We start from the raw sequence: 899,996 nt of genomic DNA on the forward strand, positions 1-899,996 counted from the left end.
ACCTGCGAAAAAGCGAGCTTCCGCAAATTTTGGGGCAGGAAGCAGAGCCGATTGGCGGCTTTGCAGCGGATCTGGTTGCGCTTCCGGTGACCCAGGGCGGAACGTTGCTTACCATCCTGCTGTTCATGTTCATTCAGGATCCGATCCTTGGTGCTGCAGCGCTGACTATTCTGCCGCTGCAACTGTTTCTGCTGCCCTTTCTGCAGCGGATCTTGAACCGGCTGAGCCGGGAACGTATTCAAGAGATGCGGAGACTCACCCGCGGTCTAACGGAACAGCTGAACCCGGCGCAGGACCGCCCCAGAGATGTGCTGCTTACAATGGCCTCGTTGCGGCAGTTGGAGGCGATCCGCAGGCGGATCCACCGAGTGAAGTTCTTTGCCAAGGCGTTGAACAATTTCCTGACCGCGCTGACGCCGTTCCTCTTCTATTCGCTAGGCGGGTACTTTGTGCTTGAGGAACGCATCACTCTGGGCGCTTTGATCGCGGTATTGGCGGCGCATAAGGATTTCTCAGCTCCGCTCAAAGAGCTGTTCCGCTTTTACCAGCAGCTCGAAGATACCCGGATACGCTACAAGGAGATCCTGGGGTTTCTGTTGGAACAGCAGCAAGCGGATTTAAAGCCGGCAGTGAAAAGCTGACATCCAGCAGCGCTGCTGCCCAGCCTTCTGGCGGAAGAAGCCATGCAAACAAGTCCGTCCGATCTCAGTGGATCCCGTTTGCGCGTTGCAGCTCTCGCACGTAGCGTGTCACCAGGTTGACTTCGCCATCAGTCACCCCGGGCACTGGCGGCATGTTTCCGAACCGCCAGTGATGTGCTCGAACGCCGTTTTTGGCAGCCAGCAGGAATGTGGTATCGGAGTGGTGGCTTGGCTCATAGATCTTGTGAACTAGCGGTGGGGCAACCCCTTCCTGACCAGCGGCGTTTTCGCCATGGCAGGATGCGCATTTGGCTTCAAAGATGTGTTTTCCGATCTGCGCGTTTTCAGAAAGGGTCTCGGGCAGCTTCACCTCAACAATAGCTACGCCCTCCAATATGGCTTCCGCTGCTCCCGGCTTCTGCTCTGTTGGTCGGGAAACGCCCCACATGGCAAATCCGCCGACGGCAATCACTGCTATTGCAAGTAAAAGGCCCGTTCTGTTCATGTCTTCCCCATCCAATTGTCAAAGTCGCCACCGTTGCGGGAGCTGTCCTGGCGGCCATTAGGTTTGCGGCCTTCCAGAGCAGGAAGATCAACGCCTGTACGGCCCGTGATTTGTATCGGAATGTATCCGAATTTGTCCGGTCTCACTGCCCAAGCGGCAGCTTCAGCACGGCGCAGAGACCGCCCTCTGGCTGGTTGCGCAATGTGAGGCTGCCGCCATGCGCGCGCAGGATGGTGCGGGCAATCGACAACCCCAGCCCGTGTCCGCCGGTTTCAAGCGAGCGAGAGTCTTCCAATCGCGTGAAGGGGTCGAATACACGCTCCAAGTCAATTTCCGGAATACCCGGTCCTGGGTCCGACACAGTGATTACGGCGGCGCCGTCCTGTAATCGATATTCAACCTGCGCCGCGCCGCCATACCTCAGCGCGTTTTCAATCACATTGCGCAGAGCCCTGCGCATGGCGTTCAGCCGCAGGCAGATCTGGACGGGATCCCCAGGCAGCAGTTCAAAACCGTTCAGCATGTCGTTTCGTAAAGCCTGGAGAAAACTGCCCAGCTCGCAGTCTTCAGGCTTCTCTGCGTCCGCCAGACCACGGGCAAAGGAGAGTGTTGTTTCGACCATGCTCTGCATCTCCCCGATAAGGGATATCATGCTACTGCGGGTTTCATCGTCTTCCACAAACTCTGCCCGCACCCGCATGGCTGTCAGCGGCGAGCGCAGGTCGTGGCCTAAGGCGGCAAGCATCCGGGTGCGCTCGGCAACCAGGCTGGTTATTCGATGCTGCATCCTGTTGAACGCATGAATGAGCTCTTGTATCTCCTGAGGCCCATCTACGGGAAGCGGTTCAGTAGCTTCCTCCCCCCCCAGGTTTTCAGCCGCTGAGGAAAGCATGCGCAGGGGAGCCGTGACACGGGTCAGCACAAACAGAAAAATTGCAGCCAGGATGAAGCCTGTGCTGAGGGCAAAGGTGATCGTCGGCTGCAAAGACCATTGCAGCGGCGGCCGCTCGAACAATGTGGCTGCGTTCAGCCATTGGCCATCGCTCAGCGCAATTGACAGGTTCAATTCAATTGCCAGCATCTGGCCGCGCATCATTTCCCGATGGATCTCAGCCATCTCTGGTTCCAGATAGGGAAGTGGCAGTCCAGCACTATCAGTCTCGTGCAGTTCAGCCCGGACCTCCCGGTTGGTGTCTCCGCCCAGAAGCGCGCGAACCCGCGCCTCCGCAGCACCATCAGTGTCATGTGAAGTGTGCGTTACGGCCGGGCTGCCGCTAAGTTCGAAACGCACCAGGGGAGAATTGGCAGCCCGGAGTATCGAGGGATGGAGGGACGGGGGAGCTTCTTCAATCAGCCTTGCGACATTGGCTGCCCTGCCGGCGGCTTCGGTGCTCATCGCAGCCCGGATCGCTAAGCTGCGTTCCCCAGACAAGAAAAACAGGCTTACGCCTTGTGCGGCAGCCAGCGCCAGCACGACCAAAAGCACTAACTGCGACCGCAATCTGCGCGGAATAAAACTCATTGATCCAGAACCTCAATATCTACGGACAGGCAGTATCCGCCGTTGCGAACCGTAGTAATCAGGCGCGGGCGCAAGGGATCACTCTCTATCTTGCGGCGGAGGCGGCTGATCTGATTGTCAATTGTCCGATCCATTGGCGCCGCTGCACGGCCAGCGGTCAGATCCATCAACTGATCGCGGCTCAGTACCAGGCGGTTTCGCTCTAGCAGCGCGACTAGCAGCTTGAATTCGGAGCCGGTCAACGCCGTCTCTTGTCCTGCGCTGTCGAGGATCACCCGCCTGTCGCTATCCAAAACCCATTGCCCGAACTTCACACGTTTTCCTGCCAAGCGGCCTGCGGGTGGTTCTTCCTTTGCTGTACGGCGCATGATGGCCCGGATGCGGGCCAACAGCTCGCGCGGGTTAAAGGGTTTGGCCAAGTAGTCGTCTGCACCGGTTTCCAGCCCGGTTATCCGGTCGTGCTCCTCGCCCAAGGCGGTCAACAGCAGCACAGGCAATTGCCCTTCTTGAGATAAGCGTTTGCAAACGGACAGCCCGTCCTCACCTGGCATCATCACATCCAGAACAACCAGATCGAAGCTTCCGGAGGTGAGCATCGCATCCATTTCTTTGGCGTCTTTGGCGGCGGAGGACCGCAGGCCGTTTTTCTCCAGGTAACGTGTGACCGCTGACCGGATTTCACGGTGATCGTCGACCACCAGAATATGGGGGGTGTTGCTCATACTTGTTTGAAATATACGAACACTGCAGCAAGGTTCGAGAGAGATTTGTCGCGAAGTGTATCAGAGGCAGCTTCGCTTGCTTCTCTGTTTGCGCAGTAATGAAAACACATAGCAGCGAGCGAGCAGTGTGAGGTTACCTGACTTGCAGAAGAGCTTTCTTGCTTATCTGCGAGTGCATTAACTTAAGGACCCACATGAACGAGCCGTATTGTCCGGCAGAGTGAATTGCGACGGTCGGCCGCTTGACCCGGATGGGTAGGAAAGGCATCGTTGTATGTGTCCGTGAACTTAGCCACGAAAACGGGATAAACTGAGCAGTGCGCCTCTTTACCAGACTGGAAATTGGGTATTTGCTGCTGGCTGCGGGTCTACTCGTCGCAGTTATCTTCCTGTCTGCAAGCCAGGCCAATGCACACGGGGCTGGCGGCGGAGCGCATATCGCTGTCACTGTTCAGGACATTGATCAAGAACAGGCGGGCAGTGGCCATACTGAACACTGTCATGGCAGTTCGCTCTGTGGTGGTTTTGCTGTTCTCATAGGCAATTGCCTTTCAATGCGGCCAAGCATGCAGATCTCTCGTCATGATATGCCGCTGGCCCTATTGAGGCCGTTTACGATCACTGGCTTTGATCCGCCGCCTCCCCGTTACCTTTCCTGAACACTGATCCTGCGCCTTCAAAGCGCAATCTCAAACTATTTCAGGAAAACAAGATGACACTTTCCAAACTGGTTTCCGGCGCCGCATTGGCGTCGCTCATTGCTGTAGCTGCTCATGCCCACAGCGGTGCAACAGGCATCGTAAAGGAACGGATGGATGGCATGGGAGTTATGAAAGACAGCATGAAAGTGCTGGCTCCGATGATGCAGGGGAAAACAGCCTATGATGCAGCGGCAGTTCGAAGAGAAGCTGAAAAAAATAGGAGCCCATGCAGGTGAGGTCCTGACGACGCTCTTTCCGGAGGGTTCAAATGGGCATCCATCTGAAGCCAAGGCTGAGATATGGACCGATTGGAAAGGTTTTAGCGATCTCGCGGAAAGATTGCAGACCTATTCTGATGGCCTGGCCTCGGTGGCGGAGAGCGGGTTGATGATGTCAGAAACCCAAGGGACAGGCATGATGTCCAACGGCACAATGATGGGATCATCTCATATGGGTTCAGGAAGCATGATGGGCGGCAGCATGATGGGCGGCGGCGCAATGATGGGCGGCAGTCCAAGTGCCGAGGCCCTGTCCCAGATGCCTGCCGACGGCGTGTTCATGATGCTGAGCCAAACCTGCTCTGCCTGCCATACCCGTTTCCGTGAGGAGTGAGGCTGGGTCATGAAGCGCATATTACGTTTTGCCCTTGGCACCGCAGTTACGGCGTCGGCAGCCCTGGCCGCAGCGGCCGAATGGACGTGTCGCGGTTTGATGCCGCTCCTTTGATAGCATTTATTGCAGCAAAGGAGACGAACTATGGGACTGAAACGGACAGAAGAATTCCGGGCCGATGCGGTGCGGATTGCGCTGACGAGCGGGCTGAGCAGGAAGCAAGTGGCCTCTGATTTGGGTGTTGGCCTTTCGACCCTGAACAAGTGGATCACAGCGCATCGCGACACCGAGGTGGTATCCGACAAAGACCTCGACCTTGCCCGAGAGAATGAACGGCTTCGACGGGAGAACCGCATTCTCAAGGAGGAGAGGGAGATCTTAAAAAAGGCAACGCAGTTCTTCGCGGGCCAAAAGCCATGAGGTTCAGGTTCATCGAAGAACACACTGATACCTTCAGCGCCAAGCGGATGTGCAATGTGCTGGATGTCAGTGAGCGCGGTCTACGGGCCTATCGCAGCCGCCCGGCCAGTCAAAGGCAGCGCACTGACATGGTCGTTCTGGCGCATATCAAGGAACAATCTCGCCTCAGCCTGGGCAGTTATGGCCGCCCACGGATGACCGAGGAACTGAAGGAGTTGGGCCTGAACATTGGCCATCGTCGCGTCGGGCGTTTGATGCGTGAGAATGGCATCCGTGTCGAACGATCTAAGAAATACAAGGTGACGACCATTGCCCGGCAGACGATTGCGAAGCAATCAGCCGAGAGGGGGACAGCAACCACGCCTTCAACATCGCACCCAATCTGCTGAACCGGGATTTCTGCGCAGATGCGCCCAATCAGAAATGGGCAGGTGACATAAGTTACGTGTGGACGCGCGAGGGCTGGCTCTACCTGGCGGTGATCCTTGATCTGCATTCCCGGCGGGTGATCGGTTGGGCCATCAGCAATCGGATGAAGCGGGACTTGGCGATCCGGGCGCTGAACATGGCTATAGCCTTCAGATCACCGCCTATGGGCTGCATTCATCATACGGATCGTGGATCGCAATACTGTTCTCATGACTATCAGATAATCCTGCGACAACACGGGTTCAGCGTGTCCCCCTCTCATGCATGTAAACATGCACTGCCGGGGCAGTGGATGAGCGGCAAGGGAAATTGCTACGACAACTCGGCGGTCGAAACGTTCTTCAAAACGATCAAGGCAGAGCTGATCTGGCGAAGGTCGTGGCCAACGCGTAGGGCCGTTGAACTGGCCATCTTCAACTACATCAATGGCTTCTACAATCCGCGACGGCGGCACTCAGCATTGGGCTGGAAAAGCCCCGTCGCATTCGAACGGAAAGTGGCCTAAACGAGCACTTGGAGCGGCACGAAAACGGGACACGTCCAGTTCTTGGAAGCCGACTTTAGTGCCGCCTGCGGCGAACTTGCGGCATGAGCCCCATTTTTCCGGATTCTGCGCTTTGCACGAACGTCCGGTATATGACGAGCATTCTATGCAAAGGCGTTGAGCTGACTTAAAAGGCTGGTTCAGCCTGGACCATCTAAAGGTATTATTGGGGCTTTAGTTTGAGGGCAGCTGTCGATTGCCCCACAGTGTATCCAATCCTCAAGGGCATTTCATGCCCGGCCAGTTTTGGAATGTCCCAAATGACCAGCAGTGCAAACAATACTGTAAGTTGCCACAGGTTTGCACAGGCGAAACCGCGTCAATCAGAGTTTTTCTTCAAGGCTTTGCCGAGAAAGCCCCTTGAGGCGTCTATTTTGATTTCAGCCGCTGGTTAGCTGCAACCGAAGCAGGGGTAAGTCACAGAGTTCTTTTTCCGAACTTGTTGTTGTGACCATTCTGATGGGGAAGACCGGTAGGGCAGCAGCCCGCGCCGGAGTGTCAGAAGAGGGTTTGGAAATGGCTGTAGAAAAGGTGGACACGCTGGTTGTCGGAGCAGGCCAGGCAGGAGTGGCCATGAGCGAGCACCTGACCAATCAAGGCGTGCCGCATCTGGTGCTGGAAAAGAACCGGATTGCCGAGGCCTGGCGGACCGGGCGCTGGGACTCGCTGGTTGCCAACGGCCCCGCCTGGCATGACCGTTTCCCGAACCTGGAGTACGAAGGAACTGACCCCGAGGCCTTTCCGGCCAAAGAGAGGGTTGCGGACTACATGGTTGAATATGCGGAACGGTTCAAAGCGCCCATCCGCACCGGAGTTGAAGTGACCAGAGCCGAGCGTATTGATGGCACCGGCGGTTTCCGGGTCGAAACCTCGGATGGTGTGATCGAGACAAAGCGGATTGTGGCGGCAACCGGCGCATTCCAGCATCCTGTGATCCCGCCTGTGGTGCCCGAGGGCGCGGCGGTGAACCAGCTGCATTCTTTCCATTACCGCAACCCGGGGCAGCTGCCGGAGGGCGCTGTGCTTGTGGTCGGCGCTGGCTCCTCGGGGGCGCAGATCGCCGATGAGCTGAACCGGGCAGGCCGCAAGGTCTATCTTTCGGTCGGACCGCATGACCGGCCGCCGCGCATGTACCGCGACCGCGATTTTGTCTGGTGGCTGGGCGTTCTGGGCCTGTGGGATCAGGCGGCGCTGGAACCGGGCAAGGAACATGTGACGATCTCGGTCAGCGGTGCCTATGGCGGCCAGACCATGGATTTCCGCCGCCTGGCCGGTGAGGGAGTGACGCTTCTGGGCCTGACCGAGTCCTATGAAAACGGGACCATGAATTTTGCCGGAGACCTGCAGGACAATATTGCGGCAGGCGACGCGGACTACCTGAAAATGCTGGATCTGGCGGATGCCTATGTCGAACGCACCGGCATCAATCTGCCGGAGGAGCCGGAGGCCCGAAAGGCCTTCCCTAATCCGGACAGCCTAACCAGCCCGCTCCGCGCGCTGGATCTGGACAAAGAAGGCATCACGACCATCCTTTGGGCCACCGGCTTCCGCCAGGATTTCTCCTGGATGCAGGTCGATGCCTTTGACGGTGCCGGCCGCCCGCAGCATCAGCGCGGTGTGTCGGCTGAGCCAGGGATCTACTTCCTGGGCCTGCCCTGGCAGTCGCGCCGCGGCTCGACCTTCATCTGGGGGGTCTGGCATGATGCCAAACATGTGGCCGACCAGATCGCCATCCAGCGTCATTACGAAGGTTACCGGGGGTCTGGTGAGGCCTGAACCTTCGGTTCGCTGCAGAAAATGACAAAAGTGCCGGCAAGCATTGCCAATGCCCGGACACGCTATCCCGCCATGCCAGGAGGACATCATGGCCCATACCCGCATCCGCAAGTTCAACACCAAAATCACCTACCCGGAACAGAACCTCGACAACGACCTGTGCCAGGCGGTGGTAACGCAGGGCGGCAAGACCGTCTATCTGCGCGGCCAGTGCCCGCAGAATCTGGATGATGCCAAGAACATCGAAAGCCACGACCCCGTCGAGCAGACCCACAAGGTGATGCAAAACATCCAGCAGCTGATCGAGGAATGCGGCGGCACAATGGAGCATCTGGTCAAGGTGGTGGTCTATATCACCGACGTGCGCCACCGCGAGGCCGTTTACCGCACCATGGGCGAATACATCAAAGGCGTGCATCCTGTTTCTACCGGCCTAGTGGTGCAGGCGCTGGCACGGCCGGAATGGCTGGTGGAGATCGACGGCACCGCAGTCATTCCGGACTGAGACCGGAATTAGAGGACGGAAGCGAGAAGGCTGCCTGCCCCCTCGCACTCCCCCGGGGATATTTACAGCCAGATGAAGGGCGGATCCGATTTGGCGGCACTTAAGGAGACAAGGCAATGACATTTTCGCTTGTGGCGCGCTGCGTAGAGACCGGCATGTTCGGGATTGCCATATCGTCCTCGTCGCCCGCGGTTGCGGCGCGCTGTTCCTTTGCCCGTGCGGGTGTCGGCGCGGTGGCCAGCCAGAATGTGACCGATCCCAGCCTCGGCCCGCTGGCATTGGACCTGATGGAGCAGGGGCTGACGGCTGCAGAGGCTGTCGAGCAAATTCGCAAGCAGGGCAAGTTCATCGAATACCGCCAAGTGCTGGCGGTGGACAAGGCCGGCGGCACCGCGATCCATTCCGGGCCGAACAGTCTTGGCATCTGGACCCAGGCCGAAGGGCTTGATGTGGTCTCGGGCGGCAACCTCTTGGCCAATGACGGGGTGTGCCAAGCCATCGTGGACGGGTTTTCGGCATCATCAGGACATCTTGGCGATCGGCTGATTGCCGCAATGCGGGCCGGGCTGGCGGCTGGCGGCGAGGCCGGACCGGTGCATTCGGCAGGCATGAAGATCGTCGACAAGGTGAGCTGGCCGGTTGCGGACCTGCGCTGCGATTGGACCGGGGACTGCCCGATCGAAAACATCGCCGCCGCCTGGGAGATCTACAAGCCGCAGCTGGACGCCTACGTTCAGCGCGCACTCGACCCGCGCGAGGCGCCGTCTTACGGCGTGCCGGGCGACGAATAATCAGGAGAGAGACTATGCTGGACTATACATCGGACGAGTGGAAATCCCGTGCGGCGGCCCTCTCTTTCCGCAGTCAGGCCTTCATTGACGGCAAGTTCACGGATGCGGTTTCGGGCAAAACCTTTGCCTGCGTGAACCCGGCAACCGGTGAGGTGCTGGCGCAGGTATCCGAATGTGATGAAGAGGACGTGAACCGAGCCGTGGCGGCGGGCCGCAGGGCGTTCGCGGACGGGCGCTGGTCGCGGATGGCGCCGGGGGATCGCAAGGCGGTGATGCTGAAGCTGGCGGACCTGATCCGGGAAAACCTGGAAGAGATGGCGCTGCTGGACAGTCTGGATATGGGTAAGCTGGTGACGGATGCCGCCACCATCGACGCCCCCGGATCTGCGCATTTCTTCCAGTGGTACGCTGAGGCCATCGACAAGGTCTATGATGAGGTGGCGCCGACCGGACCGGGTGATCTGGCGCTGGTCAGCCGCGTGCCGTTAGGTGTGGTAGGCGCAGTGACACCCTGGAACTTCCCGCTGGACATGGCGACCTGGAAGGCGGCAGCGGCGCTGGCAGTGGGTAATTCCATGGTGCTGAAACCGGCGGAACAGTCGCCGCTGTCTGCCGTGCGGCTGGCCGAGCTGGCGGCAGAGGCCGGAGTGCCGGACGGGGTCTTCAACGTGGTGCCGGGCTATGGTGCCACTGCGGGTAAGGCGCTGGGGCTGCATATGGATGTGGATTGCCTCGCCTTCACTGGCTCCACCGCAATCGGCAAGATGTTCATGCAGTACTCGGGGCAGTCGAACCTGAAACAGGTCTGGCCGGAGACCGGCGGCAAGTCTCCTAACCTGGTGTTTGCGGATTGCGAGGATCTGGAGGCGGCTGCCGACATGGCTGCCTTTGGCATCTTCTTCAATCAGGGTGAGGTCTGTTCGGCCAACTCGCGGCTCTATGTGGAGCGTTCGATCAAGGATGCCTTTGTCGAGAAGCTGATTGCCCGCGCCGAGGCGACCCAGCCGGGGGATCCGCTGGATCCGGCCTCGAAGATGGGCGCCATCGTGGATGAGAAGCAAACCGAGGGCATCATGCGCTTTGTCGAAGCAGGCAAGTCTTCGGCCAATCTGGTGGCTGGTGGTGAGCGCGTGACGGTCGGTGGCAAGGGCTGTTTTGTGCAGCCGACGATCTTTGATGATGTCAGCCACGACAACCCGCTGGCGCGGGATGAAATTTTTGGCCCGGTGCTGTCGGTCATTCCGTTTGATAGCGAGGAGGAGGCCGTCGCCATGGCCAATGACTCGATCTACGGGCTGGCGGCTTCGGTCTGGACGGACAACCTCAGCCGCGCCTGCCGGGTGTCGGACAAGCTGCAAGTGGGGACGGTCTCGGTCAACACGGTGGACGCACTTTCGGCGCAGACACCCTTTGGCGGTATGAAACAGTCAGGCTTCGGGCGCGATCTGTCGCTGCACAGCCTGGAAAAATATACCGCGCTGAAAACCACTTGGATCAAATACCGGACTTGATAAGCTTGGGCTGGCACAGGCATAGTCGCAGACATGCCTTTGCGTTTCACCCTGCGTCAGCTTGAGTATTTCGTCGCCGTCGGCGAGGCCGGGTCAATTGCCCTGGCTTCGGAGAAGGTGAACGTGTCCTCGCCTTCGATATCATCGGCGGTGTCGCAGCTGGAAAATGAGTTCGGCCTGCAGCTGTTCGTGCGCAAGCACGCGCAGGGCCTGTCGCTGACTCAGGCCGGCCATCAATTCATGGATCAGGCGCGTGCGGTTCTCTATGAGGCGGGCGCGCTCAGCCGTCTGGCGGACAATATCTCGGGCTTTGTGCAGGGGCCCTTGTCAGTCGGCTGCCTGCTGACTTTCGCCCAACTGATCGTGCCGGGGCTGCGCCGCCAGTTTGAGGCGCTATATCCGGCGGTTACTATCAGCCAATTGGAGCGCGATCAGGCCGGGCTGATTGGGCTGATCCGGCAGGCACGGATCGACGTGGCGCTGACCTATGACCTGAACATCCCGGCGGACCTGACATTCAACGCGCTGGCGGAGCTGCCGCCCTACGCGTTGTTGAGCGAAGATCACCCGCTGGCAGACCGCGAGAGCGTCACTGTCGAAGACCTGGCCGCGCATCCGATGGTGCTGCTGGATCTGCCGCTGAGCGCCGAATACTTTCTTTCCATCTTCGAAGATGCAGGTGCCGCTCCGCAGATTTCCGAGCGCACCCGCGACATGGCGGTAATGCGCGGATTGGTGGCGAACGGCTTTGGCTATTCCATTGCCAATATCCGCCCGGTGACAGACATGGCACCAGACGGGCGCAAGCTGCAGTTCGTGCCAATCGAAGGCAAGCTGCGGCCGATGCGGATGGGCCTGCTGACGGCTGAAGGGGCCGAGAACGTGCTGACCGTCAAAACCTTCATCAGCTACTGCCAGGAACGGATCACAGACGGCACTGTGCCAGGCATCCGTATCGGGGATGGCGGCGGCGCTTAGGCGGCGGCTAAGCAATGCTTCCGTAAGCGCAACTTTCGCCTTTGGCACAGTCCTGTACCCTTTTGGCAGCTCTGCACGAAGGAGATGGAAATTGCGCGATCCCCGCTATGATATTCTGTTCGAGCCGATGAAGATCGGCCCGCTCACCGCCAAGAACCGCTTTTACCAGGTGCCGCACTGCAACGGCGGCGGCTACCGCGACCCCTCTGCCGCGGCAGCCATGCGGGGCATCAAGGCCGAAGGCGGCTGGGGCGTGATCTTCACCGAACAATGCGAGATGCATCACACCTCTGAAATCACCCCCTTCATCGAATTGCGCCTGTGGGAGGACAAGGACATCCCGCAGCTCAGGAAGATGTCGGAGCGGATGAAGACCCATGGCGCTCTGGCCGGCATCCAGCTGGCCTATTCCGGGATCAACGGCCCGAACCTCTATTCCAAGGAGGTGCCGCTGGCGCCCTCTGCACTGCCGATCCGCACCTTCACCAACGACCCGGTGCAGGCCCGCGCGCTGGACAAGCAGGACATCAAGGATCTGCGCCGCTGGTTCGTGAATGCGGCGAAACGGTCGAAAGAGGCAGGCTTTGACCTGATCTGCCTTTACGGCGCGCATGGCTTCGGCATCTTCCAGCATTTCCTGAGCCGGGCGACCAATCAGCGTTCGGATGAATACGGCGGCTCACTGGAGAACCGCGCGCGTTTCAGCCAGGAAGTCATTGCCGATATGCGTGATGCGGTGGGCGATACCATGGCGATCACCCTGCGGGTCAGCTTGGATGAAACCATTGGCAAGCTGGGCTTCTCCAACGCCGAGGTGCGCGACTACATCGAGATGAACAAGGACCTGCCGGACCTCTGGGATTTGGCGCAAGGTACATGGGAAGATTGCTCCGGACCCAGCCGCTTCAAGGAAGAAGCCGCGCAGGAACAACTGGTGCGCGGCATTCATGAACTGACGGACAAGCCCATTGTCGGTGTCGGCCGCTTCACCAGCCCCGATGTGATGGCCAAGATGGTGAAATCCGGCACCCTCGATTTCATCGGCTGCGCGCGCCCCTCGATTGCCGACCCCTTCCTGCCGAAGAAGATCGAGGAAGGCCGGATCGAGGACATCCGCGAATGCATCGGCTGCAACATTTGCATCACCGGCGACATGACCATGTCGATCAGCCGCTGCACCCAGAACCCGACCTTCATGGAGGAATGGCGCAAGGGCTGGCATCCGGAGAAGATGAACACCAAGGGCGACAGTTCCAACGTGCTGATTGTGGGCTCGGGCCCGGCCGGGCTTGAAGCCGCCTGGGCGCTGTGCCGCCGCGGCTATGACGTGGCGGTGGCCGAAGCAAAGGACGTAATCGGCGGTCGCGTGACCCGCGAGCGCACACTGCCGGGCCTCAATGCCTGGGGCCGTGTCGTGGATTACCGCGACTACCAGCTGAGCCAGCGTCCGAATGTGGAGATCTACCGCGAAAGCCCGCTGGATGCGGACAGCATCCTGGAGTTCGGCTTTGAGAACATCTGTATCGCCACCGGCTCCACCTGGCGCCGTGACGGCGTTTCCCGCCAGCATGTGGTGCCGATGCCGATCGCCGAAGGTGCCAAGGTCTATACCCCCGACGACCTGATGGACGGCACCATCCCCGAAGGCCGCGTGGTGGTCTATGACGACGACCACTACTACATGGGCGGCGTTCTGGCCGAACTGCTGGCCTCCAAGGGGGCGCAGGTGACGCTGGTCACGCCCTCAGCCTTTGTCAGCGACTGGACCAACAACACGTTGGAGCAGGTGGCGATCCATCCGCGTCTGGTCGAGGCCGGGGTGGAGATTGTGCTGAACCGCGGGGTGACGGAAATCCACGCGGGCCATGTGGTCAGCAACTGCACCTACACGGACCGCACCTGGAACATCGAGGCGGATGCCGTGGTGATGGTCGCCTCGCGCACCGGCAACGACAGCCTCTATGAGGATCTGCGTGCCCGCGAGCCGGAGTGGGCGGATGCAGGCATCAAGTCGGTCAAGATCATCGGCGACGCCAGCGCGCCGGGGCCGATTGCCTGGGCGACCTACGCGGGCCACCGCTATGCCCGCGAACTGGATGGTGCGGATATCGGCGACGCGCTGCCCTTCCGCCGCGAGATCACCGAGCTGGCCGTGGACTGACGATGACAGCAACGCTGGACATACTGGAGCGGCTGACCGGGTTCGACACGGTCAGCCGCAACTCCAATCTGGAGCTTGCCGCCTATGCGGAGGGCTTCCTGGTTGAGCGCGGTTTCGCAGTGGTGCAGCTGCCGTCGCCGGATGGCTCCAAGACCGGGCTGTATGCCGAGATAGGCCCGGCTGGGCAGGGGGTTCTGCTGTCTGCCCATACCGATGTGGTGCCGGTGGACGGGCAAGATTGGACCCGCGACCCGTTCCGGCTGACCCGGGAGGGAGGCCGCGTCTATGGCCGCGGCACCACCGACATGAAGGGCTATGTCGCCAGTGCGTTGGCGCTGGCGGACCGGGCGGCGAAGGCGGATCTGAAAGAACCGCTGAAGATCGCGCTGTCCTATGACGAGGAAATCGGCTGCGTCGGCATTCAGGAGATGCTGGAGCGTCTGGCACCGCTGATCGGCCAGCCCCGCGCCTGCTTCGTGGGGGAGCCGACGGAGATGGACGTCGCCATCGGCCACAAGGGCAAGGCCGCCCTGCGCGCTGTATGCCATGGCCAAAGCGGCCACTCAGCGCTGGCCCCCAATTTCACCAACGCTTTGCACCTCGCCGTGGATTTCCTGGCGGAGCTGCGGGCGCTGCAGGATGATTTCGCCGCCAAAGGCGCCCGGGATGCGGCCTATGCAGTGCCGTATTCCACCGTGCATGTCGGCAAAATGAGCGGCGGCACCGCGCTCAACATCGTGCCGGACTGCGCTGAGCTGACCTTTGAATACCGCCATCTGGCAGCCGACCGCAGTGCGGACATTCTAGCCCGCATTCAGGCAGCTGCCGAACGGGTCAGTAACAACTATCCGGCTGAGGCGCGTATCGAGGTGGAGCAGTACAACGCCTATCCCGGTCTGGACGTGCCTGCGGACAGCCCTGTCGTCCCCTATGCTCAGAAGCTCGCCCAAAGCAATACCACTACCAAAGTCGCCTTTGGCACCGAGGCCGGGTTCTTTGACCAGCTGGGCGTGCCAACCGTGGTCTGCGGCCCAGGCTCGATGGAGGGGCAGGGGCACAAGCCCGACGAATACCTGGAGCTGAGCCAGCTTGCCGCCTGCGACGCGATGATGGACCGCATCCTGGACGATCTGACTGGTTGAGGAAAACGTCATGGCATTATCCGCCTATCTGCAATCCTTGGCGCGCCGGTCCTATCTGGCAGCTACACGCGGCCTGACAGAATGATCGAGGAACTGGCCTGGTTTGACGCCGTCGGGCTGATCGGATCGGCGATCATTGTTGCGGCCTATTACATGGCTACGCGGGGTTTGCTGCCGGCCGACAAGATCCCGTTCAACGCGGCGAATATCGCCGGCGGATCTCTGGAGATGATCTCACTGATCTACCGCCCTAACCCAGGTGCCATTGTGATTGAGGTGATGTTCCTGCTGATCGCCATACTTGCGATCCTGCGGAACCTGCGGGCCAGAGCTTAGGGTCAGGACCCTAATGCTCCGGCCCGTTCAGCATGGCAGCGGGTAAAAGGATTTCATCAATGCTGTCCCCAGGCAGGCTGCCCTGCTCTTCCAGTACCGCACGAATGCTGCGGCCGGAGGCTAGTGCGTCCTTGGCCATTCTGGCAGCGGCGTCGTAGCCCAGATGCGGAGCCAGAGCGGTGGCCAGCACCTGGCTATTGTCCAGCAGGGCGGCGCAGCGGTCCTCGTTGGCGGTGATCCCCGAAACGCATTTCACGGTCAGCACGTCAACTGCGTTTCTCAGTATACGTATGGATTCTAGCAGGTTATAGGCCACCACCGGTTCCATCGCATTCAACTGCAGCTGGCCTGCTTCGGCTGCCATTGTGATGGTCAGGTCATTACCGATCACCTGGAAGCAGACTTGATTGACAACCTCGGGGATCACCGGATTGACCTTGCCTGGCATGATCGACGATCCCGCCTGCACCGCGGGAAGAGTGATCTCGCCAAAACCCGCACGCGGACCGGAGGACAACAGCCGCAGGTCGTTGCAGATTTTCGAAAGCTTTACCGCCACCCGCTTCAGGATACCCGAGTAGGCAACAAAGGCGCCGAGGTCAGAGGATGCCTCGATCAGATTGCCTGCCTGTTTCAGGTCAAAACCGGACAGAACTGACAGATATTGCAGCGCCAGCGGCGCATAGCCAGGTTCAGCATTCACACCGGTGCCGCCAAGGTTCACTTCGGTCAAGAGCCCGCTGATGTCGCGCAGCCGGTCGATGTCTTCGCCTACCGTGACGGCGAAGGAGGCAAACTCCATTCCCAGAGACATCGGCACCGCGTCCTGCAATTGGGTGCGCCCCACCTTGGCGATGCCGTCAAAAGCCGAAGCACGGTCCTCAAAGGCTTGCTGCAGCCTGTGCAATTCCTCGCACAGCGGCGCGGTGCTGGCGAGAACTGCAAGCCGGATTGCTGTCGGATAGACGTCATTGGTGGACTGGCCATGGTTCACGTCGTCATTGGGGTGCAGATGCGTGTAATCACCGGGCTGACGCCCCATCCAAAGCAGCGCGAGATTAGCTATAACTTCATTTGCGTTCATGTTGGTGGAGGTGCCGGCCCCGCCCTGGATCATGTCGACGCTGAAGTGTTCTTGATGCTGTCCCTGCAGGATCTCCGAACATACCGCAGTAATCGCATCTGCCTTGGCGGCACACAGGCCGCCAGTCTCAGCATTGGCGCGGGCCGCTGCAGATTTCACCATGGCCAGCGCTTGTACCAGAGCCGGAAAGTGCGAAAGCGGCACGCCGGTAATCGGAAAGTTTTGCCGGGCGCGTTCCGTCTGGATGCCGTGCAGGCAGTCTGCCGGCAGATCAATCTGCCCGATGGAGTCCTGTTCAGCTCGTGTCTTGTGCATTGTCTTCTGTCCTGTCCTGTCCTGTCCTGTCCTGTCCTGTCCTGTCGCAGGGAGCGTTTCCCAAGGCCATAGACAGACCCGCAACCACACCAAAGATGCACTTTCCGTTGCAAGGCTTAGGGGCAGGCAAAGCAGAAGAAGCATCTCCTTTTGAGCAAGGTAAGTTCATGCTTTTGCGAGGATTTTGAAGGTTAGGCAAAGACTAACATTTGCTGAGGGAGTCAATTCTTAAAGCAGGCCCCCGACCTTCCTATGCTGGATCAAACGACACGCGGCAGAGGGGAGGCGCAAGTGCCCGGAAACAAGACAGATGCGATTGATGTGCGTAACGCAGTCAAACGCTATGGGGATTTCACCGCTCTCAAGCGGATTTCTCTCACCATCAAGGACAACGAGTTTTTTACCCTGCTGGGCCCCTCCGGCTGCGGCAAGACCACCCTGCTGAGGATGATCGCCGGCTTCGAGGATGTGACCGAGGGTGAGATCCTGCTTTATGGCGACGAAATCGAAAAGCTGCCGCCGCATCAGCGGCCGGTGAACACCGTGTTCCAGAACTATGCGCTGTTCCCGCATATGACGATCCTGGACAACGTGGCCTTTGGCCTGGAGATGCGCGGCAAATCCAAAGCCGACGCCCGCAAACGTGCGGGTGAGATGCTGGAGCTGGTCCAGCTGTCGCAATTCGCTGCACGCAAACCGTCTCAGCTCTCAGGCGGCCAGCAGCAGCGTGTGGCGCTGGCGCGTGCGCTGGCGCCACAACCGAAAGTCCTGCTGCTGGATGAGCCGCTGTCGGCACTCGACCTGAAGCTCAGGAAGGCCATGCAGCTGGAGCTGAAACACCTGCAGCGGGAGACCGGGATCACCTTCATCTTCGTGACCCACGATCAGGAGGAAGCGCTCACCATGTCCGACCGCATCGCGGTGATGTCGGCGGGTGAGCTGCAGCAGCTGGGCACGCCGACCGAGATATATGAACAGCCGCGCAATATGTTCGTGGCAGACTTCATCGGCGAAACCAACCTGTTGGAGGTCTCCGTCGATCAGGTGATGAACGGCCGCGCGACTTGCCACCTGGGCGGCGGTCACGCGCTGACCTGCAATTCGGTGGACGGTATCGGCGCGGGCGCCAAGGTGCATATGTCGGTGCGGCCCGAGCGGCTGTTCATGTCCGACGCGCCGGTGGAGGCCGAGAGCCTCAAGGGCCGGGTGGCCGAGAACATCTTTGTCGGCACCGACATCAGCACGCTGGTCGATCTGGCCGAGGGGCCGCAATTCATCGTGCGCACCTCCAATTCCGACCGCGGCAACAAGCGGATCTTCGAGCCGGGCAGCGAGATTTTCGTCAACATGGAGCTGGGGGCCGGGCGCCTCCTGATGGACTGATGGCAGCAGGCGCAGCAAGCGGCGGCTCAGCCCGCGCAGACACGTATAAGGACGCCCGCGGCTGGCTGCTGCTGCCGTCCTGGGCGGTGCTCGGAATCTTTGTGCTGGGTCCCGTCTGCATGATGCTGATCTATTCCTTCCTGACCAAGGAATTCCGCGGCGGGGTGATCTGGGAGTTCTCCCTGGCGGCCTATGACCAGTTCTTCTTTGACCGCGGGCTGTTCGGGGATGAACCGCCCAGCATCGAATGGACCTATATCACCATCTTCTGGCGCTCGATCTGGCAGGCCGGGGCGGCGACGCTGCTGAGCCTTCTGATCGGATTCCCCACCGCCTATTTCATCGCCACACGGCCCGAAAACGTGCGCCCCGTCTGGGTGTTCCTGATCACCATTCCCTATTGGGTGAACCTGCTGATCCGTACCGTCAGCATGAAGTTCCTGCTGCGCGACCAGGGTCCGCTCAATGACTTCCTGATCGGCACCGGGCTGATCGACAGCCCCATCCACATCGTCAACACAAACTTTGCGGTGCAGCTGGGCCTGTTCTATTCCTATCTGCCGTTCATGGTGCTGCCGGTCTATGCGGCGGTGGAGCGCTACAACTTCTCGCTCAGCGAGGCGGCGGCGGATCTCTATGCCAGCAAATGGACCACCCTGCGCCGGATCGTGCTGCCTGCGGTGAAACCGGGCGTGGTGGCGGGCTGCATCCTGGTGTTTGTGCCCTCGATGGGCTCCTTCCTGGCACCTGATCTGCTGGGCGGTGCCAAGAACTTCATGATCGGGTCGCTGATCGAAGAGCAGTTCAAGGGCAATGCTGGCAACTGGCCGTTCGGCGCTGCCGCGTCGATGATCCTGCTGACCATAGTGCTGATCATCCTGATATTCTCCGCCCGCCAGCAGGCCAAAACAGACAAGACCGGGGGCTGAGCCATGGCGCATGTGAATGAAAATATCAAATCCTACAAGGGTTTCCGCTCCATCACACTCCTGTGCCTGGCGGTCCTTTATGCGCCGCTGGTGATCGTCACCATCTACAGCTTCAACGCCTCCCAATCGATCACCAACTGGGAAGGGATCTCCTTGCGCTGGTACGCCGATGTCTTCACCGGGCCGGAAAGCGAGAAGTTCAAGGTTGCGGCCTTCAACAGTTTCACCATCGCAATCATCGCTGCCACTGCCAGCACAACAATTGCGACCCTGGCGGCGACTGCGATGGTCCGCGGCGGCAACTTCAAGCTGCGCACGGTGTCTTTCGGGCTGATTTCACTGCCTTTGATGGTGCCGGAGATCGTGACAGCGGTTGCCACGCTGATCTTCTTCAACGCGATCGGCTTCACCCGCGGCTACATGACCATTCTGGTCGCCCATATCGCTTTCTGCATTCCCTTTGCCTATCTGCCGATCTCGGCCCGGATGCAGGGGATCGAGGACAGCTTTGAACAGGCGGCGATGGACCTTTATGCGACCAAGCGGCAGGCCTTCACCAAGATCCTGATGCCGCTGATGGCACCGGGCATCGTCTCCGGCTTCCTCTTGGCCTTCATCGTCTCGCTCGACGACTTCATTATCACCAACTTCGTCAAGGGCGCGGGTGTCGAGACCCTGCCAACCGCGATCTTCGGCTCGGTCAAGCAGGGCATCAAACCCAACATCATGGCGATCTCGACCATGCTGCTGAGCGTCTCAATCGTAATGGTCACCATCAGCTACTTCGTCAGCAAATCCGACAATACAAAATGATCCAACTTGGAGGGAAACACATGAAAAACCTGCTGAAAACCAGCGCCGCAGCTCTTGCTCTGAGTGTTGCAGCCAACGCCGCCGCCGCCGAGGGCAAACTGGTCCTCTATCATTGGTTCGAATACATGCCGCAGGAGGTGCTCGACAAGTTCACCGCCGAGACCGGCATCGAGGTGACAATGGACACCTACGATTCCAATGAATCCATGCTGGCGACGCTGAAGGCCGGCGGCATGGGCACCTATGACTTGGCAGTGCCGGGCGACTACATGGTCAGCATCATGGCGGGCGAGGGCCTTTTGGACACCATTGCCGATGGCGAACTGGCAAACAAAGGCAACATCGTGCCGGAATGGGCCGACCCCAGCTTTGACCCGGGCCGCGCTTCCTCGATCCCCTACCAGTGGGGCTCCACCTCCTTTGCGGTGAACCGCGACGCCTACAGCGGCGACATCCAGACCACTGCCATTCTATTTGAGCCCCCGGCAGAGCTGTCGGGCAAGATCAACATGCTGGACAGCCAGGGGGAGGTGATGGCGATGGCCTCGCTGCATCTGGGCATTCCGCAATGCTCCACCGACCGCGAGCAGCTGAAAGCGCTGAATACCATGCTGCAGGACGCCAAGCAGCATTGGGCATCCTTCAACTCGGATACTGCCAAGGAAGTGCTGGTGTCAGGGGATGCGGCTGTCGGGCAGATCTACGATGGTTTTGCCGCCAAGGCGCGTGAGGAAGGCGCCAATGTGGAATACGCCTATCCGACCCAGGGCTATGTTGCCTGGATGGACAATGTGGTGCTGCTGAAGGATGCGCCCAACAGGGATAATGCGCTGAAGTTCATGGACTTCTTGCTGGAACCTGAAAACATCGCAGCAGTCACCAACTACGCGCAATACAATGCCGGGGTGACCGGCGTCGCGGAGCACCTTGATCCGGCACTGGCTGCCCAGCCGGAAAAGAACCCTCATGCTGATGCGGGCGATGGGGTTTTCATCGAGGTCTGCAATCAGGAGACACAGGCTGTCTATGACCAGATTTGGACCAACCTTAAGAAGTAAGAACCTTACCTGATTTCCCCACAGGGCAAGCTGTCCCGGGCATCAATTGCCCGGGCATTTATTTTGGTTGCGAAACTCTGACCGGGGCCGCCAATGACAAAAATTTTTGGCAAGCGTTGCGAGCTTAAATAAACTTACTCAGCGCTGAAAAGGCGAGTGAAACAAGGAATACAGATCAGAGACCCATAGCAGCCATTGGCGCAGACGCAGCGAATAGGGGCGGTTTTTTTGTGCCCAGATACCAAAACCTCATTGAATTTTCTTGGTTAAGACGGACTGGACTTGCCGGAGAACGGCCTGCAGGTGTCGGAAGGCGGATTTACGTTTGTCGCATGCGAGGCTAAGTTGTTGAAATTAAACAACCCAGAACGCGGCCAAGACGTAGTTCTGCTGTCGGACGTCAGTGACTGTGGCGTTCCACGTGACATGACCTAAACGTTTCAATAGGTCATTTTAGGCTGGTGATATGAGAAAACGGCCTCGGATTTCTTCCGGGGCCGTTGGCAAGTCTGACAAGGACAGACGAATGAGATGGCGCTGGGCTGAAGACATTATCAGGCTTTGATGCGAGGGGCGGAAGGACGAAGCCGCTATTGCGGCAATGGCGTTTGTGGCTGGCGTTACGAGCCGACCCTTATGGCGCATATTTTGTGATCTTGCTGACCTGTTCGACGATTGGGGTTTCTCAATCTGATGACAGGAGGTTCCAATGACAGAGGAGAAGAGGAGCCCGCTGCGTGCGCGGATGATAGAAGACATGCGCATTCGTGGAAACCCAATGATGAGCAGCTTTCTGATATATCGTTTAAGCTTCTTGGTGATCCGTTCGAGACGATCTTTGCCTCCACTGGACGTGTTGAGCGGCGTTAGGCCCAGCCAAGCCGCCAAATCGCGTCCGGTCTCGAACTGTTTGTATCGCCGATGGTGACGGCGATATTCTCCAAGGCCGTGCTTTCGAGGCGCTGGGAGAAGCTCTACACACCGTTTTACCTGCTAAGTGGTGGAAAGCCGTCAGCATTGTTTATGAAACTGCTCGCCACCGGCTATCAACTTTGGATGCTATCGAACAAAGTGAACCCAAGCTGTTTGGGGGGCGCTCAACCCAGTAGTAAGATCAATCCAAGCGAACGAATCCTCTCTAAGCTATATTGTGTACTTTGACGGTTTGTCTTAAACAATGGTCATGGACAACCGAAAGTTGCCTTTGATCAACGGCATAGAGCACGCGGGGCAGGCTCTCAAGCAGCACAGGAAGGCAGTGGGCATGACGCAATTGGAACTAGCGCGCCTGTCCAATGTTGCTCAGTCTTCGATATCTGACATCGAGACGGGGACAGTGACACCTAGGTCATGTTGACAAAAGGCGGAACCATAGGCGGATTGACGTGATGTCGATGAAACCCAGAAAACTCTCAGCAGTTTTGTCATAACGGGTTGCGACACGGCGCGCGTTCTTGAGCTTGTTGAAGCACCGTTCGACCATATTGCGCAGCCGGTAAAGCGTATGATCCACTCCAACACGCATCTTGCGGGTCTTTCGCATCGGGATTTGCGGCTGGATAATGCGCTCGTTCATGTTTTCCCGAATGCGATCAGCGTCATATCCACGATCTGCCAGCAGCACTTTCGGCTCGGGCAGGTTGTCAGCCATGACAAGATCAAAGCCAAGGTAATCTGACGTTTGCCCCGGCGTGATCTCGGTTCTCATTGGCAACCCGTGCGCGTTGACGCAGAGGTGGATCTTGGTCGAAAACCCACCTCTTGAGCGGCCAAAACCCTGTTCCGGAGTCCCCCTTTTGCGCCAGCGGCTTGGTGGTGCGCGCGGATCACGGTGCTATCAACCATTTGCAGGGCGTCGGGGACGGCTCTGCTCTGGTTCAGGGCATCCAGGATATCCTCCCAAAGCCCTGCCAGGGTCCAGCGCCTGAACTGGCGGTAAACGCTGGACCATTTGCCGAACTCCTCAGGTAGGTCCCGCCACGGGGACCCGGTTCTGGATATCCAGAAAATCCCATCCAGAACAAGGCGGTGGTTGGCCGGTTTGCGCCCGTTTGCAGCGCGGATAGCGAGGATGAAGTGTTCAAAAAACGCCCATTCCTCATCCGTCATCAGATCTCGTGCCAAGCTGGTCTCCATCGAAGATACCAGCTTGAATCACGCCTGCGGTGCGTTGTGAATCCCTTTTGTCAACACCGCCTAGCCTGATTGAGCAGGACATTCGAACGATAGACATTTCGGAAGTTAAACGGACGTTGGGGGGAGCGCCGCTGCATCTTCTTGCGGGATGCCCGCCCTGCCAAGGTTTTTCCAGTGTACGCAAGCTAAACAAAAAGGCTAGCGTTCGGGATCCGAGAAATCAGTTGGTCGTAGAGTACTTCCGTTTTGTAGAAGAGCTGAAGCCACTTACACTGATGATGGAGAATGTTCCTGGTTTGGCCGACTACTATCTGTTCAAACAGATAGTTAAGAAGCTCAAGGCTATGGGATATTGGATCGACGTCCAGGTAGTAAACGTAAAGAACTACGGTGTGCCACAAAGTCGACGACGACTTGTAATGGTTGGATCTCGGCTGGGGGCGATCTCGGTTGCTGAAGGCTTTGAAGTGGAAACCACAGTACGTGATGCTATCTCTCACCTACCTACTCCGGAAGATTCGACTGATCCCATCCACAAAATTGTTGCCAAGCACAGCGATGCCATTAAGAAGCGTATTTCGCTGACACCGAAAGACGGTGGTAGTCGAAAAGACTTGCCAGCAGAATATACTTTGGACTGCCACAAAGACGAAAAGATCGGTTTCAATGATGTTTACGGCCGGTTGCGATGGGACACGATTTCCACGACTATAACTGGTGGTTGTTTGAACCCTTCAAAAGGAAGATTCCTTCACCCAGAGCAAAACCGGGCTATCACGCCCCGTGAAGCAGCTCTTCTGCAATCCTTCCCAGAGGATTATGTCTTCCCTGCAGATGTACGGAAACAATCTTTGGCACTGATGATAGGCAACGCACTTCCACCAGCGTTTAGCTTTGCGCAGTCTGCAAATATTGCTTCTCACCTAAGTGGGACGGAACAAATTCCGGGCTAAGTCGTGTTGACAAAAGGGATTCACGCCGCTCTCTGATCGTGATTCAAGCTGGTATCTGCGATGGAGACCAGCTTGGCACGAGACCTGATGTCGGACGAGGAGTGGGCGTTCTTTGAGCGGTTCATCTTGTCTGTTCGCGCCCCGAATGGGTGCAAACCCACAAACCACCGGCTTGTTCTTGATGGTGTTTTCTGGATTGCTCGGACAGGGGCACCATGGCGGGACTTGCCCGAAGAATTCGGAAAGTGGTCAAGTGTCTATCGGCAGTTCCGCCGCTGGACGCTCGCAGGTCTCTGGGAACAGATCCTCGAGGCGCTGACCGAAAGCCGGATCGTCCCTGACGCCCTGCAAATGGTCGATAGCACCGTGGTCCGCGCCCATCATCAGGCAGCGGGCGCTAAAGGGGGCCCCCGCGACAGGGTTTTGGCCGTTCAAAGGGTGGCTTCACGACCAAGATCCACCTCCGGGTGAATGCCGCCGGCCTGCCGATGCGAACGGACATCACCCCTGGCCAGACATCAGACTATCTCGGGTTCGATCTTGTCATGGACGACAATCTCCCCGAACCATTCGTGTTACTGGCCGACAAAGGCTATGATGCTGACCGCATTCGCGACGAGATGCGGGAACGGGCCATTCAACCAGTGATCCCCATGCGGAAGTCGCGAAAGAAGCGTGTTGGCGTTGATCGCCCACTGTATCGACTGCGGAACCTGGTGGAGAGATGCTTCAACAAGCTCAAGAATGCCCGCCGCGTCGCGACCCGCTACGACAAAACGGCTGAAAGCTTCCTCGGCTTCGTCGACATCACATCAATCCGCCTCTGGATCCGCCATTTGTCAACATGACCTAATAGTGCTCGAAAATCATTGAGTGCATCTTTTTGCTTATTTGTGAGCGTTTTGGATGATCCATCTCTCCCAACATCAAGGGCTGCTGCCAAGTGATGTTTTATTGTTCCCGATGTGGTCGGCCCGACAGCGATGACCATTGCATCGATCCCCGAAATAAGCTTGCGGTCCCAGCCATGCGAACCCAAATTTGGAGCTGTGTGAGCTGCCCCCTGAATTTCGGACACTGACGTAAGCTATGATTTGTTGTCTGCTGGTCTTCGACGAAGAGGAGATCAGAGATGTCGAAACGGAAGAACCACTCGCCCGAGTTCAAGGCGAAAGCCGCGCTTGAGGCTTTGAAGGGTGAGCGAACTGCGGCTGAGCTTGCCAGCCAATTCGGCGTCCATCCCACGATGATCCACAGCTGGAAACGCGCTCTGCTGGAAGGCGCGTCCGGCGTGTTTGAACACGGCGGAAAGAAGTCCCCAGAGATCGACGAGGAGCAGGTCAAAGAACTGCACGCGAAGATCGGGGAGCTGGCTGTCGCCAACGATTTTTTGTCACGAAAGCTCAAGCCGTGGACCGGCAAGTGAGGCGCAAGATGGTTGAGCCTGCCAATACCAACCTGTCGATTGGCAAACAGTGCAAGCTGCTGTCGATCTCGCGGTCGTCGTTTTACTGCACGCCCAAGGGCGAGACGGCGATGAACCTGATGTTGATGCGCCGGCTCGAGGAACAGTTCCTGGAAACGCCGTTCTTTGGTGTCCGCCAGAAGACTTGGCACCTCCGAAACGACGGGCACCTTGTGAACGAGAAGCGCATCCGACGCTTGATGCGGCTGATGGGCTTGATGCCGATCTATCAGAAACCAAACACCAGCAAAGCAGCGAAAGGGCACAAGACCTATCCCTATCTGTTGCGTGGTCTACGCCTGGAGCGTCCCAATCAGGTGTGGTGTGCCGACATCACGTATCTGCCAATGCGCAGGGGCTTTCTGTATCTGGCGGCGATCATGGATTGGCACACCCGAAAGGTGCTGGCCTGGCGCCTTTCGAACACGCTGGAAGCAGACTTCTGCGTCGAGGCACTGAACGAGGCCATCGCCAGGTTTGGCCCGCCGGAAATCATGAATACGGATCAGGGCAGCCAGTTCACATCTTTTGCCTGGACGAGCAGATTGCGCCGATCCGGCGTGCGGATCTCCCCTCTCGCGCATGCACACATGCGCTGCCGGGCAGCGGATGGATGGCAAGGGGCGCTTCCTCGATAACATCTTCGTCGAGCGGCTCTGGCGGTCGTTGAAATACGAATGCGTCTGCCTGCACGCCTGGGAGACCGGATCAGAGGCGAAGGCGGGCGTTGGGAAATGGATCGATTTCTACAACCGGAAACGCCCACACTCCGCCCTTGGCGGCAAACCCCCAGCCGTGGTCTTTTGGCTGAGAAAAGAAGAAACCCAAACCGATCAGCAGGAGCAGAGAGTAGCTTAACCTACGTCAAAACCTGTCCAAACATTGGGGAGTAGCTCAGTCCGATGGAGCGGTTATCGCCTATTCCGTGCGGCCTACGTATGGCGTGAGCGACGCGTTCTTCTAGGAGATGTGCCGAATCTCGGATCCAGCGCGGAAAGCAGGCTTCGTTGCTGACGTCCGCCTGCTGACGGAAGAGGGCCTGGACCCCGTCGAGCTGTTCGGGACATGCAGGGCATCTAAACTCTGGAGGCACTCAGGGATCGTGCCGGCTGCGGCGCCATGGGCTTCCGGGCGCTGATCCGGCTGATCCGGTCCCGCCATCTTCAGCTCGTCAGCCACGAGCGCATTTCCCCGAAATCCCAGGTCTTCAAAAGGGAGCAGGTCTGATGAAGCTGTCCTACGACTATAACAATGCAGCCGCGCAGGCGGCGTTCAAGCCGGTTGTGAACGTGCTGGACCCATCGGCAAACTCTACCACCTCAATCTCGACGATCGGCGAGCCCTGGAAGTTTTGCGCAACGGTGTGGAGCTGATCCGGATTCGGACAGAGCATCAGGCGGATAAAATCGCCTCCGGAATACGATCAAGCGTGATAACCAATGGGTTTTAACCCTAATGGCGTCCGAACCGGTCATTTCATTGATTGCCAACGCCAGATGTCACTTTTGGATAGTATTTTGTCCCATATGGACGTGGAACCGTTGTCAAACAACACGTAGTTGGCGTGAAGGAACCCAAATTCGGAGCAGCAAAATGACCTATCAGGCGCCGGTTCGCGATATCATGTTCAATATCGAGCATTTGTCTGACTGGCCCGGGGTTGCATCTCTGGCGGCTTATTCCGGGATCGAAACCGGGGATATCCAGGCAGCGCTGGAAGGGTTCGGGCGTTTTTGCTCGGACGTAATTGCTCCGCTTTCGGGCACCGGGGACGACACCGGAGCGCGGTTCGACGGTGAAAATGTCGTGATGCCCGAGCCATACCCGCAGGCATATGCGCAATACGCCGGGATGGGCTGGCAAAGCCTGCCGCACCCGGAGGAGTTTGGCGGGATGGGGCTGCCGCGGGCCGCAGGGGCCGCCGCGACGGAGATATTGAACGCAGCGGATATGAGTTTCGGGCTTTGCCCGCTTTTGACCGACGGGGCGGTAGAGGCGCTGTTGCTTACCGGCTCCGGCGCGCAGAAAAAGCGATACCTCGAGCCGATGATTTCCGGCCGGTGGTCCGGCACCATGAACCTGACAGAACCCCAGGCGGGCAGTGATCTGGGGCGCGTGCGGTGCAAGGCGGAACCCGGTGCGGATGGTGCGTATTCGATCAGCGGAACAAAGATCTTCATCACCTATGGCGCGCACAGCCTGACCGAAAACATCGTTCATCTTGTTTTGGCGAGAACCCCTGATGCCCCGGCCGGCCCAAAGGGGCTGAGCCTGTTCATTGTGCCGAGATTCCTGGTCCAAGAAGACGGATCGCTTGGCCGGCGCAATACCGTCCAATGTGTCAGTATTGAGCATAAATTGGGCGTCAGGGCGAGCCCGACCGCGGTTCTGCAATTTGAAGGCGCCACCGGTTTCCTGGTGGGAGAGGAGAACCGGGGCCTTGAATATATGTTCGTGATGATGCGGGCCGCCCGGTTTTCTGTGGGCGTGCAGGGGGTTGCCGTATCCGAACGCGCGTATCAGCACGCCTTGCGCTATGCGCAGGAGCGGGTGCAGAGCCGCCCGGTTGACGGCAGCTCCAAGGAGGCTGTGCCGATCCTTCAGCACCCGGATGTGCGGCGGTTGCTGCTGCGGATGCGGGCCTTGACCGAAGGCGGGCGGGCTTTGGCGATGGCCACTGCAGGATGGCTGGACCTGGCGCAGCACGCCGAGGCCGAACAGGCCGGCGAGGCGTCGGAGATGGCCGAATTTCTGGTGCCGCTGGTCAAGGGGTGCTGCACGGAACGGTCCGTGGAAGTCACCTCAATGGGTCTGCAGGTTCATGGCGGCATGGGGTTCATCGAAGAAACCGGGGTTGCGCAATTTTACCGGGATGCCAGGATTCTGCCGATCTACGAGGGCACGACGGCGATCCAGGCCAATGATCTGCTGGGCCGCAAAGTGCTGCGGGACGGCGGCAAGACCGCTCGCCGCTTTGCCGGCATGATCCAGTCGGTCGAGGCAGACTTGTGCAAGGGCAGCGCCAAGGCGCAGCTGGTTGCAGACCGGCTGGGGCAGGCGCGAGGCGCGTTTGAGGCCAGCCTTGCCTGGCTTCTGGAGACCGCGCCCAACGACCCCAATGCGGCTTACGCCGGCGGTGTTCCTTTTCTGATGCTGGCAGGCAATCTTGCCTCGGGCTGGCAGCTGGGCAGGTCGGTCCTGGCTGCTGAATCCAAGCTGGAACAGGGCGAAGACACAGCCTACATGACGCAGAAAATTGCCACCGCAGTGTTTTATGCACAGCATATTCTTGTGGAATGCGGAACCGAAAGCGCCCGGATCATCGACGGCAGCAATAGCCTGTTCGATGCCGGTTTCGAAATCTGAACAATGGAAATTCCCGGCCTGGACAGGGGCCGGACAGTAACGAAAAGGTCAGAACAATGTCGCAAGCAGCCAGTTCGCAAACCTATGAAAAGCTCGCCATTGAGCAGCGGGACAATGGTGTCTTTATTGTCTCGCTCAACCGGCCGTCCAAGCGAAATGCGCTGGATGCTGCCACGATTGAGGAACTCATTTGCTTTTTCAGCGGTGCGCATCGCAACGGGGTAAAGGCAGTGGTGCTGGCTGGCGCGGGCGACCATTTCTGTGCTGGCCTTGATCTGGTGGAGCACTGGAAGGAAGACCGCAGCCCGGATGACTTCATGCATGTCTGCCTGCGCTGGCACGAGGCCTTCAACAAGATGGAATACGGCGGGGTGCCGATCATTGCCGCCCTTCAGGGGGCGGTTGTCGGCGGCGGGCTTGAACTGGCCAGCGCGGCCCATGTCCGGGTGATGGATCAGACCACTTATTTTGCGCTTCCTGAAGGCCAGCGCGGTATTTTTACCGGCGGCGGCGCCACCATCCGGGTGTCCGACATGATCGGCAAATACCGGATGATCGACATGATCCTGACGGGCCGGGTGTATCAGGGGCAGGAAGCGGTCGATCTGGGACTGGCGCAATACATCACCGAAGGGTCCAGCTTCGACAAGGCGGTCGAGCTTGCCGATAAGGTCGCGCAAAACCTGCCGCTGACCAACTATGCCATCTGTTCGGCGATCAGCCATTTGAACAACATGTCGGGCATGGATGCGGCCTATGCCGAGGCTGTCGTGGCCGGCGTTGTGAACACCCAGCCCGCAGCGCGCGAACGGCTGGAGGCCTTTGCCAACAAAACCGCCGCGCGGGTGCGGCCCAACAGCTAGGCCGCGTAAACCAGCCGTCAGGCCGTGGCTTTGCACATGGCCTGATGCTGTTGGATAGCGGCCGGTAGCGGCGGGCAGGGGGCTGTTCACACTTGGTGCGGGCGGCACGTGCAAGATTCACTTGGTGCTTCGATCGGCCCGTATCTTGACATAACCGGTTTTGTGGTTATTTTGGCGTCATGACAATATCAAGCCACAACGCCCGCGCCCTTGCTGCCCTTGGCCACGATGCCCGTCTGGCCATCTTCCGCCTGCTGGTCAAAGCAGGCGAGGGTGGGCTGCGGGTTGGCGAAATTGCCGAACATCTGGGTTTGGCGCCCTCCACGCTGGCGCATCATCTGTCGGCATTGGTGGATGCCAGGCTGGTCGTGCAGGATAAGCGCGGGCGTGAGGTTTTCAACCGGGTAGATTACCCCGTCATGCTTGGCGTGGTGAATTTCCTGACATCCGAATGCTGCACAGGTGTGGCCCTGGCCTCCAAGAAGGAGAGCGCATGAAGTGATATGCTTTCTTTTTCGGCCTTAAATAACTATAAATCCGGTGATTTAGAAATGACAAATGCAACAAACGTTCCTCCAAGACCAGGTGTATCCCTCTGGCGGTTCTTCCTAGAGCAGCGGGTCTGGTTCGCCTCTGCCGCAATTCTGCTGCTGCTGGCCATTTTTGATCCGGCGCAATCCGCCGGCAGTGCTGTTTTTGCCGGGGCGGCGCTGGCGCATACGGCACCCTATCTGTTGTTTTCCATTGCCATCGCGGCCTGGGCAGGCGCCACCGGTGCAGACAATCTGGTGGCCAAGGCTTTTACCGGCAAACCGCTTCTGATGATTGCGCTCGGCGCACTGGCGGGCGGGTTGTCACCGTTCTGCTCTTGCGGGGTGATCCCGCTCATCGCCGCGCTTTTGTCGATGGGGGTGCCGCTGTCCGCCGTCATGGCGTTCTGGCTGGCGTCGCCGATCATGGATCCCTCGATGTTCTTTCTGACCGCCGGAGTTTTGGGTGTTGAATTCGCGATGGCCAAAACCGCAGCCGCAGTGGGGCTTGGCCTTTTTGGCGGCCTGGTTGTCCATTTGCTGAACCAGAGCGGCGCCTTGAAGGATGCGTTGCGTGACGGTGTCGGAAACGGCGGCTGCGGCGGAGCAAAACTGCGCGCGCCCAAGCCGGTGGTCTGGACATTCTGGACCGAGCCAGAGCGCCGGGCAAAATTTACCGCAACTGCATGGACCACGACGTTGTTCCTGGCCAAATGGCTGCTGCTGGCCTTTATTCTGGAAAGTCTGATGCTGGCCTGGATCCCGGCGGAAACAGTGACCTCCGCCCTGGGCGGCGAAGGGCTGCTGCCGATCATTACAGCAACGCTGGTTGGTGTCCCGGCTTATCTGAACGGCTATGCGGCGCTGCCGCTGGTCGGCGGGCTGATTGAGCAGGGCATGGCGCCGGGGGCAGGCCTTGCCTTTCTGGTGGCTGGCGGCGTGACCTCGATCCCCGCAGCGATGGCGGTATGGGCGCTGGCCCGTCCGCAGGTTTTTGCGCTGTACCTTGGCCTATCGCTCAGCGGAGCCTTTTCCGCGGGGCTGTTGTTCCAGCTCTGGCACGCGGTCTGATCTTGCCAGCCGGGGATGTGCCAGTGCCCTGGGGCGTCCCGCCAAAACCAGCGCGGGCGGGCGGGGCAGTAACCCAGTGGTTTCGCTCCGCCCAGGCGTGCTGCCTCAGGCCTTCACCCGGCTCATCGACGGGTCGTAGAGCGGGCTGAGCTGCACCTTGCAGGGGACCCTCTCAGCGGCGACTTCCAGCTCGTAGTCGCCGCTCAGAACATATTCTGCATCAACGCCATCTGAGTTGCGGATGTAGCCGTAACCAATGGATTGCCCCACCGTGTAGCCATAGCCGCCCGAGCTGAGCCAGCCGGCGCGCTGGCCATTGCGATAGATGGTTTCGCGGCCAAGGAGCACCACACCGGGATCGGTGGTGAAGCAGGCGAGCATCTTTTTCACACCCTTGGCTTTCTGCGCTTGGGCGGCGGCGCGGCCTTTGAAGGGCATGTCCTGCTTCAGCTTTACCGCCCAGCCAAGCCCGGCTTCGAACGGGGTGTGGTCCGGCCCGATGTCGGCCCCCCATGCGCGGTAGCCTTTTTCCAGGCGCAAGGATTCAATGGCGCGGTAGCCTGCGTTGATAAGCCCGTGCGGATGCCCGGCCCGCATCAGCGCGGTATAGACGGTCTGGGCGTATTCCACCGGCAGGTGCAGCTCCCAGCCCAGTTCGCCCACGTAAGTGACGCGCAGTGCCTGAACCGGGCAGCCCGCAATGCCGATGGTTCGGATAGTGCCGAACTTGAAGCCCTCGTTCGAAACATCGTCGCGGGTGACGGCGGACAGGATATCGCGCGCCTTCGGCCCCATTAGCGACAGCACCGCATTGGAGGAGGTGATGTCGAACAGCTGGCAGTTCAGGCCATCGGGGATGTTACGGCGGATCCAATCGAAATCATGGGTGGCATAGCCGGTGCCGGTGACGATGTAGAACTCGTCCGGCGCCACGCGGCCCACGGTCAGATCGCATTCGATGCCGCCTTTGTCATTCAGCATCTGGGTGTAGATCAGCGATCCCACCGGCTTGTTCACGTTATTGGCGCAGATCCAGTTCATCGCGGCCAGCGCATCCGGGCCTTTCAACGCGAATTTGGCGAATGATGTCTGGTCGAACAGCACCGCGGCTTCGCGGGCGGCCTTGTGCTCGCGCCCCGCCGCCTCGAACCAGTTCTGACGGCCAAAGCTGTAGACATCCTGGGGCGTTTCACCCCTGGCGGTATCGGCAAACCAGTTCGGGCGTTCCCAGCCGAGTTTCTCGCCAAAGCAGGCACCCTGGCGTTTGAGCGTGTCATAAAGCGGCGACTTGCGGCAGGGGCGGCCGGAGTCGTGTTCCTCATGCGGCCAGGCCATGGTGTAATGCTTGCCATAAGCCTCAACCGTGCGGGTGCGGACCCAGTCGGTGTCGAAATGCGGGCGGCCAAAGCGGCGGATATCGGCGGACCACAGGTCAAACGGCGGCGCGCCGTTTTTCACCCATTCAGCCAGCGCCATGCCGGCGCCGCCGCCTGCGGCGATGCCGAAAGCGTTGAAACCCGCGCCGACAAAGAAGTTCTGCAGCTCCGGCGCCTCGCCGATGATGAAGTTGCCGTCCGGGGTAAAGCTTTCGGGTCCGTTGGTCAGGGTCTTGATACCGGCATGCTCCAGCGCCGGGACCCGGCCAAGCGCCTGTTCCATCAGCTGTTCAAAATGGTCGAAATTGCTGTCCAGCAGCGTGTAGTGGAAGCCCCGGGGGATGCCGTCCTGGGCCCAGGGGATCGGGTTCGGCTCATAGCCGCCCATCACCAGCCCGCCGACTTCTTCCTTGTAATAGGTCAGCCGGTCGGGATCGCGCAGGGTGGGCAGGTTGGACGGCACGCCCTCGAACGGCTCTGTCACCATATACTGGTGCTCCATCGGCACCAGCGGCACGTTGACACCAAACCGCTTGGCAAAATTGCGGGTCCATTGGCCGGCACAGCAGATCACCTTTTCACACTCAATCCGGCCATGTTCGGTGATAACGGCGCGGATCTTTCCGTTCTTGATCTCGATATCGATGACCTTGGTGTCCTCAAATATCTTCGCCCCGGCCATCCGCGCGCCCTTGGCCAGCGCCTGGGTGATGTCGGACGGGTTGGCCTGGCCGTCGGTAGGCATAAAGGCGGCACCGATCACGTCGGAGATATCCATCAGAGGCCACAGATCCAGCGCCTCCTTGGGGGTCAGCAGCTCCATCTCCAGACCAAAGGAATGCGCGGTGGTGGCCTGGCGTTTGACTTCGGTCCAGCGTTCTTCGTTGCAGGCCAGCCGCAACCCGCCGTTCATCTTCCAGCCGGTGCCCAGGCCGGTTTCCTGCTCGATCTTGTTATACAAATCGACCGAATAGCCCAGCAGCTGGGTGATATTGGCGTTTGATCGAAGCTGCCCGACCAGCCCGGCGGCGTGGAAGGTGGTGCCCGAGGTCAGCTTTTTCCGCTCCAGCAGAACGGTATCCGTCCAGCCCAGTTTGGCCAGGTGATAGGCTGTCGAGCAGCCGATGATGCCGCCGCCGATGATGACTGCCTTGGCAGTTGAGGGGAGTTCGGTCATGTCAGTCCTCAGGTGTTTTGAAAGTCGTCAAGTGCGGCGCGCAGGCGCGTGAGGTTCCCGGCGGTGTAAGCCGCATAGTCAAAGTCGATTTCGGAAGTGATTTCCGAGACCATGCTCCACATGGTTTCGCGCAGCAGCGAGGCGCATTTCATCGCCCCATAGCGGTGCAGCAGCTCATCCTTCACCGGTGCTTCGAAATAGGTTTCGAGCAGCCATTGCTCCTGCTGCTGCGTCAATCCGTTGTTGGAGGCCAGTCCGCCCAGATCGAACAACGGCGAGTTGAAGCCGGCATAGTCGTAGTCGATCAGCCAGAGCCGCTCTCCGTCATCCAGGAAATTGCCGCACAGCAGGTCGTTATGGCCAAAGACAATGTCAAAGGGGCCGGCGGCCTGTTCCAGACTGTTGCCGATGCCGGCCAGCTCATTGGTCAGCGGTGCATGCGGGCTGTTCTGCTCCTGCAAGGTCGCCGCATAGTCGCGGATCACATGGAAAACCCAGAACACCAATGCCGGGCCTCGCAGGTACCGGGGCACATCGCGGTGGCAGGATTTCACCAGCTCCAGCACCCGCGGCAGCATCGCGGGGTCGCGCACGTCCGCTTCGGTCAGGGTGCGGCTTTCGATGAACTCCAGCACTGTCAGGCCGTCTTGGGTGTGAACAACCGCAGGCGACAGGCCGGCGGCATGGGCTGCACGGCTGGCCGCCAGCTCATTAAAGCGCATCACCTGGTGCAGGGGAATGTCATCACCCGCGCGCACCACGTATTTGCCAGCACTGTCCTGGACCAGGCAATTCACATTGGTGATACCGCCGTCGAGCGGCTTGATGTCTATCCCGCCCTGCCAGATCGGCAGGGCACGGATGCGGTTCAGCAGATCGGATTGGCTCATGCTCAGCTCTCCAGTCCAAAGCGGATGCGGGCGCCGCGGGCACCGGCATTGACCAGCCGGTCGGCGATGATGGCGATAAAGGCGATGGCAAGACCTGCCACCAGGCCGCGGCCGGTGTCGGCCTTGGTCAGCGCAATATACACCTCCTGGCCCAGGTCGCGGGTGCCCACCAGCGCGGTGATCACCAGCATCGACAGCGCCAGCATAATGGTCTGATTGATGCCCAGCAGGATCTCCGGCAGCGCCAAAGGCAGGCGCACCAGGCGCAGCAGCTGCCATTTGGTGCAGCCCGAGACCTGCCCTGCCTCGATCAGCTCGCCGCTGACGCTGCGCACGCCATGAGCCGCATAGCGGACTGCCGGTGCCAGCGCATACAGCACAATGGCAATCAGCGCGGTAAAGTCGCCGACCCGGAACAGCATCACCACCGGGATCAGGTAAACAAAGCTGGGCAGAGTCTGCAGCGTGTCGATCAGCAGGTTGATGGCGATTCCTGCGCGCCGGTTGAGCGCTGCCAGCACTCCCAGCGGCACACCGATCAGTGTTGCCAGGATAACCGAGGCACCGCAGAGATAGACTGTGACCATCGCCTTGGCCCACAGGCCGCTGACCACGATCAGCAGCGACAGCCCGCCGCACAGCAGTGCCAGCCCGACGCCGCCCGCACGCCAGCCGAGCAGCGTCAGCATGGCGATGGCCCAGGGCCAGGGAAGGCCCAGCAGGGTTTTCTTGATCGGCAGCATAAACCAGTGGAGGAAGAATACCTTCACGGCCTCAAACGCGTCGAAGTAATTCACATTCAGGTATTTGACGGCATCGTTCCAGAAGTCGCCGGTGGTGATGGTCTGGCCGGCCGGATAGTCCAGCAGCAACGGCGAGAAGCGGCCAAGAACCCAGGTGACGGCCAGCAGGGACAGCACCAGCACCGTGCGCTTGTGCCGGGTGGCAAAGGTTCCGGGCGGCGTGTGGTGAACCTGGCCCATGCGCTCTGCCAGTGCCTGGCTCAGCCGGTCCACGGCGATAGCCAGCACCACAATGGCAATGCCTGCCTCGAACCCGGCGCCGATGTCGAGCCGGCGCAGCGCGGCCAGCACGTCAAAACCAAGCCCGCCCGCGCCGATCATCGAGGCGATGATCACCATGTTCAGCGACAGCATGATGACCTGATTGACGCCCACCATCAGGCTTTGGCTGGCCGAGGGCACCAGCACCCGCCACATCAGCTGGCGCGAGGTAGTGCCGGCCATGCGGCCGAAGTCGAGGATCTCCGGGTCCACCGCCTTCAGCGCCATGATGGTGATGCGGATCATCGGCGGGGTGGCATAGATGATGGTGGCAACCAGCGCCGAAACCGGGCCAAAGCCGAACATGAACAGGATCGGCACCAGATAGGCGAAGATCGGAATGGTTTGCATCAAGTCCAGCACAGGGGAGAGGATGCGTTCGCCCAGCGGATGGCGGTAAGCCCAAATGCCCGCCAGCAGCCCGCCGGCCGCACCGATCGGAACCGCGATGACCACCGAGGCCAGCGTCACCATGGCACTGTCCCACTGCCCGAATACGGCAAGGTAGGCAAAACAGGCCCCGACCAGCGCCGCCAGCCCCCAGTTGCGGCAGTAATGCCCCAGCGCGACCGCTGCGGCGGTGACGGCAATCCAGCTGATGGCAGGCAGCAGGATCTGCTGATCCGGGCCGGAACCCAATAGAAAGCCATGCGCAAGCAGGCTAAGCATCAGCTCATAGGGTTGTTCGATCAGCCAGGCGAGGGCGCGGGTGGCATCGGTGAAGGACACCGGGCCGATGGCCGCGTCTTCGACCAGCCAGGTCATGCCTGCGGAGATATGGGTTTTGAACGGGATCACCCATCCTGAGGGCCATTTGACCAGCCAGCGCGCATCCAGCGCCTTGGCCAGGTCGCGGCCGAACCAGCCCAGCAGGATCGTGGCCAGTACCAGCCCCCAGGCGGCGGCGGCTTGTGCTGGCAGGCGCGGCTTCATGCTGCGTCCCCTGTTCCAAACAGCACCCGGGCAACGGCCTGGCGGCCGATACTGCCGACGATCCGGCCGCTGCCGTCACTTACGGGGCGCGGCGCGTCCGCTACGATAATCTGCTCGGCCACCTCCGACACCCGCGCAGATTGCAGTACCGGGGTGCCTTCGCCGCCGGTGCCGGGGGTCATGATGCCGCCCACTGTCAGCACCTTGGAGCGCGGGATATGGCGGGTGAATTCAGCGACATAATCTGTGGCCGGGTTCAGCACCAGTTCCTCGGGCGTGGCAATCTGGATGATTTCGCCGTCCTTCATGATGGCGATCCGGTCGGCCAGACGCACCGCTTCCTCAAAGTCGTGGGTGATAAAGACGATGGTCTTGTGCAAGCGGGCTTGAAGGCGCAGGAATTCGTCCTGCATCTCGCGGCGGATCAGCGGATCCAGCGCTGAGAACGGTTCGTCGAGAAACCACAGATCAGGCTCTGTCACCAGCGAGCGGGCAATGCCGACGCGCTGCTGCTGGCCGCCGGACAGCTCGCGCGGGTAGTAATCCTCGCGGCCCTTGAGACCGACCAGCTCCACCACCTCGCGGGCCTTGGCCTCCGCCTCGGCTTTGGGGACGGCCTGAACCGTCAGCGGGAACATCGCATTCTGCAATACGGTCAGATGCGGCAGCAGGGCAAAGTGCTGGAACACCATGCCCATCTTATGGCGGCGGATTTCGATCAATTCGCGCGCGCTGGCGGTCAGCAGATCCACGCCGTCAAACAGCACCTGGCCGCCGGTCGGCTCGATCAGCCGCGACAGGCAGCGCACCAGAGTGGACTTGCCGGACCCGGACAGCCCCATGATGATAAATATCTCGCCTTCGGCAATGTCGATGCGGGCATCGCGAACAGCGCCGATAATACCCGCCTTGCGGATCTCTGCGCCGCTGGGGGACGGGTTGCCGTTCAAAAACGCCTCGGCATTGGCGCCGTAAAGCTTCCAGACATTTCGGCAGGAGAGTTTGGTCTTGGGGGGCATCAATGCGGTTCCTGAACCGGTCCGCGGAATGCGGCCGGGCTGATTGACGGGACAGGGGAAAAGGCCGGGGCCGCCTGAAAGCGTGCAGCAGCCCCGGGGAGTGAGATCAGTTGCCGACCCAGCCGGACCAGCGGTCCTTGTTTGCGGCCATCCAATCCGACACCACTGTATCGATATCAACACCGTCCAGATCAGCCTTGCCGACCATGGCGCTCATCTCTTCGTTGGTAATCTGGTAGGACTGCACGATCTCATAGGCGCCCGGCCATTTCTCCGGCAGCCCGGCCCAGGCGGCTTTCCAGATCGGGCCGCGCGGCTTGCCGCAGTCATAGGCCAGATCCGGGTTCACCCCCGCCGCAGGATCGGCGTAGCATTCCGCGGAATAGGGCGGGAATTCCACGAATTCGCCGTCGTATTTGGCCGGAGCCCAATGCGGCACATATACCCACAGGACAATCGGGTCCTGGCGCTGATAGGCGGATTCCAGTTCGGCAAACAGCGCCGCATCGGTGCCCGCGTGGACCACTTCAAATTCCAGCTCCAGCGCCTCGACGCGTTCTTCGTCAAAACCGCCCCAGGTGACCGGGCCGCCGACATAGCGCCCGTAGGGAGAGGTTTCCGCCGTTGCGAATTCCTCGGCGCAGTCCTTCAGCGCCTGCCAGTCGGGCAGGCCGGGACAGCGGTCTTTCATATAGGCGGGGTACCACCATTCCTCGATCGCCATCAGCCCGGTTTCGCCGGCATTGACCACTTTGCCCGAGGCGGTTGCGTCGTCCAGCGCCTCGCGCCCGGTGGTTTCCCAGATTTCCATCGCCAGATGCAGATCGCCGGTCTTCAGCCCGGCAAACTGCGCGATATAGTCTGCCTGGACATATTCGACGTTATACCCTGCTTCCTGCAGGATGCTGCCCATGATCTTGGTGTTGATCAACTGGCCGGACCAGTCGTGCAGGGTCAGTTTGATGGGGTCGGAGGACTCGGCGGCCCAGGCGGATGAAGCGGAAACGGCGGCTGTCAGCGCCACGGCTCCCAAAGCGTTGAAGTTTCTCAGCATAAGGACTTCCCTGATATGTGGCATTTTGTGCGATTCTTGGCGTCGCCTGCTGTGATGGTGCGGCGGTTGTGTCTGTCAGTCAATAAAAAACCACAATAAGCCACATTAACCTCAAAAATTGAGCGATTTGAGGCTGTCAACGCCGCATCAACGGCTCATGTGTTGTTTTTTGTGGCTTTCTGACGTAGCAACGCAACAGGAGGCCCAATGACCAAAAGCCGCAAGACCACCAATCAGCGTGAAGAGGAAATCCTGCGGGCGCTGCAGCAGGCGGGGGGGTCCTGCCGGGTCAGCTATCTGGCCGGCAGGCTGGGCGTGTCGAATGAAACCATCCGGCGAAACATCCGCACGCTGGAGGATGCCCAAGCGGTCCGCAAGGTGCACGGCGGGGTGCATCTGATTGAGGATGTGAACGAGCTGCCGCTGCAAAACCGGATGGATACCCACGCCTCAGAAAAGCAGCGTCTGGCCATCGAGGTGGCCAAGACCATCAGCGACGGGGATTCGGTCTTTTTGGACGTCGGTTCCACCACCGCTTATGTGGCGCAGGAGCTGCGGCAGCGGTCAAACCTCTTTGTGGTGACCAATTCCGTGCTGGTGGCCCATGCGCTTGCCTCGCGCAATAACAACCGGGTGTTTCTGGCGGGCGGCGAGCTGCGCCCGCATGACGGCGGTGCCTTCGGGGCCGAGGCGCTGGATCTGGTGCGGCGGCTGAACGTGCAGTTTGCCATCTTTTCGGCCGGGGCGATCAATGCCGAACAGGGCTTCATGCTGCATGATCTCGAAGAGGCAAATCTGGCCCGTGTCGCGGCGGCCAATGCGCAGGTCCGGATTGTTGTGGCCGATCATGACAAGTTCAACAAGCGCGCGCCGGTGTCGGTCGGCAAGGATACCAAATTCGAAGTCTTCTATACGGACGCGCAGCCGCCGCAGGCCGTCAAGGACATGCTCAAGGCGATGGATACCGATCTGATCGTGGTCGAGTAACGGGGCTGCGGTATGGTTCAGGACAGTTTGCAGCCACGATGTTGCAGCTGCGGCCGATGGGTGCCCCATCCCTGGAGCAGCTTGTGCTGGAAATTTCCATCTGGCCGTGGCTTGGGAAACCGTCCTCCATAGGCTGCCTGCTGTGCCCGGTTCGCAGAATTTCTGCTGCAAAGTAACTTTTTCTTGCCGCAGCGAAAGGGATGGGCTACCCGCGCTTTACCGGTCCCGAAAGGGCTAAGAGGGAATCCGCGGTGCCTGCCGGCGCCAAACGGAACTGCCCCCGCAACTGTAGGCGGCGAGAGCTGTGCCATGACGTCACTGGGCCAAAACGGTCCGGGAAGACGGCGCAGTCATTGACCCGCCAGTCAGGAGACCTGCCGGTGAAAACCGAAAGACACCGGGCGGGGTTGTCCGGGGAGGTTGCCGGTAAGATGCGCCGCCGTTTTCCGGTGCCGCAAGCGGGGGGCAGACCCTCAGCCTTACCGGTCAATGCCCTTTCACCCGTTCTCCGGTCATTGACACATGGAGATCGAATATCATGTTTTTGCGTTCCGGCCTGATCGGCCTTTCCTTCATCGCTGCCGCACAGGCTGCGGCGGCCAGCGAAACCTTTCCGCTGACCATTGAAAACTGCGGCCAGTCGGTCACATTCAAGGCGCCGGCAGCGTCTTCGGTGACGGTTGGCCAGGCGGCGACCGAAGTGCTTTACGCGCTGGGGCTGGGCGATAAGGTGCTGGGCACCTCAGTCTGGTTCAACGACGTGCTGCCCGAATACGCGGACCTGAATGCCAAGATCGACCGTCTGGCCGACAACGATCCGAGCTTTGAAAGCGTCGTGGCCAAACGCCCCGGCCTGGTGGCGGCGCAGTACGAATGGCACGTCGGCCCCGAAGGTGTTGTTGCCAAGCGCGAGCAGTTTCATGATCTGGGCATCCCGACCTATGTGATGCCCGCCGATTGCGTCGGCAAGGACAACACCACCGGCGGCGACGGCACCCGCACGCAGATGTTCACCACCGGCAGCTTGTATCAGGGGATCGAGGAACTGGCGGCGATCTTTGGCGAAGCCGATAAGGGCGCCGAGCTGGTCGCCGAATATAAGGCCCGCGAGGCGGCAGCTGTTGCCAAGGCGCAGAAGGTCGCACTGGAAGATGCTTCCGCTGTGTTCTGGTTCTCTTCGCCGGAAATGGAAAGCGATCCGTTTGTGGCAGGCGAGAAGGGCGCGCCGGGCTACATGATGCAGCAGCTGGGGCTGCGCAACGTCATTGAGACCGACGAGGAATGGCCGACGGTCGGCTGGGAGACCATCGCCAAGGCCAATCCGACGGTGATTGTGATTGCCCGCATGGACCGCCGCCGCTTTGCCGCGGATGACTTCGAGAAAAAGCTGGACTTCCTGCGCAATGATCCGGTGGCGAGCCAGATGGATGCAGTCAAGAACAACCGCATCGTTGTGATGGACGCCCAGGCGATGGATGCCACCATCCGTGCCATTCCGGCGCTGGAGGATCTGGCTGCTGAACTCAGCGTGATCGGCACCAGCCAGTGAGTGCAGCCGCTGCAATCACATGGCAGGGCGTCAAGGGCGCGTGCCTGGCCTTGCCGGTGCTGGTTGCAGCGGTTCTGGCAGGCGCAATGATCGGGGAAACCGCGCTTGCGCCCGACCTTGTCCTGTCTGTTCTGGCCAATAAGCTGGCCGGGGCAGGGCTGCCGGTTGATCCGATAGATCAAGGCATTGTCTGGAGTTACCGGCTGCCGCGCGCGCTGGTGGCGGGGGCCTGCGGGGCGGCGCTGGCGGTGGCGGGCGTGGTGCTGCAGGCCCTGCTGCGCAACGCGCTGGCGGATCCCTATATCCTGGGCATTTCCGCCGGCGCCTCGACCGGGGCGGTTGCGGTGACCATTGCAGGGCTTGGCGGCGGTGCGCTGTCGTTGTCCTTTGGCGCTTTTAACGGCGCGCTGCTGGCCTTTGGCTTTGTTGCTGTTCTGGCCCGGGCCGCCGGAGCAGGCGGCAGCCGCGCTGCGGCAGCGCAGATCGTGCTGGCGGGCATTGCAGGCTCGCAGCTGTTCAACGCGCTGACTGCTTTTATCATCGCAAAATCCGCCAACGCCGATCAGGCTCGCGGCATCATGTTCTGGCTGATGGGCAATATGGGCGGGGTGCGCTGGCCGGATGTGTGGCTGGCAGTGCCGCTGGCGCTGGCGGGCTGGGTCGTCTGCCGGTTCCATGCGCGGGCGCTGGATGCCTTTACCTTTGGCACCGATTCAGCGGCCTCGCTGGGTGTTCCGGTGCGGCGGGTGCAAGTTATCCTGATCTTTGCTACCGCGCTGACCACAGCGGTGATGGTGTCCATCGTTGGCTCCATCGGCTTTGTCGGCCTGGTGATCCCTCATGCGGCACGGTTCCTGGTCGGTCCAGGGCATCGCAGGCTGATGCCGGCCGCGGCGCTGACCGGCGCGGTGTTCCTGATTGGCGCCGACATCGTGTCCCGGATCATAATCCCTGGCCAGGTGCTGCCAATTGGCGTTGTCACCGCCCTGATCGGGGCGCCGTCCTTTGCGGTGATCCTGGTACGCGGGAACAGGGCTGCGCGATGAAGATCGAAGCCCGCAGCCTGTCTTACTCCATCCGCGGCAAGCTGCTGCTGTCTGATGTCTCATTGATGGTTCAGCCGGGAGAGACCCTGGCGCTGGTCGGTCCGAACGGGTCCGGGAAGTCCACGCTGATGCGCCTGCTGGCGGGGTTGGCACGCCCGTCGCATGGCGAGGTTCTGCTGGCGGACAGACCCTTGGCGCAGCTGACGCGCAGAGAGGTCGCCCAGCGGACCGCGATTGTTGAGCAGCAGTCTGATACCGCCGAGCGCATCACCGCACGGTCGGTGGTGGAACTGGGGCGGACGCCCTGGCTGTCAGCGTTGAGACCCTGGAGCAGCGAAGACAGCCTGCATGTGGAAAACGCGCTGAAGACGGTGGAAATGGAGGGGTTTTCCAGCCGCGAATGGGCCACATTGTCCGGCGGTGAACGGCAGCGGCTGCACATCGCCCGCGCACTTGCGCAGCGGCCCGGACTGCTGCTGCTGGACGAGCCGACAAACCACTTGGATATTCATCACCAGCTGTCGATCCTGAATTGCATCCGGAACCTGAAAGTGACCACCGTCGTGGCACTGCACGATCTGAATCAGGCGCTGATGTGCGACCGGGTGGCGGTGCTGTCGGGCGGACGCCTGGTGGCGCTGGGCACACCGCAGATAGCATTGAACCCGGATACAGTATCGGAAATTTTCGGGATCAAGGCCCGCTGGATCCGTGACGCGGACGGGGCAGGACCGTTCCTGTCCTTTCATCTGGCGTGAGCGGCTGCGATGCTGCACTCCCGCCCGTTGCCGGGTCTCCTGACGAAGACCCCGCGCCCGTTGGGTCCGGCGCCGCGCTGCCGCGCGGCGGACCGGTCAGCACTGCTGACCGGATGTTTCGCGCGCGAAACATTGAGGCAGAATAACTGACCTTCTCATAATTTTGCGGGCGAGGGTTCCTGGGGCGTTCAGCTATTGGTGATCTCCCCAAGGATTTTGTTGCGCTGGATCTTCCCTGACGGCCCTTTGGGCAGGTCCGGCAGGATGTGGATTTCGTCCGGCGATTTGAACCGGCCCAGTACGGACTGGCAGATTTCGATCAGCTCCAGCGGTGTCAGGGAGGAGCCGTCGCGGATTTTAACGGCGGCCTCGACCGTTTCACCGTAGCTTTTGCAGGGGCGGGCAAAAGCGGCGGCCTCGATCACGTCGGGGTGTGAATAAAGCGCCTCGTCAATCTCGCGCGGGGCGATGTTTTCGCCGCCTTTGATGATCAGCTCTTTCAGGCGGCCGGTGACAAAGACATAGCCGTCTTCGTCGATGCGGCCCAGATCTCCGGTCCGCAGCCAGCCGTCCGGGGTGAATGTGTCCGCCGTGGCCTCCGGGTTGTTCAGGTATTCCAGCATCACGTTGGGGCCGCGTACGGCCAGTTCACCCTCGGTGCCATCGGTTACCGGCTGCTGGTTTGCATCCAGGATGGCGATGCCGTTGCCATAGCCGACACCGGGGGAGCCGATCTTGCGGGTGCCCGGAGGCAGCGGATTGGACAGGATCTGCGCGGCGGTTTCCGTCAGGCCCATGGTTTCGATGATGGGAATGCCGAACCGGTCTTCAAACGCACGCTGCACGTCCGGAGCCAGCGCCGAGGACGCGGAACGGCCAAAGCGCAGGCGTGCCCTGGTGCTGTCAACGGGATCAAGCTCTGAGTGCAGCAGATGCGATATGATGGTCGGCACCACCGAAAACCACGTGGCCTTGGACCAGCCCGCATGCGCCCAGAAGCGGCTGGCGGAGAAACGCTCGCACATGGCCAGCGAGCCGCCGGAAATCAGCGTGCCCATCACCGTCACGCACAACCCGTTGATGTGGTAGACCGGCAGCACGCACAGACCGCGGTCCTGCGGTGTCAGCTCATGCGCGATGGCTGTGGTCCAGCCGCCGGCCAGCAGGCTGGCGTGGCTGTGCACCACCCCCTTGGGCTGCCCGGTGGTGCCGGAGGTATACATCAGCAAAGCGTGATCACCGGCAGAGAGCGGGTGCAGCTCTGCCGGTGAACCGCCAGCTACTGCCTGCCTGTCCAATGGGGAGAGGATGGACAGGTCGGCAGCCTGCGCGAACAGCCCGGTCTGGCTGTCATGCACAAACGCAAAGCGGGCGCCGCTGTGCTGCAGCGCGTAGGCGACGGCACTGTTGCCCGCGACCAGATTGATCATGGTGGCGCGGAAGCCGCCGTAGAGCACACCGAACAGGCATTCGAGCGCCTCGCGCCCGTTTGGCTGCAGGATCGTGATGCTCTCGCCCTTGGCGATGCCCATCGCGGTCAGCGAACGGGCGATGGCCTCAGCCGTGCTGTGCAGTTCTTGCCAGCTGAGATCCGGCGCGCCATCGGGGAAGACAAAACCGGTGCCGCCGTCCTGGGCGCGTTTGTTCAGCCAGTCGCGAATGGTTCCTTTGGGCGGTTCCATCATTGTCCCGCCTCCGCCCAATAGCTGGCAAAGATGTCGTCCAATGGCGGTTCGCGAGGTGCGGTTTCGCGCACGATCTTGGTGGTTTGCACGAAATGCCGCCAATGGAGGTTGGTGTCGATCGAATTGCCGCCCCAGCTGCCGCATCCCATCGACAGCGAAAACGGCATCCCATTGGTGAAGGCGCCGCCGGTGGCAAACGTATGGGCCTGATTGACGATCACCCGGCAGGCCGGCATTTCGCGGCCCAGCTCAACGGCACGTTCGTCCTTGGCAGTGTGGATGCCGATGGAATGGCCGCCGCCCTGATGATCCAGAATGCGGGCGGCGATGGCTTTGGCATCCGCGAAATCCTTGGCACGGTAGACCGCCAGAATGCGGCTCAGCTTTTCGCCGGACAGCGGGTGATCCGGGCCGATGCCCTTGGTTTCCACCGCCAGGAATTTTGTGCCTGCGGGGACTTTTCCGCCCATGTCCAGCGCAGCCAGCATTTTGTCCGCGTCCTGTGCAATGACGTCGCGGTTCAAGTGGCCGTCCGGCCAGAGCCTGGCGATGATGCCGTCTGCGTCAGCCTCGGGGATCAGCGCGCCGCCTTCCTGGGCCAATGCGGCGATAAATTGGTTATAAATGGCGTCCACTACCACAACCGAGTTCTCTGAGGAGCAGGAGGTGGCGTTGTCGAACGTCTTGGAGGCAGTGATCTTTGCTGCGGCGCCGGACAGATCGGCGGTCTCGTCCACGATCACGGGTACATTGCCTGCCCCCACGGCCACAGCAGGGGTGCCGCAGGATTGGGCGCGGTGGACGTTGTTCTGGCTGCCGGTGCAGATCACCCGGTCGGCGGTCTCCATCAGAGTCTGGGTCTTGGCCTTGGAGCCGGGCGCGGGGATCATCTGCACCAGATCCGGGTCAAGCCCGAGCTTGGCGAATTCGGCGTGGATATAGGAGAGCAGCAATTCGCAGGACGCGACACCCTTGGGCGAGGGGGCCACAACAATGGCATTGCCGCCTTTCAGCGCGTTGATGATGTTGTTGGCAGGCGTCGCCGCCGGGTTGGTTGAGGGGACAACGGCGCCGATCACGCCGATGGGGCGCATTATCTCGGTAATGCCGGTCGCGGGATCGTCGCTGATGATGCCCTGGGTCTGAACGTTTGCAATGTCGCGCAACAGTCCCAGCGTCTTGCGGTGGTTCTTGATGATCTTGTCCGGCACGTTGCCCAGGCCGGTGGAGTCAACGGCAAGCTTGGCCAGGGACCGGTTGCGGGCAGGTTCCATGATGGCCCAGCCTGCCGCCAAGACTGCCTTGTCATACAGCGCCTGGCTGCCGCGGGTCTCGAATGCCTGCTGGGCGGTGCGCGCGCGCGCCACGATCTGTTCCACCTCGGCGATGCCAGAGGCGAGTGCGTCCTGAGCGGTCATGTCTTTCCTCGATTGATTGTCCGGGGCAGGGGCGCTGCCCCGGAGGGTTTCGGCCAGTGGGCGCGGGGTCAGAGCCCGGCCAGAAGTTCCTTGAGCGTCTGTTCGCGGGCGGCCCACATTGCTTTGACCTCGTCACGGCTCATGATGTGCATGGGCGAACCGCCGGCCTGCATCTTCTTGGCCACGCGGGGGTTTGCGAACATCTCGGGCACGGTGGCGGCGAGTTGGTCGATCACCTCTTGCGGGGTGCCTTTGGGCACCATCACGCCGCGGAAATTGACCGAGGAATTGTCGACGTCCAGTCCCTGCTCCTGCATTGTGGGCACGTCGGGCAGGAACTCCGAACGCTGCAGGTCCGCCACGCCCAGAATTCTGACGTTGCCGGCCTCCTGCGCGCGGAAGGCGTCGGACAGGTTATTGATGCCGCCCATAACCTCGCCGGCGATCACCGCCTTCATCGCAGCGGCGCCGCCGCCCTTGGTCGGGATATAGGCCATCTTGACGCCAGCGGCCTTTTCGATCTGCAGCGCGGCAATATGGTGGCCAACAAACAGCCCGGCGCCGGAGAAGGTCAGCTTGCCCGGGTTCTCCGTGGCATGGGCAACCACATCCGCCATTGAGGTGAAAGGACTGTCCGCGGCGACAACAAACACCGCCGGGTCGGCGCCCCAGTTGGCGATGGGTTCAAAGCTGTCAGAGGAATACTGCACGCCGCCCTTGATCGACTGGGCGATGAAGTGAGGCACGTTGTAGGCCGCCAGTGTGTAGCCATCCGGATCGGCCTGGGTGGCGAACCAGTTCCAGCCGACACGGCCGCCGGCGCCGGGCTTGTTGATGATGGCGATGGGCATCCCCAATGCATCCTCGTTGCCCGCGGTCATGGTCACGATCCGGGCCTGGAAATCAGTGGCACCGCCCGCGCCGTAAGAGACCATCATCATGATCGGGCGTTCCGGGTAATCCTCGGCCAGGGCAGCGCCGCCCAGGCCCATCAGCGCCATGGCTGCGCCTGCAATCAGTTTCTTCATTTTCTTCTCCTCCCTAATGATTTCGCTATTGTTTCCGGGCCGCGTTAAAACGGTCAGAACAGAATTTCACGTGGTGTGTAGACGCTCAGCAGCAGCGCAAAGAGCCCGTACATCACTGCAACAAAGCAGGCGGTGACCACTGCGCGCTTGATCCAGGTTTTACCTTCGGAATGCGGCGCGGGGTCATAAAGCGACAGCAGAATGAAAAAGCCGATGGTGGTGGCGGTATAGAACCCCAGCGTCTTGGCAGCCCAGAAGACATAGATCAGCATCACCACCAGCCCCGGAACCATGTTCAGGAACATCGTGCGGGACACGCCCGAGCCGACCTTGCTGAGGCCGAGGACGGCTTTGCCAAAGGTCCAGCCGGCCAGCACCACAAACACCGAGGCGATCAGGCGCGGGAACAGGAAGGCTTCGGCGGGGGCCTGGGTGTAGCTGATCCAGGCAACCCAGATGCCCACAGCAAAGACCAGACCGGAGCCGAAAATGTGCTGAGAGCGGTTCATGCCTGCGCCTCCTCTTTGGTGGTGTAGCGGCGGCTGCGCAATTCCATCCAGGCCGAGTAGGCGACGGAGGCAACAACCACGGCGATCAGGAAAAGGTTCAGCCCGCCGGACAGGAAGTAGCTGGCCCGGCCGACTGTGGCATCGGCGATCATGCCGCCCTGGATGAAGTTGGATTCCGCGATCGGACCCAGGATCAGACCCAGCACCAGCGGTGCGGCGGAGAAGCCGAAGCGTTCCAGGAAATACATGCCGATGCCAAGGCAGGCCATCACATAGACGTCGCCCATCGAACTTTGCACGGAATAGGCACCGAACACCGACAGCGCCAGCACGATGGCGGCCATCACCGATTGCGGCACCTGGGCGACGCGGGCAGCAAGCCCCGCCACGTAAAGGCCGAAGAGGCACATCAGAACCTGGCCCACCAGCATCGAGTTGATGAAGGTCCAGGCCACATCGGGGTGATTGTCGAACAGATCGGACCCCGGAAAGATCCCGTGGATCAGCAGCCCGCCCAGCAGCACCGCGGCGGTGGGGCTGCCTGGGATCGACAGGGTCAGCAGCGGCACCAGCGACGGGCCGACCATGGCGTTATTGGCAGCTTCCGCGGCGATCACGCCCTCGCTGTGACCCTTGCCGAATTTCTCCTTCTCAGAGGAGAACTTCTTGGTCTGGTCATAGGCCACCAGCCCGGCGATCTGGCCGCCCACACCGGGGATCAGGCCAATGATCGAACCGGTGATGGTGCCGATGCCCAAGGCCAGGGGACGGCGGATCAGCTCCTTGGTGGCGTCCAGAACCGAGTGTTTTTGCACCTCGATCACCTCGGCACCTGATGTGCGGCGGCCCTTGGCGAACATGGTCAGCACCTGCGGGATGGCAAACAGGCCGATGAGGGCCGCGATGATATTGATGCCGCCGCCAAGCGACGGGTGGAAGATAAAGCGCTGGGCACCCATGATATCGTCAAAGCCGATGGTTGCCAGCCACAGCCCGATGCAGCCCGACAGCAACCCCTTGACCACCGAGGCGGAATCGAGCGAACCGATCACCGTGACGCCCAGGATCGCCAGCCAGAACAGATGCGAGGGGCCGAATGCCAGCGCCCATTCGGCCAGCAGCGGTGTCAGGAAGATCAGCAGCAGCACGCCGAAGATGCCGCCCACGGCAGAGGCGAGGAAGGACAGTTGCAGCGCCTTGGCGCCCTGGCCCTGCTTGGCCATCTGATGGCCGTCCAGAGTGGTGGCGATATTGGCCGGCGCGCCGGGGATCTTCAGCAGGATGGCGCTGACGGCGCCGCCTGCAACAGTGGAGGTATAGGCCGCCCCCAGAAGGATCAGACCCTGCACAGCCTCCAGATGGAAGGTGAACGGGATCAGCAGCGCCACTGCCATAGTGGGGGAAAGCCCCGGGGTTGCCCCCAGGATCAGCCCGCCAATCGTGCCGCCCAGAAGCAACAGAAAGGACAGCGGCGAGAAGACGTCTCCGAAGTAAAATATGAAGTCCATTCAGGGCCTCCCAACCCGGCTGATCCCGTTTTCACGTTTCTTGACAATTCAGGTTAGGCCATGAAAATAGTATTGCAAACGTTTTCATAAACTGTCTCGCGGGAGGGGAAGTTTTGGCTTTAAAACAAAAGGGTAACGTCGATATCGTCGCGGTGGCCAAGGCTGCCAAAGTGTCTCCCTCCACGGTGTCGCGTACCTTTAATCACCCGGATCTGGTCAGCCCGGCGACTCGCAAAAAGATCAGCCGCGCAGTGCAGAAGCTTGGTTACATCCGCAACCGCGCGGCGCAGACGATGCACGGTAAGCGTTCAGCTACTATCGGTCTGGTTGTGCCAACAATCAACCATGCGATTTTTGCCGAGGTGATCCAGGCGTTTTCGGATGCCATCGGCAAAGAGGGGTTCAGCCTGCTGCTGGCCTCGCATGGGTATGATCTGGAGCGCGAGTACGCGATGGTGCGCAAGTTTCTGGAACACCGGGTCGACGGGGTGGCGCTGATCGGGCTGGAGCATTCGCAGGCCACCGCCCGGCTGATCGCGCAGCAGGAAACCCCGGCGATGGCGATCTGGAACTATGCCGAGGATGCGGAACTGCCTTGTGTCGGGGCCGACAACCGGCAGGCAGGCAGGATGGCAGCGGCGCATCTGCTGGAGCTTGGGCACCGCGATATCGGCCTGATCTTTCCTGACACCCGCGGCAATGACCGGGCGCGGCACCGGCTGTCGGCGGTGCTGGAAACCCTTGAAGCTGCAGGCATCACCGTGCCGCAGGACAGAAAATCCGAGGCGCCTTACAGTGTTGCGCAGGCCAAGCAGGCGGCCTTGGAGCTGCTTGCCGGCCCGTCCCGTCCGACGGCGCTGTTGTGCGGCAATGACGTGATAGCCCAGGGCGCGCTGTACGGGGCGCAAAAATGCGGGCTGAAGGTGCCAGAGGAGCTGTCGGTGATGGGGATCGGCGACTTCAAAGGCTCGGCTGATATTGAACCCGGCCTGTCAACGGTCCGGATCCCGGCTGAAACCATAGGAACGCTCGCAGGTGCGCAGTTCACCCGTTTTATCACATCCGATGCGCCGGAACCTTTCAGGCTGTGCTGTGAACTGGAGCAGATCATCCGGGGGACAACCGGGCCGGCCTAAGCAATTGCGCTAGCCGGGAAGATCGCAGGACAGGTCGCAGGATTGGATGAATGCGCTGCATTCCGCGGTAAGCGAGGCAAAGCGGGAGCGGTCGCGCTGGTACAGATAAACCTCGCGCCTGTCCGGCAGATCGGCAATCGGGCGGAAAGCCGTGGTTTCCGGCATGAAGCGGGCCACGGTTTGCGGCAGAACCGTGACCCATTTTCCTGTGCGCACCATGGTGATCAGTGAATGGGTGTTGTGGATCGTCACATCCGCGCCGCTGCTGGCCTCGACAAAGCGCTCATTGCGGATCAGATCACACAGCGCATTGCGGACAAACCCAGCGCCGGTGACATCCGCAATGGAGGGCGGGCTGTCTTGCTGAAACAGCGGGTGCACGGCAGAGCAGACCAGTCCGAAACGGTCCTCGAACAGCGGCACTGCCTTGACCCCGTTCAGCGGGTGATAGCCAGAGGCGATGCCGATATCCGCCTTGCCCTCGGCCAGCGCATCCAGCACCTGCTGGGTGTCGGTATCGCGCAGTTCAACTTTAAGGCCGGGGTAGCGGGCGGTCATATGCTCCAGCACCGGCGGGAACACCAGCGCCGCGACCGAGGGAACCGAGACGATGCGGATCAGCCCGTGAATGGCCTCAGCCGCCATCTCGATGCTTCGCACCGTCTGGTCGAACTGACGCACTTGTTTCTGGGCCAATTCAAAAACCTGCTCTCCCAAAGAGGACAGCTGGTTCTTGCGTTCGCCTTCGAACAGCTTTTTGCCCAGATGGTCCTCCAACTGTTTGAGGGTCATGGAGACGGCGGACTGGGTCCGGCCCAGACGGTTGGCCGCCTCTGACAGGTTGCCGGTCTGTGACACCGTGCAAAAGGCACGCAGCATTTCGATTTTCAAAGCCATGACTTCAGAAATTCTGTAGTTACGTTCAGTTAATTGAGTTTGACTGATGCGGGTGCCGAAGTCCATCCTGCTGTAAATCTTAAAATCAGCATCTGGGGCTTCTCTGTGACCAAATTGAACCTGATTGCCGGCGAATGGCTGGCTGGCGAAAGCGAAATCGAAAACCGCAATCCTTCGGATCTGAGCGATCTGGTCGGCATGTTTGCCCAGGCCAGCGCCGATCAGCTGGAGGCGACGCTGGACCAGGCACAAATCGCGCAAGCCGAGTGGGAAGCCTATGGCATGGAGCGCAAGCAGGCCGTGCTGATGAACATCGGCAACGAGCTGATGAGCCGCGCCGAAGAACTGGGCACGCTGCTGGCCCGCGAAGAAGGCAAGCCGTTTGCTGAAGGCAAGGGCGAAGTCTACCGCGCCGGTCAGTTTTTCACCTATTACGCCGCTGAATGCCTGCGTCAGCTGGGCGAAAACGCCGATTCTGTACGTCCCGGCGTTGAAATCGACGTACGCCGCGAAGCGGTTGGCACCGTTGCCATCATCAGCCCCTGGAACTTCCCGACCGCGACCGCGTCGTGGAAGATTGCGCCGGCGCTGTGCTACGGCAACGCCGTGGTTTGGAAACCTGCCAACATCACCCCGGCATCGGCTGTTGCGCTGACTGAAATCATCCAGCGTCAGGATATCCCCAAGGGTCTGTTCTCGCTGGTCATGGGCTCGGGCCGCTCAATCGGTCAGCGCCTGGTGGAAAGCCCCAAGGTCAACGCCATTTCCTTCACTGGTTCGGTTCCGGTTGGCAAAGGCATCGCCTCGGCCGCGATCCAGAACCTGACCAAAGTGCAGATGGAGATGGGGTCCAAAAACGCGCTGGCGGTTATGGACGATGCAGATATTGATCTGGCTGTGACCCTCGCGCTTGGCGGTGCCTTTGGCAGCACCGGTCAGAAGTGCACCGCGTCGTCGCGTCTGGTTGTGCATGCTTCGGTTCACGATGAATTTGTCGAAAAACTGGTTGCCGGCGCCAGCGCCTACAAAGTCGGGCACGCCCTGGAAGAGGGGACGCAAATTGGCCCCGTTGTCAGCCAGCAGCAGCTGAACGAGAACCTGGCCTATGTCGATCTGGGCAAATCCGAAGGTGCCGAACTCGCCTGCGGCGGTCAGCGTCTGGAGATGCCGCACGAGGGCTATTACATGTCTCCCGGCGTTTTCCTGAACACCAACAACCAGATGCGCATCAACCGCGAGGAAATGTTCGCGCCGCTGACCAGCGTGATCAAGGTCGGCAGCTATGACGAAGCGCTGAGCGTGGTGAACGACACCAACTTCGGCCTGACCTCGGGCATCGTGACCCAGTCGCTGGCCCGCGCAACCCATTTCCGCCGCAACGCCCGCACCGGTGTTGTCACCGTCAACCTGCCGACCGCAGGCACCGACTATCACGTGCCATTCGGCGGCCGCGGCGACAGCTCCTATGGCCCGCGCGAGCAGGGCAAGGCGGCGGCGGAGTTCTATACCACCGTCAAGACCGCCTACATCAGCGCCGGCAATCCGGTCTGATTATTGGACCCCTGGCAGCGCCGTGCAGCCGGCCTGCCAGTTTATGGACGCGTCCGTTCTGCCCATTGCAGGGCGGGCGCTTACTGCCCGCTCCAATGGGCCGGGCGATGGTTTTTTGAATTTCGAGGTGCTTGAATGACCGGATACCGTATCGATTGCCTGCAATATGCCAACTGGTCGGAAAAGATCTTCCGCCAGCTGCGCGAGGGCGGCGTGGACGCGATCCAAGTCACCATTGCCTATCACGAGAACTTCCGCGAAACGGTTCTGAACTTTGAGAAGTGGAACCGCTGGTTCGAGCAGTATCCGGACCTGATCATGAAGGGGCAGTGGGCCTCTGACATCGACAAGGCGCGCGAAACCGGCCGCACCGCGGTATTCTTCGGTTTCCAGAACCCCTCGCCGATGGAAGACGACATTGGTCTGGTTGAGATTTTGCACACCCTGGGTGCGCGGTTCATGCAGCTCACCTATAACAACCAGTCGCTGCTGGCGACCGGCTGCTATGAGGCCGAGGATCCAGGCATTACCCGCATGGGCAAACAAGTGATCAAGGAGATGAACCGGGTTGGCCTGGTGGTCGACATGAGCCATTCGGCAGACCGTTCCACCATCGAGGCGGCTGAGCTGTCCACCCGCCCGATCGCCATCACCCATGCCAACCCGCATGAGTGGTCGCCCGCCCTGCGTAACAAGAAGGATGACGTCATCCGCGCGGTGACCGGCCACGGCGGCATGCTGGGCTTTTCGGTCTATCCGCATCACCTGAAAGACAAGGGCGCCTGCACCCTGCAAAGCTTCTGCGAGATGGTTGCAAGCACCGCTGACAAATACGGGGTGGAACACCTCGGTATCGGCACCGACCTGTGCCAGGATCAGCCCGACAGCGTGGTTGAGTGGATGCGTGTCGGCCGCTGGAGCAAGGAAATCGATTACGGCGAAGGATCAGCCGCCGCTCCGGGCTTCCCGGAAATGCCAAGCTGGTTCAAGGACAACCGCGACTTTGGAAACATCGAAGAGGGCCTTCGCGCGACGGGCATGAACGATGATGAGGTCAGCGGCATCATGGGCGGGAACTGGCACCGGTTCTTTGCCGAAAACTTTGGCCCCAAAGGATAACCTAAATGGAAACAACCGCGCAGACATCAATATCACTACGGGACCCGGCGCAGGTCATGCGCCTTAGCCGTCTCGGTTCTTTGCACCAGTGCCGCCTCAGCTTTATGCGGATTCTGACACGGCGCATGGCCCGCGAAAACTGGAGCTTTTCGCGCCCCAGGTTTGATATTGATGAAAACGGGGTCGGCGTTGCGGTCTTTTCCGCAACCGGCCCTGCGCGGACCTATTCCCTGATCGCCTTTGCACATGATCTGCCGCCTGAAATGCGGTCGGACCGGGTGATTGCGACGGCCTGGGACGCCACCTTTGCCCTGTTCGACGGTGTCCCGACAGACGACGACATCGAACGCCTTTCGAACAATGTCCCTTATCAGGAAGCCGGCCGGGTCAGCGAACGCGAGATTTCGGTATCGCGCGCCAACCGGTCCGTGCGCCTGTGGGAACATGTGGTTTCCGCCTTGTCCGAAGGCCGCCAGCCGGATGCCGCCCAGCTTGATGCCGTCGGCTATCTGATGCGGACCACGGCTGTTTACGGATCAGGAAAACTGGGTGCGGCGGACCGCGAGATGATCGCAAAGCGCCCGGAATTCCAGGTTCCGTTCCAGGCCGAGATGCTGTCGGTTTTCCTGACCCGCTGGTTCGTGCGCGATCTGGTCCAGCATATGGCAGACCTGCGTGCCAAGGCGGCAGGCCGGACAGCAGCACAGCTGGACCCGGAACTGGCCCGTTCGCTTGGGATCGGCAATTCAACCGGACTGGGCATGGCGCCATTCCTGCTGAACCATCCGGTTCTGTTCAACAACTGGATCGCCGCCCGCGAGGATGCAATCCGTATTGTCCGCAGTCTGGACAGCGCATCGGAGGACGAAATCGCCCTGTTCCTGCGGCTTTTGCAGCGCAGCAAAAAGAATGTTGACCTGTGGCAGTCCGAGCATGAGATCCAGGTGCGCAAACTGGCCGGGCTGCGGAACGACCTGGAACAGATCGACGCCTATCTGAGCACTCCGCAGGTGCTGAGCGGTCCCCAGCCATGGGATCAGATGCACCGCTGGGCCGAAGAAACACTGTCTCTGGAAGGCCAGGAATGGCTGGCCTCAATGATGCTGGAACCCTATGGCAGCCTGATTGACGAGTTGAGCGACGGCATGGCGGCAGATAACACGCCGACATTCCGGATTGCTGGAGCGATGACCATTGACGAACTGCGCGGGCTTCTGACGCGGATTTACGAATGGGCGATCGGTACAGACTGGCAGAAACGGGAAAACCGGGCCCGCGCCTGGTATGTTTCGGAAGAAAAGCTGGAACCGCGCCTGGGCGAACGGTTCGAGGAGCCGGTGGAGGAATACGAGCAGCCGCTGGCGCCTGGCCGGGATGCTGCGGCGCTGTTCAATGCGCTGGCGCATTGGCAGGGCGAGATCCGCGTTGCCGAGTTCCTGCTGCGCCATCCTGAATACCGCCATACAGTGCGCCGCGCCCAGATTGCAGGCCGCGCACCTTATGCCGAGATCCGGGACAACACGATTTCGCACGACGTTCTGCCGATTGACATGCTGCGTTGCAAACTCGCCTTCTTCGGTGCTACGCAGTTTGATCCCCGCTCTGACCGCTGGGTGCGGATCTGCATGTACGGCAATGCGCCCTATCCGCAGGAGCTTTCGCAGGAGAACGCCGAATTCTGGGTCTATCCCAGACTGGAAGAGGGGGCATTGGCATGAACCATTCCCTGAATGAAATCGAAGCAATGTGCAAACGCGCCGCCCGTGGCGCCGGTCTCCCCTGGGGATTGGCCGAGGAGGCTGCAAAAGGCACGCGCTGGCTCTCTTCCTTTGGCTTTCCGGGGGCGGAACTGCTGGCTGCGCTGCTGGAGATGAACGACCGTTTGCCGCCCGCAGATCTGGCGCCCTTGACACTGGCAGGGGTGTGGAGCGCCCCTTCGGGGCGGATGAGCCCGCTGATTGCCGGCGCCGCCTTAAGCGACTGCGCGGTGCAGCTGATGGATGCGGGCCGGATCGAAATGGAGCGTGTTTGCGTGCCGCTGCTGCTGGTTCCTTTTGCTGCAGGGGCTGCGTTGCGGCTGGAGACTCCGGTTGCTGTTGAATGGGCGGGTGTCTACCTTGCAACAGATGGCCGCCAGCTGTGCGCGCGGGGTGCTCCCGACGCCTACACAGCGATGCTTGCCGACAAGGTCGCTTTCACAACTCCGGCTGAAATGACCGACCGCCGGGAGCCGGTTTTGCGCGGCAGCGCACCGGCCGAGGCCTGGGACCGCCTTGGCGTTCTTGCCCACCGCACTTATGCGCCCGCCACCGAAGCCTCGCGATTGCGCGGCGCAGGTGCCGGGCTGTCCGACAACGACTGATAGAGGCGTCGCTATGACCGAAACCAAAACCCTGACCCTTGCCGAGATCGAGGATCTGTCCTTCCGCGCCCTGGTGGCGGCCGGCACGTCCGAGGCCAACGCCCGGCCGCTGGCTGTGGCCACCGCAGCAACCGAAGCGGATGGCGTCGCCAGCCACGGCCTGGCCTATATCCCGATCTATGCCGAGCATGTGCAATGCGGCAAGGTGGACGGGCAGGCGGTTCCGGTTCTGGCGCGCCCGCGTCCCGGCGTGGTGGCGGTGGATGCCGCCACCGGCTTTGCCCATTCTGCTATTGATATGGGTTTCGAGGCGCTGATCCCGGCTGCCCGCGAGCAGGGTGTCGCGGTTCTGGCGATCCGCAACAGCTATAATTGCGGCGTGCTGGGCTATCACACCGCGCGTCTGGCCCGTACCGGCCTGGTGGGGCTGGGCTTTACCAATGCGCCTGCCTCCATCGCGCCTTCGGGCGGCAAGAAGCCTGTTGTCGGGACCAATCCGTTCTCCGTGGCGGTGCCGGGTGAAGACGGCGAACCGGAACTGCTGATTGACCAAAGCGCCAGCACCATCGCCAAAAGCGAAGTGATGAAACACGCCCGCGAAGGCAAGGAGATCCCGCTGGGCTGGGCGCTGGACGCTGATGGCAATCCGACCACCGATCCGGATGCGGGCCTCAAGGGCTCCATGGCGCCGTCGGGCGGCTACAAGGGGGTTGGTGTCGCGCTGCTGACCGAGATTATGGCCGCTGCGCTGACCGGTGCGACCCTCGGTATCAACGCCTCGCCGTTTTCCGGCACTGCAGGCGGGCCGCCCAAAACCGGCCAAATGTTCATCGCAATCGACCCGGTTGCCACCTCAAATGACAGTTTTCGATCCGGAATGGTCGGAATCGTAGAAGCAGTACGTGCGCAGACTGGCGCACATCTGCCGGGCGACGGGCGCCGCGGCAAGCGGATCAAGGCCCGGACAGATGGCGTCGCGGTCAGCGTAGCAACGCTGAACAGGATCAAAGCCCTAATGGGCTGACGCCAGGCTCCGGCGGTTGCGCGAACCGCCGGAAAATCCGCACTTCGGTGCGGCACGTGCGAAACGGGAGGAAACGCATGTCAATTAAACAACCTTTCACCGATCTGGAGATTAAAACCTCCGACGGTGGCTTCTATAAGGGGCACAGTCTTGAGATCGCTTTGCTCAGCAAGGGGATCATGGTCGCTTTGGTTCTCTGGGCCTTGGTCTGGCCGGCCAACGCCACCGGCGTTCTGGGCAGCCTGAACTGGCGCATTCTGGAAGACTTCAACGCCTTCTACATCGTTATCGTCGGCTTCTTCGCCTTTTTCCTGTTTGTGGTCGCCGCATTGCCGCAAACCGGTAAGCGGATCATGGGGACGCCGGGACAAGGCAAGGAGTTCTCGGACTTCTCCTGGTTCTCGATGATGTTCGGCGCCGGCCTGGGCGTCGGCCTGATGGTTTTTGCTACTGCTGAGCCGCTTGGCCTTTGGGGTTCCAACCCGGAAGTGCTGGCGCAAAACGTGGTTCCGAACACCGAAGAAGCCATTCAGTCCGGCTTCCGCTACACATTCCTGCACTATGGCTTCCACGCCTGGGCGATCTATGTGGTGACCGGCCTGTCGCTGGCCTACTACGCCTATACCCGCGATATGCCGCTGACCATCCGCACCGCGCTGACACCGCTGTTCGGCAAGCTGATGAACGGCATTGCGGGCCATGTGGTTGACGTGCTGGGCGTGGTCGCCACCATCCTGGGTGTGTCGGTGACCATCGGTTTCGGCGTGTCGCAGTTCGTTGACGGCGTCTATGCCATCACCGGCATGGAATGGATGATGGACATGAGCGGCGACGCGCCTGCACCGGGCACTGTTGGCCTGCTGTCAGGTCTCTTTGCCATCATGGGCCTGTCGATCATCTCGGCTGTGTCCGGCGTGGGCCGCGGCGTGAAGTATCTGTCGAACCTGAACCTGGTTCTGTCGCTCATCCTGCTGCTGACTTTCGTGGTCTTCGGCTCGTTCATGTTCGCAATGACCACCTATGCTTCGGCCTTTGTGGACTATATCCTGCACTTCGTTTCGCTGAGCTTCGGTCCCTACACCCCGCAGGCTGCAGCCGACTTCTCGGCAGCGCTGCCTGCTGAAGCGGCGCCTTATGCAGATGCGCTGCGTGGCGGGGCGACTAACGCCTGGGGCTCCTTCGACGGCTTCAAATCGGGTCTGGAAGGCGAAGCCGCCGCCCTGTCCGACGATGTACTGTCGGCAGCTTATGCTGCGGGTGAACCGCAGCGTCAGTTCGGCTGGCAGGCAGGCTGGACCACCTTCTACTGGGCCTGGTGGATTGCGTTCTCGCCTTTCGTCGGCCTGTTCCTGGCACGCATTTCCCGCGGCCGTTCGGTGCGTGAATTCATCATCGGCTGCGTGTTTGCACCGGCGATGGTCTGCTTTGCCTGGATGGCAATCCTGGGCGGCACCGCAATCGACCTGGAACTGAACGGCGCGGCAGAAGGCGCCATCATCGGCGCGTCGAACACCGCCAAGCTGTTCGTGACCCTGCAAAGCATGATCGACGGCGGCCTGCTGTCCGGCATCACCATCATGTGCGTGGTGCTGATCATGACCTTCCTGGTCACCTCGGCGGACTCGGGCATCCTGGTGATGAACACCATCATGTCCGGCGGCGACCAGAACATCGGCAACAAGCATAAGATCGTTTGGGGCCTGATCCTGACAGCCGTGATCGGCACCCTGCTGTTCGCGGGCAAGCAGAACGGCGGAGCCGACCCGATGGAGGCGCTGAAAAGCGCGATGATCATCGGCGCGCTGCCCTTCACCATGGTCATGGGCCTGATGTGTGTGGCTTTGGCCAAGGCGCTGTTCCGTGACGGCCAGCGTGAAAAGGCTGGGGAAAGCGCACCTGCTGAATAAGCAACACCTCCGGGCTGCTATACCAGAGCGGCCCGGTAAACCGATCTGCCGCCCGTTCAGGCGGCAATAGGGCCGGCGGGAGAAATCCCTCCGGCCCTTTTCACGTCGGGCTGACTGGATCCTGGCTGGCGGCCTCCAGTTTGAACCACTTCAGCATCCGCTCCAGCGCGCTGCCACCGGATTCGCGGTACTGCAGAAAATAACTGTGCGGCCTGTCCGACACCGAAGGCCCCAGCCGCAGCACCTCGCCGGCTACCAGGGCCTGATCGGCAATCCCCGCCCAGCCCAGCCCAATGCCTTCGCCGCGCCGCACCGACTGCAGCAGGAACGGATAGGCGTCGAATTCCGCGGCGGTGCCGAATTGCGGCGCCTGCAGCCCTGCATGGGAAAACCAGCCATCCCAGGTCAGAAAGCCGGAGGTTCCGGTGTCAAAATGCAAAAACAGATCCGGCGCGAGTTGCGCAATGTTGTTCTTTGCCTCTGGGTAGGCCTCCAGAAAACCGGGGCTGCATATGGGGAAGGTTTCTGCCGGGATCAGCGGAAAATAAGGGCGGTCCGGCATCCGTGACGGATCCCAGACAACTGCTGCATCCAGGCGGCTGAGGTCGATGTCCCCCAGCTGATCTGTGGTCACGACCCGCACCCGCCTGCCGCCCAGAAAGGCCCTCAGATCCGAGTAACGCGGCATCAGCCATTGATCTGCAAAGCCGAAGGTGCAGGCGAGCGTCACCTCATCTGTCTCCGGTGCAGCCAGAACTTCGCTCCAGGCCTGATCAACATGGCCCAGTCCCAGCGCCACCGCATCGGCCAGCCGGGAGGCATTGGCAGTCGGGGTGATCCGGTTGTTGTTGCGCTCGAACAGCGGCTGCCGCAGGCGCTCCTCCAAAGTGGAGATATGGCGCGAGACCGCAGGCTGGCTGAGGCCCAGCTCCACCGCGGCGCGGGACAGGCTGGCATGGCGCACCGCCACTTCCAGCACCGATAGGGCATTCAGCGATCCGGCAGTGGGGCGTATTGAGCGTTCCATAGGAAATTGTTAGGGAGCGCATGCTTTTTTGGCCAGTGGATATTGCGGGGTCTGAAGATAATCTGTTGCGGATTGAACTTTGAACCGACAACAGGCGAGACCTCCCCATGCCGCAGCGCCCCCTTTCCCATATCCGCGTTCTCGACTTCGGCCATTACCTGGCCGGTCCCCTGACCGGCATGATGCTGGCCGATATGGGCGCCGAAGTGATCCGCATTACCCCGCCCGGCGGCACCGGCTTTGACGGCCCGGCTTTCGACATGCTGTCGCGGGGCAAGCAGGTGCTGGAACTGGACCTGAAATCCGATGAAGGCCGCGCCACCGCAATTGAGCTGGCCAAACGTGCCGATGCGGTGATCGAAAACTTCCGCCCCGGTGTTATGGACCGCCTGGGCCTGGGGCCGGAAGTGCTGCGTGCCGCCAATGATCAGCTGGTCTATCTGTCGATGCCGGGCTTTGCCTCCACTGACGCTGATCTCGCGGACCTGCCCGCCTGGGAGGCGGTGATTGCCGCCTATACCGGCCAATTCACCGACATGGGGCTGAACCGCCGCCTGATGGGCATCAACCCGTCTTTTTCGCCTCTGGCGCTGGCTTCGGCTTATGGGGCCAGCTTTGGCGCTATGTCTGTGCTGTTTGCGCTGAACGCGCGGGAACAGAACGGCGGCGACCATATCGAGGTGCCGCTGGCCGCCGCGCTGCTGGAGGGGCTGGTCTATAACTGCGAGCAGATCGAGGACTACCCCGAGCGCTATAAATCCCCGCGCGAGGTGGAGCTGGACCGGCGCGAGGCCGAAGGCCTGCCGATGAATCTGAAGTTCGCGGAGCTGTCCGAATTCCTCGACCCGTTCTACCGCACCTATACCTGCGCCGACGGGCGCGGCTTCTATGTGGTGGCCGGCTCGGTCGCAACCCACCCGCGGCGGGTGCTGGAGACCCTTGGGCTGAAGGACCTGGCCGATGAGCTGCCGGATTTCTCAGCCTATCTGGACACCAAGGATTGGCCTGCCGAATGGTCAATGCGCAATTATCCGGTGGGTCCGTCCGACCGTGCGCGGGTGTCATCTGCGATGAAGGCCGCATTCCTGACCAAGCCCTCGTATGAGTGGGAGGATTTGTTCGGCGCCGCCAAGGCCCCTGCCACTGCACAGCGTTTCACTAGTGAATGGCTTGATGACCCGCATGCGCTGGCCTCGGGCCTGGTGCTGCAGGTGGAGGATGCCAAGCACGGAACAATGCGTCAGATGGGCAATGTGGCCTGGCTGAGTGATGACGCAGGCGCGGCGCAGAAGATCAGCGCCGCCAACGCTGATCTGTCTGCGCTGCTGGCCGAGCCGGAGCGTGGCGGTGGCAGCAGTCACGAGGGCAAAGGGTGGCTCGACGGATTGAAGGTCGTTGACCTCACCAATGTGATTGCCGGGCCGACCATCGGTTCAACCCTGGCGCGGTTCGGCGCTGAGGTGACGCTGGTGCAGCCGGTTGAACCGTCTGTCGATCCTTGGAACACGGTGGTCTTTGGCATCCACGCGCAGCGCGGCAAGGAAAGCATCCTGCTGAACCTGCGCACGGACGCGGGGCAGGACGCATTGGCCCGCCTGATTGCCGGCGCTGACGTAATCACGATGAACGGCACCGATCAGCAACGGGACAAACTGGGACTGTCTCCGGCGCGGCTGGCCGCTATCAACCCGCGCCTGATCCTGGTGCAGCTGGATGCCTTTGGCGGCCCTATGCGCGGACCGAAGTCGGATCACCTGGGCTATGATGATCTGGCGCAAGCCGCCACCGGCGTGATGCTGCGCTTTGGCGGCGGCATAGGCACGCCCGAAGAGCACGCCCATTTCGGCACCATCGACGTGCTGACCGGTTTTTGCGCCTGTGTGGCTCTGGGCGGCGCTTTGCTGCGGCTTAAGGAAACCGGCAAAGGCGGAGTGGCGCGGGCCTCGCTGGCGGCGGCGGGCAATCTGATCCAGGCGCAGTTCATGTACGGCCACGCGGGCAGGGCGCCCTTTGACGAACCCTCAGGCCGCGAGGCGCTGGGGTGGGGGCCGTTCTACCATTGTTATCAGGCCGCGGACGGCTGGTTCTTCTTTGCGGCGCCCAGTGAGCGCGGCGCTGCGCTGGCGCGGGTGGCAGAGCTGGCAGAACTGGCCGCGCTGCCGGTGGATCAGCTGCATGCCCCCCTGTCCGTGCGGTTCAGCACGCAGCCGCTGGCGCATTGGCGTGCGGCATTTGCCGGAACCTCTGCCACGGCGGTGCCGCTGTCGTCGCTGCACGAAACCCGCGATGCGTCGCTGCAGCTGGAAAGCGCCGGCAGTATCGATCTGAAGGAAGCAACGTTCCGGGTGATCCGCCACGACCGGCACCCGATGGGCCGCTGGTGCGATCTGGTGGCGCCGAATGCGGTGCGCCCGCAAGCAGGCCGGATCACTATACCGGGGCCTGCGCCGAAATACGGTGCGCACACCAGAACAATCCTGGAGCGGTTGGGTTACCCGCCGGAACAGGCTGAGGCGATGATTGCCAGCGGTGCTGCGGGTGAGGCCTGGTCGGCAAAATACTTGCCGGAATAGACCTTGGATCTGCGGTCTTGCAGAATATGGGCGCCCGGGCCGGGCGCCTGTTTGTCCTTGCCGGGAAATGCGGGGAAATGGAAATTATCTGCCGCAAAAGGCGTAAAACTTCCGGAATCTGGATTAATTTGTGAAACCGTAATATAGTGGCATCTCATGCCAAATGAACCTGTGTGCCGGACGGACGGAAATGTCCGGGCAGCGGGGAAAGGGGGCGGGATGCTGATTGCGGTCGTGCTTGTGCTGATCGTGGCGGGATCTGTTGCGTTCCATCTGTTAAGCCCGTGGTGGTGGACGCCGATCGCGTCGAATTGGGACTATATCGACGATACGCTGGTTATAACCTTCTGGATCACCGGCGCGGTGTTTGCCGCGGTGGTCCTGTTCACGGCCTATTGCGTTTGGAAATTCCGCCACCGGCCTGGGCACAAGGCGGAATTCGACCCGGAAAACAAACGGCTGGAGGTGTGGCTGACAGGTGTGACCGCTGTGGGGGTCGCGGCGATGCTGGTGCCGGGTTTGTTTGTGTGGAAGCAATTCGTCACCGTGCCTGAAGACGCCACTGAACTTGAAGTCTTTGGCCAGCAGTGGAGCTGGGCCTACCGGCTGCCCGGCGCCGACGGGGTGCTGGGCACCGCCGATGCGGAATGGGTGAACGGGGAAAACCCCTTGGGGGTCAATCCGCATGACCGCTTTGGCAAGGATGACCTTATCATCGAGGGCGGTGAGATTTACCTGCCGGTGGATAAGCCGGTGAAGCTGCTGCTGCGCTCGATTGATGTGCTGCACAATTTCTACGTGCCTGAATTCCGCGCCAAGATGGACATGGTGCCGGGCATGGTCACCTATATCTGGCTCATCCCCACCCGCACCGGCACCTTTGAAGTGTTATGCGCCGAGTACTGCGGCACCGCCCATCCCTTCATGCGCGGCTATGTGAACGTTGTGGAGGCGGCGGAATACCAAGAGTGGCTGCAGGAGCAGCTGACTTTTGAAGACTATGCCAACGGGGGCTCTGAAACCGGAGCCGGAACCAGGCTCGCAAGGCGCTAAGGGGGCGGGCGCAAAGCGCCCCTTTGTGAGGAAGGCCGGGCGATACATCAGAATTGGATGGAGTTCTGCAATGACCGACTACTTGCCTGAACCGGACAGCAATCTGCCGCCGCGCGAAGTGGCCGATGTGATGCCGCCGCATGCGCACAGCTGGACCGGCAAATACGTTTTCTCGCAGGATGCCAAATACATCGCCATCCAATACTCCGGCACCGCCATTGCAATCGGCATGGTGGCGCTGGTGCTGTCCTGGCTGATGCGGCTGCAGCTGGGCTTTCCAGGCACCTTCGACTTCATCACGGCCGAGGCCTATTACCAGTTTGTCACCATGCATGGGATGATCATGGTGGTCTATCTGCTGACCGCGATTTTCCTGGGGGGCTTCGGCAATTACCTGATCCCGCTGATGGTCGGTGCGCGCGACATGGTGTTTCCCTTCGTCAATATGCTCAGCTTCTGGATCTACCTGCTGGCGGTGCTGGTGCTGGTGGCCAGCTTCTTTGTCCCCGGCGGCCCTACCGGCGCAGGCTGGACGCTGTACCCGCCGCAGGCTGTGCTGTCCGGTACGCCGGGCGGTGCGCAGGGCGGGATCATCCTGATGCTGCTCTCGCTGATCCTGTTCATCATCGGCTTCACCATGGGCGGGCTGAACTATGCCGTCACCGTGCTGCAGGCCCGCACCCGCGGCATGACAATGATGCGGCTGCCGCTGACGGTCTGGGGGATTTTCACCGCCACGGTGATGGCGCTGCTGGCGTTTCCAGCGCTGTTTGTGGCCTGTGTGATGATGCTGTTCGACCGGCTGCTGGGCACCTCGTTTTTCATGCCGACGCTGGTCGAGCTGGGTGAAAAGCTCAGCTATGGCGGCGGCAGCCCGATTGCGTTTCAGCATCTGTTCTGGTTTTTCGGCCACCCCGAGGTCTACATAGTCGCGCTGCCGGCGTTCGGCATCGTCTCCGATCTGATTGCCGTGCATGCGCGCAAGACCGTGTTCGGCTACCGGATGATGGTCTGGGCGATCGTGATCATCGGCGCGCTCAGCTTTATTGTTTGGGCACACCATATGTATGTCTCGGGCATGCATCCGTGGTTCGGTTTCTTCTTTGCCACCACCACGCTGATCATCGCCATTCCCACCGCGATCAAGGTCTACAATTGGGTGCTGACCTTGTGGAAGGGCGATATCCATCTGACCATCCCGATGCTGTTTGCGCTCGGCTTTATCGTCACCTTCGTGAACGGCGGGCTGACGGGGCTGTTCCTGGGCAATGTGGTGGTTGATGTGCCGCTGTCGGACACGATGTTTGTGGTCGCCCATTTCCACATGGTGATGGGGGTGGCGCCGATCATGGTGATCTTTGGCGCGATCTATCACTGGTATCCGCTGATGACCGGCCGTCTGCTGAACCAGGCAATGGGCCAGATCCATTTCTGGGTCACCTTCATCGGTGCCTATGCGATCTTCTTCCCGATGCACTATGTCGGCCTTGTCGGGGTGCCGCGGCGATATTTCGAGCTTGGCGAGCCGGAGTTCCTCACCGCGCCGGTGGAAGGACTGAATGCCTTCATTTCATCGGCGGCGCTGATTGTCGGCGCGGCGCAGCTGCTGTTCCTGTTCAATATCCTCTGGAGCCTGCGCCACGGGCGTGCGTCGGGCAGCAACCCTTGGCGGGCGACCTCGCTGGAGTGGCAAACACCCGAAATCCCGCCCCGGCACGGCAATTGGGATGAGCTGCCCAATGTCTACCGATGGGCCTATGACTACAGCGTGCCCGGCGCGGCTGAGGATTACGTCGCACAGACTGACCCTTGGGTGCCGGACGGGCAGGGGCAGCGGCTGTGACTGTCATCCTCGCCTTTCTGGCGCTGGTGGCGCTGGCTGCGGGTCTATGGCTGTCGCAGCAGCATCTGGCCGCCAAACCCTGGCTGGAAACCGGGATTGCGCCCTTGGCGGGTCATGGTCCGGGCCGCGCGCCGGGCATCATCTTCATAGCGGTCTTTGTAACGGTGATCGGCGGGCTGTTTGCCATGCTGGGCAGCGCCTTTGTCATGCAGATCGAAGAAACCCCATGGGAGCTGGTGCCGCTGCCGGGCCGGGTCTGGCTGAACACGGCGTTGCTGCTGCTGGCCAGCCTGTGTCTGCAATTTGTGGTGATGTCCGCACGGGCAGGCACGCAGCGCTGGCTGCGCGGCAGCCTGATTGCAGCAAGCATCGCCACACTCGCCTTTCTGGCCGGCCAGATGCAGGTGTGGATCTCTTTGACTGATGGCGGTTACCGGCTGGACGGCACCCCGGCGGCAAGTTTTTTCTATCTGATCACCGGCCTGCACGGGCTGCACATGCTGGGCGGTATCATTGCACTGGCGATGGTCTGCGCGCGCCATGCCGGAACCGGATCAGGGGACGTGAAGGCACTGCTGCCGGGTGTCCGGCTCTGTGCGCTCTACTGGCACGCGCTGCTGGCGTTCTGGCTGATGCTGTTTGCGCTGCTGCAGGGCTGGGGCAACGCGTTTCTGGCGCTCTGCCGCGCGGCTGTGAGTTGAGGAGGGAGACAGATGGAACATCCATTCCAAGGCCAGGATCAGACGCTGCAGCAGCAGGGCCATAGCGGCTTTGCCGCCGATTGGGGGTCGGATCAGCGGGCCTTTAAAAAGGTCTCCTGGGGCAAGGCGATGATGTGGATCCTGCTGCTGAGCGATACCTTCGTCTTTGCCTGTTTCCTGGTCGCTTACCTGAACGCCCGCAACTCCACCACCGTGGAGTGGCCCAACGCCAGTGAGGTTTTTGCCCTGCATATCGGCGGCGCGAACCTGCCGCTGATCCTGATTGCCATCATGACCTTTGTGCTGATCTCTTCCTCCGGCACCATGGCGATGGCAGTGAACTGCGCCTACCGCAAGGCGCGCAAGGCCACCGCCGTGCTGATGCTGGCCACCGCCGCGCTGGGGGCGGCCTTTGTCGGGATGCAGGCGTTTGAATGGTCCAAGCTAATATCTGAGGGCGTGCGTCCCTGGGGCAATCCCTGGGGGGCCGAGCAATTCGGCGCCAGTTTCTTTATGATCACCGGTTTTCACGGCACCCATGTCACCATCGGGGTGATCTTTCTGGTGATCGTCGCCCGCCGGGTCTGGCGCGGCGATTTCGACCGCAATCAGCGCAGCTGGATGTCAGCGGGCAACGGCGACTACGAGGCGGTGGAGATCATGGGGCTTTACTGGCACTTCGTCGACCTGGTCTGGGTCTTTATCTTTGCATTCTTCTATCTGTGGTAGGGGGCTGATATGACACATTCACCGCAAACCGCCGAGGCCGCAGAGCTGCAGCATGACGAGGGGCAGCAGCATCCGCTAAAGCTCTATTTTGCAGTCTGGATACTGTTGTTTGTGCTCAGCGCGGCGTCTTATTGGGTGGACTACGCGCAGCTGCAGGGGCTATTGCGCTGGAGCCTGATCCTGATCTTCATGACGCTGAAGGCGGGGCTGATTATCGCGGTCTTCATGCATATGGCCTGGGAACGGCTGGCGCTGATTTATGCGGTTCTGCTGCCGCCCCTGGCGATGATCGGGCTCTTGGCGATACTGATCATTGAGTCGGATTACACAGCAGAGACACGGGTGATTGAGTTCGGACAAGGGGCTGCTGCGTCCGAGTAAGTGATAATACGCCCGGCTGAGGTCAGGCGCTGCCCTTCTCTTTGTATCTCAAAGGCCGCAACGAAAAAGGCGCCCCGGATTTCCGGAGCACCTTCATTTCAAGTAAGGTGCAGCTTACGCTGCCAGATCAAACCGGTCTGCGTTCATCACCTTGACCCAGGCTGCCACAAAGTCCTGCACAAAGGCCGCCTCGCCGTCTGCCTGCGCATAAACCTCAGACAATGCCCGCAGCTGCGAGTTGGAGCCGAACACCAGATCCGACCGCGTGCCGGTCCACTTGACGGTGCCGCTGGCCCGGTCGCGGCCCTCATAGGTGCCGTCCTCAGCCGGTTTCCACTCCACCCCCATATCGGTGATAGCGGTGAAGAAGTCGGTGCTGAGCGTGCCGGCCCGGTCGGTGAACACCCCGTGCTTGGAGCCGCCATGATTGGCGCCCAGCACTCGCAGCCCCCCGATCAGCGCGGTCATTTCCGGCGCGCCAAGGGTCAAAAGCTGCGCCCGGTCCACCAGCATTTTCTCAGCCGGAACGCTATAGGCGGCCTTCTGATAGTTGCGGAAACCATCGGCCTCCGGTTCAAGAACGGCAAAGCCCTCAATATCGGTCTGCTCCTGGGATGCGTCCGTCCGGCCCGGTGTGAACGGCACCGAAACCGGGTGGCCTGCGGCCTTGGCGGCCTCTTCCACGCCGGCGCAGCCTGCCAGCACGATCAAATCCGCCATCGAGATCTTCTTGCCGCCTGCAGCGCTTGCGTTGAACTCGGACTGGACGCCTTCCAGGGTGTTCAGCACTTTGGCCAGCTGCTCCGGCTGGTTCACCTCCCAGTCCTTTTGCGGCGCCAGGCGGATACGGCCGCCATTCGCGCCGCCGCGCATGTCCGAACCGCGGAAGGTGGAGGCCGAAGCCCAGGCGGTCGAGACCAGCTCGGAAACCGACAGCCCGGTTGCCAGGATCTTGGCCTTCAGCTGCGAGGTGTCCTGTTCATCCACCAGCGCATGATCCACTGCCGGGAGCGGGTCCTGCCAGATCAGGTCTTCGGCAGGCACGTCGCTGCCCAGATAGCGCGATTTCGGCCCCATGTCGCGGTGGCACAGCTTGAACCAGGCGCGGGCAAAGGCATCGGCGAATTTCTCCGGGCTGGCATGGAAATCGCGCGAGATCTTCTCATAGGCCGGGTCCATCCGCAGTGACATATCGGCGGTGGTCATCATCGGCGCATGGCGCTTGCTCGGGTCATGGGCATCCACGACCATATGCTCCGGCGCCACGTCCTGCGCATGCCATTGCTGCGCACCTGCGGGGCTTTTCTCCAGCTTCCACTCATAGCCGAACAGCACGTCGAAATAGCCCATGTCCCAGGTTGTCGGGTTCGGCTTCCAGGCGCCCTCGATACCCGAGGTGGTAGTGTCGCCGCCCTTGCCGGAGCCATGCGTATTGATCCAGCCAAGGCCCATCTGTTCCATCGCACCGGCTTCAGGTTCAGCGCCGACCAGCTCAGGATCACCGGCACCATGCGCCTTGCCAAAGGTATGGCCGCCTGCAACCAGCGCCACGGTTTCCTCGTCATTCATACCCATGCGCGCAAAGGTGTCACGCACATCCAGGCCCGAGGCGACCGGGTCCGGATTGCCGTCGGGACCTTCCGGGTTGACGTAGATCAGCCCCATCTGCACTGCTGCCAGAGGGTTTTCCATGTCCCGGTCGCCGGAGTAACGGCTGTTTGCCTGATCGCTGGTGGCCAGCCATTCGGTCTCGGATCCCCAGTAAACGTCTTCCTCCGGTTCCCAAACGTCGGTGCGGCCGCCGCCAAAGCCGAACACCGGGCCGCCCATTGATTCAATGGCGCAATTGCCGGCCAGGATTATCAGATCACCCCAGGAAATCTTGTTGCCGTATTTCTGCTTGATCGGCCACAACAGGCGGCGCGCCTTGTCCAGGTTGCCGTTGTCCGGCCAGGAGTTCAGCGGTGCAAAGCGCTGGTTTCCGGTGCCGCCGCCGCCGCGGCCATCGGCGGTGCGGTAGGTGCCGGCACTGTGCCAGGCCATGCGGATGAACAGTCCGCCGTAATGGCCATAATCCGCAGGCCACCAGTCCTGGCTGTCGGTCATCAGCGCAAACAGATCCTTTTTCACCGCCTCCAGATCCAGCTTGCTGAAGGCCTCGCGGTAGCTGAAGTCAGCCCCCATCGGGTTCGACTTGGGCGCATGCTGATGCAGGATCTTCAGGTTCAGCTGGTTCGGCCACCAATCCTGGTTCGAGGTGCCGCCGCTGCCGGTATTCAGCGCCGCGCCGTGCATCACCGGGCATTTTCCTGCGGGGGTATTTCCGTCCATATTCTTCTCCGATCGTGGCTTCAAACAGTTGAACTGTGTCGTGGCAAAAACGTTCCCGGATCAGTCCGGCAGCACAGGTGCCGCCTGAAAATGCATTTGGGGCACAGACTGCTGTTGCCGGGTTTCCCTGTTGTCCTGCAGTGGAGGCTAGCAGGGAATTGCCATTGGATTAAGTTGCATTTATTCATCGCAGTGATAATAAAATCCTATGATAAACGTGACTCTCCGCCAGATGCGCTACTTCGAGGCGCTGGCCCAGCACCGCCATTTCGGCCGCGCGGCAGATGCCTGCGCAGTGTCCCAGCCCGCTTTGTCTGTTCAGATCAAGGAGTTGGAGGAGGCGCTGGGGGTGCAGCTGATCGAGCGCGGCGCCCGCCAGGTGCGGCTCACCAGCCTAGGGGAAGACCTGGCAGGCCGGGTGCGCGGTATTTTGCGATCCGTTGATGAGCTGGGCGAGCTGGCGCGGGCGTCCCGGGAGGGGCTGGCCGGGCGGCTGCGGATCGGGGTGATTCCAACCATTGCGCCCTATTTGCTGCCGTCCATCGTCGGGAACCTGACCCGGCAGTACCCGGAGGCCGACATCCGAGTGCGCGAAACCGTGACCCCAAGGCTGCTGGAAGAACTGGGAGAGGGCCGGCTGGACACGGCGATTGTGGCGCTGCCGGTTTCGGAACCGGCCTTTGAGGAGGTTGCGCTGTTCGAAGAGGATTTTGTGCTGGTGCGTCCCGGCGAAGACACTGGCAAGCCGGTTCCCGGTCCCGATGGTTTGCGCGAAATGCGTCTGCTGCTGCTGGAGGAGGGGCATTGCTTCCGCGATCAGGCGCTGTCGTTCTGCAACATGCAGTCGGCGGCCCCGCGCGAGCTCTTGGATGGCAGCTCGCTGTCGACCCTGGTGCAGATGGTCAGCGCCGGAATCGGTGTCACGCTGATTCCCGAAATGGCCGTCCCGGTCGAGACCCGCTCGGCTGTTGTCTCGGTCGCGCGCTTCCGGGACCCTCAGCCGGCCCGCACCATTGGCATGATCTGGCGCCGCAGCAACCCGCTTGCGCGGCAGCTTCTGCAGGTGGCAGAGGTGGTGCGGCAGGCCGCACAGGCCTTGCGATCCAGCTATAGTCCGCTGAATTGAAACGGCTTTGTTGCGTGTTTGCGGACAATTATCTGCGCTGCTATCCAGCGATTGAGTGCCGCCAAAGCCGCTGCAACCGCATGAGGAATGATGCGTAAAGGGCACGATCACAACCATTTTATGGCCCGGCGGTTTCAGGCCTGAAGATGCGTCGTTAAGATTTCATTAATAAAAAACGAACTTAGGCAGGCATACAGGCAGATGATAACGGGCTTTCGTGGCACGTTTGTTGTTTCCTGGTCGCAAACCGAGATTGACGGCCTTCCGGCCGCACCGGTTGACGCTCTTGATGTAGGGGCGGCTTGGTCCTGGCATGGCGATGCTGTGCGGGTGGACGGGCCGGCAGAGTTGTTGCGGCTGGACATGGCAAACGGCGAGGCAGATTTGCGCCGCCGGGCGGCACGGTCAGTGCGCCGGCTGGTCGGTGCGGCAGTTCAAAACCGGACCGATGTCGATTCGGTCAAGGTGGATGAGCCGCTGATGGACAGCAGCTTTGTTGTGACCAATGGCGTGCAAAGTTTCACCGTGACTCTCATAGAGGTGGGGCCGGGCCAGCGCCCGCTTTTGATGTTTGTGGACGCGCTGCCGCCGCGCGGGGCTGATCTGTGGGTGGTGCATCATTCGCTGGGAACGGTCAGTGCGGACCGTCCGCAGGGCGAAACCGGTGTGATCTGCTTTACCCCGGGCACATTGATCGCAACACCCGGCGGCCCAAAGCGGGTTGAGCGGCTGCGCGAGGGCGAAAAGGTGCAGACCCGCGACAACGGCGCCCAGGAAATCCTGTGGATCGGCTCCCGCCGGATCAGCGGCGCACGGTTGTTTGTGATGCCGCGGCTGCGCCCGATCCGCATCCACGCCGGGGCCTTGGGCATCGACCGGCCGGAGCAGGAGCTGCTGGTCTCGCCGGATCACCGGATGCTGCTGCGCGGCGACCGGGTGCGGGCGTTGTTCAACACGCCCGAAGTTCTGGTCGCGGCCGGCGATCTGGTCAACGGCCGCACAATCCTGCCCGACGCCTCGGTGCGGCAGGCGACCTATATCCATATCATGCTGGCCAATCATCAGGTGCTCTGGGCCAATGGGGTCGAGACAGAAAGCTTCCACCCCTCCAACGCATCCCTGACCGCGCTCAGCGACAGCGACCGGGCGCGGCTGTTCCATTTGCAGCCCGGGCTGGAGCGCAACCCGCTGGCTTATGGCGCCTATGCCCGCCGCAATCTCAGCGCGTCCGAGGCCGCGATTCTGGGTCACGAGGCGGCCTGATCCGTTACCCGAACGCAGCCAGGCGTCCGGGCCCTTGCTGATTTCGCGGATTTCCCTGCGAAACCTGGCTGGCCGATGTTGACTCTGTCCCATCCCCCTATATAAGCGCGGCTTCATTGGTGTTGGCGGCCCCCGCAAGGGGATGCCTGTCATGCCTGGATCCTGGATCCGGAGCAAGAGGACAACGCCCTTCGATTGTTGCAGGTGCTCCTGGAGCAGGTGAACATGGACGGTGCAGTGGCGTATGCGATTGCAACCCGAAAAGTGGGAACCGGTTTTCGGAAATAGCTGCAATGCCATTATAGAAGGAGATCAGCCGTGACCAAACGCACGTCTGCCAAGTACAAAATCGACCGCCGCATGGGCGAAAACATCTGGGGCCGTCCGAAGTCCCCGGTCAACCGCCGCGACTATGGCCCCGGCCAGCACGGTCAGCGCCGCAAGGGCAAACTGTCCGACTTCGGCATCCAGCTGCGCGCCAAGCAGAAGCTCAAGGGCTACTACGGCGACCTGACCGAAAAGCAGTTCCGCCGCATCTACGGCGAAGCCGTGCGTGTGAACGGCGACACCGGTGAAAACCTGATCGGCCTGCTCGAGCGCCGCCTGGACGCCGTGGTCTACCGCGCCAAGTTTGTTGCAACCGTCTTTGCGGCCCGCCAGTTCGTGAACCACGGCCACGTGACCGTGAACGGCAAGCGCGTCAACATCCCGTCCTACCGCGTGAAAGAGGGCGACGTGATCGAAGTCCGCGACAAGTCCAAGCAGATGGTTGCCGTTCTGGAAGCCACTCAGCTGGCCGAGCGCGACGTTCCCGATTACATCGAAGCCGACCACTCCAAGCTGAAAGCGACCTTCGTGCGCACCCCCGGCCTGGGCGACGTGCCGTACCCGGTTCTGATGGAACCGAACCTGGTTGTGGAATTCTACGCCAAGAACTAAGCCTGCTGCCGTTACGGCACATGGCGAAAGGGCTGTCCTGCGGGGCAGCCCTTTTTCGTTTGCAGCATCTCTGCGGCCGTATTGGCAAAACCCGGTAGCCCTGCGCGCCGCCTGCCACTATCCTGCCTGTAAAACGACAGGGAGTGAGTGATGAAAACCTATCTGAAGGCTGCTGCTGCGATTGCAGTCCTGACCGCCGCCTCCGCAGGCGCTGCGCCGCTGAAGCTGGTCCCGGCAGACCCGCAGCCCTCCGGCGTCAAGCCGGGTCTGTCGGTGGTCTACGCCTATCCGCATGATGTGAAGTCTCTGGTTGAGGCCTCCTCGGCGCTGAAAATCTCCAGCGAGCGGGGTCAGCCCATCGCGGGTCTCGACAACCGTGACACAGAGGAGGGGCAGAACACGCTCACTTCCAAACGGGCGCTGAACGTCGTGGCCCGGATCACCGGCTATGTGAAGATTGACCAGCCCGGCATCCACAATATCGACTTCCTTACCAATGACGGGCTGCGCGCCAGGGTCGGCGGCCAGGTGGTAGGCGAATACGACGGCCGCCAGTCCTGCGACAGCACCATCCTGACAGAAGTAGAGGTGCCGTCAGCGGGCTGGTATCCGGTTGATATCCTTTACTTCCAGCGCCTTGGAACTGCCTGTTTGCACATGCGCATGGGGCCGGACGGCAAGCGCCCGAAATGGATGAAGAACAGCGCCTTTGGTCACTGATCCGCTGCTTCTTTCTGGGCGGAAATACCCCGGGGGAAGCCCGCAGGGCTGGGGGCAGCGCCCCCTCTTTGCCAACCCGCCGGGCTACAGCGGCAGCGGGCGTCCCTCGGCGATGGCTTCCATCGCGAAGTAAGACGTCACGCTGTCCAGCTCGACACCTGAAATAAGCCGCTGATACACTTTGTCATAGCTGGCCATGTCCTCGGTCACCACTTTCAGCTGGTAATCATAGTCACCGCCGATGCGGTGGAAATCCACCACCTCTGGGATCGTCAGCACATGGCGGCGGAACTTTTGCAGCCAGTCTGCCGAATGATGCCGGGTACGCAGCAACACAAATACCACCAGATCCAGCCCCAGCTGCTTGCGGTCCAGCCGTGCGGTGGACCCTTGCAGCAGCCCGCTGTCGTTCAACGCTTTCAGCCGCCGCCAGCAGGCGTTCTGCGACAGGCCCACCTTGTCGGCCAGCTCCCGTTGCGACAGGCTGGCATCCTGTTGCAGCGCGCGCAGGATGCTTCGGTCAATTTGATCGGCTTGCTTACTCATATGCGGATCATATGACACAAGAATTGCATAAACTACCCAGTATTTGATAAAATTTACGCGCCAGAAACCGTTCATATTGATTGCGGAAGATCACGGAGGCGCGACATGACCCTGGCAGTATTCAAAGAAACGATCCGGCAAGCGGCTCAGGCCGGAACCCTTGGCCGCAGCGTGATCGGCGACGGAGTGATGATCCCCGGCCTCGATGGTGAGGTGCCGCTGGTCTATGCCGATTACGTCGCCTCCGGCCGGGCACTGCGCCAGGTTGAGGACTATGTGGCAGCCCAGGTGCTGCCCTTCTATGCCAATTCCCATACCGAGGCTTCTTATTGCGGCTCGCAGATGACCCGCCTGCGCCGCGAGGCCCGGACTGAGATCGCCCGCATGACCGGCGCCACTGGGGATGATGCGGTGATTTTCACCGGATCGGGCGCCACCGCGGGTCTCAACCGGCTGGTCAGCCTGTTCGGCGTGAACGAGGCCACCCGGCCGGTTGTCTTCATCGGCCCCTATGAGCACCACTCCAACATCCTGCCTTGGCGCGAAAGCAAGGCACTGGTGGTGGAAATTCCTGAGGCCGCCGAGGGCGGTGTGGATCTGGCGGTTCTAGAACTCGCCCTGAAGCAGCACGCCGGCAGCGATCTGAAGATCGGCAGCTTCTCAGCGGCTTCCAATGTCACCGGCATCGTGACCGATCCTGATCCCATCAGCCGCCTGCTGCATGCGCACGGCGCACTGGCGGTCTGGGACTATGCCGGCGGCGGCCCGTACCTGCCAATCGACATGGGACAGGGCGGGGCGGCACGTAAGGATGCGGTAGTGGTCTCGCCGCACAAGTTTCCGGGCGGTCCCGGTGCCTCGGGTGTGCTGGTGGTCAATTCAGGCGCTGTGCGCCGCCGCTGCCCGTCCTGGCCGGGCGGGGGGACCGTCAGTTTTGTGTCCCCATGGCAGCACGAATACAGCCTGGACCTGGCGACCCGCGAAGAAGCCGGCACCCCGAATGTGATCGGCGACATCCGCGCAGCGCTGGCATTTCTGGTGAAGGAGGCCGTTGGTCAGGAGCAGATCGAAGCCCGTGAAGCCAGGTTCGCAGACATGGCCTGGGCGGGCTGGGCCGACAATCCGCACCTGCAGATCCTGGGCCACCGCGATGCGCACCGGCTGCCGATCTTCTCCTTTCTGGTTTCGGACGCGGCGGGCAATCCGGTGCATCAGCAGCTGTTCACCCGGATGCTGAGCGACGTCTGCGGCATCCAGGCCCGTGGCGGCTGCGCCTGTGCGGGGCCTTATGCACACCGGTTGCTGGGCATTGGCCGGCCGGAGTCGGAAAGGCTGTTTGCCGACTTGAAGGCAGGCGAGGAAATGAAAAAACCCGGCTGGGTCCGGCTCAACTTCTCATACCTGATGGAGGAGGAGACTGCGCAATACGTCATTGATTGTGTCAACGATCTGACCCAAAGGGCAGGGGAGCTTACGGCCCGTTACAACGTCGATCCGGAAACCGCGCGGTTCAAGGCGCTGGTCGCCTAGACACACACAAACCGGGTGCTTTCCCGGGGCTGGGAAGCACCTCACATACACGTGATATGTAGGTATTGAACCCTAGTATTTAAAGGGGGAATATGCCGGTCAAATCCCCCGCGACAGCGCGAAGATGTGCGTGGCACGCTCTAACTGTATTTTATTGATTGGAGTACTGTTATGGCCCTTAAGCTTTCCGCCCCTGTTGGTGACAAGAAACGGATCACCAAACCGGACCCCAAGACTGGCGAGAGCAAATTCAAGCCGGTCAAAAATGCCCCCGCAGATGTCGAGCTGGTCCGCCTGATGCTTAAGGCAAACGGCTATTCCATTGAGGTCAGCACCAAATGCGATGCCGGGCTGATCAACACGATCAAGGATTTTCAGAAAAAGAAGCTGGGTTTCAAGAAGCCTGACGGAATTGTCGACCCGGGCATGCGGACCTGGAACGCAGGCCTGCCGAAACTGGCGGCACAGCATTCTGCCGACACCAAAGTGGAGCGGATTGAAGTTGTCGAGAACGGCAAGACCAAGCTGATCACCGTGGCCGAGTTTGAAGCCGGGCAGGAAGAGCTGCGGCGCAAGCTCCTGGCCAAGGCTAACATGATGTACGGCCAGGCGGAATCCTGGGTTGATTTCTGCAACGAGGTGGAAAGCACACGCCAGGGCAACGACACTTTCCTGAACGCATTGACGGAATTTGCTGTCAGCGTTGTCAACGACAAGACCGATCCGCCCTGGACCCCGATCCTGAATGCCCGCTCTGAATCCAGCCTGCTGAAAACGCTGACGAGCAAGAAGAAGCCCGACTGGAAAAAGGTGTACAAACAGGATGTTAAAGCATCCAAAGCCTATAACACCGGCGGCAAGGCGTTTAAGAAATTCATTGATCAGCGGATCGCCACTGCCGGCGGAATTGTCTGGAAGCTGGAAATCGTGCGCGAGGTCTCATTTGCCGTGGTCGAAACCTATATGACCGCCCGGCTGGTGGCGACCAAGGGTATGTCCCCGGCCAAGGCCCACGCCATTGCCGCCGCCAGCACCGAAGCGCTGAAATCCAGCGCCGGCCAGCTGGGCGAGCATCTGGCGGGCAACAAGGTGACCTGGGACGGGGCGGCCAAGAAAGTCTTCATCGACAGCTTTATCGCCGGTCTCGCCGGTGCCGCTGGCGGCAAGCTGACCTCAAAGCTGTCGGCAGGTCTCGCCGATGATCTGGCCAAGGCCGCAGCCTCGAAACTCTCACGCGAGTTTCCCAAAAAGGCGGTCAAGGTTTTCTTTGAGAAGTTCCTGAAATCCAAGGCCGGCGAGGCGATGGTCACCGAGGCGCTGAAGGAAACCATCGGCCTGGCCAAACCCTTGATCGAAAAGGGCCGGCCGCCGAATACCAAGGAAATCAAGGAAAGCATTGCCAAGATCCTGACCGCGGGCATCATGTCGGCAGGTGCCGGCAAGGCATTGGACAAATTCTCCTCCGGCTTCACCGGCGCTGCTGAAAAGTTCCTCAAGACCAAACTGGCGCCCGCCGCCATGGAAGGAGCGGTGAAGAAGGACCTGATTGCCAAATACGGCACCAAGGCGACCGAGGATTTCATCAAGCTGCACGGCGACGCCATTTATGGCGAGATTGCCAAGCAGATCAGCGGCAAGTCGTTCAGCAAATACGTAGGCGAGGTTCTGACCAGCTCGGACGGGTCGCAATCGGCCTCGACCATGCAGAAACAGGCCAATGAGGCGATGCGCAAGGACATGGAGCTGCGCAAGAAGATCCAGAAAATCATCATGGCCGAAGCCAAACGCAAGATGCCCAAGTCGGCAGCGGCGCATTAACGCCGGCCGCACCGTCATTGGGTTTGCTGCTCGGGGGGGCGGCAGCACAGGGGAAGCGTCATCTTGGTGCTTCCCCAGCAGCCATTGGGCCGCTAGAACGGGCAGGAATTAAGGAGCCCGTATTATGACTCAACTCACACCGCAGCCCGGTATCATGGACATCGCTCTTTATCAGGGCGGGGCTGCTCATGTGAATGGGGTGAGCAACGTTGTGAAGCTCTCCTCGAACGAAAACCCTCTTGGCCCCAGCCCGCGCGCAATTCAGGCGATGCAGGATGCGGCGGCCGATATGCACCGCTATCCCAGTTCGGACCATGCGGCGCTGCGGCAGGCGATCGGCGAGGTTCACGGGCTGGAGCCGGAGCAGATCATCTGCGGCGCCGGCAGCGACGAGATCATTGCCTTCCTGTGCCAGGCCTATGCCGGCCCGGGCGATGAGGTGCTGTACACCGAACACGGCTTTGCCATGTACCGCATCAGCGCATTGGCCGCCGGTGCGACGCCGGTGGAGGTAAAGGAACGCGAGCGGGTCACCGATGTGGACGCTCTGCTGGCGGGCTGCACCGACCGGACCAGGCTGGTCTTCATTGCGAACCCGAACAACCCCACCGGCACCATGATCAGCGAAGGGGAAGTGGCCCGGCTGGCCGATGGCATCCCGGCGGGGGCCATCTTGGTGCTGGACGGGGCCTATGCCGAATATGTCGAAGGCTTCGATGCCGGGGCTGCCATTGCCAACGCGCGCAGCAACGTCTTCATGACGCGCACGTTCTCCAAGATCTACGGTCTGGGCGGTGCGCGGATCGGCTGGGGCTATGGCCCGCGGGAGATTGTCGGCGTGCTGAACCGGGTGCGTGGCCCGTTCAACGTCTCCAGCACAGCGCTGGCCGGGGCCGAGGCCTCGGTGCGGGATGCGGACTACGTGGACAACTGCCGGACTACGAACTCCAAATGGCGCTCTTGGCTGGCAAATGCCCTCGCTGAACTCGGCGTGCCCTCGGACGTCTCCAGCACCAATTTCATCCTGGCCCGCTTTGCCAGCCAGGCCGAAGCCGAGGCCTGTGACAGTTATCTGCAATCGCAGGGGCTGATCGTGCGCCGGGTGGCGGGATACAACCTGCCGAACGCATTGCGCATCACCATCGGCGACGAAGACGCCTGCCGCCGGGTGGCGCAAGGGGTGAAAGCATTTAAAGAGGCGCAGGCATGAGCAGCCGGAATAACGGGCAGGTCTATGGCCGCGTCGCGCTGATCGGGCTGGGCCTGATTGCGTCTTCAATGTTCTGGGCGATGAAACGCGCAGGGCTGGCGGGCGAGGTCACCGGCTATGCCCGCAGCGCGGAAACCCGCGCAACCGCTCGCAGGATCGGTCTGTGCGACCGGGTTTGCGACAGCGCGCAGGAGGCCGTGAAAGAAGCTGACCTGGTGGTGCTCTGCGTGCCGGTTGGCGCCATGGGTCCGGTGATGGAAGACATCGCCCCGCTGCTGAAACCCGGCGCCACGGTGTCGGACGTGGGCTCGGTCAAACGCCACGTGATCGACGCCGTGCTGCCCCATATCCCCCAAGGTGTGCATTTCGTGCCCGCCCACCCGCTGGCCGGGACTGAACATTCCGGCCCGGAATCCGGTTTTGCCGAGCTGTTCGACAACCGCTGGTCGCTGCTGGTCCCGGTTGAGGGCACCGATCCCGCAGCCACCGCCCGCCTGCGGGCCCTGTGGGAAGGCATGGGCGCCAATGTTGATGAGATGGACGCCGACCACCACGACCTGGTGCTGGCTGTCACCTCGCATACACCGCATCTGATTGCCTATACGATGGTCGGCGTCGCCGACGACCTGCGCCGGGTGACCGACAGCGAGGTGATCAAGTATTCCGCCGCTGGTTTTCGCGACTTCACCCGGATTGCCGCCTCGGATCCGACCATGTGGCGCGATGTGTTCCTGACCAACAAGGACGCCACGCTGGAAATCCTGGGCCGCTTCACCGAGGAGCTGTTTGCCCTGCAGCGCGCCATCCGCACCGGCGACGGCGACCATCTGCACGATTACTTCACCCGCACCCGCGCGATCCGCCGCGGCATCATCGAGGCCGGTCAGGACACCGATGCGCCGGACTTTGGCCGGGGGCAAAAGAAGTGATCCGCGCGGGCGCCCTGCTGCTGGCAACGATGCTTGGCGGTGCCGCGCTGGCCGCAGCGCCGGATACCTCGCTTGCGCCGCCTGCGCGCCCGCAGGCTGATGCGGGCTTAGAGGCGGCTGGCATAGTCAATTCGCCGGAATTACGCCCGGTTTCGCGCCCGCAATCGGAACAGATCCTGGCAGCAGCAGCCCGCCCCGCAGATCTGCCGCTGCTGGGGCCGGCATCATCGCTGCTGCCCTTTGCACGGCCGGACAGCCTGGCAGAGCAGGTGCTGTTCAAGCGCCGCAAGCGGCGCAAGGGGTCGGTCTGCGGCGATATTGATATCCAGGGCGATAGTGTCGGCTACGTCTCGGGCACGCTGCCCGGCTGCGGCGCCAAGGATGCGGTGCGGGTGCGCGAAATTGCCGGGGTGCGCCTCAGCCAGGCCTCGCTGATGACCTGCAACACCGCCCGCGCGCTGAAGACATGGATCAACCGCGAGGTCGAAACCGCCTTCGGCCGCCGAAACAAGGTGGTCTCCCTGCGCGTTGCCGCGCATTATGCGTGCCGCACCCGCAACAACCGCCCCGGTGCCAAGATCTCCGAACACGGCAAGGGCCGGGCGATCGATATCTCCGGTTTCACCCTGGCCAGCGGCGAGACGGTGACGGTGCTGAAAGGCTGGCAGAACCGCAAGACCCGCAAGGCGCTGAAAAAAATCTGGCGCGCAGCCTGCGGACCCTTCGGCACCGTTCTGGGGCCAGAGGCCGACCGCTATCACCGCGACCATTTCCACCTGGATGTAGCGCGCCACCGCGGCGGGTCGTATTGCCGCTAGCGGTGTGCTCCCGCGCCTGAAAGTGCCCAGGGGCACATTACAGCCTTGGGCCGGGCGCGCTGCGCGCGCAAAAAAGTCATGCTGAGAAACGCCTCAGTGGCTGGTTTTCCCTTTGCCTGTAATTGGCCAGCGGGGTGGTTCGTGACAGGCGGATCCGCGGTCAGCGGATAATCAGCCGCGGGGCGCGGCCCAGGGGCAGGGGGCCAAGTGTCACATAGCCGCCGGAAAACCCCAGCGTGATGTCCAGGTTCCGCGGGTTGCCGCTTGTTTCTGCCAGGAGGCTCAGCACGCGCTCGACAGAGCTGCGCAGGCTGGGAGGCAGCGCGCCGCTGCGTTCCGCCATCAGCACCAGCCCGCGCCAGTTTTCCGCCTGCAGCGCAATCCCGCCCTCCGGCAGACCCTGCGCGTCCACTGCCAGCGTCCCGGCGGCCTTCAGCCGCAGATCGCCCCAGCGGGCCTCGGCCAGTTTCAGATCGATCCGGCGCGGCTGCGGCCGCCGCTGTTCCAGTGCGGCCCGGTCCCAGGGCGCGTCAAACTCAACCGTCAGGTCCAATGCCAGCGTGTCAAACCGTTCCGGCAGCGCCGAGCTGGCCGCCAGCAGCCGCCGCCAGGCGGCGCGGGGGGCGAACTCAGCGGCTTCTGCCGTAATCCGGTAGATCGCAGGCCTGTCCGACTGCACCATGCGCAGGTCCAGTGACGCGCCGCTCAGCACCGCCTCGCCGCTTCGGGCGATCTGCCACGGGGCCGAGATCAGCGCCAGTTCCTCCATTTCCAGCGCCGCACCCGGCGCCAGATGCAGGCTGGCTTGCAGGCCCTGGGCCGTGATCACCGCGGTCCGGTCGAAATAGGACAGCCGCTGGGCCGAGGCCGGGAAGTGCAGGTCCAGCTTGCCCGGCCAGACAGCAGGGCTTGCCAGGTCCAGCCAGTCAGCCCGCCAGGCGGTGCCGGTGCCAGGATCCGCCAGCGCCGGGCGGCTGATCCTGGTTAAATGGCGGATAGGGTAGCCGCTGGTTTCAAGTGCAGAAAACTCAGCCTGCCAGCCCCGCCGCTCTTGCTCGGCAAACCAGGCCGCGATGCCGCTGCGCAGCCCCCAGGCCGCCGCCGCCCAATACAGGCTCCACACCATCAGGGCGGCAATCAGCAGTTTTGCCAGGCGCATCGGTTAGCCTCTTTTGTCCGGATCAGGATTGCTGTTTATAGAGGGGGAGCAGAAAGGGCCAGACAACATGACTATGTGGGTTTTCGGATACGGATCGCTTCTTTGGAACCCCGGCTTCCCGGTGGCCCGCCGCGAGGTGGCGGTGCTGCATGGCTATGCGCGGTCGTTCTGCATGACCTCGATCCACCACCGCGGCACCGAGGATCATCCGGGCCTGGTGCTGGCGCTGGACGAAACCGAAGGGGCCAACTGCAAAGGGCTGGCGCTGTCGGTCGAAGCCGGTCACGAGGAGCAGACCCTGGCAGAGCTGCGCGAGCGCGAGCTGATCTCCTCGGCCTACTTGGAGCGTGATCTGGAAGTGGAACTGGCGGACGGCAGCCTTGTCACCGCCGTCACCTATGTGATCGACCCGCACCATGTCCAGTATTGCGGCGGTCTGAGCCTCGAAAAACAGGCGCAGATGATTGCCCATGCGGTGGGCGGGCGCGGTCCCAACACCGAATACCTCTATAACACTGCTGAGCATCTGGCGGAGATCGGCCTGCATGACAGCGACTTGGACTGGCTGGCAGGCCGGGTGCGGGACATCACCGCATAAAGCCTTGGCGCTTTTGACACTTTGCTTATAGGCTGCGAACCAAATAAGAGCAGTCAACGTGTCAGGAGCCAACCAATATGGCGCAGCCAGACCGCAAAACCCGGCCGCAGTTTTCCCAGCCGGTGCGGCAGATCATCATGATGCTGATCGCACTGGGATTGTCCGGTTTTGGCGCCTTTGTCGCCTTGCCGCGGGTGCTGCCGGTGTTCGAGGCCAACCCTTGGCTGAACGGCTTTATCGTCTTTGTCTTTGTGATCGGGGTGCTGGCCTGTTTCTGGCAGGTGGTGCAGCTTATCGGCTCGGTGCGCTGGATTGAACGCTTTGCATTCGGCGACACTTCGGATGAGCGCCGGACGCCGTCAATGCTGGCGCCCTTGGCCTCGCTGCTGCGCTCGCGCGGGGCGCGGATGCAGCTGGGATCGGCTTCGACACAGTCCATTCTGGACTCTGTCGCCAACCGTATCGATGAAGACCGGGAAATTACCCGGTATATCGTCAACCTGCTGATTTTCCTTGGCCTTTTGGGTACTTTCTATGGTCTGGCCACCACGGTTCCTGCCGTGGTCGATACCATCCGCAGCCTGGCACCGCAGGAAGGCGAAGAGGGGCTGTCTGTCTTCAATCGCCTGATGACCGGACTGGAGGCGCAGCTGGGCGGCATGGGTGTCGCCTTTGCCTCCTCGCTCCTGGGACTGGCTGGCTCGCTGATCGTCGGCCTGCTGGAACTGTTCGCGGGCCACGGCCAGAACCGGTTCTACCGTGAGCTGGAGGAATGGCTGTCTTCGATCACCCGGGTCAGCTTCTCCTCGGGTGAGGATGGTGCCGGCGACAGCGGTGTCGTCTCCCAAGTGCTCGACAACATGGCCGAGCAGATGGACGCGCTGCAGGCGATGTTTGCCGAAACCTCCGAAGGCCGCGCAGCGGTGGATCAAAAGCTGGGCGATCTGGTGGAAACCATTCAGGAGATGAACCGCCGCCAGGAGCAGACCGGCACAGTCACCGCAGCATTGGACCGGGTGGCCGTCGGGCAGGAAGCCCTGACCGAGATCCTGCGCGCCCATAGCGAACAGGGCGGTATCGACGCCGAAAGCCGGATGCGGCTGCGCTCGATCGACGTGCAGATGCTGCGCATCCTCGAGGAAATCTCGGCCGGCCGGCAGGAAAGCCTGAGCGAGCTGCGCAAGGACATCGACCTGTTGGTCAGGGCCTTCGCCCGTCCGCGCGGCTTGTCCCGCGGCGGTGGTGCGGGCCGGGACGCGGGGGATTAACCGATGGCCCTTTCCCGGCGCACAGGGCAGCGATTCCAAGCCTCGATCTGGCCGGGGTTTGTCGATGCGATGACCGGGCTTCTCTTGGTGCTGATGTTTGTTCTGACCATCTTTATGGTGGTGCAATTTGTCCTGCGTGAGACGATTACCGGCCAGGAAAGCCAGCTGGATGAGCTGTCTGCGGAGGTGAGCGCGCTGGCCTCGGCCCTGGGGCTGGAGGAGCGTGAGAACAGCCAGTTGAACGCCCGGCTTGGGGCGCTGACGTCAACCCTCAATACTGCTGAACAGGATCTGGATCAGGCGCGCAGCCTGATCACCTCCCTGACTGCGGACCGTGACCGGCAGGCAGGTGAACTGGCCGCGGCCGCCAGCCGGATCACCAGTTTTGAGGCACAGGTGGCGGCCCTGATCGCCAGCCGCGATGCCGCCCGGACACGGGTCGCGGATCTGAGCGCCGAACGCGCGGACCTGGAGGCCGCGCGCGCGGAATTGTTGGGTGAACAAGAGGCCCTGAACCTGGCCCTGTCGCAAGCCCGCGGCGAGATTGATCTGCAGGCGGAGGCCGCCCGGCTGGCGGCGGCACAGCGCGAGGCGATGGAAGCACTGATCGCCAGCCTTGAGGCCGAGGGCAGCGAGCAAACAACCCGGATTTCCGAATTGCAGGATCAGCTGGGCGATGAAGAAGCCGCCCGTCTGGTTGAGGCCGCCGCCGCCGAAGCCCTGCGGGACAGGCTGCAGAATGCCGACGCCGAACTCACAGCAATGACATTGGCCTTGGAGGCGCAACGCCAGGAGGCGGAGGATACGCTGACCCTGCTGGCCGCCGCTGAAACCGCCAGGACACAGCTGGACGCGCAACTGTCTGAACTGGAGGCCGCCCGCGCCGGATCTGATGCAGAGGCCGGGAAGCTGGCGGCAGAACTGGCCGAAGCCAAGGCCGCTTTGGCTGCTGCAGAGATCCAAGCCGGGGAGCTGGACGTTCTGCGTCAGCGGCTGCTTGCGGCTGTCACCGCACAGCAGAGCGCAGAGGGCAGCGCCACGGAGCAGTTGAGCCTGGCCGAAGAACGCGCAGCCCTATTGGCGCAGGCGCGTTCGGCCTTGTCTGAGGAACAGGTCATATCCGAAGAGGCCCGCCGTGAAACCGCGCTGCTGAACCAGCAGGTGGCGGCCCTGCGTGAACAGCTGGGCGGCCTGCAGGCCATTCTGGACGACTATCAGGGCCGGGATGCCGCCCAGCAGGTGCAGTTGCAGAACCTGGGCCAGGATCTGAACGCAGCACTGGCCCGTGCCGCCTCGGAAGAGCGCAAGCGGCGGCTGCTGGAAGAGCAGGAGCGCAAGCGGCTGGAAGCCGAAGCCGCGGCCCTCGCCAGCAAGGCGCAGGATCTGGAACGTTACCGTTCGGAGTTCTTTGGCCGGTTGCGGGATTTGCTGGGCACCCAAGAGGGTGTGCGCATCCAGGGCGACCGCTTCGTCTTTGCCTCCGAAGTGCTGTTTGCACCGGGCAGCGCCACTCTTTCACCTGCGGGGCGGGTCGAAATTGCCAAGGTGGTTTCAATTCTGCAAAGCGTCGTGGCAGCGATCCCGCAGGAGATTAACTGGGTTATCCGGGTGGATGGCCATACCGACACTTCGCCGTTGCTGGGACATCCGAAATTCACTGACAATTGGGAGCTTAGCCAGGGCCGGGCGCTTTCGGTGGTGCGTTATATGGTCGAGGCGCTTGGGGTGCCGCCGTCGCGGCTGGCGGCCAATGGGTTTGGCGAATATCAGCCGGTGAATCCGGCGGACACTGCCGAAGCGCGCGCCCAGAACCGGCGGATTGAGCTGAAGTTCACTGAAAAATAGGCGAAAACGCAGTTGAGGAGGAGGAGTATGTGCTGCGCCGGGTGCAACCGGTAAGCTGTGCGTTTTGCCAGCCCTTCGGTGGCCTGCAGGGTGCAACCCGCTTCACTAATGGAGACAAGCTACTAGTTACGCACGGGTTGCGGCCCCGCCGGGCAGCAGGGCCTCCTTAAATCTATTGCAAATTCGGGAGTTATCAAATCCTGGCACCGGAAAATGCAGCACAGATGCAGTCTCAGGATCCGCAGGCGAGGCCTCCCGCCCGGCACTGGCCGCCCAAGGGCAACCGTGCCCGTTGGGCCCGGCAGCGGCCAGGGCTTGCGCCCCGGCCGCTGCCGCCGCGTATCTGGTAAGGCCTGATACTTTGAACCCGGTCACTTTGAAGCGGAAAACTGTGGGGCCGGCTACTGGGAGGCGGGGTCTTCCGGCGGTGCGATCACCATGCTGCGGGTAAAACTGTCAACCTGCCGGCCGTCCCGCAATAGACGGGCCGTGCCGGTATAGGTGCCTGCCGGCCATTGCCCGCCGCGCAGGCGGCGGCCGGCAGCGCGGAAAAACTGGGCCTGATTTTTGTTCAGCCCTTCGCTGTGGGAGATAAGTTCGCCGCCGGGGCCTTCCACCGTCAGCTCAAGCTGGTCGCCTGCCAGACCGCCAAACGCGTAGGCCCAAAAAACAAACGCAGGTGCATCTGCAGCCAGCGGTGCGGCGTCCGCGGTGCCTGCCTTGATCGCACTGTATTCAGGGATCGCCGCGCTGAAACCGGCCCCCAGCACACCGCCCGCCTGATAGGCCGGCGGATCCGCCCAGAGTGTCTTACCGGCGGGGGTGCCGCAGCTTTCAAGGCTTTCCGGCGCAAAAGGATCCACCACCGCGCCATCCTTGCGCACAGACAAATGCAGATGCGGGAACTGGGTCTTGCCGGAAAGCCCGGCCTCGCCCAGGATATCGCCAGGCTTGACTTTCATGCCGCTTTTCACCCGGAGCGAGCCGCGCTTCATGTGGCAGTACTGGGTTTCCCACCCGTTGCCGTGGCGCAGGACCACCCCGTTGCCGCATTCCTTACCGTCAATCTCTGCCGCATTGTCATCGGTGGCATATTGGTCCGCCATGCCGTTGCGGGTTCCAAGGACAACACCGCCTGCCGCGGCACGCACCGCGACGCCGGCCTGCATGTCCGACAAGTAGGGCAGGGCGATATCCGTTCCCTTGTGGCCATCATAACTCAGCGTGCCGCAGGTGAAATCCGTGGCACCGGGGCCTGGATCGTGGTCGACGAACTGCTGAATGTGGCAGGTGCCGCCCAGGGTGCAGTCCAGCGGGAACTGCAAAAGAAAATCGCCCGCCGCGGCAGGCGCGGCGAGCGATATTGCGGTTATCAGCGCGGCAAGGCGCATCAATCTGCTGTCAGCAGCGGCGGCTTGTCACCGGATATCCGCGGCTTGCTTGGCCCTTCCAGGCGCAGTTCCAGTTTGCCGTCCTTGATGCCGACCTTGACGATACCGCCTTTGGTCAGCTTGCCGAACAACAGCTCCTCGGCCAGCGGTTTTTTGATGTGCTCCTGGATCACCCGGCCCAGAGGACGTGCGCCCATCCGGTCGTCATAGCCCTTGTCGGCCAGCCATTCCGCCGCCTTGCGGGTCAGCTCAATCGAAACATTGCGGTCCATCAGCTGGGCTTCCAGCTGCAGCACGAATTTCTCGACCACCTGCAGGATCACTTCTTTGCCGAGCGGTGCGAAGGAAATCACCGCATCCAGGCGGTTGCGGAATTCCGGTGTGAAGGTGCGCTCGATTGCGGCGGTGTCTTCACCCTCGCGGCGGTCGCGGCCAAAGCCGATAGCGGCCTTTGCCTGTTCCGACGCGCCGGCGTTGGAGGTCATGATCAGCACCACGTTGCGGAAATTCACCGTGCGGCCGTTGTGGTCGGTCAGCTGACCGTTGTCCATCACCTGCAGCAGGATGTTATAGACATCCGGATGCGCCTTTTCCATCTCGTCAAGCAGCAGCACGCAGTGCGGGTGCTGGTCGACGCCATCGGTCAACAGGCCGCCCTGGTCGAAGCCGACATAGCCCGGAGGCGCGCCGATCAGGCGGGAGACTGCGTGTTTCTCCATGTATTCGGACATGTCAAACCGCAGCAGTTCCACCCCAAGCGTATCCGCCAGCTGTTTGGCCACCTCGGTCTTGCCGACGCCGGTGGGGCCTGCAAACAGGTAGTTGCCAATGGGTTTTTCCGGCTCCCGCAGGCCTGCACGGGCCAGTTTGATCGCACTGGACAGGGCAGTAATGGCATCGTCCTGGCCAAAGACCACGCGTTTCAGCGATTTCTCCAGGTCTTTCAGCACTTCGGCATCGTCTTTCGACACGCTTTTCGGCGGGATGCGGGCGATCTTTGCCACCACGGCCTCGATCTCTTTGACGCCGATGGTTTTGCGGCGTTTGGATTCAATCACCAGATGCTGCGCGGCGCCGGCCTCGTCAATCACGTCGATGGCCTTGTCCGGCAGCTTGCGGTCGTTGATGTAACGGGCCGACAATTCCACCGCGGTCTTGATGGCGTCACCGGTGAACTTGATGCCGTGATGTTCCTCGAAATAGGGTTTCAGCCCCTTCAGGATCTCGATGGAATCTTCCACCGTCGGCTCGTTCACGTCGATTTTCTGGAACCGGCGGGCCAGCGCGCGGTCTTTCTCGAAATGCTGGCGGAACTCCTTGTACGTCGTGGAGCCCATGGTGCGCAGCTTGCCGCCTTGCAGCGCCGGTTTCAGCAGGTTGGAGGCATCCATGGCGCCGCCAGAGGTCGCGCCGGCCCCGATCACGGTGTGGATTTCGTCGATGAACAGCACCGCGTCCGGGTGGTCTTCCAGCTCGGTGACCACGGCTTTCAGACGTTCCTCAAAATCACCGCGGTAGCGGGTCCCGGCCAGCAGCGCGCCCATGTCGAGCGAATAAATGGTGGTCTGCGCCAGAATTTCCGGGGTTTCACCGGACACGATCCTGCGCGCAAGCCCCTCGGCAATTGCCGTTTTGCCAACGCCGGGGTCGCCCACGAGCAGCGGGTTGTTCTTGCGGCGGCGGCACAGCACCTGGATGCAGCGCTCCACCTCGTGGTCGCGGCCGATCAGCGGGTCGATGTCGCCGTCGCGGGATTTCGCATTCAGGTCGACGCAGTATTTCGCCAGCGCGCTTTCCTTCTTTTCGCCCTCAGGCGCGGCCGTGATGCTGTCTTCTTCCTGCTCGGTTGCGCCGGTGACCGGGCGGGGTTCCCCAAAGGCCGGGTCCTTTGCCACGCCATGGGCGATAAAGTTCACCGCGTCATAGCGGGTCATTTCCTGGTCCTGCAGGAAGTATGCCGCATCGCTTTCGCGTTCAGCAAAGATCGCCACCAGCACATTGGCGCCTGTCACTTCGGTGCGGCCTGAGCTTTGCACATGGATTGCGGCCCGCTGAATGACCCGCTGGAAGGCGGCGGTCGGCACCGCTTCGGATCCGTCGATGTCGGTGACCAGATTGGCAAGATCCTCATCCACGAATTCCACCAGCGAGGATCGCAATTCGGTCAGATCGACACTGCAGGCGCGCATCACACGGGCCGCGTCGGGCTCGTCGATCAGGGCCAGAAGCAGATGTTCCAGGGTTGCGAATTCATGACGGCGTTCATTCGCCAGCGCCAGCGCTGCGTGAATGGCCTGTTCCAGGGTGCTCGAGAATGAAGGCACGGGCGTGCTCCTCTGATCTTGGGTTGGCCGGATGGGGCGGTATTAACCAACCCCGCAGTTCAACCATGTGCTTATAAGGTTAGAGTTTGGTTGATAGCGCGCCAGCTTCAAGGGCTTTTCTTCAATTTGGGGTCACAATTATTTTCTCCCTGTTGCGCCCCGATACCCTTGATTTGGTCAAAAACTGTCTTTGCGCCGGCGGATTTCGGCAAAAACCTCAGCGTCTTCAGCATCTTCCATGCGAAGGTGCGCTCTCACGGCACTGTCACCGGCGCGTAGGAACGGATTGGTGTCAAGTTCCAGCTGCAAGGATGACGGAACCGTAGGCATGCCGTCGTTCCGGGCCTTTGCGATATCACGTATACGCGCCTGCAACGCCGGGTTGCCGGGGTCGGCGGTGACTGCAAAGGCACCGTTGGATTGGGTGTATTCATGTCCTGAATAAACGATAGTGTGCGGCGGCAGCGCGGCAAGCCGCGACAGGCTGGCCCACATCTGCTGCGGGCTGCCCTCGAACAGCCGCCCGCACCCCAGCGCCATCAGGCTGTCAGCGGTGAACACGGCATTTGAACCGGGCAGATAAAAGGCAATATGGCCAACGGTGTGACCCGAGACATCCATCACCTGCACCTCTTCGCCCAGCAGCGTGAAGCTGCCGCCGTCCTCAACGGCCATATCCAGATCCGGCAGCCGGTGGGCGTCGGCTGCAGCGCCGATCACCTTGGCGCCATAGGCTTCCTGCAGGTCGGCTACACCATCGGTATGGTCCCAGTGGTGATGGGTCAGCAGGATCCAGTCCAGCCCCCAGCCGCGCGCCGATAGCGCCGCCTTGATGGCGCCTGCTTCGGGCGCATCCACCAGCGCGGTCTCGCCTGATGCAGGATTGCGGATCAAAAAGGCATAGTTGTCCGACAGGCACGGCAGGGTGATGATCTCAAGAGGCATGGTCATTCGCCTTTACATTGCTAAACTGCGCCCAGATTGGCCGAAGCAGCAGGCACCCGCAATGCATCTTGATGTTCAGGATCTCAGGAACTTCTATTACCGCAGCACCCTGGGGCGTGCGGCGCAGGCGTCGATCCGCGGCCGTCTGCTGGATATCTGGCCAGGCACCGAAGGGCTGACGGTGGCGGGCTTCGGTTTTGCCGCGCCGCTGCTGCGTCCCTACCTGCCCGAGGCGCGCCGGGTGATGGCGCTGATGCCGGGGCCGCAGGGGGTGATGCAATGGCCCGCGGGGCTGCCCAATGTCTCGGTCCTGTGCGAGGAGACCAGCTGGCCCGTCGACACTGGCAGGATCGACCGGCTGGTAGTGATGCATGGTCTGGAGACCTCGGAGCGGCCAACAAAGCTGCTGGAAGAATGCTGGCGGGTGCTGGGTCCCGGCGGGCGGGCCATTTTCGTCGTGCCAAACCGGGCCGGGCTTTGGGCGCGGTCGGATCTGACCCCGTTCGGCTTTGGCCGCCCCTACACTCTGCGCCAGCTCGAAGGTCAGCTGCGCGAGCACCAATTCGCCATCGAACAGCACACCGCGGCGCTGTACCGGCTGCCCAGCCACAAACGGTTCTGGCTGAAATCCGGCGCGATGCTGGAAAAAATGGGCCGTAAACTGCCGGCGATGCTGGCCGGCGGCGTGTTCATGGTCGAGGTCAGCAAGCAGACCCACACACAGCGCGGCCACATGGTCGGCACCAAGGTCCGCAGCCGGATCCGGGTGCTCGAAGGTCTGTCCAACCCGATGCCGGAACCGGCCTGACGCGTCCGGGGCTGATCCGGCCCGTCTGTGGCTGATTTCGATTCCCTGAAACTGCGGGTTCGGCGCCCGGGGGCGCTGAAAAGACGGGTTCTGGTCCGATATGTGACGAAATCGGCCGCAAATGCCGCTTTCCGGAATCGCCAAATCCTGCAGTTCAGCCGCACTTTTTTATTTCTCGACTGTGGTCAAAGGGCCGCACTTGCCTTAAGTCGTTGAAAACGCTGTAAACATGCTTCTTCGAGTTGCCGTTTAGGCAGTTGATAGGTCGCATCCGCTCTGCTAGACCCACGCTGATTTCAACGCCCCGCTGCCAATGGGGGATGACTCACGCCCCCGGACGCCGCCTGTGGCCGGGTACGCCAACCGGGGCCAATAACATATCGGAAGGGTGGACGTGTCCGAACCAGCTTCGATTTCTGCAGGCATTGCCGCGCGCTATGCCACGGCGGTGTTCGACATCGCGCAAGAAAACAAGGCGCTCGACAGCCTTGAAACCAGCATCAATGACCTGGCAGCCGCGCTGGCTGACAGCGACGACCTCAACAGCCTGATCCAGTCGCCGCTGGTGTCGCGCGACGAGCAGGGCGCCGCAATCACTGCGGTGGCTGACAAGATGGGCCTGGATCCCGTCCTGCGCAATACCCTGGCTCTGATGGCCGACAAGCGCCGTCTGTTTGTGGTGCCCGCGCTGATCGACGCGCTGCGCGCCCGCCTGGCTGAAGCCCGCGGCGAAATCACCGCCGAGGTGGTGTCTGCCAAGGCGCTGACCAAGACCCAAAGCGAAAAGCTGGCCAAGACCCTGGCCGAGCGCGTGGGCAAGAAAGTTACCATCAATGCTTCCGTCGATGCCTCCATCATCGGCGGACTTGTCGTTAAAGTGGGCTCGAAGATGATCGACAGCTCGATCCGCTCCAAGCTCAACTCCCTACAGAATGCAATGAAAGAGGTCGGATAAATGGGTATCCAAGCAGCAGAGATTTCTGCGATCCTGAAAGACCAGATCAAGAATTTTGGTCAAGAAGCAGAAGTGGCTGAAATCGGCCGCGTGCTGTCCGTCGGTGACGGTATTGCCCGCGTTTACGGCCTCGACAATGTTCAGGCCGGTGAAATGGTCGAATTCCCCGGCGGCATCATGGGCATGGCGCTGAACCTGGAAAGCGACAACGTCGGTATCGTGATCTTCGGCTCCGACCGCGACATTAAAGAAGGCGACACCGTCAAGCGCACCAACTCCATCGTGGACGTGCCGATCGGCAACGGCCTGCTGGGCCGCGTTGTGGACGGCCTTGGCAACCCGCTGGACGGCAAGGGCCCGATCGAAGACGTGACCCGCGGTGTTGCGGATGTGAAGGCGCCGGGCATTATCCCGCGTAAATCGGTGCATGAGCCGATGGCGACCGGCCTCAAATCCGTTGACGCGATGATCCCGATCGGCCGCGGCCAGCGTGAGCTGATCATCGGCGACCGTCAGACCGGTAAAACCGCCGTGGCTCTGGATGCGATCCTGAACCAGAAATCCTACAACGACGCCGCCGGCGATGATGAGAGCAAGAAGCTGTACTGCGTTTACGTCGCGGTTGGCCAGAAGCGCTCCACCGTGGCCCAGCTGGTGAAGAAGCTGGAAGAAACCGGCGCGATGGAATACTCCATCGTTGTGGCTGCAACCGCATCCGACCCGGCGCCGCTGCAGTTCCTGGCACCCTATGCCGCAACCGCAATGGCGGAATTCTTCCGCGACAACGGCCGCCACGCGCTGATCATCTATGATGACCTGTCCAAACAGGCTGTTGCTTACCGCCAGATGTCGCTGCTGCTGCGCCGTCCGCCGGGCCGTGAAGCCTATCCGGGCGACGTTTTCTATCTGCACTCCCGCCTGCTGGAGCGTTCGGCCAAGCTGAACGAAGACTTCGGTGCCGGCTCGCTGACCGCGCTGCCGATCATTGAAACCCAGGGCGGCGACGTGTCGGCGTTTATTCCGACCAACGTGATCTCGATCACCGACGGCCAGATCTTCCTGGAAACCGAACTGTTCTACCAGGGCATCCGCCCCGCCGTGAACACCGGTCTGTCGGTTTCGCGTGTGGGTTCCTCGGCCCAGACCAAGGCGATGTCCTCGGTTGCCGGCCCGGTGAAACTGTCGCTGGCCCAGTACCGCGAAATGGCTGCGTTCGCGCAGTTCGGCTCCGACCTGGACGCCGCCACCCAGCAGCTGCTGGCCCGTGGCGCCCGTCTGACCGAGCTGATGAAGCAGGCCCAGTATTCGCCGCTGACCAACGCCGAAATCGTCTGCGTGATCTTTGCCGGCACCAACGGCTACCTCGACAAAGTCGACGTCAAGGACGTTGGCCGCTACGAGGAAGGCCTGCTCAGCCACCTGCGCGGCAAACATGCCGACCTGCTGGCGGACATCACCAACAACGATCGTAAGGTGAAGGACGAGCTGGCGGACAAGGTAAAGGCTGCGCTGGACGAGTTCGCCGCTAGCTTCGCTTAAGGGGAGGATAAGGCTATGCCGAACCTTAAGGACCTTAAAACCAGGATCGCGTCGGTCAAATCGACCCGCAAGATCACAAAAGCCATGCAGATGGTGGCCGCGGCGAAACTTCGCCGCGCCCAGGAAGCTGCCGAGGACTCCCGTCCCTATACCAAGCGGTTCAATGCCGTGATGGCAGGGCTGGCGGCCTCGGTCGGCGGCAGCGAGTCAGCTCCCAAGCTGCTTCGCGGCACCGGCAGCGACCAGACCCATCTGCTTGTCGTCATGACCGCCGAGCGCGGCCTGTGCGGCGGCTTCAACTCGAACATCGCCAAGCTTGCCCGCCAAAAAGCGGCCGAGCTGAAGGCTGCGGGCAAGACGGTCAAAGTACTGACCGTCGGCAAAAAGGGCCGTGACGCCCTGAAACGCGACCTGGGCGGTGACTTCGTCGGCCATGTGGACCTCAGCGAAGTCAAGCGCATCGGCTATGCCAATGCGCAGGGCGTCGCCAAGGACATCCTGACCCGGTTCGATGCTGGCGAATTCGACGTTGCCACGATCTACTTTGCGGAGTTCGTCAACGTTGTGACCCAGATCCCGACCGCCCAGCAGATCATCCCGGCCTCTTACGAGGGCGGCGAAGGCGACGCCGATGGCGCATCTGCGGTTTATGACTACGAGCCCGGCGAAGAGCAGATCCTTGCGGACCTGCTGCCGCGCGGCGTGGCTACGCAGATCTTCTCGGCACTGCTGGAAAACGGTGCATCCGAACAGGGTGCCCGGATGAGCGCGATGGACAACGCCACCCGCAACGCGGGCGACATGATCGACAAGCTGACGATCCAGTACAACCGCTCGCGCCAGGCCGTGATCACCAACGAGCTGATTGAAATCATTTCGGGCGCTGAGGCGCTCTAAGAGACAACCGGAGACCAACAAATGGCACAAGCAAAAGGTAAGGTGACCCAGATCATCGGCGCCGTTGTGGACGTCCAGTTTGACGACCACCTGCCCGCAATTCTGAACGCCCTGAACACTGAAAACGACGGTAAGACCCTGGTTCTGGAAGTATCCCAGCACCTCGGCGAAAACACCGTCCGCTGCATCGCAATGGACGCGACCGAAGGTCTGGTCCGCGGTCGCGAAGTAACCGACACCGGCGCACCGATCTCGATCCCGGTCGGCAACGCCACCCTGGGCCGCATCCTGAACGTTGTGGGCGAGCCCGTGGACGAAAAGGGCCCGGTGAACGCAACCGAGACCCGCGCGATCCACCAGCCCGCACCCGAGTTCAACGAACAGTCGACCGAGTCGGAAGTTCTGGTAACCGGCATCAAGGTCATCGACCTGCTGGCGCCTTACTCCAAAGGCGGCAAGATCGGCCTGTTCGGCGGCGCCGGCGTGGGCAAGACCGTTCTGATCATGGAACTGATCAACAACATCGCCAAAGTGCACTCGGGCTATTCCGTGTTCGCCGGTGTTGGCGAGCGGACCCGTGAAGGCAACGACCTGTACTGGGAAATGATCGAATCCAATGTGATCAAGCCGGACAACCTGGAAGAATCGCAGGTTGCTCTGGTCTACGGTCAGATGAACGAACCTCCGGGAGCCCGTGCCCGTGTTGCGCTGACCGGCCTGACCCTGGCCGAACAGTTCCGCGACCAGTCCGGCACCGACGTTCTGTTCTTCGTGGACAACATCTTCCGCTTCACTCAGGCGGGTTCGGAAGTGTCCGCACTGTTGGGCCGTATCCCGTCCGCTGTGGGCTACCAGCCGACACTGGCAACCGACATGGGTGCGATGCAGGAACGCATTACCTCCACCAAGAACGGCTCGATCACCTCGATCCAGGCGGTCTACGTGCCTGCGGATGACCTTACCGACCCGGCACCGGCAACCACCTTTGCCCACCTGGACGCGACCACCGTTCTCAACCGTGCGATCTCCGAGCTCGGCATCTACCCCGCTGTGGACCCGCTCGACTCCTCGTCGCGCCTGATGGACCCGCAGATCGTTGGCGAAGAGCACTACAAAGTGGCGTCCGACGTTCAGCAGATCCTCCAGCGCTACAAGTCGCTGCAGGACATCATCGCGATCCTCGGCATGGACGAACTGTCGGAAGAGGACAAGCTGACCGTTGCGCGTGCGCGTAAGATCCAGCGTTTCCTCTCGCAGCCGTTCGACGTGGCAAAAGTCTTCACCGGCTCTGACGGCGTTCAGGTTCAGCTGGAAGACACCATCTCGTCGTTCAAGGCTGTTGTGGCCGGCGAATACGACCACCTGCCCGAAGGCGCCTTCTACATGGTTGGCGGCATCGACGAAGTGATCGCCAAAGCCGAGAAGATGGCTGCGGAAGCCGCCTAAGACTGGAACTCCCCTGCGCGCAGCCCGTGCAGGGGAACCCTGAAAGGAGGCCCCAATGGCACAAACGATGCAATTCGACCTCGTGAGCCCCGAGCGGAGCCTTGCTTCGCTGCAGGCCAGCGCGGTCCAGATCCCCGGTGCGGAAGGCGACATGACGGCAATGCCGGCCCATGCGCCCACCATCACCACCCTGCGCCCCGGCGTGCTGAAGGTCGAAAGCCCGGAAGGCAATTCGGAGTATGTGGTGACCGGCGGCTTTGCGGAAATCGGCGGCGACAGCCTGTCGGTTCTGGCCGAGCGCGCGATTCCGATGGCGGAAATGACCCGCGATCAGATGGCCGCGCTGATTGAAGACGCCCGCGAGATGTACAAGACCGCAAAAGAGGAAGACCAGCCGCACGGGCTGGTCGAGGACGCAGCCAAGCTGCTCGCCGACATGGAAGCCCTGGGCACCCATATGTCCCTCTGATCCAACCCGCGGATTGGACGATTTAGAAACCGGCTCCTATTGGGGGCCGGTTTTTTTGGGGAAATGCTGTTTGGATAATCGCTTGGCGGTGCTGAGCGTTGAGGAGGCCGCGCGCACTCTCGAAGCGGCATCTGGTCCAGGGCTGAGATACCGGGCGGGGTTCAGTGTTGCCTATGGCGGCGGGCTCAGGGCAAGCGAGTTCACGCATCTGAAGGCCGGTGAAATCGTGCCGGATGCGCGTCTCGGGCACGACGCCGGAAGCGCGTCTCCGGCAAGGCGATGACCGCATGCTGATCCTGGCGCGCCGTGGCAAAGGCCGAAAGGACAGCCACGTGATGTTGGCGCCGGGCTTGCTGGATCTGCTGCGCGGCAATTACTGCAAAGCGCGCCCGGCCGGATGGTTGCTTCCGGGTCGATGCGATCCCGACGCAGAAATTCAACCGGGCCTTCGGGGCGGCTTGCGACTTTGCCGGGATCAAGAAAAAGGTCTCGCCCCGCACGTCGTGTCGAAGGCTCGCCTGCGACTTGCCGGCGGATGGCACCCGCTGGATCGCTTTTCGTCCCGGTTTTTTGCTGCCGGTGAAGGTTCAGCCGCGTCTGTTCCGGCGTTTGTTCCTCGAAGGGCTGGCCAGGCTGCACAAGGCGGGAAATCGACGTTCTTCGGCAATCTGTCAGAGCAGGCAGGCCTGGATACCTTCGGTGGCCATCCCGGGCCACTGCGCAAAGCCGGCTGGGCCGTGTCCGTCAAACCACCCTTCGGCGGCCCCGAAGCCGTGCCGGCCTGCCTCAGCCGCTGCACCCGCCGGGCCGCCAACTCCCAACGCCCAAATCCCGCGCTGCAACAGGCCCAAGGCGCCGGAGAAAAGGGCTGACCGGCGGTATCGGACCGGAAGTACCAGCCTGCTTGCACTGATCGGCTTCGCAGGCTTCGCAGCCCAGCCCATCGGCTTTCCAAGCCCTGAACCGCAATCCCCATAGCACCGGAATCCGCCCGCGCCTTCCTCGTTGTCAGATTTATCGCCGCTGCCGCTCACGCTGACAGCAGCCACAAACCTTAGACACCGACGAAACCGTTCACGCGGGATTGGCGCTTGTGGCGGTTGGATCGCGCTGATTTGTACTGTGGACTTGGCGAATAGGCGTGCCGGTCTGACGATTGGGACCTTCTCAATTGTCAGACAGGAGGTTTCGTTGTCAGACCAATATATTCCAAAACTCCGCCAGCGGTTTGCCGAAGACATGCAGATCAAGGGGCTTCAGCCCAAAACACAGACGATGTATCTGCGTGCGATGCGTGTCTTCACGCGGTTTCCGGGGCGCGCGCCTGATAGCGCAACGCCAGCTGAATATGAAGGAGCGCGGCGCCGGCGCGCCGACCTTCAACAGCCGGTTGGCGGTTATGAGCTTTTTCTTCGCGACTGCCTGCCCGCGCCCGGAGACGAAGCGGCACATGCGCTATCAGCGGGCGGCGAAGAAGATCCCGGTCGTGCTGAGCGCCGAAGTCGTCACACGCATCCTTTAAGCGGCACCTGGTCCCGGGTTGAGATACCGGGCCGCGTTCAGCGTGGCCTATCGAGGCGGGTTGCGCGCCAGCGAGGTCACGCATTTGAAGGTCGGTGACATTGACAGCGGCCGCATGCTGATCCGGATCGAGCAAGGGAAGGGTCGTAAGGACCGCCATGTGATGCTGTCGCCGGGCATGCTCGACCTAGGCCGCAACTACTACCGTGAGGCACAGCCAAGAGGGTGGATGTTCCCAGGCCGCAACCGGATCGTTCCGATCTCGACGCGTCAGTTCAACCAGGCTCTTGGGGTGGCATGCGATTTTGCCGGGAGCGGCAAAAAGATCTCGCCCCATACACTGCGGCATAGCTTTGCCACCCATCTGCTGGAAAGCGGGGCCGGCATGGGCGTGATCCAATGACCGGCTGGACCTGTCGCGGTTTTGTGCCGCCCCAGGTGCTCGGTTAAGCCACCTTTCGTTCGAATGCGACCGGGCTTTTCCAGCCCAGTGCTGTGTGTCGGCGTCGCGGATTGTAGAAGCCGTTGATGTATTCAAAGATCGCCATCTCGGCTTGCCTGCGGGTTTCCCATGACCTTCGCCAGATCAATTCTGCCTTGATGGTTTTGAAGAACGTCTCGACGGCCGCATTATCGTAGCAGTTTCCTTTGCCGCTCATCGATACCTTGAACCCGTTTTGGCGTAGGATCTTCTGATAGTCCTGAGAACAGTATTGCGATCCACGATCCGTGTGGTGAATGCAGCCTTTTGGCGGTGACCGGAATGCGATGGCTATCGTCAGCGCCCGGATCGCCAGATCCCGTTTCATTCGATTGCTCACCGCCCAGCCGATGACCCGCCTGGAATGCAGGTCCAGGATCACTGCGAGATACAGCCAGCCTTCACGGGTCCGGATATAGCTGATGTCGCCGGCCCATTTCTGGTTCGGCTGATCAGCCGTGAAGTCCCGATCCAGCAGGTTGGGCGCGATATTGAATTTATGGTCACTGTCCCCCACTCGGCTGATTGCTTCGCAATCGCCTGCCGGGCAATGGTCGTCACCTTGTGTTTGCGCGTTCTGACAACAGATATGCCGTTCTGGCGCATTAGGCGGCCCGCACGACGGTGCCCGATATCCAGACCGATCTCTTTCAGCTCCTCCGTCATCCGTGGCCTGCCATAGCTGCCCAAGCTGAGGCGCGACTGTTCCTTGATATGCGCCAGCGTCACCAGATCACTGCGCTTTCTGCAGCTGGCCGGACGGCTGCGGAAGGCCCGTAAACCGCGCGGACTAACATCCATGACATCACACAGCCGGTGGGTGGGAAAGCTGTCGCGGCGTTCCTCGATGAACCTGAACCTCATGGCCTTTGGCCCGCGAAGAACTGCGTTGCCTTTTTTAGGATCTCCCTCTCCTCCTTGAGAACGCGGTTCTCACGTCGAAGCCGTTCATTCTCTTGGGCCAGGCTCAAATCCTCGTTCGACACTACGTCAGTGTCTCGGTGTGCCATGATCCATTTGTTAAGCGTTGACAGGCCAACACCAAGATCATCAGCAACCTGCTTGCGTGTAAGTCCGCTGGTCAGCGCTATGCGCACCGCATCAGCTCGGAATTCGTCCGTCCGTTTCGTTCCCGCAGTTCGTCTCATTTGGCGCAGTAAAGGCTATCAAAGGGGCGGCATCAAACCGCGACAGGTCCACTGTCGTGGTGTCCCCCTATTGCGCCCGTAGCCCGCTGGAGTTCGTCCCGATTTCTGTTAGTGTCCGAGCCCGTGGTGTAATTCCCGCGCCTTCAACGGTGTGATCATGGGTGGCCATCAAGGTGTATGGTCGAGGTGGAGTTTCGACGCTTCAGCCACGACCCGCACGGAGACCCCGATGACCAAGACCATCATGGGCCTTTCCGAGCTTCTCGCAAAGCAAGATGGCGGCGGCTTTCTGCGTGCCGTCGCGAACTCATTGGTCCGGGGCTTGGTCCGTCAGAAGCCGGGACTTTCTGGACGGGCTTTTTTCGCGGCTTGAAAGCCCGGGGGCTGGAACGGCATCAAGCTGGTGTTCAGCGACGCGCACAGCGGCCTAAGGGCGGCCATCGTGCTGGCCAACATGGCGTTCCCGCGCCAGCACAGAACGAAGTTGCACAGTACCAATCCGATCGAGCGCTTGAACAAGGAGGTGAAGCGCCGGGCCGATGCCGCCGGTATTTTCCCGAATGAGGCCTCCATCACCTGCCTGATCAGCGCCGTGCTGTTCGAACAGAACGGCGAATGGCAGATCGCCAGCCGCTACATGATGGTTGAGGCCTTCGCCGAAACCGGCGCAGAGGAGACAGACCCCATTCTCAGCCTTTCAATACAAGCCGCCTGATCATGACCTCTGGCCATCCGGGAAATTACACCAGCTTGACGGACGTGACCCAATTTCCGGACAGTTTGATTATTGATCCTATGCGGCAATTCTCCAAGTCATGGTTTCGTATGCTTGCGCGGGTGTTTGGCAGCCGATGGCGGAATGACGCCGTTGGCGATTGTAGAAGACCTCTATGTATTCGAAGATCGCAGCCTTTGCCTGGGCACGCGTTTTGAAGCGCTCCCGGTGGACCAGTTCCTTTTTCAGGGACGCAAAGAAACTCTCCATCGGTGCGTTCTGCGCCTTCAAATGGTCCCCCAGACCATTTGATCCGCTGGCGCGGACCAGCTTGAACTCCAGGCATTCTCCGGTGCGGCTCATGGATTGCGTGATGCGTGCCGCCCTAAGCAACTTGCGGTATTCTCCGCCTGCATATTGCACGCCGCGGTCGCCATGGCGGATGAGCCCTGGTACCGGGCCACGGCGCCCAAGGGCCATGTTCAAGGCATCACAGCACAGTTCCGATCGCAGATGATCGTCCATGGCCCAGCCCACGATTTCACGCGTGGCATTCGACCATTGTTCTCGAACCAATGGCGAACAAGGTCTCATTCCTTGATGGCAGCCACGTAGAGCCAGCCTTCAGCGGTGTCGGCATAAGTGATGTCAGCGAGCCGAACACGGTTCGGAACGGTGCAATCGAACTGTTGCTCCAACAGATTTGGTGAGGGTTTGAGGCTGTGATTGCTGTCTGTGGTGCGCCGCTTTCGACGCTTGTACAGGCACGGTGAGACATTGTTTTCACGCATTATTCTGGCCACGCGCCGCTCCGAAACGTCCTCGCCATCGGCTTTCAGATCCTGGTGGCCCCGCTTTGCCCCATATCGTTTTTTGCTTTGAGTAAACGCCGCTTTGATCTTTGGCAGCAACGCGGCGTCCCGGGTGTCCCGCAGCTTTTGCCGCTGATCCCGGGCAGGTTGCGGCTGGACAAAGCCGTAAAACCAGCTGCGCGTAACGCCAGCAATGCGACAGAGCTGAGCGATCGGCTAAACAGTCTTGCGGGCAGCGACAAATGCATGTTTCGCGTTCATGTCTTCGCTGTCCTTGAGGCGAAAAAAGCGGAAGCCTTGTGGAGGATCCCATTTTCCAGCTTCAAACGTTTGTTTTCCTTCCGCAGACGATCCAGTTCCGCTGCATCCGCCTGCTGCCTGCGCAGCGCCGCCATTGATCCTGCCGCTTCGGCCTCCGAGTGCCAGGTCTTCAGCTGGGAACTCGTCACACCCAGTTCCCTGGCCACGCCACATTGTGTGGCACCAGGCTTATAAAGCCGGCCAACAGCTGCGGCTTTGAATTCATCTGTGAACGTTCGTCTCGATTGTCCCACTTAAGGCTCTTTTCATGGACAGGGTAATTTACCCTAATGTCTGGGAACAGGGACGAAGTTCACACCGTCTTGCTGCACCGCATGTGGACAGACTGCGCTGAATTCCGTCGGGAACCGGTGGAGGGCACGGCATGATCTAATCGTCCAATACTTGACACAAACACCCAATAAAAGAAGCGGCCTTTACCCAAACCGCGGTGAACACTGTGGGCCTCAACACGGGCCGCGCTGCCGGGGCACTCTTTGAGCAGAGCAGGCTTTCACCTTCCCGTGAGTTACCCCGGATCTGCGTCCCATTAACTCAATTCTCATCAAATTCCCCGAAATTGCCCTGTATGACATTTTCCTAACCAGCAGGATTCCCCGTGACCGATTGGACCTCCGGCTATGTGGCCGGCATCGACTATACCCATGATTTCCACAGCCAGCTGACGCCCGCCTTGCTGGGCTTTGGCGCGATGAGCCAGGGCCACCGGCACGCTCTGGACGGCGACGGCATCACCTATTGCGAACTCGGCTGCGGCCAGGGATTTTCCGCCAATCTGCTGGCGGCGGCCAACCCGCATATCGAATTCCACGCGATGGACTTCAGCCCGTCGCATATCGCTGGCGCCAGGGAGCTGGTTCAGGAAGCGGTTCTGGACAACATGCATTTCCACGAACGCTCCTTTGAGGATTTCGACACCGCGCCGGGCCTGCCGGAGGTTTTTGACATCATCGCCCTGCACGGTGTCTTCAGCTGGGTCTCCGCGGAGAACCGCCAGCATATCACCCGGTTCATTTCGCAGCGGCTGCGGCCGGGCGGCCTGGTCTATGTCAGCTATAATGCCCAGCCCGGCTGGGCTGCGGCCATGCCGCTGCGCCGCCTTCTTGCCGGCCGGGCAGAGCAGGGCAGCGGGCCGCTGGCAGGCCGGATCGGCGATGCAATGGCCTTTGCGCATCAGCTGGATGCAGCGGGTGCGGCGTATTTCGGCAAGAACCCGGCAGCGGCCAAACGTCTGGATCATATGAAATCGATGCCGGCCAACTATCTAGCGCATGAGTATTTCAACAAGGACTGGACCCCGTTCTATTTCGAGGATCTGGCGGGCGAACTGGCCGGAGCCAAGCTGGATTTTGCAGGCTCCGTGCATCCGCTGGACAATCTGGACTGCATCCGCTTCACGCCGCAGCAGCAGGCCCTGCTGAACAGCGAGGGGGACCCCGGCCGCCGCGAAGGCCTTCGCGATGTCCTGCTGAACGAGCATTTCCGCACCGATATTTTTGTGAAGGGCAAGCTGTCCCATACCCCGCGTGGCGAAATCGGCGCCTGGTTTGCGACCCCTTTTGCTCTGAACCGTCCCTATAGCGGCGGGACCTTGAAATTCCACCACCGGGGCAGGGAGGTGCCTCTGGAGCAGGAGCAGTACGCGCCTGTGCTGAAAGCTCTGGCCGAGGGGCCATCAACAGTGCGCAGCCTGCTGGATCACGGGGTGTTCGGCGCCATGGACTGGGGCAGCATCGCCCGGATGCTGACGACACTTGCCGGCACCGGCTGCATCACCCCCTGTCTGCCGCAGGAGGGGCTGGCACAACGGGCTGCTGCTTGCCGTGCCTTCAATCTGGCGGTCTGCAAACGGGCCGAGGACAGCGATACCCTGCGCTTCCTGGCCTCGCCTGTCACCGGCGGCGGGGTGGAGGCGGACCGGTTCGAACAGCTGTTCCTGCTGGCCCGCAGCGAAGGCCATGAGACACCCGCCGGCTGGGCAGCCCTTGCCTGGCGCATCCTGGCGCCGCAGGGGCAGCGGCTGCAGCACGAGGGCCGGGTGCTGGAAACCGAGGAGGAGAACCTCGCCCTTCTGGGAGCCAAGGCAGGCAATTTCGCGGCCCGCCGCCTGCCGCTGTTCGAAAGCCTGGGCGTGACGCTGGAGGACGCCGGGCAGGACACCGGGACGGGCTCCGGGAAGGACCAGACAGGGGCCTTGGCACAGGGTACTGCGGCGTGATCCCGCCGCATTCGGCGGGGCGGGCGGCCGGGCCGTGCCGGCAGCTTGGAAAACCGCTCTCATGTGCCGCCGCATTAGCAATTTGAAAAGCTGTGCCGCTTAAACAGAAAGCGGCCCCTTACCCTCACTGACAGGAACTCACACGTGTCCTTTGAAGACCGCACGCTGACCGCTCCATCCAGGGGCAGAGAAGCTCCCTTTGCCCTGGACGAAGTGTTCTTTTCCCGCACCGACTCCCGCGGTGTGATCCAGGCCGGCAATGCTGTGTTCAGCCGTGTCGCCAAATACGCGATGGAAGACCTGCTGGGGGCACCGCACAAGGTGATCCGCCACCCTGACATGCCGCGCGCGGTGTTCCAGCTGCTGTGGGACACGATCAAGGGCGGCGGCACTGTTGGCGCCTATGTCAAGAACCGGGCCAGCGATGGCAGCTACTACTGGGTTTTTGCAGTCGTCACGCCCTGCGACGGCGGTTATCTTTCGGCGCGGATCAAACCGACCAGCCCGCTGCGCAAGACGGTCGAGCAGGAATACGCCCTGCTGCGCCAGGCCGAACGCGACGAAGGGCTAGACCCAGAAGCCAGCGCTGCGCTGCTGCTGACGCGTCTGCAAGGGCTTGGCTTTGCCACCTACAACGATTTTGCCGGCCACGCCCTGGCAGAAGAGCTGATGGCACGTGATGCAGGCATGAAACGCCCCGCGGATGCCCGTCTGGCGGAACGCCGGGCGATGCATTCCGCAGCCGGGGATCTGGTGCAGGAGACCGAGGCGCTGGTGCAGGAATTCGAATCCATGCGCACCATCCCGCATAACCTGCGCGTCATCGCCTCGCGGATCGAACCGGCAGGCGGGCCGGTCACCGTTCTGTCCGAAAACTACAACGCCATGTCGCGCGATATGTCCAATTGGTTCGAGGCCCATGTCTGGGGCAAGAACAGCAATTTCCGCGCCATCAAGGGCACCGTGACAGCAGCCATTTTTGTCGAAGGGCTGGCCCGCATCCTCACTGAATGCGGCCATCAGCTTAATCAGGAAGACGGCGCCGCGGCCATTGATATTAATCGCGAACAGGCGATCCTGACGCAGTTGACCGAGGATCAGTTCACCAAGGCCAGGGCCAGCCTGCAGGACGTCCGGTTCGAGGCCGGCCGCATTCTCAAGGCCTGCCTGACCCTGCACCGCCACTTCATGGCGCTGACCACTACCCGGGTGCTGTGCAAGATCGAATGCGCCCGGCTGGGGAGTACCGGGGAATCGCTGAATTCGATCATTGATGAGCTGGGCCAGTTCCAGGACCGGATTTCCGTCCGTCTGGAAAAGATCACGGAACTCAGCAAAGCACTTGCATCCGAAGGGAAGTAACCCGTGTTCCGGCCTATTCCTTTGCCGCCGTCTCCGTCCAGCTTTTGCGGAAAGACGCAGGCGACTGGCCATAGCGTTTCTTGAAGCGGATCGACAGCTGCGTGGCACTGCTGAAACCGGTGGCGGCGGAAATCTCTGCCACCGTCATGTTGGTCTCGTTCAGCAGGGCCAGCGCCCGGCCCACCCGCAGTTCAATGTAGAACTGCACCGGCGAGGTGCCGACATAGCGCTGGAACAGCCGTTCCAGCTGGCGCCGCGAGATCTGCGCACGGTCTGCCAGCACGCCGATTTCCACCGGCTCCTCGATGGTGTCATGCATGAACTGCATGGCGTTGATCAGATGCTGATTGCGGCTGCTCAGCGCAACGGAATAGGCCGATTTCTGCAGCGCTTCGCGGTTGTTGGAGCGGAAGTGGATGCACATGTCGGACACGATGACCGCCAGGTCCTTGCCATGGTCGGTCTCGATCATCTCCAGCATCATGTCGGTGGCCGCATTGCCGCCGCCGCAGGTCATCAGCCCGTTGTCGATCTCATATAGGTTGGCACTGGGCTCCAGCCCCGGGAAATACTCGGAAAACGAGGGCTGGTTTTCCCAATGCAGGGTAAAGCGCTGACCCTGCAGAATGCCGGTCTGGGCCAGCGCAAAGGCACCTGTGCAGATGCCGCCGAACCGGCCGCCATGGGCATTCTGGCGCCGGATCCAGGCGAGGGTGCGGGGACTGGCGCTGTCCGAGGGTTCAATGCCGGAACAGACAAAGGCAAAGCTGCCGCGGGGCAGATCCTCCAGCGGCAGGTCGGTATTGATTTCGATCCCGTTCGAGCACGGCACCGGCGCGCCGTCCTCGCTCATCAGGAACCAGCGGTACAGCTCCTTGCCGGTGACCTGATTGGCAACCCGCAAGGGTTCCACCGCCGCGCTGAAGGCCAGCATGGTCAGCTTCGGCAGAAGCACAAAATAGATGTCTTTGGGCGGCCCGTCGTAATCAACCCGGAAACTGGCCGCACCCTTCGGGACAAAGCTGCGGAGATTCATGATCTTACCCTAACAGATGGGATGTTTACTGCAAAATGCGCGCCGCAAGCCTTCGCCCGCGGCGCGCTGTTTTCTCAGGCTGTCAGCTTGGCCACCGGCTCGCCGCTGTCTTCCCAGGCGGCGATTTCGTCTTCGCTGGCCTTGGGCGAGAACAGCCCGGTCATCGCATAGAAGATGCCAATGAGCGGCGACAGCCAGCAGGCAAAGGCCAGCGGGATGTACAGCAGGTTCTCGAAATTGCCATCCGATATTCCCAGCGCCAGCGCCGAGATCACAAAGGCACCGCCCGCATTCCAGGGGATCAACGGCGAGACCAGCGTGCCGCCTTCCTCAATCGCGCGCGACAGGTTCAGCGGCGAATACTTCATGCCGCGATACACAGGCGCATACATCCGGCCGGGCAGGGCGATGGACAGATAGGGGTCGCCGGCCACGGTATTGGTCGCAATCGAGGTCAGGATCGCCGAGGTCTGGATGCCGGCAAAGCTCTTCACCCGCGCAATGATCACCTCGATGATTGCCTGCAAACACCCGGTCCGTTCCAGTGCGCCGCCGAACCCCAGTGCCAGCAGCACCAGCGAAATCGTCCACATCATCGACTGAATGCCACCGCGGTTCAGCAGCGGGTCAATCTCCGGCACGCCGGTTTCAATCGCATAGCCGCTGTTGGCAAAGGTGAAGGTCTCATGCAGGCCCGCACCCTGGCACAGCATCGCCATGATGCCGCCGACGACAGCACCGGCAAACAGCGACGGGATCGGCGGCTGTTTCTTTACCGCCAGCGCAATGACCAGCAACGCGGGCAGCAGCATCAGCGGCGAAATCCAGAACGCGCCATCCAGCGCCTTGGTGATCGCGTCAATCCGCTCAAACGACACTTGCGAGGTATCGATCAGGGTGAAGCCGACAACCAGATAGATCACCAGCGCGATCAGCATCGACGGCACCGTGGTCGGCAGCATGTTGCGGATGTGGTCGAACAGGTTGGTGCCGGTTACCGCAGGGGCCAGGTTGGTGGTGTCTGACAGGGGCGAGATCTTGTCGCCGAAGAACGCGCCGGAAACCACGGCGCCTGCGGTCCAGTACATCGGAATGCCAAAGCCCGCGCCGATCCCCATCAGCGCCAGGCCGACGGTGCCCACAGTGCCCCAGGAGGTGCCCAGCGACACCGACACGATGGAACACAACACCATGCCCGCGGCCAGGAACAACTCGGGCGACAGGATTTTCAACCCGTAATAGATCAGCGTCGGCACGGTGCCGCTGGCAATCCAGATGCCGACAATCATGCCGACAGTTATCAGGATCGACACCGACGGCAGCGAGATGTTGATGACGTGAAACACGCCTTCCTCGATGTTGTCCCACTTGTGGCCCAGCTTCAGCCCCACCAGCGCAGTGATGGCGATGCCGATCGCCAGCGGAATATGCGGGGTGAAATCCCCGAAGTAAAACAGCTGAACGCCCAGAACAGCCAGCGTCAGAACGATGGGCAAAAGCGCCATCGCCAGGCCAGGCTTTACGATATTCGGATCATTTGGTGACACGGGTATTTCCTCCCTAGGGTCAAATCGCCTGTCAAAGGCGGATGCGGATACACACCAGAAATCGGCCCCTGGGACTCGTACCCGCCGCGCCGGAATGCACAGCGTTTGCGACAATCGGGGAAATATCCCTGATCGGGGAAAGATTGGGTGTTTGAGGGATTTCTCCCTGCTTGTGAAGGCCGCGCACGCCTGCCAGGCCATTGGAAATGGCAGCTTGCCAAGCCAGTGCTGCCTTGCCTAAAGGCAACAGCCGCCGGGTCTTTATGGCTGGTTTCTGGATAATCCTGCTGTATGGCTTAATCTCAAAGCTGACTAACCGCTTGGGAACCGGAATGAAAAGACTGCGCAACCCCCGCACAGGGGTCGATCAGGGGGATATCGAAGTCTTTTCGGATTTCGAGGACAACGGTGAGATGTGGACCGGCTCCGGCCCGCGCGAGCGGCGCCAGGCGGTCAGCTTCAGCGCGGCATTTGCCAGCCCGCCATCGGTGCAAGTGTCGGTGTCGCTTTGGGATATGGATACCTCTGCCGCGATCCGGGCCGAACTGGTGGCGGAAAACATCACCTGCGAAGGGTTCGAGATCGTCTTCCGCACCTGGGCCGACAGCCGCGCCGCCCGCCTGCGTGCGGGCTGGCTGGCCATCGGCGAGCTGCCACATGCCGACGACTGGGATGTTGATTAAGCCGCGGAGCTAGACCTTGGCAGTCAAGGTCCCGGCACGCAGCAGCTTTTGAAATTTGGGGCATTCCAGATGGCTGGGCGCCGGGCAGTCCGCCATATGCCGCAGCGCGTCCTTCAGCGTGGTCAGTTCCCGGATCTGCGCCTCCAGCGCATCGGCGCGGGCGTGCAATTGGCTGCGCGGCAGATCCGGCTGGCCGTCCTTGCCGAACATGCCGGCAATCTCCTGCAGCGAAAACCCGGCCGCCTTGCCCAGCGTGATCAGCGACAGCTGCAGCAAAACCCCACGCCCGAACTGCCGCCGCAGCCCCTTGCGCCCGGCTGAGGTGATCAGCCCGATTTCTTCGTAATACCGCAGGGCCGAGGCGGCGACGCCCGAGCGGTCGGCGACGTCGCCAATATCCAGAAGTTTCATTCTTGACCTCAAGTTGACTTGAATTGGCAGGCTGCCAGTCCGGAACAGTTGGAACAAGGAAAATCCCGGATGAACACGGAAAAAAACCCCCTCTGGCAAGAGCCAAAGGCCACCGCGCTGTTGATGGCTGCCAGTCTCACAGTGATGGCCAATGCAACCATCAGCCCGGCGCTAGCCGGGCTGGAACAGGAATTCTCAGGCGTGCCCGATGGAGGTTTTCTGGTACGGCTGCTGGTCACCGCGCCGTCGCTGGGAGTGATGCTGACCGCGCCGCTGGCAGGCTGGCTGACAGACCGCGCCGGGCGGCGCGGCGTGCTGCTGGCGGGGGTCTGGCTGTTCATGCTGTGCGGCACAGCCGGGTTTTACCTGCCGGATCTGCATCTGATGCTTGTCAGCCGCTTTGGTCTGGGCATCGCTGTGGCGCTGATCATGACCGCGCAAACCGCCCTGATCGGCGACTATTTCACCGGCGCGCGGCGACAGGCGCTGACCGGGCTGCAAATTTCGGCGCGCAATTTCGGCGGGCTGGTCTTTATCGGAATGGCCGGGCTGGCCGCCACCCTGTCACCACGGCTGCCGTTTCTGATCTACGGGCTGGCTGTCCTGTGCCTGTACGCTACCTGGCGCCATGCGCCCGAACCGGCCCGGCCCCAAACGGGGCAAGCCCAAGCTGAGGGGGCAGGGCACCCGGCCTGGCTGATGCTGGTAATCGCAGTCTCAGCCTTGCAGATGCTGACCAACGGGCTGTTCTTCATGATGCCGACCCAGCTGCCGTTCTTCTTTGCTTCCCAGGGCCTCAACAGTGCGCTGATGACCGGGGCGGGGCTGGGGCTGCTGTCGCTTTGCGGCGGGATCACTGCGCTGCTGTATGCACGCTTCAAAGGCGCGCTGCCGCATGCTGCCATTTTTGCCTTGGGCTACGGCGCGCTGGCGCTTGGCTTTGCGGTTCTGGCACAGGAAGGCAGCGCGGCGGTGTCGCTTGCGGGCGCCATGGCGGTTGGCATTGGCTATGCCGCAGTCTCGCCCGGCTTTGTCGCCATCACGCTCGCGCTGGCCCCGTCCGGGCGGCGCGGTACGGCGGGTGCAATCCTGACCGCATCGGTGTTCTGCGGCCAGTTTCTGTCGCCCTTTGCCAGCACGCCTGCCATCAGCATATGGGGCTATGGCGGGGCCTTCGGCGCCGCCGCGGCAGGTCTGGCGCTGATGGCTTGCATGGCGCTGCTGACGGCTCTGCACACAGCGCGCCGCCGCCGTGCCGCCCTGTAAAAAGGTAAAAGCCCCGCCGGGTGGCGGGGCTTTGCAACTTGCGGAAAACAGCGGGTTCAGCTGCCGTTTGAGGTCAGGCTCTCGTAGATCGGCACCAGGGTCTTGTCCTCGAACAGCGACGAAACCGATGTGCCGTGCCAGATGTTCAGGATCGCCTGGGTGAACAGCGGCGCGGTCGGCAGGATGCGGATATTGGGTGCGGCGGCGACGGCCTCGGTCGGCTGGATCGAGTCAGTCAGCACCAGCGACTTCATCACCGAATTGGTGACGCGCTCCACCGCCGGGCCGCTCATCACGCCGTGGGTGATATAGGCGTGGACTTCCTTGGCGCCGTTGTCCAGCAGCACCTGGGCTGCCTTGCACAGCGTGCCGGCGGTGTCGCACATGTCGTCGATGATCAGGCAGATCTTGTCTTTCACATCGCCGATCACGGTCATTTCGGCCACTTCACCGGCCTTCTCGCGGCGCTTGTCAACGATCGACAGCGGTGCATTGATGCGCTTGGCAAGCTCCCGTGCACGGGCCACACCGCCCACATCCGGAGACACCACCATCAGCTCGTCCATGTTGTCCTTGAACTGGTTCTTCACATCCAGCGCAAAGATCGGCGAGGCATAAAGGTTGTCCACCGGGATATCAAAGAAGCCCTGGATCTGCGCGGCGTGCAGGTCCATGGTCAGAACCCGCTCGATGCCGGCGCCGGTCAGCATATTCGCCACCAGCTTAGCCGAGATCGGCGTGCGTGCTTTGGTGCGGCGGTCCTGGCGGGCGTAGCCGAAATAGGGGATCACTGCAGTAATCCGCTGGGCCGATGACCGGCGCAGCGCATCAGAAATGATCAACAGCTCCATCAGGTTGTCATTGGCCGGGTTTGAGGTCGGCTGAATGATGAACATGTCCTCGCCGCGGACGTTCTCATAGACTTCGACGAAAATCTCGCCGTCATTGAACCGCTCGACGCGGGCGTCCACCAGCCCCTGGTCGACACCGCGGTGCATGCTCATCCGGCGGGTGATGGCTTGGGCAAGAGGGAGGTTGGCGTTCCCAGCGATAAGCTTGGGTTCGTTCAAAGTCGGCATTGGCTGATATCCCCAGGCAGCAATGGCAATGTGTCAGATTCGTGATATTGAACCCCGCTTATCATGCACTTACCCTCGCGCAAAGTTCTAAGCGGGAGATACAGCCTATGGCAGCGTTCGATTTCTACTTCTCAACCTTGTCGCCCTTTACCTATCTGGCCGGCACAAGGCCGTGGGAGATTGCCGTGCGCCACGGCGCCGAGGTGATTTGCAAGCCATTGGACATCCTGGCGTTGTTTGCCCGCACCGGCGGCACACCTCCGGGTGAACGGCATCCCGCACGCCAGGAATACCGCCTAGTTGAGCTGGAGCGGCAGGCGGCCAGGCTGGGCATGCCCGTCAATCTGAAACCGGCGTTTTGGCCGGCCAATGCCGCGCCGTCCTCATACGCCATTACCGCCGCGCAAACCGCAGGCGGCGGCGATATGGGGCAACTGGTGCATTCGATCCTGCGCGCCTGCTGGGCCGAGGAGAAAAACATCGCCGAGGATACGGTGATCCGCGACTGCCTCCAAGGCGCCGGCTTCGACCCGGCGCTGGCTGACAGCGGTCTTCTGGCCGGCGCGGAGACCTATGCGCAGAACCTCGAGGACGCAGTCAATGCCGGTGTGTTCGGGGCGCCGTTCTGGGTGACCGCAGACGGGGCAAAGTTCTGGGGACAGGACCGGCTGGAAGACCTGGACGCGCATCTGGCGGGGCAGGCCGCGTGACAATCCGCGTGACAGGCGGCCAGCCGCACCGCGCGACGGACCGGCCCGAGGGGATCTTTTCGCGCAGCTTCGGCCAGGGTCCGCGCAATGTGCTGGCGGTGCATTGCTCGCTGGCCCATTCCGGCGCCTGGCGCCGTTTGGCCGGAGAGATGGCCGGGGACATCACCCTTACCGCTTTCGATATGCTCAGCCATGGGCGCAGCCCGGATTGGGACGGCACCGGCAATTATCAGCTGCTGAACGTTGACGCAGGCCTTGCCTTGCTGAGCGAACCGGCGGATCTGATCGGGCACTCCTTCGGCGCCACCGTGGCCCTGCGCATGGCAATGGCCCGGCCGCATCTGGTGCGCAGCCTGACGCTGATCGAACCGGTGCTGTTTGCCGTGGCCAAATCCGACGCCCCGGCGGCATTCGCCACGCTCGAAGCCGCCAGCCGGCCAATCGATGCGGCCTGGGCAGCCGGGGATCTTGCATTGATGGCGCGGCTGTTCAATCGGATGTGGGGGCCGGGAGAGCCAAAGTGGGCCGACCTGCCCGAACAGACCCGTGCTGCGATGATACGCGCTATCCCTGTGGTGCCGGCCTGCCACCCGACGCTTTTTGACGATGAAAACGGCACCCTTTCCCCCGGCGCTCTGGATCCTGTTGCCATGCCTGTGCTGCTGCTTCACGGCAGTGAAAGCCCGGGCGTGATCGGGGAAATTGTCCGGGGGTTCAGCCGCCGGCTGGCCAATGCCGGTGCCGGATCCGTGCCGGGCGCGGGCCATATGCTGCCGGTCACGCACCCGCAGCAAACGGCGCAACTGCTGCGGCAGTTCTGGCAGGCCCGCAACTGACAGGCCCCGGACCCGCGACCGGCCCGCTCTTGACCTGCGGCAGGCCTTGTGCGGCCCAGTTGCGTTTCGCTTGCGCCGCCGGTCTGATGCGCCGCCGGGAGGTCAGATTTCCGTCACTGTTGTCACCACCTCGCGGAAGAAATCCATCTTCCCGTTTTCCTGATGGGTGGTGATAAAAGTGACGCTCTCTGCCATTGCTGCACTCCGGGCATAGAAGAACCGCTGCTCGAACCGGGTCAGAAACCAGCCATTGCCTAGGTCCTGCGTGTCCGCCGCAAGGATCTGCGTGCCCTGCGGAAACACTTCCTGGCCCAGCCGGGTCAGCACCTGGGCAAAACCTTCGATATCCGTGGCGCTCTGCCAGGCGATATCGGCGTCATCCTTGTAGTGATCAATGCGGAAATCGATATCCGCAGCAATCAGCCCCATGATCGCCGGATCCCCGGCTTCGAAATGTTTCAGTACCTGCGCGATTACGGGGTCCGTGGCCCCGGCCTCTTGCGTAATGCCCGCGTCCTTCATGGTGTTGTCCTTCTGTGCTGCTGTTTTCGCAGACAGCTAGCCACGCAGAAGTACTAAAGTTAATTGCTTTGATGCCTATTGTTGGCATAGTCTTTGACTATGATGGATCTTGCCCCGCTCCGCTATTTTCAATCCGCCTATGACACCGGCACCTTCAGCGCCTCGGCCCGGATGAACGGGGTGAGCCAGCCGTCGGTCTCGGCGGCGGTCTCAAAACTTGAAGAACACTATGGCGGCGCCCTGTTCCTGCGCCGCCGTGACGGGCTTGCGCCAACTGCGCTGGGGCACGAGCTGTACCGCCAGTCGGGCGCCGTGCTGGCGCAGCTCAGCCTGCTGGAGCAGCGGCTGACCGGACGGGCACCGCAGGCGGTCCGGGTGCATTGCCAGCCGGACATCCTGGTGGCTTCCTTCCAGGCGGCGCTGTCCGGCCTGCGGCGTGACAATGCGGCGCTGACGTTCCAGTTCACCAACAGCCGCGAGGATGCGGATATTCTGTTCTGCTCCGATGGCTGCGTGCCGCGGGGCTGCGCCTTTCAGGTGTTATGGCAGGAAACCTATGGCGCCGCATTGCCCCGCGATCACCCCCTGGCCGCGCAGGCGGCGCTGACCCTGGCCGATCTGGCAGGCGAGCCGCTGATCGCACGGCCCTATTGCCCCGGAGCGGATCAATTGCTGCTGCAGGAGCAGGCTCTATCCGCCATCGTCGCTGAAGCTGCACATGACGCCCAGCTGCTGGATCTGGTGGCCGCGGGGCTGGGCGTGGCGCTGGTGCCGCTCGGCCATGCCCGCGCGCAACAGGGGATCACGGTGCGGCCGCTCAGCACGGACACCCCCGTGCAGCGCCAGGTCGGGGTGGCCCACCGCAAAACCCAGTTTGCAGCCGCCATCGCCAAAAGCCTATGCGCCTCCTGGCAGCATCCGGCCCCATAACAAAGCCCGTTGCACCGCCGCCCTTTACAGCAGGTTGAGGAACGCGCTGATCTGCTCTTCGGTTAAGGACCAGTCGCAAACAAACCGGGCGGTGACCAGCTCATTCTCCGGCCCCTGCAGCAGCCCGTCCCACAGATGGTAAATCGCGCCCGCCGCAAACAGCCGCTGATGGGTGCTGCGGGGCAGGGCGGCAAAAATCATGTTGGCCTGGGCAGGATGGGTGAACCGGGCGCCCGCGGCCTGCAGCCCTTCGGCCAGCATCGCGCAATTCGAGTTGGCTGTGCGGGCGTTGTCCAGCCACAGGTCATTGGTCAGATAGGCCAGCATCTGCGCCGACAGATAGCGGTGCTTGGAAAACAGATGCGCGCCGCGTTTGCGGCGGTACTCGAACTCCTGCGCGTGGCCGGGATCAAAGAAGATCACCGCTTCCACTCCCAGGCAGCCGTTTTTGGTGCCGCCAAAGGACAGCGCAGTGACCCCTGTCTTCCAGGTCATCTCGGCAGGCGTGCAGCCCAGCGGGATCAGCGCATTGGTGAACCGGGCGCCGTCCATATGCACCGGCAGCGCGTATTCGCGGGCCACCGCACCCAGTGCTTCAATTTCCGCAACTGAATAGACCGTGCCGAATTCAGTGACCTGCGACAGCGACACTGGTCCCCGCTGCGGCCCGTGGACACCACGGACTTCCTCGCCCTCAATAGCGGCACGTAAAGTTTCCGGTGTCATCTTGTCCGCATCCGTCACCGGCGTCAGCTTGGCGCCGCCGGTATAGAATTCCGGTCCGTTGCACTCATCCTGCAGGATATGCGCCGGGCGGGTGCAGAACACGGTCTGCCAGGGCTGCGCCAGGGTCGACAGCGCCAGCACGTTGGCTGCCGTGCCGGTGGCGACCAGATACACCGATGCCTCCGGCGCCTCGAAAACCGCGCGGATCTTTGCTGTCACTTCGGCCATTTCCGCATCCGCGCCATAGCCCATGGCATAGCCCTGGTTGGCCTTGGCCAGGGCATCCAGGATCTGCTGCGGCGCCGGGCCGGAATTGTCAGAGGCAAAGTGCATAAGCGGGATCCTTCTTTCTGCGGTGCAGGCTGTGCAATTCCAGCCCGGCCTGCGGGGCACCCCAGGCTGCCGTCAGCCCAGCGGCTCTTCGATGATGTGGTCTTCCCATTCTTCTTCGGAAATTTCGAACTCGGAGACCGTCCAGCCGCGCACCGAAACGCCGGCCTCATGCACGCTGCCGGGGGTGCCGGTCAGCAGCGGGTGCCATTCCGGCAAAGGCTTGCCCTGCCACAACAGCCGGTAGGCGCAGGTTTCCGGCATCCAATAGGCGTGGGTATCCAGGTTTTCCGGCTTCAGCACGATGCACTCCGGCACAAACTGATGGCGGATCGGATACTGGGCGCAGCGGCAGCTGGCATCATCCAGCAAGCGGCAGGCGACACGGGTCAGGGCGACCTCGCCGCTCTCCTCGTCTTCCAGCTTGTTCAGGCAGCATTTGCCGCAGCCGTCGCACAGCGCTTCCCATTCCTTTTGGTTCAGCTTCGCAAGCGGTTTCTTCTCCCAGAAACGCTTACCCAGACCCGAACGGTCAATCACGTCTTTTTCAGGTTTCATAGCGCCACCAGGATTTCGCGGGACGTGGAGCAATCCGCATCCATCTGTTCAATCAGCGCCTCCAGCCCGTCAAACTTCAGCTCGGGCCGCAAAAAGGCCACCAGCGCAACCGACAGCGTCGCGCCATAAAGATCGCCCGAGAAGTCAAACAGGAAGGTTTCGATATTCGGCACCACGCCGTCAAACATCGGCCGCACCCCGATCGAGGCCGCGCCCAGATAGCTGCCCGCATGCGGCCCGTCCAGCACATCCACCAGCACCGCATAGACACCGAACCGCGGCTGGTGTAGCCCCTCAATCGACATGTTCGCGGTTGGAAAACCCAGCTCCCGCCCGCGCTGCTCGCCGCCGATCACCACGCCCTCGATGCGGTGCCAGTGGCCCAGCATTTCCTTGGCATCCGCCGGTCTGCCCTCGCTGAGCGCGTTGCGGATCGCGGTCGAAGACACCGCGTGTTCAGAATATTCCATCAAAGGCGCAATAGTTACGCCAAAGCCGTGCAGCGCGCCGAACCGCTGCAGGTCATCCGCATTGCCCGCACGGCCCTTGCCAAAGCAGAAATCGGCGCCCACCACCACATGTGCCAGCCCCAGCCCGCCGGCAATCACGTCACGGGCAAACTCTTCCGGCGTCAGGCTGGACAGCGCGGTGTTGAAGTTCAGCTCATACAGCCGCGTAACCCCCAGCTTCTCCAGCCGGTGGGCGCGGGTTTCGGCCCGCATCAGCCGGAAGGGCGGCGCATCGGGGGCAAAATACTCGCGCGGGTGCGGCTCAAATGTCATCACCCCCAAGGGCGCCCCGGGAGCTGCCTTGCGGGCCAGTTCGATCACCGACTGATGGCCCAGATGCACGCCGTCGAAATTGCCGATGGCGACAGTGGCGCCCCGGTCCTGGTCTTCGACGAATTCATAATCTCTGACGATACGCATGGCGCATCCGTAGCGCCATGCGCCGGGCGGTTCAAGCGGCCAGTGGCGGTGGAGGGTACCGGCTGGCCGAGCACCTGCCCGTGGGGCGTGCAACAACAGGCCGGTGCCTGCCGGTTTGTCCCGGCAAAGCATATTCCCAGTTGCAAGGGACTGTGCCAGACCCAAAGCGCCGGCCCGCCAGGACAGGCAGGCGCTTGCCCGGCGGCGCTGCGCGCCTTGTTTGCGGGCGGGATAGCGCCCAGCCACAGGGTGATGCACCGCCGCCGCACGCTCCCTTCACGTGATCCTCCCGCGGCGATGCCAGGCTGCCAAGTGATCGAGATCACCCGCCATGACCCCGAGCAAGGGCCATGATACAAGGCGCAGGCATCTGTGTGGCTGCCTGCGTATCCCCCGGAGACCAGCCCCGATAACCGGCTCTGATAAAAAGGGGGTCGTCCAAGCAAGCTTGTCCGAGCAAGCCCCGGCGGGGTCTGTCCACCTCTGCCCGGCGGCGCCGCCACCTTGCACAGGACCCGCGCTAAACGGAAGATTACGGAACAAGCCGGTAAGACAAAACCGCCAAGACCAAACGGTCCAGGCGGCTTTGCCTGCTGCGCCCAAGGTCCAATCGGCTGCCAATGCGCTTCTTTCTGGTCTGAAATACCCTGGGGGTGAGGGTCGTCCCGGAAATGATCCGGGGGATCATTTCAGACCCGAACGGGCGAAGCCCAGCCCGGCAGGGGCCGAAGGGGCAACACCCCATCTATTGCGGACCCGTCTGAGCCCGCGGCGCCAGCTTGCCTGCCGTAGCTTGCGGTCTCAGTCGAATTTGCGCGACGGCGCCATCACCATGGCCTCGCCGACCAGTACCTTCTTGCCGTCGACGATGCAACGGCACTCCAGCTTGACCCGGCGCTTGTCGATCACGATGTCGGTCACCTCGACCTCGGCCAGCACCATGTCGCCGGGGCGCACCGGAGCCAGGAATTTCAGCGACTGGCTCATATAGATGGTGCCATGGCCGGGCAGCTGCTCGCCGATCACCGCCGAAATCAGCCCCGCGGTCAGCATCCCATGGGCAATCCGGCCCTCGAAAATGGTATCCTGGGCGTAATCGTCATCCAGGTGCACCGGATTGCGGTCGGTCGAGACCTCGGCGAACTTCTGGATGTCCTCATCGGTGATGACTTTACGCAGGTAACGCACCATCCCCATTTCGATGTCTTCAATGCAGATGGTTCCGCGCGGCATGTTGTCCAACATCTCATCCTCCGTTCACCTGGCGTCTTGCAGGCGGCGTTGTAACATTTGCGCGCTCGATTGCCCGCTTGCGCAACTTTATTACTTTGCAGGTGCAGAAAATCAAGACATTTCTGACAAAGAAAAACCCCGCCGAAGGTGGCGGGGTCTGATCGCATCAGCAGGCGCCCGGCGCAAGGGCAAGGGCTATCGCGGGGTGTTTTACCGCAAAAAACCAATGGCATAGCTGGGCGCGGACTGTTCCTGCGCCAGATAGGCCTCAAGCGCGTCCGCGTCCGGCTGGACCGATGTCTTTGTCTCTCTGGCCGCAAGCCCGCCGGTGATGAACAGGGAATCGATGCTTTCGCCCATGGCGCCGGCAATATCCGTATGCGGCCCGTCGCCGATCGCCAGGATCTCGGAATCGGCAAAGTCATGGCCCAGTTCGGTCAGGCGCCGCCGCGCCAGATCATAAATCGGCGGATGCGGCTTGCCGAAATACAGGCTCTCACCGCCCATTTCCGTATAAAGCCGCGCCAGCGCCCCGGCGCACCACTCCCGTTTCTCGCCGCGATCGACCACGATATCCGGGTTGGCGCAGAGCAGCTTCATGCCCATCTGCTTGGCATACAGGAAGTCTGCCCGGTTCACCTCCGGATCCGCCATGGTGTCAAACGGGCCGCAGCAGACAATGCCCTCGGCCTCGCGCAGCGGCACCCTTGTGATCTCCACCGGTTCATGGATCACATGCAGCGGCTCGAAAAACCCCGCATCACGTTCCCATTCCCCCATGAAATAGACTTTGTTTCCCACAGCACCGGTGAACATCGCGGCCCGCGCGCTGTCACCGCTGGTCGAGATGGTGTCATAGGCATCATCCGGGACGTTGAACTGTCCCAGCTGCGCCGCCACACCTGCACGGGGTTTCGGCGAATTGGTCACCAGCACCACTATGCCGCCCTGCTTCCGATACGCCTGCAGCGCTGCCACTGCCTCGGGAAATGCGGTGATGCCGTTGTGCACGCAGCCCCAGAGATCAACAAACAGCGCCTTGTAACGGCTTGAGACTTCGGAAAGGGAGGGGATGATCTGGGTCATGGCCGGGCCTTCTCGCGCGTGGATATCTTGCCGGACCAGCTATGGCAGAGGCCGCAGGAAATGGCCAGCGGCGCAACGGGCGGCGCCTGCGCAACGGGTGGAAACAACCCGGCGTCAGCAGAACGCCGGTTCAAGCGGGTCGCGGCCCGGATCAGCCCGGCGGGACGGAAATACTGCGAAACCCTGACCGCCGAGCGCAGCAACTTCGATTGCAACGTCAATATCGGCATTGACCGCAAGATGAAGCAGCGCAACGCCTATTTCACCTATCGCGAAGACAAGCCGGTCATCCGCATCTCGATGCCGATGCTGCGGGATTCCGCCAGCGATGACGAGGCGGCCTTTATCCTCCGCCATGAAGACGGCCACTTGCTGGGCCGCCATATCGAGAAACAAAAGCAACAGGCGCTGGCCGGAGCGCTGATCCTTGGGGTGATAACAGCTGCCGCCACGGCGGACTCCGGCTATTATGATCCTTCGCTGGTCAGCACCAGCATGGATGTCGGCGCAGCGGCCGACTCCACTGCATATTCCCAGACCTATGAATTGGAAAGCGATACTCTGGGCACAAGAATTGCCCATGCATCCGGCTATGACCCGGTCGAGGGCGCTAGATTCTTTGCCCGGCCAGAAGCCGCGCGGACCAAAGCAGGCAGGCTGTCCTTCTGGGGCACACATCCGCCTGATGCCGAGCGTCTGGCAAGGGTTCTGGCCAAGATGGAGCAGATCGACGCCAAATTAGAACTTCAAAAAATATAGTAAATTCAGTGATCTAAAGTCACTTTGGGCGCTTGCCGCAGGGGGGCGGTCTGCGGGGCGGTTCCTTTCCGGTCCGCCCCGCACCGGCGCCGCCGCATCTGCTGCGCAAGGGGCCCGGATCCATTTTGGTGCCACCCGTTAGGGTCGCGCTGCTGAGTGTCCAAGGCTTTCTTAACGACTCCCCCATAGGGTGAATAGAAAGCAACTCAATGGTGTGTTAGCGATGTTTCGTAATCTTCCGATAAAAACACGGCTGGTCCTTTCCGGCGTGGTTTCCACTGTTTCTGTCCTGGTGCTTGCAGCGATGTCCGTCTACAGCCTGTGGCAAAGCGAGCTTGAACTGGAACGGCAAATCAATGCCACGGCGGTCATCCGCCATGAGCTGATGGCCGACAAGATGCACGATGCGATCGAGGCCGGTGCGGTCCACGCCCTGCTGGTGGGACCGGACGGGCCGGCCGCCAAGAAAGAACGTTTTCAGGCCAAGCTTGCCCGCGACATTCAAAGCCTCCGGGATGCGGTTGCGGCCTTGCAAAAGGTCGAAATGTCCGAAGCAATCCGCCAGCAAGTGGCAGAGCTTGCTCCGGCGGCAGAGACTTTCATTCAGGCGGCCAAAGCCGTTGAAGGGCTGGCCTATACGGATGCTGCCGCCGCTGCGGCGGCGCTGCCCAAGCTGCAAGAACAATATGAGGCTCTCAACCAGCTGCTGGCGCCTCTGGGCAAGGACATCAAATCGTTTGCCCAGAAAACTGCGCAAAGCGCGCGGGACCATGACATGCAGTTGCTTTACCTGCTAATCGGGTTTTCTGTAGCGGCGCTGCTGGTGATTGCCCGCAACGCGCGGCAGGTGACACTGACGATTGTGCGTCCGATCGCGCGGCTGCGCTCTGCCTTGCGGGAAGTGGCTGAGGGTGATCTGGGGCTTAAGGTTGCCGACCGGATGCGCGCCGATGACTTCGGTGAAATTGCCAAGGACATCGATGCGGTATCAGGCCGGGTTATTTCCGCGCTGGATGAGCAGAACGCCCTGCGTGAGGAAAGCGAACAGGTAATCGACCGGTTGCGCAGCGGTCTCAAACGGCTGTCCGACGGGGATCTCAGCGACCGGATCACTGAACAATTCAGCGCCGATTACGATCCGCTGCGGGTGAACTTTAATGAGACCGTCGATAAGCTGAATGAGCTGATGGCCGACGTGGTTCAGGCAGGCGCCCGCATTCAGCGGCAGTCCGATGAAATCCAAACTGCCTCTGAAGAGCTTTCGGGCCGCACCGAAAGCCAGGCTGCCACGCTGGAAGAAACCGCCGCAGCACTTGAAGAAATGACCGCGAGTGTCAATTCATCGGCACGCAACGCGCAGGAGGTGCAGTCTGCGGTGGAAACTGCGCGCGCGGATGTCGAAAACAGCGGCCGGGTCGTCGAAGGCGCAATTGCCGCAATGAATGAGATTGAAAACTCTTCGAACCAGATCTCGCAGATCATCGGCGTGATTGATGACATTGCCTTCCAGACCAATCTGCTGGCGCTGAATGCAGGGGTTGAGGCCGCGCGGGCAGGCGAGGTCGGGCGCGGCTTTGCTGTTGTTGCCTCCGAAGTGCGGGCGCTGGCGCAGCGGTCCTCGGATGCGGCCAATGAAATCAAGACGCTGATCAGTGCCAGCACGGCGCATGTGAAGGACGGGGTGCAAAAGGTGGACGGCGCGGGCAAGGCGCTGACGACCGTTGTTGGCCAGGTGACCAATATTGCCGATCTGGTGTCTGGTATCTCCAGCGAGTCCGCCGAACAGGCGCAGGGGTTGAACGAAATCAACATCGGCGTTTCCCAGCTGGACTCGGTGACCCAGCAGAATGCCTCCATGGTTGAGGAATCCGGATCCGCGATCCGCGCCATGAACAATGAGACCGTGGGACTGAATCAGGTGGTTGGCCAGTTTGTCCTGCGCGACGGCCCGCCGCCGGCGCAACCGGCTCGTCCGGCGGATCAGCCTGCTGCCGCAGGACGGGCGCCAGCGGATCCGCCGCAGCCAGTGCCGGTTGCCGACGACGCCTGGGGTGACGGCACCCGCTGGGAGGATTTCAATGATGGCAGCGAAGCCTGGCCCCCGGCCGGGGACGCGCCTCAGGCGCAATCTGCCTGAACCCGGTCCAGCCGCCGCCGCTGCCTTTGGGCCGCCGGCGCCATATATTGAGCACCCGCCCGGGCCGGAATTTCAGCGGGACCGAAGTTTCGCAAAGTTCGGGCCGCTGTTGAAGGACAGGCCGCTGTTTCCAGCAGGTGCGCAGGAAGGAGTGAGTGGTAGCAGCGCCGTTTCGACGGGGCACCGCAGCCGGAGAGGGTCCTGCCGCAAAAAAAGACGCCCTGCGGGGCGCCTTTTGCAGTCCGGGCCGGCAGCGGCGCTTAGACTTTCAGGTTCGGAATGATCTGCTTTTTGCGCGACATGATGCCCGGCAGCACCACGGTGTCGCCGGCCGCATCGGCGCCAAAGCTCTTGGCGGCCACGGTTTTCACCAGATCGTTCGGCACCAGGAGGGTGGCTTCCTCGTTCAGGATGTCCACGACGAACAGCAGCACCTGGTCAACACCATCCTCAGCCGCGACGGAGGTCATGGTCTCCATCAGCGAGGCCTTGCGGTCCAGCACCACGCCCGGCGCGGTGGTTTCCAGCACGGAGACGCGGAATTTGGTGCCCTCGACGGCGTATTCCTTGGAGTCCATACGCAGCAGTTCCGCGTCGGAGAAAGAAGAGACGTCGGATTTGGCGGCAAACATCTCAGCCGCGTAATCGGCGATATCGATGCCCAGGTCAGCGGCCAGCTTTTCGGCCACGGCCTTGTCATGCGCGGTGGTGGTCGGCGAGCGGAATTCCAGCGTGTCGGACAGGATGCAGGTCAGCGCTGCACCCTTGATTGCGTCCGGCATCTTGGCGGCGTCATCGCCCATCAGGTCGTGCATGATGGTGGCGGTGCAGGCCAGCGGACGGATGGTGATGTCGATCGGGCCTTTGGTTTCCAGGCCGCCGACCAGCTTGTGGTGGTCGATGATCGCTTGCACATCGGCGCCGTTGATATTGGCGGGCAGCTCGGCGGGGTTGTTGGTGTCAACAATGACCACAGCCGCGTCATCGGCCACGTCGGCGATGATCGCGGGCTTCTCGAAACCCCAGCGCTGCAGCATGAAGGCTGCTTCGGTGTTCGGTTCGCCCAGCAGTTTGGGCTCGGCAGCGGTGCCTTTCACCTCGTTCAGATACCAGGCCCAGATGATCGGGGAGCCGGTGGAATCGGTGTCGGGGGATTTATGGCCGAAAACTTGGATGGTCATTGGGCAGTCCTGTTCACTCAAGAGGTCCGAAGGGAGATTTGCGCGCCTTATAGGGTTGGCGCGCAGGCTTGTCACCCCACAGCCGCTGCAATGCGGCGTTGTGCCTAGAACGGGGCGCGTTCCAGCCTGTAACCCTCTTGCCGCAGAAGGTTCAACAGGCCGGCCTTGCCTGGCAGATGCAAGGCGCCGGCAGCCACCACGATGCGGTCGCCCCTGGCCGCTTCGATCACCGGGATCCAGTTGCGGTTGCGCTGGTCGAGCAGCCCGTCCATTGCCTCTGCCCACAGGGTTTCGCGCTCTGCCCTGGTCAGGGCGCCGCTTTGCAGGAAGTCCCGCTCGCTCAGGTAAAGCGCGCTCAGCGCTTGCTGGTCGAAATAGGCCTCAACCGTGGTGACGAAACTGTCTTGGCCGCCGCCCATCATGGCGGTAAAGGCACGCAGCTGGCGGACCTGCTCTTCCAGCGGGTCGGCGTCCATCATCCGGATAACGCTCATCGGATCTTCGAGCGACTGCAGGGCAACACCGGCTTCTTCAGCCAGCTTGCTCAACCGCACATCAAGGCCCCGTTTGATGTCCTTGTCCTGGCGCAGGCAGGGCGGGAATGACATTGTCATCGCCAGGAACCAGGGCCGCATCTTGGCAGCCATCCAGGGGGCCATGCCATGGCTGCGGACCTTGGCAGCCAGGGCCTCCCACTCAGCCGCGGGCAGGCGGTCGATCAGACTGGGGCCATCGGTGATCAGCATCAGCGAGGGCGTGCGGCCCAGTTCGGCCTCGAACGCCGCCTTGTCGGCGGGGCTGGCCTCTATCAGCAGAAGGTCTGCCTGGCGCACCAAGGGGGCCAGCCGGGCGGTGATGACCTCCATCCGCGGATCGTTGATGTGCAGGGTGCCGATCACATGCAGCGTGCGGTCGCCGCGCCGGGCGATCCAGTGGTTGCCTTCGGCAAAGGGCGCAGCGGCGGTGCGGGCTTCGATGCGGGCGCGGTCCGGTGCGGCGAGGGCGGTGCGCAGGTCGGTGCCGGTGCAGGCCGCCCACAGCGAGGCGGGCAGCAAGAGGAAAAACAGGGAAAGGATAAGCCGCATAACGGGAGGGTCCTGAGATCTGAGTGCGGGCGGGGGGTGCCTTACCACGCGGCCGGGGCGAGGCTGAAACCCTTGGCTTTCAGCAGGTTCAGAACACCGTTTTTGCCGGGCAGGTGGGCAGCCCCGACGGCGACGGCAATCCGGTCGTGCCGGGCGGCCAGGATGGGTGTTATCCAGCGCTGGTTGCGCTGATCCAGCAGGCGGCGGTTGTACTGCCGCCACAGCCGCGCGGTCTCGGCGCCGGAGAAGCTGCTGTACTGGGCGCTGATCCAGGGGGCGAGGACAAAGGAGGTCCAGACGCTTTGGTCGAAATAAGCCTCAACCGGGGTGGCATCCTCGGGTTTGCCGGATTGCACCAGTTCCAACTCCAGCGCCAGCATCCGGGCCTGATCGCTGAGCGGCAGGCTGGCAATGGCCGCCAGCGCCTGTTCCGGGGTTTCCAGCGCCCCCAGCGGGATCCGTTTGCGCCGGGCGAAATCGGATATCCGGTCATCCAGCCCGCGCCGCAGGCCAAAGCCGTAGGGGCGGCAGCCGCTTTGCACCACAAACATTGAAATCGCCCAGGGCTGCATCCGGTTCATGGTCTCCGGATTGACGCCGGTCACCTGGGCCGTCAGCTGGAACCGCTCCCAGGCGTCGCGGGGCAGCAGGTGCCGCAATTCCTGGCCCTTGGGCAGCAGGAAACTGCGGGCCAGTTCATCAGGCATCCGGTCCAGGCGTTCCAGATCGGAGTCGGAGGTTTCCAGATAAATGGCGTCTGCTTGTGCCAGCACCGGGCGCAGGGTGCGCATCACCTTGGCCATGCGGGCATCGCCGCCATGCATGGTGCCGATCACGTGAATGGTGCGGTTCCCCTTGGTGGCGACCCAGTGGTTGCCGCGCGAATACGGGGTGGCGGCCATCTCGCGCTCCAGCCGTGCTTCGGTGGCGGCGGGCAGATGGTCGCGGTAGTCGATGCCGCGGCAGGCGGCCATGGCGGCAGGGGCCTGCAGGGCCAGGCCAAGTGCCAGCCCAAGTACCAGGGCGCGTGCAAGTGCTATCGGTTTCATTCTAAGCCCTCTCACCGGTTCCGGAACAGCAGCCTGGATGTATGACCCTAGGGTGCGGCGCCGGGGGCGGCAATGCAAAACCCTGCGTCCGGGCCGCAAATCCGTGCCACGGATTGCCAACGGCGGTGCGACCTGCCAGTCATGGGCGATGGAACGCGAGGATCAGCTGTATGCGCCGGTGAAGGCGCTGCTGGAAGGGCAGGGCTATGAGGTGAAGGGCGAGGTGGGGGCCGCCGATGTGGTGGGTGTCCGCGGCGCCGAACCAATGGTGATTGTCGAGCTGAAGCTGAAGTTTTCGCTGTCGCTGTTTCACCAGGCAGTGGCCCGGCTGGCGGTCACCGACCTTGTCTATATCGCGGTGCCGCGGCCCGGAGGGCGGCAGGCGCGGCGGATGATGAAGGACAATCTGGCCCTGTGCCGGCGGCTGGGACTGGGGCTGATCACGGTGCTGGCGGACGGCCGGGCAGAGGTGCATTGCGACCCCGGGCCTTATGCTCCGCGAAAGTCAAAGAAGAAGCAGGCGCGGCTTTTGCGCGAGTTTCAGACCCTGCGCGGCGATCCCAATGCGGGCGGCGCCACCCGGCATGGCATTGTTACGGCCTACCGCCAGGATGCGCTGGCCTGTGCGGCGCATCTGGCCGTTGCGGGCGCCTGCAAAGGGGCCGTTGTTGCCAAAGCCACCGGTGTAGCGCGCGCGACGCAATTGATGGCCAGCAATCATTACGGCTGGTTCGAGCGGGTGGCGTCCGGCATCTATCAGCTGACGGATGCGGGCCGTGCGGGGCTGGTGCATTGGGCAGGCAGCTGGGAGGATGAAGCGCCGGATGAGGTGTCCGGGTGAATTTGATCCGTGCATCTGATTCTTCAATTGCCTTTATCTCATCGCGCATTACGAGGTTCAGATGATTTAAATTCAACTCAGTTGCGATTTTTCCCTGTTGAGCCTGCGCGCCTCTGGGCCGATGAGGTGGGCAGCTTTGCATGAGGGGAGACAGCAATGGCACATCAGGACATCGACCGGCTGCAGGACCGCCTGCGCGCGCAGCGGGTCTCATTCGACAAGATCCCGGTGATCGACATCAGCGCGCTGAACAACGGCGGCAGCCTGTTTCAGGTCGCCAAGGAAATCCGCTGGGCGCTGACCAACGCCGGGTTCTTTTACGTCAGGAACCACGGGGTGCCGGAAGCGGTGGTGAACGGCGCCTTTGATGAGACACGGGCGTTCTTCGATCTGCCGCTGCGGGACAAGATGGACCTGCACATCTCCAAATCCGGGATGGCCTTGCGCGGCTATATCGAGGTTTTCGGGGAAAACACCGACCCCAAGAAGACCAAGGATCTGAAGGAGTGTTTTGACATCGGGCCGGAATGCCCCGGCGGTGCCGCGCCGTTTTTCGGCGCCAATCTGTGGCCTGCGGCACGGCCGGAGTTTCAGCGCGCGGTCTATGGCTATCATCAGGAGATGAAAGACCTGGCGCAGCGGCTGATGCGGGCGATTGCGGTCAGCCTTGATCTGAAGGCGGATTTCTTTGCGCCCAGGATGCAGGACCCGATCACCATCCAGCGCTTGCTGCATTACCCGCCGCAAGAGGGGCAGATTGATGAGAGTGTGATGGGCATCGGCGCCCATACGGATTACGGCAGCCTGACAATTCTGGCGCAGGATGACGTGGGCGGGTTGCAGGTGATGAACCGCGATGGGGATTGGGTCGAAGGGCCGCCGATTGCCGGGACTTTTGTGATCAACATCGGCGATCTGATCCAGCGGCTGACCAATGATCTTTACTTGGCCAACCTGCACCGGGTGGTGAATGCCTCGGGGCGCGAGCGCTATTCGATCCCGTTTTTTATTGATGCGGACGCGGCGGCTGTGGTGCAGCCGCTGGACAGCTGCGTCAGCGCGGAAAACCCGGCGCGGTATCAGCCGGTGGCCTGCGGCGCGCATAAGTTCAGCCGCTTTAAGGACAGCTTTGCGCACCTGAAAGACAAGGCGGCATAAGCGGAAATTCCGAAGACAGCAGAGGGCGCGCCGGCGCCCTCATTTTTTTGCCGATTCCGTGTTGACAAGGAAGGGGGGCATTCCTAGCTTCCCCTCGTTAGCACTCAGCAGATGTGAGTGATAACTGCCCTGCCAGGGAGCGGGGCAAAGGATAACAACCTTTGAGCCTTTAAGGAGCTGCAAAGATGGCATTGAAACCGCTTCATGACCGCGTACTGGTGCGTCGCACCGAAAGCGAAGAAAAAACCGCGGGCGGTCTGATCATCCCCGAAAGCGCAAAAGAAAAGCCGAGCGAAGGCCAAGTCGTCTCGACCGGCGAAGGCGCACGCAAGGACAGCGGCGAGCTGATTGCGATGGCTGTTTCGGCTGGCGACAAGATCCTGTTCGGCAAGTGGTCCGGCACCGAGGTCACCGTCGACGGCGAAGAGCTGCTGATGATGAAAGAAAGCGACATCATGGGGATCATCGAGTAAGCCCGCGGGCTTCTCTGACCCCCCTATTATCGCTGCCAAACAGAAATTCTCGAGGAGAATGAAATATGTCTGCTAAGGACGTCAAATTCGCAACCGACGCACGCAACCGCATGCTGAACGGTGTCAACATTCTGGCTGACGCCGTGAAAGTGACCCTGGGTCCCAAAGGCCGCAACGTGGTTCTGGACAAATCCTTTGGCGCGCCGCGCATCACCAAAGACGGTGTGTCGGTTGCCAAGGAAATCGAACTGGAAGACAAGTTCGAGAACATGGGCGCCCAGATGGTGAAGGAAGTTGCTTCCCGCACCAACGACGAAGCCGGCGACGGCACCACCACCGCCACCGTGCTGGCCCAGGCCATCGTCAAAGAAGGCCTGAAGCAGGTTGCAGCGGGCCTGAACCCGATGGACCTGAAGCGCGGCATCGATCTGGCGACCTCGACCGTTGTTGCCGGCATCAAAGAGATGGCCCGCGAAGTCAAAGACTCCGCTGAAGTTGCCCAGGTCGGCACCATCTCTGCCAACGGCGAAGCTGAAATCGGCCAGCAGATTGCTGACGCGATGCAGAAAGTCGGCAACGAAGGCGTGATCACCGTCGAGGAAAACAAGGGTCTGGAAACCGAGACCACTGTTGTCGAAGGCATGCAGTTCGACCGCGGCTACCTGTCGCCCTATTTCGTGACCAACGCCGACAAGATGATTGCAGATCTCGAAGACTGCATGATCCTGCTGCACGAAAAGAAACTCTCCTCGCTGCAGGCCATGGTGCCGCTGCTGGAGCAGGTGATCCAGTCGCAAAAGCCGCTGCTGATCATTGCTGAGGACGTTGAAGGCGAAGCGCTGGCAACCCTGGTTGTCAACAAGCTGCGCGGCGGCCTGAAAATTGCTGCTGTCAAGGCACCGGGCTTCGGCGACCGCCGCAAGGCCATGCTGCAGGACATCGCAATCCTGACCGGCGGCCAGGTGATCTCCGAAGATCTGGGCATGAAGCTTGAGTCCGTGACCATGGACATGCTGGGTTCGGCCAAGAAGATCGAAATCACCAAAGACGAAACCACTATCGTCGACGGTGCAGGCGAGAAAGCCGAGATCGAAGCCCGTGTTGGCCAGATCCGCGCTCAGATCGAAGAAACCACCTCTGACTACGACCGTGAGAAACTGCAGGAACGCGTTGCCAAACTGGCAGGCGGTGTTGCCGTGATCCGCGTCGGCGGCATGACCGAAGTGGAAGTGAAAGAGCGCAAAGACCGTGTGGACGATGCGCTGAACGCGACCCGCGCAGCTGTGCAGGAAGGCGTGATCGTCGGCGGCGGTGTTGCTCTGGTTCAGGCCGGTAAAGCACTGGAAGGCCTGGAAGGCGCCAATGCTGACCAGAACGCCGGTATCGTGATCGTGCGCAAGGCGATTGAAGCGCCGCTGCGCCAGATCGCCGAAAACGCCGGTGTTGACGGTGCTGTTGTGGCCGGCAAGGTCCGCGAAAGCTCCGACAGCTCCTTTGGCTTCAACGCTCAGACCGAAGAATACGGCGACATGTTCGCCTTCGGTGTGATCGACCCGGCCAAAGTGGCGCGTACCGCTCTGGAAGACGCAGCATCGGTTGCCGGTCTGCTGATCACCACCGAAGCTATGGTTGCCGACAAGCCCGCCAAAGAAGGCGCAGCTGCCGGCGGCGGCATGCCCGACATGGGCGGCATGGGCGGCATGGGCGGCATGATGTAATCACAAATCCCACCGGGATTTGTGATGAGGCGACAGGTGATTGGCCGTTAAGGCCTATCCGCCGGAAGCCGCACCGCTATGACTGCAAAAAATTTGGGGGCTGCCTGTCAAGGCGGCCCCTTTTCGTTTCTGGCGAGGCAGAAGGCCCGCCTTGCGGGCCTGCCTGCGGCGCGAGTATTTGTGCAAAGGTGAATGCGGGAGGGGCGTGATGGTTGTTGGGCCGGATTTCATGACTGGGGTCGATGAAGAGCACTTTGACGAAGTGGATACACTGCTGAAGGCGGCCTTTCCGACTGATGCGGAAGCGCGGCTGGTGCGGCAGCTGCGGGCGGACGGCGACATGCTGTATGAGTTCCGGAAACCCTGGGAGGGCAGGATCGGCGGCTATTTCGCGCTGAGCCGGATGCAGGCGCCCGCGGACTGGGCCTGTCTGGCGCCGATGGCGGTGCTGCCCGAGTGGCAGGGGGGCAAGCTGGCCGAGCGCAATCCGAACATGGAGACAGGCGGACCGCAGGAAGAGGCCTATCGTCGGCCGTGGCGGTTCGGCTCGCGGATGTTACAGCATTTGCAGAGCTACTATGAGGTCTTTCCTGCTGGTGTGCAGGAACGATTGCCTGAAACCATCGTGGTGCTGGGCAAGCCCTCCTTTTATGGGCGCTATGGCTTCAGTCTGGAGCGGGCGCAAAAGCTCATCAGCCCCTATCCGCTGGAATACACGCTGATCCTGCGGCGGGGCGATGATGTGCCGGAGGCAGAGCTGATCTATCCGCAGGCGTTCCCCGGCGGCTCCGGTTGACACGATATTTTCATTGGCCGGACATATGTTTGAGGGCTAGCCTTCAGAATCGCTGAAGTGGAGCGCGCAACAGGGAGGGACCGGCGGATGGCGATACTGTCAGGGCGGATAGTGGCCCGGTTCTTGCTGGCGCTGCTGATTGCGGGCTGCGGGGTGTCGCCGGTGGACCGGCTGGCCAAACCGCCGAACCTGTATTCAACAGGGCGCAATTACCAGGCGGAGCGGGTTCCAGAGGCGCAGCGCACGGTCGCGCCCAGGCTGCTCTATGTCACCAACCGGTCGCAGCGGTTGAATGGCGACGGTTCGGTCACTTACCTGGCGGAGCGGTCGGATTCGATGGCGTTCGGCACCGCAGAGGTGCAGTTCACACGGGTCGAGGACTGGCCGGAATTGGTGGCGCTGACCCATGCAAATACAAGCGGGCGGCTGCCGCGGCTGAAAGTGGCGGGGTTCCGCGACGGGATCCGGTTTTCCAAGACGCCGCTGCCGGCCGAGCGGCGCGGCGGCCGGGTGGTGACCGAGACGCAGGCGGAAAGAGATTATGCCGCCTATGCCGCAGAATTCCGCAAGGCGGTAGCGGCTGAGGTCCAGCGCGCGGGTAGCGGGCGTATTCTGCTGTTTGTGCACGGGTTCAACAATGATTTTGATGAGGCGCTGACCACCCTGGCCAATATCTGGCATTAGTCCGGGCAGCGTTCGGTGCCGATGGCGTTTTCCTGGCCTGCGGGCAGTTCCGGCCTGTTCAAATATTTCCGCGACCGGGAGGCAGGGGATTTTTCTGTTTTTCATCTGAAGGAAACGCTGGACTTGCTGGCCTCGGTTCCGGAGGTGGAGGATATCGACATCGTTGCCCATTCCCGCGGTTCGGATGTGGCGGCCACGGCGCTGCGGGAGCTGGTGATCCGCGAGCGCGGGCGGGGCGTGCGCCCCAAGATCACGCTGAAGACCGGCACGCTGGTGCTGGCGGCACCGGATCTGGATGTGGGCATTGTGCGGCAGCGGCTGATGAGCGAACGGGTCTTTGCGGCCTTTGAGCAGGTCAATGTGTACATCAACCCGGGTGATCAGGCGCTGGCCATTGCCTCGATCCTGACCCGGGAGGCGCGGTTCGGGCGGCTGGATGCGTCGGATTTCGCCCCCGGCGAGCTGGCCGCGCTGAAGAAGGTTGGGCTGGTGCATTTCATCCGGGTGGAAGGGGCAGGGGGCGCGGGCCATTCTTATTTCCGCGACAATCCCGGCGCGATGTCGGACATTGCGCTGGCGCTGCGCACGCGGGCGTTTCCGGGCGGCACGCTGCGGCCGCTGGAGCTGGATCACGACAATATCTGGACCCTGCATCCGGATTACCCGCTGGAGCGGTTGCCGGATCTGGATCTGGACTATGTTCAGGACCGCCGCTGAAGACCCGCAAGGCGGGCCTGCCTCCGGCGGGAGTATTTTGGCCCAGAAAGAAGCGTGTCTGCCGCCGGACTGCTGCTGACACGGAAAAGTCACTGGCCTGGCAGGCGGCTCCATTGTAGCTGGCATCTTATGCGATTGTTTCTGCTTGTCTCTCTCACCATGCTGGCCTTTGCCGCAAATTCGATCCTGGGCCGGGCCGCGGTTGGCGGCGGCTATATGGATGCCACGGGTTTCGGCCTGTGGCGGCTGGTGTCCGGGGCGCTGACCCTGGCGGCTTTGTGCTGGATCCGGGGGCTGGAGACCTGGAGCCGGGAGCGCATCCTGCGTCCTTCCAGCCTGTGGGGCGGAGCGGCGCTGACGTTGTATATGGCGGGATTTACCCTGGCGTATCAGGATCTTGATGCAGGACTGGGGGCGCTGGTTCTGTTCGGGGTGGTGCAGATATCCATGTTCCTATGGGGGGCTGTGCGCGGCAGCCGGCCAGGGCCGGCCCAGGCCGCCGGGGCTGTGGCGGCCTTTCTCGGGCTGGCCTATGTGGTCTGGCCTGCTCAAGGCACCGGAGTGCCATTAACCGCTTCATTGCTGATGGCCGCGAGCGGGCTGGGCTGGGGCATCTACAGTCTGCTGGGGCGCGGTGCGCAGGCGCCGCTGGTGTCCACGGCGGTGAATTTCGCCTGGTCCAGCGTGATGCTGCTGCCGGTTCTGCTGCTGGCGGGCGGCGGCACGGTGGTGAGCCTGCACGGGGTGTTTCTGGCCGTTTTGTCCGGTGCGGTGACCTCTGGGCTTGGGTATGCGCTGTGGTACCGGGTGCTGCCGCAACTGCTGCCAGCGGTGGCGGCCACCGTACAGCTGAGCGTGCCGGTGATTGCAATCCTTGCGGGAGCGGTGCTGCTGGGCGAGAGCGTCGGGCTGCGGCTGGTGTTGGGGTCGGTTGCGGTGCTGGGGGGGATTGCGCTGGTGGTGCTGGGCGGACCGGGGCAGGCCGCGCGGCAGGAGCCGGGCAAGGCCGGCTGAGGGGCTTTCACCACCCGCCGTTTGCGCTTATCTGATCCCCATGCGTATTGCGATGAAATCCCTGATAGCCGCTGCTGCGGCGCTGCTGCCGCCGCCCGCTGCGGCTGATTGTGTGATCCTGCTGCACGGGCTGGCCCGCAGCGAGGCGTCTTTTGTGGTGCTCGAGGAGGTCTTGCAGTCGCGCGGCTACAGCGTTGTGCGGCCCGGCTATGCCTCCACCGAGGAGACCATCCAGGTGCTGGCGGAGGAGACCTTGCCGCAGGCCTTTGCTGCCTGCGGCGAAGAGACAGCCCATGTGGTGACCCACTCGATGGGCGGTATCCTGCTGCGCTACTGGCTGCAGGGCAACCATCCGCAGAACCTGGGCCGGGTGGTGATGATGGGCCCGCCGAACCAGGGCAGCGAACTGGTGGATGAGCTGGGCGATTGGGAGGTTTTCGGCCTGCTGAACGGCCCTGCGGGCCTGCAGCTGGGAACCGGGGCAGAGAGTTTGCCGAAACAACTGCCGCCGGTTGATTTTCAACTGGGGGTAATTGCGGGCAGCGAGACGCTGAACCCGCTGTTCTCCGCCCTTATACCGGGGGCGGATGACGGCAAGGTCTCGGTCGCCAGCACCAAGGCGGATGGCATGGCGGCGCATCTGACGCTGCCGGTCACCCATACCTATATGATGAACAGCCCGCAGGTGATGGCGCAGACGCTGCATTTCCTGGAGGAAGGGCAGTTTGAACCGTCGCTGACCTGGCTGGCGGCGGTGGAAGAGATCATCGCTGAGGCTTGCCAGCTGAATGGCGGTTGCGCAGAGGCAGAGAAATGACATTGGAACTGACGCTGCAAGGCGGCGATGTGCTGCGCCCCGGCGGGTTGGAGCGCGGCGGCGAAATTGCCATCGCAGGCGGCCTGGTATCGGAGACAGCGGCGGGGCGCGCCGTGGACTTGACCGGCTATCTGGTGCTGCCGGGGATCGTAGATCTGCACGGCGACGGGTTTGAGCGCCATTTGGCGCCGCGCCGGGGCGCGATGAAGCAGATGGCCGAAGGGGTTGTGGCCGCCGAGGCAGAGCTGGCGGCCAATGGCATCACCACCGCGGTGCTGGCGCAGTTCTACTCCTGGGAAGGCGGCCTGCGCGGCCCGGAGTTTGCCGGTCAGGTGTTTGAGGGTATCAAAACGGTGCGCAGTTCTGTGGTGACCGATTTGCTGCCTCAGCTGCGGTTTGAGATCCACATGCTGGAGGATTACGCCGGGCTCGCCGCCAAAGTAGCAGAGTGGCAGGTGCCGTATGTGGTGCTCAACGATCACCTGCCGCATGAGCGGCTGGCGCAGGGCAAAAAACCGCCGCGCCTCACCGGCCAGGCGCTGAAGGCGGGGCGTAACCCGGAGGTTCACTGGCAGATGCTGAAGGACATGCACGCGCGCCGGGCTGAGGTGCCGGGCAGGCTGGATGCGCTGTGCCGCGAACTGACGGTGCTGGACGTGCGCCTTGGCAGCCATGACGACCAAACCGCCGAAGACCGCGCTGTCTGGCGCGGCCGCGGCGCCCGGATTGCCGAGTTTCCGGAAACGCTTGAGGCAGCCGAAGCAGCACGGGATGCAGGGGATCCGGTGATCCTCGGCTCGCCCAATGTGGTGCGCGGCGGCTCCCACAAGGGCAATGCCTCCGCCGTTGAGCTGATCGCCATGGGGCTGTGCGATGCGCTGGCTTCCGACTACCACTATCCCAGCCCGCGCCGGGCGGCGCTGATGTTGGAACGCTCGGGCCTGATGGATTTGAGCGGTGCCTGGCGGCTGGTATCGGACGGGCCTGCACAGGTGCTGGGACTGACCGACCGCGGGCTGCTGGAGACGGGCAAGAGGGCTGACCTAGTGGTGCTGGACAAGGAAACGCAGCGGGTGGCGGCGACACTGTCGGGTGGACGGGTCAGCTATATGTCGGGGGATGTTGCCGCCCGCTTCCTGGCCTGAGGGGGAGCGCCGCGCATCAGGCCGGATGGCCCTCTTTGCGGCGCGTGAAACCGGCGGGGCCGATTTCACCGGCCTGCCTTGCTGCCGGCGGATGCCCCGGATAGGGTGCAGCGGAAGACATTTCCTTTTGTGGATTTCTGCTGGCATGACCCGGAAATACGGACGCACCTTTCATCTGCCGCAATCGCCCGGCGCCGCCAGTGATGACAAGATCATGCTGGATACTTCTGCCCTGCTGGCCGAACCGGAGGTGATCATCACCGAGAAGATGGATGGGGAAAACACCACGATCCACAGCGGCGGCTGCCATCCGCGCAGCCCGGATGCGCGGTATCACCCGTCACGGGACTGGATGAAGGCCTTTGCCGCGGGCGTCTCGCCGGGCTTGGCGCAAAGGGAACGGATTGTCGGGGAGTATCTTTATGCACGCCATGCCATCGCCTACGAGGCACTGCCCAGTTATTTTCTGGGGTTCGCCTGGATCTTGGACGGAGTGATCCAGCCCTGGCAACAAACCCTGGTCCGGTTCGCAGATCTGGGGATTATGAGCGTGCCGGTGCTGTACTGCGGACCGCCATCCGCGCAGGTGCTGCACGAGACCATATACGGGTTGGATCTGGAGAGGCAGGAAGGCTGTGTGATCCGAACAGCCAGAAGTTTTTCCGAGGCGGACATGCGAAGGCTGCTGGCCAAATACGTTCGCGCGGATCATGTCCAGACTGATGTGCATTGGATGAACGCGGAAATCATCAGAAACGGTCTCATCTGAGACCGCCGCCTGCTTCTTTCTGGTCTTAAGTACTCCCGGGGTTTGGGGCAGCGCCCCAATCCTTCAGTCCTGCGCTTTCACCACCCGGTTCACATGACCCATCTTGCGGCCTGGCTTGGCCTCAAGCTTGCCGTAGAGATGGAGGGCGCAATCGGGTTCTTTCGCGAGCTCGGGGATGCGGTCCACATCATCTCCGATCAGGTTTTCCATCACCACGTCGGAATGCCGCTGGCCGTCGCCCAGCGGCCAGCCCGCGACGGCGCGGATGTGCTGTTCGAACTGGTCGACGGTGCAGCCGTTCTGGGTCCAGTGACCGGAATTGTGGACGCGCGGGGCGATCTCATTGACGATCAGGCCTTTGGGCGTGACGAACAGTTCCACCCCCAGAACGCCGACATAATCGAGCGCATTCAGGATCTTGCCCGCCATTAGCACCGCGTCCATACGCTGGCTTTTGCTGAGGCGCGCAGGCACGGTGGTGCTGTGCAGGATGCCGTCGCGGTGGACGTTCTCGCCGGGATCGAAACAGGCGATCTCACCGCTGATGCCGCGGGCGGCGATGACCGAGACCTCGTGGGTAAAAGTAACAAACCCTTCGAGGACCGAAGGCGCACCTGCCATGGCAGCGAGGGCTTCGGCAGCGTCTTCCGGTGCCTTGATGCGGGCCTGGCCCTTGCCGTCATAGCCGAAACGGCGGGTCTTCAGGATCGCGGGGGCGCCGGTCTCTGCCAGGGCGGCGTCGAGGCTGGCCTGATTACTGATGTCGGCAAATGGCGCGGTCTGGAGGCCGAGGTCCTGCAGGAAGTTTTTCTCGGTCAGCCGGTCCTGGCTGATACGCAAGGCTTCACGGCCCGGGCGGATCGGTTTGTGCGATTCCAGAATGTCAAGCGCGGAGGTGGGGATGTTCTCGAACTCATAGGTGATCACATCGACGCAAGCGGCAAAGGCGGCCAGGGCGGCGGCGTCCTCATATCCGGCGGTGGTCACCTGATCGGCGACATGGCCTGCGGGCGGGTTAAGCCCTGGTTCAAAGATATGGGTCTTGAAGCCAAGGCGGGAGGCTGCAACCGAGAGCATCCGGCCGAGCTGGCCGCCGCCGAGGATGCCGATTGTTGATCCGGGGGCAAGCACGTCAGTCATCGGAGGGTTCCTCGGGGATGGAGGCAGAGAGTGCCGCGCGCCAATCATCCAGGCGCCGGGCCAGGTCCGCGTCCTGCAGTGCCAGGATGCCTGCGGCCATCAGGCCTGCATTGGCGGCGCCTGCGGAGCCTATGGCCATGGTGGCAACCGGGAAGCCCTTGGGCATCTGCACGATGGAATACAACGAGTCGACGCCTGAAAGGGCGCGGGTCTGCACCGGCACGCCCACAACGGGGACGCGGGTTTTGGAGGCGACCATGCCGGGCAGATGGGCCGCACCGCCGGCACCTGCGATGATCACCTGCAAGCCGCGGTCCGCGGCGGATTTTCCGTAGCTCCACAGCCGGTCCGGGGTGCGGTGGGCGGAGACGATTTTGGCCTCATACTCAACACCCAGTTCATCCAGGATAGTGGCGGCTTCCTTCATGGTGGGCCAGTCGGATTGGCTGCCCATGATGATGCCTACTTTGATGTCGGCCATGGCTTGGTGGCTCCTGTCGCGGCTTGTGGAGCGCGCACTATAGGGAAACTGGGAATTGGCGCAATCCGGCTTGTCGCGGAAAACGGGCGGAATTGCCCTGTTTCAGTGGCTCTGGCGCTATGCCGCAGGCGGCAAGCTCCCGCCCGCGCGGGAATGCAGGCAAGCTGCACCGCCTTGCGGTTGGGCGTGGCGCCGCGCGGCGGCGCGGCGCGGGAGGCTTGTGCAGGGCCGGAACCGGGGGCAGGGTGGCGGCTGGAGCAGGGAGGATGCGATGCTGGAGCTACGACCCAATTGCGAGCTATGTGACAAGGATCTGCCACCGGATGCACCGGACGCGCGGATTTGCAGTTATGAGTGCACCTATTGCGCGGTTTGCGTGGAGCAGGTGCTGGACAATGTTTGCCCCACTTGCGGCGGCGGCTTAGCGCCGCGGCCGATCCGGCCCGGGAAGGCCTGGCGGGCAGAGCTGAAGCTGGGGCTTGGGAGCCATCCGGCCTCGACGGAACGGGTGCATACGAAGTTCACCCGCGAGGATATTGCCACGCATGTGGCAAGGATCCGGCATTTGAAACCGGAAGAGCGGTGAGCGGAGCCGCCGGGCAGGCGGCTCCGGTTGTTTTCGGGATCAGTCCCGCTGTTTCGGCAGGATCAGGTTCAGCGCGAGGCCGGCAACGCCGGAGAGGCCGATGCCCGCGAGGGTGAAGCCTTCGCCGAATTGCAGCGTCAGCCCGCCGAGGCCGATGATCAGCACTGTGGAGATGATCACCATGTTGCGCGCCTCAGAGAGGGCGTCGCCCAGCTTGGCCAGCACGCTGAGGCCGACCACGGTGACCATGCCGAAAAGCAGGATCATGATGCCGCCCATCACCGGCATCGGGATGGTGGCAAGCGCACCTGACAGCTTGCCCGCAAATGACAGCGCGATAGCGAAGATCGCCGCCCAGGTCATGATTGCCGGGTTGAAGGCACGGGTCAGGGTGACGGCGCCGGTGACCTCGGAATAGGTGGTATTGGGCGGGCCGCCTAAGATGCCCGCGGCGGCAGTGGCCAGACCGTCGCCCAGCATGGTGTTCTGGATGCCGGGTTTCTCCATGTAGTCGCGCTTGGTCACATTGGAGATCGCCATGATGTCGCCGAAATGTTCAATCGCGGGCGCAATGGCGACGGGCAGAATGAACAGGATGGCGGCCAGATTGAACTCGGGCGCGACGAAATCCGGGACCGCGAACCAGGCGGCGCTGGCCAGCGGAGCGGTATCCACCAGGGATTGCCCGGTGACGGCGCCGAGGATCAGCGCGGCACCATAGCCGGCAGCGACGCCGGCCAGGATCGGCACCACGCGCATGATCCCACGGCCCAGAATAGCGGTCAGCATGGTGGTGCCGAGGGCAACAGCTGCAAGCAGAAGGGCGGTGTTTTTCGGCATCACCTGGGTGTCGCCGGCCAGGCCGGTGGCCATGTTGACCGCCACCGGCGCCAGTGACAGGCCGATCACCATGATCACCGGGCCGACCACCACGGGCGGCAGCAGCCGGTGCATGAAGCCCGCGCCAAAGGCGCGGATGGCAAAGCTGAGCGCCACATACAGAAGGCCCGCCGCTGCCAGCCCGCCGGTGGTCGCCGCCATGCCCCAGGTCTGCACGCCGTAGATGATCGGCGCGATGAAGGCAAAAGACGACGCCAGAAACACCGGCACCTGGCCGCGGGTGACGACCTGGAAGATCAGCGTTCCAAGTCCTGCGGTGAACAGGGCGACGCTGGGGTCGAGCCCGGTCAAGAGCGGCACCAGCACCAGCGCGCCGAAGGCGACAAACAGCATCTGGGCGCCGGTCAGCGCCTGTTTCGGGGAGAATTTGTAGTCGGCGTCCTGGGCTTCAGACACCGGAGTGCGGTCGCTGGTGGCGGTCATGGTGATGCTCGTTCATTGGTTCAGCCGCTTGCGCGGGAGGCTCCGGAGTGGAGGCCGGGCACAAAATCCGGCTGCTGGTAAACGGAAAACCCGGCTTTGACCATCCGGTCAGACGAAGATTCCGCCAATCGCGGGCAAGGTGTCGCAACGGGGCCGGGAAAATGCCGGTTTTCTGCAAGCCGGATAACGGTCAGACCGGGCCTGCTGCACTTGGCTGCACTTGGCTGCACTTGGCTGCACTTGGCTGCATTTAATGGACCGCGACCTATGACCTTGGACAATGACCCTCTCCTGCAGCCGCTGCAAATCCGGCATCTGAGCCTGCGCAACCGGATCATGAGCACAGCCCATGCTCCGTCGTTCCAGGAGGGCGGCCATCCGCGCGACCGCTACCGGCTGTATCATGAGGAAAAGGCGCGGGGCGGCATTGCGCTGACGATGATCGGCGGCTCGACCAATATCGCGCCGGACAGCCCATCGGTCTTCGGGCAGCTCTATGCGGGCGATGACAGCATCATTCCGTGGTTCAAGGAACTGACCGATGGGGTGCGCAAGCATGGCGCGGCGGTGATGTGCCAGATCACCCATATGGGACGGCGCACCGCCTGGGATGACGGGCACTGGCTGCCGGTGCTGGGGCCGTCGGGGCGGCGGGAGCGGGCGCACCGGGCCTTTCCAAAGGTGATGGAGCAGGAGGATATCTCCCGTATAATCAACGATTTTGCCACCGCGGCACTGCGCTGCCGGGAAGGCGGGTTCGATGGGATTGAGCTGCTGTCGCATTCGCATCTGCTGGGGCAGTTCCTGTCGCCGCTGGTGAACACGCGCGAGGATGATTACGGCGGCTCGCTGGACAACCGGCTGCGGCTGACGCTGCAGGTCTTGGAGGCGGTGCGCGCGGCGGTGGGGCCGGATCTGATCCTGGGGATGCGGGTCACCGGCGATGAGCTGTCGGAAGGGGGCCTCAGCGCGGGTGAATGTATTGCTGCGGCGCAGAAAATTGCTGCGGCGGGTGCTGTGGATTTCCTGAACGTGCTTGCGGGCGCGCCTTATGATGATCTGGGGCTGGCCGGCTGGGTGGCGCCGATGGGGATGCCCGCGGCGCCGGATCTGAATGTGGCGGGGGCGATCCGCGCGGCGGTGGATCTGCCGGTGTTCCATGCCGGCGGCGTGGCCGATAATGCCACTGCCCGCCATGCCCTCCGCGAAGGCCAGGCCGATATGATCGGCATGACGCGGGCGCATATGGCCGACCCCCATCTGGTGGCAAAGCTGCAGCGCGGCGCGGAGGAGCAGATCCGTCCCTGCGTGGCACTGGGTTATTGCGTCGACCGGGTGAACCAGGGCAAGCCCGCGGTCTGCGGCCATAACGCCGCAACCGGGCGCGAGGCTGTGATGCCGCATGTGATCCCGCCTGCGCGGGAGCGGCGCAAGGTGGTGGTGGTCGGCGGCGGCCCGGCGGGGCTGGAGGCGGCACGGGTTGCGGCGGAGCGCGGCCACAGGGTGGTGCTGCTTGAGGCGAGCGGGCGGCTTGGCGGGCAAATCGTCTTGGCGGCCAAAGGCACGACCCGGCGCCAGATTTGGGGTGTAGCAGACTGGCTGATCTCGGAAGCGGAGCGGCTGGGCGTGGAGATGCGGCTGAACACTTACGCCGAGGCAGACGACGTGCTGGCCGAAAACCCGGACGCAGTGATCGTGGCGACCGGCGGCTGGCCGGAGCCACTGGAGATCCCCGGCGGTGATTTGATCACTTCCAGCTGGGAGGTGCTGGGCGGCGAGGCAAGGGTATCGGGCGCGGTTCTGCTGCTGGATGAATGCGGCGATCACGCCGCGCTGGTTGCGGCGGATGTGATGGCACGGGCGGGCTGTTCGGTCACGCTGGTGACGCCGGACCGGGTGGCGGCGCATGACTTGGGGCCAACCAATTCGGCGGTGGTGCTGCGTGATCTGGCGCGGCAGGGGGTGGCGCTGGAGTGCTTTCTTGAGGTGGTTTCCGTGGCCGCAGACGGGCGCCGCAAACGTATCACCCTGCGCCATGTCCTGACCGGGGAAGTGACCGAGCGGGTGGCGGATCATGTGGTCAGCGAACATGGTATCACTCCGGCGGATGATCTTTACCATGCGCTGAAGCCGCAGTCGCGCAACCTGGGTCAGTTGGACCACCAGGCAATGATTGCCGGAACCAGCCCTTTTGCCGCCATCAATCCGCAGGGCAGCTTCTGGCTGGCGCGGGCCGGTGATGCGGTGTCAGGGCGCAATATGCACGCCGCCATCTATGATGCGCTGAGACTCTGCAAGGATCTGTAATCTGCAATCAAGCGGAACCGCAGCGCGCCGTCAGGCGCGCTGCCACGCCCAACACCTTCCGGTGCAGCCGGCTGCGCGGAAAAGGGGGCGGGAGGCCCTGTCGAAACTGTTAAGGCACTGCGTTCTGCAGTTATGGCCCGGCGGTTTGGGCGCGGGCCTGCCTGGTGCCTGTGGCACTGTCAGGCGATAATATCCGGGGTCAGCCGGTCTTCGATCAAGGCGATCTTGTCCTTGAGGATGAGCTTTTGTTTCTTCAGGCGGCGGATTGTCAGCTGGTCGCTGGTCGGGCGCTCTTCCAGCGCGCCGATTGCTTCGTCCAAATCACGGTGCTGCCTGCGGAAAACCTCCAGCTCAACCTTGAGGACCTCATCTGTCTTCATCGACACATCTGTGGGTGCGTTCATTGGCGACTCAGTAAAGCTTAGGAATGAAGTGAGGCTGAAGATACTTCCTTAACTGCTTTTCCGCTAGACCTATGGGCACATGCTCTTGTGAAACCAGCAAGAACTTCCCATATTCTTCTGGAAGCGGCCGCCTGTTACGGGGCCGCGCGCATCCGTCGCTTTGGCATAAAGGACGAACACCGTGTCGAAACTTACCTTGGGCTCTTACCCGCATATGCTGGGGTTCGAGCAGCTGGAACGCCTGCTGGAACGCTCGGCGAAATCGGGCAACGAAGGCTATCCTCCCTATAATATCGAACAGACTTCCGACCATTCCTACCGCATCACCCTGGCCGTGGCCGGGTTCGCCGAAGAGGACCTGGCGATCACCGTCGAGGACCGCCAGCTGGTGATCCGCGGCCGCCAGCGCGATGACAGCGAGGGGCGGGTGTTCCTGCACCGCGGCATCGCGGCGCGCCAGTTTCAGCGCATGTACGTACTGGCTGATGGCGTCGAAGTGGGCGAGGCGGTGATGGAAAACGGGTTGCTGCATGTGGATCTGACCCGTGCCCGGCCCGAAACCGTGGTTCAGACAATCAACATCAAAAAGGGGTAAGAGCAATGCATACACCGTTTGATTTCAGCCAGGGCGCAGACCGGACCGTCTATGTAAAGGCGGTTGCGGTGGCAGATCTTCCCAAAGACGTGCAGGACAGCGCGGGCGGCCATGCGCAGCTTTATGCGGTGCATGACGCGGAAGGCGGCCAGCTGGCGCTGGTGGCCGACCGCCATCTGGCCTATGTGCTGGCCCGGCAGAACGACATGACACCGGTTTCGGTGCATTGACGTCCGGGTAGCCGGGGCGCATCCGCCCGAAAGCGCTTGATTTTCCCAACAGCAGGCTCCCATTTTGGGGGCCTGAATTGTTTTGAAGACACCAGGTTCAAGGAAGGCGCATTTGATGTTCCGAACAATCCGCCCGATCGCAGCTGCATTGGGATTTGCCCTGCTGGCCGCTCCCGCTGCTGCCGATCCGTTTGTCAAATGCGTGCAGGGGCAGCTGGCGGATCTGGGATATGATCCCGGCCGCCGTGACGGGGTGCTGTCGCAGGCCACACTGCGCGCCTGGACGTCCCTGCGGCAGATACCCGCCGCGGCAAAGGCCGGGCTTCTGGCGGGCCTGCCTGCGCTGACGCAGAAAACCGCGATCCATTGGTGCAGGGAGCTGCCGGCGCTGAAATCCGGGTTGGAAAAGCACCTGCCGTCAGCGGCGCAGGTCCGGGTTCTGGCAGATTCGCCAAACGCGGAAAAAGGCGTCCGGCAGGCCTATGAACGGACCCTGCGGTTCATGGACAGGGAATACGGTATCGTACTAGCCGGCAATATCGGCATCGCCGCTGCAGGAAATACCAAGACGGTTCAAACCTATGTGCGCCGTCTGCTCAGCCAGATGTCCAGCGCCCGGTTCAACCCGGATGCATCTATTGCCGCCCATTGCAACAAACCCTTTGGCGTCGCGGGGGCGGCCTATCTGAAATTCATGTATATCTGCTGGGACAATCCGCATCAGGCGGACAAGGCCTGGCTTAAGCGCTCGCGCAAATGGCTGGGGGCAATGATGGCGCATGAATACATGCATCTGGTGCAGGCGGAACTGGGCGGTGGCCGTGCAGAAGGGTTCAACGGTGCGGCGGTGCGGCGCCGGATGGGGCCCTCCTGGCTGGTGGAGGGCAGCGCCGAGCTGGTGGCGGCGCGATTTGGCAAGAAGGCCTTGCGCCTGCGCGCGCCGGGTCTGTCCGAGCTGCAGGATGCGTCCCTGAAATCGACGCAAAACCTAAAGGCAATGCGGGCACCTAGGACGGTCCGTACCGAAGGCGACTATGACTTTTCGCATTTTGCAGTGCATATTCTGACCCGGATACATGGCGAGGATGCCCTGTTTGGGTTCTGGAGGCAGCTTAGCACCGGCAAGAGCTGGGATCAGGCATTTCAGGATACATTCGGCACCGGCTTGAGCGCATTCGAGGCGCAGGTCATGGAACTGCGCAAGACACCGGGGGCTGCAAAGGCCTATATTGCGCAAATGCGGCGGAGGAACGCGTGATGACAGACTTCAATTTTGACTGGGTGGATGCCTTCTCGGGCCGCGCTTTTGGCGGCAATGGCTGCGCGGTGGTGCATGGGGCGGCACATCTGCCCGAGTCTGTCTGCACCGCTTTCGTGCGGGAGACCTCGCTGGTGGAATGCACGTTCACTGGCCCGTCCGACGCGGCGGATGTGAAGGTGCGGTATTTCCTGGCCAGCCGCGAAATCCCCTTTGCCGGTCATCCGACAATTGCGACGGTGGCGGCGATGCGGGACCGGGGGCTGATCGCCGGGGACAGCATCACGCTGGAAACCGGGGCGGGGATTGTGCCGGTGACGCTGGAGGATGATCTGATTTCGATGACCCAGGTGGCGCCTGAATTCGGCCCCTTTGCCGATCCCGCGCTGGTGGCGGCGGCGGTGTCGCTGCCGGTAGAGGCGATCATGGGCCGCCCGCAGAAGGTTTCGACCGGGCTGCCGTTCTGCGTGACGGTCCTGCGCGACCGCGCGGCCCTGGAGGCGGCAGAGCTGAACCTGGAGGCGCTGGCAGCGCTGGGCAATTCCCTGGGTGCCGATGGCATCGACATGATGGAGCCGTTTCTGGTGGTGCTGGAGGGCGCGACAGAGGCCGGTGATACGTTTTCGCGCCTGCTTATGGCGCCGCCGAGCCCGCCGGAGGACCCTTTTACCGGCTCCGCGACCGGCGCCATGGCGTCGTATCTGTGGCGCCACGGGCTGATGGAAAGGTCTGAGTTTACCGCCGAGCAGGGCCATGGCCTTGGCCGTCCCGGCCAGGCACGGGTGGTGCGGATCGGGTCTGCGGATGCGATTGAGGGCGTGCAGGTGGCGGGCGAAGGCTTTGTGCTGATGCGCGGCACGGTGGATTTGCCGGACACCGTTTAGGTTTCAGGGGATCTGCAGGCGCTTCCTGGCGGATCCAGCTGCGGGTCCGGCGCCATGATGGCACGGCGGCGGCCATGGCCCTGCGGGGCGGGCAGCAAGCGCTTTTCCTTTACCGAATTTTAGAGGCGCATGGCGGATAGTCTCAAAAAACCGCATTTGCCTCAAAATAGGGAAAGTAAGAATTGCTTCAAAATCAGACGCCCCAACCGCCTCAATTGCGCCGGCATCCGGACACAAAAGAAGCAGAGAGGCTGGTCCGGCTGGCAAAATCCGAATCCCTGGGCGACGGCGGCATCCGGACATCGCATATCCTATCGGACGCGCTGGCGGCAGACCCCTGCCACCACGAAGCGCAGGTGCTGCAGGAGCGGCTGCATCAGGCGTTTGTGCCCCGCTGGCATTTCCCGATGCTTGCGGACAAGGCCCGCAACCGGGCCTATGCCCAGGCCATCGCGGCCAAGGTGCGGCCGGGGGATGTGGTGCTGGATATCGGCTGCGGTGCGGGTCTTACGGCAATGCTGGCAGCACGGGCCGGGGCAAAACATGTCTACACCTGCGAGCAGCAGCCGCTGATTGCCAGGGCAGCGGAGCAGGTTATCGCGGATAACGGGCTGAGCAGCCGGATCACGGTCATTCCGAAATGGTCCCACGATATTGTCATAGGCGAGGATATGCCGGAGCAAGCGGATGTGGTGATCTCAGAGATCGTCGATACTGTATTGCTGGGTGAGGGGGCGCTGGCGACACTGACCCATGCCATGGGCGCGCTGGCCAAACCGGATGCGCGGGCGGTGCCTGAACGGGGAACGTTGAAAGCGCAACCGGTAGAATGCAGCGGGCTGCTGGATCTGTGGCGGCCGCAGGAGGCGGAAGGGTTTGATCTGAGCGCCTTTCACCCCTTTGCCCGCGTTGCCCAGCTGACGCCGAATGATCTGGAAACCTGTGCGCTGCGGCCTTTGGGGACGGCAAAGGACCTGTTTCAATTTGATTTCACCCGGCCGGACATTAACCCGGCGCGGGCCGCCAAAGATCTCGTCTGTGCCGGCGCCGGCACCATCCATGCGGTCTTTGTCAGTTTTGAAATGGAACTGGCCCCCGGCATTTTGGTATCAAACGGTTTGCAGTCCGGCGGCCATTGGGGGCGGACGGCGTTTCTGCTGGATCAGCCGGTGTTTGCGGAGGCCGGCGCGCAGTTGCGGGTGACCGCGCAGCATGACGCGTCGCAGCTGAGCCTGTCGGTGCACGGGTTGGCACCCCGCGCCGGGGATGCGGAATCTGCTGCCCTGTGGGTGACCGGGGCACGCAAGGGCGGGTACACTCTGCGCGTCCGCGACCGGATAACCCCAGCGGAAAGTGCGGTCCAGGCTCCGCAGATTGCTAAAGGTTCCGGCAATCAGGCGCAGTCTTACCACTAAGCAGGCTGACGAGAAACGGAAGCGGCCCGCCAAAGGGCGGGCCGCTTTCTTGTTTCTTCAGGCTGTCCGGATCAGCCGGAGATCAGACCCATGCTTTCCAGCTTCAAGAGCACCTGGTGGGCGCAGTTGTCGACGTCGACATTTTCAGTCTCAACCGACAGCTCGGGGTTCTGCGGCACGTCGTAGGGGTCGGAAATGCCGGTGAACTCCTTGATCTTGCCTTCACGCGCCAGCTTGTACAGGCCCTTGCGGTCGCGGCGTTCGCACTCCTCGATCGTGGTGGCAACATGCACTTCGACAAAGGCGCCGAAGGCTTCGACGTCTTCGCGCACGGCGCGGCGGGTGGTGGCATAAGGCGCGATCGGGGCACAGATTGCGATGCCGCCGTTCTTGGTGATCTCAGACGCCACATAACCGATGCGGCGGATGTTGAGATCGCGGTGCTCTTTCGAGAAGCCCAGCTCGGAGCTGAGGTTTTTCCGCACAATGTCGCCATCCAGCAGGGTCACCGGGCGGCCGCCCATTTCCATCAGCTTGACCATCAGCGCGTTGGCAATAGTGGATTTGCCGGAACCGGAGAAGCCGGTGAAGAACACGGTGAAACCCTGCTTGGAGCGCGGCGGCTTGGTGCGGCGCAGTTCCTTCACAACCTCGGGGAAGGAGAACCACTCGGGGATTTCCAGGCCTTCGGCCAGACGGCGGCGCAGTTCGGTGCCGGAGATGTTCAGGATGGTGACGTTGTCGCGATCTGCAATCTCGTCGTTCGGCTCGTACTGGGCGCGCTCCTGCACATAGACCATGTGCTTGAAATCGACCATTTCGCAGCCGATTTCGGACTGGTTGGCGCGGTACAGCTCCTGGGCATCATAGGGACCGTAGAAGTCTTCGCCAGCCGAGTTCTTGCCCGGGCCTGCGTGGTCGCGGCCAACGATGAAGTGGGTGCAGCCGTGATTGGCGCGGATCAGGCCGTGCCAGACAGCTTCGCGCGGGCCGGCCATGCGCATGGCCAGGTTCAGCAGCGACATCGAGGTGGTGGCAGCCGGATATTTGTCCAGCACGGCCTCGTAGCAGCGTACGCGGGTGAAGTGATCCACATCGCCCGGTTTGGTCATGCCGACAACCGGGTGGATCAGCAGGTTGGCCTGGGCTTCCTTGGCGGCGCGGAAGGTCAGCTCCTGGTGGGCGCGGTGCAGCGGGTTGCGGGTCTGGAACGCAACCACTTTGCGCCAGCCGACTTTGCGGAAATAGGCGCGCAGCTCGTTCGGGGTGTCGCGGCGGCCGCGGAAGTCATAATGCACGGGCTGCTGGATGCCGGTGACCGGACCGCCGAGGTAGATCTTGCCGGCCTGGTTGTGCAGGTAGTTGACAGCCGGGTGCGCATCGTCGTCGGCGCCAAACACCTTCTCCGCTTCGCGCGATTTGTTCGGCTCCCAGCGGTCGGTGACGGTCATGGTGCCCAGGATCACGCCTTCCTGGTCGCGCAGGGCGATGTCCTGGCCGATTTCGATGCTGCCGGCAAAGTCTTCGGACACATCCAGGGTGACCGGCATCGGCCACAGAGAGCCGTCGGCCAGGCGCATGTTCTCGACAACACCGTTATAGTCGTCTTCCGACAGGAACCCTTTGAGCGGGTTAAAACCGCCGTTCATCAGAAGTTCCAGGTCGCAGATCTGGCGCGGGGACAGGTCCCAGCTGGTCAGGCCGGCTGCTTCGACCTTCAGTTTCTGCGCGCTTTCGTAGGAAACATAGAGCTCTGGGATGGGAGCCAGGTTGCTTTGCATAGGATGAGTCCTGTGTTTGAGAGGGGGAAGGCCGCTTGCCGCGCCTGTAAGTTCCGCGTGCAGCGCGTTGTATTCTGCGAGCTTGCGGGCGAGGAATTGATCGGTGAGACGCATTTTTTCCACCGCGCCCCGGGTGGTCAGTGAGTAGGCAAACCGCTGGCGCTTGTCGGGGCCGGAACGGCTGCTGATGGTGATCAGGCCGGATTCGGCGGCACTGCGCAATTGCGTGTTCAGCCCGCCTAGCGAAATCCCCAGCGCCGCAGCCGTGGCCCGCTGCGAAGCATCCGGCGCCGCATCAAGCTGGCGCAGGAGCCGGAAGAGCAGATCTTCCTCGTCAGGGGTGGATATGGTCTGGGTTTCTGGCACGGCTCAACGGATCAAAGTGTGTTCACGCGTGAACGCATTGCATGGATTGTCAGCAAAGCAAAGTGCAAATTCCGAAGGATTGGCGATTTTCTGCTGCGTTGTTTTGCTGCAACGGGGCAGGGCGGACGGCAGGTTATCCGCCTTGGGCGGGCTGATGCGGGCCGCCTGTCCGGCAGGGCAGACAGTGAGGGACAGGTGTTTTGCGCAGGCTGCGGCCGGCTTAACGCTGTTCTGCGGCCAGGGTCCGCGGCAGGGCAGCAGCAAAGGCCACGGGCAGGGCCTGAAGCGGTTCGGCAACGCCGCGCAGCTCAAAGGCTTCAACCGCCAGATGATCCGAGTCGTACCCGGCGGCTTCCAGCACGCGGGCTGATATCAGCAGCTCGACGCCCAGATCCTTGGTCTTGGCCTCCAGCCGGCTGGCGGTGTTGACGCTGCCGCCGATGATGGTGCGCGGCGCATGGCCGGCGCTGCCGATTTCGCCCAGAACCAGCTCGCCCAGATGGATGCCGATACCAATGCGGATCTCGGGTTCGCCATCTGCTGCCAGCTGGGCGTTGAAGTCCTGCAGCGCATGGCCGATGGCGGTGGCGGCGTCCAATGCGGCCTGGGCCGAGCGGGCGGGGGAGCGGGCTTCGAACAAAGCCAGCAGGCCGTCGCCAAGGTATTTGTCCACGGTGCCGCCGGCGCCGGTGACGGCGGGCACGATGGCGTCAAAGAAGCGATTGAGCAAGAACACCACGTCATAGGGCAGCTGGCCGGCGGTGCGGGCGGTAAAGCCGCGCATGTCCAAAAACAGAATGGCAAGCTGCTGTTCACTGCCCTGGCTGGCATGGGCGCGGCCCTTTTGCCCGTCGGGGCGGAACATGCGGGTGACGGTCAGCGGCGCCTCTGGCCGGATCTGGCAGGCCAGCCGCATGTTGGCGGGGGCTTTGACCCGTTCCAGGCTGCGGGCCTCGGGCGGGGCGGGCGGCGGCAGGTGATCGCCGCCTTCGTCCACCACCACCCGGCAGGTGGTGCAGCGCCCCTTGCCGCCGCAGAGCGAGGTATGCTGGACCCCGTTGGCCTGGGACATCTGCAGCAGGGTCATGCCGCGTTCGGCGCGGATTTCGGGACCGAAGGCATAGCGGATCTGCACCGCCCGGCGGCGCCGCAGCAGCCGGGCCAGCAGATGGGCCGCCGATGTCAGTCCCAAAAGGATGAGGAAACCGGTGAACCAGCGGCTGTCGGCCTGGACCAGTTCGGCAAAACCCTCGCGGCTGGGCCAGTTGAAATCCGCCATCAATCCGGCGCGCCGGCTGCCTTCGGTAAACAGCTCATAGATGCGGCGGCCTTCGGTCAGAAGACCCGCCAGGGCAAAGCCGGGAATAAAGACCGCCAGCCCGGCCATCCAGGGGATCAGCGGCCGCCACCAGCGGGTCAGGCGCAGCCAGTAGTGCAGGCCCATGCAGCCGTGGATCCATACCGCCAGCAGCAGTGCGCTTTGCTGCCAAACCTCAGGGGAGGCCCACATCAGCACGATTTGATAAGGGTATTCATCGTTGACGCCGTAGATTTCATGCGCATAGCGGGTGAACACCAGATGGCTGAGCAGCTGCAGCGGGATCAGCAGGCCCAGCAGGGTTTGCAACCCCTCGCCAAGGTGCATCCTAAGGCTGCGGCGGCGGGCCAGGTTCCACAAGGCAAGGCCCGCGTGCAGGATCAGCGAGGCATAAAGGATCAGGCTGCCAGCCAGGCTGCGGGTGATCAGCTGGCGGATGTCCTGGAAGTCATCCATCCATTCGGGCGACAACAGTCCAAGGCCGATGTTTATGAAATGGAAGAAGGCATAGGTAAGCAGCACCAGCCCGGTGACAATCCGGGTGCGGCTGATCCAATTGCCTTGCCAGAGTGCGCTTGCCACCCCGGTCCTCCTGTTTCGCGGTTTCCGGGGTGCAGACTGCGGCGGGCAGGCGCGCCGGTCAAGGCAGCACCGCGTTTACACCGGGGGCCGGTCTGCCAGCAGGCGGCTTTCCTTTTGTTTCAAAACCCTGCGGGCGGCAGGGTAGCCGCTGCCTCCGGCCAGTGCGAGATCGGGGAACAGCGTCAGGATCTCGTGTCTCGCGGCGGCACCGCCGCCGTCCAGAAGCTGGCTGCCGGGCTGGAAGCTTTCGGTCCAGAGACCGTTTGAGAACACCGCCTGATGGCGCTCGAACAGCAGGTGCACATAAGTGGTTCGGGCGACCAGCTGCCTGGCGACGCCCGGATGCGCCTGCAGGTGGGCGGCGGCAGAGAGCACCTCCGGCTCTTCGAACAGCATCTGGCAGGCGGCGCCTTTCAGCAGCAGCCGGTGCTGCGGCGAGATCCAAAGATCCTGGGCAGGCTGGCCGGGGCCAAAGGCATCGGCTGCAACCCGCACCGGCTGCAGATGCGGGCAGGCCTGCATCCAGTCAGGCCCGATCCGGCGGATGCCAACCCAAAGAACCGGTTGAAAACCATTGTCGCGGGTCAGCACCCGGTCGCCGGGGCGCAACCGTTCCACCGGGCGCAGGCCCTGGTCGGTGCAGATGGCGGTGCCGGTCACGAAACAAGGCACGAAACTGTCGTATTGGGAGGTGCCGGTATTGCTGCCGGAGGTTTTCTGGTACCGCGCGCCGTCCTTCAGCGGGGTATCGGTGGAAAACCCCCAAACATCCTGCGTGACGCCGTTCCGGGAAAACACGGTGATGGTGATGACCGGGCCGAACGGATTGCCGCCGGCATCAAGCTGTTGCACGTAGTGGTGCGATTCGGCCTCGACCGGGGTGCCGCTGGCCACCATGGATCCGCCATCGACGATGGTATGGCCGCCTGACTGGTCATCCTCCATCGTATCAGCATCGCCGGCAGTGTCGTCGAGAGTGACCTGTTCGATGGCGTAGCTGGAATCATAGATGAAAACCGTGCCAACGGGGGTGTCCGAATTGTTGATGATCGAGCTGCCCGGCGTCATATGGGGGGAGCCGTCATCGACGGTAAAAGCGTCTGCATTGAACGCGCTTAAAGTTCGTATCGCCATTTCGGCCCCCCGGCAGAACGATCTGAGGTGCAGTCGCTTTCGCGAGGGTTTTGCGGTGTTTTGTCTAATGCCGGGTTAAGGCGCCGCAGAAAGGCAGATGAATTTTTCGATGCCTGTTTGGCTAAGTGCGGTCACGTGTGAAATGCTGTTTTAGTCATGCATTTCAGAGGTTTGTTCGCTTGATTATGGCCTGCGGCGAACCGGCGCAGGCGACCGCGCCGCATGGCCGCGCCGGGCCTGCGGTCCTTACTGCCGGCCAAAGGTAAAGCTAAACGGGTTGGCTGAGTTTCAGCCTTCCGCGGGCAGGCTCAGCCCTCCAGCCCCCAGCCGTCCGGTGCGAACCCGTGGGACAGCGCAGCGCGGGTGGCCACTTCCTCGCCGATCCAGATGCCGGTGGCGGAAATGATCTGCTCCGGCAGGGTGGCGATCAGGCAGGGGGTGCCGTCTTCGGTGTTCTCTGCGCTGACCCAGCTGCAGCTGTAGCCCTCGCGGCTGAGTTCTTCGGCCAGGGGCTGCCAGTCAGCGCCGTCGCGGGCGGGGACAAAGAAGTAATCAACGTCCGCCGCCTCGGGCAGGCCGTGTTCGGCCCGCAGATCGTTGAACGCCGCAACAGTTCCGGCCCGCTGGGTTTCGAAATCATGCGGCATCCGGGCCTACTCCTGCTCAGCCAGGAAGCGTTCGGCGTCCAGTGCTGCCATGCAGCCCATGCCGGCTGAAGTGACCGCCTGGCGGTACTTGTGGTCGGTGAGGTCGCCAGCGGCAAAGATGCCGGCAATCGAGGTTTCAGTCGAGCCGGGTTTGACCTGGACATAGCCGCCGTTGTGCAGCTCCAGCACGTCCTTGACCAGCTCATTGGCGGGGGCGTGGCCGATGGCGACAAAGACGCCTTTGCAGGGGATTTCCTTTAACTCGCCGGTTTGCACGTTCTTGACCACGATGCCCTCAACCCCCAGCGGGTTTTCGGTGCCCACGACCTCTTCCAGGGTGTGGAACCACAGCGGTTCAATCTTGTCGTTCTTCATCAGGCGGTCGATCAGGATCTTCTCGGCGCGCAGCTCGTCGCGGCGGTGGATCAGGGTCACCTTGGAGGCGAAATTGGTCAGAAACAGCGCCTCTTCCACGGCGGTGTTGCCGCCGCCGATCACCACGATCTCCTGACCGCGGTAGAAAAAGCCGTCGCAGGTGGCGCAGGCGGAGACGCCGAAACCTTTGAATTTTTCTTCCGATTCCAGACCCAGCCATTTGGCACGGGCACCTGTCGCCAGGATCACCGCATCGGCAGTGAAGGTTGTGCCGCTGTCGGCCTTGGCCACAAACGGGCGCGCGGACGTATCGAGCGAGGTGATATAGTCGCCGATGACCTCGCAGCCCATCGCCTGGGCGTGCTCCTGCATCTTGATCATCAGGTCGGGGCCCTGCACCTCGGTGAAGCCGGGGTAATTCTCGACCTCAGTGGTGGTGGTCAGCTGGCCGCCGGGCTCAATGCCCTGAACCAGAACCGGTTCCAGCATGGCACGGGCGGCATAGACCCCTGCGGTATAGCCTGCAGGCCCGGAGCCGATGATCAGAACCTTGGTGTGGCGCGTCTCGCTCATGTGTGTTCCCCACGTAATGCAGCCTGGCGGGCGTGCCGCCGTCAGACACTGCATATAGCGGCAGGGACCGCGGGCTTAAACCCCCAAGGCTTAGCATGCGGCGGGGTGCAAATCTGCCGGGGAGGCGCGCATTGCGGCTTGCGCCTTTGGGGTGCAAAGAATATTGCGCGGCGATGAAACATTATTGCGCGGCCCGGCGGCGGTGCTATAAGAAACGCAAATTCCACAGGAGCATTGAACATGGTCACAACCCGCCTTGATCCGATTGATCGCAAGATTCTGTCGGAGCTTCAGGCCGATGGGCGGATGACCAATGTGGAGCTGGCCAAGCGGGTCGGCATTTCTGCGCCACCCTGTCTGCGCCGCGTGCGCGCATTGGAGGAGGCCGGTCTGATTCACGGCTACCACGCCGATGTGAATTCCCGCGAGCTGGGGTTCGAGGTGCAGGTCTTTGCCATGGTGGGGCTGGAAAGCCAGGCCGAGGTGGAGCTGAGCGCCTTTGAGGAGAAATGCCGCAGCTGGCCCTTGGTGCGCGAGTGCCACATGCTGAACGGCGAGGTGGATTTCATCCTGAAATGCGTCTCACCGGATCTCAGCACCTTCCAAAGCTTCCTGACCGGCGATCTGCTGACCACGCCGAATGTGGCCAGCGTCAAGACCTCGCTGGTGATCCGCGGCGCCAAGGATGAACCGGGTGTGCCGTTTGAGGTGCTGGAAGAGCGGCTGGCCCGCGAGGCATAAGGTGCGAACACGCAGCGGTCTGACATGAAAAGCCGGGCAGCAGCGTGCCCGGCTTTGTTGTGTATTGCGGGGCCGTCAGGTGCCCCTTCAGCTTACAGAACGGCCGGGCTGGATCTGTTGCTGCCGGCCCTGGAATAAGCCAGCGGGCCAAAGTCCCGGATGCTGTCGGCATGGGCAAACATGTTCAGAAACAGTGTCTTGATCGCGTAACTGGCCAGTTTCAGCGCATCCGGTCCCGGATGGTAGGTCTCAAATTCCAGCCCGCCGATGGTGATTGCCGCGTGACGCGGCAGGCAGAGGTGGTACATGTCCACCGGCGTCGGCGGAGCGGTTTCAAAGATGCTCATTCCGTCCTGGAACTCCGCAACAGGGGTCAGCAGCTGTCCGCTGTCCGCGCTCTGCAGGTGCGGCGGGGTGCGCAGCAGCCGTGCCGCAGGTCCGGCAACTAGGCTGGAAGCCGGTTTTTGCAGGCCCAGGCTGTCTGCCATGAAGCTGGTCAGGCGGTGGCTGCGGCCGCGGCTTCCGGGGCGTGCGGGCAGAATGCTGGTGTGGCCGATCCAGACAAGCGGCTGGCTGCCGCCGCCGCTGGTCAGGATGTCATCGCCGGGCAACAGGTCTTCGATGGCAACCGGGCCGTTGGCGGTTTCCACCAATGAGCCGCGGGAAAATGCGCAAAAGGCGTCTTCGAACAGCGGCAGGGCAGGCGCAATGTGGCGGGTTTCGGAAATCGCACCGCTGGGCAGGAGGCTGCTGACCTCATAGCGCCGCAATTGCGGCTTGGTTGCACTTCGCAGCGCCGCCGGATCCTGCAGGAACGCATTGGCTTCAATTGCATTGGCTGCAGCTTTCTGCAGCGAGTGGGCGATGGTCATGCTGCCACCTTTCCTTTCAAACTGCCCGTTTGCATCGGCCCCCACCGGCAACACAGACGTGCTTGAACGTTATGTATGTGCTCTAAATGGCGGGATTTAATTCTAATTGTCAAAAAATCTGAAGCAAACTGGTTAACATCAGGCCGGTCCTGACACCGTTGCGGGCGGGTTCCGGCGGCAAGCCGGAACGGAGTTAAGACGATTCGGCTAAGGAAGCGTCAAGCGGCCGCCGGCGTTTGCTTAGACCGGTTGGGTGCCCTGACGGCGGCTGACCGGGCTGGCGCGTTTGCGCCAGGGGACGCCGCCGGCAGGGCACCCGTCCCCGGCGTTAACCCAGTTTCTGCTTTGCGGCCCGGCTGCGGGGCTGGCTGCAAGTCTGGCCATCGCGGCGGCGCGCGGCGGCCCAAGGCAGAGTCACGGTCTCGCTCTTGGCGGAGCGGATGATGGAGGCAATAAAACGCTTGTTCATCTTCATGGTCTGGTCTGTCCTTCGCCCGGCAGCCGGCCTGGATGCGGGGCGGCTGCTGCTAGTGTTGTTCTGACCTTTTTATGAGTAACCTTTGCGCCGCGAATATGACCGGATACGGGCAATTTCACCCGTGCGCCGCAGCGGCGCACGGTATCAGTCCGCCTGGTGAGGTTGTGGTTAAGGTGCTGGAGAGGAATAAGAAATTACCATCTTGCTGCGGGGATGCCGCAGCGGAAGGTAAGGAATGCGGCGAAATTTAATAAAATTCGCCACAATTTCCCTGGTTAACGGAGCCTTAAAGCCTGATGCAGGAGATCAGGCGGCCGTAGTCGGCCTCTTTCGCGTGGGTCGCGCGGCGGTAGGAGTAGAATTTCTCAGGCTCGGAGTAGGTGCAGTGACGGGTCCATTCGGCCATGCCTGCACCGGCCTGGCGCAGTTTGTGCAAGCCCAGGCCCGGCAGGTCGAACAGGTAGCGGCCGCCTTCGCCATTGGCAAAGAACCGGGCGTAGCCGTCGTCCTGCATCACGAAATCTTCAAAGAACTCAGGGCCGACCTCATAGGCGCGCTGCGAGATCGCGGGGCCGATCACTGCCGCCGTGTCCTCGCGCCGGGCGCCGAGGCCCTCCATCGCTTCCAGCGTGGCCTCCAGCACCCCGTCCAGAGTGCCGCGCCAGCCCGCATGGGCGGCGCCGATGACGCCGGCCTCGGGGTCGCAAAACAGCACCGGCTGGCAGTCGGCGGTCAGTATCGACAGCGCCAAACCAGGTATATTGGTGACCATGGCATCGGCGCGGGGGCGGTCCTGCGAGGGTTCTGTGACCACCAGCACATCGGCGCTGTGGACCTGATGCACGGCGCTGAGGTTCTCGGGCGGCACCTCCATCGCGGCGGCCACGCGGGCGCGGTTGATCTGCACTGCTTCGCGCTGATCGGTGGAGCCCAGGCCGCAGTTCAGCCCGTGGTAGATGCCCGAGGAGGCGCCGCCCCTGCGGGTGAAAAAGCCGTGCCGCACCGGGCCAAGCAGATCGGACGTGAGAATTTCAAGCGTCATGGGTTCAATCCTGGCAAAGGAGCGGCCGTCGAGGGATAGAGGCCGAGCACTTTGAACAGGTTTCCCATTTCATCGGGGTGCGTCAACCGCCGATGTGCGGCGATCAGGGAGTCCAGCGGCTCACCCTGCAGCGGCGCGGCCAGGGCGCGGGCGCGGTCAGTGATGCCGAGACGCTCCAGAAACACTCCCTGCGGGGTGAGGCGAGTATAGGCGCAACCGGCGGTTTTGGCGGCTATTGCCAGCGCCTCGAAATCCACATGGGCGGTCAGGTCGGCCTCGCCGGGGGCCAGCAGCGGATCAGCGGGTTTATGCGCGCGCAAGGCTTGCAGGGTATCGCCAAGGGCGCGCCAGTCGCCATAATCCACGATCAGAGCCGCGCCGCCATGGGCAGCGATTCGGGATGCGATGGCCTGAGTGACGGGGGCGGCGGCGTCGCAAATCTCAACCAGATCGCCCTCCTGGGTGTCTTGCAGGCGGTGATCCAGGGCGGGCTGCGGCGCGGCGGGGCTGAGGCCGAAGGCCAGCCTGCCGTCTGTCAGGCCGATGCGCCGTTCGCTCCAGTTATCGCCGCTGCGGATGAATTGGCGGATGGGCAGGGCGTCAAAGAATTCGTTGGCTACCAGCAGTAGCGGCTGGTCCGGCAGGGCGTCCGCAGAGTTCAGCCATTCGGGGGCGTATGCCTCCAGCGTCCTGGCTTGGGTGCTGCGCAGTTTCGGTGAGGCCTCGATCAGTTTGATCTGCATCGCCGCATGGAACCCCGGCACGCCGCGGGTGGCGCGCAAGAGGTCCGCCATCAGGGTGCCGCGGCCCGGTCCCAGTTCGGCAAGCGTGAAGGGGGCCGGGGCGCCTTGGTCAAGCCAGCATTGGGCCAGGGCGAGGCCGATCAGTTCGCCGTACATCTGACTGATTTCCGACGCGGTGGTGAAGTCTCCCTTGGCGCCCAAGGGGTCACGGGTGGTGTAATAGCCATACTGCGGGTGCAGCAGGCACTCCCCCATATAGGCGGCAACAGACATCGGGCCATCCGCCTGGATGCGGGCGGCAAGGTGATCTGCCAGGCTCATGCCGGGCTCCGGGCGGCATGGCGGGCGCGCAGCAGGAACCAGAGGCCGATGGCGATCATCGGCAGCGACAGCGCCTGGCCCTGGGTGATCCCGAAGCCGTCGATATGCCAGGCCAGCCCCAGCGGATTGCCGGGAGAGACGAACTGCGCATCCGGCTGGCGGAAGAACTCAACTATGAAACGGGCGAGGCCGTAGCCCGCGAGGAACACGCCCAGCAGGCGGCCCGGGGTGTGAAACGCATTGCGGCGCCAGGCGAGGTGCAGAAGCAGGGCGCCGAGGATCAGCCCCTCCATCCCTGCCTCATACAGCTGCGAAGGGTGGCGGGCGCAAAGCTGACCCAGCGCCTGGCCGCAGTCCTGCGCGGCGGGGCCGGGAAAGGCGACGCCCCAGGGCAGATCGGTGGGGCGGCCCCAAAGCTCGGCATTGATGAAGTTGGCCAGCCGTCCCAGCAGCAGGCCCGGTGCCACGGTATGGGCAACCAGATCGGCGATCTGCAGTTTCGGGATGTTGTGGCGCGCGGCATAGATCAGCGTCGCCAGAACCACGCCGAGCAGGCCGCCGTGAAAGGCCATGCCGCCCTGCCAGATCTTCAGGATCTCAGCCGGATGCGCCAGGTAATAGGCGGGCTGGTAGAACAGCACAAAACCCAGGCGCCCGCCCAGGATCACGCCGAGGATGATCCAGGTCAGCAGATCCTCGACCTGCTGCGGCTTCATCGGCGGCTGCTGCGCGGGCCACAGCCCAGGACGGCGCAGGGCCGCGACAGCCAGCCGCCAGGCAATGACGATCCCGGTGATATAGGCCAGCGCATACCAGCGCAGGGCGAACTCAAATGAGCCGAGGGAGATCGAGAAAATCTCGGACGAAAGGTCGGGGAATTGGATCATGGCCTGCATATGCGTCTGAATGCCTCTGGTCTTCGGGGGAAGTCAACGGCTTGCAGCCGCGCGCCCGCTTCCCCATATAGGAGTCAGCCCTGAGACGGAGAAGAGCATGCAGACCCGCAACAAGATCCTGGACGATATTTCCCAGCTGATGACCAATGCGATGGGCGTGGCCCAGGGCGCCAAAGACGAGGCGGACACCGCGCTGAAAAGCATGATCGACCGCTGGCTGGCCGACCGTGATTTCGTCACCCGCGAGGAGTTTGACGCGGTGCGCGCCATGGCACAGAAAGCGCGCGAGGAGAATGAGGCGCTGAAGGCGCGGCTGGATGCGCTGGAGGCCGCGCAGAAATAACCGGGCAGTGCTGGCCTGAGAATGAGCCTGCTGCGGCGAGATGCTGCGGCGGGTTTTTTTGTGCCATGGTGAACACGCATAGCAGATCTGCGGTGACGCAGGGGGGGGCATGCGCCGCTTTACGCATGCTGGGCCGGAAACCGCACCGCCTTTGCGGAAGGTGCAGCGCGAGCTGGACAGCGAAGCACGGTTGATTGGCCGGGTCCGGGATCACGAACTGTGCGGGGGCCGTGTTCCGGTAAGTGTTCGGCCGGGCTGCGGGTGAAGCAGTCGTTGAAGCTTCATGCCTTGCAGCCCGGTTTGTTCGCGATGCAGAACTTCGGGGCTGTGCTCGCGATGGACCGTGCCGGCTGCGGTCAGACCGAAATGATCCAAACGGCAATCAAGCTTACGGTCAGATAGACAAGCGTGTTGACCATCCAGCGGATGAGGCCGGCTTCGCCCTCCGGGTCGACGCCCAGGCGTTCACAGACTTTGGTTCCAGGCCACAGAAATGCTTCGGACAGTGTCATGGGGCGGCTCCTTAATGGGTAAGCGCGGTGAATAAAGAAACACCTAAAAGAATAAATACGCATTGTAAATGCTTAATTTATGCAGCGGGAGGCCGGTCGAACGCACGCATGGTTTTGCAAGAGAGCAATCAGCCGGGGTGATGCTGGGCCGGGTGGAATTGTCCGGTGCGTGATCCGGCCGGAGACCGTACAGGAAGCGGTTTCAATTCTGGATTTTAAATGCTACGCAGAGGCCGGCATCTAGGGGGCTGTGGATAGTTCATCCACAAGTTATTGCAGATATCCCCAAAATAAGGGTTGCCAGATTATCAATTCAGCTCCACCATATCTTGTATGGGAGCGGGGATGCGTCCCCGGCCCGTAGCAGAATAAACTAGCTATAGGGAAACTCTGTGCCCGGTAAGCTAGGCAAAGAGAGAGGTGGCAAAATGGCACTATCCGAGCTTCACTTGGAAGAAGACATCCACCCCATAGACATCGTCGAGCATTTGGCGTCGCACCATGATTGGGACTTTGACCGGGTTGGTGATGACCAGATTGCCATGTCGGTCGAGGGGCAGTGGCGCACCTATTCGCTGACGCTGGCCTGGTCGGGCTATGAGGAATGCCTGCGGCTGGTCTGCAGCTTTGAAATGGAACCCCCGGAGGCCGAGCTGCCGCGGCTCTATGAGCTGATCAACAGCATGAACGACCAGTGCTGGGAAGGCTCCTTTACTTATTGGGCGGATCACAAGCTGATGCTGTTCCGCTATGGGCTGATGCTGTCCGGCGGCCAGATGGCCAGCCCGCAGCAGATTGATGCAATGCTGAAAGCCGCGGTGGCCAATGCCGAGCGCTATTACCCGGCAATCCAGCTGGCAGTCTGGGGAAAGCGCAGCACCCAGGACGCGATGCAGGTCGCCATTGCAGAGGCATACGGGCGGGCGTAAACCTTGCCCTGAACCTGGGATTTAGGGGAGGGGCTTAAGATGGATATGCAAGAGATTACCGCGCGCGGGCTGGTACTGCTGGGCTGCGGCAAGATGGGATCGGCGATGCTGGCCGGATGGCTGGAGGGCGGATTGCCCGCGGCGTCGGTCTGGGTGATTGACCCGCACCCCTCGGACTGGCTGCAGGGCACCGGCGTCCATATCAACGCAGAACTGCCCGCGGCGCCGGGCATCGTGCTGATTGCCGTCAAGCCGCAGATGATGGGCGCCGCGCTGCCGGTGCTGCAAAGCTACGGCAACGGCGCCACCCTGTTCATTTCCGTTGCCGCGGGCACCTCGATTGCCACCTTTGAGGACGTTCTGGGGGCGCAGTCGCCGATCGTGCGGGCGATGCCGAATACACCGGCAGCTGTCGGGCGCGGTATCACCGCGATTATCGGCAATGCACACACCAATAATGCGGATCTTGACCGTGCCGAGGGGCTGCTGCAAGCCGTCGGGCAGGTTGTGCGGCTGGATAATGAGGGCCAGATGGATGCCGTCACCGGCGTCAGCGGCTCGGGCCCCGCCTATGTGTTCCACCTGATTGAGACTTTGGCAGTCGCGGGCGAGGCGCAGGGGCTGCCGGCGGACCTGGCGATGCGGCTGGCCAAGGCGACTGTTGCGGGCGCCGGCGCGCTGGCGGAGGCGGCAGAGGAAAGCCCCGGCCAGCTGCGCATCAATGTGACCAGCCCGAACGGCACCACCCAGGCTGCCCTTGAGGTGCTGATGGATGATGACGACGGTTTCCCGGCGCTGCTGAACCGGGCTGTGGCTGCGGCCACGGAACGTTCAAAGGAGTTGTCGCGTGGCTGAGATCACTTTTGACGAGTTCCTGAAGGTCGACGTCCGCGCCGGTGAAATCATCCGTGCCGAGCCGTTTTCCGAGGCGCGCAAGCCGGCAATCAAGCTTTGGGTCGATTTCGGGCCGGATATTGGCGTAAAAAAGAGCTCAGCGCAGATTACGGCGCATTACATGCCGGAAACGCTGGTGGGCAAGCAGGTTCTGGCCGTCGTAAACTTCCCGCCGCGGCAGATCGGCACGTTCATGTCAGAGATCCTGGTTCTGGGCCTGCCGGATGAAAACGGAGAGATATTCCTGGCCGGGCCTGATGGAAAGGTCCCGCTGGGCGGGAGGATGCACTGAGATGAAAATCTGGATTGCGCGGCCGATGACGGCAGCGGTCACGGCACGGGCGCGGGAGGCGTTTGGTGATCTGGAAATCCGTGAAACCAACGCGGTGATGAATGAGGCAGAGATGCTGCGCGCCCTGGCGGAATTCGACATCGTCGTGCCGACGCTGGGCGACAAGTTCACGGCTGAGATCTTTGCCAAGGCGGGCACGCCCCGCTGCAAGCTCTTGGCCAATTTCGGCGTCGGTTACAATCATATCGACGTGGCGGCCGCGCGGGCGGCAGGCGTCGAGGTGACCAACACGCCGGGGGCAGTGACTGATGCCACCGCCGATATTGCGATGACGCTGATCCTGATGTCTGCGCGCCGTGCCTCGGAGGGCGAGCGGATGCTGCGCAAGGGTGATTGGGCGGGCTGGCATCCGACCCAGATGCTGGGGCTGCACGCGACTGGCAAGCGCGTCGGCATCGCCGGTATGGGCCGGATCGGCCAGGCAATTGCGCGGCGCTGCCATTTCGGCTTTGGCATGGATGTGTCCTACGTGGCACGTTCGGCGAAGGATCTGGACTTCCCGGCAGACCGCGCCGGCAGCCTGATTGATCTGGCGGGGCAGGTGGATTTTCTGGTTGTGGCGGTGCCGGGCGGCGCCGAGACCACGCATCTGATCAACGCCGAGGTTCTGGGCGCGATGCAGTCCCACGCCCATCTGATCAACATCGCCCGTGGTGAAGTTGTCGAGGAGGCGGCGCTGATCGACGCGCTGCAGAACCGCCAAATCGGCGGTGCCGGGCTGGATGTCTATGAGTTCGAACCCAAGGTGCCGCAGGCGCTGATCGATCTGGATAACGCCACTCTGCTGCCGCATCTGGGCACCGCCACCGAAGAGGTGCGCAGCGATATGGGCCATATGGCGTTGGACAATGTCGCAGCCTATCTGAATGGCGCGGCGCTGCCCAACCGGGTCTGAAACATGTCTGCCTGAGCCGCGTCCCGGCTCAGGCGTCTTTGGGCTTGTCCCGGCGGTGGTCCCAGGCGGGATCGTCACGCTTGATCCTGCGGGTGGCATAGGTGCCTGCCGGCCAGGCCAGGATGGCACCGATGGCGGCGCAGACCAGAATGGCCCTGACTGAGTAGTACCCCAGCACAAATGCGGTGATGACGGCTGCCCCGGCGATGCAGGCGCCAATCATGATGGACAGGTGAAAGCGCAGCTTGCCGGCCAGCGAGTCGCCCAGAGGGGCGTGGTTTGTCATGACGGCCTCCTTTGGAAGTGGTCCAAAGGAGTATAGCACAGATCGCGGCAGATTGTTTCGGGCGGCTTACTCTGCCGTTTTGCCGCAGCGCAGATCGCCCGCCGCCTCGCGCCAGTGGCGGCGGCACAGCGAAACATAGGTCTCATTGCCGCCGATCTGCACTTGGTCGCCCTCGGTCAGCACCCGGCCCTGATTGTCCTGGCGGACCACCATGGTGGCTTTTTTGCCACAGTGGCAGATGGTGCGCACCTCGCGCATTTCATCCGCCAGCGCCAGCAGGGTGGCGGAGCCGGGGAACAGCTTGCCCTGGAAATCCACCCTGAGGCCGTAGGCCAGCACCGGCACCCGCAGATCATCGACAACGCGGGCCAGCTGCCAGACCTGATCGGGCGTCAGGAACTGCGCTTCATCGACAAAGATCGCCGCCACCGGGCCGCGTGCCAGACGCTGTTCAATGCGGGTGTAAAGGTCGTCGCCCGCGGCAAACATATCCGCTGCTTCGCCGATGCCGATGCGCGAGGCGATTCTGCCCTCGCCGGCGCGGTCATCCAGCCGGGCGGTCAGCAGGTAGGTATCCATATGGTTTTCGCGGTAGTTATGCGACGCCTGCAACAGCACCGTCGATTTGCCCGCGTTCATGGTGGAGTAGTTGAAATAGAGCTTGGCCATGGAGCCGGGGTTTACCCGTCCCGGCCTGCGGGGAAAACCGGATTCGTGCCTGTTTTTCGGGGTGGAGGTAAAGCCGTGGCGGGAAGGCTCACCGGGGCGGGTATGGCCAGGGAGGAACAAATCCCTAAAACGGCCAAGCCGAATGCCCCGGAGAGCCCAAGTACCGGGCAGACCAATTACCCTAACAGCGGAACGTCACTCACCCCGTTCCGCTTTGCACTGAACAACTGATGCCAATTGCATCAACCCACTCGCTAAATCCCTGAAAACCTGAGGGATGGATAAGGTATCGCAATTCCTCTACAAGACAGAAATGGGAAATTAACCGGTTCGTTCCCCATGGGGGCGGCGGTCAAGCCAGGTAGGATTTAAATGGCTGAAATCGGGTCGTATCTGAAGAAACACACCGAAGCGCTGGTAAAGGATGTCGGCATCGAAGCCGCCTGCCAGATCACGGGGAAGTCCAAGGCAACACTGGGGCGCTATTACTCGGACAATGCCGAACACACAGACCGGTTCATGCCGGTGGATGCAGTGGCCAAGCTGGAAAGTGCTGCGTCTTATCCGCATGTGACCTCGGCGCTGGCGGAGCTGAAGAACATCACCCTGTCTTACAACGGCAACGGCTCTGCCGAGGAGACCGGGCGCAGCGGCGGTGTGAATGCGGATGTGATTGCGCTGAGCCAGCGGTTTGCCCAGCTGATGAGCGAATACCAGGAAGCGATGGAAGATGGCATTATCACCGTGAACGAGGCCAAGCGGCTGCTCAGGGAAACGGTGCTGTTGCAGCAGGTTCTGCTGGATATGAAGCTGCACCTGGAGGAAGACAGTGCCTGAGACCGGTGACGGGGGCAGCCTGCCTGCCATTGCGGAAGGTGAGCTGCATCCGATTGACGTGGACGCGCTGGCGGCACCTGGCGATCCGCGCCACGCGCCGCGCATTCTGCTGCTGTACGGCTCCCTGCGCGCGGTGAGCTATTCCCGCAAGGCGGCTGAGGAGGCTGCGCGGGTGCTGCAGGCCTTGGGCTGCGAGACGCGGATTTTCGACCCTTCCGGTCTGCCGCTGCCGGATGATGCGGGTGCGGCGGAGCACCCCAAGGTGGCAGAGCTGCGCGATCTGGCAGTCTGGTCCGAGGGGATGGTCTGGTCCAGCCCGGAGCGCCATGGCGCGATGACCGGTATCATGAAGCTGCAGATCGACTGGCTGCCGCTGTCGCTGCAGGGCGGCATCCGCACCACGCAGGGCAAGACGCTGGCGGTTATGCAGGTCTCGGGCGGCTCGCAAAGCTTTAACGCAGTCAACCAGATGCGCATCCTGGGCCGCTGGATGCGGATGCTGACCATCCCGAACCAAAGCTCGATCCCCAAGGCCTGGCTGGAATTCGGGGAGGGAGAGCGCCTGCCGGAAGGCCCGTTCTACCGCCGTCTGGTGGATGTGATGGAAGAGCTGGTGAAATTCACCTGGCTGGTGCGAGGCCGCAAGGATTACCTGACCGACCGCTATTCGGAGCGGCTGGAGAGCGCTCAAGAGGTGCATCAGCGGGTCTCGCAGAAGTAGCCTGCGGGCAGTATGCCCTTGTCTGCAGACAAACCTAAGCCCCGGCGCCGCTGCCGGGGCTTTATTGTTTCAGATGACCGGTATCACCGGCACGTCGCAGGATGGCAGACAGGCAGACAGGCAAACGGGCAAGCGAGCGGCACAGGCATTGCGGTTACCTAGAAACCTTATTCTCGCATTTGGTGTGGTGTGCGGTTAAGCAATTGGGCGGCCTCTCCCCTGGCGTTTAGGCAATTGTTAAGGCTCATTTCCGCCGCAATCGGGCCGTGAAGTTACCGCCTGCGCTGGAAACCGCATGGAAACGGGGGAAAACCTGAATTTTCTTCCTAACGAAACCCAGCGGATTTTCCCTTGTTTTTAGGGAGTTTTTATAAAAATCGCAGGCGCCCGTTAAGTAAATAAGGGGTTCGGGAGCTTCGGCCCCGGTACAGAGAGACCGCGTTAAGGTTTTGTTAATCCTGTCTCATTCTGCGCATATTTCTGCCCGCGCGGCACCGCAGCAAGCCGCATTCCAGCCTCAGGGCTCACCGACCATAGCGATGTGGGAAAATGGAGTGGGTCATGAGACAATTACTGGGAATTGCCGCCGCAGTCTTGATAGGTTTCAGTACTGCAGCGGCCGTGGCCGGGCAGGCGGCCCGGGTGCAATCTGTGCCGGGTTGGGAGGCCGTGGGGCGCCTGAACATCGGTGGCAAAGCCATGTGCACGGCCAGCCTGATTGCGCCGGATATGGTGCTGACGGCGGCCCATTGCATGTATGACATCCGTAGTGGCCGGGCCGTGAACCCGCGGAGTATCAAATTTGAGGCAGGGCTGAACGGCCGCCGCGCCAAGGCGTCGCGCCAAGTGGTCAAGGCTGTTGTCCATCCGGGCTACCGGCATGGCCGGACCGGCCAGTTTCAAACCGGAACAGACATTGCTGTGCTGCGTCTGGACAGCCCGATCAGTGCAAATGTGATCCGCCCGCTGGTGCTGGCCGCAGCGCCGGAGCGCGGCATGCGGGTGGATGTGATGTCTTATTCGCACCGCAATGCGACCTCGCCCCGGCTGCAAAGCGCCTGCCAGGTGATTGCGGCGCGGCAAAGCTCGCTGATCACCACATGCCGGGTCGATTTCGGGGCGTCCGGTTCACCCGTGCTGCAAAAGCGTCCGGGCAGGGCGCCGCAGCTGGTTTCGGTGATCTCTTCCAAGGCCCGGATGGGGGGCAGGGGGGTGTCGCTGGCCGCACCGCTGGGGGATGCGCTGCAGGCGCTGATGCGGCAGGCGGGGTGACCGCAGCCGCCGCTGCGGCCCAATAGCCTGCTGCAGAATAAGAGCGGCAGGACGCGAAGCAGCCCCGTTTGGTTCCCCGGGGCTGTTTCCTTTTGCAGCACGCCGTCCTGCGGTTACTGGCTGCTGAGGCGGACCTCTTCCAATGGATAGGCCAGGCTGTCCTGATCCTCCCAATTCATGTGGCAGCCTGCGCAGAAGCTTTGCTTGATCTTCATTTCCTTGCCGCTGGGCAGGAGGGCTGCATAAAGCCAGTCACCGGCCTCGGGCGCGCCGCCATCGGCCAGCTTGGTCATGATGAACAGCGGACCGGGAACGGCGTTGCCCTTCTTGACCTTGAAGCTTTCCTTGGCCAGAACCGACCCCGCGGGCATCACAAAGCCTTCTTCGGCGAACTTCAGATATTGTTCAGCGGCAATGCCGTTTGCAAAGGTCTGCAGGAACCGCTCGCCATGCGGGCCGGCAAGGGCCGGGCGGGTTGACGTCACCTGCCAGGAGCGGAAGCCAGCGCCGACCGGATCGCCGTTGCTGGCATATCCTTCGGCCATTTTGGCCTCGATGCATTCGTAGATCTCAACAACGGCCTCTGCTTCAAGTTCCGAGGGGTCGCCATCCACAGGGCAGTCCTGGGCAATTGCGCCGGCCGGTACAAGTGCCAAAAGTCCTGCGGCAATCTTTGTCGGTAAGTTCATGGCCTTTCTCCCTGAGTTGTAATGCTGCGGGTCGTGTTGTGTTGTTCACGGTCGCACAGTTCAGGGATTTACCGGGTCACAACTCTACACGGCTGTGTGAAAGCACAGCACGCAAAGGAAAAGCCCCGGGCGTTGCCGGGGCTTTATTAAACATAGCGTTGAAGCGTCCGGGCAGAGGGTGCCTAGCCCTGCAGCGACTTCACTTCGACGTCCCCTTCGGCCTGGGCCTTGATCGCCCGTGCAGCGGCATTGGCGCCGGCTGCGGTGGTGAAGTAGGGGATCTTGTCATAAAGCGCGACCGAGCGCATTTCCTTGCTGTCCTCAACGGCTTGCGCGCCCTCAGTCGTGTTCATCAGCAGCTGGACGCCGCCGTCCTTGAGCATGTCCACAACGTGGGGGCGGCCTTCATAGACCTTGTTCACCAGCTCGCACGCCACGCCCTGGCCTTCGAGCCAGGTCTGGGTGCCGCGGGTGGCGACCAGGGTAAAGCCCTGCTCCACCAGGATCTGCGCCGCTTCCAGCATCAGCCGGCCCTTGTCGGCATCCTTGATCGAGACGAAGGCGCGGCCCGAGGACGGCAGCACCATGCCGGCCCCCATCTGCGCCTTGAGGAAGGCGCGGGCAAAGGAACGGTCCCAGCCCATGACTTCACCGGTGGAGCGCATTTCGGGGCCAAGGATGGTATCGACGCCGGGGAAGCGGGCAAAGGGCAGCACCGCTTCCTTGACCGAGAACCAGGGCATATCCGGGTCGGCCAGGGTCATCGGGTCGGCCATCGGGGTGTTCACGTCATAGCCCGCGTCCGGCTTATAGGGCGCGCGCATCGGGAAGTTCGACAGCGGCTCACCTGCCATCACACGGGCCGAGATCGAGGCAATGGCGCTGTCGGTTGCCTTGGCGACAAACGGCACCGTGCGCGACGCGCGCGGGTTCACCTCAATCAGATAGATTTCCTCTTCGCCGGCGTCATTGGGTTTGATCGCGAACTGGATGTTCATCAGGCCAACCACATTCAGCGCTTTGGCCAATGCGAATGTCTGTTCCTTGATCTGTTCGATCACCGGCTTGCCAAGCGAGTAGGGCGGCAAGCTGCAGGCACTGTCGCCCGAGTGCACGCCGGCCTCTTCGATGTGCTGCATGATGCCTGCCACATGCACGTCTTTGCCGTCGCAGATCGCGTCCACATCCAGTTCAACCGCGCCGGCCAGGTAGCTGTCGAGCAGCACCGGGCTGTCGCCGGAAACCACCACCGCCTCGGCGATGTAGCGTTTCAGCTGGTCCATGTCGCGGACGATTTCCATCGCCCGGCCACCCAGCACATAAGACGGGCGGATCACCAGCGGGAAGCCGATTTTTTCTGCGATTTCCAGCGCTTGCTCGTCCGTGGAGGCGATGCCGTTGTTCGGCTGCTTGAGGCCCAAGTTGTTGACCAGCGCCTGGAACCGTTCGCGGTCTTCGGCCAGGTCGATGGCGTCGGGCGAGGTGCCGAGAATCGGGATGCCTTCCTCTTCCAGTGCGTTTGCCAGCTTCAGCGGGGTCTGGCCGCCGAACTGCACGATGACGCCGTGCAGGGTACCGTTGTCCTGCTCTACACGCAGGATTTCCATCACGTGCTCAAACGTCAGCGGTTCGAAATACAGCCGGTCCGAGGTGTCATAGTCGGTCGACACGGTCTCGGGGTTACAGTTGATCATGATGGTCTCATAGCCCGCGTCGGTCAGCGCAAAACAGGCGTGGCAGCAGCAGTAATCGAATTCGATGCCCTGGCCGATCCGGTTCGGGCCGCCGCCGAGGATGACCACTTTCCTGCGGTCAGAGGGGCGCGCCTCGCATTCGACGTCGCCAAAGGCGGGCGCTTCATAGGTCGAGTACATGTAGGGTGTCTGCGCTTCGAATTCGGCGGCGCAGGTGTCGATCCGCTTGAACACGGCGTTGACGCCGGCCGCGCGGCGGGCCTTGCGGACCTCAGCCTCGGTCTGGCCGGTCAGCTTGGCAAGGCGGGCGTCGGTGAAGCCCAGCATCTTGAGCGCACGCAGGCCTTTTTCGTCCGTCGGCAGGCCGCCGTCGCGGACTTCATCTTCGGCCTCGACGATTTCGCGGATACGGGCCAGGAACCAGGGATCGAATTTGGTGACGCCAAAGATTTCTTCATCCGTCAGCCCGTGGCGCATCGCCTGGGCGATGGTGCGCATCCGGTCCGGGGTCTGCAGGCTGATCGCCTTGAACACTGCGGCCTTGTCCGGCGCACCGGGGATATCCACTTCGTCAAAGCCGGTGAGGCCGGATTCCATCGACGCCAGCGCTTTTTGCAAAGATTCATGGATGGTGCGGCCGATCGCCATGGCCTCGCCCACCGATTTCATCGCGGTGGTCAGATACGGCTCGGAGCCGGGGAATTTCTCAAACGCGAATTTCGGGATCTTTGTCACGACATAGTCGATGCTCGGCTCGAACGATGCCGGGGTCACCTTGGTGATGTCGTTGTCCAGCTCGTCCAGGGTGTAGCCCACTGCCAGCTTGGCCGCGATCTTGGCAATCGGGAAGCCGGTTGCCTTGGAGGCCAGTGCCGAGGAGCGCGACACCCGCGGGTTCATCTCGATCACCACCATACGGCCATCGGCGGGGTTCACCGCCCATTGCACGTTGGAGCCGCCGGTTTCCACACCGATCTCGCGCAGCACGTTGATCGAGTGGGTGCGCATGATCTGGTATTCTTTGTCGGTCAGCGTCAGCGCCGGGGCCACGGTGATCGAATCGCCGGTGTGGACGCCCATCGGGTCGATGTTTTCAATCGAGCAGACGATGATCGCATTGTCCGCCTTGTCGCGGACCACTTCCATTTCGAACTCTTTCCAGCCCAGCAGGCTTTCATCCACCAGGATCTGGTTCACCGGGGACGCGTCCATGCCGGTGCGGCAGAAGTGGATGTAGTCTTCGCGGTTGTACGCGACGCCGCCGCCGGTGCCGCCCATGGTAAAGGCCGGGCGGATGATCGCGGGCAGGCCGATGTCGTCCAATGCTTCCAGCGCGATGCGGATGCCTTCGTCCAGGTCCGCCTTGCCGTCCTCCAGCTTGGGTGCGGTGACGATAGTGGCGCGCGGGTTCTCAATGCCGAGGCGGTCCATCGCTTCGCGGAACAGTTTGCGGTCTTCAGCCATTTCAATGGCATCGCGGGTGGCGCCGATCATCTCGACACCGAATTTCTCGAGCACGCCCATTTCTTCCAGCGCCAGCGAGGTGTTGAGCCCGGTCTGCCCGCCCATGGTCGGCAGCAGCGCGTCGGGGCGTTCTTTCTCGATGATCTTGGCGACCACCTCTGGCGTGATCGGCTCGATATAGGTGGCGTCCGCAAGCCCCGGATCGGTCATGATGGTGGCCGGGTTGGAGTTCACCAGGATCACCCGGTAACCCTCTTCGCGCAAAGCTTTGCACGCCTGGGCACCGGAGTAGTCGAACTCGCAGGCCTGCCCGATGACGATCGGACCGGCTCCGATGATCATGATCGACTGGATGTCGGTTCTTTTAGGCATGGCCATATTCCTTTGGTTGACGAGCGGGCAGCTTTGAATCAGGGGCACTGGCGAGTGCCCAAATTGTCCTGCGTTATAGGGACCGCGCTGAAAGGTTCAAGGGGGATCGGAAACGGAATTGGAAATGCCGCATCCACCCCTTTTGTTCGCATAGCGAACGTTTATATGTGGGGGCCAAGACCTTGGGGAGTCAATTCCGGTGCGGATTCGCTTTGATCAGGGCCCTAAGGGGGCCGGCACATGTTTCGACCAGCCGCTGCGCGTGATCCGTGCGGACGTGCCGGCGGACGTGCCCGCTGCACTTGCAGCGCTGGATGCGGCGCGCGATGCCGGGCATTGGCTGGTGGGATATGCATCTTATGAGCTGGGCTACGCGCTGGAGCCAAGGCTGGCAGGGCGGATGCCAAAGGAGCGGCGGCTGCCGCTGATGAATTTCGGAGTATATGAGCAGCCACTGCCGCAGAACGCTGAGGGCAGCGCCCGGACTTGGGAGGGGGCGGAAGCGCCCTCAGGTGGGGAGGGTCGGGTGCTGCCCGGCCTTCAGCCGGACGGAGCAGGTTTGGAAGGCATTGCGCCCCGCTGGACCTATGAGCGCTACGCTAAGGCGTTCACTGAGGTGAACCGCAAAATCGGCAACGGCGACATCTATCAGGCCAACCTGACCTTCCCGATTGATGCAGATGCCTATGGCTCTGCCGAAGAGCTCTATGCCGCACTGCAAGCGAAACAGGTGGTCGGCCACGGGGTTCTGGTTGAACAGGACGGCCTGCCGGACCTGCTGTCGCGCTCGCCGGAGCTGTTCTTCCGCACCGATGCTAAGGGCATGATTGAAACCCGCCCGATGAAAGGCACCCAGCCGCGCAGCGATGATCCGGTCGAGGATGCCCTCCGCCGCGATTTCCTGCGCAAGGATGAGAAAAACCGCGCTGAAAACCTGATGATCGTGGATCTGTTGCGTAACGACATCTCCCGCGTGGCGCAGACCGGTTCGGTGCATGTGCCGGAGCTGTTTGCGGTCGAAAGCTATGCCACGGTGCACCAGATGGTTTCCACGGTGCGGGCAAAGCTGCGGCCTGATGCCGGGCTGGCAGAGGTTTTTGCGGCGCTGTTTCCCTGCGGCTCCATAACCGGCGCGCCCAAAATCCGCTCAATGGAGATCCTCGCGGATCTGGAACACTGGGCGCGTGATATCTATTGCGGCACCATCGGCTGGGCGGCACCGGACGGGTCGTCGGAATTCAACGTGGCGATCCGCACGCTGATGCTGGAAAAGGGCAGCGCGACGCTCAACGTAGGCGGCGGCGTGGTCTGGGACAGCACCGCGGAGTCTGAGTATGAGGAAGCGCTATGGAAAGCCCGGTTTGCCCGCGTGACGCCATCCAGAACGATCCCGCTTTCCGCCTGATCGAGACGCTGGGCTGGCACCCGGGCGAAGGCTTCCGGCATCTGGCGCAGCATCTGGCCCGGATGGTGCGCAGTGCGGCTGAATTTGGCATTCCCTTTGAGCCGGAGCAGGCGCGGCGTGTGCTGGCGGAGGCTGCCGGCGGCATACCGGGCATACCGCTGCGCTGCCGTCTTACTTTGGACGCGGGCGGGCAGCTGGAGCTGACGGCGCCGCCGCTGGGAAGCAGCCCTGCGGAATGGCGGTTGGGCATCGCTGAAACAAGGCTGGATCCGGCGGATGTCTGGCTGCAGCACAAGACCACCCGCCGCGCGGTGTATGATGCCGCACGGGCAAAGCTGCCGGAGGGTGTGGATGAGCTGCTGTTTCTGAACCAGCGCGGGGAGCTGTGCGAGGGCACCATTACCAATCTATTTGTGACCCGCCCGGACGGGCAGGTGGTGACGCCGCCGCTGACCTGCGGCCTGCTGCCGGGCATCCTGCGGCAGGTGATGCTGGAGCGGGGTGATTGCTGCGAGGCGGTTCTTGGCTTGCAGGATCTGCAGGAGGCGCAGGCCGTCCGCATGGGCAATTCGCTGCGCGGTTTGATCCCGGCAAGGCTGGTCTGAGGGGGAGCGCTCCCGCAGACAAGAGCCTCCTGGCTGGCGCCAGCGGGCGATTGCCCTTTGGGCCAGGCAGCGCACCTTTGGTGCGCTGCGGCGGCGTCCGGACGCCGCCCGCGCCACGCCAACGGCGGGGCGCCAGGCCCAACGCTTACCGTCCTGTCGCGTCAGCGATGGGATGCGGAAGGGGCGGGAGCCTGTCTGCACAGGGCGCAGCCTGCGGAAAGGGAAGGTGGGAAGCGCTGAAATTGCCCTGTTTGCTTGACAACCACGCTGCAAACTTGTGTACCACCCCGGACGAATTCAGGCGCCGGTCCGGCGCATCTCCAGAATGACGGTCCACCCGGACAGACGACCCGAGACACGAAAGGTCCCGCCATGCACGCCTACCGCAGCCATACCTGCGCCGAACTGAACAAATCCAATGTCGGTGACACCGTCCGCCTGTCGGGCTGGGTTCACCGTGTGCGCGACCACGGCGGATTGCTGTTCATCGACCTGCGCGACCACTACGGCGTCACGCAAGTTATGGCCGACCCGGACAGCCCGGTCTTTGCCGAGATCGAGAAAGTCCGCTCGGAATGGTGCATCCGCATTGACGGCAACGTCAAGGCGCGCGATGAGGCCCTGGTGAACGCCAAAATCCCCACCGGCGAGATCGAAGTCTTCATCCGTGATATCGAAGTGCTTGGCAAATCCGAAGAGCTGCCGCTGATGGTCTTCGGCGAGCAGGAATACCCGGAAGAAACCCGCCTGCGCTACCGCTATCTGGACCTGCGCCGCGAGAAGATGCAGCGCAATATGCTGCTGCGCTCAAACATGGTCCAATCGATCCGCAAGCGCATGTGGGACAAGGGCTTTAACGAATACCAGACCCCGATCATCACCGCGTCCTCCCCCGAAGGCGCGCGTGACTTCCTGGTGCCTTCGCGTCTGCATCCGGGCAAGTTCTACGCCCTGCCGCAAGCGCCGCAGCAGTTTAAACAGCTGATGATGGTCTCGGGCTTTGACAAATATTTCCAGATCGCGCCCTGTTTCCGCGACGAAGACCCGCGCGCCGACCGCTCGCCCACCGATTTCTACCAGCTCGACCTGGAGATGTCCTTTGTCACCCAGCAGGATGTGTTCGACACAATCCAGCCGGTGATGCAGGGCGTGTTCGAGGAATTCGGCAAGGGGCGCAAGGTCGACAGCGAATGGCCGCAGATCTCCTATAAGGATGCCGCCAAATGGTACGGCACCGACAAGCCGGACCTGCGCAACCCGATCAAGATGCAGGATTGCTCCGAGCATTTCCGCGGCTCCGGCTTTGCCATCTTTGCCAGCCTCCTGGAGAACGAAGGCACCGAAATCCGCGCCATCCCGGCGCCGACCGGCGGCAGCCGCAAGTTCTGCGACCGGATGAACAAGTTTGCCCAGGGCGAAGGCCTGCCGGGCATGGGGTATATTTTCTGGCGCAAGCAATCGGCGGATTCCATCGCACAGGAGCGCGGGATCACCGTTAAAGACGTCAACGCCATGATCAAATCGGGTGAGATTGTCCTTGGCAATGAGGCGGCGGGCCCGCTGGCCAAAAACATTGGCCCCGAGCGCACTGAAGCGATCCGCCAGCAGCTGGGCCTGGATGTGGGCGACGCGGCCTTCTTCCTAGGCGGCAAGCCGAAGGCGTTCGAAAGCGTTGCAGGCCGCGCCCGCACGGTGATCGGCGAAGAGCTGGGCCTGACCGACAAGGACCGCTTTGCCTTCTGCTGGATCGTGGATTTCCCGATCTACGAGAAGGACGAGGAAACCGGCAAGATCGATTTCGAGCACAACCCCTTCTCCATGCCGCAGGGCGGCATGGACGCGCTGCTGAGCGATCCGCTGGCGGTCAAGGGCTACCAGTACGATCTGGCCTGCAACGGTTACGAGCTGGTCTCGGGCGCGATCCGGAACCACAAGCCGGAGATCATGTTCAAGGCGTTTGAAATTGCCGGCTATGGCAAGGATGAGGTCGAGAAGCGGTTCGGCGGCATGGTCAATGCGTTCCAGTACGGCGCCCCGCCGCACGGCGGCTGCGCGGCCGGCATCGACCGTATGGTGATGCTGCTGGCGGATGAAGCCAACATCCGCGAGGTCATCATGTTCCCGATGAACCAGCGCGCCGAGGACCTGATGATGTCGGCCCCCTCCGAGCCGATGAGCGATCAGCTGATGGAACTGGGCCTGCGCGTGATCCCGCAGGATCAGTAAACCGCATTTTGATGTTGAAAGAAGGCCCGGGCGACTGTCCGGGCTTTTTTCGTTGGGGCCAAGGCGGAATTTTTGCCGGGCAACGGTGGTCCGAAAATCTGCAGAACAGGCGACGGAACGCGCGGAGATCTGCGTATCACATGAAAATCAGCTGTGGACCCGGGCGTGGATGCTTTAATCTGCAGTAAAGCCAGGCCGTCCAGAGAGATCAGGCCGTCCAGGGAGAACAGGGCGATGCAGTTTGACGGAGATTTGGCGGAGATCCGATTTGGGGCAGGGCTGTCGCCGCTGGTGCGGCCTCCGGTTTCGGCAGAGGCAATGCTGAGCCGCCTGCAAGGCGCCGATGAAATGGCTCTCAGATTTCCTCTCAGCGGTTTTGACGAAGCCTTTGCGCGCGCCAAGGAATTCCGGCGGCTGAGGCGGGACCGCAAGCGGCAGGAAGGCGGCCAAGGGTACGAGGCCGCGGACAAGGCCTTTAAGGCCTACCGCCGCGCGCATAATGCGGCGCGGTTCAGGTGGCACGGCCAAAGGTTGCTGCGCCACGTCTTTACCCGCGATGCCTTTCGCGAACGGCTGGTGCTGTTCTGGGCCGATCATTTTACCGCGCAAGGCAAAAACGGAGCGCTGCGCATTCTGGCCGCACCCTATGCCGAGAGCGTCATCCGGCCGCTTGTGGCGGGCCGTTTCGAGGATATGCTGATCGCCGCAGCCACCAGCCCCTTGATGCTGCATTACCTGGATCAGAACCGCTCGGCCGGGCCGGGCAGCCGGGCGGCGAAGCGGCGCAAGCGGCTGAGCGGGCTGAATGAAAACCTCGCCCGTGAAGTGCTGGAACTGCATACGCTGGGCGTGGATGGGCCATATGGCCAGGCGGATGTGCGGCAATTGGCCGAGCTGTTCACCGGCTTGACCGCGGCGCAGGACAAGGGCTTTGTGTTCCGCCCTGGAATGGCTGAGCCGGGGGCGGAAACCGTGCTTGGGCAAACCTATGGCGGCGGCAAGCCGGAGCTGGGCCAGGTGCTGTCGGCGTTGCGTGATCTTGCACGCCATCCTGCCACTGCGCAGCATCTGGCGTGGAAGCTTGCGGTGCATTTCACCTCTGACCAGCCGGAGCCGGGGTTGGTGTCGCATCTGGCGGTACGTTATCAGGACAGCGGCGGCGATCTGATGCAGGTCTATTCAGCGCTGCTGGAACACCCCGCGGCCTGGCAGCCGGATTTGCAGAATGTCAAACCGCCGTTTGACTATGTGGCCTCTGCCTGCCGCGCACTTGCGGTGCCTGAGGCGCGGTTTTCCGCATTGAAGCCAGGGCAGCTGAACCGGCTGCTGCTGGCACAGCTGACGCCGATGGGTCAACGCTGGGAATTCTCCGGCGGGCCGGATGGCTGGCCGGAAGAGGATACGTCCTGGATCACGCCGCAAGCTCTGGCTGCGCGTCTGCGCTGGGCGATGGCCGCGCCGCGGCGGCTGGCGCAGCCGCTGCCGGATCCGCGTGTCTTTGCCACTGCGGCGCTGGGCCGATTTGCCAATGAACGGGTCCGGTTTGCGGCCCGCGCCGCCGAAACCCAGTCAGAGGCGGTCGGGCTGATCCTGACCTCTCCGGCCTTTCAGCGCCGCTAACAGGAGGTTTGCTTCATGCAGTTGACACGCCGATCCTTGCTGACCCGTTCTGCCATGCTGGGCTGTTCTCTGGCGGCCAGCCCGCTGGTCACGCCGGTCAGCTTTGCCGCGGCCCCCTGGGACACGCGGCTGGTGGTGATCATTCTGCGCGGCGGCATGGATGCGCTGGATGCGGTGCAGCCTTACGGCGACCCCGCATTGGCCGGCTTGCGGCAGACCCTGTCGGGCGGACCGCAGGCCGGGGCGGCCGATCTTGACGGGTTCTACGCCCTGCATCCAGGCTTGGCACCGTTGCTGCCGCTGTGGCGTGCAGGCGAATTGGGGTTTGTGCAGGCGGTATCCACCCCCTACCGCGACCGGCGCAGCCATTTTGACGGCCAGGACCTGCTGGAAGCGGGCACCGCGGCATTGGGCGACGCAAGAGGCGGCTGGCTGAACCGTTTGCTGCAGCAGATGCCCGGAGTGGAGGCACGCACCGCTTTTGCTATCGGTCAGGAGCGGATGCTGCTGCTGGACGGGGCAGCGCCGGTCTCGCAATGGGCGCCGGGGGCGGGGCTGGCGCTAAGCCCGCAGGCCGAGCGGCTGGCGGGCTTGCTGATGGAAGAGGATCCGCTGTTCCACAGGGCATTGAATGAGGCGCTGGAGCTGACCCGGCAGGATCTGTCTTTGGGATCCGAAGATACCGGCAGCGGGGACAGCGGCATGATGCAGGCGGCGCCGAAGGGGAGAGCACACACCGAGATTGCCGCTTATGCTGCGGAGCAGCTGCGCGGCGATACCAGGATTGCGGCGTTTTCGATCAATGGCTGGGATACGCATTACCGCCAGGCAAACGGCCTGAAGTCCGCGCTGGGGCGGCTGTCGGAGACCGTCCTGAAGCTGCGCAGCGGCCTGGGGGACGGGATCTGGGGCAAGACGGCGGTGGCGGCTGTGACCGAGTTCGGGCGCACCGTGCGCGAGAACGGCACTGGCGGCACTGATCATGGCACCGGCGGTGCGATGCTGCTGGCAGGCGGGGCGATCCGCGGCGGCAGGGTGCTGGGGCGCTGGCCGGGACTGGCGGAGGCTGATCTTTATGACCGCCGGGATCTGATGCCGACAGCGGATGTGCGCCAGCATCTTGCTTGGCTCATGCATGGATTGGCAGGTGCCCGGAAAAGTGATCTGGAAACTAGTGTGTTTCCGGGGCTGGCCATGGCAGAGGATCCCGGTTTGCTATTGTAAGAGCCGTGGTTCTCCCGCCCGCTCGACCCGTTCAGGGAACGGTCTGAGCCGTTGGGCCCGGCACCGCCTGAAAGGCGGTGCCGGGCCCAAGGCCGCCAAGCGCTGCGGCGCAAGCCGCTGAGCTGCGGGCGCGGGAGAACGCCCGAAGAAAGTGCGGATAGGGAAAGTTATGATGGTCCGGCTTGGAAAGACGCCGATTGCCGCCTGGCTGGTCCGCAGACGTTAGCAGGCTGGCCGTGCCCAATTTGCAAACGGAGCGTTGTTGCCCATCGGGAGGAACATATCTTCTGGCTGGGCCCAGCCGGACAATCAGGGTACCGCCAGCTTTCCGCAGAAGGAGTGCAGACGGTTATGACACCAGTGGCAGGCCACCCTGTCCCAGCAGATGCGGCCAAAACCGGCAGGCGGCTATGGCGGCGCGCAGGGGTCACTGATTGCGTGATGAAAGGATCAATGCGCGGCTGTCAGTGCCCCCGCGATTGCGGCGGATGGCGCGGGCTTCCAGGCGGGTTTGGCCGTAAAGCACAATGACCAGCGTGGCGAGGGCGATGAGAAAAGCTTCGGCCATGTCAGATCGCCGCGCGGCGTTCCAGCCGCTCCTGTACAAGGCCGGCCAGGGTTGCAGCATCCTGGGTCAGCGGTTTGCCCTTGCGCCGGGAACGGGCCAGGCGGTCGGCGGCCTCGGCAAGCGGGTTGTCGCCGGCACTGCGGGCAACGCCGCCCAGAAACTGCGCCAGATAAGCCAGGGTTTTTTCTTCCTGGTTCATGTTCAGCACATCGGCGGCATGGGCCATGTCATCGCGGTAGGCAAGGAAATCGGGTTCCACTGTTTCGTCTTCCAGCGCGCGCGGACCGGACAATTGGCGGTCGGGTGGCAGATTTGACAGAATTTTTTCCTGGAAGGCTGCAAGCGAGGTAATCGGTTTCTCCAGAAAACCGCCAGCCCCTGCGTCAAGCGCGGCCTCTTCAAGCGTTGGATCGCCCGAGGTGGCCAGGATCACGCCGGGGCGCGGGCTGGCCTCTGACAGTTCGCGGATCAGATCGAGGCCGGAACCGTCCGGCAGGCCGACATCGGCAATCAGCACCGACGGGCGGTAGACCTGCAGATGGCGGCGGGCGGATTTCAGGCAGTCCGCCCTGCGGATGCGGGCACCGCTGCGCAGACAGAGCAGGCGCAAAGCCTCGCAGGCAAAGCGGCTGTCCTCGACCACCAGGATAGTCAGCCCCAATAGCGGGCGCCGGGTGGTGGGCAGGCGTTGAGCGGCAGCAAACAGTTCCGAATCGTCCATAACGTATCCTCCTTGCGGGATATGCTCCGACGCTAGGGATTCGAGGCTAATTACTCGTTAACAGCGCGTGCTCTGCCGTTGTGGCAGGCTGCCGTGCGGATTGGCGCACTTGCCGCGGCGCAGCACCCATCCCATAAGCGGGGCGGAGGAATGTCTGTGAGAGGAGCACATCCGATATGATTGGCCGCTTGAACCATGTTGCCATTGCCGTCCCCGATCTGGAGGCCGCATCCGCCCAGTACCGCAATGCGCTGGGCGCCAAAGTGGGCGCGCCGCAGGACGAGCCGGATCACGGCGTCACTGTGGTGTTTATCGAATTGCCCAATACCAAGATCGAGCTGCTGTATCCCTTGGGGGAGAACTCGCCGATCAACGGCTTCCTGGAGAAGAACCCGGCCGGCGGCATCCACCATGTCTGCTATGAGGTGGAGGACATCCTGGCGGCGCGTGACCACCTGCTGGCCGAAGGCGCCCGGGTGCTGGGGTCAGGCGAGCCGAAGACCGGCGCCCACGGCAAGCCGGTGCTGTTCCTGCATCCCAAGGATTTCAACGGCTGCCTGGTGGAACTCGAAGAAGTTTGACGTTATGAGCACCCTGCCCCGGATCCGGGGCAGGGCAAAAACGGAAGGCCGGAGCTATGGGCGTTACATCTGCAATCGTGCTTTATGCAGTAATCTGGTTCCTGACCTTTCTGGTGATCATCCCGATCCGGCTGGAGACCCAGGGCGACAAGGGCGATGTGCTGCCCGGCACCCACGCGGGCGCGCCGGAAAAGCACTTTCTGAAGCAGAAGGCCTGGATCACCACCGGCGTGGCTGCGGTGATCTGGGGCATTACTGCCGGGATTATCCTGTCCGAACTGATCAGCGTGCGTGATTTCGACTGGATGGGGATGCTGCCTGAGCGGGACTGAACCGCGGGCAATTGTTGCAGCAGCACAGGCTCTCCCGCCCGGCTGGGACGCATTGAAATGCGCCGCAGCCCGTTGGGCATGGCGCCGCGCTGATGCGCGGCGCGGCGGCGGCCAGCCCTTGCCGGGCTGGAGCAGGCCGCAACGCATTGCGAAAATAGGAAATGATAACAGGAAGTGTTTTTGCTGAGAAGCGCTTGAAAGGCAGGTCTGCCTTTCAAAACGCCATTTCCATTTTCAACCCGCGGCAACCGCATCAAGGCTGAACCGCGCTGCCGCGCGGCGGCTGCGCCGGCCTTGACCCGGCTGCCGCGGGGGCGGCTGTCTATCTGCGGGACAGCGCGTGGTAGATATGGGTGAAAGTGGCGGCGCCCAGGATCGGGATCACCAGGTTCACCAGCGGCACCGACAGCGGCATCGCCATCAGCGTGCCGGCGGCCCAGATCGTGGTGGCATGTTTGCGATGCAGTTTCTTGGCCTCCGCCGTGCCGATGCGGCGGGCGGCGGCGAGGGTAAAGTATTCGCGGCCCAAGAGGAACCCGTTGAGGCCCCAGAAGATGAACAGCGCTGCGGGTGGGAACAGCACATAAAGAAACAGCGCCAGGATGTTGGCGGCAATCAGCAGGCCGAGGAAGTTCACCGTGTCCTTGACCGCATCCCAGAACGGCACCTTGGCCGCGGGGGGCAGGGCGGGGTAGTGTTTGTCCTCTACCGCCTGGGCGACCTCCTCCAGGAACATCGAGGTGATGGCCGAGGCCACCGGCACCATCAGGAACACCGACAGCACCAGCATGAAGAACAGCGAGCCGATAGATAAAAGGTCATCGACCCAGGTGACGTCACCCAGCAGCGGCAGGGTGGCTTCGGGACCAACCAGCCATTGGATCAGCATCAAAAAGCCTGCATAGGCAGCAATCAGCAGGGCAATGGTGAGGCCAAGCCCCAGAAACAGCACCTTGCGGAAGCGCGGGTCGCCGGTCTGGCCAAGCGTCTTGAAAAAGGCGGTGAAGATCATGCGGTCACCCAGGTTGTAATGGCATCCAGGTCCGGGCGCGGGCGCTCGGGCGGGGCGGAGCTTTCGGTGGCGATGTGGATGATGCCGGCGATGTGCTCGTTTTCCGCCAAATCAAAAGCCGCCTGGCAGAAACCGCGGTCATGGCTGGCCCAGCCGCTGAGCCAGTTGGCACCCCAACCCGAAGCCAGAGCGGCATTCAGCAGCGCCAGGCAGACAGCACCGGCGGAGTAGATCTGTTCCCGCGCCGGGATCTTGGGGCTGTGTTTTTGCACCTCAACCACCACCACCGCTAGCTGGCCCTGGTCGAATTGGCTGCGGCCCTTGGCGATGTCCTCCGCAGTTTTGCCCAAGTGGGCGCCTGCCGCTTCGGTCAGGGCGGCCAGCCGGGCCATGGCGGACTTCTCCACCACGATGAAGCGCCAGGGTTCCAGCTTGCCATGATCAGGCGTGCGGGCGGCGGCGGTCAGGATCGGCAGCAGCTCTTCGCGCGACGGCGCAGGCGCCACCAGCGTTTTGGCCGGGCGTGAGCGGCGTGACAGCAGGAATACAAGGGCGGCGTCATTGCGTGCAGGCATATGTGAAACCTTTTTACATCTGTTGCCGCCTATTTCGGCAAGCACTGGCGATTTTTCAAGAGCCAACGGGTCTTGCGTGCTGCACCTGTGCTGCAAAGGCAGCAGGCGGCGGGGCTGGGCGTCGTTGACCCGTTGGTAGCTGCGGGGCGGCGGTAAAGTCTATGGTTTTTGCTGCCCGCACAGGGCAAGTGTGGTGCTATGGGAAAGCCGAAGAAGAAGGACCTGCCGGACCTGAGCCAACTGTGTGTTCCGGGGATGGAAATCGCGGTGCGGGCCGCGCCCAAGGCGGCGCGCAATGCGATTGTGCAGGCAGAGGGCGTGCTTAAGATTTCGGTTACCGCGGCGCCGGAGAACGGCAAGGCCAACGATGCCGTCCGCAGCCTGCTGGCCGCGGCAATGGGCACCGCGGCGTCCAATCTGGTGCTGCGCCGCGGTGCAACCTCGCGTAACAAGGTTTTTGTCTACAACGGCCCGGCCTGACGCCTAGTCATCACCTGGCACAAGCCTGTAGACGCCCTCCGGCAGGTCCAGCGCTGCGGCCAGATCCCGCACCTGCAAATGGGACAGGGTGATTGTCTGCACTTTGTCGGTGCGCGGGTCGTATTGTTCGACCGTCACGCATTCGGTGAAGGAATTGATGGTCACATCCTCGGTGAGCGGGGTTCCGTCCTCATCCACCAGGGTAATAACCGTCGAGTCGAATTCATGCTCTATGGTAAACATAAGACCAGCCTGCACTGCCGCCCGGCTGCTGGCAAGGCCTTGCAATCACAGACTATCACATGGATCTGGCAGCAAGGTTCCGCTGCCGGGCGATTGCCTTCCGCCACCCTTGCGCGATAAAGTGGCCCTGAACTGCAAAAGGAAGTGCCATGCGCCGTTTTCTGTGTCTCATTGCTCTTGCCGTCAGCGCCTGTGATGTAGCGATTGAACCTGCGCCGCAATCTGCGCCGGTTGCTCGGACACCGCGGGTGCAGGGGATGGCACCGGGGGAAGCGCGCACCGCCTTTGCGTCGGTGTCCCGGCGGGTGGAGCCGGTGGCTGAACGCGCGTGCCGCAGCCGGACCCAGGGGCTGAACTGCGATTTTCTGATCCGCATCGATCCGAATCCCAACGCGGCTCCCAATGCTTATCAAAGCCTCGACCGTTCCGGCCGCCCTATCATCACCTTCACGCAGCGGATGCTGGGGCAGATCGCCAACCAGGACGAGCTGGCCTTTGTAATGTCGCATGAGGCCGCCCACCATATTCGCGGCCATCTGGCGCGGCAGGCGCAGAACTCGGCGCTGGTCAGCGTCGGTGCAGGGCTGATCACAGCCCTCGCGGGCGGCAGCGCCGCAACAGTTTCCACCGCACAGGATGTGGGCGGCTATGTCGGCGCGCGCACCTATTCCAAGGATTTTGAGCTGGAGGCGGATGAACTGGGCACCCTTATCACCCATCAGTCCGGTTACCGGCCCAGCATCGGCGTGCGCTTCTTCAACCGGCTGCCGGATCCCGGCGACCGTTTCCTGGGCACCCATCCTGCCAACCCGGACCGGGTGCGGGTGGTGCAGGCAACCATCGACCGCCACGGGCTAAACTGAGCATGACAGCCAAGGATCAGGCTGCGCCCGCGCTGGAGATGCTGGGTGTGGTGCTGACCGACCGCGGCTCGCGCTATGCAGTGGCGGGGGCGCGGGTCGCCTCACGCGCGGAGGTCGACGCTGTGCTGGCTGAGCTGAAGTCTGACCGCGCCTATGCCAAGGCGACCCACAACACCTGGGCTGCGATGTTGCCTGCGGGCGGGCTTAAGGCTGATGACGGCGAGAGCGGCGCGGGCATGGTGATCCTGCGGATGATGGAGCGCGAGGGCCTGAAGGATCACGTGATCATCGTCACCCGCTGGTATGGCGGCAAGAAACTGGGCGGCGACCGGTTCCGCCGGGTGCAGGATGCGGTGCGGGCGTACCTCGGCCACCTGGGCGGGAAATCCGCCTGAACCCGGTCCCGTTTGACCTGCATCAAATCGGCGCCTGCGCCCTGCCGCTAAGCTGTACCCGAGATGAATGATTCCGGGGGACCGCGCGATGACCACCCATGCCGATCTGAAAAAGCACGCCGAACTGTTTGACCGGATGGCCGGCACCGTCGGGTTGGATCTTGAGGAAGAGGCCGTTGCCGGAACTTTGCGCTTTGACGAGATCGCCGAGGCAGTGCTGCGCTGCAGTCGTTGCGGCGGTGTCGGGGCTTGCCGCAAGTGGCTGGCCGAAGGGCCGCGCCCCGGTGCCGAGGCGCCTGATTTCTGCCGCAACCGCGACCTGCTTGGCTATTTGAACGAGCAGCAGGCCTGATGGCCCCGGAATTCTTCCGGTCTCTTTAGGGAGTTCGAACATGCAGCCATTGGGGGACCCTCTGTATCATCTGCGGCTGATGACCCGGATGGGCCAGGCTGCGGGGGCGGATCTTACATCTGCCTTTGCCGCGGGGGATATCAGCCACGCGGACTGGGCTGCGATGATCACCCGCTGCCGCGGCTGCGAAGCACGAGGGCAATGCGAGGCCTTCCTGTCCGCCAATGACCACACCAGGGCGCCGATGCCGGGTTGCCGCAATGCAGATGCACTGATGCAATTGAAGGACCGCAGTGCATGAGGGACATGGCTGCGGAGGCCCAGAGCCTCGGCAATATCTTCCGTCACCTATGGTTGCTGCGCGCCGTGGCCGGGGCTGCGGGCGTCGATCTGGATCATGCGGTGAAAACCGGGCAGCTCAACGGTTTGGACTATGCCCGGATGGTGACCTCCTGCCGCGGTGCGGGCTGCAGCAAATCCTGCGCGCTGTGGATTTCCGCCCGCCGCGGCGGCACCCCCGCTGTTCCGGAATTCTGTCCAGCTGCAGCTGTCTTTAAACGGCTGATGCCTTAGGCCGGCGCATGGCCTGCCCAGCGTGACCTGCCCAGCGTGACCTGCCCGGCGGGCTTGGCAGGCCTGGCGTGATTGGCGTGCGGGATGGTCTGCTAGAGTTTGGAGTGGCTGCCGTCGCATAAGGGCTTTTTGCCAGAGTGCTTGCAGCCGCAAAAGAACAGCTTGCCGTCCTTCTCTGCTTTGTATTTCACCGGCTCGAACGCCGTGCCCTTGTGCGAGCCATCGCAGAACGGCTGCTTTTGCGACTTGCCGCAGGCGCACCAGAAATAGGTCTTTCCCTCAGTCACCTCGACGGGAAAGGGGGCTTTCTGGGCGATTTCCGGAGTGTCTGTCATGGCTGGGCGCTCTTCCTGGCTGGTTGCGGTTGGGGGAGAGCGTAGCAGGGAAATGAGGCGAGGGGAGGGAAAACCCAAAGCCCGCGCAAAGCGCGGCAAAACAGTATCACTAAGTTCTTTACTGGTTGTCTTGAACTCTACTTGGAAGCCGCTGGAGATTGGGGGGTACTTGCCTCCTTACCGCCCGTCGCGTTTTTCAAGCTTTCCAAACCGTCAACGAAGTCCACGCCAAAAAGCCAAGTGCCGATCGTTAGCAATACCAACAGTGCTGTTGTGAGAAGAGAAGAAATAAACCCAGTCCAAATGAGGATTCCAATCGAGTTTTGACGGCGTACAGTGTTGTGAATGTTTTCAGATTCCTGCTCTACTTTCTTGCTGGAGATCTCAATTCTGTCAGTAATCGCCTCAACGACAATGTTTTCTCGCTCTTCTTCAACAATTTTGTTCGCATACTCGATCAGAGCATCAGCGGCGTCTTTTTGGTAACGTTCAAGTTGACCTGTAGTGCCGGCTGCATTGGCAAACTCAAGCTTCTCCTCAGCTGTCGGCTCTCGATGCTTTTGTGCCACAAACTGTTCACACCATTCTCTTTTGTGGCTTTTATACAGTGCATAGGCAACAAGTCTCTCGACGTCGTAGTTGTCAGGTTTTCCCACCAGTAGGGTGTAAATCGGGCTCTTCTCGCTCAATTGGTTTTCTTTCTAAAAGTGATTTTCTGGCAGCTTCCTTTGCAGCGCTGTATGATCTTTTTTTAATTGAAATTATCCTGCTGCCCGATGGAGTGTTTTTTTTGATAAATGTCCCGGTTCTTCTTTTCGATGGATTTTTTCTTACTCTGTGTAAGACTGTCATTTTTTTACCATGTTAATGATAGGTTGAGGCGGAGACGTCTCTCCTTTGCTGATCATATCGGTATTGAAATTTACCTAATCTAGTGATCGTTAGCAATGTTTGTTCTTAGTCGGTGTATTTTTGCCGACGTTTACCCTCCCCCACAAGTCATACTCCCCGGCCTCGTCCACCTCGACCGTCACCAGATCACCCGCCTGCAACCCGTCCGTTCCCTCATCAATGAACAGGTTGCCGTCGATCTCCGGCGCATCCGATTTGGTGCGGCAGGTGGCGATGCCGTCTTCGTCGATGTCATCGACAATGACCTGCATCGTCTGGCCGACTTTCGCCTCAAGTTTCGCCTCGGAGATCGCCTGCGCCTTCTCCATGAAGCGTTCCCAGCGCTCCTGCTTCACCTCTTCCGGCACGTGATCGGCCAAATCGTTCGACCGCGCGCCATCGACGTTTTCGTATTTGAAGCACCCGACCCGGTCCAGCTGCGCCTCGTCCATCCAGTCGAGCAGGTGCTGGAACTCGGCTTCGGTCTCGCCGGGGAAGCCGACGATGAAAGTGGAGCGCAGGGTGATATCCGGGCAGGCCGCGCGCCAGGCGGTGATCTCGTCCAGCGTCTTGGCCGCCGCCGCCGGGCGGGCCATGCGGCGCAGCACGTCCGGGTGGGCGTGCTGGAAGGGGATGTCCAGATAGGGCAGCAGCGCGTTGTCCGGGTCCGCCATCAGCGGGATCAGGTCGCGCACAAAGGGGTAGGGGTAGACATAATGCAGCCGCACCCACAGCTCATCCGCCGGGGCCAGCCTGCCCAGCTCGCGGCTGAGGTCAAGGATATGGCTGCGCACCTCTTCGCCCTTCCACGGATGGGTGGAGTATTTGCGGTCCAGCCCGTAGGCGGAGGTGTCCTGGCTGATCACCAGCAATTCGCGCACCCCGGCCCCGACCAGCTTTTCCGCCTCGCGCAGCACCGCGTGGACGGGGCGCGAGGCCAGCTTGCCGCGCATGTCGGGGATGATGCAAAACTTGCACTTGTGGTTGCAGCCCTCGGAAATCTTCAGATAGCTGAAGTGTCGCGGGGTCAGTTTAACGCCGGCCGCGGGCAGCAGGTCCACGTAAGGGTTCGGGGAGGGCGGCACTGCGGAATGCACCGCGTCCAGCACCTGTTCGTACTGATGCGGGCCGGTGACCGCGTGAATGCGCGGGTGGTGCTCGCGGATATAGTCCGGCTCGGCGCCCAGGCAGCCGGTGACGATGACTTTGCCGTTTTCCTTAAGCGCTTCGCCGATGGCCTCAAGGCTTTCCGCCTTGGCGCTGTCCAGGAAGCCGCAAGTGTTGACGATGACCGCGTCGGCGCCGGCGTAGTCGGGCGAGATGCCATAGCCTTCGGCGCGCAGCCGGGTCAGGATGCGCTCGCTGTCCACCAGCGCCTTGGGGCAGCCGAGCGACACCATGCCGAGGGTCGGCTGGTCCGGGCGCGGCGCATCACCGAACTGCGGGCGGGGGGCAAGGTCGGGGCGGAGGCTGGGCGGGTTGCTGGACGGGGTACTGGTCATTCGCGCGCATATATCAGGAATGCGGCAAGAGGCAAGGAAAACGGGGGCAGGCGCCCCCCCCTGTGCCCCCTTGGATACCGGGCGGCTATTTTTCCTTTGCACGGCCGCAAGGTCAGGCGCTGCACTTCGTTAGGTGTTGAAGGTGGAGCGCCAAGGCCTTTAGCCTGCGGGCGCAAAACTCTGCAGCAACGGCAATGCAGCGTTTGAAGGTGCCGCCGGTCTTCGGGGTTTTGTGTGTCCTGATGCATATCCGGTATCTTCTGGAACTGTGGTTGCCAAAGCTGCTCTCGTCACCGCTGAGGCGAAGAACTGGCCACCTCAAGCCAAGCAGAGGCCTTTAACCGCGCGCGAAGCCTGCGCCACTGTCCGCCATATCCTCGTCAAACAAGGTCTCCCCGAAGACGAGCACTTCTTCATTCCGCCGGGAGATGCATTTTGCCGGAAAGACCGGCTCCATCTGGCAGCGGCTGCCCTATCCGCTGTTCGGCCTGCTCTCAGGTTACGGCTATTCTGCGGTCAAAACGCGCGAAGCTTTGATGCAGGAAGCGGCTTCCTGCATTGCACCCGCTCCACCAGACGGTAAGCTGGCAAAAAGACCCTTGGACTACAGGGGGACAAGACATGAGGAGTGGGCTGATGAAGCTGATAATCCGGGTTGTGACCGCGCTGGTGCTGACGGTGGTTGTACTGGCGGGGCTGGTGCTGTTGCTGCCGGGCGAGAAAATCGCGCGGCTGGCGGCCGATCAGCTGGAGACGCAGACGGGCCGCAAGCTGGCGTTCGGCGGCAAGGTGCGCTTCACCTTCTGGCCGACGCTGGGGGTCAAGGCGGACGCGGTGACGCTGTCCAATGCGGACTGGGCGGGTCCCGAGCCGATGCTGCGGGCCGAGCGTCTGACCATCGGCGTGGCGGCGGCAGAGCTGTTGCAGGGCGATGTGCGGGTCACGGAAATCTCGGCGATCCTGCCGCATCTGAACCTGGCCACCAACGAAGACGGCATCGGCAACTGGGTCTTTGGCAGCGGCGCGCCAGCCTCTGGCGGCACGGCCGCAAGCAGCAGCGGTGCGCTGCCGCTCAGGATCGAAGCGGTCGATCTGACCGGGGCCTCGCTGCGCTACGCCGCATATGGCGAAGCGCCGGTGGAGATGAACAATATCGACCTTAGCCTGCTGTGGCCTGAACCCGATGGCACCGTGAACGCCAAGGCGACCCTGCGCCCGGCGGGAGAGCCGGTGGAGGTGGATGCCGAGATCGGCACCTTTGCAGCGTTTCTGGCCGGTGAGGTGTCCTCGATCGGGGCAACGGTGACGGCACCGGGCGGCAAGGGTCGGTTTGACGGCCATGCCGATATCAACGGCGAGGCCAGCGGGCGGTTGACCTTTGGCGCTGATAATGCGTTGCAAACGGGTGTCGCGCTGGGGCTGGTCCTGCCGGATGCTTTGGCGCAAAAGACCGTGTTCGGCGCTGATGTGACCTATACCGCCGACAGGCGGCTGTCGATGCGCGATCTGGCGGTTGAGCTGGGCAGCAACAAGCTGACCGGCGCCGCGGATGCAGAATTCAACAAGCGGCCGGAGTTTACTGCGCAACTGCGCGGCGGCGCGCTGGATTTCTCTGCGTTGGCTGGCGGGACGGGCAGCTCTGGCAGCGGCGGGGCTGCCGCGGCAGGCTGGCCCAAGGACGCGATTGATGCCTCGGCGCTGGGGCTGGCTGATGCGGTCGTTGACCTGTCCTTTGACAGCTTGAACACCGGCGGTGTGATCCTGGGAGCCAGCACGCTGAACCTGACGGTCGAGCGCAGCCGCGCGGTGGTAAACTTCCTGCCGGCCTCCATGTTCGGCGGCCAGGTGCGGGGGCAGGTGGTTGCCAACAACCGCAATGGCCTGTCGGTGGGCGGCAAGCTCTCGTTCAACGGCATCAGGCTGGAGCGGGCCCTGGGCGAAACCGCGGGCTACAGCCGGCTGAACGGCGAGGCGCTGGGGGAGCTGGAATTCCTGGGGGCCGGAAACTCAGTAGGTGCAATCATGCGCTCGCTCAGCGGCAAGGGCTGGCTGGAAGCGGGCAAAGGCTTCTTTACCGGTTTCGATCTGGAGCAGCTGATGCGCTCGGGCGGTAATGGCGGCAGCACAGTGTTTGATCAGATGACAGCCAGTTACACAATTGACGGCGGCAACCTGCGCAACCAGGATCTTCTGGTTCTGCTCAAGGGGTTCCGCGCCGAAGGCAAGGGCCGGATCGGGCTGGGCGCGCGGGATCTGGATTACCTGTTTATTCCCCAACTGGTGCGGGCAGGCAGAGATCAGGTGCTGACCATTCCGGTGCGGATCACCGGCCCTTGGGAAAACCCGGACATCCGCCCGGACCTGAGCCAGGCGCTGCAGCCGAAAATCGACGAGATCGAACAGGAAGCCAAGGACCGGGTGCGTCAGAAGCTGAGCGAAGAGCTGAACACAGAGATTGCGCCGGAGCAGGACCTGAACGACGTGCTGAAACAGCGCATCGAACAGGAAGCGCGGGACCAGTTGCTGAAACTCCTGGGCGGCGACTGACCCCTCCAGCTGAAAGCCGGGTGAAGGATGGCCGAAGGCCACCGGGCGCAGCCCGGCGTGTCCTTGACGCGGTTGCCGGCGCCGTACCCACAGCAATGGCGTGTGCGGGCGGCGCCTGCATTGCAAGCGTTTTCTGCAGTGATTGCGGCGGTCCGTCAGTACCGTCGTGTGTCCGGCCTGGTCGCGCAGCCAGTGTTACGGGCTGCTGGCCTTGATGAATTCCGCAAGCAAGATTCCTATCGGCTAAACGACCTCGGAGGGCCATTGCCATTGCCGGAGTGTCCTGGCTTTTGGTTGCCTTAGGTCCGCATCATCACATCACGCGTCTTGCATCTCTGAGCAGGCCGGTCTGGTCAGACGGCCGGCTGCCGGTATTCCTGTTGTTTCGTCAGTATCGCCCAGATGATCCGGGCGCTTTTATTAACCATCGCGACCGTCGGCAGCCGGAACGGTTTCCCGGCAAGGATCCTGGCGCTCCAGATATCGATGCGCTCCGGGTGCTTCCTGCCCATCAGCGCGCGGGACGTCATGCCGGTGATCAGGAGCTTCCGGATGTATCTGTTGCCCTTCTTGGTGATCTTGCCGGGCTTCTCTTTTCCGCCGCTGGACTTGTTGAGCGGGGTCAGGCCCAGCCAGGCTGCGAGATCGCGGCCGGTCCGGAATTGCTTGGCATCGCCGATGGTCGCCACGATGGCGGAGGCAGTGACCGGGCCGATGCCCGGCATGCGCTTCAGACGTCGGGCACCGGCGTCCAGCAACGCATGCTTTTCGATCATCTTTGAATAGCTTTCAACGCGCTCGTGAACTCCAAGAAACTGGTAGCAGACCGTGCCGAGAATGCCGCTTGCCAGATCGGGCATGCTGGGCCGCTCCTCTTCAAGGCGGCGTTTGGCAAAGGCGGTCACAGCCTCGATCCCGCTCCGCAGCACATGGCCGAATTCGCGCAGAAGGCTGCGGATCATATTCGCCAGCTGCGTGCGCTGCCGGACCGCGAGGTCCCGGGTGCGGTGCAGCGTCAGGATTGCCTGCTGATCTTCGGATTTCAGTTCAACGAAGCGCCTTCTGCGCCTTTGAATGATCCCCTGGATCGTTCAATCCGCTGCGCGGACCAGCTAAAACTTGGCCGGCGGACCGCTTCGCAAATCTCCTCGGCATCAGCCACGTCGGTCTTGACGCACTTTACATTGTTTCTCAGCAGAAAGAAAAAGCGCCCGCCGAAGGCGGGCGCGGATCGCCTGCCTCAGCAGGCGAAATACCTCTTGGGCTGGGATCAGATTGTCTGGTCGTAATCGCCGACCAACGGCTCGGTGCGGATCACCGCGTCGATATCCGCGAAAATCGCCCGCATCTCGTCTTCGCTTTCGGAGCTTTCGCAGACCACCACCAGGTTCGGCGTGTTGGACGACGCGCGCACCAGCCCCCAGGAGCCATTGTCCAGGATCACCCGCGCACCGTTCACGGTGACAACTTCTTTGATCGCCCGGCCGGCAAGGGTTTCGCCCGCCTCATGCTTGGCCACCAGTTTTTGCACCAGCCGCTCCAGAACGCCGTATTTTTCAGTGTCGGCGCAATAGGGCGACATGGTCGGGGTGGACCAGGTCTTGGGCAGGGCCTTGCGCAGGTCCGACATCGACTGATCCGGATTGCGATCCAGCATCTTGCAGACTTCAACCGCCACCCGCATACCGCAGTCATAGCCGCGGCCGATGGGTTCAGCCAGGAAGTAGTGGCCGGATTTCTCAAAGCCCGCCAGCGCGCCGATTTCCTTGACCCGCCGCTTCATGTGGCTGTGGCCGGTTTTCCAGTAATCCGCCGTCACACCGTTCTTTTGCAGCTCGGGGTCAGAGGCAAACAATCCGGTGGATTTCACATCCGCCACAAAGGTGGAGTTCGGATAGATCTTGGAAAGGTCGCGAGCCATGATCACGCCCACCTTGTCGGCAAAGATCTCCTCGCCCTCGTCATCCACCACGCCGCAGCGGTCGCCGTCGCCGTCAAAGCCAAGCGCCAGATCGGCGCCGGAGGCCTTCACCGATGCTGACATGTCGTGCAGCATCTCCATGGCTTCGGGGTTCGGGTTGTAGTGCGGGAAGGTGTAGTCCAGCTCGTTGTGGCTCTCGACCACCTCGACGCCGATGCGCTTGAACAGCTCGGGCGCAAAGGCCGAGGCGGTACCATTGCCGGTGGCGCAGACAATCTTCAGCGGGCGGGACATTTTGAAATCCCCCGCCAGATCGTCAAGGTAGGCCTCTTTCACGCCGTCCACGAACTCATATGACCCGCCGGGTGCGGGCTGGCCTTCACCGTTCAGCACGATGTCACGCAGCTCGCCCATCTCATCGGGGCCGTGGGTCAGCGGGCGGTCAAAGCCCATCTTGACGCCGGTCCAGCCGTTCGGGTTGTGCGAAGCGGTGACCATGGCGACGGCAGGCACATCCAAATGGAACTGCGCGAAATAGGCCATTGGCGACACGGCGGGTCCAATGTCCTTCACTTGGATACCCGCCTGCATCAGGCCAAGCATCAGGGCGTTTTTGATCGCCAGCGAATAATCCCGGTAATCGTTGCCGACCGCAATCACCGGCTCGATCCCGCGCTTGCGCATCTGGGTGCCCAGCCCCAGGCCCAGGGCGGTCATGCCGGGCAGGTTGATCTCCTCGGGATACTTCCAGCGTGCGTCGTATTCGCGGAAACCCGTGGGCATGATCATCGCATCGCGCAGAAAGCTCCAGGTGTTCGGGGTCACCTCGGACTGGGGTTTTGTCATCTCTGAAATCTCTTTGCTGGTTCAAATACGGATGGGATCGGCCTTGGCCAGCGCATCAAAGCGCATCAGGCTGCCGATAAGCTGCGGCATCTGATCCAGGTAGATCATGTTCGGCCCGTCGGACGGCGCGGTGTCCGGGTCCTCATGGGTTTCGATGAACACCGCTGAAATACCGAGAGAGACAGCCGCACGTGCCATCAGCGGTGCAAATTCGCGCTGGCCGCCGGTGGAGCCGCCCTTGCCGCCGGGCTGCTGTACCGAATGGGTGGCGTCCATCACCACCGGGTAGCCGCCCTGCGCCATCTGCGGCAGCGACCGCATGTCGGCGACCAGGGTGTTGTAGCCAAAGGAGGTGCCGCGTTCGGTCAGCAGGATATTGGTGTTGCCGGTGCTTTCCACCTTGGCAACCACATTGGCCATGTCCCAGGGCGCCAGGAACTGGCCCTTTTTGATGTTCACCGCCTTGCCGGTATTGCCGGCCGCCAGCAGCATGTCGGTCTGGCGGCACAGAAAGGCGGGTATTTGCAGGATATCAACCGCCTCTGCCGCCACGGCGCATTGCGCCTCGGTGTGCACGTCGGTCAGCACCGGCACGCCGAATTCGCGGCGGATGGTGTCCAGGACCTTCAGCCCTTCGTCCAGCCCCAGGCCGCGCTTGCCGGACAGCGAAGTCCGGTTGGCCTTGTCATAGGAGGCTTTGAACACAAACTGGGCGCCGGCCTTGTCGCAGGCCTCTTTCAGCTGCCCGGCAATCATCCGGGCATGGTCTGCGGTTTCCAGCTGGCAGGGGCCGGCGATGAATGTCAGCGGACAATCATTGCCGATAGTGAGGCCGGCGATATCGATGTTTTTCATGAGCTTCCGATAGCTTTATGATGAGACCTGTTCCCGCAGGATAGACGCGGTTAGCGAGCACATCAGATAAATACCGGAAAAGATCAGGAAAGCCAAAACGGTATTCTCGAACTTGCGCGGATAAGACGGTTCCTGGCTGGGAACAGGCTCCACCGCGGTGGTCAGATAGCGGACCTGGCGGTTGGCCTCCAGACGGGTGGTTTCCACTTGCTGCAAGGCCGATTGCAGCATCAGATCGCGGGTCGCAAGATCGGCCTGGGCCATCTGGATCTGGATCCGAAGATTGGCCAGCGAGTTTTCGCCTGCCGAGGCGTCGACCATCCGGTTGTTGAGGCTTGCGATCACCGCTTCGAGCCGCCGGATGTCGGCCTCGGCGCCGGACACCTTTGCCCGGTTGGGCCGGGCATTGTCCTGAAGGGCGGCCAGTTCCAGCCGTTTTTCCTCCAGCTGGATTTCAAAGGTGCTGATCTGCTGGCGCAGAGAGGCCACCACCCCTTCGGGGTCCAGAACCGAACCTTTTTGCTGCAGCAGCACAAGCTGTTCCTGGGCGGCGCGGCGCTGCCCTTCGGCGTCTGACAGGGCGGATGCGGCTTCCGACATCTGATCGGCGCGCTTTTGCTGCGACAGGTTGTTCACCTTCTCCTGCGCATAGGAAATCAGCTTGCGGGAAAATTCCGCCGCTGCTTCGGGATCGGCGGCAGAGACTTCCATCCGCACCACGCCTTCGGTCGGGTCATAGCCGATCTTCACGTTGCGGCTGTAGGTGGCATAAGCTTCCTCGTTTGTCGGGCCGCTCTCCAGCCGCTGGATCGGGTCCAGCCAGGCTTGGGTGAAATGCGCCTTGAAGCCGGCCTCGCGGTCCAGCCGGAGCATCGCCTCCTTGGACATCAGGTAGCTTTGCACTGCAATCGAATCCTGGCTGGTGGCGAATTGAGTGCCCGACAGCAAGCCGCCGACACCGCCGCCCGCGCTGTCGGCCTTAAGCACCAGGAATTCGGATTTGGAGGAATACATCGGCGTCGCCACCGAATAGAAGTAAAACCCTGCGGCCAGCGTCGGCAGCAGCACGAAAAAGGCCAGCCGGGCTGCCAGCAAGGTCAGTTTGCGGCGGCGGCGGCGGGCGATGTCGCGCTGAATTTCCTGGATTTCACGGGTGCGCCGCTCTGCCGGGCTCAGCTCGGTCGAGGGCAGGGTGGTTTTGCCCGCGGGCACTGTCTGCGGCAGCTGGACCGATCCGGGCGCAGGCGGGGTGCCTGCGGGCTGCGCCTTGTTTTGCGGCACCACCAGTTCCAGCATATTGGCGCGCTTGAACGGGTCGATGCCGCGTTCGCGCAGCATCTGCACGGCTTCAAAATCCGAAGTAGGGGCAAGATTGTGTTTCTGCGCCATCCGGCGGGCCAGGCGCAATTGGCGGCCGGTCAGGCCTTCGTGGCGGATCGCATTGATATCGGTTTCCTGCTGGGTCTCGCGGGCCGAGCTGACCATGCCGGACATCGGCGCGGCGCGGGTCTGCGTTTCAGCCGGATGTGCTGCGCCCGGATTTGCCGGGGCTGCCTGGGCTGCTGCAGGCGCCGCGGGCCGGGCGGCGGCGGCAGCTGTTCGCGGCTGGGAATGCCCGGCCGCCTGGCTTGCAGCTGCGCCGGCCGCCTGAGGCTGATCCCCGGCGCCGCTGGCTCCGGCTGCAGCGGGGCTGCGGCGGATGCGGAACTTTTTAGCTCTCGGTTTCGTAGTCATAGAGCTGTTTCGCTTCTTCCAAAGTGTCAAAAATGTGCAACTGGCCCTGCAGCAGGACCGCAGCTGAACGGGCAAATTTCTCCAGCGTCTTGGCTTGGTGGGAGACGATGATGATTGTGGTTGTCTCCAGCCGCTCCTGCAGGATTTCGCCGGCCTTGCGGTTGAACTCCACATCCGTGGTGCTGGGCATGCCTTCATCAATCAAGTAGATGTCGAAGTCCAGCGCCAGCATCAGCGAGAAGCTGAACCGTGCCCGCATCCCCGAAGAATAGGTGCCGATCGGCTGGTCGAAATATTCGCCCAGACCGCACAGCCAGCGGCAATAGGCCTCCACATAGTCGGGATCCAGGCCATACAGTTTGGCGATATAGCGGCAGTTTTCCATTGCGGACAGGCGGCTGATCACCCCGCCCATGAACCCCAGCGGAAAGGAAATCTTGCAGTTGCGGCGGATCTCGCCCTCATCCGGTTTTTCCAGGCCGGCCATCATGTTGATCAGCGTGGTCTTGCCGGTGCCGTTCGGCGCCAGCACGCCCAGCGATTTGCCCGGCTCGACGCGGAACGACACGCGGTCAAGGATCACCTTGCGCTGGGTCCCTGTCCAGAAGGACTTGCTGACGTTTTCAAACTCAAGCATTGCTGGTTCCGGTGCTGCTCGTGCGGCCCTCTTGCGGGCTCTGTCTGCCTCATGTTCACAAAGGCGCACTGACGCGCCCGTGGCTCTTTGGTATCAAAAGAGTGTTAATGGCCTACGCCGCGAATTTGGCCTTATTATGTCGAATAGTACCATAAATGTTCAATGAAGTTTTAACCAATTCAGCCCCGATCCGGGGTGCGGGACGGGTTTTTGGGCGGCTGGATGGCAAGGCGGGGCGAGAGATGACTGTTTCCAAGTGCGGGACAATGAAGGCCTGGCAGCAATTGAAGGCAGAGATTCGGGGCTGCCGGATCTGTGCAGACCGCTTTGCCGCCACCGCCACTGCGCATGAGCCGCGCCCGGTTGTGTGGTTCCGCCCCTCAGCGCGGATCCTGATTGCCGGCCAGGCGCCGGGTGCGCGAGTGCATGAAAGCGGCCGCCCCTTTACCGATCCGTCCGGCGACCGGCTGCGGGCCTGGCTGGGCCTCACTGAGGCGGAGTTCTATGACAAGGACCGGGTGGCGGTGGTGCCGATGGGGTTCTGTTTTCCCGGCTACAACGGCAAAAAGGCGGATCTGCCGCCGCCTGCGGTGTGCTGCAAGACCTGGCATGCCCAAGTGATGGAGCAGCTGCCGGATGTCCGCCTCAAGGTGCTGGTCGGCGCGCATGCGCAGCGCTATCACCTGGGGGTGAAGGGGCCTTTGACACCGCTGGTTCAGGGCTGGAGGGATCATGCGCCGCAGGTCTTCCCCTTGCCGCACCCGTCTTGGCGTAATACCGGATGGCTGAAGAAAAACCCCTGGTTCGAAGCCGAGCTGCTGCCGGTGCTGCAGACCCGGGTGAAGGAGCTGATGCGATGACAGAAGAAACCCCGCTGGATCTGGCCCATGCGGCGATGGAGGCGGCCTCGGCGGATGATGCCGCCCGGCTGCGGTTCTACGAGCGGCTGGCTGACAGCGAACTGTTCCTTATGCTGACAGAAGAAGCCGCCGGCGGGCAGATCTCGCCTGAGTTGTTTGAGACGCCTGAAGGCGCCTTTGTGCTGGTGTTCGACCGCGAAGAGCGCTTGGCGCAGTTTGCGGGCCGGGCGGTGCCTTATGCGGGGCTTTCCGGCCGCGTCATCACCCAGATGCTCGCCGGGCAGGGGATCGGGCTGGGCCTGAACCTGGAGGTGGCGCCCTCTGCCATTCTGATCCCGGCCAGTGCGGTCGGCTGGCTGCATCAGACCCTTGGCCACACCCCGGACGAGGTGGAAGCCGGCATTGCGGAGTTTACACCGCCAACCGGGATGCCGGAGGTGCTGCTGACGTCGCTGGACGCCAAGCTGGCTACTGCCGGCGGGTTGGCGGCAGCGGCCTATCTGGCGGGGGTGCGGTATGCCGGCGGCGGCCAGGGGCATCTGCTGGGGTTTGTCGGCGCCAAGGAGGCTGCACAACCGTCGCTGGCCAAGGCAGCGGGCGAAGCGCTGACCTTTTCCGGAATTGAGGCGGGAGCGATGGATGTGGCCTTTTTTGAGGCCGAGGATCCAGTTGCGGCCAGCCTGGCCCGGGTCGGGTTGCGGTTCGACCTGCCGCAGCCGCCGGAACCGGACGCCCTCCAGCCGGAGATCCCGGGCAGCAATCCGGACAAGCCGCCGCGGCTGGTGTAGCCGGGCCGGATCGGGAGGGGGGCGCTCCCGCCTGCTCCGGCACATTTTGTAAATGTGCCTCACAGTTGGGGGGGGCGCTGTGCTGTGCACAGCGCGGCTCTTTCTGCTGAGACGCGCTTGCGGAGCAATTTTCTCCATTGAGCGTTTGTTCGGGGGTATGCCAGCCCTTGACCCGGCAAAGGGTAGAAGGCTGCTTGCAATCGGTGGTGCGCCGCGCGACAGCGCGGCGCCAGGCCCAAGGCCGAAAAAGGAAGCCCAGGCATCGCCTGGGCTTTCGCGGGCGCGGGAGGGTTTGGCTGGCGGTTATTCCGCTGCCGGTTCCAGCTTGTCCTGGGTGCGGGTGTCGAAATCGCTCGCGTCGTGGCGCTCGTGCAGCTGGGTGTCCAGCTCGCCGAAGGAGCGGTTCACCATGCGGCCGCGCTGCACTGCCGGGCGGGCGTCGATGGCTTTGGCCCAGCGGACCACATTGCTGTAGCTTTCCGCATCCAGGAATTCCGCCGCATCATAAAGACGGCCCAGAACCAGCTGGCCGTACCAGGGCCAGATCGCCATGTCGGCGATGGTATAATCTTCACCGGCGATATAGCTCCGCTCCGCCAGCTGCCGGTCCAGCACGTCAAGCTGGCGTTTGCTCTCCATCGAAAAACGGTCGATCGGGTACTGCCATTTCTCCGGCGCATAGGCGTAAAAATGGCCAAAGCCGCCGCCGAGATACGGGGCGCTGCCCATCTGCCAGAACAGCCAGTTCAGGGTTTCGGTGCGGGCAGTGCCCTCCTTGGGCAGGAATTCCCCGAATTTCTCGGCCAGATGCATCAGGATCGAACCGCTTTCGAATACCCGCACCGGTTCATCGCCGCTGCGGTCCAGCAGCGCCGGGATCTTAGAGTTCGGGTTGATCTCCACAAAGCCGGAACCGAACTGGTCGCCGTCGCCGATCTTGATAATCCAGGCGTCATATTCGGCGCCCGCATGGCCCTTGGCCAGAAGTTCCTCCAGCATCACCGTGACCTTTACCCCGTTCGGGGTCGCCAAAGAATAAAGCTGCAGCGGGTGCTTGCCCGCCGGCAGTTCCTTGTCATGCGTCGCGCCGGCGATAGGGCGGTTGGTGGAGGCAAACTCGCCGCCGTTTTCTTGCTCCCACTTCCAGACTTTCGGCGGGGTATAGGGGGTGTCGCTCATCTGTCGGGCCTTGCTTTGATTGTTTCCGGTTTGCGGTCAATCGCACGCGCTGCGGCAATTGGCTGTGGCAGAGATAAGAGGGGATTTGGAAATTCCAATGACTGGAAGGTACGGAGGCGGAAATTTTACAAAATGCTCACGGGGTCTCGTCTGCGCACACAGCCGCGTGAACCCCCCTTCGCATTTGCGCCGGGACCTATAGTGTCTGACACGAAGCCGGATAAGATGCCGGTGCCCGAATTGAAGCGATCACCGATGAAAGGGAAGATTTCATGAAGCGTTTTGCATTTGCTGCCGTGGCAGCGCTGTCCTTTGCCCTGCCGGCCTTTGCAGGCGAGCAATATGTCGATGGCACCGGATTTGCCGTCTCGGGCTATGACGTGGTGGCCTATCGCAGTCTTGACATGAACCCGGTCGGCAGTCCGCAGACCGCTCCGGTACGCGGCAGCACTGCGTTCACTGCAGAATACAATGGAGCCGACTGGGCGTTTTCCTCGGCGGAGAACCGCGACAAGTTCCTTGAAAATCCGGCCCATTATGCGCCGCAATATGACGGCCACTGCGCCTATGGTGTGTCGCGCGGCGGTAAGGTGCCCGCCAATCCGAACCTGTGGCGCATTGTGGATGACAAGCTGTATCTGAACATCACCGACGTTGTCGTCGGTTTCTGGGAAGAGGACATTCCGGAAAACATCAACCTGGCCGAAGGCAACTGGCCGGGGATTGAGCCGGACGCGGCCTCGGGCAGTGTGATCCCCAAGTTCACCTCCGAAGGTCCGGTGGCGAACTGATTCAGCGCTGGGTTGCCCGGTGCCCTGCTTCTGAGCCGTCCGCCGGGCAAACGGACCGCAGAAATGAAGAACCCGCGCTGCAAGGCGCGGGTTTGCTTGTTTCAAGGGTTGCTCGCAATCTGGCAGCGTCTGCCTGATCTTCAGCGGCGGCGGTCACGGCGCGAGGACATCGGCTGGAACGCCACGCCCACATGCGCTTCGCAATAGGGTTTGCCTTGCTGGGACGGCAGGCCGCAGAACCAGAAGTCCTCGGTCGCGGGATCGCCAACCGGCCATTTGCAGGTGCGTTCGGTCAGATCCATCAGGCTCAGCTTCTTGGCCTTCTTTTCGATCTCGTTGACCTTGGCCAGGGCTTCGGGGCTGATTTCATTGGCCGACGGCTGCGGCGGCAACGGCTGGCCGGCCGGGATGATCTGGCGGCGTGCAGGCGTCGCCGGTTTGGCTTCGGCTGAGGCCGGCTGGACCGCTGCGGGGCGGGCCGGCTCGGTCTTGGGCTGCGGCTTGGGTTTGGCTGCGGCCGCAGGTTTCGGCGCCGCAGCGGCGGGGGCTGCGGCGGGCTTTTCCTTGGGCTCGGCGGCCTTGGTTGTGCCGCTGTTGCGGTTGGACAGGCCGAGGCGGTGCACCTTGCCGATCACCGCGTTGCGGGTGACGCCGCCCAGTTCTTTGGCGATCTGGCTGGCCGACTGGCCCTCGCCCCACATTTTCTTAAGCAGTTCGACGCGCTCGTCTGTCCAGGACATCTGTTGCCTTTCCAAGCTAATAGCGGCCCCAGGGATTCTGCGGCCGCCATCATATTCCGTGTGATCGCCCTATTCTAATCACTGCGGGCGGAGTTACAAGGCATCTTGCGCCCCTTGCCGCAGCCGTTATGCAGGCAAAGCAGCGAAAAACGGGGGCAGCATGGCGGATCAGGGGTATCAGGTTGAATTGGGCGCACGCCGGTTCGGACGGGTGAACTGGCTGGGCCTCAAGGCGCTGGCCTGGCGCGAGGTGAAGCGGTTTCTGGCGGTCTGGACCCAGACGCTGCTGGCGCCGCTGATGACCGCGGCGCTGTTTCTGATGATCTTCAACATCGCCATCGGTCCCCAGCGCGGCGATGTGATGGGGGTGCCGTTCCTGACCTTCCTGGCGCCGGGCATCATGATGATGACGGTGATGCAGAACGCTTTTGCCAATACGTCGTCGTCTATTGTTATTGCCAAGGTGCAGGGCAATATCGTCGACACGCTGATGCCGCCTTTGTCGGGGCTGGAGATCCTGCTGGGTTATCTGGCGGGCGCTGTGGCGCGCGGCACGCTGGTGGCGCTGGCCATCGGGCTGGGGCTGATGGCAGTGCTGCAGATCGTGCCGGCGCATCCGCTGACAGCGCTGGTGTTCATCGTTCTGGGTGCGGCTTTCCTGGGCGGGCTGGGTATCGTGGCCGGGGTCTATGCTGACAAGTTCGATCAGATGGCAGCAATCACCAATTTCATCGTGACACCGCTCGCCTTCCTGTCGGGCACCTTCTATTCGGTTGAGGCTTTGCCCCCGGTTTTAAAAGCGATTTCACATCTGAACCCGGTCTTCTACCTGATCGACGGCGTGCGATTCGGAGTGATCGGCACTTCCGACAGCCCGCCGCTGCTGGGGCTGGCGGTCTGCAGCGGCGCCACCTTTGCGGTGTGCCTGCTGGCCTGGGCCATGCTGCGCTCCGGCTACCGGTTGAAGCCCTGACGCTGCTATTCTGCCGGTACCGGATCTTCGCCTGACGGTGGAACTTGTTTTTTGCGTCCAAGCCGCGGGTGCAGGTTTCCGGCTAGCAGCACCGCCCCCGCGGCGGCTGCCGCACCTGCGGCAAAAATACCCGCAACCGGCGCCGCCAGCAGAACCAGCCAGGCAACGCCAGGGGTCAGAATGCCGGAAATGTCGCGGTAGCTGGAATAGACCGCCGACATCTCAGTGCGCTCGGACGGCTTCACCGCCATCAGAAACGGCAGACCCGCACAGATATCCAGGAGAATCAGTGCGGCCGAACCGGCCACCAGCAAGGTGATCGACACTGCTGGCCATCCCTGGGCAACACAAGCGGCGCCAAAACAGGCGGTCACCCCCAAAAAGCCGGCCTGCACCGCAAGCCGGATCGAATGCCGTTGCACCCAGCGCTGCAGCAGCGGTGCGCCGAACAGGGCGGCATTGGTAACGGACAGCAAGATACCGCCCAGTTCCTCGCCCAGGCCTTTTTCGATAGCAAAGATCGGCAGGTAGACCACATAGATCCACCACCCTGCCGAGCGGATCACCGCAAACAGCCAGCCTGCGACCAGACGCGGCTGCGCCAGAAAGCGCGGCAGGTAGGTCAAGGGATTGGAGGCCGGGCCGCGGGCGCGGGCGATCTGCTTGCCGTTGCCCATCCGCATCCACCAGAAGGCCGCCAGCATCACCAGCGCAGCGCTGCCGGATATCAAAAACGGGGCGGGCGCCCAGACCTCAAGCAGCAGCACGCCGGCCACCGGGCCTGCGGTCCAGCCAAGGGCCGAATAGAACATCCGCGAGGTTTCGCATTGCCCAAGTTCCATCCGGGAAATGTAGTCCAGCACATAAGCGTTGAAGCAGATGAAAGTGGTCACCGCCGCCACTGTGTTCAGTGCAAGGGCGGCAAGCACCGAAACCGGGCTGCCCTCGATGGCAAAGCCGGCTGAGGCGACGAACATCAGCGCGCCAAGCGAATAGGCCCAGCGGCGCGGCAACAGCCGGATCAGGACAGGGATCATCAACCCGGCCAGCAGCGACAGGATGCCGACCGCAAAGTATGAGGCAGAAACCATCCCGGCATCGCCCAATGCCCGGTACATGATCAGGGGAAAGACCGAGATCAGGATGCCGCGCACCACGGCTTCCAGCCCGGCCAGGATGCCAAAGTCCCGCACCGAAGGCACTGGCGCATGGCGCAGCCATTCGGGAATCCGCCTCTCGTGCATCTGCGTCCTCCTGTTCTGTCAAAGGACAGCGTGGCGCGGAAGATGCAGGGAAAATGCCGTTTTTCGACGCAAGGGTCGCATGCGGGCCTGGCGCCGGAAATAACTTTTCGTGATGGCCGGGCGGCTAAGGCTTGTGCGCGGCAGCAGCCGCGCGGCCCGCCGGGGGACTGGGCCGCCCTTCCCGCCAGGCAAGGATGGCGGCGCCCGCCAGAATGATAAAGGCGCCAAGGAAAGAAATGGCATCCGGCACCACGCCAAAGCCAATAAAGTCATAAAGGGCTGCAAAGACCAGCGTCGCATAGCTGAACGGCGCCGCAAAGGAGGCATCAGCGCGGGCCATGCCATTGATGAAACAGGCCTGGGCACAGGCCATCAGCAGCCCCAGTGCGGCCAGCGCGCCCCACTGCGCAAGGCTGGGCATTTGCCAGACCGGCACCACGGCGCAGCTTGCGATTATCATGCCCAGCAGGTTGTTGAACCAAAGCACCTGCAGCGGCCCTTCGCGGCCCGCGAGCTTCTTGATGAAAATCAGCTCCAGCCCCATCACCGCCGCGGCCCCCAGCGCCAGCAAGGCTGCGGGCTGGAAGCTGGCCGGGGTAGGGCGCAAGAGGATCATCGCTCCGATCATGGCAACCAACGCCGCCCCCCAGCGCCAGGGGCCGACCCGCTCGCCCAGCAGCGGAATGGCCAGCAGCATGCCGAACACCGGGTTCAGGAAGGTGATCGCGGTAGCATCGGCCAGCGGGATGTAAGCGACCGAGGCAAACATCAGCGTCACCCCGGCCCAGCCGAAGGAGGTGCGCCCGATGTGATAGCCCCAATGCGGCCGGATGAACCTGGGCCGCAGGATCAGCACCGCAGTTGAAATGCCCATGAAGGCAAACAGGAACCGCCCATGGCTGATTTGCAGCGGATGCAGCGGTGCGCCCAGGCTACCGGTTCCCAATGCCTTGGCCAGCAGAGTGGTGCCTGCGATGAAGGTTGTCGCGGCAAGGATCAGGGCGGCGGCCAGAGCCGGGTTCTGCGGGGTGTAACGGGTCATGGCAAAGCGGTGCGGCAAGCCGCCGCGGGATACAAGAGAAAACGCTCTGCAATCGGCAGCAGTCTTGTGCAGCAAGGGGCGCTGCCCCTCTTGGCCTGGCGACCAATTCACCCCGGAATATTTCGGCAAAGGTGAAGGGGCGAGCGGGGCGCTGCGGCGGATTGGCGGGCTGGGCTGTACAAAAGGGGTTTTCTTTCGCTCAATCCTCCACTATGGAACCCACCCATGATCAAACGCGCAAATACCACCGTTTCGCGACGCCGACGCCGCCTGGCGTGACCGGCCCTTTGATCCATTGTGCCCTTTCATGGCGCATCCCCTTCCAAAATCATTGACCCACCGTTGACCCAAGGCCCCAGCTGTTGCACAGCTTTGGCTTCAACCTTTGAAAAGGATGATCCTGATGATCCCGTCCGTTCTGCCGACCTATAACCGTGCACCGCTTGAGTTCGTCAAAGGCGAAGGCGCCTGGCTGACCGCGGCGGACGGGCGACGCTTTCTGGATCTGGGCTCCGGCATTGCCGTGAATGCGCTGGGCCATGCCCATCCGGCGCTGGTGGAGGCGCTGACCACCCAAGCGCAGAACCTGTGGCATGTCTCTAACCTCTACCACATCCCGCAGCAGCAGGCGCTGGCGGACAAGCTGGTGGAGCATACCTTTGCCGACACCGTATTCTTCACCAACTCCGGCACCGAGGCCTGCGAACTGGCAGTGAAAATGGCGCGCAAGTATTTCTATGACAAGGGCCGGCCCGAACGGGTGGAAATCATCACTTTTGACGGTTCCTTTCATGGCCGGTCGTCGGCCGGCATCGCCGCTGCAGGGTCTGAGAAGATGGTCAAGGGCTTTGGTCCGCTGCTGCCCGGCTTCGTGCATCTGACCTTTGGCGATCTGGATGGCGTGACCAATGCCATTTCGGACAACACTGCAGCGATCCTGATCGAGCCGGTGCAGGGCGAGGGCGGCATCCGCCCGGTGCCGGATGCGGAGCTGAAGGCGTTGCGCGCAATCTGTGATGAGCACGGCCTGCTGCTGATCCTGGATGAGGTGCAATGCGGCGTCGGGCGGACCGGCAAGCTGTTTGCCCATGAATGGGCCGGCATCGCCCCGGACATCATGATGGTGGCCAAGGGTATCGGCGGCGGCTTCCCGTTGGGCGCGGTGCTGGCTTCGGAAGAGGCCGCCAGCGGCATGACTGCGGGCACCCATGGCTCCACCTATGGCGGCAACCCGTTGGGCTGCGCCGTGGGCTGCGCGGTGATGGATCATGTCGCGGAGCCTGAGTTTCTGGCTGAGGTGAAACGCAAGTCGGGTCTGTTCCGGCAAAAGCTCGAAGGACTGGTTGCCGACCACCCGGAGGTGTTTGAAGAGGTGCGCGGCTCCGGTCTGATGCTGGGCCTCAAGTGCAAGGCGGTCAACATTGACGTGGTTAACGCGGGCTACAGCAACGAATTGATCACCGTCCCGGCAGCGGACAACGTGATCCGCCTGCTGCCGCCGCTGACCCTGACCGACGAGGACATCACCGAAGCGGTCAACCGCCTGGAAAAAACCGCCGCCCAGGTCGAAGCCGCCTGATCTTCACCTTTGGATAAATACTCCCGGGGGTCCGGGGGCAGGCAGCCCCCGGCCTTCGCTAGCCAGAAGCGATACAGTGATGAACCATTTTCTCGACATCCACAAAACCGATCCATCCGACCTGCGGGCGATCATCGACCAGGCAAAGGCCACCAAACTGGCGCGCCTTGGCCAGCCCAAGGCCGCCATGGATGATGAGCTGCCGCTGAAGGACCGGATGGTGGCGCTGATCTTTGAAAAACCCTCGACCCGGACCCGGGTGTCCTTTGACGCCGGGGTGCGCCAGATGGGCGGCCAGACCATGGTGCTGTCGGGCAAGGACATGCAGCTGGGCCATGGTGAGACCATTGCTGACACCGCCCGCGTGCTCAGCCGCTACGTCGACATGATCATGATCCGCACCTTTGACGAAACTGTGCTGACCGAGATGGCGGAATACTCGGACGTGCCGGTGATCAACGGCCTGACGGACCGCACCCACCCCTGCCAGATCATGGCCGACGTGCTGACCTATGAGGAGCACCGCGGGTCGATCAAGGGCAGGAAAGTGGTCTGGGCCGGCGACGGCAATAACGTCTGTGCCTCCTTCCTGCATGCCGCCGGGCAGTTCGGGTTCGACCTCACTTTCACCGGCCCGGCGCAATTGGATCCGGAGGAGGAGTTCATCGGTCTGGCGCGCAAGGCGGGCTCCAAGGTGACCGTTGAGCGGGACGCGTTCAAAGCGGTTGAGGGCGCCGATCTGATTGTGGCCGACACCTGGGTGTCGATGCATGACAGCCAGTCCTCCAAAGAGCGCCGCCACAACATGCTGCGCCCCTATCAGGTGAATGACGATCTGATGGCCGCTGCCAAACCTGACGCGCTGTTCATGCACTGCCTGCCAGCCCACCGCGAGGAAGAGGTGACAAGCGCCGTGATGGACGGCCCGCAATCGGTGATCTTTGACGAGGCGGAAAACCGGCTGCATGCGCAAAAGGCTGTCATGCGCTGGTGCATCGGCGGCTGACCTCTGCTGTTTGCGCGGAGGGCGGGTGCTCCCGCCTGCTGCGGTGCATTCAATAGAATGAACCTTGCCAGTTGGGCGTGGCGCCGGGCCTTTGGCCCGGCGCAGTGCGTTTTGCGCGGGCCGTCCGTTTTTGGTCCGGTGGAAAGGGAATTGCGCTGGCTTATGCTGTTCAGCTCTGCAATCCTCGCGCCGGTATTCAAGCGCGAGGGATTTTTCATGGACCGGACCACAGCTTTGCTGATTGTCGACATGCAGCAGGAGATGGCAAATGTGACCGCCTCCGGCCGCCAGCGGGCCAATCCGCAGGCCGAGGAGAAGATCGCAGGTCTGGCTGCCGCTTTCCGCGCAGCCGGCCTGCCGGTTGTGCATGTGATGCACGACGACCCGCAGCAGATCAGCAAGTTCCGCCGCGATCTGCCCAGCGGTCAGCCGATGGAATGCGCCATGCCGGCGGAAGGCGAGGCGGTGTTCTGGAAAACAGGCTCCTCCGGGTTTGTTGGCACCGGGCTGGAACAGCATCTGCGCGACTGCGGCACCTCCCGGCTGGTGATTGCAGGCGGGGTTGCGGCCTTCTGCGTCAACTCGACCGCCCGTTCAGCAGCCAACCTGGGGTTTGAAATCCAGGTTGTTGAGGATGCGCTGATCGCGTTCTCGCTGCCTGCGCGCAAAGGTGGCGAGCTGGACGCCGGGCAGGTGCTGGAGGTGACGTTGTCGGCGCTGCATGCCGACTTTGGCACGGTGCTGCCTGCGTCGGAGATCCTTGCGCAATTGCCGGCAGCCGCGCCCGCCTGAACCACAAAGGTGACGCGATGATCCGCAGTTGCGGGTCCTTGAACCGGGGCGGAATGGCCACCAGCTTTCCAGTGTCACAACAGGGGAGGTTCCGGCATGGCACAGACATCATCGAAACCGGTTGCGCTGATCGTGGGGGCGGGAACGGGCTTGTCCGCCTCTTTTGCCCGGCAGCTGTCAGATGCCGGCTATGCGCTGCATCTTGCGGCGCGCAGCATTGGCAACCTGGAAGATCTGGCCGCAGAAACCGGCGCGCGGCTGCATCAGGTGGATGGCACTGATGGCGATGGGATCGGGCAGCTTGTGGAGAGCCTGCGAGGGGATTTGCGGGTGGCTTGCTACAACCCCTCCGCCCGTGTCCGCGGACCGCTTACGGAGTTGGACCCGGAAACCGTCCGCAAGGCGGTGGAGGTCACGGCTTACGGCGCCTTTCTGCTGGGACAGGCGGCGGCGCGGCGGATGCTGTCACAGCAGCCCGCAAACGGGCGGCGCGGAACCATCCTGTTCACCGGCGCCTCGGCGGGTGTGAAGGGGTTTGCTTTGTCGGCGCCTTTTGCGATGGGGAAATTTGCACAGCGGGGCCTGGCGCAAGCCATGGCGCGGGAACTGCACCCCCAAGGCATCCATGTCGCCTGGGTCAATATCGATGGCGGCATCCGCAATGCATCGCGGCCCGAACGGACCGAGGCCTCGGGCAATCCCGACAGCATGCTGGATCCGGATGCCATCGCTGCCGAATACATGCACTTGATCAATCAGAACCGCTCAGCCTGGAGCGACGAGCTGGTGCTGCGGCCCTGGGTGGAGAGGTTTTGAACCGCGAAAAGAAAAGCCCCCGCAGCCGGCTGGCGCGGGGGCTGTAAAATGCCGCGGCAGTGCGGATCAGCCGACGATGGCGTTCAGCAGCAGGAAGATTACCGCTGACAGCAGCGCGGCAGCAGGCACAGTAATCACCCAGGCAGCCACGATGGTCATAAAGTGGCTGCGGCGCACCAGCTTGCGGCGGCGGCGTTCTTCGGGGGCGATACGCTTGGCTGCCGGGCGCCCTTCAACGGTTTTCTTCAGGCGGCGCTCCATGTGCCATTCGCGGAAAAACCCGACGCCGAACACCGCCCCCACCGCGATATGGGTGGAGGAGACCGGCAGGCCCAGCCAGCTGGCCACAATCACGGTGATGGCGGCAGACAGCGACACGCAGAAGGCACGCATCGGGTTCAGCTTGGTGATCTGGCTGCCGACCATGCGGATCAGTTTGGGGCCGAACAGGAACAGGCCGAACGAAATGCCGAAGGCGCCGATGACCATCACCCATGTGGGAATGGTGACTTTGGAGGCGAAGTCGCCGAATTCGGTGGCGTGCACGATGGCCGCCAGCGGACCGACCGCATTGGCGACATCATTGGCGCCATGGGCAAAGGAAAGAAGGGCGGCGGAAATCACCAGCGGCAGGCCGAACAGCGCCTTCAGCGATTTGTTGCGGTTTTCCATGCCCTCGGACTGGCGCTTGATCAGCGGCGCGGTGATCACATAAGACAGCGCCCCGGCGCCTGCACCGATCAGCAGTGCGGTCTGCAGGTCGATCTTGACGATCCGCTTCAGGCCCTTCAGCGCCAGATAGGCGGCAAAGGCGCCTGCCATGATCCCCACCAGCACCGGCACCCAGCGCCGGGCGGCGGCGATCTTGTCGTCCTGATAGATGATCTTGGCCTTGATGAAGGCCAGGAACAGTGCCGCAACCACCCCGCCCAAAACGGGCGAAATCACCCAGCTGGCGGCGATCTTGCCCATGGTGGGCCAGTTCACCGCGGCAATGCCTGCGGCAGCCACACCGGCGCCCAGCACGCCGCCAACCACCGAATGGGTGGTAGACACAGGCGCGCCGACCCAGGTGGCCAGGTTCACCCACAGCGCCGAGGAAATGAGGGCTGCCATCATCGCCCAGATGAACACGCTGCTGCTGGAAACCGCAGCGGGGTCGATGATGCCCTTGGAGATGGTTGAAACCACGTCACCGCCCGCCAGCAGCGCACCGGCGCTTTCGGCAATGGCGGCAATCACAATGGCGCCGCCCATGGTCAGCGCATTGGCGCCCACCGCCGGCCCCATGTTGTTGGCAACGTCATTGGCGCCGATGTTGATCGCCATATAGGCGCCGAATGCGGCGGCGGCGATCACCACCATATTCATCGCCGAGCCGCCGAAGAAGACGCCGGCCGCCAGGCCGGCCACTACGATAAAGGCCAGTGCGATACCGGGCCCCACCAGAGGCCGGGAGGCATAGGCTGTCGCCAGTTCGAGCTGGGAGATCCTGTTCAGATCCTTGTCCAGCGTGTTCCACTGCGTGCGCTGATCTTGATCGCTCATCGTCGCATTCCTGATTCCGAGGTCTGCGCACGCGCCTAACGCTGCTCCGGTCACGGATCAAGCGTTAGACATGAAAATGTCACATAACTTTTACAATTGACGCAAAAGCTCCTGCAGCTGCGGCTCCTGCACCAGCGTTGCGGCCTGTTCCGGGCGCATCCATTGGCGGTTGCGTTCAGCGGATTCGGGGTAGTCGTCGGTCAGCTGCTCCACCTCGGCGGAGAAAATCAGCGTCGTCACCGGTTCTTCGGTGCCGTTGTCGTGGTATTTGGTGTAGTTGTACTCACCGATCGGCTTTTGCGAAATGCGGGCCTCGCGGACGCCCGCTTCTTCCCAGGCTTCCTGCAGGGCGGAATCCGGTCCGTCCTTGCCCTCGACCGGCCAGCCTTTGGGCAGGATCCAGCGGCCGGTGCCACGGCTGGTGATCATCAGCACTTCTTTGCCGTCCTCGCCGGTGCGGCAGCACAGCGCGGCGACTTGCAGGCGGTTTGGTCGTTTCAGCATCGGCTTGAGAATTTCTTCCCAGGCGCGGATCAGAGTGCTTGTCATATATGCTCAGCCTTTGTGGTTGGGTTGGTCCCGTGTTTTGTGTGGAATTGTGGGAAAGTAAGCCTGAATGCCCGGAGATTCAAGGCCGCGGCCTGAGATATGCCGCCGGGGGCGGCGCGCAGGCCGCCGCATTTATGCACCGTTTGCGTTCGCCGCGAAGCGTCGCGGTGCCGCCGCTTCGGGTGCCGGGCAGCCCCGGACGGGCAGGGCTCCCGCCGCCAGGACAGCGCATCACAGATGCGCCGCCGGCCGTTGGGCCGGGCAGCGCGCCTTGCGGCGCGCTGCGGGTGGCTATTTGCGCCGTTTTGCCCGCAATGTCGGATCTTCCTGTGTGGGGTCCTCGGGCCAGGGGTGCCTGGGGTATTGCGCGCGCATGTCCTTGCGGACGTCCGCGTATGACCCCGCCCAAAAACCTGGCAGGTCGCGGGTGATTTGAATCGGGCGCTGTGCCGGGGACAAAAGGGCTATCTTCAGCGGAACGCCGCCCACGCATGGGTGGCGGCTGACGCCGAACAGCTCCTGCAGGCGGACGGAGATTTCCGGCACTTCACCGTCATAGCTGATCGGGATCTTGCGCCCCAGCGGCGTGATGAAACTGCCCGGCGCCTCGCGGTCCAGAAGCTGCGTCTGCTCCCAGTTGAGGGCGGCACGCAGCGCGGGCAGCAGGTCGAAACGTTTCCAGTCCCCGGCAGATTTCACCCCGTCCAACATCGGCAGCAGCCAGTCTTCCAGCGTATCCGTCAGGCCGGGGAGGGAGAAATCCGGCAAATCATGTCCTTCGCCGCGCACCAGCTCCACCCGTGCGGCAAGCCGCGCCGCGGCGCCGGTCAGCCGCAGGCCGAGGTCGCGCACGCCGTCCAGCATCGCCCGCGCCACCGCGTCCGGCGGCACGTCATTCCAGATCCGGTCATCCAGCACGACGGCACCCAGCCGCTCCTGCTGGCGGGCCGTCACCCGGCGGTCACGCTTGGACCACTCGCACATATCATCCCAAGCGATCTGATCCGCAAACAGTTCGCGGATTTCGCTTTGGGAGATCTGCGCCGCCATCCGGATCCTGGCTTCACGCGGGTTGCCGTCGGTGTCCAGCGCCACGATGAAAGGCGCGCCCGCCAGCGTGTCGCTGCTTTCCAGCACCGCGCCCTTGCCGCCGGACAGCACAAACCGCGGCGCGTCGCCCTTGCGCCGCTGCCCGATGCGGTCGGGATAGGCCAACGCGGCCATCGCTGCCGGGGACAGCATGCCAGTACCCGTAACATTACCGGTGCCGCGCCCGGCCTGCTGTTCCAACCGCCGGGCCTCGCTTTTGATCCGTTCCACCACTGGGCGGTTCAGCTGATAGGGGCGGGCGCGTTCAAACCCCTTGGGATCCTTTAGCGCCTTCAGCCGCAATAACAGATCGGCAGGGGCCCCGCGCAGCGGGTCGCGCTCGCTCAAGAGGGCTGCCAGCGGCGCCGCAGCCGGGCCGGCGGTCAGCAGCATGTGGCCAAGGCGGGGATGCAGCGGCAGGGATGAGAGCGCCTTGCCGTGTTCGGTGATCCGCCCCTGCGCGGTCAACGCGCCCAGCATCTGCAGCAGCGCTTGCGCTTCGCTCAGCGCGCCGGCAGGCGGCGGGCTGAGGAACGACAGATCCTCCGGCGCTGCCCCCCACAATGCCAGCTCCAGCGCCAGATCCGTAAGGTCGGCGCTTTCAATCTCGGCCGGGGCGAAACCCATCAGCGCGCCTTCTTCGCCCTTGGTCCACAGCCGGTAGCAGACGCCCTTGGCCACCCGGCCTGCTCGGCCCTGGCGCTGGGTGGCCTCGGCGCGGGTCACTTTCTCGGTCACCAGCCGCGACATGCCGGAGCCGGGGTCAAACCGCGCCCGCCTGGACTGCCCCATATCCACCACCACCCGGATATCCTGAATGGTCAGCGAGGTTTCGGCAATCGAGGTTGCCAGCACCACCTTGCGCCCTTCCTTCTCGGGCTGAATGGCGGCGCGCTGCTCGGCAAAGGGCAGGGCGCCGAACAAGGGGCGGATATGGCAATGGCCGGGCAGGCGTTTGGCCAAGGCACCGGCGGCGCGGCGGATTTCGCCCTCGCCGGGCAGAAACACCAGAATGCCGCCGCCCTGATCCCGGCCTGCGCTGCGGGTGTCCCTTTCCGCCTGCACCACCAGATCCGCCAGTGCATCGCCGCGCCGGGCCTGGGCAGGCAGAGGGCGTTCCAGCCAGCGCGTCTCCACCGGATAGCTGCGCCCCTCGGAGGTGACCATCGGTGCGTCCATCAGCGCCGCCACCGGTTCCGCGTCCAGCGTTGCCGACATTGCCATCAGGATCAGGTCATCGCGCAGGGCGCCCGCCACCTCAAGACACAGGGCAAGCCCCAGATCGGCGTTCAGCGAGCGTTCGTGGAATTCATCAAAGATCACCGCGCCGATGCCGGGCAGGTCCGGGTCCGACTGCAGCATCCGGGTCAGGATGCCCTCGGTCACCACCTCGATCCGGGTGGACCTGGAAACCTTGGCATCGCCTCGCACCCTATAGCCGACGGTCTGGCCGGGTTTCTCGCCCAGCGTTTCCGCCATCCGTTCGGCGGCGGCGCGGGCGGCCAAGCGGCGGGGTTCCAGCATCACAATGCGGCCCTGGGTCAACGCCGCCTCCAGCATCGCCAGCGGCACCCGCGTGGTCTTGCCTGCACCCGGCGGCGCCTGCAGCACGGCACGGCGATGGCCGCGCAGGGCGTCCAGCAGTTCGGGGAGGGCGTCTTCGATCGGCAATCTGGTCATGCCGCCTTATCGCCAAAGCCGGCGGTCAGGTCCAGCGGCCAGTCCGCCGGGGCAGAGCCTGCGCAAACCGGATCAAGCGCGGCGGATTTGCCGCCTTTTCTGCGGCATCGGCTGATGTAGGTTGTGCGGCAAACGGCAGGGACTGGACTTTGCGGCCACGCATGCGCCAAGGTCCGCCCATCACGACAGGAAGACACGCATGGATACCGAACAGCTGAAGCAGAAGATCCTGGCCGGCGACCGCCGGGCCCTGGCCCGCGCCATCACCCTGGTGGAAAGCGGCCGCGATGATCACCGTACCAAGGCGCAGGAACTGCTGTCGGAGCTGGCAAAACACAAACGCCAGTCGCTGCGCATCGGCCTGTCGGGCACACCGGGGGTGGGTAAGTCCACCTTCATCGAAAGCTTCGGCATGATGCTGACAGCGCTGGGCCTGCGCGTTGCGGTGCTGGCGGTGGACCCCAGCTCGGCGCGCTCCGGCGGTTCGATCCTGGGCGACAAGACCCGGATGGAGCGCCTCAGCCGCGACAAGAACGCCTTTATCCGCCCGTCCCCCAGCCAGACCCACCTGGGCGGCGTCGCCCGCCGCTCGCGCGAGGCGGTGGCCCTGTGCGAGGCGGCAGGGTTTGACGTGGTGCTGGTTGAAACCGTCGGCGTCGGCCAGTCGGAAACCGTGGTGGCCGAGATGTCGGACCTGTTCCTGCTTCTGCTGGCACCTGCTGGCGGCGATGAGCTGCAGGGCGTGAAGCGCGGTATCATGGAAATGGCCGACCTCATCCTGGTCAACAAGGCCGACGGTCCATTGAAACCGGTCGCGACCCGCACCTGCGCTGACTACGCCGGTGCCCTGCGCCTGTTGCGCAAGCGCCCGCAGGACCCCGAGGGCTTCCCCAAGGCGCTGATGGTCTCGGCAGTCGAGGAACACGGGCTGGAGCAAGCCTGGGAGGAGATGCAGGCGCTGACCGCCTGGCGCCGCGACAACGGTCATTGGGAGCGGCGGCGCGCGGATCAATCCTGCTACTGGTTCGATCAGGAAGTGCGCCAGGCATTGCTGGCGCGGCTGCATACCGCCAGTGCCCAATCCGCCATGGCAGAGCTGTCCGGCCAGGTGGCCAAGGGTGCGCTGACCCCGGCGGCGGCGGCGCAGCAGATGCTGCAGGACCATCTGAAGGGCTGACCGCCATGCAGGAGATCCGGGTCTTTGACGGCGAAAAATTGCGCGCCTCGCTGTTCAACGCGGGGGCAAAGCGCCTGTTTGCGACCTTCCGCCAGCGGGTTGCCGTGGCGGGCGAATTCGAAGACCGCGGCCCGGTGAAAAACATGACCCGGCACGGCTATGCGCATCTGCATATCCAGTGCCGCGACAACGACTGGTATGTAAACAGCGAAACCCAGGCGCTGTCGCGCAGCCTGAAAGACCTGACCAAGGGCTATAGGGACGCGGCGGCCATGGGGTTTTCCATGGGCGGCTACGGGGCGCTGCGGTTTTCTTCGGCGCTGAACCTGAAGCGGCTGATCGCTGTCTCGCCGCAATACACCATTGCGCAAGGTGCGGTGCCGCATGACCGCCGCCGCAAGGAAGCGGCCGCTTTCGATGAAGCGCTGGGCGACCTGATCCGTTATGGCCGCCACGGTGTGAAAGGGGTGGTGCTGTTCGATCCGTTCCGCAAGATGGATCTGAACCATGCGCTGTACATACAGGCGGTGTTTCCGGACTTGCAACTGTGCCGGGTGTCCTGCGGCGGCCATCCCGCCAGCCAGGTGATCCGCGAGGGCGGCAGTTTCTGGGATCTGCAGTCGATGCTGCACACAGGCCCGCTGACTGCGGCGCGGGTTCTGGGCCTGCACAGAGAGCGGCGCAGGCGCTCGCAGACCTATTGGCGGCGCTTGGCGCGGGTTGCGCGCCACTGCGGCAGGCCGCAGCTTGGCGCCGCGGCGGACGCCCGGCTTGAAAGGCTTGCAGCCGAACAGGAAAACGGGCAGTAAACGCCTCAAGAAAGCTGAGTTGAATCACTTGACGCTGTTGCTGGTTGATCGTATGAGCAGCGGACCAGTTTTCGGGCGCAGCCAATGGCAGCGCCCCTTGTGATTTGGTCCGGATCTGCTCCGGACCTCCGAAAAACGAAGGATGATGATATGTCGCGCCGTTGCGAACTGACCGGAAAAGGCCCGATGACTGGCAACAATGTCAGCCACGCGAAAAACAGAACCCGCCGCCGGTTTCTGCCGAACCTGAATGATGTGACCCTGCAGTCCGAGACCCTGGGCCGCGGCGTCAAGCTGAAGATCTCCGCAGCAGCCCTGCGCTCGGTTGATCACCGTGGCGGTCTGGACGCCTTCCTGGCAAAAGCCAAGAACGAAGAGCTGTCCGACACCGCCCTGAAAGTGAAAAAAGAGATCGCCAAGGCACAAGCCGCCGAGGCCTGATAGGCCTTGATTGGCCGAACTGGCCTGATCCTTTCACTGGATTTCAGTTACACTTACAGACACCGCGCATGAGCAATCAAGCGCGGTGTTTGCGTTTGCGCAATCTGCCGCGGTGATGGCTCTTGCGGCGGCGGTACAGGGCGGGCATATCTGCCTGTGATGAAACACATTCTGCGCCTTTACCTTGGCCTGTTCCTGGCCCTTGCGGTTGCCCTGACAGGCCATAGCGCTGCTGCACGGCAGGGTATGCGCGATGCGGCCGGGCAGATGGTGATCTGCACAGGTTTGGGGCCGGAAGTTATCTATGTGGACAGCGAAGGCCAGCCGGTCCAGCCGCCGCACAGCTGCCCTGATTGCGTGATGCATTTGCTGGATGCCGTGGCGCCGCCTGCCACGCTGCCGGTTTCCGGGCAGTCGGCGGGCCGTGTGCACGCGGTTTCGCATAAGGCCGCCATTGGCAGCTATTTCAAACCAAGGGCCAGCGCACGTTCGCCGCCTGCGGCCTGATTGCAGACAAGCCCATTTCCCCAAAATTCAATCGTTTCTTATGAGGAGGCACAAAATGTCCCTGAAATCTGTATTCCTTGCCGCCGCTGCGGCAGCCGCATTGGCCGGGTCCGCTTTTGCAGACGGTGCCCACAAAATCATGGTCCATGACCAATACGCACGGGTGTCCTCGCCCACCGCCAAGGCCGGTGCTGCTTTCATGGCGATCATGAACCAGACCCATGCGGATGACCGGCTGATCGATGTCCGCTCGGATGTGGCCGCCAGGGTGCAGCTGCACACCCACAAGGAAGGTGATGACGGTGTCATGAAGATGATGCATGTCGAAGAAGGCTTTGCCATTGCCGAGGGCGACACCCATATGCTGAAGCGCGGCGGCGACCACATCATGTTCATGGGGTTGAACCAGGCGCTGAACCATGGCGATGTGGTCAAAGTCACGTTGGTGTTCGAAAACGCCGGCGAAGTCGAAATCGAAGTGCCGGTCGATTTGGAACGCAAAGCCGAAGGTCACGGCAGCCACTCAAACTGAACCCGGGCACGATAGAGTAGGGCGGGCGCGGCGTCAGGCTGCGCCGCAGCCCTCCTTCGCGCCCAAAGCCCGCCGGATGGCGGGCTTTTTGGTGTCCAGGATCAGCCCAGCAGTCCTGCCACCCAGGCCGGGACGGTTTCGGTGGCGGGACCAAAGCGGCGCTCGGCAAAGCGGGAGGCGGTGGCAGAGGGTTCCAGGTTCAGCTCCACCGTATGGGCGCCCGCCAGATGCGCCTCATCGACAAAGGCGGCAGCCGGGTAGACCTCGCCCGAGGTGCCGATGGCGGCATACAGATCCGCATCTGCGAGATGGGTGTAGATCTCTTCCATGAAATACGGCATCTCGCCGAACCAGACCACGCCGGGACGGCCCGCGGGCGCCGCACAGGCGGGGCAGGGGTGTCCGGTCTGCATTTCCATCGGTGCAGTCCAGCTATGGCCGCAGGTGGCGCAAACAGCGCCTTCCAGCCTGCCGTGCATATGCAGCACATCCGCCGCGCCGCCGGCCTCGTGCAGGGTGTCCACATTCTGGGTAACGATCACCACCTCGCCCGGATGTTCCCTTTGCAGCCGCGCCAGCGCCTGATGCGCCGCATTAGGCCTGGCCTCAGCCGCCTGGGCGCGGCGGGCATTGTAAAAGCGATGCACCAGATCCGGGTTGCGGGCAAACCCTTCGGGTGTTGCCACATCCTCGATCCGGTGCTGCGCCCAGAGGCCGCCCTCGTCGCGGAAGGTGCCCAGCCCGCTTTCGGCGGAAATCCCGGCGCCGGTCAGGATGACAATCTTCACACTCTTTCCCATCGCCGCGGAACCTCCTATCACTGACCCTATTCACAGGAGCCATAGACGCATGCCTACCTGTATTCTGTTTGTCTGCCTAGGAAACATCTGCCGCTCCCCGGCGGCCGAAGGCGTGTTCCGCGCGTTGTGCCCGGATGTAGAAACCGACAGTGCCGGCACGGCCTCCTATCACGCAGGCGAGCCGCCATACGGCCCGATGCAGGTAGCAGCGCAGGCGCGGGGGCTGGATATCTCGGACCTGCGGGCGCGGCAGTTCCGGCGCGGTGATTTCGAAGATTTCGATCTGATCATTGCAATGGACGCCAGCAATCTGGAGAATATCGAGGCCCTGCGTCCGGTAGGCAATGAAACCCCGGTGCGCCTGTTCACGGACTACGCGCCGGAAACCGGCGCCGGTCATGTGCCCGACCCTTACTATACCCGCGATTTCGACGGCTGCCTGGATCTGATCGAGGCTGCTGCCAAGGGCCTCAAAGCGGTCCTCTGACTTATTCGGCGATCACCCGGAAACCGCCTGCCAGGAAAGGCAGCTGTTGCACCGCCGGATCAATCATCTGGGTCTGCACCAGCCGGCGCAGGGTTTCCGCAACGTCGCGCGGCACCCGGTCGGCCCAATCAGCCGCTGTAAACAGTGAAATTGTCCGCGACATCTCGCCAAAGGGCAGCGGAAAAGCATCGATCTGGTCGTGGAACCGTGCTGCCCGCATATATCCCAGCGGCGTTGTCACCGCCCAGCCGATCCGCCGTGCCACCATCGCCATCAGCGCCAGATGCGAGCCGACCTCGAACCGGTCCTCGAACTCCAGCTTCTGGCGCACCAGCAGCCCCTCGATCTGCTGCGAGATCAGCTGCTCGCGCGCGTAGCGCAGAAACGGCAAATCCTGCAGCTGCTCCGCCGCCTGTGCCGCATCGGACAAGGCGCCGCGCGGCGCCACCAGAATGAAGGGATCGCGCACCAGCGGGTATTCCACCAGCCCCTCATGCAGCCCGCCGGCGGTGGCGGCAACGGCAATATGCAGCTCGCGGGCCTCCATTGCCTGCACGATGTCATGGCTGGAGGCGGTGATCATCTTGAAGCGGCACTGTGTCAGGCTGTCCGCTAGAATAGTGGCCAGCCGCGGGGTCAGGTCGTTGTCGAAATCATCAATCAGACCGATCGACAGCGCCTGCAAGTGGCTGAGATCCATCACCGTCAGCTCGCTTTGGGCCAGCCGCAGCTCCGACAGGACCGCCTCGGTCCGGGCCAGGAAACTGCGCCCGGCGGCGGTCAGCACCATCGGGCGGCGGCCATGGTCGATCAACTCGCTGTCCAGTGCCTTTTCCAGGTTGCGCATCTGCTGGCTGACGGCGGGCTGGCTGAGGCCGGTCATCTCTGCCGCTTGCGCCACTGATCCGGTCTTGGCCAAAGCCTCGAACACTTCCAGCCCGCGCAGGGTAACACCTTTGATCAACATGCAATCGCTCCAATACCTTACGCCGTTTGTTCCGCTTTGCTGCAGCCCGGTCAAGGGGGGCAAAGGCACAGCCTTTCCCCCTTGCGAAAATGCCGCAGCGCAGATGTATCAAAACGGTCAAAGGCACCCGTGGGGTGCCTTTGCTTTACCGTGCAGCTTGGGGAAATGACGAAGGCAGGCTCAGCCGCAGTTGCGCGCTGCATGATCTCCAAAGGCCTTGTAGCGCAGCCACAGCCGCTCGTCCGTGCGGCTGGAGGACTGGCGCACCACTTGGGCCTGGTGCGGATCGGAAAACCATTTCGACACGGTCTTGCGCTCGGCCCGTGTCAGGCTGCGGTTGGCCACCTTCTGGATGCAGCTGCACAACCCGGGCGAGGCCGCGGTGCGGTCCGACTGGCGGCAGGCGCGTTCAATCGCGCCGGCCTCGGCCCCCGAAGGTGCCAATGCTGCAAGAGATCCGGCGCAAAGCGCGGCGGTCAAGAAAAATCTCATCTGGCTCGTGCCCCGTTTTTTGGCAAGCGGATCTGATGCCCGCGGAATTGCCCGCAGTATGCCAAAAGCCAAGGTGCGTTTCAATCATGGTGAACGGGGTGTTGAGAAGGCCAGTGTTCAGCAGGGCTGGAGCGCCGGTTGCCGGCACTCCAGCGGCTGCCGGTCTCAGGTTTGGTTTGGCCCGCGCATTGCGCGGATCGCCTGGCGCACGGCTTTCCAGTCCGCCGCCTCATCGTCTTTGCCGGCTGCTTCGCAGCTGCGCATCTTCTGCGCGGCCTCCAGCTCGGCCTTGTCGCCATGCGCACTATACAGCGCGCGGGCATATTCGGTCGCTTTGATTGCATCCATGCGGGTCGTCCTCCTTTGCTGTGTTTCCCGCCAGAGGGGCGCGCGTTTCGCGGAATGAGGCGAGTATAGCGCATTTCGCCGCCGCGCGCAGGGAGGGCGGAGAAATTGAGGCGTTTGGGCGGGGAGGGGAGGTGTTTGCAGATCATGGTGAGGACAGTGCCGGTCCGCAGGCGGAAGCGAAGCGCCCGCCGTTTTGCCGAAGGCAAACCGGCGGTTTGACAGCGAAGGTCAGACACGGCCCGGCCTTGCGGCTGGGCGGGAGGGGTAATTCAGCCGGGTGGCAGCGTTTTGACAAAGGCCCAAATGGCCTTGGCAACTGATTGCACGCTTTCAGTTTGAGCAGTGACAGTCACTGCTGTTGCTCCAGCGGTCCATTTGGCCCCGGCCTTTGCCAGTTCCTTGGAGCCTTCGCGGATCATGCCGTCGGCAATCGACCCGCAGTATGCTGCCATGCGCCGTGAAATGTCCCAGAGAGCCTTGGCGATTTTTTCCAGCTGCGAAGGGGAGGGGGACGGTTTTGCAATTTCCTCTTCCAGCTTCTCTGCTTCCGTCCAAATCAGCATGAGGTCCGTTTGGAAGGCACGTGCCGGAGCATCCTCCAGCGGCGGCCCGCCATTGTCACCGATCAGCGCCGCAACGGGAATGTGTTCAACTGCTGCAAGGTGTTCCTTGAGGCGGGCGACCTCTTGTTCCAGCTCGAACAGGCGGCGGATGCGCTCGATTTCCGCGGCGACGGCTTCGGGGCCAGCGTTCCATATTGCGTCGTCGATCAGGGCAACGCGGCGTTGGAGTTCCCAGTCGAGCGGATTGCCAACAAGGAACCCTTGGTACCAGTATCGCCAGATCGCCTTGTGTAACACCGTTTTTATGACCGTCCGCCAAATCTCAAAAATACCTTCATGGGCATTGGTGCCTGGCCAAAGTGGTGCTGCCAGCAGGGTTTCAGGATCGAAGGCGACGTCGTTGTTAGCATCGTAAAGTGCGGCCGCAAAAGTAAAATCGCTAGCTACGTTGTCAGATGCGGAAAAAGAAACTGCGTCCCCGGCGTAACCTAGATACCCGTCAAACGCTGCATTGGCAGCTGCTTGAATTGAGCTACTCCCCAATGTTTGGACAGGTTTTGACGTAGGTTAAGCTACTCTCTGCTCCTGCTGATCGGTTTGGGTTTCTTCTTTTCTCAGCCAATAGACCACGGCTGGGGGTTTGCCGCCAAGGGCGGAGTGTGGGCGTTTTCGGTTGTAGAAATCGATCCATTTCCCAACGCCCGCCTTCGCCTCTGATCCGGTCTCCCATGCGTGCAGGTAGACGCATTCGTATTTCAACGACCGCCAGAGCCGCTCGACGAAGATGTTATCGAGGAAGCGCCCCTTGCCATCCATCCGCTGCCCGGCAGCGCATGTGTGCATGCGCGAGAGGGGAGATCCGCACGCCGGATCGGCGCAATCTGCTCGTCCAGGCAAAAGATGTGAACTGGCTGCCCTGATCCGTATTCATGATTTCCGGCGGGCCAAACCTGGCGATGGCCTCGTTCAGTGCCTCGACGCAGAAGTCTGCTTCCAGCGTGTTCGAAAGGCGCCAGGCCAGCACCTTTCGGGTGTGCCAATCCATGATCGCCGCCAGATACAGAAAGCCCCTGCGCATTGGCAGATACGTGATGTCGGCACACCACACCTGATTGGGACGCTCCAGGCGTAGACCACGCAACAGATAGGGATAGGTCTTGTGCCCTTTCGCTGCTTTGCTGGTGTTTGGTTTCTGATAGATCGGCATCAAGCCCATCAGCCGCATCAAGCGTCGGATGCGCTTCTCGTTCACAAGGTGCCCGTCGTTTCGGAGGTGCCAAGTCATCTGGCGGACACCAAAGAACGGCGTTTCCAGGAACTGTTCATCGATCCGGCGCATCAACATCAGGTTCATCGCCGTCTCGCCCTTGGGCGTGTAGTAAAACGACGACCGCGAGATCGACAGCAGCTTGCACTGCTTGCCAATCGACAGGTTGGCATTGGCAGGCTCAACCATCTTGCGCCTCACTTGCCGGTCCACGGCTTGAGCTTTCGTGACAAAAAATCGTTGGCGACAGCCAGCTCCCCGATCTTCGCGTGCAGTTCTTTGACCTGCTCCTCGTCGATCTCTGGGGACTTCTTTCCGCCGCGTTCAAACACGCCGGACGCGCCTTCCAGCAGAGCGCGTTTCCAGCTGTGGATCATCGTGGGATGGACGCCGAATTGGCTGGCAAGCTCAGCCGCAGTTCGCTCACCCTTCAAAGCCTCAAGCGCGGCTTTCGCCTTGAACTCGGGCGAGTGGTTCTTCCGTTTCGACATCTCTGATCTCCTCTTCGTCGAAGACCAGCAGACAACAAATCATAGCTTACGTCAGTGTCCGAAATTCAGGGGGTAGCTCAAATTGATGCAAACGCCGGAGCATCAACTGCACCATGTAGTGACCCTGAAAAGCCCAAATCGAAAGCTTGGTCATGTTGACAAATGTCTGAGCCAAAGCCGAATAGATGTAAGGTCGATGAAGCCCAGGAAGCTTTCCATGGCTTTGTCGTAGCGAGTTGCCACGCGGCGAGCGTTCTTTAGTTTGTTGAAACAGCACTCGACCAGGTTGCGCAGGCGGTAAAGCGAGCGGTCGACACCGATACGCTTCTTTCGGGATTTTCGCATTGGGATGACCGGCAGGACGTTGCGCGCATTCAGGTTCGCCCTGATGCTGTCGCCATCATAGCCGCGATCCGCCAGCAACACGCTGGGACTGGGCAGGTTGTCGGCCATGACCAGATCGAAACCGAGATAGTCGGATGTCTGGCCTGGCGTGATCTCTGTCCTCATGGGCAGACCATGCGCGTTGACGAGGAGGTGGATCTTGGTCGAGAAGCCACCTCTTGAGCGCCCGAAACCCTGTCGCGGAGTCCCCCTTTAGCACCCGCTGCCTGATGATGGGCCCGGATCACGGCGCTGTCGATCATTTGCAGGGCGTCTGGCACGGCCCCGCTTTGGTTCAGGGCGTCCATGATCTCATCCCAGAGCCCCGCCAGCGTCCAGCGCCGGAACTGGCGGTAGACGCTCGACCACTTGCCAAAACTCTTCCGGCAGATCGCGCCATGGCGCGCCGGTCCGGGCAATCCAGAATATCCCATCAAGAACAAGCCGGTGGTTGGCGGGTTTGCGTCCGTTCGGGGCGCGGGCAGAAAGGATGAAGCGCTCAAAGAACGCCCACTCTTCGTCCGAAATAAGATCTCGTGCCAAGCTGGTCTCCATCGCAGATACCAGCTTGAATCACGTTCAGCGCTGCCTGTGAATCCCTTTTGTCAACACGCCTTATTTTGGTGAAGCTGTCTTTATCGATACTACGAAATAGGCCGAGGAGAGTGCAAATCTGGAGTAATCTGAAACATCTGAGCGGATCTAAACTCGACTTCTCATTTATATTAAACCCGCTCAGCAGCTGTGGGAGCTCTGCGTAGAGCTGCCCGAGTTGCAACCACCCTAGTCATGCGCACGTCTTGAGTACTCAGCCAGCTTTCGAGCTGGTCCAGATCGGAAATCCCTCGCGATTCTACCAAGCTCTAATTGCCTTCGGAACAAATATCTGTGTTGCGACCATATACGCCCGCTTGACCAAACCCCGAATCCAAATCATATCCCCTTGCATGACAGAGCTCGCCAAAATCCGCAATTTCTCCATCGTCGCCCACATCGACCATGGCAAATCCACCCTCGCTGACCGGCTCATCCAGGAGACCGGCACGGTGAAGGACCGCGATATGAAGGAACAGCTGCTCGACTCGATGGATATCGAGCGCGAGCGCGGGATCACCATCAAGGCCAACACCGTCCGCATCGACTATACCGCCGATGACGGCGAGACATATGTGCTGAACCTGATCGACACCCCCGGCCACGTCGACTTTGCCTATGAGGTCTCCCGCTCGATGCGCGCGGTCGAAGGCTCGCTCTTGGTGGTCGACAGCTCGCAAGGGGTCGAGGCGCAGACGCTGGCCAATGTCTATCACGCGATGGAGGCCGACCACGAAATCGTGCCGGTGCTGAACAAGATCGACCTGCCGGCCTCCGACTGCGACCGGGTGGCGGAACAGATTGAGGATGTGATCGGCATCGACGCCTCGGGCGCCATCCGGGTCTCGGCCAAGACCGGCCAGGGCATCCGCGAAACGCTGGAAAGCATCGTGCAGCATCTGCCCGCGCCCAAAGGAACCCGCGACGCGCCGCTGAAGGCGATGCTGGTGGACTCGTGGTATGACGCCTATCTTGGCGTGATCGTGCTGGTGCGGGTGATGGACGGCACCCTGAAAAAGGGCATGCGAGTCAAGTTCATGTCCAACGACACCCTGCACCATGTGGACCGCATCGGCGTGTTCCGCCCCGAGATGCAGATGATCGACTCATTGGGCCCCGGCGAGATCGGCTTCCTCACCGCCTCGATCAAGCAGGTGCGCGACACCCGCGTCGGCGACACCATCACCAATGACCGCAACGGTACCGAAGACGCGCTGCCGGGCTTCAAACCCGCCCAGCCGGTGGTGTTCTGCGGCTTGTTCCCGGTCGATTCAGCCGAGTTCGAAGATCTGCGCGACGCCATCGACAAGCTGGCCCTGAACGACGCCTCCTTCAGCTTCGAGATGGAAACCTCCGCAGCACTTGGATTCGGTTTCCGCTGCGGCTTCCTGGGCCTTCTGCACCTCGAAGTCATCCGCGACCGGATTGAGCGCGAATACAACATCGAGCTGATCACCACCGCGCCCAGCGTGATCTACCACGTCTACATGAAAGACGGCGAGCAGATCGACCTGCACAACCCCGCCGACATGCCCGACATGTCCAAGGTCGACCACATCCAGGAGCCGCGCATCAAGGCGACGATCCTGGTGCCCGACGACTATCTGGGCGATGTCCTGAAGCTGTGCCAGGAGCGCCGCGGCATTCAGGAAGACCTGACCTATGCCGGCACCCGCGCCATGGTGGTCTATGACCTGCCGCTGAACGAGGTGGTGTTCGACTTCTACGACCGCCTGAAATCGGTGACCAAGGGCTATGCCTCATTCGACTACCAGATGACCGGTTACCGCGAGGATGCGCTGGTCAAGATGTCGGTGCTGGTCAACGACGAGCCGGTGGACGCGCTGTCGATGATGGTGCACCGCGACCGGGCCGAGATGCGCGGCCGTGCGATGTGCGAAAAGCTCAAAGAGCTGATCCCGCGCCACATGTTCAAGATCCCGATCCAGGCAGCCATCGGCGGCAAGGTGATCGCCCGCGAGACCCTTAGCGCCTTACGCAAGGACGTGACCGCCAAATGCTACGGCGGCGACGCGACGCGGAAACGCAAGCTGCTGGACAAGCAGAAAGCTGGCAAGAAGAAGATGCGCCAGTTCGGTAAGGTGGACATCCCGCAGGAAGCGTTTATTTCCGCCTTGAAAATGGACAGCTGAAGCTGGCCATTTTCAAGGCGCGCGGGCGAAAGCGGTTGGCGCAGCCAATCGCGTGCCCGCCCGGTGCTGTTCTGCGCTGGAAACACGCCCCATTCAAACGCTTGCAACACGGGGCTTCGGCCCCGTTATTCGTTGATGCAATTGCCAATGCCCCGCCCGGCCGAGAGGCCGGGCAGCGCCCGATCCGCCCCCGCGGGCGGGCGCTACGCACCCACCCTCGGACCGGGTTCTGCCCTCCATGCTAAAAAAGTCGGCGATAAAAGTGGTTGGCGCAGCCATTAAGCACACCAAATAGTAGAGTTTTCTCTGGACTCCAGTAAGAATCTTTGTACGGTTTGGCGCGCAACAAATTGTTTCTTATCGAAAATGCACCCATCGACGAAATTCGTGCTCTACGTAGACGAGAGCGGGGATCAGGACGGGCCTTGTTGCACAAATCGGAGGATGAGCGCAGTTTCCCTTTCCCTGGATAGATCTATTCCACGGGCCGCGTAACAGGTATGCCAAGTGCCGTGTAGCCGTTCAACACGGCGATACGCACCTGGAGCTCGGCAACCTGGCGCTCGAAGTCTCGAGCCATGAGGGATTGGCCGAGCAGCTTGATGCAGTTCATCTTTGCCTCGACCCGGCTCCGGCGGTGGTATCCGCTCCATCGTCGCCAAATGGCACGACCCAGGTGCTTCGAAGCGTGCAGGGCTTCGTTGCGTGCGACGGCACCGGGGCTCGTCGGCTTCCAGGGTTTGGCGTTCTTGCGGGGCGGGATGACAGCAGCGGCACCGCGGGCGGCAATCGCTTCGTGGCATTTGCGGGTGTCGTAGGCACCGTCGGCAGTCACCGAACCGATCCGCTCGTCAGCCGGGATCTGGTCCAGGAGATCGGGCAAAATGGGCGCATCCATTGCCCGGTAGGCGGTTTCTGAAAGAAACCTGCCGGGAGGGGCCGATGTTGCTGCCGGTGACCTCAATGGCCCGGACTTCCAGCGTTTCCTCATCAATTCCGATATGTATCTTGCGCCAGAGGCGCCGCTTGGGGCCTCCGTGCTTGCGGGCGTTCCACTCACCTTCGCCTTCGGCCTTGATACCGGTGCTGTCCGCTGCCCTGCAGTGCATCACGCAGTGATGTCACGAGAGGGGATCAGAAGGTTCAGCGGGCCCGCGCCACCACCGTACGGGATACTCACGTTCAGCTTCCGCTGTCGGCGGCACAGGGTGCTGAAGTCTGGTACGTTCCAGTCCAACCCGACCAGCCGAAGAAGGCTCTGCACGAACCCGGTCGTCTGGCGAAGGGGCATGCCGAAAAGTACCTTCATGGTCAGGCAGGACTGGATGGCGTTTGTCGGGAAAACAGTCCCCCGGACTGTTTTCTGATCCTCCCAACTCACTGAAACTCGGCTGCCTCCCCCGCTTTCCAGTCGGCGGGGGCTTCCACACCATGTCGGGATCAAACCAGATCGTCAGCGATCCGCGTTGCCGTAGCGCTTCATTGTAAGCCGACCAGTTTGTGGTCTTGTACTTCGTCGGGGTCCAACTGCTCATGACCTCACGCTATCATGCTGGCTTCACGCAGTGAATCCCTCCCCCGATTTGCGCAACAAGGCCACCCAAAGGGCAAAAAGATCGCAAACTTTGGAGTGAAGTACATTCAGGGGCCATTCAAGATGAACCTGGATGGTGATGCACTGAAATTTGCGCTTTCTATGTATCAAGATAAGTAATTGTTTAACAAACGTCTTTTTCCAAAATACGGGGCATTGTCATCCGCCGGGCCGCGCCCGACCCTCCCGTCAATCCGCAGGTTTGCCTCCGGTAAACGGGGAGGGCGCTGCCCTGAGCGTCTAGATCGAACCTTGCCAAATTCGAGTATTCGGTCGGCCGCTACAGACCGCACCGGCTTGACCGCCCCGGCTAAAACCCGCCACACCCGTGCGCCAACCTCCGCCGGTTCCGCACCCCGGCCACCCCCGCGGCTGAAAACCCGCCCCGCCCGTGCTATCCTCCACCCAGCCAAACGTTCGGAGGATGGCCCATGTTCGTTCAAACTATGACACCCAAAACAGTGAAACTCACCACTCTGGCCGCGGCGCTGTGCCTGCTGGCGGCGCCGGCCTTTGCCAACCATTGCCCCATCGACATGGCAGCCATCGACGCGGCGCTGGCTGCCGGAACCGACCTTTCCGAGGCCGAGCTGGACCAGGTTCATGACTGGCGCGACGAGGGCCAGGTGCTGCATGAAGGCGGCGACCATGACGGGTCGGTGGCAACCCTGGCCAAGGCCAAGGAGATGCTGGGGATCGAATGACCGCACAGCAAAATGCCCGGCGCGGGGCCGGGCGGTCCTGTCACAAACCCGACGGGCTTACAGCGCGTCCTGCACATCCTGCGCGGCGCCGCTGATCGCCTGGCCGGCTTTGGAGATGTCGCGCCCCGCGCCCTTGGTAGTCTCGCAGGCGGCCAGCCCCAGCAGCATCAGCACACACGCAAAAATCCTGTTCATCGTCTAAGGCTCCTTATCTCTGCCCGGTTCTGTGCGGGGATATCTAGCAAGCCGCCCCGGCGCAGGCCAGCGGTATTGCCGGGAGCAGGGCGGTGCCTGCAATGCGGTTTACCAAAAATTGCAACTTATAAGGTAGTGCAATCCCCGAAAATCGCGAGTAACTTGACCTGGATCAAGGCTGTAGCTTTGACCCCGCGGCAAGTTATGCGAAATTTGAGCTGGAGGGTATGTACTATGGACTTTTCCACCAGAAAACAAACGCTTGAGGTGCGCCGGATGCAGCTGGCAGGCACCCTGGCAAATGCCGGTCTTGCGCCGGACGCAGCGCAGATGGGCTCTGTCCGGCAGGCCTGTACTGCCCATGCCGGCGCCGTATCCATTGCGGTCCCCGCCAAGTCTGGCCTGGACGAGCTGCGCCGCATTGATGCCGCGTTGGCCCGCCTGCGCGAGGGGTCTTACGGCTATTGCCGGATTTGCGGCGACAACATCAGCGATGACTGGCTGGACCAGCGCCCGGCCTCGCCGTTTTGCAAAAGCTGCGCGCTCTGACAGTTTGCGCCAGGCTGGCCCCGGCGGCGCCCTATAAATCCACAGACAGATCCGGAAATCCACAGACAGATCCGGGATCTGCATCAGCCAGGGGGCAGCCGCCCCGCTGGCTGAAGCCGGTTCTGAACCGCAGCCGTTGTCCTGCTGCAGCTCTGCACTACTTCAGGGCTTCGCGCAAAAGCCCCCGTTGCCGTGCCGGCCGGGATATGTCACAACCTGCCTGACCGACTGAACAAATGAGTTTAGCAGATGCCAGATTTCACTGAGCGCCGCCGCATGATGGTGGACACCCAGATCCGTCCGTCGGATGTCACCAAATACCCGATCATCGAGGCGATGCTGGAAGTCCCGCGGGAACAGTTTGTCCCGGACTCGCAGCGCGAGGCGGCTTATGCGGATCAGAACGTGAAACTGGGCGGCTCCCGGGTGCTGATGGAGCCGCGCACCCTGGCCAAGATGCTGGATGCGGTGGATCTGCAGAACGACGAGCTGGTGCTCGATGTGGCCTGCGGGCTGGGCTATTCCACCGCTGTGGCAGCCCGTGTGGCGCAGATGGTGATCGGCGTCGAAGAAGACGCGGACATGGCCGCTGACGCGCAGGAGCTTTTGTCGGAAACCGGCGCAGATAATGCAATCGTGCATACCGGCCCGCTGGCCGGGGGCGCGGCGGAACACGGCCCCTATGACGTGATCCTGGTTGAGGGCGGTGCCGAGGAGCTGCCTGCGGGTCTGCTGGACCAGCTTAAGGACGGCGGCCGGATCGCGGTGCTGATGATGACCGGCGCGCTTGGCGAGGTGAAAATCGGCTATAAGAGCGGCGCCCGGATTTCCTGGCGGTTTGCCTTCAATGCCAGCGCCCCGGTGCTTCCGGGGTTTGCAGCCGCGCGTGAATTCGCGCTCTGACCCGCAGGGCGCGGCATTGCGTCCCAATGGCCGCTGCCGTTAGACTGAACAAGAGGCCGGGCGCCGCGCAAAGGAGCGCCCGGAGTGCGGATAAAAACCACCGCGGCTGGCGGCGCGGCAAAAGATAAGGCAACCGATGCGAATGAAATTTCCGGCGAGTGTGTTTAAGGCTTTTGTATTTGCTGGCGGCGTGACAGCCACGGCGCTGCTGCCACTGAAGGCCGCGTCGGACAACTTGTCCGACGCGATGATCGGCGCCTATAAGACCAGCGGCCTGCTGGAACAGAACCGGGCGCTGCTGCGGGCCGCGGATGAGGATGTGGCGATTGCCGTGTCCCGGCTGCGCCCGCTGATCCAATGGACGCTCACCGCCAGCCATACCTATTCCCGCAGCGTCAACCAGTTCGGCAACTTCAACGAGTTCACAAACAACGATCTCGGCACCCAGATCCAGCTGACCCAGCTGCTGTATGACGGCGGCGAAACACGATTGCGCAAACAGGCAGCCCAGGAACTGGTACTCGCGACGCGCCAGCAACTGCTGAGTGTTGAGCAATCGGTGCTGATATCTGCCGTTCAGGCCTATGTGGGGGTCCTGCAGGGGCAGGAAAATGTCGCCCTGCGCCGCAACAACCTGCGTCTGCTGCTGGAAGAACTGAAAGCGGCGCAAGACCGGTTCGAAGTGGGCGAAGTGACCCGTACTGACGTCGCCTTGGCTGAAAGCCAGGTGGCAGCGGCCCGCGCCAACCTGACGGGCGCCGAAGGGAACCTGCTGACGGCCCGCGCCACCTATCTGCAAATTGTCGGCCACGCGCCGGGCGCGATTGCCGGCCAGCCCCGGCTGCCGTCGCGGGCTGTGTCCATCGACCGGGCGCAATCCATTGCGGCGCGCAACCAGCCGGACCTGCTGGCGCAGCAGCATTCGGTCAAATCCGCCGATATTCTGATCCGGGCGGCGACCAAAGCCCTGGGGCCAAGCGTCAGCTTCCGGGCCACTGCGGGCTTTAGCGAAGACTTGAACGACAGCACCGGCACCGACTCGGATGCTTCGGCTTCGGTGACGCTGACACAAGATCTCTATGCCGGCGGCCGCAACGCGGCGACCCGGCGGCGGGCCATTGCCAGTGCCGACACGGAGCGCGGTGCCCTGATCAATACCCAGCGCGCGGTGCGCCAGAATGTCAGCTCGGCGTTTTTCAATGTGGAAACCGCGCGGGCGACACTGGTGTCCTCCAATGAACGGGTGCGCGCGTCCAAGGTTGCTTTTGACGGCATCCGCGAAGAGGCCACCCTGGGGGCACGGACGACGCTGGACGTGCTGCAGGCTGAGCAAGAATATCTCGATGCTCAGACAGGCGAAGTGAATGCACGCGCCGACCAGGCAATTGCGGCTTATCAGCTGTTGCAGGCGCAGGGGCTGCTCACCGCCGAGCATCTGGGGCTGGCGGTCGAGATTTACGACCCGACGCTTTATTACAATCTGGTCAAGGGCGCGCCTGCGCAATACAGCAAGCGCGGCAAGGATCTGGACCGGGTGCTCAAGGCCTTGGGACGTAACTGACAATTCATCCTATCGGTTGTGCGGTGACGGGAAGGCCGCTACACTCTGTTTCAAGAGGCAAGAGTGGTTTATAAAATGTCCGACCCAGTTACCCATGCTGAGATCGAAGATGTATTGTCCTCAATCCGCCGCTTGGTGAGTGATGACAGCCGCAGCGGGCCTGCGGTCCCGGAACCTGCAGCCCGGCTGGTCCTGACGCCTGCGCTGCGGGTGCAGGAGGACGGTCCTGACAGCCCCCCGGCAACTGATGATCCTGCAAAGGACGACCCTGCAGCGGCGGCACCCGGGGCTACGACCGGCAGCCTGGCTGAGGGCACAACCGGCCCTTCAGAGATGGTGGGGGCCGGGGACGGCGCGTCCCTTCTGGAAGCGGAAGCCCCGATAGCCTTCCGGCACCGCAGCAGCGCGGCTGAAACCGGACTGCCCTCGGATGATCAGCAAGCAGAGGCGGAGCATGACACTGGTTTGCAGGCCGTCCAGCCTGGTCCGGGCCAATTGGACACAGGATGCTTGGGCACAGACCGCTTGGATGTGGATCACCTGAATTCAGACCCGGATGCAGGATCGGAACACCAGCAACCGCAAGGCACGCCTGGTGCCGTGACAGACGCTCCCTGGGGTGATCCCAATGCCACGCTGTTTGCCGCCGCCGCAGATGCGGAGCAGCCGGCGGACGGCACCGGCAATCTTGATGCCGAAACTCCAGCGGACAGTCAGGCCCCGGAAGACAGTCAAGCCCCGCAAGACAGCCAAGCCATTGAAACTGCCGGGGCCCGTGCGGCGTCAGTTGTGCGCAAAATTGCCGAGCTTGAGGCCCGCAGTACGCGCGGGCAGGCGCAGGAACCGCAGCAATGGGAGCCGGACAGTCAGACGGAGGCTCCGTTTGCCAGCACTGTCACTGACACCATCGAATGGCGTGACGAACCGCTCTCCGCCCGCCGTGCCGTACCGCAAGACGAGGCCGGTGCATCTGCCGCTGCTGATACGCCCCGGGACGCGGGAGCGGAAGTTTTGGCAGGACCTGGCGTCAACGACGGCAGTGCGGTCGCGAAAGCAGAAACGCTGGCCGAAGCTGCTATGGCCGGGGCTGCGCTGGAAACTCTGGCCGAGACTGGTGATGGCTACCTGGACGAGGACAGCCTGCGCGATCTGGTGGCCAGTATCGTGCGCGAGGAGCTGCAGGGTCCGCTGGGCGAACGCATCACCCGCAATGTGCGCAAACTGGTCCGCCGCGAAATCCACCGCGCGCTTGCCGCGCATGATCTGCTCTAGACCCGGCGGCTGCCCGCGAAGGCTGCCCGTGGAAGGGATGACGTACCGAAAGGCGCACTCTGGTGCGCCTTTTTCATTGGGGCTGCTGAGCAACCCTGGGGCGGGCCGCCCCCGGTGCCGCCCCGCACCTGAATAAGGGGGCTGCTCCCGCCCGGCGTCTGGCTTTTGGCAAAGCCCTCCGCCCGTTGGGCCCGGCGCCGCGCCAAGCGCGGCGCCGGGCCCAAGACCACAGACGGGTCTGGCCGTGGCCAGGGCAGGCTGCGGACGCGGGAGGGCTTGCCTTGCCCGCAGGGGCCTTAGAACGTCACCGGCCGGGACAGCTCCAGCAGCTGGTCCAGATCCATATAGCGTTCCAGATGGTCCGCCAGCGCATCAAGCGTCTCCTCGACACCGTCTTCATACCCCGTCTGGCTTTCATGCCCGAGCCCCGCCAGCACGCTGGCGCGGAAGGCATCCGAGGAAAACAGCCCGTGCAGATAAGACCCTTTCACCCGGCCATCGGCTGAGGCCGCGCCTTCGGCCCGCCCATCGATGCTCAGCCAGGCCCGATCGCAATCGGCACCAGCCGTGCGGCCCATGTGGATCTCATAACCGTTCACCGGCAGATTGCCGTCGCGGGTCACCGCCTCGGTCAGGGTGACACGCTTTTCGCCCGCCATCACCGTATGCACGTCCAAAAGGCCCAGCCCCTCGACCTTGCCGGGGCGGCCATCGACGCCTTCGGGGTCGTCAATTGTCTTGCCCAGCATCTGATAGCCGCCGCACAAGCCCAGCACATGGCCGCCGCGGCGGTAATGCGCCTGGATGTCGATATCCCAACCCTGGCCGCGCAGATAGGCCAGATCGCCAATGGTCGATTTGCTGCCCGGCAGGATTACCAGATCCGCATCGCCGGGCAGGGCGCGGCCCGGCGGCACGATCTCCACCGTCACCTCCGGCTCCGCTGCCAGCGGGTCCAGATCGTCGAAATTCGCCATCCGTTCCAGCTGCGGCACCACCACCTTGCAGGCGCCGCCCTGGCGCGAGGCGATGTCCATCATGTCCTCGGCCGGCAGTTTCCAGGCGTCCCAGAACCACGGCACCACGCCTAAGCTGGGCCAGCCGGTGCGCGCGGCAATATCGTCCCGGCCTGCATCAAACAGGCTGAGGTCGCCGCGGAACCGGTTCACCATGAACCCCACGACCCGCTTCAGATCATGGCGTTCAAGCACCGCGTGGGTGCCGACGATCTGCGCAATCACCCCGCCGCGGTGGATATCGCCGGTAATCACCACCGGTACCTCTGCCGCACAGGCAAAGCCCATATTGGCAATGTCATTCTTGCGCAGGTTGGTTTCGGCAGGCGATCCCGCGCCCTCGATCAGCACCAGATCAGCGTCAGCGGCCAAGCGCCGGTAGCTTTCCAGCGCGGCCTCCAAGAGGCCGGTTTTGTCGCGCAAGAAGGAACCCGCACCCTGGGTGCCGCGCCGCTTGCCCTGCACGATCACCTGGGCGCCGGTGTCGGTCTCGGGCTTCAGCAGAACCGGGTTCATATCTGTATGGGGAGGCCGCATCGCGGCGCGCGCCTGCAGCGCCTGCGCCCGGCCGATCTCGCCGCCCTCGGGCGTCACCGCTGCGTTGTTCGACATGTTCTGCGGCTTGAACGGTGCCACTTTCAGCCCGCGCCGCACATAGGCGCGCGCCAGCCCCGCCACGATAAGCGACTTGCCGACATTGCTGCCGGTGCCCTGGATCATGATCGAACGCGCCCGTGTCATCCTGCTGCCATCTCCCTGCCTGCGCCCCTGTGTCAGGCGTCTGCATAGCAGCTTAGGCAGCGCCGTCTATGGGCGCTGTGCCGCAAGCGTCCCGCGGCAGCTGCCACGCGACAGCCTGACCCTGCGGAAACCTTGGTGCGCAAAAGAAAAACGCGCCCCCAAAGGGCGCGCTTTTCGGCAATGCGGGGCAGAGGCCTTTTAGGCGGCTTCTGCCTGCGCAGCGTTGCGGCGTTCGCTTTCTTCACGCGACAGTGCAACCGAGGTCCGCACACCGCGGCCCACGAAGTCCATCAGGCCTTCTACAACCCGTTCGTTCGGGTCGATACCGGCGCAGGACAGCACTTCGCGGCCATCGCGCGAACGTGCCCAGCGGGCAATCTGTTCCGGGCCATTGCCGTATTTCTTGTCGTCGGCGATGGCATCATCCAGTGCGGCCAGGACAACGGCTGCAAACAGTTTGCGGGCGCGGTTGCCTTGCTCGTTATTATAAGCGGTGCCGTCTACGAAATCTCGCATCTCGTATCCCTTGTTGTTCTTGCTATTGCAATTTTCGGCGTAGCGCTGCTTATGGCGGAATTGTGACGATTCGGATAGAGCGCAGATGCATAGCTTTCATGCAAATTGCGCATACCTTATTCACACAGTCTCCATACCATATCCTTGTCTTGCCAGCGATCAGCCTGCCAGATATAGGGTCTTGCAAGTTTTCAACAACCATCTGAAAGGCATTTTCCCATGCCCAAGATCAACGGTAACGAAATCCGTCCCGGAAACGTCCTGGAACATAATGGCGGTTTGTGGGCAGCGGTGAAGGTCGATCACGTCAAGCCCGGCAAGGGCGGCGCCTTTGCCCAGGTCGAAATGCGCAACCTGCGTAACGGCTCCAAGCTGAACGAGCGCTTCCGCTCGGCGGACAAGGTCGAGAAGGTCCGGCTGGAACAGAAAGACCAGCAGTTCCTTTACGAGAGCGACGGCATGCTGGTGTTCATGGACACCGAGACGTACGAGCAGATCGAACTGCCGGCAGAGCTGCTGGGCGACCGCCGCCCGTTCCTGCAGGACGGCATGACCATTGTTGTGGAATTCCACGAAGCGGAGGCGCTGAACGCCACCGTGCCGCAGAAAGTGACCTGCCAGATCGTCGAGACAGAGCCGGTAGTCAAAGGCCAGACCGCGGCGAACTCCTTCAAGCCCGCGATTCTGGACAACGGCGTCAAGGTCATGGTGCCGCCATTTGTCGGCCAGGACGAGATGATCGTGGTGAACACCGAGACCATGGAATACTCCGAACGCGCCTGATCCAGGCCGCGTCCCGGAAAAGCGAAGGCCGCCCTCCCTCGGGGGCGGCTTTTTCAGGTCTTCGGGCGGATCCCAAGACTTTTGCAAAAGTTCTCGAAAACTTTTGCGCCGCCAGCCGGCGGGACGGGAGTATCACTTAGCAGGCAGCGCCAGGTTGAAGCCGCATTCATCCATCATCCTGCCATAGGCCGCGGTAAATCCGCTCAACGACGCCTCATAGAACATGTCGTTCCCGGCCCAGATCTCTACCCAGCTTCCCTGTTTCATCGCTTGCAGCATCGGCAGGTGATCCTGGAACTGCAGCGCGCTTTCAGCTTCGGCCAGGCCTTCCTCGTTGATCCAGGAATTGATCCCGGCAGAAACTGAGAAGCTGCGGTCAAAGTCAAAGATGAAATCCACAGTGCCGCCCCGCTGCATCAGCGTCGGGTAATGGCGCGGCGCATATTCCTGCACCTTGGCCATCGGGTAAAAATCCGGCGGGCCGCCGTCGCCGGAAAACACCTCCAACGCCAGGATCGGGTCGCCATCGCCGCCGGTCCAGGCGCGGCAGGTCAGGTAGTTGTCCTGCTCGGTCTCATGCGGTTCAGTGGCGGCATGCCAGTCCTTGTAATTCCAGTAGTCTGCCAAAGCAGGGGAGGCCGCCAGCGCGGCCAGGCAAGCACCAAGGATCAGTCGCATCAAATACCCTTTCAGCAATCCTGACGGCGACCCTAACCCAATTAGGTGAACAGAGGCTTGTCAGACCCCCAGCGCGTCCAGCCGTGTCTCCACCATGCTGCGGTAACTGGCACCGAACAGCCGCAGATGCACCAGTGCAGGCCACAGCTGATAGATGGCCCGGCGCACCTCATGCCCCGGCTCCGGCGCGCCATAGCTTTCGTGAAACGCTTCAGGCCGTGCGCCGAACAGATGCAGCATCGCCAGATCCACGTCTCCATCCCCTTAGTAACACCCAGGGTCGATCAGATAGGCGTAGCTGCCGCGGAACAAAACATTGGCAGCCCGCAGATTGCCATGCAGCAGAGAGGTTGGCGGGGCAGCAGGCAACGGATCCGGCAACCTGTCGCAAAGGGTCTTAAACCGCGATCGCAGCTCCAGCAGCTGCACCTCGGACAAATTACCGCCATGCAGCGGGCGGGCGCGTGCGACTTCAGCGCCCAATAGGGAAAGAAACGTTTCCTCCAGCCCGCTCACACCTGCCAGGTGACACGGGCCTCTCCGGCCAGCATCCCCTCCTTGGCGCGGTCGAACCGCAGATAGGCAATGCCTTTGCCGCCGGACTGGGTGAACAGCGTGCCCACGGGTTTGCCGCCCGAGGTGATTTCAGTGCCAACCGGCGCCGTGCCCTCAACCTCCACAGTCCGGAACCCCTTGCGCAGCTCGGTCTTGTGTTTCATCCGCGCGGTGACCTCCTGGCCCACATAGCAGCCCTTGCGGAAATCCACCCCGTTCAGCGCTTCAAACCCCGCCTCCAGAATATAGCTTTCCGGTCCCAGCTCGACGCTGGTCTCAGGGATACAATGGGCGACCCGGACCGCGTCCCAATCACTGCCGTCATCGCCGCCTTCAGCGCCATAGAGCCGCCAGCCCATATCCGCATGGCGCGGATCGGACAGCGCGCCCTCAGGCGCATCGCCGGTGCCGCGTTTCACCTGCAGATCCGTCAGTTCCACCTGCACGTCAGCGCGCAGCCGGTACATGTTCAGCCGCTTCAGCAGGCCTTCGGCCAGCGACGCCTCCACGTCCAAGAGCACCGCATCGCCATCGGCGGCCAGAAAGAAATCCGCCAGATACTTGCCCTGCGGCGTCAAGAGTGCTGCGTAGACCAGCCCATCGTCCAGCCGGTCGACATTGTTGGTCACCAGCCCCTGCAAAAAACTGCGGGCGTCGGCACCACTCAGGCGCAGGATGCGGCGGTCGTTCATTTGATGTCTCCGGTGTTTCTCAGAGGACGTTTCATAGTTCCGCCCAGTGATATAGGAAGCAGGGCGGAAGAAAACAGGAAAACCACCCATGCCCGCGCCGGTCAGCATCGTGATCCCCGCCTTGAACGCAAGCGAAGAGCTGCCTGCCACGCTTGAACATCTGATGGAGGGGCTGGCAGCAGGTCTGATCCGCGAACTGGTGATAACGGATGGCGGCTCCGCCGACGCCACCCGCGCTATCGCTGAGGGTGCGGGCGCAGAATGGATCAGCGGCGCGCCCTCGCGCGGCGGCCAGCTGCGCCGGGGCTGTGCGGCGGCCAAGGGCGACTGGCTGTTGATACTGCACGCCGACACCCGTCTGGAACCGGGCTGGGCCAAAGCCGTGGCGCAGCATCTGCAGACGGGGCAGGGCAGCCCCGCCTGTTTCCGCCTGCGCTTCCGGGCGCGTGGGCTGATGCCGGCCTGGGTCGCGGGCTGGGCCAACCTGCGCACGCGGCTGTTCAGGCTGCCCTATGGCGATCAGGGCCTGCTGATCCGGCGCGCGGTGTATGAGGCTGCAGGCGGTTATCCCGACCAGCCGCTGATGGAGGACGTGGCGTTGGTGCGCCGCCTGCAGGGCATGACGATTCTGCCAAGCGCGGCGCTGACCAGCGCCGCGCGCTACCAGCGCGCGGGCTGGCTGCGGCGCGGAGCACGCAACCTGTGGACGCTGATGCGGTATTTTCTGGGGCGGGATACGGGAAAGCTGGCTGCTTCTTACCGGAAATAGAAGAGAGAGCAGGGTTCTTCCGCGGGCGGAAGCGAAGCGCCCGCCGTTTTGCCGGAGGCAAACCTTTGGTTTGACCGGGGCGGACGGGCGTTGCCCGACCTTTCGGCCGGGCGAAACATTCAAAGATACTCAGCCGAACACCTTGCGCGAGAACCGGCGGAACCAGCGTTCCTTGCCGCTTGCGGCGCCACCCGGCACTTGCTCGGCTTGGGCGGCGATGCCGGCAGTATCCACCACTGTCTTGCCGTCCTGAAACTGCAGCCGGTACAGATCGGCATAGGTGCCGCCGCGCGCCAGCAGTTCTTCGTGGGTGCCCTGGTCCAGCACCCGGCCGCGGTCCATCACCACAATCTTATCTGCATTGCGGATGGTCGACAGCCGGTGCGCAATCACCAGCGTGGTGCGCCCGCCGGCCAGCTTGTCCAGCGCCTGCTGCACGACCTTCTCGGATTGCGCATCCAAGGCCGAGGTGGCCTCGTCCAGCAGCAGCACCGGCGTATTGCGCAGCAAGGCGCGGGCTATCACCACCCGCTGGCGCTGGCCGCCCGACAGGGCTGATCCGCGCGGCCCCACGCGGGTTTCCAGCCCATGCTCCAGCTTGGGCAGGAAATCCGCCACATGCGAGGCCTCCAGCGCCGCTTGCAGTTCCTCGTCGCTCACATCGGTGCGGCCCAGCACGATATTCTCAAGCAGGGTTTCGTCAAACAGCATCGCATCCTGCGTCACCACCGAAAACAGGCTGCGCAGATCTGCGGTGTTCAGACCGGTGACCTCAACCCTGCCCACGGTCACGGATCCCGCCTGCGGATCCACCATCCGGGTCAGCAGGTTGAAAATGGTCGATTTGCCAGCCCCCGAGGCCCCCACCAGCGCGGTGGTCTTGCCGGCTTCGGCCTCCAGTGTCAGCCCGTGCAGGATCTGCGCGTCGCCGTAATTCAGCTCAACTCCGCTCAGGTTGATGGCGGGCAGACCTTGCGGCGCGGTCTGCGGATGTTCTGGCTCGCTCAGCAGGATCGGCGCATCCAGCAGCTCCTTGATCCGCTCCAGCGCTGCCGCCGCGCCCTGCCAGACACCGGAAATATTCGCCAGCCGCCGCATCGGTTCGAAACTCAGCCCGATCGAGGTGAAAAAGCTCATGAACTGGCCCACGGATTTTTCGCCGGCGATGATCTCGTTGCCGCCATACAGCAGCACCGCCATAAAACCGACACCGGCCATGATGTCGGTCATGCCCGAAATCGACGAAGTGCCAAAGGCGGCCTTCACTTCCGAGCGGACAAAGTCATCGGTGCGTTCGGAAAAACGGTGGACCTGATAATCTTCCAGACGGTTCAGCTTGACCGGCACGATGCCGTGAAAAATCTCGTCCAGCCGGGTTGCCAGATCGGCGCCCAGATCGCGCGCGCGCGACGCCTTTTTGCGCACATAACGCTGGATGGTCGAGATCGGCAGCAAGAGCACCGGCACCCCGACCAGCAGGATCAGCGTCCAGCGCCAATCGATGCTGAAGGCAACGCCCAGCACCGCCACCAGCGCCACCAGATCGCGCCCGGCGCCGGTGATCACCGCCTGCCAGACCGCGTTGATGGCATAGACATCCGACTGGATCCGCTGGATCAGCAGCCCCGGAGGGTGCTGCTGGTGAAACGCCGGATCCTGGCGGATCAGCCGCGCCAGCATATCCTTGCGCAGATGTGCGGCCGAGGTCTGCGAAACCTTGCTCAGCAGCACCTTCTGGGTGACGCTGGACACGCCGCGCAACGTGAAAATCGCCAGAAACGCCAGGCTGACCCAGACCAGCGCGTCTGAATTGCCCGCGACAAAGACCAGATCGAACATCGGCTGCATCATATAGCCAAGCGCGCCCATGGTGGCGCCTTCCAGCAGCATAAAGATCGCGGCAATGCCCAACAGGCCGATGTAATGGCGCAGATAACCGCGCCACAGCCAGCCGAACAGCTCGCGCGAGGATTTGTGAGGCTGGCTCATACGGGGAGGGTCCGGCAGGGAGTTCGGGTCATTTCGCGCCTTTTCTGACATGCCGCAACCATTTAAGCAGCTCGGCTGCAGGGCGCAAGCAATTCGCCGTGACGCTGCGGACTGTGGAATTGACCCTGCGGGATCGCCGGCTACTGCGCCGCAAAGGATCAACCGCGGTGCGCGAAGGCGTTTGCGCTGCAAGGAACATTGCCCATGAGCGGATCAGTGAACTATCAACAGGCCGGTCATACCTGGCCAGTCCGGGCCCACCGGTGGTGCCGGACCAGGTGCTGCAGACAATGCACCGGGCCTCTCCCAACATCTATGCCGGTGCTCTGGTCGAAATGACCGCCACCCTGATCCCGGATCTGCAGCGGATCGCCGGCACCCGGCATCAGGTTGCGATCTAAATCTCCAACGGCCACGGCGCCTGGCAGGCGGCACTGCAGAACACGCTGCAGCCGGGCGGCCGGGTGCTGGTGCCTTCCTCGGGCCGTTTTGCGATCGGCTGGCCGGAAATGGCCGAAGGGCTGGGCATCGAGGCTGAGGTTCACGATTTCGGCAATCACGCGCCCTGGGACCTGGACCGGATTGCCGAACGGATCGCCACTGGGCACCGAACTGCGCATGTGGCTGGAACAGCACTTGGGCCTGACGCTGGCCATCGGCCTTGGTATGGCGGCGCCAAACAGCCCGGACTGGCACGGGTTTTTCCGGCTGGGCCATATGGCGATGGGCCTGCTGGGAGGCATCGACACCGGTCTCAAGGCGCTGGGTATTCCGCACGGGCCGGGCGCGCTGGACGCGGCTGCAACAGCCCTGGCCGCGCGCTAGCAGCCTGGCAGACACAAACGGTAGGCGCGGCTCACGCCTTCCGTGCATTCAGGCGGATATCCAGCCTGGTGATAAGATGGTTGATCAGCACCGCCAGCACCAGAACAGGCACCATTCCGTACATCACCCAGACCACAAAGAAGATCCACATCAGGTTGATCCCGGCAAAGGTGATTGCGGCAGTGAAGAAATCCGGCATGTTGGCCGGCAGTTCAGGGTCACGCATGACAATTCTCCCGGTTCTACTTCTAAATGGTAGTCCAGGAGTGGTGAATGTCCGGTAAAACTGCCGCGATCCGGGGAGCGCTGGCAAGTTTCAGCCACCCCGCGCCGCCGCCAGCGCCCGCGGCAGGGCCGCCGCAAAGGCGTCCTGCTCCGCTTCCGGCCCGCAGCTCACCCGGATGCAGCGGTTTTGCGGCGCGGCAAAGGGCATCCGCACAAAGATCCCCTGATCCACCAGACCATCCAGAACCGCCTTGGCGAACACCCCGTCGTGACCGCAGTCAATGGCCACGAAATTGGTGGCCGAGGGCAGGGCGCTCAGCCCGTTTTCCGCCGCGACCCCAGCAATCCGGTGCCGCGCGCCGCCGATTTGCGCCAGCACGCTCGCCAGCCAGTCCTGATCCTGCAAGGCCGCCAACGCCCCCGCCTGCGCCGCCCGGTTCATGCCGAAATGATTGCGCACTTTATTGAAGGCAGCGATCAGATCCGGGTGACCCATCGCATAACCGACCCGTGCTCCGGCCATGCCATAGGCTTTGGAGAACGTCCGCATCCGGATCACCCGCACATCATCGGCACTGACGGGCGCCGCGGTGCCTTCCGGCGCGCATTCCACATAAGCCTCGTCCAGCAGCAGCAGGCAGCCCGCAGGCAAATGGTCCAGCGCGGCGGCAATATCGGCGCCCTTGTGCCAGCTGCCCATCGGATTGTCCGGATTGGCAAGGTAGACGATCTTGGCATCCACCTCCGCCGCCCGGGCAAACAACGCCTCAAAATCCTCGCGATCATTCTTATAGGGCACCGTGTGGATCACCCCGCCAAACCCCGCCACATGGTAATTGAACGTCGGATAGGCCCCCAGCGAGGTCACAACCGCATCGCCCGGCCCGATCAGCAGCCGCACCAGATAACCCAGCAAACCGTCGATACCTTCGCCGACGATGATATGCTCAGGGTCCACCCCGTGATGCGCCGACAGCGCCTGACGCAGATCATGGCTTTGCGCATCGCCGTATTTCCAGATCTCCGCCGCCGCTTTGGCCATTGCCTCAACCGCCTTGGGCGAGGGGCCGAATATGTTCTCATTCGCCCCCAGCCGTGCCGCAAAAGGCGCGCCGCGCTCACGCTCCTGCGTTTCGGGGCCGACAAACGGCACGGCGGCAGGCAGGGAAAGCGCAAGCGGGGTGTAGCGGGGACCAGTCATGGCCGCAGATAACCCCAAGCCCGCAAACGGGGCAAGGCTTGCGTCACCGTTCCCTGCCGCGCAGATTACCCCGGATTTCCAGAGGATTCTTTCATGCGCATTGTTCTGGCCTTGCTGGCCACCGCCCTAGGCTACCTGTTGTTCTGGCCGGTGCCGGTGGATCCGGTCGCCTATGACCCGCCCGCCGCGCCAGGGTTTACCGGCGCCTACGCCGAAAACCGCGCCCTGGATGCGGCAGAGCTGATCACACTGCCGGATGGCGAAGCAGGCCCCGAAGACCTGGCCGAACTCGCGGACGGTGCGGTCTACACCACCAGCCTTTCCGGAAATCTCTACCGCATCGACGGGGCGGAGCCGGTGCTGGCCGACCGTCTCGGCGGCCGCCCGCTGGGGTTGAAGGCCGGGCCGGACGGCGCGCTTTACATCGCTGACAGCTTCCGCGGCATCCTGCGCTGGTCCGGCCCCGGCACGCTCAAGGTGCTGGCAGACAGCATCAATGGCACGCCCATCATTTACGCCAATCAGCTCGACGTGGCACAGGACGGCACAGTCTACTTCTCCAACTCCTCCGACCGGTTCGATCCGGAAACCATGGGCGGTACCAAACCCACCTCGATCCTCACCATCTGGGAACAGTCGGACAGCGGCTATGTCGCCCGCTTGGCGCCAGACGGCAGCGTAGAAAAGCTCGCCACAGGCTTCGTCTACACCAATGGCATTGCCCTGTCCCCGGACGAAGATTTCCTCCTGATCAACGAAACCGGCCGCGCCCGTATCCATCGCTTCTGGCTCACGGGGGACAGGGCGGGCCAGCAAGAGGTTTTCCTTGATAACCTTCCCGGCTATCCCGACAACCTTGAAGGCCAGGGCGACGGCACCTATTGGCTGGCCTTTGCCAGCCCGCGCCTGCCGTCGGAAAAACTGATGCCCTATCCGTTCTTGCGCAAACTGATCTGGCGGCTGGGGCCGATTGTGCGCCCGGCGCCGGTGCATCGCGGCATGCTGATGCAGTTCGACGGGCAGGGCAAAACCTTACGCACGCTGCAGGATCCGGACGGGCGCCTTGGCGTCACCACCGGCGGCAAGCTGGCAGGCGGGCAGCTTTACGTGATGACACTCGACTCGCCCTGGTTTGCCCGTCTGCCGCTGCAACCCTGACCCTTCCCCCACGTTGGACTGGCATCCCATCCGCTGCCGGGGCAGGCTGGCGGCAAACCAGAAACGGGGAATACGCCATGGCCAGAGTCACCACCGGCTACAAGGACCACATCGCCTATGTCACGCTTGCCCGTCCGGACAAGCACAACGCCTTGGACGAGGAGATGATCGAGGCAATCATCGCGGCCGGGCAGGAGGTGGCGGAATCGGATGCCCGCGCTGTGGTGCTGGCAGGTAGCGGCAACAGCTTTTGCGCCGGTCTCGACATGGCCGCTCTGGCCGGATTTGCGCAGCGTGACCTCAGCACCTTGGTGATGGAGCGCACCCACCACGACGCCAACGCGTTCCAGGAGGTGGCGATGGTCTGGCGCCGTATGCCGGTGCCGGTGATCGCGGCCATTCACGGCGCCTGTTTCGGCGGCGGCTTGCAGATCGCGCTGGGTGCCGACATCCGCATTGCCCACCCCGAGGCGCAGCTGTCGGTGATGGAGATGAAATGGGGGCTGATCCCGGACATGGGCGGCATGGCGCTGCTGCCGCGGCTGCTGCGTTCGGACGTTTTGCGCCGGCTCACTTACACGGCTGAAAAAATCGCCGCGCCGCAGGCGCTGGACTGGGGGCTGGTGAGCGAACTGGCAGACAGCCCGCTTACCCGCGCCCAGGAACTGGCCACCGTCATTGCAGCAAAAAGCCCCTCCGCCATCCGCGCTGCCAAGCGCATGATCGCTTATGCCGAAAGCGGTGCCGCCCAGGCGGATGTGCTGCTGGCCGAAAGCGCCGGACAGCTGGACCTGATCGGCAAGCCGGATCAGATGGAGGCCGTCGCGGCGCAGCTGCAAAAGCGCCCGCCGGATTTCGGCTGAGCCCTGCCAGAGAGGCTTCTTCTCCGCCCCGTGCTGCCGTTCGCGTGGTGCTGAACCGGAATTCCAACAGCTTCTTCCGGCTGTAAAAATCCCCGCCGGAGGCAGCGTCCGGAACGGGCGCTTTGCCGCCGGCGGGTCTTTGAAAACTGCAACAGCGGTTTTTCGCCAATTTTTCCGAAAATCCGCCGATGCCAGCGGGAAACCGCCGCCTGCCGGCAGAAAAATGCCGCGCAAAACCAACAGAAACGCCCGTTAACCATTTGGCAATATTTGCGGGCGAATTCTGCCTTCATCAGGGCGCAAAACAGGCCAATCCATCAATTGGAAACCTGCCGCCGGAACGCTCGTACGGGCGCCGGATGGGTGTTTGCACCCTGATGAAATGCAGTAGAACCGGCTGGCGCAGGAAGTGCGCTGCAGCCGGGCTTCAGAAAGGAGTGAGGCTGATGCAACTGGTGCGTAAGAAGTGGTTTATTCTGTTCGAAAGCGGCGCCCTGCTGTCCCGGACCGGCGACCGGATCACCTATTTTTATGACGAGGCCCTGTGCTTTGGAAACCGCGAGGAGGCGCAGCGTTACCTGGCGGTCAATGAAAACAAGGTCAGCTGCACCGGCCTGCACCCGTCGCTGACCGAGGCAGCGTGAGCGGATGGCTCGCCGCCAGCCGCAGGCCCCCGGCGGCGGAGGGTGCAATGCCTAGCTCGGCCCGTTGGCTGCTCGCCTTCAGCGGAGTGATGATCTCGGCCTCGGCGCTGGTGTTCTGGGCCTGGCTCGGCGGCGCAGGCCAGCCGGCCGAGGATCAGCCCGGCTGGTTCACCCTGACTGCATTGCGGTTCTTCTGGCTGCCCTTCCTCAGCGGCGCCGGGCTGGTGCTGGCGGTCTGCTGCGCCGGGCGCACGGGTCTTTGACCTGCCGGCCCCGGTGATACCGGCCCAACGACGCGGGTCCAGTGATACCGGCCTTTGGGCCGCAGATCCTAAAAGCCGGCCATGAAAAAAGCCGCGCCCGGTGCAGGCGCGGCTTTCTATTCAACAGGTCTGCGGCGGGCTTAGAGCGACGCGTCGTAGATTTTGGCGATATTTGCGCCCAATGCAGCGTCATATTCCGCATCGGTCATCGACACGCTCAGCCCCTCGGTCAGCGCGCGGCTGAAGGAGGCGATCATCTTGGCGTTCTGCGACAGGCGCGCGCAGGCGTCATCGGTGGTATAGCCGCCCGACAGCGCCACAACCCGCACCACATTGGCGTGATCTGCCAGATCATCATAGAGGCCCGCCTTGGACGGGATGGTCAGCTTCAGCGCCACTTTGGTGCCTTCGGGCAGGGCGTCCAGTTGTGCCTTGATCTCTGCCTTCAGGACATCTTCGGCCTCGGCTTTGGTGGCCGAGTTGATGTCCACTTCCGGCTCGATGATCGGTACCAGGCCGGCGGCCACGATCTGCTGGCCCACTTCGAACTGCTGGGCAACAACCGCCTTGATGCCTGTCGCATTGGCTTCCTTGACGACCGAGCGCATCTTGGTGCCGAAGATGCCCTTCTCACCGGCGCGCGCCAGCAGGGCGTCCAGCTCCGGCATCGGCTTCATCATCTGCACGCCATTGGCCTCATCGGCCAGGCCCTTGTCCACTTTCAGGAACGGCACCACGCCGCAGTTGCCCCACAGGAAGTCCGCGGTCGGCTTGCCGTCAATCTCGCCGTCCATGGTTTTCTCGAACAGGATCGCACCCAGGATACGCTCCTTGCCAAAGCTCGGCGAGGTGATGATGCGGGTGCGCATCTTGTGGATTTCGGCGAACATCTCGTCATCGCCGGAATAGGCGTCCTCGGTCACGCCATAAAGCGCCAGCGCCTTCGGGGTCGAGCCGCCGGATTGGTCCAGCGCGGCAATGAAGCCTTTGCCGGCTGCGATACGGTCGAGTTGTTCCTGATGAACGGAAGCGTCTTTGGCCATGATGCGTCACTCTTCTTGGGAATGGTCTGTCTTGGCGCTGTCTATACCGCGAATCTGCCGGGAAACAACGGGGTGTTGCGCTAACGGAAGAAGGATTTCCGCGCATCCCGCGCCATATTATAGCGCATTTCCAGATCCGAGATCCGTGCCATCGCCGCCTTGCGTGCCGCCGCATCCGTCAGAGCCGCATAACCCTTGCGGGCCGCCGCCAGCTGTTCTTTCAACGTGAATTCCTCCGGCACCACGCCGGCCTGCGCCATGATCCGCATTCCTACCGCCAGCCCCGCATCCACATGCGCCTCGCCGCTGCGGTCGGGCAAGGGTTTGCCTTGGCCCGCCAGTCCTTGCAGCTGCCCTTCGGCCTGGGCCTTGGCCAGCTGCCGTTCAATCAGATTGCGGAATGCGCGGATCATGGGCGGCCTCGTGTTTTCTGCCGGGATCCTACCAGCCGCAGCTCAACCCAGCCAGTCCTTGCGGGTGACTGCGTCATTCAGCGCAATCAGATCCTCGTGCAATTCGCCCAATGCAATGGGGCCGCCCAGGCAGACCCTTACTGCTTCCTCGGGCAGGCCGGTTACGGTGAAAGCATCGCTTGGCATGATGCCGATCTGGCGGCCTGCCATGCGGCCCAGTACCTCGGCCCGGCTGGTGCCGCGGGGCAGGGTAAGCCACAGGTTGAAGGCCAGTGGATCCGCAATGGTAAAGCATTCCTGCAGCACCTCAGCCGCCAGCGCCTGCCGCACTGCTGCGGCCTTGCGCACGAAACCCTGGATTTCCGCCGCGGTGCCATCCTCGATCCAGCGGCCCAGAAGTGCCAGGTTCAGCGGCGACACCATCACATGCATCGACCGCATTGCTTGTGAGAACTGCCCCATCAGGCTGCGTTTGGGCACCGTGGTATAGGCCAGCCGCAACCCGGCGCCGAAACATTTGGACAGGCCCGCGATATGCCAGCCCAGATCCGGGATCAGGCTGCTGATGGCGGCAGGAGCATCCTCGGCAACGAAGCAATAGGCGTCGTCTTCGATCAGCGGCAGATCATGTTTTTGCAGCACGGCCGCCACCTCCTGGCGCCGGTGGCTGGGTATGGTGCGGGTGGTCGGGTTCTGCAGCGTCGGGTTCAGGTACAGCGCTGCCGGCCAGTGGTCGGTGACCGCTTTTTCCAGCGCCTCCGGCAGGATGCCGTCACGGTCGCCGGCCAGTCCGATCAGCCGGATCCCCAGCCGCGCCGCAATTGAGCGCAGCCCGGGATAGGTCACATCCTCGCACAACACGGTTGAACCCGGCTCGCACAGCACCGTCAGAATTGCATAAAGACTGGCATGAGAACCCGGCGTGACCGCCAGCCGCTCGGGTGCGCAGGGCTGGCTGTTTGCCTGCATCCAATCCGCCGCAATGGCCCGGTCCTGCGGGCTGCCGGTGACCGATTGATAGCGCAACAGCGGCAGCAGGTTGGCCGAGACATGCTCCAGCCCCTTTTGCATCCGCGCCAGCAAGGCCGGGTCATCCGGCTCCGGCGGCATGTTCATCATCGGGTCTTCTTCCAGAGCCCGGCGCGGATCGGGGCGTGCCGGCAGCGCGTCCGGCGCCTTCACAAAGGTGCCGCGGCCCACAAAGCTTTCGATATAGCCGCGCCGCACCGCCTCGGCATAGCCGCGCGACACGGTTGAGAAATCCACCCCCAGATCCTGCGCCACCCGCCGCTGCGGCGGCAGCCGGTCGCCGGGGGACAGCACGCCGGTGTCGATGTCGGATTTGATCGCCTCGGCCAGCTCCAGATAGCGGGGCTTTGCATTGGCCAGACGGGCCGGGGTCCACTGCTTCATCGGCGGAATCTCCTGGGGTGATTGTTCCATCATTGATTGGTTCAATGATTGACTGCGTCAATAAATGCAATATCGATGTTTGCAAATTGATTGCAATCAATCCCGGAATCGCAGTATCAGGCCGCAAACCCCAAGGAGACGTGCGATGACTGGGATGGATGTTTTGCAACAGGACCAGCGGGAGATGAAACCCGCCTTGCTGAAGGGGCTGCGGCTGCGCTGCCCGAACTGCGGCGAGGGCAAGCTCTTGCACAGTTATCTCAAGGTGAACGACAGCTGCAGCGAATGCGGCCAGGAGCTGCACCATCAGCGCGCTGATGACGGGCCGGCCTATCTGACCATTCTGGTGGTTGGCCACATTCTCGGCTTTGCGCTGCACATTGTTTATACCCAGCTGCGTCCGGATCCCTGGACCTTGGCGATCATCATGTCGGTGATCACGGTGGGGGCCTCTCTGGTGATGCTGCCGCGGATGAAGGGGCTGGTGGTGGCCTATCAATGGGCCAAGCGGATGCACGGGTTCTGAACCCGGCCAGAAACCAACCTGAAACCAACCAGTTAAAATGCAAAAGGCGGGCCATTGGCCCGCCTTTTTCCGGTTTCTCCCTGCGCCGCGCAGCGGCGCCTGGCCCAACGGGTGCGGCTCATGTGCCATGAGCCAGGCAGCGGGCGGGAGAACACCCGCCTGCCGAACAACAGCTCAGACCAGACGCGAGGTGTCTTTGGCTGCGCGGACGAAATCGTCAAACAGCGGGTGCGGCGCAAAGGGTTTGGATTTCAGCTCCGGGTGGAACTGCACGCCGATGAACCACGGATGGTCCTTCCATTCCACGATCTCCGGCAGGCGGCCGTCGGGCGACATGCCCGAGAAGTTCAGCCCGCATTCTTCCAGCTTTTCGCGGTATTTGATGTCCACCTCATAGCGGTGGCGGTGGCGCTCCTCGATGTGGGTGCTGCCATAGGCGGCGGCGACCTTGGAACCTTCGGTCAGCGCCGCGTCATAGGCGCCAAGGCGCATGGTGCCGCCCTTGTCGTCATCCGCCTTGCGGCTGATCTTGTGGTTGCCCTGCACCCATTCCTTCAGGTGATAGACCACCGGTTCGAACCGTTTCTTGCCGGCCTCATGGTCGAACTCTTCCGAACCCGCCTCGGTGATACCCGCCACATTGCGCGCAGCCTCGATCACCGCCATCTGCATGCCGAGGCAGATGCCCAGGTAGGGGACGTCGTTTTCGCGCGCATATTGCGCCGCCTTGATCTTGCCCTCGGTACCGCGCTCGCCAAAGCCGCCGGGGACCAGGATCGCGTGGTAGCCCTGCAGATAGGGGGCGGCGTCTTCCTTGTCGAACAGCTCGGCGTCGACCCATTCGATCTTCACCTTCACCCGGTTCGACATGCCGCCGTGGGTCAGCGCCTCGGCGATGGATTTATAGGCGTCTTCCAGCTGGGTGTATTTGCCGACAATGGCCACCTTCACTTCGCCTTCGGGGTTATAGATGCGGTCGGCCACATCTTCCCAGCGGGCCAGGTTCGGTTTCGGGGCAGGGGAGATGCCGAACGCATCCAGAACCGCCTGATCCATGCCTTCGCGGTGATAGGCCAGCGGCGCCTCGTAAATGGATTTCAGATCCTGCGCAGCAATCACCGAATCCGGGCGCACGTTGCAGAAAAGCGCCAGCTTCTCGCGCTCTTTCTTCGGGATCGGGCCTTCAGAGCGGCAAACCAGGATGTCCGGCGCCAGGCCGATCGAGCGCAGCTCCTTGACCGAATGCTGGGTCGGTTTGGTTTTCAGCTCGCCGCTGGCCTTGATATAGGGCAGCAGGGTCAAATGCATAAACAGGCACTGGCCGCGCGGCTTGTCCTGGGCGAACTGGCGGATCGCTTCAAAGAACGGCAGGCCTTCGATGTCGCCGACGGTGCCGCCGATTTCACAGAGCATGAAGTCGACTTCATCCTCGCCGATCGAGATGAAATCCTTGATCTCGTTGGTGACGTGGGGAATGACCTGAATGGTCTTGCCCAGGTAGTCGCCGCGGCGCTCTTTCTCCAGCACGTTGGTGTAGATCCGCCCCGAGGAGATCGAGTCGGTCTTGCGCGCGGGCACGCCGGTGAACCGCTCGTAATGGCCCAGGTCCAGGTCGGTCTCGGCGCCATCGTCGGTGACAAAGACTTCGCCGTGTTCAAACGGGCTCATGGTGCCCGGATCGACGTTCAGATAGGGGTCCAGCTTGCGCAGGCGGACCGAGTAGCCCCGCGCCTGCAGAAGGGCGCCAAGCGCAGCCGAAGCCAGGCCTTTGCCCAAGGATGAAACAACACCGCCGGTGATGAAGATAAAACGCGCCATATGTATTCGGCTGCCCCCGTGAGAAGTCAGATTTCAGCTGCCCGGCGGTGATTGGAATCACCCCAAAAACCGCAGCATCACGGGACTTCATATATAAAGGATTCGCGCAAACAACGCAAGGGAACCGCAAGATGCTGTTGCGGTTCCTAAAACCCTCTCAAGGTGTAGTGTGTCAGTCTGCGCTGGGAACCAGCGGAGCGTTGTCGCCCTCAGAAGGCGGCAGAAGATCGCTGCCCAGCGGGGCTGCCGGAGCATCGCCCTGCTCTTCGGCCTGCGGCACGGCCAGACGATCGGTGACCGAGGCGCCTGCGGATTTCTGCGCGGCCATGATGGTCAGGGTGATCGAGGTGCAGATAAAGGCGATGGCCAGGATCCAGGTCAGCCGGCTGAGCGCTGTAGCTGCCGCGCGGCCGGAGACAGCACCGCCGCCGCCGCCGCCCATGCCAAGGCCGCCGCCTTCGGAGCGCTGCAGCAGAACAACTGCAATCAGGCCGAGAGCCAAAAGAAGATGGATGATGAGAACAACGTTTTCCATGGGCCCCTGCGGCGGTTGGCTGAGTATCGGGCGGTAAATAGGCAAGATTGACCGGGGGGGCAAGGGCGGAGTTGCAGCCCCTGCCGCGAACCGTCCCGGACGTCACGCAACATGAATGTTTGCATCATGAAACATGACTGGACAGGCCTCCTGCAGCGGCGCAGCATGGGGTATGCCTCATGATCACCCCGACCACCCGCATGCCCTTTTGCCGCCTGACCCTGCTTTGCGGGTCAAGGCGCTGGAATCGATTCTCATTCAGAAGGGGCTGATTGATCCCGCCGCGCTGGAGGAGATCATTGATACCTATCAAAACAGGATCGGCCCGCAGAACGGCGCCCTTGTGGTGGCGCGCGCCTGGAGCGATCCGGAGTTCAAGGCAGCACTGCTGGCGGATGCTGATCCGGTGCTGGCGGACCTTGGGTTTTATGGCCGCCAGGGCGAGCATATGGTGGTGGTGGAGAATACGGCCCTGCAGCACAATATGGTCGTTTGTACGCTGTGCAGCTGCTACCCGTGGCCTTTGCTGGGTATACCGCCGGGCTGGTATAAGTCCGACGCCTATCGCGCCCGCGCGGTGCGCGAACCGCGGAAAGTTCTGGCGGATTTCGGCGTGGCCCTGCCTGAGGGGACCGCGGTGCGGGTCTGGGACTCGACGGCTGAGGTCCGCTATCTGGTGCTGCCGATGCGGCCTGAAGGCACTGAGGGTTTGAGCGCAGAGGAGCTGGCGGCGCTGGTGACCCGCGACAGCATGATCGGCACCGGCCTTGCACGGCAGCCGGGGGAGGCGCCGGCATGACCCGGGTGCATGACATGGGCGGGCGATTCGGTGACGGACCGGTAGTGCCGGAAGCCGAGGACGCGCCGGTTTTTGCCGAGGACTGGCATGCCCGGGCGCTGGCGGTGACGCTGGCCTGCGGCGCGCTGGGGCGGTGGAATATCGACACCTCCCGCCATGCGCGGGAGAAGCTGTCGCCGAAGGATTATACGCGGTTTTCCTATTACGAGAAATGGATCTCGGCGCTGGCGGATCTGCTGGTGGAGAAAGGCGTGCTGACGCGCGAAGACCTGCAGGGCCAGGGTGCTGCCGGACTGCATGCGCTGGCAGAGCGGGCGCTGAAGGCGGATGCGGTGGCAGGGGCCTTGGCCAAGGGCGGTCCAGCCACCCGTGAGGGCGGGCCGAAGCCGCGGTTTCATCCGGGGCAGGCGGTGCGGGTGCGAATCCCTGCTGACAACGCGCTGGTCGATGGCGGCCACACGCGGCTGCCGCAATATGCCGCCGGCGCGCATGGCTATGTCCTGCGGCTGCATGGCACCCATGTGCTGCCGGACAGCAACGCGCATGGATTGGGCGAAGCACCGGAGCCGCTGTATGCGGTGCGGTTTTCGGCGCGCATGTTGTGGGCGCATCCCGAACATCCCGAGGACGAGGTGGTGCTGGACCTGTGGCAAAGCTATCTGGAGCCACTATGAGCGGGTGTTCTGAGGTTGCCGCGCCGGAGCCGGTCTTTGCCGAGCCTTGGCATGCGCAGGTCTTTGCACTGACGGTGCATCTGAACGAAGCCGGGCGGTTTACCTGGGGCGTATGGGTCGAGCGGTTCTCGGCCACTTTGCGACGCCACGGCCTTAGCCGTGAGCTGGATGGCGGTGAGGATTATTTTCGCGCCTGGCTGGAGACACTGGAGATGTTCCTGGCCGAGGAGGGGGCGGCATCGCGCGCGGAGGCCGAGGTGATGCGCAGCCGCTGGGAAGCGGCCTATCTGGCGACTCCGCATGGGAAACCGGTGCGGCTAAGCGATTGACCGCGCAGCAGGTTCGGCCGCCGGGGCCGTCCGACCGTCCGGGCGGTTCAGGTTTCTTCTTTCGTTGGTCTGAGCGCTGATCCGGTTAATGATGGCGGCGCTGCCGGACAGCGCCCGTCCGTCCCATCGGGCGGGCTCTTTTGTCAGGTAAGCCCGCCAACTGAACTCTTGCAGATCCGGCACGGTAAACTGCCTTTCAGGTCTGTTCCGCCGCCAGCCCGCGGACGGGCTCTGCCCGGCTGAGAACGGGTTTTGCGGCGGAGAGGGGGCCGCGCGCTGTGAATTAGCGTCTGACTGCGGCGAATTTGCGGTTCCCCTGCCGGCGCAGCATCGCTATATGAGCGTGGGTTTGAACCAAGACTGTAAAGGACCGGATATGGCCAATGTCGTCGTAGTCGGCGCCCAGTGGGGCGACGAAGGGAAAGGCAAGATCGTGGATTGGCTGAGCGAGCGTGCAGACGTGATCGCGCGCTTCCAGGGCGGCCATAACGCCGGCCATACGCTGGTCATTGACGGCAAGGTCTACAAGCTGCACGCGCTGCCTTCGGGCGTGGTGCGCGGCGGCAAGCTGTCGGTCATTGGCAACGGTGTGGTGCTGGATCCCTGGCACCTGATGAAAGAGATCGCCACAGTCCAGGCGCAGGGTGTTGAGATCACCCCGGAAACGCTGATGGTCGCGGAAAACACGCCGCTGATCCTGCCGCTGCATGGCGAATTGGACCGGGCGCGCGAAGAGGCGGCCTCGAAAGGCACCAAGATCGGCACCACCGGCCGCGGCATTGGCCCGTGTTACGAAGATAAAGTGGGCCGCCGTGCGATCCGCGTCGCCGATCTGGCGGATGAGGCGACGCTGATTGCCCGCGTTGACCGGGCGCTGCAGCATCATGATCCGCTGCGCAAGGGGCTGGGTGTTGACGCAGTTGACCGCGACGCGCTGATTGAACAGCTGAAAGAGATCGCACCGAAGATTCTGCCCTATGCAGCGCCGGTCTGGAAGGTGCTGAACGAGAAGCGCAAGGCGGGCAAGCGGATCCTTTTTGAAGGCGCGCAGGGTGCGTTGCTGGACATTGATTTCGGCACCTATCCGTTTGTGACCTCGTCGAATGTGATTGCAGGCCAGGCGGCAACCGGTGTGGGCATCGGCCCCGGCTCGATCGATTATGTGCTGGGCATTGTGAAGGCCTATACCACACGGGTTGGCGAAGGCCCGTTCCCGACTGAGCTGTTGCAGGCCGATGGCACGCCGGATGCGGACGGCCAGCGTCTGGGTGAGCGCGGCCATGAGTTCGGCACTACCACCGGCCGCCAGCGCCGTTGCGGCTGGTTTGATGCCTGTCTGGTGCGCCAGACCTGCGCCACTTCCGGCATCAACGGTATTTCGCTGACCAAGCTGGATGTGCTGGACGGGTTCGAGACCCTGAAGATCTGTGTGGGCTATGATCTGGACGGCGAGCGCCTGGATTACCTGCCGACGGCTGCCGACAGCCAGGCCCGCTGCACGCCGGTTTACGAGGAAATGCCGGGCTGGAGCGAAAGCACCGAAGGCGCGCGCAGCTGGAATGACCTGCCGGCCAATGCGATCAAATATGTGAAACGGGTGGAAGAGCTGATTGACTGCCCGGTGGCATTGCTGTCCACCAGCCCGGAGCGGGACGACACCATTCTGGTGACCGATCCCTTTGCCGACTGATGGCTGAGGAAAAAGGCCTGAGCTATAAGGCCCGGCGGCGCTGGGCACTGGTGATCCTGCTGGTCGGGATGCCGGTTTACATCGTGGCTGCTGTCACGGTGATGAATATGCTGGACCGGCCGCCGTTGTGGCTGGAGCTGCTGATTTATGTGGCGCTGGGGGTTGTCTGGGTGCTGCCGTTTAAGTTTGTGTTCCGCGGTGTCGGCAAGGAAGATCCGGGCGCGGAACAGGAATAAGGTGAGGGCAGGCTTGAAAGAAGAGGGGCGCTGCCCCTCTGCGCCTGTGGCGCATTCACCCCGGAGTATTTCGGCAAAGATGAAGCAGGATCTGGTTCGGAAAATGAAAAGGCGGCCCGCAATGGCCGCCTTTTTTGGTCCGGTCGCCGGGGCGTTCAGCCTGCGGCGCGTTTGCCGGGCTTGAAGCCGATGTCGCCGGAGGCGGTGAACTGGCCGCTGCCGGAGCGTTCGATCTTGCCGTCGCGCAAGAGCTGGCCGAAAGAACGCAGCCCGTCTTCGCGGTTGAAGTCACTGCTGCCGGCGCTGCGCACCTTGTTCATCAGTTGCGGGCGCGAGAAGTGGTCGCGGCCTTCGACAAAGCTCATGTAGGCGGCGGCCGCTTCCAGCAGCTCATGCAGTTCGGCGGCGCCGCGTTCGGCGGCGTAGGAGGCAAAACCGCTGCTGCCTTCGGTTTCGTCGCCCAGAACCGCAGCCGAGACCCGGCGCGGGCGCACCGGCTGCTGCGGTGTGCTGCCTTCGTCAATGCGCTGTTCAGCCACCAGTTTCAGCGGGGCCGGGCGGGAGGCCGGGCCGGACGGACGTTCCGAGGCGTTCGGGCGGGACTCCGGGCGGCGCGGGCGGACCACGCTGGCCAGGTCTTCGCGGTAAGGCTTGGCGCCATCGCTGCCGGTGGTGCCAGCGGCAGGACCTTCGGCCTTGGTGGCGGCGACAGCGGCGCGCAGCTGGCTGTAAGCCTCGCGGGAAGAGGCGGTGTCAGGGTCCTCGAGTTTTTCGTCGGCGGCGGCCATCAGCCGGGAGACATCGCTGTCCGCCAGGCTGGCTGCTGCGGATTGGGCTGTGGACTGGGCGGGGGGCTGGGCCGTGGACAGGGCCGGAGAATCCCCGGCGTCCTGATCTTCGGAAGCGGCCAGGATCTCGGCCTCCACCTCAGCCAGTTCGCGCATCAGGTCGGCTTCGTCTTCCTGTGACAGCGGCGGCTGCCCGGGCGCGGGGTCTTCGCTGGCTTTGGATTCCTCCAGCCGGCCGGACGCGACGGCCTTGTCAAAGTCGGTGCGTTTCACCTTGGTGATGCGCACCCGCGCCGGACGGGCGGGGGCAGGTTTGGCAGCGGCAGCTTCGTCTTCGGCGCTGCCGGCCAGGAGGTTTTCGGCGCCACGGCTGTCTGTGGTTTCGCTGGCGTCCGCAGCAGCCGGCGCATTGTCTTTATCCTGCAGGCCGGCAAACAGGCTGTCGCTGTCTTGTGCCGGGGCATCGCTTGCAGAGGCGGCCCCGGTGTTCAGGTCCAGGCGGTCCAGTGCCTTGGCGATTGCATCGTTGTCTTCATCATCAAAGCCCTGTGCGCCGTCGGCGTCATCTTCCAGCAGCGCGTTGGAGATGTCCTCGGCGGCGCTTTCCAGAACGTCGTCGGCATGCTCGTCTTCGGTGAAGTCTTCGTCCGGGGTCTGTGCCACCACAGCACGGATGCGCTGCAGTTTGGCGGCGATGCTGTCTGCGGCCGGCACGGTGTCTTCGCCGGCGTCTTTTCCGGTGCGCGGGGCGGCTTCGGCCTTTGCTTCCTTGGGGGAGGTAACCTCATCGGCAGCGGCTTCATTGACTTCGAGCAGTTCGACTTCGGGGGTGCTGTCTTCGGCGGCCTGCGCATCTTCGCTTGCGGTTTCCAGCACAGCGGCAATGGTTTCTTCGGCTTCGGCTTCGGCTTCGGCTTCGGCTTCGGCTTCGGCTTCGGCTTCGGCTTCGGCTTCGGCTTCGGCTTCGGCTTCGGCTTCCTCAATCTCTGCTGTTGCGGTTTGGGCTTCCTCTGCGACAGCCTCGGCGGCGGAATCGGAGGCTTCGGCAGCAATTGTATCTGCTGCTGCGGTTGCTTCTGCGGTGGCCTCGGTCACTGCAGTTTCTGCAGGTGCCTCTGCCGGGGCGGGTTGTTCTGCAACCGGTTCCGCGGCAGGTGCCGGTTCGGGGACAGCCTGTGCTGGAGCTGATTGAGCCGGAGCAGCCTGTGCCGGAGCAGGGGGGTCAACTGCAGCGGTGGCAAGCGCCGGGGTGGCGGCGCGCAGGTGGATACCTCCGTCGCTGGTGCGGGCCTCGACCTGGCGGGCAATCTCGCGTTGGGCGATGCGGGCCAGCATGTCGGCGTCAGGTTGCGGCGGCTCGGCCCCGAAATACCTGTCGTCCGACGCAAGGTCGCGGAAATACTCGGCAATCGCCTTCATGGTGCCGAAGGAATCCTCAAACCCTTCCAAAGTGCAGGAAAAGGTTCCATAGGATACGGTCAAGACTTTGTTGTTATGTACCATCAGCTCGCTCGTCTTCGTCACATTTGTTGCCATTCACCATATTGGCAGAAGGGACCAATTTTGCTCGAATCCGTGCAATTGATCGTATCATTTTGTGTTCAGAATGTGACCTGTTTCCAAAACTGCCAGGAATGCGCCCCATGAACCGTCTGATTGTTGAGGAATTGGAACCAATCACCCTGGTTGGCGGCGGTGCGCTTGGGTCCGACGATCTGGCGGCGGCGCTGGCGCTGGCACCGGTGCTGGTGGCGGCGGATGGCGGGGCCGCTGCGGTGCTGGCGGCGGGGCATGTTCCAAGTGCGGTGATCGGCGATTTTGACTCGCTGCCGCAGGATGTGCGGGACCGTCTGCCGCCGGAGTGTCTGCATCCGGTGGCCGAGCAGGACAGTACCGATTTTGACAAGGCGCTGCGGGGGATTGCGGCGCCGGTGGTGCTGGCGGTGGGGTTTTTAGGCGGGCGGGTGGATCACCAGCTGGCGGCGTTCAATACGCTGGTGCAGGGGCATCAGACCCCTTGTGTGCTGATTGGTGAGACCGAAGTGATGTTTCACCTGACCCATGCGGTGGAACTGCCAGCGGCGGCGGGGGAGGTTATCTCGCTGTTTCCGATGCGGGCGGTGCAGGGGCGGTCTGAAGGGCTGGAGTGGCCCATTGATGGCTTGCGGATGTCGCCGATGGGGCGGATCGGCACCTCCAACCGGGCGACAGGCCCGGTGCGGCTGGTACCGGAGGGGCCGGGGCTCTTGGTGATCGTGCCGCGGCGGCTGCTGGCTGCGGTGGCGGCGGCGGTCAGGCGGGATTGATCCGTTCTGCGATCTCGGCGGCCTTGCGTTCGCGCAGCACCGCATAGAGTCCGGCACTGATGGTCAGCAGAATGCCAAAGGCCGAGAGGGTGTTCGGGAGTTCATAGAAGAACAGCCAGCCGAAGAACACGGCCACCGGGATCTCCAGGTATTGCATCGAGGCGAGGGTGGAGGTCGGGGCAAACCGCAGGCTCCAGGTCATCATCAGATGCGCGACGGTGCCCAGGGCGCCGGCGGCGGCCAGCAGCGCCCAGGTGTCCTGCGGCGGTGCGGTGATGGAGAGGGCGTGCAGGCCGGCGGCATCGCCGATCAGGAACACTGGCGCCAGCAGTACCGTGCCCATGGCGCCGGCTACGGCCTGTAGGGAAATGGGATCGGTCTCCTTGGCGATCTTGCGGGTGACCAGCATGAACAGGGCAAAGATCACCGCCACCAACAGCGGCCAAAGCGCGTTCCAGCCGACCGCGGCAAAGCTGGGCTGAATGACCAGCAGGGTGCCGGTAAAGCCCACCACGCAGGCGCCAAGGCGGCGCAGGCCGACCTGTTCCTTCAGCACGTATTTCCCCAGCAGCAGCATCAGGAAGGGCATCACAAAGGCAATTGCCACCGCATCAGCCAAGGGCAGGTAGCGAAAGGCGGTGAACATGGCGGCGATGCCGCCCATCTGCAGCAGGGTGCGCAGCAGCAGCAGCGGTGCCACCCGGCGCGACAGGCTGAGCGGCAGCCGCATCGCCAGTGCCAGCGGCAGCAGGAGCGCGGCCTGGGCGGCAAAGCGGATAAAGACGATCTGGGCCACCGGCACCCGGTTGGTCAGCAGTTTTGCAATGGCATCCCCCAGCGGGATCACCATGCAAAAGCCCAGCATCAGGGCAATGCCGAGGAGGGGCCGGTCCTGTGTCATGGCGCCACGCTAGGCGGGGCGCCATGGATTTTCAAGCTCGGGCGAGGGCTTCCAGCGCCGGGTCAGCAGTTCGGCACGTTCACCGCCAGACCGCCGAGCGAGGTTTCCTTGTACTTGTCATGCATGTCGGCGCCGGTCTGGCGCATGGTCTCGATGCAGGCGTCCAGCGGCACGAAATGCTGGCCGTCGCCGCGCAGGGCGAGGGACGCGGCGGAGACGGCCTTGATCGCCGCCAACCCGTTGCGCTCGATGCAGGGGACCTGCACCAGGCCCTTAACGGGGTCGCAGGTCATCCCGAGGTGATGCTCCAGCGCGATCTCGGCGGCGTTTTCCACCTGTTCGGGCGTGCCGCCCATCACCGCGCAGAGGCCCGCGGCGGACATCGCGGCTGCAGAGCCAACCTCGGCCTGGCAGCCTGCCTCGGCGCCGGAAATGGAGGCGTTGAATTTCACCAGGCCGGCGATGGCGGCGGCGGTCAGCAAAAAGTCCTCGACATGGCTTTCCGACGCACCGGGCACATGGTCGAGGTAATAGCGGATCACGGCCGGCAGGGTGCCGGCAGCACCATTGGTCGGCGCGGTCACCACCTGGCCGCCGGCCGCGTTCTCTTCGTTTACCGCCATCGCATAGACGCTCATCCAGTCGTTGATGGTGTGCGGTGCGGTCAGGTTCATGCCGCGTTCGGCCATCAGCGCGTCATAGATGCCCTTGGCGCGGCGGCGGACCTTGAGGCCGCCGGGCAGGATGCCGTCGCGCTCCAGCCCGCGGTTGATGCAGTCGTTCATCACCTGCCAGATGCGGGCAGTGCCTTTGGCGAGGCTGACCTCGCAGCCGCGGGCGATTTCATTGGCGCGTTTCATGCCGGCAATGGATTTGCCGCTGGATTTCGCCATCTCCAGCATCTCGGCCGCGGATTTGAACGGGAAGGGGACGGGATCGCCTTCGTCGGTCGCCTTGCCCTGGGCCAGTTCTTCCTCAGTTACGACAAAGCCGCCGCCGATCGAATAGTAGACCTGTTTCAGGATCACGTCGCCCTGGGCGTCGGTGGCCATCAGGATCATGCCGTTGGAATGGCCCGGCAGCGCGTGATCATAGTCAAAGATCATGTCGGCCTTGGGATCAAAGTGCAGCGCGCCCAGGCCTTCGGGCTGCATGGTGTGCGTCTTGTCCAGCTCCGCCAGGAAGGCCGTGGCCTTGGCATCATCATAGTCATGGGCAACAAAACCGCCAAGCCCGAGGATGGTGGCGCGGTCGGTGGCGTGGCCGACGCCGGTGAAGGCCAGCGAGCCGTGCAGCGAGGCGCGCAGACCGTGGAATTCAAACGGCGAGGCGCGCATCATATCGAGGAAGCGCGCAGCGGCGACCATCGGCCCCATGGTGTGCGAGGAGGACGGGCCGATGCCCACTTTGAACATGTCGAAAACGGAGAGGAACATCAGGTGGCTGATCCTTCTGGGGGATTGGCATAGGCAGGGGATGTGAACGGGGTGGCGCCGAGGCCCTCGGCCTCGCGCGCGGTGGTCACGGCGGTGCGGTGCTCCAGCCCGGCGCAGAGGCGCTGCAGGCTGGGGTATGCGGCGATGCGGAACCAGGACCTGTCCGCATCGGCAGGATACAGCGCCATCCAGCGCATCTGGCAGGCCAGGTAATAGTCCAGAACCGAGGGCTGGGGTGCTGCCAGCCAGGCGGGGCGGCCGGCGGCGGCATGGTCCAGGCTGGTCAGATGCCGGTGCAGCCGCTGACGGATGACGTTCTGCAGCTGCGCCTGCCGGGCCGGGTCATCGCCGATGTATTTTTGCGGATAGAACAGCATCCGCAGATCAGCATGCAGGGTGTTGGAGGCAAAGAACAGCCATTTCAGGAACGGAGCGTAGTCCGCAGTGCCTGCCGCCGGGGCCATCGCCCCGTGCCGGCCGGACAGCCACAGCAGGATGGCGGCGGTTTCAAACAGCGCACCATCTGGGGTTTCCAGCACCGGGATCAGCCCGCCCGGATTGAGCGCCAGGTATTCGGCGCTACGCTGCGCCTTTGCCTTGCGGTCGACGAGGACGGCGTCAAACGGCAGGCCAAGCTCCTCCAGCACCAGCCGGATGACCAGTGAAGCATTGTCGGGGGCGTAGTGCAGGCGGTATTCGGGTTTCATGACGCAATATTATGACGCGGACGCCTGGAATATGTGTCCGTTTCCGGCGTTTCCAATAGGAAACCCGCCTTTGTGATGCAGGTTTCGCTGCCGGGGTGCCGGATGGCGGTTTCCTGCCTGCGCTTCAGGTGGCTATTGCCGCCGGGCGGTGCAGACAAAATGGGTAAGCGACATGAAGAATCTGCCCTCGGCGGCCAGTTCCTGCTGTTCCTGTGCCCAGGCGGCGGCGTCGTCTTGGTCGGTGGCGCCGATATCCACTGCAAAGGCGCGGATCAGCTGGATCATCATTGCCGCCAGCCCGTCCGGGCGCAGGGTGGTGTCGCAGACTGCAAGCGGCTGCATCCGCTGCATTTCGAACCCGCAGCTGCGCAGTTCAGAGGGCAGTTTTGCAGGCAAATCGCGCACCGCCATGTGGCGGCTCCAGGCCTCCAGCATCCGGTTCATGCGGGTGGTATTGTCGCTGTGCCAGGCCAGGGTGTCCCAATGCATGTCGCCAACCACCAGCAGCCCGCCGAGCTTCAGCACCTTGTGCAAGGCGCGCAGGGCAAGGCGGCGGTCGGTCAGATATTCGAACACTTGCAGCGAAACGGCTTTGTCAAAGCTTTCCGTCTGAAACGGCAGCCGGGCCGCATCGCCCTCGGTCAGGGTGGTATTGGCGCGCGCCTCCAGCCGGTTGCGGGCGGCGGCCAGCATGTCGGGGCTGGTGTCCAAGCCAGTCACGTGGCCGGCGGGGCCGACAGCGCGGGCCAGTTCCAGCGTCAGCAGCCCGTTGCCGCAGCCCAGATCCAGAATGCGGTCGCCCGGTTCGGGCGTCAGCGCGTCGAAACTGGCCCGCCGCCGCTGCGACACATCGGCGCCCTGATAGGCGTCTTCCAGCACGCGGGCGGTTTCCTCGTCGAATTGCAGCATGGTTTTGATCCCCCAAGTTGAAAATCAATAGCCCGGCTGCGGCGCATTTCCAGCCGCAGTCCCGGAATCCGCTGCAAGCCCCCTCGCACAGAGGCGGCAAACCGCCTATAACCGCGGCAAATGCGTATTCATGGAGTCACCTGATGACCGGAGAGCTGTCGCCCATCGACAAGGCGAAATTCGTTGCTGCCAAACGAGCGGCTGAAATGGTTGAGGACGGCATGCGTGTCGGCCTTGGCACCGGTTCCACCGCGGCCTGGCTGGTGCGCTGTCTGGGCGAGATGGTGAGCCGCGACGGGCTGAAGATCACCGCGGTGCCGACCTCCAGCCGCACTGCCGCGCTGGCGCGGGATGTGGGCATCAATGTGGTGTCGCTGGACGAGGCCAAATGGCTGGATATGACCATTGACGGCGCCGATGAGTTCGACGCCGATCTGAACCTGATCAAGGGCGGCGGCGGCGCCCATCTGCAGGAGAAGATCGTGGCCACCGCCTCGGACCAGATGGTGGTGATTGCCGATGCCAGCAAGTCGGTTGAGACCCTGGGCGCCTTCCCTCTGCCGGTTGAAGTGCTGCCGTTCGGCTGGCAGAGCAGCCAGGCGCTGATCGAGGAAACCCTGGTGTCGATGGATGTGATGGGCCGCACCACGACGCTGCGGATGAACGGTGATGCGCCGTTTGTGACCGATGAGGGCAATTACATTCTGGACCTGCACCTGAAACGGATCGGCAATGCCCGCCAGCTGGCGCTGGTGATGAACCAGATCCCCGGCGTGATCGAGAACGGGCTGTTCATCGACATCTGCGACACCGTGGTGATCGGTTTCGGCGACGGAAGGGTTGAGGTGCGCGACATCAACGAAGGCACGGTTGAGAAGGACAAGCTGGACTTTGTCGAGAACGACAACCTGTTCACCGATCTTCAGGATTGAATTGCGCCCGGCCGGCAGGCCGGGCGCTGCCCTGCGCTTTCTGTGTGGGACCTTTCGCCTCACAACCCTGTGCAAATTCAATGCAAAAGGTTGAATGCGCCGCAGGAACGCCCACTTGGGCATATGGCGTTTGGTGGTCCGTTATGGGATACACCTGATCAAGAAATGCAAAGGGCGGGATTTCATGAGCTTTGATTACGATCTGTTTGTCATCGGCGGCGGCTCGGGCGGGGTGCGGGCAGCGCGTGTTGCGGCGCAGGAAGGTGCCAAGGTCGCGCTGGCCGAAGAGGACCGCTATGGCGGCACCTGCGTGATCCGCGGCTGCGTGCCGAAAAAGCTGATGGTGTTTGCCTCTGAGTATTCTGGCATGGCCAAGGATGCCCAGGCTTACGGTTGGGACATCCAGCCAGGTGCGTTCAACTGGGACAGTTTCAAGGGCAAATTGCACGCCGAACTGGACCGGCTGGAAGGCATCTACCGGGGTATCCTGAAAAACAACGGTGTTGAAAGCTTTGACCAGCGCGCCAAGCTGGCCGATGCCCACACGATTGAGCTGGCCGACGGCACCCGCAAGACTGCCAAGCACATTCTGGTTGCAACCGGCGGCTGGCCGACGGTGCCGGAATTTCCGGGCTCAGAGCTGGCGATCACCTCGAACGAGATTTTCCACATGGATAAGCTGCCCGAAAGCCTGCTGATTGTCGGCGGCGGTTATATCGCCAGCGAATTTGCGGGCATCATGAACGGGCTGGGGGTTAAGACCACGCAATTCTACCGCGGCCCGCAGATCCTGCGCGGCTTTGATGAGGAAGCGCGCGGCGTGATCGCCGAAGGCATGGTGGAGGCTGGGGTGGATCTGCAGCTGAACACCAATGTCACGGAAATGCGCCAAGAGGGCGGCAAGATCCGGGTGACCGATACCCACGGCAACACCCATCTGTTCGACAAGGTGATGTATGCCACGGGCCGCGCGCCCAATGCGGATAATCTGGGGCTTGAGGAAATCGGTGTTGAACGCGGCAAGGGCGGCGCCATCGCAGTGGATGCCTACAGCCAGACTACGGTGCCATCTGTCTTTGCTGTCGGGGATGTGACCGACCGGGTGAACCTGACCCCGGTGGCGATCCGCGAAGGCATGGCCTTTGTTGAGACCGTGTTCAAAGGCAACCCGACCAGCCCCGACCACGAGCTGATCCCGACGGCGATCTTCACCCAGCCGGAAATGGGCACCGTGGGCCTGAGCGAAGAAGACGCGGCCAAGCAGGAAGCGATCGAGGTTTATTCAACCTCCTTCAAGCCGATGCAGCAGGCCTTTGCGGGCCGCGCCCAGAAGGTGCTGATGAAGCTGGTGGTGTCCAAGGCCACGCGCAAGGTGCTGGGCTGCCATATCGTCGCACCGGGGGCGGGAGAGATGATCCAGCTGGCCGGTATTGCCGTAAAGATGGGTGCAACCAAGGAAGATTTCGACCGTACGGTTGCGGTCCACCCGACAATGTCGGAAGAGTTGGTAACGCTGAAGACTCCGGTGCGCTCGACCTGATCGGGCAGACCGGCAATAATTTAGACCTCATGCCGACCAGTGTAAAAATCATGGTCGGCAGCATACGGATAGGAGACAAATGGCGGGCAATAGCGGTGGCCCATGGGGGGGCGGTGGCTCCTCTGGCGGCGGAGGAGGCAACCGGGGCAATAACGGCGGCAACAATGGCGGCGGCGGCGGCCGCAAGCCGGAGGACCCCCAGATCCCCGAGATTGATGAACTGGTCAAGAAAGGCCAGGAGCAGCTACGCGTCCTGATGGGCGGGCGCGGCGGGTCCGGCGGACGGGGCGGCCGCGGCGGCGGCTCCGGCGGCGGCGGACCGCTGTTCACCAAGGGCACGCTGGGGCTGGCCGTTGTTGCTGCAGCCGTGCTGTGGGGCTTTGCCAGCTTCTACACCGTCAAGCCGGAAGAACAGTCGGTTGAGCTGTTCCTGGGCGAATACTCCTCGACCGGGCAGCCGGGCCTGAATTTTGCGCCCTGGCCGCTGGTGACCAAGGAAATCCTGCCGGTCACCCGTGAACAGACCGAAGACATCGGTGTCGGCGGCGGCCGCAGTTCGGAAGCCGGGCTGATGCTGACCGGCGACGAAAACATCGTCGATATCGATTTCCAGGTGGTCTGGAACATCAACGATCCGGCGAAGTTCCTGTTCAACCTGCGCGATGCCCGCACCACCATCCGGGCGGTGTCTGAATCGGCCATGCGCGAGATTATCGCCCAGTCCGAACTGGCGCCGATCCTGAACCGTGACCGTGGCTCGATCGCCTCGCGGCTGCAGGAGCTGATCCAGTTCACGCTGGACGACTATGACAGCGGCATCAACATCATCCGCGTCAACTTTGACAAGGCGGATCCGCCTGCGTCGGTGATTGCCGCATTCCGCGACGTTCAGGCTGCGGAGCAAGAGCGCGACCGGCGCCAGAACGAAGCGGACGCCTATGCCAACAATGCGCTGGCTGAAGCCCGCGGCCAGGCGGCTGAGCTGCTGGAACGGGCCGAAGGCTACCGTGCGCGCGTTGTCAACGAAGCCCAGGGTGAGGCGAGCCGCTTTAGCGCGGTTCTGACCGAATACCAGAAGGCTCCGGAAGTCACCCGCAAGCGCCTGTACCTGGAAACCATGGAAAAGGTGCTGGGCCGGGTTGACAAGATCATCCTCGATGAGCAATCCGGCGAAGGCCAGGGCGTCGTGCCTTATCTGCCGCTGAATGAACTGCGCCGCGGAGGAAGCAACTGATGCGTAAGACAACTCTTTTGCTGCCGGTGCTGGTGATCGCTGCGATTGCCGCGCTGTCGTCGGTGTTCATTGTGGACGAGCGTGAAAAGGCGCTGGTGCTGCAGTTCGGCCGGGTGGTCTCGGTCAAGGAAGATCCGGGCCTGGCGTTCAAGATCCCGGTAATCCAGGAAGTGGTGCGCTATGACGACCGCATCCTGAGCCGCGACATTGACCCGCTGGAAATCACCCCGTCGGACGACCGCCGCCTGGTGGTTGACGCCTTTGCGCGCTATCGTATCGTGGACGTGAACCGGTTCCGTCAGGCGGTTGGCGCCGGCGGTATCGCGACTGCGGAAAACCGGCTGGATTCGATCCTGCGGGCGCAGACCCGCGAGATCCTCGGTTCGGTCAGCTCCAACGACATCCTGTCTTCGGACCGGGCGGCGCTGATGCTGCGGATCCGCAACGGCGCCATTGCCGATGCGCGCGCTTTGGGCATTGCGATCATCGACGTGCGGCTGAAGCGCACTGACCTGCCGTCGGAAAACCTGGATGCGACGTTTGAGCGGATGCGGGCTGAGCGTGTGCGCGAAGCCACCGACGAACGCGCCCGCGGCAATGAGGCCGCACAGCGGATCCGGGCGCAGGCCGACCGGACCGTGGTTGAGCTGGTTTCCGAAGCACAGCGCGAAGCCGAGATCATCCGCGGTGAATCGGATGCCGAACGCAACGCGATCTTTGCCCAGGCCTATGGTGCGGACCCGGAGTTCTTTGAATTCTACCGCAGCCTGAATGCCTATGCGAATTCGCTGCTGGCGGGGAATTCCACCATGGTGCTGTCGCCGGATAACGAGTTCTTCAACTACCTGAAGTCCTCGGACGGCAAGCCGGCCGGGCAGTAATGGGGTTCATTCTCCTGGCCCTTGGGCTGGTACTGATTGCAGAGGGGCTGGTGTACGCACTGGCCCCTTCGCTTGTGGAGCGTTTGCTGGAGATGCTGCGCGCCTTGAGCGAGGAGCAGCGCCGCAATGCCGGGCTGGCGGCGCTGGCGCTGGGTCTGATCCTGGTCTGGCTGGCGTTCCGCTTGGGGGTCTGAAGGCACCGTTTTCCCCCTCGATTTTCAGCGAAAATGCAGACTTTCCCTGCTAGAATAGCCTGCAGCAGGACGCGCGCGTTCCGTTGCGGGCTGAAAACCCGGTCACAGCGGCTTTATTCCTTGCAACATTTGTTGCGGGGCGGGCGGAAGTTCCTACATTGGGTCCATAAGACTCTGCCCGGCTATCCTGGTGTTTACGCCGGTCCGGGGCGGACAAGAAAAGTTAGAAGTGACAAGGAGTAGATCCGTGCAGCCACAGGCAATTGCAATTCCCGGCCGGGCAGGCGGCAGCAGCGCGATGATGCGCATGATCTGGCTTGCGGTGCTGGCCATGGCGGTCCTGCTGATGCAGGCGGTATCCGCAATGGCGCGCCCCGAAAGCCTGGCGCCGCTGGCCGACCAGGTGAGCCCGGCAGTGGTCAACATCACCACCACAACCGTGGTCGAAGGCCGCACCGGCCCGCAGGGCATTGTGCCCGAAGGCTCGCCGTTTGAGGATTTCTTCCGTGAATTCCAGGACCGCAACGGCAATGGCAATGGCAACCGCCCGCGCCGGTCTTCGGCGCTGGGGTCGGGGTTTGTGATTTCCGAGGACGGTTACATCGTCACCAACAACCATGTGATCGAAGGTGCGGATGAGATCGAGATCGAGTTTTTCCCCGGCGACGGCCAGCCCAAGGAGCTGCTGCCGGCCAAGGTGATCGGCACCGATCCCAACACAGATATTGCGCTGCTCAAGGTGCAGGCGCCGGCGCCGCTGAAATTCGTCAAATTCGGCGACAGCGACACCGCCCGCGTAGGCGACTGGGTGGTCGCTATGGGCAACCCGCTGGGGCAGGGGTTCTCGGTTTCTGCAGGCATCGTGTCGGCGCGCAACCGCGAGCTGTCGGGGTCTTATGACGATTACATCCAGACCGATGCTGCGATCAACCGGGGCAACTCGGGCGGGCCGCTGTTCAACATGGATGGCGATGTTGTCGGCGTGAACACTGCGATCCTGTCGCCCAATGGCGGCTCCATCGGCATTGGTTTTTCGATGGCGTCGAATGTGGTTGTCAAAGTGGTCGACCAGCTGAAGAAATTCGGCGAGACCCGCCGCGGCTGGCTGGGTGTGAAGATCCAGGATGTGGATGCGGATCTGGCCGAGGCGATCGGCCTGGATAAGGCCCGCGGCGCGCTGGTGACAGACGTGCCCGAGGGCCCCGCCAAAGAGGCCGGTGTGCTGGCCGGCGACGTGATTGTCAGCTTTGACGGCGGCGATGTGAAGGATACCCGCGGGTTGGTGCGCCAGGTCGGCAATGCCGAGGTTGGCAAGACCGTGCGGCTGGTGGTGTACCGCGAGGGCAAGACAGAAACGCTGCGGGTGACTTTGGGCCGCCGCGAAGATGCCGAGCGCAGCCCCGCCGGTCAGCAGAACGGCGACGGTGAACCCGGCCAGACCGAAAAGGAACTGCTGGGCCTGTCGGTCGGAGTTCTGACGGACCAGATGCGCGGTGAGCTGAATGTGGGCGAAGATGTCGAAGGGCTGGCCATTCTGTCCGTGAACGAGACATCGGAGGCCTGGGAAAAAGGCCTGCGCGCCGGCGATGTGATCACCGAGGCAGGCCAGCAGAAGGTCACCTCGATCAGCGAGCTGGAGGCCCGCGTTGCCGAAGCCAAGGAGGCGGGCCGCAAGTCGCTGCTTCTGCTGGTACGCCGCGGCGGCGAGCCGCGTTTTGTGGCGCTGAACCTGGCGAAGTAACGGCCTGAAGACAGGTCGTGTCCAAACTGCCAAAGGCCGGGCTCTTTGCCCGGCCTTTGATCATTCCTGCAAAGGGTTTGCCCGTTTCATGAACAACAGGCCGCGGCTGTCCTGTTCGGTGTGCCAAACACTTGGGTCGGCAGCAAAGATCCGGCGGAAATCTTCAAGGTTGGGTTTTTCGTCGGATATCAGCACCCAGCCGCCGGGCCGCAGATGCGGCAGGCAGCGGGTCAGGACCGCCCGACGGTCCGGCGCAGCCAGCATGTGCAGGGTCCGGTCGAACAGCAGGATGTCGTAGTCCTTGCCCGGCTCCCAAGCTGTGAGGTCGGCGGCAGCGCCGGTAACGTCCAGGCCTTCCTTTGCCGCAGCATCCAGCATATCCCGGACGCCATGCGGCGACAGGTCGACGCCTGTGACCCTGTGGCCCAGGCGGGCAATGAACAGCGCGTCCCGCCCCTGGCCGCAGCCGGCATCCAGAACATGCAGGCCTTGCGCCTTAAGCCCGTTGAAAAAGGCAGTGATTTCCGGAGAGGGCGCGCCGAGAGCGTCCGGGGTTTCGCGGTAGAGTTTGTCATAATTGTAAGCCATGCGCGGCACCGTAGCGGTCCGGTTTCGGAATGGCTAAGTGAAATATTCCGTGAGCGGAAGGCGGGCCCGGCCCAAGACTTTTCAGAAAAGTCTTGCAAAAGTTTTGGAAAACTTTTTCGCCCTCTCGCTGACGGGCGGCGGCTGGCAACGAGAGGGCGGAATGGGGAAGAGCCATGCGCTGGCGGGCACATGGCTCTTTTGGGACAGGCAGCCATTGGGATGGAACGGATAATGGCTGTCTGATTCCGGTTATGTCCGGATGCGGACAAGCGTTCTGTAACCGGGATTACAGAACAGGGCTTTTATGGCGGATTTTCTGGAAAATTGCTGCTGCTGGTGCTGTCAGATTGAGTCCGGTTCGGCCAGCACCGCCAGTTCCGTGCGGTCAAGGATCTGCACGCCGCCGCGGCTGATGCTGACCAGGCCGGTGCGCTTCCAGGCGGCCAGGGTTTTTGAAACCGCTTCCCGGGTGGCGCCGACAAACTCCGCCAGTTCGGCTTGCGACAGAGCGACCCGGCCGTCGCTGTTTTCAGGTGCCAGATACAGCAGTTTGCGCGCCAGCCGCACCGGCATCGGCAAAAACACCTGCTCGTTCAGCTGGGTGTTCATCCAACGCATCCGTTGCCCGGCCAGCCGCAGCAAATCGGCGGCCAGATCCGGATACTGGCGGATCTGATCCAGCACGTCGCCGCTGCGCAGGCGCAGCACCCGGCTGGGCTCGGCGGCGATGGCGGTGGCGGTGCGCTCACCCGGGTCGAACAGGGTGATCTCTCCGAACACCGCGCCGGGGCGCATCATGTCCAGCGACAGCTTGCGGCCCGAAGCAGACAGCACCGAAAATTCCAGCGCGCCCTCGGCAATTGCATAAAGTGCATCGCCCTGATCGCCCTGTTCAAACAGCACTTCGCCCTGGCGCAGGCGCACTTCAGCCGCCTGGCTTTCGAGCATCCGCCTAAGCGGGCCGGAGGCGGCGGAGAGAAAGCCGGTATCGGGCAGGCGGGTTGTCAGCATGGCCAAATCTCTTTGCGTCAGGTGCCCAGTCCGGCGGACCTTAGCAGAGGCGTGGGCACCGGGGAACCGGGGAACTGAACCGGTTGGTTCAGCCCGCCACGGCCACCAGTCCCAGCTTGCGGGCGGAGGTGAGTGTCAGGGTGCCGCTGTCCAGACCCAGTGGTGCCTGATAGCGTTGCACAGCCTTGCGGGTGGCGGCGTCCATCTGTCCGTGAACGGGGCCGCGGTAAACCCCGCGGACGGCCAGGGCGCGCTGGATGGACCGGATAAAGCCGGGCGTCATCATGGCGGGGCAGGGGATTTCTATCCAGCGCTTCTGCCGCGGCTGCACGATCTGCTGGCGGGTCTCGGTGCGGAAGACGGCGGAGCGGATGACCTGGCCGCTGCTGTTGGTTTGCGCCGGCTGTGCCAGCACCTGGCTGATGATGGTTTCAACGACGGCGGGGGAAGTGTGCGTGCTCCAGCAGGTATCGGGCGGCGCGCCGGGCGGGGCATAGCGGCCGGCGCGGGAGACATCGCCGCCGGGCGGCGGCTGGACGCAGGCCGCCAGCAGCGCCAGCAGCAGCCCGGGCCAGAACCGGCGGCTGGTTTCGAATATGTTCGGCGTCATGCCCGGATGCCTTTGTCACTGTGCCTCTGCCGGCGCCCCTGTCAGTTCCGGGCGCCGGTGCTTTGGCGGCAGGTTAGCCCAGTTCCGGCCCTTGCGCAAAGGCGGGATCATCGCGGCGGCTTTGTTCCGCCAGCAACAGGTCAAGCATCGGCGAAATATCCTCAACCGTTTCGGCTATCACATGGGTGACGGAATGTGCCCGCTGCAGCCGTCCGGTGACACGCAAGAGCCGGCCTGAGATCACCGCGCGGCGGAAAGCCTCGTAGATCTTGCGCCAGACGATCACGTTGACGATGCCGGTCTCGTCCTCAAGCGTGACAAAGATCACGCCCTTGGCGGTGCCGGGACGCTGGCGCAGGATCACCAGCCCGGCGACGGTGATGCAGGCGTTCTGGGGCGGTTCCTGCAGCCGGGCCGCAGGCAGGCAGTGCGGCGGGTGCGGCCAGGGCTGGGATCCGTGCCCGCCTGCTGCGCAGGCTGCGGCGGGGGGGAGAACTGAGGCAGGGGTTGGGGCGGGGGCTGGCATGAGGAAAACGGCCTTGCGGTTGAAAAATATCCGGCGTGAACAAACATAGAACATTGATCCGAAAAGTCCAGCTGCGGCAGGGCAGGGTCGCAATTGGGGGTGGCACCGGCGCAGGGGCTTGGCTACACAGTCGCGCAAGTACCGGAAAAGGGAAGAGAGCTGACAATGGCAAAGATCACTTACATCGAGCACAACGGCACCAGCCATGTGGTGGACGTCGCCAACGGGCTGACGGTGATGGAAGGCGCGCGCGACAACAATATTCCGGGCATCGAGGCCGATTGCGGCGGCGCCTGCGCCTGCTCGACCTGCCACGTGTACATTGCGCCGGACTGGGTTGAGAAGCTGCCCGCCAAGGACGACATGGAAGAGGATATGCTGGATTTCGCCTATGAGCCGGATCCCGCCCGCTCGCGCCTGACTTGCCAGATCAAGGTGAGCGATGCGCTGGAAGGGCTGGTGGTGCATATGCCTGAAAAGCAGATCTGATGACCGCGGGGGCGGCGGCGCGGCGTCTGATGATGCGCGCCCGGCCCCGTTCCGCCCGCCGCGCATGGCGGGCGTTGTGTTTGGGGCTGGCCTTGGCCGGCCCGTCTGTGCTGGCGGCTGAGGACAGAGTGGTCTCGGCGCGTTACGGAGAACCCACCACACGCTATGGCCATGCAGTGCTGGGTGATGACGTGGAATACGGCGCGCTGGTACTGAAGGTGGAAAACACCGGCTCCGGCGTGGTGTCCGCCAAGGCTGTCAACCAGCAATCGGAAATCCTGATCCGTCTGCCGCTGGATCATGTGTTCGAGGACATCGCACCGCGGCTGGCGGATATCGATGGCGATGGCCGCCCCGAGGTGTTGGTGGTCGAGACCGATGTGGCAGAGGGCGCCCAGCTGGCCATTTATGATGCCCGCGGCGAAAAGATTGCCGCCACCCCGCATAGGCACCCGCAACCGCTGGCTGGCACCCATTGGCGCGGCGGATCTGGATGGCGACGGGCATGTGGAAATTGCCTATGTCGACCGGCCGCATCTGGCCAAAACTTTGCGTATCTGGCGGTTCAAGAACGGTGCGCTGACTGAAGCCGCCAGCACGCCCGGGCTGACCAATCACCAGATCGGCCAGGACTTCATCACCTCCGGCATTCGCGATTGCGGGCAGGGACCGGAACTGGTGACCGCCAGTGGCGATTGGCGCAGGATCGTCGTATCCCGTCTGCAGAACGGCAGGATCACCAGCCGGGACATCGGCGGGTTCCGGCAGGGCACGGGACTGCAGGCCGCAATGGCCTGCCGCTAAGCGCTGCCCGCGACGCGCATTGCGCGGCGCCGCGCCCAACTGGGAAGGGCATCCGCAAGGATGGGCTGGAACAGGCAGGAGTGCTTGCCGCCGTTGCCGACAGGAATGACAGGCCTGTTGCGCCGCGTCCAACCCGGTTTTTGCGCGGTGTTTCATATTTATTCATCACCTTTGGTTACCTTGCCCCTGACGAGCGGCGCCAGGCGGTTAACTGTCTGGGCCGGTTTTACAGGAGACAGGCGCGTGAGCTTTACACCATATGTGTTGGGCACCGGTATCAGCGGGTGGACCTTCCTGCAGCGGACCCGCGACCAGCAGCAGGAAATTTATGAGAAGTCGCCGGTCATCGATCGGACGGTGCAGGACTTCAATCAAAAAATCACCGGGATTCAGACTGCGGACGAGTTGCTGGATGACTACAACCTGCTGACCGTGACACTGGGCGCCTTTGGTCTGGACGAGGATATCGGCAACAGAGCATTCATCAAGAAAGTGCTCGAATCCGATGTCAGCGACTCGGGCTCTTTTGTGAACCGGCTCAACGACGTCCGGTATCAGGCGCTGGCGGAAACCTTTGGCTTCAACAGTCCGGATGGCCCGACGCTTCCCACCGCCAAGGCGGGCGCTGAATTTGCCAGTGTCGCCTCGCCGGATGATTTGCTGGCAAACGGCACCCTATTGCGCAAGGCGCTCGGCAATGTTGGCCTTGAAGGCCTCGAAAATAATCAGTTCTTTCTGCAGAAAGTTCTGGAATCCGACTTGGAAGACCCGGACTCCTTTGTCAACAAGCTGAGCAATCCCAAATATACCGAGTTTGCCCAGCAATTCAGTTTCAACAAGCCGCCGGTGTATGACAACAGCATTCAGGCGCTGGTCGGGGAGTTCAACGAACATACCGACGGCCTGGCAAGCGCGGATGAGCTGCTGGAGGATGAGAACCTTCTGCAAGCTGTCATCGAGACCTTTGATCTGGAACGCACCAGCCCCGATTTCCTGCGCCGGGTTCTGAATTCAGATACCACCGATCCAGATTCCTTTGTGAACCAGCTGGAGGACACTAGGTATCTTGCGGTCTCAGAGGCCTTTGGGTTCGGCTGGCCGGATATCAATGAAATGACCGATCCGGATGAGCTGTTGTCAAACCCTGAGGTTCTGGAGCATGCGCTGGATACATTCGGCCTTTTTGGCAGGGACGAGGCTGAGCTGCGCCAGATTCTGGAATCCGATTTGTCAGACCCGAACTCCTATGTGAACCAGCCGGAAAATGCTGCCTACTATGACTTTGCTGACGCGTTCCAGAACGGCTGGCCGGATCATGTCAGCAAGATGCAGGTGTTTTCCGATGACATCACGGACAAGCTGGGCACCTTCTCCGACCCAAGGGAGCTGGTCTTTGATATAAGCTTGTTTAATGCGACGCTGGATATCTTCGGCCAGAGCAAACGGAGCCTGGATTTTGACACCGTGATCCGTGCCTTTGAATCTGACCTGTCGTCCAGCACGTCATATGCAAACTTGCATTACGACACCGGCCTGAAGGCCATGGCTCATGCGTTTTCCTTCAATGGGGGGGAAACCGGCCGGGAGTATCCTGAAGGCTTTGCCGAGCAACTTTCCGAGCTTTACACCACCCGCCAGTTTGAAATTGAGATCGGTGAGAGCGATCAGAACATGCGCCTGGCGCTGGCCTTTGAGCGCGAGCTGCAAACCGTTGCTGATGCAGGCGGCAGCGAAAACGCCCATTGGTACGGCATTATCGGTTCGCCGCCGCTGAAAACGATTTTTGAAAGCGCGCTGGCGCTGCCATCAGGTTTCGGCCAGCTGGATGTTGACAGGCAGGTGGAGGAGATGAAGGAGCGCTCGTTTGCTGCTTTTGGAACCACCCATCCTGCAGATTTTCTCGAAGCCGGGAAACTGGATGAATTCCGCAACAGGTTCTTGATGCTGGCAGATCTCAACGCGCCTTTCAACAGCGGGATCAGCGATCCGATTCTGTCGCTCTTCTGACCCGTCGGCTGCGCTTTGGCTGTGGAGCAGCAATAGTTTCGCCCGGCTCAGAAGGCCGGCGCTATAGCGCTAGGCGCATGGTGATGCCGGTCACCCTGCTGCAGCCGGGATAAGCGCCTTCTGCGGTCTTGAAAAATCCCAGCCGGTCGAAGCTGCGGTGATTTTCCACAAGTTCGACCCTCGTTAGCAACTCAAGCGCCGGCAGGCCGGGATCCCTGACTCGCTTTGCCGCCAGGTCCTCTATCTGCCTTGCCCGGCCCGATCCGTGTCGGGCCGGATCGGCTGCCAATTTGCCCAGATACAGGCGGTCCGTCTTTGATATCAGGAATATGCAAGCCGCATGCAGGCTTCTGGCGGCCCGGATCTTGCTGCCGACCAGATAGAGATCCTTCCTTAGATCCACCGTCAGCCGGTGCATGGAAGATGGCTGATCAATGCGCCCGTCGATATAGGCAAAGCTGCGCCGGGTCAGGGCCGGCACGCCGCGGATCGCCAGCCTTGACCCGGCGGGGCTGTTTCACAGCTGGGCCACCCAGAGGGCGGGCCGGAAATACTCCCGGCTGGCCAATAGCAGAAGGCAAGCGGTGCAGACAGCATGAGAAGCCGCAGAGAGGGAATGGCTAGGCATGCCGCTTTCCTGCAAGTGCCGGCCTTTGCCGCCTTGGACAGTTCTTATTGCTTCGCTGCATCCCGCTTCTGACTGAAGTCCAGAGTACCGCAATGCTCCGGTCGGGATACTGCGGGCTGGTGGAACAATACCGCCGCGCCGGGCGCATTTGCGCCCGGCCACGCCCAACTGAGACTGTCAATCTGCGATTGACCGGGAACAGGCGGGAGAGCCGCCGCCGGGACAGATGCTCAGTCCAGCGCGCGCCAGCCGATGTCGCGGCGGAAGAACCCTTGCGGCCAATCAACCCCGTCAACCATCGCATAGGCGCGGTCGCGGGCCTCCTGCAGGGTTTCACCGCGGGCGGTCACGTTCAAAACCCGGCCGCCGGCTGCCAGCACCTTGCCGTTTTCTGCCTTGGTACCGGCGTGAAAGACCATGTTGCTGCTGTCCTCGGGCAGGGCCTTCAGCCCCTTGATTTCCGACCTTTTTTGGTAAGATCCGGGATAGCCCTCAGCGGCCATTACCACCGTGATCGCATGGTCGTCGCCCCAGTTCACCTGCGCCTCAGCCAGGCGGCCCTCAGCCGCGGCGTGCATCAGGTCCAGCGCCTGCGCGCCCAGGCGCATCATCAGCACCTGGCATTCCGGATCGCCAAAGCGGACGTTGTATTCCACCAGCCGGGGCTGCCCGTCCTGGATCATCAGACCGGCATAAAGCACGCCCTGATAAGGCATGCCGCGCTCGGCCATCACCCGCATGGTGGGCTTGACGATGTCTTCCATCGCGCGGGCTTCGACTTCAGCGGACAGAACCGGGGCGGGGGAGTAGGCGCCCATGCCGCCGGTGTTGGGGCCGGTGTCGCCTTCACCCACGCGCTTGTGATCCTGGGCCGAACCGATCGCCAGTACGTCCTCACCGTCCACCAGCACAAACAAGGACGCCTCTTCGCCTTCCATGAACTCCTCGATCACCACCTCGGCGCCGGCCCCGCCAAAGGCGCCGCCGAACATGTCGTCGATGGCGGCGATGGCTTCGTCCTCGGTCATTGCGATGATCACGCCTTTGCCGGCGGCCAGCCCGTCGGCCTTGACCACAGTGGGTGCGCCGTGTTCGCGCACATGCGCCTTGGCAGCCTCTGCCTCGGTGAAATGGCCATAGCCAGCGGTGGGCGCATTCGCTGCGTCGCAGACTTCCTTGGTAAAGCTTTTGGAGGCTTCCAGCTTCGCCGCCGCCTCAGACGGGCCGAACACCAAGAGACCTGCCTCGCGCAGGCGGTCAGCCACCCCTGCAGCCAGCGGCGCTTCGGGGCCGATAATCACGAAATCAATGGCGTTTTCCTCGGCAAAACCGGCTACGGCACCGCCATCCTCGGTATCAAACGACGCGCAATCGGCGATCTGCGCGATCCCTGCGTTGCCCGGCGCCACGATCAGCTTGTCGCATTTCGGGTTCTGCATCACCGCCCAGGCCAAGCTGTGTTCGCGCCCGCCGCTGCCAAGGATAAGGATGTTCATCTGCGTCTACTCCGATCTGACTGAGCCGAGAGGCGTCCCGGTGCTGTCCGGGGCTTGCCTTGCTTGCGGCGGGTTCTATGCTGCGCGCGAATTCAAAACAAGACCAGCCGCAAGCCGCAGGAGAGCAGCCCCGCAATGTCCGATCTGTTTGATGATCCAAAACCGGGGCAGAACGCGCCCGAATTCACCGTCTCGGAACTCTCCGGCGAGGTGAAGCGCACGCTGGAGGGCACCTTCGGCCGCATCCGGGTCAAGGGTGAGGTGGGGCGTGTGTTCAAGGCGCGCTCCGGGCATTTGTACTACGATATCAAGGACGACCGCTCGGTGCTGGCATGCACCACCTGGAAAGGGCAGGTTTCCAGCCTGTCGGTGGTGCCCGAGGAGGGGCTGGAGGTGGTCGTCACCGGCCGGCTGACCGCATTCGGCGCCCAGTCCAAATACAACATGAATGTGGACGAAGTTGCGGTTGCGGGCCAGGGCGCGCTGATGGCGCTGCTGGAAAAGCGCAAAAAACAGCTGGAGGCAGAGGGGCTGTTTGCCCCGGAACGCAAAGCGCCGCTGCCATACCTTCCGCAGATCATCGGCGTGGTGACATCGCCGTCGGGCGCGGTGATCCGCGATATCCTGCACCGGTTGCGCGACCGTTTCCCGCGCAAGGTGCTGGTCTGGCCGGTGGCTGTCCAAGGACAGAACTGTGCAGGCGAAGTGGCCCGCGCCATCGAAGGTTTCAACCGTCTGACCCCTGGCGGCGCGCTGCCGCGGCCCGATCTGATCATTGTCGCCCGCGGCGGCGGCTCGATCGAGGATCTTTGGGGCTTCAACGAGGAGATCGTAGCGCGGGCTGCGGCGGCCTCGAAGATCCCGCTGATCTCGGCGGTGGGGCATGAGACGGATACCACGCTGATTGATTTTGTCTCCGACCGCCGGGCGCCGACGCCGACGGCGGCGGCGGAACTGGCGGTTCCTGTACGGCTGGAACTGATGGCCTGGGCCGAGACCCAGGGCGCGCGGCTCACCCGCGCCGCAGGCCAGGCGGTGCAGCAGCGGCGCCAGCGGCTGAATGATCTGGCCCGCGCGCTGCCCAAGCCCGACACGTTGCTGGAAACCCCGCGCCAGCGGCTCGACCGGATTTCCGACCGGCTGCCGGGCGCGCTGATCTCCGGTGTGCAGCGCCGCCGGGTGTATCTGAGTGAAACAGCTGCCAGCTTACGCCCCGCCACCCTGCGCCAATTGGTGCAAGGCCGCCGCGACCGGCTGCAAAACCTGTCCTCCCGCCTGACCCTGCGCCCGATCCAGCGCGAGATCACAGCCCGCAAGGACGCGCTGGGCCGTCTGGCGCAGCGGCTGGATGCGGCACAGTCGCTGCGTCTCGACCGCCAGCGCCAAAACCTCTCTGCCGCAGGCCGCCAGCTGGAGATCCTAAGCTACAAATCCACGCTGGAGCGCGGCTATGCGGTGGTGCGTTCGGGCGCCGGGATCCTCACCACCAAGGCCGCTGCGGCCAAGGCCGGCCCGTTGCAGATCGAATTTGCCGACGGCATGCTGGACCTGGAGGAGGGCATCGCGGATCCTGGTTCCCTGACCGCTGCAGCGAAACCGTCCGGCGGCGGTCAGGGCTCGCTGTTCTAGCTTCTTTCTGGTCTGAAATACCCAGCCCGCCTCAGACACCGGCGTCCGGGCCGTAGCACAGCATTTCCTCGCCGATGTCTTCGGCCTCGTATAATTCGGTCGAGGCCGGGTCATCCTCAAACCGGGCAGTCAGCCCGCCGGGGGTGATTTCAAAGCTCCAGCACTGCGGATCGCCCCGGTTTTCATAGACAAAACAGATCCGGCCTGCGTCCTCGTACCAGCTGCCCTCCTGGCATCTGCCGTCCAGAAAGGACCAGACCACCCGCCGCCCGGGCAGATAGCGCTCTACCCCGTACATACTGCCGCCAAAGCCATAAAACAGGGTGCGGCCCTGAGTGTAGCGGTCGAATTGGTCGGCGTTCAGCGGCTCGGCAGCACGCAACGGCCCATTGAGGGCGGCAACCAGGGGAATCAGCATCAGGCAGCGCATGGGGTCACTGTGCCAGAGTGTCCGGGTCCCGGCCAAGGGAAACACGCCGGCTGCAAATACGGGCAGCAAACGGGCCGTAAAGCGGAGCGGCGCTGCCAGGCTCCCGTTTGGTCACCTTTGACCCGGCGGCTGTCTTGCGGCCAACTGATGCAAACGGGCAGGGAGACAGGGCCATGATGATGCAAGTGGCGGCGGCAGGGGCAGCGCTCTGCGCCGCCGGGTATTTGGGTCTGACCGCGCAGCCGCCCGGTATTCTGCGCAGCCTGGCAAAGACCGCAGCGGTTGCGCTTCTGGCGCTTGGCGCCGGGCTGGCAGGGGCACCGCTGCTGCTGGTGCTGGCGCTTGGTCTTTGCGCGCTGGGGGATCTTTTTCTGTCGCGCGACGGCGAAAGCGCCTTCATGGCGGGCGTGGGGGCCTTTGCCGCAGGGCATCTGGCTTATGCGGCGCTGTTCCTGACCCGTCCGGACAGTGATCCATCCGGTCTCCTGCACATGCCGGCTGCGCTGATCGCTGCCGGGTTGCTGGTGCTTGGCCTGATCATGACGCAGGTTCTGGCACCGCGGGCGGGCGCGCTGAAGGGGCCGGTACTGGCCTATATCCCGATCATCCTGGGCATGGGTGCCGCGGCGCTGACGCTTCCGTTTGGCACCTGGGTCTTTGCCGCGGCTTGTGCCTTCATGCTGTCGGACATGATCCTGGCGGCGGAAACCTTTGTCCTGAGCGCAGAGCACCCGCTGCGGCGGATCACGCCATATGCGGTCTGGGTGCTGTATTGGGGGGCGCAAGCCGGGTTTCTGGCTGCATTTTCCTGAACCCGGCGGCGCCTTGCGCTTTGCACTCCGGGTAAATCCGCATTAGGTGGGGGGCAGACCCTTTTGCGGAGACCAAGATGGCGTTTTTCTCAAAGCTCAAGGAGCGGCTGTTCAAATCCTCCTCCAAGCTCGAGCAGGGGCTCGATGCGATTGTCGAGGAGGGGGCGGAGGACAGTGCAGCCGAGGCGCTGGAAGCACTGACAGACACACCGGCTGTCACGCCTGAACAGCCCGCCCCGGCGCCTGTGCCGCATCCGGCGCCGCAACAACCGGAACCTGAGCCGCAACCGGCGCCTGAGCCCGCTCCGCAGCCTGCCGCCGCACCTGAACCGGCACCCGCAGCGGACCCTGAGCCACAGAAAAAGTCCCCGGGCCTTCTGGGCCGTCTTATGGGCCGCAGTGCTGTTGCCGAACCGCGCCGGGCGCTGGATGACGGCATGCTGGAGCAGCTGGAAGAGCTGCTGATTGCTGCTGACATGGGGGTGGATACGGCACTGCGCGTGACCGCTAACCTGGCCGAGGGGCGGATGGGCAAGAAGGTGTCCTCCCGCGAGATCAAGGAACTGCTGGCGCAGGAAGTTGCGCGCATCATGGAGCCGGTGGCCAAACCGCTGCCGATCTATGCAAAGCGCCCGCAGGTGGTGCTGGTGGTCGGGGTCAACGGCTCCGGCAAGACGACCACCATCGGCAAGCTGGCCAGCCAGTTCAAAGGTGCCGGCAAGAAGGTGGTGATTGCCGCAGGCGACACATTCCGCGCCGCGGCGGTGGAACAATTGCAGGTCTGGGGCGACCGTGCGGGCGTGCCGGTGCTGACAGCACCCGAAGGCTCCGACCCGGCCTCGCTGGCGTTTGATGCGATGACACGCGCGCAGGAAGACGGCGCAGACCTCCTGATGATCGACACCGCCGGCCGGCTGCAGAACCGGGCCGATCTGATGGAAGAGCTGTCGAAAATTGTCCGGGTGATCCGCAAGAAGGATGAAACAGCACCGCATAACACCCTGCTGGTGCTGGATGCGACCACTGGCCAGAACGCGCTGAGCCAGGTGGGTACCTTCCAGAAACTGGCGGATGTCTCAGGCCTGGTGATGACCAAGCTGGACGGCACCGCCAAGGGCGGCGTGCTGGTGGCGCTGGCGGACAAGTTCGGCCTGCCGATCCACGCCATCGGTGTGGGTGAGCAGATCGACGACCTCGCCCCCTTCGATCCCGGGGAGTTCGCCGCCGCTCTGACCGGTTTGGAAAAGTCCTGATCCATTTCTTCCTCTGGCCGGAAGTATCCTCCGGGGGACCGGGGGTGGAAAACCCCCGGCGCCTTCCTCCAGCGCAAAGGCGGCTGATTTGAGCGAGTGGCTGATCTCCCTGGAAGGCACCGAGGCCGGGCACCAGGCAGCGCTGTTTCTGGCCATCTGGGCCGCATTCCTGCATGCGGTCTTCGGCGCGCTGCAGAAGGGTCGGCATGATCCCTGGCTGTCGCGCGGGGCGATTGATTTTTCCTACTGCGTGATGGCGGCGCCCTTTGCGCTGTTTGTGGTGCCTTGGCCGGAGCCGCATATGTGGCTGATCTTCGCTGTCGCCTGGGTGATCCACGTCTTTTACAAACTGTTCCAGGCGCTGGCCTACACCAAGGGCAGCTACACCGTGGTCTACCCGGTGGTGCGCGGGACCGGGCCGCTGTTCACGGTGATCGGTTCCTTTTTCCTGTTCGGCGAGCTGTTCACCCCGGTGCAATGGCTGGGGGTGGCGGTGCTGCTGGCCGGGATCTTCGGTCTGGCGGGGTACAACTACCGCTACCTGACGGTGAACCGCGACACGCTGGTGCCGGCGCTGGTGCTGGCGGTGATCACTGGGTTGTTTGTGGCGGGCTACACCACATATGACGCCTATGGCATCCGGGCGACCGCGGATCCGTTCACCTTTCTGGCGTGGTTCTTCATGATCGACGGGCTGGTGTTTCCGGTGATTGCCTTTACCCGCTGGCGGCGAATGCCCGCGCCGCCGGCACCTGGGCCGCTGATGGTCCGTGGCTTCTTTGGCGGGCTGCTCGCCTTTGCGTCCTTTGGTGCGATCATGCTGGCCACAAGGCTGGACAAGGTCGGGGAGGCGGCGGTGCTGCGCGAGACCTCCACCGTGTTTGCCGCCCTCATCGGCTGGCTGGTGCTGAAGGAAACCGTGGGGCCGCGCCGGATTGCCTTGATGGCTTTGATCGCGCTGGGCGCCGTGATAGTGGAAATTGGCGGCTGAGACCGCGCGCAGAACTGACAGGAGGCCCCATGGCCGCAAAGAAGATCAACCCGACCCTGAAGATGCTGTTGGAATTGGGCCCGATTGTCATCTTTTTCATCGGATATCTGAAGCTGAAGGATGAGGTGTTTCTGATCAGCGGCCATGAGTACAAGGGCTTTATCGTGATCACCGCGGCGTTTATTCCGCTGATGGTGGCGTCCACGCTCGCCCTGTGGAAGCTGACCGGGCATCTGTCGCGGATGCAATTCGCGACCCTGGTGCTGGTGGTGCTGTTCGGCGGCATGTCGGTGTGGTTCAACGACGACCGGTTCATCAAGATGAAGCCGACGATGCTGTATCTGCTGTTCGGCGGGCTTCTGGGCATCGGTCTTATGCGCGGGCAAAGCTGGCTGAAGGTGGTGATGGAGGAAGTCATGCCGCTGCAGCAGGAGGGCTGGATGATCCTGACCCGGCGGCTGTGCGTTTTTTTCTTTGGCCTGGCGGTGGCAAACGAGCTGATCTGGCGGACCCAAAGCACCGACACCTGGGTCTATTTCAAAACCTTCGGCCTGCCGGTGGCGATGTTTGCCTTCTTCATGATGCAGGGGCAGCTGTTGCAGAAATTCGGGATCGAGGAAGAGGCCGGACCAGCGGAGTAATCTGCGGCTGACAGGGGCGGGCTCCCGCGCCTTTGCCCCTCATCCAGGATGAGGCGCAAAGCCTTGGGCCGGGCAGCGCACCTGCGCTGCGCTGCGGCATCGCTTCTTTCTGGTCTTAAATACCCGCGCCGCAGGCGCCCTTTTTGCATCAATTGCCAAACAACACCTGCTGCGCCTTGGTGTCCGAGCGGTCGCCGCGTAGCTCTGCATGCAGCGCCCGGCCCGCTACCACACCAGGGCGGGACCACATCAGCTCCAGCCAGCGGGCGAGATGCGGTTTGTCCTCCACTACCTGCTGCTGGCCTTCCCACAGCGAGGCCCAGGGCCAGACCGCCATATCGGCAATTGTGCAGTCCGGTCCCGCCACATACTCATTCTCCGCCAGCTGCCGGTCCAGAACTCCGTAAAGGCGGGCCACCTCGTTCCGGTAGCGGTCTTTGGCATAGGGCAGATCCTCGGGCGCGTATTTCAGGAAATGGTGCGCCTGGCCCGCCATCGGCCCGACCCCGCCCATCTGCCACATCAGCCATTGGTCCACTGCCAGCCGGGCGCGTTCATCCGCGCCATAGAACTGCCCGGTCTTGCGGGCGAGATACTGCAGAATGGCGCCGCTTTCGAACAGGGAAACCGGTGCGCCGCCGGGGCCGTCCGGGTCGATGATCGCAGGCATCCGGTTGTTGGGGGAGATGTTCAGAAACTCCGGCGCGAATTGGCCGCCGTTGCCAATGTCGATCAGCGTGGCCTGGTAAGGCAGGCCCATCTCCTCCAGGGCAATGGAGATTTTCCAGCCGTTCGGCGTTGGCCAGTAATACAGCTGGATCGGCTCCCGCATGGTCGTCCTCCGTCAGATGCCCGGCCACTGGAGCACGGGCAGCGGTGGTGAGGCAAGAGGCGCCGCCGCTCACTTCCGTGTGACTGGGCGAGACGCTGCCGCTTGACCGAATCCCGCAATATGCGTAAAGCCCGGACATCACATCGTGGCGATTTGTTACCGGATTGCGGGCCACGTTAAACACTCCCGCTAAAGAGGTCAGGACGTGAAGGACCCCCTTTCGCTTGGCCGATTGGGGTTTTTTTATGCGCGACAGGCGCGAGGAGACAGAAGATGAGCGACAACTGGAACAGCCGCACCAAGCTGGTTCACGCAGGTACCCGCCGCAGCCAGTACAACGAGGTGAGCGAAGCGATCTTCCTGACCCAGGGCTTTGTCTACGAGAGTGCCGAGCAGGCCGAGGCGCGGTTCATCGAGACCGGCCCGGATGAGTTCATCTATGCCCGCTACGGCAACCCGACCGTCGATATGTTCGAAAAGCGCATAGCAGCGCTGGAAGGGGCTGAGGACGCCTTTGCCACTGCTTCCGGCATGGCGGCGGTCAACGGCGCGCTGACCTCGCTGGTGAAAGCGGGCGATCACATCGTGTCGGCCAAGGCGCTGTTCGGATCCTGCAACTATATCCTGGCGGATGTTCTTGGCCGCTTCGGGGTCGAGGTAACCTTTATCGACGGCACTGATCTGGATGCCTGGCGGCAGGCCGTGCGCCCGGACACCAAGGCGGTGTTTTTCGAGTCCATGTCGAACCCGACGCTGGAGGTGATCGATATTGCCGCGGTTGCAAAGATCGCCCATGCAGCAGGCGCGACGGTGGTGGTGGACAACGTGTTCTCGACACCGGTGTTTTCCCGTGCGATCGAACAGGGCGCCGATGTGGTGATCTATTCCGCAACCAAGCATATCGACGGCCAGGGCCGGGCGCTTGGCGGGGTGGTGCTGGGCACCAAGGATTTCATCCGCGGCACGCTGGAACCCTATATGAAGCACACCGGCGGCAGTCTCAGCCCGTTCAATGCCTGGGTGATGCTGAAGGGGCTCGAAACCATTGACCTGCGGGTCAACGCCCAGGCGGACAGCGCCCTGAAAATCGCCGAAGCGCTGGACGGCCATGCAGCGCTGGAGCGTACCATCTATCCGGGTCTGAAGGGTCACGCGCAGAACGCATTGGTGCAGGCTCAGCTGGGCGGCAAGGGCGGCACCGTGCTGTCGCTGGACCTGAAGGGGGGCAAGGACGCGGCGTTCAAGTTCCTGAACGCAATGACCATCCCGGTGATCTCCAACAATCTGGGCGATGCCAAATCCATCGCCACCCACCCGGCTACCACCACCCACCAGCGCCTCAGCGATGAGCTGAAGGCGGAGCTGGGCATCACGCCCGGCCTGGTGCGCTTTTCGGTCGGGCTGGAGGACGCGGAAGACCTGATCGCCGACCTGAAAGCGGCGCTGGAGGCGGCGCAGGGCTGAGGCGCGCACCCGCCGTCTGCTTCTTTCTGGTGGAAGAAATCTACCGTGTTGCTTTGGTCGATACTTAGCCCCCACGCCAGCATGGGCAAAGAGCGTTTAGACATCGAGTGCCGGAACGCTCTTTGCCCATGAGATTTTCAGCAAAAGCAGCTGTTCGTCTTTCGCGCAGCGGAAACAACGTGAGAGCCGATGTCGTTGAAAAACCCGTTGTTTTTGGCGGCATACCCGGGGTTATGGACCTGATTTCCTGGAGTAATCTGTGGTTGCACCGCTCTTTTTACGCAGCGGCAGGCACTATTGGCTTCAGTTTGGCCGGTTTCCTGAGGTTCTGGGCGGTGGCTGCTAAGGTGAACTCGTCCTGGACGCCACATGGGCCTCGTAGCCGGAGCCGCCCCAGCCCGAGGATGCGTTTGAGGTGCGCGAAGAGCATTTCGACCTTCTGACGCCGCCTCTGGGCGGTCGGGTTGTAGCCGGAGGCCGTGCAGAGCCGGGCGAAGTCTCTCACGATCTCATATTTGTCTCGATTGATGCTGCGCGTTGCAGTGTCGGGGCAGCATTTTTGCTTCGATAGGCAGGTCTGGCTGTCGAGTTTTGAGCTGCGGTACTGGCGGCGGCCGGGCTTGGGGTTGTGTCTTCTGGGATCAGAATAATTTCGCCGGGTGTGGCGCAGTTCTTTACCTTCCGGGCAGATGTAGCGGTCATTTTCTTCGTCCCATGTGAAGTCGGATCGCGACCGGATGCCATCCTTGCGCTTTGAATGATCAAAGACCGGAATGAACGGGAGTATCTTCCGCTTGAGCGTCAGCCAAACCAGATTATCAGATGAGCCATAGGCGGTGTCCGCTGCGGCCCGATCAGGCTTCAGGCCAAAGCGCTCTTCCGTCCGGCCGGTCATCTTGCGCATGGCACCCGCCTCTGCCTGCCGGATCGAGCGGCTGGCATCCACGTCAAGAATGATCCCATGATCCGTGTCGATCAGGTAATTGTCTGAATAGGCAAAGAATGCAGGTCCTTTGCGAGCCGCGGTCCATTGGCTGGCGGGATCGGCATGTGCCGTGAACTTGGGTGTTGTCTCACCGGCCGCACCGAATGCTGCGTCATCGAGAGTGTCGAGATACTCGCGCACCGCCCGTGATATATCATTGGGATCGATCTCCCTGGCCACCCATTCTTCGGGATTGCTGGAGTTCTGCTTCTGAACATCCGCAACAATCAGGCTGGCATCCACGGCGACCCCCTGGCCACCGACAAGCCCTTCCGGCACGCATCTTTCAACAGTCGTCTCAAAAACATGACGCAGCAGATCACTGTCGCGGAAGCGACCGTGCCGGTTCTTGGAGAATGCCGAGTGATCCGGGATGCGGTCAGTCAGATCAAGGCGGCAAAACCAGCGACAGGCCAGGTTCAGATGCACCTCTTCGCAAAGCCGCCGTTCGGATCGGATGCCAAAGCAGTAGCCAACCACAAGCATGCGGATCATTGGTTCAGGATCGGCCGATGGCCGGCCCGTGCGGCTGTAGAAACCCGCCAGATGACCCCGGATGCCGCTCAGATCGAGATGCCGGTCAATCGATCGCAGCAGATGATCCTACGGGACATGCTCCTCCAGAGAGAAGTCGTAAAAGAGTTCGGCCTGCGCCGCCTGCCTCGGTCCCGTCATCGCCAACCCTCCCGCTTAATGCGGATATTGAATCAGCCACTTAATCGCCGATCAAGTAGGAGTTTTTCAACGACATCGGCCAATTATTGACCGATGCTGTTCGCAACTGAGATTTTTGCGTGGCTTGCGGAAGTCGCTCATATGTATCCGGCCTTTTTGTCGGCTCGCGGGCCGTTGCCACTGTGGGTTACGAACGCGCCTTGGTCTCATTACTGTCCGGATCTGTGACGACCCAATTGGCTCTCAGACTTTGGGGGCGTCGTTTCTCCGTTCCAAGCTATTCTCCTTCGCGAACTTCGGTGACCCTTTAGGCGCTTCAAATTGCGCCCAGAGGCTCATTCCTGTTTGGCTCACAGGTTGAGCCATAGCGCAAAACACTCCATGCGGTGCGGGCCAGTTTGTTAGCCAAGGCAACGGCGGCCTTGTTATGCGGCATGCGGCCGACAGCGCTTCTTAACCAAGGTTCAAAGTCCAAAGCATCCCAGCGATGAGGGCGCATCAGGATGACATTGGCGGCCTGAACGAGCAGCATTCGCAAATAGCCATTGCCGCGCTTGCTGATCCGACCAAGGATTGTTCTCCCACCAGTACTGAATTGGCGCGGCACGAGACCGACCTAATCGGCAAAGTCCCGGCCGCGGTCAAACACGTCGCCCTGGCCAATTGCCGCGACTATCGCAGTCGAGATCAGGCGGCCGATCCCCGGGATGGTCATAATGTTGGCGCTGTTCTCCTCCGACCGGCCGATCTCTTCTATTTCCGATGAGATCGCCTTGATCCTTTCGTCGATCCAGAGCCAGTCGCCATAGAGCCCCAGGAGGGTGGTGCGCATCCGCGGTGAGATTTCTGCCCGCCGGTTTTCAAGGATCGCCTCAAACGAACTCTGCAGTGCATGTCTTCCAGCGCGCACGGTGATGCCTTGCTCAATCAAGAACGCCCGGATCTGATTGCTTGTCGCGGCGCGCCACAAGCCTGGAGCGCACGCGGTGCAGCGCTTGCAGGTCCAACTGATATTGGCTCTTTTCGGCAACCGTGCGCAAGTTCGGCCTCATCGCCGCCTCTGCAATCGCTTCCGCGTCGTTGTAGTCGTTCTTCTGGCCCTTCTTGAAGGGCTTGACGTAAATCGCCGGGATGATCCGAGGCTCGAAACCAAGCTCTCGCAACATACGACTGACAAAATGAGCGCTCATACAAGCCTCCATGCCGACGACGCATCGCGGAAGCTTTCAAAGTTCGGCTTCAGCGCTGACCGTTTAATCTTCTTGCGTAAAACACGCTCGCCAGCATGATCAAAACCAACGAGATGGAAGGTTTCCTTCCCGACATCGACGCCGATGAGCCGTCGTCGCCTGAAAACCAAATGTGCGAAAGATATTTGACAGTTGAGCTGCCCCCTGAATTTCGGACACTGACGTAAGCTATGATTTGTTGTCTGCTGGTCTTCGACGAAGAGGAGATCAGAGATGTCGAAACGGAAGAACCACTCGCCCGAGTTCAAGGCGAAAGCCGCGCTTGAGGCTTTGAAGGGTGAGCGAACTGCGGCTGAGCTTGCCAGCCAATTCGGCGTCCATCCCACGATGATCCACAGCTGGAAACGCGCTCTGCTGGAAGGCGCGTCCGGCGTGTTTGAACACGGCGGAAAGAAGTCCCCAGAGATCGACGAGGAGCAGGTCAAAGAACTGCACGCGAAGATCGGGGAGCTGGCTGTCGCCAACGATTTTTTGTCACGAAAGCTCAAGCCGTGGACCGGCAAGTGAGGCGCAAGATGGTTGAGCCTGCCAATACCAACCTGTCGATTGGCAAGCAGTGCAAGCTGCTGTCGATCTCGCGGTCGTCGTTTTACTGCACGCCCAAGGGCGAGACGGCGATGAACCTGATGTTGATGCGCCGGATCGAGGAACAGTTCCTGGAAACGCCGTTCTTTGGTGTCCGCCAGAAGACTTGGCACCTCCGAAACGACGGGCACCTTGTGAACGAGAAGCGCATCCGACGCTTGATGCGGCTGATGGGCTTGATGCCGATCTATCAGAAACCAAACACCAGCAAAGCAGCGAAAGGGCACAAGACCTATCCCTATCTGTTGCGTGGTCTACGCCTGGAGCGTCCCAATCAGGTGTGGTGTGCCGACATCACGTATCTGCCAATGCGCAGGGGCTTTCTGTATCTGGCGGCGATCATGGATTGGCACACCCGAAAGGTGCTGGCCTGGCGCCTTTCGAACACGCTGGAAGCAGACTTCTGCGTCGAGGCACTGAACGAGGCCATCGCCAGGTTTGGCCCGCCGGAAATCATGAATACGGATCAGGGCAGCCAGTTCACATCTTTTGCCTGGACGAGCAGATTGCGCCGATCCGGCGTGCGGATCTCCCCTCTCGCGCATGCACACATGCGCTGCCGGGCAGCGGATGGATGGCAAGGGGCGCTTCCTCGATAACATCTTCGTCGAGCGGCTCTGGCGGTCGTTGAAATACGAATGCGTCTGCCTGCAGGCCTGGGAGGCCGGATCAGAGGCGAAGGCCGGCGTTGGGAAATGGATCGATTTCTACAACCGAAAACGCCCACACTCCGCCCTTGGCGGCAAACCCCCAGCCGTGGTCTTTTGGCTGAGAAAAGAAGAAACCCAAACCGATCAGCAGGAGCAGAGAGTAGCTTAACCTACGTCAAAACCTGTCCAAACATTGGGGAGTAGCTCAAGTACCCCTGATGCGCACATCCCGCAAGAAACGCATCGGCGTGGGCCGTTCGCTCAATCGCCTGCGCAACCTGGTCGAGCGGTGCTTCTACAAGCTCAAGAACGCCAGGCGCGTCGCAACACGCTACGTCAAGACGGCTGAGAACTTCCTAGGCTTCATCGACATCACGTCGATCCGCCTTTGGCTCCGACATTTGGCAACATGACCTAGGCGGTGTTGACAAAAGGGATTCACAACGCACCGCAGGCGTGATTCAAGCTGGTATCTTCGATGGAGACCAGCTTGGCACGAGATCTGATGACGGATGAGGAATGGGCGTTTTTTGAACACTTCATCCTCGCTATCCGCGCTGCAATCGGGCGCAAACCGGCCAACCACCGCCTTGTTCTGGATGGGATTTTCTGGATATCCAGAACCGGGTCCCCGTGGCGGGACCTACCTGAGGAGTTCGGCAAATGGTCCAGCGTTTACCGCCAGTTCAGGCGCTGGACCCTGGCAGGGCTTTGGGAGGATATCCTGGATGCCCTGAACCAGAGCAGAGCCGTCCCCGACGCCCTGCAAATGGTTGATAGCACCGTGATCCGCGCGCACCACCAAGCCGCTGGCGCAAAAGGGGGACTCCGGAACAGGGTTTTGGCCGCTCAAGAGGTGGGTTTTCGACCAAGATCCACCTCCGCGTCAACGCGCACGGGTTGCCAATGAGAACCGAGATCACGCCGGGGCAAACGTCAGATTACCTTGGCTTTGATCTTGTCATGGCTGACAACCTGCCCGAGCCGAAAGTGCTGCTGGCAGATCGTGGATATGACGCTGATCGCATTCGGGAAAACATGAACGAGCGCATTATCCAGCCGCAAATCCCGATGCGAAAGACCCGCAAGATGCGTGTTGGAGTGGATCATACGCTTTACCGGCTGCGCAATATGGTCGAACGGTGCTTCAACAAGCTCAAGAACGCGCGCCGTGTCGCAACCCGTTATGACAAAACTGCTGAGAGTTTTCTGGGTTTCATCGACATCACGTCAATCCGCCTATGGTTCCGCCATTTGTCAACATGACCTAGTCGAGAGATGCTTCAACAAATTGAAGAATGCCCGGCGTGTGGCAACCCGCTATGACAAGACAGCCGAAAGCTTCCTCGGCTTCATAGACATCACTTCGATCCGCCTCTGGATCCGCCATTTGTCAACATGACCTAAGCAAGGTGAAAATACATAAGCCAAGAGCTGTTGTCTGAACCGCCTAAATGGGACTCGTTTTCAAAACTGAACAGTTGGAATATTATTGCGCCAAGTCGAGCGCGTATTCCTGATAGATGACTGGGCTAAAAATTGAATTCACTTGAACGGGGCGCTGGGGTAGCAAATCTGTCGCGAAAACCTTGGCGGCTTCGAAGTCTTTGGTTTTCAAAGACCTTAGATCCTCTGGGAAAGGGATTTGCGGTTGATTTTCAGTACGGCTGGCCAAATTGAAACCCCAGATGCCAAACGATGGAATCGGGATTTGGTAATTCGCAACTTCGGGAAAAACCGCTTTGAGGGTCTCAGAAACAGTCCAATAGGTGTGCGGCGAAAAGAACGGAGAGCTGCTTTGAGTCACAAGCGTACCATCTTCGGTCAGGACCGCAGCGACCATAGCATAGAATTCCACAGAATAGAGCTTGGACAGAGCTTCGTTGTGGGGGTCTGGGAAGTCGATAATGATCCGGTCGTACCGCTGGTCCGTTTCTTTAACAAAAAGAAAGGCATCCTGATTGTAGACGTGCAGCTGCGAGGCCTGCATGCTGCCCTTGTTCAAGCGGACCACCGGCGCAAAGTCTCTCCCCAAGTCCGTCATTGCAGGGTCGAGATCCACCAGGTCAATGCGCTCAACACTTGGGTGCTTTAGAATTTCCCGAATCGCCAGCCCATCTCCGCCCCCCAGGACCAGAACGTTTTTTGCCGGTTTGCCCCAAGACATCACCGGATGCACCAAAGCTTCGTGGTAGCGGTATTCATCGGCCTCAGAAAACTGCAAATGCCCATCAATATAGAGGCGCACATCGTTTGTCTTCCAGGTGTTTGTCACAACCAGCGTCTGATATTGTGATTGTTTGCGCCAGACGATGCGGTCGAAATAGAGATGGTCCTGGGCAAAGGCTGTGATCCAGCCTGCAGACAGAGTCAGGCCGAACAGCAAGGCCACTGCGGCCAGCACATAGCCCATCATACGCCGGGGAGCATCCAAATGGTCGCGCAACCACAATACGTTCAGAAGGGCAACTGCTGCATTGGTCAGGCCGATTGCAAAAGATGACGAAATCAGTCCCAATGAGGGCAGTAGCAGCAGTGGAAACATCACTGACCCGAGCAGCGCGCCAAGATAGTCTAGTGACAGCACGCCTGAAATCGACTCCCGGACTGTGGAGCCTTCCGACAGAACCCGGGTCAGCAAAGGAATTTCAAGCCCGACCAGAAACCCGATAGCCGAGATGAAGGTGAACATTCCCACTGTATAAAACCAGGGTGCCATCGGAAAGAGCATGAAAAGGGAGATGCTGCACAGCCCGCCAACCAGGGCCAGAATAATCTCTACCCGGACAAAGGCCTGGATCAGGTTTCCATTGATGAAACGTGAAACATATGACCCAACCCCCATGGCGAACATAAAGAACCCGATTGTCAGCGAAAACTGATAAACTGAGTTGCCAAGCAGATAGCTGGAGACGGTCCCAATAATCAGCTCATAGACGATCCCGCACAATGCCACCACAAGGATCGAACCCAGAAGAATTGCGCCCTGTCTCCGGGGTAAATCCTGATAACGGTTCAGGCTGGATGCCTCCGTCATAGCGACCTCTTTCAGTAGAATGAAGAATGGCCCGGACGCCGAAACGCATCCAGGCCTGCCGTTCGCGTTCGCGATCCGGATTACTTGCCGGCACGCAGGCCGCCCGAGCGGGCGCTTGAAGGTGCCTTGTAGCTGGACCGCGGGGTGATTGTACGATTGTTGAAGCTTGCTTTTGTCACCCCGGCGGACCGCTGGCGGCTGATCAGCGAGCCGATCAGCGCACCGGCCAGAAATCCGGTCCCGGAGAACCGCAGGCCGGTCGAGTTTCCGCTCACATCCGAGGCGATCAGACGCTTGTTTTCCTCGTCGATTTCAACGGTGAAAACGTCACCTTCCTCACTGTCCTGAACCCCGTTTTCGTTTGCATCGGCAAAGCCCAGGAATTTCGCATCCTGCTGGGTTTCAAGACCAAGGGTTTGATCAAAGAACCGAGGTTCGGAGTTCATAACGTTTGTCAGATACTCTGTAAATTCCTTGATCTGCGAGTCGTCTGCCGTGGTAACATTGTTTTCACCTAAGAAGGCTTCGTAGTTCATCAGCGCATACTCGGTGCGGTCCAAGACCTGGCCCAGGTCCGCTGTCTGCTCTCTTTGGGGGGCAAGGAACATAGAGTAGGCAACAAAGCCAGCAATGCCAACAAATGCGATAGTTTTAATTTTTCCAAGCATATTCAGTTCTCTGTGTAAAATGCGGGGCAGTCTTTATCTTTCGGGGGCAATGAGCATGTCCACCAATCTTGCTGCAACCCCAAACTGTAAAAATCTTTCAGGCTGCCGCAAAATTTGAACCCTTGTGATTGAAGAGCTGCACTATTTGCCGTTGAAAGATCCGATGGCAGCACCAGCACAGCCATGCGTGCGCCATTGACTGCAGCATCTGCCAGAACGGCTTCTGCCCCCTCTAGGCCTTTACCCGTTTCCTGCCATTTTAGACCAGCTACCTTGTCTCCTTCCGGCGCTTTTTCGGCCCCGGTGAACCGGATCCCATTGGAAACCTTCAGCTCTGGTGCGGGCGGGGCGGCCTGTTCATGGTTGACCAGCGCATAGATCATCTTGGCTTCTCCCGGTTCATGGTAATCCGGCACCCTTACTTCCAGATCCGCACCAAACTCTTCATACATACGGTGCGCGGCTGCATAGATCTGTTCACCGTCTTCCGCGTAGTCACTGGTTTCAATGAAGAGCTTTCGCATCTGACTGTCTGTCAGTTTCTGCAGCAAGTCTGACATCATCTGCCGCCCCAGCCCCTGGCCGGCGCAGTCCTGGTCCAGATAAGTCCAGGACAACCATGCAACGCCATCGGCTTCGGTATCCGGAGTATATCCAGTCACACCAAGAATGCTGCTGCCCTGCTTAAGAATGAACATATTGCTGACACCCTGGCTGAGCATTGCGGCCTCTGCTTCTGCCGCGTCGTCTTCATCCGTTTGTGCAATGATTTCAACCACGCGGGAAAGGTGGTTGAGCACCATAGGCTTCAGCGCGGGTGCTTTGGTGCCAAAGAGATTTTCGAACATAAAGAATACCCCTCCCAGGGCGGCAGAAACAGCGTGGGAATAAATTGCGAGGCTTTCATCGGCGAAATGCAACTCGGCTGCAAGCAGCACCGCGCCCCAAAGCAGCAACCAGGGGCGCTGTTTCTTGGACGCCACTGACAGAGCAGCGTAGCTGCCAAGCCCATAGGCCACACCAGAGGCTCCCGCAAAGCCGGGTCCAACAATGACGAGTTCCGCCCCTGTCCCCAACACAGTGCATGCAAGCATTAATAATACAGTGCCCATATGGCCGAGGCGTGGCTCTACCTGCCATCCTGCCAAGGCGATGATCAAAGCGTTGACGGCCAAATGGAGCACCGATCCGTGACGCAACACGCCTGCCAAAAGCTCAGCAAAGCTCTGCAGCCCTACTGTGCCTGAGACTGGCCCAAGGTAGAGATACGCCCAAAGTATCAATATGTTGAACCCGAGGGATGCCGGTGAAACCAGAAGAAAGTAACCAACTTTGTGTATCATGATGAAAGGTTATCCGAAATTAACTCAGCCCAGTGCTGTCCCCTGTATTGCCCAATGCCATTTGTCGGCACTTCATGGCAGGCTTTAACCGTGAAACTGGCATAGAAGTATGCATCCATTTAGTATCCACTCACTGGAGCAAACCCTCCGGCTTCCAGCCGGATCCGCTTAAGCGTGAAAGAATCCTGTTATGCGCTTACCCTCCGGAAAATGAGCCGCAGCCGGGTCGAAGGCTCATTTTCCGGAGGGTAAGCGCATGCAATATGATACCGGCGAACACTGCGTTTTCTACCACCGCTACCATATCGTATGGTCGACCAAATACCGCTACAAAGTGCTGCGCGGGGCATTGCGCCTGCGGTGCGCGACATTTGCCGCCAGGTCTGCGCCGAGAACGGGGTCGCCATCTCGCGCGGGGTGCTGTCGAGCGACCATGGGCATATGTTCGTGCCGGTACCGCCGAAACTCGCCATCTCCGATCTGGTGCGCAAGATGAAGGGCCGTTTGTCTTACCGGGTGCAACGGGAATTCCCTGCGATCCGCAGGCGCTACTGGGGCTGCCGGTTCTGGGGCCGCGGGTATTTTTCAACCACCAACGGCGCCATCACCGAAGACATCGTACTTCAGTACCTGGAAAATCACATTGCCGATCCTACCGGCGCCAGCCGGTAGTCGTTCAGTTGAATTGTTCCTATCGATATCCTGATCCTTCGTCATCTGCGGCCGCGAAGGCCCTTCTGCCGTTTGGATAGCCGGACATATGGCGCGGCGGGTGGCGTGATATTTTGTGACCGTAAAACCGGCCGCCTTCAATCTGACAGAGGCTGGATTGAGGGCAATATCAAACACATAATTCCCGGGGGTGAATTGAGCCGCAGGCTCAAGTGGGGGACAGCGCCCCCGCATATTTCACATCTCCCAGGGAAACGTGTCGAGCCGCACCGGCCGGTCCGCGGTGACCAGTACCTGGGTTTCCAGCTTGACCGACTCGGATCCTTTCTCGCCGATCAGGCTTTCAATGCAGATCACCATGTTTTCCTCGAACTGACCGCCGTGGGCGCCGTCAAAGTCCACATGCAGCGGCACCACCGGCCATTCGTCAGCCATGCCGACGCCATGGGCTGCCAATGAGTAACGGTAGGGTTGATAGGCGTCCGGGATCTGCCAGCTTTTGGCGTTGAACCCTGCGAAACTCAGACCCGGCTGCAGCAGCGCCATGTTGTGTTCGATCTGCGCCCGTGCCGCGGTGTACAGCCGCTTCTGGGTGTCTGTCATCGGCACATAGCCGCAGGTCCAGCTGCGCGAGAGATCCGCGCAATAGCCATAGGGGCCGATCATGTCGGTATCGAATGAGATCATCTCTCCCTCGCGGCATTCGCGAGATGAGCATTCCTTGTACCAGGGGTTGGTGTTGGGCCCGCAGGTGAGAAGCTTGGTTTCCAGCCATTCGCCGCCCGAGCGCGCATTCTCGAAATGCAGATGCGCCCACAGCTCCTGTTCGGTGACACCGGGCACCGAATGCTCGTAGATCCGCGCCATGCCGGCCTCGCAGACGCGGATGGTCCAGCGCATCAGATCGATCTCGTCTGCCGATTTGATGGCGCGGGCGGTCTCGGTAATCTGACCGCCGTCGATGACCTGAAGGCCGTGCTCAGACAGCGCATGCACGCCGTCGGGTTCCATCCGGTCGACGCCCAGCCGCAGGTTGCCGCCGCCGTATTGCTTGATCAGATCCGCGATCTCCGCCGCCCAGGGGGACAGTCTGTCCGCGGCCTTGTCACCAGCGCACATGAACATCCAGCCGATGGCGTTCCTGACCTCGTCAATGCCGGGCAAGCCATCGTTCAGATGCTCGCAGCCCTTGAATTCGAACATGATGCCGGGGCCGCCGTTCAGGATCAGCGCATAGCGGATCGGGTTATGGGCGGTCCAGATCGACATGTTGGAACAGTCGAACGCATAGCGGATATTGACCGGGTCATAGAGCAGGAGGCCCGCCACGTCCTGGCGTGCCATCTCGTCCCGCAGCCGTTGCAGGCGGTAGGCGCGGGCGCGGTCCAGAACATCCTGGCCGATCGGTGACTTCAGCGGTTTGTCTGCACCTTCCGCATTGAGGAAAGTGCGTTTGCGCTCGTCCTTGAAAACAGCCAGCCCGGTCATGAGGCGCGCCCGTAAAAGCCAATGTTCTCCGCGTCGGTGAACCGCACGCCGGGGCGTTCGTAGAAGGTGAAGACGGCGATCACCCGCGTCTTGTGCCCTTTCACAGTGCCCACCCGGTGGGGGGAGTTTTTGCCGCGGAAGATGTTGAGGGTGCCGGGGGCCAGGGTGATGGCGCGCATGTTGGGATCTTTGCCTGCCAGCAGCCGCTCGACGCCCTCATAATTAGGGTCGTCATCGCTGCGCAGCTCGGGGCTGTAGATGAACTCACCGCCCGCATCCGGTGCTTGCAGCAGCATGGTGGTGGTGAACTCGGAGCGGTCGAAATGCCAGTTCAGCGCCTGCTCGGCCCCATAGGACATGATGTTCAGCCGCGCCAGAGGGTCGTCCATGGTGTAAAGCGCGGGCTTGTCCATGGTGGCGGCCAGGAACGCGGCAAAGGGCGGCCAGTCATAGAGCCGCAGCACCGGCGAGTCCGGGAACTGGTCGGCGCAGAGGGTGAAATTGGAGGTCTCAACTTTTTTGAGCGCCGGATGGTCCGGCGCCAGCCCCTCAACCGTGTCTTTGAAGTAGACGTTGTGTTCGCGCTTGTGGTGGAAGCTCTCGGTCTTAAACTTGCCCTGCAGCGCATCTGCGGCGCCTTGGGCCACTTCCGTCTTCATCAGACCGTCCAGGCTGAACATGCCGTCCGCAGCCAGCTCGGCGCGGCAGCGGTCCACCAGGGCCTGCCATTCGGGGCTGCCGGGGCGGTCGAGCGGGTAGCGGTCGAGATCGAGAATATCGCGCATGGGGTGTTCCTTGGGATCTTTCGGGCTTTGCCCAAGCCTGCGCGCCGGATGGGGATCTGACCACTATAAAATATCTTGGCGAGCATAAGGAAATCTTGCACTGTGCAGCCATGAAACTGCCGCCTCTGAATGCGCTTCGCGCCTTTGAATGCGCCGCCCGGACCGGGAGTTTTTCGGCTGCGGGCGCGGAGCAAGGGGTGAGTTCGGCGGCGGTGTCGATGCAGGTGAAAAACCTTGAGGACTGGCTGGGGCTGAAGCTGTTCATCCGCCGTGCGAACCAGGTGCGGCTGACCGATGCGGGGCGTGATTATTACCAGAAGGCGGCGCTGTCGCTGGCAGAGATTGCTAGTTTCACCCAAGCGCTGACCGAGGGCCGCGGGCACCGTCCGCTGGTGATTTCGGCCACACCTGCACTGGCGCAGCTGTGGCTGCCGGAACGGCTGAAGATCTTCTCGGGCGTGCGCCCGGATGTGCCTGTACGGCTTCGGATCGAGGATGACAGTATCGACCTTGAGGCTGAGGGCATTGATGCCCGGCTGTCTTATGGCGGGGAGCATCCGGATTACCGGACACAGGAAATGTTCAAGGACCGTTTGGTGCCGGTTGGCATTGATCCGGGGGCGGATATGCGGACAGCGCCGCTGGTGGAGGTAAGCTGGGGAGAGACGATTTCGTCGGTTCCCGGCTGGCGGCAGTATTTCGTGCAGCACGGGATTGCCCGCGAAAACCCTGTGGCAGCGGTGATTGCGCAGTCGGTGCCGTCAGTCGTGCCGCTGGTGCAGGCGGGACTGGGTATTGCACTGCTGCCCGAGCAGGTGGTGAGCGGGGAAATCCGCGCGGGCAGGCTGCACCGGCTGGACGGGCCGGCGCTGGCCATGCCGCGGCCCTATGTGCTGGTTACCGCGCATTACAAGTCGCGCTCACGGCGATTGCGGACGCTTGCAGAGGCGCTGGGCGTCCGATAAGGCGCCGGTTCTGCCGCATTTGGCGGATCCGTTTTGAAAAGTGACGCGTAACAGTATATGAGGGTGGCCTGCCGGATCCTATATGGGGCCGCATGACTTGGGGGAAACGCCGATGAACATTCACAACCGCGACGCTGCCGAGGCGCCGGACCGCGAGGCGGCTGCCGCCGCGCTGGATGTGCTGCGTGCCTGGGCCGGCACTGTGACCGAGACCGAGATCGCCCAGCTGGACCCGGCGGTGGCGCGGCTGCTGCCCGGCCGTGAAGTGGGCAACTACCCGGATCTGTCGCGTCACTACCCCGAAGATTTCACGTCGGACGAGGCCTACCGCGCCACGCTGCCCGACTTGCAGAACGGTCCGACCAGCCTGATCCGCGGCGCGCAAGAGCAGATCCAGCATGTGGGGATTTCAAATTTCCGCCTGCCGATCCGGTTCCACACCCGCGATGACGGCGATCTGACGCTGGAAACCAGCGTGACCGGCACCGTCAGCTTGGATGCCGGCAAGAAGGGCATCAACATGTCCCGGATCATGCGCACCTTTTATAAACACGCCGAGCGCACCTTCAGTTTCGAGGTGATGGCCGCAGCGCTGGATGATTACCTGAGCGACCTGGACAGTCCCGATGCGCGCATTCAGATGCGGTTCTCCTTTCCTGCGCGGGTTCAAAGCCTGCGGTCCGGCCTCAGCGGCTATCAGTATTACGATTTCGCGCTGGAATTGGTGGACCATGACGGCGTGCGCGAAAAGATCATGCATATGGACTATGTCTATTCCTCGACCTGCCCCTGTTCACTGGAGCTGTCAGAGCACGCCCGCCAGTCGCGCGGCCAGCTGGCGACGCCGCATTCGCAGCGCTCGGTGGCGCGTATTTCGCTGCAGTCGGTGCCGGGCAGCGACTGCCTGTGGTTCGAAGACCTGATCGAACTGTGCCGCCAGGCGGTGCCGACCGAGACGCAGGTTATGGTCAAGCGCGAGGATGAACAGGCCTTTGCCGAGCTGAACGCTGCCAACCCGATCTTTGTCGAGGATGCGGCGCGTTTGTTTTGCGAGGCGCTGCAGGGCGATGCGCGAATCGGCGATTTCCGGGTGGTGGCCAGCCATCAGGAAAGCCTGCACAGCCACGACGCGGTCAGCGTGCTGACCCAGGGTCCGCTGTTCAAGGCGATGAGCCTGGATCCGAAACTGTTCTCGACCCTGATCCACCAAGGATAGCCTGCCGGGCGGCGTGCCCGGTTTGAAGGCAGGCATACAACTGACCTCCCGTAATTTCTGCGCTGCCGCATTTTTTTGCTGCCGTGCAGCGAAATATGGTAAGCTCCGTGCTGTAGCCTGGAGGATTCTCCAGGGGTTCAGGGGAGCCGTTGTGCATGGGGCAGGGATCTTACACCCGGTTGCCGATGCTGCAGGCCCGGATCTGCTCCGGAGCCGCACCTCTCCTTTTTTTGCCCGGCCGCAATACCAACAGGCAGGATAAAACCAGTGCATGAAGTAAGGAGTATCTGATGAGCAGTTTTCACCAGCGCGGCGCATTCTCAGCCCTGGCGCATGAATGGGCAGGTTATACAGCAGGTACACAGCTGAAGCTGTGGCGGCAGATGACCGAAGCGGCGATTACGGCGCCGCTGGAGCAGATGCGGGCCGCTCATACCATGTTTGAGATGCAGCGGAAAATCCTCGGCTTCGCGGTGCCGCAGCAGGCAAGGCCGGAAACAGCAATGCCGCAGACCGCCCAGCCGTCAACGCCTGCGAAAGAAGACACTTCAGTTGCGCCCGCAGTGCAAGCCACGCAACCGCCTGCCAGGAAAGCGGCGGAAAGACCTGCCGCCAAAAGGAAGCCGGTTGCCAAAAAACCGGCTGAGCGCAAGACCGCGGAACAAAAACCGGCCCTGCAGGCTGCTGCAGCAAAGGCACCTGCTGGTAAAACCGTGCCGGCCGAGGCAGCAGTTGCCAAGCCGGAAGTTGAAAAACCAGCGGCGGCGACGGCAAATCAGGCACCGGCACGCGCAACAGGGAAAACGGCCGCTGAAGCGGTTTCCGAGCCATCTGCGGTGTTCCGCGGGTCCTCTGCCCGTCGCGGCAGCCCTGAAAAACAGCAAAACACTGCGCAGTCCGCCGCAGTGGCGGCAGTGACCAAGTCCTTTGCTGTGCAGACGCCCGCACCGGAAACGGCGCCCCCGGCTGCCAAGCCGGCGCGATCAGAGAAAGCGGCGCCAGGCAAACGCCCGCGCAAGCCGTCCAAACCGCGCAAGATGCCCGCACGCAACGCTGTAAAAGCCGGCGAGGGCAAGGAATAGCGGCGCAGGCTTGACACTTACCGTGCGCAGGTCCAACGCTGCCCGCATGTTGGATCTCCGCCCGGTTGGATATGTCATCGGCCTTTTGGTCGTCATCTTGGGAGCGATGATGCTGTTCCCGCTGCTGGTCGATCTGCTGGATGGCCGCGGTGAATGGCATGTGTTTCTGGAAAGTGCGCTCTTCACCATTCTGGTCGGCGGGCTGCTGGCCTTAAGCTGCGCCAACGGGGTGCGGGAAGGGCTGAGCATCCGCCAGACCTTTTTGCTGACCACCACCGTGTGGCTGGCGCTGCCGCTGTTCGGGGCAATCCCGCTGATGCTGGGGGCAACCGAGCTGCGCTTTGTCGATGCGTTCTTCGAGGCGATGTCAGGGCTGACCACCACCGGATCAACAGTGATTTCTGGGCTGGACGACCTGCCGCGCGGGCTGTTGCTGTGGCGCGGCATCCTGCAATGGCTGGGCGGTATCGGCATCATTGTTGTGGCGATGGTGTTCCTGCCCGAGCTGCGGGTCGGCGGGATGCAGATCTTTAAATCTGAAAGCTTTGACACCTTTGGCAAAATCCTGCCCCGCGCGCAGGCGATCGCCAAGCAGATCTCGTTGATCTACGTGTCGCTGACCATGGCCTGCATGCTGGTCTACATGGTAATGGGGATGGGGCCGTTTGATGCGCTGGTGCATTCCATGACCACCATCGCCACCGGCGGTTTTGCCAATTACGACACCTCTTTCGGGGCCTTTGCGGGACCGGTGGAATATGCGGCGGCGATTTTCATGATCCTCGCGGCGCTGCCGTTTGTGCGCTATGTGCAGCTGATCAACGGCCATGGCACGCCGATGCTGCGGGACAGCCAGATCCGCGGTTTTATGATGACGCTGGGCATTCTGGTCGCTGTGGCAGCCGGGGTTCTGTATTACGCCAATCCGCACAGCGGGGAACAGGCGCTGCGCTCGGCCCTGTTCAACATCACCTCGATCATGTCCGGCACCGGCTATGCCAGTGCGGATTACATGCAGTGGGGCAGCTTTCTGGTGATGATCTTCTTCTTCACCGGGCTGATCGGCGGCTGTGCGGGATCAACCGCCTGTTCCGTCAAGGTCTTTCGCTACCAGTTGCTGCTGGCCTCGATCAGAACGCAGATCCAGCGCATCCGGTCGCCGCATGGGGTGTTTTTCACCCGCTACGAGGGGCGCCCGGTGGACGCTGAGGTGCTCAGTTCGGTTATCTCATTCTTCATGTTCTTTGTAGTTACGCTGGGCGTTGTAGCCTGGGCGCTGGCGCTGACCGGCCTGGATTTTGTGACCGCGGTGTCCGGCGCCGCGACGGCGGTGGCCAATATCGGTCCCGGTTTGGGCGATACCATCGGGCCGGCGGGTAATTTTTCAACGCTTAATGATCCGGCAAAATGGATCCTGAGCGCGGCGATGCTGATCGGGCGGCTGGAGCTGATGGCGGTCTACGCAATGCTGACGGTTCGCTTTTGGCGCAGCTGAGCGCCCCGCAGATTGGCTGAAATTGCGCAAACCGGACCTTGTGGCGGTTTGCCGCGCTGAAACGGCAGCCTGAACCGCAGCTTCCTTGCCCGATGGGGCTGCCCGCTCTTGCCCTTAAGAGATCGCTCGCATATGAGGCACGGGACTGAAACCCGCAAGCGCAGGGAGACCCGCTCCATATGCCCGTACTTGTGATGAAATTCGGCGGCACGTCTGTCGCCAATCTGGATCGCATCCGCCGCGCTGCCAAACGCGTCGGCGTTGAGGTGGCCAAGGGCTATGACGTGATCGTCATCGTGTCGGCGATGTCCGGCAAGACCAACGAACTGGTCGGCTGGGTAGATGAGACCTCGCCGTTGTATGACGCGCGCGAATATGATGCGATTGTGTCTTCGGGCGAGAATGTGACCGCCGGCCTGATGGCGCTGACACTGCAGGAAATGGATGTTCCCGCCCGCAGCTGGCAGGGCTGGCAAGTGCCGCTTTTGACCACCTCGGCGCACAGCCAAGCGCGGATCGAAGAGATCCCGCCGGAAAACATCCGCGCCAAGTTTGATGAAGGCATGAAAGTGGCGGTTGTGGCCGGCTTCCAGGGCATCAGCCCCGAAGGCCGCATCACCACGCTGGGCCGCGGCGGTTCGGACACCACTGCGGTGGCCTTTGCGGCGGCGTTTGAGGCTGAGCGCTGCGATATTTATACCGATGTGGACGGCGTTTATACCACCGACCCGCGGATTTGCGACAAGGCGCGCAAGCTGGACAAGATTGCGTTTGAAGAGATGCTGGAGCTGGCGTCGCTGGGCGCCAAGGTGCTGCAGACCCGCTCGGTTGAACTGGCGATGCGCTATAAGGTGAAGCTGCGCGTGCTGTCGAGCTTTGAGGAACAAACTGACGAGGCCGGAACCCTGGTCTGCGCCGAGGAGGAAATCATGGAATCCAATGTTGTGGCCGGTGTGGCCTATTCCCGTGACGAGGCCAAGCTGACCGTGCAGTCGGTGGCCGACCGCCCCGGCATCGCGGCAACCATTTTCACCACGCTCAGCGATGCAGGCGTGAATGTCGACATGATTGTGCAGGATATCTCGGACGAGGGCCGCACCGACATGACCTTCTCCTGCCCGACCGATCAGGTTGCCCGCGCCGAACAGGCGCTGCTGGCGATCAAGGAAAAGGGCGAGCTGAACTATGCTGAACTCTTGGCCGACAAGGATGTGGCCAAGGTTTCTGTGGTTGGTATCGGCATGCGTTCGCAGTCCGGCGTGGCCGCCAAGATGTTCAAGGTGCTGTCGGATGAGGGCGTCAACATCAAGGTAATCACCACTTCCGAAATCAAGATATCGGTGCTGATCGACCGCAAATACATGGAGCTGGCCGTGCAGGCGCTGCATGATGCGTTTGAACTGGAGAAAGCCGGCTAAGCGCTGATCGGATAACAGTTTTCTGAATACCGCAAAGGCGCCGATCCGGCGCCTTTGTTGTGTCTGCCCTGCCGCTGGCGGTATTTTGCGCAATGCCGTGTCAGGCTGCTCTGATTGCGGGCAATGCTGCAAAAACACTTGGACTTTTTCCGCTGGGATGGGACAAGTGGGGGGAGGAGAGAACGCTGGGATACTGCTTTGAGTGGTATTTGTTCTGGTGAACCAATCAGAGCGGCAGTGTGCGGGGAAGTGACCTCGGGAGAGGGTGGCAATGGCTGATACAACGGAATCCGAAAGCAGGAAGCTTCTGGTTCGCCTGCGCGAGGCGATGGCGGGCGACGATGCCGGCCAGGCGCGGCTCGACAAGATCACCCATCTGATCGCCGACAGCATGGGGACAGAGGTGTGCTCGGTCTATCTGTTCCGCGATGACGAGACGCTGGAGCTGTGTGCAACCCAGGGTTTGAATCTGGAATCTGTGCACCAGACCCGGATGCGCATCGGCGAGGGCCTGGTGGGCCGGGTGGCAAGATACGGCAAGGTGGTGAACACGCCGGATGCGCCCAATGCCAAGGGGTTCCGCTATATGCCGGAAACCGGGGAGGAGCGGTTTTCCTCCTTCCTTGGGGTGCCGGTGCAGCGGCTGGGCGAGATGCTGGGCGTCTTGGTGGTTCAGTCCAAGGAGGGGCGCGAGTTTTCAGCCGATGCGGTCTATGCGCTGGAAGTGGTGGCGATGGTCATCGCTGAGATGACCGAGCTGGGCGCCTTTGTCGGCGAAGGCGCGGCCCTGTCGCCACTGCACAAGCAGCCGGTTCTGATCCACGGTACCTCGGCCCAGGAAGGCGCGGCGGAAGGCCACGTCTGGCTGCATGAGCCGCGGGTGATTGTGACCAATCCGATTGCCGATGATCCCCAGCGGGAGCTGGAGCGGATGAACAGCGCGGTCGAGGAACTGCGGGTCGGCGTTGACAAGATGCTGGAAGTCTCCCGCAACGGCGACAAAGATCAGCTGCAGGTTCTTGAAGCTTACCGGATGTTTGCCAATTCCAAAGGCTGGATGCGGCGGATGGAAGAAGACATCGCCCGTGGCCTGAGCGCCGAAGCCGCGGTGGAAAAAGAGCAATCCCAGGCCCGCGCCCGGATGAGCCAGGTGCAGGACGCCTATCTGCGCGAACGGCTGAGCGACCTGGATGACCTCTCAAACCGCCTGCTGCGGATTCTGACCGGGCAGGGGGCGGACACCGGTGCCGAGCTGCCGGACAACCCCATCCTGATCGCCCGCAACATAGGTCCGGGGGATCTGCTGGAGTATGGTCGCGGCCTGCGGGGCATCGTGCTGGAGGAAGGCTCGGTCGGATCCCACGCCGCTATTGTCGCGCGGGCCCTGGCGATTCCGCTGGTGGTGAATGCCAAGCGGATCACCACCGAGGCGCTGAACGGCGACCACATCATGGTGGATGGCGATCAGGGCGTGGTGCATCTGCGGCCGGATGACACGGTTGTCGGCGCCTTCCGCGACAAGATCGCGATGCATACCAAGGCGCAGGAACGCTATGCCTCGATCCGCAGCAAGGCGGCGGTCACCACCGACGGCCAGCGCATCAATATGGTGATGAATGCCGGCTTGATGGCAGACCTGCCGTCATTGGATAGTTCGGGTGCTGAAGGTGTGGGGCTGTTTCGCACGGAATTGCAATTTCTAGTGCGCAATCAGATGCCGAAGCGTTCGGAGCTGGTTGCTTTGTACAAGCGGGTGCTGGATGCAGCCCATGGTAAACCGGTGATTTTCCGGACTCTGGACATCGGATCCGACAAAGTTCTGCCTTACATGAAACCGACGGATGAGCCGAACCCTGCACTGGGCTGGCGGGCGATCCGGGTGGGGCTGGACAAGCCCGGCATCATGCGGATGCAGCTGCAGGCGCTGTTGCGCTCTGCCGAAGGGCGGCCGCTGTCGATAATGTTCCCCTTTGTTGCCCAATTCGAAGAATACCGCGCGGCCAAGGCCGAGGTGGACAAGACTATCGAACGCGAGCGCATCCTGGGCCACGTGCTGCCGGCCGAGCTGGAGATCGGCGCAATGCTGGAGACGCCGTCGCTGGCCTATGCGCCGCAGAAGTTCTTTGACGAGGTGGCCTTTATCTCGATCGGCGGCAATGACCTGAAACAGTTCTTTTTCGCCGCCGACCGCGAGAATGAGCGGGTGCGCAAACGCTATGACACGCTGAATGTGAGCTTCCTGAGCTTCATCGAGCGCATCGTGGAACGCTGCGCCATCTCAGGCACGCCGCTCAGCTTTTGCGGCGAGGACGCGGGCCGCCCTGTCGAGGCCGTATGCCTGGCCGCCATGGGCATCCGCACGCTGTCGATGCGCCCGGCCTCTATCGGACCGGTCAAGTCACTGCTGCTGCGGGTCGATCTGGGCGAGCTGCGCAAGATCATCGCGGATGCGCGCCACCGCGGCGATCAGGCGGTGCGCCCGGCAGTGATGAAATATCTGCGGGAACTTTGACGGGCACCGGTGCCTGGGGCTGGATTATAGTTTCATTGGAATATTGAGCAGACCCGGCAGGGGCTGCGCCGAAACGTTGCACTCATTTACTTCAAGCTTAAAACTTTATGCTTGAAGTTTTCCTGGGCCTGCCTATCCTGATCTGCAAGGATGTGCGCTGAGCGGGAAAGGATGATCATGAAAGTCGCCTGTTTGGGAGGAGGGCCTGCGGGTCTTTACTTTGCGATCTCGATGAAGCTGCGCCAGCCCGAGGCACAGGTCACGGTGATTGAGCGCAACAAGCCTGATGATACCTTTGGCTGGGGCGTGGTGCTGTCGGATGACGCGCTGGAGAACCTCAGCGCCAATGACCCGAAGAGCGCCGAAGCGATCCGCGAAAGCTTTGCTTATTGGGACGATATCGCGGTGGTGCATAACGGCACCCGCACGGTGTCAGGCGGGCATGGGTTTGCCGGAATAGGCCGCAGGCAGATGCTGCTGCTGCTGCAGGACCGGGCGCGCGAACTGGGCGTTGACCTGCAGTTTGAAACCATTGCCAAGACCGCCGCGGAATATCAAGCAGACTATGATCTTGTGGTCGGCTGCGACGGGCTGAATTCCAATGTCCGCAATGAGTTCGCGGAACATTTTAAACCGGAAATCGACGTGCGGCCCTGCAAGTTCATCTGGCTGGGTACCCATCAGAAATTCGACGATGCCTTCACCTTTATTTTTGAGAAGACCAAACACGGCTGGATGTGGATCCACGCCTACCAGTTCGATGCGGACACGGCGACGGTGATTGTCGAATGTTCAGCTGAGACCTGGGAGAACTGGGGCTTTGAGGGCATGAGCAAGGAGGAGACCGTCCGCACCTGCGAGGAGATATTTGCAGATCATCTGGGCGGGCACGCGCTGATGTCGAACGCGGCGCATTTGCGCGGGGCGGCGGTGTGGATCAACTTCCCGCGGGTGCTGTGCGAAAAGTGGCACCACGAGAATGTGGTGCTGCTGGGGGATGCATCCGCCACGGCGCATTTCTCTATCGGGTCGGGATCGCGGCTGGCCTTTGACAGCGCCATTGCACTGGCTGAGCTGGTCAGCACCGAACCGACGCTGGAACGCGCGTTCGAGCGTTACCAGGAGGAGCGGCGGCTGGATGTGCTGCGGCTGCAGTCGGCGGCGCGCAACTCCTTGGAGTGGTTCGAGGAGGTTGAGCGCTATCTGGATATGGATCCGGTGCAGTTCAACTATTCCCTGCTGACCCGTTCGCAGCGGATTTCCCATGAGAACCTGCGGCTGCGCGATGCGGACTGGCTGCAAAGCGCCGAGAAATGGTTCCAGGACAAGGCCGGAGCGCCCGCAGATGCACCGGTGCGGCCGCCGATGTTTGCGCCCTATCAATTGCGCGGGATGGAACTGCAGAACCGCATCGTGGTTTCGCCCATGGCGCAGTACAAGGCGGTGGAGGGCTGCCCGGTGGACTGGCACCTGATCCACTACGGCGAACGTGCCAAGGGCGGAGCCGGGCTGGTTTACACCGAGATGACCTGTGTATCGGCTGAGGGGCGGATCTCGCTGGGCTGCCCGGGGCTGTATGCACCGGAGCATGAGGCAGCCTGGAAGCGCCTGACGGATTTTGTGCATGCTGAGACCGGCGCGAAGATCTGCTGCCAGATCGGCCATTCCGGGCGCAAAGGCTCCACCCAGCTGGGGTGGGAGGAAATGGACGCACCGCTGCCGGAAGGAAACTGGGAGACGGTTTCGGCCTCAGCCATCCCGTGGTCGGAAAACAACCCGGCCCCGCGGGAGATTACACGGGGCGAAATGGATCAGATTCGCGACGAATTTGTTGCATCGGCACAAATGGCGGAGCGTGCAGGGTTTGACATGATCGAACTTCATGCGGCGCATGGATACCTGATTTCCTCGTTTATTTCGCCAAAATCGAACATTCGGGGCGATGAGTATGGCGGCTCCTTGGAAAACCGCTTGCGCTATCCGCTGGAGGTGTTCCAGGCCATGCGCGCAGTCTGGCCTGAGGCGAGGCCGATGTCTGTCAGGATCTCCGCCAATGACTGGGTGGGTGACGATGGCGTCACTCCGGAAGAAGCGGTGGAGATCGCCAAGGGGTTCACTGCGGCGGGTGCGGATATCATAGATGTCTCCGCCGGGCAGACCTCCACTGACGCGCAAGCGGTCTATGGCCGCATGTTCCAGACGCCGTTTTCCGATCGCATCCGCAACGAGGCCGGGATTGCCACCATGGCGGTGGGTAATATCTATGAGGCCGACCATGCCAATTCGATCCTGATGGCGGGGCGGGCCGATCTGGTCTGTGTAGGCCGGCCGCATCTGGCGGATCCCTATTGGACCCTGCACGAGGCGGCGCGGATCGGCGACCGGCACGGGGATTGGCCGCTGCCCTATCAGGCAGGCCGTGATCAGGCCTGGCGGCTGGCCGACCGTGACGCGGAGGTGATCCGGGCATGACACGCAGGGTACTGGTAACAGGCGGCGGCACCGGCATCGGCAAGGCAATCGCGCAGGCTTTTTCAGCCCAGAACTGTCAGGTGACAATTTCCGGCCGGCGGCGCGACGCGCTGGAGCAAGCCGCGAAGGGTACGGATCTGGAGATCAGACCTGCAGATGTCACGGACGAGGCCCAGGTCGCGGCGCTGTTTGACACGCCGTATGACGTGGTTGTGGCAAATGCCGGTACCGGGAACGCCGCGCGGATCGAGGATGTTGAGCTGGCAGACTGGCAGCACACCCTGACGGTGAACATGACCGGCACCTTCCTGACCTTCCGGGCGGCACTGCGGACTGGGATGAAACCAGGCGGGCGCCTGATTGCCATCGCCTCGACTGCCTCCTTGCAGGGCGGGGCGCATATCCCGGCCTATGCGGCCTCTAAGCACGGGGTGCTGGGACTGGTGCGGTCGGTCGCGCAAAGCGTGGCCAAGCGCGGCATCACTTGCAATGCGATCTGCCCGGGGTTTGTCGACACCGAGATGGCGGAGACTGCGATCAGCGGGCTGATGGCCCGGCATGACATTCCGCGGGAGAAGGCGCTGAAAATGGTGGTTGGCGGCAATCCGATGCAGCGGCTGATCGCGCCTGCGGAAGTGGCGGCAACGGCGGTGTTCCTGGCATCCGAAGGCGCGTCTTCGATCAACGGGCACGCGATGAGTGTTTCGGGAGGCGAGATTTGAGCACAACGTCAAAAGACCGGCTGCGGCTGTGGCTGAAGGTGCTGAAGGCCACCAAGGCGGTGGAGAGCGAGGTGCGTGAAAACCTGCGGCGGGACTTCGCAACCACGCTGCCGCGGTTTGATGTTATGGCGGCGCTGATGCAGCATGAAAAAGGGCTGAAAATGAGTGAGTTGTCAGGTGTTCTGAAAGTGTCGAACGGCAACGTGACCGGCATTGTCGAGCGGTTGGTGGAGGACGGCCATGTGCAGCGCGAGAAGGTCGAGGGCGACCGGCGCGCCAATCTTGTGCGGCTGACGGCGGCGGGCCAGACTGAGTTCTCGCGCCAGGCAGAGGCGCATGAAAGCTGGATAAATGCGGCCTTTGACGGGCTGGCAACGGATGAGGCGCAGGCAATTGCCGAAAGCCTGGACGCGGTGGCGCGGCGGCTGGACGAGGGAGGCAAGGCATGAAGGTGAACACGGAGCCGCAGCACTTTCTGTGCCGGATCGAGGATGGCGTTGCCACAGTCTCGCTGGACCGGCCGGAGCGGAAGAACCCGCTGACATTCGACAGCTACGCAGAGCTGCGCAACTGGTTCCGGGACTTGCACTATGACGACAGCGTCAAGGCGGTGGTGTTTGCCTCCAACGGCGGCAACTTCTGCTCGGGCGGCGATGTGCATGATATTATCGGGCCGCTGACGAAGATGAGCATGAAGGAGCTGTTGGCCTTCACCCGGATGACCGGCGATCTGGTCAAGGCAATTGTGACCTGCGGCAAACCGGTGATTGCAGCGATTGACGGGATTTGCGTTGGCGCAGGGGCAATTATCGCCATGGCCTCGGACATCCGGATTGCCACGCCGGAGGCTAAAACGGCGTTTCTGTTCACCCGTGTCGGCCTTGCAGGCTGCGATATGGGCGCCTGTGCGATCCTGCCGCGGATTATAGGCCAGGGGCGGGCGGCGGAGCTGCTGTACACCGGGCGGTCGATGAGCGCCGAGGAAGGGCATGCCTGGGGATTTCACAACAAGCTGGTGGCGCCGGACGCTCTGGAGGCGGAGGCGCAAGCCTGGGCGGCGCGGATCGCAGCAGGTCCGAACTTTGGCCACATGATGACCAAGACCATGCTGGCACAGGAATGGTCGATGTCGATCGAACAGGCGATTGAGGCTGAAGCGCAGGCGCAGGCGATCTGCATGCAGACGGCGGATTTTGAGCGTGCGTTTCATGCTTTTGTGAAAAAGGAAAAACCGGTGTTCGAGGGCGACTGAGCCGCTGGAGCCGCAGGCCTCGTGCCGCAGGAGGGTACGGGAGCCCCCGGCGGCAGTATTTGGATAAAGGTGAAACAGGGAGAGCCGCGCCATGGCGGACAAGTCGTTTTTGAACTGGCCGTTCTTTGAGGACCGGCACCGGGGCTTGGCGGAGGAGCTGGAGGCCTGGGCTCGGGAGAATCTGAATGGCATAGATCATTCGGACACCGATGCGGCCTGCCGGGCTTTGGTAGCTGCGCTGGGAAAGGCTGGCTGGACGCAGCATTCCGGCGCGATGGCCGGCGGGAAATTGGACGTGCGCAGCCTGTGCCTGATCCGCGAGACGCTGGCGCGCCATGACGGGCTGGCGGATTTTGCTTTTGCCATGCAGGGGCTGGGGACCGGCGCGATTTCGCTGTTCGGGACAGAAGCGCAGCAGCAGGAGTGGCTGCCATTGACGCGGGCGGGCAAGGCGGTATCGGCCTTTGCGCTGACTGAGCCGCAGTCGGGGTCGGATGTGGCCAATTCCGCCATGACGGCGGCGCTGGACGGCGATCATTACGTTTTGAACGGTGAAAAGACCTGGATCTCCAACGGCGGGATTGCCGATGTCTACACGCTGTTTGCCCGCACCGGCGAGGCACCGGGAGCGAAGGGGCTGAGTGCCTTTGTCGTGCCGGCGGACCTGCCTGGGTTCGAGGTGGCGGAGCGGCTGGAAACCATTGCGCCGCATCCGCTGGCAACCTTGCGTTTTACCGATTGCCGGATTCCGAAGTCGGCTTTGCTTGGCCAGCCGGGTGCGGGCTTCAAGATTGCGATGTCGGTGCTGGATGTGTTCCGATCCACCGTGGCGGCGGCGGCGCTGGGGTTTGCCCGCCGGGCGCTGGACGAAGCGCTGGCGCGGGTGGCTGCGCGGCAGGTGCAGGGCGCGCCGCTGTTTGATCTGCAAATGGTGCAGGGGCATATAGCGGATATGGCTCTGGATGTGGATGCCGCTGCGCTGCTGGTTTACCGTGCCGCCTGGGTCAAGGATTCAGGCGCCGCGCGGGTCACGCGGGAGGCGGCGATGGCCAAACTGTTTTCCACCGATCAGGCACAGCAGGTCATCGATAAGGCAGTGCAGCTGCACGGCGGCGACGGCGTGCGCCGGGGCCAGAAGGTGGAGGAGCTCTACCGCGATATCCGGGCCTTACGCATCTACGAGGGGGCCTCGGACGTGCAGCGGGTGGTGATCGCCCGCCAGGCGATGGGTGCCTTTCAGGGAGGGAAGTGATATGCTGGGACTAACCGCGCATGTAGACAGTTTTGCCCGGGACAACCTGCCGCCTGCGGATCAATGGCCTGAGTTTCTGCTGGAGGGGTTTGACTATCCGGAACACCTGAATGCCGCTGTCGAGCTGACCGATGCGATGGTTGAAAAGGGGTTCGGCGACCGCACTGCGCTGATAGGCAACGGGCGCTACCGGACCTACAAAGAACTGGCGGACTGGACCAACCGGCTGGCGCATGTGCTGAGCGAGGATCTGGGGGTGAAGCCTGGCAACCGGGTGCTGATCCGCTCGGCCAACAACCCGGCGATGGTGGCCTGCTGGCTGGCGGCAACCAAGGCGGGCGCGGTGGTGGTCAATACCATGCCGATGCTGCGCAAGGGAGAGCTGGCCAAGATCGTCGATAAGGCCCAAGTGTCCCATGCGCTGTGCGACACAAGGCTGAAGGATGAGCTGGTCGCCTGCGCCAAGGATTCGGAATTCCTGAAAACGGTTGTCGGCTTTGACGGCACGTCCAATCACGATGCGGAACTGGACCGGCTGGCACTGGAAAAACCAGTGGCTTATGAAGCGGTGCAGACGGGGCGTGATGACGTGGCCCTGCTGGGTTTCACCTCCGGCACCACCGGCGCACCCAAGGCAACCATGCATTTCCACCGTGATCTGCTGATCATCGCTGACGGATATGCGCGTGAAGTGCTGGATGTGCAGCCGGAGGATGTGTTCGTTGGCTCGCCGCCGCTGGCCTTTACCTTCGGGCTGGGCGGGCTGGCGATCTTTCCTTTGCGCTTTGGTGCTGCGGCGACGCTCTTGGAAAACGCTTCGCCGCCGAACCTCATTGAGATCATTGAGAAATACAAGGCGACGGTTTGCTTCACCGCGCCGACTGCTTACCGCGTGATGCTGCGGGCGATGGAGGAGGGGGCGGATCTGTCGTCGCTGCGGGCGGCAGTGTCGGCCGGGGAGACTCTGCCCGCGCCGGTTTATGACGAGTGGATGCAGAAGACCGGCAAACCGATGCTGGACGGGATCGGGGCGACGGAGATGCTGCATATCTTCATCACCAACCGGTTCAGCGACCACCGGCCCGCTTGCACCGGCAAGCCTGTGGGCGGCTATCAGGTGAAGGTGCTGGATAAAAACGGCAACGAGGCTCCGCGCGGCGACATCGGGCGGCTGGCAGTCAGGGGACCCACAGGGTGCCGTTACCTGGCCGATGACCGGCAGGCTGGGTATGTGCAAGACGGCTGGAACATCACCGGCGACAGTTTTATCCGGGATGACCGCGGGTATTTGCACTTTGCCGCCCGCAACGATGACATGATCGTTTCCTCCGGGTACAACATTGCAGGACCTGAGGTAGAGGCGGCCTTGCTGGCGCATGAAGCGGTGGTGGAATGCGCGGTGATCGGCGTCCCGGATGAAGCGCGGGGCGAGATTGTGCAGGCGCATGTGGTGCTGGCCGATGAGCTGGCGCCGTCGGATGAAATGGTCAAGCTGCTGCAGGATCACGTAAAGGCGGAAATTGCGCCTTACAAGTATCCGCGTTCATTGGTGTTTACCACGGCACTGCCAAAGACCGAGACCGGAAAAATCCAGCGGTTCAGGCTGAAAGCCTAGCTGCCAGGGATTTCTCAGTGCTTATCCTGTTGGCGGCTGCCAAGCAGCCGTCAGGGTGCATGAGTTTTATACTCGCAGCACGCATGCGGCATGCCGAAGATCCGTTCTGCGGGCATCTGTGCCGCGCTCTTCAACCGTTTCAACGCACTCGGCATAGCCGAGATAACACACAAAGCATGACATCAATGGGGAAAGGGGCCACCACGCTTATCGTTGCTGAGGAATTGCGCACCATCAAAATGAAGATGAAGCACGAGAAGGTGAGCTACTGCAAAACGCACGGGTTCGGGAAGAACGCGACGATCGAGCTGTATCTGGCCGGTTGTGATGACGAGATGGTCAAGGCTGTCACCGGTCACTCAGGCGTTGAGATGCTGAAAAAGTACGGTGGGCCGATCCGGCAAAGAGAGTTGGCGAAGGGCGCGCAAGAGGCAAGAAATCAATTGGAACGAAGCAAGATCGAAACGTGAAAGTTTCAACGGTTGTTTCAAAAATCGCAGTGGAGGAGAGGATGGATGACGCAAGTCATTGATTTAATTGGAGGCGAGTACCGGAATCGAACCGGTGTACACGGATTTGCAATCCGCTGCGTAACCACTCCGCCAACTCGCCAGCCGTGGTGTAGGGCGTGATTAATCACATGCTTGCAGCCTGTGCAAGAGGCGTATTGCCTCTGTCCGGGCCAAAAACTGCTTTTCTTTCCAGATAGGAAAAATCTCAGCTGTCCGCACTTTGGCCAGGTGCTGCCGCACGGATGGCTTTGGCGATCAAGGCGGGAATACCGGGCAGCGCGCCTGTGACGGGCAGCAGAATTCCTTGGAAAAAGGCAGCCTCAAGCGCTTGGGGGATGTCCTGTTTTACATGGTCGCCGGCCTGGGCAAAGAACGGCAGGCAAATTGAACAAGCAGGCAAGGCGGTTGCGGCGGTTTCAATCCGCGGGGATTGTTCCACATAGCCGGGCGACAGTGTGCAGCCGGGCAGCAAGGGACGCAGGCGGGCGGCAAAATGTTCTGCGGCCTCTGCTGCTTTGGGGCCGCGGGCAGAGCCGTGCGCGGCAAGCAGAAGATGCGTTTCTGCTAACGGCCAGCTTAGCCTTTGTGCGGCCAGGCGGACGGCCTGTGCCGCGAGGGCGGGCAGGGAGGCATCCAGACCGAAAGGCGGTGCCATACGGTAGCTGCGGCCCTGAAGGCGGCCGGGCAGAACCTTGGCCGTGAACCATCCCTGCGACATGAAAAACGGATAGACCACGGCGTCCTCGGCCATTTCGCGCTCCAGCCGTCCAGGCGTGGCGAGGGTGGAGGAGCGCACATCCCAGTCGGGCAGATGCGCCGCAACCTCTGCTGCGAGACCGGCCAGGGCGGCCTCTGCCGGAGCAGGGCCGGAAGGCTGGCCATGGGCGGTTATAACGGCGGTGCGCGTGATCTTTGTCAAGGTGGGGGTCCGGATCGTTGAAATTGCGGAAGCTGGCAGGATTGTTCCTATATTTGGGGAGCTTGCCGGGAACTCTGCAAGGCTTTGAGGGATTTTTTCTGCGGTGTGTTGAGAAACGAAACCAAGAAGGTTGACCTTCCCGGGCGCTTCACCTAAATCAGCAAACACTCTGAGCGGGTATGGTGAAATGGTATCATAAGAGCCTTCCAAGCTTAAGGTGCGGGTTCGATTCCCGCTACCCGCTCCAGATCTTCCCCGATTGCCATTCTGTTACACCGTGACGCGGGTTGTCCGCGCTTTCATGTGCTTTTTGAAACGGCTCAGTGCTTGACGCGCGGGGCCTGCAGGGCCATGAACCTTGGCGAATGCGCGGGATTTCATACCCGCCAGCCCAAAGTGCAGAAGGATCCGGAATGGCGCGGAGACAAGCGGCCCCGAATGCGGAACAGGAGCGGGAAGGCTCCCGTAAAATTGGCGTGCTGTCGGCGCTGTGGCCGTATATGCGGCCATACCGTTTGCTGATGCTTGCCGCGACCTGCGCGCTGGTAATGACCGCAGGGCTGTCGCTGACGCTGCCTTTGGCGGTGCGCCGGGTGGTCGACAATTTCCGGGTCTCGGATTCCGAACTTCTGAACCTCTATTTTGGCGCGGCGCTGGGAATTGCTGCGCTGCTCGCGGCTGGCACCGGCGTGCGCTATGCGCTGGTGACCCGGCTGGGGGAGCGGGTGGTGGCTGATATCCGCAAGGCGGTGTTCGACCGGGTGATCGGCATGAGCCCGGAGTTTTACGAACGTGTCATGACCGGCGAAGTGCTGAGCCGGATCACCACTGATACAACGCTGATCCAGTCGGTACTGGGGTCCTCGGTGTCGATCGCGTTGCGCAATTTGCTGATTTTCCTTGGCGGCATGGTGCTGATGCTGCTGACCTCGGCCAAGCTGACGATGATGGTGCTGCTGATCGTGCCGGCCGTTATTGTCCCGATCCTGGTGCTGGGCCGCCGCCTGCGTGCGATCAGCAAGGAAAATCAGGACTGGATCGCAGCCTCCTCGGGCAATGCGGGCGAGGCGCTGGGGGCGGTGCAGACCGTGCAGGCCTTTACCCATGAGGCCGCCAGCCGCCTGAAGTTCGGCGAGATGACCGAGACCGCCTATAATGTTTCCTGCCGCCGGATCCAGACGCGTGCTTATCTGACGGTAATCGTGATTTTCCTGGTGTTCTCCGGCGTGGTCGGCGTGCTGTGGATGGGCGCAAATGACGTGCGCGCGGGTGTTATGTCCGAAGGGTCCCTGATCCAGTTTGTGATCTATGCGGTGCTGGTGGCAGGCTCGGTGGCGGCGCTGTCGGAAATCTGGAGCGAGCTGCAGCGCGCTGCCGGTGCGACCGAGCGGCTGGTGGAATTGCTGAATGCGAATGATACCGTGCTGGATCCGGTTGCGGCGCAGGTGCTGCCTGCGCCTGTGAAGGGTGAGATCCAGTTCGACAATGTGTCCTTCCGCTATCCGTCACGTCCTGATGTCTCGGCGCTGGACGCGGTGTCGCTGGCGGTGAAACCGGGCGAGACGGTTGCCTTTGTCGGGCCGTCCGGCGCGGGCAAGACCACCATCATTCAGTTGCTGCAGCGGTTCTATGACCCGAACCAGGGCGCGGTGAAACTGGACGGTGTGGCGCTGTCGGCACTGCAGCGGGATGAGTTCCGCCATCACATTGCGCTGGTGCCGCAGGACCCGGTGATTTTTGCGGCCTCAGCCCGCGAGAATATCCGCTTTGGCCGGCCGGAAGCCTCGGATGCCGAGGTTGAGGCTGCAGCCCAAGCCGCCGCCGCGCATGACTTCATCTCGAAACTGCCCGAAGGCTATGACAGTTTCGTCGGCGAGCGCGGGGTGATGCTGTCGGGCGGCCAGAAACAGCGGATTGCCATTGCCCGTGCCATCCTGCGCGATGCGCCGGTGCTGCTGCTGGACGAGGCGACCTCGGCGCTGGATGCTGAAAGCGAACGTCTGGTGCAGGCCGCGGTGGACGAGCTGAGCCAGGGCCGGACGACACTGATCGTGGCGCACCGTCTGGCAACGGTCAAAAAGGCCGACCGGATTGTGGTGATGGATCAGGGCCGGATCGTGGCCACCGGCACCCATGATGAGCTGGTGGCGCAAGGCGGGCTTTATGCGCGGCTGGCCAAGCTGCAGTTCACCGAAGGACTGGCGGCGGAGTAACTGCTGAACAGAGCAAAGTGACAAGCGCCCCGGATCGTTTCCGGGGCGCTTTTTGCTGGTAAAACCGCCAAAGGCCGGAAAATGGCGCCACGTCATGCCGCAAATTGCCTTGGCGTGACCCTGCACCGGCGCTTGCGCAATTGCCTGTTTGCAATAGTCTGGGCGCAAACAGAACACCCCATGAATTGGGGGAACGGGGAGGAGATTTATGGGATTTTCCGGAGTCGCAGACCGCGACGCGCTGCAGAACGAAATGCCGTATGAGGCGCGGGATCTGCCGGCCACGCTGTATGGGCTGCTGTCACGGACGGCGGGCAAATACCCCAACGGCAAGGCGGTCAGCTATCAGATTTTTTCCGGCCCCCGGGACAAGGCGGAAACCCTGACCTGGAGCACGCTGAAGGATCAGGTGAGCCAGGCGGCCAATATGTTCCGCGCGCTGGGGATCGGAGAGCAGGACGTGGTCGCCTATGTGCTGCCCAATTGCCACGAGACGCTGGTCACCATGCTGGGCGGCGCGGTGGCGGGGATTGTGAACCCGATCAACCCGCTCTTGGAGCCAGAGCAGATCGCGTCGATCCTGCGGGAAACCAAGGCCAAGGTGGTGGTGACCCTGCGGCCCTTCCCCAAGACCGACGTGGCCCAGAAGGTGGCCGAGGCCGTGCGCCATGCGCCTGGGGTGAACACGGTGCTGGAAGTGGACCTGAACCGCTATCTGACGCCGCCGAAATCCTGGATCGTGCCGCTGATCCGGCCCAAGCTGGACAATCAGGCCAAGGCGGCCCATGCGGATTACCTGAATTTCTCCAAGGAAGTGGCAAAACATCCCGCCACGCTGAATTTCGCCGACAGCGACGGCGACCGGGTTGCCTGCTATTTCCACACCGGCGGCACCACGGGAATGCCCAAGGTTGCGCAGCACAAATACTCGGGCCTGATCTATAACGGCTGGCTGGGGGACAAGCTGCTGTTCACCGAAGAAGACAACATCATGTGCCCGCTGCCGTTGTTTCATGTCTTTGCGGTGCATGTGATCATGATGGCGGCGGTATCCTCGGGGGCGCATGTGGTGTTTCCGACGCCGCAGGGCTATCGCGGCGAGGGGGTGTTCGACAATTTCTGGAAGCTGATCGAACGCTGGAAGATCACCTTTATCATCACCGTGCCCACTGCTGTTTCGGCGCTGATGCAGCGGGAAGTGGACGCTGATATCTCCTCGGTGAAAACGGCGTTTTCGGGCTCGGCCCCGATGCCGATGGAATTGTTCAAGCGGTTCGAGGCAGCGTCAGGCGTGACCATTGTCGAAGGTTACGGCTTGACCGAGGCGACCTGCCTGGTGTCCTGCAACCCTCCGGGCGGGGAAAAAAAGGTCGGGTCGGTTGGGATCCCTCTCCCCTATACCGATGTGCGGATCGTCAAGCAGACCTCCGACGGCCCGCTGGAATGCGGTGTAGATGAAGTGGGGGAAATCTGCATTTCCAACCCCGGCGTCTACCCCGGCAACACCTATACCGAAGCCGAAAAAAACGCGGACCTCTACTATCAGGACAAATACCTGCGCACCGGCGACTTGGGGCGGATTGACGGGGATGGCTACCTGTGGATCACCGGCCGTGCCAAGGATCTGATCATCCGCGGCGGCCACAACATCGATCCGGCCGAGATCGAAGAGGCGCTGCTGGGGCATGAAGCGGTGGCATTTGCCGGCGCTATCGGCCAGCCGGATGCCCACTCGGGCGAGCTGCCTTGTGCCTTTGTCGAGCTGGTGGGCGGCGCCTCGGTCAGCGAGGCGGAGCTGCTGGAATACTGCAAAATCCACGTGCATGAGCGGGCGGCGATCCCCAAGCATATGACGGTGCTGGACGAGCTGCCGAAAACCGCCGTGGGCAAGGTATTCAAGCCGGATCTGCGCAAACATGCGATCACCCGTGTTTACAACGGCGCACTGGAAAAGGCCGGTCTGGCTGCACGTGTTGTCAGTGTCACCGACGACAAAAAACGCGGCCTGGTGGCCCAAGTGGCGGCCAATGGCAGTGCCGAGCCTGAAATTTCCGCTGTTCTGGCCAGCTTTACCCGGCCCTGGGAGCCGGCGGCGGACTGAACCTGATTGTAAACGTGAGATAAAAGGCGCCCTCAGGGGCGCTTTTTCATTCAGGCATTCCATTTGCGGGAATCTCTGCCTAGGCTCGGAAAAACAGACACGCAGGGAGGCTCGCGGATGGATTATGAACGGCTGATCGACGAAGAGACCTGGGACTTTATCCAGAAGACCGGGGAGCACTACCCTGATGACGCCGTTGAAATGACCATTGAAGAGCAGCGCCTGATTTATGACTCCATGGCACGCGAGTTCCGGGTGCCGCGTCCGGATGTGGTTTCGGTCATGGATACCTCGGCTAACGGGGTGCCGGTCCGGGTCTACACCGCAGGCGATCCGACCCGCACGGTGCTGTTCTGCCATGGCGGCGGTTTTGTGGTTGGCGGGCTCGACAGCCATGACGATGTCTGCGCCGAGATCTGCGCCCAGACCGGTTACCGGGTAGTGGCCGTGGATTACCGCCTGGCGCCGGAGCACAAGCACCCGGCCGGTTTCGAGGACGCCTGGACCGCCTTGGAATGGGTGGAGGCCGCTTATGGCACCGGCATTGTCCTGACGGGCGACAGCGCGGGTGCGAACCTGTGCGCTGCGGTGGCGCATCATGCGCGTGGCCGGACAGAGGCAATCCTGGGGCAGGTGCTGATTTATGGCGCCTTTGGCGGCGATGTGAACCAGGGATCCTATATCGAACATGCCAAAGCGCCGATGCTGACCCGCGAGGATGTGCTGTTTTACATGGATATCCGCACCGATGGCGCGGCGCCGAAAGATGATCCGCTGTTAACACCGCTTACCGACAGCGATTTTGCAGGCCTGCCGCCGACAGTGCTGGTGACGGCTGATTGCGACCCGGTGCGCGATGACTCCCGCGATTACAGCGATCGCATTCTGGAGGCCGGCGGCAAGGCGCATTGGATCAACGAGCCGGGCCTGATCCACGGATATCTGCGCGCCCGCCACAGCGTGGGCCGGGCGCGGGACAGTTTTGAGCGGATCTCGGTCGCGATCGAAGCACTGGGGCAGGGGATCTGGAGCTACGATGACGAGGCGCCCTAGCCGGCAACCTCACGGCATTGCTCCTGTACCAGCGATGTATCCAGCCAGCCGCCGCTGGTTGCTTGCCAATCCGGGCCGGAGGTTGTGACATAGGTCCAGCTGCCAACCGGGATGTGTGAATAGCTGACATAATCTCCGGCAACGATCTGCCCGACCAGCGGTGCATCCGGACGGTGTCCCGCGCGCAGGCCGGTCACCGGACCCAGCCAGCCCAGGCAGGCGCTTTCAAATTCGTCACGCACAGGCAGGTCCCACAGCTGGTGCCTGAGGAACAGATCGTCCAGGTCCAGATAGGTCTGTTTGTTGTTCACCCGGCAGCCGAACCGCGCCTCCATCTCCTTGACCAAAGCCACCATCCGCCCGGAGTGCGGCGGCAGGGATACGGATTTGCCGATGCAGTCGCCGTTGTCGAACACCGCCCGGCCCAGCGGCGAGCCGAAACAATACCCGGCCCGGTCGATAACAGCGTTTCTGGTGAACCAAAGGTCGTGACAGGCATCGCTGGCCAGTACCGGGGACGCCAGCAGGCACAGCGCGGCAGCAAAAGATTTCATGGCAATCCTTCCTGATCAACAAAACGGCGGCTGAGGGCCATCCTAGCACACAACCGCCGATTTCGCGTTACTTCAGGAACGGTTCTGCCTTCATGGTGCCGGCAATGGGGGCGCCCAGCCGTTTCAGGATGGTCGGCGCCAGCTGGCGCTGGTCGATCACAGCGTCATGATCGGGGCCTTCGGCATCACCAAAGTAGTACAGTGCCGTTTCCTGCTGCAGGGCGCCGCGGCCGCCATGGTGGCCGCGTTCGTCCTGGCCGTGGTCTGCCGTCACGATCACCTCGTACCCCAGGCCGCGCCAGCGGGTGATGAAAGGGGCCAGCATCTCGTCCATCACGAAACAGGCGTGGTCCATTTCCTGGCAGTCGTGGAAATACCGGTGGCCCATGCTGTCCAGGGTGCAGGTGTGCAGCATCCCGTAGTCCAGGCCAAATCGCAGGCAGAGGTTGGTCAGGGTGCCGAACAGGTCGACATCCGACGGGGTCATCTGATTATCTTTGCCGTAGCCGGTCATGGAATGAAACCGGCCATGGTTGATGGTCTTGCTCTCGGGTTCGTCGTATTCGATGTCGCGCACGTAATCGAACGGGTGCCGGTTGAAGAAGGACGACCAGTAGCTGTGCGCCACAGCCCCGGTCACGCCGCCCGCTTCGCGCACCTGGGAGAATACGTCCTTTTCCTTCAGCCGGAACACATTGGCATTGCCGGTGCAGCCATGGATGGCAGGCGCCACACCGGTGTGGATCGAGGCATAGCAGCTGGCCGAGATCGACGGCAGCACAGCGCGCAGTTTCCAGACGCGGGCATCGCCGCTGTCGACCCAGCCTTCGAGGTTGCCGAACAAGCGGCGGAAGTTTCGCCACGGCACGCCGTCCAGAATGATGAGCAGGAGTTTGTTGTCCATTCGCCGAATCCCTTTTTCGCGCAGACTTGGTGCCGTATCATCGTGACGGTTTCTTGAATTGCCATTCAAAAAACGAAAGGATGGTCAGAAACCGGCATTTCGGCGGGAAGTTTCCTGGCTTTGCCGGGGAGAGGCCGGGCCGGGCTTAGAATGCGGTGGCAAGGACATAGACGCCGGCAAGCAGCAGGAGCCCGCCAGTGGAGTTAGCAAACAGGCGCGGGTTGCGGACATGCTTTTCCGCCAGCACATAAAGCGCAAGCCCGGCAATCCAGTAGAGGTTCATGATGCCGCCGGCAAACAGCAGCAGCATCAACGCCCAGCAGCAGCCGAGGCAAAAAACGCCGTGATGGGCGCCCATCAGTACAGCACCATCCAAACCTGTGCGGTTATGCGCGGTCAGAAATTGTACCGGCATCCGGCAATGAAATAGGCAGGCGTGCTTGTAGGGGGTAAACTGATAGGCGCCCGCCGCCAGCAACAACGCACCGCCAAGCGCGCGGCTGCTGAGCGACATCATGGGACCATAAGAGAGGCCCCACGATTCCAGCCACCATTGCAAGCTGGTGGCGATAATTGAAAAAACGGCCCAAGCCAGCAGATAACCGCCAAGAAACGCCAGACTCAGCAGCGGTGCCTGCTGCGGGCTGGAGCCGGCTTTCTTGATGGCCGTGTAGAGCAGCAGCACAGGCGCGGCACTGGGGGTCATCATGGCGACCATCATGATCCACCACATCAGGAAGATCAGCCCGGTATAGGCAGGCGTCCAGGCATCGTTCGCGCCCATCTGCATCGGTGCGCCAATCGGTCCGGCCATCCGTGTCATTTCTACCGCGGTCATGGTCATGCCAACGCCAAAAACAGTGTAAAACACGCTAAGCAGCACGATCAGGGCCACGGCGCCCAGCACCACTGCCTGGTCGTGGCGCGCCAACCGTTCCGCTGTTCCCTTTATGCGCAGTACCGGTGCCATGACCATCTCAGGCCGCGCGCTCAACGCCTCTGCCGGTCAGGTGCAGCTCGGCGATATGGGCGTGGGTTGCGCTGTTCTTGTCCAGGCTGATCGCTGCGTTGCGTGTCACGGTCGAACCGCTGGCCATGGCGGCCTCGGTGAATTCGAAGCCTTTCGGCAGCGCGATGCTGACGAAATGCGGATCCCCGGAAACGATATTGGCGATCGGCTGCACTTTGGTTTCGGCGTAATCGCCAACCTTGGCCGACCCGGTGCCGGTTTCGCGATCATAGTCCAACGAGATCGCGGCATGCAGCGTTTCGTGCTTGGTCGGGCTTGTCAGGCTGAACACATAGAACATGGTAGCGAATTCATCGGTGTCTTCGCCTGTCATGATCGCCTCCAGCGCGGCCCGCTGATCCGCGGTGGCGCGTTCGTCGATGATCATCTGCATCTGGCCGTTGCCCTCGTGCACGGCGCCCGGCCATTTATAGATCACCGCCGCATAAAGCCCGTCCAGCTGGACGCTGCCATAATGCCCCTTGTCGATACGGTAGGTCAGCATGGCTTCGCATGTGCCGTCCGTGGGCAGCTGTGAGAACTGGCACGGACACCCCGGATTGCAATTGCAGTTGCCGATTTCCTGTCCGTGAATGGCCCAATCTGTCATAGCAGCGCCTCCAGCCTTTTGCAGTCAAACAAAACTGCCCGATGACTTCAGGTTGGCCTGCAAAGCAAAAACAGCTGCACTCAGAAACAGAACATTATTTGCGGCTGGACCCGCCGCATTTCCCCGGTCCCGTCAAACTATCACAAAATGTCGAAGGCAGAAAAGAAAAAGCCCCCGCCCGGAACCGGGCAGGGGCGTATGACATAGTAAAAGATTACGGGATCAGTTGCCGGCGCTTTCCATCTTGCGGTGGGCGATCACCTCTTCCAGCCAGCCCAGCTTCATCTCGGGGACGGAACTCAGCAGCAAGTCGGTGTAATCGTCAAATGGCGGGCTCAGCACTTTGGACTTGCCGCCGTAGCGCTGCACCTTGCCCTGGTACATCACCGCGATGTTGTCGGAGATGGCGCGCACGGTTGCCAGATCGTGGGTGATGAACAGATAGGCCACATCCTCGATCTTCTGCAGGTCCAGCAGAAGCTTCAGGATGCCGTCCGCCACCAGCGGGTCCAGCGCCGAGGTGACCTCGTCGCAGATGATCATCTTGGGCTTGGCCGCCAGCGAACGGGCAATGCAGACACGCTGCTTCTGGCCGCCCGACAGCTCCGCCGGATAACGGTCCATGAATTTTTCGCCCAGCTCGATCTCGTCGAGCAGTTCGATGATCCGCTTCTTCTTTTCCGCGCCGCGGATGCCAAAGTAGAACTCCAGCGGACGGCCGATGATGGTGCCAACGGTCTGGCGCGGGTTCATCGCCACATCCGCCATCTGGTAGATCATCTGCAGCTCGCGCAAGTCCTCGCGGCTGCGCCCTTTGAGGTCGCCCGACAGGGTGCGGCCTGCGAATTCGATCTCACCCTCGCGCGGGGGCAGAAGCCCGGTGATGACGCGGGCCAGGGTGGATTTTCCGGAACCGGATTCGCCCACCACCGCCAGCGTCTGGCCGGGATAGAGATCAACATTCACATTGTGCAGCACGTCGAACTGGGTGCCCTTATAGCGCGCGGTGATGTTCCTCACGCTCAGCACCGGATCGGGCGTCGGGGCCTTTTCCTCGTGTTCGATGGAGCGGACCGAGACCAGCGCCTGGGTGTACTCCTCCTGCGGGTTGTTGATGATCTGGTCAACGGGGCCGTATTCCACGGTGTTGCCCATCTTCAGCACCATGATGTCGTCGCTCACCTGCGCCACAACCGCCAGGTCGTGGGTAATGTAGAGCGCGGCAACGCCGGTGTCGCGGATCGCTTCCTTGATTGCCATCAGCACGTCGATCTGGGTGGTCACGTCGAGCGCGGTTGTCGGCTCGTCGAACACCACCAGATCCGGCTCCGGGCACAGCGCCAGCGCGGTCATGCAACGCTGCAGCTGGCCGCCCGACACCTGGTGCGGGTAGCGTTCGCCGATATTGTCCGGATCCGGCAGGCCCAGCTTGGCGAACAGGGCGCGGGCGCGGGCTTCGGCGTCCTTGCGGGAGAACTTCTTCTGCTCCACCGCGGCCTCGACCACCTGGTCCATGATCTTCTTGGCCGGGTTGAAGGAGGCTGCCGCCGATTGCGACACATAGGTCACCTCGGCACCGCGCAGGCGCCGGATGTCCTTGTGACCGCTCTTGAGGATGTCTCGGCCGTTGACCCAGACCTCGCCGCCGGTGATCTGCACGCCGCCGCGGCCATAGGCCATGGACGCGAGACCGATGGTCGATTTGCCGGCACCGGATTCACCGATCAGCCCCAGCACCTTTCCGGGCGCAAGATCAAAGCTGACCCCGTGCACGATCTCGATATCGCGGGGGCGTTCGCCCGGCGGGTAGATGGTCGCGCCGATTTTCAGGTCGCGGACTTTCAACAGGGCATCGCTCATCCGCGGCCTCCTTTCAGCGATGTGGTCCGGTTCAGCACCCAGTCAGCAACAAGGTTGACCGAGATCGCCAGAGTGGCGATGGCAAAGGCCGGGATCAGGGCTGCGGGAATTCCGTAGACGATGCCCTCCTTGTTTTCCTTCACGATGCCGCCCCAGTCAGCCTCAGGCGGCTGCACGCCCAGGCCCAGGAAGGACAGGGTTGAGACAAACAGCACCGCAAAAATGAACCGCAGGCCCATTTCGGCAATCAAAGGCGACAACGCGTTGGGCAGGATTTCGCGGAAGATGATCCAGGCGGTTTTCTCGCCGCGCAGACGGGCTGCCTCGACATAGTCCATGACCTCGATATCCACTGCGACGGCACGTGCTAAGCGGAAGACGCGCGTCGAATCCAGAAGCCCCATTACAACGATGAGGATCGGGATTGTCACCGGCATCACAGACAGCACGACAAGCGCGAAGATCAGCGTCGGGATAGACATGATCAGGTCGACGAAACGCGACAGTACCTGGTCCACCCAGCCGCCCATGACCGCAGCAAAGAAGCCAAGGACAGAGCCAAGCGTGAAGGATAAGATCGTTGCAGCGGTTGCCACAAAGATGGTTGTCCGCCCGCCATAGATCATGCGCGACAGCAGATCCCGGCCGATGTTGTCGGTACCAAGAAGGAATTCGCCGGACGAAGGTTCCCAAACATCGCCGACGATTTCGGCCATGCCGTGGGGGGCAATCAGCGGGGCAAACAGCGCCGCGAGAAAGTAGAGGGCCGTGAAGAACAGCCCGATCATTGCAGAAACTGGGATGTTCTTCATTTCGGGTGCCTCAGGCGCGGGTTGGACAGGATCGAAACCACATCAGCGATCAGGTTCAGGCCAATGTAGACGGCGGCAAAGATCAGGCCGCAGGCCTGCACAACAGGAACGTCCCGCTTGGATACGTGGTCCACAAGATACTGGCCCATACCCGGATAGGTGAACACAACTTCGATCACCACGACGCCGACCACCAGATAAGCCAGGTTCAGCATGACAACATTGACGATCGGCGCAACCGCGTTGGGGAAGGCATGACGGTAGATCACCTGAAAACCGGACAGGCCTTTCAGCTCGGCGGTTTCGATATAGGCCGACTGCATCACGTTCAGAATTGCGGCGCGGGTCATGCGCATCATATGTGCCAGCACAACAAGCGTCAGCACCGCCACAGGCAATGCAATGGAACTCAGTTTCTCGAGAAAGCTCATGGAGTCATTGATCATCGATACCGAGGGGAACCAGCGAAGCTTCACTGCAATCAGGTACATCAGCATGTAACCGATCAGGAACTCCGGGATCGAAATCGAGGCCAGTGTTACGGCAGAAATCAGTTTGTCCGGCCAACGGTCTTTGTAGCGGACAGCGAGAAGGCCAAGGAAGATTGCAAGCGGCACCGCAACAACAGCAGCCCAGAAGGCGAGGAACAGAGTGTTGCTCAGGCGCTGGCCGATGCTTTCAGTAATGCTGCGCCCATTTGTCAGGGCAGTTCCCAAGTCGCCTTGCAGTGCGTTGAACAGCCACTCGAAATAGCGTTGCACGGGAGGATCGTTCAACCCAAGCTCAGCCCGCAGGTTTGCGAGGGCTTCGGGCGTGGCAGACTGGCCTAGGATCGACTGGGCCACATCACCTGGCAGAATCATCGTGCCTGCGAAAATCAGCGCTGATACCGCAAGCAGGAGAAGAAGGCCCAGCGCAATGCGCTGGGCCACAAGTTTCAACGCCGGTCCCATATCAAGCAGCGAGCCACATTTTCATGGGAGCGTAGAAGTTGTTGAGTTCAAAGCCCTGTTTGGCATCGACCCAGCCGCCCACTTCGGTGCTGACACCATCAACAAAATCGTTGAACATCGGGCAGATCAGACCGCCCTCGTCGCGCAGGATGGTCGACATGTCGGCATACATCTGAGTCCGCTTGCCTTCGTCCAGCTCGCCCCGTGCTGCAACCAGCATCTGGTCGAATTGCTCGTTGTTGAAGCGGGTGTCGTTCCAGTCCGCGGTCGACAGATAAGCGGTGGTGAACATCTGGTCCTGGGTCGGCCGACCGCCCCAGTAGCTGGTGCAGAACGGTTTATTGTTCCAAACTTCCGACCAGTAGCCGTCGTTGGGCTCGCGCTTGATTTCCAGGTTGATGCCTGCAGCGCCGGCGGACTGCTGGAACAGAGCCGATGCATCCGGAGCACCCGGGAAAGAGTTGTCCGACGTGCGCAGCAGGACCGAGCCGTCAAACCCGGATTGCTTCAGGTGGAAGGCCGCTTTGTCCGGATCGTATTCGCGCTGCTCCAACTGGGTGAAGAGCGGGTAGGACGAGTTGATCGGAGTGTCGTTGCCGACCGAACCGTATCCTGACAGGATTTTGTCGACCAATTCCTGACGGTTGATTCCGTATTTCAGCGCCAGCCGCAGATCCTTGTTGTCGAAGGGGGCGGTGTTGGTGTGCATGATGAACACGTAGTGGCCAGGACCCGAAGTGGTCTGAACATTGATGTTCGGTGCACGGTCAACCAGTTTGGCAGTCCGCGGCGGCACCCGGTTGATCATATGGACCTGACCGGACTGCAGGGCCGCGACACGGGCGGTATCGTCATTGATGACGATTAGTTCGATCGCCTCAGCGTGGCCCAGCGAGTCGTCCCAGTAGTTCGGGTTCTTCTCGGCCACAAAACGCACACCCGGCTCGACCGACTTCAGAATGTAGGGGCCGGTGCCGATGCCGGCAGCCGGATCGTCCTTGCCGCCGTCGGGCTGGATCGCCAGGTGATAGTCAGTCAGCAGATACGGCAGGTCGGCGTTGGGGGTGTCCAGCTCGACAATGAAGTCGTTGCCTTCCGCACGCATCGCCTTGATACCGCGCATGATGCCCAGAGCGCCGGACTTGGTGTCTTCGCCCGAGTGGCGGTCCATGGTCGCCAGCACATCGTCTGCAGTCAGTGTTTTGCCGTTGGAGAAGGTCACACCTTCGCGGATCTTGAAAGTCCAGACGCGGGCGTCCGCGGAGGCTTCATAGCTTTCGGCCAGACGCGGCCAGATGCCGCCCTGCGGGTCGAGTTCCAGCAGCGGCTCGCCCCACAAACGGGTCACCTGGCTTGCGGTTGCGTTTGCACCCAGGGCCGGGTCAAGGCTGTCCGAGGCGCCGCCGCCCTGAATGCCGACCTTGATGGTGCCGCCTTTTTGCGGGCCGGCGGCCTTGGCTGCGCCGGACAGCAGCAGGTTTGCGGACACAGCGGTAAAGCCCAGTGCAGCGGCTTTGCCCAGGAAGTCACGGCGCGTCAGTTTGCCTGCCACGGCCTGACTGGCCAGATACTGCATATGCTTGTTCATTGATTTCTCCCGATTGATTGCGGTGCTGCAAGCACCCGTTTTTTGATTGGTGGTTCAAGATTTGCGCATTTACTGCCACCTCGCAAGCGTTATTCGCCAAACCCTTGGCAGGGGGGAACGAGCACTTGCGAGGCTGGATAAGGGGGTGTCGTCTTTTTCAGGTAAGGTGCCGTTTTCAGGGGTAATGTCGCGTGTAAATCAAAAAAACATCCGGAATGCGACAAGAAATTTTTGTGCTCCGGAATGACGGAATTTTTATGAATCTGCCACGATCGCGCACGCCACCGGGTTTGAATTCGAAGAGAATCGATGCTTTGAGGTCGAAAAACGTCTTCTGCACCGCAAAAGACCAATTCCTGACCTTTTCCCGCAGCGGCAGGCGGGATCGTCCGGGCCAATCCCTAAGAACGGTTTGCGGCATGCCAGAAGGCAGCCCGTTGGCGCCGGATCAAAGCTGTTCTGTGTCCATCCATACCGTCACCGGGCCGTCATTCAGCAGCCGGACCTTCATGTCGGCACCGAACTGTCCTTTTGCAATTTTCAAACCTAGCCGGGACAATTGCTCCGCAAAATACTCATACAGCCGTTCGCCTTCGGCAGGCGTAGCAGCAGTGGAAAACCCCGGACGGTTGCCGCGGCGGGTGTCGGCGGCCAGGGTGAATTGGCTGACCACCAGCGCACTGCCGCCGGTATCCAGCACCGAGCGGTTCATCTTGCCGGCCTCGTCCTTGAAGATCCGCAGCTTGGAGATTTTGGCTGCCAGCTGATCCGCCTGCGCCTCGCTGTCGCCGTCCATGGCGCAGATCAGGATCAGCAAGCCTGCGCCGATTTCGCCGATGGCCGTGCCCTCAACGGTGACCGAGGCCTCGCTGACCCGCTGTATCAATGCCCGCATGACTGCTCCTTGTGCTGAATAGTTCCGGCCGCTGCGCCGTCTGTCCGCCGGTCTGCAAGAACTCTAGCCCCTTTGCAATGCAGAGGCGGGGTGACAGGCAGTAATCATCCGGTGCGGGTCCGGGTTTTTGCGGCGGATCAAGGCGCCGCCGCGGCGCCAATGGTAAAATGGGATGTAAGCAGAAAGGAGGCTGAACAATGGTGGAAAAAACCGAACATGGCGGCTTTTGGCCGTCGCTGTATGATCCCTTCCGCGGTTTTGGCGCCCGGCTGGCCGATTGGCTGAATCCGGCCGCTGAAGCGTCCTCGGGCAAAGAGGCCTATGATATCGCGATGGAACTTCCGGGTGTCGCGCTGGAGGATCTGGAACTGACGGTGGACAATGGCGTGCTGACAATACGCGGCGAAAAGAAGACGCAGACCGAAAAGACCGGTGACACGTGGTACTTCAGCGAACGTCAGTATGGAGCCTTCCGCCGCTCGTTCCGGCTGCCGGAGGATGCGGACGGGCAGACGGCCTCGGCCCGGATGGAGGATGGCGTGCTGCACATAGCGGTGCCGAAGAAGGCACTGGAACAGACCGAAACGGCCCGCAGGATCGAGATCAGCAAAGGCTGACAGAGAGGCCGGGCTTGGTTCCTGTGCAGATCCGGGGAAAGGAACCGGCCGGTTCAGGAAGGGGGGCGATTGCGCCCCCTTCCGTTTTGGAGCAGGCACTATTGCTGACTGGCCAGCAGCGCGATCCCGGCGCCGGCCAGCAGGGCCAGCAGCACGGCAAAGGCTATTTTCCAAGCCGAGTATGGCCGCTCGCCCTGTACGCGCCCGGATTGCCCGTTGACCACAAAGCGGTAAGTTTTACCACGGTATTTATAGGCCGCCAGCCAGACCGGCAGCAGGATGTGTTTGAACGTCACCTCCGAAACCTGGGTGTCAATACTGCCGATCCGCTGGCGGTCGCCGCCGATGTCAAAACGCACATCACGCTCAATCACCCGGTCCATCTTCTGGCCTGCCTCGGCAAAGCCGGTTTCCAGATCCACGGTGTAAGCCTCGGCCCGGAAACCCGCCAGGTATTGCGGCTGGTATGGTTCCAGCTGAGACAGATCCCAGGGTTCCAGCGCCTCGGTATAGCGTTTGGGCAGGCTGTTGGAGGCCAGTACCAGCACATCGTCAAAGAACCGCTGCACCCGGCCTGACACCGGCGTCCAGCGTACCTTGGACACCTTCCGGGTCCTGGTCTCGCCATCCTGCTGGTAGGTCTCGGTCACGTAATAAACCGTGCCGCGCTGACCGGAATAGCGGCTGCGGGTCTGGGCGTCATAGGTCCAGTAGGGCACATAGATACCCTGCATCCGCCGCCCCTTGCGGGCGTATTCCCTCAGGCCGCTGGGCGCAAACCACAGGCCGCCCAGCCAGTTGGTCATTGCCATATGCGCGGCGCGTTCGGGCATTGCAAAGGGCAGCACGCCCTTGGGTTTGATATGCCTGCTTTCGCCGGTTCCAGTGACCACCGGTGTGGCGCAGAACGGGCATTCCTTGGCATGGGTATCGGGGTCGAACTCAACCTGTGCTGCGCAATTGGGGCAGGTGGAAACACGGGTCACTTCGATCTCCGCCTCTGGCAGCCGGTCTGCGGCGGCGGCGGCGAAGTCCAGTTCCTGAAGCGCAGTCCCTTTCCATGGCCCGCTGCGGATGCTTTCGGAATGCCCGCAGTGGCCGCAGGTCAGGGTGCCCGCGGCCGGGTCATAGGAGTAATCCGCACCGCATTGTTCACAAGGGAAGCGATGAGTTTCTTCCTCGGCGGCGGGCATGGTTTCAGCGGGCGGCGGCGGGGGCATCGTCACTTGCGGCAACCTGTCAGGTAAGGGGTCAGGGGATGGGGCGGGCAGCAAACCGCTTGGGGGTTGCTGCCCCGGCGCGACGTTATCCGGCAGGCGGCGGGGGAGGCGGCGGCAGGATGGTGAACAGCTGCGCCAGCTCCATCACATCGCCGGCCCGCTTCCAGCCATCCTGGCCCGGGGTCCAGACATGGCTTTCCCGCGTCAGCGTGCCGTCCTGCGCCATCCGTCCCATTCTTGCCTTTGAGTAGGGGCCGGAGGTCTGTCCGTCCGCCGCAATGTGCCAGACATGCTCGACCGGCGGCGGTGGCGGAGCGGCAGGCGCGGCCTGCGGGGCTGCGGCAGGCGCTGCCGGTGCGGCAGCAGCGGGGGCGGGGCGGGCGCCCCAGGGGCCTGCGGGCTGACCCGCTGCCCCGTTGCCGAACTGGTTGCCCATCTGCTGGGCCATCGCGAACCCCATGCCCATTCCCATGCCGCCGCCCATGCCGCTGTTCGGGGTTTGCGCTGCAGCGGTCATTGCCTCAGCTGCGGAAAATTGCGTGTACCGGCCCAGATCACCCAAAACGCCCATCTGGGTGCGCTTGTCCATCGCTTCTTCCACCGCCGGCGGCAGCGAGATGTTTTCAATGTACAGTTCAGGGATCATCAGGCCGTATTCGGCGATTGTGCCGGAGATCTCTGCCGCCACCAGCTTGCCCAGGTCCGCGGTATTGGCAGCCATATCCAGCACCGGAATGCCGGAGCCAGCGATGACGCGGGAGAACTCCTGAACGATGATGTTGCGGATCTGATAGGAAATCTCGTCCATGGTGAATTCACCATCGGTGCCGACGATCTCGGTCAGGAACCGCGCCGGGTCAGCGACCCGCACGGTATAGCTGCCAAAGGCCCGCAGCCGCACCGGGCCGAATTCCGGGTCGCGGCAGATGATCGGATTCTTGGTCCCCCATTTCAGGTCGCTGAACCGGGTGGTGTCGACAAAATAGACTTCCGATTTAAACGGCGACTGGAACGCGTGGTCCCAGTGCTGCAGCGTTGTCATCACCGGCATGTTGTTGGTCTCAAGCATGTAAAGACCGGGTGTGAACACATCCGCCAGCTGACCCTCATGCACAAACACCGCCGCCTGGCCCTCGCGCACCGTCAGCTTGGCGCCGTATTTTATCTCATGGCCCTCGCGCTCAAACCGCCAGACCATGGTGTCATGGGTGTCATCCACCCAATGGATGACGTCAATGAATTCGCCTTTGAGAAAATCGAAAATACCCATCTGTCAGGTCCTCTTTCTTTGCTGGCCTACAGTTCCTGGCCCATCGCCTCGCGGGCGAGAATGCGGATCACCGGGCGGGCCTCGTCGGCGCCCATCCCTGTTTTCAGTCTTGGATCATACAGCATCTGCAGCAGTTTTTCGTCAAAGCTGGTCAGCAGCGCAAATTCATCGTCGTCGTTAAAGATCGAGGGCCGCGCCCGCGGGCTGTCATTCCTGAGACCGAGCCCTTGCGCGACTTCCTCATGCACGCAGCTTTTGCGCACCAGATCGGGATGTTCAGCGCGGATCAGCGCCACGCCGCGGGTATAGGACAGGGGGTCGCTTTGCGGCCCGCCGGCAACCACAAGGCAGTAAAAACTGCGGGGCGGGGCAGCCAGCAGCGACAGGTCTTTGGCGCTGATCGAAGGCAGCAGCTCGCGCACCCGCTCAGCGACAAATGCGCTGTCATCAAGGCTGGCAAAGATCACGTAAAAGTTCGCCCGGGACGCCACCGTGCTGACCGGATGGCTGGTAATCCGGGCCAGCCGTGCGGCATAGGCGGTGACTGTTTCCTTGTCCGCCGCCCGCTGGACCGCCGGCACCGAGGGGCCGAATTCGGCTGCGATCCGCACCGGCCCGGCCCAGCGGCCCAAGCCGCCGGAAATGCCCGATCCGCCGTATTCGTCATAAAACGCCAGCGCCTCGAAACTTTCGGCCAGGTCCTCGGCATCATAGGGCGTGTCCGGGCCGCCGCCATCGGTGCGCAGCAGCCCGCGGGTCAGCAGGTCGCGTTGCAGGGCATTGTAGTAATAGGCCAGCTGGGCGCTGTCGGCAGAGGGTTTGTAGACCGCAGGTTCAGGCACTGCGGGTCGGGCCTGCGGCACCAGTGATTCCGGCTGGGCAAAGGGCAGGCAGGCAGACAGGGCAGCCAGCCCGGCCAGGGCGGCTCCGCTCTTCCAGACGGCTTTTGTTGCCTGCACGCCTGCCACTCCGCTCAGGTCGGCACAGCGGTGCCGGCGTTGTCGCCGACCCCGTCGCGGCGCGACTTGGCAGAGGCCAGCGTATCGCGCAGCTCAGCTTCCATCTTCTGCAAGTCCGCCTCGGCAGCGGCGCGTTTGGCTTTGCCTTCGTCAGCGATCCGCAGGCTGTCCTGAATGGTGCCGATCAGGTCGGCATTGGCCTGCTTTACTGCTTCGATGTCAAAGACGCCGCGCTCCATCTCCTGCCGGATCATCTCGTTCGACTGGCGCAGATTGGCTGCGTTGGATTTCAGCAGTTCATTGGTCAGGTCATTGGCGTCACGCACAGCGGCGGCGGCCTGGGCCGAACGCTGAATGGTCAGCGCCTGGGCCAGCTGGGTCTCCCACAGCGGCACGGTGTTCACCAGGGTTGAGTTGATTTTGGTGACCAGCGACTTGTCGTTCTCCTGCACCAGCCGGATCGAGGGCAGCGACTGCATGGTGACCTGGCGGGTCAGTTTCAGGTCATGCACCCGGCGTTCCAGGTCGTCGCGCGCGGCGCGCAGGTCGCGCAGCTCCTGCGCCTTCATCACCTGGTCATCTTCGGGTGCTGACTGCACTTCGGCTTCCTTTGCGGGGATGGCGGTCCCGTCCAGCTCAGCCAGCTTGGCCTCGCCCGCAGCGATGTACAGCGCCAGCTCGTCATAGAAGCTCAGCGTTTTCTCGTAGAGCATATCGAGAGACTTAATGTCTTTCAGCAGGGTGTGCTCGTGTCCCAGCAGATCGTCGGTGACCTTGTCGATCTGCCCCTGCACGGTTTCATACCGCGCGGTGAATTTGGCAAAAGGGGCTGCCTTGCCCAGCAGGCGCTCCCAGAACGACGGCTTGCGGCGGATGTCCAGTTCGGACACTGAAAAGCCGCGGATGGTGGTCACGATATTGCGTAAGGAATCGCCCGCAGGCCCCACGTCCTTGTTACGCACATCGGCTAGCATCGCCTGGCTGATCGTCTGCAGTTCGCTTTGCGCGGCCGAGCCGAAATGAATGATCGAATTGGTGTCGCCCATGTCGATCTGATCCATCCGCACCCGGATCGCTTCGCTGGTGGGGGCGTCGGCCTGCGCCAGCGGCTGGATGTCTGCGGCAGGTTCGGGCAGTTCGATCGCCGTGACCTCATTGACCAGGGCCTCGGCTTGGGCGGCTTTCTGTTGCACGGCTTCGGACATGAACGGCTTCCTCGCTAATCAGTTTTGGTCCAGATGGACCCCTTCACGCTGCAAACGGTCGCGCAGCACATCAATTTCAATGGTCAGATCCGCACGGTCCTCGACCAGCATCTTGCGGGTGCGCGCGGCAAAATTCTGTTCCAGATCATCCAGCAGCGCCAGATAATCGGTGCGGGCCTGGGCGTCCTGGCTGCGGGCGTAGATATCGGCGAATTTCACCGTCGCGTCGCGGGCGCCCTGCAAATACACGGTCAGATACTTGCGCGCCGCGGTCAGGTCGCGCGGGTCTTCCTCGACCGTGCGGAACAGGTCGCGGGCTACCGCCTGAAACTGCTCTACCCGGGCTTCGACCTGGCGGTCACGGGCGCGCAGAGCGGCGTCGGTCATCGCAGCAAGGCTCATTTCCGCCTCGTCCACCGCACGGGCGACACGGGATTGCTGGAATTCATCGATGCCCTCGGCGCCTTTGTCCTGCAGCGGGTCGATCCCGAATGCGGTCAGGTAGAGGCCAAGCGTTGCGGCGCCATAGATAACTGCGGTCAGAACACCGGGCTCGGCCTTCCACGCCGCCAGCGCCGCGCCTGTGCCTGCCAGCAATGCGGCCAGGATCTTGCGGGGCAGGGCGGGTTTGCGGGCCACCTTACGGGCGGCAAAGGCGGCCTCGGCCTTCAGTCCTTCGCGCAGCAGGAAGGCGCCGCCGGTCCACAGGCCTGCGCCTGCCAGCCCCAGCGCCAGCCCTATTGCTCCGTCGTTCAAGGACAAAAGCGTCAGGATCGCGGGCGGCACAAACATCAGGTTGGCGCGCATGCCAACAGGATCTACTTGCGCATTGCGAAAGGATTGCGCGGGCTTTGCGGGCTGCTGCGCGGGTTTTCCATCGGGGCTGTATTTGCCGCCGTAACGCTGTGCCATGGGATCAGCCCCCTACAATCCAGCCGGTGCTGAGGCCAAGCATCAGGATCAACAGGGCAGCATAGGCAAGTTTCTGCACGCAGGTCCCCCCAGAACGGCCAGCAAAGATTAACTGATTGGAAATCTAGGGGATAGCTGGCGGTGTTGCTAGGGGGAAGTCTGCGGGAAATGGCTCAGCGGCGGGGATTCTTGCCGATCGGACGCTTTCCGCCCCCGCGCTGAGCGTCCCCGCCGCCGCGGGGGGCTGACGGCTTGCCGGAGGGTTTGCCCGGTTTCCCTTGCGCTTTCTGCCCGGGTTTTCCACCCGGTTTGCCCATTGGTTTTCCTGCCGGTTTGCCGGCTGGTCTGCCCATCGGTTTGCCGCCAGGCTTGCCTGCAGGTTTGCCGCTGCGCGAACGAGTCGGGCGGGTTTCGGGCTGTTCTTCTTCCGGAGCAAGCCCCAATTGGTCGCGTACCACGCGCGAGCGCAGCTCCTCGACTGCACCGGGTTTCAGCTCGCCCAGCTGGAACGGGCCGTATGAAATCCGCAGCAGCCGGTTCACGTTGAAGCCGATATCCTCCATCGCGCGGCGGATCTCGCGGTTCTTGCCTTCCCGCAGGCCCACGGTCAGCCAGGCATTGGCGCCCTGCTGGCGGTCCAAGGCAACGGTCATCGGCTGAAATCGCTCGCCCTCGATCACCAGGCCCTGGCGCAGCGGGGCAAAATCTTCGTCCTTGGGGCGGCCGTTGATCCGCACCCGGTAACGGCGCAGCCAGCCGGTCGAGGGCAGTTCCAGCTTGCGCTTGATGCCGCCGTCGTTGGTCAGCAGCAGCAAGCCTTCGGAGTTGATATCAAGCCGCCCGACCGTCATCACCCGCGGCATGTCTTCGGGCAGCTCGTCAAAGATCGTCGCGCGGCCCTTTTCGTCGCTGTTCGAGGTGACCAGTCCGATCGGCTTATAGTACAGCCACATCCGCGGCGCTTCGGCCTCGGGCAGGGGCTTGCCATCGACGCTGATCCGGTCCGCCGCAGTCACGTTCAGCGCCGGGCTGTCGATCTTCTCGCCGTTCACTGACACACGGCCCTCGGCGATCATCCGTTCAGCCTCCCGGCGCGAGGCGACGCCTGCGCGCGACAAAACCTTGGCGATGCGGTCGCCCTCGGGGGCGGCGCCGCCGGCAGGGGCGGCGGCTGCAGCTTTGCGGGGCTGGGATTTCGGGCCGGGTTTGCCCTTGGGGGATGCGGGTGCTTTGCTCATGTGCGTGCCATAGAGCATTCCGCCGCCTTGCGAAAGCGCGCAATCGCGGGCAGGAAGGGGCATGGCATTCAAATCGCATATGGACAAGGCGCTGGAGCAGGCGCGTGCCGCGGCAGACCGCGGCGAGGTGCCGGTCGGCGCGGTGCTGATCGCACCGGACGGGCAGGTCGCGGCGCTGGCGGGCAACCGCACCCGCGAGCTGAGCGACCCAACCGCTCATGCCGAGATCCTGACGATCCGGGAGGCCTGTGCCGCGCTTGGGGGCGAACGGCTGACCGGCTTTGATCTCTATGTGACGCTGGAACCCTGCGCGATGTGTGCCGCCGCCATTGCCGCTGCCCGCATCCGCCGGGTTTATTACGGGGCTTCCGATCCCAAATCCGGCGGTGTTGCGCATGGCGCATGCGTGTTCTCCCATCCCCAGGCGCACCACGCGCCCGAAGTTTATGACGGCATAGCCGAAGGCGAGGCCAGCGCATTGCTCAAGGACTTCTTCGCGGGCAAACGCTAAGCAGATAACGATAATTTTCCGCCCGGCTTTTGGTGATTGCAGAATTAGGTCATTTGTCCTATTCAAGGTGTAGGTCATTTGTCCTAGGGGTTTGGATGGCGCAGGAAACAACCAGAGACCGGATTGCAGAAGCCGCCGATCAGCTGTTCTATGAACGCGGGTTCGAGGTGACGTCATTTGCGGACATCGCTGCTGCGGTTGGCATCTCGCGCGGAAATTTCTACTATCATTTCAAGACCAAGGACGAGATCCTTGAAGCGGTGATCGCGCGCCGCATGGCCAGTACCCGCACCATGCTGAAGGATTGGCAGGCGGAGGTCAGCAGCCCCGGGCAGCGGATCGCCTGCTTTATCCGCATCCTGATTGCCAATCAGGCCAAGATCGCCCTCTACGGCTGCCCGGTCGGCACGCTGGTGGCGGAACTGGGCAAACTGGACCACGCCGCCCGGGATCAGGCCAATGCCATTTTCACCCTGTTCCGCGATTGGCTGTGTTGCCAGTTTGAACGGGCGGGCTGCGGCGAAGCGGCGGACGCCCTGGCCATGCACCTGCTGGCCCGCAGCCAGGGGGCGGCAACGCTGGCGCAGGCGTTTGGCGACGTGGAATTCATCAATAGAGAAGTGGCGCTGATGCTGGATTGGCTCGGCGATCAGCTGCCAGGGGATCACCCTGCCTAACACTCATCATAGGAGACACGCATGTATTTTATTTTGCTTTCATTCGCGGCGCAGAAGGACCACCTGGCCGAATTCCTGGAGGGCCACAAGGCCTGGCTGAAACAGGGGTTCGAGGACGGGGTGTTCCTTGCTGCCGGGTCCATGACCGATGGCGAAGGCGGCGCGATCCTCGCCGTGGGTGAAGGCGAAGAGGAACTGGCCGCCCGCGTCGCGCAGGATCCATTTGTGAGCGGCGGCGTGGTGGAGCCGGAAATCATCGGCGTGGCGCCCACCATGATGGACCCCCGGCTTGACTTCCTGCGGGGCGGGGAATGAGCAGCACCATCATCGCCGCCGACGGCCATCCCCGCTGCACCTGGAGCGCCTCGGCGCCGGACTTCCTGCGTTACCACGACGAGGAATGGGGCTATCCGGTCGGCGACGACATCCGATTGTTCGAGAAGGTCTGCCTGGAAAGCTTCCAGTCCGGTCTCAGCTGGCGCACCATTCTGGACAAGCGCGAGAATTTCCGCGCCGCCTTTGCCGGTTTTGATTTCTATGAGATGGCCGAATTCGGCGAACGGGACGTGGAGCGCCTGCTGCAGGACAAGGGCATCATCCGCCACCGCGGCAAGATCGAAGCGGTGATCGACAACGCCGCCCGCGCCCAGGAGCTGGTGGCTGAGGCCGGCTCGCTTGCGGCGTTTTTCTGGAGTTTCGAGCCAAGACCAGAAGATCTTCCGGAACCGCAGACCGCCTCAACCAGTCCCGATTCGGTGGCCCTGTCCAAGGCGCTGAAGAAACGCGGCTGGAAATTTGTCGGCCCCACCACGGCCTTTGCCTTCATGCAGGCAATGGGTTTGATCAATGACCATGCCCGCGGCTGTATCTGCCGGGAGAAAGCGGCTGAAGCGAGAAAGACCTTTACCGCGCCACGGCTGGAAACGTCTGACTGACGGCGTCTGAGTGAAGCGCAACCGCGCCGGGCCGCAGGCCCGGCGCCCGGCCCGACAGGTGCAGAACTGCAACGCAGATCCTGCGCCGGGCGGGAGTGCCCCGGTGCGTCCCAAAATAGCTACAGTTCGATTGCTTTCATCACCTCCGGTTCAATGACCTCGACCCCCGGCAGCCCCTCAATCAGATCCGATGCGTCCTGCTCCAGGATCGGGAAGGTTTTGTAATGGCAGGGGATCACCGTCTTGAAACTGAAATAGCGCTTGGCGGCATAGGCTGCTTGTTTCATGTCCATGGTGAAATGCCCGCCTGCAGACAGGATACCGATATCGGGTTTGTAGTAATCCCCCATCCAGTCCATGTCGGCCATGATTGCAGTGTCGCCGGACAGGTAGACAGTCTTGCCCTCCGCCATCAGCATGTAGCCCACTTCCGAGCCGCCGGTGCGCAGGCCGTCCTGGGTGTTGAAGGTCGAACTGTGCGAGGCAGGCACCATCGCAACCTTCACCCCATCCAGATCCACTGCGCCGCCCTTGTTAAAACCAATGGTCTCCACCCCTTCGGTTTCGCCCCACAGCCCCATCAGGTCGTATTGCCCAGCCACCGGCACCTCCAGCCGTCTTGCCAGCGGCAGCACATCCACCACATGATCGAAATGCACATGGGTCAGCAGGATATGGGTGGCGCCCGCAATTGCGGCCTCATGCCGGTCCTCCGGCAAAACCGGATTGCCGCTAAGCCAGGGGTCGACCAGCAGCACCCGGCCTGCGGCCTCAATGCGGAACGATCCGTGTCCCAGCCAAATGATCTTCATCTCAAATCTCCTCCCGTGGCTTTTGGCCGAAGCCTAACAGGCTTGCTGCGAAATGGAATTGAAGCCTGCGGATAATTTGCCCGCCTGCCGGGCTGGCCAGGCGAGGACGCAGCGAACGTCCCTTGCAGGCTTGCAGGCGGGGCGGTGCGGCGGTAAATGCCTCAGTAACACCAGATGAGGGTTCCCATGTCGATTGACCAAAGCACCGCCGCCAAGGTGGCCAAACTGGCCCGGATCAAGGTTGAAGACGCAGCACTTCCGGCGCTGGCGGACGAGTTCAACACGATCCTGGGCTTCATCGAACAGCTGAACGAAGTGGATGTGACCGGCGTCGAGCCGATGACCTCGGTCACCCCGCAGCGCCTCAAGCGCCGGGTGGATGAAGTCACCGACGGCAGCCAACAGGACAAGGTGCTGGCCAATGCGCCCGATGCCCGCGAAGGCTTCTTCGCAGTGCCCAAAGTGGTGGAGTAAGAGACATGAGCGATCTGAACAAACTGGGCCTGGCAGAGGCCCGCGACGCGCTGCGCAAAGGCGATACCACCTCTGTTGAGCTGACCGAAGCCTGCCTCAAGGCGATTGACGCCGCAGATGCGTTGAACGCCTTTGTGCACAAGACCCCGGAGATAGCGCTGGACCGCGCCCAGGCGGCAGACGTGCGCATCAAGGCGGGCGGTGCCCCTTCCATGTGCGGCCTGCCGGTCGGCATCAAGGATCTGTTCTGCACCAAAGGTGTGCCGTCGCAGGCCGCTTCGGGGATTCTGGAAGGCTTCAAGCCGGAATATGAATCCACTGTCTCGCAAAAGCTGGCTGATGCCGGTTCCGTCATGCTGGGCAAGCTGAACATGGACGAATTCGCCATGGGTTCGTCCAACGAGACCTCGGTTTACGGCAATGCCGTCAGCCCCTGGCGCCGCGGCAATGATGACGCACAGCTGACACCGGGCGGCTCCTCCGGCGGCTCGGCCTCGGCTGTGGCAGCAGACCTTTGCCTGGCAGCAACCGGCACCGACACCGGCGGCTCGATCCGCCAGCCCGCAGCGTTCACCGGAACTGTCGGCATCAAACCGACCTATGGCCGCTGCTCGCGCTGGGGCATTGTTGCCTTTGCCTCCTCGCTGGATCAGGCCGGCCCGATGACCAAATCGGTCCGCGATGCGGCGATCATGCTGGAAGCCATGTGCGGCTATGACCCCAAAGATTCGACCAGCGCCGAACTGGCGGTGCCGGATTTCGAGGCGATGCTGACCGGCGACATCAAGGGCAAGAAAATCGGTATCCCCAAGGAATACCGTATGGACGGCATGCCGGGCGAGATTGAAAAGCTGTGGTCCGATGGCGCCGAAATGCTGAAGGCCGCGGGCGCCGAGATCGTTGACATCTCGCTGCCCCACACCAAATACGCTTTGCCTGCCTATTATGTGATTGCCCCGGCTGAGGCGTCTTCGAACCTGGCCCGCTACGACGGTGTCCGCTATGGCCAGCGCGCCGCGCTGAAGGCTGGCGACGGCATCACCGAGATGTACGAAAAGACCCGCGCCGAAGGTTTTGGTCCCGAGGTGCAGCGCCGGGTGATGGTTGGCACCTATGTGCTGTCGGCAGGATTCTATGACGCCTATTACAACCGCGCCCGCCGCGTCCGCACTCTGATCAAGAAAGATTTCGAGGACGTCTTTGCTGCTGGCGTCGATGCGATCCTGACCCCGGCAACCCCGTCGGCGGCCTTTGGTCTCGGTGAGATGACGGATGCGGACCCGGTGCAGATGTATCTGAACGACGTCTTTACCGTCACTGTGAACCTGGCAGGCCTGCCGGGGATTGCAGTGCCTGCGGGGCTGGATGCCCAAGGCCTGCCGCTGGGTCTGCAGCTGATCGGCAAGCCCTGGGATGAGGGCGATCTGCTGAACACTGCCTATGCGCTGGAGAATGCAGCAGGCTTTGTAGCCAAGCCGCAGCAATGGTGGTAATGCTCTGCTCAATGAGTTGAGCAGAACTGACAGGTAACCCCATGCGCGCATTCGCATCTTACGCCGCTGCAGGCAGCCTTCTGGTTATGGCTGCCTGTTCCCCTCAGGTCCCCGACAGTGCCGCAAACGTCGGCATTGACGGTGATCCGTTTGCACCGCCTCCCGCCGCAGGCGCCACAATTACAGGGGCGCCGCTGGTGCCGCCTGCGCGGGTCTCGACCGAACCCTATCAGGTAAGCCCGGCGCCGCGCAGCCCTGGGTCGGTTGCGGCGGCAGGCACGTTCACCTCGTCTGTGCCGGCCGCTGGCAGCGATGCCGATATTGCCCGCGAAACGGCTGCGGCCCTTGCGGCTTCACAGTCGAATTCCGGGATCGCGCCGCTGCAGGCCAGCCCCTCCAACCCGGCACCGCAGCCGGGCGGCAATGCCAGCATTTCGGATGAGAACGACTTCCAGGCGGTCTCCTCCCGTCAGTCGATCGAAAGCGATGCCGCCCGGCTGGAGCGCCAGCGGGCGCAATACCAGCAGGTGCAGCCGGTGGCAGTGCCGCAGAGGACCGATACTGCCAGTCCCAACATCGTGCGATACGCGCTGAGCACCAGCAACTCCAAGGGTGCCCGTCTCTACAGCCGTGCGGGCATCAACCTGCAGGCCCGCAGCAAGCGCAACTGCGCCGAGTTTGCCTCACCTGATCAGGCCCAGACCGCATTCCTCGACGCGGGCGGCCCGCAGCGGGACCGCAAGGCGCTGGACCCGGATGGTGACGGCTTTGCCTGCGGCTGGGACCCGGCACCGTACCGGCAGGCCGTTCAGAATTGATGGCGCCGGATCAGCGCGGGCCTGATCATCCGGGCGCCATCTGGCACCCCAGCCCGAATTCAGGGCCGCGCAGGGACGGTCTGACACCGTCCCTGATTGTGTTGCATTACACCGCGATGAAAAGCGCGCAGGCCGCACTGGAACGGCTCTGCGACCCGGTTGCCGAAGTTTCCGCCCACTACCTGATCGGATCGGACGGCACCCTCTGGCAACTGGTGGCCGAAGCTGACCGCTCCTGGCATGCCGGGGCAGGGGAGTGGTGCGGCCAGGCGGACATAAACTCCCGCTCCATCGGCATCGAACTGGATAATCGCGGCAATCACCCCTTCAGCGCGCGCCAGATGGCAGCGCTTGAAGATCTGATGCAGGGTATCACGCAGCGCTGGTTTATCGCTCCGGCCGGGGTCATCGGCCATTCCTGCATGGCGCCGGGGCGAAAGGCCGACCCGGGCCCGCGGTTCGACTGGGCCCGGCTGGCCCGCCAGGGATTGGCTGAAGACACAGGGAGCGGACAGCGGCCGCAAGCCTTTACGTTCGATCACTTCCGCAAGGCCGCCCGCAAGGCCGGCTTCACGGCGCCGGCGGATGACGAAGCGCTGCTGGCCGCTGTCCGCTTGCGTTTCCGGCCTTGGGCGCGCGGGCCGCTCTCGCCTGAGGATTTTATTCCGCTTGGCCGGGGCGGCCTCTGAACATGATGTATAGCGAGGCTCTGCCTCGCGCTCCGGGATATTTCTGGCCAGATGAACAGGGGATCCTGTATTCTACTGGCTGCCTATATCCTGGGGTGAATAGGCCGCGAGGCCAAGAGGGGCAAAGCCCCTGCCGTCTGCACTATCTGCTTGACGCCGCCCGCCGATGTTCCTACGCATCCGGCGCGCAGAAGGCTGGACGGCTGCGTGGGGTTCAGGCCCCGCGAGGAAAGTCCGGACTCCATGAAGCAACGGTGCCGGGTAACGCCCGGGCGGGGAAACCCGACGGAAAGCGCCACAGAAAACAGACCGCCCGCCGGACCGGAGGTTCGCCAACGGAGCATTCGGCGGGTAAGGGTGAAACGGTGGGGTAAGAGCCCACCGCGCCGCTGGCAACAGGGGCGGCACGGCAAGCCCCACCGGGAGCAATGCCAAATAGGGCCCCCGCGCAGGCAGGTCCCGGAAACGGGAAACCGCTGCTAGGCACGCTTCAGCCGAGAGGGGCCGGGTTGGCAGCTAGAGGCACGCAGCAATGCGGGCCCCAGATGAATGGCCGTCGAGCCCGGGATTACGGTCCCGGGGGGACAGGATCCGGCTTACAGGCCTTCTGCGCATAATTACCCCCGAATCCTATTGACTTGGGGGCTGGGGCAGGTACAAGCCGGGCTTCAGATAGGAATTTACCGAGAGGCCCCTGCCTTTTCGGACGCAGGAGAAGCACCATGGCGAAGCCGACCACAATCAAGATCCGCCTGAACTCGAGCGCGGGCACCGGCCACTTCTATGTGACCAAGAAAAACGCTCGCACCATGACCGAAAAAATGGTTGTGCGGAAGTACGACCCGGTTGTGCGCAAGCATGTCGAGTACAAAGAAGGCAAAATCAAGTAAGCCTTTCCTTTGGAATGATTTCCGGAAACGGGTCGCGCCTGGCGCGGCCCGTTTTCTTTTGCGCTGGCCTAACACTTCGCGCGGCTGCTTCAAATTCTCGGAAAATGCCGGGCTGTTTCCGCCGCGCGGCCACCTGCCGCGGCACGTTCGTGCCCCAATTCCCGCCTAGCCTTAAACCCGTGGGTTAATGAACAAACGGGTGGATGTGCTGTGAGGGTTTTTATGATTGCGGCTGCGCTGGCAGCGGGCGGGGCGCCGGTCTCCAGCTCTTTTGATGCTGGGATGGCGGTGCCGCCGCCGCCTGCTGTCGAGGCACGGCATCTGCAGGCAGCGTCGCCGGCCCCTTCCGGCGGAGAGCGGGCTGTGGTGGACAAAATCGTGCACCTGCAGGGGCGCAGGCTGGCCTTGTGCCTGGTCCGATCTGGCAGTGCCGGAATGGCGGTTTTAAGCGTCCCGGAGGACAGTGCGGTGCCCAGCCTGCCAGAGATCCCAGCGGCTGAGTTCCTTGGTTTGGTCACAGAGGCCTCCGGCTGCCGCCCGGACGGAGAAGTGCGCAAAGTGTCGAGCCGCCGGGGCACAATCGCCGTCTCCACCGGGCTGGACTGCGCCGCTCCGGGATCCTGACGCCACAGATCTACACTAGGCGCGCCACTCGGCCATAGTCAGCACCGGATCCATTCCCATCCCCTGCATCAGCGCGGCTGAGGCGGTGTTGAAGGGCGCATAAGTGGCTGCAACCACTGTGGCGCCCGCCGCCAGTGCCTGTGCCCTCATCGCCTCGACCAGCGCCTTGCCAACCCCCATCCGGCGCCAGGCTTCGGTCACCGAAATATGGTGCAGCATGGCGCGGGTTTCAGCCGCGCGGATGGGCAGCGCCGGCCGGTTCTGCAGCTCATAGATCAGATAGCCCAGCAGCGCCCCTTGCGGGCTTTCTGCAGCCAGCGCAAAGATGTTCTCTTCCCGCAGCCACTCCTGCAGCCATGCGGCCAGATCAGTGCTGCCAGGGGCCGGTGTGTGGCGCTCTGGCTGATGTGCTGCGTGCAGCGCATGCAGGTCCTGCAACAGCGGCAGCAGACGGTCTGCCTCCACCGCGGGAATCTCGATAATCTTCATGGGGTCATCCCTCTTATTGTTGTTGAAACGAAAAGGGGCGGATCGTTGTGATCCGCCCCTCGCTGACTTTGGAATGTGTTGTACGCTTATTCGCGGTTTCCAAGCAGCTGGAGCAGCATCATGAACATGTTGATGAAGTCCAGATAAAGGCTGAGTGCGCCCATGATGGCGGATTTTGCCAGCCATTCCTGGTCGCCCGAATGGGCCATCTGCAGGTAGTCGTTCTTGATCCGCTGGGTGTCATAGGCGGTGAGGCCCGCAAAGATCAGCACGCCGATCACCGAGATCGCAAAGGCCATCGCCGACGACGCCAGGAAAATATTGACGATCGAGGCCACGATCAGGCCGATCAGACCCATGATCAGGAAGGCGCCCATGCCGGACAGGTCTTTCTTGGTGGTGTAACCGACCAGCGACAGGCCTGCAAAAGCGACGGAAGTGATCAGGAACACCTGCACAATGCTCTCGCCGGTGAACACCAGGAAGATCGAGCTGATCGACAGGCCCATCACGGTGGCGAAGACATAAAACAGCAGCTGGACGCCGGCCGCGGACATGCGGTTTGCGGCAGCGCCGATGCCAAAGACAAAGGCCAGCGGTGCAAACATGACGACCCATTTCAGCGGCGAAGCGTAAAGCGCATGGCCGATATTGGTCAGATATTTATCCGCGCTCAGCTGCGCCACGGCATTAGCCGGGTCCGCAGTGACGGCCAGGCCGGAAATGGCCCAGGCTGCAAGGAAAGTGATGAACGTGCCTGCGGCCATGGTGCCGTAGACCTTGTTCATATGGGCGCGCAGGCCCTCATCAATCTGCGCGGCGCGGGCGCCGGCGGCAGACCGGATGGTGTCGAATTGTGCCATCTTGGGTGGTCTCCGTAAATTACTCCCTTGCTGCCGGCGCACGAGCCGGGCCGCGGCCGGCAGCATTCCCGCTAAATATCGGGGGAACTGCGTTCCGGTTCAAGTATTTCAGGGCAATAAATACATGAAAAACGAGGAAACGGGCCGCCGGCTGGCGGCCCATCTCAAATGCGGGCGTCAAATCGGGCTGCAGTGGTCTCAGCGGGACCAGTGATCCGGCGCGCTCCAGAATCCGCGCCGGGCCTCGGCGTCTGCTTCTGCGCGGGTCACGCCGATGTCGTCCAATGCGCGGGTGTCCAGCTTGGCCAGCTGGCGGCGCTGCGTCCAGACCTTCAGGTGCAAGCGCAGGCGGGCAGCCAGCGAAAGCTGCGGCTTTGCGGCAGGGCGGGGTGTGCAGCGGGAGGAGGTTGCAGGGGTCATGGCGCGGATCCTTCAGTTACGTTTGTGATGCGTCCCTTTTGGGTGATCAATTGTGTTGATGAATATGGCGTCTTGTGGCACATTTTAAAAACGAATGTTTTTGATACAATGCATCAGGTGCTGTGATGATAAGAAATCTCGATATTACCACGCTCCGCTCTTTTGTGGCGGTGGCGGACAATGGCGGCGTGACCCGGGCTGCCGGTTTTCTGCATCTCACTCAATCGGCGGTCTCCATGCAGATGAAGCGGCTGGAGGAGCTTTTGGGTTTAAGCCTTCTGGACCGCTCCGGGCGCACCATTGCGCTGACAGCAGAAGGCGAGCAGATGCTTGGTTATGCCCGCAGGATGGTGGCGCTGAATGACGAAGTGATCGGCAGGCTGACAGACCAGGCCTTTGAGGGCGAGGTGCTGCTGGGGGTGCCGCATGACGTGGTGCATCCGGTCATTCCGCAAGTGCTGAAGCGGTTCAATCTCAGCTACCCGCGGGTGAATGTGAACCTCTGCACTTCCAACACCCGCGACTTGAAGACCGAATTCTCGCGCGGTGCCTTCGACCTGATCCTAACCACGGAAAACGGATCAGGCGAGGGCGGTGAGACGATCCACAGCATGCCGTTGCGCTGGGTCGGCGCGCCCGACGGATCGGTCTGGCGGCAGCGTCCGCTGCGGCTCGGCTTCTGCCGCAACTGCAGTTTCCGCCCCGTGGCCACCGCGGCGCTGGATAAGGCGGGTATCGAATGGGAGATGGCGCTCGACAGCGATTCCGACCGCACCGTCGAGGCAACGGTCAGCGCCGATCTAGCGATTGGTGTGCTGCTGGAGGGCACCCAGCCGGGTTATCAAGAGCTTGTCGAACAGGGCTGCGGCCTGCCGGACCTTCCCATGCAGCACATCAACCTCTATGGGGCCGAGCGCGTGCGCGCACCCTACGTCGAGGAGCTGGCCGAATTTATCCGCCAGGCATTTCAAGGGCTGTGGTCGGCGCCGCTGCGCGCTGCCAGTTGACGCGTTGATGCTCCGGCACCGGGAGGGGGGAAGCGCGGCTCCCTCCCTTGTCTGGTCAGCGGTTGCGGCCCATGGTGATCACCACCTTGCCGGTGGACTTGCGGCTGCGCAGCAGCTCCAGCCCCTCGGCCGCGCGGTCCAGCGGCAGGGTGTGGCTGATATGCGGTTTGATGCGGCCTTCGCCGTGCCAGGTAAACAGCGTCTCAAAGGACCGGCGCACCGCTTCGGGCCGGAATTTCATGTAGCCGCCCAGATAGAAACCGATCACTGTCAGGTTCTTCACCAGCAGGTGGTTGGCCGGAATTTGCGGCACCTCGCCGCCGGCAAATCCCACCGGCAGCAGCCGAGCGCCGGGATTGGCTGCGCGGAAAGCGGCTTTCCAAACATCGCCGCCCACAGCGTCATAAACCACATCGGCCCCGCCCAGTGCTTTCACAGTGCTGCGCAGGTCTTCACCGGCATCGACCAGGTGATCCGCACCGGCAGCGGCAGCAACCTCCAGCTTCTCCTGCCCGCGGGCCTGGGCAATCACCGTCGCGCCCATCAGCTTGCCGATTTCAACAGCCGTCAGCCCGACGCCGCCGGCGGCGCCTGTTACCAGCAGTGTCTCGCCCGGCTGCAGGCGGGCGCAATGATCCAATGCCATGTGGCTGGTGCCATATGCGATCTGCATCGCCGCGGCGTGCTCGAAACTCATCGCATCCGGGATCCGGATCAGTTGGGCTGCGTCAAAAACCCCGGCTTCAGCCAGCCCGCCGGAACCGCCGAACAGCGCGACCCGGTCGCCAGGAGTAAACCCTTTTGTGCCTTCACCCAGTTCCGTCACCACGCCTGCCGCTTCCAGTCCCAGGGTAAAGGGAGGCTCGGGCGTGTCCTGATAGCTGCCCTTCATCATCAATAGGTCGGCAAAGTTCAAACCGCAGGCCCGCAGCGCAACGGCAGCTTGGCCAGGGCCCGGCGGCGGGACGTCTGTTTCAGTCAGCGACGCCGGACGGTCAAAGGCCGGAACTTGAAAAGCCTGCATGTTTTTTCCTCAGCTTCCGCGGGAATCTGTGTGATTCGCCACCTTACACTGGCGGGGTGCTGCGCCTGGCCGCACCTCGCTATTTCTGGGGAGGTACGTGATCGGCAGCCGCTTGGCAACAAAACCTTTAGAAAAATGATACATGAAATCATGCGCTTGAACGTGCGGTCCGCGCACGGGGCGACGGCAGCCTTGCAATCAATCGCAAGGGTTGTACACTTTTGCTCAGAGGTTGAGCTTTGATCGCTCTGATGGGGAACCGTGTTCCGGCAAAGAATTGAAGCCGCCAGAACAGGTTATAGGAACGCAGCGGTCCGGGTTGCAGCCGGATTTTTGGACTTAGGAGAAACGCATGGCTCATCCAGTTGACGTGCATGTGGGAAAGCGCATCCGCCACCGCCGGTGGCTGATCGGCATGACACAGCAGCAACTCGCCGAGCAGGTCGGCATTAAATTTCAGCAAATTCAGAAATACGAGACCGGTGCCAATCGGGTCAGCGCCTCGCGGCTCTGGGATATTTCCGACGCCCTTGAGGTGCCGGTGAGCTTCTTCTTCGAAGGTCTGCAGGAAGAAGGCAAATCCTCGTCGGATAAAGCCTCCGTTCCGGAAGATCTGATGGGCGACAAGGAAGCTCTTGATCTGGTGCGCTCCTACTATGCAATCCCGGAAAACCAGCGCCGCCGCCTGTTTGAGCTGGCACGCGTGCTGAGCGACGTCGCCTGAAATCCTGACGGCGAATGAAGGGTAATAACAAGCGCAAAACCTGCGATGCCAGGGTTTGCGCTTGCAATAGTGCCGGGTGAGTGGCACCCGTATTGGTATGACACAGGCCGCTTTTCCCGATCTTGACGTTGCACACAGGATGGCAGACGCAGCCCGCGCCGCCATCCTGCCGCATTTCCGCACATCTTCGCTGACCGCTGAGAACAAACTCGACGGCGGGTTTGATCCGGTCACGGTTGCGGACCGCGCTGCCGAGCAGGCGATGCGGGCAGTGCTGGCGGAGTTGCGCCCCGATGACGGAATTCTGGGCGAAGAGTTCGGCACCAAGCCGGGGACTTCGGGCCGCACCTGGGTGCTGGACCCGATTGACGGAACCCGCGGTTTCATCAGCGGTACGCCAACCTGGGGCGTGCTGATTGCGCTGTCGAATGAAAACGGCCCGTTCCTGGGGGTAATCGACCAGCCCTATACCGGCGAGCGTTTCTGCGGCGGGCCGGATATTGCTTCCATGACCGGCCCATTAGGCAAAAGACCTCTGCAGACCCGCGCCACTGCGGCGCTGGAAGACGCCATCCTGTTCACCACATTCCCGGAGGTCGGCACAGCGGAAGACCGCGCTGCGTTCGAACGGGTCTCGGCCCGCTCCAAGCTGACCCGCTATGGCACCGACTGTTATGCCTATGCGCTGGTGGCGGCAGGACAAGTGGATCTGGTGATCGAGGCCGGTCTCAACGCTTATGACATTCAGGCGCCGATTGCGCTGATCCAGGCGGCAGGCGGCATGGTCACTGACTGGCAGGGCAACCCGGCTCACAACGGCGGCCGTGCCCTGGCCGCGGCCAACGCGGATATTCACGCGGCTGCGCTGGAACTGCTGCAACAGACGTAAACGGGTTGAAATTGGCGCCCCCGGCTTGTAGTTTTCCCGGCAGGCCGGTTCTTCGCCCGTTTTCCACCGGTCAATCACACATTCCTCTGAAGCGGGCTGTCTTTTGGAGTGTGTGTAAATGACAGAGATCCTGATACAAAATGCCGACACCATCCTGACGATGGATGACACGCGCCGTGTGCTGCACGGCGCTGATGTGCTGATCCGTGGCGGCGTGATTGCCGCAGTGGGGCAGGGGCTGCAGACCAGCGAGGAGGTGATTTCCGGGCGCGGCTGCGTCGTCACTCCCGGGCTGGTCAACACCCATCACCACCTCTACCAGAACCTGACCCGCGCGGTGCCGGGTGCGCAAGATGCGCTGCTGTTCGGCTGGCTGCAGCGGCTCTATCCCATCTGGGCGCAGTTCACCCCGGACGAGATGTTCGTCTCTGCCCAGCTGGGCCTGGCGGAGCTGGCGCTGTCGGGCTGCACGCTCAGTTCCGACCACCTGTACCTATACCCCAATGGCTCGCGGCTGGAGGACACTATCCATGCCGCCCGCGATGTGGGCCTGCGCTTTCACCCGACCCGCGGCGCGATGAGCATCGGCGAAAGCGACGGCGGATTGCCGCCTGACAGCCTGGTCGAGAAAGAGCAGGCCATTCTCGACGACATGATCCGGGTTGTTGATGGCTTCCACGATGCAGGCGAAGGGTCCATGTGCCGCGTCGGCCTGGCTCCATGCTCGCCGTTTTCGGTCAGCCGCGAGCTGATGCGCGATGCCGCACTGCTGGCCCGTGACAAAGGCGTGATGCTGCACACCCATCTGGCCGAAAACGACGAAGACATTGCCTATTCCGAGGCCAAATTCGGCTGCCGCCCCGGCCAGTATGCCGAAGAGCTTGGCTGGACCGGCGATGATGTCTGGCATGCCCACTGCGTGAAGCTCGACGTGAAAGAGATTGACCTTTTTGCCAGAACCCGCACCGGGGTTGCCCATTGCCCCTGTTCCAACTGCCGTCTGGGCAGCGGCATTGCCCCTGTGCGCGTAATGCGGGACGCCGGGGTTCCTGTGGGGCTGGGCGTGGACGGCTCCGCCAGCAACGACATGGCCGGCCTGGCGTCAGAGGCGCGGCAGGCCATGCTGCTGCAGCGGGTTGCCAATGGCGCCGACGCGATGAGCGCTTATGAAACGCTGGAGATCGCCACCCGCGGCGGCGCCGATGTGCTGGGCCGCCCGGATTGCGGCCGCCTGGCACCGGGCAAGCGCGCCGATATCGCGGTCTGGGACACCACAGGCATTGCCTCCAGCGGCAGCTGGGACACCGCAGCCCTGCTGCTGGCCGGTCCGACCCAGGTGAAACACTTGTTTGTCGAAGGCAAGCAGATCATCCGCAGCGGCGAGATCACAACGCTCGACCTGCCGCAGCTGATCGAACGCCACGGGAAACTGGCGCGGGCGCTGGCTTCATCTTTCTGAAAATACTCAAGGCTGAGGCGCATCAGCGCCTCTGCTCAACCGGTCGCCCGCCAATCCAGACCCCGGCAATGGCGCGGTCGTCGCCCATCATGATGGTGGGGAACACCGCCTCCCAGATATCCTCCGCCCGCGCGGACCGCTGCGCGATCGCCGGGGCCGAGGCCAGATCCAGCACCACCAGATCCGCCTCCATTCCGGGGGCGATATTGCCGATCTTTGCCTCCATCCGCAGCGCCGTGGCGGATCCTTGGGTCGCCAGCCACAACAGCTGTGCTGCATGCAGCGGCGTGCCGCGCAGCTGGCCGATCTCATAGGCCGCCGCCATGGTGCGCAGCATCGAAAAGCTGGACCCGCCGCCGGTGTCAGTGGCAAGCCCGATCCGCTGGCCCTCTGCCATCAGCCCTGCCATGTCGAACAGCCCGGAGCCGATAAAGGTATTCGACGTCGGGCAGTGGATCAGCGCCGCGCCAAAGTCCCGCAACCGGTGCCGTTCACGCTCCTCCAGATGGATTGCGTGGCCATAAAGGCCCCTGGCGCCCAACAGTCCGAACTCCTCATAGGTGTCCAGATAATCGCGGGCTTGCGGAAACAACGACCTGACCCATTCGATTTCATCAGTCTGCTCGCTCAGATGCGTTTGCATCAGGCATTCCGGGTGCTTGCCCCACAGTGCACCCATTGCCTCCAGCTGCGCAGGGGTGGAGGTGGGCGAAAACCGCGGGGTAATTGCATATTCCAGCCGGTCCACACCGTGCCAGCGCCCGATCAATGCGTCTGAATCGTCATAAGCCGACTGCGCGGTATCCCGCAGTTCCTCCGGCGCGTTGCGGTCCATGCAGGTCTTGCCCGCAACCACCCGCTGCCCGCGCGATTGCGCGGCCGTGAAAAACGCATCCACGCTTTCGGAGTGAATTGTGCAATAGCTGCAGGCTGTGGTGGTGCCATGTGCGGCAGTCAGGTCCAGATACCTGTTGGCAATTCCGTCTGCATAGGCGCGGTCGCCGAACCGCATCTCCTCCGGGAAGGTATAGCTGTTCAGCCAGTCGATCAGCCGCTTGCCCCAGCTGGCGATAATCGCGGTCTGCGGATAATGCACGTGGGCGTCCACAAACCCTGCCATGATCAGCTTGCCGCTGTGGTCCACGGTTTCCGCCTTTGGCAGCAGCGCCTGCATCTCTGCCAGCGGCCCGGCACCCGCGACCTTGCCGTTTTGCACCGCCACCGCGTCCAGCAGACGGGCCGCGTCTTCGGGCCGGTCCGCGGCAAAGGGAGAGCCGGCAAAAGACAGTACGTGCCCTTTCAGGATGTAATCGGTGCCCATTCTTCCAACCCTTTCCTTGCAAAATGGCTCTTGGCAGGATACCCGCCGCATCAGCTCCGGTAAATTATTCCGATGTCATTGTTTTCCGGTAGCCGCTTCTTCTACTTTGCAGGCAGACACTAATAAAATACCCGGGGGCAACACATGAGCAGCGGCGACAACATCACCGGCGATCTGTCTCAGGACGACTCCTATGACCTGGACCGCAAATTGGTTGCCCGGATTCTGGGTGCGGTGGAGCAGGGCGATCAGCAGGCGCTGACGGATCTGCTCGAAGACCTGCACGCAGCCGACATCGCCGACCTTCTGGAACAGATCGATGCCAGCGACCGGGCGCGGCTGATCCGGCTTTACGACCGTGAGTTCGACGGCGAGATCCTGTCCGAACTGGACGAGTCGATCCGCGAAGAAGTCATCGAGACGCTGAACCCGCTGGTTCTGGCCGACGCGGTCCGGGAGATGGAAAGCGACGATGTCGTCGACCTTCTCGAAGACCTTGAGGTGCCGCAGCAGGAAGCCATTCTTGAGGCGCTTGAAGATGCCGACCGGGTCGCGGTTGAGCAATCTCTGAGCTATCCGGAAAACTCGGCCGGCCGCTTGATGCAGCGCGAAGTGGTGATGGCGCCTGAGCATTGGAATGTCGGTCAGGCCATTGATTTCATGCGCAACTCGGATGATTTGCCAGAGCAGTTCTATCACGTGGTCCTGGTTGATCCGCGTCTGCATCCGATTGGCAATGTCACCCTTGGCCGGATCATGGCTACCAAACGCCAAGTGCCGCTGACCGAACTGGTCGAGGACACCTTTCAGGTGATCCCCGCCGATCAGGACGAGGAAGACGTGGCTTATGCCTTCAACCAGTACCACCTGATCTCGGCGCCCGTGACCGACGCTGAGGGGCGTCTGGTCGGTGTGATCACCATCGACGATGCGATGATCGTGCAGGACGAAGAACACGAAGAAGACATCCTGCGCCTGGCCGGTGTGGGCGAGGAAAGCTCGCTGGCTGACCGGGTGATTGAAACCACCAAACGCCGGTTCCCCTGGCTCGCTGTGAATCTGGTCACGGCGATATTGGCCTCGCTGGTGATTGCGCAGTTTGAAGCAACCATTTCGCAGTTCGTGGCCCTTGCGGTGCTGATGCCGATTGTCGCCTCGATGGGCGGTAATGCCGGCACCCAGTCGCTGACGGTTGCCGTGCGCGCGATTGCCACCCGCGACCTTACCGGCTCCAACGTCTGGCGGGTGATCCGCCGCGAAGTGCTGGTGGGGCTGGTCAACGGGGTGATCTTTGCCATTGTGATGGGTCTGGTGGGCCTCGCTTGGTTCGGCTCGCCGATGCTGGGGGTCGTGATTGCCGTCGCTATGGTGATCAATCTGGTCGTGGCGGGGCTGGCGGGAACGGTGATCCCGGTTCTATTGGAGAAAGCCGGTATTGACCCGGCGCTGGCCTCAGGCGCTTTTGTGACCACGGTGACCGATGTGGTCGGGTTCTTTGCCTTCCTCGGGCTTGCCGCAACTGTTTTGCTGTAGGAGACCGCGATGACGGATCTGACTGAAATCAAGGCCGCCGCCCGCAAGGCCGCCTTTGCCCGCCGCAAGCAGGCGCATGCCCGCAATACTCCAGGTGCCGCAGGCCATCTGTCCGAGGTGCTGGCCGGTTACCGCGGCGTGCCGCTGTCGGGTTTTCTGCCGATCCGCACCGAGATCGACCCGGTGCCCGCAATGGCCGAAGCGGCAGCGCACGGGCCTGTTGGCGTTCCGGTTATCATGGGGGCGGGCCAGCCGCTCAAATTCAGCCGCTGGCAGCCCGAAGGCCCGCTGCGCGACGGCCCTTTTGGCGCCATGGTTCCCGAGGCAGATGACTTTTTCGAGCCTGAGATCCTGGTGGTGCCGCTGGTTGCCTTTGATGCCAAGGGCGGACGGCTGGGTTACGGCGGCGGCTTTTATGACCGCACGCTGGAATTGCTGCGCGGCAAGCGGGCGACGCTGGCGATCGGCTTTGCCTTTGACGCGCAAGAGGCCGAAGACCTGCCGCTGGAACCCACCGATCAACCGCTGGACATGCTGATTACCGAAAGCCGGATCCTGCAATTCAGCCGCTGACGCTGGCCGCGCGACCAAGATTTTTCGAAAAATCTTGGCAAAACTTTTCAGAAAAGTTTTGCGCGCCTGCCGCAGGCCTTGTTCTGCCGTCCGCATCCGCGTACCACGCCCGCATGCGAATTCTGTTTCTAGGCGATGTGATGGGCCGCGCGGGGCGCAGTGCCATTACCGAAAATCTGCGGCGGCTGCGCCAGGACTGGCGGCTCGATTTTGTTGTGGTGAACGGCGAAAACGCCTCCAACGGCATGGGGCTGAGCGGCGAGCACGCCAAACTGCTGCTGGAGGCCGGCGTTGATTGCCTGACCCTGGGCGACCATGCCTTTGATCAAAAGGACATGCTGCAGTTCATTGAGAAGGAGCAGCGCATTATCCGGCCGCTGAACTTTGCCAAAGGCGCACCGGGCCGCGGCTTCCGGCTGTTCCAGGCCCCGGGCGGGCGCAAGGTGCTGGTGGTGCAGGTGCTGGGCCAAGTGTTCATGAAGCGCGCTTTCGATGATCCCTTCGGCGCGGTTGAGGCGGTGCTGAAATCGCACCCCCGGGGCGGGCTGGCACAGGCCATCATTGTGGATGTGCATTGCGAAGCCACCTCCGAGAAGATGGCGATGGGACATTTCTGCAACGGGCGTGCCTCGCTGGTGGTCGGGACCCATACCCATGTTCCAACGGCTGACGCGCAGATCCTGTCCGAAGGCACCGGCTATCTGACCGATGCCGGCATGTGCGGTGATTACAATTCGGTCATCGGTATGGACAAGGCCGAGCCGATGCGCCGCTTCCTGACCGGAATGCCCAAGGCGCGCTTTACCCCTGCAAACGGTGCGGCCACCCTGTCCGGCGTGTTTGTCGAGACTGACGACCGCACAGGTGCTGCCAAGCAGATTCGCATGGTGCGCAACGGCGGCCTGCTGCAGGAGGCCGCCCCCTGACAGAATGCCTTTCCGCCCCGCGGTGCAGCTTGTGGCGGGATGAATTGCCGGTGCAGCCGCGATTTTCCGCATAAATTCCCGAATCCAGGCCTCCGCAGCGGGGCGGGCGCGGAAATTCTTGCTCAGGCCAAGGGTTTCAGGGAAACTGCGCGATGGCGGAGCGTGCAGCAGCGCGCTAAACCCGTCTGAAACAATAAGGCATCGTCACGGTATATGCAGTTTTTCCAACTAGGTGATTCCGGCAGCGCGGTCCTGGCGATAGCCATTGTTCTGGCCATGTTCGTGGCTTTTCTGCGCGAAACCTATCCCACCGAAGTTGTGGCGCTGACCGGCGTTGCAGCAATGCTGGCCACTGGCGTTTTGCCCTACAATCAGGCGTTGCCGGTGCTGTCCAACCCGGCGCCTTGGACCATTGCGGCGATGTTCATCATCATGGGTGCCTTGGTGCGGACCGGTGCGCTGGATGCCTTCACTCAAATCGCCAAAAAGCAGGCTGAGGTGAGCCCCAAGCTTGCGGTTGCCTTGCTGATGGCCTTTGTGGTTGCGGCCTCTGCCGTGGTGTCAAACACGCCGGTGGTGGTGGTGATGATACCAGTGTTCATCCAGATCTCCCGCACCCTGAAGGTTTCCGCCTCCAAGATGCTGATCCCGCTCAGCTATGCGGCGATCCTGGGCGGCACGCTGACACTGATCGGAACCTCGACCAACCTGCTGGTGGATGGTGTTGCGCGGGCGCAGGGCCTGCAGCCTTTCACTATTTTTGAGGTCACGCCGCTGGGCGTGATCCTGGTCATCTATGGCATGATCTACCTGCGCTTTATCGCGCCGCGTTTGCTGCCGGACCGTGACAGTATGGCCATGCTGCTGAGCGACAAATCCAAGATGAAATTCTTCACCGAAGCGGTGATCCCGCCCGAAAGCAACCTGATCGGCCGCGAAGTCACCGGCGTGCAGCTGTTCAAACGCCCTGGCGTGCGGCTGATCGACGTGATCCGCGGCGATGACTCTTTGCGCCGCAACCTCATGGGTGTGGAGCTGCAGGTCGGCGACCGGGTGGTGCTGCGCACCCGGATGACCGAGCTGTTGAGCCTGCAAACCAACAAAGAGCTCAAGCGGGTGGATCAGGTTTCCGCCGTCGAGACCGAAACCGTGGAGGTGCTGATCACGCCCGGATGCCGCATGGTGGGCCGCAGCCTTGGCGCCATGCGCCTGCGCCGCCGCTACGGCGTCTATACCCTGGCGGTGCACCGCCGGAACCAGAACATCGGCGTGCAGCTGGATGACCTTGTGGTGCGGATCGGCGACACCCTGCTGCTGGAGGGGGCGCCCGCCGATATCCAGCGTCTGGCCTCCGACATGGATCTGGCCGATGTCTCGCAGCCGACCCAGCGCGCCTACCGCCGCAGCCACGCGCCGATTGCCGTTGTTGCACTGCTGGGGATCGTTCTGCTGGCCGCCTTCGGCGTGGCACCTATCCTGATGCTGTCTCTGCTGATGGTGTCGCTGGTGTTCGTGACCCGCTGCATCGACGCGGACGAGGCGTTCTCCTTTGTCGACGGGCGGCTCCTGGCGTTGATTTTTTCGATGCTGGCCATCGGCGCCGCGCTGGAAAGCTCTGGTGCGGTTGCCCTGATCGTCAATGCCATTGCCCCCGGCTTGTCGATGCTGCCGCCGTTCCTGCTGGTCTGGGCGGTCTATCTGCTGACCTCTGTCTTGACCGAGCTGGTCTCAAACAACGCAGTGGCTGTAGTCGTCACCCCGATTGCCATTGGCCTGGCCCAGGCCATGGGAGTGGATCCGCGCCCCTTGGTGGTGGCCGTCATGGTCGCCGCCTCGGCCTCCTTTGCCACCCCGATCGGATACCAGACCAACACGCTGGTTTACGGTCCTGGCGGTTACAAGTTCACCGATTTCCTGCGTGTCGGCATCCCGCTGAACCTGACCGTCGGCATGGTTGCGTCCTTGATTATTCCGTTTTTCTGGCCGCTCTGACACCACCGGATGCCCATGGTGATGGCGGTTTTCCGCTTCGCCAGCATTTGTTTACGTGAAATTGTTAAAGCCGGGCCCATATGAAACAGAGAGTATTTCAAGGGGTGGCAAAGTGGATTTCAAAAAACTGTTCCTGATCGCGGTCCTGGGCGGATCAACAGCCATTGTGCTGATGTCGCAGGCCTGGGCGGACCAGCCCCCACAGCCTTCAAAAGTCTCCGCGCAGGCCGCAAAATCCTTGTGAAAGGATTTTGGCAAAACTTTTCCTCAAAAGTTTTAGACCCCGCTACAATGGCCAAAACACCAGGATTGCCGGAATAGAGACGGCAATGACCAGAACCTCCAGCGGCAATCCCATCCGCCAGTAATCGCCAAAGCGGTAACCGCCAGGACCCAGCACAAGCGTGTTGTTCTTATGTCCGATCGGCGTCAGGAACGCCGCCGAGGCGGCAACCGCCACCGCCATCAGGAACGGATCGGGGGATACCCCTAGGGACTCCGCCATCTGAATGCCCACAGGTGCCGCGACAATGGCTGTGGCGGTATTGTTCAGCACATCCGACAGGGTCATGGTCACCACCATCAGCACCGTAAGCACCGCCCAGGCGGGCAAGCCTTCGGTCAGGCCTGTCAGCGCATTGGCAATCAGAGCGGTGCCGCCTGAACTGTCCAGCGCCGCCCCCAACGGGATCATCGACCCCAGCAGCACCACAACCGGCCATTCCACATGATCATAGATCTCCGCCACCGGCAGGATCTTGAAAAGAACATAACCGATCGCCACCAGTCCCAGGGCCACCGGCAGGTAGATCAGCCCGGCCGAGGCCGCCAAAACCGCAGTGGCAAACAGACCGATGGCGGCCCAGGTTTTGTCATTTGCCGTTACCGCCAGCCCGCGCTGCGCCAGCGGCAGGCAGCCCAGCCAGTCGGTCACATCGGCACTGCGCCCGCGCGGGCAAAGCAGCAGCAGAATGTCGCCCGCCTCGATCTCTGCCTGCCGGATATGTTTAGTGATCCGCCGGCCTTGACGGGAAATCCCCAGCAGCACCGCGCTTTGCCGCCAGGCCAGTCCGATCGACTGGGCGCTGCGCCCGCGCACGCGGGCCGCTTCCGGCACCACGACCTCAACCAGCTCCAGCCCGTCGCCTGCAGCGGTCAGCTTTTCCTGCCGGGCGGCGTCGGCAAAATCCAGTTTCAGGGCACTGCGGAACTCATCAAGTGCCTCCGGTTCGGCCTCGATCACCAGCGTATCCCCGTCCCGCAGCGTCGCAGCGCTGGCGCGGCCATAGCGGCGCTTGCCGTCCCGGATCAACCCGATGATCGCCACATCCGCCTTTTCGGCCTCTTCGTCCAATTCGCCCAGCCGCTTGCCGGTCAGCTCTGACCCTTCGCCCACAGTCAGCTCAGCAATATAGGGCGCCAGCTGCGCCTCGGACGCTCCCGCTGCATTCTCCCGCGCGGGGATCAGCCGCCAGCCGATCAGCGCCACAAAGGTAAGCCCAGCCAGCGCCGCGACGCCGCCCACCGGGGCAAAATCGAACATCCGGAACGGCTCTCCCAGCCGCTCCTCCCGGATCGCGGCAATGATGATGTTGGGCGGCGTGCCGATAAGGGTCGCCATGCCGCCCAGAATAGTGGCAAAGGACAGGGGCATCAGGCTCAACCCCGGCGCCCGGCCTGACTTGCGTGCGGTCTGGATGTCCACCGGCATCAGCAGCGCCAGCGCCGCAACATTGTTCATGAAGGCTGACAGCACCGCACCGACCCCGCCCATCAGAGCGATATGACCGCCCAACCCGCGCGCACTGTCCACCAATGTGCGGGTGATCAGAAACACCGCGCCTGACCGCACCAGCCCTGCGGACACAATCAGCACCAGCGCCACCACCAGCGTTGCCGGATGGCCGAACCCGCCAAAGGCATCGCCAGCAGGAACCACCCCCAGCACCACCCCCGCCATCAGCGCCGCAAAGGCCACCAGATCATAGCGGTAACGCCCCCATAACAGCAGGGCAAAAACGGCAGCAAATAACGCAAATAAAACAGCTTGATCATATGTCATCGGGCCAGCTTAACCCCGAAACCCCGCGGAGCAAGGGCCAAGCCGGAGCAGGGTGCTTGAAACCCGGTACCGGCACGGGCTATATGGGCGCCAATTCAGATATTCAGCAGCAAGGATGCACTATGGCAGGCCATTCAAAATGGGCAAACATTCAGCACCGCAAAGGCCGTCAGGACGCTGCGCGGTCGAAACTGTTTTCCAAGCTGGCCAAGGAGATCACCGTGGCCGCCAAAATGGGCGACCCTGATCCCGACAAGAACCCGCGTCTGCGCCTGGCGGTCAAGGAAGCCAAAAGCCAATCTGTTCCTAAGGACGTGATTGACCGCGCGATCAAGAAGGCCGTGGGCGGCGACGCTGAAAACTATGACGAAATCCGCTACGAAGGGTACGGCCCCAATGGCGTGGCCGTCATCGTCGAGGCCATGACCGACAACAAGAACCGCACAGCCTCCAACGTGCGTTCGACCTTTTCCAAGAACGGCGGCAACCTGGGCGAGACCGGTTCGGTCGGCTTCATGTTCGAACGCAAGGGTGAAGTCACCTATCCGGCCTCTGTTGGCGATGCCGACACCGTGATGATGGCAGCAATCGAAGCCGGCGCCGAAGATGTCGAAAGCTCGGAGGACGGCCATATCATCTACTGCGCCGATACCGACCTCAATGACGTGTCAAACGCACTGGAAGCGGAACTGGGCGAGTCCGAGAGCACCAAGCTGGTCTGGAAGCCGGGCACCACCACCGAGCTGGATCTCGAAGGCATGCAAAAGCTGATGAAGCTGGTCGATGCGCTGGAGGACGACGACGACGTGCAGCGTGTCACCACCAACTTCGAAGCGTCTGACGAGGTCATGGCGCAGCTCTAAGCTGCTGCAGCCGCGCAACGATGAAAGCCCGCCGCGCTTCCGGCGGGCTTTTGTTTTGGCGCACAGGCCATCTTTATCGGGCCACCAGTTTCGGGCCACCTGTATGGCGCCACCCGTACCGCTCCGGGCTGCTGCTTCTTTCTGGTCGGAAATACCCCGGGGGTGAGGCCGCAAGGCCGAGGGGGCAGCGCCCCTCCCTGCCGCCGCGCCGGGATCGGTCCAGCTTGCTGTACTTCAGAACATTTCCGCGCGGCAGATACATCGGTATCAGCTCCAAGTGATTCACATAGTCGATCACATAGCAGTAATCCTTGCCGGTTTCTTCCTCGCGGCCATAGTGATACGGCCCGCCGCCCTCGAAATTGAAACACCGTTCCGAGACAGCCGGATAGTCCAGCCCGGCAGTGGCAGGCGATGCTGCCAGCCCCAGGCCCGCAGCAAGTAGATTATGCTCCATGCAAAACGTCCCACGGCTGATGCCTGAAACGCTAGGGGGGATGGTAGAGGCGGCAAGAGAAACCGGTTGCACGGCGGCTGGCCGGTCAATCGGTTACGACACCGCCAATTCGCAGGGCCGTGGCATCCGGTATCCATATCTCCCGGTGGGGGATGGCAAAGACCCTGTTGGCAAACTCGGCGCTCACCCCTTGCTGCAACAGAAAGGCGCGGTCCTTTTCCTGCTCCTTTTCCAGGTTTATCTGCGGCAGACCGCTTTCGAACTGCAAAGCATAGCTGTGAAAGCCAAGCTGCCCGTCCCCGCCAAGGCTGCGCCGGAGCCCGGCTGCGAACATCAATGTGCAGGCCGAAGCACACAGACCCTCTGCACGGGTGGAAAACCCCTGTTCGCGGATCAGTCTGGCGGCGCCACGGGCTTCGGCGATCAGACCGCCGGGACTGGTCAGGGTAATTCGCTGCAGCCCGGGATGCTGGAGGATCATCTGCTCAATCCGCCGTGTCAGGCCAAAGGTGATTTCACCTGCAAAGATCAGTGCGTGGCCGTCATTGGAAACTGTCAGCTTGTAAAGCGCTTCGCGCGCTTGCCGCCGCTGTTCGGCATAGACGGGTTCCTCCTTTGTCCGGGCAATCAACTGGGCGTCCCACCACAGGGTGACCGCCGCGAAACCCGCAAACAGCAGCACCAGATAACCGCCCCAGACCGGCGCCATCGCACCGGTGCTGCGTACATGCGCATCGGCACTGTGCAGAAAGACGCGGGCCTGCCACAGCAGAACCAGCCCGTCCGCCGCCATCAAAGCAAAGACCAGCGGTACCGGCAGGCTGACCCATTGGTTCAGCGCCAGCCAGATCAGCACAACCCCTGCGCGCGGCAGCAGCACCTGCAGGCCGAGGCTGCGGCGCAAGGAGGCTGGCGCCGGCATCAGCCGCACCGCCCGCCGCGGGCGGTACAATTTTCTTGCAAGAAAATTGGCCGGAAAATTCGAATTTTCCGGCTGCCGGCGGTGAGGGCTATTCTACAAATGCTGCAATCTCCTCGAGCGGTTTTTTCAGCTTGGCAACGGAGGGCACCATCGCGTTCTCTGCCGGATGGCCCACGGCGATGATCATCGTCGGTTTTTCCGATGCAGGGCGGCCCAGGGCGCAATTCAGGAACTTCATCGGGTTCGGCGTGTGGGTAAGAGTGCACAGGCCCGCCGTATGCAAAGCTGTCAGTAATACGCCGGTGGCAATATTCACGCTTTCCGGCACATAATAGTTTTTGTAGCGGCTGCCGTCCTCAAAAGCGCCCCAGCGCTGGGCGAAAACCACAATCAGCCAGGGCGCGGTGGTCAGATGCGGCTTGTCCGCATCGGTGCCGATCGGCTCCAGCGCCGTGATCCATTCATCGCCCGCACCGCCCGCATAGAACTTTTTTTCCTCTTCTTCAGCCTCGGCGCGGATCTGCGCCTTCAGCTCCGGATCGGAAATCGCAGCAAAGAACCAGGGCTGATGGTTGGCCCCCGAGGGTGCCGTGCCGGCTGCACGGATACAGGTCTCGATCACCTGCCGCGGCACCGGCTGGCCGGTAAAGTCCCGCACCGAATGCCGCCGCCGCATATGGGCCAGGAACTCTGCTGCTTTTTCCTGCATTTCAGCGTCGGAGTACTCCGCTCGGTCCGGCAAGGGCAGGGGATCATAGCTGAGAGCGTCTTTTGAAAACATCGGCGGGCTTTCCTGTTTAGCTTTGGGTCAAATACTGCCTAGCAGATTTCTGCACGGCGCGGGTCACCTCCGCAAGGGCAGGGGCCATTACCCGCGCCACCTGCCAGGTCAAGGGCACCGGCAGCGTGGTCTCAGGGATCAGTGGCACCAGCCGCCCGCTGCGGATATCGCCGGCGACCATTGCCAACGGATTCATACCCCAGCCCAAGCCGGCCGCGGCGGCATCAATGAAGGCCTGGGTCGAGGGCAGGTAATGGGCAGGCGGCGCCAGCTGCGGCGCCACGTTCCGCTCCAGCCACAGCCGCTGCAGATTGTCCTTGGCATTGAAGATCAGGCACGGAGCGCGGGCGGCAGCCTCCGGTGTCACCCCTGCCGGAAACCAGCGCGCCATGAAGTCCGGGTTGGTGGTTGCCACATAGTCCAGCGTGCCCAGCGGATGGGCGTCAAACCCGGTGACCGGCTTGGCGCTGGCCGTCACCGCAGCAGAGACCTCGCCGCGCTTCAGCCACTCCGCGCTGTGGTCCTGATCATCCACCAAAAGATCGAACAGCACCCCGTCCACCTCGGCCATCGCGTCAATGAACCAGCTGGCCAGGCTGTCTGCATTGACCGCAATCCGCAGCCGCACCGGGCCGTGATCCACCTCCAAAGCCAGTTCCCGCGCCAGCTGCGCCTCCAGCAGGCCGATGTCCTCGGCATGTTTGGCAATCCTGAGACCCGCCGCCGTCCCGGTGCAGGGCGTGCCGCGCCGCACCAGTGCGGTGCCGATGCGGTCCTCCAGCGCCTTGATCCGCTGCGAAACGGCTGATGGCGTCACCCGCAAGGATTGCGCCGCGGCCTCAAAAGTGCCAAGGCGCAGCACCGCGCTCAGCGCCGCCATCTGGCTGGGATCCATCTGCATTAGCAACTCTAATCTGACTTAAGCTTCTTTAACTGGATTAATGGCGTGGCAGTCTCTAGTCAAACCCCAGCACAACGATGGAGACCACCATGCCCCCCAGCCTGCTTGCCGGATTCGCCCTTGGCCTTAGCCTGATCGCGGCGATCGGTGCCCAAAACGCCTTTGTTCTGCGACAGGGGTTGCGGCGCCAGCATGTGTTCTGGATCTGCTTCACCTGTGCGGGATCCGATGCGGTGCTGATCACTGCGGGTGTTTTCGGCTTTGGCTCGCTGGCGCTGGCAGTTCCGTGGTTTGAAAAGGCGATGCGGCTTGGCGGTGCGGCTTTTCTGATCTGGTACGGCGCCCGCGCCCTGCGCAGCGCCTGGCGCGGCGGCGAAACCCTGGACACGGCGGGCGAAGGCGCCGGCGCTGCCCTGCTGCCGGTACTGGCCACGGTGCTGGCGCTGACCTGGCTGAACCCGCATGTCTACCTTGATACAGTGGTTCTCCTTGGCTCGATCTCGGCACAATACCCCGAGCCGCTGGTCTTTGCCGCCGGGGCCACCATCGCCAGCTTCACCTTTTTCTTCACGCTCGGCTATGGCGCCAGCCTGCTGGCTCCGGTCTTTGCCCGCCCGCGCGCCTGGCAGGTGCTGGATGCCATCGTCGGCCTGACCATGTGGGCGATTGCGCTGAAACTGCTGATGATGTGACGAACAGCATCTGTGCGCAGGCCGCTCTAACGCCTGCGCAGAAATGCGCTACTTTCCTCCTGAAGCCGCCAACAGGAGGGAAGGATGAGCTGGAACCCGGCACTGGAACCGCAATGCCCCGATGCGGGCAGCCTTGATGCAATTGAAACGGTGATCATCCCGCGCGCCCGTGACCTCGGCGGCTTTGAGGTCCGCCGCGCCTTGCCCGCACCGCGCCGCCAGATGGTCGGCCCGTTCATCTTCTTCGATCAGGCCGGGCCGGCGGAGTTCCTGACCGGGCAGGGCATCGACGTGCGCCCGCATCCGCATATCGGCCTTGGCACTGTGACCTATCTCTATCAGGGCGAATTCGAGCATCGCGATTCCTTAGGCACTCACCAGATGATCTATCCGGGCGAGGTGAATTGGATGGTGGCAGGCCAGGGAGTCACCCATTCCGAACGCACCTCGGCCACGACCCGCGCAGCCCCAAGCAGCCTGTTCGGCATCCAGACCTGGATCGCGTTGCCCGACAGCCACGAGGACACGCCCGCGGCCTTTGAACACCACGGCAAGGACGCGCTGCCGCTGCTGGAGGGCGAGGGCAAGGCCGTGCGGCTGATCCTCGGCTCCGCCTGGGGTGAGAAAGCCCCTGCAACGCTTTATTCTGAAACATTTTATGCCGATGCGGTATTGCAGGCCGGCGCCAAACTGCCGCTGCCCTTGGATCACGAGGACCGGGGGCTTTACGTCACGCAAGGATCGGTGGAAATCGCCGGCGAAACATTTGAGGCCGGCCGGATGATGGTTTTCCGGCCCGGTGACGCGATCACTGTGACCGCAGGCCCGCAAGGGGCGCGGCTGATGGCGCTGGGCGGTGCGACGCTGAACGGGCCGCGCTATATCTGGTGGAACTTCGTCGCCTCCTCCCGCGACCGGATCGAAGACGCCAAGTCCGCCTGGGCCGCTGGCGACTGGCAGCAGGGCCGCTTCCAGCTGCCGCCTGGCGATGATGAAGAATTCACCCCGCTGCCGGAGAAGCGGAAATAATTCACATGTGAAGCCTTGCGCCGCCGCCCGAACGGGTGTTCTGTCCCGCCATGTCCCAAACCGCCAAATCCGGCTATACCGTGCAAAACCCTCTTCGGGGGGTGTTCTGGATGGTTGTCACCGGTCTTTGCTTTGTGGCGGTCACAGCGCTGGTCAAACACCTTGGCAGCCGCATCCCGCCCGCCGAAAGCGCCTTTTTGCGGTACTTGCTGGGGCTGGTGTTTCTGATCCCGATGGCCGGGGCCTTGCGCCGGGCGCAGCTGACCCCGCGGCTTTGGGCATTGTTTGCAGGCCGCGGCGTGGTGCATTCTGCCGGCGTGATCCTGTGGTTTTATGCTATGACCCAGATCCCGCTGGCCGAGGTTACGGCAATGAACTACCTGTCCCCGGTCTATGTCACCTTGGGGGCTGCGCTGTTTCTGGGGGAGAAGCTGGCGGTGCGCCGGATATCGGCGATTGCTGTCGCTTTGATCGGCGCGATGATCATCCTGCGTCCGGGCTTCCGCGAAGTCTCCCCCGGCCATATCGCCATGCTGTTCACTGCCGTGTCCTTCGGGGCCTCTTACCTGATCGCCAAGTTTACTGTCGGCAGCAACAGCCCGGCTGTCGTGGTCGGCATGCTGTCGATCTTTGTCACTCTGGGCCTTGCCCCCTTTGCCCTGGCGGTCTGGGTGACGCCCACGCTGGCCGAGATTGCAATTCTGTTCGGAGTCGCCAGCTTTGCCACCGCGGGCCACTACACCATGACGCTTGCCTTTGCTGCGGCACCCGTTGCGGTGACCCAGCCGGTCACGTTCCTGCAACTGGTCTGGGCCACCTTGCTGGGCGCACTGGCGTTTGGTGAACCGGCTGACATCTGGGTAATGTCCGGCGGCGGGCTGATCCTGGCTGCGGTCAGTTTTATCTCGTGGCGTGAAGCCAGAATTAAAAAGAAGGCTCTTACACCTTCCGGTAATGCGACTGGTGTTTGATCGTCTTATGGATGTTACAAACCCGAAGTAATCTCCCGCTCTTACCGACGCAAGCGGAGACCGCGCATGGCGAATTGGCTTTGGCCCACGGCGTTGCTGCTGGCGGCCCTTTTTGATCCGCCGGCCGCCCAGGCCGGGCCCAGTATCTGCAACGATACTGAGGCTTTGCATCAATTGGCCGTCAGCTTGCGGATTGACGGCCGTTGGGTGGTACAGGGCTGGCAGCCGCTCATCCCGGGAGATTGCGCCGAACCGGTGCCGGCCGGCTATCAGGGCCGGTTTCTCTACTTCCGCGCCAAAAGCCCCGGATACAGTTTCCGCGACGACAGCGTCCGGTTTTGCACGGCCCAGGGCCGGTTCCGGATTGAGCATGGCAGCGATTGCACCACACAAGGCTATGCAATGCAGGGTTTTGCCAAAACCGTTACGGCACCAGCAGGACCGCAGGTTCTGCTCAGTTCCCGATCACAGTCCGAACGCCGGGAGGCTGCGGTTGCCGCCGCTGAAGACGGGCATGACGCAACAGAAGACCAATTTCATTACGCGGCGGAGGTGGTCTTTCAAGGCTGCAAGCAGCAGAAAAGTCCGGGCGCCGTCACCTGCAGTTTTGTTGGCGGCGGCATGGAGTTCGGTGCTGTGGGCAAGGTCCGGATCTCCGATCCGGTCTTCACATTCCTGCTGGGGCTGGTGCGCGGCACCCCGCTGGCTATTGACGGTGAGATAGTCACCCGTTTCGGCTCCTTTGCAGAGCTGGAGCTGCACAGTGTCACGCCGCGTGTGCCGAACCGGTTCGACAAGATGCTGCAGAACATGCAGGGAGAGTGGCGGTCCGTGCAAAACCCCAAAGACCGGTTTGCCATTTCCGGTGCCGTGCGCCAGGTCCGATACGGCGGCAGGCAAATGACCCCGGAGTTTGTCACGATCGAGCAAGGCTGCCGCGGCATGGGGTTTACGGGTGACTTCCTGATGGCCTGGGACAGCCAGAGCGGCACCAAACTGTGTTATCAGATCGATTCTCTGACCCGCGATGGAATGACACTTATTTATTTGCCGCGCGGAACCCGGCTGGACTACGAACGGCTGCCTGGCGGCTAGGCCTTATGGGATGACAAGATCCACAACCAGATGCGCCGCAGCTCGCGCGGCCTCGGGATTCAGCGGATCTTCCGACTGCGCGGCCTGTAGCCAGACCCCGTCCATATAGCATTGCAGCGCCTGGCGCGCGGTTTCCAACTGTCCGCCGGGCAGCAGCGCCCGCAGCTCGGCCAGGACATGGCTGCGCACCCGGGCACGGTTGATTCGGTGCAGGCGGCTCAGCCGCGGCGAATAGGGGGCATTTGCCCAGAACTGCATCCAGATACTGCACTGGGGCACAGTGAAAAGACCGTCGGCAAAGTTCGCGTCCATCACCGCATATAGCCGTTCGCGCGGGGTGCGCGCTGTGGCATAGCCATCCGCCATGGCCCGCCGCAGCTTGCCCAGAAGATGCAGCATTGTGGCTTCCATCAGCCCTTCCTTGGAGCCGAAATAATAGTTTATCGAGGCCGCCGAAGCACCGGCCTCCCTGGCGATTTCCGCCATGGTTACAACACCGTAACCGCGCTCATGCACTGCAACGATGGTGGCTTCGATCAGCTCTTCGTTGCGGATATCCCGGATGCGTTTCCTGCTCATGAATAAGTTGTGCGGCAATTGGGCCGGCGTTTCAACTGTTGTTCGAGGGAATCCAAATCTTGAATGGTCATTCAAAAAACTATTTGGCCGATCAGTCTGCTGTGTTATGTACCCGACCCATGTCTTAGGGCGGGAACCGCCTGGAAATGGGAGGGACATATGACTTCAATCATTTCATTCGGGATTCTGCTGGCCTTTGCGCTGGTGGTGTTCTGCGTGATCAAGTGGTGGAACGTCCGCAACGTCGGCGTGACTCCGGTCCACTTGTTCACCTTCATCGCAATCCTCTTCACCTCGGGCCTGGACGTCGGCCTGATCATGTTCCCGCTGGCCTGGGACTTTCCGCTTTATGCCGACACCGCGGCAGAGCCCGCCTATGGGTTCACCAACCCGCTGGCGCTGGAATTCGGCTTCTGGGGCTTCCTGATCTGGGGCTTCTACTTCCTGACCACCTTCTATTTCTGCGTGGTCGAGCCGCGGGTGAAGTTCTTTGAGATCCCGCTGGTGAAATGGCTCAACAACATCGTGATCATCGGCACCTGCGCCTTCACCGGCGCGCTGTTCCTGATCTACCTGCCGTATTATGCCACTTTCATGGGCGACGGCGAGAGCGTGATCCCGGCCTTCTATGTCATTACCTTCCTGGTGATCCTGTTTGCCGCCTTCTCGTCGACCGACATCAAATACGTGCGCATCCTGTCGGTCGGCTCCACCGTGTTGTTCCTGTCGCTGATCCTCGGCATGTGGGCTTATTCCGGTATGGGGCTGAGCGCCTTCGGCGATACTGCCTCTAACATCGGCGGCTATTTTGCCAACATCCACAAATTCGTGCTGCCGCTGACCGACTATCACGAATTCTACCTGTTCTGGTGGTTCGCATGGTCGATCATGATCGGCCAGTTCACCTCGCGCTTTGTCGGCGGGCTGCGCACCTGGCAGGTTCTGGCAGCGCTGCTGATCTTCCCGTCGATCCCGCTGGGTGTGTGGTTCTCGGTTCTGTACTATTACCACCTCAACAGCATCGAGACGACGCTGCTGATCAATGTCTCCATGGTCGCGGTGGGCATCATCTTCGTGGTCAACTCCTTTGACTCGCTGATCCGCCTCTACACCGACAACTTGAACCTGACGGCCAAGCGTTTCGGCACCATTCCTTATGTGCTGGGCAATGCGGTTGTACTGTTTGCCCTGACCCTGGCGTTCCAAAGCCAGTGGCTGCAGATCCAATGGATCGGCACCGTGGTGATCGGCATCTATGTCGCCTGCCTGGCCTATATCGTGCTGTTCAAGCGCAGCGAAGTGATGAGCATCACCGCTTCGCCCGAGGAAAACACGCTCGACTTCGACAAGATCAAGACGGCCCATTAAGGGCGGTCTCCCGGCTGGCCCCTAGTTTCCCCGAATGATGGGACCAGCCACTAACTGCCTGGCAGCGCCTTCGGGCCTGCCAGGCGCCTTTCGAAGAAACATCGCCAATACTGGGAGGTCCGCGATGAGTGCCCCGAATATCCTGATCCTGATGGTTGACCAGTTGAATGGGACGCTTTTCCCGGACGGCCCCGCCGAATGGCTGCATGCTCCGAACCTTAAGAAACTGGCGGAACGCTCGACCCGCTTTAAGAACGCCTATACCGCGTCGCCCTTGTGCGCACCGGGCCGGGCGTCTTTCATGTCCGGCCAGCTGCCGTCGCGCACTGGCGTCTATGACAACGCCGCCGAATTCCGCAGCGACATCCCGACCTACGCCCACCATCTGCGCCGCGCAGGCTACTACACCTGCCTTTCAGGCAAGATGCATTTTGTCGGCCCCGACCAGATGCACGGCTTCGAGGACCGCCTGACCACCGACATCTACCCGGCTGATTTCGGCTGGACCCCGGACTACCGCAAGCCCGGTGAACGCATTGATTGGTGGTATCACAACATGGGGAGCGTCACAGGGGCAGGGGTCGCGGAGACCTCCAACCAGATGGAATACGACGACGAGGTCGCCTATAATGCCACTGCCAAGCTCTATGAGCTGTCGCGCGGGCTGGACAACCGTCCCTGGGCGCTGACCGTCAGCTTTACCCACCCGCATGACCCTTATGTGGCGCGCAAGAAATACTGGGACCTTTATGAGGATTGCGCGCATCTTCTGCCGCAAGTTCCGGCAATGGATTACGACGACCACGACCCGCACGCCCAGCGGATCTTCGACGCCAACGACTGGCGCAGTTTCGACATCTCTGAAGAAGACATCAAACGCTCCCGCCGCGCCTATTTCGCCAATATCTCCTATTTGGATGACAAGATCGGCGAGATCCTGAATGTGCTGGAAACCACCCGGCAGGAGGCAATCATCCTGTTTGTCTCCGACCACGGCGACATGCTGGGCGAACGGGGCCTGTGGTTCAAGATGAGCTTCTATGACGGCTCCTCCCGCGTGCCGCTGATGATCTCCGCGCCGGACCTGCCAGCGGGCCTGATCGAAGCACCTGTTTCCACGCTGGACGTGACTCCGACGCTGGGCGCGCTGGCGGGTGTCGATATGGCTGAAATCGAACCCTGGACCGACGGCCAGAACCTGGTGCCGCTGGCCACCGGCACGGAACGGACCGAACCGGTTGCCATTGAATACGCGGCTGAGGCCTCATATGCGCCGCTGGTGTCGCTCCGCTATGGCAAGTGGAAATACAACCGCTGCGCGCTGGACCCCGATCAACTGTTCGATCTGCAGGCCGACCCGCACGAGCTGACCAATCTGGCAGCCGATCCGGCCCATGCCGGAACGCTGGAAACCTTGCGCGCCAAATCAGACGCCCGCTGGGACCTGGAGGTCTTCGACGCCGAGGTGCGCGCCAGTCAGGCCCGCCGCTGGGTGGTCTACGAGGCTCTGCGCCAAGGCGGCTACTACCCCTGGGATTACCAGCCGCTGCAAAAGGCATCCGAGCGCTACATGCGCAATCACATGGATCTTAACACCCTCGAGGAAAACAAACGTTTTCCCCGCGGCGAATAACCCGAAATCAGCACCCCGCCAGTTCTTCTGGCCCCAAATATCCCCGCCGGAGGCATGAAAATATGACCCACCCCGCACAGCCCAAAGCCAGCCACTTCATCAACGGCGAATACGTCGAAGACACCGCAGGCACCCCGATCCCGGTGATCTACGCCGCCACCGGTGAGCAGATCGCCACCGTCTACGCCGCAACGCCCGCAATCGTTGAACAGGCACTCTCCACCGCCAAGGAAGCGCAAAAGGCATGGGCCAAGATGACCGGCACCGAGCGCGGCCGCATCCTGCGCCGCGCCGCCGACATCATGCGCGAGCGCAACCACGACCTCAGCGTGCTGGAAACCTACGACACCGGCAAGCCGCTGCAGGAAACCCTGGTGGCCGATGCCACCTCCGGCGCAGACGCGCTGGAGTATTTCGGCGGCCTCGCCGCCTCGCTGACCGGCGAGCATATCCCGCTGGGTGAAGACTGGGTCTATACCAAACGCGAGGCGCTGGGCCTGTGCGTCGGCATCGGCGCCTGGAATTACCCGACCCAGATCGCCTGCTGGAAAGGCGCGCCCGCGCTGGCCTGCGGCAACTCGATGGTGTTCAAGCCGTCCGAGACCACGCCGCTCTGCGCGTTGAAAGTGGCCGAAATCCTGATCGAGGCCGGCGCCCCCGCAGGCGTCTTCAACGTCGTTCAGGGCATGGGCGAAGTGGGCGGTGCGCTGGTGACCGATCCGCGCGTTGACAAGGTTTCGCTGACCGGTTCGGTGCCGACCGGCAAGAAGGTCTATGCCGCCGCCGCTGCGGGCATGAAGCACGTCACCATGGAACTGGGCGGCAAGTCGCCGCTGATCATCTTTGACGACGCTGATGTGGACAACGCTGTTGGTGGCGCCATCAACGGCAACTTCTACTCCTCCGGCCAGGTGTGTTCGAACGGCACCCGCGTGTTTGTGCAGAAAGGCATCAAGGAAAAATTCCTTGCCCGTCTCGCCGAACGCACCGGGAATGCCATCATCGGCGACCCGATGGATGAGGCCACCAGCTTTGGCCCGATGGTCACCGAGAACCAGATGAACATCGTTTTGGGCTATATCGAGAAGGGCAAAGAAGAAGGCGCCCGCTTGATCTGCGGCGGCAAGCGCGCGGATATGGACGGCTATTTCATTGAGCCCACCGTCTTTGCCGATGTGACCGACGACATGACCATCGCGCGCGAAGAAATCTTCGGCCCGGTGATGTCCGTCCTTGATTTCGACACCGAGGAAGAGGTCGTCGCCCGCGCCAATGACACCGAATTCGGCCTGTCGGCAGGTGTGTTCACCAAGGACTTCACCCGCGCCCACCGGGTGATCGGCAATCTTGAGGCCGGCAGCTGCTTTATCAACTCTTACAACGACGCCCCGGTCGAGGCGCCGTTCGGCGGCGTAAAGGCATCCGGCGTTGGCCGCGAGAACTCGAAAGAGGCGATCAAGCACTTCAGCCAGGTGAAATCGGTCTACGTCCGCATGGGCGACGTCGAAGCGGCATTCTGATTGCCCTTTCGGGCAACGCCCACCCGCCGCCCCGTTGCCCGATAGGGCAAGAGGGAAGGGGTTGCTGAGAGGTCGCTGAGGGCGCTTTGCGTCCTCAGCAGACCAGAACAATGATGAGGCAGATTCGGGATGCCTCAAGGACAAGCCGCGCCAAGGCGCGGTGCCAATGGCATCCTTGACCCAACCCGGATCCGCAATGGAGAGAAGAAATGAACGCGGATTATGTGATTGTCGGGGCCGGGTCTGCCGGTTGTGCAATAGCCTACCGGCTGTCTGAGGCCGGCAAAAAGGTTCTGGTGATCGAACACGGCGGCACCGATGCCGGGCCGTTCATCCAGATGCCGGGCGCGCTCAGCTACCCGATGAACATGCCGCTGTACGATTGGGGCTACAAATCCCAGCCCGAGCCGCATCTGGGCGACCGCGAACTGGTTTGCCCGCGCGGCAAGGTGATCGGCGGCTCCTCCTCGATCAACGGTATGGTCTATGTGCGCGGCCACGCCGGCGACTACAACCACTGGGCCGAGTCTGGCGCTGCCGGCTGGTCCTACGCCGACGTGCTGCCGTACTTCAAACGCATGGAAACATGGAACGATCGCGGCCATGGCGGCGATCCGGACTGGCGCGGCACCGACGGCCCGCTGCATGTGACCCGCGGCCCCCGCGACAACCCGCTGCACGACGCCTTTGTCAATGCAGGCGCGCAGGCGGGCTACCCGGTCACCTCCGACTACAACGGCGAGCAGCAGGAAGGCTTCGGCCCGATGGAGATGACGGTCTACAAAGGCCAGCGCTGGTCCGCTGCCAACGCCTATCTGCGCCCGGCGCTGAAGCGTGACAACTGCAACCTGATCCGTGCCTTCGCCCGCAAGGTGGTGATCGAGGACGGCCGCGCCGTCGGGGTAGAGGTTGAACGCGGCGGTAAGGTTGAAGTGATCCGCGCCAATACCGAAGTGATCCTGGCCGCCTCCTCGCTGAATTCCCCCAAGATGCTGATGCTGTCCGGTATCGGTCCGGCCAAACATCTGGCGGAACACGGCATTGACGTGGTCGCCGACCGCCCCGGCGTGGGCCAGAACCTGCAGGACCACCTGGAATTCTATTTCCAGTTCGCCTGCAAACAGCCGATCACCCTGTTCAAATACTGGAACCTGTTCGGCAAGGCGCTGGTGGGGGCGCAATGGCTGTTCACCAAGACCGGCCTTGGCGCCTCGAACCAGTTCGAAAGCGCCGCTTTTGTCCGGTCCGGCAAGGGGGTGGACTATCCGGACATCATGTATCACTTCCTGCCGATTGCCGTCCGCTATGACGGTCAGGCCGCGGCTGAGGGCCATGGTTTCCAGGCCCATGTCGGGCCGATGCGCTCCGGCTCGCGCGGCGAGGTCACGCTGAACTCTGCCGATCCGAAAGACGCGCCAAACATCCTGTTCAACTACATGTCGACCGAACAGGACTGGGAGGATTTCCGCAAATGCATCCGTCTGACGCGCGAAATCTTCGGCCAGGAGGCGATGAAGCCCTTCCTCAAGCATGAGATCCAGCCCGGCGAAGCGCTGCAATCGGACGAGGAGCTGAACGGTTTCATCCGGGAGCACGTGGAAAGCGCCTATCACCCCTGCGGCACCTGCAAGATGGGCGCAGTTGATGACCCGATGTCTGTGGTCGATCCTGAATGCCGCGTGATCGGCGTCGATGGCCTGCGGGTCGCCGACAGCTCGATCTTCCCGCGCATCACCAACGGCAACCTCAACGGCCCGTCTATCATGACCGGCGAGAAGGCCTCGGACCACATCCTGGGCCGCCGCCTGCCGTCCTCGAACGCTGAACCGTGGTTCAACCCGGACTGGCGCCAGGCGCAGCGCTGATCCTGTTGCGCTGCCAGCAAGCCGCCCGCCACCTCCCCGTTGTGCGGGCGGCTTATTTCCTGATGTCCTGGCCTGGGATCGGGCCAGGGAACGGGGCTGAAATCAGGCCCGAAAATCAGCGCGTTTGCCGTATCTTTTGATCCGCGTCAAAGCGGGTGCGCAGCGCTGCGGATAATCTGCAACCGACCCTGGAAAAAAGGAGCGGGCAGATGTCCAACACCCCCCATGAACTGGCCGAAGAATTCCCCGAAAAGGCCGTGCAGATCAGTCAGCTGAAACAGGCAGATGCCCATTTCGCCAAGCTGTCGGACGAATACCACGAGGTAAACCGAGCCGTACACCGGGCCGAAACCAACGTGGAGCCAGTGAGTGCTGAGGCCGAAACCGGCTTGCGCAAACAACGCGCCGCGCTGAAGGACGAGATCTGGGGGATATTGTCGAAGGCGTGAGAGCAGATCGTGTTGACGGCAGAACGGGGTATCACTGTAGCCCCGTTCTGTTTTTTGAACCTGTTCGGCACTGACTGGCCTAGACCCGTTTCAGGGCCGGTCTGCGTTGCAGGTACCTGAGCCCATCAAGACCGGCATGGATTGCCCGCCGGTGTCCAGGGCAAAGGCCTGTTTCACCCGAATGGAGCCAAGCCCCGCAGCCGTAAGTGCTGCGCGCATCTGCTGTTCTGTCAGCCCGAAGCCGCCGCTGTCCTGGCCTTGCCAATCCCATTGCATAAACCGGCCGCCGCGCTCAAGCAGGCCTGAAAGTGCCTTCACGGCAGCTGCGTAGTCCGGCAGGAAGCCGCAGACGGAAGACGCGCAGATCAAATCGAATCCGGAAAGCCGGTCTTTGCCGCCCGCAGCTCCACCGCCTAGGATGTCCGCGTGGACAGGTGTCACGCTGGGCAGATTCTTGTCCTTCAGGACCGCAATCATCCTGTCCGAGGTGTCAACGGCAATCACCTCCTTAACATGCGGTGCAATCAGTTCCGTCAGCAGCCCGGTTCCGCATCCAAAGTCGAGGACACGTTTCGATTGCCAAGCCTCACCGCGTATTCCGGCATGCGAGTCGAGCGCGGAAAACGCTCTGGCTGCAAAAAGCCTGACATCGCTGTTGCCGTCCCACCCGTCCGCATAGTCATTCCAGTCGTCTGTCATTCGTTATGCATTCCCTCAGTATTGGCGACGGCGCCGGTCCGCTGAAGACCCGATCGTGCGTGCCGCAGAAGCACCGGACATTGGCTGGGCCGGACGCGGCAGTCAATACGGCAGGCAAAACGGGGGGCAGGCATTGTTTCCAGACGCTCAGTGTCTCAATCCGCGGCGTCAGGGATCACCCCTGCCGCTCTCTCCCGCAGGAACTTTTCCCCAGCCGTCAGGCCTGCGTCCCAGGTCGCCTGGATCTTCTCCGGATCGGTGAAGTCGATCTTATCCGCGGGCACCTCTTCCTGGGGCCAGACGTACAACCGCCCGGCGACCTCGGGCAGGCGCTTGTACGGGCGCGTCAGCAGTACCAGCGTGCGCCCCTTGTCGGGGTCCGGCATCGGCGCCTGATCGGCCATGCCGCCGTCGATCACCGCCCGTCCGTTCCAGCGGGGCGGGTCGAACACAGGCGGGATGGTGGCCGCGAACCGCACCAGAGCGGCCAGCTTCCCCTCCTGCGCTGCGGCGCGGGCGTCCACCAGGCTGGAGCTGACACCCAGCCGCTCTGCCCAGTTAAAATGCGGCGAGCCGACCATATGCAGCTCGGTCTCATAGGCCAGCGTCGCCAGGCTGCCAGTCAGACGCGCCCAGCGGTCAGAGGGCGGATGGCCGAGCAGGATCTGCGCCCGCGGCCCGGCGGCCACCCGCGCCATGGCATCGCCATCCAGCGACCGGGTGACCACCTCCTCATAGACCGTCTGGTGCGGCGTCAGTCCGGCCTCGCTAGGGTGGTGCCAGTTGATGTTGCTGCCGGTTGACCGGAAGGCCTCCTTCATCTCCGCCAGCACCCGCTCGCCGCGGCCCGCCAGGAACCCGGCCAGCGTCAGGGCGCCACCAGAAACCCCGGTCACGCGGGCGGGGCTCAGCGGCAGTTCATTCTGCACCACGTGCAGAAAACCGCCTTGCCAGAAGCAGCGGCAGCCGCCGCCGGACAGGACTAATTGTTCAAAATCTGCCATGAATCCTACCCTAGAGTGCGCCAGGCGCGCAGGCCAGCCGGTGCATCAGCTGACCTCATACGGCAGCACGCCGCGCTGATCGGTGTTTATGGTCAGCCGCCGTTCCAGCGGCGGAACCGAACGCTGGTGGCAGTCTTTCCGCTCGCAGATGCGGCAGGAAATGCCGATCGGCTCATAGGCGCTGTCCTGGTTCACATCCATCCCGTCTGCATAAACCAGCGCCTCCGCGTGGCGCACCTCGCAGCCCAGCGCTATGGCATAGCGCCGCACCGGGGATCCGAATGAGCCGCCCGGTTTCGACACATCCCGCGCCAGCGAGATATAGCGCACCCCGTCCGGCGTCTCCGCCAGCTGGCGCAGGAACCGGCCCGGGGTCTCAAACGCCCGGTGCACGTTCCACAGCGGGCAGGCGCCGCCGAACCGGGCAAACTGCAGCCGCGTGGCCGAGTGCCGCTTGGTGATCGTGCCAGCCTGATCAACCCGGACAAAGAAAAACGGCACTCCCTTGGCGCCGGGCCGCTGCATGGTCGACAACCGGTGCGATACTTGCTCGATCGAGGCGCCAAAGCGGATCGACAGCAGCTCCAGATCATGGCGGCAGGCCTGCGCCGCCTCCAGAAACCTTGTGTAGGGCATCAGGGCGGCACCCGCGAAATAGTTGGCAAGGCCGATCTTGGCGATGGCGCGGGCCTCCTCGCTTTGGAACTTTGCAAAATCCAGCGTCGCTTCCAGCAGCGCGTTCTGCCGCAAAAGCGCCACCTGCAGCAGCATCTGAAACAGCTGTGTTTGCGGCGCCGAGCGGTTGGACAGATGCAGCACGCCGGTCTCCGCATCATAGTGGCGCAAGCCCTCCATCTCGGATTGGCGCACGGTCACGCCGCCGCGCTCCAGCGCGGCCACGGCTGCCGCGCGGATGTCATTGGCGGCGGCAAAATGCTCGGCTGCATGGTCCACTGCATCGATGTAATTGTCGCAGTAATGGAAGAAATCGCGCACCTCTTCCCAAGGGGAGGCCTGAATGCGCGCGTCCTCGCGCCCCAGTGCCTCGTCCAGCGAGGCCAGCCGTTCATGCGTTTGCCTGTAGGCCCGGTGCAGCGACAGAAAGGCCCGCGCCAGGGCTGGCGCGTTCGAGGCCGTCAGCCGCAGATCCGCCAGCGGCGGCGCGTCATCTGCAAAGACCGGATCCGCCATTGCCTCGCGCATATCGCTGACCAGCCGTTCGCTGTCCCCTGCAGACAGCTCGGTCACATCCATGCCGAATTCCTGCGCCAGCGCCAGCACCACCGTGGTCGACACTGGCCGGTTGTTGTTCTCCATCTGGTTCAGATAGGGCAGGGAGACCCCCAGCTTGGCGGCAAAATCCTTTTGCGTCAGCTCCAGCCGCTGCCGCATTTCGCGCAGCTTGGCGCCGGCGTATAGTTTCTGGGTGGCCATTAGGCGCCCCTTTGCAAATCCAACTCTTGCGAATGGTATAATTGCAAACCTATGCCTGCAAGCCGGCCGCAGGCGTTATGCGCCGATCTGCCGCTCCCGCCGGACCACCAGCAGGATTGCAGCCAGCCCGCACATTGCGGTGCCGAACATGATCGCAAGCAGTGGCACGGCGGTGGATCCCGGCACCAAAAGCATCCCCGCAAAGGCGCTGAGCGCGGCCCCCGCGCCGATCATGATCGCACCGCTCAGGCCGGACGCAGTTCCTGCCAGATGCGGGCGGACTGAGATGGCGCCAGCAGTGGCGTTGGGGATCGCCATGCCATTGCCCAGGCCGATAAAGCACATCAGGCCAAAGAAGGTGAACACGCTGTCGGCGCCTGCCATTGCAATCAGCAGCGACACCAGAACTCCGCCGCCATTGATTATGCAGCCCCACAGCACCATGCGGTTGACCCCGATCCGGGTGGAAAACCGCCCCGAGATGAAATTGCCGGCAAAATACCCCACCGCCGGAGTGGAGAAGTATACCCCCAGCTCAGCCGTGCTAAGGCCATAGACCTCGGTGCCGACAAAAGGCGCACCGCCCAAGTAAGCAAAGAAAGCGCCTGACGCGAGGCCCGAGGCCAGCGAATAGCCCCAGAACCGGGGTGAGCGCAGCAGCTCCGGGTATTCGCGGAACTGCGCCATCAGCGTCTTGCCGCTTTTGTGGGCCGTCTCGCCAAAATCGGTAAAGGTGATGGCCAGCGTCGCCGCACCGACCAGGAACAGCAGCCAGAAGTTGGCCTGCCAGCCCATCCACTGATCCAGGAAGCCGCCGATGGCGGGGCCGATCATCGGAACAATTGCCATGCCCATGGTGACATAGCCGATCATGCTGGCGGCTTGGTTGGTGTCATACATGTCGCGCACCGCCGCCCGGCTTAGCACCATGGTGGCCGCCACCGCTGTCTGCGCCACCCGGAACAGCAGGAACGCCTCGGCTGTCGGCGCATAGATGCAGCCCAATGTTGCCAGCAGGAACAGCACAATGCTGACCAGGATCACCGGCCGCCGTCCTATCTGGTCCGAGATCGGCCCGACAAAGATCTGCACCACCGCATTGCCCGCCAGATACAGCGCCACCGACAGCTGCATCACCCGGTAATCGACCGCATAATACTCGGACATCCCCGCCAGTGACGGCAGATGCAGGTTCATGCCAAGCGCCGACAGCCCGGCAAGCAGGATCAGGGTGAAAATGCGCGGAGGCGTCCGCTGGCCGGACACGCGGGAATTATATGTGGACATACCATCCGGTTAGAGCAGTCGGCCCGTCTTGTCCATCAGTCCCCGGCCTGGCAGCGCATAAGGTTGCCGTGGCGTCAAAAGACTCTTGCGCCGAATTCAAAGCCTCCCCTATGGTTGCTTAAGCATTCCTTCAATTCGCGCATTCCCCCGAGGCCCGTCCTTTTAAGTTCTGTTGAGGTGACCCATGGCCAATACCCCTGATCCGCTTGCCAACAATCCGGCCATCCGGCAATGGGCCGAACGGTTTTACAGCCTCAAGGCCTGGACCATGCCTGACTTCCCCGATCCGGTGAATGAAGACGTGGACAACAGGCGTTCGGCGGCCCTGACCGAGCTGAACAAGATCACCATTCCCGCCGAACTCAGCTCAGGCGCGCGGCGCAGCCTGGCGGGCGGGCGCAAAGCATTGAAAAAGGAAATCCTCAGCGCGGATGAGGCCGGCGCCTTTGACAAGATCGACAGCGATATCTCGGATCTGTCCAGCCAGATCGCCGAGCAGCTGGCTGTTGCGGCAGCGCGTGACAAGGCGCAGACCGCCCTGGCCGCAGCTGAGGATAAATTCGCCTCGGTGCGCGACAGTCTGGACCAGGGTGCCTTTACCTATGTGGAGGGGCTGATCAAGGCGGCGCAAAAGACCATGGCCGCCGCCGTTACCGACAAGGACTTTGAAGCGGTGGAGACCGCGGCCAAGGATGCCTCATCCAAGGCGGAAGACGCCAATACCTATGGTCTCTTCTTCGACAATTGGACCAGCGCCACGCTGGCGCTGATCAACCCGATGACAGGCGGTACCAAAGATACCGCCGAAGCCGCCCGCGGCACCCAGATGAAAGCCGCCGCCGTCCATTCCAAAGCCGGGGATTTCGGCGCCGCCAAACTGGCGCTGGAGGCCTGGAAATCCAATCTGGGCGATGAGGGGGATCTGGCAGAGGCTCTCAGCTTTGCCGCGCTGATGGACGAATACATGGCGAAAACCCATGACCGTTGCGAGTTCATCCTTGGCAGCGCTGTTCCGGACGCCAAGGATTTCCGCAATCACCTGAAAAACGCCAAGAAAAAAGGCTATAAGGAGCAGAAATTCAACGAGGCCAAGGCGCTGCTGCAGGAGCTGATCGACTACAGCTCCAAGGACCGCGGCAAACTGGCCCGCTATATGCGCGGCTTTGACGGCTCTCTCAAGGCAGACGAGGGATTCCGCAACGCTTTGGCAGCGGCGGATACCAAGCAGAAATTCAAAGGCAACAATGATCCCGCGGGCGCACAGGCGGATCTGAAGGTCTGGGAAAAGGCTAACCGCGATCTGATGCGCAAGAGCCACTCCAAACAGATCGTCAAGGCGCTGGAAAAGAAATACGATGCCCTGAAAAAGGTTCTGACAGAGCCGGAACTCAGTGATCTGAACACCACCTGGAACGACCACAAACTGCTGGCCGATGCGGATAACTTCGACAAGAAAACCGGCGCGCCGCAGTATCATGTTAAGCTCAACCAGCTGTTTCAGCTGGAAAAAGTGGTGGATGACCGGCGCGAAATGGCGCAGATCCTGACCCGGCACCCAGGTGCTGCGGACTATGACTTCCACAAGCCGGTGGCGGATGCCATTGCGGCGCAGAAATACCCCGAGGCCATCACCGCCGTGCCGGCCGCGCTGGCGCTATTGCGGGCAATGCCAGGCTATTTGACCGCCAAAAAGGCCGCCGAAGACCTGCTTGCGGTGCTGCCCGATGATGCGGATGTTTTGAAGAGCACGCTGGATGACGCGGTCAAGGCCGCAGATCTCACTGCCCGCAGCGGTGATCCGGCCAAGGCCGCAGGTGAACTGCAAACGGTTCTGGACAACGCCGATTTCATGGATCTGGTGCTGGCCATGGCGGATTACCGCGCCAAGCTGGCCAAGGTCGAAAAACAGCACGACCGGACCAAGAAATATCTCAAACTGCCAGCCGCCGAGAGTAAACTGGACGAAGCCCTGCAGGCGGCCAAGGACCGGGCCGGAACGGACAAGGAATACGGCGACGCCTTCCTGATGCTGGACACCCATGAAAAGCTGCTGAAGACGGTCAAACCGATGGCCACGGCCCGTTTCCAGGTGCAGGGCATCATTGGCGCGCTTAAACGCGCGGGCTTGGAGGCGGAAAAACTGGATCCGCTGGAGGTCCGGGTGGCCTCTGCTGAGGATGAGGCAAAGAAGCCGGATTTTGAAAAGGCCAGGACCGCCTTTGACGGCATCCGCACCGACCTCGAAGGGCTAAGCAATGAAGCGGCGGAAGCCTATGAAATGCTGGACGGGGTCGGCAGCAACGCGGGCCACTCGCTGGACCGCCACGGCCCGGACGTCAGCGACGAGGATCTGATCATCCGGCTGAAAACCGGCAAGCCGCCCAATGCGCATTCCGATGACGAACGCTCCTATACCGGTGCGTCGTCCAAGTTCCACAGCTCGCAGGACTGGCTTGCAGGCCGTGAAATTGCTGCCGAGGCCGCGCTGGCTAAAGGTGTTGATATCACTGAAACCGAAATGACCTTCTCTGGTGATCCGCTGACCGACCCTGATGAAAGCGCCGACTTCACCGTCGAACACGGCCGCCCGATCGACAAGGCCTATATCGGCCACAAGAAACACGTGCGCTCCGATGACAACGGCGAGCCGATTTCCGATAAGACCTATGAAAGCTTCGAGGAGGTCGAGGGGCTGACACGTGCCTATGTGAACTTCATCTGGGAGCCGGAGCTGCTGCCGGCGGAAACCACAGACAATCCCGATCCTGCAACCGACTATCCCGAGGAAAAAGCGCAGGATAACGCTGACTATGTGGCGAAATACACCACCCGGCACGGCACCGCTCCGGCCAAAATACCGGGCCGCTGGGTGATGATGCAGCAATACCCGGTCGCTGATGGCTGGGATAACGAGACCAAGACCTACACCAATGGCAATCCGGGGAACATGATCCCATGAAAATCCGCAAGGAACTGATCGCAGGCTATACGCGGCTTCTGACTATGGGCCGGGCGGTGAACGCACCTGATCCGATGTCCGATCTGGCCCAGTTCGACGCCGACATCCGCAGCATGCACAAACGCGCCTATAAAGAGGGCAACCTGGACTGGCTGCGGCTGGCGCTGGATTCGCTGATCGCCCGCCCGGCTGGACGCATCAGCCAGTTTGCAGGCCAGCAATACCCGTTCGACGACGCCGAACTGCAGGCGCTGTTCCGCCGCGCCTACGGGATGATCTGGCCGGATCAGCCGTTGTCCGAACCGGGCGACGAGGCCGATCTCGATTTTGTGGAAATGAGCGCTGAGGACTGGGACGCCTTCACCGGCAACGCCAGCTAGGAGCCAGCTTAGGAGACACGCTATGCCTGATCAGGCTTTTGACGCGGACGCAGTTCTGAAACTTCTGAAAAAGGCCAAGGCCTCCGGCAAGGAGCTGCCTTTTGCCTTTGGCCTTGCCGGCAAACCGGAAGACTGCGGGCTGATGATCGACTTGCGCAAACCCGGCAAGGTGCTGCGCGGCGATATGAAAAAGGCGCCGGGGATCAAGAAATCCTGTTTCGGCACCCTGCGGGTCGAGGAAAACGAGGTTCTCCTGCAGCCGGAAAAACCGCTGAAGGGCATCGTCAAGCAGCTGAAGAAAAAGTTCATGAAGGAGGGCATGGTCAAGTTTAAGCCGGTGCTTGTCGGCCCCGACGGCAGCATCATCGACGAAGACAGCCTGCCGGATGCCGACGACGACACCGCAGGGACCAGCCCTGAAACCCGCCCCGCCGAAGACAGCACGCCTGATGCAGGGGCTGCTGCGGCGTTGAAATCCCGCATTGCGGCAGCGGCTGAGGCGGTCAAGGCGCTGGGCAAGCCGGACTTGGCAGGCAAGCTGGCCCCGGAAATCAAAGCCAGCGTGAAGCTGCTGGGGCAGGGTGATCACGACGCCTGCGCGGCCCGGCTCGACCGGCTTGAGGCAGCCCTTGCCAAACTGGGCGGCCAGCCCAAGCCTGCGCCCGCGGACCCGGCCCAATCCGAACAGGCCGCAAAACTGGGCAAGCTGCTGACCGCACAGGCGGCCAAGCTTAAATCCCTGCCGCCGGAACAGGCCGCGCCCTTGGCCGAACAGGCCCGCGCTATCGCCGCCAACCTGAAATCAGGTGCCTTGCCCGCGGCCGCCGATGGCCTGAAGGCGCTGATCAAGGCGCTGGACACGCCAGCCGGGGACACGGCGCCGCAAGCGGACGTGATGGAAATCTGGCAAGCCGCCAAGGAGGACGTGGACCGCGGCGTCTCCAGCCTGCAGGACGCGCTGAAGTCCCACAACCACCCGGTGCTGGCGCAAATCGCCGATGCCGGGCTGGCAGGTGTCACGGACGGCAACCAGACGGCGCTGATGAAGGCCTTGTTCGAGATGAAATCGGCCGCTGGCGACGCCCGCAAAAAAGCCGCACAGGCGCTGCTGGCCCAGATCGCCGCCTATCTGAAGTTCCTTAAGGACGATCCGGTGATCGGCATGGTCGAAGACAATCCTTTCGGTGTCAAAGCCCCGGTTAAAACACCGCTGACAAACGCCCTGCGGCAAATGGCCGAGATCGCCAAAGCGGCCTGAGGCTGCCTTCCCGGCCCCGGTCAGGGGCTGGAACCCGAATGCAGAGTTTGCTGATTTACAGATTTGCACCATGCGTATGCAAACGATTTGCAAATTTGCGATAATGTTCTTTGGCTTCGCTGCAGCGCAATATATGGTCCCGGTGAAATCTACAGGGGACATGTGCCATGAAAGACATCCTTTCCGAGCTGGAAGACCGCCGCCAGGACGCGCGGCTGGGCGGCGGCCAGCGCCGCATTGACGCGCAGCACGGCCGCGGCAAACTGACGGCCCGTGAACGGATCGAACTGTTGCTGGACGAGGACAGCTTTGAAGAGTTCGACATGTTCATCAGCCACCGCTGCACCGATTTCGGCATGGAAGGTAACAAACCGGCAGGCGACGGCGTGGTCACCGGCTGGGGCACCATCAATGGCCGCCAGGTCTATGTGTTTTCCCAGGATTTCACCGTGCTGGGCGGCTCGGTCTCGGCGACCCACGCCCAGAAGATCTGCAAGATCATGGATATGGCGATGCAAAACGGTGCGCCGGTGATTGGCATCAATGATTCCGGCGGCGCCCGCATCCAGGAAGGCGTTGACGCGCTGGCAGGCTACGCCGAGATTTTCCAGCGCAACATCATGGCCTCCGGCGTGATCCCGCAGATCTCTGTCATCATGGGCCCCTGCGCCGGCGGCGCCGTGTACTCGCCCGCAATGACCGATTTTATCTTCATGGTCAAAGACACGTCCTATATGTTTGTGACCGGCCCGGATGTGGTGAAAACCGTGACCAACGAGGTGGTGACAGCCGAGGAGCTGGGTGGCGCCTCCACCCACACCAAGAAATCCTCGGTTGCTGACGGCGCCTTTGAAAACGACGTCGAAGCGCTGGCCGAAGTCCGCCGCCTGGTGGACTTCCTGCCGCTGAACAACCGCGAAAAACCCCCGGTGCGCCCGTTCTTTGACGAACCGGGCCGGATTGAGAGCAGCCTGGACACCCTGATCCCGGACAATCCCAACAGCCCCTACGACATGAAAGAGCTGATCACCAAGGTAGCGGACGAGGGTGATTTCTACGAGATCCAGGAAGATTTCGCCAAGAACATCATCACCGGCTTCATCCGCCTTGAGGGCCAGACCGTGGGCATCGTCGCCAACCAGCCGATGGTGCTGGCAGGCTGTCTCGACATCGACAGCTCCCGCAAGGCCGCGCGTTTTGTGCGCTTCTGCGACTGTTTCGAGATCCCGATCCTGACCTTTGTTGATGTGCCGGGCTTCCTGCCGGGCACCTCCCAGGAATACGGCGGCGTCATCAAACACGGTGCCAAGCTGCTGTTTGCTTACGGCGAAGCCACCGTGCCCAAGGTCACCGTGATCACCCGCAAGGCCTACGGCGGCGCCTATGACGTGATGGCCTCCAAGCACCTGCGCGGCGATTTCAACTATGCCTGGCCGACCGCGGAAATCGCGGTGATGGGCGCCAAGGGCGCGACCGAAATCATCCACCGCGCCGATCTCAAAGACGCGGACAAGATCGCGGCCCACGCCAAGGATTATGAAGACCGTTTCGCCAACCCCTTTGTGGCGGCAGAACGCGGCTTTATCGACGAGGTGATCATGCCCCAATCCACCCGCCGCCGGGTTTCGCGCGCGTTTGCCTCCCTGCGCGGCAAACAGCTGAAGAACCCGTGGAAGAAACACGACAACATTCCGCTGTAAGGCCGATGTTGAGCGGGGGCTGTCTGCCCCCGCACCCCCGAAGGTATTTTTGACCAGAAAGAAGAGGGAGGCTTCGGATTTGCCCAGCAACCGTTGGCATATCACCCGCACGGACAGCAGCCTGACGCTGTCGCGCCGCCTGCCTGCGCAGTTCGACGTGGCGGCGGAAACGGTGCTGCCCGCCGCCGATCCCCTGCGGCTGGCGCATCAGATCCGCCAGGATATGTGGCGTAAGCTGCAGGGCATGCGGGGCTTCTCTCCGGTGGTGGAAATCACCGCCACGGGGCCGGGGATGGGGCAGGGGCTGCGGGTCCGTGCAGGCGGGCAGGTGATGGGCCGGGTGCCCTCCAATGCCGCCGGGCTGATTGCCGACGTTCTGGAAAACCCCGCCAACCGGGCCCGCTGGCAACGCCATGCGGTGCGGCGCCGGGACAAGACATGCCCGGAAACGGGCCCGAAAACGAATAATACGTCCGAAATTGCGGCAAAATTTGACAAGGGAAACGAATCAGTCTCATGATCCGCCTCAGCCAGATACCAACAGCGCGCGCTTTATGCGCTGCGCCAGCAGCCCCGGCCGGAGGAGCCTGGGAAACCGGGGGCCGGGGCTGCGGATATCTGGCTGTTATCCCTTTGGCATTGTCCGTCCTGTCCGCCTCTGCCGCGGAACCGGTTTCGGTTCCGTCGGGCCAGCCCGTGACCCTGGCCGAGGTGCTGCTGGACGAAGCACCCGGGAAAGCGGGCGAAACCTGGGCCCGGTTCCGCTTCCTGGCGCCGGAAATCGCCCGGGAAACCGGTTCCGTCAGCTATGAGGCGGCAGCGCCCGACATGGACCATCTCTGCGAGACTTTGGCGGTGCCCTATCTGGCCGGTCGCGGGCTGACCGCAGCCCGGGTGGTGATTTCGCTCTCGGACCGAATGGTGCCTTTTGGGGCGCAGGACCCGGCGGCCACACAGTTTTTCGAGGCCTACCGCCCCGAGGCCGCAGGCTGCATGTGGGAGGCTTTCTGATGCATCCACAACATCTTGCGGGGCGAACTTCAGATCGGCGGATTCTTGCGGCATTGCAGCCACAGCGCTGCCAATTGCCGCGATTCACATGTGACTCGGTTGCAAACCCCGCTATCCTTGGCGCGGGCAGCCTGCGGGCTGCCTTCACATTGAGGTTGAGGCAGGCGGCGGGCCAGGCCCCCGCAGGTTTCGCGTTTTTTATCAGGAGACAGAAATGTCCAAGAGCATCAAGCTTATCGCCCTGGCTGGCCTGCTGGCCGCCGTCACTGCCTGCGCCCAGCAGGAAGAAGAATTTGTCGTGGTCGAGCCCGAGCCGATCTCGCAAGAGCCGGAATTCACCGGCAAGTACAAGTAACGACCACAAGGGTCCGGCCCTGCGGCCGGCCCTTACCCGCCCGCAGGGTGCCGGACAGGAGGCACCCAAATGCTGAAACACCGCGGGTTCCCGGGCCGTATGCCCGGCACCGATTTCCAATTCACCGTCCGCCGCCCCAATCCCAAAGGGGTCACGCCGCTGACCCGGCGCGAGCGTTTTGCCGACCGCAAGAACGTCGACCGGCGCGTCGACGCCACCTTTATGCGGGCTCTGTGGGAGCAGTTCGGCGACCAGCCGTTCGAGCGTGGCAATCTGGACGCCGGCCGTCTTAGCTGGCTGTTCGGCCGCGAAGTGATCGCCGCCGAAGATCCGTTTGATCCGGCCAGCTACGAGGCGCTGCTGGTCATTAACGTGGCCGTGGCGCAGGCGTCTTTCCCGGACGTGTTTGACTGATGGCACCGTCCCGGACGCATATCCCGCAACAGGCACCGCGGATCTTTCCGCGATGCCTGCCGCTGCGTCCGGGGCGCCGCCCGTCTGCTGTTTCGTCAGAAGTTCAGCTGAACTGCCAGCTGCACCCGGTCGCCGTCAAACGTATTGCCGGAGATCGTGTCGTTACGCTCGCCAAAGATGTATTCAGCGCTGAAGGTCAGATTGTCGGTGGGGCTGTAGAAGGCATTCACGTGAATGGTCTCCAGCTCGGTAAAGGACAGCGTGCCGGTCGAGGTCGGCAGGTCATAATCCTCGCGTCCGTAGGCGATGCCGACATTCCATTGGTCGGTGATGTCCTGGCGGAATTCGACGGTATAACCCTTCACATCGTTGGCCTGGCCGCCGACAACCGCATCCCCGAGGCCGATCAGCAACGGCCCCAGGGCCTCGCCGTCAACATAGGTGGCCTGGAACAATCCGCCGTCCCAGGGCGTGATGGAGCCGGACACGGTAACACCGGTCTGATCAACGTCAACGCCGCCGCTTTGGATGGTGCCGGCAAGGCCGGCAATCCGCGCGGTGAACAGATCATTGCTGTATTGGAACGCTGCCGTGGCGACCGGATCGCTGGAGGCGGCGGTGTTTTCCTCCAGCGACAGGCTGTAGTCGAAACCGTCGCCAAAGCTGTTGCTGTAGCGGACCTGCGGCACCCGGGCAAAGGCAATTCCGACCGGGCCATTGAACTCCACACTGGCGGGGTATTGCCCCAGCGGCATGAAGTTGGTCCAGGTCTGGCCGATCAGCCAGTGATCGCCGATCTGCACATTGGCGTGGCGCAGCCGCAGTTCGGAGGTGCCGCCCGAGGCGAACAGGTCGAACTCCAGCTGGCCCTGAATGGTGCCGATGCCGGTCTCGGTGGTGGTGCGGATGCCCAGCCGCGACTGGCGCACGGTGGCGCCGAAGTCGCCGTCGGTGGCATTCACCGGCTCGCCGATGTTGTTGACAAAGGCCGTGTCACCCTGGACGAAATCGAAATCATAAAAGAAATCGGCCTTGACGTAGCCGTAGATGTCGACCGCGGTATTGCCCAGGCGGAAATCGCCGGGCGCGCCGGTCACCTGCTGGTTTTCCGCTTCCAGCACCTCGACCCGGTTGCGCAGCTCTTGCAGCTCGGATTGCGTGTCCGCCTGGGCCAGGCCAGCGCTGCCGGCAAGTGCAGCAGCAGCCAGGGCGAAGCGCCCTCTATGCACTTTGGTCATGGGGTTATCCCTCCTCCTTATGTGTCGTGCAGCCAGACTCCCACGTGCGCAAACGGGGGGGAAATGACTTCAAAGAGAGCCGCCGTGAGGATTTGCGCCGGAAAAAGTGCGGAATTTTCACGGGCTGTTCACGCTGCAGTGTTTGCACAGGCCAAGGTGCTGGCGGGGCTGCAAATCCCGGCGCCGGTCCGGCGCTGCCGTTCACAGCGCTTTGGCGGCCGCTTGTTTGGCCGGCCAGTACAGCGTCAGGGTTGTAACGGCGATGTGACAGGGCTGACGCGGCCCTGCGCCACTGCCCGGTGGGCGGTGCGTGATTTCGGCGTGAAATCGCACAGCCGCCGCGCCGGTCAGCAGGAATCTGCCCAAATCCGCACCCTTGCATTTCAGGGGCTTACAGCAGCGCCGGGGCTGTGCATCGTGGGTCAAGCAGCGCAGCCACGCTGCTGTGCCGAGCATCTGTTCCGGCCCCTTCGCCTGAACGGGCAGGTGCGCGCCCCCATCCGCGTCCTGCCCGTCTTTTCTCCCCTTCAGGCACCGGCGGAAGCTTGCCGTATACTCCCCCCCATGCGGCAAGCCTCCGCCCAACTGAAGGGCGGGGTCCGCACAGCGTTGCGCGCGGCTGTCCAGCCTGCAAATTCCGAGGGGACACTGACGTCCCCGGAAGAAGGAAACTGGACATGCGGGCAAAAACTTTCATCGCGGCCCTGTCGCTCTGCGGCTTTGCGGCGGCCTGCGGCGACACCACTGGCGAACGTATCGTATATGGTGCCGGCGCAGGCGCCGCAGGTGCTGCACTGCTGGACGGCAGCCTGGTCACCGGCGCAGCCGTCGGCGTGGCCGCTAACCTGGTCTATTGCCAGCAGAACCCCCGCAAGTGCTAAGGCGGCCACCGCTGCCGCTGCACTGCTGAACATCCGGCCCGCTGCGGCCGGTGCAAAAATCGCGCAAACGCCGTGCCTGGGTCTGCCCCGGGCGCGGCGTTTTGCATTCCGGAATGCCAAGGACCAAGGGCCAGAATACAAAGGGACCACCTATGTTTGACAAGATCCTGATCGCCAACCGGGGCGAAATCGCCTGCCGGGTGATCAAAACCGCGCGGAAAATGGGCATCAAAACCGTTGCCATCTACTCTGACGCCGACAAGCAGGCCCTGCATGTGCAAATGGCCGACGAGGCTGTCCACATCGGCCCGCCGCCCGCCAACCAGTCCTATATCGTCATCGACAAGGTGATGGAGGCGGTCCGCGCAACCGGCGCCCAGGCGGTGCATCCGGGCTACGGCTTCCTGTCCGAGAACTCCAAATTCGCCGAGGCCCTGGCCGCCGAAGGCGTCGCCTTTGTCGGCCCGCCGGTGGGTGCGATTGAAAGCATGGGCGACAAGATCACCTCTAAGAAAATCGCCCAGGAGGCCGGTGTTTCCACCGTGCCCGGCTACATGGGGCTGATTGCCGACGCGGATGAGGCGGTGAAGATCTCGAACGAGGTCGGCTACCCGGTGATGATCAAGGCCTCCGCCGGCGGCGGCGGCAAGGGCATGCGCATCGCCTGGAACGACGAAGAGGCCCGCGAAGGCTTCCAGTCTTCCAAGAACGAGGCCGCGAACTCCTTTGGCGACGACCGCATCTTCATCGAAAAGTTCGTCACTCAGCCGCGCCACATCGAAATCCAGGTGCTCTGCGACACTCACGGCAACGGTATCTACCTGGGCGAGCGTGAATGCTCGATCCAGCGCCGCAACCAGAAAGTTGTCGAAGAAGCCCCGTCGCCGTTCCTTGACGAGGAAACCCGCAAGGCAATGGGCGAGCAGGCCGTCGCCCTGGCCAAGGCGGTGGGCTATGCCTCAGCCGGCACTGTGGAATTCATCGTCGATGGCGACAAGAACTTCTACTTCCTGGAAATGAACACCCGCCTGCAGGTGGAGCATCCGGTGACCGAGCTGATCACCGGTGTTGATCTGGTCGAACAGATGATCCGCGTTGCCGGCGGCGGCGAGCTGCCGCTGCGCCAGGAAGACGTGAAACTTACCGGCTGGGCGATTGAAAACCGTCTTTATGCCGAAGATCCCTACCGCGGCTTCCTGCCCTCCATCGGCCGCCTGTCGCGCTACCGCCCGCCGGCCGAGACTGCCGCAGGCCCGATGCTGATCAATGGCAAGTGGCAGGGGGATGCGCCCGCGGGCGAGACCGCCGTGCGCAACGACACCGGCGTCTATGAGGGCGGCGAGATCTCGATGTATTATGACCCGATGATCGCCAAGCTTTGCACCTGGGCGCCGACCCGGGCTGAGGCGATCGACGCCATGCGCATTGCCCTCGACAGTTTCGAGGTCGAAGGCATCGGCCACAACCTGCCGTTCCTGTCAGCTGTCATGGATCACCCGATCTTCATCGACGGCACCATGACCACCGCCTTTATCGAGGAACAGTATCCCGAAGGTTTTGAGGGCGTTGAGCTGCCCGAAGCCGACCTGCGCAAGATCGCCGCTTCCTGTGCGGCCATGCACCGGGTTGCCGAAATCCGCCGCACCCGGGTGTCGGGCCGGATGGATAACCACGAACGCAAGGTCGGCACCGATTGGACCGTCACTCTGCAGGGCCAGTCCTATGACGTGGTGATTGACGCCGACCGCGACGGCGCCACTGTCAAGTTCGCCGACGGTGCCGCATTGCGCGTGTCCTCGGACTGGACGCCGGGCGACCAGCTGGCCACCCTGGACGTGGACGGCGAGATCCTGGTGCTGAAGACCGGCAAGGTCACCCAGGGTTTCCGCATCCGCTCCCGCGGGGCGGATCTCAAGGTCCATGTGCGCACCCCGCGCCAAGCGGAACTGGCGCAGCTGATGCCGGAAAAACTGCCGCCCGACACCTCCAAGATGCTGCTGTGCCCGATGCCCGGCCTGATTGTGAAGGTCGACGTCGAAGCGGGGCAGGAGGTCCAGGAGGGTCAGGCCCTTTGCACCATCGAGGCGATGAAGATGGAAAACATCCTGCGCGCCGAGAAAAAGGGTGTGGTCGCCAAGATCAACGCAGGCGCCGGCGACAGCCTGGCGGTCGACGATGTGATCATGGAATTCGAATAATGCACCACGGGGCAGGCATATATGCGGACGCGGCGGCGGGGTCTCCCGCCGGCGGCTGCGTGCCTGCCCCGCACAGCACGCCCCCGTGCACGAAATCTTCAGGAATCTCTGCCATCCTGCCCGGGTTGAACTTCCTCAAGGTGCCGTATGTTCCGCTTAATGACCGGTTTGCTTTCGGGCATTCTCCTGCTGACGGGCTGCACGCTCGACAAGGAAGAGGAGGTGCGCGTGCTGCTGTCCGAATGGACGGAACTGGGCGAAACCTTCTTTTTCCAATCCTCGTCCACCTGCACCGCTGCGGTTTTCCACACAACGGAACAGCCGCGGATCACCTCGCTGCTGGGCAGGGCGCGATCCGTCAACACCGGCATGAAAATGCTGGCAGACGGCAAGCCGGTTGTGTTCCGCGTGGCGGGAAAGTCCCCCAATGCGGTGACCGAGGCGATCATGTCGCGGGATCTGCCGCAGGGTATCGGGATCCTGAATTCGGGCCTGGCCGGCGTCAATTGCATGAGCGAGATCGTCAAGGGCGTCTACTACCGGGCCATCCTGAACCCGCAATCCAACCTTGTCTTTGTGCCGGACAGCCATGCCATGGTTGTGCTCGACAAACAGGCGATGGCGCTGATTTACGTCCGCGGCAACAGCTGACAGCAGGCGCGGCCCGGTCAGCTCAGCCGCCGCGCCGCTCTTCCACTTCGCGCAGCCGCTCGGGGAATTTGTCGATGGTGCGGGACAATTCGCGCGCCGTCCAAGGGTGCGGTTTGCGCAGCTTCACGCCGCCGTCCTTGCCGACCAGAACCAGCATGAACCCGCGCGGACGCAGCTTTTTGCGCAGCGCCGATTTTGCGGCCGGATCGGTGTCAACCAGCACCACCACATCCCGGGTTTTCAGAACCTTGGCGCCCTGCATCAGCCGCTCCATCTGCTCGTGGAAGCGCGGGTCGTCGGGGCTGTCGGCAAACACCACCACAGGGCGCTGCTTCCACTGGAAATCCTCCAGTTCCACATCATACCCGGGCTGTATCCAATCAGGCGCACTGCCATCTGCAGCCAGGGCCGCAAGCGGAATAAAACCTGCCAAAACAACGGTTAGGATTGCTCTCATGATCTCTCCTGTCCCGTTGAATATATGCGCCGCGGCGGCAAATGCGACCGGGAAATCCGCAACTTGGCCAAAAAACATCATCGTTAACGGGATACTGAGGGGTTGCCGGCCATGATTGTGCCATTCCCCTTGACCGGGCTGCGGCCTGCGGCCCTCCAGAAGAGGTCCCGAAGCATGATGAAAGTGATCCTTCATACCGGTGCGCACCGCTGCGCAACCACGTCGTTTCAGGAATACATGCGCCAGAACGCCGATGGGCTTGCCAAACAGCGCATTGGGTTCTGGGGGCCGTTCCGCACCAGGGGCGGGCTGTTCCACGGCATCCAGCCCGGGCCTGCACGGGTGACCGGCCGCGACCTCGCCCAGCGCGCCCGCGGACGGCTGCAGATCCAGATTTCCGGCTGCCGCCAGCAGGGCATCCATCAGCTGCTGATCAGTGAAGAAAACATGATCGGCTCCATCCGCGGCAACCTGCGGTTTGGCGATCTTTATAACGGCGTGGGGGAACGGATGGCGCGGTTCTCCCAGGCCTTCGGCAATGCTGTGACAGACGTGGCACTCAGCATCCGCAGCCTGGACGGCTACTGGACCTCGGCACTGGCCTATGCGGTGGCCCGCGGCCACCGGGTGCCATCTGCAGCGCAGCTTGACCGTCTGGTGCAGGCGCCGCGCAGCTGGCGCGATGTGATCACCGATATTGCCTGCGCGGTGCCTGATGTGCGCCTGCATGTGCTGCCGTTTGAAACCTTTGGCACCCGGCCCGAGGCACAGCTGGCCGCCCTCACCGGGGCCGAGGCGCCGCGCACCCACGCAAGGGTGCGGCTCAACGCCTCGCTGTGCCTGCAGGACCTGCGCGCCAGCGTGCCGTCCTCTGCGGCGGCCAAACTGCCAGAGGGCTCAGGCCGCTGGCGCCCCTTTGACGACGCGCAGACCGCACGCCTGCGCGAGGCGTATGCCGACGACATGATGTGGCTGGCAGGCGGTGCCGATGGCATCGCCGCGCTGGCCCATGATCCCGATAAACCGGCGGCGGGCTTGAACCCGCCCCACACCGGACTGACAAGAGGAAGACCTGATGACAAACAAAGACGAATGGCAGGCTCTGGCTGAGAAAGAGCTGCGCGGACGGGCGGTTGACGACCTTAATTGGCAGACGCTGGAAGGCATCGAGGTCAAGCCGCTTTATACCGAAGACGACACCAAGGACCTGCCCCACATGGGCACGCTGCCCGGCGTCGGCCCGTTTACCCGCGGCGTCAAGGCCACCATGTATGCCGGCCGCCCCTGGACCATCCGCCAGTACGCGGGCTTTTCCACCGCCGAGGAAAGCAACGCCTTCTACCGCCGCAACCTGGCCGCCGGCCAGCAGGGTGTCTCGGTCGCCTTCGACCTCGCCACCCACCGCGGTTATGACAGCGATCACCCCCGTGTGGTCGGCGACGTCGGCAAGGCCGGCGTGGCGATTGACAGCGTCGAGGACATGAAAATCCTGTTCGACGGCATCCCGCTCGACAAGGTTTCGGTCTCGATGACCATGAACGGCGCGGTGGTCCCGGTTCTGGCATCCTTCATTGTTGCAGGCGAAGAACAGGGCCACGATAAATCGGTCCTCGCAGGCACCATTCAGAACGACATTCTGAAGGAGTTCATGGTCCGCAACACCTATATCTATCCGCCGAAACCCTCGATGCGGATCATCTCGGACATTATCGAATACACCTCCAACGAGATGCCCAAGTTCAACTCGATCTCGATCTCCGGCTACCACATGCAGGAGGCCGGCGCGAACCTGGTGCAGGAGCTGGCCTATACCATCGCCGACGGGCGCGAATATGTGCGCGCGGCGCTGGATGCCGGTATGGACGTGGATAAATTCGCAGGGCGGCTGTCGTTCTTCTTTGCGATCGGCATGAACTTCTTCATGGAAATCGCCAAACTGCGCGCCGCCCGTACCCTGTGGCACCGGGTGATGACCGAATTCGGCGCCAAGTCCGAACGCTCCAAGATGCTGCGCACCCATTGCCAGACCTCCGGTGTGTCGCTGCAGGAGCAGGATCCCTACAACAACGTGATCCGCACCGCCTATGAGGCGATGAGCGCAGTCCTCGGCGGCACGCAAAGCCTGCACACCAACGCGCTGGATGAAGCCATCGCGCTGCCCACCGATTTCTCCGCCCGCATCGCCCGCAACACCCAGCTGGTGCTGCAGGAGGAAACCGGTGTGACCAATGTCGTCGATCCGCTGGCCGGCTCTTATTATGTCGAAAGCCTCACCAACGACCTGATCGAACAGGCCTGGGCCTTGATCGAAGAGGTGGAGGAAATGGGCGGCATGACCAAGGCGGTTGAGAGCGGCATGCCCAAGCTGCGCATTGAGGAAAGCGCCGCCCGCCGCCAGGCGATGATTGACCGCGGCGACGAGGTGGTTGTCGGCGTCAATAAGTACCGCAAGGAAAAAGAAGACCTGATCGACATCCTGGATGTGGACAATGTGGCTGTCCGCGAGTCTCAGATCGCCCGTTTGCAGAAAATGCGGGCCGGCCGCGACGAAACCGCTTGCCAGGCCGCGCTTGATGAACTTACCCGCCGTGCCCAGGCGGGTAGCGGCAATCTGCTGGAAGCCGCAGTTGAAGCCGCCCGCGCGCGGGCCTCAGTCGGAGAAATCTCCATGGCGATGGAAAAGGAATTCGGCCGCCACCGTGCGGAAGTGAAGACTTTGGCGGGGGTCTATGGTGCCGCATACGAAGGCGATGAAGGCTTTGCCGCGATCCAGAAATCGATCGAGGATTTCGCCGAAGAAGAGGGCCGCCGCCCGCGTCTTCTGGTGGTCAAGATGGGCCAGGACGGCCACGACCGCGGCGCCAAGGTGATTGCGACGGCGTTCGCTGACATCGGTTTCGACGTTGATGTCGGCCCGCTGTTCCAGACCCCTGCCGAGGCCGCGCAGGACGCCATCGACAATGACGTCCATGTGATCGGCATCTCCAGCCAGGCGGCAGGACACAAGACATTGGCACCGCAGCTGGTCGAGGCGCTGAAGGCGGAAGGGGCAGGCGACATCCTGGTGATCTGCGGCGGCGTGATCCCGCAGCAGGATTACGAGTTCCTGTATTCCAAGGGCGTCAAGGCAATCTTTGGCCCCGGCACCAACATCCCCGAGGCCGCCCAGGACATCCTGCGCCTGATCCGCGAAGCGCGGGCGTAACGTAAGTAGCAGGTGGCTCCCGCACCCGCAGGTGCCAGCCCTGCGGGCAAACCCCTTGGCGGCTTAGGGCCTGGCAGTTCACCCTGCCAGGTGAACTGTCGGCATCGCGCGCCGTCAGGCGCGCGATGCCCCGCCCAACGGGAGCGGATGTGCCTTCGGCACAGCCTGCGACAGGCGGGAGCGCTGGCGGTTTTGAGTGTCCTCTCAGCGCCGGTGGCGGGTGCCCGCTTCACTGTCCTTGACGGCAAATCCCGCCTTGCACCCCGCCGCTGTCCGGCTAGTCTTTGGCCGCAAAAGGGGAGGCGCAAATGATACTTGATCACCTGGCCGTGGCCGGCGAAACGCTGGAAGAGGCGGTTGCCCATGCCGAAGAGGCCCTTGGCGCCGCGCTTGGCCCCGGTGGCTCCCACACCCGGTATGGCACCCATAACCGCCTCATCGGGCTGGAGGACGGCCTTTACCTCGAAGCCATCGCCATCGACATTGAGGCCGAGCCGCAGGAGCAGCCGCGCTGGTTTGACCTCAACCGTTTCAAAGGCCCCGCAAGACTGAACAACTGGATTCTTCGAAGCGAAAACCTTGAGACTGAGAAACCGTTGCTGCCGCCCCATGCGCAGCGGCATGTGGCGATGCAGCGCGGCAGTCTCAGCTGGCTGATGACAGTGCCAAGCGACGGGTTTTTGCCGTTTGACAACATCTTTCCTGCGGTGCTGCAGTGGCAGGCCGAACCGCCCGCCGGCAAGCTGCCGCGGTCGCGCTGCCGCCTGACCCGCCTGATCCTCAGCCACCCGGAGGCCAAAGACCTGCAAGCCGCATTGGACCGGATCCTCGCCGACCCGCGCGTTGCTGTGGAGCAGGGTAAGCCTGCGATGCTGGCGGAATTCGAAACCCCGCATGGGCCAAGGGTGCTGCGATGAAAATCCGCTCTGCCCGCCCTGATGATGCCAAAGCCGTCTGCACCATTGCCAACTGGGTGATCCGCGACACGCTGGCCACCTTCAACACCATTGAAAAGTCGCCTGAAGACGTCCGGGAACAGATCGCGGCCGGCAACGGCGCCTATCTGGTGGCGGAACAGGGCGGCAGGATCCTCGGCCACGCGCATTATTTCCTGTTCCGCCCCGGTCCCGGCTACCGTTTCACGGCTGAGCACACCATTCATCTGCTGCCCGAAGCACAGGGGCAGGGCGCGGGCCGCAAGCTGATGCAGGCGCTTGAGGCCAAGGCGGAACAGGCGGGCATTCACGTGCTGATCGCCAGTGTCAGCAGTGCCAATCCCGCAGCAATCGCTTTCCATGCAGCTATGGGCTATGTGGAAACCGCAAGGATGCCGGAACTGGGTTGCAAGCAGGGGCGCTGGCTCGACACTGTTTTCATGCAGAAAATCCTGACGCCCGGTATTCCCGCCCCTGACAACCCCGGCAAAGACGCATAGGCTGGCAACATGTCACTTTGGACCCGCATATCCGACGCGCTGGCAGCCCTTGCCGCAGGCGAAAGCCTGTCGGAAGTCTTTGACCGCTTGCGCGCACCACCCGAACGCACCGTGGCCTTTGCCATTGCCGTCATCGCCCTTGGCGCCAAGATGGCCAAGGCCGACGGGCAGGTCACCCGCGACGAGGTCGCCGCCTTCCGCGAGGTGTTCCAGATCGCCCGCGATGATGAAACAGGTGCTGCCCGCGTCTTTGACATGGCGCGCACCGATGTGGCCGGCTATCAGGAATACGCCCGCCGCATCCACAGCATGTTTGCCGATGACCCCACCACGCTGTGCGACCTGATGGAGGGGCTGTTTCATATCGCCATGGCCGATGGCTTCTATCACCCCGGCGAGAATGAATTCCTGGAGGAAGTAAGCCGCATCTTCGGCCAGACTCCGCAGCAGTTCCTGGCGCTTAGGGCGCGGTTTGTGCCGGATGCGCCCAAGGATCCCTATACTGTGCTGGGTGTCAGCCCGGATATGGCCATGGACGAGATCCGCAAGCATTGGCGCAAGCTGGTGCGCGACACCCACCCGGATGCGATGATCGCCCGCGGGGTGCCCGAAGAGGCCGTGCGGCTGGCGGAGAAGCGGATGATCGACATCAACCGCGCTTGGGATGAAATCAATGGATGCTGCGGCAATGCGGCTGGCAACCTATAATATCGAATGGTTCGCCAACTTGTTTGATGCAGAGGATAATCTGCTGCTTGACGGCGAACGTTCCTCCCGCCACGGGGTCGACCGATACACCCAGGGCCACGCCATCGCCCATGTGCTGCGCCGCATTGATGCCGATGCGGTGATGGTGGTGGAGGCGCCCAATACCGGCCGCAGCCAGCGCACCACCCGCGCGTTGGAGCGCTTTGCGGCTGAAGCCGGGCTCAGAGCGCGCGAGGCCGTCAGCGGCTTTGCCAACGACACCCAGCAGGAAATTGCACTGCTGTTTGATCCGGATGTTCTGGACGCCCGCCATGATCCCCGCGCCACGGCGGATGCGCCGCGGTTTGACGGGGTGTTCGGCATTGACCTCGACATCGACGCCCAGGCCGATCAAGTGCGGTTTTCCAAGCCGCCGCTGGAACTGGCGGTGACCACCAAAGGCGGCACGCCGCTGCGGATGATCGGCGCGCATCTGAAATCCAAGGCGCCGCATGGTGCCCGGACCAGGAACGAGGTCGCCACTGTCTCCATCGCCAACCGGCGGAAGCAGCTGGCACAGGCGATCTGGCTGCACCGGCGGGTGGCGGAACATGCCGCAGCGGGGGAGCATTTGGTGGTTCTGGGGGATCTGAACGACGGCCCAGGCCTGGATGAATTTGAGAAACTGTTCGGCCAGTCCTCGGTTGAGATCGTGATGGGCAGCCTGCTGAACGACCCCAACGCGCAAAGCCTCTTGCGTCCGCGCGCCACCGTTCTGCCCAGCACCTCGCGGTTCTACAATCCTGAAACCAAACGCTATTTCTGCGCGCTTTTGGACTATGTGATGATCTCGCACAGCCTGATGGGGCAGCAGCCCAAGTGGCGCATCTGGCACCCGTTCGAGGACGCGGAATGCTACGGTGATGCGGAGTTGCGCCAGGCGCTGCTGAATGCCTCGGATCATTTCCCGGTGACGCTGGATATCGCGCTGGCGTGAGGTGGCGGAGACTTGCAGCTTAAAGATAATGAAACGATATCTGCCGAAGACGCCAAGTGCAGAGAAGAGCCCTTCTTACCGAATGCTGCATCGCAGTGCTTCATCCGAAAAATCTCTTTACAGTGTGATAAGGCTGTGGCTGGCTGATTGTAAAATCAGGAAGGTGTTTCAATGGATTTTCAAATTTGGTTGGCGTTTGTCGCCGCCTCAACCGCGCTTCTTCTTATTCCTGGGCCAACGGTTCTGCTCGTCCTCAGCTACGCTATGAGCCAAAGTAAGAGAGTGGCTCTCGCAACCGTCGGTGGTGTTGCGTTAGGTGACTTGATCGCGATGTCTGCTTCGCTCGCTGGTTTGGGTGCTTTAGTCCTCGCGTCCGCAACCCTTTTCACTGCTTTAAAGTGGGTGGGTGCCGTTTATCTCGTCTATCTGGGGATAAAACTTTTCCGCAGTGCATCAATGGCTTCACTCGGAGACATTGAAAAAGTGACCGAAGCACGAGCTTCCAGCGTTTTCGGCCACGCGGCAGCTGTGACCGCACTCAATCCGAAGTCCATCGTCTTCTTCATCGCTTTCGTGCCTCAGTTCATTGTCGTGGACAGCCCACTTCTCCCGCAATTCGCGATATTGGTGGCAACATTCGTAGGATTGGCGGCGATCAACGCGCTCGCATATGCGATCCTGGCGGACAAACTCAGGGCGAAGATTGCACGGCCATCGGTATTGGCATGGTTCTCTCGGTTGGGCGGTGGCGCACTTGTTGCGATGGGGGTTGCAACAGCGACATTCAAGCGAGCGCAATAGCGAACGGGAACGGCAGCCAAGTCCGCTGACCGGTCCACCAGCTCCCGCGCGGCATTGGAATGCAGCCCCTGTTACCCCCGGCAAGACCTCCCTATATTGGCACTATGAAACAGATCCTTTTGCCAGCCGCCCTCGTTGCCCTGATGTCCGTTCCGCTTGCCGCCCAGGAAGCCGGGGAGGAGGGCGGTGCCCCCTCTCTGATGGAGCGCGGGGCGGAACTGTTCTGGGAGGGGCTGCGCGAGGAAATGGCGCCGGCGCTGGAAGACCTGCAGGGCATGATGGAGGACATCGGCCCCTCGATGGGGGCTTTCCTTGCCGAAATGGGGCCTGCGCTGGCCGAAATCGCCAAGGAGGTGAAGGATTGGAGCGCCTATGAGCTGCCCGAGATCCTGCCCAACGGCGATATCATCATCCGCAAGAAACCCAAGGACAACGCGCCCGCCGAGAAAGACAAGGGCGAGGAGGAAGGCGTCACCGAAATCTGACGCAGCGCCAAAGGACCTTACGCCTCAGACGGACCGGCGGGTTTGCTGAAACTCAGCTGCACCCCGGCATCCAATGCCTTGCCCAGAGATTGCAACCGGGCTTCGGCAACTTCGCCGTACAGCGGCCGAGCCGCATCCGGCAGTTCCGCGTGCAGAACCCGCTTGCGCGGCTGCCAGCGCAAGCTGCCGATGGCGCCGGTGCTGGTCAGCATCAGCATTGCGCCGAACCGCATCGCCTTGCCCAGCACCTCGGCCTCGTGCTGGCCCTTTTCGTCCAGCAGCCCATAGAGGTATTCGAACGAGCTGCCCTGCCGCTTGTTGCTGTAACGGTGCAGCAGCGCCAGGCCCAGGAACACCCGTTCCGAATGTTTCAACCCGCCCAGGTTGGCGCGGGTGGCGTTGTCGAAACAGACCTCGGCGCGGTAGTCGGGATGGGCGCGCCAGCTGACGTCATGCAACAGGCAGGCCGCCTTGACCAGCCGCCGTTTGGCCAGCGGGGCACCGCTGAACAGCGGGCTGACAAATTCATACAGGGTGCCGCCGAAACCGGGTACGCGGGCGTCCTTGGCCTCGGCAAAGCGCGAGGCTTCGATCAGCGGATCGCGGGCGCGCAGCCGCTGCGGCATCTGTTCGTACAGCAGGCCTTCGCGGATACCATAGCTGGAGACGGCGATATCCTTGGGTTTGAAAGTCTTGACCAGCCGGGTCAGCACGTCGATCGCATAGGGCACCAGCGACATCCGGCTGGCGGAGACGCCGCAGGCGTTGCGCAGCTTGTCCAGGTTTGTGGTCTCAATATAGCGGGCGGTTTCGCGCACGTCCTTGGCGGACATCCGGTATTCATGCAGCACCTTCAGCGGATAGCCGCGCCGGTGCATGTCGATGCGGGCAATCGCCCGCCAGCTGCCGCCGACCAGGAACAGCCGGTCGCGCTGCGCGCCCATCGCGCCTTTCAGCTGTTCGATCACCTCCTTGATATGGGCTTTGCGGCCTTTGCGCCCGCCCTTGATGTCGCGCAGCTTCAGCGGTCCCAGGGATGAGGTGACCCGGCGCCCGACAGAGTTCTCCTGTATTTCCGCCAGCTCCATTGACGAGCCGCCGATATCGCAGACCAGCCCATAGGCGCCGGGCCAGCCCAGCAGTACGCCCTGCGCCGACAGCCGCGCCTCTTCGCGCCCGTCGATAACGTGGATCTTCAGCCCGGTCTCGCGCAGCACTTCGGCGCAGAAATCCGGCCCGTCCCCGGCGTCGCGCACCGCGGCGGTGGCAACGGCGGACAGCGGCGGCAGGCCCATGCCCTTGGCCAGATGCTGAAACCGGCGCAGCGCCGACAGGGCGCGGGCGCGCCCCTCGGGGTTCAGGCGTCCCGACTCCGACAGGCCCGCGCCAAGCGCGCACATGATCTTTTCGTTATAGAAATAAGCCGGGCTGCGGGCGGCGCCGTCGAACACCACCAGCCGGACCGAGTTGGAGCCGACATCGACCACCCCCACCCGCGACAGTGCCCGGGCCCTGGGGTCATCAAAGATCGGGCGGCCGAAGGGCCCCCAATCGGCATTGGCGGCGGCGGGGTCCTGGGTGACGTTCATGAGGGCTCCGTCTGGCAATCCGCGGTCAGGATGGTCGAAGGGAGGGCAGCGGTCAACCGCTTGCGGATGCGTCATTTTCCGCGGCCTCGTGGCGGATCTCGGACAGCGCCCGCACTGCCAGGGGCCGTGACAGGCTGCGTTTTTCCGCCAGCGACAGGTGGTCCAGCCGTCCGACAATCCGGGCGGCTGCGGCAAAGGAGCGGTCCATATGCGCCACCAGATAGGGAATCACATCCGCCTTCGGGGTGATTTGGCGGTCGTTGAACAGCTTGGCCAGCACCACCGCCAGCAGCTGGTCGTCCGGCGGCTGCAGTTCGGCATGGGTGGCGGCCTGCACCCGGCTTTGCAGATCGGGCAGGGTCAGCCCCCACAGATTCGGCGCGCCGCGGCCCGTCATCACCAGCGGATACCCGTTTGCCAGCACCATATTGTGCAAATGAAACAGAGCGTTCTGCTGTTCTGCGCTGCCGGCGGTCTGCGGCACGTCCTCAACCGCGACGGGGCCTTGCGCCAGCTCCGGCACGGCTCCGGCTGTCAGCTCTGCCGCCGGCAGGATCCGCGCGCCGGTCTGGCTGGCCCAGACATGCACCAGATGGGTTTTGCCCGCACCCGCAGGCCCGGTCAGCACCAGCTTGCCGCTGGGCCAGGCAAATTGCGGGTCCAGCAGCGCCACCGCCATTGCATTGGAGGGTGCCACAAAGAAATCATCCCGCCCCAGCGCAGGTTTCGCCGGGAGGTCAAAGCTCAGCTGTTGTGCCATCTGTGTTATTCCGCCCCTGCGTCCTGGTGGCTTTGCCCCTGATAGAGGCGGCTGTGCAGATATTGTTCAGTCAGGAAGCGGGCCACCACGCCCAGGGCTGCGGCCACAGGGACAGCAACCAGCATGCCGACAAAGCCAAACAGCGCACCAAAGACCGACAGCGCCAGCAAGAGCCACACCGGGTGCAAGCCGACCGAGCTGCCGACCAGTTTCGGGGTCAGGAAGTTGCCTTCGGCCACCTGGCCGATGGCAAAGATAATGCCCACCAGCCCGATCGACACCCAGTCGCCCCAGAACTGGAACAGCGCCAGGCCGATTGCCAGCGCGCCGCCGATCAGGGCGCCGAGGTAGGGGATAAAGGTAACCAGCCCGGCGATAAAGCCGACCGCCAGGCCGAAGTTCAGCCCCACCAGCATCAGCGCCACGGCGTAATAGGTGCCCAGGATCAGGCAGACCGTGCCCATGCCGCGGATGAACGACGCCAGCACCGCGTCGATCTCGCCGGCAATGCGGCGGATCGCCGGCTGATGATCGCGCGGCAGCAGTTCGTCGATGCGGGCGACCATACGATCCCAATCGAGCAGCAGATAGACCGCAACCACCGGCACGATGACCAGCAGAATCACCACGTTCAGCAGCGAAACCGCCGATCCCGCAACCGACTGCAGCACCTCAACCGCGCGCGATTGCAGCGTCTGCAAAAAGGCGGTGAGGGCCTGGTGGATGCGGCTGTCTTCCTCAAAGACTGAGGGGAAATGTTCAGAGGCGAAGCTGCGCAGATCGCGCAGCAGTTGCGGCAGCACCTGTGCCAGGTCGATCATCTGCGACACCAGCGTCGGCACAACCACCACCAGCAGCAGCAGGAACACCAGCAGCGCGCCGGCGGTGATGGTGGCGGTGGCAGCCGTGCGGCTCATCCCCCAGGCCTCCAGCCGGTCGGCAATCGGGTCGATCATATAGGCAATGGCCGCGCCCAGGATAAAGGGCATCAGCACGCCGCCCAGCGCCCACATCACCACGGCGAATACCACTGCGGCGATGCCCCAGTATTTGAATTGTTTCTGTGCTGGTAGCGCCATGGTCAGACAGCCCGCCCTTTATCCGTTTGGTTCAGGATCTTGGCGGCCAGTCTTCCCTGATGGGGCAGGGGCTTGCAAGGGCCGCGCGCAAATCCCCTGTGGGCAAGGCGGGGATAAGGCGGAAAAGACCGGGGGAAACCGGGGGAAACCGGGGGGCAACCGGGGGGGCAACTCGGGAAAGGCCTTCCGCCCGGCCGGCAGGCAGGGCAGCGCCCGCCCTCACAGTGTGGGCGGGCGCTCCGCCCCTTGCGGGGCGGGGCGTTCCCTTAGCTGTGAAGCGTGCCCAGTTCCGGCGTATCGGCGCCCGCGTCTTCATCCGGCCAGTTGGTGCGCCAGATCTCGGCCGACCAGTGGCCGCAATGCACGGACGGGCGGTCAAACCCCGCGACCGGCGGCAGCAGCGGCTGGACCACCACATCATGGCGCGGCACCGCGAAATAGGGGAAGGAGTAGCGCTCCTTGCCGGTCTTGTTCACCACCCGGTGCGGGGTGGAGATCAGCCGCCCGCCGGACCACAGCTCCAGCATGTCGCCAATATTGACGACAAAGCCGCCGGGCGGGCAGCCCGGGGTGATCCAGCCGTCAGTCCCGTCTTTGGTCCGGGTCTGCACCTCCAGCCCGCCCACCGGATCGGGCGCGATGATGGTCAGCGCATCGGTGTCCTTGTGGGGGTGGATGCCAAAGCCCGCGTCTTCCGGCGCCTGCGGCGGATAATGCAGCAGCGACATATTGGTGAGCGGCGTTTCAAACGGCTCCTGAAACTGCGCCGGGTTCAGCCCCAGACCCTCGGCCAAAGCGCCCAGCAGCAGGTGGAACACGCTGTCGAGTTCCGCCCAGTAGCCCAGGATCACCTCGCGGGCTTCCGGCACTTCAGCGGGCCAGCGGTTGGGACCGTAAAGAGGGCATTCGCTGCGGATGGGATCATCCGCCGCAACCTCGTAATGCAGCTTGTAGCCCTCGTATTTGTCCGCAGTACCTGAGCCGTCATTGGGCGTGAAAAAACCCATAGGGATGTAGCCGCGGTAATTCTCCCGTGTAATCGCCTGATCCCATTTCGATTTTTCCGGAACGCTGAAGATAGCCCGCACCGCTTCCCGCGCAGCCTCCACCGAACCCGTTGCAACACCTGTGCCGGTGATAGACAGAAACCCGATGTCCTGCGCCGCCGCCAGAATGGCGTTGACGGTCTCCTGCCGCTGCGGATGCCCGTCCTCCCGCAGCGGTGCGATGTCGATGGTCGGGATGGTCTGGGTCAATGGATCCGCACCCCCTGGCGTTTCAGCTCGGCCTGCACGGCGGTGATGTCCACCGCTTCGAACTCGCAGCCCGATTTGACTGACAGCGCCGCGGCAATGCCCGCGCCCTGACCGGCCACGGCGCAGCAGGCCATATTGCGGGTGGCGGCATGGGCGATTCTGTCGCCGCCGATGGCGCGGCCTGTCACCAGCAGGCCCTGAACGCCCTTGGGCAGCATCGAACGGTAGGGGATCTGCATGTAACGCCCGGTGGTGGGCAGGATCAGCACGCCGTAGCCGTCGATAAACTCGGGATAAATCCCGATGGTGTCGTCAAAGCGGCCCTGATTGCGGGTCTCGTCCTCGGTTATGTTGTGCACCGCATCAATCTTGCGGGTGTCGCGGATGCCGATGGTCATGCCGAAGTTCCGCAGACGCGCGCCCTCGCAGCCTGGCGTATAGGCGCGCAGCGCGTTGATGGCGTGCATCGCCTGCTGGCGGCCCTCGATCTCGCCTTTGGTCATGCTGTCGGGATCGGTTCCGTCGATGCCCGCCAGATGGACCAGGTTCATATAGGTCATCTCGCCGCTGTCATGCACCGCGCCCCAGGTGCCGCCGATGGTATTAAGATGCGCCGGGATCACCCCGTCGCGGATCGCCTGGCCGAATGGCTTGGCCAGGAAGGGCGAGAACATGCCGTCCTCCTTGCCCGAGGTCTCTACCTGCCATTCGCCGGTGGACCAGTTGGCATAGGTCTGCGGATCGGCCTTGACCCCTTCCATGAACTTCTGCTTGTCGACGCCGGCAATGTGGAACATCACGCTGGCCGCCTGCATTTCCTCGACCGGGGTTTTCACGCAGGGCGCGCCCATCATATGGGCAATGTCCGCGTCGCCGGTTGCGTCGATCACCCGTTTCGCCAGGATGGCCTCGCGGCCTGCCTTGCTTTCGACAATCACACCGGTGATCCGGCTGCCCTCGCGGATCGGCGCCACAAAAACCCGGTGCAGCATCGGGTGGATGCCGGCTTCCTCGACCAGCTTGTCCGCCACCAGCTTGAAGCCCTCGCTGTCCAGCTCATATGACAGTGACTGGCTTTCCGGTACTGCCGCGCCCATGGCCTTGGCGCGCTCCTCGAACTCCCAGCCGATGCCGTGGGCCTCCACCGTCTGTTCGTGACGGTACCAGGCGAACCCTTCGACCCCGACGGTGGTGATATTGCCTCCGAAACAGCCGAACCGGTCTAAAAGGGCCACCTTTACTCCCGTCCGCGCCGCCGCCAAGGCGGCCGCAAGCCCGCCGGGACCGGAGCCGACCACCAGCACTTCGGTTTCATGAATGACTGGTATTTCGCGCGCCGGCTCAAGGATTGTTTTGGCCACGTCTGTCTCTCCCTTGTCGCTGCTGAGAGCGGTGTTTCCGGTAACAGTTTCGAATCTTGTACAGTGGTTCAAGTTCTTTTGCGCCATGATGCCGCAAAAACGACACCGGCGCGGGCGGTGGAACCGGCCCCTTTGCGCGATCTAGTGTCTGCTGCAACGGCAGGCTTGGACGCGGGATTAGGTAATTCCGGCAATTAATGCGACACTTGCGGGATAGTTAACGAGTATAAGGGGAGGCGTCATGCCAGAGACAAAGAAAATGCTCGATCCCGATCCAAGGGTCTGGGACTTCGAGACGGACCATGAGCTGGGACAGGACAACATCCGGCCGTTCGGCCTGGATATCCATAATCCGGTCTTTCTGATCTCCAGCGTTCTGATTGCGGCTTTTGTGCTGATTGCGCTGGCCAATCAGGAGGCCGCGGCGGCGTTCTTCGGCTGGCTCCGGCCCTGGCTCACCAGCACCTTTGACTGGTTCCTGGTGCTGTCGGTGGATGCCATCACCCTGTTCTGCCTGGCGCTGATCGTGCTGCCGGTCGGCGCGGTCCGGATCGGCGGCCAGGACGCCACGCCTGACTATTCCTATGCCGGCTGGATCGCGATGATGTTCGCGGCCGGCATCGGCATCGGCCTGTTGTTCTTCGGCGTGCTTGAGCCGGTTTATTACAACTTCTCCGAAGGAGGGGCGGCGCGGCCGTTGAACATCGACATCACCCAGCCGGGCAATGAATACATCGGCATTGTCGGCACCATCCACCATTGGGGGCTGGAGGGCTGGGCGGTCTACGCCGCAGTCGGCCTGTCGCTGGCGATCTTCTGCTACAATCTTGGCCTGCCGCTGACCCTGCGCTCGGCGTTTTATCCGATCCTGGGCGAACGTGTCTGGGGCTGGTGGGGCCATGCGATCGACACGCTGGCGGTCTTTGCCACCCTGTTCGGGCTGACCACATCGCTGGGCCTTGGCGCGCAGCAGGTTGCGGCCGGCTTGTACGAGGTCTTTGGCATCGAGCCATCCCCGACGGTTGTTGTCCTGCTGATCATCGGCATCACCGCGATTGCGCTGGGCTCGGTGCTGATGGGCATGGATGCCGGCGTCAAACGCCTGTCGGAGATCAACATGGTGATGGCAGTGGGACTGTTCATCTTTGTGATCCTGGTCACCGGCATCGGCACCGCAATTTCACGTTATTTCAGCGTGATGGTGGACTATGTTCAGCTGCTTCCGGCGCTTTCAAACCCGTTCGGGCGTGAGGACACCAGTTACTTCCACGGCTGGACCACCTTCTATTGGGCCTGGTGGATTGCCTGGTCGCCTTTTGTCGGCATGTTCATCGCCCGCATCTCCAAGGGCCGTACGGTGCGCGAGTTCGTGCTGTGCGCGCTGATCGCCCCCACTGCGGTTTGCGCGCTGTGGATGTCGACCTTTGGCGGCGGCGCCATCGACATGCTGAACGCCGGCGGAGCCGAGGGCGTCAAGGCAACCGTGATCGACAGCTACAAGCCTGAGGGCGCGCTGTTCGGCTTCCTCAAGGAACTGCCGCTTTACTCGATCGTCGCACCCGTCTCGCTGGTGCTGATCGTGATCTTCTTTGTGACCTCATCAGACTCCGGTTCGCTGGTAATCGACACCATCACCGCAGGCGGCAAGATGGACGCGCCGGTGATCCAGCGGGTGTTCTGGTGCACGCTGGAGGGGCTGGTGGCCATCGCGCTGCTGCTCGGCGGCGGCTTGTCGGCGCTGCAAGGCGCGGCGGTCTCGACCGGCATCCCGTTCACGCTGGTGGTTCTGATCATGTGCTACTGCCTGTGGCTGGCGCTGCGGGCTGAACGGGCGAAGATGTAGGTCGTCTGACAAGTCTAGTGAAAACAGCTGCGGGCGTTCTGGTGCCCGCAGTGTGCAGGGTAAGGTAACATGCAACTGGGCTCTATTCTCGGAGACTTTTGGGAACGTCGTTGCTGGGGTTGTTTGAAGCCCACTCTAGGCAACCTAATAGACAAGCACGTGAAAGAAACTCCGCATGAGAACGTATGGAAGACCAGTCATGAACGAACTCCGCGTTCCAACTAGACGCTCCATTTTTCGCTGTCGGGCCGTGAAGTAACCTATTTCGTGCAGCCTCAAAGATACGTTTTACTAAATCTTCAACTGTTGTGCCGTCGTTCAGAAGCTCTAGGTCCCGGTGATAACCGGCACGCATTTCGATAAGTTGGTATCGTTCTGCGCGCGTGCCGCCGTCGCTTAATACCTCGATGCATGAAGCAAACCCCATGATGGCCTTCAGGTCGGACTCTTCCCTGCAAGCTTCATGGAACCAAAACAAAGCCTGAGACAAAACACTCAAAATTCTCGGGTTGGCGCAACCGTTATCAGGGGCAATCCACCACCTGATCGCATCCCCTGTAGCTAAGTGCTCTTGTTGAAAATCTTTGAATACAGATCGAAAATCAATGTCATTTATTCGCGTGGCATATGGCGTGCACGTTGATTCACGGCCGCCAAGGATTAAGCCGTTTGAGGCCACGCGAAGAGGTACTTTTGTTCGGTTTTCCCGATCATAAAGCAGATTAAGCCCCTCCAAGGCCTTTGACGGTTTCTGCCACATTAGTGATATGCTCGTCAGGGCAATCCGAGCAGCGAAGAGAGCCTTAGCCTGGCCAGAGTTACCCCCCACTCCCGGCAGCTTCACTGTACAGACGTACGGGCAGGCACCGATTGCTTTGATGATGTCTTCCTCATCAAAGCTGCACCGGGACCGTTTTCGCTTGCGGACAGCTTTGCCACTCCAAGTATTGAGTATGCGGCGTTTCGTTACCTGTGAAATTTGGCCGGGGAAGTTCCCTGAGTTTAGGTTTTCCACCCTTCCTCCGCAAACCCGAACACTACGCGCTTCTGATGCTTTTCGTTCCAGCCAAAGCGATCGAGGTTCAAAGGTGACCGGTCCTATTTCAAAAGGTGGCACGTCTTCTTCTCTGACTAAGGTACAACCGAAACAGTACTCCAAGCCATCACGTCCAGCGACAACTTCAAGTGCGTTTGCTATCCTGAGTTCGATGTCACCTAAAACTGTTCCAGCATTTTCCGGGCTACTGTCTGCAATGTTACTCGCTGTGATTGCATTGGCAAACGCGTGCTCTACGATTTCGTGAAAATCCTTGTCTGTAAACTGGCTCTTAAGAGCCGGGGTAGTGTTCAGCTTGCTGCGGCAGTAGGAGCGAATGTGATTAGAGACTTTTTTCGAACTATATATGCCATTGCCATCTCCAAGCCACAGAATAGTGGGGAACCCCTTGGATCGTTTTGAATTTGAAACTCGGTTAACTTCAGCCAAAACTTCGCTGACCAACTCTCTTTCTTTTGTATCCGGCACGAGGGTTCCTTGTGATTGAAGGACGCTTCAGTTCGTCGAGACTATGATTGTCCGCAACCCGGCAAATGTTTCAAGATTGCACTTTCCACCTCCGCCCTTGCCCGCACCCCTATCACCCACTAAACCGGGCGGGAACTCGAACCCACATCACCGATGGAGCCAAGATGCGCCTGTCCCGCTATTTTCTGCCGGTTCTGAAAGAGAACCCCTCGGAAGCCCAGATCGTCAGCCACCGGCTGATGCTGCGCGCCGGGATGATTAAGCAATCCGCCGCAGGGATCTATTCCTGGCTGCCGCTTGGCTTCAAGGTCTTGAAAAAGATCGAAAGTATCGTCCATGACGAGCAGATCCGCGCGGGCCACATCCCGATGCAGATGCCGACCATGCAGTCCGCCGACCTGTGGCGCGAGTCGGGCCGCTATGAGGCCTATGGCCAGGAAATGCTGCGCATGAAGGACCGGCATGACCGCGACATGCTGTTCACCCCGACGGCGGAAGAGCTGATCACCGACATTTTCCGCGCCCATGTCAGCAGCTACAAGGATCTGCCGCTGACCATGTACCAGATCCAGTGGAAGTTCCGCGACGAGATCCGCCCGCGTTTCGGCGTGATGCGGGGCCGCGAGTTTTACATGAAGGACGGCTACAACTTCGACCTGACCAAGGAAGACGCGCTGCACGCCTACAACCGCCACCTGGTCAGCTACCTGCGCACCTATGAGCGCATGGGCCTGCAGGCGATCCCGATGCGGGCCGACTCCGGCCCGATCGGCGGTGATGACACTCATGAATTTCTGGTGCTGGCCGAAACCGGCGAGTCGGAGGTGTTCTATGACAGCGCCGTCACCGATCTGACCTTCGGCGACCGTGAGATCGATTATGACAGTGTCGAACAGTGCAAGGGCGTGCTGGAGGAGTTCACCTCCAAATACGCCCGCACCGACGAGACCCACGACGAAGCCCTGTTCAACCAGATCCCCGAGGAGCGCCGCCGGGTGGCCCGCGGCATCGAAGTGGGGCAGATCTTCTATTTCGGCACCAAGTATTCCGATGCGATGGGCGCAACGGTGCAGGGCCCTGATGGGAAGAATGTCCCGGTCCACATGGGTTCGCACGGCATCGGCGTCTCGCGCCTGCTGGGTGCGATCATCGAGGCCAGCCACGACGACAAGGGCATCATCTGGCCCGAGGGCGTGACCCCGTTCCACTGCGGTATCGTCAACCTCAAGCAGGGCGATGACGAGGCGGATGCCGCCTGCAACCAGCTCTACGCCGCACTGACTGCTGCCGGTCTGGACCCGCTTTATGACGACCGCAAGGAGCGCGCGGGCGGCAAGTTTGCCACTATGGACCTGATCGGCCTGCCCTGGCGCATCACTGTCGGCCCGCGCGGGCTCAAGAACGGCGTGGTGGAATTGACTTCGCGCCGCACCGGCGAGAGCGAGGAGCTGTCGCCGGAAGAGGCGGTGAAAAAAGTGGCTGAGGTCTACAAGGCGCACCCGACCGGTCGCGGCTTCTGAGCCAGTCCGGCAATCAGATAAAAAGGCCCCGTCAGCGGAAGCTGGCGGGGTCTTTCGTTCAGCGGGACAGGCAGAGGGGATTGCGCAGGGCTTTGATGCGGCCACACATGAGGACTGACGCAAAGCGGCGTTTTCTGACGGTCAGGAGTTTTGCGGGGTTTTCAACTTTGTCAGCACCATCGCCAAGCCTGCCGGGCCTGCCGCGCCGGAACGGGCGCCGGTGCCGCTGCCAACGGCAGAGGGGCTGGAAAACACCTATGCTTAAGTGGCGGGCGCGGTACGCGGTAAGCCGGGCATTGCACGATTGAGAGCCGCAGCGCTCAGCTGTGTTTTATCGGATACTCGTGGCCGGCCAGCCGGTGGAACACTGCGGCAATCACCACCAGCGCCACAGCACCGGTCAGCACCGGGAACAGCAGGAAGGACAGGCCGGGATCGGTGGCAAAGACCACCAGCGGATTGGCGCCGGCAGGCGGATGGGTAAGGCGCAAAGCCGCCATCACAGCAATCGACAGACCCACCGCCAGCGCCAGTGCCCACCAGGCTTCCGGCAGCACGGCATTAAGGCCGAGGCTGATAGCAGTGGCCAGAAGGTGGCCGCCAATCACGTTGGCAGGCTGCGACAGCGGGCTTGCGGGAACTGAGAACAGCAGCACGCAGCTGGCGCCAAACGGCGCGATCAGCAGTAACAGATTGGCATGGGTGGTCAGCAGCGACAACGCAGCAATTGCCACAAAGGCACCCAGCCCGGCGGTGATCACAGCCCGCGGTGACGGATGCGGCAGCGCGCGCTTGAAGTATCTGTCCATCGTTCTCACCCGTAAAAAAAACGCAATCGGTGCGGTACACACTGTTTGCGGCACAGGTGCAAGGCAATAGGCATTTGCGGCAAGTCACGTTGCGGTGACGTCCGGCAGAGGAGCCTGTGACCGGTGTCCAAGAGTTTTGAGGGAAACTCTTGGCAAATCTTTTCTCAAAAGATTTGCGGCTTCGGCTGCGGCCGGGCCCCGCCGCGGCCGGCGGAAAAAGGGCCGGGCCGGCAACCACATCTTGACCCCAAGCTCGCGGCAGCACAGGTTGCAGCAAAATTTCCGGGCAGGACAGCACATGGCCACGACACCTCCGCCGTTTTCACGTTTTGAATGGATCATCGCCTGGCGGTACTTGCGCGCCCGCAAGGCCGAGGGCGGGGTCAGCGTGATGACCTGGATCAGCCTCATCGGCATCACTCTGGCGGTGTTTGCGCTGATTGCCACGCTGGCGGTGCGCTCGGGATTCCGCTCGGAATTTGTCGGCACCATCCTGGGCGCCAACGCGCATGTGACGCTTTATTCTTACGGCGAGGTGACGGAATCCGGGGTACTGGACCGCTCGCTGAAAGACTATCAGGCGCTTGCTGAAACAGTGGCCGCCGTTCCCGGCGTGACCCGCGCGGCCCCGCTGGTCAAAGGCCAGGTGATGGCGAACCGGCGCCAGCGTAATGCAGGGGTTGAGGTGTTCGGCATCTCAGCGGCTGATATTCAAGGCATCCCCGGTGTCGCCCAAAGCGCGGAGGCGCTGGGTGATCTGGCGCGCTTTGACGACGGCATTGCCATCGGGTCGGGTGTGGCGCGCGAACTGGGGGTCTCGGTCGGGGACAAGATCAAGCTGATCTCGCCCAACGGGGTCAAGACCGCGTTCGGCACCAGCCCGCGGGTGAACGCCTATGAGGTGGTTTATGTGTTCACTGCCGGGCGCTGGGACATTGACCGCACCCGTGTCTATCTGCCGTTTGCCGAAGCGCAGGGGTTTTTCAACCGCGAAGGCACGGCGGATGAGATCGAGGTCATGGTAGAGGACCCGGAAGACGTTGATGCCATGGCGGTTGCAATTCTGGGGGCAGCTGGCGGCACCGCAGGCGTGTGGACCTGGCGCGATGCCTCGGGCGGGTTCCTGCGGGCCTTGGAGGTCGAGGACAATGTGATGTTCATCATCCTGTCGATCCTGGTGCTGATTGCAGCGATGAACATCGTCTCGGGGCTGATCATGCTGGTCAAGAACAAGGGCCGCGATATCGGTATTCTGCGCACCATCGGGCTGAGCGAAGGGTCGGTGATGCGGGTGTTCTTCATCTGCGGCGCCTTTACCGGGGTGCTGGGCACGCTGTTCGGGGTGCTGCTGGGGTGCCTTTTTGCGCTGTATATCGATCCGATCTTCTCCTTCGTGAATTATCTGATGGGCGGCGGCGTCTGGGACCCGTCGATCCGTGGCATCTATGCGCTGCCGGCCGAGCTGCGGCTGCCGGATGTGCTGTCGGCGGTTGGCCTGTCGCTGGGGCTGTCGTTCTTTGTGACTATCTTTCCGGCCCGCCGCGCGGCGCGGCTGAACCCGGTGGAGGCGCTGCGCTATGAGTGAACTGACGCTGGAGCTGACAGGGATCAGCAAATCCTATCTGCAGGGCACGCCCGGCCAGGTGGATGTATTGCGCGGCGCTGATCTGACCTTGCAGGCGGGGGAGATTGTGGCGCTGGTGGCGCCCTCCGGTGCCGGTAAATCAACACTGCTGCATATCGCCGGCCTTTTGGATACGCCGGACGCGGGTGAGGTGCGGGTGGCGGGCGAGGACGTGAGCCGCAAGGGCGACCGCCGCCGCACCCGTGTGCGCCGTCAGGAGGTGGGGTTTGTCTATCAGTTCCACCACCTGCTGCCGGAGTTCACGGCGCTGGAGAACATCGTGCTGCCGCAGCTGGCCAACGGGGTCTCGCAAAAAGCCGCAGCCGCGCGGGCGGCGGATCTTTTGGCCACAGTCGGGTTGGCGGGCCGCGCCGGTCACCGCCCCGCGGCGCTGTCGGGCGGTGAGCAGCAGCGGGTGGCCTTTTGCCGCGCGCTGGCCAATGCGCCGCGGGTGCTGCTGGCGGATGAGCCGACCGGGAATCTGGATCCCGGCACTGCGGATCAGGTGTTTGCAGCGCTGATGGAACTGGTGCGCGGCACCGGCCTGTCGGCGCTGATTGCCACCCACAACCTGGAGCTGGCTGCGCGGATGGACCGGCAGGTGAAGCTGCAGGACGGGTTGCTGGTGGCCCTGTGAGTATATTGCGCCTATGCGGCGCAGTGCCTTCGGCGAGAGTATTTTCGAAAAGGTGAAAGCGGGGCAGGCAGCGGCAGGCGGAACCTTGCCGGCGGTGCCGGGAGCGGGCTATGGCCGGGTGCCGGGGTTTGCTATCAGGTGTTCAAACCGGAGCCGGCAGGTTAGGCTGGCCGGGAATGCGCAGAAAGGGCTGAGACGTGGTGAATTCCGTTATCGAAAAAGATGTGACTGTTGAGGGCAATATCACCTCCAGCAAAGGCAGCGTCGAGGTCCGCGGCCGGGTGGTTGGCGACCTTTCGGCGCAGGCGGTGACGGTGCATCAGGGCGGCACGGTTGACGGCGCGCTGAGCGCGCAATCGGTGACCGTTGAGGGCACCTACAGCGGCAGAATCCAATGCGAGGATTTGCGGCTTGCCTCCAGTTCGCAGGTGAAGGCGGATGTGTCTGCCCAAAGCATGGCCACCGAAAGCGGTGCGCAGGTGGAAGGCAACATCAAGATCACCGGCAAGGGTTAGAGGTGCGGGTGAAAAAATCCGCTAGCCTGCTGTCAGCCTGGGCTGATCTCACCTTGGCCAGTTAATCCGCGTATTTTGAAGGGCGGATCGGGTCAACTGAGCGCAGGTAAAAAACAGCCCCTCCAGCAAGGGTTCCCAAAAGGCCGATCGTGAATATGGTCTCCAATGGGACCCCTTTGCTGACCAGCACGGCCATCGCAAGGGACCAAACCAGAAAAGCAGCATACAAGGTGAGCGCGCCTAGGAATCTTGCTCGCTTCCGCGTCAATACTTTGGCGGCGAGAAACGCAGTCAAGAAGGGAAACCAGGTTTCTGCCACATGGTTCAGGAATTGCAGGCCTGGTGTGGCTCCGCCAGGGAAGGACATTCCGGTGAACAAAGCGAGAGCCGGATACTGCCAAGGAAGAAACGGGTTCATCGCTTCCATTACTGTGAGGAAAACCCAAACTAGAAATCCTGCCATGAATGCAGCGGCATAAGTGAGAAGGCGCTTTGTCATGTCTCGTTGCTCTTGCTGGAAGCGTTGATCTGCCGCAAGGGCAACGGCAGTCTTGTTCTTTTCCCGGTTTTTGCGTTTCACGCCATCTGGGTGATCCAGACCCCCAGCGCCATTACCGAAATTCCAGCTGTGCGGGTCAGGGTCAGGGGGCTGATCTGGGCGCCGAACAGCCCGTAGTGATCGATGGCTGCAGCTGAAATCAACTGGCCGATCAGCACGAAGAACACCGCATTGCCAACCCCGAAATGCGGCGCGACATGGGTGATGGACAGTACGTAGAAGGCCACCAGAACGCCTGCCAGCAGCAGGTGTTTGGGCGCGGCTGGGATTTTTGCCAGGGCTTGCGGGCCAACAATCAGGCAATAGAGGATCGTGGCAATCAGCGCGATCAGGAACAGCACCACAGCGGCTGAGGCGGGGGAGCCGATCAGCTTGCCCAGGGCTGCATTCAGGGCGGCCAGCACCGGGATGCCAAGGCCCGCGGCCAGCATGATGAGGGCGTATTGTGTCATCGGGCGGCTCCTGAAGATTGCTTGCGAGAGTTGTGACCGGAAATCTCTTGGCAAAACAAGTGCTACGTTGCGGCGCAGATTCCGGCCCAGGCAAATTTGAGGCAAATTTGATTTTCCGGGGCCGTCAAAAGTGCAAGAAAACGACGGGGTCAGTCGCAGATGCCGCGCAGTTCGGCGTCCTTCCAGGGCAGGTAGACATCGCTTTCGCGGTTTTGCGGCAGGGCGCTGACGGGCATCGCTGCTTTCAGCATCCCGTGCAGCCGGCGGGTGCGTGCCGCCTGCGGGGCCAGGGCGCGGCAGCAGACGTATTCCTCAATGATGGCGCCCTGCTGCTCAAAGCCATAGGTGAGGAAATCCGGTTCGCCCTCGAGATCGAACAGATAGGGGTCGCGGTTCTGGCCGTGTTCTGCCGCAGCCCGCAGCGGCGAATAGCCGGTTTGCTTGCGGTTCTGCCACTGCCAGACGTGGGTGACTTCATGTGCGAGCAGCATCGCCTCGACAAGGTGCAGCTTGTCCGGATAGTCGGGAAGGTAGTTTTCCGTGTACCAGACTTTGGCAAAGAAGATCCGGTTGAACAGGGCCACCGCAGCGGGGGAAGAGGTGACGACCTCGTCCGTGACCGGCGGCAGGATACGTTCGCGGCAGGTGACACGCGGGCGCGGCATCCGGCGGAAGGTGACCGCCCCCACAGGGGCGCCGCGCACGATCCGCACCTTGCCGGCGTTCAGGCTGGACCCGTGCAGCCCGTCCAGATAAGCGCGCTCGGTCTCTGTCAGCGGGCGGCCGCAGGCGGAGAGAGCGAGCAGGGCAAGAAGCAGGGCGCGGATCATGTTTGCATTGCCATCCGGTCAGCAGCTCATCGCCAGAACGCGGCTGATTTCGGTGAGCGAGCGGCCCGATTGCTCCATCCAGGTGTTGAAGGCAGCCTGCACGGATTTCAGCGCGGTTTTGGAGGTTGCGGGCTTGTCGATCACGCCTTCAGCGATCAGCCGGGCGGTGACGTCCCGGGACAGGATGAAGCTGTCGCGCCCGGCAAAGCGCATGGCGTATTGGCCGGTGTTGCCGCCCAGCCGGCTGCCGCGCTTTTTGAGCATGTCCAATAGCCCGATGTAGTCGGTGGAGGGCCAGCCGCCCAGCACCTGGCCCGCGCCGCCCTCCGCGCGCAGCTCCATCAGCAGGGCGGCGTTTTCGCGCACGGTGGCCAGTTTGGCGCCGTTTCTGACAATCCGTGTGTCTTGCAGGATCCGGTCGAATTCCTCTTCAGCCATAAAGGCGCAAGGGCCGGGCTCAAACCCGTGAAAGACCTCCTCAAAGCCGTCCCATTTGGCCTCAATCACTTTCCAGTTGAAGCCCGCCTGGAAGATGCATTTGGTAATGGTGGCAAGCCAGCGGTCCTCGGGCAGATCCGCGACCTTGGGGTCGGGTTTGGCGAGTTTTTCCTCCAGCGCCTCCGGCCCGCCGTGGCGGTCTGCGGAGATGGCGCGGATGTCGTCAAAGGATCGCATGGCGGCTCCGGTGTGGCGTTCCGGTGAGGTTAGCGGCGGCGGCGCAGCTCGACAATGGACTTGCCGAGGCGGAAGGGGGCGGCAAAGCTGACGAGGCACAGCGCGATGATCTGCAGCACCAGGATATGGGCATTGGCCTGCAGGTATTCCCATTCGTCCTTCAGCTTGGACACATGGGTGATCAGGTCGTCATAGGCCCGCGCGATGATCAGGTAGTCGCCGGCGATGGCGGGGACCTTGCGGCGCATGTTGTCGACGGCGGCCTGGGCAGGGGCGTCGAGCGAGGTGAAGACCAGAAACGCTTCCGGGTTGAATGCGCTGGCCTTGGCTTCCATGTGTTTCATCTCTTCCATGTCGTCCCCGCCGGTGCCGAACAGGAAGTTGAGGCCCTGCAGCGGCGCCACCTCATTTGTTACCGCGATAAACAGGGGCAGTTCGGCGTTGCCGGCGGTGGAAGCGGAGAGGAATTCGACCTTTTCGCACAAGACCGCGATGTCGGCGTCATAGGCGGGGTCGCAGAACCGAAGGCGGAAGCGGGCGGCGTCGCGGTCAAAGGCCGCCGTGGCGGCATAGGCGATGTCGATCTGGCGTTCGAGTTTGGAGCTGTCGGCGGCGTAGATACCGGAGATCACCGCCACCAGCGCGCCGAAGCCGCCCAGCACCACCCACACGAGATCGGCCAGTTTCCAGGCGCGGTGGCCGGCCGGTTTGCGGAACAGGAAGATGGTGCCGATGAGGCCCGCAAGGAAGAACAGCAAAAGCAGGGGCAGCTGGTTGTTTGCGATGAAATTCATGCCCGGTCTCTTTGCTGTGATTGGCTTGCCTGACCATAGGAAGGGAAGGGGGTTTCAGGCAACAGGCATCACGGATGTGTCATGCGGCGGGCGGCGCGCATGGGTTTGGCCGGACGCGAGGGGTGCCTCTGTCCGGGTGGTTTGCTGTTCCGGGGGCCGGTTGGGCCGTTATGTGCTTAAGGCCAGGATGGTCCGGCCGGGTAGGAGGTGGCGGCGCCGCCAGGATGGCGGAGGGCCGGCAAGGGATCGCAAATCCCCATGTCCGCTCGAAAGCTCTCGGTCTGCGGAGAACCCCTGCACCCGATGAAGAGGAGGGTCTTGGGGGTTCCCGTATCTCCTGCTGGTGCGGGGTGTCAGCCCGCACCGTGTGTCGCGACGGTTGGGAGTATGGCAGAGCGGAGTTAAGGGCGCGCAAGCGGGGCGTGCGGTGGGTTGGGGCTTGGCGCAACGCCTTGACCGGAGCGCTTTCCGTTGATGTTGGGTGCCTCCCCTCTCGGCGGCAAAGCCGCCTGCCGGGCAGGGGGCGGGAGTATTTGGGGAAGGTGAAGGGGGCGGCGGTGCGCCCTTGTTGGGAAGTGAGATGTCGGCTGCACGGCCCGCGCCTGACCTTGCATCCGGGAGTTCGAACCGGACCGCGCAGCGGCAAACGCTCCGGGGGAGCGTTTGAGGTTCGGACGGGCGGAGCCCTTCGCTGATACCGGTGCTTTGGAAAGTGACGGTTGTGGTGTGCCCCTTGGGACGTGAGGCGTCAGCCGCACGGCCCGCGCCTGACCTTCCCCCCGGGAAGGCGCTTCACGCCTCCCCAAGGTCAGGCGCGGGCTTTGACGGGTGAATGAATGCAGGAGTAATCAGTTAATGATTGTATTTACACTCAAATTTCTGACGGGAAAGGACTAGAATTGAGGAAGTTATACGTTTTTGGGAACGGGCTCGGGCGGGCGTTGTCCAACGAAGACTACAGTTTGTCTAGGGCCCTGCAATCAGCATGGGAAGACAATGCGGTTTTTTCAGTCGAGCAAAAGCAGTTGATCCATCAGTGCCTACCAGAAGATGTAATTGAAAATGATATTTTAGTTGCTCCCCAAGGTGAGGACCAATTGGACAAGTTGCAGCGTGTTCTTGCGGCGTGTGATGAAATTTCAAAAGTAGAAGTCGCCGGAGGCGTAGGTTGGTTAAACAATACTGGAAGAATTTTTCCTAATGCGATTAGGAGTTATATTCACCGTGCAGCGACCTATTTTCATCAACTTGAGTACGCTCTCCCTGACGAGTTTGTAACGTCGTTGATCGAAGGGGTAAGAGGTACTGGAAGCCACATCGCAACGCTAAATTATGATGAACTTCTGTACCGTTCTTTTATTGGGACTGATCTTTTTGCACCTAGGCATCATCTTCTCGATGGGTTTCAGCACCAGTTTGCCGAAGAAAACCTGGTGCGCTTTCGCCCGGCGAGCCAGGGGTACTACTTACACCTTCACGGTAGCCCTTTGTACTATACCGACAACCAAGGCGCCATTAAGAAGACAAACCTTGCTGGTGTGAATAACTTAATCGGTCATTCGTCTACCCACCTAGTTTTAACGCACGTTGCTCATAAGGCAGCTGTCATCGCTTCAAGTCCATTGCTGCGTGCTTATTGGCGTGCACTTGAAGAGGCAATGGCAGAAGCAGATGGCGTTGTTTTGCTTGGCTACGGCGGGGAAGACCTCCATCTGAATAATTTGGTCAGCCGGTATTTTCGAGAAAAGCAGGTTGAAATTGTTGTGCGGGATAAACCTGAGTATCAAGCTGACAAAGGCGGTGGAGCTGCTGCTTTGTGGAGAGCGAAACTGGGCGTGAACAATACGTATCTGTGGAGGCCACAGGGCATTCTGGAACACAGAGAGTGGCAGTGGTCAGAGTAATTGAGGGGGGAGCCCCCTCAAACATCCAGCTCCTCCACGAACTTCGCGTTCTCCTGGATATACTGGTAGCGCAGCTCGGGTTTCTTGCCCATCAGCTGTTCGACCAGCTCGCCGGTCTCGCCGGGTTCGTCCTCGTCGATGGTGACGCGGATCAGCTTGCGGGTCGTGGGGTCCATGGTGGTTTCTTTCAGATCTTTGGCGTCCATTTCGCCAAGACCCTTGAAGCGGCTCACGTCAATCTTGCCCTTGCCGCCCAGACCCTTTTCCAGCCATTTGTCGCGCTCGGCCTCGTCGAGGCAGTAGACGCGGCGCGCACCTTGGGTGAGGCGGAACAGCGGCGGACAGGCGAGGTAGAGGTGGCCGCCGTCAATGAGCGGACGCATCTGGGTGAAGAAGAAGGTCATCAGCAATGATGCGATATGGGCGCCGTCGACGTCCGCATCGGTCATGATGATGATCTTGTCATAGCGCAGATCGTCGAGGTTGAACTTGGTGCCGGTGCCGACGCCAAGCGCCTCGCACAAGTCGCGGATTTCGGCGTTGGTGCCGATCTTGTTGGAGGCAGCCCCCAGCACGTTCAGGATTTTGCCCTTGAGCGGCAAGAGCGCCTGATTGACCCGGTTGCGCGCGCCCTTGCCTGAGCCGCCGGCCGAGTCGCCCTCGACAATGAACAATTCGGTGCCGGAGCGGTCTTTGGAGGTGCAATCGGTCAGCTTACCCGGCAGGCGCAGTTTCTTGGTGGCCGATTTGCGCTGGGTCTCTTTCTCCTGCTTGCGGCGCAGGCGTTCCTCGGCCCGCAGGACAAGGAAATCGAGAATGGCGCCGGCCGATTTGGTGTCGGCGGCCAGCCAGTTGTCGAAATGGTCGCGGACCGAGTTTTCGACCATTTTCGAGGCCGCCTCGGTCGACAGGCGGTCCTTGGTCTGGCCCACGAAAGCCGGGTCGGCGATGAAGCAGGAAATCAGCGCGCAGCCGCCTGCCATCAGGTCGTCGCGGGTGATCTGCGCGGCCTTTTTGTTGCCGACCAGCTCGCCGTAGGCCTTGATGCCCTTGAGGATCGCGGCCCAGAAACCGGCGACATGGGTGCCGCCTTCGGGGGTGGGGACGGTGTTACAGTAGGACTGCGTGAAGCCGTCGCGCGAAGGCGTCCAGTTGATCGCCCATTCGACGTAACCCGGCGCGTTGAACTTCTCGCGGAACTCGACCTTGCCGGCAAAGGGCGCGTCAGCATAGACGGAGGATTTGCCCAGGACTTCGCTCAGGTAGTCGCGCAATCCTCCGGGGAAGTGGAAGGTGGCCTCGGCCGGGGTTTCGCCGTCGTCAATGTGGGTTTTCCAGCGGATTTCGACGCCGGAGAACAGATAGGCTTTGGAACGCACCAGGGTCATCAGGCGCTTGGGCTTGAACCGGTGGGAGCCGAAGATCTGCTCATCCGCGTGGAAGGTCACGAAGGTGCCGCGCTTGTTGGGGGCGGCGCCGATTTTTTCCACCGGTCCCAGCGGCAGGCCGCGGGAGAAGCGCTGCTCGAACAACTCCTTGTTCTTGGCCACCTGCACCACCAGCGAATCCGACAGCGCGTTCACCACCGAGGAGCCGACGCCATGCAGACCGCCGGAGGTCTGGTAGGCCTTGCCGGAAAACTTGCCGCCTGCGTGCAGGGTGCAGAGGATCACCTCAAGCGCGGATTTGTCCGGGAACTTGGGGTGCGGGTCGATCGGGATGCCGCGGCCGTTGTCGGTGATGGTGACGGAATAATCCGCATTCAGGGTGACTTCGATACGGTTGGCATGGCCCGCGACGGCCTCGTCCATCGAGTTGTCGAGGATCTCGGCGACCATATGGTGCAGCGCGCGCTCATCGGTGCCGCCGATATACATGCCGGGGCGCTGGCGGACCGGCTCAAGCCCTTCCAGAACTTCAATCGAGGAGGCGTCATAGGTGTCGGCTGCAGGCGTGCTGAGGAGGTCGTCGGCCATGTGCGGGAACTGCTCTTCCTTGGTGTTGATTGGCAGCCATTATGGCAGGTGTCGGGGCCGGGTGGAAGAGGGACGCAAGGGGCTGTGGATAAGGCGGCTTGGGGGTCTGCTAAGGTCAGGGAGTAGAGCGGTCAGGGCATCTGTTGGCCGCAGGCGGGGGTAAGCCCCCGCCGTCATGTTGAAAGCGTGCCTCGGGCGGGACGGGGCGGTCGAGGGCTGAGGGGCGTGCCGCCGGGCGGAATGGTTTGCGGGGTAGTGGAACTTTTCAGACGGCGGGCTGAAGGGCAGATAGTTTTCAAACCATCGAAAGTAGGTTCCGGTAATCCGGGTGCGGCGATATTCTCCGTGCGGTGCAGGGGGCTGCGGGCTACACCTCGGCCAGCGAATGGTATGAGGAGGGCCGCCAAGTGGCTGACAAGGGGATCAAGACGCAGGACTGGGCGGCGTTCCGGGCAGAGGCGCAGCGGATGCTGGAGGCGGCGCTGGATCAGATGCAGGAAGCTGCGGAGCACCCCTGGCAGCCGGTGCCCGAGGATATTGATGCGCGCTATGCGGTGACAGCGCAGGCGCAGGGGCCGCAGGCGGCAGTGGACCGGATCATCCGCGACGTGCTGCCTTATCACGGCGGCAACACCCATCCGCGGTTCTGGGGCTGGGTGCAGGGGTCGGGACTGGCGTCGGATCTGATCGCTTCGGTCGCGGCGGCGGCGGTCAATGCCAACATGGGCGGGCGCGATCACGGCGCGAACTATATGGAACGCGCGGTGGTGGATTGGACGCGGCGCAAGATGGGGATGCCTGATGGGGCCAGCGGGCTGCTGGTCACGGGCACCTCGCAGGCCACGGTGATAGCCTTTCAGGCCGCACGGCTGCGGGTGATGAAGGACCTGCGCCAGCGTGGTCAGGGTGACGTGCGGCTGACGGCCTATGCGGGCGAGGGCGTGCATAATGCAACGCTGAAGGCGGTGGAGCTTTTGGGCATCGGCTCGGACAATCTGCGCAAGGTGCCTTTGGCTGGCGGGCAGATCGACTGCGCGGCTTTGGCGGCGATGGTGGCGGAAGACAAGGCTGCCGGGGCGCTGCCGTTTCTGGTGGTGGGGACAGCCGGATCGGTGGATCTTGGGCTGTATGATGATTTGAATGCGCTGGCCGATGCGGCGTCCGGACTGGGCCTGTGGCTGCATGTGGACGGGGCTTTCGGCGCCTGGACACGGATCGCGGCTGAGCCTTGGCGGTCTTTGTCCGACGGGATCGGACGGGCCGACAGTATTGCGCTGGATTTCCACAAGTGGATGTATGTGGGTTATGACTGCGGCATGGCGCTGCTGCGTAACGAAGACGAGCACCGGGCGGCGTTTTCGGCGCGGCCATCCTATCTGGAGGGGGCCGAGCGCGGGCTGGCGGGCGGCGAGCCGTGGTTCTGTGATTACGGCATCGATCTGAGCCGCGGCAACCGGGCGCTGAAGGTCTGGACCGCGCTGGAGACCTATGGCGAGGCAGCGTTCTGCGAGGCGATTACAGGGAACTGCGAGCTGGCGGCATATATGGCGGCGCAAGTTGAGGCGCAGCCCGATATGGCGCTGGGCGCGCCGGTGGTGTCGAATGTCTGCGTGTTCACTGCCCGCAGCGATCTGCCGCCGGAGGCGCAGTCAGAAGTGAATGCGCGGGTTGCCCAGACCCTGCAGGAAAGCGGCGAGGCGGTGTTTTCCACCACCCGTTCGCAAGGCCGGGTGATGCTGCGCGCGGCGATTACCAACCACCGCAGCCGCGAGGCGGATGTGCGGGCGGCAATTGCGGCAGTGGCGCGGGAGGCTGCCGGTTAACTCGGCGGATCGGGCGGCAATCGGCGGGTTTTTGCGGTTTCGGGTTGCGAGAAGGGGCGTTGCCCCTCGGCCTTCCGGCCTCACCCCAGGGTATTTCCGGCCAGAAAGAAGCGGGCGGGCTGAAGCCTGCCGGTGCGGTGCGCGGCTGTTGCGGGAGTGCGGATTGGGGCGTAAAGCTGTGGCTATGAAACGTTTTGTTCCTTTGCTTTCGTTTGCGCTTCTGGTGCCGCAGGGCGCCGGATCGCATCCGCATATTTTTGTCGATACCGCGCTGAAGGTGATTGTTTCGGATGCCGGGCAGTTGCAGGCCGTGGAGATCACCTGGGCCTATGACGAGTTCTATTCACTGCTGATTTTCGAGGACCGGGGGCTGGACGGCGATTATGATGGCGCGCTGACAGCCGCGGAACTGGCCGGGCTGCAGGGGTTCGACATGGTTTGGACCGAGGGGTTTCAGGGCGACACCTATCTGACCCGGGATGGTGCTGCGCTGGCGCTGGGAGCGCCGGAGCATCTGTCCACCGAGGTCGCCGAGGGGCGCATCACCACCCGCCACCGGCGCGTTCTGGCGCAGCCGCAGGCCGCGGACGGGGTGATGATCAAGGCCTATGATCCGACGTATTACACGGCCTATACCCTGACCGGCGGGCTGAAGGTTTCAGGCGGCTGCCAAGGCCATGTCACCCCGCCGGATCTGGACGCGGCCTATACCAAAGTTGAAGAGCTGCTCTATGCGATGCCCGCGGATCAGGCAGAGGCGGGGTATCCTGAGGTAGGGGCAGCATTTGCGGATACCGTGCAGTTGAGCTGCGGGGCGTAAGGTGCGGGCTTTTCTCGCAGTTTCAGTGCTGGCTGTTGCGGTTTCCGCCGCCTGGCTGTGGGGCTTCGGCGGCGCCGGCGTTGTGGCCGCCTGGGCGGGCGAAGGCCAGCGCGAGGCGCAGACTGCTATGGCGCGGGGGCTGCGGGCCTTGCGGGCCGGTGAACCCGGAGCGCTGACGGCGCTGCTTGGATTGTGTTTTGCCTACGGGTTCTTTCATGCCGCCGGGCCGGGGCATGGCAAGCTGGTGATCGGCGGCTATGGCATGGGCAAGCCGGTGCCGCTGGCGCGGCTGGCCGGGCTGGCTGTGGCGTCTTCGCTGGCGCAGGCGGCCACTGCGGTGCTGCTGGTGGCGGGCGGGCTGCTGCTGCTGGACTGGGGGCGGGAGCAGCTGACCCGTGCGGCCGAGGATGTGCTGGCGCCGCTGTCCTACGGGCTGATTGCGCTGGTGGGGCTGTGGCTGCTGCAGCGCGGGGCGCGGCGGCTGCTGGCCAGCCGGGGTGGCGGGCCGGAAGGGCAACACCCGCATCACCACCATCCTGAACAGGGAGACGCCTGTGCCGCCTGCGGGCACCGGCACGGGCCCACCGCGGAGGAAGCGGCCAGTGTCGCCTCGCTGCGCGACGCGCTGGCAATCATCGGCGCGGTGGCACTGCGGCCCTGCACGGGGGCGGTGTTTCTGTTGCTTTTGACCTGGCGCATGGGGGTGCTGTGGGCCGGGGTTGCCGGCGCCTTTGCCATGGGGCTTGGCACTGCGGCGGTGACTGTGGCGGTGGCGGCGGCGGCGGTCACCCTGCGCAAGGGCGCGCTGGCGCAGCTGCAAGGGACGGGCGCGCTGCGGGCAGCGGCAGTGCTGGAGATCGCCGCAGGCGCAGTGGTGGCGGTGCTGGCGGTCCAGATCATGCTGCGGGCATTGTAAAGGATCACGCGGTCAGGGCGCTGTCCAGCAGGGCAAACATCGGCTCCTGGATGAGATAGGCTGACATCAGGGCTTGCATCGGGGCGGCTTGTTCACGCGCAGTCATCCCGTGCCAGAAGGTCAGGGACTTGCGCTGCAGCAGGTGCCCGTGCGGGTGCGCTTTGCCATAGGGGGCGGGCACGCGTTTCAGTTCCGGGTCTTTGACGGCGAAGCCCTTGAGCGCCAGGATGTCTGTCAGTGCGGCGACCTCGTCGCCAAAGGCGCCGTCGAAGGCCGCCCGCCAGCGCGGCAGCTGCGGCTTGCTGAAACCCATGATGCCGCCGCCTGCGGTGCAATAATCCGGGGCCAGCCCGAAAAACAGCGCACAGCCGCTGCTGTTCAGCGTCCACATCAGGTGCAGATGGGTGGTGTAGGGGGTCTTGTCCTTGGAAAACCGCACGTCGCGCTGCGGGCGGAACAATTTGCCCGTGACATCGGCACCGCTGCGCAGGCTGATCGCTTGGGAAACTTCGTCCAGCAGCCGCAGCGCGGGAGACTTCAGCTGGACCTCATACTTGTCCTTATGCGCGGTGAACCAGTCCCGGCTGTTGTTCTGCGAAAGCGCCGCCAGAAAGGCGCGGGCATCGGGGATCAGCTGGGCAAAGGCGTTGGTCATCGGGAATGGCTCCTGGGCGGCAGGCGGGAAATCCTCCTGTGCAGGATATCACCATAGACCTGTGCAGGGGCAAGGAAACTCCGCTCTTGCCGGGAATGACTGTCCCGCCTAAGGCTGGCTGTATGAGCACATTCGCACCCAAACACACCGAGATGTCCCTGCGCGGCCATACCAGGGCGATAGCCATCCTTGGGCTGCCGCTGATCGGCGGCCATGTGGCGCAATTTGCAATCGGCCTGACCGATACCGTGATGCTGGGCTGGTACGGGGTGGAGGCGCTGGCGGCGGTGACGCTGGGGGCAACCTATTTCTTTTCCATCTTCCTTTTAGGGTCCGGCTTTGCCTTTGCGGTAATGCCGATGGTGGCGGCGGCAGCCGGTGCCGGGGAAGAGCGGCAGATCCGGCGCAGCACCCGGATGGGGCTATGGCTGTCGCTGCTGTATGGTGCGCTGGCGATGCCCTTGCTGTGGTGGTCGGAGCCTATTCTGCTGATGCTGGGGCAGCAGGCGGATATTGCCCATGCGGCGGCTGAATACCTGCGGATTGCAGGCTGGGCGATCTTTCCGGCGCTTTTGTATATGGTGGCCAAGTCGTATCTGGCGGCGCTGGAGCGGACCCAGATCGTGCTGTGGCTGTCAGTGTTCGGGGCAGTGCTGAACGCGCTGGTGAACTATGCGCTGATCTTTGGCAACTGGGGCGCGCCGGAGCTGGGCATCACCGGGGCGGCGATTGCGTCGCTGGTGACAAACGGGGTGTCCTTTGTGCTGGTGCTGGCCTATGCGCTGAAGGTGCTGCCGGAGCATGAGCTGCTGAAGAATTTCCAGCGCCCCGACTGGGAGATGCTGGGGCAGGTGTTGCGGATGGGAACGCCGATCGGGCTGACCACCCTGGCTGAGACCAGCCTGTTTGCGGCCTCAGCCATGATGATGGGGTGGCTGGGCACGGTGCCGCTGGCTGCGCACGGGATTGCGATCTCGCTGGCGGGGCTGACGTTCATGGTGCATCTGGGACTGTCCAATGCGGCAACGATCCGGGCAGGCAATGCCTTTGGCCGGGGTGACCGGGACCATATGGCGCGCGGCGGCAAGGTTGTGACAGTGATGTCGCTGGTGGTGTCCGTGGTTGGGATCACTCTGTTTTTGACCCTTCCGGACCCGCTGATGTCGCTGTTCCTGGATCCGGCGGATCCGCAGAAGACGGAGATCCTGCTGATCGGTGCCGGGCTTTTGGCGGCGGCGGCGCTGTTTCAGCTGATGGACGGAATGCAGGCCATTGCGCTGGGGCTTTTGCGCGGAGTGCAGGACACCGGCGTGCCGATGGTGATTGCAGTGCTCAGCTATTGGGCCGTCGGGATTCCTGCGTCTTATGTCTTTGGTTTTATGCTGGAATGGGGCGGCGTTGGTGTCTGGGTGGGGCTGATCGCCGGGCTAACGACCGCCGGCGTCTTCCTGATGGCCCGGTTCTGGCGGCAGTCGATCAAGCTGGTGGGCGCTGCGGCAGTCTGAGCGGGCGGGGTTGACCCATTGCGGGCAACTCGGCAGGCTTCCTGAACAGCTAATTTGCATTCAATAAGAGGCGGTTCCTGATGATGACCGACGACGATACACGCCTGCTGCGCATTGCCTATGAAGAAGCCAGGGCGGGATTTGACGAGGGCGGCTGCCCCATCGGGTCTGTTCTGGCGCGGGAGGGCCAGGTGGTGGCGCAGGGCCGCAACCAGCGGGTGCAGAAGGGCGATCCGATTGCCCACGGCGAGATGGACGCGCTGCGCAAGGCGGGGCGGCAGAGATCCTATCGCGATACGGTGCTTTATACCTCGCTGTCGCCCTGCATGATGTGCAGTGGTACCATTGTGCAGTTCGGCATCCCGCGGGTGGTGATCGGCGACACGCAGAATTTTGGCGGCAACGAGGAATTCCTGCGCTCGCGCGGTGTCGAGGTGCTGATTGCCGAGGATCCGGACTGCATCGCGCTGATGGAGCGGTTCATCCGGGAAAGGCCGGAGCTGTGGGCGGAAGACATCGCTGAGTGACAGCGGCCTGAGGTCTGGCGAAACCATGGCATTTTGCGTCGGGTTTCGGAGGTTTGGCGCCAGGCTTTTGCAGTAGGGTCTGCGCAGATTTGCAATATTTGCGCGCGCCGTTCGGACGGTGCGCGGCAGCAGGAGGATCCCCCATGTCCAAACCCGTCGTTCTGATCACCTCGGCCTCCGGCCGCATCGGCCGCGAACTGGTCGCACGCCTGGCAGAGGCCGGCGAATTCACCGTGCGCGCCTGCTACTTCAGCGAAGCCAAGGCAGACCAGCTGACCGCGCTGGGCGCCGATGAGGTGGTGAAGTTCGACCTGTCGGAACCGGCCACCTGGGACGCGGCGCTGGACGGTGTTTCGGCGGTCTATTCCGCCTCTCTGGACCCGATGCTGGAGGGGCATCTGAACTTTGCCAAGGCACTGGGCGGCCGCAAGGACCAGATCAAACATGTGGTGCGCATAAGCTGCATGGGCGCCGATACCAACACCGCCGATTATGATGCGGATACCCATGCCTCGCGCGCAGGGGCGGGTATTCCGCTGATGCTGCAGCATTACTGGTGGGGCGAAAAGGCGCTGATTGACGCGGGTCTGAACGTGACCGCGCTGCGCAACAACTTTTTCATGAATCACCTGCTGAAGACCGATTGCGACACCATCGGAGCCGAAGGCTGGTTCTCCAACCCGCTGGGGGATATGCGAAATTCCTTTGTCGCTACCCGCGACATCGCCGAGGCAGCGGCGGTGGTGCTGGCGGAAGGCCCCGCGCGGCATGGCAACAAATTCTATGACATCACCGGCCCGGCGCCGCAGTCGATGGCGGAAATCGCCGCTGATCTGGGCCGCGCGATGGGCAAGGAAATCGCGTACCGCGCCCAGTCGATGGAGCAGTTCGAGGCCGATTTCGGCAGCACCCGCGCCGAGTTCTTTGAGTATCTGACCAACGGCTTCTACACCCGCTGCAGCCCGGATTTCTATAACATCACCGGGCACAAGCCGACCTCTTATTATGACTATTTGACCACCAAGGGCGCCAGCGGTGAAACGGGCCTTGAGGAGCTGTGGCAGGGCAACCTGTGGAAGAAAGGCGTTGATGCAATGAAAGACGCCGCCGCCGCCACGGCGTCCTGAGCCGCAACGGGCCGCGTGTCAGTCGGAAAGAAAAAAGGGCTTCGCGCGGGCAGCGCGAAGCCCTTGGCTTGTCCTGCGTGGGGGGATTCGGCGGACAAGCAATCAGCGCCTTAGCGCGGCCGTCTCTAGTGGCTGATGTCAGACAGCAGATCCGGGTTCATCACCAGATTGCGCACACCGTGGGCGTGATCCTCCATAAAGACATTGCCTTCCAGCCATTTGGCGACGGAATGAATGTTCACCTTGGCGACCTTGGGGCGCACGCTCCAGGAGACCTGGAAGGGGGAACCGTTCTCGTTATAGCCGGGGCCGGTGGTGGAGCCGGCATATTGCACCGGGGTGCCGGTATCGCTGGGAATATTGCTGGCCTGATGCAGCCCGTTTGCCTTGCCAATCCAGGCCAGCGTGTTGAAGTCGAGCGCATTTTCGTCGTTCACCAGCACAAAAACCTGTGCCTCGACCCGCAGCTGCGGGTTCTTGATCGCGTCGCTGAGACAGGACCCAAGGGTCGGGCCGGGCTGCACCTGGGCGGTGGAGTGGACGTAATGCACCTCGATCGTGTCGCCGGGCTGCAGGTCGCCGTGCGCGGTGGCACCGACGGGGTGATCCAGCGGCGCCAGTTCAGCGGCGGTCAGCGTGCCGTCGTATTTGTAGCCGGTGCCATAGCCGTGGCCGTCGCCATTGCCGGCGAAAGTTGTGAAGTCACCGCCGCGGTGTTCGGCGTTTTCGTGAAAGTGGATGTTGCACAGGTTCATTTCCGCATAATCCGGCGCCGCCTGGAAACTGCGCGTGTTGCTGCCAGCGGCGGCGTCTATGTCGCGCGGCGACTGGGGGCCGAAACCGGCGCCCTTGGTCTTGGCCGCGAGGGCTGCGCGCTGTTCGGCAATCACACTGTCCGCAACGGCGCCTGCGCCGGCGGCATGGGCTGCGGTCCCGGCGAGCAGTGTTGAAACAGTGGCGGCGGCCAGGGACAGAATAGGTTTTTGCATGACGATTCCTGTTGTAACTGAGAACTTAAGCGGGACGTACCGGTGCACCGCGTTTTTTCGGCTGCGGGGCTGTCCAGGCGATAACAATCCTGAAGTGATACTTTGATTGTGTAAATGCAAAATTAATCCCCTAAGGGTTGATCTGCATCCGCTGAAGCGGTGTGGTACACTTGGCAGGATCATCGCACCGGCAGTCAGGAGGCACCTGCAATGGCAAATTCCGTTCCCGCTTTTGTTTTTCCGGCGTCTCTTTGGGGCGTTTTGCTGGCCTGCCTGGTTTTGATCGCCCTGGCTGCGGGCGCCGCGGCAGAGACTGAGCGGCCCCGGAACGGGCTGATGTGGAACAAAACCGGACTGCCGGCCGTGTTTCCACTGCAGGTGAAAAGCCCGCCGGGAGCGGATTATTATCTGGTGCTAAGCAGCGAAGACAGCGGCGAGGAGGCGCTGGCAGCCTATTTCAAGGGCGGTGCGTTCTTCAAAGTGCTGGTGCCGCCGGGCCGTTACCTGCTGCATTTTGCCAGCGGATCAGGCTGGCAGGGCGAGGGGCGGCTTTTCGGACCCGGAACGCGGATCTTCAAGCTGCCGGAGGTGCTGGAATTTGCCATCCGCGGGGCAGGGATCAAGGGCGGTCACAAGATCACCCTGACGCGGAGCGGCGCCTATCTGGAGGCCACGGTCAAGGAGCAGTATATCTGTCAGGTTGCCAGTTTGGACGGGCCGGCGCCGGTGTCCCGCCCGCAGCAGGACAGCCGGCAGCTGTTCCGCCTGGGTGGTGACCGCCATGAAAGATGGAGCCTGCATCTGCAGTTGCGGCTGGGGCTGCGCGCGCCTGAGGCCGGAACGGCAGAACAGTTGTGGCAGCGCAGAAGGTTTGTGCTGGGCAACCCGCTGTTGCCCAGGCGCCAGGCAGGCCTGCAAGACCCGGCCCCCGGGCGGGCGGAGACCCGGTTCCGGTCTTATTCAGTGCGGTCGCTGTACTGCGGCTGAAGCATCCGGGCGGGAGGGAGGTCAGTCCCCGCTTCGGTCCTTCATCAGCCGGTCGGCCTTTTTGCGTACCAGCACGCCGCGCAGGTCGTGCATGGCCAGCAGCAAAGCGTCGGTGACGTCTTCCAGCTGCGCATCCGTAGCCCGGCTGTTGGCCCAATGAGCGGTAAGGTTCAGGTGATCGATGGCGCGGTGGATATCGTCGGTATCGCGGGCGGCAATGGTGGCGGCGCGGTCTTCCATCCAGGATTTGATCTCGGCGATGTCCTGTTCGGACAATTCGCGCTGGCCATGCGGTTTGATCTCGCCGTTGCGGATGTTCACAACGGCGATCTGGTCCATTTCGATCCGCCGCTGGCGGTTCTCGGTGTCCACGCGAAAGACAAAAGCGCCGTTTTCACGGACGCGGAAGTAATAGTCCGGCAGATCGGCGCTCATGTCTTGTTCTCCTGTTTACGTCAGCGAGGCGCAGAAGGCCTGGACGCGGCTGCAGGCCGTCTCCAGCGCTGCGTCGGATGTAGCGTAGCTGACGCGGAAGTTCGGCGACAGCCCGAAGGCGGCACCGAATACCACCGCGACGTCGGCCTCTTCCAGCAGGGCAGTGGCGAAATCCTCGTCTGTTTCGATTACCTTGCCTGCGGGCGTGGTTTTGCCGATCAGCCCGGCAATCGACGGGTAGACGTAAAAGGCGCCTTCCGGCGTCGGGCAGGAGATGCCGTCGATTTCGTTCAGCATCCGCACCACCAGGTCGCGGCGGCGGACGAATGTCTCGTTGTTGGGGGCCAGAAAGTCCTGGGTGCCGTTCAGTGCCTCGACCGCGGCCCATTGGCTGACCGAGCAAGGATTGGAGGTGGATTGTGATTGCACCTTGCGCATGGCGGCGATCAGTTTTTCCGGGCCTGCTGCATAGCCGATGCGCCAGCCGGTCATCGCATAAGCCTTGGAGACGCCGTTGCAGGTGAGGGTGCGACTGTACAGCGCCGGCTCCACCTGGGCGGGCGTGCAGAATTCGAACCCGTCATAGGCCAGGTGTTCGTACATGTCGTCGGTCATCACCCAGACATGCGGGTGGCGCATCAGCACATCCGTCAGCGCCTTCAACTCGTCCCGGCTGTAGCCCGCACCGGTGGGGTTGGAGGGGGAGTTGAAGATGAACCATTTGGTGTTCGGGGTGATCGCGGCCTCCAGCTGATCGGCGGTCAGCTTGAAATTGGTCTGGATCGAGGTCTCGGCAATCACCGGCGTGCCGCCGGCCAGCAGCACCATATCCGGGTAGCTGACCCAATAGGGGGCAGGGATCACAACCTCGTCGCCCGCATTCAGGGTCGCCATCAGCGCATTATACAGCGTCTGTTTGCCGCCGGTTCCGACCGACACCTGCGCGGGTGTGTAGTCCAGCCCGTGGTCGCGCTTCATCTTGGCGCAGACCGCCTGCTTCAGCTCGGGGATACCGTCGGGGGCGGTGTATTTGGTCTTGCCCGCGGCAATGGCGGCGACCGCTGCGTCCTTGATGTTCTGCGGCGTGTCAAAGTCCGGCTCGCCGGCGCTGAGGCCGATGACGTCGCGTCCCGCGGTCCGCAGCTCGGCGGCTTTTGCGGTCATTGCAATGGTCGGTGACGGTTTGACGCGGGATAAGGTCTCGGACAGGAAAGACATGGGCTATGGCCTTGGTTTGTATGTTTCGCATAACTGTCATAGGGTGCGGCTAGATGGCGATCAAGCCGCGTCGAAACTGGATTTAGGAGAACTGGCAATGACGGAGCAGAACACAGACTGGTACGGTCCGGATGCAGCAACTTTCGGCGACCGCGTGGCGGCCGCACGGGAAGCTGCCGGGATGACCCAGGGCCAGCTGGCGCGCCGGCTTGGCATCAAGAAATCCACTCTCAGCGCTTGGGAGCGGGATCTGGCAGAACCGCGTGCCAACAAGCTGACCATGCTGGCGGGTGTGTTGAACGTCTCCATGTCGTGGCTGCTTACCGGCGAAGGCGAAGGCATGTCGGAACCGGCGCCGCTGGAGCTGGACGCTGGTGATTTCGCAAGCGTTCTGAGCGAATTGCGCGATCTGCGCAGCGAGATGCGCCAGAATGCAGATCGCGCGGCGCGTTTGGAGAAAAAACTGCGGACCCTGCTGCAAGTCAATGAAAGCCAGGCAACTGAAGCTGCCTGAGACCGGGATGCAGGAAGACCGTGCCACCCGTCTGAAGCGGCTGCAGATGCGTTCAATGCGCCGGGGTATCAAGGAAATGGATATCCTTCTGTCAGCTTTTGCAGCCGCGAATCTTGAGCAGATGAACGAGGCGCAGCTGGATCTTTATGATCAGCTGCTGCTTGAGAATGATCAGGATCTGTATCAATGGGTCACCGGTCAGGCGGCACCGCAAGAGCGGTTCCGCACCCTGGTTGCCGATATATCGCAAACGTACCAAAAATAATAAAATACCGGCTTAACTGATTTTTGGGGAATTGTTGGCATCTTGTCTCAAGAGCAAATTCGAGTCGGAGATGCGAATGAGTATGGAAATGCCAATCGGCCAGACGGACCGCAAAGGGTTCATGACTGGCTACCTGGAGGCGCTGGGTCTGCTTGAGCGCCTTCATCGTCTGCTGCTGGACGTCATCAAAGATGAGTTCGAACGCGTCGGCGTGCTGGAGATCAACGCGGTGCAGGCGCTGCTGCTGTTCAACATCGGCGACAATGAAGTGACCGCCGGGGAATTGAAGACCCGCGGCTACTATCAGGGCAGCAATGTCAGCTATAACCTGAAGAAGCTGGTCGAGATGGGCTATATGCACCATCAGCGCTGCGAGATCGACCGCCGGTCGGTGCGTGTCCGCCTGACCCCGCGGGGCCGGGAAATCCGCGATATCGTCTCAGCGCTGTTCTCGCGCCATGCGGAAGGCCTGGAGAACAAGGATGTGATCTCCTCCCAAGGGATCGATGATATCTCCACCGCGCTGAAGCGGATGGAGCGGTATTGGTCTGACCAGATCCGTTACATTTACTAAGCCGCCGGTTGGGGTGTGAAATCCCAGCGGGCAACGGGCCGCAAAAGCCGGGAAAACACCGGCGGGCCGCTGACAGGGCATGAGGGGAAACCGTGCTCTGGACGTATTGAAGGGCAAAGCGCCAGGATCCGCATGAAGGTCCATGGCAGACGGCTGCAGAAGCGGCCGCCCTTGTTACCGGGTTTGAGGGTTGCAGGAAACCAATAGGCGGATGCAGATGCCGCATGGAGCGGGCAGCACCAAGGCGGTGCTGCGCCGGGTTTTTTGCGTTGCGGAACGGGGTGTTGCTCTACCACTTGCCGGTGTTTTCCATGCTGGCCCAGGGTTCTGCCGGTGCCAGCGGCTCACCGTTTTGCAGCAGTTCTATTGACACATTGTCGGGGGAGCGGACAAAGGCCATATGCCCGTCGCGGGGCGGGCGGTTGATGGTGACGCCATTGTCCATCAGGTGCTGGCAGGCGGCATAGATATCATCAACACCATAGGCGAGATGCCCGAAATGACGGCTGTCATCAGGCAGCGCATCATCGCCGTCCCAGTTCCAGGTCAGTTCCAGCGGCGCCTCCTCCTGGTCCGGCGGGGCCATGAAGACCAGGGTGAACCGGCCCTGCTCATTCTCCCAGCGGCGCGTCTCACGCAGGCCCAGAAGAGTGTAAAATGCCATGGATTTTTTCAGATCTTTCACTCGGACCATGGTGTGCAGATATGTGAGGGGCATCGGCGGACTTTCCTGTCTATGTTTGGGGGATTTTACCGGGGCGGTGCGCAATGGCCAGCGAAAGCGCCAAGGTTCTCTCAGAATTTTGATTCAATGCCCAGAGAGACAGAGAATTCCGAGCTTTCAAAGCGGCTATGGTTCGAGAATTTTTTTCCGGCACGCAATCGCAGCATCGGCGCAAAACCGGCATAGTCATAGTCTTCAAAGAATAGGTTCAAATCGGCGTAAGCGGAATGGTCCTGCCGTCCGCCAGGAATCGGAACCCAGTCTGTTCCATTGTTGAAGATGTAGGTGGGGTAGTCGGCGGCCCCTAGGATCAACCCGGTGCTGACCTTGACCGGCCCTGCTTTCTGACCAAAGGTATAGCCGACCCTGAGTGTTGCTGATTTCGTGGTGGAGCTGTCGCTTTCCGCTTGGGTATCGCGAAGGCCAAGTGTGACGCTCAGGTTGTCACCATTGGCCAGTTTCCGGGAGAGCGAGGCGCCTAAGCCAAACACATCCGCATCCAAAGAAGCATACCGAGGATTCAGGCGGTGTTCGGCGCTTCCATCAAGAGTGAAGCGCATCTGAGGTGATAGCGCCCAACTGCGTGCAGCGGTCACCTTTGCCAGATCATAGTTCCGTTCCCCGCCATACCAGGAAGTTGCACTGGTTACGGAGATCCGGGCGCTGCCACCTTTCTTCCTGGGACCAGCGGTAAAGGCATGGCTTAAGGTGATTTCACCATAAGTAGAGCCGAATTCGGAGTTGCGCGGCACCGTTGTACCAGTTTGCCCGGCCAATTCAGCGGCCTTTGCCTTGGCGCTGGAGGACAGAGCCACACGCTGAATGTAAAGACGGCCGCTTAAGGAGGTCAGGCTTGTTTCGTTTTGCCTCAAGCGGCGGCTGATGCCTGCGTCCAGCGTGCCGGTAATACCTGATAACGCAACGGCTCTTGGCCCAAGCCTGTTGACATGGGAGGAGAGACCGTCAATTTCCTGCGTGGCTGCATCCGAACCGCCGTTGACATTATTTGATGGCTTCACCCCGCCGCTTAGCCGGAAGGACCACGGATTTATGCGCCGTAGGGTTTTGTAATCCTTGGCGATCAGGGTCTCGGCCTTGTCATCGGGGGCGAATACGGCAGTGCGGCGCAGCCAGTATTGCGACAGAGTCGGGCTGCCGCTCTGAAAAGCCAGGCGGGAAGCAAGCTGCGCCATCTGGTACTTCGCAGCGCCGTCCGGTGCAAAGCGGAAGGCGCGTGCGGCGGATTTCCGGCCTTCGCCGGGGTGGCCGATTTTGGCATGGGCGGCTGCCTGCAGGTGCCAGGCGGCATGGTTTTTGCGGTCGGCCTGCAGCAAGGCGCTGGCGATCCGCAAAGCCAGCCGGGGGTTGCCGGAGTTCAGCGCATGCGCGCCTAAGGCGTGCCCTTGCTGGACCGACAGATGCATCTGCGGCGCTGGTGCTTCTTGCGCATGGGGCTGGGCCGTTGCCAGGGCCAGCCCAAAGAGAGCCGCGGTGGCCTTGCGCATGGTTTAAGGGTCGGGCTGGTTGCAGACCGGGTCGGGACTGGCACCATCGCAAGAGCCGAGTACAAAGACCCCGTACTCCTCGATTGGGGGAGTATTCCCCGCGAAGGCTTCAATATGGCTTGTCGCGTGGACCGAGCCTGCCACTGTTGCGGCATCCGTACCCGAAAAGACGCCGCCGTATTCGCCGACACTTGTGCCTCCAGCATTGACAGCGCCTGTAAACGAGCCGTCTGACGATATCGCCGTGTTCATGAGGGTCAGATCCTCGACGGCTGTTGCAGGCAGGTCGGTGATCCGGCGGTTGTAGATCCGGCCTTTGACTTCACTGTCTTGTGTGAAGTCGGCATTGATGAAGACATCACCGGTAACTTCTGCGGATTGGCCGGGGAGAATTGAAGGGTCGGTGCCGGGAGCGGGGGTAAGCAAGTCGCCGCCGTCGCCGTCAATGTTCAACAGACCCACATAGGTGCCGGCATAGCTGACGATACCGCCGGCCCCCGCATCCGTATCGGGGGCGGTAAAGCTGCCGGTGCGCCCGTAGGTCGTGCCGCCCTGGTAAGTGCCGAACTGCCCGCCTGTCACAACGACAGCAGCGTAACCGCCTTCGGTTTGACGCACATAGGCAGTCGAGTGCTCGGTCAGTGCGTTGTCTTGAACGGCATAGGCCTCATAGCCATTGCGGTCCAAAGCGGGCTTGCGGATATAAGTCGCGGTAAAGGGCGTTTCATCCAAGCCGACACCAGTAACAGTCAGTGTTTGGTTGCCTGGGTCATAATCGACGCTCTCAAGGTCATTTGCCAGAGCTTCGGGGATGGTGGTGGTCGGATCATCTGTGGGGTCATCCGTCGTTGTGGTAAACGGATTGCCCCCGCCGCATGCGGACAGCACGGACGCTGCCGCGAGCCCTAGCCAATAGCGCCTCATCTGTCTCTACCTCAATTTGTTTTATCGTTTTGCGCCACCTTCGGTCCAGGCTGGCCTGTTGTCAATTGAGCCGTTGGCATTTGGACGCAACCGTGGCGGATACGCTACCTGCATGTAGCTTCAATTCAAGCCACGCTGCGCATATGTTGTATGAAAGGAACGGCGCGGAGGTGTTTTTGATCTTGGCGCTTGATGGCGCAGCCGATATGCCGGGGCGTGAATTCCGGGTGCAAATCGAGGCAAGCAGCCATGCATCGGTATCTGGGCTGGTGCCGCGGCTTTCTGTTTCACAAAGCGTTGTGGAACGTTCTTGGGACAGAAGAATGAGCTATCGCCTTGCACGTGTTATTCATTATGATTGAAAAGGCCTGCTGCGCAGGTTTCTGTTGATAGCAAAAGATGTGGAGACAGAGGCATGCGGCACCCGGAATAACAGTATCTGGACCTGATCGAACGAGCCCTTGAATACGGGGACGAGCGGGTTGACAGAACAGGGGTCGGCACCAGCTCGCTGTTCGACGCCATGGTTCGCTTTGATCTATCGGATGGCACTGCGCCTATTCTGACGACCAAGCGTGTCTATTGGAAAACCGCAATCAAGGAGATGCTCTGGTTTCTGACCAGGGGCACCAATATTAAGCCGCTGCTGCGGGAAAATGTGCGGATCTGGACAGACTGGCCGCCTATCGCCGCGAGACAGGCGAAGGCATCACGCAACAGGACATTGAGCGCAGAATTACCGGGGACAACGGCTTTGCCGCCCGATGGGGGGGGCTTGGCCCTGTAAACGGGAAACAGTGGCGGCGCTGGATGGGATCAGATGGCCGCGAACATGACCAGATCGGGACGCTGATCCCCTCGCTGCGCGAACCCCCTGCGAGCCGGCGCCTGCTGTTTCACGGCTGGAACGTTGCGGAACTGGGGGAGATGGCGCTGCCGCCCAGTGATATGGTCTATCAGTATCACGTGACCTCTGACGGGCGCCTGAATTGCCATTTGTTCCAGAGATCGGCCGATTTGCTGCTGGGGCGCCGTTCTTTTTCGGCATGGCGGAGGTCGCGACCCGCTTGTTGTTGAGCTTTTTCAGGCCCTTGCGCGCAACCGTGGCTTAATAGCGCTATTGTGGCCGAATGAGCTGTAACCCCGCGCGCGCTTTGCATTATGATTGAGGAAAGTGGCCGCAGTTATTAGCTGGCGGCGGTAAAGAAACGTTTGTGGAGGCAGAGTTATGCGGCATCCGGAGTATCAGTATCTGGACCTGATGGAGCAGGTTCTAGAGCGCGGGGACGAACGCATTGATAGAACCGGCGTTGGAACGCGGTCACTGTTCGGCGCGATGGTCCGGTTTGACCTGTCGGATGGAAGTGCGCCGATTCTGACGACCAAGCGCGTCTATTGGAAGACCGCCATCAAGGAAATGCTCTGGTTCTTAACTGGTGGAACGAACATTCAGCCACTACTGCGGGAAAATGTACGGATTTGGACAGATTGGCCGCTTGCAGTCTATCGCCGCGAGACCGGTGAGCAAGTAACGCAAGCGGAATTTGAGCGAAGGGTTGTTCAAGACGATAGCTTTGCAGCTCAATGGGGTGAACTCGGCCCCGTCTATGGGAAACAGTGGCGGCGCTGGATGGGGGCTGACGGGCGTGAGCATGACCAGATTGAGATGCTGATCCGGTCGCTGCGGGAAACTCCGGCAAGCCGCCGTATGCTCTTTCATGGCTGGAATGTCGCCGAACTAGGAGAGATGGCATTGCCGCCTTGTCATATGGTATACCAGTACCATGTGACGTCTGACGGGCGGTTGGATTGCATTTTATTCCAGAGGTCAGTCGATTTGCTGCTGGGCGCCGCCTTCAACTACGTAGGGGCTTCAGCACTCCTGCTCATGCTTGCGCAACAGGCGGATCTTCAACCGGGCGAACTGGTCTGGTTTGGTGGTGATGTGCATCTATATCTCAATCATATTGAACAGGCCCGCGAGCAGCTGAAGCGCGAACCTCGACCCTTGCCCAAAATTTCTCTGACTAGGCGCGCTGCTAGTATTGATGACTATCAGATTGAGGACTTTAAAGTGGAGGGATACGATCCCCATCCCCACATAAAGGCTGAAGTGGCGGTGTAGGCTTAGAATGTCTGCAGAGGCTGATTATCAGTCCGGCTGTGTCGTAGAGTCACGAGGCGGCAAAATCAGCCGTAGTCACTATGCCAATGTACTTGGGTGTTCCAGGGCAGCATTTTGGCATTTTCTTTTTGTCTTCGATGAGATTGAGCAAAAGTTCAGTCTGAAAGTTGGAGAAATGCGTTTTTCGGCTACAGAGCGAAAGCTCCGTAACCTTCTTGAACAGGACTGCTAAGCTGGAAGAATTGTACCTTCTAGAGGCGGAAAGATTAGGCTCAGGACTCCTAGCCAGTAGATGACGAGCGCGGCCAGCGCGGTTGCGGATAGAAAGACCTTGGGGCATCTATCGTATCGGGTTGCCACCCGTCGCCAATCTCTTAGCCTTCCGAACATGATCTCAATCCGGTTGCGCCGTTTGTAGCAACGCTTGTCGTACTTGACGGGTTTCTTCCGCCGCTTCCGACCTGGGATGCATGGGCGGATCCCCTTGTCTTGCAGCGCTTCTCTGAACCAGTCCGCGTCATCCCCACGGTCTCCGAGCAACCAATCGACCTTCGGCAGACTGCCGAGCAACGCCCTTGCGCCGATGTAGTCGCTGACCTGACCAGCCGTCACGAACAGGTTCAGCGGGCGGCCCTGGCTGTCACAAACGGCGTGCAATTTGGTATTCATGCCGCCTTTGGTCCTGCCAATCAGGCGTCCACGCCCCCGTTCTGTGGGCAATTGATCCCCCGGATCAATTCCTGGCCCGCTTCACTTGACGCCCATGCTGGTCGCCGTTCGATGTGTCTTCAGATAGGTCGCGTCCGCTGCCCGGCAGGGCATTGCGCAGCAATGTCCCGAAAGGGGATCATTACAGTCTTTGACTTGCCCTGATCGGCAGCCAGACCGACCATCATCTGCGCGAAGATGCCTTTATCGCTCCAGCGCTGCCAACGGTTGTGCAAGGTCTTATGCGGGCCGTTTTCCTTTGGCGCACCCCGCCAGCGCAAGCCATTGCGATTGATGAAGATAATCCCGCTCAGGACGCGCCGGTCATCGACCCGAGGCTTGCCATGGGACTTTGGGAGATAGGGCTCCAGTCGCGCCATCTGCGCATCGGTCAGCCAAAAGAGATCAGACATGTCACCGCTCAATTTTTGACCGGTGAATCATGACGGTCAACCGAAATCAATGGGTCCTGACCCTTCTGTATCTCCGGTTTGCTATGTTGCCCCCGTCAGTCGCCTTGGCCGAGGTTGCTGACGGGGCGGTGTATGGCGTCTGAACCTTGTGGGTTTGACCACGTTTCCTAGCGAGCCAGCCCCGTCTCTCTTCATCGTCTCGAACAGTTGAATGTGGCCGCATCGGACCACGGAGCAGAAGGAAGAGGGTATGAACACGATAACACCGGAACGGATCATTGGCATAGATGTCAGCCGGGACTGGCTCGACATTCATTGTCTTCCGTGCGGCCATCGGCAGCGATTGCCAAATACGCGCAGAGGGCATTCAGACGTTGTCGATTTGGCAATGTCGCGAGGTGTATTGGTATGCTTTGAGGCCACAGGCGGGCAAGAATGACGGCTGTGGGCCGCTTTCGATGCAGCCGGCGTTACGACACGACAATTGCCACCTGCTCAAATAAAGGCCTTTGCTGCCAGCCAGGGCACTCAGGCGAAGACAGACCGGATAGATGCGGAGCTCATTGCGAGGTTCATGCATTGCCCGGCAGGCGATTTGCGGGGCAAATCTGCCGGGAGGGGCATTCAGGCCTGATGCCGCGCGCTGTCTGCCGCATCAAAAGCTAGTCTTCTCAGAGCCTTGGTTTCGAAACGCGGGCAACTCCTCGAAACGCGCAAACGTCTTTTAGCGCAGATAAAGGCGCATCGGAAACTGGGAACGGCGGAAATATTCGCAGACACGGACGCCGAACTAAAGGCTCTGCTGGATCGTCTGCTCACGGCGTTGGAGTTTCAGATCGAATCCGCCATCGCCACCAATGAGGATCTGCATGAGGCGGCTGAAATACTGCGATCCGTTCCGGGGATCGGGCCTGTCGCCAGTTCCATGCTAATCGCTGAAATGCCCGAACTGGGCCAACTGCCGGGAGGACAGGCAGCAGCTCTGGCCGGTCTGGCCCCTATTGCACATGACAGCGGCGCGATGCAAGGAAAACGCACAATTGCAGGTGGACGACGGTTGCTGCGGCACGTCATGTTCCAGGCTGCTCTCGTCGCCAGCCATCACAATCCGGTTCTCAAAACCTTTGCAGAACGCCTTCGATCCGCTGGAAAACCGCACAAAGTCATCATCACTGCGGTCGCCCGAAAGCTGGTTGCAATCGCAAACGCACTCGTCAAAGCGCGTCAGAAATGGTCCCCTCAGTTCACCTGAGAAATACAGTTGCTAGGGTGAAGAATTGGTCCTCCTGCTGGAAGTGCAAGTGGAGCAATTTCCGAAGATGCTCTGAGCTACTCCCCAATGTTTGGACAGGTTTTGACGTAGGTTAAGCTACTCTCTGCTCCTGCTGATCGGTTTGGGTTTCTTCTTTTCTCAGCCAAAAGACCACGGCTGGGGGTTTGCCGCCAAGGGCGGAGTGTGGGCGTTTCCGGTTGTAGAAATCGATCCATTTCCCAACGCCCGCCTTCGCCTCTGATCCGGTCTCCCAGGCGTGCAGGCAGACGCATTCGTATTTCAACGACCGCCAGAGCCGCTCGACGAAGATGTTATCGAGGAAGCGCCCCTTGCCATCCATCCGCTGCCCGGCAGCGCATGTGTGCATGCGCGAGAGGGGAGATCCGCACGCCGGATCGGCGCAATCTGCTCGTCCAGGCAAAAGATGTGAACTGGCTGCCCTGATCCGTATTCATGATTTCCGGCGGGCCAAACCTGGCGATGGCCTCGTTCAGTGCCTCGACGCAGAAGTCTGCTTCCAGCGTGTTCGAAAGGCGCCAGGCCAGCACCTTTCGGGTGTGCCAATCCATGATCGCCGCCAGATACAGAAAGCCCCTGCGCATTGGCAGATACGTGATGTCGGCACACCACACCTGATTGGGACGCTCCAGGCGTAGACCACGCAACAGATAGGGATAGGTCTTGTGCCCTTTCGCTGCTTTGCTGGTGTTTGGTTTCTGATAGACCGGCATCAAGCCCATCAGCCGCATCAAGCGTCGGATGCGCTTCTCGTTCACAAGGTGCCCGTCGTTTCGGAGGTGCCAAGTCTTCTGGCGGACACCAAAGAACGGCGTTTCCAGGAACTGTTCCTCGATCCGGCGCATCAACATCAGGTTCATCGCCGTCTCGCCCTTGGGCGTGCAGTAAAACGACGACCGCGAGATCGACAGCAGCTTGCACTGCTTGCCAATCGACAGGTTGGCATTGGCAGGCTCAACCATCTTGCGCCTCACTTGCCGGTCCACGGCTTGAGCTTTCGTGACAAAAAATCGTTGGCGACAGCCAGCTTCCCGATCTTCGCGTGCAGTTCTTTGACCTGCTCCTCGTCGATCTCTGGGGACTTCTTTCCGCCGTGTTCAAACACGCCGGACGCGCCTTCCAGCAGAGCGCGTTTCCAGCTGTGGATCATCGTGGGATGGACGCCGAATTGGCTGGCAAGCTCAGCCGCAGTTCGCTCACCCTTCAAAGCCTCAAGCGCGGCTTTCGCCTTGAACTCGGGCGAGTGGTTCTTCCGTTTCGACATCTCTGATCTCCTCTTCGTCGAAGACCAGCAGACAACAAATCATAGCTTACGTCAGTGTCCGAAATTCAGGGGGCAGCTCAATGTTTCTTCCCCGGAGGTACTCATCGTCTTCGGCAGCGCTCTCATGCTGCAGTTCACACACGAACCTGGCACGCACCATTGCACCAAATTCATTTTGTGCATCCACGCACCCATCTGACATGTAGCGCCATCGTCCCATTGATGCCCTGCGCCAACCACCAAAATCAGCGGTGGACAGGCTGGTAAGGCGGTTTGAAATGAGCCTTTGGCAAATCGTCGAGGCATGGAATGGGCGTTGATGATGTGACCGACCCCGACGGCATCACTTTGCCAAGGTGGGCCTGCAGCGATCCACAAAGGAGAGCGGTCATGTCAGAGATTTTCACGGCCGGGCTCGATCTGGGGAAGAATGTGTTTCAGGCTCACGGGGCAGATGCAGCGGGGCAGCCTGTTCTGCGCAAGAAGCTGCGGAGGGGTCAGGTGCCGGCCTTCTTCAGCGGGTTGCAGCCCTGTGTTGTCGCGATGGAAGCCTGTGGCGGCGCTCATTTCTGGGGCCGTGAGATCAGCAAACTGGGCTGTGATGTACGGCTCATCCCTCCCGCCTATGTGATTCCCTTTGTCAAACGCCAGAAGAATGATGCAGCCGATGCCGAAGCGACCTGCGAGGCCGCGCTGTGTCCGGCAATGCGCTTTGTACCAATAAAGAGCGAAGAGACACAGCGCGCGGCTATGGTGTTTCGCGTGCGCGAGCTTCTGATCCGGCAGCGGACCCAGGCCATCAATGCACTGCGAGGGCTTTTGAGCGGGTTCGGACAGGTCGCACCGCAAGGGGCGGCCAACGCGTCGAAGCTGATTGCAATCGTCGATGACCCGGAAAGCGGCTTGCCAGCCGATGCCGCCTCCACACTCAAGGTGCTGATCACGGCCCTGACCAAGTTGGAGGCAGAGATTGTCAAACTCGATGCCGGGATCGCCCGCCGGGCCAAGGAAAACGACGTGGCGCGCCGCCTGATGACGGTGCCGGGCATCGGCCCGCTGATCGCTACGGCCATCGCGACCCTTGCTCCGCCACCCGAGACGTTCCGCAAGGCCCGGGACTTTGCGGCATGGCTCGACCTCACGCCCCGCCAGCATTCGACAGGCGGCAAACAGCGGCTCGGGGCCGCAACGACCCTCCCGGGACATTGCGTGTCGCAATGCCCTGCCGGGCAGCGGATGGGCGAGCGGTCCCTGAGGCGCCTGCTGATCATTGGCGCCAACAGCGTCATCATCAAGCGTCACGTCCATGCCGAGGCCAAGCCAGGCACGTGGCTGGGCGGGATGTTGTCACGCAAGCCACCAATGCTGGTGCGCGTTGCGCTGGCGAATAAAATGGCGCGGATCGTCTGGGCCTTGATAGCCCGGGGTGGCGTCTACCAGTCTCCGGCCACGGTGGCATGAGCCAGCGGTAGGCCGCGAGGACGTTGGAGCACAAGAGGGCAAGGAGCAGTTTGGCGCAACAGTCGTGAGACGGGATCGGAAGAACCAGCCTGCAACAAAGTGCCTGTGAGCACGCGGCGTTGATTTGGGGGCTGATCCGCGAACACCATACGGGTCCTGCGGCATGTGTGACGCCGCATACATGTCAGCACCCGATGACGCGCCAAAATCAGCTTAGAAAATACTTCTTGCGCAAGGGGCGGTTATACATGTTGCAGAATTCGTCGTCGGGACGCGCTTCCCCCCTTTCCCCTATGAAGTCAGGCCACGCGTTTGATCTCGGCTTGGCCGAGTGCATTGAAGCGGTTCATGAGGGCAATGCGGATGTGGATTTCGGCGGTCTGCCGGTTGGGGTCTCGTGAAGCGATCCTCTCTCCGAAGGGTTTGAGACTGCGCATCCATTGCCCGGCAGTGCATTGTGCAGAAATGTCACGAGAGGGTCGCCTCGATCCGACTTCGGACGTGATAGCCTGGCCAGCGTTTCCAGATCGTCCGCGCAAGGCGCCGGGTCGCCTTGAGAATGTCATTGCGGGCGCTTGCTGCGGGGCAATCCTCTTTCCACGCGCGCCCGTTCTTGCGGATGGGTATGATGGCGGTGCCGCAGCGCTTAAGGATTGCGGAGTGGCATCTGCGGGTGTCGAAAGCCCCATCGCCGGTCACGGTGCCGATCAGTTGATCCGGTGGGATCTGGTCGAGCAGGTCAGGAAGGACGGGACTGTCGCCCTCACGGCTTGAGGTGAATTCCACGGCCCGGATGTCGCCGGTGCGCATGTCCATCGCAACATGAACCTTGCGGTATTGGCGCCTGCGCCGGGTGCCGTGCTTCCGGGCCAGCCATTCGCGATCACCAAGAAACTTGATCCCTGTGCTGTCCACTAGCTGGTTGAGGGTGGGCGTCCGACGGCTCGAGATTCTGATGGTGATGTTCTTCTGTCTGCGGCCAGGGTGGAAAAGTCGGGAACCGGTCAATCCAGACCAGCCATATGCAGAATGCTCGACGCCATCCCGGTCGTTTGCCGGAGCGGCAGGCCGAACAGCACTTTCACCATCAGGCGAACAGGATCGCCGCACCGGAGAACACCGGCGGCCGCCCTGGGCGTCCGGCCTTAGGGGCATGCCATACCATGTCCTGGTCTAGCCAGATCAACAGAGAACCACGCCGTTTCAGGGCCTTGTTATAGGACTTCCAGTTCGTAGTGCGATAGCGGGCAGGTTCAGGTTTGCTCATACCGAGCAATTTAACTTACCGGATTCGCAACGTGAATCCCTACACCAAGGAGTTCTGCAACAACGCCGAGTGGGCGCCAAATCTGGTTTTTCAGTAAACACAGGGCTTCCTTGACGCACCCGAAGGCCTCGTTCAAGTTTCCCCTGTGTTCACCATTCCAATTAAATGCGATCCCCCCAGCCCCAGTTCCGCCGGTTCGTCGTCAGGCGTCAGCTTTGCTGGTCGCGGATTTCAGCCACTATGATTTCCATCTGGTCGGCGGGCAGGTAGCCGCGCAGCAGTTCATTGCCAAGCACAAAGGTCGGGGTGCCGGAGATTGCCATCTTCTGTGCCAGCGCGCGGGTCTGGCGCAGCTCGGCCGTCACCTCTTCGCTGTCCATCTTGGCAAAGATCGCATCGCCATCCAATGACAGCCCGTCCGCGATCCGGCGCAAAGCCACCTCGTTCGGCTCGCTGCCGAATTCAATCAGCGCATCATGCACTTGCTTATAGGCGTCATTCCCCGCAACCAGTTTGGTTGCCACGGCAAAGCGCGACGACAGCACCGAGGCTTCGCCCAGGATCGGGAACTCCTTGATCACCAGGCGGATATTACCGTCGCCTTTCACCAGCTTTTCCACCTCGGGGGCTGCCCGGCGGCAGTAGCCGCAGCGGTAGTCCATGAACTCAACCAGGGTGATGTCGCCATCCGGGTTGCCGCCGACCCAGGAATAACCATCGTTCTGCAGCTCTGCCAGATTGTCTGTGACCAGCGTGTCATCGCGGACAGCCTCGGCCTGCTGCTGGCGCTGTTCCAGCAGATCAACCGCTTCCAGGATCAGCTCGGGGTTCTCCAGCAGATAGGCACGGATCTGTTCGCCAAAAGCCTCACGTTCGGCTTCTGACATATTGCTGAGGTCCAGCGCCTGCGCCGGGGTGCTCAGCAGGGCGAGGGCAGTGGCTGCCGCCGTGGCAGCGCGGGTAAAGGGTTTCATTTTCGTCTTTTCCTTTTCTGAGCTTGTTCATAGGCCGCCAGCACATCCTGTGCCCGCCGCGCGGCGGCGGATCCTGCAGGCAGCTGGGCGACGGCCCGTTTGGCATGAATTCCGGCGTCATCCAGACGCCCTTGCAAGGCATAGCGTTCGGCGGTGACCAGCGCCGCCAGGCCGCGCTGGCCGGTCTTGGCATAGGCCAGCGACATGTCGCGCAGCAGCACCTGGTTGCGGAAATCGATGGCGCGGGCGCGTTCCATGGATTGCAGCGCCGCTTTCGGCTGGCCCGCGGCCAGCTGCGCACGCCCGTAACCGGAAAGGATCAGCGGGTCCTTGGGGGCCAGTTTCACCGCCTTGCCATAGGCCGCCAATGCGGCGCCCCATTGCCGGTTCTCTATCAGGATCTGTCCCTTCAGCTCATGATAGAAGGGATCGGAGGGCCGGATCGCCAGCGCGCCATTCACCGCCTTCAGGGCCTTCTTTAAATTCCTCTGCCGGTGATAGGCGGCGGCCTCGCGCATCAGGCGCACGTCTTTGTACTGTTCCTCGCGCACCCGGCGCAGGGTCCATTTCGGGGCACGGGTAAACCCCGACAGCTTGCCGCGCACCCGGGCGAACCAGTATTGCGCCTCGGCACTGGTCTGCCCCTTGTCGCCATGCGCCGCGAGATAGGCCTGGGCGGCGCGGATACGGTCGCGGCTTAAGGGATGCGAGCGGGTATAGGGGTCCTGGCTGCCGGCACTCAACACTTCCTGACCGGCAAAGGCGCGGTGCAGATCAACCAGCCCCTGCGGGCTGATGCCGGCACGGTTGAGGTAATCCGCGGCAGAACGGTCGGCCGAGCTTTCTTCGGCGCGGGTATGGGACAGAAACCTGCGCAGCGCGGAATTCTGCGTGCCGATGGCAATGCCGCCCGCGGCGTCGCCCGCACCCGCAGCCGCGGCCAGAACCGCAAGCGCCACGCCTAAACCGGCAGCGCTGCTGGCCGAGCGCAGGTTCTGCATCCGCCGCGCCAGGTGGCCATTGGTGATATGGGCGGCCTCATGGGCGATCACCGCCTGCAGCATCTCGGGGGAGGTCACCTTGAGGATCAGCCCGTAATTCACGAATATCGTTCGCGAATCCAAGACAAAGGCATTGAAGGCGGAATCGTTGACCAGCAGAATCCGGACCCGGTTCGCATTCAACCCCGCGGCCCGCAGCACTGGTGCCGCCAGCTTGTTCAGACCGTGTTCCACGTCCGGGTCACGCAACAGCGAGATCGACGCCGCCTGCGCCGCCGCTGCAAATTGAAACAGCGCGCAAAGCACAAGAGCCGGGATTGACGCCAGCCGGAAGAAACGGTCAAAACTCATGCGCGCACCATGGGAGATCAGAATGCGAAACTCAAGCCGATCCAGCGTTGATCCGTTTATTGTGATGGACGTGATGGAGGCCGCCCGCAAGGCCGAGGAAGCCGGCCGCCATATCATCCATATGGAGGTGGGCCAGCCATCGACGGGGGCGCCCTCCGGTGCGCTGAAGGCGCTGGGGAATGCGCTGGAAAACAATGCTTTGGGCTATACTGTTGCACTGGGTCTGCCGGAGCTGCGCCAGCGCATCGCGCGGCTGTACGGCGATTGGTATAATGTTGATCTCAATCCGGATCGGGTGATCGTGACGCCGGGCTCCTCCGGCGCCTTTCTGCTGAGTTTCACCGCGCTGTTCGACAGCGGCGACCGGGTGGGGATTGGCGCGCCGGGCTACCCGTCCTACCGGCAGATTCTGAAGGCGCTGGGGCTGACGCCGGTGGACATTCAGACCGCACCGGAAAACCGGCTGCAGCCAGTGGCCGAGGATTTGAAGGGGCAGGATCTGGCGGGCCTCATGGTGGCCTCGCCCGCCAATCCATCCGGCACCATGCTGGACCGTACCGCGATGGGCGATCTGATCGACGCGGCGCGGGGTGAGGGCGCCAGTTTCATCTCCGACGAGATCTATCACGGGCTGGAGTATGAGGCGAAGGCGGTCACCGCGCTGGAGCTGACGGATGAATGCTATGTGATCAACTCTTTCTCCAAGTTCTTCTCGATGACCGGCTGGCGGGTGGGCTGGATGGTGGTGCCCGAGGATCACGTGCGGGTGGTGGAACGCATAGCCCAGAACATGTTTATCTGCGCCCCGCACGCCAGTCAGGTGGCGGCACTGGCGGCGCTTGATTGCGAGGATGAGATGCGCGAAAACCTGGCCGTCTACGCAAAGAACCGCCAGCTGATGCTGGACGGGCTGCCTAAGGCCGGTTTCACCAAAATCGCGCCGCCGGACGGGGCGTTTTATGTCTATGCCGATGTGTCGGACCTGACCGCGGACAGCCGCAGCTTTGCCGCGGAAATCCTTGATAGTGCGGGTGTTGCAGTGACGCCGGGGCTGGATTTTGACCTTGTTCGTGGCGCCACCACACTGCGGTTCTCCTATGCGCGATCGACGGCGGATATTGAAGAAGGGCTGGCGCGGCTGGAAAAATTCATGGCCGCGCGCGGCTGACCACAGAAGGCGGATTTTCAATCCGGGCGGAATTGCCTAGTCTGCGCCGAAAACCAAGAACCGGGGTTCAGGCATGGGCAGACTGCTTTCCTTCATAACGCTGATCTGGCTGCTGGCAGCGGGGACTGAGACCGGGGCCTGGGCGCAAGGCTTCAGCGGGCTGGCGCGCGTTGATGCGGAGGCCAGCCACACCCGCGATGCCGGACGGGGCGCCGAGATCACGCTGGGCCTTAGCCAGGGGGTTCCGTACCGGCTGTTCACCCTGGCTGAGCCGCCACGGCTGGTGCTGGATTTCCAGGAGGTCGATTGGACCGGGCTGACGGCGGAGACATTGCTGCAGAGCGAGCAGATCACCGCGGCGCAATTCGGCACCTATGTGCCAGGCTGGTCGCGTTTGGTTTTGCAGCTGGCAGAGCCGATGAAGGTTTCCACGGCAGCTATGACTGTGGACCAGGTGACCGCCGCCGCCCGGCTGGCAGTATCGCTTGCGCCTGCCACGGCGGAAGAGTTTGCCGCCAGCGCCGGCGCCCCGCAGGATCCGCGCTGGGATCTGCCTGCGCCGCAATCCATGCCGGGCAAGGGCGCGCGCGATGAAAATGCACCGCTCCTGGTGATGCTTGATCCCGGACATGGCGGCATTGACCCAGGGGCGGAGACCGAGGTGGTCATTGAGAAACATCTGATGCTGCAATTCGCGCGGGAGCTGGGCGAAGCGCTGCTTCGGTCCGGCCAGTTCACTGTGCTGTTGACCCGGGATGACGATTACTTTGTCTCGCTGGAACGCCGCATTGCCATGGCGCATCAGGCTGGGGCGGATGTGTTCATCTCGCTGCATGCCGATACGATTTCCGAGGGCCGGGCGCATGGTTCTACCGTTTATACCCTTTCCAAGGAAGCCTCCGACGTGGCCTCGGCCAAGCTGGCAGAGCGGCACCTGCGCGGCGACCTGCTGTCCGGCACCGACCTGAGCGAAGCGGACGACAAGGTGACGGCGGTGATGCTGGATCTGGCCCGGCAAGAGACCCAGCCGCGTAGCGATGCCTTGGCGGTGGCGCTGATTGACGGGCTGCGGGGGCAGGGGCGGCCGATCAACAACCGGCCGCTGCGCTCGGCCGGGTTTTCGGTGCTGAAGTCGGCTGATATCCCTTCGGTACTGGTTGAGATCGGCTTTCTGTCCAGCAAGCGGGACCTTGAGAACCTGGTGGATCCGGATTGGCGGGCCCAGGCCGCGCGCGGCATTCTGAACGGGCTGATTACCTGGCGCGCGCAGGACGACGCCCGCCGCACGCTGGTGCGGCAATAGGGGGCAGCGATGAAACTCATCTGGATGTCGGATCTGCATTTCGAGGCTGAGGGGCTGGTGCTGGGGCATGACCCGCGTTTGCGGCTGCAGGCTGCGGTTGGTTTTATCGCCAAGCACCATCCTGATGCCTCCGCCTGTCTGATCACCGGCGACCTGGTGGAAACCGGAACGACGCAGAATTACAAGGCGTTGAAGGGGTTTCTTGACAGCTTGCCGATGCCGGTTCTGCCAATGACCGGCAATCATGATGACCGGGCGGCGCTGCGTGCGGTGCTGCCGTTGCCGGGAACCGCAATGCCCGGGTTTATCCAGTACCGGTGCGATTTCGGGGATCTTTCTGTGCTGTGCCTGGATACGCTGATTCCGGGCGCGGCTGCGGGTGTTCTCTGCGCAGAGCGGATGCGCTGGCTGAAGACAGAGCTGGACGCGCTGAACGGGCGGCCCGCCATCGTGGCCATGCATCACCCGCCGATGATGCTGGGACTGCCGATGCTGGATCCGGACAATCTGCGAAACGGGGACGCGCTGCTGACGTTGCTTTCCGGTTACTCCAACGTGCTGCATCTGCTGGCGGGGCATGTGCACCGGCCCTGCTCCGGAACAGCGCGGGGCATTTCCTTTACCACTGCAAAATCAGTACTTTACCAGGCGCCACCACCGTGCCCTGATTGGGGCTGGAGCAGCTTCAGACCTGCCGCCGAGGCCCCGGCGCTGACGGTGCTGGAGCACAGCCCAGGCGGGCTGACCCTGCAGCAACTCCAGTTCTGTGACTACGGCTTGGGTGCTCCCGTCACGTAAGACACCGCACAGGGCGGGGAATTGTGCTAGAATTCTCCCATCTCTCTGGCATATATCCGCTGTTTCCTGTTTTGACCCGGGGGACTGCCGCACCTATATAGGCGGCACCTCGCGAGAAAGGCCAAACCCGTGCTTAGGTTCATACTCTCCTTCTTTGGTTCCATCTTCAGCACCCTCACCCTTGGGGTGGCGATGGTGGCGCTGACCATTGGCGCGGTGTTCTGGATCTACGGTCGCGATCTGCCAAGCCACGACTCGCTGTCGCAGTATCAGCCGCCGACCATCAGCCGGATTTATTCCGGCGAAGGCCACATGATCGACGAATTCGCCAAGGAGCGGCGCCTGTTCACACCGTCGGCGGACATTCCGGATCTGGTGAAACAGGCCTTTATCTCGGCGGAGGATAAGAATTTTTACAGCCACGGCGGCTATGATGCCCGCGGTATTGCTGCGGCAGCGATTGAGGCGGTGCGCTCGCGCGGGGCGAATGTGCGCGGCGCCTCAACCATCACCCAGCAGGTGATGAAGAACTTCCTGCTGTCCGGCGACCGCCGCGCCGAGCGCAAGATCAAGGAGATCATCCTTGCCACCCGGCTGGAGGAGACGCTTAATAAGGAGCGGATCCTGGAGCTGTATCTGAACGAGATTTTCCTGGGCCAGAACTCTTATGGCGTGACGGCGGCGGCGCAGACCTATTTCAACAAGACCCTTGGCGAGCTGGCCCCGCATGAGGCGGCAACGCTGGCTGCAATGCCCAAGGCGCCGTCGGATTACCACCCGGTGCGCCAAAAGGAACGGCTGCTGGCGCGGCGCAACTATGTGCTGCGGGAGATGCGCGAGAACGGTTATATCTCGCGGGATGTCTACGGCGTCGAGGTGGCACAGCCGCTGCGTTCGGTGCAGAACGGCGATTTCGAGGGCTTCCGCACTGCGCTGCCGCCGCGCGACTACTTTACCGATGAAATCCGCCGCCAGTTGACACAGGACTTTGGCGAGGGCGAGTTTTTTACCGGCGGCTTTACCGTGCGTGCCACCATCGACCACGAAATGCAGGCCGAGGCGGCGCTGGCGATGCGCGGCGGTTTGCAGAAGTACGACCGCTCGCGCGGGAAATGGCGCGGTACCGGCGTGACGCTGGAGGAGGCGCAGCTGGCTGATGAGGCCAGCTGGCGTGCCGCACTGGCCAGTGCCGACGTGTCCCGGGACATTGAACTGGGCGGCAAATGGTACCCGGCCGTGGTGCTGGACGTTGGTGATAAATCTCTGACCGTCGGTGTCGAAGACAATGAGGGCACGGGCACGGTGCCGCGTTCTGACATCAAATGGATGCAGGGCAGCTTTGCCGCGAATTTCACCCGCGGCGATGTGGTGCTGGTCCGGGCCGAGGAAAAAGATGGCACGTTCAGCCATTGGTCGCTGCGTCAGGTGCCGGAAGTGCAGGGCGGCTTTGTCGCGATGGACGTGAACACCGGCCGGGTTCTGGCGATGCAGGGGGGCTTTTCCTACCAGCATTCTGTGTTCAACCGCGCGACCCAGGCGCTGCGCCAGCCCGGCTCCAGCTTTAAGCCGTTTGTTTATGCGGCGGCGCTGGACAGCGGTTACAGCCCGGCGACCATCGTGGTGGACGCCCCGATTGAGATCAACACGCCGCAGGGTCTGTGGCGGCCCAAGAACTCGTCGAACAAATTCTATGGCCCGACGCCGCTGCGGACGGGCATTGAGATGAGCCGGAACCTGATGACCATCCGCCTGGCACAGGAGGTCGGTATGCCGGTTGTCGCGGGATACGCGGAACGCTTTGGCGTTTATGACAACATGGGCGCCTTCCTGGCCAACTCGCTGGGGTCCGAGGAAACCACGCTTTACAAGATGGTCGCGGCCTATGCGATGTTCGCCAACGGCGGTGAGCGGGTGCAGCCCACATTGGTGGATCGGGTGCAGGACCGTTTCGGGCGCACCATCTACCGGCATGACGACCGTGACTGTGTCGAATGCGCAGACCCGGATCTGGCCCCCGGCCAGGCGCCGCGGATTGTCACCGACCGCGAACAGGTGATGGATCCGATCACTGCCTATCAGCTGACCTCGATGATGCGGGGCGTGGTGGACCGGGGCACCGCGTCGAGCGTGATCAACCTGCCGGTGCCCACTGCGGGCAAGACCGGCACCACCAATGATTCCCGCGATGTCTGGTTTGTCGGCTTCACCTCCAACATCGTGGCCGGCTGCTACATGGGTTTTGACCAGCCCCGTCCGATGGGCCGCGGCGCCTATGGCGGCACCATGTGCGGCCCGGTGTTCCAGCAGTTCATGAAAAAGGCCACCGAGAAGTTTGGCGGCGGCCCGTTCGACGTGCCGGAAGGCGGCCATTTCATCAAGATCGACCGCTATACCGGCGCACGGCTGCCCGACAATGCGTCAGGCGCCTATGTGGTGGCCGAGTATTTCCGCGACGGCGCCGAGCCGATCTTCGGCCTGACCTATGATGGCGGCTTTGCGATGGGATCGAACCTGCCGCTGATCGAAGAGGTGCAGGAATCGGGGCGCAAAGTGACCACCTCCAGCGGCGGCACCGCCGTGCTGGGGCCCAAGGCGACCTTTGGCACTATCAGTTCCGGCGGGCTTTACTGAAACAAAAGCGCTGCCTCGTGACGCGCTGCAACCTGGCGCGCGGTGGCGCCATAACTTCCCGTGTTCCAGCGCAGATCGGGCATGATCCGGAACAGTTCCTCGCGCACCGGATCGTCCAGGGTTGAGACGGCCTGGGCGCCGGGATGGAAGCTTTCCGAGGGCGCGCCTTCGGCATAGATGATTTCGTGCTGGTCGAACAACAGGTGCACATAGGTGACTGTGCCGCCGGTTTCCTGCCGGACAGTGCGGCCGTTGACCAGATGCAGCGCCGGGACCAGAACCTCGTTTTCGTCAAACAGCAAAGTTGAAGCAGCGCCGCAAAACAGCATCCGGTGCTGCGGTGACACCAGCAGGTCGCGTTCAGCGCCGAAACACCCGGCCGGGATCCGCACCGGGGCCAGGTTACCCGTCGCAGGGACAGTGGACTGGCTGACCCAGCGCACAGGCTGCAAACCATTGTCGCGGGTGATCACCTGATCGCCCGGTTGCAGCGTTTCGATGGCGCGCAGGCCTGCGGTGGTGGCAATTCTGGTTCCGGCTGCGAAGCAGATTATGTTCTCGATACCCGAGAAGCTGACCACACTGCCATCCAGAAGTGTTGCCGTGCCGGTCAGGCTGCCGCCGGTGTTGTCGGTTATGTTCAGCGTGCCCTTGTCAAGCTGGCCGTTGAAATCCAGCGTGTCGCCGGTGGTTTGCCCGGTGTTGCCACCGGTGACGGTCAGGTTGTTGCTGCCGCTGTCGCCGGTGTCGACTATGGTGAAATAATCGTCGCCGTCACCGCCCGAGGCTGTGTCGCCCTCACCGATGATCAGGCTGTCATCACCGGAACCACCGTCGATGGAGTCGGCTCCGGCGTTGCCTTCCAGTGTATCACCGCCGCCTTCACCCAGAAGGGTGTCGCTGCCGCTGCCGCCGGTCAGACTGTTGTCGCCTGCGGCCCCTTTGACCCAGATATCCGAGGTTCCGATGGACGCATTGAGCGTATCGTCACCGGAATGCAGGTAGTAGCGTTCGAACTCCGAGAAAGTGACGCTATCCCCGCCGACGGAGAAAGAGCCTGCTTCATCACCCGTGAAGGTGATGTTTATACCGGTGCCGTCGCCATAGAGCTCCAGCATGTCGCCGGAGGTTTCATCGGTTTCGCCGCCCACCAGGGTTTCGCCATCAGGATTTGCCCAAACTGCAACCCAGTCGTCCCCGCCTTCGCCATAGAAGGTATCGTTACCCTCGTCCGTGTCATAGAGGTCGTTGCCATCCCCGCCATAGACAAGGTCATCTCCGGTTCCCGCCCAAAGCGTGTCGTTGCCGCTGCCGCCATAAAGCGTATCATTTCCCGCGCCGCCGGAGATTGTGTCGCTTCCCCCCTGGCCATAGATCAGATCATCGCCGCCGCCGCCGGAAATACTGTCATCACCATCAGCGGGGTCCTCCGGCGGCACCGTGAATGTGATGTTCGAGATCGTGTAGTCGGACCCGTCGGTGCCATCGGTTTGCAGGTTGGCCGACAGGACCAGCTGGTCAAAAGCGCCATAACCGTTGATGTCGACGGTCCCGGTGCCTGTTCCGGCCACATCTTCGGTGAAATCCCCCTGGGCGACCAGGACGCCATCTTTGTAGACCGCCCAATGGCCTTCTTCACCGTGACTATCGGAAAACAGGTGCTTGAAGGTGAAGCTGGCGTCGGTTGTATCCTGATCGAAGTCGACGATCAGCTCTTCGGAAATGCCTGATGCTTTGTCATATCCAATCTGCGCGTCAACGCCGCTGTCGGAATCGGAGATGGCCCCGGCAACGCCAAATGCACCATCGTAATAGTCAATATTGGCCGCATTGGCAGTGCCCGACAGGTCCTTGGCCGTGACCGTGAAGCCGCTGCTGGTGTCGGTGACATTGGAGTCATCGATGCTTTCCTGGGTCTCTGCCAGCCCGGCCTCAGAACTGCTGTCGCCATAGATCGTGTCATCGCCTGCGCCGCCTTCCAGGCTGTCATCGCCGTCACCGCCGAACACCATGTCGTCGTCCGCACCGGCATCAACGGTATCATCGCCGGCGCCGGCCTCAACCGTGTCCTGATTGCCCGAGGCGCCGCCGCCGCTGCCATTGTCGATCTGATCGCCATCGCTGTCGGTGTAGCTGCTGTCGATGTTATCTGCGCCGCTGGTGCCCTCGACCGGGCCATCGGTGTCTGTATAGGCGGGCGGGCTGTCTGCACTGGCCGAACTGAAGGAGTCAGGCGGGCCCAGATCCGGCACAAAATAAACGTTGCCGTCAGCGCCGAGATAATAAACCCCGCTTTCAATCTCATTGGTGTAAGGCGTGCCGCCGTGCGAGCCGGTCCAGCTCCAATTGCCGGCGCCCAGGTTTTGGTCCGTGGTGAAGGAGGAATAGGTGGACGTGATCGTATCGCCGTGATCGAGCGATCCGTCTCCAAGCTGGACAAGATACCCGCTGGGCATGGTCCCAATTCCTCAAATTCGCAGCGGGCAGGCTGCTCGCGCGTTCCAGATCCCAAAGTCAAGCAGGCCGCGTTAATTCCGCGTATTTCCGGCTTTGGAAAACGCGCGGCATTTTAGTTGGTTTTTCCGCAGCGGCTGGCGGGCCGGTGCAGGGTCTGGCCGCTTGCCCGCGGCGCAAGGGTGGTTTATCACGCAAGCCTGATCTTAGATTGCAAGGACCTCCCATGCGCGCGGAAACCCAGAACATCGTGGCGGACATCGAGAAATCGCTTGAGCTGCTGGCCCAGCGGTTGAATTGGGAAACCGCCGAATTCCGGCTGGAGGAATTCAACGCGCGGGTTGAGGACCCTAACCTGTGGGACGATCCGGACGCGGCCCAGAAGCTGATGCGCGAACGCCAGGCGCTGGTGGATGCGATCAATACCTACAAGGGCATCAAGCAAGACCTTTCCGACAATATCGAGCTGATCGAGCTGGGCGAGATGGAAGAGGACGAAGAGGTCATCAAGGATGCCGAGGCCGCGCTGAGCGCGCTGAAGGACAAGGCTGCCGAGAAGGAACTGGAAGCGCTGCTGGACGGCGAGGCCGATGCCAATGACACCTTCCTGGAAATCAATGCAGGCGCGGGCGGCACCGAAAGCTGCGACTGGGCCTCGATGCTGGCGCGGATGTATGTCCGCTGGGCCGAGAAGAAGGGTTACAAGGTCGAGCTGCAATCCGAAAGCGCAGGCGACGAGGCGGGCATCAAATCCGCCGCCTACAAGATTTCCGGCCACAACGCCTATGGCTGGCTGAAATCCGAGAGCGGCGTGCACCGGCTGGTGCGGATCTCGCCATATGACTCGGCGGCCAAGCGGCACACCTCGTTCAGCTCGGTCTGGGTCTACCCGGTGGTGGACGACAATATCGAGATCGACGTGAACCCTTCTGATATCCGGGTCGATACCTACCGCTCCTCGGGGGCGGGCGGCCAGCACGTGAACACCACCGACTCGGCGGTGCGGATTACCCACATCCCGACCGGCATTGTCGTGACCTCCTCTGAGAAATCGCAGCACCAAAACCGCGACATTGCCATGAAGGCGCTGAAATCGCGTCTGTATCAGCAGGAGCTGGACCGCCGCAACGAGGCGATCAACGCCGCCCACGAGGCCAAAGGCGATGCAGGCTGGGGCAACCAGATCCGCTCTTACGTGCTGCAGCCCTACCAGATGGTGAAGGATCTGCGCACCAGCCACGAGACCTCGGATACCAAGGGTGTTCTGGATGGCGATCTGGACGGGTTTATGGGCGCAACGCTGGCGATGAATGTCGCCGGTAAAAGCCGCTCGGAGGCGCAGGGCGAGGACTGATCCGGCGTCGCGCTGCAAACGGCGCGCCAGCTGCAGAATGAAAGAGCCTCAGGGTGCCCGCCCCGAGGCTCTTTTTCCGTGCGCGTTCATTTTATTGTCAACTCATGATACACTAAACCCTGGGGGTTCCGGGCATTGTTTCCGGTAGTGAAACCCCGTTTTAACAATTTCAGCTATTTAACGAGGAGGACTTTGCCATGGCCACGGTAGAGTTGAATCTGACCTTTGACGGTGAAACTATGATCCCCCGGCTTGAAGGTCAAAGTGAGGTCGAATGGTTCGACCGGTTCATGAACACCTACAATGTCTTTGAGAGCGACCCTGAAAACCGCCTTGTCGCGAACCTTGATCTTACCGGCGAGGACTGGACGGCCAAGATCGTCCGGTTTGGTAATGCCGCCGAGGACAACCTGACGACGATCACTGATATGGACAGCGGCGCAGGCCGCCGGATTGATTATCTGGAAGTCGGGTACAATTCCGTGGTGGAACTGGACTCCACCCGCATACGCCAGATCAACGGCTGGGACGGAGGGAAGCACGAGGTCAAACTGGGCAACAATCAGGACGGCAGCACGTTCTCCATCATTCTGTTTGCTGAGGAAAACATCGTAAAAACCGGAAATGCCTTTGTGTTCAACATCGAAACCGGCCTGGGCAGCAGTGATGCGGATCGGGCTAAGGGGGATGTGATCACCATTGGCACCGGCGGGGCGGGCACCGTGCGCACGGGAGCCGGCGATGACAAGGTGGTGGTCCGCAAGGGGTTTGCCGAATATGTCAGCACCTCTGGCGGCGATGATACGGTGGTGATCGGTGCCAGCGGCGCCGGCATCGTCCGTACCGGGGATGGCAAGGACAGTGTCCGCACCGGCAAGGAGTGGGTTGAGCTGATCTCAACCGGCGACGGCAAGGATACGGTCGAAATCGGCTCTGGCGGCGCTGGCATGGTTCGGCTGGGCGAAGGAAGGGACGTCGTGAAAGTCTCGGAGACGGATCCCGGTTTCGGACTGAACATTCAGGGCGGCGGCGGCAGAGACACTGTTGATTTCTCGAATTTCGCAACCGGTGTGCAGTTTACGCTCGACTCCGGTGGCGCCTGGCAGAACCCGGGAGCGCCGGGCGGCGATTTGGATGCGGAGGGCGCTGGGTTCTTTCAGGAAACCAGCATCGAAAACCTGACCGGCACCTCGAAGGGCGACAGGCTGTCGGGGGATGGCGGGGCCAATCTGCTTGCCGGCAAGGGCGGCAATGACCGGCTTTTTGGTTTGGCTGGCGGTGATACGCTGAACGGCGGCGGCGGTGCGGACAGGCTGATCGGCGGCGGCGGTGCGGATACGTTGAACGGCGGCGGCGGCAATGACACGCTGAAGGGCGGCGGCGGCGCCGACACATTTGTATTTGCGCCAGGCAGCGGCGATGATCTGGTCAGGGACTTCATGGATGGCACCGATATCCTGCAAATCAGGGGGCACAGCGGCGGCCTTGGCAGCCTTGTTATCGAGGATGACGGCGGCGACCGTCTGATCACCCATGATGGCGGAACTATCCGGCTGCACGGCGAGGCCGGGCTTGGCCTGACCGCTGATGATTTCATGTTTGTCTGACTGCAAACTGAATTTTCCGGGACAGAAGGCGGACCGGAAGGCCCGTCTTTGCTCTGCACGGGATCCGGGCAGGACCTGACAGGCCAGGCCGCAACGCTGATCCCGCAGGGTAATTGATAATATACATCCGGAAGGCATTTTTTAACACCGGGATCGCGGCTAGGCTGGCAAAAACACCAAATGGGAGGACAGACCGCGATGACCACCGAAAAGCCCTTTGGGGTGCCGCCGCTGCGGCCGATTTCGACGCAGATGCTGTTTGAGGCACTGCGCCGGGGCTGGGCGGACTTCCGGGCGAAACCTGTTTACGGGCTGTTTTTTGCGGGCTTTTATGTGCTGGCAGGCTGGGCCATGGCCTGGACCACGGTTCAGACCGGTACCACTTTTTGGCTGGTTCTTGCGGCGATCGGCTTTCCGCTGATCGGTCCCTTTGCAGCGGTGGGCCTATATGAGGTCTCGCACCGCCTGGAGCAGGGCAGAGGGATAGCGGTTGGCAGGATCCTGGGCGTGGTTCTGCAGCAAAGCCGCCGTCAGCTGCCGTCTATCTGCGCCATCATCATTGTGGTGTTCCTGTTCTGGTTTTTCCTTGGCCATATGATTTTCGCCCTGTTCATGGGCCATGCCACAATGACCAATATCTCCAGTTCAGCCGAGGTTTTCCTGACCGCCAACGGGCTGGCCATGTTGGCCGTCGGCACCGCAGTCGGCGCGCTGTTTGCGTTGCTGCTTTACATGATCACGGTGATTTCACTGCCGCTGCTGTTGGACCGCGAGGTGGATTTTGTCACCGCGATGATCACAAGTTTTCAATATGTGCAGCAGAATTTTCTGGTGATGATGATCTGGGCCGGTCTGATTGCGGCCGCGACCTTTGCCGCGCTGCTGCCGTGGTTCCTGGGGCTGTTTCTGGTGCTGCCGCTGCTTGGTCACGCCACCTGGCACATCTACCGCCAGGCTGCTGCTGAATAGGGTCAGCAGAAAGGCTGGCCGGTGTGCAGCAGCCGCTGGTGAAAGGGCAGCAGCTCTGCCTCATTGGCGAACCCTGCGCTGCGGGCGGCAGCCAGCACCTGATTGGTGTCCCGGCCAAGATGTTCATAGACCATCCGCGTCACCCGTTCGCCGGTTTCGTTTTCCCGGACGGTGCGGGCGACGTAACCGGACCAGAAGTTGTTCTCCAGCGAGGCCACCCGGGCCAGATAGTTGAAGGAATAGGTCATGGCATTGCGGCGGGCGATGACAAAGGCGACACCGTCCTCGTGGCCGCTGATGTAGCCGCGGAATTCGCGGACACCGGGACTGTCGGGCAGGCCTTGGCTGCGCATCGCCTCCTTGGCTTCAAAGCCCTTTATGTATGTCACGCCTGCGTCGCGGAAAACATAGACCAGGCCAATGACGAATTTTTCATCATTGATGAAACTGCGGCGGGTGAAGCGGTAGAACCCGGACGGGAAAAACTCTTCCCTCAGCTGCAGCACACCGCGGCCCAGGAAATCGGCGAGAAAGGCACCGTTGATGACCTGGCCGGTTTTTGACAGTTTTTCCACCGGGTCGAGCAGAATGCGGGCATCCACTTCGAAAAACTGGCAGATGCGGTCCAGCACATCCGGGCGCGGAAAGCTCTCGCCGGACAGATACCGGTTGAATTGGGTCCGGTTGATCCCCAGCTGCCGTGACAGTTCCGAAATCGACGGATATTGCCGTGACAATTGACGCAAATTGGCGCCAAACATGTTTCTCAGGTCGGCGGGGGATCGTGTGTGGCTGGTCATCATTGCCCCTGATGGCGTGGCTGATTTTGGTATTTAGCACTATCTGGCAGCGCTTTACGCAAGAAATTGCCGGAGAAGTACGCGCCGCTGAACCCGATCAGCGTCACGCCTGTTGCTAATTCACGTCACCAGGCTAGTCAAGCCGACACAAAATGCAATAGGGCAGCGCGTATTTTAGCATGTTGGCGTCACCTCAATTGTTCCAGAATTGGAATGCGGCAATGCGAGGACTGGTATGATTGGAGTCATCTTATGGAGTGATGAATCCCTGAACAAAGCCGTTATTTGGTGCGATGATCAGGGTGACCTGGCTTTTTACACTAAAAAGCCAGGGGAAGACTTCCAGGAACTGAATCCGGGCGATTGGGTTGAGTTTGAACTAACTTTGAGCGGCAATTGCAGGATTGCGGAAAATCTCGCGGTATTGCTGGAACAGGGCAGCCCGGGCCTGGCAGATCGGCTGTGCGCGGCAGCGGAACGCGGCGCCGAAACGGCGGCGGCAGGGCAGGATATAGGAATCGTGGTGCCCTTTCCGCAGCATTCCGTAAAAAAGCGGCGCGTTGCGGCGCCGCTTCATGTAGGCCGGGGCTGAGACTGCCGGCCCGTGCGCGGGCCGGCTGCAGGGTCAAATTCCACGCAGCAGCGCAGCGACACCGGTGCGGGCAATCTCGGACAGGCCAAGCGGACGCATCAGATCGGCAAAGGCGTCGATCTTTTCCGGCGCGCCGGTGATCTCGAAAACAAAGCTGTTCAGCGTGCTGTCAACCACATTGGCACGGAAGATATCCGCCAGCCGCAGCGCCTCGACGCGTTTTTCGCCTTCACCGGCGACCTTGAGGATCGCCAGCTCGCGCTCTACGGCCACGCCTTCGACGGTCAGGTCATGCACGTCGCGCACCGAAACGATCCGGCCCAGCTGGGCCTTGATCTGTTCAATCACCTGCGGGGTGCCGGTGGTGACGATGGTGATGCGCGATAGATGGCCGGTATGATCAACTTCGGCCACGGTCAGGCTTTCAATGTTGTAACCGCGGCCCGAGAACAGCCCGATGACACGGGCGAGAACACCGGGTTCGTTTTCCACCAGAACCGCAATTGTGTGCCGCTCCTGCACATCCGAAAACGTCGGGCGCAGGTTATAGGCGGAATGGCGGGTGGAGCCTTTTTTAATATGCAGGGCAGACATGTCGTGCCTTTCTCTCGTATGTCGCTGCCAGGAAAATTCGAATTTTCCTGGCAAATTTCTTCGAAGAAATTTGCGGCGCTGCCGCGTTACACCAGCACTGCGCCGCCGGCCTGGATAACGCCTTGCGTATCGGCCTCGCCCAGCAGCATCTCATTATGCGCCTTGCCTGACGGGATCATCGGGAAGCAGTTCTCGTGCTTTTCCACCAGGCAATCAAAGATCACCGGCCCGTCGAATTCGATCATTTCCATGATCGCATCATCCAGGTCCTTGGGATCGCTGACACAGATGCCCTTGGCGCCGAAAGCCTCGGCGAGTTTCACAAAATCGGGCAGCGATTCCGACCAGCTGTGCGAGTAGCGCTCGCCGTGCAGCAGTTCCTGCCACTGGCGCACCATGCCCAGGCGCTCGTTGTTGAGGATGAATTGTTTCACCGGCAGGCGGAACTGCATCGCGGTGCCCATCTCCTGCATGTTCATCAGCCAGGAGGCTTCGCCCGCGACGTTGATCACCAGCGCGTCCGGATGCGCCATCTGGGCGCCGATCGAGGCCGGAAAACCATAACCCATGGTGCCAAGCCCGCCCGAGGTCATCCAGCGGTTCGGATCCTCGAAATTCAGGTATTGCGCCGCCCACATCTGGTGCTGACCGACCTCGGTGGTGATGTAGCGGTCATGGCCCTTGGTCAGCTCTTCCAGGCGCTGCAGCGCATATTGCGGTTTGATGGTCTTTTCCGAATTCCTGAAGTCCAGGCAGTTCACCGCGCGCCATTCGTCGATCTGTTTGTGCCATTTGGCCAGCGCCTCGCGGTTCACCTTGCGGCCGCGCGACTTCCAGACCTTCAGGATGTCTTCCAGAACATGCGCCACATCGCCCACGATCGGGATATCGACCCGGATCACCTTGTTGATCGAGGAGGGGTCGATATCGATATGCGCCTTCTTCGAGTTCGGGCTGAAGGCGTCGATCTTGCCGGTAATGCGGTCGTCAAAGCGGGCGCCGATATTGATCATCAGATCACAGCCGTGCATCGCCATGTTGGCCTCATACAGCCCGTGCATCCCCAGCATTCCCAGCCAGTTTTTGCCCGAGGCCGGATAGGCGCCCAGCCCCATCAGGGTTGAGGTCACCGGGATGCCGGTACCGTCCACCAGTTCGCGCAGCAATTGGCTGGCGGCATTGCCGGAGTTGATCACGCCGCCGCCGGTATAGAACACTGGGCGTTCAGCGGTCTCAAGGGCTGCAACCAGTTCAGTGATCTCCTCCATGTCGCCTTTGACTTGCGGCTGATAATGGGAGGCGGCGGGTTTAGGCCCGTTATAAGTGCCGTTTGCAAACTGCACGTCTTTGGGAATGTCGACCAGAACCGGACCGGGACGGCCCGAGGTGGCGACATGAAAGGCTTCGTGCAGGGTGCCGGCCAGCGCATCGGTGTCCTTGACCAGCCAGTTGTGCTTGGTGCAAGGGCGGGTGATGCCGACGGTATCGGCTTCCTGAAAGGCGTCCGAGCCGATCATGAAGGTCGGCACCTGGCCGGTCAGAACCACCAGCGGGATGGAATCAAGCAAGGCGTCCGTCAAGCCGGTCACCGCATTGGTGGCACCGGGGCCCGAGGTCACCAGCACAACGCCGGGTTTGCCGGTGGAGCGGGCATAGCCCTCGGCGGCGTGCACCGCGCCCTGTTCGTGGCGCACCAGCACGTGGCGGATGTCGTTTTGCAGAAAGATCTCGTCATAGATCGGCAGCACGGCGCCGCCTGGGTATCCGAAGACTACATCCACACCCTGATCCTTCAGGGCTTGGACAACCATCTTTGCGCCGGTCATTTCACGTGTCATCTGCTTTTTGCTCCAATTGGCGGCATCGTCCGTTACGCATAAAAAAAGCCCCCGATTTCAAGTCGGAGGCGCATGGGTTCGATTATGGTTTACCGTTACCGGCCCATGCGCTTGGTTCCTACGATTACGACTAGGGTGGTCACGGCCACAGGCTCCTTCTTGCGTTGCGGGCGACATTATGGGCGCTGGACAGGGGCGTCAACCGCCAAAGGTATCAAAAAAGCGCTGTGCGGGGACATTTTCTTGCTTGAGGCCTGGGTGCAGCGACATTTCCGCGAAGGCAGAGGGGCGCAGTGATGCGGAATCGTTCAAAACCGGCACGCCGGTGTCCCGTTTTTGCAAGATCAGCAGATTTTCCGCGGGCAGGCTTAACTCAAAAGAGCGCACAGGGAAGGATGCGAAAATGGTTCAACTTTCTGATCTGGTCGATTTGGGGCGTTATCCGATCGACCGGCCCGGCTCCGAAGCTTTTGCGCGGCTGATTGCGGATCTGCAGCGCGATCTGGGGGCGGATGGCTGTGCGGTGCTGCCGGGATTTGTGCATCAGGACGGTATTGCCATGCTGGCTGCTGAAGCCGATGCGGTGGCGGAGAACGGCCACAAATCTTTCAGCCGCACCAATGCCTATTTCTCCAAAGACGACCCGGCGCTGCCGGAAACCCACCCGGTGCGCCAATTTTATGACCGCTCCAACGCCTTTATTCCGGCGGATAACTTCGGTGCGGACAGCCCGCTGCGCGCCATTTATGAGTTTTCCGGTTTCATGCCCTTCATCCGCACCGCTCTGGGGGAGCCAGAGGACCGGTTTTTCCGCTATGACGATCCGCTGGCCGATGTGATCATCAACATGGTCGAGGAGGGGCAGGGCTTTCCCTGGCATTTCGACACCAACAATTACACGGTGACACTGGCGATCCAAAACGGCGAGGCGGGCGGCGATTTCGAATATGCTCCGATGCTGCGCACCCCAGCGGATGAGAATTATGACGGCGTGGCGCGGGTGCTGGCGGGCGGTTCGCCGCTGGTGCGCAAACTGGTGCTGCAGCCCGGAGACTTGCAGATTTTCCGCGGCCGCTATTCGCTGCACCGGGTCGCCCCTGTCGAGGGTCCGCGCAGGCGCTTTGTCGGTATCTTCTCCTTTGTCGAAAAGGAAGGCATGTGCGGCGGGGTTGAGCGCACCAAGCAGCTTTATGGCCGGGTACTGCCGCGGCATTACGAACGTGAAGGCCTGCGCGCTGACGCGTTGCGGGATTGATTGCTGCTTGACCCTTTGGCGGCAAGGGCACCTTGAACCCATGGGGATCCGCAGTTTGAGCGCGATTGGCAGCCGCCCGTTCCGCACAGACATGGTTCCGCTCCAATACGCCAAGCGTTTCTAAGGGCGGCTGCAGCAGAATTTCAAGGATCAGCGGCGGTTCCGCCATCGGCAGGAGCGGGAACGGGCAAGCCTTCCGGCAAGTGCGGTCGCGGTCTTTTCCAGGGCAGCAACCCGCATGAGACCGGCACCACGCGGTTCAGCGGCATCGCCATCCTGCAAGACGTTCTGAAGGCTTCCTGCACCACACGTCGGCCATTATTAACGGCGCTTCGGACCTTCACCACATGGCGGAGACCGTCACCCGGCCGGGGCAGTTTGATGCCGCGCTGGAACGCGCATTGGGCCGCACCGGCGGATATGCGCAAGTTACGACCTGGAACTTCCGGGACAATTGCCTGCAGATCGGCGCGTCGGATCTTGAACAGAAGATCTGGGAAATCTATGCCCAGACAGGTTTCCCGCAGCGGCGGTTTTTATCCAGGTGATCCGGCAATGGGCCGATGCCGGGCGCCCTGGGGGAGGGCACCCGGCCAGCCGGGCACAACATTGTTGCAGCAATGCCGAGGATTACTCCGTCAGCGCGTTGTGCCCGAAATAGAGGAACTCCTTATCCATCCCCTGAACATCCGCGGCGGCCAGCGACAGCGACGCATTGTCCAGCATCTTAAAGCTTTTCTGATCCTTCACCCAGGCATCCGCCGGTTGCAGGGTCGACAGCGTATAGGTCGTGGTCTCCGACAAGTAGTGGGTGGGGATCACCACCTTGGGCTGGATCCGCTCAACCAGTGCATTGGCTTGGGCATAGGACAGGATGTGTTCGGAGCCATCCACTGGCAGGGTCAGCACATCAATCCGGCCAATGGCATCCCAGAACCCGTCTGCCGGGTCAGGCCGGTTGTCGCCCCAGATCAGCGTGCGGATGCCGCCGGTTTCCACCACGTAGGTCACCATATCCATATGGCCCGGGTTATTGGGCGGGCAGGCCTCAACCCCGAATTCGGCCAGCGCATCAGTCCACGGATACCAGCCCGGCGCCACGCAGGCGTGTTTGTCGGCGTAGCCGGTGATCTTCATGTCGGCGAACTCGAATGTGCCTACCATCCGGTCCAGCACCATGGTTGATTGCGGCCGGTCAATGGCGTCGTGATCAAAATGGGTGTGGGTGGACATGGTGATGTCAACCAGTGTCTCCGGGAATTTCTGCTTGAACCACAGCCCCCACGCGCCCGACGGATCATCGCGCCACGGGTCGAACAGGATCGAGGTGCCGCCGGGTGAGGTGATCTTAAAGGCGCAATGGCCGTAGAAATCGATTTTGACCTCGCCATCGGTGAATGACCCTGCGTTCTGCAGGTCGATCACATGGTTGTTGTTGCCGGGCTGCAGCCAGTCGGTGGATTGCGCCTGGGCGCTGGTACTGCCCAGAAGGCTGGCGGCAGTGCCCACACCTGCGGCACCTGCCGCCGCAAAGAAACTGCGCCGCGACAGCCCCGGTGCCAGATCATCTTTGCGCCCGTCCAGCCTCACCGGATCGAGGTTTTTCCTTTGCTCATCCATTGGTTCTGTCTCCCTGGTGTTTTCCGGCCGCCGCATTGGTGCAGCGATGCAATCAGGCTAGACAGGGTTGGACGTCAGGGGTGCCCCGGAAGAATATGGGGTAAATATGGGGGGCGGCCCCATAACAAGCGGCCGGAGGCCTGTGGCGGGTCTTTGCTGCGGGGAAATCCGGGCCTTGGCGCCATCTCCGGATTCTGGCAGCTTGTCAGGAAACAAGTCCGGCGCAACCGGGCTGTAAAACAAACATCGGAACGGGCAGCAGCATGGATATCACACGGCGTCATTTTGGATTTGGTCTTGCGGCTTTCGGACTGACCGCCTGCAGCAGTACGGTGCCGTCTGGCAGCGGCTCCAGCGGCGCAACCGGCCTGCCCGCAGACCTGCGCCCGGCGCCCAATGCGGGCTATGATGCCTGGGTTGCTGCCTTTCGCATCCGGGCAGAAGCGCGCGGCATTTCCCAATCTACCCTGCGCGCAGCGTTCCGCGGTGCGGGCTACCTGCCCGGCGTTGTCAAACGCGACCGCAACCAGACCGAATTCAAGCGCACGCTGGAGGATTACCTTTCTATCGCCGTTTCGGACGAGCGCCTGTCCAAAGGCCGCGCCGCCTTTGCCCGGCATCAGTCCACCTTGCGGGCGCTGGAGCGCGCTTACGGCGTTGATGCGGAAATCATCTGCGCAATCTGGGGGCTGGAGAGTTTTTACGGTGAGCGCCGCGGCAATGTGCCGGTGATCTCGGCCACGTCAACGCTGGCCTATGACGGACGCCGCGGAGCGTTCTTTGAAAAACAGCTGATTGCAGCGCTGAAGATCCTGCAAAACGGCGATACCACGCCTGCGCGGATGACCGGCAGCTGGGCTGGCGCGATGGGGCATACCCAGTTCATCCCGACATCTTATCAGGCCTTTGCGGTTGATTTCACTGGTGACGGACGCCGCGACATCTGGTCCGAGGATCCCAGCGACGCGCTGGCCTCCACCGCGGCCTATCTGCAGCGCAATGGCTGGACCCGCGGGCAGAAATGGGGCGGCGAGGCCGGGGCGCCGGGAACCCCCGCAGGCCGAACCCTGCAGCCGCAGGCGGGCGGACCGAAGTTCCTGGTCACTGGAAACTTTAATGCGATCAAGCGCTACAACAACTCGGATTCCTATGCGATCGGGGTGGGCCATCTGGCTGACCGTATCGCAGGCGGGGGCCCGCTGCGCGCCAGTTTCCCGCCGGACCGATACGGGCTGACCAAGGATGACCGCATCCTGCTGCAAAAACGCCTGACGGCCAAAGGGTTCGATACCGGCGGCGCCGACGGTGTGCTGGGACCGAAAAGCCGTGCTGCCATCAGCGGCTTTCAGTCCAGCCGCGGATTGCCCGCAACAGGTGATCCGTCGCAGGCGCTGCTCAGCCGCCTCAGATAACCGGGCTACCCGGCAGAATTCAGCGCGATCAGGTGCTGGCGCAGGTTCTCGCGCCGGCTGAGGCCCAGCTTCTGGCGGATGTTGTTGCGGTGAAAGTCGATGGTGCTGGTCTCGCGGCCCAGGGTGGCCGCGATCTCCTTGGTGGTGCGGCCCATCATGATCAGCTGCATGATCTCAGTCTCCGCAGGTGTCAGTTGCTCCAGCGTTTCCGCCAGCTTGGAGGACAGGCTTGAGGTGATGTTCTTCAGATTATCCTCGACCATCTGCAAATAGGCGCTTTGCAACTCCCGGTCCGCATCCAGATGCCGCAGCTTGGCCACATAGGGCAGCACCATGCCCTTAATCTGCTGCTCGATCTGCTGCTCACTCTCTTGGCGCGAGGCCTCCACATTGTCGATCAGCACCCGCAATGCGGTATTGGCATCCTCCAATGCTTTGGTGCGGCGTTTGATGGTGTCTTCGCGCGCCCGCACGGTCTCACGCAGCTCGGCCTGGGCCTGTTTGCGCTGGGCGACCTCCAGCAGCAGCGCCAGATCGCCCTCGACCACCCGGCAGAATTCCTGCAGGCCTTTGCGGAACATCAGGGCGCGTTTGTTGCGGCGGGTGTCGAGCACGCAGATGGTGCCGTAAACCTCGCCGTCCGGCCATTTGATCGGATAGCCGATGTAGAAGGACATGGCGTGCTCCATGTCCTCGTTGTCCTGCCAGCGGGGATCGCATCGGGCGTCCTCAACCACCAGTTCGCCGTCGGTCTCAAACACGCCGAAACAATAGAGTTTTTCATTCAGGTGGTACTTGCGGCCGGGGTAATAGGGATTGTTTTCCGCCGCGTTCGAGACTTTGACCCGGTGATCCAGATCCACGGTTGCCATGATCAATGCGGCGGGCACATCGGTCAGCTCGGCCACCAGATCCACCACCCGCTGCCATTTGGCCTGGGTTTCAGGTGTGATCGGGGGTTTGTCCGTCGTCATAGCGCGTCTCCTTAGCCCGGGAGGCTAGGGCAGGGGCGGCACATCACAAAGGCAAAATTGCGGGAGAGGATCAGAACCCGGCCCCGGTCCCCTGCAGCACGCCATGCTCCAGCGCGTATCGCGTCAAGCCGGCGGTGGAGGAAATGCCCAGCTTGCGTTTGATGTTCTTGCGGTGCGTCTCAACGGTTCTGACCGAGATATCAAGCGCTTGGGCGACTTCCTTGTTGGACTTCCCCTGTGCCAGCTCCAGCAGGATGGTCTGTTCCCGGCCCGTGAGCGCTTCGCGGCTGTCGCCGCCCTTGGGCTTCAGCGAACCCGCGGCCCCGGTGCAAAGATAGGTCTGCCCCTTCATCACCGCATCAACGGCCTGTTTGATCTCTTCTGTGGGCACATCCTTGAGCACATACCCCATGGCGCCATGGCTGAGCGCGGTGGAGATATATTCGGCGCTGTCATGCATCGACAGGATCAGGATGCGGGTGCCGGGGTGTTGTTCCAGAATGATCTCGGTCGCGCTCAGCCCGCCAAGATTGGGCATGTTCAGATCCATCAGCACCACATCCGGCGCCAAAGTGCCCATCTGTTCCACCGCGTCGCGCCCGTCAGTCAATGAGCCGACGACCTCGATATCATCATAGCTTTCCAGGATCGACTGGATGCCCTCGGCGACCATCGGGTGGTCATCCACGATCAGAACTTTCACAGGATCAGCCATCATCCCCCACAAGGCAGCTTTCCATCAATTGAGAGGCCCGCAAGCCGCCGCTCCTCCCCAGGTCTACGGCAATTGCACAGGCGTGCCCTCTTCACCCGGCGGCAGCAGATGGCTCAGAGGCAGGCTTGCCTCAATCACCGTGCCGCTTTGGGTGCCTCGTGATGACAGAATGCGCAAGGCCCCGTCAAGCTGCTCAATCCGTTCTTGCATGTTGCGCAGGCCAATGCCCGGCCCGCTGCGCGCATCGCGCGGCGGCAATCCGCGGCCATTGTCGGTGATCCGCATGGTGGCGCCTTTGGTGTGGCCGCGCAGGTCGATGCTGACCCTGCTGGCTTCGGCATGGCGTTCGATATTGGTCAGCGCTTCCTGCGCAATCCGGTACAGCGCGATCTTGGCATCCTGATCCAGCCGGTTGCGGAACACCACAGTGGAAAATTCTGTCTCAATGCCGGTACGGGCGGCAAAATCATCCGTCAACGCCTTCAGCGCCGGGCCAAGGCCCAGATCGTCCAGCACACCGGGACGCAGGTCGCGGCTGATACGGCGCACTTCGGTGATTGCAGTCAGCAGGTTATCGGCGCCTTTCTCCAACGGTGCCGCAGCACCGTCGCTGTCACCGCGGGACAGCCGCCGGCGGGTGTTGTCCAGCGCATAGCGCACCCCGACCAAAAGCTGGCTGATGCCGTCATGCAGCTCCCGCGCCACCCGGCCGCGCTCTTCTTCCTGGGCATCGAACACCCGCTGGGTCAACTCCTTCAGCTTGGCATCCGCCAGCCGCCGCTCACGCAGGTTCAGGAACATGCCGGAAGCAAAGACCAGCACCAGAGAAACCAGAGTGATACCGCCGATATAGAAGAATGTACGCTGCACCCGGGCCTCAACCTCGGCCCGCGACGCGGCAACCGAAGCCAGCACATCGTCAATGAATACGCCGGTGCCGATCGCCCACTGCCAATCCTGCAGCCCCAGCACATAGGCGATCATCTGCGCCTCTTCCCCGGTTGAGGGCTTCTCCCAGGTGAAGCTGTGCCAGCCCGCACCGATCCGGGCCAGGCGGATGAATTCATCCACCACCGGCACCCCGGTGCTGTCGGTCAGCCCAGCCCAATTGCGGTTGATAAATTCAGTCTGCCGCGGGCTGACCAGATTGGTGCCGTCGTAGTCGTAGACAAAAAAGAACCCGTCCTTGCCGTAGATCATCGCGCTGAGGATCTGGGTGACCCGCTCTTTGGCTTCGGCATCATCGGGGGCGGCCAGCCCGTAGATATGGGCGAAGCCATTGCGCGCCTGGGTCACGTAATTGCGCAGCTCGGCCTTCTTGGCCTCCAGCAGCTGCAGTTCCAGCGCTTGAATTTCACGTTCGGCCAGGCTGCGCGACTGATAGCCCACCAGCACAGCAATCGCGGTGCCCGCCACAATCAGCGGCAGGGTCATCAACAGCGACAGCTTCTGCGCATAGGTGGGGCGCAGAATGGATTGGAACAGGCGCATCAGCAGGGCCCCCGGAATTGGTCAGATTCTTGTACCGAATCATTTTGCAGCCGCCCAGAGGAATCACATGGGCAGGAGGTATTTGCTCTTAGGGCGGGAGTGGTCCCCTGGGGATTCGCGCCGGGAATGCAGGAACTTTCCAGCGAATGCCCTCAAAAACGTGCCGTTCTACGCAGTACTAGGTATTCACATAAAATTCATCGCCGCTAGGCTGGCCGCACTCGAACCGATCCGCCCGGGGGGACCTTCCGGGCAATCCGAAGAATAAATGGGAGGAATAATTAATGGATCGCCGTTCTTTTTTGAGAACTTCCGCGCTGGGCGGGACTGCCGCAGCAGCCGGCACGCTGGCTGCACCGGCCTATGCCCAGGGCAAGCGCACCCTGACCATGGTCACCACCTGGGGCCGCGGCCTGGCGGGTGTGCATGATTCCGCGCAGTATGTTGCCGACGCCATCACCGCCATGTCCGGTGGCGACCTGACCGTTGAGGTGAAAGCCGCAGGCGAGCTGGTCGGCGCGTTCGAAGTGTTCGACGCCGTGACCGCAGGCCAGGCCGACATGTACCATGGTGCCGACTATTATTTCACCGGCCAGCACCCGGGCTACGCTTATTTCACCGCCGTGCCCTTTGGCATGACCCCGCAGGAACTGACCAACTGGTACTACCACGGCGAAGGCCATGCGCTGCATGACGAGCTGGGCCAGATTTTCGGCCTCAAGTCCTTCATCGGCGGCAACACCGGCCCGCAGGCCGGCGGCTGGTACAACAAGGAAATCAAAGGCCCCGAAGATTTCAACGGCCTGAAATTCCGGATGCCGGGCCTGGGCGGCAAGGCGCTGGGCAAACTGGGCGCCTCGGTGCAGAACATCCCCGGTTCCGAAGTCTATCAGGCGCTGTCCTCCGGCGCGATCGACGGCACCGAGTGGATCGGTCCTTGGGCGGACGAGAAGGCCGGCTTCCAGGAAATCACCAAGACCTACTACACCGCAGGTTTCCACGAGCCGGGCGCGGCGCTGTCGGTTGCCACCAACCGCGATGTGTTCGAAGGCCTGTCGCCTGCGCACCAGAAGGTCATTGAAATGGCGTCCGCCGCCGGCCACCAGTGGAGCCTGGCGCAGTTCATGAACAACAACGGTGCGGCGCTGCAGCGCCTGCAGTCCGGCGGCGTTAAAACCCTGGAGTTCCCGGACAGCGTCTGGGATGCCTTCGGGTCCGCCACCAAGGACACCCTTGACGAGTTCATGGGCGACGAATTGTTTGCAAAAATCCGCAGCAGCGTCGAAGCCTCGATGAAGGCCTCCTCGGGCTGGATCACCAAATCCGAAGGCGCCTACCGCGTTCAGCGCGACCGCGTCCTGGGCTAATCTGCCTGAAAGGCATCAATCGGATCCTCCGCCGCCGCGCGGGGGATCCACATGCAGTTGCTGAAACTGCGGGACGGCCGGCAGACGCCGCGCGCCCAACCCGCTAGCGGCAGCTTCGCAGCAATCTTCCCGGGGGAAACATGCAGGAAGAGAGTGGCATCACCTTCTTTGGCGCAATCTGGGGCGGGCTTGTCTGGCTGATCCAGAACATCGCCGGCGCCTTTTACAATTTCGGCTACGCCGTCACCCATCCGCAGCTGTGGCTTGACTGGTCCGACAAGGCCTCGGTCATGCGCTTTGTCTACTACGGCGGCTCGGTCGAGTTTTTCTTTGTCGTATTCACCGCCTTCCTGGTGCTGACCGCTATCGGCCTGTACTTTCGCAATGTCATGTGGGGCATGGTGCGCGGGCTGGAAGGGCTGGCCAACACCGTGGGCCGCTTCTTTGCCTGGGCCGGCCTTTTGATGGTCTTGCAACAGATCATCATTGTCTTCATGCAGCGCGTGTTTGCCCGGCCTGATATCAGTTTCGGCTTTGGCATCCCGTTTTCGCAGGACATCAGCTGGTTTGCTGAAGAACTGAAGCTTTACAATGCCTTGGTTGTCTGTCTTTGCGTGACTTACACATTTGTGCAGGGCGGCCATGTGCGGGTGGACCTGATCTATTCCGGCATTAGTTTCCGCGCCAAGCGGGTGGTCGACATGCTCGGCTCGCTTTTGTTCATGATGCCCACGGCAGTGCTGACCTGGATGTACGGCTGGTTCTTCCTGTGGCGCCACCTGATCGTGCCGAAACCCTCGGCCTCGGACAGCCTGGACCGGCTGGTGATGAAATCCCGCGCCCTGCGCTGGAATGTGGAGACCATCGGGTTCAGCCCCAACGGGTTCAATGCCTACTTCCTGTTCAAGATCCTGCTGGTGCTGTTTGCGGGCCTCGTGTTCCTGCACGCCATTGCCTTCTTCTACCGCTCTTATCTTGAGTTCGTCGAAGGCCGAGGCAGCGAAAACAAATACCTCGACAAGGACAGCCTTGGAGAGGGTGAAGAAGCCTACGAAGGCACGCACTAAAGGGACGTCAGAAACATGTTATTTGGACTTGATGGCGTCGAAATCGGCCTGCTCATCGTATTCATGTGCCTCTTCGGGGGCATCCTCTCCGGCTTTCCGGTGGCCTTTGCCATCGGCGGTGCCGGGATCATCTCCTTCGGGATTATTGCGGCGCTGGACAGCTCCGGTATCCTGATCCACCAGGCCATCGACACCTCGTCGCAGGCCTACCGCGATCTGGTGAATTCCGGCATCCGGCCGGATAAGGTTTCGGTCTTCCGATACCCGGACCTGCCAACATTGGCGGAACCTGTGTTCACACAAGGCTGGGAAGTGGCGCTCGACCGCAATGTCTCCTTCATCGTCAACCGGATGAATGAGAGGGTTCTGGCCGGTGCCTCGATTGAAACCCTGCTGGCAGTTCTAATGTTTGTTCTGATGGGCATCACCCTGGAACGTTCCAAGATCGCCAACGATCTCTTGACCACCATGGCGCGCGTCTTTGGTCCGCTGCCCGGCGGTCTGGCGGTGTCGATTGTGGTTGTGGGGGCCTTCCTTGCGGCCTCCACCGGTATTGTCGGCGCCACCGTGGTGACCATGGGTCTCTTGGCGCTGCCCACCATGCTGCGCAACAACTACTCGCCGGAACTGGCAACCGGCGTGATTGCGGCGTCCGGCACCCTGGGCCAGATCATCCCGCCGTCCATCGTGATTGTTCTACTGGGCACGCTCGCGGGCGACCTGTATTCCACCGCGCAGGAAACCCGCGCGATGGAGGCGGGCTGTTCCGACGCGCTGACTTATCTGGGCGAGCCTGCGGTGGTATCGGTCGGCACCTTGTTCCAGGCGGCGCTGCTGCCGGGTATCCTGCTGGCGCTGCTTTATGCAACTTACGCCTTTGGCTATGCGCTGCTGAACCCGCACAAGGCACCTGCCGTGGCGATGGAGCCCGGCACTGGCGAGGTGATCACCCGCGGTGAAGGCCTGACCTGGTTCCTGGCGGTTCCGGCGGCCTTGGTCGGCGGTGCCATCCTGCTGGGCAGCTTCAACGTGATCGGCAGCCAGAACATCACCGTTTCGACATTCTCGGACGCGGGCGAGACAGCCTCCCTGCGCACCAATGTCGGTGCCGAGTGCAAGGCCGCGATGATCGACCTGCACGGGCAGGAGGATTGGGACGCCGCTGTTGCCGAACAGGAGGCCATCGAGGCTGCTGGCGGTGTGACCCTGTCAGAACGGCTGAGCGAGGATGAAATCATCGCCGCCCGTGATGCCAAGATCGCCGCCGCCGCGCCGATCGGCACCGGCATTTCGGTGATCATGATCCTGCTGGGGCTGGTGCTGGCCTTTGGCCGCGGTGTGGCGCCGTCGCGCGATGCCAAGCCGCTGATCCTGGGCGCCATCGGCGTGCTGCTGGTTGCGCTGGTGGATCTGGTGGCAATTGCACCCACAACCTCGGCCGGTGCCACTGTGCTGTGGATTGCACTGCCGCTGCTGCTGGCGCTTTGGGGCTGCCGCGAGGCCGCTGCGCGCTGCGCCGGAAACGATCTGATCCGGGTGGTGTTCCCGCCGCTGGTGCTGATTGTTGCGGTGCTTGGGTCGATCCTGGGCGGCATCACCAACCCGACGCCCGCTGCGGCGCTGGGGGCAGGCGGTGCCATCATGCTGGCGGCCTACCGCAAGCTGCAGGATCAGGGCCGGTCCGGCAAGATTATCATCTGGTCCACCTTTGCCGTCATGCTGTGCATCCTGGTTGGCATGAATTTTGACCTGCGGGTGAACCAGGGCGGCGTTTCCCTGGAAAGCTGGATTGCATTCTTTGTGGCCTACGGCGCCTATCTGTTTGCGCTGTTCGGGCTGCTTTACGGCTGCTGGGTGCTGTTCAAGTCCGGCGTGCTGTCACCGATTGTGCGGGAGACCGCCAAGGTGACCTCAATGGTGTTCACCATCCTGATCGGCTCGCAGCTGTTGAACCTGGTGGTGATCTCCTTTGGCGGCGAACACTATATCCAGCAGTTCCTGAAGAGCTTTGACAACGAGATGACGGTCTTTTTGATCGTGATGCTGGTGCTGTTCTTCCTGGGTTTTGTGCTGGACTTCCTGGAGATCATCTACATCGTGATCCCCATCGTCGGACCGGTGATCTATGGCGGTTCGTTTGATCCGAAATGGGTCACCATTATGGTGGCGGTGAACCTGCAGACCTCGTTCCTGACACCGCCCTTCGGTTTTGCGCTGTTTTATTTGCGCGGGGTTGCGCCCAAGGAGGTGACAACGGCCCATATCTACCGCGGGGTTGCGCCGTTTGTGCTGATCCAGGTGGTGGGCATCGGCATCTTGTGGGCCTTCCCGGCGATTGTGACCATCGTGCCGGCGCTGATTCCGAACTGACCAGGGCAACAGGAAAAGTTAAACGAAAAAGGGGCCCAATGCGGGCCCCTTTGCTTTTACGGGGGAGGGGCGCTGCCCCTCTGCGCCTGTGGCGCATTCACCCCGGAGTATTTGCAGAAAGATGAAACAAGGCGGCGCCGGTTTCAGGCGAACTGGATCAGGTCCCAGCGGTTGCCGAAAGGATCGCGCCAGACCGCAACGGTGCCATAGGGTTCATGGCGCGGCTGTTCCTCGAACATGACGCCCTGAGCCTGCATCGCCGCGTGGTCGCGGGCAAAGTCATCTGAGGCCAGGAACAACCCGACACGGCCGCCGAACTGGCTGCCGATGGCAGCCTCCTGTTCCGGTCCTTCGGCACGGGCCAGGATCAAGCTGCCCTGGCTGGCGCCCGGCGGCAGGATACGGACCCAGCGTTTGCTGCCCTGATCGATATCCTCGGCCAGCTGCCAGCCAAGCCGGCCGCAGTAAAATGCAATTGCGGCGTCGTAATCCGGCACCAGCAGTGAAACGGCGTGAATATGCTGCATCAGCGGCTTCGATGGATAGGCTGTTCAGGCAACTGGATATTGGCGACCTGTTCGGCAATCGGATCGGTGGACAGCGGATGGCCGGCGGCTTCGAACTCAGACGGGTCGGACATCTTTTTCCATTCGCTGCGGTGATAAATTTCCAGGCCTGCGAACTTGGCCTTGTAGCTCATCTTCTGGCTGCCGGGCACCCAGTAGCCGAGGTAGACATAAGGCAGCCCGGCCTCGCGGGCGATGGCGATATGGTCGAGGATCATAAACGTGCCCAGCGAATTCTGCGGCTGGTCCGGGGCGTAGAAGGAATAGACCATGCTGAGCCCATCCTCCAGCACGTCGGTCAGTGATACCGCCGTCAGCTTGTTGGATCCGGCCTCGCCATATTCGACAACCCGGCTGCGCACCGGGGTTTCCTCGATCATAGCAGCGTACTCAAAGACATCCATATCCGCCATGCCGCCATCGGCATGGCGGCTGTCGAGATAGCTGCGGAACAGCGAAAACTGGTCTTCGGTTGCCCAGGGCGAGGTTGCACGCCGTTCCAGATGCGCATTGCGTTTAAGCGTGCGTTTCTGGCTGCGGGTGGCAGTAAAGGCCGCCACATCGATCCGCGCCGACAGGCAGGCGGAACATTCCGAACAGGACGGCCGGTAAAGCACGTTCTGCGAGCGTCTGAAACCCTGTTGGCTAAGGCTGTTGTTCAGTTGCTCCACCCCGTCGCCCTGCAGCGCGGTGAACAGCTTGCGCTCCATCCGGCCCTCCAGATACGGGCAGGGCTGCGGCGCCGTCACATAAAACTGCGGTGCAATAGGAAGGGTATGGCGCATCAGAACTCTTCAGCAGTTTCACAGGACAGACGGAACGGTTCGCAACGTGGTCCCATGATGATAGCAACGCGGTTCCAGTGCGCCAAGTGGACTTGTGGAAAATGGTTTAACAGGCTCTTGCGTTGGAAGGCGGGCAGACAGCGCCGATTGTTCAATATCTGTCAGAAGTTGCGCCGCTGAAAGCTTCGGCAAGAGCACTTCCGCAGACCGCCGCGCCTTTGCGCGCTTATGTTCGCATCCGGGCTTGCCTGATCTTTCTGCGTCATCCGGTGCTGCATTTCTGCCCTTTTGCATGCCTTGCAGCGTTTCCAGTAGTTTGGTTTGCGGGCTATGCCTTACGGTCAGGTTTCCAAGATGCGTTTGTTCAAACTGCCCATCTAACGCGGCTTGGATGCTTGTGCATGAGATCGCCTGGGATATTGAAGATTCGGGAACGGGGTCAGGCAGGTCCTCAGGCGTATGTGTCCTGAAAACTGGTACTCCCGGTTGGACGCAAGGCAGCTTAGCATAGCCTTGCCCCTGTGTGTTCCGGAGCAGGCCGGGGTCCGTTACACCCGGCGGTTCAGCATTGCGGTGCCGAGGAAGTGGTCAGTCAAGCCTTGGCCGCGCGAGGAGGTCAGCATCAGGATGACCGAGATCACCTGCAGAACCGGCAGCGCCAGCGACAGCGAGTAGCCTGCGGTGTGCAGCGCGGCCAAACTGCTGTCGAGCCGCTGGCCGGAGCCGTCGCGCAGTTCAATCCCGGCAAAGCGCATGCCCCAGGTGGCAGAGCCATTGGCAATGGTCACGGTCCGGTAGGCAAACCCCGCAGCCAGATACAAAAGCGGCCAGATCAGCAGCCCGGTAAAGGCCGTCAGCACCACTGCGGCGGCGCTGATCGCAAAGATCAGAATGCTGTCGATGATCCAGGCGATCAGCCGTTTGGCGGGCACGGATGTATAAAATTCTGCCTGGTAATCGGGGTCGGGCAGGGCGGTCATATGCAGAAGTCCTTTGCGCTGCAGGGGCTAAGCGGGGGGGCGGAGATGGGCCGAACCGTTTCCCCGCCCGGTCAGGGGCGGGGCAGCCGGAGCCTTTGCGTGCCGGGCAGATCAGTGGCTCTTGGGGCCGCCGTTGCCGGTTTCATCTTCCGGATCATCACTGCGGGCGGCGGTTTGCGCGCGCTCATCCATGAACTCGTCAAATTCGGCTTTGTCCTTGGCTTCGCGCAGGCGCTGCAGGAAGGCGTCAAAGTCGTGCTGCTCCTGCTCCAAGCGGTTCAGCGTGTCTGCCTTGTAGGCATCAAAGGCACTGTTGCCCGAGGGCTGCATAGCGGAATATCCGTGGCGCGCCCATGACTTGCGGTGGCGGCAGGAGGATTTGCTGAACATGCGTTTGCTCCAGATCATGTAAAAGAGAAGGGCCAGGCCCACTGGCCAGAAGAACACGAAGCCCAAGACCATGGCGGCAATCCAAGCGCCTTTGCCCTTGCTGTCCAGCCAGGCTTCGCTGCGGGAAAACCAGCCCTGCACGGGTGTATGGGGGGCGGTAGGGGTGAAACTCGTCATCAGGGTCCTCCTGGTTGCGGTGAATGTAAATTCTTTTCACATCATTGCATATCGGAACCCGGCGGTCTGAGTTCAAGGGGGATGTGAAAACATTTTACATTCACGCATTCGGGCGGCGGTGTAGCGGGTGTAGCGGGACTGTAGCGGGACACTTCGCGTTGCAGTGCGGGACACTTCCCGTTGCAGCAACTCATTTTTGCGAATTCCCTGATTTTTAGCCCTAAAACCGCCGTTTATCCAGTCCGGAAATCCGCCGGTCCCGCGATTTGACGCCAGGATTTTGGGACACTTCCCATTGCAGTACGGGACACTTCCCGTTGCAATACCCGGCAATCCGCCGCCCGAACCGTAAAAAAACGCCGGGCGGCGGAGGGTTTTAAAGGGTGCTTAAAGGGGGGCTTTATGGTTTTTGAAGGTTCGAGGCGCCTCAACAGCCCTCAATGTAGCGAAACCCCTGCAGCGCCCGAAGGTGGCCCGCCATTCGGGTCATGATGCGGTTGCAATCAATCTTCGCCTTCCCGCCGTAGAGTGAAGCGGAAACCTGGTGCCAATGCGGGTGCTTTCTGAAGGACGCAATCAGCCCCGGATGGCTCGTATTGACCAAGGTTGGCATTGGCCGGTCATACCGGTTCTGCCCCCTGCGCCAAAGTGCTGCGACCTCAGACACAAACCGCAGCCCCAGGCCCAGGCCTTGCCACTCAGGCATGATCACAATCCGGCAGGCCTTAGCTTCAGATAGTCCAGGCCTCGGGGAAAAGCAGACGTGGGCGACGGGTTCAGCATTGACGAACCCGACGTAGTAGTCTGCCGCAATCGGCCGGTTGGCTTTCAAGTAGTGATGCGGCTCAAACAGGGGCCAGTAGGAACCGTCGGTCTTGTGAATGTCCATTGCGATGCTTGGCGGCCGTCGAAGACGCCTCCATTTAAGCTCGGCACTACGCGTATCAATCACCCAGTCAGGCTGCAGCCACTTGGCTACGTCGTCGTGGCAAGTGATGCCGACGAATTGGCCGGTGCCCCGCCGCCAGGCTTTGGATAAGGCGGCGGCGCCGATTCTGGCAACCTGCCGGTCGATTGTTGACGTGAATTCATCCACGACGGCCAGGGCGGGGCGCTCGCACAGCAGCCGGGCCAGATTGGCGCGGAACTGTTCCCCGTTGGAAAGGTGCCGCCAGGGCCGCAGCCAGCTCGGCACACTGCCCAAGCCTACAGCGGCGAGCGCGCCCGTGACCTGGTCCATTTCGCTATCCGGGGCGATTGCATCAATGACGGCCGCATTGCCGGGCCATTTGGGGGCGGCGTCTGCGCCCCGGCCGAACAGCGCCCGGCCGAGAGAGGACTTGCCGGAACCGGACGGGCCAATGATCAGGCCGATCTGCCAGGGGCGGGCGCCCAGGTCGGCGTCCAGCTCAAAGCGGAAGTCGGCATCGCCCTCCACGTTGAACATGCTGGACACGCGGGCCGCGCGGTAGGTTTCGGGGATGGGGGATTTGTGGTGGATGGTGAGCCTCATGTGTTCACCACCTTGCACTTGCGCCCCTGGGCCTTCAGCTCCTCAAAGAGCGCTTTCTGGGCCGGTTCGTCCGGCACCAGGACAATAACGCCGAACTGGCGCTTATAGCGGTTCCCTTTCGGTTTCCCGTGGGTTCCTGGCGGCAGCGGGGGTAGATTGATCTCGGACGACTTGGGCATTCTGCCCTTCCTTTCCATCGCGCTCATTGGATTGAACCGGGCGCTTTGGTGAAGGGCTCTGCGGCCTCAGGGAATTATGTGCCTTGCATCTTGGGCACTTGATGGCGAGCGTGCCGCTGAGGGCGCCAGGCTCGATTTTAAATAACAATCTGCGGCATTCACCGCAACGCTGGTCTTGCAGCTTCAAGTGGAATCACTCCAAAGAGGCCGGGTCCTCGAGGACAGGGAGCGGCCAGGAGTTTGTAGTGGTCGGCGGGGTCAGGTGTGAGAACTATGGCCCCGTGTTAAGGGGTGGTGATACACCCCTTGGCCTCCCGTTACCGGGAGGCGGGTTGTTTCAGGTTTCAGCCGCAGGGGCTGCCGGAGCGGCGGTAAATGCGGCCGACACATCAAACCCGGCCAGCTCCGCATCGTTGAGTGCGGTGATCTGCGCCTCCACGGCTTCTTCCGCATCAAAGCAACCCTGCACATGGGCTGCGACGGCGGCGGTGATCTGCTCCAGATCTGCGCGCGTCAGCTTGATCCAGCCATCGGGGGCCTTCCAGGAGAACGGCTCGCTTTTGATGCCCAGTTGCAGAGCGCTCAAGGCTTCGGTGAGGTCGGCGCGGGTTGTGCGGTCTGTGCGGGCGTGGAAGCCGCTGGGCAGGGTGATGCCGCCGTTTTGGATCTTCCACCGGGTGTCGGCCAGATCGGCCAGGAGTGCCGTGCGGGCCGCCGCTGCGACCTGCTCGGAGGTGGTGATTTTCAGGGAAAACGTCATGCTGCTGCCTCGCTGGCCAGGGGTTTGCGGACAATCGGGTCAGGCACCTCTCCGATGATGACCATGAACACAGGCTGGACAGCGGGCTGATCCGGCTCTGCGGTTGCGTCTGAATAGATCCAGCGCAGTTGCACACGCAGCCCGCCATCGATCCGCTCGATGCGTCCTATGAAAGGGTGGTTGTCGCCCCCCGGTTCGGCAAAGCCGCCATCAGGCACGGCGGAAAGGTCATAGGGCACGCCGTCCACAGTGATCACATCGCCGTTTACGCTGGCGCTTGTTTCAGGCTGGCCGGGCAGACCGGCGACACAGATGCAGATTACTTTCATGATGATCTCCTTTAATACCAGCGGCCGATTGCGATCAGGCTGACGGCACCGCCAACACGCGCACCGCTGGTGTTCCAATGGTTAAAATCGACGTTTGAATTTGTGGGCGGGCGTGCTGAAACAAAGCTGGCGTCCGAACTCGTCCGGCCTGCGCCGGCCACGACAAGACCAGAGGCCGTTGCGAACACAGCCGGGAAGGTCCAGGTGCTGTCCGCAGAAGTGCCGGGCGCAACGGTATCGGTGCAGATCTGCGTGCCGTCAGCAAAGCGCACATACTCGCCATTGGTATTACTGCCGCGCTCGGGGTCCATCCGCCGCCAAGTCCCGAAGGAGACCGGACCCGCCCCGTCCTGAACGCGGATCCACATCTCGCCGTTGTTGCCGAACGCAATCTGAACCATGCCACCGGCAGCGCTGCTGGGGATCCGGTTCAGATGCATCAGTACGCCCGCGGTGCTGGGCGCATCGGTGTGCGTGCTGGCATACCGGTAAAGGCCGGTGACAGTGATCGCGGAAAGCTCTGTGCCCGCAGCCGAGTTTGCCGATCCGTTCGCGGCATCGTGCCCCCAGCCGAAAGCCCCGGCCGTCAACAGCTTTCCAATTGCCGCATCAAGCCAATGGTCCTGCACCGCCGCGCCGCTGGCAGCACCTTCCTTGAGGCGGAGCTGCCAGTCACCCCCGGCTTTCAGCGCCACCTCATTGCTGGACGGCCAGCCGAGGCCGGTGTCTTCATCGCCCAGCTTGACCACATCGGTGCTGAACTTGCCCTGTCCGGGGCCGTCCGCAACGGCTTGAAACGTGCCGGCCAGCGCCTGCACGCTGGCCACCACATCATGCGCCAGCGACATAGTGGGGAACAGCGCATAGATCTGCCCGGCCGCCGTTGCGCCCTGGTACACAGGGGTGATTGTCAAAACCGTGCCGCTGCTGACCGCCAGTACCTCGTAGACCCGCCCGTCCGGGCCGACAAAGCCCCAGCCCGCCTGCGCGCTGCCAAAGAAGCTGGTGCCGGTTCCGGTGACGATTGCGCTGCCGTTCACAACGCTGACTGTTCCTGCCTTTGGCCATGCCATAGGGCTGCTCTCCTTATGTTACCTGGAACACTGTCCATTCGATTTTCGGGTTGTTGAAATAGACGCCGCCCTGGGCCTCCAGATCGATTGCGAGGAACACCCGCTGATCGCTGCCGCTGGCCCAATGCGGATCCACCAGGGCGGAAGGGTCCTTGCTCCAAGACGCTGCCGGAGCGGGGTTGGCGCCGCCGAAGCCATTCCAGCGCGCGCCGGGCTGGATCGATGTATTGAGCGTCCAGAATGTGTTGTTGGGGTCCATGCCGCCCGGTGCGGTGCCGGTGGTGGTGACCGATGCGGCAGCGGCCAGGGCAAACCGCTGCGCCTGCCAGACGTCCAGTTTTCCAACCCGGATGCCGGTATTCACAAAGGCCCAGCGGGCGCCGTTGCTGATTGCCCCCGTAGCCGTGAACGATCCCTGCGCCAGAACCATGGGCCGGGACAGAACCATCCCCGCCGCCTTGATCTGCCCGGTGTTAAAGTTGATCTTTATTCCGGCGGTTGGAATGCCGTTGCCGTCTTGCGCGTAATCGTCGCTCTTGATCACATCCGCGATTTCAGCGCGCCCGATGGATGCCGCCCCAAGTGAGACGTTCTCCATGTAGACGTTCGCCGGATACACCCGGCCATTGATCGTGCGGTCCTCAGTATAGACCACAAACGGGCTGCGTTTCTGCGCGCCATCAGGTGAGACGATTGCAAACTTGTCCGCCTGAAACGCAATCTCGGATGCGGGTTCTCCTTCGTCATCCAGATCAGACCGCACCACCATGCCCGCCACATGGCCGTTATTGTCGATGCGCAGGGTGTATTCCCCCATCACCCCGTCCACAGTCTGCATGGTCTGCTGAATGCTGGTGCTGTTGTCGCCAACATCCGATTGCAACTGAGTGATCGCCGTGGCCTGGCTGGACACATTCCCCTCGGCATCGCTGACGCGGGTGTCCAACTGGCTGAGGGCCGTGGCCTGTCCGGCAGCATTGCCCTCGGCATCATCCAGACGGCTGTCCAGGCTGATGAGGCTCTGGCCGTGGCTGGTGATCACGCTTTCCGCACTTGTGACCCGCGCATCCAGTTGCGATTGCGCCGTGGCCTGGCCGGAAATACCCCCTTCCGCGTCGTCCAGGCGGGCTTCAAGGCTGATCAGGCTTTGACTGTGGCTGGTGATTGCACCTTCTGCGGTGCTGACACGGGTTGTCAGCGCGCTGGAAGCAGAGGCCTGGGCAGCAATGTCGCCATCCAGACGGACTTCCAAAGCATCAATGCTGCTGGCCAGTGCCGCATCGCCGCTGGCGCGCACCAGCTTTTCCGATTCAATCAGCGCCACGCTGTTTTCAATCGCCACACCAAGGCTTGCAGTGATGGCCGCTGTTGCGTTGCGGTCATCATCCACCCGCGCCCGGATATCCTGAGTGGCATAGGCAATCTGGGTTTTCAGGGCTTCGCGTTGCTCATAGGCCAGCAGCAATTGCTCAAGGGTGGCAACATCCTGCAGCGCCATCTGATCATGCAGGGTCCGCACGTCGCTTACCGACTGGGTGATTGCCGGGCCGTCCAGAGTGCTGATCTGCACCTGCACCGAGGACAGGCGGCTTTCGGCGTCGTCAAAATCCGCCTGATCCACCTTCAGGGTGATGGCCTCTTGGGCGGCGTCGATATCCACTTCTGCCGAACTCAGGCGGGCGTCCATCCCGTCCACTTCGGTTTGCGTGGCCTTCAGGGCGATGGCCGCCTCCGCCGCGTCCAGATCTGCCTCAACCTGATTGATCCGCACCTGCAGGTCGCCCACCACAGGGATCTGACTGGGGTCCAGAACCGCATTGGATATCTGCTGATTGACCCAGGCTTGCGTGGCCGACAGCGTGATAGAGGCTTCCGCGGCAGACAGCCGGATTTCCGCCTCGCTGATCCGTTCGGCTTCCGCCTCCACGCCGTAGATCCGCACCGTGCCGGTGTCCGGGTCCTGATAGATCCCGGCATCGGCCATGCGCCCGTCGATTTCGGACAGCTTGGTCAGCATCCAAAGCACTTTGTCCCCGATGACCCCCAGCGCCTCTGCCGCATGGAAGCTCTGCACATCGCGGATTTCCAGATCCCGCTGCACCGCGCCTTCCAGCGGCGCGATCTTGTCCAGGACAAGCTGGTCATCCAGCGCGGCAGCGGCGGCATTGGCATCATCGGAAATTGCCTGCCAGGTCTCATCTGCCAGCATGTCCGGCTGCAGCTTGAACGCGGGCGTGGTGACCGGCAGCCAGGCGGTCCACTTGGTGTCCCTGGTCTTTGAGATTGCCTTGGCGCGGGCCTCGTATTCGGTGCTGCCCTGCATCGGCTCCAGGCGGAAGGTGCCCAGCTCCAGATCGGCGGTGCTGGCGCTGAAGCGCTCGTCGTCGCCGTCCTTGACGCGGACCTGGAAAGAAACGCCATCCGCCGTGAAGGCAAGGGAAGGGGTCCAAACTGCCCGGATGCCTACGCCGCGGATAATGCCGTTTGCGTCCTTGATCTCGATACCGGAGACGCCAAAGCCCGGCACCCCGGCGTCCTGGGTGACGATGGGCGCGGTGACCTGCGGCAGGCCCGGAGTTTCAAGCGCCAGGTCCGGATCAAAGTCGCTGTGATCCCACTCCCGCAGGCTGACAGAGACATTCAGCTTCAGCAGGTCAAAGGCCATCTCGGTGATGGTGAAGGTCTTGCTGCTGTAGCCGTACCAGGCGGACGTGAAGCGGGTCTTCAGCAGAGGCCGCAGATTGGAATACTCAGGCGGCAGCGGCAGCCGGTGTGTTCTGAAACGGCGGTTTTCCTTCAGCAGCGCATTGCCGATCTGGCGCGCTTGCGGGGTATTGAACACCATCGGCAGCTTCAGGTCGAACACACGCTCGCCGCCGTCTTCTGCTTCCCACTCCGGCTTGGTCAGGGTGATCGGGGCGGATGGGTTCCACAGTGCGTTCGGGGAAGGGTGCGTGATGGTGACGGCGTTGAACGCCTTTTCCAGACCGGGGAAGGGATCGTGCTTCCAGCCTTCAGAGACCAGCAGATCGTCTTCGGTCAGGTCGGCCGCATAGGTGTCAACAGACCCCACCAGCGGATACCAATAGCCGCCCAGCTCGACAATCTCGGCATTTGCGGAGGCAAAGACCTCCTCAAGGAAATCAACCGGCGGTTCTTCAAAGCGGATCTCCATGCCGCCGCGGAACTGAGGCCGGTTGTTGTTGCCCACGCCCAGATCGCAGGCATCCAGTGCCGCCGCCCATTCGGTGTAAGGCATGTCCTCAGCCGGAAAGCCGCCGCCCCAGACAGAGCCGCAGGGCAGGGTGATGCCGCGCATGATGGTATAGGCCATGGCCATCAGGTTTTCGGTGGGCTGCCAGGTCGATTGATCGTCCCAGCGCTGAGGCCCGTTGCCCCCGGCGGTGCTGTCCTGGCGCACATCATAAAAGCCCGGCCCGTCCAGTTCGAAGCGGACCTGCGGCCTGCCGTTCGGATACTGCTTGTCGCTGCGGTAAAAGGTCAGAACCGCGTAATTGAGGCCGGTCAGAATGTGATCGGTGGTCCAGGCCCGGTCGGGGTCCTCGCCATAGAGGTCGGCCAGGCGCGGATCCGCTGCCTGTTGGCTGCCGTCATAAAACCGGATCCAGCCGTATCCCCAGCCGTCATCCGCGACTTTGTTCAGGATCTGGTAGCCGACGTTCGGGTCCCAGTCGGTGCCGATCTCCGAGTATTCGCCGTCGATGATCAGGCGGCGCAGGCTGGCGCCGGGGATATCGCCCAGCTCAATCACATGGGTGAGGTAAACGCGGTTGTCGCCGTGGCTGTTCTGATAGACCAGATGGCCTGCCGTGGCAAAGCGGCCGACAACAGAACCTTGCGGATCTGTCCCGCCGGTCGTGGTCGCCGAGGTCTGAATGCCGGGGCGGCGCTGCTTGCGCTTCTGGAACTTTTTCAGCAGCAGCGAAATGCCGGTGGATACCAGCGTCCGCAGGGCAAAGGCTGCGATTGCATTGGCGGCAACATAGGCCTTGAAGGCAGTGCCCAAGGCGACCAGAACTGCGCCGACACCGGCGGCTTCAGCGGGCTGGCACAGCACCAGCAGGAACAGCAGGGCATAAGACAGAAGCTTCATGGACGGAACACCCGTTCTGCGCGGTCCAAGTGGAGATAGTCCAGCTCTTTGAGGCCCAGAACATGGATCTGCGGGCCGCCGATGATCCCCAGTGCGGCGTGTCCGTCTTCGCGGAGCGCCGCGATATCGCCGGGCCGGGAACTGTCCCAGCCGTCGATTTCCATCAAGTGAGCGGCGGCAAGCCCGTCCAGATCCTGAAACCCGGCCTCCTTCAGCTTGGCGCGTCCTTCGTCCAGGCTGCGGTAGGTCCCGCGCCAGGCACTGGCCAGGTCAACGCCCGTGCAAGCCTTCACCCAGCCTGCCGCAAAGAAGGCGCAGTCAAACCGCGACGGCTTCAGCACGCGCTTGGCTGTCCGGATGCCGCTCAGATAATCCAGCAGGAGTTCCGCCCGGTTCTGCATCAGGTCCCCCATGGCACCGGCCATTCCCCGGCCACGTCGCTGTATTCGCGGCCCCGGTCATCTGCGTTGCGGCGCTGCAGTTCGGCGTTTGAGCGTTTCAGGGGCAGGCCCTGGGTCAGCTTGCGGGCGGGCGATACCAGCACAAGCTGGGTAAAGCTGGGCTTGCCCTTGCCGCCCAGCTCCTCCGGCGCCTCGTTTAAAACGCCCTTAAACATGCGTTTTACGGGGGGCATCAGATTGCCGGTGTCCAGGTCGAAGACGGCGGAATGGATCTGCACTTCGGCGTGGCGGGGGTCGTACTGCTGCAGGAGCTGTTTCACCTCGTCCAGCATCGGCGGCAGCTTGACCCGGTACTGGCGCACCTGAAACCCCGGCGCGGCGATGATGGGCGGAACATCGATCACGGCACCCGCGCCGTAGTAGGTGCGGATTTCGCCGTCGATCAGGAATTCCTGATGATCATCGCCGGTCCAGAACCCAAGGGTTTCCGGGGCGCCCGTGGTGCGGTTCCTGGCCTGGAACCACAACAGGACGCGGGCGTCTGTGCCGCGGCGTTCTGCGAGCTGCTGCTGTGCCTGTGCGGAATAGCTCATGGTTACCTCAGCGTCTGCAGCCAGTTGAACGAGCCGCCTTCGGTCACAGCCGAACGGCCCTCGCCGTATTGGGCGGTGGTGAGGGTGGCCTTCAGAACCGGGTTGCCCAGCGTGATCGCAGCACCAAGGGCAGCGCCCGGCCGGATGAACGGGGTGACCTCGATGTCTGCGGCAACACCGGTACCTGAGGCCACCGCGCCGGTCGCAATGCGGTGGTAGGCGTAGCGGGTTGGATTGGCGCCATAGGTGAAGCCCAGCAGGTCGCCGCGGTTGAGGATGTAGCCCGCAGGCAGGCCGGAGATATCCAGCTCGCGGTTGTTCGGGTTCAGCGCTTCGATGACGGGGGCGGAGCTGCCAAGGATGAACTTTTCCGGGTCGGCCGCCGGGTGCGGCTGGCGGGTGTCCCACAGCAGGAAGGACGCGCCGGGTTCGTCCAGCAGGGACAGGCGCGCCTCGATGGCGGCAATGGCGCTGTGGTGGTCCTTGTCCAGGACAATGCGCCCGCCCCACAGGCGGCTGCCGAGCCGGTGCTTGATCACGTCGCCGCCATGGGTTTCCGACGTGGTATTGGCAGCACCCGGCCGGGAGGTGATCCGGGCGATGGGCAGGGTGTCGAAGAATTCGCTGAGGGGGAGGGGCCAGGTCAGTGCCATCATCAAACCTTGTATGGATCTTCAAGAGTGTCTTTCACGGTCGAGCGGGCGGGGCCTTGGTCGTAGTCCCGGACCACTTCCACGCTGATTTCCGAGGCGCGTTCTTCCACCACCGCCTCGAACATCGGTGAAGGCAGAAGGCGGACTGTCATGGCCGGGCGGGGTTGCCCGGCCGCCGCTGCGGCTGACGGCGCACTGGCGGTGTCAGCGGGCACAAAGCCGCCTGCAAAGCCGGGGATTTCAACGCCGTCATTCATCGCCTGCAAAAGCGGCCGGTAGCGGCGGGTGGCCTTGGCGGTGATGACGCTTTCACCGGCAGACAGCCAAGCCGGGACCTTGTCATCGCGATTGCCGCCATCGCCGTGGACCATGCCAACAGTGCCGTCGGCAAAGCCAAACAGCCCGGAGACAAAGTCGCCTAACAGGTCGGTTTCGCCCCCGGAGCCAGATCCGCCGCCAAACAGGCCGCTGCCAATGTTGAAAAGCTCGGCAAGAGGCCCTTTGCCAAAGAACACGGCCTCAGCAGCGGCGCGGAGGATTGCTTCCTTCACGCGGTCCCAGGCGTCTGCGGCGGCGTCGCCGCTGGACGTCAGCGCGTCGCCCAGATCCTGGCCGGTTGCCTTCAGCCATTCGCCGGCCTCTTTGGTCTGCTTCAGCGCCTTTTCTTCTTCCAGCCGCTGACGGATGATATCCTCTACGGCCTCGCGCTCGGCGTCGGTGGCGCCAATCAAGGCTTCCCTGTGCCGGATCATTTCCTGCATAACCGGGTCGGTTTCTTTCAGGATATCCAGGCGCCGGTCTTCTGCTGCTATCAGCTTTTCAATAGCGTCGCGCTCTTTCTGGCTCTGGCTTTTTCCGCCGCCCCGTTTTTTTCGCGGGTTCGAAGGCAGATCCACGTCCGGCAGGCCCTGGTCGCGATAGATGTAATCCGGGTTTCCGGCGCCTGCGCTTTCGCCGCGCGGGTCGTTGAAATCGGGGTTGGCGCCGATCCGGCCCATGATCTCTTTGCCCTGGGCTGCCAGCAGGTTGGTTTTCAGGCGGTGGGCCTCATCGGCGGCCAGGGTGATATTGCCCGCCATGTCAGCGTCGGCCACCCCGTTGGCAGCATCCCAGGCTGCCATCAGCTCGATCTTCAGCTCCTCGGAAATCTCCTGCGCGTCAACCTGCTGCTGGTAGGCGCGCCGCTCGGCCTGAAGGCGCAGTTCCGCCGCCTGCAAGCTGCCGTCGCCATGCGTGGCGATGGCCTCCTGCAGGGCTTCTTCGGTCTGAAGCTGGGCAATTGTGTTGCGGGCGGCGGTCTCGATCTTCAGGCGCTCGTCCAGATAGCCCTTGGCCGAATTCTGCAGGTTCTGCCACAGCTCGCTGCCGGTGGCCTGAAGCTCCTGCCAGGGCGCCTGGACACGCCCGGCAAAGACTTCCAGATCTCGGATAACTGCTGCCAGGCCTTCATAGAATTCACGCTGGCTGGCGTTCAGCCCATCCAGGCCGCCAGCAGCCTCCAGCAGCATTTCCCGCACATCCAGCGCGGCGGCCAGCCGCTTGGCAGGATCTTCGCTGCTGTCCAGCAGTTCCAGATTACGGGCAAAAACATCGCTCAATTCCCGATGCGTGGACAGCATCGAACTCAGGCCAAGGAAATCACGGGCCAGTCCACGGGAATTGCGCTCGTCCAAGAAAGAGGTTTCAAGAACCAGGTTGCGGACACTCTCGGCGGTGGCGTCAATCGCCTTTTGCGCATCCAGTTTTGCCAGGGCCGCCATATCGGCCAGCACCAGGCGCAGTTCGGGGGAGGCCGAGCCGAATTCCTCGACCATTTCAGCAACGCTGAGACGGGTCTTTTGCGACTTGTCGCTGAACGCCTCGATGGCGTCCCCGGCCGCCTCAATCCGGTCTTCCAGAGTTTCGGCCGCCTCGGCGGAACCAGTCATCCATTGGATCATGGCTGCGCCCGCAGCAATGCCGCCGATGGTGATCAGGTTCAGCGGGCTGATCATGCGGGCCAGCGCCTGGCGTATCATGTTTGCCGCATTCGCCGCCCCGGAATTGCCGAACACCTGGGTGATTTGGGTGCCTTGCTGAATGGCGAGCTGAAGCGGGTTCTGGCCCGCAGCCAGCATCACGCCAATATCGTTGAACTGGGCTGTCAGGTTGCCCACCTGGCCCGCTGCAAGCTGGTGGCTGGTGCCGACAGTGACAGCGTCCCTGGCCACTGAGGCTTCCGCCGCGCTGAGGGCTTGCGTCCGGCTTGCGGCCGCGCCGGAGACGGTGCCGAGCTGCTTGATTTCCCGCGCGGCCTTGGCTTCCTCAAAGCTGAGGACTTTGGCGGATTTCCCGGCGGCGTCTTTTGCGCCCTTCAGCTCCTGCAGCTCCTGAATGCCCTGGGAGGCATCCATCAAGACTTTTCCGGAGAGGACGAAGGGCATGGTTAGTTTCCGCTGCTTTCGGCCAGAACGCCGCTTTCAATCATCTGGACCTTGGCAAACAGGTCCGGGGTCATTTCGGTGCCGCTGAATGCCCAGGCGGCCTGGGCGCCGGGGTAGTTCAATCCGGTGATGCGGCTGCTGCCGTCTGCCAGGGCGATCCGGTTCAACTGGGTGGCGGCGTCCAGGAAGGCTTCCACCGCCTCCGCGTTCTGCCGCCAGACGCCGTCCGGATCGGATTGGCCCGGCCGCCCTGCGGCCATCAGCTCTTTCGGGATGCCCAGGGTTTCGGCGTCTTCGTCTTCTTCGCACCGGGCGGGCGAGGTGCTGAACAATTTGCCCTGCACCCACGCCCGCCCGGCCCAGATCAGTTTCCCGGCAGAAGACCGTTCATGCCGGTGTGATAGGCCGCCATCAGGGCGATCCGGGCGTAGGGCTTGGAGAGGACGGCCTCGCGGGTATCTTCGCTGTATGGGATGGGCTTGCCGTTTTCCCCGGCCAGTTCATCCATCGTCAGAACAGCCCGGCGCAGGAACTCTTTGGTGCTGTCCGTATCAATCATGGACAACCCGTCGGTTTCGGCATCGTCCAGGGCGTTGAAAGTGGCCTTAAATGTCTGTTCTTCGACACTGTCGCCCTTCGGTACCTGGACTTTCACCGGGCGGGTGAAGGTGGGGTTTTCAAGCACATTGAACACTGGGGTTTGCTCCTTTGGGATCAGGTGAGGGTCAGCGACCATTGGCTGTTCAGGGCGGCAGCGCGGGGCACCAGGCGCAGGGGCCATTCCTTGATGCCCTGAGATTGCGACAGCCCCGGCCGCTGCATCTGGGCGGTGGGCAGATTAAGGGTGGCGATTTTCCCGGCCTCGGTGCCGTGGGTCAGGGCCACGGCGGGCTGGTCCATGTTCATGGCCATCTGGAACGGGTTGAAACCGGCCAGCGGCTGGGCTTCCACGGTGGTTTCGAACAGCTCGGATTTGTCGGTGATCAGCACCCGCTCGGCGCCGACCAGGAAGCGCGGTTCAACCTTGTTGCCCAGGGCCAGCTTGGCTGTCTTCATGACCAGGCTGGTGCCGCCGATGGTGAACACCGGGGTGTTGTTGTGGCTGACAATTGTCGGCTCGGTCCAAGACGCCAGATCAACGGCAGGCGGGGCAGTATCGCTGGGCAGCGTGAACAGCCCGGTCAGGTCAAACTTGATCTTGGGCGTGGCTTGCGCATCCAGCATGAATTCCGCAGTGCCGCGGGTGCCGAGCATGACATAGCGGGTGCCGCCGATGCTGATATGCACGGTTCCTGATTCCTGGCCGTCGACGATAGGGGTGTATTCAACGGAGGTGCCGGGGGTGATGGTTTCGGCGACGGCGCAGGCGCGCAGCAGCGGCCCCCAGGCCGGGGGCGTGCCCGCGGCACCGGAGGCGCTGAGGTCCACAGTCAAGGCCAGCTTGGCGTGAATATCCGTCGGGATGGTACCGTTGGCACTCATGCCGGGCTGTTCCAGGTCGCGGTCCTGATCCTGGCCCTCCATCGGCTTGAAGGTCACATCAAAGCCTCGGATGGCATTGGCCGCCCCGGTCGGGGTGGCGTCGTCGCCATAGGTGCTTTCCAGCTTGAACAGGATGCGCTTGTCGCGCCAATATTTCGGGGCGGCCATTTATGCCTCCTTTGCTTTGCGGGCGGGTTTCGCCGGGGTCTTCGGCTTTGGATCTGCAGCGGGCTTTTCAACCTGCTTCAGTTTGCCGTCAGGCTGGCGGGTGAAGCTGCCGCCGGATTGGGGCAGGGGAGGCTTGCTCATGATGTGACCCTCAGTTCGGTGTCGATGGAAAAGACCAGCTCATAGAGGAGGCGGCCCCCGGTGATGGACAGCAGGCGGCCGCGGTCCACCTGAAACACACCCGGCCCGGAAACCGGCGCCCAGCCCGCCAGAGCAGAGGCCACGCTGGTAATGAGCGGGTCCACTGCTTCCAGCGCTTTGGCGCCGGTCTTGGACTGGCTGGGGGCGATCAGCAGCACGGAATAGGCACGGGCCAGCGGCTGGGTGAAAACCCCGGTGCCCGCCTCGGCTTTGCCGCCTTTCAGGCCCGCGGGGGAAACCGTCGCGGTGGCATTCTGCGGCAGGCGGCCGCTCCGGATCATTTCAACCAGGTCAGCAACAGGCTTTGCCCGGTTGGACAGCTCGGGCACCTGATCGTTCAAGCGGCTGACAATCGCGTCCAGCATCAGATGAACCCTTTCAGGTTCTTGGCGGTCAGCGGGCGTTCCCGGTCGGTGACGCGCACGCCATTGCCGGGTTGGGTCGCGGGTTCCACACCGGCAACGGGCAGGCGGATCCTGCCGCTGGAAATCTTGTCCAGGGTCTCTTTGGCGTCCTTGTACTCGTCCTTGATTTTGCCTTCGGGCGAGTAGGTGTGCAGCTTGTAGATAACGATGGCTTCCGCCAGCTCCTCGATGAGCGGCGGGGTCACACCCAGCGGCAGAACGTAGCGGCCCTGCAAATGGCCGTCGATCAGCGCATCGGCGCCGTCAATAGCGCCGACCACTACAGTGTCGTCAACCTGGCCGGTGGGTTCGTCTGCGCGGTCTGTCAGCTCAATCAGCAGGCTGTCGCCGTACCGTTTCGCCAGCTTGCCAAGCGTGGTGTAGGCCATGGTGCCCTCGAATGATCACGAGAAGGGGAAAGGGTGGCAGCGCCGGTGGGGCGCTGCCGGGGGGCTTAACGGAAGGAAACGATCAGCTCCGGATCGGCTTCCAGCGCCGCCAGTTCCTCCCTGCTCAGGTCAGCGAGGGGGATTTCAACCGCTTCGCGGGTGAATTTCTTGCCGATGCGCCAGCGGCCTTGTTCCGGGCCTTTGACGACAACCAGGCTTTCCTTCTGCGCATCCTGGATCACTGGGGGGACCACCTTTGCGGAAAGGGACTGAAAACTGGCGGCCAAAGCGCTACTGGCTTCACTGACCGGGGCGGCATTGGCCTCTGCCTTCGCCTTGGCCTCTGCTTCAGCTTTTTCCTCTGCTTCGGCCTTGGCTTTCGCTTCGGCCTCAGCCTTGGCTTCAGCTTCGGCAATCTTGGCCTTCAGCTTGTCATCGCCGATGTTCGGCGCGGGGGAGAGGCCCAGTTCTTTCGCACGGGCAAACAGTTGTTCACGTTCATTCATGGGATCTGCTCCTTAGGCCAGACGGGAGACCATCAGCACCTCGGCGGTGCCTTTCCACTCGTTGTCCGAGCCGTCGATCTGGTCATTTTTCATCAGGCGGTTGGCGGCGCCTTCCAGTGCGGGCGGCACCATCAGCACGTCCGGGGAGAGGTTAAGCGGCTCGCCGTAGTCCGCTTTCATGGACTGCACCGCGACCCGTGCGGCCTCATAGTTGGCAGCCGTCAGGGGTTGCCGGGAGACAAAGGCGGTCTGCCAGAAGCCAAAGCCCACATTGCAGCGCCCGTCCGTCCCGTACAGGAATTCCTTGTTCTTGAAGACATTCGCGTCGGTGGGATTGTCCAGCGCCACGAAGTCAAAGGCTTCGCGTTCCTGGTAGATGATCGGCTTGATCACTTCGCTGGTGCAAAGCAGATACCAGGGGGTGCCAGCGCCGCCGCCGTCATTGGAAACCGTATAGGTGTTGCCTTCAGCGTCCAGAACCGGGTGGTCGGTGTCAAAGAAGCTCTGCCCGTCATAACATTTCTGATTGGCACCATCTTTCAGAAGGCCAAACACCAGCTTGTCAGGATGTGCGGCCACCTTGCGGCCAAAGCCTTCAAAGACGGGTTTATACACGCCGATGGTGTCGTCTTTGATTTTGTTCCGCTGGACGCCGATGGTCAGTTCGAAGTCTTTGTTCTTGATGGCGTAGTCGTGTTCTTTCAGGCCATGAACGTGGCGGTCGCCAATCCATTCGCGCACCTCGGGCATTTCGCCGAGCCAGCCATAGGTTTCTTCGCCAGCGGTGGACAGGACGGTGGTTGCGATACGCTGGTAAAGCGTTTTCTCCTGGCCGATGCCGCTCTGAAAATGAGCCTTAAAGCCCTTGCGAAGCGCATTTAGTGCTGCGGTGGTAATAAGCATGATGGGTTCCTTAACCTGCGTTGGTCAGCGCTTCGTCGAAGCGGACCCAGACGCCCTGGGCGTCCACGTTGTCGATAAAGCCCGCACGGGACCGGGTGCCGCCGCCGTCTGTTTTCGCGACGGTCTGGTCATCCGCCACAAAGGCGAGGCTGCCGATATCGGCGGCGGTGATTTCATCAGCACCGGCTGAATTGGCGTAGCGGAACAGGCCCGCATTGAACGGCACATCCAGATCGCCGTCAGCGCCCAGGCGGTTGTCCACCTGGTCATCCGCCCGGCCGACAGCGACCAGGCCGTTTGCGGTCTGGCCTTTGGTCAGCAGACCGGCGGCATTGCGCATGACAATGGCCCCGGCAAAGATCAGCACGCCTGCAACGGCTTTGCCGACCCGGTTGTCGCCCAGGGATTGCGGGGTGTTGCGGTCATTGGTCAAAGCGGTCACTTGCCTGTCTCCTCTTCGCCTGCAAATTGTTCCGGAGACAAGCCCAGCAGAGTGGCCACGTTGGCTTCTTCGGCTTGCAAGGAAACCGCGCCGTCTTTGGTTTCCGGCGGCAGGATGGTGGTGGCGGTGGCATCCAGTTTCGGAAGGCCGGCAATAAGAGATGCAGTGCGTTCCGGGTTTTCCTGGTGCATGGCGATATAGTGGTCGCGATTGGGAGCAACACCGACGCGCATTTCCCGGATTGCCTGATCGATGGCGGCTTCGGATGCGGCCTTTTGGGTCGCGGCCTGGCTCGTGGTGACAGTCTCAGACAGCGCGGTCACCGTGCCTTGCAGAGCTGTAATGCTGGACTGCAGGGCGACGATCTGCTGATCCTTGCCTTCATCCGTGCCCGCATCTTTGGCGGCGGCCAGAATGTCGGGTGCAGCGGCACCTTGAGCGCAGCCCAGGGCAACGCCGATTTCACCCATCTGGGATTGCAGCGCGACGGTGTCGCCCGGCTTCAGTGCGGCCAGCGCCTTGGTGATATCATCCTCGCTGGCACCGGCCGCAAGGCCCAGCATCTTGGCGAGGGTTTCCTGAAACGTCATGGTTTCATTCTCCTGTTGATTAAGGGCAGTCAGCCCGCGGAAATTCGGCTTGTTGACGAGGGACGCGCGGTGGATCGCCAGGATTTCGCGGCTGTTTGGTGCAGGCACACCGACAACCGGGGAAATGCGTGTGAAGGCACGGTCTTCGAGAAGGGCGCGGCCCGTGCCGGTCCATTCAACCCGGCCCCAGATGCCGTCTTCGCGGGCCTGCATTTCGGTGATCCAGCCGCGGGCCGGGGCAGGCAGCCCCTTCGGCGCGGCCAGGTCAGTGGCATGATTTTCGTCAATCACCAGCTTGTCCGTTCCAGCAAAGCTGGCGGCGATGATCTTCTCAGCGTCGGTTACATTGTACGGCCCCCGGCGGTCATTGGTTTGCACCAGGCCGGACGTGGTGGGCAGAAGATGCACCCAATCCGGCGCCCCGGCAGCCGCTGTGCCGGGGAGTTCGGAATGAAGCGCTAGAATGGCGGTCTGATGCGTGTTTCCCATGCCAGCGAATGTCGCAGGCGGACGCGCGCCGAAATACCCGCACCTATGTGCGGGTCAATGCGGCGGGAGTGTTCGGGGGGCGGTTCGGGACAGGTTGGCGGGGCAGGGTTGCCAGGTCAACCCCGGCTGTTTGCCGCCGTTTCCAGCCACTCTTCCAGCTCAAGCACCATGTTGTCCTGGTCCTCGTCGGAAAGGCCGATGAATTCGCGGGCTGGTATGCCGCCCCAGGGAATTGAAGCCCCGTTTGAAGCGGTGCCAAAGGCGCCTTTGGCGGCACCAAACTGCATGACAGCGGCCTGGATGGCATTGGAGCCGTACTCCAGCCCGTCTTTGCTGGCCTCATAGAAGAGGCTGTTTCGCATGTCGCCTGATTGATTCAACGGCGCGCCATAGGACAGGCCCAGCTTGGCGTAGCGGTCGATTGTCGTCTGGGACCGCGGCGCAAATGGGCTGCCGTCGGGGTTTTCGCCCTTCAGCATCCGGTCCTGGGTGGAGTTGATCAGGTATTCGCCCAGGTCCGCCATCGCCTCGGAGGGATCGTCAAGCGCGTTCCGGAGCGCTTCCAGCATCGGGTCCAGGGTGTCCGTGTTGTAAACAAGTCCGCTCATGGCTATATTCTACCTGCTTTCGTTGGGGGCATCAGACCGCCAGGCTCATAACCTGGAACCGTGTTCGGGCGTTCAGGTCGGGGACCCTTCGGAAGCTCTTCTTCCCCACATGGATTGAACTGCCAGCATCCGGCGTTTTCTGCCGCGGATCTCCATGGCCACCGTGTAGGTGACGCCGCCAATCCGGCGCGTGAACCGGACCACAGGCAATCCGGCCCGTGTCTCGCCCGCCTCCTCGATGACGTCCGGCTGGTTCAGAATTCGGGGCAGCAGCGCATAAGTTTCCGCACTGATGGGGATCTGGCCGCGCAGGGCTTCAGCAGTGCCGCCGTGTCCCGAAAGGATGTGCCGCACTGCAGGCGCGTCCAGCGTGAAGTGATAGTTCTCCAGATCGCTGCCCAGCAAGTCATTCACCCGCTGGCGGTGCGCCTGGGTGAGGCGGCCCATGGTCCGCACCGGCTGCACGCTGCGGCCCTCCTGCACGGCCTTTGCATAGCGGCGCAGGTCGGTCATCAGCGACGGCAGGTTGCGGTAGGCGCTGGACAAGGCATCCTGTTGAACCGCCGGGAAATCGTCCAGATAGGCACGGGCAATTGAATACGGCCAGTTTACCGTCTTCTTGGCCATGGCCTGCACCAGGTCGGCAACAGATGCGCCTGGCGCCTGGCCCCAGCCCTCATCTATGCCGGCGGGCGCGCCGGTTTCTGCCAGGGGAGCGTCCCAGCCGTCCCGGAGCTTTACACCCGGCTTGCCGCCGCGCCGGATCGCTCCGGCAATTGAGCGGGCGCCAAAGACATTGCAACTGCAGCCAAAGCCATTGGGCGGGAAAGCAAACGGCCAGAACGGATGATCGGCGGGAAGGATCAGCCCGTCCCAGGAGAGGTGCTGCAGGCGCGGTTCCAAGGATCCGCCGTGCCGGTATACCAGAAACGGAAAGTTGCCGTTGCGGAGCTGCGCCAGGCGCCCGGCCATGTAGCTGGTGCGCATATTGGTGCGGTAGATGGTCCGCATCCGCCAGTTCCGGCCTTTTTCGCTGTCTTCGCCGGTCCAGCCGGTCCAGCCGCGCCGGGCTACAATGGCCCGGAAATCATCTTTGAACGCTTCAAAGCCGGTGCCTTCTACAATGGCTTTGTCCAGGGCGGCGGCCAGGTCTGCCAGCAGATCGGCCTTGGTGGCTCCGGCGACGGCAAGAGACCGGTCATGAGCCGCGCCTTCCAGGTCATCCCACGCCACCGTGGGAACCAGGTCGCCGAGCCGCAGACGGAAGGCCGCAACCTGCTCCTTGAAAGGGCGGCGGAAGGTGGCCGCCAGCGCATCAGTCACCGGCTTCATCCTCTACAGCAGCCCGCCCGCCGGCCGCCGCCGCCAGGATGGCATCGGAAAGGGAAGCGGTCAGCCCGGACGCATCCAGGTCGGAAAAGGAGTTCAGCAGGATGTCCCGTAATTCCTCAAGGCTGGACGCCGCTTCAAACATGGCTTCAATCTGATCCAGCATCCCGTCCACCGCCGGGCCTGCCTCACGCTCAAGCCGGGCGGTCAGATCCGCAATTGGCGACACCCCCGAAAAACCGCCCGTAGAGGGCTGTTCGGCCTGCAGGGCGGTATCGCCCCCTGAAAAACCGTTCCGGGTATAAAACCCCCCTTTAAAAATGCTCTCAGGGGTATTCCCGTTGCCTGCGCCCGGTTGCATTCCCGGCTGAGGCGGGGTTTCGGGCGGTTTGCCCAGAATTCGCTCCCCGCTCTTGGGCGCGGAAAGCCCGAGCTTGGCCAGGACTTCCTTTTCGGAAACCTGAAGACCCACCTCGACCCAGGGCGTTGCGGCATCTGTCCAGGCCTTCAGGTCTTCGGCTTCAGGACGGGCAAGTTTCAATTGGGGATAGCGTTTTTGCGGCCCGAAATTCAGGTCAATAAACGGGCGTACCAGCATTTGGTTGAGAACACCGGCCAGCAGGCTGGCGTCGGCGGTTTCAATATCCTCCTGGACCTGCCGGTGCTCTTTGCCGGAGCCAAGCCCGCCGGTAACCGCGTCTGTGGTGGAGGTCTGCCCAAGAACCGCCTTGGAGGTCTGTTTGTCCAGCCAGTCGGCGCGCCGTTCATATAGGTCCACAGAGCCGCTGATATTCTGCGCCTCAATGAATTCCATCATCATGCTGTCCGGCATGATGGCCGCGCAATCCCCGGCGATATTGACCACCGCGTGATAAAGCGTGTCCTTTTCCTCTTCAGAAGTGCCGGGGCCGTATTTCCCGATCCGGATAGGCTGGCCATAGGTCTGCGTGAAAATCGCCCAGTCCCGCTGGGTGAAGGCTTTGAACATCCAGGCCCAGGCGGCGGGCCGGGCAAGTCCGCCGCGCACCGGGAGGCCGGACTTGGCCTTGATCGGGGCAAAAATGAATTTGTAGGCGGGCAGGGGTTCTTCCTGGCCGCCTTCATTCAGCATCACCGGGGTACGCAGGTCTTTGCGCTGGAACCGGAACCAGCGCGGATCCCGCCATTCCAGCCGCTGGGGCACGGTCATTCCGTCCGCATGTTCCCAGATGATTTCGGTAAAGGAATAGCCCTTGCCGACACCATCCAGGATATCAAACAGCTCGCCCTGCAGCTCGTCACGGGTCAGCCAGTCGCGGAAGGCATCAGCGTGTTTTTTCTCTGCTGCTGTTGTCCCGCGCGTTGTCACGGTGGCAGGCAACTGGCTGACGGCCCGCTTTCGGGTGCCGACCACACCCAAATAATGCAGATCCCGCTCTTCAATGGTCTCGGCCAGTTCCAGGTACCGAACCGGGTCGCCCTGGTCAGCGGCCCGCAGGATATTGGCAAGCCGCACCGGGTCCAGCCCGTCGCCGGGATATCCGGACACAGGGGACCGCACACTGCCGAATGAAGCGGCAGCGATTTCCTCGGTCAGAGCCTTGCGGTCAACCGGACGGCCATAGGGATCAAGCACAGGAGATTTTGCCATCAGCCGCGCCCCCGGAGTTTGCTCCACAGCCAATTGAAAAGACCGGGCCGCGGGCTGGAAAAATCCTGACCGGCGGGGGCTGCGGTTTGCACTTGAGCCATTTTCACCCGCTCTTTCCGCAGTTCCATTACCTGCCGTTGCGCGCGGTGCGCTTTAAGCCGCTTGCGCTCTTTCTTTGTCCGGGCCATCAGAACCCCCCCTTGATTCGGGCGCCCAGCGGGCCGCTCCACGTGTTTTTCGGATTATCCGCCGCTCTGTTCCGGGCCAGGCGTTCGGCGCCGGTCCTGGATGGTGCGGTGGTATTCTGCGGGGCCGCGGCGGCCCGGTAGCCGAACTCAACGAACCGCATCCGGGACGCGAAATGCGCCAGTGCCAGGCCGACGGCATAGTCGCCGTGGCGCCGCTTGACGCCTTTTTTCCCCTTGGCCAGCTCCTTGTCGCGGATATCGGGCACCTTGGGGATGCCCCGGATTTCCTTCACAGCGCGCAGGTCGGTCAGGTGATCCGCATCCGCACCGATTGAAATCATGTCGCCTTCAAAGGCGGTTTTAAGGGGCGGCATATTCACCCGGTACCATTCCAGGCTGAACTTGATTGCCCAGATCAGGCCGGGCGTTTCTTCGCTTTCGCGCAGGCCGAACCGGCGGCCCATGTCTTCTGCCACAGTCCAGCCCATGCCGGTGGCATCAAAGGCAGCCCCCAGCAGGCGCGGCAGAACACATTCCAGAACGTCGCCGACAATGGCCTTTTGCTCATTGCCTGGCACGTTGCGCATTTCCAGGGACATAGCTTCACGCCGCCGCAGGTTCTGCTCGAGCATCAAAAGCGGCAGGACCGAAAGATCCGCCACCCTGGCAAAGTCAAACCCGGCCGCATAATGCGGCGTCATATCAAGCCCGCACAGAACCTGGTCCAGTTCGCGCATAAAGGGCCGCATGTGTTCGGACTGATGCTGCGGGGTCATGTGCAGGTAGTTGTCGGGCAGTTCCAGGCGCAGCACCGGGGCGTCAGCCGTCATGCGGGCCTCAATCAGCGGTGCGGCCAGCCAGGCGCCGGAGCCGGACTTCGGGATGCAGTGCAGCTCCTCGTCGGCGTCATCGCCGTAAACGGCGTGGATGCTGTCTATCCACTTCTGCTTTTCTTCCGGCGTGTCGGGCTTTCCCGTGACCAGGGCAATCCGTTCATAAAGCCCGGCGTCCACCGCCTCGTTGAAGGTGACGCGCACCACTTTGGCAATGTCGCCGCGCTCGCCGGAATTGACCTGGCGCACCAGGACATTGAAGGGGTTGCTGTCCCCGTCATGGGTGGAAATGACCAGGACCTTGCCGCCCCACATCAGGAGGGCGTTTGCCGCCTTCAGCATTTCGTCCAGCTCGTCGTGGAAGGCTGCCTCGTCAAAGATCACATAGCCCTGGCGTCCGCGCAGGGAACGTGGCTTGCTGGTCAGCGCGACGATTTCAAAGCCGCTGGCAAAGCGGATGCGGAAGGCGCTGATGTGCCGGTCTTCTTCGCCCTCTTTCTGATCCTTGAACAGGAAATCCTGCACCGCCGTTGCGGCAGGCATGAAGGCCTTGGCCCACATGGCGCAGGTGTCGATAAACTCGCGCGCCATATCCAGATTGAAGCCGATATAGAGCGTATCCATGCCGCCCGCTGGCTTAGACGCGCCGGAGGTCAAGACAGCGTCTGCGCCCACGCCCCAGGTCATCCCGATACGGCGGGATTTCTCGCAGACCGTGAACTGGTAGGCAGCCGTCGTTTGCAGGAGCTTGGTCTGGTACGGCAGCAAGACAGCCGGAAGGCCCTGGCTGGTGTCGATGATATCAGGAAAGGATTGCGCACTGTCAGCGCGCAGTTGTTCCCATTCCGCGTCGGTGATTTGTCCGGTTTCGGCGCTCATGGACAGACCCCGGCAAGCGCATTCATCGCTTGCCCCCGAACAGGATTTGCTCCCGGATTGCCTCGACCGTTTCAGCCGTCATACCGAGCTGGGTTGCGGCTTTCGCCATGTCTCCAGCGGCCTCTTCTTTGGCCTTCAGCGCAATGCGGCCGCGCTCATCATCCATCAGCTTTTCGCGGATGCCGGAGCTGGCCATTACGTCTTTCATCATCTTGCCGATGAAATGCAGTTCGCGCGGATCGATCTCGCCGCCGTCCTTGCTCATTTGATGCTGCATGGATTTGAACGCCAGCGTGGTTAGCATCTGGAACAGCACGTTGTGCCGCTGGGCTTCTTCTTCCAGCCCGGCTTCGGTCATCCAGCTAGCAGCCCATTGGCTGGCCTGCTCCTGATACTTGACGAATTCGCGGTATTCCTGGCCGTACTCGTGAACCGCAGACTTGCCAATCTGCAGCTCTATGCCTTCTTCCTGCAGCTTGGCATTCAGGTCATCTGCGATTTTCTCATAACCGCTCCAGCCGCTGTTCTTCAGCGTCTCGTTCAGCCAGTCGCGCACCTCGCCTGGCATCATGTTGATTTTACGGGGGCGCGGCATGGATCAGGCGCCCGGGTCCGGAAGCCGCACACCGGGGTCGGTGGCCTCATTTCGAGCAAGTCGCAGGCCGCGACGGGTCAGTTCCGCAATGACTACTTCATTGTCACCGGAGGTTTTGACAAAGCCCTTTTCTTCGAGCCAATGAAGATCCGCGACGGCTTCATTGTAGAACGTTGGAATGCCGCAACCCTTTGCCACCATTAACAAGATATCTGCATTTGTGGGGAGGTTGTTCACGCCAAGCAAATGATGGAGAAAAACCCCTCGGCGAAGGACCCGTTGCTGTTTTTGATAACTGCTCATTTCGTGAGGTTCCGTAGGTAGGTTTCGTGGCCTTGAACCGTGCGCTCTAAACGCCTCTGCCCTTCGGCAAGGGCTTGCATCTGGGTCGCAATCGCTCTGAGGGTGCCGTCCATTTCAGTCAGGGTGAGCTGAAGCTGATGGACCTCTTCTTTCGCGGGCAGGTTTTCCACGATGTGTTGCAGGGATTGGATTTCCAGAGCGTGTTCGTCCATTCGTTTTGACCCGGTGTGAAACCGAGCGTCGATTGTCTTGAACTGCTCTGAAAGGTCGTCGCCGCGGCGCCCGAACCAGGCATAAACTGCCGATCCGAGCGCCGCGACATAGGCGCCAGCCGTGAAGGCGTTAGACCACGTGAACGTGGGGTCGAACTCCATCAGTGAAGCTCCCCCGACGGTTCCGGTTCGGCTGCGCCAATCGCCTGAAACTCTCTGCCATACCCAAGGACACAGGCCGTACCGCCGGGCGATGTGGCCGATATCGTCCAGGTGCCGGTTTCCGGAGAAACGAACAGATGAATGGCATTGCCGTTCCTGGCGAGCATTTCAGCGGCGGGGGCCTCGCCGTACTTTTCAAAAAGAATGGCGGCCAGTTCATCGAAACGGGCATAGCACTGCGTAGCCGCGGCGGCGGGCTGGACGAAAAAGCCCAAGGCGATAGCGGCGGAAAGTGCGAGAACCCGGATCATGCCGCACCGCCTTTCATACCGGCAATCACCGCGTCCTTGTTCTTGGACCCGACCGACGAGCCAAAATAGAAGTTCAGCACCTGGCTAAGTCCGGTGGCCAGTGAGCCAATCAGCAGGGTGACAACCGGGCCGGTGGCCGCAGGCAGTTCGTACAAAGACACATAGGCCAGGACCACAAAGAACCCGACAATCACAGCAGCGGCCAGAACGCCAGGAACCCAGTCCCTGGTCTGGACCTGGCGGGCGCGGGCGCTGGCGCGATCATCAGCGGCGATGCGTTCCAGCTCGATGCCGGCTGCCTGAAGCTGGGCGGCAAATTCTGCATCGACCTGCTTCAGCTTGGCCAGATCGGCGGCAGATGCGCCCAGGATGGCCTGTTCCACCTCGTTGGAGGACGCGCCCTGGCGGCCCATGAATTGCGTGGCCAGGGCATCAACAGCCACCCCCGCCATAGGCCCGCCCAGGGCCGCCGCGACGGTCGGCGCAACAGTGCCCAGAAACCGGATGATCTTGGCTTTGTTTTTCATGTCTCAGCCCCTTTGAAGCCGGGTTTGGAAATGGTGACAGGATCGGCGTAGCTTTCGGCAATCCACCCCTCGGCGCCGCCATAGATGACCTTCAGCCAGTCGCGCCCGGCGACGGTTACAGAGGCGATGACCGGCACGCGGGTTTCATCGGGGATCTGCGCAATGACATTGGGATTGAAGCTGGGCCAGCGGCGCATATTGAGCGTGTCGCCGGGTGTGCTGATGATCACAAAATCGTCTGCCGCGGCGGGAATTTCCTCATCGCCCAGTTCCGCCTCGGCCGGGTCGGTGCGGCCAAGGATAAGCGACCGGATATGTTCCAGCGGGAAAAGCGGGTTGGTGTCCACCTTACGGCCGGGGGACACGTACCAGTGGGTGGTCATGTCTTCGAGAGTCGGAATGGACGAAAACAGCGTTTGCAGCAGGCCTACCAGAGCTGCGATTTGCTCCTCGGTGTAGGGCATCCACAACCCGTGGCCGTGATGGGGCGTCTCGGCTTCTTCAATGCCGTATTCCAGAATGCTGAATTTCTGGCCGAACCAGGTGCGGGCGGATTGCTCCGATGCCCGCGTCATGCGGCCGGGGTTCACCATCTCGATGCCGATGGAGAACCCATTGCACCATTCGCGGCCATGATACTCTGATTTTCCGGCGTGGCTGGCTTTCCGGTTGACCGGGACCTGCTGCTCGATGTGCCCGTCACGCTCGATCACAAACTGGACCGACACCTTGGCGCCGTTGTCCTGCAAGTAGCGGGCGGCGTTGCCCTTTTCGATCCTGCTGGCGGTGTCGTGAAGAATGACCAGGCTGGGAGTGATCTCGTGGCCAATCCAGCGCGCTTCGTTGAAATCTATGCCAGTGACTCTGCCGTATTGGATGCCCATTTCCGGCCCCTTAAAACCCCATTTCAATGGGGTTCAAATTGGGGGATCGGGACGGGACGATACACCCGCACCTATGTGCGGGGCAGTTGACGTCAGACGCCGGGAAACAGGGAAGGCTGGTTGGGGTCGGACTTGCGCCGCGCGCCGGGTTTCCGCAACCAGCGGCGGACGCTGACGTCGGTCACGCCAAGCTTGAGAGCAATTTGCACGGTTGGCAAGCCCTGAGAATGATAGACTGCAGCCCGCCATTCCTTGACCAAGGGAACACGGCGTTGCAAGCGGTTTTCAATGGCTGCCAGCATCCGGGCCTTAGGGTAGCCAATCAGCTCAACAACTTTGGAACGGGCAGTCGGGTGGGTGGCGATGTAGGTTTCAACACCGCCAAAGGCTTCGAGAAAACGCAAGGTGTCCTCAAGCCCCAGGGCTTCCATATAGGGGTCCACCTGGGCAGGCGGCTTAGGAAAACTCAGTTCATCCTTTGCCATTGGTCCGGCCCTTCGGCGGCTTGCGGTTGGTTCGTTTTCCCCGGATCGGCAAAACAGTGGTCACCACTCCATTGCGGACCTTATAGATATGGCCGCCGTGGATGATGCCTGTGGCCTCCGGAAACGCATCGCCAAGCGTCACAGCCTTGCCGATCCGGCGGCGGATTGCGTTGACGTTCACGCCCTTGACGCGCTCAAGGAACCGCAGGACAGCGTGGTCAGAAACTTGCAGGCGGCTTGGCTTTTTCATCGCTGGTGGTCCTCCCAGGCGAAATCAATGTCCGCCCGTTTGCCCCAGCTTTTCAGGGCCTGAATAACCTGGTCGATCTGATCATGCTGGCGCAGCATATCCACGTCGGCGGGAACCGACTGCCAGGTGTTTTCGAACCGGGCGCGGACGAACTTGTTCAGGCCTTTGCGGCTGGGGTCGCGCAGTGCGCCGGCGGCACCCAGTTCACGCCACAGAACATGGACTAGGCGCAGATCCGCGCGGGGCGCCAGTTTTTGCTTTTTGCCGCCGCTGCTGGCCTTGAAGCCGTCCGATTTAAGGCGCCTTAAAACGCTGTTCAGCTCGGCCTCATTCATGTCTTTCATGGAGGCTTTGCCGGTGACGGCAAGCTGCAGATCGCGGCGGCCGTCACTGTCCAGGCCCAGCTCGCGGCAGCCGACGTGGATTTTCTGCTGAAGCGCACGGGTCATCAGGAACCCTCGCTCAGCGCGGCCGCAACCGGGTGGCTTGCAGCTTCGTCGGCTTTCATGCGCTGCAGTGCTTCGTCCATTTCTTCGCGCACAATGGCGTCAAAGCGTTCGGGGGAAATGCGGGAGACCTCCGCCCCCTGTTTCAGCAGCGCCACCGCGCTTCCCAGCACACGATTGGCCCAGCGTTTTTTCTGCGCATAAACGCGGAAGCTGCGCCGGGCTGCATCGCGGATTTCGTCTTCGGTCATTGCCATGTTTCGTCCTCACGCTTTGGCCAGATCGATGGCGATGTACTGCCAGGGGGCATCAACGCTCAAACGGCGGTAGCAGCGCGTATAAGACGCCGTGCCGACAACCCGCATCGCCATACGGATGGCTTTCATGGCCTGCTGCCAGCGCTCGTCGGCGATATCCTGGCGCAGCAGCATGAAAATCTCAGAGCGGTTGATTTGCCCCGTCTTGTCGGTGTTGAACGCGCGGGTGACGATGGAGCGGAGTTCCGGGCCAGCATCTGCGGCCCATTCATTCAGGCATTCGTCCAGCAGTTGCTTTGCAATCTGAAGTTCGGGGCCGAAGTCGATCCGGTCGGCAACTGAAACCGTGACCTTGTACAGGCTGTCATGGGACAGCAGGGTCATATTGCCTTTTTTGCCGCCAAGCTTGGCGCCGTATTCCTGCGCCAGAAGTTCTTCCAGAGCGAGAATGTCCTTATTGGTGTGGGCTTTGAAGCGCGATATTTGCTCCTGCAGCGGCAAGGCGTAGCTGACAATCTTGCGGACGGTTTCATCCATCAGCAGATCTTGAGCGTTTATGGTTTCGATTGGGTCCAGGCCGCCTTTGGCGTTGCTCATATAGGTGTTGCCGTTGGCCACAATCCGGCCGTCGGGAAGAGGAGCGGGATTGAATTGGCTCGGCCGGTTTTCTTGAGGGGACTGTTCAGTCATGAGTGATGGCTTTCAGTGAGAGGTGGAAAAGGATCAGGCGCCTGTTGGGTCCAAGCGGTCGGCAATACTGCGCAGATGAATTGCAAGCCGGGTCTTGATCGGAAGCCGAACCTTCATTCTTCGGGGTCCTTTCTGAACTTCGGGCAGGCGCGGCAGGCACGTATCATCCGGACCCGGAACGGGCTGGAATGTGTCCACTTTTCCGCACGGCGGCGGTGGGCCAGGCAGGCGGCGCTGGGGATCTCGGTTTTCAGAGCGGGGCAAAGAACCGGGGCACTCATGAAGACGTCGCGCACCGCAGCTTCAATGCGGACAAGCGAACCGCCATAGCGGTTGCGCATGGCCTGGCTGACAATTGTGGCGCTGAGGCCAAGTTTACTGGCAACAGAATTCTGCGAAGACTGGTCGCATTCGCGCACCAGGACTTCGACCCAATCGGGCAGAACATCGCCCCAGCCGTCCTTAGCTAGTATCAAGCGGTCGCTCATCACAGGCGCCCTCCTGGAGCATAGACAATCTTGTCGTCGTTGCTGTCGATGATGACGGTCATGCTGCGTTTCCGGGGCGGCAGCGGGCCGGTGTTTTTGATCAGAGACAGCGGCGTGTCCGCCATCAGGTTCCGGGTGCGGGCGGCGGTGCGCAGATAGCCGGCGCGGCGCAAAATCCGGCAGTATTCCACAATGAACCGCTGGGGGATATCCGGGCGGGCCGGAGCCAGCGCGGCAAAGATATCAACCGGCCGGAACCGTTTCTGATGGCGGATTGCGGTCCAGACGGCGCCTTCTTTGGTGCTGCGCTTGTCTTTGGCGTCTTCGCGGGCCTCTTCCGGCGACTTCACCGAGAAGAACACCTTGCCCTTGCTGCGGCCCCAGACCCGCATGACGCCGGTCTGCTTCAGGCGGCTGAGAAACCGCGTCCGGATGGTTTCCGAAGCGCAGATGGTTTCAACATCCGCGTTGGTGAAGTAAGGCCGCTCGGAAATGTATTTCCAGATCTGCTGTTCTTCCAGGCTGCGCGGTTCAGCCGATGGAAGCTCAATATCCGCACCGGTCTCGCGCATCTTGTCCAGCAGCCGGTCCAGGCGGTTGCGGGACCAGGCTGTGTCCAGCTCATGCCCGTTTGCCGCCGCCATGATTTCCTTGGCTTCCTCAACGCCCCACACGGTGAAGAACTTGGTGGTGCCGTCGTTGCCGCATTCGGTGACAACGCCCTGGCGCTGCAAGGCGCGCAGGTAATTCTGCCGGGTCCAATCGCCTGCCTCGCAGTAGGTGGCAACGTCATGGTGGGTAAACCGCAGCCGGGTCTGGATGAATTCCAGGATCTCTTTTTCGGCGGCGTTGCGGGTGGCGGTTTGGCTCATTTCAGCCCCCTGCGCGGGCTGGGCGCATCCTTGCGGCGGAATTCAATACCGCCCCAGTCCTGCAGCGTCATGCTGGTCTGACCGAGCTTGTTTGCCTCGCCTTTGACCTGGGCAAGATCGGTCACCATGCGCCGCACGTTGCCGGTGTTGCGGTCCAGAATGGCGTCCAGAAGATCCTCAGAAACCTCCACGCCTTCAGCATAAACGCTTGCCAGCAGGCCCGCATCTTTCAGGGTGGCCGGCTGCGCGGCGACCCAGGACATAACCCGGCTGTCAATGAGTTCATATTTCCGGAGCTGCTGCGGGAATTCCTCCATGCCGATCATGACAACCGGGGTGTCCGAACCGTCATGCAAGTCCCGGATCAGCTCGATCACGCCGCGCCGGAAGGCATAATCCGCTTCATCGACAATCAGCGTGCGCCCGTCCAGTGCCAGTTCCTCGCAGGCCTGCAGAACCATGTCAGGCACCACCCGCTTGGGCGCCACGCCCAGCTCGTTCAGCAGCCGTTCCAAAAAGGTCTTTTTTGTCCAATCGCCCTGCATCGAAATGTGGATGACGTCAAAGGCAGAGGCGCAGAAGATGGCGCCGAAGGTCTTGCCGTAGCCGGGGTAGCCGTAAAACACCCCCAAGCCCGGCATTCCAAAGGTCCGGTTCTGCAGCTCGGTTACCAGCGCTGCCATCGTCGCCACGTTGGTCAACGGCTGTACGCTATTGCCGATTTCCAAGGTCTGTGTCATGCTCGCTCCTAGTCAATCAATGCCGTCGCCATGGGGTCCAGCCAGGCGGCGGTTTTCTTTTGTGATCTACCCGGCGTTATTGCCGCCGAATGCCTGTTTCAACGCTGCCAGCGCCTCGTACTCCGAATGGGTTTGGTAGCCCTTCAGCCAGCCAGCCTCGCGCTCCCCGACCGGGTCGCCGTTTTGCTGCCGGCGCTCGATTTCCTGCGCTTGGGCAAACCGGTCGTCTGCTGTTGCGGCCACTTTGAAGGCCTCCTGTTTGGGGGAGGGTTCGGATTTCTTCCGCCCATCGCCGATCTGCAGAATGAGGGCGTCCTGGGCGGCCTCGGCGCTGGGGTCCGAATGGTCCCGGAAGTTTGAAACCTTGGGCGTTTTGGGAAACACTGCCTTCACCACTTTGGCTTCCATCAGTGCGTTTGTTTCCTTGCTGATCCCGTTCAGATCGGCCCCGAGCTGTTTCGGAGTATGCGGCGCGTACAGCTCGGCCAGTTCCTTCTCCTTTTTGACGATATCGCGCTTCCGCTTGGCGGTGACGCGCGCATCCTCATGACTGAAGAAGCCGATTTTCTGCTGGCATTCAGCAAAGCCCAGGTGCGCGCCGTCGTGCGTGTAAATATGCACCCCGCTGTGCAGGTTTTCGGGGTCAAAGCGGATCACAACCTTGCGGCCTGCATCCTGGCTCATCCAGTCGCAGTGATAGACATTGCCCAGAAACTTCAGGCTGCCATTGTTTTTGTGAAGCTTACCTGTGTCCTGGCCCATCAGCCAAAGATTGCGCTGTTCTTCGGTCGCCTTCAGGACATTGGCCGTGGCGTAACTTTCCGCGAAGGTCTCATCAAAGCTCCGGCCGGCTGCGGTGTCCGTGCGGCGGCCCGTCCGGGCATTGTGTTCTTCAATGCGCTCTTCCAGAACCTCAATAAACTCGTGCAGAGGAACGGCGTGGGAGCCGTAATTCTCGGGTTTGGCATCCGGACGGTTCCCCACATATGCGCCCGCGAAACGCACATCTTTAGCAATGTCATTTGCATGGCCGCCAAAGGCCCGCTCGATAGGTTTTGACTGGCCGCTTGCCGGTTGTGCCCATGTCAGGTTGATGCCCAGCAGCGTTAATACGCCGTGCGCATCATCTTCGCGCACCTTGAACCGGAACCGGGTAGGGGACCCGCCCGTCATCCACTTGTTTGCAAACTCGTGGCCGTTGTCGAACAGGCAACGCTTTGGGATGCCCCAACTGTCTACCATTTCTCCAAAGGCAGCCATCACCATGATTTTGTTCGGATCACAATCTACCCGCCAGGACAGGAACTTTCCTGAGTAGAGGTCCTGAAACGCAATCATTTGCGGGCGGCGGACCTTGCCATCCGGCCAGCGGACAAAAACATCAAACTTGTGGCAATCCGCGTTCACCGCTTCCAGTGCATGTAGAGCGGATTTATCTCTGATCTGCGCAGGAAAGCAGCGTATCAGCCCGCGCGGGCCTTCGCGTTTGTACACTTGGGTGGTGCGCGGCACTTCGGCATCCATCCAGCGTTTTGCGGTTTTCAGGATTGGAAACTCCCAGCCCCGATGGCTCGCAACACGAACCGCGTCACGGTAGCTCTGTGCAAATGTCGGCCCCTCCATCCGCAGGAAGGCACTTTTCAGCCAGTCCATGAACATTCTGAACTTGCCGCGGTCCTCAGTTTTGGTGCGCTTTTTGGGTGGCTGGGGCGCCAGATAGGCCAGGTGATCCGCCGCCGGAATTCCTTCAATCAGCCCGAGCCAATTGTAGATAGTGCGCGGGCTGATCTTGTATTCATCAGCAATGAACCCCACGGCTTGAACATGAACCGTGCCGCTGCTGTGCAGCAGCTCCACTTTCGCAAGCACATCCAGTCTACGTGCAGCCTCGTCCTTGTTTTTTTGGGACAGCTTTTCATAAGCCACCCAGGCGGTCGCCCGGTCTGGGCGCTCCGGTTGCGCTGGTGTTTCTGCCGCCTGCATCACCAGTTTTTGACGGGCGGCAGCGGGCAGGACAGACCAGTGATAGGACCACCCGCCGCCGCGCCCAGGCTTGCGCTTGATGGCTCCGGGCACCTTGCGCCAGCCGCTGCGCTCAGCAAAGGCGTTTACGTTCTGCACCGTGCCGGGCAACCCCGGCAGTTTTGCCTCGGCAATCTCTGCCGCCGTCCACCATTCTTTTTCGGGAGTGATGCCGCTGCCCATTATCCGGCCTCCCGGTTGTGGGCTTGGAACATCACAACTTCAGAAGCGGGCGTTTCGCTGTCTCCGGCATCCTGCAGATGTTCCAGCAGCTCATCGCGGAATTCCGCCGCAAACTGCGCCCGTGCAGCTTTGGAACCGCGCCGCCAGGCGTCGGCAATCTTGGCAACCTGCTGGTCTGTGGTGGATTGCACCGCCGCTCCGGGTACTTTCTTGCGGTCTAGAACCTCTTTGGCGGATTTCGCCTCCCCCATGCCCAGGGCCGCGCAGATCGCGCTTCGATCCGCCTGTTCGCCGCACTTGGCTATGTGTTCCAGGTCTTTGAATTGCACCTTGTTCGGTGCGTTCCGCAGTTGGCTGATTTCCTCTTTGGACAGCTTTTCGCCGACACTGATCAGGCGCTGCATTGTCTTCTGAGATTTTCCAAATGTTTCAGCAGCGTTGGCGCTGAATGATGCAAGCGACATTTTGTCGTTTGCATCCCAGCGGCCGTGCGCGCCAGCTTTGCCTTGCGCTGTCTCGGGGTTTTCCCGCTCATACAGCTCTTTGTGCGCAGCCAGAAAAACGGCCATATCCAGCGGTGTCAGCGGGGCGCCGGCCACATTGGCATCAACTTCAATCCGGATGGCCTGGTCATTGGTGCATTCGCTGACCTTGACCGGCACTTCTTCCAGCCCGGCTTCCTTGGCGGCGGTCAGGCGGTGCAAGCCGTCCATCAGCCGGTAGCCGTCTTTGACCCTGCGCACCAGCAGCGGCTGCAGGATGCTGCCGACCTCTTGGATGGACGACACGATGCTGGCAACCGCCGTGGGTGAGGCGGTGCGCAAGCGTTCTTCCACTTGGATATCAGCAACCGGAAGGATTTGAATTTTCTGCCAATTTGGAGGGGTCATTGGGGATGCTCCACTTTGATTGAATTCAGCGGTTTCAAGGGAAGGCCTGCCGTTCTTTGCGGCATGGCCAGCGGTGTCAGCGCGCAGGCGGGGCTTGAAACTGCCCGTCATAATCTGCGCACCAGGCATCAGTGCTTGCGGGCCAGGAAGTCGTTGAAATCGTCCAGGGCGCCGTCACTCGCCAGGCTGGAGACAAGGTCAGCGACCCGGCGCTGCGCTTCGGCCATAGCCTCAACTGCTGCGTCCACATCAGCAGCGCATTCGCCAATCGTATTCCAGCCGTGTGCTCGGGCCATCTTGTGACGGCTTGCAGCGATAACCAGGCGGTCGCGCTGTTTTGCATACTCGGCCGCTGCGCCGTGCAGCTCAGTGGCTCGGTGAAGAACAGAATTCTTGGTGAAAAAGTCGTTTCCGGTCATTTCAAAAAGGCTCCAAACAAAAGCAGGGAGGGCAGGGCGAAGGCGCAAACGCCCCCAATCAGGTCGTCGAAAAGGTCCGAGGGGTTTGGCCACACAGCGCGGAACCCTTGGCCCCAGCCCGCTAGAAATGAAGCAAGGCTGGGACCCGTTCCGGTGAGTGGTACGCGGGAATAAAAAGGCCCCGGCAGCGCACCCCCATGGCTGCCGGGAAGTTGAACCAGGCCGCTGCTAGCAGGCGTGCGGGACTGGCTGGACGGGTGTTCTTTTTGAATGCTGGTCACTGGCCTGCCTCCCTCCTGCCGGAGAGAGGGGGCAGATCATCAGCAGATAAACTGCGACGATCTCGCATGGGGCCGTGCATTTCCTCGTCGTAACTACCTGATTCTTTAAGGTGTGGAACGACGTCGTCGCCTGCATTCGCTACCCGATACCCCAAGGTGTACAGAACCGTCCTGACAGTCAGGGTATTCGGGTTGGGAACCTGTCCGTCCTTCAGTCTGCGAATTTGCTTCCCAGAGAGGCCGCAAGACCTGGCAAAGCTTTCGCAAGAAACCGTGGTGAAGCCCCGGTTCATCTGGTCAAGCTCTTTGCGGAGAAGCCCTGCGAACTGCTGTCCGCTCAAGTGGTGAATTATTGTTTCTGGTGCCATCGGGTCCTCCGTTGGGTTAAACGGTAGCCTTAAAAGACCAGTGTAACAACCCTAAAAGACCAGCAACATGCCGTAAAGGGTCGAGAGATTATCGCAAAAGGTGGCGGTTAACCCCTTTTTGCTGGATGGGTGAACTTAAAAGTCCGCCTGCTGGACTTTTATTTCCGTTTGCTGGACAAATAATTCCGTGTAAGGTTCGCGCATGAGCAAACCAGGCAAGAATAATTCAGACTCAAAGAGTGAGGGGGTCGAGGCGTGGAGGAAGCGCCTGCGTCAAGCCCTGGATGACCGTAACCTTGACTATGATAAGGTGTCGTTGGAGAGCGATAGCGGAGCTGAGTATGTAAGCCGGGTGCTGTCAGGCCGCTTTAACCCGACGGTCGGTAAGCTTATGAAAATATGCGAAGTTGCAAACATTGATATGGCTTGGTTGTTTTCTGATGATCCATCATCCGAGAGCCAGTCCGTGGTTGAGAAGGCTGCGGACCTCTCAGAAAATGATGCCGAGCTAGTCAGCCGACTCATCAAGAGTGCGCGCCCGCGCTGATTTAATTCTATCCATTGCTTGTTCGAACAGCCGGGTTCCTTCGCCCGGCTTTTTTTTGTTTGCTTGCTCCACTTCATGAACAATCCTTTGCAGCGTTTCGGCGGTGATCCCGTCTTCGTTCATCTGGTTGCCTATCGAGGTGAAGTATCACTTGTGATACTTCACGCATTGCGGTATTCATGTGTCACATTACATACTAAGCGTGTGCATCCAATATGATTAGTGATATAGCGGGCGTCCATTTGCGGACGCTGGATAACATTTCTGAGTGCGGTTTTTCGCTGGGAGTTGGCTTCGACGGCGCGAATATTGCCTTTCTAAAGTCGACCTACTCGAGAGAATGGCAGGAGCGGTACGTCGCTCAAAGATACCTCGACCTAGACCCGACAATAAAATACGGGGTCGCTGGAACCGGTTCTATTACTTGGGAAGAACTGAGGGTGCGCTATCCTGAAAGCGATAGGTTCTTTGATGACGCCGCCAGGCACGGCCTAGTACAGGGAAACACCCTTTCAATTCATGTTGACGGGCAAGTGTCGATAGTGAGCAGCAGCGGACCCAAGTGGACCGATGCTGAGCGGCGGCTCGCGAAAGCCGCCTTGTATACCCTCTACTCACTGCATCACGAACAAACCCGGCACTATTCCATATCACGGCAGGCGCAGGATGTTCTTCGCCTCATGTGTGCGGGGTTTAAAGATCAGGAAATTGCCGAAAGGCTCGGGGTAAAGCTGGAAACTGTTCGCCAGCGCCGCAGAGGGGCTATGCAGGCAGTTGAGGCTACCTCCACCGCGCAGTTGATATCACTAGTGATAAAATTCGGGCTTATCTAAAGACCAAGGATTCCATTCAAAATGGGCTCTTTGAACATGGCGCTGCAACTAGGAGAGCGCCATGCAATTACACGTCTTTTCATTCGAACACCGCCGCGCCTTTGAGGCGGTTTATTCAGGGTTTCTGGCCCTGCGCAAACTTAAGCTGGTGGACGAACTTGGCTGGGGTTTGGTCCATGATGGCCACTTTGAGCAGGATCAATATGACCGAACAGGTGCAGTCTATTCCATCGTTACGCAGGGCGGTCGCGTGATCGCCGGCGCCCGTGCGGCGTCATGCGCAGGCAATGACGGGTATTGGACCTACATGCTGCAGGACGCCAGAGACGGCAAAATCCCAGGTATCCCTGGCGGACTGCTCAATGACTACCCGGAAACGAACCTGACATGGGAATGCACCCGCTTTGTTATGGATGAGACCCGAGCAGATCAGGCGCACCCATCTATCGAGACAAAACTCGTCGTCGCCGGGTTGTGCAGGGCTGCCTTCGGGCTTGGAGCATCCGAGCTTATGTCGCTTTCGCCGCAAGGGCTGGGGCCTCTGCTACGGCGGTTCGGGTACCAGATCCGCAGGGAGGCGGCCCGCTACAATTGCGAGGACGACGGACGGCAGTACCGCGCTTTTCGGATGGAGTGTGATCCAGGAGTTAATCAATATCTAGCTGCACGCTATCTTTCGCCGGGTTCTGCTACTGCGTTGCGCGAGGAACTGAAAGGGGCGGCTTAACCCAAATTCAGCAAGCCAAAAGAGCGGCTGCAAAACTTACATAACGGCCCTTATGGCGCCGCCGCGAGGCGGTGCCATAGTGAACATAAGCGCGCTTATAGCGCGTTAGTTGGGATCAGAGTTGTTCGCGCAGGTCTGAGCCCATAGCGGACCTTGATAGTTGGTTTAGTGCCGAAGCAGCAAGTAGGCTTTCAGCACCGAAAGCGTCCGCTTCCAATCAAAGGGGAGCCACTAAGCCAGGAACAGGTCGCCACCCCAACGCAGCGCAAACTCTTCATACCTAGCTAGTGGAATTAGGCAAAAGCGACAAAGTCAAGTTACATAAGGGGAGCACTCAGGCTACTAGCCCAATCTAGATTCCAAGAACTCCGTCAATGAAGGCGGGTAGGGAACGCGCCCTGCGAGAAGTTCAACAACGCGAGCGCCTGCAAGACTCTCTGGCTCTCTAATTTTTTTCTTTTTCGCAGTTTTTCGCCTGTCGTTTTCTTCTTTAATTGCAAGTTGGGCTGATCTCGAGAAAATCCAGGCATGGTACTTCCCGCGGCAAATCGTATTGAAGTCTAGGGGGAGTATGGCGCGATACCATCTGACTTGCAGATTTAGAGGAGGCACACCTTTTCCCGAATCCACCTTTCTCTTGAAGTTTAGAAAACACTGTCCGCAAAATAGTAGTCTCCCATCGCTGGTCACTTTAAGAAGAGACCCCATGGAGTTAGTGTTGTTTAAGTTTGGGCTGCAAGAAGCATCCTTGGCAGCCAGTATCCAAGCCGCAAGAGCATACATTCTAGTTCTAATTTCACACTGTATTTCCTGCATGCGGTCTTTTAGGCGATTTGCATCTTTTGTTGGAACGGCGAGGATGTCTGTCAAAAGAACATTGGCAGCCTCATCAGAGGACATCATATTCTCAATCGAATAACCGTCTGTTATGTAAAGAGCGTCGCTTTTCGTTGCTTGCCGACTTAGTAAGTCATCGTAGTCTCTATCTACAAAAAATAATGTCAATACATTGTAAGATTTTTCAACAGAATCTCGGGCGTCCACGACGTTCCATTTCCCCCCACAATTGTATGATAGGATTTTTCTGGAACCCGCCAATCTCCTTATTTCAGGCAGATAGTAAATGAAGTCCTCTTCCCCTTCCAGGAAAACATGAATTTCATTTTCATCTTGGTAGGACGCAATGAATTCATGTACCGCAGCATTTTCCGAAAAAGCCTCAGCGGCAAGATAATCGGCATAGTCCTCCAATGTTCCTGCCCTCCCGATCAGTACATGTTCTTGCGAAGATCTAACGCATGATGCCGGAGGCTATTTTGATATACAAACGGGCTATGCGTTACAGAGAGCAGGAAGCTGCATCTATTGCTTTTCAAAATGTCCTCTAGGAAACGTTTTTGCCATGGGACTGATAGCGATAACTCAGGCTCATCAATGATTACGGTCTGGACTTCTTGCTTGTCCAAGAAAAGATGAGCAAAAACAGAAATAACTTGTTTTTCGCCTGATGAGAGTAAGCTCAGGTCGATAGGGCCAGACACTTGATCGAAGATTGCGGTGCTGAAAGTCGTCTCGTCGTATACAATCTGCTTCCTAGGAAGGAGGTAGTCGTTGCAAGTCTCGACGAAAGATAGGATATCCCCTTCTTTTTGGGATATCTCTTCATTAACGACCACCAATCTCGAGAAGTAGTGTGCCAAGAAGCGATCATGAACACTAATCGAGTCCAAAGTGTTTGACCTGATAGATGTAACTTTTTGCCTAAGTAGATCTTTGTCATTATCGGACAAAATATCCTCACTCACACGCCCTAGAATTTTTGAAAGAGCCGAGTCGGAAAGGTCTCGAATTTGTTCAACATTGAAGTCGTCGGCCTGCCCTCTAATAACGTCCTTCAGATACAGGCCTGATAGCTCATTGAATTTTGAAAGAGAAAAATCTCTTAACTCATTTGCTAACCCGCTCAACCGTTTTCGAACATCGTTCATGCCAAAGCTTACAAGGTCTATGTAGTAACGAGAGGACCTCGTGAGCTCTAATTCGCCGTCGGATGAAAGGTCTTCTCGAAACTTCCTTCGGAGCTTAGGGGAGATTTCGCGGAGATCTTTTTCTATTCTCCTATAAGTGGGTAGAAATAAAGTTCTCCCTGGCATGTATTTTTCCAATTGGGCTTCCACATTTCTCTTCGGCAGGGAGAAGAAATCATCATCATCGTGCTCCATTCTCCTACGCAGAGAATACATAAAGTGCCTGAATTGGTCAGATGATAAATCGTCGGAGAGATAATCTCTCCAGTTTGGCATAGCCCTCCCCGATGACACAAGATCTCCTAGAAACTCTTCCAATCGATCCTCTGACTTCAGCTTGCTTAAAATATCGAATGTTTTTGATGACGGGCTGAGATCGTCAAAAACGCTCGCAATTCTTGAAAGTCCAGTGATTTCATCTCGACCGATTTCAATTGCGTCGTCGCCAAACCAGAGTGCTATCCGATCAAACCTATAGTCTACCAACCTGCTCCACTGTCTCGAAACAAAATAGTAGAAAATATTAGCGACGCTACTTTTTCCTATCCCGTTGGGGCCAACTAATATGCCACAGTTTTCAAGGAAGTTGATATCGACATCGACCGCATCAAATAGACTAAAGATCTGAAACCTTGAGGGATGCATTGTCCCAAACTCCTGCTGTCCAGTTGCTTTGACTTTGCACGTTAGAAGCCGAAGCGCAACACAGCTATAAGATGGGTGGGCGCTGAACTTGTTCAGCCAAGGGTGTTGTAGAAGCTGCTGCAGCGAGCCTGTAACCAAGGGCTCTTTGTCGAGAGTGAATTTCCTTTACTCACTATGGTAGGCATGCACTGTAGTGAGTTTGCTGAAACGTTGAGACATTGCGTTTGCGGGAGTGTTCCAACTTCCCAATCCTGATGTCGCAACAGATGTTGGAGGGGGCTGTTGCGAACCATTAAGTTTTGAGTGGTCGCTCAGTTTGCGTGCGCAGCGAAAGTCTGCAAAGTCCGCCGTGCACAACTTCCTTTCCTAGCTCACCTTCCCAAGGCAAGGCTGGAGGGTGTTTCAGCCCGAACCAAAATCACGTTCAAGTTCGGGCTGAGCGTCGCGCGAGGCAAGCTTTCTCTACTGCTTTGATTTTAGGCGTTTAACCCCATTCTTGAACGCTTGTTCGAACTTCCGCCTCCTTCGTTCAAGTTCGGCGGCTCAAATTGGCGGTCTGAAATTTAACATAAGGGGCATTATCGCCCTTGTGAGGGCCTGTTTTCCCTTATTCTACAAGGTCTAGGGCAGGGGAGAGAGTTTGCAACGGGAAGTGTCCCAAAATCTGCTGAGAGCGCTGTAAGGGCCATTTTTCCGGGTATTGAAGGACAAACACCCCAGGCCACTTTCCAGCTTTAGATCTTCCTGAATGCCCTTTTTTATATGGCTCTATCCGGGTTCTTCCGGCTTTGTCCGGCCTCTTCCGGTTACTGCAATATCAAGTGTCTCCTAACAGCAACTCGTTTTCGCGAATTCCCTGATTTTTAGGCCTGAAACCGGGGTTTAGCCAGTCCGGAAATCCGCCGGTCCCGCGATTTGACGCCGGGATTTTGGGACACTTCCCATTGCAGTACGGGACACTTCCCATTGCAATACTCGGCAATCCGCCGCCCAAAACGTAAAAAAACGCCGGGCGGCAGAGGGTTTTAAAGGGTGCTTAAAGGGTGGCTTTACGCTTTTTGAAGGCTTCGAGGCGCCGTAACCTAAGCACAGTCTTGAACCTGGCTCTGCCTGAGACAGGCCGTCAGCCGCGCTTCCGCAACTTTGTAGATCTCCGGCACCAGCTCGCAGCCAAAGAACGGGCGGCCGGAGGCGAGGGCGGCGGCGCCGGTGGTGCCGCTGCCCATGAATGGGTCCAGGACCGGAGCGCCGTCTTCGGTGATCGACAAAAGCCAATCCATCACCTCAACCGGCTTCTGCGTCTGATGCAGCTTGTTGCGGGTCACATTGGATTTGCGGAAGCAGCCCGGCAGGATGCGATTGGCGCCAGGCTTCTTTTGCCCGTTGGTGCCCCAGACGATGTATTCGCACTGATGGCGGAAGGCGCCTTTCTGCGGCCGCACACCTTCGGTCTTGTCCCAGACGCTGATGCCCTTCCAGTGCAGGCCCGCAATCTGCACCGCATCGGTAAAGACGGGAAGCTGGCGCCAGTCGCAGAAGATCCCGAAATAACCGCCGGGTTCTAGCACCCGCCGCGCAGCGCTCAGCCAGGAAACGGTGAAACGCAGATTTGAGCGCTGGTCCATGGTCTCTCCGGCAAAGTCAGGCAGAGTATTGCGGCTGAGGGTGCCGCAATACTTCCGGCCGGTCTGGGTCGTGACAGTCCGCTGGCTGCCTCCGGACGAATACGGCGGATCGGCAAACAGCCCGCCGACGCTGGCAGGGCTGAGGCTGTCCAGGAAGGTCAGGGCGTCGGCCTGGGCGATGGTGAGGCCGGGGGCGGCCTCAGATTTGATCTTCGAAATGGGGTTCATGGCTTTGAGCCTTTCCGTCACGCTCACTGGATTGAACCGGGCGCTTTGGTGAAGGGCTCTGCGGCCTCAGGGAATTATGTGCCTTGCATCTAGGGCACTTGATGGCGAGCGTGCCGCTGAGGGCGCCAGGCTCGATTTTAAATAACAATCTGCGGCATTCGCCGCAACGCTGGTCTTGCAGCTTCAAGTGGAATCACTCCAAAGAGGCCGGGTCCTCGAGGACAGGGAGCGGCCAAGAGTGTTAGATGGTCGGCGGGGTCAGGTGTGAGAACTATGGCCCCGTGTTAAGGGGTGGTGATACCCCCCTTGGCCTCCCGTTACCGGGCGGCGGGTTGTTTCAGGTTTCAGCCGCAGGGGCTGCCGGAGCGGCGGTAAATGCGGCCGACACATCAAACCCGGCCAGCTCCGCATCGTTGAGTGCGGTGATCTGCGCCTCCACGGCTTCTTCCGCATCAAAGCAACCCTGCACATGGGCTGCGACGGCGGCGGTGATCTGCTCCAGATCTGCGCGCGTCAGCTTGATCCAGCCATCGGGGGCCTTCCAGGAGAACGGCTCGCTTTTGATGCCCAGTTGCAGAGCGCTCAAGGCTTCGGTGAGGTCGGCGCGGGTTGTGCGGTCTGTGCGGGCGTGGAAGCCGCTGGGCAGGGTGATGCCGCCGTTTTGGATCTTCCACCGGGTGTCGGCCAGATCGGCCAGGAGTGCCGTGCGGGCCGCCGCTGCGACCTGCTCGGAGGTGGTGATTTTCAGGGAAAACGTCATGCTGCTGCCTCGCTGGCCAGGGGTTTGCGGACAATCGGGTCAGGCACCTCTCCGATGATGACCATGAACACAGGCTGGACAGCGGGCTGATCCGGCTCTGCGGTTGCGTCTGAATAGATCCAGCGCAGTTGCACACGCAGCCCGCCATCGATCCGCTCGATGCGTCCTATGAAAGGGTGGTTGTCGCCCCCCGGTTCGGCAAAGCCGCCATCAGGCACGGCGGAAAGGTCATAGGGCACGCCGTCCACGGTGATCACATCGCCGTTCACGCTGGCGCTGGTTTCAGGCTGGCCGGGCAGACCGGCGACACAGATGCAGGTTACTTTCATGATGATCTCCTTTAATACCAGCGGCCGATTGCGATCAGGCTGACGGCACCGCCAACACGCGCACCGCTGGTGTTCCAATGGTTAAAATCGACGTTTGAATTTGTGGGCGGGCGTGCTGAAACAAAGCTGGCGTCCGAACTCGTCCGGCCTGCGCCGGCCACGACAAGACCAGAGGCCGTTGCGAACACAGCCGGGAAGGTCCAGGTGCTGTCCGCAGAAGTGCCGGGCGCAACGGTATCGGTGCAGATCTGCGTGCCGTCAGCAAAGCGCACATACTCGCCATTGGTATTACTGCCGCGCTCGGGGTCCATCCGCCGCCAAGTCCCGAAGGAGACCGGACCCGCCCCGTCCTGAACGCGGATCCACATCTCACCGTTGTTGCCGAACGCAATCTGAACCATGCCACCGGCAGCGCTGCTGGGGATCCGGTTCAGATGCATCAGTACGCCCGCAGTGCTGGGCGCATCGGTGTGCGTGCTGGCATACCGGTAAAGGCCGGTGATAGTGATCGCCGAAAGCTCTGTGCCCGCAAAAGTGTTTGCCGATCCGTTCGCGGCATCATGACCCCAGCCGAAAGCCCCCGCCGTCAACAGTTTTCCAATTGCGGCATCAAGCCAATGGCCCTGCACCGCCGCGCCGCTGGCCACACCTTCCTTGAGGCGGAGCTGCCAATTGCCTCCGGCCTTCAGCGCCACCTCATTGCTGGACGGCCAGCCGAGGCCGGTGTCTTCATCGCCCAGCTTGACCACATCAGTGCTGAACTTGCCCTGTCCGGGGCCGTCCGCAACGGCTTGAAACGCGCCGGTCAGCGCCTGCACGCTGGCCACCACATCATGCGCCAGCGACATGGTGGGGAACAGCGCATAGATCTGCCCGGCCGCCGTTGCGCCCTGGTACACAGGGGTGATTGTCAAAATCGTGCCGCTGCTGACCGCCAGCACCTCATAGACCCGCCCGTCCGGGCCGACAAAGCCCCAGCCCGCCTGCGCGCTGCCAAAGAAGCTGGTGCCGGTTCCGGTGACGATTGCGCTGCCGTTCACAACGCTGACTGTTCCTGCCTTTGGCCATGCCATAGGGCTGCTCTCCTTATGTTACCTGGAACACTGTCCATTCGATTTTCGGGTTGTTGAAATAGACGCCGCCCTGGGCCTCCAGATCGATTGCCAGGAACACCCGCTGATCGCTGCCGCTGGCCCAATGCGGGTTCACCAGGGCGGCGGGGTCCTTGCTCCAAGACGCTGCCGGATCGGGGTTGGCGCCGCCGAAGCCATTCCAGCGCGCGCCGGGCTGGATCGATGTATTGAGCGTCCAGAAGGTGTTGTTGGGGTCCATGCCGCCCGGTGCGGTGCCGGTGGTGGTGACCGATGCGGCAGCGGCCAGGGCAAACCGCTGCGCCTGCCAGACGTCCAGCTTGCCAACCCGGATGCCGGTATTCACAAAGGCCCAGCGGGCGCCATCGCCGATTTGTCCCGGAGCCGTAAAGGACCCCTGCGCCAGGACCATAGGCCGGGAAAACACAGCGCCGGCCACTTTCAGCGCATTGTTCTTGAAGTCGATCTTTACGCCTTCGGTCGGGATCCCGTTTGCGTCCTCCGCATAATCAGGGGACTCCAGGCTTCCGGCGATCTCAGCATTGCCGATTGAGCCGTCGCGGATCGCCGCCTTGCGTATGTAAACACCTTCGGGAACCAGAATGCCGCCGACCATGGTGTCCTCAGTATAGACCACAAAGGGGCTGCGCTTCTGCGCGCCATCTGCCGAGACGATTGCAAACTTATCCGCCTGAAACGCTATCTCGGATGCGGGTTCGCCCTCGTCATCCAGATCAGACCGCACCACCATTCCCGCCACATGGCCGTTGTTGTCGATGCGCAGGGTGAATTCCCCCATCACCCCGTCCACAGTCTGCATGGTCTGCTGAATGCTGGTGCTGTTGTCGCCAACATCGGATTGCAACTGAGTGATCGCCGTGGCCTGGCTGGACACAGCCCCCTCAGCATCGCTGACGCGGGTGTCCAACTGGCTGAGGGCGGTGGCCTGCCCGGCAGCATTGCCCTCGGCATCATCCAGACGGCTGTCCAAGCTGATGAGGCTCTGGCCGTGGCTGATGATCACGCCTTCCGCACTTGTGACCCGCGCGTCCAGTTGCGACTGCGCCGTGGCCTGGCCGGAAATACCCGCCTCCGCGCTATCCAGGCGGGCCTCAAGGCTGATCAGGCTCTGGCTGTGGCTGGTGATCGCACCTTCTGCTGTGCTGACACGGGTTGTCAGCGCGCTGGAGGCTGCGGCCTGGGCGGCAATGTCGCCATCCAAGCGGACCTCCAGGGCATCTATGCTGCTGGCCAGAGCAGCGTCGCCGCTGGCGCGCACCAGCTTTTCCGATTCAATCAGCGCCACGCTGTTTTCAATCGCCACACCAAGGCTTGCAGTGATGGCCGCTGTTGCGCTGCGGTCATCATCCACCCGCGCCCGGATGTCCTGAGTGGCATAGGCAATCTGGGTCTTCAGGGCTTCGCGCTGTTCATAAGCCAGCAGCAATTGCTCCAGGGTGGCAACATCCTGCAGCGCCATCTGATCATGCAGGTTGCGCACGTCGCTTACGGACTGGGTGATTGCCGGGCCGTCCAGGGTGCCGATCTGCACCTCTGCCGTGGACAGGCGGCTTTCGGCGGCGTCAAAATCCGCCTGATCCACCTTCAGGGTGATGGCCTCTTGGGCGGCGTCGATATCCACTTCTGCCGAACTCAGGCGGGCGTCCATCCCGTCCACTTCGGTTTGCGTGGCCTTCAGGGCGATGGCCGCCTCCGCCGCGTCCAGATCTGCCTCCACCTGGTTTACCCGCAACTGCAGGTCGCCCACGACGGGGATCTGGCTCGGGTCCAGTACCGCATTGGAAATCTGCTGATTGACCCAGGCTTGGGTGGCCGACAGTGTGATAGAGGCTTCGGCAGCGGACAGCCGGATTTCCGCCGTGCTGATCCGTTCGGCTTCCGCCTCCACGCCGTAGATCCGCACCGTGCCGGTGTCCGGGTCCTGGTAGATCCCGGCATCCGCCATGCGCCCGTCGATTTCGGACAGCTTGGTCAGCATCCAAAGCACTTTGTCCCCGATGACCCCCAGCGCCTCTGCCGCATGGAAGCTCTGCACGTCACGGATCTCCAGATCCCGCCGCACCGCGCCTTCCAGCGGCGCGATCTTGTCCAGGACAAGCTGGTCGTCCAGCGCGGCAGCGGCGGCATTGGCATCATCGGTGATTGCCTGCCAGGTCTCATCGGCCAGCATGTCCGGCTGCAGCTTGAACGCGGGCGTGGTGACCGGCAGCCAGGCGGTCCACTTGGTGTCTCTGGTCTTTGATATGGCCTTGGCGCGGGTCTCGTATTCTGTGCCGCCCTGCATCGGTTCCAGGCGGAAACTGCCCAGCTCCGGATCGGCGGTGCTGGCGCTGAAGCGGTCATCGTCGCCGTCTTTGACCCGCACTTGGAAGTGAGCCTCCCCCAATGAAGTGGTCCGCGCCTATGTTTAGGAAAGCGGAGGACCATAGATGGCCATTAAGAGACCCAAGCCTGAAGAGAACGTCGTGAAGTTACGGCAGGTTGAAACTCTGATGGGGCAAGGCATGCCCCGCATAAATGCGATCCGTCAGATCGGCGTTATGGAACAGACCTACTATCGCTGGAAGATCGAAGCATCGAACGCCATTGGTTCGAGAGAGATGCTGAGGGTACGGCGGAATGGGCACGGAACAGCCTAAAGAACTAAAGCGGCTGCAGAAGGAAAACGAGCGGCTTCGCCGGGCAGTTTCGGACCTGACACTGGACAAATTGATCCTGTCCGAGGCCTGAACGGGCGGAGCCCCTGAGCCCCTCCCGCCGCCGGGCCTGCATTGATCATGTGCGCAGCCAGATGAAGGTTTCCGAGCGTCGCGTTTGCCGCGTTCTGGGCCAGCACCGGTCCACACAGCGGCGAGTGCCGCAGGGACGTGCTGACGAGGAATGCCTGGTCGCGGACATGATCGAGCTGACACGTCAGTATGGCCGGTACGGCTACCGCCGGGTTGCGGCCCTGCTGCGGGACGCTGGCTGGCAGGTGAATGATAAACGTGTCGAACGTTTATGGCGGCGGGAGGGGCTGAAGGTTCCAAGGAAGCAGCCCAAGAGGGGACGGCTCTGGCTCAACCCTCTCGGGACATTGCTTCGCAATGCCCTGCCGGGCAGTGGACGGATCATGTGTCCGGCTGCGTCCGGAATATCGCAACCACGTCTGGTCGTACGACTTTGTGCATCACCGAACGGATGATGGCAGGGCTTTTAGAACATTGAACATTCTGGACGAGTATAGCCGGGAATACCTTGCGGTCCGAGTGAAGCGGAAGCTGAATGCAAACGAAGTCATCGATGCACTGACGGATCTGTTTATCCTACGTGGCGTGCCGGCATTCATTCGGTCAGACAATGGCCCTGAGTTCATAGCTCAGGCCGTCAGGGGGTGGATCAAAGCCGTTGGCGCCAAGACTGCTTTCATTGAACCGGGGTCGCCTTGGGAGAACGGATACTGCGAAAGTTTCAACGGGCGCATGCGGGACGAACTGCTGAACGGGGAGGTCTTCTATTCGCTACGCGAGGCCCAAATTATCATCGAAAACTGGAGGAAGCATTACATGAATTAGTCTCGATGTGATCTGACACCGCCCCCATTTTTTCAAATTGGATTGGGGGCGGTGGTTCCCTTGAAGGGAGATGGTTGTCCGTTTTGATGGTGGTGCCAACCAAACCATCGAAACGAGGAAACCACGATGTTGAATACTACCGACAAGATCATCAAACACAAAACCGGCCTGCTGAATCTGGCCGAGGAACTGGGGAATGTCTCGAAAGCCTGTCAGGTGATGGGCTATAGCCGGGATACTTTCTATCGCTACAAGTCAGCCGTTGAAGAAGGCGGCGTGGAAGCGCTGTTTGAGCGCACCCGGCGCAAGCCCAATCTGGCAAACCGGGTGGACGACGCGACCGAGCAGGCCGTCATCAAATCCGCCACTGATTTCCCGGCCTACGGTCAGGCCCGCACTTCGAACGAGTTGCGTAAGCTGGGTGTCTTCGTCTCACCCTCGGGTGTCCGGTCGATCTGGCTGCGGCACGATCTGGCGAACTTCAAGGCCCGGCTGAGGGCGTTGGAAGCCAAGGTGGCCGAGGACGGCATGATCCTGACCGAGGCCCAGGTGCAGGCGCTGGAGAAGAAGAAGCTCGACGATGAAGCCTGCGGCGAGGTGGAAACAGCCCATCCCGGCTATCTGGGATCACAGGACACGTTTTATGTCGGCACCCTCAAGGGCGTCGGGCGGGTCTATCAGCAGACTTACGTGGACACCTATTGCAAGGTGGCGCATGCCAAGCTCTACACCACCAAAACACCGATCACCGCAGCCGACCTGCTCAATGACCGAGTGCTGCCATTCCATGACGAGCACGACCTGCCGGTGCTGCGGATCATGACAGATCGCGGGACGGAATACTGCGGGCGCGTCGACAAACACGATTTCCAGCTCTTCCTGGCGATCAACGATATCGACCACACCAAAACCAAGGTGAAATCACCGCAGACCAATGGCATCTGCGAACGGTTTCACAAGACGGTGTTGCAGGAGTTTTATCAGGTCGCGTTCCGCAAGAAGCTCTACGACAGCATCGAAGCCTTGCAGGCCGATCTGGACGAATGGCTGCACCACTACAACCACGAGCGCACTCATCAGGGCAAAATGTGTTGCGGCAGAACGCCGTTTCAGACCATGATCGAGGGCAAAGAAATCTGGAAGGAAAAGTTCCTGAACCAAACTTGACCTGACAGACGCCGCCGGAAAAACGGCCAACTGTCAGATCACATCGGAACCACTACACATTACAACACCAAACGCCCCCGCAGTGCTCTGGGCTACCGCCCGCCTGCGCCAGAGGCCAATGTCCAGATGGACCAAAGGCCAACCATGTACTAACTTTCAATCTGGACCACTCCAGTGGGGCCGCTCAACGACCCCGGGATCGACAGCAGCCCGCATTGCTTGCCGATAGACAGCTCAGAATTGGCAGGTTCGACCATTTTACGCCTCACCTGCCGGTCCACGGCTTGCGCTTTCGTGACAAAAAATCGATGGCAACTACCAACTCCCCGATCTTGGCGTGCAGTTCTTTAACCTGCTCTTCGCCGATCTCCGGGCCTTTCTTGCTGCCACGCTTGAACACACCGGATGCCCCTCCAGTAGCGCCCGCTTCCAGCCGTGGATCATCGTGGCTTAAACACCAAACTGGCTTGCCACCTCAGCGACAGTCCGTTCGCGGTTCAACGGCTGGTCGATCACAGCAGGAAAATGGGACCCGTAGTCACGCAGTTAGACCTGCGTGCTTTTGGGGGTCGGCAGAAAATCAAGGATCGACTGTGCCTGATGCGCATCGCCCTCGAAACTCAGCCGGAAGGTGCCAGGCGCGCCGTGCGCGGGATAGCGCCGGGAAGGACGGCCTTGGCAAGATCTCCGGATAGTGCGCCAACCCTGACCCTTTCGCCTGTTTCCAGCGGCCGCCAGGAATGGTTTTCTGCGACCCGCTGGGTCATCCAGGGCATGTGCCGGTTTTCCAGGCCGCCGCCGAAATCAACGCGGGCACTGGATTGCCGTGCCGGTTGTTTTATGCAAGATGTTTCGTTAAATATGAAAGATCTTACGCATATGGCGCTTATTCACAAAAAAATCTCCGCGCTTTTGACGGATATGAACCTATCCAACCGGCAGGCGGCGCTGAAATGCGGGATCCCCTATGGCACTTTCAATAGCGCGCTGAAGAACGAGCGTGAGATCGGCTGGAGCATGCTGGATGCGCTGGCGCGCGGGCTGGGGGTGTCGTTTCACTATTTCTCGTCGGACACTGCTGATCTTGAGCTGCTGCCGGACCGCCGGGCGGAGGAGGCTGGACGCAAGGCATTTGAAATTCTCAATGCCCAGTTGCAATCGGCTGCCCGCTCCCGCCAGTACCGCGGCTGCGACGTGTCGCTGCAGGACTTCCTGGACTGGTGGTTTGCCAACAGCGGCCGCCTGGAAGGCTTTGACCAGCTGCAGCATCAGGTGGATTTGTTCAGCCCGCCGGATGCGGAGAAAAACCGCATTCAGCCGATCAAGTCAGGTCCGGCCAGCCTGGCCTCGATTTGCTTTGAGGTGGCAAGCAGCGAGCAGCTGCGGAACACCCTGAACGGGTTCAGCGACAGGCTAAATTCTGATCTGGTATTGGCGCACAGCGAGGCGATCAGCCGCGGCGAGCCGGTGATCACCCATCCGTCGATCGACGTGAACCTGCTGAACGGGCGCCGCTTTACCCGGCAGTACCGGCGGGTTTTGGCACCGGTATATTTACCGGACGGCAAGCTGATGGTGGCCAACTTCTCACAGGATATCAAATTTGGCTAAATCGCTTTGCAGCATGTGTTCCATTTCCAGCCGGGATGCGCCGACAAACCATTCGGTGCTGCTGCGCACTTCCGGTTCCGGATCGCGCCATTTCTGCGCCCGCGGAATTGCCCGGCTGAAGCCGTAGACCAGGTCCAGCCGGGCCTGCATGTGGCGGTCGGGGATAAAGGCGTAGATCCAGTCCACATCCCATTTCTGGATCGCCAGGATTTGAAAGATCCGCATAAAAGGCTCTAGCCGTTCCGCCCGTTTGCCGCGATGGCCGGGCAGAAAGTTCAGCTCGCCGATATAGGCCAGGCGGCCGCTGACCTCCCGCGCCAGCGGTTCTGCGACGCTTTCAACGCCGCCGCCTGCATCGTTGGGAAACTGATGCCGCGAGGTGCGCAGCAGAAACTCAGCCAGGGTTTCGCGGCCCAGATCCTGCAGCATGGAGGCAGCACCGCCGACATAGGTGTCGCCCTCCTTCAGGAACAGCCAAAAGGCCGAGTTCCGGGTGTGGTCGGCCCGTTCGATGGCAAAACCCGGCATCTGGAACCGGCGGCCGGTTTCGGCGGCGGCGTCGGGCACTTTCTCAAAATCCGTGAACATTTCGACCTGAAGGCCGGCCTGCGAAAGCGCGTTCAAATATCCCGAAAGCGTTTTGCCCAAATCCAGAAAGTTCATAAAGGTCCCCCGTCACAAAAATTATGTATCCGGATAGCCCGGATCGTCTCCTGACGCCGCCTCAGAGTGCATGTTCACTAAAATCTTAACTACTTTTGCGGTAAATTGTTTGAAATTCAAACTGAACTCTCCGCCACGTGCATTCCGGTGGCCGCGAATGGGTATCGCTTGTTTTGAATAACAAAAAGCCCGGCAACTGCGCTGCCGGGCTGAGCTGTGTCAAAGGTGCTTTGGGTTGTGTCAGCCGCGGCCGCGGTAGGGGGGCACGCCTTGGTCGGGGATCCAGACGCCCTCAGGCATCGGGCCGGTTTGCCAGAACACATCAATCGGAATGCCGCCGCGCGGATACCAGTAGCCGCCGATGCGCAGCCATTGCGGCTGCAGGAAGTCCGCCAGCCGGCGGGCGATGGAGACCGTGCAATCCTCGTGAAAGGCGCCGTGATTGCGGAAGGAGGTCAGGAAAAGCTTCAGCGATTTGCTTTCCACCAGCCACTCACCGGGTACGTAGTCGATCACCAGATGGGCAAAATCCGGCTGGCCGGTCATCGGGCAAAGGGAGGTGAACTCCGGTGCGGTGAAGCGCACGTTATAGGCCGTGTCGGACTGCGGGTTCTGCACCCGCTCCAGTTCTGCCTGTTCCGGGCTGGCCGGCACCACGGTATCGCCGCCCAGCTGTTTCAGATTGCTGTAGATGCTGTCAGACATGTCAGGGTTCCTATGTTCAGACGCCGCGTTTGTTGCCCCAAACCAGCACATGCAGCTGGGGCAGGACGCGGGGGGTGAACCAGCGGTCGCCGGTCACTTTTTCAATCAGCCACAACAGCCGGTCTGTGGCTTGGTTCAGATCGACCGGCAGGGAGGGGTCAACTTCCGGATTGCCGGGCTGCAGATACAATGGCAGTCCGGGATGGCGCTCCGCGGCGGCCTTGGCCCAGGCGTAATCCTTGTCGTCAAAGATCACGATCTTAATTACTGTCTGGCCGCAGCCCTTGGCGGCTTCAAGACATAGGTCAAAGGCTTTCCAATCCACTCTTTCACCGCTGGACGGCGGCTTGGGGCTGAGCACCAAAGTGTCAAGATCACCAAACCACGGCTTGCTGACGGACCCTTGGGTTTCGCAGGCAAAGCGGTAGCCTTCGGTCTTGCCGTATGCGATTACCGGGGCGAAGTCCTGGATCGCCGGATTGCCGCCGGAGATCGACACCGTCAATGGCTTGCCGCCGGACAGGCGGCGCACTTCGCCCATGACTTCCTCTGGCGTCATCACCGCCCAGTCGTGGCGGTTGGCGCTGTCCACCGCATGCATGCTGTCGCACCAGGAACAGCGGTAATCACAGCCGCCGGCGCGCACAAACACTGTGGGCTCCCCGATCAAAGCGCCTTCGCCTTGGATGGTGGGGCCGAAGATTTCGGCAATGCGCAGGGATGTCATGGCCGGTACTCCGCCCAGGTCTTGGGGGTCTCCGAGACTTTCACCGCAGCAACCTCAGGCCAGCGCGCATGGCACCAGTCATAGAAATGCTTGGCCATGTTTTCAGCCGTTGAATGCCCCTCCAGCACGTCGTTCAGATGCCGGTGGTCAAAGGTCCCGTCGATGTATTCTTTCAGCGGTTTCAGCTCATGATAGTCGCGCACAAAGCCATCCGCGTTCAGCTCCTTGGCCGTCAGTTCCACCACCACCACGTAGTTGTGCCCATGCAGCCGGGCGCATTGGTGGTCAGTCGGCAGATGGGTCAGCTGATGCGAGGCGGAGAAATGGAACTCCTTGGTGATCCGGAACATCAGGCACCGTCCTTGGCGGCAATCGCCTGCTGCCAGAAATCGGGGTCGGCGTAATCCGTCGGATCCTCGGCACCGGCCAGATGAAATGCCTCGCGCCGTTCCACGCAGGTACCGCAGCGCCCGCAGTGCTTTTCGCCGCCCTTGTAGCAGGACCATGTATCGGCAAACGGTGTGTTGTGCTTGGCGCCGGCGGTGACAATGTCGGCCTTGGAGCGGTGCACAAACGGGGTGTAAAGCCGCACGTCGGCATAGCCATCCAACGCCGCCCGCTGCATCGCGTCAAAGGCCTCGGTGAAAGCCGGGCGGCAGTCCGGATAGATGAAGTGATCGCCGCCATGCACCGCCGTGGCCACGGCCTCATCGCCATTGGCGGCAGCGATGCCATAGGCGATGGTCAGCATGATGGCGTTGCGGTTCGGCACCACGGTAACCTTCATGGAGTCTTCTTCGTAATGGCCGTCCGGCACGTCGATATCATCGGTCAGGGCCGAGCCGGAAAGGGCTGCGCCGATACTGCGCATGTCGATGATGTCATGCGGCACGCCAAGCCGCACAGCGGCGGCGGCGGCATAGTCGAGCTCCTTCTTGTGGCGCTGGCCGTAATCAAAGGAGACAAGACGGGTCAGCTGATGTTCATCAGCAACCATATGGGCAAGCGAAACGGAATCCAGCCCGCCCGAGCAGATAACGATAGTCTTCATTTTTGTACCCTTGTTTTGGTGACCGGGTAGGCTGCGACCGGTGCGGCGCATATAGCTGTGCATGGCTTAACGCGCAAGAGGCGGGCGGATAGCGCACTTTTTGCAGGTGATGTTGGAGATTTTTGAAAATGTCTTTCGCGCCCTCCCAAGGTCAGGCGCGGGCCTCATGTTGGCGCTATACAGGAGGCAGTTCACCCTCCAGCCACTCCAGAAACGCCCGCGTCGCCGGAGTGCTGGCATGGCTGGGGGGCGGCATCAGGAAATAGTTCTCCAGCAATTCCGCTGAATGCCCGCTGGGTTTGACCAATTGGCCGCTTTCCAGCAGCCCGCCGGCCAGCGTGTCGTGCGACATGGAGATACCGGCGCCATTCACCGCCGCTGTCATGGCGATCACGTAGGTGGAGGCCAGATTGATCTCGTGATTGCGTTCAAACATGCGCCCTTGCGACTTGAACCACGCCCCCCAAGAGCCTGTCACACCGCCGCAATCCAGCAGGGTCCCGGTTTCGAAATCAACTTTTCCGTCCTGATAACCCGGCGCGCAGACAGGGTAGAACCGGTCCCGCGTCAGCCGGACGGCGGCGGCGGACATGTCGGCAGGACGGCCAAAACGGATCTCGGTGCCTGCATTGGCGGCATGACGTTCGGGATCCCAGATCGGGGTCACGATGTTCAGTACCAGCCAGGGGAACTTTTCGTACAGACGAGGCAGGCGGGGGGACAGCCAGAACACCGAAAAGGCCATATTGCACTGCAAAACCAAGTGCCGCCCCTGATCGCCGCCGGTGAAAGCCTGCGTTCCGGCTGCAATCAGGTCAAAGGCCTCGCGCACGATGGGCGTGTAATTGGCGCCGGCTTCGGAAAGTTCCAGCGCGCGGGTTTTGCGGATGAACAGCTCGCGGCCCAGAAAGGTCTCCAGGCTGCGCACATGCTGGCTGATTGCCGATTGCGTCAGGTTCAGCTCACCTGCGGCACGGGTGAAGGACAGATGCCGCGCGCTGGCCTCAAATGCGCGCAGCCAAGTGAGCGGGGGCAGCGAAGAAGAGGGTGAGACAGGAGAAGACACGGACGCACGACCTATGCATTAATTCAATTAATGCATTAGCGCTGAATCAATCATTTGTCAGCCGGCAATTCTGCTGGCACCACTTGTGCATCAACACTATCGGAGGCGTCAGAATGAACAAGCAAGCGGATCTCAGCCCGAACCTCACCCATTGGCAGGAGCGCGTCGATATGGCTGCTGCGTTCCGCTGGACGGCCAAGCTGGACATGCATGAGGCGGTGGCCAACCACTTCAGCCTGGCGGTGAGCGAGGACGGCAGCCAGTTTCTGATGAACCCCAATCAGGTGCATTTTGCCCGGGTCAAAGCCTCGGATCTGTTGCTGCTGGATGCCAATGACCCCAAGACGATGGACCGCCCCGATGCGCCGGACCCGACCGCCTGGGGGCTGCACGGCTCGATCCACCGCCTGTGTCCCCATGCGCGCTGCGTGATGCACGTGCATTCGATCCACGCCACTGTGCTGGCCTGCCTGGCCGACAGCACCCTGCCGCCGATCGACCAGAACACAGCAACCTTCTACAACCGCTATGTGATAGACAACGGCTTTGGCGGCTTGGCGTTTGACGACGAGGGCGCGCGCTGCGCGTCGATGCTGACCGACCCCAAGGTCAAGACCATGATCATGGGCAACCACGGGGTGCTGATCATTGGGGACAGTGCCGCGGACACTTTCAACCGGCTCTATTATTTCGAGCGTGCCGCAGAGACCTATATCCGGGCGCTGCAAACCGGCCAGAAACTGCGGGTGCTGAGCGATGAAGTCGCCGAGAAAACTGCGCAGGAGCTGGAGGATTACCCCGACCAGGCCGAACGCCACCTGGCCGAGTTGAAAGCGATCCTCGACGACGAAGGCTCCAATTACGCGAGCTAAGGCAGGCCTCCCCATGCAGGCAATGAAGCCACGGTCAGTTCAGCGGACTGCCCGGAGGGTTGCTGCACCCGTCAGACACATCACTTCAGCCATCCAGAAGGTTACAGATGCCGGATTACATCCCCACAAATGCCGCGTCTTCCGGGGTGAAACTCGACAAGAAAACGCTGAAATCCATCGCTGCCCGCAGCGATAAGCCCGGCCTGATCTATATCGCTCAATGGGTTGCTTTTCTGTCGGCCACCGGCGCGCTGGTCTGGGCAACGCTCGGCACGCTCTGGGTCTGGCCCGCAATGCTGCTGCACGGCATCTTCCTGACCGTGCCGGCCTATTCCTTCAGCCATGAAACCGCGCACGGCACCGCCTTCCGCAGCCGCTGGCTGAACGAGGCAGTGCTGTGGGTCACCTCGTTCCTCTACATGGAGGAGCCGCTGCACCGCCGCTACACCCACACCAACCACCACACCCATACCTGGTGGGTGGGCAAAGACAGCCAGATGCCGTTCGACACGCCGATGGGCTTTGGCGGCTGGCTGGCCGAGATCAGCGGCTTTGCCCTGCTGCGCTTCCACATGCAGGTGTTCGTGTGTCTGGCAGCGGGCCGCTACACCGACACGATGAAGATGGTCACGCCCGAAGGCGGGTTTGCCAAGATGACCCGCAACGCGCGCATTATGCTGATGATCTATGCGCTGATCGCCGCAGCGCCGTTTTTTGGCATCTGGTGGGTGGTCTGGTTCCTGGTGATCCCGCGCATCCTGGGGGCTCCCGTCATGCTGCTGTTCACCCTGATCCAGCACGTGGAGCTGCAGGAGAATTCGCCATCGATACTGGAGAGCACCCGGTCGTTCCGCAGCAACCGGCTGGCTGAATTCCTCTATATGAAGATGAACAACCACGTCGAACACCATCTGTATCCGCAGGTGCCGTTCCACGCGCTGCCCAAACTGGCCGAGGCGTTGCAGGATCAGCTGCCGCAGCCGGATCCGGGCTTCTGCAAGACCAATCTTGAGGTGATGTCGGTGGTGCTGCGCCGCTCACTGGGGCGCCAGACCAAGGCCGCCAGCATCCGCCAGGCGCCGCATATGATCACCGGGGGCGGCCCGGTGGAACGTGTCGCGCAGCGGACAATGTGAGTTAGGCCGGAAAATACCAATCAGGAGCCACAGCATGAGCCAATGGATAGACGCCTGCGCCACCGATGACATCGACGAGGAAGACCTGATCTCCTGGCAGCATGGCGGCAAATCATACGCGATCTACAACACCAAAAAGGGGTTCTTTGCCTCGGATCTGATCTGCACCCATGAAGAGCAGAGCCTGGAGGACGGGCTGGTGATTGATTGCGTCATCGAATGCCCGCTGCATGGCGGCCGGTTTGATATCTGCACCGGCAAGGCGTTGTCGGCACCGGTGCATAAAGATCTTAATACCTATCCTGTCAGGGTCGAGGGCGGCCGGGTGTTTGTGGAAACCGGCTGACAGCTTCCTCCCCCGGAGTGTCAGCTGCTGGCGGCCCTTCGGGGCCGCTTTTCCCCTCTTCTTTCACTGGCTTGCCATCTGATCCTGATCAAGGCGGGAGCACTCGCGAATCCCTATGCCTGATCTCAAAGAGACACGACAGGCTTAGGAGAGACCTCATGTTGCGCCTTGCATCCGTTCTATATTCGCTGATTGGTTCCAGCCTGGCAGGCGTCGGCGTCATCGCGGTTCTGGTCGCAGGGCTGGTGTCGACCCAGGCCATTCTGGCCTCGGCGGCCATTGGTGCGATTGCCGGGTTGCCGGTGGCCTGGCTGGTGGCCAAACAGCTTTATGCCCGCGGCGCCTAGGCGTTCAGGAACACCCGCGCGGCGGCTTCGAACTCGCGCGGCTTTTCGGCGTGCAGCCAATGGCCCGCACCGGGCAATTTGGCAAAGCGGGCGGCGGGAAAGCGCGCACGGATCTCGTCGCGGTGTTCGGGCAGCACGTAGTCCGATTCAGCCCCGGACAGGAACAGCGCAGGCCCCTCCCACGCGGCATCCGTGTCAGGGAAGGACATGATGTCCGGCATCTGATCCGCCAGCGTGTCCAGGTTCAGTTTCCAGCGCTTGTTCGGAATATCCAGCGATTGGGTGAAAAAGCTTTGCAGTGCAGGTTCCACCCCTGCCTCGGCCAGTTGCGCCGCGGCCTCCGGGCGGCGCGCAACTGTCTCCAGGTCGACCGTGCGCATGGCGTGGATGTATTGAATCTGGGTATGGCCATAGGCAACCGGCGCGATGTCGGCAACCACCAGGCGGTGTACCGCATCAGGGTGGTTAAGAGCCAGCGTCATTGCCGCCTTGCCGCCCATTGAATGTCCGATCACATCCATCCTGCCGCCATGCGCGGCAATCACTTCGGCCAGGTCTTCGGCCAGTTCAGGATAGCTGTGGCTTTCGGTCCGCGGGCTGTCGCCGTGGTTGCGCATATCCGCCGCAACCACCAGCCGCTCATCCGACAGGCGTTTGGCAATAACACCCCAGTTCCGGGCCGAGCCGTAAAGACCGTGGGCAATCAGCAGCGGGGTTTTGTTTGTGGCGGTGCCATGTGTGATCGTGTTCAGCATAAGCTCTAGATACCCGCGCAGGCAAAGGCTTGCCACCCCCATTGAGACAGCCGCAGGCGCAGGTTAGGGTGGCGGTGAACAGCAGCTGAGGGAGAGTGCCGGAATGGCCGCCAGCCTGGACCAGGATATCGAGGACATCCGTACGTTGCTGAAGGAGCGCGAACAGGCCTCCGGCGATCTGGCCGCGGCATTGAAGCGGGCGCGCCGCCGCCTGCCGCGCCGGGTCTATAAACAGGGCATGAAACTCGCCGATGCGCTGCCGATGCTGGAACACCCCAAGCTGCGGCCGACTGTTGACGAAAAACCGCTGCGCGGCGCCGCACGCGAAGTGAAGGCGCATTTGCAGAAAATCGACCTGGCAGACCGGCGCAAGGGCTTTTGGCTGGGGGTGCTGGGCAGTGCGGCGTTTTCCCTTCTGGTGGTGCTGATCCTGCTGGTCGTTGTGTTGCGCTGGCGCGGTCTGATCTGATTTCCCGCTTTACCCCGCCGCTGCCTTCGGTATTTTGAACGTGGTTCAAGATGAAGGCGAGGCGCCATGGCAGGCAAAGTAGAAGCGCGCAAGGCGGCGCTGCGGGAAAAACTGGTGGAAGCGGCAGAGATCCGCATTGCCCGTGACGGGGCAGGGGCGTTGCGCGCCCGTGATCTGGCGCAGGATGCGGGCTGTGCGCTGGGGGCGATCTACAACGCATTCGACGATTTGAACGCCATCATAATGGCGGTGAACGGCCGCACCTTCCGCAGGCTTGGGGCCGCTGTCAGGGCATCGGTGGAACACGCCGCCGCGGAGCCGCCCGCCAGCCGCCTGATCCTGATGAGCAACGCCTACCTGCACTTTGCCATCGCGAACACCAACCTGTGGCGGGCGCTGTTTGATTTGCAGATGACCGCAGAGGGGCCAGTGCCCGGCTGGTATCTGGAGGCGCTGGAGGGGCTCTTTGCCAATATCGCCCGGCCAGTGGGGGAGCTGTTCCCGGGGATGGGCGCAGAGGAGACCGGCCTGATGGTGCGGGCGCTGTTTTCTTCTGTTCATGGCATTGTGCTGTTGGGGCTGGAGCGGCGTATTTCGGGGGTGCCTCCCCATCAGATCGAAACGATGATTGCCCAGGTGCTCAATCAAATCGGCAGTAAGTGAATTTTTGAACGACGTTCAAAATAGTTCTTGAACAGCGTTCAGGATTGTGCGATCACTCTTCCTGTGAACGATGTTCAAGATGGAGGAAGAGATGTTCGCCACTCTGAAGACCCTGATCACCGGTGCCAATGCCCGGGCCGAGGAACAGCTGCGGGAGACCTATTCGATCGAGCTGATCACCCAAAAGATCCGCGAGGCCGAAGGCAATCTGAAGGCGGCCAAGCTGACCTTGGCCAGCCTGATCCAACGCCAGCGCGCTGAGTTGCGCCAGATCGAGACCCTGCAAACCCGTGTGCACGACCTGATGGCACGGGCCGGCGAAGCGCTGGAAGGCGGGCGCGAGGATCTGGCGCAAAGCGCAGCCCAGGCAGTTGCCGAGATGGAGAACGAGCTGACAGTCCGCCGCCAGACCCTGGACCGGCTGGACACAAGGATCTTGCAATTGCGCCAGTCGGTGGAAACCGCCAGCCGCCGCATCACCGACCTGAAGCAGGGCGCCATTGCCGCCCGTGCTACCCGGCGCGAACAGGACATCCAGCGCCGCCTGCGCCGCCACACCGGCGGTGACAGCCCGGCTGAGGAGGCCGAGGCGCTGATCAGCGAAGTCCTGCAGCGCGATGACCCGTTTGAGCAGGGCGAGATCCTGCGTGAAATCGACGGCGAGCTGAACAGCAGCTCCATCGCCGATGATCTGGCGGACGCCGGTTTCGGCCCCCGCAGCCGCAGCACCGCCGCCGATGTGCTGAACCGGCTGAAAGCCAAAGACTGACCGGGCACAGCCCAGGCATCTCCCGGACCGCCGGGCAACCTCAAGAAATTTTTGAATACTGGAGCAAAGACATGTTTACCGACAGCACTGACAACAAACTGATTATCCTGCTGAACGTCGCCGGCGTCGCCATCGCCTATGCGATGCTGGGGGTGTCGCTGTGGCTTTCCACCGAAGTACCGCTTGCCACCAAAGGCTATTGGGGCATGGGCGTGCTCTTGCTGACGCTCAGCTTGATCAACGTGGTGAAGTACCGGTTCGATCATCGCTCCAGCGAAGACCGCATCCGCAAGATCGAAGATGCCCGCAACGAAAAGCTGCTGGAAGACGCGCTTTTGGACGCGAAACAGGATCTTTGATCCGCAATAAGTGAAACAGGCCCGGCGCCCGCCATTTATTGGCGGGCGTTTGCCGTGCCGCCGTATTCAGCCAGCCGGCTTTTGCCACTCCATCAGGTAGAGATAGGGAGCCCGGTTGTAGCTGTCCGCCCGCTCGCCGCCCGTCGCCATGGGTTCGTCAAAATGGGTCAGCTGCAGCCCTGCGTTCAGCAATGCTTGCATGTAGAACGCCTGCGGCCGGTGCCAGTTCTTTATCCGCATCCCATTCCATTCGCCCCAATGGTGGTGTTCTTCGAAATAGCGGTCGATGCACATATTCGCCGCGCCGTCCTGATCACGTGTCCAGCCTCCGCCTTTGGATTGCGAGGCTGTGATCCAGCTGTTGAGGTTGGCAATCAGCAGATGACCTCCCGGCGCCAGCACCCGCGTCATCTCGGCGATTGCACGTTTCGTGTCTGGAATGTCGATCAGTGTCAAATAGCTGACTACGATGTCGAAACTGGCGTCTGCAAATGGCAGAGCTTCTGCAGTACCTTTTACAAACCTCTGATCAGACAGGGCTTCCGCATGCCGGAGGAGGGCATCTGTCGGATCCAACCCGGTTACGTTTCCTGCGAAGGGCGCGAGCATCCGGCAAAACCGGCCCTCGCCGCACCCCACGTCGAGAATGCGCGGGCTTGGCCGGAGACGCACACGGTTCAGCATCGGGTGATCCAGAACATGTTGCCGGCTGAAGTCGCCGCTTACCCCCATCAGTGTGATCCAGGCGTCAGCAGAGGCCTGCCATCCATTGTCCATCACAGGCTCTCCCATACTGCATACGCGAAAGGGGAGTAGTGGTGGCTGACAGGCTTGCCGTCAATAAGAAACGCCGCGGCATTTGAGCCGCGGCGTTTGGTTTTTTTATGTTTTTCAGTCTCTTACAGGTTCGGGTACAGCGGGAATCTGGCGCAGAGATCCGCGACCTTGGCGCGCACCGCCGCTTCCACATCCGCATTGCCGTCTTCACCGTTGGCGGCCAGCCCGTCGATCACCTCGATGATCAGATCGGCGATCTGGCGGAACTCAGCTTCGCCGAAGCCGCGGGTGGTGCCGGCCGGGGTCCCGAGGCGCAGGCCCGAGGTCACGGTGGGCTTTTCCGGGTCGAACGGGATGCCGTTCTTGTTGGTGGTGATATGGGCCCGCCCCAGCGCCTTGTCGGCGATGTTGCCGGTCACGCCTTTGGGACGCAGATCGACCAGCATCACATGGGTATCGGTGCCGCCGGTGACGATGTCCAGCCCGCCCTGGATCAGCTGGTCTGCCAGCGCCGCCGCGTTTGCCTTGACCTGCTTCTGGTAGGTCTTGAACTCAGGCTTCAGCGCCTCGCCAAAGGCCGCCGCCTTGCCTGCGATCACATGCATCAGCGGGCCGCCCTGGATGCCGGGGAAAATAGCCGAGTTCACTTTCTTGGCAATCGCCTCGTCATTGGTCACGATCATGCCGCCGCGCGGGCCGCGCAGGGTTTTATGGGTGGTGGTGGTGGCCACATGCGCATGCGGGAACGGCGAGGGGTGCTCACCGGCGGCGATCAGGCCCGCGATATGGGCCATGTCGACCATGAAATAGGCGCCGACGCTGTCGGCGATTTCACGGAACTTGGCAAAGTCGATCTGGCGCGGGATGGCGGAGCCGCCGGCGATGATCAGCTTGGGCTGGTGCTCGGTGGCCAGCGCCTGGATCTGGTCGTAGTCGATCAGGTTGTCGCTTTCGCGCACGCCGTAATGCACCGCGTTGAACCACTTGCCCGACTGGTTGGGACGCGCGCCATGGGTCAGGTGGCCACCGGAGGCCAGATCCATGCCGAGGATGGTATCGCCGGGCTGGATCAGCGCCTGGAACACGCCCTGGTTGGCCTGGCTGCCGGAGTTCGGCTGCACATTGGCAAACTCACAGCCGAACAGTGCCTTGGCGCGGTCGATGGCCAGGTTTTCAGCCACGTCCACATACTGGCAGCCGCCGTAATACCGGCGCCCCGGATAGCCTTCGGCATATTTGTTGGTCAGCACAGAGCCTTGCGCTTCCATCACCGCCGCCGAGACGATGTTCTCGGAGGCAATCAGCTCGATCTCGTCGCGCTGGCGGCCCAGCTCGGCGGTGATCGACGCATAAAGCTCAGGGTCGCGCTCGGAGAGGGTTTGGGTGAAAAAGCCGGGGTCACGGGTCGCTTCAGTCATAGTGGCTCCGTTGGAGTAAGGATCAGAACTGAGGGATTTCCTATCGGAAACTTCCTTGCGCAGGAAGCCTGTAAAGCGACATTTCCCTGCGACAGAACGGCAACTATGGTCTTTGCCGGAAAGCTGTGATTGTTTCGGAACCAGATGCCTAACACCGGAAACAGATTTCATGAGTTTGAGAATCGCCTTTCTGGCCAGTGAGGCCGAAATTGCGCAACAGGCCCTGGGCACTCTGCGTAACAGATACGGGCATGTGCCGCCCGCCGAAGCCGGTATTGTTGTGGCCCTGGGCGGTGACGGTTTCATGCTGCGCACATTGCTTGCGATGGTGGATCATCCGGCGCCGGTTTACGGGATGAACCGCGGCACCGTTGGCTTTCTGATGAATGAGTACCGTGAAGACGGGCTGATCGAGCGGCTTGAAGAAGCCGTGCAGGAAATCATCAATCCGCTGTCGATGACCGCAATGGACCGCCGCGGCGCGGTGCATAAGGCGCTGGCCATCAACGAAGTGTCTCTGCTGCGGGCAGGACCGCAGGCGGCACGGCTCAGAGTATCCGTGGACGGGCGCGTGCGGATGGACGAACTGGTCTGCGATGGCGCCTTGGTCTCCACCCCTGCGGGCTCCACTGCCTATAATTATTCTGCCCATGGCCCGATCCTGCCGATCGGGGCGGATGTGCTGGCGCTGACGGCGATTGCCGCTTTCCGGCCGCGGCGCTGGCGCGGAGCGCTTTTGCCTAGCAACGCTATGGTGCGCTTTGATGTGCTGGAGGCCGGCAAACGCCCGGTGATGGCTGACGCGGATTCGAATTCGGTGGCCGATATTGATTGGGTCGAGATCCGCACTGATCCGCAAATACGCCATAAAATCCTGTTCGATCCGGGTCATGGCCTGGAAGAAAGGCTTATATCCGAGCAGTTTACGTAACCGTTTAACGAAGAGTTCACGGATTTGTGAACATCCCGGTAACGATTATATGCGATGGTTTACCCACAGGCGGACGTGGGTGGTAATTGCCCAAGGGCAGAATGCCATAGAGCCGTACCGGCGTGTTTTGTACGTTCCTGTTTATTTAGTTACCTGCCGGTCATGCCTACGAAACCTGCGCCAGAACGCCAGGTTCGCTGAATGCGGCGAGGCGACCGCTGTTTGTAGTGAGTGATCTCGGTATGGAAGTTCCCCGGGGGCGGTTCAGTCCGTTCCCCGGGACCATTCGCAAAACGAGCGTGAACAGGCAAGACGGGCGTGAACAGGCTGTGCGAGAATAGGCTGTACGTGAAGATGCATACACCCGCCATTGCGCCCATCCGGACTATTTCTGGGCGATCTCCAATTTGAACCTTTGGGACCCGCTGATGCTGCCGTTTGCCGGCTGACTGTGAAATCAGGCGCTTCCGCCCGCCTGTATCTGGTCCCACAGCGGCAGGCACATGCGGCCTGCGCGGGCTTCAATCGCGGCGCAGGCGTCCACTGCCAGATCCTCGCGCCAGCGGCGGGCGGCGATCTGCACATTGATCGGCTGCGGCCCCTTGGGCAGCTGCGCCAGCCGGGCGGGGACCGAGGCGGCAGGCAGGCCGAGGAAGTTCATCGCATAGGAATAAACTGCGCAGCCGAGCACCTCATGCACGCCTTCGGCGCCTTCGGTGTCGCGGTCCGGCTTGAAAAAGGGCTGCGGCAGGAACGGCGACAAGACCAGCGGGTATTCTTCCATGAACAGGGACCATTGCCGCGCGTAATGGGTGCGCGCGGCCATCATTCGCAGCAGCTCATCGCCGGCAAAGGGCGGGAACTCCTGGAAATATACGGCAAAGATGTCGCGCACGGTCTGGGAGCCTGCCGCGTCCACGTCATCCTTCATCAGCGCATGGACCTCGCCCATCAATGCGCGGTAACCGTTGCGCCCGGCCTCGAACACATTGGGCGGTTCCGCTTCCTCCACCAAATAGCCTGCGTCGGTCAGCGCCGAGCGGGCAAAATCCAGCGCGGCCTCGACTTCGGGGTGCAGATCATAGCCATGGGTGTTCTTGGTGAATGCGACCTTGACCGGGCCGCTCACCGCTTTGCCAAACCACGGTACCGGCACATGGAAGGGGTCGCGCGGGTCTGCGGCAATCAGGGAGGGCATTGACAGATGCAGGTCTTCTGCCGAACGGGCAATCAGCCCTTGCACTGACATCAGCTGCGCCAGCAGCCCGCGTTCGGCGGATTGGCTGGGGTTCCAGGCCGGCACCCGGCCCAGGCCAGGCTTCACTGTTACCGCGCCATTGGCGGCCGCTGGAAAGCGCAAGGATCCGCCTATGTCATTGCCATGCGCCAGCGCGCCGATCCCGGCCATCACCGCAGCCCCTGCGCCGCCGGAGGAGCCGCCCGGCGAGATATGCCGCCCCCAAGGGTTATAGGTGCGGCCATGCAGCGGATTGTCGGTATCGGCCCGGAAGGAAAACTCCGGCGTATTTGTCCGCCCGATCACCACCGCCCCGGCCTTTTGCAGGTTTTCCACCACCGGGGCGTCTGCAGGCGCTATCAAATCCTTCAGCGCCGGGACGCCGTTGGAGGTGGCATGGCCCGTTTGATCCACGTTGATCTTGATGGTGACCGGCACGCCATGCAGCGGGCCGGGAACAGCACCGCCTGCGCGTTCCGTGTCGAGCGCGCGGGCGCGCTCCAGTGCCTCGGCGCTCAGGTCTTCAACCACGGCATTCAGCGCCGGGTTCACCGCGTTCATCCGGTCAATGGAGGCTTGCACGGCATCTTCGGCGCTCAGGTCTCCGGTGCGGGTCCGTTTTGTCAGTTCCGTTGCACTCAGGCGCCATAGATCCGGTTTTGTCATGCTCAAGCCTCCCTGGCCGCAGCCTAGGAGGGCAGGGCTGAGTTGCAAGGGAAACCGGGCGGAAAAGGGCCGGAATTCTGCAAGAACTCCACCGAGGTTCAGGACCTGTCAGGTTTGTCTGTCAGCGTGACAGATCGCATATGAGCGCGCGATGGCACGTCTGGAAATTGTTTCCCCAAGCCCATGGCGGGCGGCGCGACACGATAAGCGCAGTTGAAAGCGGCAAAGCCTGATCAAAACCATGCTGGGCGGAATGCAGGATCAGCGGCGCACGGCGAGGCGGCGCGGCAGATGCCAGAAGGCCGTTTCTGTGTCATGGGTCTTGCCGCAGGGGGTGATTCCCTGATTGCAGCCGCCATATCCGGGGGGGGAATTTGCAGATTTGCAATTCTGGCGGGGCTTTCCTGAATATTCTCCTGCAAAGACCTGTTTGCAAAGTGGTTTGGGTGCAAACCGCAAACCATGTGTAAATTTTGTGAATTCAGGCTGTCTGCCTGTTCGGAACCTGTAAATTTATTGACCAACCTTGCGTGCAGGGGCAGCAAAACTTGCCCGTTTGCCGCTTTCTCGCCTAGGCAAAGAGCAGGAGGAGACGATCACTATGGGATATCAGGATATTTATGCCGGCTGGAAACAGGACCCGGAACGGTTTTGGATGGAGGCCGCACAGGCGATCAACTGGGATGAAGCCCCGAAACAGGCGCTGTTAGATAAGGGTGATGGCCTTTATGAATGGTTTTCCGATGCCAAGGTGAACACCTGCTACAACGCCGTTGACCGCCATGTGGAACAGGGCCGCGGCGAACAGACCGCGATCATCTATGACAGCCCGGTCACCCATACCAAGCGTGAAATCTCCTATGTCGAGCTGCGCAACCGGGTCGCCACACTGGCCGGTGCGCTGCGTGCGAAAGGCATCGAAAAGGGCGACCGGGTCATCATCTATATGCCGATGATCCCAGAAGCGCTGGAGGCGATGCTGGCCTGCGCACGCATCGGGGCTGTGCATTCGGTGGTGTTCGGCGGCTTTGCCTCCAACGAGCTGGCGGTGCGGATCGACGATGCCAAGCCCAAGGCGATCATCGCCGCGTCCTGCGGGATCGAGCCGGGCCGCACCGTGCATTACAAACCGCTGCTGGATGGCGCCATCGACCTGTCTGAGCACAAGCCGGAATTCTGCGTGATCTTTCAGCGCGAACAGGAAGTGGCGGATCTGATCCCGGGCCGCGACGTGAACTGGCACGGGTTCCAATACGGTGTGGAACCCGCCGAATGTGTGCCCGTCGAGGGCAACCACCCCTCCTATATCCTCTACACCTCCGGCACCACCGGCCAGCCCAAAGGCGTGATCCGTCATACCGCGGGCCAGCTGGTGGCGCTGAACTGGACGATGAAAAACATCTACAACGTCGATCCGGGCGATGTGTTCTGGGCGGCGTCGGATGTGGGCTGGGTCGTTGGGCACAGCTACATCTGCTATGCGCCGCTGATCCATGGCAACACCACAATTGTGTTTGAGGGCAAGCCGGTCGGCACACCGGATGCGGGCACATTCTGGCGGGTGATTTCCGAGCATAAGGTCAAAAGCTTCTTCACTGCCCCTACCGCCTTTCGCGCAGTGAAGCGGGAGGATCCCAAGGGCGAATTCGTCAAGAAATACGATCTGAGCTGCCTGCAGCAGGTTTACCTGGCCGGCGAGCGCGCCGACCCCGACACCATTACCTGGGCGCAGGATCAGCTGAAGGTGCCGGTGGTGGACCATTGGTGGCAGACCGAAACCGGCTGGTCGATTGCCGCCAACCCGCTGGGGATCGAAGAACTGCCGACCAAGCTTGGCTCGCCTGCGGTGCCGATGCCTGGCTATGAGGTGGACATTCTGGACGAAGGCGGCAACCCGGTGGCGCCGGGCGAACTGGGCGCAATTGCGGTCAAGCTGCCGCTGCCGCCGGGAACCTTGCCGACGCTGTGGAACGCTGAAGAGCGGTTCAAGAAAAGCTACCTCACTACATTTCCCGGCTATTACGAGACCGGCGATGCCGGCATGAAGGACGAGGACGGCTATCTCTATATCATGGCGCGCACTGATGATGTGATCAACGTGGCGGGGCATCGTCTCTCGACCGGCGGCATGGAGGAAGTGCTGGCGGGCCACCCGGATGTTGCCGAATGCGCCGTGATCGGCGTGGCGGACAGCCTTAAGGGGCAGATGCCGGTTGGCTTCCTCTGCCTGAACTCAGGCGCCGGCCGCGATCATGGCGAGGTGGCGGCCGAGGTCGTCAAACTGGTACGGGAGAAGATCGGCCCGGTTGCCGCCTTCAAACTGGCGGTGGTGGTGGACCGGCTGCCCAAGACCCGCTCCGGCAAGATCCTGCGCGGCACCATGGTGAACATTGCGGATGGCACGCCGTGGAAGATGCCGGCGACCATTGACGATCCGGCTGTCCTGGATGAAATCAAGGGTGCTTTGCAAACAATCGGTTACGCCAGCTAAGCGCAGGGTGGTTCCCTGCATGAAAGCCGCTAGGAAATCCCGCGATCTCCTGGCGGCGCAGGAAACATTGATGTCCGGCCGTCAACCCGGCCTGGCTACCGCGGATCCTGGTCGCTGCTCTGGCCATAGCGGGGCAGCCTGTCTTTCAGCTCCAGCCAGCTCACATGTTCGGAGTGGAAGACATGAAACCTGGGGGGCATATCCCCAGGACATTCCAAAGTCGCCGTGTACATGTGGATGTTCACCGCATCCCGTGCGGTGCGATAAGCCATCTGGGTGCCGCAGGCGCCGCAGAACAGCCGCTCGACACCGTCAGAGGAATTGTAGATCTGCGGCTCTGCACCGGACCACGCGACTGCCGTATGCGGCAGTCCGAAAAATGCGGTGACAGGTGCCGCGCAGTTGCGGCGGCAATCGGCGCAGTGGCAATAGCAGCTCCAGGCCGCCTCGGCCTGGCTCTCCCAATGCACGGCGCCGCAGTGGCAATGCCCTCTCATGGCTGGTCCCTCGCTGTTGGCTTCCCTGGACAGGCGGCCAACGGTAATTCCAAGCCGCAGGACTAACCGTAGTGCGCCACCGGGGTGCCGGCAATGGCGGCCATGTTCAATAGCCCGCGCGCGGTGATCGAAGGGGAAACGATATGGGCGCGGTTGCCCATGCCCATCAGGATCGGCCCGACCTCCAGCCCGCCGGCCCGCATTTTCAGGATGTTGCGCACGCCTGAGGCGGCATCGGCATGGGCAAAGATCAGCACATTGGCCGCGCCCTCCAGCCGCGAATTGGGGAAAATCCGCTCACGCAGTTCGGGATCCAGCGCACTGTCGATGTTCATCTCGCCCTCATAGGCAAAATCCCGGTGCCTTTCGTCCAGGATCTCCAGCGCGGCGCGCAGGCGGCTGCCGGTGTCGCAGGCGATATTGCCGAATTGCGACTGCGAACACAGCGCGATCTTCGGCTCCAGGCCAAAGCGGCGCACGTGGCGGGCGGCGCCGATCACGGTTTCCGCAATCTGTTCCGGCGTCGGCTCGATCCGCACATGGGTGTCGGCAATGAACAGCGGCCCGTCCTCCAGGATCATCAGCGACAACGCCCCGTGCGGCGCATAGCTGTTGCCGCCCAGAACCTGTTCGACATAGTTCATGTGCCAGCGGTATTCACCAAAGGTGCCGCAAATCAGGCTGTCCGCTTCGCCGCGATGAACCATAATGGCGCCAATTGCAGTGGTATTGGTGCGCATGATCGCCTTGGCCAGGTCCGGGGTCACCCCGCGCCGCTGCATCACCTTGTGATAGCTGTTCCAATAGTCGTAGTAGCGCGGGTCGTTCTCTGGGTTCACCAGCTGAAAATCGCGCCCTGGCCGCACATCCAGCCCCAGCCGCTCACAGCGGCGCCCGATCACTTCCGGACGGCCGATCAGGATCGGGGTCTCGGTTGTCTCTTCCAGGATCGCCTGCGCCGCACGCAGCACCCGCTCATCCTCGCCCTCGCTGAACACGATCCGGCGGGACGCGGCGCGGGCGGCCTCGAACACCGGTCGCATCAGCAGTGCGGATTTGAATACCGTCTGGTTCAGCTTCTGCTTATAGGCCTCGATATCCTCAATCGGGCGGGTTGCTACGCCGCTGTCCATTGCCGCCTTGGCAACGGCGGAGGAGACCACCGCCACCAGCCGCGGGTCGAAGGGTTTGGGGATCAGGTAATCGGCGCCGAAATTCAGCTGCTCGCCTTTGTAGGCAGCCGCGGCTTCGGCGCTGGTTGTGGCGCGGGCCAGTTCGGCAATGCCGTCGACGCAGGCGATCTGCATCTGGTCGTTGATCTCGGTTGCCCCGACATCCAGCGCGCCGCGGAAGATGAATGGGAAGCACAGCACGTTGTTGACCTGATTGGGGAAATCGCTGCGGCCCGTGGCGATGATCGCCTCCGGTGCCACCTGGCGCGCCGCCTCCGGCATGATTTCCGGCGTCGGGTTCGCCAGTGCAAAGATGATCGGGCGGTCCGCCATCTTTGCCACCATTTCGGGCTTCAGCACGTTCGGGCCGGACAGGCCAAGGAACAGATCCGCGCCGTCCATCACCTGGCCCAGCGCGCGCAGGTCCGACGCCTGGGCAAAGGCCGCCTTCTGCGGGTTCATATCCTCCTCGCGGCCTTCATAAACCAGACCGTGAATGTCGCAGAGCCAGATATTTTCGCGCTTCACCCCCAGTTTCACCAGCATGTTGAGGCAGGCAATCCCCGCCGCACCGCCGCCGGTGGAGACGATCTTGATGTCCTCAAACGACTTGCCCGCCACATGCAGGGCGTTCTTGGCGGCCGCGCCCACAACAATTGCGGTGCCGTGCTGGTCGTCATGAAACACCGGAATGCCCATCCGCTCACGGCAGATCTTCTCGACGATAAAACAGTCTGGCGCCTTGATGTCTTCGAGGTTGATGGCGCCGAACGTCGGCTCCAGCGAGCAGACGATATCCGCCAGCTTTTCCGGATCGCTCTCATTCACTTCAATGTCAAAACAATCGATGCCCGCGAAGTTCTTGAACAGGACCGCCTTGCCTTCCATCACCGGTTTTGAGGCCAGCGCGCCGATGTTGCCCAGCCCCAGAACCGCTGAACCGTTCGACACAACGGCCACCAGATTCCCGCGAGAGGTATAGCGGGCAGCATTGGCGGCGTCCGCTTTGATCTCGGTGCAGGCCTCTGCCACACCGGGTGAATAGGCGCGTGCCAGATCGCGCCCGTTGGCCATCGGTTTGGTCGCGCGGATCTCCAGTTTACCGGGCCGCGGAAACTCGTGATAGTTGAGCGCGGCTTGGCGCAGGTTCTGTGAATCGGACATCTGGCGCTCCTGAAGATCAGTATTGTTTAGTGTTAAACCATTTTTCTTGCCGGAAACCTAGCCCAAACTGACGCAAATGAACGCCAGTACTGGCAAGCGGCGGCTTCTTGCGTGAATTCTGCCTTGCGGACGCCTTTGCCGGCAAATGAAAAGGGAATAAAATCGGGGCGCACAGTTGCCGGATTTTGCCTGCGCAAGCCGGAGCGGTTCTTTGGTATAGTGCCGATTGCCAAAGCCTTGGGGAGGAAAACGGACATAATCAAACGGCGGATGACTTGCGGATTGCGGGTTTTCCAGCCGCCGGGTGTACTGCGGGCTGCTAGAAAACCAAAGACATCCTTGGCGACCGCTGTATTCTGACTGAAGATCTTAGTTGGTTTTACAAAGGCCCGCCGCCTGGCCGGCCCCTGAAACAACGTGAAACTACTGAACGTGGATTGGTTTTGCTTGTTCGGCTTCACACCGGGATGCCAAGTGAACTGCATAGCAGGGCTTTCGCTCTGCGGGGCATATCAGCTAGGCTGCGGCATTCTGACCAGATGATCAAAAACCGGGGAAACACCCATGAGCCTCAAAGCCGCCGCAACCGCCGTCCGCGAAAACGCCCACGCGCCGTACTCCAATTTCAAGGTTGGCGCCGCCATCCGCTCGTCCAGCGGCCAGATCTACGTCGGCTGCAATGTTGAAAACGTCGCCTATCCGGAGGGCACATGCGCCGAGGCCGGGGCCATCGCCGCCATGGTGGCCGCGGGCGAAAAGCAGCTGGCAGAGGTCTATGTGATCGCCGACTGCCCCTCTCCAATCCCGCCCTGCGGCGGCTGCCGTCAGAAGCTCAAGGAGTTTGGCACAGGAGAGGTGAAAGTGACCCTGGCAACCACTGACGGCGCTGAGAAGGACACTACAATCGGCGATCTGCTGCCGGGCGCTTTTGACGTGGACCATATGGAGCGCAGCTGATGGACGCCCGCGCCATCAATGCAACGCTCCGGCGCGGTCAAACACCGGGCGAGGACGCACTGCGCTGGTTTGCCGAAGGGCTGGCCAATGGCGCGGTCTCGGACGCGCAGGCCGGGGCCTTTGCCATGGCGGTCTGCCTGCAGGGCCTCAGCGTCGAGGGCCGCCGCGCCCTGACGCTGGCGATGCGCGACACCGGTGATGTGCTGGCATGGGATCTGGACGGGCCGGTTCTGGACAAACACTCCACCGGCGGGGTGGGGGACTGTGTGTCGCTGCTTCTGGCGCCTGCGCTGGCTGCTTGCGGCGCCTATGTGCCGATGATCTCGGGCCGCGGCCTGGGCCACACCGGCGGTACTTTGGACAAGCTGGAAGCGATCCCCGGTGTTTCCACCAGCGTCAGCGAAGACCACCTGCGCCGCATGATGCAGGACATGGGCTGCGCCATTGCCGGCGCCACTGCGCGGATCGCACCTGCGGATAAGCGGCTTTATGCGATCCGCGACGTGACCGCGACGGTGGACAGCCTCGACCTGATCACCGCCTCGATCCTGTCCAAAAAACTCGCCGCCAGCCCGGATGCGCTGGTGCTGGACGTGAAAATCGGCTCCGGCGCCTTTATGAAAACCGCCGATGACGCCCGTGCGCTGGCGCAGTCGCTGTGCGATACCGCCAATGCCGCCGGCTGCCGCACTTCGGCGCTGATCACCGACATGAACCAGCCGCTGGCGCCCGCCCTGGGCAATGCGCTGGAGGTGGCCGAGGTGATGCGGGTTCTGACAGGGCAGGCGGCTGGCCCCCTGGCCGGGATTTCCGCGGTGTTGGGCGGCGAATTGCTGGCCCATGCCGGGCTGGCAGCCGATGCAGGGGATGGCGCGGCAAAGATCACCGCAACCCTTGCCGATGGCCGCGCGGCAGAGCGGTTTGCCCGTATGATTGCCGCCATGGGCGGCCCCGCGGATTTCGCCGCCAAATGGCATGATCATCTGCCCGGCGCTGAGGTTGTGCGTGATGTGAAAGCGCCAATCGCCGGCTGCGTCTCGGCAATGAACGGCGAAGCCCTGGGCCTGACCGTTGTCAGCCTTGGCGGCGGCCGCATGGTGGAGAGTGACGAAATCCATCCCGGCGTTGGCATTTCCGGCATAGCCCGCCTGGGGCAGCAGGTCGGGGCAGGGGATGTCCTGGCCCGCATTCACGCGGCCAGCGATGATGCGGCAGACAGGGCCGAGGCTTCCCTCCTGGCCGCCATTGCCATCGGCGATGCGCCGGATGCGCTGCCGCCGCTGGTTCACGAAAGGATCTCCTGATGCCCCGTGCCTTCCTTGTGGTGATGGATTCCGTTGGCATCGGCGGTGCGCCGGACGCCGGGACGTTCTTCAACGGCGATCTGCCGGATCTCGGCGCCAACACATTGGCCCATATCGTCCAGGCCTGTGCTGCGGGTGAGGCCGAGGAGGGCAGAAGCGGCCCGCTGCAGGTACCCAGCATGGAGCGCCTTGGCCTAGGCGCAGCAATGCGGCTGGCGTCCTCAGTGCCGTTTCCGGGCCTGACTGCAGAGCCGCAGGGCCGCTGGGGCTGTGCCAGCGAAGTCAGCCGCGGCAAGGACACGCCCTCGGGTCACTGGGAACTGGCGGGGCTGCCGGTGCCCTGGGACTGGCATTACTTCCCCGATCAGGCGCTGTCTTTCCCCGAAGACCTAACGGCCTTTGTGGCGGAGGAGGCCGGCACCGATGGCATCCTCGGCAATTGCCACGCTTCCGGCACGGTGATCCTAAACGACCTTGGCGCCGAACACATGCGGACCGGCAAGCCGATATGCTACACCTCCGCCGACAGCGTCTTTCAGATCGCCGCGCATGAGGGCACATTCGGCCTCGACCGCCTGCTGGCCCTGTGCAAATCCATCGCCCCCCGCCTGCACGCGATGAAGGTGGGACGGGTTATTGCGCGGCCTTTCCTTGGCTCGGCGGAGGACGGGTTCACCCGCACAACCAATCGCCGCGACTATGCGATCACCCCGCCGGCACCTGTGCTGACCAATTGGGTGCAGGACGCCGGCGGCAAGGTCCATGCTATCGGCAAGATCGGTGATATCTTCACTATGTCCGGCATTGATACATTGGAAAAAGGCCCTGATGCCAAGCTGATGCAGCATCTCTTTGATGCAGTGGAGATGGCAGAGGAGGGCAGTCTGACATTCGCCAACTTTGTTGAGTTCGACAGCATGTACGGCCACACCCGCGACATCGCCGGTTATGCCCGCGCGCTGGAGTGGTTCGACGCGGAACTGGGGCGGCTGCTGGCAAAGCTGCGCCCGGATGACATGCTCGTGCTCACCGCTGATCACGGCAATGATCCCAGCTGGCCCGGCAGTGACCACACCCGCGAACAAGTGCCGGTTCTGGTCGCAGGGCTTGACGCCGGCCCCGTCGGGCAGGTCAAATTCGCCGATGTGGGCGCCTCTATTGCGGCCCATTTGAACGTCCCGGCTCAGGGCCCCGGCAAGAGCTTTCTTTGACTTCATGGTCAAAACCCGCTTGCCAGCCGCGGCCAGGCCCGTAAAAGCGCTGCAAACAGAACCGCCGCAAACAAAAAAGTAGGAGTGCCCCATGACCGACCACCTGACCGTTGTTGATCACCCGCTTGTGCAGCACAAGCTGACCCTGATGCGGGACAAGGGCACATCCACGGCCGGCTTCCGCCGCCTGCTGCGCGAGATTACCCAGCTCTTGGCCTATGAAATCACCCGCGGAATGGAGCTGACCACAACCAGCATCGAAACCCCGATGGAGGAAATGGACGCGCCGATCCTGGCCGGCAAGAAACTGGCGCTGGTGTCGATCCTGCGCGCGGGCAACGGTATGCTGGACGGGGTGTTGGAGCTGATCCCCTCGGCCCGTGTCGGCTTTGTCGGCCTTTACCGGGACGAGGAAACTCTGGAACCGGTGCAGTATTACTTCAAAGCGCCCGAAGCGCTGGAAGACCGGCTGGTGATCGCGGTGGACCCGATGCTGGCCACCGGCAACAGCTCAGCTGCGGCCATTGATCTGTTGAAGGAGGCCGGCGCCAACAACATCCGTTTCCTGTGCCTTCTGGCCTCGCCCGAGGGTGTTGCACGGATGAAGGAAGCGCACCCGGATGTGCCGATCGTCACCGCCTCGCTGGACCGGCAGCTGAACGAGAAGGGCTACATTCTGCCCGGTCTGGGAGATGCCGGCGACCGGATGTTCGGCACCAAATGATCTGATCGGAAACGGCCAAGGCAGCCCTGATTGCCTTGGCCGGACTGCCCGGCTGCCGCCCGTGGCACGAAAACTAGTTCCAATTTGCGCAAATATTGCCGCCGTGCGGCCTTATTGTTGCCGCAGAATCTTTACTCACAGGCCGGATTCGGGCATCCTGCAGCCATATTTTGTGGGGCTCAGGAATGAAAATAACTAGAATTATTGCACTGGCCATCATCGCGGGGACAACCGGGGCAGCAGGTATACAGGCGCAAACCCTGCGTGAAACCAGCCCGCCCTCCGAATTTCCGCCTGCCTCCTACGCGGGCAAGCAATATGTGGACAGCCGCGGCTGTGTCTACATCCGTGCAGGCATCGACGGCAATGTCACTTGGGTGCCGCGGGTCTCCCGCTCGCGCAAGCAGATCTGCGGCTATGCACCAACCAAGCTGGCGGGCGCCACGCGAACGCAGCAGGCAGCCCCGGCACCGGAGCTGATCACCCTTGACCCGGGCCAGCAGCCGGCACAATCGAATGCGGGCGCCGCGGCGCCCAGGGTTGTCACCACGGCCAAACCGCGCCGCACAACGCAATCCACCAGCGCCCGGCCTGCAGCCGCTCCGGCGCCGTTGCCGAAACCGGCAGTCAAAAGGGTCGTGCGGGTGACGCCCAAGCCGGCACCGGCACCAGCCCCGGCAGCGCCCGCTCCGGCAGCAGTGCAGCCCGCAGGCAGCGGTGCTTGCGCCGGGCTATCTGATATCAGCCGCCAGTACTCCAATGCCACCGGCGCGCGCTGCGGCCCGCAAACTGTTCCGCCGGTGACCTACGGCGGGCAGGACAGCGGCGCGCAGTCCTCTCTGCGCCTCACCCCGAATACACGTGTGGTGCAGACGCACATCTACCAGGACCGCCGCCTCAGCAACAGTTTCACGGTGCCCGAAGGCTATCGCCCGGTCTGGACCGACGGGCGGCTGAACCCGCAGCGTGCGGTGCGTACCGTGCGTCCGGCCGTGGTGACCGGTTTTGCCCAGGCCCCGGCCGGCTATCTGACAGTGGAACGTGAGGATGGCCGCCTGAACCCGATGCGCGGCGTGCGCACGCCCGAGGGTGATGCGCAGATGGCGCAGGTCTGGACCAATGGGGTGCCGCGCCGTCTGGTGCAGCTGCCATTGGACCGTGCCACGCTGACACTGCCGCGCAATGTGCGCCGCAGCCCGGCCGAAGCGCAGCCGTCGGGCCTGCGCTTGTCCTCCCGCTCGGCACCGGATGCGGCGGTGCCGCAGCAGGCCGCATCGCGGCGGTACATTCGCGCCGCAACCTTTGCCGGTGCCGCTGAGGCCCAGACCGCAGCGCGGCAGCTTGCCGCTGCCGGCCTGCCGGTGCGCCTTGGCACAGTCAGCCGCAGAGGGCAGCCCTACAAGGTGGTTTTGGCAGGCCCGTTTCAAGCCGATGACCAGGCCGCCGCAGCCTTGGCCAAGGCCCGCAATGCTGGTTTCACCGGCGCCCGGATCAGTAAATAACATCGGGGCAGGGCCTGCCCCTGCCTCTGCAAAGACGGTCAGCCCCCCCTGCGGTCCGAAGGCGGAATGCACCAATGAGCGCATAATGGCCCGTTCCTGACACCATCAGGGGCGGGCTTTGTGTTCTGTGCCGCAGCTGCTCCAGTTTCTGTATGAACAATTGTGCCGCCCGTATTGCGCCGGGACCCAAAGGCGGGCGCCTAGCCGCAGATGTTCTGCAATTGAACCCAGTCGCGGTCATTCAGCAGCGGCTTCTGGTCGCGGCCTGCCATCGGGTCCGCCTCGATCAGCCCCAGCACCGTTTCACCGGTGATGTCCAGCGCGTAGGCATAAGGCGATGAGGGCAGCGCTGCGCGGGCGAACTCGGCCAGCAGCACCTGATCCGGCAGTGCCGGGCGCGGACTGGCCAGGGTCGCCTCGGAATAGGCATCCAGGGCAGCGCGGTCCAGCTCGCCCGTGGTCAGCAGTTTGAAGGCGGCCATGACACCGCCGGCCTCCAGCAGTTCGAACATCGGGTCGCTGGCCTCAGCCCGGGCGCGTTCCGCCAGGATGGCGCCGGCCGCAACTGCCGGATCCTCGAAATCCTCAACGAACGAACGGTTCAGCAGCACGATGCCGCCAGGCAGATGCAGGCTGCCGGGAATGCCTGAGCGAAGCACCGCCAGCTGCCGCACCCCGGTGCGCGCTGCCAGATCCCGCAGGATCGGAGCGGCTTCCGGCGTCGCGCAGGCCGGCCCCGAGACCCGCTCGATCCGGCCAAGCAGGGCTTGGCCGATGGCCTTGCGCTTAATGTCAGGAACCACGCTGACAGCATGCCGGGTGACAGCACCAGGCAGCCACAAAACCAGCAGCGCCAGCACCAGCGCAAAGGTGCCCAGGATACTGACAGCCCGCAGCCGCCCGGGCCGCGCGCGGGAACGGCCGATGGCGTTTTGCACCCGGGCTATCGCCTCCAGCATGGCGGTCTCGTCCTGACCCAGTTCCAGTGTCTCGCCGGGGTCACCATCGGGGTGGAACAAGGCCGGGAACGCTCCGGGATTGGCGCGTTCGACCGCTGCCAGCGACCAGTGGGCCAGCGGCAGGTCATTCATGCTTGCGATGGTCAGCGTCGCATCGCCCAGCGAAATAATCACATCCCGCCGCTGCGCCTCCCGGTTCGCGCGCCACAAACCCGCAGCCTCCAGCCGCTCAAATTCCCTCAATGCCGTCATGCAGCCAGCCCGGCCCCCGTTCTTATCGTTGCCAGCAGGATAATCACATAAAACAGGGGCAGCAAATTGCTTTGCTGCCCCCGGATGCTGTTTCGCCGCGAAAAATTACAGGTTCTTGGCGATATTCCTCAGTTCGAACTTCTGGATCTTGCCGGTGGAGGTTTTCGGCAGCTCTTGGAACACCACTTTCTTGGGCGACTTGAAACCCGCCAGCGTCTCGCGGGTGAAGGCGATCAAAGCAGCAGCATCTTCCGCGGCACCCGGTTTCAGCTCGACAAAGGCACAAGGCACCTCGCCCCATTTGTCGTCCGGCATCGCAGCGACCGCGGCCAGCAGCACATCCGGATGCGCCATCAGCACGCCTTCTACTTCAACCGAGGAGATGTTTTCGCCGCCCGAGATGATGATGTCCTTGGCCCGGTCGGCGATCTGGATGTAGCCGTCGGGGTGCTGCACTGCCAGGTCGCCGGAGTTGAAATAGCCGTCCTTGAACGCCTCTGCTGTGGCCTCCGGGTTCTTCAGATAGCCCTTCATCACCACATTGCCGCGCAAGGCGATCTCGCCCTGGCTCTGGCCATCTTTGGGCAGGGTGTTGTGATCGCTGTCGCGCACCACCACCGGCTCCAGCATCGGCATGGAAACCCCCTGGCGGGATTTCTTGGCGGCAATGCCGGCCTTGTCCAGCCCGTCCCATTCAGCGGCCTTCCAGTAGCATTCGGTGACATGGCCATAGGTTTCGGTCAGCCCGTAAACATGGGTGATGTTAAAGCCCAGATCCTCGATCTTGGACAGGGTTGCGGGCGCTGGCGGGGCGCCTGCGGTGAAGACCTCCACCGTGTGATCAAAGGTGCGGCGCTCTTCGTCCAGCGCATTGACCAGCATGTTCAGCACAATCGGCGCACCGCCGAAATGGCTGACGCCCTCATAGTGGATGGCGTTATAGATGTTCTGCGCGGTGACATCGCGGCAGCAGACCAGGGTGCCGCCCACCACCGGCATCATCCAGGTGTGGTTCCAGCCGTTGCAGTGAAACAGCGGCACGATGGTCAGGTAGACCGGATGCAGCACCATGCGCCAGGACACCACCGTGCCCATGGTCATCAGATACGCGCCGCGGTGGTGGTAAACCACACCCTTGGGCCGCCCGGTGGTGCCGGAGGTATAGTTCAGCGCCAGGCTTTCCCATTCATCCCCGGGCATGATCCATTGGAAGTCCGCATCGCCGCTGGCCAGCAGCGCCTCGTATTCCATATGCCGGCCGGTGGCGTGCCAGGTGGCCTGATCATCCGCCACTTCGATCAAAACCGGGGCCGGGCCTTCCATTTCCTCGACGGCGGCTTCGGCCAGTTCCAGGAACTGCGGGTCGACCAGCACCGCCTTGGCTTCGCCGTGGTCAAAGATATAGGCGACTGTGCCCACGTCCAACCGGGTGTTGATGGTGTTCAAGACCGCACCGCAGGCGGGCACGCCGAAATGCGCCTCGGCCTGGGCCGGGATATTCGGCAGCAGGGTGGCCACCACGTCGCCCGGCTTCACTCCCAGTTTGGTCAGGCCCGAAGCCAGCCGGCTGCAGCGGCCGTGGTATTCGGCATAAGTTTTGCGGTGCTTGCCATAGCTTACCGCCAGATGCTCCGGAAACACCTGCGCCGCCCGCTGCAGATGCGACAGCGGCGTCAGCGGCACATAATTCGCGGCGGTCTTCTCCAGACCGGTTTCATCCGCCATCCACCCCATCAGTTTCCTCCCCTGAATCACTTTGGTGTCGTTTAGAGAACAGATATTGCGGAAAGTTGCGGGCAATGGGAAGGGTATGAAACAAACAGCGACCCTTTCCGCAGAAACCGGCAGCCAGACGGCGGCCGCGCACGCCATGCTGGCAGCCATGCTGATTATCGGCATTACCGACAATGCGGTCCCGCTGATGGCCGAACAGATCGGGCTGGGGCAGTTCTACCTGCTGCGAAGTTTTGTCGCGCTGCCGTTCCTGTGGCTGATGGCGCGGGCCGGGCTGGGCGGCCTGGCGCCGCGCCGGATGGGGGCGGTGCTGCTGCGGGCGGTGCTGGTTGCGGTGGCGATGGTGTTCTATTTTGCTGCTGTCGCGCTGATGCCGATCGCACAGGCGCTGGCGGGGCTGTTCACCTCGCCGATCATCATTGTGCTTATCTCGGTTCTGTTTCTGAAAATGCAGATTGGCTGGGTCCGCATCGGCGCCGTGCTGTTTGGGTTTTCCGGGGTGCTGATGGTGCTGCAGCCCGACCCGGCAGCCTTCAATTGGCTGATCCTGCTGCCGGTAGCAGGCGGGCTGTTCTACGCATTGGGGTCGCTGGCCACCGGCCTTTACTGCCAGGGCGAAAGCACGGTGGCGATGCTGTTCATCTACCTGCTGGTGCAGGGCGCACTGGGGGCGATGCTGCTCACCGGGCTGGAAATCTGGCCGCAAGCCGTGCCCGCTGGCGCCGATGGATTTGTCACCCGCGGCTGGGTCTGGCCGCTGTGGGAGATATCGCATCTGATCCTGCTGCAGGGCTGCGCGGCAGTTGGCGGCGTGTTCCTGATCACCAAGGCCTACCAGCTGGGCGAAGCGTCCTTTGTGGCGGTGTTTGAATATTCGGTGATGATCGTCGGACCGGGTGTTGCCTGGGCCTATTGGGGCCAGGCGCTGAACATCTGGCAGATGCTGGGGATCACCCTGATCATTGCCGCCGGCACCACCATTGCGGTGCGCTCAAGGTAGCTGGTCAGGGGCGCTGCCCCTCTTGGCCCTATAGGCCAATTCACCCCGGAGTATTTACGCAAAGGTGAAATGGGCCGGGGGTGCTTTGGGTTTGCCGTTCACCGGGGCAGAGCGTTCTGCAGGCCTGCGCACATCAGCATTTCCAACTGCGGATCAATGGCCTAGGGTCGGCTCATGATCCTGTCTCCGGGCCGCAAATACGTCTTTATCCATATCCCCAAGACCGGTGGAACAGCGCTGGCCCTGGCGTTGGAGGCGCGCGCCATGGCCAATGACATGATGCTGGGCGACACCCCAAAAGCGCTGAAACGCCGCCGCCGTCTGAAGGACACGCCGACCCGCGGGCGGCTGTGGAAACACTCGACGCTGGCTGACATCGAAGGGCTGGTGCCGGATCGCACATTGCGGTCGCTGTTTGCCTTTACCCTGGTGCGCAACCCGTGGGACCGGGCGGTGAGCTATTACCATTGGCTGCGCGGGCAGAGCTTCAGCCACCCGGCAATCCGTCTGGCACAAGAACTGGAGTTCCGCGGCTTTGTGCAGCACCCGGAGATCATCAGCGCGTTCCGCGGCAGCCCGGCGGCCTCATACATGCGCCACGCGGACGGGGCAGAGCAGTGCCGGCTGTACATCCGGCTGGAGCATTTTCACGACGATGCCCAGCCTCTGTTCAGCCACCTCGGGTTTTCTCTGGACCTGCCGCGGGTCAATGACAGCGACCGGCAGCGGGACTGGCGGGCCTATTACGATGATCGTGCAGCCGGGGCGGTGGCGGAGGCCTGCGCGCAGGATATCGCGCAATTTGAATACTCTTTTAACGATTCCCCTCTATCCAGGTGACCGGGAAAGGCGCTTTTGCGGCCCCCGGGGCGGATCGGCCAACGGGGATTTGCCAAAGCGTGAAAGTTGAGGCCAGCCTGGGAATGCCTGGGCCGCAGGAAAGGAAACCGGATGCTGGATTGGCTTCTGAAACGTTCGCAGGTCTCTATGGGACGGGCATTGAACAGCGGTTTTCCACTGGTTTCCGTCGGGCAGGGCGGGTTTCTGGCTGGCACGCATGTGGCCTCGAACCTGGGCTGGCGCCCGGTTGAAGCGCTGACGCCAGGCGACAAAGTGCTGACATTCGATCATGGCATGCAGGAGATTGTGGAACTGCAGCGCGAAACCATCGTTCCGGGCGACGGCGATCTGGATCCGGCCCGCTGTCCGCTGCTGGTGCCGCGTGATGCGCTGATGAACCGGGTGCCGCTGTGGCTGATGCCGGATCAGGGCGTGCTGCTGGAGAGCGATCTGGTGGAGGATGTTCAGGGTGACCCCTTTGCGGTTGTGCCCGCCGCCGCGCTGGAGGGTTACCGGGGGATCCGCCGGATGCATCCCGGTGCGCAGCTGGAGCTGGTCACGCCGCGGTTTGCCCAGGATCAGGTGATTTACCTGGAGGCCGGAATGCTGGGTTTCGCAGCCGCGCCAGTCAACTTGATGTGCGGGCGTATCTTTACCGAAGAAGGCACTTACCGTGTGCTGCCGCCGGATGAGGCGCGCGGTCTGGTCTTGTCGATGATGGCCGAGGAAGAGCGCTGGGGCGCGCCTGGCGCGGCCTCGGCTGCGGCCCAATATCAGCAACCGCTGAATTGAGCGGGACCATCCGCCGCTAAACTGAGCAGGCAGCACACCATTCGGAGCAGTAAAAAACGGCCAGGGAATGCCCTGGCCGTTTTGTGTTTTCCGTTGCAGTTACCGTTGCCGTCAGGCGGCGGCGGATTTCTCCGGGTCGAAACGGCCATAGAAGCTTTGGCCCTTGTTCGCCATGTCGCGCAGCAGATCCGGGCAGGCAAAGCGTTCGCCGTACTGCGCGGCCAGCTGATCGCAGCGTTCAGCTGCGTAAGGCGTGCCGATGATGTCCAGCCAGCTTAAGGGGCCGCCGGACCATGGCGCAAAGCCCCAGGCCAGAACCGCGCCCACGTCGCCTTCGCGGATGTCCATAAGCACACCTTCCTCCAGTGCGCGCACCGCCTCCAGCACCTGCGCAAACATCAGCCGTTCCTGGACTTCGATCAGCTCGGGCTGTTCGGACGCCTGCGGGTATTTCTCCTGCAGGCCTTTCCAGTATTCAACGCGCTTGCCCTTGTCGTCATAGTCAAAGAAGCCTGCGTTGGCTTTGCGGCCCAGACGGCCCTGTTCTTCCATCCAGAAAATCAGATCATCCGACGGGCTTTCGGGATAGGCATCGCCCATCGCCGCCTTGGTTGCGCGGGCGATCTTGGCGCCCAGATCAATCGAGGTCTCATCGGTCAGCTGGATCGGCCCCACCGGGAAGCCCAGCTGGCGCGCGGCGTTGTCGATCAGCACCGGCGAGACACCCTCGGCGATCATCCGCACCCCTTCGTTGATGTAAGGAATGATGCAGCGGTTGGCGTAGAAGAAGCGCGCGTCATTGACCACAATCGGCGTCTTGCGGATCTGGCGCACGTAGTCCAGCGCCTTGGCTACCGCGCGGTCGCCGGTTTCCTTGCCCTTGATGATCTCCACCAGGAACATCTTTTCAACCGGCGAGAAGAAGTGGATGCCGATAAACTGATCTGCGCGGCTGGAGGCCTTGGCCAGCTCCGAGATCGGCAGGGTCGAGGTGTTGGAGGCAAAGATGCAGTCGTCGGGAATGATCGCCTCAACCTTCCGGGTCATCTCGGCCTTGACGCCCGGATCCTCGAACACCGCTTCGATGATCAGGTCGCAGCCCTTCAGCGCGTCCAGATCCGGGGTCGCAGTGATCTGTGCCAGCAGCGCCTCTTTCTTTTCCTCAGTCGCTTTGCCGCGCTTGATGCCCTTGTCCATATAGGCGGCGGAATAGGCCTTGCCTTTGTCGGCGGCGTCCTGATCACGGTCGATCAGCACAACCTCCATGCCGGCCTGGGCCGAGACCAGCGCGATGCCTGCGCCCATCATGCCAGCGCCCAGTACACCGATTTTCTTCACCGACTGGTCCGGCACATCCTTGGGCCGCACAGCGCCTTTTTCCAGCGCCTGCTTGTTCAGGAACAGGCTGCGGATCATCGCCGAGGACGACGGGTTCATTAGCACATGGGTGAACCAGCGCGCTTCGATCTTCAGGGCTGTATCAAAGTCAACCAGCGCCCCTTCATAGATCGAAGACAACAGTGCCTGGGCCGCGGGGAAGGCGCCCTGGGTCTTGCCGTTGATCATCGCCGAAGCGCCAACAAAGGTCATGAAACCAGCGGGGTGATACGGCGCGCCGCCCGGCATCTTGTAACCCTTGGCATCCCACGGCTTGACCAGATCGGCAGGTTTGGCATTCAGCACCCACTCCTTGGCTGCGGCCAGCGCATCATCTGCAACCGCGTCGATCAGCTGCGCGCCCTTGGCCTTCTTCGGGTCCAGCATCTTGCCTTCCAGCAGCACAGGCGCTGCCGCCATGGCACCCACCATGCGGGAGTACCGCGTGGTGCCGCCGCCGCCGGGGAAGATGCCGATCATGATTTCCGGCAGGCCGATCTTGGCCTTGGGGTTACTGGTCATTACCCGGTGGTGGCAGGCCAGCGCAATCTCGGTGCCGATGCCGGCACAGGTGCCGTTGATGGCGCAGGCCACCGGCTTGCCGCCCTTCTTGGTCTTGGGATCCATGCCGGCAAGTTCGAGTTTGCGCAGGATGCGGTGGCCGCCCATTGTGAAGTCGAACAGCCCTTGGGCGGGATTCTCACCCGACTCTTCGCGGATCGTCGCCAGCACGTTCAGGTCCATGCCGCCGGCAAAATCCTTCTTGGCCGACGTGATCACGATACCCTTGACGGCCTCGTCTTCCAGCGCGCGGTCCACGTATTCCTCCACCAGGCCAAAGGCCTCGCGGGTGAGGACGTTCATGCTCTTGCCTTCCGCGTCCCAGGTGATGATTGCGACGCCGTCTGCGTCCACGTCGTATTTGAAATCGCTCATGTGTCTTCTCCGGTCTGGTCAGCCGTCAGCGGGCTGCCGTCCTTGCGGGTGAAATTGAAATCGCCGTTTGCGAATTTCACCATCATGTCCAAATCGCTGTAATAGCCGGTCTCGGTGGCGGTACGGGTGCCCACCACCAGAAAGGCGGCAGGCTTGCTCGAGCGGTTCACCAGATGGTGGCCGTTCTCATCCCCCGCAGGGAAGGCGGCGCAATCGCCCGGCAGCATCTCATGCGCGCCCTGATCATCGATCAGGGTGCAGGTGCCCTCGGTCACCATTACAAACTCGTCCTGTTCCATATGGTAATGGCGCAATGACGACGCTGCGCCGGGTTCCAGCCGCACGATGTTGACGCCGTACTGGGTGAGGCCGCCGGGATCGCCCAAGGGCTGCACGCTGCGGCCTTCAGTCGAGGCCGCCAGCTTACCGGGATAGCCCGATCCGGTCCGCCAGGGCAGTTGGGAAAGGTCCAGTTTCGGCATCAGACGCGCTCAATGATGGTGGCCGCGCCCATGCCGGATGCGATGCACAGGGTTGCGAGGCCGCATTCCTTGTCCTGCCGCTCCAGCTCATCCAGCAGGGTGCCGATGATAATCGCGCCGGTCGCACCCAGCGGGTGGCCCATGGCAATGGAACCGCCGTTGACGTTGACCAGTTCCGGGTCGACATCAAACGCCTGCTGGAAGCGCATCACGACGGATGCAAAGGCTTCGTTCACCTCAAACAGATCCAGATCGCTGATCTTCATACCGTTGTCGGCCAGGATCTTTTCTGTCACCGGCACCGGGCCGGTCAGCATGATGGTGGGGTCAGTGCCGATCTTGGCGGTTGCCTTGATCCGGGCGCGCGGTTTCAGCCCGTGCTTCTCACCAAATTCCTTGTTGCCGATCAGCAGCGCGGCAGCCCCGTCCACAATACCGGATGAGTTACCCGCATGGTGGATATGGTTGATCCGCTCCAGATGCGGGTATTTCATCATCGCCACTTTGTCGAAACCTGGCATCTGCTCGCCCATCATCTGGAACGCCGGGTTCAGCGAACCCAGCGCCTGCATGTCGGTGCCGGGGCGCATGTATTCGTCGTGATCCAGGATCGCCAAGCCGTTCTGGTCGCGCACCGTGATCACCGATTTGGCAAAGCGGTCATCATCCCACGCGGCCTTGGCCCGGCGCTGGCTCTCCATCGCCAGCGCATCCGCCTGATCACGGGTGAACCCATACTCAGTTGCGATGATATCCGCGGAAATGCCCTGCGGCACAAAATACGTGTCCATTGCCAGGCTCGGGTCCACGGCAATCGCCGCGCCGTCGCTGCCCATGGCAACCCGGCCCATCATCTCAACACCGCCCGCGATGTAACCATCGCCTGCGCCGCCCTTCACCTGGTTTGCGGCCAGGTTCACGGCTTCCATGCCGCTGGCACAGAAGCGGTTGATGGCGAGGCCCGGAATACGCTCGTCCAGGTCCGAGGCCAGAACCGCCGAGCGCGCCAGGCAGCCGCCCTGTTCCATCACCTGGGTGACATTACCCCAGATCACGTCCTCGACCGCATGGCCTTCCAGGTTGTTGCGCTCTTTTATTGCGTTCAGCGTCAGGGCCGACAGGCGGACCGAGGTCACCTCATGCAGGCTGCCGTCTTTGCGGCCCTTGCCGCGCGGGGTGCGCAGGGCGTCATAGATATATGCATCAGTCATTTTGCTCTCCTCACGCCCGGTCCGACGGGTTGCCGGGCATCAAATCATAGGGGTGTTTCCAGCCTGGAACCGCGCTGATGCGGGTCAGCCAGGCGTCAATATTAGGCCACTCGGTCCGGTCAAAGCCGAAGGGTTCGGGGTAATACAGATAACTGCAGCAGCTGATGTCAGCATTGCTAAGATCCTCCCCCACAATCCACTCCCGCCCCTTCAGGTGGTGTTCCAATGTGGCATATGCGGCCTTCAGGCGGCCCTGCATGAAAGCGATCACTTCCGGCGGCCGGTGTTTTTCCGGCAGGAAGTTGATCAGGAAGCGGGTCATGCCGGCCTGGCTGGACATTTTGTGATTGTCCCACAGCACCCAACGCAGAATCTCGTACTTGTCTTCCGGACGGCCTGCGAACTTGCCGGTCTTGTCGCTGATATACTGCTGGATCACGCCGGACTGCGACAGGCACACATCGCCGTCCACCAGCACCGGCGCCTCGGCCATCACGTTCAGGCCGCGGTAATCGTCGGTGCGGTGCGCGCCGCTGAAGAAATCGACAAAGACCGGTTCCCAGGCAAGGCCCGACAGTTCCAGCGCAAGCGCCGCCTTGTAGGAATGACCGCTTTCGCCGAAGCAGTGCAGTTTTATTGTCATCTGCTGTTCCCTGTGTCTGCTGGTGGAGCGGGGGTTTCACACCCCCGCGCCCCCGTGGAGTATTTTTGGAAAGATGATGCAGCATTAACCCGCTGCGTCTTCCTGTTTGCTATCTTTGACCTGCGGTACAGGCTGGAGAGCCGATGGCCGTGAAAGCTGAAGACGTCCCTGCCCATTTGGCGCCGGCCTGGGGGCAGGGGCACTCTTTCGCCTTCATCTTTCCCCAAATACTCAAATCCCATCATCAGCCTCCCGCCGCTCCGCCGCGGCTCCTGCGCCTACAGCGTCCTTGAAATCAGCTCCTTCATGATTTCATTGGTGCCGCCATAGATCCGCTGCACCCGGGCATCTGCCCACATCTCACCCACCGCATATTCCTGCATGTAGCCATAGCCGCCGAAGAGTTGCAGGCACTCGTCCAGCACCTCGCCCTGGGTATCGGTGATCCAGTATTTCGCCATCGCTGCCTTCTCAACCGTCAGCTTGCCCGCCAGATGCTCGGCAATGCAGTCATCCAGAAAGGCGCGCGCCACTTTGGCTTTGGTCAGGCATTCCGCCAGTTTAAACCGCGTGTTCTGAAACTGCAGGATCGGACCGCCAAAGGCTTCGCGTTCCTTGCAATAGGCAATGGTGCGGTCCACGGCACCTTCCATGGCGCCCACTGCGCCGCAGGCGATGATCAGCCGTTCCTGCGGCAGTTGCTTCATCATTTGATAAAAGCCCTGACCCTCGGCGCCGCCCAGAATGTTCTCCGGCGGGATTTCCACGCCGTCAAAGAACAGCTCGGATGTGTCCGCCGCATGGCAGCCGATCTTGTCGAGGTTGCGGCCGCGGCTGAAGCCCGCTGCACCATCGCTTTCCACCGCCACCAGCGAGACACCCTTGGCACCCGCTGCCGGGTCGGTCTTGGCAGCGACCAGGATCAGATTGGCGTGCTGCCCGTTGGTGATAAAAGTCTTCTGCCCCGACAGCCGGTAGGCATTGCCGTCCCGCACCGCCTTGGTCTTTATCGCCTGCACGTCTGATCCGGTGGACGGTTCCGTCATCGCCAGCGCGCCGACCAGTTCGCCGCTGACCATCCTGGGCAGCCAGCGCTGTTTCTGCTCTTCGGTGCCATAGGCCAGGATATAGTGGCCGACGATGCCGGAATGGATGCCCTGGCCCCAGCTGGCCAGATTGGCGCGGCTGCCTTCCATCAGGATCACCGCCTCATGGCCGAAGTCGCCGCCGGCGCCGCCGTATTCCTCGGGGATCGAGGGGCAGAGCAGGCCGAGGTCCCCGGCCTGGTTCCAGGTCTCCCGGTCCATCATGCCTTGCTTGCGCCAGGTCTCGAACTTGGGCGCCCATTCATTGGTGATGAACTGGGCCGTCATTCCGGCGAGCATCTGATGCTCATCCGTCATCCATGCGGAGCGCGTCTCGGTCATCTTTCTCCCTTTGGCCGCTTTGCGGGCCTTATCTTTTGCGCGCCTCCAGCTCGGCGTTGAACAGCCGCAGCCGGTGGCTCAGGTTTTCATAATCCGTCACGCTGTCGAAATTCTCGAACAGGAATGACAGCGCCTCGCCTTCATCCAGCCCCGCCTCCTGGGCAAACTTCTTTAGCTTGCGATAGCCGTCCTCGGTCATTGCAACCGGAAAACGGCGGGTCAGGCGGAAACGTTTCGGCATCATGTGGTCCTTTGCATGTCAAAGCACCGGTCGGGGTTGCGTTGGGCGTTCCCGACACGGGAACGCCCGGAAGGCATCAGAAAGCGTCTGCGTCCAGCGCCATCACCGTATCAGCACCGCTTTCGATGCGGGCCAGGTGCAGTTTGGTCGCGGGCAGCCGCCGTGCCATATAGTACCGGCCGGTTGCGAGTTTCGTCTCATAGAACGCCGCGTCAGAAGACCCAGCGTCAAGCGCTTCCTGCGCGGCCTTGCCCATCTTTGCCCACATCAGGCCCAGGCAAACCTGCCCGAACAGATGCATGAAGTCGTAAGAGCCCGCCAGCGCGTGATTGGGATCCTTCATGCCGTTTTGCATGAAATACATGCCTGCTGCCTGCAGGTCTTTGGATGCGGCCTTCAGCGGATCAATGAAGTCTTTGCCGAAAGCCTCTGAAACATCTTTGTTTTCCTGGCAGAACGTTTTTACCAGATCAAAGAACGCCAGCACGTATTTGCCGCCGTGCTGACCCAGCTTGCGGCCCACCAGGTCCAGCGCCTGCACGCCGTTGGCGCCCTCATAGATCATCGCGATGCGGGCATCGCGGGTGTATTGCGACATGCCTGATTCTTCGATGTAGCCGTGGCCGCCGTAAATCTGCTGCGCCTGCACGGTCATGTCATAGCCCTGATCGGTCAGGAAACCCTTGATCACCGGCGTCATCAGCGAGATCAGCCCGTCGGCGTCCTTGTCGTCCGCACGGTGCGCCTGGTCGATCAGGGTGGCACCCCACAGCAGGAACGCGCGCGCGCCCTCGGCAAAGCTTTTCTGGTCCATCAGAGAGCGGCGGATATCCGGGTGCACAATCAGCGGATCGGCGGGGCCGTCCGGGTTTTTGGCGCCGGTCACATCGCGGCCCTGCAGCCGGTCCTTGGCGTACTCGACCGCGTTCTGATAGGCGGCCTCGGCCTGGGCCAGACCCTGCATGCCGACCCCCAGACGGGCCTCGTTCATCATGGTGAACATGGCGCGCATGCCTTTATGCTCTTCGCCCAGCAGCCAGCCGGTGGCGCCGTCATAATCCATCACACAGGTCGAATTGCCGTGGATGCCCATCTTCTCTTCGATCTTGCCGACCGAGACGCCGTTACGCTCCCCCAGCGAGCCGTCCTCATTCACCAGGAACTTGGGCACGATGAACAGGCTGACGCCCTTGATGCCGTCGGGGCCGCCGGGGATTTTGGCCAGCACCAGATGGACGACGTTTTCCGCCATGTCGTGATCGCCCGAGGAGATGAAGATCTTCTGCCCCGAGATCTTGAAGCTGCCGTCGCCCTGCGGTTCTGCCTTGCTGCGCATCAGGCCCAGATCGGTGCCGCAATGCGGTTCGGTCAGGTTCATGGTGCCGGTCCACTGACAGCTGACCATATTGGGCAGATAGGTGGCTTTCTGTTCGTCCGTGCCATGCACCAGAATAGCCGAGGCGGCGCCATGGGTCAGGCCCTGGTACATGGTGAACGCCTGGTTGGCAGAGGAGAAAAACTCCCCCACTGCGGTGCCCATCACATAGGGCATGTTCTGGCCGCCGAACTCCTCGGGCATATCCAGCCCGGTCCAGCCGCCTTCCTTGACCTGCTCAAAGGCCTCTTTGAAGCCCTTGGGCGTATAGACCACGCCGTTTTCCAGCCGGCAGCCCTCGGTGTCGCCCACCACATTCAGGGGGTGCAGCACTGCGCTGGCGATCTTGCCGGCTTCTTCCAGCACAGCGCCGGTAAAATCCGGCTCCAGTTCGCTGTATCCGGGGGTGCCGCTGCCGGACACCTTCAAAACGTCATGCAGGATGAACTGGGCGTCTTTTGCGGGGGCTGTATAAGAAGGCATTGCGGTCCTCTTCAGGGGTCTTGTTGCTTAGGGTCGGTGCCGGGCAGGCCGGCGGAATAGGGCGGGGCGGCTGCCTATTGGGCGGCCTCCTGCTTGGCCCGCATCGAGGCGATCATCTTTTCGCCCCAGGCCAGCTGGTCTTTCAGGTCCTCGATCGCTTCGGTCAGCTCTTCGCGCTGGCGCTCCATATCGGCAAGCCGCTCGCGGCCGACCTCATAGGTCTTGGTGAGCTGGGTCACCTGCTGGTCACCGGCATGGTACAGATCCAGCAGCTGGCGGATTTCCTCCAGGCTGAACCCGAACCGCTTGCCGCGCAGGATCAGCTTCAGCCGGGCGCGGTCGCGTTTGGTGAACAACCGCTTCTGGCCGTCGCGGATCGGGAACAGCAGTTCCTTGGCCTCGTAGAACCGGAGCGTGCGGGGCGTGACGTCATATGCCTCGCACATCTCCCGGATGGTCATGGTTTTCTCAGTCATCATCGTTACTCTTACGGCTTGGTGCAGGACCAAGCTGGGCGCATCCGGCTTTTCGATCAAGACTGACTTTACGTTTACGTAAGTTGTACGTTGCGTCACTTTGGGCTGAGTGAAAGGTTCGTAAAACGAACATAAAGTGACGCAGCGTTACGGATTGGTGCCCTCGCCAGAGCAAGGTTCCGAAGCCTTGAAAGGAATGTTTTGCAGACGAATCCAGCAGCCCGGAATCAAAACCAAGGCGTCAGGCAAGCGCTTGCCGGCCGTGCTTTGCGGCGCATAGCACGAGAGACCGCCCCAAAGGGCCGACGCCCTTGCAGCCTGGCATCACATTAAAAATACAGCGCTGCCTGGCTGCTGGAAAGCGGCAGGCAAAACAGTCCGGCACCCGCCCCGCGGGCAGGCGCTTGCCCGGCTTATTAAAACGGGACTGGCTTAGGATAGATGTCGAAGGAGATTACTTCAGCAGCGCCCGGGTGCTTTCGCGCAGCTCGCTCAGCTCTTCAATGGCCTCATTGATCTGTTCACGCTGCTTTTCCAGTTCCACCAGCTGACGGTCAGCCATTTCCATGAATGCATGGTTCTGGGCGTCATTGCTCTCTTTTTCATAGATCATGAGCCACTGGCGGATCTCTTCCAGCTGAAAGCCGAACTTGCGCCCGCGCAGGATCAGCTTCATCCGCGCCCGCTCCCGTGCGCCATAGAAACGCGACCGGCCTTCGCGGTCCGGCTGCAGCAATTCGATGTATTCATAGTAGCGCAGCGTCCGCGGCGTAACCTCGAACTCGGCGCACATTTCTTTGAATGACAATCTGTTGTCGGTCATCCGTCTTCTCCCTTGCCGGGAACCTATGCACTTGCAGCGAACAGTGCAACCTCCGCGGCGGCACTCTTGCGCTTTCGCCGGGGCGGGGCCAAAGATGAAGCAGACAATCCAAAGGGGCAGCCCCATGGCCGACAAGACCGACCTCGCGCGCCAGTTCATCGAAGCGATCCCCCATGCCCAGCAATTGGGCATGAAGCTGACTGAGATCAGCGACGGCACTGCCGAAATCCGCATGGCGTATGATGAAAAGCTGATCGGCGACCCCGCAACCGGCGTCATTCACGGCGGCGCGGTCTCGGCGCTGATGGACACCTGCTGCGGCGCCGCAGTGATGAGCCATCCTTCGGCGCCGGGCGGCACTGCCACCATCGATCTTCGCATCGATTACATGCGCCCGGCAACGCCGGGACAGGCGATTACCACCCGCGCCACCTGCCACCAGATCACCCGCAGCGTCGCCTTTGTCCGCGCCGTGGCGATGGACGAGGACACAGACCGCCCCGTCGCCACCGCCGCGGGCGCCTTTACCGTGGAGAAGAAGTTTTGAGCCGCCCCCGTCCAGAACCGATCCAGGTGGTCAAGCAGCGCCGCGATGCGGCCCTGTCGGCGCTGGTGGATTCGGTGCCCTATATCCGCTTTCTGAACGTGACATTTGAGCGCCGCGGAGATGAGCTGACGGCGCAGCTGAATTTTGATGACAAGCTGATCGGTAACCCGTTCCTGCCCGCCATTCACGGCGGGGTGACAGCGGCCTTCCTGGAAATCACCGCGATGATCACGCTCAATTGGTCGCACCTGTGGCAGCGCATCGAATCCGGCGATCTGGATCCGGCGGAAATGGCCAAGGGCAACCTGCCGCGCCAGCCCAAGACCATCGACTTCACCGTCGATTACCTGCGCTCAGGCCTGCCGCGCGATGCCTATGCCCGCGCCCGGGTGAACCGGTCAGGGCGCCGCTATGCCTCGGTGCATGTAGAGGCCTGGCAGGATCACAAGGACAAGCTGTTCGCCCAGGCCACCGGCCATTTCCTGATGCCGCAGGATCAGAACGGCGAAGGCTGACCCGATGACCAGCGTCGGCCATGAGATCACCCATAAACGGGTGCTGAAAATCGCTTTGCCGATTGTGCTGTCCAACGCCACGGTGCCGATCCTGGGTGCGGTGGATACCGGCGTCGTGGGACAGATGGGCCAGGCCGCACCGATAGGTGCGGTTGGTATTGGCGCGGTGATCCTGGCGACGATCTATTGGATCTTCGGTTTCCTGCGCATGGGCACCACTGGCCTTGCGGCGCAGGCCCGCGGGGCCGGGGACTGGGCTGAGACAGGCGCCCTTCTGACGCGCGGTTTGCTGCTGGCCTTTGCGGCCGGTGCCGTTTTCATCATTGCACAAGGTGCGGTGTTCTGGGGCGCCTTTGCGCTGGCGCCCGCCAGTGCCGAGGTCGAAGACCTGGCGCGGGACTACCTGCAGATCCGGATCTGGGGGGCGCCTGCCACGATTGCGCTTTATGCCGTCACCGGCTGGCTGATCGCGGTCGAGCGCACCCGCGGCGTGTTCCTGCTGCAGGTCTGGATGAACGGGCTCAACATCGTGCTGGACCTGTGGTTTGTGCTAGGTCTTGGCTGGGGTGTCGAAGGCGTTGCCATTGCCACGCTGATTGCGGAATGGACCGGGCTGGCCCTGGGGCTGTACCTGTGCCGTGATGCCTTTGCCGGTGACCAATGGCGCGACTGGGCGCGGGTGTTCGACCCGGCGCGGCTGAAGCGGATGATGCAAGTCAATGGCGATATCATGGTGCGCTCGGTGCTGCTGACCGGCTCTTTTACCACCTTCCTGTTCATCGGCTCCGGCATCGGCGATGTGAACCTCGCCGCCAATCAGATCCTGCTGCAGTTTGTCGAAATCACCGCCTTTGCGCTGGACGGCTTTGCCTTCTCTGCCGAAGCGCTGGTGGGCGGTGCCGTCGGTGCCAAGGCCCGCCAAAGATTGCGCCGTGCGGCGGTGATCACCTCGCAATGGGGCGTCGGCGGGGCGGTTCTGCTTGGCATTGCCTTTGCACTCGGCGGCCCCTGGCTGATCGACCTCATGTCCACGTCGCCGGAAGTACGCGAGGCGGGGCGGGTGTTTCTGGTCTGGGCGGCGGTGCTGCCGGTCCTCAGCGTGGCGAGCTACATGTTCGACGGCATCTATATCGGCGCCACTTGGACCCGCGATATGCGGTGGGCGATGCTGCAATCGGTGGCCATCTATGTGACGGCGCTGCTGCTGCTGGTTCCAGCCTTTGGCAATCATGGCCTTTGGGCCGCGCTGATCGTGCTGAACATCGCCCGCGGCGTCACGCTGGGCCTGCGCTATCCGCGGCTGGAGGCGCAGGTGGGCATTTGAGTATTCAGGGCGGGCCTATTGGCCCGCAGCCGCCACTTACAGCAGCGTTTCAATCGCCTCGGTGGGGCGTCCGATCACAGCCTTGCCATCCTTAATCGCAATCGGGCGCTCGATCAGGATCGGGTTCGCGGCCATGGCTGCCAGCAGCTCTTCCTCGGTGCTGTCCTTGGTCAGGCCCAGCTCTTTGAAGACTTTTTCGCCGGTCCGTACCATCTCCACCGCAGGCACATTGAGTGCGGCCAATACGGTCTTCAGCTCCTGGACCGAAGGCGTATCTTCCAGATACACCCGCGTCTGCACATCCGCGCCGCGCTCCTCAATCAGCGCAAGGCCCGCGCGGGATTTTGAGCATTTCGGGTAATGCCAATAAGTAATCACAGCCAATCCTTCCGTTTGGTGCCAACCGCCTGTGCGACGTTGTCAAAGCCATCCCGCGCCAGCAGCGCGTCCAGCCCGCGGGCGATGTCTCCGGCCAACGACAACCCGCCATAGACCATCGCGGTGTAGAACTGCACCGCTGACGCCCCGGCGCAGATCTTGGCATAGGCCTGCTCCGCCGTGCTGATACCGCCGACACCGACCAGCGGCACTTGGCCCTCCAGCAGCTCCGACAGCTGCGCAAGCACCCGGGTGGATTTTTCAAACAGCGGCGCTCCGGACAGACCGCCGGCCTCACCCTTATGGGCACTTCGCAGACCGTCGCGCGACAGGGTGGTGTTGGTGGCAATCACCGCGTCGATGCCGGATTCCAAGGCAACGGCGGCGATGTCCGCAATGCCTTCGCGGTCCAGATCCGGGGCAATCTTCAGGAAGACCGGCACCCGGCGGCTCAGTCGGTTACGGGTCCCAATGACGCCTGCCAGCAAAGCCGTGAGCGCCGCCTTGCCCTGCAGGTCGCGCAGTTTTTCGGTGTTGGGGGAGGACACGTTGACAGTGGCAAAGTCCAGATGCGCACCGCAATGGGCCAGCACCTTGGCAAAATCCGCCGCGCGGTCCTCGCTGTCCTTGTTGGCGCCGAGGTTCAGGCCGATGACGGCTTCGCGGGGACGTTGCGCCAGCCGGGCAGCGATCGCCTCCATGCCCTCGTTGTTGAAGCCGAAGCGGTTGATCGCCGCCTTGTCCTCGGTCAGGCGGAACAGGCGCGGCTTGGGGTTGCCGGGCTGCGGGCGCGGGGTGGCAGCACCGACCTCGATGAAACCAAATCCGGACTTCGCCAGCGGCGCCAACGCCTCGGCGTTTTTGTCATAGCCTGCGGCGAGGCCCACCGGGTTCGGCAGATCAATGCCTGCCAGTGTGGTCCCCAGCCGCGCCGAAGTCACCGGGCCGGGGGCAGGCGCCAGCCCCATGGTCAGCGCCTTGATTGACAGGCCATGGGCGGTTTCCGGATCGGTCTTGTGCAGGGCGGCCAGTGCCAGTTTCTCGGTCAGCTTCATGCCATCTCCTCCGGGAATTGATGCACGCCCTCCGCCAGCGGCAGCGGTTTGGCCCAGACCACATCGCTCAGTCGGATATTGCGGTAGAGATGCGGGAATTCGGCGCCGCCGCGGGAAATCTCCCACTTCAGGTCCGCCCCCATCGCGTCCGCGTCGCAGGCCAGCAGGGTCAGCCCCTCGGCACCGGCAAAATGCTTGGCCGCGGTTTCCGCCGCCTGGGTTGCGGTGGAGAAATGGACGTAACCGTCCGCCACATCAATCGGCGCGCCAGTGGTTTCGCCCGCCGCCTGCAGTGCGGCCCATTCGTCCGCCCGGAAAATCTTGTAAATCAGCATGACGGCCTGATGCCTTGTGTTTGCGGGTGAATCAAGGGGGATTGGCGGCGGCAGCCGCGCAGAGCTGACGCAAGGGGAGGCGGCGGCCTGGCTTTTCCCCTTTGACCGGCGCAGGCTTTGGGCGCAGGATTTTCCCAACACAGATCAACAGGAGCGCCCCAAATGATTGCACGCATTCTCACGTCGGTTGCAGCCCTGACCCTCACAGCCGGCGCGGTGGCGGCGGAGTACAAGCTGACCATCCTGCACACCAACGATTTCCACGCGCGGTTCGAGCCGATCAACAAATACGACAGCACCTGCGACGGTGAGGATCAGGCCGAAGGCAAGTGTTTCGGCGGCACCGCGCGGCTGGTGACGGCCATCGCGGAGGCGCGGGCGCGGGCGGAGCATTCGATTCTGGTGGATGGCGGCGACCAGTTCCAGGGTTCGCTGTTCTATACCTATTACAAGGGCAAGGCCGCGGCGGAATTCATGACCCAGCTGGGCTATGACGGGATGACCGTCGGTAATCATGAGTTTGACGACGGGCCGGAGGTGCTGCGCGGCTTCATGGATGCGGTGGGCTTTCCCGTCTTGATGTCCAATGCTGATGTCTCGGGCGAACCGGCGCTGGCGGATGTGCTGAAGAAATCCACGGTGATCGAGCGCGGCGGCGAGAAGATCGGCCTTATCGGCCTGACGCCCGAAGATACGCATGAGCTGGCAAGCCCCGGTAAGAACGTGCATTTTTCCGACCCCGTGGCGGCGGTGCAGGCAGAGGTCGACAGGCTGACCGCGGAAGGCGTGACCAAGATCGTGGTGCTGAGCCATTCCGGCTATGGCATCGACCAGCGGGTGGCGGCGGAAACCACCGGGGTGGATGTGATCGTCGGCGGCCACAGTAACACCTACCTGTCCAACAGGTCGGACAAGGCCGCTGGCCCGTACCCAACCGTGGTTAACGGGGTGCAGATCGTACAGGCCTATGCCTATGGCAAGTTCCTGGGTGAATTGAGCGTGACCTTCGACGATGCGGGCAATGTGATCAGCGCCTCAGGTGAGCCATTGATCATGGATGCCGCCGTCAGCGAAGATGCGGCCACCCTGGACCGGATTGCCGAACTGGCGCAGCCGCTGGATGAGATCCGCAACAAGGTGGTGGCGGAAACGGCCGCACCGGTTGAGGGCAACCGTGACATTTGCCGGGTGCAGGAATGCCAGATGGGAAATCTGGTGGCTGATGCGATGCTGGACCACGTGCGGGATCAGGGCGTGACCATTGCCATTGCCAACTCCGGCGGCATTCGCGCCAGTCTGGATGCCGGCGCCGTCACCATGGGCGAAGTGCTGACCATCCTGCCGTTTCAAAATACGCTGTCGACCTTTGAGATCAGCGGCGCAACCCTCATCCAAGCGCTGGAAAACGGGGTCAGCCAGGTGGAGGAGGTCAAGGGCCGCTTTCCGCAGGTTGCAGGCCTTACATTCAGCTGGGACGCCTCAGCTGCGCCGAACGAGGGCCGCATCAGGCAAGTGATGGTGGCCGAGGGCGGGGGTTTTGTGCCGATTGATCCGGCAAAGAGATACCTTGTGGTCACCAATGACTATGTCCGCAACGGCGGCGACGGTTATGCGATGTTCGAGGGCGACGACAAGAATGCCTATGATTTTGGCCCTGATGTGGCCGATGTGCTGGCAGGATATCTGGCGGCGCAAGGCCCGTATTCGCCCTATACCGACGGGCGGATATCGCGGATGAAATAGGCGCTGTCAACTAGGTCCGAACCGGATCTAATGTTTCGCGCGCGAAACATTCGGGCAGGGGGGCTGCCGCATTATTTTCGGGGACTGTTAACCTATGCCGGCGGTTCGTAAACGGGCTGGCGGGTGGCAGGGGGGCATGGCAGAATGCGGGTCATGGACCACCCGCTGATCGACCTCATCAATGCCCGGATCGAAGCCGCCGAGAAGGATGGCGCCTTTGACAATTTGCAAGGCGCCGGCAGGCCTCTGCCGGACTGCGATGATCCGGAGAATGAACTGGTCAACCGGCTGGTGCGCGAAAGCGGCGGGGTGCCGGAGTTTGTGAGCCTGTCGCGCGAGCTGCAGCGCCTGCGGGCAGAGCTGCGCGAGGCCGGCGACCGCAGCCGCCGGCAGGAGATCCTGAAAGAGATGTCGATGATGGATGCCCGGCTGGAATTGGCGCGTAAAGCTTATACGAAATAGGCCGGTTTACCCTTTGATTTCCGGCCATATCTCCGGGTCCAATCCGTCGATGAAAGGCGCCAGGACATCGGCGTATTTCTCCCACTTGCCGATTGAGCGCGTGTGCGCCGTCTGCCGCACTTGGGTGTTCGACAGTGTCAGAACCTGGCCCTCGTGGCGTTCCGGGTGGGCCATGTCCTCGACCCAAGTCAGTCCGCAGAAGTCCGCCAGCTTGCGGCTTTGACCCTCGATACCGGCAACGAAATCTTCATAGCGCAGGTCATAGATCCGCCCCGGCATCACCTGCCGCCAGTGCTGCATCAGCCGGCCATAAAGGTTGAACCGGTGCGCCATGGCCTTCAAATCATAGGCATAGGTGAGCGAGCTGCCGGAGAAATAGCCGCGCCAGATCGACAGCGCCACATCGCGCGGATCGCGGCAAAGATGAACAAACCGTGCATCCGGGTAGGCGGTCAGCAGATGGCCCAGCAGCCGGTAATTGTCGGGCATTTTGTCGACATAGGCCGCGGTGCCCTCGGGCATCTGCGGCAGGCGGCTGATGTCCTCGGCTACGAAATTGCGGGCGGCCTCGGGGGGGAAATCCAGACCCTTGTCGATATAGGGATGCAGCAGGAAGGCCGGCACGCCGCGCTCGCCCAAGGGAAACACATCCGGGTGCAGGCCGATCACTGTTTCCGTCAGCGTGGTGCCGGAACGCGGCATCCCCACCACATAGATCGGGCGCGGGCCGTCAACTTCAGTTTCGGCCGGGGGGATCGCCTCCGGGAAGGCCGCCATGATGCGGCTGAACTGGCGTTCGCTGTCCTCGTAATCATAGGGGTTCTGCGCCGCCATACAGGCGTTTGCCTCGTCGTTGTGGGCGGCAAAGCCGTCCTTGTCGCCGCCTTGATCGGCTATCCGGGCCAGGGCAAAGCTGACGTTGGCGCGGTCGAGCGAGCGCGGCGCGGCCGCTTTCAGCGCCTTTTGCGCCACCGGCAGCAACTCTGCGTTCTGTTCACGGCTGTTGAGCCGGGCCAGCATTTCCAGCACCTGGCTGTCCTTGGGGTCCAGATCCAGTATCGCCAGGCAATGGGTGCGGGCGGCATCCGACTCTCCGTTGGAGATCAGCTGGCTGGCCAGCCGCCGCCGTGCCTCCAGGTTTTCGGGCGCCAGGGCGACGGCCTTTTGCGCGGCTTCTGTGGCTTCGTCCTGCCGCATCAGCCGGGCCAGCGGCAGGCTGATATTGGTCAACGCATCCACGTCATCAGGGTTCAGGCGCAGGGTGGCCTGATAGTCTTCCAGCGCGGCTTTTTCATCGCCCAGGTTCTTCCAGGCCATGGCGCGCAGCCGCAGCATCCGCGGCTGTTTGCCATCGCGGGCGAGCGCGTCGCTTGCCGTGGCGATGGCCGCTTCGGGATCATTCTGCACCAGCTGCGCCTGCGCTTTCAGATACAGCGCGCCCTGATCATCGGGCAGATCCGCCAGCACCCGGTCCAGCAGTTTCATTGCGGTCCCGCCCTGCTGCAGGAACAAAAGCGTCTGCGCCAGGTTCTTGCGGGCGTCATGAAAGCCGGGCGCCAGGGCCAGCGCCTTTTTGAAATGCGGCACCGCATCACGGTGTTTGCCAAGCCCGGACAGGGAGATGCCCGCGATGTTAGGAAAATCCGGATGGGTCTTGTGCCGTTTCATCCCGGCTTTGGACTGTTTCAGCGCCTGTTTGAACTTGCCCTGATTGAGAAAGCCGAACGCTGCCTGGAGGTCGTTCTGAAGAGTCATGAGGCCTATCCGTCTCTTGGTGTCAGGGCGGCTGCTTCCCGGATGTGCGCAGACACTTTGCGCGGGGGCAGTCCTGGGTTAGAAAATCAGCATGTGCGGACGATTTGCCATAACCCTGCCCAATGATGCAATGGCGCAGCTGTTTGCAGCGCAGCCTGCGAACACTTTGCCGGATGTGCCTGATTATAATGTCTGCCCCACCAATACGGTGCATGCGGTGCAGGCCGGGGAGGGGGGCCGCCAGCTGGTGCCCATGCGCTGGGGGTTCCTGCCGCAGTGGTATACGGCTGAGACCGCCGGGCCGCTGCTGATCAATGCCCGCGCGGAAACCATCGCGCAAAAACCCGCATTTGCCGCCGCCTGCCGCAAACGGCGCTGCCTGGTCCCGGCCACGGGGTTTTATGAATGGACCAAAGCAGGCGATGGCGCCCGGCTGCCGTGGTACATCCGCCGCAGCGACGCAGCCCCCTTGGCCTTTGCCGCCATCTGGCAGAGCTGGGGAGCGGAAGACCCGGTCAAGACCTGCGCCATTGTCACGACCGCGGCAAATGAGGCGCTGTCGCCTATCCACCACCGGATGCCATTGATCCTGGAACCGCAGGACTGGGGCAGATGGCTGGGCGAGGACGGCCCAGGTGCCGCGCGGCTGATGCAGCCGGGGGCGGCGGGCATTCTGGATTTCCACCGGGTGGATCCGGCGGTGAACTCCAACCGGGCCAGCGGGCCGGAGCTGATTGAGCCGTTTGAGGACGGGGATATCCCGCGCGGCCGGCTGATCTGAGGTTACTCGGCTGCTTGGCGGGACGGCAGGTCGCGCTGCGGCGCGCGGCTCAGGCCGTTGGCGGCGATGGCCGCCTTTTGCAGCAGGGCCACAAAGATCTCGCGTTCCGAATCCGTAAGGCCCGTCAGGATGCCTGGCTGGGCGGCCCGCACAACCGGCAGGATCCGTTGCAGCAATGCTTCGCCTTCGCCGGTCAGGCTGACCTCGCGCGCCCGCCGGTCTGCCTTGGAGATCCCGCGGGCCACCAGCCCCTTCTCCACCAGCCGGTCCACCACCTTGCCCAGGGTGGCCCGGTCATAGGCGATGAGCCCGGCAACCGAGGCCTGGTCGATGCCGGGATGGCGGTGGATCGCGGCCAGGGCAGAGAACTGCACCGGGGTAAGGTCGGCATCTTCCTCAGCCATCCGTTCCATGAACTGGGCGACCGAGATCTGATGCAGCCGCCGGATCAGGTGGCCGGGCAGGGTGTGAATGTCCAAAGGGTCGCTGTCCATGGCCTTCTGGTCCTTGCCGGCCTGTTGGGGCCGGTCTGCTGGTTCGGGCCTTCTGCCCGCGGGTCTGTTCACCCTGACTGCCATACTGCCCTGTGCGCAGTACGTGCAAGTTTTATTGCCGCAACTGCGGCATTTGCGGCTTTTCCTTGCCGAAGGCGCGGGGTAGGCATGGGCCATGGCGCTGAAATTCACCTCCCTGCAAGACTTCTATGCCCACGGGTTCGACACCGTGATCGATGTGCGCAGCCCGGCGGAATATGCCGAGGACCATGTGCCGGGCGCAATCAGCCTGCCGGTGCTGGACAATGAGGAACGCGCCGAGGTCGGCACCATCTATGTGCAGGACAGCCCGTTCAAGGCGCGCAAGCTGGGCGCGGCGCTGGTGTTCCGCAATGCCGCAAACCACATCGAGCAGCATCTGAGCCACCATGAGGGCGGCTGGAAACCGCTGGTCTATTGCTGGCGCGGCGGTCAGCGGTCGGGGTCCTTCACCTGGATGCTGCAGCAGATCGGCTGGCGCGCCGAGGTGGTGGAGGGCGGCTATCAGACCTACCGCCGTCTGGTGAATATGGCGCTGTATCAGACTGCACTGCCGCATCGGATGGTGGCGCTGGACGGCTATACCGGATCGGCCAAGACCGAAGTGCTGAAGCGGGCCGGTGCTCTGGGCGTGCAGGTGCTGGATCTGGAGGGGCTGGCCAATCACCGCGGCTCGCTCTTGGGGGACATGCCGACGCCGCAGCCGTCGCAGAAGGGGTTTGAATCCGCCCTGGCGGGCGCCTTGATGCGGCTGGACCCCAGCCGCCCGGTGCTGGTGGAGGCGGAATCGAGCAAAGTCGGCCAGCGGATCATTCCGCCTTCGGTCTGGGCGGCAATGAAGCAGGCACCGAGGATTGACCTGCAGGTGCCGGTTGCGGCCCGCTGCCGCTATTTGGTGGCGGCTTATGACGACATCCTGTCAGACGCGGACGGTCTGCGCAAAAAGCTGGCCCCCTTGCGCGCGTATCGCTCAGGCGCGGTTGTTGATGGCTGGTTCACCAGCATTGCCAAGGGCGACAAAGCCGGGCTGACCGAGGCGCTGATGGCCGAACATTATGACCCCGCCTACCGCAAGTCCCGCACGGCTATTGGCGCAGAGGTTGCTGCCACTGTCGACGCAGAGGCGCTGGATGACGCAGGCCTGGATGCCGCAGCGGCGCAGGTGGCGGCGATCATGTCCAGTCTCTGACAAACGATGCTCCCGCCCGTCGCCGGCACATCAAAGATGCCCCGCTCCCGTTGGGCGCGGCGCTGCGCTGGCGCGCAGCGTGCCTGCGCACCCGGCGGCAAAGCCGCCTGCCAGGCAGCGGGACAGGAGTATTTTCACAAAGGTGAAGCACCGGAACAGGGCTTCTTTCTGGTTGAAAATACCCCGGGGTGAATTGGTCCGCAGGGCCAAGAGGGGCTGGCCCCTGTTCGCCAGGCGCCGCTAGGCACTGAGGGTGATGGCGCCGGGGCTTGACGTTACCTTGCCGATGCGCAGTGCCGGGTATCCGGCTGCGCGCAGCCGGTTCAGCAAATCATCAGCCTGATCCGCGGCGACCGCTGCCAGCAGGCCGCCCGCGGTTTGAGGGTCGAACAGCAGGTCCTGCCAGCCAGTGGTTTTCAGTTCCGGTACAGCGGCTTGATTGGCGGGAAACAGCGACGAGCGGATGCCGCGGTCCGCCAGTTCAGCGGCGCCCTGCATCAGGGGGATCTTACTGGTGAAGATTTCTGCGCCCGCGCCGGAGGCCTCGCAGATGCCAAGCAGATGGCCAGTCAGGCCAAAGCCGGTCACGTCGGTCATTGCGCGGGCGTCTTGCAGGATGCGGGCGGCTTTGCCCTGCGGCTGGCTCATCTGTGCCAGCGCGGCGGCGACCCATTCCCCCTTGGCCAGGCCCGCCATTTCCGCGGCCATCAGCACGCCGGAGCCGATGGGTTTGGTCAGGATCAGCGCGTCGCCCGGTTTGGCACCCGCCAGGGTGATGGCAGGGCGGGGGCAGAGGCCGGTGACGGTGAACCCGATGGTCAGCTCATCCCCCAGCGAGGTATGGCCGCCGATTATGGCGGCGCCGGCCTGCTGCATGACGTCCGAGGCGGCATCCATGATCTCCTGCAGGGTCCGGGCCTGCAGGCCTGGTGACATCCGCGGCAGGATCAGGTTGGCGGTGGCGGCCTGCGGGTCTGCCCCCATCGCCCAGATGTCGCCAAGCGCGTGCACGGCTGCGATGCGGGTCATCAGGACCGGGTCGCTGGTGAAGCTGCGCAAATGGTCGGTGCTGATCACCTGATTGACGCCGCCGGTGGTCAGAAGTGCGGCGTCGTCGCCGGGCAGCGGGGTGATGTCTTTGCGGTCCGCAGGCGCAAGTCCTGCGAGCGCGCCAAGCAGCGCGTCGCGGCCGACCTTGGCGCCGCAGCCGCCGCACATGGGCTTGTCGCCAAGTGCGGCCTCCATGCCCAGTGTGTGTTCGGCCGGAAGGGGCGGCGCGTCCATTGCAGGCAGGTCACGGAACTTCTCCATGAAGGCCTGGTCGATGCGGTCTTTCCAGGTCCACATCAGGGGGCCGGCCAGGGTGGTGCCGAAGCGTTCGCCAAGCGCCTCCCTGGCGCCCATGGAGATGAGTTTCAGGTAGTCCTTTTGCGGGCGGTACTTGCGCAATGGATCGCCGGTCAGGGTGCTGCGCAGGTTGTGATAGAGCACCGGCGCCTGGCGCACTGCGTAAACGCCGGCCTTGGGACGCGGGGCGAAGTCCATTTGGGCGCAGTCGCCGGCGGCAAAGACGTTGGCGGCGGAGCTTTGCAGGGTGTCACTGACCCGGATGAAGCCGTCCTGCAGGTCCAGGCCGCTGTCTGCGAGCCAGCCATAAGGGCGGGCGCCGGCGGCACCGGTGGTAAAGTCCGACAGGATCTCGCGCCCGTCTTCCAGCACGATATAGCCGTCATGGATGCGCTCGATTTTCGCGTTCTCCTCCAGCCGGACGCCCTGTTCGACCAAAGCGCGGCGGAGTGTCTGGCGGGCCTTTTTGCCAATCGCGCGTAAGGCCTGGCCGCTGTCGATCAGGGTTGCCTGCGCCAGCCGGCCGCGGGATCTGAGAGCAAAGGCCATCGCCAGGATCAGCTCTGCCCCCGCCACGCCGCCGCCGATCACGGCGACATGGGCGGGGGTGTCACCGTCGCGGAACGCGTCCCATCGGGCGGCGAAACGTCCCAGCGGCTTGGCTGGGATCCCGTAGCCGGCAAAGCCCGGCAGGTCCGGCATGGCAGAGGTGATGCCGACATCAACCGAGGCCACGTCATAGGCGATGGGCGGGCGGCCCGGCACATGCACCAGCCGGGCTGCGGTATCGATATGATCCGCCGCGCCCAGCACCACGCGGGCGCCGGCAAACCGGGCCAGACGCACCAGATCGATGTCCAGTTCGTCACGCACGTAATGTCCGGCCACAAATCCCGGCAGCATGCCGGAGTAGGGCGCAGCGGGGCCGGGGTTGATCACCGTCAGACGGGCGCCGGGCAGGGGCCGCATGCCCCATTTGCGCAGCACCAGCGCGTGGGTGTGGCCGCCGCCGACCAGCACCAGATCGCGGGTCAGGGGAAGTCGCGAAGAATCCATATCTTGTCCAGCCTTTGCAGCGGGCCGGAACGCACATCAATCTGCCCTTACCGGGGCGTTTCCGTGCGGCCGGCGTTTTTGCGTTCCTCGTCCTCTGGCGTGTCATGGGTGGCCCAATGGTCATCCTCGCCCGCCGAGGGCATGGTGTCGCGGCTCTCTTGCCGGTGGATATGCACCTTGGCAATGAAATTGGCGGTGATCGGCGCAGTCAGGAACAGGAACAAAGTGATCATCAGCTCATGCACCGAGAAGTATTTCTCAAACGCTGCCGCATGCAGCATCGAGGCCAGCAGCACGCCGCCGACGCCCAGGGTGGTGGCCTTGGTCGGGGCGTGCAGGCGCGACATCGGATCGTTGAGCTTGAGCAGCCCGAAAGAGCCGACAAAACCGAAGACCCCGGCGATCACCAGAAAAGCGGCAACGAGGAATTCAAACAGGCTTTCCATGTCTCACCCTCACTCGATGATATTGCCGCGCAGGATAAAGCGCGCGTAGGCCACGGTGGAGACAAAGCCAAGCATGGCGATGATCATGGCGGCCTCAAAGAAAATCTCGCTCCCCAGCGCCATTCCGTAGAGCACCATCAGTGCGATGGCGTTGATGAACATGGTGTCCAGCGCCAGGATGCGGTCGGCCACGTCCGGCGCGGTGACGACCTTCCACAGGTTCATCAGCATCGCCAGGGCAAAGCAGGCAAAGGCAAAGGTGGCAGCACTTTCGATCATTCGAAAATCTCCATCAGCCGGCGCTCGTAGCGCTGTTTGATCTCGTCCCGCACCGCGTCCGGGTTGGGAGCATCCAGGCAGTGGACCAAGAGGGCGTGGCCCTCGTCCGAGACATCCGCCGACAGGGTGCCCGGCGTCATGGTGATGGTGCCTGCAAGGGCGGTGATTGCCTCGGGTGTTTTCAGGTCCAGCGGGACGGTGATCCAGTTGGGGCGGCGGTCTGCATTGGGTTTGAACAGCACGATGCGGGCCACGATGATATTGGCCTGCACAATGTCCAGCAGCACCACCAGGATGTATTCCGCGATCTTCAGCGGGCGGCGCAGCTTGGGCCGGTTGGGCCAGTAGGGCTGGGTCACAAACGGGATCAGCACGCCCAGCAGAAGGCCAAAGACCAGCGAATTCAGCGACCAGCCATTGACCAGCAAGAGCCAGGTGACGGTCAGCAGAAGCGTGAGCAGGGGGTGCGGGAACAGCCGCCGGATCAGTTTCATTCTGCCGTCCTCCCCAGCACGGTGTCGATATAGGCTGTTGGCGTAAAGAGCTGGGCTGCCGTTGCCTCGGCATAGCGGGTGGCGGGGCCTGCGAATACGGTAAGGGCAATGAGCCCGCCCAGCAGGCCGAAACAGGCGACAAAGGGCAGCTGCGCCGGTCTTGCGGCCAGGTTATCCAGTGGCGGTTCGGCGCTGGTATCAATGTCCTGCGGCGGCAGGCCGTGGCCTTTCCAGAACAGCAGCGAGCCGGCGCGGGCCATGCCGATAATGGTGATCAGCGACCCCATCAGGATCACGGCCCAGATCCACGGCGCCAGATCCACGCCGCGGGTGGCGTCCAGCACCAGCAGTTTACCAAGGAAACCCGACAGCGGCGGCATGCCCGCAAGCGCGATGGCGGCGGCAAAGAACAGCGCCGAGATCAGCCCGGTCTGCGGCATCGGCAGCTGCGGCAGGATCCATTGGCCCTGCCGTTCCATCACCAGATCAGCAACCAGGAACAAGAGCGCCGCAGCCAGGGTGGAATGCACCAGATAGTACAGCGCCGCTGCCGCGGCGGTCTGGGTGAACAGCGAAATGGCGATCAGCAGCGTGCCCATCGAGGCGATGGCGCCAAAGGCCGCCAGCCGGCCCAGCTTCTTGGAGCCGAGAACACCGATGGCGCCGGCGCCAAGGGTCAGCAGGGCGGCGGGCAGCAGCCAGGACTCGGTCAGGCCGGCGGTGGCCTGAACCTCGGGGCCGAAAATCAGCGTGTACATACGCAGGATCGAATAGGCGCCGACCTTGGTCATGATGGCAAACAGGGCCGCCACCGGCATCGGCGCATTGGCATAGGCCGAGGGCAGCCAGAAATGCAGCGGCAGCAGCGACGCCTTGATGGCAAAGACCAGCAGCAGCATCACAGCACCAACGCGCAGCAGGGCGGTATCCTCAGCCGGGATCTGGGCGACCTTTACGGCGAGGTCGGCCATGTTCAGGGTGCCGGTCACCGAATACAGCGTGCCAAGCGCAAACAGGAACAGGGTGGAGCCAAGCAGGTTGAACACCACATACTGCACCCCGGCCTGAAACCGCCGGGTGCCGCCGGAGTGGATCATCAGGCCATAGGAGGCGATCAGCAGCACCTCGAAGAACACAAACAGGTTGAAGGCGTCGCCGGTCAGGAATGCGCCCATGATGCCCATCAGCTGGAATTGGAACAGCGCGTGGAAGTTGGCTCCGCGGGTGTCCCAGCCGGAGCCGATGGCATAGAGCAGGACCGGCAGCGCCAGCAGTGAGGTCAGCACGATCATCATTGCCGACAGCCGGTCCAGCACCAGCACAATGCCAAAGGGCGCTGGCCAGTCGCCCAGCTCATAGACCTTGACGGTGCCGTCCAATGTCTGGGCGGCCAGGGTCAGCGACACGGCGGCCAGCAGCACCACGCTGGCCAGCGAAAAGATCCGCTGCAGGTCCAGATGGTGGCGCACCGCCATGATGATGAACGGCGCCACCAGGGCAGGCAGCACCACCGGCGCAATCAGAAGATGGTCGATCATGCGTCGTCTCCTGCGCCTTCGGGTTCAACCGGCATGGCGGTGCTGTCATCACGGGACGACAGATAGGCCCCCAGCGCGATCATTACCACAACGGCTGTCATGCCGAAGGAGATCACGATGGCGGTCAGCACCAGCGCCTGCGGCAGCGGATCGGTATAGGCGACCTCCTCGTATTTGTTGAGGATCGGCGGCGCGCCGGTTGCCAGCCGCCCGGTGGCGAACAGGAAGACATTGACCGCATAAGTGATCAGCGACAGGCCCAGGATCACCGGGAAGCTGCGGCGGCGCAGGATCAGGTAGATGCCGGCCGCGGTCAGGATGCCGACGGCAGAGGCGACGAGAAGTTCCATATCTATCCCTCCGTCCCGGTCTTGTCCGCGTCATCGCGCGCCGGGTTGATGTCCATCGCGTGTTCCGTGCTCATCCCTGGCTGCCAGGCAAAGCGCGACAGGCTTTCCAGTGCCAGCAGCACCGCGCCAACCACCGCCAGGAAGACGCCCAGGTCGAACAGGGCGGCTGTGGCCCATTCGAATTCCTCCAGCGGCGGCCAGTGCAGGTAGCCGAAATCGCTGGTCAGGAAGGGCATGCCGTTGAACCAGGCGCCCATGCCGGTGGCGGCGGCAATCAGCACACCCGAACCGATGATGGCGTGATAGGGATAGCGCTGGCGTTCAGTGGCCCAGGCAAAGCCCGACGCCATATACTGCATGATGATCGCAATTGCCGCGATCAGCCCGGCGATAAAGCCGCCGCCCGGCAGGTTGTGGCCGCGGAAAAAGATATAGGCCGCCACCATCAGCGCCAGCGGCATTATCACCCGCGTTGCCACCACCATCATCAGCGGATGCGCGTCGCCGGCCTGCGGCAGGTCGGGCTTGCGGTTCAGAAGATGGGCGCGCACACGGCTGTTCAAAACCGCTTCGGTCAGGGCAAAGATCACCATGGCGGCGATGCCCAGCACGATGATCTCGCCAAAGGTGTCATAGCCGCGGAAATCGACCAGGATCACGTTCACCACATTGGTTCCGCCGCCGCCCTTGTAGGAATTGGCGAGGTGGAAATCCGAAATGGTCGGAAAGGCAAAATCGCGCATCAAGAGCGCATAGATCAGCCCGCCGGCACCCAGCCCGGCGACCACAGATATCGCACCATCGCGGATGCGGGTCAGGGCCGGGGTTTCAACCGGGGTTTCCTTGGGCATGAAATTCAGCGCCAGCAGCATCAGGATGATCGTCACCACCTCGACCGAAATCTGGGTCAGTGCCAGATCAGGCGCCGAGAGGTAATTGAACGACATTGAGACAACCAGACCCACAACGCCGATCAGCACCAGCGACAACAGGCGGTTGCGGTGTTTGGCGACGATGAACAGCGTCGCCACAACCAGCGCGAACCAGCCGAGCACGGGCAGCAGGCCCGGCTTCTGCAGCTCACGCGTGGCCGCACCCAGTGTGCCGCCCTGATAGGCGTAAAAGGCGATGGCAACAGTAAAGGTGACCATGACTGCGGCATAGCGGGTCAGGTTGCCATTGTGCAGCCCTTCGGTCACGCCTTGGCCCAGGCGGGTAAAGGCATCGATAAGGGCGTCGAAAATGACCTTGGCCTCGGGGCGGGGCAGGGCGTTCCAGATCCGCTCCAGCGGCCTGTGCAGCGCCAGCAGCACCGCGCCGCCCAGCACGGCAAAAAGGGACATGTACAGCGCCGGAGTCAGCCCGTGCCACAGTTTGAGCGAGTAATAGGGCAGTTTCTCGCCGCCGATCACCGCGCTGGCGGCAGTGGCGACCATCGGACCTGCGATCTTGGCCGAAGCCAGGCCGATCAGCACTACCAGCACCACCAGAAAGGCAGGCCCCATCCACATGCCGGAGTTGGGGTCATGCGGGTGTGCGGGATAGTCGTCGCGCTTGGGGCCGAAGAAGACATGCGCAATGAAGCGGAAGGAATAGGCGGCAGAGAACAGCGCCGCCACGGAGGCCAGCGCAGGGATCACCAGATGCGAGCCGTTCCAGACGGTATGGGCGGCTTCCTCGAGCATCATTTCCTTGGACAGGAAACCGTTCAAGGGCGGGATGCCGGCCATCGACAGCGCCGCGACCATGCCGATGGTGAAGGTGACCGGCATCAGATGCCGCAATCCGCCAAGGCGTTTGATGTCGCGGGTGCCGGCCTCGTGATCGACAATGCCCGCGGTCATGAACAGCGCCGCCTTGAAGGTGGCGTGGTTGATGATGTGGAACACGGCCGCCACTGCGGCGATCTTGGTGCCAAAGCCCAAGAGCATGGTGATCAGGCCCAGGTGGCTGACGGTGGAGAACGCCAATAGCGCCTTGAGGTCATCCTTGAACAGCGCAATCACCGCGCCCAGCAGCATGGTGACAAGGCCGGTGGTGGCAACGATATAGAACCATTCCGGCGTGCCGGCGAGGACGGGCCACATGCGGGCCATCAGAAACAGCCCGGCCTTCACCATGGTGGCAGAGTGCAAATAGGCCGAGACGGGCGTGGGTGCTGCCATCGCATGCGGCAGCCAGAAATGGAACGGGAACTGCGCCGATTTGGTGAAGGCGCCCAGCAGGATCAGGATCAGCGCGGGCAGATACAGCGGCGAGGATTGAATGGCGTCTTTGTTTTGCAGAATGACGCTCAGGTCATAAGAACCTGCGATATGGCCCAGGATCAGCATGCCCGCAATCATCGCCAGCCCGCCGGAGCCGGTGACTGTCAGCGCCATCCGCGCGCCCTGGCGGCCTTCGGGCAGGTGTTTCCAATAGCCAATGAGCAGGAAGGAGCTGAGCGAGGTCAGCTCCCAGAACACCAGCAAAAGCAGAATGTTATCGGACAGAACGATACCAACCATCGCGCCCTGGAACAGCAGCAGATAGCTGTAGAACTGGCCCATCGGGTCTTCGCGCGACAGGTAGAACCGGGCGTAAAGGATGATCAGCAGGCCGATGCCCAGGATCATTGCCGCAAACAGGAAGCCCAGCCCGTCAAGAAAGAAATTGGCATTCAGCCCCAGTGCGGGCAGCCAGCTGGCAGAGGCATGAATGGTTTCGCCGCGGAACACGGCCGGGATATGCAGCATCAGCCCGATGAAGGCGAGCAGGGTGGTAAGCCCGGCGGCTGAGGCTGCCGCATTGCGTCCCGCGCGGATCAAAAGCGCTGGGAAGACGGCTCCGAGAAAGGGCAGGGCCGCAATCAGGAATAGGGACACGTGCAGGTCTCCTGTCGGGTTGGCGCGTCGTTTTTGGACCAGTGCTAAGCAATTTTCTTGCCCAGAACCACCCCCGCCGGCCCGGATGCGGTAATAATGACGCAGCCAGAGACGGGAATCTTACGCTCGTTAGGGCCATAATTGGGCAGTGTCCGTCCAATAACAAGAACTTGACCGGCGGTATTGGCCTGTTTCTGGTGATTGCGGCCTCATGGCCTGCTAGGTCTTGGGGCTAGGGCCCGGGTCCGGGCAGTCAGCGGGCGGTCGGATTGAAAGGAAAGCGGCGGGATGGCGGCGCAGGAAAACACAGGTAAACGCGGAGTGTCCCGCCGGCTGGCGCTGCTCGGCGGTATTGCAGCGGCGGCTGGTGCGGGGATCTGGTGGCAACGCAGGCAGCCTCCGGACCATGATCACCCGCGGCTGACCGTAGCCGAGGCCTTTGCCCAGGCGCAGGCCGGGGAGATTACCTTGGTGGATATCCGCACGCCGCAGGAATGGCGCGCCTCGGGGGTGCCGGTGGGCAGCCTTCAGATCGACATGCGCCGCGACGACTTTATCGCAGCCCTGCAAACCGCGGCGGGGCCGGACCGTGCTTTGCCTGTGGCGCTGATCTGCGCCCGTGGCGTGCGGTCGGCCCGGCTGACGCTGGCTCTGGCGCGGGCGGGATTCAGCAATGTGTTTGACGTGCCCGAAGGCATGCTGGGATCCGGTGCAGGACCAGGCTGGATTGCCGCCAATCTGCCGGTGGCGCGATGGGAGGGATGATGAAGACTTGGAAAACAGGCGCAGCCGCAGCGCTGCTGTCTGCGGCGTGGGGCGGCGCGGCAGTTGCTGCCTGCGGTTCAGAGGCCGGCGCTTGTGAGGTTGCGGATGGCGCGTATCACATCGCGCTGCCCGCTGATGCGAACACCCCGCCGCCTGTGGTGATGTTCTTGCATGGCTACGGCGGCAGCGGCGCGCAGGTGATGCGCAACAGGGCGCTGTCCGAAGGGCTGACTGCGCGCGGCTATGCGGTGATTGCACCTGAGGGGCGCAAACGCGGCGGCAGCGGTCCGCAGTCCTGGGGCTTCGGGCCGTTCACCGAAGGCCGGGATGAGGGAGCGTTTTTTGCGTCTGTGCTGACAGATGCCTCGGAACGGTTTGGCACATCCTCTGCGCAGACGGTTCTCGCAGGGTTCTCAGCGGGTGCCTTTATGGTGCATTACCTGGCCTGCAGCGATCCGGCAGCCTTTGCTGCTTATGCGCCGGTCTCCGGTGCATTCTGGCGGCCGCAGCCTGAGACCTGCGAGGGGCCGGTGCGCCTGTTGCAAACCCACGGCTGGCGCGATGAGGTGGTGCCGCTGGAGGGGCGTATCCTTGGCGGCGGGCGCTGGGAGCAGGGCGATGTCTTTGCCGGGCTTGAGGTTTGGCGCGAGGCGAACGGCTGCGCGTCGCACGCGCCGGTCAAGGCTTGGAGCGCGGACAGCCTGATGCACCGCCGCTGGGATTGCGGGCCGGGGGCGGAGATCGAACTGGTGTTGTTTGACGGCGGCCATACTGTGCCCGAAACCTGGGCGGGCTTGATGGCCGAATGGTTCGAAGATGAACCGGCAGTGCGCTGACGCTTGGGGGCTGTAACGAACGGAGCGCTCCCGCCCCTGTAATCGAAATCAAAGATTTCCATCAAAGCGTTGGGCCAGGCAGCGCGCCCTGCGGGCGCGCTGCTGTTGCATGCCGCCGCGAGGCCGGCATTTTTGAGGATAGCGGCGGGTACTTGCGCAACCGCGCCGCGCGCCGGCGCGGCGCTTGGCCCAAGACCGTCAAGGGTGTCCCGGCGCAGCCGGGGATCCTTCGGTGGCGGGAGCGCCCCGCTGACGTGCGGGTTTATTCCGCCGGAGTACCGCGGGCGGTGCTGCCTTCCAGCAGGGCCTTCAGGTCAGCCCGCGCAACGCGGGCGGCACGGGTGATCTGGGGTTCGGTGAATTCCTCGCGCGTGGCCATCCAGTTGCGGATGCGGTTCACGGTCTTCACCCCGGACAGTGCCGACAGCGGCACTGCCAGCACCAGCGACAGCGCAATCGGCGCCAGCCACAGCGATACGGTGCCGCTGAGGATCCCGGCCCAGAGCGCCAACCCGCTGACGGTTTCCAGCGCATGGCAGGTGATCAGCGTGCGCAATGAATAGCTGCCGCCGTCGCGGGCCTGCGGTTCCCAGCCGCGCTGCAAGCCTAAGGCGGTACGGAACACCGCGATCATCTGCTGTACCATCAGGATCGGCGCATAGAGGATTGCCAGCAGGACCTCGGAGACAAAGGACAGCGCAAAATGCACTGGACCGCCGTATTCCGAGAACCGGCTGCCGGTCAGCGGCAGCGCCGTTGCGGCCAGCATCTTGGGCGCCAGCAGCATCGCGTAGATCAGAATGATCACCAGCACGTGTTTGGGTTCCGACATATCCGGCCAGCTGGGGCGGAACGGGTTGGCCTCGCTGAAGTAGCTGATCACCGAGGCCTCGTCGCTGCGGCCGATAATGGCCCAGAGCACCAGCAGCGCAAACCACACCGGTGCCATCAGATAGCCGATGGCGCCGGCAAACAGGTGAAAGCGCGAGATCGCCCGGAAACCCTTGGCGTGCAGCAGGTTCAGGTGCTGCAGGTTGCCCTGGCACCAGCGGCGGTCGCGCAGGATGTGGTCGATCAGGGTGGCCGGGGTTTCCTCGTATGATCCGCGGATGCGGGGCAGAAAACGCACCGACCAGCCCGCGCGGCGCAACAGGCCTGCCTCGACAAAATCATGGCTCATGATCAGCTTGTCGCCGCCGCCAAAGCGCGAACGCAGCAGCGGCAAGCCGGCGCAGGCGGCAAAGGCGCGGGTGCGTATGATCGCGTTATGGCCCCAATAGTTGCCCTCGTGACCTGCCCAGCGGGCCAGCCCTTCGGCCAGGGCGAGGCCATAGACACCATTGGCGAACTGTTGCATGCGGCCAAAGACCGACTGGGCGCCGATCAGCTGCGGGTAGCTTTGGATCAGGCCGGCGCCGGGATCGCGGGCCAGGGCATCGGCCAGCCGGGCAATGGCGCGGCCGGTCATCAGGCTGTCGGCGTCCAGCACCAGCATCGCCTCGTAATCAGCGCCCCAGCGGCGCACCCAGTCAGAAATATTGCCGACCTTGCGGCCCTCATTGTCGGCGCGGCGGCGGTAATACAGTTCAGTGCCTTCCGGCAGCATGCTGCGCAGCGCCTCGACACTGGCGCGCTCCTGTGCGGCAATGGCGTCGTTGCGGGTGTCGGACAGGATGAACATCGCATATTCATGCTGACCGCCGCGGCCATGAAGTTCCTGCAGCATGGTCTGGGCGTTGCCCAGCACGTACCACGGCACCTCGTTGTAGACCGGCATCAAGAGCGCCACCTTCATCGGGCGGGCCGCGCCGCGGGCCACGGTCTTTTCCCGGCGGGACAGACCGTAAAGGCCCAGCAACACGGTCGAGACGGTAAAGGCGATCCAGAAGAAGTTGAAGGCGATCAGCGCCAGCAGGATCAGCTCCAGCAGCGAAAACCCGTCAGCCGTAAACCAGCCCCGCATCACCCAGGTCAGAACGCCGGTTGCCAGCATTGCCGGCGAGAAGGCCAGAAGCCGCCACAACGCCACCTGGCGCGGCGCGGCACCGCCGGGGGCTTCGGCATCGTGAAAGTCCTTGCTGAAATCCTGTTCCGGCATCGCCAGCGGCTGTTCCGGGGGCATCAGATCACATGCAGTCATGCGGTCCACCTGTATAGCCAGACCTCGGAAGCGGCATTGCCGTCCTTCCTGAGCTGGGCGCGCAGTTCAACGTGATCCCGCTCACCGGGATCAAAATAGAAGGCCAGCCGCAGACCGCCGGTTTCGGGGTTGTGCTGCAGCACGCCTTCGCTGGTCGCCACATGGGGAGAGTGGATATGGACGTCAAGAGTGTCCGGGCCGCCGTCAAACAACGGGTGGGCATCGAAATCGATGGTCATGATCCGGCCTGGCCCGCCAAAGATCCGTGCGCCCTCGGCGGTGTCGATCACCCGCGGCATCGATAGCACCGGCTCTTCGCCCCAGGTGAGACGGTAATTCAGGTTCACCTCGGATCCGGCGGCATAGGGCTCGCGCGGGCGCCAGTAGGCGACGATATTGTCGTAGATTTCCTTGTCCGCCGGGATCTCAACCAGGGTGACGGCGCCTTTGCCCCAGTCTTCCTTGGGTTCGACCCACAGGCAGGGGCGGTTGTGATAAAAGGCTTCCAGGTCGTTGAACTCCGACAATCTGCGCGGGCGCTGCATCAGGCCAAAGCCTTGCGGGTTTTCATCGACAAAGGACGAGACCTGCAGACGGGTCGGATTGGCCAGCGGCCGCCACAGAGTCTCGCCATTGCCATTCAGCACCAGCAGCCCGTCGCTGTCATGCACCGCCGGGCGGAAATCATCGAAACGATTGCGGTTGGTGGCGTCGAACAGGAACATCGAGGTGAGCGGCGCAAGGCCTGCGTGGCTCAGCTCCTCGCGGGCGAACAGGGTTGCCTCCACATCCATCACCGCGCTGCTGCCGGGGGTGATGGTGAACCGGTAGGCGCCGGTCACGGAGGGCGAATCCATCAGCGCATGCACCACCATCGAGCGCTGGCCGGGGGCAGGGGCCTCAAGCCAGAACTCGGTGAATTCGGGGAATTCCTCACCCTCGGGATCGGCGGTTTTCAGCGCCAGGCCGCGGGCCGAGAGCCCATAGGCGTTGCCGGTGCCGATGGCGCGGAAATAGCTGGCGCCCTGAAAGACGCAGAATTCGGTTTTCTGGCCGGGTTCGGCCTGCTCGGTGCGCAGGCGCAGGCCGGAATAGCCCAGATCACCCTCGGTCGTCAGATCCGGCGCCTTGTCGTTTTTGTCAAACAGCGACAGGTCAAAGCCGATCCGCTCAGCCATGCCGTTTGCCACCGTGTTCACCTGAACGGCGCGCGGGAAATAAAGGCCGGGCAGGAAGAAATCGACGTTATAGCTGCGGTCGGTCCCCGCCCACAGCGCGTCCTTGGTGCGGAACCAGCGGGATTTATAATCGTCATATGACTGGTCCAGCCAATCCTGCGGCACCATCGGGCGCTCAGCAAAGGGTTTGGCGGCCAGTGCACGGGCCTTGGCCACGACAACATCGCGGGTAAAGGGCATGGCCTCGCGTGCCACAGACGGCAATGCGGCAAGCGCGGTGCTGCCAAGTGCGGCAGCCAGAAAGGAACGTCGGGTGAAAGAGCTCATTTCTTGGCTCTCCATGGCTGGGACTTGAACCAGGCAGCGCCGTAAGCGCAACCAATGATTAGGAAAAAACCAAACAGATTGGCGAATGCCGTGGTCATAACCGCGCGGTCCGTATGGTCAAGCGCAAAGCCGATGAAACGCGCCAGTGCCATCGAGAATACAAACACCGCAAGCGATTGCTGGCCGACTTTGGTGATGACCTGCAGCAGAACCGCCCAGATCCGCGCAGCAGCGGAACTGCCGTTGGCGATCAGCCGTTTGCCGCCTTCGCCTGCAGCGACCCAGCCCAGATAGGCCAGCGCCAGGAAATGGGCATAGCGCAGCAGGCCAAAGTCGGTTTTCTCGCGCCATTCGCCGATGGCATCGCGGCCCGGCTTGATCAGGTCGGCCAATTCGGGGCTGGCGGATTTGACCCAGGTGAAGACTTTCCACGAGCCATAAGGCGCCGACAGGATCAGAAAGGCAGCGGCCAGCACGATCAGCACTTTGGACACCGGCGGCTTCGGCAGCCAGCCTTTCATAAAGGCAAAACCAGTGAAAAACAGCAGCTGCCAGCCGAAGGGATTAAAGAACCATTCGCGTTCCGACCAGGGTTCTGCGGGCAGCGACACACCATCAGGGCCCAGACCGATCATATAGGGGTTGGCGGTCAGCCAGATCAGCACCGATACAGCGGCCACAGCCCAAAGACCGATCTTTTCCAGACCCATCATCACCGGCATCAGCATCAGAACCACCAGATACATCGGCAGGATGTCAAAGTAGTTCGGCACATAGGTGAGGGTGAACAGACCGACCAGCTGGGTCATCGGATCCTTGAAGAAATGGCCAAGATTCAGAGAGTTCACATAGCTCTTCTCGAACCCGCCATAGAGGTCGATGGCAGCCATGGAGACGGCAATGAACACAAACAGGCCGATATGCGCCCAGAACACCTGCCAGCAGCGAAATGCAACGCGGGCGGTGCCCAGCCACCAGCCTTGTTTGGCGAAAGAGCCGCCAAAGGCAATGGCCGAGGCCATGCCGGAGCAGAATACAAAGATCTCGGTTGCGTCCGAGAACCCGAAACGGGCCGGAATCCAGCCGGTCCAGCGGTTGCCCGGGATGTGGGCGGCCAGGATGATGAACATGGCAATGCCACGGTAGAAGTCGAGCCGCGGGTCGCGCACACGCGGCTGTGCCGCTTGCGGCGGGGGGGCTGCGCGGTTGGCGACGCCGGGATCGTTCTGAGGCCCGGGGAAGGGCGCAACGCTGGACATTTGTGTTTTTGGTCCTTGAAGGTCTTATTCAGCAGGAACGCTAGCAGCACCGGGAGAGTTCCGGCCTTCGGCGATCAGGGTGCGGCGGGCAAGCGCGTAATTGTCCTCGGCGCCGCCGCGCTTGGCACGGCGGTCATCCAGGATTGCCTCGACCGCGTCAAGCTGGCCTGAGCGGATTCCCGCGTCTATGGTAATGCGTTCAAAAACATCGCGTTGCGCGTGGCTGCCGCCGGCCAGCTGCATGCTGCCGCGGGCGGACGCAAGATGGCTGAAGGCGGATTTGTAATTGCCGTCGCCAAAGGCTTCCAGCCCGTCAGCCGCAGCGCAGCCCGGATCACCCATGCGGGCGCAGGCTTCGGAGCCGCCCTGTTTGGCGTCGGCATGAATGCGCTGAACCAGCTTGCGGGCGTCTTCCTTGCGGTGGCCGGTGAGGGCCAGCAGGTAATGCAGGTCTGCGAAAATCAAGCTGCCGTCCTCGGTCCGGTTGGCGCAAAGGTCCGACAATTCTTCCCAGCGGCTGCCGGCATCGACGCCTTCCAGCTCCAGCCGCACCAGCAATGAGGTGGCGTTGGAGATGTCGCGGTAATCGTCGGTTTTGTCCTTGCGCACCTCGGTGTCGTACAGCGCAAGTGCTTCGTCCATCTGGCCCAGGTCCAGATGCATCAGCGCCTTGTGCCACCAGACGTGATAGCGGAAGTTGTTGCAATGGGCCCAGGCCTCTTCGCGGCCGTGCAGCCATTCCAGCCCCGACTTGGCATTGCCGGTCATGTCATGCACATGCGCCACCGCATGCAGGCCCCAGGCATCATCCGGCGCCATCCACAGCGCCTGGCGGCCGGCATTGGCCGCGCGTTCAAACTCGCCGGTTTCCTCCAGCGCAAAGGAGTGGCAGCCCAAAAGATAACCGCGGCCCGCGTGGTCGGGCGCATAGGCCGGCATCACCCGTTCAACGGATGCGCGCATGCCTTTGGGGTCGCCAAGGATAAAGCGGATGCCATGGCTGAGCTTCATTGCCAGGGTGTCCTGCGGGAAGATGTCCAGCACCTCTTCCATCCGGCGGATGGCCTGGCTGGGGCGGCCGGCCAGCCAGTTTTCCAGCGCATCGACATATTTGCGTTCCCGCGGCAGGGCACCTTCGTACTGCGCCTTGGCATCGCGCAGGGCGTCCTGCGCTGTGGGAAGCAGCTCCCGGCGGCCCAGCATCAATAGGGACAATCCTTTGATGGCATGGGCCAGGGCAAACTCCGGCGCCGATTTCAGCACCGCGCCCAGGTGATCGGCGGTTACTGCGGCATGCGCCAGAACGCCCATCTGCACGGCATTCCAATCCCGCAGCGCCGCTGCATCGGTCAGGCTGCTGTCTTGGCCGAAAATATCATGCATCATAGGAGTCCAATCTTTTTCAAATTAAGCGCGGGTTCCGTGTCCTGATGAAAGAGTAGTTCATCGGATTGGTCCGGGCGAACCCCGCTCGCGGTTTGGTGATGGCCTGTGTGTGCCTGACAGTCAAATTCGCCGGATGTGTAGGATTTCCGGGGAAATTTTTGCAAGCGAAAGGGTTAAGGAGCGGCGAAATGACCGCTGATTTGGCGGTGATTTGCCGGAAATTGTAACACTTGGCGAAAAGCCGCCGCGAAAGGCGGTGCTTAGCTTGGCCCAAAGGGGTCGCTGGCGTCCAGAATCTCCTCTGTCCCTTCACCGCAAGCGGGGGGGGCGTGCCGGTATGTTACAGGCGTGCGCGAGAAATTCAGCGGGTTGCCCAGCAGTTTGACCGGGCCGGCCGCGCTGTCCATGCCGATGGCCATGTTGCGGGCCGCGACCTGATCAGTGGCAAACAGCGTCTCCAGATCCTGAACCGGTCCTGCGGGAACCTTGCGGGCCTCCATCGCTGCCAGCACCTCCTGTGTGGTGAACCGCTGCACCGACGGGATCAGGACCCCGTTCAGCGCGTCGCGGTTCTGCAGCCGGGCCGGGTTGGTGGCAAAGCGCGGATCCTCGGCCAGGCCTTCCAGTTTCAGGTACGCCATAAAGCGTTGGAACTGGCTGTCATTGCCCACCGCCAGGATCACATGCCCGTCCGCGGTCTCATAGACGCCATAGGGCATGATGCTGGGATGCTCATTGCCGCGGCGCTTGGGGATCTGGCCGGTGTTCAGGTAGGCGGTGCCTTCGTTGATCAGCCAGGCGATCTGCGCATCGACCAGGGCGAGGTCGATCTGCTGGCCTTCGCCTGACTTTGCGCGGTGGTGCAGGGCCGACAGGATACCGATGCAGGCATACATTCCGCACATGACGTCTGCGATGCCAACGCCTGCCTTCATCGGTTGGCCGTCAGGTTCGCCGGTCAGCGACATGATTCCGCCGAACCCCTGCGCCATGATGTCATAGCCGGGCTTGTGGCTGTTGGGCCCGGTCTGGCCGTAGCCGGAGATTGAACAGTAGATCAGGCCCGGCAGATCATCCTTGAGGCTGGCGTAATCCAGCCCGTATTTTGCCAGCCCGCCGGGTTTGAAATTCTCGATCAGGATATCAGCCTCTGCCGCCAGCCGGCGGATTGCCTGCTGTCCGTCTTCTGTAGCGATATCAATGGCAACCGAGCGTTTGTTGCGGTTGGCGGCCATGAAATAGGCCGAGAGATCGGATTGGTTGCCGTCCGCATCGGTCACATACGGCGGACCCCATTGGCGGGTGTCGTCGCCGCCGGTCCTGGGGTTCTCCACCTTGATCACCGTAGCGCCGAGGTCGCCCAAAAGCTGGGTGCAGGTGGGGCCTGCCAGGATGCGGGAGAGGTCCAGCACCTTGACGCCTTTCAGCGCACCATGGGGAAGAAGATCAGATCCGCCCATCATAGCCTCCGCGGTCGATCACTGCCGAGATGACGGTGAATGTGTCTGCCTGCATCGCGTCCTGCAGGGCGGCGCGCAGTTCCGCGCGGCTGGTTACTGTCACCCCGTTGCCTCCGAATGCCCTGCCCATCGCAGCGAAGTCATGCGCGGCGAAATCCACCCCGCTGTTGGTGAGCTGACGCTGGCGCTGCTTGAGTTCGATCAGCGCCAGGCTGGCATCGGCAAAGACCACAAAGATCGGCGCCAGGCCCAGTTCCGCCGCGGTGGAAAGCTCGCCCGCCACCATCAGGAAACCGGCATCGCCTGAGAAGCTGACCACGGGGTGGTCCGGCTGCGCCAGCTTGCGTCCGATTGCCATCGGCACCGCACAGCCCATGGTGCACAGCGCCGATGACTGGATCAGTCCGCGCGGCTCATGGCATGGCCACATCTGGCTCAGCAGGATCCGGTGCGCACCGCTGTCGGCTGTGGCAAGGGTTTCCGGCGGCAAGGTAGCGCGGCATTCGGCAATGACGCCCGCCGGACCCCATGCGTCGTCACGGGGGAAGGCGCCGGCCAGGGCTGTTTTTACAGCGGCAGGGCGGCCGTTCGTCCAGGTTTCGCGCGGTACGGTGCCATCGGACAGGGCCTTTAGCGTTGGCGCAATGGCGGTCAGAAAATTCAGCCCGGCCTGGTGCATGTAATGGGTGTTGGCCACAGGCGCGATGTCGATCACGTTCTGGGTTTTCACATCCCAGGCATTGCGCCAGCCGGGGCGCATCTCAATCGGGTCATAGCCGATGGAGAGGACCAGATCGGCCTCCTGCACCAGTGGCAACAGATGTGTGTCTGCCAGCGGCGACAGGCCTGCGCCGCCAAGGCAGAGCGGATGGTTCTCGGCAATGATCCCCTTGGCCTTGTAACTGGTAATGAACGGTATCTGGTGTTTTTCCACAAAGGAGCGGAGGGCAGAACCGGCATTTTCCTGCAGCGCATCGAGGCCGATCACCGCCAGCGGGCGCTCTGCCGTTTCCAGCCAGGAGCGCGCCTGCGCCAGCGCTTCACCGCTTGGCACGGCCGCACTTGCAGGCGCGCGGCGGTGGCCGCGATCTCTGGCCGCCGCATCGGCCACTGAGATCGGCACATCGATATGCACCGGGCCGTTTCGAGCCTCGGTTGCGATGGCGACCGCTTTGTCGGCGATCAGATCGGCAGCTTCGGCGTCTAAACGGAACGTCGCTTTGGTGATCGGGGTGAACACTGCGCGATGGTCAAGCACCTGGTGGGTGTAACTCTGCTCCTCTGCTGCATCGACGCAGCCGGTCAGCACCAGCATCGGCACCCGGTCCTGATGCGCATTGGCCACCACATTGATGCCGTTCAACGCGCCGGGGCCGAGGGTGGCAACCAGAATGACCGGTGCACCGTCAGCGTGATGCACCCCTTCGCCGATGAAGCCGGCGCAGTTTTCATGCTTGGCCAGGTGGAACGTGATGCCCGCGCGTGTCAGCGCATCCACCAGCGTCAGCACCTCGCCGCCGGGCATGCCAAAGGCGTGGCGGCAGCCCGCCTCAAAGAGGCGGCGGGCCAGAACGTCAGCTGTGCGCAGGATCTCTGTCATCTTGTCCGTCCAATCCGTTGATTTGCGGCCAGATTGCCGAGGATGCGGCGGTGCGCAAGCCCTCTCACGCCAGTGTGAGAAATGCTGCGGCGGAAATTGGCGCATTTCATGCGCTTTTGGGTATTTTAAACCAGAAAGAAGCGGAAGGAGCTATTGCTGTGCTCTTTCAGCGATCCGCGCAAAGCGACTATCCAGCTGGTCTGCTAGGGCTTTCAGCTCAGCACCGCCTTCGTCGAGGTAGGGCGCAAAGACATGGGACGGCAGCTTGTAGGCAAGGGTGGCGCTGCCGTCCTCCTCCTCGGTCACATAGATTCTCACCGGGGCTTCGATCATCGCAGCTGTGGACAGTGCCAGGATCTTTACCGCGAAATCATTGTTGAACAGGCCGATGACCCGGTTGCCCGGAAGGGTGATGCCGCGGGCGGCTGCGGCCTTGGTGGGGCCTGCCTGGGTGACCACACCCATGCCCTCAGTCTTGGCGGCGGCTTTGACGTCCTTGATCAGCTGCCCGTAGGGCTTTGACGTCTCATGCACCGCCCAGCCGTCGCGTGGAGCAATGTTTCCGGCGGATGCGGCAGAGGCTGCCAGAATGAGCACGGCCGTCAGGCGTTTGAAAAACATGGTTTCCCTCCAATGGCTATACCGGGTTTGTTAAATCACACGGGCGGGCTGGATGCTCACAATTGCGTGCATCAGGCGGCAATCCGCCCGTCAGGGCAAAAACCTGCGCGCGCCCCGGTTGGGGCGCGCTCCGCCTGATAACAGCCGTGCGGGTGTTACCCTGCGATTTTGCCGCCGCCCTGTTTCGTGACCACCACAACCGAAGGGCGCGGCGGCATTTCCGGATCGAAATCCGGCCAGCGGGTTGCCGGGTCTTCAAAGGTAGATGCGCGCTCAAACCCCTTCAGCGCCTTGGTGCCATCGGTGCCCGGATGCTGCACCGCCAGAAACAAAGTCTCGCTGTCCGGCGCAAAACAGGGGCCGCACAGCTCGCCGCCTGCCGGGCTGCGGAAGAACAGTTTGGAATGGCCGCGCAGGCTTCCTTCGGTTTCAACCCCGTACAACCCGTCCGATTTGCCGGTCTTGCCCCATTTGCTGCCCTGATCGGTTGCGACCCACAGGCGGCCCTCGGCGTCAAAGGCGCAGTTGTCGGGGGAGCCGAACCAGCCGTTGTCAGAGGTTTCCGGATTCCATTCGGCCCCGACGGCGGCAATGCCCGGATCGCCGCATTTCACCAGGATCGACCAGTTGCCGCGGGCCGCTGCATGGTCGCCGCCGTCTTCCTTGATTTCGATGATATGTCCAAAGCGCGACTTTGCCCGCGGGTTGGCTGGATCGGTCTGGCCTGCCGAACGGCGGGCGTTGTTGGTCAGCATGATATAGGCGGTGCCGTCGCCGCGGGGGGCTGCGTCTTCGGGCCGGTCCATTGGCGTGGCCCCCAGCGCATCCGCCGCCAGCCGTGCATCGATCAGAACGTCAGCCTGGCTGGCAAAGCCGTTCTCAGCCGTCAGCGGACCCTCGCCATGCACCAGCGGCAGCCAGTGGACATTGCCGTCCGGGTCAAAACGGGCGGCATACAGGATACCGTCGCTGAGCAGCTTTGCATTGGCCGCCGGGTCGTCCGACACAACGCCCTTGGAGACATATTTGTACTGATAGTCAAACCGTGCATCATCGCCCATGTAGACCACCAGATGGCCATCCGTGGAGGTGGTGGTTTCAGCGCCTTCATGGCGGAAACGGCCAAGCGCGGTGTGCTTCACCGGTGCAGCCTCCGGATTGCGCGGATCGACCTCAACAACCCAGCCGAAGCGGTTGGCCTCATTGGGGTCCTTGTCGATGTTGAACCGGTCATGGAATTTGCCCCAGGCGTACCAGCGGCCCGGCACGCCGTAACGTTTCATCTGCGCCGCTTCAGGCTGATCCGACAGATCCGGCTTGCCGTCCGCGTCCAGCCTGTCCGTCCAGAAATAGCCGTGAAAGTTCTCCTCGGCCATCAGCCAGGTGCCCCAGGGGGTCATGCCGCCGGCGCAGTTGTTCAGCGTGCCGATGACCTGCGCCCCGCTGGGATCCGCGCTGGTTTGCATCCGGGCATGGCCGGCAGCGCGGCCGTCGATGGTCATCATCGTGTTCAGTGGCGAGATGCGGCGGTTCATGCTGCCATCCCGGACCACCGCCCATTTGCCGTCCGCGCTGCGGGCGATTTCCACCACCGAGCCGCCGTGTGCGGCCATTTCAATATCCACCAGCGCGCGTGTCATTCCGGCGAAGTCTGCTTTGTCCTGGCGGCCAAGGGCGGGGAACATCACCTCTTCATTCGTGTATTCGTGGTTCACGCACAGCAGACCGCGGGTGCCTTCGGTATTCAGCGGTGTAAAGCCGACATAGTCGTTGTTGTAGCCGAACTGCTGCAGCTGTGCCTGGGCCGTCTGGTTCATCACGTCGAAATCCGGCGCATCCGCCGTGATCGGGTCGCCCCAGCGCAGCAGGATATCTGCGTCATAGCCTTTGGCCACGTGGTGGGTTTCGTCGTTGCCCCAAGCCAGTTCATCAAAGGCATAGCGGCTGGTGCCAGCCGTGCCGCCGGCGGTGGCCTGGCGCGGCGCAGTGAGGGCTGAGGCGCCGAACAGCGCGGTGGTGGCAGAGACCCCCAGCAGGCCCTTCAGCATGCCCCGGCGGCCATAACGGCTGGCGATCACGCCGCCGATGGTGCGGGTCAGGTTCGGATTGGCGGGAATATCGTCAAAGGCTTCAAAAGCTTCAGCCTTGTTGCCGGTTTGCGGGTCTTCGATTATTTGCTTGCGGTCCATGGCGGGCTCCAGAATCTTATCAATCGTTGCCGGTCGGCCAGCGGGGCCAAACTCGGACCGGGACCATTATGGGCGGGTGTGTAACAGATGTTTTAAGGTTAATGCGGGTTAATCGAACTATCACATTCGGCGGTGTGAACTGCAATTGCCCGCCTGTCCCCGCGGGGACAGCAGGTTATTCTGCCGGGCGGAAGCCTTCGATCAGCTGGCGCAGGCCAATTGCGGCACCTGCAAAGATTGCCAGCATGGTGACGGGCGCCGAGACTGCCAGCAGCGAAAACGCGCTGAGGCCTTGACCGACGGTGCAGCCCATGGCGATCACAGCACCCGCACCCATGATGGCGGCGCCGATGATCTGACGGCGCAGCTCGCGCGGGTCGTCACAGGCCTCCCAGCGGAAATGACCCTTGATCAGCGAGCCGGCGAAGGCGCCGGTCCAGACCCCGGCGATGGAGCCGACGGCAAAGGACAGCGGGCGCAGACTGCCGGTCATGGTCCAAAGGATCGTCTCGCCCAAGGGAGCAGAAAACGAGTGCGAAACAACCGGCAGCGCTTCGAACCCCTGGGCGTTGACCAGGGTCGTGCCAGCCCAGCCCGAGGTGACGGCCAGTCCGGCCACGGCAGACCAGAACAGCGCTTGTTTGTCGGCGCGCAGTTCCGCATTGGCGAAGGAAGCCAGCAGGATCAGCAGGCCGGCAGCCGTCCCGATCGCGGCAACCGGCAGGCCGCTCCAGGCGGCGGCGTAATGGGCCAGTCCCGGCGGGATTTCGGTAGTAACGTCCTGCTGTGTGAAAAACAGGTTGCGCAACGGGGCGAGGGGGCCGGCCAAAACCACATAGGTGGAGACGCCCATCACCAGCACAATCACAAAACTGCGCAGGTCGCCGCCGCCCAGACGGGCGATGGCGCCGTATCCGCAGTTACCGCTAAGCGCCATGCCGTAGCCGAACATCAGCCCGCCAAGGATTGAGGCGGCGGGCATCCAGCGGATCGAGAGGTAAAAGGACTGGTCGGCATCCACCAGCCCAAGCCCGATCAGTGCAAAGCTGGACGTTACCGCCACGCCGATGGCAATGCCCCACATCCGCATCCGCAGGGAGGAGCCGCCGTAGAGCAGGTCTTCGATTGCACCCAGGGTGCAAAACCGTCCCAGCCGTGCAGCAAGACCCAGCAGCACACCGCCCAGCAGCCCGATGCAGGCGGCCAGCTGGTGTTCTGTCAGGAGATCAAACATGCGGGGATTTCAATCAGGCTTCAGCTGCCGTCTTTGCAGAACAGGTCGTAGACCACTTCCAGGATGCGGCGGGGTTTGTCGTCGGCGAGACGGTAGAATATAGCTTTGCCCTCGCGGCGGGGAATGACCAGGCCTTCGAGGCGCAGGCGGGACAATTGCTGCGAGACGGCGGCCTGGCGGGCTGACAACAGCTCTTCCAGCTCGGTCACTGATTTCTCGCCCGAGACCAGATGGCACAGGATCATCAGCCTGCCTTCGTGGCTGATCGCCTTGAGGAAGTTGGAGGCCTTGGTGGCGTTGTCCACCATCTTGTCCATTTCTTCCGGTTCCATATCGGCAGAAAACTGCGGTAATGCCATCTGTTATCTCCTGAGCGGCGCATGCACGCCGCACTCCTGTGCTTGACCCCGCCGGGACGGTCAGCTGCCGCCCTGGGTGTGCGTATTATCAACAAACCCTGTATGGGCGGTTAGCAAATCTGCCAGCAAAGGCCAAAAGAAATCTTCGCCGGGATAGCCTTCGAGCCGGGCCTGTTCCTGTCCGTCATCAACAATCAGGAAGGTCGGCGTAAACATGACCCTGCGGGCAACCTGCAGATCATCAGGCATCGCGCGCAGGTCGACCCGCCGCAAGGGTGCGAATTTGCCTTCGGCTGTTTTCGGGTAGACCGGGGCGATTTCTTCGTCCCAGCGGGCACACCATTCGCAGCCCGCCTGTTCCACCATCACCAGTTCAGCCGCCCAGGCGGGCAGGGCAAGGCAGACCGCCGCTGCGGCTGCAGCCAGTTGCCGAAGGTGGCGCATGTATGTCATTCCATCTGTTGACGGTTGCTATTGAAACAACATAATTCGAATATGTGAATGACACAAGCCGGGCCCGGATAACGTTGTTGTGGGGCAGCTGGGGGACTTGATGCTGGAAACATCCCTGTTTGGCGCCTTGATCGCAGGTCTGCTGAGCTTTTTTACCCCCTGTATTCTGCCAATGGTGCCGTTTTACCTGTCTTACATGGGCGGGCTGTCGATGGCCGAGCTGCGCGGCGACGGGGCGATTGCCACAGGCGCGCAGCGGCGGCTGCTGGTATCTGCCTGCTGCTTTGCCGCCGGTGTCACAACTGTGTTCATGCTGATGGGCATGGGGGCGACGGCGCTGGGGCAGCTGTTCGGGCAATATCTGGAGGTGCTGTCTTATGGCGCGGCGGCCTTGCTGTTGCTGTTCGGGCTGCATTTCCTGGGGGTGGTGAAGATCCCGCTCTTGTACCGCGAGGCACGGATGGAAAGCAGCGCCGAGCCGTCGACGGTGCTGGGCGCCTATCTGATGGGGCTGGCGTTTGGCTTTGGCTGGACGCCCTGTGTGGGGCCGGCGCTGGCGTCGATCCTGATGATCGCCTCGGGCCTGGGGGATATCTGGCGCGGCGGTGTGCTGCTGCTGGTTTACGGGCTGGGCATGACCGCGCCTTTTGTGGTGGCGGCGCTGTTTGCCAAGCCGTTTCTGGCATGGGTGGCGCGGCACCGGGCTGCCTTTGCCTGGGTCGAGAAGGGCATGGGCGCGATGCTGGTTCTGTTTGCGGTGCTGATCGCCACCGGCGGGGTGCGGCTGATTGCCGAGGTGATGATCCGCTGGTTGCCGGGGTTCAGTTCGATTGGTTAAGTGAGGTCAGGAGTTCAACATGCTGAAAAATATTGCGAAAGCGTTAATTTTAATGACCCTGGCCACGCCTTTGGCGGCGGCGGACCTGGGCGATGACGGGCTGCATAAAACGGCCTGGATGCGGGACACATTCAAGGACCTGCGCGAGGATCTGGAGGAGGCCAATGGCGAGGGCAAGCGGCTGGCGCTGATTTTCGAGCAGCGCGGCTGCATCTATTGCACCAAGATGCATGAGGAGGTCTTTCCCCGGCCTGAGATCAGCCAGTACATTGAAGAGAATTTTTTTGTCGTTCAACTGAATTTATACGGCGATGTGGAGGTTACCGATTTCGACGGCGAGGCGCTGGCGGAAAAGGACATGGCGCGCAAATGGGGCGTGTTGTTCACGCCGACGATTCTGTTCCTGCCGGAGGAAGTGGGCGAAAACGTCACAGCCACCGAAGCGGCGGTTGCAATGATGCCGGGCGCATTTGGCGGCGGAACCACGCTGGACATGTTTACATGGGTCAACGAAAAGCGATATGCGCTTGATAACGGGGAAGATTTCCAGCGGTATCACGCGCGCCGGATTCGCGAGCGCAATAATGGGTCTGCGGACTAGGGGTCTGGCGCATAATTTGGAAAAATTCACAATAATGAATTTGTTGTTGCGTATTGGGCCGGCGGTGCCCTACGGTATGCAGCAGCTAAGCAACCGCACTCAGATGCGGCAGCCATTGGGAGGATACATGAAGCTTACATCTCTGACACTGGTGCTGAGCCTGGCCGGAAGTGCGGTTTGGGCCGGGGAGGTTGCTCCGAAAGCGGTGCAGTATGGCGAGGACGGCCAAGTGGCCGCGTCGCTGACGGGTGTTGCGGGCGATGCCGTGAACGGCGCGCTGGTGGCCGGCACCAAGTCCAAGGGCAACTGCGTGGCCTGCCACCAGCTGACAGCGCTGGCGGATGTGCCGTTCCACGGTGAAATCGGCCCGTCGCTGGATGGTGCGGGCGATCGCTGGAGCGCGGAAGAGCTGCGCGGGCTGGTGGCCAACGCCAAGATGACGTTTGAGGGCACCATGATGCCGGCCTTTTACAAGGTCGATGGCTTTATCCGCCCGGGCGATGCCTATACCGGCGATGCCGGGACCGAGCCGCTGCCGCCGATCCTGACGGCGCAGGAGATTGAAGATGTGGTCGCGTTCCTTGCGACACTGAAAGAAGAGTAAGGCGCGGGCGGGGCCTTGTGTGCCCTGCGGCCTGATGTGAATTCAAAGGAGAGATATGATGGAGTTCTCACGCCGTGAGACCCTGGCGATGGGCCTGGGCGCTGCCATGGTGACCGTGCTGCCGTTCCGTGTGAGTGCGGCGGCGGACGACCGGATTGCCGCCTTTACCGGCGGTGCGGATATCGCCGAGGGCGGTGTAACCCTGACCGCGCCGGAAATCGCTGAAAACGGCAATACCGTTCCGGTGTCCGTGGCCGCCGAAGGCGCCACGGCGATCCTGGTGCTGGCGACCGGCAACCCGGAACCGGGTGTGGCGACGTTCAATTTCGGCCCCGGTGCGGCGGCGCAGTCGGCCTCGACCCGGATCCGCCTGGCGGGTACCCAGGATGTGGTTGCGATTGCCAAGATGGCCGACGGCACATTCACCAAGGCCAGCGCCACCGTCAAAGTGACCATCGGCGGCTGCGGCGGCTGAGGCTGCCCGCTCCCTGAACGGAATTCTTAAGGAGAATTAAAGACATGGCATCCGGTGTTAAACCCCGCGTCAAGGTCCCGAAAAAAGCTGCCGCCGGCGAGGCGGTCACCATCAAGACCCTGATCAGCCACAAGATGGAAAGCGGCCAGCGCAAGGACAAGGAAGGCAACCTGATCCCGCGTTCGATCATCAACCGCTTCACCTGCGAATTCAACGGCGAGACGGTGCTGGACGTGGCGATGGAGCCTGCGATCTCGACCAATCCGTATTTCGAATTCGACGCTGTCGTCCCGGAAGCCGGTGAATTTGTCTTCACCTGGTATGACGACGACGGTTCGGTCTACGACACCAAGAAGACCATCGCCATCGGCTGATCCGTTCCGGATCTTCAGGCACGCGTTCTGTCCGGCACGGCCGGGCAGGACAGGCACCCAAGGGAGGACAGGGAATGAACAAGAAGGCAATCACAGCAATTGCCGCCGTGCTGGCGCTGCCGATGGCCGCGAGCGCAGGCCCCGACGACGACACGCTGGTGGTCAACGAAGAGATCGAGATGGTCACTAAGACCGCAGCGCCTGCGCATATCGCGGATGCGATGGATGAGGTGATGTCGGGCTGGCACTTCCGCAAGGATGAAACCCAGTCGCTGCAGATGGATGATTTCGAGAACCCGGCGATGATCTTTGTCGATCAGGCGATTGACACCTGGAGCACCGTCGAGGGGTCCGAAGGCAAGTCCTGTGCGTCCTGCCACGATGATGCCGAGGAAAGCATGGCTGGCGTTCGCGCGGTTTACCCGAAGTGGAACGAAGCCGCCGGCGAGGTCCGCACCCTGAACATGCAGATCAACGATTGCCGCGAAAACCAGATGGGCGCCGAGAAGTGGAAATACTCCGGCGGCAAGATGGCGGCGATGGAAGCGCTGATTTCCGTGCAGTCGCGCGGGATGCCGGTGAATGTGGCGATCGACGGCCCGGCCCAGTCCACCTGGGAACAGGGCAAAGAGATGTATTACACCCGCACCGGCCAGCTGGAGCTGTCTTGCGCCAATTGCCACGAAGACAATTATGGCAACATGATCCGCGCCGATCATCTGAGTCAGGGCCAGATCAACGGCTTTCCGGTGTACCGCTTGAAGAACACCAAGCTGAACACGGCACATGCGCGTTTCAAGGGCTGCATCCGTGACACCCGCGCCGAGACCTACAAACCCGGTTCCGCGGAATTTGTGGCGCTGGAGTTGTATGTCGCCTCGCGCGGCAACGGGCTGTCGGTCGAAGCGCCTTCTGTCCGCAACTGATCTTTGCGCCCCGTTCCTGCGGTCAGGAGCGGGGCGTCTCTCTTTTGAAACATTCATTCACGTGAATATATAGCGTGAGCAAACAGGATACCGGTACTCATGATTTCGCGCCGCGATTTTCTGCAGGTTTCCATGGCGGCATCGGCCATGGTGGGGGCGTCAGGCTTTGGCAATTGGGCGCGGCTGGCTGCGCAGCAATCGCTGAGCCAGGAGCAACTGTTGCAGTTCGACAGTTTTGGCAACATCAGCCTGATCCATGTGACCGATATTCATGGGCAATTGAAGCCGATCCATTTCCGCGAGCCGTCGGTCAATCTGGGTGTTGGCGCCAACAAGGGCCACGTGCCGCATATCACCGGCACCGATTTCCGCAAGGCTTATGGAATCGCGGACGGCAGCCCTTCCGCCTATGCGCTGACTTATGATGATTTCTCGTCGCTGGCGCAGGGCTATGGCCGGGTTGGCGGGCTGGACCGGATGGCGACGATCATCAAAGCGATCCGCGCCGACCGCCCCGATGCGTTGCTGTTTGACGGCGGCGACACCTGGCACGGCTCCTACACCTGCCATCACACGGCCGGCCAGGACATGGTCAACGTGATGAACGCGTTGAAGCCGGATGCGATGACCTTTCACTGGGAATTCACGCTGGGCAGCGAGCGGGTCAATGAGATTGTCGAGGGGCTGCCCTTTGCCGCCCTTGGCCAGAACATTTTTGACGCCGAATGGGACGAGCCGGCCGAGCTGTTCAAACCTTACAAGTTCTTTGAACGCGGCGGCGCCAAGGTGGCGGTAATCGGCCAGGCCTTCCCCTATATGCCGATTGCCAATCCGGGCTGGATGTTCCCGGAGTATTCATTCGGTATCCGTGACGAGAACATGCAGGCTATGGTGGATGAGGTCCGCGCTGCCGGAGCCGATCTGGTGGTGGTCCTCAGCCACAACGGTTTTGACGTCGACAAGAAAATGGCAGGCAAGGTGCAGGGCATCGACGTGATCCTGTCGGGGCATACCCATGACGCGTTGCCCGAGCCGGTACTGGTGGGCAAGACCCATATCATTGCCTCTGGTTCCAACGGCAAATTCGTCTCCCGCGTCGATCTGGATGTGCGGGACGGCCAGCTGATGGGGTTGCGGCACAAGCTGATCCCGGTGTTTTCCGACGTGATTGCTCCGGACCCGGCGGTGGCGCAGCTGATTGATGCGGAACGCGCGCCCTTCAAAGCGCAGCTGGCGGAGGTGATCGGCAAGACCGATACGCTGCTGTATCGCCGCGGCAATTTCAACGGCACCTGGGACGACCTGATCTGCGACGCGCTGCTGAGCGAGCGGGAGGCGGATATCGCCATGTCGCCCGGTGTGCGCTGGGGGCCGTCGCTGGTGCCGGGCGACGACATCACCCGCGAGGATATCTGGAACGTGACCTCGATGTCTTATGGCGCGGCCTACCGGTCCGAGATGACCGGCGAGTTCATCAAGGTGATTCTTGAGGATGTGGCCGATAACATCTTCAACCCCGATCCCTACTATCAGCAGGGCGGCGACATGGTGCGGATCGGCGGCATGGGCTACCGCATCGACATCACCAAGCCGCAGGGCGAGCGGATCACGGATATGACTCTGCTGAAGAATGGCGAGGCGATTGATCCGGCAAAGTCTTATGTGGTGGCCGGCTGGGCCAGTGTGAACGAGGGCACCGAGGGGCCGATGATCTGGGATGTGGTCGAGGACCATATCCGCAAGCTGGGCACCGTGAGCTTGAACCCGAATACCTCGGTGCAGGTGGCTGGCGCTTAACAGCGCCCGCCCCGGCAGGGGCAGATAAAACCCGCCCCGGCGGGGTTAAGACAAAAAAATTTGCGCAGTTGAATTCACGAACGTGAATTTATCTATGTAAGGAGGCAAAGAGACATGAGTGATGATGCCAAGAGCCTGGCGCCCTCGCGCCGCCAGTTCCTGACCGGGGCAGCGGCTGCCGGGGCAGGCGCGGTGGCAGCAGGGGCTGCTCGGGCCGCAACCCCCGATCCGCTGATTACCGAGGTGCAGGAGTGGGCTTCTGGCTTGGGCGAGGGGGTTGATGCCACGCCCTATGGCCTGCCGATCCAGTATGAAAGCGATGTGGTGCGCCGCAATGTGGAATGGCTGACGGCGGATACCATCAGCTCGATCAACTTCACGCCGATCCACGCGCTGGATGGCACGATCACGCCGCAGGGCTGTGCGTTTGAGCGGCATCATTCAGGCGCCATCGAACTGCGCAAAGAAGATTACCGGTTGATGATCAACGGGCTGGTCGATACGCCGCTGGTGTTCACTTACGCGGATCTGGAGCGGTTCCCGCGGGAAAACCGCGTGTATTTCTGCGAATGCGCGGCGAATTCCGGCATGGAGTGGGCCGGCGCCCAGCTGAACGGCGCGCAGTTCACCCATGGCATGATCCACAACATGGAGTATTCCGGCGTGTCTCTGCGGACATTGCTGGAGGAAGCGGGGGTTAAGCCAGAGGGCAAATGGGTCTATGTGGAAGGCGCGGATGCGTCCTCAAACGGGCGTTCAATCCCGCTGGAAAAGGCGATGGATGACGTGCTGGTCGCCTTCAAAGCCAATGGCGAGGCGCTGCGCAAGGAGCATGGCTATCCGGTGCGTCTGGTGGTGCCGGGCTGGGAAGGCAACATGTGGATCAAATGGCTGCGCCGGATCGAAGTGACGGATCAGGCGATTGAAAGCCGCGAGGAGACCTCGAAATACACCGACACGCTGGCTGATGGTGTCAGCCGCAAGTGGACGTGGGAGATGGATGCAAAATCAGTTGTCACCAGCCCCAGCCCGCAAGCGCCGATCAAACATGGCACGGGACCGCTGGTGATCACCGGTCTGGCCTGGTCCGGGCGCGGGGCGGTTACCGGCGTGGACGTGTCGGTTGACGGCGGCAAGACCTGGGCTGAGGCACGGCTGGCCGCACCCGGCACCGACAGGGCGCTGACGCGGTTCTATCTGGATACAAACTGGGACGGGTCGGAACTGCTGTTGCAGAGCCGGGCCAGGGATTCCTCGGGCTATGTGCAGCCGACTAAGGCGCAGCTGCGCGAAGTGCGGGGGCTGAATTCGATCTATCACAACAACGCCATCCAGACCTGGTGGGTCAAGGCAAACGGGGAGGCGGAAAATGTCGAAGTTTCCTAAGTTTATCACAGCAACAGCCGTTGCAGCGGCTTTGGCGGTTCCGGTTTATGCAGAGGGGTTTGGCCTGGGCCGTCCTGCCATGCCGGAGGAAATCGCGGCCTGGGATCTGGACGTTGCCCCTGACGGCACCGGCCTGCCGGAAGGGTCAGGCGATGTGTTCACCGGCGAGGAAGTCTTTGCCGGGAAATGCGCCGTCTGCCATGGCGATTTTGCCGAAGGCGTCGGCAACTGGCCCAAGCTGGCGGGCGGGCAGGATACACTGGACCATGACGATCCGTTGAAAACAGTCGGCAGCTACTGGCCGTATCTGTCTACCACCTGGGATTATGTGAACCGTTCGATGCCCTTTGGCGATGCGCAATCGCTGAGTGCGGATGAAGTCTATGCCATTGTGGCATACATTCTTTATTCCAACGATCTGGTGGATGATGAGTTCGTGCTGTCGAATGAAACGTTTAAGGATGTTGAGCTGCCGAATGCCGGCGGCTTCATTCCGGATGACAGGTTGGAGGCAGAAAAGCACTTCTGGAACCCGGAACCTTGCATGGAAAATTGCAAGGACAGCGTGAAGATCACCATGCGGGCCTTGGTGCTGGATGTGACACCGGATGAGGACAGCGCCAATACACCTGAAGAAACTGCGCCACTGCCGGAGGCCGCCGCGCAGCCAGTGATGAAAGACGCTGTTGAAGTTACGGCAGTTCCGGATCCAGAACTGGTCGCCAAGGGCGAGAAGACCTTTAAGAAGTGCAAAGCCTGCCATCAGGTCGGGGACGGTGCCAAGCCGAAGACCGGGCCCGTTCTGAACGGTATCATTGGCGCCCCGGCCGGCCATGTGGAAGGGTTCCGCTACTCCAAGGCGATGAAGTCCGCGGCTGATGGCGGGCTGGTTTGGGATGAGGCCGAGCTGTCGGCCTTTCTGGCCAAGCCCCGAAAATACATGAAAGGCACCAAGATGTCCTTTGCCGGACTGAAGAAAGAGAGCGAGATCGAAGCCGTGATCGCCTATTTGCAATCCTATTCGCAGTAACAGCGGCCCTAAAGGCTGCAGCAGAGAGGGGCGCCGCTAGCGCCCCTTTTTTAGTGCCCGGCATGTGCCCGGCAGCCGGTCCCCTTATGGGAGAGGCGGGAACACCAGGACCATTGCACCCGTGATGTCTTCAAGCCGGGCCTTCGGTGTTCGTTCTGCGGCAGGCCGGCGCAGGCTTTCGGGCAGATCCGCGCAGGTCTGAGGGGCCGCCTGGCAAAGGATGACAGCGCGCCCAGTCAGCAGTTCAAGACGGTTTGCAAGACTGCTGGACATGTGCAGGCCGGCTTTGGCGGCAGAGGGGTAATTCAGAATATCTCCGGTGATAAATACCGGCCTTGGGCTGACTGCGATGGCAGCAGCCATTGCGCGGGTTTCAACTTGCCAGTCGCGAAAGCGGGTGAATTGCACGGCAGTCTGCACAAGATAACTGGCGGCAACCAGCAGCACAGCATTGCGCGCCAGCCGGCCCGGCAGGCCAGGCTTGCGGCTCAGCTCCTGTGCTGCCCTGACTATCATCACAGCATAGATGATCCAGGTGAAATGAAAGGCGCGGGCCGGAATGGTCACCCCAAGCTTGAGAACCTGAAGGGTCATCAGTGCCATGCCCGCCCATAAGGCAACCCAGATGTACAGGGTCTCCATCGGCTGCCGGCGCAGCAGCACGGCAGTGGCCGCTGTCAGCATGCCGGCGTGAAACAGCAGAACCGGGGCGGACTGAAAGCTCAGCTTGTCCAGGAGAACTGAAACCGTCGCCCGCAGCTGCGGCAGATGGGACCAGAACCCGGCCAGGTCATGCGCCGGGTCCGGGCTGCGCGCCGGAGCCAGCGGGATGCCGAACACTCCATGCACCTGCCAGTTCAACGTATAGACCGCCAGCACCGCGCCCGCAAAGCTGAGCCCGAACAAGACCACCAGCCCCGCAAGGTCACGAAAAGAGCGCTGCTGCGTGCTGATCAGGCAGATCGCAAACAGGATGAGCGGAAAGGTTGTGTAGGCGGTAAAGGCCAGCAGGGTAAACGGCGGCAACAGCAGCCGCAGCGTGGCTTGACGCAGGGTGAGCGCAAGAAACCCGTAGAGCGCCAGCACTGCAAATCCCGGAATGACGGTGCTGGACCAGCCTGCCATCAAAAAGACAGGCGGGGCCGGCAGCAGGGCCAGGGTGAGGGCAATAGTGAACCAGGCACGGTCATTGTCTTTGGTTGACGTGGCTGCAATGGCGGCTGCAGTCAACGCCCACAGCACCTGGAACAAGGCGAAGTTCAGCCAGGGCGGTGTTACAATTCCGCGCAGATGCCACAGGTAATTCAGCCATCGCCCTTCATGAAGGGTTTTCGGCCAGAACCCATCGGGCCTGGCCAGCAGAGCGGGGTAATCGTCAAACCGGATAATCGGATCCAGCAGATTTCCGGCGGACACGGCAAGCAAAAGCGGCAGCGCCACACAGGCAGAGATACGGAACGCCCGGAGTCTGCCGGTATCCATTTCCTGTATATGCGGCAGATGAAGGTGCGGAGAATGCGTCATGCGAAAATCCAAAATGGTGCTTTGGCGCCTTAGTTCTGCGCCCGGCTGTGCTGAATTCGAAAGTTGTGTTCAATGAACGACTTGGCGCGGTCTTGCCCTGGAAAAATACCGGTAACCCGGTTGCAGGAGTGCGGCAGCGTTAATCCCTTGTTGAGTTTTTGTCCTAAAGCCAAATCTCTCAGGCGTGTTGTCAATTACAGGGGGAATTCGGCAAATTTTAGGCGTATTGCGCTAACCCTCACAAACGGACCAGAAGGTGCGGGGTTGTAAGTGCCGGGCCAGGGGAGATGATCACCGGCAGACAGCTGAGCCGGGAAATTGAGCCGTGCGGTGCAGAAAGCCGCAGCGCTGGCCGGTGGCCGGGCACGACAGGCCGCCGGAATTCGGGTATCAGCTCCAGCCCTTGCGGAAGAAATGCGGGGAGGCGCCGAATTTGCGTTTGAACTGGCGTGAGAAATGCGTGGCCGAGTTGAAACCCGAGGCCAGGGCAATTTCGGTAACACTCATCGAGGTTTCGTTCATCAGTGCAAAGGCGTGGCTGAGGCGCATGTCGAAATAGACATGCATCGGGCTTTGGTTCAGGTAGCGCGAGAACAGCCGCTCCAGCTGGCGGCGGGAGATGTCGAGCCGGTCGCAAAGTTCGCCGATCGACAACGGCTCCTCAATCGATTCCTGCATCAGCTGCAGCGCGTTCAACAGGCGTTGGTTGCGGCTGCCTATGGCCACCGCATAGTTCGATTTCTGCGGTGCCGCCTGACCGCCGGAGCGCACATGCAGGCACATGTCAGCGACAATGATCGCCAGCTGCTTGCCGTGGCGTTCCTCGATCAGGTGCAGCATCATGTCGGTGGCCGCATTGCCGCCGCCGCAGGTCATCAGCGGGCCGGAGATTTCAAAGATATTGGGGGACGGGTCCAGATTCGGGTAGCTTTCCAGGAAACCCGGCTGGTTTTCCCAGTGCAGCGTGAATTTGTGGTTCTTGATCAGCCCGGCCTGGGCCAGGGCAAAGGCACCAGTGCAGATGCCCCCGATGGAGCGGCCAAAGCGGCTTTCGCGGCGCAGCCAGTTCAGGGTGATCTCGCTGGCTGTATTTTGCGGCTCCACACCGGCGCAGACAAAGCCCAGCGAATCCGAGGGCAGCGGCTGCAGCGGTGTGTCCGGCGTGATCACCATACCGTTGGAGCAATGCAGCGGCTGGCCGTCTTCGGTCATGATGTACCAGCGGTACAGCCGGGTGCCGGTCACCTGATTGGCAATGCGCAAAGGTTCGATGGCGGCGGCCACCGGCAGCATTGTTGCCTTGGGCAGCAGCAGGAAGTAAAAATCCTGCGGCTCGCCTTCGAAGGGAACGGCGAGATTGGCGGCGGCGCCTTTCTGAACGAAACTGTCATCAGCCATGGCGGAACCCCAGCACGGCACCCGGGATTTGGCCTCCCCGGGTGGAATTCGGACTTGAGTTTGTTTCCTAAGGTGCTGCCGGGCGCCGCAGCCCGAGAATAGCGACAGCGTTCCAGCGGATTGCGACACTGTATGCAGCTTTGCGGCACCGTAAAATGGCCGCCGCCCCTTGCAGCTCAAAAGTGGCGATACTAAGACTCAGGTAACACACTGTCGGGTATGGTGCCGGACATAAACAACGCAGGCAGGTCGAAATGATTGATCCCAGAGAAACATACATGAATACCCTGGTCCCGATGGTGGTGGAGCAGACCAGCCGGGGCGAGCGGGCCTATGACATTTTTTCCCGCCTGCTGAAGGAGCGGATCATCTTTCTGAATGGTCCGGTGCATGACGGGATGAGTTCGCTGATCGTGGCGCAGCTGCTGCATCTTGAGGCGGAAAACCCGTCCAAGGAAATCTCGATGTACATCAACAGCCCCGGCGGCGTGGTGACGAGCGGCCTGTCGATCTATGACACCATGCAGTACATCAAACCCAAGGTTTCGACCCTGGTGATCGGCCAGGCGGCCTCGATGGGGTCGCTGCTGCTGACCGCCGGCGAAAAAGGCATGCGGTTCAGCCTGCCCAATTCCCGGGTGATGGTGCACCAGCCTTCCGGCGGGTTCCAGGGCCAGGCGACCGATATCATGATCCACGCCGAAGAAACCCTGAAGCTGAAGAAGCGCCTGAACGAGATCTACGTCAAGCACACCGGCCAGGAATACGACAAGATTGTCGACGCGCTGGAGCGGGACAATTTCATGGCGCCGGAAGAAGCCAAAGAGTTCGGCCTGATCGATGAGATCGTCGAAAACCGCGCCAAGGGCGACGAAGAGCAGGCGTAACGCCTGGCGTTGTGAACAGCCGTGTGCCCCGTGTTTGAAATGGGGCGCACTTTCACATTGTGGCGGCCTAAGCACTCGCTTAAGCTGGCAGAAAGTTGAGTAGCCCCGCAGTGCGGGAGCAGCGGACCGGGCGGACTGAAAGGTAGACCATGGCGACGAATTCAGGCGGCGACAGCAAAAACACCCTCTATTGCAGCTTCTGCGGCAAGAGCCAGCATGAAGTGCGCAAGCTGATCGCAGGCCCCACCGTGTTCATTTGCGATGAATGCGTTGAACTGTGCATGGATATCATCCGTGAAGAAACCAAGGCTTCCGGGCTGAAGGCCACCGACGGGGTGCCGACTCCCAAGGACATCTGCCAGGTTCTGGATGACTATGTGATCGGTCAGGCCACCGCCAAGCGGGTGCTGTCGGTTGCGGTGCACAATCACTACAAACGTTTGAACCACGCCCAAAAGGCCGGGTCGGACATTGAACTGGCGAAATCCAACATCCTGCTGATCGGCCCCACGGGTTGCGGCAAGACCTTGCTGGCGCAGACGCTGGCGCGGATCCTGGATGTGCCCTTTACCATGGCGGATGCGACCACGCTTACTGAGGCCGGTTATGTGGGCGAGGATGTCGAGAACATCATCCTGAAGCTGCTGCAGTCGTCCGAGTACAACGTCGAGCGCGCGCAGCGCGGCATCGTCTATATCGACGAGGTCGACAAGATCACCCGCAAGTCTGAAAACCCCTCGATCACCCGCGACGTATCGGGCGAGGGCGTGCAGCAGGCGCTGTTGAAACTGATGGAAGGCACCGTTGCCTCGGTGCCGCCGCAGGGCGGGCGCAAGCATCCGCAGCAGGAATTCCTGCAGGTGGACACCACCAATATCCTGTTCATCTGCGGCGGTGCTTTTGCCGGGCTGGACAAGATCATCTCGGCCCGCGGCAAGGGGTCTGCGATGGGCTTTGGCGCGGATGTGCGCGACAACGATGACCGCGGTGTCGGCGAAGTGTTCCAGGAACTGGAGCCGGAAGATCTGCTGAAATTCGGGCTGATCCCTGAATTTGTCGGCCGTCTGCCGGTCTTGGCAACGCTGGAAGACCTGGACGAGGACGCGCTGGTCATCATCCTGACCCAACCCAAGAACGCTCTGGTCAAACAGTATCAGCGCCTCTTCGAGCTTGAAGACACCGAACTGGACTTCACCGACGAGGCGCTGAGCGCGATTGCCAAGAAAGCAATCGAACGCAAGACCGGTGCCCGCGGGCTGCGGTCGATCATGGAGGATATCCTGCTGGATACCATGTTCGATCTGCCGGGCATGGACAGCGTGACCAAGGTGGTTGTCAACGAGGAGGCGGTGACCTCGGATGCGCAGCCGCTGATGATCCACGCGGACGCCGAGAAAGAGCCGGCCTCGGCCGGTTGAATGGCTAGTCAATAGATCAAACGGCGCGGTATTATCCGCGCCGTTTGCTGTTTGGGGGCCGGTTGGATGGGGGCGCTGCCCCCGCAGCGGCGGGCCGCTGCGCCCCCGGGATATTTCGGGCAAGAGGAAGGAGCAGGGCAGTGATCAAACGTATTTCTTCAGGCGGTGAGTTTGAGGCTAAGATCGGCTATTGCCGCGCTGTTGCGGCTGGCGGCTTCGTGCATGTGGCAGGCACCGTCGGGCAGGGCGATGATGTGGTGGCACAGTGCAAATCTGCGCTTGAAACCATTGGCGGAGCCTTGCAGAAGGCGGGCGCTGGCTTTGCCGATGTGGTGCGGGTGAACTATTACCTGCCGGATGCGGCGGAGTTCGAACCCTGCTGGCCGGTTCTGGCAGAGGTCTTTGGCGCCAACCCGCCTGCGGCAACAATGATCGAGTGCAACCTGATCGATCCCAAGTACCGCATCGAGATCGAAGTGACGGCGCTGGCCCCAGCGGCAGGCTGATCCTGTCAGGTGCGGGAAACGCGCCTAAGGCAAAACTGCCAATTCCCGCCGTGACCCGTCCAGAGGGGCGCAAGCCACTGGACCTTGGCGGGAAATTGGGCCATATCAGAAACGGATAAATCCGGAGGCACCGATGGGAATCCTGAACACACTTCTGAGCGCTGTGACATGGTGGAACGGCGCCACCCTGAACACCCGGATGTTCACCGCCCGCAAGGGCATCAAGGTGGGTGAGGATGATCAGGGCAATGTGTTCTACCGCAATGCCGATGACAGCAAGCGCTGGGTGATGTTCAACGGGGAAGTTGAAGCCTCGCGCGTCAGCCCCGACTGGCACGGCTGGCTGCACCGCACTTTTGACGAGCTGCCCAGCGAGAAGCCTTTGAAGCACAAGGCCTGGGAAAAGCCGCATCAGGAAAACCTGACCGGCACCATGATGGCCTATGCGCCGGCCGGGTCGATCCGCGCAGGCGGCGAACCCAAGGAACGCCGCGATTATGAGGCCTGGGTGCCCGAATAAAACATCTGCCAGAAGGCTGATTTCATGTCCCACAATCCTACCGAAGTTTTTGCCGGCGGCGTCGTGCTGGCTGCCGCTGTTGCTTTTGCCGTCTATGCCGGCCAGGCGGCCGGCCTGTCGCGCGGCGGCGCGACCTATGACTTGAACGCGTCTTTCCGCTCGCTGGAAGGGGTCAGCGTTGGCACCGACGTTCGGCTGGCCGGGGTCAAGATCGGCACCGTGACCGGCGTCGGCCTGAACCCGGAAACCTTCCGCGCAGATACTATGTTCTCTGTTAATGAAGGCATCGAAATCCCGGATGACAGCGCGGTGGTGATCTCTTCCGAAGGGCTGCTGGGCGGTAACTTTGTTGAGATCATGCCCGGCGGTTCGCCCTTTGCTTTTGAAGCAGGCGATGAGATCGAGGATACGCAGGGTGCGGTCAGCCTGATTTCGCTGCTGGTCAAATTTGTCGCCGGCGGCGGCGAGGGCGATTCTTGATGCGCTTTGCCGCGGCAGTAATGGCTTGTGCGCTGGCCATGCCGGCCTGGGGCCAGGAGCAGCCGGCGGCGCAGGGCAGTGCTGCGGTGCTAAGGGCGCTGGACAAGGTCAACGGCCATACCATGGATGCGGAAGTGGCGATCGGCGGCAGTTCGGAAATGTTCGGCTTGCTGGTGACCGTGTCGGACTGCCGCTATCCGGCGGAGAACCCGACCGGGGATGCCTTTGCCTATCTGACCGTGCGGGACCCCGACGATGGTGCGATGCATTTCCAGGGCTGGATGGTGGCGTCCAGCCCGGCACTCAACGCGCTGGACCACAACCGCTATGATGTCTGGGTCATGCGCTGCAGCAGCAGCTGAGGTGCGGGCACAGCTGGCCGGGCAAAATCCGCATCCGTTTTCAGGGCCTCACGCAATAGGGCCCGGTAACGCGCGCGGGTAACCTCAATTCCGCCAAGCGAGGCAAGATGCGCAGTCAGGAATTGCGTGTCGCACAGCCTGTAGCCCGCCTGCCGCAGCCTGTCAGTCAGATAGGCCAGCGCCACTTTGGAGGCATCCCGGCGGCGCGAGAACATGCTTTCGCCAAAAAAGGCGCCGCCCAGAGAGACGCCATAAGTGCCGCCGGCCAGGATGCCGTCCTGCCAGACTTCAAGCGAATGGGCGTTGCCCATCAGGTGCAGATCCAGGTAGCGGTCGCGGATTTCCCCGTTGATCCAGGTCTCGGCCCGGTCGGCGCAGCCGTCTACGACGCCGCCGAAATCCCGGTTCACGGTGATCTCAAATCCGCCGTTGCGGATCCGTTTGGCCAGCGAGCGGGAGATGCGGAAGCCATCCAGCGGTAGAATGCCACGCCGCTTGGGATCGACCCAGAAAATCTCGGGGTCGTCGCGGTGTTCGGCCATCGGAAAAACACCGGCAGAATAGGCGTGCAGCAATAGGTCCGCAGTTAAGCTCATGGTGCTGGCCAGTATAACGGGAAAAGGCAGGCAAATGTAAAACGGGGCGCAGCCAGTGGCGCGCCCCTCTGAAGTTATCCGGGCTGGTTTTCTTCCAGCCAGCGTTCCAGCCAGTGAATGCCGTAGTCGCCGGTGTGGATATCCTGTTCCTGCAGCAGCGCATGGAACAGCGGCACGGTGGTGTCGATGCCGTCGATGATCAGCTCGCCCAGAGCCCGGTTCAGGCGCGCCAGCGCCTCGGTCCGGTCGCGGCCGTGCACGATCAGCTTGCCAATGAGCGAGTCGTAATAGGGCGGGATCGAGTAGCCGTCATAGAGCGCCGAATCCATCCGCACCCCCAATCCGCCGGGGGCGTGGTACTGGGTGATCTTGCCCGGGCAGGGCGAAAAATTCGGCAGTTTCTCGGCGTTGATCCGGACCTCGATGGCGTGGCCGTTGATTTCCAGATCGCCCTGGGTAAAGGACATCGGCAGGCCTTCGGCCACCCGGATCTGTTCGCGTACCAGATCGACACCGAAGATGGCTTCGGTCACCGGGTGCTCCACCTGCAGGCGGGTGTTCATCTCGATGAAATAGAACTCGCCGTCTTCATAGAGGAATTCAACGGTACCGGCGCCGGAATAGCCCATCTTGCCAATGGCGTCGGCGCAGATTTTGCCGATGCGGGCGCGTTCTTCCGGGGTGATGCAGGGGCCGGGGGCCTCCTCGAACACCTTCTGGTGGCGGCGCTGCAGCGAGCAGTCGCGCTCGGCCAGGTGAACGCCGACGCCTTTGCCGTCGCCAAAGACCTGTACTTCGATGTGACGCGGTTTCTGGAGGTACTTCTCCATATAGACTTCGTCATTGCCAAAGGCAGCCTTGGCTTCCGAACGGGCAGTGGAGAAGGCGGTCGCCAGCTCTATTTCGTTCAGGGCCACTTTCATGCCGCGGCCGCCGCCGCCGGCGGTGGCCTTGATGATCACCGGATAGCCCATATCTGCGGCGGCTTTTTTTGCCGCGGCAATATCGGGCACGCCGCCCTCGGACCCCGGAACAACCGGAATACCAAGGTTCTGAGCGGTTTCCTTGGCGGTGATCTTGTCGCCCATGGTGCGGATATGCGCAGCCGAGGGGCCGATGAAGGTCAGCCCGTGGTCTTCGATGATCTGCACAAAGTTGGCGTTTTCCGACAGGAAGCCGTAGCCTGGATGAATCGCCTGGGCGCCGGTGATCTCGGCAGCCGAGATGATGGCCGGGATCGACAGATAGCTTTGGGTGCCGGACGGCGGCCCGATGCAGACCGATTCATCGGCCATGCGCACGTGCATTGCGTCGGCATCCGCAGTGGAATGCACCGCAACCGACTTGATGCCCATTTCCCGGCAGGCACGGATCACGCGCAGGGCGATCTCGCCGCGGTTGGCAATCAGGATCTTGTCAAACATGCCAGATCCTTACTCGATGATGGCCAGGGGGGTTCCGAATTCAACGGCGGCGCCGTCTTCAACCAGAATGCGCTTCACGGTGCCCGATTTCGGCGCCGGAATGTGGTTCATGGTTTTCATGGCCTCGACGATCAGCAGGGTGTCGCCTTCGCTGACCTGCTGGCCAACAGAGATAAAGGCGGGCGAGCCGGGTTCGGCCTGCAGATAGACGGTGCCGACCATCGGCGATGTCACGGCGCCGGGGTGGCTGGCCGGATCTTCGCTGGCGGCTGCGGGGGCTGCGGCGGCGGCAGGGGCAGCGGCTGCAACCGGAGCAGCGGCGGCAGGCATCGCAACCTGCACCGGCGCGGCCATGGCGGTCTGGCGGGAGACACGCACATTCAGGCTGTCGTCGTCGCCGTAGTCCCGCTTGACCTGCAGTTCGGTCAGATCGTTTTCGCGCAGCAATTCCGCCAGCGCCTTGATGAATGCCACGTCAGCTTCGTGAGATTTGTTTGTCATATTGTCCTCAGCCAATTCCGACAGGCCCGCCAGGGCAGGCGGGCCGGAAATTAGGGCGCTTATAGGGCAAGGATTACCGCAAGGAAAGCACCGTCGATCCGGGCTGTAACATGGAGGCAGATAATCGGATTTGCAATTGCCGGACTGTATTTTGTCTCATAGCGGCATGCCCGTCAGTTTGGCCACCAGTTCCGGCAGCTTGCGGGCGGCGAATTTTTGCAGCAGATGCGCCCGGTGGCTTTCCACTGTGCGGTAGGACAGATCAAGCTGCTGGCCGATTTCCTTGGCCGACAGCCCCTTGCAGGTGAGGATCGCCACTTCGCGTTCGCGCGGGGTAAGCGAGACCACCGGGCGGTCCTCGGATATATCTGCAAAGGACCAGATGCCGGTCTGAAACGGCGCCTGCGGCGTGACCGAGCGGCCGCGCACCCGGCACCAGAACAATGCGCCTGCGCGGCGGCGCATGATACGCTCGTCGCTGTAACTGCCGCTTTGCGCCTCGGGCTGTTGCAGCAGGGTGCCGATACGGTTGAAATCCTCCTGGCTGGGGTACAGCCCTGAAATCGGCATGCCGGTATATTCACCGGGAATTCCGCCGAAGGTGGAGGCAAACTGCAGGTTGCACCGCGTGATGACGCGGCGTTCCAGCACGGCAAGGCCCACAGGGGCATGGTCAAAGGCAAGATCGCTCATATGGTGTTTCTACCCCGGCCTTTCTGCGGAATTGAAGGGGGTGTTTGCGTGCCGCGATGCACGCCGACGGGCAAGCCGGAGGGAACAGCGGATGAACATTGCAGTGTGGTTGCAGCGCATGGCAGCGGCAGAGGCGGCGCGGCCTGCGTTGTTTCTGGGACAGGAGCAGATTGCGGACTACTCAGGCTTTCACACCCGCGCGGCGTCGGTGGCCGGCTGGCTGCAGATGCAGGGTGTGCAGCCGGGGGACCGGGTCGGCATATTCATGAAGAATTGCCCGGACTATCTGATCACGCTTTACGGCATTTGGTATGCGGGGGCGGCGGCGGTGCCGGTCAATGCCAAGCTGCACGGCAAGGAGGCGGAGTATATCCTGCAAAACTCCGGTGCGGGGCTGGTGTTTACCTCGCCCGGGCTGACGGAGGCTGTTGCAGCAACAGAGGCGGTTGTGCGCTGTGTGGACATCACGGGGCCGGACTATGCCGCTGCCCTGGAAGCGCAGCCTGTGGCTGAACCTGTTTTCCGTGCCCCCGAAGATCTGGCCTGGCTGTTCTACACCTCTGGCACCACCGGGCGGCCCAAGGGGGTGATGATCACCCACCGGATGCTGATGACCATGGCAATCGCCTATTTCGCCGATGTGGATCAGGTCAGCGCTGAAGATCAGGCGCTTTATGCGGCACCGATGAGCCATGGGGCGGGGATTTATGCAATTCAGCATGTTCTCGCGGGGGCAGCGCATGTCTGCCCGGTGTCGGGCGGCTTTGACGAGGCGGAGATCTTTGACCTGGCAGCGCATTTCGGGCGCGTCCATATGTTTGCAGCGCCGACGATGGTCACAAGGATGACTTCGGAAGCCAAGCGGCTGGGCCGCAAGGGCGAGGGGTTGCGCACAGTGATTTACGCAGGCGGGCCAATGTATACGGCCGACATTGTGGAGGCGGTGGAGCATTTCGGCCCGGTCTTTGTGCAGGTCTACGGCCAGGGCGAATGCCCGATGGCGATCACCGCGCTGCCGCGGCATGCCGTGCAGGACCGCGCGCATCCGCGCTGGCGTAAGCGGCTGGCCAGTGTCGGCAGGGCGCAAAGCGTGGTTGAGGTGCGGATCGGCACGCCGGAGGGGGATTTCCTGCCCGCCGGCAGCCACGGCGAGATCATGGTGCGCGGCGATGCGGTTATGCCGGGCTATTGGAACAACCCGGAGGCCACCGCCAGAACACTGGTCAATGGCTGGCTGATGACCGGCGATATGGGGGTTTTGGACACCGACGGCTATCTCACCCTGCAGGACCGCTCCAAGGACATGATCATCACCGGCGGTTCCAACGTCTATCCGCGCGAGGTGGAGGAAGTACTGTTGCTGCACCCTGACGTGCGCGAGGTCTCAGTCGTGGGCCGGCCCCATGCGGATTGGGGCGAGGAAGTGGTGGCCTTTGTTGTGGGGGAGGCGGCAGAAGCCGCGCTGGATGACCTCTGCAGCAGCCGGATCGCCCGGTTCAAACGCCCCAAGGCATACCTGCGCATCGAAGCGCTGCCCAAGAACAACTATGGCAAGGTGCTGAAAACCGAGCTGCGCAAGCTGCTTTGACTGCGGGTTCAGGCGGAGCGGGCGGCAGGGTCCTGGCCCGCGGCCGACTGGCGCTGTCCCATCATGGTGTCGATCAAAAGGCTCATCAGCTCCGCCCGGTTGCCGGTGCCGGATTTGAGGTAGATTGCATTCAGCTGCGCCTTGACGGTGCCTGCGGCGCTGCCGCGCAGGGCGGCGATTTCAGCCGTGGACATGCCCTTTACCAAAAAGGCCGCCACGTCCAGCTCGGCCGGAGTCAGAGCCCAGTTGGCAAATTCCGCATTGATGACGTCCTGCACTGCGGCCTGGGCTGCGCTCAGGCTGTCCTCCAGATGCGCCTTGCGCCGCATCAGCCGCATCAGGATGCGGGTCTCGATCACGATCGCGGCCACCAGGGCAATTGCTGCCAGCCCTTCGATATAGGCATGCGGGCCTTCGCCCGGATCTGCCTCTGCGCCTTCCAGCCCGCCGAGGTCAGCAGCCATGTCGCCCAGAAACACCGCCGCGCACAGGGCTTGCACGGCGATGACAGCAATCAGGATCCAGGGCCGGGCCGGGTCTTGCCGGTTTTGGCGCATCGTTATCTCCCCGCTGATCTGTCTGGCAGGTTCTTGTAACCGGTGATCATGGCGCGGGCCAGCCTGACTTTGGTGCGGCGGGTCTCAAACAGGACCGCACCCGCATGCAGCAGGACCGAGACTTCCGCCCAGGTGACAAGGACTTCGTGCAGCTCCTCCGGCCAGCCTGCGCTGATCAACAGCGGCACTGTCAAAAGCCAGCCGGTCAGCGCAATGCCCAGCAGTGTCAGCAACAGGTTGCAGATCATCAGCGCACCCAGGGGAGAATGCCCCTTGTGACAATTCCTGCGCCCTGCCGCGATGTCCGCCAGATGGCCGGCAGCAGCGCCAAGGTCGGGCCTGAAGCTTGAAAAACGGGCGTAACGGCTGCCAATCAATCCCCAGAGCAAACGGATACCAAGCAACGCGGCGATGAAGTATCCGATGGTTTGATGAAGAGTTCCATCGGGGTCGGTAAACAGCGCGTTGGCAGCAAAACCCGCGGCAAGAAGCCAATGAACCAGCCGGACCACAGGATCCCAGATGTATAAGTTCTTCATGTTGTATCCTTCCGGCTCCGGGGTTTCTGAAATGCACCCGGAGCCGTTCAAATTGGCAGGATCAATCGTCTTCGCTGTCTTCCTCGATCTTCACGACTTCGATCTGATCATTCAGGTGGAACTCGTATGCTTTGCCGTTCTTGGTGGCTTCGGCCTCGAACAAACCGTCTTCGGCTTCGATTTCGGTGACCTCATATCCTTGACCGGTCAGCAGGTCGCGGATCTTGGCTTCGGTATCCGGGCTGGGAGCGGTTTCTGACGCCATGGCCGCTGCTGCCGGCAGGGCGAGGGCGAGGGCCAGGAGTTTGATGGGATTGCGCATGATGTTGTCCTTTCTGCGATGCTGCCGCGCTGGAGAGGCGCGAGCAGTGACAGCCACATCGGGGTCACTGCGGTCAGGCAGAATAGGAGCGGGGTCTGATTGGTGCAGAAAACCGCGGCGTATAACCACGGTTTACAGTTCAAATCAGGGGCCGGGAGGGATTGCTGCAAAAAGGAGAGGCCAGACCTGACAAGGTCCGGCCTCAATCACCCGGCGCCGGAGCGCGGCGGGGCGGAGATTGTTTTGAGATGCGTCTCAGATTGCCAGGTATTCGGCGCGCAGCTCTTCGTTTTCCAGAACCTCTGCGGCGGTTCCGTCAAAGACGATGCCGCCGGTATCCAGGATCACCGCACGGTCCGCCAGTTCCAGGGCGCGGACCGCATTCTGCTCGACAATGATTGTTGTCATGCCCTGTTCCTTGATGTGGATGAGGGTCTTTTCAATCTCGTCGACGATTACCGGGGCAAGGCCCTCGTAGGGTTCGTCCAGCAGCAGCACTTTGATGTCACGCGCCAGCGCGCGGGCAATCGCCAGCATCTGCTGCTCGCCGCCCGAGAGGGTCACGCCCTCCTGCTTGCGGCGTTCGCCAAGGCGCGGGAACAAGTCGTAAAGACGCTCCAGCGACCAGCCGACGGGCGGCGCTATCTGCGCCAGTTGCAGGTTTTCCTCAACCGTCAGGCCGGGGATGATGCGGCGGTCCTCAGGCACCAGGCCCAGGCCCACGGATGCGGCCTCATAGGATTCCATCTTGTGCAGCGGTTTATGGTCCAGCCAGATTTCACCGCGGGTCACCATGGGAGATCCGGTACGCGCGATTGAGCGAAGGGTGGAGGTTTTGCCGGCGCCATTGCGGCCCAGCAGTGCCAGGATCTCACCCTCGTGGACGTTAAAGCTGATGCCCTGCACGATATAGCTCTCGCCGTAGTAAGCATGGACATCCCAGACCGACAGGAAGGCCGGGGCGGTGGTGGCCGCATTGGCGCTTTTGGAGAAATCGGGTTTTACATTCATGGTGTTTCTCCTTTACGCGCTTTCGCCCAGATACGCTTCGCGCACCTTGGGGTTGCCGCGGATGTTTTGCGGATCGTCCTCGACAAGCGGGGTGCCCTGGGCCAGCACGGTGATCCGGTTGGCGAGGCTGAACACCACATGCATGTCGTGTTCGATGATGGCGATGGTGATGTCGCGCTCGTCCGAGATCTGCTTCAACAGGTCGATGGTGTTGTTGGTGTCCGCCCGTGCCATGCCTGCGGTCGGCTCATCCAGCAGCAGCAGGCGGGGTTCTTGGCTAAGGCACATGCCGATCTCCAGCCGCCGCTTGTCGCCGCGGGACATGGCGGCGGCGTGCATGTGCCGCTTGTCCGCCATGTTCATCTCTTCCAGCATATGCTCGGCCTTTTGGAGAATGTCCTTCTGTTTCAGCACGGCGGACAGGGCGTTCAACTCAAACGCGCCGTCCCGTTTGGCAAAGCAGGGGATCATCATGTTTTCCAGCACCGTCAGATCGCCAAAGATTTCGGGCGTCTGGAACACGCGGGAAATGCCCATCTGGTTGATCTCGTAAGGCGCGCGGCCCAGCACCGACTGGCCGTCGAACATGACGGAACCGGTGTCGGGAATCAGCTTGCCCACCAGGCAGTTCAGCAGCGTGGACTTGCCCGCGCCGTTTGGTCCGATGATCGCATGGACCGAGTTTTCCTTAACGCTGAGGTTCACCTCGGACAGGGCCTGCAGGCCGCCGAACCGTTTCCCCACGTCTTTGACTTCAAGGATACCCATTGTGTTGTCTCCTTATTCCGCGGGGTTGGTTTTGCCAGAGGCGTTACTGTCCTTGGCCTTGCGGCGGCTGAGCCAGCCCTTGATCCGCTGACCGCCCTCAACCAGGCCGCCGGGGAGGAAGATCACCACCAGCATGAACAGGATGCCCAGCGTCAGGTGCCAGCCCTTGCCGATGAAGGGGTGGACCATGAACACAACCGCGTCCTCCATCCCGTCGGGCATAAAGCTGAACCATGTGTGCAGCACGTTGTCGTTGATTTTCGAGAAGATGTTCTCGAAGTATTTGATGAAGCCGGCGCCCAGCACCGGGCCGATCAGCGTGCCGGCACCGCCGAGGATGGTCATCAGCACGACCTCGCCCGAAGCAGTCCACTGCATCCGCTCAGCACCTGCCAAGGGGTCCATCGAGGCCATCAGCCCGCCTGCAAGACCCGCATACATGCCGGAGATCACAAAAGCCGCCAGGGTGTAGGGCCGGGTGTTGAGGCCGGTGTAGTTCATCCGCTGCTGGTTCGACTTCACCGCCCGCAGCATCATGCCGAAGGGCGAGCGGAAGATACGGATCGACAGGTAGAACGCCGCCAGCAGGATCAGAGCGCACAGGTAATAGCCTGCGTTGAACTGAAAGGCCCAGGGGCCGGCCGCCAGCTCAAACGTTGACCGCATCTCCAGGCCGAACAGGCTGGTCACCGGGATTGAGCCGTCAGCCGTGGCGGAGACACCCAGGATGCGCGGGTCTTCCAGTGTCAGCTGCAGACCGGTCTCGCCATTGGTGATCGGGGTCAGCACTGAATAGGCAAGGTTAAAGGACATCTGCGCAAAGGCCAGCGTCAGGATCGAGAAGTAGATGCCGGAGCGGCGCAAGCTGACAAAACCGATCAGCAGGGCAAACAGGCCTGCGACAATCACTGACAGCAAGATTGCCGGGATTACGTTCATGCCTACCAGCTTGAACATCCAGACGGCCGAGTAGGAGCCGGCGCCGAGGAAAGCCGCATGGCCGAATGACAGATAGCCGGTGAGGCCAAAGAGGATATTAAATCCGATGGCGAAGATCCCGAAGATCACAAAGCGCTGCATCAGGTCAGGATAGCCCGCGTTGAACTGCGCCATGGCGCTGCCGGTGGGGAAGGGGTTCAGGATGAAGGGGGCGAACAGCGTCAGGCAGGCGACGATGATCAGCATAGAGGTGTCTTTTTTATCCAGTCCGAACATGTCTTAGTCCTCCATCACGCCTTTGCGGCCCATCAGGCCCCGTGGACGGGTCAGCAGAATGATGATTGCGACCACATAGATGATGATCTGGTCGATGCCGGGGATCAGGGATTTGATCTCGTTCATTGAGGCAAAGCTCTCAAGAACACCCAGCAGGAAACCTGCCAGCACCGCGCCGGGCAGCGAACCCATGCCGCCGACAACCACCACCACAAAGCTGAGCACCAGGAAGTCCATGCCCATATGGTAGTTGGGCGAGTTGATCGGCGTGTACATAACACCGGCCAGGCCCGCGACAGCGGCGGCGATGCCGAACATGATGGTAAAGCGGCGGTCGATGTTGATGCCCAAAAGGCCCACGGTTTCTCGGTCGGCCATGCCGGCCCGCACCACCATGCCGAAGGTGGTGAATTGCAGGAAGCTGAAGATGCCGCCGATGATCAGCACAGCAAAGAAGAAATAGACCACACGCCAGACCGGATAGATGATGTCCATGCCGATGACGGCGCCCAGGTTCATCACGCCGTTCAGCGCGTCCGGGGCCGGTGTCTGGATCGGGTTGGCGCCATAAAAATACTTGATGACTTCCTGCAGCACGATGGCAAGGCCGAAGGTCACCAGGATCTGGTCGGCATGGGGGCGCTTGTAGAAATGCTTAATCAGCCCGCGTTCCATCACATAGCCGACGCCGATCATGATCGGGATGGCAAAGAGGATCGCCAGCGGCACCGCCCAGTCGATGATGGAGCCGCCGAACTCGGGGCCGAACCAGGCCTCGACGTAAGGGGTTTTCACTTTCAGCGGGTTGCCCAGAAAGTCGGTCTGGGTCTCGTCGACGGTTTCAAAGCTGAGGTTCAGAAAACGTTGCACGGTAACTGCGCAGAAGGCGCCGATCATGAACAGGGCCCCATGGGCAAAGTTCACCACGCCAAGCGTGCCGAAGATAAGTGTCAAACCCAGCGCGATCAGCGCATAGGCCGAGCCTTTGTCCAGCCCGTTCAAGATTTGCAATAGGATTGCGTCCATGGGTCCCGCCCCCGGTTAGTCTGGGTGGAAGAGAGGGTCTCCGGCTGTTCAGCGGCCTGAGACCCCTGTGCTGACGGCACGCGTCAGATAGCCGGTGAAACGAAGGGCCGGGCGCAACGCGCCCGGCCAGAACCATCAGGCTCAGGCGCCCGGGTTGCAGGAACCCAGCTGACCGCCCGCGAACATCGGGTGATCCGGTGCGTATTCCACCTGCGCGCGCGGGGTGACTTCGACCACTTCCAGAAGGTCGAATTCCGAGGTCGGGTTTTCCTTGCCGCGCACAACCAGCACGTCTTTGAAGCACTGGTGGTCTTCGGCGCGGTACAATGTCTTGCCATTGCCCAGTCCGTCGAATTCAAACCCTTCCAGCGCTTCGGCAACGCCGCAGGGGTTGAAGGTGCCCGCACGTTCAACCGCATCCGCATAAAGCAGCGTCTGGCAATAGGTGGTGTGCGCGGCCTGGCTCGGCGGGAAGCCGTATTTGGTGCCGAAGGATTTGACGAACGCTTTGGAGCCTTCATCCTGCAGCGTCCAGTGCCAGTTGGTCGAGCCGTGAATGCCCTTCACGTTCTCGCCTGCACCCTTGGCCATCAGGCGGGAGTAGAGCGGCACCACGATTTCGAAGTTCTTGCCGTTCACCACCTTGTCGCGCAGGCCGAACTGCACCGCGTTGGTCAGCGAGTTCACCATGTTGCCGCCGTAGTGGTTCAGCACCAGAACGTCGGCGCCGGAATTCAGCACCGGCGCGATGTAGGAGGAGAAGTCGGTCGCGGCCAGCGGCGTGCGGACCTTGTTCACCGTGTTCCAGCCCAGGGCCTCGGTCGCGGCTGCAATCGATTCTTCCTGGGTCCAGCCCCAGGTGTAGTCTGCGGTCAGATGATAGGCGGTGCGGTCGGTGCCATACAGGTTCTTCAGCACCGGCGCCAGCGCGGCACCCGACATGTAGCCATTGAAGAAATGGCGGAAACCGTTGGCCTTCTTGTCCTTGCCGGTGGTGTCGTTTGAGTGCGTCAGGCCGGCCATGAAGATCACACCTGCCTCCTGGCAGAGCCCCTGCACGGCGATGGCAACACCCGAGGAGGAGCCGCCGGTGATCATCACCGCGCCGTCTTTTTCGATCATCGATTTGGCCGAGGCGCGTGCGGCATCGGATTTGGTCTGGGTGTCGCCGGTGACATATTCCACCTTCTTGCCCAGGATGCCGTTCCCCTGCAGCGCCTTGGAGCTGAAGGTGTTCATCATGCCGCCGTCGCCGCCGCCGTTCAGATGCTCGACCGCCAGCTCATAGGCGCGCAGCTCGTCGGCGCCTTCGTCGGCGTAGGGGCCGGTCTGGGGCACATTGAAGCCCAGGGTCACGGTGCCGCCGGTCGGTTCATTGGTAAAGGCCGCGGCGGAAGAGGCGGTAAAGATCGTTGGCAGCGCCATACCGGCGCCTGCGATTGCGCCGGTCTTTAAGACTCTGCGGCGCGATGCGTCAAATTCAGACATGTATTCCTCCCTAATATGATTAGTGCCTTGCAGCTCCTCACTTCTGCGCAGCACCAGCACGTTTCGTGCAAAATCAGTATGAGCGCGCTATGTAAAGCCAGGCAATAAATCCCTTTTATTGCTTGAAAATTCTGTAAATAACTGAACAGTATTCAGTGATGTTCTGTAAATTGTATTATATTGCAATGCAGAAAGCCGTTGAATTGACAGTGTTTTGGGAGGCCACGCATAATGGCACGCGATACCCTGACCGGCAGCCGGATCCGCGAACGCAGGCTGATCCTGGGGATGCGTCAGGCCGAATTGGCGCGGGAGGCGGGGATCTCGGCCTCCTACCTCAACCTGATCGAACATAACCGGCGCAGAATCGGCGGTAAGCTGCTGGTTGATCTCGCTGGGGTGCTGGGGGTGGAGCCGTCGATGCTGAGCGAGGGGGCCGAAGCGGCTCTGATCTCTACCCTGCGCGAGGCGGCGGCGGACAGCGGGGTTCCGGTGGCCGAGCTGGACCGGGTCGATGAATTTGCCGGCCGGTTTCCCGGCTGGGCCGAGGTACTGGCAACCGGCCATCGCCGCATCGCCACGCTGGAGCGCATGGTGGAAACCCTGTCAGACCGGCTGACCCATGATCCCAATCTGGCGGCCTCGGTGCATGAGGTGCTGTCGACTGCTGCGGCGATCCGCTCTACCGCGTCGATCCTGGCGGAAACCGGCGAACTGGAGCCGGAGTGGCGCGACCGGTTCCACAAGAACCTCAACGAAGATTCCCTGCGCCTGTCCGAGAGCAGCCGGGCACTGGTGAATTTTCTGGACGAGGGCGACACCAGCGACGACCGCCGCGGTATGCCGCAAGAGGAGGCCGAGGTCTTTTTTCAGGAAAACGGGTTTCATTTTCCTGCACTTGAGGATGGCTCCGCTGGACCCGGACAGCTGGTCCAGACCGCCCCTGCTTTGACAAGCCCGGCGGCCCGCAGCCTGGCACAGGCGGCCTTGGCGCAATACCGGGCGGATGCCTTGGCAATGCCGCTGCAGGCGATGGAGCAGGAAATCCAGGCGGGTGGGGTTGCTCCGGTGGCGATCGCGCGCCGCTTTAAGTGCGGGCTCCCTGCTGTGCTGCGCCGTCTGGCGGCGCTGCCGGAGGAGGTTCTGGGGCAGGAGGCCGGGCTGGTGGTCTGCGATGCCTCAGGCACGCTTTTGTTCCGCAAGCCTGTGACCGGGTTTTCGATGCCGCGTTTCGGGTCGTCCTGCCCGCTGTGGCCGCTGTACACTGCGCTTGTGCACCCGAATATCCCGGTGCGGCGCAATGTTCTGCAGCAGGGGCGCAATGCGGCGGCTTTTGACTGCATGGCGGTGGCCTGGCCGCAGGAGATGCAGGATTTTGGCGCGGATCCTATGTACAGGGCGGTTATGCTGATCCTGCCCGGCGCCAAAGATGCACGGGATCCGCAGCCGGTTGGCGCCAGTTGCAGGATCTGCCCGCGCCAGGGCTGTCCGGCGCGGCGCGAGCCATCGATTCTGAAGGAAGAGTTTTGACAGTGACACGGCCGCGGGGCTAATCTGCACAAAAATGAATGCGTCTGCGGACCGGCCTGGCCGGCAGGTGGCGCCGGGAGGAAATTCTGCTGATGGGCAGGCATGTTGTTCTGATCGAAGACGAGCCGAATATCACCGAGGCCATCCGGTTTCTGCTGATACGGGACGGCTGGAGCGTGGATGCGCATACCGATGGTGCCACCGCGGTGGAGGTGATCCGCGATGCCAATCCCGATCTGGTGATTCTGGACCTTATGCTGCCGGGCAAAAGCGGTCTGGAGATTGTGCGCGAGCTGCGCAGCGAGGGTGGCATGGGCGCACTGCCGGTGCTGATGCTGACCGCCCGGGGCCAGATGCGCGACCGGGAAATGGCGGAAAAGGCGGGCGTGACCCGGTTTATGACCAAACCCTTCTCCAATGCCGAGGTACTGACGGCGGTGCGCGACCTGCACGCCCAGGCCGGCCAGGAATAATGCAGGGATGACACAGGGTAGCGGCGCCGAAGAGCAAACAGGCACCCGCGCGGAACGCCAGACCTACCGCCGCCGCAGGCTGATGGATATTGCCCGCCTGCTGCCGGTTCTGGGCGCATTGCTGCTGGCGCTGCCGCTGTTGTGGCCCGAAGCCTCCACCCATCCCGCGGCGCGCGATGGTGTCAGTATGTCGTCGGCCATCATCTATATTTTCGCCGTCTGGACCGGCCTGATCGGCGCCTGTTTTGCTTTCAGCCTCGCCGTGCAGCGTTGGGCGGATCACTGGACCGGCGGCGGGCCGGACGGGGCAGGATCTCCGGACGGAGCGGAGGACCGCTGATGGCCTCGCTGAATGTGCTTGCGGTTGTCTGTCTCGCCTATGTGGCGTTTCTGTTTTTCATTGCCTTCTGGGCCGACCGGATGGCAACCCGCGGCAAAAGCGCCGCCTGGATGCGTTCGCCGTTGATCTACACGTTGTCGCTGTCAATCTATTGCACCGCCTGGACTTTTTACGGCGCGGTTGGCTATGCCGCGCGCTCAGGTCTGGAGTTCGTAACGATCTACCTTGGCCCGTCGCTGGTGATGATCGGTTGGTGGTGGGGGTTGCGCAAACTGGTGCGGATCGGGCGCAGCCAGCGGATCACGTCAATCGCGGACCTGTTGTCGTCGCGCTATGGCAAGTCGAACCTGCTGGCGGCCGGCGTGACGATCCTCGCGGTGATTGGCGTCACGCCCTATATTTCGCTGCAGTTGCAATCCATCACGCTGTCCTTTGCCATCTTTGCCGAGGCGGATCCGCTGCGAAGCTACAACGAGACCTACACCGTATTCTGGGTGGCGGCGGGGCTGGCGGTTTTTGCCATTCTGTTTGGCACCCGCAACCTGAACGCCAATGAGCGGCACCACGGAGTGGTAACCGCGGTGGCGCTGGAGGCCATCGTCAAGCTGGCGGCGCTGCTGGCAGTTGGGGTGTTTGTGGTCTGGGGCGTGGCCGGCGGCGTGGGAGAGACGCTGCAGAGAATAGACGCCTCGCAGATCGGTCAATGGAATGTCGATGGCAGCCGCTGGGCCACGGTTACCTTTCTGGCCGCGGCGGCCTTTGTCTGCCTGCCGCGGATGTTTCAGGTGATGGTGGTGGAGAACGAGGACGAACGCCACCTGCGCATCGCCTCCTGGGCGTTTCCGCTGTATCTGCTGCTGATTTCGATGTTTGTGGTCCCCATCGCGGCAGTCGGGCTGGAGCTGCTGCCCGCAGGCGCCAACCCGGACATGTTTGTACTGACAGTGCCGCTGCAGCAGGGGCAGCAGGGGTTGGCAGTCCTGTCCTTTCTCGGCGGGTTTTCCTCGGCAACGTCGATGGTGATTGTGGCCGCCATGGCGCTGTCCACAATGGTATCGAACCACATCGTGATGCCGGTCTGGCTGCGGCTGCAGAACCGCCGGGCGTCGGTTTCGGGCGATGTGCGCGATGTAGTGCTGCTGTCGCGCCGGGTATCGATCGCAGTGATCATGGCGCTTGGGTATTTCTATTACCACCTGTCCGGCGGCGCTGCGGCGCTGGCCGCCATCGGCCTCATCTCCTTTGCCGGGGTGGCGCAAATTCTGCCCTCGCTGGTCGGCGGGCTGTTCTGGCGCGGCGCCACCCGCAGCGGCGCACTGGCCGGGCTTACGGTGGGGTTTGCCATCTGGCTCTACACCATGCTGCTGCCGGCATTGGGCGGCGGGCTCTTGCCCGAGCATATCCTGCGTGACGGCTTGTTTGGCCTTAGCTGGCTGCGTCCCGAGGCGCTGTTCGGGATCGAAGCCATGGATCCGACCGTTCACGCCGTTTTGTGGTCGATGAGTCTGAATGCGCTGGTGTTCTGCCTGGTGTCGCTGATGAGCTTCCCCAGCCCGCTGGAGCGGCTGCAGGGTGCGCAATTTGTCAATGTCTTCGACCATTCTGCCGGCCCGCGCGGCTGGACCGGATCTGTGGCGCAATGCGAAGATCTGATGATCATGTCGCAGCGGATTCTGGGGGCTGCAGAAGCGCAAGCGTTCTTTCAGCGCGAGCGGCTGCGGCAAGGCGGCCGCGGCCCGCTGCCTGAACCGACACCGGCCTTTCTGGAACGGCTGGAGCGCGAGCTGAGCGCCTCCATCGGCGCGGCTGCAGCACATGCGATGATTGGCCAGATCGCCGGCGGCTCCTCGGTTTCAGTTGCGGATCTGCTGGCGGTTGCGGATGAAACCGCCCAGATGCTGGAGTATTCCAGCCGCTTGGAGACGCAATCGGCAGAACTGACAGCGACTGCCCGCAAATTGCGGGAAACAAACGAAAAACTTACGCAAATTTCTGAGCAGAAGGACGCTTTCCTTAGTCAGGTCAGCCATGAGCTGCGCACGCCGATGACTTCGATCCGGGCGTTTTCGGAAATCCTGCGCGATGACGGGCAGCTGAGCGCGCAGGATCAGCGTCACTATGCCGGGATCATCCACGACGAAACGCTGCGGCTGACCCGGCTGCTTAACGATCTTCTGGACCTCAGCGTGCTGGAAAACGGCCAGGTGAGCCTCAACATGTCGGCCGGCGCCTTGCCGGACGTGCTGGACCACGCGGTGGCCGCTGCACTGGCGGGATCAGACCGTCCGCTCAAGGTCTGCCGCAATCCCGCAACGGAAGGGGTGCGCATATCCTCCGACCTTGACCGGCTGGCGCAGGTCTTTATCAATTTGATCGCCAATGCCCAGAAGTATTGCGATGCGGCAGAGCCGGAACTGTCCATTTCCGCCTCTGCAACCAGCGGGTGGCTGCAGATCGACTTCACTGACAACGGCAGCGGCGTGCCGACAGAATTTCAACAGATGATTTTCGAAAAGTTCTCGCGTGTCAGCCCCGAGCGGGCAGGCGGTGCGGGGCTTGGCTTGGCAATCTGCCGGGAAGTTATGCAACGGCTGGGCGGCAATGTTTCCTATCTGCCAGGGCACGGCGGCGGTGCGTTCCGGGTTTCCTTACCCGCAGCAGGCGAAAAGGCTGCGTAACCTGGCCCGGGGTACAGGAGTTGTTAACCTCCTTTCGGGTAAAAACGGGGAAACGGGACGTGCAAGGGGCAGGTTAAACAGCCTATGTCTGAAACAGAAGCAGCAGAGGCAGGCAGCGGCAAGCAAAATGTGCTTGCACGCAAGCTGGCAGCGACAAAGGAAGGTGTTGGGGCGCTTACCAGTTCCTTGACGCTGAAAGCATTGCGCCGGTCGGTGGCGCGGGCAGCTGCGGACCTGTGCGGGTTGCCGGTGGCAGTTCTGGCAGCCCGGCAATCCAACCGCATTCCCGAGGATCTGGCTGACCAGCTGTCGGATAAGGATCTTCTGGTGGTGCTGGACTGTCCGCATGGCAGAATGGGTGCGGCCAGCATGGATGCACCCACGGTGACAGCGCTGATCCAGCAGCAGACCATCGGTACGGTGATGGGCAAAGCACCGGACGAGCGTCACTATACTCCGACAGATGCAGCCATGACGGCAGAGTTTCTGGAACGCACCTTTGGCAAGGTGTTTGCGATGCTGGATGGCCAGGCGGATCAGGCAATCTTTACCGGTTACCGCTTTGGCGCACAGGTTGAAAATGTGCGCAGTCTGGTGCTGGGCATGGAGGCTGAGGATTACCGGGTGATCGAGCTGAACCTGGACCTGGCCTGCGGCGCCATGCAGGGCGTGATGAAGCTGATACTTCCGGAACCCACTGCCGAAGAACTGCAGGACGGCCAGGGAAGCGGTGCGCAAGGTCCATCTCTGGGCCGCAACCTTGGGGCTATCCGGGCGGAGCTGTCGGCTGTTTTGTGCAAGATGCGGGTGCCCCTGAGGGATTTTGCCGGTCTCAAGGTCGGCGATTCGCTGCCGCTGGATTCCGCCTTTCTGTATGAAACCGACCTGCTGACCATTGGCGGCCAGTCGATTGCACAGGGGCGCCTGGGCCAAATGAACGGCGCGCGTGCAGTCCGGCTGAATCAGTCCGGGGCCAGGCTGGCAGGCGATGCCGGGGCAGAAGGAATGGGGTTCTCCGACGGGGCAGGCGCCGACATGATGGGCGGCGGACCTCCGGCGCTCGATATGGGAATTGCCGCGCAGGGCCTGCAGGACCCGATGGACGACGCGGGCCTGCCGGCATTGGAAGCGGCACCGGGTCTGGGCGGCGGCGGTCTTGGCATGGACGGCGATGGGCTTCCTGCGCTGGGTGACGGCGGTTTTGACGGCGGCATGGGCGGCATGGATGACGCAATGGGTGGAATGGGCGCAATGGATTTGCCCGGTCTCGGCGACGATGCCGCTTTGGGCATGGATGGGCTGGACGGCGGGCTGCCTGACTTGCCTGACCTTCCCGCGGTCGACTTGGGGGATTTTGACCCGGGGGATGCCGCGGCAGAAATCTCCCAATTGGCAGGGCTGGACGGCGCATTGCCAGGAAACAACTGATTTATTAGGTTCTTTGCGCTGCGAACCGCCATCATTCAGCCCCGGAATCCAGGGCCTTTTCCCGGAGCCGCCGCGGGCAGTCAAACCCTTATAGCCGTTCCAAACGGTTGGCGGCCTGCACATTCATCCAGTGCAGGCTCTGGGTCCGGTTGACGCATTGGGTTCCGGCCAGGGGGGATCAGTATTGGTCAGATCCGGGTGTCCCGCGTCGGCCAAAGGCTTGGCCGCTGCCTGCAACATTCGACGCAGGCAGAGTTTTCACAGGGTTAGTTTCCCGCCAGGGAATCAAGGGCTGGCCGCAACCCGTCCAGTTGATAGCCGGCAGCCGCGGTTTTCAGCAGAATGTCATCGGCGCACATATCGCAGGCCTGGCTGAGCGCCCAGACCACTGAACAGCGGGTGCCGGACGCGCAATAGGCCAGCACCGGGCCTTCGCAGCCTTCATACAGCGCCCGCTGGCGGGCTGCGTTCTCGGGTGTCATGGTCTGATGGGTGAGCGGCAGAACCTCGAACCGCAGGCCTGCGGCTTCGGCGGCTGCGCGGATTGCCTCTGCCTGATGGCTGGGCGGCACTTCCGCGTCCGGTCTGTTGCAGATAACCGTTTTGAAGCCGGCGCCGGCAATGGCGGGCAGGTCCTCAGCCGAGATCTGCGGCGAGACCGAATAGCGGGGGGTAATAACGCGTGCATCCATATCCTGAGTCTTTACGCGTTTGCGGCGCGCCGGTCCAGATGCCGGCTGAACCTGGGAGCGGCTATCATGCCGCAGGCCATCGCCGCCAGGAACAGCGCGCCCTGCCAGCCGTTATAGCTGAGCGCGGCCATTGCAGGACCGGGGCAGAGCCCCGCCAGGCCCCATCCCGCGCCGAACAGAATGGATCCAAGGATCAGCCGCCGGTCCAGCCCGGCGCGCGGCAGGGCGGGGAAGCTGCCCCCAGCCGCAGGCTGGCGCCCTTCTGCCAGCCGCCAGGCCAGTGCCATCGGCAGCAGCGCGCCGCCCATCACAAAGCCCAGTGTGGGATCCCAGCGGCCAAAAACATCCAGCCACCCTTGTACTTTGGCGGTGTCAGTCATGCCTGACAGCATTAGTCCGGCGCCAAACAGGCTGCCTGCAATCAGCGCCAGTAAAATCCGAAGCATCAGATCACTCCCATAACCTGGCGCAGAACTGCCAGCGTCAGGATGCCTGCCAGCATGAATGCCGCCGCCGCGGTGATGCCACGCAAGGACAGCCGGGAAACACCGCAGACACCGTGACCGGAGGTGCAGCCGTTGGCCATCCGCGTGCCAAGGCCGACCAGCAACCCGGCAATGATCAGCACGGTGGCGCTGCTGGTAACATGGGTTTCCGGTGTACCGGCCAGCAGACCAATCAGCAGCGGCACGGCAACCAAACCTGTGATGAAGGCCAGTTTTTCGGCTGCAGAGCTGCGGCCGCTGCCATCCAGCAGCCCGCCCAGAATACCGCTGGCACCCATTATACGGCCGTTGCCCAAAAGATAGACGGCACCGCCAAGCCCGACCAGCATGCCGCCCGCCAAGCCCAAAATCCAATCCGTTTCCATGATCGCCTTCCGCTTGCTTCGGTCAGATTTTGTTGATCGGGATCTTTAGAAATACATCGCCCTGATCATCCGGTTCCGGCATCTGGCCCGCGCGCATATTCACCTGCAGCGACGGCAGGATCAGACGCGGCATACCCAGTGTCGCATCACGGGCGTCGCGCATTCTGGTGAATTCCTCAATGCTGCGCCCTTCGCCGATATGCACGTTCAGCGCCTTTTGTTCGCCTACGGTGGTTTCCCATGCGTAATCATCGCGGCCCGGTGCCTTGTAATCATGGCCGACAAAGATGCGGGTGTTGCCGGGCAGCGCCAGGATCTTTTGGATCGAGTTATACAAATCGGTTGAAGACCCGCCGGGAAAGTCACACCGGGCGGTGCCGAAATCAGGCATGAACAACGTGTCGCCGACAAAGGCCGCATCCCCGATCACATAGGTCAGGCAAGCGGGTGTGTGCCCCGGTGTGTGCAGCACCTCGCCGCGCATCTGGCCGATCATGAACACATCGCCTTCGCGGTACAGGCGGTCGAACTGGCTGCCGTCGCGCTGAAACTCGGTGCCTTCATTAAAGATTTTGCCGAAAGTGTCCTGAATCACGGTGATCCGGGCGCCGATGCCGATCTTGCCACCCAGCTGTTCTTGCAGGTAGGGCGCGGCAGACAGATGGTCGGCATGCACGTGGCTTTCCAGGATCCACTCTGTCCGCAGGCCTTCATTTTCGATCCAGGCGATGATGGCATCCGCTGATTCCGTGCCGGTGCGGCCCGCTGCCTGGTCGTAGTCCAGAACGGAGTCGATAATGGCACAGGCGGAGCCCTCAGGCTCAACCACCACATAAGAAACGGTGTTGGTGGCTTCGTCGAAGAAGGCCTTGACGGCGGGGGTCATCTGTTTCTCTCCCTTGAGTTTGGATAATCATATATTGATTGGAGAATGTGTTTCAAGGATGCCGGTGCGTAGACCGATGGTGCCGTTGAAATCATCGCAGCCGGTTGACCTGTGTCAAGACAGGGCAATGTTGCGCTGCAGTATGCTTGGCAGGCGTGCGTGACGCCTGCAAAACCGTCAACCGGCCGGAAAAATTTCACAAATCGGCGGTCGAGCGCCTAATTTTTGCGGGCTTTCACGCAGCTGTTGTGAAATACCAGCGTAACCCCATCATGATCCAGGGAGGACTGCCAATGACACAAGAAGATCTGCTGCACACTGTTGAAAATCTGGAAACCCGGATTCTTGAAGAGACCGGTACTGCCCGGCTTGCCATGCGGCCTGAATTTATCCGGTTGCTGGATCACATGCGCAAGACGGGTGCTGCGGTGCCTGGCCGCTTCCGCCGTTTGGAAGCCGCACTGTGCGAAGAAGCGGTTGAGGAGATGTTTGACAATATGCCGGTCTAGCCGGTCTGTCAGGCAGGGCGCCCCAGGCTTCAGCCCAGGAAAATGCCCGTCATAACCAGCATCAGTCCCAGAACTGACAGAAGCAGGGCGCCCAGATTGTAGGGCAGCACTGATTGCACGACCGCACGCAGGGCTTCGTCGTCCAGTTTTTGGCGGCGCGCACGCGCGACGCGGACAATGCACCAGACCAAGCCCAGCAGACCGGCGATGGACAAGGCGGCTCCGGCCCAGACGATGAGTTCGAACATTTGCGTGCTCCTGCGGTTTTCGCGCTGCGCCGCGCCTAGCCGATCCGGGCTTGGCGTGCAAGCCGCGAGGGGACGGGCGCCGGTTTTTGCCGCTCGGCGGGTCTCTGCGGCTTTCCTTGCTTGCGGCGCAGCGGGCGGGGCGCTATCCCCTTGCTCCGACAGCAATTGACAGCATGTGCCGACGGAGCCGCAGATGGATATCACCGAAGACGAAAAAAGCGAAAACTACCGTGTGACCGCTGGCGAACTGCGCCAGTTCATCGAACGGTTCGAGCGTTTGGACGAAGAAAAGAAGACCATCGCCGAACAGCAGAAAGAGGTGATGGCCGAAGCCAAGGCACGCGGCTACGACACCAAGGTCATGCGTAAGATCATTGCGCTGCGCAAGCGCGACCAGAACGACATCGACGAAGAAGAAGCGGTGCTGGAAATGTATAAGGAAGCTCTGGGCATGTAAGCCCGGCGGGGCCGCGGTCCCGCGTGAGTTTCTGCTGGTGCCGGAGGGGTTTGCCCGCTTGCGGCACCAGCTTGCTGATGCAGGTCCATCCGGCTTATTGTGAGCTGCCGGTTTCCGGCAGGGCCTTTACACGGATGCGGCGGGTCAGCCGCCCTGCGCGCCGGGCGGCCTCCTGGAACACCACCGCATAAAGCCCCCAGAACAACGGGTGCAGCGTGTATCTCATACGCTCCTGTTCCGGCCCGTTCACTGCATGGGCCACGCCCAGGAACAGCACCACCGACACCAGCATCACCTGAAAGAAGGCCCGGCGTGTGCGGTCCTGATCCCGGCGGGCCAGTTCCGCCAGGGCGATCAGCGCGAACAGGTTCAGCGCCAGGGTCAGGAAGCGCGACAGGCTGGGGTCGATTATGATCTTGTTCTCGGCCGTCAGCACCCGCTTGGTGTCGGGGATCTTTGGGAAACGGTCCCAGTTCAGCGGCGGGTAAAAATATTCGTTCGGCCACAGCGACAAGCTGGTGAAAGCCCGCACCACAACGCCGGCGGCATATTGCACCGGGCTGGCAGCGATGACCTCGAGCGATTTCTTCAGGCAGGTCTTGGAATAGGGGATCATCCGCGGATCATTCAGCGCTGTGCCGGTATGCTGGCCGATCAGCCCGTGGACTTGGGCAAATGTTTTGAACGAGCAGCCTTCGACCGGCTCAGGCGCGGTTTGCGACGCATTGAGGCCAAGCCAGCTGCCGGAGCTGAAGATGCCGAACACCGCCTTGTTCTTCACCGACGGCAGCAGCGTGACTGCCAATGTCAGGGCCAGGACGGCCGAACGGGCAGGGGTTGCTGCGGTCTTGAACAGCAGCAGCCCGGCCACCAGCAGGATGTAGATCGGGTGGAACAGCGTCCAGGTCAATGACAGCACCGCCAGGCAGGCGCAGAACTGCAGGAAATAGAGCGTCTTTTGCGTTTTCAGAAACAGCAGCGCACAGAGGCAGGACAGCGCAAAAAACGCTGAGGTGAAATGGGCATAGAGGAGGAAATTCTCATAATAAAACACGGCCGGCGACAGGATATAGGCCAAGGGCAGCAGCCAGGCCAGACGCCGTGATTGCGCCAGCAGTCGCAGCGCCGCAAACATGCAGGCGGCGGTCAGGACGCTTAGCACCAGGTGGCTGCTCCAGATCAGCTGGATCATGCAAGCATCTTGAGCACCGCAGGCCTTGGCGGCGATGCCCAGCAGAAAATTCCAGAACGGCGGCTGGGAGTGCAGGGTGAGCAGGGCATCCAGCAAACCGTCATGCAGCTGCTGCGCCGGGAGGTGCTGGTAGGAACCATCCAGATGAATGGGATCGGGGTGAATGTCGAGCAGGCCGGCTGCCAGCAGCCTGGAGGCCAGGATGATGACGCCTGCCGCCAGCGCAAACAGCGCTGTCTCACGCGGCAGAGCAGCGCTGGCCGGTGCGCGAACGGCTGGCTTGGCGGATGGAATCGATTGATTTGTCATGCCCGTCCTCAACGTTTTTATGCCCTTATAGGTTAATCCGGCGCAGTTTGAAATTCCCCGCAGGTACTGGCCGTCAAGGCGGGCCAGGCAGCGGGCAGTTTGACACCTAGCCAAAAAGTGATGGTGCTGATACAAATCGGACCGGAAGTAAAAGCATCTTTCGGTTGATTTCATTTGACGACAGATTCATCGCTTAGGACCGGCCAGCCCGGTATGCTTGCCGTCGCTTTGGATGGCACTCTGCGGCGCAGCAACATCCTGTGTAAAAGCTCCTGGCCTTCCTTCTGGCGGGATTGGAACAGCCCGTTCACCTCGGCCAAGGCGCTGTTTCAGAGGCGGAGCGCGCATTTGCCGGGCGCTGTGACGCAGATGCAATCCACCTTGGTGTTTTTGTCGTTCAGTCTGATTGTACTGGCTGTTGCGGTCCGGGGCTGCGCGCTATGACATTGCAGCAGCTTCTGGTCCGCTACACGGCCTTTGCGGTTGTTGCCACCGCGGTCAATCTCGCCACCCAGCGCGCGGTCCTGCAATTGGGTGAAAGTGCTGCGCATTTCACCGCTGCCATGGCAGCGGGCACCCTGGCCGGGCTGGTTGTTAAATACTTGCTGGATAAGCGCTGGATCTTCTTTGATCAGCATAGCGGTCTCAAGCATCAGGGGCGTACCTTTTCGCTGTATGCCTTGATGGGTGTCGCAACCACAGCGGTGTTCTGGATTACGGAAACGCTGTTTTGGATAACTTGGGGAACTGATGGTGCGCGCGAGGCCGGAGCTGTCCTCGGGCTGGTGATCGGCTATACTGTGAAATACCAGCTGGACCGGCATTTTGTGTTCACTCAGGGCGCAAAGGAGACGGAATGACAATGCTGTCAGGCTGGGGGAACTACCCGGTGGCACGGGCACAGCTTATGGCCCCCCGGAATGAGGCTGAACTGCAAACCATGATCGCCGGTCACCCCTCGGTCATTGCCCGCGGCAATGGCCGTGCATATGGCGACAGCGCTATCGGCCTGCCGGCGACATTACACATGCGGCATTTCAACAGGATGATCTCGTTTGACGCCGGAACCGGGCAATTGGTGGCGGAAAGCGGGGTGTTGCTGGGCGATATCATCTCGGCCTTCCTGCCGCGCGGGTGGTTTCCAGCAGTGGTGCCCGGCACCAAGTTTGTGACCCTTGGCGGAGCGATCGCAGCGGATGTGCATGGTAAGAACCACCATAAGGAGGGCAGTTTCCGCAATTGCCTGGACTGGGTGGATGTCATGGGGCCGGACGGCACGCTGCGCCGTTGTTCGGCGCAGGAGAACAGCGAATTGTTCGGCTGGACTGCCGGTGGCATGGGGCTCACCGGGATCATTGTCAGGGCCGCGATCAGGCTGCGGGCGGTGCCGTCGGCCTGGATCCGGCAGCAGACACAGCCGGCCGCAAACCTGGATGCCGCAATCGAAATCTTCGAGCGGTCGGCCAGCGCAACCTATTCGGTGGCGTGGATCGATTGCCTGTCGGAAGGCCGCTCGCTGGGCCGCTCGCTTGTTATGCTGGGTGAACATGCGGAGTTGCAGGACCTGAGCGCGCAACAGGCGGCCGCCCCCTATGCCATCGCCAGTGCAAAGACCCGGCAGGTGCCGCCGGTGTTCCCCTCTTTTTCGCTGAACCGCTTCAGTGTCCGGGCCTTCAATTCGGCCTACTACTGGGCGGGCGCCCGCAAGGCCGGGATGCTGATTACCGACTGGAACCGCTACTTTTTCCCGCTTGATGCATTGCTTGGCTGGAACCGGATTTACGGGCGCAAGGGGTTTGCCCAGTTTCAATGTGTACTGCCGCTCGACAGCACCCGGTCCGGCCTGCGCAGACTGCTGCAGGCGATCTCGGCTGCCGGGCAGGGGTCTTTCCTGGCGGTGCTCAAGCGGCTGGGACCGCAGGACAGCCCGTTCTCCTTTCCCATGGAAGGCTACACGCTGGCGCTGGATTTCCCGGTCAATCCGCGCAGCCTGGCGCTGATGGAGGAACTGGACCGGATCACCATTGCCCATGGCGGCCGGTTCTACCTGGCCAAGGACAGCCGGATGCACGCGGACACTTTGCGCGCGGCGGATCCCAGGGCTGCGGGCTTCACCGGAATGCGGCAATCCTCCGGGCTGCACCCGTCGTTTCAGTCCGCACAATCGCAAAGGCTTTCGCTATGACAAAATCTCCTGTTCTGATCCTTGGCGCCCGTTCGGACATCGGCTTGGCCGTGGCCCATGCCTTTGCCGCACAAGGGCATCCAGTACAGCTTGCCGCCCGCCGGGCGGACACGCTCGGGGCTGAAAAAACGGATCTTGAACTGCGCCATGGCGTGCCGGTGAGTCTGCATGAATTCGATGCGCTGGCGCTGGAAGATCACGAGGGTTTTGCCGATGCACTGCCTGAGCTGCCGGGCATAGCGGTTTGCGCCATCGGCTACATGGGCGATCAGGCGGAATGCGAACAGACGCCCCAGCAAGCAGCCCAGGTGCTGCGCAGTAACTTTGAGGGCCCGGCGAGCATTCTGGCGGCTCTTGCCAACCGGTTCGAGCAGCGCGGCACCGGCACGCTGGTGGGCATCAGTTCAGTCGCCGGTGAGCGCGGCAGAGCGTCCAATTACGTCTATGGGTCGGCCAAGGCCGGCTTTACCGCATTCCTATCCGGGCTTCGCAACCGGCTGGCCCGCAAAGGTGTTCATGTTGTCACCGTGCTGCCCGGGTTTGTCGCCACGCAAATGACCGAGGGCATGGACTTGCCGGCCAAGTTGACTGCGCAACCTGAAGAGGTGGCAAAAGCAATCACCGCCGCCGCATCCAAAGGCCGGAATGTTGTGTATGTGCGGCCTGTGTGGCAGCTGATCATGCTGATTATCCGTAACATTCCCGAAGCGGTCTTTAAGAAGACAAGTATCTGAGCACGGGCGGTCCTATCTTTGGATAGACTTGCCATTTAAATTGCCGGCTTGCAGTCCTTGGTTGTATAGAATTGAACACTTTTCCTTAACACTCTCGAAAGGGCTGGCCGGATAGCGTCACAGCCGGGTAGCTTCAGAGTGGGATTATGAACAGCAAAAAGAGCATTACCGGCACCAGCAGGGGTGACCGGATGCTGGCGGACGACGAGCGTTGCGTTATTATGGCAGGCGCCGGCGGCAACAAGATCCTTGCCGGAGATGGCAACAACAAGATCGAAGCGGCTGATGGCAACGATCAAATTCTCGTTGGAGATGGCGCCAACGAGTTCACGCAGGCGGCGGCAAGAACAAGATCAATGCCGGCGACGGCGGCAACCGGATCAGTACAGGCAGCGGCAATGATGCCGTGATTGTCGGGGCTGGCAGTAATGTGATCAATGCCGGCAGCGGCAACAACAAAATTACTGCAAGCGATCTGTGGGACAGCGTTAACACGATCACGGCTGGCAGCGGCCACGACAAGATTATTGTTGAGGAGGGGACCAGCCGTATTTCCGCCGGGGATGGAAAGAACAGTATCACGGCCGGTGATGGCAGCAACACTATTGATGCAGGCGCCGGCAACAACTCCGTCACCACGGGCGACGGGGATAACCAGATTGCCACAGGAGCCGGCAAAGACAGGATCCAAACCGGCGAAGGTAACAACAGTATCACCGTTGCCGGGGGCGCGAACAAAATCACGGCCGGCGATGGCAATAACGTTTTCCAGCTGCTGGACGGCCGCGCACAGATCAAGGCCGGCAGCGGCGATAACGAGATCACTACCGCTGGATTGAACGATGTTATCCAGGCTGGCGACGGCAACAACCGTATTCATGCAGGGGCCGGGAACAACCGCGTCAAACTGGGCGATGGCAGCAACACAGTCGAAACCGGTACCGGAAAGGACAATCTCAGGGCCGGTGACGGCGATAACATGATTGTCGCAGGCGGCGGTGACAATGCGGTCAAAGCGGGTCACGGCAACAACGCAGTTCAGACTGGTGCCGGCAAGGATGCAATCCAGTTTGGAGACGGCAACAACACGATCACGTCACTTGGCGGCAACACAAGATCAAGGTTGGACACGGGCAAAATGCAATTGAAACCGGGGACGGCGCCGACAGCATCAAAACCGGGAACGGCGGCAATGATATTTCTTCCGGCGGTGGCAATGACCGCATCCAGACCGGCAACGGGGATGACCGGATCAGCAGCGGCGCGGGTGATGACTATGTCAACGCCGGGCGTGGCTATGACACCGTGGTGCTGAGTGGAAGCTTTCAGGACTACGACCTTGATCTGAGCCGCTACAACGGCGGCCGCGGCAAGGCGTATATCACATCGCGCGCGGGCAGCGAGGGGGGCAGGGGACTGACACGCTTCTCGGGGTCGAGGCGCTTCTGTTTGAAGAAGACGGGCTTCTCCTTGATCTGAATGCGCCAGTCGGATTGCAGCTGCAGGATGATCAGATCACGGCAGAAGGCGAAGGCCCGCTTGCAATATCGCTGGAAACACTGCTGGAGAACGACGCAGAAACGCTCGCCGGTACCTCCCGCGTTCGCGTCGATGACGTGAGCGCCGGCGGTCTTCGGGTGGACTTCGACGGCGGTATCGTCACCTACAACGCCGATGACCTGCTGCAAGGCCTGAAAGAGGGGGATGTCTTTGAGGACAGCTTCACTTACTACGTAACAGATGCCTTTGGGAACCGTTCTCAGGCCACGGTAAATGTGACCCTCACTGGTGAAAATGATGTGCCTGTCGCAGATGACGACGACCTGAACGGCGGTCTGAGGCCTTTCGGCGGCTATACTCCTTCGCCTGAATGGACTGTCCAAGGGGTGGGGGCCATTCTTCCTGGGGGGACAACCGTGGCCGGGATGAAGGATGGGGGCTTTGTTGTTGTCTGGCAGGCGCATGAGGTCACAGGAACCGATGAAAGATCAGACATTTGGGCCAAAATCTATGATGCCGACGGCAGTGTAATTGCTGAAACGTTCCTCGTGAACAGTTTCACTGAGGGTTATCAGGTTGATCCGGAAGTCACAGTTCTCAGCGATGGTAATATTGTGATCGGGTGGGGCAGCAACTATGACACTGATGATGCCAAAAATGAGTTTTCGGTCCGTATTTTTGACAAAGAAGGCAATGCAGTAAGTCAGGAATTGGCGGTCAATGAAGCTTCTGATGAAACTGTCAAAGACGCAGAGATAACCGCACTGAAAGGTGGCGGCTTCGTCGCAGTTTGGACGACTTCTGCTCAGGAGACCGATTTTCGCATAGCTTTGTTTGACAACAACGGCAGAAAAATCGGGGACGAGGTTGTTTACAATCTGCCTGATATTGGCGCCCCTATCGTTCCTTCGGTGATCGCTCTTGAAAGCGGCGGGTATGCAGTTGCTTGGTCTCAGCCTGACTATGAGCCTTATTACCGTTCCGGAGGTTCAAAGACGATCAAGGTTCAATTGTTCGATGAAACCGGCAACACCGCTGCTGCTGAATTTGATGTCACCAAGCCCGCAGGCCAGCTGGACAGTTTCCCGGACATAACGGAAGGGCCGGACGGGCAGTTGCTTGTTGTTTGGAAGTTCTATGACCCGGATGTTTCCGGCAGTACTGCCTATTTTGCAAAAATCATCGACCACGAGGGAAAGGTACTGGTCGATGAATTTCAGGTCCATCAAGATGCGGCCGGCGGGTCCGGCGACAGCCCTCCAAAAGTTGCGTGGCTTGATGATAGCAATTTCGTTATTGTCTGGGGCGCACCGGGAGACAGCGATCCGGCAGAGGCTGCATGGGCCAGGCATCCAGGTGTTTGGGCGCGGGTTTTCAGTTCAGAAGGCGAGCCGCAAGGTGATGAATTCGTGGTCAACCAGCAAACCATGGATACACAAAGCTATTACGAAATCGAGGCGCTTGAGGGCGGACGGTTCATCATCACCTGGGGGGATCACCATAGTGGTGACTCGTTAAAGTACACTGTATTCGAAGGCGATGGCTCCCCCGTTGAACTGCCTTATGGTTTTGAAGATGAAGTTGCTGAAATTGCAGTGCTTGATCTGCTGGCCAATGACAGCGATCCGGATGCAGATGCTCTGACGTTTGCTCTTGCTGCCAGTACCAGTGAATACGGTGCTTTGGTGTCCTATGATGCGGAAACGGATACCCTGTTTTACGATCCGACCGCTGCCGGCGGCATCCAGTCGCTCTCTGACGGTGAAGTGCTGGAAGACAGCTTTACCTACACGATTTTCGATGGGCAGGGCGGCACCTCCGAGGCGACGGTGACCATTCTGGTCGGCGGCCTGGATGAGCCGGACGCCGGGGCGGTCCCCTTGTTTGCACAGGAAGAATACGGCGTGCTGCTGTAATTGGGGCCTTGGCTGTGCGGGCGTCTCCCCGTGCGGCCAATGGCCTTAGGGTAATGAACTTCAGTGCGATAAGTTTTAAGCTTGAAATAAATACGGTGGCAACGGTATGGTCGCTGGCAGGCCGCATCAGCAAAGGAGCCCCGTCATGCCAGCCATCAGCGTGCATCCCGAAGGGTGGAAGCCCGCCAAAGGTTATGCCAACGGCATGGTGGCCGAGGGCAAGCTGCTGTTTGTCGGCGGCCAGATCGGCTGGACCGCGGATCAGGTGTTTGAGGCACAGGGTTTCATCGGCCAGATGAGCCAGGCACTGCAGAATATTCTGGAAGTGGTCGAAGCCGCAGGCGGGTCTGCGCAGGATATCACCCGGCTCACTTGGTTTGTGACCGACAAGGCCGAATATCTCGCCCATCAGGCAGAAGTCGGAAAAGCCTACCGTGCGGTGATGGGTTATCACTTTCCGGCGATGACTATGGTGGTCGTTTCGGCTTTGGTCGAGGATGAGGCAAAGGTGGAAATCGAAGCCACGGCCGTACTGTCCGCTTGACGCGATGCGTCACACGGTTTCGTGAGCGCTCTTTCCATGGGCCGTGCCGGACGCCACATTCCAAGGCGCAGAGCCAGGGGAGAGCGACATGCGGATCAACGCCGTTTTCACCAAACGGGCAGCGGTGCATTTCGATGAAACACCTTGGGTGGCAAGCCCGGCGCCTGGGGTAGAGCGCAAGATGCTGGACCGCGTTGGCGAGGAAGTGGCCCGCGCCACCACCATAGTCCGGTTTGCACCGGGTTCTGCCTTTGCACCGCATGTGCATGACGGCGGCGAGGAATTTTTGGTACTGGACGGTGTGTTCCAGGACGAACACGGGGATTTCCCCGAAGGCTCCTACATCCGGAACCCGCCGACCACCAGCCACACGCCTGCTGCGGCCGAAGGGGCAGTGATCCTGGTGAAGCTGCACCAGTTCGATCCAGCCGACCGGACCGAAGTGAAAACCCGCATCTCCGGCACTGCAGCGCAGCAAGAGCTGTTTCAGGACAGTGTTGAAACGGTGACCCTGCAAATCTGGGCGCCGGGGCAGGCGATTAACCTGGATGCCCCTGGCGGCGTAGAGGTGTTTGTGGTGCATGGCAGCTTTAGCGAAAACGATGAAGCGTTCACGCGCTGGGACTGGCTTCGGCTGCCGCCGGGCAGCCGCTTAGTGGCCACGGCTGGCGCTGAAGGTGCACATGTCTGGGTGAAAACCGGCCATCTTGCGCAAATGACAGCCTAGGCCGGCAACGCGTTTTTGCCCTGAAATCAAATCTTTGAATGCCGTTCCTGCTGGGGCGGCATTTTTTTTCGCCAAGTAAAAATTTTACCAGTTGATAAAAAATCAGACTGTGGCAGTCTAATAGGCAAGAAGAATGTAATAATCAGGGAGACACCCAATGGCGACCAGCCATCAGGCATCCGGCATTCAGGCAGCGCGTTTGGACGCTGCTGGAATTGCTGAGAATTTCTCGGACCTGCACCCAGCCTATGACGCGCATGAGGCAGCAGTGGCGGCGGATCGCTGCTATTTCTGCTATGACGCGCCTTGCATGACGGCCTGTCCGACCAGTATCGACATTCCACAGTTCATCCGGGAAATCCAGGCGGGCCATGCCGAAAGCGCGGCCAAGACTATTCTGGACCAGAACATCCTTGGCGGCATGTGCGCCCGGGTCTGCCCGACCGAGACGCTTTGCGAAGAAGTCTGCGTGCGTGAAACCGCCGAAGGCAAGCCGGTTGAGATCGGCCGCCTGCAGCGCTTTGCCACCGACACGCTGATGGAGAAGGGCGTGCATCCTTTCACCCGCGCCGAAGCAACCGGCAAAAAGATCGCTGTTGTCGGGGCAGGTCCGGCGGGTCTTTCTGCGGCGCACCGGCTGGCGATGCTTGGCCATGACGTGGTGGTTTATGATGCCAAATCCAAGGCCGGCGGCCTCAATGAATTTGGCATTGCGGCCTATAAATCCACCAACGGCTTTGCTGCGCGCGAGGTAGACTGGCTGCTGCAAATCGGCGGCATTACAATGGATTACGGCAAGAAGCTGGGCGCGGACCTGTCGCTGGACGGGCTGGCGTCCGGCTATGACGCGGTGTTTCTTTCAATCGGTCTGGCCGGGGTCAATGCCCTGCGTGCGCCTGGTGAGGATAAGGACGGCGTGCGCGACGCTGTGGAATTCATTGCTGAGCTGCGCCAGGCGGAGGACCTGACCGCGCTGCCCGTGGGCCGCAATGTGGTGGTGATCGGCGGCGGAATGACCGCAGTGGACGCTGCTGTGCAGTCAAAACTGCTGGGCGCTGAAAACGTCACCATAGCCTACCGCCGCGGGCGTGAGGACATGGGCGCCAGCCGGTTCGAGCAGGATTTGGCCGCCTCCAAGGGGGTGAAACTGATGTTCAATGTCATGCCCAAGGCGGTTCTTGGCAACGGTGCTGCTGCTGAGATCGAACTGGAGTATACTGCGGTTGCGGACGGCAAGGTTTCCGGCACCGGCGAGACCGTGCGTCTGGTTGCAGATCAGGTGTTCAAGGCCATTGGCCAGACACTGGAAGGCCAGCCTGACGCGCTGGAGCTTGAGGGCCGCAAAATCAAGGTCTCAGAGACCGGACGGACTTCTATGGCCGGGGTCTGGGCCGGGGGCGACTGCGCCTCGGGTGGCGAGGACCTCACCGTGACTGCCGTGGCCGAGGGTCGCGACGCTGCAATGGATATTCACTCCAGCCTGATGGGCTGAGCCAGCGCGGCGCAAGTTGATTGCGCCAAGCTAGCCTGAAGAGGAGAGATCAAATGGCTGATCTGACAACAGAATTTCTGGGGATCAAATCCCCGAACCCGTTCTGGCTGGCCTCGGCGCCGCCAACCGACAAAGAATACAACGTCCGCCGCGCTTTTGAGGCCGGCTGGGGCGGTGTGGTCTGGAAGACGCTGGGTGCCGAAGGCCCGCCGGTGGTCAATGTGAACGGCCCGCGTTACGGCGCGATCTGGGGTGCCGACCGGCGGCTGCTGGGGCTGAACAACATTGAGCTGATCACAGACCGCCCCCTGCAGACCAATCTGGAGGAAATCACCCGGGTCAAGAAAGACTATCCGGACCGCGCCATCATCGTCTCGATCATGGTGCCGTGCGAAGAACAGGCCTGGAAAGACATCCTGCCGCAGGTCGAGGCCACCGGCGCGGACGGGATTGAGCTGAACTTCGGCTGCCCGCATGGCATGGCCGAGCGTGGCATGGGCTCTGCTGTGGGGCAGGTGCCGGAATACATCCAGATGGTCACCGAGTGGTGCAAGAAATACTACTCCAAACCGGTGATTGTGAAGCTGACGCCGAATATCGCAGACATCCGCCAGCCGGCGCGGGCGGCACATGCGGGCAAGGCCGATGCGGTCAGCCTGATCAACACCATCAATTCGATCACTTCGGTGGATCTCGACAGCATGGCGCCGGAGCCGACGATTGGCGGCAAGGGCACCCATGGCGGCTATTGCGGCCCGGCGGTGAAACCGATTGCGCTGAATATGGTGGCAGAGATTGCCCGCGATGCGCAAACCCGCAACCTGCCGATTTCGGCGATTGGCGGCGTTACCACTTGGCGCGATGCGGCTGAGTTCATGGCGATGGGGGCCGGCAACGTGCAGGTTTGCACTGCGGCGATGACCTATGGCTTCAATGTGGTCAAGGAAATGATCTCGGGCCTGTCCACCTGGATGGATGAAAAGGGCTACACCTCTACCCAGGACTTCATCGGCATGGCGGTTCCGAATGTGACCGACTGGCAGTATCTGGACCTGAATTTCGTGGCCAAGGCCAAGATCAATCAGGACGATTGCATCAGTTGCGGCCGCTGTTTTGCAGCCTGCGAGGACACTTCGCATCAGGCGATTGCGATGAGCGAGGACCGGGTGTTCACAGTTAAGGACGACGAATGCGTCGCCTGCAATCTTTGTGTGAATGTCTGCCCGGTCGAGGGCTGTATCACCATGGAAGAAGTGGCCGCGGGCCGGATTGACGAGCGCACCGGCGAGGTTGTCTCGGACGATTACGCCAATTGGACAACACATCCGAACAACCCGGCAGCCACGGCTGCGGAGTAATCCGCCGCCTGAGCTGGCTCCGGGTGTTCTCCCGCCCGTCGTCGGCCTCCTGCCGGAGGCGCTCCTCCCGTTGGGCCCGGCACCGCGCAAGGCGCGGTGCCGGGCCCAACGCCGTTCAGTAAACATCAGCAAGGCTGATGGTTTCTGCGGAGGCGGGAGCGCTTTGTCACGTTTGGCAGTCAAGGGTCAGCTTTGCGGTGTAAGCATCCGCCGGTACAAGGTTTCCAGGTATTGCGGCGCTGCATCGAACGGGTCCTCGTCCCCCATCAATGTGCGCACCTGGGCATCGAAATCCGCGTAATGCTGGGTCAGCGACCAGATCGAAAACAGCAAATGTTTGGGATGCGCGCGATTGATCCGGCCGCCATCCATCCAGCCTTGCAAAAGCTGTGCCTTTTCCTCCACCAGCCCGTTCAGGTCGCTGGCGATCACATCTTGCAGCCGGGGCGCACCCTGTACAATCTCATTGGCATACAGTCGGCTTTCGCGCGGAAAATCCCGGCTCATTTGCAGTTTGCGCTGCACATAGGCGAGGATTTCGTCCAATGGTTCGCCTTCCGGATCCAATGCCCGCAATGGGTCGAGCCAGGTATCCAGCAAGCCTGACATCAGTTCGTTGAAGATCGCTTCCTTGGAGGGGAAGTAGTAAAGCAGGTTCGGCTTTGACAGGCCGGCGGCCTTAGCGATCTGGTCCACTGTGGAGCCGCGGAATCCGTGGCTGGAAAACACGTCCAGCGCAGCCTCCAGGATGGCGGCGCGATTCTTTTTCTGAATTCGGGTTGGCGCGCGGTCTGCAGGCATGTCTGTCCCTGTCTGTTTCTGCCGCCTTCTGCCAGCTGAAGCGCGGAATTTCACCTGTTTCCGGCAAAAGAGCCGATTTTTTCAAGGGCTGTGCGGCAATTTCTTGACTGATAGTGAACCCGTGATAGCGTGAGTTTGACCAGTTGGTCAAATCATTGCCCGGACTCGAGAGAACCGGCGCTCTGACCTGGCCAGCACTCAAAGCCACCTAACGGCGCAAAGCCGATTGAAGCCTGCAAAGACGGGCGCACAGGGAAGGAAGCTGAGATGACGTCGCTTGGACAGAATCTGAAGATCAATGGCGACCGTTTGTGGGACAGCCTGATGGAGATGGCCGAAATCGGCCCGGGCGTCGCGGGCGGCAACAACCGTCAGACGCTGACGGACGAAGATGGCGAGGGCCGCGCGCTGTTTCAGAAATGGTGCGAAGATGCCGGCTGCACCATGGGGCTGGATCAGATGGGCAATATGTTTGCCCGCAGGGAAGGCACCGATCCGGACGCGCTTCCAGTCTATGTGGGCTCGCACCTGGACACCCAGCCGACCGGCGGCAGATATGACGGGGTGCTGGGGGTGCTGGCAGGGCTGGAGCTGATCCGTTCGCTCAACGACATGAACATCAAGACCAAGCATCCGATCGTGGCCACCAATTTCACCAATGAGGAGGGCACGCGCTATGCGCCTGCAATGCTGTCTTCGGGTGTCTTTGCGGGCATCCATACCCAGGACTGGGCTTACGGCCGTGAAGATGCCGAGGGCAAGAAATTCGGGGATGAGCTGAAACGCATCGGCTGGCGCGGCGAGGAAGAAACCGGCGCCCGCAAGATGCACGCCTTCTTTGAGCTGCACATCGAACAGGGGCCGATCCTGGAGGCCGAGGGTAAGGACATCGGTGTGGTGACCCATGGCCAGGGCCTTAGCTGGACCCAGGTGACGGTGACTGGCAAGGATGCGCATACCGGCTCCACCCCGATGCCGATGCGCCGCAACGCGGGGCTGGCAATGGCGCGGATCCTGGAAACCGTGGACGAAATTGCCTGGGGCCACGCGCCGCATGCTGTCGGGGCAGCGGGTCATATCGATGTTTATCCGAACTCGCGCAATGTGATCCCCGGCAAGGTGGTGTTTACCGTCGATTTCCGCAGCCCGGAACTGGACGTGATCACCGATATGGAAAATCAGCTGCACGAAAAGGGCGCCCAGATTGCCGAAGCGATGGGCGTGGAGGTCGAGTTTGAGAAGGTAGGCGGCTTTGATCCCGTTACCTTTGACGAGGGCTGCGTCACTGCTGTGCGCAGTGCGGCAGAGCGGCTGGGCTATTCACATCAGGATCTGATTTCCGGCGCGGGCCATGATGCCTGCTGGATCAACCGGGTTGCACCGACCGCGATGGTGATGTGCCCCTGCGTTGATGGTCTGAGCCACAACGAGGCCGAGGAGATCAGCAAGGACTGGGCGGAGGCCGGCGGCAATGTGCTGTTCCATGCGGTGGTCGAGACGGCGGGGATCGTGGAGTAGGGGGCGCTGCCCCCGCGGCCCGTTGGGCCGCTTCCCCCGGAGTATTTCCGGAAAAGATGAAAAGAGCTGCGCCAGACAGCGGAAGAAATAACGGGAGGCGTGAATAAACGCCCCGATTCAGGGAGTTATAGCCATGAGTAAAGTCATCAAGAACGGCACTATCGTGACCGCCGATCTGACCTATAAGGCGGATGTTCTGGTTGAAAACGGGGTGATCACGCAGATCGGCCCGAACCTGAAAGGCGACGAGAAGCTGGATGCCACCGGCTGTTTTGTGATGCCGGGCGGGATTGATCCGCATACCCACCTGGAGATGCCTTTCATGGGCACCTACAGCACGGATGATTTTGAAAGCGGCACCCGTGCCGGGCTGGCGGGCGGCACCACTATGGTGGTGGATTTTGCGCTGCCCAATCCAGGCGAGAGCCTGCTGGATGCGCTGAAGCGCTGGGACAACAAATCGACCCGCGCCAATTGCGATTACTCATTCCACATGGCGGTGACCTGGTGGGGCGAGCAGGTCTTTGACGACATCAAGACGGTGATCCAGGAGCGCGGCATCAACACCTTTAAGCACTTCATGGCCTATAAGGGCGCGCTGATGGTGAATGATGACGAGCTGTATTCTTCGTTCCAGCGGCTGGCAGAGCTGGGCGGCATTGCTATGGTGCATGCCGAAAACGGCGATGTGGTGGCAGAACTGTCGGCCAAACTGCTGGCAGAAGGCAATACTGGCCCCGAGGCACACGCCTATTCCCGGCCGCCGCAGGTTGAGGGTGAGGCCACCAACCGGGCGATTATGATTGCCGATATGGCAGGCGTGCCGCTCTATGTGGTGCATACTTCTTGCGAGGACAGCCACGAGGCCATCCGCCGCGCCCGGATGCAGGGCAAACGGGTTTGGGGCGAGCCGCTGATCCAGCATCTGACGCTGGATGAAAGCGAGTATTTCAACAAGGATTGGGACCACGCTGCCCGCCGGGTGATGTCGCCGCCGTTCCGCAACAAGCAGCATCAGGACAGCCTGTGGGCCGGCCTGCAGTCGGGTTCTCTGTCAGTTGTGGCCACCGATCACTGCGCCTTTACTACTGAGCAAAAGCGGACAGGTATGGGCGATTTCACCAAGATCCCGAACGGCACCGGCGGGCTGGAGGACCGGATGCCGATGCTGTGGACCCATGGCGTTGAAACCGGGCGGATTACTCCGAATGAATTTGTCGCTGTAACGTCTACAAACATCGCCAAGATATTGAATTGCTATCCGAAAAAGGGTGCGGTTCTGGTTGGTGCCGATGCGGACCTGGTGGTCTGGGATCCGAAGAAGACCAAGACGATCACGGCCGGTACTCAGCAGTCCTCGATTGATTACAACGTGTTTGAAGGACATGAGGTGAAGGGCCTGCCGCGCTTTACCCTGACCCGCGGCCATGTGGCGGTGCATGACGGCGAGATCAAGTGCCAGGAGGGCCACGGCAAGTTCGTCTCGCGGGAGGCGAACACAACGGTCAACAAGGCGCTTAGCACGTGGAAAGAGCTAACAGCGCCGCGCCCGGTGGAACGCACCGGAATCCCGGCAACAGGTGTTTAAATCCAGGAGCGGGCTGCCGGTATCGGCGGCCCGTTTTCCTGTGTGAAATCAAGGCGAAGATATGAATATGGAACCGACCACCCAGGCAATCTTACCCGAGGCCGCCGCTTCCGATCCAGCCCCCGCAGACTGTGTGATCAAGGCCCGGAACCTGGATCTGACGTTTGAGACAAACGACGGTCCAGTGCATGCACTGAAGGACATCAGCCTGGAGATCAACAGGGGCGATTTTGTCTCCTTTATCGGGCCGTCAGGCTGCGGCAAGACGACGTTCTTGCGCTGTATCGCGGCACTGGAGACACCCACCGGCGGCAGCCTGAGCGTTAATGGCATGACACCGGACGAGGCGCGCCGCAACCGCGCCTATGGCTATGTGTTTCAAGCGGCGGGGCTTTACCCGTGGCGGACCATTGCCAAGAACATCAAGCTGCCGCTGGAGATCATGGGGTATTCCAGGGCGGAGCAGGAAAAACGCGTTAATCAGGTGCTGGAACTTGTTGAATTAACAGGGTTTGGCGGTAAGTTTCCCTGGCAGTTGTCGGGCGGGATGCAACAGCGGGCCAGCATAGCGCGGGCGCTGGCGTTCGATGCTGATATCCTCTTGATGGATGAACCGTTCGGGGCGCTGGACGAGATCGTGCGTGACCATCTGAATGAGCAGCTGCTGAAGCTTTGGGCGCGGACCAACAAGACCATCGGTTTTGTCACCCATTCCATCCCTGAAGCGGTGTATCTGTCGACCAAGATCGTGGTGATGTCGCCGCGGCCGGGCCGTATCCATGATGTGATAGATAGCACCCTGCCGAAAGACCGTCCTCTGGATATCCGGGACAGCCCGGAGTTCATCGAAATTGCGCATCGGGTGCGCGAAGGTCTGCGGGCGGGTCATGGCGATGACTGATATCAACCAGCCAAATACGGCGGCACCGGACATGCAGCCCCTGAACACTGCTTGTACACAGGCGGGGGCATCATTTGCGGCATCGGAAAATTCCAATTATCCGGTCAATTTTCTGCGCAGAAAATTGGCGCGGGGCGGGGGCGGGTCATGAAGAGCTTTGTTGCAGTCTTTACTGTGCTCGCTGCCATCATCGCACTCTGGTACGCCGCTTGCGTCCCGATGAACATCAAGGGTGTGCTTGATCAGGCAGAGCGGACAGGGGCAGAGGTCACACCGGCTACTGCCAAAGAGCGCCGGTACATGAGCGAAATCGGGCTGGTGGCGAAAAACACATTTGCTATTGGCGAAACCTGGGTGCAGCAGCGTCCGCGCTTGCCGGCCCCGCATCAGGTGGCGGTCGAGCTGTGGCAGACCACAGTGGAAAAGAAGATCACCTCGAAACGCAGCCTGATCTATCATGCGCAGGTGACGCTGAGCGCCACGCTCTTAGGCTTTGCCATCGGCACCGGGCTGGGCATTCTGCTGGCGGTGGGGATTGTGCATTCCCGTGTTATGGATATGTCGGTGATGCCCTGGGCGATTGTCAGCCAGACCATCCCGATCATCGCGCTGGCACCGATGATCATTGTGGTGCTGTATTCCATCGGAGTGCAGGGGATTATCCCAAAGGCGGTGATCTCGGCCTATCTGAGTTTCTTCCCGGTGGTTGTTGGCATGGTGAAGGGCCTTCGGGCGCCGGATACGATGCAGCTGGACCTTTTGAAAACCTATAACGCCAATACAAATCAGGGGTTCTGGAAGCTGCGGCTGCCGTCCTCGATGCCGTATCTGTTTGCCTCGCTGAAGATCGGCATTGCCGCCTCGCTGGTGGGGGCCATCGTGGGAGAGCTGCCGACCGGCGCGGTTGCGGGGCTTGGCGCGCGGCTGCTGGCCGGCAGCTACTACGGGCAGACCGTGCAGATCTGGTCGGCGCTGTTTGCGGCGGCGATCCTGGCCGCGGCGCTGGTGGCATTGCTCGGGCTGATCGAGCGGCTGGTTCTGAAACGCATGGGGGTAAGCGCATGATCAAGCGATGGACAGAGGGCTCAGCCCTTGCCGCTGCACGGCTCACCCGGGACGTTTCTGGCCAGAAGAACAAGGGGGTGCTGTCATGGTGATGGTTGTTCTAGCCGTGCTAGTCTGGTGTTTGGGGTGGTGGCTGAACAGCCGTCTGGCAAACAGTCCAGCCGCGAAAACCCGCGCAGTGCAGCTGTTGGTGCCCGCGATCTTCGGCACCACTGTTCTGGTGGTCTGGGAGTTGCTGGTGCGCGGGATGGACGTGTCTTTGGTGATCCTGCCGGCTCCCTCCGTAATCGCGGTGCGCTTTGTCTCCAGCATCCCAATTCTGTGGGCGGATTTTGCCCAGACCATCCTGAAGGGCGCGCTTGGCGGCTATGTGATCGGCTGCGGCGCGGCGTTTCTGACTGCGATCCTGGTGGACCGCAGCGACTTTTTGCGCCGGGGTCTGCTGCCGGTGGGGAACTTCATTGCAGCGCTGCCGATTGTCGGCACCGCACCGATCCTGGTGATGTGGTTCGGCTTTGACTGGCACTCCAAGGCTGCTGTAGTGGTGGTCATGGTATTCTTTCCAATGCTGGTGAATACGGTGGCGGGCCTGCGCGAGACCTCAGCGATGCAGCGCGACTTGATGCAGACCTATGCGGCGAGTTACTGGCAGGCGTTTTTCAAGCTGCGCCTGCCGGCGGCGCTGCCCTTTGTGTTCAACGGGCTGAAAATCTCGACCACGCTGGCGCTGATCGGCGCGATTGTGGCGGAGTTCTTTGGCTCGCCTACTGTCGGCATGGGCTTTCGCATCTCTACCAGTGTCGGCCAGCTGGCGCTGGACATGGTCTGGGCCGAGATTGTGGTGGCTGCACTGGCAGGCTCGGCCTTTTACGGTCTGATGGCGCTGATTGAGAAAACACTGACTTTTTGGCACCCGTCGCAGAGGGGCTGAAGATTGGGCCGCCCCGCCAGATGCGGGGCGGTTTTGCGGAAAACTTGCGCGGGGTGCCGTCAACGGCCGGCCTTATAAAGAAAAAACTTTGAACGAATGGTCAAACCCGGGCAAGCTTCAAGTCATAATCAATAGGGAGAACGAGACATGAAACATCTGATGACGGCGGCAGCGCTGGCACTGGGCGCTGCGGGGGCGGCGCAGGCGGCGGATGATGTGACGCTGCAGCTGAAATGGGTAACCCAGGCACAGTTCGCGGGCTATTACGTGGCGCTGGACAAGGGGTTCTATGAGGAAGAGGACCTGAATGTCACCATCCTGCCCGGCGGGCCGGATATTGCCCCGACCCAGGTGATTGCCGGCGGCGGTGCGGATGTGACGGTGGAATGGATGCCCGCGGCGCTGGCAGCACGGGAAAAAGGCCTGCCGCTGGTTAATATTGCGCAGCCCTTCAAATCCTCGGGCATGATGCTGACCTGCTGGAAGGACACCGGCATTGCCGCGCCTGCCGATCTGGCCAACCGCACCCTGGGTGTGTGGTTCTTTGGCAATGAGTTCCCCTTCATGAGCTGGATGAGCCAGTTGGGCATTTCCACCGAGGGTAAGGGCGAGGCTGGTGTTGAAGTTCTGAAGCAGGGCTTCAACGTTGATCCGCTGCTGCAGCGCCAGGCTGATTGCATCTCGACTATGACCTATAATGAATACTGGCAGGTCATTGATGCCGGGGTCGGCGCCGATGAGCTGATCACGTTTAAATACGAAGATCAGGGCGTGGCGACGCTGGAAGACGGCCTGTACGTGCTGGAAGAAAACCTCAGCGATGCGGAGTTCACCGGCAAGATGGAGCGCTTTGTGCGTGCTTCAATGAAGGGCTGGAAATACGCTGAGGAGCATCCGGATGAGGCGGCAGGGATCGTTCTCGACAATGATGCCTCCGGTGCGCAGACCGAAACCCACCAGAAGCGGATGATGGGTGAAATTGCCAAGCTGACCGCTGGCAGCAACGGCGCGCTGGATCCGGCGGATTATGAGCGGACAGTGTCAACGCTGATGGGCGGCGGTTCGGATCCGGTAATCACCAAGACCCCGGAAGGCGCCTGGTCCCATGCCATCACCGATGCGGCGCTGAAATAGGCAGCGCTTAGGCATTGAAGATCCGCCGGGTCCTGGACACCGGCGGGTCTTCCGCTTGATTTCCGCGCAATATTGTTAAAATTTCAACAATTCGGTGGTAATTTAAAATTACTCCCTTGAGGTGTTTGATATTGTGATAGTCTCTCCTTATGGGAGAGATACGTGTTCATATCCCTGATCGGCAAAAGCAATCCGGTTACCCGCCGCAATACTTGTGTCTTTGCCCTCAGCCAGACGACACTGCCTGCCACGCTCGGTACGCAGCGCACGGTCGGGCTGCGTTACTGGATGTCGCCAGCAGAAGCTGCGAGCTGCCGCTGATGAACCTCTGCCAGGCGGCGCACCAGCGCAAGCTGGAGACCGGGCGGGTCCAAATTCTGTTGCTTTACGAAGTAGTACCACTGGGGCTGGAACTGACGGCGCCCCATCAGAGCGACGTGATACCGGTTTCGGTCTGCTGCTTGCAGCAGATCACGCACACTGATTTGCTGCACGCCTTGGCCTGCGGTTTCGATGTCATTCACGTGCAGGCCTGCGCCAGCTCTGCCGGCAGGCTGCATCAGCAGCAGGAGGTTGAGTTGGTGCAGGTGCTGGGCGGGTTAGGCCGGATTTTGCTGTTTGACGGGGCTGAGGCCCTGGCAATGCGGCTGGCGGCAGGCATTTTCCCGTTTCCCTCGGTCGCACCGGACATATTGGCGGTTGGCAGCCGCAGGGACACCGCAAGGGCCAGCGCCGCGGCGCTTCTGCCACCCAGTGCGGACCATGTCGCCTTGCCGGAACAGGCGCCATACGGCTCCGTCAGCTTGGACGAAGACCTGTGCAATCAGTGCAGCAGCTGTGTCTGGGTTTGCCCGTCGGATGCCTTGAGCCTGACGGAAGACGGCGGCGCACTGAGCTTTGTGGAATCCTTGTGTTTTCAATGCGGCTTGTGCATTTCGATCTGTCCGCAGCGGGCGCTCGGCATGGAACCGGGTATGGATTTGTCCGCGTCTGCCGTGCTGCCGCATCTGCTGGCGGGGCAAGATGCAGATGAGGCAGGAACCCCTGGATTGGTGGAGGAGATTGCAGTTCTGGGCAGCGCCAGCGCCGCGGTGCAGGCCTTGGGGCAAGCCCGGGGCTAGGCGGCCTGGCCTGAGACACCGCTGTTCAGCTTTGCTCCAGGAACCCGCCATACTGGCCGCGCTTGAAGATCAGCCCCTTGCCGGGACGGGTGGTGACGCTGGCCGCTTCGCCTATGATGATGGTGTGGTCACCCGCCAGATGGGCGGCAAAGCGGCGGCAATCAAACCGGGCAATCACCCCGTCCAGCGCCGGCGCCCCCTGATCGTTGAGTTGCCATGCTGCAGCGCTGAAATCTTCGCCGCGGGCCGCGAAGTGCTTGGCCAGGCCCAGCTGATCCTCTGCCATCACGTGAATGGCGAAATTCTCAGCCATAACAAATGCATCATGGCGCAGGGACGCTTTGGCCGGGCACCAAAGCAAGAGCGGCGGATCCAGCGACACGGAGGTAAAGCTATTGACCGTAATGGCCAGGGGGCCGCGCGCTGTCATGGTGGTGACAACGGTCACCCCGGTGCCAAAGCAGCCGAGCGCATCGCGGTAGTCCCGGGCGGTCTCGGGCCCGGGGATAAAGCTGGTTTCGGCCATGTCGCGCGCCTTTTATCCGTTCCGGGCAGTGACCTGCCACGCATAGGGGCGATTGTCTACCTAGTTCATGTCTTCAATGAGGCGCCCGTGTTTGCGGGTCTGTTCCAGCACCGCGCCAAAGGTGCTGAGACCGCGGGCCTCCAGCATCGCCAGCATTTTGCTGAACACCTCAGCTGTGGCGCGGGCATCGCCCATGGCGGTATGGCGCAAAGCAGGCGGGATGGTGACGTCCAGCCGTTCGCACAACGCGTCCAGCGTGTGGTTCTGCGAGGCGCCGAACAGCACCGCGCTGAGCAGTACCGTATCCAGTACCGGCTGATCCCAGCTGACGCCGGTGCGTTTGGCATGGCGGTGCAGAAAGGCCATGTCAAAGGGCGCATTGTGGGCCACGATCACGGCGTCCGAGGCAAAGCGGTGAAAGGCACGGGCAGCTTCGGCAATGTCCGGCGCGCCCTGCACCATGGCGTCGCTGACCCCATGCACCTTGGTTGAGGCCGCCGGGATCGGCCGGCCCGGATCGACCAGGGTTTCAAAGGTCTCGCTGCCGATGATGCGGCCGCGCACCATCCGCAGCGCGCCGATCTGCACGATCTCGTCCTTATGCGGCAAGAGACCGGTGGTTTCGGTATCAAACACCACATAGCTGAGGTGGCTGAGTTTGCGGCTGTCCAGCCCGGCGTGATCGGTTTCCAGCAGTGCAAAATCATAGACCAGCGGCCGCGCGTCTTCAGGCGCCAGACCGGCATGGCTGCCCTCGAACAGGATGATATAGCCCGGCGCGCCGCCCAAGGGTTTCAGCCGCAGATCGAACACCTGGGTGCCGCTGGCGCTTTTGACTTCGGCCTTGACCTCCAGCCCGCTGCGCACCAGCCGGCCATAGGCGGCCTCCAGCCCGGTGAGGTTCAGATAATCGGACAGCGGCGCGTTTAGCCGCGGCGGAGCTTCCTGCGCCAGAACCGCGGCGGCCTGACCGTCATAAAGCACGATCTGATGAGCGGGGTTTGCCATGACGGTGGCAATGGGAATGTCGGTCAGCAGCGCCGCAAGGCGGGACTTCTCGGCTTCCAGATGCTCGGTTTCGCGGGCGATGGCCTCAGCCGCGGACAGCGCCGAGTCCCCCAACTGCCCGGCCAGCCCCTCGGCGGCGGCTGCCAGATCGCCCAGGTACCGCGCGCCGCGGGTGTCCAGTTCCTTGGTCACGCCGGCATGGGCGCGGGCGCGCATGCCCGCCGCCAGCCGCTCTATCGGCTTGGCGACATTTTCGTCAAACAACAGCCAGACTGCGGCACTAAGACCAAGGATGGCGAATGTGCTGAGCAGGCCCGAAAAGACAAAGGCATCCGCCAGCAGAGGTTGATCTGCCCGGTTGTAGCCAAGCCACAATGCGCCGCCGGTGACAAAAATGCTGCCAAGCGCCAGCAGGCAGAAGAACAGGAAAATCCGCAAACGCAGGCTGAGGCGTGCCAGCATCTTTTACCCTCCGCAGGCAGTTGCCAGGATCGGGTCATCGCCGCCGCCGCCGACCCAATCCAGGTTTTCAGGAAGACCGCCGGCAAAACCCGCATCACCAGCCGCCAGCGCCCGGCGGCCGCTGCCGCAGTCCAGCCAGACCGGCAATTTGCTGACCGGGGCCCAGCGGCCAAAGAAATACAGTTCACCAAGATAGATCTGCGGATGATCCGCATGGGTTTTCATCGTTGCGGTATCCAATGCGGCAAAGCGGTCGACATAGGGCACGGCATAGGTCCAGGGCCGGTAAAAGCTTTGGTTTTCCACCGTGTCCGCGATGACCAGCCCCTCGGGCAGGGCCGCAGCCGTGCGCGGGTACCAGCCGTATTCCGAGGCAATGGTGGCTGCGATCATTGCCAGCCCTGCCGCCACCGGCGCCAGCCAGCGCGGCAGCCGCCCGCCCAGGAACTTGCCCAGCAGCATCACCACGCCCGCGGCGGCAATACCCGCAAAAATCACCGCAATCAGTTCCAGAAACATATGCTCTCCCAGCGGGCCTCCGGCCCTTTCATCTTTCTCAAAATACTCCCGCCGGAGGCTCCCGCGCTCTCCGCAGGCACAATCGTCAGCTTAGCATGGCTTTGCCGTGGCCTGCCGCCGATTGCATAGTCTTTACCACAACAAAGGCGTCCCGCAGATGACTTCGCTCAAAATCCGACAGATCCGAGGGCGCCAGATAGTTGTCCGGAGCCTGACCGCTGCGGATTTGTGCTGCCTGGTGCTCCAGCCGGGTCTGGGCGATCAGGTCGTAAGCGTCCAGCAGGTCGCGCGCGCCGGAAGGGCTGAGACCCCCTGCGGTCTCTGCCGCCTCCAGCCGGGCGCGGGTGTTGACCGCGTCCAGCCGGCTTTGCAGCGCATAGATCCGGCCCAGATCCACCACCGGCACCACGCCGTTGTGTTTCATGTCCAGGGTGTTTCGGTGCTCGCCCGAGCGGATGGTGGCCAGCCCGCGCAACAGGCCCAAGGGCGGCGTGTGCTTCAGCGAGTTGGCGATCATATGTGCTGTAAAGATCGTATTGCCGCCGGCCGCCTTCAGGGTCTCCTGTTGCAGATCCTCGAACAGCGCAGCCTCGCCGCCGATCGGGCGCAGGTCAAACATCACCGAGGCCAGCATCTGCGCCTCTGGAACCGGCTTGGCGATCCAGCCGCGGAAATAGTCACGCCAGACGCGCATGGGCTGACGCCAGCGCGCATTCGATGCCATCATGTCGCCGGGGCAGTAGACGTAACCGCAGGTGTTCAGCCCATCGCAGACAAACCGGGCCAGCGCTTCGAAATAGGTCTCATCGCCGGGCGCCAGATCGTCGGACAGGATCAGGCAGTTGTCCTGATCCGACACCCCGGTCTGCTCGCGCCGCCCTTGTGAACCGCAGGCCAGCCACAGGTAGGGGACAGGCGGAGGCCCCAGCGTGTCTTCGGCCAGCGCCAGCAGGCGGCGGGTCACGGTGTCGGCGATGTCGGTGATCAGCCGGGTCGCCACCTCATGCCGGTTGCCGCTTGCGACCAGTTGCAGCAGAAGCCGCGGGATTTCAGCGGTGACCTTGGCCATGTCTTCGGCATTTCCGGCACGGGCGATGCTTGAGACCATCTCGCCTGAGCTGACCGCCTGAAACCGGGTGAGGTCGGTCTGGGTGACGATCCCGACCAGCTTTCCGGCCTCAACCACCGGGACATGGCCGATGCCGTGTTCCATCATCATGTGCAGCACATCCGAGCCGATGGCAGAGGGCGCCAGCGTCAGCGGGTCCGGGGTCATCGCGTTACAGACCGGGGTGGAGATGGGTTTGCCCGCGGCAAGGATCTTGCCGGTCAGGTCGCGCGTGGTGAGGATGCCTTGCAGCCTGTCCCCGTCGGTCACGCAGACTGAGGAGATGAAGTGGTCGCGCATCAGCTGTGCCGCACTTTGGCAGGTAATACCGTTGGAGCAGGTGACTGGCGCCCGCGCCATGATTGCCTCGACGCGGGTGGTGGCCAGGTTGCTGGTCTCCTGTGCGCCGGGGCGGCGGCGATCGAAGAATTTGGCGACTTGCGGCTGATCTGCCATCAGGGCGTGGAATTTTGCCTTGGGCAGCAACAGCAGCAGCGTCTCTGTGGTGGCCTGGGCTGAGGTCACCGCCCGGCCGCTGCGGGTCAGCCCGCGCTCGCCGAAGGAATTGCGCGGGCCGAGGATCGAGACGGGAATACCGTTTTCATCCGTCACTTCGACTTCGCCGGTGTGGACCAGGTAAAGGCCTTCCAGCTCTTCGTTCAGCGCATAGACGGGATCGCCTGCGGCGGCCTCGATCTGTTGGAACTTGAAGGCCAGATCCTGCAGCAGCGCGGGCTCCAGGCTATCATAAGGGTGAACCGAAGTCAGAAAGCGGAGCAAGGCGGCGTCAGATAGGGGCATGGGCATACCTGCATGAAATCAGGAAAAAAATGGCCCCGCCAGTAAGAACCGGACGGGACCATGAGGAAAAAGGCGGGCCGCAGGGCAGCCCGCCCAGGGGAGGTTCAGTGGTCCTGCGCAACTCCGGCACCGCGCGGGATGCGGACGCTTTCCACCAGCTCTTCGATCTCGGTGGGGATCGCTGCGGTCGATTTCGACACGATGAAGGCGACTGCAAAGTTCACCATCGCGCCAACCGCACCAAAGGAGGTGGATTTGATGGTGCCCAGCAGCGGGTCTGCGTCGGTGAAGGAGTTGGTGTCCGGGATGAACAGCCAGCCTTTGTGCAGGAAGATGTAGACCAGGGTCACACCCAGACCCGCCAGCATGCCGGCCACGGCGCCCTTGTTGTTCACCTTGGTGAAGATGCCCATCATCAGCGCCGGGAAGATCGAGGCTGCAGCGAGGCCGAACGCCAGCGCCACGGTCTGCGCAGCAAAGCCAGGAGGGTTGAGGCCCAGATAGGTGGCCACCGCGATGGCCACACCCATGGCGATACGGGCCGACAGCAGCTCATTCTTTTCCGAAATCTGCGGGTTGATCGAGCCTTTGATCAGGTCGTGCGATACCGCAGACGAGATTGCCAGCAGCAAGCCCGCCGCGGTCGACAGCGCAGCCGCAAGACCGCCGGCAGCAACCAGACCGATCACCCAGCTGGGCAGGTTGGCGATTTCCGGGTTGGCCAGCACCAGGATGTCGCGGTTGAACTTGGTCAGCTCATTTCCGGCCCAGCCGTTTGCCGCAGCAGTTGCCTGCAGGTCTTCGGATTTGTCGTTGTAGTACTGGATCGCACCGTCGCCGTTCTTGTCTTCCCAGGCCAGCAGGCCGGTTTTCTGCCAGGTCGCCATCCAGTCGTACTGCGGATCGTTTTCGATCTGCTGCACGGTCACAGCACCGCCTTCAATGCCGCCATTGGGCCACATCATCTCGGTGATGTTCAGACGCGCCATGGCGCCAACTGCCGGTGCGGTCAGGTACAGAAGGGCAATGAACACCAGCGCCCAGCCGGCCGACCAGCGGGCATCAGCCACTTTGGGCACGGTGAAGAAGCGCATGATCACGTGGGGCAGGCCCGCGGTGCCGATCATCAGCGACAGGGTGAACAGCACCATGTTGAAAGTGTCGGAATGATGCGCGGTGTACTCATTAAAGCCCAGCTCGCGGACAATGGCGTCCAGCTTGGCCAGCAGCGGTTCACCGGATGCGGCGTGATCGCCGAACAGGCCCAGTGCCGGAACCGGATTGCCGGTCAGCTGCAGCGAGATGAAGATGGCCGGGATAGTATAGGCCATGATCAGCACGCAGTATTGCGCCACCTGGGTGTAGGTCACGCCTTTCATGCCGCCGAACACGGCGTAGGCGAACACAACGCAGGCGCCGATCAGCAGGCCGGTGGTGTTGGAGACCTCCAGGAAGCGGCCAAAGGCGACGCCGACGCCGGTCATCTGGCCGATCACGTAAGTGGTCGAGGCCACAATCAGGCAGATCACTGCCACGATGCGCGCGGTCGGGGAATAAAACCGGTCGCCGATGAACTCGGACACGGTGAACTTGCCGAACTTGCGCAGGTAGGGGGCAAGCAGCAGCGCCAGCAGCACATAGCCGCCGGTCCAGCCCATCAGGAAGGTGGAGTTGTCATAGCCGGTAAAGGCAATGAGGCCCGCCATCGAGATGAACGAGGCTGCCGACATCCAGTCGGCTGCAGTGGCCATGCCGTTGGTTACAGGGTGAACACCCCGGCCGGCGGCATAGAATTCAGATGTGGAACCCGCGCGGGCCCAGATCGCGATGCCGATGTACAGCGCAAAGGACGCGCCCACAAACAGCAGGTTGATGGTAAACTGGTCCATCTTATTCTTCCTCCACGCCGTATTCGCGGTCCAGCTTGTTCATCCGGAACGCGTAGAAAAAGATCAGCCCCAGGAACACCAGGATCGAGCCTTGCTGGGCGAACCAGAAGCCAAGATCGGCGCCGCCGACGCTGATGCCCGACAGGGCAGGGCGCAGCAGAATGCCGAAGCCGAATGAAACAACAGCCCAGATCACCAGGCTGACAAGAATGATGCGCACGTTCGCCGCCCAATAGCCTTTATCGGCCTCGGCGGTTTTTGCCGCATTTGTGGTTTGGTCCGCCATGAGCGGCTCCTCCTTCTTCCTCCTGAGCTGCTTTGCGCACGGGGCGCCGGGCAGACTCTCTCCGTTTGCCTGCCGCCGGGTTCACGGGCGTGCAGGCATAATTCCTCTGGTCCGCCAAGGCGGTGCCTTCGGGTATTCATATGTCCGGGAGACGGGGTCCTGCGGGTTTGGCGCAGGCCCCGTTTCTTGTTTGTTAGGCGGTGGCCTCGGTCACGATGGCCGCCATGTCCCGGGCAATATCCGCGATATCGCCCATGGCATTAGTTGTCTGCAGCACGTCCTTGCCGCCGTAATAGTCAATCAGCGGCGCGGTTTGCGCGTGATAGGCTTCCAGACGGCTGGCAACGGTTTCCGCGTTGTCGTCGGCGCGGCGTTTCATTTCGGTGTTGCCGCATTTGTCGCATTTCCCGGCTTCGGCGGGCTGCTTGAAACTGTCGTGATAGCCCTCGCCGCAGCCGCCGCAGGTGTAGCGGCCCGAGATCCGTGTCACCATGGCGGCGTCATCCACCTCAAGGCTGATCGCGGCGTTGATCTTCTGGCCGGTTTCCGCCAGCAGCTCGTCCAGTGCTGCGGCCTGCACGGTGGTGCGAGGGAAGCCGTCGAGGATCACGCCCTTAGTGCAATCCGGCTCTGCCAGACGGTCGCGCAGGATGTTGATCACGATCTCGTCGCTGACCAGCTGCCCTGCTTCCATCACTGCTTTGGCCGCCAGGCCTGCCGGGGTGCCTGCGGCAACCGCTTCGCGCAGCAGGTCGCCGGTCGACAGCTGCACATAGCCGAATTTTTCTTCCAGCATCCGCGCCTGGGTGCCCTTGCCGGCCCCCGGAGGGCCCAGCAGGATCAGAACGGCGGGACGGGTTAGAACTGCCATATTCATTGCTCAATCACCCCTTGTTCGCACGGTTTTGGATCAGGTCATCGACCACCGACGGATCGGCGAGGGTCGAGGTGTCGCCCAGGCTGCCAAAGTCATTCTCGGCGATCTTGCGCAGGATGCGGCGCATGATCTTGCCGGAACGGGTTTTCGGCAGGCCCGGTGCCCATTGAATGACATCCGGCGAGGCAATCGGGCCAATCTCGGTCCGCACCCAGGTGCGCAGCTCCTTCAGCAGCTCATCCGACGGCTCGCGGTCGTTCATCAGGGTAACATAGCAATAGATGCCCTGGCCCTTGATCTCATGCGGGTAGCCAACCACGGCGGCTTCGGCCACGGCGGCGTGGGCCACCAGTGCGCTTTCGACCTCGGCGGTGCCCATGCGGTGGCCGGAGACGTTGATCACATCGTCAACGCGGCCGGTGATCCAGTAATCGCCATCCTCGTCGCGGCGGCAGCCGTCGCCGGTGAAGTAGTAGCCCTTGTAGTCCGAGAAATATGTCTTCTCGAAGCGTTCATGGTCGCCCCAGACGGTGCGCATCTGGCCCGGCCAGCTGTCCTTGATGCACAGCACGCCCTCGACGCCGTTGCCCTCGATCTCGACGCCCGATTGCGGGTCCAGAACCACCGGCTGGATGCCGAAGAAGGGCTTCATCGCTGCGCCCGGTTTCATCGCATGCGCACCCGGCAGCGGGGTCATCAGGTGGCCGCCGGTCTCGGTCTGCCACCAAGTGTCGACGATCGGGCATTTGCCGCCGCCGACAACCTCGTTGTACCAGTTCCAGGCTTCGGGGTTGATCGGCTCGCCCACGGTGCCAAGGGTGCGAAGGGAGGACAGGTCGCATTTCTCGACCCATTCGTTGCCCTGGCCCATCAGGGCGCGCAGCGCGGTGGGGGCGGTGTAGAACTGGTTCACCTTGTGCTTTTCGCAGACCTGCCAGAAGCGGCTGGCATCGGGGTAGGTCGGCACGCCTTCGAACATCAGGGTGGTGGCGCCATTGGCCAGCGGACCATAGACGATATAGCTGTGGCCGGTCACCCAGCCCACATCCGCGGTGCACCAGTAGACGTCGCCATCGTGGTAATCGAATGTGATCTCATGCGTCATCGCGGCATAGGCCAGATAGCCGCCGGAGGTATGCACAACACCCTTGGGCTGGCCGGTGGAGCCGGAGGTGTAGAGGATGAACAGCGGATCTTCGGCGTTTACTTCGGCCGGGGCGCAGTAGTCATCCGCTTCCAGCGCCATCTCGTTGTAGTCGTAGTCGCGCCCGTCAACCCAGGTGGTCTGGCCGCCGGTGCGCTTGACCACCAGGCATTTCACGCTGTCCTTGGTGTGCAAGAGGGCTGCGTCGGCGTTGGATTTCAGCGCCGTCTTGCGGCCGCCGCGGGGAGCCTCGTCGGCGGTGATCACAACCTTGGCGTCGCAGCCGTTGATCCTGGCCGCCAGCGCGTCGGGGGAGAAGCCGGCAAACACGATCGAATGAATGGCGCCAATGCGGGCGCAGGCCAGCATCGCATAGGCTGCCTCGGGGATCATTGGCAGGTAGATCACCACCCGGTCGCCTTTGCGCACGCCCATCGATTCCAGGATGTTGGCCATCCGGCAGGTGCGGCGGTGCAGTTCCTTATAGGTGATGTGCTGGGCTTCTTCTTCGGGGCTGTCCGGTTCCCAGATGATTGCGGTCTGGTCGCCGCGTGTTTCCAGATGGCGGTCGATACAGTTGGCAGAAACGTTCAGGGTGCCGTCGGCGTACCAGTTGATCGAGACGTTGCCGAAGCTGTAGTTCACATCTTTCACCTGGGTGAAAGGCTTGATCCAGTCGATGCGCTTGCCCTGTTCGCCCCAGAACCCGTCCGGGTCAGTCAGCGAGGCGTCATACATTTCCTGATACTTGGCGGCATTCACATGCGCGCGGGCAACGGTTTCGTCGGACGGCGGATAGACAGCGTCTGCGTGCAACGCGTTCATTCGGTTTCCTCCCAGAAATTTTATTGGCAAGACAAACGACAACGCTGTGCCGTGGCTGTCAAACCGTTTCCTCCTGGGGCTAGATAATACCGCAGATTGAAAATTTGTGAATAAAACACCGATATCAAAGAGTTTATCTGTAAACGAATTTCAGACTTTCAGAGGTGCTTGTAAATGATAGCGCATGCAAACGCATACCACCGCATGTTTTCATAAGCTTTTCTGTAAATTCCACCATTGGCCGTTTACGGCTTCCATCCCCGTTATCGGCCTGGCAGCGGCTTACTGCCGCAGCTTCCGGCGGCCTTGCACCTGCGGCATATTGTGCCGGCATGAGCTGGGAACCACTGTTTCACCGCGCTGCGAGTCGCTGCGTCACCTTTCCCTCCGGGGGGCTTGGCAGAGCGTATCTGTGCCGCTAGCCTGACCGTCAAGCGCACCACTCCGGTCAGATGCCGGATCGAAAAGGGCGCAATTCGGGAGAGTTACATTATGAACAGAATTCTGACCGCCGCTGTGGCGGCAACCGCGGGCATTGCAATGGCAGGCGAGGCCGCCGCGACCGAGTGGAACGTGTCGCTGTGGGGCAAGCGCAGGGCGTTCACCGAGCATGTTGAAAAACTGGCTGAGCTGGTCAGTGAAAAGACCGGCGGCGAATTTACCCTGAACATCAGCTATGGCGGGCTTTCGAAGAACAAGGAGAACCTTGACGGGATCTCTATCGGCGCGTTTGAGATGGCGCAGTTCTGTGCCGGCTACCACCGCGACAAGAACCCGTCGATCACCGTGCTGGAATTGCCGTTTCTGGGCGTGAACACGCTGGACGAAGAAGTGGCTGTGGCCAATGCGGTCTACGCGCACCCGGCGGTGCAGGCGGATCTGGCGCGCTGGAATGCCAAGCTGCTGATGACCTCGCCGATGCCGCAGTACAATATCGTCGGCACAGGTGAGCCGCGTGATGAGCTGGGTGAGTTCAAGGATATGCGCGTGCGCGCCACCGGCGGCATCGGCAAGGCGTTCTCGGCCGTTGGTGCGGTGCCGACCTCGGTGACGGCAACCGAAGCGTATAACGCGATGGAATCCGGCGTTGTGGACACGGTCGCCTTTGCTCAGCACGCGCATCTGGCCTTTGGCACCATCAACCGCGCAGACTGGTGGACCGCAAACCTGAACCCCGGCACCGTGAACTGCCCAGTGGTGGTCAACACCGATGCCTATGACGCCCTCAGCGACGCTGAACGCGAAGCGCTCGACAGCTCGGTCGAGGAGGCGATCGGCCACTATCTGGCCAATTACGGGGCACTGCTGGAGAAATGGGACGGCGTACTGGCCGAGAAAGGCGTCGAGAAAGTCACCATCTCCGACGACCAGCTGGCCGAGTTCCGCAAGGTCGCTGCCGACCCGATCCGCGCCCAGTGGATCGAAGACATGAGCGCGCAGGGCCTTCCGGCGCAGGAACTTTATGACCTGGTGCAAAAGACCCTCAGCGATCACCGTTCGGGCAGCTGATCCTGACGCAACACAAAAGGGGCCGGGCTGCATCAGGTCCGGCCCCTTTTGTCTTTGATTGTACATAGAGACGGGGGCGGGCATGGCAGGCAGCGCAGCAGTGCTGGAGGACGGCAGCTTGATCAGCAGGCTGGACCAGCGGTTAGTGAAAGCGGAGCGCCTGCTGGCGCTTTTGAGCGGCATCGCGGTGTTCTCCCTGATGATCCTGGCGGTGGTCTCGGTTGGCGGACGCAATGCGATGAACGCGCCGCTGCCCGGCTATGTGGACTGGATCGAACAGATCATGCCGTTGATCGCCTTCATGGGCATTGCCTATGTGCAGCGCGACGGCGGCCACATCCGTATGGATATTGTTGTCGGTGCCCTGCGGGGCCGGGCCATGTGGCTGTTTGAGCTGATCTCGGTCCTGCTGATCCTGCTGCTGATCCTGGCGCTGGTCTGGGGCAGCTGGTCGCATTTCCTGCGTTCCTTTGATTTTGCCGCCCCCTGGTGGAGCCGTGACAGCTCTATCGACATCGGCATTCCGATCTGGCCTGCGAAACTGCTGGCGCCGGTGGCCTTTGCAGTTCTGGGGCTGCGGCTGATACTGCAGATCTGGGGCTATGGCCGGGCGCTGGTACTGGGGCTGGAAACGCCTGTGGCGGTGCCGCTGGTGCTCAGCGCAGCGGAACAGGCGGCGGCAGAGGCGGATCAATTGGCAGGCCATGACACCAATGGCAGCGGGCAGGGGTAAGGCAGATGGAACCCATTGAAATCGGCCTGTGGGTCACCGGCGGCCTGCTGGCTATGGTTGTGCTGGGGATGCGGGTGGCCTTTGCCGCCGGTCTTGCGGGCCTTATCGGCCTGATCTGGATCTTCTGGGCCAAATTCGGCTATGACCCGGCGCGGTTTGGCAAGGCTCTGACCGTCTCGGTAAAGATCGCAGGGCAGGTACCGCACTCCAAAGTGTCGTCACAGGCGCTGTCGCTGATCCCCACCTTCATCCTGATCGGCTATCTGGCCTATTATGCTGGCCTGACCCGCGCCTTGTTCGAGGCCGCCAAGCGCTGGATCGCCTGGCTGCCGGGCGGGTTGGCGGTCTCCACCGTGTTTGCCACCGCAGGCTTTGCTGCCGTGTCGGGTGCCAGCGTGGCGACCTCTGCCGTCTTTGCCCGTATCGCCATCCCTGAAATGCTGAAGATCGGCTATAACAAACAATTCGCGGCCGGTGTTGTGGCCGCTGGCGGTACACTGGCCTCGCTGATCCCGCCTTCGGCAATCCTGGTGATTTACGCCATCATTGTCGAACAGGACGTGGGCAAGCTGCTGCTGGCAGGGTTTATTCCCGGCGCCTTCTCGGCGTTGGTTTATGGTCTCCTGATTGTCGGCATCGCAGTGATCTTCAAATCCGTCGGCCCGCCGGTCAGAGGCTTTACATGGGGCCAGCGCTTTGCCGCATTGCCCGGTGCGCTGCCGATCATCTTTGTCGTCGTGATCATCATCTGCTTTGTCTACAACCCCTTTGGCGGCGACGCCTGGGGCACGCCGACCGAGGGCGGCGCGCTGGGGGCCTTTGTGGTGTTCTGCATGGCCGTCCTGAAGGGTATGAAATGGGCCGAGCTGAAGTCGGCACTGCTGGAAACGGCGAAGCTGACGGTGATGATCTTCACCATCATCTGGGGCGTGCTGATCTATGTGCGTTTCCTCGGCTTCGCGGACTTGCCGGGGGCGTTCTCCGACTGGATCACTGCGCTGGAGATGAGCCCGATGGTGATCCTGATCTGCATCCTGCTGGCCTATGCGGTGCTGGGCATGTTCATGGATGCCATCGGGATGCTGCTGCTGACGCTGCCGGTGGTTTATCCTGCCGTGATGGCGCTGAACGGCGGCGAGAGCGTGGCCGCCGCAGACAGCGCCTTTGGCATGAGCGGCACCATGTGCGCGATCTGGTTTGGCATCCTGGTGGTGAAGATGGCCGAATTCTGCCTGATCACCCCGCCGATCGGGCTGAATTGTTTTGTGGTGGCCGGCGTGCGCGATGATCTGAGCGTGCAGGATGTGTTCAAGGGCGTGACCCCGTTTTTCATTGCCGACGCCGTGACAATTGCGCTGCTGGTCGCCTTCCCGGGAATTGTTCTCTACCTGCCGTCCTTGGCGGGATAAGGACGGGCGCTCAGGACACACCGATACAGACCGGCTTGGCAGGCGGCGGCGCAGCGCCTGATTGTGTAGCCGTGCTTTCCCTGTTCCCGGACAGACTTTTTCTACAAGTTCTGTGACAGGTAGGCCAAGCGCGGTCTTGCGGTCTAGAACGGTAATACGGATGTGAATTTTCGCAACCTGCCGCTGAATATCTCTCGCCATGACGGATTGGCCATGACAGATTTACTGAGCCGCCGATGCAGTCGTCCAACCGGCGGGAGACGATCGCCCGGGTCGTTTTCCGGCCCGGCTCCTATCCCCGGCGCGGCCTTCGGCAGTGATATCCGTGCCATCGCCGTCATAGGGCGCGGTCAAGGTATCGCGATGCATGTACCCCCTCGTTTCAGGTGAAGATTCCGGCGCTCGCGGGCTTCCAAGGCTTGGCACTTTTTCGGGGCAGTATGACGGCATGGATGTCTCGCGCGGCGATTGCATCATGGTATTTGCGTGTGCCGCGCTGCCCGGCAGGCGATTCTTGCACTACCGGCAGGCGCGGCAGCCCGCTGGTCAGTGCAATAGGCACCTCATCCTGGCGGAATAAGTCCGTCCGTTTCAAACCCAGAGTTTGTCTCTTTTGTTGCAATAAATGTTGTCTAAGGAGCGGCATCAAACCGTGGCAGGTCCACAAAGGCAGAGATGTAGACTGTTGGTGCGATCAATGGCTTGCCATCTTGTGCGACAAGCAAGGAAGTGGCTGATCCAGTGCACAGGGCAAACTGCGGATCGTCATGGTGATTGTGCACATCTCCATGAAAAGGGAAATACGAAACAGTGGTGTCCTAACGTGAAAGGGCTGGCAAATGCCAACCCTTTGCTTTTGTTTCTAAAGCGGAGGAACTTCACATTCCGAGAGCCTAGCCTGTTAGAACGGGATCTCGTCGTCGTCGATGTTATGGGACGCGCCGCCGCCGAAATTGCCGCCGCCGCCACCACCGCTGCCGCCGCCTTGCTGGCCGCTGTCATAACCGCCGCCGTAACCGCCGCCCTGGCTGCCGCCGCCATAACCGCCGCCGCCGCCACCGTCTTGGCCGCCGCCGCCTTCACCGCGGCCGTCAAGCATGGTCAGGGTGGAGCCGAAGCCTTGCAGGACGATTTCGGTCGAATACCGGTCCTGACCGCTTTGGTCCTGCCATTTGCGGGTCTGCAGCTGGCCTTCGATATAGACCTTGGAGCCTTTGCGCAGATACTGCTCGGCAACGCGCACAAGACCTTCGCTGAAGATGGCCACAGAGTGCCACTCAGTCCGCTCGCGGCGTTCACCGGTGTTACGGTCCTTCCAGTTTTCCGAGGTAGCAATGCGCAGGTTGCAAACCTTGCCGCCGTTCTGGAAGCTGCGCACCTCCGGGTCGCGGCCCAGATTGCCGATGAGCATGACTTTGTTAAGAGAGCCGGCCATAGGGTTCCGTCCTTTTATTCCTGAATGTCCTGTCCAGCACCGGTCCGGCGCGAATCCGTCCGGGCTGCTTGATTGGCACAGTACAGACCTGTGCAAGGTGAGGAAAGCAGCTCTCTGGGGATGATTTTGCAGGAGTTTGCGCGGCAATGATGACGGATTGCGCCGGTGTTGCTTTAAATTTCTTCTGTATTGGTTATATTTGCGCAAAGTGGGACAGTGTTGGGACAGCGGAAATGCGCAAAGCCGTTGCGGGGTTGGTGATTGCCATGGTCGGGGCAGGGCAGCCTGCCGCCGCCGATGTTTTGAGTACCAAGAACCGGCGGGATTTGTTTTCCGCCCACACCAGGTTGCTGGATGGCCGCGCGGCCACCCAGTACAAGAACTCATCCCGGCTGCAGCCCAAGACATATCAGATCCCTTCAGCCGCGGGCACGCTGCCCTACAGCGGCAAGTACCGCGGCCAGTATCTGCAGCTGGCGCGGGACGCTGCGCGCCAGCACGGTGTGCCCGAAGACCTGTTCCTGCGCCTGGTGCAGCAGGAAAGCAATTGGAACCCGAACGCCAAATCGCACAAAGGCGCGTTGGGCCTGGCACAGCTGATGCCTGCAACCGCAAGGGCGCTGGGGGTCAACCCCGCGGTGCCGCAGCAGAACCTGGAGGGCGGCGCGCGGTATCTGGCGCGGCAATTCCGCAAATTCGGGTCCTGGCGGCTGGCATTGGCGGCCTATAACGCGGGTCCGGACGCGGTGAAGAAATACGGAGGGGTGCCGCCCTATAAGGAAACCCAGAACTATGTAAAGAAGATCTGGGGCAGCTGACGCGCCGTTTCATTAACTTGTGGGTAAGTTCCCTTAATGCCCCGTTAACTCCGCGCTAGTGTCACGCATTTGCCTTAAATTTTTGTGAATCTTCCCTCAAGTTCTGGAGGGAATGACTTGTACACCAACAGCTTTGATGAGCGGATCAACCGGATTGACTGGCAGCCGAGCGCGGTCCCGACGCGTCAGATGATCGACAGTGTCCTGGCCAGCCGTCTGCCCCGGCAGCCGCGCAGTGCTGTGCTGAGCCTGGCCGGCGCCATTGTTGGTATTCTGATCGGCACCGGCCTCAAGGGAATGTCTTTGGCCGGATCTCCTTGGGGACCGGAAACCGGCCTTGCCGGAGCTATCGGCGGCAGCCTGGCGCTGGCTGGTCTGGCCGCTTCGGTATCGGCTGCCCTGATGGCTGCGGCCAAAGGAAATGAGGCGCCGCGGCTGATGCAGTTCGCCTCGATGAACCTGCTGATGATCGTGGTGGTGCTGCTCAGCTGAACAAGACGGCCCCTGTGGGAGTGGGGGACGGAAGTGGAGCCCCATGTGGTGCTTTTTTAAGCAGCACATGGGGTTTGCTATAAGAGATGGTCGCAGGATTTTGGACCAGTGGCCAAGCTGTAGCGACTGACGAAGGAACGACCACAGTGGACGAAGCGGAAACGCTTTTCGGCAGAGTTCGAAGCCAAAGTTGCACTTTAAGCTATCCGTGAAGAATTGACGACGGTTGAACTGGCCAAAAAGTACGGCGTCCAAAGGCTTGGCGATCACCGCCCCAATCAGGTCTGGTGCACTGATGCAACCTGCATACCCATGCGCCGGGGCCTTTACAGGCCGCGGCAATGGGTTGGCACAGCCGCAAAGTGCTGATCTGGCGGCTATCCGGCACGAGGATCGCCGGGTTCTGCATCGAGGCCTTGAAGGAAGCACTGGCCCGGCGCTGCCCGCCCGAGAAATTCAACTCTGATCAGGGCTCCCCGTTCCCCAGCTCAGATTTCACCAGCGTGCTGCGGGCTGCCAAGGTAAAGATCCCGGTGGATGGGCACGGCCGCTGGATCGAAAATCGCCTGATCGAGCGGCTTTGGCGCTCGCTGAAGTACAAATGCGCCTACCTGAATGCCTTCGAGACCGGCTCGGAGGCCCGCATCGGGATCGGCGCCTGGATCAGATACTGCGCCGAAAAGCGCCCGCACTCATCAATATAGGCTGCTGACGCCGGGCGCGGCCTAAGATACGCCGCCTCAGAACCTGAATGACGCCGCCTGACATGAAACCAATGATCTAGCTTAGCCAGGCGGAAAACTGGCCCAAAAATAGGGGCAACCTCTCATAGCAGGCCAGCCAATCCGGAAATGGGCTGGTGACATCAGTTATGTTTGGACGCGGGGGGATGGCTGTATCTGGCCGTGATCCTGGATTTACATTTCCGCCGTTTCGTCGGTTGGACTGTGAACAATCGGATGAAGCGCGATCTGGCAATCCATACCCTGTACATGGCCATTGCCTTTCGTGCGCCACCAAAAGGCTGCATCCGCCATAGCGACCGCGGCGTGCAAGGCGGATGCAAACGGTCGTCGCAACGGTTGATTGATATTTTATGACAGGACTTCTTCCAACTCCTCTGCGGGCGTTTTCCATCCGAGCGTTTTTCGAGGCCGGTTGTTCAGGGCGTATGCGACGGCATCAAGGGTATTCTCATCATGTACACTGAGATCCGTGCCCTTGGGAAAGTACTGACGCAATAGGCCATTGGTGTTCTCGTTGCTGCCGCGCTGCCAGGGGCTTTGAGGATCACAGAAGAACACCTGGATGCCCGTATCTGTCTTCAGCTTCGCATGTTGTGCCGTCTCAGCCCCCTGGTCCCATGTGAGTGATTTGCACAAGCGGCTTGGAAGGCTCTGAATTGATTTGGCAATGGCGCCTCGAACAGCCTCAGCACCGCGACCTGTAAGCGCGGGGCCGTTCTTTTTTGCGCGGAGCTGCACCATGGCCGGGCATCGGGGACAGATGCAGCAGGAGCGTGAACCGTGTTTTGCGTTCCACCAGAGTGCCGATCGCCGAGTTCTTCAGGCCGAGGATCAGATCGCCTTCCCAGTGACCTAGCACAGCGCGGTCTTCTGCTTCGGCGGGGCGTTCGCTGATCATGATCTGATCAGACACAAACGGTTTGCCTTTGCCCTTTCGCCGCGCGCGCGGGACACGTCGCGCCCGTCCGGAACGCAAGCAGGCAACCAACTCCCGCCGCAGCGCACCACGGCCTTGAATGAACAAGGGATGATAGATGGCCTCATGGCTGATACGCATCATCGGGTCATCCGGAAAATCAAAAGGCAAACGGCGGGCGATCTGCTCAGGGCTCCAGGCCGTTGCCCATCTGCGATGTTGCCGGCGCACAGACCGTCTCTTCGTCCAAGACACGTCAGGACCGGCCACGATGTTCCCGTTTGGACCAGAGAGCTGACCTGAGAGCTGACCTGAGAGCCGATCTTCAACATACTGCCGCAAGGCGTCGTTCTGCGCCAGTTTTGTTAGCTTTGGCCGGCGTGCCGCGCGATCTGCATGCCATTGCGCTGTTGCCGCGCGATATTCAAAGCCCCCTGAGCGTGTCGCTGCATTCCGCCGGAGTTCCCGGGAAACGGTCGAGGCGGATCGTCCAATCTTCCTTGCAATCGCACAGACACCGAAGCCTTGCGCTCTGTACAAGGCGATCTCCTCGCGCTCAGCAAAACACAGATACCGGCCGGAAAGCGGCTGAGATGCATTTGCAAACTTGGATGGCGGCATGCCTCCGGCCTCCCGAAACCAACGACTGCCAACTGGGGCAGACGCGCCAGCTTGCACGCCAGATTCCTCGCTGGAAACGCCTTGCTTGACGAGTTGCCAAAACATGACTTGCTGGGAACGCAGTGCCGCCCGTGGCCGTCCCGGTGAATGCAGTTCACCTCGTGTGCTGCGCTCTGATGCGCGTTTGCGGTTTGTCATCACAACCTCCAATTCGGAACCGTTGCAACGACCGTTTGAATCCGCCCAGTACTGTTCGCACGACTACCAGATGCTGCTGCGCCAGCATGGCGTCAAAGTGTCCTCTCTCATGCATGTAAACATGCACCGCCGGGCAGTGGATGAGCGGTAAGGGAAACTGCTGCGACTGTGAATATGGTATTGCGGTTTGATGGCCTGACCCATACTACGATTGACTGCGTGTCATTGTGGCGACGTGTCGACCGTCAAGTCGCCCCGGTAACTGGCGGGATGTGCCCTTATAGGAGCTTGACGGGGACGCCCCATCACAGTCCTGTCCCCTCGGATCGGTGCCTGGCCATTCTGAGTAACGAGGGCACTATGAAGACCACTCATCCAGTAATCATCGGCGTTGACACTCACAAAGCACCCCATGTTGACGTCGCCATTGACAGGCAAGGCACCCGGGAGTGCCTCGTGGCGATCCCGGACACTTCGATCACGGGGCGCCGTGCGGCGCGTGAGCTGACGGCCCTGATCAGGCGCTGCGGAAAGTCCGGTATGATCGTCAGCAACAATTGAGCGGAGACTGTGCGGAATTTTGTGCCCTGGCGCCTTTTTTTACGCCAATGGGAAGCGTTCCTGGAACATGATGGCGAGCTGGCTTTTCACCGCATGCCATTTGCGCACTGAGCGCTTCCACTCCGCTGAGGCAGCATTCAGCACCAGATAGATCAATTTGGCCGCCGCCTCATCGCTGGCGAAATGGCCGCAGGTTCGAACCGCACGGCGGAATTTCGAGTTCAGCGCTTCAATCATTGCCCGGCAAGCGGTTTGCGAAGCAAATTTGCCGAGAGGGGCGTTGGTCGTGTAACTCAGCCTGCGCACCTCGGACGGATAGTCGAGGAATGGAATGACTTCGTTCCAGGCCCGCCGCCAGCTCGGCGCTATGGCCGGATAGCGCTTTGACAAATCGCTCGCTTCAAATTCGGTTAGCGCGGCTTCGGCCGCCGCGGCATCAACGGCCGTATAGACCGCCTTCAAAGCCGCGGCGACGGCCTTGCGGTCTTTGTAGCTGGCAAAGCTTTTGGAATGGCGCAGCAGATTGGCAATACAGGTCTGGACCTGGGTTCGGGGGAAGGCCGCCTCTCCTCTCGGCAGCGGATGGTCTGGGGGGAGCCCTTGGGGCCGTCTATTCCCCGCCAGTGGATTGCCTGCAAACCATGGGCGGGCATGATTGCGATCAGAATGTCCTGAACGTATGAGGAGGGTCAGGAAACGATCTGAGGGATCGTTTCCCTGACGATTGGGTTGCGCAGACCGCTCAGCACCTTGGCCCAGAATTTGGTCCCCTCATTGGCCTGGAACCACAAGCCCAGAACGTCCTGCGTGCCGTCCGGCAAGATTGCCAGGGCCACGAAGACCGCCTTGTTCGAGACCGCGCCGTCGCTGCGGATGTTGACCCGGATCGCATCCATGAACACCACCGGATAGCAGGACTCAAGCGGGCGGTTCTGCCAGGCCGTCACCTCCTGCATCACGGTGTCGGTGATGGCCGAAATCAGGCTGGGTGACGCTTCAAAGCCGTAGATCTCCTCGATGTGGCCTTGGATCTCCCGGGTCGTCATGCCGCGGACGGGCACGCTCCCTCGCGGGACATTGCTGCGCTGTGCCCTGCCTGGCAGTGGATGATCTTGGTGTCGCCCCCCGGAAAGCGGCACTGATACTTGGCGATCAGAACCGGGTCAAAAGTCCCGTTCCGGTCGCGCGGAAAGTCCAGAACTACCTTGCCGGCGTCCGTGGTCACAGTCTTCTGGCTGCTGCCCCTCTCGTGCATGTAAACATGCACTGCCGGGCAGTGATTGCGGCGACTGGCGGGCTGGTTCTGGCTTTCAGTCGGCTCCTGCGCCCGCTCTTCGCTCAGATGTTCGTCCAACTCGGTGCTCAGCGAACGTTCCGCAATCGCCTTAGTCCGTTCGGAAAGAATACCTTCCTTGCCGAAAAAGGTCTCCGGGCGAACGCCCTTCAATCAGCCGGTCCAACAGGTCTTTGTCTATGCGCAGCCGTGGGTCTCCTCAAAATTGAGCTATCACGCCAGGGCACAAAACTCAGGATGGTCCCATGGAGTGGAGCTGGCTTCCAACGCCATCCTGCGTGGTGTTCCGAACAGCGGATCGAATTGCATAGCATCGCGTCCGGCAAGCCTGTGCAAAACGGCTTCGTGGAAAGATTCAAAGGCCGTCTTCGCCTGGAGTGCGATCTGTAATCGGGGGCTGTTGGTCAAGTGTGATCGGCTTCGGTTCCGTCATGGGGCCATGCTTCTGTCCGCGGCCGGCCCGTCGCAGGGCGCGCCGCATGTTGGCGGTCGAAGGTGAGGCGGACCATGCTAATCGGCGGGCTTGCGAGATTGCGCGCAGAAGCAGCGCCAGGCATACGTGCGGCCTTCGCCTGATCCCCGTCCCTGATGGGACCCTTGCCAAAGCCCTGGGCGAACTGGCGCCAGGGCTTCGGGGTCAGACCATGCAGCGGCTCCCCAGCGGAAAGGGGCGTCGTCGCGCCACATGCGATGCAATACGACGGCGAGCTTGCGCGCCACCGCAATCTTCGCCTTCTTCAGACTGCTCCGCTTTGCGATCCTCAAGCCCCAGGCCCGGATCGACGTCCATTGGCGCGAGCGGGTGAGCATGACGTGGGCCGCAGTGAAGAGCGCCGTGCGAGTGAAGGCATCGCCGGACCGGCTGATGCGCCCCCTCACGCCGGTCTCTCCAGACTGGTATTGTCTCGGTGTCTGGCCAAGGTGAGCTCCGACATCACTCGAGCGCCGGAAGCGCCCCGGGTCGTCGATCGTCGCCTTGAAGGCCAGTGCCGTGACCGGGCCAGAGCCGTGACCGGGCCAACTCCGGGGATGATCATGAACCCGCGGCAGAGTTCGTCGTTGGCGGTGAGACGCAAAAGCGCCCTGTGGAGTTCGGCAAGTTGCGTCTGCATCTCGGTGCACCGGCGAAGCAATGCGGACATACAGAGCTCGAGGTTCGGGCGCCCCTCCACAAGTTCACGCACCCGGGCCTCGAAGTCCCCCGCCGCGATACGGTCGGCCTTCAGCCCGAATGGGCGCAGAAGTCCGCGGATCTCGTTCTCGTGGTCGTGCAGCTTGTTGACGAAAAACTCGCGCGACATCAGGAGCGTGCGCATCTCCTGGCTCACCGTCGACTGCACGTGGACAGGCTTGAACCAGCCCGAGCGGATGAATTGCGCCAGAGACCGGGCGTCATTGCCGATGGAGTGGATGGCTCCTGCTCCACCGGCGTCGTGATGCGCCATCATGCAGTTGTCATGAACTGCTGGGACAGGAGCCTCCCAATGACAGTTAAAACCCTAGGTCTCGATCTGGCCAAGGATGTTTTTCAGGTTCATGGAATTTCCGAGACGGGCCGCAAGGTTTTCAACCGCAAAAAAAAGCGCGCCAGACTGCTGGCATTTTTTGAGAGCTTGCCGTCATGCATGGCCGGCATGGAGGCCTGCGGTTCGGCTCATCATCGGGGCAGTCAATTTCGCAAGCTGAGGCATGAAGTCCTTTTGATGACAGCGACTTACGTCAAGCCAAATGTGAAGCGCGGAAAGCCGGACGCAGCCGATGCGGAGGCAATCTGCGAAGCTGTGCGCCGCCCGGCGATGAGATTTGCCGAGATAAAGACGGAAGACCGACAGGCCCTGTTGGCGGTCCACCGCACCCGCGGCCTTGTTGTCCGTCAGAGAACCCGGGCCGCGACCATGATCCGCGGCTTGCTGCGTGAATTCGGGCATGTTCTTCCGACCGGTGCCGGGGCTGTTACTGCCTTTGCAAAACGCCATCTCGAAGGCGGTCATCCCGGTATGCCTGAGCTGGCGAGTGGGGGCCTCGGCACGCTGTGCTGCCAACTCCTCGGGCTCAACGCCCGCATTGACGGTTTCTCCAGGCTGATTGAACGCCACGCCCGGCGCGATGCCGATGCGCGGCGATTGATGCAGGTGCCAGGGACCGGTCCGATCACGGCATCTGCAATCGCGGCGGCGATCAGCGATGCCAACCAGTTCAGAACCGGACGCTATCTGGCCGCCTGGCTGGGATTCACTCCGCTCAACAAAACCAGTGGCGGCAAGGAGAGCCTCGGACACATCACCAAGAAGGGGAGCCATTGCACCCGGAAACTCCTGATCGCTGGCATGACATCCCGCATGCTGATGGCCAAACGGAGTCCTGAAAACGCCGGTACCTGGACCGCCAAAATGCTGGCCGAAAAACCGGTTCGTCTTGCGGCCGTTGCCATGGCGAACAAGGCGGCTCGTGCAAGCTGGGTAATGCTGACGCGACTGGAAGACTACCGGCAGCCGGCCGCTTGACCGGATAACCTGCCAGAGATGCAAGACGAATGACGTGATGATGCGGAATCAAGTCAACCAAGAGCCAGGAAACTCCGGGAATGTCCGTGGCCCTATGAGGCCGTAGAGCCGATTGGAACCTCGCTTGCGGAAATTATCAGGGCCAGTGGCAGACCGCCACGAAAACAGGCCGGACAGACAACTGTACTGACCAAAGCGCCGCTGAAACCACGAAAATATCTTGCAATGCAGGAGCCATCCACACAGGTCATTCCTGTTGCGGTTCATGGCCGCCATCGCCGCCTTGGCATGTCGCGCTTCAATGCAGACTGCGGGCAAGCCTGCGCTCGTGAGGCGGTTGTAAAGCCACTGCGGCAATGGCCCGGCTTCGAAACCAACTCGCCCGAAAGTGGCGTCGATACCAGCCAGCACTTTGCCGATGTCGGGACCGCCTTTGCCTCAAGGATCATTCCGCCCTCGGCATCGACAACACAGATGCTGGTCATCTCGAGTGAGACGTCGAGGCCCACATACAATACTCTAGTCATGGCCGTTCTCCGGGTCATGGGCTTACCGGCAAGAAGACTACCGGCGAGTCCGGGAGCTGAGCCCCGATTACGCCATCTGAACGAAACCATGTTCCGAAACTTGGCACGCGGGCGGATCATGATCGCTGCCTGGTCCGTCGGCTACAACACCGAACGCGCCCGTTCAGCCTTGGATTATCAGGCTCCGGCTGGCTATGCGCGAATCCTGATCACCGCAAGCGCCCGCCCTGCTGCGAAAGATGAAAGCTCCGCACGCCGGGCGATTTCTCAACCTGCGCCAATCGGCGTAAATACCAAGCGGGCTCGGGTCACGGCTGGATGAAAGTTCAGTGGCAGGTCAGATGCATTGCAGGCACAATCCTACCAGGCTCTGATCAGCGAACCTGTGACATTGATCCGGGATATGCTGCAGCATGCCGGGCAGGACTGGCTGGCCGCGGCCTTAGTCCCCAGCCTGGAACGCAGGAATATCTTTCGAACTGAAGTGTTTACTGCACTCAAAAGAAACGCCGCCGCGGCCTTAGACAGCCAGAGGCGGCGTTATATTGTGGTTTGCTTGAAGGCTTCACTCCGCTGCGATTTTGATCACAGGTGTCATGCGCTCCAGCACCTCGTCGCTGAGGTGGCACTTGATCTGATGGCCGTCTTCCAACTGGCGCACAGGCGGCACTTCCTTATCGCACAGGCCTCCAGGCACTTCGGACTTCCAGCGGCAACGGGTCTGGAACGGGCAGCCCGGGGGCGGGTTCATCGCCGAAGGGATGTCGCCCTCCAGCACGATGTGCTCTTTCTCGATCGAGGTGTCAGCGATCGGAACCGCGCTCAGCAGTGCTTCGGTGTAGGGGTGGTAAGGCGGCGAGAACACCTGATCGGTGTCGCCCAGTTCCACCACATGGCCGAGATACATCACCATCACCCGGTCGCTGAGGTAGCGCACGATCGACAAATCATGAGAGATAAACAGCAGCGTGGTTTTCTCCTTGCGCTGGATCTCCATCAAGAGGTCTGTCACCGCCGCCTGCACCGACACATCCAACGCCGAGACGGGTTCGTCCGCCACCACAATACGTGCACCGCCAGCAAAGGCGCGGGCGATACCCACGCGCTGCTTCTGGCCGCCTGACAGCTGCCGCGGCATCCGGTCGGCAAAGGCGCGGGGCAGCTTTACCAGGTCCAAAAGCTCCAGCATCCGCTTTTTGCGCTCGGCTTCAGAGTTGCCGATGCCGAAGATTTCCAGCGCCCGTATGATCTGGCGGCCAACCGACATTGACGGGTTCAGCGTGTCGAAGGGGTTCTGGAACACCATTTGCACGTCCGAGACGGTCCTGGTGTCGCGCTCCTCGATCGGGATCTGTTCGATGTTCTGATTATCCAGCAGGATCTGGCCTTCGGTGGCGGTTTCCAGGCCCATCAGCACTTTGGCAAAGGTGGACTTGCCGCAGCCGGATTCACCGACGATGGCCAATGTTTCAGATTCGCGGGCTTCGAAGCTGAGTGTTTCGTTGGCTTTTACCACCTTCTTCTCGCCGCCGCCGAAAAGGGCGTTGGCTGCGACCTCATAGTATTTCTTGAGGTTTTCCATCTTGAGAACAACCTTACCAGGCGCGGTTTTTTCCTTCGTCTCAGCCAAGGTGATCGGGGCGTTCCAGTCGATTTCCTGGAACTTCAGACAGCGGGTTTCATGGCGGTCGTTGCCATGCACCGGCGACATCGGGATAATCATTTCCTGATCGCAGCGGCCTTGTTCAAAGTAGTCGCAGCGCGGCCCGAAGTTGCAGCCATTGGGCCGTTCGTGGGGCAGGGGGAAGTTGCCGGGAATGGCCACCAGCGGGCGCGAGTTCTTGTCGGCACCCGGCAGCGGGATTGAGCGGAACAGCGCCTGGGTATAGGGGTGCTGCATTTCATCGAACACATCCGCGATCGAGCCGCGCTCAACCGCTTCGCCGGAATACATCACGCAGAGGCGGTCGCAGGTTTCAAGCACCAGGCCGAGGTTGTGTGAGATGAACAGCATCGAGGTGCCGTATTTCTTACCCAGATCCTTCACCAGCTCAACCACCGCAGCCTCAACCGTCACGTCGAGCGCGGTAGTGGGTTCATCCAGGATCAGCAGCGACGGTTTCGACATCAGCGCCATCGCAATCACGATGCGTTGCTGCTGGCCGCCCGACAGCTGGTGCGGGAAGGAGTTCAGCATCCGCTCCGGATCGGGCAGGCGCACGTCGGTCACCACTTCCATCGCCCGGTTGTAGGCTTCCTTCTCGCTGACGCCCTCGTGGATCATCGGCACTTCCATCAGCTGTTTGCCGATTTTCATCGCCGGGTTGAGCGAGGCCATCGGCTCCTGATAGATCATCGCGATCTCGTTGCCGCGGATGTCGCGCAGCTCTTCGGCGCTCATCTCGGCCAGGTCGCGGCCCTTGAACTTGATGGTGCCGCCGACAACGCGGCCGTTCTTGCCGAGGTCCTGCATAACCCCCAGCGCCACAGTGGATTTGCCGCAGCCGGACTCGCCGACCAGCCCGACAGCTTCACCCGGTTGCACGGCTACGGAAAAGTCCATCACCGCCGGAATTTCGCGCAGGCGGGTGAAGAAGGAGATCGACAGCTTGTCAATCTCAAGGATCGGGCCGTCGTATTCTTCCATTTTGCTCATGTTTTTGTCTCCCTGTTGAGGCTGGAAGGGAAAGACCCCTTTCTTCTGGCCTCAGGTATCCCGGGGGGGCTGCCTGCTGTGGCGCCACTGGTTCAAGACCAGCTGGCGGCGGGGCTGGCCCCCCGGGTTTGTCGCATCAATCCTTCAGGCTCTCTTCGCGTAACCCGTCCGCCAGCAGGTTCAGACCAAGAACCAGCGTCAGCAGGGCAAAGGCAGGCGGCAGCGCCGGGTGCAGGTAGATCGACAGCAGCTTGCGCCCGTCATTGATGGTCGATCCCCAGTCCGGGCTTTCCGGCGGCAGGCCAAGGCCGAAGAAGCCCAGGGTGCCCAGCAGGATGGTGGTGTAGCCGATGCGCAGGCAGAAATCGACGATCAGCGGGCCACGGGCGTTGGGCAGGATCTCCCACAGCATGATGTACCAGGGGCCTTCGCCGCGGGTTTGCGCTGCGGCCACATAGTCGCGGGTTTTGATGTCCAGCGTCAGGCCGCGCACGATACGGTACACCGTGGGCGAGTTGACAAAGACCACCGAGACAAACACCACCAGGATACCGCCGGGAATGTCGAACATATCCATCGCCCGGGGCAGGCCCCAGATCGCGTATTCCGGTGTTTTGATCAGGTAACCGCCGTTGGAGACCAGCTGCAGGTAGAACCAGATGATGGTCCCAAGCACAACCGGCAGCAGCCAGTTACGCAGCTTGGGCCGGGTGTAGTAGCGTGAGTTCAGCAGCACCCCGACAAAGATGATCGGGAACACAAACAGCACGATAGCCATATAGTTCGGAACACCGGTGGCGACGATTTCCGGGGTCACCAGCAGGTAGAACAGCAGGATCACCGGGAAGGCCAGGATCAGGTTGGCTGCAAACGACAGGATCGTGTCCAGGCGGCCGCCGTAATAGCCCGCGGGCAGGCCCAGGGTGATCCCCACCATAAAGGCAAAGACCGCGGCCATCGGGGCAATCTTGATGACTTCCCAGGCGCCCTTGACCAGACGGCTGAAGACGTCGCGGGCCAGGTTGTCGCCGCCCAGCAGATACCATTCATACTGGCCTTCTTCGGGGTTGCGAAGCGGGGTGCCAGGCACCTTGTTCTTCATGCCCGAAAGCTGGCTTAGCGGGTCATGGGTGATGATCATGTCCATGGCGCCGTAGACACCGGTGAACACCCAGAACATCACCAGGCCGAAGCCGATCATGCCGATGGGGCTGTCAAACAGCTTGCCGTACAGGCCAAGCCGCCGTTTGAAGCCGATCGAGAAAGCGTAGAGGATCACCAGGGAAATCCAAACCGGAGACAGCTGGTAGATAATACGCCCTGCAATTTCAATTGCGCTAAGAGGTTCCATTCTCTGCTGCCTTCCTTAAGAGATCCGGATACGCGGGTTCAGGTACACATAGCCGATGTCCGAGATCAGCTGTGTCACAAGAACCACGACAACTGAGACCACAGAGACGGCCAGCAGCAGTTCGATGTCGTTGTTGCCTGCGGCTTCCACCAGGATCCAGCCGAAGCCCTTGTAGTTGAACAGGGTTTCGACAATCACCACGCCGTTCAGCAACCAGGGGAACTGCAGCATGATGACGGTGAAAGGCGCAATCAGCGCATTCCTGAGCGCGTGTTTCAGAACGATGTTGTGAAAACTCACACCCTTAAGGCGGGCGGTGCGGATATATTGCGCAGTCATCACCTCGGTCATTGAGGCGCGGGTCATCCGGGCGATGTAGCCCATGCCGTAAAGCGCGATGGTCAGCACCGGCAGGAAGAAGTTTTCAAAATTCGGATTATCCATCGCCGAGGTGGCGGTGCCCTTGAACCATTTCAGGCCGACGGTGGAAGATGTGAAGACAGCGATAAAGATCACCCCGGACACATATTCCGGCGTTGCCGTCGTCAGGATTGAGGCCGTCGAAAGGCTTCGGTCCGTCACCGATCCTTCGCGCATCCCCGCCAGGACGCCGATGATCAGTGCCGATGGGATCATCAGGACCAGCACCCAGAACATCAGGCGGCCGGTATTGCCCAAACGCACTGCCACGATGGAGGAAACTTCGTCTTTAAAACGGGTGGAATAGCCCCAGTCGCCCTGCAGAATACCGCAAAAGGTTGAGGCTTCGGCGGCCACTTCGGCTGAAACGGTGCCTGTCATGCACCGGCCGCTGTAGCCGTCTTCAGTTTCGCGGGTCCAGCCGGGCAGGACACCCAGCCATTGGCCGTATTTTGAGACCATGGAGCCGCCATAGCCGTTGGCATCCAGCCAGCTGGCCACGGCCTCATCCGACATCCGGAAGTTGCCCTGGGTTTTGGCGAGTTTCTCAAGGTTTGGGTAGAGGTTCGTCAGGAAGAACACGATGAACGTCAGGCACAAGGCCGTCAGCAGCATCACGCCTGAACGTCGGAGAATGAAAAGTCCCATGGGGTCCCCTGTCAGTCTGGCGGATCGGACCCGGCTGCAGGTGCGGGTCTCTTATCGTATGAGCTGGAAAGCACCGCCCCATCCGGGGCGGTGCGGGTGCCGGGAGCCTGTTAGGGCGTGGCTTACGCCGCCCAGCCCCATTTGTAGTGGTGGTGTTCGAAGGACACGTGCATGTCCGCGCCGACAACGCCTTCGCGCATGTGGCGGTAGAGCGAACGCCAGTAAGGCTGGATGGTAACGCCTTCTTCCTGGATCAGCGCCTGGCCTTTGGCAGAGATCTCGCGGCGCTTGTCGGCGTCGGCGATCGACAGAGCTTCTTCCAGCAGGGCGTCGAATTCAGCGTTTTCCCAGCCGAATTCGTTCCAGGCTTCGCCGGACTTATAGGCCAGTGCCCAGATCTGAACGCCCAGCGGGCGGTGGTTCCAGTTGGTCGAGGAGAACGGGTATTTCACCCAGTCGTTCCAGAAGGTCGAGCCGGGCAGAACTGTCCGCTTGACCTTGAAACCTGCGTCGCGCAGCTGTGCGGCCACGGCATCGGTAGTGTTCCGGCGCCAGTCGTCGTCGATCGACAGGATTTCATGTTCGAAATCCATCATGCCGGCTTCTTCCATCAGCGCGCGGGCACCTTCAGGATCGACCTTCTGCGGCGGCAGTTCGGCGTATTCCGGGTGGATCGGGCCGACATGGTGGTTTTCCGCGGGTTCACCGCGGCCGCCATAGCCGAGTTCAAGACAGACGGAGTTGTCGACAGCCATCTGAATCGCCTTGCGGACGCGTTTGTCTGCATAGGGCTTCTTGCCATCGAATTCCGCCAGCTGGTTGGTGCGGATCACAATCGAGGACATGGTCACAACTTCGGACTTCTTGTAGCCAAGACCGTCCATCACGTCGATGAATTCACCCACTGATTCATAGAGCATGTCGACTTCGTCGGATTCCAGAGCGGCCAGCCAGGACGACGGATCGGTGCCGAAATCGACGTATTCGATACGGTCCAACGCAGGTTTGCCGTAAATCGCTTCTCCCCACCAGGTGTGGTTATCGTTGCGTTCCAGGGTCGCCTTCACGCCCACTTCCAGTTCTGTCAGCAGGAACGGGCCGGTGCCGACGTTGGTCAGGAAATCATTGGTCTGGAAGGACGCGTGAACAATCGCCGCCGGATAATCCGCCATGCCCGCGATCAGCGAAATGTCGGAATTCGGCAGGTTCAGCTTCACGGTGTGGCTGTCGACCACTTCGATGCCGCCTTCAATCGCCTGGCCGGCGTCTGTGTCGATCAGGGTCGCAAAGCGGCCGGCCATCGAGTTGCCTTCCAGCGACTTGTCGCACCAGCCTGCAATGTTGCGGGCCACGTCTTCGGCGGTGAAGTCGTCGCCGTTGTTCCACTTGACGCCTTTGCGGACGTTCAGCGTGTAAACGGTTGCGTCCTCATTGACTTCCCAGCTTTCCAGCAGCATGCCGGTGATAGAGCCGTCATTGTTGTATTCAACCAGGTATTCGATGCTGCCGCGGGTCTTGTTGGCCATCTGCGACCAGTCGAAGGTGCGCGGGTCCTTCAGCGGGCGGACCTCGGTTTGGATGCGCAGGGTTCCGCCTTGCTTTTTCTCTTCAGCAGCCTGCACCGGTGCGGCCATGCCGATCATGCCGTAAGCAGCGCTGGCAGCCACACCAAGCGCGGTGGCGCGGGTCAGGAATTCACGGCGGTCGAGCTTGCCATCCAGCACTTCTTCGGCGTGCATCTTGGCGGCCCAGTGTACCGGTGCTCCGTTGATTGTGTCGTTGGTCATTTAGGTCTCCCTGTTATCCCGTTTGGTCATTTGTCTTGCGAAACGGATTTTGGCCCGGCGGCGTGCCGGGCGTTTTTGTTTAGCGTTTTGGATTAAAGTTTCCCCATGGCTGTATTCGGGCAGAGATATGCCGTTTCGTCAATGCACAGTTTCGGCGTTTGAAGGTAAAATTACGACATTCGGGGTGTCGTTTTCCCGAATTGAAACGGTATGCTACTGAATACTGTTCAAAACTGCCCAGTAACCGGTGTGAAATCCGCACTTACTGGAAAACATGCAAGAATCTGCAAGCGGATCAAACTATTGTGACTTCTTGCGGGCGGCTTTGCGCACTGCGCTGGGGGTTTGACCGGCGTGCTGGGAGATGAAGCGGGTGAAGTAGGCGGCGCTGCCAAACCCCAGATGAGCAGCAATGTCGCGGATGGGCAGCTCAGAGCTGATCAGCAGCGTGCGCGCGGTGTGCAGCTGGCGCTCGGTCAGCAGGGCTGCGGCGGTCTTGCCGGTCTCGGCCTTGCACACCCGCGTCAGGTGGGTTGGCGTCACATTCAGCGCGGCCGCGTGACCGGCCATGGCGGTCTGGGTGCCGGGCAGTTCGGCAATGCGCAGGCAGTAGGCCTGGCACAGGCGCTGCGCTGCGGTCTGCCGGGCAGCCCGTCCGGCGGGCTCCGGTTGCCGGTGCAAGGCAATGGCGGCCAATTCGCAATGGGCCTGAACGGAGCGGTGCCAGAGCAGCTTCTGCTCATTCTGCTCGCGGCTGATGGCTTCGAACAGGGCGGTCAGCCTGGCCTGGTCCTGAAGGCTGGCGAACCGCTTCTGGACCGGCGTTTCCGGAAACGGCAGCGGCAGCGGGCCGGATACTGACAGAACCTGCCCCAGGCACTGGCGGGTGAATTCGGCGGACCACAGCGTGCCGGCCGGAAGAAAGATGGCGCTGTAGGGGCCAAAGCCGCGCTGTGCGCCATTGACGCAAATGCGCCCCTGTCCGCGGGTGATCCAGATCAGCAGGTGTTCGCGGCGGGTATGTGCCAGCCCGGTCTGCCAGGCGCCATCTGGGGCAAGCCGGGATAAAGGGGCGGCGTGAATGTCGCCGGACAGGGTCGGATCAAATGGCATCAGATATCTTAGGCACAGGAACAAATACGATCTGCTGCAACAGGGCATGAATCGCTGATTCTGGCAAGTTTCCGCCGGCCAGCGCCGAAAACGTCTAAATATTTAGGGTTTATGCCGGCTGGCTGCCCCGGCGGCGGTCAGGCCAGGGCCACCTGCTGCCAGTCTTTCATGCGGGCGCGGAACCAGCTGCGCTGACGCTTGGCGAACCGGCGGGTGGCGATGGCCGCGCGTTCTTCTGCCTCGGCCAGCGAAATCCGGCCTTGGCCATAGGCCATCAATTCCGGAACCCCGATCGCCTTGCAGGAGGGCAGGGCAGGGTCATAGCGGTCCTGCATCGCTTCGATCTCCTCCATGGCGCCCTGATCCAGCATCTGGCCAAAGCGTTTGCGGATGCGGGCCTCCAGCCAGGATTTCTCTGAGTTCAGCACCAGTGCGGTGCAGCCGGACAGCGGCAGCGCCGGGGCGGGGGTGTCATCCTGCCAGCCGGCCAGCGGGCGGCCGGTGGCCTTCAACACTTCCCAGGCGCGCTGCACCCTGGCCCGGTTCTGCAGATCGATGCGGAATGCGGTCTCGGGGTCCAGCTCTGCCAGCAGCGCCTCAAGGGGCAGGCTGTCGCCTTCGGCGCGGACCTCGGGCGGGGTGGCAGGAATGTCCGCCATGCCGTCTGTCAGGGCGGTGAAGTAAAGCCCGGTGCCGCCGGTGATGATCACCCGTTCAGGCCCTTTCAGAAGCTCCAGCACCTCGCGCAGCCAATGGCCGGCGGAATAATCTGCATCATAGGGCATGTGCCCGTAGAGCGCGTGGGGGGCCTGCGCTTCTTCCTCTGCCGAAGGACGGGCGGTGATCACCCGCCAGCAATCATAGACCTGGCTGGCATCGGCATTAACGATGATGCCGCCCTGGCGCGCGGCAATTTCAAGCGCCAGCGCGGACTTTCCCGAAGCGGTGGGGCCGGCAATCAGTACAGGCAGATCCGGGTTGATGTCGGGCAGGTTCATTCAGGCGTGATCCGTCTCTTAAGTCCAGTTCCGCAAAACTGTGCGGAAAGCGCGCAGCGCGGATTGAAACCGGCGGCGAATTGCTTCATTTTGCGCGCAAACTAACCCTCACATCTTCTGGAGCGCAACATGCCTCAACCGCAAGACAAGCCGGAGCTGCATCCGGCCGCCGCCTATAAACGCGTCATGCTGAAAATTTCGGGCGAGGCGCTGATGGGCGATCAGGGGTTCGGCCTGCATCCGCCGACCGTGCAGCGCATCGCCCGCGAAGTGAAATCGGTGCAGGAGATGGGCGTCGAGATTTGCATGGTGATCGGCGGCGGCAACATCTTCCGCGGCCTGTCCGGCTCGGCTCAGGGGATGGAACGGACCACCGCTGATTACATGGGGATGCTGGCAACCGTGATGAATGCGCTTGGCATGCAGTCGGCGCTGGAAGAGCTAGGGGTTTTCACCCGGGTGATTTCGGCAATCCGCATGGATGAGGTGGCCGAACCCTATATCCGCCGCCGCGCCGTGCGCCACCTGGAGAAAAAGCGGGTCTGCATCTTTGCGGCAGGCACCGGCAACCCGTATTTCACCACCGACACCGCCGCCACCCTGCGGGCCAATGAAATGGCCTGCGAGGCAATCTTTATGGGCAAGAACGGGGTTGATGGCGTCTATGACAAAGACCCCAAGGAACATGCCGACGCCGTCCGTTATGACGAGATCAGCTATGACGAAGTCTTTGCCAAACGCCTGAAGGTGATGGATGCGTCGGCCATTGCACTGGCGCGGGACAACAATCTGCCGTTGATCGTGTTCCCGCTGGATGAGCCGGGCGGCTTCCGCGGCATCCTGGCCGGCAAAGGCACCTATACCAAGGTTCACGGCTAAGCCCTGATCCGGGACTGAGGAAAGACGCGGGCCCATTGCGGCCCGCGTTTTTTTTGCTTCCGGCCGGGGCAGATCCCTTGGCGGGGCAGGGCATTTCCGTGAAATCACCGGAACGCAGGCTAAATTTCCTGGATGACAGGAGAGACCGGCAAGGGGGCAGGATGCAGTCCCGGCGGCGGCAAATCCTGGCCAACATCGCTATACATCAGCCTTCCAATGGCTTATGAGCCAAGGGAAGACCGCCTCAGATAAGGGGAGAGAGCAGAATGTCTGATGATTTTGAACTGGATACCGACGACCTGAAGCGCCGTATGGACGGTGCCATGGCCAACCTGCGGACCGAATTCGCGTCCTTGCGCACCGGCCGGGCGTCTGGCTCGATGCTGGAGCCGGTGATGGTGGATGCCTATGGCTCGATGACGCCGATCAACCAGGTCGGCACCGTGAACGTGCCGGAACCGCGCATGGTCACAATCAACGTCTGGGACAAGGGCCTGGTCGGCAAAGTTGAAAAAGCAATCCGCGAATCCGGGCTGGGGATCAACCCGCAGCTTAACGGCACCATCATCATGCTGCCGATTCCCGAGCTGAACGAGGAACGCCGCCGCGAGCTGACCAAAGTGGCCGGGCAGTATGCCGAACATGGCCGGGTTTCGATCCGCAACGTGCGCCGCGACGGCATGGACCAGATCAAGAAGGCCAAGGCTGACGGCATGTCGGAAGACGATCAGAAGTTCTGGGAAGCCGAAGTGCAGGAGCTGACCGACAAGATGATCAAAGCTGTGGATGAGGCGCTTGAGACCAAGCAAGCCGAAATCATGCAGGTCTGACCGGCAGTATGCCAGGAGATGCAAATCCGCAATTGAGCGCCGCCGGGGAGTCTCCGGCGGTCCGTTCCGGCCCGCGCCATGTGGCCATCATCATGGACGGCAATGGCCGCTGGGCCCAGGCCCGCGGGCGGCCGCGGCTGTTCGGCCACCATGCCGGCGCGCGCCGGGTGCGTGAAGTTGTTGAGTGCTGCCCAAGTCTGGGCGTGAAATACCTGACTATCTTTGCCTTCTCGACCGAGAACTGGAAACGCACCCAGACCGAGGTCGCAGGCCTGATGAGCCTGTTCCGGCGTTACATTTCCAAGGAAATGAACGCTTTGGCCGAAAAAGATGTCCGGGTGCGCTTTATCGGCGACCGGGTTCGGCTGGATGCCAAGCTGATCGATCTGATGGACAAGCTGGAACAGAAGACCGAAGGCAACGACGGCACTCAGCTGACTATTGCGCTGAACTACGGCGGCCGTGACGAGGTTGCCCGTGCCACCAAGCGGCTGGCGCAGGATGTAGCGGATGGCCGGCTTGATCCCGCTAAAGTCGATGAAGAAACCCTGCCGCGGTATCTGGACACCCATGTGCTGCCGGATCCGGATCTGGTGATCCGCACCAGCGGCGAGGCGCGGATCTCGAACTTTCTGCTGTGGCAATCGGCCTATGCGGAATATGAGTTCATCGACACGCTGTGGCCGGATTTCTCCGGCGAGGAGCTGGCGCGGCTTTGCAACAGCTATGGCAGCCGCGACCGCCGGTTCGGGGCCGTCAAAACATGAGTGCCGCCAAGGGCCGCTGGGCCGACCTGCTGCCGCGGGCCTTGTCTGCTGTGGTGATGGTGGCTGCGGGCGGATATGCCGTATGGGCCGGCGGGCTGGTGTTTGATGTGCTGATTGCGCTGTGCAGCGGCGGCATGGTGTGGGAACTGGTGCGGATGCTTCAGCCTGCGCGCAGCGGCACTGCGCTGCAGCTTGGTGCAATCTCTGCCGTTGCGGTTCTGCTGGCGTCGTTCCTGCCCGTGCTTTGGGTGCTGCCGGTCTTGGCGGCCCCTGTGGCGGCAGGGTTCAGCCAGATCAGCGAGCGGCGGCAGTATTTCACCGGCTTTGCCTTGTGGGTTCTGCTGGCGGGTTTCGGCTTTATCTGGCTGCGTGGCCAGATGGGAATGGCCTGGATGCTGTGGCTGATCGGCATTGTGGTGGCCACCGACATTGCGGGCTACTTCGCTGGCAAGGCAATCGGCGGGCCAAAGTTCTGGCCGCGTGTCAGTCCCAAGAAAACCTGGAGCGGCACCGCGGCGGGTTGGCTTGCGGCGGTTATCGTGGGGGCGGTTTTTGCCAGGCAGATAGGTCTGGGCTATGGCATCGTGGTGCTGTCGGTGCTGCTGTCGATGGCCAGCCAGGCGGGTGACGTGGCCGAGAGCGCACTGAAGCGGAAGATGGGCGTCAAGGATTCCAGCGGGCTGATTCCCGGCCATGGCGGCCTGTTCGACCGGTTCGACGGGATGCTGGGGGCTGCGGCGATGTTCCTGGCCGTGACCGCCCTCTGGGGATAACCAGACAGGAAAAGCTATGCGGAAAGTCTCGATTTTCGGCGCGACGGGCTCGATTGGCCAGAACACCATCGATCTGATCCGCCGCGCGCCGGATGCTTATGACGTGGTGGCGCTGACCGGCGGCGCCAATATCGCGCGGCTGGCCGAAGACGCTGTTGCGCTGCGGGCTGATGTTGCTGTGACTGCTTATGACAACCGCCTGCCGGATCTGCGCGCGGCGCTGGCAGGCACCGGCGTCGAGGCCGCAGCAGGGCAGGCGGCGCTGGTGGAGGCTGCTGCACGGCCTGCCGATTGGATCATGTCGGCCATTGTGGGCGCGGCTGGTCTGGCTCCGGGGCTGGAGGCGCTGAAACACGGCACCACCCTGGCGCTGGCCAACAAGGAATCGCTGGTCTGCGCCGGCCGGTTGCTGCTGGAGACCGCAGCGGCGCACGGCGCCCGGCTGCTGCCGGTGGACAGCGAGCATTCGGCGGTGTTCCAGGGGCTGGCAGGCGAAGATATTGAAGCGGTTGAACGGATCATTATCACCGCGTCCGGCGGTGCATTCCGGGACTGGCCGCTGGAGGACCTGCCAAGTGCAAGCCTGGCGCAGGCGTCCTCGCACCCCAATTGGGATATGGGTCAGCGGATCACCATCGACAGCGCATCCATGTTCAATAAAGCACTGGAAGTTGTTGAAACTCGTGAATACTTTGGTGTCCGGCCTGAACAGATCGAGGTGCTGGTGCATCCCGAATCGCTGGTCCATGCACTGGTTGGTTTCAAGGACGGAGCGCTGATGGCGCATCTGGGCGCGCCGGACATGCGGCACGCCATCGGATACGCGCTGCATTGGCCGGAACGCCGGGAACTGCCGGTGGAGCGGCTGGATCTGGCCCGTATCGGCCAGTTGAATTTCCGTGCGCCGGACCCGGCCCGGTACCCGGCGCTGCGCCTGGCCTATGATGTGATGGACCGCGGCGGTATGATGGGCGCGGCCTTCAACGGGGCCAAGGAACAGGCGCTGGATGACTTCATCGCAGGCCGCATCCGGTTCACTGATATGTCGGCTGTCGCCGAGACCGCGCTGGAGCGCATGTCAGCGGAACGTGACCTCATTGATGCCGCAATGACACTTGATAACGTGACCCGGGTTGACCATCTCGCCCGGCAACAGGCGGCACGCGCCGCAGAAGAACGCATAGGGTAGATCTTTGGACGTACTTGCTTTTGTCCCGCAGTTTGGCGGTTTTCTTTATACGATTGCCAGCTTTGTCATCGCCCTGTCGGTGATAGTGGCCGTGCATGAATACGGCCACTACATCGTTGGCCGCTGGTCGGGGATTCACGCCGAAGTGTTCTCGCTGGGGTTCGGCCCGGTGCTGTGGAGCCGTGTGGACAAGCACGGCACCCGCTGGCAGGTCGCCGCGCTGCCGTTCGGCGGTTATGTGAAATTCCTGGGTGATGCCGATGCGGCCTCGGGCAAGGATGCCGGGGCAATGCAAGCCGCCGCTGACGATCCGGCCGCGCTGCGCCGGACCATGCATGGCGCGCCGTTGTGGGCCCGGACCGCAACTGTCGCAGCCGGGCCGGTGTTCAACTTTGTGATGTCGGCGATCATCTTTACCGCGGTTGCGATGTCTCAGGGCATCATGCGCGACCCGCTGACGATTGGCGCGCTGGCGCCGCTGCCTGGGGTCGAGAGCGGCCTGCAGCAGGGGGATGAGCTGATCACAGCGGGTGGCATTGCGGTGCCAAGCTATACCGATCCCGATGCCTGGGAGGCCTTTCGCGAAGCCCTGCCGCAAGAGCAGCCGCTGGAATATCAAGTGCGCCGCGACGGCAGAGACATCAGCGTCAACGGACCGTATCTTTACCCTCCCTATGTGCGCGGTGTGGTGCCGCGCAGTGCAGCCGCGGATGCCGGATTGCAGCCGGAAGACGTGATCCTGGCGATGAACGGCGCGCCGGTTGTGTCCTTTGACCAGCTCAAGACGCACGTCGAGGCCGCGGACGGCAAAGTGCTGGTGCTGGACGTCTGGCGGGACGGCGAGCAGGTCGAAATGGCTCTGGCGCCGCGCCGCACGGATGAGCCGCAGCCGGATGGCGGTTTTGCCACCCGCTGGCGGATCGGCATCATTGGCGGCCTGGCCTTTGAACCGGCCACAGTATCCGCAGGCTTCGGCGCCTCATTGGCGGCGGGCACCTATCAGGTTTGGGCTGTGGTGGAGACCTCGTTGTCGGGGCTGAAACATATGATCACCGGCGCCATCAGCACCTGCAACCTGTCCGGGCCGATCGGCATTGCCGAAACTTCGGGCGCGATGGCCAGCCAGGGGGCCGAGAGCTTTATCCGCTTCATTGCGGTGCTGTCGACCGCCGTGGGCCTGCTGAACCTGTTCCCGGTGCCCGCGCTGGATGGCGGCCATCTGATGTTCTACGCCTACGAGGCGGTGTCAGGCCGTCCGCCCAGTGACCGGGCGGTGCGGGTGCTGATGTCGCTTGGTATCGCCATCGTGCTGTCGCTGATGGTGTTCGCGCTTGGCAATGATTTGTTCTGCTGAGAAGCCGGCACGGAAAGGATGACTTCGGGCGGCCATGTTGCCGCCCAAGTGCTGCCACATTCTCCCGTTAACTTTTTATCAACCCGCAGATTGTGCCGGATAGGCGCTTTGCGGATTGGTGAACGATAACTGGGGGACGACCGATGCAGACACTCTCGCAATCTTACCAGGGCCTGGGCCTGTTGGTCCGGCTGAATTGGGACCGTGCGCTGACGGGATTTGCCGTCCTGGGCGCATTGACCGCAGGCGCCTGGCTCGCCGCATTGTGATTCCTGCAACCGGCGCGCAAGCCCGCCGTGCCGGTTGCTGCCAGACTGCGCTTTGTTGGTTTTGACAAGCGCTTTCAAACCCGGTACGCACATCCCAAAGCTGCTATAATAATCGGGTTTTGAAAAATGGTTTGGGGGAAAGTCGCAGGCAAGTCCTGTGGTGAGCGTAAGTCGGGCATCAACATCTTGTACCGTAAAGTTTCGGCTATTTCTCTGGCGGTTGCGCTGGGTTATGCATTGTCTCCGCTGCCGGCTGAGGCGCAAAGCTTCCGTTTCAATACGGTCCAGGTCGAGGGCAATCAGCGGATCCAGACGTCCACTGTTGTTGCCTACACCGGGATCGAACGGGGGCAGACTGTCAGTGCGGGCGAGTTGAACGACGCCTATCAGCGCATCCTTGACAGTGGCGTATTTGAAACAGTGGAATTGGTGCCGCGCGGCAATACGCTGGTGATCAAAGTCACCGAATTCCCGACCATCAATCAGATCAGCTTCGAGGGCAACCGCCGTCTCAAGGATGATTCCCTGGGCCAGATTATCGAATCTGCGCCGCGCCGGGTGTTCAGCCCCTCGCAGGCCGAGCGCGATGCCGCCGCAATTGCCGAGGCGTACAGCGTTCAAGGCCGTCTGGCGTCGCGCGTGACCCCGCGGATCATCCGCCGCAACAACAACCGGGTCGACCTGGTGTTCGAGATTTCCGAAGGCGACACCATCGAGGTGGAGCGCGTCTCGTTCACCGGCAACCGGGTCTATTCCGACCGCCGTCTGCGCCGGATCCTGCAGACCAAGCAGGCTGGATTTCTGCGCGCTTTCATCAACTCGGACACGTTGATCGAGGACCGGCTGGAATTCGACAAGCAGGTACTGCGTGATTTCTACCTGTCGCGCGGTTACGTGGATTTCAGGATCAACAGTTCCAACGCCGAAGTCACCCGCGAACGCGATGCGGTCTTCCTGGTGGTCGATGTAACCGAAGGCCAGCAATTCAAGTTCGGCAACATTTCGGTGACCAGCGAAATGCCGGAAGCGGATGCCGACCTGTTCCGCTCCACGTTGAAGATCAAGCCCGGCGTGGTCTATTCCCCGACATTGGTCGAGAATGCAATCGACCGGATGGAAGGGCTGGCTGTCCGCAATGAGATCGACTTTTTGCGGGTCGAACCGCGGGTTACCCGCAATGAGCGGGACCTGACCCTGGATATTGAGTTCGTATTGCGCCGCGGCCCGCGGGTGTTTGTCGAACGCATCGATATCGAAGGCAATACCACCACGCTGGACCGGGTGATCCGCCAGCAATTCCGCTCGGTGGAAGGCGATCCCTTCAATCCGCGGTCCATCCGCAACAGTGCAGAGCGTATCCGGGCGCTTGGTTATTTTGCCAACGCGGATGTTGAAACCCGCGAGGGCAGCTCGTCCGATCAGGTGATCATCGACGTCGACGTCGAGGAACAGCCGACCGGGTCCTTGAACCTTGGCGGTGCATACTCGGTCACGGATGGTTTCGGGGTCAGCGTCGGCCTGTCCGAGAACAACTTCCTGGGCCGTGGCCAGCGGCTGTCTTTCAATGTCGCCACGGCGACGGAATCGGATTCCTATGTGCTGGGCTTTACCGAACCTTACCTTTTGGGCCGGGATTTGCGGTTTGATCTGGACCTGGGTCTGAATGAAACCGACTCCAGTTTCTCGGAATACCGCACCAAACGGATCTTCTTCCAGCCTGCACTGACCTTCAACACAGGCGAAGATACCTCGCTGCAGGTCCGCTACACGTGGGATTCGGACGAGATGCTGTTCACCGAAAACGAGGAAGACGATCCGGCTACCTTCCTGGCGAGTCCGGTTATCCAGAACGAAATCAAGCAAGGCGAACGTTCGGCCAGTGCCATCGGATTCACCTACCGCTATGACAGCCGTTTGACTGGTCTTGATCCGAATGCCGGCTTCTTGGTTGAAATCGGTGCTGATTATGCGGGCTTGGGCGGTGATTCCGAATACATAAAAACGACAACCAAGGTGGTTGGGCAGAAGCGGATCCTGAACGAGGAAGTCACAATCCGTGCGACCATCGAGGCTGGTTCGTTCCAATGGGAAGGCAGCGGTTCCAGCCGTTCGATTGACCGTTTTGTTCTGACGCCGTCGGTTATGCGCGGCTTTGAGCCCGGCGGTATCGGCCCGCGGGATCAATCCGACGGCGCACCAGGCAACGGCAGCTACAATGACTTCCTAGGCGGCAACTATTATGCGGTGGCCCGCTTTGATGCGGAATTCCCACTGGGTCTGCCGGAAGAATTGGGGATGCGCGGCGCCCTGTTCTATGATGTTGGCAGCCTTTGGGGAACGCAGAACGTTGATACTTCTGGCACCAGCGGCAACGGTGTCGTGGGGTCCAGCAGATCGTTCCGCCACGTCGTTGGCGTCTCTCTGCTGTGGACCACCGGGATCGGCCCGCTGCGCTTCAACTTCTCGAAAGCCCTCCAGAAAGAGGACTTTGACCAGGAGCAGAGTTTCGACCTGACCTTGCAGGCGCGGTTCTGATCTGGTGCGGCGGCCTGCGCCCAGTTATTGGGCAGCGCTTGGTCTAACCATAGCGCTGTCCGGGTCCGGGACGGTGCCGGCCCTGGCCCAGGAGCCGGCTTCTCCACCCCCCAATACGGGCGCGGAATTCCAGCTGGGCCTGCCGCAAAGCGGCATCCTCACCATCCAGCCTGACCGGCTGTTTTCCGAAAGCGCCTTTGGCAAGCGGGTGGAGCGCGAGATTGAGGCCGAGGGCGCGGTGCTGACCGCGGAAAACCGCCGCATCGAGGCTGAACTGCGCGCCGAGGAACTGGAGCTGACCGAACGCCGCAGCGACATGGCGCCGGACGCCTTCCGCGCCCTAGCGGATGCTTTTGATCAGAAGGTGCAGGAAACCCGGCGCCGCCAGGACCAGAAGTTGCGTGAAATCAACCAGATGGGCGAGGAAGCCCGGAGGGAGTTCATCGCCGCCTCACTGCCGGTACTGCAGCAGATCATGCGGGAGACCGGCGCAGGGGCGATTCTGGATCATGCCTCGGTGTTTCTGAGCGCCAATGCCGCTGATATCACCAGCCTGGCAATCGGCCGGATAGACGAGGTTCTTGGCGATGGCGCAGCAGATGAGGAGAGTGAGCGCTGAGTGTGCGAACTTGCCCAACTGCCCTCTGCTTGCTAGGGACGGCGCAGCATAATTGACGATAATGGGAAACCACGCATGACCACCGAGCTGCAAAATGCTGACATTCAACTGATCCAGCGGATTCTGCCGCACCGCTACCCGTTCCTGCTGGTCGACAAGGTGGTTGATATCGACAGCTACAAATCGGCGCGCGGCATCAAGAATGTCACCATGAACGAGCCGCATTTCCAGGGCCATTTCCCGGGAACGCCGATCATGCCGGGTGTTACCATCGTCGAGGCGATGGCGCAGACCGCAGGCGTGATGCTGGGCGTTGGCATGGACATGGTCGATACCGACCTGCTGATCTATTTCATGAACATCGACAAATGCAAATTCCGCCGCAAGGTGGTGCCTGGCGACGTGCTGGAAATGCATGTGGAGACGCTGCGCGGCAAACCGGGCGGCAAGATCTTCAAGTTCCTGGGTCGCGCCACGGTGGACGGCGAAGTCGCCGCAGAAGCCGAATTCACTGCGATGGTAGACCGCCAGGTGGAGGGCGCCTGAAATGAGCAGCATCCACCCCAGCGCCATTATTGAAGACGGTGCCAAAATCGGCGAGGGCTGCGAGATCGGCCCGTTCTGCCTGGTTGGACCTGACGTTGTGCTGGGGGACCGGGTTGTTCTGAAATCCCATGTGGTGGTCACTGGCGACACCGAGATCGGCGATGAAACCGTTGTCTTCTCTTTTTCGGTGCTGGGCGAGATCCCGCAGGACCTGAAGTTCAAGGGCGAGAAGTGCAAGACCGTGATCGGCAAGCGCAACCGTTTCCGCGAACATGTGACGGTGAATGCCGGCACCGGCGGCGGCGGCGGCGTGACCCGTATCGGCGACGACGGGTTGTTCATGGCAGGCTGCCACATCGCCCATGATGCCCAGGTCGGCGACCGGGTGATTGTGGTGAACTCCGCCGCGGTGGCGGGCCACTGCGTGCTGGAGGATGACGTGATCATCGGCGGCCTGTCAGGCATCCACCAATGGGTGCGCATCGGCCGCGGCGCCATCATCGGCGCGGTCACCATGGTGACCAATGATGTGATCCCCTACGGGTTGGTCCAGGCGCAGCGGGGCGAGCTGGACGGGTTGAACCTGGTCGGCCTCAAACGCCGCGGTGTCGCCCGCAGCGACATCACAGCCTTGCGTGCCGCGTTCCAGATGCTGGCCCAGGGCGAGGGCACCTTTCAGGAGCGCGCCAAGCGGCTGGGGGACGAGAGCGACAGCGAATACGTGCAGCGGATCGTCGCCTTTATCACCGGCGGCAGCGACCGCTCTTTCCTGACACCGGGGGGCTGAGACCATGCTGGCAGTGATTGCAGGTACCGGTGAACTGCCGGCTGAAGTTGTCTCCCGTGTTGCCGGCCGGCCGCTGATCTGTGCGATGGCAGGGTCGGAACCTGATGCGGTGGATGCGGAAGTGACATTCCGGTTTGAACAGCTGGGATCCTTTCTGGAACGCTTGAAGGCCGCAGACGTGACCGAGATCTGCATGGCAGGCGCGGTGCGCCGTCCCAATATCGACCCTTCGGCCATTGATGCCGCGACGATGCCGCTGGTTCCGGTGCTGCAGGCGGCGCTGGCCGCTGGCGATGACGGGGCATTGCGGGCGATCATTGGCATTTTTGAACAGGCCGGGTTCACTGTCCGCGCCGCGCATGAAGTGGCGCCGGATCTGCTGATGGCAGAGGGCGTGCCAACCAAGGTGCAGCCGGGGGAACTGGACAAGGCGGATGCTGTGCGGGGCGCTGAAATTGTCGCCGCCATGTGTGCGGCTGATATCGGCCAGTCCTGTGCAGTACGCAAGCAGCAGGCCATTGCGGTCGAGAACATCTTCGGCACCGACTGGATGCTGGCCTCGCTGCTGCACCGCCCGGATGGGCAGGGCGGTTTGCTGTTCAAGGCGCCGAAACCGGCGCAGGACCGCCGTGCTGACCTCCCCACCATTGGTGCCGGGACAGTGGAAGCCGCGGCCAGGGCCGGATTGTCCGGCATCGCATTGGAAGCAGGCGGCGTGATCGTGCTGGATCAGGAGGCGGTGATTTCGGCCTGTAACCGGCTGGGCCTGTTCCTGTGGCTGCGCAAGGGATGAGCCTGCGGGTGTTCATTCTGGCGGGCGAGCCTTCGGGCGACCGGCTGGGCGGGGCGCTTATGGCGGGATTGAAACAGCTGGCGCCGGAGGCCGTTTTCGACGGCATCGGCGGCGCGCTGATGGCTGAGCAGGGGCTGGTCTCGCGGTTTCCGATGGATGAGCTTTCGGTGATGGGGCTGGCCGAGGTGCTGCCGAAGTACCGCCATCTGAAACGCCGGATCCGGGAAACTGCCGATGCGGTTCTGGAAACCAGGCCGGATGTGCTGATCACTATCGACAGCCCGGATTTCTCGCTGCGGGTGGCGCGGCTGGTCAAAGAGCAAAGCAATATCCGCACGGTTCATTACGTGGCGCCCTCGGTTTGGGCGTGGCGGCCCAAACGGGCAGGCAAAATGGCTGAGGTCATCGACCATGTGCTGGCGCTGCTGCCGTTTGAGCCGCCCCTTATGGAGAAGGCCGGGATGGCCTGCGACTTTGCCGGCCACCCGGTGGTCGCCGAGCCGCAGGCCACGCGCGAAGAGGTTGCTGCGTTCCGGCAGGAATTTGGTCTGGGGAATGCGCCCTTTGTGCTGGCGCTGCCAGGTTCGCGGCGCTCTGAGATATCGCGGCTGGCGCCGGACTTCGGGGCGGCCTTGAAACGGTTCCTGGAGACGCACCCGGACTATAAGGTGGTCGTTCCTGCTGCCGCACCGGTGGCAGGGCTGGTTGCGGAGGCTTTGCAAGGCTGGCCCGAAGGCACAGTCCTGATCGACCCGAACAAATTTGATCCCGCCTCGGCCAAGGCCCACAAACGCGCCGCCTTTGCTGCGGCGGATCTGGCGCTGGCCGCTTCTGGCACGGTGTCGCTGGAACTGGCCGCCGCGGCCACGCCGATGGTGATTGCCTACAAATTCCAATGGCTGACCTGGCAGATCATGAAACGCATGGCGCTGATCGACACTGTGACGCTGGTCAACCTGGTGAGCGATACCCGCGTGGTGCCGGAATGTCTGGGGCCGGAGTGCACACCGGACAATATAGCTGCCCGGCTGGCTGCGGTGGCAGCAGATCCCGGCGCGCAACTGGGTGCCATGGACGTAACTATGCAACGTCTTGGCAAGGGCGGTGAAGAGCCCGGCCTACGGGCGGCGCGGGCTGTCTTGGACCGTCTCCCCCAGATGTAAGGTCAGAGCGCGGCGGAGACTGACGCTTCCGCCGCGCGGCTTTCGGTAGCGCGGGCGCTGCGCCCCCGCGCGGGGCGTGCCGCCTACGCACAGAAAAACATCTGCGGACCGGCAGGATGATGCGGTGGGTTTGATTCTGCGGAGAAGCGCCTGAGGGCAGGACCGGCCTCAGGCGCTTTTGCAATCTTATGGGAATTGCCGGGTCAGGGAAGGCGCAATTGGCTGGCTGCGTTTCTCAGTAACCGCGCCAGATCCAGCCGCCGCCAAAGATGCGGGAGCCTTCGCTGGCGTAGAACACGCAGGCCTGACCGGGAGAGACGCCTTCCTCCGGTGTCAACAGCTCGACCTCGGCGGTTGTTTCGCTCAGAGGACGGATAATCGCCTCACGCGGGGGGCGGGTGGAGCGGACCCTGACCTTCACATGCCATTCATCCTGCGAGGTGAAGGCCGTGTCACCCAGCCAGTTGATTTCGCGCACCGGGATAGTGCGGGTGGCCAGCAGTTCCTTGGGGCCGACGACAACCTGTTTCGTGTCTACGTCCAGCTTCACCACGTACAGCGGCTCGGAAAGCCCGCCGATGCCCAGGCCGCGGCGCTGGCCGATGGTGTAATGAAGCACCCCGTCGTGGCGGCCCAGCACCCGTCCGTCGGAATGAACGATGTCGCCCGGCTCCGCAGCACCGGGGCGCAGTTTTTCGATCACCCCGGCATAGTTTCCGTCCGGCACAAAACAGATGTCCTGACTGTCCGGCTTGTCGGCCACCGCCAACCCGTACTGCGCCGCCATCTCCCGCGTTGCGTCCTTGGAGGGCAGGTGGCCCAGCGGAAAGCGCAGATAATCCAGTTGTTCCGGCGTCGTCGAGAACAGGAAGTAGCTCTGGTCGCGGTTTGCATCCTCGGCGCTGTGCAGCTCTGCCCCGTTTGCCCCCATCATGCGCTGGATGTAGTGGCCTGTGGCCATGCAGTCGGCCTCCAGATCCTTGGCGGTCTCCAGCAGGTCCTTGAACTTCACCCGCTCGTTGCAGCGGATGCAAGGCACCGGGGTTGCACCGGCCAGATAGCTGTCTGCGAACTCGTCAATCACCGCATCCTTAAAAATGTTCTCATAATCCAGGACGTAATGCGGGAAGCCGCGCTCCTCGGCGACGCGCCGCGCGTCGTGGATATCGATGCCCGCACAGCAGGCCCCCTTTTTGGCCAGCGCCGCGCCGTGATCGTAGAGCTGCAGTGTCACGCCGACCACGTCATAGCCCTGATCGGCCAAGTATGCAGCGACGACAGAGCTGTCGACACCGCCTGACATGGCCACCACCACCCGGGTTTCCGAGGGCGGTTTGGCAAAGCCGAGCGAGTTTAGTTTTGAGTCGTGATCCAGCGCCATGGGGCAGCTCCTGAAGGCAAGGGGGCAGGCGCCGCAGAATATAGGAAAATCCTACAGACTCTCAAGGGCCGTGGTTCACGTGCCGTTAAGCCTGATCGGAAATTCTTGTGCCAGACCTCAACGAAAAAGATCTTCGAGGGAAGAAAGATGTTTTTGAAGAAAGTTGACGGGCCGCGGGCCGTCACCCTGCCGGATGGCACCATCATGACCAGGGCGGATCTGCCGCCGGCAACCACCAGGCGCTGGGTTGCCTCTCGCAAGGCCGCGGTGGTGCGCGGTGTTCTGTACGGGCTGCTGCCTCAGAAGGAGGCCATGCAACGTTACGGGTTGAGCGAGGAAGAGTTCCGAAGCTGGGTTGCAGCGGTTGCAGACCATGGCGAAGAGGCCCTGAAAACCACGCGTCTCAAGAAATTCCGCAGCCCTGACGCAAAATAAACAAGCCCGCCCTTGAGTTGCATTTGTAAATTAACCATCATGGTAACGAGGCATTAACTTTTTTCCACCAAGGTTAACGCGACCTGAGGGAAACAGTGTACAGGCGGAGAAAATAATATGCGCATTCTGCTGGTTGAGGATGATCCGACCACGGCCAAAAGCATCGAACTGATGCTGACCCATGCCAACCTGAACGTCTACTCGACGGATTTGGGGGAAGAAGGGATCGATCTGGCTAAACTTTACGACTATGACCTGATCCTGCTGGATCTGGGGCTGCCCGATATGAACGGCCACGAGGTCCTGCGCCAGCTGCGCATGTCCCGTATCGAAACGCCGATTCTGATACTGTCCGGTGCCGATGATACCGACAATAAGATCAAGGGCTTCGGCTTTGGCGCGGATGACTATCTGACCAAGCCTTTCCACCGTGAGGAACTGGTGGCGCGGATCCATGCGATCATCCGCCGTTCCAAGGGGCATTCGCAGTCCATCATCAAGACCGGCAAGATTGCGGTCAACCTGGATGCCAAGACGGTTGAGACCGATGGCAAGGCGGTGCATCTGACCGGCAAGGAATACCAGATGCTGGAGCTTTTGTCGCTGCGCAAGGGCACCACGCTGACCAAGGAGATGTTCCTGAACCATCTTTATGGCGGCATGGATGAGCCTGAACTGAAGATCATTGATGTTTTCATCTGCAAGTTGCGTAAGAAGCTCAGCAACGCAACAGGCGGCGAGAATTACATCGAAACCGTCTGGGGCCGCGGTTATGTGCTGCGTGATCCGCAGGAAGACCACCTGTCAGGCGGCCAGCGAATGGCTGTCGGCGCCTGAAAGGATGATCACCCGGGCGGCACATGATAATGTGCCGCCGGTTGCAAGGACCTGCCGGTTGGCGGGTCTTTTTGCTTTTTGACGCCTGCAGCATGCGGGCTGTCAGATGCGCTGGACGCGGCCAGCGCGGCAGCTTATCACCAAAAGGGAGAACGAAGAGGGACCGCGCGTGGCAGAGAAAACAGAAAAAGACGTGGCCAACCTGTCGGCTGAAGAAGCGCAGGCCGAGTTTCACGGACTGGAAGAACAGCTTCGTGCGGCGGATTTGGCCTATCATCAGGCCGATGCGCCAGAAATCAGCGATGCGGCGTATGATTCGCTGAAACGGCGCTATCGTGCGCTGGCAGAGGCGTATCCGGATCTAGCGGCAGATGCCACTCAACTTGATGCGGTGGGGGCTCCGGTTGCCTCTGGCTTTGGCAAGATCCCCCATTCGGTGCGGATGCTGTCGCTGGGCAACGCGTTTGAAGATGAGGACGTCGCCGATTTCGACCGCAGCATCCGCAAATACCTGGGCCTCACGCCTTCTGATGGATTGTCGTTTACCGCCGAACCCAAGATCGACGGGCTATCGCTGTCACTGCGCTATGAACAGGGCGTTCTGATCCAGGCGGCAACGCGCGGCGATGGCAGCATTGGTGAAAATGTGACCGCCAACGCCCGAACCATTGCCGACATTCCGCAGCAGCTGCACGGCGCGCCGGATGTTCTGGAAGTGCGCGGCGAAGTCTACATGAGCCACGCTGACTTTGAGGCGCTGAATGCCCGGCACGAAGAACGCGGCGGCAAGGTTTTTGCCAATCCGCGCAACGCCGCCGCAGGATCGCTGCGGCAGCTGGATGCGGAAATCACCCGGGCCCGGCCTTTGCGGTTTTTTGCTTACAGCTGGGGTGAGTTGAGTGAACCTCTGGCAGAAACGCAGATGGAGGCAATTGCGCGGCTGCACTCCCTGGGGTTTCAAACAAACCCGCTGACCCGGTTGTGCGCAACTCTTGAAGAGATGATCAGCCACTACCGCAGTATCGAAGAACAGCGCGCAACGCTTGGCTATGACATTGATGGCGTTGTGTATAAGGTCAATGATCTGGCCTTGCAGGGGCGGCTGGGCTTCCGCTCCACCACGCCCCGCTGGGCGATCGCGCATAAGTTTCCGGCGGAACTCGCCTGGACCCGGCTGGAGTCCATCGACATTCAGGTCGGACGCACCGGCGCGCTCAGCCCTGTGGCCCGCCTCACCCCTGTGACCGTAGGCGGGGTGGTGGTGTCGAATGCGACGCTGCACAACGAGGATTACATTCAGGGCCGCGATTCAAAGGGCGAGGAGATCCGGGGCGGCAAGGACATCCGCATCGGTGATTGGGTGCAGATATACCGGGCCGGTGACGTAATCCCGAAAGTGGCCGATGTGGATCTGACCAAGCGGCCCGCGGATGTCGCGCCCTATCAGTTCCCGCAAACTTGCCCGGAATGCGCCAGCCCGGCTGTGCGCGAGGAAGGCGATGCCGTGCGGCGCTGTTCCGGCGGCCTGATCTGCCCGGCGCAAGCGGTGGAAAAGCTGAAGCATTTTGTGTCCCGCGCAGCCTTTGACATTGAGGGTCTGGGCGCCAAACAGGTGGAGCAGTTTCATGCAGACGAGTGGGTGAAGGAACCCGCTGATATCTTTGATTTGCAAGAAAATTATGGATCCGGACTACAGCAGCTGAAGAACCGCGAAGGGTGGGGTGAAAAATCTGCGGATAACCTGTTTGCTGCGATTGCTGAAAAACGCACCATCCCGATGGCCAAACTGATATTTGCCCTGGGCATCCGCCACGCGGGCGAAGTTGCCGGCCGGGATCTGGCATTGCATTACCGGGATTGGCACGCGATGGCGGAGGCGGTTGACGCCGCACGACCCGCTGCGCTGGCGCACCGGGCAGCGGACGAAGCTGAGGAGGCTGAACGCCAGTCTGCCGCTCGGGAAGGCCGCCGTGCCCGCATCAAGGACGCCCGCGATGCGGCGATTGCCGCTTGCGGTGTTCCTGCCGGGGCTGCGTCCGTTTGGGCGGACCTTATCGGTGTCGATGGGATTGGCGCGGTGCTGGGCCTGTCCCTGTCAGATGCCTTTGCCAACCCCGAAGAACGCGCGGCCTTTGACCGGCTGGTGGCCAAGCTGACCATTGTGCCGCCGGACGCGCCTGCGGCGGACAGCCCGGTGGCGGGCAAGACCGTGGTCTTTACCGGCACGCTGGAAAAGATGACCCGCGCCGAAGCCAAGGCGCGGGCCGAAGCTTTGGGTGCCAAAGTGTCCGGCTCGGTGTCCAAAAAGACCGACATTCTGGTGGCCGGACCGGGCGCGGGGTCCAAGGCCAAGAAGGCGGCTGATCTGGGTATCAGAACAATGGACGAAGATAGCTGGCTGGAGCTGATTGCAGAGGCATGAGCGGACGTCCCGAAATCCTGTTTCCGCTGTTTGCCGGGGCCGAGACCTTGCAGGGGGTCGGTCCGAAGACTGCACAATCCCTCACCCAGGTTGAGGTCGAGACACCGCGTGACTTGCTGTTTTCGCTGCCGTATTCGGTGGTGGACCGGCGGCGGCGCGATACTATCCGCGGGGTGGATCTGCCCGCCGTCGTTACAGTTGAAGTGACCATCGGCAGTCACCGCCCCGCCCGTAACCGGGGCGGCGCATACCGGATCCATGTGGAAGATGCGGAGACTGAATTCCAGCTTGTGTTCTTCCACGGCCGCAGCCGTTACCTTGAGGCTCAGCTGCCGGAGGGCGCGCGCCGTGTGGTCTCGGGCAAGCTGGAACTGTTTGACGGTCTGGCCCAGATGGTTCACCCGGACCACATGCTGCCGGTTGAGGAAGCGCATGAGATCCCGGAGTATGAGCCGGTCTACAGCCTGACCCACGGGGTTACCCAGAAAACCATGTATAAGGCGGCGCAAAGCGCGCTGTCGCGGATGCCGGAGCTGGCCGAATGGATCGACCCGGCGCAGATGCTGAAGGAAGCCTGGCCTGCCTGGCATGACGCGTTGCAAACGGCCCATGCACCGCAGGGTCCCGGTGATTTGGACCCGCAGGCGCCGGCTCGGGCGCGGCTGGCCTATGATGAGCTGTTTTCCCATCAGCTGACCCTGGCGCTTGCCCGCCAAACCGAACGTAAAGTTCGCGGTATTCAAAGCCAGGCCACCGGACGGCTGCAATCCCGCGTGCTCAAGGTTCTTCCGTACCGGCCGACCAGCGCGCAAGCCCGCGCGATTGACGAAATTTCGGCGGATATGGCCACTGGCAACCGGATGAACCGGCTTTTGCAGGGGGACGTGGGTTCTGGCAAAACCTTGGTTGCTTTCATGGCCTTGCTGGTTGCTGTTGAAGCAGGCGGGCAGGGTGTGATGATGGCTCCCACGGGGATTCTGGCGCAGCAGCATATGGAAGGGCTTGCACCGCTGGCCGAGGACGCAGGTGTGGTGATTGAGATCCTTACCGGACGCGACAAAGGCGCGGAGCGCAAGGCCAAGCTGGCGGCGCTGAAACGCGGTGACATTCACATCCTGGTCGGTACCCACGCGGTGTTCCAGCAAGATGTGGAATTCCGCGATCTGCGGCTGGCCATTGTCGACGAACAGCACCGCTTCGGGGTGCGCCAGCGGATGGAGCTTGCGGAGAAGGGCAAGGGTGCTGATGTCCTGGTGATGACCGCAACGCCGATCCCGCGCTCCCTGGCACTGGCACAATATGGCGACATGGATGTTTCAGTGCTGGACGAGAAACCACCGGGGCGCAAGCCGGTCAAGACCGCGGTGATCAGCACCGAGCGGATGCAGGAGGTGGTCGATCATCTGCGCAAGGCGATATCTGAAGGGCGTCAGTGTTACTGGGTTTGCCCGCTGGTCGATGAATCCGAGCTGAGCGACCTGACCGCCGCCGAGGAACGGTTCAAGCATCTGCGCGCCATTTTGGGCGAGGGCACTGTGGGATTGGTGCATGGCCAGATGCCGCCTGCGGACAAAGATGCGGCCATGGCGGTGTTCCAAAATGGCGATACCAAGGTTCTGGTGGCCACCACGGTGATTGAGGTGGGGGTGAACGTTCCGAATGCCTCGATCATGGTGATTGAGCGGGCAGAGATCTTTGGCCTGGCGCAGCTGCACCAGCTGCGCGGCAGGGTGGGGCGCGGCAGTGCCCAGTCAACCTGCCTGTTGATGTACCAGCCTCCGTTGACTGAGGGCGGGCGTAAACGGCTTGAGGTCCTGCGCGAATCCGAGGACGGCTTCCGCATTTCGGAAACCGACCTGCAGATGCGCGGCGCGGGGGATATGATCGGTACCGCGCAATCCGGCCTGCCGCGGTTCCGTATTGCCGATTTGGAACGCCAGGCAGGGCTGATGGCGGTGGCGCAAAGCGACGCGCGGGCGCTGCTGGCCGCCGATCCCAAACTGGACAGCCCCCGCGGTAAGGCTGCGCGTGTTCTTCTGTGGCTGATGAAGCAGGATCAGGCAATCCGTTTGATTACAGTGGGTTAACGCGCATTCCAAAGCGTGTTCTCTGACGGTGTTCCAATCTGTTCGCAAATGTTCTCAAAAAGTTCTTTACAGGCGTTCTTGAAAATGAGAACAAAGGGGCAACAAACTTGCCAGAGAGCGAAGAGACTGACCGGAGGAGGCCCGAGCCATGATTGCACAGATCAAAACCACCATGCAGAACGCCCATTCGACCCTGCTGGAGGACGCCATCGGCGCGGCCTCGCTGATGGTGATGCTGGTGGCGGCACTGCATCTTCCAGGGCTGTTCTGATCCGCTTTTCCCATTCCTGATTGCATCTGCTGTGCCGGGCCGGCCCTTTCCTGTCCCGGACTGCCCGAGGGATCAACCGCCTGTCCCGATCCCCAACTTGGATTGCCTCAATATCCAGCCTGGCCTGCCCGGGTCCCGCACAGCAGAGCATGACTGCCGCCGCCATCCTGCCCGGATGCGCGGCGGTTTTTTATTTGAGGGGAGAGTGATCACTCAGCGTAGTGCTTTGCACAGGTGCAGGCCGCGTGGCGATATTTCGGGCTATCTGTGCAGGCGTGCAAAAGGCCGCGTCAGGCGCAGTGCTCCTTGGCGGCGGTCTGCATAGCTTCCAGCGTTGCCTCCAGCGCCAGCATGATCGAGGCGTGGCGGTTCTTGAACTCGCGCGCAGGCTGCAGCACTTCCAGCCCGTCAAAAGGCGCGTCCGGCACCGGGCCGTTCTGGGTCAGCATCGCCTTCAGCTGGTCGCGGGCGGTCTCAACCTCTTCCAGCGAGCGGCCGATGATATGGGCACCCACCACTGCCGCCGAGGCCTGTCCCAGCGCGCAAGCCTTTACGTCCTGGCCGAAATCCGCGATCCGCCCGTCTGTCACAGAAATGTCGACGGTCACGGCAGAGCCGCAAAGCGGCGAGCGTTTCTTGACAGTGGCACTGGGAGATTCGAGCCTGTCGAGATGCGGAATATCCGCCGCCAGCGCCAGGATGCGGGTGGAGTACAGTTTGATCAGATCACTTTCGCCAGACATGTCTTTCCCGGGCTTTCCCTGCTTGGTTCTTCCCCATACATAGGGAGCCGAACAGCAGATGCAAAAGGTTTTTACCCATGTCTATTGCCGCGTCCTTTGATCCCGCCAGCCTGACCTATAATGACGCCGGGCTGATCCCCTGCATTGCGCAGGACGAAGCTTCGGGCGAGGTTCTGATGATGGCCTGGATGAATGCCGATGCGGTGGCGCGCACGCTGGAGACCAGGAACGTGACCTATTGGTCGCGGTCGCGCCAGGCATTTTGGGTGAAGGGGGAAACCTCAGGCCACGTGCAGGAACTGATAGACCTGCGGGTGGATTGCGACCGGGATTGCCTGCTGGCGCTGGTGCGTCAAACCGGGGCGGCCTGCCATACCAACCGGCGGACCTGTTTTTATACTGCGGTGCGCGGCGGCGAAGAGATTGAGCTGATGAAGCCGATGGGCTGAACAAGGGTACGGCCCTGGCGGGGATACTTTTAGCCAGAAGAAGCGGTCAGGCCGGCCATTTCGCGGATGTCCTGCGGGGTGGCCCCATCGGCGCGGTATTTGGCGATGGCGCGGGCATCGTCGCGTTTGGCAAGGCGCTTGCCAGCCTCGTCGCGGATCAGGCGGTGGTGGTGGTAAACGGGCGTGGGCAATCCAAGCAGGCTTTGCAACAGCACGTGGATCTGTGTGGCCTCAAAAAGGTCAGCACCGCGTACTGCATGTGTGATGCCTTGATCCGCGTCATCAACAACAACGGACAGATGGTAGGATGTGCCCAAATTCCGGCGCACCAGGATGATGTCGCCAACGGTCATGATCAATTGTTCCGGGTCCAGGGGATGGATGCCTTCGAACTCCGGGCTGGTTTCCGTGAAGCTGCGTAAATCAGCTGCCTGGACGGCTTTCATCATGTTCAGCCGGATCACGTCCTTGTCCGTGGCCTCGGATGCCGGGCGCTCGCGGCAGGTGCCTGGGTAGATGCGCCCGTCGGGACCGAATTGCGGAACCCCTTCTTGCGGGGCGCCTGCGGCGGTCTCGATATCGGCACGGTTGCAGCGGCAGGGATAGGTCAGGCCCATCACTGTCAATTGGTCCAGTGCGGCGCGATAACGGGGCAGGCGGTCCGACTGGCGCAATACCGGCTGCGGCCAAGTCAGGCCGAGCCACTCCAGATCCTCAAAAATCTGCGCCTCCCATTCGGCGCGCGCGCGGGACTGATCAATATCTTCGATGCGCAGCAAAAATGTGCCGCCTTCCGCCATGGCCATATCGTGCGCCAGGATGGCGGAATAGGCATGGCCCAGGTGCAGCGGTCCGGTTGGCGACGGTGCAAATCTGGTGGTGAATGTCACGCTTTCTCAATTACATAAACTGTGGACTTCAAGTCGATTCCAGGGAGGTGGTCGCCGTGCTCCCGGAATAACAGCCGGGCGGCCGAACAGTCCAGCCATTCATTGAGTTTGCCGGTATAGGCGCGGTCTTCCAGTGCGTGATCATTGTAGGAAAAGGCAAACAGCCCGCCGCGCGGCAAGGCATGCAGGATCATGTCGAATACCGCTGGCGGGGCTGCGCCAGTGCCCAGAACGCCGCAGCCGGTGATCTGGCGGTAGGCGCCCTGCGGGATCGGCTTGCTGTCCTTGACATCAATCTGTGTCAATGTGCGGTAGACGCCCTTGCTGCGGGCCTGGGTGAGCATTTCGTCAGACGGTTCCATACCATCCACAGTGTCAAACCCCTGCAACCGCAGCGCCAAGCCTGACAGGCCGGTGCCGCAGCCGAAGTCGAGAACGGGCACACTCATGTCCGGTTGGAACTGTGCCAAGGCTTCGGCGATACGGCCCGGTGTGGCGTAACCGTTCTCGGCGATCTCAGCGTCATAAGAAGCGGCCCACTGGTTGTAGTGATCCAGGGTCGCTTCCGGTGTTTCAAGGTCGTAGGCCTTGTCCAGAAACTTTTCGCTCATGCAGTAAGTTTAGGCCCGGCAGCCGCAGCCCGTCTAGGAAAAGTTGCTGAGCCACTCTTGCCAGACATCCTTGGCGCGGTCGGTATAGGCCTTGTAGCGGTCCTTGCGGCCGCGGCGGCCGCCCTTCAGACCGTCAACCGGCCGGAACAAGCCGAAGTTCACGTTCATCGGCTGGAAAGTCTTGGCCTCGGCGCCGCCGGTGATGTGGTGGATCAGCGCGCCCATGGCACTGTCCTGCGGCACATTCGGCAGCTGTTGACCGAGGATCTCCGCCGCGGCCAGCCGGCCTGCCAGCAGGCCCATGGCCGCACTTTCGACATAGCCCTCGACGCCGGTGATCTGGCCGGCAAAGCGAATGTTGGGCTTGGATTTCAGCCGCATCTGCGCGTCCAGCAGGGTGGGGGAATTCAGGAAGGTGTTGCGGTGGATGCCGCCGAGGCGTGCAAAGCTGGCGTTCTCCAGCCCCGGGATCATCTTGAACACGTCTGTCTGGGCGCCGTATTTCATCTTGGTCTGGAAACCGACGATGTTGAACAGCGTTCCCAGCGCGTTGTCGCGGCGCAGTTGCACCACGGCATGCGCTTTGACGCCGGGCTGATGCGGATTGGTCAGCCCCACCGGCTTCATCGGGCCAAAGCGCAGCGTCTCCCGGCCGCGGTCGGCCATGACCTCGATCGGCAGGCAACCGTCGAAATAGCCCGCGGTCTCGCCTTCGTGAAACTCAGTTTTGTCAGCTGACAATAATGCGTCGATAAAGGCCTCGTACTGGTCCTTGTCCATCGGGCAGTTGAGGTAGGCGGTGCGCTCTTCCTCAGTCTCGCCCTTGTCATAGCGCGACTGCATCCAGGCCTGCGACATGTCGATGCTTTCCGCATAGACAATCGGCGCGATGGCATCGAAAAACGCCAGTGCCTCGGCGCCGGTTTCCGCCTGGATTGCCTGCCCCAGTTCCGGTGATGTCAGCGGGCCGGTAGCAAAGATCCAGTGGCCGTCCACAGGCAGTTCGGTGATCTCTTCGTAAGAGACCGACACATTGGGATGCGCCTTCAGTCTAGCCGTCACAGTTTCGGCAAAGGGATCCCGGTCCACCGCCAGCGCACCGCCGGCGGGCAGGCGGTGTTGGTCTGCTGTGGCCATGATCAGCCCGCCTGCTGCGCGCATTTCCCAATGCAGCAGGCCCACGGCGTTCTGTTCGTCATCATCCGAGCGGAAGGAGTTGGAACAGACCATCTCGCCCAGGTTGCCGGTTTGATGGGCAAAGGTTTCCACCTTGGGGCGCATTTCGTGGATCACCACGGATACGCCCATGTTCGCCGCCTGCCAGGCAGCCTCGGACCCGGCCATGCCGCCGCCCACGATATGCAATGTCTGTGCCGAATGATCTGTCATGCCCGCCACATAGGGCAGGGGAAGGGGTTGCGCAACAGGATTGGCGGTCGAACCCGCGCTGCAGCGCCGCCGAAAATCGTACAGAGTTTGTTGGCTGTATGTGATCTGACCGGGAGGGAGAGAAATTTGGGGCCGCCGCTGCGGGAATGGTCACCGGTGAGAGAGAACCGGTTGGAGGGACCCTTCCGCAGCAGCAGCCCAAATTGTGCCGGTCAGTGACTAATCAGCGACCGTGCCCAATCTTTGCCATCTTTCCGCCCGAATTGAAAGGCGTTTGGCTGGCTTCTTAAGGAAACAATATGTGCGGAATGGTAAACAAAGCCTAAAATTTTCAGAGAATTCCGGAGGTCAGGCCGGAATTCCCGAAAAATCCTCCCGGCGCATCAATTTTCCTGCCAGTCGGGGGCGCGTTTTTCGATAAAGGCGGCCATGCCTTCGATTGTGTCGCGGTACATCAGGTTCTCGACAATCACTCCGCTGGTATAAGCATAGGCCTGATCCAGCGGCATTTGCAGCTGCTCGTAAAACGCCTGTTTGCCGATTTTCACTGCAGAGCCGAGTTTCGCGGCGATGGTTTCAGCCAGCCGGGTGGTTTCCGCCTCCAGCTCCTCCAGCGGCACGGCGCGGTTGGCCAGACCCAGATCCACCGCGCGGGCGGCGTTGATGAACTCGCCCGTGGTCAGCAGCTCAAACGCCTGCTTGCGGGGGATGTTGCGCGACAGGGCCACCATCGGGGTGGAGCAGAACAACCCGATGTTCACGCCGTTGACGCCGAATTTGGTGTCCTCTGCCGCCACTGCCAGATCGCAGGAAGCCACCAGTTGGCAGCCTGCTGCCGTGGCGATACCGTGGACTTGGGCAATCACCACCTGGGGCAGCGACTGCAGTCCTGTCATCACGCTGGTGCAGCGGGCAAACAGGTCCTGGAAGTAAGCCTTGCCGCCGTCCGCCGCGGCGCGGCCTGCGGTCATCTGCTTGATGTCATGGCCCGCACAGAAGCCTTTGCCGGTGCCGGACAGGATCACCACCTTGATGCTGCTGTCCTCGCGCAGGGCGTCGATCTGCTCTTGCAGGGCCGCCAGCATCCCGTCCGACAGGGCGTTCAGTTTTTCCGGCGTGTTCATCTTCAGCCGGGCAATGCCGCCCGTGTCGTGACGTTCCAGAATTGTCATCTTGCCCTCCTCGCAATTCTCGGGGCAACTCTATGCAGGGATAGGGGAAAGGGAAAGCATGACGCTGGCATTTGATGTCGCAGGTCTGACGGATTACCTGCATGAGATTTTTCCGCAGGTGAAGGATGACTTTGCCATCGACGCGATGGATGAGCAGGGCCTTCGGATGCGGCTTTTGACAGCCGAGCGGCATTTGCGGCCCGGCGGCACGGTATCGGGCCCGTCGATGTTTGCACTGGCGGATTGCGCGATCTATGCGCTGCTTCTGTCGCGATTGGGGCGCGAGGCGCTGGCCGTCACCACCAATTGTTCGCTGGATTTCATGCGCAAACCCGTGGCCGGCGCGGATATTATCGCCGAGGCGCGGCTGTTGAAGCTGGGCCGGGTTTTGGCGGTCGCCGATGTGCTGATGTATTCCGAAGGGCTGGCAGAGCCGGTGGCGCGCGCCAGCATGACATATTCGATCCCGCCTAAGCGCTAAAGCGCGTTGGCAAGGGGCTGGCCGGCCTTCACCAGCGTTTCCCGGCCATTGGCGCTGTTTGCCACCAGATCGTCCGAGAAGCGGACCTTGCCGGGCTCAAACACCACCACCACGGTGGAGCCGCCGAATTTGAAATAGCCCTTCTCGTCCATCTTCTGCACGTCGCCAGCGGTACGGGTGTTGACGATGCTGCCGACACCAAAGGCGCCGACCTCGACAAAGCAATAGGTGCCCAGCGTTTCGGTCTCGATCAGGGTCCAGCTGCGTTTGTTCTCGCCGAACACATCCGGCCCGGCCCCCAGCGCAATCGGGTTCACCGAATGCAGCGCGCCGGCAATGTCCTGGGCGCCATTGATCCGGCCTGCCGCGGGGAAGTGGTATCTGTGATAGTCCGCCGGGCACAGCCGCACGATGGCCAGGGCGCCGCCGATGAAACGCTCCGCAATGCCGGGCACCATGGTGCGTACCGACATCGGGTGGCCTTTGACGGGGATAAACACGTCCTCAGCAAGTTCCGGGAACACCAGCACCCGGCCATCGGCAGGGGAGACAACCTCCTTGGGGTCGGTGCTGAAGGGGCGTACTTCGGGTTTCAAATGGCGGACAAAGAATTCATTGAAACAGGAGAAACTCTCCGTGTCGGCAGAAGCTTCGGTCATGTCGATCGACAGGTCTTCTATCACCGCCTTGATCTTGCTCTTGGAGAACCGCGAGTTGAACCAGATGCCCATCAGACGGCTGATGAGGGGCGAGCGAAACAGCAGTTTCTCGATGGGCCGGGCACTGGCGTTCTGATAGGCCCAGCGAATCCATTTCTCGCCGAGCACGGCTTCTTCAAAGGTCTCGCCGGTGTCGCGGTCAACAACAAGGATGGGATCGCGCTTCATAGGGCCTGCCACGTCTGGTTTCTGCTCCGCCGCGCCTAGCAAGAAGCGGCGGCGGGGCCAAGGCCGGAATTGCGTCGCAACGCTGGGGCAGGAACCGTTCAGGGGCCGGAAGCCGTCTTGCAAATGCGTCCAGTGCAGCTTTTGCGGCCGAAAGCTGCCATAGCACCGGATGCATGGCGCGTGCCCGCTCTGCGGGCGGAATTGCTTTTCCAGAAAAGAAAAAGGGGGCCGCGGCCCCCCTGTCCCGGATGTTCCTTACGGGAACAGCTTTTTCACGTAGTTCGGCAAGGCAAAGGCGGCCTTGTGAACCTCCGGATTATAATACCCGGTGTCGATCCCGGCAGCAGCAAACCGTGCCTCCAGATCCGCAAGGCTTGCATTGCGGGCCTTGCCCGAATGGCTGCCCCAGCCAAAGGCCATTGGACCGCCGGCATAGGTCGGCACTGACGCCAGATAACATGACGCATCGGCGAACAGCGCCTGGAAGGCGCGCAGGGTGCCGGTCAGCTCGTCACCTTGCATGAACGGCACGCCGTTTTGCGTCACGATGATGCCGTCCTCAGTCAGCGACCGCGCTGCGTGGCCATAGAAAGTATCGGTGAACAGCACTTCGCCGGGGCCGATCGGGTCGGTCGAATCGACGATGATCACATCGAACTTTCCGGTGTTCTCTTTCATGAAGAGCGCACCGTCGTTGATCACCAGATTGAGGCGCGGATCGTCGAACGCGCCGTCGCTCAGCATCGGCAGATACTCTTTCGAGAAATCCACCACGCCGCCGTCGATCTCCACCATGGTGACATGCTCGACCGACGTGTGGCGCAGCGCCTCGCGGGCCATGCCGCCGTCGCCACCGCCGATGATCAGCACACGTTTTGCGGCACCATGCGCCAGGATCGGCACATGGGTCAGCATCTCGTGGTAGATGAAGTTGTCGCCTTCGGTGGTCTGCACCACGTCGTCCAGCGTCAGAATCCGGCCGAACTGGCCGTTCTGGAACACTTTCAGGCGCTGATGCTCGGTGTTGCTGTCATAGAGCATCTCGTCCACGCGCAGGGCCTGGGCGTAATGCGCATGCAGGCTTTCCGTCACCCACTCCGGTTTGCTGGCACTGCTCATGCCGCAACCTCTTTGGCGATCAGTTCCTCTCCGCGCAGCAGTTCGCGCACTTCCACCATGTCAGTGTTGAAGGCCTCTTTCAGCACGTCGACGGCTTTCCACGGCTCGGCATCGCCGCACATGAAGACGTCAAAGGCGCCATAGCCGATTTCAGGCCATGTATGCACCGAGATATGGCTTTCCGCCAGCACGGCCACGCCGGAGACGCCCTGCGGCGAAAACTTGTGGGTGTGGATGTGCAGCAGGGTGGCGCCGCAAACGTCCACGCAGTCGCGGAACGCCTTCTGGATGCGGGCTTCGCAGTCCAGGCCGGTGCCTTTCATAACTTCGATGATCAGATGGGTCCCAGCAAACACCTTGCCATCCTTGCGGATGAAATGGTCTTCGCGGTCCGAGTCCACAACGGAGTCGATATTCGCGGCTGTTACACCGCGGGCGGTATCTTCCTCATGGGCGCCTGTCTCCAGACCGATCCCCAGTTGGAAGAGGTTGGCGTCTTTCATGACACTCCCCTTCGTTCCAGTAGATTGCAATCCAGCCGGTTCCTTAGCGCCCCCCCGAATAAGGGTCCGGGGTTGGGATCGGTACCGAAAGTGAGGGGCATTTAGGCCGGGGGGGAGATTCGATCAACCTTTAATTTTTGCATGGCCGGTAACGCGCAAGGACCTGCATCCTGCGGATCACAAGGGCCGGCAAAAAAAAGGGCCGGGGCGAACCCCGGCCGTCAGGTTGTTCTATTGCCCAGGGGATCATGGGCGCCAGAACGGAAGAGTGGCTTCATAATGGGCGTCCTGGCGGCTCAGCCCGATGTCCTTAAGCTGCGCTTCGCTCAGGTGTTTCAAGTGGGTTCTTGTGCGGCGGCGCAGGCTCCACTTGGTCACAAGTACTGCAAAAAGGACGGCCCATTGCGCCAGCACCGGCAGGCCCGGGCGGCTGATCAGATAGGACATGTTCGAATGTGCCATTTGCGTGTGCTGTACCATGGGAGGCTTCCTGTATTGTGTTGATACAATCCTGTTGATTTGTCGTGATGTTTTGATACAAAGGGGTAAGCGTGTTGTCCAAGGATGGATTGTAATGGGTACAATTTGGCCGCAAAGCCTGAGTGAGACAAAAGGTCCCAAGTATAAAAAAGTAGCAGATACAATCCGGTCTGCTGTCGAATTGGGCAATTTGAAAATTGGTACAAAGCTGCCGCCGGTGCGCGATCTTGCGTATCAATTGAGCATTACACCCGGCACCGTAGCCCGCGCCTACAGCATTCTGACCGATGAAGGCGTGCTGGAGGCCGAGGTCGGGCGCGGCACCTTTGTAGCCGAAAAGAAAAAGCCGGTGCCGGATGACGTATGGTCGCGGGAGCTGCATTTGCTGGAGGCGCGCGATCCCGGTCATGTCAGCCTGTTCAGCCCGCGGATTGCGGATATGGGGCAGGTGGCCGCGGTGCGCGAGGCGCTGCACAAGGTGGCGGAAGGCGAGGCGCGCAATTTCCTGAATTATCCGACCCGCGACGCCTATCTGCCGGTGCGCCAGGCGGCGGCGGCCTGGGTGGGACAGTCGCCGGTTGGCATGGTCACAGAAAACGACATTGTCCTGACACATGGCGGCCAGAACGGGCTGATGGTGGTTCTGCAAGCGATCCTCGAGGGGCCGCAGCCGGTGATCATGGTTGAGGATCTGACCTATGCCGGGTTCCGCCGTGCCGCGGAACTGCTGAGGGCGCAGGTGGTCGAGGTTGCCATGGATGAACATGGTATCCGGCCGGATTCAATGGAACTGGCGATCCGCAAGACCGGCGCCACGGTACTGTGCACCAGCCCTGAGGTGCATAATCCGACCGGGCTGCACACCCCGCTGGGGCGCCGCAAGGAGATTGTCCGCATTGCCCGCCGCCACGGGGTGCAGATCGTCGAGGATGATTGCTACCGGTTGGGCGAGTCGCGCGCACCCAGCTACCGGTCGCTGGCGCCGGAGCTTGCCTGGCATGTGTCCTCGATCTCCAAGATCCTGACACCAGCCCTGCGCGTCGGTTTTGCGCTGGCGCCGGAGGGCCGGACCACAGACCTGCGGCGGGTGGCGGAACACGGGTATTTCGGCCTGGCGCAGCCGCTGGCGGACCTGGTGCGGATCCTGCTCACCGATCCGCGGCTGCCTGATCTGGTGGCGGCGGTGCGCGGGGAAATGGCCCGTTATGTCCGGGTCGCGGTCAATGCGCTTGGCGGGTTTGATCTGACCTGGAATCCGGATGTGCCCTTTGTCTGGCTGCGGCTGCCCTCGGGCTGGCGCGCTGCCGCTTTCACCCGCGCCGCAGAATCAAACGGGGTTCAGATCCGCTCGGCAGATGAATTTGCCCTGCGCGATGGCCGCGCGCCGCATGCGGTGCGCATTGCCATCAACGCGCATGTGCCGCTGAAACAGTTTGAGGAGGCGATGCTGCGCCTGCGTGCCTTGCTGGACAACCCGCCCGAGCAGATCAGCGTCTGAATTTGTGGGGTATTATTGTACCTAATTTGTAAGCTGTTGAATATGTTGCATTTATTGTTGTTTGCACCTGTTGACGTGGCTTTGTGATCGCCGTAAACCCCCTCCATCGCATTCAGGCGTTTCCTTTCGGGGAATCTGCCGTCACGACAAACAGGATTGACCTGCCATGAAAACCTTCTCTGCTACTCCGGCAGACATCGAGAAGAAGTGGATCCTGATCGACGCCGAGGGCGTTGTTCTGGGCCGTCTTGCTTCCATCGTCGCCATGCGCCTGCGTGGTAAGCACAAAGCGTCCTTCACTCCGCATATGGATATGGGCGACAACGTGATCATCATCAACGCTGAAAAGGTCCAGATGACCGGCAAGAAGCGCGAAGAGCACTTCTACTGGCACACTGGCCACCCGGGCGGCATCAAATCGCGCACCAAACAGGAAATCCTGGAAGGCAAGCACCCCGAGCGCGTTGTGACCCAAGCGGTCAAGCGCATGCTGCCGGGCAACCGTCTGAGCCGTCAGATCATGACCAATCTGCGTGTCTATGCCGGTGCCGAGCACCCGCATGAAGCACAGGCCCCCGAAGTTCTGGATGTTGCATCCATGAACAAGAAAAACACCCGGAGCTAATGTAGATGTCTGATCAGATCAACACTCTTGAAGAGCTCGCAGCTGCAACCGGTGTGGAAGCAGTGGCCGAAGAAACCATCACACGTGAGCCGGTTCGCGATGAACTGGGCCGCGCCTATGCTACCGGCAAGCGTAAAGACGCGGTTGCCCGTGTCTGGATCAAGCCGGGCTCCGGCAAGGTCGAAGTGAACGGTTTGGAAATCAACAAGTATTTCGCCCGTCCGGTGCTGCAGATGATCCTGCGCCAGCCGTTCCAGGTTGCCGGTGTCGAAGGCGAATTCGACGTCTACGCCACCGTAAAAGGCGGCGGCCTGTCCGGTCAGGCCGGTGCGGTCAAGCACGGCGTCTCCAAAGCGCTGCAGCTGTATAATCCCGCTCTGCGCGGCGCGCTGAAAGCGGCTGGCTTCCTGACCCGCGACAGCCGTGTTGTGGAACGGAAGAAATACGGTAAGGCCAAAGCCCGTAAGAGCTTCCAGTTCTCCAAGCGCTAAGTTTCACGCTTTTACCAATTTTGGAAAGGGCCGCCTGCTGGGCGGCCCTTTTTGCTGCTGGTTCAGGTGATTGACCTGCACCGTTAACATTTTCGCAAAAGTAACGTAACATTGCTGGCACCGCGTTCTGTTGGGGGGCTGCAATGCCGCAAACCATCTATGAGAAATACGGCGGTTTCAGTGCCATCAGCCGGGTCGTGATGACCTTTTACGAGATGGCGCTCGATTCCGATCAGATCGGTGACTACTTCGCCGATGTGGATATGGCGCGGCTGATCGACCATCAGACCAAGTTCATTTCGTCGCTGCTGGGCGGGCCTGCATCCTTCAGCGATGAGCGGCTGGAGGCGGTGCACCGGGCCCTGGCCATCACCCATGATGACTTTGATGAAATGGGCGCGCTGCTGAAAGACGCGCTGGAGCAGCATGGGCTGTCCGAACCGGATGTCAGGGCCACGCTCGCCGCAATTGAAAGCAAGCGCAACGTCATCGTCCACCGGGACGCCGCATGAGCATTGCTGCCATCAACGAGCAGCTGCTGCGCGCCGTTGGTGTAGGGGTTGCCGTTGTCCGCGCTTCTGATCTTGGGTTTGTCTTTCACAATCAACCCTTTGCCGAGTGGTTTGGCACACCCGGGCCGGACGCGGCCCTTACGGATGCCATCGAAGAGTTGCAGCCACAGGATCTTGGGCCATTGTGCGACGAAGGGCTGCGCTACTCGGCGGAGCTGAAGATCAAGCGCAAGCGGCGGACGCTGGTTTTCGCCATCAACATCTCGCAAGCCAGCCATCTGGATGAGGCGCTGTTGGTGGTGGAATGCCAGAACATCACCCGCATCCGCGAGCTGGAAAGCATGATCGACAGCTATTCCGCCATGGTGGAGCGCAATACCCGCGAGCTGGAGCGCGAGAAGGAGCGGGTGGAACGGCTGCTGCTGAACCTGATGCCGCGCTCGGTCTACGAGGAGTTCAAGACCTTCGGCGTGGTGACACCGCAGCTTTACCCGAAGGTGTCAGTGGTAATGCTGGATTTTGTCAATTTCACCGACTTCGCCTCCCGCACCGATCCTACGGTGACTTTGGGAGAGCTGAACGATATCTTCACCGCCTTTGACCGCATCGTAGAACAATACGGCTGTGAGCGGATCAAGACCATTGGCGATGCTTATCTGGCGGTGGCCGGGATGCCGGATCCTACCCCGGATCACGCCACCGCCGTGGCCCATTGCGCCACCAGGTTCCTGCGCTATCTGGACCGGCGCAATCAAAGCCATCAGCATAAATGGCAGGCGCGCATCGGGCTGGGCACCGGCTCGGCCGTCGGCTCGGTGGTTGGCATTCAGAAATATGTCTATGACGTCTTCGGCCCGGCGGTGAACCTGGCCTCGCGCCTGCAAGTCTTCGCCAACCCTATGAAAATCGTCGCGCCGGATGAGATGAAGGAATCCCTGTCCGAGGAATTCCGCGTCACCGACATTGGCCCCGAAGATATCAAAGGCATCGGTGAGGTGCATCTTGTCAACGTCGGTGACGAGTTGCGCGCGCCGCAGCCCAGCAGCCGGTTCTAACCGTCCGGCGCAATCAGCCCCAGTCCGCGCAAGTAGATACCGATACCGCTTTCCAGCAGGTCCTCGGGCGGAAAGGGAGAGGCGGCACCGGGCGAGTTCCGTGCATAAAGCTCCACCACTCCGTGGCTCATCGCCAGCACATGCGCCGAGAACATCGAAGCAGGCGGGCGTTTGTCTTCCGGGATATGCTGGCTGAGGTCCGCGGCGGCGCGTTCCAGGATCGCCCGTGCCCGGGCAGCAGCATCAGCCAGTTCCGGCGTCCGGTTCACTGAAATGCCGCTTTCGAACATGGCGATGTAATGGCCCGGATGTTTGCGGGCAAAGGCGAGATAGGCGCGCCCCGTGGCCTCGAACGCCGCCAGCGCCGAGGGCTGGTATTTGTCATAGGCGTGCTGCATCAGGTCAGCAAACATCGCATAACCCTGCCGCCCGGCTTCGGCGATCAGATCCTCGCGCCCTTTGAAGTGGCGGTAGACGGCGGCAGGGGTCACTCCGGCCTGTTTGGCAGCCTCCGACAGGGTGAACCCGGTCGGGCCCTTGGCCTCGATCAGATGCAGGGCTGCTTCGACCAGTGCCTGGCGCAGGTTGCCGTGATGATAGCCGCGTTTAGGCATCCCAGATATCCGGGCCTCCGCAAATTCCGGTGTCCAATTCGCCAATCGCATCGGCGTTTTTGCTGTCATAGTCAACGGCATGCAGAACGCTGCGCATCGCAGCCAGCCTGGCCCGTCTTTTGTCATCGGATCGAATGATGGTCCAGGGGGCCTCGGCGCTGTGGCTGCGCGAAAAGGTTTCGGAAATGGCGGCGCTGTATTCGTCCCATTTCTCCAGCCCCTTCACGTCAATCGGGCTGAGCTTCCATTGTTTCAGCGGGTCGGACTCGCGCGACAGGATCCGGCGCAGCTGTTCTGCTTGGCCGACGTTCAGCCAGAACTTGAACAGATGCACGCCATCCTCGGCCAGGGCCCGTTCAAACCCCGGAACCTGGCGGAAGAAGCGTTCGCGCTGATCATCGGTGCAAAAGCCAAACACCTTTTCCACCACGCCGCGATTGTACCAGCTGCGGTCAAAGAACACGATTTCGCCGCCCGACGGCAGGTGCTGGACATAACGCTGGAAATACCACTGGCTTTGTTCGGCCTGGGAGGGTTTGGACAGCGCCACGATCCGCGCGCCGCGCGGGTTCAGGTTTTCGCGAAAGCGCTTGATGGTGCCGCCCTTGCCGGCCGCATCCCGGCCTTCGAACACAATGGCAATGCGGGCGCCGCTGGATTTGACCCAGGACTGCAGCTTGACCAGTTCAATCTGCAGCGCCTCCAGCTCCGCCTCGTAGGCCTTGCGCTTCATCCGCTCCCGGTACGGGTAGCTGGGGCTGAGGATCCCGTCTTTATCCGCGCCTTTGATGGCCTTGCGGATCTCCTCCGGCGCGCCGGTCTGGTAATAGCGGCTTATGGCCCCGTCAAATGGCAGCGGCATGTGAAAAACCCTTCTGTCCTCAACCCTTTATATGGGCAAGAACTATGGAATGTGAATCGTTTTAACGCAATTGTGCGCGCGAGGCGGCCCGGCGCACGGCAGCGGCCACTTCTTCTGTGGCCACATGCTGCGGCATATGGCCGATACCGTCCAGCAGCGTCAGACGTGCGCCTTCCACATTCCGGGCCAGACCCTGGGCATGAAGCTCCGGGCTGACCAGATCGTCAGCAGTGCCGTGGAGAACTTCCAAGGGAACCGGGATTTCACCATAGCGCGGCGACAGTTCGGTCACTTCCTGCAGCAGGTTTGCCCGTTGCCGGGCATTTGCGCGCAGGGACGAGCGCCGCAGCGACAGGCCAGGGCCGAAATGTGCTGCATACCCTTGCGGCACGGCTTGCGGGGCAAAGACGTCCTGCAGGGAGCGGGACACAGCAAAATCCGGCACAAAGGCGGTCAGCAAGGGCACCGCCAGCATACTGCCAACACGCGAGGAGGTGACCCGGTAAAGAGGGTCCAGCGGCGTGGTCCAAGGATAGGCGACGCCGGACACTGTCACCAGCGCCGAGATGCTGTCCGGGTGGTCCACCGCCCAGGCCAGCGCAACCGCGCCGCCATAGCTTTGGCCCAGCACAATCGGCCTGTCCGCCCCCATTTGCGCCGCGGCCTGGCGCAACAGGCCGGCCTGCTGGCGGATGGTGGCCCCGGTGCCATTGATGCGGTCCGAATACCCCAGTCCGGGGCGGTCGAATATCAGGATACGGAAGTCCTCTGCCAATGCCGGTGCCAGCCGGAAGGTCATATCGCGCGTACTGCCGCTGGAGCCGTGGATCAGCACCAGATCCGGCGCGCTGCCTTTGGGCCGGCCCATCTCAACCACATGCACCCGGTGGCTGCCCGCCACCAGGGTTTGCCCCAATGGCGGGTAGCTTGCGACAGCCGCTGCCTCGCGGCGGCCCGCCTGCCAGTTGGTCAGCGCAGCAGCAGCCGCCAGTGCAAGGCCTGCATAAATCAGCACCTTAGCGGCCGATCTGATCCATTTCATAAGGCGTAGTCTGGTAGATCTCATTGATCCAATTGCCATAAAGAAGATGCGCGTGGCTGCGCCAGCGGTTTTGCGGCGGCTGGCTGGGATCATCGTCCGGATAGTAGTTGCCCGGCACGTTGATCGGCGTGCCATTGGCCACGTCTCGGTCGTATTCCTGCTTCAGCGTATCATTGTCATACTCAAAATGGTTAAAGATATAGAGCGCGTTGTGCGCCCTGTCCTCAACCAGGCAGGGGCCGACCTCGTCACTGCCCAGCAGCGTCTTTAACCCTGGTGCCGCACTGATTTCGGCCTGCTTCATCTCGGTCCAGCGGCTGACCGGAATCACAAAATCATCCGAAAACCCGCGCAAATAGGGCGAAGCAGGCGCCAGGTTCCGATGCCGGAAGCAGCCGAACGCCTTGTGATCCAGCATGTGTTTCTTCACGCCATGGAAATGGTTGATCATCGCCATGCCGCCCCAGCAGACGCCAAAGGTGGAATGCACGTTGGTCTGTGTCCAATCCATGACCTCGCGCAGTTCGTCCCAATAGGTCACCTCGGGGAAGTCGAGGTGTTCAATCGGGGCGCCGGTGATGATCAGCCCGTCGAACTTTTGGTGCTTCACTTCCTGGAAGGAGTGATAGAATTCGGCCATATGCGCGGCCGCGGTGTTCCTGGTCTGATGCTCGGTCATCCGGATCAGGCTCAGATCGATCTGCAGCGGGGTCGCACCGATCAACCGGGCAAACTGGTTCTCGGTCTGGATTTTCTTGGGCATCAGGTTCAGCAGGCCGATGCGGATGGGGCGGATGTCCTGACGCGCCGCCTGGTCCGGCGACATAACCATCACGCCTTCGTTCGTCAGAACGTCATAGGCGGGGAGGTCTGCGGGCATCTTGATGGGCATGTCAGTGTCCTGATTTGCGGAAGGTTGTGCGATATAGCGGAATTCGACAGATAGGCGGCTTAGTCGCGGGCCTCAAGAGCGGAGGCGATCAAATCCTCGAAACCGGCTTCATCCTTGACGGCTGAGATCTGGTCGGCGGTGACAGTGACACCCCAATTGTCCGCCATCGCCTGATAGCGCGGCTGGCGGTGCGCCAGCGCCTGGGCATAGGTCCAGCGGATAAAAGCATCAGGGTCCACATCCCCTTCAGCTACGCCATGTTGCTGAAGATACTCTTGCCAGGCCCGGTCCAGGAACTCCGGCTGGTAAGACATCGGTTTGGGCGCGCGGTCAAAGCGGCGCACCAGTTCGGCAGTGTGGGCGTCACTGCCCTTGATCCAGACCATCAGCGTGTGTTTGCCAAGCTCGGTCAGGACCTGGTCGTTCGGGTCATTGGCATCGACCCATTCGCAGATCGACCCGCCGGTATCGCAGATGAAATTCGGATAGCCGTAAAGCTGCCCGGCACGGCCTGCGAAGTATTCCGTATCCAGCAGCGCCCGGATTTCGGCGACTCGGAACTGTTCCTGGCGGCGCTTGTATTCGCCAATCGGCAGCCCGCCTTTGGCCTTATCGCCTGGTTTGCCCAGATAGGAGGCAACCGGGGTCAGATTCTCAAACGTGATATTGGAGCCGATGAAGATGGAATCCGACAGCAGAAGGTCCCGCAGGAACGGCACTTTCATCGCCTCTGCCTTGGCGTTGTCGGCGATGTATTCGCCCATATAGCGGGTGCCGATCCGGTAATCGACCGAGTAGTGGAACCAGCTGCCGGCGCCGCGCAGGATGTTGCTGACATAGGTTTTGCCAAGCCCGGACATGCCAAAGAACAGCACCCGTTTGTTGGGCGCATCGCGCCAGTCCTGTGCAGAAGTGTAAAGCATGAGATCCCAAGTCCCTGAAGGTTTCACGCCTTGCTAATCGCCTGCGCGGGCTTGGTCAATTCCGTGCGCGGTTGCGCCGCAAGACAGGTTTGCCGTTCAGGATTACCAGGCCTGCAGCCAGAAGGGCAAACCCTGCATAGGCCTGCGGCTTCAATTCTTCCTCCAGGACCAGCGCGCCCAATACAATGGCCACCGGCGGGATGACCAGCGTGACCAGCATCAGGTTGCCGCTGCCCGCCAGTTCCAGCACCCGGTAGTAAAGCAGATAGGCCCCTGCCGTGGCGAACAGAGCAAAATAGGCGATAGAGGCCCAAGTGCGCGCCGCCAGTTCCAGGACAGGCGGGCCGTCGATCAACAGCGCCGCCGGGGCCAGGAACAGGGTAGAACCGGTCAGCATTCCGGCAGCCGCGACAAGCGGCGGCAGGCCGGTCAAATTGAAACGCGCCCAGGCACTGGCAAATGCATATGAGACAGTGCCCGCCAGCACTGCCAGCTGCGCTGTGCTGCGCAGGTCGAACCGGGCAAATTGCTCCAGACCGATGGCGGTTGCAACACCAAGGAACCCAAGGCCCACTCCCAGCGCTTTGCGAACCGTCAGCCGCTCATCAGGAAAGAGCAGCGCCGCCACGATCACCCCGAATATTGCCGTCGCCGCATTCAGGATGGAGGTGAGGCCGGTTTCGATGTGAAGTTGCCCCCAGGCCATCAGCCCGAAGGGGATCACGTTGTTCAACAGTCCCATCACCAGAAAGGCGCCCCAGATGCGCGGTTCTTTGGGGACCGGCAGGCGCATCAGCAAGACCAGTATCCACAGAAACAGCGCCGCCCAGCCGCAGCGGTGCAGTACCAAGGTAACAACGGGGATTTCGTCCAGGGCGATGCGGATCGACAGAAACGATCCGCCCCAGATCACGCCGAGCAGAATCAGCTCGGCCCAGGCGCGGGGGGATATTGTTTTTTGCGGGCTCATGCGGATCAGTTAGCGCGCAGGGGGGGATGCGAGCGACCCGGATCTTGCGGCAAAAGAAAACCCCGCCCGGAGTATGCGGGCGGGGTCAGGTTGTCCGTCTTGCGGCGCTTTAGAAGTTGTAGCCGATTTTCATGCCAAAGCTGACCGCGTCGTTATCCTGAAAGTTGGTAACCGGGTTGCCGCCGGGGGAGGCGACCGAGTCGCCCAGCTGGGTGTAGCGGATGCCGGCCGAGATCGTCATCTTGTCCTGCTTGTACTGCACGCCAAGCCGGATCGCTTCATAACCATGGGTCGGTGCCAGCGGCGACACCAGGTCATCCCCGTCCACATCCGCATAGATCAGCGCCAAAGACCCCGACCAGTTTTCGTTGAACTTGCGGCCAATCCCCAATGTGTAGGTAAAGGAGTCGTCCAGATCGATCAGGTCACGGCCCAATTGCCCGGGAACCAGATCGGTCACGCTGTGCTCTGCCCAGCGGATACCGCCGAACAGCAGCGTGTCTGCGGCGATACCGGTCTGGAAGTCCAGGTTGACCGATTGCGGCGTCTTGGTCTTGGTTGAGGTTGTTGTGTTCGCAGCCGGGAAACCGGCAAAAGTTTCGGTCAGGTCGAAATCATGTTCGATTTCAGAGCTGTATGTCAGCGCCGCGCGCAGGGCGATCTCTGGGATCTCATAGGCCACGCCGGCTACCCAGCCAAATGCGCCGTCTTTGTCTACCTTCACATTGTAGGTGCCGCCGGGAATGACGCTGTAGGCAAGACCGTTCAGATTGATTTCGCCGTCGATCTCCTGGTACCGGATACCGCCATGGGCGCTGAAACGCTCGTTGAACTTGTAGCGCAAAAGGGCAGTCACGGCATTTGCATCCGCCTGCGCCTTGGTGCCGCCGAGAAGTGCAGAACCACTCGCCGGGTAGAGCACATCCACACCCCAAGGCTGGTCGAAGATCACGGCAAAGGACAGTTGATCGTTGATGTCCCGCTTGTAGCCTGCGCCGAACATGTTGAAGCGGTCGCCGACATCTCCGGAAGCGGAGCCAAGCGGGTTCAGCGCCGTGCGGTCATTGCCCGACAGATCCACGGATGTCGTCGCGAATGAGAATTCTGCGTAGGTGCCTTCTTCAAAGATGATGCCGATCGGCTGGCCGGTGCGGTCAAGACCGCTTGCCATGGCAGAACCCGATGCCAGCGCCAATGCCGCCGATGTTGCAAGATAGCGTTTCATTTTTCCTCCCTGAATTGCGGCCTGTAAGGGCCGCTTTACGCGAACGTAATCGGGCCGAATTCCGCAAATCAACATTAACCGCACGGCAACTTGCCGGATTCGATCAATTCTCAAGGGTTTCAGGGGGCCGCTTCGCAATTATATTAAGGTAATTTGCAATGCAGATGATTGCGGCGCCGCTCAGTACCCAGACATCCAAGGCTTCACCATAGATCACCATACCCAGAATGGCGATAGCGGGCAGGCGGGCGAAATCCACCGGCACCACCACGCTGGCAGGCGCCAGCGACAGCGCGGTTGTCAGGCAGAAATGCGCGGTCAGACCGGCAATGCCGATCAGCACCAGCCAGGGCAGGGTGGTGGCGTCCGGCAAGGCCATGCCGCCGTCCCAGCCCGCTGCCAGCAGACCCATCACCAGCTGCATGGCGGTGAGCCAGAACAGAATTGAGGCCGTTGTTTCGTGCCGGGTCAGCCGCTTGGTCAGGATCGCAGTAAGCGCAAAGAAGATGGCGCAGCTGGCGGCGGCAAGGATGCCAAGGTTCAGCGTTTCCGGACTGGGGCGGGCGACAATCAGAATGCCGGCAAACCCAATGCCTGCGGCAAACATCCGGCGCCGGCTGAGGGCTTCGCCCAGCAACAATGGCGACAAAATAATCACCCACAGGGGCGAGGTGAACTCCAGGGCAAAGACCTGTGCCAGCGGCACTAGCGTCACCGCCAGAAACCAAAGGTTCTGACCGGTGAAATGGAAGAGGTTGCGCACAGCATGGACACCCAGCCGTGTGCTGCTGACCTGATGCCATTTGCCCGATACGGTCAGCAAGCTTACGACAATGATGACCCCGACCAGGCTGCGATAAGCCATGATTTCAAAGGTATCCAGCGTTAAACCGGCTTCGCGCCCGGCAATCGCCATGGCGGAGAACGAGACAATGGCCCCGATCATCCAAAGTGCAGCCAATCCCGCGCGTGCTTCGCTTTGTGACATGCTTGCCCCGTTGCCTAACCCGCGTGAACAGAGGGGGAAAACCCCCTGAGGTCAAGTACAACAAGCTGCGGATGCGGCTGATCTGGCACAGGCTTGGACAGTGTCCGGTTTGGCCGGAGTACGCCAGACGTTTGGCTTTACGCCGCTTTGCGGCGCATGGTTGGCGAATCCAGGGAGCGGCCTGAATTGATATAAGATGTCGCCAAAGCTACAGGGTCAAAATCCACCCGTTTCAAAAGGGTGCGGATTTCACCGGTCAATGCCTCAGTCACTTCCGATTGAGATCTGGTGGCATTCTTTTTCTCCGGCAGTACCGGCTGGCCGGAGTGGTTCAATGCCGCTAGTAAGCGGGCGGCACCTTCCGGTTTGGTGGCCTCTTCCAATGTGGTTTCAACAAAGTTGATCTGCTGCCCGAACTTCAGCAGGTAATAGGCATAGCGTGCCTCCATCTCCAGCGCATACCAGAGCGCCCAGCCGATCTGCCCCAGCTGCCGGAAAGCGGACGGCGTCACAATGGTATTGGCGTAGCTCATGTCCAGATACCACTGCCAGGAGATGGTTATGTTCTGGAAATCATTGCGGCCGACATAGCTGGCGCATTGCTTGGCCAGGTCGCGGCGCAGGATGATAACCGTGGTCCGGTTGCAGATGCTACTGTCTGCCAGTGCCTCGATCAGCCCGCATTTACCCAGGGTATGATTGGATTCCGCATAAGGCGCTTGCAGGGAGGCAAGTTTTTTTTGCCAGAAATCCCACATCATCCCGTCCATGCCTAGGGTGTTGAAGCTGCGCATATGGCGGATTTCGGGCATCGCTTTTCCGAAATCCTCTACCCCCAAAGGCTCATGAACTGAATTGATCTGCAGGTTGTCCTTCAGGAACTGAGCCAGCCAGGCCGTGCCGGTTCGTCCGGCGGACAGGGTGAAGATGAAGTCGCGCTTGCCGGTCTGTTCGGTCCCTGGCAACGAGACTGCAGCAGCTGGAGCATCAGCTGGGCGCTGATAGCCGAACTTGCGGATCTCAGCGGCACATTGTTCCTCAATAACATCCGCGGCCATTGGGAATTTGCGGAACATGGCTGCCGGTTCGGTACCGGACTTCGGGCGAATTGCGCCCTTGGCGCGCAGGTTGGAAAACCGCTCCCACAGCCCGTCTATGCCAAGTGCTGCGATGTCTTTTTCCAAGTGCTCATAGCGCAGATAGACATCCAGCGCGCCGGGGCCGTCCAGCGGTGCAATGCGCGGATTATCAGCCAAAGTGCTTCGGCAAAGACTTACGAACTTTCCAAAGTCAGCTCCGGTCCTTTCACCGCCTTCCCAGAAATACCTGGAAATCGCGGCGTCAAAAGGGTCGCGCCAGATCGTGACTTTGGTGTAGCTGTTCCAAATCTCTTGCGGGATCCGTGCTTTGACCTGAGGCGCGGACATGTGATTATAGAAGGTTTCCAGACTCTGTGACCCGTCCGGCCATGTTTGGCTCTCAAAATTCTGTGCGCCGCAATAGCCCAGGCCGGCACGGGTATCTTCGTCTTCAGAAGAAACCGGTGTGATGACACTGTTGTCGTCACAGAAACTGGACAGGGCGATCTCAAACGACGTGCCGCCGGTCTTCTTGGTCTTAATAAAGATCAGCTTCAACGGGTGGCAAATGATCATTGGATTCTCCAAACCGGCTGTGTTTGGGGAAATATTTCAAAAATGCCTGACAGATTGGTTAACCAGATCAGGCAATTTTGCGGCAAAGGCGTCGGCCGCGGCCAAATAAAAACCCCGGCCGCAGGGGCCGGGGCTGAAGGTCTTTCAGATCATTCCCACTCGATGGTGCCGGGAGGCTTCGAGGTAATGTCATAGGTACAGCGGTTGATGCCCTTGACCTCATTGATGATCCTAGTGGCGGTTTCCCCCAGGAATTCATGGCTGAACGGATAATAATCGGCTGTCATGCCATCGACCGAGGTCACCGCGCGCAGGGCGCAGGCAAAATCATAGGTGCGGCCGTCGCCCATCACGCCAACGGTGCGGACCGGCAGGATGGCCACGAAGGCCTGCCAGATATCGTCATAAAGACCGTGCTTGCGGATCTGGTCGATATAGACCGCATCGGCCTCGCGCAGGATCTCCAGCTTTTCGCGGGTGATCTCGCCCGGGCAGCGGATTGCCAGACCCGGTCCAGGGAAGGGGTGGCGGCCGATGAAGCTTGCGGGCAGGCCCAGCTCGCGGCCCAATGCGCGGACCTCGTCCTTGAACAGCTCGCGCAGGGGTTCGACCAGTTTCAGCCCCATCTTCTCCGGCAGGCCGCCCACGTTGTGGTGCGACTTGATGGTGACCGACGGGCCGCCCGAGAAGGACACCGATTCAATCACATCCGGGTACAGGGTGCCCTGTGCCAAGAACTCGGCGCCCTCAATCGTGTTGGCGTGTTTCTGGAACACGTCAATGAACAGCTTGCCAATGATTTTGCGTTTGGTTTCCGGGTCGCTTTGGCCGTCCAGCTCGCCCAGGAACAGCTCCTGCTCATCCGCGTGGATCAGCTGGATGTTGTAATTGTCGCGGAACATCGCGACAACTTCTTCCGCCTCGTTCTTGCGCAACAGGCCGTGGTCGACAAACACACAGGTCAGCTGATCGCCGATCGCCTCGTGGATCAGAATCGCAGCCACCGAGCTGTCGACGCCGCCGGACAGACCGCAGATCACCTGCTTGTCGCCAACCTGCTCGCGGATCTTTTCGATCATCTGCTCGCGGTAGGCGCCCATGGTCCAGTCGCCAGAGAAACCCGCCAGTTTGACAAAGTTCTCATACAGCTTGGCACCGTTCGGGGTGTGATGCACTTCCGGGTGGAACTGCACCGCATAGAAATTGCGGCTGACATCGGCGGCGATGGCAAAGGGCGCGTTGGGGGAGGTGCCGTAGACCTCAAACCCCGGGGCGATCTTGCTCACGTGGTCGCCGTGCGACATCCAGACCTGCTCGCGGTCGCTGTCGTCTGTGAACCAGCCTTCCAGCAGCGGCGGTGTCTCCACCGTGGGGGAGACAAAGGCGCGGCCGAATTCGGCGGTGCCGTGGCCGCTCTCAACCGTGCCGCCCAGTTGGTGCATCATCACCTGCTGGCCATAGCAGATGCCCAGGATCGGCACGCCATAGTCGAAAATCTCCTGCGGCGCACGCGGCGACCCTTCGCGGGTCACGCTGTCCGGCCCGCCCGAGAAGATCACAGCTTTGGGCGCCAGCTCGCGCACAAACTCCATGGTGACATTCTGATAGGGGTGGATTTCGCAATAGACGTTCAGCTCGCGCAGGCGGCGTGCAATCAGCTGCGTGACTTGGCTGCCAAAGTCGATGATGAGAAGGCGGTCATGGGATGTCTCTGTCATGCACGCGCCATAGGCCAGGAATGCCTTTTCCGCAAGAGGGTTTGCGCCTGCGCCGGCCCGCAGCCGCGATTTTCACGGCAGACCGGTCCTGAAGCTGGCCAGGGTATGCGAAAGTTCACAGTCACGGTGCAAATGGTGCAAAATGCCCCGCCAATGTCGCTTTTCAACTTGAATGGCCGTAATCCTGCGGCGGCGTGGTGTGAGGTGGCTATAATACCCATCGCAATGAAATGCCTGTGGTGAGGATAAACCATGACAGAAGCAGCACCGCGCCGTCGCGCACGGGGTGGCGGCGGCGCCGCCCGCCGCGCCGAACGCACCAGCGTCAAGATCGAGACCGCGAAGTACATCGAGCGCAACATTCCGAACTTCGAGGTTCTGAACGAGGAAGCGCTGGAGATCATCGAATACAACGCGGATACCATCCTGGAAGAGGTCGGCGTCAACTTCGTTGACAACCCGGCGGCGCTGGAGCGCTGGCGCGAAGCCGGTGCAGACGTCAACGGCGAGCGCGTGCGCATCCCCCGCGGACTGGCCCGCAAGCTGTGCGAAACAGCTCCGTCCGAGTTCACCCAGCACGCCCGCAACCCGGAGAAATCCGTGGTTATCGGCGGCCGCAACATGGTGCTGGCGCCGGTCTACGGCCCGCCGTTTGTGCGCGACGCTCAAGGCGGACGCCGCTACGCGACCATGGATGACTTCAACAAATTCGTGAAGCTCGCCTATATGTCCAAATGGCTGCATCACTCGGGCGGCACCGTCTGCGAGCCTACCGATATCCCGGTGAACAAGCGCCACCTGGACATGCTGATGGCGCATATGACCCTCAGCGATAAACCGTTCATGGGGTCGGTTACCGAACCCAGCCGCGCGCAGGACTCGGTCGACATGGCCGGCATCCTGTTCGGCAAGGAGTTCGTGCAGAACAACACCGTGATGACCTCGCTCACCAACATCAACTCGCCGATGACTTTCGACGATGTGATGATGGGCTCGCTGGAAGTCTACGCAAAGAACAATCAGGCCTGCATCATCTCGCCCTTCATCGTTGGCGGCGCCATGGCGCCGGTGTCGGTTGCGGGCACCCTCACGCAGGTTCTGGCCGAGGTTCTGGCCGGTGTCGCCTACAGCCAGCTGTGCCGCGCAGGCGCGCCGGTGATCTTTGGCGCCATGGTGACCTCGATCGACATGAACTCGGGCGCGCCGACCTTTGGCACCCCGGAAGCGTCGCACATCACCTATGGCGCCGGCCAGCTGGCCCGCCGCATGAACCTGCCGTACCGTTCGGCCGGCTCTTTCTGCGGCTCCAAACTGCCCGACGCGCAGGCGGCCTATGAGACCGCGAACTCGCTCAACATGGGTCTTCTGTCGGGCGTGAACTTCCAGCTGCACTCCTGCGGCTGGCTCGAAGGCGGCCTGGTTGCCGACTTTGAGAAGTTCGTGATGGACGCCGACCAGCTGGGTGTGCTGCACGGCCTGGCCAAAGGCGTGTCGGTGGACGAAAACGCCCAGGCGATGGACGCCATCCGCGAAGTCGGACCCGGCGGCCACTATCTGGGCTGCGCCCACACCCAGGAGAACTTCAAATCGGCCTTCTGGAAGTCCGAACTGCTCGACTACAAACCCTTTGAGCAGTGGGAAGAGGAAGGCGCGCGCGACACCTATTCGCTGGCGACCAACCGCGTCGAGAAACTGCTGGCCACTTACGAGCAGCCGGCGCTGGACCCGGCCATCAAAATGGCTCTGGACGAGTATGTGACTGAAAAGAAAGCTTCGATGCCCGACGCGTTCATGTAATCGCGCAGGTACAGCTTAGGGGCAGGGGGCAGTCGCCTCTGCCGCAGCAGAACGGCGGTCCTGAAAGGCCGCCGTTTCTGTTTTTGGCCGGGTCGCAGTATTGCGCAGAAAGGCGGCTTCGCCCGCCAGCGCGATCAGCACATCCACATGCCGGATCAGCGAATATCCCGCTTCACCTGCCTTGCGTGCGGTGTCCTGCGCGCTTTCCAGCTCCAGGAGCTGCATTACGGCAGCTACCGGCTTGGGCAGGGTCCCGTACCCCAAAATCCGGCGCAGATCCCGCTGTCGGCTATAGTTCTGCGCCCCCAGCCGAGCAGCCCTTGCCAGAATCCGCGGGCGCCGGAGCAATGTAAGCCGGGTGTATACGTCCTGCATGGTCCTCTCCTTTCAATTCTCTGTACCGGATCTGCTATATCACAACCTATTGTGGTGTTGCGGCGAGGGGGCTACCGGCGAACGGTACGTTTTGTGATGATTATGTTTTCTCTGGAAACAATGGGGCCTGATCCGCGCATTTGTTCAACTACAGTCAGGCGTACGTGGAAAAGCCTCAGGCGCTATTGATTGCGGCTGACAGGCTGGCCTGGCTGACGACCGGGGCTTGATATATGCAAAACATACCGCACGCGTCCCTGCCTGGCTGGGTGCCGCTTGAGACATGCCGATACCTTCAGCACACAGAGGCAGGCCGCCCGATCCGGCAATTGGCCCGCAAGGCCGGGTGTCATCCCTCCACCATCCTGCGGCAGGTCAGGCGGGTGGAGACCTTGCGGGATGATCCGCTGATCGACGAAGTTCTGACCTACCTTGCCGGGCGTTACCAGGCAGCACCGGGGAAACCCGGAAAATCCGGCTCCGGCCCGGGCAAACCGGCGGGACGGGGATTGACCGCCGGGTTCGAGCAGGAGGCCGCCAGTGTTCTGACCCTGCTCAGCCGCGGCGGTGCGGTTCTGGCTGCGGCTGAGGGCATGGAAATGGCCGTGGTGGTGCGCGAAGGCACCGAGGCAGACGGACAGAAAGTGGCCGTCTCGCGCCCGCTGGCCGGTGCATTGGCGCTGACCGGCTGGATTTCCTGTGCCCGCCGGGGCCGGATCAGCCGGTATGCCATCACCCCATCAGGGCGCAGCGCCTTAAACCGGATTATTGCCGATCAGGAGAACCGGGCGCGGGCCCGTCTGGAGGGCGGCTTTGCCGAAGCCCAGACGCCGTTTCTGGCGCCCGAAGACAGCGACAAATCCAGTTATGGCCGCAAGCCGCGCTACGGCGGATCCGAGACGCCGCTGGAGATGCTGGCCCGGCTGTCGGACAAGGATGGCAATTCCTTTTTGACCCCAGGCATGATCAGCGCCGGAAAGCGCCTGCGGGAGGATTTCGAGCTGGCTCAGATCAGCAGCCATCTGATGCAGGAGAAGCTGTATTTTGCTAAAGGCAGCCAAGAGCTGCGCAGCAGCAGCCAGGAAGCCGGGGCTGCGGCGCGCAAGCGCATGACAGAGGCGCTGCAGACGCTGGGGATGGGGCTGAGCGATATCGCTCTGCGCTGCTGCTGCCATCTGGAAGGGCTGGAAACCGCTGAACGCAATCTGGGCTGGCCTGCGCGCTCGGGCAAGGTGGTGCTGCGTATCGCGCTGCAGCATTTGGCAGATTACTACGGCGAGACCAGCGCGCAGGAGGCTGAGCTGATCGGCTGACCGCGCAGGCCCGGCAAACGAAAACGGGCCCGCATTTTGCGGACCCGTATAAGTGCCTGAATTGGCAACGCCTTAGGCGGCGACTTCTGCCTTGGCGTCTTTCAGGTGCTTCAGCACGGTCTCGGGCGATGAGACACCATAGGGGTCATCGCCGTGGTTGTCGGACAGGCCCGGCTCTTCGAACCATGCTTCAACAACACCGTTGTTGATGATGGCGGCATAGCGCCAGGAGCGGTTGCCGAAGCCCAGGTTGTCCTTGGCGACCAGCATGCCCATCTTGCGGGTGAATTCGCCGGAGCCGTCCGGGATCACGTCCACGTTTTTCAGGTTCTGCGCTTCGGCCCATTTGTTCATCACAAAGCTGTCGTTGACCGACATGCAATAGATCGCGTCGATGCCTTCGGCCTGAAAGTCGGCAAAGCCGTTTTCAAAGCCCGGCAGCTGGTAGGTCGAGCAGGTCGGGGTGAAGGCGCCGGGCAGCGAGAACAGCACAACGCGCTTGCCTGCAAAATAATCCGCAGTGGTTTTGTCTTCCCAGCGGAAGGGGTTCGGGCCTTCGACCGCTTCGTCACGGACGCGGGTGTGGAAGGTCACGTCGGGCAGCTTAACGCCAGCTTTCATTTCGGAATGCTCCTGAAGGTGGGTGTTCGTTCGGCGGGCAGGCTTAAAACGATTCTAAGCCGGTATCAACAAGTCCGTGAGCAAGTTGTGAAGGTTCCGGACAAGACGCCGCAGATGCGCCGCCCGGACGCCAAAAGGCGGCGTGCCGGGCGTGGTTATTCCTCCTTCAGGAGAGGTGCTGCCGGTCAGGCCGCCGCCTTCTTGATTGTCACCGTGGTGCCGCGCAGTTTGCGTTCGGCCGCGGCAGTGAGGTCATTGAATTTCTTCAATGTGGCCAGCAGCTTCTTCTTGTCCTTGGAATCGTTGATTATGCCGGGGAACTTCTTTTTCACCGTCTGGTACTGGTCGTTGATTTTCTTCAGGTCTTTGTATTTCGCCGCCGCTGCCTTCAGATCCGGCGCTGCGGCTTTCAGGTCTTGCCCGGCCTTGTCGATGGCCGATACGCAATGGGCGTTGATCGCCTTTACCAGCACCCCGACCCGGTTGGTGTATTTCTTCAGGTTCCGGTCCACCAACAGCTGCGGCAGCTCGGTTGCATCCAGCTTCTTATCCTTCGATTCATCGCTTTCCTTCAGAATCTTGTCCACGGTCTTCTGAAAATTCGCAGCATAGAATTTCTGCGCCGCGTTCAGCTTGCCCTCATATTGCATTGCTTTCTTAACTTCGGCGGCTTCCTTGGTCAGCTTGTCCTGCAGGGCTTCGATGTCCTTCTTCGAGGCCGACGTCTTGGACCGCTTTTTCAAGTCCTTGCCAATGTCGGCCAGCAGCTTGTCCAGCTTCGCCAGATGCGCCTTGGCATCGCCGCAAAAGCCCAGCATGGCAGTAAGTTCTTCCTGATGGATATCCACCGCCTTGTTCCAGGTGGTCAGCCCGTCCTTGAAGCTCTTGTTCTTTTGCAGGTCCGCCATCTTCTTGGACTCGACCCCGTCCTTGCGCGCTTTGGCCAGGCTTTCACGGAAATAGTCTTCGCCCTCCCAGGCGTTGCCCAGGGAAATGCCGACCCGTTTCTTAAGCTTTTCGCCCTCAGCGGTAGTGAATTTCTTGCTGTCTGCAGCCAGTTTCTTGTGTTCTGCTTTGAACTTTTCCAGCTCCTTGGCCATGCGTCCCTCCCTGAATGATTTGCGGCGAAATCTTATTGCTTCGCGTGAATTATGTGTTCCCCAGCGTCACTTTGGCAAAGGAAAACGGCGCATTTGCGAAGTTTGAGCCATGATAAGGCTGCAGGGCAGGGTTGACGATATGCCCGTGCCAAGCCAATTCAGCTATGTTAAACCTGCGCAGAACGCCAAAGGCCGGAAGGGAAACCCACGTGAGAGACCTAAAGATCCCGGAGCAGCGCCACCCCGAAAAGGCGCATCGTCCCGATAATGCTCAGCCAAAAAAGCCAAGCTGGATCCGGGTCAAGGCGCCGGGCGGCAAAGGTTATGCGGAAACGCATAAAATCATGCGCGACAATAAGCTGACGACGGTGTGTGAAGAAGCCGGCTGCCCCAATGTCGGCGAATGCTGGAGCCAGGGCCACGCCACCATGATGATCATGGGCGAGGTCTGCACCCGCGCCTGTTCCTTCTGCAACATCGCCACCGGCAAGCCGCCCGAGGCGCTGGATGTGTTTGAACCGGGCCGGGTGGCGGATGCGGTGCAAAAGCTGGGGCTGAACCACGTTGTCATCACCTCGGTCGATCGCGACGATATCGAGGACGGCGGCGCCGAGCATTTTGCCCAAACCATCCGGGCGGTGCGCCACCGCTCGCCGAAAACAACCATCGAAATCCTTACTCCGGATTTCTTGAAATGCGATCCCTCGGTGCTGGAAAAAGTCGTGGAAGCGCGGCCTGACGTGTTCAACCACAATCTGGAAACCGTGCCGGGCCTCTACCCGGAGGTCCGCGCCGGTGCCCGCTACTTCCACTCGCTGCGGCTGTTGCAGCGGGTCAAGGAACTGGACCCGTCGATGTTCACCAAATCCGGCATCATGGTTGGCCTGGGCGAAGACGCGCAGGCAGTGAAGCAGGTGATGGACGACATGCGCGCTGCCGACATCGACTTCCTGACCATCGGTCAGTACCTGCAGCCGACGCCCAAGCACCACGCGGTGGACCGCTTCGTGACGCCGGAGGAGTTCAAATCCTACGAGAAAGCCGCCTATGGCAAGGGCTTCCTGATGGTCTCGGCAACGCCGCTGACGCGCTCATCCTACCATGCCGGTGATGATTTTGCCCGCCTGCGCGATGCCCGCAATAAGAAACTGGGGCTTGCATGACGCCTGAGCGTTTGGCGCAGCTGACCCGGTTGCGCCGCGCCCTGCACCAGATCCCGGAGGTCTCCGGCGCAGAGGAAAAGACCGCTGCCATGGTGGCGGACTATCTGCGCGGGCACTCCCCAGACCATCTGCTGACCTCCCTCGGCGGCCACGGTGTTGCTGCCGTCTATGAGGGCCGGGCGGGCGGCCCCACGGTCCTCATCCGCTGTGAACTCGACGGGCTGCCGATTGAGGAACTCTCGGATCACCCCTATCGATCCGCCCACGCGGGCCGCGGTCATCTCTGCGGCCATGATGGCCATATGACGATGGTTGCCGCACTGGCAGAGGACTTGGCGGCACAGCGCCCCGCGCAGGGCCGCGCCGTGCTTCTGTTCCAACCCGCTGAGGAAACCGGCAAGGGTGCCGCGGCGGTGATTACTGATCCTGCATTCCAGCAAATCGCACCGGACTATGCCTTCTCCCTGCACAATCTGCCGGGGCTTCCGGTGGGACAGGTTGCCTTGTGCTCCGGCGCAGCTAATTGCGCGTCGCGCGGAATGCGGATCAAACTGACCGGCAAGACCTCCCACGCTGCCGCGCCGCAGGACGGGGTGTCGCCTGCAGGTGCCATTTCCCAGCTTCTGCCGGGCCTGGTTGCCTTGGGCAGCGGTGGTGATCCGGGGGCGGATTTTGCGCTGGTCACGCTGACCCATGCCCGGCTGGGCGAAGCCGCCTTTGGCATCGCTCCGGGGGAGGGCGAGGTCTGGGCCACCCTGCGCACTGTCACTGATGCGCGGATGGACCAGCTCATTGCAGATGCCGCAGCACTGGCGGAACAGGTCTGCGCGGCCGAGGGGCTGGGGCTTTCAATTGAATTCGACGATGTCTTTGACGCCTGCACCAACCACCCGGAGGCGGTGGAGGTGCTGCAGGCCGCCTGCGCCGCAGCCGGCCACCCGGCGCAGATGCGGGACTATCCGCAGCGCTGGTCCGAGGATTTCGGCCAGTTCGGCAAGCGCGCCAAGGCGGCGATGTTCTGGCTGGGTTCCGGCGAAGATCAGCCGCAGCTGCACAACCCGGATTTCGATTTCCCGGATGCGGCAATCCCGGCCGGCGCCGGGATCTTTCTGCACACGCTCAGAAACCTGCTGGGCTGACTGTCAATTCACCAGCGCATCAACAACGGCAACTGCGCCGATGATGGCCAGCGTGTCTTTGACCACCTCAAAGATATTGTCGCCCTGGCGCACATAGCGGTGCCCGTAGCGCGGCGGCTCCAGCCCCCAGCGGTGGTAGTCATCCACATAAATCCAATCACCGCCTTGGATATGGCCGTGATCAGGGCCGTTTTTGGCGCGTTGGCGTTTCTTGACCTGGCCCGGCGCATAATGAGCCGCGCTGTTCTTGTGGCCCGGCGCCCATTTCGGCGGTCCTGCGTGGGACACTTCGGGGGCAAGGGCAAGACCCATGGCTGCTGCTGCGGCTGCCGCCATTACCTTCTTCATTGCGGATTTCCTGTCGTCACTGCTTCTGCGCTTCAGTTGATCGAGACGGGCAGAAAAGGCAAATCCGCTGCGCTGGAAACCGCCGGCAGCAGCGGGCCGGCAGGCGGAGCTGTGCCGGTACGCGGCGGCGCGCAGGTTTCTGAATTTTGTGGCATTTCTGCACGAAGCCTGCGGCTGGCTGCACAGGTCGTGTGCAGGGGCACGCAGGGTGCCTGGTCACCTAGGCACGCGCAGGGCGGGCGAGTCCGCCCGCCGCTTGGGGCTTGGCCTAGTCCTCGCCGGTGAACCGCACTTTGCCGATATGCGGCAGGTTCCGGTTGCGCTGCGCATAGTCGATGCCATAACCGACAACAAATTCATCGGGGATTTCGAAACCCACCCAATCCGAGCGGAAATCCACTTCACGCCGCGATGGCTTGTCCAGCAGCGCAATGGATTTCAGCCGCGCCGGATTGCGGCTTTGCAGCAGGTGGGTGACATGGTTCAGCGTGTGGCCGGTGTCGACGATGTCTTCCACAACCAGCACGTCACGCCCTTCGATTGCGCCGCGCAAGTCCTTGAGAATACGCACTTCCCGGCTGCTTTCCATTGAGTCGCCGTAAGATGATGCCTCGAGGAAATCAACCTCGATCGGCAGGTCCAGCTCACGCACCAGATCGGCGATGAATACGAAACTGCCGCGCAACAGGCCAACCACGACCAGCTTGTCAGTATCGCGGAATTCAGCCTTGATTTCCCCGCAAAGCTCTTCGATCCGTGCTGCAATGGCCTTGGCCGAGATCATCACATCAATGACATATGGACGCTGTGACATGGCTGCCCCCTTGAATTTCCCGCGCGTTCATAGGACATGACGCGGCACAATTGTAGCAGAAAATCAGCAGGCCGATGCCTACACACTCGGAAACCCGCCAGATGCCCTATTCGGCGCAGCAGATGTACGATCTGGTGGCTGATGTCGCGCAGTACCCGAAATTCCTGCCCTGGTGTGCCGCCGCCCGCATCCGCAGCCGCGCACCGATCGGCGGGGCCGAAGTGTTGGAGGCGGATCTGGTAATCTCCTTCAAGGTGTTCCGTGAACGCTTTGGCAGCCGGGTGACGCTGTATCCGGGCGAGCGTAAGATCGATACCGAATATCTGGACGGCCCATTTCGCTACATGAAGTCCCACTGGGCCTTTGCCCCGCGCGAGGACGGCACTTGCGATGTGTCTTTCTTTGTTGATTTCGAATTCAAGAACGCGGTGCTGCAGGGTATCATCGGCGTGGTCTTCAACGAGGCGATGCAGCGCATTGTGCGCGCTTTTGAACGCCGGGCGGCGGAGCTGTACACCTGACACGCGCTTTGACCGGCATTTCTGAATTGACTTGAGGCGGGCTTGAAGTTGTATCGGGGCTGGTCTCAATATCAATCAGGAAGGGTTGCGCCGGGATGGAACAGGATTTTTGGCAGGCGCGCTGGCGCGAGAACCGGATCGGCTTTCACGAAGATGCGCCCAACACCCTGCTGACGCAGCATTTTCCAAAGCTGGGCTTGCACGCGGGCCAGTCGGTTTTTGTGCCGCTTTGCGGTAAGGCACTGGACCTGGACTGGCTGTGCACCCAAGGGCTGCAGGTATCCGGGATTGAATTCAATCAGGGCGCTGTTGAGGAGGTTTTTGCCCGCCAGGGTCTGGAGCCTGAGGTGATCCGGCAAGGGGACCTTATATGTTTCCAGGCGGGCGCTCTGACCCTTTTTGCGGGTGACTTCTTTGCGCTGACCCCGGCGCATATTGGCCAAGTGGATGTAATTTACGACCGGGCGGCACTGGTCGCGGTCAAGCCTGAGGATCGCGAGGCCTATGCCGCGCACATCAACAGGATTGCAGGCCCGGCACAACAGTTGCTGGTCGGGTTTGATTATGACCAGTCTTTGATGCAGGGACCGCCGTTTTCGGTGCCAGGTGAAACTGTGCAGACATTGTATCAGGAAACCCATGCAATCACGCTTGCCGAGGAACGTGCGGCAGACGGCCGGATCGGTGAGCGCTGCAATGCGCTGGAGCAGGCCTGGCTGCTGAAACCGCTGGTTTAGAACGCAAGACGGGCCCCCGAGGGGACCCGCCCGGTGCGGAAATTGCACCGTCTGCCGTGAGGGGCGGCATGCGCCATAGCCGGGGTCAGCTGTTCATGTCGTACGCACGCTCACCATGTACTGAAAGATCGAGGCCGTTGGTCTCGCTTTCAAGATCCACGCGCAAAGACGTGATGAAAGCGGAGATTTTCACCAGCGCAATGGTCACAGCCACGGTAAAGACACCGACAATGGCCAGCCCGCCCAGCTGCGCGGCCCAGGTGCCGGCGCCGAAGACCGCAATCATGATGGTGCCAAAGATACCGCCGACGCCATGCACGGCAAACACATCCAGCGTGTCGTCGATCTGCATCTTGTTGCGCACCAGGTTGACCATCTCCTGACACAGCACGCCGGCAATGGCGCCGATGATCAGTGCCTCCACCGGGGTGACAAAGCCGGAGGCCGGGGTGATAGAGGCAAGCCCCGCAATGGTGCCGGTGACCAGACCCACCAGCGACGCCTTGCCGTATTTGATCTTTTCCCACATCGCCCAGCTGAGCGACGCAGTAGCAGCAGAGATATGTGTCACCGTCAGCGCCATTGCGGCCCCGCCGTCGGCGGCCAGCTGCGAGCCGCCATTGAAGCCGAACCAGCCGACCCACAGCATCGCGGCCCCGATCATCACATAGCCGGGATTGTGCGGCGGGATGGCGCGGTTTTTACGCGGGCCAAGGTAGAAGGCGATGATCAGCGCAGCGATACCTGCGGTCTCATGCACCACGATGCCGCCGGCAAAGTCCTTCACACCCGTTTCACCGAAGATACCGCCATCGGCCAGGAAACCGCCGCCCCAGATCCAATGCACCACCGGCGCATAGCACAGCAGCATCCAAAGCCCCGAGAACACGAGGACAAAGCCAAAGCCCACCCGCTCCACATAGGCGCCGACGATCAGCGCGGGGGTGATGATGGCAAATGTCATCTGGAAGGCAAAAAACAGAACCTCGGGCAATGTGCCGGACAGGCTGTCTGCGGTGACACCGTTCAGGAACATTTTGTCCAGCCCGCCCCACAGGCCGCTGGTGCCGCTGCCAAAGGCGATTGTGTAGCCGAAGGCGAGCCACAGAACGCTCATCAAACAGGCAATGGCGTAGCAATGCATAAAGACGCTGAGAACATTGCGGGCACGTACAAGCCCGCCGTAAAACAAGGCCAGCCCTGGCAGTGTCATAAAAAGGACCAGGGCCGTGGCCACAATGATCCATGCGGTATCCGCTCCGTTCATCCGAGTGTTCCTTCCCCTTGAAAAACCGGTGAGGTCAGGAGAAAGCGGAAAACCTGCGCGAAAAAAAGCGGCAGAGGTTCGCAAGCCGCACAATTCGGCGGCTTTTTTGCAAGTGCCGGTTTTTTGGGCAGGCTTTTGCAGGTGCTGCCCGGAATGCGGCCGGTTTACGAAATTGCCTGCACCAGCAGGAACAGCGCGTGATCGCGGGCCGCTGTTCGGACATTGGCGCGGCCAATGGCGCCGAAGTCCTCGGTTTCAGTCACCGCAGGATAGCCTGCACGCGCCAGGCCAAAACAGACGCGGCCCTCGGGTTTGAACTCTGATCCGCCGGGACCGGCGATGCCGGTGACAGAGACCGCGAGCGAAACACCTGCCTTTGTCACGGCCCCTGCGGCCATCTCAGCCGCGACCTCCTCGCTGACCGCCCCTTTGGCGTCCAGAGTTTCCGCCTTCACGCCCAGCATCTGCATCTTGGCGTTGTTGGAATAGGTGACAAAGCCGCGGTCGACCACGGCGGAGGAGCCGGGAACATCCGTCAGCGCCGCGGCAATCATGCCGCCGGTGCAGCTTTCGGCGGTGGCAATGGTGAGACCTGCCGCCTTTGCCTGGGTGATCAGTTTTGCCACATCCACACTCATAATCCCAGTACCCCGTGCGAGAAGCCGGCCAGCAGGGCAACGCCGATGGCGGCCATGATGCCGGCGATGACATCATCCATCATAACACCAAACGGGCCCTCTTTGCGATCAGCCCAGCCGACAGGGCCGGGTTTCCAGATGTCGAACAGGCGGAACAGCAGGAACGCGCTGATCCAGCCAGGCCAAAGTGCGGTGATAGGAATGCCATGCGCCCAGGCCGGATAGGAGATGGCCCAAAGCGCGATCCACTGGCCTGCGACCTCATCCACCACGATTTCCGATGGGTCGTGGTCGTCGCTGCCGGCGGTCATGATCTTGGTCGCCCAGATGCCAGCGGGGATGCAGGCAAGGGTCGCCAGGGCCAGCAAGGGAAATCCGCCCAGCTGATGCAGCCCGTAGGCCAAGGGCAGGGCGGCCAGCGATCCCCAGGTGCCAGGGGCCGGGCGGATGTAACCAACGCCGCAGACGGTGCCGATCATCTGCGCCGGTGTCATGTCTTCACCAAAGCAGCGGTGGCGATGGCGGCGATGCCCTCGCCGCGGCCGGTGAAGCCGAGGCGTTCAGACGTGGTGGCCTTGATCGAAACCCTGTCAGCCTCGATACCCAGGATTTGGGCCATGACGTCACGCATGCGGGCCGCGTGGGGGCCGACTTTGGGGTATTCACAGACCAGGGTGCAATCGACGTTCGACAGGGTGAAGCCCATCTCGCGCGCCAGATTGGCGGCATGGCGCAGGAAAATCTCGCTGGCAGCACCCTTCCACTGCGGATCGGAGGGCGGGAAATGCTGGCCAATGTCGCCGCGGGCCAATGCGCCATAGATCGCATCGGTGACGGCGTGCATCCCGACATCGGCGTCGGAGTGGCCTTGCAGGGTTTTCTCATGCGGGATTTCGACACCGCAAAGGATCACGCTGTCACCGGGGCCGAACCGGTGCACGTCGTAGCCATTGCCAAGCCTGATATCCATGTCAGCTCCCAGAATGCGTTCCGCCCGGGTAAAATCCTCGGGGCGGGTGATTTTGATATTGTCCGGCTCGCCCGGAATGATTGCAACGTCAAGACCTGCGGCGCGCGCAACTTCTACATCATCTGCGGCACCGCCGGGATGGGCGTTGTGGGCAGCGAGGATTGCGCCGTAGCGGAACCCTTGCGGGGTCTGCGCCGCAAATAAGCCGTTGCGGTCCTGAGTCCCCGTGACGGTGTTCTCTTCGCCAGTCCACAGCGCGTCGGTCACAGCAAGCGCCGGGGCTGCTGCAGGTACCTCATCCAAGGCATTGAGAATGCTGTGGATCAGATCGCTGCTGACACAGGGGCGGGCGGCGTCGTGGATCAGCACTTTTTCCACGCCATGCCTCTCCAGAGCCTTCAACCCGTTCAGGGCAGAGACTGCGCGTTCGGCACCGCCCTCGGCCACGATCAGGCTGGGGCGACCGGAGAATTCGTCCCAAGCGGCGGTGTCATCGGGCGACAGCACAAGCACCGTGAGATCCACACCTGCTTTGTCAAAGGCCTCCAGCGTCCAATCAATCACCCGGCGGGTTTTCAGCGGACGCCATTGTTTCGGCGTGCCGCCGCCTGCACGGGTGCCTCGGCCGGCGGCGACGATCAGGGCTGCGGTGGTCATGCGGGCCTCATGATAAGTTCGGCATTTGTTTATGAGGTGGCGCAGGGATAGGCAATCACCCCACGGAATGTGCCTGAAAAATAGGCAAGTGGTGATTTGCTGTGCCTTGCAAAGCGCAGTTTCATTGCTGCATAGCAAAGGCTTCGGGTAAAAACCTTTCAGTTGCACAAGGATTAGGCAGTTGTCCTTCACGCTTGGAACCACCTCCATGTCTCCGCCGATCGCGCTGGCGCCGATGGCTGGAATCACCGACCGTCCGTTCCGGGATCTGGTCCGCTCTTTCGGGGCGGGGCTGATGGTGAGTGAGATGGTGGCAAGCCAGGAGATGGTACAGGCCAAGCCTGGCGTGCGCGAACGGGCGGAGCTGAGCGCAGATGTGGAGAACACTGCGGTGCAGCTGGCCGGACGGGATGAATACTGGATTTCCGAGGCCGCGAAACACGTCGTCGGGCAGGGCGCGCGGATCATTGACATCAACATGGGCTGCCCGGCCAAGAAGGTGACCAATGGTTATTCAGGCTCAGCCCTGCTGAAGACGCCGGATCACGCGCTGCGGCTGATCGAGGCGGTGGTCGGTGCGGTGGATGTGCCGGTGACGCTAAAGACCCGGCTGGGCTGGGATGACAACTGCCTGAACGCGCCGGACGTGGGGCGGCGGGCCTGCGATGCCGGCGTGCAGATGATTACGATTCATGGCCGCACCCGCTGCCAGTTCTACAAGGGTTCGGCCGATTGGCCGGCGATCCGGACGGTGAAGGACGCTGTGACAGTGCCGCTGCTGGCCAATGGCGATATTGTAGATACGGCAACTGCGCGGCAGGCGCTGGAGCTTTCGGGTGCGGACGGTGTGATGATCGGGCGCGGCGCCGAAGGCAAGCCCTGGCTGCTTGCTCAGGTGGCCCATGAGCTATGGGGTGCGCCGGCACCGAATGTGCCGGAAGGTGATGCGTTGATCCTTATGGTTTCAGAGCATTACAAGGCGATGTTGGAGTTTTACGGGCAGGACCTGGGCGTGCGCGTCGCGCGCAAGCATCTGGGCTGGTACATGGATGAGTCCGGGACCGGCCCCGCGATGCGCCGGGCGGTGCTGACGCAAAAAGACCCGGCAGAGGTCCTGGCCCTGCTGCCGGAGGCGCTGAGCGCGCAAGATGCGGAGGCCGCTGCATGATGGACAGTGCCGCCCTCTGGGCCTCTCTGCCAGTGCCCGCGTTCCTGATCGATTCCCGGGACAGGATCGCCGATGTGAATGCGGCGGGTGAGGGATTTCTGAATACCTCGCGCAAGGCGCTGGTGGGGCAGCCCGTTTGGGACACGCTGGCCATTGACGCGCCGATTGAAGAAGCCTTTGCCCGCGCCCGTGTTCAGGGCACGCCGCTGTTCGTGAATGACATAGATGTCGGTTCGGGCAGCCGGGCGCCGCTGCAATGCGGGGTGCAGATCGCCCCTTTGCAGGGGCAGGAGGGTGTGATGCTGCTGATGGTCACCCCGCGCGAACTTGCCGGGCGGATGACCCAGACTCATTCGGCGAAATCTGCCGCCGCCTCGGCCATTGGCATGGCGGAGATGCTGGCGCATGAGATCAAGAACCCGTTGGCGGGGATCACCGGCGCGGCCCAGCTATTGAGTATGAACCTGAGGTCCGAAGACTTGGAACTGACTGAACTGATCGTCAGCGAAAGCCGCCGGATCGTGAAGCTTCTGGATCAGGTGGAGCAGTTCGGAAACCTGACCGGGCCGGCCTTCAAACCTGTGAATCTGCATGATGTTCTGGACCGGGCGCGGCGCTCGGCGCTGCTGGGGTTTGGGGCCCGCATGACTATAACGGAAAACTATGATCCCTCGCTGCCGATGGCCTGGGGGGATGCGGATCAGCTGCTGCAGGTGGTGCTGAACCTTCTTAAGAATGCATCGGAAGCGGCTGATAATAAGGGTGGAAATATTTCCATCCGTACTTTTTATGAGCATTCCTTCCGGCTGCGCCGCAGTGATGGAACAGGTAAGCTTCTGCCGCTGCAAATTGAAATCTGCGACGACGGGCCGGGGCTGCCGGAGAAGATCAAGGATGACATATTCGACCCGTTTGTATCGGGCCGGGAGAATGGCACCGGGCTGGGGCTTGCATTGGTGAGCAAGATCCTCTCGGAGCATAATGGCTGGATATCCGTAAGCTCGGTTCCCGGGCGCACGCTGTTCCGGCTGTCGCTGTCGCGCGTGCCGCGTGACGCAAAACCGCAGGAGAGCTGATCCATGGACGGCACCGTTCTGGTCGCAGATGACGACCGCACCATCCGCACCGTACTGACCCAGGCGCTGACGCGCGCGGGCTGCAAAGTGCATGCGACCTCTTCGCTGACCACACTGATGCGCTGGGTGGCCGAGGGGAAAGGCGATGCCGTCATTTCAGACGTGATGATGCCGGACGGAAACGGGCTGGAGATGCTGCCCAAGATCCAGGCCGACCGGCCCGGGCTGCCGGTGATCGTGATTTCGGCGCAGAATACCATCATGACGGCGATCAAGGCAGAGGAAGCGGAAGCCTACGACTATCTGCCGAAACCTTTTGACCTGCCCGAGCTGATGAAGCGCACGGCCAAAGCATTGGCGGCCAAGCGGGTGGCGCCTGCAGCCGCAAAGACCGAAGCGCCGGATCAGCCGGAAGAACTGCCGCTGATTGGCCGCAGCGAGGTGATGCAGGCGCTGTACCGGCTGATAGCGCGGGTGATGAACACGGAACTGCCGTTGTTGATCACTGGGGAAAGCGGCACGGGTAAGTCTCTGATTGCGCAGGCTATTCATGACTTTTCAGATCGGCGGACCTTGCCCTTTATCCACGCTGATGCCGCGGCATTGATCGACCTGGAAGGCCCGGCGCGGTTGCTGGCCCAGGCCAAGGGCGGCTCGCTGGTGATTGACGAATTGGCGGACCTGCCGGAAGAAGCGCAGGCTCGGCTGGTGCGGATGATGGACACTCCGGGCGACCACGCACCGCGGTTCATCGCCTCCAGTCAGAAAGACCTGGCGGCGGCGATGGAAGCCGGGGAGCTGCGCCAGGATCTCTACTACCGGATCTGCGGCACCGCGCTGCAAGTGCCGGCGCTGCGGGAACGGGTGGAGGATATTCCGCTGCTGGCCGAGCATTTCCTGATCCGGGCCGAGAACGAAGGCGCGCCGCACCGCGAGCTGAGCGAGGGCGCGCGCGAAGCGCTGCGCCATTTCGGTTGGCCCGGCAACGTCCGCCAGCTGGAAAACACCGTCCGGCGGCTGGCGCTGACGGCCCGAAATGAGGAAATCAGCCAGTCCGATGCGGCCGCTGTGCTGGGGCCGCAAAGCGGGCCGGAGCCTGCGGTGGCAGGTCTTGCCAATGAAAAACTCTCTGAGTCCGTGGCCCGCCATCTGCAGCGCTATTTCGATTTGCATGGCGACTTGCTGCCGCCGCCGGGCCTCTATATGCGGTTGCTGCGCGAAGTAGAGACGCCGCTGATCGAAATCTCGCTGACGGCGACCGGCGGCAACCAGGCGAAATGCGCTGAATTGCTGGGGATCAACCGGAATACTTTGCGAAAGAAGATCACTGATCTGGATATTGAGGTGACACGCCGCCGCAAACTGATGTAATATCGCCACAGAAATGTGGCCTTGTTGTGATTTTCCTAGGCAGGGCCACGAGATATGGCGGTGACTCGCAAAGAGTCGCACATCAGGATGAGGGCAGTCAGTGGCGCATAAGTCACATCTGAGGGCAGCATACGGGCCTTTTGCGGCCTTGGACCGGTGGCGGAGAACCCGCCGGGCCCGCAATATCGGCACTATCGGGCTGGTGGTGCTGGGGCCGGCTCTGGCACTGGCGACATTCCTTATCATCGGTCCGCTGGGGCAGGGCGCGTCGTCCCGGTCGCTGCGGCTCATTCTGTTGGCGGATTTGGTCTATATCCTGACCATCGCCGCGCTGGTGATGGCCCAGATTGTCCGCCTGTTTGCCGCGCGGCGCTCCAAGTCAGCGGGATCCCGCCTGCATCTGAGGCTGATCGGCGCTTTTGGATTTTTGGCACTGATCCCCACAGTCATCGTGGCCGTGTTCGCCGTGTTGACGGTGAATGTCGGGCTGGAGGGCTGGTTTTCGCAGCGGGTGCGGCAGGTGATCGGCAGCTCTCTGGCAGCGGCGGACGCCTATCAGACGCAGCAGAAAAATGACCTGAGCGAAGATGCCCGGGCGCTGGCGCGTTACCTGGACAACAGCCGTTCGCGCAGTTTCTTCATCAATGATGCTGAGCTTCGTCTGGTGCTGTCGCAAGGCCAGCTGCAGATTCAGCGCGGGCTGCGCGAGGCATATATCGTCGACAGCGCCGGCCTGATCCGGGCGCGCGGCGAGCGGTCTTACGAGTTCGATTTCGAGAAGCCGAACAACCGCCAGATCGGTGCCGCCCGTGCGGACGGGTTTCTGCTGATTGAGGATTGGAACAACAGTGAATTCCGCGCGCTGGTGCGGCTGGAGGCGTTTGTCGACCGGTTCCTGTACATCAGCCGCGATGTGGACGGCGAGCTTCTGAACCTTCTGGACGACACCCAGGAAACAGCCCATCTGTATCAGCAGCTGGAAAGCGAGCGCGGCAGGGTGCTGTTTGAATTTGCGCTGCTCTATATCGGTTTTGCAGTGATTCTGATCCTGGCGGCGATGTGGTTGGGAATGTGGTTTGCCGAGCGGCTGTCGCGTCCGGTCGGACGGCTGACGGTGGCGGCGCAACGGGTTGGCTCCGGCAATTTGGACGTGCAGGTGCCGATTGACGACGGTGGCGATGAAATTTCCCAATTGGGTCAGTATTTCAATCAGATGACGCGCGAACTTAAGGCGCAGCACGGGCGCCTTGTGGACAACACCCGCCAGATTGAACGCCGCCGCCGCCTGTTTGATTCGGTGCTGTCATCGGTGACGTCCGGGGTTGCCGGGCTGGATGCCGACGGGCGTGTCACATTTGTAAACCGCTCGGCTGAGCGGCTGCTGGACTGGCAGGAGGATCAGCAATCCCTGGCCTTGTCCGTTGCAGTGCCGGAGTTCGGGCCGCTGTTTGTGGAATTGATCGAAACCAGCGCCGAGGTTGTGCAGGAGGAAATCAAAGTCACGCGTCAGGGCCGGCTGGAAAACCTGCTGGTGCGGATGTCGCCGCGCCGGTCGGAACAGGGCCGGCTGGAAGGTTATGTGGTGGCGTTTGATGATGTGACCGATCTTGTCAGCGCCCAGCGGATGGCGGCCTGGGGCGATGTGGCGCGCCGGATTGCCCATGAGATCAAGAACCCGCTGACCCCGATCCAGCTGAGCGCGGAGCGGATCAAACGCAAATTCGCGCCCAAACTGGGCGAGGAGAACAGCGATCAGCTGCAATCCATGACCGATGTGATCGTGCGCCAGACCAATGATCTGCGCAGGATCGTCGATGAATTCTCGAAATTCGCCCGCATGCCGGAACCGGAGCGGCGCGAAGAGGATCTGGTCAAACTGCTGCGGGACGCGGTAATCCTGCAGCAGCAGGGCCAGCCCGGTGTCCGGATCAAGGCGGAGCTGTCCGAGACAGCCATGCCCTCGGATCTGGATGCCACAATGATTGGCCAGGCCTTGACCAATCTGATCAAAAACGCAGGTGAAGCCATTGAAAGCCTGCAATTAAAGGAAAATCCGCAGGGGCTGGTGCCGGAAATCCGGGTGGCAGCAGTCAAGGCAGGCAATTTCTATGAAGTCCGTATCGCCGACAACGGCATCGGCTTGCCCGAAGACCGGGCACGGCTGTTTGAGCCTTATGTGACCACGCGGGATGCGGGCACCGGGCTGGGGCTGCCGATCGTTAAAAAAATCATCGAAGAGCACGGGGGCACGCTGACGCTGGAAGATGCCCCGGTATTCGAGGGACACGCGCATTACGGCGCGATGGCGGTAATCCGTCTGCCCGCCGCAAACCGGGCAGCGGCGCCAAACAAGAGCACAGTGAAAGCAGGTCTGACATGAGTGACATTCTGATTGTAGATGACGAGCGCGACATCCGGGAACTGGTCTCGGATATTCTTGAGGATGAAGGCTATGCCACCCGAAAGGCTGCCAATTCCGACGAATGCATGGCCCGTCTGGAAGACGCCGAACCGGCGCTGATGATCCTGGATATCTGGCTGAAAGACAGCCAGATGGACGGCATCGATATTCTGAAGGCGGTTAAGCGCGACAATCCGGAAGTTCCGGTGGTGATCATTTCCGGACACGGCAACATCGAAATCGCTGTCGCAGCGATCAAGCAGGGGGCCTATGATTTCATCGAGAAGCCCTTCAATATCGACCAGCTGATGGTGGTGATCCGCCGCGCGATGGAAACCTCGCGCCTGCGCCGGGAAAATTCGGATCTCAAGCGCAGGGATACAGGCCCGGCGGAAATGATCGGCACCTCTGCGTCGTTCCGGACGTTGATCAGCCAGCTGGACAAGGTGACCAAGTCGAACGGCAGGGTAATGCTGACCGGACCGGCCGGCAGCGGCAAAGAGATTGCTGCGCGCTATATCCATGCCAATTCAAACCGGGCGTCCGCGCCATTCATCACCGTCAACTGTGCCAGTATCGAACCCGACCGGATGGAAGAGGTTCTGTTCGGCCGCGAATCCTCGGAGCGCGGGGTGGAACCCGGCTTGCTGGAACAGGCGCATGGCGGTGTGGTGTTCTTTGATGAAGTTGCCGATATGCCGCTGGGAACCCAGTCCAAGATTTTGCGGGTGCTGGTGGATCAGCAGTTCCAGCGGGTTGGCGGTTCGGACAAAATCCGTGTCGATCTGCGGGTGGTTTCCGCCACCAACAAAGACCTGGATGCAGAAATCGAAGCAGGCGGGTTCCGGCAAGAGCTGTATCACCGGCTGAATGTGGTGCCGGTTGCGGTGCCGTCGCTGGCGGACCGGCGCGAGGATATTCCGCTGCTGGCCGGTCATTTCATTGCCCAGTTCAACGAAGCCCAGGGGCTGCCGCTGCGGGTGCTGACCGAAGAGGCGGTGGCGTTGATGCAGACCATGCTATGGCCGGGCAACGTGCGCCAGCTTAAGAATCTGGTGGAGCGGGTGCTGATCCTTGGCGATGGCAGCGGCCCGATCGAGGCCAAGGATTTGCCGCGCGAAGAAGACAAGCCGCAGGAGGAGGGCCGGGTGGTCCTGTCCGGCGCGCTGGCGACATTGCCGCTGCGCGAGGCGCGGGAGGCGTTTGAGCGCGAATACCTGCTGACCCAGATCAATCGCTTTGGCGGCAACATCAGCCGCACGGCGTCGTTTGTCGGCATGGAGCGGTCTGCGCTGCACCGCAAGCTGAAGTCGCTGGGGGTGGTGACCTCCAACAAGGCAGGCGCCCGGGTGGCGCATGTGGAGGCCGAGGAAGAGCAGGCCTGATTAGGCCGCCATTGCGCCCGGCACCACCGGGCGCAGGCGGTGCTGCATCATAGGGTCAGAACAGGTCCTGGCGGATCGGGTTCAGCGCAAAATGGATCTGCGAGGCCAGTCGCAGCTGGCTGATGGCATCGCCGGGAACGGTTGCGGGCAGACCTGCCTTGCGCGCCCAATTGCCCAGTTGCTTGCGGGATGACGGGCCGAACTGGCCGTCGATGGCAATTCCGGCCCCCAGCTGGCGCAGGATGTACTGGGTGCCTGCGGCAACGTCTGTTTCAGCCATGCCGGTCAGCAATTCCCGCGCTGCGGCGCGTGCATCGGGATCGTTCAAAGCCATCGCCTTGCCTGCCCGCGCAGCAGCAGCATGGGCGGGGATCCGGTCCGGCAGCCTGTTAAGGGCTACCCAAGCGCCGTTCGAACCACCCCAGGCGTCGCCGCGCGACAGCCCCATGTCATACCATTCCAGTGCTTCAGCTGCGTCGCTGCCGGGCAAGTCGCCGCCCATGATCATCCGGCCGATCTCAGCCGGGGCATGGGGATGGCCAAGCTGTGCGGCCTCGGCAAACAGCGCGCGCGCTTTTTCCTTGTCCACCGCCTGGCCCGCGCCGCCGTCGCGGTAGACATAGCCAAGGTTGGCGGTGCCATAGATATCGCCGCGTCCGGCAGAGGCCTGCAGGTAGGAGAAGCCGCGCTCCGGCTGCGCCAGCTCATCGCCGCTCCATAGAAAGAAAACCCCAAGTTCGTTCATCGAATAGGTATGGCCCAGCTCCACTGCGCGGCTCAGCAGGTCAAAACCGCGCCGCTTTTCCTCCGGGGTGCTGCTTTTTCGCAAAAGCCGCTTGCCTCTGGCGTGCATCGAGAAGGGGTCGCCTGCCTCAATCCCCTTGTCCCACAGGGCAAAGGCCTTGTCCGGGTTGTAGGGGATGGGCACTGTTTCGCGGTCGACATTCGGGGTGACATGCAGATATGCGACGGCGTTATAGGCGCGGACGTGGTCCAATTCTGCGGCTTTTTCAAAAGCTTCATAGGCTTCGATCAAGCGGCCCTGACCCTGCAGCGCGCGGCCCAGCTGATAGTGCAGGCGGCCGATATCCGGCGCGGCCCCGACAGCATCGCGGCAGGCAGCCTCGGCATCCTTAAGGTTGATTTCATTGGGGTAACGGTAAAGGCCAACCCCCTGCAGATCCAGCAGATCACCGGCTTCCAGGTCGCATTGCCGGGCGATCATTTCCAGGTTCACGGTCACGTCCCGCACCGCGCCGGCCTGGGCCAGGCGCAGCACCATCCGGTCCTTGCGGACCTGTCCGCCATCCTTGCGGGCAGGAAGCTCGGTCAGTTTCGGCGCATAGCTGAGGCTGAGACCGCTGCTGTCCCCGGTTTGCAGCGACGTCACGCCGGAAGAGGGCGATTCAATAATTGAAACCGTTGTGCCTGCACTGACATAAGGGCTGATCTCCGGCGCCAGTTCCAGCGCGCGGCCCAACGGGATTTTCACCGACAGCACGGCGGGCATCCGGTCAAGGCCGGCCGCTTCGGTTTCGGCTTCAGCCTTGGCAATGTTCAATGACCGCTCTGCCGGGCGCAGATAGACCTTCTGCATCAGCGTCGAGCTTTCCCATGGCACCTGAGTGTTGCCGGTCGCCGCATAAACGTCGCCGCGAATTGCCGAAAGGACAGTCATTGCATCTTCGTCAGGCCGGTCCGGAAAATGACGCACGACCGAGGCGGTGTAAGGGCTGTTGCCGCCAGGCTCGCCATCCAGCGCCGTGGCGCCGGGAGACGTTGAAAACGCCACCAGCGTGTTGAGCGGCGGGCGGAACACGTCAAATCCCTCGCGCGCTTCGTAAAGCTGGGCGCCGACCTCAGCGTTGAGCTTGGCATCCGGCACGGGATTGTCGCGGCAGGAATCCAGCATCAGGATCTGGCTGCCTGCCTTGCCGCCGAGAATGGCAGAGACGCGGTCAAGGGTGACTGACTGGAAAGGCAGATCGTGAATGCCAGTAAGTTCCGCGTCACTGGTCAGCAGGTAATTGCGCCGCCCCAGCTGAATACCGTGGCCTGCATAGTAGAAGAACACCTGGCTGCCGTCGCGGATATTAAGAGCGGCCTGGCGCAGCAGCGCTTCAAACCCGCGCTTGTCCAGGTCATAGCCTTCGTAAACCGTATAGCCGAAGGAGCTGAGCATTTCAGCCATGGCCTTGGCATCCTGGCGGGTGTTGGTCAGGTCAGTGACGTGGTCATAGTCCTGAATGCCGACAACGATGGCGGTTTCCGGGGCATTGCCCCGTTCGCTGGTTTCATATGCCGCTTGGGCGGCCGTTGCCGGCAGCAGCGCTGTGCCGGTCAAAAGGGCTGCTGCAAGGGAGGGGATTCTGGAATGATGGGGGATCATGGCAGCATCCGGGTTTAACCCCAGCCTCCGCCGCCGCCACCGCCACCGCCGGAACCACCGCCGCCGCCGCCGGAACCTCCGCCACCGCCGCCTTGATAGGCAGGTTCAGGCGCTTCTTCTGCCGGGATGACCGGTGCCCTGGGAGCCGCTGCAGGTGCCGGCCGCGTTGCTGGCGCGCTGTATGTTGCAGATGCCGGCGCTGGGGCTGCCGCCGGTGGCGGGGCAATCGGTGCCACGGGTTCGCAGGCGGCTGTCACAGCTGCAAGAGGCAGCGCGGCAAACAGGAAATGTATCCGCATCGGGTACCTTTCTTTATGAAATACTGGTCAACAAACAATCCGGCGCCAGCTTACTTGAACCGGTGGCGCAATTCAAAGTTAGCCTGCCGCGCATTTTCGGCAAGGGAGTGCGCCTAGCCGCCGGTGCGGATGCTGACGCTGCCATCCTTGTTGCGCTGCGCGCAGGATGCTTCGCTCAGCGGGGCCAGCTGCGGTCCGGCTACGGCGGCGGGGTTGCGCCGGGTGCAGCGTTTCAGCGCGATCTGCTGGTAGCCCTTGGATGCCATGCAGGATTTCTCCAGCCGCAGGCGCAGGGGTCTGTTCACATCCACCGTGTAGATGCCACCGTTCACCCAGTAACCGGGCCGGTAATAACAGCTGCCGCCGGAACAGACTTTGCGGCCGGGGTGGAAAACCGGGGGATGCTGGCGGATTTCATTGGCGACGGGCGCATCCCGCAGCGATTGTGCCGCACAGCCAAGCTCATCACTTTGCAGGCGCGAGACTTCTGCCCCCTGCCTGTAATAAACAGGAAGCGGTCCGCAGGCCGCCGTGCCAAGCAGCAGGACCAAGGCCGCCATGATCGTTCGATCCTTGCACATACGCAAAGAATGACTGCAATCAGAGCAAGTTACAATTAAATTGACCGTGAAAGCGGCTTCTGTCATTCACATCGGGCGAAACTCCGCCCGAAATTCCGCCAAGGGACACGCAAATGAAGGTCATTATCTGCGGCGCGGGCCAGGTTGGCTGGCAGATCGCCCGGCACCTGTCCGGCGAGCACAACGATGTGACGGTTGTCGACAACAACCCGGAACTGGTGCGGCGGGCAACCGATACGCTGGACGTGCAGGGGATCCATGGTTTTGCCTCCTATCCGGATGTGCTGGACCGGGCCGGGGCGCGGGATGCCGACATGATCATTGCGGCCACCCATTCTGACGAGGTCAACATGGTGACCTGCCAGGTGGCGCATTCAGTCTTCAAGGTTCAGCGCAAGATTGCCCGCCTGCGGGCCAAAAGCTATCTGACCGCAATCTATTCCGACCTTTATCAGCGCGAGCATTTGCCGATCGACGTGGTGATCAGCCCCGAGCGGGAAGTGGCGGCAGCAGCGATGCAGCGGCTGTCGGCGCCGGCAGCGTTTGACACCGAGACCTTCATGGGCGGCAAGGCGCAGCTTCTGGGGATCCAGATCGACGCCGATTGCCCGGTGGTGAATACACCGCTGCGGCAGCTGACCGAATTGTTTTCGACGCTGCGCGCGATTGTGGTCGGGGTGCGGCGCGACGGCACGTTGTTTGCGCCGGAACCGGGCGACCAGCTGTTTGTCGGCGACAGCTGCTATGTGTTCAGCCACGCCGATGATGTGCCCCGCACCATCGAAGTGTTCGGCAAGCAGGAAACACGCCAGGACCGGGTGGTTGTGGTCGGCGGCGGCAACGTCGGCCTGGAAGTGGCCAAGGCGCTGGAGGCAAGCACAACACGGATCCGGGCCAAGATGATCGAACGCGACCGTACCTGTGCTGAACGGGCGGCGGAAACGCTGGAACGCACGATTGTGCTGAACGGCGACGGTCTGGACCGGGCGCTGATGATCGAGGCGGGCATCGACAAAGCGGATGCGATGCTGGCGGTGACCGATGACGACAAGACCAACATTCTGGCCGCGGTGCGCGCCAAGGTTGAAGGCTGCCCGCTGGCCATTGCGCTGATCAATGACCCGACCCTGGTGCCGCTGCTGCCGCATCTGGGCATCGACGCCTATATCAACCCGCGCTCCACCACCGTCAGCTCGATCCTGCGCCACATCCGCTATGGCCGGGTGCGGCAGGTCTACTCATTGGGGGATGCCGAGGCTGAAATGATCGAGGCCGAGGTTTTGTCGACCTCGCCGATTGCCGGCCAGATGATCCGCGAGACGGATTTCCCCGAAGGCGTTCTGGTCGGCGGCGTTCTGAAGAACGGCGAGATGCTGCGCCCTTCCGGTCAGATGCGGATCGAGGCGGGCGATGTGATCGCGCTGTTCGCCATGGCGGCGGACGTGCCTGAGGTCGAGCGCCTGCTGCAGGTTTCGATCGACTATTTCTAGGATGCGCCGCCCGGTCAAAGCTCCCATTGGCGTGCTGCGCCTGCCGCTGTTCCTGCTGATCTGGGGCATTGCCTCGCTGGCGATGTGGCTGCCTGCTGTGCATGCGCTGGTGCTGGACGATCATCACACCTCGCGCAGTTTTTTCTATGCCGGCGTTGCCGGGCTGATCCTTGTGGTGCTGATCGGCCTGTCGATGGGCAACCGGGTGCCGCGCTACGGGATGCCGGGGCAATTGCTGTCGCTGCTGGCGACGTTCACCGTACTGCCGCTGTTCCTGGCGGTGCCGGTTCAGGATGCGCTGGTCAGCACCCGGTATCTGAATGCCTATTTCGATATGGTCAGCGCCATCACCACCACCGGCGCCGATGTCTGGGGAGATCCGGACCGGCTGCCGCCCAGCGTGCATCTGTGGCGGGCGATTGTCGGTTGGCTGGGCGGTCTGTTGATGTGGGTGGCCGCCTCGGCGGTGCTGGCGCCGATGTCCCTGGGCGGGTTTGAGGTCACTGCCAAAGGCGAGCCTGGCGGCGGCACGGCCGCCCCTCTGCATATGGAGAGGGCAGATCCCCGCCGACAGCTGGTGCTGGTGACGCGTACCCTGGCGCCGGTTTATGCCGGGCTGACCCTTGTGCTATGGCTGTTGCTGATGATCACAGGCGAACAGGCCTTGGCAGGTCTAAGCCATGCGATGTCGGTGATGGCGACCTCGGGCATATCGGCCATCGGCGGGGTGGAAAATGCCGCCAGCGGCCTGGCGGGCGAGATGGTGATGTTCCTGTTCATGTTCTTTGCGCTGTCGCGGCTGACTTTTTCCAGCGACACGGTCACCGCGGGGCAGGGGCGGCTGGACAAGGATCCGGAATTCCGCACCGGGCTGCTGATCGTTTTCGGGGTGCCGCTGCTGCTGTTCCTGCGCCACTGGTTGGCCGCCTATGAAGTGGATGCCGGTGAAGATCTGCCGCAAGCCCTGCACGCGCTTTGGGGCACCTTGTTTACAGTGCTGTCATTCCTGTCGACCACCGGATTTGAAAGTACGCATTGGGAAGCCGCCCAGGCCTGGTCGGGACTGGAAACACCGGGCATGATCCTGCTGGGGCTGGCAGTGTTCGGCGGCGGTGTCGCGACCACTGCGGGCGGGGTCAAGCTGTTGCGGGTCTACGCGCTGTACTTGAATGGTCTGCGCGAAATGGAGCGGCTGGTGCATCCCAGCTCGGTCAGCAGCGAAGGCAACCGCGCCAAGCGCTTGCAGAAGAACGGAGCGTTTGTGGCTTGGGTGTTCTTCATGCTGTTTGCCCTGTCGCTGGCTGTGGTCAGCACTGCGCTGGCCGCAGTCGGCACGGATTTTGAACAATCGCTGGTGCTAGCGGTTGCCGCGCTGTCAACAACCGGCCCGCTGGCTGATACGGCCAGCAGTACGCCGATTGTACTGAACCTTCTGACAGATCCTGCCAAACTGATCCTGTGCATTGCGATGGTTCTCGGGCGGCTGGAGACCCTGGCCTTCATCGCGCTGCTGTCACCCAACCTTTGGCGCAGCTGACCGCCCTTGAGGGTGAAAAGTGTTTTTCTGGTGGAAACTTACATTTTCTCCGTCCATACTGAATTTAATGTGCGTGCTGGTCCGCAGCGCGCGGCAAGAACAAAGGCGAGATAATAAAAAATGGCTTCGGACAGACAGAATCTTCAGGATGCCTTCCTGAATCACGTTCGCAAAACCAAGGTTCCGGTTACAATCTTTCTGATCAACGGGGTCAAGCTGCAGGGTGTGATCACCTGGTTCGACAATTTCTGCGTGCTGCTGCGCCGCGACGGACAGTCGCAGCTGGTCTACAAACACGCGATTTCGACCATCATGCCGGCCCAGCCGATCAGTCTCTATGAGGGTGAAGACTCCAATTGATGGAGCATGAAAGGACGCGCACCCGTGCCTGGGTGCTGCATCCGGAAATCAAATCCGATAGCAGGCGCCGCCAGGCTGCACCTGCGCTTGATGAGGCCGTTGCGCTGGCAGCGGCCCTTCCCGATCTTGATGTGATCGGCTCCAATGTTGTGCGCCTGCCCAAGGCGCATGCGGGGATGCTGTTCGGCTCTGGCAAAATCGAAGAGCTGGCGGGCATCCTCAAAGCAAATGAGGTGGAACTGGTCCTGATCGACGGGTCGGTGTCCCCGGTGCAGCAGCGCAATTTGGAAAAAGCCTGGAAGGTCAAGATCCTCGACCGGACCGGGCTGATCCTGGAGATATTCTCGGACCGTGCAGCCACCCGCGAAGGTGTGCTGCAGGTCGAGATGGCGGCGCTCAGCTATCAGCGGACGCGGCTGGTGCGGGCCTGGACCCACCTGGAGCGCCAGCGCGGCGGATTGGGATTTGTCGGCGGACCCGGCGAAACCCAGATCGAGGCCGACCGGCGCGCCATTGACGACCAACTGGTGCGGCTGCGCCGGCAGCTCGACAAGGTGGTGAAGACCCGGAGCCTGCACCGCGCCTCGCGGGCCAAGGTGCCCTATCCGATTGTGGCGCTGGTCGGCTATACAAACGCCGGCAAGTCGACCCTGTTCAACCGGCTGACCGGGGCTGAGGTGATGGCCAAAGACATGCTCTTTGCCACTTTGGACCCGACCATGCGCCGGGTGCAGATTGCGGATGGGCCGGAGGTGATCCTGTCCGACACCGTGGGCTTCATTTCGGATCTGCCGACCGAACTGGTGGCATCTTTCCGGGCGACGCTGGAAGAGGTTCTGGCGGCGGATGTGATCCTGCATGTGCGCGACATCAGCCATGATGAAAGCGAGCAGCAGGCCAAAGACGTCGAGGCCATCCTGACCTCATTGGGGGTGGACGAAAACCGCGCCCGGATCGAAGTCTGGAACAAGCTGGACCAGCTGCCTGAGGAAGACGCCGAAGCCCGCCGTCAGCGTGCGGAACGTGAGGACGGCATCCATGCGATCTCGGCCCTGACGGGCGAGGGGCTGGACGGGTTAATGGCAGATATCGCCGAGCAGTTGCAGGGCGTGCGGCACGAGGAGCTGCTGAATCTCACGTTTGCCGAAGGCAAACAGCGCGCCTGGCTGTTCAAGGAAGACCTGGTTCAAAGCGAAGAACAGACCGAGGCCGGGTTTGATATCACCGTGCTGTGGACCGACCGGCAAAAGGCGAAGTACGAGAGGCTGTGAAGCCTTGCTTCAAGTGTAAAAGGAAAAGGGCGCCGCAGCGCCCTTTTTTATTGTCCCGTTATTATTGGCGGGGGGTGATCCGGGTAATGCCGACAGCTGCGGCGCGGGCCAGGTCCTCGTCCAGTGACATCGGGATATATTCACCGCGCCGCCAGAGCTGGGCCATGTCGTCATAGTAGCGCGACAGCGGATGGCCGGACTGGCCGGTTGATACGATAAAGACGGAACTGTCGGGATCGGCAAAGTCATAGACCCCGCGGTAGCCGGCAGAATGGGTGTTCTGGAACGGATCCGGGTCCTTACCTGAACTCTTGCCCCGCTGCAGGGTGTTGCCGCTGCCGCTGGTGGACTGGCGGATGTTTACGAAATAGCGCAGCAGCGGCACTTCTCCCAGCACCGGGTGGTCCTGCGTGGCCTGATGCGCATCGCCCCAGCGCAGCGATTCCAGCGCGGTGCCATAGCGTTCTTCGATCCAGATCAGCGCATCATCCAGCGCCAGCCGGGCCATATCAGTGCAGCTTTCTTCCGGAGCGCTTTGGCGCACGTCGCACCAGACGGCGGCACCATCGACATCGCGGTAGACCCGCTCGATGAACAACGGTTCCACATGGCGGAAGGTCTTGGCCACCGGACCCAGTTCATCGGTGATCAGCCGGGCCTGCAGGGCGCGCAGCCAGGCGGCATAGATCAGCGGTTCCGGCAGATGCTCGTTCATTTCACCGTTCCACTCCGACAGCAGGGTCAGGGCGATCTGGCGCTGGCGCTCGCGGGTGCCGGCAGGGGCGGCCTCTCCGGTGAACCACAGGTCGGCTCCGATCAGCGGCAAGAGGGTGCGGGCGGTGTAGGAGACCGTGTCCAATTGCGCCTCGATAAAGCTGTCGCGGGTATGCACTTCGCGGTTCTGCATCAGTTTTTCCCAGCGGTGGATGCGCTGGGTATCGCCCCAGTCAAAGGAGACGTGGTTCGGGAAGGGACGGTCCAGGATCTTGTTGTTGGTATTGCCCAGGATGCCGCCTGCGGGGCTGGTGAATTCAGGGTTTTCCGCATATGGGGCGCGGCCTTGCCAGCGGTTCTCCGGGTGCCAGCCCTGGCTTGGCATCCGGCCCTTGCTTTGGTGTGCGGCATCGCGCAGCGGGAAGGCGCCGACGGTTTTGAGCGCAATTGTGTCCTTATCCGCCAGAGTCAGGTTTTGCGAAGGGGCGACAAAGCCTTCTCCGGCTGTGATTGCGTCTTGGACCGTGGTGCTGCGCATCAGGCCGATGGCAGCGCTCATTGAGGTATCCTTGGGGCTGAGCACAGTCCAGCTGAGCGACACCACATGGCCGGGCGGGGTGATCCCGGCCAGTTTGAACATCGAACCGGGCAGCACCGGGCCGTTGTCTGTCCAGCGCAGGGTCAAAGTAACCGGCGCCTGGTCCTTGATCTTGATGATCGACGGGCGGGAGATGAATTCCTTATACCCTTCAACGCTCAGATACTCCTGAGGATTTTCCGGGTTGAGGCGTTCAATAAACAAGTCCTGGTCGTCCAGATAAGACGAGGTCACCCCCCATCCCAGCACGTCTGAGCGCCCCGTGATTATTGCCGGGATGCCAGGGATGGTGCCGCCGATCACACCGCCGGTGCCCAGTTCAAGCCGTGCCAGATACCAGACGCCGGGTGCGCTGAGACCCAGGTGCGGGTCATTGGCCAATAGCGTGCCGCCCGCCGCCGAACGGCTCGGGGCGGCGGCCCAGGCGTTGGAGGCCCCCGCCAGCCCGCGCGGAGCAACCGGAAACAGCAGGCTGTCTGCCTCTGCGGGCTTGGCGGTGGCGAACTGCCGGACGCCGGGAACCAGCGCTGCATACTCCGGCAGGGCAGTCAGCCCTTTGCCCGGTGCATCGGGCAGGATGTCCTTGATCCTGGCCGCATCATCCAGTGCCAGCGAAGTCCGGGCGCGCAGGATCTCTTCCTTCATGTGGCCGGACAGCTGCAGCGCCATCAGCTTCATGATCGCGATGCTGTCGGCGGGCTGCCAGGGCGCAACCGGCATGTTGAACAGGAACATCTCCGGCGCACCGCGGCCAAGCGCATCTTCGTTGATCTCCTGCAGGCGGGCGTTGACGCCGGCGGCATAGGCCTTGAGCGCGGTCATCGCTTCGGGCGACTGCACCGCCGCGGATTGCTGCGCCAATCGGTAGATATCCAGCCGGCGCAGATATGTGTCGGTCTCAACCGTGCGGGTGCCGAAGATTTCCGACAGGCGGCCCTTGGCGGTGCGCCGCATTACTGCCATCTGCCACAGGCGGTCCTGGGCATGGGCATAGCCGAGGCCAAAGTAGACATCCTCGTCGCTGGCGCCGAAACTGCCGAAGATATGCGGTACATTGGCGTTGTCGCGGACAATCTCGACAGGCGAGGAGAGGCCGGGCAGGGAAAGCTCTTTGTTGTATTCGGGCAGTGACTGCGAAGCCAGGTAATAGACCAGCAATGCGGCCAGAACACTTAGCAGAATCAGGCCGGCAGCTATGCGCATAAGCCAGCGGAAAAGATGTCCCATCAGCGGTCGTTTTCCCTTGGGTTTTGTCATTTCCAGCCGCTTGGCAGATTGCGCCCCGCGGCGGCGGTGGTAGGGTTGGCGCCAACATAAGCGAAGACAGATCAAGGGAAAAGCAGATGGCAAAAATCGCGTTTCTGGGGCTCGGCGTCATGGGCTATCCGATGGCCGGGCACCTGCAGGCCGCGGGCCATGAGGTCACCGTCTACAACCGCACCGAAGCCAAGGCCAAGGCCTGGGCCGCCGAGCATGGCGGCCAGTTCGGTGCCACACCGCGGGCGGCTGCGGCGGGGGCGGATTTTGTAATGGCCTGCGTTGGCAATGACGACGATCTGCGCTCGGTCTGCCTGGGGGCGGATGGTGCCTTTGCCGGTATGCGCGAAGGCGCGGTGTTTGTTGATCACACCACGGTGTCGGAAACCGTGACCCGCGAATTGCATGGCGCGGCAGAAGAGAAAGGCGTGTTCTTTGTTGATGCACCGATTTCCGGCGGTCAGGCAGGGGCTGAAAACGGTGTGCTGTCAATTATGTGCGGCGGAGACGAGGCCGCTTACGCCCGGGTTGAGCCGGTGATGGCTGCCTATTCCAAAATCTGCCGCCGGATCGGCGGCAGCGGGGCGGGACAGCTGACCAAAATGTGCAACCAGATCGCCATTGCAGGGCTTGTGCAGGGCTTGAGCGAGGCGCTGCATTTTGCCGAGAAGGCCGGGCTGGACGGGCGGGCGGTGGTCGAAGTGATCAGCCAGGGCGCGGCGGGCAGCTGGCAGATGGCCAATCGTTACGAGACCATGCTGGACGATCATTTCGAGCATGGCTTTGCGGTGGACTGGATGCGCAAGGATCTGGGTATCTGTCTGGACGCAGCGGATGAAACCGGCGCCAGCCTGCCGGTCACAGCTCTGGTGGATCAGTTCTACAAGGACGTGCAAAAGATGGGCGGCGGGCGCTGGGATACCTCGTCGCTGTTCAAACGGCTGCGCAAACTGGACTGAGGGTAAGGTAAAATGGCCTTTCCGGCAGGAAAGGCCATGCCTCCGGCGGAGGTATTTTCAACCAGAAAGAAGCGAAGGCCGTGAGCCTTTGCCGTTTCCCGGGCTGATCAGGGGATGATGCGGGTGTATTTGGTGCCTTCCAAAGTCGCACCAACGCGCAGGCCTGCCTGGGCAAAGACCACTGCAAGCACCGGGGACGTCAGGGTATTGGTGTCGGCACTCAGCGCGTTGCCTTCGTCCTTGATCACATATTCCACATCTGCGCCTGCCGCCCAACCGGACGAGCGGCGGAAGCCGGCCAAGGCGCCTTCGGTCATGAAGAACAGCACGTGGGCATACTGTTGAGCGCCGATCTGCAGGCCCGCATTGCCTTTGTAAGTGGCGTAATAATCGACGGTCACATCGTTGATCCGCAGGGCGCCGCGCCCATAGGCCCCGCCAAATACAAAGCCCGCCTCAGTGACCAGCGGCATTACCAGCATGCCGGTTGCCTTTTCGGCCAGGGTACGGGTGTTGGGGTACTGGCTGTACATTTGGTTCAGCGTGCTATCAACGCGGGCGTCGATGGTCGCGCCATTGCTGTTGCCTATGCCGTTGCCGCATGCGGCGGTAACGCCGGCGCCGGCCAGAGCCGTCAGGGCAAAGCCGCGGCGGGTCATGCGGGAAGAGGAAAAACTGCTCATTTCTCAGGTGCCTGTAATGATTTGCTCCAAGGCCGGTATGCTCCGGCTCTGATCGAATGTATACGCGGAAAACCGCTGCCTGTCATCTGCTGCCAGCTGGACAGCGGCGGCTTCCCGCTGAAGTGATCCGCATCCGCATTGAATGACTGGGTCAGCCGTTCAGCAGCCGGGCCGCGGCGGGTGCGAAATAGGTCAGGATGCCGTTGCAGCCCGCCCGTTTGAAAGCCATCAGGCTTTCCATCATCACCTTTTCGCCGTCGATCCAGCCGTTTTGCGCTGCGGCCTGGATCATCGCGTATTCGCCCGAGACCTGATAGGCATAGGTCGGCACGCCAAAGGCGGATTTCACCCGGTGGCAGATGTCGAGATAGGCAATGCCCGGTTTGACCATCACCATGTCGGCGCCCTCCATCAGGTCGCGCTCAATCAGCCGCAGCGCTTCGTCGCTGTTGGCCGGGTCCATCTGATAGGTTTTCTTGTCGCCCTTCAGCGCGCCCGAGGCACCGACCGCATCACGGAACGGCCCATAGTAGCCGGAGGCGTATTTGGCCGAATAGGACAGGATCGCCACATTGTGGTGGCCTGCATTTTCCAGCGCGCTGCGCATCGCCCCGATCCGCCCGTCCATCATGTCGGACGGTCCGATGATATCGGCGCCGGCATCGGCCTGAGCGAGCGTCATTTTGACCAGCGCCTCGACGGTGGCGTCATTGACGATCTCGCCATCGACCACATAACCGTCGTGGCCGTTGATATTGTAGGGGTCCAGCGCCACGTCAGTCATCACTGCAATATCCGGCGCCGCATCCTTGATCGCGCGGATTGCGCGATTGGTCAGGTTGTCCGGGTTCCAGGCCTCGACGCAATCTTCGGTTTTGAGCGAGGCATCGGTGTAGGGAAACAGGCAGATCGCCGGGATCCCCAGGGCCTGCGCCTCAACTGCGGCTTCGGCAATTTTGTCCACCGAGCGGCGCACCGCACCGGGCATCGAAGCGATCGGTTCCTCAACGCCTTCCCCTTCACGGACAAACACCGGCCAGATGAAATCAGACGGCGTCAGGGTGTTCTCCCGGACCAGGTCACGGATGGCCTGGCTGGCACGGGTGCGGCGCAGGCGGGCGGCGGGAAAGGGCGCGACGGTGGGCTTCATGGCGGTCTCTCGTTTTGGCTTGCCCATGGGTGGCATGGAAGCGGCCCCGGGAACAAGAGGCACAATCGCCGCGCCCAAAAACTTGTGCGGCAGGCAGGGCTTGCCTGCACGCGCTTCCCGGTTGATATAGGGCCGGTTGACAAATTCCAGCCCGAGGATCTGCGGGCACAAGCGGGGGGCTGGCGTGGATCTGCTTCATATTATCTATGAGATGATTGAGCTGCGGTCATTCTCCAACCTGTGGTACTGGATTGCGCTGGCGGTGCTCTGGTCGACGGCCAGTAACAGGATCCTGGGGGTGCCCTATGATATGGTCCAGCGGGCGCAGCGCAATGGCGGCCAGGCGGAACGCGATCTGGAGGATATGGTCCGGGTCAATGTGAACCGCCTGCTGTACATCTCCGAGGTTTCAGGCCCTTGGCTGGTGGCGCTGTCCTGTTTTGTGATGTCCGGCCTGGCTGTGCTTGGCTTTGTCTTCCTGATGGAGATTGCCCAGGCCGTGTTCCTGCTGGTGTTTCCGATGTCCGTGGTCGGGCTGATCAGCTTTTTGACCGCGCGCCGGATCTCACAGGAAGGTGCCACGGGCGGGGAGCTGCGCAAAAGATTGGCGTTTTGCCGGCTCTATGTGCAGGTCGTCGGGGTAATCTCCATTGTGGTCACCGCGTTCTGGGGCATGTATCAAAACCTGACCATCGGGGCATTTTAACAGGCGGGCTGAGACCGATTGAGGACACCCGGAAAGGAAAAGGCATGGCACAGCGTGCAATCACCATGGGCGGCGCGCCCGAAGGGTTTGATGCCCGGCTGATCCTGAAGGAAGTGCAGAAATCCGGCGCGCCGGTTCTGCATGTGGCGCGTGACGACAAGCGGATGGAGGCAATGCGGTCAGCACTTGCCTTTTTTGCGCCGCAGATGCCGGTGTTTGTCTTTCCCGGCTGGGATTGCCTGCCTTATGACCGGGTATCGCCGAACGCCGATATCTCGGCTGCGCGGATGGCCACGCTGGCGGCCCTGGTGCATCAGATGCCCATGCAGTTTGTGCTGCTGACCACATTGAACGCCGCCAGCCAAAGGGTGCCTGCGCGCGGGGTGCTGCGCGAGGCGGCCTTTACTGCCCGTGTCGATCACCGGATTGACGAAGGCGCGCTGCGCAATTTCCTGGTGCGGATGGGGTTCACCCAAAGCCCGACGGTGATGGAGCCGGGCGACTATGCGGTGCGTGGCGGTATCATCGATATCTTCCCGCCGGGGGAAAGCGGCCCGGTGCGGCTGGATCTGTTCGGCGATGTGCTGGATGGCGCACGGCGGTTCGATCCGGCCTCGCAGCGCACCACCGAGAAACTGGAGGTGGTGGAGCTGGCGCCGGTGTCCGAAGTGATCCTGGACGAGGCGGCAATCACCCGGTTCCGTCAGAATTACCGGATTGAATTCGGCGCCGCCGGTACGGATGATCCGCTGTACGAGGCAGTGAGCGCAGGGCGCAAGCATCAGGGGATCGAGCATTGGCTGCCGTTCTTCCATGAAAAGCTGGAAACTCTGTTCGACTACCTGCCGCAGGCGACGGTGACGCTGGATGATCAGGTAACACCGGCACGGCTGGCGCGCTGGGACACCATCGAGGACCAGTTTGAAACCCGCAAACACGCAATGGCGCAGAAGGGACGGATTGATACCGTCTATAAACCCACGCCGCCGGGCCTGCTGTATTTGGATGACGCGGCCTGGGAGGCCGTATCGGCCGCGCACCGCGTGGTGCAACTGCACCCGCTGCCGCAGGCCTCGGGTCCCGGCACCGTGGATGCCGGCGGGCGGATCGGGCGCAACTTCGCACCCGAGCGGCAGCAGGAAAGCATCAGCCTTTTCGGGGCTTTGGCATCCCATATTAAGGCGCGGATGCAGGAGGGACCGGTTCTTATTGCCTCTTACTCCGAAGGGGCGCGCGAACGCCTGACCGGGCTGATTGAGGATGAAGGCCTGGCAGAAGCCATCCCGGTGATGGATGGCACGCGGATCGGCAAAAGCGGCCTGCATCTGGCGGTCTGGGCTCTGGAGCACGGGTTCCAGGCGCCGGACATGACGGTGATCTCGGAGCAGGATGTTCTGGGCGACCGGCTGATCCGGGCACCCAAGAAACGCCGCAAGGCCGAGAACTTTCTGACCGAAACGCAATCGCTCAGCCCTGGTGATCTGGTGGTGCATGTGGACCATGGCATCGGCCGCTACAAGGGGCTGGAAGTGGTGACGGCAGCAGGTGCTGCGCATGAATGCATCCTGCTGGAATATGCCGAAGCGTCCAAACTGTACCTGCCGGTCGAAAACATCGAACTGCTGTCCAAATACGGCCATGACGAAGGTCTGCTGGACCGGCTGGGCGGCGGTGCCTGGCAGGCCAAGAAGGCCAAGCTCAAGGAACGCATCCGCGAGATGGCGGACAAGCTGATCCGCATTGCAGCTGAACGCGCCCTGCGCAAGGCACCGGTGATGGACCCGCCGCCGCATGCCTGGGAGGAGTTTTCTGCCCGCTTCCCCTATCAGGAGACCGACGACCAGCTGCGCGCCATCGAGGACGTGATGGAGGATCTGCACTCCGGCCAGCCGATGGACCGGCTGATCTGCGGCGATGTAGGTTTTGGCAAGACCGAGGTGGCTATGCGCGCGGCTTTTGTCGCGGCGATGTCCGGCCTGCAGGTGGCGGTGGTGGCACCGACCACACTGCTGGCACGCCAGCACGCGGCCTCCTTTGCCGAGCGTTTTCGCGGGTTTCCTCTGCAGGTCAGGCAGTTGTCGCGTTTTGTTAGTACCAAAGAGGCCAGCCAGACCCGTGAAGGGCTGGCCAAGGGGACCGTCGATATCGTTGTTGGAACCCACGCGGTACTGGCCAAGAACATCAGGTTCCAGAACCTCGGGCTGCTGATCATCGACGAGGAACAGCACTTTGGCGTTGGCCACAAGGAACGGCTGAAACAGCTGCGCAGCGACATCCATGTGCTGACGCTGACGGCCACGCCGATCCCGCGCACACTGCAGCTGTCGCTGACCGGTGTGCGGGATCTGTCGATCATCGGCACCCCGCCGGTGGACCGTCTGGCGATCCGCACCTACGTCAGCGAATTTGACACTGTCACTATCCGCGAGGCGCTGCTGCGCGAGCATTACCGCGGCGGGCAAAGCTTCTATGTGGTGCCGCGGATCACCGACCTGCCGGATGTCGAGGCGTTCCTGCAGGCACAGCTGCCTGAACTCACCTATGTGGTGGCGCATGGGCAGATGGCAGCGGGCGAACTCGACGACCGGATGAACGCGTTTTACGACGGCAAATTTGACGTCCTGCTGGCAACAACGATTGTGGAGTCGGGCCTCGACATTCCGACCGCCAACACGATGGTTGTGCACCGCGCCGACATGTTCGGCCTGTCGCAGCTCTATCAGATCCGGGGCCGGGTGGGGCGTTCGAAAACCCGTGCCTATGCCTATCTCACTACCAAACCGCGTCAGCGGCTGACACCGGCGGCAGAGAAGCGGCTGCGGGTGCTGGGCTCGCTCGACACATTGGGCGCCGGCTTTACCCTGGCCTCGCAAGACCTTGATCTCCGCGGAGCGGGCAATTTGCTGGGCGATGAGCAATCCGGCCAGATGCGCGATGTGGGGTATGAACTGTATCAGTCGATGCTGGAGGAGGCGATTGCCAAGATCAAGGCGGGTGAGATGGAGGGCCTCTCGGACGCCGATGCGCATTGGGCGCCGCAGATCAATCTGGGCGTGCCGGTACTGATCCCGGAGACCTATGTGCCGGATCTGGATGTGCGCCTCGGGCTGTACCGCCGCCTGTCGTCGCTCTCGACCAAAGTGGAGCTGGAAGGTTTTGCTGCTGAGCTGATCGACCGTTTCGGCAAGCTGCCGAAAGAGGTCAACACGCTGATGCTGGTGGTGCGGATCAAGGGAATGTGCAAACGCGCAGGCATTGCCAAGATGGACGGCGGGCCGAAAGGCGCAACGATCCAATTCCACAATGACAAATTCGCCTCGCCTCAGGGGCTGGTGGAGTTCATCCAGGGCCAAAACGGTCTGGCCAAGGTAAAGGACAACAAAATCGTCGTGCGCCGGGACTGGAAGAAAGACAGCGACAAGATCAAGGGCGCCTTTGCCATTGCCCGCGACCTGGCAGAGAAAGTCGTGGCAGAGAAGAAAAAGGCCAAGGCAAAAGCGAAAGCTTGATACGCAGAGCCAAGGAAATTCGAATTTCCTTGGCAAATGTCTTCGAAGACATTTTGCTCAGCTGCAGCAGCTGTCCGGCTTCATTGCTGCCTGTGCGCAGAAACAGGACGCAGCCACCGCCTGGTCTGCGCGGGCAAGCGCCATATCGAGTTTCTGCTTTATGTGCCGGATTTCAACGGTTTCGCCGCGGGCCTTCAGGCAATCATGCAGGCCTTTCAGGCTCCAGATATTGTCCGGATGGACCGACGCGCGCGGCAAAGTACCATCCAGCCCCAAGTCCGCACGGTAGACCGCCTCGGCTTGTCCCGAGCGGCCCTGCTCAAACAGCAGCGCCCCAAGTGCGTGGCGGCTGGGCTGCATCCAGCCCCAGGGCTCATCATAAGGCAGGTTATCGTCCAGCTCGGCCGAGCGGCGCAAATGGGCAAAAGCCGTGTCGTAGTTCTCTTTGCGGTACTCAATCTCACCGCGCAGCATTTCGGATGCGATTTCAAGCAGATCCACGACGCGGTTGTTGTGCAGCAGGCGGGTTTCCGGAACGCGGCTCTTGGCGGCGCGGAACAGCTGCTCCTCCGCTTCGGCCTGTGACACCCGGCCAGTTGCGGCAAATGCGATGGCGCGGGCGTAATGGGTGTTGGCGGTCAAGGTGCAATAGAGCGCTGGGTCTTCAGGCAGCTCCAGCGCCATGGCCTCCTCCCAGCGGCCAAAGCGGACCAGGATGTGCGGGTGCATTGCCATGTAGCTTTCAAAGAAATCCGCGATAGGCGGGCTTTCTACCAGCAGCATTTCCGGCGGGGTGGTGTCCAGAATACCCTGATTGGCCTGCAACGCAGGTTCAATCTGCCCCAGGAACATCGCGCCGAAGATGACGAAGTGGTAGTTATGCTGGCGGTAGCCGGTGTAGATGTTGAAGGCGCCCTCACGCGCGTAGAACTTCAGATCCGCCTCAATCGCTTTCCGGTTCCAATGCACCACGCTGTGATAGTCACCGCAAAGCACGTCGATATGGGTCGGCATATGCACCAGATGGCCTGCGTCCGGCACCAGTGTGCGCAGGACATCGGCGGCCTTCAGGGCTTTTTCCGGCGTCGGCGACATCTCCATCAGATGCACATAAAGATGCAGCAGGCCGGGGTGCCTCATCGCGCCGGGGTCGTTCTCCATTGCCCATTCCAGAACCTCCTGCGCCTCCAATGTCGCGGCCCCTTCGGCGGGCAGGCCGGTTTGCAAGTCCCACATTTTCCAAGGTGTCAGGTTCAGCAGGCTTTCGGCATAGACCGTGCGCAGATCCAGATGATCCGGGCAGGCGGCAAACGCCGCGCGCATGGCGTCGGCAAAGGCATAATCCCAGATGTGCATGTCCTCCATCGCCTCGCGCTGGGGATAGCGGGCCTGAAGGGCATGGATCAGCTGCCGCTCGGCCTCTGTGCAGCCCTCTAAACAAGCCAGCGCGGATTGGGCGGCGTCAAAAGCCTGTGCCAGATCTTCGGCACGGCCTTTGCCGTCCCGCAAGTTCCAGGGCAGATTGTAATTCGGGCCGGTTGCATAGGCCACGCCCCAATGGGCCATGGCGCAGCCGGGATCGTGGGTCAGTGCCTGCTTGAAGCATTTGACGGCTTCTTCGTGGTTGTAGCCATAAGTCCAGACCAAGCCGCGGTCGAACCACTTTTGCGTCTTGGGCGAAGCTGCCGTTACCAGACAGGAATGGCTGCCGAGATCATAATCGTAACCCATGAAATAACCTCCCCAAGTATTTGGAGAGGTTAGGCAGAGGCGTTGATCCGGACAAGATAGTTATTCTGCGGGCAATTGCGCCTCAGCCCGTGCCATTTGCAGCATCAGCAGGAACGCAAGGCCGGCCATTGTCAGCAGTCCTGCAGCCAGCGGCAGCAGTGAACCGTCAAACAGCAGGCCCACTGGTGCCGCAATGGCAGCGGCCAGAACGGTGGAAATCGCACCAATCACCGAGGCCGCCATGCCGGCAATATGGCCCATCGGCTCCATCGCGATAGCATTGAGATTGCCAAGCGTGGTGCCGGCCAGAAAGAAAACGCTGGTCTGCCAGGCGACAAACAGGCCGAACAGCAGCGTTTCCGGCAGCGCCTGTCCGCTGAGCACCAGCATCACTGCGGAAATGCAGACCTGCGCAGCCAAGGACCAGGTCACGATCCGGCGCATGCCAACGCGGACCACGATGGCCGCATTCAGCAGGCTGGCGGTGCCTGCCATCAAGGCCACAAATCCAAACCAGAAGGGAAAGCTGCCAGCGCGGTCAAAGATCACGTCATAGACCTGCTGCACCATGGTCAGCATGGTGAACAGCATGCCTAGGCAAAGGGTCTGCACCAGAATAGACAGGCGCACAGCCGGGTGGGCGAACATTTCCTTTACCGCGCCCAAAAGCAGCGGCAGACGGAAGGGGCGGCGGTTCTCCACCGCCAGGGTCTCCGGCAGGCGCAGGCCCATCCACATCACGATGAGGATGGCGAAGATGGCAAAGGCCAGGAAGATGCTGCGCCAGCTGGAAAAGGCAATGATGCCCGCGCCCAGCATCGGTGCAAAGGCGGGAACCAAGGTGAAGATCATCATTGCAATCGACATCATCCGGGCCATTTCCCGGCCCGAGTACAAATCCCGCACGATGGCAATGCCGACAACCCGCGGCCCTGCGGCACCCAGCCCCATGACGACGCGGGAGGCCAGCAGCAGCTCCAGCGATTGCGCCTGCCAGGCAACCGCAGAGGCTGCGATGTACAGCGCAACACCGCCGGCTATGACAGTCTTGCGGCCAAAAGCATCGGACAGCGGGCCGGTAAAGAACGTGCCGATGCCCATGCCCAGCACAAAAGAAGTCAGCACCAGCTGGGCGCGGTTAATGTCATCCGGGCTAAGTGCCTGGCCGATTTCGGGCAAGGCGGGCAGCATCGCGTCGATGGAAAAGGCGATGGTGGCAAACATCATCGCGATCAGGGCAATGAATTCGGCCTTGGCCATGCCGTGGGCCGGAGAGTGTACCTGGGGTTGTGACATTTGAAACCTCTAACAGCTCTTCAGATGTTTCCGGGGAACAAGGCCGGTCCGGGAGCTGTCCGGTTCCGCTATCACGAATCCGCATACCGGGCCAGCGCCCGGCTGCACAGCAAACTGTGCATTGTTGCGATGCTAAGCAATTTGCCGCAAGGTTATTCGGCCTCTGCGTCTTTCAGCTGCTGCAGGATGTCTTCGATCACCTGCTTCCACAGTTCCGGCGGCTGGGCGCCGGGCACGGCGTGCTGGCTGGCGACAATGAAGGTCGGCACCGAAGTTACCCCCATCTTGCGGGAATGGGCGTCGCGGTCCTGGATGGTCTGCACATCGCTGTCGCCTTGCAGCAGGCGTGCGGCGACATCTGCATCCATTCCGGCCTCGCGTGCGACGCCGGCCAGAACCGCGTGGTCGCCGATGTCCTTGGCGTCCACAAAGTAGGCTTGGAACAAGGCATCCACCGCTTCAGTCTGCTTGCCTTCGATTCCGGCCCAATGGATCAGCCGGTGTGCATCCAGAGTGTTTGGCGTGCGCGTCATCGCCTCGAAATTGATCGTCAGCCCGGCGTTTCCGGCGTGTTCCACCACTGGGGCATAAGCCTTAACCGCGCCGTCCTTGCCGCCGAACTTGCGCTCCAGATAGTCGCGCCGGTCCATGCCTTCGCGCGGCATGTCCGGGTTCAGCTGGAACGGGTGCCATTCGATAACAAAGGGATGATCCGGCACCTCGGCCAGTGCCTTGTCCAGATGGGTCTTGCCGATATAGCACCACGGGCAGATCGGGTCCGACAGGATGTCGAGCTTGACGGTGGTCATTTGGGTCATCCTTTGAACAGGGCGGGCAGGGCGCGGCGCAGCAGCTTGCCATTGGCGCCTGCAGGCAGCGCGTCGAGATGGATATAAGCGCGGGGCTGCTTGTAACGGGCCAGGCGCTGGGATGCAAAGGCCTGCAGTTCTGCGGCGTTCAACTCTTCGGGACCGGTATAGAAGGCGGCGATGATAAAGGTGTCCGGCTTCACCTCTACCGCTGCGGCGCCGGCTTGTGTGATGCCAGGATGGGCGGCCAAAGCGGTTTCGACTTCAATCGGGGACACGCGGTAGCCGCCCGCATTCATCATGTCGTCAGCGCGTCCCAGATAGCGGATCTGCCCGCCGCCGGTCATTGCGCCCTGATCACCGGTCAGGAACCAATCCCCCTGATAGCGGGCGGCAGTTTCTTCCGGCGCGTTCAGATAGCCAAGCATCAGCCCCGGGTCCGAGCGGTGGATGGCGATGGTGCCTTCCTCATCCACCGGCACCGGTCCGTCAGGGCCGAGAATCGCGACCTTGCGGCCCGGTTGCGGCTGCCCGAGTGCTCCGTCCTGTGCTGGGCAGGACGGCGAAGACGAAATGAAGGTCGAGCATTCAGACATGCCGAAAGCCTCAAACAATCCGCGGCCTGTTGCGGTGTCCCAGGCAGCGTGCAGATGGCGGGAAAGCTTTTCACCAGCGCAAAGCCCATGCCGCAAGTCCGGCAAATCGAGCGGGCCGGATTGCAGGAGCTTCCGGTAGACGCCGGGGGCCGCAGCAAAGAGGGTTGCACGGTGTCGGCGCAGCAGCGCGGGCAGGTCCTCTGGTGGGGTTCCGGGGAGTGGGATCAGCGCCGTTGCACCCGCCGCCCAGGGGTCCAGCAGGCCGGTGCCCAGGGTGTAGGTCCAGTTGAACGCACCGGCGTGCAGCAGCCGGTCGTCTGCTGTCAGACCGTACCAGCCCTCCACCATCATCTGCCGCGCCCAAACCGCCTGGTGGGCGTGGGCAACTGCACGCGGATTTCCGCTGGTGCCGGAGGTGTAGACCACATAAGCGCGCCGCTCGGGGTTGCCAAAGGCGTAGTCGCAGGGAGGCAGATGGTGCATATCCAGCAAGCGGGCCGTACTGATCTGCAGCGGGTGACTCGCGCAGGGCACAGCCGGGTCGCGCAGCACCGCAGCCGGGTTCAGATCCGCAATCATCCGGGCGGTTTCGGGCGCTGTCAATTGGGATGAGGTGGGCACCGGCACCAGTCCGGCGGCAATGGCGCCGAGGTAGGCAATGGGAAACTCAACCGTGTTCCCCAGCCGCAGCAGCACAATATCTCCAGGTTTCAATCCCGCCTTGAGCAGCCCAGTTCCGGTTCCGCGCACCGCTGCTTCAAGCCGGGCATAACTCCAGTCTTCGCAGGCATCGCCCGCGAGAACCGACAGGGCGGGTTTTTCCGCCAGCCGACGGGCATGGCGCAGCACATGGGCCGCGAGATTGAAAGGCGAAGGGCAGGGCGCAAAAGGCCCCTGATCAAAAACGGACAGCATGGCAATTGGCTAGCCCGCGCCGTCCTGCGTTGCAAGCTGCGCAGGTGCGGCTTATAGAGTGGCTATGACAAGCCGTGACCCGAAGTCCCTGATTACCATCGCCCGTGCAAACGGCGGAGATAACGAAGCAGAGCCATTGGACCTGGGCGCGCGCGTGCGCGAACTGCGCAAGGCGCGGGATTGGACGCTGGAACACGCTGCCAATCAGGCCGGGCTGGCGCGCTCGACCTTGTCCAAGATCGAAAATGGCCAGATGTCACCGACTTACGAGGCGCTTAAGAAGCTGGCGGTGGGCCTGCAGATCTCGGTGCCGCAGCTGTTTACCCAGCCGCAGCGCGGTCAGGTGAACGGGCGGATGACGGTGACCAAATCCGGTGACGGTTCGGCCCATGCCACCGCGACATATGAGCACGAGCTGCTGGCGGACGGTATGTCGCGCAAGCAGATGCTGCCGTACCGGGCGCGGGTGCGGGCGCGGTCACTGGATGAGTTTGACGGCTGGGTGCGCCATGACGGCGAGGAATTTCTGTATGTGCTGACCGGGGTGGTTAAGCTCTACACGGAATTTTACGAGCCGATTGAAATGCGCCGCGGTGACAGCGCCTATTACGACGCAGCCATGGGGCACAATGTCATATCTTCCAGCCCCGAAGATGCAATGATCCTCTGGGTGACGTCGCTGGCTTGATCCTGAGGCCTGAAACAGCGGCTGCGTTGCTAGTGCGGCCGCCCGTCCAGTTCTCTTAGCAGGCTTTCAATATAAAGGAAGTCGTCCACTTCCTCCCTGGCTTCGTTCAAGGTGAGGTGATGGGTGCGGGCCAGATAGGCAACAAATCTGTCCCGGTCATCCACGAGTGACGGAGCGTTGCAGGCTTTCAGATGCGGAAAGCGCTGTTTGATGCGGGGCATCCTGTCAATCCAGCTGGCAGCTGCTGTCTGTACAGGCATTGGGGGGGCCTCCCTGACAAACTGATTATGGTTGTTGGACCCTCATGCTAGCATTTTTTCTGCCGTCGCGTAACGTCGGCCCCGGGCCATCAGCCCAAGGCCGCTGTGTTAAGCGGTTTTTTGCCAGCGCCTAGGCCGGTGCGAACAGCCGGGGCAGCACCAGATGGCCGATTCCAACCGCAATCAGCTGCATCACAATGAACATCGGGATATGCCCCGGATAGATGCCCGCAAAGGTGTCGCTGAAGCCGCGTGCGATGGTCACTGCCGGGTTGGCAAAGCTGGTCGAAGAGGTGAACCAGTAGGCTCCGGTGATGTAGATTCCAACCAGAGCAGGCACTGTATCAGGACGCGAGCGCAGCCCGCCGAAGATCACGAACAACAGGCCGAACGTGGCCAGGATTTCGGAAAACCACTGCGCTGTTCCTGTTCGGTGCATAGTCTCAGAGCTTTGCAAAACTGCAAGATCAAACATTGCATGGCAAGCCCAGACCCCCAGGATCCCGCCTCCGATCTGCACCAGAACGTAGGGTGTCACCGCACGCCATTCATGTTCGCCGCGCAGGGCGAAGGCAAGGGTTACGGCCGGGTTGAAATGGGCGCCTGAAATCGGACCCAGGGTAGTGATGATCGCATAAAGCATGCAGCCGGTGGCAACAGCATTGGCCAGCAGGGCCAGGGCCACGTTTCCTCCTGCCAGGTTTTCAGCCATGATCCCGGAGCCAACAACACCGACCAGCAGCATGGATGTGCCCAGCCCTTCGGCCAGAAGTTTCTGCCCGGTCATTGGATTTCTCCGATCAGTTTAAGCTGCTGCGTCAGTTCGGTCTCATTCATGGAGTCAAACGGCAGATCCAGCAGCGCCTTGGCGCGCTTTTCCAGCGTGGCATAAGCCGCGCGAAAGGCGGTGTCCCATTCCGGTTGGTCCGCGGCAGCCGGATCTGCGACGCCCCAATGGGCGCGAACCGGCGCGCCGGGCCAGACCGGGCAGGTTTCGCCCGCTGCTGCGGCGCAGACGGTGATCACTATGTCCATTTCCGGTGCGCCTTCAGCGGCAAACACGTCCCAGCTCTTGGAACGGGCACCGGTGGTGTCGTGGCCGAGTTCTTCCAGCAGCACCAGGGATTGCGGATGCACCTTGCCGGTGGGGTTGGAGCCTGCAGAAAACGCGCGGATGCGGCCAGTGCCCAGGGTGTTGAAGATCGACTCCAGCAGGATGGAGCGGGCGGAGTTTCCCGTGCAGAGGACAAGAATGTTCATGGGTTTTGACCGTTCTATAGAGTTAGTCGGAAGAATTCACGCGGCCGATGCCGTCAACCTGATGCTGAAGCGAAATGCGGTCGAGTGTGTCAAAGGGCAGCGCTGCAAAGGCATTGATCCGGTTGCGCAGCAGCCCATAGGCTTGCTGAAAGGCCAGGCGACGTTCGGCATCGGTGCCTGTCGCCCTGACCGGATCTGCCAGCCCCCAATGGGCACTCATCGGCTGGCCGGGCCAGGCCGGGCATTCCTCATTGGCGGCGTGGTCGCAGACGGTGAAGATGAAATCCATGCCAGGCGCGTTTGCCACGGAAAATTCATCCAGATCCTTGGAACGCAAGGCGCTGGTGTCATAGCCTTTGGCCCGTAGCAGAGAGATTACTTCGGGGCGCGGGCCAGATGAAGAATGGCAGGTCCCTGCTGAATAGGCGCGGAATTTGCCGTCGCCTGATCGGTTCAGGATGGCTTCTGCCAGCAGCGACCGGGCGGAATTGCCAGTACAGATGAACAGAACGTTAAACGGGTGCTCAACCGTCGGCATGGCCCTTTCTTCATTCGTGAAAGGGCTGCAGATATCGGGCCGGTTCTGGCAGCAGCCTGTCAGCAAGTTATCAAACATACCGCGCAAGCCAGGCAGATCGGCGGTGTACATCAGCGAAGTTCCGGTACGGCGCTGCCTGATTAGCCCGGCCTGTTTCAGGACTGACAGGTAAGCAGAAGCCGTGTTGGGCTTGAAGTCCAGCGCCGAGGCGATCTCACCCGCCGGAACTGCGTCCGGATAGCGCCGCATCAACAGGCGGAACAGCGCCAGACGGTTCGGATGTGCAAGGGCGCTGAGCTTATCTGCAATATTTAATTCCATATTTCGTGAATTATGGAATTAAAGTCCGCAAGTCAACTGGCTCGCCCATCGAAAGCCGCTGGTCAGCGCCTCAGTCTGATTGATACCACCAGACATCTGGCATGAATCCGGTCCGGTCGCCGTAGATCGGCAGGTATTCCGGAAACCGCATTTCCTTGACATGGGCGATCCGCCCCGCATCGAACCGCCAGAATGGAATGACATAGCGCCCTGCGGTCAAAACCCGGTCCAGCGCCCGCACGGCGGCGGTGAAATCCTCAGGGTCCTTGGCTGTCAGCATGGCATCAATCATCGCTTCGGCAGCGGGGCTGTCCATGCCCATCAGGTTGCGGCTGCCGGGCTGGCTGACGCCGTCGCTGCCCCAGTAATAGCGCTGTTCGTTGCCGGGGCTTAGCGACAACTCTCGGCGGTAACGGGTGAGATCGAAGTCATAGGCGCTTTGGCGTTCGACATACTGGGCATTATCGACGGTTTCCGCCGTTAGGGATATGCCCAACCGCTCCAGTGCGCGGGCATAGATTTCAGTGATGGTCTTCATCTCGCCGTCGCCTTGGCGGATCAGAACGGTGAACTCCAATGGCGTACCATCGTTCTTGCGCAGCACGCCGTCTGTGACGTTCCATCCTGCATCGGCCAGCAGTTTCATCGCCTTGCGCAGATTTCTGCGGTTGCGCTTGCTGCCATCGCCCTGCGGCAGCGCGTAGCCTTCCAGCGTCCCGGGCAACAGCGTGTCTGCAAACGGGGCCAGCAGTGTGCGAACCTCTCCAGCAGCTGCGCCGGGCAGCGTGCCTAGTTCGGATCCCGAGAAATAAGAGGTGATCCGCGGCTGCACGCCGCCAGTCACGGTGCCGTTGATGTATTCAAAATTGAACGCTAGCAGCAGCGCCTCGCGAACGCGCCAGTCATCCAGCGGAGCCCGGCGGCTGTTCATCACCAGCCCGGTCATGCCGGAGGGGCGCTGATGCGGGATTTCGCTTTTGACCACATCGCCGCGGGTCACCGCCGGGAAGTTATAGACACTGTCCCATTTGTCAGCATTGAATTCCCGCACCGCGCTCAGTTCGCCTGCCTTGAAGGCTTCGAACAAAACTGTTGCATCGCCAAAGAAATCCAGGCGCAGTTCGTCAAAGTTCCCGGTACCGCGCCGAAAGGGCAAGTCTTTGCCCCAATAGTCCGGGTTTCTGGACAGGGTAACGAAACGGCCGGGTTCGAAATTCCGGACCACATATGCGCCGGTGCCAATCGGGGCGCCGGTCAGGTCATCGGCACCGAATTCCTTGTCCTGCCATTGCGCCTTTTTTAGGATCGGGCGCAGTCCGGCGATCAGTGCCAGCTCGCGGTCTTCGGTATTGAAGGTCAGGCGCAGGCTGCGCGGTCCGGTCTGTTCAATCCGCGCCACCTTGGTCCAGAAACCGCGATAGCGCGGGTGGCCTTGGGTGCCCAATGTCTTATACGACCAGATCACATCTTCGACGGTCACCGGGCTGCCATCGGAGAATCGCGCCGCCTCCCTAAGGGTGAATTCGACCCAGGAGCGGTCCTCGGGCACCTCAATCGATTCGGCCAAAAGACCGTAAAGCGTGAACGGCTCATCCCAGGAGCGGCCCATCAGGCTCTCGTATCCCCAGAACCTCAGCTGCCACGGCGCGGTCCCCTTAAGGGTGAACGGGTTCAGTGAGTCAAAGCCGCCGGTATTGCCGAAAACCACCTTGCCGCCTTTGGGCGCATCTGGGTTGGCATAGGGTAAAGACACAAAATCGGGTGGCAGCGCAGGCGCCCCATACATAGCTATGCCATGACCTGATTCTGCCTGCGCAAAATTCGCAGCAAAAGCCAAGGTGATTCCGGTCAGTGCCGCACCGGGATTCAGGAAATTTTCTTTTCGCAGTTTCACAACAATCCCGCTCTGCCCTTATTTTCTTGCTTCTGCACGCTACGTGCGCTTTTTCGTCTTTTCAAACTTTTAGCTTGGACGAAAGCCGGAAATTGCTTATAAAGGGATCACTGCTCGATAGGTTTCTTGCCTGTATGAAACCTGCCTCAATAACTAACGCCCGCCTTGTGCGGGCGTTTTTTTTTGGGACGTTTCCACACTGCCTCTGACGGGAAATGCCCCTGCGTTGCAAGGGGCGATCCGCTGTCTTACGCGTTTCTTTTGCAGCTGCAGCATGGCACAGTGCCGTCAGTTTCATTCAGCCGAGGGAAAGTTGCCGATGTCCTTGCAAGGGAAGACCGCCGTTATCACTGGATCAAATTCAGGTATTGGCCTGGGGGTTGCGCGCGAACTGGCGCGGGCCGGGGCCGATGTGGTTCTGAATTCATTCACCGACCGGGATGAAGATCACGCGCTGGCAGCAGAGCTCGCCCGTGAATTCAGCGTCAAGGCCCAGTACATTCAGGCTGATATGTCCAAAGGGCCGGATTGCCGGATGCTGATTGAGCAGGCCGGCGCCTGCGATATTCTGGTGAACAATGCAGGCATTCAGCATGTGGCGCCGATCGATGCGTTCCCGCAGGACAAATGGGACGCGATCATCGCGATCAACATGAATTCAAACTTTCATACCATGGCCGCCGCCTTGCCCGGAATGCGCGCGGCGGGCTGGGGGAGGATCGTCAATATTGCCTCGGCCCACGGGCTGACGGCCTCGCCGTTTAAGGCAGCTTATGTGGCGGCCAAGCACGGGGTTGTCGGGATGACCAAGACGGTGGCACTGGAAACCGCAGAGGAGCCGATCACCTGCAATGCGATCTGCCCGGGCTATGTGCTGACACCGCTGGTTGAGGCGCAGATCCCGGACACCATGGAGAAATACAACATGGGCCGCGAAGAGGTGATCAAGAAGGTGATGCTGGAGCGCCAGCCAAGCCGCGCGTTTGCCACTGTGGAACAACTGGGCGGCACCACGGTGTTCCTGTGTTCGGACGCAGCAGCGCAGATCACCGGCACCACGCTGAGTGTCGATGGCGGCTGGACGGCGCTGTAGGCGGTACGTGGAAGCGGCGGGAGGGGGCCGGCCCCCTCTTGCCCCTAGGGGGCAATTCACCCCCGGAGTATTTTCACAAAGGTGAAATAGGCAGGTGTATTTTGGTGAAACGCATTAATCTGGCCCTGCAGGGCGGCGGCGCGCATGGGGCGTTTACCTGGGGAGTGCTGGACCGGCTGCTGGAGGATGAAGGGGTTGAGGTGGCTGGGATCACCGGCACCTCGGCCGGCGCATTGAACGGCGCGGCCTTCAAGTCCGGCATGGTTCAGGGCGGGCGGACCGGTGCCAAGGCGGCGCTGGACAAGTTGTGGGCGCAGATGGGGGCGGTGGGCGACATGCGCTTTGCCCATTGGCTGACCCGGTTTGATGCGGTGGCCTGGACCGGTGCATTGGAGGCTGCCATGCCATTCTCGCCGCTGGAAACCATGAGTCAGATGATCTCTCCCTATCACTACGGCCCTTTTTACAAGAACCCGCTGCAGGAGGTTGTCGATCAGTTCTGTTTCGATGATGTCTGCGCCGGGGCCGGGCCGGAGCTGTTTGTCTGCGCGACCTGTGTGCGCACGGGCAAGATCCGGGTCTTTGAGGGCACCGGGATCAGCACCGATGCAATTCTTGCCTCGGCCTGCCTGCCGGACATGTTCCAGGCGGTGGAAATCGAGGATCCGGAGACCGGCCGGATGGAGGCCTATTGGGATGGCGGTTTCACCGGCAATCCGGCGCTGTTTCCGTTATTCCGAGCAGAGTTGCCGGGGGATGTGGTGATTGTGAACATCAATCCGCTGGAGCGCGAGGAGGTTCCGAAGACGCCGCAGCAGATCCGCAACCGGGTGAATGAGATCAGCTTTAACTCGTCCTTGCTGCGGGAGCTGCGCGCCATCAATTTTGTGCAGCGGCTGCTGGAGGATGGCACGCTTGAGGCCGGGCGGATGAAGCAGGTTCGGGTGCACATGATTGCAGATGATGATCTGATGACGCAGCTGTCAGTCACCACCAAGCTGTTTCCGGTGCCGCAGATCCTGGCGCGGCTGAAACAGGCAGGGCGGGACGCGGCGGAGAACTTCCTGGCACAGGACGGTGAAAATCTCGGCCTGCGCTCTTCAACGGATCTGCCTGCGATGTTCAGCTAGGTCAGGCGGGTTCTTTCAGGGCTGGTTTCTTGCCGTTTTCCAAAGGCTTTGAAGGATCCTTGGGGTTCGGGTAGACAAGGCCTGCCGAGATTACCAGCTTGGCAGAATCCTCCACCGACATATCCAGCGCGATCACATCCTCTTCGGGGACGAACAGCAGAAAGCCGGATGTCGGGTTTGGTGTGGTCGGCAAAAAGACACTGACCAGGCCGCCGCTGGTTTCGACCTTCTTGGCGATCTCACCCTTGGCGTTGGTTGAAATGAAGCCGATCGCCCAGATGCCCTTGCGCGGGTATTGGACAAGGCAGGCCTTTTCAAAACTGCGTTCCGATTGGGCAAAGACAGTTTCGGAAATCTGCTTGATGCCCGAATAAACGGTGCGGACCACCGGCATGCGTTCCACCAGGCTTTCGGCAAAGCTGATCAGCGACCGGCCCAGAATGCCCTTGGCGACCCAGCCGACAACAATTGTGAACAGCAGAAAGATGATCAGCCCGACACCGCGCAGGTTGATGCCGATGTATTGTTCGGGCCGGACTGTGTGCGGTACCAGCGGCAGCACCACGCTGTCGATCCAGCCCATCACCGACCACAGAAGCCAGATGGTCAGACCTACCGGCGCAATGACGACGATCCCGGTAAAGAAGGAGGCGCGCAGACTGGCAAACAATCCGCGGCGTCGGTGAGGTTCTTCGTCGAAGGGCGTGGTCATGTGGCTTCTTTGCGGAAATTTCGAGTGGAACCTAGGCACTGATTGCGGGCGGAGCAATGGCATCCGCCCGGAAAATCAAGTCATTGTGCCAGTTTGTTCAGTTCCTGTGCGATCTTTGCCGCCAGCCGGGCGTTGTTGCGCACCAATGCGATATTGGCGGTAAGCGAACGGCCTTCGGTCAGCTCGAAGATGCGGCGCAGCAGGAAGGGGGTCACATCCTTGCCCGAGATGCCTTGTTCATCCGCCTCCGATTGGGCCTGAGTGATGACCGGAGCCAGTTCCTCTGCCGCGATTTCGGCGTCTGCCGGGATCGGGTTGGCGATCAGCTGGCCGCCGGGCAGCCCCATTGCCTGCCGTGTGGCATGGGCGCGGGCAATCTGTGCCGGATCATCCATGCGCAGCGGTGCCTTCAGATCCGACTGGGCCGACCAAAAGGCCGGAAAGCTGTCTTGGCCATAGGCGATGACCGGCACGCCCTGGGTTTCCAGCACTTCCAGCGTTTTCGGCACGTCAAGAATGGCTTTGGCGCCTGCCGCCACCACGGTGACCGGGGTCTGCGCCAGTTCCATCAGGTCGGCGGAGATATCGAATGTGGTTTCCGCGCCTTTGTGGACGCCTCCGATGCCGCCGGTGGCAAAGACTTCAATCCCGGCCAGACGCGCGGCAATCATCGTGGCCGCAACAGTGGTGGCACCGGTGCCGCCTGTGGCGATACAAGCGGGCATGTCGGCGCGGGAGATCTTGGCAACCCCCTGCGCCTGGCCAAGCGCCTGCAATTGATCGGGTTCCAGCCCCACATGCAGCACGCCTTTTATAACGGCCATGGTGGCGGGCACCGCGCCACCATCGCGGATGTCTTGTTCTACCTGTGCGGCGACCTCGACATTCTGCGGGTAGGGCATGCCATGGGTGATGATGGTGCTTTCCAGCGCAACAATGGCCTGTCCTGCAGCCTTGGCGGCCTGGACCTCGGATGAAGTGCGGATCTCGATCACAGCGGTGGTTCTCCTGAAACATAGGTGGCCGCAGCCTTGAGGGCGGAGGCCAAAGCGGTCTTGCGGTCTTCGCCCCGTGCCTCGGCAACGATATGGGCGGCCATGAAGGTATCACCTGCGCCGGTCACGCGGGCAACCGTGACGCGGGGCGGGACAAGGGTGATGGCGCCCTGGGCATCGGCTACAGTGGCAGAGGAGCCGCCATCAGTGACCAGCACCCGCGCCGCGCCGCGGTCCAGCATCGCCTTAGCGGCGGTTTCGCTGTCGGTGAATTCGGCTTGGCACAGGATGCCGGCTTCTTCGAGGTTCACATAGAGCGTGCCGCGGGTGCGGTTGAGGAAGGGGCGCAGCCGTTCCGCCTTGCCAGGGGAAGCAGGCGCCACCCGCAAGTCTGCCTTGGCAAAGGCCGGGCTGGCGACAATGTCATCCAGCAGCGACAATGTAAGGTTTCCATCCAGCGCAACCTGACCCGTGTAGGGGGTCTCCGCGGTACCCAGTGCGCCGTTGGACAGCGGGCGCAGGATCTTGTCGCCTGCCGCCTCCAGCGAATGGGCATCGGCAATGGCGGCGATCAGCCCGTTGGCACCCTCAACAGCCATGTAGCGGTCGGTGGGCAGATCCTCGGAGCGGTAGATGTGGTCGGTGATCAGGCCGAAGTGGCTGCAGGCATGGATCAGCTCGTCTCCTTCGGGATCGCGGCCCACGGCCGTCAGCAGGGCAGGCTGCATGCCGAACCGCGACAGGGTCATGGCGATGTTCATGGCCACGCCGCCAGGCAGCCGGGTGATGCGCCCGGGCATGTCCGAGCCGCGCTGCATTTCCGTTCTGCAACGGCCGATGATGTCCCACAGAACCGATCCGATGCATAGGATGGCAGGTGTCCGGGAATGAGAGGCTTGTGTCATAATGATCTATTGCCGCCTTTACCCGCCCTCTGCAAGCGGCTTCAGCGTAGCGGCACGGCAAAGGTCAGCGCGGCCCAAAGGCTTTCCCACACGTGATCTTTGTCCTCCGGCGCAGGGCGCAGGACCACAGCGTCCAGCAGATAGGTATGCCCCGGTAGTACTGGGATGACGGATTTTCCCTGTGAATCTGTCAGCCGGGTGCTGATGGTGACACTGCCGTCCTGGGCTTTGGCAAAGACCTCGACCTGCACCTGCGGGCGCGGGTTGCCCTGGTACAGAACCTGAACCGGGAACCCCGCTACCAGATCATCGGTATAGGGATTGGCGAGGGCTACGATTTCGGTCTCCATACCGGTGTCCAGATCGGACCCTTCACCGCTGCCGATGGCCACCAGAGCCTTGGCATGGCGGGTGTATTGCTCGGCAAAGCCCGCGTCGGGCAGGCCGCGTTCGGTATGCTGACTGGGGATGCCGGCAAAACCCTTGTGGTCAATGAAGGCCTGAAAACCTTCCCATGTTTCATAGGTCAGTGTCTGCGGCTGTGTCTGGTGGATGATCACGGTCAAACCATCGCCGGTCTCATCCGCTGAGAACGCAGGCATATCGCCCATCCGGCCCTTATAGGGGGACGCTGATCCGTCCTTTATGACCTCGAACCGGGCGATCCGGTGATCCAGATAGGGCTGCTCGGCGCCGTTGAATTCCTGCCCGTTGCGCAGACTGGCCACCACTGTAGTACCGGAATTCACTTGATATTTTTCCGGCTCGATCCAAAACTCGTGGGATAACAGCGGGGCGGCCCCCAAAGTCAGCCCGGCACAGAGAATTGAGCAGAACAGGCGGTATTGCATGAATTTGTCCTTGGCTGTCGGGCGCAGTGTGACTTGGCTGCGGATCCTATTTGCGCTGCTGTTCACTATGGTTGCAATAGGCGCTGGAAGTGCCCGCGCCCATGAAGTCACGCCGGTGATTGCCGATTTCACGGTGAAAGACGGGCAGGTTGCACTGGAACTGCGTCTGAACGTTGAGGCCTTTGTTGCCGGGATCAATCTGGATGGGCTGTCCGACACAAATGAGACCGCACAGGCTGCCGATTATGACGAGCTGCGCGCGCTGGAGGCTCCGGAACTGGAACCGATGGTTCAGCTCTTTGCCGAAGAATGGCTGGAGACCTTTTCCCTGCAGGCCGGCGGCCCGGTGGAGTTGCGCGTCTCTGGCATTTCGATTCCTGAGGCAGGCGACACAAACCTGCCGCGGGCGTCCTTTCTTGAACTGACCGGTGAAATTCCTGCGGGCGCAGACAGCCTGCGCATTGCCTGGCCTGCCGGGTCCGGCGGGGTGGTGCTGCGGCAGAACGGGGTGGAGGAGCCTTACACCGGGTACTTGCAGGGGGGAGAGACCTCACCCTCGATCCCGCTCCAGGGCGGTGCGGCCAAGACGCCGGTCGAGGCCTTTGCGGAATACATCCCCGTCGGCTTTACCCATATCCTGCCGAAAGGGCTGGACCATATCCTGTTTGTTCTGGGGCTGTTCTTTCTCAGCCCGCGGGTGAAGCCGCTGCTGCTGCAAGTAAGTATCTTTACCGTGGCCCATACCATCACCCTGGCGCTGGGCGCTCTGGGGGTGGTCAGCGTCAATGCTGCCATTGTCGAGCCGCTGATTGCGCTGTCGATTGTCTTTGTCGCGGTCGAGAACATCTTTGCCCGCAAGCTTCACAGCTGGCGGACCTTTGTGATCTTTGGCTTCGGGTTGCTGCACGGGTTGGGCTTTGCCAGCGTTTTGGGTGCGTTTGGCCTGCCGTCCAGTCAGTTCCTGCCAGCCCTGATTGGTTTTAACGTCGGCGTGGAGCTGGGTCAGCTAGCGGTGATTGCAGCTGCTTACATCGGCGTGCGCCTGTGGTTCGGGCGGCATCCGAAATACCGCGGCCGGGTGGCAATTCCGGCTTCGGTCACAATCGCGCTGATAGGGGGGTACTGGTTTGCCGAGCGGGTGTTCCTGTAAACGCCCGCTGATGGATCAGCCCATTGCCCGCATCAGGGTCTTTATCTGGGCAAGCGGATCCTCTGCGTGCCAGATTTCATCGCCAATGCCAAAGAAATCCGTAAAGGGGGCAATGCTGCGTATCAGGTCTTCGGTCAAGCCGCCCTCGGCCACGACCGGAACTTCGATCATCTGGGACCACCACTGGAACAGATCGGCCTCGGCCTTGGCGCCGTCGCCCAGACCAGAAGTGCCGACGGGGCCAAAGCTCACATAGTCCACACCTGCCTCACCTGCCACCATACCGTCATGCTGAGACGCTCCGCAGAAACAGCCGACAATGGCATCCGCCCCCAGCGCCTTGCGCGCGGTGCGAACCGATTTAGAAGCGTCGGTCAGATGCACGCCATCCAATCCCAGCCGCTCGGCCAGGATCTGGTGATCCGAGATCACCAAAGCCACATCGCGCTCCATCGTGACCTCGCGCAGCGCGTCACCGGCACGGCTCAGCGTGTCCTCATCGCGGCTGGCCAGATCCAGGCGCACGCAGGCGACATCTATTTCGTCCAGCACCCGTGCCAATTGGCCGGGGAACTTGCCCAGCTCAAAGCTTGGCGGGGAGATCAAATAGATCTGCGGCTGTTCCGGTGCGTCAGAAGGGCTGTCCATGGTGGCGCTCCATTGTTCAGGCGATTGGACGGTGTTTAGCCGATTTGCCGCCGGACGCAAGGATTTGCGCAGCCCGAGGCAGCGGGAAATACCAGCAAGGCAGGTGCCGGACCTTGCCCCGGACGCCCGCGGGGATTACAGCAAGGCGGATTTTAAGCGCAACAGACGGATGACCGCAGCAATGCCCACCGATACGCCTCAGCCCGCCTTTGTCCTTGTCCGCCCGCAGATGGGCGAGAATATCGGCGCCGCGGCGCGGGCGATGTGGAACTTCGGCCTTGACCGGATGCGCATCGTCGCACCGCGCGACGGCTGGCCGAACCCCAAGGCGGTGGCGATGTCCTCGGGGGCCGGTCGCCTGCTGGACGAGGCGCAGCTCTGTGCGGACGTGCCGGAGGCGCTGGGCGATTGCACTTATGTGTTTGCCACGACTGCCCGCCAGCGCGGATTGACCAAACCCGTCTACAGCCCCGAACGCGCGATGCAGATCGCGGCGGAGAAGATCGCGGCGGGCGAGAAGGTCGCGGTGATGTTCGGGCCCGAACGCGCGGGCCTCGAGAATGAGGATATTGCCAAGGCCAACGCCATCATCTCGGTGCCGGTGAACCCGCTGTACGCTTCGCTGAACCTGGGCCAATGCGTGCTGCTGACCGGTTATGAATGGATGCGCCAGTCCGCGGATGTGGAGCATGAAACCACTGACCTGGGCCGCAAGGGCGAATGGGCAAGCGGCGTCGAGGTCGAGAAACTGGTGGAGCATTACGAGGACCGGCTGGACGAGGCGGGCTTCTTCTTCCCGCCGGAAAAGGCCGACAGCATGAAGACCAACCTGCGCAACCTGTGGAGCCGGATGCGGATGACCCGTTCCGACGTGCAGATGCTGCACGGGATCATGCGCCAGATGGTCCGCTGGAAAGAGCGCGGCGGCGAGTAAGCCGCTCTGGACCTTTAGATAACCCGCCCCTAGCTTGGCACCACAGACAAAGAGGCAAGCATGAGCAAGCGCAGCATTTTCGAAGAGGTTGAGGGCGAGAAGACGGACGCCCCCGCAGCGCAGCCGGGGCTGATCGACCGCGGCCGCGGCGGCGCCCGCAAAGGCATCCGCGCCTGGCTGATGGTGCTGTTTGCCCTGGTGGTGGCAATGATCGTGGTGGGCGGGTTGACGCGCCTCACGGACTCGGGCCTGTCGATCACCGAATGGCGCCCCGTGACCGGATCCATCCCGCCGATGTCCGAGGCGGAATGGCAGGCGGAGTTCGGCAAATACCAGCAGATCGACCAGTGGCGTATTCAGAACCAATGGATGGAACTGTCAGATTTCAAATCGATCTATTGGTGGGAATGGGGCCACCGGCAATTGGGCCGCGTCATTGGCCTGGTTTGGGCGCTCGGCTTCCTCGGGTTCCTGGTCGCGCGCAAGATCCCGGCAGGCTGGGCAGGACGCTTGGCGCTGCCCGGCATCCTGGGCGGTGTGCAGGGCGCGATCGGCTGGTGGATGGTGGCCTCTGGCGTGACGCAGGGCGAGGGGATGACCGCTGTCGCCTCCTACCGCCTTGCCGTGCATCTGGGATTGGCCTTTGTGATCCTTGGCTTCATTGCCTGGTACATGCTGATGCTGGGCCGCGAGGAGCGCGAGCTGATGCAGGCGCGTCGCGCCAAGGAGGCCAAGCTGTTCAGCCTGTCCACCGGCCTGATGCATTTCGCCTTCCTGCAGATCCTGCTGGGCGCACTGGTGGCGGGGATCGACGCGGGCCGCTCGTATACCGATTGGCCGCTGATGGGCGGGCAGGTGATCCCGCCGCAGCCTTTCATGATTGAACCCGTGTGGAAGAATTTCTTTGAAAACCCCGGGCTGGTGCAATTCATTCACCGGGTGGCGGGGTACTTGCTGTTTGCCTTTGGCGTGGTGGCCTGGCTGCGCGGGCGCGGCTCTGCCCATGCGCGCACCCGTTTTGCCTTCAACGCCGTCTTTGCAGCGCTGTCCGTGCAGGTGCTGCTGGGGATCATCACCGTGATCTATGCCGCACCGCTGCACGCCGCGATCACCCACCAGCTGGTGGCAATCGGCGTCTGGGTGCTGATCCTGCGCGCCCGCTTCCTGTCTGCCTATCCCATTGCAACCTCGATCAAGGATCATTGACCTATGAGCGCATTTGACGAACTGATGGCCTTTCAGCGCGAAACCCAGGCGTTGGGGCAGATTGCGGGCCGGTTGGGCTGGGATCAGGAAACCATGATGCCGCGCGGGGCGGCGCCGCAGCGGGGCGAGGAGATGGCCGCGATCGAAGCCGTTCTGCATGCCCGCCGAAGCGACCCGCAGGTGGCGGAGTGGCTGGAGCAGGCAGTTGCGCCGAATGAGGCAGGGGAAGCCCAGCTGCGTGAAATCCGCCGCAGCTATGAGCGCACCGTCAAAGTGCCTGCTGATCTGGCCAAGAAGATCGCCCAGGTGACATCCGAGGCACAGGGCAAATGGGCCGCCGCGCGGGCGGATGAGGATGTTGCCGCCTTTGTGCCGGTGCTGGAGGAAGTGGTCGCCCTCAAGCGCGAGGAAGGTTTGGCGCTGGCCGCGGGCGGCGATGTCTACGACGCCATGGTCGAGGATTATGAACACGGCATGACCGGGGCAGGGATCGCGGAGATCTTTGACGCAATGCGTCCTGGCTTGGTGGACCTTCGCGCCAAGGTGCTGGAGAAGCCCGCGCCCAAGGGATTGGCAGGCACATTTGACGAAGCGGCGCAGATGAAGCTCACCCGGAAGCTCGCCAAAGCTTTCGGCTATGACATGGCGCACGGGCGGGTCGACAAGGCAGTGCATCCGTTCAGCTCCGGCTCGGGGCTGGATGTGCGGATCACCACCCGGACCAGTGAGGTGGATCCGTTCAACTGCTTCTATTCGACCATTCACGAGGTCGGCCACGGCGCCTATGAGCAGAACATCAGCCGCGACTACCTGCTGACCCCGCTGGGCAGCGGCGTGTCGATGGGCGTGCATGAAAGCCAAAGCCGGATCTATGAAAACCAGATCGGCCGCAGCCGGGCGTTCACCGGCTGGCTGTTTGAGGAGATGAAAGCGGCGTTTGGCGATTTCGGCATTGCGGATGCGGACAGCTTCTATGCCACGGTGAACGCAGTGCATAAGGGCTATATCCGGACTGAGGCGGATGAGCTGCAATATAACCTGCACATCATGCTTAGGTTCGGCCTGGAGCGCGCACTGATGAGCGGCGATCTGGCGGTGAAGGATCTGGAGGCGGCCTGGAATGACCGGTTCGAGGCGGACTTTGGCTATGCTGTCGACAGGCCGTCAAACGGCTGTTTGCAGGACGTGCATTGGTCTGTGGGTCTGTTCGGGTATTTTCCGACCTACAGTTTGGGCAACGTCTATGCCGGCTGCCTGTATCAGGCGCTGCGCCGTGATGTTCCGGGGCTGGATATGCAGTTGGCAGAGGGCGACACCACGGGTGCGACCGGGTGGCTGAAAGAATCCCTGCAACAGCATGGCGGATTGCGCAGCCCACGCGATACCATCGTGCACGCATCCGGCATGGAGCCCAGCCACGCACCGCTGCTGGCCTATCTAGAAGAGAAGTTCAGCCTGCTTTACGATCTCTGAAACGGCCTTGCACCACGGCTAAGGCTTTCTGGCGGCAGCGGAAAATCCGCTGCCCCGGAAATGCCGTATTTCAGGTGTATTCTCGGATGCTCATGGGGATGAGAGCAGAGAAATAACTGATGCATACAGCCATAGCCTATCTGATTTTTGCCAGCTTTGTGCTGGCGCCAACCCTGATCTGAAACGCAAACCGTCAGATCAGCGCCATGCGCTCCGCCCGCTCGGGATCCGGGAAGGGACGGTAGAGGCCGGTCTCTGACGTGGCGATCAGGGCTGTGACATGGGAGTAGAGCTTTTCGACCTCCTCGTCATGTTCGCCCAGGACACGGAAAGCCTGATCCAGCTGGGTCATGTCCCTAAACTCAATCTCCAGCAGGAAATCGCGGCAAGTGTCGCTGGCCAGGTTCAGCTTGCGCCGCAGCAGCCGCCAGCCCAGGATCACGCCGCGCTCCTGCAGGTAGCTCATCCATTGGTCAACCGCGCTGGCAAAGCTCAGCGCCTTGGCTTCGTGATGCAGGTCGATGGAGCATTGATAGAGGTTCATGGGACGATCCCTTGGTGCAGACAACTCAAGCGATAGTCTGTCACAGAAAGATTAGGCAGCGGTTAAACACAAAAGCGCCGCCCAGGTGATCCAGGGCGGCGCTGCTTTAGTCAGGCTGAGCGGCGGTGTTACTCTTCGCCGCCGCCGTCTTCCTCATCACCGTTTTCAGCAATCCATGCGACGGACACCACTTCTTCGCCCTTGCCGGTGTTGAACACCCGGACACCGCCGGCCGAGCGTGAACGGAAGGAGATGCCATCCACAGGCACCCGGATCGACTGGCCCTTGGACGTGGCCAGCATGATCTGGTCATCCATTTCAACCGGGAAGGAGGCCACGATTTCACCGCCGCGCATCGCCTTGTCCATCGCGGTGACACCCATGCCGCCGCGTCCGCGCACCGGATAGTCATGCGAGGAGGACAACTTGCCCGAACCGCCTGTGGTGATGGTCAGGATCAGGTTTTCCGCCGCCGACATTTCCGCATAAAGCTCGGTCGAGAAGTTCGGATCCTCGGGCGCATCCTCATCCGAGGCCTCGGCATCGTCAGTCAATCCGGCCATCGCGCGGCGCATCTTGAGGTAGGCGGTGCGCTGTTCCGGCGTGTATTTCGAGTGCCGGATCACCGACATCGAGACCACACGGTCCTCACCGCTGAGACGGATGCCGCGCACACCGGTGGATTCGCGCGAGTTGAACACCCGCACATCGGTGGAGCGGAAGCGGATCGCACGGCCTGAGTCGGTGAACAGCATCACGTCATCGTCTTCCGAACAGATACGGACATTCACCAGCTGGACCGATCCGTCCTCGGGCAGTTTCATCGCGATCTTGCCGTTGCGGCGGACGTTGGTGAAATCCGACAGCCGGTTGCGGCGTGTATCGCCGCCGCTGGTGGCAAAGACCACCTGCAGGTTTTCCCATTCATCATCCGGCACATCGACCGGCATAATTGCCGCGATGGAAACCCCGGTCGGGATCGGCAGGATGTTGACGATGGCCTTGCCCTTGCCGGTGCGTCCGGATTGCGGCAGGCGCCAGGTCTTCAGCTTGTAGACCATGCCGTCGGTGGTGAAGAACAACAGCTGGGTATGGGTATTGGCCACAAAGAGGGTGGTGATCACATCCTCTTCTTTGGTCTGCATACCCGACACACCTTTGCCGCCGCGCTTTTGCGACCGGAAATCAGCCAGCGGAGTACGCTTGATGTAGCCGCCGGAGGTCACGGTCACCACCATGTCCTCGCGTTCGATCAGGTCTTCGTCTTCCATGTCGCCGGACCAATCGACGATCTCGGTGCGGCGCGGCACAGCGAAGTTGTCGCGCACTTCGCGCAGCTCATCGCCGATGATGCCCATGATGCGCTCGCGCGACGACAGGATCTCAAGGTATTCCTTGATCTTACGGGCCAGTTCTTCCAGCTCGTCAGTGACCTCTTTCACGCCGATCTGGGTCAGGCGCTGCAGGCGCAGTTCCAGAATTGCGCGGGCCTGGGTCTCCGACAGGTTATAGGTGCCGTCGTCATTGGCCGTATGGGTCGGATCATCAATCAGCGCGATGTATTCCAGGATCGGCTGGGCCGGCCAGCGGCGGGTCATCAGCTTTTCACGCGCCTCGGCCGCATCGGCAGACTGGCGGATGGTGGTGACGATTTCGTCGATATTGGTGACCGCAACCGCGAGGCCGCACAGGATGTGGCTGCGTTCACGGGCCTTGCGCAGCAGATACGCGGTGCGGCGCGCCACCACGTCTTCGCGGAAGTCGATGAAGGAGGTCAGGAACCGGCGCAGCGTCAGCTGTTCCGGCCGGCCGCCGTTCAGCGCCAGCATGTTGCAGCCAAAGTAGGTCTGCATCGGAGTGAAGCGGTAAAGCTGATTCAGTACCACTTCGGGCGTGGCATCGCGCTTAAGCTCAACCACCACACGCACGCCGTTGCGATCGGATTCGTCCTGCACATGGGCGACGCCTTCGATTTTTTTGTCGCGCACCTGCTCGGCGATCTTTTCGATCATTGCCGCCTTGTTCACCTGATAGGGAATCTCGTCCACAACAATGGCATAGCGGTCTTTCCTGATTTCCTCGGTGCGGGTCTTGGCACGGATGACCACACTGCCGCGGCCCTCCAGATAAGCCTTGCGGGCACCGGAGCGGCCCAGCATCACGCCGCCGGTCGGAAAGTCCGGGCCGGGCACGTAATCAATCAGCTGTTCGCTGGTCAGGTCGGGATCGTCGATCAGCGCCAGGGTGGCATCAATCACTTCGCCTAGGTTGTGCGGCGGAATGTTGGTGGCCATGCCGACCGCAATACCGCCGGCGCCATTGACCAGCATATTCGGGAACCGGGCCGGCAGAACCGTCGGCTCGCGGTCTTTGCCGTCATAGTTGTCCTGAAAGTCGACGGTTTCCTTGTCGATGTCAGACAGCAGGAAGGCCGCCGGCTTGTCCATCCGCACTTCGGTGTAACGCATGGCCGCCGGGTTATCGCCGTCCATCGAGCCAAAGTTGCCCTGGCCGTCCAGCAGCGGCAGCGACATTGAGAAGTCCTGCGCCATCCGCACCAGCGCGTCATAAATCGCGCTGTCACCGTGCGGGTGGTACTTACCCATCACGTCGCCGACCGGGCGGGCCGATTTGCGGTAGGACTTTTCATGTGTGTTGCCGGATTCGTGCATTGCATAGAGAATGCGCCGGTGAACCGGTTTCAGCCCGTCCCGCAGGTCCGGGATGGCGCGGCTGACGATGACCGACATGGCATAGTCCAGGTAGGACGTGCGCATTTCGGATTCAATGGATACCGTGGGGCCGTCATATACGGGCCGTTCCGGCAGGTTTTCGTCCATGTTTTCAGGAGTTTCCGGCGTATCGCTCACGTTGGCTGCCCGCTCTTTCTTCTGGCTCTATATATTGTGTTTGCACCCTATCAGATACCGTATATGGGGCGCAAGCAAACAGCCGGGAAAGCGGAAAACAGGCCGTTCACACAGCGGTAACACACTGTTTTTGGGGAAATTAACCAATAGCAGCCTAGCATCAGTAAGAGGGGGCAAATTTTGGAGGCTGTAAATGGAGACCACAGAGACCGAGCTGATGCTGAAGGGATACGGGCTGACCACGGCTGAGTTCACCTATTGTATGCCCGACTATATCCACGTTCTGAACACCTTTGTGTGGCAGGAGTACGACCTTGCCCCGGACCATCCGCGGCTGTTTGAGTTCATCGAATTCTGGCAGCGGGAAATTGACGGTCCGCTGCATTCTGTTCGGTTCAATCACCGCAAAATGATTGGCCCGGGAGAATGGCGTAACGTGGTCGGAGAGTTCCAGCTGCACTGAACCGGCTGGCTTTTTAAAGGGATTGCAGGGCCGTGCGGCAGTCTTTGCCGTTGCGTGCATGTAGCAGCCGCCCTAATCCTATGCGTGTTTGAAGCACCCGGGCCGGCTCACGGTATTCCTATCGGGACCCGGGGCACAGGGAAAGCAGGCAGGGATTCATGCGCAAGAACTCTTTTGGAAACCAGTTCGAAAACATCTTCGTGGCGTCCTCGACGATCCGGGAGAGTTTTTACGGGCGGGGCGGCGACGATGATTTCACGCTTTATCATCACGAAACGGATGGTGTGAACATTCCGGATCTGACCGACCGTTTCTTTGGCGGCAGCGGCGATGACACGCTGGAATTGTTGAGCTTCAGCATGACCGAAGTTGCTGACAACCTCAGCAAGTACAGCCAGCTCAGCTTTGATGGCGGCAGCGGTTACGACACTGTAAAATCAAAAGTATCTGCAGTCATGTCAGGTGGCTCCACTCTGGATCTGAATTCCATTGAGACCAGCGTCATTTCTGTTGAGCATTGGTTTTATGACATATTTTTGAACGCAGTTACGGGAGATGGCCGCTTCACCATCCAGAGCGGGTTGAAGGACGACACGCTGAATATCTACCAGCAAGCCGACGCATCGGAAAACAGCATCCGTGTCAACACATCCGCCGGTGCAGACAGCGTCCTGTACACCGCGAACGCCGACGTGAGCGACCTGAAGGTGAACACCGGCAGCGGCAAGGACTATTTTGAATTCAACGGCAATTGGGGCGTTACTGCAGATATCACGGTGAAAACCGGCAACGGCAATGACACGGTTGTCATCAATGGCTCGACCATTACATCGCCAGGCGGGCTGGACGCGGTGATCAAAACCGGCAGGGGCGCTGATACGGTTGTTCTGGAAGGCATGCATTCGGAAAGTCTGAATGCCGGCGGCGGGTCGGATGACATCTACGTGCTGACCGGCAGTTTTGCGAACGCAGCCGACACCATCAAGACAGGCGGCGGCAGGGATCGTCTGTTTGTGGAATTGGATGCCTATTCCACCGTTGCAGTTGTTGAAGATTTTTCCGCTGCAAAAGACGTGTTTGTGTTCGATCGCCAGGAATCCAGCCGGGCGATTCCAAGAGATACAGACGTCCTGTTCGACCGGGGCGAATGGGAGGCCGCAGAGGAAGACAGGCTGTTCATGGATAACAGCGCGGACAAGCTCTATTACGGCAGCAACGTCCTGGTGGAATTCGAAACGGATGTCGAATTGACAGCCGGCAATTTCACCGTGGGCAACTGGGACTACTAAGCTCCGCCCAAGAGAGGAGGCGTCAGGCCGAGCAGCTGGCGCCTCCCAGAACGCAGAACTTGGCGCAATGGGGGTGGTTCAGCTGCACCGGGCGTTCCGCCTCGGCCAGGGTTTCGCCCATCTCGAACTCAGGTGCATAAGGCAGCAGTGTGCAGGCCAGCACAGCCGGTGCCTTGGCGCCTTTGCGTTTAACGACCATGCGGGATGAGGCGCACATGACGCTGTCCGGGGATTTGCCCAGGATACCCCAGCAGGCGGTTGTGATTTCGGGCACTTCCACGGTTTCGTCCATCTCGGGAAACAAAACCGTCTGACCCGGGTTATACGCATCAATGGCAAAGCCATGCGCGGCAAACAATGCGGCATAGCCGTTACGGGCCTCGGCTTCGCTTTCCCCCCAGACAGTGCGGCCGGCCACGGTCATCCGGACGCCGTTGTCGCGCAGCCATTCCATGCCTTCGATGGTTTTGGCAAAACTGCCGGCGCCGCGCTCTTTGTCGTGCAGGGATTCGCGGTGATGATCGACCGAGATGCGCAGTGTCAGCTTGTTCCCGAATTCCTCCCGCAGGGCCAGCAATCCGGTTTTCACAGTCTTGCGCATCATCGGGCGCATGGCATTGGTCAGGATCAGCACGTCAAACCCGCGCTCCAGCGCCGCCCGGGCCATGGCGATCATCGCGGGGTTCATGAACGGCTCGCCGCCGGTAAAGCCGATTTCGCGGATTGGCCAGTTGCGTTCCCCGATCTGGCTGAGATAGCTTTGCACTTCGGCCTCGGTCAGATAGACCAGTGCGTCATTGGTAGGAGAGCTTAGGATATAGCAGTTTGTGCATTCGATATTGCACAGCGTGCCGGTGTTGAACCAAAGGGTCTCGGGATTGCTGAGCGGCACCGATGCGCGTTGCTGACCATTGGCCGTCACAAAGGCGTCTTGGAACTTGCCTAGGTTCGCGACGGGTTTTTGCAGGTCTTTCATGCGGATGTCCTTTGGGGCAGTTCCTTTCGCGGCAAGCTACCTTATACTATGCAGGAATGGAAAGCAGCCGGGCAGGCACATGACAGGGATGTGAGCGGCGGTGTGCTGCGCCAGCACCGGCTTGAACAGGAAGAACAAGAATGGTTTCGCGTGTGATACCGGTCGACCCGTTTGACCTGGTGATTTTTGGCGGCACAGGCGATCTTGCACAGCGCAAGATCCTGCCGGCGTTGTTCCGCCGTCATTGCGCTGGCCAGCTGACAGGCGCTGAGCGGATTATCGGGGCTGCGCGCTCTGGCTTGTCCAGTGCTGAATACCGCACAATCGTGGCCGAAGCGGTGCGGGCGCACGCGGGCCCCAAGGCCTGCGGCGGCGGTGCATTGGAGGCGTTTCTGGAGCGGATCAGCTATGTTGCGCTTGACGCTTTGGGAGAGGCGGGCTGGCAGGAGTTGAGCCACCAGTTGCGGCCGGACGATGAGGCGCCAGTCCGTATGTTCTATTTCTCGGTAGGGCCAGGCCTGTTCGGCCCGCTGGCAGAGCGGCTGCACGTCCATGGGCTGGCCAATGCAGATACACGGATTGTTGTGGAAAAACCGTTCGGCCGGGACCTGGCCTCTGCGCAGGAGCTGAACCGGACGTTGGCCAGTCATTTCGATGAGGGTCAGATCTACCGGATCGACCATTACCTGGGCAAGGAAACCGTGCAGAACCTGATGGCGGTCCGGTTCGGCAACATGCTGTTTGAACCGTTGTGGAACAGCCAGTATGTCGATCACATTCAGATCACCGTGGCCGAGACCGTAGGTGTCGAGGGGCGCGAGGAATATTATGAACGCGCAGGCGCAATGCGAGACATGATGCAGAACCATCTGATGCAGCTTTTGTGCCTGATCGCGATGGAGCCGCCGGCCAAATTCGACCCGGACGCGGTGCGTGATGAAAAGCTGAAAGTGATCCGCGCACTGGACCCGGTTGAGCCGCATCACATCGTGCGCGGCCAGTATCAGGCGCGCCTGGATCCGTCAGACCCGCATCCTTCGTACCGAGGGCTGGTCAGCAATCCGCGCAGCAGCACCGAAAGCTATGTTGCCTTGAAGGCGCATATCAGCAACTGGCGGTGGGCGGGCACGCCGTTCTACTTGCGCACCGGCAAGCGGCTGGTGAACCGGTCTTCGGTTATCAATGTGATGTTCAAGGACGCACCGCATTCGATCTTCGGGGCCGAGGCCGGGCGCCATGCAAACCATCTGAAGATCCGCCTGCAGCCCAACGAAGGCATCACGCTGAGCGTGACGATTAAGGAACCGGGGCAGGGCGGAATGCGGCTGATCGACGTGCCGCTGGACATGAGCTTTGCCGAGGCGCTGGGACCTGAGGGCGGCGATCCGCCGGATGCCTATGAACGGCTGATCATGGATGTTGTGCGCGGCAACCAGACGTTGTTTATGAGGGGCGACGAGGTTGAGGCGGCCTGGGCCTGGACGGATCCGCTGATTGCGGGCTGGAAGTCCCGGGGCGATGTGCCTAAACCTTATGAAAGCGGCAGCACCGGACCCGGCGATGCCGATTTGCTGATGCGCCGCGATGGGCGTGAATGGAGAGGGATAAACCCATGAAATTCAACGAATACCCTGATCAGGACATGCTGGCGATCGAAGTCGCCAATGAAATTGCAGGCGATCTGAAAACCCATCTTCTCACACATGATGCGGCTTCTTTTGCAGTGGCGGGCGGTACCACGCCGGGGATGATCTTTGACGACCTGTGCGCTGCCGATATCGAGTGGGACCGGGTGCAGATTATGGCCACGGATGAACGCTGGGTGCCCGCAGACAGCCCGCGCTCCAATGCAGCAATGATCCGCGCACGGTTGCTGCAGAACCGGGCAGCGGCGGCGCAATTGCTGCCGTTTCATGTGCCGGAGCGGCAGCCCGAAGAGGTGCTGGCGGAACTGGAAAGCCAGGTTGTGCCGCAATTGCCGCTGTCCGTCCTGCTTTTGGGAATGGGTGAGGACATGCACACAGCCTCGCTGTTTCCTGGCGCTGAAGGGATAGAGGATGCACTGGCGGCGGATGCGCCTGCGCTTATTGTCATGCGGCCTGACAGTCAGCCCGAAGCGCGTATCAGCCTGACAGCACGGGTGCTGGATGCCGCCATAGCCAAACATTTGGTGATTTTCGGGGACGCCAAGCGCCGGGCGCTTGAACAGGCGCTGGCATTGCCGCCGGAAACCGCGCCAATCCAAGCGGTAATGTCCGAGGTATCCGTGCATTGGGCGCCTTGAATTCAGGAAAGATTGATATGTTCAAGGATTTGAAGTCGCTGCGTTCCCAGGAATGCGGTGAGAGTATTTCCGGGTTGTTTGAAAAAGATCCGAACCGCGCTGATATGTTCAGCGTGCGGTTTGAAGCGCTTTTGTTCGACTACTCCAAGACGCAGATCACCGTCGAAGTGCGCGCGGCGCTGACGGCATTGTGCAGTCAGCAGAATGTAGCCGGGCGGCGTGATGCCATGTTTGAAGGCGGAGAGATCAATGAAACCGAGCAGCGCGCGGTGCTGCATACAGCGCTGCGGGATCCCGACGGTCCTGAACTGATCGTCGAGGGGGAGGATATCCGTGCTCCTCTGCGCGCGACGCTCGGGCGGATGGAGCGTTTGGCGCGGCGTGTGCGCTCGGGCAAACTGGCAGGCCCCGGCGGCCCCTTTACCGATGTGGTGAACATTGGCATCGGCGGGTCTGACTTGGGGCCGGTGATGGCGGCGCTGGCGCTGGCACCGTATCACGACGGGCCGCGGTGCCATTTTGTGTCCAACGTCGACGGCGCTCACATTCACGACATCCTGCAACGGATTGATCCGAAAACAACTTTGGTGATCGTGGCCTCCAAAACTTTTACCACAGTCGAAACCATGACCAACGCCGCGACCGCGCGGCGATGGATTGAGGCCGGCGGCGGTGAACCTGCGCGCCAATTCCTGGCGCTGTCAACTTCCGAAGAGGAAACCGCAGCCTTCGGCATCCCGCGGGAGCATGTGTTCGGGTTTGAGGATTGGGTCGGCGGGCGTTATTCGGTGTGGGGCCCGATCGGGCTGAGCCTGATGCTGGCGGTCGGCCCGGACCGCTTCCGTGCATTCCTGGCCGGCGGCAAGGCGATGGACGACCATTTCCGCACGGCCCCCTGGGAACAGAACATGCCGGTGATGCTGGCATTGACTGGCATTTGGCACAATCAGGTCTGCGGCCATCCGACCCGCGCGGTGCTGCCATACGACCAACGGCTGCGGCGCCTGCCGGCTTATCTGCAGCAGCTGGAGATGGAATCAAACGGCAAGTCTGTTGCGATGGATGGCGCGCCTTTGCCGTATCCCTCAGGGCCTGTCGTATGGGGCGAGCCGGGCACCAACGGGCAGCATGCTTTTTATCAGCTGCTGCATCAGGGCACGTCGGTCGTGCCTGCAGAATTCCTGGTTGCAGCCAAGGGGCATGAACCGGAGCTGGAGCCGCATCACCGGTTGCTGGTGGTCAACTGCCTGGCCCAGTCCGAGGCTCTGATGCGCGGACGCAGCCTGGAAGAGGCCAGCGCGCTGATGCAGGATGCTGGGTATGAAGGCGCCGAGCTGGAACGTCAGGCGCGCCACCGGGTTTTTCCGGGCAACCGGCCCTCAACCACGCTGATCTATCCGCAGCTGACACCCTATGTGCTGGGCCAGATCATCGCGCTTTATGAACACCGGGTGTTTGCCGAAGGCGTGATCCTTGGCATCAATTCCTTTGACCAATGGGGCGTGGAACTGGGCAAGGAACTGGCCGATTCCCTGATGCCGCTGTTGGCGGGGGAGAAAGATGATGCGGGCAAGGACGGGTCCACCCGTGCCTTGCTGGACTTCGTGCGTAATTCCAAGGCCTGAGACAGGCACTAGTGCAGGCGGGGCAGGTCAAGCCCCGCCGCCAATTCAGGGCAGTGTCACGCTGCTGGTGATGGTATTGACGAATTTCCCGGTTTCCGGGTCTGTCATTGACGAGAAGCCGCCGCCGCCCTCGGCATGCGACCAGTGGCCAGTGCCGCCAGTCAGTTTCCAGCTGCCGGTCAGGGCGCCGGACGGATCCATTGCTTCAGCAGTCCAATGCAGCACAACCTTGTCACCGGTACTGCTGGTAAAGGCGCATATGCCGCCGCCGTCAACGCTGCCGGACGCAATCTCAACCGCGCCGAAACACGGCCCTGACGCACCGTTCATCGGGTGGCCGGCATCTGCCATTTCCATGTTGTCATAAGAACTGCTGATTTGCATGACCATGTGCCCGTCGGCAATTTCAGTTACAGAGCTGGTCGAGATACCCGTTCCAGTGCCTGCCTGGTCCCAGGTCGTGCCGGCAATTCCGCCTCCCGCGCTGAAGGCGCAAAACAGTGCCATAAACAAACAATGACGTTTCATACTGGTTCCCTCTCAAAACAATCCGCCTGCATTGCACAGACGGACCGCGTCAGGTTAGCACAGTTTTGCAGAACCACGCGCTGGCAGGTGGCAATGGGGCCGCAATCAGAATATCAGATCCCGCGCGCCGAATACGTCCAGGCCATCAAAATCTATTCGCATCTCAGCAGCCGGGTCACCGTCCAGATTGATTTCCAAGAGCGACCGGGCGGTATCGAACCTGACTTCGCCAGCGCCTGAGAATTCCGCATCCCGGCCAATCCATTTCAGGTCCTGAACCCCGGGTGCATCGCGGTCGCCGTCGATTTCGCTGAGATCGGTCTTATCGCCCTGCTTGCGATTGAAATCGGTGACCGTGTCGCGTTTGTTCGGCCCCGTACCGGAATCTCCGCTGTAAAAGACAAAGACATCCGCTCCCTTGCCGCCTTCCAGCCAGTCAGCGCCGCCGGGGCCATGAATTCCCTCCGGTCTGCCAGTGCCGTAGATGCCGTCCTATCTGCCGGTGCCCCTGATGTCATCGTCAAGGATCCGGGCATTGGCGGCGGTGATGCCGCTGGTCACGTTCAATCCAGCTGGAAAGCTGCCTTGTTTCAGCACCAGCAAGAAGGCTTCGGTCCCTTCAGCCCGGTAATCAGGCAGCAGCCCCGCATTCACAGCGGCCTTGGTCTGACGGGGTGCAAAGGTTAACGCCCCTTTGGTTTCCACGTGATCTTGCCCGGCTTTGGCCTTGTTGTCCTTGGTGGTATAGCGGATTTTGTCAGTGCTGCTGAAGGGGTCGGACAGGGTCACTTCAAAGGCTGCAAACCGGCCGTCTTGAAAGGGCTCCTTAGCTTGGGTCGCCGTTACCTGAATGAAGCGGTCGAGATTGACGCCATCGTCACCCAGGATAACGGCGTCCGCGCGCGGCACCTTGGCGTTGCCGGTGAAAATGCCGCCGCTGGGATCAAACAGTTCGATGCCGAAACTTTCATCGGTCTCGGAAATGCGGTCAGCCGGACCCGGACCTCAACCGTTTTGGACGTCTCGCAAGGCGCAAAAGCCAAGGTGCCATTGAAGCCCGGATAATCAATAGACTCGTCAGCAGCGCCTGCCATTGACCTGTAGTTCACCTCGACCGCATCTTCGGCGGGCTGCGACAGCATCAGCGTGAAAACAACTGTGCTGCCAAACCCCGAACCGGTGCTTTCCACTGCATTGGCTGAGGTCAGGGACAAAGCCGGTAAACCGCTGCTGCCGTCGTTGTCCAGGATCGTGGCTGTACCCGAAAGCCCCGATGCAGTCCTCGCCTGCGATCGTATTGCCGTTCTTGGTCCGGTAATCCAGCGTGAGGCTGCTGGCGGCAGGTTCGGACAGGCGGATGGTGGAATACGCTTTCCGGGTGCCGCCATTTCCCTCCACCACAACCGGTGAGGAAACAAAGACCGCCCGGTCCAGACCCGCGCCAACATCGTCCAGCGCAAAGTCGCTTTGCCGCAGCACGGCTGACCGACCCGCAAAGGATGCGCCGGCCGGTTTGAAGATGCGGCCCGCCAAGCTGATTAAACATTCACTCGTTACCTGCGGGCCGCTGCCCCTGTTGGTTAAGGGACCATTTAAGGGTAGGCCGAGGAGCTCGTCTTTTACGGGGAATTTTCGTCTGCGAAGGTCAAGACTGGCGGGGCGCTCGCTGCAAACCTATGATTTGCCTGCCCTTAGGGGTGCTGACTCATGCAGCTTATAACCGGACTGCACGCAGCCGCTTCTGGTGGAATGCTGGCAATCCTGTGTTTCTGGATGGGCGCAAGGGGCGGCGCCTCAGTGCAGTAGACAAATACTCTGGGAGTACTTCCGGGTCTCACGCTCCAGAAGCTGGCTTTGTGGCCCCGATTTTGCCTTTTAATGCAGTTTCGTCAATCGGAACTGCAGGGGCAGCTTCCACTATCACATTGAAAGCAAGGAAAAAGTGTTGGGAGATTTGGAGCGGGTAGCGGGAATCGAACCCGCGCCTTAAGCTTGGGAAGCTCGCATGATACCATTTCACCATACCCGCTCGTTGAGCAAAGGATTATGCCGCGACGCCAGTGAGGTCAAGGGCATCGCAGCGTATTTTCATGCGGAAAAGTCAGCCGCGTCGGCGTCGGCGGCGGCCTCCGCCAGCGCCTTCGCTGTCTCCGCCGCCGGTGTTGAAGTTCACTTGCGGCAGGGTCACCACGGTGCCAAGGATCGGGAACGGTTCAGCTGAGTTTGGAATGGCTGATGCGTTCACGAAATGCTCCTGGAAGCGCGGCTCCACGGCGGTTTCGATCTTCTCGATGTTGCGGACGGTTTCCTCGATCTCGTTGCGTGCTTCGGTGTTCAACAGCGCAATGCGGGCCCCGGTGCCTGCGGCGTTGCCAGCCGAGGTTACCTTGTCCAGCACACAGTCGGGGATCATGCCCAGCACCATCGCGTGCTTGGCCGAAATATGCGCGCCGAATGCACCGGCCAGAACCACCCGGTCCACCGTTTCAACGCCGAATTTGTCCATCAGCAGGCGCGCACCGGAATAAAGCGCCGCCTTGGCCATCTGGATCGCGCGGATATCCGGGTTGGTGACGGTAATGGTCGGACCGCCGTCGGCAGAGCCGTCCCACAGCATATAAGCGTTGGTGCGCCCGTCCTGGATGCAGCGGGCCGTGCCGGCCTGTTCTGCCGAGCCAATCAGGCCGGAGGCGTCCAGCACCCCGGCCAGGCGCATTTCGGCTATCGCCTCGATTATGCCGGAGCCGCAGATGCCGGTGATGCCGGTGGTGGCAATGGCTTCGCCAAAACCGTCCTCATCCGACCAGATTTCCGAGCCGATCACCCGGAAGCGGGGTTCCTTGGTCTCGGGGTTGATCTCGACGCGTTCGATGGCGCCGGGGGCAGCGCGCTGACCGCTGGAGATCTGTGCGCCCTCGAATGCGGGGCCGGTGGGGGAGGAACAGGCCAGCACCTTTTCCTTGTTGCCCAGCAGGATCTCGGCGTTGGTGCCGACATCGACGACCAGCACCAGATCTTCAGACTTATCAGGTGCTTCGGACAGTGCCACCGCGGCAGCGTCAGCGCCGACGTGGCCGGCGATGCAGGGCAGCAGATAGACGCGGGCGGCGGGGTGGATGTTCAGATCCAATTCCACTGCGCGCAGCGCCAAGGAATTGGAGGTTGCAAGCGCAAACGGGGCCTGGCCCAGCTCAAACGGGTCGATGCCAAGGAACAGATGGTGCATCACCGGGTTGCAGACAAAGACCGCATCGACAATCAGCGCCTTGTCAATCTCTGCCTCAGCAGCGATTTGGGTGAACAGCGCGTTCATGCCCTCACGCACCGCGCGGGTCATTTCCTGATCGCCGCCCTTGTTCATCATCGAATAGGACACTCGGCTCATCAGGTCTTCGCCAAAGCGGATCTGCGGGTTCATGATACCGGAGGAGGCGACGACCTCGCCGGTTTTCAGGTCGCACAGATGCGCGGCAATGGTGGTAGAGCCGAGATCAACCGCGAGGCCGTAAACAGTGCCTTCGTAGAAGCCTGGCCAGATATGCATGATCTTGGGCGGGTGGCTTGCGTCGCCCAGATGCACGGCCACGGTCACCTTCCAGCCGCCCTTGCGCAGGGCAGGCTGCAGCGCATGCAGGATATGCAGATCGGTCTTGACGCCCTTCAGCTGCCACTGGGCCTCCAGCGCCTCGATCAGCCGTTCCATGTCGCCTGTCGGTTTGTGCATGTCCGGCTCTTCGACCTCGACATAGAACAGGCGGGTGGAAGGGTTCATGGTGATGTCGCGGGCCTCGGCGCGCTTGCGCACCACTTGGCGGTGGACCTGGCTTTCCGGCGGCACGTCGATCACGATATCGCCCTGCACGGTGGCCTGGCAGCCCAAACGGCGGCCGTCGATCAGGCCGCGCTTGTCCTTGTAGCGCTGTTCAACCTTGTTCCATTCGCTCAGCGCGCCTTCTTCGGCGGTCACGCCATGCTTGGAAAACTCACCATAGGACGGGGTGATCTGGCATTTCGAGCAGATCCCGCGGCCGCCGCAGACCGAGTCGAGGTCGACCCCAAGCTGCCGCGCGGCGGTAAGGATCGGCGTGCCCGCGGGGAAACGCCCGCGCTTGCCGGATGGGGTAAACACAACGAGGGGTTCGTCAGTCATGCCTGTAGCCTTCTCATTCCGCAATTTAGGCGGAGCATATGGGCTTTTGCGGCAGGCGAAAGGCAATGGGCGGCATTTTCCCGTCTGCTGGCGCCATTTTTCCATATTTGGTGACTTTGGGATGCGGTTTTTATCAGGCCGGCTGTCAGGGGGCGGCTTGAGCCTCAACCTCTTTCAGCCACGCCAGAATCTCTGCCCGGTTGCCATCCAGCTGCGGAGCAGGGGCGCGGGTTGCCGGATCTGCCAGACCGCTCATTTTTATCGGATTGCCAGCCGACAATTTTGCGGATTGGCCGTTTTTCCCCAGAACTTCGACAACCATATTACGGGCCAGGATCTGCGGGTCCTTCATGACCTGATCCACCGTCTGGATCGGCCCTGTCGGAATGCCCGCCCCGGTCAGAACCCCGATCCAGTGGTCTTTGCTGTTCCCTAAGGTTATCGCTTCGATCAAGCGTTTCAGAAGGCGTGCATTTTCGCACCGCGCCGGATTGGTGGCAAAACGCGGGTCTTCGGCAAGCGGCAAATCCAGCGCGTCACAGAGCCGGGCAAACAGCGCGTCATTGCCGGCAGCAATCACAAACAGCCCGTCTGACGCGTGGAACGTCTCAAACGGGGTGATTGACGGATGCCGGGCGCCGGAGGGCTGCGGGGCTTGTCCGGTGACCGATGTGATAGCGATGGCGTGCTCCAGCAGCGCCAGCTGACTGTCCAGCATGGCAACGTCGATGAACCGGCCCTGACCGGTTTTCTGCACGTCCAGAAGGGCTGCCAGGACGCCGTGCCCCAGAAACATGCCCGCCACAATATCGCCGATCGAGGCGCCGACGCGTACCGGATCGCGGTCCTTTTCGCCGGTGATCGACATCACCCCGCCGCGGGCCTGGACCACCATGTCATAGGCCGGCCTCAAAGCATCGGGGCCAGAGTGGCCAAAGCCCGACACGGCACCATAGATCAGCCGCGGGTATCTGGCGTGCAGATCTTCCCAGCCATAGCCCAGCCGCTGCATCACGCCGGGGCGGTAGTTCTCCAGCAGCACGTCGGCCTGCGCCAGCAGCCGCTCAAAAACCGCGCGGTCCTCGGGCGCCTTCAGATCCAGTGCAATGCTTTTCTTGCCGTGGTTGATGGTGGCGAAATAGGCGCTTTCTCCCTCCTTGAACGGCGGGAAGGTGCGGGTGTCGTCGCCTGTTCCGGGGCGTTCCACCTTGATGATTTCAGCGCCTAGATCCGACAGGATCATTGAACAGTAAGGACCGGCCAGAACATGGGTGAGGTCCAGCACGGTGACGTTTTCCAATGGGGCGGGCATGGCAATATCCTGCATCATCCTTGCAGGTTTTCTGATACGCCAAGCAGGCCTGCGCGCTTTGACCCAGATCAGAGCCGCCCGAAAGAGATTGCTGCACTGCAGGAATTCTTGCCCGCTGCCTCTTTCCCCCCGGTGGGTTCTGTGCCATAGGGTCACCGCCAAACGGGGTTATGCATGAGGATGACCAATGCAGATTCGTGAGGCTCTCACCTTTGATGATGTTCTACTGGTGCCAGGCGCGTCGAGCGTACTGCCCAATACCGCTGATACGCGCACCCGGGTGACGCAGTCGGTATCGCTGAACATCCCGCTTTTAAGCTCGGCCATGGACACAGTGACCGAGTCCCGCATGGCGATTGCCATGGCCCAGGCCGGCGGCATGGGGGTGATCCACAAGAACCTGAACGTGGAAGAGCAGGCCCGCGAAGTGCGCCGGGTCAAACGCTTTATCTCGGGCATCGTTTACAACCCCATTACGCTGACCGCAGACCAGACCCTGGCTGATGCCAAGGCGCTGCAGGAACGCTACCGGGTGACCGGATTCCCAGTGGTGGATGGCGCGGGCCGCGTAGTTGGTATCGTCACCAACCGCGACATGCGCTTTGCCTCGGATGACAGCACACCGGTGTCGGTGATGATGACCTCAGACAATCTGGCGATGCTGCAGGAGCCGGCGGATCTGGAAGAAGCCAAATCGCTGATGAAGGCGCGCCGGATCGAAAAACTGCTGGTCTCCGACAAGGATGGCCGGCTGACGGGGCTGTTGACCCTCAAAGACACCGAACAGGCTGTGCTGCACCCGACCGCTTGCATGGATGAGCTGGGCCGCCTGCGGGTTGCCGCCGCCAGCTCGGTCGGCGACAGCGGCTTTGCCCGCTCCGAGGCGCTGATCGACGCAGGTGTTGATATCGTCGTTGTGGATACGGCGCATGGCCATTCGGCGGGCGTGATCGACGCGGTAAAGCGGATCAAGGCACAGTATGGCGCGGTGCAGGTGATTGCCGGCAACGTTGCCACGGCTGAAGCCACCCGTGCGCTGATTGATGCGGGCGCTGATGCGGTCAAGGTCGGCATCGGCCCGGGTTCGATCTGCACCACCCGCATGGTGGCCGGTGTCGGCGTGCCGCAGCTGACCGCGATCATGGATTGCGCAAATGCGGCCGGTGATATCCCGGTGATCGCCGACGGCGGCATCAAATTCTCGGGCGATTTTGCCAAGGCGATTGCGGCGGGTGCCTCCTGCGCCATGGTTGGATCGATGATCGCGGGCACGGATGAATCCCCGGGCGAGGTGATCCTGTATCAGGGCCGCTCGTTCAAATCTTACCGCGGCATGGGCTCGATGGGGGCTATGGCGCGCGGCTCGGCGGACCGGTATTTCCAGAAAGACGCCGCCAGCGACAAGCTGGTGCCGGAAGGCATCGAAGGCCAGGTCCCCTACAAAGGCGGCGCCGGGCCGGTGGTTCACCAATTGGTCGGCGGTCTGCGTGCGGCAATGGGCTATACCGGTTGTGCGACCGTGGATGAGATGCGCAAGAATTGCAATTTTGTCCGCATTACCGGCGCCGGGTTGAAGGAAAGCCATGTGCATGACGTGCAGATTACCCGCGAAGCACCGAACTACCGGGCAGGATAAGCTGATGATGGCCGCGTGCAATCATAAGGCAGGGGCATGACCCCCGCCGCCCGCCTGCAGGCGGCCATTGAGGTTCTTGACCGGATTCTGGAGGGCGAGCCTGCGGAAAAGGCGCTGACCTCCTGGGGACGCCGGAGCCGGTTTGCCGGATCAAAAGACCGCGCCGCGGTGCGTGACCATGTGTTTACAGCGGTGCGGTGCCAGCGGTCGCACGCAGTCCTTGGCGGCGCGCACAGCGGCCGGGGGCTGGTTTTGGGCGCCTTGCGGGAAGCGGGGCAGGACCCGGACGAGTTCTTCAGCGGACAGGGGTATGGGCCTGCACCTTTGACCGAGGCGGAACGTCAGCTGCCTTCCCCGCCGGAAGCGGCAGAGGCACTGGATATTCCCGATTGGCTGTGGCCTGAGTTCAGCAGCAGTCTTGGGGATCAGGCTGAGGCCGCAGCGCTGGCTCTGCGCAGCCGTGCGCCGGTGCATTTGCGGGTGAACATTGCCCGCGCCACGCTTGTGCAAGCGCAAGAGGCGCTGAGCGCCGACGGCATCGCCACCCGGCCGCATCCAGCCGCCGCCACCGCGCTGGAAGTGACCGAAGGCGCCCGCAAGCTGCGCAACACCAAAGTGTACCAGGACGGTCTTGTTGAATTACAGGACGCAGCGAGCCAGGCGGTCACCGCGCTGTTGCCATTGCAAGACGGCATGAAAGTGCTGGATTACTGCGCCGGCGGCGGCGGCAAGGCATTGGCCATGGCCGCGCAGGCGGACCTCCGGCTGTTTGTCCATGATGCCGATCCCAGGCGCATGAAAGACTTGCCCGAACGTGCGGCCCGGGCTGGTGTGCAGGTGCAGCAGCTGTTGACTGCGGAGCTTGACAGCAGCGGGCCGTTTGACCTGGTGCTGTGCGATGCCCCCTGTTCCGGTTCCGGGTCCTGGCGGCGGGCACCCGAAGGCAAATGGCGGCTGACGCCTGAAAACCTGCAGGACCTGCATAAGACCCAAGCAGATATCTTGCGCACAGCGGCAAGCCTGACGGCGCCTGGCGGGACCCTGGCCTATGCCACCTGCTCGGTGCTGGATGGCGAAAACTCTGAGCAAGTTCAAAGGTTTTTGCAAGAGAACGAGGGCTGGTCGCTGGCGGCGCAGCAAAGCTGGCACGTGCAAAACGGCACCGATGGTTTCTTTGTTGCTGTGTTGACGCGCGCAAAGGGCGGTTGTTAGGGTCGCCGCCGGGAAACCTTTGTGTTTCTTAACGTGGTTTTAACCAAAACCGCCGCGTTATGGCGTCACTTTGCATTGTCCATGGAGCCGTAATGTCCGGTCGCCAAGAAACTTCCGTTCCGGAACTGCGGGTTTATGCCCCCGAGCACGTCCGGCTGGCCGCGACACTGCTGCTGGCCCTGCTGCTGCTGTCAGGCCCCTGGCTGATGCCGCTGCCCGATTGGATGGGCCGCGGTTTTGTCATGGTGGGGCTGACACTGGCGGCTGTGGCGGTGCTGATGGTTATTCAAACCCGGATGCGTCTGAATGCGCGGTCGATGGCGGCGGAGCTGCTGACCGGCTTTATCGAAAAAGATGCCACGCCAAGTTTTGTCACGGACGGCGATGGAGTGATCCATGCCTGCAACGGGGCCGCTGTAAAACGGTTCCAGGACGGCAGCCGCGACACGTTGGCAGGAACTTTGCGGTCGATCCTGGCCAACCCGTCGGCGGTCTTGTACCGGCTGCAAAGCCGCGCCCGCGTTGATGGTGCCGCCCGCGAGGATATCGTGACCCGGCGCGGCCATGTGCGGCTGGCGGTTCACCAGATGAACGGCGGCAGCTTTCTGTGGCGGGTGGAAGATATCCTTGACCGCGGCGGCAACGGGCGCGGTGCGGAAACGATGCCGGTTCCGATGATCACGGTTGGCCGCACTGGCGCTGTTTTGTTCATGAACGAGGCGGCCCGCAGCCTGATCGGCGAGCGTGTGAAATCCACCGACCGTTTGTTTCCTGCGCTGCCGGTCATGCCCGGGCAGATCAATACGCTCAGCACCAAATCCGGCCCGGTTCAGGTGCTGGTCAGCGAGAAAAACCGCACCCAGGGCCGCAGCGAACTGTTTCTGATGGAAGTGGATGAAGGCAGTTTCGACTCTGCCCAAGCCGGGTTGGAAGCGCTGCCTGTGCCGTTCCTTAAGGTTGCTCCTACAGGTGAAATTCTGACCAGCAACCGCATGGCCCTGCGTCTTTTGGGGATTGAAAGCTGTGCCAATCTGAAACTTGGCCAGCTGATGGAAGGGCTAGGCCGCCCGATGTCGGACTGGCTGCGCGATACCGCCGACGGGCTGGCGCCGAACAAGTCTGAATTCCTGCGCCTGTCGCGTGCTGACAAGGAAGTCTTTGTTCAGGTGACTCTCACCCGGGTGGTGGAAGAGGGCACTCCGATGCTGATCGCAGTGCTGAATGACGCGACCGAGCTGAAGACGCTGGAAGCGCAATTTGTGCAAAGCCAGAAGATGCAGGCAATCGGGCAGCTGGCGGGCGGTGTTGCGCATGACTTTAACAACCTGCTGACCGCGATTTCCGGCCACTGCGATTTGCTGTTGCTGCGCCACGATCAGGGCGACCAGGACTATGGCGATTTGATCCAGATCCACGAGAACGCCAACCGGGCGGCCTCGCTTGTCAGCCAGCTGCTGGCGTTTTCGCGCAAACAGACCCTGCAGCCGGAAACCCTGGATGTGCGGGACACGCTGTCGGACCTGACCCATCTGCTGAACCGGCTGGTGGGTGAAAAGGTCACCCTGACCCTCAGCCACGATCCGGTGATGAAGTCGATCCGGGCTGATAAGCGGCAGCTGGAACAGGTGCTGATGAACCTGGTGGTGAACGCGCGTGATGCGATGCCGCAGGGCGGTGAGATCCGGGTCGAGACGGAAGTGATCGCGCTGGATAAGCCGCTGGAGCGGAACCGCGCCACAGTTCCGGCCGGCGATTGGGTCACCGTGAAAGTGTCCGATGAAGGTGTAGGGATTGCTCCGGACAAGCTGCAAAAGGTGTTTGAACCCTTCTACACCACCAAACGCACGGGCGAGGGAACCGGTTTGGGCCTGTCCACGGCCTATGGCATTATTAAGCAGACCGGCGGCTACATCTTCGTCGACTCGGTCAAGGGGCACGGCACCCAGTTCACCCTGTTCTTTCCGGTCAACAAACAGCAGGCCGACCAGCTTGCCGCTGAAAAACCGGCCGAGATCACGGAGAAGGCTGTTGCCGCCCAGCACGGCGAGGGCGTGGTGCTGCTGGTCGAAGATGAGGCTCCGGTGCGGGCCTTTGCGTCCCGGGCTCTCAGGATGCGGGGCTATACGGTGCTGGAAGCCGAATCCGCCGAGGACGCATTGCGCACGCTGGAAGATCCCGGCCTGACGGTGGATGTGTTTGTCACCGATGTGGTGATGCCGGGCATGGATGGGCCCAGCTGGGTGCGCCAGGCGCTGAAAGAGCGCCCTGATACCCGGGTGGTGTTTGTCTCAGGTTATGCCGAAGGGGCCTTTGGCGAGGCTGACCCGGATGTTCCGAATTCGGTTTTCCTGCCCAAGCCGTTTTCGCTCAACCAGTTGACCGAAACGGTTCATGCGCAACTGCATTAAGGTTGAGAAATCCAGATCTGTAAAAGCCGCCGCTTCCGGCGGCTTTTTATGGTCAACGGGCTGGAATAGAATCGTACAGTTCAAATTCCACAGCACGCTTTCGCCGGACATGGTTCTGGACTTCCGGGCTTAGTGTCAGACTTGCCTGAGGGCTGACATTTTTGCGCTCCAGCCGGATTTCCACGTCCAGGCGCAACTCCAGGAACTGCTTCAACGTGTTCTGATCCTCATAGCGGAACAGATGGCTGACCTTGCAGCCATTTGGCTGTGGCTCCAGGAATTTCGCTTGACTGCCGACATTGGCAAAGGCGGGCGGTTTGCCTTTGCAATAGGCGTGCAGAAAGTCGTCAAAGCTGACATCCTTGGTCGAATTCGGGTTGCCATCCAGCGCCGGCCGCTGCCGGTACCTGTACCAGCTGCCCAGCCAGCTGACCGGCTCCCGCATCACTGCGGCGACCTCAAGTTCGGCTCCGCAGACCTTCTCAAACATCGGCCGGATCCAGCGGTTGTAGCGGTACAGCGGCGCGTGTTTCAGCTCCGGTGGGTCAGAGATCACCAGATCCGCCCGGTTGCGCAACGCCGCCTGAAAGGCGGTGGTGCCGGTTTTGGGAACGGAGAGGAGCGCCAGCCGTTCTTTGAAAAATATCATCATTCCGTTAACTGTCCGGTAAAATTTCTTGCTGCGGATTAACCATCAACCTTTCTTTAACACCCAGAGTTTGATGTGGGTACACAGAGTTTTCTGTTGCAATGTTCTCTTTTTGATCTCATAAGGAACAAGAGGTGAACAAAGCAGTGATTGCCGCACGCCCCGGTGTGTGACACATAGAAAGGGACAAGGGACTATGGCGGATCTTTTGACCATGAAAAATAAAGTAAGCGGTGACAAGCAAAAGGCGCTCGACAGCGCGCTTGCCCAGATTGAGCGGCAGTTCGGCAAGGGCTCCATCATGAAGCTTGGCGATGGCACGGCCTTGCAGGAGATCGAGGCCAGCTCGACCGGATCGCTGGGCCTGGACATCGCGCTGGGGATTGGCGGTCTGCCGATGGGCCGGATCATCGAAATCTACGGTCCGGAAAGCTCGGGCAAGACAACGCTAACGCTGCATTGCATTGCAGAACAGCAGAAAAAGGGCGGTGTCTGCGCCTTTGTCGACGCGGAACACGCGCTGGATCCGCAATATGCGGCCAAGCTGGGCGTCGACCTGGACGAGCTGCTGATTTCGCAGCCCGATACCGGCGAACAGGCGCTGGAAATCACCGATACGCTGGTGCGCTCCGGTGCGGTGAACATGGTCGTCGTCGACTCGGTGGCGGCGCTGACCCCCAAATCCGAGCTTGAGGGCGATATGGGCGACAGCAGTGTCGGCGTACAGGCCCGGCTGATGAGCCAGGCAATGCGCAAGCTGACCGGCTCGATCAGCCGCTCCAAATGCATGGTGATCTTCATCAACCAGATCCGCATGAAGATCGGCGTGATGTTCGGCTCCCCCGAAACCACCACCGGCGGCAACGCGTTGAAGTTCTACTCCTCCGTCCGCCTGGACATCCGCCGCATCGGTGCGATCAAGGACCGGGACGAGGTGGTCGGCAATTCGACCCGCGTCAAAGTGGTAAAGAACAAGGTGGCGCCGCCGTTCAAGCAGGTGGAATTCGACATCATGTATGGCGAAGGCATCTCGAAGATGGGGGAATTGCTGGACCTTGGTGTGGCGGCGGGTGTTGTCAACAAATCCGGCGCCTGGTTCTCCTACGGGGATGAGCGGATCGGGCAGGGGCGTGAAAACGCCAAAACCTTCCTGCGGGACAATGCGGCGATTGCCATTGATATCGAAGACAAGATCCGCGCCTCGCACGGGCTGGAGTTCGACCGTCCGGATGTGAGCGGCACAGACGATATCCTTGAGGCCTAAGCGCCGGGTAATCTGATCAAATATTTGAAATGCGAGGGCGTGGCGCAAGCTGCGCCCTTTTTCATGGGAGACGCCGCTTCGCGCTGTAGACAGTGCGCCGGCTGGGGGGTAAACCTGCCCGGACCGCTTATTTAAGCCCGCAAGAGATCCTGCATATGCCGACGCTCAACGATATCCGCTCAACCTTTCTGAATTACTTTGCCAAACAGGGGCACGAAGTGGTGGATTCCAGCCCGCTGGTGCCGCGCAACGACCCGACCCTGATGTTCACCAACTCAGGCATGGTGCAGTTCAAGAACTGTTTTACCGGGGTTGAGACCCGCGACTACAAACGCGCAACCTCCTCGCAGAAATGCGTGCGCGCCGGCGGCAAGCACAATGACCTCGACAATGTGGGTTACACCGCGCGCCACCACACGTTTTTCGAGATGCTCGGCAATTTCTCCTTTGGCGACTATTTCAAGCATGAGGCGATCCCCTTTGCCTGGGAGCTGATCACCAAGGAACTCGACGTTCCCAAAGACCGGCTTTACACCACCGTCTATCACACCGACGATGAAGCCTTTGAAATCTGGAAGAAAATCGGAGTGCCCGAGGACCGGATCATCCGGATCGCAACCTCGGACAACTTTTGGCAGATGGGCGATACCGGCCCTTGCGGTCCTTGCACCGAAATCTTTTATGACCACGGCGATCATATCTGGGGCGGCCCTCCGGGTTCGCCTGAGGAAGATGGCGACCGGTTCATTGAGATCTGGAACCTCGTTTTCATGCAGAACGAGAAATTCGCAGACGGCTCGATGGTCGATCTGGAGATGCAGTCGATCGACACCGGCATGGGGCTGGAGCGGATTGCGGCGCTGCTGCAGGGCACCCATGACAACTATGAAACCGATCTGTTCAAATCGCTGATTGAAGCTTCGGCAAATGTTACGAATTCCGATCCGTTCGGCGATCAGAACGTGCACCACCGGGTGATCGCGGACCACCTGCGCTCGTGTTCTTTCCTGATCGCTGAGGGCGTGCTGCCCTCGAACGAGGGTCGCGGCTATGTGCTGCGCCGGATCATGCGCCGCGCGATGCGCCATGCGTCGCTGCTGGGCGCCACCGATCCGGTGATGCACAAACTGGTGCCGGCACTCGTGCAGAAGATGGGCGCGGCCTATCCGGAACTTGGCCAGGGCCAGGCGCTGATCGAAGAGACCTTTGAGCAGGAAGAAACCCGGTTCCTCAGGACGCTGGACCGCGGCCTGAAGCTGCTGGATGAGGCCTCGGGCGATTTGGGCAAGGGCGATGTCCTGCCCGGTGAAACTGCGTTCAAACTGTACGACACATTCGGTTTCCCGCTTGACCTGACGCAGGACGCGCTGCGCGCCAAGGAGATCGAGGTCGATACCGATGGTTTCGATGCGGCGATGCAGGCGCAAAAGGAGAAATCCCGCGCTGGCGGCATCGGTCTGGGCGAAGTGGCGGATGTGAAGGTTTACTTCGATATTCTTGACGCAAATGGGCCGACCGAATTCCTGGGCTACGAGACAGAAAAGGCCGAAGGCCAGGTTGCCGCTATCGTCAAGGACGGTGCGCAGGTTCAATCGGCGGGCAAGGGGGAAACTGTTCAGATCATCCTGAACCAGACGCCGTTTTACGGCGAAAGCGGCGGCCAGGTTGGCGACAGCGGCGTTCTGACCGTCGAAGGCGGCGCGGCCCGCATCACCGACACCAAAAAGGTGGAGGGGTTGTTCCTGCACATTGCCGAAGTGATCGAAGGCGAAGTTTCTGTCGGCCTGGGTGCCGCTATGGAGGTTGATCACGCGCGCCGCAGCCGGATCCGGGCCAACCACTCGGCCACGCATCTGCTGCATGAGGCGCTGCGCAACGCACTGGGGGAGCATGTGGCCCAGAAAGGTTCGCTGAATGCTGCGGACCGTCTGCGATTTGATTTCAGCCACAACAAGGCGATGAGCGCAGCTGAGCTGACGAAGGTCGGCACAGAAGTAAATGATTTCATTCGCCAAAACACCCCTGTTTCGACCCGGATCATGACCCCGGATGATGCGCGGGACTTGGGCGCGCAGGCGCTGTTCGGCGAGAAATACGGCGATGAAGTCCGAGTGGTATCCATGGGCCGGGCCGAAACCGGCAAGGGCCATGATGGCGACACCTATTCCATCGAATTGTGCGGCGGCACCCATGTGAAGCAAACCGGCGACATTGGCACCTTTGTGATCCTTGGCGACAGCGCGTCCTCGGCTGGCGTGCGCCGGATCGAAGCGCTAACGGGTGCCGCGGCGTTTGAGCATCTGGAGCGTGAAGCGGGCCGGATGGCCGAGATTGCAACTGCGCTGAAGGCGCAGCCTGCGGATGTTATGGACCGCCTGAAAGCGATGATGGACGAGCGTAAAGTGCTGCAGAACGAGATTTCGAATCTCAAGCAGCAGGTTGCGATGGGTGGTGGTTCCGGCAACGGCGCCGATGCCAAGGACGTCAACGGCAAGAAGTTCCTGGCCCAGGCCCTGAAAGGGGTGTCCGGCAAGGATCTCCGCGGCCTGATTGATGCACATAAGCAGAACATCGGCTCTGGTGTGATCCTGCTGATCGCCGAGGAAGATGGCAAGGTTGCTGTGGCCGCTGGTGTGACCGACGATCTGACTGGCGAAATCTCAGCTGTGGACGTGCTGAAGGCGGCCGTTCCGGCCGTGGGCGGCAAAGGCGGCGGCGGCCGTCCGGATATGGCCCAGGGCGGCGGCAAGGATTTCTCCGGCGCCGACGAGGCGATCAAGGCAGCCGAGGCTGTGCTGGCTGGCTGACCATTTGGTCAAAAAATACTTGGTCTTTCCGGCAAATTGCCTAATCTGCCGGAAAGATCATAACTTGGGAGGCTCCGATGCCCGCACTTTGGATTGCACATGTGACCGTCACCGACGCTGATGCCTATGGCAAATATGCCGAATTGGCGGGGCCTGCCATCGCCAAGCACGGCGGCACGTTTGTCGCCCGCGGCGGGCGTTTCGTGCAGCTGGAGGGTAAGGAGCGCCCGCGCAATGTGGTGGCCAAATTCCCAAGTGTCGATGCCGCAGTCGATTGCTATCACAGCCCGGAATACCAGGAAGCGCTGAGCCATGCGCGCGGCGCGTCCGAGCGCGAACTGATGGTGGTGGAAACCTCCGAATAATGATCACCGCTTTTGCGGAGATGCTGAAACGCCACGCTGGCCAGGGCCGGGTGGCGTGGATCGGCCTGCGCCCTGCGCGGCGGGAAGAAATTCTGACAGTGGAAACTGCGGATGTAACTGCAGCGGGTCTTTGCGGCGATCACGCCAAAGAGGGCAAACGCGCCGTTACATTAATCCAGGCCGAGCATCTGCCGGTGATTGAGGCCCTTGCCGGGCTGGATAGGTTACAGCCGGAAGTGCTGCGCCGGAACTTTGTCATTTCCGGGATCAATCTGGCGGCTTTACGCAAAGCCAAACTGCAAATCGGCAGCGCTGTTTTGCAGGTTACCGGCCCCTGTCCGCCCTGTTCGCGGATGGAAGCGGTGCTGGGCCATGGCGGTTACAACGCGATGCGCGGACATGGCGGCTGGTATGCCGAAGTGGTGGAGCCGGGCAGGGTGGCTTTGGGCGCCAGTGTCACGGCGTTGACTTCGGCAGAATAGAAAACGGCGGCAGAGATTTCTGCCGCCGTTTCTTGTTTATCAGGCGTTGGCCTTGGCCATCCGCTTACGCTCATGCGGGTCCAGGTAGCGCTTGCGCAGGCGCACCGAATTCGGCGTCACCTCGACCAGCTCGTCGTCGTTGATATAGGCAATCGACTCTTCCAGCGATAGTGTCACCGGGGTGGTCAAACGCACTGCGTCATCGGTGCCCGATGCACGCACGTTGGTCAGTTTCTTACCCTTCAGCGGGTTCACTTCGAGGTCGTTCTCGCGGGAATGCTCGCCGATGATCATGCCGGTGTAGACGTCGGCCTGAGCGCCGATCATCATTTTACCGCGGTCTTCCAGGTTCCACAGGGCAAACGCAACAGATGTTCCGTTCTCCATCGAGATCAGAACACCGGCGCGGCGGCCAGGGATCGCGCCCTTGTGCGCGGTCCAGCCGTGGAACACGCGGTTCAGAACGCCGGTGCCGCGGGTATCGGTGAGGAATTCGCCGTGATAGCCGATCAGCCCGCGCGAGGGCACATGCGCAATAATGCGGGTCTTGCCTGCGCCTGCAGGTTTCATCTCGACCAGCTCGCCTTTGCGGGTGCCGGTCAGCTTTTCAATCACCGCGCCGGAGTATTCGTCGTCCACGTCGATGGTGGCTTCTTCGACCGGCTCCATGCGGACGCCGTCGACGTCCTTCATGATCACCTGCGGGCGGGAAATCGACAGCTCGAACCCTTCGCGGCGCATGTTTTCGATCAGGACGCCCATCTGCAGTTCGCCGCGGCCCGAAACCTCAAACGCCTCGCCGCCGGGAGTGTCGGCGATTTTGATCGCAACGTTGGACTCGGCCTCTTTCATCAGGCGGTCGCGGATAACGCGCGACTGGACTTTCTTGCCGTCACGGCCGGCCAGCGGGCTGTCGTTGATGCCAAAGGTCACGGTGATGGTCGGCGGGTCAATCGGCTGAGCATCCAGCGGGTCATCCACGGCGAGGGCGCAGATGGTGTCGGCCACGGTCGCCTTGGCCATGCCTGCGATGGAGACGATGTCGCCAGCCTGTGCTTCCTCAATGTCCTGCTGGGCCAGGCCGCGGAACGCCTGGATACGGGTCACGCGGAACTGCTCGATCTTTTGGCCGATGCGAGTGAGGGCCTGCACGGTGGCGCCGACCTTCAGTTTGCCGGATTCGACGCGGCCGGTCAGCAGGCGGCCCACAAAGGGGTCGCTGCCCAGGGTGGTGGCCAGCATCCGGAAATCTTCGTCCTGACGTTTGATCTGTTTCGGCTCAGGCACGTGGTTCACGATCAGGTTGAACAGCGCATGCAGATCCTTGCGCGGGCCGTCCAGTTCCGCATCGGCCCAGCCGGAACGGCCGGACGCATACATATGTGGGAAGTCCAGCTGGTCTTCGGTGGCTTCGAGGGAAGCAAAAAGGTCAAAGCATTCGTCGAGCGCACGGTCGGGTTCGGCGTCCGGCTTGTCGACCTTGTTCAGCACCACGATCGGACGCAGGCCCAGGGCCAGGGCCTTGGAGGTCACGAATTTGGTCTGCGGCATCGGGCCTTCGGCGGCGTCCACCAACAGTACCACACCGTCGACCATCGACAGGATCCGCTCAACCTCGCCGCCGAAATCGGCGTGGCCGGGGGTGTCGACGATGTTGATACGGGTGCCGTTCCACTCGACCGAGGTGGGCTTGGCAAAAATGGTAATGCCGCGCTCGCGCTCCAGATCGTTGCTGTCCATGGCGCGTTCCGCCACAGCCTGATTTTCGCGGAAGGCGCCGGATTGTTTCAGCAGCTCGTCGACCAGGGTGGTTTTGCCGTGGTCAACGTGAGCAATGATCGCAATGTTGCGCAAGTCCATGACGTTCGCCTTTGTAAGGAAGTTGGGCCGCGCATAGCCCGAACCCCGCACAAAGGCCAGAGGAAATCCGTCCAAAGAAGCCGCAAATGCGGATCTAATGGGCCGAAGACTTGGAAAACAGGTGAATGATGATGATGCCGGACATGATCAGCACCATGCCGATCACGGCTGGCAGATCCAGCTTCTGCCCAAAAACAATGAAGGCAATAACAGCTATCAGCAGGATGCCAAGACCCGACCAGATCGCATAGACAATACCCACCGGCATGAATTTGAGTGTCAGCCCCATCATGTAAAAGGAAAACGCATAAGCGACCAGAACGATCAGCGACGGTCCAAGTTTGCTGAACTGCTGACTGGCCTGCAGGGCCGTTGTGCCAATGGTTTCTGCAGCAACCGCAATAATCAGGTAGATATAGTGAACCGGCATCTCTGCCTCCGTGTACGCGTTTTGCCCGGCCTGCGGCGGAGCAGTGTTCCTTTCTCCGGTACCGTATTCAATGCAGGGCAGGAAGTCCCAATGCGTCACTGTTTGCCCTGTTTTCGGCCGCCGCGGCAATGAACAGATGACTGTGCGCAGATACGCTGTACTAAAAAGCCAAGCTGACTTAGATGAATGTTCCAAGTTTTGCGTCAGGAATAGAATAACAGTCCTGATCGGATCTTCAACACAAGGAGCAACATATGTGCCGCTGGGCTGCCTACACCGGTGCCAAAGTCTTTTTGGAAGACATCATTTCAATACCTGCGCATTCGCTGATAGCGCAAAGCCAAAAGGCGGTCGAATGCAAGACTGCGACCAACGGCGACGGGTTCGGCATTGCATGGTACGGGCAGCGGACCGAGCCGGGGCTCTACCGCGATGTTTCCCCCGCATGGTCGGACTGTAATCTGCGTGCGCTGGTGAACCAGGTTCAATCCGGTCTTTTCCTGGCGCATGTTCGGGCCTCAACCGGATCCGCTACCAGCCGTAACAATTGCCATCCTTTCGCAGCCGGGAGATGGAGTTTCATGCACAACGGCCAGGTCGGCGGGTTTGAGAATTTCCGCCGCCATGCAGACATGTGCATCCCTGATGAGCTGTATCAACACCGCAAAGGGGCTACTGACAGCGAAGTGCTGTTTCTTCTGGCCCTGCGCGAAGGCCTGGACATTGATCCGAAAGCGGCGCTGGAACGGGCGGCGGGCCGCATGGAGGCTTTGTCGCGGGCTCGGGGCCGAACACCGCATATGCGGTTGTCCGTAGCCATGTCGGATGGAGAGACGCTTTATGCGGCGCGCTACTCCTCTGACAGTATCGCACCTTCGGTCTACTACCGCTGGAGCCACAGCCTGAAGGGATGGGCGGTTGTATCGGAACCGCTTGAGGACACAGGTGAAGCATGGAGTGAACTGCAACCGGGGGAGTTTCTGACGCTGACCTCCCAAGGCGCGGAAACGCAACCGTTTCAGCCGTTTCTGGAGTGAAGCGCAGCCCCGAACCGGAGTTGCGGCCAGTGTTTACAAACGTCCGGCCGCGCGGAACCAAGGTTCAATCTTTGCCCGGACATAGGTCCAGACGTCCGGTGTGCCGCGGCTGACCTTGCCGCCGACGCGGGTGTCCAGCTGCGGCAGGCTCACGTCATAGTCGACCCAGCTGCCGCCGCCGTTCAACAGGTTGAGCAGCACTGGCTGGACCCGGTCGATGGATTTGGCGAAAACAGCGTCAGCACTCTCTGCCGCCTCGAACTCTTCCCAGATCGCCCGCATCGGCAGGCCTTGATCGGCAGGCAGCAGGCCAAACAGGCGGTCTGCGGCTGCTTCTTCCTTTGCCGCAAGCGCGGCAAGGGCTGCGGGATCAGTCACGCCGTGGATCGGCGCATCACCGGCGTCGATCTCCACGAGATCATGCAGCAGCAGCATTTGCAGCACCCGGTCCACATCTAGCGGGCCGGCGCTGTGTTCTGCCAGAATCCAAGCATACAACATGATGTGCCAGCTGTGCTCGGCTGAGTTTTCGTGGCGTGACCCATCGCCCAGTTTGGACGCGCGGGTGATCAGCTTCAGTTTATCCGCCTCATTCAGGAAGGGCAGGCGGGCTGTCAGACGGCTGCAGTCAAAGCTGGTATCTTCGTTCAGGAGAGCCAATGCGTGGTGATAGGCTTCGGGGAAATCCTGCTCCAGCGCGGCTGCGCGCCCGCCATTCAGGTTTTGCCGGACCACATCGACATGCCAATCCAAAGGATTGGTGCCGTAAAGCGTTTGGAAAATCGGCTGGCAATGGTCTACCCGTTTGGCAAAACGCGCATCGGGGCTTTCCGCGGCCTCGAATTCCTGCCACAGGCCTAACAAGTCAGTGCCCTGATCTGCGGGAAGAAGGCCGAACAGGCGCTTGGCGGCGGCGTCTTCTGCCTGTGCTACAGCGTCCCAATCGACCTTATCCGTGATCGGATGATCGCCGGCGTCGATTTCGACCAGATCATGCAGCAGCAGCATCCGGACAGCGCGGAGAATATCCACCTCTGGCGCAGCAAACGGTGCCAGCACCAACGCATAAAGCGCCAGATGCCAGCTGTGTTCCGCCGAGTTTTCGCGCCGGCTGCAATCAATGATCAGGTTTTGGCGGTCAATACGGCGAAGCTTGTCCGCTTCCAGCAAGAAGGCGAACTGCGCGTCCAGCCGGTCGCTCATGCTTCGCCCTTTGCGTCAAGCTGCGCCTGAATTGCGCTGACCTTCTGATTGAGAAACTCCCGCGCCTTGCGTTCGGCCAGACGCACGCGCATTTCGGTCAGAAACGCTTCTTCGAGCGATTGGGAGGCGGCGCCAAGTACCTGGCCCACCTCCACATACAGCCGGTCTTCGCCGCTGGCCTCCTGCACCTTGATCGTATCGAGCGCCAGTTTTTGGGCCAGCGTTTCGATCGTGCCCATCAGCGGCTGTTCTCGGTCAGGCGGCGCTTCACGTAATCGGACACATCGCCGATCATCGTGTCCATATGCGGCTCCTGGAAGAAGTGATCCGCACCCTCGATCTCGGTATGAGTGATGGTGATCCCCTTCTGCTCATGCAGTTTGCCAACCAGATTGGCGGTATCTGCAGGCGGCGCCACACGGTCGGATGTGCCGTTGATGATCAGACCGGAAGACGGGCAGGGCGCCAGGAAGGAAAAGTCATACATGTTGGCCGGCGGCGCAACTGAGATGAAGCCGGTAATCTCCGGGCGGCGCATCAACAGCTGCATGCCGATCCAGGCGCCGAACGAAAAGCCCGCAACCCAGCAATGCTTGGAATTGGTGTTCATCGACTGCAGGTAATCCAGCGCCGACGCCGCATCCGACAGCTCGCCCACACCTTGGTCGTATTCGCCCTGGCTGCGGCCGACGCCGCGGAAATTGAACCGCAGAACCGTAAAGCCCATGTTGTAGAACGCGTAGTGGAGGTTATAGACCACCTTGTTGTTCATGGTTCCGCCGAACTGCGGATGCGGGTGCAGCACGATGGCGATCGGGGCGTCTTTTTCTTTTTGCGGGTGATAGCGGCCTTCGAGGCGGCCTTCGGGTCCAGGAAAGATGACCTCGGGCATGGGTGGTTCAAATCCTACTCTCGTTCTCGCGACTGCCGGCAGAAAACTTGACGGGTTCCGTCGGGCATCTTAGAACAGTTCTAATCAAGGGCGCTGGCCTCGCCATACACCGTCAGGCTGAGATACGCACAGACGCGGGGAAGGTCAATGTTTTCGCACTCGCGCCCTGGTTTTGAGGGATAAAATATGAAGCTTTCAACCAAAGGGCGCTATGCAATGGTTGCGCTGGCGGATATCGCGCTGCAGCCGCAGGGCAAATTGGTGCCGCTGGGCGACATCTCCAAGCGGCAGGATATCTCGCTGCCGTATCTGGAGCAGTTGTTTGTCAAGCTGCGCCGTGCGGGTCTGGTCGAGTCGGTGCGCGGCCCTGGCGGCGGCTACCGCCTGGCGATGGTGCCATCAGAGATCCGGGTGGTCGATGTGCTGTCTGCCGTGGATGAAACGGTTGATGCGATGCACAAAGGGGCGGGCGCCTCGGGCGCGCTGTCCGGCAGCCGGGCGCAGTCGCTGACCAACCGTCTGTGGGAGGGTTTGAGTGCGCATGTTTATGTGTTTCTGCATCAAACCCGTCTGTCGGATGTGATCAAGAATGATCTGGCGCCATGCCCGGCGGTGCCCAGCCTGTTTGCTGTCGTGGATGAATGAGGTGCAAAGAATTCACCTTCTTTGTCTTTCCGGACCCTACAAGGGTACCGCACAAATCTCGCGGGAAAGCTTTGCGAAATGCTGCAAGGCCGCGTATGAGGCGGCAGCGATCCGTAAAAAGATGACTCTATGACACGCGTTTATCTTGACCATAATGCCACCGCCATTCTGCGCCCCGAGGCGCGGGCGGCTATGATCGCGGCGATGGAAGTCTGCGGCAACCCGTCGTCGGTGCATGCCGAAGGCCGTGCCGCCAAGGCGCTGGTTGAGAAGGCGCGGGCGCAGGTGGCGGCTGCTTTTGGGGCTGACGGCGCGGATATTGTGTTCACCTCCGGATCCACGGAAGGTGCATCGCTGGCATTGGCGGGCCGCGATCTGCATGGCGCCCCGGTAGAGCATGATGCGGTGCGCGCCTGGACGGTGGAAGATCTTGAGGTAAGTGCCGATGGGACGGTCAGGGTTACCGATCCCGCATCCTGCACAGTACAATTGGCCAATTCCGAAACCGGCATTGTGCAGCACTTGCCGGACGGGCTGGCGGTGACGGATGCGACCCAGGCTTTTGGAAAATTGCCAGTGGCGTTCAACTGGCTGGGCGCGCAAATGGCGCTGATTTCTGCACATAAACTGGGCGGACCCAAGGGCATCGGCGCGGTTGTGATCAAACGCGGTACCGACCTGCCTGCGCAGATTAAGGGTGGCGGTCAGGAAATGGGCCGCCGGTCGGGCACTGAAAATGTCATTGGAATCGCGGGTTTCGGCGCCGCAGCTGAAGCAGCGGCAAAAGATCTGGCAAATGGTGTCTGGGACAGGGTTGCAGAACTTAGAAATATTCTAGAAAAGGCGCTTGTGTCTGGCGCAAGCCATACTATTTTTGTCGGGAAGGATCAGAGGCGGCTGCCGAACACCCTGTGTTTTGCGACGCCGGGCTGGAAGGGCGAAACCCAGGTCATGCAGATGGATCTGGCGGGATTTGCCATCAGCGCGGGCAGCGCCTGTTCCAGCGGCAAGGTGCGCGCCAGCGCGGTGCTGACCGCAATGGGGTATGACGAGGCAACGGCGCAGGGCGCAATCCGCGTGTCGCTGGGGCCTGAGACAACAGAAGAAGACGTGCTGCGCTTTGCCGATGCGTGGCTGTTAAAAGAAAAGAAACATCGCGCCCGTGCGGCGTGAGTGAGGAGATGACAATGGCCGCTTTGGACCAGACCCAAGTCAAGGATGGTGTTGACCAGGAAACCGTGGACGCAGTCCGCGAGGTTGGCGGTGCTTACAAATACGGTTGGGAAACCGATATCGAGATGGAATACGCCCCCAAAGGGCTGACCACGGATATTGTCCGGCTGATTTCGGAAAAGAACGAAGAGCCGGAATGGATGCTGAACTGGCGGCTGGAAGCCTATGAGCGCTGGCTGACCAAGGAAGAACCCGACTGGGCGATGGTGGATTATCCGGAAATCGATTTCCAGGATCAGTATTATTATGCCCGTCCCAAGTCGATGGAAGTGAAACCCAAGTCGCTGGACGAGGTCGATCCCAAGCTGCTGGCGACTTATGAAAAGCTGGGTATCCCGCTGAAAGAACAGATGATTCTGGCCGGCGTTGAAGGCGCTGAGAATGCGCCTGCTGAAGGCCGCAAGGTTGCCGTGGACGCTGTTTTCGACTCCGTTTCCGTCGGCACCACCTTCCAGAAAGAGCTGAAAGAGGCGGGCGTCATCTTCTGCTCGATTTCCGAGGCTATCCGCGAACATCCTGAGCTGGTCAAAAAATACCTCGGCTCGGTGGTTCCGGTTTCCGACAACTTCTATGCCACCTTGAACTCCGCCGTGTTCTCGGACGGCTCGTTCGTCTATGTGCCGCCGGGCGTGCGCTGCCCGATGGAGCTGTCGACCTATTTCCGCATCAATGCTGAAAACACCGGCCAGTTCGAACGCACCCTGATCATTGCCGATAAAGGCAGCTATGTCAGCTACTTGGAAGGCTGCACTGCACCGGCGCGCGATATCGCCCAGCTGCATGCCGCGGTGGTGGAAATCATCATTGAAGAAGACGCCGAGGTTAAATACTCCACCGTCCAGAACTGGTATCCGGGCGATGAGAACGGCAAGGGCGGCATTTACAACTTTGTCACCAAACGCGCCGACTGCCGCGGCGACCGCGCCAAGGTGATGTGGACCCAGGTGGAAACCGGCTCTGCCGTGACCTGGAAATACCCCTCCTGCATCCTGCGCGGCAATGAAAGCCAGGGCGAATTCTACTCGATCGCCATCGCCAACAATATGCAGCAGGCCGATACCGGCACCAAGATGGTGCACCTTGGCAAAAACACCAAATCGCGCATTGTTTCCAAGGGGATCAGTGCCGGTAAGGCGCAAAATACCTATCGCGGCCTGGTGTCGATGCACCCAAAAGCCAAGGACAGCCGCAACTACACCCAGTGCGACAGCTTGCTGATCGGCGGCAACTGCGGCGCCCACACGGTTCCCTATATCGAGGTCAAGAACAACTCCTCGCGCGTGGAGCATGAGGCGACGACGTCCAAGGTGGATGACGACCAGCTGTTCTACTGCCGCCAGCGCGGCATGGACGAGGAGGAGGCGGTGGCCCTGGTGGTCAACGGCTTCTGCAAGGACGTGCTGCAGGCACTGCCGATGGAATTCGCCATGGAAGCACAGCAACTGGTTGCGATCTCGCTGGAAGGGTCTGTGGGGTAAGCCATGGTCGTTGAAAAGAGGGCAGAAGCGGAGGTCAAGGCCTTTGAGTATAACGCTAAAGAAGGTGTTCGCGCTGTCGCGTTCGTCTGGTTCTTGCGCCGCATTGCCTACCCTCTTTTCTTCGTATTCCTGAGTGCCGTCTTTATGGCCTTTGCCGTGAATGGTGTTGTCGCTGGGCTTCTCTGTTTGGCGATTTTTGGAGGGCCTGGCCTGTTGCTTTGGGGGTTCACCTCCCGGCAAGGACAAAAAGTGTTGGAGTATTGGAAGAAATGATCATCACAACCACACCAAACGTCGAAGGCTACCAGATCGCCGAATACAAGGGCATCGTGGTGGGCGAGGCGATCATGGGCGCCAATGTTGTGCGCGATGTCTTTGCCTCGATCACCGATATCGTCGGCGGCCGCTCGGGCGCCTATGAAGGCAAGCTGCAGGATGCCCGTGAAACCGCACTGGCCGAACTGGAAGACCGGGCCCGGGACAAGGGCGCCAATGCCGTTGTCGGCGTGGATCTGGATTACGAAGTGGTCGGGCAGTCCATGCTGATGGTCTCGGCCAGCGGCACCGCGGTGGTGCTGGGATAAAAATGCAACGGCTCCAGCCGGGGCCATGGAATATCGCGGGCTGTATGCCCGCAAGACATGTGAGACGAGGAAAAAATGCTCGAAATCAAAAACCTGCACGTCAAACTTGAAGACGAAGACAAGCAGATCCTGAAAGGCGTCGACCTGAAAGTCGAAGCTGGCAAAGTACACGCCATCATGGGGCCGAATGGTTCGGGCAAATCCACTCTGTCTTATGTGTTGTCCGGCCGCGACGGTTATGAGGTCACCGACGGTTCTGCCGAGCTGGAAGGCGCAGACATCCTGGAGATGGAGCCGGAAGAACGCGCCGCAGCCGGCATGTTCCTGGCGTTCCAGTACCCGGTGGAAATCCCCGGTGTGGGCAACATGACCTTCCTGCGCACCGCGGTGAACGCACAGCGCAAGGCCCGCGGCGAGGAAGAGCTGTCGGCCTCCGACTTTCTGAAAATTATCCGCGCCAAAGCCAAAACCCTGAAAATCGACGCCGACATGCTGAAGCGCCCGGTCAACGTCGGATTCTCCGGCGGTGAGAAGAAGCGCAACGAGATCCTGCAGATGGCGATGCTGGAGCCGAAGCTGTGCATCCTTGATGAAACCGACTCCGGCCTTGACGTGGACGCGATGAAACTGGTGGCCGAAGGCGTAAACGCGCTGCGCGACGAGGGCCGCGGCTTCCTGGTGATCACCCACTATCAGCGCCTGCTGGACCACATCAAACCGGACGTGGTTCACATTCTGGCAAACGGCCGCATCGTCAAGACCGGCGGCCCCGAGCTGGCGCTGGAAGTTGAGAACAACGGCTATGCCGGCATCTTGGCAGAGGAGGCGTAAATGGCTCTGCCGGAAGTAAAGCAAAGCGCAACCGAGGCGCGGCTTTCCGCGCTGACCCTGCCGGAAAGCGGCTGCCTGAAGGCGGCCCGGCAGGCAGCGCTGTCGCGGGTCCAGACCATGGGCCTGCCCAGCCGCCGGGATGAGTATTGGAAATATACCCGTCCCGAAACCCTGGTGCAGGCTGAGGCTCTCAATGCCGCAGTGTTCGCTGCGGAGGAAACACCAATGTTCAGCGCTTTTGAGCGGTTGAACATTGTTTTTGTCGATGGCGTTTTTGACTCTGAAGCCTCGGATGATTTGTCGTTGGAAGGTTTGACCATCGACCGGATCGAGGATATCTGCTGCAAAGATATCCATTGGGCCAAAGACTTGTACGGTGTTCTTGAAGCACGTGGCCAAACCCCGGTGGAACGCCCGCTGGCTGCGCTGAACACCGCTTTTGCCACCGATGGCGTGGCGATCCGGGTGACCGGCAAGGTCTCCAAACCGATCAACTTTACCTATGTGCACTCGGATGAGAGTTCCGACGCGATCCTGCATCACGTGATCCGCGTGGAAGATGGCGCCGAGGTAACAATCCTGGAAAACGGCCCGGCGGCCTCGCGCTTTAACAAATGCATGGAGATCGACATTGCCGACGGTGGCAAGCTGCATCTGGTGCGGGCACAGGGCCGCGACCACGAGCGCCGCGCGGCAACGCATCTGTTCACCCGTCTCGGCACCGAGTCTGTGTTCAAGTCGTTCACCCTGACCGTGAACGGTGTGCTGACCCGCAACGAGGCGGTGATTGAGCTGACCGGCGACGATGCGGTTGCGCATATTGCGGGCGCTTGCGTCGGCGATGGCGACTTTCACCACGATGACACCGTGTTCATCACCCATGACGCGGTGAACTGCGAAAGCCGCCAAGTGTTCAAGAAGGTGCTGCGCAACGGGGCCACTGGTGTGTTCCAAGGCAAAATTCTGGTGAAGGAAGGCGCGCAAAAGACTGACGGGTATCAGATTTCCCAATCCTTGCTGCTGGACGGCGACAGCCAGTTCCTGGCCAAGCCGGAACTGGAAATCTATGCTGATGACGTCGCCTGCTCGCATGGCTCTACCTCAGGTGCGATCGACGAGGAAGGCCTGTTCTACCTGCGCTCGCGCGGGGTTCCCCATGCCGAGGCGACCGATCTGATGACGTTGGCCTTTCTGGCCGAAGCGGTGGAAGAGATCGAGGACGCGGAGATCGCGGCCGACATCGTCTCCCGCCTCGAAGGCTGGCTGGCCCGGCGCCGCTGATGTCCGTTACCACGGATATCCCGGCGACCTACAGGGGGCCGCGCAAGGTGTTTGCGCGGCTTCTGGACATGGGCGTGCGCGAAGACCGGCTGTTGATTTTCCTGCTTAGCGGCTGTGTGCTGACCTTTGTGGCGCAGATGCCGAGGCTGGCGCGCGAGGCGCATCTGTCGGGGCAGGAGCTGAATATGCTGCTGGGCGGGTCATTGCTGGGCATCGTGTTTATCGCGCCGCTGATCCTGTACGTGCTGGCACTGGCCGCGCATTGGATTGCCCGCGCGGCAGGCGGGCAGGGCGCGGCCTATTGCGCCCGGCTGGCGCTGTTCTGGGCTTTTTTGGCAGCCAGCCCGCTGATGCTGCTGAACGGGCTTGTCGCCGGTTTCATCGGGACTGGTCCCGCCTTGAACCTGGTGGGGGCACTGTGGTGTGCGGTCGTTCTGTGGTTCTGGGTGTCCGGCATGATCCAAGGGTATTGGGCAAAGTAATGAACGCACTTGCCGCCTTTGCTCTGCTGACGGTGAAATCGCCGCGGGATGCTGCGCATCAAATCCTCGCCCAGGATTGGCCGCGCGAGGCGCTATGGACAGGCTTTCTGCTGTCAGTGGTGCTGAACACTTGCGTCTATACACTGCAGCAAGTGCTGTTTCCGCTGCCGCCTGAAGTTCTGATACCGCGGTTTGCGCCTGGCGCCTATTTTGCGGTTATCCTGCTGCTGCAAATCAGCTTCATCGCCATGCTTGCAACCACTGGCCGATGGCTGGGCGGTCAGGGAAATCTTGCTGAACTGCTTGCACTGGTGACCTGGCTGCAATTGCTGCAAGCAGGCCTTAACGCAGCTGTTGTCGCGATGCTGCTGGTTATGCCGGCCCTGGCTGCCCTGCTGAATATTGCGGCGAACATCATGGTGTTCTTTATCCTCTTGCACTTCGTCAATGCGGCGCACAAATTCGGCTCTGTCTGGCGGTCGCTTGGGGTCGTCATGATGGCCAGCATGATCCTGGTGTTTGCCCTTCTCTTTATCGTGGGTCTGATCGGCCCAGCCAATCTGGGACTTCCCGAAAATGTATGACGTGGAAAAAATCCGTGCCGACTTTCCGATCCTTGCGCGGGAGGTGAACGGCAAGCCGCTGACCTATCTGGACAACGGTGCGTCGGCCCAGAAGCCGCAGGCCGTGATCGACGCGGTAACACGCGCCTATTCCGAGGAATATTCCAACGTTCACAGAGGTTTGCACTTTCTTTCTAACCTCGCGACAGAGAAATACGAAGCCGTGCGCGGTGTTATCTCCCGCTTCCTGAATGCAGGGGATGAAAACACTATCGTGCTGAATTCAGGCACCACCGAGGGCATCAATCTGGTCGCCTACGGCTGGGCCATGCCGCGGTTTGAAGCGGGGGATGAGATCATCCTGTCGGTGATGGAACATCATGCAAACATCGTGCCCTGGCACTTCCTGCGTGAACGCCAGGGCGTGGTGCTGAAATGGGTCGACGTGGGAGATGACGGCAGCCTGGACCCGCAGAAGGTGATCGACGCGATCACCCCCAAGACCAAGTTGATTGCGGTCACGCAATGCTCAAACGTGCTGGGCACTGTGGTGGACGTGAAAGCGATCACCCAAGGCGCCCATGCCAAGGGTGTGCCGGTACTGGTCGATGGCTCGCAAGGGGCGGTCCATATGCCCGTCGACGTGCAGGATATCGGTTGCGACTTCTACGCAATTACCGGTCACAAGCTGTACGGCCCCTCCGGCTCGGGTGCGATTTATATCAAGCCTGAACGCATGGCTGAGATGCGCCCGTTCATCGGCGGCGGCGACATGATCAAGGAAGTTTCCAAGGAGCAGATCATCTACAATGATCCTCCAATGAAGTTCGAGGCCGGCACGCCGGGCATCGTTCAGACCATCGGATTCGGCGTAGCGCTGGACTACATGATGGATCTCGGCATGGACAATATCGCCAGGCACGAGGGCGGGCTGCGCGATTACGCAATGCAGCGTCTGACTGGCCTCAATTGGGTGAATGTGCAAGGGCAAGCAACTGGGAAGGCTGCGATTTTCAGCTTTACAATGGAGGGTGCAGCGCATCCTCATGATGTTTCTACCATTCTCGACAAAAAAGGTGTGGCGGTGCGTGCAGGCCATCATTGCGCCGGACCGCTGATGGATCATCTGGGCGTGTCCGCCACCTGCCGTGCCTCTTTTGGCCTCTACAACACCAAGGAAGAGGTCGACACGCTGATCGACGCGCTGGAGCTGGCACACGAGTTGTTTGTCTGACGAGCTGCCACCGACCCGCGAAGACGGCGCCCAATGGGCGCCGTTTTGTGTTTCAGAACTGAGGCAGCTGGGAACAGAAGTCTTCAGCTAGTCCCGGCAGCTTCATTTTGCGGAATTTCAATCATTCATGTGTTTGTCGACCATCCGCTGCACCATCGGCGCAAAATGCCAGTAGTCGGGCGTTTCCATGTCCGCGCGTTTGCCAGCCTCGTCCAGGTAGCGCACGGCGATGATCTGCTTGAGGTTTGGGTTCTTCTCCATCTCGGTCACTTCTTCCGCATTCATCGGCCCGCCTTGCAGGTTCAGCGAATGCACGGAAGCCTCTGATAAACGGTTGAAATACTCGGGCTTGGTGGCGCAGAGATAGCGTTTGGCCGCCACATGGTACCGCACGCAGTCGGTGATCACAGAAGGGAAGAACTGTTCCAGCACCTCGGCGCCGGCCTCCTCGTGAAACCGGTCTTCGGTGTCATCCATGGAGAAAGTGCCGAACTCGCTGGTGAAATGGCCAATATCGTGGAGAAGCGCCCCTACGATGATCTCTTCCGGCTGGTTGTTCGCTTCGGCGATGGTGGCGCCTTGCAGCATATGTTCGGTCATGGTGACCGGCTCGCCCAGGTATTCTTCGTCGCCGCGGCGGTCAAAGATATCGCCGATGAAGGCGACAATGTTGTCCTGGGTCAGTGTGCTGAAATCCGGCTTGTTCATTGTTCAGCCCTCCAGCTGGGTATTCAGAACGTTCAGGGTCGACAGCAGCCCGTCCTTGTCAGCGTAGCAGCCCTGCAGCCAGCGCGAACCTGAACCGGAATACCCCAGACGCGCATGCATCACTCGGGTGTTGTCGACGATGAAGCTCTCGCCCGGTTCCAGTTTGAAAGAAACGCCCATGTCCGGATCGTCGATAAATTCGCCCAGACGGCGGTATGCGGCGTAATAGGCCTCCATCTTTTCAAAGGGCACGTCCACAAAAGGCGCTGAAGACCTGTTGTTGAAGCGCATGCCGATCATCTCGCCATCAGGCGCGAGTTCAATCATCGGGCGGCGCGAGCGCAGATGCACGCCGTCGGAGCCCTTGTATTCGAACCGGGCCGGGTAGCCGGCAAGCAGCGCAAAACCTTCCGGGTCCTCTTCGCGCAGCCGTTCCGCCGCGCGGAACCCGTCCACCACGATGCTGTCGCCGCCTTCTGCCGAATTTTCCAGGCAATACAGGATCTGCAAGCTTGGCACCGGATCGCGGTAGGGGTTATCAGTATGCGCCTGCAGCCCCAGGCCGGTATAAGCGAGGTTGGTCGGGTTCACCTCGGTCCGCACTTCGAAGAAGCGTCCGTAGTTGGTTTCACGCACAAACCCGAACATCTCCGCACAGTCGATCAGAGCGCCTTCCTTGACGGGGCCGTTCACCAGCTTGGCAAAGCCGAGACGGGCAATCGCATCCAGCCAGTCGCGCTTGACCATGGGGTCGGTCTGCACGTCGTTCCAGTCAAAGGCGGGCGCCGGTTGGCTGCTGTTCCAGGTCTGAATGTCTGGTGCAGTGCGGCCAAATTTAGTATCCTTGTCAATGTCATAGGCGTGTGATTTCAACCATTCCTCAGGGAAGGTCACAGTCTTGCCGTCCGGCGCAAAGGTCACTGTCAGGGCACCGTCTTCCACCAATGCGGTGCTGATCCTGGTGTCCGCGGGTATATCGCCGATGGTGATCAGGCGCTGGCCGTTACCTGGTGCGCGGGTTTCTGGATCCAGCGCATTGTCGCGCAGCCAGATCGCGTGAAAACGGCACTGTTGGCCGTCTTCAAAAGTCAAAGTCAGAAAACTGCCGGATGTGTCAGCGGTTACGGAACGGGGCATTGGATCTCTCCGGTTGGCTTGGTTCTCCCTTGCGCTAATACCGAGGCTGAGCCATCAAGAGAACGACGGAAATCGGGGTTTGAGGGTTAGGTTTTCTAATGCCCAGGAAAGCGACCAAACAGGGCTTGCCGCCGCTTGATTGGCTGAAGGTGTTTGAAGCAGCTGGCCGGCTTGGCAGTTTCACAGCTGCGGCGGAGGAATTCGGCGCCACACAGGCCGCGGTCAGCCAGCGGATCCGGAACCTGGAATCCTGGCTGGGGCGGCAGTTGTTTATTCGCTCGGCACGCGGTGTGACGCTGACTGTGGATGGCGAAAGTTACCTGCCGCTGGTTCATGATACTCTGCTCGCATTAGAACAGGGCACCGATAATCTATTCGGTCAAAGCGCCAGGGAGCTGAGGGTTGCGGCCTTGCCATCACATCTGGAGATGCTTTTGCTGCCGCGGCTGGGTCTGTTTTCAAAGACCTACCCGGACTTGCGCCTGGTTACGGAAACCGTTCCAAAACGACTTGAGTTCGAGGCGGCCGACGGGGCTTTGCACATCCGCTACGGACGCGGCGGCTGGCAGGGGCGCGACGGGGTCTTGCTGGCAAATGAAGTGCTGCAACCAATGACAGCACCTGGAAAAGCGGCCGGGTGGCGGCAGCTTCCGGTCATAGAATTGCGTGGAGAACGGCCGGGCTGGGCGGAGTGGGCCAGAGTGACGGGTGAATCGGAGCCTGATGCCGGTCCTGTGTCTGTAGACTCCATGGCGCATGCCTTGCGGACTGCCCGGTTGGGGATGGGTGTTGTTTTGGGATCCAGGGCTTTGGCTGCAAATCTCTTGCAAACAGGGCAATTGGAATGCGCGCCTGCGCCGGAACTGGCTATAATTGAAGGTTATTGGCTGACTTGGCCGCCGAGCCTTGGCAAATCGCCACGGCAAAGAGCCCTGCTGGAGGCATTTAGCCAGGCACTCCGGCAGTAGGAATGCAATGCTGTGAAGCTTTACCCGTGCAAACAGCAGGGTATCTAAGGGCGTTTGAGGCACCGTAGTCAGCTTGCGGAGGAAGCAAAGCCGCTGGATTGAAACACAACCCACGGCTGCGGGCATTTTTGAGAAATCCTGAACTGGCGGTAGAAAGTCAGAGCCAACGCCATAGTTTCTCTCTTGCCGGTTATCGGCACAGCGGAGGGTGTTCTAATGCGGGTGACAAAATATGCTGCGGCGGTGAGTCTGATTGCCGCAACATTTTTGCCCGGTATTGGGCATTCCTCTCCCGATGTGACCCAGGTTCAAGCACGGTTCCGAGCGTTGGAGGCGCTTTACTTCCTGCCGTTGGGGGCCTTCCCTGCAAGAGAGCTTCATACGATTTATCCGGGCGATCTGATTGATGTAGACAGAGGCACAAGGATCCAGGGGGCCGGCGGTAATAAGAAAAACACATGTTATCCTGCGCTTACGATTAAAGGTCCCCATGACAGTAAGGAGGCAGGGTTCTTGGGGACAATGAGCGCTGAACTGCTTGTCGGTGGATCAGGCGGCGCAGGGCCAGGCGGCCTCATAACTATCGACGCTGCTGGGCGTTTTGCGATGTCTAAACTCGCCAAATTCGACGTCGAACGTTTGACCCAAATGGATCCTTCTACCGGGGAAAGCGTATTGTATTATCCTGAAGCCACTCCGGAATGCAGCCCTTATGCTGACGTCCTGGCGTATGACTTCCGTGGGCGGGCGATAATCTCAAGGGTTTTCAGAGGCCGGGAAGTGCTGGTCGCGGGCATCTCTCTAAATGCAGGGGTCTCTGGCTCCATTGAAAAGTCCGAACTTTTATCGGTTCTTGAAGCCGCGGCTGGCATTAGCGCTCTCCCTATTGATTCCGTGACGGTTTCGGCAGATGGGCGAAGCGCCGGCTTCAACGTGATTTCAAAGCCTGGAAAGGGACATCTCGCCCTGGGATATCTACCGCTGCATCTGAACAAGCGCCAAGTTGCCGCGGTGCATTATTCCCTGCAAGGCCAGCGCGGCACTGAACTTAGAAGTTTGGTCAATGCGGCGCTGAACACACCTGAACCAGGGGTATTTGCGGATATCGTTCAGGAAATCCGAGCGCTCTTCGGAGGTGAGCTGGACGATGAAGCTTGGGCCAACAGGTTTCTTTCAGCTCCGCCGGAACTTGCCGGCGATTTCATGCAACCGGCTGAGGAGGTGTTGAAAGCGTTTGGCGAGGAGGCTCCGGACTATCTACGCAGCCTCGCTTATTACGCGGCGGCAGCTGAACTATCCAGCGCAGTTCACGATTTTCAGGAGTAAGGCGCAGGAGGCTTGGAGGGCGGGCATTCCAGCACAGTATAGGCAACAATCGCTGGTATCCTGGATGGACAGGTATAGGTAGATTTTCAGGGGATTTTGGCGCACCTGAGAGGATTCGAACCTCTGGCCTCTGCCTTCGGAGGGCAGCGCTCTATCCAGCTGAGCTACAGGTGCGTTGTTAAAGCGGGGTATAACCGTGCTTCGCAGCCTCTGCAACGGGAAAAACCGGCTGTTTACAATTTCATGGCCAAAGCTGGAGGCGTTCCGGGCTGGCGTGTGTTCTCAAACCTAAAAAGCCCGCACTAGAATATGCGGGCTTGCATTCTTGCAAAGATATGGCAGTCAGCCGCGCCAGGTGCGAACAACACCGCAATCCATATGCACGAAATTCGAACGCTGGTACTTACCGACACCGCCGGCGTGGCAGGCCTCGGCGGCCTTTGCCATTTGCGACACTGACCGTGATGCCAGCCGCAGATCTGCAGCCTGGCCGCGCATATGCAGGGAGTTTTTTGCAACTCCGCGTGAGCGGCTGCGCAGCATTGCATTGGTTTTCGGGCTGCGGTAGCCGGACAGCAGCATAAAGGGCTCGTTCACATCCAGCAGATTGTGCGATGCGGCCATGATATCAATGGTGCGAAGGTCCATGTCTTTGACCTGATCCGTCCGCCAATCGCGCATGAAATGATTGACTTCCCTGACCGCGTCTTTGATGTACTGGCCGTCGATCCAGTAGACCATGTCCAGACGTTCGCCGGTACGGCCGGAATACATGCGGATCCGGCGGATATCACCGCCGCCTCGCAAGAAGCCTGCTGCATTGGAAAAAGTCGGGGCTGCTGCCACTGCGGTTGCAGCAAATACACCCAAAAGAGAACGCCGGGAGATCCCCGTGCCCGTGGTTTTCGCCATTTTCACTGCGCCGTCCCGTACGCTTCTAGTCCTGCCTAATCGCCCGATGTTACGGGCTCGCCAACTGTCTTAGTTAACGTGCGGCATGTATGGCACAGCCTGAATCTGGTTCCAACATTTCTTTGCCGCACTAGAACGGATAGCCCGTTTTTCGGCAATTTCTTGCGCAAAAGGGGAGGGGCATGGAACTTTTCCCCGCGACTGTTGCAACAGGGCTTCTTAGACGCGGCATCGGTGCATCAATGTTAACATTTCGCAAATGTGAATGGACAACACCGGCTGGCATTTACCAGAATTTCAGATAGGCACCGCTACGATTAGTAAAAAAACGGCTCAAGGACCGGATATTATGACGCGCGCATCCGCAGGAAACTTTTTGCCGGGGATTAAGGCAGGGCTGTTTGCCCTGGCCTTGGGCAGCCTGACCGCGGGGACTGTTTCCAGTTCAGCGCAGGCTGAAATTTCGGCGGCTTTCCGCCAAGCAGTGGCTGAAGCCGCCTCCGGCAGCGATGCCGTGGCCAAATTCTACCGCGAAAACGGATATCAGGCGATTTGGACAGGCACGGATGAGGCGTCGCGCCAGCGCCGAACCGCCTTGTTAGCGGCGTTGAACGAAACCAACGCCCATGGGCTGCCGGACCGTTCAGCCGAGGTCAGCGCGCTGCTGCAGCAAATGCGCGGCGTTCGCACCACACGTGATATCGGCACCATCGAGGCCACGCTTAGCCAGGCACTGGTGGACTATGCGACAGACCTGCAAACCGGCCTGCTGGTGCCGTCGCGGATCGACGATGGCATGGTGCGCAAGAAACATACGGTTGACGGGACCGGCTTTCTGGAGGGCATCCGGGATCAGCAGCCTTATGCTTATATGCGCAGCCTGGTGCCTGCTTCGCCGCAATACCGCGGTTTGATGCGCGAAAAACTGCGGCTGGAGCAGATCCTTGCGGCGGGCGGCTGGGGGCCGGGTGTCAACGCCAAGAAACTGGAACCTGGTGATCAGGGGCCGGCTGTCATTGCCCTGCGGAACCGTCTGATGGCGATGGGGTATTTGCAGCGGAGCGCTGCACGCAGCTATGACGCCGCGCTGGAACAGGCTGTGCAAAGCTTCCAATCCGATCATGGATTGGAAACCGACGGCGTGGCTGGCGCTGGCACAATCGCCGAGGTAAACAAACCTGTCTCCAACCGCTTGAAGTCCATAATCATCGCGATGGAGCGTGAGCGCTGGCTGACACCCGACCGGGGTGAGCGGCACATTCTGGTCAACCAGACCGACTTCACCGCCAAGATCGTTGATAATGGCGATGTGACCTTTGAAACCCGTTCGGTAATCGGCAAGAATACACATGACCGCCGCAGCCCGGAATTCTCCGACGAGATGGAGCATATGGTGATCAACCCGAGCTGGTATGTGCCGCGCTCGATCATCACCAAGGAGTATCTGCCCAAGCTGCAGAGCAACCCTAATGCGGTCGGCCATATCCAAATCACCGATCGGCGCGGCCGGGTGGTAAACCGAGGGTCCGCTGATTTTTCACAGTATACTGCGCGGAACTTTCCGTTCTCCATGCGGCAGCCCCCCAGCAGCCGCAACGCGCTGGGACTGGTCAAATTCATGTTCCCGAACAAATACAACATCTATCTGCACGACACCCCGCAAAAGAGCCTGTTTGCCCGCGAAGTGCGCGCTTTCTCGCATGGCTGCATCCGGCTGGCGCAACCGTTTGAATTCGCCTACGCATTGCTGGCCAAGCAAAGCGAAAACCCGAAAGATTTCTTCCACCGTATCCTGAGCAGCGGCAAGGAAACCAAGGTGGCGCTGGAACATAAGGTTCCGGTGCATATCATCTACCGGACCGCCGTTGTGTCCAGCAAAGGCCGCGCGGAGTTCCGCCGTGATGTCTATGGCCGCGACGCCAAGATCTGGGCGGCGCTGGAGCGGGCGGGGGTGGTGCTGCCCGGCGTTCAAGGGTAAGTAGCAGGCCCACACAGGATTATTCTGAAAGGGCCTGCCATGTTCACTATCCGCCAGATCGCTGAGTCCCTGGGAATTGAAGCACAGGGCGACCTGGACCTGAAAATTGCGGGCGCGGCGGAGCCGCAGGATGCAAAGGCAGATCAGATTGCCATGGCCATGGCGCCGAAATACGCCGATGGCCTGACGGCAGGCGGGGCGCAGGCCGCGGTGCTGTGGGAGGGGGCGGACTGGCAAGCCTTCGGACTGAAAGCCGCGATTTTTGCGCCGCGTCCGCGCCTGACCCTGTCCGGCGTGACCGCCATTCTGGACCGCGGCCAGGGTTTCGCTGCCGGTATTCACCCCTCTGCAGTGATCGACCCCACGGCTAAGCTGGGAGAGGACGTGTCGGTTGGCCCGCTGGCTGTCATCGGTGCCGGCGCCGAAATCGGTGCCCGTTCGGTCATCGGTCCGCATTGCTACATCGGAACAGATGCGGTGATTGGCGAGGACGCCCAGTTGCGCGAAATGGTCTCGATCGGCGCCCGGGCAACCATCGGCGACCGTTTCCGCGCCCAGCCTGGCGCACGTGTCGGCGGCGATGGTTTTTCATATGTCACACCCGAAGTTTCCGGCGCTGAAAACGCCCGCAAGACTATGGGCGATCAGGGCGAAGCCAGGGCGCAGGCCTGGGTCCGCATCCACTCTTTGGGGGCGGTCACCATTGGCGATGACGTGGAAATCGGCTCCAACTGCACTTTGGACAACGGCACCATCCGCGATACGGTGATCGGCAATGGCAGCAAGCTCGACAATCAGGTGCATGTGGGCCACAACACCCGGGTCGGGAATGATTGCCTGCTATGCGGCCAGACCGGCATTTCCGGCTCTGTTGATGTCGGCAACAATGTGGTGCTGGGCGGCCAATGCGGCGTGGTCGACAATATTTTCATCGGCGACGGGGTGATCGCCGGCGGCGGCACCAAGATCCTGTCGAACGTGCCCGCGGGCCGGGTGATCATGGGCTATCCCAGCGTCAAGATGGAGACCCACACTGAGATGTATAAAGCACAACGCCGCCTGCCGCGTTTGATGCGTGACATCGAATTGTTAAAAAAGGCTGTTTTCAAGTAACGGCGGAATTACTACATCTGCCTCAGCCACAACGTCGGGGATCTTCACATGAGCACGCAGGACAAGGTCATTGCAATTATTGCCGAACAGGCGGTTCTTGAGCCGTCGGATGTGACCCTAGACAGCACGTTGGAGGATCTGGGCATTGATAGCCTGGGCCTGGTGGAAAGCATCTTTGCCATTGAAGAGGAGTTTGATGTTTCAATCCCTTTCAATGCCAATGAACCCGAAAACAGTGATTTCAACATTTCCAATGTCGCGGCGATCGTCGAAGGCATCGACAAGCTGATTTTGGAAAAAGCGTAAGAAAGCCGATGAAGCGCGTCGTCATCACCGGGGCTGGAACCATCAATGCCCTGGGACATTCCGTGCCCGCCACACTGGAGGCCATGCGCGAAGGCCGTTGCGGCATTGGAGAATTGGAGTTTCGCGATGTGGACCGCCTGGCAATCCGCATCGGCGGTCAGGTTCGCGGATTTGAGGCAGAAGGGCGGTTCAACCGCCAACAGATGAGCCTCTATGACCGGTTCACCCAGTTCACCTTGACCGCGGCCAAAGAGGCGATCGAGCAATCAGGCCTGGAGTTCCATGGCGATCTGTCTGCCAAGGCCGGCGTGGTTCTGGGCAACTCCGGCGGCGGCATGCAAACGCTGGATGAGAACTACCGCAGCGTTTACGAGGACGGCAAGAACCGGGTGCACCCCTTTGTGGTGCCCAAGCTGATGAACAATGCGGCAGCCGGGCATGTGTCCATGCAGTTCAACCTCAAGGGTCCCAGTTTCACCGTGTCCACGGCCTGTGCGTCCTCCAATCACGCGATGGCGCAGGCGTTCCAGATGGTGCGCTCGGGTGTGAGCCCGGCAATGATCACCGGCGGCTCTGAATCCATGCTGTGCTTTGGCGGGGTCAAGGCTTGGGAAGGGCTGCGGGTGATGTCCAAGGACGCCTGCCGCCCGTTCAGCGCCAACCGCAATGGCATGGTTCAGGGCGAGGGCGCGGGAATTTTTGTGTTCGAAGAGTATGAGCACGCCAGGGCACGCGGTGCAGAAATTCTGTGCGAAGTCATCGGCTTTGCCATGTCCTCGGACGCTTCCGACATCGTGATGCCCAGCAAGCAGGGCGCCGCCCGTGCCATTTCGGGCGCACTGTTGGATGCCCGTATCAGCGCGTCTGAGGTAGGATATATCAACGCTCATGGCACTGGCACTGCCGCCAATGACAAGACCGAATGCGCTGCTGTCGCGGATGTATTCGGTCCCCATGCGGACAGCCTGATGATCTCCTCCACCAAGTCCATGCATGGCCATCTTATCGGCGGCACCGGTGCGGTGGAGCTGCTGGCCTGCATTATGGCGCTGCGCGACGGGGTGATTGCTCCGACTATCGGCTATGAAGAGCCCGATCCGGAATGTGCGCTGGATGTGGTGCCGAATGAGGCCCGCGAGGCCAAGGTCGATGTGGCCCTGTCCAACGCCTTTGCCTTTGGCGGGCTGAACGCGGTGCTGGCCCTGCGCAAGGTCTGAACCAAGCAAAGAAAAACGCCGCGGCCCGAAGGCGCGCGGCGTTTTCAGTTTTCAATGCCAGCGGGTTTATTGCTTGACCACGTCCACGACGTCAAAGCCGGCGGTGAAACCGTTCAGCGACAGCTTCATCTGCACCACTTGATCCGGTGCCGGTGCCGGACGCAGCGACAGAACGGCTTCCTTGCCTTTCCGGAAAGCGTCGATGTCGCCCTGTGTCAGGCCGATTTGCGCCACACAGCCCAGCTGGTTGCAAAACGAATAGTTGTAGCGTTTGGCCGGGGCGCCATCGATCGAGATCGTCAGAGCCGCGGGCAGCAGCGTTTCCAGCGGCACGATGACGGTGGCCCCGGCAACGGCCTGGCCGCCTTGCTGATCAATCCGGAACAGCGACACTTCGGCAATCGGGTTGCCTTGCGGACCTGCCAGCACCTGCAAAAGCGAGCAGGGATCGGTGCCGCTGTCAGTTTTTATGCAGGCCAGATCCCAATCGCCGTGCGTTTCCTTGGAATAACGGTCGCCAGCCCGGGGGCCATCGCTGACCGGTTCGCCCAGGTCCAGCAGCTGATCTGCAGTTGATTCTGTTTGTTCTGTCTGCTCAGCGGATTCCGCCCCCGCAGTCTCTTCCGCGGCTGTTTCCTGTGCCGCCAGCGGGGCGGACATGGCCAGCACTGCGGCAAGCGTGATCGGGGTCAGGGACTTCAACATGAATGCCTCATTTTTCTAAAGACGCTGGTTTTGCGTTTACCACGCCGGCCGGGTGGTGTCAGGCCAATAACAAATGATCTGCGGGGAAATCCGCGCAAAATGTTTCAAGCCCGGAAGTCACTGTACCGGAACAAAAAAGGGAACCGGATGGCCCCCTTTTTCGTGTTGTGTCTCCCCGTCGGACTGGCCGACTTAGTTATTGCGTAGGACGTTACGAAAGGGCTGGCCATCGGTCAACATGCAAGTTCAAAAAAAGTCGTGCAGGCTTCAATTTAGGGGAAATGGAACCCTGGCTGTCCGGATCGCCGCGGTTTTTGCCTGTTTTGCAGGCAGTGCCGCCGAAAAAAGAAGGCCGTGCACAAGGCACGGCCAGTCTGACAGGGAGGAAATGTCCGCCACTGCAACCGCATTTGCGGGGGCGGGCAAGATTGACTATCGCACTGAAAAGTTAACGTTGTATTGTTATCCACAGGGAAAAAGACAGGCAGGGGACGGGCATGGCAGACAGTATCTTTCTGGGCGGCGGCGGCGAAGAGTATGGCACGCCGCAAGGGTTGGCACTGAAATACGCCAACCGGCATGGGCTGATCGCCGGGGCAACCGGCACAGGCAAGACTGTCACTCTGCAAATCCTGGCTGAAGGGTTTTCAAATGCCGGCGTGCCGGTGATCCTTGCTGATGTGAAGGGAGATCTGTCCGGCTTGGCAAAGCCTGGATCACCAAGCCACAAACTGCATGACGCCTTCACTTCGCGCGCGGAAAGAATCGGGTTTTCTGATTACTGCTATCATGCCTGCCCGGTCGCTTTTTGGGATCTCTATGGCGAGCAGGGCCACCCTGTGCGCACAACTGTTGCGGAAATGGGCCCGCTGCTGTTGTCCCGGTTATTGGAGCTGAGCGAAGCGCAGGAAGGTATTTTAAACATCGCGTTCAGACTGGCAGATGAAGACGCCTTGCCGCTGCTGGACTTAAAGGACCTGCAATCGCTGTTGGTCTGGATCGGCGAAAACCGGGCGCAGCTGTCCCTGCGCTACGGCAATGTGTCCCCGGCTTCTATCGGTGCTATCCAGCGGCGTCTGCTGGTACTGGAAAATCAGGGCGGTTCCGGCCTGTTCGGGGAGCCGGCATTGGCGCTCAGCGATCTGATGCGGTGCGATGATGCAGGTAAGGGCGTGGTCAACATCCTGGCCGCAGACAAGCTGATGGCGGCGCCGGGGCTCTATTCAACCTTTTTGCTGTGGCTGCTGAGCGAGCTGTTCGAAGATCTGCCCGAGGTGGGCGACCCGGAGAAACCGCGCCTGGTGTTCTTTTTCGATGAGGCGCATCTCTTGTTTGAGGATGCGCCGAAAGCGCTGGTCGACAAGGTGGAACAAGTGGCGCGGCTGATCCGGTCCAAAGGGGTGGGGATCTATTTCGTCACCCAGAATCCGGCCGATGTGCCGGAGGATATCCTTGGCCAGCTCGGCAACCGTATCCAGCACGCGCTGCGGGCTTTTACTGCCAGAGACCGCAGAAATCTGAAACTGGCGGCGGAAACCTACCGCGAGAACCCGCGTTTTTCCACCGGAGAGGCAATTCGCGAGGTTGGCGTCGGGGAAGCCGTCACCTCAATGCTGCAGAAAAAAGGCGTGCCGGGCGTCGTTGAACGCACGCTGATCCGTCCGCCAAGCACCCAGCTTGGACCGCTTACGGTTCAGGAGCGGGAGGAAATGCTGAAAGCTTCGGACATGGCGGGGAAATACGACAAACCGCTGGACCGGCGGTCGGCCTACGAAATCCTGGCACAGCGAGCGGAGGCGGCGGCAGAGGAAGCGGAAACTTCCGAGGCTGCGGCAGAAGAGGCCCCGCAGCCGATGGCGCGGGAATTCAACGCCGCCCGCCGGTATTCCGGGTCTCGGGTCAGCCGCTCGTCTGCAAAGGTTTTCCGCAAGAAAGACACCTTTACCTCGGCAATGTCTGACGCGGTGATCAAGGAGCTGAAGGGCACGACCGGACGCCGGATTGTCCGTGGCATTCTCGGCAGCCTGTTCAAAGGGCGCTGAGCAAAGAAAAACGGGTTTGGCTTTACGCCAAACCCATGCCTCCGGCGGGAGTATTTTTCACCAGAAAGAAGCCAGAAGCGCCGCCCGGACTTCCAGGGCGGCGCTTGTTTTACTTTTCAGGGATCAGCCCGCGCGGACTGAATCTGAGGACAAGCAGCAGTATCAAGCCCATCGTGAACAGCCGCATGTGCGAGGCGCTCTCTACCAGATGCGCCTTCAGAGCGCTGCCTTCGGCCATGCCGGAGGTGACAGCTTCCATCAGCAGAATGCCCATCGGCTCCACTTTGATCCAGAAGAACCAGATCAGCATGCCGCCCAGCACCGCGCCAAAGTTGTTGCCGGAACCGCCGACGATCACCATTACCCAGATCAGGAAGGTGAAACGCAGCGGGTTGTAGGTTCCCGGTGTCAGCTGGCTGTCCAATGTGGTCATCATCGCGCCGGCAATGCCACAGATTGCGGAACCCAGCACGAAGATCTGCAGATGGCGGCGGGTCACGTTTTTGCCCATTGCCTCGGCTGCGGTCTCGTTGTCGCGGATTGCGCGCATCATCCGGCCCCAGGGGCTTTTCAACGCCATCTGCGCCATCCACAACAGCGCCAGCAGAACAGCGGTGAACATCAGCGCATAGCCTGCCTTGACGTAGATGGTCGAGGCCAGAACCGGGTCGAGACCAAATCCCGCAGCGCTCTCAACGAAACCCGGATCGTTCTGCAAATCCACTTCATAAGGCAGGGGACGGGGCAGGCCGACCACGTTCTTCACACCGCGCGACAGCCAGTCTTCGTTCTTGAGCACGGCAATGATAATCTCGGCGATACCCAGCGTGGCAATCGCCAGATAGTCCGAACGCAGGCCCAAAGCGGTCTTGCCAATGAGCCAGGCAGCGCCCGCGGCCAGCAGCCCGCCGGCAGGCCAGGCCAGCAGCACCGGCAGACCCAGTCCGCCAATGTTGCCCTGCAGTGCCGGGTTGATCGCCTCAACCGCACCAACCGCCGGATCAAAGATCGCACGGTAGATAAAGAAACCCACGATCATCATACCAGCCAGAACCAGCGCACGCAGTTTTCCCGCGGGCATGAACTTGGTGATCATGACCGCCGCCGCAACCGTCAGTGCGCCCATCACCAGCGCCATGACGATGCCTGCGCCGCCCGAAGACCAGGCCGCGGGGATCACCGGTGTCGACACCAGTACCACAGCGAGCCCGCCAAGCGCTGTAAAGCCCATGATGCCGACGTTGAACAACCCGGCAAAGCCCCATTGGATGTTCACGCCAATCGCCATAATAGCCGAAATCAGCCCCATGTTCAGGATCACCAGCGCCGAGTTCCAGGAGCCGGAGAAGAACAGAAAGTCGGTCATGCCCTCAGCCAGGATCATCACGCCGACAAAGACGAAAAGAAGGGTATGTTTCATGGTATCGGTCATACCGCTTTCCCTTTGAAAAGGCCGGTGGGCTTGAACAGGAGGACAACAATCAGGATCGCAAAGGAAACTGCAAACTTGTAGTCGGTGCTGAGGAGCTGAACCAGCCCGTCAGGCGCCAGGCTGTCCGGCAGCCCGTAGTTCAGAACCTTTTTCCAGGCGTAGGTGATCGTCACTTCGGAAAACGCGATGATGAACCCGCCGGCAATTGCGCCCAGCGGGCTGCCGAGGCCGCCAACAATGGCCGAGGCAAAGATCGGCAGCAGCAGCTGGAAATAGGTGAAGGGCTTGAACGACTTGTCGAGGCCGTAAAGCACGCCTGCTATGGTCGCCAGCGACGCCACAATCATCCAAGTGTACATCACCACGCGCTCCGGGTTGATGCCCGACAGCAGCGCCAGATCCTCGTTATCCGAGTAGGCCCGCATGGATTTGCCGGTGCGGGTTTTGTTCAGGAACCAGAACAGGGCCGCCACCACGATGATCGCGGTGATCACGGTGATGCCTTGGGTGGTTTTGATTGCCAGGCCTTCGTTCAGGCCGGTCATCTGCTTGAAAGTACGCGCCTTGATGATGAAACGCTCGCCATCGGCAAACCGCTGGTCGCCGGGGCCAATGATGAAGCGCACGATGCCGTTCATCATGAACATCACACCCAGCGAGACCATGACAAAGATCACCGGTTTGGCTTTCTGCTCGCGGTAAAAGCGATAGACGGTCCGGTCGGTCAACAGTGCCAGCCCGATGGTGCCCAGGATACCAAAGGGCAGGGCCAGCAGTGCCGTCGGCAAGACGCCAAAGCTGATGCCCATCGACTGAAAGGCCCAAGTGATCAGGATAGTGACCATGGCGCCGAACGCCATGGTGTCGCCATGGGCAAAGTTCGAGAACCGCAGGATCCCGTAGATCAGCGTCACCCCCAGCGCGCCAAGCGCCAGCTGGCTGCCATAGGCCAGCCCGGGAACAAGTACAAAGTTGGTAAGCGCCACAAGGGCGTTGAGGAAATCCATTATTCTTGCTCCTCACAGAAGCCAGTTCCCGAAATCCAAATGGGCTTGGGATCGACCTCTAAAGATGTGTGTGACGAGAAAGCGGCGTTGCCGTTCGAAAACACGGTTAGCATGTGTACAGCACCCCCTTCGTTTCTTGTAACGAAGTTGGCAATTTGAGTGCTCTCGTCGCTATGAATTGTCGCCTTGAAGGGGCGCGGTCCAGGTGAATGGACTATTGCCGTTTCACCCTTGGCATCCACTTCGACAGTGACCTCATCCTCCTTGTCTTTGCAGCCTCCCGTTGAGTAGCAGTTCTGAAACTTGCAACTCAGCGTGAGCGCAAAACTCTGGGAGCTTGCTGTCATCAGCGCCACCGTGGCGAACATTGTCGCAGCGAGGCCGCGCCTAGCTTGCGCAAGCCGCGAGGCATAAAACAGTTCAGCCCGCATTCTCAGCCTCCCAAGAACGATTTGCGCACTTCGGGATCGGCCAGCAGCTCTTGGCCGGTGCCGGTATAGGCATTGCGCCCCTGCACCAGAACATAACCTTTGTCTGCGATCTCAAGTGCTTGTTTGGCGTTCTGCTCCACCATCAGGACCGGCAGCCCGGTGCGGGCAACCTCAATGATCCGGTCGAACAGCTCATCCATCACAATGGGCGACACGCCCGCTGTGGGTTCGTCCAGCATCAAGACCTTGGGCTTGGTCATCAGCGCGCGGCCCACGGCCACCTGCTGCCGCTGGCCGCCTGACAGCTCACCCGCCGGCTGGTTGCGCTTGTCGCGCAGGATCGGGAACAGGCTATAGATCTGCTCAATTGTCCCTGAAAAATCATCGGTTCGGATAAAGGCACCCATCTCCAGGTTCTCCTCCACCGTCATCGAGGTGAAGATGTTGCTGGTCTGGGGCACAAACCCCATCCCCTTGACCACCCGGTCCTGCGGCGACAGCGCTGTGATATCCTCGCCGCCCAGCCGCACAGTCCCAGAATGCACATTCAGCATCCCGAACACTGCCTTCATGGCGGTGGATTTACCGGCCCCGTTCGGGCCAACAATGACGGCGATCTCGCCGGGGTTCACGGCGATGGTGCAATCATGCAGGATATCCGGCCCTTTGCCGTATCCGCCTGTCATGCAGTCACCAATCAGAAATGGTTCAGACATTCGCTGCCCCTTTCATCTTTCTGAAAATACTCCGGGGGAGCCGCGCAGCGGCGGGGGCAGAGCCCCAATAAGCAGCAAAGCAATCCATCACGTGTTTTCCAGCTTGTCTTTGTTCTTCAGGCCAGTGCCCAGGTAGGCCTCGATCACCTGCTCATTCGCTTTAATCTCGTCCAGGGTGCCTTCGGCCAGCTTTTTGCCTTCGGCCATGCAGATCACCGGATCGCACAGGCGGCCGATGAATTCCATGTCGTGCTCAATGACGACAAAGGTATAGCCGCGCTCCTCGTTCAGACGCTTGATCGCATCGGCGATGGTATACAGCAGGGTCCGGTTCACGCCGGCGCCGACCTCATCCAGAAAGACGATCTTGGCATCAACCATCATGGTGCGGCCCAGCTCCAGCAGCTTCTTCTGGCCGCCGGATACCTGTCCTGCCTTCAGATCGGCGATATGGCTGATGGTGAGGAACTCCAGCACCTCATCCGCTTTGGCCCGCAGCGCGCGTTCCTCGTCGGCGATGCGTTTGCGGCCGAACCAGGTGTTCCACAGCGTTTCGCCTGATTGCGCGCCCGGCACCATCATCAGGTTTTCCCGGCACGTCATGGATGAGAACTCATGCGCGATCTGGAAGGTGCGCAAGAGCCCCTTGTGGAACAGCTCATGCGGCGGCAGGCCGGTGATATCCTCACCATCCATGGTGACACGGCCAAAGGTCGGCGGCAAAACACCCGCGATTACATTGAACAAAGTGGTCTTGCCGGCCCCGTTCGGGCCGATCAAACCGGTTATGGACCCCTTAGCGATTTCCAGCGAAGCGCCGTCCACCGCATGGAACCCGCCGAAGTGCTTATGCAAGTCCTCGACGACGATCATGTCATTTCATCCCCTGCCGCGGTTTTGCGGCGTTTTAAATTTGGAACAGCCCGGGCGGAACCCGGGCTGATCATTTTCTGTGTCTTTTCAGGTTCGTATCAGCGGAACTTGACGGTTTCGATCTTGCCGCCTTTGACTTCGACTTCGCGGTAAGAACCCGCGCTTTCACCCGGTCCGATCAGCTCAACGCCGGTTGCGCCCTGATAATCGATCTCACCGCCAGCGGCGAGGATTTCCAGTGCCTTGCCCAACTCGCCGGGGTTGATCGGCTCGCCGGGACCATTGGCAACATCAAGGATCTTGCCCATGTAGTCCGCCGGTTTGGTCGAATTGGCAGCCTGCATCGCCAGCAGGAACAGCGCAGCGGCATCATAGGATTCCGGCGCATAAGCCGACGTGCCGTCAAAACCTGCTTCCTTGGCCATTTCAGCAAATACCTTGGAGCCTTCGCTGTCCGAGCCTGCGATCTGGCCGAAAGAACCATCCAGGTCCGGGCCGACGTTCTGCGGCAGGGAATCCCCGATCATGCCGTCGGGCAGGCCGAACATGTCAAACGCGCCGCTGTCCAGCGAGCCTTGGATGATGCCCAGACCGCCCTGGTCCAGGTAACCGGCAACAACCAGCACGTCGCCGCCAGCCGAGGCCAGCGCGCCGACTTCAGCCGAATAATCGCCCTTGCCGTCTTCGTGGGCCGCAACGATGGTGACTTCGCCGCCGGAAGCTTCGAAGGCGGATTGGATCGAATCCGCAAGGCCTTTGCCGTAGTCGTTGTTGGTGTAGGTCAGTGCGATCGACGAGACGCCGCGCTCTTTCAGCACGTCTGCCATGATCTCACCCTGGCGCGCGTCCGAAGGCGTGGTGCGGAAGAACAGGCCGTTGTCTTCCATTGTGCTCAGCCCGGGCGAGCTGGCGGAAGGAGAAATCATCACCATGCCGTTCGGAATGGCCACGTTCTGCAGAACTGCGCCGGTCACGCCCGAGCAATCGCCGCCGACAATGCCGTTGACGCCTTCTGAGATGATTTTCTCGGCGTTGGCCACAGCCAGGCCGTTGTCGACACAGCCGTTGTCAGCACGAACAGAGCTGACGGTCGCGCTGTCCAGCAGTTTGCCGGATTTGGTGACTTCTTCCATCGCCAGTTCCGCGCCGCTGGCCATTGCCGGTGTCAGCGATTCAATCGGACCGGTGAATCCGAACAGGATGCCGAGCTTAACTTCCTTGGCGTGGCCGCCGGCATATGCGGTGCCAGCCGTCAGCGCAGCGGCCGCGGTGGCCATCAGCAGTTTCTTCATTTGAAAACTCCCATTGTTGGAACAAAAATGTTCACATCGGACCCTAGGCAAGCCGGTTCCAAAAGAAAAGTCCTATTGAACCGGAACAGTTTTCCCCGGGCCGCTTGGTTTATGCTGCACCTCCATATGATCCCCGGATGCAGCGCGGGCGTGGATTTACAAGGGAATCAAGAGAAGGAAAAGACCTCAATGCTGCAGTATTCACGCCTTTTGACGGTAACCGCCGCGCTGATGACGGTTTTCACGGCTTCTTATGCAGAAAACCTGCCGACCAGTCAGGGCGGACTGAGTGTAACCCGGATAGCCGATGGATTTGATGTGCCCTGGGCATTTGATTTTCTGCCCGGCGGCGGCCTGGTGGTGACAGAACGCGATGGGCGGTTGTTTCATGTCCGCGCGGGGCACAAGGAACGTATCAAAGGGGTGCCGCCCGTGGCGGCCGAAGGGCAGGGCGGCCTGCTGGATGTGATGGTGCCAAGGGATTTCGCCCAAAGCCGCGAGATCTTTCTGACCTTTGCCAGGCGTCAGGGCCGCGGTGCAGGCACCGCGCTGGCTGTTGGGCGGCTCAGCCAGGACAACAGCCGGCTGGAAAACGTCCGGGTTCTGTTCGAAGCCGCACCGGGCGCATTAGGCGGGCGGCATTTCGGTGCCCGCGTGGTGGAGGCGAAGGACGGCAGCCTGTTCGTTTCGCTGGGCGAGCGCGGCGACCGGCCCAGTGCCCAGAACCTGCGGCTGCACCAGGGATCAGTGGTGCGGATCAACCGCGACGGCTCGGTGCCCGCCGGCAATCCGTTCACCGTCACCCAAGGCGCGCAGCCGGAGATCTGGTCCTACGGGCACCGCAATCCGCAGGGCATGGCGCTGGATCTGCAGGGCAACCTGTGGGTTGCGGAACACGGTGCCAAAGGCGGCGATGAAGTGAACCGGGTCCGCAAGGGCGCCAACTACGGCTGGCCGGTGATTTCTTACGGGCGCCATTATTCGGGGAGCAAAATCGGCGAAGGCACCGCGAAACCAGGAATGGAGCAGCCTGAATGGTATTGGGATCCCTCCATCGCACCGTCCGGCATGATGATTTACTCCGGCCGGATGTGGCCGCAGTGGCGCGGAGACATCTTCGTAGGCTCGCTGAAATTCGACTATATTTCCCGGCTCTCGGGAACACCGCTGAAAGAAGCAGAGCAGCTGCGAAGCAGTGAAACCGGGCGCATCCGCGATGTGCAGGAGGCGCCCGACGGTAGCATCTGGTTTGCGTCTGAAAGCGAGGGCGCGGTGTTCAGGCTCTCGCGCTGACAGGCCGGAAGGCCGCGCGGATCACACCTTATAGGATGCCGCCTTGCTGCCGCGTTCGCGGTAGGGGGTGGTGTCGTAATGCGCCCGGTAGCATTTGGAAAAATGCGACGGCGAGGCAAAGCCGCAGGCCAGTGCCACGTTGATCACGCTCATATCTGTCTGCATCAGCAGGTTGCGCGCCTTTTGCAGCCGGATTTCCATGTAATAGCGCTTGGGTGAGCGGTTCAGGTAACGGCGGAACAGACGTTCCAGCTGGCGGGTGGACATGCCGACGTCCTGCGCCAGAACCGACGGGCTGATCGGCTCTTCGATATTGGCTTCCATCATCTGGATCACCATTGACAGCTTCGGATGGCGCACCCCGATGCGGGTCGGGATCGACAGGCGCTGGGTGTCCTGGTCGGTCCGGATGGAAGAATAGATCAGCTGGTCGGCCACCGCATTGGCCAGCTCCTCGCCATGGTCATTGGCAATCAGCTTGAGCATCAGATCGATGGACGAGGTGCCGCCGGCGGTGGACAGCCGGTTGCCATCAATCACAAAGACCGATTTGGTCAGGTCAACCTCGTCAAACTCTTCGGCAAAACTGTCGGCGTTTTCCCAGTGAATGGTCGCCCTTTTACCGTCCAGCAGACCGGCCTTGGCCAATGTGTAAGAGGCGGTGCACAGTCCGCCGATGGTCAGCCCCTTGCGGGCTTCGCGGCGCAGCCAGGCCAAGAGCTTTTTGGTGGTGGATTCCTGCACATCAATGCCAGAGCACAGCATGACCACATCATCGCGGTGCAGGTCGTTCAGATCGCCGTCCAGATTGAACGTGGTGCCGGCCGAACAGGTCACCGTTTCACCGCCTTCACCGATCAGCGTCCAGGCATAGGTGTCCTTCCCATGCATCCGGTTGGCAATCCGCAGGCATTCGACAGCCGATGCATAGGAAAGCATCGTGAACTTGTCGAGAAGCACAAAAACGAACCGCTTTGGCTGGCCGGCGTCAACTCCAGAATCAGCAGGCTTGCGTGGCGTCTGCATGGCGGGCGTCCTTCAAGAAACAATTCGGGCCGCGGCAGCACGCTCCGCGGCAGGTTGGAAAACCGTGCTCACAGCTTGGACCCGGGGTCAAGTGGGCGCAATTCTAAACTGGTCACTCCGATGCGGATTTTGTATAGAGCACTCAACCTGATCTAAAGACCTCTGATGCGGAGATAAAGTCATGAGCGAATGGCAAAAAACGGACTGGCGCAACAAGCCGCGGGTTCAAATGCCGGACTATACCGATGCGGCAGCGCTGAATGCTGTCGAGGCTCAGCTTTCCAAATTCCCGCCGCTGGTCTTTGCCGGCGAAGCGCGCCGCCTTAAACAGCACCTGGGTGCTGCGGGGCGCGGTGAAGCCTTTCTGCTGCAGGGCGGCGATTGCGCCGAAAGCTTTGACCAGTTCAGCGCTGATGCGATCCGCGACACCTTCATGGTGATGCTGCAGATGGCGATGGTGCTGACCTATGGCGCCAAAGTGCCGGTGGTGAAAGTGGGCCGTATGGCCGGCCAGTTCGCCAAGCCGCGCAGCGCGCCGACCGAAACCATTGATGGCGTTGAGCTGCCCAGCTACCGCGGCGACATCATCAACGAGCTGGACTTTACCTCTGCCGCGCGCATTCCCAACCCGCAGAAGATGCTGCAGGCCTATACCCAGGCCGCTGCAACGCTGAACCTGCTGCGCGCTTTCTCCACCGGCGGGTTTGCCGACATGAGCCGGGTGCATTCCTGGACCCTGGGCTTTACGGATGAACAGGAAGTCCAGAAATACAGCGAGATCGCAAACCGTATTCAGGATACGATCGATTTCATGGCTGCCGCCGGCATAACCGCCGACACCACCCACGAACTCTCGACCGTGGATTTCTACACCAGCCACGAAGGGCTGCTGCTGGAATATGAGGAAGCGCTGACCCGGCTTGATTCGACTTCCGGCAAATGGCTGGCCGGTTCCGGCCACATGATCTGGATTGGCGACCGCACCCGACAGCCTGACGGTGCCCATGTGGAATTCTGCCGCGGTGTGCTGAACCCGGTTGGTCTGAAATGCGGCCCGACCACCACCGCCGAGGATCTCAAGGTGCTGATGGCGCGCCTGAACCCGGAGAACGAAGAGGGCAAGCTGACGCTGATCGCCCGCTTCGGCGCTGGCAAGGCCGGCGAACACCTGCCGCGTTTGGTCAAGGCGGTCAAGGAAGAGGGCGCCAATGTCACTTGGGTCTGCGACCCGATGCATGGCAACACCATCAAATCCTCCACCGGTTACAAAACCCGCCCCTTCGACAGTGTTCTGCGCGAAGTGCGCGACTTCTTCGGCGTCCACAAGGCCGAAGGCACTATTCCGGGCGGCGTGCATTTCGAGATGACCGGCCAGGACGTGACCGAATGCACCGGCGGCGTCCGCGCGGTGACCGATGAGGATCTGAGCGACCGCTACCACACCGCCTGCGATCCGCGCCTGAACGCCAGCCAGTCGCTGGAACTGGCCTTCCTGGTGGCCGAGGAACTGTCTGCATTGCGGGCCGCGCAAAACACCCGCCAGGCTGGCTGAGAACCTGGACAGGCCGCGCGCTGTCACGGCGCGTGGCCTTTTGAAACATTGCTCATGTAAAAAGGCGCCCCGGGGTTCTCCCTCGGGGCGCAGTCGCTTCAAGTGCTATGACCTTGGACTTGAATTAAAAATACTTATGCGGCGGGACCGTATCCCGGCGCCCGCATGTCAGTCGCGGCTAACAATCAAACGCAGATGCGAAGCCCCCTTGCGCTTACCTTTGTTCGGGTCCGCCGCCTTTGCGGTTGTATCTGCCGGTTCGCCAAGTTTACCTGCGCGGCTGCGTTCCAGCAGCGCCTTGGCCTCGTCCATAATTGAACGTTCAGGTTTGAACCGCGCCTGGGTTTCTGCAAAACCCGGGTTAGGCTGGTTTGCGTCCCGGCCCTCGTCTGCGGCTGAAACCCGCGGTTTGGCTTTGAACCCGGCAGCACCAGGGGCTTTGCCGACCGCGCGCATTTCGATCGACGAGATCGAGAAACGCTGCGAGGTGGCAGCTGCCCCTTCATCCGCGACCAGAACCCCCAGAACCCGGCTGATATCGCCCAGGTCGCTGCGCAATGGCAGCAGCAGCATGCGGGCGTCGCGCGGTGTGCGCTGGCGCGGCGCTTCGATTTGCAGCTCCAGCTCAATGATGGCGGGGGTTTCGAACATGTGCTCCATGGCCGAGCTTAGCTGTTTGCGGGCCTCGGTGGTAAAAAACGCTGTCACCGGCATGCCGCGAACTTCCATACCTGCCATTTCGTTCACCAGCGTTCCGGCAAGGCGGAAGCGGGCAATCCCAGGTGCGATCCGTTCCAGAATGAATGTATTGCTCAGGATGTTTTCCAGCCCGCGCGGATCAATCTGCGAGCGGCTGGGCACATCGTCACCGCGCCGCAGCGCGGTCCAATAGGCTTCCGCTTGGCGCAACGGCGATTGTGAACCGCCTTTGCGGAAGCGGTTCATGGAAACAACCTTGTCTTGACCTGTCTGCACTTCAGTTCCGCTGCGGCTGCCAAAAAACATATCTTCATCCCCTTCAACCCCGGCCTTCCCTTTGGTCGCGGCAACCGGTGGCTGCGTTAACTCTTAGGGCCGGCTTGGTTACCCTGAAGTTAAGATGACACAATCTAATTCAAATTTGGACTACTTCTTTAAGCAATGGTTAACGCGATAGGCGCGCCGCGGTTATGCGATTGGGCTTGCACCCTATACTTTCGAGACAGTAGAGCTGATCAATCACCAGCGACTAAGAGGGCCTGCCCGATGACCATCCGCAGCATGACCGCCTTTGCCTCGGCGCAGGGCAGCTCTGATCAGCACAGCTGGAGCTGGGAGCTCCGATCGGTCAACGCCAAGGGTTTGGACCTGCGGCTGCGGGTGCCGGATTGGCTGGAAGGTCTTGAAAATCTTATCCGTTCGACACTGGGCAAGGCGTTGGCACGGGGAAATGTCTCGCTCACTTTGCGCATTTCGCGCATCGAAGACGGCGCCGGTCAGATGCAGGTAAATGCCGCCATTCTGCAATCGGTGATCAAGTCCTTGGCTGAGACACAATCCATTGCCAAGCAGAACCGGGTGGAAATCCGCCCGGCCTCAGCCGCCGAAGTTCTGACCTTTAAAGGGGTGCTGGAACAGTCCGCAGGCGGCGATGATCCGGCGCCGCTGGTTGCTGTACTCAGCAAGGAACTGGAAACTCTTGTGGCGGAATTCGTGCAAATGCGCGAGGCCGAGGGTGCCGCACTTGCCCAAATCCTTAACAGCCAGCTGGAGCAGGTCACCGCGCTAACGGCCCAGGCCGGGGAGCGTGCCGAAGAGCGCAAGTTGAAAATGGCGGAGACGCTTAAGGCCAACCTGGCGCGCGTCATGGACAATGCCGATGGCGCGGATCCTGACCGTGTGGCCCAGGAGCTGGCCCTGATCGCGGTCAAGGCGGATGTGACAGAAGAACTCGACCGTCTTGGTGCCCATGTGACCGCTGCCCGCGATCTTCTGGCCAAGGGTGGCGCGGTGGGCCGTAAATTCGACTTCCTGATGCAGGAGTTCAACCGCGAGGCCAACACGCTGTGTTCAAAAGCGCAGCACAGCGCCTTGACGGCGGTCGGGCTTGAGCTGAAAACCGTGATCGACCAGATGCGCGAGCAGGTGCAGAACATAGAATAAGAAAAGGAGTGCCCAGATGGCGGACCGCCGCGGCCTTTTGATCATCCTCTCATCGCCTTCGGGTGCCGGTAAATCCACTTTGGCCCGCCGCCTGATGGCCTGGGACCCGGGCCTCAAATTCTCGGTCTCGGCCACCACCCGCGCGCCGCGCCCGGGGGAGGAGCACGGCCGCGAGTATTTCTTCATGTCCGAAGATGAGTTCCGCCAGAAGGTGGCCGAAGGCGGCATGCTGGAACACGCCCATGTGTTCGGTAATTTCTACGGCTCCCCGGCTGGCCCGGTAAAAGACACCATCGAGGCCGGCCAGGACGTGCTGTTCGACGTCGATTGGCAGGGTGAAATCCAGATCCGAAATTCGGACCTGGGCAAGCACGCGCTGTCGATCTTCATCCTGCCGCCGTCGATCCCCGAACTGCGCCGCCGTCTGGAGACCCGTGCCCAGGACAGCGACGAGGTGATTGGTAAACGGATGCAGAAAAGCTGGGATGAAATCAGCCACTGGGGTTACTATGATTACGTGCTGGTCAACGATGATCTGGACGAGACCGAGGCACGGCTGAAAACCATTGTCGAGGCGGAGCGCATGCGCCGCATCCAGCAGCCCAGGCTGCAGGATCACGTCCGCAACCTGCAAACCCAGTTCGAGGAACAGTCATGACCCTGTACGCTCTTGGTGAGCATCAGCCGCAGATCCACGCAGACACCTGGGTCGCCCCGGACGCCAATCTAATCGGCAAGGTGGTAATGGAGGCAGGCGCCTCGGTCTGGTTCGGCGTCACCATTCGCGCCGACCACGAGGAAATCCGGATCTGCGAAGGCACCAACGTGCAGGAAAACGTGGTGATGCACATTGATGCAGGCTACCCGCTGACCATCGGAAAGAACTGCACCATCGGCCACAAGGCGATGCTGCACGGCTGCACTATCGGTGAAAACACCCTGGTTGGCATGGGCGCCACCATCCTGAATGGTGCGAAGATCGGCAAGAACTGCCTGATCGGGGCGGGGGCATTGATTACCGAGAACAAGGAAATCCCCGACAACTCGCTGGTGATGGGAAGCCCTGGCAAGGTGGTGCGTGAAGTGGACGCCGAGCTGGCCGAAAAACTCACCCAAAGCGCGCTGCTGTATCAGGACAACATGCGCCGCTTCCGCGCAGAGCTGAAGCCGCTGTAATCGGGCGTGCTGCCACATCAGCTTTACACAGCGGTGCTAGACAGGCCGGGAATGTAATCGCGGGGTACAGATGACGACCGATCAGATTGACGGGTTTCTGGCGGCGATCCCGCTGCCTGCCGTGATGGTGGATCAGACCGAACGCTTCATCGCTGTGAACAGCGGCGCCGAGGCGCTGCTGGGGCAGGCGATCAGGGGCCGCCACTTTGCCACCATCCTGCGCCAGCCCAGCGTCGCCACAGCCATTGAGGCCTGCCTGAACGACAAGGAGTCCCGGACCGCGCGGCACCTGTCCAACGATGGCGCCCAAGACACTGCTTACACGGTCACCCTGCGATATGTCCCTGGCATTGGCGCTGTTGGCGGCGGCGCGGCCCTGGTTTGTTTTGATGACATTACCGAGCGTGAGCAAGCCAGCCAGATGCGCCGCGATTTTGTGGCCAATGTCAGCCATGAACTGCGCACGCCGCTGACGGCTTTGATCGGCTTTATCGAAACCCTGCGCGGCCCGGCCAAAGATGATTCCGCTGCCCGGGACCGTTTCCTGACGATTATGGAGGGTGAGGCCAGCCGGATGAACCGCCTGGTCGGGGACCTCCTGTCGCTGAACCGGGTCGAAAGCGAAGAACGGGTGCGCCCCAAGCAAAGCGTCGATCTGGCCGCCCATCTGGCGACGACGCTGAAAACCCTCGCTCCGGTCGCCGAGGCGCGCGGCGTATCAATGGGCTTGAAGGTGCCGCAGGACAGTGCGACGGTCGCCGGCGACCCCGATCAGCTGCAGCAGGTGTTCACCAACCTGGTCGAAAACGCGGTCAAATACGGAGGCGATCGGGTCCTCGTCGAGCTTAGCTTTACAGAACGGGAGCCGTCGGTGCGCGTGCCTGCAGCCCGTGTTCAAGTGATCGACAACGGGCCTGGCATCGACCCCGTTCATCTGCCGCGCCTGACAGAACGGTTTTACCGCGCCGACAGCCACCGCTCGCGTGAGATGGGCGGAACCGGGCTGGGGCTGGCCATTGTAAAACACATCATCAACCGCCACCGCGGACGGCTGCGGGTGGAAAGCGATCTGGGCCAGGGGGCTGTTTTCACAGTGATCCTGCCCAAATAGGCCGTCTATCTGAAAAGACTGCTTGGGCATTCAAGCCGCCGCCGGGCGCCCCGGCGGCGGTTTTCTTCTTTCGTGTTACTTTTTTGCTGCCGAAACGCGGTTTGTCATGCCGCTGTTACACTGCCGTCACAAAAGGCTCATCAGCGGCTTCTACGAGGGGCCTGGATCATCGACGGGGTGATCGAACTTAGAAACTCTTGGAGACACAAATGTCCTTTGTGAAACTGACCGCTTCCACCCTGGCTATCGCCGCCGTTTCAGCCACCGCAGCAGCTGCCCGCGACCAGGTGCAGGTTGCCGGTTCGTCGACCGTTCTGCCCTATGCTTCGATCGTGGCAGAAGCGTTTGGCGAAAACTTCGATTTCCCGACCCCGGTTGTGGAATCCGGCGGCTCCTCCGCTGGTCTCAAGCGCTTCTGTGAAGGGGTGGGTGAGAACACCATCGACGTCGCCAATGCCTCGCGCAGGATCAAGGACAAGGAAATCGCCGCCTGCGCCGAAAACGGCGTGACCGGCATCATTGAGGTCCGTATCGGTTATGACGGCATCGTTTTTGCCTCGGACATCAACGCGCGCTCTTTTGAATTCACCCCGACGGACTGGTTTCTGGCGCTGTCCGACAAGGTTCTGGTTGACGGCGAACTGGTCGGCAACCCGAACACCACCTGGGCCGACGTGAACCCGGATTTCCCTGCCGTGGACATCCAGGCTTTCGTTCCGGGCACCAAGCACGGCACCCGCGAAGTCTTTGAGGACAAGGTGATCCTGGCCGGCTGCGAAGCCACCGGCGCGTTTGAGCACCTGCTGGCCCACGCAACCGGCGACAGTGACAAAGCCAAGAAAAAAGCAGCCGAGAAAGCCTGTATCGCCCTGCGCACCGACGGTAAATCGGTCGACATTGACGGCGACTACACCGAGACCCTGGCCCGCATTGAAAGCAACCAGGACGGCATCGGCGTCTTTGGCCTGGCGTTTTATGAGAACAACACCGACAAGCTGCAAGTTGCCACCATGTCCGGCATCGTGCCTTCGACCGAAAGCATCGCAACCGGCGAATACCCGGTCTCCCGCCCGCTGTTCTTTTACGTGAAGAAAGCCCACATCGGCGTGATCCCGGGCCTGAAGGAATACGCGGAATTCTTCGTTGCTGACGAAGTTGCCGGCGAAGACGGCCCGCTGGCCGAATACGGTCTGGTTGCCGACCCGGAACTGGCGGACACCCAGGAATCGGTTTCCAACGAGGCCGTGATGGGCGGCAACTCCTAAGACGCCCTGTGTGCGATTGACACCCGCCGGGGCGGAGCCATCCACCCCGGCGCTTTCTTTCCGCGGCAGGGCTGCCGCAGCAAATACGCCACCGCCAAACCGGAGCTTTTCATGCCCACTTTCTGGCTTGTTGCCCTCCTGTCCGCGCTGTCTGCCGCTGGCTTTTACGGCGGCCGCCGCCGCGCGATTGCCACTGCAAACGGTGATGTGAGGGACCTGCATTCGCTGCCGTCATACTACGGCTACCATGTTGCGATGGCCGCCTTTGTCCCGGCTGTCACGGCGCTGGCCATCTGGCTTCTGGCGCAGCCGATGTTCATCGAGACCCGCGTCTCCGGCACAATCCCGGCTGCAGCGGTTCCGGAAAATTCCACCCTGGGCCTGGTGATGAGTGACGTGCGCCGCGTCGCCGAGGGGCTGGACAACGCAGTAGAGCAGGGGCTGCTGACCGCCCGCCAGGCGCGGGACATCAGCAGCGGCGAACAGAACGTGCGTGCCCTGCTGGGGGAGGTAGGCGTGGCCCTTGGCTCGGACGTGCAGCCCGAAGTCCTGACGGCGGCCCAGACCTACCGCAACCTATCGCACACTGGCAGGACCGCCATGACCGTGATTGTCGCGCTGCTGGCATTTGGCGGTTTTGCTTGGGCCTACTGCCGCACCCACAAGGATTTCCGTGCCCGGAATGTAGTGGAGCGGGCTATTCTGGCGCTGCTGATCCTCGCCGCCTCGCTGGCGATCCTGACCACCATCGGCATCGTTCTGTCGATGCTGTTTGAAACCAAAAACTTCTTTGGCCTGCACAGTTGGACGGACTTCTTCTTCGGCACCACCTGGGCGCCCAACTTCCGCGGCGACAGTGAGCTGTCGATCCTGCCGCTGTTGTGGGGCACGCTCTATATCTCCTTCATCGCCCTTTTGGTGGCGGTGCCGGTTGGCCTGTTTGCAGCCATCTATCTGTCGGAATACGCCAGCGGCACTGTACGGGCCTTTGCCAAGCCGCTGCTGGAAATCCTCGCAGGCATCCCGACCATCGTTTACGGCCTGTTTGCGCTGCTGACGGTTGGTCCGGCACTGGCGGACCTCTTTGGCAAGGGCGGTCTCTTGGGAGTCGAGTGGATGGCCGGCGCCACTTCGGTGCTGACTGCCGGGCTGGTGATGGGCATTATGCTGATCCCCTTTGTTTCCTCGCTGTCTGATGACATCATCAACGCGGTGCCGCAGGCGCTGCGCGATGGCTCGCTGGGGCTCGGCGCCACCAAATCGGAAACGGTGCGCCAGGTGGTGATACCGGCTGCCCTGCCAGGCATCGTCGGCGCCGTGCTTCTGGCCGCTTCGCGCGCCATCGGCGAGACCATGATCGTGGTGATGGGGGCAGGGGCGATTGCCAAGTTCTCTGCCAACCCGCTGGAATCGATGACCACCATCACCACCCGCATCGTCAGCCAGCTGACCGGCGACACCGATTTTGCCAGCCCGGAAACCCTTGTTGCCTTTGCCTTGGGCCTGACCCTGTTTGTCCTGACCCTCGGCCTGAATGTCCTGGCGCTCTATATCGTGCGCAAATACCGGGAGCAGTACGACTGATGACCGATCTCAGCCAATCCCCCTCCGCGCCGCGCAAACACGGCGGCTCGCTGCTGGAGCAAACCCCGCACACCAAAAAACGCAACGCAGCGGAAACCCGGTTCAAGGCCTATGGTATTGCTGCCATCGCTGCCGGCCTGCTGATGCTGGCGATCCTGGTGACCACCATCGCCGGCAAGGGCACCGGTGCCTTCCAGCAGACTTTTGTCACCCTGAAAGTCGACCTGCTGGAAGCCAAGCTCGACAAGAAGGGCAACCGCGATCTGGCCGACATCAAGAAGATCTCCACCTTCGGTTATGCCCCGATCATCAAAGGCGCGATGACTGCCGCGGTTGCGGAGCTGGGCATTGAAACCAGCCTCAAACCCAAACAGCTGGCCGGCATCCTGTCCAAGGATGTGGCCGCCCAGCTGCGCAACTACGTGATCGCCAACCCGGAACAGATCGGCCAGACGGTTGAATTCCGCTTCCTCGCCTCCAGCCGGGTGGACGGCTACCTGAAGGGCCGGGTGACCCGCGGCAGCATCGTCAATGACAAGAACATCTCCGCAGAACAGCTTGATCTTGTTGACGCTTTGGCCGCCGCCGGTGTGCTGGAAAAAACTTTCAACCTCGACTTCATCCTGGGTGCCGACGCCTCCGATGCCCGCCCTGAGGCCGCCGGCATCGGTGTTGCGATGCTGGGTTCGCTGTTCATGATGCTGGTGGTGCTGGCGCTGGCGCTGCCGATTGGTGTGGCCGCCTCGATCTATCTTGAGGAATTTGCGCCGCAGAACTGGCTCACCGATATGATCGAGGTGAACATCTCCAACCTCGCAGCCGTGCCCTCCATCGTGTTCGGTATTCTGGGCCTTGCGGTGTTCATCAACTACATGCACCTGCCGACCTCGGCGCCGCTGGTGGGTGGTCTGGTGCTGACGCTGATGACCCTGCCGACCATCATCATCTCCACCCGCGCCTCGCTGAAGTCGGTGCCGCCGTCGATCCGCGACGCAGCCCTGGGGGTCGGGGCGTCGAAAATGCAGGCGGTGTTCCATCACGTGCTGCCACTAGCCGCACCGGGCATCCTGACCGGCACCATCATCGGCCTGGCGCAGGCGCTGGGGGAAACCGCACCGCTGCTGCTCATCGGCATGGTCGGCTTCATCGCCTCCAACGCGCCGGAAACCCTGGCCGACGGCCTGCTGGCGCCGAACTCTGCCATGCCAGCCCAGATCTACGAATGGGCCAAACGCGCCGACCCGGCGTTCTATGAACGCGCTTGGGGCGGCATCATCATCCTTCTCATCTTCCTGGTGACCATGAACACGCTTGCCGTGATCCTGCGCCGCCGCTTTGAACGCCGCTGGTAAGGGGGCATAGTGCAATGAACGACATGACCTTGATGGATAACACCGTGGACACACAGAAAACCAAAATCGCCGCCAAGGACGTCAATGTCCACTACGGCGACAGCCACGCGATCAAAGACGTGAATGTGCAGATCGAGGACAAGACCGTCACCGCCTTTATCGGACCTTCGGGCTGCGGCAAGTCGACCTTCCTGCGCTGTCTGAACCGGATGAACGACACCATTGATATCTGCCGGGTGAAGGGCGACATCCTGCTGGATGGCGAGGACATCTATGACCGTCGCGTCGACCCGGTACAGCTGCGCGCCAAGGTCGGCATGGTGTTCCAGAAGCCGAATCCGTTTCCGAAATCGATCTATGACAATGTGGCTTATGGGCCTCGCATTCACGGCCTAGCCAAGAACAAGGCGGAACTGGATGAGATCGTTGAAAAATCCCTGCGCCGCGCAGCCATCTGGGATGAGGTGAAAGACCGCCTTGATGCCCCTGGTACCGGCCTGTCCGGCGGCCAGCAGCAGCGCCTGTGCATCGCCCGCGCCGTGGCCACTGAACCCGAAGTGCTGCTGATGGACGAACCCTGCTCGGCGTTGGATCCCATCGCCACCGCCCAGGTTGAAGAGCTGATAGACGAGTTGCGCAGCCGCTACTCGGTGGTAATCGTGACACATTCAATGCAGCAGGCCGCGCGCGTCAGCCAGAAAACCGCCTTTTTCCATCTTGGCCATCTGGTGGAATTCGGCATCACCGGCCAGATCTTCACCAATCCCGAAGACCCCCGCACCGAAAGCTATATCACCGGTCGTATCGGCTGATTGCAAGGAAAATCAACATGGTAGAACAGCATATTGCATCGGCCTTTGACCGCGATTTGGAGGCTATTCAGGCCCGGATCATGAAAATGGGCGGCTTGGTCGAGGACGCCATCCGCGAAGCCGCCAAAGCGTTGGAGACCCGCGACGAGGAGCTGGCGCTGACCGTCCGGCAAGGCGACAAGGCCATTGACGGGCTGGAAGAGCTGATCAACGAGGAAACCGCCCGCCTGATTGCTTTGCGTGCTCCCGCAGCTTCGGACCTGCGGCTGGTTTTGTCGGTGATGAAGATTGCCGGCAACCTGGAACGCATTGGCGACTATGCAAAAAACATGGCCAAGCGTACCGGCGTCCTGGCGCAGGGGCCGAACATCAGCGAAGGCACCTCTGCCCTGCGCCGGATGGCCCGAGAGGTCGAGCGGATGTTGAAGGACGCGCTCGATTCCTACATCCAGCGCGACGTTGAACTGGCCCGCGACGTGATAGAGCGCGACCGCGACGTGGATCAGATGTACAACGCCCTGTTCCGTGAATTCCTGACCCATATGATGGAAGATCCCCGCAACATTTCGGCCTGTATGCACTTGCATTTCATCGCAAAAAACACTGAACGCATGGGCGACCATGTGACCGCGATTGCAGAACAGGTGATCTATCTGGTCACCGGCGAAAAGCCGGAGGAAGACCGCAAAAAATTCGACACCACCTCAACCACACCGCAGGAGATCTGACCAATGGCTGCCGATCAGCCCACTGTTCTGGTTGTAGAAGACGAAATGGCACAACGGGAAGTGCTGGCCTATAACCTTGAAGCGGACGGCTTTCGTGTGCTCAAGGCCAAGGACGGCGAGGAAGCCTTGCTGATGGTTGAGGAGGACATGCCGGATATGATCATCCTCGATTGGATGATGCCCAACCTCAGCGGCATTGAAGTGTGCCGCCGTCTTAAGACCCGCGCGGAAACCCGCAATATCCCGGTGATAATGCTCTCCGCGAGGTCCGAAGAAGTGGACAAGGTGCGCGGTCTGGAAACCGGCGCCGACGATTACGTCGTGAAACCCTATTCGGTGGCAGAGCTTATGGCCCGCGTGCGCAGCCAACTGCGCCGGGTGCGGCCCTCTACTGTGGGCGTGCGGCTGGAATACGATGATATCGTACTGGACGCCGAAACCCACAAGGTCAGCCGGGGCGGCAATCCTCTCAAGCTGGGGCCGACCGAGTTCCGCCTGCTCTCCACCTTCATTGAAAAACCGGGCCGGGTGTGGAGCCGTGAACAGCTGCTGGATCGCGTCTGGGGCCGTGACATCTATGTCGACACCCGCACCGTCGACGTCCACATCGGCCGATTGCGCAAGGCGCTCACCCAGCACGGCGGCGACGATCCGGTCCGTACGGTGCGCGGCGCTGGCTACGCCCTGGGCTGAAACCTGGGCTGAACCGGCACCAGGGGACACGGATGGTGGAAAGGGGGGCATGCATGTCCCCCTGATTTAACGCGGCAGCGGGTCTTCGGGCTGGGCCTTCCCGGCCAGCCAGGTGCGGAATTTCATCAGCGCGGGCGCGTTGGATTTCCGCTCCGGCCAGACCAGGTAATAGGCGCCTTCGGTTTCCACCGGCTCCGGATGCAGCGCCACCAGGCGGCCTGTCGCCAGATCCTGCTCGACCAGATAATCCGGCATCAAGGCGACGCCCAACCCATGCAGCGCAGCCTGGGTGATGGTTGCGAATTGATCATAGATTGTACCACCCAAACCGGCACCAGCTTCAATACCATTCTGCTCAAACCAATCGGTCCAGGCGCTTGTCCTGGTCTGAATGTGCAACAGCGGCAGCTTCAGGATGTCTTTGGCCTCATCAATGCTGCGCCCTTCCAAAAGCAACGGTGCGCAGACCGGCAAAAGCTGCTCGTGCTTCAACAGCAGCGATTGCGTGCCCGGCCAGGATGCATCCCCAAAATGTATCGCTGCATCAAAGGGTTCATTGGCGAAGTTGAAAGGTTCCAGCCGGGTTGCCATGTTGATGGTCACATCCGGGTGCAGCCGGGCAAATTCCGGCAGCCGCGGCATCAGCCAGCGCATGCCAAAGGCCGGCAGGATTGCCAGGTTGAGCGACCCGGCCAGCGGCGCGGCCTGTAAACGCAGGGTGGATTGCACGATCTGGTTCAATGCCTGGCGGATCTCGGCGGCGTAATCCTGCGCCTCTGCGGTCAGGGCCAGCCGCTTCTGGTCCCGTTGCACCAGTTCCATCCCCAATTGCCGTTCCAGCGTCTGCAGCTGGCGGCTGACGGCCCCCTGTGTCAACGCCAATTCATCTGCAGCCGCCGAGGCGCTGCCTAGCCGGTCCACTGCCTCCAGCGCGCGCAGCGAGGAGATCGAGGGCAGGAATTTACGTGGCACAGACATGTATGAGTGTTTGTCATGCTTGCTTGCGAAAGTCTCGCTGTTTTTTCCGTTCACCTGGCGTTAGGGTTTGCCCAATTCGCGAACCACTGAGGTGACAAGATGACTGACAAACCCGCCCTGCGCGCCAAAGATGCCCCGGACCTGGGCCGTTTCAATTGGGAAGACCCGTTGCGGTTGGAGGATCAGCTGACTGAAGACGAGCGGATGATCGCCGCCTCGGCCCGCGCCTATGCTCAGGAAAAACTTCAACCTAGAGTGCTAAGCGCTTATGAAAACGAGGAAACTGATCCGGAGATTTTCCGCGAGATGGGTGAGATGGGCCTGTTGGGCACGACCATCCCGGAGGAATACGGCGGGCTTGGTGGCGGCTATGTGTCATACGGCCTGGTCGCCCGCGAGGTGGAGCGGGTCGACAGCGGCTACCGCTCAATGATGTCGGTGCAAAGTTCGTTGGTGATGTATCCGATTTACGCATACGGAAGCGAAGAACAGCGCCGGAAATACCTGCCAAAGCTTGCTGCCGGCGAATGGATCGGCTGTTTCGGCCTTACTGAACCGGACGCGGGTTCTGATCCAGCCGGTATGAAAACCCGGGCTGAAAAGACCGAAGGCGGTTACCGTCTGACCGGTTCCAAAATGTGGATCTCCAACGCGCCCATCGCTGATGTTTTTGTTGTCTGGGCAAAATCCGAAGCCCACGGCGGCAAGATCCGCGGTTTTGTGCTGGAGAAGGGCTTGAATGGTCTGAGCGCGCCGAAAATAAAAAATAAGGCCAGCCTGCGCGCGTCCATCACTGGTGAGATCGTGATGGACGGTGTTGAGGTCGGCGAGGATGCGTTGCTGCCCCATGTTCAAGGGCTCAAAGGGCCGTTCGGCTGTTTGAACCGCGCGCGGTATGGCATCAGCTGGGGCGCAATGGGCGCGGCTGAGGCTTGCTGGCACGCCGCCCGGCAATATGGCCTGGATCGCACACAATTCGGGCGTCCGCTGGCCAATACTCAGTTGTTTCAGCTGAAACTGGCGAACATGCAGACGGAAATCACCTTGGGTTTGCAGGCGTCATTGCAGGTTGGCCGTTTGATGGATGCCGCCAATGCGGCGCCGGAAATGATCTCGATCATCAAGCGCAATAACTGCGGCAAGGCGCTGGATATCGCCCGGATGGCACGGGATATGCACGGCGGCAATGGTATCAGCTTGGAGTTCAATGTCATTCGCCACATGGTGAACCTGGAGACGGTGAACACTTATGAAGGCACCCATGATGTGCATGCCTTGATCCTTGGCCGCGCTCAGACCGGATTGCAGGCCTTCTTCTAATCATGCCAAGCAGCGCGGGGAAATGTCCCTGTGCTGCATTTATGCATTATTGAAATGCATTTTCGCAATAGGGTTGCGCACCGTGCGTTCCGCAAAGGCTGGCAGGGGTGGAGTGCGAAACATGCCAGTGGCTTTGGATCCGAAAATGTTAACTGAGTGGGCGGGCAGAGGGCCAGAACTTTAAAGAATTTCGGCAATAGTTCATCTGGTGGTTAATTTTAATAAATCCTATCGGCATTCTATGGGGTTTCTCAGGTGATCATATGTCCCTGCCTTGCAGTAGCGCAATCGAACGCTAGTGAGATTGAAGCCCCATTCACCTTGCAGTTTCGCAAAACCAACCCGCAAAACGCTAGGTCAAATGCAGGTACCTTTGCAGTTACTCAAAGTCATTTTGCTCAAATACAGGCGTGTTTTTGCAGATTGAACGCCGTGTTTTGGCGAGGAGTCCTGAAATTTTTCGCGTGTTAATAAAAGGTTATCATCCTTTTAGGTGTGACAGAAGTGCTTTGTGAAAATTTTCTTAACTTACAGGCTGAGATAGCTGAGGGGGCAGGGAAACGCCCAGAGTTCCCGAACCCGCCGTCCTGCTTTTTGTGCCGGTCACAAAAAAACGGGCCGGAAAACTCCGGCCCGTGTCAGCGCATCTGGAAGATCCGGTTAAGCCGGAAGGTAGATGTTGAACGTCTCGCGGATTGCCATGTCGGTTGCGGCATCAAACCGTGCGGATGCGCGCTGGGACAGGATCTTCTCCTTCTTGGCAATAGCCTTTTGGATCAGGTCAGGCTTTTCAAGCTCCACCCATTCCTTGGGGGATGTCCGGTCGCCCAGATCCGGATAAACATAGTCGACCTGCATCCGGCTGAGGGTTTGATCGGTGCCCAGATAATGGCCAGGCCCGCCCATGCAAGTGGCGCGCATCTGGTCCAGAGCGAGGGTTTCATCGTTCACCTCAATGCCGCGGACGCATCTCTGCGCCTGGCCGAGAAGGTCGTTGTCCAAGATCAGCGACTCAAGGCAAAACCCCAGCAGTGACGCGTGCATTCCGGCAGCTTCATAGGCCATGTTGAGGCCGGAAAGCCCCGCCATAACCGCAGAGCACATCTGCTCCCAGCCGGCCTGCATATCCGGCAATTTGGAATCCGATGCGCCAGCCGCGGCGCCGCCTGGCAGATTGTAAAATTTATGCATCTGAGCACAGCCTGCAGTCAGCAACGCCTGTTCGCCGGAGCCCACGGACATCGCGCCGGTACGCAGATCAAGACCAAAGGGCCAAGTGCCGAAAATAGCGGGTGCGCCTGGACTTACAGCGTTAACATAAACCAGGCCGGCGAGACATTCCGCTACCGCCTGGGTGATGGCGCCGGCGATGGACGATGGGGCGGTTGCCCCGGCCATGCCCGCCGACAGCAGCAGCACCGGCATGCCGCCTTTGATGCATTCCTCCATCACTTCACAGGATTCGGTCGCAAACTTCATGGGAGGCACAACAAAGCAGTTTGAGTTCGACACAAAAGGCCGCTCGCGCCATTTGTCTTCGCCGCCCGCAATCATGTGCAGCAGCTCCAGTCCCGGCTTCACGAAATCCGGTTCGCTAAAGGAGACGCCGACATGTTTGGTTGTGCCTGCGGTGGTCGCGTAGATGGAGTTCAGGTCCATCTCAAGATTGTCGGGGATGTCGCGGCATACCATCGGACGCTGGACAAAGTGGATATTGTCCAGCTGATCACAGATGCGCGCAGCGTCGTGCAGATCCTGCACAGTTGAATCGCGGTATTCCTTGCCGTGGACGTCTACCACGCTGACCGCGGCGCCAGCAGTGCCATAGTGAACCCGGCCGCCAGACAACTGCAGGTCAGACTTGCCATCCCGGCTGAACAGGGTGACGGAGCGGTTTGCCTTGGCGATGGTGTCTTCGACCAGCGCGCGCGGGAACCGGATGCGCCCGTCATCACCCAGCACGCAGCCGGCGGAAGTCAGGTAGTCGATGCCGCTTTGCGGCGCGTCGGCAAGACCGATTTCCTCCAGCGCGGTCAGGGCGGCCTCATGGATTTTTTCCATGTCAGCCTGGCTGAGCAACTTCAGCGCAGTGGATTCCATGCCGGGGCGGACCGGGCGCAGGTGTTCCGGCAATGCAGCAGCGCGGGCTGCACGGCGCGCATTGCGCCCTCCGCTACGGGCAGCGCGGGACGGGGAGGCTTGATCGTTCATTCTGTGAGCCTTTCAGAAGAAGTGAGTTGAAGTGTTAAATCGTCAACTCACTGCGGCCGCCCCCTTGCCGCACGGCCCCGTGCCGCACCAATGGTGCGGCAGATAAGGCTGACATGGCAGCGTTCACCTTGCATGCGGACTCCTGTTCAGTTCCCTGCAAATTGGCACGCTTTTGCGTCGTTTCTAGCACAATAGCGACCTTGGTGAAAAAAACGACATGTTTTTCATTTGGACGGAGAGTGCCAAGAGACCTGAGAAGCCGCATGCTTTTTCCGAAAATTTCATCATTTTTAATGCAGTAACCTTGATTTTTAACGCTTCACGGAGTGGTTCATTGTTGGCAAAGTGAGTTCGGGAACCAAATATTAAGCATTAATGGCTATACTGGATATCCTGGGGATGAAGCGCTGATCCAGCGCATTTCAAAAAGGCACAGCCACATGCCGATGGTTAAAAAGGCCAGACACAGGTGCTCTCTAGCCGCGGTATTTGCGGCGGCGGCTCTGATTTCTCAGACATCTGCCGCGGAAGAATGGCGGCCGTTGCCCTCCGGTTTCACAGGTCAGCCGGCTGCTGCAACTGGCAGCAGGCTAACAAGTGAAGCACGCTCCTTCCAATTTGCATATGGCCGCCATTTGGGGGGAATGATCCTGGCCGGCACTGTCACGATGGAGCAGTCAGGCCTGCTGACACAAGCGGTGCAAGCGGAAGAGACCCGCCAGCTGCGGTTGCACGCCGGTTATGACTTTGGTCCCGCAACAGGGTTCGTCACCCTGGGCCGGGTGCAGGCGGAAACGTCCAGCGGATCGCGGCAAGGACCGCTGTTTGGCCTGGGTATGCGGGTTTCGCTGAACCGCGCGCTGCAGGTGACCGGAGAATTGCTTCACCACGAGGCCGGACCAAGGGACGGCACTGCCAGCCCGCGTGGGGAGACCTTGTCGGTGAGTGCCGCTTTCCGGTTTTGACCCGGTCTATTAAACATTAGACAGCGTTGCCGCCACTAGGACCGGAGAGGCCGGTTTTCAATGGCTTGGCAATTTCCTGCCTGCGGATTCCGGCGGAAAGACGCACGTGTCCGGGAATTTTCGGCCAGTCACTGCCAGTTCAGCAGGCGTGATCAACGCGGCTCTGGAAGTTCCTGTGCAGAACCCTTTTGTAGCTGACACCGGCGCACAGCTTGCGCCGGGACTGCAAAAGGAGAAGTCTGAATGACTCGTTTCGTAGCTATGACAGCCATCGCCGCCGTAATGGGCAGTGCGGCCTTTGCCGGCAATGTAAGTGATCCGGTGATTGAACCCGCTCCAGCTCCGGCGCCTGTTCCGGTGGCCAACGATGGCGGCGACTGGACCGGTTTCTACCTGGGTGGTCAGGTCGGCCAGCTGGATGCAGACGCCAGCAACGGCGCCTCTGGAGACGATACCGCTTATGGTATCCACGGCGGCTACAACCATGATTTCGGCCGTTTCGTATTGGGCGGCGAACTGGAATATGATGCAACCGACCTGGATCTGGGCGGCGGTGCGACTGTTGACTCGGTTGCCCGCGCCAAGGTGAAGGCCGGCTATGACTTTGGCAATGTGCTGGCATATGTGACCGGTGGCGTGGCCGAAGCTGACAGCTCTCTGGGCAGCGAAACCGGTGAGTTCTACGGTGTCGGCATTGCCTATCAGGTGACCGATCAGTGGCAAATCGGCGGCGAAGTGCTGGAGCATGAGTTCGACCAGTTCGGCAACTCGGGCGTGGGGGCGGATGCCACATCGGTATCGCTGCGCGCGTCCTTCAAGTTCTAAGCCTGACAAAATTACGGGCGCGGCACTCCTGTTCCGTCGCGCCCTTGGCCGCCCGGTCCGGGCCCAAGACGGACCGGGCGGCCGTTGCTGTTTGAGGCAAAAGGCTTGGCGGGCGGAATGTCCCGTGCTAAGCAACCTGCATGAACCAAAATTGCACCATCATTAACTGCTGCATTACCTGCTGACATATCAGCGGGCCGGTTTCTGTCGTTTTCATTTCTCTGACAAGTTGCTAAGCCCGCGCTGCGCGCAACGGGTGATGCTGGCCGTTTCTGGCTGGGCATGGGAGAGGAACCGGGCATGGGTACCATGGACATAGAGATCAAGCTGCAGAATACGAAGACCCGCAAGAAGGAGGTCTTTGAGCCGATCAACGCCAGCAATGTACGGATGTATGTCTGCGGTCCCACGGTCTATGACCGGGCGCATCTGGGCAATGCGCGTCCAGTGGTGGTATTTGATGTGCTATATCGTCTGCTGCGCGAGGTTTATGGAGCGGCGGAAGTGACTTACGCCCGGAACTTCACCGACGTGGATGACAAGATCAATGCACGTGCCACCGAAAGCGGACGCCAGATCGGCGATATCACCGCCGAGACCACCCAGTGGTTCCTGGATGACATGGGTGAACTTGGCGCGCTGCAGCCCAACCACATGCCGCGCGCAACCGAATACATCCCGCAGATGGTGGCGATGATCGGGAATCTGATCGCCAAGGGCCACGCCTATGCGGCTGAAGGCCATGTGCTGTTTGCTGTCGACAGCTGGAAAGAGTCGTACGGCAAACTATCGGGCCGGTCGGTGGACGACATGATTGCCGGCGCGCGGGTGGAAATCGCGCCCTACAAAAAGAACCCGATGGATTTTGTGCTGTGGAAACCTTCCACTGATGACTTGCCAGGCTGGGACAGCCCCTGGGGCCGCGGACGGCCTGGCTGGCACATTGAATGCTCGGCAATGTCATATGAGCTTCTGGGCGGGACCTTTGACATTCACGGCGGCGGCAATGATCTGATGTTCCCGCACCACGAGAATGAAATTGCGCAAAGCTGCTGCGCCAATGGCGACGATAGCTTTGCACGGTACTGGCTGCACAACGAGATGCTGCAGGTCGAGGGAAAGAAGATGTCCAAGAGCCTGGGCAACTTCTTCACCGTGCGTGACCTGCTGGATCAGGGCTATCCGGGCGAGGTGATCCGGCTTGTGTTTTTGCAGACCCATTACCGAAAACCGATGGATTGGACTGACAAAAAGGCAAAAGAGGCCGAGGCGACGCTGCGCAAGTGGCGGGCGCTGACCACGGGCATCGAACCCGCGTCCAGCGCTGCTGCCGCGGTTCTGGCGGCTTTGGCGGATGACCTGAATACCGCTGGTGTCATTGCGGAGCTGCACAAGCTGGCGGCGGCTGGTGACGCAGCCGGTCTGCTGGCATCTGCCAATTTGCTGGGGCTGCTGACAAATGAGATGGGTGCGTGGGCTGCCGGACCAGCAGTGGATCTCTCCGGGTATGAAGAAATCCTCTTCAAAGCGCGCCAGAACGCCATGGAAACGAAGGATTTTTCTGAAGTTGATCGTCTGAAGGCGGCCTTGATAGAAGCGGGTCTGGAAGTGCGGATGAGCAAGGCGGGTGTCGAACTGGTGCCGGGGCCCGGATTTGACCCTGCGAAACTGGAGGCGCTTTGATGGCCAAAGAACGCCTCTACCTCTACGACACAACCTTGCGGGACGGGCAGCAGACCCAGGGGGTGCAATTCTCAACCGCAGAAAAAATTCAAATATCCCATGCGCTTGACGGACTTGGTGTTGATTACATCGAAGGCGGCTGGCCGGGGGCGAACCCGACCGACAGTGCGTTTTTCAACGAGGCGCCTGATACACGCGCCACGATGACTGCGTTTGGTATGACCAAGCGGGCAGGACGGTCAGCGGAAAACGACGATGTTCTGGCGGCGGTGATGAATGCCGGAACGCCAGCGGTGTGTCTGGTGGGCAAGAGCCATGACTACCATGTGACCCAGGCGCTGGGGATCACCCTGGACGAGAACTTGGAAAACATCCGTGCCTCGATCGCCCATATCGTAGCGCAGGGGCGCGAGGCGTTGTTTGATGCCGAACACTTCTTTGATGGATATAAGGATAACCCCGGCTTTGCGCTAAATGCTTGCCGGGCTGCACTGGAGGCCGGGGCGCGCTGGGTAGTGCTGTGCGACACCAATGGCGGCGTCCTGCCATCCGAAGTGAAGCGGATAGTCTCAGAAGTTGTTGCCGCCGGAATTCCAGGTGAGAAACTTGGCATACATACCCATAATGACACGGAAAACGCCGTCGCTTGCTCGCTTGCGGCTGTGGAAGCAGGAGCGAGGCAGGTGCAAGGCACACTGAACGGCTTGGGTGAACGCTGCGGCAACGCCAACCTGACTGCGCTGATCCCGACACTGCTGTTGAAGGAACCCTATGCCAGCCGGTTTGAGACAGGCGTCACCCATGAAGCTCTGGAAAGCCTGACCCGGATCAGCCGGATGCTGGACGATATCCTGAACCGGGTTCCGGTGCGGCAGGCGGCTTATGTGGGGGCCTCGGCCTTTGCCCATAAGGCGGGTCTGCACGCCAGCGCGATCCTCAAGGATCCTTCGACCTATGAACACATAGAGCCGGGCAAGGTTGGCAACGCGCGGGTTATACCGATGTCGAACCAGGCCGGTCAGTCGAACCTGCGCAAGCGTTTGACTGATGCGGGTCTGAGTGTGGACAAAGGCAATCCGGCACTGGCGCTGATCCTGGAACGGATCAAGACGCGTGAGGCAGAGGGGTATTCCTATGACACCGCGCAGGCGTCGTTTGAGCTGCTGGCGCGCAAGGAGCTGGGGCAGCTGCCGGAATTCTTTGAAGTCAAACGCTATAAGGTCACCGTTGAGCGGCGCAAGAACAAATACAACCGGATGGTCAGCCTGTCAGAGGCGGTTGTGGTGGTGAAGGTCGATGGCGAAAAGCGGCTGTCTGTCAGTGAATCCCTTGATGATACCGGCAGCGATCGTGGTCCGGTCAACGCTCTGGCGCGGGCGCTGAGCAAGGACCTGGGGCGCTATTCTGCACAGCTGGAAGATATGCGGCTGGTCGATTTCAAGGTGCGGATCACCCAAGGCGGCACCGAGGCTGTGACGCGGGTTATCATCGACAGCGAAGACAGCCAGGGCCATCGCTGGTCGACGGTTGGCGTCAGCCCGAACATCATCGATGCGTCGTTTGAGGCGCTGCTGGACGCGATCCGCTGGAAGCTGATCCATGACGGCGGGGCCGGGCAGGCGGATGACGTTTGATGCTGATCTGACGGCCTGCGCCGAGCTGGTCCAGCAAAGCGACCCGGACCGGTTTTTGGCCACGATGGCTGCGCCGGTTCAGGCGCGGCCGTTGCTGTTTGCGCTCTATGCTTTCAATATCGAACTGGCGCGGGCACCCTGGGCCAGCCAGGAGAGTATGATTGCCGAAATGCGGGTGCAATGGTGGCGCGATGCAGGCGCCGAGATTGCCGAGGGGGGTTCTGTCCGCCGCCACTATGCGGCCACGCCATTGGGGCGGCTGCTGAAGCCGGAACTGGCTGCCTGCATCGACGGCATGGCCGGGGCGCGGCGTTGGGATATATACAAGGATCCCTTTGCTGATGAAGCTGAATTTGATAGCTACATTGATCGCACCAGCGGTTCGCTGATGTGGATGGCGGCAGCGTCACTAGGTCAGGCGGATGAAGCCGTTGTACGGGGTTTTGCCTATGGCGCGGGCATTGCCAATTGGTTGCGCGCCATTCCGGAGCTGGAAGCGCAGAAGCGGATTCCGTTGCTGGATGGGACCTTGGAAGGCGTGCAGGCTTTGGCGCGCAAAGGGTTGCAGCAGCTGACTAAAGCCCGCGCGGATCGCAGCGCGGTTTCGAAACAGGCAGGCAGGGCGTTGTTGGCGGGATGGCAGGCCGAGGCCATTCTGAAACAGGCGGAGAAACAGCCGGAGCGGGTGGCGCAGGGTGCATTAGGGCAAAGCGAATTCCGGCGAAGAACAGGCCTGATGCGGCGGGCTGTCCTTGGCCGCTGGTAGATAGAAATCAAAGAAAAAGGCGCCTGATCGGGCGCCTTTTTTGTTATTGCAGGAGGATACATCAGGCCTCTTTGGGGCGCATCACCAGCCACACCAGCGCGCCGCCTGCCAGCACCAGGAAGGGAGCCATCGCCATGTTCACGGCGCTCCAGCCGTCTGCAGGGTTGCCGCCCGAGCAGTTCATCAGCCCGCCTGAAGCCAGCGACGCCATGGTGACCCCGCCAAAGACCAGAAGGTCGTTCAGCCCCTGCATCCGGCCGCGCTCATAGCTTTCATGTGCGCCGGCCAGCATGGTTGTGGCGCCGATAAAGCCGAAGTTCCAGCCCACGCCCAAAAGCACCAGCGCGATGAAGAAGTTCTCGATTTCAACGCCTTGCAAGGCAACAGCACCGGCACCGGCAAGGATAACCAGGCCTGCGGCCACAATCTTTTCCACACCGAAGCGGGCGATCAGGTGGCCGGTAAAGAAGGACGGCACATACATCGCCAGAACGTGAGAGGTGACCACGTCGGCAGCATTGCCTTCGGTAAAACCGCAGCCGACCACCGCCAGAGGTGTGGAGGTCATCACCAGGTTCATCAAGGCGTAGGAGACCATGGCGCAGATCACGGCAACCGCAATCACCGGGGTCTTCAGCAATTCCAGACGGCTGCGGCCCTTGGGGCTGTCCTCGCTAGGTGCGGGCGGCTTTGGAATGTCCAGAAACAAGAACAGTGCAGCCCCGAAGACGTTGACTGCGATCACCGCCAGATAGGTACCGAGAAAAGGAATAACAAAGGCTTGGCTGGTAAACTTGACAATCTGAGGTCCGATGATAGCAGCAGCAAGGCCGCCGGCCATAACATAGGAAATCGCCTTGGGGCGGAACGCTTCGGACGCCGTATCGGCGGCAGCAAAACGGTAGAAACCGTGCGCGCTCATATAAACGCCGGTCAGCAGGCTGCCGAGCAGGAAGATGGGAAAGGAGCCAAGGTACAACCCGTAAGCGCCGACCAGCCCGCCAACAGATCCAAAGGCCGCGCCGGTAAAGAACCCGGCCCGCCGGCCCCAGCGCTGCATAATGGCCGAGATGGGCGTGGCGGCCAGCATCGAGCCGCCGACAATCAGCGAAATCGGCAGCGTTGCAAAACAGGGGTTCGAGGCCAGCGACTGGCCGGCCAGGCCGCCAACAATGAAAATCATCGGCATTTGGGCGCCGAGGATCGCCTGGGCCAGCACCAGGATGGCGACGTTTTTCTTGGCGACTGTGTCGCTGGGGGTGGTCATGCTTATGGTCATGTGGGATGCGTAGCTGTGAATATGTGCAGGAGCAAGCCAGCGGGCCAGGCCCTGCGATCACGGTTTCTTTCAACCGCCGCCAATCAGGGGGTAACGTGGCGTCAGATGGACAGACATTCCTGCCGGGAGCGGGACGGATTATCCAATGCGACGCCTGCGTGAGTGAGGGCGCCGAATGGCTGGCCGCGCAGGACAGCCGGTTTGCCGATGCTTTGAAATTGACCGGCCCATTGCCGCTGCGCCGCAAGCCGGACGGGTTTGCCGAGCTGTTGAGCGCAATTGTCAGCCAGCAGGTGAGTGTGGCCTCCGCCAAGGCGATCTGGGCCCGGATGAAGGCCGCCAGGCTCACCGGGCCGCGTAAGATACTGTGGGCCACGGATGAGGATCTGCGCGCAGCAGGCCTCAGCCGCCAGAAGATCCGCTATGCCCGTGCACTGGCTGAGGCACGCATTGATTTCAAAGCCTTGCGGGACGTTCCGGATGCGGAAGTGATTACACGTCTGGTCGAGGTCCCGGGGATCGGTGTTTGGACGGCTGAGATTTATGCAATGTTTTCGCTGGGCCGGGCCGATGTCTTTGCCCCTGGCGATTTGGCCCTTCAGGAGGCGGCACGGGTGCTGTTTGATCTGCCGGCCCGCCCCAAGGACCGGGAACTGCGGCAAATGGCCGAAGACTGGTCGCCCTGGCGATCGGTTGCGGCGCGCATTCTCTGGGCCTATTACCGGGTGGCGAAGGACAGGGAAGGGATCCGATGACTCGTGTACTGAATGCCGGCCGCAAAGAGCCGCTCTCCGGCGATATCCGCTCGATTGTGGTGTTCCTGCATGGTTATGGCGCCAATGGCGCCGACCTGCTGGGGCTTGCGGACCCTTTGGCTGAACATTTGCCGGATACGCTGTTTGTCGCGCCTGACGCGCCTGAAGCCTGTGCCGGCGCTCCGATGGGCTATCAGTGGTTTCCGATTCCCTGGATCGACGGCTCTTCGGAAGAGGAAAGCATGCGCGGCATGCAGGCGGCCGAAGAAGATTTGAATGCCTTCCTGAATGCGCTGATGGTGGACGAGGACGTGCTGCCGGAACAGGTGGTGCTGTTCGGGTTCAGCCAGGGCACAATGATGAGCCTGCAGATTGCTCCACGGCGAGAAGACGCGGTGGCCGGTATTGTAGCCTTTTCCGGCCGTCTGCTGGCGCCTGAACTGCTCAAGGACGAAGCCGTGTCCAAGATGCCGATCCTGCTGGTGCACGGAGATCAGGACGATGTGGTGCCGGTGCAATCCTTGCCGGAAGCGGCGGAAGCTTTGCAGGAGGCCGGTTTTCAGGATGTCTTTGCCCATATTCAAAAGGGCACGGGCCATGGCATCGCACCGGATGGCTTGAGCGTAGCCTTGGCCTTTATGCGCGATAAGCTGGGGTTGTAACGCTGGATCAAAGACTTCCCGCCCTGGGCTGCTCCATCAAAGATGAGGCGAACCGGGTCCGGACCCGGCGGGCCCGCAAAATTCTTGGCAAGAATTTTGGCCGGAAAATTCAAATTTTCCGGCGCGCTGCAGCCGATTCAATAAGCCCAAAGCTGCGGTTCGGCGATTTCAATCGAGTTTCCTGCCGGGTCGCGGAAGTAGAGGGAGTGCGCTCCGCTGGGCCAGTCGAACTCAGCCTCAATTTCAATCCCTGATGCCACCAGACGGCCGCGCATCAAAAGCAGGTCTGCCCGCGGCTGGGCAAAACATATGTGCCCCGGGCCGCTGCTGCCATGCGGCGGCACTGGTAAACGCGGATTGCCGGGCGGCTTTATGGTTTCCTGAGCATTGAAAATCAGCAATACCGAAGTTCCGCAGCGAAAGAAGACGTGCCTGTCACCGACCCGTTGAATCCGCTCAAGTCCCAGGATCCGGCCGTAGAATTCTTCTGCCGCGTCCAGATCATCGGCATATAGCGCAGTTTCCAGAATGGCTTTGGGGGCAGGGGCTTGCGGTGGCATGCTGACAGGATATCAGCGCCGCCGCGGCCTGTCACTTGCCGGGTTCCGGTTCGCAGATGCCTTGGGCCTGCGGGGCGGTTTTTGCGAAGGTTTGGGCGGCCCTGGCACCTTTGGGGCTTCAAGATCGTCCCACGCTCCCTGAGCCAGCCCCTCGAGTGTCCAAGCGCCGATGCTATAGCGGATCAGGCGCAGCGTCGGGTATCCGGCCGCGGCTGTCATCCGCCTTACCTGCCGGTTGCGGCCCTCGCGGATTGTCAGTTCCAGCCAGCTGTCGGCGACGGTCTTGCGCATCCGGACAGGCGGCGTGCGGGCCCAAAGGCCCGGCGGCTCATCCATTAGCCGGGCTTTGGCTGGCAGAGTCTTTCCGTCTTTCAATTCAATGCCTTCTGCAAGTAACTTGAGCGCCTCAGCGTCAGGTTTGCCCTCGACCTGGACCCAATAGGTCTTGGTCATTTTATGTTTCGGGTCGGTGATCCAGGACTGCAGCCGGCCGTTGTCTGTCAGCAGCATCAGCCCTTCGCTGTCGCGGTCAAGACGGCCGGCAGCATAAACACTGGGGCAGTCAATGAAATCGCTCAGCGTGGCACGGGGGCTGCCCTGACTGCCGCGATCAGTGAACTGGGGCAGCACATCATAAGGTTTGTTGAAGCGGATCAGGCGGGTCATGGCATGGCAATAGGCGGGCCAATCAGGCAGAGCAAGAGAGAACACAAAACAGGCTTGTGGATAACTTTCACCGCATTGTCACGGAATCAGCTTAGATAGATCCCGAGATATTGTGGATCATCAGGGCTTGTCAGGTGCTAACCACGAGATATAGTCAAATGAAAGCTGGGGCGGTTTCCCCGCTCTGGTTCCGGATAACGGAAGATCAGTGCGAGGAAGACGTTCACAATGGATGGCGATTTCAGAGCAGAGTTTGTCAGATCTCCAGGGGCGCTGAAGCAGCACCCGGCGCTGGTGCTGAATGCAGACTACCGGCCATTATCCTATTACCCGTTGTCCTTGTGGTCCTGGCAGGACGCGGTCAAGGCGGCCTGGCTCGACCGCGTGGCGATTGTGGCTGAGTATGACGAGGTGGTGCACAGTCCCAGCACCGAGATCCGAATACCCTCTGTGGTGGTTCTGAAAGATTATGTGAAACCTCAAAAGCGCGTGGCATTCACGCGCTTTAATTTATTTTTGAGGGATGAATTCCACTGCCAGTACTGTGGCAGCAAGGGCGACCTGACCTTTGACCATGTGGTGCCGCGTGCGGCCGGCGGGGTGACCAGCTGGGAAAACGTGGTGGCGGCCTGCAGCCCCTGCAACCTGAAGAAGGGTTCGAAATCGCTGCATCGGGCTGGCATGTCCTTGCGCAAACCGCCGCGCCGTCCAGGCGCAGAGGAACTGCGCAATACGGGACGCAAGTTCCCGCCGAACCATCTTCACGATAGCTGGATGGATTTCCTTTACTGGGATACTGAATTGGACGCCTGAAGAAAACTTATTAACACCTATTGAAAATTAAGGTGTCCGGCCTTTCCGCCTTTGTCCCAGCCTACGTTAGGCGCCGTTGCTCAGATCCCCTTGAGCGTCGCCTGCAGGGCTAAAAGTGCGGTGATCAGGCGAAAAGGCCGGAGGTGCCGGCGGCCTCAGTTAAGCGGGCCGCCTTTGCATTGGGTCAGCCTTTGGCGCGTTGGAGCATACCAAACAAATCGCGCGGATCGTCCGGATCTGCGAGCATGTCCAGGTCGATGAAATAGTCCGTGCCTTTGATGCGGTCGCGAATGTAACGCAGAGCCGAAAAATCCTCGATCGCAAAGCCGACGCTGTCGAACAACGTGATCTGCCGGTCGCCGGTGCGGCCCTGTTTCTGGCCCGAAATCACCTCCCACAGCTCGGTCACAGCAAAGTCTTCCGGCATTTGCTGAATTTCGCCTTCGATCCGGGTTTGCGGCGGGTATTCGACAAAGACGTCAGAGCGGCTGAGGATACCGGCTGCCAATTCCGTCTTGCCCGGACAGTCGCCGCCAATCGCGTTGATATGCACGCCGCTGCCGACCATGTTGTCGGTCAGGATGGTGGCGTTTTGCTTGTCCGCGGTGCAGGTGGTAAGGATCTGGGCCCCTTCAATTGCCTCTTCCGGCGTTTTGCAGGATACAACCTCAATCCCCAGACCTTCCAAATTCCGGGCGCATTTTGCGGTTGCCGCGGTGTCTTTGTCATAAAGACGCACGGATTTCAGGCCGATTATCGCTTTCATCGCCAGGGTCTGGAACTCCGACTGGGCGCCGTTTCCGATCATCGCCATCGTGGTTGACCCTTTTGGTGCCAGATACTTGGCGGCCATTGCTGAGGTCGCCGCAGTGCGCAAGGCGGTCAGCATGGTCATCTCGGTCAGCAGCACCGGATAGCCGGTGTAGACATCTGCCAGCAGCCCAAAGGCGGTGACAGTCTGCAGGCCTTCGGAGGTGTTCTTGGGGTGGCCGTTCACATATTTGAACCCATAGGCCTCGCCGTCCGAAGTTGGCATCAGCTCAATCACGCCGACATCCGAATGGCTGGCAACACGCGGAGTTTTGTCGAACAGCTCCCAGCGTTTGAAATCGTCTTCGACATAACCTGCCAGATCGCTCAGAATCTGCTCGACGCCGATGTGATGAACGAGGCGCATCATATTGTCGACGCTGACAAAAGGCACCAATGCTTTTTCCGAAGGCTGTGTCATGCGGAAGTCCTTTCACGGGGGCTGAGGTGGATGCCTGCCAGCATGCAGCGCACCGACCCGCCTGCGGTTTCGATGGTCGGAATGGTCAGGGGGAGCGGCTCTGCGCTCCTTTCGATTTCTGCGATCTGGTCCGGACGCAATGCGTCCAGCGCCTTGGCCGAAAGTGCAAGAATGCGTTTCTTGCCAGTAAGTTCCAGCGCGTTTCCGGCGAAATTGGCAATCTGCTCCTGAGTGAGATCAATCACGCGGCGGCCGGTTTCCTCCAGCCGCGCGGCAACTTCGGAACGGCGCACTGGATCAACAATCATATCGAGGCAAATCAACGCGTATTCGGTGCCGATCCCCATCAATACATTGGTGTGATAAACGTCGCGGCCTGCTTTATCTTTGGCTTCGAACACCATGGGTTCAAAGTTGAAATGGGTGCAAAACCGTTCCAGAAGGATCGGGTCGGCGCGATTGGATTTCACCGTGTAGGCAATGCGGCCGATGTGATCGAGCACCATGGCTCCGGTGCCTTCCAACGACAGCCCGTCCTGTTCCAGACCGGAGTAATCGATCACATCCTGAACCCGGTAGTTCCGTTTCAGCACTTCGATCACGTCCCAGCGCCGTTCCTTGCGCCGGTTTTCAGCGAACATCGGGTAAACCGCAACATGGCCGCCGGCATGGGTGGAAAACCAGTTGTTCGGGAAAACGCTGTCCGGTGTGTTGATGGTGGTGTCGTCGAAGACATGCACGGTAACACCAGCGCCGCGCAGAGTTTCCACGGCGCCGTCGAACTCTGCCAGTGCCTGGGCAGATGCCGTTTCAGCCGAAGTGTTTGCCAGCGTTTGGAAGGCGTTGTCGCCCTGTGTTTCCGGGTTTGAACGGAAATGATGCGGCCGTATCATGACCACTGCAGAGGGAGCTTGCAGGCTGGTCACTGATAGCTCCGTGTCGGGCGGTCAAAGACGCGGCGGCCCAGGGCCGAAGCGCAGAGATCCACCATCAAATGCGCTGTGCGGCCGCGTTCGTCCAGGAAGGGGTTCAGCTCAACCAGGTCCAGCGAGGTCATCAACCCGGAATCATGCAGGATTTCGCAGACCAGATGCGCCTCGCGCACGGTTGCGCCGCCGGGAACGGTGGTACCGACGGCAGGCGCTACGGAAGGGTCCAGAAAATCCACGTCCAGCGAGACATGTAGCATGCCATTGGCCTGGGCGACGTGCTCCAGGAACCGGTTCAGCGGGCCTGCAATGCCGTTTTCATCAATGTGGCGCATGTCATGGGTGCGGATGGAGCTGCCTTCCAGGGCAAGCCGTTCCTGGGTGTCGACAGACCGCAGGCCGATCATGCAGACATTCTCCTGCGGCACCGGGTTGGCGACATCGGGAAAACCCTCGAACCCATTGCGTCCAGTGAAATAACCAACAGGTGTTCCATGCAGGTTGCCGCTGTCCGATGTTTCCGGTGTGTGGAAATCTGTATGCGCGTCCAGCCACAGAACAAACAGCGGCCGGCCGGCCTTGGCAGCATAATTTGCAGCCCCTGCGACAGAGCCGAGCGAGAGAGAATGATCCCCGCCAAGGAATATGGGAACACCGCACTCAAGGGCGTCTTCAGCCGCCTGGGCAAGGCGCGCAGTCCAGCCGATGGTTTCATTCCGGGCAAAGACCAGCCCGTCATTGCCATCCGGTGCATGGGATTCCGGGCTTAGGTTTCCCAAGTCCTCAACCGTATGTCCAAGATTCTCCAGTGCGGGGGCAAGCCCGGCAGTCCGGTAGGCGTCAGGGCCCATCAGGCAGCCGGCCCGGCGTTTTCCACTGTCCACCGGCGCGCCAATAAGGATGCAATGTTGCGAAGTCACCGTTTTGGCCTCTCAAGAAATTTGCTTTCTTACTAGAAACCTCCGGAATGTGATGGATTCCAGCATGCATTTTGCCCATAAAGGGCAGTGATTGGCCGATTTGGGGTGAGTAATGGACAAAACGGATGAGCGGCTGGTGTCAGCATTGCGGCATAACGCACGGGCGTCGCTGTCGGACCTGGCGCTCGAGCTGAACCTGTCACGCACCACAGTGCGGGCACGGATCGAGCGGTTGCAGGCACGGGGGGACATTCTGGGGTTTACCGTGGTGCTGAAGGAGGACGTGCTGCGGGATCCGGTCCGCGGGCTGATGCTGATCGGAATCGAAGGCCGCGGCACCAGCCGGATCACCCGGCAGCTGCAAGGGCTGCCAGAGGTGCGGGCAATTCACACGACTAATGGACGCTGGGATTTGATTGTGGAGCTTGGCACCGAGACCCTGGAAACGCTGGACACGGCTTTGGCCAAGATCCGCACCTTTGAAGGGATTGTAAGCAGCGAGACAAATCTGCTGCTGGCCACCAAAAAGGACAGCTGATGTCTGCGGAGGCTGCAGGATAATCAATGGGTTATCTGCCGCACCTCAACTTTTCATAAGGTTAACCCTGCTTGCGGGCATGATTGGCGGCTGCGACCCAAAGCAGTGCCAGACCAAAAGATGCAATGGCGTTCCAGCTGGCCATGGACAGTGACAGCATTTCCCAAGGCACCTCGTCGCAACGCACCAGCGGAGCGGCCATGATCTGGTCCAGCAGCTGATCCGAAGACAGGCCTCCAACCGGGCCGGACGTGCAGGTGGACGGACCTTCCCACCAGCCTCGTTCAACCCCGGTGTGAAAGGCGCCTATGCCTGCTGTGGTCAGGGCCGCCAGCGCACCCAGATAAGGCAGCAGCGCGCCCGGAATGATCAGCGCCAAAACGCCGATCCCAGCGGCGGCGGCATGCGGATAGCGCTGCCAATAGCAGAGTTTACAGGGCGGCATTTCGCCAATGAATTGGAACCCCAGCGCGCCCAACAGCAGCGCAGCAGAGCCGCCGGCCGCAAGGATAATCAAAAAACGATGCATTATCAGATAAACCTTACCAGCAGGAAGCCGCCAAACAGGACAAGGATGAAGGCCGTGAAAACCAGACCCAAGCGGCGCTCAATAAAGTCGCGGACTGGGGTTCCGAACTTCCAGAGAAGTCCGGCGACGATGAAAAAACGCAATGCGCGTGCGAGGATAGAGGTGGCAATGAAGGTGCCGATGGGCATGCCGGTCCAGCCCGACATAATGGTTATCACTTTATAGGGGAACGGTGTGACGCCGGCGCCCAGCACAGCCCAGAACCCAAAATCGTTAAACCGGGTGTTGAATTCCGCCATGGCATCGCCTTTGCCCATCGCCTCCAGCACCGGCTGGCCGATGCCCTCGTAAAAGAACGCACCAATCGCATAGCCAAGCACACCGCCTGCAACCGAGGCCGCCAGGGCCACTAGCGCAACCAGCCAGGCGCGCGACGGGCGGGCCAGGATCATCGGAATCATCAGCACATCCGGCGGGATCGGGAACACGGAGCTTTCGACAAAGGCAACAATGGCCAAACACCAAAGCGCCTTGGGATGATCGGCCAGGGCCATCGTCCGGTTGTACAGCGGTTTCAGCATTCTGGGCTCTGCATCCTCAACGGGTTTTGCAAGATGAGGTGGCATGCGGGCCGCATTCCGTCAACCTTTGCTGCCGGGTGAATTCGCCACGCGCCGATTTTTTGGCTGCAAAGTGCCTTTTTGCCTCTGGACCTTGGCGTCTGGCTTGGCTAGGAACAGGACGTTGCCCAAGTGGCGGAATGGTAGACGCAGGGGATTCAAAATCCCCCGCTGGTGACAGCGTGCCGGTTCGAGTCCGGCCTTGGGTACCAATAAAAACAAAGGCCTGCAGCGTGTTCTTGCTGCAGGCCTTTGTTCTTTTTTGTCCACGTCCACCGGCGGATTCCGCAGTCACGTATTGGTCTTGCTTTGCACTGATGCAACGTCAGCGGCTGTCTTTCAGGCCGTAGTCCGCAAAGGCGGCGGTGACTTCCTGCATATCGGTTTCAGTCAGGATGTGTGGCCTGCCAATTGTGAGACTAGTCGCATAACCTTTTGCCAACGCTTCCAATTCCCCCATGCGCCAGAGTGCGCGCGGCAGGCTTTCGCCGGTGGCGACAGCACCATGATTTGCCATCAGGCAGGCACTGCGGTTTTGCAATGACCGGGTGATATTGTCCGACAGCTGCCGGCTGCCGAACAGCGCATAATCTGCCACCGGCACATCGTTGCCGCCAAAGGCCGCGACCATGTAGTGGCAGGCCGGGATAGCCTGGCGGTTCATTGCCAAGGCACTGCAATAGACAGGATGCGCGTGAACCACCGCGTTGACAGCGGGCTTGGCCTGCAGAATGGCCAGGTGAAAAGGCCATTCAGTAGAAGGCTTCAACTGGCCGTCCGGTGACTGGCTGCCGTCCAGTGGCATCTTCACCAGATCCTTGGGCGTCATCTTTTCATAGGGCACACCGGAGGGCGTGATCAGCATCATATCGCCCGCGCGCACCGAGATATTGCCGGAAGTGCCTTGATTGATGCCCATGGCATTCATCTCCAGGCAGGCGTCGATCACTGTCTGCCGCAGCCCGGGGCTGTCCTGATAAGGAGGCTTCACGCAAAATCCTCCAGTCTCAAGCGGATCTGGCGGCAGCCATTTCGGGAAACAGCCCGGCAAGGCCGTCTTCTGAGGCTTCGCAGATCCCGCGTTCGGTGATCAGACCGGTGACCAGCCGGTTCGGGGTCACGTCAAAGGCCGGATTGCCGCCAGGCGTGCCATCCGGGGTGACCTGAACCACGCCAATGGCGCCATCCTCGGTCTTGCCTTGAACATGGGTGATTTCACGTTCGCTGCGTTCTTCGATCGGAATTTCGGCAACGCCGTCCGAAACGGTCCAATCGATGGTCGGCGAGGGCAGGGCGACGTAGAAAGGCACTCCGTTGTCCTTGGCCGCCAGCGCTTTCAGATAGGTGCCGATCTTGTTGCAGACATCGCCGCGGCGGGTGGTGCGGTCTGTGCCGGTGATCACCAGATCCACCTGGCCGTGCTGCATCAGATGGCCGCCGGCATTGTCGGTGATGTAGCTGTGGCTGATACCGTGGCTGCCCAGCTCCCAAGAGGTCAGAGCACCCTGGTTGCGCGGGCGCGTCTCGTCCACCCAGACATGTATCGGGATGCCCGCGTCATGCGCCTGGTACATCGGGCTGGTGGCGGTGCCCCAATCGACGGTGGCGATCCAGCCGGCGTTGCAATGGGTCAGCAGGCGGACCGGCTCGCCCGCGGGCTTGTTCGCGGCGATTTGCTTGATCAGCTCCAACCCGTGCGCGCCTATGCTGCGGTTGATCCTGACATCTTCGTCCGCGATCTCATGCGCCAGAGCCAGCGCGGCGGCGGCGCGTTCCCCTGCCGCCAGCGGCCGCAGGTGGTTGCGGCAACGGTCCAGCGCCCAGCGCAGGTTGATGGCGGTGGGGCGGGTCGCGTTGAGAAAGCTCCAGGCCTGATCCATCGCCGCATCCGACGGATCCAGCCGCATCGCCAGAGCCATGCCATAAGCTGCCGTCGCACCGATCAGCGGTGCGCCGCGCACCCGCATCTCAACAATTGCATCGGCAAACTCCTGCAGCGTGTTCACCTGCTGGACACGGAAGTCATGCGGCAGCCAGCGCTGGTCAATGATCTGCAGCGCATCGTGATTGTGGTCCCACCAAAGGGAGCGGTAATGGGTGCCATTCACTTTCATCGGAGTTTCCCCTTTTTCGTAGCGGCGCAGCTGCCGGCGCCGGATCGGCCGGCAAGTTGTTTCCGGTTTCCCTGAATTGCGCCTTGCGCGCAAGGTTTCGTTGGAAAGGCCCGCTGGATAATCGCGGAGTTTCGGAGCGAATTTGTCCGGTCAGCACGCGTGCTCCTTGCAGACAGCAGCTCGCGCAGTGTTCAATAGGGTTAAGTTTTACAACGAAGCGGTGCACCGGAAAACCGGCCGCCCTGATTATTTCTGTCAAATTGAAAGGCTCAAGAATGAAGTATTTCTGGAACGGGGGCCTGACCGGCCGGACCGGGCTTGCCGTTATTGCAGCGGTTGGCCTTGTAAGTGCAGATGCAGCATTTGCGCAGCAGGGTGCTGCACCAAAGGTTTCGGTGTCGCAGGCAGCGGTTAAACCGATCAAGGATACCTCAACCTTCATCGGCCGGGGTGAAGCGATCGACAAGGCCAACATCATGGCCCGGGTCAACGGCTACTTGGAGGAGGTGCTGGTCAAAGACGGTGCCGAGGTTGAAAAAGGCGACGTGCTGTTCCGCATCGAACGCAGCGCTTATGAGGCGGTGCTGGAAAGCCGCCGCGCCGAACTGGCCCAGGCTGAGGCCAATTTAGAGCTCGCCTCGTTGGATCTGGCCCGCAAACAGGAGCTGTTCGAACGCGGTTCGGTGCCTGAGGCCGACAGGGATACCTCTCGCGCCAATGAGCTGGTAGCCGAAGCCCAGGTGCGCGCTGCCGCAGCTGCGATCCGGCAGGCGGAATTGGATCTGAGCTATACCGAAATCCACGCGCCGTTCTCGGGCCGGGTCGGCCGGGTCGAGGTCAGCATCGGCGATGTGGTCAACCCCAGTGGCGCGGCTTTGGTCAATATCGTGCGCGAAGCACCGGTTTATGTTTCCTTTTCTTTGAACGAAAAGCAGTTTGTCGAGATTTTGCAGGAGCTTCAGGCCGAAGGTATAGAACGGGCCGATGCTGATACCGCACCGGAAGTGTTTGTCGTTCTGCCCAATGGCGCCGAGCTGGAGGAAAAAGGCCGGATCGCCTTTGCCGGCAACCGGGTGGATCCCGCCACCGGCGCAGTCACCGTGCGGGCGCAGTTTCAAAATGATCACCGGCTGATCCTGGACGGCGCCTTTCTGACCGTCGGCCTGCAAGCGCAAGAGGCAGTCGACCGGATCATCATCAGCCAGGCTGCGATCCAGCGCGATCAGCAGGGGCCGTTTGTTCTGGTAGTGGACGATCAGAACCAGGTCGCCCAGCGCTATATCGTCACTGGCGATGTGCAGGGCACCGGGATCATCGTGCTGGATGGGCTGACAAATGGGGAAACCGTTGTTGTCGAAGGCCTGCAGAAAATCCGCCCGGGCGTGGAAGTGGACCCGGTGCTGGCCGGGCAGACAGGAGAATAACCGATGTTTTCCTCTATCTTCATCGAGCGGCCGAAATTCGCAATCGTCATCTCGCTGGTGCTGACGGTCATGGGGGTGATCGGCTACTTCGCGCTGCCCGTGGCGCAGTTCCCGGAAATCACCCCGCCGGTGGTGAATGTCACCGCCAGCTATCCCGGCGCCAATGCTGAAACCGTGGAAAAAAGCGTCGCCGCGCCGATCGAGGCGCAGGTCAACGGGGTGGACGGGATGCTCTATATGTCCTCCACTTCGGCTGACGACGGCAGCTATTCTCTTTCAGTGACCTTTGAAGTTGGCACTGATGCCGATATCGCGTCCGTCAACGTGCAGAACCGGGTGGCGCAGGCAACCGCGGCGCTGCCGTCCGAGGTCACGGCAAACGGTGTGGTGACGCAGAAAAGTTCCTCCAACATGCTGCTGGTTGCGGCCCTGACATCACCTGACAGCTCGTATGACAATGTGTTTCTGTCAAACTATGCCGCCATCAACATCAAGGATGCCCTGGCCCGCGTCGAAGGCGTAGGTAAGGCGGAAATCCTGACCAACTTTGAGTACGCCATGCGGGTCTGGCTGGATCCGAACAAGATGGCCGGCCTCGGGATTTCACCCGGTGACGTGATCAACGCGGTGCGCGAACAGAACATCGAAGTCTCCGCCGGGCAGGTGGGGGCGCCGCCGGTTCCGGGTGATCAGGTGTTCCAGTATACCATCAAGTCCAAGGGCCGCCTGACCGAGGTTGCTGAGTTTGAGGACATCGTCATCCGCACCGGCGACAACGGCGGCACTGTCCGGCTCAGGGACATTTCCAAGGTTGAACTTGGGGCCTCCAACTACAGTTCCTCGGGCTATTTCGACGGCGTGCCGGCGACGATCCTGGCTGTCTACCAGTCTCCCGGCGCCAATGCGCTGGCAGTGTCCGAGGCTGTGCTGGCAGAGATGGACCGGTTGTCGGAGGATTTCCCGGACGACGTTGCCTATTCGGTGCCGTTCAACACCACAGATTTTGTCGAACAGTCGCTGAATGACGTGATTTCCACCCTGATGATGACCTTTGCACTGGTGATCACGGTGGTGTTCATCTTCCTCGGCTCTTTCCGGGCAACAATTATCCCCGCGGTGGCCATTCCGGTGTCCCTTATCGGGACATTTGCCTTCCTGCTGGTGCTTGGCATGTCGCTCAACACCATTTCGCTGTTCGCACTGGTGCTGGCGATCGGCATTGTGGTGGATGACGCCATCGTGGTGGTGGAGAACGTCGAACGGATCATTGCCGAGGAGGGGCTGCCCCCGGCCGAGGCCACGCGCAAAGCAATGGGGCAGATCACCGGTCCGGTGATTGCCACAACCTTGGTGCTGCTGGCGGTGTTTGTGCCGGTTACCTTCATGCCCGGGATCACCGGTAAGCTGTACTCGCAGTTTGCGGTGACCATTTCGGTTGCGGTTGTGATCTCCTCGGTCAACGCGCTGACCCTGTCGCCGGCGCTTTGTTCTATTGTGCTCAAGGCGCGCTCCGGACCTCCAAAAGGCTTGCTGGCACTGTTCGAGAACATGATCGGCGGCGTCCGCAGCGGATATCTGAGCATCGTCACCCGCCTGCTGCGCCTGCCGGTGATCGGGCTTGTCATCATCGCGGCGGTTGCCTTTGGTACCGGCACAATTTTCAACTCTACGTCCAAAGGCTTCCTGCCGGCCGAAGACAACGGCTATCTGTTTGTGGACGTCCAGCTGCCTGACGCGGCGGCGCTGGGACGGACGGAGACAGTGACCGGCCGGATTGACGAGCAGATCCGGCAGATCCCCGGTGTCCAGGGCACGGTTCTGGTCAATGGTTTCAGCCTGCTGAACGGGGCCGGGGCCAATGGTGCGATGATCATCGCCACCCTTCACCCCTGGGATGAACGGCAAACCGAGGCGCTGCATCCCAACGCCATCCTCGGCCAGATCTATGGCATTGCTAACGGAGAAGCCGCGGCCAGCATCGTCGCCTTCAACCCGCCGCCGATCTCGGGCCTGGGCATGTCCGCAGGTGTGGAAATGGCCATCCAGCAGACCGCAGGCGGCACCCCGCAGGATCTGGCACAATCGGTCGGCTCGCTGGTCTATTCTGCCAACCAGCGTCCGGAGATCGCCCAGTCCTATACAACCTTCCGGGCCAACGTGCCGCAGGTGTTTGTCGATCTGGACCGCGAGAAGGCCAAGACGCTGAATGTGCCGATTTCCGAGGTGTTCCAGACCATGCAGGCGCATCTGGGGTCCTACTATGTCAACGACTTCAACCTGTTCGGGCGTGTCTACAAGGTGATGCTGCAAGCGGAAGGCACCTACCGCGACAAGATTGAGGATATCGGCGGCCTGTATGTGCGGACGCAGTCAGGTGAAATGGTGCCGCTGTCGACCCTGATTGATGTGGAAAACGTGTTGGGGCCGGTGCTGCTGAAACGGCACAATATCTTCCGCTCGGCCACTGTCACTGCTGTGCCGGCGGCAGGTCTGTCCACCGGCGATGCAATCCGGGTGATGCAGGAGGAAGCCGCGACGGCGCTGCCGCCGGGTTATGCCTTTGAATGGACGGGCACGGCGCAGCAGCAGCTGGACTCGGCAGGTCTGGTCACCGTGATCCTGGCGATGGCTGTATTGTTCGGTTATCTGTTCCTGGTCGCGCAATACGAAAGCTGGACGATGCCGGTGGCAATTCTGCTGTCGGTGATCGTGGCCCTGTTCGGAGCGGTTGCGGCAGTGGCAATCGCCGGCAATGACATCAACCTCTACACGCAGATCGGGATGATCATGCTGATCGGCCTGGCGTCGAAAAACGCCATTCTGATTGTCGAGTTCGCGATGGAGCAGCGCGCCGCCGGGCTCTCCATCCGCGATGCCGCGCAGGAGGCGGCCAAACAGCGTTTCCGCGCGGTGATGATGACAGCGCTGTCCTTCCTGCTGGGGGTGGTGCCATTGCTGGTTGCGTCAGGTGCCGGCGCGGCCAGCCAGCGGGCCATCGGTATTGCCGTCTTTGGCGGCATGCTGGCGGCAACCGTGGTTGGCGTCATCGTGGTGCCGGTGCTTTATGCGATGATGCAGGGGATGCGGGAACGCATCAAAGGCACACCGGCAGCCCAGCCGGCAGAGTAGAACAGCCCGCCCCGCCAGTGCATCTGGCGGGGTTTTCTCTTCCATCAGAACCGCAGGTCCGGCAGGGCAGGCCGCGATCAGACGGGCATCAGGCTCGGCGCGCCCGCAATCCGCGGTCATGGGCCGCCGACAGGATCAGGTCCCATTTCCGTGGCGTACAGCGGAATTCCGGCTCCACATCACAGGTCAAAGGCGCATTTGCCTCGCTGGGTATCTTTCTGGCTTCAGCGGAAACGCAGCGTTCCAAAGCCCAGAAATCCGTCAAAGACGGGTTGTCAGTAATCACTTGGCTCAGCAGCATTGCCGCAAGCTCCCCGTTAATGCTGTCCGCTTTGTTATTTTTAGTACCGCGGATCAATTTTTATGTGGTGCGTATTAGCGTCATCCGGATGATTTGTCACCAGAATGTTTTTCAAACCGTCGCAACGCTGCAAAAATCCGCCTGGAATGGCTGCCAAGGTTACGCGGCGCAGCAGCCTGGCTGCCCGCAGGGAGAATCGCTGCACCGGTCATTTTCCTTGCAAGAAAAAACTTTGTGCAGAGGTGGCGGAATGCACCCGGGCCTTGACGGGGAAAATTACCTAACCTTCGTCAATTAGGAGAAAAATGCGGGTTTACCGGGTGCGTCAATAGATAGCACCCTTGACTTGGCGGGGTGCCGGTGAAACCCTTCTGCACGTGCGAAATAATCCGCACATGCCCGGTCTGGCGGGCCGAATTCTGTGGCCGTGCAGGTCCCGTAACCGCGGGTTCACTGCCTTCCGCGCCAGGCTGCAAATCATAAGACAAGTGGGAGAGACTTGATCATGAAACACACCCAGCTGGCTATCGGTGCATTGGTGGCGGCGTCCTTTGCGGCACCCGCAGCATTTGCTCAGGAATACATCACCATTGGCACCGGCGGCGTGACCGGTGTTTATTACCCGACCGGCGGCGCCATCTGCCGTCTGGTGAACAAGGGCCGCAAGGAGCATGGCTTCAAATGCGCCGTCGAATCCACCGGCGGTTCGGTCTACAACATCAACACCATCCGCGAAGGCGAGCTGCAGTTCGGCGTGGCCCAGTCTGACTGGCAGTACCACGCTTACAATGGCACCTCCAAATTCGAGGAAGCAGGCCCGTTCGAAGGTCTGCGCGCCGTATTCTCAGTCCACCCGGAACCGTTCACCGTTGTGGCCCGCGCCGATTCCGGCATTTCCACCTTTGACGATCTCAAGGGCAAGCGCGTTAACATCGGCAACCCGGGCTCCGGCCAGCGCGGCACCATGGAAGTGCTGATGGGCGCCAAGGGCTGGGGCATGGAAGATTTCGCCCTGGCAACCGAACTGAAGGCAGCGGAACAGTCTGCAGCGCTCTGCGACAATCAGATCGACGCGATGATCTATACCGTTGGCCACCCGTCGGGTTCGATCCAGGAAGCTTCCACCGCCTGTGACTCGGTATTGGTCACCGTGGACGGCGAAGCGGTTGACAAGCTGGTCGGCGACAATTCCTTCTACCGCACCGCCACCATTCCCGGCGGCATGTACCGCGGTTCGGACAACGACACCCAGACCTTTGGCGTGGGCGCAACCTTTGTCACCTCGGCGGACGTGTCCGACGATGCGGTCTATGCCGTTGTCAGCTCGGTGTTTGAGAATTTCGAAGCCTTCCAGAAGCTGCACCCGGCATTTGCCAACCTGAAGCCGGAAGAGATGATCGCAGACGGTCTGTCGGCACCGCTGCATCCCGGTGCGGCCAAGTATTACAAAGAAAAAGGCTGGATCGAGTAATCCACCCAACACAAGGAACGGGGCGCATTTGGCGCCCCGTTTTGCCTGAGGCCGCTGCCCAGGCTTTAAATTTCAGGCCCCGGACAAACGGCGGCCACAGGGGAGATTATCCATGGCATCCGATGCTCAGGGAAATCGGCCGCTCAGCGAAGAAGAGCTTCAGGAACTTGTCGCGTCCTCAGACGCAGGCGCCCGCAATCCGGTAGGAAATGTGGGGCTGTTCCTGGCTATCGTCGCAGTTATTTGGTCGGTGTTCCAAGTCATTCTGGCTTCACCCGTTTCCAACCTGCTGCTGCCCGGCAGTGTGGTGAACAATTCCCGGCAAATCCATCTGGCCTTTGCCATTTTCCTGGCCTTCGCGGCCTATCCCGCATTGAAATCCAGTCCGCGGGATTACATCCCTGTACAGGACTGGGTCTTTGCGCTGGCTGGCACCGTAATTGCCATGTACGGCTATATTTTCTATCAGAAAATCGTCGATTCCGGCGGGCTTGCCGATGACATGGATAAATGGTTTGCGCTGGCGGGCCTTATCCTGCTGTTTGAGGCCGCCCGCCGCGCGCTTGGCCCGGCAATGGCGATCATCGCAACTATCTTTCTGGCCTATGTGTTCTTTGGCTCCTCTGAATGGGTGCCCGAAGTTATCCGCTGGAAGGGCGCCAGCCTGAAGAAGGCGATGAGCCATATGTGGATCACCTCCGAGGGCGTGTTCGGCATTGCCTTGGGTGTCTCCACCAAGTTTGTCTTCCTGTTTGTGCTGTTCGGCGCGCTGCTGGATAAGGCAGGGGCCGGCAATTACTTCATCAAGATGGCCTTTGGCGCGCTTGGCCACCTGCGCGGCGGTCCGGCCAAGGCGGCCGTGGTGGGTTCAGCCGCAACCGGTCTGATCTCCGGCTCCTCCATCGCCAACGTTGTCACCACCGGCACCTTCACCATCCCGCTGATGAAGCGGGTGGGTTTTACCTCCGAACAGGCCGGCTCGGTCGAGGTTGCCTCGTCAGTGAATGGCCAGATCATGCCGCCGGTGATGGGCGCCGCGGCCTTTCTGATGGTGGAATATGTGGGCATCTCTTATGTCGAGGTGATCACTCATGCCTTCCTGCCGGCCGCAATCTCCTACATCGCGCTGGTCTATATCGTGCATCTGGAAGCGGTGAAGCGGAACATGCCGACGCTCGGCAACCGTGTTGTCTCCATGGGCCGCACCATTGGCGGCATGGCGCTGTTCTTTGCCGGCTTTGCGGCCCTCTGCTATAGCGTTCAATACCCGGTCAAATGGATCACTTCAGCCATGCCGGGCGCCTCCGGGCTGACCCTGTCAGCCCTTGTGTTCGCAGCCTACGCGGCCCTGTTGTGGCTGGCTTCCGGCGTTGACGATCTGGTGCCGGACGACCCGAACGCCAAAGAGGTCGAACTGCCGGTGGTGGGCGAGATCTATAAGGCGGGCCTGCATTACCTGCTGCCGATCATCGTGCTGGTCTATTTCCTGATGATCGAACAGAAGTCCCCGGGCCTGTCCGCATTCTGGGCAACTGCCCTGCTGTTTGTGATCCTGCTGACCCAGAAACCGCTCAAGGCCATCTTCCGCGGCCAAAGCAATATGGCCAATTCCTTTATGGAAGGCGTCTACGACCTGTGGAACGGGCTGATCGATGGCGCTCGCAATATGATCGGCATCGCGCTGGCCACGGCCACTGCGGGGGTGATCGTGGGCACCGTGACGCTGACCGGTGTCGGGCAGGTGATGTCCGAACTGGTGGAGTTTGTCTCGGGCGGCAACCTGATCCTGATGCTGGTGATGGTTGGTATCTTGTCGCTGGTTCTGGGCATGGGGCTGCCGACAACGGCGAACTACATCGTCGTCAGTTCGCTGATGGCCGGTGTGGTGGTGGAACTCGGCGCCCAGTCCGGCCTGATTGTGCCGTTGATTGCTGT

At 61.6% G+C, this 899,996-nt stretch carries 855 protein-coding genes, 5 tRNA genes, 1 other RNA gene, 30 pseudogenes and 2 riboswitches (2 of these 893 cut by a window edge); of the genes and pseudogenes, 467 read left to right on the top strand and 424 right to left on the bottom strand.

Translation table 11 applies throughout. The features are described 5' to 3' along the window. A protein-coding gene (locus tag ETW24_RS05465; RefSeq protein ID WP_254695706.1) for an ABC transporter transmembrane domain-containing protein crosses the window boundary here: on the top strand, positions 1-641 show its 3' portion. 589 nt of this gene lie to the left of the window's left edge; 641 of the gene's 1,230 nt are visible here — the last part of the coding sequence; the start codon falls outside the window, past its left edge; it ends in the stop codon at positions 639-641. Positions 642-705: 64 nt separating this feature from the next. On the opposite strand, the gene ETW24_RS05470 is transcribed toward ETW24_RS05465, so the two are convergent. The 3 genes from ETW24_RS05470 to ETW24_RS05480 all read right to left on the bottom strand — a co-directional run bounded on the left by ETW24_RS05470 (position 706) and on the right by ETW24_RS05480 (position 3,390). Continuing rightward, complete coding sequence (locus ETW24_RS05470; protein ID WP_129370099.1) at positions 706-1,146, bottom strand: c-type cytochrome; 441 nt, start codon at positions 1,144-1,146, stop codon at positions 706-708. 142 nt (positions 1,147-1,288) lie between these two features. Beyond that, a complete protein-coding gene (locus tag ETW24_RS05475; RefSeq protein WP_237456995.1) occupies positions 1,289-2,263 on the bottom strand; it encodes an ATP-binding protein in 975 nt (324 codons plus the stop codon). Between the two features lie 401 nt (positions 2,264-2,664). Beyond that, positions 2,665-3,390, bottom strand: a complete 726-nt coding sequence (locus ETW24_RS05480; protein WP_129370101.1) for a response regulator — start codon at positions 3,388-3,390, stop codon at positions 2,665-2,667. Between the two features lie 317 nt (positions 3,391-3,707). On the opposite strand from ETW24_RS05480, the gene ETW24_RS05485 reads away from it, so the two are divergent. The 12 genes and pseudogenes from ETW24_RS05485 to ETW24_RS05535 all read left to right on the top strand — a co-directional run bounded on the left by ETW24_RS05485 (position 3,708) and on the right by ETW24_RS05535 (position 15,296). Then, positions 3,708-4,049, top strand: coding sequence for a hypothetical protein (locus tag ETW24_RS05485; RefSeq protein WP_129370102.1), 342 nt, complete (start codon positions 3,708-3,710; stop codon positions 4,047-4,049). 53 nt (positions 4,050-4,102) lie between these two features. Further along, complete coding sequence (locus ETW24_RS24720) at positions 4,103-4,327, top strand: cytochrome c (protein WP_254695707.1); 225 nt, start codon at positions 4,103-4,105, stop codon at positions 4,325-4,327. After that, positions 4,272-4,703: a cytochrome c gene (locus tag ETW24_RS05490; RefSeq protein ID WP_254695708.1), complete on the top strand. Its 432-nt coding sequence runs from the start codon at positions 4,272-4,274 to the stop codon at positions 4,701-4,703. Before ETW24_RS24720 ends, ETW24_RS05490 begins: the two co-directional genes overlap by 56 nt. Positions 4,704-4,847: 144 nt before the next feature. Next, positions 4,848-6,057: pseudogene (locus ETW24_RS05495) on the top strand (IS3 family transposase). A gap of 555 nt (positions 6,058-6,612) precedes the next feature. Next, complete coding sequence (locus ETW24_RS05500) at positions 6,613-7,872, top strand: flavin-containing monooxygenase (RefSeq protein WP_129370103.1); 1,260 nt, start codon at positions 6,613-6,615, stop codon at positions 7,870-7,872. Between the two features lie 88 nt (positions 7,873-7,960). Continuing rightward, positions 7,961-8,377, top strand: coding sequence for a RidA family protein (locus tag ETW24_RS05505; RefSeq protein ID WP_129370104.1), 417 nt, complete (start codon positions 7,961-7,963; stop codon positions 8,375-8,377). A gap of 116 nt (positions 8,378-8,493) precedes the next feature. After that, entirely contained in the window at positions 8,494-9,168 is a 675-nt protein-coding gene (locus tag ETW24_RS05510; RefSeq protein WP_129370105.1) for a DUF1028 domain-containing protein, read from the top strand. Positions 9,169-9,182: 14 nt separating this feature from the next. Further along, entirely contained in the window at positions 9,183-10,679 is a 1,497-nt protein-coding gene (locus tag ETW24_RS05515) for an aldehyde dehydrogenase (protein WP_129370106.1), read from the top strand. Between the two features lie 33 nt (positions 10,680-10,712). After that, entirely contained in the window at positions 10,713-11,657 is a 945-nt protein-coding gene (locus ETW24_RS05520; protein WP_129370107.1) for a LysR substrate-binding domain-containing protein, read from the top strand. Between the two features lie 91 nt (positions 11,658-11,748). Continuing rightward, on the top strand, positions 11,749-13,818 hold the full coding sequence (locus ETW24_RS05525) for an oxidoreductase (RefSeq protein WP_129370108.1): 2,070 nt from the start codon (positions 11,749-11,751) through the stop codon (positions 13,816-13,818). Between the two features lie 2 nt (positions 13,819-13,820). Continuing rightward, on the top strand, positions 13,821-14,960 hold the full coding sequence (gene argE, locus ETW24_RS05530) for an acetylornithine deacetylase (RefSeq protein ID WP_129370109.1): 1,140 nt from the start codon (positions 13,821-13,823) through the stop codon (positions 14,958-14,960). An 81-nt stretch (positions 14,961-15,041) separates the two neighbouring features. Continuing rightward, positions 15,042-15,296 carry a CBU_0592 family membrane protein gene (locus ETW24_RS05535; RefSeq protein ID WP_129370110.1) on the top strand — a complete coding sequence of 85 codons (255 nt, stop codon included), beginning with the start codon at positions 15,042-15,044 and terminating at the stop codon, positions 15,294-15,296. A 10-nt stretch (positions 15,297-15,306) separates the two neighbouring features. On the opposite strand, the gene ETW24_RS05540 is transcribed toward ETW24_RS05535, so the two are convergent. Continuing rightward, positions 15,307-16,695, bottom strand: coding sequence for an aspartate ammonia-lyase (locus ETW24_RS05540; protein ID WP_129370111.1), 1,389 nt, complete (start codon positions 16,693-16,695; stop codon positions 15,307-15,309). A 252-nt stretch (positions 16,696-16,947) separates the two neighbouring features. Between ETW24_RS05540 and ETW24_RS05545 the strand changes: the two genes are divergently transcribed. Genes ETW24_RS05545 through ETW24_RS05560 form a run of 4 tightly spaced genes read left to right on the top strand, consistent with a single transcriptional unit; the run spans position 16,948 to position 20,878 of the window. Then, a complete protein-coding gene (locus tag ETW24_RS05545; RefSeq protein WP_129370112.1) occupies positions 16,948-18,078 on the top strand; it encodes an ABC transporter ATP-binding protein in 1,131 nt (376 codons plus the stop codon). Continuing rightward, entirely contained in the window at positions 18,078-19,007 is a 930-nt protein-coding gene (locus ETW24_RS05550) for an ABC transporter permease (RefSeq protein ID WP_129370113.1), read from the top strand. Before ETW24_RS05545 ends, ETW24_RS05550 begins: the two co-directional genes overlap by 1 nt. Positions 19,008-19,010: 3 nt before the next feature. Beyond that, positions 19,011-19,820 (top strand): ABC transporter permease, encoded by an 810-nt coding sequence (locus tag ETW24_RS05555; protein WP_129370114.1) that lies wholly within the window; start codon positions 19,011-19,013, stop codon positions 19,818-19,820. Between the two features lie 20 nt (positions 19,821-19,840). After that, positions 19,841-20,878 carry an extracellular solute-binding protein gene (locus ETW24_RS05560; protein ID WP_129370115.1) on the top strand — a complete coding sequence of 346 codons (1,038 nt, stop codon included), beginning with the start codon at positions 19,841-19,843 and terminating at the stop codon, positions 20,876-20,878. Positions 20,879-21,652: 774 nt separating this feature from the next. Here the strand turns inward: ETW24_RS05560 and ETW24_RS05565 are convergent. After that, positions 21,653-21,784 (bottom strand): annotated as a pseudogene (locus ETW24_RS05565) (transposase); the annotation flags it as partial. A 358-nt stretch (positions 21,785-22,142) separates the two neighbouring features. Between ETW24_RS05565 and ETW24_RS25180 the strand changes: the two are divergent. Continuing rightward, complete coding sequence (locus ETW24_RS25180; RefSeq protein WP_368075956.1) at positions 22,143-22,235, top strand: helix-turn-helix domain-containing protein; 93 nt, start codon at positions 22,143-22,145, stop codon at positions 22,233-22,235. Here ETW24_RS25180 and ETW24_RS05575 read toward each other — a convergent pair. Beyond that, positions 22,227-23,014: pseudogene (locus tag ETW24_RS05575) on the bottom strand (IS5 family transposase). The gene ETW24_RS25180 and the pseudogene ETW24_RS05575 sit on opposite strands and share 9 nt — an antisense overlap. A gap of 29 nt (positions 23,015-23,043) precedes the next feature. On the opposite strand from ETW24_RS05575, the gene ETW24_RS05580 reads away from it, so the two are divergent. The 8 genes and pseudogenes from ETW24_RS05580 to ETW24_RS05610 all read left to right on the top strand — a co-directional run bounded on the left by ETW24_RS05580 (position 23,044) and on the right by ETW24_RS05610 (position 31,262). Next, complete coding sequence (locus ETW24_RS05580) at positions 23,044-23,967, top strand: DNA cytosine methyltransferase (RefSeq protein ID WP_254695709.1); 924 nt, start codon at positions 23,044-23,046, stop codon at positions 23,965-23,967. A gap of 60 nt (positions 23,968-24,027) precedes the next feature. Beyond that, positions 24,028-24,815 (top strand): IS5 family transposase gene (locus ETW24_RS05585; RefSeq protein WP_129370118.1). Its coding sequence is split into 2 segments (ribosomal slippage): positions 24,028-24,367 and positions 24,367-24,815, totalling 789 coding nucleotides; the frame shifts between segments, so codons are not numbered across the junction. 284 nt (positions 24,816-25,099) lie between these two features. Continuing rightward, positions 25,100-26,290 (top strand): annotated as a pseudogene (locus tag ETW24_RS05590) (IS3 family transposase). A gap of 368 nt (positions 26,291-26,658) precedes the next feature. Further along, positions 26,659-26,805 (top strand): hypothetical protein, encoded by a 147-nt coding sequence (locus ETW24_RS24195; protein ID WP_164982701.1) that lies wholly within the window; start codon positions 26,659-26,661, stop codon positions 26,803-26,805. Positions 26,806-27,025: 220 nt separating this feature from the next. After that, positions 27,026-28,798, top strand: coding sequence for an acyl-CoA dehydrogenase (locus ETW24_RS05595; RefSeq protein WP_129370119.1), 1,773 nt, complete (start codon positions 27,026-27,028; stop codon positions 28,796-28,798). 56 nt (positions 28,799-28,854) lie between these two features. Further along, positions 28,855-29,661 carry a methylthioacryloyl-CoA hydratase gene (dmdD, locus tag ETW24_RS05600; protein ID WP_129370120.1) on the top strand — a complete coding sequence of 269 codons (807 nt, stop codon included), beginning with the start codon at positions 28,855-28,857 and terminating at the stop codon, positions 29,659-29,661. A 179-nt stretch (positions 29,662-29,840) separates the two neighbouring features. Further along, positions 29,841-30,158 carry an ArsR/SmtB family transcription factor gene (locus ETW24_RS05605; protein WP_129370121.1) on the top strand — a complete coding sequence of 106 codons (318 nt, stop codon included), beginning with the start codon at positions 29,841-29,843 and terminating at the stop codon, positions 30,156-30,158. Positions 30,159-30,212: 54 nt separating this feature from the next. Next, entirely contained in the window at positions 30,213-31,262 is a 1,050-nt protein-coding gene (locus ETW24_RS05610; RefSeq protein ID WP_129370122.1) for a permease, read from the top strand. A 105-nt stretch (positions 31,263-31,367) separates the two neighbouring features. On the opposite strand, the gene ETW24_RS05615 is transcribed toward ETW24_RS05610, so the two are convergent. From ETW24_RS05615 to ETW24_RS05635, 5 genes are all read right to left on the bottom strand, one after another. Continuing rightward, complete coding sequence (locus ETW24_RS05615; RefSeq protein WP_129370123.1) at positions 31,368-33,815, bottom strand: GcvT family protein; 2,448 nt, start codon at positions 33,813-33,815, stop codon at positions 31,368-31,370. Between the two features lie 8 nt (positions 33,816-33,823). Continuing rightward, positions 33,824-34,705 carry a phosphotransferase gene (locus tag ETW24_RS05620; RefSeq protein WP_129370124.1) on the bottom strand — a complete coding sequence of 294 codons (882 nt, stop codon included), beginning with the start codon at positions 34,703-34,705 and terminating at the stop codon, positions 33,824-33,826. Between the two features lie 2 nt (positions 34,706-34,707). Continuing rightward, positions 34,708-36,702 (bottom strand): ABC transporter permease, encoded by a 1,995-nt coding sequence (locus ETW24_RS05625; protein WP_129370125.1) that lies wholly within the window; start codon positions 36,700-36,702, stop codon positions 34,708-34,710. Then, the gene (locus ETW24_RS05630; RefSeq protein WP_129370126.1) at positions 36,699-37,721 is read right to left on the bottom strand and encodes a quaternary amine ABC transporter ATP-binding protein; all 1,023 of its coding nucleotides are present in this window, start codon (positions 37,719-37,721) and stop codon (positions 36,699-36,701) included. The genes ETW24_RS05625 and ETW24_RS05630 overlap by 4 nt, the downstream gene beginning before the upstream one ends. 106 nt (positions 37,722-37,827) lie before the next feature. Next, complete coding sequence (locus tag ETW24_RS05635; protein WP_237456259.1) at positions 37,828-38,799, bottom strand: ABC transporter substrate-binding protein; 972 nt, start codon at positions 38,797-38,799, stop codon at positions 37,828-37,830. 183 nt (positions 38,800-38,982) lie between these two features. On the opposite strand from ETW24_RS05635, the gene ETW24_RS05640 reads away from it, so the two are divergent. From ETW24_RS05640 to ETW24_RS05655, 4 genes are all read left to right on the top strand, one after another. Continuing rightward, positions 38,983-39,762, top strand: a complete 780-nt coding sequence (locus tag ETW24_RS05640; protein WP_129370127.1) for a DeoR/GlpR family DNA-binding transcription regulator — start codon at positions 38,983-38,985, stop codon at positions 39,760-39,762. A 203-nt stretch (positions 39,763-39,965) separates the two neighbouring features. Next, positions 39,966-40,158: riboswitch (cobalamin riboswitch) on the top strand. A 142-nt stretch (positions 40,159-40,300) separates the two neighbouring features. Further along, on the top strand, positions 40,301-41,311 hold the full coding sequence (locus tag ETW24_RS05645) for an ABC transporter substrate-binding protein (protein ID WP_129370128.1): 1,011 nt from the start codon (positions 40,301-40,303) through the stop codon (positions 41,309-41,311). Beyond that, the gene (locus ETW24_RS05650; protein ID WP_129370129.1) at positions 41,308-42,357 is read left to right on the top strand and encodes a FecCD family ABC transporter permease; all 1,050 of its coding nucleotides are present in this window, start codon (positions 41,308-41,310) and stop codon (positions 42,355-42,357) included. The genes ETW24_RS05645 and ETW24_RS05650 overlap by 4 nt, the downstream gene beginning before the upstream one ends. After that, positions 42,354-43,115 (top strand): ABC transporter ATP-binding protein, encoded by a 762-nt coding sequence (locus ETW24_RS05655; RefSeq protein ID WP_129370130.1) that lies wholly within the window; start codon positions 42,354-42,356, stop codon positions 43,113-43,115. Before ETW24_RS05650 ends, ETW24_RS05655 begins: the two co-directional genes overlap by 4 nt. A 188-nt stretch (positions 43,116-43,303) precedes the next feature. Here the strand turns inward: ETW24_RS05655 and ETW24_RS05660 are convergent, their stop codons facing one another. From ETW24_RS05660 to ETW24_RS05680, 5 genes are all read right to left on the bottom strand, one after another. After that, positions 43,304-44,800: an AMP-binding protein gene (locus tag ETW24_RS05660; protein WP_129370131.1), complete on the bottom strand. Its 1,497-nt coding sequence runs from the start codon at positions 44,798-44,800 to the stop codon at positions 43,304-43,306. Continuing rightward, positions 44,797-46,218, bottom strand: a complete 1,422-nt coding sequence (sauS, locus tag ETW24_RS05665; RefSeq protein ID WP_129370132.1) for an acylating sulfoacetaldehyde dehydrogenase — start codon at positions 46,216-46,218, stop codon at positions 44,797-44,799. Before sauS ends, ETW24_RS05660 begins: the two co-directional genes overlap by 4 nt. A gap of 68 nt (positions 46,219-46,286) precedes the next feature. Further along, entirely contained in the window at positions 46,287-47,246 is a 960-nt protein-coding gene (locus ETW24_RS05670) for a Bug family tripartite tricarboxylate transporter substrate binding protein (RefSeq protein WP_129370133.1), read from the bottom strand. Positions 47,247-47,299: 53 nt separating this feature from the next. Further along, a complete protein-coding gene (locus tag ETW24_RS05675) occupies positions 47,300-47,755 on the bottom strand; it encodes a tripartite tricarboxylate transporter TctB family protein (protein WP_129370134.1) in 456 nt (151 codons plus the stop codon). Beyond that, entirely contained in the window at positions 47,752-49,263 is a 1,512-nt protein-coding gene (locus ETW24_RS05680) for a tripartite tricarboxylate transporter permease (protein ID WP_129370135.1), read from the bottom strand. The genes ETW24_RS05675 and ETW24_RS05680 overlap by 4 nt, the downstream gene beginning before the upstream one ends. A 113-nt stretch (positions 49,264-49,376) precedes the next feature. Here ETW24_RS05680 and ETW24_RS05685 point away from each other — a divergent pair, with 113 nt between their 5' ends. Further along, the gene (locus ETW24_RS05685; protein ID WP_129370136.1) at positions 49,377-50,399 is read left to right on the top strand and encodes a LacI family DNA-binding transcriptional regulator; all 1,023 of its coding nucleotides are present in this window, start codon (positions 49,377-49,379) and stop codon (positions 50,397-50,399) included. 9 nt (positions 50,400-50,408) lie between these two features. Here the strand turns inward: ETW24_RS05685 and ETW24_RS05690 are convergent, their stop codons facing one another. Further along, positions 50,409-51,296 (bottom strand): LysR family transcriptional regulator, encoded by an 888-nt coding sequence (locus ETW24_RS05690; protein WP_129370137.1) that lies wholly within the window; start codon positions 51,294-51,296, stop codon positions 50,409-50,411. 105 nt (positions 51,297-51,401) lie between these two features. Between ETW24_RS05690 and ETW24_RS05695 the strand changes: the two genes are divergently transcribed. From ETW24_RS05695 to ETW24_RS05720, 6 genes are all read left to right on the top strand, one after another. After that, positions 51,402-52,847, top strand: coding sequence for an aldehyde dehydrogenase family protein (locus ETW24_RS05695; protein WP_129370138.1), 1,446 nt, complete (start codon positions 51,402-51,404; stop codon positions 52,845-52,847). A 135-nt stretch (positions 52,848-52,982) separates the two neighbouring features. Further along, positions 52,983-53,966, top strand: coding sequence for a membrane dipeptidase (locus ETW24_RS05700; protein ID WP_129370139.1), 984 nt, complete (start codon positions 52,983-52,985; stop codon positions 53,964-53,966). A gap of 5 nt (positions 53,967-53,971) precedes the next feature. After that, complete coding sequence (locus tag ETW24_RS05705) at positions 53,972-55,684, top strand: hypothetical protein (RefSeq protein WP_129370140.1); 1,713 nt, start codon at positions 53,972-53,974, stop codon at positions 55,682-55,684. After that, positions 55,681-56,328, top strand: a complete 648-nt coding sequence (locus ETW24_RS05710; RefSeq protein WP_129370141.1) for a DUF3726 domain-containing protein — start codon at positions 55,681-55,683, stop codon at positions 56,326-56,328. Before ETW24_RS05705 ends, ETW24_RS05710 begins: the two co-directional genes overlap by 4 nt. A gap of 13 nt (positions 56,329-56,341) precedes the next feature. Next, positions 56,342-57,352, top strand: a complete 1,011-nt coding sequence (locus tag ETW24_RS05715; protein WP_129370142.1) for an Ldh family oxidoreductase — start codon at positions 56,342-56,344, stop codon at positions 57,350-57,352. Between the two features lie 77 nt (positions 57,353-57,429). After that, positions 57,430-59,259, top strand: a complete 1,830-nt coding sequence (locus tag ETW24_RS05720) for a BCCT family transporter (RefSeq protein ID WP_129370143.1) — start codon at positions 57,430-57,432, stop codon at positions 59,257-59,259. Between the two features lie 100 nt (positions 59,260-59,359). On the opposite strand, the gene ETW24_RS25080 is transcribed toward ETW24_RS05720, so the two are convergent. Continuing rightward, positions 59,360-60,286, bottom strand: a complete 927-nt coding sequence (locus tag ETW24_RS25080; RefSeq protein WP_129370144.1) for a LysR family transcriptional regulator — start codon at positions 60,284-60,286, stop codon at positions 59,360-59,362. Between the two features lie 107 nt (positions 60,287-60,393). On the opposite strand from ETW24_RS25080, the gene ETW24_RS05730 reads away from it, so the two are divergent. The 6 genes from ETW24_RS05730 to ETW24_RS05755 all read left to right on the top strand — a co-directional run bounded on the left by ETW24_RS05730 (position 60,394) and on the right by ETW24_RS05755 (position 67,566). Next, positions 60,394-62,859 carry a CoA transferase gene (locus ETW24_RS05730; protein WP_129370145.1) on the top strand — a complete coding sequence of 822 codons (2,466 nt, stop codon included), beginning with the start codon at positions 60,394-60,396 and terminating at the stop codon, positions 62,857-62,859. Positions 62,860-63,078: 219 nt separating this feature from the next. Beyond that, on the top strand, positions 63,079-63,912 hold the full coding sequence (locus ETW24_RS05735; RefSeq protein ID WP_129370146.1) for a cytochrome c oxidase subunit II: 834 nt from the start codon (positions 63,079-63,081) through the stop codon (positions 63,910-63,912). A gap of 70 nt (positions 63,913-63,982) precedes the next feature. Further along, positions 63,983-65,755 carry a cbb3-type cytochrome c oxidase subunit I gene (locus ETW24_RS05740; protein ID WP_129370147.1) on the top strand — a complete coding sequence of 591 codons (1,773 nt, stop codon included), beginning with the start codon at positions 63,983-63,985 and terminating at the stop codon, positions 65,753-65,755. Continuing rightward, positions 65,752-66,456: a cytochrome c oxidase subunit 3 gene (locus tag ETW24_RS05745; protein WP_129370148.1), complete on the top strand. Its 705-nt coding sequence runs from the start codon at positions 65,752-65,754 to the stop codon at positions 66,454-66,456. Before ETW24_RS05740 ends, ETW24_RS05745 begins: the two co-directional genes overlap by 4 nt. A 12-nt stretch (positions 66,457-66,468) precedes the next feature. Further along, positions 66,469-67,185, top strand: a complete 717-nt coding sequence (locus ETW24_RS05750; RefSeq protein WP_129370149.1) for a heme-copper oxidase subunit III family protein — start codon at positions 66,469-66,471, stop codon at positions 67,183-67,185. A 9-nt stretch (positions 67,186-67,194) separates the two neighbouring features. Further along, complete coding sequence (locus ETW24_RS05755; RefSeq protein WP_129370150.1) at positions 67,195-67,566, top strand: cytochrome C oxidase subunit IV family protein; 372 nt, start codon at positions 67,195-67,197, stop codon at positions 67,564-67,566. Between the two features lie 114 nt (positions 67,567-67,680). On the opposite strand, the gene katG is transcribed toward ETW24_RS05755, so the two are convergent. Then, on the bottom strand, positions 67,681-69,897 hold the full coding sequence (katG, locus tag ETW24_RS05760) for a catalase/peroxidase HPI (RefSeq protein ID WP_129370151.1): 2,217 nt from the start codon (positions 69,895-69,897) through the stop codon (positions 67,681-67,683). Between the two features lie 208 nt (positions 69,898-70,105). Here katG and ETW24_RS05765 point away from each other — a divergent pair, with 208 nt between their 5' ends. From ETW24_RS05765 to ETW24_RS05780, 4 genes are all read left to right on the top strand, one after another. After that, positions 70,106-71,023: a LysR substrate-binding domain-containing protein gene (locus tag ETW24_RS05765; RefSeq protein WP_129370152.1), complete on the top strand. Its 918-nt coding sequence runs from the start codon at positions 70,106-70,108 to the stop codon at positions 71,021-71,023. Between the two features lie 201 nt (positions 71,024-71,224). Continuing rightward, on the top strand, positions 71,225-72,286 hold the full coding sequence (locus tag ETW24_RS05770) for a Hint domain-containing protein (RefSeq protein WP_129370153.1): 1,062 nt from the start codon (positions 71,225-71,227) through the stop codon (positions 72,284-72,286). Positions 72,287-72,604: 318 nt separating this feature from the next. After that, positions 72,605-73,225: a 30S ribosomal protein S4 gene (rpsD, locus tag ETW24_RS05775; protein ID WP_027258072.1), complete on the top strand. Its 621-nt coding sequence runs from the start codon at positions 72,605-72,607 to the stop codon at positions 73,223-73,225. 150 nt (positions 73,226-73,375) lie between these two features. Beyond that, positions 73,376-73,945, top strand: coding sequence for a PA14 domain-containing protein (locus ETW24_RS05780; RefSeq protein WP_129370154.1), 570 nt, complete (start codon positions 73,376-73,378; stop codon positions 73,943-73,945). 84 nt (positions 73,946-74,029) lie between these two features. On the opposite strand, the gene ETW24_RS05785 is transcribed toward ETW24_RS05780, so the two are convergent. Beyond that, positions 74,030-74,491, bottom strand: coding sequence for an Lrp/AsnC family transcriptional regulator (locus tag ETW24_RS05785; protein ID WP_129370155.1), 462 nt, complete (start codon positions 74,489-74,491; stop codon positions 74,030-74,032). Between the two features lie 105 nt (positions 74,492-74,596). Here ETW24_RS05785 and ETW24_RS05790 point away from each other — a divergent pair, with 105 nt between their 5' ends. From ETW24_RS05790 to ETW24_RS05810, 5 genes are all read left to right on the top strand, one after another. After that, positions 74,597-76,021, top strand: a complete 1,425-nt coding sequence (locus ETW24_RS05790; RefSeq protein ID WP_129370156.1) for an aminotransferase class V-fold PLP-dependent enzyme — start codon at positions 74,597-74,599, stop codon at positions 76,019-76,021. 171 nt (positions 76,022-76,192) lie between these two features. Further along, positions 76,193-77,839 carry a peptidoglycan-binding protein gene (locus ETW24_RS05795; RefSeq protein ID WP_129370157.1) on the top strand — a complete coding sequence of 549 codons (1,647 nt, stop codon included), beginning with the start codon at positions 76,193-76,195 and terminating at the stop codon, positions 77,837-77,839. 124 nt (positions 77,840-77,963) lie between these two features. Next, entirely contained in the window at positions 77,964-79,049 is a 1,086-nt protein-coding gene (gene hisC / locus ETW24_RS05800; RefSeq protein WP_129370158.1) for a histidinol-phosphate transaminase, read from the top strand. Beyond that, positions 79,046-79,978 (top strand): prephenate/arogenate dehydrogenase family protein, encoded by a 933-nt coding sequence (locus tag ETW24_RS05805; RefSeq protein ID WP_129370159.1) that lies wholly within the window; start codon positions 79,046-79,048, stop codon positions 79,976-79,978. Before hisC ends, ETW24_RS05805 begins: the two co-directional genes overlap by 4 nt. Beyond that, positions 79,975-80,796, top strand: a complete 822-nt coding sequence (locus tag ETW24_RS05810; RefSeq protein WP_254695710.1) for an extensin-like domain-containing protein — start codon at positions 79,975-79,977, stop codon at positions 80,794-80,796. The genes ETW24_RS05805 and ETW24_RS05810 overlap by 4 nt, the downstream gene beginning before the upstream one ends. Positions 80,797-80,956: 160 nt before the next feature. Here the strand turns inward: ETW24_RS05810 and ETW24_RS05815 are convergent, their stop codons facing one another. Beyond that, a complete protein-coding gene (locus tag ETW24_RS05815; protein WP_129370160.1) occupies positions 80,957-81,955 on the bottom strand; it encodes a DUF2125 domain-containing protein in 999 nt (332 codons plus the stop codon). A 67-nt stretch (positions 81,956-82,022) separates the two neighbouring features. Here ETW24_RS05815 and ETW24_RS05820 point away from each other — a divergent pair, with 67 nt between their 5' ends. The 3 genes from ETW24_RS05820 to ETW24_RS05830 all read left to right on the top strand — a co-directional run bounded on the left by ETW24_RS05820 (position 82,023) and on the right by ETW24_RS05830 (position 85,666). Next, a complete protein-coding gene (locus ETW24_RS05820; protein ID WP_129370161.1) occupies positions 82,023-82,553 on the top strand; it encodes a gamma-glutamylcyclotransferase in 531 nt (176 codons plus the stop codon). A 77-nt stretch (positions 82,554-82,630) separates the two neighbouring features. Then, on the top strand, positions 82,631-83,821 hold the full coding sequence (locus ETW24_RS05825; protein WP_129370162.1) for a biopolymer transporter ExbB: 1,191 nt from the start codon (positions 82,631-82,633) through the stop codon (positions 83,819-83,821). A gap of 3 nt (positions 83,822-83,824) precedes the next feature. Further along, a complete protein-coding gene (locus ETW24_RS05830; protein WP_129370163.1) occupies positions 83,825-85,666 on the top strand; it encodes a peptidoglycan -binding protein in 1,842 nt (613 codons plus the stop codon). Positions 85,667-86,067: 401 nt separating this feature from the next. On the opposite strand, the gene ETW24_RS05835 is transcribed toward ETW24_RS05830, so the two are convergent. The 3 genes from ETW24_RS05835 to gloB all read right to left on the bottom strand — a co-directional run bounded on the left by ETW24_RS05835 (position 86,068) and on the right by gloB (position 90,332). Continuing rightward, entirely contained in the window at positions 86,068-87,057 is a 990-nt protein-coding gene (locus ETW24_RS05835; RefSeq protein WP_129370164.1) for a M23 family metallopeptidase, read from the bottom strand. Continuing rightward, positions 87,057-89,381 (bottom strand): ATP-dependent Clp protease ATP-binding subunit ClpA, encoded by a 2,325-nt coding sequence (clpA, locus tag ETW24_RS05840; RefSeq protein WP_129370165.1) that lies wholly within the window; start codon positions 89,379-89,381, stop codon positions 87,057-87,059. Before clpA ends, ETW24_RS05835 begins: the two co-directional genes overlap by 1 nt. 177 nt (positions 89,382-89,558) lie before the next feature. Then, a complete protein-coding gene (gene gloB, locus ETW24_RS05845) occupies positions 89,559-90,332 on the bottom strand; it encodes a hydroxyacylglutathione hydrolase (protein ID WP_129370166.1) in 774 nt (257 codons plus the stop codon). Positions 90,333-90,387: 55 nt separating this feature from the next. Between gloB and ETW24_RS05850 the strand changes: the two genes are divergently transcribed. The 9 genes and pseudogenes from ETW24_RS05850 to ETW24_RS24740 all read left to right on the top strand — a co-directional run bounded on the left by ETW24_RS05850 (position 90,388) and on the right by ETW24_RS24740 (position 98,364). Continuing rightward, complete coding sequence (locus ETW24_RS05850; RefSeq protein WP_129370167.1) at positions 90,388-91,134, top strand: class I SAM-dependent methyltransferase; 747 nt, start codon at positions 90,388-90,390, stop codon at positions 91,132-91,134. A gap of 394 nt (positions 91,135-91,528) precedes the next feature. Then, positions 91,529-92,089, top strand: a complete 561-nt coding sequence (locus ETW24_RS05855) for a F0F1 ATP synthase subunit delta (RefSeq protein ID WP_129370168.1) — start codon at positions 91,529-91,531, stop codon at positions 92,087-92,089. Then, positions 92,090-93,628, top strand: a complete 1,539-nt coding sequence (gene atpA, locus ETW24_RS05860) for a F0F1 ATP synthase subunit alpha (RefSeq protein ID WP_129370169.1) — start codon at positions 92,090-92,092, stop codon at positions 93,626-93,628. It abuts the gene before it with no gap. A 15-nt stretch (positions 93,629-93,643) separates the two neighbouring features. Next, positions 93,644-94,525 (top strand): F0F1 ATP synthase subunit gamma, encoded by an 882-nt coding sequence (locus ETW24_RS05865; RefSeq protein WP_129370170.1) that lies wholly within the window; start codon positions 93,644-93,646, stop codon positions 94,523-94,525. 21 nt (positions 94,526-94,546) lie between these two features. Beyond that, positions 94,547-95,971 (top strand): F0F1 ATP synthase subunit beta, encoded by a 1,425-nt coding sequence (gene atpD, locus ETW24_RS05870; protein WP_129370171.1) that lies wholly within the window; start codon positions 94,547-94,549, stop codon positions 95,969-95,971. A gap of 55 nt (positions 95,972-96,026) precedes the next feature. Then, on the top strand, positions 96,027-96,440 hold the full coding sequence (locus tag ETW24_RS05875; RefSeq protein WP_129370172.1) for a F0F1 ATP synthase subunit epsilon: 414 nt from the start codon (positions 96,027-96,029) through the stop codon (positions 96,438-96,440). Between the two features lie 525 nt (positions 96,441-96,965). Next, positions 96,966-97,252, top strand: a pseudogene (locus tag ETW24_RS25350) (transposase); the annotation flags it as partial. 536 nt (positions 97,253-97,788) lie between these two features. After that, a complete protein-coding gene (locus ETW24_RS24735; protein WP_254695711.1) occupies positions 97,789-97,962 on the top strand; it encodes a hypothetical protein in 174 nt (57 codons plus the stop codon). A 42-nt stretch (positions 97,963-98,004) separates the two neighbouring features. Beyond that, positions 98,005-98,364, top strand: a complete 360-nt coding sequence (locus ETW24_RS24740) for a tyrosine-type recombinase/integrase (protein WP_302664665.1) — start codon at positions 98,005-98,007, stop codon at positions 98,362-98,364. A 43-nt stretch (positions 98,365-98,407) separates the two neighbouring features. Here ETW24_RS24740 and ETW24_RS05890 read toward each other — a convergent pair. Beyond that, positions 98,408-99,590 (bottom strand): annotated as a pseudogene (locus ETW24_RS05890) (IS3 family transposase). 297 nt (positions 99,591-99,887) lie between these two features. On the opposite strand from ETW24_RS05890, the pseudogene ETW24_RS05895 reads away from it, so the two are divergent. Next, positions 99,888-100,305: pseudogene (locus tag ETW24_RS05895) on the top strand (transposase); the annotation flags it as partial. Positions 100,306-100,383: 78 nt separating this feature from the next. Here ETW24_RS05895 and ETW24_RS25355 read toward each other — a convergent pair. From ETW24_RS25355 to ETW24_RS05910, 4 genes and pseudogenes are all read right to left on the bottom strand, one after another. Then, positions 100,384-100,671 (bottom strand): annotated as a pseudogene (locus ETW24_RS25355) (IS3 family transposase); the annotation flags it as partial. 36 nt (positions 100,672-100,707) lie between these two features. Next, a pseudogene (locus ETW24_RS25360) lies at positions 100,708-100,899 on the bottom strand (hypothetical protein); the annotation flags it as partial. Beyond that, positions 100,896-101,216, bottom strand: a complete 321-nt coding sequence (locus tag ETW24_RS05905; RefSeq protein ID WP_254695681.1) for an IS3 family transposase — start codon at positions 101,214-101,216, stop codon at positions 100,896-100,898. The pseudogene ETW24_RS25360 and the gene ETW24_RS05905, both read right to left, overlap by 4 nt. A gap of 158 nt (positions 101,217-101,374) precedes the next feature. After that, positions 101,375-101,671 (bottom strand): transposase, encoded by a 297-nt coding sequence (locus tag ETW24_RS05910; protein ID WP_129370175.1) that lies wholly within the window; start codon positions 101,669-101,671, stop codon positions 101,375-101,377. A 365-nt stretch (positions 101,672-102,036) separates the two neighbouring features. Here ETW24_RS05910 and ETW24_RS05915 point away from each other — a divergent pair, with 365 nt between their 5' ends. Further along, positions 102,037-103,656 (top strand): methyltransferase regulatory domain-containing protein, encoded by a 1,620-nt coding sequence (locus ETW24_RS05915; protein WP_129370176.1) that lies wholly within the window; start codon positions 102,037-102,039, stop codon positions 103,654-103,656. A gap of 144 nt (positions 103,657-103,800) precedes the next feature. Beyond that, complete coding sequence (locus ETW24_RS05920; RefSeq protein ID WP_129370177.1) at positions 103,801-105,018, top strand: PAS domain-containing protein; 1,218 nt, start codon at positions 103,801-103,803, stop codon at positions 105,016-105,018. 13 nt (positions 105,019-105,031) lie between these two features. Here the strand turns inward: ETW24_RS05920 and ETW24_RS05925 are convergent, their stop codons facing one another. Together ETW24_RS05925 and nhaC are read right to left on the bottom strand one after the other, a co-directional pair. Continuing rightward, a complete protein-coding gene (locus ETW24_RS05925; RefSeq protein ID WP_129370178.1) occupies positions 105,032-106,054 on the bottom strand; it encodes a GlxA family transcriptional regulator in 1,023 nt (340 codons plus the stop codon). Positions 106,055-106,128: 74 nt separating this feature from the next. Next, positions 106,129-107,559 carry a Na+/H+ antiporter NhaC gene (gene nhaC / locus ETW24_RS05930; RefSeq protein WP_129372854.1) on the bottom strand — a complete coding sequence of 477 codons (1,431 nt, stop codon included), beginning with the start codon at positions 107,557-107,559 and terminating at the stop codon, positions 106,129-106,131. Positions 107,560-107,933: 374 nt separating this feature from the next. Between nhaC and ETW24_RS05935 the strand changes: the two genes are divergently transcribed. Then, on the top strand, positions 107,934-108,284 hold the full coding sequence (locus ETW24_RS05935) for an H-type lectin domain-containing protein (protein WP_129370179.1): 351 nt from the start codon (positions 107,934-107,936) through the stop codon (positions 108,282-108,284). 9 nt (positions 108,285-108,293) lie between these two features. Here the strand turns inward: ETW24_RS05935 and ETW24_RS05940 are convergent, their stop codons facing one another. Then, positions 108,294-108,695: a helix-turn-helix domain-containing protein gene (locus ETW24_RS05940; protein ID WP_129370180.1), complete on the bottom strand. Its 402-nt coding sequence runs from the start codon at positions 108,693-108,695 to the stop codon at positions 108,294-108,296. Positions 108,696-108,764: 69 nt separating this feature from the next. Here ETW24_RS05940 and ETW24_RS05945 point away from each other — a divergent pair, with 69 nt between their 5' ends. Beyond that, the gene (locus ETW24_RS05945; RefSeq protein WP_129370181.1) at positions 108,765-109,961 is read left to right on the top strand and encodes an MFS transporter; all 1,197 of its coding nucleotides are present in this window, start codon (positions 108,765-108,767) and stop codon (positions 109,959-109,961) included. Positions 109,962-110,017: 56 nt separating this feature from the next. On the opposite strand, the gene ETW24_RS05950 is transcribed toward ETW24_RS05945, so the two are convergent. Next, the gene (locus tag ETW24_RS05950; RefSeq protein ID WP_129370182.1) at positions 110,018-111,040 is read right to left on the bottom strand and encodes a ribose-phosphate pyrophosphokinase; all 1,023 of its coding nucleotides are present in this window, start codon (positions 111,038-111,040) and stop codon (positions 110,018-110,020) included. Between the two features lie 107 nt (positions 111,041-111,147). On the opposite strand from ETW24_RS05950, the gene ETW24_RS05955 reads away from it, so the two are divergent. Together ETW24_RS05955 and ETW24_RS05960 are read left to right on the top strand one after the other, a co-directional pair. Next, on the top strand, positions 111,148-111,750 hold the full coding sequence (locus tag ETW24_RS05955) for a 2-hydroxychromene-2-carboxylate isomerase (RefSeq protein WP_129370183.1): 603 nt from the start codon (positions 111,148-111,150) through the stop codon (positions 111,748-111,750). Between the two features lie 2 nt (positions 111,751-111,752). Then, entirely contained in the window at positions 111,753-112,586 is an 834-nt protein-coding gene (locus ETW24_RS05960; RefSeq protein WP_254695746.1) for an alpha/beta fold hydrolase, read from the top strand. A 102-nt stretch (positions 112,587-112,688) separates the two neighbouring features. Here ETW24_RS05960 and ETW24_RS05965 read toward each other — a convergent pair whose 3' ends face one another. Then, complete coding sequence (locus ETW24_RS05965; RefSeq protein ID WP_129370184.1) at positions 112,689-113,108, bottom strand: hypothetical protein; 420 nt, start codon at positions 113,106-113,108, stop codon at positions 112,689-112,691. 99 nt (positions 113,109-113,207) lie between these two features. Here ETW24_RS05965 and ETW24_RS05970 point away from each other — a divergent pair, with 99 nt between their 5' ends. Further along, entirely contained in the window at positions 113,208-114,038 is an 831-nt protein-coding gene (locus tag ETW24_RS05970) for a LysR family transcriptional regulator (protein WP_129370185.1), read from the top strand. A 24-nt stretch (positions 114,039-114,062) separates the two neighbouring features. Here the strand turns inward: ETW24_RS05970 and ETW24_RS05975 are convergent, their stop codons facing one another. The 5 genes from ETW24_RS05975 to ETW24_RS05995 all read right to left on the bottom strand — a co-directional run bounded on the left by ETW24_RS05975 (position 114,063) and on the right by ETW24_RS05995 (position 118,900). Beyond that, on the bottom strand, positions 114,063-115,097 hold the full coding sequence (locus tag ETW24_RS05975; protein WP_129370186.1) for a threonine aldolase family protein: 1,035 nt from the start codon (positions 115,095-115,097) through the stop codon (positions 114,063-114,065). Positions 115,098-115,169: 72 nt separating this feature from the next. Further along, complete coding sequence (locus ETW24_RS05980) at positions 115,170-115,652, bottom strand: YcgN family cysteine cluster protein (RefSeq protein ID WP_129370187.1); 483 nt, start codon at positions 115,650-115,652, stop codon at positions 115,170-115,172. Then, positions 115,649-116,581, bottom strand: coding sequence for a bifunctional riboflavin kinase/FAD synthetase (locus ETW24_RS05985; RefSeq protein WP_129370188.1), 933 nt, complete (start codon positions 116,579-116,581; stop codon positions 115,649-115,651). Before ETW24_RS05985 ends, ETW24_RS05980 begins: the two co-directional genes overlap by 4 nt. An 801-nt stretch (positions 116,582-117,382) precedes the next feature. Next, a complete protein-coding gene (locus ETW24_RS05990; protein ID WP_129370189.1) occupies positions 117,383-117,826 on the bottom strand; it encodes a MaoC family dehydratase in 444 nt (147 codons plus the stop codon). 198 nt (positions 117,827-118,024) lie between these two features. Continuing rightward, a complete protein-coding gene (locus ETW24_RS05995) occupies positions 118,025-118,900 on the bottom strand; it encodes a TIGR01459 family HAD-type hydrolase (protein WP_129370190.1) in 876 nt (291 codons plus the stop codon). Positions 118,901-118,960: 60 nt separating this feature from the next. Here ETW24_RS05995 and ETW24_RS06000 point away from each other — a divergent pair, with 60 nt between their 5' ends. Both ETW24_RS06000 and ETW24_RS06005 read left to right on the top strand, forming a co-directional pair. After that, the gene (locus tag ETW24_RS06000) at positions 118,961-119,659 is read left to right on the top strand and encodes a M48 family metalloprotease (protein ID WP_129370191.1); all 699 of its coding nucleotides are present in this window, start codon (positions 118,961-118,963) and stop codon (positions 119,657-119,659) included. A gap of 223 nt (positions 119,660-119,882) precedes the next feature. Next, positions 119,883-121,796, top strand: a complete 1,914-nt coding sequence (locus ETW24_RS06005; RefSeq protein WP_129370192.1) for a methyl-accepting chemotaxis protein — start codon at positions 119,883-119,885, stop codon at positions 121,794-121,796. Positions 121,797-122,056: 260 nt separating this feature from the next. On the opposite strand, the gene ETW24_RS06010 is transcribed toward ETW24_RS06005, so the two are convergent. From ETW24_RS06010 to ETW24_RS06020, 3 genes are all read right to left on the bottom strand, one after another. Next, a complete protein-coding gene (locus tag ETW24_RS06010) occupies positions 122,057-122,977 on the bottom strand; it encodes a manganese-dependent inorganic pyrophosphatase (RefSeq protein ID WP_129370193.1) in 921 nt (306 codons plus the stop codon). Between the two features lie 104 nt (positions 122,978-123,081). After that, positions 123,082-124,062, bottom strand: coding sequence for a TraB/GumN family protein (locus ETW24_RS06015; RefSeq protein WP_129370194.1), 981 nt, complete (start codon positions 124,060-124,062; stop codon positions 123,082-123,084). A 41-nt stretch (positions 124,063-124,103) separates the two neighbouring features. Then, positions 124,104-125,111: a TraB/GumN family protein gene (locus ETW24_RS06020; RefSeq protein WP_129370195.1), complete on the bottom strand. Its 1,008-nt coding sequence runs from the start codon at positions 125,109-125,111 to the stop codon at positions 124,104-124,106. Positions 125,112-125,259: 148 nt separating this feature from the next. On the opposite strand from ETW24_RS06020, the gene ETW24_RS06025 reads away from it, so the two are divergent. From ETW24_RS06025 to ETW24_RS06070, 10 genes and pseudogenes are all read left to right on the top strand, one after another. Continuing rightward, on the top strand, positions 125,260-125,952 hold the full coding sequence (locus ETW24_RS06025) for a DUF2161 domain-containing phosphodiesterase (RefSeq protein ID WP_129372856.1): 693 nt from the start codon (positions 125,260-125,262) through the stop codon (positions 125,950-125,952). Between the two features lie 156 nt (positions 125,953-126,108). After that, positions 126,109-127,110, top strand: coding sequence for an isopenicillin N synthase family dioxygenase (locus ETW24_RS06030; protein ID WP_129370196.1), 1,002 nt, complete (start codon positions 126,109-126,111; stop codon positions 127,108-127,110). A 185-nt stretch (positions 127,111-127,295) separates the two neighbouring features. After that, the gene (locus ETW24_RS06035; protein WP_027258120.1) at positions 127,296-127,583 is read left to right on the top strand and encodes a co-chaperone GroES; all 288 of its coding nucleotides are present in this window, start codon (positions 127,296-127,298) and stop codon (positions 127,581-127,583) included. Between the two features lie 65 nt (positions 127,584-127,648). Then, positions 127,649-129,301 (top strand): chaperonin GroEL, encoded by a 1,653-nt coding sequence (gene groL, locus ETW24_RS06040; protein ID WP_129370197.1) that lies wholly within the window; start codon positions 127,649-127,651, stop codon positions 129,299-129,301. 208 nt (positions 129,302-129,509) lie between these two features. Continuing rightward, positions 129,510-130,097, top strand: a complete 588-nt coding sequence (locus tag ETW24_RS06045; protein WP_164982703.1) for a GNAT family N-acetyltransferase — start codon at positions 129,510-129,512, stop codon at positions 130,095-130,097. A 336-nt stretch (positions 130,098-130,433) separates the two neighbouring features. Further along, a pseudogene (locus ETW24_RS06050) lies at positions 130,434-131,498 on the top strand (alpha/beta hydrolase). A 129-nt stretch (positions 131,499-131,627) separates the two neighbouring features. Further along, positions 131,628-132,512, top strand: coding sequence for a DMT family transporter (locus tag ETW24_RS06055; protein WP_129370199.1), 885 nt, complete (start codon positions 131,628-131,630; stop codon positions 132,510-132,512). Between the two features lie 52 nt (positions 132,513-132,564). Continuing rightward, a complete protein-coding gene (locus ETW24_RS06060; RefSeq protein ID WP_205877368.1) occupies positions 132,565-133,329 on the top strand; it encodes an alpha/beta fold hydrolase in 765 nt (254 codons plus the stop codon). Next, positions 133,326-134,474, top strand: a complete 1,149-nt coding sequence (locus ETW24_RS06065; protein WP_129370201.1) for an alpha-D-ribose 1-methylphosphonate 5-triphosphate diphosphatase — start codon at positions 133,326-133,328, stop codon at positions 134,472-134,474. Before ETW24_RS06060 ends, ETW24_RS06065 begins: the two co-directional genes overlap by 4 nt. A gap of 145 nt (positions 134,475-134,619) precedes the next feature. Beyond that, on the top strand, positions 134,620-135,243 hold the full coding sequence (locus ETW24_RS06070) for an RNA ligase family protein (RefSeq protein WP_129370202.1): 624 nt from the start codon (positions 134,620-134,622) through the stop codon (positions 135,241-135,243). 63 nt (positions 135,244-135,306) lie between these two features. Here the strand turns inward: ETW24_RS06070 and ETW24_RS06075 are convergent, their stop codons facing one another. Both ETW24_RS06075 and purE read right to left on the bottom strand, forming a co-directional pair. Beyond that, a complete protein-coding gene (locus tag ETW24_RS06075) occupies positions 135,307-136,383 on the bottom strand; it encodes a 5-(carboxyamino)imidazole ribonucleotide synthase (RefSeq protein ID WP_129370203.1) in 1,077 nt (358 codons plus the stop codon). Continuing rightward, on the bottom strand, positions 136,376-136,864 hold the full coding sequence (purE, locus tag ETW24_RS06080) for a 5-(carboxyamino)imidazole ribonucleotide mutase (protein WP_129370204.1): 489 nt from the start codon (positions 136,862-136,864) through the stop codon (positions 136,376-136,378). The genes ETW24_RS06075 and purE overlap by 8 nt, the downstream gene beginning before the upstream one ends. Before the next feature lie 271 nt (positions 136,865-137,135). On the opposite strand from purE, the gene ETW24_RS06085 reads away from it, so the two are divergent. Beyond that, positions 137,136-137,450, top strand: a complete 315-nt coding sequence (locus tag ETW24_RS06085) for a DUF1272 domain-containing protein (protein ID WP_129370205.1) — start codon at positions 137,136-137,138, stop codon at positions 137,448-137,450. Between the two features lie 39 nt (positions 137,451-137,489). On the opposite strand, the gene ETW24_RS06090 is transcribed toward ETW24_RS06085, so the two are convergent. Further along, entirely contained in the window at positions 137,490-138,773 is a 1,284-nt protein-coding gene (locus ETW24_RS06090; protein WP_129370206.1) for a uracil-xanthine permease family protein, read from the bottom strand. A 267-nt stretch (positions 138,774-139,040) separates the two neighbouring features. Here ETW24_RS06090 and ETW24_RS06095 point away from each other — a divergent pair, with 267 nt between their 5' ends. Beyond that, positions 139,041-141,080 (top strand): NADH:flavin oxidoreductase, encoded by a 2,040-nt coding sequence (locus tag ETW24_RS06095; RefSeq protein ID WP_129370207.1) that lies wholly within the window; start codon positions 139,041-139,043, stop codon positions 141,078-141,080. A 179-nt stretch (positions 141,081-141,259) separates the two neighbouring features. On the opposite strand, the gene ETW24_RS06100 is transcribed toward ETW24_RS06095, so the two are convergent. Then, positions 141,260-141,484 carry a YdcH family protein gene (locus ETW24_RS06100; RefSeq protein WP_129370208.1) on the bottom strand — a complete coding sequence of 75 codons (225 nt, stop codon included), beginning with the start codon at positions 141,482-141,484 and terminating at the stop codon, positions 141,260-141,262. A 181-nt stretch (positions 141,485-141,665) separates the two neighbouring features. Here ETW24_RS06100 and ETW24_RS06105 point away from each other — a divergent pair, with 181 nt between their 5' ends. From ETW24_RS06105 to ETW24_RS06125, 5 genes are all read left to right on the top strand, one after another. Next, positions 141,666-142,079, top strand: coding sequence for an Hsp20 family protein (locus ETW24_RS06105; RefSeq protein WP_205877370.1), 414 nt, complete (start codon positions 141,666-141,668; stop codon positions 142,077-142,079). A gap of 5 nt (positions 142,080-142,084) precedes the next feature. Beyond that, the gene (locus ETW24_RS06110; RefSeq protein WP_129370209.1) at positions 142,085-142,309 is read left to right on the top strand and encodes a DUF1150 family protein; all 225 of its coding nucleotides are present in this window, start codon (positions 142,085-142,087) and stop codon (positions 142,307-142,309) included. A gap of 115 nt (positions 142,310-142,424) precedes the next feature. Beyond that, a complete protein-coding gene (locus ETW24_RS06115) occupies positions 142,425-143,567 on the top strand; it encodes a hypothetical protein (protein WP_129370210.1) in 1,143 nt (380 codons plus the stop codon). Continuing rightward, the gene (locus ETW24_RS06120; RefSeq protein WP_129370211.1) at positions 143,567-144,451 is read left to right on the top strand and encodes a PhzF family phenazine biosynthesis protein; all 885 of its coding nucleotides are present in this window, start codon (positions 143,567-143,569) and stop codon (positions 144,449-144,451) included. Before ETW24_RS06115 ends, ETW24_RS06120 begins: the two co-directional genes overlap by 1 nt. Positions 144,452-144,633: 182 nt before the next feature. Then, positions 144,634-145,866: a 50S ribosomal protein L11 methyltransferase gene (locus tag ETW24_RS06125; RefSeq protein WP_129370212.1), complete on the top strand. Its 1,233-nt coding sequence runs from the start codon at positions 144,634-144,636 to the stop codon at positions 145,864-145,866. A gap of 71 nt (positions 145,867-145,937) precedes the next feature. Here ETW24_RS06125 and ETW24_RS06130 read toward each other — a convergent pair whose 3' ends face one another. The 5 genes from ETW24_RS06130 to trxB form a co-directional block, all read right to left on the bottom strand. Then, the gene (locus tag ETW24_RS06130; RefSeq protein WP_129370213.1) at positions 145,938-148,013 is read right to left on the bottom strand and encodes a bifunctional sulfate adenylyltransferase/adenylylsulfate kinase; all 2,076 of its coding nucleotides are present in this window, start codon (positions 148,011-148,013) and stop codon (positions 145,938-145,940) included. A 220-nt stretch (positions 148,014-148,233) separates the two neighbouring features. Then, positions 148,234-149,913, bottom strand: a complete 1,680-nt coding sequence (locus ETW24_RS06135) for an adenylate/guanylate cyclase domain-containing protein (RefSeq protein WP_129370214.1) — start codon at positions 149,911-149,913, stop codon at positions 148,234-148,236. Between the two features lie 75 nt (positions 149,914-149,988). After that, on the bottom strand, positions 149,989-151,047 hold the full coding sequence (locus ETW24_RS06140) for a Hint domain-containing protein (protein WP_129370215.1): 1,059 nt from the start codon (positions 151,045-151,047) through the stop codon (positions 149,989-149,991). Between the two features lie 308 nt (positions 151,048-151,355). Next, entirely contained in the window at positions 151,356-151,694 is a 339-nt protein-coding gene (locus ETW24_RS06145) for a ribonuclease E inhibitor RraB (RefSeq protein WP_129370216.1), read from the bottom strand. 6 nt (positions 151,695-151,700) lie between these two features. Next, on the bottom strand, positions 151,701-152,642 hold the full coding sequence (gene trxB / locus ETW24_RS06150) for a thioredoxin-disulfide reductase (RefSeq protein WP_129370217.1): 942 nt from the start codon (positions 152,640-152,642) through the stop codon (positions 151,701-151,703). Between the two features lie 240 nt (positions 152,643-152,882). Between trxB and ETW24_RS06155 the strand changes: the two genes are divergently transcribed. Beyond that, entirely contained in the window at positions 152,883-153,383 is a 501-nt protein-coding gene (locus ETW24_RS06155) for an Lrp/AsnC family transcriptional regulator (RefSeq protein ID WP_027258143.1), read from the top strand. 92 nt (positions 153,384-153,475) lie between these two features. Here the strand turns inward: ETW24_RS06155 and ETW24_RS06160 are convergent, their stop codons facing one another. The 5 genes from ETW24_RS06160 to lgt all read right to left on the bottom strand — a co-directional run bounded on the left by ETW24_RS06160 (position 153,476) and on the right by lgt (position 157,735). Further along, a complete protein-coding gene (locus ETW24_RS06160) occupies positions 153,476-154,255 on the bottom strand; it encodes a Hint domain-containing protein (RefSeq protein ID WP_129370218.1) in 780 nt (259 codons plus the stop codon). A gap of 328 nt (positions 154,256-154,583) precedes the next feature. Further along, on the bottom strand, positions 154,584-154,730 hold the full coding sequence (locus tag ETW24_RS24200; RefSeq protein WP_164982704.1) for a hypothetical protein: 147 nt from the start codon (positions 154,728-154,730) through the stop codon (positions 154,584-154,586). Between the two features lie 289 nt (positions 154,731-155,019). Next, on the bottom strand, positions 155,020-155,775 hold the full coding sequence (pgeF, locus tag ETW24_RS06165; protein WP_129370219.1) for a peptidoglycan editing factor PgeF: 756 nt from the start codon (positions 155,773-155,775) through the stop codon (positions 155,020-155,022). Beyond that, a complete protein-coding gene (locus ETW24_RS06170; RefSeq protein WP_129370220.1) occupies positions 155,772-156,839 on the bottom strand; it encodes a class I SAM-dependent methyltransferase in 1,068 nt (355 codons plus the stop codon). The genes pgeF and ETW24_RS06170 overlap by 4 nt, the downstream gene beginning before the upstream one ends. Beyond that, the gene (lgt, locus tag ETW24_RS06175) at positions 156,836-157,735 is read right to left on the bottom strand and encodes a prolipoprotein diacylglyceryl transferase (RefSeq protein WP_129370221.1); all 900 of its coding nucleotides are present in this window, start codon (positions 157,733-157,735) and stop codon (positions 156,836-156,838) included. Before lgt ends, ETW24_RS06170 begins: the two co-directional genes overlap by 4 nt. A 97-nt stretch (positions 157,736-157,832) precedes the next feature. Here lgt and ETW24_RS06180 point away from each other — a divergent pair, with 97 nt between their 5' ends. Continuing rightward, the gene (locus tag ETW24_RS06180) at positions 157,833-158,078 is read left to right on the top strand and encodes an accessory factor UbiK family protein (RefSeq protein WP_019296037.1); all 246 of its coding nucleotides are present in this window, start codon (positions 157,833-157,835) and stop codon (positions 158,076-158,078) included. Between the two features lie 356 nt (positions 158,079-158,434). Here the strand turns inward: ETW24_RS06180 and ETW24_RS24205 are convergent, their stop codons facing one another. Then, entirely contained in the window at positions 158,435-158,590 is a 156-nt protein-coding gene (locus tag ETW24_RS24205; protein WP_164982705.1) for a hypothetical protein, read from the bottom strand. 428 nt (positions 158,591-159,018) lie between these two features. On the opposite strand from ETW24_RS24205, the gene ETW24_RS06185 reads away from it, so the two are divergent. From ETW24_RS06185 to ETW24_RS06200, 4 genes are read left to right on the top strand one after another with little or no spacing between them, the layout of a single operon-like run. Further along, positions 159,019-159,519 (top strand): YbjN domain-containing protein, encoded by a 501-nt coding sequence (locus tag ETW24_RS06185; protein WP_129370222.1) that lies wholly within the window; start codon positions 159,019-159,021, stop codon positions 159,517-159,519. A gap of 39 nt (positions 159,520-159,558) precedes the next feature. Beyond that, on the top strand, positions 159,559-160,374 hold the full coding sequence (gene proC / locus ETW24_RS06190) for a pyrroline-5-carboxylate reductase (RefSeq protein WP_129370223.1): 816 nt from the start codon (positions 159,559-159,561) through the stop codon (positions 160,372-160,374). Further along, on the top strand, positions 160,367-160,705 hold the full coding sequence (locus ETW24_RS06195) for a tRNA-binding protein (protein ID WP_129370224.1): 339 nt from the start codon (positions 160,367-160,369) through the stop codon (positions 160,703-160,705). Before proC ends, ETW24_RS06195 begins: the two co-directional genes overlap by 8 nt. A gap of 1 nt (position 160,706) precedes the next feature. Beyond that, positions 160,707-161,660: a 2-hydroxyacid dehydrogenase gene (locus ETW24_RS06200; RefSeq protein ID WP_129370225.1), complete on the top strand. Its 954-nt coding sequence runs from the start codon at positions 160,707-160,709 to the stop codon at positions 161,658-161,660. 28 nt (positions 161,661-161,688) lie between these two features. Here ETW24_RS06200 and ETW24_RS06205 read toward each other — a convergent pair whose 3' ends face one another. Then, positions 161,689-161,946 (bottom strand): hypothetical protein, encoded by a 258-nt coding sequence (locus ETW24_RS06205; RefSeq protein ID WP_254695713.1) that lies wholly within the window; start codon positions 161,944-161,946, stop codon positions 161,689-161,691. Between the two features lie 66 nt (positions 161,947-162,012). Then, positions 162,013-162,615 carry a thymidine kinase gene (locus ETW24_RS06210; protein ID WP_129370226.1) on the bottom strand — a complete coding sequence of 201 codons (603 nt, stop codon included), beginning with the start codon at positions 162,613-162,615 and terminating at the stop codon, positions 162,013-162,015. Between the two features lie 372 nt (positions 162,616-162,987). On the opposite strand from ETW24_RS06210, the gene ETW24_RS06215 reads away from it, so the two are divergent. From ETW24_RS06215 to ETW24_RS06225, 3 genes are all read left to right on the top strand, one after another. After that, a complete protein-coding gene (locus tag ETW24_RS06215) occupies positions 162,988-163,452 on the top strand; it encodes a hypothetical protein (protein WP_129370227.1) in 465 nt (154 codons plus the stop codon). Beyond that, positions 163,445-164,173, top strand: coding sequence for an arsenical resistance protein ArsH (arsH, locus tag ETW24_RS06220; protein ID WP_129370228.1), 729 nt, complete (start codon positions 163,445-163,447; stop codon positions 164,171-164,173). Before ETW24_RS06215 ends, arsH begins: the two co-directional genes overlap by 8 nt. Before the next feature lie 561 nt (positions 164,174-164,734). Next, positions 164,735-165,445 carry a trypsin-like serine peptidase gene (locus ETW24_RS06225; protein ID WP_129370229.1) on the top strand — a complete coding sequence of 237 codons (711 nt, stop codon included), beginning with the start codon at positions 164,735-164,737 and terminating at the stop codon, positions 165,443-165,445. 113 nt (positions 165,446-165,558) lie between these two features. Here ETW24_RS06225 and ETW24_RS06230 read toward each other — a convergent pair whose 3' ends face one another. Together ETW24_RS06230 and carB are read right to left on the bottom strand one after the other, a co-directional pair. Further along, complete coding sequence (locus tag ETW24_RS06230; RefSeq protein ID WP_129370230.1) at positions 165,559-166,134, bottom strand: cytochrome P460 family protein; 576 nt, start codon at positions 166,132-166,134, stop codon at positions 165,559-165,561. 182 nt (positions 166,135-166,316) lie between these two features. Next, on the bottom strand, positions 166,317-169,664 hold the full coding sequence (gene carB, locus ETW24_RS06235; RefSeq protein WP_129370231.1) for a carbamoyl-phosphate synthase large subunit: 3,348 nt from the start codon (positions 169,662-169,664) through the stop codon (positions 166,317-166,319). A gap of 199 nt (positions 169,665-169,863) precedes the next feature. On the opposite strand from carB, the gene ETW24_RS06240 reads away from it, so the two are divergent. The 5 genes from ETW24_RS06240 (at position 169,864) to ETW24_RS06260 (ending at position 176,744) form a co-directional block, all read left to right on the top strand. Further along, entirely contained in the window at positions 169,864-171,069 is a 1,206-nt protein-coding gene (locus ETW24_RS06240) for an aminodeoxychorismate synthase component I (protein WP_129370232.1), read from the top strand. After that, positions 171,012-171,674 carry an aminotransferase class IV family protein gene (locus ETW24_RS06245; protein WP_129370233.1) on the top strand — a complete coding sequence of 221 codons (663 nt, stop codon included), beginning with the start codon at positions 171,012-171,014 and terminating at the stop codon, positions 171,672-171,674. Before ETW24_RS06240 ends, ETW24_RS06245 begins: the two co-directional genes overlap by 58 nt. Before the next feature lie 372 nt (positions 171,675-172,046). Next, the gene (gene aspS, locus ETW24_RS06250; protein WP_129370234.1) at positions 172,047-173,900 is read left to right on the top strand and encodes an aspartate--tRNA ligase; all 1,854 of its coding nucleotides are present in this window, start codon (positions 172,047-172,049) and stop codon (positions 173,898-173,900) included. 234 nt (positions 173,901-174,134) lie between these two features. Next, positions 174,135-175,520: a DUF1800 domain-containing protein gene (locus tag ETW24_RS06255; protein ID WP_129370235.1), complete on the top strand. Its 1,386-nt coding sequence runs from the start codon at positions 174,135-174,137 to the stop codon at positions 175,518-175,520. A gap of 15 nt (positions 175,521-175,535) precedes the next feature. Continuing rightward, complete coding sequence (locus ETW24_RS06260) at positions 175,536-176,744, top strand: DUF1501 domain-containing protein (protein WP_129370236.1); 1,209 nt, start codon at positions 175,536-175,538, stop codon at positions 176,742-176,744. Positions 176,745-177,171: 427 nt separating this feature from the next. Here the strand turns inward: ETW24_RS06260 and ETW24_RS24210 are convergent, their stop codons facing one another. Beyond that, positions 177,172-177,312, bottom strand: a complete 141-nt coding sequence (locus ETW24_RS24210; protein ID WP_164982706.1) for a hypothetical protein — start codon at positions 177,310-177,312, stop codon at positions 177,172-177,174. Between the two features lies 1 nt (position 177,313). Beyond that, complete coding sequence (locus ETW24_RS06265) at positions 177,314-178,033, bottom strand: response regulator (RefSeq protein WP_129370237.1); 720 nt, start codon at positions 178,031-178,033, stop codon at positions 177,314-177,316. A gap of 176 nt (positions 178,034-178,209) precedes the next feature. Between ETW24_RS06265 and mce the strand changes: the two genes are divergently transcribed. After that, positions 178,210-178,614 carry a methylmalonyl-CoA epimerase gene (gene mce / locus ETW24_RS06270; RefSeq protein WP_129370238.1) on the top strand — a complete coding sequence of 135 codons (405 nt, stop codon included), beginning with the start codon at positions 178,210-178,212 and terminating at the stop codon, positions 178,612-178,614. Between the two features lie 56 nt (positions 178,615-178,670). Beyond that, positions 178,671-178,946 (top strand): DUF1467 family protein, encoded by a 276-nt coding sequence (locus ETW24_RS06275; protein WP_129370239.1) that lies wholly within the window; start codon positions 178,671-178,673, stop codon positions 178,944-178,946. 322 nt (positions 178,947-179,268) lie between these two features. Here ETW24_RS06275 and ETW24_RS06280 read toward each other — a convergent pair whose 3' ends face one another. Then, positions 179,269-179,958: an EI24 domain-containing protein gene (locus ETW24_RS06280; protein ID WP_129370240.1), complete on the bottom strand. Its 690-nt coding sequence runs from the start codon at positions 179,956-179,958 to the stop codon at positions 179,269-179,271. Further along, entirely contained in the window at positions 179,955-180,533 is a 579-nt protein-coding gene (locus ETW24_RS06285; protein WP_129370241.1) for a nitroreductase family protein, read from the bottom strand. Before ETW24_RS06285 ends, ETW24_RS06280 begins: the two co-directional genes overlap by 4 nt. A 198-nt stretch (positions 180,534-180,731) precedes the next feature. Between ETW24_RS06285 and ETW24_RS06290 the strand changes: the two genes are divergently transcribed. Next, on the top strand, positions 180,732-181,013 hold the full coding sequence (locus ETW24_RS06290) for a DUF167 domain-containing protein (protein WP_129370242.1): 282 nt from the start codon (positions 180,732-180,734) through the stop codon (positions 181,011-181,013). A gap of 3 nt (positions 181,014-181,016) precedes the next feature. Here ETW24_RS06290 and ETW24_RS06295 read toward each other — a convergent pair whose 3' ends face one another. Then, positions 181,017-181,256, bottom strand: a complete 240-nt coding sequence (locus ETW24_RS06295; RefSeq protein WP_129370243.1) for a hypothetical protein — start codon at positions 181,254-181,256, stop codon at positions 181,017-181,019. A gap of 149 nt (positions 181,257-181,405) precedes the next feature. Here ETW24_RS06295 and ETW24_RS06300 point away from each other — a divergent pair, with 149 nt between their 5' ends. The 5 genes from ETW24_RS06300 to ETW24_RS06320 all read left to right on the top strand — a co-directional run bounded on the left by ETW24_RS06300 (position 181,406) and on the right by ETW24_RS06320 (position 183,439). Then, complete coding sequence (locus tag ETW24_RS06300; protein WP_129370244.1) at positions 181,406-182,119, top strand: M48 family metalloprotease; 714 nt, start codon at positions 181,406-181,408, stop codon at positions 182,117-182,119. A gap of 2 nt (positions 182,120-182,121) precedes the next feature. Then, positions 182,122-182,514 carry a YigZ family protein gene (locus ETW24_RS06305; protein ID WP_205877371.1) on the top strand — a complete coding sequence of 131 codons (393 nt, stop codon included), beginning with the start codon at positions 182,122-182,124 and terminating at the stop codon, positions 182,512-182,514. An 88-nt stretch (positions 182,515-182,602) separates the two neighbouring features. After that, positions 182,603-182,866, top strand: a complete 264-nt coding sequence (locus tag ETW24_RS06310; protein ID WP_027258172.1) for a DUF6455 family protein — start codon at positions 182,603-182,605, stop codon at positions 182,864-182,866. 40 nt (positions 182,867-182,906) lie between these two features. Beyond that, a complete protein-coding gene (locus tag ETW24_RS06315; RefSeq protein WP_129370245.1) occupies positions 182,907-183,167 on the top strand; it encodes a DUF6455 family protein in 261 nt (86 codons plus the stop codon). Then, positions 183,164-183,439, top strand: a complete 276-nt coding sequence (locus ETW24_RS06320; protein ID WP_129370246.1) for a DUF6455 family protein — start codon at positions 183,164-183,166, stop codon at positions 183,437-183,439. Before ETW24_RS06315 ends, ETW24_RS06320 begins: the two co-directional genes overlap by 4 nt. A gap of 92 nt (positions 183,440-183,531) precedes the next feature. Here the strand turns inward: ETW24_RS06320 and ETW24_RS06325 are convergent, their stop codons facing one another. The 3 genes from ETW24_RS06325 to rimO form a co-directional block, all read right to left on the bottom strand. After that, positions 183,532-183,774: a CDGSH iron-sulfur domain-containing protein gene (locus tag ETW24_RS06325; RefSeq protein ID WP_129370247.1), complete on the bottom strand. Its 243-nt coding sequence runs from the start codon at positions 183,772-183,774 to the stop codon at positions 183,532-183,534. A gap of 137 nt (positions 183,775-183,911) precedes the next feature. Beyond that, entirely contained in the window at positions 183,912-184,463 is a 552-nt protein-coding gene (locus ETW24_RS06330) for a hypothetical protein (protein ID WP_129370248.1), read from the bottom strand. A 252-nt stretch (positions 184,464-184,715) separates the two neighbouring features. Further along, positions 184,716-186,167, bottom strand: coding sequence for a 30S ribosomal protein S12 methylthiotransferase RimO (rimO, locus tag ETW24_RS06335; RefSeq protein WP_129370249.1), 1,452 nt, complete (start codon positions 186,165-186,167; stop codon positions 184,716-184,718). A 636-nt stretch (positions 186,168-186,803) separates the two neighbouring features. On the opposite strand from rimO, the gene ETW24_RS06340 reads away from it, so the two are divergent. Then, a complete protein-coding gene (locus ETW24_RS06340) occupies positions 186,804-188,714 on the top strand; it encodes an AsmA family protein (RefSeq protein ID WP_129370250.1) in 1,911 nt (636 codons plus the stop codon). Between the two features lie 353 nt (positions 188,715-189,067). Here ETW24_RS06340 and ETW24_RS06345 read toward each other — a convergent pair whose 3' ends face one another. Continuing rightward, the gene (locus ETW24_RS06345) at positions 189,068-189,760 is read right to left on the bottom strand and encodes an IS110 family transposase (RefSeq protein WP_368075957.1); all 693 of its coding nucleotides are present in this window, start codon (positions 189,758-189,760) and stop codon (positions 189,068-189,070) included. Between ETW24_RS06345 and ETW24_RS24745 the strand changes: the two genes are divergently transcribed. Continuing rightward, entirely contained in the window at positions 189,644-190,003 is a 360-nt protein-coding gene (locus ETW24_RS24745; protein WP_254695714.1) for a hypothetical protein, read from the top strand. The two genes, ETW24_RS06345 and ETW24_RS24745, sit on opposite strands and share 117 nt — an antisense overlap. Here ETW24_RS24745 and ETW24_RS06350 read toward each other — a convergent pair. Genes ETW24_RS06350 through ETW24_RS06365 form a run of 4 tightly spaced genes read right to left on the bottom strand, consistent with a single transcriptional unit; the run spans position 189,985 to position 194,707 of the window. Beyond that, a complete protein-coding gene (locus ETW24_RS06350; protein ID WP_129370251.1) occupies positions 189,985-191,481 on the bottom strand; it encodes a phosphomannomutase/phosphoglucomutase in 1,497 nt (498 codons plus the stop codon). The two genes, ETW24_RS24745 and ETW24_RS06350, sit on opposite strands and share 19 nt — an antisense overlap. A 21-nt stretch (positions 191,482-191,502) precedes the next feature. Next, positions 191,503-192,336, bottom strand: a complete 834-nt coding sequence (gene kdsA, locus ETW24_RS06355; protein ID WP_129370252.1) for a 3-deoxy-8-phosphooctulonate synthase — start codon at positions 192,334-192,336, stop codon at positions 191,503-191,505. A gap of 15 nt (positions 192,337-192,351) precedes the next feature. After that, the gene (locus ETW24_RS06360) at positions 192,352-194,070 is read right to left on the bottom strand and encodes a capsule biosynthesis protein (protein ID WP_129370253.1); all 1,719 of its coding nucleotides are present in this window, start codon (positions 194,068-194,070) and stop codon (positions 192,352-192,354) included. After that, positions 194,048-194,707 (bottom strand): ABC transporter ATP-binding protein, encoded by a 660-nt coding sequence (locus tag ETW24_RS06365; RefSeq protein WP_129370254.1) that lies wholly within the window; start codon positions 194,705-194,707, stop codon positions 194,048-194,050. Before ETW24_RS06365 ends, ETW24_RS06360 begins: the two co-directional genes overlap by 23 nt. 242 nt (positions 194,708-194,949) lie before the next feature. On the opposite strand from ETW24_RS06365, the gene ETW24_RS06370 reads away from it, so the two are divergent. Continuing rightward, positions 194,950-195,567: a uracil-DNA glycosylase family protein gene (locus ETW24_RS06370; RefSeq protein ID WP_441328128.1), complete on the top strand. Its 618-nt coding sequence runs from the start codon at positions 194,950-194,952 to the stop codon at positions 195,565-195,567. After that, positions 195,564-196,355 (top strand): SseB family protein, encoded by a 792-nt coding sequence (locus ETW24_RS06375; protein ID WP_129370255.1) that lies wholly within the window; start codon positions 195,564-195,566, stop codon positions 196,353-196,355. Before ETW24_RS06370 ends, ETW24_RS06375 begins: the two co-directional genes overlap by 4 nt. 303 nt (positions 196,356-196,658) lie before the next feature. Here the strand turns inward: ETW24_RS06375 and yghU are convergent, their stop codons facing one another. Continuing rightward, complete coding sequence (gene yghU / locus ETW24_RS06380; RefSeq protein WP_129370256.1) at positions 196,659-197,534, bottom strand: glutathione-dependent disulfide-bond oxidoreductase; 876 nt, start codon at positions 197,532-197,534, stop codon at positions 196,659-196,661. A gap of 272 nt (positions 197,535-197,806) precedes the next feature. On the opposite strand from yghU, the gene ETW24_RS06385 reads away from it, so the two are divergent. After that, a complete protein-coding gene (locus ETW24_RS06385; protein ID WP_129370257.1) occupies positions 197,807-198,325 on the top strand; it encodes a YHS domain-containing (seleno)protein in 519 nt (172 codons plus the stop codon). Between the two features lie 140 nt (positions 198,326-198,465). Here ETW24_RS06385 and ETW24_RS06390 read toward each other — a convergent pair whose 3' ends face one another. After that, entirely contained in the window at positions 198,466-199,065 is a 600-nt protein-coding gene (locus tag ETW24_RS06390; RefSeq protein ID WP_129370258.1) for a GcrA family cell cycle regulator, read from the bottom strand. Between the two features lie 160 nt (positions 199,066-199,225). On the opposite strand from ETW24_RS06390, the gene ETW24_RS06395 reads away from it, so the two are divergent. Beyond that, complete coding sequence (locus tag ETW24_RS06395; RefSeq protein WP_129370259.1) at positions 199,226-200,038, top strand: ABC transporter permease; 813 nt, start codon at positions 199,226-199,228, stop codon at positions 200,036-200,038. Between the two features lie 5 nt (positions 200,039-200,043). Here ETW24_RS06395 and ETW24_RS06400 read toward each other — a convergent pair whose 3' ends face one another. Further along, positions 200,044-201,282, bottom strand: coding sequence for an MFS transporter (locus ETW24_RS06400; protein ID WP_129370260.1), 1,239 nt, complete (start codon positions 201,280-201,282; stop codon positions 200,044-200,046). A 124-nt stretch (positions 201,283-201,406) separates the two neighbouring features. Then, positions 201,407-202,324, bottom strand: coding sequence for a DMT family transporter (locus ETW24_RS06405; RefSeq protein ID WP_129370261.1), 918 nt, complete (start codon positions 202,322-202,324; stop codon positions 201,407-201,409). A gap of 403 nt (positions 202,325-202,727) precedes the next feature. Between ETW24_RS06405 and ETW24_RS06410 the strand changes: the two genes are divergently transcribed. The 4 genes from ETW24_RS06410 (at position 202,728) to ETW24_RS06425 (ending at position 206,517) form a co-directional block, all read left to right on the top strand. Continuing rightward, positions 202,728-203,903 carry an aspartate aminotransferase family protein gene (locus tag ETW24_RS06410; RefSeq protein WP_129370262.1) on the top strand — a complete coding sequence of 392 codons (1,176 nt, stop codon included), beginning with the start codon at positions 202,728-202,730 and terminating at the stop codon, positions 203,901-203,903. Between the two features lie 79 nt (positions 203,904-203,982). Further along, positions 203,983-204,909 (top strand): ornithine carbamoyltransferase, encoded by a 927-nt coding sequence (gene argF / locus ETW24_RS06415; protein WP_129370263.1) that lies wholly within the window; start codon positions 203,983-203,985, stop codon positions 204,907-204,909. A 216-nt stretch (positions 204,910-205,125) separates the two neighbouring features. Beyond that, positions 205,126-205,701 (top strand): isochorismatase family protein, encoded by a 576-nt coding sequence (locus ETW24_RS06420; protein WP_129370264.1) that lies wholly within the window; start codon positions 205,126-205,128, stop codon positions 205,699-205,701. Positions 205,702-205,797: 96 nt separating this feature from the next. Then, positions 205,798-206,517 (top strand): SDR family NAD(P)-dependent oxidoreductase, encoded by a 720-nt coding sequence (locus ETW24_RS06425; RefSeq protein WP_129370265.1) that lies wholly within the window; start codon positions 205,798-205,800, stop codon positions 206,515-206,517. A 66-nt stretch (positions 206,518-206,583) separates the two neighbouring features. On the opposite strand, the gene ETW24_RS06430 is transcribed toward ETW24_RS06425, so the two are convergent. The 3 genes from ETW24_RS06430 to hrpB form a co-directional block, all read right to left on the bottom strand. Next, positions 206,584-208,065: an inorganic phosphate transporter gene (locus ETW24_RS06430; RefSeq protein ID WP_129370266.1), complete on the bottom strand. Its 1,482-nt coding sequence runs from the start codon at positions 208,063-208,065 to the stop codon at positions 206,584-206,586. Between the two features lie 90 nt (positions 208,066-208,155). Then, the gene (locus tag ETW24_RS06435) at positions 208,156-208,614 is read right to left on the bottom strand and encodes an NUDIX hydrolase (RefSeq protein WP_129370267.1); all 459 of its coding nucleotides are present in this window, start codon (positions 208,612-208,614) and stop codon (positions 208,156-208,158) included. Positions 208,615-208,905: 291 nt separating this feature from the next. Beyond that, positions 208,906-211,383, bottom strand: a complete 2,478-nt coding sequence (hrpB, locus tag ETW24_RS06440) for an ATP-dependent helicase HrpB (RefSeq protein WP_129370268.1) — start codon at positions 211,381-211,383, stop codon at positions 208,906-208,908. Between the two features lie 199 nt (positions 211,384-211,582). Between hrpB and meaB the strand changes: the two genes are divergently transcribed. From meaB to ETW24_RS06465, 5 genes are all read left to right on the top strand, one after another. Next, positions 211,583-212,560 carry a methylmalonyl Co-A mutase-associated GTPase MeaB gene (gene meaB / locus ETW24_RS06445; protein ID WP_129370269.1) on the top strand — a complete coding sequence of 326 codons (978 nt, stop codon included), beginning with the start codon at positions 211,583-211,585 and terminating at the stop codon, positions 212,558-212,560. A gap of 5 nt (positions 212,561-212,565) precedes the next feature. Further along, the gene (locus ETW24_RS06450; protein WP_129370270.1) at positions 212,566-213,369 is read left to right on the top strand and encodes an alpha/beta hydrolase; all 804 of its coding nucleotides are present in this window, start codon (positions 212,566-212,568) and stop codon (positions 213,367-213,369) included. A 150-nt stretch (positions 213,370-213,519) separates the two neighbouring features. After that, positions 213,520-213,810, top strand: a complete 291-nt coding sequence (gene rpmB / locus ETW24_RS06455; RefSeq protein ID WP_129370271.1) for a 50S ribosomal protein L28 — start codon at positions 213,520-213,522, stop codon at positions 213,808-213,810. Between the two features lie 159 nt (positions 213,811-213,969). Continuing rightward, complete coding sequence (locus ETW24_RS24460) at positions 213,970-214,317, top strand: hypothetical protein (RefSeq protein ID WP_205877372.1); 348 nt, start codon at positions 213,970-213,972, stop codon at positions 214,315-214,317. A 55-nt stretch (positions 214,318-214,372) separates the two neighbouring features. Continuing rightward, on the top strand, positions 214,373-214,849 hold the full coding sequence (locus ETW24_RS06465; protein ID WP_129370272.1) for a copper chaperone PCu(A)C: 477 nt from the start codon (positions 214,373-214,375) through the stop codon (positions 214,847-214,849). A gap of 101 nt (positions 214,850-214,950) precedes the next feature. Here the strand turns inward: ETW24_RS06465 and ETW24_RS06470 are convergent, their stop codons facing one another. Next, positions 214,951-215,649 carry an NAD-dependent deacylase gene (locus ETW24_RS06470; protein ID WP_129370273.1) on the bottom strand — a complete coding sequence of 233 codons (699 nt, stop codon included), beginning with the start codon at positions 215,647-215,649 and terminating at the stop codon, positions 214,951-214,953. 49 nt (positions 215,650-215,698) lie between these two features. Here ETW24_RS06470 and ETW24_RS06475 point away from each other — a divergent pair, with 49 nt between their 5' ends. Continuing rightward, positions 215,699-216,136, top strand: coding sequence for a low molecular weight protein-tyrosine-phosphatase (locus tag ETW24_RS06475; protein WP_129370274.1), 438 nt, complete (start codon positions 215,699-215,701; stop codon positions 216,134-216,136). Between the two features lies 1 nt (position 216,137). Here ETW24_RS06475 and ETW24_RS06480 read toward each other — a convergent pair whose 3' ends face one another. From ETW24_RS06480 to ETW24_RS06505, 6 genes and pseudogenes are all read right to left on the bottom strand, one after another. Beyond that, a complete protein-coding gene (locus ETW24_RS06480; RefSeq protein ID WP_129370275.1) occupies positions 216,138-217,103 on the bottom strand; it encodes a LysR family transcriptional regulator in 966 nt (321 codons plus the stop codon). 180 nt (positions 217,104-217,283) lie between these two features. Beyond that, entirely contained in the window at positions 217,284-217,595 is a 312-nt protein-coding gene (locus ETW24_RS06485; RefSeq protein ID WP_129370276.1) for a hypothetical protein, read from the bottom strand. Positions 217,596-217,760: 165 nt separating this feature from the next. Next, a complete protein-coding gene (locus ETW24_RS06490) occupies positions 217,761-217,943 on the bottom strand; it encodes a hypothetical protein (protein WP_129370277.1) in 183 nt (60 codons plus the stop codon). A 269-nt stretch (positions 217,944-218,212) separates the two neighbouring features. Next, on the bottom strand, positions 218,213-218,803 hold the full coding sequence (locus ETW24_RS06495; RefSeq protein WP_129370278.1) for a hypothetical protein: 591 nt from the start codon (positions 218,801-218,803) through the stop codon (positions 218,213-218,215). A 270-nt stretch (positions 218,804-219,073) separates the two neighbouring features. Continuing rightward, positions 219,074-220,264 (bottom strand): annotated as a pseudogene (locus ETW24_RS06500) (IS3 family transposase). Positions 220,265-220,414: 150 nt separating this feature from the next. Beyond that, positions 220,415-221,203: pseudogene (locus tag ETW24_RS06505) on the bottom strand (IS5 family transposase). Between the two features lie 392 nt (positions 221,204-221,595). Between ETW24_RS06505 and lepA the strand changes: the two are divergent. After that, entirely contained in the window at positions 221,596-223,395 is a 1,800-nt protein-coding gene (gene lepA / locus ETW24_RS06510; protein ID WP_129370279.1) for a translation elongation factor 4, read from the top strand. 475 nt (positions 223,396-223,870) lie between these two features. Here lepA and ETW24_RS06515 read toward each other — a convergent pair. Further along, positions 223,871-224,930: pseudogene (locus ETW24_RS06515) on the bottom strand (IS5 family transposase). 490 nt (positions 224,931-225,420) lie between these two features. Here ETW24_RS06515 and ETW24_RS06525 point away from each other — a divergent pair. Then, a complete protein-coding gene (locus ETW24_RS06525) occupies positions 225,421-225,693 on the top strand; it encodes a hypothetical protein (protein ID WP_254695715.1) in 273 nt (90 codons plus the stop codon). Between the two features lie 57 nt (positions 225,694-225,750). Here the strand turns inward: ETW24_RS06525 and ETW24_RS06530 are convergent, their stop codons facing one another. After that, positions 225,751-225,888: an entericidin A/B family lipoprotein gene (locus tag ETW24_RS06530; RefSeq protein WP_129370280.1), complete on the bottom strand. Its 138-nt coding sequence runs from the start codon at positions 225,886-225,888 to the stop codon at positions 225,751-225,753. A 234-nt stretch (positions 225,889-226,122) separates the two neighbouring features. Here ETW24_RS06530 and ETW24_RS06535 point away from each other — a divergent pair, with 234 nt between their 5' ends. The 4 genes from ETW24_RS06535 (at position 226,123) to ETW24_RS06550 (ending at position 230,173) form a co-directional block, all read left to right on the top strand. Next, the gene (locus ETW24_RS06535; RefSeq protein WP_129370281.1) at positions 226,123-226,437 is read left to right on the top strand and encodes a TraR/DksA family transcriptional regulator; all 315 of its coding nucleotides are present in this window, start codon (positions 226,123-226,125) and stop codon (positions 226,435-226,437) included. A gap of 249 nt (positions 226,438-226,686) precedes the next feature. Further along, entirely contained in the window at positions 226,687-227,340 is a 654-nt protein-coding gene (locus ETW24_RS06540; RefSeq protein WP_129370282.1) for a protein-L-isoaspartate O-methyltransferase family protein, read from the top strand. 136 nt (positions 227,341-227,476) lie between these two features. Continuing rightward, on the top strand, positions 227,477-228,901 hold the full coding sequence (locus ETW24_RS06545; RefSeq protein ID WP_129370283.1) for a TolC family outer membrane protein: 1,425 nt from the start codon (positions 227,477-227,479) through the stop codon (positions 228,899-228,901). 75 nt (positions 228,902-228,976) lie between these two features. Beyond that, positions 228,977-230,173 carry a hypothetical protein gene (locus ETW24_RS06550; RefSeq protein ID WP_129370284.1) on the top strand — a complete coding sequence of 399 codons (1,197 nt, stop codon included), beginning with the start codon at positions 228,977-228,979 and terminating at the stop codon, positions 230,171-230,173. Between the two features lie 296 nt (positions 230,174-230,469). Here ETW24_RS06550 and ETW24_RS06555 read toward each other — a convergent pair whose 3' ends face one another. Both ETW24_RS06555 and ETW24_RS06560 read right to left on the bottom strand, forming a co-directional pair. Then, complete coding sequence (locus ETW24_RS06555) at positions 230,470-231,930, bottom strand: cobyric acid synthase (protein WP_129370285.1); 1,461 nt, start codon at positions 231,928-231,930, stop codon at positions 230,470-230,472. A 198-nt stretch (positions 231,931-232,128) separates the two neighbouring features. Then, entirely contained in the window at positions 232,129-232,446 is a 318-nt protein-coding gene (locus ETW24_RS06560; protein ID WP_008556013.1) for a DUF6280 family protein, read from the bottom strand. 219 nt (positions 232,447-232,665) lie between these two features. Between ETW24_RS06560 and efp the strand changes: the two genes are divergently transcribed. Continuing rightward, a complete protein-coding gene (efp, locus tag ETW24_RS06565) occupies positions 232,666-233,229 on the top strand; it encodes an elongation factor P (RefSeq protein ID WP_129370286.1) in 564 nt (187 codons plus the stop codon). A gap of 132 nt (positions 233,230-233,361) precedes the next feature. On the opposite strand, the gene ETW24_RS06570 is transcribed toward efp, so the two are convergent. The 3 genes from ETW24_RS06570 to ygfZ all read right to left on the bottom strand — a co-directional run bounded on the left by ETW24_RS06570 (position 233,362) and on the right by ygfZ (position 235,154). Then, positions 233,362-233,907: a hypothetical protein gene (locus ETW24_RS06570; RefSeq protein WP_129370287.1), complete on the bottom strand. Its 546-nt coding sequence runs from the start codon at positions 233,905-233,907 to the stop codon at positions 233,362-233,364. Between the two features lie 60 nt (positions 233,908-233,967). Then, positions 233,968-234,159, bottom strand: a complete 192-nt coding sequence (locus tag ETW24_RS24750; RefSeq protein WP_254695716.1) for a fructosamine kinase family protein — start codon at positions 234,157-234,159, stop codon at positions 233,968-233,970. Positions 234,160-234,419: 260 nt separating this feature from the next. Next, positions 234,420-235,154 (bottom strand): CAF17-like 4Fe-4S cluster assembly/insertion protein YgfZ, encoded by a 735-nt coding sequence (ygfZ, locus tag ETW24_RS06580; protein WP_129370288.1) that lies wholly within the window; start codon positions 235,152-235,154, stop codon positions 234,420-234,422. An 88-nt stretch (positions 235,155-235,242) separates the two neighbouring features. On the opposite strand from ygfZ, the gene ETW24_RS06585 reads away from it, so the two are divergent. Beyond that, complete coding sequence (locus tag ETW24_RS06585; RefSeq protein ID WP_129370289.1) at positions 235,243-235,923, top strand: TIGR04283 family arsenosugar biosynthesis glycosyltransferase; 681 nt, start codon at positions 235,243-235,245, stop codon at positions 235,921-235,923. Between the two features lie 129 nt (positions 235,924-236,052). Here the strand turns inward: ETW24_RS06585 and ETW24_RS06590 are convergent, their stop codons facing one another. Then, positions 236,053-237,912 carry an ABC transporter ATP-binding protein gene (locus ETW24_RS06590; protein ID WP_129370290.1) on the bottom strand — a complete coding sequence of 620 codons (1,860 nt, stop codon included), beginning with the start codon at positions 237,910-237,912 and terminating at the stop codon, positions 236,053-236,055. Between the two features lie 98 nt (positions 237,913-238,010). Between ETW24_RS06590 and ETW24_RS25365 the strand changes: the two genes are divergently transcribed. Further along, entirely contained in the window at positions 238,011-238,313 is a 303-nt protein-coding gene (locus tag ETW24_RS25365) for a hypothetical protein (RefSeq protein ID WP_441328129.1), read from the top strand. Between the two features lie 181 nt (positions 238,314-238,494). Then, positions 238,495-238,737: a hypothetical protein gene (locus ETW24_RS25370; protein WP_441328130.1), complete on the top strand. Its 243-nt coding sequence runs from the start codon at positions 238,495-238,497 to the stop codon at positions 238,735-238,737. A 31-nt stretch (positions 238,738-238,768) separates the two neighbouring features. Here the strand turns inward: ETW24_RS25370 and ETW24_RS06600 are convergent, their stop codons facing one another. Together ETW24_RS06600 and ETW24_RS06605 are read right to left on the bottom strand one after the other, a co-directional pair. Next, positions 238,769-238,963: a histidinol phosphate aminotransferase gene (locus ETW24_RS06600; RefSeq protein ID WP_129370291.1), complete on the bottom strand. Its 195-nt coding sequence runs from the start codon at positions 238,961-238,963 to the stop codon at positions 238,769-238,771. A gap of 90 nt (positions 238,964-239,053) precedes the next feature. Continuing rightward, the gene (locus tag ETW24_RS06605; RefSeq protein ID WP_129370292.1) at positions 239,054-240,163 is read right to left on the bottom strand and encodes a pyridoxal phosphate-dependent aminotransferase; all 1,110 of its coding nucleotides are present in this window, start codon (positions 240,161-240,163) and stop codon (positions 239,054-239,056) included. Between the two features lie 93 nt (positions 240,164-240,256). On the opposite strand from ETW24_RS06605, the gene ETW24_RS06610 reads away from it, so the two are divergent. From ETW24_RS06610 to ETW24_RS06625, 4 genes are all read left to right on the top strand, one after another. Beyond that, positions 240,257-241,321, top strand: coding sequence for an SMP-30/gluconolactonase/LRE family protein (locus ETW24_RS06610; RefSeq protein ID WP_129370293.1), 1,065 nt, complete (start codon positions 240,257-240,259; stop codon positions 241,319-241,321). Between the two features lie 77 nt (positions 241,322-241,398). Continuing rightward, on the top strand, positions 241,399-242,184 hold the full coding sequence (locus ETW24_RS06615; protein WP_129370294.1) for a crotonase/enoyl-CoA hydratase family protein: 786 nt from the start codon (positions 241,399-241,401) through the stop codon (positions 242,182-242,184). Between the two features lie 446 nt (positions 242,185-242,630). After that, positions 242,631-242,828 (top strand): hypothetical protein, encoded by a 198-nt coding sequence (locus ETW24_RS06620; protein ID WP_129370295.1) that lies wholly within the window; start codon positions 242,631-242,633, stop codon positions 242,826-242,828. Between the two features lie 47 nt (positions 242,829-242,875). Then, positions 242,876-243,091 (top strand): hypothetical protein, encoded by a 216-nt coding sequence (locus ETW24_RS06625; protein ID WP_129370296.1) that lies wholly within the window; start codon positions 242,876-242,878, stop codon positions 243,089-243,091. A gap of 140 nt (positions 243,092-243,231) precedes the next feature. On the opposite strand, the gene ETW24_RS06630 is transcribed toward ETW24_RS06625, so the two are convergent. From ETW24_RS06630 to ETW24_RS06640, 3 genes are all read right to left on the bottom strand, one after another. Continuing rightward, the gene (locus tag ETW24_RS06630; protein ID WP_129370297.1) at positions 243,232-244,134 is read right to left on the bottom strand and encodes a fructose bisphosphate aldolase; all 903 of its coding nucleotides are present in this window, start codon (positions 244,132-244,134) and stop codon (positions 243,232-243,234) included. Positions 244,135-244,214: 80 nt separating this feature from the next. Then, positions 244,215-244,547 carry a J-domain-containing protein gene (locus ETW24_RS06635; protein WP_129370298.1) on the bottom strand — a complete coding sequence of 111 codons (333 nt, stop codon included), beginning with the start codon at positions 244,545-244,547 and terminating at the stop codon, positions 244,215-244,217. Positions 244,548-244,589: 42 nt separating this feature from the next. Then, positions 244,590-245,960 (bottom strand): aminotransferase-like domain-containing protein, encoded by a 1,371-nt coding sequence (locus ETW24_RS06640; protein WP_129370299.1) that lies wholly within the window; start codon positions 245,958-245,960, stop codon positions 244,590-244,592. Between the two features lie 145 nt (positions 245,961-246,105). Between ETW24_RS06640 and ETW24_RS06645 the strand changes: the two genes are divergently transcribed. Then, positions 246,106-246,486: a DUF983 domain-containing protein gene (locus tag ETW24_RS06645; RefSeq protein ID WP_129370300.1), complete on the top strand. Its 381-nt coding sequence runs from the start codon at positions 246,106-246,108 to the stop codon at positions 246,484-246,486. A 174-nt stretch (positions 246,487-246,660) separates the two neighbouring features. Here ETW24_RS06645 and ETW24_RS06650 read toward each other — a convergent pair whose 3' ends face one another. Together ETW24_RS06650 and secG are read right to left on the bottom strand one after the other, a co-directional pair. Next, the gene (locus ETW24_RS06650) at positions 246,661-248,304 is read right to left on the bottom strand and encodes a CTP synthase (RefSeq protein WP_129370301.1); all 1,644 of its coding nucleotides are present in this window, start codon (positions 248,302-248,304) and stop codon (positions 246,661-246,663) included. A 172-nt stretch (positions 248,305-248,476) separates the two neighbouring features. Then, entirely contained in the window at positions 248,477-248,839 is a 363-nt protein-coding gene (secG, locus tag ETW24_RS06655) for a preprotein translocase subunit SecG (protein ID WP_129370302.1), read from the bottom strand. A gap of 172 nt (positions 248,840-249,011) precedes the next feature. Here secG and nthA point away from each other — a divergent pair, with 172 nt between their 5' ends. The 5 genes from nthA (at position 249,012) to ETW24_RS06680 (ending at position 252,567) form a co-directional block, all read left to right on the top strand. Further along, positions 249,012-249,638: a nitrile hydratase subunit alpha gene (nthA, locus tag ETW24_RS06660; protein WP_129370303.1), complete on the top strand. Its 627-nt coding sequence runs from the start codon at positions 249,012-249,014 to the stop codon at positions 249,636-249,638. Next, the gene (gene nthB / locus ETW24_RS06665; RefSeq protein WP_129370304.1) at positions 249,635-250,312 is read left to right on the top strand and encodes a nitrile hydratase subunit beta; all 678 of its coding nucleotides are present in this window, start codon (positions 249,635-249,637) and stop codon (positions 250,310-250,312) included. Before nthA ends, nthB begins: the two co-directional genes overlap by 4 nt. Beyond that, positions 250,309-250,641, top strand: coding sequence for a nitrile hydratase accessory protein (locus tag ETW24_RS06670; RefSeq protein WP_129370305.1), 333 nt, complete (start codon positions 250,309-250,311; stop codon positions 250,639-250,641). Before nthB ends, ETW24_RS06670 begins: the two co-directional genes overlap by 4 nt. 376 nt (positions 250,642-251,017) lie before the next feature. Continuing rightward, positions 251,018-252,331 (top strand): adenylosuccinate synthase, encoded by a 1,314-nt coding sequence (locus tag ETW24_RS06675; protein ID WP_129370306.1) that lies wholly within the window; start codon positions 251,018-251,020, stop codon positions 252,329-252,331. Then, positions 252,331-252,567, top strand: coding sequence for a DUF2842 domain-containing protein (locus ETW24_RS06680; protein ID WP_129370307.1), 237 nt, complete (start codon positions 252,331-252,333; stop codon positions 252,565-252,567). The genes ETW24_RS06675 and ETW24_RS06680 overlap by 1 nt, the downstream gene beginning before the upstream one ends. A 155-nt stretch (positions 252,568-252,722) precedes the next feature. Here ETW24_RS06680 and ETW24_RS24220 read toward each other — a convergent pair whose 3' ends face one another. Continuing rightward, on the bottom strand, positions 252,723-254,858 hold the full coding sequence (locus ETW24_RS24220) for a chemotaxis protein CheA (protein ID WP_164982708.1): 2,136 nt from the start codon (positions 254,856-254,858) through the stop codon (positions 252,723-252,725). Positions 254,859-254,998: 140 nt separating this feature from the next. Here ETW24_RS24220 and ETW24_RS06700 point away from each other — a divergent pair, with 140 nt between their 5' ends. Next, a complete protein-coding gene (locus ETW24_RS06700; RefSeq protein ID WP_129370311.1) occupies positions 254,999-255,661 on the top strand; it encodes a thiamine diphosphokinase in 663 nt (220 codons plus the stop codon). Here the strand turns inward: ETW24_RS06700 and ETW24_RS06705 are convergent. The 4 genes from ETW24_RS06705 to ETW24_RS06720 all read right to left on the bottom strand — a co-directional run bounded on the left by ETW24_RS06705 (position 255,648) and on the right by ETW24_RS06720 (position 259,614). After that, entirely contained in the window at positions 255,648-256,562 is a 915-nt protein-coding gene (locus ETW24_RS06705) for a DMT family transporter (RefSeq protein WP_129370312.1), read from the bottom strand. The two genes, ETW24_RS06700 and ETW24_RS06705, sit on opposite strands and share 14 nt — an antisense overlap. A gap of 62 nt (positions 256,563-256,624) precedes the next feature. Further along, on the bottom strand, positions 256,625-257,998 hold the full coding sequence (locus ETW24_RS06710; protein ID WP_129370313.1) for an L-serine ammonia-lyase: 1,374 nt from the start codon (positions 257,996-257,998) through the stop codon (positions 256,625-256,627). Next, positions 257,998-258,705, bottom strand: coding sequence for a glutathione S-transferase family protein (locus ETW24_RS06715; RefSeq protein ID WP_129370314.1), 708 nt, complete (start codon positions 258,703-258,705; stop codon positions 257,998-258,000). The genes ETW24_RS06710 and ETW24_RS06715 overlap by 1 nt, the downstream gene beginning before the upstream one ends. Before the next feature lie 132 nt (positions 258,706-258,837). Then, positions 258,838-259,614, bottom strand: coding sequence for a methyltransferase domain-containing protein (locus ETW24_RS06720; RefSeq protein ID WP_129370315.1), 777 nt, complete (start codon positions 259,612-259,614; stop codon positions 258,838-258,840). A gap of 143 nt (positions 259,615-259,757) precedes the next feature. Here ETW24_RS06720 and rpiA point away from each other — a divergent pair, with 143 nt between their 5' ends. The 6 genes from rpiA to ETW24_RS06750 all read left to right on the top strand — a co-directional run bounded on the left by rpiA (position 259,758) and on the right by ETW24_RS06750 (position 266,136). Then, positions 259,758-260,546, top strand: coding sequence for a ribose-5-phosphate isomerase RpiA (gene rpiA / locus ETW24_RS06725; protein WP_027259609.1), 789 nt, complete (start codon positions 259,758-259,760; stop codon positions 260,544-260,546). Between the two features lie 184 nt (positions 260,547-260,730). Next, positions 260,731-262,086, top strand: a complete 1,356-nt coding sequence (gene gor, locus ETW24_RS06730) for a glutathione-disulfide reductase (RefSeq protein ID WP_129370316.1) — start codon at positions 260,731-260,733, stop codon at positions 262,084-262,086. A 79-nt stretch (positions 262,087-262,165) separates the two neighbouring features. Beyond that, positions 262,166-263,320 (top strand): FtsH protease activity modulator HflK, encoded by a 1,155-nt coding sequence (gene hflK, locus ETW24_RS06735; RefSeq protein WP_129370317.1) that lies wholly within the window; start codon positions 262,166-262,168, stop codon positions 263,318-263,320. Further along, positions 263,320-264,201: a protease modulator HflC gene (gene hflC, locus ETW24_RS06740; RefSeq protein WP_129370318.1), complete on the top strand. Its 882-nt coding sequence runs from the start codon at positions 263,320-263,322 to the stop codon at positions 264,199-264,201. The genes hflK and hflC overlap by 1 nt, the downstream gene beginning before the upstream one ends. Next, complete coding sequence (locus ETW24_RS06745) at positions 264,201-264,395, top strand: DUF2065 family protein (RefSeq protein ID WP_129370319.1); 195 nt, start codon at positions 264,201-264,203, stop codon at positions 264,393-264,395. Before hflC ends, ETW24_RS06745 begins: the two co-directional genes overlap by 1 nt. Positions 264,396-264,693: 298 nt before the next feature. After that, positions 264,694-266,136, top strand: coding sequence for a Do family serine endopeptidase (locus tag ETW24_RS06750; protein ID WP_254695748.1), 1,443 nt, complete (start codon positions 264,694-264,696; stop codon positions 266,134-266,136). Positions 266,137-266,196: 60 nt separating this feature from the next. On the opposite strand, the gene ETW24_RS06755 is transcribed toward ETW24_RS06750, so the two are convergent. From ETW24_RS06755 to ETW24_RS06770, 4 genes are all read right to left on the bottom strand, one after another. Beyond that, the gene (locus tag ETW24_RS06755; RefSeq protein ID WP_129370321.1) at positions 266,197-266,724 is read right to left on the bottom strand and encodes a class I SAM-dependent methyltransferase; all 528 of its coding nucleotides are present in this window, start codon (positions 266,722-266,724) and stop codon (positions 266,197-266,199) included. Positions 266,725-267,066: 342 nt separating this feature from the next. Beyond that, a complete protein-coding gene (locus ETW24_RS06760) occupies positions 267,067-267,735 on the bottom strand; it encodes a Crp/Fnr family transcriptional regulator (RefSeq protein WP_129370322.1) in 669 nt (222 codons plus the stop codon). Positions 267,736-267,823: 88 nt separating this feature from the next. Next, complete coding sequence (locus ETW24_RS06765) at positions 267,824-268,345, bottom strand: peptidoglycan-binding domain-containing protein (protein ID WP_129370323.1); 522 nt, start codon at positions 268,343-268,345, stop codon at positions 267,824-267,826. Positions 268,346-268,418: 73 nt separating this feature from the next. Further along, positions 268,419-268,871, bottom strand: coding sequence for an OB-fold nucleic acid binding domain-containing protein (locus ETW24_RS06770; RefSeq protein ID WP_254695718.1), 453 nt, complete (start codon positions 268,869-268,871; stop codon positions 268,419-268,421). A gap of 165 nt (positions 268,872-269,036) precedes the next feature. On the opposite strand from ETW24_RS06770, the gene ETW24_RS06775 reads away from it, so the two are divergent. The 4 genes from ETW24_RS06775 to ETW24_RS06785 all read left to right on the top strand — a co-directional run bounded on the left by ETW24_RS06775 (position 269,037) and on the right by ETW24_RS06785 (position 272,171). Then, complete coding sequence (locus tag ETW24_RS06775) at positions 269,037-269,360, top strand: 2Fe-2S iron-sulfur cluster-binding protein (RefSeq protein ID WP_129370324.1); 324 nt, start codon at positions 269,037-269,039, stop codon at positions 269,358-269,360. Beyond that, entirely contained in the window at positions 269,360-269,947 is a 588-nt protein-coding gene (locus ETW24_RS06780) for a hypothetical protein (protein WP_368075947.1), read from the top strand. The genes ETW24_RS06775 and ETW24_RS06780 overlap by 1 nt, the downstream gene beginning before the upstream one ends. After that, complete coding sequence (locus tag ETW24_RS25185) at positions 269,910-270,164, top strand: hypothetical protein (protein WP_368075948.1); 255 nt, start codon at positions 269,910-269,912, stop codon at positions 270,162-270,164. Before ETW24_RS06780 ends, ETW24_RS25185 begins: the two co-directional genes overlap by 38 nt. Before the next feature lie 243 nt (positions 270,165-270,407). Further along, the gene (locus tag ETW24_RS06785) at positions 270,408-272,171 is read left to right on the top strand and encodes a DUF1217 domain-containing protein (RefSeq protein WP_129370325.1); all 1,764 of its coding nucleotides are present in this window, start codon (positions 270,408-270,410) and stop codon (positions 272,169-272,171) included. Positions 272,172-272,232: 61 nt separating this feature from the next. Here ETW24_RS06785 and ETW24_RS06790 read toward each other — a convergent pair whose 3' ends face one another. Further along, positions 272,233-272,652 (bottom strand): N-acetyltransferase, encoded by a 420-nt coding sequence (locus ETW24_RS06790; RefSeq protein ID WP_254695719.1) that lies wholly within the window; start codon positions 272,650-272,652, stop codon positions 272,233-272,235. A gap of 377 nt (positions 272,653-273,029) precedes the next feature. Next, positions 273,030-274,295 carry a phosphoribosylamine--glycine ligase gene (gene purD / locus ETW24_RS06795; protein WP_129370327.1) on the bottom strand — a complete coding sequence of 422 codons (1,266 nt, stop codon included), beginning with the start codon at positions 274,293-274,295 and terminating at the stop codon, positions 273,030-273,032. A 135-nt stretch (positions 274,296-274,430) separates the two neighbouring features. On the opposite strand from purD, the gene xseA reads away from it, so the two are divergent. Continuing rightward, the gene (gene xseA / locus ETW24_RS06800) at positions 274,431-275,924 is read left to right on the top strand and encodes an exodeoxyribonuclease VII large subunit (RefSeq protein WP_129370328.1); all 1,494 of its coding nucleotides are present in this window, start codon (positions 274,431-274,433) and stop codon (positions 275,922-275,924) included. 31 nt (positions 275,925-275,955) lie between these two features. On the opposite strand, the gene ETW24_RS06805 is transcribed toward xseA, so the two are convergent. Next, positions 275,956-276,342: a hypothetical protein gene (locus ETW24_RS06805; RefSeq protein WP_441328131.1), complete on the bottom strand. Its 387-nt coding sequence runs from the start codon at positions 276,340-276,342 to the stop codon at positions 275,956-275,958. 191 nt (positions 276,343-276,533) lie between these two features. Between ETW24_RS06805 and ETW24_RS06810 the strand changes: the two genes are divergently transcribed. The 4 genes from ETW24_RS06810 to ETW24_RS06825 all read left to right on the top strand — a co-directional run bounded on the left by ETW24_RS06810 (position 276,534) and on the right by ETW24_RS06825 (position 280,051). Continuing rightward, positions 276,534-277,166 (top strand): lysoplasmalogenase, encoded by a 633-nt coding sequence (locus ETW24_RS06810; protein ID WP_441328136.1) that lies wholly within the window; start codon positions 276,534-276,536, stop codon positions 277,164-277,166. 77 nt (positions 277,167-277,243) lie between these two features. After that, complete coding sequence (gene ftsY / locus ETW24_RS06815) at positions 277,244-278,419, top strand: signal recognition particle-docking protein FtsY (RefSeq protein ID WP_129370330.1); 1,176 nt, start codon at positions 277,244-277,246, stop codon at positions 278,417-278,419. Positions 278,420-278,507: 88 nt separating this feature from the next. Next, the gene (locus ETW24_RS06820) at positions 278,508-279,410 is read left to right on the top strand and encodes a DMT family transporter (RefSeq protein ID WP_129370331.1); all 903 of its coding nucleotides are present in this window, start codon (positions 278,508-278,510) and stop codon (positions 279,408-279,410) included. Positions 279,411-279,439: 29 nt separating this feature from the next. Continuing rightward, complete coding sequence (locus tag ETW24_RS06825) at positions 279,440-280,051, top strand: inner membrane-spanning protein YciB (RefSeq protein ID WP_129370332.1); 612 nt, start codon at positions 279,440-279,442, stop codon at positions 280,049-280,051. 148 nt (positions 280,052-280,199) lie between these two features. Here the strand turns inward: ETW24_RS06825 and ETW24_RS06830 are convergent, their stop codons facing one another. Then, positions 280,200-280,883, bottom strand: a complete 684-nt coding sequence (locus ETW24_RS06830) for a glutathione S-transferase N-terminal domain-containing protein (protein ID WP_129370333.1) — start codon at positions 280,881-280,883, stop codon at positions 280,200-280,202. Between the two features lie 135 nt (positions 280,884-281,018). Beyond that, a riboswitch (SAM riboswitch) is annotated at positions 281,019-281,097 on the top strand. Between the two features lie 59 nt (positions 281,098-281,156). Between ETW24_RS06830 and metZ the strand changes: the two genes are divergently transcribed. Beyond that, positions 281,157-282,347: an O-succinylhomoserine sulfhydrylase gene (metZ, locus tag ETW24_RS06835; protein ID WP_129370334.1), complete on the top strand. Its 1,191-nt coding sequence runs from the start codon at positions 281,157-281,159 to the stop codon at positions 282,345-282,347. A 277-nt stretch (positions 282,348-282,624) separates the two neighbouring features. Here metZ and ETW24_RS06840 read toward each other — a convergent pair. Further along, positions 282,625-284,007 (bottom strand): annotated as a pseudogene (locus tag ETW24_RS06840) (transposase). Between the two features lie 316 nt (positions 284,008-284,323). Next, positions 284,324-285,367: pseudogene (locus tag ETW24_RS06845) on the bottom strand (IS110 family transposase). A 103-nt stretch (positions 285,368-285,470) separates the two neighbouring features. Here ETW24_RS06845 and ETW24_RS06850 point away from each other — a divergent pair. The 4 genes and pseudogenes from ETW24_RS06850 to ETW24_RS24225 all read left to right on the top strand — a co-directional run. Beyond that, positions 285,471-286,661 (top strand): annotated as a pseudogene (locus tag ETW24_RS06850) (IS3 family transposase). A 49-nt stretch (positions 286,662-286,710) separates the two neighbouring features. Next, positions 286,711-286,905: pseudogene (locus tag ETW24_RS06855) on the top strand (IS5/IS1182 family transposase); the annotation flags it as partial. Between the two features lie 65 nt (positions 286,906-286,970). Continuing rightward, positions 286,971-287,758, top strand: a protein-coding gene (locus ETW24_RS06860; protein WP_129370335.1) for an IS5 family transposase whose coding sequence is annotated in 2 segments (ribosomal slippage) — positions 286,971-287,307 and positions 287,307-287,758 — 789 coding nt in all. Because the reading frame shifts where the segments join, the coding sequence is not laid out codon by codon here. Position 287,759: 1 nt separating this feature from the next. Next, positions 287,760-287,894 (top strand): annotated as a pseudogene (locus ETW24_RS24225) (IS5/IS1182 family transposase); the annotation flags it as partial. An 87-nt stretch (positions 287,895-287,981) separates the two neighbouring features. Here ETW24_RS24225 and ETW24_RS06870 read toward each other — a convergent pair. The 3 genes from ETW24_RS06870 to ETW24_RS06880 all read right to left on the bottom strand — a co-directional run bounded on the left by ETW24_RS06870 (position 287,982) and on the right by ETW24_RS06880 (position 291,540). Then, positions 287,982-289,529: a polyamine aminopropyltransferase gene (locus tag ETW24_RS06870; RefSeq protein ID WP_129370337.1), complete on the bottom strand. Its 1,548-nt coding sequence runs from the start codon at positions 289,527-289,529 to the stop codon at positions 287,982-287,984. Between the two features lie 80 nt (positions 289,530-289,609). Next, positions 289,610-290,089, bottom strand: coding sequence for a hypothetical protein (locus ETW24_RS06875; protein ID WP_129370338.1), 480 nt, complete (start codon positions 290,087-290,089; stop codon positions 289,610-289,612). Positions 290,090-290,199: 110 nt separating this feature from the next. After that, entirely contained in the window at positions 290,200-291,540 is a 1,341-nt protein-coding gene (locus ETW24_RS06880) for a rhomboid family intramembrane serine protease (RefSeq protein WP_129370339.1), read from the bottom strand. 256 nt (positions 291,541-291,796) lie between these two features. Here ETW24_RS06880 and tnpA point away from each other — a divergent pair. Next, positions 291,797-292,212, top strand: a pseudogene (tnpA, locus tag ETW24_RS06885) (IS200/IS605 family transposase). Between the two features lie 237 nt (positions 292,213-292,449). Here the strand turns inward: tnpA and ETW24_RS06890 are convergent. Together ETW24_RS06890 and ETW24_RS06895 are read right to left on the bottom strand one after the other, a co-directional pair. Further along, on the bottom strand, positions 292,450-293,700 hold the full coding sequence (locus ETW24_RS06890; protein ID WP_129370340.1) for a M24 family metallopeptidase: 1,251 nt from the start codon (positions 293,698-293,700) through the stop codon (positions 292,450-292,452). After that, positions 293,697-294,485: a HalD/BesD family halogenase gene (locus tag ETW24_RS06895; RefSeq protein WP_129370341.1), complete on the bottom strand. Its 789-nt coding sequence runs from the start codon at positions 294,483-294,485 to the stop codon at positions 293,697-293,699. Before ETW24_RS06895 ends, ETW24_RS06890 begins: the two co-directional genes overlap by 4 nt. A 110-nt stretch (positions 294,486-294,595) precedes the next feature. Here ETW24_RS06895 and ETW24_RS06900 point away from each other — a divergent pair, with 110 nt between their 5' ends. From ETW24_RS06900 to ETW24_RS24465, 13 genes are all read left to right on the top strand, one after another. Then, the gene (locus tag ETW24_RS06900; RefSeq protein WP_129370342.1) at positions 294,596-295,450 is read left to right on the top strand and encodes a LysR family transcriptional regulator; all 855 of its coding nucleotides are present in this window, start codon (positions 294,596-294,598) and stop codon (positions 295,448-295,450) included. A 112-nt stretch (positions 295,451-295,562) separates the two neighbouring features. After that, the gene (folE2, locus tag ETW24_RS06905; RefSeq protein ID WP_129370343.1) at positions 295,563-296,666 is read left to right on the top strand and encodes a GTP cyclohydrolase FolE2; all 1,104 of its coding nucleotides are present in this window, start codon (positions 295,563-295,565) and stop codon (positions 296,664-296,666) included. A 290-nt stretch (positions 296,667-296,956) separates the two neighbouring features. Next, the gene (locus ETW24_RS06910; protein ID WP_129370344.1) at positions 296,957-297,748 is read left to right on the top strand and encodes a hypothetical protein; all 792 of its coding nucleotides are present in this window, start codon (positions 296,957-296,959) and stop codon (positions 297,746-297,748) included. Between the two features lie 46 nt (positions 297,749-297,794). Next, positions 297,795-299,243, top strand: a complete 1,449-nt coding sequence (locus ETW24_RS06915) for a TrkH family potassium uptake protein (RefSeq protein ID WP_129370345.1) — start codon at positions 297,795-297,797, stop codon at positions 299,241-299,243. A 179-nt stretch (positions 299,244-299,422) separates the two neighbouring features. Further along, on the top strand, positions 299,423-300,661 hold the full coding sequence (locus ETW24_RS06920; protein WP_129370346.1) for an aspartate kinase: 1,239 nt from the start codon (positions 299,423-299,425) through the stop codon (positions 300,659-300,661). A 271-nt stretch (positions 300,662-300,932) separates the two neighbouring features. Beyond that, complete coding sequence (gene ptsP, locus ETW24_RS06925) at positions 300,933-303,173, top strand: phosphoenolpyruvate--protein phosphotransferase (RefSeq protein ID WP_129370347.1); 2,241 nt, start codon at positions 300,933-300,935, stop codon at positions 303,171-303,173. Positions 303,174-303,350: 177 nt separating this feature from the next. Then, a complete protein-coding gene (locus tag ETW24_RS06930; RefSeq protein ID WP_129370348.1) occupies positions 303,351-305,645 on the top strand; it encodes a bifunctional salicylyl-CoA 5-hydroxylase/oxidoreductase in 2,295 nt (764 codons plus the stop codon). Beyond that, positions 305,642-306,367: an SDR family NAD(P)-dependent oxidoreductase gene (locus tag ETW24_RS06935; protein WP_129370349.1), complete on the top strand. Its 726-nt coding sequence runs from the start codon at positions 305,642-305,644 to the stop codon at positions 306,365-306,367. Before ETW24_RS06930 ends, ETW24_RS06935 begins: the two co-directional genes overlap by 4 nt. Further along, the gene (locus ETW24_RS06940; protein ID WP_129370350.1) at positions 306,364-306,816 is read left to right on the top strand and encodes a MarR family winged helix-turn-helix transcriptional regulator; all 453 of its coding nucleotides are present in this window, start codon (positions 306,364-306,366) and stop codon (positions 306,814-306,816) included. The genes ETW24_RS06935 and ETW24_RS06940 overlap by 4 nt, the downstream gene beginning before the upstream one ends. After that, positions 306,813-307,619, top strand: a complete 807-nt coding sequence (locus tag ETW24_RS06945) for an enoyl-CoA hydratase family protein (protein WP_129370351.1) — start codon at positions 306,813-306,815, stop codon at positions 307,617-307,619. The genes ETW24_RS06940 and ETW24_RS06945 overlap by 4 nt, the downstream gene beginning before the upstream one ends. A gap of 91 nt (positions 307,620-307,710) precedes the next feature. Next, entirely contained in the window at positions 307,711-308,871 is a 1,161-nt protein-coding gene (locus tag ETW24_RS06950) for an acyl-CoA dehydrogenase family protein (protein WP_129370352.1), read from the top strand. Between the two features lies 1 nt (position 308,872). Continuing rightward, positions 308,873-310,486 (top strand): AMP-binding protein, encoded by a 1,614-nt coding sequence (locus ETW24_RS06955; RefSeq protein ID WP_129370353.1) that lies wholly within the window; start codon positions 308,873-308,875, stop codon positions 310,484-310,486. A gap of 59 nt (positions 310,487-310,545) precedes the next feature. Further along, on the top strand, positions 310,546-310,956 hold the full coding sequence (locus tag ETW24_RS24465) for a hypothetical protein (RefSeq protein WP_205877373.1): 411 nt from the start codon (positions 310,546-310,548) through the stop codon (positions 310,954-310,956). Between the two features lie 68 nt (positions 310,957-311,024). Here ETW24_RS24465 and ETW24_RS06965 read toward each other — a convergent pair. Both ETW24_RS06965 and ETW24_RS06970 read right to left on the bottom strand, forming a co-directional pair. After that, positions 311,025-311,098: transfer RNA gene (locus ETW24_RS06965), tRNA-Cys, on the bottom strand. 105 nt (positions 311,099-311,203) lie between these two features. Further along, complete coding sequence (locus tag ETW24_RS06970) at positions 311,204-311,917, bottom strand: CbiX/SirB N-terminal domain-containing protein (protein ID WP_129370354.1); 714 nt, start codon at positions 311,915-311,917, stop codon at positions 311,204-311,206. Between the two features lie 173 nt (positions 311,918-312,090). Between ETW24_RS06970 and ETW24_RS06975 the strand changes: the two genes are divergently transcribed. The 4 genes from ETW24_RS06975 (at position 312,091) to ETW24_RS06990 (ending at position 317,284) form a co-directional block, all read left to right on the top strand. Further along, a tRNA-Gly gene (locus ETW24_RS06975) sits at positions 312,091-312,164 on the top strand. A gap of 166 nt (positions 312,165-312,330) precedes the next feature. Next, entirely contained in the window at positions 312,331-314,130 is a 1,800-nt protein-coding gene (locus tag ETW24_RS06980; protein ID WP_129370355.1) for an ABC transporter transmembrane domain-containing protein, read from the top strand. A gap of 208 nt (positions 314,131-314,338) precedes the next feature. Beyond that, on the top strand, positions 314,339-316,231 hold the full coding sequence (locus ETW24_RS06985; protein WP_129370356.1) for an acyl-CoA synthetase: 1,893 nt from the start codon (positions 314,339-314,341) through the stop codon (positions 316,229-316,231). Positions 316,232-316,348: 117 nt separating this feature from the next. After that, the gene (locus tag ETW24_RS06990) at positions 316,349-317,284 is read left to right on the top strand and encodes an alpha/beta hydrolase (protein ID WP_129370357.1); all 936 of its coding nucleotides are present in this window, start codon (positions 316,349-316,351) and stop codon (positions 317,282-317,284) included. Here the strand turns inward: ETW24_RS06990 and ETW24_RS06995 are convergent. The 9 genes from ETW24_RS06995 to dtd form a co-directional block, all read right to left on the bottom strand. Next, positions 317,281-317,838 (bottom strand): DUF4453 domain-containing protein, encoded by a 558-nt coding sequence (locus ETW24_RS06995; protein WP_129370358.1) that lies wholly within the window; start codon positions 317,836-317,838, stop codon positions 317,281-317,283. The genes ETW24_RS06990 and ETW24_RS06995 overlap by 4 nt on opposite strands. Before the next feature lie 67 nt (positions 317,839-317,905). After that, entirely contained in the window at positions 317,906-318,742 is an 837-nt protein-coding gene (locus tag ETW24_RS07000) for an alkaline phosphatase family protein (protein WP_129370359.1), read from the bottom strand. Positions 318,743-318,887: 145 nt separating this feature from the next. Continuing rightward, positions 318,888-319,712, bottom strand: coding sequence for a DUF2182 domain-containing protein (locus ETW24_RS07005; RefSeq protein ID WP_129370360.1), 825 nt, complete (start codon positions 319,710-319,712; stop codon positions 318,888-318,890). 7 nt (positions 319,713-319,719) lie between these two features. Beyond that, positions 319,720-320,361 (bottom strand): DUF1326 domain-containing protein, encoded by a 642-nt coding sequence (locus ETW24_RS07010; protein ID WP_129370361.1) that lies wholly within the window; start codon positions 320,359-320,361, stop codon positions 319,720-319,722. Positions 320,362-320,583: 222 nt separating this feature from the next. Continuing rightward, complete coding sequence (locus ETW24_RS07015; RefSeq protein WP_129370362.1) at positions 320,584-322,221, bottom strand: ABC transporter ATP-binding protein; 1,638 nt, start codon at positions 322,219-322,221, stop codon at positions 320,584-320,586. Further along, on the bottom strand, positions 322,218-323,033 hold the full coding sequence (locus ETW24_RS07020) for an ABC transporter permease (protein WP_129370363.1): 816 nt from the start codon (positions 323,031-323,033) through the stop codon (positions 322,218-322,220). Before ETW24_RS07020 ends, ETW24_RS07015 begins: the two co-directional genes overlap by 4 nt. Continuing rightward, entirely contained in the window at positions 323,030-323,986 is a 957-nt protein-coding gene (locus ETW24_RS07025; RefSeq protein WP_129370364.1) for an ABC transporter permease, read from the bottom strand. The genes ETW24_RS07020 and ETW24_RS07025 overlap by 4 nt, the downstream gene beginning before the upstream one ends. Position 323,987: 1 nt before the next feature. Beyond that, complete coding sequence (locus ETW24_RS07030) at positions 323,988-325,574, bottom strand: ABC transporter substrate-binding protein (RefSeq protein WP_129370365.1); 1,587 nt, start codon at positions 325,572-325,574, stop codon at positions 323,988-323,990. A gap of 448 nt (positions 325,575-326,022) precedes the next feature. Further along, positions 326,023-326,469, bottom strand: a complete 447-nt coding sequence (gene dtd / locus ETW24_RS07035) for a D-aminoacyl-tRNA deacylase (protein ID WP_129370366.1) — start codon at positions 326,467-326,469, stop codon at positions 326,023-326,025. Between the two features lie 197 nt (positions 326,470-326,666). On the opposite strand from dtd, the gene ETW24_RS07040 reads away from it, so the two are divergent. Further along, positions 326,667-327,086, top strand: coding sequence for an Hsp20/alpha crystallin family protein (locus ETW24_RS07040; protein WP_129370367.1), 420 nt, complete (start codon positions 326,667-326,669; stop codon positions 327,084-327,086). A 98-nt stretch (positions 327,087-327,184) separates the two neighbouring features. Here ETW24_RS07040 and ETW24_RS07045 read toward each other — a convergent pair whose 3' ends face one another. From ETW24_RS07045 to ETW24_RS07070, 6 genes are all read right to left on the bottom strand, one after another. Then, positions 327,185-328,306 carry a TFIIB-type zinc finger domain-containing protein gene (locus tag ETW24_RS07045; RefSeq protein ID WP_129372863.1) on the bottom strand — a complete coding sequence of 374 codons (1,122 nt, stop codon included), beginning with the start codon at positions 328,304-328,306 and terminating at the stop codon, positions 327,185-327,187. 85 nt (positions 328,307-328,391) lie between these two features. Continuing rightward, a complete protein-coding gene (locus tag ETW24_RS07050) occupies positions 328,392-329,576 on the bottom strand; it encodes an SPFH domain-containing protein (RefSeq protein WP_129370368.1) in 1,185 nt (394 codons plus the stop codon). Positions 329,577-329,602: 26 nt separating this feature from the next. Then, positions 329,603-330,544, bottom strand: coding sequence for a DUF2927 domain-containing protein (locus ETW24_RS07055; protein ID WP_254695720.1), 942 nt, complete (start codon positions 330,542-330,544; stop codon positions 329,603-329,605). 5 nt (positions 330,545-330,549) lie between these two features. Continuing rightward, entirely contained in the window at positions 330,550-331,740 is a 1,191-nt protein-coding gene (locus ETW24_RS07060) for a toxic anion resistance protein (protein WP_129370369.1), read from the bottom strand. A gap of 18 nt (positions 331,741-331,758) precedes the next feature. Next, on the bottom strand, positions 331,759-332,652 hold the full coding sequence (locus ETW24_RS07065; RefSeq protein WP_129370370.1) for a 5-bromo-4-chloroindolyl phosphate hydrolysis family protein: 894 nt from the start codon (positions 332,650-332,652) through the stop codon (positions 331,759-331,761). Positions 332,653-332,825: 173 nt separating this feature from the next. Next, complete coding sequence (locus ETW24_RS07070) at positions 332,826-333,890, bottom strand: pseudouridine synthase (protein ID WP_205877374.1); 1,065 nt, start codon at positions 333,888-333,890, stop codon at positions 332,826-332,828. 61 nt (positions 333,891-333,951) lie between these two features. On the opposite strand from ETW24_RS07070, the gene ETW24_RS07075 reads away from it, so the two are divergent. The 4 genes from ETW24_RS07075 (at position 333,952) to ETW24_RS07090 (ending at position 336,013) form a co-directional block, all read left to right on the top strand. Continuing rightward, on the top strand, positions 333,952-334,401 hold the full coding sequence (locus ETW24_RS07075) for a nucleoside deaminase (protein WP_129370371.1): 450 nt from the start codon (positions 333,952-333,954) through the stop codon (positions 334,399-334,401). 95 nt (positions 334,402-334,496) lie between these two features. Next, positions 334,497-335,078 (top strand): TetR/AcrR family transcriptional regulator, encoded by a 582-nt coding sequence (locus ETW24_RS07080; RefSeq protein WP_129370372.1) that lies wholly within the window; start codon positions 334,497-334,499, stop codon positions 335,076-335,078. A gap of 21 nt (positions 335,079-335,099) precedes the next feature. Further along, complete coding sequence (locus ETW24_RS07085) at positions 335,100-335,393, top strand: YciI family protein (RefSeq protein ID WP_129370373.1); 294 nt, start codon at positions 335,100-335,102, stop codon at positions 335,391-335,393. Further along, positions 335,390-336,013: a DNA-3-methyladenine glycosylase I gene (locus ETW24_RS07090; RefSeq protein WP_129370374.1), complete on the top strand. Its 624-nt coding sequence runs from the start codon at positions 335,390-335,392 to the stop codon at positions 336,011-336,013. The genes ETW24_RS07085 and ETW24_RS07090 overlap by 4 nt, the downstream gene beginning before the upstream one ends. 119 nt (positions 336,014-336,132) lie before the next feature. On the opposite strand, the gene ETW24_RS07095 is transcribed toward ETW24_RS07090, so the two are convergent. After that, positions 336,133-336,825: a metal-dependent hydrolase gene (locus tag ETW24_RS07095; protein WP_129370375.1), complete on the bottom strand. Its 693-nt coding sequence runs from the start codon at positions 336,823-336,825 to the stop codon at positions 336,133-336,135. A 186-nt stretch (positions 336,826-337,011) separates the two neighbouring features. Here ETW24_RS07095 and gatC point away from each other — a divergent pair, with 186 nt between their 5' ends. The 7 genes from gatC to ETW24_RS07130 all read left to right on the top strand — a co-directional run bounded on the left by gatC (position 337,012) and on the right by ETW24_RS07130 (position 341,813). Next, positions 337,012-337,299 carry an Asp-tRNA(Asn)/Glu-tRNA(Gln) amidotransferase subunit GatC gene (gatC, locus tag ETW24_RS07100; protein ID WP_129370376.1) on the top strand — a complete coding sequence of 96 codons (288 nt, stop codon included), beginning with the start codon at positions 337,012-337,014 and terminating at the stop codon, positions 337,297-337,299. 5 nt (positions 337,300-337,304) lie between these two features. Next, the gene (gene gatA, locus ETW24_RS07105; RefSeq protein ID WP_129370377.1) at positions 337,305-338,792 is read left to right on the top strand and encodes an Asp-tRNA(Asn)/Glu-tRNA(Gln) amidotransferase subunit GatA; all 1,488 of its coding nucleotides are present in this window, start codon (positions 337,305-337,307) and stop codon (positions 338,790-338,792) included. Between the two features lie 41 nt (positions 338,793-338,833). Then, a complete protein-coding gene (locus ETW24_RS07110; protein WP_129370378.1) occupies positions 338,834-339,610 on the top strand; it encodes an excalibur calcium-binding domain-containing protein in 777 nt (258 codons plus the stop codon). Further along, on the top strand, positions 339,610-340,299 hold the full coding sequence (locus ETW24_RS07115) for an N-acetylmuramoyl-L-alanine amidase (protein WP_129370379.1): 690 nt from the start codon (positions 339,610-339,612) through the stop codon (positions 340,297-340,299). The genes ETW24_RS07110 and ETW24_RS07115 overlap by 1 nt, the downstream gene beginning before the upstream one ends. A 187-nt stretch (positions 340,300-340,486) precedes the next feature. Then, an RNA gene (rnpB, locus tag ETW24_RS07120) (RNase P RNA component class A) lies at positions 340,487-340,914 on the top strand. Positions 340,915-341,021: 107 nt separating this feature from the next. Further along, entirely contained in the window at positions 341,022-341,189 is a 168-nt protein-coding gene (gene rpmG / locus ETW24_RS07125; RefSeq protein ID WP_008554190.1) for a 50S ribosomal protein L33, read from the top strand. Between the two features lie 210 nt (positions 341,190-341,399). Then, positions 341,400-341,813, top strand: a complete 414-nt coding sequence (locus tag ETW24_RS07130; RefSeq protein ID WP_129370380.1) for a hypothetical protein — start codon at positions 341,400-341,402, stop codon at positions 341,811-341,813. 15 nt (positions 341,814-341,828) lie between these two features. Here the strand turns inward: ETW24_RS07130 and ETW24_RS07135 are convergent, their stop codons facing one another. The 3 genes from ETW24_RS07135 to ETW24_RS07145 form a co-directional block, all read right to left on the bottom strand. Further along, entirely contained in the window at positions 341,829-342,302 is a 474-nt protein-coding gene (locus ETW24_RS07135) for a GNAT family N-acetyltransferase (RefSeq protein ID WP_129370381.1), read from the bottom strand. An 86-nt stretch (positions 342,303-342,388) separates the two neighbouring features. Then, on the bottom strand, positions 342,389-343,165 hold the full coding sequence (locus ETW24_RS07140) for a Bax inhibitor-1/YccA family protein (protein ID WP_129370382.1): 777 nt from the start codon (positions 343,163-343,165) through the stop codon (positions 342,389-342,391). Positions 343,166-343,363: 198 nt separating this feature from the next. Further along, the gene (locus tag ETW24_RS07145) at positions 343,364-343,585 is read right to left on the bottom strand and encodes a DUF1127 domain-containing protein (RefSeq protein ID WP_129370383.1); all 222 of its coding nucleotides are present in this window, start codon (positions 343,583-343,585) and stop codon (positions 343,364-343,366) included. A 125-nt stretch (positions 343,586-343,710) separates the two neighbouring features. Here ETW24_RS07145 and ETW24_RS07150 point away from each other — a divergent pair, with 125 nt between their 5' ends. Next, on the top strand, positions 343,711-344,592 hold the full coding sequence (locus ETW24_RS07150) for a LysR family transcriptional regulator (RefSeq protein ID WP_129370384.1): 882 nt from the start codon (positions 343,711-343,713) through the stop codon (positions 344,590-344,592). Positions 344,593-344,647: 55 nt separating this feature from the next. Here the strand turns inward: ETW24_RS07150 and ETW24_RS07155 are convergent, their stop codons facing one another. Next, positions 344,648-345,616 (bottom strand): NADPH:quinone oxidoreductase family protein, encoded by a 969-nt coding sequence (locus tag ETW24_RS07155; protein WP_129370385.1) that lies wholly within the window; start codon positions 345,614-345,616, stop codon positions 344,648-344,650. 352 nt (positions 345,617-345,968) lie between these two features. On the opposite strand from ETW24_RS07155, the gene ETW24_RS07160 reads away from it, so the two are divergent. From ETW24_RS07160 to ETW24_RS07170, 3 genes are all read left to right on the top strand, one after another. Further along, positions 345,969-346,340, top strand: coding sequence for a helix-turn-helix domain-containing protein (locus ETW24_RS07160; RefSeq protein ID WP_129370386.1), 372 nt, complete (start codon positions 345,969-345,971; stop codon positions 346,338-346,340). A 139-nt stretch (positions 346,341-346,479) separates the two neighbouring features. After that, positions 346,480-347,229, top strand: a complete 750-nt coding sequence (gene hisN / locus ETW24_RS07165; RefSeq protein ID WP_254695721.1) for a histidinol-phosphatase — start codon at positions 346,480-346,482, stop codon at positions 347,227-347,229. 118 nt (positions 347,230-347,347) lie between these two features. Beyond that, positions 347,348-348,688, top strand: a complete 1,341-nt coding sequence (locus ETW24_RS07170; protein ID WP_129370388.1) for an 8-oxoguanine deaminase — start codon at positions 347,348-347,350, stop codon at positions 348,686-348,688. Between the two features lie 22 nt (positions 348,689-348,710). Here the strand turns inward: ETW24_RS07170 and guaD are convergent, their stop codons facing one another. Further along, a complete protein-coding gene (gene guaD, locus ETW24_RS07175) occupies positions 348,711-350,009 on the bottom strand; it encodes a guanine deaminase (RefSeq protein ID WP_129370389.1) in 1,299 nt (432 codons plus the stop codon). A 144-nt stretch (positions 350,010-350,153) separates the two neighbouring features. Here guaD and mgtE point away from each other — a divergent pair, with 144 nt between their 5' ends. From mgtE to ETW24_RS07195, 4 genes are all read left to right on the top strand, one after another. Further along, positions 350,154-351,542: a magnesium transporter gene (mgtE, locus tag ETW24_RS07180; protein ID WP_129370390.1), complete on the top strand. Its 1,389-nt coding sequence runs from the start codon at positions 350,154-350,156 to the stop codon at positions 351,540-351,542. Positions 351,543-351,551: 9 nt separating this feature from the next. Beyond that, the gene (locus ETW24_RS07185; RefSeq protein WP_129370391.1) at positions 351,552-352,115 is read left to right on the top strand and encodes a 5-formyltetrahydrofolate cyclo-ligase; all 564 of its coding nucleotides are present in this window, start codon (positions 351,552-351,554) and stop codon (positions 352,113-352,115) included. A gap of 113 nt (positions 352,116-352,228) precedes the next feature. After that, positions 352,229-353,041, top strand: a complete 813-nt coding sequence (locus ETW24_RS07190) for a TIGR00282 family metallophosphoesterase (protein WP_129370392.1) — start codon at positions 352,229-352,231, stop codon at positions 353,039-353,041. A gap of 213 nt (positions 353,042-353,254) precedes the next feature. Then, complete coding sequence (locus tag ETW24_RS07195; protein WP_129370393.1) at positions 353,255-355,033, top strand: SLC13 family permease; 1,779 nt, start codon at positions 353,255-353,257, stop codon at positions 355,031-355,033. A 286-nt stretch (positions 355,034-355,319) separates the two neighbouring features. Here ETW24_RS07195 and ETW24_RS07200 read toward each other — a convergent pair whose 3' ends face one another. Continuing rightward, positions 355,320-357,095: an SLC13 family permease gene (locus ETW24_RS07200; RefSeq protein ID WP_129370394.1), complete on the bottom strand. Its 1,776-nt coding sequence runs from the start codon at positions 357,093-357,095 to the stop codon at positions 355,320-355,322. A gap of 122 nt (positions 357,096-357,217) precedes the next feature. On the opposite strand from ETW24_RS07200, the gene ETW24_RS07205 reads away from it, so the two are divergent. Beyond that, positions 357,218-357,958: a YebC/PmpR family DNA-binding transcriptional regulator gene (locus ETW24_RS07205; protein WP_129370395.1), complete on the top strand. Its 741-nt coding sequence runs from the start codon at positions 357,218-357,220 to the stop codon at positions 357,956-357,958. A 73-nt stretch (positions 357,959-358,031) separates the two neighbouring features. Here the strand turns inward: ETW24_RS07205 and ETW24_RS07210 are convergent, their stop codons facing one another. The 4 genes from ETW24_RS07210 to ETW24_RS07225 all read right to left on the bottom strand — a co-directional run bounded on the left by ETW24_RS07210 (position 358,032) and on the right by ETW24_RS07225 (position 361,019). Next, entirely contained in the window at positions 358,032-358,415 is a 384-nt protein-coding gene (locus tag ETW24_RS07210) for a hypothetical protein (RefSeq protein ID WP_129370396.1), read from the bottom strand. 85 nt (positions 358,416-358,500) lie between these two features. Further along, positions 358,501-359,337: a hypothetical protein gene (locus tag ETW24_RS07215; protein WP_129370397.1), complete on the bottom strand. Its 837-nt coding sequence runs from the start codon at positions 359,335-359,337 to the stop codon at positions 358,501-358,503. An 88-nt stretch (positions 359,338-359,425) separates the two neighbouring features. Beyond that, positions 359,426-360,118: a nitroreductase family protein gene (locus tag ETW24_RS07220; protein WP_129370398.1), complete on the bottom strand. Its 693-nt coding sequence runs from the start codon at positions 360,116-360,118 to the stop codon at positions 359,426-359,428. A 16-nt stretch (positions 360,119-360,134) separates the two neighbouring features. After that, positions 360,135-361,019, bottom strand: coding sequence for a LysR family transcriptional regulator ArgP (locus tag ETW24_RS07225; RefSeq protein ID WP_129370399.1), 885 nt, complete (start codon positions 361,017-361,019; stop codon positions 360,135-360,137). Positions 361,020-361,108: 89 nt separating this feature from the next. On the opposite strand from ETW24_RS07225, the gene ETW24_RS07230 reads away from it, so the two are divergent. The 4 genes from ETW24_RS07230 (at position 361,109) to ETW24_RS07245 (ending at position 364,806) form a co-directional block, all read left to right on the top strand. Continuing rightward, positions 361,109-361,711 (top strand): LysE/ArgO family amino acid transporter, encoded by a 603-nt coding sequence (locus ETW24_RS07230; protein WP_129370400.1) that lies wholly within the window; start codon positions 361,109-361,111, stop codon positions 361,709-361,711. 84 nt (positions 361,712-361,795) lie between these two features. After that, on the top strand, positions 361,796-362,740 hold the full coding sequence (locus ETW24_RS07235; protein WP_129370401.1) for a pirin family protein: 945 nt from the start codon (positions 361,796-361,798) through the stop codon (positions 362,738-362,740). Positions 362,741-362,790: 50 nt separating this feature from the next. Further along, on the top strand, positions 362,791-363,711 hold the full coding sequence (locus tag ETW24_RS07240) for a DMT family transporter (protein WP_254695722.1): 921 nt from the start codon (positions 362,791-362,793) through the stop codon (positions 363,709-363,711). A gap of 66 nt (positions 363,712-363,777) precedes the next feature. Then, a complete protein-coding gene (locus ETW24_RS07245; RefSeq protein WP_129370402.1) occupies positions 363,778-364,806 on the top strand; it encodes a DUF1036 domain-containing protein in 1,029 nt (342 codons plus the stop codon). Between the two features lie 3 nt (positions 364,807-364,809). On the opposite strand, the gene betI is transcribed toward ETW24_RS07245, so the two are convergent. After that, entirely contained in the window at positions 364,810-365,385 is a 576-nt protein-coding gene (gene betI, locus ETW24_RS07250; protein ID WP_129370403.1) for a choline-binding transcriptional repressor BetI, read from the bottom strand. Positions 365,386-365,544: 159 nt separating this feature from the next. Here betI and ETW24_RS07255 point away from each other — a divergent pair, with 159 nt between their 5' ends. From ETW24_RS07255 to ETW24_RS07275, 5 genes are all read left to right on the top strand, one after another. Further along, complete coding sequence (locus tag ETW24_RS07255) at positions 365,545-366,753, top strand: BCCT family transporter (RefSeq protein ID WP_129370404.1); 1,209 nt, start codon at positions 365,545-365,547, stop codon at positions 366,751-366,753. A gap of 124 nt (positions 366,754-366,877) precedes the next feature. Then, the gene (gene betC / locus ETW24_RS07260) at positions 366,878-368,386 is read left to right on the top strand and encodes a choline-sulfatase (RefSeq protein ID WP_129370405.1); all 1,509 of its coding nucleotides are present in this window, start codon (positions 366,878-366,880) and stop codon (positions 368,384-368,386) included. A 62-nt stretch (positions 368,387-368,448) separates the two neighbouring features. Next, complete coding sequence (betB, locus tag ETW24_RS07265) at positions 368,449-369,906, top strand: betaine-aldehyde dehydrogenase (RefSeq protein WP_129370406.1); 1,458 nt, start codon at positions 368,449-368,451, stop codon at positions 369,904-369,906. Between the two features lie 209 nt (positions 369,907-370,115). Beyond that, the gene (gene betA / locus ETW24_RS07270) at positions 370,116-371,771 is read left to right on the top strand and encodes a choline dehydrogenase (RefSeq protein WP_129370407.1); all 1,656 of its coding nucleotides are present in this window, start codon (positions 370,116-370,118) and stop codon (positions 371,769-371,771) included. 209 nt (positions 371,772-371,980) lie between these two features. After that, on the top strand, positions 371,981-372,220 hold the full coding sequence (locus tag ETW24_RS07275) for a YdcH family protein (protein ID WP_129370408.1): 240 nt from the start codon (positions 371,981-371,983) through the stop codon (positions 372,218-372,220). A gap of 90 nt (positions 372,221-372,310) precedes the next feature. Here ETW24_RS07275 and ETW24_RS07280 read toward each other — a convergent pair whose 3' ends face one another. From ETW24_RS07280 to ETW24_RS07295, 4 genes are all read right to left on the bottom strand, one after another. Beyond that, positions 372,311-372,919 carry a class I SAM-dependent DNA methyltransferase gene (locus ETW24_RS07280; protein WP_129370409.1) on the bottom strand — a complete coding sequence of 203 codons (609 nt, stop codon included), beginning with the start codon at positions 372,917-372,919 and terminating at the stop codon, positions 372,311-372,313. A gap of 155 nt (positions 372,920-373,074) precedes the next feature. Next, positions 373,075-373,923, bottom strand: a complete 849-nt coding sequence (locus ETW24_RS07285) for a patatin-like phospholipase family protein (protein WP_129370410.1) — start codon at positions 373,921-373,923, stop codon at positions 373,075-373,077. 45 nt (positions 373,924-373,968) lie between these two features. Next, complete coding sequence (locus ETW24_RS07290) at positions 373,969-375,357, bottom strand: helix-turn-helix domain-containing protein (protein ID WP_129370411.1); 1,389 nt, start codon at positions 375,355-375,357, stop codon at positions 373,969-373,971. Between the two features lie 75 nt (positions 375,358-375,432). Then, the gene (locus ETW24_RS07295; protein ID WP_129370412.1) at positions 375,433-376,644 is read right to left on the bottom strand and encodes a multidrug effflux MFS transporter; all 1,212 of its coding nucleotides are present in this window, start codon (positions 376,642-376,644) and stop codon (positions 375,433-375,435) included. Between the two features lie 184 nt (positions 376,645-376,828). Between ETW24_RS07295 and ETW24_RS07300 the strand changes: the two genes are divergently transcribed. The 8 genes from ETW24_RS07300 to ETW24_RS07330 all read left to right on the top strand — a co-directional run bounded on the left by ETW24_RS07300 (position 376,829) and on the right by ETW24_RS07330 (position 384,721). Beyond that, positions 376,829-379,603 (top strand): hypothetical protein, encoded by a 2,775-nt coding sequence (locus ETW24_RS07300; RefSeq protein WP_129370413.1) that lies wholly within the window; start codon positions 376,829-376,831, stop codon positions 379,601-379,603. Continuing rightward, positions 379,600-379,983, top strand: coding sequence for a hypothetical protein (locus ETW24_RS07305; RefSeq protein WP_129370414.1), 384 nt, complete (start codon positions 379,600-379,602; stop codon positions 379,981-379,983). The genes ETW24_RS07300 and ETW24_RS07305 overlap by 4 nt, the downstream gene beginning before the upstream one ends. A 22-nt stretch (positions 379,984-380,005) precedes the next feature. After that, entirely contained in the window at positions 380,006-381,241 is a 1,236-nt protein-coding gene (locus tag ETW24_RS07310; protein WP_129370415.1) for a hypothetical protein, read from the top strand. A 167-nt stretch (positions 381,242-381,408) separates the two neighbouring features. Then, positions 381,409-382,941 carry an acyl-CoA carboxylase subunit beta gene (locus ETW24_RS07315; protein WP_129370416.1) on the top strand — a complete coding sequence of 511 codons (1,533 nt, stop codon included), beginning with the start codon at positions 381,409-381,411 and terminating at the stop codon, positions 382,939-382,941. Between the two features lie 79 nt (positions 382,942-383,020). Continuing rightward, positions 383,021-383,461 carry a hypothetical protein gene (locus ETW24_RS07320; protein WP_129370417.1) on the top strand — a complete coding sequence of 147 codons (441 nt, stop codon included), beginning with the start codon at positions 383,021-383,023 and terminating at the stop codon, positions 383,459-383,461. Positions 383,462-383,574: 113 nt separating this feature from the next. Beyond that, positions 383,575-383,952: a DUF6497 family protein gene (locus tag ETW24_RS07325; RefSeq protein ID WP_254695723.1), complete on the top strand. Its 378-nt coding sequence runs from the start codon at positions 383,575-383,577 to the stop codon at positions 383,950-383,952. Positions 383,953-384,166: 214 nt separating this feature from the next. Further along, entirely contained in the window at positions 384,167-384,307 is a 141-nt protein-coding gene (locus ETW24_RS24230; RefSeq protein ID WP_024089507.1) for a hypothetical protein, read from the top strand. Between the two features lie 69 nt (positions 384,308-384,376). Beyond that, a complete protein-coding gene (locus ETW24_RS07330; protein WP_129370419.1) occupies positions 384,377-384,721 on the top strand; it encodes a hypothetical protein in 345 nt (114 codons plus the stop codon). A 95-nt stretch (positions 384,722-384,816) separates the two neighbouring features. On the opposite strand, the gene ETW24_RS07335 is transcribed toward ETW24_RS07330, so the two are convergent. Continuing rightward, on the bottom strand, positions 384,817-385,959 hold the full coding sequence (locus ETW24_RS07335) for a DcaP family trimeric outer membrane transporter (RefSeq protein ID WP_129370420.1): 1,143 nt from the start codon (positions 385,957-385,959) through the stop codon (positions 384,817-384,819). A 677-nt stretch (positions 385,960-386,636) separates the two neighbouring features. On the opposite strand from ETW24_RS07335, the gene ETW24_RS07340 reads away from it, so the two are divergent. From ETW24_RS07340 to ETW24_RS07350, 3 genes are all read left to right on the top strand, one after another. Beyond that, a complete protein-coding gene (locus ETW24_RS07340; protein WP_129370421.1) occupies positions 386,637-386,840 on the top strand; it encodes a hypothetical protein in 204 nt (67 codons plus the stop codon). A 152-nt stretch (positions 386,841-386,992) separates the two neighbouring features. Further along, on the top strand, positions 386,993-389,038 hold the full coding sequence (locus ETW24_RS07345; RefSeq protein WP_129370422.1) for an acetyl-CoA carboxylase biotin carboxylase subunit: 2,046 nt from the start codon (positions 386,993-386,995) through the stop codon (positions 389,036-389,038). A 159-nt stretch (positions 389,039-389,197) separates the two neighbouring features. Continuing rightward, positions 389,198-389,689, top strand: coding sequence for a hypothetical protein (locus tag ETW24_RS07350; protein WP_237455091.1), 492 nt, complete (start codon positions 389,198-389,200; stop codon positions 389,687-389,689). A gap of 22 nt (positions 389,690-389,711) precedes the next feature. Here the strand turns inward: ETW24_RS07350 and ETW24_RS07355 are convergent, their stop codons facing one another. Further along, a complete protein-coding gene (locus ETW24_RS07355; RefSeq protein ID WP_129370424.1) occupies positions 389,712-390,146 on the bottom strand; it encodes a DUF4174 domain-containing protein in 435 nt (144 codons plus the stop codon). 174 nt (positions 390,147-390,320) lie between these two features. On the opposite strand from ETW24_RS07355, the gene ETW24_RS07360 reads away from it, so the two are divergent. The 8 genes from ETW24_RS07360 (at position 390,321) to ETW24_RS07395 (ending at position 397,756) form a co-directional block, all read left to right on the top strand. Next, entirely contained in the window at positions 390,321-391,256 is a 936-nt protein-coding gene (locus ETW24_RS07360) for a hypothetical protein (RefSeq protein ID WP_368075949.1), read from the top strand. Continuing rightward, entirely contained in the window at positions 391,222-393,351 is a 2,130-nt protein-coding gene (gene scpA, locus ETW24_RS07365; protein WP_129370425.1) for a methylmalonyl-CoA mutase, read from the top strand. The genes ETW24_RS07360 and scpA overlap by 35 nt, the downstream gene beginning before the upstream one ends. Before the next feature lie 308 nt (positions 393,352-393,659). Continuing rightward, the gene (locus ETW24_RS07370; RefSeq protein ID WP_129370426.1) at positions 393,660-394,268 is read left to right on the top strand and encodes a VOC family protein; all 609 of its coding nucleotides are present in this window, start codon (positions 393,660-393,662) and stop codon (positions 394,266-394,268) included. Further along, positions 394,265-394,786 (top strand): GNAT family N-acetyltransferase, encoded by a 522-nt coding sequence (locus ETW24_RS07375; RefSeq protein ID WP_129370427.1) that lies wholly within the window; start codon positions 394,265-394,267, stop codon positions 394,784-394,786. The genes ETW24_RS07370 and ETW24_RS07375 overlap by 4 nt, the downstream gene beginning before the upstream one ends. Positions 394,787-394,795: 9 nt before the next feature. Then, positions 394,796-395,494 carry a molecular chaperone DjiA gene (locus ETW24_RS07380; RefSeq protein WP_129370428.1) on the top strand — a complete coding sequence of 233 codons (699 nt, stop codon included), beginning with the start codon at positions 394,796-394,798 and terminating at the stop codon, positions 395,492-395,494. Then, positions 395,475-396,470, top strand: coding sequence for an endonuclease/exonuclease/phosphatase family protein (locus tag ETW24_RS07385; RefSeq protein ID WP_129372868.1), 996 nt, complete (start codon positions 395,475-395,477; stop codon positions 396,468-396,470). Before ETW24_RS07380 ends, ETW24_RS07385 begins: the two co-directional genes overlap by 20 nt. A gap of 171 nt (positions 396,471-396,641) precedes the next feature. Continuing rightward, positions 396,642-397,271, top strand: a complete 630-nt coding sequence (locus tag ETW24_RS07390; RefSeq protein ID WP_129370429.1) for a LysE family translocator — start codon at positions 396,642-396,644, stop codon at positions 397,269-397,271. A gap of 104 nt (positions 397,272-397,375) precedes the next feature. Then, positions 397,376-397,756, top strand: a complete 381-nt coding sequence (locus tag ETW24_RS07395) for a hypothetical protein (RefSeq protein ID WP_129370430.1) — start codon at positions 397,376-397,378, stop codon at positions 397,754-397,756. 17 nt (positions 397,757-397,773) lie between these two features. On the opposite strand, the gene ETW24_RS07400 is transcribed toward ETW24_RS07395, so the two are convergent. From ETW24_RS07400 to ETW24_RS07420, 5 genes are all read right to left on the bottom strand, one after another. After that, a complete protein-coding gene (locus ETW24_RS07400; RefSeq protein WP_129370431.1) occupies positions 397,774-399,345 on the bottom strand; it encodes a Ppx/GppA family phosphatase in 1,572 nt (523 codons plus the stop codon). Between the two features lie 52 nt (positions 399,346-399,397). Beyond that, complete coding sequence (locus ETW24_RS07405; protein ID WP_129370432.1) at positions 399,398-400,105, bottom strand: HdaA/DnaA family protein; 708 nt, start codon at positions 400,103-400,105, stop codon at positions 399,398-399,400. A gap of 5 nt (positions 400,106-400,110) precedes the next feature. Then, positions 400,111-401,184, bottom strand: a complete 1,074-nt coding sequence (locus tag ETW24_RS07410) for an AI-2E family transporter (protein ID WP_129370433.1) — start codon at positions 401,182-401,184, stop codon at positions 400,111-400,113. A gap of 266 nt (positions 401,185-401,450) precedes the next feature. Then, positions 401,451-402,440 carry an isopenicillin N synthase family dioxygenase gene (locus ETW24_RS07415; protein ID WP_129370434.1) on the bottom strand — a complete coding sequence of 330 codons (990 nt, stop codon included), beginning with the start codon at positions 402,438-402,440 and terminating at the stop codon, positions 401,451-401,453. Then, positions 402,437-403,801, bottom strand: coding sequence for an FAD-dependent oxidoreductase (locus ETW24_RS07420; protein WP_129370435.1), 1,365 nt, complete (start codon positions 403,799-403,801; stop codon positions 402,437-402,439). The genes ETW24_RS07415 and ETW24_RS07420 overlap by 4 nt, the downstream gene beginning before the upstream one ends. Before the next feature lie 241 nt (positions 403,802-404,042). On the opposite strand from ETW24_RS07420, the gene ETW24_RS07425 reads away from it, so the two are divergent. After that, entirely contained in the window at positions 404,043-405,644 is a 1,602-nt protein-coding gene (locus ETW24_RS07425; protein ID WP_129370436.1) for a BCCT family transporter, read from the top strand. Between the two features lie 82 nt (positions 405,645-405,726). On the opposite strand, the gene ETW24_RS07430 is transcribed toward ETW24_RS07425, so the two are convergent. Then, positions 405,727-407,169, bottom strand: a complete 1,443-nt coding sequence (locus ETW24_RS07430; RefSeq protein ID WP_129370437.1) for a hypothetical protein — start codon at positions 407,167-407,169, stop codon at positions 405,727-405,729. A gap of 164 nt (positions 407,170-407,333) precedes the next feature. Between ETW24_RS07430 and proS the strand changes: the two genes are divergently transcribed. Beyond that, on the top strand, positions 407,334-408,689 hold the full coding sequence (gene proS / locus ETW24_RS07435) for a proline--tRNA ligase (protein ID WP_129370438.1): 1,356 nt from the start codon (positions 407,334-407,336) through the stop codon (positions 408,687-408,689). Positions 408,690-409,009: 320 nt separating this feature from the next. On the opposite strand, the gene ETW24_RS07440 is transcribed toward proS, so the two are convergent. Further along, complete coding sequence (locus tag ETW24_RS07440) at positions 409,010-409,498, bottom strand: HPP family protein (RefSeq protein WP_129370439.1); 489 nt, start codon at positions 409,496-409,498, stop codon at positions 409,010-409,012. 298 nt (positions 409,499-409,796) lie between these two features. On the opposite strand from ETW24_RS07440, the gene ETW24_RS07445 reads away from it, so the two are divergent. The 3 genes from ETW24_RS07445 to ETW24_RS07455 all read left to right on the top strand — a co-directional run bounded on the left by ETW24_RS07445 (position 409,797) and on the right by ETW24_RS07455 (position 412,274). Further along, complete coding sequence (locus ETW24_RS07445; RefSeq protein WP_129370440.1) at positions 409,797-411,083, top strand: lipoprotein-releasing ABC transporter permease subunit; 1,287 nt, start codon at positions 409,797-409,799, stop codon at positions 411,081-411,083. Next, positions 411,076-411,759 (top strand): ABC transporter ATP-binding protein, encoded by a 684-nt coding sequence (locus ETW24_RS07450; protein WP_129370441.1) that lies wholly within the window; start codon positions 411,076-411,078, stop codon positions 411,757-411,759. Before ETW24_RS07445 ends, ETW24_RS07450 begins: the two co-directional genes overlap by 8 nt. 197 nt (positions 411,760-411,956) lie before the next feature. Further along, on the top strand, positions 411,957-412,274 hold the full coding sequence (locus ETW24_RS07455; RefSeq protein ID WP_129370442.1) for a bactofilin family protein: 318 nt from the start codon (positions 411,957-411,959) through the stop codon (positions 412,272-412,274). A 61-nt stretch (positions 412,275-412,335) separates the two neighbouring features. Here ETW24_RS07455 and ETW24_RS07460 read toward each other — a convergent pair whose 3' ends face one another. The 5 genes from ETW24_RS07460 to ETW24_RS07480 form a co-directional block, all read right to left on the bottom strand. Continuing rightward, entirely contained in the window at positions 412,336-412,854 is a 519-nt protein-coding gene (locus ETW24_RS07460) for a hypothetical protein (protein WP_129370443.1), read from the bottom strand. Beyond that, positions 412,851-413,285 carry a DMT family transporter gene (locus ETW24_RS07465; RefSeq protein WP_129370444.1) on the bottom strand — a complete coding sequence of 145 codons (435 nt, stop codon included), beginning with the start codon at positions 413,283-413,285 and terminating at the stop codon, positions 412,851-412,853. The genes ETW24_RS07460 and ETW24_RS07465 overlap by 4 nt, the downstream gene beginning before the upstream one ends. Positions 413,286-413,434: 149 nt before the next feature. Further along, positions 413,435-414,115: a hypothetical protein gene (locus ETW24_RS07470; RefSeq protein ID WP_129370445.1), complete on the bottom strand. Its 681-nt coding sequence runs from the start codon at positions 414,113-414,115 to the stop codon at positions 413,435-413,437. An 18-nt stretch (positions 414,116-414,133) separates the two neighbouring features. Further along, complete coding sequence (locus tag ETW24_RS07475) at positions 414,134-414,790, bottom strand: DNA-3-methyladenine glycosylase I (protein WP_129370446.1); 657 nt, start codon at positions 414,788-414,790, stop codon at positions 414,134-414,136. A gap of 29 nt (positions 414,791-414,819) precedes the next feature. Then, a complete protein-coding gene (locus ETW24_RS07480; protein ID WP_129370447.1) occupies positions 414,820-415,584 on the bottom strand; it encodes a hypothetical protein in 765 nt (254 codons plus the stop codon). Positions 415,585-416,525: 941 nt separating this feature from the next. Here ETW24_RS07480 and ETW24_RS07485 point away from each other — a divergent pair. Beyond that, positions 416,526-417,488, top strand: coding sequence for a hypothetical protein (locus ETW24_RS07485; protein ID WP_129370448.1), 963 nt, complete (start codon positions 416,526-416,528; stop codon positions 417,486-417,488). Positions 417,489-417,505: 17 nt separating this feature from the next. Here ETW24_RS07485 and parE read toward each other — a convergent pair whose 3' ends face one another. Then, a complete protein-coding gene (gene parE / locus ETW24_RS07490) occupies positions 417,506-419,464 on the bottom strand; it encodes a DNA topoisomerase IV subunit B (RefSeq protein WP_129370449.1) in 1,959 nt (652 codons plus the stop codon). Between the two features lie 407 nt (positions 419,465-419,871). Between parE and ETW24_RS07495 the strand changes: the two genes are divergently transcribed. The 3 genes from ETW24_RS07495 (at position 419,872) to ETW24_RS07505 (ending at position 423,023) form a co-directional block, all read left to right on the top strand. Beyond that, the gene (locus ETW24_RS07495) at positions 419,872-421,287 is read left to right on the top strand and encodes a pyridoxal phosphate-dependent decarboxylase family protein (protein WP_129370450.1); all 1,416 of its coding nucleotides are present in this window, start codon (positions 419,872-419,874) and stop codon (positions 421,285-421,287) included. 184 nt (positions 421,288-421,471) lie between these two features. Then, a complete protein-coding gene (locus ETW24_RS07500; protein ID WP_129370451.1) occupies positions 421,472-422,107 on the top strand; it encodes a DUF1007 family protein in 636 nt (211 codons plus the stop codon). Between the two features lies 1 nt (position 422,108). After that, complete coding sequence (locus ETW24_RS07505) at positions 422,109-423,023, top strand: nickel/cobalt transporter (protein WP_129370452.1); 915 nt, start codon at positions 422,109-422,111, stop codon at positions 423,021-423,023. A gap of 4 nt (positions 423,024-423,027) precedes the next feature. Here the strand turns inward: ETW24_RS07505 and ETW24_RS07510 are convergent, their stop codons facing one another. After that, a complete protein-coding gene (locus tag ETW24_RS07510; protein ID WP_129370453.1) occupies positions 423,028-423,678 on the bottom strand; it encodes a TIGR02453 family protein in 651 nt (216 codons plus the stop codon). Positions 423,679-423,800: 122 nt separating this feature from the next. Between ETW24_RS07510 and ETW24_RS07515 the strand changes: the two genes are divergently transcribed. The 3 genes from ETW24_RS07515 (at position 423,801) to ETW24_RS07525 (ending at position 426,837) form a co-directional block, all read left to right on the top strand. After that, positions 423,801-425,183 carry an MATE family efflux transporter gene (locus ETW24_RS07515; RefSeq protein WP_129370454.1) on the top strand — a complete coding sequence of 461 codons (1,383 nt, stop codon included), beginning with the start codon at positions 423,801-423,803 and terminating at the stop codon, positions 425,181-425,183. Between the two features lie 80 nt (positions 425,184-425,263). Next, positions 425,264-425,710, top strand: a complete 447-nt coding sequence (locus ETW24_RS07520; protein WP_129370455.1) for a nucleoside deaminase — start codon at positions 425,264-425,266, stop codon at positions 425,708-425,710. A 143-nt stretch (positions 425,711-425,853) separates the two neighbouring features. Beyond that, on the top strand, positions 425,854-426,837 hold the full coding sequence (locus ETW24_RS07525) for an SDR family oxidoreductase (protein WP_129370456.1): 984 nt from the start codon (positions 425,854-425,856) through the stop codon (positions 426,835-426,837). 125 nt (positions 426,838-426,962) lie between these two features. Here the strand turns inward: ETW24_RS07525 and ETW24_RS07530 are convergent, their stop codons facing one another. Beyond that, entirely contained in the window at positions 426,963-427,826 is an 864-nt protein-coding gene (locus tag ETW24_RS07530) for a delta-class carbonic anhydrase (protein ID WP_164982710.1), read from the bottom strand. Positions 427,827-428,036: 210 nt separating this feature from the next. On the opposite strand from ETW24_RS07530, the gene ETW24_RS07535 reads away from it, so the two are divergent. Then, positions 428,037-428,813, top strand: a complete 777-nt coding sequence (locus tag ETW24_RS07535; protein WP_129370457.1) for a hypothetical protein — start codon at positions 428,037-428,039, stop codon at positions 428,811-428,813. A 21-nt stretch (positions 428,814-428,834) separates the two neighbouring features. Here ETW24_RS07535 and ETW24_RS07540 read toward each other — a convergent pair whose 3' ends face one another. Both ETW24_RS07540 and ETW24_RS07545 read right to left on the bottom strand, forming a co-directional pair. Continuing rightward, positions 428,835-429,248, bottom strand: coding sequence for a hypothetical protein (locus tag ETW24_RS07540; RefSeq protein WP_129370458.1), 414 nt, complete (start codon positions 429,246-429,248; stop codon positions 428,835-428,837). 15 nt (positions 429,249-429,263) lie between these two features. Further along, on the bottom strand, positions 429,264-430,466 hold the full coding sequence (locus tag ETW24_RS07545) for a pyridoxal phosphate-dependent aminotransferase (protein WP_129370459.1): 1,203 nt from the start codon (positions 430,464-430,466) through the stop codon (positions 429,264-429,266). A gap of 97 nt (positions 430,467-430,563) precedes the next feature. Here ETW24_RS07545 and ETW24_RS07550 point away from each other — a divergent pair, with 97 nt between their 5' ends. From ETW24_RS07550 to ETW24_RS07560, 3 genes are all read left to right on the top strand, one after another. Then, a complete protein-coding gene (locus tag ETW24_RS07550) occupies positions 430,564-430,980 on the top strand; it encodes a helix-turn-helix domain-containing protein (RefSeq protein WP_129370460.1) in 417 nt (138 codons plus the stop codon). A 7-nt stretch (positions 430,981-430,987) separates the two neighbouring features. Further along, positions 430,988-431,245, top strand: a complete 258-nt coding sequence (locus ETW24_RS07555) for a succinate dehydrogenase assembly factor 2 (protein ID WP_129372870.1) — start codon at positions 430,988-430,990, stop codon at positions 431,243-431,245. Positions 431,246-431,321: 76 nt separating this feature from the next. Beyond that, on the top strand, positions 431,322-431,819 hold the full coding sequence (locus ETW24_RS07560; RefSeq protein WP_129370461.1) for a MarR family winged helix-turn-helix transcriptional regulator: 498 nt from the start codon (positions 431,322-431,324) through the stop codon (positions 431,817-431,819). A gap of 289 nt (positions 431,820-432,108) precedes the next feature. Here ETW24_RS07560 and ETW24_RS07565 read toward each other — a convergent pair whose 3' ends face one another. The 3 genes from ETW24_RS07565 to ETW24_RS07575 all read right to left on the bottom strand — a co-directional run bounded on the left by ETW24_RS07565 (position 432,109) and on the right by ETW24_RS07575 (position 434,972). Next, the gene (locus tag ETW24_RS07565) at positions 432,109-432,537 is read right to left on the bottom strand and encodes a VOC family protein (protein ID WP_129370462.1); all 429 of its coding nucleotides are present in this window, start codon (positions 432,535-432,537) and stop codon (positions 432,109-432,111) included. Between the two features lie 77 nt (positions 432,538-432,614). After that, positions 432,615-433,736 (bottom strand): surface lipoprotein assembly modifier, encoded by a 1,122-nt coding sequence (locus ETW24_RS07570; protein WP_254695724.1) that lies wholly within the window; start codon positions 433,734-433,736, stop codon positions 432,615-432,617. Positions 433,737-434,051: 315 nt separating this feature from the next. Then, complete coding sequence (locus ETW24_RS07575) at positions 434,052-434,972, bottom strand: thymidylate synthase (protein WP_129370464.1); 921 nt, start codon at positions 434,970-434,972, stop codon at positions 434,052-434,054. Positions 434,973-435,064: 92 nt separating this feature from the next. Between ETW24_RS07575 and ETW24_RS07580 the strand changes: the two genes are divergently transcribed. From ETW24_RS07580 to ETW24_RS07590, 3 genes and pseudogenes are all read left to right on the top strand, one after another. After that, on the top strand, positions 435,065-435,334 hold the full coding sequence (locus tag ETW24_RS07580; RefSeq protein WP_164982711.1) for a hypothetical protein: 270 nt from the start codon (positions 435,065-435,067) through the stop codon (positions 435,332-435,334). A 77-nt stretch (positions 435,335-435,411) separates the two neighbouring features. Next, a pseudogene (gene thyA / locus ETW24_RS07585) lies at positions 435,412-436,001 on the top strand (thymidylate synthase); the annotation flags it as partial. Between the two features lie 199 nt (positions 436,002-436,200). Continuing rightward, positions 436,201-437,097, top strand: coding sequence for a thymidylate synthase (locus ETW24_RS07590; protein ID WP_129370466.1), 897 nt, complete (start codon positions 436,201-436,203; stop codon positions 437,095-437,097). 228 nt (positions 437,098-437,325) lie between these two features. Here the strand turns inward: ETW24_RS07590 and ETW24_RS07595 are convergent. Beyond that, a pseudogene (locus ETW24_RS07595) lies at positions 437,326-438,218 on the bottom strand (IS5 family transposase). 484 nt (positions 438,219-438,702) lie between these two features. Here ETW24_RS07595 and ETW24_RS25190 point away from each other — a divergent pair. Both ETW24_RS25190 and ETW24_RS24475 read left to right on the top strand, forming a co-directional pair. Further along, positions 438,703-438,852, top strand: coding sequence for a hypothetical protein (locus ETW24_RS25190; protein WP_205877375.1), 150 nt, complete (start codon positions 438,703-438,705; stop codon positions 438,850-438,852). 45 nt (positions 438,853-438,897) lie between these two features. Beyond that, positions 438,898-439,470 (top strand): transposase, encoded by a 573-nt coding sequence (locus tag ETW24_RS24475; RefSeq protein WP_205877377.1) that lies wholly within the window; start codon positions 438,898-438,900, stop codon positions 439,468-439,470. Positions 439,471-439,582: 112 nt separating this feature from the next. On the opposite strand, the pseudogene ETW24_RS07615 reads toward ETW24_RS24475, so the two are convergent. Further along, positions 439,583-440,773 (bottom strand): annotated as a pseudogene (locus ETW24_RS07615) (IS3 family transposase). 390 nt (positions 440,774-441,163) lie between these two features. Here ETW24_RS07615 and ETW24_RS07620 point away from each other — a divergent pair. Beyond that, a complete protein-coding gene (locus tag ETW24_RS07620; protein WP_129370468.1) occupies positions 441,164-442,234 on the top strand; it encodes an IS110 family transposase in 1,071 nt (356 codons plus the stop codon). A 299-nt stretch (positions 442,235-442,533) separates the two neighbouring features. Here the strand turns inward: ETW24_RS07620 and ETW24_RS07625 are convergent. From ETW24_RS07625 to ETW24_RS07635, 3 genes and pseudogenes are all read right to left on the bottom strand, one after another. Continuing rightward, positions 442,534-443,501: pseudogene (locus tag ETW24_RS07625) on the bottom strand (IS5 family transposase). A 209-nt stretch (positions 443,502-443,710) separates the two neighbouring features. After that, a complete protein-coding gene (locus tag ETW24_RS07630; protein ID WP_129370469.1) occupies positions 443,711-444,475 on the bottom strand; it encodes a DsbA family protein in 765 nt (254 codons plus the stop codon). Next, positions 444,472-445,827, bottom strand: a complete 1,356-nt coding sequence (locus ETW24_RS07635) for a M48 family metalloprotease (RefSeq protein ID WP_205877379.1) — start codon at positions 445,825-445,827, stop codon at positions 444,472-444,474. Before ETW24_RS07635 ends, ETW24_RS07630 begins: the two co-directional genes overlap by 4 nt. A gap of 22 nt (positions 445,828-445,849) precedes the next feature. Between ETW24_RS07635 and ETW24_RS07640 the strand changes: the two genes are divergently transcribed. From ETW24_RS07640 to ETW24_RS07655, 4 genes are all read left to right on the top strand, one after another. Beyond that, positions 445,850-446,995 (top strand): pyridoxal phosphate-dependent aminotransferase, encoded by a 1,146-nt coding sequence (locus ETW24_RS07640; protein ID WP_129370470.1) that lies wholly within the window; start codon positions 445,850-445,852, stop codon positions 446,993-446,995. A 73-nt stretch (positions 446,996-447,068) separates the two neighbouring features. Continuing rightward, positions 447,069-448,298, top strand: coding sequence for an N-acetylmuramoyl-L-alanine amidase (locus ETW24_RS07645; protein WP_129370471.1), 1,230 nt, complete (start codon positions 447,069-447,071; stop codon positions 448,296-448,298). Between the two features lie 9 nt (positions 448,299-448,307). Next, on the top strand, positions 448,308-449,096 hold the full coding sequence (locus tag ETW24_RS07650) for a phosphodiesterase (RefSeq protein ID WP_129370472.1): 789 nt from the start codon (positions 448,308-448,310) through the stop codon (positions 449,094-449,096). A gap of 129 nt (positions 449,097-449,225) precedes the next feature. After that, the gene (locus tag ETW24_RS07655) at positions 449,226-451,727 is read left to right on the top strand and encodes a penicillin-binding protein 1A (protein WP_129370473.1); all 2,502 of its coding nucleotides are present in this window, start codon (positions 449,226-449,228) and stop codon (positions 451,725-451,727) included. Here the strand turns inward: ETW24_RS07655 and ETW24_RS25085 are convergent. Next, the gene (locus ETW24_RS25085; protein ID WP_129370474.1) at positions 451,721-454,183 is read right to left on the bottom strand and encodes a Hint domain-containing protein; all 2,463 of its coding nucleotides are present in this window, start codon (positions 454,181-454,183) and stop codon (positions 451,721-451,723) included. The two genes, ETW24_RS07655 and ETW24_RS25085, sit on opposite strands and share 7 nt — an antisense overlap. A gap of 224 nt (positions 454,184-454,407) precedes the next feature. Here ETW24_RS25085 and prfB point away from each other — a divergent pair, with 224 nt between their 5' ends. The 3 genes from prfB to ETW24_RS07675 all read left to right on the top strand — a co-directional run bounded on the left by prfB (position 454,408) and on the right by ETW24_RS07675 (position 458,111). After that, the gene (gene prfB, locus ETW24_RS07665) at positions 454,408-455,535 is read left to right on the top strand and encodes a peptide chain release factor 2 (protein WP_129370475.1); all 1,128 of its coding nucleotides are present in this window, start codon (positions 454,408-454,410) and stop codon (positions 455,533-455,535) included. Between the two features lie 197 nt (positions 455,536-455,732). Next, on the top strand, positions 455,733-457,142 hold the full coding sequence (locus ETW24_RS07670; protein ID WP_129370476.1) for a calcium-binding protein: 1,410 nt from the start codon (positions 455,733-455,735) through the stop codon (positions 457,140-457,142). A 198-nt stretch (positions 457,143-457,340) separates the two neighbouring features. Continuing rightward, positions 457,341-458,111 carry a DUF2189 domain-containing protein gene (locus ETW24_RS07675; protein ID WP_129372874.1) on the top strand — a complete coding sequence of 257 codons (771 nt, stop codon included), beginning with the start codon at positions 457,341-457,343 and terminating at the stop codon, positions 458,109-458,111. Positions 458,112-458,113: 2 nt separating this feature from the next. Here the strand turns inward: ETW24_RS07675 and ETW24_RS07680 are convergent, their stop codons facing one another. Further along, positions 458,114-458,911, bottom strand: a complete 798-nt coding sequence (locus tag ETW24_RS07680; RefSeq protein ID WP_205877381.1) for a helix-turn-helix domain-containing protein — start codon at positions 458,909-458,911, stop codon at positions 458,114-458,116. Positions 458,912-459,146: 235 nt separating this feature from the next. Here ETW24_RS07680 and ETW24_RS07685 point away from each other — a divergent pair, with 235 nt between their 5' ends. Further along, on the top strand, positions 459,147-459,503 hold the full coding sequence (locus ETW24_RS07685) for a hypothetical protein (RefSeq protein WP_129370478.1): 357 nt from the start codon (positions 459,147-459,149) through the stop codon (positions 459,501-459,503). Between the two features lie 33 nt (positions 459,504-459,536). On the opposite strand, the gene ilvN is transcribed toward ETW24_RS07685, so the two are convergent. Then, positions 459,537-460,097 carry an acetolactate synthase small subunit gene (gene ilvN, locus ETW24_RS07690; RefSeq protein WP_129370479.1) on the bottom strand — a complete coding sequence of 187 codons (561 nt, stop codon included), beginning with the start codon at positions 460,095-460,097 and terminating at the stop codon, positions 459,537-459,539. Between the two features lie 86 nt (positions 460,098-460,183). Continuing rightward, positions 460,184-461,935 (bottom strand): acetolactate synthase 3 large subunit, encoded by a 1,752-nt coding sequence (locus ETW24_RS07695; protein ID WP_129370480.1) that lies wholly within the window; start codon positions 461,933-461,935, stop codon positions 460,184-460,186. 403 nt (positions 461,936-462,338) lie between these two features. On the opposite strand from ETW24_RS07695, the gene ETW24_RS07700 reads away from it, so the two are divergent. Then, the gene (locus tag ETW24_RS07700; RefSeq protein ID WP_129370481.1) at positions 462,339-463,190 is read left to right on the top strand and encodes a HalD/BesD family halogenase; all 852 of its coding nucleotides are present in this window, start codon (positions 462,339-462,341) and stop codon (positions 463,188-463,190) included. 347 nt (positions 463,191-463,537) lie between these two features. Beyond that, the gene (locus tag ETW24_RS07705) at positions 463,538-463,738 is read left to right on the top strand and encodes a hypothetical protein (RefSeq protein WP_129370482.1); all 201 of its coding nucleotides are present in this window, start codon (positions 463,538-463,540) and stop codon (positions 463,736-463,738) included. A gap of 82 nt (positions 463,739-463,820) precedes the next feature. Here the strand turns inward: ETW24_RS07705 and ETW24_RS07710 are convergent, their stop codons facing one another. Then, a complete protein-coding gene (locus tag ETW24_RS07710) occupies positions 463,821-464,810 on the bottom strand; it encodes an MBL fold metallo-hydrolase (protein WP_129370483.1) in 990 nt (329 codons plus the stop codon). Positions 464,811-465,073: 263 nt separating this feature from the next. On the opposite strand from ETW24_RS07710, the gene ETW24_RS07715 reads away from it, so the two are divergent. Then, positions 465,074-466,222 (top strand): lytic murein transglycosylase, encoded by a 1,149-nt coding sequence (locus ETW24_RS07715; protein WP_129370484.1) that lies wholly within the window; start codon positions 465,074-465,076, stop codon positions 466,220-466,222. 5 nt (positions 466,223-466,227) lie between these two features. Here the strand turns inward: ETW24_RS07715 and ETW24_RS07720 are convergent, their stop codons facing one another. The 3 genes from ETW24_RS07720 to ETW24_RS07730 all read right to left on the bottom strand — a co-directional run bounded on the left by ETW24_RS07720 (position 466,228) and on the right by ETW24_RS07730 (position 469,402). Continuing rightward, a complete protein-coding gene (locus ETW24_RS07720) occupies positions 466,228-467,196 on the bottom strand; it encodes a LuxR C-terminal-related transcriptional regulator (protein ID WP_129370485.1) in 969 nt (322 codons plus the stop codon). A 70-nt stretch (positions 467,197-467,266) separates the two neighbouring features. Next, positions 467,267-467,911: a response regulator transcription factor gene (locus ETW24_RS07725; protein ID WP_129370486.1), complete on the bottom strand. Its 645-nt coding sequence runs from the start codon at positions 467,909-467,911 to the stop codon at positions 467,267-467,269. Positions 467,912-467,974: 63 nt separating this feature from the next. Continuing rightward, on the bottom strand, positions 467,975-469,402 hold the full coding sequence (locus ETW24_RS07730) for a cache domain-containing protein (RefSeq protein ID WP_129370487.1): 1,428 nt from the start codon (positions 469,400-469,402) through the stop codon (positions 467,975-467,977). 284 nt (positions 469,403-469,686) lie between these two features. Here ETW24_RS07730 and ETW24_RS07735 point away from each other — a divergent pair, with 284 nt between their 5' ends. The 3 genes from ETW24_RS07735 to ETW24_RS07745 all read left to right on the top strand — a co-directional run bounded on the left by ETW24_RS07735 (position 469,687) and on the right by ETW24_RS07745 (position 474,206). Then, the gene (locus ETW24_RS07735) at positions 469,687-470,769 is read left to right on the top strand and encodes a TRAP transporter substrate-binding protein (RefSeq protein ID WP_129370488.1); all 1,083 of its coding nucleotides are present in this window, start codon (positions 469,687-469,689) and stop codon (positions 470,767-470,769) included. 140 nt (positions 470,770-470,909) lie between these two features. After that, positions 470,910-471,836 (top strand): TRAP transporter small permease subunit, encoded by a 927-nt coding sequence (locus tag ETW24_RS07740; RefSeq protein ID WP_129370489.1) that lies wholly within the window; start codon positions 470,910-470,912, stop codon positions 471,834-471,836. A gap of 15 nt (positions 471,837-471,851) precedes the next feature. Beyond that, on the top strand, positions 471,852-474,206 hold the full coding sequence (locus tag ETW24_RS07745) for a TRAP transporter large permease (RefSeq protein ID WP_129370490.1): 2,355 nt from the start codon (positions 471,852-471,854) through the stop codon (positions 474,204-474,206). Positions 474,207-474,349: 143 nt separating this feature from the next. Here the strand turns inward: ETW24_RS07745 and ETW24_RS07750 are convergent, their stop codons facing one another. The 47 genes from ETW24_RS07750 to ETW24_RS07975 all read right to left on the bottom strand — a co-directional run bounded on the left by ETW24_RS07750 (position 474,350) and on the right by ETW24_RS07975 (position 511,568). Beyond that, complete coding sequence (locus tag ETW24_RS07750) at positions 474,350-474,733, bottom strand: VOC family protein (protein WP_129370491.1); 384 nt, start codon at positions 474,731-474,733, stop codon at positions 474,350-474,352. Next, a complete protein-coding gene (locus ETW24_RS07755) occupies positions 474,733-475,557 on the bottom strand; it encodes an arginyltransferase (protein ID WP_129370492.1) in 825 nt (274 codons plus the stop codon). The genes ETW24_RS07750 and ETW24_RS07755 overlap by 1 nt, the downstream gene beginning before the upstream one ends. A 548-nt stretch (positions 475,558-476,105) precedes the next feature. Continuing rightward, positions 476,106-476,537, bottom strand: coding sequence for an RDD family protein (locus ETW24_RS07760; RefSeq protein ID WP_129370493.1), 432 nt, complete (start codon positions 476,535-476,537; stop codon positions 476,106-476,108). Positions 476,538-476,648: 111 nt separating this feature from the next. Continuing rightward, entirely contained in the window at positions 476,649-477,104 is a 456-nt protein-coding gene (locus ETW24_RS07765) for a DUF2852 domain-containing protein (protein ID WP_129370494.1), read from the bottom strand. A gap of 427 nt (positions 477,105-477,531) precedes the next feature. Then, the gene (locus ETW24_RS07770) at positions 477,532-478,617 is read right to left on the bottom strand and encodes an ATP-binding cassette domain-containing protein (RefSeq protein WP_129370495.1); all 1,086 of its coding nucleotides are present in this window, start codon (positions 478,615-478,617) and stop codon (positions 477,532-477,534) included. Further along, positions 478,614-478,796, bottom strand: coding sequence for a hypothetical protein (locus tag ETW24_RS07775; protein WP_129370496.1), 183 nt, complete (start codon positions 478,794-478,796; stop codon positions 478,614-478,616). The genes ETW24_RS07770 and ETW24_RS07775 overlap by 4 nt, the downstream gene beginning before the upstream one ends. Further along, entirely contained in the window at positions 478,720-478,983 is a 264-nt protein-coding gene (locus tag ETW24_RS25195) for a Com family DNA-binding transcriptional regulator (protein WP_129370497.1), read from the bottom strand. The genes ETW24_RS07775 and ETW24_RS25195 overlap by 77 nt, the downstream gene beginning before the upstream one ends. A gap of 150 nt (positions 478,984-479,133) precedes the next feature. Next, entirely contained in the window at positions 479,134-479,556 is a 423-nt protein-coding gene (locus ETW24_RS07785; protein WP_129370498.1) for a DUF4376 domain-containing protein, read from the bottom strand. Continuing rightward, a complete protein-coding gene (locus ETW24_RS07790) occupies positions 479,553-479,885 on the bottom strand; it encodes a hypothetical protein (protein WP_129370499.1) in 333 nt (110 codons plus the stop codon). The genes ETW24_RS07785 and ETW24_RS07790 overlap by 4 nt, the downstream gene beginning before the upstream one ends. Positions 479,886-479,896: 11 nt before the next feature. Beyond that, the gene (locus ETW24_RS07795) at positions 479,897-480,958 is read right to left on the bottom strand and encodes a hypothetical protein (RefSeq protein WP_129370500.1); all 1,062 of its coding nucleotides are present in this window, start codon (positions 480,956-480,958) and stop codon (positions 479,897-479,899) included. 13 nt (positions 480,959-480,971) lie between these two features. Continuing rightward, entirely contained in the window at positions 480,972-485,072 is a 4,101-nt protein-coding gene (locus ETW24_RS07800; RefSeq protein WP_129370501.1) for a phage tail tip fiber protein, read from the bottom strand. Next, positions 485,069-485,485 (bottom strand): DUF6950 family protein, encoded by a 417-nt coding sequence (locus ETW24_RS07805; protein WP_129370502.1) that lies wholly within the window; start codon positions 485,483-485,485, stop codon positions 485,069-485,071. Before ETW24_RS07805 ends, ETW24_RS07800 begins: the two co-directional genes overlap by 4 nt. Continuing rightward, positions 485,473-486,066 carry a hypothetical protein gene (locus tag ETW24_RS07810; protein WP_129370503.1) on the bottom strand — a complete coding sequence of 198 codons (594 nt, stop codon included), beginning with the start codon at positions 486,064-486,066 and terminating at the stop codon, positions 485,473-485,475. Before ETW24_RS07810 ends, ETW24_RS07805 begins: the two co-directional genes overlap by 13 nt. Positions 486,067-486,068: 2 nt before the next feature. After that, positions 486,069-486,719, bottom strand: coding sequence for a hypothetical protein (locus ETW24_RS07815; protein WP_129370504.1), 651 nt, complete (start codon positions 486,717-486,719; stop codon positions 486,069-486,071). A 2-nt stretch (positions 486,720-486,721) separates the two neighbouring features. After that, on the bottom strand, positions 486,722-489,112 hold the full coding sequence (locus tag ETW24_RS07820; protein ID WP_164982712.1) for a phage tail length tape measure family protein: 2,391 nt from the start codon (positions 489,110-489,112) through the stop codon (positions 486,722-486,724). Positions 489,113-489,144: 32 nt separating this feature from the next. Continuing rightward, the gene (locus tag ETW24_RS07825) at positions 489,145-489,486 is read right to left on the bottom strand and encodes a DUF1799 domain-containing protein (protein WP_129370506.1); all 342 of its coding nucleotides are present in this window, start codon (positions 489,484-489,486) and stop codon (positions 489,145-489,147) included. Between the two features lie 20 nt (positions 489,487-489,506). After that, entirely contained in the window at positions 489,507-489,836 is a 330-nt protein-coding gene (locus tag ETW24_RS07830; protein ID WP_129370507.1) for a hypothetical protein, read from the bottom strand. A 20-nt stretch (positions 489,837-489,856) separates the two neighbouring features. Further along, positions 489,857-490,792: a phage tail tube protein gene (locus ETW24_RS07835; RefSeq protein ID WP_129370508.1), complete on the bottom strand. Its 936-nt coding sequence runs from the start codon at positions 490,790-490,792 to the stop codon at positions 489,857-489,859. Then, positions 490,793-490,933 carry a hypothetical protein gene (locus tag ETW24_RS24240; protein WP_164982713.1) on the bottom strand — a complete coding sequence of 47 codons (141 nt, stop codon included), beginning with the start codon at positions 490,931-490,933 and terminating at the stop codon, positions 490,793-490,795. Further along, positions 490,930-491,358 carry a phage tail terminator protein gene (locus ETW24_RS07840; protein ID WP_129370509.1) on the bottom strand — a complete coding sequence of 143 codons (429 nt, stop codon included), beginning with the start codon at positions 491,356-491,358 and terminating at the stop codon, positions 490,930-490,932. Before ETW24_RS07840 ends, ETW24_RS24240 begins: the two co-directional genes overlap by 4 nt. Beyond that, positions 491,358-491,786, bottom strand: a complete 429-nt coding sequence (locus ETW24_RS07845) for a gp436 family protein (protein WP_129370510.1) — start codon at positions 491,784-491,786, stop codon at positions 491,358-491,360. Before ETW24_RS07845 ends, ETW24_RS07840 begins: the two co-directional genes overlap by 1 nt. A gap of 65 nt (positions 491,787-491,851) precedes the next feature. Next, a complete protein-coding gene (locus ETW24_RS24480; protein ID WP_205877383.1) occupies positions 491,852-492,292 on the bottom strand; it encodes a hypothetical protein in 441 nt (146 codons plus the stop codon). Positions 492,293-492,304: 12 nt separating this feature from the next. Then, positions 492,305-493,195, bottom strand: a complete 891-nt coding sequence (locus tag ETW24_RS07855; protein ID WP_129370511.1) for a Mu-like prophage major head subunit gpT family protein — start codon at positions 493,193-493,195, stop codon at positions 492,305-492,307. A 10-nt stretch (positions 493,196-493,205) separates the two neighbouring features. Continuing rightward, the gene (locus ETW24_RS07860) at positions 493,206-493,637 is read right to left on the bottom strand and encodes a hypothetical protein (protein WP_129370512.1); all 432 of its coding nucleotides are present in this window, start codon (positions 493,635-493,637) and stop codon (positions 493,206-493,208) included. Beyond that, complete coding sequence (locus tag ETW24_RS07865; RefSeq protein WP_129370513.1) at positions 493,634-494,716, bottom strand: phage protease; 1,083 nt, start codon at positions 494,714-494,716, stop codon at positions 493,634-493,636. Before ETW24_RS07865 ends, ETW24_RS07860 begins: the two co-directional genes overlap by 4 nt. A gap of 116 nt (positions 494,717-494,832) precedes the next feature. Then, complete coding sequence (locus tag ETW24_RS07870) at positions 494,833-495,324, bottom strand: phage virion morphogenesis protein (protein ID WP_129370514.1); 492 nt, start codon at positions 495,322-495,324, stop codon at positions 494,833-494,835. Positions 495,325-495,396: 72 nt separating this feature from the next. Beyond that, the gene (locus ETW24_RS07875; protein ID WP_164982714.1) at positions 495,397-496,656 is read right to left on the bottom strand and encodes a phage minor head protein; all 1,260 of its coding nucleotides are present in this window, start codon (positions 496,654-496,656) and stop codon (positions 495,397-495,399) included. Beyond that, the gene (locus tag ETW24_RS07880; protein ID WP_129370516.1) at positions 496,640-498,283 is read right to left on the bottom strand and encodes a DUF935 domain-containing protein; all 1,644 of its coding nucleotides are present in this window, start codon (positions 498,281-498,283) and stop codon (positions 496,640-496,642) included. Before ETW24_RS07880 ends, ETW24_RS07875 begins: the two co-directional genes overlap by 17 nt. A 187-nt stretch (positions 498,284-498,470) precedes the next feature. After that, complete coding sequence (locus ETW24_RS07885; protein WP_164982715.1) at positions 498,471-500,183, bottom strand: terminase large subunit domain-containing protein; 1,713 nt, start codon at positions 500,181-500,183, stop codon at positions 498,471-498,473. Between the two features lie 22 nt (positions 500,184-500,205). Then, the gene (locus ETW24_RS07890) at positions 500,206-500,778 is read right to left on the bottom strand and encodes a phage protein Gp27 family protein (RefSeq protein WP_129370517.1); all 573 of its coding nucleotides are present in this window, start codon (positions 500,776-500,778) and stop codon (positions 500,206-500,208) included. 3 nt (positions 500,779-500,781) lie between these two features. Then, positions 500,782-501,081, bottom strand: a complete 300-nt coding sequence (locus tag ETW24_RS07895) for a hypothetical protein (RefSeq protein WP_129370518.1) — start codon at positions 501,079-501,081, stop codon at positions 500,782-500,784. Next, positions 501,078-501,455 carry a DUF2730 family protein gene (locus tag ETW24_RS07900; protein WP_129370519.1) on the bottom strand — a complete coding sequence of 126 codons (378 nt, stop codon included), beginning with the start codon at positions 501,453-501,455 and terminating at the stop codon, positions 501,078-501,080. Before ETW24_RS07900 ends, ETW24_RS07895 begins: the two co-directional genes overlap by 4 nt. Beyond that, positions 501,455-501,766: a hypothetical protein gene (locus tag ETW24_RS07905; protein ID WP_129370520.1), complete on the bottom strand. Its 312-nt coding sequence runs from the start codon at positions 501,764-501,766 to the stop codon at positions 501,455-501,457. The genes ETW24_RS07900 and ETW24_RS07905 overlap by 1 nt, the downstream gene beginning before the upstream one ends. Next, positions 501,763-502,293 (bottom strand): hypothetical protein, encoded by a 531-nt coding sequence (locus ETW24_RS07910; protein ID WP_129370521.1) that lies wholly within the window; start codon positions 502,291-502,293, stop codon positions 501,763-501,765. The genes ETW24_RS07905 and ETW24_RS07910 overlap by 4 nt, the downstream gene beginning before the upstream one ends. Beyond that, positions 502,290-503,177 (bottom strand): N-acetylmuramoyl-L-alanine amidase, encoded by an 888-nt coding sequence (locus ETW24_RS07915; RefSeq protein ID WP_129370522.1) that lies wholly within the window; start codon positions 503,175-503,177, stop codon positions 502,290-502,292. The genes ETW24_RS07910 and ETW24_RS07915 overlap by 4 nt, the downstream gene beginning before the upstream one ends. A gap of 92 nt (positions 503,178-503,269) precedes the next feature. Further along, entirely contained in the window at positions 503,270-503,662 is a 393-nt protein-coding gene (locus ETW24_RS07920) for a helix-turn-helix domain-containing protein (protein ID WP_129370523.1), read from the bottom strand. Continuing rightward, positions 503,649-503,912 carry a hypothetical protein gene (locus tag ETW24_RS07925; protein ID WP_129370524.1) on the bottom strand — a complete coding sequence of 88 codons (264 nt, stop codon included), beginning with the start codon at positions 503,910-503,912 and terminating at the stop codon, positions 503,649-503,651. Before ETW24_RS07925 ends, ETW24_RS07920 begins: the two co-directional genes overlap by 14 nt. Next, positions 503,909-504,361: a gp16 family protein gene (locus ETW24_RS07930; RefSeq protein WP_129370525.1), complete on the bottom strand. Its 453-nt coding sequence runs from the start codon at positions 504,359-504,361 to the stop codon at positions 503,909-503,911. The genes ETW24_RS07925 and ETW24_RS07930 overlap by 4 nt, the downstream gene beginning before the upstream one ends. Further along, positions 504,361-504,615, bottom strand: a complete 255-nt coding sequence (locus ETW24_RS07935) for a hypothetical protein (protein WP_129370526.1) — start codon at positions 504,613-504,615, stop codon at positions 504,361-504,363. The genes ETW24_RS07930 and ETW24_RS07935 overlap by 1 nt, the downstream gene beginning before the upstream one ends. A gap of 9 nt (positions 504,616-504,624) precedes the next feature. After that, positions 504,625-505,212 (bottom strand): DUF3164 family protein, encoded by a 588-nt coding sequence (locus tag ETW24_RS07940; protein WP_254695725.1) that lies wholly within the window; start codon positions 505,210-505,212, stop codon positions 504,625-504,627. A 206-nt stretch (positions 505,213-505,418) separates the two neighbouring features. Then, on the bottom strand, positions 505,419-505,793 hold the full coding sequence (locus ETW24_RS07945) for a hypothetical protein (protein WP_129370528.1): 375 nt from the start codon (positions 505,791-505,793) through the stop codon (positions 505,419-505,421). After that, on the bottom strand, positions 505,793-506,665 hold the full coding sequence (locus ETW24_RS07950; protein ID WP_129370529.1) for a hypothetical protein: 873 nt from the start codon (positions 506,663-506,665) through the stop codon (positions 505,793-505,795). The genes ETW24_RS07945 and ETW24_RS07950 overlap by 1 nt, the downstream gene beginning before the upstream one ends. After that, a complete protein-coding gene (locus ETW24_RS07955) occupies positions 506,662-507,405 on the bottom strand; it encodes an AAA family ATPase (protein WP_129370530.1) in 744 nt (247 codons plus the stop codon). Before ETW24_RS07955 ends, ETW24_RS07950 begins: the two co-directional genes overlap by 4 nt. 66 nt (positions 507,406-507,471) lie before the next feature. After that, a complete protein-coding gene (locus ETW24_RS07960) occupies positions 507,472-509,610 on the bottom strand; it encodes a transposase domain-containing protein (RefSeq protein ID WP_129370531.1) in 2,139 nt (712 codons plus the stop codon). Then, positions 509,610-510,500: a ParB/RepB/Spo0J family partition protein gene (locus tag ETW24_RS07965; protein ID WP_164982716.1), complete on the bottom strand. Its 891-nt coding sequence runs from the start codon at positions 510,498-510,500 to the stop codon at positions 509,610-509,612. Before ETW24_RS07965 ends, ETW24_RS07960 begins: the two co-directional genes overlap by 1 nt. 128 nt (positions 510,501-510,628) lie before the next feature. Next, positions 510,629-510,919: a hypothetical protein gene (locus ETW24_RS07970; RefSeq protein ID WP_129370533.1), complete on the bottom strand. Its 291-nt coding sequence runs from the start codon at positions 510,917-510,919 to the stop codon at positions 510,629-510,631. Positions 510,920-511,196: 277 nt separating this feature from the next. Then, positions 511,197-511,568: a hypothetical protein gene (locus tag ETW24_RS07975; protein ID WP_129370534.1), complete on the bottom strand. Its 372-nt coding sequence runs from the start codon at positions 511,566-511,568 to the stop codon at positions 511,197-511,199. Positions 511,569-511,770: 202 nt separating this feature from the next. Here ETW24_RS07975 and ETW24_RS07980 point away from each other — a divergent pair, with 202 nt between their 5' ends. The 3 genes from ETW24_RS07980 (at position 511,771) to ETW24_RS07990 (ending at position 513,675) form a co-directional block, all read left to right on the top strand. Further along, complete coding sequence (locus tag ETW24_RS07980) at positions 511,771-512,115, top strand: helix-turn-helix domain-containing protein (RefSeq protein ID WP_129370535.1); 345 nt, start codon at positions 511,771-511,773, stop codon at positions 512,113-512,115. A 242-nt stretch (positions 512,116-512,357) separates the two neighbouring features. Further along, entirely contained in the window at positions 512,358-512,948 is a 591-nt protein-coding gene (locus ETW24_RS07985; RefSeq protein ID WP_254695726.1) for a helix-turn-helix transcriptional regulator, read from the top strand. A gap of 61 nt (positions 512,949-513,009) precedes the next feature. Then, complete coding sequence (locus tag ETW24_RS07990; protein ID WP_129370537.1) at positions 513,010-513,675, top strand: acyl-homoserine-lactone synthase; 666 nt, start codon at positions 513,010-513,012, stop codon at positions 513,673-513,675. 342 nt (positions 513,676-514,017) lie between these two features. Here ETW24_RS07990 and ETW24_RS07995 read toward each other — a convergent pair whose 3' ends face one another. The 8 genes from ETW24_RS07995 to ETW24_RS08030 all read right to left on the bottom strand — a co-directional run bounded on the left by ETW24_RS07995 (position 514,018) and on the right by ETW24_RS08030 (position 522,766). After that, positions 514,018-514,926, bottom strand: a complete 909-nt coding sequence (locus ETW24_RS07995) for a DUF4435 domain-containing protein (RefSeq protein ID WP_164982717.1) — start codon at positions 514,924-514,926, stop codon at positions 514,018-514,020. A gap of 17 nt (positions 514,927-514,943) precedes the next feature. Then, positions 514,944-516,347 (bottom strand): AAA family ATPase, encoded by a 1,404-nt coding sequence (locus ETW24_RS08000; RefSeq protein ID WP_164982718.1) that lies wholly within the window; start codon positions 516,345-516,347, stop codon positions 514,944-514,946. Positions 516,348-517,429: 1,082 nt separating this feature from the next. After that, entirely contained in the window at positions 517,430-518,200 is a 771-nt protein-coding gene (locus ETW24_RS08005) for a DNA-methyltransferase (RefSeq protein ID WP_129370540.1), read from the bottom strand. After that, positions 518,172-518,387: a Com family DNA-binding transcriptional regulator gene (locus tag ETW24_RS25200; RefSeq protein ID WP_129370541.1), complete on the bottom strand. Its 216-nt coding sequence runs from the start codon at positions 518,385-518,387 to the stop codon at positions 518,172-518,174. Before ETW24_RS25200 ends, ETW24_RS08005 begins: the two co-directional genes overlap by 29 nt. 150 nt (positions 518,388-518,537) lie before the next feature. Beyond that, a complete protein-coding gene (locus ETW24_RS08015; RefSeq protein ID WP_129370498.1) occupies positions 518,538-518,960 on the bottom strand; it encodes a DUF4376 domain-containing protein in 423 nt (140 codons plus the stop codon). Next, the gene (locus ETW24_RS08020; protein ID WP_129370542.1) at positions 518,957-519,289 is read right to left on the bottom strand and encodes a hypothetical protein; all 333 of its coding nucleotides are present in this window, start codon (positions 519,287-519,289) and stop codon (positions 518,957-518,959) included. The genes ETW24_RS08015 and ETW24_RS08020 overlap by 4 nt, the downstream gene beginning before the upstream one ends. A gap of 11 nt (positions 519,290-519,300) precedes the next feature. Further along, positions 519,301-520,362: a hypothetical protein gene (locus tag ETW24_RS08025; protein WP_129370543.1), complete on the bottom strand. Its 1,062-nt coding sequence runs from the start codon at positions 520,360-520,362 to the stop codon at positions 519,301-519,303. Between the two features lie 13 nt (positions 520,363-520,375). Next, a complete protein-coding gene (locus ETW24_RS08030) occupies positions 520,376-522,766 on the bottom strand; it encodes a phage tail tip fiber protein (RefSeq protein WP_129370544.1) in 2,391 nt (796 codons plus the stop codon). 64 nt (positions 522,767-522,830) lie between these two features. On the opposite strand from ETW24_RS08030, the pseudogene ETW24_RS08035 reads away from it, so the two are divergent. Continuing rightward, positions 522,831-523,946: pseudogene (locus tag ETW24_RS08035) on the top strand (IS3 family transposase); the annotation flags it as partial. A 135-nt stretch (positions 523,947-524,081) separates the two neighbouring features. Then, positions 524,082-525,122, top strand: a complete 1,041-nt coding sequence (locus ETW24_RS08040; RefSeq protein ID WP_129369363.1) for an IS481 family transposase — start codon at positions 524,082-524,084, stop codon at positions 525,120-525,122. A 265-nt stretch (positions 525,123-525,387) separates the two neighbouring features. Here ETW24_RS08040 and ETW24_RS25090 read toward each other — a convergent pair whose 3' ends face one another. Next, the gene (locus ETW24_RS25090) at positions 525,388-525,522 is read right to left on the bottom strand and encodes a hypothetical protein (RefSeq protein ID WP_302664666.1); all 135 of its coding nucleotides are present in this window, start codon (positions 525,520-525,522) and stop codon (positions 525,388-525,390) included. A gap of 35 nt (positions 525,523-525,557) precedes the next feature. Here ETW24_RS25090 and ETW24_RS08050 point away from each other — a divergent pair, with 35 nt between their 5' ends. Continuing rightward, positions 525,558-526,733 carry a helix-turn-helix domain-containing protein gene (locus ETW24_RS08050; RefSeq protein ID WP_254695727.1) on the top strand — a complete coding sequence of 392 codons (1,176 nt, stop codon included), beginning with the start codon at positions 525,558-525,560 and terminating at the stop codon, positions 526,731-526,733. On the opposite strand, the gene ETW24_RS08055 is transcribed toward ETW24_RS08050, so the two are convergent. From ETW24_RS08055 to ETW24_RS08080, 6 genes are all read right to left on the bottom strand, one after another. Further along, positions 526,710-527,396: a hypothetical protein gene (locus tag ETW24_RS08055; RefSeq protein WP_129370545.1), complete on the bottom strand. Its 687-nt coding sequence runs from the start codon at positions 527,394-527,396 to the stop codon at positions 526,710-526,712. The two genes, ETW24_RS08050 and ETW24_RS08055, sit on opposite strands and share 24 nt — an antisense overlap. Before the next feature lie 240 nt (positions 527,397-527,636). After that, positions 527,637-528,101, bottom strand: a complete 465-nt coding sequence (queF, locus tag ETW24_RS08060; RefSeq protein WP_129370546.1) for a preQ(1) synthase — start codon at positions 528,099-528,101, stop codon at positions 527,637-527,639. 16 nt (positions 528,102-528,117) lie between these two features. Then, a complete protein-coding gene (gene queE, locus ETW24_RS08065) occupies positions 528,118-528,828 on the bottom strand; it encodes a 7-carboxy-7-deazaguanine synthase QueE (RefSeq protein ID WP_129370547.1) in 711 nt (236 codons plus the stop codon). Further along, a complete protein-coding gene (gene queD / locus ETW24_RS08070) occupies positions 528,825-529,178 on the bottom strand; it encodes a 6-carboxytetrahydropterin synthase QueD (protein ID WP_129370548.1) in 354 nt (117 codons plus the stop codon). The genes queE and queD overlap by 4 nt, the downstream gene beginning before the upstream one ends. Beyond that, complete coding sequence (gene queC / locus ETW24_RS08075; RefSeq protein WP_129370549.1) at positions 529,178-529,879, bottom strand: 7-cyano-7-deazaguanine synthase QueC; 702 nt, start codon at positions 529,877-529,879, stop codon at positions 529,178-529,180. The genes queD and queC overlap by 1 nt, the downstream gene beginning before the upstream one ends. Before the next feature lie 175 nt (positions 529,880-530,054). Continuing rightward, positions 530,055-530,945: a LysR family transcriptional regulator gene (locus tag ETW24_RS08080; RefSeq protein ID WP_129370550.1), complete on the bottom strand. Its 891-nt coding sequence runs from the start codon at positions 530,943-530,945 to the stop codon at positions 530,055-530,057. A 113-nt stretch (positions 530,946-531,058) separates the two neighbouring features. On the opposite strand from ETW24_RS08080, the gene ETW24_RS08085 reads away from it, so the two are divergent. The 4 genes from ETW24_RS08085 to ETW24_RS08100 all read left to right on the top strand — a co-directional run bounded on the left by ETW24_RS08085 (position 531,059) and on the right by ETW24_RS08100 (position 533,646). Next, positions 531,059-531,817 carry a class II aldolase and adducin N-terminal domain-containing protein gene (locus tag ETW24_RS08085; RefSeq protein ID WP_129370551.1) on the top strand — a complete coding sequence of 253 codons (759 nt, stop codon included), beginning with the start codon at positions 531,059-531,061 and terminating at the stop codon, positions 531,815-531,817. Between the two features lie 107 nt (positions 531,818-531,924). Next, the gene (locus ETW24_RS08090; RefSeq protein ID WP_129370552.1) at positions 531,925-532,953 is read left to right on the top strand and encodes a fatty acid desaturase; all 1,029 of its coding nucleotides are present in this window, start codon (positions 531,925-531,927) and stop codon (positions 532,951-532,953) included. A gap of 34 nt (positions 532,954-532,987) precedes the next feature. Then, a complete protein-coding gene (locus ETW24_RS08095) occupies positions 532,988-533,299 on the top strand; it encodes a non-heme iron oxygenase ferredoxin subunit (protein WP_129370553.1) in 312 nt (103 codons plus the stop codon). A 158-nt stretch (positions 533,300-533,457) separates the two neighbouring features. Then, a complete protein-coding gene (locus ETW24_RS08100; RefSeq protein WP_129370554.1) occupies positions 533,458-533,646 on the top strand; it encodes a hypothetical protein in 189 nt (62 codons plus the stop codon). On the opposite strand, the gene ETW24_RS08105 is transcribed toward ETW24_RS08100, so the two are convergent. Beyond that, positions 533,643-534,401: an alpha/beta fold hydrolase gene (locus ETW24_RS08105; RefSeq protein WP_129370555.1), complete on the bottom strand. Its 759-nt coding sequence runs from the start codon at positions 534,399-534,401 to the stop codon at positions 533,643-533,645. The genes ETW24_RS08100 and ETW24_RS08105 overlap by 4 nt on opposite strands. Positions 534,402-534,504: 103 nt before the next feature. Between ETW24_RS08105 and ETW24_RS08110 the strand changes: the two genes are divergently transcribed. The 4 genes from ETW24_RS08110 (at position 534,505) to ETW24_RS08125 (ending at position 536,661) form a co-directional block, all read left to right on the top strand. Next, entirely contained in the window at positions 534,505-534,870 is a 366-nt protein-coding gene (locus ETW24_RS08110) for a hypothetical protein (RefSeq protein WP_129370556.1), read from the top strand. Positions 534,871-534,936: 66 nt separating this feature from the next. Further along, positions 534,937-535,533: a TetR/AcrR family transcriptional regulator gene (locus ETW24_RS08115; RefSeq protein WP_129370557.1), complete on the top strand. Its 597-nt coding sequence runs from the start codon at positions 534,937-534,939 to the stop codon at positions 535,531-535,533. 91 nt (positions 535,534-535,624) lie between these two features. Continuing rightward, positions 535,625-536,302 carry a PspA/IM30 family protein gene (locus ETW24_RS08120; protein WP_164982720.1) on the top strand — a complete coding sequence of 226 codons (678 nt, stop codon included), beginning with the start codon at positions 535,625-535,627 and terminating at the stop codon, positions 536,300-536,302. A gap of 71 nt (positions 536,303-536,373) precedes the next feature. Then, positions 536,374-536,661, top strand: a complete 288-nt coding sequence (locus ETW24_RS08125; RefSeq protein ID WP_129370559.1) for a hypothetical protein — start codon at positions 536,374-536,376, stop codon at positions 536,659-536,661. Positions 536,662-536,727: 66 nt separating this feature from the next. On the opposite strand, the gene ETW24_RS08130 is transcribed toward ETW24_RS08125, so the two are convergent. Together ETW24_RS08130 and glyA are read right to left on the bottom strand one after the other, a co-directional pair. Then, complete coding sequence (locus ETW24_RS08130; protein WP_129370560.1) at positions 536,728-537,438, bottom strand: class I SAM-dependent methyltransferase; 711 nt, start codon at positions 537,436-537,438, stop codon at positions 536,728-536,730. Between the two features lie 122 nt (positions 537,439-537,560). Continuing rightward, positions 537,561-538,856 (bottom strand): serine hydroxymethyltransferase, encoded by a 1,296-nt coding sequence (gene glyA, locus ETW24_RS08135; protein WP_129370561.1) that lies wholly within the window; start codon positions 538,854-538,856, stop codon positions 537,561-537,563. A 169-nt stretch (positions 538,857-539,025) separates the two neighbouring features. Between glyA and ETW24_RS08140 the strand changes: the two genes are divergently transcribed. Continuing rightward, on the top strand, positions 539,026-539,787 hold the full coding sequence (locus ETW24_RS08140; RefSeq protein WP_129370562.1) for an NAD kinase: 762 nt from the start codon (positions 539,026-539,028) through the stop codon (positions 539,785-539,787). Between the two features lie 457 nt (positions 539,788-540,244). Here ETW24_RS08140 and ETW24_RS08145 read toward each other — a convergent pair whose 3' ends face one another. Continuing rightward, complete coding sequence (locus ETW24_RS08145; RefSeq protein ID WP_129370563.1) at positions 540,245-541,690, bottom strand: amidase family protein; 1,446 nt, start codon at positions 541,688-541,690, stop codon at positions 540,245-540,247. A gap of 601 nt (positions 541,691-542,291) precedes the next feature. Here ETW24_RS08145 and prpE point away from each other — a divergent pair. Beyond that, positions 542,292-544,181 (top strand): propionate-CoA ligase PrpE, encoded by a 1,890-nt coding sequence (gene prpE / locus ETW24_RS08150; protein ID WP_129370564.1) that lies wholly within the window; start codon positions 542,292-542,294, stop codon positions 544,179-544,181. A gap of 95 nt (positions 544,182-544,276) precedes the next feature. On the opposite strand, the gene ETW24_RS08155 is transcribed toward prpE, so the two are convergent. From ETW24_RS08155 to ETW24_RS08165, 3 genes are all read right to left on the bottom strand, one after another. After that, a complete protein-coding gene (locus ETW24_RS08155) occupies positions 544,277-544,678 on the bottom strand; it encodes a GFA family protein (RefSeq protein WP_129370565.1) in 402 nt (133 codons plus the stop codon). A 62-nt stretch (positions 544,679-544,740) separates the two neighbouring features. After that, a complete protein-coding gene (locus ETW24_RS08160; protein ID WP_129370566.1) occupies positions 544,741-547,014 on the bottom strand; it encodes an NADP-dependent malic enzyme in 2,274 nt (757 codons plus the stop codon). 32 nt (positions 547,015-547,046) lie between these two features. After that, the gene (locus tag ETW24_RS08165; protein WP_129370567.1) at positions 547,047-547,499 is read right to left on the bottom strand and encodes a hypothetical protein; all 453 of its coding nucleotides are present in this window, start codon (positions 547,497-547,499) and stop codon (positions 547,047-547,049) included. 79 nt (positions 547,500-547,578) lie between these two features. Between ETW24_RS08165 and ETW24_RS08170 the strand changes: the two genes are divergently transcribed. From ETW24_RS08170 to ETW24_RS08190, 5 genes are all read left to right on the top strand, one after another. Further along, positions 547,579-547,971: a cytidine deaminase gene (locus tag ETW24_RS08170; RefSeq protein ID WP_129370568.1), complete on the top strand. Its 393-nt coding sequence runs from the start codon at positions 547,579-547,581 to the stop codon at positions 547,969-547,971. Further along, positions 547,971-549,275 carry a thymidine phosphorylase gene (locus ETW24_RS08175; RefSeq protein ID WP_129370569.1) on the top strand — a complete coding sequence of 435 codons (1,305 nt, stop codon included), beginning with the start codon at positions 547,971-547,973 and terminating at the stop codon, positions 549,273-549,275. Before ETW24_RS08170 ends, ETW24_RS08175 begins: the two co-directional genes overlap by 1 nt. Next, entirely contained in the window at positions 549,275-550,486 is a 1,212-nt protein-coding gene (locus ETW24_RS08180) for a phosphopentomutase (RefSeq protein ID WP_129370570.1), read from the top strand. The genes ETW24_RS08175 and ETW24_RS08180 overlap by 1 nt, the downstream gene beginning before the upstream one ends. Before the next feature lie 91 nt (positions 550,487-550,577). Next, positions 550,578-551,210 carry a uracil phosphoribosyltransferase gene (gene upp / locus ETW24_RS08185; RefSeq protein WP_129370571.1) on the top strand — a complete coding sequence of 211 codons (633 nt, stop codon included), beginning with the start codon at positions 550,578-550,580 and terminating at the stop codon, positions 551,208-551,210. 185 nt (positions 551,211-551,395) lie between these two features. Then, a complete protein-coding gene (locus ETW24_RS08190) occupies positions 551,396-552,712 on the top strand; it encodes an SPOR domain-containing protein (protein ID WP_129370572.1) in 1,317 nt (438 codons plus the stop codon). A 200-nt stretch (positions 552,713-552,912) separates the two neighbouring features. Here the strand turns inward: ETW24_RS08190 and ETW24_RS08195 are convergent, their stop codons facing one another. Continuing rightward, positions 552,913-553,923 (bottom strand): hypothetical protein, encoded by a 1,011-nt coding sequence (locus ETW24_RS08195; RefSeq protein ID WP_129370573.1) that lies wholly within the window; start codon positions 553,921-553,923, stop codon positions 552,913-552,915. Between the two features lie 105 nt (positions 553,924-554,028). Then, positions 554,029-555,657, bottom strand: coding sequence for an AMP-binding protein (locus ETW24_RS08200; protein WP_129370574.1), 1,629 nt, complete (start codon positions 555,655-555,657; stop codon positions 554,029-554,031). Positions 555,658-555,733: 76 nt separating this feature from the next. Here ETW24_RS08200 and ETW24_RS08205 point away from each other — a divergent pair, with 76 nt between their 5' ends. The 3 genes from ETW24_RS08205 to ETW24_RS08215 all read left to right on the top strand — a co-directional run bounded on the left by ETW24_RS08205 (position 555,734) and on the right by ETW24_RS08215 (position 558,289). Beyond that, a complete protein-coding gene (locus tag ETW24_RS08205) occupies positions 555,734-556,657 on the top strand; it encodes a DMT family transporter (RefSeq protein ID WP_129370575.1) in 924 nt (307 codons plus the stop codon). A gap of 174 nt (positions 556,658-556,831) precedes the next feature. Continuing rightward, positions 556,832-557,497 carry a sulfotransferase family 2 domain-containing protein gene (locus ETW24_RS08210; protein ID WP_129370576.1) on the top strand — a complete coding sequence of 222 codons (666 nt, stop codon included), beginning with the start codon at positions 556,832-556,834 and terminating at the stop codon, positions 557,495-557,497. Positions 557,498-557,608: 111 nt separating this feature from the next. After that, positions 557,609-558,289 carry a Hint domain-containing protein gene (locus tag ETW24_RS08215; RefSeq protein ID WP_129370577.1) on the top strand — a complete coding sequence of 227 codons (681 nt, stop codon included), beginning with the start codon at positions 557,609-557,611 and terminating at the stop codon, positions 558,287-558,289. A 111-nt stretch (positions 558,290-558,400) separates the two neighbouring features. Here the strand turns inward: ETW24_RS08215 and ETW24_RS08220 are convergent, their stop codons facing one another. The 9 genes from ETW24_RS08220 to ETW24_RS08260 all read right to left on the bottom strand — a co-directional run bounded on the left by ETW24_RS08220 (position 558,401) and on the right by ETW24_RS08260 (position 567,763). Next, positions 558,401-560,602: a 3-hydroxyacyl-CoA dehydrogenase NAD-binding domain-containing protein gene (locus tag ETW24_RS08220; RefSeq protein WP_129370578.1), complete on the bottom strand. Its 2,202-nt coding sequence runs from the start codon at positions 560,600-560,602 to the stop codon at positions 558,401-558,403. Then, positions 560,599-561,084 carry a cupin domain-containing protein gene (locus ETW24_RS08225; protein ID WP_129370579.1) on the bottom strand — a complete coding sequence of 162 codons (486 nt, stop codon included), beginning with the start codon at positions 561,082-561,084 and terminating at the stop codon, positions 560,599-560,601. The genes ETW24_RS08220 and ETW24_RS08225 overlap by 4 nt, the downstream gene beginning before the upstream one ends. Next, complete coding sequence (locus tag ETW24_RS08230; protein WP_129370580.1) at positions 561,084-562,295, bottom strand: acetyl-CoA C-acetyltransferase; 1,212 nt, start codon at positions 562,293-562,295, stop codon at positions 561,084-561,086. Before ETW24_RS08230 ends, ETW24_RS08225 begins: the two co-directional genes overlap by 1 nt. A gap of 10 nt (positions 562,296-562,305) precedes the next feature. Then, positions 562,306-562,938 carry a glutathione S-transferase family protein gene (locus tag ETW24_RS08235; protein ID WP_129370581.1) on the bottom strand — a complete coding sequence of 211 codons (633 nt, stop codon included), beginning with the start codon at positions 562,936-562,938 and terminating at the stop codon, positions 562,306-562,308. Between the two features lie 278 nt (positions 562,939-563,216). Then, entirely contained in the window at positions 563,217-564,365 is a 1,149-nt protein-coding gene (locus ETW24_RS08240; protein ID WP_129370582.1) for an acyl-CoA dehydrogenase family protein, read from the bottom strand. Positions 564,366-564,393: 28 nt separating this feature from the next. Then, the gene (locus ETW24_RS08245) at positions 564,394-564,606 is read right to left on the bottom strand and encodes a hypothetical protein (protein WP_129372877.1); all 213 of its coding nucleotides are present in this window, start codon (positions 564,604-564,606) and stop codon (positions 564,394-564,396) included. A 76-nt stretch (positions 564,607-564,682) separates the two neighbouring features. Beyond that, entirely contained in the window at positions 564,683-566,464 is a 1,782-nt protein-coding gene (locus tag ETW24_RS08250; protein ID WP_129370583.1) for an acyl-CoA dehydrogenase C-terminal domain-containing protein, read from the bottom strand. Between the two features lie 74 nt (positions 566,465-566,538). Then, positions 566,539-566,940 (bottom strand): MerR family transcriptional regulator, encoded by a 402-nt coding sequence (locus ETW24_RS08255; RefSeq protein ID WP_129370584.1) that lies wholly within the window; start codon positions 566,938-566,940, stop codon positions 566,539-566,541. A gap of 454 nt (positions 566,941-567,394) precedes the next feature. Next, a complete protein-coding gene (locus ETW24_RS08260) occupies positions 567,395-567,763 on the bottom strand; it encodes a MerR family transcriptional regulator (protein ID WP_129370585.1) in 369 nt (122 codons plus the stop codon). 124 nt (positions 567,764-567,887) lie between these two features. On the opposite strand from ETW24_RS08260, the gene ETW24_RS08265 reads away from it, so the two are divergent. The 3 genes from ETW24_RS08265 to ETW24_RS08275 are packed head-to-tail and all read left to right on the top strand — an operon-like array spanning position 567,888 to position 570,149. Beyond that, positions 567,888-568,310 carry a PaaI family thioesterase gene (locus ETW24_RS08265; RefSeq protein ID WP_129370586.1) on the top strand — a complete coding sequence of 141 codons (423 nt, stop codon included), beginning with the start codon at positions 567,888-567,890 and terminating at the stop codon, positions 568,308-568,310. Then, positions 568,307-568,825 carry a PaaI family thioesterase gene (locus ETW24_RS08270; RefSeq protein ID WP_024089720.1) on the top strand — a complete coding sequence of 173 codons (519 nt, stop codon included), beginning with the start codon at positions 568,307-568,309 and terminating at the stop codon, positions 568,823-568,825. The genes ETW24_RS08265 and ETW24_RS08270 overlap by 4 nt, the downstream gene beginning before the upstream one ends. Positions 568,826-568,829: 4 nt before the next feature. Beyond that, positions 568,830-570,149: an MATE family efflux transporter gene (locus ETW24_RS08275; RefSeq protein ID WP_129370587.1), complete on the top strand. Its 1,320-nt coding sequence runs from the start codon at positions 568,830-568,832 to the stop codon at positions 570,147-570,149. A gap of 36 nt (positions 570,150-570,185) precedes the next feature. On the opposite strand, the gene arsC is transcribed toward ETW24_RS08275, so the two are convergent. From arsC to ETW24_RS08290, 3 genes are read right to left on the bottom strand one after another with little or no spacing between them, the layout of a single operon-like run. Beyond that, the gene (gene arsC / locus ETW24_RS08280) at positions 570,186-570,527 is read right to left on the bottom strand and encodes an arsenate reductase (glutaredoxin) (protein WP_129372878.1); all 342 of its coding nucleotides are present in this window, start codon (positions 570,525-570,527) and stop codon (positions 570,186-570,188) included. Beyond that, positions 570,524-571,582: a quinone-dependent dihydroorotate dehydrogenase gene (locus ETW24_RS08285; protein WP_129370588.1), complete on the bottom strand. Its 1,059-nt coding sequence runs from the start codon at positions 571,580-571,582 to the stop codon at positions 570,524-570,526. The genes arsC and ETW24_RS08285 overlap by 4 nt, the downstream gene beginning before the upstream one ends. Beyond that, positions 571,579-571,917, bottom strand: a complete 339-nt coding sequence (locus tag ETW24_RS08290) for a DUF952 domain-containing protein (protein ID WP_129370589.1) — start codon at positions 571,915-571,917, stop codon at positions 571,579-571,581. The genes ETW24_RS08285 and ETW24_RS08290 overlap by 4 nt, the downstream gene beginning before the upstream one ends. Before the next feature lie 162 nt (positions 571,918-572,079). Between ETW24_RS08290 and ETW24_RS08295 the strand changes: the two genes are divergently transcribed. Further along, complete coding sequence (locus ETW24_RS08295) at positions 572,080-573,660, top strand: bifunctional metallophosphatase/5'-nucleotidase (protein WP_129370590.1); 1,581 nt, start codon at positions 572,080-572,082, stop codon at positions 573,658-573,660. A 153-nt stretch (positions 573,661-573,813) separates the two neighbouring features. Next, the gene (locus ETW24_RS08300; protein ID WP_129370591.1) at positions 573,814-574,122 is read left to right on the top strand and encodes a J-domain-containing protein; all 309 of its coding nucleotides are present in this window, start codon (positions 573,814-573,816) and stop codon (positions 574,120-574,122) included. 6 nt (positions 574,123-574,128) lie between these two features. Here ETW24_RS08300 and ETW24_RS08305 read toward each other — a convergent pair whose 3' ends face one another. Next, the gene (locus ETW24_RS08305; protein WP_129370592.1) at positions 574,129-575,877 is read right to left on the bottom strand and encodes a tetratricopeptide repeat-containing sulfotransferase family protein; all 1,749 of its coding nucleotides are present in this window, start codon (positions 575,875-575,877) and stop codon (positions 574,129-574,131) included. Positions 575,878-575,968: 91 nt separating this feature from the next. Here ETW24_RS08305 and ETW24_RS08310 point away from each other — a divergent pair, with 91 nt between their 5' ends. After that, on the top strand, positions 575,969-576,658 hold the full coding sequence (locus ETW24_RS08310) for an SOS response-associated peptidase (protein ID WP_129370593.1): 690 nt from the start codon (positions 575,969-575,971) through the stop codon (positions 576,656-576,658). A 2-nt stretch (positions 576,659-576,660) separates the two neighbouring features. Here the strand turns inward: ETW24_RS08310 and ETW24_RS08315 are convergent, their stop codons facing one another. Then, entirely contained in the window at positions 576,661-577,152 is a 492-nt protein-coding gene (locus ETW24_RS08315; protein ID WP_129370594.1) for a MarR family winged helix-turn-helix transcriptional regulator, read from the bottom strand. A 175-nt stretch (positions 577,153-577,327) separates the two neighbouring features. Between ETW24_RS08315 and mnmH the strand changes: the two genes are divergently transcribed. Next, a complete protein-coding gene (gene mnmH / locus ETW24_RS08320) occupies positions 577,328-578,380 on the top strand; it encodes a tRNA 2-selenouridine(34) synthase MnmH (RefSeq protein ID WP_129370595.1) in 1,053 nt (350 codons plus the stop codon). Positions 578,381-578,620: 240 nt separating this feature from the next. Here the strand turns inward: mnmH and selD are convergent, their stop codons facing one another. The 7 genes from selD to ETW24_RS08355 are packed head-to-tail and all read right to left on the bottom strand — an operon-like array spanning position 578,621 to position 586,754. Continuing rightward, positions 578,621-580,783, bottom strand: coding sequence for a selenide, water dikinase SelD (gene selD / locus ETW24_RS08325; RefSeq protein WP_129370596.1), 2,163 nt, complete (start codon positions 580,781-580,783; stop codon positions 578,621-578,623). A 47-nt stretch (positions 580,784-580,830) separates the two neighbouring features. Next, positions 580,831-581,229, bottom strand: a complete 399-nt coding sequence (locus ETW24_RS08330; protein ID WP_129370597.1) for a Na+/H+ antiporter subunit G — start codon at positions 581,227-581,229, stop codon at positions 580,831-580,833. A 9-nt stretch (positions 581,230-581,238) separates the two neighbouring features. Beyond that, positions 581,239-581,508 carry a K+/H+ antiporter subunit F gene (locus ETW24_RS08335; RefSeq protein ID WP_027259298.1) on the bottom strand — a complete coding sequence of 90 codons (270 nt, stop codon included), beginning with the start codon at positions 581,506-581,508 and terminating at the stop codon, positions 581,239-581,241. Next, a complete protein-coding gene (locus ETW24_RS08340) occupies positions 581,505-582,002 on the bottom strand; it encodes a Na+/H+ antiporter subunit E (RefSeq protein WP_129370598.1) in 498 nt (165 codons plus the stop codon). The genes ETW24_RS08335 and ETW24_RS08340 overlap by 4 nt, the downstream gene beginning before the upstream one ends. Continuing rightward, entirely contained in the window at positions 581,999-583,537 is a 1,539-nt protein-coding gene (locus ETW24_RS08345) for a monovalent cation/H+ antiporter subunit D (protein ID WP_129372879.1), read from the bottom strand. The genes ETW24_RS08340 and ETW24_RS08345 overlap by 4 nt, the downstream gene beginning before the upstream one ends. Further along, complete coding sequence (locus ETW24_RS08350) at positions 583,537-583,890, bottom strand: Na+/H+ antiporter subunit C (protein WP_129370599.1); 354 nt, start codon at positions 583,888-583,890, stop codon at positions 583,537-583,539. Before ETW24_RS08350 ends, ETW24_RS08345 begins: the two co-directional genes overlap by 1 nt. A gap of 2 nt (positions 583,891-583,892) precedes the next feature. Further along, positions 583,893-586,754, bottom strand: a complete 2,862-nt coding sequence (locus ETW24_RS08355) for a monovalent cation/H+ antiporter subunit A (protein ID WP_129370600.1) — start codon at positions 586,752-586,754, stop codon at positions 583,893-583,895. A 288-nt stretch (positions 586,755-587,042) separates the two neighbouring features. On the opposite strand from ETW24_RS08355, the gene ETW24_RS08360 reads away from it, so the two are divergent. Next, positions 587,043-587,519 (top strand): rhodanese-like domain-containing protein, encoded by a 477-nt coding sequence (locus ETW24_RS08360; protein WP_129370601.1) that lies wholly within the window; start codon positions 587,043-587,045, stop codon positions 587,517-587,519. Continuing rightward, complete coding sequence (locus ETW24_RS08365) at positions 587,519-588,355, top strand: PHB depolymerase family esterase (RefSeq protein ID WP_368075952.1); 837 nt, start codon at positions 587,519-587,521, stop codon at positions 588,353-588,355. The genes ETW24_RS08360 and ETW24_RS08365 overlap by 1 nt, the downstream gene beginning before the upstream one ends. A gap of 262 nt (positions 588,356-588,617) precedes the next feature. Here the strand turns inward: ETW24_RS08365 and mdoH are convergent, their stop codons facing one another. The 11 genes from mdoH to ETW24_RS08420 all read right to left on the bottom strand — a co-directional run bounded on the left by mdoH (position 588,618) and on the right by ETW24_RS08420 (position 602,552). Further along, positions 588,618-590,495 carry a glucans biosynthesis glucosyltransferase MdoH gene (gene mdoH, locus ETW24_RS08370; RefSeq protein WP_129370603.1) on the bottom strand — a complete coding sequence of 626 codons (1,878 nt, stop codon included), beginning with the start codon at positions 590,493-590,495 and terminating at the stop codon, positions 588,618-588,620. Further along, the gene (locus ETW24_RS08375) at positions 590,492-592,000 is read right to left on the bottom strand and encodes a glucan biosynthesis protein (RefSeq protein WP_129370604.1); all 1,509 of its coding nucleotides are present in this window, start codon (positions 591,998-592,000) and stop codon (positions 590,492-590,494) included. Before ETW24_RS08375 ends, mdoH begins: the two co-directional genes overlap by 4 nt. Beyond that, entirely contained in the window at positions 591,997-593,259 is a 1,263-nt protein-coding gene (locus ETW24_RS08380; RefSeq protein WP_129370605.1) for an OpgC family protein, read from the bottom strand. Before ETW24_RS08380 ends, ETW24_RS08375 begins: the two co-directional genes overlap by 4 nt. Before the next feature lie 24 nt (positions 593,260-593,283). Beyond that, positions 593,284-594,645 carry a tetratricopeptide repeat protein gene (locus ETW24_RS08385; protein ID WP_129370606.1) on the bottom strand — a complete coding sequence of 454 codons (1,362 nt, stop codon included), beginning with the start codon at positions 594,643-594,645 and terminating at the stop codon, positions 593,284-593,286. Positions 594,646-594,905: 260 nt separating this feature from the next. Beyond that, positions 594,906-596,105: a CaiB/BaiF CoA transferase family protein gene (locus ETW24_RS08390; protein ID WP_441328132.1), complete on the bottom strand. Its 1,200-nt coding sequence runs from the start codon at positions 596,103-596,105 to the stop codon at positions 594,906-594,908. Continuing rightward, positions 596,092-597,705, bottom strand: a complete 1,614-nt coding sequence (locus ETW24_RS08395; RefSeq protein ID WP_129370608.1) for a thiamine pyrophosphate-binding protein — start codon at positions 597,703-597,705, stop codon at positions 596,092-596,094. The genes ETW24_RS08390 and ETW24_RS08395 overlap by 14 nt, the downstream gene beginning before the upstream one ends. 150 nt (positions 597,706-597,855) lie before the next feature. Beyond that, positions 597,856-598,326: a DUF302 domain-containing protein gene (locus tag ETW24_RS08400; RefSeq protein ID WP_129370609.1), complete on the bottom strand. Its 471-nt coding sequence runs from the start codon at positions 598,324-598,326 to the stop codon at positions 597,856-597,858. Between the two features lie 155 nt (positions 598,327-598,481). After that, entirely contained in the window at positions 598,482-600,515 is a 2,034-nt protein-coding gene (locus ETW24_RS08405) for a PhoX family protein (protein WP_129370610.1), read from the bottom strand. A 175-nt stretch (positions 600,516-600,690) separates the two neighbouring features. After that, complete coding sequence (locus ETW24_RS08410) at positions 600,691-601,749, bottom strand: YeeE/YedE family protein (protein ID WP_129370611.1); 1,059 nt, start codon at positions 601,747-601,749, stop codon at positions 600,691-600,693. A 20-nt stretch (positions 601,750-601,769) separates the two neighbouring features. Further along, positions 601,770-602,108 carry an ArsR/SmtB family transcription factor gene (locus tag ETW24_RS08415; protein WP_129370612.1) on the bottom strand — a complete coding sequence of 113 codons (339 nt, stop codon included), beginning with the start codon at positions 602,106-602,108 and terminating at the stop codon, positions 601,770-601,772. 60 nt (positions 602,109-602,168) lie between these two features. Beyond that, entirely contained in the window at positions 602,169-602,552 is a 384-nt protein-coding gene (locus ETW24_RS08420; protein ID WP_205877387.1) for a hypothetical protein, read from the bottom strand. A gap of 109 nt (positions 602,553-602,661) precedes the next feature. Between ETW24_RS08420 and ETW24_RS08425 the strand changes: the two genes are divergently transcribed. From ETW24_RS08425 to ETW24_RS08465, 9 genes are all read left to right on the top strand, one after another. Continuing rightward, on the top strand, positions 602,662-603,399 hold the full coding sequence (locus tag ETW24_RS08425) for a cytochrome c biogenesis CcdA family protein (RefSeq protein ID WP_129370614.1): 738 nt from the start codon (positions 602,662-602,664) through the stop codon (positions 603,397-603,399). A 19-nt stretch (positions 603,400-603,418) separates the two neighbouring features. After that, positions 603,419-604,000 carry a thioredoxin family protein gene (locus tag ETW24_RS08430; protein WP_237456304.1) on the top strand — a complete coding sequence of 194 codons (582 nt, stop codon included), beginning with the start codon at positions 603,419-603,421 and terminating at the stop codon, positions 603,998-604,000. A 127-nt stretch (positions 604,001-604,127) separates the two neighbouring features. Beyond that, positions 604,128-604,604: a sulfur oxidation c-type cytochrome SoxX gene (gene soxX / locus ETW24_RS08435; protein ID WP_129370615.1), complete on the top strand. Its 477-nt coding sequence runs from the start codon at positions 604,128-604,130 to the stop codon at positions 604,602-604,604. A gap of 58 nt (positions 604,605-604,662) precedes the next feature. Further along, entirely contained in the window at positions 604,663-605,079 is a 417-nt protein-coding gene (soxY, locus tag ETW24_RS08440) for a thiosulfate oxidation carrier protein SoxY (RefSeq protein ID WP_129370616.1), read from the top strand. Between the two features lie 44 nt (positions 605,080-605,123). After that, positions 605,124-605,453 (top strand): thiosulfate oxidation carrier complex protein SoxZ, encoded by a 330-nt coding sequence (soxZ, locus tag ETW24_RS08445; protein ID WP_129370617.1) that lies wholly within the window; start codon positions 605,124-605,126, stop codon positions 605,451-605,453. Positions 605,454-605,527: 74 nt separating this feature from the next. Continuing rightward, on the top strand, positions 605,528-606,379 hold the full coding sequence (gene soxA, locus ETW24_RS08450) for a sulfur oxidation c-type cytochrome SoxA (RefSeq protein ID WP_129370618.1): 852 nt from the start codon (positions 605,528-605,530) through the stop codon (positions 606,377-606,379). A gap of 99 nt (positions 606,380-606,478) precedes the next feature. Beyond that, positions 606,479-608,176, top strand: a complete 1,698-nt coding sequence (soxB, locus tag ETW24_RS08455; RefSeq protein WP_129370619.1) for a thiosulfohydrolase SoxB — start codon at positions 606,479-606,481, stop codon at positions 608,174-608,176. A 114-nt stretch (positions 608,177-608,290) separates the two neighbouring features. Further along, complete coding sequence (soxC, locus tag ETW24_RS08460) at positions 608,291-609,562, top strand: sulfite dehydrogenase (RefSeq protein WP_129370620.1); 1,272 nt, start codon at positions 608,291-608,293, stop codon at positions 609,560-609,562. Further along, entirely contained in the window at positions 609,546-610,592 is a 1,047-nt protein-coding gene (locus ETW24_RS08465) for a c-type cytochrome (protein ID WP_129370621.1), read from the top strand. Before soxC ends, ETW24_RS08465 begins: the two co-directional genes overlap by 17 nt. Before the next feature lie 84 nt (positions 610,593-610,676). Here the strand turns inward: ETW24_RS08465 and ETW24_RS08470 are convergent, their stop codons facing one another. Together ETW24_RS08470 and ETW24_RS08475 are read right to left on the bottom strand one after the other, a co-directional pair. Next, a complete protein-coding gene (locus ETW24_RS08470; RefSeq protein ID WP_164982721.1) occupies positions 610,677-612,116 on the bottom strand; it encodes a hypothetical protein in 1,440 nt (479 codons plus the stop codon). A 390-nt stretch (positions 612,117-612,506) separates the two neighbouring features. Next, a complete protein-coding gene (locus ETW24_RS08475; protein ID WP_129370623.1) occupies positions 612,507-613,514 on the bottom strand; it encodes a GlxA family transcriptional regulator in 1,008 nt (335 codons plus the stop codon). A gap of 254 nt (positions 613,515-613,768) precedes the next feature. Here ETW24_RS08475 and ETW24_RS08480 point away from each other — a divergent pair, with 254 nt between their 5' ends. From ETW24_RS08480 to ETW24_RS08505, 6 genes are all read left to right on the top strand, one after another. After that, entirely contained in the window at positions 613,769-614,401 is a 633-nt protein-coding gene (locus tag ETW24_RS08480) for an ATP-dependent Clp protease proteolytic subunit (protein ID WP_129370624.1), read from the top strand. Between the two features lie 149 nt (positions 614,402-614,550). Further along, complete coding sequence (gene clpX / locus ETW24_RS08485) at positions 614,551-615,819, top strand: ATP-dependent Clp protease ATP-binding subunit ClpX (protein WP_129370625.1); 1,269 nt, start codon at positions 614,551-614,553, stop codon at positions 615,817-615,819. Positions 615,820-615,959: 140 nt separating this feature from the next. Further along, the gene (locus ETW24_RS08490) at positions 615,960-616,325 is read left to right on the top strand and encodes a RidA family protein (protein ID WP_129370626.1); all 366 of its coding nucleotides are present in this window, start codon (positions 615,960-615,962) and stop codon (positions 616,323-616,325) included. A 133-nt stretch (positions 616,326-616,458) separates the two neighbouring features. Beyond that, positions 616,459-616,845 carry an NADH:ubiquinone oxidoreductase subunit NDUFA12 gene (locus ETW24_RS08495; RefSeq protein ID WP_129370627.1) on the top strand — a complete coding sequence of 129 codons (387 nt, stop codon included), beginning with the start codon at positions 616,459-616,461 and terminating at the stop codon, positions 616,843-616,845. 24 nt (positions 616,846-616,869) lie between these two features. Continuing rightward, entirely contained in the window at positions 616,870-617,325 is a 456-nt protein-coding gene (mlaD, locus tag ETW24_RS08500) for an outer membrane lipid asymmetry maintenance protein MlaD (RefSeq protein WP_129370628.1), read from the top strand. After that, a complete protein-coding gene (locus tag ETW24_RS08505) occupies positions 617,325-617,687 on the top strand; it encodes a DUF2155 domain-containing protein (protein ID WP_129370629.1) in 363 nt (120 codons plus the stop codon). Before mlaD ends, ETW24_RS08505 begins: the two co-directional genes overlap by 1 nt. On the opposite strand, the gene aat is transcribed toward ETW24_RS08505, so the two are convergent. The 4 genes from aat to ETW24_RS08525 form a co-directional block, all read right to left on the bottom strand. Continuing rightward, complete coding sequence (aat, locus tag ETW24_RS08510; RefSeq protein WP_129370630.1) at positions 617,651-618,283, bottom strand: leucyl/phenylalanyl-tRNA--protein transferase; 633 nt, start codon at positions 618,281-618,283, stop codon at positions 617,651-617,653. The two genes, ETW24_RS08505 and aat, sit on opposite strands and share 37 nt — an antisense overlap. A 74-nt stretch (positions 618,284-618,357) precedes the next feature. Beyond that, on the bottom strand, positions 618,358-619,707 hold the full coding sequence (gene accC, locus ETW24_RS08515; RefSeq protein WP_129370631.1) for an acetyl-CoA carboxylase biotin carboxylase subunit: 1,350 nt from the start codon (positions 619,705-619,707) through the stop codon (positions 618,358-618,360). A gap of 9 nt (positions 619,708-619,716) precedes the next feature. Next, entirely contained in the window at positions 619,717-620,208 is a 492-nt protein-coding gene (gene accB / locus ETW24_RS08520) for an acetyl-CoA carboxylase biotin carboxyl carrier protein (RefSeq protein ID WP_129370632.1), read from the bottom strand. 156 nt (positions 620,209-620,364) lie between these two features. Then, positions 620,365-620,901: a LuxR C-terminal-related transcriptional regulator gene (locus ETW24_RS08525; RefSeq protein WP_129370633.1), complete on the bottom strand. Its 537-nt coding sequence runs from the start codon at positions 620,899-620,901 to the stop codon at positions 620,365-620,367. A 91-nt stretch (positions 620,902-620,992) separates the two neighbouring features. Here ETW24_RS08525 and ETW24_RS08530 point away from each other — a divergent pair, with 91 nt between their 5' ends. Further along, entirely contained in the window at positions 620,993-622,489 is a 1,497-nt protein-coding gene (locus ETW24_RS08530) for a class I adenylate-forming enzyme family protein (RefSeq protein ID WP_129370634.1), read from the top strand. Positions 622,490-622,497: 8 nt separating this feature from the next. Here ETW24_RS08530 and ETW24_RS08535 read toward each other — a convergent pair whose 3' ends face one another. The 8 genes from ETW24_RS08535 to ETW24_RS08570 all read right to left on the bottom strand — a co-directional run bounded on the left by ETW24_RS08535 (position 622,498) and on the right by ETW24_RS08570 (position 629,415). Continuing rightward, a complete protein-coding gene (locus ETW24_RS08535; protein ID WP_129370635.1) occupies positions 622,498-623,046 on the bottom strand; it encodes a helix-turn-helix transcriptional regulator in 549 nt (182 codons plus the stop codon). Between the two features lie 2 nt (positions 623,047-623,048). Then, on the bottom strand, positions 623,049-623,585 hold the full coding sequence (locus ETW24_RS08540; protein WP_129370636.1) for a cytochrome b/b6 domain-containing protein: 537 nt from the start codon (positions 623,583-623,585) through the stop codon (positions 623,049-623,051). A 61-nt stretch (positions 623,586-623,646) separates the two neighbouring features. Continuing rightward, positions 623,647-623,907 (bottom strand): PepSY domain-containing protein, encoded by a 261-nt coding sequence (locus ETW24_RS08545; protein WP_129370637.1) that lies wholly within the window; start codon positions 623,905-623,907, stop codon positions 623,647-623,649. Between the two features lie 255 nt (positions 623,908-624,162). Next, a complete protein-coding gene (locus tag ETW24_RS08550; protein ID WP_129370638.1) occupies positions 624,163-624,918 on the bottom strand; it encodes an ABC transporter ATP-binding protein in 756 nt (251 codons plus the stop codon). Positions 624,919-624,930: 12 nt separating this feature from the next. Then, positions 624,931-625,686, bottom strand: coding sequence for an ABC transporter ATP-binding protein (locus ETW24_RS08555; protein WP_129370639.1), 756 nt, complete (start codon positions 625,684-625,686; stop codon positions 624,931-624,933). Between the two features lie 12 nt (positions 625,687-625,698). Continuing rightward, positions 625,699-626,901, bottom strand: coding sequence for a branched-chain amino acid ABC transporter permease (locus tag ETW24_RS08560; RefSeq protein WP_129370640.1), 1,203 nt, complete (start codon positions 626,899-626,901; stop codon positions 625,699-625,701). 3 nt (positions 626,902-626,904) lie between these two features. Next, positions 626,905-627,927 (bottom strand): branched-chain amino acid ABC transporter permease, encoded by a 1,023-nt coding sequence (locus ETW24_RS08565; RefSeq protein WP_129370641.1) that lies wholly within the window; start codon positions 627,925-627,927, stop codon positions 626,905-626,907. A 141-nt stretch (positions 627,928-628,068) separates the two neighbouring features. Continuing rightward, on the bottom strand, positions 628,069-629,415 hold the full coding sequence (locus ETW24_RS08570) for a substrate-binding protein (RefSeq protein ID WP_129370642.1): 1,347 nt from the start codon (positions 629,413-629,415) through the stop codon (positions 628,069-628,071). Between the two features lie 231 nt (positions 629,416-629,646). Here ETW24_RS08570 and ETW24_RS08575 point away from each other — a divergent pair, with 231 nt between their 5' ends. The 5 genes from ETW24_RS08575 (at position 629,647) to ETW24_RS08595 (ending at position 635,864) form a co-directional block, all read left to right on the top strand. Beyond that, positions 629,647-630,945 (top strand): helix-turn-helix domain-containing protein, encoded by a 1,299-nt coding sequence (locus ETW24_RS08575; RefSeq protein WP_129370643.1) that lies wholly within the window; start codon positions 629,647-629,649, stop codon positions 630,943-630,945. A 92-nt stretch (positions 630,946-631,037) separates the two neighbouring features. After that, positions 631,038-631,418, top strand: coding sequence for a response regulator transcription factor (locus ETW24_RS08580; protein WP_129372881.1), 381 nt, complete (start codon positions 631,038-631,040; stop codon positions 631,416-631,418). A 7-nt stretch (positions 631,419-631,425) separates the two neighbouring features. After that, positions 631,426-631,758 carry a hypothetical protein gene (locus ETW24_RS08585; RefSeq protein ID WP_129370644.1) on the top strand — a complete coding sequence of 111 codons (333 nt, stop codon included), beginning with the start codon at positions 631,426-631,428 and terminating at the stop codon, positions 631,756-631,758. After that, on the top strand, positions 631,758-634,436 hold the full coding sequence (locus ETW24_RS08590) for an ATP-binding protein (protein WP_129370645.1): 2,679 nt from the start codon (positions 631,758-631,760) through the stop codon (positions 634,434-634,436). Before ETW24_RS08585 ends, ETW24_RS08590 begins: the two co-directional genes overlap by 1 nt. A gap of 84 nt (positions 634,437-634,520) precedes the next feature. Continuing rightward, on the top strand, positions 634,521-635,864 hold the full coding sequence (locus ETW24_RS08595) for a FliM/FliN family flagellar motor C-terminal domain-containing protein (RefSeq protein WP_129370646.1): 1,344 nt from the start codon (positions 634,521-634,523) through the stop codon (positions 635,862-635,864). Between the two features lie 266 nt (positions 635,865-636,130). On the opposite strand, the gene ETW24_RS08600 is transcribed toward ETW24_RS08595, so the two are convergent. The 4 genes from ETW24_RS08600 to ETW24_RS08615 are packed head-to-tail and all read right to left on the bottom strand — an operon-like array spanning position 636,131 to position 638,313. Continuing rightward, entirely contained in the window at positions 636,131-636,556 is a 426-nt protein-coding gene (locus ETW24_RS08600; RefSeq protein ID WP_129370647.1) for a TIGR01244 family sulfur transferase, read from the bottom strand. An 11-nt stretch (positions 636,557-636,567) separates the two neighbouring features. Beyond that, entirely contained in the window at positions 636,568-637,002 is a 435-nt protein-coding gene (locus ETW24_RS08605; protein WP_129370648.1) for a DUF6691 family protein, read from the bottom strand. After that, entirely contained in the window at positions 637,002-637,427 is a 426-nt protein-coding gene (locus tag ETW24_RS08610; protein ID WP_129370649.1) for a YeeE/YedE family protein, read from the bottom strand. The genes ETW24_RS08605 and ETW24_RS08610 overlap by 1 nt, the downstream gene beginning before the upstream one ends. A 22-nt stretch (positions 637,428-637,449) precedes the next feature. Further along, positions 637,450-638,313, bottom strand: a complete 864-nt coding sequence (locus ETW24_RS08615) for an MBL fold metallo-hydrolase (RefSeq protein WP_129370650.1) — start codon at positions 638,311-638,313, stop codon at positions 637,450-637,452. A gap of 293 nt (positions 638,314-638,606) precedes the next feature. On the opposite strand from ETW24_RS08615, the gene ETW24_RS08620 reads away from it, so the two are divergent. Further along, positions 638,607-638,822: a hypothetical protein gene (locus tag ETW24_RS08620; RefSeq protein WP_129370651.1), complete on the top strand. Its 216-nt coding sequence runs from the start codon at positions 638,607-638,609 to the stop codon at positions 638,820-638,822. A gap of 29 nt (positions 638,823-638,851) precedes the next feature. Here the strand turns inward: ETW24_RS08620 and ETW24_RS08625 are convergent, their stop codons facing one another. Then, positions 638,852-639,070 carry a hypothetical protein gene (locus ETW24_RS08625; protein WP_024089790.1) on the bottom strand — a complete coding sequence of 73 codons (219 nt, stop codon included), beginning with the start codon at positions 639,068-639,070 and terminating at the stop codon, positions 638,852-638,854. Between the two features lie 193 nt (positions 639,071-639,263). On the opposite strand from ETW24_RS08625, the gene ETW24_RS08630 reads away from it, so the two are divergent. Then, positions 639,264-639,527, top strand: a complete 264-nt coding sequence (locus tag ETW24_RS08630; RefSeq protein WP_024089791.1) for a DUF2312 domain-containing protein — start codon at positions 639,264-639,266, stop codon at positions 639,525-639,527. A 94-nt stretch (positions 639,528-639,621) separates the two neighbouring features. Here the strand turns inward: ETW24_RS08630 and ETW24_RS08635 are convergent, their stop codons facing one another. Further along, complete coding sequence (locus ETW24_RS08635; RefSeq protein ID WP_129370652.1) at positions 639,622-641,202, bottom strand: hypothetical protein; 1,581 nt, start codon at positions 641,200-641,202, stop codon at positions 639,622-639,624. A 266-nt stretch (positions 641,203-641,468) separates the two neighbouring features. Between ETW24_RS08635 and ETW24_RS08640 the strand changes: the two genes are divergently transcribed. The 11 genes from ETW24_RS08640 (at position 641,469) to preA (ending at position 651,484) form a co-directional block, all read left to right on the top strand. After that, complete coding sequence (locus ETW24_RS08640; protein WP_129370653.1) at positions 641,469-641,888, top strand: GtrA family protein; 420 nt, start codon at positions 641,469-641,471, stop codon at positions 641,886-641,888. Then, positions 641,885-643,213, top strand: a complete 1,329-nt coding sequence (locus ETW24_RS08645; protein ID WP_129370654.1) for an FAD-binding oxidoreductase — start codon at positions 641,885-641,887, stop codon at positions 643,211-643,213. The genes ETW24_RS08640 and ETW24_RS08645 overlap by 4 nt, the downstream gene beginning before the upstream one ends. Continuing rightward, entirely contained in the window at positions 643,210-643,947 is a 738-nt protein-coding gene (locus tag ETW24_RS08650; RefSeq protein WP_129370655.1) for an SDR family oxidoreductase, read from the top strand. The genes ETW24_RS08645 and ETW24_RS08650 overlap by 4 nt, the downstream gene beginning before the upstream one ends. A gap of 146 nt (positions 643,948-644,093) precedes the next feature. Next, positions 644,094-644,357 carry a hypothetical protein gene (locus ETW24_RS08655; protein WP_129370656.1) on the top strand — a complete coding sequence of 88 codons (264 nt, stop codon included), beginning with the start codon at positions 644,094-644,096 and terminating at the stop codon, positions 644,355-644,357. Between the two features lie 20 nt (positions 644,358-644,377). Next, positions 644,378-645,262, top strand: a complete 885-nt coding sequence (locus ETW24_RS08660; RefSeq protein WP_129370657.1) for a calcium-binding protein — start codon at positions 644,378-644,380, stop codon at positions 645,260-645,262. Then, a complete protein-coding gene (locus ETW24_RS25205) occupies positions 645,199-645,426 on the top strand; it encodes a hypothetical protein (protein WP_368075959.1) in 228 nt (75 codons plus the stop codon). The genes ETW24_RS08660 and ETW24_RS25205 overlap by 64 nt, the downstream gene beginning before the upstream one ends. A gap of 14 nt (positions 645,427-645,440) precedes the next feature. Further along, positions 645,441-647,363, top strand: coding sequence for an Ig-like domain-containing protein (locus ETW24_RS08665; protein ID WP_129370658.1), 1,923 nt, complete (start codon positions 645,441-645,443; stop codon positions 647,361-647,363). Between the two features lie 145 nt (positions 647,364-647,508). Further along, entirely contained in the window at positions 647,509-647,907 is a 399-nt protein-coding gene (locus ETW24_RS08670; RefSeq protein ID WP_129370659.1) for a RidA family protein, read from the top strand. Between the two features lie 88 nt (positions 647,908-647,995). Next, positions 647,996-648,634, top strand: a complete 639-nt coding sequence (locus ETW24_RS08675; protein ID WP_129370660.1) for a cupin domain-containing protein — start codon at positions 647,996-647,998, stop codon at positions 648,632-648,634. Positions 648,635-648,791: 157 nt separating this feature from the next. Next, positions 648,792-650,126 carry an NAD(P)-dependent oxidoreductase gene (locus ETW24_RS08680; RefSeq protein ID WP_129370661.1) on the top strand — a complete coding sequence of 445 codons (1,335 nt, stop codon included), beginning with the start codon at positions 648,792-648,794 and terminating at the stop codon, positions 650,124-650,126. Positions 650,127-650,179: 53 nt separating this feature from the next. After that, positions 650,180-651,484, top strand: a complete 1,305-nt coding sequence (preA, locus tag ETW24_RS08685; RefSeq protein WP_129370662.1) for an NAD-dependent dihydropyrimidine dehydrogenase subunit PreA — start codon at positions 650,180-650,182, stop codon at positions 651,482-651,484. Positions 651,485-651,670: 186 nt separating this feature from the next. Here preA and ETW24_RS08690 read toward each other — a convergent pair whose 3' ends face one another. Beyond that, positions 651,671-652,285, bottom strand: coding sequence for a TetR family transcriptional regulator C-terminal domain-containing protein (locus tag ETW24_RS08690; protein ID WP_129370663.1), 615 nt, complete (start codon positions 652,283-652,285; stop codon positions 651,671-651,673). Between the two features lie 267 nt (positions 652,286-652,552). On the opposite strand from ETW24_RS08690, the gene ETW24_RS08695 reads away from it, so the two are divergent. From ETW24_RS08695 to ETW24_RS08725, 8 genes are all read left to right on the top strand, one after another. Further along, positions 652,553-653,803, top strand: a complete 1,251-nt coding sequence (locus ETW24_RS08695; RefSeq protein WP_129370664.1) for a Zn-dependent hydrolase — start codon at positions 652,553-652,555, stop codon at positions 653,801-653,803. Positions 653,804-653,936: 133 nt separating this feature from the next. After that, positions 653,937-655,391, top strand: coding sequence for a dihydropyrimidinase (hydA, locus tag ETW24_RS08700; RefSeq protein ID WP_129370665.1), 1,455 nt, complete (start codon positions 653,937-653,939; stop codon positions 655,389-655,391). A gap of 61 nt (positions 655,392-655,452) precedes the next feature. Continuing rightward, a complete protein-coding gene (locus tag ETW24_RS08705) occupies positions 655,453-656,292 on the top strand; it encodes an ABC transporter ATP-binding protein (protein ID WP_129370666.1) in 840 nt (279 codons plus the stop codon). Between the two features lie 147 nt (positions 656,293-656,439). Then, a complete protein-coding gene (locus ETW24_RS08710) occupies positions 656,440-657,357 on the top strand; it encodes an ABC transporter permease (protein ID WP_129370667.1) in 918 nt (305 codons plus the stop codon). 85 nt (positions 657,358-657,442) lie between these two features. Next, positions 657,443-658,288 carry an ABC transporter permease gene (locus ETW24_RS08715; RefSeq protein WP_129370668.1) on the top strand — a complete coding sequence of 282 codons (846 nt, stop codon included), beginning with the start codon at positions 657,443-657,445 and terminating at the stop codon, positions 658,286-658,288. Positions 658,289-658,435: 147 nt separating this feature from the next. Beyond that, a complete protein-coding gene (locus ETW24_RS08720; RefSeq protein WP_129370669.1) occupies positions 658,436-659,422 on the top strand; it encodes an ABC transporter substrate-binding protein in 987 nt (328 codons plus the stop codon). A gap of 162 nt (positions 659,423-659,584) precedes the next feature. Next, a complete protein-coding gene (locus ETW24_RS24255) occupies positions 659,585-659,743 on the top strand; it encodes a hypothetical protein (RefSeq protein ID WP_164982655.1) in 159 nt (52 codons plus the stop codon). Further along, positions 659,743-660,543: a 4Fe-4S binding protein gene (locus ETW24_RS08725; RefSeq protein WP_254695728.1), complete on the top strand. Its 801-nt coding sequence runs from the start codon at positions 659,743-659,745 to the stop codon at positions 660,541-660,543. Before ETW24_RS24255 ends, ETW24_RS08725 begins: the two co-directional genes overlap by 1 nt. A gap of 25 nt (positions 660,544-660,568) precedes the next feature. Here ETW24_RS08725 and ETW24_RS08730 read toward each other — a convergent pair whose 3' ends face one another. The 8 genes from ETW24_RS08730 to acs form a co-directional block, all read right to left on the bottom strand. Continuing rightward, positions 660,569-661,069 (bottom strand): flavin reductase family protein, encoded by a 501-nt coding sequence (locus ETW24_RS08730; protein ID WP_129370670.1) that lies wholly within the window; start codon positions 661,067-661,069, stop codon positions 660,569-660,571. A gap of 60 nt (positions 661,070-661,129) precedes the next feature. Then, entirely contained in the window at positions 661,130-662,539 is a 1,410-nt protein-coding gene (locus tag ETW24_RS08735; protein ID WP_129370671.1) for a 3'-5' exonuclease, read from the bottom strand. A 3-nt stretch (positions 662,540-662,542) separates the two neighbouring features. Continuing rightward, positions 662,543-663,058 (bottom strand): hypothetical protein, encoded by a 516-nt coding sequence (locus ETW24_RS08740; RefSeq protein ID WP_129370672.1) that lies wholly within the window; start codon positions 663,056-663,058, stop codon positions 662,543-662,545. Between the two features lie 85 nt (positions 663,059-663,143). Continuing rightward, positions 663,144-664,967 (bottom strand): DUF294 nucleotidyltransferase-like domain-containing protein, encoded by a 1,824-nt coding sequence (locus ETW24_RS08745; RefSeq protein ID WP_129370673.1) that lies wholly within the window; start codon positions 664,965-664,967, stop codon positions 663,144-663,146. A gap of 104 nt (positions 664,968-665,071) precedes the next feature. Then, complete coding sequence (locus ETW24_RS08750) at positions 665,072-666,856, bottom strand: sodium:solute symporter family protein (RefSeq protein ID WP_129370674.1); 1,785 nt, start codon at positions 666,854-666,856, stop codon at positions 665,072-665,074. A gap of 1 nt (position 666,857) precedes the next feature. After that, the gene (locus ETW24_RS08755) at positions 666,858-667,142 is read right to left on the bottom strand and encodes a DUF4212 domain-containing protein (RefSeq protein ID WP_129370675.1); all 285 of its coding nucleotides are present in this window, start codon (positions 667,140-667,142) and stop codon (positions 666,858-666,860) included. Between the two features lie 193 nt (positions 667,143-667,335). Beyond that, on the bottom strand, positions 667,336-668,019 hold the full coding sequence (locus ETW24_RS08760) for an adenylate kinase (protein WP_129370676.1): 684 nt from the start codon (positions 668,017-668,019) through the stop codon (positions 667,336-667,338). 7 nt (positions 668,020-668,026) lie between these two features. Further along, positions 668,027-669,988, bottom strand: coding sequence for an acetate--CoA ligase (gene acs / locus ETW24_RS08765; RefSeq protein ID WP_129370677.1), 1,962 nt, complete (start codon positions 669,986-669,988; stop codon positions 668,027-668,029). 492 nt (positions 669,989-670,480) lie between these two features. Here acs and ETW24_RS08770 point away from each other — a divergent pair, with 492 nt between their 5' ends. The 3 genes from ETW24_RS08770 to ETW24_RS08780 all read left to right on the top strand — a co-directional run bounded on the left by ETW24_RS08770 (position 670,481) and on the right by ETW24_RS08780 (position 673,639). Further along, entirely contained in the window at positions 670,481-671,497 is a 1,017-nt protein-coding gene (locus ETW24_RS08770; RefSeq protein WP_129370678.1) for a C4-dicarboxylate TRAP transporter substrate-binding protein, read from the top strand. 82 nt (positions 671,498-671,579) lie between these two features. After that, complete coding sequence (locus tag ETW24_RS08775; protein WP_129370679.1) at positions 671,580-672,230, top strand: TRAP transporter small permease subunit; 651 nt, start codon at positions 671,580-671,582, stop codon at positions 672,228-672,230. 5 nt (positions 672,231-672,235) lie between these two features. Then, positions 672,236-673,639 (top strand): TRAP transporter large permease, encoded by a 1,404-nt coding sequence (locus ETW24_RS08780; protein ID WP_129370680.1) that lies wholly within the window; start codon positions 672,236-672,238, stop codon positions 673,637-673,639. Positions 673,640-674,540: 901 nt separating this feature from the next. Here ETW24_RS08780 and ssb read toward each other — a convergent pair. Then, positions 674,541-675,074 carry a single-stranded DNA-binding protein gene (gene ssb, locus ETW24_RS08790; RefSeq protein ID WP_129370682.1) on the bottom strand — a complete coding sequence of 178 codons (534 nt, stop codon included), beginning with the start codon at positions 675,072-675,074 and terminating at the stop codon, positions 674,541-674,543. A 233-nt stretch (positions 675,075-675,307) separates the two neighbouring features. Between ssb and ETW24_RS08795 the strand changes: the two genes are divergently transcribed. The 4 genes and pseudogenes from ETW24_RS08795 to ETW24_RS08810 form a co-directional block, all read left to right on the top strand. Then, a complete protein-coding gene (locus tag ETW24_RS08795) occupies positions 675,308-675,892 on the top strand; it encodes a lytic transglycosylase domain-containing protein (protein WP_129370683.1) in 585 nt (194 codons plus the stop codon). A 117-nt stretch (positions 675,893-676,009) separates the two neighbouring features. Then, positions 676,010-676,384, top strand: a complete 375-nt coding sequence (locus ETW24_RS08800) for a hypothetical protein (RefSeq protein ID WP_129370684.1) — start codon at positions 676,010-676,012, stop codon at positions 676,382-676,384. A 270-nt stretch (positions 676,385-676,654) separates the two neighbouring features. Next, positions 676,655-677,088 (top strand): annotated as a pseudogene (locus tag ETW24_RS08805) (transposase); the annotation flags it as partial. Positions 677,089-677,215: 127 nt separating this feature from the next. After that, positions 677,216-677,472 (top strand): annotated as a pseudogene (locus ETW24_RS08810) (DDE-type integrase/transposase/recombinase); the annotation flags it as partial. Between the two features lie 9 nt (positions 677,473-677,481). Here ETW24_RS08810 and ETW24_RS08815 read toward each other — a convergent pair. Beyond that, positions 677,482-678,865: pseudogene (locus ETW24_RS08815) on the bottom strand (IS30 family transposase); the annotation flags it as partial. Positions 678,866-679,306: 441 nt separating this feature from the next. Here ETW24_RS08815 and ETW24_RS08820 point away from each other — a divergent pair. After that, positions 679,307-679,423 (top strand): annotated as a pseudogene (locus ETW24_RS08820) (IS3 family transposase); the annotation flags it as partial. A gap of 42 nt (positions 679,424-679,465) precedes the next feature. Here ETW24_RS08820 and ETW24_RS08825 read toward each other — a convergent pair. Further along, positions 679,466-680,469 (bottom strand): annotated as a pseudogene (locus tag ETW24_RS08825) (transposase); the annotation flags it as partial. After that, positions 680,469-680,873, bottom strand: coding sequence for a transposase (locus ETW24_RS25375; protein WP_441328133.1), 405 nt, complete (start codon positions 680,871-680,873; stop codon positions 680,469-680,471). The gene ETW24_RS25375 and the pseudogene ETW24_RS08825, both read right to left, overlap by 1 nt. Positions 680,874-680,957: 84 nt before the next feature. On the opposite strand from ETW24_RS25375, the gene ETW24_RS25380 reads away from it, so the two are divergent. Further along, positions 680,958-681,110 carry an integrase core domain-containing protein gene (locus tag ETW24_RS25380; RefSeq protein ID WP_441328137.1) on the top strand — a complete coding sequence of 51 codons (153 nt, stop codon included), beginning with the start codon at positions 680,958-680,960 and terminating at the stop codon, positions 681,108-681,110. Between the two features lie 120 nt (positions 681,111-681,230). On the opposite strand, the gene ETW24_RS25210 is transcribed toward ETW24_RS25380, so the two are convergent. Further along, complete coding sequence (locus ETW24_RS25210; RefSeq protein WP_368075960.1) at positions 681,231-681,707, bottom strand: transposase; 477 nt, start codon at positions 681,705-681,707, stop codon at positions 681,231-681,233. Continuing rightward, positions 681,596-682,165 carry a hypothetical protein gene (locus ETW24_RS24775; protein ID WP_254695729.1) on the bottom strand — a complete coding sequence of 190 codons (570 nt, stop codon included), beginning with the start codon at positions 682,163-682,165 and terminating at the stop codon, positions 681,596-681,598. Before ETW24_RS24775 ends, ETW24_RS25210 begins: the two co-directional genes overlap by 112 nt. A gap of 39 nt (positions 682,166-682,204) precedes the next feature. Between ETW24_RS24775 and ETW24_RS08840 the strand changes: the two genes are divergently transcribed. Then, entirely contained in the window at positions 682,205-683,224 is a 1,020-nt protein-coding gene (locus ETW24_RS08840; protein WP_129370686.1) for an IS110 family transposase, read from the top strand. Positions 683,225-683,827: 603 nt separating this feature from the next. Further along, positions 683,828-684,073: pseudogene (locus ETW24_RS08845) on the top strand (IS3 family transposase); the annotation flags it as partial. A gap of 243 nt (positions 684,074-684,316) precedes the next feature. On the opposite strand, the gene ETW24_RS08850 reads toward ETW24_RS08845, so the two are convergent. The 6 genes from ETW24_RS08850 to miaA all read right to left on the bottom strand — a co-directional run bounded on the left by ETW24_RS08850 (position 684,317) and on the right by miaA (position 692,724). After that, positions 684,317-686,407 (bottom strand): dipeptide ABC transporter ATP-binding protein, encoded by a 2,091-nt coding sequence (locus tag ETW24_RS08850; RefSeq protein ID WP_129370687.1) that lies wholly within the window; start codon positions 686,405-686,407, stop codon positions 684,317-684,319. A 136-nt stretch (positions 686,408-686,543) separates the two neighbouring features. Then, positions 686,544-687,758, bottom strand: a complete 1,215-nt coding sequence (locus ETW24_RS08855; protein WP_129370688.1) for an ABC transporter permease — start codon at positions 687,756-687,758, stop codon at positions 686,544-686,546. Between the two features lie 15 nt (positions 687,759-687,773). Beyond that, complete coding sequence (locus ETW24_RS08860; protein WP_129370690.1) at positions 687,774-688,826, bottom strand: ABC transporter permease; 1,053 nt, start codon at positions 688,824-688,826, stop codon at positions 687,774-687,776. 122 nt (positions 688,827-688,948) lie between these two features. Further along, positions 688,949-690,613 carry an ABC transporter substrate-binding protein gene (locus tag ETW24_RS08865; RefSeq protein WP_129370692.1) on the bottom strand — a complete coding sequence of 555 codons (1,665 nt, stop codon included), beginning with the start codon at positions 690,611-690,613 and terminating at the stop codon, positions 688,949-688,951. 300 nt (positions 690,614-690,913) lie between these two features. Then, the gene (locus ETW24_RS08870) at positions 690,914-691,726 is read right to left on the bottom strand and encodes a helix-turn-helix transcriptional regulator (RefSeq protein ID WP_129370694.1); all 813 of its coding nucleotides are present in this window, start codon (positions 691,724-691,726) and stop codon (positions 690,914-690,916) included. Positions 691,727-691,863: 137 nt separating this feature from the next. Then, complete coding sequence (gene miaA / locus ETW24_RS08875) at positions 691,864-692,724, bottom strand: tRNA (adenosine(37)-N6)-dimethylallyltransferase MiaA (RefSeq protein WP_129370695.1); 861 nt, start codon at positions 692,722-692,724, stop codon at positions 691,864-691,866. Between the two features lie 129 nt (positions 692,725-692,853). On the opposite strand from miaA, the gene pyrH reads away from it, so the two are divergent. The 13 genes from pyrH to lpxB all read left to right on the top strand — a co-directional run bounded on the left by pyrH (position 692,854) and on the right by lpxB (position 705,228). Then, positions 692,854-693,603, top strand: coding sequence for a UMP kinase (gene pyrH / locus ETW24_RS08880; RefSeq protein ID WP_129370696.1), 750 nt, complete (start codon positions 692,854-692,856; stop codon positions 693,601-693,603). A 266-nt stretch (positions 693,604-693,869) separates the two neighbouring features. After that, positions 693,870-694,433 (top strand): ribosome recycling factor, encoded by a 564-nt coding sequence (frr, locus tag ETW24_RS08885; protein WP_129370698.1) that lies wholly within the window; start codon positions 693,870-693,872, stop codon positions 694,431-694,433. Between the two features lie 8 nt (positions 694,434-694,441). Then, a complete protein-coding gene (locus ETW24_RS08890; protein ID WP_129370700.1) occupies positions 694,442-695,200 on the top strand; it encodes an isoprenyl transferase in 759 nt (252 codons plus the stop codon). After that, positions 695,197-695,973: a phosphatidate cytidylyltransferase gene (locus tag ETW24_RS08895; RefSeq protein ID WP_129370701.1), complete on the top strand. Its 777-nt coding sequence runs from the start codon at positions 695,197-695,199 to the stop codon at positions 695,971-695,973. Before ETW24_RS08890 ends, ETW24_RS08895 begins: the two co-directional genes overlap by 4 nt. 16 nt (positions 695,974-695,989) lie before the next feature. Then, positions 695,990-697,162, top strand: a complete 1,173-nt coding sequence (gene dxr / locus ETW24_RS08900; protein ID WP_129370703.1) for a 1-deoxy-D-xylulose-5-phosphate reductoisomerase — start codon at positions 695,990-695,992, stop codon at positions 697,160-697,162. Between the two features lie 4 nt (positions 697,163-697,166). Beyond that, positions 697,167-698,516, top strand: a complete 1,350-nt coding sequence (gene rseP, locus ETW24_RS08905; RefSeq protein ID WP_129370705.1) for an RIP metalloprotease RseP — start codon at positions 697,167-697,169, stop codon at positions 698,514-698,516. 143 nt (positions 698,517-698,659) lie between these two features. Then, positions 698,660-698,785, top strand: coding sequence for a hypothetical protein (locus tag ETW24_RS25095; protein WP_275423037.1), 126 nt, complete (start codon positions 698,660-698,662; stop codon positions 698,783-698,785). 126 nt (positions 698,786-698,911) lie between these two features. Beyond that, complete coding sequence (bamA, locus tag ETW24_RS08910) at positions 698,912-701,320, top strand: outer membrane protein assembly factor BamA (RefSeq protein WP_129370707.1); 2,409 nt, start codon at positions 698,912-698,914, stop codon at positions 701,318-701,320. A gap of 73 nt (positions 701,321-701,393) precedes the next feature. After that, positions 701,394-701,939 (top strand): OmpH family outer membrane protein, encoded by a 546-nt coding sequence (locus ETW24_RS08915; RefSeq protein WP_254695730.1) that lies wholly within the window; start codon positions 701,394-701,396, stop codon positions 701,937-701,939. A gap of 75 nt (positions 701,940-702,014) precedes the next feature. Further along, positions 702,015-702,485, top strand: coding sequence for a 3-hydroxyacyl-ACP dehydratase FabZ (fabZ, locus tag ETW24_RS08920; RefSeq protein ID WP_129370710.1), 471 nt, complete (start codon positions 702,015-702,017; stop codon positions 702,483-702,485). A 1-nt stretch (position 702,486) separates the two neighbouring features. Further along, positions 702,487-703,272 carry an acyl-ACP--UDP-N-acetylglucosamine O-acyltransferase gene (gene lpxA, locus ETW24_RS08925; RefSeq protein WP_129370712.1) on the top strand — a complete coding sequence of 262 codons (786 nt, stop codon included), beginning with the start codon at positions 702,487-702,489 and terminating at the stop codon, positions 703,270-703,272. A gap of 4 nt (positions 703,273-703,276) precedes the next feature. After that, positions 703,277-704,065, top strand: a complete 789-nt coding sequence (locus ETW24_RS08930) for an LpxI family protein (protein WP_129370714.1) — start codon at positions 703,277-703,279, stop codon at positions 704,063-704,065. Continuing rightward, on the top strand, positions 704,062-705,228 hold the full coding sequence (gene lpxB, locus ETW24_RS08935; RefSeq protein ID WP_129370715.1) for a lipid-A-disaccharide synthase: 1,167 nt from the start codon (positions 704,062-704,064) through the stop codon (positions 705,226-705,228). The genes ETW24_RS08930 and lpxB overlap by 4 nt, the downstream gene beginning before the upstream one ends. Before the next feature lie 235 nt (positions 705,229-705,463). Here the strand turns inward: lpxB and mnmA are convergent, their stop codons facing one another. Then, positions 705,464-706,609, bottom strand: coding sequence for a tRNA 2-thiouridine(34) synthase MnmA (gene mnmA / locus ETW24_RS08940; RefSeq protein ID WP_129370717.1), 1,146 nt, complete (start codon positions 706,607-706,609; stop codon positions 705,464-705,466). Positions 706,610-706,756: 147 nt separating this feature from the next. Here mnmA and sciP point away from each other — a divergent pair, with 147 nt between their 5' ends. The 5 genes from sciP (at position 706,757) to ETW24_RS25100 (ending at position 712,661) form a co-directional block, all read left to right on the top strand. Beyond that, the gene (gene sciP / locus ETW24_RS08945) at positions 706,757-707,044 is read left to right on the top strand and encodes a CtrA inhibitor SciP (protein WP_129370719.1); all 288 of its coding nucleotides are present in this window, start codon (positions 706,757-706,759) and stop codon (positions 707,042-707,044) included. 117 nt (positions 707,045-707,161) lie between these two features. Next, on the top strand, positions 707,162-707,881 hold the full coding sequence (gene ctrA / locus ETW24_RS08950; RefSeq protein ID WP_129370721.1) for a response regulator transcription factor CtrA: 720 nt from the start codon (positions 707,162-707,164) through the stop codon (positions 707,879-707,881). A gap of 169 nt (positions 707,882-708,050) precedes the next feature. After that, entirely contained in the window at positions 708,051-710,303 is a 2,253-nt protein-coding gene (gene ligA, locus ETW24_RS08955) for an NAD-dependent DNA ligase LigA (RefSeq protein ID WP_441328134.1), read from the top strand. Then, positions 710,300-712,390: an ATP-dependent DNA helicase RecG gene (recG, locus tag ETW24_RS08960; RefSeq protein WP_129370722.1), complete on the top strand. Its 2,091-nt coding sequence runs from the start codon at positions 710,300-710,302 to the stop codon at positions 712,388-712,390. Before ligA ends, recG begins: the two co-directional genes overlap by 4 nt. Before the next feature lie 148 nt (positions 712,391-712,538). Then, on the top strand, positions 712,539-712,661 hold the full coding sequence (locus ETW24_RS25100; RefSeq protein ID WP_275423038.1) for a hypothetical protein: 123 nt from the start codon (positions 712,539-712,541) through the stop codon (positions 712,659-712,661). Between the two features lie 290 nt (positions 712,662-712,951). On the opposite strand, the gene ETW24_RS08965 is transcribed toward ETW24_RS25100, so the two are convergent. Beyond that, a complete protein-coding gene (locus ETW24_RS08965; RefSeq protein WP_129370724.1) occupies positions 712,952-713,404 on the bottom strand; it encodes an iron-sulfur cluster assembly scaffold protein in 453 nt (150 codons plus the stop codon). Positions 713,405-713,481: 77 nt separating this feature from the next. On the opposite strand from ETW24_RS08965, the gene hisI reads away from it, so the two are divergent. After that, entirely contained in the window at positions 713,482-713,853 is a 372-nt protein-coding gene (hisI, locus tag ETW24_RS08970) for a phosphoribosyl-AMP cyclohydrolase (protein ID WP_129370726.1), read from the top strand. 29 nt (positions 713,854-713,882) lie between these two features. Here hisI and gluQRS read toward each other — a convergent pair whose 3' ends face one another. The 4 genes from gluQRS to ETW24_RS08990 form a co-directional block, all read right to left on the bottom strand. After that, complete coding sequence (gene gluQRS / locus ETW24_RS08975; RefSeq protein WP_129370728.1) at positions 713,883-714,743, bottom strand: tRNA glutamyl-Q(34) synthetase GluQRS; 861 nt, start codon at positions 714,741-714,743, stop codon at positions 713,883-713,885. Beyond that, positions 714,740-715,354, bottom strand: coding sequence for a class I SAM-dependent DNA methyltransferase (locus ETW24_RS08980; protein ID WP_129370729.1), 615 nt, complete (start codon positions 715,352-715,354; stop codon positions 714,740-714,742). The genes gluQRS and ETW24_RS08980 overlap by 4 nt, the downstream gene beginning before the upstream one ends. Positions 715,355-715,387: 33 nt before the next feature. Next, the gene (trmFO, locus tag ETW24_RS08985; RefSeq protein WP_129370731.1) at positions 715,388-716,743 is read right to left on the bottom strand and encodes a methylenetetrahydrofolate--tRNA-(uracil(54)-C(5))-methyltransferase (FADH(2)-oxidizing) TrmFO; all 1,356 of its coding nucleotides are present in this window, start codon (positions 716,741-716,743) and stop codon (positions 715,388-715,390) included. Between the two features lie 383 nt (positions 716,744-717,126). Then, positions 717,127-717,915 (bottom strand): enoyl-CoA hydratase, encoded by a 789-nt coding sequence (locus ETW24_RS08990; RefSeq protein ID WP_129370733.1) that lies wholly within the window; start codon positions 717,913-717,915, stop codon positions 717,127-717,129. A gap of 58 nt (positions 717,916-717,973) precedes the next feature. Here ETW24_RS08990 and ETW24_RS08995 point away from each other — a divergent pair, with 58 nt between their 5' ends. Further along, positions 717,974-718,396 (top strand): PaaI family thioesterase, encoded by a 423-nt coding sequence (locus ETW24_RS08995; protein ID WP_129370735.1) that lies wholly within the window; start codon positions 717,974-717,976, stop codon positions 718,394-718,396. Here ETW24_RS08995 and asd read toward each other — a convergent pair. From asd to ETW24_RS09015, 4 genes are all read right to left on the bottom strand, one after another. Then, positions 718,393-719,283 (bottom strand): archaetidylserine decarboxylase, encoded by an 891-nt coding sequence (gene asd / locus ETW24_RS09000; protein ID WP_129370737.1) that lies wholly within the window; start codon positions 719,281-719,283, stop codon positions 718,393-718,395. The two genes, ETW24_RS08995 and asd, sit on opposite strands and share 4 nt — an antisense overlap. A gap of 255 nt (positions 719,284-719,538) precedes the next feature. Next, positions 719,539-720,402: a polyamine aminopropyltransferase gene (gene speE, locus ETW24_RS09005; RefSeq protein ID WP_129370738.1), complete on the bottom strand. Its 864-nt coding sequence runs from the start codon at positions 720,400-720,402 to the stop codon at positions 719,539-719,541. Beyond that, positions 720,399-720,905, bottom strand: a complete 507-nt coding sequence (speD, locus tag ETW24_RS09010; RefSeq protein ID WP_129370740.1) for an adenosylmethionine decarboxylase — start codon at positions 720,903-720,905, stop codon at positions 720,399-720,401. The genes speE and speD overlap by 4 nt, the downstream gene beginning before the upstream one ends. 246 nt (positions 720,906-721,151) lie before the next feature. Then, on the bottom strand, positions 721,152-721,385 hold the full coding sequence (locus ETW24_RS09015) for a DUF1127 domain-containing protein (RefSeq protein ID WP_129370742.1): 234 nt from the start codon (positions 721,383-721,385) through the stop codon (positions 721,152-721,154). Positions 721,386-721,479: 94 nt separating this feature from the next. Between ETW24_RS09015 and ETW24_RS09020 the strand changes: the two genes are divergently transcribed. From ETW24_RS09020 to ETW24_RS09040, 5 genes are all read left to right on the top strand, one after another. After that, complete coding sequence (locus ETW24_RS09020) at positions 721,480-722,883, top strand: aminotransferase-like domain-containing protein (protein WP_129370744.1); 1,404 nt, start codon at positions 721,480-721,482, stop codon at positions 722,881-722,883. 166 nt (positions 722,884-723,049) lie between these two features. Beyond that, a complete protein-coding gene (gene rplM / locus ETW24_RS09025; RefSeq protein ID WP_129370746.1) occupies positions 723,050-723,508 on the top strand; it encodes a 50S ribosomal protein L13 in 459 nt (152 codons plus the stop codon). A 5-nt stretch (positions 723,509-723,513) separates the two neighbouring features. Continuing rightward, a complete protein-coding gene (gene rpsI / locus ETW24_RS09030; protein ID WP_129370747.1) occupies positions 723,514-723,999 on the top strand; it encodes a 30S ribosomal protein S9 in 486 nt (161 codons plus the stop codon). 143 nt (positions 724,000-724,142) lie between these two features. Continuing rightward, complete coding sequence (locus ETW24_RS09035) at positions 724,143-724,511, top strand: group I truncated hemoglobin (RefSeq protein ID WP_129370749.1); 369 nt, start codon at positions 724,143-724,145, stop codon at positions 724,509-724,511. Beyond that, positions 724,508-725,566, top strand: coding sequence for an adenylate/guanylate cyclase domain-containing protein (locus tag ETW24_RS09040; RefSeq protein WP_129370751.1), 1,059 nt, complete (start codon positions 724,508-724,510; stop codon positions 725,564-725,566). Before ETW24_RS09035 ends, ETW24_RS09040 begins: the two co-directional genes overlap by 4 nt. Here the strand turns inward: ETW24_RS09040 and ETW24_RS09045 are convergent. From ETW24_RS09045 to guaA, 10 genes are all read right to left on the bottom strand, one after another. Continuing rightward, positions 725,563-726,180, bottom strand: coding sequence for a TetR/AcrR family transcriptional regulator (locus ETW24_RS09045; RefSeq protein WP_027258814.1), 618 nt, complete (start codon positions 726,178-726,180; stop codon positions 725,563-725,565). The genes ETW24_RS09040 and ETW24_RS09045 overlap by 4 nt on opposite strands. Continuing rightward, entirely contained in the window at positions 726,173-727,042 is an 870-nt protein-coding gene (gene ppk2, locus ETW24_RS09050; protein WP_129370752.1) for a polyphosphate kinase 2, read from the bottom strand. The genes ETW24_RS09045 and ppk2 overlap by 8 nt, the downstream gene beginning before the upstream one ends. A 61-nt stretch (positions 727,043-727,103) precedes the next feature. Beyond that, positions 727,104-728,084 carry an alpha/beta fold hydrolase gene (locus ETW24_RS09055; protein WP_164982723.1) on the bottom strand — a complete coding sequence of 327 codons (981 nt, stop codon included), beginning with the start codon at positions 728,082-728,084 and terminating at the stop codon, positions 727,104-727,106. Further along, positions 728,059-728,976, bottom strand: coding sequence for a homoserine O-acetyltransferase MetA (metA, locus tag ETW24_RS09060; protein WP_129370754.1), 918 nt, complete (start codon positions 728,974-728,976; stop codon positions 728,059-728,061). Before metA ends, ETW24_RS09055 begins: the two co-directional genes overlap by 26 nt. Before the next feature lie 59 nt (positions 728,977-729,035). Further along, complete coding sequence (locus ETW24_RS09065; RefSeq protein ID WP_129370756.1) at positions 729,036-729,899, bottom strand: ATPase; 864 nt, start codon at positions 729,897-729,899, stop codon at positions 729,036-729,038. A gap of 55 nt (positions 729,900-729,954) precedes the next feature. Further along, a complete protein-coding gene (locus ETW24_RS09070; RefSeq protein WP_129370757.1) occupies positions 729,955-730,869 on the bottom strand; it encodes a DMT family transporter in 915 nt (304 codons plus the stop codon). A 109-nt stretch (positions 730,870-730,978) separates the two neighbouring features. Further along, entirely contained in the window at positions 730,979-732,094 is a 1,116-nt protein-coding gene (locus ETW24_RS09075) for an outer membrane protein transport protein (protein ID WP_129370759.1), read from the bottom strand. Positions 732,095-732,197: 103 nt separating this feature from the next. Continuing rightward, positions 732,198-733,082 carry a DMT family transporter gene (locus ETW24_RS09080; protein WP_129370760.1) on the bottom strand — a complete coding sequence of 295 codons (885 nt, stop codon included), beginning with the start codon at positions 733,080-733,082 and terminating at the stop codon, positions 732,198-732,200. Between the two features lie 137 nt (positions 733,083-733,219). After that, a complete protein-coding gene (locus tag ETW24_RS24485) occupies positions 733,220-734,737 on the bottom strand; it encodes a hypothetical protein (RefSeq protein WP_205877391.1) in 1,518 nt (505 codons plus the stop codon). Between the two features lie 149 nt (positions 734,738-734,886). Continuing rightward, positions 734,887-736,455 carry a glutamine-hydrolyzing GMP synthase gene (guaA, locus tag ETW24_RS09090; RefSeq protein WP_129370762.1) on the bottom strand — a complete coding sequence of 523 codons (1,569 nt, stop codon included), beginning with the start codon at positions 736,453-736,455 and terminating at the stop codon, positions 734,887-734,889. A 252-nt stretch (positions 736,456-736,707) separates the two neighbouring features. Between guaA and ETW24_RS09095 the strand changes: the two genes are divergently transcribed. Further along, positions 736,708-738,252, top strand: a complete 1,545-nt coding sequence (locus ETW24_RS09095; protein ID WP_129370763.1) for a trimethylamine methyltransferase family protein — start codon at positions 736,708-736,710, stop codon at positions 738,250-738,252. Positions 738,253-738,267: 15 nt separating this feature from the next. Here ETW24_RS09095 and ETW24_RS09100 read toward each other — a convergent pair whose 3' ends face one another. Then, complete coding sequence (locus ETW24_RS09100) at positions 738,268-738,627, bottom strand: DUF6477 family protein (RefSeq protein ID WP_129370764.1); 360 nt, start codon at positions 738,625-738,627, stop codon at positions 738,268-738,270. Between the two features lie 233 nt (positions 738,628-738,860). Between ETW24_RS09100 and ETW24_RS09105 the strand changes: the two genes are divergently transcribed. Next, the gene (locus ETW24_RS09105; protein ID WP_129370765.1) at positions 738,861-739,940 is read left to right on the top strand and encodes a DUF6456 domain-containing protein; all 1,080 of its coding nucleotides are present in this window, start codon (positions 738,861-738,863) and stop codon (positions 739,938-739,940) included. A gap of 72 nt (positions 739,941-740,012) precedes the next feature. Here the strand turns inward: ETW24_RS09105 and ETW24_RS09110 are convergent, their stop codons facing one another. Both ETW24_RS09110 and ETW24_RS09115 read right to left on the bottom strand, forming a co-directional pair. Next, complete coding sequence (locus ETW24_RS09110; protein ID WP_129370766.1) at positions 740,013-740,561, bottom strand: peroxiredoxin; 549 nt, start codon at positions 740,559-740,561, stop codon at positions 740,013-740,015. Between the two features lie 185 nt (positions 740,562-740,746). Continuing rightward, positions 740,747-741,661 (bottom strand): hypothetical protein, encoded by a 915-nt coding sequence (locus tag ETW24_RS09115; protein WP_129370767.1) that lies wholly within the window; start codon positions 741,659-741,661, stop codon positions 740,747-740,749. A 209-nt stretch (positions 741,662-741,870) separates the two neighbouring features. On the opposite strand from ETW24_RS09115, the gene lipA reads away from it, so the two are divergent. After that, the gene (lipA, locus tag ETW24_RS09120) at positions 741,871-742,824 is read left to right on the top strand and encodes a lipoyl synthase (protein ID WP_129370768.1); all 954 of its coding nucleotides are present in this window, start codon (positions 741,871-741,873) and stop codon (positions 742,822-742,824) included. Continuing rightward, the gene (locus ETW24_RS09125; RefSeq protein ID WP_129370769.1) at positions 742,821-743,963 is read left to right on the top strand and encodes an amidohydrolase; all 1,143 of its coding nucleotides are present in this window, start codon (positions 742,821-742,823) and stop codon (positions 743,961-743,963) included. Before lipA ends, ETW24_RS09125 begins: the two co-directional genes overlap by 4 nt. Before the next feature lie 3 nt (positions 743,964-743,966). On the opposite strand, the gene ETW24_RS09130 is transcribed toward ETW24_RS09125, so the two are convergent. Both ETW24_RS09130 and hpt read right to left on the bottom strand, forming a co-directional pair. Continuing rightward, entirely contained in the window at positions 743,967-744,311 is a 345-nt protein-coding gene (locus tag ETW24_RS09130; protein ID WP_205877393.1) for an RcnB family protein, read from the bottom strand. A 268-nt stretch (positions 744,312-744,579) separates the two neighbouring features. Continuing rightward, positions 744,580-745,125, bottom strand: a complete 546-nt coding sequence (gene hpt, locus ETW24_RS09135; protein ID WP_129370770.1) for a hypoxanthine phosphoribosyltransferase — start codon at positions 745,123-745,125, stop codon at positions 744,580-744,582. A 74-nt stretch (positions 745,126-745,199) separates the two neighbouring features. On the opposite strand from hpt, the gene ETW24_RS09140 reads away from it, so the two are divergent. Continuing rightward, positions 745,200-745,646: a type II toxin-antitoxin system RatA family toxin gene (locus ETW24_RS09140; protein WP_129370771.1), complete on the top strand. Its 447-nt coding sequence runs from the start codon at positions 745,200-745,202 to the stop codon at positions 745,644-745,646. Between the two features lie 95 nt (positions 745,647-745,741). Further along, the gene (gene tmpT / locus ETW24_RS09145; protein ID WP_129370772.1) at positions 745,742-746,383 is read left to right on the top strand and encodes a thiopurine S-methyltransferase; all 642 of its coding nucleotides are present in this window, start codon (positions 745,742-745,744) and stop codon (positions 746,381-746,383) included. 85 nt (positions 746,384-746,468) lie between these two features. Here the strand turns inward: tmpT and ETW24_RS09150 are convergent, their stop codons facing one another. The 4 genes from ETW24_RS09150 to ETW24_RS09165 form a co-directional block, all read right to left on the bottom strand. After that, the gene (locus ETW24_RS09150; protein ID WP_129370773.1) at positions 746,469-747,650 is read right to left on the bottom strand and encodes an ammonium transporter; all 1,182 of its coding nucleotides are present in this window, start codon (positions 747,648-747,650) and stop codon (positions 746,469-746,471) included. A 164-nt stretch (positions 747,651-747,814) separates the two neighbouring features. Then, positions 747,815-748,282, bottom strand: coding sequence for a CinA family protein (locus ETW24_RS09155; RefSeq protein ID WP_129372888.1), 468 nt, complete (start codon positions 748,280-748,282; stop codon positions 747,815-747,817). Between the two features lie 2 nt (positions 748,283-748,284). Then, a complete protein-coding gene (locus ETW24_RS09160; protein ID WP_129370774.1) occupies positions 748,285-748,782 on the bottom strand; it encodes a phosphatidylglycerophosphatase A family protein in 498 nt (165 codons plus the stop codon). Beyond that, on the bottom strand, positions 748,779-749,915 hold the full coding sequence (locus ETW24_RS09165) for a bifunctional 2-C-methyl-D-erythritol 4-phosphate cytidylyltransferase/2-C-methyl-D-erythritol 2,4-cyclodiphosphate synthase (protein ID WP_129370775.1): 1,137 nt from the start codon (positions 749,913-749,915) through the stop codon (positions 748,779-748,781). The genes ETW24_RS09160 and ETW24_RS09165 overlap by 4 nt, the downstream gene beginning before the upstream one ends. Positions 749,916-750,096: 181 nt before the next feature. Here ETW24_RS09165 and dusB point away from each other — a divergent pair, with 181 nt between their 5' ends. The 5 genes from dusB (at position 750,097) to ntrX (ending at position 757,316) form a co-directional block, all read left to right on the top strand. Next, positions 750,097-751,083, top strand: a complete 987-nt coding sequence (gene dusB, locus ETW24_RS09170; protein ID WP_129370776.1) for a tRNA dihydrouridine synthase DusB — start codon at positions 750,097-750,099, stop codon at positions 751,081-751,083. Beyond that, positions 751,080-752,159, top strand: coding sequence for a two-component system sensor histidine kinase NtrB (locus ETW24_RS09175; protein ID WP_129370777.1), 1,080 nt, complete (start codon positions 751,080-751,082; stop codon positions 752,157-752,159). Before dusB ends, ETW24_RS09175 begins: the two co-directional genes overlap by 4 nt. A 3-nt stretch (positions 752,160-752,162) precedes the next feature. Continuing rightward, the gene (locus ETW24_RS09180) at positions 752,163-753,530 is read left to right on the top strand and encodes a response regulator (RefSeq protein ID WP_129370778.1); all 1,368 of its coding nucleotides are present in this window, start codon (positions 752,163-752,165) and stop codon (positions 753,528-753,530) included. Positions 753,531-753,630: 100 nt separating this feature from the next. Further along, positions 753,631-755,910, top strand: coding sequence for a sensor histidine kinase NtrY-like (locus ETW24_RS09185; protein WP_129370779.1), 2,280 nt, complete (start codon positions 753,631-753,633; stop codon positions 755,908-755,910). Then, complete coding sequence (gene ntrX, locus ETW24_RS09190; protein ID WP_027258843.1) at positions 755,907-757,316, top strand: nitrogen assimilation response regulator NtrX; 1,410 nt, start codon at positions 755,907-755,909, stop codon at positions 757,314-757,316. Before ETW24_RS09185 ends, ntrX begins: the two co-directional genes overlap by 4 nt. A gap of 55 nt (positions 757,317-757,371) precedes the next feature. Here ntrX and ETW24_RS09195 read toward each other — a convergent pair whose 3' ends face one another. Together ETW24_RS09195 and ETW24_RS09205 are read right to left on the bottom strand one after the other, a co-directional pair. Further along, positions 757,372-759,705, bottom strand: a complete 2,334-nt coding sequence (locus ETW24_RS09195) for a caspase family protein (RefSeq protein ID WP_129370780.1) — start codon at positions 759,703-759,705, stop codon at positions 757,372-757,374. A gap of 412 nt (positions 759,706-760,117) precedes the next feature. Continuing rightward, on the bottom strand, positions 760,118-760,564 hold the full coding sequence (locus ETW24_RS09205; RefSeq protein ID WP_237454427.1) for a hypothetical protein: 447 nt from the start codon (positions 760,562-760,564) through the stop codon (positions 760,118-760,120). Positions 760,565-760,698: 134 nt separating this feature from the next. On the opposite strand from ETW24_RS09205, the gene trkA reads away from it, so the two are divergent. From trkA to hflX, 4 genes are all read left to right on the top strand, one after another. Further along, positions 760,699-762,075: a Trk system potassium transporter TrkA gene (gene trkA, locus ETW24_RS09210; RefSeq protein WP_129370782.1), complete on the top strand. Its 1,377-nt coding sequence runs from the start codon at positions 760,699-760,701 to the stop codon at positions 762,073-762,075. A gap of 1 nt (position 762,076) precedes the next feature. Beyond that, positions 762,077-763,612 (top strand): TrkH family potassium uptake protein, encoded by a 1,536-nt coding sequence (locus ETW24_RS09215; protein ID WP_129370783.1) that lies wholly within the window; start codon positions 762,077-762,079, stop codon positions 763,610-763,612. Positions 763,613-763,732: 120 nt separating this feature from the next. Continuing rightward, positions 763,733-763,972 (top strand): RNA chaperone Hfq, encoded by a 240-nt coding sequence (hfq, locus tag ETW24_RS09220; RefSeq protein ID WP_005611588.1) that lies wholly within the window; start codon positions 763,733-763,735, stop codon positions 763,970-763,972. Further along, the gene (gene hflX / locus ETW24_RS09225; RefSeq protein ID WP_129370784.1) at positions 763,972-765,243 is read left to right on the top strand and encodes a GTPase HflX; all 1,272 of its coding nucleotides are present in this window, start codon (positions 763,972-763,974) and stop codon (positions 765,241-765,243) included. The genes hfq and hflX overlap by 1 nt, the downstream gene beginning before the upstream one ends. A gap of 61 nt (positions 765,244-765,304) precedes the next feature. Here hflX and ETW24_RS09230 read toward each other — a convergent pair whose 3' ends face one another. Next, entirely contained in the window at positions 765,305-767,782 is a 2,478-nt protein-coding gene (locus ETW24_RS09230; RefSeq protein WP_129370785.1) for a penicillin acylase family protein, read from the bottom strand. A 116-nt stretch (positions 767,783-767,898) separates the two neighbouring features. On the opposite strand from ETW24_RS09230, the gene ETW24_RS09235 reads away from it, so the two are divergent. Further along, positions 767,899-768,771, top strand: coding sequence for an NAD(P)-dependent oxidoreductase (locus tag ETW24_RS09235; RefSeq protein ID WP_129370786.1), 873 nt, complete (start codon positions 767,899-767,901; stop codon positions 768,769-768,771). 107 nt (positions 768,772-768,878) lie between these two features. Here ETW24_RS09235 and ETW24_RS09240 read toward each other — a convergent pair whose 3' ends face one another. Both ETW24_RS09240 and hemB read right to left on the bottom strand, forming a co-directional pair. Further along, the gene (locus ETW24_RS09240) at positions 768,879-769,454 is read right to left on the bottom strand and encodes a YSC84-related protein (RefSeq protein ID WP_129370787.1); all 576 of its coding nucleotides are present in this window, start codon (positions 769,452-769,454) and stop codon (positions 768,879-768,881) included. A gap of 151 nt (positions 769,455-769,605) precedes the next feature. Next, entirely contained in the window at positions 769,606-770,604 is a 999-nt protein-coding gene (hemB, locus tag ETW24_RS09245) for a porphobilinogen synthase (RefSeq protein ID WP_129370788.1), read from the bottom strand. A 184-nt stretch (positions 770,605-770,788) separates the two neighbouring features. Between hemB and ETW24_RS09250 the strand changes: the two genes are divergently transcribed. Together ETW24_RS09250 and mfd are read left to right on the top strand one after the other, a co-directional pair. Continuing rightward, positions 770,789-771,310 carry a component of SufBCD complex gene (locus ETW24_RS09250; protein ID WP_129370789.1) on the top strand — a complete coding sequence of 174 codons (522 nt, stop codon included), beginning with the start codon at positions 770,789-770,791 and terminating at the stop codon, positions 771,308-771,310. 44 nt (positions 771,311-771,354) lie between these two features. After that, positions 771,355-774,819, top strand: a complete 3,465-nt coding sequence (gene mfd, locus ETW24_RS09255; protein WP_129370790.1) for a transcription-repair coupling factor — start codon at positions 771,355-771,357, stop codon at positions 774,817-774,819. 57 nt (positions 774,820-774,876) lie between these two features. On the opposite strand, the gene ETW24_RS09260 is transcribed toward mfd, so the two are convergent. The 4 genes from ETW24_RS09260 to ETW24_RS09275 all read right to left on the bottom strand — a co-directional run bounded on the left by ETW24_RS09260 (position 774,877) and on the right by ETW24_RS09275 (position 780,166). Further along, positions 774,877-776,550, bottom strand: a complete 1,674-nt coding sequence (locus ETW24_RS09260) for a tetratricopeptide repeat protein (RefSeq protein WP_129370791.1) — start codon at positions 776,548-776,550, stop codon at positions 774,877-774,879. 60 nt (positions 776,551-776,610) lie between these two features. Continuing rightward, entirely contained in the window at positions 776,611-777,846 is a 1,236-nt protein-coding gene (locus ETW24_RS09265; RefSeq protein ID WP_254695731.1) for a multidrug effflux MFS transporter, read from the bottom strand. A gap of 152 nt (positions 777,847-777,998) precedes the next feature. Further along, positions 777,999-778,664, bottom strand: a complete 666-nt coding sequence (locus tag ETW24_RS09270) for a DsbA family oxidoreductase (protein WP_129370792.1) — start codon at positions 778,662-778,664, stop codon at positions 777,999-778,001. Beyond that, complete coding sequence (locus ETW24_RS09275; RefSeq protein WP_129370793.1) at positions 778,661-780,166, bottom strand: class I adenylate-forming enzyme family protein; 1,506 nt, start codon at positions 780,164-780,166, stop codon at positions 778,661-778,663. The genes ETW24_RS09270 and ETW24_RS09275 overlap by 4 nt, the downstream gene beginning before the upstream one ends. 64 nt (positions 780,167-780,230) lie before the next feature. On the opposite strand from ETW24_RS09275, the gene ETW24_RS09280 reads away from it, so the two are divergent. Continuing rightward, on the top strand, positions 780,231-780,854 hold the full coding sequence (locus ETW24_RS09280) for a helix-turn-helix domain-containing protein (protein WP_129370794.1): 624 nt from the start codon (positions 780,231-780,233) through the stop codon (positions 780,852-780,854). A 29-nt stretch (positions 780,855-780,883) separates the two neighbouring features. Here ETW24_RS09280 and ETW24_RS09285 read toward each other — a convergent pair whose 3' ends face one another. The 5 genes from ETW24_RS09285 to ETW24_RS09305 form a co-directional block, all read right to left on the bottom strand. After that, a complete protein-coding gene (locus tag ETW24_RS09285; protein WP_129370795.1) occupies positions 780,884-781,114 on the bottom strand; it encodes a hypothetical protein in 231 nt (76 codons plus the stop codon). A 130-nt stretch (positions 781,115-781,244) separates the two neighbouring features. Further along, a complete protein-coding gene (locus tag ETW24_RS09290; protein ID WP_129370796.1) occupies positions 781,245-781,901 on the bottom strand; it encodes an aquaporin in 657 nt (218 codons plus the stop codon). Then, positions 781,898-782,374 carry an arsenate reductase ArsC gene (locus ETW24_RS09295; RefSeq protein ID WP_129370797.1) on the bottom strand — a complete coding sequence of 159 codons (477 nt, stop codon included), beginning with the start codon at positions 782,372-782,374 and terminating at the stop codon, positions 781,898-781,900. Before ETW24_RS09295 ends, ETW24_RS09290 begins: the two co-directional genes overlap by 4 nt. Before the next feature lie 22 nt (positions 782,375-782,396). Further along, a complete protein-coding gene (locus ETW24_RS09300) occupies positions 782,397-783,233 on the bottom strand; it encodes an arsenate reductase/protein-tyrosine-phosphatase family protein (RefSeq protein ID WP_129370798.1) in 837 nt (278 codons plus the stop codon). 70 nt (positions 783,234-783,303) lie between these two features. Next, entirely contained in the window at positions 783,304-785,019 is a 1,716-nt protein-coding gene (locus ETW24_RS09305) for an extracellular solute-binding protein (protein ID WP_205877395.1), read from the bottom strand. Between the two features lie 427 nt (positions 785,020-785,446). Between ETW24_RS09305 and ETW24_RS09310 the strand changes: the two genes are divergently transcribed. Continuing rightward, on the top strand, positions 785,447-786,220 hold the full coding sequence (locus tag ETW24_RS09310; protein ID WP_129370800.1) for a 3-hydroxybutyrate dehydrogenase: 774 nt from the start codon (positions 785,447-785,449) through the stop codon (positions 786,218-786,220). 101 nt (positions 786,221-786,321) lie between these two features. Next, on the top strand, positions 786,322-787,350 hold the full coding sequence (locus ETW24_RS09315; RefSeq protein ID WP_129370801.1) for a patatin-like phospholipase family protein: 1,029 nt from the start codon (positions 786,322-786,324) through the stop codon (positions 787,348-787,350). 1 nt (position 787,351) lies between these two features. Here the strand turns inward: ETW24_RS09315 and ETW24_RS09320 are convergent, their stop codons facing one another. From ETW24_RS09320 to ETW24_RS09335, 4 genes are all read right to left on the bottom strand, one after another. After that, a complete protein-coding gene (locus tag ETW24_RS09320; RefSeq protein WP_129370802.1) occupies positions 787,352-788,062 on the bottom strand; it encodes a DUF502 domain-containing protein in 711 nt (236 codons plus the stop codon). Positions 788,063-788,142: 80 nt separating this feature from the next. Further along, entirely contained in the window at positions 788,143-789,057 is a 915-nt protein-coding gene (locus ETW24_RS09325; RefSeq protein WP_129370803.1) for a pseudouridine-5'-phosphate glycosidase, read from the bottom strand. Next, a complete protein-coding gene (locus ETW24_RS09330) occupies positions 789,054-789,962 on the bottom strand; it encodes a PfkB family carbohydrate kinase (RefSeq protein WP_129370804.1) in 909 nt (302 codons plus the stop codon). Before ETW24_RS09330 ends, ETW24_RS09325 begins: the two co-directional genes overlap by 4 nt. Positions 789,963-790,003: 41 nt before the next feature. Continuing rightward, on the bottom strand, positions 790,004-790,813 hold the full coding sequence (locus ETW24_RS09335; RefSeq protein ID WP_129370805.1) for a DUF4198 domain-containing protein: 810 nt from the start codon (positions 790,811-790,813) through the stop codon (positions 790,004-790,006). Here ETW24_RS09335 and ETW24_RS09340 point away from each other — a divergent pair. Then, on the top strand, positions 790,812-791,963 hold the full coding sequence (locus tag ETW24_RS09340) for a HupE/UreJ family protein (RefSeq protein WP_129370806.1): 1,152 nt from the start codon (positions 790,812-790,814) through the stop codon (positions 791,961-791,963). The genes ETW24_RS09335 and ETW24_RS09340 overlap by 2 nt on opposite strands. A gap of 15 nt (positions 791,964-791,978) precedes the next feature. Here ETW24_RS09340 and ETW24_RS09345 read toward each other — a convergent pair whose 3' ends face one another. Then, positions 791,979-792,611: a thiamine phosphate synthase gene (locus tag ETW24_RS09345; RefSeq protein ID WP_129370807.1), complete on the bottom strand. Its 633-nt coding sequence runs from the start codon at positions 792,609-792,611 to the stop codon at positions 791,979-791,981. A gap of 181 nt (positions 792,612-792,792) precedes the next feature. On the opposite strand from ETW24_RS09345, the gene ETW24_RS09350 reads away from it, so the two are divergent. Genes ETW24_RS09350 through ETW24_RS09360 form a run of 3 tightly spaced genes read left to right on the top strand, consistent with a single transcriptional unit; the run spans position 792,793 to position 796,224 of the window. Further along, entirely contained in the window at positions 792,793-793,545 is a 753-nt protein-coding gene (locus ETW24_RS09350; RefSeq protein ID WP_129372890.1) for an RNA methyltransferase, read from the top strand. Positions 793,546-793,605: 60 nt separating this feature from the next. Beyond that, a complete protein-coding gene (gene ctaA / locus ETW24_RS09355) occupies positions 793,606-794,751 on the top strand; it encodes a heme A synthase (RefSeq protein ID WP_129370808.1) in 1,146 nt (381 codons plus the stop codon). Positions 794,752-794,754: 3 nt separating this feature from the next. Further along, positions 794,755-796,224, top strand: coding sequence for a carboxypeptidase M32 (locus ETW24_RS09360; RefSeq protein ID WP_129370809.1), 1,470 nt, complete (start codon positions 794,755-794,757; stop codon positions 796,222-796,224). 193 nt (positions 796,225-796,417) lie between these two features. Here ETW24_RS09360 and ETW24_RS09365 read toward each other — a convergent pair whose 3' ends face one another. Beyond that, the gene (locus ETW24_RS09365) at positions 796,418-796,768 is read right to left on the bottom strand and encodes a DUF6614 family protein (RefSeq protein WP_129370810.1); all 351 of its coding nucleotides are present in this window, start codon (positions 796,766-796,768) and stop codon (positions 796,418-796,420) included. Between the two features lie 128 nt (positions 796,769-796,896). Further along, positions 796,897-799,638, bottom strand: coding sequence for a DNA gyrase subunit A (gyrA, locus tag ETW24_RS09370; RefSeq protein WP_129370811.1), 2,742 nt, complete (start codon positions 799,636-799,638; stop codon positions 796,897-796,899). Between the two features lie 193 nt (positions 799,639-799,831). Here gyrA and ETW24_RS09375 point away from each other — a divergent pair, with 193 nt between their 5' ends. Further along, positions 799,832-800,101, top strand: coding sequence for an usg protein (locus tag ETW24_RS09375; protein WP_024090192.1), 270 nt, complete (start codon positions 799,832-799,834; stop codon positions 800,099-800,101). 158 nt (positions 800,102-800,259) lie between these two features. Then, positions 800,260-801,390 (top strand): hypothetical protein, encoded by a 1,131-nt coding sequence (locus tag ETW24_RS09380; RefSeq protein WP_129370812.1) that lies wholly within the window; start codon positions 800,260-800,262, stop codon positions 801,388-801,390. Positions 801,391-801,412: 22 nt separating this feature from the next. On the opposite strand, the gene ETW24_RS09385 is transcribed toward ETW24_RS09380, so the two are convergent. Next, on the bottom strand, positions 801,413-802,366 hold the full coding sequence (locus ETW24_RS09385; RefSeq protein ID WP_129370813.1) for a radical SAM protein: 954 nt from the start codon (positions 802,364-802,366) through the stop codon (positions 801,413-801,415). Between the two features lie 140 nt (positions 802,367-802,506). Here ETW24_RS09385 and zwf point away from each other — a divergent pair, with 140 nt between their 5' ends. From zwf to pgi, 3 genes are read left to right on the top strand one after another with little or no spacing between them, the layout of a single operon-like run. Further along, complete coding sequence (gene zwf / locus ETW24_RS09390) at positions 802,507-803,982, top strand: glucose-6-phosphate dehydrogenase (protein WP_129370814.1); 1,476 nt, start codon at positions 802,507-802,509, stop codon at positions 803,980-803,982. Continuing rightward, the gene (pgl, locus tag ETW24_RS09395) at positions 803,979-804,650 is read left to right on the top strand and encodes a 6-phosphogluconolactonase (protein ID WP_129370815.1); all 672 of its coding nucleotides are present in this window, start codon (positions 803,979-803,981) and stop codon (positions 804,648-804,650) included. The genes zwf and pgl overlap by 4 nt, the downstream gene beginning before the upstream one ends. Positions 804,651-804,667: 17 nt before the next feature. After that, on the top strand, positions 804,668-806,275 hold the full coding sequence (gene pgi / locus ETW24_RS09400; RefSeq protein WP_129370816.1) for a glucose-6-phosphate isomerase: 1,608 nt from the start codon (positions 804,668-804,670) through the stop codon (positions 806,273-806,275). A gap of 45 nt (positions 806,276-806,320) precedes the next feature. On the opposite strand, the gene ETW24_RS09405 is transcribed toward pgi, so the two are convergent. Further along, a complete protein-coding gene (locus ETW24_RS09405) occupies positions 806,321-806,659 on the bottom strand; it encodes a hypothetical protein (protein ID WP_254695732.1) in 339 nt (112 codons plus the stop codon). On the opposite strand from ETW24_RS09405, the gene ETW24_RS24785 reads away from it, so the two are divergent. Then, entirely contained in the window at positions 806,654-807,043 is a 390-nt protein-coding gene (locus ETW24_RS24785) for a hypothetical protein (RefSeq protein ID WP_254695733.1), read from the top strand. The genes ETW24_RS09405 and ETW24_RS24785 overlap by 6 nt on opposite strands. A 252-nt stretch (positions 807,044-807,295) precedes the next feature. Here the strand turns inward: ETW24_RS24785 and ETW24_RS24265 are convergent, their stop codons facing one another. The 6 genes from ETW24_RS24265 to ETW24_RS09430 form a co-directional block, all read right to left on the bottom strand. Continuing rightward, on the bottom strand, positions 807,296-807,592 hold the full coding sequence (locus tag ETW24_RS24265) for a Calx-beta domain-containing protein (protein ID WP_164982725.1): 297 nt from the start codon (positions 807,590-807,592) through the stop codon (positions 807,296-807,298). Between the two features lie 53 nt (positions 807,593-807,645). Further along, complete coding sequence (locus ETW24_RS25385; RefSeq protein WP_441328138.1) at positions 807,646-807,945, bottom strand: Calx-beta domain-containing protein; 300 nt, start codon at positions 807,943-807,945, stop codon at positions 807,646-807,648. Further along, entirely contained in the window at positions 807,881-808,282 is a 402-nt protein-coding gene (locus ETW24_RS25390; RefSeq protein WP_254695735.1) for a hypothetical protein, read from the bottom strand. Before ETW24_RS25390 ends, ETW24_RS25385 begins: the two co-directional genes overlap by 65 nt. A gap of 476 nt (positions 808,283-808,758) precedes the next feature. Then, positions 808,759-808,832: transfer RNA gene (locus tag ETW24_RS09420), tRNA-Gly, on the bottom strand. A 72-nt stretch (positions 808,833-808,904) separates the two neighbouring features. Beyond that, entirely contained in the window at positions 808,905-810,953 is a 2,049-nt protein-coding gene (locus ETW24_RS09425; RefSeq protein WP_129370820.1) for an ASKHA domain-containing protein, read from the bottom strand. 145 nt (positions 810,954-811,098) lie between these two features. Beyond that, positions 811,099-812,265 (bottom strand): CaiB/BaiF CoA transferase family protein, encoded by a 1,167-nt coding sequence (locus ETW24_RS09430; RefSeq protein WP_129370821.1) that lies wholly within the window; start codon positions 812,263-812,265, stop codon positions 811,099-811,101. A gap of 187 nt (positions 812,266-812,452) precedes the next feature. Here ETW24_RS09430 and guaB point away from each other — a divergent pair, with 187 nt between their 5' ends. The 3 genes from guaB (at position 812,453) to ETW24_RS09445 (ending at position 817,521) form a co-directional block, all read left to right on the top strand. After that, positions 812,453-813,901, top strand: a complete 1,449-nt coding sequence (guaB, locus tag ETW24_RS09435; protein ID WP_129370822.1) for an IMP dehydrogenase — start codon at positions 812,453-812,455, stop codon at positions 813,899-813,901. A 36-nt stretch (positions 813,902-813,937) separates the two neighbouring features. Further along, entirely contained in the window at positions 813,938-815,113 is a 1,176-nt protein-coding gene (locus tag ETW24_RS09440; RefSeq protein WP_129370823.1) for an RsmB/NOP family class I SAM-dependent RNA methyltransferase, read from the top strand. A gap of 92 nt (positions 815,114-815,205) precedes the next feature. Further along, entirely contained in the window at positions 815,206-817,521 is a 2,316-nt protein-coding gene (locus ETW24_RS09445; RefSeq protein ID WP_129370824.1) for an ATP-binding response regulator, read from the top strand. Between the two features lie 52 nt (positions 817,522-817,573). Here ETW24_RS09445 and ETW24_RS09450 read toward each other — a convergent pair whose 3' ends face one another. Then, positions 817,574-818,173 (bottom strand): gamma-glutamyl kinase, encoded by a 600-nt coding sequence (locus tag ETW24_RS09450; RefSeq protein ID WP_129370825.1) that lies wholly within the window; start codon positions 818,171-818,173, stop codon positions 817,574-817,576. A gap of 193 nt (positions 818,174-818,366) precedes the next feature. Here ETW24_RS09450 and recA point away from each other — a divergent pair, with 193 nt between their 5' ends. The 4 genes from recA (at position 818,367) to ETW24_RS09470 (ending at position 823,088) form a co-directional block, all read left to right on the top strand. After that, entirely contained in the window at positions 818,367-819,434 is a 1,068-nt protein-coding gene (gene recA, locus ETW24_RS09455; protein WP_129370826.1) for a recombinase RecA, read from the top strand. Between the two features lie 155 nt (positions 819,435-819,589). Beyond that, positions 819,590-822,241 (top strand): alanine--tRNA ligase, encoded by a 2,652-nt coding sequence (alaS, locus tag ETW24_RS09460; protein WP_129370827.1) that lies wholly within the window; start codon positions 819,590-819,592, stop codon positions 822,239-822,241. A gap of 77 nt (positions 822,242-822,318) precedes the next feature. Next, on the top strand, positions 822,319-822,606 hold the full coding sequence (locus ETW24_RS09465) for a DUF1330 domain-containing protein (protein WP_027258893.1): 288 nt from the start codon (positions 822,319-822,321) through the stop codon (positions 822,604-822,606). Beyond that, positions 822,606-823,088, top strand: a complete 483-nt coding sequence (locus tag ETW24_RS09470; RefSeq protein ID WP_129370828.1) for an MOSC domain-containing protein — start codon at positions 822,606-822,608, stop codon at positions 823,086-823,088. Before ETW24_RS09465 ends, ETW24_RS09470 begins: the two co-directional genes overlap by 1 nt. Before the next feature lie 39 nt (positions 823,089-823,127). Here the strand turns inward: ETW24_RS09470 and typA are convergent, their stop codons facing one another. Together typA and ETW24_RS09480 are read right to left on the bottom strand one after the other, a co-directional pair. Beyond that, a complete protein-coding gene (typA, locus tag ETW24_RS09475) occupies positions 823,128-824,948 on the bottom strand; it encodes a translational GTPase TypA (RefSeq protein ID WP_129370829.1) in 1,821 nt (606 codons plus the stop codon). Between the two features lie 94 nt (positions 824,949-825,042). Next, positions 825,043-825,378, bottom strand: a complete 336-nt coding sequence (locus ETW24_RS09480) for a DMT family transporter (protein WP_129370830.1) — start codon at positions 825,376-825,378, stop codon at positions 825,043-825,045. A 254-nt stretch (positions 825,379-825,632) separates the two neighbouring features. On the opposite strand from ETW24_RS09480, the gene ETW24_RS09485 reads away from it, so the two are divergent. Further along, positions 825,633-826,415, top strand: coding sequence for a class II glutamine amidotransferase (locus tag ETW24_RS09485; RefSeq protein WP_129370831.1), 783 nt, complete (start codon positions 825,633-825,635; stop codon positions 826,413-826,415). Between the two features lie 33 nt (positions 826,416-826,448). Here ETW24_RS09485 and ETW24_RS09490 read toward each other — a convergent pair whose 3' ends face one another. From ETW24_RS09490 to ETW24_RS09500, 3 genes are read right to left on the bottom strand one after another with little or no spacing between them, the layout of a single operon-like run. Further along, a complete protein-coding gene (locus ETW24_RS09490) occupies positions 826,449-827,618 on the bottom strand; it encodes an HD domain-containing protein (RefSeq protein ID WP_129370832.1) in 1,170 nt (389 codons plus the stop codon). Continuing rightward, a complete protein-coding gene (locus ETW24_RS09495) occupies positions 827,615-827,857 on the bottom strand; it encodes a hypothetical protein (protein WP_129370833.1) in 243 nt (80 codons plus the stop codon). The genes ETW24_RS09490 and ETW24_RS09495 overlap by 4 nt, the downstream gene beginning before the upstream one ends. After that, on the bottom strand, positions 827,857-828,510 hold the full coding sequence (locus ETW24_RS09500) for an alpha/beta hydrolase (protein WP_129370834.1): 654 nt from the start codon (positions 828,508-828,510) through the stop codon (positions 827,857-827,859). The genes ETW24_RS09495 and ETW24_RS09500 overlap by 1 nt, the downstream gene beginning before the upstream one ends. A gap of 186 nt (positions 828,511-828,696) precedes the next feature. Here ETW24_RS09500 and ETW24_RS09505 point away from each other — a divergent pair, with 186 nt between their 5' ends. The 10 genes from ETW24_RS09505 to ETW24_RS09550 all read left to right on the top strand — a co-directional run bounded on the left by ETW24_RS09505 (position 828,697) and on the right by ETW24_RS09550 (position 836,841). Next, positions 828,697-829,155: an Rrf2 family transcriptional regulator gene (locus ETW24_RS09505; protein WP_129370835.1), complete on the top strand. Its 459-nt coding sequence runs from the start codon at positions 828,697-828,699 to the stop codon at positions 829,153-829,155. 129 nt (positions 829,156-829,284) lie between these two features. Continuing rightward, on the top strand, positions 829,285-830,328 hold the full coding sequence (locus ETW24_RS09510; RefSeq protein WP_129370836.1) for a cysteine desulfurase family protein: 1,044 nt from the start codon (positions 829,285-829,287) through the stop codon (positions 830,326-830,328). A 14-nt stretch (positions 830,329-830,342) separates the two neighbouring features. Beyond that, complete coding sequence (sufB, locus tag ETW24_RS09515) at positions 830,343-831,866, top strand: Fe-S cluster assembly protein SufB (protein WP_129370837.1); 1,524 nt, start codon at positions 830,343-830,345, stop codon at positions 831,864-831,866. 3 nt (positions 831,867-831,869) lie between these two features. Then, positions 831,870-832,139 carry a hypothetical protein gene (locus ETW24_RS09520; RefSeq protein WP_129370838.1) on the top strand — a complete coding sequence of 90 codons (270 nt, stop codon included), beginning with the start codon at positions 831,870-831,872 and terminating at the stop codon, positions 832,137-832,139. Continuing rightward, positions 832,136-832,450 (top strand): heavy metal-binding domain-containing protein, encoded by a 315-nt coding sequence (locus tag ETW24_RS09525; RefSeq protein ID WP_129370839.1) that lies wholly within the window; start codon positions 832,136-832,138, stop codon positions 832,448-832,450. The genes ETW24_RS09520 and ETW24_RS09525 overlap by 4 nt, the downstream gene beginning before the upstream one ends. 75 nt (positions 832,451-832,525) lie before the next feature. After that, positions 832,526-833,281, top strand: a complete 756-nt coding sequence (gene sufC, locus ETW24_RS09530) for a Fe-S cluster assembly ATPase SufC (RefSeq protein ID WP_129370840.1) — start codon at positions 832,526-832,528, stop codon at positions 833,279-833,281. Then, the gene (locus tag ETW24_RS09535; RefSeq protein WP_129370841.1) at positions 833,282-834,562 is read left to right on the top strand and encodes a SufB/SufD family protein; all 1,281 of its coding nucleotides are present in this window, start codon (positions 833,282-833,284) and stop codon (positions 834,560-834,562) included. Beyond that, positions 834,562-835,044: a YIP1 family protein gene (locus ETW24_RS09540; protein ID WP_129370842.1), complete on the top strand. Its 483-nt coding sequence runs from the start codon at positions 834,562-834,564 to the stop codon at positions 835,042-835,044. The genes ETW24_RS09535 and ETW24_RS09540 overlap by 1 nt, the downstream gene beginning before the upstream one ends. Then, positions 835,044-835,628 carry a YIP1 family protein gene (locus tag ETW24_RS09545; protein ID WP_129370843.1) on the top strand — a complete coding sequence of 195 codons (585 nt, stop codon included), beginning with the start codon at positions 835,044-835,046 and terminating at the stop codon, positions 835,626-835,628. Before ETW24_RS09540 ends, ETW24_RS09545 begins: the two co-directional genes overlap by 1 nt. Further along, complete coding sequence (locus tag ETW24_RS09550) at positions 835,621-836,841, top strand: cysteine desulfurase (RefSeq protein WP_129370844.1); 1,221 nt, start codon at positions 835,621-835,623, stop codon at positions 836,839-836,841. The genes ETW24_RS09545 and ETW24_RS09550 overlap by 8 nt, the downstream gene beginning before the upstream one ends. Before the next feature lie 117 nt (positions 836,842-836,958). Here the strand turns inward: ETW24_RS09550 and tmpB are convergent, their stop codons facing one another. Both tmpB and tmpA read right to left on the bottom strand, forming a co-directional pair. Further along, entirely contained in the window at positions 836,959-837,549 is a 591-nt protein-coding gene (tmpB, locus tag ETW24_RS09555; protein WP_129370845.1) for a (R)-1-hydroxy-2-trimethylaminoethylphosphonate oxygenase, read from the bottom strand. A 3-nt stretch (positions 837,550-837,552) separates the two neighbouring features. After that, positions 837,553-838,686, bottom strand: a complete 1,134-nt coding sequence (gene tmpA, locus ETW24_RS09560; RefSeq protein ID WP_129370846.1) for a 2-trimethylaminoethylphosphonate dioxygenase — start codon at positions 838,684-838,686, stop codon at positions 837,553-837,555. A gap of 98 nt (positions 838,687-838,784) precedes the next feature. Here tmpA and ETW24_RS09565 point away from each other — a divergent pair, with 98 nt between their 5' ends. Then, positions 838,785-839,654 (top strand): LysR family transcriptional regulator, encoded by an 870-nt coding sequence (locus tag ETW24_RS09565; protein WP_129370847.1) that lies wholly within the window; start codon positions 838,785-838,787, stop codon positions 839,652-839,654. 216 nt (positions 839,655-839,870) lie between these two features. Beyond that, positions 839,871-840,980 (top strand): hypothetical protein, encoded by a 1,110-nt coding sequence (locus ETW24_RS09570; RefSeq protein WP_129370848.1) that lies wholly within the window; start codon positions 839,871-839,873, stop codon positions 840,978-840,980. A 97-nt stretch (positions 840,981-841,077) separates the two neighbouring features. On the opposite strand, the gene ETW24_RS09575 is transcribed toward ETW24_RS09570, so the two are convergent. Next, positions 841,078-841,154, bottom strand: a tRNA-Arg gene (locus ETW24_RS09575). A 168-nt stretch (positions 841,155-841,322) separates the two neighbouring features. Next, the gene (locus ETW24_RS09580; protein ID WP_129370849.1) at positions 841,323-841,892 is read right to left on the bottom strand and encodes a YcbK family protein; all 570 of its coding nucleotides are present in this window, start codon (positions 841,890-841,892) and stop codon (positions 841,323-841,325) included. 349 nt (positions 841,893-842,241) lie between these two features. Between ETW24_RS09580 and ETW24_RS09585 the strand changes: the two genes are divergently transcribed. The 4 genes from ETW24_RS09585 to ETW24_RS09600 are packed head-to-tail and all read left to right on the top strand — an operon-like array spanning position 842,242 to position 846,506. Further along, positions 842,242-843,870, top strand: coding sequence for a L,D-transpeptidase family protein (locus ETW24_RS09585; RefSeq protein ID WP_129370850.1), 1,629 nt, complete (start codon positions 842,242-842,244; stop codon positions 843,868-843,870). A gap of 39 nt (positions 843,871-843,909) precedes the next feature. Beyond that, positions 843,910-844,983: a UDP-3-O-(3-hydroxymyristoyl)glucosamine N-acyltransferase gene (lpxD, locus tag ETW24_RS09590; RefSeq protein ID WP_129370851.1), complete on the top strand. Its 1,074-nt coding sequence runs from the start codon at positions 843,910-843,912 to the stop codon at positions 844,981-844,983. 48 nt (positions 844,984-845,031) lie between these two features. After that, positions 845,032-845,289, top strand: coding sequence for an acyl carrier protein (locus ETW24_RS09595; protein ID WP_129370852.1), 258 nt, complete (start codon positions 845,032-845,034; stop codon positions 845,287-845,289). Positions 845,290-845,297: 8 nt separating this feature from the next. Beyond that, positions 845,298-846,506, top strand: a complete 1,209-nt coding sequence (locus tag ETW24_RS09600; protein ID WP_129370853.1) for a beta-ketoacyl-[acyl-carrier-protein] synthase family protein — start codon at positions 845,298-845,300, stop codon at positions 846,504-846,506. Between the two features lie 66 nt (positions 846,507-846,572). Here the strand turns inward: ETW24_RS09600 and ETW24_RS09605 are convergent, their stop codons facing one another. After that, positions 846,573-847,211: an invasion associated locus B family protein gene (locus tag ETW24_RS09605; RefSeq protein WP_129370854.1), complete on the bottom strand. Its 639-nt coding sequence runs from the start codon at positions 847,209-847,211 to the stop codon at positions 846,573-846,575. A 497-nt stretch (positions 847,212-847,708) separates the two neighbouring features. Here ETW24_RS09605 and ETW24_RS09610 point away from each other — a divergent pair, with 497 nt between their 5' ends. Further along, the gene (locus ETW24_RS09610) at positions 847,709-849,253 is read left to right on the top strand and encodes a helicase HerA-like domain-containing protein (protein WP_129370855.1); all 1,545 of its coding nucleotides are present in this window, start codon (positions 847,709-847,711) and stop codon (positions 849,251-849,253) included. A gap of 109 nt (positions 849,254-849,362) precedes the next feature. Here the strand turns inward: ETW24_RS09610 and ETW24_RS09615 are convergent, their stop codons facing one another. From ETW24_RS09615 to ETW24_RS09640, 6 genes are all read right to left on the bottom strand, one after another. Then, positions 849,363-850,685 (bottom strand): branched-chain amino acid ABC transporter permease, encoded by a 1,323-nt coding sequence (locus ETW24_RS09615; RefSeq protein WP_129370856.1) that lies wholly within the window; start codon positions 850,683-850,685, stop codon positions 849,363-849,365. After that, a complete protein-coding gene (locus ETW24_RS09620) occupies positions 850,682-851,692 on the bottom strand; it encodes a branched-chain amino acid ABC transporter permease (protein ID WP_129370857.1) in 1,011 nt (336 codons plus the stop codon). The genes ETW24_RS09615 and ETW24_RS09620 overlap by 4 nt, the downstream gene beginning before the upstream one ends. Further along, complete coding sequence (locus ETW24_RS09625) at positions 851,692-852,123, bottom strand: hypothetical protein (protein WP_129370858.1); 432 nt, start codon at positions 852,121-852,123, stop codon at positions 851,692-851,694. Before ETW24_RS09625 ends, ETW24_RS09620 begins: the two co-directional genes overlap by 1 nt. A gap of 2 nt (positions 852,124-852,125) precedes the next feature. Next, positions 852,126-852,839 carry an ABC transporter ATP-binding protein gene (locus ETW24_RS09630; RefSeq protein ID WP_129370859.1) on the bottom strand — a complete coding sequence of 238 codons (714 nt, stop codon included), beginning with the start codon at positions 852,837-852,839 and terminating at the stop codon, positions 852,126-852,128. 87 nt (positions 852,840-852,926) lie between these two features. Beyond that, positions 852,927-853,712 carry an ABC transporter ATP-binding protein gene (locus ETW24_RS09635; RefSeq protein ID WP_129370860.1) on the bottom strand — a complete coding sequence of 262 codons (786 nt, stop codon included), beginning with the start codon at positions 853,710-853,712 and terminating at the stop codon, positions 852,927-852,929. A 98-nt stretch (positions 853,713-853,810) separates the two neighbouring features. Further along, on the bottom strand, positions 853,811-855,004 hold the full coding sequence (locus ETW24_RS09640) for an ABC transporter substrate-binding protein (RefSeq protein ID WP_129370861.1): 1,194 nt from the start codon (positions 855,002-855,004) through the stop codon (positions 853,811-853,813). A 189-nt stretch (positions 855,005-855,193) separates the two neighbouring features. Between ETW24_RS09640 and ETW24_RS09645 the strand changes: the two genes are divergently transcribed. Then, a complete protein-coding gene (locus tag ETW24_RS09645; RefSeq protein WP_129370862.1) occupies positions 855,194-856,297 on the top strand; it encodes a PQQ-dependent sugar dehydrogenase in 1,104 nt (367 codons plus the stop codon). Between the two features lie 21 nt (positions 856,298-856,318). Here the strand turns inward: ETW24_RS09645 and ETW24_RS09650 are convergent, their stop codons facing one another. Then, the gene (locus ETW24_RS09650; protein ID WP_129370863.1) at positions 856,319-857,323 is read right to left on the bottom strand and encodes a GlxA family transcriptional regulator; all 1,005 of its coding nucleotides are present in this window, start codon (positions 857,321-857,323) and stop codon (positions 856,319-856,321) included. 181 nt (positions 857,324-857,504) lie between these two features. Here ETW24_RS09650 and ETW24_RS09655 point away from each other — a divergent pair, with 181 nt between their 5' ends. Then, positions 857,505-858,875, top strand: a complete 1,371-nt coding sequence (locus ETW24_RS09655) for a class II 3-deoxy-7-phosphoheptulonate synthase (RefSeq protein WP_129370864.1) — start codon at positions 857,505-857,507, stop codon at positions 858,873-858,875. A 168-nt stretch (positions 858,876-859,043) separates the two neighbouring features. Here ETW24_RS09655 and ETW24_RS09660 read toward each other — a convergent pair whose 3' ends face one another. Further along, positions 859,044-859,880: a PAS domain-containing protein gene (locus tag ETW24_RS09660; RefSeq protein WP_129370865.1), complete on the bottom strand. Its 837-nt coding sequence runs from the start codon at positions 859,878-859,880 to the stop codon at positions 859,044-859,046. A gap of 240 nt (positions 859,881-860,120) precedes the next feature. On the opposite strand from ETW24_RS09660, the gene ETW24_RS09665 reads away from it, so the two are divergent. The 10 genes from ETW24_RS09665 to phoB all read left to right on the top strand — a co-directional run bounded on the left by ETW24_RS09665 (position 860,121) and on the right by phoB (position 869,738). Then, positions 860,121-861,017, top strand: coding sequence for a YicC/YloC family endoribonuclease (locus ETW24_RS09665; protein WP_129370866.1), 897 nt, complete (start codon positions 860,121-860,123; stop codon positions 861,015-861,017). A 16-nt stretch (positions 861,018-861,033) separates the two neighbouring features. Then, positions 861,034-861,675: a guanylate kinase gene (gene gmk, locus ETW24_RS09670; RefSeq protein ID WP_129370867.1), complete on the top strand. Its 642-nt coding sequence runs from the start codon at positions 861,034-861,036 to the stop codon at positions 861,673-861,675. Further along, positions 861,672-862,193 carry a gamma carbonic anhydrase family protein gene (locus tag ETW24_RS09675; RefSeq protein WP_129370868.1) on the top strand — a complete coding sequence of 174 codons (522 nt, stop codon included), beginning with the start codon at positions 861,672-861,674 and terminating at the stop codon, positions 862,191-862,193. Before gmk ends, ETW24_RS09675 begins: the two co-directional genes overlap by 4 nt. Before the next feature lie 70 nt (positions 862,194-862,263). Beyond that, positions 862,264-863,304 carry a sensor histidine kinase gene (locus ETW24_RS09680; protein ID WP_129370869.1) on the top strand — a complete coding sequence of 347 codons (1,041 nt, stop codon included), beginning with the start codon at positions 862,264-862,266 and terminating at the stop codon, positions 863,302-863,304. Positions 863,305-863,513: 209 nt separating this feature from the next. Further along, a complete protein-coding gene (locus ETW24_RS09685; RefSeq protein ID WP_129370870.1) occupies positions 863,514-864,569 on the top strand; it encodes a substrate-binding domain-containing protein in 1,056 nt (351 codons plus the stop codon). 111 nt (positions 864,570-864,680) lie between these two features. Beyond that, a complete protein-coding gene (pstC, locus tag ETW24_RS09690; protein WP_129370871.1) occupies positions 864,681-866,153 on the top strand; it encodes a phosphate ABC transporter permease subunit PstC in 1,473 nt (490 codons plus the stop codon). Beyond that, on the top strand, positions 866,153-867,505 hold the full coding sequence (pstA, locus tag ETW24_RS09695) for a phosphate ABC transporter permease PstA (RefSeq protein WP_129370872.1): 1,353 nt from the start codon (positions 866,153-866,155) through the stop codon (positions 867,503-867,505). The genes pstC and pstA overlap by 1 nt, the downstream gene beginning before the upstream one ends. Before the next feature lie 14 nt (positions 867,506-867,519). Continuing rightward, positions 867,520-868,317 carry a phosphate ABC transporter ATP-binding protein PstB gene (pstB, locus tag ETW24_RS09700; RefSeq protein WP_129370873.1) on the top strand — a complete coding sequence of 266 codons (798 nt, stop codon included), beginning with the start codon at positions 867,520-867,522 and terminating at the stop codon, positions 868,315-868,317. A 17-nt stretch (positions 868,318-868,334) separates the two neighbouring features. Further along, complete coding sequence (phoU, locus tag ETW24_RS09705; protein ID WP_129370874.1) at positions 868,335-869,045, top strand: phosphate signaling complex protein PhoU; 711 nt, start codon at positions 868,335-868,337, stop codon at positions 869,043-869,045. 3 nt (positions 869,046-869,048) lie between these two features. Further along, positions 869,049-869,738 (top strand): phosphate regulon transcriptional regulator PhoB, encoded by a 690-nt coding sequence (phoB, locus tag ETW24_RS09710; RefSeq protein ID WP_129370875.1) that lies wholly within the window; start codon positions 869,049-869,051, stop codon positions 869,736-869,738. Between the two features lie 66 nt (positions 869,739-869,804). On the opposite strand, the gene ETW24_RS09715 is transcribed toward phoB, so the two are convergent. After that, positions 869,805-870,716: a LysR family transcriptional regulator gene (locus ETW24_RS09715; RefSeq protein ID WP_129370876.1), complete on the bottom strand. Its 912-nt coding sequence runs from the start codon at positions 870,714-870,716 to the stop codon at positions 869,805-869,807. A gap of 99 nt (positions 870,717-870,815) precedes the next feature. On the opposite strand from ETW24_RS09715, the gene ETW24_RS09720 reads away from it, so the two are divergent. Then, positions 870,816-872,036 (top strand): acyl-CoA dehydrogenase, encoded by a 1,221-nt coding sequence (locus tag ETW24_RS09720; protein ID WP_129370877.1) that lies wholly within the window; start codon positions 870,816-870,818, stop codon positions 872,034-872,036. Between the two features lie 660 nt (positions 872,037-872,696). Here ETW24_RS09720 and ETW24_RS09725 read toward each other — a convergent pair. Then, positions 872,697-874,247 carry a trimethylamine methyltransferase family protein gene (locus ETW24_RS09725; RefSeq protein WP_129370878.1) on the bottom strand — a complete coding sequence of 517 codons (1,551 nt, stop codon included), beginning with the start codon at positions 874,245-874,247 and terminating at the stop codon, positions 872,697-872,699. Positions 874,248-874,891: 644 nt separating this feature from the next. Between ETW24_RS09725 and ETW24_RS24800 the strand changes: the two genes are divergently transcribed. The 5 genes from ETW24_RS24800 to ETW24_RS09750 all read left to right on the top strand — a co-directional run bounded on the left by ETW24_RS24800 (position 874,892) and on the right by ETW24_RS09750 (position 880,120). Further along, positions 874,892-875,212, top strand: a complete 321-nt coding sequence (locus ETW24_RS24800) for a hypothetical protein (protein WP_237454487.1) — start codon at positions 874,892-874,894, stop codon at positions 875,210-875,212. 243 nt (positions 875,213-875,455) lie between these two features. Then, entirely contained in the window at positions 875,456-876,037 is a 582-nt protein-coding gene (locus ETW24_RS09735; RefSeq protein ID WP_129370880.1) for an outer membrane protein, read from the top strand. Positions 876,038-876,337: 300 nt separating this feature from the next. After that, positions 876,338-877,720, top strand: a complete 1,383-nt coding sequence (gene cysS / locus ETW24_RS09740) for a cysteine--tRNA ligase (RefSeq protein ID WP_129370881.1) — start codon at positions 876,338-876,340, stop codon at positions 877,718-877,720. Then, positions 877,720-879,354, top strand: a complete 1,635-nt coding sequence (gene cimA, locus ETW24_RS09745; RefSeq protein WP_129370882.1) for a citramalate synthase — start codon at positions 877,720-877,722, stop codon at positions 879,352-879,354. Before cysS ends, cimA begins: the two co-directional genes overlap by 1 nt. Beyond that, positions 879,344-880,120: a squalene/phytoene synthase family protein gene (locus ETW24_RS09750; RefSeq protein ID WP_129370883.1), complete on the top strand. Its 777-nt coding sequence runs from the start codon at positions 879,344-879,346 to the stop codon at positions 880,118-880,120. Before cimA ends, ETW24_RS09750 begins: the two co-directional genes overlap by 11 nt. 61 nt (positions 880,121-880,181) lie before the next feature. On the opposite strand, the gene ETW24_RS09755 is transcribed toward ETW24_RS09750, so the two are convergent. Next, positions 880,182-881,399 (bottom strand): MFS transporter, encoded by a 1,218-nt coding sequence (locus ETW24_RS09755; RefSeq protein ID WP_129370884.1) that lies wholly within the window; start codon positions 881,397-881,399, stop codon positions 880,182-880,184. Positions 881,400-881,557: 158 nt separating this feature from the next. Here ETW24_RS09755 and ETW24_RS09760 point away from each other — a divergent pair, with 158 nt between their 5' ends. Further along, complete coding sequence (locus tag ETW24_RS09760) at positions 881,558-882,154, top strand: DNA-3-methyladenine glycosylase family protein (RefSeq protein ID WP_237454492.1); 597 nt, start codon at positions 881,558-881,560, stop codon at positions 882,152-882,154. Continuing rightward, on the top strand, positions 882,151-882,816 hold the full coding sequence (locus ETW24_RS09765; protein ID WP_129370886.1) for an alpha/beta hydrolase: 666 nt from the start codon (positions 882,151-882,153) through the stop codon (positions 882,814-882,816). The genes ETW24_RS09760 and ETW24_RS09765 overlap by 4 nt, the downstream gene beginning before the upstream one ends. Positions 882,817-882,953: 137 nt before the next feature. Here the strand turns inward: ETW24_RS09765 and ETW24_RS09770 are convergent, their stop codons facing one another. Next, positions 882,954-883,376 (bottom strand): VOC family protein, encoded by a 423-nt coding sequence (locus ETW24_RS09770; RefSeq protein ID WP_129370887.1) that lies wholly within the window; start codon positions 883,374-883,376, stop codon positions 882,954-882,956. A 12-nt stretch (positions 883,377-883,388) separates the two neighbouring features. Next, entirely contained in the window at positions 883,389-884,042 is a 654-nt protein-coding gene (locus ETW24_RS09775; RefSeq protein WP_129370888.1) for a pseudouridine synthase, read from the bottom strand. Positions 884,043-884,270: 228 nt separating this feature from the next. On the opposite strand from ETW24_RS09775, the gene ETW24_RS09780 reads away from it, so the two are divergent. After that, positions 884,271-884,855: an HNH endonuclease gene (locus tag ETW24_RS09780; RefSeq protein ID WP_129370889.1), complete on the top strand. Its 585-nt coding sequence runs from the start codon at positions 884,271-884,273 to the stop codon at positions 884,853-884,855. A 184-nt stretch (positions 884,856-885,039) separates the two neighbouring features. On the opposite strand, the gene ETW24_RS09785 is transcribed toward ETW24_RS09780, so the two are convergent. The 3 genes from ETW24_RS09785 to rocF are packed head-to-tail and all read right to left on the bottom strand — an operon-like array spanning position 885,040 to position 887,935. Further along, on the bottom strand, positions 885,040-886,086 hold the full coding sequence (locus ETW24_RS09785) for an ornithine cyclodeaminase (protein ID WP_129370890.1): 1,047 nt from the start codon (positions 886,084-886,086) through the stop codon (positions 885,040-885,042). Beyond that, a complete protein-coding gene (gene ctlX, locus ETW24_RS09790; protein ID WP_129370891.1) occupies positions 886,083-887,012 on the bottom strand; it encodes a citrulline utilization hydrolase CtlX in 930 nt (309 codons plus the stop codon). Before ctlX ends, ETW24_RS09785 begins: the two co-directional genes overlap by 4 nt. Further along, on the bottom strand, positions 887,009-887,935 hold the full coding sequence (gene rocF / locus ETW24_RS09795) for an arginase (protein WP_129370892.1): 927 nt from the start codon (positions 887,933-887,935) through the stop codon (positions 887,009-887,011). The genes ctlX and rocF overlap by 4 nt, the downstream gene beginning before the upstream one ends. Positions 887,936-888,047: 112 nt before the next feature. Between rocF and ETW24_RS09800 the strand changes: the two genes are divergently transcribed. Then, positions 888,048-888,473 carry an Lrp/AsnC family transcriptional regulator gene (locus ETW24_RS09800; protein WP_027258961.1) on the top strand — a complete coding sequence of 142 codons (426 nt, stop codon included), beginning with the start codon at positions 888,048-888,050 and terminating at the stop codon, positions 888,471-888,473. Between the two features lie 61 nt (positions 888,474-888,534). On the opposite strand, the gene ETW24_RS09805 is transcribed toward ETW24_RS09800, so the two are convergent. Continuing rightward, the gene (locus ETW24_RS09805; RefSeq protein ID WP_129370893.1) at positions 888,535-889,002 is read right to left on the bottom strand and encodes a disulfide bond formation protein B; all 468 of its coding nucleotides are present in this window, start codon (positions 889,000-889,002) and stop codon (positions 888,535-888,537) included. Positions 889,003-889,004: 2 nt separating this feature from the next. Beyond that, positions 889,005-889,583 carry a YqaA family protein gene (locus ETW24_RS09810; RefSeq protein ID WP_129370894.1) on the bottom strand — a complete coding sequence of 193 codons (579 nt, stop codon included), beginning with the start codon at positions 889,581-889,583 and terminating at the stop codon, positions 889,005-889,007. 165 nt (positions 889,584-889,748) lie between these two features. On the opposite strand from ETW24_RS09810, the gene ETW24_RS09815 reads away from it, so the two are divergent. Beyond that, a tRNA-Leu gene (locus ETW24_RS09815) sits at positions 889,749-889,834 on the top strand. Positions 889,835-889,947: 113 nt separating this feature from the next. Here ETW24_RS09815 and ETW24_RS09820 read toward each other — a convergent pair. Then, positions 889,948-890,613, bottom strand: a complete 666-nt coding sequence (locus tag ETW24_RS09820; RefSeq protein WP_129370895.1) for a class II aldolase/adducin family protein — start codon at positions 890,611-890,613, stop codon at positions 889,948-889,950. Between the two features lie 16 nt (positions 890,614-890,629). After that, positions 890,630-891,736, bottom strand: coding sequence for an S-methyl-5-thioribose-1-phosphate isomerase (gene mtnA / locus ETW24_RS09825; protein WP_129370896.1), 1,107 nt, complete (start codon positions 891,734-891,736; stop codon positions 890,630-890,632). A 275-nt stretch (positions 891,737-892,011) separates the two neighbouring features. Here mtnA and ETW24_RS09830 point away from each other — a divergent pair, with 275 nt between their 5' ends. The 4 genes from ETW24_RS09830 to ETW24_RS09855 form a co-directional block, all read left to right on the top strand. Further along, positions 892,012-893,160, top strand: coding sequence for an efflux RND transporter periplasmic adaptor subunit (locus ETW24_RS09830; RefSeq protein ID WP_129370897.1), 1,149 nt, complete (start codon positions 892,012-892,014; stop codon positions 893,158-893,160). A gap of 3 nt (positions 893,161-893,163) precedes the next feature. After that, entirely contained in the window at positions 893,164-896,289 is a 3,126-nt protein-coding gene (locus tag ETW24_RS09835) for an efflux RND transporter permease subunit (RefSeq protein ID WP_129370898.1), read from the top strand. A gap of 806 nt (positions 896,290-897,095) precedes the next feature. Beyond that, positions 897,096-898,061, top strand: a complete 966-nt coding sequence (locus ETW24_RS09850) for a TAXI family TRAP transporter solute-binding subunit (protein ID WP_129370901.1) — start codon at positions 897,096-897,098, stop codon at positions 898,059-898,061. A gap of 112 nt (positions 898,062-898,173) precedes the next feature. Further along, positions 898,174-899,996 carry the 5' portion of a TRAP transporter permease gene (locus tag ETW24_RS09855; protein WP_129370902.1) on the top strand. It continues 787 nt past the right edge of the window, so only the first 1,823 of its 2,610 coding nucleotides appear in the window; it begins with the start codon at positions 898,174-898,176; its stop codon lies beyond the right edge, outside the window.

The organism is Leisingera sp. NJS204 (genome assembly GCF_004123675.1).
Classification (GTDB): domain Bacteria; phylum Pseudomonadota; class Alphaproteobacteria; order Rhodobacterales; family Rhodobacteraceae; genus Leisingera.

Excerpts from the sequence above, each read along its gene's own strand:
- ETW24_RS05470 (WP_129370099.1), bottom strand. The coding sequence starts at position 1,146 with ATGAACAGAACGGGCCTTTTACTTGCAATAGCAGTGATTGCCGTCGGC.
- ETW24_RS05475 (WP_237456995.1), bottom strand. The coding sequence starts at position 2,263 with ATGGCTGAGATCCATCGGGAAATGATGCGCGGCCAGATGCTGGCAATT.
- ETW24_RS05480 (WP_129370101.1), bottom strand. The coding sequence starts at position 3,390 with ATGAGCAACACCCCCCATATTCTGGTGGTCGACGATCACCGTGAAATC.
- ETW24_RS24720 (WP_254695707.1), top strand. The coding sequence starts at position 4,103 with ATGACACTTTCCAAACTGGTTTCCGGCGCCGCATTGGCGTCGCTCATT.
- ETW24_RS05490 (WP_254695708.1), top strand. The coding sequence starts at position 4,272 with ATGATGCAGCGGCAGTTCGAAGAGAAGCTGAAAAAAATAGGAGCCCAT.
- ETW24_RS05500 (WP_129370103.1), top strand. The coding sequence starts at position 6,613 with ATGGCTGTAGAAAAGGTGGACACGCTGGTTGTCGGAGCAGGCCAGGCA.
- ETW24_RS05505 (WP_129370104.1), top strand. The coding sequence starts at position 7,961 with ATGGCCCATACCCGCATCCGCAAGTTCAACACCAAAATCACCTACCCG.
- ETW24_RS05510 (WP_129370105.1), top strand. The coding sequence starts at position 8,494 with ATGACATTTTCGCTTGTGGCGCGCTGCGTAGAGACCGGCATGTTCGGG.
- ETW24_RS05515 (WP_129370106.1), top strand. The coding sequence starts at position 9,183 with ATGCTGGACTATACATCGGACGAGTGGAAATCCCGTGCGGCGGCCCTC.
- ETW24_RS05520 (WP_129370107.1), top strand. The coding sequence starts at position 10,713 with ATGCCTTTGCGTTTCACCCTGCGTCAGCTTGAGTATTTCGTCGCCGTC.
- argE (WP_129370109.1), top strand. The coding sequence starts at position 13,821 with ATGACAGCAACGCTGGACATACTGGAGCGGCTGACCGGGTTCGACACG.
- ETW24_RS05535 (WP_129370110.1), top strand. The coding sequence starts at position 15,042 with ATGATCGAGGAACTGGCCTGGTTTGACGCCGTCGGGCTGATCGGATCG.
- ETW24_RS05540 (WP_129370111.1), bottom strand. The coding sequence starts at position 16,695 with ATGCACAAGACACGAGCTGAACAGGACTCCATCGGGCAGATTGATCTG.
- ETW24_RS05545 (WP_129370112.1), top strand. The coding sequence starts at position 16,948 with ATGCTGGATCAAACGACACGCGGCAGAGGGGAGGCGCAAGTGCCCGGA.
- ETW24_RS05550 (WP_129370113.1), top strand. The coding sequence starts at position 18,078 with ATGGCAGCAGGCGCAGCAAGCGGCGGCTCAGCCCGCGCAGACACGTAT.
- ETW24_RS05555 (WP_129370114.1), top strand. The coding sequence starts at position 19,011 with ATGGCGCATGTGAATGAAAATATCAAATCCTACAAGGGTTTCCGCTCC.
- ETW24_RS05560 (WP_129370115.1), top strand. The coding sequence starts at position 19,841 with ATGAAAAACCTGCTGAAAACCAGCGCCGCAGCTCTTGCTCTGAGTGTT.
- ETW24_RS25180 (WP_368075956.1), top strand. The coding sequence starts at position 22,143 with ATGACGCAATTGGAACTAGCGCGCCTGTCCAATGTTGCTCAGTCTTCG.
- ETW24_RS24195 (WP_164982701.1), top strand. The coding sequence starts at position 26,659 with ATGAAGCTGTCCTACGACTATAACAATGCAGCCGCGCAGGCGGCGTTC.
- ETW24_RS05595 (WP_129370119.1), top strand. The coding sequence starts at position 27,026 with ATGACCTATCAGGCGCCGGTTCGCGATATCATGTTCAATATCGAGCAT.
- dmdD (WP_129370120.1), top strand. The coding sequence starts at position 28,855 with ATGTCGCAAGCAGCCAGTTCGCAAACCTATGAAAAGCTCGCCATTGAG.
- ETW24_RS05605 (WP_129370121.1), top strand. The coding sequence starts at position 29,841 with ATGACAATATCAAGCCACAACGCCCGCGCCCTTGCTGCCCTTGGCCAC.
- ETW24_RS05610 (WP_129370122.1), top strand. The coding sequence starts at position 30,213 with ATGACAAATGCAACAAACGTTCCTCCAAGACCAGGTGTATCCCTCTGG.
- ETW24_RS05615 (WP_129370123.1), bottom strand. The coding sequence starts at position 33,815 with ATGACCGAACTCCCCTCAACTGCCAAGGCAGTCATCATCGGCGGCGGC.
- ETW24_RS05620 (WP_129370124.1), bottom strand. The coding sequence starts at position 34,705 with ATGAGCCAATCCGATCTGCTGAACCGCATCCGTGCCCTGCCGATCTGG.
- ETW24_RS05625 (WP_129370125.1), bottom strand. The coding sequence starts at position 36,702 with ATGAAGCCGCGCCTGCCAGCACAAGCCGCCGCCGCCTGGGGGCTGGTA.
- ETW24_RS05630 (WP_129370126.1), bottom strand. The coding sequence starts at position 37,721 with ATGCCCCCCAAGACCAAACTCTCCTGCCGAAATGTCTGGAAGCTTTAC.
- ETW24_RS05635 (WP_237456259.1), bottom strand. The coding sequence starts at position 38,799 with ATGCCACATATCAGGGAAGTCCTTATGCTGAGAAACTTCAACGCTTTG.
- ETW24_RS05640 (WP_129370127.1), top strand. The coding sequence starts at position 38,983 with ATGACCAAAAGCCGCAAGACCACCAATCAGCGTGAAGAGGAAATCCTG.
- ETW24_RS05645 (WP_129370128.1), top strand. The coding sequence starts at position 40,301 with ATGTTTTTGCGTTCCGGCCTGATCGGCCTTTCCTTCATCGCTGCCGCA.
- ETW24_RS05655 (WP_129370130.1), top strand. The coding sequence starts at position 42,354 with ATGAAGATCGAAGCCCGCAGCCTGTCTTACTCCATCCGCGGCAAGCTG.
- ETW24_RS05660 (WP_129370131.1), bottom strand. The coding sequence starts at position 44,800 with ATGATGGAACCGCCCAAAGGAACCATTCGCGACTGGCTGAACAAACGC.
- sauS (WP_129370132.1), bottom strand. The coding sequence starts at position 46,218 with ATGACCGCTCAGGACGCACTCGCCTCTGGCATCGCCGAGGTGGAACAG.
- ETW24_RS05670 (WP_129370133.1), bottom strand. The coding sequence starts at position 47,246 with ATGAAGAAACTGATTGCAGGCGCAGCCATGGCGCTGATGGGCCTGGGC.
- ETW24_RS05675 (WP_129370134.1), bottom strand. The coding sequence starts at position 47,755 with ATGAACCGCTCTCAGCACATTTTCGGCTCCGGTCTGGTCTTTGCTGTG.
- ETW24_RS05680 (WP_129370135.1), bottom strand. The coding sequence starts at position 49,263 with ATGGACTTCATATTTTACTTCGGAGACGTCTTCTCGCCGCTGTCCTTT.
- ETW24_RS05690 (WP_129370137.1), bottom strand. The coding sequence starts at position 51,296 with ATGGCTTTGAAAATCGAAATGCTGCGTGCCTTTTGCACGGTGTCACAG.
- ETW24_RS05700 (WP_129370139.1), top strand. The coding sequence starts at position 52,983 with ATGACCGGATACCGTATCGATTGCCTGCAATATGCCAACTGGTCGGAA.
- ETW24_RS05705 (WP_129370140.1), top strand. The coding sequence starts at position 53,972 with ATGGAAACAACCGCGCAGACATCAATATCACTACGGGACCCGGCGCAG.
- ETW24_RS05710 (WP_129370141.1), top strand. The coding sequence starts at position 55,681 with ATGAACCATTCCCTGAATGAAATCGAAGCAATGTGCAAACGCGCCGCC.
- ETW24_RS05715 (WP_129370142.1), top strand. The coding sequence starts at position 56,342 with ATGACCGAAACCAAAACCCTGACCCTTGCCGAGATCGAGGATCTGTCC.
- ETW24_RS05720 (WP_129370143.1), top strand. The coding sequence starts at position 57,430 with ATGTCAATTAAACAACCTTTCACCGATCTGGAGATTAAAACCTCCGAC.
- ETW24_RS25080 (WP_129370144.1), bottom strand. The coding sequence starts at position 60,286 with ATGGAACGCTCAATACGCCCCACTGCCGGATCGCTGAATGCCCTATCG.
- ETW24_RS05730 (WP_129370145.1), top strand. The coding sequence starts at position 60,394 with ATGCCGCAGCGCCCCCTTTCCCATATCCGCGTTCTCGACTTCGGCCAT.
- ETW24_RS05735 (WP_129370146.1), top strand. The coding sequence starts at position 63,079 with ATGCTGATTGCGGTCGTGCTTGTGCTGATCGTGGCGGGATCTGTTGCG.
- ETW24_RS05740 (WP_129370147.1), top strand. The coding sequence starts at position 63,983 with ATGACCGACTACTTGCCTGAACCGGACAGCAATCTGCCGCCGCGCGAA.
- ETW24_RS05750 (WP_129370149.1), top strand. The coding sequence starts at position 66,469 with ATGGAACATCCATTCCAAGGCCAGGATCAGACGCTGCAGCAGCAGGGC.
- ETW24_RS05755 (WP_129370150.1), top strand. The coding sequence starts at position 67,195 with ATGACACATTCACCGCAAACCGCCGAGGCCGCAGAGCTGCAGCATGAC.
- katG (WP_129370151.1), bottom strand. The coding sequence starts at position 69,897 with ATGGACGGAAATACCCCCGCAGGAAAATGCCCGGTGATGCACGGCGCG.
- ETW24_RS05765 (WP_129370152.1), top strand. The coding sequence starts at position 70,106 with ATGATAAACGTGACTCTCCGCCAGATGCGCTACTTCGAGGCGCTGGCC.
- ETW24_RS05770 (WP_129370153.1), top strand. The coding sequence starts at position 71,225 with ATGATAACGGGCTTTCGTGGCACGTTTGTTGTTTCCTGGTCGCAAACC.
- ETW24_RS05780 (WP_129370154.1), top strand. The coding sequence starts at position 73,376 with ATGAAAACCTATCTGAAGGCTGCTGCTGCGATTGCAGTCCTGACCGCC.
- ETW24_RS05785 (WP_129370155.1), bottom strand. The coding sequence starts at position 74,491 with ATGAGTAAGCAAGCCGATCAAATTGACCGAAGCATCCTGCGCGCGCTG.
- ETW24_RS05790 (WP_129370156.1), top strand. The coding sequence starts at position 74,597 with ATGACCCTGGCAGTATTCAAAGAAACGATCCGGCAAGCGGCTCAGGCC.
- ETW24_RS05795 (WP_129370157.1), top strand. The coding sequence starts at position 76,193 with ATGGCCCTTAAGCTTTCCGCCCCTGTTGGTGACAAGAAACGGATCACC.
- hisC (WP_129370158.1), top strand. The coding sequence starts at position 77,964 with ATGACTCAACTCACACCGCAGCCCGGTATCATGGACATCGCTCTTTAT.
- ETW24_RS05805 (WP_129370159.1), top strand. The coding sequence starts at position 79,046 with ATGAGCAGCCGGAATAACGGGCAGGTCTATGGCCGCGTCGCGCTGATC.
- ETW24_RS05815 (WP_129370160.1), bottom strand. The coding sequence starts at position 81,955 with ATGCGCCTGGCAAAACTGCTGATTGCCGCCCTGATGGTGTGGAGCCTG.
- ETW24_RS05820 (WP_129370161.1), top strand. The coding sequence starts at position 82,023 with ATGACTATGTGGGTTTTCGGATACGGATCGCTTCTTTGGAACCCCGGC.
- ETW24_RS05825 (WP_129370162.1), top strand. The coding sequence starts at position 82,631 with ATGGCGCAGCCAGACCGCAAAACCCGGCCGCAGTTTTCCCAGCCGGTG.
- ETW24_RS05830 (WP_129370163.1), top strand. The coding sequence starts at position 83,825 with ATGGCCCTTTCCCGGCGCACAGGGCAGCGATTCCAAGCCTCGATCTGG.
- ETW24_RS05835 (WP_129370164.1), bottom strand. The coding sequence starts at position 87,057 with ATGCGCCTTGCCGCGCTGATAACCGCAATATCGCTCGCCGCGCCTGCC.
- gloB (WP_129370166.1), bottom strand. The coding sequence starts at position 90,332 with ATGACCATGCCTCTTGAGATCATCACCCTGCCGTGCCTGTCGGACAAC.
- ETW24_RS05850 (WP_129370167.1), top strand. The coding sequence starts at position 90,388 with ATGCATCTTGATGTTCAGGATCTCAGGAACTTCTATTACCGCAGCACC.
- atpA (WP_129370169.1), top strand. The coding sequence starts at position 92,090 with ATGGGTATCCAAGCAGCAGAGATTTCTGCGATCCTGAAAGACCAGATC.
- ETW24_RS05865 (WP_129370170.1), top strand. The coding sequence starts at position 93,644 with ATGCCGAACCTTAAGGACCTTAAAACCAGGATCGCGTCGGTCAAATCG.
- atpD (WP_129370171.1), top strand. The coding sequence starts at position 94,547 with ATGGCACAAGCAAAAGGTAAGGTGACCCAGATCATCGGCGCCGTTGTG.
- ETW24_RS05875 (WP_129370172.1), top strand. The coding sequence starts at position 96,027 with ATGGCACAAACGATGCAATTCGACCTCGTGAGCCCCGAGCGGAGCCTT.
- ETW24_RS24735 (WP_254695711.1), top strand. The coding sequence starts at position 97,789 with ATGAAGGAGCGCGGCGCCGGCGCGCCGACCTTCAACAGCCGGTTGGCG.
- ETW24_RS05925 (WP_129370178.1), bottom strand. The coding sequence starts at position 106,054 with ATGAATCTCCGCAGCTTTGTCCCGAAGGGTGCGGCCAGTTTCCGGGTT.
- nhaC (WP_129372854.1), bottom strand. The coding sequence starts at position 107,559 with ATGGCGCTTTTGCCCATCGTTCTGACGCTGGCTGTTCTGGGCGTTCAG.
- ETW24_RS05935 (WP_129370179.1), top strand. The coding sequence starts at position 107,934 with ATGAAAAGACTGCGCAACCCCCGCACAGGGGTCGATCAGGGGGATATC.
- ETW24_RS05940 (WP_129370180.1), bottom strand. The coding sequence starts at position 108,695 with ATGAAACTTCTGGATATTGGCGACGTCGCCGACCGCTCGGGCGTCGCC.
- ETW24_RS05945 (WP_129370181.1), top strand. The coding sequence starts at position 108,765 with ATGAACACGGAAAAAAACCCCCTCTGGCAAGAGCCAAAGGCCACCGCG.
- ETW24_RS05950 (WP_129370182.1), bottom strand. The coding sequence starts at position 111,040 with ATGCCGACTTTGAACGAACCCAAGCTTATCGCTGGGAACGCCAACCTC.
- ETW24_RS05955 (WP_129370183.1), top strand. The coding sequence starts at position 111,148 with ATGGCAGCGTTCGATTTCTACTTCTCAACCTTGTCGCCCTTTACCTAT.
- ETW24_RS05965 (WP_129370184.1), bottom strand. The coding sequence starts at position 113,108 with ATGAAGGACGCGGGCATTACGCAAGAGGCCGGGGCCACGGACCCCGTA.
- ETW24_RS05970 (WP_129370185.1), top strand. The coding sequence starts at position 113,208 with ATGATGGATCTTGCCCCGCTCCGCTATTTTCAATCCGCCTATGACACC.
- ETW24_RS05975 (WP_129370186.1), bottom strand. The coding sequence starts at position 115,097 with ATGCACTTTGCCTCTGACAATTCCGGCCCGGCGCCGCAGCAGATCCTG.
- ETW24_RS05980 (WP_129370187.1), bottom strand. The coding sequence starts at position 115,652 with ATGAAACCTGAAAAAGACGTGATTGACCGTTCGGGTCTGGGTAAGCGT.
- ETW24_RS05985 (WP_129370188.1), bottom strand. The coding sequence starts at position 116,581 with ATGCGTATCGTCAGAGATTATGAATTCGTCGAAGACCAGGACCGGGGC.
- ETW24_RS05990 (WP_129370189.1), bottom strand. The coding sequence starts at position 117,826 with ATGTTGGACAACATGCCGCGCGGAACCATCTGCATTGAAGACATCGAA.
- ETW24_RS05995 (WP_129370190.1), bottom strand. The coding sequence starts at position 118,900 with ATGACCCAGATCATCCCCTCCCTTTCCGAAGTCTCAAGCCGTTACAAG.
- ETW24_RS06000 (WP_129370191.1), top strand. The coding sequence starts at position 118,961 with ATGGCCAGCGGCGCAACGGGCGGCGCCTGCGCAACGGGTGGAAACAAC.
- ETW24_RS06005 (WP_129370192.1), top strand. The coding sequence starts at position 119,883 with ATGTTTCGTAATCTTCCGATAAAAACACGGCTGGTCCTTTCCGGCGTG.
- ETW24_RS06010 (WP_129370193.1), bottom strand. The coding sequence starts at position 122,977 with ATGACCATCCAAGTTTTCGGCCATAAATCCCCCGACACCGATTCCACC.
- ETW24_RS06015 (WP_129370194.1), bottom strand. The coding sequence starts at position 124,062 with ATGCGGCTTATCCTTTCCCTGTTTTTCCTCTTGCTGCCCGCCTCGCTG.
- ETW24_RS06020 (WP_129370195.1), bottom strand. The coding sequence starts at position 125,111 with ATGAAACCGATAGCACTTGCACGCGCCCTGGTACTTGGGCTGGCACTT.
- ETW24_RS06025 (WP_129372856.1), top strand. The coding sequence starts at position 125,260 with ATGGAACGCGAGGATCAGCTGTATGCGCCGGTGAAGGCGCTGCTGGAA.
- ETW24_RS06030 (WP_129370196.1), top strand. The coding sequence starts at position 126,109 with ATGGCACATCAGGACATCGACCGGCTGCAGGACCGCCTGCGCGCGCAG.
- ETW24_RS06035 (WP_027258120.1), top strand. The coding sequence starts at position 127,296 with ATGGCATTGAAACCGCTTCATGACCGCGTACTGGTGCGTCGCACCGAA.
- groL (WP_129370197.1), top strand. The coding sequence starts at position 127,649 with ATGTCTGCTAAGGACGTCAAATTCGCAACCGACGCACGCAACCGCATG.
- ETW24_RS06045 (WP_164982703.1), top strand. The coding sequence starts at position 129,510 with ATGGTTGTTGGGCCGGATTTCATGACTGGGGTCGATGAAGAGCACTTT.
- ETW24_RS06055 (WP_129370199.1), top strand. The coding sequence starts at position 131,628 with ATGCGATTGTTTCTGCTTGTCTCTCTCACCATGCTGGCCTTTGCCGCA.
- ETW24_RS06060 (WP_205877368.1), top strand. The coding sequence starts at position 132,565 with ATGAAATCCCTGATAGCCGCTGCTGCGGCGCTGCTGCCGCCGCCCGCT.
- ETW24_RS06065 (WP_129370201.1), top strand. The coding sequence starts at position 133,326 with ATGACATTGGAACTGACGCTGCAAGGCGGCGATGTGCTGCGCCCCGGC.
- ETW24_RS06070 (WP_129370202.1), top strand. The coding sequence starts at position 134,620 with ATGACCCGGAAATACGGACGCACCTTTCATCTGCCGCAATCGCCCGGC.
- ETW24_RS06075 (WP_129370203.1), bottom strand. The coding sequence starts at position 136,383 with ATGACTGACGTGCTTGCCCCCGGATCAACAATCGGCATCCTCGGCGGC.
- purE (WP_129370204.1), bottom strand. The coding sequence starts at position 136,864 with ATGGCCGACATCAAAGTAGGCATCATCATGGGCAGCCAATCCGACTGG.
- ETW24_RS06085 (WP_129370205.1), top strand. The coding sequence starts at position 137,136 with ATGCTGGAGCTACGACCCAATTGCGAGCTATGTGACAAGGATCTGCCA.
- ETW24_RS06090 (WP_129370206.1), bottom strand. The coding sequence starts at position 138,773 with ATGACCGCCACCAGCGACCGCACTCCGGTGTCTGAAGCCCAGGACGCC.
- ETW24_RS06095 (WP_129370207.1), top strand. The coding sequence starts at position 139,041 with ATGACCTTGGACAATGACCCTCTCCTGCAGCCGCTGCAAATCCGGCAT.
- ETW24_RS06100 (WP_129370208.1), bottom strand. The coding sequence starts at position 141,484 with ATGAACGCACCCACAGATGTGTCGATGAAGACAGATGAGGTCCTCAAG.
- ETW24_RS06110 (WP_129370209.1), top strand. The coding sequence starts at position 142,085 with ATGCATACACCGTTTGATTTCAGCCAGGGCGCAGACCGGACCGTCTAT.
- ETW24_RS06115 (WP_129370210.1), top strand. The coding sequence starts at position 142,425 with ATGTTCCGAACAATCCGCCCGATCGCAGCTGCATTGGGATTTGCCCTG.
- ETW24_RS06120 (WP_129370211.1), top strand. The coding sequence starts at position 143,567 with ATGACAGACTTCAATTTTGACTGGGTGGATGCCTTCTCGGGCCGCGCT.
- ETW24_RS06140 (WP_129370215.1), bottom strand. The coding sequence starts at position 151,047 with ATGGCGATACGAACTTTAAGCGCGTTCAATGCAGACGCTTTTACCGTC.
- ETW24_RS06145 (WP_129370216.1), bottom strand. The coding sequence starts at position 151,694 with ATGCCGCATGATTTCGAAACCCAGCGGGCCGGAACTGTTGCGGCGTTC.
- trxB (WP_129370217.1), bottom strand. The coding sequence starts at position 152,642 with ATGAGCGAGACGCGCCACACCAAGGTTCTGATCATCGGCTCCGGGCCT.
- ETW24_RS06155 (WP_027258143.1), top strand. The coding sequence starts at position 152,883 with ATGGTCACAACCCGCCTTGATCCGATTGATCGCAAGATTCTGTCGGAG.
- ETW24_RS06160 (WP_129370218.1), bottom strand. The coding sequence starts at position 154,255 with ATGACCATCGCCCACTCGCTGCAGAAAGCTGCAGCCAATGCAATTGAA.
- ETW24_RS24200 (WP_164982704.1), bottom strand. The coding sequence starts at position 154,730 with ATGAAGATGAACAAGCGTTTTATTGCCTCCATCATCCGCTCCGCCAAG.
- pgeF (WP_129370219.1), bottom strand. The coding sequence starts at position 155,775 with ATGACGCTTGAAATTCTCACGTCCGATCTGCTTGGCCCGGTGCGGCAC.
- ETW24_RS06170 (WP_129370220.1), bottom strand. The coding sequence starts at position 156,839 with ATGAGCCTGGCAGATCACCTTGCCGCCCGCATCCAGGCGGATGGCCCG.
- lgt (WP_129370221.1), bottom strand. The coding sequence starts at position 157,735 with ATGCAGGCCATGATCCAATTCCCCGACCTTTCGTCCGAGATTTTCTCG.
- ETW24_RS06180 (WP_019296037.1), top strand. The coding sequence starts at position 157,833 with ATGCAGACCCGCAACAAGATCCTGGACGATATTTCCCAGCTGATGACC.
- ETW24_RS24205 (WP_164982705.1), bottom strand. The coding sequence starts at position 158,590 with ATGACACTGTCCGAAGCATTTCTGTGGCCTGGAACCAAAGTCTGTGAA.
- ETW24_RS06185 (WP_129370222.1), top strand. The coding sequence starts at position 159,019 with ATGGCACTATCCGAGCTTCACTTGGAAGAAGACATCCACCCCATAGAC.
- proC (WP_129370223.1), top strand. The coding sequence starts at position 159,559 with ATGGATATGCAAGAGATTACCGCGCGCGGGCTGGTACTGCTGGGCTGC.
- ETW24_RS06200 (WP_129370225.1), top strand. The coding sequence starts at position 160,707 with ATGAAAATCTGGATTGCGCGGCCGATGACGGCAGCGGTCACGGCACGG.
- ETW24_RS06205 (WP_254695713.1), bottom strand. The coding sequence starts at position 161,946 with ATGACAAACCACGCCCCTCTGGGCGACTCGCTGGCCGGCAAGCTGCGC.
- ETW24_RS06210 (WP_129370226.1), bottom strand. The coding sequence starts at position 162,615 with ATGGCCAAGCTCTATTTCAACTACTCCACCATGAACGCGGGCAAATCG.
- ETW24_RS06215 (WP_129370227.1), top strand. The coding sequence starts at position 162,988 with ATGGCTGAAATCGGGTCGTATCTGAAGAAACACACCGAAGCGCTGGTA.
- ETW24_RS06225 (WP_129370229.1), top strand. The coding sequence starts at position 164,735 with ATGAGACAATTACTGGGAATTGCCGCCGCAGTCTTGATAGGTTTCAGT.
- ETW24_RS06230 (WP_129370230.1), bottom strand. The coding sequence starts at position 166,134 with ATGAACTTACCGACAAAGATTGCCGCAGGACTTTTGGCACTTGTACCG.
- carB (WP_129370231.1), bottom strand. The coding sequence starts at position 169,664 with ATGCCTAAAAGAACCGACATCCAGTCGATCATGATCATCGGAGCCGGT.
- ETW24_RS06245 (WP_129370233.1), top strand. The coding sequence starts at position 171,012 with ATGGAAAGCCCGGTTTGCCCGCGTGACGCCATCCAGAACGATCCCGCT.
- aspS (WP_129370234.1), top strand. The coding sequence starts at position 172,047 with ATGCACGCCTACCGCAGCCATACCTGCGCCGAACTGAACAAATCCAAT.
- ETW24_RS06255 (WP_129370235.1), top strand. The coding sequence starts at position 174,135 with ATGCAGTTTGACGGAGATTTGGCGGAGATCCGATTTGGGGCAGGGCTG.
- ETW24_RS06260 (WP_129370236.1), top strand. The coding sequence starts at position 175,536 with ATGCAGTTGACACGCCGATCCTTGCTGACCCGTTCTGCCATGCTGGGC.
- ETW24_RS24210 (WP_164982706.1), bottom strand. The coding sequence starts at position 177,312 with ATGGCCGAAGCTTTTCTCATCGCCCTCGCCACGCTGGTCATTGTGCTT.
- ETW24_RS06265 (WP_129370237.1), bottom strand. The coding sequence starts at position 178,033 with ATGGACGATTCGGAACTGTTTGCTGCCGCTCAACGCCTGCCCACCACC.
- mce (WP_129370238.1), top strand. The coding sequence starts at position 178,210 with ATGATTGGCCGCTTGAACCATGTTGCCATTGCCGTCCCCGATCTGGAG.
- ETW24_RS06275 (WP_129370239.1), top strand. The coding sequence starts at position 178,671 with ATGGGCGTTACATCTGCAATCGTGCTTTATGCAGTAATCTGGTTCCTG.
- ETW24_RS06280 (WP_129370240.1), bottom strand. The coding sequence starts at position 179,958 with ATGATCTTCACCGCCTTTTTCAAGACGCTTGGCCAGACCGGCGACCCG.
- ETW24_RS06285 (WP_129370241.1), bottom strand. The coding sequence starts at position 180,533 with ATGCCTGCACGCAATGACGCCGCCCTTGTATTCCTGCTGTCACGCCGC.
- ETW24_RS06290 (WP_129370242.1), top strand. The coding sequence starts at position 180,732 with ATGGGAAAGCCGAAGAAGAAGGACCTGCCGGACCTGAGCCAACTGTGT.
- ETW24_RS06295 (WP_129370243.1), bottom strand. The coding sequence starts at position 181,256 with ATGTTTACCATAGAGCATGAATTCGACTCGACGGTTATTACCCTGGTG.
- ETW24_RS06300 (WP_129370244.1), top strand. The coding sequence starts at position 181,406 with ATGCGCCGTTTTCTGTGTCTCATTGCTCTTGCCGTCAGCGCCTGTGAT.
- ETW24_RS06305 (WP_205877371.1), top strand. The coding sequence starts at position 182,122 with ATGACAGCCAAGGATCAGGCTGCGCCCGCGCTGGAGATGCTGGGTGTG.
- ETW24_RS06310 (WP_027258172.1), top strand. The coding sequence starts at position 182,603 with ATGACCACCCATGCCGATCTGAAAAAGCACGCCGAACTGTTTGACCGG.
- ETW24_RS06315 (WP_129370245.1), top strand. The coding sequence starts at position 182,907 with ATGCAGCCATTGGGGGACCCTCTGTATCATCTGCGGCTGATGACCCGG.
- ETW24_RS06320 (WP_129370246.1), top strand. The coding sequence starts at position 183,164 with ATGAGGGACATGGCTGCGGAGGCCCAGAGCCTCGGCAATATCTTCCGT.
- ETW24_RS06325 (WP_129370247.1), bottom strand. The coding sequence starts at position 183,774 with ATGACAGACACTCCGGAAATCGCCCAGAAAGCCCCCTTTCCCGTCGAG.
- rimO (WP_129370249.1), bottom strand. The coding sequence starts at position 186,167 with ATGACCAGTACCCCGTCCAGCAACCCGCCCAGCCTCCGCCCCGACCTT.
- ETW24_RS06340 (WP_129370250.1), top strand. The coding sequence starts at position 186,804 with ATGAAGCTGATAATCCGGGTTGTGACCGCGCTGGTGCTGACGGTGGTT.
- ETW24_RS24745 (WP_254695714.1), top strand. The coding sequence starts at position 189,644 with ATGGCCGAATTCGCGCAGAAGGCTGCGGATCATATTCGCCAGCTGCGT.
- ETW24_RS06350 (WP_129370251.1), bottom strand. The coding sequence starts at position 191,481 with ATGACAAAACCCCAGTCCGAGGTGACCCCGAACACCTGGAGCTTTCTG.
- kdsA (WP_129370252.1), bottom strand. The coding sequence starts at position 192,336 with ATGAAAAACATCGATATCGCCGGCCTCACTATCGGCAATGATTGTCCG.
- ETW24_RS06360 (WP_129370253.1), bottom strand. The coding sequence starts at position 194,070 with ATGACTACGAAACCGAGAGCTAAAAAGTTCCGCATCCGCCGCAGCCCC.
- ETW24_RS06365 (WP_129370254.1), bottom strand. The coding sequence starts at position 194,707 with ATGCTTGAGTTTGAAAACGTCAGCAAGTCCTTCTGGACAGGGACCCAG.
- ETW24_RS06370 (WP_441328128.1), top strand. The coding sequence starts at position 194,950 with ATGACTGTTTCCAAGTGCGGGACAATGAAGGCCTGGCAGCAATTGAAG.
- ETW24_RS06375 (WP_129370255.1), top strand. The coding sequence starts at position 195,564 with ATGACAGAAGAAACCCCGCTGGATCTGGCCCATGCGGCGATGGAGGCG.
- yghU (WP_129370256.1), bottom strand. The coding sequence starts at position 197,534 with ATGAGCGACACCCCCTATACCCCGCCGAAAGTCTGGAAGTGGGAGCAA.
- ETW24_RS06385 (WP_129370257.1), top strand. The coding sequence starts at position 197,807 with ATGAAGCGTTTTGCATTTGCTGCCGTGGCAGCGCTGTCCTTTGCCCTG.
- ETW24_RS06390 (WP_129370258.1), bottom strand. The coding sequence starts at position 199,065 with ATGTCCTGGACAGACGAGCGCGTCGAACTGCTTAAGAAAATGTGGGGC.
- ETW24_RS06395 (WP_129370259.1), top strand. The coding sequence starts at position 199,226 with ATGGCGGATCAGGGGTATCAGGTTGAATTGGGCGCACGCCGGTTCGGA.
- ETW24_RS06400 (WP_129370260.1), bottom strand. The coding sequence starts at position 201,282 with ATGCACGAGAGGCGGATTCCCGAATGGCTGCGCCATGCGCCAGTGCCT.
- ETW24_RS06405 (WP_129370261.1), bottom strand. The coding sequence starts at position 202,324 with ATGACCCGTTACACCCCGCAGAACCCGGCTCTGGCCGCCGCCCTGATC.
- ETW24_RS06410 (WP_129370262.1), top strand. The coding sequence starts at position 202,728 with ATGATCCCGTCCGTTCTGCCGACCTATAACCGTGCACCGCTTGAGTTC.
- argF (WP_129370263.1), top strand. The coding sequence starts at position 203,983 with ATGAACCATTTTCTCGACATCCACAAAACCGATCCATCCGACCTGCGG.
- ETW24_RS06420 (WP_129370264.1), top strand. The coding sequence starts at position 205,126 with ATGGACCGGACCACAGCTTTGCTGATTGTCGACATGCAGCAGGAGATG.
- ETW24_RS06425 (WP_129370265.1), top strand. The coding sequence starts at position 205,798 with ATGGCACAGACATCATCGAAACCGGTTGCGCTGATCGTGGGGGCGGGA.
- ETW24_RS06430 (WP_129370266.1), bottom strand. The coding sequence starts at position 208,065 with ATGAGCGATCAAGATCAGCGCACGCAGTGGAACACGCTGGACAAGGAT.
- ETW24_RS06435 (WP_129370267.1), bottom strand. The coding sequence starts at position 208,614 with ATGACAAGCACTCTGATCCGCGCCTGGGAAGAAATTCTCAAGCCGATG.
- hrpB (WP_129370268.1), bottom strand. The coding sequence starts at position 211,383 with ATGACCAGATTGCCGATCGAAGACGCCCTCCCCGAACTGCTGGACGCC.
- meaB (WP_129370269.1), top strand. The coding sequence starts at position 211,583 with ATGGATACCGAACAGCTGAAGCAGAAGATCCTGGCCGGCGACCGCCGG.
- ETW24_RS06450 (WP_129370270.1), top strand. The coding sequence starts at position 212,566 with ATGCAGGAGATCCGGGTCTTTGACGGCGAAAAATTGCGCGCCTCGCTG.
- rpmB (WP_129370271.1), top strand. The coding sequence starts at position 213,520 with ATGTCGCGCCGTTGCGAACTGACCGGAAAAGGCCCGATGACTGGCAAC.
- ETW24_RS24460 (WP_205877372.1), top strand. The coding sequence starts at position 213,970 with ATGAAACACATTCTGCGCCTTTACCTTGGCCTGTTCCTGGCCCTTGCG.
- ETW24_RS06465 (WP_129370272.1), top strand. The coding sequence starts at position 214,373 with ATGTCCCTGAAATCTGTATTCCTTGCCGCCGCTGCGGCAGCCGCATTG.
- ETW24_RS06470 (WP_129370273.1), bottom strand. The coding sequence starts at position 215,649 with ATGGGAAAGAGTGTGAAGATTGTCATCCTGACCGGCGCCGGGATTTCC.
- ETW24_RS06475 (WP_129370274.1), top strand. The coding sequence starts at position 215,699 with ATGCCTACCTGTATTCTGTTTGTCTGCCTAGGAAACATCTGCCGCTCC.
- ETW24_RS06480 (WP_129370275.1), bottom strand. The coding sequence starts at position 217,103 with ATGTTGATCAAAGGTGTTACCCTGCGCGGGCTGGAAGTGTTCGAGGCT.
- ETW24_RS06485 (WP_129370276.1), bottom strand. The coding sequence starts at position 217,595 with ATGAGATTTTTCTTGACCGCCGCGCTTTGCGCCGGATCTCTTGCAGCA.
- ETW24_RS06490 (WP_129370277.1), bottom strand. The coding sequence starts at position 217,943 with ATGGATGCAATCAAAGCGACCGAATATGCCCGCGCGCTGTATAGTGCG.
- lepA (WP_129370279.1), top strand. The coding sequence starts at position 221,596 with ATGACAGAGCTCGCCAAAATCCGCAATTTCTCCATCGTCGCCCACATC.
- ETW24_RS06525 (WP_254695715.1), top strand. The coding sequence starts at position 225,421 with ATGTTCGTTCAAACTATGACACCCAAAACAGTGAAACTCACCACTCTG.
- ETW24_RS06530 (WP_129370280.1), bottom strand. The coding sequence starts at position 225,888 with ATGAACAGGATTTTTGCGTGTGTGCTGATGCTGCTGGGGCTGGCCGCC.
- ETW24_RS06535 (WP_129370281.1), top strand. The coding sequence starts at position 226,123 with ATGGACTTTTCCACCAGAAAACAAACGCTTGAGGTGCGCCGGATGCAG.
- ETW24_RS06540 (WP_129370282.1), top strand. The coding sequence starts at position 226,687 with ATGCCAGATTTCACTGAGCGCCGCCGCATGATGGTGGACACCCAGATC.
- ETW24_RS06545 (WP_129370283.1), top strand. The coding sequence starts at position 227,477 with ATGCGAATGAAATTTCCGGCGAGTGTGTTTAAGGCTTTTGTATTTGCT.
- ETW24_RS06550 (WP_129370284.1), top strand. The coding sequence starts at position 228,977 with ATGTCCGACCCAGTTACCCATGCTGAGATCGAAGATGTATTGTCCTCA.
- ETW24_RS06555 (WP_129370285.1), bottom strand. The coding sequence starts at position 231,930 with ATGACACGGGCGCGTTCGATCATGATCCAGGGCACCGGCAGCAATGTC.
- ETW24_RS06560 (WP_008556013.1), bottom strand. The coding sequence starts at position 232,446 with ATGCGAGATTTCGTAGACGGCACCGCTTATAATAACGAGCAAGGCAAC.
- efp (WP_129370286.1), top strand. The coding sequence starts at position 232,666 with ATGCCCAAGATCAACGGTAACGAAATCCGTCCCGGAAACGTCCTGGAA.
- ETW24_RS06570 (WP_129370287.1), bottom strand. The coding sequence starts at position 233,907 with ATGCGACTGATCCTTGGTGCTTGCCTGGCCGCGCTGGCGGCCTCCCCT.
- ygfZ (WP_129370288.1), bottom strand. The coding sequence starts at position 235,154 with ATGAACGACCGCCGCATCCTGCGCCTGAGTGGTGCCGACGCCCGCAGT.
- ETW24_RS06585 (WP_129370289.1), top strand. The coding sequence starts at position 235,243 with ATGCCCGCGCCGGTCAGCATCGTGATCCCCGCCTTGAACGCAAGCGAA.
- ETW24_RS06590 (WP_129370290.1), bottom strand. The coding sequence starts at position 237,912 with ATGAGCCAGCCTCACAAATCCTCGCGCGAGCTGTTCGGCTGGCTGTGG.
- ETW24_RS06600 (WP_129370291.1), bottom strand. The coding sequence starts at position 238,963 with ATGCGTGACCCTGAACTGCCGGCCAACATGCCGGATTTCTTCACTGCC.
- ETW24_RS06605 (WP_129370292.1), bottom strand. The coding sequence starts at position 240,163 with ATGACTGGTCCCCGCTACACCCCGCTTGCGCTTTCCCTGCCTGCCGCC.
- ETW24_RS06610 (WP_129370293.1), top strand. The coding sequence starts at position 240,257 with ATGCGCATTGTTCTGGCCTTGCTGGCCACCGCCCTAGGCTACCTGTTG.
- ETW24_RS06615 (WP_129370294.1), top strand. The coding sequence starts at position 241,399 with ATGGCCAGAGTCACCACCGGCTACAAGGACCACATCGCCTATGTCACG.
- ETW24_RS06620 (WP_129370295.1), top strand. The coding sequence starts at position 242,631 with ATGCAACTGGTGCGTAAGAAGTGGTTTATTCTGTTCGAAAGCGGCGCC.
- ETW24_RS06625 (WP_129370296.1), top strand. The coding sequence starts at position 242,876 with ATGCCTAGCTCGGCCCGTTGGCTGCTCGCCTTCAGCGGAGTGATGATC.
- ETW24_RS06630 (WP_129370297.1), bottom strand. The coding sequence starts at position 244,134 with ATGGCCAAAGACGCTTCCGTTCATCAGGAACAACTCGACCGTATCGCA.
- ETW24_RS06635 (WP_129370298.1), bottom strand. The coding sequence starts at position 244,547 with ATGATCCGCGCATTCCGCAATCTGATTGAACGGCAGCTGGCCAAGGCC.
- ETW24_RS06640 (WP_129370299.1), bottom strand. The coding sequence starts at position 245,960 with ATGAAGCAGTGGACCCCGGCCCGTCTGGCCAATGCAAAGCCCCGCTAT.
- ETW24_RS06645 (WP_129370300.1), top strand. The coding sequence starts at position 246,106 with ATGACTGGGATGGATGTTTTGCAACAGGACCAGCGGGAGATGAAACCC.
- ETW24_RS06650 (WP_129370301.1), bottom strand. The coding sequence starts at position 248,304 with ATGGCGCGTTTTATCTTCATCACCGGCGGTGTTGTTTCATCCTTGGGC.
- secG (WP_129370302.1), bottom strand. The coding sequence starts at position 248,839 with ATGGAAAACGTTGTTCTCATCATCCATCTTCTTTTGGCTCTCGGCCTG.
- nthA (WP_129370303.1), top strand. The coding sequence starts at position 249,012 with ATGCCTCATGATCACCCCGACCACCCGCATGCCCTTTTGCCGCCTGAC.
- nthB (WP_129370304.1), top strand. The coding sequence starts at position 249,635 with ATGACCCGGGTGCATGACATGGGCGGGCGATTCGGTGACGGACCGGTA.
- ETW24_RS06670 (WP_129370305.1), top strand. The coding sequence starts at position 250,309 with ATGAGCGGGTGTTCTGAGGTTGCCGCGCCGGAGCCGGTCTTTGCCGAG.
- ETW24_RS06675 (WP_129370306.1), top strand. The coding sequence starts at position 251,018 with ATGGCCAATGTCGTCGTAGTCGGCGCCCAGTGGGGCGACGAAGGGAAA.
- ETW24_RS06680 (WP_129370307.1), top strand. The coding sequence starts at position 252,331 with ATGGCTGAGGAAAAAGGCCTGAGCTATAAGGCCCGGCGGCGCTGGGCA.
- ETW24_RS24220 (WP_164982708.1), bottom strand. The coding sequence starts at position 254,858 with ATGGTACATAACAACAAAGTCTTGACCGTATCCTATGGAACCTTTTCC.
- ETW24_RS06700 (WP_129370311.1), top strand. The coding sequence starts at position 254,999 with ATGAACCGTCTGATTGTTGAGGAATTGGAACCAATCACCCTGGTTGGC.
- ETW24_RS06705 (WP_129370312.1), bottom strand. The coding sequence starts at position 256,562 with ATGACACAGGACCGGCCCCTCCTCGGCATTGCCCTGATGCTGGGCTTT.
- ETW24_RS06710 (WP_129370313.1), bottom strand. The coding sequence starts at position 257,998 with ATGTTCCTCTCCGTTTTCGACATGTTCAAAGTGGGCATCGGCCCGTCC.
- ETW24_RS06715 (WP_129370314.1), bottom strand. The coding sequence starts at position 258,705 with ATGAAACCCGAATACCGCCTGCACTACGCCCCCGACAATGCTTCACTG.
- ETW24_RS06720 (WP_129370315.1), bottom strand. The coding sequence starts at position 259,614 with ATGCTGCAATTCGACGAGGAAACCGCCCGCGTGCTGGAAGACGCCTAT.
- rpiA (WP_027259609.1), top strand. The coding sequence starts at position 259,758 with ATGACCGGAGAGCTGTCGCCCATCGACAAGGCGAAATTCGTTGCTGCC.
- gor (WP_129370316.1), top strand. The coding sequence starts at position 260,731 with ATGAGCTTTGATTACGATCTGTTTGTCATCGGCGGCGGCTCGGGCGGG.
- hflK (WP_129370317.1), top strand. The coding sequence starts at position 262,166 with ATGGCGGGCAATAGCGGTGGCCCATGGGGGGGCGGTGGCTCCTCTGGC.
- hflC (WP_129370318.1), top strand. The coding sequence starts at position 263,320 with ATGCGTAAGACAACTCTTTTGCTGCCGGTGCTGGTGATCGCTGCGATT.
- ETW24_RS06745 (WP_129370319.1), top strand. The coding sequence starts at position 264,201 with ATGGGGTTCATTCTCCTGGCCCTTGGGCTGGTACTGATTGCAGAGGGG.
- ETW24_RS06750 (WP_254695748.1), top strand. The coding sequence starts at position 264,694 with ATGATGCGCATGATCTGGCTTGCGGTGCTGGCCATGGCGGTCCTGCTG.
- ETW24_RS06755 (WP_129370321.1), bottom strand. The coding sequence starts at position 266,724 with ATGGCTTACAATTATGACAAACTCTACCGCGAAACCCCGGACGCTCTC.
- ETW24_RS06760 (WP_129370322.1), bottom strand. The coding sequence starts at position 267,735 with ATGCTGACAACCCGCCTGCCCGATACCGGCTTTCTCTCCGCCGCCTCC.
- ETW24_RS06765 (WP_129370323.1), bottom strand. The coding sequence starts at position 268,345 with ATGACGCCGAACATATTCGAAACCAGCCGCCGGTTCTGGCCCGGGCTG.
- ETW24_RS06770 (WP_254695718.1), bottom strand. The coding sequence starts at position 268,871 with ATGCCAGCCCCCGCCCCAACCCCTGCCTCAGTTCTCCCCCCCGCCGCA.
- ETW24_RS06775 (WP_129370324.1), top strand. The coding sequence starts at position 269,037 with ATGGCAAAGATCACTTACATCGAGCACAACGGCACCAGCCATGTGGTG.
- ETW24_RS06780 (WP_368075947.1), top strand. The coding sequence starts at position 269,360 with ATGACCGCGGGGGCGGCGGCGCGGCGTCTGATGATGCGCGCCCGGCCC.
- purD (WP_129370327.1), bottom strand. The coding sequence starts at position 274,295 with ATGAACATCCTTATCCTTGGCAGCGGCGGGCGCGAACACAGCTTGGCC.
- xseA (WP_129370328.1), top strand. The coding sequence starts at position 274,431 with ATGTCCGATCTGTTTGATGATCCAAAACCGGGGCAGAACGCGCCCGAA.
- ETW24_RS06805 (WP_441328131.1), bottom strand. The coding sequence starts at position 276,342 with ATGCTGATTCCCCTGGTTGCCGCCCTCAATGGGCCGTTGCGTGCTGCC.
- ETW24_RS06810 (WP_441328136.1), top strand. The coding sequence starts at position 276,534 with ATGCAAGTGGCGGCGGCAGGGGCAGCGCTCTGCGCCGCCGGGTATTTG.
- ftsY (WP_129370330.1), top strand. The coding sequence starts at position 277,244 with ATGGCGTTTTTCTCAAAGCTCAAGGAGCGGCTGTTCAAATCCTCCTCC.
- ETW24_RS06825 (WP_129370332.1), top strand. The coding sequence starts at position 279,440 with ATGGCCGCAAAGAAGATCAACCCGACCCTGAAGATGCTGTTGGAATTG.
- ETW24_RS06830 (WP_129370333.1), bottom strand. The coding sequence starts at position 280,883 with ATGCGGGAGCCGATCCAGCTGTATTACTGGCCAACGCCGAACGGCTGG.
- metZ (WP_129370334.1), top strand. The coding sequence starts at position 281,157 with ATGAGCGACAACTGGAACAGCCGCACCAAGCTGGTTCACGCAGGTACC.
- ETW24_RS06870 (WP_129370337.1), bottom strand. The coding sequence starts at position 289,529 with ATGACGGAGGCATCCAGCCTGAACCGTTATCAGGATTTACCCCGGAGA.
- ETW24_RS06880 (WP_129370339.1), bottom strand. The coding sequence starts at position 291,540 with ATGATACACAAAGTTGGTTACTTTCTTCTGGTTTCACCGGCATCCCTC.
- ETW24_RS06890 (WP_129370340.1), bottom strand. The coding sequence starts at position 293,700 with ATGACCGGGCTGGCTGTTTTCAAGGACGAGCGCAAACGCACTTTCCTC.
- ETW24_RS06895 (WP_129370341.1), bottom strand. The coding sequence starts at position 294,485 with ATGCGCGATATTCTCGATCTCGACCGCTACCCGCTCGACCGCCCCGGC.
- ETW24_RS06900 (WP_129370342.1), top strand. The coding sequence starts at position 294,596 with ATGAAACTGCCGCCTCTGAATGCGCTTCGCGCCTTTGAATGCGCCGCC.
- folE2 (WP_129370343.1), top strand. The coding sequence starts at position 295,563 with ATGAACATTCACAACCGCGACGCTGCCGAGGCGCCGGACCGCGAGGCG.
- ETW24_RS06910 (WP_129370344.1), top strand. The coding sequence starts at position 296,957 with ATGAGCAGTTTTCACCAGCGCGGCGCATTCTCAGCCCTGGCGCATGAA.
- ETW24_RS06915 (WP_129370345.1), top strand. The coding sequence starts at position 297,795 with ATGTTGGATCTCCGCCCGGTTGGATATGTCATCGGCCTTTTGGTCGTC.
- ETW24_RS06920 (WP_129370346.1), top strand. The coding sequence starts at position 299,423 with ATGCCCGTACTTGTGATGAAATTCGGCGGCACGTCTGTCGCCAATCTG.
- ptsP (WP_129370347.1), top strand. The coding sequence starts at position 300,933 with ATGGCTGATACAACGGAATCCGAAAGCAGGAAGCTTCTGGTTCGCCTG.
- ETW24_RS06930 (WP_129370348.1), top strand. The coding sequence starts at position 303,351 with ATGAAAGTCGCCTGTTTGGGAGGAGGGCCTGCGGGTCTTTACTTTGCG.
- ETW24_RS06935 (WP_129370349.1), top strand. The coding sequence starts at position 305,642 with ATGACACGCAGGGTACTGGTAACAGGCGGCGGCACCGGCATCGGCAAG.
- ETW24_RS06945 (WP_129370351.1), top strand. The coding sequence starts at position 306,813 with ATGAAGGTGAACACGGAGCCGCAGCACTTTCTGTGCCGGATCGAGGAT.
- ETW24_RS06950 (WP_129370352.1), top strand. The coding sequence starts at position 307,711 with ATGGCGGACAAGTCGTTTTTGAACTGGCCGTTCTTTGAGGACCGGCAC.
- ETW24_RS06955 (WP_129370353.1), top strand. The coding sequence starts at position 308,873 with ATGCTGGGACTAACCGCGCATGTAGACAGTTTTGCCCGGGACAACCTG.
- ETW24_RS24465 (WP_205877373.1), top strand. The coding sequence starts at position 310,546 with ATGAGTTTTATACTCGCAGCACGCATGCGGCATGCCGAAGATCCGTTC.
- ETW24_RS06980 (WP_129370355.1), top strand. The coding sequence starts at position 312,331 with ATGGCGCGGAGACAAGCGGCCCCGAATGCGGAACAGGAGCGGGAAGGC.
- ETW24_RS06985 (WP_129370356.1), top strand. The coding sequence starts at position 314,339 with ATGGGATTTTCCGGAGTCGCAGACCGCGACGCGCTGCAGAACGAAATG.
- ETW24_RS06990 (WP_129370357.1), top strand. The coding sequence starts at position 316,349 with ATGGATTATGAACGGCTGATCGACGAAGAGACCTGGGACTTTATCCAG.
- ETW24_RS06995 (WP_129370358.1), bottom strand. The coding sequence starts at position 317,838 with ATGAAATCTTTTGCTGCCGCGCTGTGCCTGCTGGCGTCCCCGGTACTG.
- ETW24_RS07000 (WP_129370359.1), bottom strand. The coding sequence starts at position 318,742 with ATGGACAACAAACTCCTGCTCATCATTCTGGACGGCGTGCCGTGGCGA.
- ETW24_RS07005 (WP_129370360.1), bottom strand. The coding sequence starts at position 319,712 with ATGGCACCGGTACTGCGCATAAAGGGAACAGCGGAACGGTTGGCGCGC.
- ETW24_RS07010 (WP_129370361.1), bottom strand. The coding sequence starts at position 320,361 with ATGACAGATTGGGCCATTCACGGACAGGAAATCGGCAACTGCAATTGC.
- ETW24_RS07015 (WP_129370362.1), bottom strand. The coding sequence starts at position 322,221 with ATGAGCGATGCCCTGTTGAAAGTCCGCGACCTGAAAATCGGCGCGACC.
- ETW24_RS07020 (WP_129370363.1), bottom strand. The coding sequence starts at position 323,033 with ATGAAGAACATCCCAGTTTCTGCAATGATCGGGCTGTTCTTCACGGCC.
- ETW24_RS07025 (WP_129370364.1), bottom strand. The coding sequence starts at position 323,986 with ATGGGACCGGCGTTGAAACTTGTGGCCCAGCGCATTGCGCTGGGCCTT.
- ETW24_RS07030 (WP_129370365.1), bottom strand. The coding sequence starts at position 325,574 with ATGAACAAGCATATGCAGTATCTGGCCAGTCAGGCCGTGGCAGGCAAA.
- dtd (WP_129370366.1), bottom strand. The coding sequence starts at position 326,469 with ATGCGGGCATTGATACAGCGGGTCAGCGAGGCCTCGGTCACCGTTGAG.
- ETW24_RS07040 (WP_129370367.1), top strand. The coding sequence starts at position 326,667 with ATGGTGGAAAAAACCGAACATGGCGGCTTTTGGCCGTCGCTGTATGAT.
- ETW24_RS07045 (WP_129372863.1), bottom strand. The coding sequence starts at position 328,306 with ATGCCCCCGCCGCCGCCCGCTGAAACCATGCCCGCCGCCGAGGAAGAA.
- ETW24_RS07050 (WP_129370368.1), bottom strand. The coding sequence starts at position 329,576 with ATGGGTATTTTCGATTTTCTCAAAGGCGAATTCATTGACGTCATCCAT.
- ETW24_RS07060 (WP_129370369.1), bottom strand. The coding sequence starts at position 331,740 with ATGTCCGAAGCCGTGCAACAGAAAGCCGCCCAAGCCGAGGCCCTGGTC.
- ETW24_RS07065 (WP_129370370.1), bottom strand. The coding sequence starts at position 332,652 with ATGGCACAGCGTTACGGCGGCAAATACAGCCCCGATGGAAAACCCGCG.
- ETW24_RS07070 (WP_205877374.1), bottom strand. The coding sequence starts at position 333,890 with ATGAGCAAAGCACCCGCATCCCCCAAGGGCAAACCCGGCCCGAAATCC.
- ETW24_RS07075 (WP_129370371.1), top strand. The coding sequence starts at position 333,952 with ATGGCATTCAAATCGCATATGGACAAGGCGCTGGAGCAGGCGCGTGCC.
- ETW24_RS07080 (WP_129370372.1), top strand. The coding sequence starts at position 334,497 with ATGGCGCAGGAAACAACCAGAGACCGGATTGCAGAAGCCGCCGATCAG.
- ETW24_RS07085 (WP_129370373.1), top strand. The coding sequence starts at position 335,100 with ATGTATTTTATTTTGCTTTCATTCGCGGCGCAGAAGGACCACCTGGCC.
- ETW24_RS07090 (WP_129370374.1), top strand. The coding sequence starts at position 335,390 with ATGAGCAGCACCATCATCGCCGCCGACGGCCATCCCCGCTGCACCTGG.
- ETW24_RS07095 (WP_129370375.1), bottom strand. The coding sequence starts at position 336,825 with ATGAAGATCATTTGGCTGGGACACGGATCGTTCCGCATTGAGGCCGCA.
- gatC (WP_129370376.1), top strand. The coding sequence starts at position 337,012 with ATGTCGATTGACCAAAGCACCGCCGCCAAGGTGGCCAAACTGGCCCGG.
- gatA (WP_129370377.1), top strand. The coding sequence starts at position 337,305 with ATGAGCGATCTGAACAAACTGGGCCTGGCAGAGGCCCGCGACGCGCTG.
- ETW24_RS07110 (WP_129370378.1), top strand. The coding sequence starts at position 338,834 with ATGCGCGCATTCGCATCTTACGCCGCTGCAGGCAGCCTTCTGGTTATG.
- ETW24_RS07115 (WP_129370379.1), top strand. The coding sequence starts at position 339,610 with ATGGCGCCGGATCAGCGCGGGCCTGATCATCCGGGCGCCATCTGGCAC.
- rpmG (WP_008554190.1), top strand. The coding sequence starts at position 341,022 with ATGGCGAAGCCGACCACAATCAAGATCCGCCTGAACTCGAGCGCGGGC.
- ETW24_RS07135 (WP_129370381.1), bottom strand. The coding sequence starts at position 342,302 with ATGAAGATTATCGAGATTCCCGCGGTGGAGGCAGACCGTCTGCTGCCG.
- ETW24_RS07140 (WP_129370382.1), bottom strand. The coding sequence starts at position 343,165 with ATGGCACAATTCGACACCATCCGGTCTGCCGCCGGCGCCCGCGCCGCG.
- ETW24_RS07145 (WP_129370383.1), bottom strand. The coding sequence starts at position 343,585 with ATGACCCCTGCAACCTCCTCCCGCTGCACACCCCGCCCTGCCGCAAAG.
- ETW24_RS07150 (WP_129370384.1), top strand. The coding sequence starts at position 343,711 with ATGATAAGAAATCTCGATATTACCACGCTCCGCTCTTTTGTGGCGGTG.
- ETW24_RS07155 (WP_129370385.1), bottom strand. The coding sequence starts at position 345,616 with ATGCAGGCTTTTCAAGTTCCGGCCTTTGACCGTCCGGCGTCGCTGACT.
- ETW24_RS07160 (WP_129370386.1), top strand. The coding sequence starts at position 345,969 with ATGGCTCATCCAGTTGACGTGCATGTGGGAAAGCGCATCCGCCACCGC.
- hisN (WP_254695721.1), top strand. The coding sequence starts at position 346,480 with ATGGCAGACGCAGCCCGCGCCGCCATCCTGCCGCATTTCCGCACATCT.
- ETW24_RS07170 (WP_129370388.1), top strand. The coding sequence starts at position 347,348 with ATGACAGAGATCCTGATACAAAATGCCGACACCATCCTGACGATGGAT.
- guaD (WP_129370389.1), bottom strand. The coding sequence starts at position 350,009 with ATGGGCACCGATTACATCCTGAAAGGGCACGTACTGTCTTTTGCCGGC.
- mgtE (WP_129370390.1), top strand. The coding sequence starts at position 350,154 with ATGAGCAGCGGCGACAACATCACCGGCGATCTGTCTCAGGACGACTCC.
- ETW24_RS07185 (WP_129370391.1), top strand. The coding sequence starts at position 351,552 with ATGACGGATCTGACTGAAATCAAGGCCGCCGCCCGCAAGGCCGCCTTT.
- ETW24_RS07190 (WP_129370392.1), top strand. The coding sequence starts at position 352,229 with ATGCGAATTCTGTTTCTAGGCGATGTGATGGGCCGCGCGGGGCGCAGT.
- ETW24_RS07195 (WP_129370393.1), top strand. The coding sequence starts at position 353,255 with ATGCAGTTTTTCCAACTAGGTGATTCCGGCAGCGCGGTCCTGGCGATA.
- ETW24_RS07200 (WP_129370394.1), bottom strand. The coding sequence starts at position 357,095 with ATGACATATGATCAAGCTGTTTTATTTGCGTTATTTGCTGCCGTTTTT.
- ETW24_RS07205 (WP_129370395.1), top strand. The coding sequence starts at position 357,218 with ATGGCAGGCCATTCAAAATGGGCAAACATTCAGCACCGCAAAGGCCGT.
- ETW24_RS07210 (WP_129370396.1), bottom strand. The coding sequence starts at position 358,415 with ATGGAGCATAATCTACTTGCTGCGGGCCTGGGGCTGGCAGCATCGCCT.
- ETW24_RS07215 (WP_129370397.1), bottom strand. The coding sequence starts at position 359,337 with ATGCCGGCGCCAGCCTCCTTGCGCCGCAGCCTCGGCCTGCAGGTGCTG.
- ETW24_RS07220 (WP_129370398.1), bottom strand. The coding sequence starts at position 360,118 with ATGTTTTCAAAAGACGCTCTCAGCTATGATCCCCTGCCCTTGCCGGAC.
- ETW24_RS07225 (WP_129370399.1), bottom strand. The coding sequence starts at position 361,019 with ATGCAGATGGATCCCAGCCAGATGGCGGCGCTGAGCGCGGTGCTGCGC.
- ETW24_RS07230 (WP_129370400.1), top strand. The coding sequence starts at position 361,109 with ATGCCCCCCAGCCTGCTTGCCGGATTCGCCCTTGGCCTTAGCCTGATC.
- ETW24_RS07235 (WP_129370401.1), top strand. The coding sequence starts at position 361,796 with ATGAGCTGGAACCCGGCACTGGAACCGCAATGCCCCGATGCGGGCAGC.
- ETW24_RS07240 (WP_254695722.1), top strand. The coding sequence starts at position 362,791 with ATGTCCCAAACCGCCAAATCCGGCTATACCGTGCAAAACCCTCTTCGG.
- ETW24_RS07245 (WP_129370402.1), top strand. The coding sequence starts at position 363,778 with ATGGCGAATTGGCTTTGGCCCACGGCGTTGCTGCTGGCGGCCCTTTTT.
- betI (WP_129370403.1), bottom strand. The coding sequence starts at position 365,385 with ATGAGCAGGAAACGCATCCGGGATATCCGCAACGAAGAGCTGATCGAA.
- ETW24_RS07255 (WP_129370404.1), top strand. The coding sequence starts at position 365,545 with ATGACTTCAATCATTTCATTCGGGATTCTGCTGGCCTTTGCGCTGGTG.
- betC (WP_129370405.1), top strand. The coding sequence starts at position 366,878 with ATGAGTGCCCCGAATATCCTGATCCTGATGGTTGACCAGTTGAATGGG.
- betB (WP_129370406.1), top strand. The coding sequence starts at position 368,449 with ATGACCCACCCCGCACAGCCCAAAGCCAGCCACTTCATCAACGGCGAA.
- betA (WP_129370407.1), top strand. The coding sequence starts at position 370,116 with ATGAACGCGGATTATGTGATTGTCGGGGCCGGGTCTGCCGGTTGTGCA.
- ETW24_RS07275 (WP_129370408.1), top strand. The coding sequence starts at position 371,981 with ATGTCCAACACCCCCCATGAACTGGCCGAAGAATTCCCCGAAAAGGCC.
- ETW24_RS07280 (WP_129370409.1), bottom strand. The coding sequence starts at position 372,919 with ATGACAGACGACTGGAATGACTATGCGGACGGGTGGGACGGCAACAGC.
- ETW24_RS07285 (WP_129370410.1), bottom strand. The coding sequence starts at position 373,923 with ATGGCAGATTTTGAACAATTAGTCCTGTCCGGCGGCGGCTGCCGCTGC.
- ETW24_RS07290 (WP_129370411.1), bottom strand. The coding sequence starts at position 375,357 with ATGGCCACCCAGAAACTATACGCCGGCGCCAAGCTGCGCGAAATGCGG.
- ETW24_RS07295 (WP_129370412.1), bottom strand. The coding sequence starts at position 376,644 with ATGTCCACATATAATTCCCGCGTGTCCGGCCAGCGGACGCCTCCGCGC.
- ETW24_RS07300 (WP_129370413.1), top strand. The coding sequence starts at position 376,829 with ATGGCCAATACCCCTGATCCGCTTGCCAACAATCCGGCCATCCGGCAA.
- ETW24_RS07305 (WP_129370414.1), top strand. The coding sequence starts at position 379,600 with ATGAAAATCCGCAAGGAACTGATCGCAGGCTATACGCGGCTTCTGACT.
- ETW24_RS07310 (WP_129370415.1), top strand. The coding sequence starts at position 380,006 with ATGCCTGATCAGGCTTTTGACGCGGACGCAGTTCTGAAACTTCTGAAA.
- ETW24_RS07315 (WP_129370416.1), top strand. The coding sequence starts at position 381,409 with ATGAAAGACATCCTTTCCGAGCTGGAAGACCGCCGCCAGGACGCGCGG.
- ETW24_RS24230 (WP_024089507.1), top strand. The coding sequence starts at position 384,167 with ATGTCCAAGAGCATCAAGCTTATCGCCCTGGCTGGCCTGCTGGCCGCC.
- ETW24_RS07330 (WP_129370419.1), top strand. The coding sequence starts at position 384,377 with ATGCTGAAACACCGCGGGTTCCCGGGCCGTATGCCCGGCACCGATTTC.
- ETW24_RS07335 (WP_129370420.1), bottom strand. The coding sequence starts at position 385,959 with ATGACCAAAGTGCATAGAGGGCGCTTCGCCCTGGCTGCTGCTGCACTT.
- ETW24_RS07340 (WP_129370421.1), top strand. The coding sequence starts at position 386,637 with ATGCGGGCAAAAACTTTCATCGCGGCCCTGTCGCTCTGCGGCTTTGCG.
- ETW24_RS07345 (WP_129370422.1), top strand. The coding sequence starts at position 386,993 with ATGTTTGACAAGATCCTGATCGCCAACCGGGGCGAAATCGCCTGCCGG.
- ETW24_RS07350 (WP_237455091.1), top strand. The coding sequence starts at position 389,198 with ATGACCGGTTTGCTTTCGGGCATTCTCCTGCTGACGGGCTGCACGCTC.
- ETW24_RS07355 (WP_129370424.1), bottom strand. The coding sequence starts at position 390,146 with ATGAGAGCAATCCTAACCGTTGTTTTGGCAGGTTTTATTCCGCTTGCG.
- ETW24_RS07360 (WP_368075949.1), top strand. The coding sequence starts at position 390,321 with ATGATGAAAGTGATCCTTCATACCGGTGCGCACCGCTGCGCAACCACG.
- scpA (WP_129370425.1), top strand. The coding sequence starts at position 391,222 with ATGACAAACAAAGACGAATGGCAGGCTCTGGCTGAGAAAGAGCTGCGC.
- ETW24_RS07370 (WP_129370426.1), top strand. The coding sequence starts at position 393,660 with ATGATACTTGATCACCTGGCCGTGGCCGGCGAAACGCTGGAAGAGGCG.
- ETW24_RS07375 (WP_129370427.1), top strand. The coding sequence starts at position 394,265 with ATGAAAATCCGCTCTGCCCGCCCTGATGATGCCAAAGCCGTCTGCACC.
- ETW24_RS07380 (WP_129370428.1), top strand. The coding sequence starts at position 394,796 with ATGTCACTTTGGACCCGCATATCCGACGCGCTGGCAGCCCTTGCCGCA.
- ETW24_RS07385 (WP_129372868.1), top strand. The coding sequence starts at position 395,475 with ATGCGGCTGGCAACCTATAATATCGAATGGTTCGCCAACTTGTTTGAT.
- ETW24_RS07390 (WP_129370429.1), top strand. The coding sequence starts at position 396,642 with ATGGATTTTCAAATTTGGTTGGCGTTTGTCGCCGCCTCAACCGCGCTT.
- ETW24_RS07395 (WP_129370430.1), top strand. The coding sequence starts at position 397,376 with ATGAAACAGATCCTTTTGCCAGCCGCCCTCGTTGCCCTGATGTCCGTT.
- ETW24_RS07400 (WP_129370431.1), bottom strand. The coding sequence starts at position 399,345 with ATGAACGTCACCCAGGACCCCGCCGCCGCCAATGCCGATTGGGGGCCC.
- ETW24_RS07405 (WP_129370432.1), bottom strand. The coding sequence starts at position 400,105 with ATGGCACAACAGCTGAGCTTTGACCTCCCGGCGAAACCTGCGCTGGGG.
- ETW24_RS07410 (WP_129370433.1), bottom strand. The coding sequence starts at position 401,184 with ATGGCGCTACCAGCACAGAAACAATTCAAATACTGGGGCATCGCCGCA.
- ETW24_RS07425 (WP_129370436.1), top strand. The coding sequence starts at position 404,043 with ATGCCAGAGACAAAGAAAATGCTCGATCCCGATCCAAGGGTCTGGGAC.
- proS (WP_129370438.1), top strand. The coding sequence starts at position 407,334 with ATGCGCCTGTCCCGCTATTTTCTGCCGGTTCTGAAAGAGAACCCCTCG.
- ETW24_RS07440 (WP_129370439.1), bottom strand. The coding sequence starts at position 409,498 with ATGGACAGATACTTCAAGCGCGCGCTGCCGCATCCGTCACCGCGGGCT.
- ETW24_RS07445 (WP_129370440.1), top strand. The coding sequence starts at position 409,797 with ATGGCCACGACACCTCCGCCGTTTTCACGTTTTGAATGGATCATCGCC.
- ETW24_RS07450 (WP_129370441.1), top strand. The coding sequence starts at position 411,076 with ATGAGTGAACTGACGCTGGAGCTGACAGGGATCAGCAAATCCTATCTG.
- ETW24_RS07465 (WP_129370444.1), bottom strand. The coding sequence starts at position 413,285 with ATGACACAATACGCCCTCATCATGCTGGCCGCGGGCCTTGGCATCCCG.
- ETW24_RS07470 (WP_129370445.1), bottom strand. The coding sequence starts at position 414,115 with ATGATCCGCGCCCTGCTTCTTGCCCTGCTCGCTCTCTCCGCCTGCGGC.
- ETW24_RS07475 (WP_129370446.1), bottom strand. The coding sequence starts at position 414,790 with ATGCGATCCTTTGACGACATCCGCGCCATCTCCGCAGACCGCCACGGC.
- ETW24_RS07480 (WP_129370447.1), bottom strand. The coding sequence starts at position 415,584 with ATGAATTTCATCGCAAACAACCAGCTGCCCCTGCTTTTGCTGTTCTTC.
- parE (WP_129370449.1), bottom strand. The coding sequence starts at position 419,464 with ATGGCCGACGACCTCCTCAGCACGCCTGCAGCCGACACCTATGACGCC.
- ETW24_RS07500 (WP_129370451.1), top strand. The coding sequence starts at position 421,472 with ATGAAACGTTTTGTTCCTTTGCTTTCGTTTGCGCTTCTGGTGCCGCAG.
- ETW24_RS07510 (WP_129370453.1), bottom strand. The coding sequence starts at position 423,678 with ATGACCAACGCCTTTGCCCAGCTGATCCCCGATGCCCGCGCCTTTCTG.
- ETW24_RS07515 (WP_129370454.1), top strand. The coding sequence starts at position 423,801 with ATGAGCACATTCGCACCCAAACACACCGAGATGTCCCTGCGCGGCCAT.
- ETW24_RS07520 (WP_129370455.1), top strand. The coding sequence starts at position 425,264 with ATGATGACCGACGACGATACACGCCTGCTGCGCATTGCCTATGAAGAA.
- ETW24_RS07525 (WP_129370456.1), top strand. The coding sequence starts at position 425,854 with ATGTCCAAACCCGTCGTTCTGATCACCTCGGCCTCCGGCCGCATCGGC.
- ETW24_RS07530 (WP_164982710.1), bottom strand. The coding sequence starts at position 427,826 with ATGCAAAAACCTATTCTGTCCCTGGCCGCCGCCACTGTTTCAACACTG.
- ETW24_RS07535 (WP_129370457.1), top strand. The coding sequence starts at position 428,037 with ATGGCAAATTCCGTTCCCGCTTTTGTTTTTCCGGCGTCTCTTTGGGGC.
- ETW24_RS07540 (WP_129370458.1), bottom strand. The coding sequence starts at position 429,248 with ATGAGCGCCGATCTGCCGGACTATTACTTCCGCGTCCGTGAAAACGGC.
- ETW24_RS07545 (WP_129370459.1), bottom strand. The coding sequence starts at position 430,466 with ATGTCTTTCCTGTCCGAGACCTTATCCCGCGTCAAACCGTCACCGACC.
- ETW24_RS07550 (WP_129370460.1), top strand. The coding sequence starts at position 430,564 with ATGACGGAGCAGAACACAGACTGGTACGGTCCGGATGCAGCAACTTTC.
- ETW24_RS07555 (WP_129372870.1), top strand. The coding sequence starts at position 430,988 with ATGCAGGAAGACCGTGCCACCCGTCTGAAGCGGCTGCAGATGCGTTCA.
- ETW24_RS07560 (WP_129370461.1), top strand. The coding sequence starts at position 431,322 with ATGAGTATGGAAATGCCAATCGGCCAGACGGACCGCAAAGGGTTCATG.
- ETW24_RS07565 (WP_129370462.1), bottom strand. The coding sequence starts at position 432,537 with ATGCCCCTCACATATCTGCACACCATGGTCCGAGTGAAAGATCTGAAA.
- ETW24_RS07570 (WP_254695724.1), bottom strand. The coding sequence starts at position 433,736 with ATGGCGCAGCTTGCTTCCCGCCTGGCTTTTCAGAGCGGCAGCCCGACT.
- ETW24_RS07575 (WP_129370464.1), bottom strand. The coding sequence starts at position 434,972 with ATGAGGCGCTATTGGCTAGGGCTCGCGGCAGCGTCCGTGCTGTCCGCA.
- ETW24_RS07590 (WP_129370466.1), top strand. The coding sequence starts at position 436,201 with ATGCGGCATCCGGAGTATCAGTATCTGGACCTGATGGAGCAGGTTCTA.
- ETW24_RS07620 (WP_129370468.1), top strand. The coding sequence starts at position 441,164 with ATGTCAGAGATTTTCACGGCCGGGCTCGATCTGGGGAAGAATGTGTTT.
- ETW24_RS07630 (WP_129370469.1), bottom strand. The coding sequence starts at position 444,475 with ATGAAACCCTTTACCCGCGCTGCCACGGCGGCAGCCACTGCCCTCGCC.
- ETW24_RS07635 (WP_205877379.1), bottom strand. The coding sequence starts at position 445,827 with ATGAGTTTTGACCGTTTCTTCCGGCTGGCGTCAATCCCGGCTCTTGTG.
- ETW24_RS07640 (WP_129370470.1), top strand. The coding sequence starts at position 445,850 with ATGCGAAACTCAAGCCGATCCAGCGTTGATCCGTTTATTGTGATGGAC.
- ETW24_RS07645 (WP_129370471.1), top strand. The coding sequence starts at position 447,069 with ATGGGCAGACTGCTTTCCTTCATAACGCTGATCTGGCTGCTGGCAGCG.
- ETW24_RS07650 (WP_129370472.1), top strand. The coding sequence starts at position 448,308 with ATGAAACTCATCTGGATGTCGGATCTGCATTTCGAGGCTGAGGGGCTG.
- ETW24_RS25085 (WP_129370474.1), bottom strand. The coding sequence starts at position 454,183 with ATGCCCAGCGGGTATCTTGTCCAGCTTGGAGACGGATCGCTCGATCAC.
- prfB (WP_129370475.1), top strand. The coding sequence starts at position 454,408 with ATGCGCGCGGAAACCCAGAACATCGTGGCGGACATCGAGAAATCGCTT.
- ETW24_RS07670 (WP_129370476.1), top strand. The coding sequence starts at position 455,733 with ATGGCCACGGTAGAGTTGAATCTGACCTTTGACGGTGAAACTATGATC.
- ETW24_RS07675 (WP_129372874.1), top strand. The coding sequence starts at position 457,341 with ATGACCACCGAAAAGCCCTTTGGGGTGCCGCCGCTGCGGCCGATTTCG.
- ETW24_RS07680 (WP_205877381.1), bottom strand. The coding sequence starts at position 458,911 with ATGACCAGCCACACACGATCCCCCGCCGACCTGAGAAACATGTTTGGC.
- ETW24_RS07685 (WP_129370478.1), top strand. The coding sequence starts at position 459,147 with ATGATTGGAGTCATCTTATGGAGTGATGAATCCCTGAACAAAGCCGTT.
- ilvN (WP_129370479.1), bottom strand. The coding sequence starts at position 460,097 with ATGTCTGCCCTGCATATTAAAAAAGGCTCCACCCGCCATTCCGCCTAT.
- ETW24_RS07695 (WP_129370480.1), bottom strand. The coding sequence starts at position 461,935 with ATGACACGTGAAATGACCGGCGCAAAGATGGTTGTCCAAGCCCTGAAG.
- ETW24_RS07700 (WP_129370481.1), top strand. The coding sequence starts at position 462,339 with ATGGTTCAACTTTCTGATCTGGTCGATTTGGGGCGTTATCCGATCGAC.
- ETW24_RS07705 (WP_129370482.1), top strand. The coding sequence starts at position 463,538 with ATGGCGGAGACCGTCACCCGGCCGGGGCAGTTTGATGCCGCGCTGGAA.
- ETW24_RS07710 (WP_129370483.1), bottom strand. The coding sequence starts at position 464,810 with ATGGATGAGCAAAGGAAAAACCTCGATCCGGTGAGGCTGGACGGGCGC.
- ETW24_RS07715 (WP_129370484.1), top strand. The coding sequence starts at position 465,074 with ATGGATATCACACGGCGTCATTTTGGATTTGGTCTTGCGGCTTTCGGA.
- ETW24_RS07720 (WP_129370485.1), bottom strand. The coding sequence starts at position 467,196 with ATGACGACGGACAAACCCCCGATCACACCTGAAACCCAGGCCAAATGG.
- ETW24_RS07725 (WP_129370486.1), bottom strand. The coding sequence starts at position 467,911 with ATGGCTGATCCTGTGAAAGTTCTGATCGTGGATGACCACCCGATGGTC.
- ETW24_RS07730 (WP_129370487.1), bottom strand. The coding sequence starts at position 469,402 with ATGCGCCTGTTCCAATCCATTCTGCGCCCCACCTATGCGCAGAAGCTG.
- ETW24_RS07735 (WP_129370488.1), top strand. The coding sequence starts at position 469,687 with ATGGATCGCCGTTCTTTTTTGAGAACTTCCGCGCTGGGCGGGACTGCC.
- ETW24_RS07740 (WP_129370489.1), top strand. The coding sequence starts at position 470,910 with ATGCAGGAAGAGAGTGGCATCACCTTCTTTGGCGCAATCTGGGGCGGG.
- ETW24_RS07745 (WP_129370490.1), top strand. The coding sequence starts at position 471,852 with ATGTTATTTGGACTTGATGGCGTCGAAATCGGCCTGCTCATCGTATTC.
- ETW24_RS07750 (WP_129370491.1), bottom strand. The coding sequence starts at position 474,733 with ATGCAGCATATTCACGCCGTTTCACTGCTGGTGCCGGATTACGACGCC.
- ETW24_RS07755 (WP_129370492.1), bottom strand. The coding sequence starts at position 475,557 with ATGCGCCATACCCTTCCTATTGCACCGCAGTTTTATGTGACGGCGCCG.
- ETW24_RS07760 (WP_129370493.1), bottom strand. The coding sequence starts at position 476,537 with ATGACCGCCCTGCCCGACCCCGATTACCAGGCAGAATTTTATACATCC.
- ETW24_RS07765 (WP_129370494.1), bottom strand. The coding sequence starts at position 477,104 with ATGACGAGTTTCACCCCTACCGCCCCCCATACACCCGTGCAGGGCTGG.
- ETW24_RS07770 (WP_129370495.1), bottom strand. The coding sequence starts at position 478,617 with ATGAGGCTCACCATCCACCACAAATCCCCCATCCCCGAAACCTACCGC.
- ETW24_RS07775 (WP_129370496.1), bottom strand. The coding sequence starts at position 478,796 with ATGCCCAAGTCGTCCGAGATCAATCTACCCCCGCTGCCGCCAGGAACC.
- ETW24_RS07785 (WP_129370498.1), bottom strand. The coding sequence starts at position 479,556 with ATGACGTTTTCCCTGAAAATCACCACCTCCGAGCAGGTCGCAGCGGCG.
- ETW24_RS07790 (WP_129370499.1), bottom strand. The coding sequence starts at position 479,885 with ATGAAAGTAATCTGCATCTGTGTCGCCGGTCTGCCCGGCCAGCCTGAA.
- ETW24_RS07795 (WP_129370500.1), bottom strand. The coding sequence starts at position 480,958 with ATGGCATGGCCAAAGGCAGGAACAGTCAGCGTTGTGAACGGCAGCGCA.
- ETW24_RS07800 (WP_129370501.1), bottom strand. The coding sequence starts at position 485,072 with ATGAAGCTTCTGTCTTATGCCCTGCTGTTCCTGCTGGTGCTGTGCCAG.
- ETW24_RS07805 (WP_129370502.1), bottom strand. The coding sequence starts at position 485,485 with ATGGGGGACCTGATGCAGAACCGGGCGGAACTCCTGCTGGATTATCTG.
- ETW24_RS07810 (WP_129370503.1), bottom strand. The coding sequence starts at position 486,066 with ATGAGCTATTCCGCACAGGCACAGCAGCAGCTCGCAGAACGCCGCGGC.
- ETW24_RS07815 (WP_129370504.1), bottom strand. The coding sequence starts at position 486,719 with ATGGCACTGACCTGGCCCCTCCCCCTCAGCGAATTCTTCGACACCCTG.
- ETW24_RS07820 (WP_164982712.1), bottom strand. The coding sequence starts at position 489,112 with ATGGATGCCTCCCAGGGCATTCAGGAGCTGCAGGAGCTGAAGGGCGCA.
- ETW24_RS07835 (WP_129370508.1), bottom strand. The coding sequence starts at position 490,792 with ATGGCCGCCCCGAAATATTGGCGCGACAAGCGCATCCTGTTCAAGCTG.
- ETW24_RS24240 (WP_164982713.1), bottom strand. The coding sequence starts at position 490,933 with ATGAGCAAGCCTCCCCTGCCCCAATCCGGCGGCAGCTTCACCCGCCAG.
- ETW24_RS07840 (WP_129370509.1), bottom strand. The coding sequence starts at position 491,358 with ATGCTGGACGCGATTGTCAGCCGCTTGAACGATCAGGTGCCCGAGCTG.
- ETW24_RS07845 (WP_129370510.1), bottom strand. The coding sequence starts at position 491,786 with ATGGCCTACACCACGCTTGGCAAGCTGGCGAAACGGTACGGCGACAGC.
- ETW24_RS24480 (WP_205877383.1), bottom strand. The coding sequence starts at position 492,292 with ATGAATGAACGTGAACAACTGTTTGCCCGTGCGAAAGAACTGGGCCTC.
- ETW24_RS07855 (WP_129370511.1), bottom strand. The coding sequence starts at position 493,195 with ATGCTTATTACCACCGCAGCACTAAATGCGCTTCGCAAGGGCTTTAAG.
- ETW24_RS07865 (WP_129370513.1), bottom strand. The coding sequence starts at position 494,716 with ATGGGAAACACGCATCAGACCGCCATTCTAGCGCTTCATTCCGAACTC.
- ETW24_RS07870 (WP_129370514.1), bottom strand. The coding sequence starts at position 495,324 with ATGAGCGGACTTGTTTACAACACGGACACCCTGGACCCGATGCTGGAA.
- ETW24_RS07875 (WP_164982714.1), bottom strand. The coding sequence starts at position 496,656 with ATGAAGCCGGTGACTGATGCGCTGGCGGCCACCTTCCGCCGCCCTTTC.
- ETW24_RS07880 (WP_129370516.1), bottom strand. The coding sequence starts at position 498,283 with ATGGCAAAATCTCCTGTGCTTGATCCCTATGGCCGTCCGGTTGACCGC.
- ETW24_RS07885 (WP_164982715.1), bottom strand. The coding sequence starts at position 500,183 with ATGAGCGCCGAAACCGGACAAATCACCGACGCGGAATGGGAACAACTG.
- ETW24_RS07890 (WP_129370517.1), bottom strand. The coding sequence starts at position 500,778 with ATGCCGCGCCCCCGTAAAATCAACATGATGCCAGGCGAGGTGCGCGAC.
- ETW24_RS07895 (WP_129370518.1), bottom strand. The coding sequence starts at position 501,081 with ATGAGCAGTTATCAAAAACAGCAACGGGTCCTTCGCCGAGGGGTTTTT.
- ETW24_RS07900 (WP_129370519.1), bottom strand. The coding sequence starts at position 501,455 with ATGGAGTTCGACCCCACGTTCACGTGGTCTAACGCCTTCACGGCTGGC.
- ETW24_RS07905 (WP_129370520.1), bottom strand. The coding sequence starts at position 501,766 with ATGATCCGGGTTCTCGCACTTTCCGCCGCTATCGCCTTGGGCTTTTTC.
- ETW24_RS07910 (WP_129370521.1), bottom strand. The coding sequence starts at position 502,293 with ATGAAAAACAAAGCCAAGATCATCCGGTTTCTGGGCACTGTTGCGCCG.
- ETW24_RS07915 (WP_129370522.1), bottom strand. The coding sequence starts at position 503,177 with ATGGGCATCCAATACGGCAGAGTCACTGGCATAGATTTCAACGAAGCG.
- ETW24_RS07920 (WP_129370523.1), bottom strand. The coding sequence starts at position 503,662 with ATGGCAAAGGATGAACTGAGTTTTCCTAAGCCGCCTGCCCAGGTGGAC.
- ETW24_RS07925 (WP_129370524.1), bottom strand. The coding sequence starts at position 503,912 with ATGAAAAAGCCAAGCCGCCTGCAAGTTTCTGACCACGCTGTCCTGCGG.
- ETW24_RS07930 (WP_129370525.1), bottom strand. The coding sequence starts at position 504,361 with ATGACCCGTGCGCTTCAGCAGAAAATCCACGTCGGCTGCCGCGAGCTG.
- ETW24_RS07935 (WP_129370526.1), bottom strand. The coding sequence starts at position 504,615 with ATGGCAATGACCGAAGACGAAATCCGCGATGCAGCCCGGCGCAGCTTC.
- ETW24_RS07940 (WP_254695725.1), bottom strand. The coding sequence starts at position 505,212 with ATGAGCAACGCCAAAGGCGGCCTGGACCCAATCGAAACCATAAACGCT.
- ETW24_RS07945 (WP_129370528.1), bottom strand. The coding sequence starts at position 505,793 with ATGAGCGACCGCTTGATACTAGCTAAGGACGGCTGGGGCGATGTTCTG.
- ETW24_RS07950 (WP_129370529.1), bottom strand. The coding sequence starts at position 506,665 with ATGAGCCAAACCGCCACCCGCAACGCCGCCGAAAAAGAGATCCTGGAA.
- ETW24_RS07955 (WP_129370530.1), bottom strand. The coding sequence starts at position 507,405 with ATGACACAGACCTTGGAAATCGGCAATAGCGTACAGCCGTTGACCAAC.
- ETW24_RS07960 (WP_129370531.1), bottom strand. The coding sequence starts at position 509,610 with ATGGGCAGCGGCATCACTCCCGAAAAAGAATGGTGGACGGCGGCAGAG.
- ETW24_RS07965 (WP_164982716.1), bottom strand. The coding sequence starts at position 510,500 with ATGACCCCTCCAAATTGGCAGAAAATTCAAATCCTTCCGGTTGCTGAT.
- ETW24_RS07970 (WP_129370533.1), bottom strand. The coding sequence starts at position 510,919 with ATGACCGGAAACGACTTTTTCACCAAGAATTCTGTTCTTCACCGAGCC.
- ETW24_RS07975 (WP_129370534.1), bottom strand. The coding sequence starts at position 511,568 with ATGGCACCAGAAACAATAATTCACCACTTGAGCGGACAGCAGTTCGCA.
- ETW24_RS07980 (WP_129370535.1), top strand. The coding sequence starts at position 511,771 with ATGAGCAAACCAGGCAAGAATAATTCAGACTCAAAGAGTGAGGGGGTC.
- ETW24_RS07990 (WP_129370537.1), top strand. The coding sequence starts at position 513,010 with ATGCAATTACACGTCTTTTCATTCGAACACCGCCGCGCCTTTGAGGCG.
- ETW24_RS08000 (WP_164982718.1), bottom strand. The coding sequence starts at position 516,347 with ATGCATCCCTCAAGGTTTCAGATCTTTAGTCTATTTGATGCGGTCGAT.
- ETW24_RS08005 (WP_129370540.1), bottom strand. The coding sequence starts at position 518,200 with ATGAACCCCATTTCGAAGATCAAATCTGAGGCCGCCCCCGGCCTCACC.
- ETW24_RS08015 (WP_129370498.1), bottom strand. The coding sequence starts at position 518,960 with ATGACGTTTTCCCTGAAAATCACCACCTCCGAGCAGGTCGCAGCGGCG.
- ETW24_RS08020 (WP_129370542.1), bottom strand. The coding sequence starts at position 519,289 with ATGAAAGTAACCTGCATCTGTGTCGCCGGTCTGCCCGGCCAGCCTGAA.
- ETW24_RS08025 (WP_129370543.1), bottom strand. The coding sequence starts at position 520,362 with ATGGCATGGCCAAAGGCAGGAACAGTCAGCGTTGTGAACGGCAGCGCA.
- ETW24_RS08040 (WP_129369363.1), top strand. The coding sequence starts at position 524,082 with ATGTTGAATACTACCGACAAGATCATCAAACACAAAACCGGCCTGCTG.
- ETW24_RS08055 (WP_129370545.1), bottom strand. The coding sequence starts at position 527,396 with ATGAACTTTCTGGATTTGGGCAAAACGCTTTCGGGATATTTGAACGCG.
- queF (WP_129370546.1), bottom strand. The coding sequence starts at position 528,101 with ATGTCTGACAGCATCTACAGCAATCTGAAACAGCTGGGCGGCGATACC.
- queE (WP_129370547.1), bottom strand. The coding sequence starts at position 528,828 with ATGACATCCCTGCGCATTGCCGAAATCTTCGGCCCCACCATCCAAGGC.
- queD (WP_129370548.1), bottom strand. The coding sequence starts at position 529,178 with ATGTTCCGGATCACCAAGGAGTTCCATTTCTCCGCCTCGCATCAGCTG.
- queC (WP_129370549.1), bottom strand. The coding sequence starts at position 529,879 with ATGAAGACTATCGTTATCTGCTCGGGCGGGCTGGATTCCGTTTCGCTT.
- ETW24_RS08085 (WP_129370551.1), top strand. The coding sequence starts at position 531,059 with ATGAACAAGCAAGCGGATCTCAGCCCGAACCTCACCCATTGGCAGGAG.
- ETW24_RS08090 (WP_129370552.1), top strand. The coding sequence starts at position 531,925 with ATGCCGGATTACATCCCCACAAATGCCGCGTCTTCCGGGGTGAAACTC.
- ETW24_RS08095 (WP_129370553.1), top strand. The coding sequence starts at position 532,988 with ATGAGCCAATGGATAGACGCCTGCGCCACCGATGACATCGACGAGGAA.
- ETW24_RS08100 (WP_129370554.1), top strand. The coding sequence starts at position 533,458 with ATGTTGCGCCTTGCATCCGTTCTATATTCGCTGATTGGTTCCAGCCTG.
- ETW24_RS08105 (WP_129370555.1), bottom strand. The coding sequence starts at position 534,401 with ATGCTGAACACGATCACACATGGCACCGCCACAAACAAAACCCCGCTG.
- ETW24_RS08110 (WP_129370556.1), top strand. The coding sequence starts at position 534,505 with ATGGCCGCCAGCCTGGACCAGGATATCGAGGACATCCGTACGTTGCTG.
- ETW24_RS08115 (WP_129370557.1), top strand. The coding sequence starts at position 534,937 with ATGGCAGGCAAAGTAGAAGCGCGCAAGGCGGCGCTGCGGGAAAAACTG.
- ETW24_RS08120 (WP_164982720.1), top strand. The coding sequence starts at position 535,625 with ATGTTCGCCACTCTGAAGACCCTGATCACCGGTGCCAATGCCCGGGCC.
- ETW24_RS08125 (WP_129370559.1), top strand. The coding sequence starts at position 536,374 with ATGTTTACCGACAGCACTGACAACAAACTGATTATCCTGCTGAACGTC.
- ETW24_RS08130 (WP_129370560.1), bottom strand. The coding sequence starts at position 537,438 with ATGGACAATGGATGGCAGGCCTCTGCTGACGCCTGGATCACACTGATG.
- glyA (WP_129370561.1), bottom strand. The coding sequence starts at position 538,856 with ATGACTGAAGCGACCCGTGACCCCGGCTTTTTCACCCAAACCCTCTCC.
- ETW24_RS08140 (WP_129370562.1), top strand. The coding sequence starts at position 539,026 with ATGAGTTTGAGAATCGCCTTTCTGGCCAGTGAGGCCGAAATTGCGCAA.
- ETW24_RS08145 (WP_129370563.1), bottom strand. The coding sequence starts at position 541,690 with ATGACAAAACCGGATCTATGGCGCCTGAGTGCAACGGAACTGACAAAA.
- prpE (WP_129370564.1), top strand. The coding sequence starts at position 542,292 with ATGGGATATCAGGATATTTATGCCGGCTGGAAACAGGACCCGGAACGG.
- ETW24_RS08155 (WP_129370565.1), bottom strand. The coding sequence starts at position 544,678 with ATGAGAGGGCATTGCCACTGCGGCGCCGTGCATTGGGAGAGCCAGGCC.
- ETW24_RS08160 (WP_129370566.1), bottom strand. The coding sequence starts at position 547,014 with ATGTCCGATTCACAGAACCTGCGCCAAGCCGCGCTCAACTATCACGAG.
- ETW24_RS08165 (WP_129370567.1), bottom strand. The coding sequence starts at position 547,499 with ATGCAGTTCACTTGGCATCCCGGTGTGAAGCCGAACAAGCAAAACCAA.
- ETW24_RS08170 (WP_129370568.1), top strand. The coding sequence starts at position 547,579 with ATGAGCCTCAAAGCCGCCGCAACCGCCGTCCGCGAAAACGCCCACGCG.
- ETW24_RS08175 (WP_129370569.1), top strand. The coding sequence starts at position 547,971 with ATGGACGCCCGCGCCATCAATGCAACGCTCCGGCGCGGTCAAACACCG.
- ETW24_RS08180 (WP_129370570.1), top strand. The coding sequence starts at position 549,275 with ATGCCCCGTGCCTTCCTTGTGGTGATGGATTCCGTTGGCATCGGCGGT.
- upp (WP_129370571.1), top strand. The coding sequence starts at position 550,578 with ATGACCGACCACCTGACCGTTGTTGATCACCCGCTTGTGCAGCACAAG.
- ETW24_RS08190 (WP_129370572.1), top strand. The coding sequence starts at position 551,396 with ATGAAAATAACTAGAATTATTGCACTGGCCATCATCGCGGGGACAACC.
- ETW24_RS08195 (WP_129370573.1), bottom strand. The coding sequence starts at position 553,923 with ATGACGGCATTGAGGGAATTTGAGCGGCTGGAGGCTGCGGGTTTGTGG.
- ETW24_RS08200 (WP_129370574.1), bottom strand. The coding sequence starts at position 555,657 with ATGGGGTGGATGGCGGATGAAACCGGTCTGGAGAAGACCGCCGCGAAT.
- ETW24_RS08205 (WP_129370575.1), top strand. The coding sequence starts at position 555,734 with ATGAAACAAACAGCGACCCTTTCCGCAGAAACCGGCAGCCAGACGGCG.
- ETW24_RS08210 (WP_129370576.1), top strand. The coding sequence starts at position 556,832 with ATGATCCTGTCTCCGGGCCGCAAATACGTCTTTATCCATATCCCCAAG.
- ETW24_RS08215 (WP_129370577.1), top strand. The coding sequence starts at position 557,609 with ATGCTGGATTGGCTTCTGAAACGTTCGCAGGTCTCTATGGGACGGGCA.
- ETW24_RS08220 (WP_129370578.1), bottom strand. The coding sequence starts at position 560,602 with ATGAGCGATTTCAAATACGACGTGGACGCAGACGGCGTCGCAATCATC.
- ETW24_RS08225 (WP_129370579.1), bottom strand. The coding sequence starts at position 561,084 with ATGCCGAAACTGGACCTTTCCCAACTGCCCTGGCGGACCGGATCGGGC.
- ETW24_RS08230 (WP_129370580.1), bottom strand. The coding sequence starts at position 562,295 with ATGACTGATGCATATATCTATGACGCCCTGCGCACCCCGCGCGGCAAG.
- ETW24_RS08235 (WP_129370581.1), bottom strand. The coding sequence starts at position 562,938 with ATGACAATAAAACTGCACTGCTTCGGCGAAAGCGGTCATTCCTACAAG.
- ETW24_RS08240 (WP_129370582.1), bottom strand. The coding sequence starts at position 564,365 with ATGACCGAGACGCGCTCCGCATGGATGACGGATGAGCATCAGATGCTC.
- ETW24_RS08245 (WP_129372877.1), bottom strand. The coding sequence starts at position 564,606 with ATGCCGAAACGTTTCCGCCTGACCCGCCGTTTTCCGGTTGCAATGACC.
- ETW24_RS08250 (WP_129370583.1), bottom strand. The coding sequence starts at position 566,464 with ATGCCTTCTTATACAGCCCCCGCAAAAGACGCCCAGTTCATCCTGCAT.
- ETW24_RS08255 (WP_129370584.1), bottom strand. The coding sequence starts at position 566,940 with ATGACTGAGAAAACCATGACCATCCGGGAGATGTGCGAGGCATATGAC.
- ETW24_RS08260 (WP_129370585.1), bottom strand. The coding sequence starts at position 567,763 with ATGACCGACAACAGATTGTCATTCAAAGAAATGTGCGCCGAGTTCGAG.
- ETW24_RS08265 (WP_129370586.1), top strand. The coding sequence starts at position 567,888 with ATGGCCGACAAGACCGACCTCGCGCGCCAGTTCATCGAAGCGATCCCC.
- ETW24_RS08275 (WP_129370587.1), top strand. The coding sequence starts at position 568,830 with ATGACCAGCGTCGGCCATGAGATCACCCATAAACGGGTGCTGAAAATC.
- ETW24_RS08285 (WP_129370588.1), bottom strand. The coding sequence starts at position 571,582 with ATGAAGCTGACCGAGAAACTGGCACTGGCCGCCCTGCACAAGACCGAT.
- ETW24_RS08290 (WP_129370589.1), bottom strand. The coding sequence starts at position 571,917 with ATGCTGATTTACAAGATTTTCCGGGCGGACGAATGGGCCGCACTGCAG.
- ETW24_RS08295 (WP_129370590.1), top strand. The coding sequence starts at position 572,080 with ATGATTGCACGCATTCTCACGTCGGTTGCAGCCCTGACCCTCACAGCC.
- ETW24_RS08300 (WP_129370591.1), top strand. The coding sequence starts at position 573,814 with ATGGACCACCCGCTGATCGACCTCATCAATGCCCGGATCGAAGCCGCC.
- ETW24_RS08305 (WP_129370592.1), bottom strand. The coding sequence starts at position 575,877 with ATGACTCTTCAGAACGACCTCCAGGCAGCGTTCGGCTTTCTCAATCAG.
- ETW24_RS08310 (WP_129370593.1), top strand. The coding sequence starts at position 575,969 with ATGTGCGGACGATTTGCCATAACCCTGCCCAATGATGCAATGGCGCAG.
- ETW24_RS08315 (WP_129370594.1), bottom strand. The coding sequence starts at position 577,152 with ATGGACAGCGACCCTTTGGACATTCACACCCTGCCCGGCCACCTGATC.
- mnmH (WP_129370595.1), top strand. The coding sequence starts at position 577,328 with ATGGCGCTGAAATTCACCTCCCTGCAAGACTTCTATGCCCACGGGTTC.
- selD (WP_129370596.1), bottom strand. The coding sequence starts at position 580,783 with ATGGATTCTTCGCGACTTCCCCTGACCCGCGATCTGGTGCTGGTCGGC.
- ETW24_RS08330 (WP_129370597.1), bottom strand. The coding sequence starts at position 581,229 with ATGGAAAGCCTGTTTGAATTCCTCGTTGCCGCTTTTCTGGTGATCGCC.
- ETW24_RS08335 (WP_027259298.1), bottom strand. The coding sequence starts at position 581,508 with ATGATCGAAAGTGCTGCCACCTTTGCCTTTGCCTGCTTTGCCCTGGCG.
- ETW24_RS08340 (WP_129370598.1), bottom strand. The coding sequence starts at position 582,002 with ATGAAACTGATCCGGCGGCTGTTCCCGCACCCCCTGCTCACGCTTCTG.
- ETW24_RS08350 (WP_129370599.1), bottom strand. The coding sequence starts at position 583,890 with ATGGAACTTCTCGTCGCCTCTGCCGTCGGCATCCTGACCGCGGCCGGC.
- ETW24_RS08360 (WP_129370601.1), top strand. The coding sequence starts at position 587,043 with ATGGCGGCGCAGGAAAACACAGGTAAACGCGGAGTGTCCCGCCGGCTG.
- ETW24_RS08365 (WP_368075952.1), top strand. The coding sequence starts at position 587,519 with ATGAAGACTTGGAAAACAGGCGCAGCCGCAGCGCTGCTGTCTGCGGCG.
- mdoH (WP_129370603.1), bottom strand. The coding sequence starts at position 590,495 with ATGACTGCATGTGATCTGATGCCCCCGGAACAGCCGCTGGCGATGCCG.
- ETW24_RS08375 (WP_129370604.1), bottom strand. The coding sequence starts at position 592,000 with ATGAGCTCTTTCACCCGACGTTCCTTTCTGGCTGCCGCACTTGGCAGC.
- ETW24_RS08380 (WP_129370605.1), bottom strand. The coding sequence starts at position 593,259 with ATGTCCAGCGTTGCGCCCTTCCCCGGGCCTCAGAACGATCCCGGCGTC.
- ETW24_RS08385 (WP_129370606.1), bottom strand. The coding sequence starts at position 594,645 with ATGATGCATGATATTTTCGGCCAAGACAGCAGCCTGACCGATGCAGCG.
- ETW24_RS08390 (WP_441328132.1), bottom strand. The coding sequence starts at position 596,105 with ATGGGCGGATCTGATCTTCTTCCCCATGGTGCGCTGAAAGGCGTCAAG.
- ETW24_RS08395 (WP_129370608.1), bottom strand. The coding sequence starts at position 597,705 with ATGACAGAGATCCTGCGCACAGCTGACGTTCTGGCCCGCCGCCTCTTT.
- ETW24_RS08400 (WP_129370609.1), bottom strand. The coding sequence starts at position 598,326 with ATGTTTTTCAAACGCCTGACGGCCGTGCTCATTCTGGCAGCCTCTGCC.
- ETW24_RS08405 (WP_129370610.1), bottom strand. The coding sequence starts at position 600,515 with ATGGACCGCAAGCAAATAATCGAAGACCCGCAAACCGGCAACAAGGCT.
- ETW24_RS08410 (WP_129370611.1), bottom strand. The coding sequence starts at position 601,749 with ATGTTTGATCTCCTGACAGAACACCAGCTGGCCGCCTGCATCGGGCTG.
- ETW24_RS08415 (WP_129370612.1), bottom strand. The coding sequence starts at position 602,108 with ATGGCATTACCGCAGTTTTCTGCCGATATGGAACCGGAAGAAATGGAC.
- ETW24_RS08420 (WP_205877387.1), bottom strand. The coding sequence starts at position 602,552 with ATGCGCCACCTTCGGCAACTGGCTGCAGCCGCAGCGGCGGTCTGCCTT.
- ETW24_RS08425 (WP_129370614.1), top strand. The coding sequence starts at position 602,662 with ATGCTGGAAACATCCCTGTTTGGCGCCTTGATCGCAGGTCTGCTGAGC.
- ETW24_RS08430 (WP_237456304.1), top strand. The coding sequence starts at position 603,419 with ATGCTGAAAAATATTGCGAAAGCGTTAATTTTAATGACCCTGGCCACG.
- soxX (WP_129370615.1), top strand. The coding sequence starts at position 604,128 with ATGAAGCTTACATCTCTGACACTGGTGCTGAGCCTGGCCGGAAGTGCG.
- soxY (WP_129370616.1), top strand. The coding sequence starts at position 604,663 with ATGGAGTTCTCACGCCGTGAGACCCTGGCGATGGGCCTGGGCGCTGCC.
- soxZ (WP_129370617.1), top strand. The coding sequence starts at position 605,124 with ATGGCATCCGGTGTTAAACCCCGCGTCAAGGTCCCGAAAAAAGCTGCC.
- soxA (WP_129370618.1), top strand. The coding sequence starts at position 605,528 with ATGAACAAGAAGGCAATCACAGCAATTGCCGCCGTGCTGGCGCTGCCG.
- soxB (WP_129370619.1), top strand. The coding sequence starts at position 606,479 with ATGATTTCGCGCCGCGATTTTCTGCAGGTTTCCATGGCGGCATCGGCC.
- soxC (WP_129370620.1), top strand. The coding sequence starts at position 608,291 with ATGAGTGATGATGCCAAGAGCCTGGCGCCCTCGCGCCGCCAGTTCCTG.
- ETW24_RS08465 (WP_129370621.1), top strand. The coding sequence starts at position 609,546 with ATGTCGAAGTTTCCTAAGTTTATCACAGCAACAGCCGTTGCAGCGGCT.
- ETW24_RS08470 (WP_164982721.1), bottom strand. The coding sequence starts at position 612,116 with ATGACGCATTCTCCGCACCTTCATCTGCCGCATATACAGGAAATGGAT.
- ETW24_RS08475 (WP_129370623.1), bottom strand. The coding sequence starts at position 613,514 with ATGGCTGATGACAGTTTCGTTCAGAAAGGCGCCGCCGCCAATCTCGCC.
- ETW24_RS08480 (WP_129370624.1), top strand. The coding sequence starts at position 613,769 with ATGATTGATCCCAGAGAAACATACATGAATACCCTGGTCCCGATGGTG.
- clpX (WP_129370625.1), top strand. The coding sequence starts at position 614,551 with ATGGCGACGAATTCAGGCGGCGACAGCAAAAACACCCTCTATTGCAGC.
- ETW24_RS08495 (WP_129370627.1), top strand. The coding sequence starts at position 616,459 with ATGGGAATCCTGAACACACTTCTGAGCGCTGTGACATGGTGGAACGGC.
- mlaD (WP_129370628.1), top strand. The coding sequence starts at position 616,870 with ATGTCCCACAATCCTACCGAAGTTTTTGCCGGCGGCGTCGTGCTGGCT.
- ETW24_RS08505 (WP_129370629.1), top strand. The coding sequence starts at position 617,325 with ATGCGCTTTGCCGCGGCAGTAATGGCTTGTGCGCTGGCCATGCCGGCC.
- aat (WP_129370630.1), bottom strand. The coding sequence starts at position 618,283 with ATGAGCTTAACTGCGGACCTATTGCTGCACGCCTATTCTGCCGGTGTT.
- accC (WP_129370631.1), bottom strand. The coding sequence starts at position 619,707 with ATGTTTGACAAGATCCTGATTGCCAACCGCGGCGAGATCGCCCTGCGC.
- accB (WP_129370632.1), bottom strand. The coding sequence starts at position 620,208 with ATGACAAACAAATCTCACGAAGCTGACGTGGCATTCATCAAGGCGCTG.
- ETW24_RS08525 (WP_129370633.1), bottom strand. The coding sequence starts at position 620,901 with ATGAGCGATCTTGCCTTTGACCATGCCCCTGTGGGCCTTGCCGTGCTG.
- ETW24_RS08530 (WP_129370634.1), top strand. The coding sequence starts at position 620,993 with ATGAACATTGCAGTGTGGTTGCAGCGCATGGCAGCGGCAGAGGCGGCG.
- ETW24_RS08535 (WP_129370635.1), bottom strand. The coding sequence starts at position 623,046 with ATGCGCCAAAACCGGCAAGACCCGGCCCGGCCCTGGATCCTGATTGCT.
- ETW24_RS08540 (WP_129370636.1), bottom strand. The coding sequence starts at position 623,585 with ATGAAGAACTTATACATCTGGGATCCTGTGGTCCGGCTGGTTCATTGG.
- ETW24_RS08545 (WP_129370637.1), bottom strand. The coding sequence starts at position 623,907 with ATGCGCAATCCCATCAAACTCCTGGCCCTCGCCCTCGCCCTGCCGGCA.
- ETW24_RS08550 (WP_129370638.1), bottom strand. The coding sequence starts at position 624,918 with ATGAATGTAAAACCCGATTTCTCCAAAAGCGCCAATGCGGCCACCACC.
- ETW24_RS08555 (WP_129370639.1), bottom strand. The coding sequence starts at position 625,686 with ATGGGTATCCTTGAAGTCAAAGACGTGGGGAAACGGTTCGGCGGCCTG.
- ETW24_RS08560 (WP_129370640.1), bottom strand. The coding sequence starts at position 626,901 with ATGTTCGGACTGGATAAAAAAGACACCTCTATGCTGATCATCGTCGCC.
- ETW24_RS08565 (WP_129370641.1), bottom strand. The coding sequence starts at position 627,927 with ATGGACGCAATCCTATTGCAAATCTTGAACGGGCTGGACAAAGGCTCG.
- ETW24_RS08570 (WP_129370642.1), bottom strand. The coding sequence starts at position 629,415 with ATGTCTGAATTTGACGCATCGCGCCGCAGAGTCTTAAAGACCGGCGCA.
- ETW24_RS08575 (WP_129370643.1), top strand. The coding sequence starts at position 629,647 with ATGGCACGCGATACCCTGACCGGCAGCCGGATCCGCGAACGCAGGCTG.
- ETW24_RS08580 (WP_129372881.1), top strand. The coding sequence starts at position 631,038 with ATGGGCAGGCATGTTGTTCTGATCGAAGACGAGCCGAATATCACCGAG.
- ETW24_RS08585 (WP_129370644.1), top strand. The coding sequence starts at position 631,426 with ATGACACAGGGTAGCGGCGCCGAAGAGCAAACAGGCACCCGCGCGGAA.
- ETW24_RS08590 (WP_129370645.1), top strand. The coding sequence starts at position 631,758 with ATGGCCTCGCTGAATGTGCTTGCGGTTGTCTGTCTCGCCTATGTGGCG.
- ETW24_RS08595 (WP_129370646.1), top strand. The coding sequence starts at position 634,521 with ATGTCTGAAACAGAAGCAGCAGAGGCAGGCAGCGGCAAGCAAAATGTG.
- ETW24_RS08600 (WP_129370647.1), bottom strand. The coding sequence starts at position 636,556 with ATGGATGCACGCGTTATTACCCCCCGCTATTCGGTCTCGCCGCAGATC.
- ETW24_RS08605 (WP_129370648.1), bottom strand. The coding sequence starts at position 637,002 with ATGCTTCGGATTTTACTGGCGCTGATTGCAGGCAGCCTGTTTGGCGCC.
- ETW24_RS08610 (WP_129370649.1), bottom strand. The coding sequence starts at position 637,427 with ATGGAAACGGATTGGATTTTGGGCTTGGCGGGCGGCATGCTGGTCGGG.
- ETW24_RS08615 (WP_129370650.1), bottom strand. The coding sequence starts at position 638,313 with ATGACCCCCGCCGTCAAGGCCTTCTTCGACGAAGCCACCAACACCGTT.
- ETW24_RS08620 (WP_129370651.1), top strand. The coding sequence starts at position 638,607 with ATGACACAAGAAGATCTGCTGCACACTGTTGAAAATCTGGAAACCCGG.
- ETW24_RS08625 (WP_024089790.1), bottom strand. The coding sequence starts at position 639,070 with ATGTTCGAACTCATCGTCTGGGCCGGAGCCGCCTTGTCCATCGCCGGT.
- ETW24_RS08630 (WP_024089791.1), top strand. The coding sequence starts at position 639,264 with ATGGATATCACCGAAGACGAAAAAAGCGAAAACTACCGTGTGACCGCT.
- ETW24_RS08635 (WP_129370652.1), bottom strand. The coding sequence starts at position 641,202 with ATGAAATCAACCGAAAGATGCTTTTACTTCCGGTCCGATTTGTATCAG.
- ETW24_RS08640 (WP_129370653.1), top strand. The coding sequence starts at position 641,469 with ATGACATTGCAGCAGCTTCTGGTCCGCTACACGGCCTTTGCGGTTGTT.
- ETW24_RS08645 (WP_129370654.1), top strand. The coding sequence starts at position 641,885 with ATGACAATGCTGTCAGGCTGGGGGAACTACCCGGTGGCACGGGCACAG.
- ETW24_RS08650 (WP_129370655.1), top strand. The coding sequence starts at position 643,210 with ATGACAAAATCTCCTGTTCTGATCCTTGGCGCCCGTTCGGACATCGGC.
- ETW24_RS08655 (WP_129370656.1), top strand. The coding sequence starts at position 644,094 with ATGAACAGCAAAAAGAGCATTACCGGCACCAGCAGGGGTGACCGGATG.
- ETW24_RS08670 (WP_129370659.1), top strand. The coding sequence starts at position 647,509 with ATGCCAGCCATCAGCGTGCATCCCGAAGGGTGGAAGCCCGCCAAAGGT.
- ETW24_RS08675 (WP_129370660.1), top strand. The coding sequence starts at position 647,996 with ATGCGGATCAACGCCGTTTTCACCAAACGGGCAGCGGTGCATTTCGAT.
- ETW24_RS08680 (WP_129370661.1), top strand. The coding sequence starts at position 648,792 with ATGGCGACCAGCCATCAGGCATCCGGCATTCAGGCAGCGCGTTTGGAC.
- preA (WP_129370662.1), top strand. The coding sequence starts at position 650,180 with ATGGCTGATCTGACAACAGAATTTCTGGGGATCAAATCCCCGAACCCG.
- ETW24_RS08690 (WP_129370663.1), bottom strand. The coding sequence starts at position 652,285 with ATGCCTGCAGACCGCGCGCCAACCCGAATTCAGAAAAAGAATCGCGCC.
- ETW24_RS08695 (WP_129370664.1), top strand. The coding sequence starts at position 652,553 with ATGACGTCGCTTGGACAGAATCTGAAGATCAATGGCGACCGTTTGTGG.
- hydA (WP_129370665.1), top strand. The coding sequence starts at position 653,937 with ATGAGTAAAGTCATCAAGAACGGCACTATCGTGACCGCCGATCTGACC.
- ETW24_RS08705 (WP_129370666.1), top strand. The coding sequence starts at position 655,453 with ATGAATATGGAACCGACCACCCAGGCAATCTTACCCGAGGCCGCCGCT.
- ETW24_RS08710 (WP_129370667.1), top strand. The coding sequence starts at position 656,440 with ATGAAGAGCTTTGTTGCAGTCTTTACTGTGCTCGCTGCCATCATCGCA.
- ETW24_RS08715 (WP_129370668.1), top strand. The coding sequence starts at position 657,443 with ATGGTGATGGTTGTTCTAGCCGTGCTAGTCTGGTGTTTGGGGTGGTGG.
- ETW24_RS08720 (WP_129370669.1), top strand. The coding sequence starts at position 658,436 with ATGAAACATCTGATGACGGCGGCAGCGCTGGCACTGGGCGCTGCGGGG.
- ETW24_RS08725 (WP_254695728.1), top strand. The coding sequence starts at position 659,743 with ATGAACCTCTGCCAGGCGGCGCACCAGCGCAAGCTGGAGACCGGGCGG.
- ETW24_RS08730 (WP_129370670.1), bottom strand. The coding sequence starts at position 661,069 with ATGGCCGAAACCAGCTTTATCCCCGGGCCCGAGACCGCCCGGGACTAC.
- ETW24_RS08735 (WP_129370671.1), bottom strand. The coding sequence starts at position 662,539 with ATGCTGGCACGCCTCAGCCTGCGTTTGCGGATTTTCCTGTTCTTCTGC.
- ETW24_RS08740 (WP_129370672.1), bottom strand. The coding sequence starts at position 663,058 with ATGTTTCTGGAACTGATTGCGGTGATTTTTGCGGGTATTGCCGCCGCG.
- ETW24_RS08745 (WP_129370673.1), bottom strand. The coding sequence starts at position 664,967 with ATGCCCCTATCTGACGCCGCCTTGCTCCGCTTTCTGACTTCGGTTCAC.
- ETW24_RS08750 (WP_129370674.1), bottom strand. The coding sequence starts at position 666,856 with ATGGACCAGTTTACCATCAACCTGCTGTTTGTGGGCGCGTCCTTTGCG.
- ETW24_RS08755 (WP_129370675.1), bottom strand. The coding sequence starts at position 667,142 with ATGGCGGACCAAACCACAAATGCGGCAAAAACCGCCGAGGCCGATAAA.
- ETW24_RS08760 (WP_129370676.1), bottom strand. The coding sequence starts at position 668,019 with ATGAATATGGCAGTTCTAACCCGTCCCGCCGTTCTGATCCTGCTGGGC.
- acs (WP_129370677.1), bottom strand. The coding sequence starts at position 669,988 with ATGAACGCGTTGCACGCAGACGCTGTCTATCCGCCGTCCGACGAAACC.
- ETW24_RS08770 (WP_129370678.1), top strand. The coding sequence starts at position 670,481 with ATGAACAGAATTCTGACCGCCGCTGTGGCGGCAACCGCGGGCATTGCA.
- ETW24_RS08775 (WP_129370679.1), top strand. The coding sequence starts at position 671,580 with ATGGCAGGCAGCGCAGCAGTGCTGGAGGACGGCAGCTTGATCAGCAGG.
- ETW24_RS08780 (WP_129370680.1), top strand. The coding sequence starts at position 672,236 with ATGGAACCCATTGAAATCGGCCTGTGGGTCACCGGCGGCCTGCTGGCT.
- ssb (WP_129370682.1), bottom strand. The coding sequence starts at position 675,074 with ATGGCCGGCTCTCTTAACAAAGTCATGCTCATCGGCAATCTGGGCCGC.
- ETW24_RS08795 (WP_129370683.1), top strand. The coding sequence starts at position 675,308 with ATGCGCAAAGCCGTTGCGGGGTTGGTGATTGCCATGGTCGGGGCAGGG.
- ETW24_RS25380 (WP_441328137.1), top strand. The coding sequence starts at position 680,958 with ATGGTCCCATGGAGTGGAGCTGGCTTCCAACGCCATCCTGCGTGGTGT.
- ETW24_RS24775 (WP_254695729.1), bottom strand. The coding sequence starts at position 682,165 with ATGGCGCATCACGACGCCGGTGGAGCAGGAGCCATCCACTCCATCGGC.
- ETW24_RS08840 (WP_129370686.1), top strand. The coding sequence starts at position 682,205 with ATGACAGTTAAAACCCTAGGTCTCGATCTGGCCAAGGATGTTTTTCAG.
- ETW24_RS08850 (WP_129370687.1), bottom strand. The coding sequence starts at position 686,407 with ATGAGCAAAATGGAAGAATACGACGGCCCGATCCTTGAGATTGACAAG.
- ETW24_RS08855 (WP_129370688.1), bottom strand. The coding sequence starts at position 687,758 with ATGGAACCTCTTAGCGCAATTGAAATTGCAGGGCGTATTATCTACCAG.
- ETW24_RS08860 (WP_129370690.1), bottom strand. The coding sequence starts at position 688,826 with ATGGGACTTTTCATTCTCCGACGTTCAGGCGTGATGCTGCTGACGGCC.
- ETW24_RS08865 (WP_129370692.1), bottom strand. The coding sequence starts at position 690,613 with ATGACCAACGACACAATCAACGGAGCACCGGTACACTGGGCCGCCAAG.
- ETW24_RS08870 (WP_129370694.1), bottom strand. The coding sequence starts at position 691,726 with ATGCCATTTGATCCGACCCTGTCCGGCGACATTCACGCCGCCCCTTTA.
- miaA (WP_129370695.1), bottom strand. The coding sequence starts at position 692,724 with ATGAACCTGCCCGACATCAACCCGGATCTGCCTGTACTGATTGCCGGC.
- pyrH (WP_129370696.1), top strand. The coding sequence starts at position 692,854 with ATGCCTCAACCGCAAGACAAGCCGGAGCTGCATCCGGCCGCCGCCTAT.
- frr (WP_129370698.1), top strand. The coding sequence starts at position 693,870 with ATGTCTGATGATTTTGAACTGGATACCGACGACCTGAAGCGCCGTATG.
- ETW24_RS08890 (WP_129370700.1), top strand. The coding sequence starts at position 694,442 with ATGCCAGGAGATGCAAATCCGCAATTGAGCGCCGCCGGGGAGTCTCCG.
- ETW24_RS08895 (WP_129370701.1), top strand. The coding sequence starts at position 695,197 with ATGAGTGCCGCCAAGGGCCGCTGGGCCGACCTGCTGCCGCGGGCCTTG.
- dxr (WP_129370703.1), top strand. The coding sequence starts at position 695,990 with ATGCGGAAAGTCTCGATTTTCGGCGCGACGGGCTCGATTGGCCAGAAC.
- ETW24_RS25095 (WP_275423037.1), top strand. The coding sequence starts at position 698,660 with ATGCAGACACTCTCGCAATCTTACCAGGGCCTGGGCCTGTTGGTCCGG.
- bamA (WP_129370707.1), top strand. The coding sequence starts at position 698,912 with ATGGTTTGGGGGAAAGTCGCAGGCAAGTCCTGTGGTGAGCGTAAGTCG.
- fabZ (WP_129370710.1), top strand. The coding sequence starts at position 702,015 with ATGACCACCGAGCTGCAAAATGCTGACATTCAACTGATCCAGCGGATT.
- lpxA (WP_129370712.1), top strand. The coding sequence starts at position 702,487 with ATGAGCAGCATCCACCCCAGCGCCATTATTGAAGACGGTGCCAAAATC.
- ETW24_RS08930 (WP_129370714.1), top strand. The coding sequence starts at position 703,277 with ATGCTGGCAGTGATTGCAGGTACCGGTGAACTGCCGGCTGAAGTTGTC.
- lpxB (WP_129370715.1), top strand. The coding sequence starts at position 704,062 with ATGAGCCTGCGGGTGTTCATTCTGGCGGGCGAGCCTTCGGGCGACCGG.
- mnmA (WP_129370717.1), bottom strand. The coding sequence starts at position 706,609 with ATGGCGCTGGATCACGACTCAAAACTAAACTCGCTCGGCTTTGCCAAA.
- sciP (WP_129370719.1), top strand. The coding sequence starts at position 706,757 with ATGTTTTTGAAGAAAGTTGACGGGCCGCGGGCCGTCACCCTGCCGGAT.
- ctrA (WP_129370721.1), top strand. The coding sequence starts at position 707,162 with ATGCGCATTCTGCTGGTTGAGGATGATCCGACCACGGCCAAAAGCATC.
- recG (WP_129370722.1), top strand. The coding sequence starts at position 710,300 with ATGAGCGGACGTCCCGAAATCCTGTTTCCGCTGTTTGCCGGGGCCGAG.
- ETW24_RS25100 (WP_275423038.1), top strand. The coding sequence starts at position 712,539 with ATGATTGCACAGATCAAAACCACCATGCAGAACGCCCATTCGACCCTG.
- ETW24_RS08965 (WP_129370724.1), bottom strand. The coding sequence starts at position 713,404 with ATGTCTGGCGAAAGTGATCTGATCAAACTGTACTCCACCCGCATCCTG.
- hisI (WP_129370726.1), top strand. The coding sequence starts at position 713,482 with ATGTCTATTGCCGCGTCCTTTGATCCCGCCAGCCTGACCTATAATGAC.
- ETW24_RS08980 (WP_129370729.1), bottom strand. The coding sequence starts at position 715,354 with ATGAGCGAAAAGTTTCTGGACAAGGCCTACGACCTTGAAACACCGGAA.
- trmFO (WP_129370731.1), bottom strand. The coding sequence starts at position 716,743 with ATGACAGATCATTCGGCACAGACATTGCATATCGTGGGCGGCGGCATG.
- ETW24_RS08990 (WP_129370733.1), bottom strand. The coding sequence starts at position 717,915 with ATGACAATTCTGGAACGTCACGACACGGGCGGCATTGCCCGGCTGAAG.
- ETW24_RS08995 (WP_129370735.1), top strand. The coding sequence starts at position 717,974 with ATGACGCTGGCATTTGATGTCGCAGGTCTGACGGATTACCTGCATGAG.
- asd (WP_129370737.1), bottom strand. The coding sequence starts at position 719,283 with ATGAAGCGCGATCCCATCCTTGTTGTTGACCGCGACACCGGCGAGACC.
- speE (WP_129370738.1), bottom strand. The coding sequence starts at position 720,402 with ATGAGCAGTGCCAGCAAACCGGAGTGGGTGACGGAAAGCCTGCATGCG.
- speD (WP_129370740.1), bottom strand. The coding sequence starts at position 720,905 with ATGAAAGACGCCAACCTCTTCCAACTGGGGATCGGTCTGGAGACAGGC.
- ETW24_RS09015 (WP_129370742.1), bottom strand. The coding sequence starts at position 721,385 with ATGGTACAGCACACGCAAATGGCACATTCGAACATGTCCTATCTGATC.
- ETW24_RS09020 (WP_129370744.1), top strand. The coding sequence starts at position 721,480 with ATGGGTACAATTTGGCCGCAAAGCCTGAGTGAGACAAAAGGTCCCAAG.
- rplM (WP_129370746.1), top strand. The coding sequence starts at position 723,050 with ATGAAAACCTTCTCTGCTACTCCGGCAGACATCGAGAAGAAGTGGATC.
- rpsI (WP_129370747.1), top strand. The coding sequence starts at position 723,514 with ATGTCTGATCAGATCAACACTCTTGAAGAGCTCGCAGCTGCAACCGGT.
- ETW24_RS09035 (WP_129370749.1), top strand. The coding sequence starts at position 724,143 with ATGCCGCAAACCATCTATGAGAAATACGGCGGTTTCAGTGCCATCAGC.
- ETW24_RS09040 (WP_129370751.1), top strand. The coding sequence starts at position 724,508 with ATGAGCATTGCTGCCATCAACGAGCAGCTGCTGCGCGCCGTTGGTGTA.
- ETW24_RS09045 (WP_027258814.1), bottom strand. The coding sequence starts at position 726,180 with ATGCCTAAACGCGGCTATCATCACGGCAACCTGCGCCAGGCACTGGTC.
- ppk2 (WP_129370752.1), bottom strand. The coding sequence starts at position 727,042 with ATGCCGCTGCCATTTGACGGGGCCATAAGCCGCTATTACCAGACCGGC.
- ETW24_RS09055 (WP_164982723.1), bottom strand. The coding sequence starts at position 728,084 with ATGAAATGGATCAGATCGGCCGCTAAGGTGCTGATTTATGCAGGCCTT.
- metA (WP_129370754.1), bottom strand. The coding sequence starts at position 728,976 with ATGCCCATCAAGATGCCCGCAGACCTCCCCGCCTATGACGTTCTGACG.
- ETW24_RS09065 (WP_129370756.1), bottom strand. The coding sequence starts at position 729,899 with ATGCTTTACACTTCTGCACAGGACTGGCGCGATGCGCCCAACAAACGG.
- ETW24_RS09070 (WP_129370757.1), bottom strand. The coding sequence starts at position 730,869 with ATGAGCCCGCAAAAAACAATATCCCCCCGCGCCTGGGCCGAGCTGATT.
- ETW24_RS09075 (WP_129370759.1), bottom strand. The coding sequence starts at position 732,094 with ATGAAACGCTATCTTGCAACATCGGCGGCATTGGCGCTGGCATCGGGT.
- ETW24_RS09080 (WP_129370760.1), bottom strand. The coding sequence starts at position 733,082 with ATGTCACAAAGCGAAGCACGCGCGGGATTGGCTGCACTTTGGATGATC.
- ETW24_RS24485 (WP_205877391.1), bottom strand. The coding sequence starts at position 734,737 with ATGATCATTTGCCACCCGTTGAAGCTGATCTTTATTAAGACCAAGAAG.
- guaA (WP_129370762.1), bottom strand. The coding sequence starts at position 736,455 with ATGACAGAGACATCCCATGACCGCCTTCTCATCATCGACTTTGGCAGC.
- ETW24_RS09095 (WP_129370763.1), top strand. The coding sequence starts at position 736,708 with ATGACAGAAGCAGCACCGCGCCGTCGCGCACGGGGTGGCGGCGGCGCC.
- ETW24_RS09100 (WP_129370764.1), bottom strand. The coding sequence starts at position 738,627 with ATGCAGGACGTATACACCCGGCTTACATTGCTCCGGCGCCCGCGGATT.
- ETW24_RS09105 (WP_129370765.1), top strand. The coding sequence starts at position 738,861 with ATGCAAAACATACCGCACGCGTCCCTGCCTGGCTGGGTGCCGCTTGAG.
- ETW24_RS09110 (WP_129370766.1), bottom strand. The coding sequence starts at position 740,561 with ATGAAAGCTGGCGTTAAGCTGCCCGACGTGACCTTCCACACCCGCGTC.
- ETW24_RS09115 (WP_129370767.1), bottom strand. The coding sequence starts at position 741,661 with ATGGCCAAGGAGCTGGAAAAGTTCAAAGCAGAACACAAGAAACTGGCT.
- ETW24_RS09125 (WP_129370769.1), top strand. The coding sequence starts at position 742,821 with ATGACGCCTGAGCGTTTGGCGCAGCTGACCCGGTTGCGCCGCGCCCTG.
- ETW24_RS09130 (WP_205877393.1), bottom strand. The coding sequence starts at position 744,311 with ATGAAGAAGGTAATGGCGGCAGCCGCAGCAGCAGCCATGGGTCTTGCC.
- hpt (WP_129370770.1), bottom strand. The coding sequence starts at position 745,125 with ATGTCACAGCGTCCATATGTCATTGATGTGATGATCTCGGCCAAGGCC.
- ETW24_RS09140 (WP_129370771.1), top strand. The coding sequence starts at position 745,200 with ATGCCTACACACTCGGAAACCCGCCAGATGCCCTATTCGGCGCAGCAG.
- tmpT (WP_129370772.1), top strand. The coding sequence starts at position 745,742 with ATGGAACAGGATTTTTGGCAGGCGCGCTGGCGCGAGAACCGGATCGGC.
- ETW24_RS09150 (WP_129370773.1), bottom strand. The coding sequence starts at position 747,650 with ATGAACGGAGCGGATACCGCATGGATCATTGTGGCCACGGCCCTGGTC.
- ETW24_RS09160 (WP_129370774.1), bottom strand. The coding sequence starts at position 748,782 with ATGACACCGGCGCAGATGATCGGCACCGTCTGCGGCGTTGGTTACATC.
- ETW24_RS09165 (WP_129370775.1), bottom strand. The coding sequence starts at position 749,915 with ATGACCACCGCAGCCCTGATCGTCGCCGCCGGCCGAGGCACCCGTGCA.
- ETW24_RS09175 (WP_129370777.1), top strand. The coding sequence starts at position 751,080 with ATGATGGACAGTGCCGCCCTCTGGGCCTCTCTGCCAGTGCCCGCGTTC.
- ETW24_RS09180 (WP_129370778.1), top strand. The coding sequence starts at position 752,163 with ATGGACGGCACCGTTCTGGTCGCAGATGACGACCGCACCATCCGCACC.
- ntrX (WP_027258843.1), top strand. The coding sequence starts at position 755,907 with ATGAGTGACATTCTGATTGTAGATGACGAGCGCGACATCCGGGAACTG.
- ETW24_RS09195 (WP_129370780.1), bottom strand. The coding sequence starts at position 759,705 with ATGATCCCCCATCATTCCAGAATCCCCTCCCTTGCAGCAGCCCTTTTG.
- ETW24_RS09205 (WP_237454427.1), bottom strand. The coding sequence starts at position 760,564 with ATGGCGGCCTTGGTCCTGCTGCTTGGCACGGCGGCCTGCGGACCGCTT.
- trkA (WP_129370782.1), top strand. The coding sequence starts at position 760,699 with ATGAAGGTCATTATCTGCGGCGCGGGCCAGGTTGGCTGGCAGATCGCC.
- ETW24_RS09215 (WP_129370783.1), top strand. The coding sequence starts at position 762,077 with ATGCGCCGCCCGGTCAAAGCTCCCATTGGCGTGCTGCGCCTGCCGCTG.
- hfq (WP_005611588.1), top strand. The coding sequence starts at position 763,733 with ATGGCTTCGGACAGACAGAATCTTCAGGATGCCTTCCTGAATCACGTT.
- hflX (WP_129370784.1), top strand. The coding sequence starts at position 763,972 with ATGGAGCATGAAAGGACGCGCACCCGTGCCTGGGTGCTGCATCCGGAA.
- ETW24_RS09230 (WP_129370785.1), bottom strand. The coding sequence starts at position 767,782 with ATGGGACATCTTTTCCGCTGGCTTATGCGCATAGCTGCCGGCCTGATT.
- ETW24_RS09235 (WP_129370786.1), top strand. The coding sequence starts at position 767,899 with ATGGCAAAAATCGCGTTTCTGGGGCTCGGCGTCATGGGCTATCCGATG.
- ETW24_RS09240 (WP_129370787.1), bottom strand. The coding sequence starts at position 769,454 with ATGAGCAGTTTTTCCTCTTCCCGCATGACCCGCCGCGGCTTTGCCCTG.
- hemB (WP_129370788.1), bottom strand. The coding sequence starts at position 770,604 with ATGAAGCCCACCGTCGCGCCCTTTCCCGCCGCCCGCCTGCGCCGCACC.
- mfd (WP_129370790.1), top strand. The coding sequence starts at position 771,355 with ATGGCACAGCGTGCAATCACCATGGGCGGCGCGCCCGAAGGGTTTGAT.
- ETW24_RS09260 (WP_129370791.1), bottom strand. The coding sequence starts at position 776,550 with ATGGGTTACGATTATGATCTCGGCAGCCATTCCTGTCTGGTAACGGCA.
- ETW24_RS09265 (WP_254695731.1), bottom strand. The coding sequence starts at position 777,846 with ATGTCACAACCCCAGGTACACTCTCCGGCCCACGGCATGGCCAAGGCC.
- ETW24_RS09270 (WP_129370792.1), bottom strand. The coding sequence starts at position 778,664 with ATGACCCAAATGACCACCGTCAAGCTCGACATCCTGTCGGACCCGATC.
- ETW24_RS09275 (WP_129370793.1), bottom strand. The coding sequence starts at position 780,166 with ATGCTGTCCGTTTTTGATCAGGGGCCTTTTGCGCCCTGCCCTTCGCCT.
- ETW24_RS09280 (WP_129370794.1), top strand. The coding sequence starts at position 780,231 with ATGACAAGCCGTGACCCGAAGTCCCTGATTACCATCGCCCGTGCAAAC.
- ETW24_RS09285 (WP_129370795.1), bottom strand. The coding sequence starts at position 781,114 with ATGCCTGTACAGACAGCAGCTGCCAGCTGGATTGACAGGATGCCCCGC.
- ETW24_RS09290 (WP_129370796.1), bottom strand. The coding sequence starts at position 781,901 with ATGACCGGGCAGAAACTTCTGGCCGAAGGGCTGGGCACATCCATGCTG.
- ETW24_RS09295 (WP_129370797.1), bottom strand. The coding sequence starts at position 782,374 with ATGAACATTCTTGTCCTCTGCACGGGAAACTCCGCCCGCTCCATCCTG.
- ETW24_RS09300 (WP_129370798.1), bottom strand. The coding sequence starts at position 783,233 with ATGGAATTAAATATTGCAGATAAGCTCAGCGCCCTTGCACATCCGAAC.
- ETW24_RS09305 (WP_205877395.1), bottom strand. The coding sequence starts at position 785,019 with ATGTATGGGGCGCCTGCGCTGCCACCCGATTTTGTGTCTTTACCCTAT.
- ETW24_RS09310 (WP_129370800.1), top strand. The coding sequence starts at position 785,447 with ATGTCCTTGCAAGGGAAGACCGCCGTTATCACTGGATCAAATTCAGGT.
- ETW24_RS09320 (WP_129370802.1), bottom strand. The coding sequence starts at position 788,062 with ATGACCACGCCCTTCGACGAAGAACCTCACCGACGCCGCGGATTGTTT.
- ETW24_RS09330 (WP_129370804.1), bottom strand. The coding sequence starts at position 789,962 with ATGACACAAGCCTCTCATTCCCGGACACCTGCCATCCTATGCATCGGA.
- ETW24_RS09340 (WP_129370806.1), top strand. The coding sequence starts at position 790,812 with ATGAATTTGTCCTTGGCTGTCGGGCGCAGTGTGACTTGGCTGCGGATC.
- ETW24_RS09335 (WP_129370805.1), bottom strand. The coding sequence starts at position 790,813 with ATGCAATACCGCCTGTTCTGCTCAATTCTCTGTGCCGGGCTGACTTTG.
- ETW24_RS09345 (WP_129370807.1), bottom strand. The coding sequence starts at position 792,611 with ATGGACAGCCCTTCTGACGCACCGGAACAGCCGCAGATCTATTTGATC.
- ETW24_RS09350 (WP_129372890.1), top strand. The coding sequence starts at position 792,793 with ATGCCCACCGATACGCCTCAGCCCGCCTTTGTCCTTGTCCGCCCGCAG.
- ctaA (WP_129370808.1), top strand. The coding sequence starts at position 793,606 with ATGAGCAAGCGCAGCATTTTCGAAGAGGTTGAGGGCGAGAAGACGGAC.
- ETW24_RS09360 (WP_129370809.1), top strand. The coding sequence starts at position 794,755 with ATGAGCGCATTTGACGAACTGATGGCCTTTCAGCGCGAAACCCAGGCG.
- ETW24_RS09365 (WP_129370810.1), bottom strand. The coding sequence starts at position 796,768 with ATGAACCTCTATCAATGCTCCATCGACCTGCATCACGAAGCCAAGGCG.
- ETW24_RS09375 (WP_024090192.1), top strand. The coding sequence starts at position 799,832 with ATGGAGACCACAGAGACCGAGCTGATGCTGAAGGGATACGGGCTGACC.
- ETW24_RS09380 (WP_129370812.1), top strand. The coding sequence starts at position 800,260 with ATGCGCAAGAACTCTTTTGGAAACCAGTTCGAAAACATCTTCGTGGCG.
- ETW24_RS09385 (WP_129370813.1), bottom strand. The coding sequence starts at position 802,366 with ATGAAAGACCTGCAAAAACCCGTCGCGAACCTAGGCAAGTTCCAAGAC.
- zwf (WP_129370814.1), top strand. The coding sequence starts at position 802,507 with ATGGTTTCGCGTGTGATACCGGTCGACCCGTTTGACCTGGTGATTTTT.
- pgl (WP_129370815.1), top strand. The coding sequence starts at position 803,979 with ATGAAATTCAACGAATACCCTGATCAGGACATGCTGGCGATCGAAGTC.
- pgi (WP_129370816.1), top strand. The coding sequence starts at position 804,668 with ATGTTCAAGGATTTGAAGTCGCTGCGTTCCCAGGAATGCGGTGAGAGT.
- ETW24_RS09405 (WP_254695732.1), bottom strand. The coding sequence starts at position 806,659 with ATGCAAATCAGCAGTTCTTATGACAACATGGAAATGGCAGATGCCGGC.
- ETW24_RS25385 (WP_441328138.1), bottom strand. The coding sequence starts at position 807,945 with ATGCTGTCGCAGCCCGCCGAAGATGCGGTCGAGGTGAACTACAGGTCA.
- ETW24_RS09425 (WP_129370820.1), bottom strand. The coding sequence starts at position 810,953 with ATGACTGACGAACCCCTCGTTGTGTTTACCCCATCCGGCAAGCGCGGG.
- ETW24_RS09430 (WP_129370821.1), bottom strand. The coding sequence starts at position 812,265 with ATGCCCGCCCCATTGGAAAACGTCACCGTGCTGGACCTCACCCATGTT.
- guaB (WP_129370822.1), top strand. The coding sequence starts at position 812,453 with ATGCAGATTCGTGAGGCTCTCACCTTTGATGATGTTCTACTGGTGCCA.
- ETW24_RS09440 (WP_129370823.1), top strand. The coding sequence starts at position 813,938 with ATGACCCCCGCCGCCCGCCTGCAGGCGGCCATTGAGGTTCTTGACCGG.
- ETW24_RS09445 (WP_129370824.1), top strand. The coding sequence starts at position 815,206 with ATGTCCGGTCGCCAAGAAACTTCCGTTCCGGAACTGCGGGTTTATGCC.
- ETW24_RS09450 (WP_129370825.1), bottom strand. The coding sequence starts at position 818,173 with ATGATGATATTTTTCAAAGAACGGCTGGCGCTCCTCTCCGTTCCCAAA.
- recA (WP_129370826.1), top strand. The coding sequence starts at position 818,367 with ATGGCGGATCTTTTGACCATGAAAAATAAAGTAAGCGGTGACAAGCAA.
- alaS (WP_129370827.1), top strand. The coding sequence starts at position 819,590 with ATGCCGACGCTCAACGATATCCGCTCAACCTTTCTGAATTACTTTGCC.
- ETW24_RS09465 (WP_027258893.1), top strand. The coding sequence starts at position 822,319 with ATGCCCGCACTTTGGATTGCACATGTGACCGTCACCGACGCTGATGCC.
- ETW24_RS09470 (WP_129370828.1), top strand. The coding sequence starts at position 822,606 with ATGATCACCGCTTTTGCGGAGATGCTGAAACGCCACGCTGGCCAGGGC.
- typA (WP_129370829.1), bottom strand. The coding sequence starts at position 824,948 with ATGGACTTGCGCAACATTGCGATCATTGCTCACGTTGACCACGGCAAA.
- ETW24_RS09480 (WP_129370830.1), bottom strand. The coding sequence starts at position 825,378 with ATGCCGGTTCACTATATCTACCTGATTATTGCGGTTGCTGCAGAAACC.
- ETW24_RS09485 (WP_129370831.1), top strand. The coding sequence starts at position 825,633 with ATGTGCCGCTGGGCTGCCTACACCGGTGCCAAAGTCTTTTTGGAAGAC.
- ETW24_RS09490 (WP_129370832.1), bottom strand. The coding sequence starts at position 827,618 with ATGAGCGACCGGCTGGACGCGCAGTTCGCCTTCTTGCTGGAAGCGGAC.
- ETW24_RS09495 (WP_129370833.1), bottom strand. The coding sequence starts at position 827,857 with ATGGGCACGATCGAAACGCTGGCCCAAAAACTGGCGCTCGATACGATC.
- ETW24_RS09500 (WP_129370834.1), bottom strand. The coding sequence starts at position 828,510 with ATGCCCGAGGTCATCTTTCCTGGACCCGAAGGCCGCCTCGAAGGCCGC.
- ETW24_RS09505 (WP_129370835.1), top strand. The coding sequence starts at position 828,697 with ATGAAGCTTTCAACCAAAGGGCGCTATGCAATGGTTGCGCTGGCGGAT.
- ETW24_RS09510 (WP_129370836.1), top strand. The coding sequence starts at position 829,285 with ATGACACGCGTTTATCTTGACCATAATGCCACCGCCATTCTGCGCCCC.
- sufB (WP_129370837.1), top strand. The coding sequence starts at position 830,343 with ATGGCCGCTTTGGACCAGACCCAAGTCAAGGATGGTGTTGACCAGGAA.
- ETW24_RS09520 (WP_129370838.1), top strand. The coding sequence starts at position 831,870 with ATGGTCGTTGAAAAGAGGGCAGAAGCGGAGGTCAAGGCCTTTGAGTAT.
- ETW24_RS09525 (WP_129370839.1), top strand. The coding sequence starts at position 832,136 with ATGATCATCACAACCACACCAAACGTCGAAGGCTACCAGATCGCCGAA.
- sufC (WP_129370840.1), top strand. The coding sequence starts at position 832,526 with ATGCTCGAAATCAAAAACCTGCACGTCAAACTTGAAGACGAAGACAAG.
- ETW24_RS09535 (WP_129370841.1), top strand. The coding sequence starts at position 833,282 with ATGGCTCTGCCGGAAGTAAAGCAAAGCGCAACCGAGGCGCGGCTTTCC.
- ETW24_RS09540 (WP_129370842.1), top strand. The coding sequence starts at position 834,562 with ATGTCCGTTACCACGGATATCCCGGCGACCTACAGGGGGCCGCGCAAG.
- ETW24_RS09545 (WP_129370843.1), top strand. The coding sequence starts at position 835,044 with ATGAACGCACTTGCCGCCTTTGCTCTGCTGACGGTGAAATCGCCGCGG.
- ETW24_RS09550 (WP_129370844.1), top strand. The coding sequence starts at position 835,621 with ATGTATGACGTGGAAAAAATCCGTGCCGACTTTCCGATCCTTGCGCGG.
- tmpB (WP_129370845.1), bottom strand. The coding sequence starts at position 837,549 with ATGAACAAGCCGGATTTCAGCACACTGACCCAGGACAACATTGTCGCC.
- tmpA (WP_129370846.1), bottom strand. The coding sequence starts at position 838,686 with ATGCCCCGTTCCGTAACCGCTGACACATCCGGCAGTTTTCTGACTTTG.
- ETW24_RS09565 (WP_129370847.1), top strand. The coding sequence starts at position 838,785 with ATGCCCAGGAAAGCGACCAAACAGGGCTTGCCGCCGCTTGATTGGCTG.
- ETW24_RS09570 (WP_129370848.1), top strand. The coding sequence starts at position 839,871 with ATGCGGGTGACAAAATATGCTGCGGCGGTGAGTCTGATTGCCGCAACA.
- ETW24_RS09580 (WP_129370849.1), bottom strand. The coding sequence starts at position 841,892 with ATGGCGAAAACCACGGGCACGGGGATCTCCCGGCGTTCTCTTTTGGGT.
- ETW24_RS09585 (WP_129370850.1), top strand. The coding sequence starts at position 842,242 with ATGACGCGCGCATCCGCAGGAAACTTTTTGCCGGGGATTAAGGCAGGG.
- lpxD (WP_129370851.1), top strand. The coding sequence starts at position 843,910 with ATGTTCACTATCCGCCAGATCGCTGAGTCCCTGGGAATTGAAGCACAG.
- ETW24_RS09595 (WP_129370852.1), top strand. The coding sequence starts at position 845,032 with ATGAGCACGCAGGACAAGGTCATTGCAATTATTGCCGAACAGGCGGTT.
- ETW24_RS09600 (WP_129370853.1), top strand. The coding sequence starts at position 845,298 with ATGAAGCGCGTCGTCATCACCGGGGCTGGAACCATCAATGCCCTGGGA.
- ETW24_RS09605 (WP_129370854.1), bottom strand. The coding sequence starts at position 847,211 with ATGTTGAAGTCCCTGACCCCGATCACGCTTGCCGCAGTGCTGGCCATG.
- ETW24_RS09610 (WP_129370855.1), top strand. The coding sequence starts at position 847,709 with ATGGCAGACAGTATCTTTCTGGGCGGCGGCGGCGAAGAGTATGGCACG.
- ETW24_RS09615 (WP_129370856.1), bottom strand. The coding sequence starts at position 850,685 with ATGACCGATACCATGAAACATACCCTTCTTTTCGTCTTTGTCGGCGTG.
- ETW24_RS09620 (WP_129370857.1), bottom strand. The coding sequence starts at position 851,692 with ATGGATTTCCTCAACGCCCTTGTGGCGCTTACCAACTTTGTACTTGTT.
- ETW24_RS09625 (WP_129370858.1), bottom strand. The coding sequence starts at position 852,123 with ATGCGGGCTGAACTGTTTTATGCCTCGCGGCTTGCGCAAGCTAGGCGC.
- ETW24_RS09630 (WP_129370859.1), bottom strand. The coding sequence starts at position 852,839 with ATGTCTGAACCATTTCTGATTGGTGACTGCATGACAGGCGGATACGGC.
- ETW24_RS09635 (WP_129370860.1), bottom strand. The coding sequence starts at position 853,712 with ATGATCGTCGTCGAGGACTTGCATAAGCACTTCGGCGGGTTCCATGCG.
- ETW24_RS09640 (WP_129370861.1), bottom strand. The coding sequence starts at position 855,004 with ATGAAGAAACTGCTGATGGCCACCGCGGCCGCTGCGCTGACGGCTGGC.
- ETW24_RS09645 (WP_129370862.1), top strand. The coding sequence starts at position 855,194 with ATGCTGCAGTATTCACGCCTTTTGACGGTAACCGCCGCGCTGATGACG.
- ETW24_RS09650 (WP_129370863.1), bottom strand. The coding sequence starts at position 857,323 with ATGCAGACGCCACGCAAGCCTGCTGATTCTGGAGTTGACGCCGGCCAG.
- ETW24_RS09655 (WP_129370864.1), top strand. The coding sequence starts at position 857,505 with ATGAGCGAATGGCAAAAAACGGACTGGCGCAACAAGCCGCGGGTTCAA.
- ETW24_RS09660 (WP_129370865.1), bottom strand. The coding sequence starts at position 859,880 with ATGTTTTTTGGCAGCCGCAGCGGAACTGAAGTGCAGACAGGTCAAGAC.
- ETW24_RS09665 (WP_129370866.1), top strand. The coding sequence starts at position 860,121 with ATGACCATCCGCAGCATGACCGCCTTTGCCTCGGCGCAGGGCAGCTCT.
- gmk (WP_129370867.1), top strand. The coding sequence starts at position 861,034 with ATGGCGGACCGCCGCGGCCTTTTGATCATCCTCTCATCGCCTTCGGGT.
- ETW24_RS09675 (WP_129370868.1), top strand. The coding sequence starts at position 861,672 with ATGACCCTGTACGCTCTTGGTGAGCATCAGCCGCAGATCCACGCAGAC.
- ETW24_RS09680 (WP_129370869.1), top strand. The coding sequence starts at position 862,264 with ATGACGACCGATCAGATTGACGGGTTTCTGGCGGCGATCCCGCTGCCT.
- ETW24_RS09685 (WP_129370870.1), top strand. The coding sequence starts at position 863,514 with ATGTCCTTTGTGAAACTGACCGCTTCCACCCTGGCTATCGCCGCCGTT.
- pstC (WP_129370871.1), top strand. The coding sequence starts at position 864,681 with ATGCCCACTTTCTGGCTTGTTGCCCTCCTGTCCGCGCTGTCTGCCGCT.
- pstA (WP_129370872.1), top strand. The coding sequence starts at position 866,153 with ATGACCGATCTCAGCCAATCCCCCTCCGCGCCGCGCAAACACGGCGGC.
- pstB (WP_129370873.1), top strand. The coding sequence starts at position 867,520 with ATGAACGACATGACCTTGATGGATAACACCGTGGACACACAGAAAACC.
- phoU (WP_129370874.1), top strand. The coding sequence starts at position 868,335 with ATGGTAGAACAGCATATTGCATCGGCCTTTGACCGCGATTTGGAGGCT.
- phoB (WP_129370875.1), top strand. The coding sequence starts at position 869,049 with ATGGCTGCCGATCAGCCCACTGTTCTGGTTGTAGAAGACGAAATGGCA.
- ETW24_RS09715 (WP_129370876.1), bottom strand. The coding sequence starts at position 870,716 with ATGTCTGTGCCACGTAAATTCCTGCCCTCGATCTCCTCGCTGCGCGCG.
- ETW24_RS09720 (WP_129370877.1), top strand. The coding sequence starts at position 870,816 with ATGACTGACAAACCCGCCCTGCGCGCCAAAGATGCCCCGGACCTGGGC.
- ETW24_RS09725 (WP_129370878.1), bottom strand. The coding sequence starts at position 874,247 with ATGAACGATCAAGCCTCCCCGTCCCGCGCTGCCCGTAGCGGAGGGCGC.
- ETW24_RS24800 (WP_237454487.1), top strand. The coding sequence starts at position 874,892 with ATGATCCTGGCCGGCACTGTCACGATGGAGCAGTCAGGCCTGCTGACA.
- ETW24_RS09735 (WP_129370880.1), top strand. The coding sequence starts at position 875,456 with ATGACTCGTTTCGTAGCTATGACAGCCATCGCCGCCGTAATGGGCAGT.
- cysS (WP_129370881.1), top strand. The coding sequence starts at position 876,338 with ATGGGTACCATGGACATAGAGATCAAGCTGCAGAATACGAAGACCCGC.
- cimA (WP_129370882.1), top strand. The coding sequence starts at position 877,720 with ATGGCCAAAGAACGCCTCTACCTCTACGACACAACCTTGCGGGACGGG.
- ETW24_RS09750 (WP_129370883.1), top strand. The coding sequence starts at position 879,344 with ATGACGTTTGATGCTGATCTGACGGCCTGCGCCGAGCTGGTCCAGCAA.
- ETW24_RS09755 (WP_129370884.1), bottom strand. The coding sequence starts at position 881,399 with ATGACCATAAGCATGACCACCCCCAGCGACACAGTCGCCAAGAAAAAC.
- ETW24_RS09765 (WP_129370886.1), top strand. The coding sequence starts at position 882,151 with ATGACTCGTGTACTGAATGCCGGCCGCAAAGAGCCGCTCTCCGGCGAT.
- ETW24_RS09770 (WP_129370887.1), bottom strand. The coding sequence starts at position 883,376 with ATGCCACCGCAAGCCCCTGCCCCCAAAGCCATTCTGGAAACTGCGCTA.
- ETW24_RS09775 (WP_129370888.1), bottom strand. The coding sequence starts at position 884,042 with ATGACCCGCCTGATCCGCTTCAACAAACCTTATGATGTGCTGCCCCAG.
- ETW24_RS09780 (WP_129370889.1), top strand. The coding sequence starts at position 884,271 with ATGGATGGCGATTTCAGAGCAGAGTTTGTCAGATCTCCAGGGGCGCTG.
- ETW24_RS09785 (WP_129370890.1), bottom strand. The coding sequence starts at position 886,086 with ATGACACAGCCTTCGGAAAAAGCATTGGTGCCTTTTGTCAGCGTCGAC.
- ETW24_RS09800 (WP_027258961.1), top strand. The coding sequence starts at position 888,048 with ATGGACAAAACGGATGAGCGGCTGGTGTCAGCATTGCGGCATAACGCA.
- ETW24_RS09805 (WP_129370893.1), bottom strand. The coding sequence starts at position 889,002 with ATGCATCGTTTTTTGATTATCCTTGCGGCCGGCGGCTCTGCTGCGCTG.
- ETW24_RS09810 (WP_129370894.1), bottom strand. The coding sequence starts at position 889,583 with ATGCTGAAACCGCTGTACAACCGGACGATGGCCCTGGCCGATCATCCC.
- mtnA (WP_129370896.1), bottom strand. The coding sequence starts at position 891,736 with ATGAAAGTGAATGGCACCCATTACCGCTCCCTTTGGTGGGACCACAAT.
- ETW24_RS09830 (WP_129370897.1), top strand. The coding sequence starts at position 892,012 with ATGAAGTATTTCTGGAACGGGGGCCTGACCGGCCGGACCGGGCTTGCC.
- ETW24_RS09835 (WP_129370898.1), top strand. The coding sequence starts at position 893,164 with ATGTTTTCCTCTATCTTCATCGAGCGGCCGAAATTCGCAATCGTCATC.
- ETW24_RS09850 (WP_129370901.1), top strand. The coding sequence starts at position 897,096 with ATGAAACACACCCAGCTGGCTATCGGTGCATTGGTGGCGGCGTCCTTT.